Origin of the sequence: Emticicia sp. SJ17W-69 (assembly GCF_051209875.1) — a bacterium.
Taxonomy (GTDB): domain Bacteria; phylum Bacteroidota; class Bacteroidia; order Cytophagales; family Spirosomataceae; genus Emticicia.
Genome location: NZ_JBNTQY010000001.1, coordinates 1,730,143 through 2,652,888 on the forward strand (window position 1 = coordinate 1,730,143; position 922,746 = coordinate 2,652,888).

The 922,746-nt window shown below is 34.2% G+C and carries 749 protein-coding genes, 5 tRNA genes, 1 other RNA gene, 4 pseudogenes and 2 riboswitches (2 of these 761 cut by a window edge); of the genes and pseudogenes, 390 read left to right on the top strand and 369 right to left on the bottom strand.

Annotation, left to right across the window (positions count from 1 at the left end; translation table 11 throughout):
• The 3 genes from ACQUQZ_RS07050 to ACQUQZ_RS07060 form a co-directional block, all read left to right on the top strand.
• Positions 1 to 466: the 3' portion of a LytR/AlgR family response regulator transcription factor gene (locus ACQUQZ_RS07050; protein WP_435354153.1), read on the top strand. 251 nt of this gene lie to the left of the window's left edge; only the last 466 of its 717 coding nucleotides appear in the window; the start codon falls outside the window, past its left edge; its stop codon occupies positions 464 to 466.
• A 169-nt stretch (positions 467 to 635) separates the two neighbouring features.
• Entirely contained in the window at positions 636 to 3,374 is a 2,739-nt protein-coding gene (locus tag ACQUQZ_RS07055) for a TonB-dependent receptor (RefSeq protein ID WP_435354155.1), read from the top strand.
• 47 nt (positions 3,375 to 3,421) lie between these two features.
• Positions 3,422 to 4,282, top strand: coding sequence for a DUF4249 family protein (locus ACQUQZ_RS07060; protein ID WP_435354156.1), 861 nt, complete (start codon positions 3,422 to 3,424; stop codon positions 4,280 to 4,282).
• A gap of 76 nt (positions 4,283 to 4,358) precedes the next feature.
• Here the strand turns inward: ACQUQZ_RS07060 and ACQUQZ_RS07065 are convergent, their stop codons facing one another.
• Entirely contained in the window at positions 4,359 to 6,923 is a 2,565-nt protein-coding gene (locus ACQUQZ_RS07065) for a M14 family metallopeptidase (protein WP_435354158.1), read from the bottom strand.
• 187 nt (positions 6,924 to 7,110) lie between these two features.
• Here ACQUQZ_RS07065 and ACQUQZ_RS07070 point away from each other — a divergent pair, with 187 nt between their 5' ends.
• The 5 genes from ACQUQZ_RS07070 (at position 7,111) to ACQUQZ_RS07090 (ending at position 11,112) form a co-directional block, all read left to right on the top strand.
• Positions 7,111 to 7,824, top strand: a complete 714-nt coding sequence (locus ACQUQZ_RS07070) for a glycosyltransferase family 2 protein (protein WP_435354160.1) — start codon at positions 7,111 to 7,113, stop codon at positions 7,822 to 7,824.
• Positions 7,825 to 7,889: 65 nt separating this feature from the next.
• The gene (locus ACQUQZ_RS07075; RefSeq protein ID WP_435354162.1) at positions 7,890 to 8,255 is read left to right on the top strand and encodes a DUF2304 domain-containing protein; all 366 of its coding nucleotides are present in this window, start codon (positions 7,890 to 7,892) and stop codon (positions 8,253 to 8,255) included.
• A complete protein-coding gene (locus tag ACQUQZ_RS07080; RefSeq protein WP_435354164.1) occupies positions 8,242 to 8,631 on the top strand; it encodes a hypothetical protein in 390 nt (129 codons plus the stop codon). Before ACQUQZ_RS07075 ends, ACQUQZ_RS07080 begins: the two co-directional genes overlap by 14 nt.
• Positions 8,622 to 10,226 (top strand): GMC oxidoreductase, encoded by a 1,605-nt coding sequence (locus tag ACQUQZ_RS07085; RefSeq protein WP_435354166.1) that lies wholly within the window; start codon positions 8,622 to 8,624, stop codon positions 10,224 to 10,226. The genes ACQUQZ_RS07080 and ACQUQZ_RS07085 overlap by 10 nt, the downstream gene beginning before the upstream one ends.
• The gene (locus tag ACQUQZ_RS07090; RefSeq protein ID WP_435354167.1) at positions 10,219 to 11,112 is read left to right on the top strand and encodes an NAD-dependent epimerase/dehydratase family protein; all 894 of its coding nucleotides are present in this window, start codon (positions 10,219 to 10,221) and stop codon (positions 11,110 to 11,112) included. The genes ACQUQZ_RS07085 and ACQUQZ_RS07090 overlap by 8 nt, the downstream gene beginning before the upstream one ends.
• 16 nt (positions 11,113 to 11,128) lie before the next feature.
• Here ACQUQZ_RS07090 and ACQUQZ_RS07095 read toward each other — a convergent pair whose 3' ends face one another.
• Positions 11,129 to 12,853 (bottom strand): carbamoyltransferase family protein, encoded by a 1,725-nt coding sequence (locus tag ACQUQZ_RS07095; RefSeq protein WP_435354169.1) that lies wholly within the window; start codon positions 12,851 to 12,853, stop codon positions 11,129 to 11,131.
• A gap of 2 nt (positions 12,854 to 12,855) precedes the next feature.
• Positions 12,856 to 14,775, bottom strand: a complete 1,920-nt coding sequence (locus ACQUQZ_RS07100; RefSeq protein WP_435354171.1) for a tetratricopeptide repeat protein — start codon at positions 14,773 to 14,775, stop codon at positions 12,856 to 12,858.
• Positions 14,776 to 14,981: 206 nt separating this feature from the next.
• Between ACQUQZ_RS07100 and ACQUQZ_RS07105 the strand changes: the two genes are divergently transcribed.
• Both ACQUQZ_RS07105 and ACQUQZ_RS07110 read left to right on the top strand, forming a co-directional pair.
• Positions 14,982 to 16,262 (top strand): PQQ-dependent sugar dehydrogenase, encoded by a 1,281-nt coding sequence (locus ACQUQZ_RS07105; RefSeq protein ID WP_435354173.1) that lies wholly within the window; start codon positions 14,982 to 14,984, stop codon positions 16,260 to 16,262.
• A 65-nt stretch (positions 16,263 to 16,327) separates the two neighbouring features.
• Positions 16,328 to 16,714, top strand: coding sequence for a c-type cytochrome (locus tag ACQUQZ_RS07110; protein WP_435354174.1), 387 nt, complete (start codon positions 16,328 to 16,330; stop codon positions 16,712 to 16,714).
• A gap of 78 nt (positions 16,715 to 16,792) precedes the next feature.
• On the opposite strand, the gene ACQUQZ_RS07115 is transcribed toward ACQUQZ_RS07110, so the two are convergent.
• The 3 genes from ACQUQZ_RS07115 to hpt form a co-directional block, all read right to left on the bottom strand.
• A complete protein-coding gene (locus tag ACQUQZ_RS07115) occupies positions 16,793 to 18,100 on the bottom strand; it encodes a voltage-gated chloride channel family protein (RefSeq protein WP_435354176.1) in 1,308 nt (435 codons plus the stop codon).
• A 10-nt stretch (positions 18,101 to 18,110) separates the two neighbouring features.
• A complete protein-coding gene (locus tag ACQUQZ_RS07120) occupies positions 18,111 to 18,548 on the bottom strand; it encodes a GNAT family N-acetyltransferase (RefSeq protein WP_435354177.1) in 438 nt (145 codons plus the stop codon).
• A gap of 61 nt (positions 18,549 to 18,609) precedes the next feature.
• A complete protein-coding gene (gene hpt, locus ACQUQZ_RS07125) occupies positions 18,610 to 19,140 on the bottom strand; it encodes a hypoxanthine phosphoribosyltransferase (protein WP_435354179.1) in 531 nt (176 codons plus the stop codon).
• 126 nt (positions 19,141 to 19,266) lie between these two features.
• On the opposite strand from hpt, the gene ACQUQZ_RS07130 reads away from it, so the two are divergent.
• Together ACQUQZ_RS07130 and ACQUQZ_RS07135 are read left to right on the top strand one after the other, a co-directional pair.
• Positions 19,267 to 20,487, top strand: coding sequence for a tetratricopeptide repeat protein (locus ACQUQZ_RS07130; protein ID WP_435354181.1), 1,221 nt, complete (start codon positions 19,267 to 19,269; stop codon positions 20,485 to 20,487).
• Positions 20,488 to 20,545: 58 nt separating this feature from the next.
• The gene (locus ACQUQZ_RS07135; protein WP_435354182.1) at positions 20,546 to 22,927 is read left to right on the top strand and encodes a metallophosphoesterase; all 2,382 of its coding nucleotides are present in this window, start codon (positions 20,546 to 20,548) and stop codon (positions 22,925 to 22,927) included.
• A 72-nt stretch (positions 22,928 to 22,999) separates the two neighbouring features.
• Here ACQUQZ_RS07135 and ACQUQZ_RS07140 read toward each other — a convergent pair whose 3' ends face one another.
• Together ACQUQZ_RS07140 and ACQUQZ_RS07145 are read right to left on the bottom strand one after the other, a co-directional pair.
• Positions 23,000 to 23,470 carry an Lrp/AsnC family transcriptional regulator gene (locus tag ACQUQZ_RS07140; RefSeq protein ID WP_435354183.1) on the bottom strand — a complete coding sequence of 157 codons (471 nt, stop codon included), beginning with the start codon at positions 23,468 to 23,470 and terminating at the stop codon, positions 23,000 to 23,002.
• Positions 23,471 to 23,623: 153 nt separating this feature from the next.
• A complete protein-coding gene (locus tag ACQUQZ_RS07145) occupies positions 23,624 to 23,917 on the bottom strand; it encodes a TIGR03643 family protein (protein ID WP_435354184.1) in 294 nt (97 codons plus the stop codon).
• A gap of 131 nt (positions 23,918 to 24,048) precedes the next feature.
• Between ACQUQZ_RS07145 and ACQUQZ_RS07150 the strand changes: the two genes are divergently transcribed.
• A complete protein-coding gene (locus ACQUQZ_RS07150; RefSeq protein ID WP_435354185.1) occupies positions 24,049 to 24,186 on the top strand; it encodes a DUF2256 domain-containing protein in 138 nt (45 codons plus the stop codon).
• A gap of 3 nt (positions 24,187 to 24,189) precedes the next feature.
• Here the strand turns inward: ACQUQZ_RS07150 and ACQUQZ_RS07155 are convergent, their stop codons facing one another.
• From ACQUQZ_RS07155 to ACQUQZ_RS07180, 6 genes are all read right to left on the bottom strand, one after another.
• Positions 24,190 to 24,519 carry an MGMT family protein gene (locus ACQUQZ_RS07155; protein WP_435354186.1) on the bottom strand — a complete coding sequence of 110 codons (330 nt, stop codon included), beginning with the start codon at positions 24,517 to 24,519 and terminating at the stop codon, positions 24,190 to 24,192.
• 58 nt (positions 24,520 to 24,577) lie between these two features.
• Positions 24,578 to 25,138 (bottom strand): DUF3109 family protein, encoded by a 561-nt coding sequence (locus ACQUQZ_RS07160; RefSeq protein ID WP_435354187.1) that lies wholly within the window; start codon positions 25,136 to 25,138, stop codon positions 24,578 to 24,580.
• Between the two features lie 84 nt (positions 25,139 to 25,222).
• The gene (locus ACQUQZ_RS07165; RefSeq protein WP_435354188.1) at positions 25,223 to 27,199 is read right to left on the bottom strand and encodes a LysM peptidoglycan-binding domain-containing protein; all 1,977 of its coding nucleotides are present in this window, start codon (positions 27,197 to 27,199) and stop codon (positions 25,223 to 25,225) included.
• 105 nt (positions 27,200 to 27,304) lie between these two features.
• A complete protein-coding gene (locus ACQUQZ_RS07170) occupies positions 27,305 to 27,943 on the bottom strand; it encodes an O-methyltransferase (RefSeq protein ID WP_435354189.1) in 639 nt (212 codons plus the stop codon).
• 287 nt (positions 27,944 to 28,230) lie between these two features.
• Positions 28,231 to 29,313 (bottom strand): chorismate synthase, encoded by a 1,083-nt coding sequence (gene aroC / locus ACQUQZ_RS07175; RefSeq protein ID WP_435354190.1) that lies wholly within the window; start codon positions 29,311 to 29,313, stop codon positions 28,231 to 28,233.
• Between the two features lie 52 nt (positions 29,314 to 29,365).
• On the bottom strand, positions 29,366 to 30,763 hold the full coding sequence (locus tag ACQUQZ_RS07180; protein ID WP_435354191.1) for a BatD family protein: 1,398 nt from the start codon (positions 30,761 to 30,763) through the stop codon (positions 29,366 to 29,368).
• 34 nt (positions 30,764 to 30,797) lie between these two features.
• Here ACQUQZ_RS07180 and ACQUQZ_RS07185 point away from each other — a divergent pair, with 34 nt between their 5' ends.
• Positions 30,798 to 31,820 carry a WD40/YVTN/BNR-like repeat-containing protein gene (locus ACQUQZ_RS07185; RefSeq protein ID WP_435354192.1) on the top strand — a complete coding sequence of 341 codons (1,023 nt, stop codon included), beginning with the start codon at positions 30,798 to 30,800 and terminating at the stop codon, positions 31,818 to 31,820.
• 98 nt (positions 31,821 to 31,918) lie between these two features.
• On the opposite strand, the gene ACQUQZ_RS07190 is transcribed toward ACQUQZ_RS07185, so the two are convergent.
• Entirely contained in the window at positions 31,919 to 32,269 is a 351-nt protein-coding gene (locus ACQUQZ_RS07190) for a DUF6249 domain-containing protein (RefSeq protein ID WP_435354193.1), read from the bottom strand.
• A 238-nt stretch (positions 32,270 to 32,507) separates the two neighbouring features.
• Between ACQUQZ_RS07190 and ACQUQZ_RS07195 the strand changes: the two genes are divergently transcribed.
• The gene (locus tag ACQUQZ_RS07195) at positions 32,508 to 33,083 is read left to right on the top strand and encodes an RNA polymerase sigma factor (RefSeq protein WP_435354194.1); all 576 of its coding nucleotides are present in this window, start codon (positions 32,508 to 32,510) and stop codon (positions 33,081 to 33,083) included.
• Positions 33,084 to 33,096: 13 nt separating this feature from the next.
• Positions 33,097 to 33,600: a hypothetical protein gene (locus ACQUQZ_RS07200; RefSeq protein WP_435354195.1), complete on the top strand. Its 504-nt coding sequence runs from the start codon at positions 33,097 to 33,099 to the stop codon at positions 33,598 to 33,600.
• On the opposite strand, the gene ACQUQZ_RS07205 is transcribed toward ACQUQZ_RS07200, so the two are convergent.
• Positions 33,592 to 34,035, bottom strand: a complete 444-nt coding sequence (locus tag ACQUQZ_RS07205; RefSeq protein ID WP_435354196.1) for a GNAT family N-acetyltransferase — start codon at positions 34,033 to 34,035, stop codon at positions 33,592 to 33,594. The two genes, ACQUQZ_RS07200 and ACQUQZ_RS07205, sit on opposite strands and share 9 nt — an antisense overlap.
• A 90-nt stretch (positions 34,036 to 34,125) precedes the next feature.
• Between ACQUQZ_RS07205 and ACQUQZ_RS07210 the strand changes: the two genes are divergently transcribed.
• The 3 genes from ACQUQZ_RS07210 (at position 34,126) to ACQUQZ_RS07220 (ending at position 35,578) form a co-directional block, all read left to right on the top strand.
• Positions 34,126 to 34,272 carry a DUF5522 domain-containing protein gene (locus tag ACQUQZ_RS07210; RefSeq protein WP_435354197.1) on the top strand — a complete coding sequence of 49 codons (147 nt, stop codon included), beginning with the start codon at positions 34,126 to 34,128 and terminating at the stop codon, positions 34,270 to 34,272.
• Positions 34,273 to 34,358: 86 nt separating this feature from the next.
• The gene (rpmB, locus tag ACQUQZ_RS07215; RefSeq protein ID WP_435354198.1) at positions 34,359 to 34,598 is read left to right on the top strand and encodes a 50S ribosomal protein L28; all 240 of its coding nucleotides are present in this window, start codon (positions 34,359 to 34,361) and stop codon (positions 34,596 to 34,598) included.
• A 167-nt stretch (positions 34,599 to 34,765) separates the two neighbouring features.
• Complete coding sequence (locus ACQUQZ_RS07220) at positions 34,766 to 35,578, top strand: purine-nucleoside phosphorylase (RefSeq protein WP_435354199.1); 813 nt, start codon at positions 34,766 to 34,768, stop codon at positions 35,576 to 35,578.
• A gap of 49 nt (positions 35,579 to 35,627) precedes the next feature.
• On the opposite strand, the gene ACQUQZ_RS07225 is transcribed toward ACQUQZ_RS07220, so the two are convergent.
• The 4 genes from ACQUQZ_RS07225 to ACQUQZ_RS07240 form a co-directional block, all read right to left on the bottom strand.
• A complete protein-coding gene (locus tag ACQUQZ_RS07225) occupies positions 35,628 to 38,891 on the bottom strand; it encodes a TonB-dependent receptor domain-containing protein (RefSeq protein WP_435354200.1) in 3,264 nt (1,087 codons plus the stop codon).
• Between the two features lie 275 nt (positions 38,892 to 39,166).
• Positions 39,167 to 40,285, bottom strand: coding sequence for a FecR family protein (locus ACQUQZ_RS07230; protein WP_435354201.1), 1,119 nt, complete (start codon positions 40,283 to 40,285; stop codon positions 39,167 to 39,169).
• A 177-nt stretch (positions 40,286 to 40,462) separates the two neighbouring features.
• Positions 40,463 to 41,023, bottom strand: a complete 561-nt coding sequence (locus tag ACQUQZ_RS07235) for an RNA polymerase sigma factor (protein ID WP_435354202.1) — start codon at positions 41,021 to 41,023, stop codon at positions 40,463 to 40,465.
• 91 nt (positions 41,024 to 41,114) lie between these two features.
• Complete coding sequence (locus ACQUQZ_RS07240; protein WP_435354203.1) at positions 41,115 to 42,104, bottom strand: sugar phosphate isomerase/epimerase family protein; 990 nt, start codon at positions 42,102 to 42,104, stop codon at positions 41,115 to 41,117.
• A 224-nt stretch (positions 42,105 to 42,328) separates the two neighbouring features.
• On the opposite strand from ACQUQZ_RS07240, the gene ACQUQZ_RS07245 reads away from it, so the two are divergent.
• Positions 42,329 to 43,537 (top strand): class I SAM-dependent rRNA methyltransferase, encoded by a 1,209-nt coding sequence (locus ACQUQZ_RS07245; protein WP_435354204.1) that lies wholly within the window; start codon positions 42,329 to 42,331, stop codon positions 43,535 to 43,537.
• Between the two features lie 113 nt (positions 43,538 to 43,650).
• Here the strand turns inward: ACQUQZ_RS07245 and atpH are convergent, their stop codons facing one another.
• The 8 genes from atpH to ACQUQZ_RS07285 form a co-directional block, all read right to left on the bottom strand.
• The gene (gene atpH, locus ACQUQZ_RS07250) at positions 43,651 to 44,184 is read right to left on the bottom strand and encodes an ATP synthase F1 subunit delta (RefSeq protein WP_435354205.1); all 534 of its coding nucleotides are present in this window, start codon (positions 44,182 to 44,184) and stop codon (positions 43,651 to 43,653) included.
• A gap of 151 nt (positions 44,185 to 44,335) precedes the next feature.
• Positions 44,336 to 44,830 carry a F0F1 ATP synthase subunit B gene (locus tag ACQUQZ_RS07255; RefSeq protein ID WP_435354206.1) on the bottom strand — a complete coding sequence of 165 codons (495 nt, stop codon included), beginning with the start codon at positions 44,828 to 44,830 and terminating at the stop codon, positions 44,336 to 44,338.
• A gap of 241 nt (positions 44,831 to 45,071) precedes the next feature.
• Positions 45,072 to 45,341 (bottom strand): F0F1 ATP synthase subunit C, encoded by a 270-nt coding sequence (atpE, locus tag ACQUQZ_RS07260; RefSeq protein WP_238804874.1) that lies wholly within the window; start codon positions 45,339 to 45,341, stop codon positions 45,072 to 45,074.
• A 114-nt stretch (positions 45,342 to 45,455) separates the two neighbouring features.
• On the bottom strand, positions 45,456 to 46,517 hold the full coding sequence (atpB, locus tag ACQUQZ_RS07265) for a F0F1 ATP synthase subunit A (protein WP_435354207.1): 1,062 nt from the start codon (positions 46,515 to 46,517) through the stop codon (positions 45,456 to 45,458).
• A 417-nt stretch (positions 46,518 to 46,934) separates the two neighbouring features.
• The gene (locus ACQUQZ_RS07270; RefSeq protein ID WP_435354208.1) at positions 46,935 to 47,132 is read right to left on the bottom strand and encodes an AtpZ/AtpI family protein; all 198 of its coding nucleotides are present in this window, start codon (positions 47,130 to 47,132) and stop codon (positions 46,935 to 46,937) included.
• Between the two features lie 138 nt (positions 47,133 to 47,270).
• A complete protein-coding gene (locus ACQUQZ_RS07275) occupies positions 47,271 to 48,143 on the bottom strand; it encodes a glycosyltransferase family 2 protein (protein WP_435354209.1) in 873 nt (290 codons plus the stop codon).
• A gap of 89 nt (positions 48,144 to 48,232) precedes the next feature.
• Positions 48,233 to 49,363, bottom strand: a complete 1,131-nt coding sequence (locus ACQUQZ_RS07280) for a glycerate kinase (RefSeq protein ID WP_435354210.1) — start codon at positions 49,361 to 49,363, stop codon at positions 48,233 to 48,235.
• An 8-nt stretch (positions 49,364 to 49,371) separates the two neighbouring features.
• Positions 49,372 to 50,745: a methylmalonyl-CoA mutase subunit beta gene (locus ACQUQZ_RS07285; protein ID WP_435354211.1), complete on the bottom strand. Its 1,374-nt coding sequence runs from the start codon at positions 50,743 to 50,745 to the stop codon at positions 49,372 to 49,374.
• A 207-nt stretch (positions 50,746 to 50,952) separates the two neighbouring features.
• On the opposite strand from ACQUQZ_RS07285, the gene dnaA reads away from it, so the two are divergent.
• Genes dnaA through ACQUQZ_RS07300 form a run of 3 tightly spaced genes read left to right on the top strand, consistent with a single transcriptional unit; the run spans position 50,953 to position 53,681 of the window.
• Positions 50,953 to 52,410, top strand: a complete 1,458-nt coding sequence (dnaA, locus tag ACQUQZ_RS07290) for a chromosomal replication initiator protein DnaA (RefSeq protein ID WP_435354212.1) — start codon at positions 50,953 to 50,955, stop codon at positions 52,408 to 52,410.
• 27 nt (positions 52,411 to 52,437) lie between these two features.
• Entirely contained in the window at positions 52,438 to 53,325 is an 888-nt protein-coding gene (gene bla / locus ACQUQZ_RS07295) for a class A beta-lactamase, subclass A2 (RefSeq protein ID WP_435354213.1), read from the top strand.
• Between the two features lie 2 nt (positions 53,326 to 53,327).
• Positions 53,328 to 53,681 carry an MmcQ/YjbR family DNA-binding protein gene (locus ACQUQZ_RS07300; RefSeq protein WP_435354214.1) on the top strand — a complete coding sequence of 118 codons (354 nt, stop codon included), beginning with the start codon at positions 53,328 to 53,330 and terminating at the stop codon, positions 53,679 to 53,681.
• Positions 53,682 to 53,808: 127 nt separating this feature from the next.
• Here ACQUQZ_RS07300 and ACQUQZ_RS07305 read toward each other — a convergent pair whose 3' ends face one another.
• The 4 genes from ACQUQZ_RS07305 to ACQUQZ_RS07320 all read right to left on the bottom strand — a co-directional run bounded on the left by ACQUQZ_RS07305 (position 53,809) and on the right by ACQUQZ_RS07320 (position 58,247).
• Positions 53,809 to 55,368, bottom strand: coding sequence for an acyl-CoA carboxylase subunit beta (locus ACQUQZ_RS07305; RefSeq protein ID WP_435354215.1), 1,560 nt, complete (start codon positions 55,366 to 55,368; stop codon positions 53,809 to 53,811).
• A gap of 240 nt (positions 55,369 to 55,608) precedes the next feature.
• A complete protein-coding gene (locus ACQUQZ_RS07310; protein WP_435354216.1) occupies positions 55,609 to 56,349 on the bottom strand; it encodes a LytR/AlgR family response regulator transcription factor in 741 nt (246 codons plus the stop codon).
• Positions 56,350 to 56,397: 48 nt separating this feature from the next.
• Entirely contained in the window at positions 56,398 to 57,375 is a 978-nt protein-coding gene (locus ACQUQZ_RS07315; RefSeq protein ID WP_435354217.1) for a sensor histidine kinase, read from the bottom strand.
• A gap of 236 nt (positions 57,376 to 57,611) precedes the next feature.
• Entirely contained in the window at positions 57,612 to 58,247 is a 636-nt protein-coding gene (locus ACQUQZ_RS07320; RefSeq protein WP_435354218.1) for a histidine phosphatase family protein, read from the bottom strand.
• A gap of 166 nt (positions 58,248 to 58,413) precedes the next feature.
• Here ACQUQZ_RS07320 and ACQUQZ_RS07325 point away from each other — a divergent pair, with 166 nt between their 5' ends.
• The 3 genes from ACQUQZ_RS07325 to ACQUQZ_RS07335 all read left to right on the top strand — a co-directional run bounded on the left by ACQUQZ_RS07325 (position 58,414) and on the right by ACQUQZ_RS07335 (position 60,243).
• On the top strand, positions 58,414 to 58,836 hold the full coding sequence (locus ACQUQZ_RS07325; protein WP_435354219.1) for a hotdog fold thioesterase: 423 nt from the start codon (positions 58,414 to 58,416) through the stop codon (positions 58,834 to 58,836).
• A 169-nt stretch (positions 58,837 to 59,005) separates the two neighbouring features.
• Positions 59,006 to 59,866: a porin family protein gene (locus ACQUQZ_RS07330; RefSeq protein ID WP_435354220.1), complete on the top strand. Its 861-nt coding sequence runs from the start codon at positions 59,006 to 59,008 to the stop codon at positions 59,864 to 59,866.
• Positions 59,867 to 59,892: 26 nt separating this feature from the next.
• Positions 59,893 to 60,243, top strand: a complete 351-nt coding sequence (locus ACQUQZ_RS07335; protein ID WP_435354221.1) for a hypothetical protein — start codon at positions 59,893 to 59,895, stop codon at positions 60,241 to 60,243.
• Between the two features lie 120 nt (positions 60,244 to 60,363).
• On the opposite strand, the gene ftsH is transcribed toward ACQUQZ_RS07335, so the two are convergent.
• Together ftsH and rsfS are read right to left on the bottom strand one after the other, a co-directional pair.
• Positions 60,364 to 62,385 carry an ATP-dependent zinc metalloprotease FtsH gene (ftsH, locus tag ACQUQZ_RS07340; RefSeq protein WP_435354222.1) on the bottom strand — a complete coding sequence of 674 codons (2,022 nt, stop codon included), beginning with the start codon at positions 62,383 to 62,385 and terminating at the stop codon, positions 60,364 to 60,366.
• A gap of 94 nt (positions 62,386 to 62,479) precedes the next feature.
• Entirely contained in the window at positions 62,480 to 62,887 is a 408-nt protein-coding gene (rsfS, locus tag ACQUQZ_RS07345; RefSeq protein ID WP_435354223.1) for a ribosome silencing factor, read from the bottom strand.
• A gap of 128 nt (positions 62,888 to 63,015) precedes the next feature.
• On the opposite strand from rsfS, the gene ACQUQZ_RS07350 reads away from it, so the two are divergent.
• The gene (locus ACQUQZ_RS07350; protein WP_435354224.1) at positions 63,016 to 63,786 is read left to right on the top strand and encodes a biotin--[acetyl-CoA-carboxylase] ligase; all 771 of its coding nucleotides are present in this window, start codon (positions 63,016 to 63,018) and stop codon (positions 63,784 to 63,786) included.
• 4 nt (positions 63,787 to 63,790) lie between these two features.
• Here ACQUQZ_RS07350 and ACQUQZ_RS07355 read toward each other — a convergent pair whose 3' ends face one another.
• From ACQUQZ_RS07355 to ACQUQZ_RS07365, 3 genes are all read right to left on the bottom strand, one after another.
• Entirely contained in the window at positions 63,791 to 65,335 is a 1,545-nt protein-coding gene (locus ACQUQZ_RS07355; protein WP_435354225.1) for a tetratricopeptide repeat protein, read from the bottom strand.
• Positions 65,336 to 65,489: 154 nt separating this feature from the next.
• Positions 65,490 to 66,230 (bottom strand): zinc ribbon domain-containing protein, encoded by a 741-nt coding sequence (locus tag ACQUQZ_RS07360; protein WP_435354226.1) that lies wholly within the window; start codon positions 66,228 to 66,230, stop codon positions 65,490 to 65,492.
• A 41-nt stretch (positions 66,231 to 66,271) separates the two neighbouring features.
• Positions 66,272 to 67,369: a Nif3-like dinuclear metal center hexameric protein gene (locus tag ACQUQZ_RS07365; RefSeq protein ID WP_435354227.1), complete on the bottom strand. Its 1,098-nt coding sequence runs from the start codon at positions 67,367 to 67,369 to the stop codon at positions 66,272 to 66,274.
• Between the two features lie 181 nt (positions 67,370 to 67,550).
• Here ACQUQZ_RS07365 and ACQUQZ_RS07370 point away from each other — a divergent pair, with 181 nt between their 5' ends.
• Positions 67,551 to 68,444, top strand: coding sequence for a 3-keto-disaccharide hydrolase (locus ACQUQZ_RS07370; protein WP_435354228.1), 894 nt, complete (start codon positions 67,551 to 67,553; stop codon positions 68,442 to 68,444).
• 71 nt (positions 68,445 to 68,515) lie between these two features.
• On the opposite strand, the gene ACQUQZ_RS07375 is transcribed toward ACQUQZ_RS07370, so the two are convergent.
• Together ACQUQZ_RS07375 and ACQUQZ_RS07380 are read right to left on the bottom strand one after the other, a co-directional pair.
• Positions 68,516 to 69,817, bottom strand: a complete 1,302-nt coding sequence (locus ACQUQZ_RS07375; protein ID WP_435354229.1) for a M20/M25/M40 family metallo-hydrolase — start codon at positions 69,815 to 69,817, stop codon at positions 68,516 to 68,518.
• Between the two features lie 52 nt (positions 69,818 to 69,869).
• Positions 69,870 to 70,391, bottom strand: a complete 522-nt coding sequence (locus ACQUQZ_RS07380; RefSeq protein WP_435354230.1) for a DinB family protein — start codon at positions 70,389 to 70,391, stop codon at positions 69,870 to 69,872.
• Positions 70,392 to 70,491: 100 nt separating this feature from the next.
• On the opposite strand from ACQUQZ_RS07380, the gene ACQUQZ_RS07385 reads away from it, so the two are divergent.
• The 5 genes from ACQUQZ_RS07385 to ACQUQZ_RS07405 all read left to right on the top strand — a co-directional run bounded on the left by ACQUQZ_RS07385 (position 70,492) and on the right by ACQUQZ_RS07405 (position 75,781).
• Positions 70,492 to 70,565: transfer RNA gene (locus ACQUQZ_RS07385), tRNA-Asp, on the top strand.
• A 260-nt stretch (positions 70,566 to 70,825) separates the two neighbouring features.
• Complete coding sequence (locus ACQUQZ_RS07390) at positions 70,826 to 72,076, top strand: site-specific integrase (protein ID WP_435354231.1); 1,251 nt, start codon at positions 70,826 to 70,828, stop codon at positions 72,074 to 72,076.
• 263 nt (positions 72,077 to 72,339) lie between these two features.
• On the top strand, positions 72,340 to 73,149 hold the full coding sequence (locus ACQUQZ_RS07395) for an RteC domain-containing protein (protein WP_435354232.1): 810 nt from the start codon (positions 72,340 to 72,342) through the stop codon (positions 73,147 to 73,149).
• Between the two features lie 219 nt (positions 73,150 to 73,368).
• Positions 73,369 to 73,635: a helix-turn-helix domain-containing protein gene (locus ACQUQZ_RS07400; protein WP_435354233.1), complete on the top strand. Its 267-nt coding sequence runs from the start codon at positions 73,369 to 73,371 to the stop codon at positions 73,633 to 73,635.
• A gap of 133 nt (positions 73,636 to 73,768) precedes the next feature.
• On the top strand, positions 73,769 to 75,781 hold the full coding sequence (locus ACQUQZ_RS07405) for a toprim domain-containing protein (RefSeq protein WP_435354234.1): 2,013 nt from the start codon (positions 73,769 to 73,771) through the stop codon (positions 75,779 to 75,781).
• Positions 75,782 to 75,948: 167 nt separating this feature from the next.
• Here ACQUQZ_RS07405 and ACQUQZ_RS07410 read toward each other — a convergent pair whose 3' ends face one another.
• The 7 genes from ACQUQZ_RS07410 to ACQUQZ_RS07440 form a co-directional block, all read right to left on the bottom strand.
• Positions 75,949 to 77,220 (bottom strand): TolC family protein, encoded by a 1,272-nt coding sequence (locus ACQUQZ_RS07410; protein WP_435354235.1) that lies wholly within the window; start codon positions 77,218 to 77,220, stop codon positions 75,949 to 75,951.
• 91 nt (positions 77,221 to 77,311) lie between these two features.
• Entirely contained in the window at positions 77,312 to 78,754 is a 1,443-nt protein-coding gene (locus tag ACQUQZ_RS07415; protein WP_435354236.1) for an HlyD family secretion protein, read from the bottom strand.
• The gene (locus ACQUQZ_RS07420; RefSeq protein WP_435354237.1) at positions 78,754 to 80,943 is read right to left on the bottom strand and encodes a peptidase domain-containing ABC transporter; all 2,190 of its coding nucleotides are present in this window, start codon (positions 80,941 to 80,943) and stop codon (positions 78,754 to 78,756) included. Before ACQUQZ_RS07420 ends, ACQUQZ_RS07415 begins: the two co-directional genes overlap by 1 nt.
• A 311-nt stretch (positions 80,944 to 81,254) precedes the next feature.
• Complete coding sequence (locus tag ACQUQZ_RS07425) at positions 81,255 to 82,583, bottom strand: TlpA family protein disulfide reductase (protein ID WP_435354238.1); 1,329 nt, start codon at positions 82,581 to 82,583, stop codon at positions 81,255 to 81,257.
• 390 nt (positions 82,584 to 82,973) lie between these two features.
• Entirely contained in the window at positions 82,974 to 83,222 is a 249-nt protein-coding gene (locus ACQUQZ_RS07430) for a hypothetical protein (RefSeq protein WP_435354239.1), read from the bottom strand.
• A gap of 35 nt (positions 83,223 to 83,257) precedes the next feature.
• On the bottom strand, positions 83,258 to 83,503 hold the full coding sequence (locus ACQUQZ_RS07435) for a hypothetical protein (RefSeq protein WP_435354240.1): 246 nt from the start codon (positions 83,501 to 83,503) through the stop codon (positions 83,258 to 83,260).
• A gap of 27 nt (positions 83,504 to 83,530) precedes the next feature.
• Entirely contained in the window at positions 83,531 to 85,147 is a 1,617-nt protein-coding gene (locus ACQUQZ_RS07440; protein ID WP_435354241.1) for a vitamin K epoxide reductase family protein, read from the bottom strand.
• A 294-nt stretch (positions 85,148 to 85,441) separates the two neighbouring features.
• Here ACQUQZ_RS07440 and ACQUQZ_RS07445 point away from each other — a divergent pair, with 294 nt between their 5' ends.
• Positions 85,442 to 85,651 carry a helix-turn-helix domain-containing protein gene (locus ACQUQZ_RS07445; RefSeq protein ID WP_435354242.1) on the top strand — a complete coding sequence of 70 codons (210 nt, stop codon included), beginning with the start codon at positions 85,442 to 85,444 and terminating at the stop codon, positions 85,649 to 85,651.
• Positions 85,652 to 86,206: 555 nt separating this feature from the next.
• Here ACQUQZ_RS07445 and ACQUQZ_RS07450 read toward each other — a convergent pair.
• Complete coding sequence (locus ACQUQZ_RS07450; RefSeq protein ID WP_435354243.1) at positions 86,207 to 86,419, bottom strand: hypothetical protein; 213 nt, start codon at positions 86,417 to 86,419, stop codon at positions 86,207 to 86,209.
• Positions 86,420 to 86,772: 353 nt separating this feature from the next.
• Between ACQUQZ_RS07450 and ACQUQZ_RS07455 the strand changes: the two genes are divergently transcribed.
• Complete coding sequence (locus ACQUQZ_RS07455; RefSeq protein ID WP_435354244.1) at positions 86,773 to 90,558, top strand: YecA family protein; 3,786 nt, start codon at positions 86,773 to 86,775, stop codon at positions 90,556 to 90,558.
• A gap of 91 nt (positions 90,559 to 90,649) precedes the next feature.
• On the opposite strand, the gene ACQUQZ_RS07460 is transcribed toward ACQUQZ_RS07455, so the two are convergent.
• The 5 genes from ACQUQZ_RS07460 to ACQUQZ_RS07480 form a co-directional block, all read right to left on the bottom strand.
• Positions 90,650 to 91,558, bottom strand: a complete 909-nt coding sequence (locus ACQUQZ_RS07460; protein ID WP_435354245.1) for an exonuclease domain-containing protein — start codon at positions 91,556 to 91,558, stop codon at positions 90,650 to 90,652.
• Positions 91,559 to 91,899: 341 nt separating this feature from the next.
• Positions 91,900 to 94,023: a DEAD/DEAH box helicase gene (locus ACQUQZ_RS07465; RefSeq protein ID WP_435354246.1), complete on the bottom strand. Its 2,124-nt coding sequence runs from the start codon at positions 94,021 to 94,023 to the stop codon at positions 91,900 to 91,902.
• Positions 94,023 to 95,336, bottom strand: coding sequence for an ATP-binding protein (locus ACQUQZ_RS07470; protein WP_435354247.1), 1,314 nt, complete (start codon positions 95,334 to 95,336; stop codon positions 94,023 to 94,025). The genes ACQUQZ_RS07465 and ACQUQZ_RS07470 overlap by 1 nt, the downstream gene beginning before the upstream one ends.
• A complete protein-coding gene (locus tag ACQUQZ_RS07475; RefSeq protein WP_435354248.1) occupies positions 95,333 to 97,291 on the bottom strand; it encodes a tellurite resistance TerB C-terminal domain-containing protein in 1,959 nt (652 codons plus the stop codon). The genes ACQUQZ_RS07470 and ACQUQZ_RS07475 overlap by 4 nt, the downstream gene beginning before the upstream one ends.
• Positions 97,292 to 97,331: 40 nt before the next feature.
• The gene (locus tag ACQUQZ_RS07480; RefSeq protein ID WP_435354249.1) at positions 97,332 to 99,053 is read right to left on the bottom strand and encodes a tellurite resistance TerB C-terminal domain-containing protein; all 1,722 of its coding nucleotides are present in this window, start codon (positions 99,051 to 99,053) and stop codon (positions 97,332 to 97,334) included.
• Between the two features lie 502 nt (positions 99,054 to 99,555).
• Between ACQUQZ_RS07480 and ACQUQZ_RS07485 the strand changes: the two genes are divergently transcribed.
• From ACQUQZ_RS07485 to xseB, 3 genes are all read left to right on the top strand, one after another.
• Positions 99,556 to 99,699: a hypothetical protein gene (locus tag ACQUQZ_RS07485; protein ID WP_435354250.1), complete on the top strand. Its 144-nt coding sequence runs from the start codon at positions 99,556 to 99,558 to the stop codon at positions 99,697 to 99,699.
• 68 nt (positions 99,700 to 99,767) lie between these two features.
• Positions 99,768 to 101,252, top strand: a complete 1,485-nt coding sequence (gene xseA / locus ACQUQZ_RS07490) for an exodeoxyribonuclease VII large subunit (RefSeq protein ID WP_435354251.1) — start codon at positions 99,768 to 99,770, stop codon at positions 101,250 to 101,252.
• Complete coding sequence (xseB, locus tag ACQUQZ_RS07495) at positions 101,252 to 101,464, top strand: exodeoxyribonuclease VII small subunit (RefSeq protein ID WP_435354252.1); 213 nt, start codon at positions 101,252 to 101,254, stop codon at positions 101,462 to 101,464. Before xseA ends, xseB begins: the two co-directional genes overlap by 1 nt.
• A gap of 575 nt (positions 101,465 to 102,039) precedes the next feature.
• On the opposite strand, the gene ACQUQZ_RS07500 is transcribed toward xseB, so the two are convergent.
• Complete coding sequence (locus tag ACQUQZ_RS07500; protein ID WP_435354253.1) at positions 102,040 to 102,933, bottom strand: hypothetical protein; 894 nt, start codon at positions 102,931 to 102,933, stop codon at positions 102,040 to 102,042.
• Between the two features lie 12 nt (positions 102,934 to 102,945).
• Positions 102,946 to 106,350 carry a hypothetical protein gene (locus tag ACQUQZ_RS07505; RefSeq protein ID WP_435354254.1) on the bottom strand — a complete coding sequence of 1,135 codons (3,405 nt, stop codon included), beginning with the start codon at positions 106,348 to 106,350 and terminating at the stop codon, positions 102,946 to 102,948.
• Between the two features lie 1,115 nt (positions 106,351 to 107,465).
• Between ACQUQZ_RS07505 and ACQUQZ_RS07510 the strand changes: the two genes are divergently transcribed.
• The 13 genes from ACQUQZ_RS07510 to ACQUQZ_RS07570 all read left to right on the top strand — a co-directional run bounded on the left by ACQUQZ_RS07510 (position 107,466) and on the right by ACQUQZ_RS07570 (position 123,203).
• Positions 107,466 to 110,681 carry a hypothetical protein gene (locus tag ACQUQZ_RS07510; RefSeq protein WP_435354255.1) on the top strand — a complete coding sequence of 1,072 codons (3,216 nt, stop codon included), beginning with the start codon at positions 107,466 to 107,468 and terminating at the stop codon, positions 110,679 to 110,681.
• A 25-nt stretch (positions 110,682 to 110,706) separates the two neighbouring features.
• Positions 110,707 to 111,558 (top strand): hypothetical protein, encoded by an 852-nt coding sequence (locus ACQUQZ_RS07515; RefSeq protein ID WP_435354256.1) that lies wholly within the window; start codon positions 110,707 to 110,709, stop codon positions 111,556 to 111,558.
• Positions 111,559 to 112,224: 666 nt separating this feature from the next.
• On the top strand, positions 112,225 to 112,782 hold the full coding sequence (locus tag ACQUQZ_RS07520; protein ID WP_435354257.1) for an antirestriction protein ArdA: 558 nt from the start codon (positions 112,225 to 112,227) through the stop codon (positions 112,780 to 112,782).
• Positions 112,766 to 112,894 (top strand): hypothetical protein, encoded by a 129-nt coding sequence (locus tag ACQUQZ_RS07525; protein ID WP_435354258.1) that lies wholly within the window; start codon positions 112,766 to 112,768, stop codon positions 112,892 to 112,894. The genes ACQUQZ_RS07520 and ACQUQZ_RS07525 overlap by 17 nt, the downstream gene beginning before the upstream one ends.
• A gap of 856 nt (positions 112,895 to 113,750) precedes the next feature.
• A complete protein-coding gene (locus tag ACQUQZ_RS07530) occupies positions 113,751 to 113,954 on the top strand; it encodes a hypothetical protein (RefSeq protein ID WP_435354259.1) in 204 nt (67 codons plus the stop codon).
• Positions 113,955 to 114,069: 115 nt separating this feature from the next.
• Positions 114,070 to 114,282, top strand: coding sequence for a hypothetical protein (locus ACQUQZ_RS07535; RefSeq protein ID WP_435354260.1), 213 nt, complete (start codon positions 114,070 to 114,072; stop codon positions 114,280 to 114,282).
• A 508-nt stretch (positions 114,283 to 114,790) separates the two neighbouring features.
• Positions 114,791 to 116,044, top strand: a complete 1,254-nt coding sequence (locus ACQUQZ_RS07540) for a tyrosine-type recombinase/integrase (RefSeq protein ID WP_435357645.1) — start codon at positions 114,791 to 114,793, stop codon at positions 116,042 to 116,044.
• 155 nt (positions 116,045 to 116,199) lie between these two features.
• On the top strand, positions 116,200 to 118,302 hold the full coding sequence (locus ACQUQZ_RS07545; RefSeq protein ID WP_435354261.1) for a hypothetical protein: 2,103 nt from the start codon (positions 116,200 to 116,202) through the stop codon (positions 118,300 to 118,302).
• Entirely contained in the window at positions 118,289 to 119,746 is a 1,458-nt protein-coding gene (locus ACQUQZ_RS07550) for a hypothetical protein (protein WP_435354262.1), read from the top strand. Before ACQUQZ_RS07545 ends, ACQUQZ_RS07550 begins: the two co-directional genes overlap by 14 nt.
• Positions 119,743 to 120,189, top strand: a complete 447-nt coding sequence (locus ACQUQZ_RS07555; RefSeq protein WP_435354263.1) for a hypothetical protein — start codon at positions 119,743 to 119,745, stop codon at positions 120,187 to 120,189. The genes ACQUQZ_RS07550 and ACQUQZ_RS07555 overlap by 4 nt, the downstream gene beginning before the upstream one ends.
• Entirely contained in the window at positions 120,189 to 121,259 is a 1,071-nt protein-coding gene (locus tag ACQUQZ_RS07560; RefSeq protein WP_435354264.1) for a hypothetical protein, read from the top strand. The genes ACQUQZ_RS07555 and ACQUQZ_RS07560 overlap by 1 nt, the downstream gene beginning before the upstream one ends.
• 160 nt (positions 121,260 to 121,419) lie before the next feature.
• Positions 121,420 to 121,560, top strand: coding sequence for a DUF4113 domain-containing protein (locus ACQUQZ_RS07565; protein WP_435354265.1), 141 nt, complete (start codon positions 121,420 to 121,422; stop codon positions 121,558 to 121,560).
• 221 nt (positions 121,561 to 121,781) lie between these two features.
• Positions 121,782 to 123,203 carry a DNA recombination protein RmuC gene (locus tag ACQUQZ_RS07570; RefSeq protein ID WP_435354266.1) on the top strand — a complete coding sequence of 474 codons (1,422 nt, stop codon included), beginning with the start codon at positions 121,782 to 121,784 and terminating at the stop codon, positions 123,201 to 123,203.
• 511 nt (positions 123,204 to 123,714) lie between these two features.
• On the opposite strand, the gene ACQUQZ_RS07575 is transcribed toward ACQUQZ_RS07570, so the two are convergent.
• Positions 123,715 to 124,485 (bottom strand): hypothetical protein, encoded by a 771-nt coding sequence (locus ACQUQZ_RS07575; protein WP_435354267.1) that lies wholly within the window; start codon positions 124,483 to 124,485, stop codon positions 123,715 to 123,717.
• A 231-nt stretch (positions 124,486 to 124,716) separates the two neighbouring features.
• Here ACQUQZ_RS07575 and ACQUQZ_RS07580 point away from each other — a divergent pair, with 231 nt between their 5' ends.
• The 7 genes from ACQUQZ_RS07580 (at position 124,717) to ACQUQZ_RS07610 (ending at position 130,021) form a co-directional block, all read left to right on the top strand.
• Positions 124,717 to 125,037, top strand: a complete 321-nt coding sequence (locus tag ACQUQZ_RS07580) for a type II toxin-antitoxin system RelE/ParE family toxin (RefSeq protein ID WP_435354268.1) — start codon at positions 124,717 to 124,719, stop codon at positions 125,035 to 125,037.
• Between the two features lie 19 nt (positions 125,038 to 125,056).
• On the top strand, positions 125,057 to 126,166 hold the full coding sequence (locus ACQUQZ_RS07585; RefSeq protein ID WP_435354269.1) for a HigA family addiction module antitoxin: 1,110 nt from the start codon (positions 125,057 to 125,059) through the stop codon (positions 126,164 to 126,166).
• 418 nt (positions 126,167 to 126,584) lie between these two features.
• Positions 126,585 to 126,755: a hypothetical protein gene (locus tag ACQUQZ_RS07590; RefSeq protein WP_435354270.1), complete on the top strand. Its 171-nt coding sequence runs from the start codon at positions 126,585 to 126,587 to the stop codon at positions 126,753 to 126,755.
• A gap of 55 nt (positions 126,756 to 126,810) precedes the next feature.
• On the top strand, positions 126,811 to 127,419 hold the full coding sequence (locus ACQUQZ_RS07595) for a toll/interleukin-1 receptor domain-containing protein (protein WP_435354271.1): 609 nt from the start codon (positions 126,811 to 126,813) through the stop codon (positions 127,417 to 127,419).
• 2 nt (positions 127,420 to 127,421) lie between these two features.
• Positions 127,422 to 128,876: an SIR2 family protein gene (locus ACQUQZ_RS07600; RefSeq protein ID WP_435354272.1), complete on the top strand. Its 1,455-nt coding sequence runs from the start codon at positions 127,422 to 127,424 to the stop codon at positions 128,874 to 128,876.
• A 3-nt stretch (positions 128,877 to 128,879) separates the two neighbouring features.
• Entirely contained in the window at positions 128,880 to 129,371 is a 492-nt protein-coding gene (locus ACQUQZ_RS07605; protein WP_435354273.1) for a TIR domain-containing protein, read from the top strand.
• Positions 129,372 to 129,373: 2 nt separating this feature from the next.
• The gene (locus tag ACQUQZ_RS07610; RefSeq protein ID WP_435354274.1) at positions 129,374 to 130,021 is read left to right on the top strand and encodes a TIR domain-containing protein; all 648 of its coding nucleotides are present in this window, start codon (positions 129,374 to 129,376) and stop codon (positions 130,019 to 130,021) included.
• A gap of 60 nt (positions 130,022 to 130,081) precedes the next feature.
• On the opposite strand, the gene ACQUQZ_RS07615 is transcribed toward ACQUQZ_RS07610, so the two are convergent.
• Genes ACQUQZ_RS07615 through ACQUQZ_RS07630 form a run of 4 tightly spaced genes read right to left on the bottom strand, consistent with a single transcriptional unit; the run spans position 130,082 to position 131,498 of the window.
• Entirely contained in the window at positions 130,082 to 130,312 is a 231-nt protein-coding gene (locus ACQUQZ_RS07615) for a hypothetical protein (RefSeq protein ID WP_435354275.1), read from the bottom strand.
• Between the two features lie 31 nt (positions 130,313 to 130,343).
• The gene (locus ACQUQZ_RS07620) at positions 130,344 to 130,559 is read right to left on the bottom strand and encodes a hypothetical protein (RefSeq protein WP_435354276.1); all 216 of its coding nucleotides are present in this window, start codon (positions 130,557 to 130,559) and stop codon (positions 130,344 to 130,346) included.
• 24 nt (positions 130,560 to 130,583) lie between these two features.
• Complete coding sequence (locus ACQUQZ_RS07625; RefSeq protein ID WP_435354277.1) at positions 130,584 to 131,000, bottom strand: DUF5675 family protein; 417 nt, start codon at positions 130,998 to 131,000, stop codon at positions 130,584 to 130,586.
• Positions 131,001 to 131,003: 3 nt separating this feature from the next.
• Positions 131,004 to 131,498 (bottom strand): thermonuclease family protein, encoded by a 495-nt coding sequence (locus ACQUQZ_RS07630; protein ID WP_435354278.1) that lies wholly within the window; start codon positions 131,496 to 131,498, stop codon positions 131,004 to 131,006.
• Positions 131,499 to 131,668: 170 nt separating this feature from the next.
• Between ACQUQZ_RS07630 and ACQUQZ_RS07635 the strand changes: the two genes are divergently transcribed.
• Complete coding sequence (locus tag ACQUQZ_RS07635; protein ID WP_435354279.1) at positions 131,669 to 132,661, top strand: PDDEXK nuclease domain-containing protein; 993 nt, start codon at positions 131,669 to 131,671, stop codon at positions 132,659 to 132,661.
• Between the two features lie 133 nt (positions 132,662 to 132,794).
• On the top strand, positions 132,795 to 132,995 hold the full coding sequence (locus ACQUQZ_RS07640; protein ID WP_435354280.1) for a hypothetical protein: 201 nt from the start codon (positions 132,795 to 132,797) through the stop codon (positions 132,993 to 132,995).
• Between the two features lie 389 nt (positions 132,996 to 133,384).
• Here the strand turns inward: ACQUQZ_RS07640 and ACQUQZ_RS07645 are convergent, their stop codons facing one another.
• Positions 133,385 to 134,089 carry an alpha/beta hydrolase gene (locus tag ACQUQZ_RS07645; RefSeq protein WP_435354281.1) on the bottom strand — a complete coding sequence of 235 codons (705 nt, stop codon included), beginning with the start codon at positions 134,087 to 134,089 and terminating at the stop codon, positions 133,385 to 133,387.
• A gap of 406 nt (positions 134,090 to 134,495) precedes the next feature.
• Between ACQUQZ_RS07645 and ACQUQZ_RS07650 the strand changes: the two genes are divergently transcribed.
• From ACQUQZ_RS07650 to ACQUQZ_RS07690, 9 genes are all read left to right on the top strand, one after another.
• A complete protein-coding gene (locus ACQUQZ_RS07650; protein ID WP_435354282.1) occupies positions 134,496 to 135,848 on the top strand; it encodes a sigma-54-dependent transcriptional regulator in 1,353 nt (450 codons plus the stop codon).
• Between the two features lie 261 nt (positions 135,849 to 136,109).
• The gene (locus ACQUQZ_RS07655) at positions 136,110 to 136,187 is read left to right on the top strand and encodes a potassium-transporting ATPase subunit F (protein ID WP_188764762.1); all 78 of its coding nucleotides are present in this window, start codon (positions 136,110 to 136,112) and stop codon (positions 136,185 to 136,187) included.
• A 121-nt stretch (positions 136,188 to 136,308) separates the two neighbouring features.
• Positions 136,309 to 138,006: a potassium-transporting ATPase subunit KdpA gene (kdpA, locus tag ACQUQZ_RS07660; RefSeq protein ID WP_435354283.1), complete on the top strand. Its 1,698-nt coding sequence runs from the start codon at positions 136,309 to 136,311 to the stop codon at positions 138,004 to 138,006.
• Positions 138,007 to 138,017: 11 nt separating this feature from the next.
• Positions 138,018 to 140,027 carry a potassium-transporting ATPase subunit KdpB gene (gene kdpB, locus ACQUQZ_RS07665; protein WP_435354284.1) on the top strand — a complete coding sequence of 670 codons (2,010 nt, stop codon included), beginning with the start codon at positions 138,018 to 138,020 and terminating at the stop codon, positions 140,025 to 140,027.
• 20 nt (positions 140,028 to 140,047) lie between these two features.
• Positions 140,048 to 140,611, top strand: coding sequence for a K(+)-transporting ATPase subunit C (locus tag ACQUQZ_RS07670; RefSeq protein ID WP_435354285.1), 564 nt, complete (start codon positions 140,048 to 140,050; stop codon positions 140,609 to 140,611).
• Positions 140,612 to 140,909: 298 nt separating this feature from the next.
• A complete protein-coding gene (locus tag ACQUQZ_RS07675; protein WP_435354286.1) occupies positions 140,910 to 141,998 on the top strand; it encodes a porin in 1,089 nt (362 codons plus the stop codon).
• Between the two features lie 122 nt (positions 141,999 to 142,120).
• Entirely contained in the window at positions 142,121 to 143,245 is a 1,125-nt protein-coding gene (locus tag ACQUQZ_RS07680) for a sensor protein KdpD (RefSeq protein WP_435354287.1), read from the top strand.
• Positions 143,245 to 145,008, top strand: coding sequence for an ATP-binding protein (locus tag ACQUQZ_RS07685; protein ID WP_435354288.1), 1,764 nt, complete (start codon positions 143,245 to 143,247; stop codon positions 145,006 to 145,008). Before ACQUQZ_RS07680 ends, ACQUQZ_RS07685 begins: the two co-directional genes overlap by 1 nt.
• Before the next feature lie 187 nt (positions 145,009 to 145,195).
• Positions 145,196 to 147,529: a ChbG/HpnK family deacetylase gene (locus tag ACQUQZ_RS07690; RefSeq protein WP_435354289.1), complete on the top strand. Its 2,334-nt coding sequence runs from the start codon at positions 145,196 to 145,198 to the stop codon at positions 147,527 to 147,529.
• A 124-nt stretch (positions 147,530 to 147,653) separates the two neighbouring features.
• Here ACQUQZ_RS07690 and ACQUQZ_RS07695 read toward each other — a convergent pair whose 3' ends face one another.
• Both ACQUQZ_RS07695 and fucP read right to left on the bottom strand, forming a co-directional pair.
• Entirely contained in the window at positions 147,654 to 148,442 is a 789-nt protein-coding gene (locus ACQUQZ_RS07695) for an SDR family oxidoreductase (RefSeq protein WP_435354290.1), read from the bottom strand.
• Between the two features lie 16 nt (positions 148,443 to 148,458).
• Complete coding sequence (fucP, locus tag ACQUQZ_RS07700; protein ID WP_435354291.1) at positions 148,459 to 149,709, bottom strand: L-fucose:H+ symporter permease; 1,251 nt, start codon at positions 149,707 to 149,709, stop codon at positions 148,459 to 148,461.
• Between the two features lie 173 nt (positions 149,710 to 149,882).
• Between fucP and ACQUQZ_RS07705 the strand changes: the two genes are divergently transcribed.
• Both ACQUQZ_RS07705 and ACQUQZ_RS07710 read left to right on the top strand, forming a co-directional pair.
• Positions 149,883 to 152,909 (top strand): FAD-binding and (Fe-S)-binding domain-containing protein, encoded by a 3,027-nt coding sequence (locus ACQUQZ_RS07705; protein WP_435354292.1) that lies wholly within the window; start codon positions 149,883 to 149,885, stop codon positions 152,907 to 152,909.
• Positions 152,909 to 153,895 carry a glycosyltransferase gene (locus tag ACQUQZ_RS07710; protein WP_435354293.1) on the top strand — a complete coding sequence of 329 codons (987 nt, stop codon included), beginning with the start codon at positions 152,909 to 152,911 and terminating at the stop codon, positions 153,893 to 153,895. Before ACQUQZ_RS07705 ends, ACQUQZ_RS07710 begins: the two co-directional genes overlap by 1 nt.
• Positions 153,896 to 153,940: 45 nt before the next feature.
• On the opposite strand, the gene ACQUQZ_RS07715 is transcribed toward ACQUQZ_RS07710, so the two are convergent.
• From ACQUQZ_RS07715 to ACQUQZ_RS07725, 3 genes are all read right to left on the bottom strand, one after another.
• Positions 153,941 to 154,657: a thiopurine S-methyltransferase gene (locus ACQUQZ_RS07715; protein WP_435354294.1), complete on the bottom strand. Its 717-nt coding sequence runs from the start codon at positions 154,655 to 154,657 to the stop codon at positions 153,941 to 153,943.
• A gap of 145 nt (positions 154,658 to 154,802) precedes the next feature.
• A complete protein-coding gene (locus tag ACQUQZ_RS07720; protein ID WP_435354295.1) occupies positions 154,803 to 155,087 on the bottom strand; it encodes an osmoprotectant transporter permease in 285 nt (94 codons plus the stop codon).
• Between the two features lie 24 nt (positions 155,088 to 155,111).
• The gene (locus ACQUQZ_RS07725; protein WP_435354296.1) at positions 155,112 to 155,438 is read right to left on the bottom strand and encodes a LytTR family transcriptional regulator DNA-binding domain-containing protein; all 327 of its coding nucleotides are present in this window, start codon (positions 155,436 to 155,438) and stop codon (positions 155,112 to 155,114) included.
• A 512-nt stretch (positions 155,439 to 155,950) separates the two neighbouring features.
• Here ACQUQZ_RS07725 and ACQUQZ_RS07730 point away from each other — a divergent pair.
• From ACQUQZ_RS07730 to yiaA, 5 genes are read left to right on the top strand one after another with little or no spacing between them, the layout of a single operon-like run.
• Positions 155,951 to 157,036, top strand: coding sequence for a GRAS family protein (locus ACQUQZ_RS07730; protein WP_435354297.1), 1,086 nt, complete (start codon positions 155,951 to 155,953; stop codon positions 157,034 to 157,036).
• A 37-nt stretch (positions 157,037 to 157,073) separates the two neighbouring features.
• Complete coding sequence (locus ACQUQZ_RS07735) at positions 157,074 to 158,210, top strand: pyridoxal phosphate-dependent aminotransferase (RefSeq protein WP_435354298.1); 1,137 nt, start codon at positions 157,074 to 157,076, stop codon at positions 158,208 to 158,210.
• Between the two features lie 42 nt (positions 158,211 to 158,252).
• Positions 158,253 to 158,915 (top strand): CPBP family intramembrane glutamic endopeptidase, encoded by a 663-nt coding sequence (locus ACQUQZ_RS07740; RefSeq protein ID WP_435354299.1) that lies wholly within the window; start codon positions 158,253 to 158,255, stop codon positions 158,913 to 158,915.
• 23 nt (positions 158,916 to 158,938) lie between these two features.
• Positions 158,939 to 159,364: a globin domain-containing protein gene (locus tag ACQUQZ_RS07745; RefSeq protein ID WP_435354300.1), complete on the top strand. Its 426-nt coding sequence runs from the start codon at positions 158,939 to 158,941 to the stop codon at positions 159,362 to 159,364.
• A gap of 19 nt (positions 159,365 to 159,383) precedes the next feature.
• Positions 159,384 to 159,770, top strand: coding sequence for an inner membrane protein YiaA (gene yiaA, locus ACQUQZ_RS07750; RefSeq protein WP_435354301.1), 387 nt, complete (start codon positions 159,384 to 159,386; stop codon positions 159,768 to 159,770).
• A gap of 251 nt (positions 159,771 to 160,021) precedes the next feature.
• On the opposite strand, the gene ACQUQZ_RS07755 is transcribed toward yiaA, so the two are convergent.
• Entirely contained in the window at positions 160,022 to 163,156 is a 3,135-nt protein-coding gene (locus tag ACQUQZ_RS07755) for a two-component regulator propeller domain-containing protein (protein ID WP_435354302.1), read from the bottom strand.
• 41 nt (positions 163,157 to 163,197) lie between these two features.
• Positions 163,198 to 163,968 carry a LytR/AlgR family response regulator transcription factor gene (locus ACQUQZ_RS07760; RefSeq protein WP_435354303.1) on the bottom strand — a complete coding sequence of 257 codons (771 nt, stop codon included), beginning with the start codon at positions 163,966 to 163,968 and terminating at the stop codon, positions 163,198 to 163,200.
• A gap of 228 nt (positions 163,969 to 164,196) precedes the next feature.
• Here ACQUQZ_RS07760 and ACQUQZ_RS07765 point away from each other — a divergent pair, with 228 nt between their 5' ends.
• Complete coding sequence (locus tag ACQUQZ_RS07765) at positions 164,197 to 164,604, top strand: globin domain-containing protein (RefSeq protein ID WP_435354304.1); 408 nt, start codon at positions 164,197 to 164,199, stop codon at positions 164,602 to 164,604.
• On the opposite strand, the gene corA is transcribed toward ACQUQZ_RS07765, so the two are convergent.
• Together corA and ACQUQZ_RS07775 are read right to left on the bottom strand one after the other, a co-directional pair.
• Positions 164,601 to 165,683, bottom strand: coding sequence for a magnesium/cobalt transporter CorA (corA, locus tag ACQUQZ_RS07770; protein ID WP_435354305.1), 1,083 nt, complete (start codon positions 165,681 to 165,683; stop codon positions 164,601 to 164,603). The genes ACQUQZ_RS07765 and corA overlap by 4 nt on opposite strands.
• 3 nt (positions 165,684 to 165,686) lie before the next feature.
• Positions 165,687 to 167,117 carry an ATP-dependent DNA helicase gene (locus ACQUQZ_RS07775; protein ID WP_435354306.1) on the bottom strand — a complete coding sequence of 477 codons (1,431 nt, stop codon included), beginning with the start codon at positions 167,115 to 167,117 and terminating at the stop codon, positions 165,687 to 165,689.
• A gap of 268 nt (positions 167,118 to 167,385) precedes the next feature.
• Between ACQUQZ_RS07775 and ACQUQZ_RS07780 the strand changes: the two genes are divergently transcribed.
• The 7 genes from ACQUQZ_RS07780 to ACQUQZ_RS07810 all read left to right on the top strand — a co-directional run bounded on the left by ACQUQZ_RS07780 (position 167,386) and on the right by ACQUQZ_RS07810 (position 173,825).
• Positions 167,386 to 167,811: an NUDIX domain-containing protein gene (locus tag ACQUQZ_RS07780; protein ID WP_435354307.1), complete on the top strand. Its 426-nt coding sequence runs from the start codon at positions 167,386 to 167,388 to the stop codon at positions 167,809 to 167,811.
• Positions 167,812 to 167,989: 178 nt separating this feature from the next.
• Complete coding sequence (locus tag ACQUQZ_RS07785; RefSeq protein WP_435354308.1) at positions 167,990 to 168,868, top strand: DUF3822 family protein; 879 nt, start codon at positions 167,990 to 167,992, stop codon at positions 168,866 to 168,868.
• A gap of 150 nt (positions 168,869 to 169,018) precedes the next feature.
• Positions 169,019 to 169,480: a pantetheine-phosphate adenylyltransferase gene (gene coaD / locus ACQUQZ_RS07790; protein ID WP_435354309.1), complete on the top strand. Its 462-nt coding sequence runs from the start codon at positions 169,019 to 169,021 to the stop codon at positions 169,478 to 169,480.
• 29 nt (positions 169,481 to 169,509) lie between these two features.
• On the top strand, positions 169,510 to 169,938 hold the full coding sequence (locus tag ACQUQZ_RS07795) for a hypothetical protein (protein ID WP_435354310.1): 429 nt from the start codon (positions 169,510 to 169,512) through the stop codon (positions 169,936 to 169,938).
• Positions 169,939 to 170,015: 77 nt separating this feature from the next.
• On the top strand, positions 170,016 to 172,469 hold the full coding sequence (locus ACQUQZ_RS07800; protein WP_435354311.1) for a bifunctional UDP-N-acetylmuramoyl-tripeptide:D-alanyl-D-alanine ligase/alanine racemase: 2,454 nt from the start codon (positions 170,016 to 170,018) through the stop codon (positions 172,467 to 172,469).
• A 98-nt stretch (positions 172,470 to 172,567) separates the two neighbouring features.
• A complete protein-coding gene (locus tag ACQUQZ_RS07805) occupies positions 172,568 to 173,077 on the top strand; it encodes a hypothetical protein (RefSeq protein WP_435354312.1) in 510 nt (169 codons plus the stop codon).
• 148 nt (positions 173,078 to 173,225) lie between these two features.
• Positions 173,226 to 173,825: a DUF4136 domain-containing protein gene (locus ACQUQZ_RS07810; protein ID WP_435354313.1), complete on the top strand. Its 600-nt coding sequence runs from the start codon at positions 173,226 to 173,228 to the stop codon at positions 173,823 to 173,825.
• A 59-nt stretch (positions 173,826 to 173,884) separates the two neighbouring features.
• Here ACQUQZ_RS07810 and ACQUQZ_RS07815 read toward each other — a convergent pair whose 3' ends face one another.
• The 4 genes from ACQUQZ_RS07815 to ACQUQZ_RS07830 all read right to left on the bottom strand — a co-directional run bounded on the left by ACQUQZ_RS07815 (position 173,885) and on the right by ACQUQZ_RS07830 (position 176,216).
• On the bottom strand, positions 173,885 to 174,667 hold the full coding sequence (locus ACQUQZ_RS07815; protein ID WP_435354314.1) for a hypothetical protein: 783 nt from the start codon (positions 174,665 to 174,667) through the stop codon (positions 173,885 to 173,887).
• Entirely contained in the window at positions 174,651 to 175,085 is a 435-nt protein-coding gene (locus tag ACQUQZ_RS07820) for an ABA4-like family protein (RefSeq protein WP_435354315.1), read from the bottom strand. Before ACQUQZ_RS07820 ends, ACQUQZ_RS07815 begins: the two co-directional genes overlap by 17 nt.
• Before the next feature lies 1 nt (position 175,086).
• Positions 175,087 to 175,518: a DUF2141 domain-containing protein gene (locus ACQUQZ_RS07825; protein ID WP_435354316.1), complete on the bottom strand. Its 432-nt coding sequence runs from the start codon at positions 175,516 to 175,518 to the stop codon at positions 175,087 to 175,089.
• A gap of 107 nt (positions 175,519 to 175,625) precedes the next feature.
• Complete coding sequence (locus ACQUQZ_RS07830; RefSeq protein WP_435354317.1) at positions 175,626 to 176,216, bottom strand: Crp/Fnr family transcriptional regulator; 591 nt, start codon at positions 176,214 to 176,216, stop codon at positions 175,626 to 175,628.
• Between the two features lie 146 nt (positions 176,217 to 176,362).
• Here ACQUQZ_RS07830 and ACQUQZ_RS07835 point away from each other — a divergent pair, with 146 nt between their 5' ends.
• Positions 176,363 to 177,334, top strand: a complete 972-nt coding sequence (locus tag ACQUQZ_RS07835) for a formylglycine-generating enzyme family protein (RefSeq protein ID WP_435354318.1) — start codon at positions 176,363 to 176,365, stop codon at positions 177,332 to 177,334.
• Positions 177,335 to 177,465: 131 nt separating this feature from the next.
• Here the strand turns inward: ACQUQZ_RS07835 and ACQUQZ_RS07840 are convergent, their stop codons facing one another.
• The 7 genes from ACQUQZ_RS07840 to ACQUQZ_RS07870 form a co-directional block, all read right to left on the bottom strand.
• The gene (locus ACQUQZ_RS07840; protein ID WP_435354319.1) at positions 177,466 to 177,978 is read right to left on the bottom strand and encodes a DUF4199 domain-containing protein; all 513 of its coding nucleotides are present in this window, start codon (positions 177,976 to 177,978) and stop codon (positions 177,466 to 177,468) included.
• A gap of 114 nt (positions 177,979 to 178,092) precedes the next feature.
• Positions 178,093 to 178,551, bottom strand: a complete 459-nt coding sequence (locus ACQUQZ_RS07845) for a response regulator transcription factor (RefSeq protein ID WP_435354320.1) — start codon at positions 178,549 to 178,551, stop codon at positions 178,093 to 178,095.
• Positions 178,552 to 178,669: 118 nt separating this feature from the next.
• The gene (locus ACQUQZ_RS07850; RefSeq protein ID WP_435354321.1) at positions 178,670 to 180,043 is read right to left on the bottom strand and encodes a HupE/UreJ family protein; all 1,374 of its coding nucleotides are present in this window, start codon (positions 180,041 to 180,043) and stop codon (positions 178,670 to 178,672) included.
• A gap of 48 nt (positions 180,044 to 180,091) precedes the next feature.
• Positions 180,092 to 181,486: a DUF3500 domain-containing protein gene (locus ACQUQZ_RS07855; RefSeq protein WP_435354322.1), complete on the bottom strand. Its 1,395-nt coding sequence runs from the start codon at positions 181,484 to 181,486 to the stop codon at positions 180,092 to 180,094.
• A gap of 117 nt (positions 181,487 to 181,603) precedes the next feature.
• Entirely contained in the window at positions 181,604 to 182,359 is a 756-nt protein-coding gene (locus ACQUQZ_RS07860; protein WP_435354323.1) for a LytR/AlgR family response regulator transcription factor, read from the bottom strand.
• Positions 182,360 to 182,394: 35 nt separating this feature from the next.
• A complete protein-coding gene (locus ACQUQZ_RS07865; RefSeq protein WP_435354324.1) occupies positions 182,395 to 183,384 on the bottom strand; it encodes a sensor histidine kinase in 990 nt (329 codons plus the stop codon).
• Between the two features lie 146 nt (positions 183,385 to 183,530).
• Complete coding sequence (locus ACQUQZ_RS07870; RefSeq protein WP_435354325.1) at positions 183,531 to 186,149, bottom strand: carbohydrate-binding domain-containing protein; 2,619 nt, start codon at positions 186,147 to 186,149, stop codon at positions 183,531 to 183,533.
• 233 nt (positions 186,150 to 186,382) lie between these two features.
• On the opposite strand from ACQUQZ_RS07870, the gene ACQUQZ_RS07875 reads away from it, so the two are divergent.
• Positions 186,383 to 188,089: a hypothetical protein gene (locus tag ACQUQZ_RS07875; protein ID WP_435354326.1), complete on the top strand. Its 1,707-nt coding sequence runs from the start codon at positions 186,383 to 186,385 to the stop codon at positions 188,087 to 188,089.
• A gap of 134 nt (positions 188,090 to 188,223) precedes the next feature.
• Here the strand turns inward: ACQUQZ_RS07875 and ACQUQZ_RS07880 are convergent, their stop codons facing one another.
• Positions 188,224 to 189,525 carry an alpha/beta hydrolase family protein gene (locus tag ACQUQZ_RS07880; protein ID WP_435354327.1) on the bottom strand — a complete coding sequence of 434 codons (1,302 nt, stop codon included), beginning with the start codon at positions 189,523 to 189,525 and terminating at the stop codon, positions 188,224 to 188,226.
• 266 nt (positions 189,526 to 189,791) lie between these two features.
• Here ACQUQZ_RS07880 and ACQUQZ_RS07885 point away from each other — a divergent pair, with 266 nt between their 5' ends.
• The 4 genes from ACQUQZ_RS07885 to ACQUQZ_RS07900 all read left to right on the top strand — a co-directional run bounded on the left by ACQUQZ_RS07885 (position 189,792) and on the right by ACQUQZ_RS07900 (position 192,968).
• Complete coding sequence (locus ACQUQZ_RS07885) at positions 189,792 to 190,196, top strand: nuclear transport factor 2 family protein (RefSeq protein ID WP_435354328.1); 405 nt, start codon at positions 189,792 to 189,794, stop codon at positions 190,194 to 190,196.
• On the top strand, positions 190,197 to 190,790 hold the full coding sequence (locus tag ACQUQZ_RS07890) for a GNAT family N-acetyltransferase (protein ID WP_435354329.1): 594 nt from the start codon (positions 190,197 to 190,199) through the stop codon (positions 190,788 to 190,790).
• A gap of 3 nt (positions 190,791 to 190,793) precedes the next feature.
• A complete protein-coding gene (locus ACQUQZ_RS07895) occupies positions 190,794 to 191,693 on the top strand; it encodes a carbon-nitrogen hydrolase family protein (protein WP_435354330.1) in 900 nt (299 codons plus the stop codon).
• Between the two features lie 318 nt (positions 191,694 to 192,011).
• A complete protein-coding gene (locus ACQUQZ_RS07900; RefSeq protein ID WP_435354331.1) occupies positions 192,012 to 192,968 on the top strand; it encodes a c-type cytochrome in 957 nt (318 codons plus the stop codon).
• 201 nt (positions 192,969 to 193,169) lie between these two features.
• Here ACQUQZ_RS07900 and ACQUQZ_RS07905 read toward each other — a convergent pair whose 3' ends face one another.
• The gene (locus ACQUQZ_RS07905) at positions 193,170 to 194,321 is read right to left on the bottom strand and encodes a redoxin domain-containing protein (protein ID WP_435354332.1); all 1,152 of its coding nucleotides are present in this window, start codon (positions 194,319 to 194,321) and stop codon (positions 193,170 to 193,172) included.
• A 153-nt stretch (positions 194,322 to 194,474) separates the two neighbouring features.
• Here ACQUQZ_RS07905 and ACQUQZ_RS07910 point away from each other — a divergent pair, with 153 nt between their 5' ends.
• On the top strand, positions 194,475 to 195,776 hold the full coding sequence (locus tag ACQUQZ_RS07910; protein WP_435354333.1) for a Gfo/Idh/MocA family protein: 1,302 nt from the start codon (positions 194,475 to 194,477) through the stop codon (positions 195,774 to 195,776).
• An 85-nt stretch (positions 195,777 to 195,861) separates the two neighbouring features.
• Here the strand turns inward: ACQUQZ_RS07910 and ACQUQZ_RS07915 are convergent, their stop codons facing one another.
• The 3 genes from ACQUQZ_RS07915 to ACQUQZ_RS07925 form a co-directional block, all read right to left on the bottom strand.
• On the bottom strand, positions 195,862 to 197,154 hold the full coding sequence (locus tag ACQUQZ_RS07915) for a TolC family protein (protein WP_435354334.1): 1,293 nt from the start codon (positions 197,152 to 197,154) through the stop codon (positions 195,862 to 195,864).
• A 104-nt stretch (positions 197,155 to 197,258) separates the two neighbouring features.
• Positions 197,259 to 200,357, bottom strand: a complete 3,099-nt coding sequence (locus ACQUQZ_RS07920; protein WP_435354335.1) for an efflux RND transporter permease subunit — start codon at positions 200,355 to 200,357, stop codon at positions 197,259 to 197,261.
• 148 nt (positions 200,358 to 200,505) lie between these two features.
• Entirely contained in the window at positions 200,506 to 201,615 is a 1,110-nt protein-coding gene (locus ACQUQZ_RS07925; RefSeq protein WP_435354336.1) for an efflux RND transporter periplasmic adaptor subunit, read from the bottom strand.
• 656 nt (positions 201,616 to 202,271) lie between these two features.
• On the opposite strand from ACQUQZ_RS07925, the gene ACQUQZ_RS07930 reads away from it, so the two are divergent.
• Complete coding sequence (locus ACQUQZ_RS07930) at positions 202,272 to 202,940, top strand: lysoplasmalogenase family protein (protein ID WP_435354337.1); 669 nt, start codon at positions 202,272 to 202,274, stop codon at positions 202,938 to 202,940.
• A gap of 109 nt (positions 202,941 to 203,049) precedes the next feature.
• On the opposite strand, the gene aroQ is transcribed toward ACQUQZ_RS07930, so the two are convergent.
• Positions 203,050 to 203,478 (bottom strand): type II 3-dehydroquinate dehydratase, encoded by a 429-nt coding sequence (gene aroQ, locus ACQUQZ_RS07935; protein WP_435354338.1) that lies wholly within the window; start codon positions 203,476 to 203,478, stop codon positions 203,050 to 203,052.
• 190 nt (positions 203,479 to 203,668) lie between these two features.
• Between aroQ and xerD the strand changes: the two genes are divergently transcribed.
• The 5 genes from xerD to panC all read left to right on the top strand — a co-directional run bounded on the left by xerD (position 203,669) and on the right by panC (position 207,718).
• Entirely contained in the window at positions 203,669 to 204,589 is a 921-nt protein-coding gene (gene xerD / locus ACQUQZ_RS07940) for a site-specific tyrosine recombinase XerD (RefSeq protein WP_435354339.1), read from the top strand.
• On the top strand, positions 204,549 to 205,481 hold the full coding sequence (locus ACQUQZ_RS07945) for a 1-phosphofructokinase family hexose kinase (protein WP_435354340.1): 933 nt from the start codon (positions 204,549 to 204,551) through the stop codon (positions 205,479 to 205,481). Before xerD ends, ACQUQZ_RS07945 begins: the two co-directional genes overlap by 41 nt.
• Positions 205,482 to 205,499: 18 nt before the next feature.
• Complete coding sequence (locus ACQUQZ_RS07950; protein ID WP_435354341.1) at positions 205,500 to 206,000, top strand: hypothetical protein; 501 nt, start codon at positions 205,500 to 205,502, stop codon at positions 205,998 to 206,000.
• Between the two features lie 34 nt (positions 206,001 to 206,034).
• On the top strand, positions 206,035 to 206,772 hold the full coding sequence (locus ACQUQZ_RS07955; RefSeq protein WP_435354342.1) for a phosphatidylinositol-specific phospholipase C/glycerophosphodiester phosphodiesterase family protein: 738 nt from the start codon (positions 206,035 to 206,037) through the stop codon (positions 206,770 to 206,772).
• A 103-nt stretch (positions 206,773 to 206,875) separates the two neighbouring features.
• A complete protein-coding gene (gene panC / locus ACQUQZ_RS07960) occupies positions 206,876 to 207,718 on the top strand; it encodes a pantoate--beta-alanine ligase (protein ID WP_435354343.1) in 843 nt (280 codons plus the stop codon).
• 46 nt (positions 207,719 to 207,764) lie between these two features.
• Here panC and ACQUQZ_RS07965 read toward each other — a convergent pair whose 3' ends face one another.
• From ACQUQZ_RS07965 to parS, 8 genes are all read right to left on the bottom strand, one after another.
• A complete protein-coding gene (locus ACQUQZ_RS07965) occupies positions 207,765 to 208,511 on the bottom strand; it encodes an NIPSNAP family protein (protein WP_435354344.1) in 747 nt (248 codons plus the stop codon).
• Positions 208,512 to 208,762: 251 nt separating this feature from the next.
• The gene (locus tag ACQUQZ_RS07970) at positions 208,763 to 209,599 is read right to left on the bottom strand and encodes a VanZ family protein (RefSeq protein ID WP_435354345.1); all 837 of its coding nucleotides are present in this window, start codon (positions 209,597 to 209,599) and stop codon (positions 208,763 to 208,765) included.
• Between the two features lie 288 nt (positions 209,600 to 209,887).
• Positions 209,888 to 210,781, bottom strand: coding sequence for an NAD-dependent epimerase/dehydratase family protein (locus ACQUQZ_RS07975; protein WP_435354346.1), 894 nt, complete (start codon positions 210,779 to 210,781; stop codon positions 209,888 to 209,890).
• A 32-nt stretch (positions 210,782 to 210,813) separates the two neighbouring features.
• Positions 210,814 to 212,154, bottom strand: a complete 1,341-nt coding sequence (locus tag ACQUQZ_RS07980; protein WP_435354347.1) for a neutral/alkaline non-lysosomal ceramidase N-terminal domain-containing protein — start codon at positions 212,152 to 212,154, stop codon at positions 210,814 to 210,816.
• A 72-nt stretch (positions 212,155 to 212,226) separates the two neighbouring features.
• On the bottom strand, positions 212,227 to 212,919 hold the full coding sequence (locus tag ACQUQZ_RS07985; protein ID WP_435354348.1) for a hypothetical protein: 693 nt from the start codon (positions 212,917 to 212,919) through the stop codon (positions 212,227 to 212,229).
• Positions 212,920 to 212,941: 22 nt separating this feature from the next.
• Positions 212,942 to 213,073: a hypothetical protein gene (locus tag ACQUQZ_RS07990; protein WP_435354349.1), complete on the bottom strand. Its 132-nt coding sequence runs from the start codon at positions 213,071 to 213,073 to the stop codon at positions 212,942 to 212,944.
• Positions 213,074 to 213,075: 2 nt separating this feature from the next.
• A complete protein-coding gene (locus ACQUQZ_RS07995; protein ID WP_435354350.1) occupies positions 213,076 to 213,549 on the bottom strand; it encodes an RES family NAD+ phosphorylase in 474 nt (157 codons plus the stop codon).
• Positions 213,549 to 214,049 (bottom strand): type II RES/Xre toxin-antitoxin system antitoxin, encoded by a 501-nt coding sequence (parS, locus tag ACQUQZ_RS08000; RefSeq protein WP_435354351.1) that lies wholly within the window; start codon positions 214,047 to 214,049, stop codon positions 213,549 to 213,551. Before parS ends, ACQUQZ_RS07995 begins: the two co-directional genes overlap by 1 nt.
• A gap of 276 nt (positions 214,050 to 214,325) precedes the next feature.
• Here parS and ACQUQZ_RS08005 point away from each other — a divergent pair, with 276 nt between their 5' ends.
• Together ACQUQZ_RS08005 and ACQUQZ_RS08010 are read left to right on the top strand one after the other, a co-directional pair.
• Complete coding sequence (locus tag ACQUQZ_RS08005; protein ID WP_435354352.1) at positions 214,326 to 215,510, top strand: hypothetical protein; 1,185 nt, start codon at positions 214,326 to 214,328, stop codon at positions 215,508 to 215,510.
• Between the two features lie 101 nt (positions 215,511 to 215,611).
• Positions 215,612 to 216,526: a PfkB family carbohydrate kinase gene (locus ACQUQZ_RS08010; RefSeq protein WP_435354353.1), complete on the top strand. Its 915-nt coding sequence runs from the start codon at positions 215,612 to 215,614 to the stop codon at positions 216,524 to 216,526.
• Between the two features lie 84 nt (positions 216,527 to 216,610).
• Here ACQUQZ_RS08010 and ACQUQZ_RS08015 read toward each other — a convergent pair whose 3' ends face one another.
• Both ACQUQZ_RS08015 and ACQUQZ_RS08020 read right to left on the bottom strand, forming a co-directional pair.
• Positions 216,611 to 219,637: a putative LPS assembly protein LptD gene (locus ACQUQZ_RS08015; RefSeq protein WP_435354354.1), complete on the bottom strand. Its 3,027-nt coding sequence runs from the start codon at positions 219,635 to 219,637 to the stop codon at positions 216,611 to 216,613.
• Positions 219,612 to 219,737 (bottom strand): hypothetical protein, encoded by a 126-nt coding sequence (locus tag ACQUQZ_RS08020; RefSeq protein WP_435354355.1) that lies wholly within the window; start codon positions 219,735 to 219,737, stop codon positions 219,612 to 219,614. The genes ACQUQZ_RS08015 and ACQUQZ_RS08020 overlap by 26 nt, the downstream gene beginning before the upstream one ends.
• Before the next feature lie 278 nt (positions 219,738 to 220,015).
• On the opposite strand from ACQUQZ_RS08020, the gene ACQUQZ_RS08025 reads away from it, so the two are divergent.
• The 6 genes from ACQUQZ_RS08025 to ACQUQZ_RS08050 all read left to right on the top strand — a co-directional run bounded on the left by ACQUQZ_RS08025 (position 220,016) and on the right by ACQUQZ_RS08050 (position 231,912).
• Entirely contained in the window at positions 220,016 to 220,780 is a 765-nt protein-coding gene (locus tag ACQUQZ_RS08025) for an N-acetylmuramoyl-L-alanine amidase family protein (protein ID WP_435354356.1), read from the top strand.
• Positions 220,781 to 221,127: 347 nt separating this feature from the next.
• Positions 221,128 to 222,057 carry an MlaD family protein gene (locus ACQUQZ_RS08030; protein WP_435354357.1) on the top strand — a complete coding sequence of 310 codons (930 nt, stop codon included), beginning with the start codon at positions 221,128 to 221,130 and terminating at the stop codon, positions 222,055 to 222,057.
• A 241-nt stretch (positions 222,058 to 222,298) separates the two neighbouring features.
• Positions 222,299 to 224,020, top strand: a complete 1,722-nt coding sequence (gene recJ, locus ACQUQZ_RS08035; RefSeq protein ID WP_435354358.1) for a single-stranded-DNA-specific exonuclease RecJ — start codon at positions 222,299 to 222,301, stop codon at positions 224,018 to 224,020.
• Between the two features lie 201 nt (positions 224,021 to 224,221).
• Positions 224,222 to 225,334 (top strand): DUF2911 domain-containing protein, encoded by a 1,113-nt coding sequence (locus ACQUQZ_RS08040; RefSeq protein WP_435354359.1) that lies wholly within the window; start codon positions 224,222 to 224,224, stop codon positions 225,332 to 225,334.
• Between the two features lie 209 nt (positions 225,335 to 225,543).
• The gene (gene lptB, locus ACQUQZ_RS08045) at positions 225,544 to 226,281 is read left to right on the top strand and encodes an LPS export ABC transporter ATP-binding protein (protein ID WP_435354360.1); all 738 of its coding nucleotides are present in this window, start codon (positions 225,544 to 225,546) and stop codon (positions 226,279 to 226,281) included.
• Between the two features lie 180 nt (positions 226,282 to 226,461).
• Positions 226,462 to 231,912, top strand: coding sequence for an alpha-2-macroglobulin family protein (locus tag ACQUQZ_RS08050; protein ID WP_435354361.1), 5,451 nt, complete (start codon positions 226,462 to 226,464; stop codon positions 231,910 to 231,912).
• Between the two features lie 62 nt (positions 231,913 to 231,974).
• Here ACQUQZ_RS08050 and ACQUQZ_RS08055 read toward each other — a convergent pair whose 3' ends face one another.
• On the bottom strand, positions 231,975 to 232,343 hold the full coding sequence (locus ACQUQZ_RS08055; protein WP_435354362.1) for a DUF3471 domain-containing protein: 369 nt from the start codon (positions 232,341 to 232,343) through the stop codon (positions 231,975 to 231,977).
• Positions 232,344 to 232,722: 379 nt separating this feature from the next.
• Here ACQUQZ_RS08055 and metF point away from each other — a divergent pair, with 379 nt between their 5' ends.
• Positions 232,723 to 233,682: a methylenetetrahydrofolate reductase [NAD(P)H] gene (gene metF, locus ACQUQZ_RS08060; RefSeq protein ID WP_435354363.1), complete on the top strand. Its 960-nt coding sequence runs from the start codon at positions 232,723 to 232,725 to the stop codon at positions 233,680 to 233,682.
• A 98-nt stretch (positions 233,683 to 233,780) separates the two neighbouring features.
• On the opposite strand, the gene ACQUQZ_RS08065 is transcribed toward metF, so the two are convergent.
• Both ACQUQZ_RS08065 and gyrB read right to left on the bottom strand, forming a co-directional pair.
• The gene (locus ACQUQZ_RS08065) at positions 233,781 to 234,314 is read right to left on the bottom strand and encodes a DsrE family protein (protein WP_435354364.1); all 534 of its coding nucleotides are present in this window, start codon (positions 234,312 to 234,314) and stop codon (positions 233,781 to 233,783) included.
• A 103-nt stretch (positions 234,315 to 234,417) separates the two neighbouring features.
• Positions 234,418 to 236,391, bottom strand: coding sequence for a DNA topoisomerase (ATP-hydrolyzing) subunit B (gene gyrB / locus ACQUQZ_RS08070; RefSeq protein WP_435354365.1), 1,974 nt, complete (start codon positions 236,389 to 236,391; stop codon positions 234,418 to 234,420).
• Positions 236,392 to 236,601: 210 nt separating this feature from the next.
• Here gyrB and ACQUQZ_RS08075 point away from each other — a divergent pair, with 210 nt between their 5' ends.
• Positions 236,602 to 237,120: a SixA phosphatase family protein gene (locus tag ACQUQZ_RS08075; protein WP_435354366.1), complete on the top strand. Its 519-nt coding sequence runs from the start codon at positions 236,602 to 236,604 to the stop codon at positions 237,118 to 237,120.
• 193 nt (positions 237,121 to 237,313) lie between these two features.
• Entirely contained in the window at positions 237,314 to 238,966 is a 1,653-nt protein-coding gene (locus ACQUQZ_RS08080; protein ID WP_435354367.1) for a S41 family peptidase, read from the top strand.
• A 321-nt stretch (positions 238,967 to 239,287) separates the two neighbouring features.
• Here the strand turns inward: ACQUQZ_RS08080 and ACQUQZ_RS08085 are convergent, their stop codons facing one another.
• From ACQUQZ_RS08085 to ACQUQZ_RS08105, 5 genes are all read right to left on the bottom strand, one after another.
• Positions 239,288 to 239,572, bottom strand: coding sequence for a rhodanese-like domain-containing protein (locus tag ACQUQZ_RS08085; RefSeq protein ID WP_435354368.1), 285 nt, complete (start codon positions 239,570 to 239,572; stop codon positions 239,288 to 239,290).
• 92 nt (positions 239,573 to 239,664) lie between these two features.
• Complete coding sequence (locus tag ACQUQZ_RS08090; protein WP_435354369.1) at positions 239,665 to 241,284, bottom strand: ABC-F family ATP-binding cassette domain-containing protein; 1,620 nt, start codon at positions 241,282 to 241,284, stop codon at positions 239,665 to 239,667.
• Positions 241,285 to 241,498: 214 nt separating this feature from the next.
• A complete protein-coding gene (radC, locus tag ACQUQZ_RS08095) occupies positions 241,499 to 242,182 on the bottom strand; it encodes a RadC family protein (RefSeq protein WP_435354370.1) in 684 nt (227 codons plus the stop codon).
• Positions 242,183 to 242,349: 167 nt separating this feature from the next.
• Positions 242,350 to 242,604 carry a 30S ribosomal protein S20 gene (gene rpsT / locus ACQUQZ_RS08100; RefSeq protein ID WP_435354371.1) on the bottom strand — a complete coding sequence of 85 codons (255 nt, stop codon included), beginning with the start codon at positions 242,602 to 242,604 and terminating at the stop codon, positions 242,350 to 242,352.
• A 174-nt stretch (positions 242,605 to 242,778) separates the two neighbouring features.
• Positions 242,779 to 243,192 carry a Dabb family protein gene (locus tag ACQUQZ_RS08105; protein ID WP_435354372.1) on the bottom strand — a complete coding sequence of 138 codons (414 nt, stop codon included), beginning with the start codon at positions 243,190 to 243,192 and terminating at the stop codon, positions 242,779 to 242,781.
• 366 nt (positions 243,193 to 243,558) lie between these two features.
• Here ACQUQZ_RS08105 and ACQUQZ_RS08110 point away from each other — a divergent pair, with 366 nt between their 5' ends.
• Entirely contained in the window at positions 243,559 to 244,632 is a 1,074-nt protein-coding gene (locus tag ACQUQZ_RS08110; protein ID WP_435354373.1) for a zinc dependent phospholipase C family protein, read from the top strand.
• A 60-nt stretch (positions 244,633 to 244,692) separates the two neighbouring features.
• On the opposite strand, the gene ACQUQZ_RS08115 is transcribed toward ACQUQZ_RS08110, so the two are convergent.
• The 6 genes from ACQUQZ_RS08115 to ACQUQZ_RS08140 all read right to left on the bottom strand — a co-directional run bounded on the left by ACQUQZ_RS08115 (position 244,693) and on the right by ACQUQZ_RS08140 (position 249,337).
• The gene (locus ACQUQZ_RS08115; protein ID WP_435354374.1) at positions 244,693 to 245,076 is read right to left on the bottom strand and encodes a LytR/AlgR family response regulator transcription factor; all 384 of its coding nucleotides are present in this window, start codon (positions 245,074 to 245,076) and stop codon (positions 244,693 to 244,695) included.
• A gap of 83 nt (positions 245,077 to 245,159) precedes the next feature.
• Positions 245,160 to 245,828 (bottom strand): hypothetical protein, encoded by a 669-nt coding sequence (locus tag ACQUQZ_RS08120; protein WP_435354375.1) that lies wholly within the window; start codon positions 245,826 to 245,828, stop codon positions 245,160 to 245,162.
• Positions 245,829 to 246,300: 472 nt separating this feature from the next.
• Positions 246,301 to 247,479, bottom strand: coding sequence for an acyltransferase family protein (locus ACQUQZ_RS08125; RefSeq protein WP_435354376.1), 1,179 nt, complete (start codon positions 247,477 to 247,479; stop codon positions 246,301 to 246,303).
• A gap of 176 nt (positions 247,480 to 247,655) precedes the next feature.
• Complete coding sequence (locus ACQUQZ_RS08130; RefSeq protein WP_435354377.1) at positions 247,656 to 248,645, bottom strand: YhdH/YhfP family quinone oxidoreductase; 990 nt, start codon at positions 248,643 to 248,645, stop codon at positions 247,656 to 247,658.
• A gap of 96 nt (positions 248,646 to 248,741) precedes the next feature.
• The gene (locus tag ACQUQZ_RS08135; protein WP_435354378.1) at positions 248,742 to 249,149 is read right to left on the bottom strand and encodes a type II toxin-antitoxin system death-on-curing family toxin; all 408 of its coding nucleotides are present in this window, start codon (positions 249,147 to 249,149) and stop codon (positions 248,742 to 248,744) included.
• A complete protein-coding gene (locus tag ACQUQZ_RS08140) occupies positions 249,146 to 249,337 on the bottom strand; it encodes a hypothetical protein (protein ID WP_435354379.1) in 192 nt (63 codons plus the stop codon). Before ACQUQZ_RS08140 ends, ACQUQZ_RS08135 begins: the two co-directional genes overlap by 4 nt.
• A 94-nt stretch (positions 249,338 to 249,431) precedes the next feature.
• Between ACQUQZ_RS08140 and ACQUQZ_RS08145 the strand changes: the two genes are divergently transcribed.
• Positions 249,432 to 249,881: a hypothetical protein gene (locus ACQUQZ_RS08145; RefSeq protein ID WP_435354380.1), complete on the top strand. Its 450-nt coding sequence runs from the start codon at positions 249,432 to 249,434 to the stop codon at positions 249,879 to 249,881.
• A gap of 13 nt (positions 249,882 to 249,894) precedes the next feature.
• Here ACQUQZ_RS08145 and ACQUQZ_RS08150 read toward each other — a convergent pair whose 3' ends face one another.
• The 5 genes from ACQUQZ_RS08150 to ACQUQZ_RS08170 form a co-directional block, all read right to left on the bottom strand.
• A complete protein-coding gene (locus tag ACQUQZ_RS08150) occupies positions 249,895 to 250,479 on the bottom strand; it encodes a hypothetical protein (RefSeq protein ID WP_435354381.1) in 585 nt (194 codons plus the stop codon).
• Positions 250,480 to 250,585: 106 nt separating this feature from the next.
• A complete protein-coding gene (groL, locus tag ACQUQZ_RS08155; RefSeq protein ID WP_435354382.1) occupies positions 250,586 to 252,217 on the bottom strand; it encodes a chaperonin GroEL in 1,632 nt (543 codons plus the stop codon).
• A 107-nt stretch (positions 252,218 to 252,324) separates the two neighbouring features.
• Positions 252,325 to 252,600, bottom strand: coding sequence for a co-chaperone GroES (locus tag ACQUQZ_RS08160; protein WP_435354383.1), 276 nt, complete (start codon positions 252,598 to 252,600; stop codon positions 252,325 to 252,327).
• Between the two features lie 297 nt (positions 252,601 to 252,897).
• Positions 252,898 to 253,419 (bottom strand): hypothetical protein, encoded by a 522-nt coding sequence (locus tag ACQUQZ_RS08165; protein WP_435354384.1) that lies wholly within the window; start codon positions 253,417 to 253,419, stop codon positions 252,898 to 252,900.
• Positions 253,420 to 253,481: 62 nt separating this feature from the next.
• Positions 253,482 to 254,960, bottom strand: coding sequence for a DUF1501 domain-containing protein (locus tag ACQUQZ_RS08170; RefSeq protein WP_435354385.1), 1,479 nt, complete (start codon positions 254,958 to 254,960; stop codon positions 253,482 to 253,484).
• Positions 254,961 to 255,183: 223 nt separating this feature from the next.
• Between ACQUQZ_RS08170 and ACQUQZ_RS08175 the strand changes: the two genes are divergently transcribed.
• Positions 255,184 to 255,594, top strand: coding sequence for an OsmC family protein (locus ACQUQZ_RS08175; protein WP_435354386.1), 411 nt, complete (start codon positions 255,184 to 255,186; stop codon positions 255,592 to 255,594).
• Between the two features lie 68 nt (positions 255,595 to 255,662).
• Here ACQUQZ_RS08175 and ACQUQZ_RS08180 read toward each other — a convergent pair whose 3' ends face one another.
• The 8 genes from ACQUQZ_RS08180 to ACQUQZ_RS08215 form a co-directional block, all read right to left on the bottom strand.
• Positions 255,663 to 256,043: a DUF4260 domain-containing protein gene (locus ACQUQZ_RS08180; RefSeq protein WP_435354387.1), complete on the bottom strand. Its 381-nt coding sequence runs from the start codon at positions 256,041 to 256,043 to the stop codon at positions 255,663 to 255,665.
• A gap of 64 nt (positions 256,044 to 256,107) precedes the next feature.
• Complete coding sequence (locus tag ACQUQZ_RS08185; protein ID WP_435354388.1) at positions 256,108 to 257,364, bottom strand: glycosyltransferase family 4 protein; 1,257 nt, start codon at positions 257,362 to 257,364, stop codon at positions 256,108 to 256,110.
• A 46-nt stretch (positions 257,365 to 257,410) separates the two neighbouring features.
• Positions 257,411 to 258,595: a glycosyltransferase family 9 protein gene (locus ACQUQZ_RS08190; protein WP_435354389.1), complete on the bottom strand. Its 1,185-nt coding sequence runs from the start codon at positions 258,593 to 258,595 to the stop codon at positions 257,411 to 257,413.
• Entirely contained in the window at positions 258,585 to 259,754 is a 1,170-nt protein-coding gene (locus ACQUQZ_RS08195; protein WP_435354390.1) for a glycosyltransferase family 9 protein, read from the bottom strand. Before ACQUQZ_RS08195 ends, ACQUQZ_RS08190 begins: the two co-directional genes overlap by 11 nt.
• Positions 259,755 to 259,825: 71 nt before the next feature.
• Entirely contained in the window at positions 259,826 to 260,644 is an 819-nt protein-coding gene (locus ACQUQZ_RS08200; protein WP_435354391.1) for a DUF5672 family protein, read from the bottom strand.
• Positions 260,645 to 260,734: 90 nt separating this feature from the next.
• Entirely contained in the window at positions 260,735 to 261,496 is a 762-nt protein-coding gene (locus tag ACQUQZ_RS08205) for an SDR family NAD(P)-dependent oxidoreductase (RefSeq protein ID WP_435354392.1), read from the bottom strand.
• A 57-nt stretch (positions 261,497 to 261,553) separates the two neighbouring features.
• On the bottom strand, positions 261,554 to 262,306 hold the full coding sequence (locus ACQUQZ_RS08210) for an SDR family NAD(P)-dependent oxidoreductase (RefSeq protein WP_435354393.1): 753 nt from the start codon (positions 262,304 to 262,306) through the stop codon (positions 261,554 to 261,556).
• An 87-nt stretch (positions 262,307 to 262,393) separates the two neighbouring features.
• On the bottom strand, positions 262,394 to 263,164 hold the full coding sequence (locus ACQUQZ_RS08215) for a class I SAM-dependent methyltransferase (protein ID WP_435354394.1): 771 nt from the start codon (positions 263,162 to 263,164) through the stop codon (positions 262,394 to 262,396).
• 217 nt (positions 263,165 to 263,381) lie between these two features.
• Here ACQUQZ_RS08215 and ACQUQZ_RS08220 point away from each other — a divergent pair, with 217 nt between their 5' ends.
• Together ACQUQZ_RS08220 and ACQUQZ_RS08225 are read left to right on the top strand one after the other, a co-directional pair.
• A complete protein-coding gene (locus ACQUQZ_RS08220) occupies positions 263,382 to 263,735 on the top strand; it encodes a hypothetical protein (protein ID WP_435354395.1) in 354 nt (117 codons plus the stop codon).
• A gap of 180 nt (positions 263,736 to 263,915) precedes the next feature.
• Entirely contained in the window at positions 263,916 to 264,827 is a 912-nt protein-coding gene (locus tag ACQUQZ_RS08225) for a hypothetical protein (RefSeq protein ID WP_435354396.1), read from the top strand.
• A gap of 108 nt (positions 264,828 to 264,935) precedes the next feature.
• Here ACQUQZ_RS08225 and ACQUQZ_RS08230 read toward each other — a convergent pair whose 3' ends face one another.
• The gene (locus tag ACQUQZ_RS08230) at positions 264,936 to 265,079 is read right to left on the bottom strand and encodes a hypothetical protein (protein ID WP_435354397.1); all 144 of its coding nucleotides are present in this window, start codon (positions 265,077 to 265,079) and stop codon (positions 264,936 to 264,938) included.
• Positions 265,080 to 265,250: 171 nt separating this feature from the next.
• Between ACQUQZ_RS08230 and hisS the strand changes: the two genes are divergently transcribed.
• From hisS to gpmI, 8 genes are all read left to right on the top strand, one after another.
• The gene (gene hisS / locus ACQUQZ_RS08235; RefSeq protein ID WP_435354398.1) at positions 265,251 to 266,612 is read left to right on the top strand and encodes a histidine--tRNA ligase; all 1,362 of its coding nucleotides are present in this window, start codon (positions 265,251 to 265,253) and stop codon (positions 266,610 to 266,612) included.
• A gap of 6 nt (positions 266,613 to 266,618) precedes the next feature.
• A complete protein-coding gene (gene mltG, locus ACQUQZ_RS08240) occupies positions 266,619 to 267,656 on the top strand; it encodes an endolytic transglycosylase MltG (RefSeq protein WP_435354399.1) in 1,038 nt (345 codons plus the stop codon).
• A 101-nt stretch (positions 267,657 to 267,757) separates the two neighbouring features.
• Entirely contained in the window at positions 267,758 to 269,380 is a 1,623-nt protein-coding gene (locus ACQUQZ_RS08245) for an amidohydrolase (RefSeq protein ID WP_435354400.1), read from the top strand.
• 93 nt (positions 269,381 to 269,473) lie between these two features.
• Complete coding sequence (locus ACQUQZ_RS08250) at positions 269,474 to 269,971, top strand: low molecular weight protein-tyrosine-phosphatase (protein ID WP_435354401.1); 498 nt, start codon at positions 269,474 to 269,476, stop codon at positions 269,969 to 269,971.
• A gap of 38 nt (positions 269,972 to 270,009) precedes the next feature.
• On the top strand, positions 270,010 to 270,318 hold the full coding sequence (locus ACQUQZ_RS08255) for a DUF433 domain-containing protein (protein ID WP_435354402.1): 309 nt from the start codon (positions 270,010 to 270,012) through the stop codon (positions 270,316 to 270,318).
• 336 nt (positions 270,319 to 270,654) lie between these two features.
• Entirely contained in the window at positions 270,655 to 271,179 is a 525-nt protein-coding gene (locus ACQUQZ_RS08260; RefSeq protein ID WP_435354403.1) for a hypothetical protein, read from the top strand.
• 29 nt (positions 271,180 to 271,208) lie between these two features.
• Positions 271,209 to 271,439 (top strand): hypothetical protein, encoded by a 231-nt coding sequence (locus ACQUQZ_RS08265; RefSeq protein WP_435354404.1) that lies wholly within the window; start codon positions 271,209 to 271,211, stop codon positions 271,437 to 271,439.
• A 92-nt stretch (positions 271,440 to 271,531) separates the two neighbouring features.
• On the top strand, positions 271,532 to 273,094 hold the full coding sequence (gene gpmI / locus ACQUQZ_RS08270) for a 2,3-bisphosphoglycerate-independent phosphoglycerate mutase (protein WP_435354405.1): 1,563 nt from the start codon (positions 271,532 to 271,534) through the stop codon (positions 273,092 to 273,094).
• A 66-nt stretch (positions 273,095 to 273,160) separates the two neighbouring features.
• Here gpmI and ACQUQZ_RS08275 read toward each other — a convergent pair whose 3' ends face one another.
• The 6 genes from ACQUQZ_RS08275 to ACQUQZ_RS08300 all read right to left on the bottom strand — a co-directional run bounded on the left by ACQUQZ_RS08275 (position 273,161) and on the right by ACQUQZ_RS08300 (position 277,353).
• Positions 273,161 to 273,346, bottom strand: a complete 186-nt coding sequence (locus ACQUQZ_RS08275) for a hypothetical protein (protein WP_435354406.1) — start codon at positions 273,344 to 273,346, stop codon at positions 273,161 to 273,163.
• A 24-nt stretch (positions 273,347 to 273,370) separates the two neighbouring features.
• Positions 273,371 to 273,913, bottom strand: coding sequence for a pyridoxamine 5'-phosphate oxidase family protein (locus ACQUQZ_RS08280; protein WP_435354407.1), 543 nt, complete (start codon positions 273,911 to 273,913; stop codon positions 273,371 to 273,373).
• Between the two features lie 126 nt (positions 273,914 to 274,039).
• Positions 274,040 to 274,360 (bottom strand): PIN domain-containing protein, encoded by a 321-nt coding sequence (locus tag ACQUQZ_RS08285; RefSeq protein ID WP_435354408.1) that lies wholly within the window; start codon positions 274,358 to 274,360, stop codon positions 274,040 to 274,042.
• Positions 274,357 to 274,581, bottom strand: coding sequence for a hypothetical protein (locus tag ACQUQZ_RS08290; protein WP_435354409.1), 225 nt, complete (start codon positions 274,579 to 274,581; stop codon positions 274,357 to 274,359). Before ACQUQZ_RS08290 ends, ACQUQZ_RS08285 begins: the two co-directional genes overlap by 4 nt.
• A 78-nt stretch (positions 274,582 to 274,659) precedes the next feature.
• The gene (locus ACQUQZ_RS08295; RefSeq protein WP_435354410.1) at positions 274,660 to 276,837 is read right to left on the bottom strand and encodes a molybdopterin cofactor-binding domain-containing protein; all 2,178 of its coding nucleotides are present in this window, start codon (positions 276,835 to 276,837) and stop codon (positions 274,660 to 274,662) included.
• A 21-nt stretch (positions 276,838 to 276,858) separates the two neighbouring features.
• Positions 276,859 to 277,353 (bottom strand): (2Fe-2S)-binding protein, encoded by a 495-nt coding sequence (locus ACQUQZ_RS08300; RefSeq protein ID WP_435354411.1) that lies wholly within the window; start codon positions 277,351 to 277,353, stop codon positions 276,859 to 276,861.
• A 140-nt stretch (positions 277,354 to 277,493) separates the two neighbouring features.
• Between ACQUQZ_RS08300 and ACQUQZ_RS08305 the strand changes: the two genes are divergently transcribed.
• From ACQUQZ_RS08305 to ACQUQZ_RS08315, 3 genes are all read left to right on the top strand, one after another.
• Entirely contained in the window at positions 277,494 to 277,880 is a 387-nt protein-coding gene (locus ACQUQZ_RS08305) for a four helix bundle protein (protein ID WP_435354412.1), read from the top strand.
• Between the two features lie 236 nt (positions 277,881 to 278,116).
• Positions 278,117 to 279,139: a threonine aldolase family protein gene (locus ACQUQZ_RS08310; protein ID WP_435354413.1), complete on the top strand. Its 1,023-nt coding sequence runs from the start codon at positions 278,117 to 278,119 to the stop codon at positions 279,137 to 279,139.
• Positions 279,140 to 279,237: 98 nt separating this feature from the next.
• Positions 279,238 to 280,032 carry a DUF3575 domain-containing protein gene (locus ACQUQZ_RS08315; protein WP_435354414.1) on the top strand — a complete coding sequence of 265 codons (795 nt, stop codon included), beginning with the start codon at positions 279,238 to 279,240 and terminating at the stop codon, positions 280,030 to 280,032.
• Between the two features lie 49 nt (positions 280,033 to 280,081).
• Here ACQUQZ_RS08315 and ACQUQZ_RS08320 read toward each other — a convergent pair whose 3' ends face one another.
• From ACQUQZ_RS08320 to ACQUQZ_RS08335, 4 genes are all read right to left on the bottom strand, one after another.
• A complete protein-coding gene (locus ACQUQZ_RS08320; RefSeq protein WP_435354415.1) occupies positions 280,082 to 282,070 on the bottom strand; it encodes an STN domain-containing protein in 1,989 nt (662 codons plus the stop codon).
• A 108-nt stretch (positions 282,071 to 282,178) separates the two neighbouring features.
• Positions 282,179 to 283,180, bottom strand: a complete 1,002-nt coding sequence (locus ACQUQZ_RS08325) for a FecR family protein (protein WP_435354416.1) — start codon at positions 283,178 to 283,180, stop codon at positions 282,179 to 282,181.
• A complete protein-coding gene (locus ACQUQZ_RS08330; RefSeq protein ID WP_435354417.1) occupies positions 283,181 to 283,543 on the bottom strand; it encodes a nuclear transport factor 2 family protein in 363 nt (120 codons plus the stop codon).
• Entirely contained in the window at positions 283,544 to 284,110 is a 567-nt protein-coding gene (locus ACQUQZ_RS08335; protein ID WP_435354418.1) for an RNA polymerase sigma-70 factor, read from the bottom strand.
• A gap of 235 nt (positions 284,111 to 284,345) precedes the next feature.
• Here ACQUQZ_RS08335 and ACQUQZ_RS08340 point away from each other — a divergent pair, with 235 nt between their 5' ends.
• Positions 284,346 to 285,065, top strand: a complete 720-nt coding sequence (locus ACQUQZ_RS08340; protein ID WP_435354419.1) for a head GIN domain-containing protein — start codon at positions 284,346 to 284,348, stop codon at positions 285,063 to 285,065.
• A gap of 79 nt (positions 285,066 to 285,144) precedes the next feature.
• On the opposite strand, the gene ACQUQZ_RS08345 is transcribed toward ACQUQZ_RS08340, so the two are convergent.
• The gene (locus ACQUQZ_RS08345; RefSeq protein WP_435354420.1) at positions 285,145 to 285,783 is read right to left on the bottom strand and encodes a hypothetical protein; all 639 of its coding nucleotides are present in this window, start codon (positions 285,781 to 285,783) and stop codon (positions 285,145 to 285,147) included.
• Positions 285,784 to 285,890: 107 nt separating this feature from the next.
• On the opposite strand from ACQUQZ_RS08345, the gene ACQUQZ_RS08350 reads away from it, so the two are divergent.
• The 3 genes from ACQUQZ_RS08350 (at position 285,891) to ACQUQZ_RS08360 (ending at position 291,232) form a co-directional block, all read left to right on the top strand.
• The gene (locus ACQUQZ_RS08350) at positions 285,891 to 288,227 is read left to right on the top strand and encodes a TonB-dependent receptor (protein ID WP_435354421.1); all 2,337 of its coding nucleotides are present in this window, start codon (positions 285,891 to 285,893) and stop codon (positions 288,225 to 288,227) included.
• Positions 288,228 to 288,251: 24 nt separating this feature from the next.
• Complete coding sequence (locus ACQUQZ_RS08355; protein ID WP_435354422.1) at positions 288,252 to 290,225, top strand: M1 family aminopeptidase; 1,974 nt, start codon at positions 288,252 to 288,254, stop codon at positions 290,223 to 290,225.
• A gap of 161 nt (positions 290,226 to 290,386) precedes the next feature.
• Positions 290,387 to 291,232: a sugar phosphate nucleotidyltransferase gene (locus ACQUQZ_RS08360; RefSeq protein WP_435354423.1), complete on the top strand. Its 846-nt coding sequence runs from the start codon at positions 290,387 to 290,389 to the stop codon at positions 291,230 to 291,232.
• A gap of 142 nt (positions 291,233 to 291,374) precedes the next feature.
• On the opposite strand, the gene ACQUQZ_RS08365 is transcribed toward ACQUQZ_RS08360, so the two are convergent.
• From ACQUQZ_RS08365 to ACQUQZ_RS08385, 5 genes are all read right to left on the bottom strand, one after another.
• Positions 291,375 to 292,622 (bottom strand): MFS transporter, encoded by a 1,248-nt coding sequence (locus ACQUQZ_RS08365; protein ID WP_435354424.1) that lies wholly within the window; start codon positions 292,620 to 292,622, stop codon positions 291,375 to 291,377.
• Between the two features lie 318 nt (positions 292,623 to 292,940).
• Positions 292,941 to 293,678, bottom strand: coding sequence for a geranylgeranylglyceryl/heptaprenylglyceryl phosphate synthase (locus tag ACQUQZ_RS08370; protein ID WP_435354425.1), 738 nt, complete (start codon positions 293,676 to 293,678; stop codon positions 292,941 to 292,943).
• A gap of 156 nt (positions 293,679 to 293,834) precedes the next feature.
• Complete coding sequence (locus ACQUQZ_RS08375; protein WP_435354426.1) at positions 293,835 to 295,478, bottom strand: hypothetical protein; 1,644 nt, start codon at positions 295,476 to 295,478, stop codon at positions 293,835 to 293,837.
• 30 nt (positions 295,479 to 295,508) lie between these two features.
• Positions 295,509 to 296,201 (bottom strand): hypothetical protein, encoded by a 693-nt coding sequence (locus ACQUQZ_RS08380; RefSeq protein ID WP_435354427.1) that lies wholly within the window; start codon positions 296,199 to 296,201, stop codon positions 295,509 to 295,511.
• Positions 296,202 to 296,464: 263 nt separating this feature from the next.
• On the bottom strand, positions 296,465 to 297,166 hold the full coding sequence (locus ACQUQZ_RS08385) for an outer membrane beta-barrel protein (protein ID WP_435354428.1): 702 nt from the start codon (positions 297,164 to 297,166) through the stop codon (positions 296,465 to 296,467).
• 460 nt (positions 297,167 to 297,626) lie between these two features.
• On the opposite strand from ACQUQZ_RS08385, the gene ACQUQZ_RS08390 reads away from it, so the two are divergent.
• Together ACQUQZ_RS08390 and ACQUQZ_RS08395 are read left to right on the top strand one after the other, a co-directional pair.
• Positions 297,627 to 298,649, top strand: coding sequence for an SPASM domain-containing protein (locus tag ACQUQZ_RS08390; protein ID WP_435354429.1), 1,023 nt, complete (start codon positions 297,627 to 297,629; stop codon positions 298,647 to 298,649).
• A 185-nt stretch (positions 298,650 to 298,834) separates the two neighbouring features.
• On the top strand, positions 298,835 to 300,061 hold the full coding sequence (locus tag ACQUQZ_RS08395; RefSeq protein WP_435354430.1) for a nucleotide sugar dehydrogenase: 1,227 nt from the start codon (positions 298,835 to 298,837) through the stop codon (positions 300,059 to 300,061).
• Between the two features lie 106 nt (positions 300,062 to 300,167).
• Here the strand turns inward: ACQUQZ_RS08395 and ACQUQZ_RS08400 are convergent, their stop codons facing one another.
• Complete coding sequence (locus ACQUQZ_RS08400) at positions 300,168 to 301,076, bottom strand: DUF1207 domain-containing protein (protein ID WP_435354431.1); 909 nt, start codon at positions 301,074 to 301,076, stop codon at positions 300,168 to 300,170.
• A 144-nt stretch (positions 301,077 to 301,220) separates the two neighbouring features.
• Entirely contained in the window at positions 301,221 to 301,736 is a 516-nt protein-coding gene (locus tag ACQUQZ_RS08405) for a hypothetical protein (RefSeq protein ID WP_435354432.1), read from the bottom strand.
• 461 nt (positions 301,737 to 302,197) lie between these two features.
• On the opposite strand from ACQUQZ_RS08405, the gene ACQUQZ_RS08410 reads away from it, so the two are divergent.
• From ACQUQZ_RS08410 to gmd, 18 genes are all read left to right on the top strand, one after another.
• Entirely contained in the window at positions 302,198 to 303,820 is a 1,623-nt protein-coding gene (locus tag ACQUQZ_RS08410; protein WP_435354433.1) for a capsule assembly Wzi family protein, read from the top strand.
• A 182-nt stretch (positions 303,821 to 304,002) separates the two neighbouring features.
• Positions 304,003 to 304,812, top strand: coding sequence for a polysaccharide biosynthesis/export family protein (locus ACQUQZ_RS08415; protein WP_435354434.1), 810 nt, complete (start codon positions 304,003 to 304,005; stop codon positions 304,810 to 304,812).
• A 104-nt stretch (positions 304,813 to 304,916) separates the two neighbouring features.
• Positions 304,917 to 307,289 carry a GumC family protein gene (locus tag ACQUQZ_RS08420; RefSeq protein ID WP_435354435.1) on the top strand — a complete coding sequence of 791 codons (2,373 nt, stop codon included), beginning with the start codon at positions 304,917 to 304,919 and terminating at the stop codon, positions 307,287 to 307,289.
• Between the two features lie 406 nt (positions 307,290 to 307,695).
• A complete protein-coding gene (locus tag ACQUQZ_RS08425) occupies positions 307,696 to 308,691 on the top strand; it encodes a glycerophosphodiester phosphodiesterase family protein (RefSeq protein ID WP_435354436.1) in 996 nt (331 codons plus the stop codon).
• A 28-nt stretch (positions 308,692 to 308,719) separates the two neighbouring features.
• Entirely contained in the window at positions 308,720 to 309,541 is an 822-nt protein-coding gene (locus ACQUQZ_RS08430; protein WP_435354437.1) for a class II fructose-bisphosphate aldolase, read from the top strand.
• A gap of 3 nt (positions 309,542 to 309,544) precedes the next feature.
• Positions 309,545 to 311,056 (top strand): xylulokinase, encoded by a 1,512-nt coding sequence (locus ACQUQZ_RS08435; RefSeq protein ID WP_435354438.1) that lies wholly within the window; start codon positions 309,545 to 309,547, stop codon positions 311,054 to 311,056.
• Positions 311,053 to 312,138, top strand: coding sequence for an iron-containing alcohol dehydrogenase (locus ACQUQZ_RS08440; RefSeq protein ID WP_435354439.1), 1,086 nt, complete (start codon positions 311,053 to 311,055; stop codon positions 312,136 to 312,138). Before ACQUQZ_RS08435 ends, ACQUQZ_RS08440 begins: the two co-directional genes overlap by 4 nt.
• Positions 312,135 to 312,842 (top strand): NTP transferase domain-containing protein, encoded by a 708-nt coding sequence (locus ACQUQZ_RS08445; RefSeq protein ID WP_435354440.1) that lies wholly within the window; start codon positions 312,135 to 312,137, stop codon positions 312,840 to 312,842. Before ACQUQZ_RS08440 ends, ACQUQZ_RS08445 begins: the two co-directional genes overlap by 4 nt.
• A gap of 299 nt (positions 312,843 to 313,141) precedes the next feature.
• The gene (locus ACQUQZ_RS08450) at positions 313,142 to 314,314 is read left to right on the top strand and encodes a CDP-glycerol glycerophosphotransferase family protein (protein WP_435354441.1); all 1,173 of its coding nucleotides are present in this window, start codon (positions 313,142 to 313,144) and stop codon (positions 314,312 to 314,314) included.
• Positions 314,311 to 315,741, top strand: coding sequence for a lipopolysaccharide biosynthesis protein (locus ACQUQZ_RS08455; RefSeq protein ID WP_435354442.1), 1,431 nt, complete (start codon positions 314,311 to 314,313; stop codon positions 315,739 to 315,741). Before ACQUQZ_RS08450 ends, ACQUQZ_RS08455 begins: the two co-directional genes overlap by 4 nt.
• Positions 315,742 to 315,749: 8 nt before the next feature.
• Positions 315,750 to 317,087, top strand: coding sequence for an O-antigen ligase family protein (locus ACQUQZ_RS08460; RefSeq protein WP_435354443.1), 1,338 nt, complete (start codon positions 315,750 to 315,752; stop codon positions 317,085 to 317,087).
• Positions 317,056 to 317,835, top strand: coding sequence for a glycosyltransferase family 2 protein (locus tag ACQUQZ_RS08465; RefSeq protein ID WP_435354444.1), 780 nt, complete (start codon positions 317,056 to 317,058; stop codon positions 317,833 to 317,835). The genes ACQUQZ_RS08460 and ACQUQZ_RS08465 overlap by 32 nt, the downstream gene beginning before the upstream one ends.
• A 77-nt stretch (positions 317,836 to 317,912) precedes the next feature.
• Positions 317,913 to 319,001 carry a glycosyltransferase family 4 protein gene (locus ACQUQZ_RS08470; protein WP_435354445.1) on the top strand — a complete coding sequence of 363 codons (1,089 nt, stop codon included), beginning with the start codon at positions 317,913 to 317,915 and terminating at the stop codon, positions 318,999 to 319,001.
• The gene (locus ACQUQZ_RS08475) at positions 318,998 to 320,077 is read left to right on the top strand and encodes a glycoside hydrolase family 99-like domain-containing protein (RefSeq protein ID WP_435354446.1); all 1,080 of its coding nucleotides are present in this window, start codon (positions 318,998 to 319,000) and stop codon (positions 320,075 to 320,077) included. The genes ACQUQZ_RS08470 and ACQUQZ_RS08475 overlap by 4 nt, the downstream gene beginning before the upstream one ends.
• Positions 320,078 to 320,321: 244 nt before the next feature.
• On the top strand, positions 320,322 to 321,437 hold the full coding sequence (locus tag ACQUQZ_RS08480; RefSeq protein WP_435354447.1) for a DUF1972 domain-containing protein: 1,116 nt from the start codon (positions 320,322 to 320,324) through the stop codon (positions 321,435 to 321,437).
• A 10-nt stretch (positions 321,438 to 321,447) separates the two neighbouring features.
• A complete protein-coding gene (rfbC, locus tag ACQUQZ_RS08485) occupies positions 321,448 to 321,987 on the top strand; it encodes a dTDP-4-dehydrorhamnose 3,5-epimerase (protein WP_435354448.1) in 540 nt (179 codons plus the stop codon).
• A gap of 23 nt (positions 321,988 to 322,010) precedes the next feature.
• Positions 322,011 to 322,952 carry a GDP-L-fucose synthase gene (gene fcl / locus ACQUQZ_RS08490; RefSeq protein ID WP_435354449.1) on the top strand — a complete coding sequence of 314 codons (942 nt, stop codon included), beginning with the start codon at positions 322,011 to 322,013 and terminating at the stop codon, positions 322,950 to 322,952.
• A 154-nt stretch (positions 322,953 to 323,106) separates the two neighbouring features.
• Positions 323,107 to 324,171: a GDP-mannose 4,6-dehydratase gene (gmd, locus tag ACQUQZ_RS08495; protein WP_435354450.1), complete on the top strand. Its 1,065-nt coding sequence runs from the start codon at positions 323,107 to 323,109 to the stop codon at positions 324,169 to 324,171.
• Between the two features lie 130 nt (positions 324,172 to 324,301).
• Here the strand turns inward: gmd and ACQUQZ_RS08500 are convergent, their stop codons facing one another.
• A complete protein-coding gene (locus tag ACQUQZ_RS08500; protein ID WP_435354451.1) occupies positions 324,302 to 325,171 on the bottom strand; it encodes a DUF2279 domain-containing protein in 870 nt (289 codons plus the stop codon).
• Positions 325,172 to 325,546: 375 nt separating this feature from the next.
• On the opposite strand from ACQUQZ_RS08500, the gene ACQUQZ_RS08505 reads away from it, so the two are divergent.
• From ACQUQZ_RS08505 to ACQUQZ_RS08515, 3 genes are all read left to right on the top strand, one after another.
• Positions 325,547 to 326,293 (top strand): hypothetical protein, encoded by a 747-nt coding sequence (locus tag ACQUQZ_RS08505; RefSeq protein WP_435354452.1) that lies wholly within the window; start codon positions 325,547 to 325,549, stop codon positions 326,291 to 326,293.
• 213 nt (positions 326,294 to 326,506) lie between these two features.
• Positions 326,507 to 328,099 (top strand): hypothetical protein, encoded by a 1,593-nt coding sequence (locus tag ACQUQZ_RS08510; protein WP_435354453.1) that lies wholly within the window; start codon positions 326,507 to 326,509, stop codon positions 328,097 to 328,099.
• 199 nt (positions 328,100 to 328,298) lie between these two features.
• Positions 328,299 to 329,687 carry an undecaprenyl-phosphate glucose phosphotransferase gene (locus ACQUQZ_RS08515; protein ID WP_435354454.1) on the top strand — a complete coding sequence of 463 codons (1,389 nt, stop codon included), beginning with the start codon at positions 328,299 to 328,301 and terminating at the stop codon, positions 329,685 to 329,687.
• A gap of 178 nt (positions 329,688 to 329,865) precedes the next feature.
• On the opposite strand, the gene ACQUQZ_RS08520 is transcribed toward ACQUQZ_RS08515, so the two are convergent.
• The 5 genes from ACQUQZ_RS08520 to ACQUQZ_RS08540 form a co-directional block, all read right to left on the bottom strand.
• Positions 329,866 to 330,603, bottom strand: coding sequence for a tyrosine-protein phosphatase (locus tag ACQUQZ_RS08520; RefSeq protein WP_435354455.1), 738 nt, complete (start codon positions 330,601 to 330,603; stop codon positions 329,866 to 329,868).
• A 648-nt stretch (positions 330,604 to 331,251) separates the two neighbouring features.
• Positions 331,252 to 331,325 (bottom strand) — tRNA-Arg (locus tag ACQUQZ_RS08525).
• A gap of 82 nt (positions 331,326 to 331,407) precedes the next feature.
• Entirely contained in the window at positions 331,408 to 331,713 is a 306-nt protein-coding gene (gene nuoK, locus ACQUQZ_RS08530; RefSeq protein ID WP_435354456.1) for an NADH-quinone oxidoreductase subunit NuoK, read from the bottom strand.
• Positions 331,714 to 331,771: 58 nt separating this feature from the next.
• On the bottom strand, positions 331,772 to 332,323 hold the full coding sequence (locus tag ACQUQZ_RS08535) for an NADH-quinone oxidoreductase subunit J family protein (protein WP_435354457.1): 552 nt from the start codon (positions 332,321 to 332,323) through the stop codon (positions 331,772 to 331,774).
• Positions 332,324 to 332,391: 68 nt separating this feature from the next.
• Positions 332,392 to 333,603, bottom strand: a complete 1,212-nt coding sequence (locus ACQUQZ_RS08540; RefSeq protein WP_435354458.1) for a 4Fe-4S dicluster domain-containing protein — start codon at positions 333,601 to 333,603, stop codon at positions 332,392 to 332,394.
• A gap of 150 nt (positions 333,604 to 333,753) precedes the next feature.
• On the opposite strand from ACQUQZ_RS08540, the gene ACQUQZ_RS08545 reads away from it, so the two are divergent.
• The 3 genes from ACQUQZ_RS08545 to ACQUQZ_RS08555 all read left to right on the top strand — a co-directional run bounded on the left by ACQUQZ_RS08545 (position 333,754) and on the right by ACQUQZ_RS08555 (position 338,239).
• A complete protein-coding gene (locus ACQUQZ_RS08545) occupies positions 333,754 to 335,535 on the top strand; it encodes a M28 family peptidase (protein WP_435354459.1) in 1,782 nt (593 codons plus the stop codon).
• A gap of 233 nt (positions 335,536 to 335,768) precedes the next feature.
• Entirely contained in the window at positions 335,769 to 337,355 is a 1,587-nt protein-coding gene (locus tag ACQUQZ_RS08550) for an NAD(P)/FAD-dependent oxidoreductase (protein WP_435354460.1), read from the top strand.
• Between the two features lie 251 nt (positions 337,356 to 337,606).
• Positions 337,607 to 338,239 (top strand): NUDIX hydrolase, encoded by a 633-nt coding sequence (locus ACQUQZ_RS08555; protein WP_435354461.1) that lies wholly within the window; start codon positions 337,607 to 337,609, stop codon positions 338,237 to 338,239.
• A gap of 70 nt (positions 338,240 to 338,309) precedes the next feature.
• On the opposite strand, the gene ACQUQZ_RS08560 is transcribed toward ACQUQZ_RS08555, so the two are convergent.
• The gene (locus tag ACQUQZ_RS08560; protein ID WP_435354462.1) at positions 338,310 to 339,536 is read right to left on the bottom strand and encodes a BamA/TamA family outer membrane protein; all 1,227 of its coding nucleotides are present in this window, start codon (positions 339,534 to 339,536) and stop codon (positions 338,310 to 338,312) included.
• A 303-nt stretch (positions 339,537 to 339,839) separates the two neighbouring features.
• Between ACQUQZ_RS08560 and ACQUQZ_RS08565 the strand changes: the two genes are divergently transcribed.
• On the top strand, positions 339,840 to 343,181 hold the full coding sequence (locus ACQUQZ_RS08565; protein WP_435354463.1) for a ThuA domain-containing protein: 3,342 nt from the start codon (positions 339,840 to 339,842) through the stop codon (positions 343,179 to 343,181).
• A 79-nt stretch (positions 343,182 to 343,260) separates the two neighbouring features.
• Here ACQUQZ_RS08565 and ACQUQZ_RS08570 read toward each other — a convergent pair whose 3' ends face one another.
• The 3 genes from ACQUQZ_RS08570 to ACQUQZ_RS08580 form a co-directional block, all read right to left on the bottom strand.
• On the bottom strand, positions 343,261 to 343,764 hold the full coding sequence (locus tag ACQUQZ_RS08570; RefSeq protein WP_435354464.1) for a hypothetical protein: 504 nt from the start codon (positions 343,762 to 343,764) through the stop codon (positions 343,261 to 343,263).
• Positions 343,765 to 343,833: 69 nt separating this feature from the next.
• Positions 343,834 to 344,739, bottom strand: coding sequence for a DUF6454 family protein (locus tag ACQUQZ_RS08575; RefSeq protein WP_435354465.1), 906 nt, complete (start codon positions 344,737 to 344,739; stop codon positions 343,834 to 343,836).
• A gap of 108 nt (positions 344,740 to 344,847) precedes the next feature.
• On the bottom strand, positions 344,848 to 345,456 hold the full coding sequence (locus ACQUQZ_RS08580; RefSeq protein ID WP_435354466.1) for a porin family protein: 609 nt from the start codon (positions 345,454 to 345,456) through the stop codon (positions 344,848 to 344,850).
• 299 nt (positions 345,457 to 345,755) lie between these two features.
• On the opposite strand from ACQUQZ_RS08580, the gene radA reads away from it, so the two are divergent.
• Complete coding sequence (radA, locus tag ACQUQZ_RS08585) at positions 345,756 to 347,135, top strand: DNA repair protein RadA (RefSeq protein ID WP_435354467.1); 1,380 nt, start codon at positions 345,756 to 345,758, stop codon at positions 347,133 to 347,135.
• Positions 347,136 to 347,210: 75 nt separating this feature from the next.
• Here radA and ACQUQZ_RS08590 read toward each other — a convergent pair whose 3' ends face one another.
• Positions 347,211 to 348,473, bottom strand: a complete 1,263-nt coding sequence (locus ACQUQZ_RS08590) for a DUF937 domain-containing protein (protein ID WP_435354468.1) — start codon at positions 348,471 to 348,473, stop codon at positions 347,211 to 347,213.
• Between the two features lie 313 nt (positions 348,474 to 348,786).
• Between ACQUQZ_RS08590 and ACQUQZ_RS08595 the strand changes: the two genes are divergently transcribed.
• From ACQUQZ_RS08595 to ACQUQZ_RS08605, 3 genes are all read left to right on the top strand, one after another.
• Positions 348,787 to 350,514, top strand: a complete 1,728-nt coding sequence (locus ACQUQZ_RS08595; RefSeq protein ID WP_435354469.1) for an IlvD/Edd family dehydratase — start codon at positions 348,787 to 348,789, stop codon at positions 350,512 to 350,514.
• A gap of 22 nt (positions 350,515 to 350,536) precedes the next feature.
• Positions 350,537 to 351,250, top strand: coding sequence for a hypothetical protein (locus ACQUQZ_RS08600; RefSeq protein ID WP_435354470.1), 714 nt, complete (start codon positions 350,537 to 350,539; stop codon positions 351,248 to 351,250).
• Positions 351,251 to 352,110: 860 nt separating this feature from the next.
• Positions 352,111 to 355,401, top strand: coding sequence for a UvrD-helicase domain-containing protein (locus ACQUQZ_RS08605; RefSeq protein ID WP_435354471.1), 3,291 nt, complete (start codon positions 352,111 to 352,113; stop codon positions 355,399 to 355,401).
• A gap of 55 nt (positions 355,402 to 355,456) precedes the next feature.
• Here the strand turns inward: ACQUQZ_RS08605 and ACQUQZ_RS08610 are convergent, their stop codons facing one another.
• The 7 genes from ACQUQZ_RS08610 to ACQUQZ_RS08640 form a co-directional block, all read right to left on the bottom strand.
• Positions 355,457 to 355,963 carry an NADH-quinone oxidoreductase subunit B gene (locus ACQUQZ_RS08610; RefSeq protein WP_435354472.1) on the bottom strand — a complete coding sequence of 169 codons (507 nt, stop codon included), beginning with the start codon at positions 355,961 to 355,963 and terminating at the stop codon, positions 355,457 to 355,459.
• The gene (locus ACQUQZ_RS08615; protein ID WP_435354473.1) at positions 355,960 to 356,430 is read right to left on the bottom strand and encodes an NADH-quinone oxidoreductase subunit A; all 471 of its coding nucleotides are present in this window, start codon (positions 356,428 to 356,430) and stop codon (positions 355,960 to 355,962) included. The genes ACQUQZ_RS08610 and ACQUQZ_RS08615 overlap by 4 nt, the downstream gene beginning before the upstream one ends.
• 158 nt (positions 356,431 to 356,588) lie before the next feature.
• Positions 356,589 to 356,897, bottom strand: a complete 309-nt coding sequence (locus ACQUQZ_RS08620; protein ID WP_435354474.1) for a rhodanese-like domain-containing protein — start codon at positions 356,895 to 356,897, stop codon at positions 356,589 to 356,591.
• A gap of 82 nt (positions 356,898 to 356,979) precedes the next feature.
• On the bottom strand, positions 356,980 to 358,923 hold the full coding sequence (locus tag ACQUQZ_RS08625) for a T9SS type A sorting domain-containing protein (protein ID WP_435354475.1): 1,944 nt from the start codon (positions 358,921 to 358,923) through the stop codon (positions 356,980 to 356,982).
• A gap of 21 nt (positions 358,924 to 358,944) precedes the next feature.
• The gene (locus ACQUQZ_RS08630) at positions 358,945 to 359,730 is read right to left on the bottom strand and encodes a PASTA domain-containing protein (RefSeq protein WP_435354476.1); all 786 of its coding nucleotides are present in this window, start codon (positions 359,728 to 359,730) and stop codon (positions 358,945 to 358,947) included.
• A gap of 124 nt (positions 359,731 to 359,854) precedes the next feature.
• Positions 359,855 to 361,303 carry a peptide MFS transporter gene (locus ACQUQZ_RS08635; RefSeq protein WP_435354477.1) on the bottom strand — a complete coding sequence of 483 codons (1,449 nt, stop codon included), beginning with the start codon at positions 361,301 to 361,303 and terminating at the stop codon, positions 359,855 to 359,857.
• A 221-nt stretch (positions 361,304 to 361,524) separates the two neighbouring features.
• Complete coding sequence (locus tag ACQUQZ_RS08640; RefSeq protein ID WP_435354478.1) at positions 361,525 to 362,271, bottom strand: acyl-CoA desaturase; 747 nt, start codon at positions 362,269 to 362,271, stop codon at positions 361,525 to 361,527.
• Positions 362,272 to 362,660: 389 nt separating this feature from the next.
• On the opposite strand from ACQUQZ_RS08640, the gene fbp reads away from it, so the two are divergent.
• The 11 genes from fbp to ACQUQZ_RS08695 all read left to right on the top strand — a co-directional run bounded on the left by fbp (position 362,661) and on the right by ACQUQZ_RS08695 (position 372,652).
• Positions 362,661 to 363,653: a class 1 fructose-bisphosphatase gene (gene fbp / locus ACQUQZ_RS08645; RefSeq protein WP_435354479.1), complete on the top strand. Its 993-nt coding sequence runs from the start codon at positions 362,661 to 362,663 to the stop codon at positions 363,651 to 363,653.
• 126 nt (positions 363,654 to 363,779) lie between these two features.
• Positions 363,780 to 365,387 carry a phosphoenolpyruvate carboxykinase (ATP) gene (gene pckA / locus ACQUQZ_RS08650; RefSeq protein ID WP_435354480.1) on the top strand — a complete coding sequence of 536 codons (1,608 nt, stop codon included), beginning with the start codon at positions 363,780 to 363,782 and terminating at the stop codon, positions 365,385 to 365,387.
• Positions 365,388 to 365,722: 335 nt separating this feature from the next.
• Positions 365,723 to 366,256, top strand: coding sequence for a photosynthetic reaction center cytochrome c subunit family protein (locus tag ACQUQZ_RS08655; protein WP_435354481.1), 534 nt, complete (start codon positions 365,723 to 365,725; stop codon positions 366,254 to 366,256).
• Positions 366,257 to 366,396: 140 nt separating this feature from the next.
• Complete coding sequence (locus ACQUQZ_RS08660) at positions 366,397 to 366,771, top strand: BlaI/MecI/CopY family transcriptional regulator (RefSeq protein WP_435354482.1); 375 nt, start codon at positions 366,397 to 366,399, stop codon at positions 366,769 to 366,771.
• Positions 366,772 to 366,829: 58 nt separating this feature from the next.
• A complete protein-coding gene (locus ACQUQZ_RS08665; protein WP_435354483.1) occupies positions 366,830 to 367,753 on the top strand; it encodes a M56 family metallopeptidase in 924 nt (307 codons plus the stop codon).
• Positions 367,754 to 367,830: 77 nt separating this feature from the next.
• Positions 367,831 to 368,241: an energy transducer TonB gene (locus ACQUQZ_RS08670; protein WP_435354484.1), complete on the top strand. Its 411-nt coding sequence runs from the start codon at positions 367,831 to 367,833 to the stop codon at positions 368,239 to 368,241.
• A gap of 12 nt (positions 368,242 to 368,253) precedes the next feature.
• The gene (locus ACQUQZ_RS08675) at positions 368,254 to 369,147 is read left to right on the top strand and encodes an alpha/beta fold hydrolase (RefSeq protein WP_435354485.1); all 894 of its coding nucleotides are present in this window, start codon (positions 368,254 to 368,256) and stop codon (positions 369,145 to 369,147) included.
• Between the two features lie 87 nt (positions 369,148 to 369,234).
• On the top strand, positions 369,235 to 371,463 hold the full coding sequence (locus ACQUQZ_RS08680; protein ID WP_435354486.1) for a TonB family protein: 2,229 nt from the start codon (positions 369,235 to 369,237) through the stop codon (positions 371,461 to 371,463).
• Between the two features lie 71 nt (positions 371,464 to 371,534).
• A complete protein-coding gene (locus tag ACQUQZ_RS08685) occupies positions 371,535 to 371,714 on the top strand; it encodes a hypothetical protein (RefSeq protein ID WP_435354487.1) in 180 nt (59 codons plus the stop codon).
• Positions 371,702 to 371,992: a type II toxin-antitoxin system RelE/ParE family toxin gene (locus tag ACQUQZ_RS08690; protein WP_435354488.1), complete on the top strand. Its 291-nt coding sequence runs from the start codon at positions 371,702 to 371,704 to the stop codon at positions 371,990 to 371,992. Before ACQUQZ_RS08685 ends, ACQUQZ_RS08690 begins: the two co-directional genes overlap by 13 nt.
• Positions 371,993 to 372,010: 18 nt before the next feature.
• The gene (locus tag ACQUQZ_RS08695; RefSeq protein ID WP_435354489.1) at positions 372,011 to 372,652 is read left to right on the top strand and encodes a peptidoglycan DD-metalloendopeptidase family protein; all 642 of its coding nucleotides are present in this window, start codon (positions 372,011 to 372,013) and stop codon (positions 372,650 to 372,652) included.
• A 67-nt stretch (positions 372,653 to 372,719) separates the two neighbouring features.
• On the opposite strand, the gene ACQUQZ_RS08700 is transcribed toward ACQUQZ_RS08695, so the two are convergent.
• From ACQUQZ_RS08700 to ACQUQZ_RS08710, 3 genes are all read right to left on the bottom strand, one after another.
• On the bottom strand, positions 372,720 to 374,057 hold the full coding sequence (locus tag ACQUQZ_RS08700) for an ABC transporter permease (protein WP_435354490.1): 1,338 nt from the start codon (positions 374,055 to 374,057) through the stop codon (positions 372,720 to 372,722).
• An 88-nt stretch (positions 374,058 to 374,145) separates the two neighbouring features.
• Positions 374,146 to 375,060 carry an ABC transporter ATP-binding protein gene (locus ACQUQZ_RS08705; protein ID WP_435354491.1) on the bottom strand — a complete coding sequence of 305 codons (915 nt, stop codon included), beginning with the start codon at positions 375,058 to 375,060 and terminating at the stop codon, positions 374,146 to 374,148.
• Between the two features lie 268 nt (positions 375,061 to 375,328).
• Positions 375,329 to 375,760 (bottom strand): hypothetical protein, encoded by a 432-nt coding sequence (locus ACQUQZ_RS08710; RefSeq protein ID WP_435354492.1) that lies wholly within the window; start codon positions 375,758 to 375,760, stop codon positions 375,329 to 375,331.
• Positions 375,761 to 376,075: 315 nt separating this feature from the next.
• Between ACQUQZ_RS08710 and ACQUQZ_RS08715 the strand changes: the two genes are divergently transcribed.
• Both ACQUQZ_RS08715 and ACQUQZ_RS08720 read left to right on the top strand, forming a co-directional pair.
• Positions 376,076 to 378,652, top strand: a complete 2,577-nt coding sequence (locus ACQUQZ_RS08715) for a transglycosylase domain-containing protein (protein ID WP_435354493.1) — start codon at positions 376,076 to 376,078, stop codon at positions 378,650 to 378,652.
• Between the two features lie 203 nt (positions 378,653 to 378,855).
• Entirely contained in the window at positions 378,856 to 379,206 is a 351-nt protein-coding gene (locus tag ACQUQZ_RS08720) for a LytR/AlgR family response regulator transcription factor (protein ID WP_435354494.1), read from the top strand.
• A gap of 94 nt (positions 379,207 to 379,300) precedes the next feature.
• Here ACQUQZ_RS08720 and ACQUQZ_RS08725 read toward each other — a convergent pair whose 3' ends face one another.
• Positions 379,301 to 379,732, bottom strand: coding sequence for a YybH family protein (locus ACQUQZ_RS08725; protein ID WP_435354495.1), 432 nt, complete (start codon positions 379,730 to 379,732; stop codon positions 379,301 to 379,303).
• 100 nt (positions 379,733 to 379,832) lie between these two features.
• Here ACQUQZ_RS08725 and ACQUQZ_RS08730 point away from each other — a divergent pair, with 100 nt between their 5' ends.
• The 3 genes from ACQUQZ_RS08730 to ACQUQZ_RS08740 all read left to right on the top strand — a co-directional run bounded on the left by ACQUQZ_RS08730 (position 379,833) and on the right by ACQUQZ_RS08740 (position 381,814).
• Positions 379,833 to 380,702: a diacylglycerol/lipid kinase family protein gene (locus tag ACQUQZ_RS08730; protein WP_435354496.1), complete on the top strand. Its 870-nt coding sequence runs from the start codon at positions 379,833 to 379,835 to the stop codon at positions 380,700 to 380,702.
• Entirely contained in the window at positions 380,699 to 381,037 is a 339-nt protein-coding gene (locus tag ACQUQZ_RS08735) for a translation initiation factor (RefSeq protein WP_435354497.1), read from the top strand. Before ACQUQZ_RS08730 ends, ACQUQZ_RS08735 begins: the two co-directional genes overlap by 4 nt.
• A gap of 105 nt (positions 381,038 to 381,142) precedes the next feature.
• Positions 381,143 to 381,814: an alpha/beta hydrolase gene (locus ACQUQZ_RS08740; RefSeq protein ID WP_435354498.1), complete on the top strand. Its 672-nt coding sequence runs from the start codon at positions 381,143 to 381,145 to the stop codon at positions 381,812 to 381,814.
• Here the strand turns inward: ACQUQZ_RS08740 and ACQUQZ_RS08745 are convergent.
• The 8 genes from ACQUQZ_RS08745 to ACQUQZ_RS08780 form a co-directional block, all read right to left on the bottom strand.
• A complete protein-coding gene (locus ACQUQZ_RS08745; protein WP_435354499.1) occupies positions 381,811 to 382,290 on the bottom strand; it encodes an MOSC domain-containing protein in 480 nt (159 codons plus the stop codon). The genes ACQUQZ_RS08740 and ACQUQZ_RS08745 overlap by 4 nt on opposite strands.
• 37 nt (positions 382,291 to 382,327) lie before the next feature.
• On the bottom strand, positions 382,328 to 382,987 hold the full coding sequence (gene nth, locus ACQUQZ_RS08750; RefSeq protein ID WP_435354500.1) for an endonuclease III: 660 nt from the start codon (positions 382,985 to 382,987) through the stop codon (positions 382,328 to 382,330).
• Positions 382,988 to 383,076: 89 nt separating this feature from the next.
• Positions 383,077 to 384,177: a vWA domain-containing protein gene (locus tag ACQUQZ_RS08755; protein ID WP_435354501.1), complete on the bottom strand. Its 1,101-nt coding sequence runs from the start codon at positions 384,175 to 384,177 to the stop codon at positions 383,077 to 383,079.
• A gap of 30 nt (positions 384,178 to 384,207) precedes the next feature.
• A complete protein-coding gene (locus tag ACQUQZ_RS08760) occupies positions 384,208 to 387,066 on the bottom strand; it encodes a 3-coathanger stack domain-containing protein (RefSeq protein ID WP_435354502.1) in 2,859 nt (952 codons plus the stop codon).
• 206 nt (positions 387,067 to 387,272) lie between these two features.
• Complete coding sequence (gene nirD / locus ACQUQZ_RS08765; RefSeq protein ID WP_435354503.1) at positions 387,273 to 387,623, bottom strand: nitrite reductase small subunit NirD; 351 nt, start codon at positions 387,621 to 387,623, stop codon at positions 387,273 to 387,275.
• 93 nt (positions 387,624 to 387,716) lie between these two features.
• Positions 387,717 to 390,236: a nitrite reductase large subunit NirB gene (gene nirB / locus ACQUQZ_RS08770; protein WP_435354504.1), complete on the bottom strand. Its 2,520-nt coding sequence runs from the start codon at positions 390,234 to 390,236 to the stop codon at positions 387,717 to 387,719.
• 248 nt (positions 390,237 to 390,484) lie between these two features.
• Entirely contained in the window at positions 390,485 to 391,138 is a 654-nt protein-coding gene (locus ACQUQZ_RS08775) for a response regulator (protein WP_435354505.1), read from the bottom strand.
• A 23-nt stretch (positions 391,139 to 391,161) separates the two neighbouring features.
• Entirely contained in the window at positions 391,162 to 392,625 is a 1,464-nt protein-coding gene (locus tag ACQUQZ_RS08780; protein WP_435354506.1) for an ATP-binding protein, read from the bottom strand.
• A gap of 311 nt (positions 392,626 to 392,936) precedes the next feature.
• On the opposite strand from ACQUQZ_RS08780, the gene cobA reads away from it, so the two are divergent.
• The 13 genes from cobA (at position 392,937) to deoC (ending at position 409,927) form a co-directional block, all read left to right on the top strand.
• Entirely contained in the window at positions 392,937 to 393,689 is a 753-nt protein-coding gene (gene cobA / locus ACQUQZ_RS08785) for a uroporphyrinogen-III C-methyltransferase (RefSeq protein WP_435354507.1), read from the top strand.
• Between the two features lie 1,011 nt (positions 393,690 to 394,700).
• Positions 394,701 to 396,254, top strand: coding sequence for an alginate export family protein (locus ACQUQZ_RS08790; protein WP_435354508.1), 1,554 nt, complete (start codon positions 394,701 to 394,703; stop codon positions 396,252 to 396,254).
• 57 nt (positions 396,255 to 396,311) lie between these two features.
• On the top strand, positions 396,312 to 397,517 hold the full coding sequence (locus tag ACQUQZ_RS08795; protein WP_435354509.1) for a CmpA/NrtA family ABC transporter substrate-binding protein: 1,206 nt from the start codon (positions 396,312 to 396,314) through the stop codon (positions 397,515 to 397,517).
• Between the two features lie 86 nt (positions 397,518 to 397,603).
• Positions 397,604 to 398,392, top strand: coding sequence for a nitrate ABC transporter permease (gene ntrB, locus ACQUQZ_RS08800; protein ID WP_435354510.1), 789 nt, complete (start codon positions 397,604 to 397,606; stop codon positions 398,390 to 398,392).
• Positions 398,379 to 399,233: an ABC transporter ATP-binding protein gene (locus ACQUQZ_RS08805; RefSeq protein WP_435354511.1), complete on the top strand. Its 855-nt coding sequence runs from the start codon at positions 398,379 to 398,381 to the stop codon at positions 399,231 to 399,233. Before ntrB ends, ACQUQZ_RS08805 begins: the two co-directional genes overlap by 14 nt.
• Positions 399,234 to 399,430: 197 nt before the next feature.
• Positions 399,431 to 400,726 carry a NarK family nitrate/nitrite MFS transporter gene (locus tag ACQUQZ_RS08810; protein WP_435354512.1) on the top strand — a complete coding sequence of 432 codons (1,296 nt, stop codon included), beginning with the start codon at positions 399,431 to 399,433 and terminating at the stop codon, positions 400,724 to 400,726.
• Between the two features lie 84 nt (positions 400,727 to 400,810).
• On the top strand, positions 400,811 to 404,434 hold the full coding sequence (locus ACQUQZ_RS08815; protein WP_435354513.1) for a molybdopterin-dependent oxidoreductase: 3,624 nt from the start codon (positions 400,811 to 400,813) through the stop codon (positions 404,432 to 404,434).
• A gap of 63 nt (positions 404,435 to 404,497) precedes the next feature.
• On the top strand, positions 404,498 to 405,964 hold the full coding sequence (locus ACQUQZ_RS08820; protein WP_435354514.1) for a rubredoxin: 1,467 nt from the start codon (positions 404,498 to 404,500) through the stop codon (positions 405,962 to 405,964).
• A gap of 269 nt (positions 405,965 to 406,233) precedes the next feature.
• The gene (locus ACQUQZ_RS08825) at positions 406,234 to 407,511 is read left to right on the top strand and encodes a TlpA family protein disulfide reductase (protein WP_435354515.1); all 1,278 of its coding nucleotides are present in this window, start codon (positions 406,234 to 406,236) and stop codon (positions 407,509 to 407,511) included.
• A gap of 68 nt (positions 407,512 to 407,579) precedes the next feature.
• The gene (locus ACQUQZ_RS08830; protein ID WP_435354516.1) at positions 407,580 to 407,813 is read left to right on the top strand and encodes a DUF4834 domain-containing protein; all 234 of its coding nucleotides are present in this window, start codon (positions 407,580 to 407,582) and stop codon (positions 407,811 to 407,813) included.
• A 7-nt stretch (positions 407,814 to 407,820) separates the two neighbouring features.
• Positions 407,821 to 408,231 (top strand): DoxX family protein, encoded by a 411-nt coding sequence (locus ACQUQZ_RS08835; protein WP_435354517.1) that lies wholly within the window; start codon positions 407,821 to 407,823, stop codon positions 408,229 to 408,231.
• A gap of 9 nt (positions 408,232 to 408,240) precedes the next feature.
• A complete protein-coding gene (locus ACQUQZ_RS08840) occupies positions 408,241 to 409,143 on the top strand; it encodes a histone deacetylase family protein (RefSeq protein WP_435354518.1) in 903 nt (300 codons plus the stop codon).
• A gap of 115 nt (positions 409,144 to 409,258) precedes the next feature.
• Positions 409,259 to 409,927 carry a deoxyribose-phosphate aldolase gene (deoC, locus tag ACQUQZ_RS08845; RefSeq protein ID WP_435354519.1) on the top strand — a complete coding sequence of 223 codons (669 nt, stop codon included), beginning with the start codon at positions 409,259 to 409,261 and terminating at the stop codon, positions 409,925 to 409,927.
• A 2-nt stretch (positions 409,928 to 409,929) separates the two neighbouring features.
• On the opposite strand, the gene ACQUQZ_RS08850 is transcribed toward deoC, so the two are convergent.
• From ACQUQZ_RS08850 to ACQUQZ_RS08870, 5 genes are all read right to left on the bottom strand, one after another.
• Positions 409,930 to 411,465: a 4Fe-4S binding protein gene (locus ACQUQZ_RS08850; RefSeq protein ID WP_435354520.1), complete on the bottom strand. Its 1,536-nt coding sequence runs from the start codon at positions 411,463 to 411,465 to the stop codon at positions 409,930 to 409,932.
• 62 nt (positions 411,466 to 411,527) lie between these two features.
• Positions 411,528 to 412,925 (bottom strand): NAD(P)/FAD-dependent oxidoreductase, encoded by a 1,398-nt coding sequence (locus tag ACQUQZ_RS08855; protein WP_435354521.1) that lies wholly within the window; start codon positions 412,923 to 412,925, stop codon positions 411,528 to 411,530.
• A 76-nt stretch (positions 412,926 to 413,001) separates the two neighbouring features.
• Positions 413,002 to 413,667, bottom strand: a complete 666-nt coding sequence (locus ACQUQZ_RS08860; RefSeq protein ID WP_435354522.1) for a TMEM175 family protein — start codon at positions 413,665 to 413,667, stop codon at positions 413,002 to 413,004.
• A gap of 89 nt (positions 413,668 to 413,756) precedes the next feature.
• Positions 413,757 to 414,686 carry a citrulline utilization hydrolase CtlX gene (ctlX, locus tag ACQUQZ_RS08865; RefSeq protein ID WP_435354523.1) on the bottom strand — a complete coding sequence of 310 codons (930 nt, stop codon included), beginning with the start codon at positions 414,684 to 414,686 and terminating at the stop codon, positions 413,757 to 413,759.
• A gap of 137 nt (positions 414,687 to 414,823) precedes the next feature.
• Positions 414,824 to 416,260 carry an arginine deiminase family protein gene (locus ACQUQZ_RS08870; RefSeq protein WP_435354524.1) on the bottom strand — a complete coding sequence of 479 codons (1,437 nt, stop codon included), beginning with the start codon at positions 416,258 to 416,260 and terminating at the stop codon, positions 414,824 to 414,826.
• 391 nt (positions 416,261 to 416,651) lie between these two features.
• Here ACQUQZ_RS08870 and ACQUQZ_RS08875 point away from each other — a divergent pair, with 391 nt between their 5' ends.
• From ACQUQZ_RS08875 to sufD, 11 genes and pseudogenes are all read left to right on the top strand, one after another.
• Positions 416,652 to 419,801, top strand: coding sequence for a cyclic nucleotide-binding domain-containing protein (locus tag ACQUQZ_RS08875; RefSeq protein ID WP_435354525.1), 3,150 nt, complete (start codon positions 416,652 to 416,654; stop codon positions 419,799 to 419,801).
• Positions 419,802 to 419,861: 60 nt separating this feature from the next.
• Positions 419,862 to 420,110 (top strand): annotated as a pseudogene (locus tag ACQUQZ_RS08880) (sensor histidine kinase); the annotation flags it as partial.
• A 37-nt stretch (positions 420,111 to 420,147) separates the two neighbouring features.
• Positions 420,148 to 421,515 carry an ATP-binding protein gene (locus ACQUQZ_RS08885; protein ID WP_435354526.1) on the top strand — a complete coding sequence of 456 codons (1,368 nt, stop codon included), beginning with the start codon at positions 420,148 to 420,150 and terminating at the stop codon, positions 421,513 to 421,515.
• Between the two features lie 13 nt (positions 421,516 to 421,528).
• A complete protein-coding gene (locus tag ACQUQZ_RS08890) occupies positions 421,529 to 423,532 on the top strand; it encodes an ATP-binding protein (protein ID WP_435354527.1) in 2,004 nt (667 codons plus the stop codon).
• A 2-nt stretch (positions 423,533 to 423,534) separates the two neighbouring features.
• Positions 423,535 to 425,487, top strand: a complete 1,953-nt coding sequence (locus tag ACQUQZ_RS08895; RefSeq protein ID WP_435354528.1) for a tetratricopeptide repeat-containing sensor histidine kinase — start codon at positions 423,535 to 423,537, stop codon at positions 425,485 to 425,487.
• 12 nt (positions 425,488 to 425,499) lie between these two features.
• Positions 425,500 to 426,801, top strand: a complete 1,302-nt coding sequence (locus ACQUQZ_RS08900) for an ATP-binding protein (protein WP_435354529.1) — start codon at positions 425,500 to 425,502, stop codon at positions 426,799 to 426,801.
• A gap of 63 nt (positions 426,802 to 426,864) precedes the next feature.
• Positions 426,865 to 427,239 carry a response regulator gene (locus ACQUQZ_RS08905; protein WP_435354530.1) on the top strand — a complete coding sequence of 125 codons (375 nt, stop codon included), beginning with the start codon at positions 426,865 to 426,867 and terminating at the stop codon, positions 427,237 to 427,239.
• A complete protein-coding gene (locus ACQUQZ_RS08910; RefSeq protein ID WP_435354531.1) occupies positions 427,236 to 428,282 on the top strand; it encodes an adenylate/guanylate cyclase domain-containing protein in 1,047 nt (348 codons plus the stop codon). The genes ACQUQZ_RS08905 and ACQUQZ_RS08910 overlap by 4 nt, the downstream gene beginning before the upstream one ends.
• A 222-nt stretch (positions 428,283 to 428,504) precedes the next feature.
• Positions 428,505 to 429,269, top strand: coding sequence for a Fe-S cluster assembly ATPase SufC (gene sufC / locus ACQUQZ_RS08915; RefSeq protein ID WP_435354532.1), 765 nt, complete (start codon positions 428,505 to 428,507; stop codon positions 429,267 to 429,269).
• Between the two features lie 32 nt (positions 429,270 to 429,301).
• Positions 429,302 to 429,682: a RidA family protein gene (locus ACQUQZ_RS08920; RefSeq protein WP_435354533.1), complete on the top strand. Its 381-nt coding sequence runs from the start codon at positions 429,302 to 429,304 to the stop codon at positions 429,680 to 429,682.
• Between the two features lie 51 nt (positions 429,683 to 429,733).
• Positions 429,734 to 431,056, top strand: coding sequence for a Fe-S cluster assembly protein SufD (gene sufD / locus ACQUQZ_RS08925; RefSeq protein ID WP_435354534.1), 1,323 nt, complete (start codon positions 429,734 to 429,736; stop codon positions 431,054 to 431,056).
• A gap of 58 nt (positions 431,057 to 431,114) precedes the next feature.
• Here sufD and ACQUQZ_RS08930 read toward each other — a convergent pair whose 3' ends face one another.
• The 3 genes from ACQUQZ_RS08930 to ACQUQZ_RS08940 all read right to left on the bottom strand — a co-directional run bounded on the left by ACQUQZ_RS08930 (position 431,115) and on the right by ACQUQZ_RS08940 (position 434,886).
• Entirely contained in the window at positions 431,115 to 433,001 is a 1,887-nt protein-coding gene (locus ACQUQZ_RS08930) for a CocE/NonD family hydrolase (protein ID WP_435354535.1), read from the bottom strand.
• Positions 433,002 to 433,103: 102 nt separating this feature from the next.
• Positions 433,104 to 434,393 (bottom strand): dicarboxylate/amino acid:cation symporter, encoded by a 1,290-nt coding sequence (locus ACQUQZ_RS08935; RefSeq protein ID WP_435354536.1) that lies wholly within the window; start codon positions 434,391 to 434,393, stop codon positions 433,104 to 433,106.
• A 34-nt stretch (positions 434,394 to 434,427) separates the two neighbouring features.
• Positions 434,428 to 434,886: an SRPBCC family protein gene (locus tag ACQUQZ_RS08940; RefSeq protein ID WP_435354537.1), complete on the bottom strand. Its 459-nt coding sequence runs from the start codon at positions 434,884 to 434,886 to the stop codon at positions 434,428 to 434,430.
• Between the two features lie 176 nt (positions 434,887 to 435,062).
• Here ACQUQZ_RS08940 and ACQUQZ_RS08945 point away from each other — a divergent pair, with 176 nt between their 5' ends.
• The 3 genes from ACQUQZ_RS08945 to ACQUQZ_RS08955 all read left to right on the top strand — a co-directional run bounded on the left by ACQUQZ_RS08945 (position 435,063) and on the right by ACQUQZ_RS08955 (position 452,677).
• Positions 435,063 to 435,236 carry a hypothetical protein gene (locus ACQUQZ_RS08945; RefSeq protein ID WP_435354538.1) on the top strand — a complete coding sequence of 58 codons (174 nt, stop codon included), beginning with the start codon at positions 435,063 to 435,065 and terminating at the stop codon, positions 435,234 to 435,236.
• 316 nt (positions 435,237 to 435,552) lie between these two features.
• Positions 435,553 to 437,877 (top strand): 3-coathanger stack domain-containing protein, encoded by a 2,325-nt coding sequence (locus ACQUQZ_RS08950; protein ID WP_435354539.1) that lies wholly within the window; start codon positions 435,553 to 435,555, stop codon positions 437,875 to 437,877.
• A 67-nt stretch (positions 437,878 to 437,944) separates the two neighbouring features.
• Entirely contained in the window at positions 437,945 to 452,677 is a 14,733-nt protein-coding gene (locus ACQUQZ_RS08955; RefSeq protein WP_435354540.1) for a hypothetical protein, read from the top strand.
• A 103-nt stretch (positions 452,678 to 452,780) separates the two neighbouring features.
• On the opposite strand, the gene ACQUQZ_RS08960 is transcribed toward ACQUQZ_RS08955, so the two are convergent.
• Positions 452,781 to 452,942 carry a hypothetical protein gene (locus ACQUQZ_RS08960; RefSeq protein ID WP_435354541.1) on the bottom strand — a complete coding sequence of 54 codons (162 nt, stop codon included), beginning with the start codon at positions 452,940 to 452,942 and terminating at the stop codon, positions 452,781 to 452,783.
• A gap of 392 nt (positions 452,943 to 453,334) precedes the next feature.
• Between ACQUQZ_RS08960 and ACQUQZ_RS08965 the strand changes: the two genes are divergently transcribed.
• The 4 genes from ACQUQZ_RS08965 to ACQUQZ_RS08980 all read left to right on the top strand — a co-directional run bounded on the left by ACQUQZ_RS08965 (position 453,335) and on the right by ACQUQZ_RS08980 (position 456,549).
• Complete coding sequence (locus ACQUQZ_RS08965; protein ID WP_435354542.1) at positions 453,335 to 454,474, top strand: 5-(carboxyamino)imidazole ribonucleotide synthase; 1,140 nt, start codon at positions 453,335 to 453,337, stop codon at positions 454,472 to 454,474.
• A gap of 91 nt (positions 454,475 to 454,565) precedes the next feature.
• Positions 454,566 to 455,051, top strand: coding sequence for a 5-(carboxyamino)imidazole ribonucleotide mutase (purE, locus tag ACQUQZ_RS08970; protein WP_435354543.1), 486 nt, complete (start codon positions 454,566 to 454,568; stop codon positions 455,049 to 455,051).
• An 81-nt stretch (positions 455,052 to 455,132) separates the two neighbouring features.
• Entirely contained in the window at positions 455,133 to 455,642 is a 510-nt protein-coding gene (locus tag ACQUQZ_RS08975) for a GNAT family N-acetyltransferase (RefSeq protein WP_435354544.1), read from the top strand.
• A gap of 166 nt (positions 455,643 to 455,808) precedes the next feature.
• Positions 455,809 to 456,549 (top strand): LysM peptidoglycan-binding domain-containing protein, encoded by a 741-nt coding sequence (locus ACQUQZ_RS08980; protein WP_435354545.1) that lies wholly within the window; start codon positions 455,809 to 455,811, stop codon positions 456,547 to 456,549.
• A gap of 63 nt (positions 456,550 to 456,612) precedes the next feature.
• Here ACQUQZ_RS08980 and ACQUQZ_RS08985 read toward each other — a convergent pair whose 3' ends face one another.
• The 4 genes from ACQUQZ_RS08985 to ACQUQZ_RS09000 all read right to left on the bottom strand — a co-directional run bounded on the left by ACQUQZ_RS08985 (position 456,613) and on the right by ACQUQZ_RS09000 (position 459,867).
• A complete protein-coding gene (locus tag ACQUQZ_RS08985) occupies positions 456,613 to 457,377 on the bottom strand; it encodes a hypothetical protein (RefSeq protein WP_435354546.1) in 765 nt (254 codons plus the stop codon).
• Between the two features lie 129 nt (positions 457,378 to 457,506).
• Positions 457,507 to 457,692, bottom strand: a complete 186-nt coding sequence (locus ACQUQZ_RS08990) for a hypothetical protein (protein ID WP_435354547.1) — start codon at positions 457,690 to 457,692, stop codon at positions 457,507 to 457,509.
• 85 nt (positions 457,693 to 457,777) lie between these two features.
• Positions 457,778 to 458,536 carry a lipoprotein signal peptidase gene (locus ACQUQZ_RS08995; RefSeq protein ID WP_435354548.1) on the bottom strand — a complete coding sequence of 253 codons (759 nt, stop codon included), beginning with the start codon at positions 458,534 to 458,536 and terminating at the stop codon, positions 457,778 to 457,780.
• 119 nt (positions 458,537 to 458,655) lie between these two features.
• Positions 458,656 to 459,867 (bottom strand): proline dehydrogenase family protein, encoded by a 1,212-nt coding sequence (locus tag ACQUQZ_RS09000; protein ID WP_435354549.1) that lies wholly within the window; start codon positions 459,865 to 459,867, stop codon positions 458,656 to 458,658.
• Between the two features lie 181 nt (positions 459,868 to 460,048).
• Between ACQUQZ_RS09000 and ACQUQZ_RS09005 the strand changes: the two genes are divergently transcribed.
• Positions 460,049 to 461,143: a chorismate mutase gene (locus ACQUQZ_RS09005; protein WP_435354550.1), complete on the top strand. Its 1,095-nt coding sequence runs from the start codon at positions 460,049 to 460,051 to the stop codon at positions 461,141 to 461,143.
• Between the two features lie 169 nt (positions 461,144 to 461,312).
• On the opposite strand, the gene ACQUQZ_RS09010 is transcribed toward ACQUQZ_RS09005, so the two are convergent.
• Positions 461,313 to 461,630 (bottom strand): hypothetical protein, encoded by a 318-nt coding sequence (locus tag ACQUQZ_RS09010; RefSeq protein ID WP_435354551.1) that lies wholly within the window; start codon positions 461,628 to 461,630, stop codon positions 461,313 to 461,315.
• Between the two features lie 254 nt (positions 461,631 to 461,884).
• On the opposite strand from ACQUQZ_RS09010, the gene ACQUQZ_RS09015 reads away from it, so the two are divergent.
• Positions 461,885 to 462,661: a class I SAM-dependent methyltransferase gene (locus ACQUQZ_RS09015; RefSeq protein ID WP_435354552.1), complete on the top strand. Its 777-nt coding sequence runs from the start codon at positions 461,885 to 461,887 to the stop codon at positions 462,659 to 462,661.
• 42 nt (positions 462,662 to 462,703) lie between these two features.
• Positions 462,704 to 463,879: a radical SAM family heme chaperone HemW gene (hemW, locus tag ACQUQZ_RS09020; RefSeq protein WP_435354553.1), complete on the top strand. Its 1,176-nt coding sequence runs from the start codon at positions 462,704 to 462,706 to the stop codon at positions 463,877 to 463,879.
• Positions 463,880 to 463,881: 2 nt separating this feature from the next.
• On the opposite strand, the gene ACQUQZ_RS09025 is transcribed toward hemW, so the two are convergent.
• From ACQUQZ_RS09025 to ACQUQZ_RS09040, 4 genes are all read right to left on the bottom strand, one after another.
• Positions 463,882 to 464,655 (bottom strand): hypothetical protein, encoded by a 774-nt coding sequence (locus ACQUQZ_RS09025; protein WP_435354554.1) that lies wholly within the window; start codon positions 464,653 to 464,655, stop codon positions 463,882 to 463,884.
• 72 nt (positions 464,656 to 464,727) lie between these two features.
• On the bottom strand, positions 464,728 to 465,555 hold the full coding sequence (locus tag ACQUQZ_RS09030) for a hypothetical protein (protein WP_435354555.1): 828 nt from the start codon (positions 465,553 to 465,555) through the stop codon (positions 464,728 to 464,730).
• A 21-nt stretch (positions 465,556 to 465,576) separates the two neighbouring features.
• Positions 465,577 to 466,353: a hypothetical protein gene (locus ACQUQZ_RS09035; RefSeq protein ID WP_435354556.1), complete on the bottom strand. Its 777-nt coding sequence runs from the start codon at positions 466,351 to 466,353 to the stop codon at positions 465,577 to 465,579.
• Positions 466,354 to 466,577: 224 nt separating this feature from the next.
• Positions 466,578 to 467,930 (bottom strand): M24 family metallopeptidase, encoded by a 1,353-nt coding sequence (locus tag ACQUQZ_RS09040; protein WP_435354557.1) that lies wholly within the window; start codon positions 467,928 to 467,930, stop codon positions 466,578 to 466,580.
• Positions 467,931 to 468,097: 167 nt separating this feature from the next.
• Here ACQUQZ_RS09040 and ACQUQZ_RS09045 point away from each other — a divergent pair, with 167 nt between their 5' ends.
• From ACQUQZ_RS09045 to ACQUQZ_RS09065, 5 genes are all read left to right on the top strand, one after another.
• The gene (locus ACQUQZ_RS09045) at positions 468,098 to 470,497 is read left to right on the top strand and encodes a TonB-dependent receptor (protein ID WP_435354558.1); all 2,400 of its coding nucleotides are present in this window, start codon (positions 468,098 to 468,100) and stop codon (positions 470,495 to 470,497) included.
• A gap of 148 nt (positions 470,498 to 470,645) precedes the next feature.
• The gene (locus ACQUQZ_RS09050) at positions 470,646 to 471,785 is read left to right on the top strand and encodes a DUF4249 domain-containing protein (RefSeq protein ID WP_435354559.1); all 1,140 of its coding nucleotides are present in this window, start codon (positions 470,646 to 470,648) and stop codon (positions 471,783 to 471,785) included.
• A 134-nt stretch (positions 471,786 to 471,919) separates the two neighbouring features.
• Positions 471,920 to 473,053: a DUF4249 domain-containing protein gene (locus ACQUQZ_RS09055; RefSeq protein ID WP_435354560.1), complete on the top strand. Its 1,134-nt coding sequence runs from the start codon at positions 471,920 to 471,922 to the stop codon at positions 473,051 to 473,053.
• A gap of 215 nt (positions 473,054 to 473,268) precedes the next feature.
• Positions 473,269 to 474,375, top strand: a complete 1,107-nt coding sequence (locus tag ACQUQZ_RS09060) for a DUF4249 domain-containing protein (RefSeq protein ID WP_435354561.1) — start codon at positions 473,269 to 473,271, stop codon at positions 474,373 to 474,375.
• A gap of 54 nt (positions 474,376 to 474,429) precedes the next feature.
• Positions 474,430 to 476,811: a TonB-dependent receptor gene (locus tag ACQUQZ_RS09065; protein WP_435354562.1), complete on the top strand. Its 2,382-nt coding sequence runs from the start codon at positions 474,430 to 474,432 to the stop codon at positions 476,809 to 476,811.
• Positions 476,812 to 476,870: 59 nt separating this feature from the next.
• Here the strand turns inward: ACQUQZ_RS09065 and ACQUQZ_RS09070 are convergent, their stop codons facing one another.
• Positions 476,871 to 477,860: a helix-hairpin-helix domain-containing protein gene (locus tag ACQUQZ_RS09070; RefSeq protein ID WP_435354563.1), complete on the bottom strand. Its 990-nt coding sequence runs from the start codon at positions 477,858 to 477,860 to the stop codon at positions 476,871 to 476,873.
• Between the two features lie 126 nt (positions 477,861 to 477,986).
• On the opposite strand from ACQUQZ_RS09070, the gene ACQUQZ_RS09075 reads away from it, so the two are divergent.
• The gene (locus tag ACQUQZ_RS09075; protein WP_435354564.1) at positions 477,987 to 479,489 is read left to right on the top strand and encodes a glycine--tRNA ligase; all 1,503 of its coding nucleotides are present in this window, start codon (positions 477,987 to 477,989) and stop codon (positions 479,487 to 479,489) included.
• Positions 479,490 to 479,554: 65 nt separating this feature from the next.
• Here ACQUQZ_RS09075 and ACQUQZ_RS09080 read toward each other — a convergent pair whose 3' ends face one another.
• A complete protein-coding gene (locus ACQUQZ_RS09080; protein ID WP_435354565.1) occupies positions 479,555 to 479,773 on the bottom strand; it encodes a hypothetical protein in 219 nt (72 codons plus the stop codon).
• 81 nt (positions 479,774 to 479,854) lie between these two features.
• Positions 479,855 to 481,648, bottom strand: coding sequence for an SMP-30/gluconolactonase/LRE family protein (locus tag ACQUQZ_RS09085; protein WP_435354566.1), 1,794 nt, complete (start codon positions 481,646 to 481,648; stop codon positions 479,855 to 479,857).
• Positions 481,649 to 481,751: 103 nt separating this feature from the next.
• Between ACQUQZ_RS09085 and ACQUQZ_RS09090 the strand changes: the two genes are divergently transcribed.
• The 7 genes from ACQUQZ_RS09090 (at position 481,752) to ACQUQZ_RS09120 (ending at position 493,462) form a co-directional block, all read left to right on the top strand.
• Positions 481,752 to 482,480 carry a hypothetical protein gene (locus tag ACQUQZ_RS09090; protein WP_435354567.1) on the top strand — a complete coding sequence of 243 codons (729 nt, stop codon included), beginning with the start codon at positions 481,752 to 481,754 and terminating at the stop codon, positions 482,478 to 482,480.
• Positions 482,481 to 482,748: 268 nt separating this feature from the next.
• Complete coding sequence (locus ACQUQZ_RS09095) at positions 482,749 to 484,635, top strand: helix-turn-helix domain-containing protein (protein WP_435354568.1); 1,887 nt, start codon at positions 482,749 to 482,751, stop codon at positions 484,633 to 484,635.
• A gap of 437 nt (positions 484,636 to 485,072) precedes the next feature.
• On the top strand, positions 485,073 to 486,464 hold the full coding sequence (locus tag ACQUQZ_RS09100; protein WP_435354569.1) for a DUF418 domain-containing protein: 1,392 nt from the start codon (positions 485,073 to 485,075) through the stop codon (positions 486,462 to 486,464).
• A gap of 18 nt (positions 486,465 to 486,482) precedes the next feature.
• Positions 486,483 to 487,823: a DUF418 domain-containing protein gene (locus tag ACQUQZ_RS09105; protein ID WP_435354570.1), complete on the top strand. Its 1,341-nt coding sequence runs from the start codon at positions 486,483 to 486,485 to the stop codon at positions 487,821 to 487,823.
• Positions 487,824 to 487,951: 128 nt separating this feature from the next.
• Positions 487,952 to 489,826 carry a PQQ-binding-like beta-propeller repeat protein gene (locus ACQUQZ_RS09110; protein ID WP_435354571.1) on the top strand — a complete coding sequence of 625 codons (1,875 nt, stop codon included), beginning with the start codon at positions 487,952 to 487,954 and terminating at the stop codon, positions 489,824 to 489,826.
• 26 nt (positions 489,827 to 489,852) lie between these two features.
• Positions 489,853 to 491,958 carry a S9 family peptidase gene (locus ACQUQZ_RS09115; protein ID WP_435354572.1) on the top strand — a complete coding sequence of 702 codons (2,106 nt, stop codon included), beginning with the start codon at positions 489,853 to 489,855 and terminating at the stop codon, positions 491,956 to 491,958.
• Positions 491,959 to 492,100: 142 nt separating this feature from the next.
• On the top strand, positions 492,101 to 493,462 hold the full coding sequence (locus ACQUQZ_RS09120; RefSeq protein ID WP_435354573.1) for an FAD-binding protein: 1,362 nt from the start codon (positions 492,101 to 492,103) through the stop codon (positions 493,460 to 493,462).
• 103 nt (positions 493,463 to 493,565) lie between these two features.
• Here ACQUQZ_RS09120 and ACQUQZ_RS09125 read toward each other — a convergent pair whose 3' ends face one another.
• The 9 genes from ACQUQZ_RS09125 to miaB form a co-directional block, all read right to left on the bottom strand.
• Positions 493,566 to 493,916: a LytR/AlgR family response regulator transcription factor gene (locus ACQUQZ_RS09125; protein ID WP_435354574.1), complete on the bottom strand. Its 351-nt coding sequence runs from the start codon at positions 493,914 to 493,916 to the stop codon at positions 493,566 to 493,568.
• Between the two features lie 402 nt (positions 493,917 to 494,318).
• A complete protein-coding gene (locus ACQUQZ_RS09130; protein ID WP_435354575.1) occupies positions 494,319 to 495,272 on the bottom strand; it encodes an aldo/keto reductase in 954 nt (317 codons plus the stop codon).
• Between the two features lie 124 nt (positions 495,273 to 495,396).
• Entirely contained in the window at positions 495,397 to 495,723 is a 327-nt protein-coding gene (locus ACQUQZ_RS09135) for a LytTR family transcriptional regulator DNA-binding domain-containing protein (protein ID WP_435354576.1), read from the bottom strand.
• 275 nt (positions 495,724 to 495,998) lie between these two features.
• Entirely contained in the window at positions 495,999 to 496,532 is a 534-nt protein-coding gene (cysC, locus tag ACQUQZ_RS09140) for an adenylyl-sulfate kinase (protein WP_435354577.1), read from the bottom strand.
• A gap of 100 nt (positions 496,533 to 496,632) precedes the next feature.
• Positions 496,633 to 497,010, bottom strand: coding sequence for a preprotein translocase subunit SecG (gene secG, locus ACQUQZ_RS09145; protein WP_435354578.1), 378 nt, complete (start codon positions 497,008 to 497,010; stop codon positions 496,633 to 496,635).
• A 111-nt stretch (positions 497,011 to 497,121) separates the two neighbouring features.
• Positions 497,122 to 497,787: a tetratricopeptide repeat protein gene (locus ACQUQZ_RS09150; RefSeq protein WP_435354579.1), complete on the bottom strand. Its 666-nt coding sequence runs from the start codon at positions 497,785 to 497,787 to the stop codon at positions 497,122 to 497,124.
• A gap of 98 nt (positions 497,788 to 497,885) precedes the next feature.
• Positions 497,886 to 498,467, bottom strand: coding sequence for an LptE family protein (locus tag ACQUQZ_RS09155; RefSeq protein ID WP_435354580.1), 582 nt, complete (start codon positions 498,465 to 498,467; stop codon positions 497,886 to 497,888).
• Positions 498,448 to 499,764: a sigma 54-interacting transcriptional regulator gene (locus ACQUQZ_RS09160; RefSeq protein WP_435354581.1), complete on the bottom strand. Its 1,317-nt coding sequence runs from the start codon at positions 499,762 to 499,764 to the stop codon at positions 498,448 to 498,450. Before ACQUQZ_RS09160 ends, ACQUQZ_RS09155 begins: the two co-directional genes overlap by 20 nt.
• 99 nt (positions 499,765 to 499,863) lie before the next feature.
• The gene (miaB, locus tag ACQUQZ_RS09165) at positions 499,864 to 501,300 is read right to left on the bottom strand and encodes a tRNA (N6-isopentenyl adenosine(37)-C2)-methylthiotransferase MiaB (protein ID WP_435354582.1); all 1,437 of its coding nucleotides are present in this window, start codon (positions 501,298 to 501,300) and stop codon (positions 499,864 to 499,866) included.
• 475 nt (positions 501,301 to 501,775) lie between these two features.
• On the opposite strand from miaB, the gene ACQUQZ_RS09170 reads away from it, so the two are divergent.
• From ACQUQZ_RS09170 to ACQUQZ_RS09275, 22 genes are all read left to right on the top strand, one after another.
• Positions 501,776 to 502,672 (top strand): hypothetical protein, encoded by an 897-nt coding sequence (locus ACQUQZ_RS09170; RefSeq protein WP_435354583.1) that lies wholly within the window; start codon positions 501,776 to 501,778, stop codon positions 502,670 to 502,672.
• Complete coding sequence (locus tag ACQUQZ_RS09175) at positions 502,669 to 504,129, top strand: B12-binding domain-containing radical SAM protein (RefSeq protein WP_435354584.1); 1,461 nt, start codon at positions 502,669 to 502,671, stop codon at positions 504,127 to 504,129. Before ACQUQZ_RS09170 ends, ACQUQZ_RS09175 begins: the two co-directional genes overlap by 4 nt.
• A complete protein-coding gene (locus ACQUQZ_RS09180) occupies positions 504,093 to 504,911 on the top strand; it encodes a methyltransferase domain-containing protein (protein ID WP_435354585.1) in 819 nt (272 codons plus the stop codon). The genes ACQUQZ_RS09175 and ACQUQZ_RS09180 overlap by 37 nt, the downstream gene beginning before the upstream one ends.
• The gene (locus ACQUQZ_RS09185; RefSeq protein ID WP_435354586.1) at positions 504,908 to 506,281 is read left to right on the top strand and encodes a B12-binding domain-containing radical SAM protein; all 1,374 of its coding nucleotides are present in this window, start codon (positions 504,908 to 504,910) and stop codon (positions 506,279 to 506,281) included. Before ACQUQZ_RS09180 ends, ACQUQZ_RS09185 begins: the two co-directional genes overlap by 4 nt.
• Entirely contained in the window at positions 506,278 to 507,819 is a 1,542-nt protein-coding gene (locus ACQUQZ_RS09190) for a B12-binding domain-containing radical SAM protein (RefSeq protein WP_435354587.1), read from the top strand. The genes ACQUQZ_RS09185 and ACQUQZ_RS09190 overlap by 4 nt, the downstream gene beginning before the upstream one ends.
• 4 nt (positions 507,820 to 507,823) lie before the next feature.
• Entirely contained in the window at positions 507,824 to 508,540 is a 717-nt protein-coding gene (locus tag ACQUQZ_RS09195) for a class I SAM-dependent methyltransferase (protein WP_435354588.1), read from the top strand.
• Positions 508,537 to 509,613 carry an acyltransferase family protein gene (locus ACQUQZ_RS09200; protein ID WP_435354589.1) on the top strand — a complete coding sequence of 359 codons (1,077 nt, stop codon included), beginning with the start codon at positions 508,537 to 508,539 and terminating at the stop codon, positions 509,611 to 509,613. Before ACQUQZ_RS09195 ends, ACQUQZ_RS09200 begins: the two co-directional genes overlap by 4 nt.
• Before the next feature lie 29 nt (positions 509,614 to 509,642).
• Positions 509,643 to 510,281 (top strand): methyltransferase, encoded by a 639-nt coding sequence (locus tag ACQUQZ_RS09205; protein ID WP_435354590.1) that lies wholly within the window; start codon positions 509,643 to 509,645, stop codon positions 510,279 to 510,281.
• A gap of 74 nt (positions 510,282 to 510,355) precedes the next feature.
• Positions 510,356 to 511,252, top strand: coding sequence for an FkbM family methyltransferase (locus tag ACQUQZ_RS09210; RefSeq protein ID WP_435354591.1), 897 nt, complete (start codon positions 510,356 to 510,358; stop codon positions 511,250 to 511,252).
• A complete protein-coding gene (locus tag ACQUQZ_RS09215) occupies positions 511,245 to 512,876 on the top strand; it encodes a glycosyltransferase family 87 protein (RefSeq protein ID WP_435354592.1) in 1,632 nt (543 codons plus the stop codon). The genes ACQUQZ_RS09210 and ACQUQZ_RS09215 overlap by 8 nt, the downstream gene beginning before the upstream one ends.
• Entirely contained in the window at positions 512,869 to 513,693 is an 825-nt protein-coding gene (locus tag ACQUQZ_RS09220) for a putative capsular polysaccharide synthesis family protein (protein ID WP_435354593.1), read from the top strand. Before ACQUQZ_RS09215 ends, ACQUQZ_RS09220 begins: the two co-directional genes overlap by 8 nt.
• Positions 513,690 to 514,829: a hypothetical protein gene (locus ACQUQZ_RS09225; RefSeq protein WP_435354594.1), complete on the top strand. Its 1,140-nt coding sequence runs from the start codon at positions 513,690 to 513,692 to the stop codon at positions 514,827 to 514,829. Before ACQUQZ_RS09220 ends, ACQUQZ_RS09225 begins: the two co-directional genes overlap by 4 nt.
• Entirely contained in the window at positions 514,826 to 516,022 is a 1,197-nt protein-coding gene (locus ACQUQZ_RS09230; RefSeq protein ID WP_435354595.1) for a glycosyltransferase family 9 protein, read from the top strand. The genes ACQUQZ_RS09225 and ACQUQZ_RS09230 overlap by 4 nt, the downstream gene beginning before the upstream one ends.
• Before the next feature lie 254 nt (positions 516,023 to 516,276).
• A complete protein-coding gene (locus ACQUQZ_RS09235) occupies positions 516,277 to 517,593 on the top strand; it encodes a gluconate:H+ symporter (protein WP_435354596.1) in 1,317 nt (438 codons plus the stop codon).
• 129 nt (positions 517,594 to 517,722) lie between these two features.
• Positions 517,723 to 518,325, top strand: coding sequence for a TetR/AcrR family transcriptional regulator (locus ACQUQZ_RS09240; RefSeq protein ID WP_435354597.1), 603 nt, complete (start codon positions 517,723 to 517,725; stop codon positions 518,323 to 518,325).
• Positions 518,326 to 518,354: 29 nt separating this feature from the next.
• Entirely contained in the window at positions 518,355 to 519,620 is a 1,266-nt protein-coding gene (locus tag ACQUQZ_RS09245; RefSeq protein ID WP_435354598.1) for a TolC family protein, read from the top strand.
• A 48-nt stretch (positions 519,621 to 519,668) separates the two neighbouring features.
• On the top strand, positions 519,669 to 520,652 hold the full coding sequence (locus ACQUQZ_RS09250) for an HlyD family secretion protein (RefSeq protein ID WP_435354599.1): 984 nt from the start codon (positions 519,669 to 519,671) through the stop codon (positions 520,650 to 520,652).
• Positions 520,653 to 520,732: 80 nt separating this feature from the next.
• Positions 520,733 to 521,650 (top strand): ABC transporter ATP-binding protein, encoded by a 918-nt coding sequence (locus ACQUQZ_RS09255; protein WP_435354600.1) that lies wholly within the window; start codon positions 520,733 to 520,735, stop codon positions 521,648 to 521,650.
• Positions 521,643 to 522,389, top strand: coding sequence for an ABC transporter ATP-binding protein (locus ACQUQZ_RS09260; RefSeq protein WP_435354601.1), 747 nt, complete (start codon positions 521,643 to 521,645; stop codon positions 522,387 to 522,389). The genes ACQUQZ_RS09255 and ACQUQZ_RS09260 overlap by 8 nt, the downstream gene beginning before the upstream one ends.
• A 96-nt stretch (positions 522,390 to 522,485) precedes the next feature.
• Positions 522,486 to 523,592 carry an ABC transporter permease gene (locus ACQUQZ_RS09265; protein ID WP_435354602.1) on the top strand — a complete coding sequence of 369 codons (1,107 nt, stop codon included), beginning with the start codon at positions 522,486 to 522,488 and terminating at the stop codon, positions 523,590 to 523,592.
• Positions 523,593 to 523,631: 39 nt separating this feature from the next.
• Entirely contained in the window at positions 523,632 to 524,393 is a 762-nt protein-coding gene (locus ACQUQZ_RS09270; RefSeq protein WP_435354603.1) for a TIGR00730 family Rossman fold protein, read from the top strand.
• The gene (locus ACQUQZ_RS09275) at positions 524,390 to 525,511 is read left to right on the top strand and encodes an ABC transporter permease (protein WP_435354604.1); all 1,122 of its coding nucleotides are present in this window, start codon (positions 524,390 to 524,392) and stop codon (positions 525,509 to 525,511) included. The genes ACQUQZ_RS09270 and ACQUQZ_RS09275 overlap by 4 nt, the downstream gene beginning before the upstream one ends.
• 2 nt (positions 525,512 to 525,513) lie before the next feature.
• Here ACQUQZ_RS09275 and ACQUQZ_RS09280 read toward each other — a convergent pair whose 3' ends face one another.
• Complete coding sequence (locus ACQUQZ_RS09280; protein WP_435354605.1) at positions 525,514 to 526,029, bottom strand: hypothetical protein; 516 nt, start codon at positions 526,027 to 526,029, stop codon at positions 525,514 to 525,516.
• A 210-nt stretch (positions 526,030 to 526,239) separates the two neighbouring features.
• On the bottom strand, positions 526,240 to 528,651 hold the full coding sequence (locus ACQUQZ_RS09285) for a BamA/TamA family outer membrane protein (RefSeq protein ID WP_435354606.1): 2,412 nt from the start codon (positions 528,649 to 528,651) through the stop codon (positions 526,240 to 526,242).
• A gap of 137 nt (positions 528,652 to 528,788) precedes the next feature.
• Here ACQUQZ_RS09285 and ACQUQZ_RS09290 point away from each other — a divergent pair, with 137 nt between their 5' ends.
• Complete coding sequence (locus tag ACQUQZ_RS09290; RefSeq protein WP_435354607.1) at positions 528,789 to 529,538, top strand: TrmH family RNA methyltransferase; 750 nt, start codon at positions 528,789 to 528,791, stop codon at positions 529,536 to 529,538.
• Between the two features lie 60 nt (positions 529,539 to 529,598).
• Here ACQUQZ_RS09290 and ACQUQZ_RS09295 read toward each other — a convergent pair whose 3' ends face one another.
• The 4 genes from ACQUQZ_RS09295 to ACQUQZ_RS09310 all read right to left on the bottom strand — a co-directional run bounded on the left by ACQUQZ_RS09295 (position 529,599) and on the right by ACQUQZ_RS09310 (position 533,586).
• Positions 529,599 to 531,161 (bottom strand): LysM peptidoglycan-binding domain-containing protein, encoded by a 1,563-nt coding sequence (locus ACQUQZ_RS09295; RefSeq protein WP_435354608.1) that lies wholly within the window; start codon positions 531,159 to 531,161, stop codon positions 529,599 to 529,601.
• Between the two features lie 163 nt (positions 531,162 to 531,324).
• Positions 531,325 to 532,737 (bottom strand): Asp-tRNA(Asn)/Glu-tRNA(Gln) amidotransferase subunit GatA, encoded by a 1,413-nt coding sequence (gene gatA / locus ACQUQZ_RS09300; RefSeq protein WP_435354609.1) that lies wholly within the window; start codon positions 532,735 to 532,737, stop codon positions 531,325 to 531,327.
• A 127-nt stretch (positions 532,738 to 532,864) separates the two neighbouring features.
• Positions 532,865 to 533,041 carry a Sec-independent protein translocase subunit TatA/TatB gene (locus ACQUQZ_RS09305; RefSeq protein WP_435354610.1) on the bottom strand — a complete coding sequence of 59 codons (177 nt, stop codon included), beginning with the start codon at positions 533,039 to 533,041 and terminating at the stop codon, positions 532,865 to 532,867.
• Positions 533,042 to 533,145: 104 nt separating this feature from the next.
• Positions 533,146 to 533,586, bottom strand: coding sequence for a YkvA family protein (locus ACQUQZ_RS09310; protein WP_435354611.1), 441 nt, complete (start codon positions 533,584 to 533,586; stop codon positions 533,146 to 533,148).
• Positions 533,587 to 533,910: 324 nt separating this feature from the next.
• Between ACQUQZ_RS09310 and ACQUQZ_RS09315 the strand changes: the two genes are divergently transcribed.
• Together ACQUQZ_RS09315 and ACQUQZ_RS09320 are read left to right on the top strand one after the other, a co-directional pair.
• Positions 533,911 to 534,849, top strand: a complete 939-nt coding sequence (locus tag ACQUQZ_RS09315; RefSeq protein WP_435354612.1) for a malate dehydrogenase — start codon at positions 533,911 to 533,913, stop codon at positions 534,847 to 534,849.
• Between the two features lie 182 nt (positions 534,850 to 535,031).
• On the top strand, positions 535,032 to 536,741 hold the full coding sequence (locus tag ACQUQZ_RS09320) for a PHP domain-containing protein (RefSeq protein ID WP_435357646.1): 1,710 nt from the start codon (positions 535,032 to 535,034) through the stop codon (positions 536,739 to 536,741).
• Here ACQUQZ_RS09320 and ACQUQZ_RS09325 read toward each other — a convergent pair.
• The 4 genes from ACQUQZ_RS09325 to ACQUQZ_RS09340 form a co-directional block, all read right to left on the bottom strand.
• The gene (locus ACQUQZ_RS09325) at positions 536,736 to 537,269 is read right to left on the bottom strand and encodes a peroxiredoxin family protein (protein WP_435354613.1); all 534 of its coding nucleotides are present in this window, start codon (positions 537,267 to 537,269) and stop codon (positions 536,736 to 536,738) included. The two genes, ACQUQZ_RS09320 and ACQUQZ_RS09325, sit on opposite strands and share 6 nt — an antisense overlap.
• 79 nt (positions 537,270 to 537,348) lie before the next feature.
• Positions 537,349 to 538,743: a TlpA family protein disulfide reductase gene (locus ACQUQZ_RS09330; RefSeq protein WP_435354614.1), complete on the bottom strand. Its 1,395-nt coding sequence runs from the start codon at positions 538,741 to 538,743 to the stop codon at positions 537,349 to 537,351.
• A 13-nt stretch (positions 538,744 to 538,756) separates the two neighbouring features.
• The gene (locus ACQUQZ_RS09335; RefSeq protein WP_435354615.1) at positions 538,757 to 539,854 is read right to left on the bottom strand and encodes a hypothetical protein; all 1,098 of its coding nucleotides are present in this window, start codon (positions 539,852 to 539,854) and stop codon (positions 538,757 to 538,759) included.
• Positions 539,851 to 540,480 carry an ABC transporter ATP-binding protein gene (locus ACQUQZ_RS09340; protein WP_435354616.1) on the bottom strand — a complete coding sequence of 210 codons (630 nt, stop codon included), beginning with the start codon at positions 540,478 to 540,480 and terminating at the stop codon, positions 539,851 to 539,853. Before ACQUQZ_RS09340 ends, ACQUQZ_RS09335 begins: the two co-directional genes overlap by 4 nt.
• Positions 540,481 to 541,047: 567 nt before the next feature.
• Between ACQUQZ_RS09340 and ACQUQZ_RS09345 the strand changes: the two genes are divergently transcribed.
• The 3 genes from ACQUQZ_RS09345 to ACQUQZ_RS09355 all read left to right on the top strand — a co-directional run bounded on the left by ACQUQZ_RS09345 (position 541,048) and on the right by ACQUQZ_RS09355 (position 542,405).
• A complete protein-coding gene (locus ACQUQZ_RS09345) occupies positions 541,048 to 541,458 on the top strand; it encodes a hypothetical protein (RefSeq protein ID WP_435354617.1) in 411 nt (136 codons plus the stop codon).
• A gap of 70 nt (positions 541,459 to 541,528) precedes the next feature.
• Positions 541,529 to 541,936 (top strand): hypothetical protein, encoded by a 408-nt coding sequence (locus tag ACQUQZ_RS09350; RefSeq protein WP_435354618.1) that lies wholly within the window; start codon positions 541,529 to 541,531, stop codon positions 541,934 to 541,936.
• 61 nt (positions 541,937 to 541,997) lie between these two features.
• Positions 541,998 to 542,405 (top strand): hypothetical protein, encoded by a 408-nt coding sequence (locus ACQUQZ_RS09355; protein WP_435354619.1) that lies wholly within the window; start codon positions 541,998 to 542,000, stop codon positions 542,403 to 542,405.
• 125 nt (positions 542,406 to 542,530) lie between these two features.
• Here the strand turns inward: ACQUQZ_RS09355 and ACQUQZ_RS09360 are convergent, their stop codons facing one another.
• The 3 genes from ACQUQZ_RS09360 to ACQUQZ_RS09370 form a co-directional block, all read right to left on the bottom strand.
• Entirely contained in the window at positions 542,531 to 543,325 is a 795-nt protein-coding gene (locus ACQUQZ_RS09360; RefSeq protein WP_435354620.1) for a thymidylate synthase, read from the bottom strand.
• Positions 543,326 to 543,448: 123 nt separating this feature from the next.
• On the bottom strand, positions 543,449 to 543,637 hold the full coding sequence (locus tag ACQUQZ_RS09365) for a hypothetical protein (RefSeq protein WP_435354621.1): 189 nt from the start codon (positions 543,635 to 543,637) through the stop codon (positions 543,449 to 543,451).
• 126 nt (positions 543,638 to 543,763) lie between these two features.
• Positions 543,764 to 544,183, bottom strand: coding sequence for an OsmC family protein (locus ACQUQZ_RS09370; protein ID WP_435354622.1), 420 nt, complete (start codon positions 544,181 to 544,183; stop codon positions 543,764 to 543,766).
• 362 nt (positions 544,184 to 544,545) lie between these two features.
• On the opposite strand from ACQUQZ_RS09370, the gene ACQUQZ_RS09375 reads away from it, so the two are divergent.
• Complete coding sequence (locus tag ACQUQZ_RS09375) at positions 544,546 to 544,836, top strand: hypothetical protein (protein WP_435354623.1); 291 nt, start codon at positions 544,546 to 544,548, stop codon at positions 544,834 to 544,836.
• 269 nt (positions 544,837 to 545,105) lie between these two features.
• Entirely contained in the window at positions 545,106 to 547,733 is a 2,628-nt protein-coding gene (gene clpB / locus ACQUQZ_RS09380; protein ID WP_435354624.1) for an ATP-dependent chaperone ClpB, read from the top strand.
• 172 nt (positions 547,734 to 547,905) lie between these two features.
• Here clpB and ACQUQZ_RS09385 read toward each other — a convergent pair whose 3' ends face one another.
• Positions 547,906 to 548,613, bottom strand: coding sequence for a matrixin family metalloprotease (locus tag ACQUQZ_RS09385; protein ID WP_435354625.1), 708 nt, complete (start codon positions 548,611 to 548,613; stop codon positions 547,906 to 547,908).
• A 53-nt stretch (positions 548,614 to 548,666) separates the two neighbouring features.
• The gene (locus ACQUQZ_RS09390) at positions 548,667 to 549,227 is read right to left on the bottom strand and encodes a thioredoxin family protein (protein WP_435354626.1); all 561 of its coding nucleotides are present in this window, start codon (positions 549,225 to 549,227) and stop codon (positions 548,667 to 548,669) included.
• A gap of 155 nt (positions 549,228 to 549,382) precedes the next feature.
• On the opposite strand from ACQUQZ_RS09390, the gene ACQUQZ_RS09395 reads away from it, so the two are divergent.
• The gene (locus tag ACQUQZ_RS09395) at positions 549,383 to 549,655 is read left to right on the top strand and encodes a hypothetical protein (protein WP_435354627.1); all 273 of its coding nucleotides are present in this window, start codon (positions 549,383 to 549,385) and stop codon (positions 549,653 to 549,655) included.
• 51 nt (positions 549,656 to 549,706) lie between these two features.
• Here ACQUQZ_RS09395 and ACQUQZ_RS09400 read toward each other — a convergent pair whose 3' ends face one another.
• Positions 549,707 to 550,495, bottom strand: a complete 789-nt coding sequence (locus tag ACQUQZ_RS09400; RefSeq protein WP_435354628.1) for a DUF3108 domain-containing protein — start codon at positions 550,493 to 550,495, stop codon at positions 549,707 to 549,709.
• 30 nt (positions 550,496 to 550,525) lie between these two features.
• Entirely contained in the window at positions 550,526 to 551,602 is a 1,077-nt protein-coding gene (locus tag ACQUQZ_RS09405) for an aminopeptidase (protein WP_435354629.1), read from the bottom strand.
• Between the two features lie 180 nt (positions 551,603 to 551,782).
• Here ACQUQZ_RS09405 and ACQUQZ_RS09410 point away from each other — a divergent pair, with 180 nt between their 5' ends.
• Positions 551,783 to 552,325: a hypothetical protein gene (locus ACQUQZ_RS09410; protein WP_435354630.1), complete on the top strand. Its 543-nt coding sequence runs from the start codon at positions 551,783 to 551,785 to the stop codon at positions 552,323 to 552,325.
• Between the two features lie 144 nt (positions 552,326 to 552,469).
• Here the strand turns inward: ACQUQZ_RS09410 and carB are convergent, their stop codons facing one another.
• Positions 552,470 to 555,313 (bottom strand): carbamoyl-phosphate synthase large subunit, encoded by a 2,844-nt coding sequence (gene carB, locus ACQUQZ_RS09415; RefSeq protein ID WP_435354631.1) that lies wholly within the window; start codon positions 555,311 to 555,313, stop codon positions 552,470 to 552,472.
• 316 nt (positions 555,314 to 555,629) lie between these two features.
• Between carB and ACQUQZ_RS09420 the strand changes: the two genes are divergently transcribed.
• Positions 555,630 to 556,091 carry a hypothetical protein gene (locus ACQUQZ_RS09420; protein ID WP_435354632.1) on the top strand — a complete coding sequence of 154 codons (462 nt, stop codon included), beginning with the start codon at positions 555,630 to 555,632 and terminating at the stop codon, positions 556,089 to 556,091.
• Positions 556,092 to 556,294: 203 nt separating this feature from the next.
• Entirely contained in the window at positions 556,295 to 557,932 is a 1,638-nt protein-coding gene (locus ACQUQZ_RS09425) for a hypothetical protein (protein ID WP_435354633.1), read from the top strand.
• A 1-nt stretch (position 557,933) separates the two neighbouring features.
• Here ACQUQZ_RS09425 and ACQUQZ_RS09430 read toward each other — a convergent pair whose 3' ends face one another.
• The 4 genes from ACQUQZ_RS09430 to mutS form a co-directional block, all read right to left on the bottom strand.
• Positions 557,934 to 558,662 carry a DUF6503 family protein gene (locus tag ACQUQZ_RS09430; RefSeq protein ID WP_435354634.1) on the bottom strand — a complete coding sequence of 243 codons (729 nt, stop codon included), beginning with the start codon at positions 558,660 to 558,662 and terminating at the stop codon, positions 557,934 to 557,936.
• Positions 558,663 to 558,743: 81 nt separating this feature from the next.
• Positions 558,744 to 559,013, bottom strand: coding sequence for a hypothetical protein (locus tag ACQUQZ_RS09435; protein ID WP_435354635.1), 270 nt, complete (start codon positions 559,011 to 559,013; stop codon positions 558,744 to 558,746).
• Between the two features lie 66 nt (positions 559,014 to 559,079).
• Complete coding sequence (locus tag ACQUQZ_RS09440) at positions 559,080 to 561,389, bottom strand: fused MFS/spermidine synthase (protein ID WP_435354636.1); 2,310 nt, start codon at positions 561,387 to 561,389, stop codon at positions 559,080 to 559,082.
• Positions 561,390 to 561,443: 54 nt separating this feature from the next.
• On the bottom strand, positions 561,444 to 564,086 hold the full coding sequence (gene mutS / locus ACQUQZ_RS09445; RefSeq protein WP_435354637.1) for a DNA mismatch repair protein MutS: 2,643 nt from the start codon (positions 564,084 to 564,086) through the stop codon (positions 561,444 to 561,446).
• Between the two features lie 263 nt (positions 564,087 to 564,349).
• Between mutS and ACQUQZ_RS09450 the strand changes: the two genes are divergently transcribed.
• From ACQUQZ_RS09450 to mce, 3 genes are all read left to right on the top strand, one after another.
• Positions 564,350 to 565,918: a serine hydrolase gene (locus ACQUQZ_RS09450; protein ID WP_435354638.1), complete on the top strand. Its 1,569-nt coding sequence runs from the start codon at positions 564,350 to 564,352 to the stop codon at positions 565,916 to 565,918.
• Positions 565,919 to 565,934: 16 nt separating this feature from the next.
• A complete protein-coding gene (locus ACQUQZ_RS09455; RefSeq protein ID WP_435354639.1) occupies positions 565,935 to 567,650 on the top strand; it encodes a GMC oxidoreductase in 1,716 nt (571 codons plus the stop codon).
• 87 nt (positions 567,651 to 567,737) lie between these two features.
• Positions 567,738 to 568,139 (top strand): methylmalonyl-CoA epimerase, encoded by a 402-nt coding sequence (gene mce, locus ACQUQZ_RS09460; RefSeq protein ID WP_435354640.1) that lies wholly within the window; start codon positions 567,738 to 567,740, stop codon positions 568,137 to 568,139.
• A gap of 87 nt (positions 568,140 to 568,226) precedes the next feature.
• Here the strand turns inward: mce and ACQUQZ_RS09465 are convergent, their stop codons facing one another.
• Positions 568,227 to 568,844 (bottom strand): hypothetical protein, encoded by a 618-nt coding sequence (locus ACQUQZ_RS09465; protein WP_435354641.1) that lies wholly within the window; start codon positions 568,842 to 568,844, stop codon positions 568,227 to 568,229.
• Between the two features lie 103 nt (positions 568,845 to 568,947).
• Positions 568,948 to 571,365 carry a phenylalanine--tRNA ligase subunit beta gene (gene pheT / locus ACQUQZ_RS09470; RefSeq protein WP_435354642.1) on the bottom strand — a complete coding sequence of 806 codons (2,418 nt, stop codon included), beginning with the start codon at positions 571,363 to 571,365 and terminating at the stop codon, positions 568,948 to 568,950.
• Positions 571,366 to 571,702: 337 nt separating this feature from the next.
• Here pheT and ACQUQZ_RS09475 point away from each other — a divergent pair, with 337 nt between their 5' ends.
• The 3 genes and pseudogenes from ACQUQZ_RS09475 to ACQUQZ_RS09485 all read left to right on the top strand — a co-directional run bounded on the left by ACQUQZ_RS09475 (position 571,703) and on the right by ACQUQZ_RS09485 (position 575,337).
• On the top strand, positions 571,703 to 572,854 hold the full coding sequence (locus ACQUQZ_RS09475; protein WP_435354643.1) for a WG repeat-containing protein: 1,152 nt from the start codon (positions 571,703 to 571,705) through the stop codon (positions 572,852 to 572,854).
• A 518-nt stretch (positions 572,855 to 573,372) separates the two neighbouring features.
• Complete coding sequence (locus ACQUQZ_RS09480) at positions 573,373 to 573,531, top strand: hypothetical protein (RefSeq protein WP_435354644.1); 159 nt, start codon at positions 573,373 to 573,375, stop codon at positions 573,529 to 573,531.
• A gap of 278 nt (positions 573,532 to 573,809) precedes the next feature.
• Positions 573,810 to 575,337: pseudogene (locus ACQUQZ_RS09485) on the top strand (RtcB family protein).
• Between the two features lie 41 nt (positions 575,338 to 575,378).
• Here ACQUQZ_RS09485 and ACQUQZ_RS09490 read toward each other — a convergent pair.
• From ACQUQZ_RS09490 to pdxH, 3 genes are all read right to left on the bottom strand, one after another.
• Positions 575,379 to 576,818 (bottom strand): 3-coathanger stack domain-containing protein, encoded by a 1,440-nt coding sequence (locus ACQUQZ_RS09490; protein ID WP_435354645.1) that lies wholly within the window; start codon positions 576,816 to 576,818, stop codon positions 575,379 to 575,381.
• A gap of 87 nt (positions 576,819 to 576,905) precedes the next feature.
• Positions 576,906 to 578,528, bottom strand: coding sequence for a GMC family oxidoreductase (locus ACQUQZ_RS09495; protein ID WP_435354646.1), 1,623 nt, complete (start codon positions 578,526 to 578,528; stop codon positions 576,906 to 576,908).
• Positions 578,529 to 578,653: 125 nt separating this feature from the next.
• On the bottom strand, positions 578,654 to 579,301 hold the full coding sequence (gene pdxH / locus ACQUQZ_RS09500) for a pyridoxamine 5'-phosphate oxidase (protein ID WP_435354647.1): 648 nt from the start codon (positions 579,299 to 579,301) through the stop codon (positions 578,654 to 578,656).
• Between the two features lie 151 nt (positions 579,302 to 579,452).
• Here pdxH and ACQUQZ_RS09505 point away from each other — a divergent pair, with 151 nt between their 5' ends.
• From ACQUQZ_RS09505 to ACQUQZ_RS09515, 3 genes are all read left to right on the top strand, one after another.
• Positions 579,453 to 581,609, top strand: a complete 2,157-nt coding sequence (locus ACQUQZ_RS09505) for a DUF349 domain-containing protein (protein ID WP_435354648.1) — start codon at positions 579,453 to 579,455, stop codon at positions 581,607 to 581,609.
• 155 nt (positions 581,610 to 581,764) lie between these two features.
• Positions 581,765 to 581,837: transfer RNA gene (locus ACQUQZ_RS09510), tRNA-Thr, on the top strand.
• Positions 581,838 to 582,361: 524 nt separating this feature from the next.
• Entirely contained in the window at positions 582,362 to 584,017 is a 1,656-nt protein-coding gene (locus ACQUQZ_RS09515; RefSeq protein WP_435354649.1) for a sodium/sugar symporter, read from the top strand.
• Between the two features lie 51 nt (positions 584,018 to 584,068).
• Here the strand turns inward: ACQUQZ_RS09515 and ACQUQZ_RS09520 are convergent, their stop codons facing one another.
• The 4 genes from ACQUQZ_RS09520 to ACQUQZ_RS09535 form a co-directional block, all read right to left on the bottom strand.
• Positions 584,069 to 585,271 carry a multidrug effflux MFS transporter gene (locus tag ACQUQZ_RS09520; protein WP_435354650.1) on the bottom strand — a complete coding sequence of 401 codons (1,203 nt, stop codon included), beginning with the start codon at positions 585,269 to 585,271 and terminating at the stop codon, positions 584,069 to 584,071.
• A gap of 198 nt (positions 585,272 to 585,469) precedes the next feature.
• Entirely contained in the window at positions 585,470 to 586,468 is a 999-nt protein-coding gene (locus ACQUQZ_RS09525; RefSeq protein WP_435354651.1) for an aldo/keto reductase, read from the bottom strand.
• 89 nt (positions 586,469 to 586,557) lie between these two features.
• On the bottom strand, positions 586,558 to 587,457 hold the full coding sequence (locus ACQUQZ_RS09530; RefSeq protein ID WP_435354652.1) for a helix-turn-helix domain-containing protein: 900 nt from the start codon (positions 587,455 to 587,457) through the stop codon (positions 586,558 to 586,560).
• Between the two features lie 11 nt (positions 587,458 to 587,468).
• Positions 587,469 to 588,254 (bottom strand): hypothetical protein, encoded by a 786-nt coding sequence (locus ACQUQZ_RS09535; protein WP_435354653.1) that lies wholly within the window; start codon positions 588,252 to 588,254, stop codon positions 587,469 to 587,471.
• Positions 588,255 to 588,696: 442 nt separating this feature from the next.
• Here ACQUQZ_RS09535 and ACQUQZ_RS09540 point away from each other — a divergent pair, with 442 nt between their 5' ends.
• The 6 genes from ACQUQZ_RS09540 to ACQUQZ_RS09565 all read left to right on the top strand — a co-directional run bounded on the left by ACQUQZ_RS09540 (position 588,697) and on the right by ACQUQZ_RS09565 (position 598,893).
• Positions 588,697 to 590,163, top strand: coding sequence for a histidine kinase (locus ACQUQZ_RS09540; RefSeq protein WP_435354654.1), 1,467 nt, complete (start codon positions 588,697 to 588,699; stop codon positions 590,161 to 590,163).
• A gap of 343 nt (positions 590,164 to 590,506) precedes the next feature.
• The gene (locus ACQUQZ_RS09545) at positions 590,507 to 590,923 is read left to right on the top strand and encodes a response regulator (protein ID WP_435354655.1); all 417 of its coding nucleotides are present in this window, start codon (positions 590,507 to 590,509) and stop codon (positions 590,921 to 590,923) included.
• Positions 590,924 to 590,931: 8 nt separating this feature from the next.
• On the top strand, positions 590,932 to 596,175 hold the full coding sequence (locus ACQUQZ_RS09550; RefSeq protein WP_435354656.1) for a PAS domain S-box protein: 5,244 nt from the start codon (positions 590,932 to 590,934) through the stop codon (positions 596,173 to 596,175).
• A gap of 2 nt (positions 596,176 to 596,177) precedes the next feature.
• On the top strand, positions 596,178 to 596,609 hold the full coding sequence (locus ACQUQZ_RS09555; RefSeq protein WP_435354657.1) for a response regulator: 432 nt from the start codon (positions 596,178 to 596,180) through the stop codon (positions 596,607 to 596,609).
• Between the two features lie 14 nt (positions 596,610 to 596,623).
• Complete coding sequence (locus ACQUQZ_RS09560; protein ID WP_435354658.1) at positions 596,624 to 597,622, top strand: response regulator; 999 nt, start codon at positions 596,624 to 596,626, stop codon at positions 597,620 to 597,622.
• A 137-nt stretch (positions 597,623 to 597,759) separates the two neighbouring features.
• A complete protein-coding gene (locus ACQUQZ_RS09565; RefSeq protein WP_435354659.1) occupies positions 597,760 to 598,893 on the top strand; it encodes a cytochrome-c peroxidase in 1,134 nt (377 codons plus the stop codon).
• Positions 598,894 to 598,995: 102 nt separating this feature from the next.
• Here ACQUQZ_RS09565 and ACQUQZ_RS09570 read toward each other — a convergent pair whose 3' ends face one another.
• Positions 598,996 to 599,895, bottom strand: a complete 900-nt coding sequence (locus tag ACQUQZ_RS09570; protein ID WP_435354660.1) for a helix-turn-helix domain-containing protein — start codon at positions 599,893 to 599,895, stop codon at positions 598,996 to 598,998.
• A gap of 159 nt (positions 599,896 to 600,054) precedes the next feature.
• Here ACQUQZ_RS09570 and ACQUQZ_RS09575 point away from each other — a divergent pair, with 159 nt between their 5' ends.
• From ACQUQZ_RS09575 to ACQUQZ_RS09590, 4 genes are all read left to right on the top strand, one after another.
• Positions 600,055 to 600,816: a hypothetical protein gene (locus ACQUQZ_RS09575; protein ID WP_435354661.1), complete on the top strand. Its 762-nt coding sequence runs from the start codon at positions 600,055 to 600,057 to the stop codon at positions 600,814 to 600,816.
• Positions 600,817 to 601,002: 186 nt separating this feature from the next.
• Positions 601,003 to 601,545, top strand: a complete 543-nt coding sequence (locus tag ACQUQZ_RS09580) for a gluconate 2-dehydrogenase subunit 3 family protein (protein WP_435354662.1) — start codon at positions 601,003 to 601,005, stop codon at positions 601,543 to 601,545.
• A gap of 86 nt (positions 601,546 to 601,631) precedes the next feature.
• Entirely contained in the window at positions 601,632 to 603,347 is a 1,716-nt protein-coding gene (locus ACQUQZ_RS09585; protein ID WP_435354663.1) for a GMC oxidoreductase, read from the top strand.
• A 67-nt stretch (positions 603,348 to 603,414) separates the two neighbouring features.
• The gene (locus ACQUQZ_RS09590) at positions 603,415 to 604,611 is read left to right on the top strand and encodes an esterase (protein WP_435354664.1); all 1,197 of its coding nucleotides are present in this window, start codon (positions 603,415 to 603,417) and stop codon (positions 604,609 to 604,611) included.
• A gap of 52 nt (positions 604,612 to 604,663) precedes the next feature.
• Here the strand turns inward: ACQUQZ_RS09590 and ACQUQZ_RS09595 are convergent, their stop codons facing one another.
• Entirely contained in the window at positions 604,664 to 605,515 is an 852-nt protein-coding gene (locus tag ACQUQZ_RS09595; protein ID WP_435354665.1) for an aldo/keto reductase, read from the bottom strand.
• 2 nt (positions 605,516 to 605,517) lie between these two features.
• Positions 605,518 to 606,429 carry a helix-turn-helix domain-containing protein gene (locus tag ACQUQZ_RS09600; RefSeq protein ID WP_435354666.1) on the bottom strand — a complete coding sequence of 304 codons (912 nt, stop codon included), beginning with the start codon at positions 606,427 to 606,429 and terminating at the stop codon, positions 605,518 to 605,520.
• Positions 606,430 to 606,600: 171 nt separating this feature from the next.
• Here ACQUQZ_RS09600 and ACQUQZ_RS09605 point away from each other — a divergent pair, with 171 nt between their 5' ends.
• The 4 genes from ACQUQZ_RS09605 (at position 606,601) to ACQUQZ_RS09620 (ending at position 612,221) form a co-directional block, all read left to right on the top strand.
• Positions 606,601 to 607,053 carry a nuclear transport factor 2 family protein gene (locus ACQUQZ_RS09605; protein ID WP_435354667.1) on the top strand — a complete coding sequence of 151 codons (453 nt, stop codon included), beginning with the start codon at positions 606,601 to 606,603 and terminating at the stop codon, positions 607,051 to 607,053.
• 72 nt (positions 607,054 to 607,125) lie between these two features.
• Positions 607,126 to 609,393, top strand: coding sequence for a molybdopterin cofactor-binding domain-containing protein (locus ACQUQZ_RS09610; RefSeq protein ID WP_435354668.1), 2,268 nt, complete (start codon positions 607,126 to 607,128; stop codon positions 609,391 to 609,393).
• 104 nt (positions 609,394 to 609,497) lie between these two features.
• Positions 609,498 to 609,965 (top strand): (2Fe-2S)-binding protein, encoded by a 468-nt coding sequence (locus tag ACQUQZ_RS09615; protein ID WP_435354669.1) that lies wholly within the window; start codon positions 609,498 to 609,500, stop codon positions 609,963 to 609,965.
• 9 nt (positions 609,966 to 609,974) lie between these two features.
• Positions 609,975 to 612,221 (top strand): molybdopterin cofactor-binding domain-containing protein, encoded by a 2,247-nt coding sequence (locus ACQUQZ_RS09620; RefSeq protein WP_435354670.1) that lies wholly within the window; start codon positions 609,975 to 609,977, stop codon positions 612,219 to 612,221.
• Positions 612,222 to 612,354: 133 nt separating this feature from the next.
• Here ACQUQZ_RS09620 and ACQUQZ_RS09625 read toward each other — a convergent pair whose 3' ends face one another.
• The 7 genes from ACQUQZ_RS09625 to ACQUQZ_RS09655 all read right to left on the bottom strand — a co-directional run bounded on the left by ACQUQZ_RS09625 (position 612,355) and on the right by ACQUQZ_RS09655 (position 619,295).
• On the bottom strand, positions 612,355 to 613,185 hold the full coding sequence (locus ACQUQZ_RS09625; RefSeq protein WP_435354671.1) for a fumarylacetoacetate hydrolase family protein: 831 nt from the start codon (positions 613,183 to 613,185) through the stop codon (positions 612,355 to 612,357).
• 85 nt (positions 613,186 to 613,270) lie between these two features.
• Positions 613,271 to 614,500: a mandelate racemase/muconate lactonizing enzyme family protein gene (locus ACQUQZ_RS09630; protein WP_435357647.1), complete on the bottom strand. Its 1,230-nt coding sequence runs from the start codon at positions 614,498 to 614,500 to the stop codon at positions 613,271 to 613,273.
• A gap of 219 nt (positions 614,501 to 614,719) precedes the next feature.
• Positions 614,720 to 615,667: an RraA family protein gene (locus ACQUQZ_RS09635; RefSeq protein ID WP_435354672.1), complete on the bottom strand. Its 948-nt coding sequence runs from the start codon at positions 615,665 to 615,667 to the stop codon at positions 614,720 to 614,722.
• A 64-nt stretch (positions 615,668 to 615,731) separates the two neighbouring features.
• Positions 615,732 to 616,664: a bile acid:sodium symporter family protein gene (locus tag ACQUQZ_RS09640; protein WP_435354673.1), complete on the bottom strand. Its 933-nt coding sequence runs from the start codon at positions 616,662 to 616,664 to the stop codon at positions 615,732 to 615,734.
• A gap of 453 nt (positions 616,665 to 617,117) precedes the next feature.
• Entirely contained in the window at positions 617,118 to 617,585 is a 468-nt protein-coding gene (locus ACQUQZ_RS09645) for a cyclophilin-like fold protein (protein ID WP_435354674.1), read from the bottom strand.
• A gap of 15 nt (positions 617,586 to 617,600) precedes the next feature.
• The gene (locus ACQUQZ_RS09650) at positions 617,601 to 618,188 is read right to left on the bottom strand and encodes a sugar O-acetyltransferase (protein WP_435354675.1); all 588 of its coding nucleotides are present in this window, start codon (positions 618,186 to 618,188) and stop codon (positions 617,601 to 617,603) included.
• Between the two features lie 219 nt (positions 618,189 to 618,407).
• Positions 618,408 to 619,295 (bottom strand): helix-turn-helix domain-containing protein, encoded by an 888-nt coding sequence (locus ACQUQZ_RS09655; RefSeq protein WP_435354677.1) that lies wholly within the window; start codon positions 619,293 to 619,295, stop codon positions 618,408 to 618,410.
• A gap of 163 nt (positions 619,296 to 619,458) precedes the next feature.
• Here ACQUQZ_RS09655 and ACQUQZ_RS09660 point away from each other — a divergent pair, with 163 nt between their 5' ends.
• The 3 genes from ACQUQZ_RS09660 to ACQUQZ_RS09670 all read left to right on the top strand — a co-directional run bounded on the left by ACQUQZ_RS09660 (position 619,459) and on the right by ACQUQZ_RS09670 (position 624,429).
• A complete protein-coding gene (locus tag ACQUQZ_RS09660; protein WP_435354678.1) occupies positions 619,459 to 620,238 on the top strand; it encodes a hypothetical protein in 780 nt (259 codons plus the stop codon).
• A gap of 121 nt (positions 620,239 to 620,359) precedes the next feature.
• Positions 620,360 to 622,753 carry an alpha-L-rhamnosidase N-terminal domain-containing protein gene (locus ACQUQZ_RS09665; RefSeq protein ID WP_435354680.1) on the top strand — a complete coding sequence of 798 codons (2,394 nt, stop codon included), beginning with the start codon at positions 620,360 to 620,362 and terminating at the stop codon, positions 622,751 to 622,753.
• Between the two features lie 11 nt (positions 622,754 to 622,764).
• Complete coding sequence (locus tag ACQUQZ_RS09670; RefSeq protein WP_435354681.1) at positions 622,765 to 624,429, top strand: carboxylesterase/lipase family protein; 1,665 nt, start codon at positions 622,765 to 622,767, stop codon at positions 624,427 to 624,429.
• A 95-nt stretch (positions 624,430 to 624,524) separates the two neighbouring features.
• Here ACQUQZ_RS09670 and ACQUQZ_RS09675 read toward each other — a convergent pair whose 3' ends face one another.
• The 5 genes from ACQUQZ_RS09675 to ACQUQZ_RS09695 form a co-directional block, all read right to left on the bottom strand.
• On the bottom strand, positions 624,525 to 627,653 hold the full coding sequence (locus ACQUQZ_RS09675; protein ID WP_435354682.1) for an efflux RND transporter permease subunit: 3,129 nt from the start codon (positions 627,651 to 627,653) through the stop codon (positions 624,525 to 624,527).
• 100 nt (positions 627,654 to 627,753) lie between these two features.
• A complete protein-coding gene (locus ACQUQZ_RS09680) occupies positions 627,754 to 628,809 on the bottom strand; it encodes an efflux RND transporter periplasmic adaptor subunit (protein WP_435354683.1) in 1,056 nt (351 codons plus the stop codon).
• A 12-nt stretch (positions 628,810 to 628,821) separates the two neighbouring features.
• Positions 628,822 to 630,183 (bottom strand): TolC family protein, encoded by a 1,362-nt coding sequence (locus ACQUQZ_RS09685; RefSeq protein ID WP_435354684.1) that lies wholly within the window; start codon positions 630,181 to 630,183, stop codon positions 628,822 to 628,824.
• A 76-nt stretch (positions 630,184 to 630,259) separates the two neighbouring features.
• Positions 630,260 to 630,691 carry a MarR family winged helix-turn-helix transcriptional regulator gene (locus ACQUQZ_RS09690; protein WP_435354685.1) on the bottom strand — a complete coding sequence of 144 codons (432 nt, stop codon included), beginning with the start codon at positions 630,689 to 630,691 and terminating at the stop codon, positions 630,260 to 630,262.
• A 133-nt stretch (positions 630,692 to 630,824) separates the two neighbouring features.
• Positions 630,825 to 633,260, bottom strand: coding sequence for a TonB-dependent receptor domain-containing protein (locus tag ACQUQZ_RS09695; protein WP_435354687.1), 2,436 nt, complete (start codon positions 633,258 to 633,260; stop codon positions 630,825 to 630,827).
• A gap of 212 nt (positions 633,261 to 633,472) precedes the next feature.
• On the opposite strand from ACQUQZ_RS09695, the gene ACQUQZ_RS09700 reads away from it, so the two are divergent.
• Positions 633,473 to 635,884 carry a TonB-dependent receptor domain-containing protein gene (locus ACQUQZ_RS09700; RefSeq protein WP_435354688.1) on the top strand — a complete coding sequence of 804 codons (2,412 nt, stop codon included), beginning with the start codon at positions 633,473 to 633,475 and terminating at the stop codon, positions 635,882 to 635,884.
• Positions 635,885 to 636,040: 156 nt separating this feature from the next.
• Here ACQUQZ_RS09700 and ACQUQZ_RS09705 read toward each other — a convergent pair whose 3' ends face one another.
• From ACQUQZ_RS09705 to ACQUQZ_RS09715, 3 genes are read right to left on the bottom strand one after another with little or no spacing between them, the layout of a single operon-like run.
• A complete protein-coding gene (locus ACQUQZ_RS09705; protein ID WP_435354689.1) occupies positions 636,041 to 641,062 on the bottom strand; it encodes a glycosyl hydrolase family 18 protein in 5,022 nt (1,673 codons plus the stop codon).
• Positions 641,059 to 641,376, bottom strand: coding sequence for a LytTR family transcriptional regulator DNA-binding domain-containing protein (locus tag ACQUQZ_RS09710; protein WP_435354690.1), 318 nt, complete (start codon positions 641,374 to 641,376; stop codon positions 641,059 to 641,061). Before ACQUQZ_RS09710 ends, ACQUQZ_RS09705 begins: the two co-directional genes overlap by 4 nt.
• Before the next feature lie 7 nt (positions 641,377 to 641,383).
• Positions 641,384 to 642,172 carry a hypothetical protein gene (locus tag ACQUQZ_RS09715; protein ID WP_435354691.1) on the bottom strand — a complete coding sequence of 263 codons (789 nt, stop codon included), beginning with the start codon at positions 642,170 to 642,172 and terminating at the stop codon, positions 641,384 to 641,386.
• 115 nt (positions 642,173 to 642,287) lie between these two features.
• Between ACQUQZ_RS09715 and ACQUQZ_RS09720 the strand changes: the two genes are divergently transcribed.
• A complete protein-coding gene (locus ACQUQZ_RS09720; protein ID WP_435354692.1) occupies positions 642,288 to 643,670 on the top strand; it encodes a hypothetical protein in 1,383 nt (460 codons plus the stop codon).
• 248 nt (positions 643,671 to 643,918) lie between these two features.
• Here ACQUQZ_RS09720 and ACQUQZ_RS09725 read toward each other — a convergent pair.
• From ACQUQZ_RS09725 to ACQUQZ_RS09740, 4 genes are all read right to left on the bottom strand, one after another.
• Positions 643,919 to 643,992 (bottom strand) — tRNA-Asn (locus ACQUQZ_RS09725).
• Between the two features lie 124 nt (positions 643,993 to 644,116).
• Entirely contained in the window at positions 644,117 to 644,401 is a 285-nt protein-coding gene (locus tag ACQUQZ_RS09730; RefSeq protein ID WP_435354693.1) for a hypothetical protein, read from the bottom strand.
• 102 nt (positions 644,402 to 644,503) lie between these two features.
• Positions 644,504 to 645,136, bottom strand: a complete 633-nt coding sequence (gene rsmG / locus ACQUQZ_RS09735; protein ID WP_435354694.1) for a 16S rRNA (guanine(527)-N(7))-methyltransferase RsmG — start codon at positions 645,134 to 645,136, stop codon at positions 644,504 to 644,506.
• A 56-nt stretch (positions 645,137 to 645,192) separates the two neighbouring features.
• A complete protein-coding gene (locus tag ACQUQZ_RS09740) occupies positions 645,193 to 646,407 on the bottom strand; it encodes a glycosyltransferase (RefSeq protein WP_435354695.1) in 1,215 nt (404 codons plus the stop codon).
• A 127-nt stretch (positions 646,408 to 646,534) separates the two neighbouring features.
• Between ACQUQZ_RS09740 and tgt the strand changes: the two genes are divergently transcribed.
• Complete coding sequence (tgt, locus tag ACQUQZ_RS09745) at positions 646,535 to 647,665, top strand: tRNA guanosine(34) transglycosylase Tgt (protein WP_435354697.1); 1,131 nt, start codon at positions 646,535 to 646,537, stop codon at positions 647,663 to 647,665.
• 81 nt (positions 647,666 to 647,746) lie between these two features.
• Here tgt and ACQUQZ_RS09750 read toward each other — a convergent pair whose 3' ends face one another.
• Complete coding sequence (locus ACQUQZ_RS09750; RefSeq protein WP_435354698.1) at positions 647,747 to 648,325, bottom strand: DNA-3-methyladenine glycosylase; 579 nt, start codon at positions 648,323 to 648,325, stop codon at positions 647,747 to 647,749.
• A gap of 100 nt (positions 648,326 to 648,425) precedes the next feature.
• Here ACQUQZ_RS09750 and ACQUQZ_RS09755 point away from each other — a divergent pair, with 100 nt between their 5' ends.
• Positions 648,426 to 649,640, top strand: a complete 1,215-nt coding sequence (locus tag ACQUQZ_RS09755; protein ID WP_435354699.1) for an NADH-quinone oxidoreductase subunit D — start codon at positions 648,426 to 648,428, stop codon at positions 649,638 to 649,640.
• Between the two features lie 23 nt (positions 649,641 to 649,663).
• Here the strand turns inward: ACQUQZ_RS09755 and ACQUQZ_RS09760 are convergent, their stop codons facing one another.
• The 3 genes from ACQUQZ_RS09760 to ACQUQZ_RS09770 all read right to left on the bottom strand — a co-directional run bounded on the left by ACQUQZ_RS09760 (position 649,664) and on the right by ACQUQZ_RS09770 (position 652,632).
• Positions 649,664 to 650,857, bottom strand: a complete 1,194-nt coding sequence (locus ACQUQZ_RS09760) for a lycopene cyclase family protein (RefSeq protein WP_435354701.1) — start codon at positions 650,855 to 650,857, stop codon at positions 649,664 to 649,666.
• 47 nt (positions 650,858 to 650,904) lie between these two features.
• Positions 650,905 to 651,780: a lipoyl synthase gene (gene lipA / locus ACQUQZ_RS09765; RefSeq protein WP_435354702.1), complete on the bottom strand. Its 876-nt coding sequence runs from the start codon at positions 651,778 to 651,780 to the stop codon at positions 650,905 to 650,907.
• Positions 651,781 to 651,864: 84 nt separating this feature from the next.
• Positions 651,865 to 652,632, bottom strand: a complete 768-nt coding sequence (locus ACQUQZ_RS09770; protein WP_435354703.1) for a hypothetical protein — start codon at positions 652,630 to 652,632, stop codon at positions 651,865 to 651,867.
• A gap of 231 nt (positions 652,633 to 652,863) precedes the next feature.
• Between ACQUQZ_RS09770 and ACQUQZ_RS09775 the strand changes: the two genes are divergently transcribed.
• Positions 652,864 to 653,280, top strand: coding sequence for an OsmC family protein (locus ACQUQZ_RS09775; protein ID WP_435354704.1), 417 nt, complete (start codon positions 652,864 to 652,866; stop codon positions 653,278 to 653,280).
• A 63-nt stretch (positions 653,281 to 653,343) separates the two neighbouring features.
• On the opposite strand, the gene ytxJ is transcribed toward ACQUQZ_RS09775, so the two are convergent.
• Both ytxJ and ACQUQZ_RS09785 read right to left on the bottom strand, forming a co-directional pair.
• Positions 653,344 to 653,679 (bottom strand): bacillithiol system redox-active protein YtxJ, encoded by a 336-nt coding sequence (gene ytxJ, locus ACQUQZ_RS09780; RefSeq protein ID WP_435354705.1) that lies wholly within the window; start codon positions 653,677 to 653,679, stop codon positions 653,344 to 653,346.
• Between the two features lie 56 nt (positions 653,680 to 653,735).
• Positions 653,736 to 654,542: a hypothetical protein gene (locus tag ACQUQZ_RS09785; protein WP_435354706.1), complete on the bottom strand. Its 807-nt coding sequence runs from the start codon at positions 654,540 to 654,542 to the stop codon at positions 653,736 to 653,738.
• 151 nt (positions 654,543 to 654,693) lie between these two features.
• On the opposite strand from ACQUQZ_RS09785, the gene ACQUQZ_RS09790 reads away from it, so the two are divergent.
• The 4 genes from ACQUQZ_RS09790 to ACQUQZ_RS09805 all read left to right on the top strand — a co-directional run bounded on the left by ACQUQZ_RS09790 (position 654,694) and on the right by ACQUQZ_RS09805 (position 658,957).
• Entirely contained in the window at positions 654,694 to 655,971 is a 1,278-nt protein-coding gene (locus tag ACQUQZ_RS09790) for an aminotransferase class I/II-fold pyridoxal phosphate-dependent enzyme (protein WP_435354707.1), read from the top strand.
• 173 nt (positions 655,972 to 656,144) lie between these two features.
• A complete protein-coding gene (locus ACQUQZ_RS09795; protein ID WP_435354708.1) occupies positions 656,145 to 657,626 on the top strand; it encodes a helix-turn-helix domain-containing protein in 1,482 nt (493 codons plus the stop codon).
• A 150-nt stretch (positions 657,627 to 657,776) separates the two neighbouring features.
• On the top strand, positions 657,777 to 658,451 hold the full coding sequence (locus ACQUQZ_RS09800) for a MotA/TolQ/ExbB proton channel family protein (RefSeq protein ID WP_435354709.1): 675 nt from the start codon (positions 657,777 to 657,779) through the stop codon (positions 658,449 to 658,451).
• Positions 658,452 to 658,555: 104 nt separating this feature from the next.
• Positions 658,556 to 658,957, top strand: coding sequence for an ExbD/TolR family protein (locus ACQUQZ_RS09805; RefSeq protein ID WP_435354710.1), 402 nt, complete (start codon positions 658,556 to 658,558; stop codon positions 658,955 to 658,957).
• Between the two features lie 156 nt (positions 658,958 to 659,113).
• Here ACQUQZ_RS09805 and ACQUQZ_RS09810 read toward each other — a convergent pair whose 3' ends face one another.
• From ACQUQZ_RS09810 to ACQUQZ_RS09840, 7 genes are all read right to left on the bottom strand, one after another.
• On the bottom strand, positions 659,114 to 659,944 hold the full coding sequence (locus tag ACQUQZ_RS09810; RefSeq protein WP_435354711.1) for a CvfB family protein: 831 nt from the start codon (positions 659,942 to 659,944) through the stop codon (positions 659,114 to 659,116).
• A 115-nt stretch (positions 659,945 to 660,059) separates the two neighbouring features.
• A complete protein-coding gene (locus ACQUQZ_RS09815; protein WP_435354712.1) occupies positions 660,060 to 661,301 on the bottom strand; it encodes a pyridoxal phosphate-dependent aminotransferase in 1,242 nt (413 codons plus the stop codon).
• A gap of 146 nt (positions 661,302 to 661,447) precedes the next feature.
• Positions 661,448 to 661,891, bottom strand: coding sequence for a Spy/CpxP family protein refolding chaperone (locus ACQUQZ_RS09820; RefSeq protein ID WP_435354713.1), 444 nt, complete (start codon positions 661,889 to 661,891; stop codon positions 661,448 to 661,450).
• A gap of 30 nt (positions 661,892 to 661,921) precedes the next feature.
• The gene (locus ACQUQZ_RS09825) at positions 661,922 to 662,728 is read right to left on the bottom strand and encodes a hypothetical protein (protein ID WP_435354715.1); all 807 of its coding nucleotides are present in this window, start codon (positions 662,726 to 662,728) and stop codon (positions 661,922 to 661,924) included.
• Between the two features lie 70 nt (positions 662,729 to 662,798).
• Positions 662,799 to 663,365 carry an RNA polymerase sigma factor gene (locus ACQUQZ_RS09830; protein ID WP_435354717.1) on the bottom strand — a complete coding sequence of 189 codons (567 nt, stop codon included), beginning with the start codon at positions 663,363 to 663,365 and terminating at the stop codon, positions 662,799 to 662,801.
• A gap of 288 nt (positions 663,366 to 663,653) precedes the next feature.
• Entirely contained in the window at positions 663,654 to 664,673 is a 1,020-nt protein-coding gene (locus ACQUQZ_RS09835; RefSeq protein ID WP_435354718.1) for a glycoside hydrolase family 43 protein, read from the bottom strand.
• 42 nt (positions 664,674 to 664,715) lie between these two features.
• The gene (locus tag ACQUQZ_RS09840) at positions 664,716 to 666,185 is read right to left on the bottom strand and encodes an MFS transporter (protein WP_435354719.1); all 1,470 of its coding nucleotides are present in this window, start codon (positions 666,183 to 666,185) and stop codon (positions 664,716 to 664,718) included.
• A 427-nt stretch (positions 666,186 to 666,612) separates the two neighbouring features.
• Between ACQUQZ_RS09840 and ACQUQZ_RS09845 the strand changes: the two genes are divergently transcribed.
• From ACQUQZ_RS09845 to ACQUQZ_RS10075, 47 genes are all read left to right on the top strand, one after another.
• Positions 666,613 to 669,279: a sialate O-acetylesterase gene (locus ACQUQZ_RS09845; protein ID WP_435354720.1), complete on the top strand. Its 2,667-nt coding sequence runs from the start codon at positions 666,613 to 666,615 to the stop codon at positions 669,277 to 669,279.
• A gap of 245 nt (positions 669,280 to 669,524) precedes the next feature.
• Positions 669,525 to 670,691 carry an FG-GAP repeat domain-containing protein gene (locus ACQUQZ_RS09850; RefSeq protein WP_435354721.1) on the top strand — a complete coding sequence of 389 codons (1,167 nt, stop codon included), beginning with the start codon at positions 669,525 to 669,527 and terminating at the stop codon, positions 670,689 to 670,691.
• A 600-nt stretch (positions 670,692 to 671,291) separates the two neighbouring features.
• Positions 671,292 to 673,859, top strand: coding sequence for a TonB-dependent receptor (locus tag ACQUQZ_RS09855; protein ID WP_435354722.1), 2,568 nt, complete (start codon positions 671,292 to 671,294; stop codon positions 673,857 to 673,859).
• Positions 673,860 to 673,928: 69 nt separating this feature from the next.
• Positions 673,929 to 674,483 carry an RBBP9/YdeN family alpha/beta hydrolase gene (locus tag ACQUQZ_RS09860; protein WP_435354723.1) on the top strand — a complete coding sequence of 185 codons (555 nt, stop codon included), beginning with the start codon at positions 673,929 to 673,931 and terminating at the stop codon, positions 674,481 to 674,483.
• A 41-nt stretch (positions 674,484 to 674,524) separates the two neighbouring features.
• Positions 674,525 to 674,935: an RrF2 family transcriptional regulator gene (locus tag ACQUQZ_RS09865; protein WP_435354724.1), complete on the top strand. Its 411-nt coding sequence runs from the start codon at positions 674,525 to 674,527 to the stop codon at positions 674,933 to 674,935.
• A gap of 33 nt (positions 674,936 to 674,968) precedes the next feature.
• On the top strand, positions 674,969 to 676,201 hold the full coding sequence (locus ACQUQZ_RS09870) for a sterol desaturase family protein (protein ID WP_435354725.1): 1,233 nt from the start codon (positions 674,969 to 674,971) through the stop codon (positions 676,199 to 676,201).
• Between the two features lie 252 nt (positions 676,202 to 676,453).
• A riboswitch (SAM riboswitch) is annotated at positions 676,454 to 676,545 on the top strand.
• Between the two features lie 316 nt (positions 676,546 to 676,861).
• Complete coding sequence (locus ACQUQZ_RS09875) at positions 676,862 to 677,047, top strand: hypothetical protein (protein WP_435354727.1); 186 nt, start codon at positions 676,862 to 676,864, stop codon at positions 677,045 to 677,047.
• A gap of 196 nt (positions 677,048 to 677,243) precedes the next feature.
• Positions 677,244 to 678,425, top strand: a complete 1,182-nt coding sequence (locus tag ACQUQZ_RS09880) for a cysteine desulfurase family protein (RefSeq protein WP_435354728.1) — start codon at positions 677,244 to 677,246, stop codon at positions 678,423 to 678,425.
• Between the two features lie 469 nt (positions 678,426 to 678,894).
• Positions 678,895 to 680,184, top strand: a complete 1,290-nt coding sequence (locus ACQUQZ_RS09885; protein ID WP_435354729.1) for an O-acetylhomoserine aminocarboxypropyltransferase/cysteine synthase family protein — start codon at positions 678,895 to 678,897, stop codon at positions 680,182 to 680,184.
• Positions 680,185 to 680,337: 153 nt separating this feature from the next.
• On the top strand, positions 680,338 to 683,379 hold the full coding sequence (locus ACQUQZ_RS09890; protein WP_435354730.1) for a SusC/RagA family TonB-linked outer membrane protein: 3,042 nt from the start codon (positions 680,338 to 680,340) through the stop codon (positions 683,377 to 683,379).
• 41 nt (positions 683,380 to 683,420) lie between these two features.
• Positions 683,421 to 684,758: a RagB/SusD family nutrient uptake outer membrane protein gene (locus ACQUQZ_RS09895; RefSeq protein WP_435354731.1), complete on the top strand. Its 1,338-nt coding sequence runs from the start codon at positions 683,421 to 683,423 to the stop codon at positions 684,756 to 684,758.
• Positions 684,759 to 684,845: 87 nt separating this feature from the next.
• Positions 684,846 to 686,189, top strand: a complete 1,344-nt coding sequence (locus ACQUQZ_RS09900) for a DoxX family protein (protein WP_435354732.1) — start codon at positions 684,846 to 684,848, stop codon at positions 686,187 to 686,189.
• Positions 686,190 to 686,216: 27 nt separating this feature from the next.
• Positions 686,217 to 687,869 carry a hypothetical protein gene (locus tag ACQUQZ_RS09905; RefSeq protein WP_435354733.1) on the top strand — a complete coding sequence of 551 codons (1,653 nt, stop codon included), beginning with the start codon at positions 686,217 to 686,219 and terminating at the stop codon, positions 687,867 to 687,869.
• Between the two features lie 91 nt (positions 687,870 to 687,960).
• Positions 687,961 to 691,149, top strand: a complete 3,189-nt coding sequence (locus ACQUQZ_RS09910) for a SusC/RagA family TonB-linked outer membrane protein (RefSeq protein ID WP_435354734.1) — start codon at positions 687,961 to 687,963, stop codon at positions 691,147 to 691,149.
• Between the two features lie 28 nt (positions 691,150 to 691,177).
• Positions 691,178 to 692,629 carry a RagB/SusD family nutrient uptake outer membrane protein gene (locus tag ACQUQZ_RS09915; RefSeq protein ID WP_435354735.1) on the top strand — a complete coding sequence of 484 codons (1,452 nt, stop codon included), beginning with the start codon at positions 691,178 to 691,180 and terminating at the stop codon, positions 692,627 to 692,629.
• Positions 692,630 to 692,693: 64 nt separating this feature from the next.
• On the top strand, positions 692,694 to 694,439 hold the full coding sequence (locus ACQUQZ_RS09920) for a hypothetical protein (RefSeq protein WP_435354736.1): 1,746 nt from the start codon (positions 692,694 to 692,696) through the stop codon (positions 694,437 to 694,439).
• Positions 694,440 to 694,513: 74 nt separating this feature from the next.
• The gene (locus ACQUQZ_RS09925; protein WP_435354737.1) at positions 694,514 to 695,395 is read left to right on the top strand and encodes a DUF1684 domain-containing protein; all 882 of its coding nucleotides are present in this window, start codon (positions 694,514 to 694,516) and stop codon (positions 695,393 to 695,395) included.
• 31 nt (positions 695,396 to 695,426) lie between these two features.
• Positions 695,427 to 696,035, top strand: coding sequence for a hypothetical protein (locus ACQUQZ_RS09930; protein ID WP_435354738.1), 609 nt, complete (start codon positions 695,427 to 695,429; stop codon positions 696,033 to 696,035).
• Positions 696,036 to 696,221: 186 nt separating this feature from the next.
• Positions 696,222 to 696,767 carry a c-type cytochrome gene (locus ACQUQZ_RS09935; protein ID WP_435354739.1) on the top strand — a complete coding sequence of 182 codons (546 nt, stop codon included), beginning with the start codon at positions 696,222 to 696,224 and terminating at the stop codon, positions 696,765 to 696,767.
• 2 nt (positions 696,768 to 696,769) lie between these two features.
• The gene (soxC, locus tag ACQUQZ_RS09940) at positions 696,770 to 698,017 is read left to right on the top strand and encodes a sulfite dehydrogenase (protein WP_435354740.1); all 1,248 of its coding nucleotides are present in this window, start codon (positions 696,770 to 696,772) and stop codon (positions 698,015 to 698,017) included.
• Positions 698,014 to 699,453 (top strand): phytoene desaturase family protein, encoded by a 1,440-nt coding sequence (locus ACQUQZ_RS09945; protein ID WP_435354741.1) that lies wholly within the window; start codon positions 698,014 to 698,016, stop codon positions 699,451 to 699,453. Before soxC ends, ACQUQZ_RS09945 begins: the two co-directional genes overlap by 4 nt.
• Positions 699,454 to 699,739: 286 nt before the next feature.
• A complete protein-coding gene (locus tag ACQUQZ_RS09950; protein WP_435354742.1) occupies positions 699,740 to 701,002 on the top strand; it encodes a YeiH family protein in 1,263 nt (420 codons plus the stop codon).
• A 370-nt stretch (positions 701,003 to 701,372) separates the two neighbouring features.
• Positions 701,373 to 702,848, top strand: coding sequence for a tetratricopeptide repeat protein (locus ACQUQZ_RS09955; protein WP_435354743.1), 1,476 nt, complete (start codon positions 701,373 to 701,375; stop codon positions 702,846 to 702,848).
• The gene (locus tag ACQUQZ_RS09960; protein ID WP_435354744.1) at positions 702,848 to 703,618 is read left to right on the top strand and encodes a DUF2490 domain-containing protein; all 771 of its coding nucleotides are present in this window, start codon (positions 702,848 to 702,850) and stop codon (positions 703,616 to 703,618) included. Before ACQUQZ_RS09955 ends, ACQUQZ_RS09960 begins: the two co-directional genes overlap by 1 nt.
• A 2-nt stretch (positions 703,619 to 703,620) precedes the next feature.
• Complete coding sequence (locus tag ACQUQZ_RS09965) at positions 703,621 to 704,121, top strand: hypothetical protein (RefSeq protein ID WP_435354745.1); 501 nt, start codon at positions 703,621 to 703,623, stop codon at positions 704,119 to 704,121.
• 232 nt (positions 704,122 to 704,353) lie between these two features.
• Positions 704,354 to 705,577, top strand: a complete 1,224-nt coding sequence (locus ACQUQZ_RS09970) for a peroxiredoxin family protein (RefSeq protein WP_435354746.1) — start codon at positions 704,354 to 704,356, stop codon at positions 705,575 to 705,577.
• Positions 705,578 to 705,694: 117 nt separating this feature from the next.
• A complete protein-coding gene (locus tag ACQUQZ_RS09975; RefSeq protein WP_435354747.1) occupies positions 705,695 to 706,132 on the top strand; it encodes a DUF4395 domain-containing protein in 438 nt (145 codons plus the stop codon).
• 76 nt (positions 706,133 to 706,208) lie between these two features.
• Complete coding sequence (locus ACQUQZ_RS09980) at positions 706,209 to 707,039, top strand: sterol desaturase family protein (protein ID WP_435354749.1); 831 nt, start codon at positions 706,209 to 706,211, stop codon at positions 707,037 to 707,039.
• Positions 707,040 to 707,145: 106 nt separating this feature from the next.
• Complete coding sequence (locus tag ACQUQZ_RS09985; protein WP_435354750.1) at positions 707,146 to 708,039, top strand: sulfite exporter TauE/SafE family protein; 894 nt, start codon at positions 707,146 to 707,148, stop codon at positions 708,037 to 708,039.
• A 99-nt stretch (positions 708,040 to 708,138) separates the two neighbouring features.
• Positions 708,139 to 708,978 (top strand): chromate resistance protein ChrB domain-containing protein, encoded by an 840-nt coding sequence (locus ACQUQZ_RS09990; protein ID WP_435354751.1) that lies wholly within the window; start codon positions 708,139 to 708,141, stop codon positions 708,976 to 708,978.
• 90 nt (positions 708,979 to 709,068) lie between these two features.
• Positions 709,069 to 710,241, top strand: coding sequence for a chromate transporter (locus tag ACQUQZ_RS09995; protein WP_435354753.1), 1,173 nt, complete (start codon positions 709,069 to 709,071; stop codon positions 710,239 to 710,241).
• On the top strand, positions 710,238 to 710,963 hold the full coding sequence (locus ACQUQZ_RS10000; protein ID WP_435354754.1) for a superoxide dismutase: 726 nt from the start codon (positions 710,238 to 710,240) through the stop codon (positions 710,961 to 710,963). Before ACQUQZ_RS09995 ends, ACQUQZ_RS10000 begins: the two co-directional genes overlap by 4 nt.
• A gap of 445 nt (positions 710,964 to 711,408) precedes the next feature.
• Positions 711,409 to 714,501 carry a SusC/RagA family TonB-linked outer membrane protein gene (locus tag ACQUQZ_RS10005; RefSeq protein ID WP_435354756.1) on the top strand — a complete coding sequence of 1,031 codons (3,093 nt, stop codon included), beginning with the start codon at positions 711,409 to 711,411 and terminating at the stop codon, positions 714,499 to 714,501.
• Positions 714,502 to 714,523: 22 nt separating this feature from the next.
• Positions 714,524 to 716,032: a RagB/SusD family nutrient uptake outer membrane protein gene (locus tag ACQUQZ_RS10010; protein WP_435354757.1), complete on the top strand. Its 1,509-nt coding sequence runs from the start codon at positions 714,524 to 714,526 to the stop codon at positions 716,030 to 716,032.
• A 124-nt stretch (positions 716,033 to 716,156) separates the two neighbouring features.
• Complete coding sequence (locus ACQUQZ_RS10015; RefSeq protein ID WP_435354758.1) at positions 716,157 to 718,847, top strand: c-type cytochrome; 2,691 nt, start codon at positions 716,157 to 716,159, stop codon at positions 718,845 to 718,847.
• Positions 718,848 to 718,975: 128 nt separating this feature from the next.
• Positions 718,976 to 719,752, top strand: a complete 777-nt coding sequence (locus ACQUQZ_RS10020) for a 3-keto-disaccharide hydrolase (RefSeq protein ID WP_435354759.1) — start codon at positions 718,976 to 718,978, stop codon at positions 719,750 to 719,752.
• A 98-nt stretch (positions 719,753 to 719,850) separates the two neighbouring features.
• Positions 719,851 to 720,702: a sugar phosphate isomerase/epimerase family protein gene (locus ACQUQZ_RS10025; RefSeq protein WP_435354761.1), complete on the top strand. Its 852-nt coding sequence runs from the start codon at positions 719,851 to 719,853 to the stop codon at positions 720,700 to 720,702.
• A 164-nt stretch (positions 720,703 to 720,866) separates the two neighbouring features.
• On the top strand, positions 720,867 to 721,694 hold the full coding sequence (locus ACQUQZ_RS10030; RefSeq protein ID WP_435354763.1) for a sugar phosphate isomerase/epimerase family protein: 828 nt from the start codon (positions 720,867 to 720,869) through the stop codon (positions 721,692 to 721,694).
• Between the two features lie 9 nt (positions 721,695 to 721,703).
• Positions 721,704 to 722,513, top strand: coding sequence for an alpha/beta fold hydrolase (locus ACQUQZ_RS10035; RefSeq protein WP_435354765.1), 810 nt, complete (start codon positions 721,704 to 721,706; stop codon positions 722,511 to 722,513).
• Between the two features lie 35 nt (positions 722,514 to 722,548).
• Positions 722,549 to 723,580, top strand: a complete 1,032-nt coding sequence (locus ACQUQZ_RS10040; protein ID WP_435354766.1) for an aldose 1-epimerase family protein — start codon at positions 722,549 to 722,551, stop codon at positions 723,578 to 723,580.
• Between the two features lie 91 nt (positions 723,581 to 723,671).
• The gene (locus ACQUQZ_RS10045; RefSeq protein WP_435354768.1) at positions 723,672 to 724,874 is read left to right on the top strand and encodes a class I mannose-6-phosphate isomerase; all 1,203 of its coding nucleotides are present in this window, start codon (positions 723,672 to 723,674) and stop codon (positions 724,872 to 724,874) included.
• A 75-nt stretch (positions 724,875 to 724,949) separates the two neighbouring features.
• The gene (locus ACQUQZ_RS10050; RefSeq protein WP_435354770.1) at positions 724,950 to 725,981 is read left to right on the top strand and encodes a sugar phosphate isomerase/epimerase family protein; all 1,032 of its coding nucleotides are present in this window, start codon (positions 724,950 to 724,952) and stop codon (positions 725,979 to 725,981) included.
• Between the two features lie 98 nt (positions 725,982 to 726,079).
• Complete coding sequence (locus ACQUQZ_RS10055) at positions 726,080 to 727,243, top strand: Gfo/Idh/MocA family protein (protein WP_435354771.1); 1,164 nt, start codon at positions 726,080 to 726,082, stop codon at positions 727,241 to 727,243.
• A 106-nt stretch (positions 727,244 to 727,349) separates the two neighbouring features.
• Complete coding sequence (locus tag ACQUQZ_RS10060; protein WP_435354773.1) at positions 727,350 to 728,840, top strand: sugar ABC transporter ATP-binding protein; 1,491 nt, start codon at positions 727,350 to 727,352, stop codon at positions 728,838 to 728,840.
• Between the two features lie 108 nt (positions 728,841 to 728,948).
• Positions 728,949 to 729,887 carry an ABC transporter permease gene (locus ACQUQZ_RS10065; protein ID WP_435354775.1) on the top strand — a complete coding sequence of 313 codons (939 nt, stop codon included), beginning with the start codon at positions 728,949 to 728,951 and terminating at the stop codon, positions 729,885 to 729,887.
• A 110-nt stretch (positions 729,888 to 729,997) separates the two neighbouring features.
• Positions 729,998 to 730,930, top strand: a complete 933-nt coding sequence (locus ACQUQZ_RS10070) for a sugar ABC transporter substrate-binding protein (RefSeq protein ID WP_435354777.1) — start codon at positions 729,998 to 730,000, stop codon at positions 730,928 to 730,930.
• Between the two features lie 44 nt (positions 730,931 to 730,974).
• Entirely contained in the window at positions 730,975 to 733,095 is a 2,121-nt protein-coding gene (locus ACQUQZ_RS10075; protein ID WP_435354779.1) for a bifunctional aldolase/short-chain dehydrogenase, read from the top strand.
• 84 nt (positions 733,096 to 733,179) lie between these two features.
• On the opposite strand, the gene ACQUQZ_RS10080 is transcribed toward ACQUQZ_RS10075, so the two are convergent.
• The gene (locus ACQUQZ_RS10080) at positions 733,180 to 733,635 is read right to left on the bottom strand and encodes an Lrp/AsnC family transcriptional regulator (RefSeq protein WP_435354780.1); all 456 of its coding nucleotides are present in this window, start codon (positions 733,633 to 733,635) and stop codon (positions 733,180 to 733,182) included.
• Positions 733,636 to 733,785: 150 nt separating this feature from the next.
• Here ACQUQZ_RS10080 and ACQUQZ_RS10085 point away from each other — a divergent pair, with 150 nt between their 5' ends.
• The 4 genes from ACQUQZ_RS10085 to ACQUQZ_RS10100 all read left to right on the top strand — a co-directional run bounded on the left by ACQUQZ_RS10085 (position 733,786) and on the right by ACQUQZ_RS10100 (position 739,910).
• Positions 733,786 to 736,347 carry a serine hydrolase gene (locus tag ACQUQZ_RS10085; protein ID WP_435354782.1) on the top strand — a complete coding sequence of 854 codons (2,562 nt, stop codon included), beginning with the start codon at positions 733,786 to 733,788 and terminating at the stop codon, positions 736,345 to 736,347.
• Positions 736,340 to 737,383: a DUF1611 domain-containing protein gene (locus ACQUQZ_RS10090; protein WP_435354784.1), complete on the top strand. Its 1,044-nt coding sequence runs from the start codon at positions 736,340 to 736,342 to the stop codon at positions 737,381 to 737,383. Before ACQUQZ_RS10085 ends, ACQUQZ_RS10090 begins: the two co-directional genes overlap by 8 nt.
• Before the next feature lies 1 nt (position 737,384).
• Positions 737,385 to 738,458: a mandelate racemase/muconate lactonizing enzyme family protein gene (locus ACQUQZ_RS10095; protein WP_435354786.1), complete on the top strand. Its 1,074-nt coding sequence runs from the start codon at positions 737,385 to 737,387 to the stop codon at positions 738,456 to 738,458.
• 75 nt (positions 738,459 to 738,533) lie between these two features.
• The gene (locus ACQUQZ_RS10100) at positions 738,534 to 739,910 is read left to right on the top strand and encodes an APC family permease (RefSeq protein ID WP_435354788.1); all 1,377 of its coding nucleotides are present in this window, start codon (positions 738,534 to 738,536) and stop codon (positions 739,908 to 739,910) included.
• Between the two features lie 85 nt (positions 739,911 to 739,995).
• On the opposite strand, the gene ACQUQZ_RS10105 is transcribed toward ACQUQZ_RS10100, so the two are convergent.
• The 7 genes from ACQUQZ_RS10105 to ACQUQZ_RS10135 form a co-directional block, all read right to left on the bottom strand.
• The gene (locus ACQUQZ_RS10105) at positions 739,996 to 741,342 is read right to left on the bottom strand and encodes a 3-oxoacid CoA-transferase (protein WP_435354790.1); all 1,347 of its coding nucleotides are present in this window, start codon (positions 741,340 to 741,342) and stop codon (positions 739,996 to 739,998) included.
• A 131-nt stretch (positions 741,343 to 741,473) separates the two neighbouring features.
• Positions 741,474 to 742,691 carry a 3-oxoadipyl-CoA thiolase gene (gene pcaF / locus ACQUQZ_RS10110; RefSeq protein WP_435354791.1) on the bottom strand — a complete coding sequence of 406 codons (1,218 nt, stop codon included), beginning with the start codon at positions 742,689 to 742,691 and terminating at the stop codon, positions 741,474 to 741,476.
• 68 nt (positions 742,692 to 742,759) lie between these two features.
• On the bottom strand, positions 742,760 to 744,070 hold the full coding sequence (locus ACQUQZ_RS10115) for a class-II fumarase/aspartase family protein (protein ID WP_435354793.1): 1,311 nt from the start codon (positions 744,068 to 744,070) through the stop codon (positions 742,760 to 742,762).
• A gap of 84 nt (positions 744,071 to 744,154) precedes the next feature.
• Positions 744,155 to 744,703: a protocatechuate 3,4-dioxygenase subunit alpha gene (gene pcaG / locus ACQUQZ_RS10120; RefSeq protein WP_435354795.1), complete on the bottom strand. Its 549-nt coding sequence runs from the start codon at positions 744,701 to 744,703 to the stop codon at positions 744,155 to 744,157.
• Between the two features lie 103 nt (positions 744,704 to 744,806).
• Positions 744,807 to 745,484 carry a protocatechuate 3,4-dioxygenase subunit beta gene (gene pcaH / locus ACQUQZ_RS10125; protein ID WP_435354797.1) on the bottom strand — a complete coding sequence of 226 codons (678 nt, stop codon included), beginning with the start codon at positions 745,482 to 745,484 and terminating at the stop codon, positions 744,807 to 744,809.
• A gap of 85 nt (positions 745,485 to 745,569) precedes the next feature.
• Positions 745,570 to 746,733 (bottom strand): bifunctional 3-oxoadipate enol-lactonase/4-carboxymuconolactone decarboxylase PcaDC, encoded by a 1,164-nt coding sequence (gene pcaDC / locus ACQUQZ_RS10130; protein ID WP_435354798.1) that lies wholly within the window; start codon positions 746,731 to 746,733, stop codon positions 745,570 to 745,572.
• Between the two features lies 1 nt (position 746,734).
• Complete coding sequence (locus ACQUQZ_RS10135; RefSeq protein ID WP_435354799.1) at positions 746,735 to 747,916, bottom strand: 4-hydroxybenzoate 3-monooxygenase; 1,182 nt, start codon at positions 747,914 to 747,916, stop codon at positions 746,735 to 746,737.
• A gap of 220 nt (positions 747,917 to 748,136) precedes the next feature.
• Here ACQUQZ_RS10135 and ACQUQZ_RS10140 point away from each other — a divergent pair, with 220 nt between their 5' ends.
• Positions 748,137 to 749,027 carry a helix-turn-helix domain-containing protein gene (locus ACQUQZ_RS10140; RefSeq protein ID WP_435354800.1) on the top strand — a complete coding sequence of 297 codons (891 nt, stop codon included), beginning with the start codon at positions 748,137 to 748,139 and terminating at the stop codon, positions 749,025 to 749,027.
• Here the strand turns inward: ACQUQZ_RS10140 and ACQUQZ_RS10145 are convergent.
• From ACQUQZ_RS10145 to ACQUQZ_RS10205, 13 genes are all read right to left on the bottom strand, one after another.
• Positions 749,002 to 749,871 carry an amidohydrolase family protein gene (locus tag ACQUQZ_RS10145; RefSeq protein WP_435354802.1) on the bottom strand — a complete coding sequence of 290 codons (870 nt, stop codon included), beginning with the start codon at positions 749,869 to 749,871 and terminating at the stop codon, positions 749,002 to 749,004. The two genes, ACQUQZ_RS10140 and ACQUQZ_RS10145, sit on opposite strands and share 26 nt — an antisense overlap.
• Positions 749,872 to 749,878: 7 nt before the next feature.
• Positions 749,879 to 750,646, bottom strand: coding sequence for a 3-hydroxyacyl-CoA dehydrogenase (locus ACQUQZ_RS10150; RefSeq protein WP_435354804.1), 768 nt, complete (start codon positions 750,644 to 750,646; stop codon positions 749,879 to 749,881).
• Positions 750,647 to 750,688: 42 nt separating this feature from the next.
• Positions 750,689 to 752,524 carry a feruloyl-CoA synthase gene (locus ACQUQZ_RS10155; protein ID WP_435354805.1) on the bottom strand — a complete coding sequence of 612 codons (1,836 nt, stop codon included), beginning with the start codon at positions 752,522 to 752,524 and terminating at the stop codon, positions 750,689 to 750,691.
• A gap of 22 nt (positions 752,525 to 752,546) precedes the next feature.
• Entirely contained in the window at positions 752,547 to 753,305 is a 759-nt protein-coding gene (locus ACQUQZ_RS10160) for a crotonase/enoyl-CoA hydratase family protein (RefSeq protein ID WP_435354806.1), read from the bottom strand.
• Between the two features lie 139 nt (positions 753,306 to 753,444).
• Positions 753,445 to 754,554, bottom strand: coding sequence for a 5-methyltetrahydropteroyltriglutamate--homocysteine S-methyltransferase (locus ACQUQZ_RS10165; RefSeq protein WP_435354807.1), 1,110 nt, complete (start codon positions 754,552 to 754,554; stop codon positions 753,445 to 753,447).
• Between the two features lie 114 nt (positions 754,555 to 754,668).
• On the bottom strand, positions 754,669 to 755,982 hold the full coding sequence (locus ACQUQZ_RS10170; RefSeq protein WP_435354808.1) for a spinster family MFS transporter: 1,314 nt from the start codon (positions 755,980 to 755,982) through the stop codon (positions 754,669 to 754,671).
• 244 nt (positions 755,983 to 756,226) lie between these two features.
• Positions 756,227 to 756,604, bottom strand: a complete 378-nt coding sequence (locus ACQUQZ_RS10175) for a hypothetical protein (RefSeq protein ID WP_435354809.1) — start codon at positions 756,602 to 756,604, stop codon at positions 756,227 to 756,229.
• 66 nt (positions 756,605 to 756,670) lie between these two features.
• On the bottom strand, positions 756,671 to 758,764 hold the full coding sequence (locus ACQUQZ_RS10180; protein WP_435354810.1) for a beta-galactosidase: 2,094 nt from the start codon (positions 758,762 to 758,764) through the stop codon (positions 756,671 to 756,673).
• Between the two features lie 100 nt (positions 758,765 to 758,864).
• Positions 758,865 to 759,362 (bottom strand): nuclear transport factor 2 family protein, encoded by a 498-nt coding sequence (locus ACQUQZ_RS10185; protein ID WP_435354811.1) that lies wholly within the window; start codon positions 759,360 to 759,362, stop codon positions 758,865 to 758,867.
• A gap of 19 nt (positions 759,363 to 759,381) precedes the next feature.
• Complete coding sequence (locus tag ACQUQZ_RS10190) at positions 759,382 to 763,158, bottom strand: ThuA domain-containing protein (protein WP_435354812.1); 3,777 nt, start codon at positions 763,156 to 763,158, stop codon at positions 759,382 to 759,384.
• A gap of 33 nt (positions 763,159 to 763,191) precedes the next feature.
• Entirely contained in the window at positions 763,192 to 764,400 is a 1,209-nt protein-coding gene (locus ACQUQZ_RS10195) for an MFS transporter (RefSeq protein WP_435354813.1), read from the bottom strand.
• Positions 764,401 to 764,448: 48 nt separating this feature from the next.
• Positions 764,449 to 765,207: an SDR family NAD(P)-dependent oxidoreductase gene (locus ACQUQZ_RS10200; protein WP_435354815.1), complete on the bottom strand. Its 759-nt coding sequence runs from the start codon at positions 765,205 to 765,207 to the stop codon at positions 764,449 to 764,451.
• A 26-nt stretch (positions 765,208 to 765,233) separates the two neighbouring features.
• Positions 765,234 to 766,094 (bottom strand): ThuA domain-containing protein, encoded by an 861-nt coding sequence (locus tag ACQUQZ_RS10205; RefSeq protein ID WP_435354817.1) that lies wholly within the window; start codon positions 766,092 to 766,094, stop codon positions 765,234 to 765,236.
• A 181-nt stretch (positions 766,095 to 766,275) separates the two neighbouring features.
• Between ACQUQZ_RS10205 and ACQUQZ_RS10210 the strand changes: the two genes are divergently transcribed.
• Entirely contained in the window at positions 766,276 to 767,001 is a 726-nt protein-coding gene (locus ACQUQZ_RS10210; RefSeq protein WP_435354819.1) for an NUDIX hydrolase, read from the top strand.
• Positions 767,002 to 767,106: 105 nt separating this feature from the next.
• Here ACQUQZ_RS10210 and ACQUQZ_RS10215 read toward each other — a convergent pair whose 3' ends face one another.
• From ACQUQZ_RS10215 to ACQUQZ_RS10240, 6 genes are all read right to left on the bottom strand, one after another.
• The gene (locus ACQUQZ_RS10215; protein WP_435354821.1) at positions 767,107 to 768,177 is read right to left on the bottom strand and encodes a ligand-binding sensor domain-containing protein; all 1,071 of its coding nucleotides are present in this window, start codon (positions 768,175 to 768,177) and stop codon (positions 767,107 to 767,109) included.
• Positions 768,178 to 768,262: 85 nt separating this feature from the next.
• Positions 768,263 to 768,805: a hypothetical protein gene (locus ACQUQZ_RS10220; RefSeq protein ID WP_435354823.1), complete on the bottom strand. Its 543-nt coding sequence runs from the start codon at positions 768,803 to 768,805 to the stop codon at positions 768,263 to 768,265.
• A gap of 71 nt (positions 768,806 to 768,876) precedes the next feature.
• On the bottom strand, positions 768,877 to 769,986 hold the full coding sequence (locus ACQUQZ_RS10225; protein WP_435354824.1) for a ligand-binding sensor domain-containing protein: 1,110 nt from the start codon (positions 769,984 to 769,986) through the stop codon (positions 768,877 to 768,879).
• A gap of 39 nt (positions 769,987 to 770,025) precedes the next feature.
• The gene (locus ACQUQZ_RS10230) at positions 770,026 to 771,099 is read right to left on the bottom strand and encodes a ligand-binding sensor domain-containing protein (RefSeq protein ID WP_435354826.1); all 1,074 of its coding nucleotides are present in this window, start codon (positions 771,097 to 771,099) and stop codon (positions 770,026 to 770,028) included.
• A gap of 51 nt (positions 771,100 to 771,150) precedes the next feature.
• Positions 771,151 to 772,278 carry a ligand-binding sensor domain-containing protein gene (locus ACQUQZ_RS10235; RefSeq protein WP_435354828.1) on the bottom strand — a complete coding sequence of 376 codons (1,128 nt, stop codon included), beginning with the start codon at positions 772,276 to 772,278 and terminating at the stop codon, positions 771,151 to 771,153.
• Complete coding sequence (locus ACQUQZ_RS10240; protein WP_435354830.1) at positions 772,275 to 772,877, bottom strand: YceI family protein; 603 nt, start codon at positions 772,875 to 772,877, stop codon at positions 772,275 to 772,277. The genes ACQUQZ_RS10235 and ACQUQZ_RS10240 overlap by 4 nt, the downstream gene beginning before the upstream one ends.
• A gap of 132 nt (positions 772,878 to 773,009) precedes the next feature.
• Between ACQUQZ_RS10240 and ACQUQZ_RS10245 the strand changes: the two genes are divergently transcribed.
• On the top strand, positions 773,010 to 773,861 hold the full coding sequence (locus tag ACQUQZ_RS10245; RefSeq protein WP_435354832.1) for a winged helix-turn-helix domain-containing protein: 852 nt from the start codon (positions 773,010 to 773,012) through the stop codon (positions 773,859 to 773,861).
• A 7-nt stretch (positions 773,862 to 773,868) separates the two neighbouring features.
• On the opposite strand, the gene ACQUQZ_RS10250 is transcribed toward ACQUQZ_RS10245, so the two are convergent.
• Complete coding sequence (locus tag ACQUQZ_RS10250; RefSeq protein WP_435354834.1) at positions 773,869 to 774,177, bottom strand: helix-turn-helix domain-containing protein; 309 nt, start codon at positions 774,175 to 774,177, stop codon at positions 773,869 to 773,871.
• Positions 774,158 to 774,505: a type II toxin-antitoxin system RelE/ParE family toxin gene (locus ACQUQZ_RS10255; protein ID WP_435354835.1), complete on the bottom strand. Its 348-nt coding sequence runs from the start codon at positions 774,503 to 774,505 to the stop codon at positions 774,158 to 774,160. The genes ACQUQZ_RS10250 and ACQUQZ_RS10255 overlap by 20 nt, the downstream gene beginning before the upstream one ends.
• Positions 774,506 to 774,768: 263 nt before the next feature.
• Here ACQUQZ_RS10255 and ACQUQZ_RS10260 point away from each other — a divergent pair, with 263 nt between their 5' ends.
• A complete protein-coding gene (locus ACQUQZ_RS10260; protein ID WP_435354837.1) occupies positions 774,769 to 777,381 on the top strand; it encodes a TonB-dependent receptor domain-containing protein in 2,613 nt (870 codons plus the stop codon).
• A gap of 219 nt (positions 777,382 to 777,600) precedes the next feature.
• On the opposite strand, the gene ACQUQZ_RS10265 is transcribed toward ACQUQZ_RS10260, so the two are convergent.
• From ACQUQZ_RS10265 to ACQUQZ_RS10295, 7 genes are all read right to left on the bottom strand, one after another.
• Positions 777,601 to 778,485 (bottom strand): alpha/beta hydrolase, encoded by an 885-nt coding sequence (locus ACQUQZ_RS10265; RefSeq protein ID WP_435354840.1) that lies wholly within the window; start codon positions 778,483 to 778,485, stop codon positions 777,601 to 777,603.
• Between the two features lie 49 nt (positions 778,486 to 778,534).
• Positions 778,535 to 779,404 carry an alpha/beta hydrolase family esterase gene (locus tag ACQUQZ_RS10270; RefSeq protein WP_435354842.1) on the bottom strand — a complete coding sequence of 290 codons (870 nt, stop codon included), beginning with the start codon at positions 779,402 to 779,404 and terminating at the stop codon, positions 778,535 to 778,537.
• Positions 779,405 to 779,492: 88 nt separating this feature from the next.
• Positions 779,493 to 783,122 carry a family 78 glycoside hydrolase catalytic domain gene (locus ACQUQZ_RS10275; protein ID WP_435354844.1) on the bottom strand — a complete coding sequence of 1,210 codons (3,630 nt, stop codon included), beginning with the start codon at positions 783,120 to 783,122 and terminating at the stop codon, positions 779,493 to 779,495.
• Positions 783,123 to 783,325: 203 nt separating this feature from the next.
• Positions 783,326 to 786,133: a DUF7133 domain-containing protein gene (locus ACQUQZ_RS10280; RefSeq protein WP_435354846.1), complete on the bottom strand. Its 2,808-nt coding sequence runs from the start codon at positions 786,131 to 786,133 to the stop codon at positions 783,326 to 783,328.
• A 289-nt stretch (positions 786,134 to 786,422) separates the two neighbouring features.
• Positions 786,423 to 788,879, bottom strand: a complete 2,457-nt coding sequence (locus tag ACQUQZ_RS10285; RefSeq protein ID WP_435354848.1) for a glycoside hydrolase family 2 TIM barrel-domain containing protein — start codon at positions 788,877 to 788,879, stop codon at positions 786,423 to 786,425.
• A gap of 4 nt (positions 788,880 to 788,883) precedes the next feature.
• On the bottom strand, positions 788,884 to 791,766 hold the full coding sequence (locus ACQUQZ_RS10290) for a glycosyl hydrolase (protein WP_435354851.1): 2,883 nt from the start codon (positions 791,764 to 791,766) through the stop codon (positions 788,884 to 788,886).
• A 110-nt stretch (positions 791,767 to 791,876) separates the two neighbouring features.
• Positions 791,877 to 792,257: a hypothetical protein gene (locus ACQUQZ_RS10295; protein WP_435354853.1), complete on the bottom strand. Its 381-nt coding sequence runs from the start codon at positions 792,255 to 792,257 to the stop codon at positions 791,877 to 791,879.
• A gap of 210 nt (positions 792,258 to 792,467) precedes the next feature.
• Between ACQUQZ_RS10295 and ACQUQZ_RS10300 the strand changes: the two genes are divergently transcribed.
• On the top strand, positions 792,468 to 793,196 hold the full coding sequence (locus ACQUQZ_RS10300; RefSeq protein ID WP_435354854.1) for an NUDIX hydrolase: 729 nt from the start codon (positions 792,468 to 792,470) through the stop codon (positions 793,194 to 793,196).
• A 22-nt stretch (positions 793,197 to 793,218) separates the two neighbouring features.
• Here the strand turns inward: ACQUQZ_RS10300 and ACQUQZ_RS10305 are convergent, their stop codons facing one another.
• The 13 genes from ACQUQZ_RS10305 to ACQUQZ_RS10365 all read right to left on the bottom strand — a co-directional run bounded on the left by ACQUQZ_RS10305 (position 793,219) and on the right by ACQUQZ_RS10365 (position 813,309).
• The gene (locus ACQUQZ_RS10305; protein WP_435354856.1) at positions 793,219 to 794,211 is read right to left on the bottom strand and encodes an LLM class flavin-dependent oxidoreductase; all 993 of its coding nucleotides are present in this window, start codon (positions 794,209 to 794,211) and stop codon (positions 793,219 to 793,221) included.
• Between the two features lie 174 nt (positions 794,212 to 794,385).
• A complete protein-coding gene (locus ACQUQZ_RS10310) occupies positions 794,386 to 795,294 on the bottom strand; it encodes an NAD(P)-dependent oxidoreductase (RefSeq protein WP_435354857.1) in 909 nt (302 codons plus the stop codon).
• Between the two features lie 121 nt (positions 795,295 to 795,415).
• Complete coding sequence (locus tag ACQUQZ_RS10315; RefSeq protein WP_435354859.1) at positions 795,416 to 796,711, bottom strand: prolyl oligopeptidase family serine peptidase; 1,296 nt, start codon at positions 796,709 to 796,711, stop codon at positions 795,416 to 795,418.
• A gap of 262 nt (positions 796,712 to 796,973) precedes the next feature.
• Positions 796,974 to 800,252, bottom strand: coding sequence for a glycosyl hydrolase (locus ACQUQZ_RS10320; RefSeq protein WP_435354860.1), 3,279 nt, complete (start codon positions 800,250 to 800,252; stop codon positions 796,974 to 796,976).
• 257 nt (positions 800,253 to 800,509) lie between these two features.
• A complete protein-coding gene (locus tag ACQUQZ_RS10325) occupies positions 800,510 to 802,867 on the bottom strand; it encodes a PQQ-binding-like beta-propeller repeat protein (protein WP_435354861.1) in 2,358 nt (785 codons plus the stop codon).
• Between the two features lie 17 nt (positions 802,868 to 802,884).
• Positions 802,885 to 803,175: a Dabb family protein gene (locus ACQUQZ_RS10330; RefSeq protein WP_435354862.1), complete on the bottom strand. Its 291-nt coding sequence runs from the start codon at positions 803,173 to 803,175 to the stop codon at positions 802,885 to 802,887.
• A gap of 38 nt (positions 803,176 to 803,213) precedes the next feature.
• Positions 803,214 to 803,981 (bottom strand): SDR family NAD(P)-dependent oxidoreductase, encoded by a 768-nt coding sequence (locus tag ACQUQZ_RS10335; RefSeq protein ID WP_435354863.1) that lies wholly within the window; start codon positions 803,979 to 803,981, stop codon positions 803,214 to 803,216.
• Positions 803,982 to 804,161: 180 nt separating this feature from the next.
• Complete coding sequence (locus ACQUQZ_RS10340; protein WP_435354864.1) at positions 804,162 to 806,183, bottom strand: glycoside hydrolase family 3 N-terminal domain-containing protein; 2,022 nt, start codon at positions 806,181 to 806,183, stop codon at positions 804,162 to 804,164.
• Between the two features lie 178 nt (positions 806,184 to 806,361).
• A complete protein-coding gene (locus ACQUQZ_RS10345) occupies positions 806,362 to 807,477 on the bottom strand; it encodes an alpha/beta hydrolase (protein WP_435354865.1) in 1,116 nt (371 codons plus the stop codon).
• A gap of 41 nt (positions 807,478 to 807,518) precedes the next feature.
• Positions 807,519 to 808,055, bottom strand: coding sequence for a DUF3237 domain-containing protein (locus tag ACQUQZ_RS10350; RefSeq protein ID WP_435354866.1), 537 nt, complete (start codon positions 808,053 to 808,055; stop codon positions 807,519 to 807,521).
• On the bottom strand, positions 808,052 to 809,290 hold the full coding sequence (locus ACQUQZ_RS10355) for a flavin-dependent oxidoreductase (RefSeq protein ID WP_435354867.1): 1,239 nt from the start codon (positions 809,288 to 809,290) through the stop codon (positions 808,052 to 808,054). Before ACQUQZ_RS10355 ends, ACQUQZ_RS10350 begins: the two co-directional genes overlap by 4 nt.
• A 6-nt stretch (positions 809,291 to 809,296) precedes the next feature.
• Entirely contained in the window at positions 809,297 to 811,102 is a 1,806-nt protein-coding gene (locus tag ACQUQZ_RS10360) for an acyl-CoA dehydrogenase (protein WP_435354868.1), read from the bottom strand.
• 215 nt (positions 811,103 to 811,317) lie between these two features.
• A complete protein-coding gene (locus ACQUQZ_RS10365) occupies positions 811,318 to 813,309 on the bottom strand; it encodes a M1 family metallopeptidase (protein WP_435354869.1) in 1,992 nt (663 codons plus the stop codon).
• Between the two features lie 397 nt (positions 813,310 to 813,706).
• On the opposite strand from ACQUQZ_RS10365, the gene ACQUQZ_RS10370 reads away from it, so the two are divergent.
• On the top strand, positions 813,707 to 815,161 hold the full coding sequence (locus ACQUQZ_RS10370) for a hypothetical protein (RefSeq protein ID WP_435354870.1): 1,455 nt from the start codon (positions 813,707 to 813,709) through the stop codon (positions 815,159 to 815,161).
• A gap of 89 nt (positions 815,162 to 815,250) precedes the next feature.
• Here ACQUQZ_RS10370 and ACQUQZ_RS10375 read toward each other — a convergent pair whose 3' ends face one another.
• The 4 genes from ACQUQZ_RS10375 to ACQUQZ_RS10390 all read right to left on the bottom strand — a co-directional run bounded on the left by ACQUQZ_RS10375 (position 815,251) and on the right by ACQUQZ_RS10390 (position 820,104).
• Positions 815,251 to 816,462, bottom strand: a complete 1,212-nt coding sequence (locus tag ACQUQZ_RS10375) for a WG repeat-containing protein (protein ID WP_435354871.1) — start codon at positions 816,460 to 816,462, stop codon at positions 815,251 to 815,253.
• A 187-nt stretch (positions 816,463 to 816,649) separates the two neighbouring features.
• Positions 816,650 to 817,891 (bottom strand): ABC transporter permease, encoded by a 1,242-nt coding sequence (locus ACQUQZ_RS10380; RefSeq protein ID WP_435354872.1) that lies wholly within the window; start codon positions 817,889 to 817,891, stop codon positions 816,650 to 816,652.
• A 126-nt stretch (positions 817,892 to 818,017) separates the two neighbouring features.
• Entirely contained in the window at positions 818,018 to 819,130 is a 1,113-nt protein-coding gene (locus tag ACQUQZ_RS10385) for a Gfo/Idh/MocA family protein (protein WP_435354873.1), read from the bottom strand.
• A gap of 2 nt (positions 819,131 to 819,132) precedes the next feature.
• On the bottom strand, positions 819,133 to 820,104 hold the full coding sequence (locus ACQUQZ_RS10390; RefSeq protein ID WP_435354874.1) for an NAD(P)-dependent alcohol dehydrogenase: 972 nt from the start codon (positions 820,102 to 820,104) through the stop codon (positions 819,133 to 819,135).
• Positions 820,105 to 820,597: 493 nt separating this feature from the next.
• Here ACQUQZ_RS10390 and ACQUQZ_RS10395 point away from each other — a divergent pair, with 493 nt between their 5' ends.
• Positions 820,598 to 821,860 carry an asparagine synthetase B gene (locus ACQUQZ_RS10395; protein ID WP_435354875.1) on the top strand — a complete coding sequence of 421 codons (1,263 nt, stop codon included), beginning with the start codon at positions 820,598 to 820,600 and terminating at the stop codon, positions 821,858 to 821,860.
• A gap of 41 nt (positions 821,861 to 821,901) precedes the next feature.
• Here the strand turns inward: ACQUQZ_RS10395 and ACQUQZ_RS10400 are convergent, their stop codons facing one another.
• On the bottom strand, positions 821,902 to 822,237 hold the full coding sequence (locus ACQUQZ_RS10400) for a DUF6984 family protein (RefSeq protein ID WP_435354876.1): 336 nt from the start codon (positions 822,235 to 822,237) through the stop codon (positions 821,902 to 821,904).
• A 246-nt stretch (positions 822,238 to 822,483) separates the two neighbouring features.
• Here ACQUQZ_RS10400 and ACQUQZ_RS10405 point away from each other — a divergent pair, with 246 nt between their 5' ends.
• On the top strand, positions 822,484 to 822,780 hold the full coding sequence (locus tag ACQUQZ_RS10405; protein ID WP_435354877.1) for a GNAT family N-acetyltransferase: 297 nt from the start codon (positions 822,484 to 822,486) through the stop codon (positions 822,778 to 822,780).
• Between the two features lie 54 nt (positions 822,781 to 822,834).
• Here ACQUQZ_RS10405 and ACQUQZ_RS10410 read toward each other — a convergent pair whose 3' ends face one another.
• The 4 genes from ACQUQZ_RS10410 to ACQUQZ_RS10425 all read right to left on the bottom strand — a co-directional run bounded on the left by ACQUQZ_RS10410 (position 822,835) and on the right by ACQUQZ_RS10425 (position 825,993).
• Positions 822,835 to 823,230 (bottom strand): DUF1398 domain-containing protein, encoded by a 396-nt coding sequence (locus ACQUQZ_RS10410; protein ID WP_435354878.1) that lies wholly within the window; start codon positions 823,228 to 823,230, stop codon positions 822,835 to 822,837.
• A 71-nt stretch (positions 823,231 to 823,301) separates the two neighbouring features.
• Positions 823,302 to 824,066 (bottom strand): helix-turn-helix domain-containing protein, encoded by a 765-nt coding sequence (locus ACQUQZ_RS10415; protein WP_435354879.1) that lies wholly within the window; start codon positions 824,064 to 824,066, stop codon positions 823,302 to 823,304.
• A 15-nt stretch (positions 824,067 to 824,081) separates the two neighbouring features.
• Positions 824,082 to 825,053, bottom strand: coding sequence for a YitT family protein (locus tag ACQUQZ_RS10420; RefSeq protein ID WP_435354880.1), 972 nt, complete (start codon positions 825,051 to 825,053; stop codon positions 824,082 to 824,084).
• 145 nt (positions 825,054 to 825,198) lie between these two features.
• The gene (locus tag ACQUQZ_RS10425; protein ID WP_435354881.1) at positions 825,199 to 825,993 is read right to left on the bottom strand and encodes a hypothetical protein; all 795 of its coding nucleotides are present in this window, start codon (positions 825,991 to 825,993) and stop codon (positions 825,199 to 825,201) included.
• A 116-nt stretch (positions 825,994 to 826,109) separates the two neighbouring features.
• Here ACQUQZ_RS10425 and ACQUQZ_RS10430 point away from each other — a divergent pair, with 116 nt between their 5' ends.
• The 9 genes from ACQUQZ_RS10430 to ACQUQZ_RS10470 all read left to right on the top strand — a co-directional run bounded on the left by ACQUQZ_RS10430 (position 826,110) and on the right by ACQUQZ_RS10470 (position 836,768).
• Positions 826,110 to 827,429: a cryptochrome/photolyase family protein gene (locus ACQUQZ_RS10430; protein WP_435354882.1), complete on the top strand. Its 1,320-nt coding sequence runs from the start codon at positions 826,110 to 826,112 to the stop codon at positions 827,427 to 827,429.
• A gap of 159 nt (positions 827,430 to 827,588) precedes the next feature.
• Positions 827,589 to 830,522 carry a PD-(D/E)XK nuclease family protein gene (locus ACQUQZ_RS10435; protein ID WP_435354883.1) on the top strand — a complete coding sequence of 978 codons (2,934 nt, stop codon included), beginning with the start codon at positions 827,589 to 827,591 and terminating at the stop codon, positions 830,520 to 830,522.
• A gap of 93 nt (positions 830,523 to 830,615) precedes the next feature.
• On the top strand, positions 830,616 to 831,713 hold the full coding sequence (locus ACQUQZ_RS10440; RefSeq protein WP_435354884.1) for a DegT/DnrJ/EryC1/StrS family aminotransferase: 1,098 nt from the start codon (positions 830,616 to 830,618) through the stop codon (positions 831,711 to 831,713).
• 33 nt (positions 831,714 to 831,746) lie between these two features.
• On the top strand, positions 831,747 to 832,634 hold the full coding sequence (locus ACQUQZ_RS10445; RefSeq protein WP_435354885.1) for a glycosyltransferase family 2 protein: 888 nt from the start codon (positions 831,747 to 831,749) through the stop codon (positions 832,632 to 832,634).
• Positions 832,635 to 832,638: 4 nt separating this feature from the next.
• Entirely contained in the window at positions 832,639 to 833,403 is a 765-nt protein-coding gene (locus ACQUQZ_RS10450) for a class I SAM-dependent DNA methyltransferase (RefSeq protein WP_435354886.1), read from the top strand.
• 253 nt (positions 833,404 to 833,656) lie between these two features.
• Positions 833,657 to 833,741 (top strand) — tRNA-Ser (locus ACQUQZ_RS10455).
• Positions 833,742 to 833,799: 58 nt separating this feature from the next.
• Complete coding sequence (locus tag ACQUQZ_RS10460) at positions 833,800 to 834,033, top strand: 4a-hydroxytetrahydrobiopterin dehydratase (protein WP_435354887.1); 234 nt, start codon at positions 833,800 to 833,802, stop codon at positions 834,031 to 834,033.
• Between the two features lie 282 nt (positions 834,034 to 834,315).
• A complete protein-coding gene (locus ACQUQZ_RS10465) occupies positions 834,316 to 835,608 on the top strand; it encodes an APC family permease (RefSeq protein ID WP_435354888.1) in 1,293 nt (430 codons plus the stop codon).
• A gap of 14 nt (positions 835,609 to 835,622) precedes the next feature.
• A complete protein-coding gene (locus tag ACQUQZ_RS10470; protein WP_435354889.1) occupies positions 835,623 to 836,768 on the top strand; it encodes an aminotransferase class I/II-fold pyridoxal phosphate-dependent enzyme in 1,146 nt (381 codons plus the stop codon).
• A gap of 97 nt (positions 836,769 to 836,865) precedes the next feature.
• Here the strand turns inward: ACQUQZ_RS10470 and ACQUQZ_RS10475 are convergent, their stop codons facing one another.
• Both ACQUQZ_RS10475 and ACQUQZ_RS10480 read right to left on the bottom strand, forming a co-directional pair.
• Positions 836,866 to 837,006 (bottom strand): hypothetical protein, encoded by a 141-nt coding sequence (locus ACQUQZ_RS10475; RefSeq protein ID WP_350264331.1) that lies wholly within the window; start codon positions 837,004 to 837,006, stop codon positions 836,866 to 836,868.
• A 201-nt stretch (positions 837,007 to 837,207) separates the two neighbouring features.
• A complete protein-coding gene (locus ACQUQZ_RS10480; protein WP_435354890.1) occupies positions 837,208 to 837,342 on the bottom strand; it encodes a hypothetical protein in 135 nt (44 codons plus the stop codon).
• Positions 837,343 to 837,592: 250 nt separating this feature from the next.
• Between ACQUQZ_RS10480 and rsmI the strand changes: the two genes are divergently transcribed.
• The 10 genes from rsmI to trmD all read left to right on the top strand — a co-directional run bounded on the left by rsmI (position 837,593) and on the right by trmD (position 847,600).
• Positions 837,593 to 838,279: a 16S rRNA (cytidine(1402)-2'-O)-methyltransferase gene (rsmI, locus tag ACQUQZ_RS10485; RefSeq protein ID WP_435354891.1), complete on the top strand. Its 687-nt coding sequence runs from the start codon at positions 837,593 to 837,595 to the stop codon at positions 838,277 to 838,279.
• 9 nt (positions 838,280 to 838,288) lie between these two features.
• Entirely contained in the window at positions 838,289 to 839,203 is a 915-nt protein-coding gene (locus tag ACQUQZ_RS10490) for a sterol desaturase family protein (RefSeq protein WP_435354892.1), read from the top strand.
• 30 nt (positions 839,204 to 839,233) lie between these two features.
• Positions 839,234 to 839,980, top strand: a complete 747-nt coding sequence (gene fabG / locus ACQUQZ_RS10495) for a 3-oxoacyl-[acyl-carrier-protein] reductase (RefSeq protein WP_435354893.1) — start codon at positions 839,234 to 839,236, stop codon at positions 839,978 to 839,980.
• A gap of 206 nt (positions 839,981 to 840,186) precedes the next feature.
• Positions 840,187 to 842,274: a VWA domain-containing protein gene (locus ACQUQZ_RS10500; RefSeq protein ID WP_435354894.1), complete on the top strand. Its 2,088-nt coding sequence runs from the start codon at positions 840,187 to 840,189 to the stop codon at positions 842,272 to 842,274.
• 242 nt (positions 842,275 to 842,516) lie between these two features.
• Positions 842,517 to 843,494 (top strand): Smr/MutS family protein, encoded by a 978-nt coding sequence (locus tag ACQUQZ_RS10505; RefSeq protein WP_435354895.1) that lies wholly within the window; start codon positions 842,517 to 842,519, stop codon positions 843,492 to 843,494.
• A gap of 42 nt (positions 843,495 to 843,536) precedes the next feature.
• Positions 843,537 to 844,937 (top strand): DUF4403 family protein, encoded by a 1,401-nt coding sequence (locus tag ACQUQZ_RS10510; RefSeq protein WP_435354896.1) that lies wholly within the window; start codon positions 843,537 to 843,539, stop codon positions 844,935 to 844,937.
• A gap of 116 nt (positions 844,938 to 845,053) precedes the next feature.
• An RNA gene (gene rnpB, locus ACQUQZ_RS10515) (RNase P RNA component class A) lies at positions 845,054 to 845,466 on the top strand.
• A gap of 180 nt (positions 845,467 to 845,646) precedes the next feature.
• On the top strand, positions 845,647 to 846,180 hold the full coding sequence (locus ACQUQZ_RS10520; protein WP_435354897.1) for a 30S ribosomal protein S16: 534 nt from the start codon (positions 845,647 to 845,649) through the stop codon (positions 846,178 to 846,180).
• Positions 846,181 to 846,343: 163 nt separating this feature from the next.
• Positions 846,344 to 846,910: a ribosome maturation factor RimM gene (rimM, locus tag ACQUQZ_RS10525; protein WP_435354898.1), complete on the top strand. Its 567-nt coding sequence runs from the start codon at positions 846,344 to 846,346 to the stop codon at positions 846,908 to 846,910.
• A 12-nt stretch (positions 846,911 to 846,922) separates the two neighbouring features.
• Positions 846,923 to 847,600 (top strand): tRNA (guanosine(37)-N1)-methyltransferase TrmD, encoded by a 678-nt coding sequence (trmD, locus tag ACQUQZ_RS10530; protein WP_435354899.1) that lies wholly within the window; start codon positions 846,923 to 846,925, stop codon positions 847,598 to 847,600.
• 20 nt (positions 847,601 to 847,620) lie between these two features.
• Here trmD and ACQUQZ_RS10535 read toward each other — a convergent pair whose 3' ends face one another.
• The 6 genes from ACQUQZ_RS10535 to ACQUQZ_RS10560 all read right to left on the bottom strand — a co-directional run bounded on the left by ACQUQZ_RS10535 (position 847,621) and on the right by ACQUQZ_RS10560 (position 850,629).
• A complete protein-coding gene (locus ACQUQZ_RS10535; RefSeq protein ID WP_435354900.1) occupies positions 847,621 to 848,040 on the bottom strand; it encodes a hypothetical protein in 420 nt (139 codons plus the stop codon).
• A 131-nt stretch (positions 848,041 to 848,171) separates the two neighbouring features.
• Entirely contained in the window at positions 848,172 to 848,579 is a 408-nt protein-coding gene (locus tag ACQUQZ_RS10540) for a DUF1801 domain-containing protein (RefSeq protein ID WP_435354901.1), read from the bottom strand.
• Positions 848,580 to 848,668: 89 nt separating this feature from the next.
• Positions 848,669 to 849,220: a DNA-3-methyladenine glycosylase I gene (locus ACQUQZ_RS10545; protein WP_435354902.1), complete on the bottom strand. Its 552-nt coding sequence runs from the start codon at positions 849,218 to 849,220 to the stop codon at positions 848,669 to 848,671.
• A gap of 31 nt (positions 849,221 to 849,251) precedes the next feature.
• Entirely contained in the window at positions 849,252 to 849,857 is a 606-nt protein-coding gene (locus ACQUQZ_RS10550) for a hypothetical protein (RefSeq protein ID WP_435354903.1), read from the bottom strand.
• Positions 849,858 to 849,859: 2 nt separating this feature from the next.
• Entirely contained in the window at positions 849,860 to 850,141 is a 282-nt protein-coding gene (locus ACQUQZ_RS10555) for a DUF6958 family protein (protein ID WP_435354904.1), read from the bottom strand.
• 95 nt (positions 850,142 to 850,236) lie between these two features.
• Positions 850,237 to 850,629, bottom strand: coding sequence for a response regulator (locus ACQUQZ_RS10560; RefSeq protein ID WP_435354905.1), 393 nt, complete (start codon positions 850,627 to 850,629; stop codon positions 850,237 to 850,239).
• Between the two features lie 505 nt (positions 850,630 to 851,134).
• On the opposite strand from ACQUQZ_RS10560, the gene gyrA reads away from it, so the two are divergent.
• Positions 851,135 to 853,801 (top strand): DNA gyrase subunit A, encoded by a 2,667-nt coding sequence (gene gyrA / locus ACQUQZ_RS10565; RefSeq protein ID WP_435354906.1) that lies wholly within the window; start codon positions 851,135 to 851,137, stop codon positions 853,799 to 853,801.
• A gap of 237 nt (positions 853,802 to 854,038) precedes the next feature.
• Positions 854,039 to 855,487, top strand: coding sequence for a hypothetical protein (locus ACQUQZ_RS10570; RefSeq protein WP_435354907.1), 1,449 nt, complete (start codon positions 854,039 to 854,041; stop codon positions 855,485 to 855,487).
• A gap of 327 nt (positions 855,488 to 855,814) precedes the next feature.
• On the opposite strand, the gene ACQUQZ_RS10575 is transcribed toward ACQUQZ_RS10570, so the two are convergent.
• From ACQUQZ_RS10575 to ACQUQZ_RS10610, 8 genes are all read right to left on the bottom strand, one after another.
• Positions 855,815 to 856,210 carry an NUDIX hydrolase gene (locus ACQUQZ_RS10575; RefSeq protein WP_435354908.1) on the bottom strand — a complete coding sequence of 132 codons (396 nt, stop codon included), beginning with the start codon at positions 856,208 to 856,210 and terminating at the stop codon, positions 855,815 to 855,817.
• A 139-nt stretch (positions 856,211 to 856,349) separates the two neighbouring features.
• On the bottom strand, positions 856,350 to 856,862 hold the full coding sequence (locus ACQUQZ_RS10580) for a hypothetical protein (protein WP_435354909.1): 513 nt from the start codon (positions 856,860 to 856,862) through the stop codon (positions 856,350 to 856,352).
• A 99-nt stretch (positions 856,863 to 856,961) separates the two neighbouring features.
• Positions 856,962 to 857,294 (bottom strand): hypothetical protein, encoded by a 333-nt coding sequence (locus ACQUQZ_RS10585; protein ID WP_435354910.1) that lies wholly within the window; start codon positions 857,292 to 857,294, stop codon positions 856,962 to 856,964.
• 83 nt (positions 857,295 to 857,377) lie between these two features.
• Positions 857,378 to 858,142: a ParA family protein gene (locus ACQUQZ_RS10590; protein WP_435354911.1), complete on the bottom strand. Its 765-nt coding sequence runs from the start codon at positions 858,140 to 858,142 to the stop codon at positions 857,378 to 857,380.
• Between the two features lie 802 nt (positions 858,143 to 858,944).
• Positions 858,945 to 860,027 (bottom strand): YncE family protein, encoded by a 1,083-nt coding sequence (locus tag ACQUQZ_RS10595; protein ID WP_435354912.1) that lies wholly within the window; start codon positions 860,025 to 860,027, stop codon positions 858,945 to 858,947.
• Positions 860,028 to 860,040: 13 nt separating this feature from the next.
• Positions 860,041 to 862,140, bottom strand: a complete 2,100-nt coding sequence (locus ACQUQZ_RS10600; RefSeq protein WP_435354913.1) for a TonB-dependent receptor — start codon at positions 862,138 to 862,140, stop codon at positions 860,041 to 860,043.
• A gap of 40 nt (positions 862,141 to 862,180) precedes the next feature.
• Positions 862,181 to 862,436: riboswitch (cobalamin riboswitch) on the bottom strand.
• A gap of 85 nt (positions 862,437 to 862,521) precedes the next feature.
• Positions 862,522 to 862,947 carry a helix-turn-helix transcriptional regulator gene (locus ACQUQZ_RS10605; protein ID WP_435354914.1) on the bottom strand — a complete coding sequence of 142 codons (426 nt, stop codon included), beginning with the start codon at positions 862,945 to 862,947 and terminating at the stop codon, positions 862,522 to 862,524.
• Positions 862,948 to 863,829: 882 nt separating this feature from the next.
• Positions 863,830 to 864,636, bottom strand: coding sequence for a 2,3,4,5-tetrahydropyridine-2,6-dicarboxylate N-succinyltransferase (locus tag ACQUQZ_RS10610; protein ID WP_435354915.1), 807 nt, complete (start codon positions 864,634 to 864,636; stop codon positions 863,830 to 863,832).
• 505 nt (positions 864,637 to 865,141) lie between these two features.
• On the opposite strand from ACQUQZ_RS10610, the gene gap reads away from it, so the two are divergent.
• The gene (gene gap, locus ACQUQZ_RS10615) at positions 865,142 to 866,152 is read left to right on the top strand and encodes a type I glyceraldehyde-3-phosphate dehydrogenase (protein ID WP_435354916.1); all 1,011 of its coding nucleotides are present in this window, start codon (positions 865,142 to 865,144) and stop codon (positions 866,150 to 866,152) included.
• 39 nt (positions 866,153 to 866,191) lie between these two features.
• On the opposite strand, the gene trmB is transcribed toward gap, so the two are convergent.
• From trmB to ACQUQZ_RS10645, 6 genes are all read right to left on the bottom strand, one after another.
• Positions 866,192 to 866,854, bottom strand: a complete 663-nt coding sequence (gene trmB / locus ACQUQZ_RS10620) for a tRNA (guanosine(46)-N7)-methyltransferase TrmB (protein WP_435354917.1) — start codon at positions 866,852 to 866,854, stop codon at positions 866,192 to 866,194.
• Positions 866,855 to 866,987: 133 nt separating this feature from the next.
• The gene (locus ACQUQZ_RS10625; RefSeq protein ID WP_435354918.1) at positions 866,988 to 868,277 is read right to left on the bottom strand and encodes a bifunctional folylpolyglutamate synthase/dihydrofolate synthase; all 1,290 of its coding nucleotides are present in this window, start codon (positions 868,275 to 868,277) and stop codon (positions 866,988 to 866,990) included.
• Between the two features lie 123 nt (positions 868,278 to 868,400).
• Positions 868,401 to 869,408 carry a hypothetical protein gene (locus tag ACQUQZ_RS10630; protein ID WP_435354919.1) on the bottom strand — a complete coding sequence of 336 codons (1,008 nt, stop codon included), beginning with the start codon at positions 869,406 to 869,408 and terminating at the stop codon, positions 868,401 to 868,403.
• 145 nt (positions 869,409 to 869,553) lie between these two features.
• Positions 869,554 to 870,660, bottom strand: a complete 1,107-nt coding sequence (locus ACQUQZ_RS10635; RefSeq protein ID WP_435354920.1) for a hypothetical protein — start codon at positions 870,658 to 870,660, stop codon at positions 869,554 to 869,556.
• Between the two features lie 40 nt (positions 870,661 to 870,700).
• On the bottom strand, positions 870,701 to 872,365 hold the full coding sequence (locus ACQUQZ_RS10640) for a TonB-dependent receptor (protein WP_435354921.1): 1,665 nt from the start codon (positions 872,363 to 872,365) through the stop codon (positions 870,701 to 870,703).
• A gap of 50 nt (positions 872,366 to 872,415) precedes the next feature.
• The gene (locus ACQUQZ_RS10645; RefSeq protein ID WP_435354922.1) at positions 872,416 to 875,424 is read right to left on the bottom strand and encodes a tetratricopeptide repeat protein; all 3,009 of its coding nucleotides are present in this window, start codon (positions 875,422 to 875,424) and stop codon (positions 872,416 to 872,418) included.
• 181 nt (positions 875,425 to 875,605) lie between these two features.
• On the opposite strand from ACQUQZ_RS10645, the gene ACQUQZ_RS10650 reads away from it, so the two are divergent.
• Positions 875,606 to 877,432, top strand: a complete 1,827-nt coding sequence (locus tag ACQUQZ_RS10650; RefSeq protein WP_435354923.1) for a M61 family metallopeptidase — start codon at positions 875,606 to 875,608, stop codon at positions 877,430 to 877,432.
• 57 nt (positions 877,433 to 877,489) lie between these two features.
• Here ACQUQZ_RS10650 and ACQUQZ_RS10655 read toward each other — a convergent pair whose 3' ends face one another.
• Positions 877,490 to 877,732, bottom strand: coding sequence for a hypothetical protein (locus ACQUQZ_RS10655; protein ID WP_435354924.1), 243 nt, complete (start codon positions 877,730 to 877,732; stop codon positions 877,490 to 877,492).
• Positions 877,733 to 877,834: 102 nt separating this feature from the next.
• Between ACQUQZ_RS10655 and ACQUQZ_RS10660 the strand changes: the two genes are divergently transcribed.
• A complete protein-coding gene (locus tag ACQUQZ_RS10660) occupies positions 877,835 to 878,872 on the top strand; it encodes a tetratricopeptide repeat protein (RefSeq protein ID WP_435354925.1) in 1,038 nt (345 codons plus the stop codon).
• Here the strand turns inward: ACQUQZ_RS10660 and menD are convergent.
• The 4 genes from menD to rpsO all read right to left on the bottom strand — a co-directional run bounded on the left by menD (position 878,852) and on the right by rpsO (position 884,285).
• Entirely contained in the window at positions 878,852 to 880,582 is a 1,731-nt protein-coding gene (gene menD, locus ACQUQZ_RS10665) for a 2-succinyl-5-enolpyruvyl-6-hydroxy-3-cyclohexene-1-carboxylic-acid synthase (protein ID WP_435354926.1), read from the bottom strand. The two genes, ACQUQZ_RS10660 and menD, sit on opposite strands and share 21 nt — an antisense overlap.
• A 125-nt stretch (positions 880,583 to 880,707) precedes the next feature.
• Positions 880,708 to 881,571, bottom strand: a complete 864-nt coding sequence (locus ACQUQZ_RS10670) for a sigma-70 family RNA polymerase sigma factor (protein WP_435354927.1) — start codon at positions 881,569 to 881,571, stop codon at positions 880,708 to 880,710.
• Between the two features lie 147 nt (positions 881,572 to 881,718).
• Positions 881,719 to 883,848, bottom strand: coding sequence for a polyribonucleotide nucleotidyltransferase (pnp, locus tag ACQUQZ_RS10675; RefSeq protein WP_435354928.1), 2,130 nt, complete (start codon positions 883,846 to 883,848; stop codon positions 881,719 to 881,721).
• A 161-nt stretch (positions 883,849 to 884,009) separates the two neighbouring features.
• Complete coding sequence (gene rpsO, locus ACQUQZ_RS10680) at positions 884,010 to 884,285, bottom strand: 30S ribosomal protein S15 (protein WP_394992132.1); 276 nt, start codon at positions 884,283 to 884,285, stop codon at positions 884,010 to 884,012.
• Between the two features lie 406 nt (positions 884,286 to 884,691).
• Between rpsO and ACQUQZ_RS10685 the strand changes: the two genes are divergently transcribed.
• From ACQUQZ_RS10685 to ACQUQZ_RS10710, 6 genes are all read left to right on the top strand, one after another.
• Positions 884,692 to 885,177, top strand: coding sequence for a hypothetical protein (locus tag ACQUQZ_RS10685; RefSeq protein ID WP_435354929.1), 486 nt, complete (start codon positions 884,692 to 884,694; stop codon positions 885,175 to 885,177).
• 147 nt (positions 885,178 to 885,324) lie between these two features.
• Positions 885,325 to 886,002 (top strand): aquaporin Z, encoded by a 678-nt coding sequence (gene aqpZ, locus ACQUQZ_RS10690; RefSeq protein WP_435354930.1) that lies wholly within the window; start codon positions 885,325 to 885,327, stop codon positions 886,000 to 886,002.
• Between the two features lie 511 nt (positions 886,003 to 886,513).
• Entirely contained in the window at positions 886,514 to 887,533 is a 1,020-nt protein-coding gene (locus ACQUQZ_RS10695; RefSeq protein WP_435354931.1) for a serine hydrolase domain-containing protein, read from the top strand.
• 211 nt (positions 887,534 to 887,744) lie between these two features.
• Positions 887,745 to 888,476 carry a hypothetical protein gene (locus ACQUQZ_RS10700; protein WP_435354932.1) on the top strand — a complete coding sequence of 244 codons (732 nt, stop codon included), beginning with the start codon at positions 887,745 to 887,747 and terminating at the stop codon, positions 888,474 to 888,476.
• A 157-nt stretch (positions 888,477 to 888,633) separates the two neighbouring features.
• Entirely contained in the window at positions 888,634 to 889,011 is a 378-nt protein-coding gene (locus ACQUQZ_RS10705) for a VOC family protein (RefSeq protein ID WP_435354933.1), read from the top strand.
• Positions 889,012 to 889,714: 703 nt separating this feature from the next.
• Positions 889,715 to 890,911: a PAS domain-containing sensor histidine kinase gene (locus ACQUQZ_RS10710; protein ID WP_435354934.1), complete on the top strand. Its 1,197-nt coding sequence runs from the start codon at positions 889,715 to 889,717 to the stop codon at positions 890,909 to 890,911.
• A 528-nt stretch (positions 890,912 to 891,439) separates the two neighbouring features.
• On the opposite strand, the gene ACQUQZ_RS10715 is transcribed toward ACQUQZ_RS10710, so the two are convergent.
• The 7 genes from ACQUQZ_RS10715 to ACQUQZ_RS10745 all read right to left on the bottom strand — a co-directional run bounded on the left by ACQUQZ_RS10715 (position 891,440) and on the right by ACQUQZ_RS10745 (position 901,412).
• Entirely contained in the window at positions 891,440 to 894,376 is a 2,937-nt protein-coding gene (locus ACQUQZ_RS10715) for a 3-coathanger stack domain-containing protein (protein ID WP_435354935.1), read from the bottom strand.
• Positions 894,377 to 894,392: 16 nt separating this feature from the next.
• Positions 894,393 to 894,767, bottom strand: coding sequence for a LytTR family transcriptional regulator DNA-binding domain-containing protein (locus ACQUQZ_RS10720; RefSeq protein WP_435354936.1), 375 nt, complete (start codon positions 894,765 to 894,767; stop codon positions 894,393 to 894,395).
• A gap of 11 nt (positions 894,768 to 894,778) precedes the next feature.
• Positions 894,779 to 895,636 carry a hypothetical protein gene (locus ACQUQZ_RS10725; RefSeq protein ID WP_435354937.1) on the bottom strand — a complete coding sequence of 286 codons (858 nt, stop codon included), beginning with the start codon at positions 895,634 to 895,636 and terminating at the stop codon, positions 894,779 to 894,781.
• Between the two features lie 5 nt (positions 895,637 to 895,641).
• Positions 895,642 to 896,559 (bottom strand): alpha/beta fold hydrolase, encoded by a 918-nt coding sequence (locus tag ACQUQZ_RS10730; protein WP_435354938.1) that lies wholly within the window; start codon positions 896,557 to 896,559, stop codon positions 895,642 to 895,644.
• Positions 896,560 to 896,606: 47 nt separating this feature from the next.
• Entirely contained in the window at positions 896,607 to 897,647 is a 1,041-nt protein-coding gene (locus tag ACQUQZ_RS10735; protein WP_435354939.1) for a hypothetical protein, read from the bottom strand.
• Between the two features lie 136 nt (positions 897,648 to 897,783).
• On the bottom strand, positions 897,784 to 898,416 hold the full coding sequence (locus tag ACQUQZ_RS10740) for a response regulator transcription factor (RefSeq protein ID WP_435354940.1): 633 nt from the start codon (positions 898,414 to 898,416) through the stop codon (positions 897,784 to 897,786).
• Between the two features lie 89 nt (positions 898,417 to 898,505).
• A complete protein-coding gene (locus ACQUQZ_RS10745; protein WP_435354941.1) occupies positions 898,506 to 901,412 on the bottom strand; it encodes a two-component regulator propeller domain-containing protein in 2,907 nt (968 codons plus the stop codon).
• A 265-nt stretch (positions 901,413 to 901,677) separates the two neighbouring features.
• Here ACQUQZ_RS10745 and ACQUQZ_RS10750 point away from each other — a divergent pair, with 265 nt between their 5' ends.
• The 4 genes from ACQUQZ_RS10750 (at position 901,678) to purL (ending at position 907,372) form a co-directional block, all read left to right on the top strand.
• Positions 901,678 to 902,043 (top strand): DUF2200 domain-containing protein, encoded by a 366-nt coding sequence (locus ACQUQZ_RS10750; RefSeq protein ID WP_435354942.1) that lies wholly within the window; start codon positions 901,678 to 901,680, stop codon positions 902,041 to 902,043.
• Between the two features lie 141 nt (positions 902,044 to 902,184).
• Positions 902,185 to 902,649: a hypothetical protein gene (locus ACQUQZ_RS10755; RefSeq protein WP_435354943.1), complete on the top strand. Its 465-nt coding sequence runs from the start codon at positions 902,185 to 902,187 to the stop codon at positions 902,647 to 902,649.
• A 147-nt stretch (positions 902,650 to 902,796) separates the two neighbouring features.
• Positions 902,797 to 903,420 (top strand): DUF3267 domain-containing protein, encoded by a 624-nt coding sequence (locus tag ACQUQZ_RS10760; protein ID WP_435354944.1) that lies wholly within the window; start codon positions 902,797 to 902,799, stop codon positions 903,418 to 903,420.
• 265 nt (positions 903,421 to 903,685) lie between these two features.
• On the top strand, positions 903,686 to 907,372 hold the full coding sequence (purL, locus tag ACQUQZ_RS10765; RefSeq protein ID WP_435354945.1) for a phosphoribosylformylglycinamidine synthase: 3,687 nt from the start codon (positions 903,686 to 903,688) through the stop codon (positions 907,370 to 907,372).
• Between the two features lie 505 nt (positions 907,373 to 907,877).
• Here purL and ACQUQZ_RS10770 read toward each other — a convergent pair.
• Positions 907,878 to 908,885, bottom strand: a complete 1,008-nt coding sequence (locus tag ACQUQZ_RS10770; RefSeq protein ID WP_435354946.1) for a ligand-binding sensor domain-containing protein — start codon at positions 908,883 to 908,885, stop codon at positions 907,878 to 907,880.
• A 1,008-nt stretch (positions 908,886 to 909,893) separates the two neighbouring features.
• Between ACQUQZ_RS10770 and ACQUQZ_RS10775 the strand changes: the two genes are divergently transcribed.
• A complete protein-coding gene (locus tag ACQUQZ_RS10775) occupies positions 909,894 to 911,381 on the top strand; it encodes a hypothetical protein (RefSeq protein ID WP_435354947.1) in 1,488 nt (495 codons plus the stop codon).
• Positions 911,382 to 912,083: 702 nt separating this feature from the next.
• Here the strand turns inward: ACQUQZ_RS10775 and ACQUQZ_RS10780 are convergent.
• From ACQUQZ_RS10780 to ACQUQZ_RS10795, 4 genes are all read right to left on the bottom strand, one after another.
• Positions 912,084 to 913,619, bottom strand: coding sequence for an SBBP repeat-containing protein (locus ACQUQZ_RS10780; RefSeq protein ID WP_435354948.1), 1,536 nt, complete (start codon positions 913,617 to 913,619; stop codon positions 912,084 to 912,086).
• A gap of 368 nt (positions 913,620 to 913,987) precedes the next feature.
• On the bottom strand, positions 913,988 to 914,095 hold the full coding sequence (locus ACQUQZ_RS10785; RefSeq protein ID WP_435357648.1) for a 3-coathanger stack domain-containing protein: 108 nt from the start codon (positions 914,093 to 914,095) through the stop codon (positions 913,988 to 913,990).
• Positions 914,096 to 914,098: 3 nt separating this feature from the next.
• Positions 914,099 to 915,073 (bottom strand): hypothetical protein, encoded by a 975-nt coding sequence (locus tag ACQUQZ_RS10790; RefSeq protein WP_435354949.1) that lies wholly within the window; start codon positions 915,071 to 915,073, stop codon positions 914,099 to 914,101.
• Between the two features lie 96 nt (positions 915,074 to 915,169).
• Positions 915,170 to 915,580: a hypothetical protein gene (locus tag ACQUQZ_RS10795; RefSeq protein ID WP_435354950.1), complete on the bottom strand. Its 411-nt coding sequence runs from the start codon at positions 915,578 to 915,580 to the stop codon at positions 915,170 to 915,172.
• A gap of 213 nt (positions 915,581 to 915,793) precedes the next feature.
• Here ACQUQZ_RS10795 and ACQUQZ_RS10800 point away from each other — a divergent pair.
• The 4 genes and pseudogenes from ACQUQZ_RS10800 to ACQUQZ_RS10815 form a co-directional block, all read left to right on the top strand.
• Positions 915,794 to 915,973, top strand: a pseudogene (locus tag ACQUQZ_RS10800) (phage integrase N-terminal SAM-like domain-containing protein); the annotation flags it as partial.
• Between the two features lie 138 nt (positions 915,974 to 916,111).
• Positions 916,112 to 916,438: a tyrosine-type recombinase/integrase gene (locus ACQUQZ_RS10805; protein ID WP_435357649.1), complete on the top strand. Its 327-nt coding sequence runs from the start codon at positions 916,112 to 916,114 to the stop codon at positions 916,436 to 916,438.
• Between the two features lie 29 nt (positions 916,439 to 916,467).
• Entirely contained in the window at positions 916,468 to 916,629 is a 162-nt protein-coding gene (locus tag ACQUQZ_RS10810) for a tyrosine-type recombinase/integrase (protein WP_435354951.1), read from the top strand.
• Positions 916,629 to 917,792, top strand: a pseudogene (locus ACQUQZ_RS10815) (IS91 family transposase). The gene ACQUQZ_RS10810 and the pseudogene ACQUQZ_RS10815 overlap by 1 nt, the downstream one beginning before the upstream one ends.
• A 602-nt stretch (positions 917,793 to 918,394) precedes the next feature.
• Here the strand turns inward: ACQUQZ_RS10815 and ACQUQZ_RS10820 are convergent.
• Positions 918,395 to 919,063, bottom strand: a complete 669-nt coding sequence (locus ACQUQZ_RS10820; protein ID WP_435354952.1) for a hypothetical protein — start codon at positions 919,061 to 919,063, stop codon at positions 918,395 to 918,397.
• 361 nt (positions 919,064 to 919,424) lie between these two features.
• Positions 919,425 to 920,045, bottom strand: coding sequence for a hypothetical protein (locus ACQUQZ_RS10825; RefSeq protein ID WP_435354953.1), 621 nt, complete (start codon positions 920,043 to 920,045; stop codon positions 919,425 to 919,427).
• 70 nt (positions 920,046 to 920,115) lie between these two features.
• Here ACQUQZ_RS10825 and ACQUQZ_RS10830 point away from each other — a divergent pair, with 70 nt between their 5' ends.
• Positions 920,116 to 920,277, top strand: a complete 162-nt coding sequence (locus ACQUQZ_RS10830) for a hypothetical protein (RefSeq protein ID WP_435354954.1) — start codon at positions 920,116 to 920,118, stop codon at positions 920,275 to 920,277.
• Between the two features lie 669 nt (positions 920,278 to 920,946).
• Here ACQUQZ_RS10830 and ACQUQZ_RS10835 read toward each other — a convergent pair.
• Both ACQUQZ_RS10835 and ACQUQZ_RS10840 read right to left on the bottom strand, forming a co-directional pair.
• A complete protein-coding gene (locus ACQUQZ_RS10835) occupies positions 920,947 to 921,501 on the bottom strand; it encodes a hypothetical protein (RefSeq protein ID WP_435354955.1) in 555 nt (184 codons plus the stop codon).
• A gap of 555 nt (positions 921,502 to 922,056) precedes the next feature.
• Positions 922,057 to 922,746, bottom strand: partial view of a choice-of-anchor Q domain-containing protein gene (locus ACQUQZ_RS10840; protein WP_435354956.1) — the 3' end only. 2,484 nt of this gene lie beyond the right edge of the window; only the last 690 of its 3,174 coding nucleotides appear in the window; its start codon lies off the right edge, out of view — the gene reads right to left on this strand; it ends in the stop codon at positions 922,057 to 922,059.

Below are 922,746 nucleotides of genomic sequence, written 5' to 3' on the forward strand. Positions count from 1 at the left end.
GCAATATGCTCTCGAAGGATATGATTTGGATATCATTGATTATTTGCTGAAACCAATTCCATTTGAGCGTTTTTTGAAAGCTGTTAATAAAGCCTATGAACGTTTTCAAATGAAGCCAAAAGAAATGACAGAATCAATAGCTGAAGATGCTGCTTTTTTCTTTATTCATGTAGAATACAAGCAAATAAAGATCTATTTTGATGAGGTTTTGTATATCGAAGGTTTGAAAGATTATGTTAAAATTTTTATTAAAAACCAAAATAAACCGTTGTTGACCCGTTTGAATTTGAAATCCATTGAAGCTAAATTACCTGCTCAACAATTTTATCGGGTGCATAATTCTTATTTAGTGGCATTGAATAAAATAACCTCCTTTAAGAAAACTAAACTGTATATTGAAAAGCAAGAAATTCCTATAGGGAAGAAGTATGCTGAAAGTTTTGAGCAGAAATATCATCCAAAGTGATTTTTTACGAGGCTAAACATTGCATGACCTGTGGACTATCAACTCATTTATTTCTACGTTTTCTTCTCACAGATAGACACAACACATTAAAGTTTCTACACTTTCTTTAATGCAAGCATCTAATAAAAGTCGATGTTCGTCTTTCATTATGAACTTAAACCACTCATAAATGAAAAGATATTTTCTTTGCCTTTTATTGGCATTTGTATGGCTGCCTCACCAACTACTTGCCCAAACACCCAAAGTTGCGGAGGTAAATAATCAAATTATTAAAGATGAGTTTTACAATAATATCGCTTTATCTAACATCTTGGCAGATTTAGAAAAGAAACATGCGTTAAAACTACTTTACGACAAAAATGAACTCAAACAGTATAGCGTTACGTATTGGTTTGCTAATGAAACAGTACAAACAGGCTTAAAAGCTATTTTGAAGAAATTACCCTTGAAAACTTATGTTGATGAAAATGGCTTCATCAATATCGTTTCAAAAAGTGTGAAAGTTGAAACCGCCGTTGACCGACAATTTAAAGGAAATGCTGAAAAAACTAATTTTACACTAACAGGTCGAGTGGTTGATTATACCAATGGAGAAAATCTGCCTTTTGCTTCTGTATCGGTGAAAAGTACAAAAGTTGGCTCTCAAACAAATGTTGATGGTTATTTTACTTTATTAAAAGTTCCTTCTGACACGGTTACACTTGAAATTTCCTATGTAGGTTATCGTACCCGTAATTTCCACCTCAATCCTAAATTGAATGTAAATGACCTAAAAATAGAAATAGAACCAGCGATTGGTGTTTTGGAGGAAGTGACTGTGCAAGCTGAAAAAACAGAAGTTTTGAAAGCCAATGAAATAGTTGGAATGATAAAAATGACACCTCGCAACATTGCAAAACTACCAAATGTTGGAGAAAGAGACCCATTTCGTGCATTTCAATTAATGCCAGGAGTGAGTGCTTCCAATGAATCATCGTCGGGTTTGTATGTGCGTGGTGGTACACCTGACCAAACTTTGGTGCTTTACGATGGCTTTACGGTTTATCATGTTGACCACCTTTTTGGTTTTTTCTCGGCCTTTAATTATAATGCTATTAAAGATATTCAATTATATAAAGGAGGTTTTGATGCAAAATTTGGTGGACGAATTTCTGCAGTTGCCGAAATCACTGGAAAAGATGGTAATAAAAAAGAATTTAATGCTGGTGTGGATGTAAGCCTTTTGAGTGCCAATGCGTATATAGAAACACCACTTGGCTCGAAATTTACATTTTTGGCGGCTGCTCGTAGGTCATATAAAGGCCCGCTTTATAACAAATTATTCAAAAGATTCACAAGCACTAATCAGACACAAACCCAAACAACTCAGCAAGGTGGTTTTCCGCCGGGAGGTGGGCGATTTGGTAGCTTTTCGGCTACGCAAGTAGCCAGTTCATATTTTTATGATTTAAACTCAAAATTGACTTATACGCCCAACAAAAAAGATATTTTATCATTGAGTTTGTATAATGGGACTGATAATATGGATAATTCGGCAAGTTCTGATTTGGGTGGATTAGGTGGTTTTGGTGGACGAAATATTGGATTGAATACCTCCAATACCGATGTGTCAAATTGGGGTAATTTGGGCGGAAGTCTCAAATGGTCGAGAAGATGGAGCGATAACTTTTATAGTAATTCGTTGATTTGCTATTCAAATTATTATAGTACACGTGATAATAGTCGAAACATTACAACCACAAGAGATGGTGTCACACGTGACGTGAAAATTGGGCAATTAGAAGACAATAATTTGAATGATTTTACTGCAAAAATAGACTTCGAATGGAAAGCTTTTACCGCTAATCAATTTGACTTTGGCCTACAATATACCAAAAATATCATTAAATATACATATAGCCAGAATGATACCATCACCGTCTTAGATCGAAATGATCGAGGAAGTACATCAACATTTTATGTGCAAGACAATATCAAATTATTTAACGGAAAATTGCATTTAAAACCTGGTGTTCGATTAACATATTTTGATGTAACCAAGAAAAACTATGTAGAACCAAGAATCTCCGCAAACTTCAATGTAACCAAACAATTCAAGCTCAAAGGTGCAGCTGGGGTGTACTATCAGTTTGTAAAGCAAATCAATCGAGAAGATATTTCTAATGGGAATCGCAATTTTTGGGTGCTGTCAAATGCCGAATCTTTACCTGTTACTAAATCCAATCACTTGATTTTGGGAGGAAGTTATGAGATTAGCAATTATTTATTTGATGTAGAATTCTATCAAAAAAATAGTACAAATATTACCGAATACACGCTTCGATTTGTTCCAACCATTGGCCGTGGATTAAGTGCCAGTGAAACATTTTTTAATGGAACGGAAACCGTCAAAGGAGTGGACATTTTGGTACAAAGAAAATTTGGAGATTTTAATGGTTGGTTGGGCTATACTTTGGCCGAAGCCAAAAGAAATATTACTGCTTTTTCAGATAAAGCCTATTATTCCGACCAAGATGTGAGACATCAGTTCAAAGCAATTGGTTCGTATAAGTATAAAAAATGGGATTTTGCTGCTACTTGGATTTTCTCATCAGGAAGGCCTTATACGTCAATCTTAGGAGCGTATCAATTGACTTTATTAGATGGTACGGTTAAAAACTTTACCAATCCATCCGATAAAAATGCCAATCGTTTCTCTAATTATCATCGAATGGATGTATCGGCGACTTATAATTTGACTTCTAATTTCAATGTAGCATTTTCTATTTTTAACCTTTATAACCGTAGTAATAATTGGTATAAAAGATTCCAAGTAATTACAGAAGATGATCTTACTGCTTTACAAATAACAAACGTAAATTACTTGGGAATCACACCCAACATGACCATCAGTTGGAAGCTTAGATAATAATTGTAAAACAAGTTTCTGACTTGTTTCCATTTTAATAAAAAACAATGAAAAATTTATATAAAATCGCATTTTTAATGACTTTTCAGTGCATGCTTTGGAGTTGCACTAAAACTAATACGGTCATTAATCCAGGAGAAAAACCAATCATTGAAGCCTATCTCGCTCCTAATCATCCAGCAAGTATGAAGGTTTATACCGAAATTCCATATTCTGAAACATCAGAAGGAAAATCGGAAGTGATAGATGGATTAACTATTAAGCTTACAGGAAGCAATGGTAAAGTTTTTACCTTAAAATCAATTGGGAATGGGCAATATGAGTCGGCTAAAAATGAATTGATAGGAGCAGCTAAAACTATCTATACAATGGAATTTGATTACAAAGGCAGAAAAGTAAGTGCTTCTACTGAAATACCTTCAAAACCAGTCAATTTTACCATAGATAAAACTGAAATTTCACGTACGCAGATTGATTTATCGAGTGGAGTACCCAATTTTGGTGGTGGCGGAGGAGGTGGAGGTCCATTCGGTGGTGGAGAAAATACTTCAGTTACGCTGACATGGAGTAATCCTGAAAATATGTATCATTTTGTAGCTGTTGAAAACACAGAAGCGAGTCCAGTCCAGATTGTGATACCACCAACTGGAGCTACTTTTCCAAGTTTTAGGTTTTTCAATGAGCCACTGACTGGGACAAACAATATTTTACGTTCACAAAGTTTTCAGTATTTTGGCAAACATGATGTTATTCTTTATCGTGTAAATTCAGAATATGCTGCACTGTATCAATCAAGCGGAACAACTTCACAGAATCTTAGTACACCACCGACCAGCATCACTAACGGAATGGGAATTTTTACTGGCATAAACGCAGATACTTTAAAATTTACTGTAAAAAAGAATTAAGAGTGATTATCTATTTTTAAGGTTAGTAGCTTTTTAAAGGGTTGGCTTTTGCCAACCCATTTATTTTTTTGTGGTTTTATTCTTCCTCAGCTGCAAATTGTCCACCTAAACTAATATTGCTACCAAAGAAAAGAGCATTTAAGAAAAGTTTGTTTGTGCCGAACCATGTTCCTCTAAAATTGGGGTCATCAGAGAATAAAACTACTCGTCCACTGCCTTCATAAGCAATATTGATTGCAGCAGAATTAGCAATTCTTTTCAAAGATTCTTGATGAACGTAACCCGTAATTCTTGGATTTTGTGTATAAACCAAAACCGAGTTTGCTGCTCCTACGCTTCTCTCTAAAACTGTGTTATTATTGCGGTAAATAGCCATTTTTTTATTGGTATAACCAAAGCCAATTGGACTTGAAATATCAAGCTCAGCTTCAAAAATAGCTCCGCCCGTTTGTTTTGCACCTTCTGATGCTTGAATATCTTCGTATGTAATACGAACTTTATTTCTGCTGCTATCAGGTTTCGCTTCACGCAATTTTTCTTTTACTATATCTTGCTTGATTGCCCATTCAGTGCCAGTTTTTAGGGTGATCAATGTGCCACCATTAGCAACCCAAGCTTTGAGTTTTTGAGAGGAAGGTTTATCCAAAGCTGAATAATTCCCACCAACCAGTACAATGGTATTATAGCGATTGATATTTAGTCGAGCAAAATTGTAAATTTCTACTTTTGTAATTGGCATTCCAATTTTTGTATCCAATAAATGCCAAATTTCGCCAGCTTCCGAAGATGTTACGCCCCCACCCACGAGCATCATTGCTTGCGGTTTTCTAACAGTTTGGAAACTATTACTTCCCAAATCAATACCTGAGCTACTAAAGCCAGTTGAAATAGATTCGATAGTAACGCCTGTATTTTGTGAGATTTGCTTTAATTTTTGATATAATTCTTCAGAATTGAGTTTTTGTTTTTGCACCGAAATCAAAAGTGTTCCGTAGCCATAATCTTTTCCGCCAATACTAAATTTCTTGAAAGAGGTTTTTGTAAGTATTTGATTATCAAGTAATTGATTTAATGCTTTCGGGGCATAATAATCTGTCCACTCTATTAAATAGGCATATTCGCTTTTAGTAAGTGTTGTAGGATTTGCTTTCAAATCAGCCTTAGTAATACGTTCACCTTTCTGAAAAACACCTTTCATTTCTGCGTGAGGAAGCCCATACGCCAAAGCTAAATTCCATGCTGAAGCATCATAAAATAGGCTATCAGCAAAAGTAGTTGGACGGTCAAAAATAGAGCGAACCATCAAGTACTGTGCTTGTGCCGAAGGAATGACTACTGTTTTTCCTTTCTTAAAACTTTGTCCATTTTCGGTAATATCGGTTGAAAGATGATAGAATTCTATGTCATGTTGCAAAAGTAAATCCCAAAAAGCACGATTGCGACTTTGGTCGTTGGCATCACCAATTATATAAGCTTTTGTAGCAGATTTTTGCCCTTGCACAATTGATTCTGAAAAGAAATTTCTTTGATGTTTCAAAAGATTTTCTTTTTCAACCAACGAAGCACGAACCGTAGCTAAAGCATTGACCAATTGGTTTCTTATCGTAAAACCAAAAGCTAAATCGCCATTTTGGCTTTCTTGTAAATGCCCACGAGAACTTGCTTGTTCAAATAAAAGACCTAAACCACCTTCCATATCGGGGTAACTTGAACCATAGCCAGGGTACAAATTATCAAAAGACTCTTTGGTGTAGTACAACGAACCGATTTCGTTCATGGCTTGCTCAAAATACTTAGCAAAGCGGCTATTTAAGTCCTTATAAACATATTTGGGTATGAGAGGATTTTCAGCATTTTCTTTGGTTGGTTCAAAAAAATGAGAAGCATTTGTTCCCATTTCATGAAAGTCAGTCACTACATTTGGCAGCCATTGGTGATAAAAAGCCAAGCGATTTCTACTTTCAACATTGACAGCCAAATACCAATCACGGTTCAAATCAAACCAATAATGGTTGGTACGTCCACCTGGCCAAACTTCGTTGTGTTCACGGTCGTTGGCATCAGCCACCATTGGATCACCTTTGTGCATATTTGCCCAATGTGTATGACGGTCACGACCATCAGGATTGATCACTGGTTCCATCAATACCACTGCATCTTTTAGCCAATTGAGTGCCTCTGGGTCTTCGGTAGCGGTCAAGTAGTAGGCTGTTAGAATAGAAGCCTCACCACCTGAAGGCTCATTTCCATGAACATTATAGCCCAACCAAATAATAGCAGGAGCTTTTTTGGTATCTGGCATTGGTTTGGCAGGATCGGTGATTGTCAAATGTTCCTTTCGAATCTCTTCTATACGTTTTAAGTTTTCGGGGTTTGAAATCGTCACAATTATTTGCTCACGATGTTCATTAGTTTCGCCAATTTTCTGTACTGACACTCTATCAGAAACTCGGTCGAGTTCACGCATGTATTCTACTAATTTATCATGTCGAGTATGATGCGATCCTATGGCATATCCAAGAAATTGCTCAGGGGTAGGAATTGCAGAGTTGAGTTGTTTTTTAGGAAAAAAGTAGTCATTTTGGGCAAAAGAATTGCATAAAATGCCAAAAAAGCAAACAAACAATAAATGTTTCTTCATGGGTATAACAGGGTTTAGTTTGTGATGGATTAAAGATATGAAAAAAAAGATTTGGTAGCATCTTTATCTAAAATATTGTACTTCATTTTTTAGAAATTGGTAATAATATCGTTTTTATTTTTGTTGCAAAGAAAAAATAATTCTCTTTGTAACGAAATTTATACCGCCTCTCTTAGCCATTTGATTAATGACTACAAAAATCTTAATAGTGATACCATGTTTCAACGAAGAAAAAACGATTGCTACATTATTACGAGAGCTTTTGGTGGTTGATTTTTCGGAAAAATATAGTGTAAGTATTGTTGTCGTTAATGATGGTTCAATAGATAAAACAGCTATAATTGTGCGTCAATTTGATGTGATTTTGTTAAATTTACCTGTCAATTTGGGAATAGGAGGAGCGGTACAGACTGGTTTTAAGTATGCTTTTGAGAATGATTTTGATTTAGCAATTCAAGTGGATGGCGATGGTCAGCACCCACCAAGTCAGATTAAAAAACTACTTTTAGCTTTTGAGAAAAATAGAGCAAATGTGGTAATTGGTTCAAGATTTCTTGTTAAACAAGGTTTTCAATCTTCTGCTTTGAGAAGGGTAGGAATTTACTATCTGCATTGGTTCAATAAATTACTTACACAGAAAAATATCTATGATATTACTTCAGGCTTTAGATTATTTGATAAAAAAGTGATTGCTTTCATCGTTTGCTACTATCCAGACGAATATCCAGAACCTGAATCTTTGGTTATTTTTTCTAAAGCGGGGTTTTCTATTTCAGAAACAGCCGTTGAGATGAGACCCCGACAAGGAGGAAAATCTTCGATACAGCATTTTTCTCAGATTTATTATATTTTAAAAGTAAGCATTGCCATGTTTTTTTCATTCATAAGAAAAGTAAAATAATTGATTAATGTTTACTGATAAATATGTAAAACATTGATTATCAGTAGATTAAATTAGTGGTAGTTATGCAGAAAATTCAAATTATTGTCATTTTTATAAATAGTTTATTGCTTTTGTATATTGCAAGGCTCATTATTAAAGGAAAACTAAGAGAAGAATATGCCATTGCTTGGGTGGTTTGTACCATTGTTTTGATGTTCTTTTCATTTTGGAGAAATGGTTTGGAAGTTTTGGCAAAAGCTTTTGGCTTTTTTGAAGCTCCAAACTTAGTTTTTACCGCATTTATCTTTATCATTTTGATATATTTATTGCATTTGTCGGTTGTAAATACAAAACTTCAAAAAGATATTACAAAACTAGCTCAAGAGATTGCTTTGATGAAGCAAAAAGAGGAAAATGCTCAAAATAATGATTCGGATGAAACAACTTGAAGCGAGCTTATTTGCGAAATATCTTGGAGCAATTGTTGCTGATGAAAGATTACTGGAAAAATATATAGATGCTATCAAGAAACTAAGTATTATTCTTACTGAAGAAGAAGAAAAGATACTTATTAAATTAGTAAAAGAACCTTTTTTTTTACCATTTGTAGATGCTGGTTGGGCTTTGTTGAAACCCCAAAGTAATATCAGGAAAAGAATCTTAGTAATGAGTGCTTTGATTGAAACAGAACCTAACTATACAAATCTTTTCTTGGTTGAGAAAAATATTGCGTTTCCACGTATTCGCTTAATATTTAGAGGCATAGCTGCGTTATTGAAAGGAGTGTTAGGTACAGTTTTGATTGTTATTTTAGGATGGAGATAATTGATTATATCATTGTTGGTTCGGGTTGCACTGGAGCAATGGCTGCCGAAACACTTTCGCAGTCGGGTAAAAGAGTTTTGGTGATTGATGTAGGTTTGAAAAATGATAATCAAAACGAGTCAACCAATGATTTCATTTCAAAAAGGCTTAATGAAAATCAACAATCAGATTTTTTTTTAGGTGAAGAATTTGATGCTTTGAGTGAAATCACTCACCCAAATATTCCTCAACAAATGGCTCAAAGAAAATTTATGACTGAATTGACTGATAAATTCTTGTCGGTTGATTCGGCTAATTTTATTCCTGTTGAGTCTTTGGCTTTGGGTGGTTTGGGTAATGGTTGGGGACTCGGTAGTTGCGTTTTTTCTGCCAATGAACTCAGAAAGGTAGGACTTTCATCTTCAATGATGAATGAATCTTACAAAACTATTGCTCAAAGAATAGGTGTTTCAGGTGTTAAAAATGATGATGTAAGTACTTTTTGTCACCAAAATCAAATTGATTTACAGCCACCCATCCAACTCAATCCTTCGGCTGAAAGTTTATATAATAAATATCAAAGGCAACGTGCCTATTTTCACCAACAAAAACTCTTGATTGGTCAACCATCCATTGCCCTTTTGACCGAAAATAAAGATGAAAGACAGGCGTATGCCTATAAAGATTTAGATTTCTATATCAACGATGGCAATAGTGCCTATCGACCAGCTATCACGATTCAAGATTTACTTAAAAAAGGTAAAATCGAATACCAAAAATCATATTTAGCTCTGCGTTTTTGGGAGGAAAAAGACTACACAGTTTTGGAATGTTTACATATTGAAACCCATAAAAAAAAGCTTTTTTATACCACAAAATTAATTCTTTCAGCCAGCACGCTTAGTACTGCTCGAATAGTGATGAGGTCTTTTCAGCAACAAGAAAAACTGCCCATTTTGTGTAATGCTTATACCTATATGCCGATGGTTTATTTGCCTTTTATTGGGAAAAAAAACATTGATCAATGCAGTGGATTGGTGCAGTTAGCCATGTTTTATGATAGAAAAAGTGACCATTCAGATGTACCGATGGCTTCGATATATAATTATAGATCGATGCTTAATTTTAGAATTTTGAAACAAATGCCACTCAACTATGCCGATGGCATGAAGTTTTTGAAATTAATGATTCCTGCTTTATTTATTGCTGGCATTTTTCATCCTGCTAATTATCAAGCACAAAATTTCATTCAATTACAAAAATCAACTTCTCTTACAGGAGATACTTTATTGACTAATTATACTTTTGAAGGAAATGAAGCGAATGAAATTCTGGCAACTGAAAAGCTATTTGCTAAAGCCTTTTATAAACTCAATTGCTTGATTTTGAAGAAGATACGCACAAATACAGGGACAAGTATTCATTATGCTGGAACTTTGCCTTTCAGTGAAAACGAACAATTATATCATCTTTCTCCCGAAGGAAAATTATATGGTACCCAGCGAGTTTTTGTGGCTGATGGTTCTGGATTTAAGTTTTTATCAGGCAAAGGTTTGACTTTATCGCTCATGGCAAATGCTCAATTAGTTGCTCAAAATGTGATGAAAAATGTCTAAAACTATTGCCATAACAGGAGCGAATAGCTTTATTGGCAATGCTTTAGTGAGAGCTTTGCTCAAAAAAAACTATTTGATAAAAGCATTGGTTCGTCAAATTCCAACTGATAAGTTGGAAGGTGTGCTGTATCATTCATATCAGTTGGATGGAGATATAGATGAAGCATTTTTTTCTGATGTTGAGGTATGTATTCATTTGGCATTTCAATATAAAAAACAGGAAAATAATGGCGAAGATGTTAATATTCTGGCCATTAAAAACTTGAAGAAATTGCGATTGTCTCAATATATTTTTATTTCTAGCTTTGCTGCGGCCGAGCCTGTTACCGATTCTTATTATGGAAAATACAAGTTTGAAGCCGAATCATTTTTTAATGATGACTTAATTATTCGACCTGCTTTAGTTTTGGGTAATGGCGGTTTATTTGGAAGATTGCAAGCACAATTATCTAAAATTAGATTTGTACCATTGTTGAATGGTGGCAAACAAATCATTCAGACAATATTCATTGATGATTTAGTAAATGCTATTATTTTTTTGATGGAAAATGAAGCAAAGGGAATCTTCCATATTGCACATCCAACAAAAGTTTTTTATAAAGATTTCATGAATGATGTAGCAAAAAATACACAAAACAAGATTGTTTTTATCCATATTCCAGTTTGGTTCATGCAACTGCTCACAGCTATTCTTCAGCTCTTGCCTAATCCTCCAATCAAAAAAGACAATCTAACGGGTTTGCTTGCTTCCAAATATATTGATACGTCGCGGGAGCAAAGCATAATGCCTCAAAAATGGCTTTCAATAAGCGAAAGTCTTGTGGTGGTGGTTTCGGCTTCGCTCAACCACCGAAGCATTTCGAAGACCAAGGAACGAAAACTGTAGCTGAGCGAAGCCGAAGCTAGTTTTTCCAAACAATCATATCATTCATAATCAAATAATCTACATCGGCATTGGCGAATGAGCGGACAGCATCTTGTGGCGAGCAAACAATTGGCTCTCCTTTGATATTAAACGATGTATTAATCAAAACAGGATAACCGCTCAATTTCTCAAAAGTCTTTAGAAGTTTCGCCATTGGTGAATTTTCTTTTTCATTCACTGTTTGGATTCTGACAGTCCCATCCACATGCGTTAATGAAGGCAAAATGCTGCGGTATTTTTCTCTTACATGATACACCAAAAGCATATAAGGATTTGGGTAATCATGGTCGAAAAAAGTTCCACAATCTTTTTCAGTAACAATGGCTGCAAAAGGTCGGAAATCTTCTCTGAATTTGACTCTTTTATTCAAAATATCCTTCATGTCTTTGTTCATCGGATTTGCCAAAATACTACGATTGCCCAATGCTCGTGGCCCAAATTCCATTTTTCCTTGAAACCATGCTACAATTTTATTTTGTAATATTTTTTCTGCTGTAAAACTGTAAATTTCTTCTCTCGCAATTCTATAAGGAAGACCTGCTTCTTCAATAGCTTTGATACAAATTTCATTAGTGAATTCAGGCCCTAAAAATGCTGTCTCTTGAATTTTTCGAGGTCTGTTTAGTTTTTGATGATTAAGTAATAGAGCTGCACCGATGGCAGTGCCAGAATCTCCCGCTGCAGGTTGAATAAAAATATCTTTAAATAACCCCGATTTAGCAATAATACCGTTGGAAACACTGTTGAGAGCAACGCCTCCTGCCATGCACAAATGATTGCTTTTTGTTACCTTTTTGAGGTGTTTTGCCATGTGCATGACTACATCTTCCACAATATGTTGAGCTGCAGCTGCTACTTCCAATTCATGTTCTGTCCAGTCTTTTCCTTCTTTTTTTGAATGGCCAAATAATTGAGTGAATTTTTCACTCACGCCTGATTTTCGGGTATAATGGTAGGAGAAATAATCCATATCAAAATCAAATCCACCATCAGATTTTAGCCGAAAAAGCTTTTTCATTTGTTGATAAACTTTACCATTTGGATTGCCATAAGATGCCAAACCCATCATTTTTCCTGGCCCTTCGATGAGTTTAAAACCTAAATGAATTGACATGGCTTGATAAAAAGCCCCTAAAGAATAAGGCGTATTCACTGTTTGAATTTTACGAATATTATTCCCTTTGCCTTCTGCTAATAAAGTCGTCGCCCATTCGCCTGCACCATCAATTGTTAAAATAGATGATTCTTCAAAAGACGAAGGATAAAAAGCACTTGCGGCATGACAAAAATGATGTTCAAAAAAATGAAATTTAAATTTCGGATTTTGCGATTGAAATGTTTCCTTTAACTTTTTTGGAAGTTTGTACATATCAAACAAATAATTGACCATGCCCAAATTTTCTTCTACCTCAAAATGACGTTGTTCTCTTAGCAACGTTGGTACTTTGTTCCAAAATTTCAATAAATAAATAGGAATTTTAGACAATGAAATCGTAGGATTCCAAAAGAAGGCGATGTGGTCAAGGTCATCAATTGTGATATCTTCGTAAGCTAAACACGCATTAATTGCCATTTCAGGAAACCCACCTGCGTGTTTTTTGCGATTGAGTCTCTCTTCTTCGACCGCAAAAACTATCTCATCATCAACAATTAAAGCTGCTGCCGAATCATGTCCGAAGCTATTAAAGCCTAATATTTTCATATTTATTTGGTCTTTTTTTGGTAGGCTTCCGCAAGGTTTCCTTTCAATAATTGATTTTTTGGATTGATTTTCATGCCTTTTTCGCCAATAGTAATGGCTTTCTCATAAGCTCCAAGTTGATTGTAAGCAGCACAGATATTATTGTAGGCAAGGTCATAGTTAGGTTTAAGTTTCAAAGCCTCATAAGCAGCAGCAATACATTTTTGAAAATCCCCAGCATTATAATATTGAAGGCTTAAATCAATGTAGTATTCTGGAGTTAAATTACTCTTTGCAGACAAGTTATTTTGTTTACTATTTTTAAGAAATGAATGCTTCAATGATAAAAGCCTTTGGTGCTGAGGACTTAAACTAAGCCCTTTTTCAAGAAAAATATTTGCCTCTGTTATTCGTTTAGAAGCGATCAGAAACTCAGCATAAAATGCGTAAGCTTCTGGGATATTTGGATTTAGTGCAAAAGATTTTTTGAAATAAGCTTCCGCCATCGCTTTATCACCCATGATTCGTTTGGCTATTGCCATATTGATGTAGGCGTACGCATAACTGGGCCAAATTGTTATTGTTTTTTGATAACACATCATCGCATTTGCGTAATCTCCTTTTTTCATCAATGCAAGTCCGTAATTCATCCAACCACGACCATTTTTAGGTGATTTTATTGTGCATTCTTGCCAAAGTGTCTCTTCGGTAGCCCAAATCTTATTTCGTTGATGTGTTCCATAACCATGTAGTGATAAAAAAACGAAGGTTGAAGTAAGAATTACCCATTTTGAGGCGGCTTTCTCAAATAAATTGTGTTCTATGATGAAATTTCTTAAAAAAGTAGTGGCGGCTATAAATAAACCAATGTATGGGAAAAAGGTACGGTGATCATTCAGCACCTCGGCAAATGGGAAAATACTTGAAGTGGGAAAAAGAGCAATAAAAAACCATAAAATTCCGAAAGTGATGGGTCTATTTTTTCTATCAAACGAACATTGATAGGCAATCGCCAATAAGCTAATGATGAATAAAATTCCTGCTAAAATTCTATCATCTGTATAAGAATGGATGACAGACCAATCGGTATCTACGACTAAATTAAGTGGTAAAACAAAGTTATAGGCATAATGGAAAATAACAAAAGGTTGGGTGAAAAGGTATTTTAGCACACTGGCTCCGCCAGAATCCCAGTGAGCAGGAGTCATTTTTCTTGAAAAAATGAAGAGAGCAATGGCTAATAATAGCGGAAAAGCTACTTGTTTAATAATCGTATAATTTTTACTTAAAAACCATTGTCTGACCAAAAGTTGTTGTTCAAATAATAATTTATAAACAACTAAGAGTGGTATAAACATCATGGTTAATTCTTTTACAAAAAACCCCAAAAATGCAGGTATAAAATAAAGATAGATTTTTTGACTTTTAGGGAAATAAAAATACAATATAAATGATAAAATGATGGTAAGCGTTGAGAAAGAATCAGACCTCGCAATGATATAATTGATAGTTTCGGCATTGGCCGTATGTAATAAAAACCAAGCAGTAGCAAATAGAGCAAAGTAGTTATTAGACTGATAATCAAGGCTTTTTTGTAACAAATAAAGAAATGTAAAATAACAAAGAATACCTAAAAGCAGAAATCCAATAAAAATACTAACATGAAAGACGAAAGGCTCTGCTGAAGATTTTCCTGCTAAATAATAATCGATGGTATTCAGCGTTGTAAGCCCAGGTCTATAGGCTTGATTGGCAGGCAAAGTGCTGGTCGTTTCTGCATTTAAAAAAAAACTTGGGATGTTTTTTATATCTCTGATATACAAATTTTCGACAATTGTATGGAAATCATCAAAGTGAAATGCATTGTAAAAATGATTGCTGTAAACAAGAAAAGTGATAATAGAGACAAGAGAAAGTGCTATTGTATGAAAATATCTTTTCATGGTTGAATATCGAAATCAAAAAAACTTAATCAAATTATCTACAAATATATGTAAGCTATTTGATGCTCATCGAATAGTTAGGTGAATTTTTAGAGAAACGATTTTGCTTAATTTAAAAATTGAGAAAACAAATTTCAAACATCTTCCTCATAAAAGAGTTGTTTTATTTGTAATTTTGAACAGAATTTTATTAAAATCTAATGTCTATGAAAAAAATGAGTTTAGTTGTTGCTTTGGTTATTATCGCAGCAGCATTTACCACAAAACCAATTATCGACGAACCGATAAAAAAAGTATTAAAACCAGATGTTGATAACGGAGGAATCAAATTAGCAAAAGGCTTTGGGGCAGTTGTTGTTGCCGAAGAAACTGGTAAAGCTCGTCACATCGTTGTTTTGCCAAATGGGACGATTTATATTAAAAATAACTCAGCTAAAGATAATAAAGGTATCACTATTTTGAAAGATACTGATGGTGATGGCAAAGCTGACATCAAAGAATATTTTGGGAATTATGGTGGAACAGGCATCGAAGTCTATAATGGATACTTATATGCTTCATCAAATTCAGAGATTTTTCGTTATAAATTAGACGGAAAAGGCGATGTAATTGATAAAAATGCTCCTGAAACTGTTGTAAGTGGTTTGCCTGATTTTCGTCAGCATGAATCAAAACCAATGGCTTTTGACGAACAAGGACATTTATTTGTAACAATTGGAGCTCCATCAAATATTTGTCAAGAAAAAGACCGCCAAAAAGGTTCACCAGGTCAAATGCCTTGTCCATTATTAGAGAAAAATGCAGGAATTTGGCAATTTGATGCCAATAAACTCAATCAAAAGCAAGAAGATGGTATCCGTTTCGCCACAGGCATTCGCAATGCTGTGGCAATCAATTATGATTCATTTTCTAAGAATCTCTACGCTTTGCAACATGGACGTGATATGCTTTTTCAACATTATCCAGAAATGTACTCGGCCGAGCAAGGAGCAGAATTGCCTTCGGAGGAATTTTTATTAGTGAAAAAAGGCTCTGATTTTGGTTGGCCTTATAGCTATTTTGACAAAGATAAAGGAAAGAAAATGCTTTGCCCAGAATATGGTGGCGATGGCAAAAAGGAATATACCAAAGCTGATAAGCCAATCATGGCGTTCCCAGGGCATTGGGCTCCAAACGATGTGTTATTCTATCATGGCAATCAATTTGCGGCTAAATATAAAAACGGAGCATTTATTTGTTTTCATGGTTCGTGGAATCGAGCTCCAAAAATGCAAGCGGGCTACTTTGTAGCATTTGTACCTTTCAAAAATGGTTTGCCTTCGGGTCCTTATGAAGTTTTTGCAGAAGATTTTGCTGGTGGTCCAGAAATTAAAAGTCCAGGCGATGCCAAGGCTCGTCCGATGGGTTTAGCTGAAGGTGCTGATGGTTCTCTTTACATTACTGATTCAGTAAAAGGAAAAGTATGGAAAGTAATTGCCAATAAATAAAAGAAATCAATAACAAATCCTTGCAGGTCTTTGTCTGACCTGTAAGGATTTATTTTAGAGAAATAATGAAAAAAGTATTTGTATTAGCTTTATTATCAATTAGTTATATTTCATTCGGACAAAAGAAAAATGTTGATCCAGGCAAGGCTATTTATACGCAATATTGCTTGGCTTGCCATCAAGAAGACGGAAGTGGCGTACCAAATATGAACCCACCTCTCCGAAAATCTGATTGGGTACTTGGTGATAAAACACGCTTAATCAATGTAGTTTTAAAAGGTTTAGACGAAGAAATAGAAGTAAACGGTGAATCATACCGAGGAATCATGGCTTCACATAGCTTTCTAAGCGATAAGCAAATTGCCGATGTCTTAACATTCATCCGTTCAAATTTTGATAACAAAGCTGAAGCCATAAAACCTGAAGAAGTACAAGCTTTGCGTAAGAAATAATGTTCAAACTCATCTATTTTAGAAAATATATAGCTTAGAAGATTACCCAATCTTTCAATAGTCTCGAAAGTTTTGGTTTTAAAGCTCGTTTAGTCTTTTGCCTTGATGATTGGTAAATCTACTATGTTTAGGTTCGCCAATCATTTGTTTTTTATAAATACTATTGTGTCCTGATAATAGATAAGAAACCACACAAGCAATGGCAACATAAACACCACATTCGCTACCAAATAATTCCATCGCCATAATGCTACAAGCCAAAGGTGTGTTGGTTGCTCCTGCAAATACTGCTACAAAGCCCATTCCCGCCAAAAGCCCAGTGGGCAAAGGTATAATATAAGATAAAGCATTGCCCAAAGTAGCACCAATAAAAAATAACGGCGTTACTTCGCCACCTTTAAAACTTGCTGCTAATGTCAGAATAGTAAAAGCCATTTTCAAGGCAAAGTCATAAGCGGGGAGGTGTTGCTCAAATGAGGCAACGATTGTTGGAATTCCCAAACCAATGTATTTGGTTGTACCGATTGCCCAAATTGCCAAAGCTACAATGATACCACCAACCAATGGACGAAACGGTGGGTATTGGATTTTTGATTTGAAAATGGCACTCATAAAATGTATGACTTTGCTAAATGTTGCAGCACACAAACCAAATACAATGCCTGCCAAAATGGCATATATAATATTGATTTCTGAAATATCAGGAATTAGATGAATATGATAATGTGTATGTTGAGTATGCCAAAGCTTGGTTACTAAGTCGGCAATGATAGCAGCCATAAATGCAGGAAAAATAGCATCATATTTCAGTTTACCAATCAAAAATACCTCTAAACCAAAGATCGCACCAGCCAATGGTGTTCCAAAAACTGAACCAAAACCAGCAGCAATGGCCGCAATCATAAGAGTTTTTCGTTCATTTGGAGTCAATCGAAAAGGTTTACTAAGCTGGTCTGCTATTGCCCCAGCCATTTGTAATGCAGTGCCTTCACGCCCAGCCGAACCACCAAAAAGATGCGTGGCCATCGTGCCAATGTACACAAAAGGAGCCATGCGAAAAGATATGATTTGTTGTGGCTGATGGATCGTATCAATAAGCAAATTATTGCCTGCTTCAATGTCTTTTCCCCAATAATGATAAAGCAAGCCGATTGCTAAACCACTCAAAGGCAGTAGAGTAATTAACCATAAATGATTTTCACGATAATTGCCAACCCAATCTAATGAATGCAGAAAACCCGCCGAAGCCGAACCAATGCCAATACCGATAAGCGTAGTAAAAAACAGCCATTTTAAAATATAAGGAACAGCAGGATAATTCCTGAAAAATGCACGAAGTTGTAAACCGATTTTTTCTCCGAAAGATTTTTGTTTTTTTATTGACATATAAGCTCTTTTACAATCGCATTTTTAGAATCGGGTAGGGTTTTTCCGTACCATCCAGCGGTGTACGGTCATAGACTTTAAAACCAAATTTTTTATAAAAATCAAGAGCATTGGTATTGTCTTCGTTGACATCCACTTCTGTTATTTTCAATTCGTTTAATGCAAAATCCATCATAGTTTTACCGATGCCTTTGCCAATACACTCAGGCTTTAAGAAAAGCATTTCAAGTTTATTTTCAGCAATACCTAAAAAGCCAACAAGTTCTTTGTTTTCACTAAAACCACAAAACACATCAAAAGTATTGAAATCAATGGTTTGAACAATAGACTTATAAAAATCAATATCTTCTGATTGCAAAAAATGATGTGTAGCACGAACAGACTCCTCCCAAATCTCAATGATTTGATTGCGGAAATCATCATTATATTTTTCGATTTGGAGAGGCATTTTTCTGTTTTCAAAAAAGCTCAGTTATGCTTAGACAAAGTCAATATTATTAATTATTAAATCATTCCTTCAAAACATAAATCGCATCCAAATTTCGTCCAAAACCATCATAATCAAGGCCATAACCAACCACAAATTTATTTTCAATCTCAAAACCAACGTAATCCAGCTTCAAAGGCACTTTCAGAGCTTCGGGTTTGAAGAGCATGGTCATGATTTTTATTGAAGCAGGTTTATTGGCAGCTAATTGCCCTAAAATCTCTTGCATGGTCATTCCCGTATCTACAATATCTTCAACAATAATTATATCTCGATTTTGAATATCCTCTTTCAAACCCAAAATCTGCTTCACAGTGCCAGTAGAGGCCGTGCTTTGGTAAGATGATACTCTGATGAAGGTAATTTCACATGCAATGTCTATATATTTAAACAAATCGCCTACAAACATGAACGAACCATTCAAAACCCCAATCAATAATGGATTTTTTCCTGCATAATCTTTGTTTACTTCTTGGGCAAGTGCTTTGATGCGGTCTTGCAAGGGCTCTGCTTCAATAAAAGGGACAAAATGCTTGTCTTTGATTTGTTTCATTTCTTTGGCAAATTTATTCTTGATGCAATTTAAAGAATTAATTCAAAAAAAATAATTTTAAGAAAATTTTAAGTTTTTGTAATTTTGCAAAAATAGTTTCGTTAATGTATAAAAATTAAAGAATATATGAAGTTCAAAAATGCTTGGTTTTTATTGCTTTTATTGATAAGTTATGTGAGTCAAGCTCAGTTTTCGTGGTTTGGTGGCGATACCAAAAAGAAACACCATGAAGTATTGCTTGCAAACCGTGCGATTCAGATTGAGGCTACGCAGGCCATCAATAATATGTATAATTTTAATTATGATGCTGCCGAGCGAGATTTCAAATGGCTTACTGTAAAATATCCTGATCACCCGATTGGTTTTTTCCTTTTAGGACTCAACGAATGGTGGAAAATTGTGCCAGATACAAAAAATGAATCGCACGATGATGCTTGTTTAGACAACATGAATCGAGCCATTGATTTGGCAGATGATATGCTTGATGATGATGATACGGATAAAGAAGCGGCATTTTTTCAAGCAGCCGCTTATGCTTTTAAAGGGCGACTTTATTCTGAACGTGAAAATTGGATAAAAGCAGCTTGGGCAGGCAAACAAGCCATGAAATATTTAGAAAAATGTCGTGGTTTTGGAGATTTTAGCCCCGAATTGGCCATTGGTGATGGACTATACAATTATTATTCTAAATGGATTCCTGAAAACTATCCTTCGCTCAAACCAATGCTGGTTTTCTTTCATAAAGGCGTGAAAGCCGAAGGAATCAAGCAATTAGAATATGTTTCATCCAATGCTTTTTATACAAGAATGGAAGCAAAGTATTTTCTGATGCAAATTTATGCAATGGAAAATCAGCACCAAAAAGCTTATTATATGGCTGCTCAAATGCACGCGATGTATCCAAATAATGCTTTTTTTCACCGTTATGCCGCCAGAACAGCTTTCATGTTGAGTAAAGCTGATGAAGCAGAAACTTTAGCTCAAGAGTTATTAGCGAATGTTGAAATGGGTAAATATGGTTATGAAAGTACCTCAGGCCGTTATGCAGCTTATATTTTGGGCTACATTAATTTTAACTATAAGCATGACTTAACAAAAGCTAAAGAATATTACCAAAAAACAATAGACTTTGCTCTACAAAATGATTCTAAAGATTCGGGCTATTTTTTAGGTGCAAATTTAGCCTTAGGAAAAATCCATGCTTCTGAAAAAGATTACATGAAGGCTTTACAATATTATACCATTGTAACGGATAATGCCGAAAAAAAATCAGATTCTTACAAAGAAGCTAAGAAGCTAATTGAGGATATCAAAAAATGGCTAAAAAGTGAAAAGAAAAAGAAATAATTAAATCTTCTCAAATTAAGTGCTTTTTGACCTTATTTTTGAATAAATTTTCAGAAATATGTTCAGTCAAATTAATCGAATTAAAGTTAAATCATCTATTATAGTATATTTCATTTTTGTCCTTCCTTTTTGGGGAGGGCAAATGCTTTATGCCCAAAAACTTATTCGTGGTCCATATTTACAGCAATTGAGCCAAAATGATGTTATTATTCGTTGGCGTACCGATGTGCCAACCACAAGTTTAGTAAATTTTTGGAAGAGAACACCAAATCCAAATATGCCAATTGATGTGAAAATTGAGTTTGACAAAACACTTACACAAGAACACATTCTTAAATTAACAAATTTAGAAGTCAATACAAGGTATTTTTATGCTGTTGGGACAGATAAAATTATCTTGGCTACGGGCAAAGATTTTTATTTCACAACAGCCCCATCGCCAACAGACAAGCGACCTATAAATATTTGGGCTATGGGTGATTTTGGCGATAATTCTACTGAAGTTTATATCAAAAATCAGACTGCTGTAAGAGACCAATACCTGAAAAATAAGGCAAATTATACTGATTTATGGCTTTGGTTGGGTGATAATGCCTATTGTTGTGGAACCGATGTTGAATATCAGAAACAAATTTTTGATTTTTATGGAAGTAATATTTTAGGAAATACAGCAATTTTCCCTTCGCCTGGAAACCATGAATATTATGAAACAACAACTGGACAAGTAGATAGAAAGATCAATTATTTTGATATAATTTCTGTGCCTAATAAAGGAGAAATGGGTGGAGTTTCGTCCAATACAAAAGCCTATTATTCTTACAATTATGGCAATATACATTTCATTTCACTCGATTCTTATGGTTTAGATGAAGGGAAATACCGTTTTTATCAGCCTGCCAGTACACAATACCAATGGCTGATGAAAGATTTAGCCAGTAATACATCTCTATGGACAATTATTTTTTTTCATCATCCACCCTACACCAAACGTTCACATGATTCAAACGCCGAAGAAGAATTGCGTTTGACACGTGAAAATTTAGTGCCAATTTTTGATAAATATAAAGTTGATTTAGTGCTGAGTGGGCATAGTCATGTATATGAGCGTTCGTTTTTGATAAAAGGTCATACAGGGCATTCGATGACATTTGACCCCAGAATTCATGTAGTACAAAATGTGAATGGTAAATATGATAAAAACATAGGTTCTCGACCAATTATCAATAAAGATGAAGGTACAGTTTATTGTGTGGTCGGTTCTGCGGGCAGGCTTGATTGGAATGGCGATACTGAACCCCATCCAACATCTGTTTATTCAAATTATACCATTGGCGGTTCTTTGCTTCTTACCATTGATAACAATCGTTTAGATGCTCGGTGGGTTTGTGCTGATGGAGTAGTTAGAGATAATTTCTCTATTTTCAAAAATGTTAATAAAATTGAAAAAAAGACCATCGAATATGGTGAAAAAATACGTTTAAATGCTTCGTGGAATGGCACGCAAGAGTGGTCGAATGGTGCAAGAAACCAAGAATTTATTGAGATTTCTCCACGAAAAGATACCATCATTACTGTCATAGATTCATTGGGTTTTTTGAAAGATAATTTTCAAATTTTGGTATCTCCACAGCCAATTATTTCAACAGAATTGCGTGAAACTGGCACAATTTGTTTGAAAAAAGAACTAAAAGTATATTTTGATGTGAAGAACACATTACCTGAAAAATGGAATTATATACTTGAATTATCAGATATGAATGGCTCTTTTGCAAAGCCTTTGCAATTAGATAAATCTAATAAAAGCCCTTTTAGCATCATTCTGCCTGATACCTTGAAAGAAAGTAAAAATTATCGCTTTCGTGTAAGACCTAATGTTGACTTTTTTGATGAAAAACCAAGTAAAAACTTCAGCGTTTATCGACCTGTAACTGCAAGTTTTATAGGTGAAAAAGCAATTCCTTTTGATACAACTGTAACTTTAAAAATCCGCTTTGACGGTACACCACCTTTTTCCTATAAAATCAGTAAATTGCCAGAAAGTGTTTCTCAAAGTTTAGAAATTTCTCTAAAAGTTAAACAAACAGATGCTACCAGTTATGTACTTGAAAAAGTAAGTAATACTTGTGGAGAAGGCAAAGTGTTGGAGGATAATAAAGTGAGTATTCTTGCACCACTTGCTGTTGAAGATAACGAATCAAATACAATATTTAGAATATTCCCTAATCCAGCAGCAGAAGAGTTTACGATAGAAAATCAGACTGGTCAAGCAATAAAAACACAACTAATTCTAAGAGATTTGAATGGAAAAAAAGTATTTCATAAATCACTTTCAATTACTGAAAAAGAACAGATTTCTCTGCAAGAATTACCTTCAGGTACTTATTTTTTGACTTTAAAAACAACAACTTTTAGAGTAAGTAAAAAGATTGTAAAACTTTAAAAGCAAAAAAACGTGCCACATCTGATAGTAAATATCTAAGATGTGGCACGTTTGTCTTTTCAAAAACAACTATTAAGGTACGGGTAAAACCTGCGTATCTTTAAAAGTTGAAAGAATTACCATTGTTTGCGTATTGGCCACCTCTTCAATTTCATTGATAGTTTCCATGATGAGTTTTTGGTACGAATTGATGTCTTTGGCGATTACTTTTAACAAGAAATCACATGAACCAGTTACGTGATGGCACTCAATTATTTCTGGTACTTTTGTTATCTTTTCTACAAAAGCTTCTGTAACCGACTTACGATGCCCCGAAAGTGATACCTGAACAAATGTCATTACACCTAAGCCCACTTTTTCTCTATCTACTTGGGCATGGTAGCTTCTTATGATACCAGACTGTTCTAATTTTTTTACTCTTTCGAGTGTTGGTGCTGGTGATAATCCTATTTCTTTTGAAAGTTGGGCGTTGGTAATCTTACCATTACTTTGGAGAATTTCCAGAAGACTGTGGTCAATCTGGTCAAGTTTGTTAATACTCATGGGGAGTAATTGTTTTTGGAAGTGCAAAATATTATTTGGTGCAAAGTTACTGCTTTTCTCTATAAAACAATTATTAATTTTGAAATTTTAGCAAAAAAGAAAACTTTTTTTGGAAAAAAGCCAAAATACAAAACATTACCCATAAATTTTGAATTAACGTTTAGATACTTTATTATGTGAAATACTTCGCTGACGGCTACATTTATGTCTAAAGTCATCAATAGCTGATTTTGCCAAATGTTTCGTCATTCTGCCTTGCACCCGTTCTCGCCACATACGCCAAGAGGAAGGCTTCATCTCTCGCCTCATCAATTCAATCACTTCTTGTTCTTTTAATCCAAACTGAGCCTCAATTGCATCAAATGTCGTTCGATCTTCCCATGCCATTTCTACAATTCTGTCTTTGTCTTCGTCTGGTAATGCCTTATATTTTTCTTTAGAATTCATGAAATTTGCTTATAATTGATTCTTTATTTAACAAAATAGCTTACTTGAATGTTTTCTTTTAATGTGAATAATAAGATTCGAAATCATTGATTATTCACTCATTCTATCATTGAGATGTTGAATTATTAGTTATGAAAGGAGTAAAAAAAGGAAATTTACCAAGCAAAATTTGTAAAACCTGTGGCAGGCCTTTTACTTGGCGAAAAAAATGGGAGAAAGTTTGGGAGGAGGTAAAATATTGTGGTGATGCTTGTCGAAACAAAAAATAGTAGTCAAAGGAGTTCTTCAGATGGATTCCAATAATATTTCTTAAAATCCACCAATTGGTCTTTTTCGACTTTTAAACCTTCACTTTCGAGTAATTCTTGCATACGATTCCCTCCAAAATGATGTTTACCTGTCAATAAACCATTACGGTTAAGCACTCGGTGAGCAGGAACATCTGGCATACTATGGCAAGCATTCATTGCCCATCCAACCATTCTTGCACCACCAGTACCGAGATATTTGGCAATCGCTCCATAGCTCGTCACTCTGCCATAAGGAACAAGCTTTACGACCTCATAAATATCATCAAAACTATTTTCTTTAGATTTTTGCATCATTTAAAGATAGTCGAAGGGAGTGAGATTAAATAAATATATAATACCGATTTCAGTACTATTTTTTTATTTCTTTCTCTAACTCAGCGTACCATTGCTCTCCATAAGCTCGAATGAGTGGTTCTTTTAAAAATTGATAAACAGGTACGCCTAATTTCTCGCCTAAAGAACAAGCATCACTGCAAATCGACCAACGGTCGTAATTAATAGCGTGATAATTATCATATTTGGTAATTCTGATAGGGTAGAGGTGGCACGAAATTGGTTTTTTCCAAGTTATTTTACCATCAAGGTAAGCTTGTTCGATACCACATTTTAGAATCTTATTTTCATCATAAATTGCATAAGCACATTCACGGTCGCCGATGGTTGGCGTCGAATAATCTCCCTCCCAATCTTTGATATAAGTGCCTTGTTTTTCAATTGCTTTTATACCTTCTGCTGATAGATAAGGTTTTACATGTTCATAAATTTCTGCTAAAATAGGCAACTCAGCTTCTTCTAATGGAGCTCCTAAGTCACCTTCCACACAACATGCACCCTTACACTTATTAAGGTCACAAACAAACAGTTTGTCTGCAACATCATCACTAATACAGGTATTTTCTATTAAAATCATTCTATTAATCGTACGACGGGTTTCCTAACTCGCCCTTGTAATGAATATAAAAAGACGGGTTAGGAAACCCGTCATATTAAATAATTATTTTTTTATCACTAATTTCTGTCCAATCTTAACGTTTTGATCAGACATACCGTTCCAATCTTGGATTTGTTTCATCGACACACCATAGCGTTTTGAAATACTATAAAGTGTTTCTGTTTTTTGAACCACATGAAACGAAGAAGCACTTGGACTTAGCGTAGGTTTAGTGGCTTCTACTTTATTTGGTACGGCCGCTTTAGCAGTACTTTTTACTATCAAAACCTGACCAATTTTTACTTTTTCATCCGTTGGAATATTATTCCAAGCAGCCAAATCTTTCACCGAAACATTATATTGTCGAGCAATACTGTAAAGTGTTTGTCCTACATCTACTATGTGTTCATTTGCATTTGAAACAGGTGCTGGCTTAGTTGGTGTAGTTTTTACAATAACTGTTGGAGTATCAGGGTCTGAAACTTTTGCAGGTGTTTTTTTGACCTCTACAGGTTCGTCTGTAATAACAATGATGTCATCTTCATCACGGCGTGGTTTATCAGCTTTTTTATTGCTTTCCTCTGCCAAAACCGTCTCTGTAGGTTTATTTGTTTTAGAACTACTATTAGGAGTCTTGACTTTTTCTGCCTCTGTTTTTTTATTATCGTTTGCTAAAACCTTTTCTTCATTTCCATCATAGTTTTCTTTAATCGGCACTTTTTCGACTTCTTCATTGTCTTTGCCATTCAAAACTTCTATAGGTTGATTTTTGGGACTTTTTTTCTGTAAATAAACCAAACGACCTTTTTGAATTCGTTGAGAAGTCTTCATTCGGTTTAGTCGAAGCAAATTTTTCAAGCGAATACCATAGATTTGTGAGATTTCCCATATGGTTTGTCCTGTAAGTACCACATGCTGTGGTACAGCACCTTTACGTGATTTTTTTTGCAAATAATATACTTTTCCTTCTTCAACAAGGTCTTTTTCGTTCATGTCATTGTAACGGAGAAAATCAGGAATTTTCATTTTCCCGTTTCTCGCCAATGACGCTACATCATCTCCAGGCTTTGCTAAAATACCTTTTTTCCCATTTATTTCGTAGAAAATAGGCTCTTCTTCACTTGCAGCAACATTAGTAACACGCTTAAGTATTGGAAAACTCGCATTGTTTTTAGTGACTCGCAAATCATGATTAAGTTTCCCTTGAATATCTTCCAAATTTTCAGCAGGAACCAAAATAGCAACCGAGTAGTCTTTATCAGTAGGAATGACATCTGCTTGTAACCAAGAATTATATTTTCTCAATTCATTGACATCCATAGTGGTTGCAGAAGCTATTTCTTCGAGCGTTTTTCCTTTTGATTTTTTGTATTCAACAAATGAAAATGGCGACTCTTTGAGGCGATTGATACGGTATTCAAAAGCAACTCGATTGGCTAAGGCTTTGATTAAATAGCGATCTGTTTTTGCATCGAATGTAATTTCTGTGGCATTTGACCATTCTGCCGGCACAATTTTACTGACGCCAGTTGCTCCAAGTGAGTAAGAAAATAACGTTGAAACCCAGTTTTTATAAATCAAATTATTCCGTTTCAAATAAATTGCCGCCGCTCTGGTAGAAGCAAAAATATTTTTTCTTTCGTCAACATCTTTATCTACTCGTAAGCCAACTTCTTGGGCAGTTGTAGGCTTCATCTGCCAATATCCTACCGCATTAGATGAGGAAACTGCATCAGGCAGCAGCGAACTCTCTGATACAGCTACATATTTAAAATCTTCAGGTACTTGTTCTTCTTCTAAAATAGTTTCAATGATGGGAAAATACCATTGGATACGTTGTAACTTATCAAGAAGGTATTTGTTTTCGGGAGTGAGAAGCGTGTTAACTTCTTTTTGAACTAATTTCTGAGCATCAGCATCGAGTTTGATACTAATTCCAGCAAATTCTAATTTTTTAGATACTTCTGGAAGTAATGCTTTCTGAGCAAAAACCCCTTGAATACTCACAAGCAAAAGTAGAAAAATAATTTTCTGTTTCATTTTATTAGGAAATTGGGTTCGAATATATTTTTTAAGCACGAAAATTGATTGCAAATGCTAAATGATTAATAATCACAAATAGCTGACATTGACAACTGCTTACAGTTAAATTTTTCTCACCACCATTAAACCATCACGAATCGGAAGTAAGATATTCTCTACACGATTATCTTCATGTAATTTTTTGTTGAAAGCCCTTATTGTCACTGTATCTTTATCTTTTTTAGTAGCATCAGCTACTTTTCCACTCCACAAAACATTGTCAGAAATAATGTAGCCTCCTTTGCGAACTTTATCAAAGACTAAATCATAGTAATTGGCATAATTGAGCTTATCGGCATCAATAAAAACCAAGTCGAATGTTTCGGTTAAAGTAGGAATTATCTCGATGGCATTACCAATCCTAAAATCAATTTTTAATTTTAAGGAAGATTCATTAAAGAAACCACGAACAAAATCTTCTAATTCTTCATTCACATCAAGCGTGATGATTTTACCACCTTCTGTCAAACCTTCTGCTAAGCAAAGTGCAGAATAGCCTGTATAAGTACCAATTTCAAGAATATTTTTTGGTTGTATCATTTGCGATAGCATTGCCAAAAAGCGTCCTTGTAGATGCCCCGATAGCATACGAGCCTGCAAAACTTTTGCGTGTGTCTCACGGTTAAGCTTACCCAATAGTTCACTTTCAGGAGAGGTGTGTGTAATACAATAATCGTCAATTTCAGGGGCAATAAATTCCATGTATGAATGTTGAATATTTATATACGATGGATATTTGTGAAATATATTGATAATCAACTGATTAGATGTTTATTCCCAAATTTAGCACTTGACTATCGTCTATTGCCCATCGACTTTATTATACAAAATTATAACATTTTTTAAAAATCCTAACAAACTAAGTTATTTTTTTTGAAATAATCAAATTTATGATAAAGGTAATTATTTCAGAAATATTTGAAAATATGAAATAAAAAATAAATTCAAAATAAATAAAATATTTTATTTATTTTGAATTTATTGTAATGTCAAGAAATTTTATTAGATTTTACTCTTAAACTAAAATCAGCCAAGACCAATGCTGCCATCGCTTCAACAATGGGTACAGCACGAGGAAGTACGCACGGGTCATGACGGCCTTTGCCCGAAACGATTACTTTTTCACCCAAAGCATTGACACTTTCTTGGTCTTGCATAATGGTTGCTACTGGCTTAAAGGCCACTCTGAAATAAATATCTTCGCCATTAGAAATACCACCTTGGATTCCGCCTGAATGATTGGTTTTTGTATGTACCTTGCCATCATCGCCTACAAAAAACTCATCGTTATGTTCCGAGCCATAAAGTTCGATTCCTGCAAAACCACTACCGTATTCAAAACCTTTTACCGCATTGATACCTAACATCGCTTTGCCTAATTCAGCATGTAGCTTATCGAAAACGGGTTCACCCCAACCGACAGGCACACCTTTAATCACACACGTAATAACACCCCCGATTGAATCACCTTTTTTACGAATTTCGTCGATATAGTCAAACATTTTTTGTGCCATTGCTTCATCTGGGCAACGCACCGCATTGTTTTCTGTTTTCGACAAGTCTAATTCCCAATATTCTTTGTCTAATTTCAATTTTCCTACTTGCGAAACATAAGCTTGGATGCTAATAGCACGAGAATTAAGTAGTATTTTGGCCAACGCCCCAGCAGCAACACGAGCAGCCGTTTCACGAGCAGAACTACGTCCTCCACCTCGATAATCACGCACGCCGTATTTTTCGGTATAAGTATAATCGGCGTGTGAAGGGCGAAATTGATTAGCTATATGTCCATAGTCTTTAGAACGTTGGTCTTCATTTGGAATTACCATCGCAATGGGAGTACCTGTGGTTTTTCCTTCAAAAATACCTGAAAGAACTTGGAATTCATCTGCTTCTTTGCGTTGCGTAGTGATTCTTGATTGCCCTGGTTTGCGGCGGTCAAGTTCGTTTTGGATGAAAGTTTCATCGAAATCAAGTCCAGCAGGACATCCATCAACAACTACACCAATGGCTTTTCCATGTGATTCACCAAAGGTTGAAATCTTAAATATTTTTCCGTAAGTGCTACTCATCAATTATCAATTATCAATTATCAATTATCAATTATTTTCGGTTTGAGCTTTATTAAGATTCGCTCTTGTTTCTTTTTCCCCAATTAAATAAATATAAACCTCCCATTAGCATACAGATTATTATGAGATTTGAAATGTTTTTTATTACTTCTTGGTAATTTGTTTCTATGATTGAAGTATCTAATTTATCAATTCCAGCGAAAATATCTTCAGATGTATCAGCACTTTTATCAGCAATGGTTTTGCCTAAAACTTTGATAGATATGCCAGATTTTAAAGTATCATATTGCCCTTTTCTAGTATTAAAAAATACCCAATAAAAATATTTTTCCAATTGATATCGCCCTGAATCTTTAGGAATGATTCTATATCTAAACTCTTTTTCTTTACTGGGCTGACCATTGGAATGGTTGTCTCGAATATTTGGTGGATAAAAATCAAAAAAACTATCATCAGTTGGCGGTGCAATATTGATAGTTGAAAAATTGCCATCTCCCACTATTTTAAAAATATAATTGAAACTTTTGCCAGTATTGATTTTTCGAGTTTCGAGTTGCTCAACTAAACTAAAATTTCCTGCTGTTACTTTATCTTTTAATGGATGTTCGGGTAAATCTAAAACCTTTACAGTAAATGGTTTATCTGTAAAAATGACGGGTTCTTTTTGTGAAGTTTTTTTATTGACTTGCGTCATTTCAAAATTAACAGCTGGAATATTGATAGGTTTATTATTCAAAGGAAAATACAATGCTTCAAAAAACTTATAAACCAAGTATTTTTTTCCATTAATACTTGTTGAAACGCCATTGAGGTTGGTGATATTGACTCTTTCTTCTAGACAATCAGGTGATTTGATTTTCTTAGAAATCGCTTCAACTTGGGTATTTAAATTATCAGAAAAGGCTATTTCAGATGTACGATTTTCAGCCAAATATAAAGCCAAAAATACCCTGAATCCTTCACCCACATAAACCTGTCTTTTATCAACATTCATTGCCAAAAAAGCATCATTTTTAGCATTTTCAGGTGAAATAGTTTCAATGATTGAATTATCTTCTTCTTCTTTTGGAGCCGTTACTGTAATACTTGTCGCTTCAGATGAATATAATTTACCATTTACACTTAATTCAAAAGGTATGATTTTGAAGGCTCCTTCTTTTGTTGGTGTATATGTTTGAGAAATAATATGCGTCAAAACTTTCTGTCCACCCAATGTATTTTTGAGGTGGGCAATTTGCTTTGCTCCCTTCGTAAAACCCTGAATTGATGGAAATGGACTAACTACCCATTTATCACTATTTTTTATGCTAACACTAATCGTCAAGTTTTCTTCCAGTAAAATATTCTTTTTACTAAATTCAATTTTTACCTCTTCATCTTGCCCATAAGCAAAAATACTGACCAAAAAGGTCAAAAAAGTAAAGAAAATATGTAAATTCGCCCTGTTCATTCCACAAAATTAACCACTATTCTCTTTGATTACTATGATTGCTCAGATTTTTAAGAAAAAAGCTACTTTACTATTGATTTTTCTAAGTATAAATTTTGTTCAGGCCCAATGGACAAAGCAAAGTGCTGGAACAGATGCGTCCTTTCGTTCGATTCATGCTTTAAGCAAAAAAGTGGTTTGGGCAGGAGGAAGTAAAGGAACTGTTTTACGCACAATTAATGGAGGAGAAAAATGGCAGGTGATTCATGTAAAAGATGCTGAAGGCTTAGATTTTCGTGATATTTATGGTGTAAGCGATAAGATTGCATATGCAATGAGTGCTGGCGATGCCGATAAAGGAGCCGCAAAAATATTTAAAACAATTGATGGTGGCGAAACTTGGAAGATAGTTTTGCATTTAACAGAAAAGGGAATATTTTTCGATTCAATGGATTTTTGGAACGAAAAAGAAGGAATTTTGATTGGCGACCCAATTGATGATAAACCATTTATTCTCAGGACGTTAGATGGCGGACTTACATGGAATAGAATCGATAAAGCTAGGTTACCAGCAGTGTTGGTAGGTGAAGCATCTTTTGCCTCAAGTGGTACTTGTATTGCTACGAAGCCTAATGGCAAAGCTTGGCTAAATACGCAAAGTAGGGTTTTCTTTACACCTGATAAAGGAGAAACTTGGCAAGTGTATCAGACGCCTTTCAAACAAGGACAAACTTCTGGAATTTTCGGCTTACATTTTTGGAATGAAAAGCAAGGGATTGCAGTAGGGGGGGACTATAAAAACGATAAGGAGAAAGCTGATAATGTAGCTATTACTGAGGATGCAGGCAAAACTTGGAAGTTTTTAGCTGCCGCTCAACCTGATGGTTTGAAAGAATCAGGATGGATGCTTCCTAATAAAAATCTATTGGTGGTTGGAACTTCAGGAACAGGTGTGATGGATAAAAGTGGTGTATGGAAAGCCATTGATAATGAATCTTTCCATGCTATTTCATGCTTCAAAGATGCTTGTTGGGCAATTGGTGCTAAAGGGAATTTGGCAAAATGGCGAGAGTTCTGAATTCTGAGTTTAGAGTTCTGTGTGCAAAGTTTTTTTTACTGAGTAATAGTAACCGCACGGGCGGCCCCGTCAGAATTGAGAACTCTAAACTCAGCACTTTATTTATTTCTTTCGTCAATTTTTAATTGTATAAAATACGAAATTAATAGGCCTGCTCCGCCAAAAAACATAATTAAGGCTGGATAAAGGGCTTCGTGGTCTGATTTTACACTTGCAATCATATTTGCAACAAAAATGCCCAAACCTACACCTACAAACAAGCAACCCCAACGCAATGCCGAAGCTGGGTTAACTTTTGAACTTTGTTTTTGAGGTAATGCCAGACCTTTTTCAATCATTGCCATACGTTCGTCATTATCGAATTTTCTTAAAATAATCATTAAACTAACAAAGCCTAAAATAGCTGTAATTGGAATAGACATAGCTACGATTGCTGCACGAGGATCCATAATTTTGTTTTTTTTAAATGGTGAAATAATGTTTTGCCCATAGGATGCAAAATTATTTTTTGAGGTTACAGGTATAAATAATGATAAATGATGAATTATTGATTATAAATACTTAATTTGTTGATTATCAACTAATTATAAAAAAAATAAATATTCAATAATTTGATGCTAAAAGCTTTTTTTGAAAAAAGAATAATTTAAGTGTAACCTGTACAAACAAAAAGGCATCCAATCATTTGTGAATGATAATCAGAAAGATATAGCTTTGCTCAACCGTATGCGTTTAGGTGATAAATTGGCTTATAAAGAGTTAATTAATCGCCATAAGGACTATGCGTTTACCGTGGCCTATCGTATTCTGAATAGTAGAGAAGATGCCGAAGAAGTAGCTCAAGATGCTTTTATGCAAGTATTTGGTGCTTTGCATTCATTCAATGGAGAATCAAAATTTACCACTTGGTTTTATCGCATTGTATTTAATGCTGCCTTGATGCAAAAACGTAAAAATCGTATCTTTGCAGATGATATAGAAACCTCATCAGAGGCGATTTTAATAAGTAGTTCGAGTGATTCGGCTGAAGATTTAAGAAAAAATGAACGAACAAGAGCTATTCAACAAGCTTTGCAAAACCTTTCTGCTGATGATGTAATGATGATAACTTTATTTTATCTGAAAGAACAATCTCTTGAAGAAATTGCCGAAATCACACAAATAAGTGCCGAAACAGCCAAAGTAAAAATTCATAGAGCCAGAAAACGCTTGGCAGAAGAAATGAAAAGAACTTTAAAAGGAGAAGTTAGAAGTTTATTATAAATAAACTAAAAAGATGAAAATGCTCACAGACGACCAAATATTCGATATTTTAGATGGCATTGCTACTGAGGAAGTTCAGCAAGAGCATCGTCAACTATTGACTCATTCGCTTGATTATAAAAGGTATTTTCAAGAAATGGAAACTTTACATATTGATTTAGCGACTATGGCAATTGAACAGCCATCATTGCAATTTACTGAGAATGTTTTGGCAAATATTCACTTTGAAAGCCAATTAGTAAAGAAAAAATCATGGAGTAATCAACTAACTTTTATTTCGTTTGGAGTAATGGCGGTGATATTGCTTGGAGTATTTATTTTTGCATTTATTTATCTATCCAGCTCCAAAACGGTTATTGACGAACCAACAAGTCATTGGTTTGAAACAACAAATACTTTCTTGACTGATACTTTTGTAAAAATAGCAGTTTTGGCAAATTTGATTGTTTTATTAGTGATTTTTGATAGAAAAGTACTCAAACCATACTTTAATCATCGAAAAATGAGGTTAAGTTAATTCCATTAAGAAACTAAAACCATGTTTTTTAAAGCCCAAAGATTCATAAAATTGATGGGCTTGTTCCCGACGAAGGTTGCTCGAAAGACTCATTTTGTAGCAACCTTTTTCTTTTGCTTTGGCTAATGCAAATTCCATCATTATTTTTCCAATGCCTTTTCCTTGCAGTGTTGGCAATACACCTACATCTTCTACAACTGCTGAAGGTGTGCCGAGGTGAGCCATGTTTTCCATGATTAATAAGGCAAATGTACCTATGATTTTATTATCTAATTCAGCAACAAATACCTGATAATCAGGATATTGTTGTTGTTTTAGGAAAATTTCTTCGGCTTTTTCTACCGACAAAACTTTATCATTATCTAATGCTTTGGCATAGATATATAAAATTGCTGACACATCATCTATTTTTGCTGGTCGAATCTGAATATTCATTTTTTTTGAAACATTTTTTGAAACAGACTGTTAAGTACTTGAAAGTAAAAATACAGGAAAGTGAGTAGTAGAAAAAATAAAATTTATCGAATGCCTACAGAAAAAAGGGCAGATACAGAAGATTATTACTTTGAAAAAGGTTTTATGGTCTTTACGGCTGCTTATCATCTCAAAAGAGGCTATTGCTGTAAGAATATGTGCAGACATTGTCCTTATGGGATCAAAAAAACTGAGTGATACTTTTTTCTTTTCAAATAAATGTGTACTTTTGCACTCCATTTTAGGAATTAATCATTTTTTCATAGAAAATATTCAATAAGGCAATGGCAAAAGTTTGTCAAATCACTGGTAAAAAAACGCAAGTCGGTAATAATGTATCGCACGCTAATAATAAAACTAAGCGTAAGTTTTTTCCAAATCTCAAAACTAAACGCTTCTTTTTAGAATCAGAAGGCGTTTGGGTATCATTGAAAGTTTCAATGTCAGCTCTTCGTACAATCAACAAAAAAGGCTTAGAAAGCACTTTAGTTGATGCAGCTCGCAGAGGTACATTGTCGTTGTAAGACTTCAATAAATGGTGGAACGAAACGGTTCGCTACTGCGATGTTATTTCGTTCGTATAAAGATTTTTTAAGCATGGCTCTCAAGGTCATGCTTTTTTCATTTAAAACATATTCTTTTCAAAGAATATCTTATATATTTAAGGAAAAACAAAAACTATTAAACCGCTATGACGCTTATCAATGAAGCTACGGCTTATATTCAGTCCAAAATTGGAGATTTTAAACCTCAATTTGGTATTATTTTAGGTACAGGCTTAGGAAAATTAACTACCGAAATAGAGGTAGAATTTGTGTTAAACTATGAAGATATACCTAATTTCCCTATCGCAACAGTCGAATTTCATACTGGAAAATTACTTTTTGGGAAATTGAATGGAAAAAAAGTAGTTTGTATGCAAGGGCGTTTTCATTATTATGAAGGCTATACAATGAAACAAGTAACATTTCCAGTTAGGGTCATGAAAATGCTTGGAATTGAGCGATTATTTGTTTCAAATGCTTCGGGAGGAATGAATCCGACCTTTAAAGAAAGCGATTTGATGATTATTGAAGATCATATTTCATTATTTTTACCAGAAAATCCTTTGCTCGGCAAAAATATTATAGGCGATCGTTTTCCAGATATGAGCGAACCTTATGATTTGGGAATGATTGAAAAAGCGAAGTTAATTGCTACACAAAATGGCATTGAGGGCGTACATAGTGGTACGTATGTGAGTGTTACTGGCCCGAATTTAGAGACAAAAGCCGAATATAAATTATTGAGAATGTTGGGTGCTGATGCCGTAGGAATGAGTACAGTTCCAGAAGTAATTGTGGCACGTCAAATGGATTTACCTGTTTTTGGTATTTCTGTAATTACCGATATGTGTATTCCAGAAACATTGAAAAAAGCAAAAATTGAAAATATTTTAGAAGCAGCTTTCAAAGCTGAACCCAGTATGACCTTGATTATTAAGGAGTTGATTGGCAGTCTGTAAAAACAAAACCTGCAAGGTCTGAAAAGACCTTACAGGTTTTAATAGAGCCTTAAAAACTAAAATTCAAACGACCGAATACATAACGTCCATTATAACCACCTTGATTAGGCTGATATAATTGACGACCACGATTAGAATTATCACGTCCTGAACTATAATCAATTGAACCAATGGCATTACGAGGATCAATATTAATTTGTTGAGGATATACATCAAAAATATTATTGGCACCAACTGATACTGATAACATTTTATTGATTTGATAAGCTGCAACGATGTCTGTAATCCAAACGGGAGCAAATGTTTGGTCAATAATCGTATTATCTTGTTTGCCATCAGTTCCATGCCAGTAAACTGTATTCCAATAGGTACCATCTGCTTTTTTCGCATTTGGGTCAGTTGCATTTTTATAAGAAACTTCTCCAAAACGAACTGCTCTAACATTGATGTTAAATTTGCCAATGGCATAATTTGCACTCAGATTCCATTTGTCTTTTGGTAAGTAATTTTCTAACAAAGCCACTTGGTTTCTGTCAAATAATTGCGTGCGGAACCATGTACTTGGATTAGTTGCTGGGTCATTATTTGAAGCCAAATCAATCTTTTCTGTACCTTTAATCGCAGTAACTTTTGTTTCGTTGAAGTTTAAAGCAACTGATAACGTTAATTTCCCTTTTCCAACATCCAATTTTTCGCTTGCAACTACATCAATACCTCTGGTACGAGTATCGGCCGCATTGGCAAAGAATTTTACTGAACTGATTCCTGCATAAGCATTGTTATATTTGGCATCGTTTAAGCCTAATTGACCTGCACTAAAACCTCCAGAATAAACAATACGGTCTTTGATGGTAATTTGATAAGCATCAACTGTTAATGTCAATTGTTTCGCAATTCGAGTGGTTAAACCTAATGAAAGATTGACTGATTTTTCAGGTTTCAATGCTGCTACGCCAATAATGTCACGAGCAATCGGATTATCATTATTGACTGTCAATGTATTGGCAGGTAAACCGCTGATAAATTGTGTACTTGTACTATTGAAATAACGTTCTTGTAAAGTTGGAGCTCTAAAACCTGTACTTGCCGCACCACGTAAAGCCAAACCATCAATGATTTGTAAGCGGGAAGCAATTTTACCATTGACTGTTGAACCAAAATCAGAATAGTTTTCAAAACGACCTGCTACATCCATTAATAATTTCCCCATTTCTGTTTCAACATCAGCATATAAAGACTGACTATTACGAGATTTATTGATGGCGTTGCCTGGTTGATAGCCAGGAAATACTTGCGAACCCGGCAAAGCAGCAGTTGTTCCTTGAGCAGGGCCTCCTTCGGTCAAAGGTGCAGTTGGAACAATAACTGATGCACCACTGATTGGACTATAGGATGCCGTTTCTCCTGCAACAATTTGGAAATTATCTATACGAAACTCTCCACCAAAAGCTAAGTTTACGTAGTTAGACGAGCCTGCTTTGGGGTAGTTACGAGAAAAATCAATATTACTGGTATTTTGCATAAATTTCAACGTACCAGCATCAAATTCAGTTTGACCTGTTCTCAATGTTGCATTTCCTGAATTAAAAATCGTATAGGCAAAATTGTTTCCTCCAAAAGTATTACTCACATCAAAATTCCATTTATCATTAAGCTTTGTTTTGAATCCTGCTGATAATGAGTGATCATTGATATTTGATTCAATTCCTGGAAGAAAGCCATTTGGGTATAAGAGTGATGTACCATCAGCCAATAAAGGTTGTTGCGAACGAGAAACAGGAATACGAGCATTACCAAAAGATTTACCATTTTTGTAAGACAAGCCTCCAGTAAAATAAACTTCTGATTTCTTACCAACAGGGATGCTACCATTAGCAAAAACCGAAGCATTGACCGATGAAGAGTTCCCAATAATCATATTATGGCGATCGTAGCCATTTTTTGCAACAAGTGCAGCATCATTTTTTAACAAAGTATTACGAAAATCGGCCGTTACTTGTCCAGATGGGGTCGCTGGGAAACCACCTGATGTACCTAAATATTCTGTTGGCACATTGTCTTCTCCCGAACGGTTGGTGCGTCCACGAGTAGCATATTGCCCACTAAGTGTCAAATTTCCACCTTTTCCTAATCGAAGACTTTTTGATAAATCAAATTGGAAAAGTCCACCATCAGTAATTTTTTGCGTTTTATTATCAATACCACCATTGATATTTGGAGCATTATAATTCATGGTAGTCATATTAGTCCCACCTGTAATTGAAGCAGAAAGCCCTTCATAGTTTTTCTTCAAAACAACATTAATTACACCAGCAATGGCATCCGAACCATATTGTGCAGCAGCACCATCACGCAAAACTTCGATACGCTCAATGGCTGAAACTGGAATCGCACTTAAATCAGTTGGCACCGAACCACGACCAACCGAACCATTGATATTAACCAACGAAGACATGTGTCGTCGTTTACCATTTACCAAAACCAATACCTGAGTCAAACCACGCAAAGATGCTGGGTCGATATGGTCAGAACCATCAGAAATGGTTTGGCGATTTGAACTAAATGAAGGAGCAACATAATTCAAAATTTGTCCGATTTCCACTTGTGGAAATGATTTTAATTCTTTTGTGCTAATCACATCGACAGGGGCAGGTGTATTAATATTTGTACGTGCGGTTGTTGAACGAGAACCTACCACCGCAACTTCTGACAAAGCAGATGCCGATTCCTCAAGATTTACATTTAGATTATTATTGTCACCCACTCTAATTTCTGCAGTTTTAAAACCAATGAATGAGAACACCAAAATCTCACCTTTATCAGCATTGATTTTAAAATTACCCTCTGCATCACTTACGACTCCACGTTTTGTTCCTTTAATACTGACACTTGCCCCAGGAATTCCTTCACCGTTTTTACTTGTTACTTTTCCTGTAATTGGATTTTCTACTACGTTTGGGATGATGATTACTTCATTTAAAGTAGTAGGGGCAGACTGGCGATTCAAGATAATTTTATTTCCATTCACCTTAAAGCCAATATTTAATGGCTTTAGAAGCTCTTCAAGTACAGTCGATAATTTTTGTTGTTTTACATTCAACGAAACAAATCGGCTACTTTTGATAAGTTTTGAACTAAAAATAAATTTTACATTGGCTGATTCTTCGATTTTACTCAAAGCATCTTCAAGGTTCTGTTCTTTCAATTGAAGTGAAACCTCACGGTCTAATACCTCTTGGGCATTACTATCGTGTGCATAGCTGAGTCCAGTGAAAAGAAGAGCCAAACAAAACTGCAAGAGGCTCAATTTCATAATTTTTGTAATTAATGAATTGGATTTTGTAAAAAATGACATAATTTTAAGAGTTTTTGATGATTTTGTGATTAAATGAGACAAAAACATTCCCGATTCTCTTTAACAAGAGAAACTCGAATTTTGGCGAAGCATCGCACCGTCGAATTCAATTCGGGGAAATTACTTCGGTGATGTTGGTAGCGTCACCGATTTTTTATTTTAGGTTGAATCAGATGAATGATAAATTGATTTTTATAGGTTTGTATTTTTGTAATTTTATTTTTACGTTTTCCTTAATTTTTGCACCCTTTGCTATTGATAACAACTTGACCATCAATGAGTTGGTATTGAGCTTCGATGGCATTACAAACTAATTCTAACTTCCCATAAAGTGGCTCATCGGATAATGAAGCTGTTACAGGACACTCCTTTAAAATTTCTTCGTCATAAACAATCGAAATGCCATAGGCTTTTTGGATAGTTGCAAATACTTTTGCTGCTGAAACATCTTTAAATTCAAAATTATAAGAAGGCATCTCTGAAAGCATCTCAGGTTGCTCAACCAATGATTTTGAAAAATTACTTTTCTTTTTGTCAAAACTTATTTGTTGATTCGGTACAATTACAACACCTTCTACACTTTTAGACTGATTTCCATTCAGTTGGATACTATTTTTTATTTCATCTAATCTAAAAACAGATACTTTACCTGTACGAACCACTACCTCAATATCTTTCTGACCTTTGTATGATTTTATATTGAAACTTGTCCCTAAAACCTTAGTAACCAGCTCATTAGCAAATACAAAAAACGGTCTTTTGGGGTCTTTAGCGACTTCAAAAAAAGCCTCACCATCTAAATATACTTCCCTTTTTTCTTCAGTAAAATTTATTGGATAACTCAAACGACTGCCTTTTTGAAGCAAAATAGATGAGCCATCATTCAAAGTAACTAATAAAGGTTTATCTGCATTATTTTCTTTTTCAATAAGTGGCACAGAAACATTGGCTACCAATTCTTTATAGATATGCGATTTACCATCATCTTGATTAAAATACCACCAGCCAATACTTAATAACAAAATTACTGATGCCGCAGCCACCCATCGAATAGGGCGGCGATAACTTATTTGAAGAGATGGGTTTTCTTCTTCTAATAATAATTCTATTTTACCATTCAAAATATTAAATTTTGCTTCGATTTGCTCACGATTCCATTTTAAAGAAAGTTTATCTAATAGTAAGCATGCTTCCCGAACTAAATCTTGGCGTTCTGGCTGGAGTTCTGCCCAATCTTCCCATTCTAAAATATCTGCTTCGTCTTTTCTATAATAATAATTCAGAAAAGATTCATCTAATAAAAGGTCATCAACTGTTACTCGGACGGTGTACCGCACTGATTTACTTTTCATGGAATTTATAGGGTTGTACGTATAAAAGAATAATATTTTGCTATATAATTACAGAGAAAAGTTTTCATAAAATCTTCCTAATTTTTCTGAATTATTTTTAAAATAATCTGTAAAGTGCTGATAATAAAGTATATATGAATATTAAATATTCACCGAGTGTCGGTCGCTTGTGCAAAATTATGATAAAATTCCTTTTAGTTTTTTGATACCTTCATGTAGAACTTTGTAAACTGTATCGGTTTGAAGGCCTGTTTTTTCTGAAATTTCTTTAAAACTCATTTCTTCAAAGTATTTCAATACTATGATTTCTTTTTGACGGGGAGAAAGTTGGTCGAGGGCAGTTTGAAGTTGTATTTTGAGCTTTGAATCTGACTCTTGTTTAATCAGAATTTCTTCATAAGATTGCGTCGAAAGAATAAAGGTTTCGGCATCTTCCCAATTGATTTTTTCGATACTATTTACTTTTTGTAATTCTTTGAAAATTCTTTTTTTGAGTGAAGTTTTAAGGTATGCTTCAAATGATTGGATTTCAGATAATGACTGGCGATATTTCCATAAGTCGCTGAATATCAGTTGAATACATTCTTCCGTAAGGTGGCTGTCTAAGCACCATTTTAGTCCGCTTCGGTAGAGTTTATTATAAAAAGTGTTGAACAAATACCCCAATGCTTTTTCGTCATCTTTGCGAAGGGCTTCTAAAAGTAAGCCATCAAGGTATTGGTCGTTGTTTTGATTCATAGATTAAAATTAAAATCCCTATTAGAGTTTTCAATTTTTAAGTCCCTCTCCTGTGGGAGAGGGATTTAGGGTGAGGTTACACAGCGATATTTTATGCAAAAACCAATTTTTTCATGTAATCTGCATCAACTTTTACGGCTTGCAGCGGTGTTGTATTATCAAAACGCTCTTGTTCAACTATATAATATTGCATGCCATTGGCTTTGGCAGTGCTTAATAATTTAGGGAAATCAATGCGTCCTGTGCCAATGATTGTTGAACCTCCAATTGGCCAAAATGGATCAGTTTGTTTTTCTTTTAACTCGATTTCCTTCATTTTATCTTCTTTGTAATAATCTTTGATATGGCATAAACGGAAACGGTCTTTGTACTTTTTTAACCATTCATCAGGATTTTCGCCTGATTTCACAATCCAATAAAGATCCAATTCAAAATCTACCAATTTAGGGTCAGTACCATCCAAAAGAATTTGTAGAGGTGAGGTGCCATCAGCAAATTTTTTGAACTCAAAATGATGATTATGGTAGGCTGTGCGTAAACCTGCTTTTGAAGTTATTTCACCTTGGCGATTTAAGCCTTCAGCTGCTTTTTTCCACTCATCTGATGTTTTTAAGCTTCCTAAGAAAGGATTTATCAAATATTTCATGCCGATACTTGCGGCATCATCGACCAATTTTATGAATGCTTTTTCTGTCTCTTTCTTTACCGTGAAGTCTGGATTGCAATGGCTACTGATCAGGCTCATGCCAAGTTCATCCATGTAGCTTTTGAATTCTTTGGCAGTCATCCCCCAAAATACACCTTTCTCTCCTTCAAAACTTTCAATTTGTTTATAACCAAAATTTGCCAAAGACTTTAAAACTCCTTTTGGGTCTTTAAGCATATCTTCTTTGACAGTCCATAATTGTAAGCCAAAATCTTTTACTGAGGGTTCTGATATAATTGATGAAGTTGCGGTTGAGTCACTTGATTTTTCTTCGGTTTTTGAAGAAGGTGTACAAGACCATAGTTCGTTGGCTATCAAAGGAGTAGCGGCGATAAGCCCTGTTTGGCGTAGGAAGTTTCTACGATTTACTTTCATAGTGATTAGTATTAAAGGGTTATAAGTTTATATCTACTTTCAAATGTAAATAGTAAATATAAATATTAATTCATTATATCATTTTAATAAGGCTCTTTTTTTTCTTATTTTGTAAATATTTAGCAACAAGCAATATGCTTTAGGCTGTAAGCATTATGCTTTTTGGTGGAATACTTTTTGCCTTTTACCTAAAACTTATTGCATAAAGCCCAAAAATTTGAAATATGTACGCAAAAATTATTTTACAAGCAGGAAAAGAAATTGCAGTTAAACGTCTTCATCCTTGGATATTTTCGGGAGCAATTGCTCGCACAGAAGGTAATCCAACAGATGGAGATATTGTTGAGGTTTTTGATAAAAAAAACAACTATCTTGCCACAGGACATTTCTATAAAGGAAGTATAGCAGTCAAGATTTTTTCTTATGTCTCGACTGAAATCAACGAACAATTTTGGTTAGAAAAACTTGAAATCGCTTATAACCTTCGTCAAACAATTTCTTACCAAGGTGGAGTAGGAGTGGTCAATTGTTACCGCTTGATTCACGGTGAAGGAGATGGTTTTCCAGGTCTGATTCTTGATTTTTATAAAGGAGTGATTGTTTTTCAAGCACATACGATTGGCATGTGGCGAGAGAAAGAGAAAATTGTGGCTGGATTAAAGCAAATTTATGGAGAATCGCTTTTAGCAATTTATGATAAAAGTAGCGAAACATTACCTGCCGAATTTTCGAAAACCATAGAAAACTCTTATATATTCACTCATTCACCCACTCACTCATTCACTCATTCAATTCCGCACGAAGTTTTAGAAAATGGCAATAAATTTTTGATCGACTGGGAAACTGGTCAAAAAACAGGCTTTTTTCTTGACCAACGTGATAATCGAGCTTTATTGGGACAATATGCAAAGGGTAAAAAAGTTTTGAATTCATTTTGTTATTCAGGAGGTTTTTCGGTTTATGCTTTAAAGGCAGGAGCGGAGTTGGTTCATTCGGTTGATGTTTCTAAAAAAGCAATTGAGCTCGTTAATCAAAATGTAGCTTTGAATTTTGGTGAAACTGATAAACACGAAGCCTATGCCGAAGATGTAATGAATTATTTGAAGAGGAATGATCAGTATTATGATTTAATCATTCTTGACCCACCAGCTTATGCAAAAAATATTGCCAAACGCCACAATGCCGTACAAGGGTATAAAAGATTAAATGTTGAAGGAATCAAAAGATTAGCAAAAGGAGGAATATTATTTACTTTTTCTTGTTCACAAGTTGTCGACCGTGAACTATTTTATCATACAATCGTATCAGCAGCACTCGAAGTTGGCAGACAAGTTCGTGTCTTACATCAACTTACGCAAGGAGCAGATCATCCTGTGAGTTTATTTCATCCTGAAGGAAGTTATTTGAAGGGTTTGGTGCTTTATGTTGAATAAAACATCTTCACTATCCTAAAAGAAAAAACCCCACCTATTGGTGGGGGATTTCTCAACTTTATAGCCATGAAAACTAATACTTTTTGAGGCGAGGTTAATCGCTGGTGTCTATCTTATGATAAAGATAGCTTTAATTCATTTAATTTCTTTCTAACAGATGTGTCTATTTGTGTATCACCGATACTCAAAATATAACCACCTATTAAATTGGGGTTTACCTTCTCTTCTAATACAATCTGTTTTCCAGTTGCATCTCCAACAATCTTAGTAAACTCTAATTTTTGCTCCTTTGTAAGGGGCGTAACTGTTGTTATCGTTACTTTTTGAATACCTTTTTGCTGATTGTATAATTTATCGAACTCTTCAGCAATTGAATATATCAAATTTTCTCTGTTCTTTTTAGTTAAGACGTTGAAAATTGAAAAAGTCACAGGATGAACATTTTTTTCAAAAGTTTTTTTCAGAATTGCCAATTTTGTATGGTGACGGACGATAGGATTGCCCAAAACCACTAAAAATTGACGGTTTTCTTCACAAATTGTTTTGAAAGAAATCATGTCGTTATTTACTTCATTAACGACTTTTTTTTCGGTTGCCAAGTCAAATAATGACTTGGCATATCTATAAGCAACTATTGAATCTGCCATTTTATTTAGAGCGAATACCCGATTGCTGATAGTGTATTACACAAATTTACAACCGAGGGGTTCAATAAAACAAATTTTGTTTCACAAATTTTGCAAAATCTTGTACAAATATTGCAAAAATGAATGCTGAATATGAAAAGTGATGAAAGTATTAATTTAATTTCGCATCAGAAATCAAACTTGATACTAATTCTTCTTGTGATTTTTTGTCAGCTAATTCTCTACGAATAACTTTTTCTGCAATTTCAATCGAGAAACTTGCCATATCTTTCTTCATTTGAGCAACCATTGCAGTTTTTTCTTGTTGAATTGCCTCACGTGCATCAGCAATGATTCTATTCCCTTCTAATACTGCTTTGTCTTTTGCATCAGCTACCATTTTATCAGTGATATTTTTTGCATCACGAATCATTTTGTCACGTTCAGCACGAGCTTCTGCCAAAATTTTATCGTTATCAGATTTTAATTTTGCCATTTCGGCACGTGTTTCTTCTGCCAAACGAAGAGCTGATTCAATTGATTCCTCACGCTCCTTTAATGAAGAAAGGATAGGTTTCCAAGCAAATTTTTTCAGGAAGAAAACTAAAATTCCGAAAACTAATGCCATCCAAAATAACAGACCAATGGCTGGGGTTAGCAATTCCATATTAATATAAAATTATTGAATTAGTGAAAATTGATTTAATTTGGAAATTTAACGATTTAGAAATTTGAAAATATTTTCTTAACTACACTTAAGTATTATTTTAAAATTTTTGATGGTCAAATCTCAAATCTAGATTTTATTTTTTAGCAAAATTGTCAAGGGTAAAGTATGAAACCTGCACCGACACCTAATGTGAACGGAGCAGGTTATCACTCTTAAATAAGTCGTTTGCTATTGTTTCTTACGCTAATTTGAAAGAAATCAACAAACAAATAACGGCTGCAAATAACGCAACGGCTTCTACAAGGGCTGCGATAATGATCATCATTGTTTGGATTTTGTTAGCAGCTTCTGGTTGACGAGCAACGCCTTCCAATGCACTACCACCAATACGACCCAAACCAAGACCTGCACCAATTGCAGCAAGACCAGCACCAACTGCAGCACCCATTACTGCGAATCCACGTCCGCCATCAGTGGCAGCTTGTAAAAGAACTTGTAAAAAAGACATGATAAAAACAATTTATATAAGTGAAACAAAAATGCAAAATAGTCGATAAATAGTCAACGGTCGATAGTAAGTCTTAACTGTGGACTTGTGGTCTATCATCAGTGGACTAAAAAATCAATGTCCGTGGTCGGCCTCGTGGTGTTCTTCGATAGCACTTCCAATATACATTGAAGTAAGTAAAGTAAAGATAAAGGCTTGCAAGAAAGCAACCAAAAGCTCAATTGCATTCATAAACAATGTAAATAATGTAACCACCCCACCTACTGCAAAACTTTTGAAGATAAATATCAATCCAAGTAAGCTTAGGATAATGATGTGTCCCGCTGTAATATTAGCAAAAAGACGAATAGTTAATGACATTGGCTTCATAAATACACCCGCAATCTCAACAACCCACATCAAAGGTAACATCAATGTTGGCACACCTTCAGGTTTTACTAAGTGTAACCAATAATGTTTATTGGCATTGATATGTGTAATAATGAAAGTAATTACAGCTAAAAATAAAGTAATTGTGATATTTCCCGTTAAGTTAGCACCACCTGGAATTAATCCTAATAAGTTGTTGATTAGGATAAAGAAAAACAAAGTAAGCAAGTAAGGTAAATAGTTCTCATATTTTGCCCCGATGTTAGGTTTAACTACTTCGTCACGGATAAAGAAAATAATGGGCTCAATGAAAGATTGAATACCTTTTGGAGCTTTTCCACGATTTTTAGCAAAACTTTTAGCCACCGTTGACATCAATAATATCAAGATTATGGCACTTAATAACATTGAGGCAACATTTTTAGTAATGGATAAATCCCAAACATGCACTTCTTCATCCAATCCACCTTGTGGATTTAAACGATGAATATGTTCGTGGTTATTAATATAACCATTATAAACGCCATGCCCTTCAGTAAATCTTGCTGAAGAGAATATTTCAAGGCCATTTTCTTTGGTATAAAGAATTACAGGTAAAGGGAGGGTTAAGCCATGTGCAAATTCCCACTCGTGAGAGTCAGAAATGTGGTGCATAATCATTTGACCGATGTCAAATTTTTCTTCTTCATGAGTAGCCTCTTTGCTTTCGTGATGAGCTTCGTGTCCTTCTTGTGCGAAAGAAAAGTTTATCGAAAATACCGATAATGAAAGAACGAGTAGGAGTTTACTTGTAATCGTACGCAACATATTATTTTAATTATTCGGTCAATTAAATAAGTGAATTTGTCACTTTTCTGAATTATGCCGCAATTTACGACTTAAATTCCAAATCTCAAAAATTGTATAAAATAAATATAGTACAAAAAAGTTTAGAATGAATAATTCTTGGTTTGGAAGACCTAAGTAAAGCTCAATACCAATGAAGATAAGACTTAAAATTAGTCGTAAAACTACGGTTGAAAGGTAAAATGGTATGAAATTTTTCTGTTTTTCTCTTAAACCAAACTCTATGACTCGGTGAAATAGAAAAGAAAATGCAACAAAAAAGCCTAAAATCAACCATTTCTTTGGGTGTAATAAGTAGTCGATTCCAAAATATTTGGCTAAGAAAAATACAATTATTAGTATGACTGTTAGTATGACTGTTCTAATCATTTTTAATTTTTAATTTTTTGGAATTTGCCTGATTACATTGTACAGCGAAACCCCAATGGAAGTTAGCGATAAGATAAGTGTTGCGATTGGATTTTTATTGGCCATTTTTCCATCAATCCAATAACCTGCCCAAGTGCCTAAACCAATCGTAAGTGCCATTTGTAAGCCAATTTGTGTAAAAATTAGCCAATTTTGTTTGTCTTTCATAGGTTTTAGGTATTTGTAGTCAGGTATTGGGGTTTAGGTAATGCTATTGGAAAATCTCTGTGATTGATATGGCTTTATGGTAAATTCGTTAAAAATATTACAAGATCCTGTCTGTCTTGTAAATCTTTTAAAATCCTGTTAAATTTTAGTGTAATTTTTATATTCGCCAATTCGCCAACCTGTTAGTTTTTCCAATTGCATTAATATGAGGTTTTTTAATGAATATTTTTTCTGTTTAATATCAAAATCAAACGCCCAACTCATCTTTTCGATGCGTGGTTGAATGACAGTTGGGTGTGTGCCTTCAAAAAGACTTAGAGAATCTATTCCCGAATAGTCAAAAGCAAGATGGGCTGGTTGCTGCTTGTCGAGTTCTTGATCGGAATGCCAAAAATAAGATAATCCTCGAATTTTCTCAGTCATTTTATTCGGTGGTTTCACCCAACCATAGTGATAAATAAAGGCCTCGATTGCTCTTACTTTCAATTTGGCATTATCTTTTTTTCTAAAGCCTTGAGCATCTCGATACGATAAAACATTTTGTGTATGTCGAATAATCCTGATTTCATTACGGTACCATTTTCGAGAATCAGCTACATATTTATAGGAACCATAAAAATGGATGTATTTAAAAAGAAGCCCTTCTACCACAAGTTCATGCTCATATCTTTGCATGGCTTCTTTGATTGTTTGATGGTATTGCTCATGCACAATTTCATCACTTTGTATATAAAATGCCCAAGTAGTATCATTACTTACAGCCGCTAATGCTTTATCTGTTTCGATTGCCAACACTTTTCCATCTTTTCTCAGTGAATCGTCCCAAATGGTTTCGATGATACGGATTTTTTCTGACTTTATTGATTGGATTAATGCCAAAGTGTCATCTTCAGAGTTTCCAACTGCTACCACAAATTCATCACAAATGGGCAAGATGGAAGTAATTGCTTCAACAACTGGATAATCATATTTAATAGCATTTCGGACAATCGTAAAACCAGTAACTTTCATATTGAATTGAGTGAATGGGTGATTTGCGATTGAGCGATTTATGATTGAGGTTTGATTATTGCTAATGCCAAAATCACACATTCAAAAAATCACAAATCACTCATTGATTTATGCAGCAAATTTACCAAATAAAAAGTAGCATTTCGCACACCTTCATAACCATATTTTAGAGCTTCGTCTAAAAGCATGGGCCGATTAAGTATTGAAGTTGCATAATTAATACCCATTTCTTGTAATTCTAAAGGCGTAACATCCAATGTGCCACAGATGGCTGCTATAGGAATATTGGATTTCGTTGCTTGATCGGAAATCCCTTTAATGAGTTTTCCTTGCAATGTTTGTCCATCAATTTTGCCTTCTCCTGTAATAATTAATTGAACATCTTTGAGATGCTGATTGAAATTGCAAAAATCCATCAATAATTTTACACCTTCTTGCAGTTGTGCATCTAAAAAAAACATTGCTCCAAAACCTAATCCTCCTGCTGCACCTGTACCTGCTATTTGGGCAAAATCTTTTCCAAAATCTCTTTTAATAATGTTAGCGATATTTTCTAAGCCTTTATCTAATGTTTGTACGGCCTCCTTGTTGGCCCCTTTTTGTGGAGCATAAATATACGCTGCACCATTTTCACCAAACAAAGGATTGGTTACATCACAAGCAACAACTGGTTTAATATAAGTTCTTTTTGGCTCAATAATCTTTTCAATTTTAAGTAAATTTTCTCCAATTGGGACTAGTTCTTCGCCTCTATTATCTAAAAAACGCCAACCTAAAGCATGAGCCATGCCGATTCCTGCATCATTGGTGGCACTACCTCCAATACCTAAAATGATGTGTTCAACTCCAGCCTCAATAGCTGCATTGATAAATTCACCTGTTCCTAATGTGCTGGTTATTAATGGATTGCGTTCTTCTGTATTCAATAAACGTAAACCAGAGGCAGTTGCCATTTCAATAAAAGCAGTTTTACCGTCGGCAGAAATACCATATTCAGCTTCAATGATTCGACCGAGTGGGTCATGAACTTTTATTTGCTGCTTTTTGCCCTTAGAATACCACAACAACAAATCTAATGTACCTTCGCCGCCATCTGCCATTGGAAGGCTAACCACCTCAATTTCTGATGAAACCATCGCTATTCCCTCAGCCATAGCTTGGCAGACTTGTGGAGCTTCAAGCGAACCCCTAAATTTATCGGGAGCAAGTAATATTTTCATTATTTATATTATTCAAAAACTTCCGAAATCCTTCTATTTTGTAAGATACTTCTATTGAAAACGATTTCTTTGTGAGTTTTTTCAATGTTTTCTACTTTAAACTTATTTACCCCAACCATTATTTTGCCATTTTGAAGTGATTTTAACTTTGCTTGATAAGATTTCTCTATTTCTGTTTGGATGAAACCCTGTGCATAAGCCTCTATAATCCCTCCCATTGTTTCCACTTTTAAAAATAAATCCCAAGCAGAAGTAGCCAGTTGATAGGTGAGATTTTCAATATAGTATGAACCTGCTGCTGGGTCTTTGGTTTTGTCCAGATGAGCCTCTTCTTTCATTAAAATAGAGACATTTTTGGCAATTCTTTCTCCAAAATCTGACTTTTGACCTGTTTCTAAAACTGAGTCATAAGGTAGAGTCGTCAAAGAATCACAACCTCCCATTGTTGCTGACATAGCTTCGGTTGTAGCTCTCAACATATTCGTATAAGGACTAAGTGTTGAATCATAAAAACTGGAAGTTTGACAGTGAATCATACAATTTGAAGCAAAGAGAGCACTATTATATGATTCGCCAATTTTTGACCATAAATACCTTAACGCACGAAGTTTGGCTATTTCAACAAAGTAATTGGTGCCAATAGAAACAGAAAATTCAAGTTTTGAAATAATTTGATCAATGGATAAGCCCAAATTGGTAAGTTTATCTAAATAAGAAACTGCCGAAGCGAGCGTGAAAGCCAATTCTTGTACAGCATTTGCACCTGCGTTGTGAAAGCTATGAGAATCTATGGTAATGGTTCGGAATGCTGGATAATCATGGGTTTGATTGATAATATTTTTTGTACTTTCCCAAGTACTCTCTTCTATTAATTTTGATTCCGATGAAAAATATTCGGTCAATCTATCGGTAGTAAGGCCACCTTTGGGTTGATAATGAATGAATTTTTTAAGATTTGTTAATAAAGTCTCTTGGTAAGTCGTTTTAAAGTAGATAGGTGTTTCACTCAACTTAATGTTGTATAAAAGTTTCACTAAGTCTTGTTCTGAAATATCTGAAGTTCCGAAATCAATAATTATGGCATCTATTCCTTTTTTTAAATAGTTGATAATCAAAGAATTAGTTTCTTTTGGACTAGCGTATGTTATTAACAACCGATTCTGCCAGCTTGTTGAATTTTTGTTTTTCTGAGCTTCTTGAATCGCTTGTATAGGTATATTTTTTAAATCCTCCTCGGCATAGTAAGGAAAAATATCAAAACCTTCTAAAGATTGCCAAACGAGAGTTTCGTTGAAATTTTTTCCTTTCAAATCTTTCATTGCTTGGGCGAACCAAGCTTCTTTTGTGATTGTTGGAAATTCGAGGAATAAATTTTGATTCATATTATGAAATTGTATTTTTCAAAGATGATATTATTAATTAATCAGTAAATGTAAAATTAACATTTGTACTTTTATTAGACAAATTTAATTTGGAAAAATATTGTTTGAGAATTACTTTGAAAATCCATTAAAAATCTCAAAATTCACTTTACGGTTGGGTCAAAATTTTTGTTATCTTTGCAACCCTTTTGAATCTGACTATTATTAATGACTGTTTTAGAAACCCCCAAAACTCCAACTATAAACGTGCAACGTGAGGTAGATATCGTGTGGCAGAACTGCCTTAAAATGATTCGGGAGAGTATCTCTGAACAAAGTTATAAAACTTGGTTCGAGCCTATTGTGCCTGCTAAGTTGGAAGGAAAGAAACTGACTATCCAAGTACCAAGCCAATTCTTTTATGAATGGCTTGAAGAAAATTATGTGCATTTATTACGCAAATCCTTAGATTATGCCATTGGCAGAGATGGCATGTTAGAATATTCGATTGTCATTGATAGCGGAAATCGCCAAAGAAACGAACCACAGATTGCGGTCAATATGCCGCCAGTCAATAATCCGCAATATGCCAAACCTGATAATCCTAATGCTGATGTCGTAAAGAACCCTTTTCAAATGAAAGATTTGGATTCGTTGAGCCTTGATTCCTACCTCAACCCCAATTATACATTTGATAATTATATTGAAGGCGATTGTAATCGTTTGGCAAGAGCTGCTGGCTATGCGGTTGCCTCAAAACCTGGTGTTACTTCTTTCAATCCACTGATGATTTATGGAAGTGTTGGACTTGGAAAAACGCATTTAGTACAAGCTATTGGTAATTTTATGAAAAATAAAGCCAATGGAAAGTTTGTATTATATGTGTCTTCTGAAAAGTTTACAAGTCAATATATTAATGCCATTAGAAATAATAGTTTGCAAGATTTCATGAGTTTTTATATGCAAATTGATATTTTGATTATTGATGATGTACAGTTTTTGGCAGGAAAAGAGAAAACCCAAGAAACATTTTTTCATATTTTTAATCACTTGCATCAATCGGGCAAGCAGATTGTCATGACTTCCGACCGACCACCACGTGAGTTGGAAGGTGTAGAAGATCGTTTACTTTCACGTTTCAAATGGGGCTTGACGGCCGATTTACAAACCCCAGATTTTGAAACCCGTATTGCCATTATTCAGAAAAAAGTGCAAGCAGAAGGCATTTCGATTGATTATGAAGTAATTGAATATTTAGCACATAGTGTTGATACAAATGTGCGTGAGTTGGAAGGCGTAATGATTTCACTTTTAGCACAAGCTTCGCTCACTCGTCGTGAAATTGATTTGGATTTAGCCAAAATTACACTTCGTCATTTGGTCAAAGATTCTGAGCGAGAAGTAACTGTTGATACCATTATTGAGGCAATAACTGAACATTATAAGGTTAGAACGCCAGACTTGAAAGGGAAAAGCCGCTTACGTGAGATAGTATTGCCTCGTCAGGTAGCTATGTATTTAGCCAAAGAATTAACGAATCTTTCGTTAAAATCAATTGGTTATCATTTTGGTGGACGTGACCATAGTACAGTCATTCATGCTATTCAAACGGTCAATGATTTGATGGATACGGACAAAGAAATCAGTAGTGCAGTTACCAAACTTTTGAAAATGTTTAGAAAGTAATTTTAAATTTTGATATAGAAAATACCCATGAAACGTATTATATTTCTTTTGATTTTAACAATTCACTTGCAATCTTACGCTCAAATTGATCAATTAAAAACCCAAATCGAGCAAATTACGAGAGACAAAAAAGCCAAAGTTGGTGTGGCGATATTAGACTTTAATGGAAAAGATTCATTAACCATTCATGGAAATGGACATTTTCCAATGCAAAGTGTTTTTAAATACCATTTGGCATTGGCGGTTTTGAACCAAGTTGATAAAGGGAAGTTTTCTTTAAATCAGAAGATATTTGTGAAAAAATCTGAATTAAAACCTAATTGGTGGAGTCCGCTTCATGATAAATACCCCAACGGTGATGTCAATTTACCTTTGAGCGAATTGCTTAGTTTTACAGTTTCACAAAGTGATAATAATGGGTGTGATATTTTGTTTAAATTGGTGGGGGGGCCTAAAAAAGTAAATGACTATATTCATTCTTTGGGCATCAAAGATGTGGCGATTTTGACAAATGAAGAAACAATGCAAGCTGATTGGAATGTGCAATATACTAATTTTAGTACACCTTTAGCTGCGGCGAAATTGCTTGAAAAATTTCACAAAAACCATATTTTATCTAAAGCAAGTCAAGATTTTCTTTGGAAAACGATGGTAGAAACCACCACAGGCTCGACGAAAATAAAGGCTTTATTACCTAAAAATGCCATTCTTGCTCATAAAACTGGCTGGTCAGGTACAAACAAAGAAGGACTGACGGGAGCTACAAATGACATTGGTATTATAACTTTGCCTAATGGAAAACAATTTGCCATTGCAATTTTTGTTACAAATTCAATGGAAAAAGAGGCAACTAATGATCGTATGATTGCCGAAATTGGAAAAGTAACTTACGATTACTTCCTATTAAAGAAATAATCATGACATCTCAAAAAGTAAGAGAAATGGCTCTTTCGTTGGATGAAGTAGAGGAATTGCCACATTTTGAAAAAGCTTCTTTTCGTATCAATAACAAGATATTTGCTACACTTAACGAAAAATACAAACGTGCCACATTGAAATTGTCAGAAAATGACCAATACGTTTTTTCACTTTATGGTGATAAAACTATTGTATATCCCGTACCAAACAAATGGGGCAAACAAGGTTGGACAAACTTTAACTTGGAAAGTTTGGATGAAGAATTTCTCAGAGATGCTCTCATCGCTGCTTATTGTGAAGTAGCTCCTAAAAAACTTTCAGCCAAATATCTAAATGATGGATTCGAGATATGAGATACGAGATTCAAGATACGAGATATGAGATACGAGATATGAGATAGAATGATTCGGAATATAAGATTTAAGATTCGAGAAAAAACAATTTTCTCGAATCTCTTATCCAGTATCTCACTACTAATTTCTACAACGGAATATTCCCATGTTTTTTTCGAGGCAAAGTTGCCACTTTATTCTCAAGCATTTTAAAGGCTTTCAATAGTTTTTCACGCGTATCTTCTGGATTAATCACCTCGTCAATGTAGCCTCTATGAGCAGCTTTGTAAGGGTTAGCAAATTTCTCAGTGTATTCATCCACTTTATTTTGTAATTCGGCTTTTGGGTCTTCAGCTTCCATAATTTCTTTTCTAAAAATAATTTCTGCCGCTCCTGCTGCCCCCATTACTGCAATTTCGGCACTCGTCCACGCATAGTTCATATCAGCACCAATGTGCTTTGAATTCATCACACAATAGGCTCCACCATAAGCTTTGCGAGTTATAACCGTGATACGTGGCACAGTGGCTTCGCAGATAGCATACAATAGCTTTGCACCATGTGAGATGATGCCGTGCCATTCTTGGTCGGTGCCGGGCAAAAAACCTGGTACATCTTCTAAAACTAATAAAGGAATATTGAAACAATCACAAAAACGGACAAATCTTGCACCTTTCAAACTTGCATTGATGTCTAAGACACCTGCCAAAACCGCTGGTTGATTTCCCAAAATACCAATGCTTCGTCCACCGATGCGGGCAAAGCCTACCACGATATTTTCGGCAAAATATTTATGAACTTCAAAGAAACTATCCTCATCTACTAATTGCTCAATCACCTCTCGCATATCGTAAGGCTGATTGGGATTTTCAGGCATTATTTTAAGTAATTCAGGTCGTTTTTCATTGCCATTCGACTCATAATGAACAAAAGGAGCTTGTTCTTCGCAGTTTGATGGTATATAGCTGAATAGTTTTTTGATATCGTTAATACACTGTACTTCATTTGGTGACACAAATTGCGTGACGCCAGATTTGGTGGCATGGGTCATTGCTCCTCCTAATTCTTCGGAAGTCACATCTTCATGTGTAACGGTTTTAACAACATTGGGCCCTGTAACGAACATATAAGAAGTGTTTTCAACCATGAAAACATAATCGGTGAGGGCAGGGGAGTAAACAGCACCACCAGCACATGGTCCCATAATAGCTGAAAGTTGAGGAATTACACCTGAAGCTAAAGTATTTCTATAAAAAATATCGGCATAACCTGCCAATGAATTAACTCCTTCTTGAATTCTTGCCCCACCTGAATCATTTAATCCAATGACAGCTGCTCCGTTTTTCATAGCCATATCCATGATTTTGCAGATTTTTTCGGCATAAGTTTCAGACAAGGAACCACCAAAAACAGTGAAGTCTTGTGCAAAAACATAAACTAACCTTCCTGCTATTGTTCCATATCCTGTAACCACACCATCACCTAAGTAATATTCTTTATCAAGTCCAAAATCTTTGCTTCGGTGCATTACAAACTTACCAATTTCTTCAAAAGAGCCTTCATCGAGAAGCAATTCGATACGTTCACGGGCAGTAAGTTTGCCTTTTTTATGTTGAGCTTCAATACGTTTTTCACCACCGCCTTGCAAAGCTTCAGCATTTTTAAGATCAAGAATTTGTAGTTTGTCAGAAGTCGATTTTGATAGCATTTTATTATTATCCAGTTATTTGAACAAATCTAAGAAAAACTAAAACAAAATGACGAGTTGTGGCTCGTCATTTTGCTTTTTTCTTGCTAAAAAGAAATAGATTTCTGCAAATGTAGAATGCAGAATGAAGAATACAGAATATAAAATGCTGATTGTCAGTAAATTATATTTATTTTTCTTTTGAACGTAATGGCTGCTATTGGTACATTAAACATTAGTCATTTTGCATTATTCATTAAATTAAAGGCTCATCAAATCCTTGAATTTAATTGCTTGTCGGCGAGAGATTTCAATTTTTTCAATTGCCGAACTTCTTTCGGGCGTTTTTAGGGTTACCAAAAGTCCACCAGAAAACCAAGGTTCAATCTTATCAATCCAAGCTAAATTGATGATATGTTTACGATTCGCTCTAAAATATATTTTTGGATCGAGACGTTCTTCGAGGCTATTTAAGGATTTTAAAATCATTGGTTTTTGGTCATCAAAATGCAAACGCACATAATTTCCCATTGATTCAAATAAACGTACTTTTCCAAGTTTAACAAACCAGCATTTTTCGCCATCTTTCACAAAAACTTGGTCGGTCTCTCCCAATAGCTTGATTCCTTCTTTACGCTCGACCTCATGCAATTGTTCCTCTTCAACACGCTGAATGGCTTCGGCCAAGCGTTGCATATCAACAGGTTTCATCAAATAATCAAGAGCATTGAATTCAAAGGCCTTGAGTGCATATTCATCATAAGCTGTAGTGAAAATCACCTCTGGAACTTTTCCTTCGATGGCTTCAAGTAACTGAAAACCATTTTTTCCTGGCATTTGAATGTCTAAAAAAAGCAAATCAGGTGAAAGTTCATCAATCAAATTTAATGCTTCATCTGCGTTGGCGGCTTCGCCTATGACTTCAATTTTAGGGAAATTTTCTAATAAACGACGCAATTCATTACGTGCCAATCTTTCGTCATCAATGATTAATGCTTTCATTATTTTAATCAGTATATTGGTGAATTAATTAACCTTCAATTCAAAAAATTATACTTTCAACTCAGTGTTGGCAGTAATAATATTTTTGTAATCTGTATTTTTTTCTGGAATTGTAATTTCCGCACAAACAGTCAAATCATCTTCTTGATAAATCTTGAAACTTGCTTCATTACCAAATAAAATATCTAAGCGTTGTGTCGTATTTTTTAACCCAAAACCACCTGACTCAGAATCAGATTCGGTGCTATAAAGTTGCCCTGTATTACGGATTTTAATGTACAACTTATCATTCGCTAAACTTGTGTTGATTTCAATAAATCCCCAGCCAATGGCTTTTTGTACGCCATGTTTAATAGCATTTTCGACCAAAGTCTGTAACATCATTGGCGGCACTTGAATGCCCAATGTATTGGCATCAATGTCCCATTTTGTTTGAAGACGTTCTTCATAACGTACTTTTTCAAGGGCAAGATAATCTTCAATGGTTCGCAATTCTTCTTTCAAAGAAATGGTCGTTCGACGGTCGGCAATGAGTGAACTACGAAGAATATTGGATAATTGAGTAATCCCTTGTTGAGCTTTAGATGGGTCTTCAAGAACTAATGCCCTGATACTATTTAAGGCATTGAACATAAAGTGAGGATTCATTTGGGCCTTCAAAACTTTGGCTTCAGTTTCTTTTATGGAAGATTTTAGTTTTAACCCTTCTATCTCTTTTTGTCTTTTTTCTTCTGAATAATGATAAAAAAGATAAATAAGCACCCAAACCAATAATGGTTTTGCTAAATTAATGAAATATTCAGTAGCTAAAATGGGCTTCTCACTTAGCAGTTGCCCTGTATATTTTGCATCTAAAGGAAGATTAAGAGCAACCAAAAGATCGGTCATCACAAAAACACCAAGCAATACTCTAAGGGCGAGTTGATGAAGCGGAAGTACAATCCAATTATATTTTTTTACTATAAATCTGAAAGAATGAGTCAATAAAATTGCCAATAAGATATTTGCTAAGGCCTGGAGAATCATTTGGCTTTCATACCCAAATTGCAATGAGTAAGCAAATATCTCGTTGCAAAAGTATAATGTCCAGCCGACAACCTGAAAAATCCAATATAATTTATTCTTTTCCATCACTCTTCAAATTTCATACGTGCCATACGAAAGGTATTACGTTTTGTTGTAACATAAAAATATAAAAAACTTTCCCAGATAGGAGTCTTTTATACATCAATGGAAATATGATTCTATAAACGGAAGTATTCTTAGACTGAAAGTTGCAGCAAATGAGCAGTATCATTGGCTTTTTCAAGATGAAAAGTCTTTTCTTCGTAAGAGTATACAAGTTTATACAGGCAAAGATTGGTATGCTCAAAAGCATCCATTTCGGCTAATGGTCTATTCAGTAAATGTGTTAAAATGATTCTGATAGCACGCCCGTGCATGGCCACTAAAATCGTTTTTTCTTCGGGGCGTGATAAAATAATATCTACTACAGGTTTTTGACGAGCCACTACGTCATCTGGACTTTCACCCAAAGGAGCTGCTGGAATATCGGTTTTGCCTTTTCCCCAATTAGCTATTACTTCCAAATAGAACTCATCTTCGAGATAATTCGGAGCTTTTCCTTCTTTCTCACCCCAACTTATTTCATTCAAGCCTTCGTGTTGTTCGTATGGAATAGAAAGGTTGATAAAATCTTGAACTGATTGAACTGTACGACGGAGTTTTGAAGTATAAATCTTATCGAAAGGAATATGTTGGTAAGCCTCAAAAAAGGCACGAGCTTGCGAGATACCTGTCTCATTAAGGTCAGAATCAATACCACTGCCTTGAACGACACCCATGCGATTAAACTCCGTTTCACCGTGTCGGATTAAGTAAATTGTTTTGGTAAGCAAAATATCAGTATTTAAAATTGAAAGTCTCTAAAACAAACCTTAGTTTTAAGGTCTCAAACTCAATGAAGGTGCAAAATTACAAAAACTTCTGATTAAATCATTTAAGTGATTTTTCATAGAATTAATATTTTATCAATAATTCAAAAAAAAACTTAACACAAATAAAATGTTTAATAAAAATTTAAATTTTACGAATATAAGCTCAACTGGAAATAAAAATATGGTTGACCATTTAGGTATCGAGTTTTTAGAGATAGGCGAAGATTTTGTTACTGCTCGAATGCCAGTTGACCATCGTACTCACCAACCTTTCGGAATTTTACATGGTGGAGCATCTGTCGTTTTGGCTGAAAGTTTAGGAAGTGTTGCTTCTTTTCTAACATTAACCGACCCAACTACGCAAAGAGCTGTAGGACTTGAAATAAATGCTAACCATATTCGTGGGGTGAGTAGCGGTTGGGTTTATGCCAAAGCTACACCCCTGCATTTAGGTCGAACTACGCATGTATGGGATATAAAAATTACTTCAGAAGAAGGAAAGTTAGTTTGTGTAGTACGTTTTACTGTGGCTATCATTGCAGTAAAATAGTTATTGGTTGATTAGTTATTACTTTACTATTGCATTATCAGTTTTTCAATAATCAATACCTATTAAATGGCTTGATTTTTGTAAGTTATTTGAAGGTAGTTTTTGTAAAAGTGCCTAAAAATTATGAAAGAAAACGACATTTCTTTGATATTAAACATCAAATTTTAAGATGAAAAAAATACTATTATTGCTATTGAGCCTCATTTCTACTACACTTTTTGCACAAAAAAAGCAAAATAATGAAAAGACTAAAAATGATTCTATTCAAATCAAGCAAGACTCGGTAAAGCTCCAACAATTTGTTTTTGAAGATGAAAAAAGTGATAAAAATCGTAAAAAGAATAAGAAGGTAGTGACAAAAGATACTACATCAAGTTATGCTTCTGAATATAAAAGAGATGATATGAGATTTCAATCAGGTTTTCGTGGAGGGGTAAATTTTGGCAGTTTCAATTTAAAAGATGTCAATAATGTTGTCAGGGTAACATCATCTGGCCTGCCTCAAACACCATTTACGAAAGATAATTTTTTAAATAATACCCAAGTGGTACTTGGATACTTAGGTGGTGTATTTGTCCGCATCACTCGTGGGACATTTTATTTTCAGCCCGAAGCTATTTATACTCAGAAAGGAGGGAAATTTGATATTTTACAATCGGATGGGAAGTTATTTAAACGTGTAAATGCCTCTTATAATACGGTTGATGTTCCTATGCTTTTCGGAATTCGTTTTCGTCAAGGAAGGGTTTTTGCTGGACCTTTGATGAGTTTCCCTTTAAATTTCAATAAAGAATTGGAAGAAACTTTACAAATATATACCGCCAACGATTTCAAGAAGGATTTATTTACTAAACCTGCTTTTGGGATCAATGCTGGAATTGGCTTTGAATTTAATCATATTTTTATCGAAGGACGCTATGAAAGAGGACTTTCTAATACCGTTGATTATGAATTAGGCCCTTCAAGTAACCCTTCAAAATTTCAAATGTTACCGAGTTTGTTTCAAATTACTTTAGGTTTTATTCGTTAATTTATTTTTGAAGAAAATTACACATTATGCAATTTCTATCACTCGAACCTTTTGTTCCTTCAGGCAATAATTTTGAAAAATCTAAAGAACTTTTTCAAGAATTAGGCTTTATAATCAACTGGGATTCAGGTGATTATGTCGGGTTTGAAAAAGATGGATGTAAGTTTATTCTACAAAATTTTGATAATATTGAATTTGCACAAAATTTTATGCTAAGCGTAAAAATAAGTAATGCAGAAGAGTATTGGATGGATATAATAGAAAGAAAATTACCAGAGAAGTTTGGTATTCATATAAGTAAACCTACCCAGCAGCCTTATGGAAAAGAAGTAAATATCATTGATATAGCTGGCGTTTGTTGGCATTTTGTAGAATAGTTAAGTAAGAGTTATCCATTATTAAGATGCGATTCTCCAAAGTAATATCTCAAATTATACAAAAAAAACAAGGTCATCAATTGATAGATGACCTTGTTTTTTTGTATTTATTCTCAAAAATTATTGTTGAGCAGAATCTGAATTAACAATTGGTACATTTTCCTCAGTTGGAGTATCAATTTTATCCATAAACTCTTGATAATTTGTCAACTTCTCAAAAGGACGCTTACCAATTAATTCTACCAAATCAGATTGATAAAGAATTTCTTTTTTGAGTAATTCTTGAGCAATTTTCTCTAATTCCTCTCTTTTATTAATCAATAATTCTCTTGTACGAACATAGGCAGTGTCAATCAATTTTTTTACCTCTTCGTCAATGGTTTTTGCAGTATCTTCTGAATAAGGTTTCGTAAATGACATCTCTCCTTGACCTTTTGAGTCGTAGAATGAAACATTACCAATTTTATCATTCATACCGTAAATACTAATCATTCCATAGGCACTCTTAGTAATACGTTCTAAATCACTCAATGCACCCGTTGAAATTTTTCCAAAAACTACATCTTCAGCCGCACGTCCACCGAGCGTCATACACATTTCATCAAAAAGTTGCTCAGTACGATATAAATATTGTTCTTTTGGCAAGTATTGAGCATAACCCAAAGCAGCAATTCCACGAGGAACGATACTCACTTTTACCAAAGGATTGGCATGTTCTAAGAACCAACCAGCAACAGCATGACCTGCTTCGTGGTAAGCAACAATTTCTTTCTCTTCTGGTGAAATCAATTTGTTTTTCTTTTCTAATCCTCCAATTTCACGGTCAATTGCATCATGAAAATCTTTCATTTCGATTGATGGTTTGCCACGACGAGCAGCCAAAAGAGCAGCTTCATTACAAACATTGGCGATTTCAGCACCTGCAAAACCTGGCGTTTGAGCAGCCAATTTTTTCACATCAATGCTATCAGAAAGTTTCAAAGGCTTCATATGAACCTTGAAAATAGCTTCACGACCTACTAAATCAGGTGTATCAACGCTGATTTGGCGATCAAAACGACCTGGACGCATCAAAGCGGAGTCTAAAACGTCAGGACGGTTAGTTGCGGCTAAAATGATAATTCCAGCATCAGAACCAAAACCATCCATTTCAACCAAGAGAGAGTTAAGTGTATTTTCACGTTCATCATTCGCACCTGGCATTGAGCCACGCCCACGTGAACGACCAACAGCATCAATCTCATCAATAAATATGATACAAGGAGCTTTTTCTTTGGCTTGTTTGAATAAATCACGCACACGAGCAGCACCCACACCTACAAACATTTCTACGAAATCAGAACCTGAAAGTGAGAAAAACGGCACGCTTGCTTCACCCGCCACTGCTTTTGCCAATAATGTTTTACCAGTTCCTGGAGGGCCTACAAGCAAAGCCCCTTTGGGGATCTTACCACCTAATTCGGTGTATTTTTTTGGAGTTTTCAAGAAATCAACAATTTCTTGAAGTTCTTCTTTGGCTTCTTCCAAACCAGCAACGTCATTGAAAGTGATTTTAACCTTGCTATCGGCATCAAATAAGGCAGCTCTTGATTTACCAATATTGAAAATCTGACCTCCTGGGCCGCCACCGCCCGCCATACGACTCATTAAGAAGTACATTAAGCCAAGTACAACGATAAACGGTAGCAATTGCCAAACCATATTCATCATGTCTTGACGTTCGACGCTTTCTGGATAAAGTGTTTGGCGATAATTTTCTTCAATTTGTGGACTTTTCAAAAACTCACGATACTCGTTCATAAAAGATTCAACCGAAACCACATCAATTTTCAAGTGCGGACCACCAGCATTATAACGATTATTGCCCAATTCTGCTTTGTATTCAGGTTTCTGGAGGGCATCACGGGTAAGGGTAACCTCAACACTACGATTACCTTCAACTACTGCCACTTTCTCAACGTCTTTTTGCAAAATCATTTGTTCGAGTTGCTTGTACTTGATTGTTGCAAGTGTGGCTTGTCTCGAAAAAAGCAAAAATCCGATGATACCCATGATAATTGCCGCTACTATCCAACCCTGCAAACCACCACTACTGTTGGATGGTTTTCTTTTCGGAAACTCATTATTGTTGTTCTCAGACATTTTTTTAGTTTTTCAAAATTTAATGTAATTTTATTTGTATAAAATAACCTTTACAACGTTTTTAGTGAACCTTGTAAAGGTTTAGTTTAAAACATTAATTGAACATCATTTGTTTTTCAGGCTCTGGTTCCATGCTTTCTTCAATCTGAGTGAGTTCGGCGTCACCCCATAAAGATTCCAAATCGTAGAATTTTCGACGGTCTTTTCTGAACACATGCACTACAACATCAATGTAGTCTAACAAAATCCATTCTTTGTTTTGTTTACCCTCTTGGTGCCAAGGGTTCATTTTTGTGGCCTTGAATACTTCATCGTCCACAGAAGTAGCTATTGCATCAATTTGCGTATCGGTGTTTCCGGAGCAAATGACAAAAAAATCGGTTATGGAGTTTTTAACTTTTCTCAAATCCATTACTACAATATTTGCCGCTTTTTTTTCCAACATCCCGTGTACTACTAAGCGACATAACTCATCACCAGAAAGTTCTTTAATTTCTTTCATTCAATCTTATCTTCGGTTAATTTTGTGAGCGGTTCGCTTAAATTTTGAATCTATAAATAGATGTATATACGAACATCACTAAAAATATTTTTATAATACGTTTTATAAAACGCTAAATTACTATAAAGTTGCACAATTTTCAACCCAAAACCTTATTTCTCGGTAAAAAAACAATTTATCTGCCAAGTTGTCATTCAACTAACGATATTGCTGCTGAAATAATTCAAAATAAACAAGTTTTTGATGGCACTATTGTCATAACTTCCGATCAAACAGCTGGGCGTGGGCAACGTGGAAACTCTTGGGAAGCACTTCCTGGACAGAATATTACTTTTTCGCTTATCGTAAAACCTGATTTTTTGAATGCTAATGAACAATTCAAACTCAATATTGCTGTATCTCTCGGAATCTATTCTTTCCTCAATCAATATGTAGCAGACAAATTGACCGTAAAATGGCCAAACGATGTATATGTCAGTGACCGAAAAATGGGTGGTGTCTTAATCGAAAATACACTTTCAGGAAGTCGTATTGCATATTCGGTCATTGGCATTGGGTTGAATATTAATCAATTAAGTTTCTCAGAAACGAATACTCGTGCTGTTTCTCTTCGTTTGGCAACACAAAGTTTGGACGAGTTTGATATTGAAAAATTGATTGGTGAATTGTGTGAAAGCCTTGAAAAATATTATTTGCAGCTTAAAAATGGGCATTCATTAAGACAAAAAGAAGCTTATCTCGAAATTTTGTATCGTTACCAAGAATACCATTATTTTAGTAAAAATGACACAAGGTTTTTAGGTAAAATTATTGATATTGCACCGACGGGTCATTTAATGTTGGAAGTAAACGGCGAAGTGGAATATTTTGATTTTAAAGAGATTTCGTTTGAAATTTAAATTTTTAATACCCCATTTCCGTCAAAGCAGCACGTGCCTTATTATCTATGGAAGTTTTATATTCATGGCGTTTATATGAAATTGCTTTCTCAAAATATGTTCTGGCTTTATTTTTTTGACTTTTTGCTTGAAAAATATACCCTAATTGCAGAGAAGAACTTGCTCCAAAATGCCATTCTTGCCCATCCGACAGCTTGATAGATTGTTCAAAAAAGACGATAGCTTTATCAAATTGATTGAGTTTTTGATAAATACGCCCTGCCCGATAGGCAAATTCAGAATGGTCTTTTGTATTGCTAAAGTTTTTCTCCGAAAGGTTTTCTACTTCATCGGCTGCTTGTTCAAAATAACCACCATCAAACGCAAGACGGAGTTTCAAGAGTGTTTTATTGGGTAAAATACTAGTTTTTATGTAGTTTTCATAAAATTTTTGGGCAGCTTTGTCTGATTCGGCTATAGCGTTACCATTTGTTGGAATTTTAGTAAGGTAGAATCTCCCTTTTTTCTCATCTCCCGAAAGCCAGTAACAAACAAACAATTTATAATAGGTATCTTTTAAAAAGCCTTTGCCTTTAAAGTTTTTTAGATAAGCCATGTATGAATTAATAGCTTGCGAATAATGGCCTTTAAATAACAGCGTTTCGGCTTTATACAATTCAAAAATTGGAAAGTAAATGTAGGTTGGATCTGTTGGATGTTTTTTTAATAATTCAATCGCCTGTTCTGTATGGTTTTCTTTGAGAGCAACGGCTGTTGCAAGTAAAAAAAAGTTTAAGTTATCTGGTTGATTATCAATTAATTGTAATAAATCAGAGTTTTGTTTATCATCAAATTTTAGTACATAGGCTTGGATGAAAATCGTGCAAAGTTTTGATTCAAGTCCCCAAATTTTATCTTTTGAAGCGAGCCTTAATTCATTCATTCCTTGCTGAATATTGCCTCGAAGTCCTAAAAACTTGGTTATCCATTTTTGATTTTCAGGCACCGACCCAAACAATACATGCAAACAACCCAAAGATTTTTGGTTTGGCTCAAAATTTGGAAACATTCGCTGATTTTCTTCCAATAATCGATAGGCTTGAATGACATTCCAGCCAGCCTTTACTTCATGTCCAAATCTAATTTTTAATAAAGCCCAATGCAGTTTTATTTCTGCTCGTAAAAAGCGATTATATGGAGATTTTAGGTCCAAATTCTCAATCAATTCAAGCCGTTCATCTTCTTTGCGAAGTATTCTTTCATAAGCCTCTTCATTTTCGGCATTGATTAACTCTACTAAATCTACATAATTTTCTAAGTAGATTTTAAATGGATTCGTAGGATTTTCTTTCAAAAGCAAATCTTTACCAGACTGAATTTTTAATTTGAAAATCTCAGAATATGCTTTTTGAAGATTAGGTGTAAAATCAAAATCTTTTGCTACTGAATTTTGTGCTGTAAAAAATAAACAAAAAGTAACAAAGATTATTAAAGTTCTTTTTACAATTATAGAAGCATGGATGTTTTTAAACACTTTTTTCTCAATTTTTTGCTTTGTTGATTCAGCCATTGATAATTTAATTATTGTTTTACTTACGAAGACCGCTGAGAGAAAGATTGTGAGAAAACAAAAATAGCTAAATTTTCAAACAAATGCTGAAAATTTAGCTATTTTGATAGGAATATGACTGTGAACGATTGTCTAATGACTATCAGTCAAACAATTATTTTCTTGAAATTTCGATGGCATCTACATCAGCCAAGATACGTCCGCAGTGCTCGCAAACGATGATTTTTTTCTTGTCTTTAATGTCAGCTTGACGTTGTGGCGGAACGATATTGAAACAACCACCGCAAGCACCACGCTTGACCATAACGATTGCCAAACCATTTTCTGCATTATTACGAATACGGTTATAAGCATTTACCAAACGCTCTTCAACATTAGCAGCAGCTTTGTCACGTCCAACAGAAAGTTTCTTTTCGTCTTCTTGACTTTCAGCAACCAACACATCCAATTCTTTGCGTTTGGTTTCGAGGTCTTTCTTACGATTAGCCATCGCAGTTTCTACGTCCGAAATTTCTGTGTTTTTATTTTTTATTTTAAATTCAGTTTCTTTGATACGCTTGTCGGCCAACTGAATTTCAAGCTCTTGTAATTCTAATTCTTTAGAAATAGCATCATATTCACGGTTATTGCGAACATTCATCTGCTGATCTTTGTACTTCTGAATAAGCTTTTCGGCATCTTTTTTATTTGCTCGATAGGCATTCACCTCAGAATCTAAGGTATCAATTTCTTTTTTGAATTTACCAATACGAGTTTCAAAACCGATGACTTCATCTTCTAAATCACGAACTTCGTCAGGTAAATCACCACGTAGTTTTCTTAACTCGTCTAATTGAGAATCAATTGATTGAAGTTTAAGCAGTGTTTCTAATTTTTGTGCAACCGTTAATTCCATAATATCTAATATCGTCTTGATTTATTCTTAAAATCTCCGTTTTAATAATAATAATTTATTGGATTTGTGGGTGTTACCGACAAATGGACTGCAAAGTTAAGCATTTTTTTGCAAATATAATCTTTCAATAATTCTTTTGTGAATTGTTCTGATTCATAATGACCAATATCGGCAATAATAATGCGTTTATCGGCATCAAAAAACTCGTGATATTTATAATCGGAGGTAATAAAGATGTCGGCATTCTGTGCAAGTGCATCATTGAGCAGGAAACCCCCAGCTCCGCCACAAACGGCTATTTTTTTGATTGGTTTTCCCAATAAATTTGTATGACGAATAACTGAAACATTCATTTTTTGTTTCAAATATTGCAAAAACTCTTTTTCGTCCATCGCTTCTGCCAGTTCACCGATTGCTCCAGAGCCAACTTCTTGGTTTTGATTTTCTAATAAAACAATGTCATGTGCTACTTCTTCATAGATATGCGTACGATACATTGCCGCCAAAACTAAATTCTTGAGATAGGCAGGAAAAATCACTTCCACGCGATTTTCGTGTACTTCTTCTTGTACATTTGCTGTACCAATGGTTGGATTTGCAAGTTCATTTGGTCGAAAACTTCCAGTGCCTTCTCCACGAAAACTTACATGAGTGTAATTGCCAATCATTCCTGCACCAGCTTCATGAAGAGCATCTACGACCATTTGTGTATTATCAATAGGCACAAAAACTATCAATTTCATCAAGGTCTGACTTTTAGGAGAAAGGATCTTAACTTGCTGTAAATCAAGTAATTGTGCAATTTTAAAGTTTACGCCACCAATAACACTATCAAGATTGGTATGGGTGGCATAAATAGCAATATCATTTTTTATTGCTTTAATAATGGTTCGCTCCACATAGTTTTTGCCTGTCAATTTCTTCAAGCCTTTAAAAACAATGGGGTGATGAGCAACAACTAAATTGCAACCTTGGGCAATGGCTTCATCAATCACCTCTTCAGTAGAATCGAGGGTCACTAAAATACCTGTGATTTCGGTGCTTGCGTTGCCAACAATCAATCCTGCATTATCATAATTTTCTTGGTAAGCCAAAGGTGCGAATTCTTCGAGATAATTGCTAATTTCTTTTATTGTCATGGTATTTCCTTAGTGTATTTTCAAAACAGATTTTTTTCTTAGAAAAAATCTATCAAAATAACATTGTCTTGATAGATTTTTCATAAGTTTGATAGTCGTAAAATTACGGTAAATGTTTAGCTCTGCAATAATCATTCATTTATATTCAACCTTAAATTTTTATAAAATTATTTTTACAATCATGAAAAAACTTATTTATGCTTTACTTCTAATTGCTTGTTGTTCAAATATTTTTGCTCAAAAGAAAGCAGATAAAGAAGAGTGGCAATCGCTTTTCAACGGAAAAGATTTGACAGGCTGGGATTTGAAGATTTCAGGACATGAAATGAACGATAATTATAAGAATACTTTTTTAGTCGAAGATAACATGATGCGAGTGAATTATAAGGAATATCAAAATTTTGACGCAAAATATGGACATATTTATTATAAAACACCATTTTCGCATTATAGAGTACGTTTTGAATACCGTTTTCAAGGAAACCAAGTACCAGGTGGGGCAACTTGGAATGTACGTAATAGTGGAATCATGCTTCATTCGCAGTCGGCGGCGAGTAACGGAAAAGACCAAGACTTTCCAGTTTCGCTTGAAATGCAATTACTCGGGGGACTTGGAAATGGGCCACGTGCCACAGGAAATTTATGTACGCCAGGAACAATTGTGGATATGAATGGCACATTACAAACAGCTCATTGCATAGATTCTAAATCAAAAACTTATGATGGAGACCAATGGGTAAAAGCAGAAGCCATTGTTTTAGGGAGTAAAGTAGTTTATCATTTGATAGAAGGTGATACTGTTTTGACCTATCAGAATCCTAAAATTGGCGGAGGTTTCTTAGGAAAGCCTTATGACTTTGCTGCTGATAAAGTGAAAAATGGCGAAGAATGGGCAAAAAAAGATGGGACTTTACTTGGCGAAGGTTACATAGCATTACAAGCTGAAAGCCATGCCATTGATTTCAAAAATATCGAATTATTAAATTTGAAAGGATGTATGGATAAAAAGGCATTGAACTTTAAATCGTATTATTTAGAGCCTGATAATTCGCTATGTAAATACAACAAAAAATAGTCGATAGACAACAGTCCACGGTCGATAGTTTTATAAAAAACTTTCAACTGTGGACTGAAGACTGTTAGTCTTTACCTTGTCAATCGATAAATCAATAAGGCCGTTCTTTGAGTTAAAGCAGGATATTCTTTTAAATTGATGGTTTCACCTGGAGCATGAGCACCTCTTCCCGAAGCACCTAAGCCATCAAGACATGCTACGTATTGAGCAATATATGAAATATCGCCTGCTCCACGAGAACCTGGGTCGCCAGCTTTTACAGGCCCTAAACCCATATCTTGACTTGTTTTGTCGAGTATAGTTAAAAGATTATTATTTGCTTCGGTAGGTTCCATGGCAGGTATTCCGTCCGAAAATTTTATTTCAGCCGTTGTCGCATTGAGGTTTTTACTAACAATTTCACGCATTTTTGTTCTTGCTGCTTCTTTTTGAGCCTCACTAATAAATCGTAAGTCGCCAGTTACGACAACTTTTTGAGCTACAATATTTGTTTTTCCAACAGAAGTACCTTTCGCTTGAGCAGGGTCATAATTTACTTCAGTTCCTCCGACAATTACACCAGGGTTAAACGTTAAAAACTTTTCTTGGCTCAATGATTCACGAAATTCATCTAAGATTCGGGCTGCTTCATAGATGGCTCCATAACCCATATTTTTATTAAAAACGCCTGAGGAATGACCAGTTTTTCCATGGGTAATCAATTCCCAGCCACTTGCTCCACGACGAGCCGTAGCAGCAATATCAAAACTTACGGCAGTTTCATAAGCTAAAGCTATATCACATTGTTTGGCTCGTTCGATAAAATCTTTTCGACTAATACTCGTTGGTTTTCCTGCACTTTCTTCATCACCCGTAAAATATATGGTAATAGAAGTATCTTCAAGCAAACCTTGGGCATGAAGAGCTTTGAGAGCCGCAATGACCATGACATCTCCGCCTTTCATATCGTTTACACCTTGACCAGTTGCAGTTGAATCATTCAGACGTGTAAAAGGATTGGGCGTCATTGATTTCTCGAAAACTGTATCTAAATGACCAATCAGAAAAAGTTTTTTGCCTTTATTCCCTTTTCGATAGGCCACTAAATGCCCTGCACGATTGAGTGAATCTGGTAAGTTAACCCACTCTGTTGTAAAACCCATTACATCAAATTCTTTTCTAAAAAGTTGTCCAACTTGGCGAACACCTTCATGGTTGAGTGTCCCACTATTAATGTTGACCGCATCAATCAAAAGCTTTTCTGTTTGAGGCATATTGGTTTTTACATGTTCAATTATCTTTTTCTCAACAGTGCTTAGAGATTGAGCTTCTGAATGAATGAAGAATGAAGAATGTAGAATTAAGAATGAAATGAGGGTTAGTTTTATTTTCATCATATTCAGTTTGATTTGAGAAGTAAAGGGAGTTATCAAAAATTTATTAGTGTCAAAGATAGCGTTCTTTCAAGATATTTAAATGATGTATTTCATGCCCTGCGATGAGCCAAGCCAATGCTCGTGCCGAATAGTTAATATTATTTGCTTTGCCAATTCGTTTCCATTCTTTTGTAGAAAGGGTTTTAAAAAGTAAAAGATTGGCTTTTCTGACTGCTTTATAATGTAATAAAAGATTTCTGAGCGATTGTTTTTCAAAATTAGTTGCTTTCACATAGTCTTCTTCTTCAAATCCTGGCAAAGATTGTTTTTCGCCACGAGCGATGCACAGAGCACGATATGCCAAAATTCTTTCGGTATCAATGATGTGTCCGAGTACCTCAATTGGTGTCCATTTTCCTTCAGCATAGCGGAAATGCAGCTTTTCAATAGGTAAATTTTTGAAAAAGTTTTCCACAATTAAAAAATTTTCACGTAAAATTTTGAAGGCATCTTCACCCGTAACTGCCTGAATATAACGGTATTGAGGTGAATTTGTATTGTATTCGTTTTCGCTTGGTCGAGAAATTTTCATATTATTTTTGGTTTAGTACTTGACACACAAATATAATAGTTGTACCTTTGCACCACGTTAAACAAACAGAGAAATATTTTCAACGTTTCAAAACGATAATGGTTTGGTAGTTCAGCTGGTTAGAATACCTGCCTGTCACGCAGGGGGTCGCGGGTTCGAGTCCCGTCCAGACCGCAAGTAAAAGCAAAAACAACATCAAAAACGCTTAATCTACATGATTAAGCGTTTTTTTTATGTATTTTTAATCAATTCATATCAAACGCTTTCAGAAAAAAGGTATCCTATTCGGTATCCTTTTTCTATTTGTATTTTTGGAGACCGATTTACATATAACTAATTGATAATCAATTTGTTATATGTGATTTAAAACAAGGCAAAACTATTCAAATTCAACGAATTTAGATCCTTAACGGTCACTTTAAACTACATCAAATATGAAAGCAAGTCAAAACCTATGTATTTTGTTTTGGTTAAACACACCAAAAATCCACAATGGGAAAGCTCCCATCTATGTTCGCCTAACTATTGATGGTAGCCGAACTCAATTTTCTCTCGGCAAAAAAATAGAGCCTGAAAAGTGGATTTCCAAAGCCGGAATTGTCAAAGGCACTAATGAAGAAGCTCGAACACTCAACAATTATATCAACCTAGTCAAAGGTGAGCTTCAAAAGCACTACAATATATTAGTTACGCAACATCATAGAGTTTTGCCAGAAATGCTCCGTAATGCCTATATAGGCGTGAAAGAAGAGAAAAATACATTACTTCAAATTATTGATTTCCACAATCTAAAATTTAAAGAAAAAGCAGACATAGGTCAATTCTCCTTAAAAACTTTTGAAAAGTATTTGACTACTCGACTAAGAGTCTCGGAGTTTTTATCTTTTCAATACAAATTGTCAGATTTACCTTTGGCTGATTTAAAATACTCATTTATTACAAATTTTGAACATTTTCTTGTGGTTCATAAAAAGATGCAGAATAATTCTGCTATGAAGCATATTAAAAATATTAAAAAAATTTTGCGTTTAGCTGTTTCGATGGAATGGTTATCAACGAATCCTTTTGACAATTTTAAATGCTCCTACAAGCATCCAGATATACAAGTTTTATCGCAAGAGAACCTGCAAACACTTTATGAAAAACAAATTTTTATAAAACGTTTGGATGAAGTTCGAGATGTATTTTTATTTTGCTGCTATACTGGATTTGCATATAGTGATGTTGCAAGTTTTACAAACGATATTGTTCAAATTGGATTGGACGGAGAAAAGTGGTTATCAATCAATCGTCAGAAAACCAAGGTAATGGAAAGTGTTATGCTTTTACCAATACCATTAGAAATTATTGAAAAATATAAAGAGCACCCATACTGCAAAATACATAACAAATTATTACCCGTAAATAGTAATCAGAAATACAACGCTTACCTGAAAGAGCTAGCGGATATTTGTGGAATTAAAATGAATCTAACAACTCATATCGCAAGACACACATTTGCAACCACTGTAACATTGGCCAATGATGTCCCTATGGAAACTGTCAGTGCTTTACTCGGTCATAAAAGCCTCAAAACTACTCAAATCTATGCAAAAGTGGTGAAAAAGAAAGTTAGTAACGATATGAAAGCTTTACGTGAAAAGCTGAATAAATCTGAAGAATTGAAACTAATTAATGTTAGTTAATTTTATTCATATCAGTCAATTGTATTTTAACACTTAAAATCAATCTAACCCAAACACCACTAAATCATACAATAATAGAATAAACAGCCTATAAATTTCAGACAACTTTTTTTGCAATTATTGATCAATATTGTATTTTTATCTTCAATGAGCTTTTACTACTTGTTTTACTAGTAAATCCATATAAATACGAAGTTTTCACACATGAAACCAATTCTCGATAGAAGCTACCTATTGTAGAGGTTTATTAAAAATTTTACAGTATGAATAACCTTTATCTCTCGTTTGAAGAAAAATTAAATATTATTGACGAAAACAACCAAATTGATAAGGCTCTCAAAGCAATTAGTATTTGTGAAGAATATCTTTGTATATTAAAAAAGCATATCGAAGAAAACCCCTTCAAAACGAAAGAAGAAGAAATTTACTTCTTCAAATTTATCAAACCTAAATTCCTCGCTAAACTTATCTTTTATACAAAGTGGCATAATATTCAAATACGAAAAATTACTTTCAATAATAAAACATCCGTAAAATATTATGAAAAGGAATTTAAGAAGCTAAAACGTTTCTTAAAGGAGAACATAGAGTTTCAAACTTATCTTAATGCTAATCAAACCCATTTTGATGAACAATTCTTTATCCGAAATAACAATAATTTTATTTCTTATGTTGAACCCTTATATATAACATTGGATAAGTCATTCAATACTACTCACGATTATTTAACAGCTCAAATCTCGGCCTATGATATGCTTATGAAGAAACTACAAGAAGAAATCTGCAAGCTATCAAAGAAAATCAATAATCAGTCGATAAGTCAGTACAAATGGTCAGACAAAAAGGTAGATTTGGTTGAATTAATCTACGCTATTTATACTGCAAATAGTATCAATAGAGGGAAAATTGAAATATCAGAATTAGCAGAAATCTTCTCAGAAATGTTCAATGAAGACTTAGGAAATATCTATCGCATATACGCTGAAATTAAAAATCGTAAAAACCCTACCCGTTACATTGACCACCTCAAAGAAAAACTACTCGAAAAAATTGATGATGAGTTAGGAAACTAAATTTTCCTACATTACGTCTAAATACGGTGTTTTGTGTTAACCAATCGCTGTTTAAATTTAAAAAATTAAAATCTTAATGATTCACGAATAGTTTTGTGTAAAAAAAATGTTTTTTTGTGTATTGATAAATACTGAACTATTCTATTTTCTACTGCCGAATTTTGTTTAAGTATTAACAGCTTAAATTAAATATTTATTCACCCCAACAACAAATTAAATATGGCAGTAGAAATCCTGACGAAAGACGACCTCCAACAATTTAAAAGTGACTTATTTGCTGAACTAAAAAAGGCAATCAAAGAAAACCCAACAACAAACTCTACGTATCTTCAATCTTTTGAAGTACGCAAAATGCTCAACATATCTCCAGGTACGCTCCAACACCTAAGAGTTTCAGGGCAATTACCTTATACAAAACTCGGAGGAAAAATCTTTTACGATTCTGAAGATATCCGAAAAATGATTGAGAAAGGTAAGGTTAAATAAAACTAAATTTTTAAAAATTCATTACAAGTAACCCAACAAGTAATTCTCTATATAAAGATAATAGCCTCCTAAAAATTCCCCTATTTATAAATTTAGGTAGGGGATACCTCCTAGTTTTTTTTACAATATTTTTATGAATAAAGAAGAAATTTTGGGCATAACCCAAGGTGGATTTGCTGTGTTCAAGCATTTCCTACCGATTACATTCAAAGTAGGAAAAAACTTCCTAAACCCTTTTTATAATGATACCAAAGCATCCTGCAATATCTATTTCGATAAAAATGCTAAAATTTATAAAATTAAAGACTTTGGAGACAATCGCTTCAATGGAGATTGCTTCTCTTTTGTGGCAGCAATCAAAGACCTAAATACTACAAATAAAGAAGATTTTAGAGAGGTTCTAAAAATCATAGAACAAGAACTACAATTATCCGATTCACCGATGAAATTCAAACAATTGGCTAAAACCAACGAAATAATAGACACACCCTCAAATAGCATTGAAAACATTACTTTCAAAGAATTTTCAGAAACTGAATTAGTATTCTGGAAACAATTTGGTATCAAACGAATAACTTTAGAAGCATTCAAAGTCGTAAGTATTCAACACTTTCAAGCCAAAAATAAAAATGGCAATTACTACACCATTGAAAACCATGAAACAGAACCTGTTTTTGGCTACAAAAACAAACACTTTATAAAAGTATATCGTCCGAATTCTGAATTGCGTTTCCTCTTTCTCGGTGAAAAGTCGGATAACTACGTTTTCGGACTCGATCACCTGCCTCCACGTGGCGATGTCTTATTTATCACGGGTGGTGAAAAAGATGTACTGAGTTTATTTGCACATGGCTTTTTCTCCATTTGTTTCAACTCTGAAAACGCAGCAATTCCTCCAGACGTGATTCGTAAATTATCTTATCGCTTTCGACATATTGTCCTATTATATGATGTTGATAAGGCAGGCCTCAATGCGGTAACCCACCACCAACAAAAACTCAAAGATTTTGACATCAAGGTAATGCTCCTACCTCTTTCTGGTAAAAAAAACGAAAAAGACATATCCGACTTTTTCCGACTTGGCCATACCGCTGACGAATTGAAAATACAATTCAATCACCTACTTGAAAATCTTTATGCCCAGACTTTCGCAATGCTCAAGTCCTGTGAAATTGATTTCAAACGCCCACCAAAAATACCCAAACCCTTAGTAACCATCGCAGGTGTAACCATAGGGAGTCAAGGAAATCTATTAGGAATAACAGGCAGTGAAGGATCAGGAAAATCTAATTTTCTTGGAGGTATGATTGCGGGAGCTTTGGCCCAAACAGGCCAAAAAGTAGATAGCTTAGGAACGCAAGTCTTACCTAACCTATCGGGTAAAGCTTTGCTTTATTTCGATACCGAGCAATCAGAAGACCAGCTCTACCGCAACCTCAACTATATTTTGCAGCGTTGCGAATTAGATACTCCGCCAGAATGGTTCAAAGCCTACTGCCTCATAAACCTCAGTCGTCGAGAGCGAATGCATGTAATCATGCAATCTGTCGATAAATTCCACCATCAATTTAATGGTGTTCATGCAGTAGTCATAGACGGAATAGGGGATTTAATCAGTAGCCTAAATGACGAACGAGAAAGCGTAAATCTCATCGAAGAACTACACCGTATGGCAGGAATCTATCAAACTTGCATTGCTTGCGTATTGCACCTAGTACCAAGTGGAGTCAAATTGCGTGGACATCTGGGTTCAGAATTACAACGTAAGTCAGCAGGAATTCTCTGCATTGAAAAAGATGAAAATACTGATATAAGCTGCATTAAAGCTCTAAAAGTTCGCTCTGGAAGTCCACTTGATGTTCCACTCATTCAATTTGCTTGGGACAAAGAAAAAGGCTATCATGTTCACATAGGAGAAAAACCAAAAGAACACAAGCAACAAAGAAAAATTGATGATTTGACAAACGTTGCAACCGAACTCTTCAAAGACAAAGAAAAAATAACCTACTCCCAATTAATGAATTTCTTAGCAGAAATGATGGGAGTAACCGACCGAATGGCAAAAAACTACATCCGTTTTATGCAAGACCACAGCATCATCGAACACACTTCAATCGGCAAAGATTTTCAACTTTGTAAATCTTAATAATTCAATTCAAAAAGTAAATATAGTTGACGTGATTCCTGAACAATTAACAAGACATTTCATCCATACCATAATGCTGGCAAAGCAGTAGAAGCAAAGTGATTATAACCGGAACCATCTAAAGTCAGAAAAAACAAACTAGTTTAAGTCGACTTAAATCAACAATTTTACATATTTGAATAATAATCCAACATTATTTTTCTAAAATAAAATTCATATTTAGACTGAATTAGATTCGACTTTGACTTTTCGAGATTAATACGAAAAGTATTCAACTCAATGGCATGAAGTAAGCCTTCTAAATAACGATCTTTTGCAGAATCGTAGGCAATTTGTTGAGCATAAACCTGCCTTTGAGCAGCCTTTAGCTTTTCTTGGGCAATTTTGGCAGTTAGATACGCCTGCTCAATTTCTTGCTTTGTTTGAAGTTTTGTTTGTGAAAGCTGAGTCTCAATAATTTTTTGGTTGACTTGGGCATTACTGATCCGTCCTTTAACCTGCCCATTAGTATAAATTGGAAAATTGATACTTAAACGTGCGAATTGATTCAAATTAAAGCCTAATTGATGGAAATAATTATATTCTTTCGCTGCTGCACTCGAATACGCTGAGCCGAATCCTGTACCCAACGAAACAGTTGGGTATTTCCCTGCTTCGGCGAGTTTTATGCCTATGCTGGCACTTCGTACTCGAAATTCTGCACTTTTGATAATTGGTTGAAAGTAAAGCCCTGAAAGAATATTTTGCAAGTAATTATCATTTAAAAGAATAGTTTTTTCCTCTACCAAACTATTCTCAATATCAAAAGCCGTAAAATTAGGGAAAGCCATTAATTGTGTCAATGAGAGTTTTGAAACATCAATATTGTTTTTGGCATTCAAGGCATCAAATTCGGCGGTAGCAAGTTGTGCATCTAAATCAATCAAATTGGTTTTGGGCATATTTCCTTCACTAACCAATGCCTTCACTCTATCATATTGTACTTGGATATTTTGAATTTGTTCTTGAGAAATTTTTGATAATTCTTGATTCATCAACACCTGCATATAAGCAAGGGTAATTCGAGTTCGTAATTCATTTTTTGCTCCCTGAATTTCTAAATGGTCGGCTTCGGCATTGTATTGATTTTGAATAATTTGATTTTTGAGCGAAAAACCACTGAAAATCGTAAAATTAGCATTTGCACCAAACGAATTAGACGATATAGTTCGTTGTATAAAATCATTTGAAAATGGGTCAATGCTCCGACCAGAATTAATCCCCTGAGAAAAAGACCCTAAAAGATTAGGATAAATTGCTTTTTCTGACTGTTCTAAAGTATTTTCAGATTGCTTCAATCTCAACTCTTTCAATTTTACATCAAAATTATGCTTATAGGCGTATTCAATACATTGGTTGAGAGAAAAACGATGTTGTGCATCTCCTTCAAAGTAAAACAAGATTAGAATTAGTAGTAGAAAATATTTTAAAATACAGTTTTCCATATAAAACAAAACTCCATTTAGGGGTTGGGCGTCCGCAACAACTGGGTTATCTCTCAAAAACGCTCATAAATTCTTTTAAAAACCTTTCAATAAGTCTTTTATCTTCCGTTATTATTTCCCCAGTAGCAGTCATTCCATTGCGAAAAGGAATAGTTTTATTAGCTGATGTCGTTAATCCTTTTGGGAAACTTACTTTAACAAAATAAACCGAGTCTATCGGAATTTCGGAAATACTTTTAATCTGCCCACGTAGTGTACCATACTCTTCATAAGAGTAACTTTGAAGCTTGATGATAATTTCCTGCCCACGTTTTACTTTGCCAAAATTAAATTGACCGATATTCATTTCTCCATGAAACCCTTCTCCCTTTGGTAAAACATAAAGCAATTCTTGTCCTGTTTTTACTGATTGGTTTTCTTGTAGTGATGTCAAAAAAATCACCTTCCCTGCCGTTGGAGCAATAGCAATGTAGCGTTGTTTCCAGGATTCAATATCACTTTTTAAAGTGTGCATGGCTTGAATGAGGGCATTTTTCTGCTCAGTAATTGTCTTGTCTAATTCTAAAATCTCTTGTTGCTTTTGGTTTTGCGACATTATATTATTCTTCATCGAACTGAGCATTTGCTCATTGCTTTGCTGTTTGCTAAGCACTTTGCTCATGGCTTGCCGATAATCATTTTTTGATACGTAGCCTTTTTCTTGTAATCGCTTTTGGCTTTCGAGTTCGTCTTCGGCTAATGCCAAATCTTTTTGATTATTCTTTATTTGATTTTTCAGATTTATCTGTAAAGAATTTAGTTGAGTATAATCATTTTCAATCATTTTTCGTTTTTGCAAATAAGTACCAGTACCCACAAAAGACTTTACTCTGGTAAATATTTCTTGAAAAACCTGATATGATTTTTGTAATTCACCCAATTTAAAAAAAGATGGAATCTCGACAGTATAAACGGCTGAAAGGTTATCTTTTGTTGTCAGATTTACTAATGAATCAGTTAAGTCACTCAAAATCAAAACTTCCTTATGGTTGGCAGTGCTTTCAAAGAAGGCTATTTTTTGACCTTCTTGCACAGTTTGCCCATCATTTACTAAGAGTTTTACCAATTTTCCATCAGTTTTTGCAATGACTGATTTAGGTAGGTTTTGTGAAACAATTTTAAGATTTCCTCTCACTAAATCAGGATAACGCACAAACCATGTAACTGCTAACATTAATATTAAAACAAAGAAAAATATTGTGATACCCCAACGAATAAGCCAAGCGGGTGGTTTGCTCAAAATTTCGTTCACCTCGAAGCTCCGTAGTTCGGGTATTCTGTCGTTATTGCCATCATTCCAGCCATTTTTATTATTGTTTAATGGCGGTTCAGGAGGAATAATGGTTGCTTGCTTAAGCAACTCACTTGTACTTTCTATACCTTTTCCACCTAACAATTCCATTAGATTTGTTCGGAGCAGTTTTTCTGAAATATTTGATTTTTCTTCCATCAATTCCCCAATTCTAACTGATTTTTTACTAACTCAAAATATTTTCCGTGTCTTTGCGTAAGTTCGGCATGAGTTCCAACTTCTACAATTTCTCCTTTCTCCATAACTACAATTTGGTCGGCATTTTTTACTGTGCTTAGTCGGTGAGCTACTACAATTACCGTCCTGTTTTGAAAGAATTCTTCTAAATTTGCCATGATTATGCTTTCGTTATTGGCATCAAGTGCGTTGGTCGCTTCATCGAAAAATATAAAATCGGGGTTTTTATAAACGGCTCGGGCAATTAGCATTCTTTGCTTTTGACCTTGGGAAATACCATTTCCTTCCGCACCAATTTTGGTATTATAGCTCAACGGTAGTTCTTCAATAAACGATTGAATATTAGCTACTTTTACTGCATGAAGAAGCTTTTTTGTATCTGGAAATTCATCGCTGAAAGCAATATTCTCAGCAATAGTATCTGAGAAAATAACACCTTCTTGCATCACTGTTCCACATTTGCTACGCCAGAGTTTATGACTGATATTGTCGAACGAAACATTCCCTAATCGTATTTCTCCACTTTGAGGTTTATAAAATTTTAGTAATAATTTTAATAATGTGGTTTTTCCACTACCACTTGTACCTACAATTGCTGTTATTTTTCCTTGTGGAATTGTTAAATTAATATTTTTCAAAACAGGTTCATTACCTGCACCTGTATAAGTAAATGTGAGGTTTTTGAGTTGAATATCTTGATTAGCAGGCAAAATATGTAACAATGGTTTTTGTGTGGTTTCTTCATCATCAATTTCATGAATTTCATTCAATCTTTCGAGGCTGATTTGTGCATCTTGGTAATGTTGCATAAATTGTATCAATTGTTCCACTGGGCTATTGAGCTGCCCAATAATGTATTGTAGTGCCATCATCGCTCCCAGAGTCATTTGCCCATTAACAACCGCAGTTGCAGCCAAAAACGAAATTACTATGTTTTTGCCCTCATTGATAATCATTGCTCCAGTTTGCTGGTATTGTTGTAAAGCAAGCCCTTTAACGCTCAAATGAAAGTTTTTTACTTGTAAATTCTCCCACTCCCAACGTTTTTTTATTTCGGCGTTGTTGAGTTTTAATTCAGGAACAGACTGCACAAGCTGAATTAAAGAACTTTGATTTTGGCTTGCTAATGCAAAGCGTTTATTATCTAATTTTCGGCGATAACGTAGAAAAAACAATATCCAAATGCTATAGACTATGCTACTTAGCAAGACAACGCCAAAGATAGTAAGATTATAATAAGCTAAAACTACGCTAAAAATGATGAGATTGAACATTGAAAAAAGCACATTGAGCGATGTTCCCGTAAGGAACGATTCAATACGTTGGTGGTCGCCGATGCGTTGGAGAATATCACCTGTCTTCTTTGATTCAAAAAACGAAACAGGTAAACGCAAGAGTTTACCCAAAAAATCTGATAAAATACTCAGGTTAATGCGTGTACTGATATGGAGCAATATCCAGCTACGTATAAACTCTACCGACATTCTTCCTATAAAAAGCATTAATTGTGCCGCCAACACCAAATAAATAAAATGCAGATTTCGAGTTTGGATACCTGTATCTACTACTGATTGGGTAAGAAAGGGCAAAATAAGTTGCAAGATTGAACCAATAAAAAGTCCTAAGAAAAGTTGTAGGATAAGACGTTTATATTTGAAAACGTAGCCCGATAACATACTTAGGTTAATGCCCTTTGTTTGCTCATCAATTTCTTGATAAAATCTTTGAGTTGGCTCTAAAAGTAGTGCAATACCTGTTTTTTCGCCTTCAACTATAGTAGTTGCCCACTGGCTTTCAAATTCGCCATAAGAATATTTTACAAGACCCATGGCTGGGTCAGCAACAAAAACTTGGTTTTTTTTAATTTGATAAACTACAACAAAGTGATTCTGTTTCCAGTGTACGATGCATGGAAGTGGAGCATCCTTATCTAATTGTTTAAATGGCACCTTTACTGCCAAAGTTTTGAAACCAATGCTCTCAGCAGCTTCACTAATGCCTAATAGCGAAACCCCTTCCTTTCCAATTTGGGTTGCCTCACGTAGTTTTTGTATAGAAAACCCTCGCTCATAATGCTTTGCTACCATGCGTAGGCAGGTAGGACCGCAATCCATTGCATCATGTTGGCGATATAAGGAGAAGTTTGGCATATTGTTTATATTCTATCTTTTACCACAATACTTAGTCCGGTTAGGACTCATCAGTCAGGCGTACCTGTCCATGGTATCGTGTTGGCGTTTTATTGGTAAGTTGGACACATAAGATTTCTTTCTTTTGGCAAATTATATTGATTAGTGAAGTATTAAATGAGAACCGTAACATAAAATACCGTTTTATAAGTACGGCTTACACAAAGACTGATTTTAAAATCAGAATAATGGGTGTTATAAATCGCAACCGTTATATAAAATAATAAACTTAGAACGAGGAATTAATGATTTATGAGTACTAGCTTGTAGATTCAATTAAGTTTAAGAATTTCATTTCTCAACTCACTAATTGTATTACCACAATTTCTAAATAGGATTTTATTATTCTGATTAAGTATAATGTAAGTAGGGAAGCAATCTATAAGAAGAGTTTCAATTATATTTAAGTTATCTGGATTGGGATTGTTCTTACTTACAAAAAGATTCATCCACTCAAGATTTCTTTTAGATACAACTTTTTCGACACTTTTAAAGTCCGTATCATACGCTACGCTGATAAAATTTATTTTTTGTCCCAATTCTTGATATAATTTTTTTGTACTATCCATTTTTTCCATGCATGGTTTGCACCACGTTCCCCAAAAATAGATTAGTTTATTTCCTTTTATTTTATTAATCAAAACAGGGTTACCTCCTCTCAAATTAATAGCGTTTATGTTCCCAACAATTTCTCCTACTCGATAGTCGCTTACCTTTATTTTTTGTAAATCCACTTTTTGTAATTTCACAGTATCCCCAAATAATGAAACATATTTGATTTGGAAATAGTCATCCTCAAGTTTGAATGGTTCTGTTAATTTAAGCGTTGGCGTAAACTTAAAAAATTCTTTTTCCCCTATGAAAATTTTGGAATTGACTGTATATTTAGAAACAGGAAAAAAGGGATTCGTAATTGCTATTTTATAGTTTTTTTCATTTACGGTAAAAGTACCTAATTGGTGATGGTAGAGTAAAACAAATATATTTAAATCTCTTTTATCTAAATCTGAAAAATTATAACTTTCATCATCAAATGGTAATATTTTAAAAGTTACCGTATTCAAAATTTTTCGATTTTCATAAAAATATTCAAAATCAGAACTCATTGTTTGTAGAGAATCAAATTTGATTTTTTTTGAACGAGTATTTAGGTCATATTCAAATACTTCATCGTCAGTAAAATCTTTATTGTGATTTAAATCGCAAATAATTACTTTTTTATTGCCAATTATTCCTGAAAAAAAATCAATGGATTGGTTGATGGGTGTTTTTGAAAGTTTTGTAGAATCAAATTTGAAAAAATTATAACTTTGATAAAATTCATCGTAACTAATAGAATTCCTTTTGTAATCTTCAAATAATGATTGATCTGGTTGTAAATTAAAATGCTGTATTGCTATTTTTTTGTATATTTTTTTATTGTACTTGTAAAAAAGAGTATCACTTTTCGAAAGTCGAGGAACATATTCTGATATACCCAAATTACTAGCACCAGAAGTTCTTTGTAGCTTAATTATTATCGTTGAATCTGAAGAGTTTAATGCAAAGCAAATCGAAAGGGGAGATAATATTAAGATGAAAAATAGGATTTCTTTCTTCATAAAATTTTAGTTAAAAAAAATGAAAATCAAAAAATTAGTAATAAAAGTATACAGGTGAAATTTATATATTTAAAATATTAAATAATTGTCTGTTAAGTAATTGTACTAATTTGTAAATACACTAATAACTAATTGATTATCAATTCATTAGATAAATAAAAACCTAATCTAATTTTACATAATTATTAAGTATAAATTTGATAATTATTTTTGGTAAAATTGATGTTTTTTCAGTTTAAGTTATTTGATTTATCAAAATAATATAAAGCACATAACTATTAATAATTTATGTACTTTATATTATCTTATTGAATTGTTAAAATATTAGCTGTCAAATTATGTTTATATCAAATTTTAATTTTCTGAAAATATTAATTTTAAATTAGATAATTATGAAGGACAATTTTTTGTCGTGGCGGGGTCTGGACTTGGGGTTCCACACCAACATTTTCCAACTGAATTAGTTGAGGCATCTTCTGAACTACAATTACCTGAACATTCACAAGTAGGTGCTGTTTTACCAGGGGGACAAGTAGGCGAACAGGAAGCAAAGTCGTCACCAAGACCACCAGTTATTTGCTTCAATTGTTGTCTATTTAAAATTTCTACATTGCTTAAATTTAATATGTAATTTTTCATTTTGATAATTTATTTAATAATAATTTAAAATTTAATTATGCAAAAGAACAATTAACTTCTCTGGGGAAAGAATCTCCTGCATTTTCATAATATAAGCAAAATGCATCCTCCAATGTAACAGGATTAGGGTCAAATGCCGAACATTTTACTCCTGAACACTCTATTGTTTGACCATTTATACATGTTGCCTTACATGTTCCTGAATTATATTCCGATAATCCCCCGAATAAGTTTTTCATTTCCATTCGAGACAAAATTTTTCCATTTAATTGATGTTTCATAAAATTCAAATTTAAGAGTTAAATAATTTATTTATGATTTTCGAAAATCCTTTGTGAAAAATACTTCAAAACACCTTTCAAATCCTCTAATCGGTACAATTCAGGCATTTTAAATCCATCTAAATAAAGTGTTGGTGTGCCTACTATCTTTGCCATTTCACACCAAGTCATATGATATTCAATTATGTTTGAAGCCTTCTTGTCTTCTATAATCTCCAAAGCCTTTTGCCATTTTTCTATATTTCGTTCTTCATTTAAGTACCATTCATGCAGTGCATTGGCTTGTTGGTTTTTTGGTAGTGAGAGTATGCTACGAGCAACTATGCCTCGTTTATCATCGTCTTTGTTATTTGCTAAGAAAATTACCTGCACGTTAAGGTTTTCGGTAGTTTCTAATAGCCTTTCTATGGTTTTGTGCGTTTTGGCACATGGTTGACAAAATGGGTTTGTTACCATTGTAAGCGTATGCTCTGCATCTGGGTTGCCTACTAAAATTGTGCTCATATTTTTAGGCACAAACGGCATTTCATCTTGCTTGTGTAATAAACTCAAAAACAAATTGGGGTTGTTTTGAAAGCGTTTTAAGTCGTTTTTTAATGGTGCTACTTGTTGGCTTTTTTGTAAAAAAGGTTTTATGAAAACCCATACTAACACTACACCACTAAACCCTTGAAGGGAAGCTATAAAATCGCCGTATGTCAGCGAAACAAGTTGTATTCTTAATTCTGAAAGGTAATTTACATTGAGCAAAAACTCTACTACAAAGAGTAATTGAACTGTCAGGCATAGTGTACACCATTGTTTAGCTACAAATGCTTGATAATAGATAGACCAACAAGTGTAAAATAATGCAGTTGCACCCAACGCCCAAAGTAGAAACATTGAATATGGATTTATTAATAAAGCTATAAAACCACTCGTAAAGTAGAAAAAACCTACTTCTGACCAACTCAACCATGAAGTAACTTGGGCAGCATTTGAACTCAAAATGGCATTGCAATTAGCTTTACCCCCAGCTTGACAAAGATTTTTAATAAATGGATTATTTTTGTCAATGCTTTGCCAAAGTAACAAACCGCTAACGATGATTCCTGTAAATTTTGTAAGCAAAAGAGCGTTATAATGCCAATCAGCAGCAAAATTATGGTAAAATAAGCTGATGGTCAGAAGTGAAGCACCAATCAATAGCAAAGGAATACGTAAGTTATTGAGGATTTCTTTTTTACGATTTTCTATAAAGTTTTTTTCTCCTGATTCTGTATTTGTTTCTGCCATTAAAACTACACCATCCCATTTCTTTAAAAAATCGTTTGTTTTTTCTCTTTTAAAACCCTCCTTTGTATGAACCCATTCAATAGCATCATCCTTTACAGATTTTACCAACGCAAATATACCTTGATTGATATGGAGATATGTCAAAAATGGTACTGGTAGTTCGGCTAATTGTTCAGGCTTTACACGTATTGCTACATTTTCTATATGCCACTCGTCGAGTGCATCGCTTGCTGCCAATAGACTTGGGTAATCTGGGTGGTTTTTGAGGGTTTCTTCTACTGTTTCTTCCGTTACTTTTGCACCAATAGCTTTGAGATATTGGTAAGTAGCAGCAACAGCATTGTCTTTGGTTTGAGTAAATTTAAACATACAGCTAATCGAAATTTAAACATTAAAAATCGTAATAGTACATAAACTTTATAAAAATTTGCAGTCCAGACGTGTAATGGTTGTATGTGTAATGAAAGTTTACCTTTTGGAAGTGATACAAATATGGAGCAACAAATTGTACATTCCTATGCAAAAACGCATAATCGTTATGCAGTTTTGCATAATTATTAATGCGTAAAAATACGTATTATTAATAGGTGTTTTTACGCTAAAATATCTCAAAAAATTCCCTCTATTTTGCATTTTTTTAAATCCTCTAACTACAAATTTTACATGACCTACGGCACTAAACTCCGCAAAATAAGATTAGAAAAAGGTTTATCTCAAACTGCAGTTGCTAATAGCATTGGACTTGACCAAAGCACCTACTCTCGCATAGAAAGCGACCTAAGCGAACCAAAAGCAGGGGTTTTAATGAAAATAGCTAAGTTTTACGAGGTAGAAATTTCTTCACTTTATCCTTCAAAACAAAAACATACATAGGATCTATTTTTACTAAAAATTCTTAAATCAAAATAATAACTTCTATTACATCCAATGTTCCTTTTACAACTCGATGATATACTTTTTTCAGCAGACTATAAATAAAGTTCCTGATACATCAACGGTGACCTCATCATAGGTTGAACAATATGGCAAACTGACGGTGAAAAAACAATGTTGGAAAAGTAACCATGGCAGACCAAATTAGTTGAACGATGGTTGCTAAACGACGGTGGCTGAGCGAAGCAGAACTCAGCCGAAGCCTAAACCAGTTCCATGAATCACTAGAAAAGATAACAAAGTGTTCAAACATGAATAGGCCTGTTTGAAATTCAGGGAGCTAAATATCCAATTTTACGACAACTCTGAAAGAGTCGAACTTAAAATCACTTCAAAAGTTCAAAAAAAGAATGATAGTGAAAGTCTCATAGCAGCAGACCAACAGTAGGAAAGTGATGGTGACAAAGTGAAGTTAACTGAGCGAAGCCGAAGCCAACCGAAGCACTTGGGAAATCAGGGAAATTCCCCTATACGTGATTTCCCAAATTTCCCAAACTAATTTTGTTCAATTCCTCCCAAGAGATCATTTTTTAGACCAAGCGAATCGAAGTCAGTTTTAAAAATAATTTGATCTATTATTTTTTGGCCAATTGACATCAAATCTTCTTTAGAAGTATTTGAAAGTTGCTTTTTAATATTTTGTTTACCATTAACTCCATCTCTAATAAGCATACTTAATAACAAAGCATTTTCAGGAGTAATTTCCAACGAAATATTTATCTTTTGATTGACCATACCTTAGAAAAATTAAGCGTGAGTCATCACCTACACTTCGCATCTGAGGCTCTGGTAAGCCCGTACAACAAAGCAAAGTAACGCCCACGCATAGCATGGGCGTTTACACTTTACTTCCCGTTGTACAATAAAATTTACCAGATTTCAGATACAGGAACTTCAGCTAAACGCTAATCAATATGTTTTATTAAATTTTTTGTTGTATGGGAATATTTTCTGTAAATTTATAAACTACCATATTGAGAAACAAATTTTAATGCAATAGTATCTTTGATTGAGTATAATGTTCTAAATCTATTTTTTAACTTTACAAGTCATAAAAACAAATGTATATAGGTCGAAATGATGCTTGTTTCTGCGGAAGTGGTAAAAAATATAAAAAGTGTTGTATGGATAATTTAGAGTCGATTAATAGACATAAATTAACCAGTGAATTTGATAAGCCTACTTTACAAAAATCCAAACACAAACACATTGAGTATTTTAGTAATTTTAATAGTGCTGAATTATTAAAAATATTAGCATTTTTACAGTTATTTTCACTAAATCATGGAAAAAATATAAGAATTGATGATATTCAAAGACAAATCATACTTTCTGATAAAGGAAGTTTAGTCAAAGCCAGTTATAGTGAAATTGAAAAGTATATAGGTCAAAACTTTAGGTCTCACCATCTTGAAGACCCTCCAGAAAATTTGTTTACTGAAAATATCATGACCTCCCGAGGAAATTATACAATATTCCCCGGTCTATCGGAAGGACATCCATTCATCTTACAACAATTTCTAAAGATACTCTCAGAAAAAGATAGTATCAAAGACAATAACCTTAGAGTAAATACCCTTAATTCATGCCTTTTTCTGCTTAAACTATCAGATATAATCGCTACTAATTTTGGCTACACTCGTAACATAGGTGCAGACTTATCCGATGGTAATGCTATATATTTTCCTCCAGAAATGGATTTTTATAAGTATTCAACAGTTTTTGAATTTAGTAAAATTGAAATAGATGAATTATTGCTATCATTTAATTTGAGGCATGAACATATTGAAGATTATTTAATTCATTTAGAAAATATAGAATTACTTAATTCAGAACCTGACAAAAATCCAATTATTTATAAACCGCTAAGAAGGTTTAATGAAACCTATATTGTTCTATCGCCAACCAATCTTGTTTTTGCAGGGATTAATAACATTCTGAGACAATTTCAAAAAAAGAATATTCTTGATAATTTTTTAGAGATATTTGCTAAGCAGTGTTCTTCATACTCAAATTTCATTTTTAGTGAAATCGGATTTCGTCAGGTTCATTATCCTTTCTCACCAACACCCCTTCCTATTATTGAACATTTATTTTTATTTGACCAAAATAAAATTGCGTATGTGTGTATATTTTTTGATAATGGAGAAGGCTACAATGTTAATTCTCCACTATCAACTTTTTATGGTGATAAGAATAGCGACAAAGTATCTGAAAGACAGATGGCGATTTTTCTTGAACTTAAACAAGATAAACATTTTCAAGATTTTGAATTATTTTTCTTAAAAATAATCAACGGAATTGGACGAGCCGTTTCTTTCAGTACGGAGACTGTAAGCGAAGAAGTTGTTTATTTAGGTATTTCTATGCACGAACTTGACATTTTCTTTAAATCAAGGAAATGGCATGAACTCACTTTATTCAATTTTGCTAAAGCTTTACAATACTCGCAGAGTTTCTCAACATCATTTATAGATGCTATTTCATACTTTATTGAACATGATGAGAGTTTTTATACTAATGATGATAAACTTGATTTTTTGATAATAACACCAGGTTATGGACTATCTTATAAAAAAGACGCAGTTCAATATTTTGATGAGCATTTGGCTTTATTTAATGAAGGTCATTTAAGGCATCTATTACCCGTATCAAGAGAAAAACTTCCTGCAAAATTACCAATTTACTCAACAGGTGTTCTAAAAAAACAGTTATCCTATAAAATTTATACTGAATGTGTCGGTATTCCTATGTGGATTTTACCCAAAGAGAATATTTATAAAATTAAAAGTAATGAAGAGTCTTTTAGAATTCAAATATGTATTGCAATAGCATATTGGTTGAACGAATTTTCTCCAATATTAAAATTAGCCTTTGTAGAAAAGTCAAACAAATCCATAAATATATTTATTTCTTCCTCGCCATTAATAATTAATAATGTCCCTATTAGAAGTTCTGGTATTAAAATTAATATAGTTAAGGGCGATGTTTTTATTGATTTAGATGAAAATTTTAATCATTCATTATACAAACTTGACAATACTGGAGAAAGAGAGCTAATGAAGAAATTAATTTATAATTTACTTTCCACCTTCTCTGATTATGACGAAAATTCAATAAAACATACTATTAAATCTGTAACTGAAAAGTATATCCCGGTTGGTAAAAAGAAAAAATTAATAGTACAAATACCAGATAAAAATATAAGGATAGACGATAAAAATACTTATAAAGTACGAATGTTATCTTCGTTTGAGATAAATAAACAATTAGATAATCTTGGAATAATTTTGACGGACAAACCATATAAACCAAGGAAGATTACTGATGAGACTAAAAAAAATAGTTTAGTAAATAAAATAGTATCCTACTTTGATTCAAACCTGAGAAGCTTATTGGAAAAGTATGACTTTACACAATTATTAAAGATTCTATTATCATATTATGAATCAACTATTCAGAAACGTGAATTATCTAAATTAGATATTGTTGCTCAAATTGAATGCTTTAAACACCACTGTGACATTGAAAAATACATTTTTGATAAAAATAAAAAAAATATACAGACGATAATTAGTTTACGATGCCTAATTGAATACATAGTTGCTTACCCTCCTAAAGGTAAAAAACACTTTAATTTAGAGTGTTTTGATATTTCGATGGCATACATGAATAATATAATTAATTGGGGATTTGTCAGCGATGGATTAAATTTTAAAATTAATAATATAGAAATTGATTTACTCCCTTCGGGTAGAGTAGGAACAGATAAAATATTCGAAAAAAACATAATGAATACATATTATAATCAAAAGTTTAGTGAAGATATTTTTGATTACCAGAAGAACTTTGATAAAATGTTTGAAGTTTCGGAAAAAGGGAACTCAAATAACGAAGAAAATGCTGATGTATATACATTTAAAAAAGCGTTTTATTTTGAGTTTGAATTTCCTTTTGATGATTTTATTCAATTGATTGAATATTCAATTGATTTAGCGAGAGCTGATGATGAACCAGTGTATTATAGTTCAATTGAAGTATATAAAAAATCTCTTACTGACAAATTTAATTTTTCTCATGAAATTATTGAGAAATTTATTGACCAATTTTCCATATGTGAAAGGAAAGACTTGAATGGAAAAGAATACAAATCATATGATTTTTTCCCATGGCAATTTAATAGGAATTTTTCTATCTTAAAAAAGCCATTTATTTTAGTAAATAGTGAAGATAAAGTGTATATTCTTTATGGATTTAGAACCATACATGATTTTTATCTCAATTTAGGAAATAAAATTTTTAGAGGGAAATATCAAGCAAAAAGCCCTGAAATGAAATCATTTCTATCGTCTGTAAATGATAAAAATGGAAAAGATTTTAATGAAGAAGTGTATAAGTTATTAAAGAAGAAGTTTAGTAACTGTATTGTTATGAAAGAGATAGGAATAGGCCCAAAATCAAAATTATTTAACCCAATAAATATTGGAGATATAGATATTTTATTGATAAATCCTGATAAAAGAAAAATTTTAGCAGTTGAATGTAAATGTATATCTGCTTCTAAAACACCTTTCGAGATGAATAATGAATTTCTAAAATTTATAGGAGGAAATAAGCCTTGGATACCCAAAACAGATAAAAGGAAGGAATGGATGATGAAAAACTTAAATAGTCTTTCAAATCTTGATACGACCATTCCACATCTCAATGATTATGAGTTTGAATATATTTATATAACTAATGAAGCTATTCCTCTACCACTTATAAAAGCTCATTTGGTAGAGTATAGATTTATCTCGCTTTATGATATAGAAATTGATATTAATTCCGTATTTGGAGAATTATAATTAAAGATTCTTGGAGATAGCTAATTTAACGTATGACATTTTATACTGTAAATAGACTTGTGTCAGTATTCAAAGTAATCTGACACAGGTTTTACAAATTCCTCAAAAAATCATTCTCCGAGATAACCTCAATTGCAGCACCTTTCTCAATTAGCTTAATCGCCTTTTCTTGTTTACTACTCATGCCATCATCGCCCACAACTTTGTAGTCTTGCTGTCCAACCACCAAAAAATCAGTATCTTTTGTTATAGCATTGCCGAGTATTCCACCAATATCAGCAATCGCTTGTTGTGCTTTGCTCCGTACCATTGATGAAAGAGTACCCGTAAAAACAACCGTTTTACCATAAAAAATACTCTTAGTATTATGTTTACTTAGGTCTCCTACAATCTGTTCGGCCACATTCTTATAGACCCGCTTCGTCTCCGAAGGGCTATATCCCCCCTCAAATAACTTCCCAACTGATGTCCTGAGTTTTTCAGGAAAATCTTCTACTGAATACACCTCAGCTCTATCAAAAGCCTTTAATGCCAATTCAGCAGTAGCTCTGCTGTCAGCTCCAGCTCTGTGGTGCTTAAATACAATACCATTTGCATTGCAAAGGGTCTTTAAGTCGTAGGCAGGCAACCCCTGCCACACCTTTTTCGAGAAAATATAACTACAAGAATACTGCAACGTCGGAAAAGGTAATTGATAAGCCTCCAATGTCCTACGCAGCACACTCATATCAAATCCCGCATTATGAGCAATCAAAAACTGATTTTCAATCAGTGGTTTTATCTCATCCCAAAGCACATCAAATTCTGGTTTATCCGCCACATCTTCGGGTCTAATGCCATGAATCAGCACATTAAAGTAATCAAAGTCAGCATACATGGGCTTTATCAACCACGACTTTGTTTCTACTATCTGTCTATCCTTCACAAACGTCAACCCAAGTTCACAGGGGCTATCTCTTTGGGCGGTTGCCGTTTCAAAATCAATCGTAATAAAGTCCATAATCTTAAATCCAATGATTAGTTTTTCAAATACAACATTTCAGCCGACTTTATTTGCATTCGTTTACCCCATTATTCCACTACCCATATCGCCGCTAACCATCAAGCATAATTAGAATAAGACCTAAATCACAGAAGTAAAAAAGTGTACTTAAATATTAAAAATAAAATGTGGAACGAAGTTATACTTGGTTCATTAAGCAGAAATAAACAGCAAGTTTTAATATCATTTCAGACTGTAAGACTATCACAAAACTCCCTCAACTGCAAGCAATTACTAAGAAATTTATCTTTCGGTATTAATTATTCAAGCCACTCAATAAAATCGAGAATCAATCATTATTAATTTAAAATTAAATTGGTGTTCGTTAAATAGTTTCTTGTTCCTTCGATATCAAAAAACGTATTCTTAATAAGTTTCACCTGATAATCTTCTGGAAGATAAATACCCCATTTAGAAAAACTTAACAATGAAGGATTTTCTCTAAAATGGGTAGTAATATGCAAATCAATATTGTCTAATAGTGCAGCTAAAGCTTTCCATTGTTTAGTAAATAATTCCTTACTTTCCTCAAGTTCGAAAGTACTACTTTCTTCATCATACCTATGATTTATGCCTACAATTTTTAAAAGCAATCGAATGGTTCGATTGATACTTGTACCAGTAAACGAAAAAAAGGTTAGATACTTTTCTGAGACCAGTAAAGGCCTTTCAATAGTCAAGTCTTTGATATTAAAAATGCTAAAATCCTTACGTAAAACTAAAATTTCATCACAACTCGGTTGGTCAAGAAAATCATAGTCTATCCTATCATATAAAATCTCAAACATTTTTTCTCTTATTTTTTGGTGTATCAAAGCACCGCTACCCGAAAACAATGGCTTCTTACCATCTTTTGTTGGTATTACTTCAATTTTTTTTGACTGATGGTCAACAAATACTATTTTCCAAATTTTTGCGGAAAGTAAAATATTTTCATCTTCAATAATCTGTGGTGAAAATGGTATCTCTCCAATCTTCTGACCAGAATTCACAACTTTATAAGCCTCTTCTACCTTGAAGACACTGTAAAAGTCACGGCTATTGACTACCCTTTCTCCAGTTACCCCAATAATTACCTCATTTTGGAGTCTTTCAAATAAGTCAATTTCAATTAAATAGTTAAGTATTTCTTCTATTTCATTTAATTCAATATTACTAAATGAAGCATTCGTTTTAAGTTGATGAATCAATTCAGTTAATTTAATCCCTGAATGTCCTTTTGTGATTGATAATGCTTGATGCACTAAAATATCGTAGGGTTTTTCTTTCTTTTGTGGAGGCTCAATAAATCCCTCTTTATATAATAACCAGCACGCAATAGATTGTAGTAAACTCCACTTATTTGTCGCATACAAATATAAGTTACTTCGCTCGCCTTCTTTTCTACCACTTCTTCCCACGCGTTGTATAAGCGATGCAATACTATGCGTGGCATCAATTTGCACCACTTCATCTACAGACCCAATATCAATGCCTAACTCTAAGGTAGAAGTGCAAGCAATACAAAAATTTAGGCGGAAATTATTTTTCGCAAAATGTTCTACATATTCTCTGACTTCTCTGTCAACCGATGAATGATGGGAAAAATAATAAGGGTGTCCTTTAACTCTATCAGAAATCTTTTTCAGTTTAACGGCGACTTCTTCTGCCCGCCCACGGCTATTGGGAAAAATTAAAACCTTGTTATCTTTTGTTTCGATATATAAGTCTTTCAAAAGGTCTAATGGCAATTCGTCTCCTTCGCCTTTGAAATACCGAAACAGTACTTTAATCTCTTTAGCAGTTCTATCCAAAAGAACCTTCGTCTTTGAAGAATCACCAGTAAAACCTTTTGCTTCATCATAATCTCCAATAGTAGCCGAAAGTCCAATAACGCTAAATGAGTGATTATTGATTTTTTTAAGTCTTGCTATGATTGATTTGAGTTGAACCCCTCTGTCCGTACCAATAAACGAGTGTATTTCATCGATGACTACATATTTTAGGTTCGAAAAAAGTTGCTTTACAAAATAGGGTTTATTCACAAACATTGCTTCCAGCGATTCTGGCGTAATTAATACAACACCATTAGGTTGTTTAAACAGTTTGTCTTTCAATGTTTTATTCGCTTCTCCATGCCACTTGGTTACACTTATATCAAGATTTTGGCAAAGCTCTTCAATACGATAAAATTGGTCATTTATTAGAGCAATGAGAGGCGATACATAAAGTACTTGAACTCCTGATTCTTTGAAGTCAATTTTTGATAAAATCGGTAAAAAGGCTGCTTCAGTTTTACCCGAAGCAGTTCTGGATGCCAGAATATAGTTTTCATCCGATGCCAAAATTCTCGTAATTGCGGCAGTTTGTATAGGTCGCAATTGTTCCCAACCTTTGTCTCGTATATATTTCCGTATCGGTTCTGAAAGTAATTGAAAAGCCATTATAATTCCTCAATGTCGTCTAATGAAAATTCACTTGGTCTTTCATCAGAGATTTCAATATCTCCAAATAATCTACTTTTATCTACACCAGGATTTTGACGAATAATATTCAGTATATTTAAAAAATCCCTGATAACTTCTCTCGGAGTTAAAAATTCAGATGCTCCTGGTTTATTAAATAACTCCTCCATAAACTGATGAATCTCCTCATTACTGATGCTAATTTCAGTTTTATAATTAAAATCAAATATTGCTTTTAGTTTTTTAAGTAAAACAAATATTTCATTATGGTTGAGAGGTAGTAATCTAATTACGGGTTGGGCAAAATCCCTAATCTCTGCTGTTTCAAATTTATTGGTAATCAGCCTTGTTTTCAACGCACTATAGCTAAATAACCCTCTCCGTTCATTTTCCAGTACCTCTTTTGTTCCCGCAAAGTTGAAGAAAAGATTAGTCACTTTACCCTGAAAACAATCATTGTAGATAGTAAGAATTTTTTCATAATTCTTTTCTCTTACAACTGCGGTTGAAATTTTGTATAAGTTAATTGCTTCATCAAGGTTTACCATAAAGCCACTATAACCCATATTCACAAACAGCTTACAAAAATTCTTGAGCATATCATAATAGTTCAAATCATTAATGATTTCTCTAACTCCTAAATCTTGCCTTGCTTCAGTTTTCGTTCGGTATTCTCCTTTTAACCATTTTAAAGCATTACGGCGTAGATGTTCATCATCCTTGATATAACCTTCGTAGTATTTGAATACAACCATTCCAAAATCAAATCCACCAACATCTGTAAGTTCATTAATCGTTTTCATAATAGAATCACCAATCAATCTAAGATATTGCTCTTGTCTAATTTCAATCAATGACAAGCTATTTGCATCTGCTGTCTTGGAAATAACCTGTTCAATCCACTTTTCTAATAAGGTCGGTAATGCCCCTCCTTCGGGTTTAGTCTGAATCGCTACATTATCCATTATGGCAGAGTAAAGGGCTACTCCTTTACCATCATTAGAATATAGGCGATTATCAGGTGTAAAATCTGCATTGGCAACAACAAACTTCTGCTTTAATGCCACGGTATTCAGTAGATGAAGCATGAAAGATTTGCCCGAACCAAAATCTCCAATCCAAAATTTCACCATACTATGCCCGTTTTTTACATCCTCTAATGCCAAGATTACTGCATTTATTTCTTCTGTACGGCCAACAGTAATGTGTTGTACGCCCATTTTAGGTACTACTCCACCAATTAAGGAGTTGATAATGGAGGTGGCCTCTTTAGGTTTAACGTTGTCAATCATTGTGTCAAAATTCTTTGGTAATAAGTATTATTAATAGTATAGTCATCGTCATCTTCTTCAATCAACAAATCATCTAAATGCTCATAGCACGTATCATTAATGCTATCTATTAATTGATTTTTAAATACTCCGTTTGATTTAGCAAAAGCCTCTATATCACTCTGTGCAATAACAAGATTATTCTTAGCAAATAACTCCAATGTTTTTGTCTGGATAGGTTTGAGCGATAATTCCTCAAGAAAAATTGATTGACTAATCTCAGTTTTTTTCTGACTCACAATTAGCTCAATTTCAGTATCGTTTGATTCCTCAATTGGCGTATCAGCAGTATCTTCTGAATCATCCCGCAGATATTCATTCAATAATTCAACTGTACCCGAATGTTGCTGTTGTACTTGCTGTATGGTTTCTTCATCAAGTTTTATCTTTTTCCGTTTGACTGCATATACTTTTGAAATACTTGACAAGGCCTTGTTTAAGTCTTTATCATTTACAAATTCCTGTACAATTACTTCAAAATATTTTAATTGTTCTTCGGTTTTGAATAGATTTTTTTGAATCGTTTTAGTTAACTGCTTATTATCGAAGATTTCGGATTTTAAATCATAATAAAGATAATAGATGTAGAGATAAAGAGATTTTTCTTTATCATGCTTTGCCATAAACTTAGAAGCCTCAAAAAATATATTCTCTACTGAAGGGTTTCGGATATTTAAGTTACCAAGTGCAATAACAGATTCAGTAAACTTATTTGGATTGCCGTTATAATTGGTACTAAGTTCTTCAAATTTTATCCTCCATCGGTTAGTATTCTGTGCATAAAGTTCAATATCCGTAACTTCGTCTGGAAGAGGTATTTGTTTAATCAAATCGGGTAATAGCTCTTTTACTTTTGAAATTATTCTGGCATTCAGCTCAGTTTCAATTTCTTGAGTATAATTCGTTTCAACATTTATCTTTCTCTTATGACCATAATATTCTCGTATTGCGTTTTCACAGTACTTGAATATATACAAATGGAAGTCATTAGAAACATTTTCAATACAGTATTTGTAATTCTGACTACCTCTTCTGTAGTTATAATTTTTTTTAGCAATAATATCAGCAACAAATAAAAATTGGCTTTCGAGTGTAGTCCCTTCTTGTAGATATTGTTCATTTAAACCTGCAATTGTATGAATGAATAATTTCAATATTGAGCGGCAACAATAGTCTATGTTGAAAAAGTTATTGGACTGATACCATATTTTTTCTAAAAGTTTTTCTTCCTCAGAACTTAGTTTTAGTAAAGTTTTATATTTTTTTCTCCAATCATAAGTTTGATAGTCAATCGTATTTCCTTGAAAGAATGAAAAGTCTCTATTGTTCCTTTCAATTGTATATGAATCAATAGACCTGCCACTTGCTTCAAATTTCTTAGCCAAAAATAAGGCAGCATACGATTTAGTCTTAGGATAATTTATCCCCAAGTCCTTGAGTTGTTTCGTCAAGATAGTCAAATCCTTATGACTCTCATATTCATTCAATAAATCAAATAAAAGAATAAAGTAATAATTTGAATTACCTTCAACATCTAAATATTCACCAATTAAAAACTTTGTTTTAAAAATTTTATAAAAACTTTTCTGCTCATCGGTTGCTGTGTCTATTTCCTGATAGGAATAGACGTATTGATGTCGCCAATACGGAACCTCTTTATGATATTTTTTTGTGTTTTCAAAATGTGAAATAGTAGTACCATAATTGGTCACATCGATGATTGATGCATCTCTTTGTAGGTTTTTTGTAGATGATGTTTGTGTAGAAATCGTAAAAGGCTTTGGTTCTCTTCTTTTTTCGGAAGGATAAGTGACGTATGGATTAGAAGTCCCCGTTTTATGTCCTGATTTTGATGGTTTATTTATACTATAAATAATATAAATAATAATCCCTGTAATAAAAATTATGATCATCATGGTATAGTGTTTAGCTATTAAGAATGTATCTTACTAAAAATTAAGAAGCCGAAATTTTTTGAAAATTTTCAAGATAAATTACATAGTTTTCCTCATCTTCCTCAATCAATAAATCATCTAAGAATTCATAATAACTATCATTTATACTTTCAATTAAATGATTAACAAATACCCCATTCACATTCGCAAAGACTTTCATCTCATTTTTAGCCACAGTAAGATTATTTTTTACAAATAATTCTAATGTTACCACTTGTATACCTTGTAAAGGTGATGACTTTGAAACTACCGAATAATTATTAGTTTTATTTTCAGTATTTTTTTCGTCTACTTTTTCTGTTTCAGATAGAATAGTACTGTCATTATTTTCATCGTCTCTTAAGTATTCATTTAAAAGTTCTACCGTTCCTGTATAGCTCTCTTCAACTGCTCGAATACTTATCTTGTCAAGTAGAATTTTTTTTCTCTTAACTTCATAAATTTTAGTAATTTCGGATAAAGCTTTTGGTAAATCCTTTTCTAAGAGTAGCATTCTAACAATTTTCTCAAAATGTAACTCTTGATTTTTTTGTGGAAAGAGCTTGGCCTTAATATTTACAGGTATTAATTTGGTTGGGATATTAAAAGATAGTTGATGATATATATAATGCAAATATATCTTTAAGGCGATGATATTATTCCTATTTGCGATTTCTTTAAATATATCAAAAAAAATGTTAAAATAAAAGAAGTTATTCCTATTGAAGTAGGTTAACGCAACAACTTCAAATAAAAAGTCACCTTCAAGGGTAGTATATTTATCAACTAAATATTTTAGGTGGGATTTTCCCTTAGTCTTTGAAATCGTATAAATTGATTCTAAAGTTTTTTCATCTTCATTTGTTGGAACATAAAACACCATATATTCAGCAATAAGTTGCTTTGCAAGTTGAATAATTTCGTTCTCAAATTTCAGGATGGGACCTTGTCTATAGATGTATAAGGTATTCAAATGGATTTCTTTTTCAAAGCCATAAATTAAAGCTATCGTATTTTCACATTGAATTAAAATCCATTTATAAATCTCAGTTTTATCAACTTTAAATTCATTGGCAAAACGTTTAGAAATCTTGTCAAAGCTGTCGGAAAAATGCTTTTCTAATTGTCTTAGAAGGTGAATGAAAACTTTTACTATTTCTTCTCTATAAAAGTAGATATTGAAAAAAAGACTATTATTGTAATTCAACTCATTTAGTAAGGACGTTTCATTAGATGATAAATCAAATTTCTTTTTAAATTGATTCCCTAATTTTTCGGTTTCTGTTGAGTATAACCTATGAGTGTTGTCCTTTGGGCACTCTTTTAGGAAAATTGAAAGAGAAATACTATCTCTTTTGTAAAAAATAGCTTCTTTCAGACATAGTTGTGCTTGTGTTTTAATCTGAGGATAATAATGGATTAGATTGCCAATTCTTTCTTGAAATAGCGAAAAGTTATTATTACCCATAAAATCTTCATCAATATTATTAATCAGAAACAGGGCGTAATTCGTATACCCTCGTAAATCATAAAATTCGTTAGCATAAAAGCTATTCTTGAAATTTTCGAAGAATAAGGCTTGTTTAGAATTCTCAAAACGTATATTTCTACTTTTTCTATTAGGTTTCCAAAAAGGAATTTCTACACTAATATATAAATCATCGGTAGGGATATCTTCAGCATTATTGCTTGTAATATCAATAATTGAAGTATCAGCTGCGGAAAATGAGTTGAGGGAATTCATTTTTTCATTCTTTGTAATTTTATAAAGTCAAATATAAAATTAATAATATGATTTAAGTATATTTAAAAATAAGATTAGACTGTTTATTTATTTTTCGGTACATAATTTATAGAATAGTTTAAGATGATTTATACGGATTAACCTTTAAATTTATAATAACCTTTGAGTTATAAGAGGCATAGTTCTATAGATGCAATATTCTTTAAGCCATAAATGCATTTTTGCATTTTTCCACTAAATTCACTAAGCTTGTATTACCTATGTCCAAATACTTGTCAAACAATGGAGCAACCATTACCTAATACACCCTTTCCCGAGCAATCAAAAGAGAATATTAAAAAAATACTCTACTTGCTCCTCAATATCTCCTAATGCAAGTTTTGGGAAGCCTTATCCTTAGCGAAGCAAAAACAAACACCCTTCAAACAATTATATATCCATGAAAAAATATTACTACTTATTTGTTTACCTTTCCCAACGTTCGCTAAAACAATCTCAATCAATGATAGATACTCAATCAGGCGAGCCAGTTAATGGTACAGAGCTAAAAACCTACCATTTTGTTGAAACTGGTGTAACTCCACTCTTACCCGGTAGAACTGTAAAACTTAAATGTAATAGTAATCATTCATATATACCAGCTTAAGTTATTGTCTATGAACAAATCTGAAATACACTTAGATATCATTACACAATTAAAAATCAAATAATAACTTGACTGAGCTACCACACATAAAACTTTCAGATTTAACTCAACAAATCCAAGATGTAATCAAACAATCATTTGGAACAAAAACCCATTGGATAGTCGCCGAAATATCAAACCACAAATTCTATTCAAACCAAGACCGCCATTATTTTGAGTTCATTGAAAAAGAAGATCCATCCAAAGAGCCAATTGCCAAAGTAAAAGGAATTGCCTGGCGTTCTGGATCACAAAATATCGACCTATTCCAAAAAAATACGGGCCAGGCTTTCACCAACGGAATCCAAGTCCTTGTCAAAGTAAAAGTAGAGTTTACCTCAACTTATGGTTTCTCCTTAATTCTTGAAGACATCGACCACTCATTTACATTAGGCAATCTTGAAAAGCAAAGAAGAGAAACGCTACAAAAATTAGTTGCCGAAAATCCATCATTTATACAGTTAATAGGCGAACAATACCATACTAGAAACAAAAAAATACAACTAAACATAGTCATACAAAACATCGCCATCATTGGCTCACCTAATTCTGAAGGATACAATGACTTCTTACATACAATCCAACAAAATCAACATAAATACCGATTCTCCTTAGATACCTATCAGTCTTCCGTCCAAGGTATCGAAGCTGAAACCGAATTAATAAATAAGCTGATAGCCATCTATGAATCCAAAAAACAATATGATTGTGTAGTAATAGTGCGAGGAGGTGGTTCAAAATCAGATTTCTTAGTGTTCAATACCTATGCACTATCCAGAGCAGTTGCAAAATTTCCAATTCCCATCATCACAGGACTGGGCCATCAAAATGATATTTCAATCGTTGACCTGATGGCACATACAAGTACCAAAACACCAACCAAAACAGCTGAATTTATCATAGCTCACAATAAATCATTCGAAGATGCTTTAATACAATTACAAAGTGCAATATTGATTAATACGCAAAGAGCCTTGAGCATAAAAAATCAAAATATCAATCAACTACAAAACTCAATACTAAATAACACAAGAGCAGCTCTAAGCATAAAAACCCAAAATATTAATCAACTACAAAACTCAATACTAAATAATACAAGAGCAACTCTAAGTATAAAAACCCAAAATATTAATGCTATAAATTTAATTGTAGTAAATAAATCAAAAAGCATCATATATAACCAAACGGCCAATTTGTTAAACCTAATGAATAAAATCCTCTCAAAACCTAAAATCATAACCTCCAACCGCAACAATGATTTAGTCAATTTGATTGCTAATCTCAAATCATTTTCAAACAAATACTTAATCAATCAACGAGGCTATCTTGGACATTATCAGTCGATAATCCGACTAATGAGTCCAGATAACATACTAAAGAAAGGCTTTGCAATTATTAGAAAAGATAATAAAATTATAAAAAATGCCGAATCAATAAACTTTGGTTCAGAAATTAACATCGAAATGGAAGACTATAAAATTACAGCAAAAACAATCTCAAAAACAAAAAAATAATGGCTACCGAATTAACCTACGAAAAAGCATATATCGAATTAAAGCAAATAGCTCAAGAAATCGAAACAGAGTCCGTTTCAGTTGACGTTTTAGCTGAAAAAGTAAAAAGAGCCTCCGAGCTAATCAACTTTTGCCAAACCAAGCTCCGAAGTACAGAAGCCGAAGTAAACAAAATCATTCAGCAAATGGAATCTAAAAATATACCCAACTAATCAGATTTTCCAATGTGCTACAACGTCTCATACCTCGAAAAGAAAAAAGCCAAATTGGGTAAGCACAATAGTAGGTCAAAGAGTATCCATATACGGCTATCTAACAACCTTCAAATCTATACGCAACAAGAAAAACCAACCTATGGCCTTCTGATACTTCTTAGATTACATCGGCAATTTTTCGATACCACACATTTCTCCAACTCACTCCAAAAATACCCATTCCGAGGAAAAGGAATCTATTGTGTATTCGACAAAGTCGAAGAAGAATTCGGCTGCCCCTCCATTCAAGTATATACCATGCGAAAAGCCCTTATAAAATCCTACCCATGAAGCGTAGAAGTACAACTGAACGAAGATAAAATCGGTGTTTTGTATTAATATAAAACTTTGGCTTTAGAAGTTTAGTACCACTTATTAGTAATTGCCCTTATATGAAGATACACAATAGAGAAATGACAATAGAATAGTTTATTAGAGTTATTTAAGAAATGTAATTAATACATTTAGATTATTTTCAATACTCTGACCGTTTTTGTTTATTGAGAATCACTAAATAGTAATTTCAAAGTATTTTAAGTGGATTCCTTAATGATTAATAAAAGTTCTTGTTTATTACATGGATTATTATAGAAAATTTCCCTTGCTTTTAGGAGTAAATCTGTAATAACCTTCCCCTTTGGAAAACCGATTGAAATAAGGTCATGTCCGTCGATTGGAATTATTTCTTTTTTAATTATAAACCGCTCAAGGATTTTATAACCATAAATTTCAAAGTTAAAATCATCTGGTAATATATCTAACTCTTTTCGCCATGAATTTATATTTTTTTTAACTAATACATTCGTATCAAAATATCCTTCAAGCCCTAAATTGCTTAAAACTTTGATTAGTATTTTCTCGAAATCGTGAACTGTATAGTTCCGAAGTATAGTTTTTTCCCATTCATCAATTACTAAACTCAAATGTTCACTCTTTTTAATTTCTTTTAAACAAGTTAATACAGCATTCAACATTTCAATCGCTGAATCTAAAACTTTATTAATACATATATTCCAGTCTGTTTCATTTACAGGTTCTTGTTTAATTATTACTTCGTAATACCAGCTATGACAAAGATTTCTTTTTTCAATATCCGACCTTGAATTAATGAAGTCCATTTGATGTTGAAATATAGTTCTAAATGCATGTACAAGTTTCTTTAAATTAATACCATCATCTGTTAGAGAAATATTATAGGCTGTGATTTTTTTTCTTATAAAATCAATATTTTTAGAAGAATTTTCATGAAACAGTATGTAAAGCCAAGAAATAAGACTATTGAAACATAATTCTGAATTGGAAAATTTTACTATCACAGTTATTTCTTCAAAAAATTTTATCTCACCACTACTAATGTTTGCAGCACTATTGTTGATTTCGTTGCATATTTTCAATAGATAATTGTATTTTTTCAAGGCCTCATTCATAACGAAACACAATTAGAGTTTTGATGGAACTGCGATTGGACCACGAAAGTTGAAGCCGATATAAAAGTTATCAATGACATCCCCAGCCTGAAATTCACTTTGCTTAAATTCACTTAGTGTAAATGGAATATATTCTTTTAAATCAGATATGTAAATTTCTCCTGATTTATCATGCTTAATAAAAGAAACAGTTCTTTTTACTTCACCTCTGAATAATTTGGGTTTCCCTTCAGGTGTAGATGCCAAGTAACTTTTAATTACTCTTCTTCGTCCATAAGAAGAGAAATCAGATTCGATATCAAGAGTTTTAAATGTTTCTAAAGACAATCTGATATGATTTAAATGAAACTCTGCAAGAGCTTTGATGTAGAGAGTTGTGGCAGATTGATAAATTTCTCCTATAAACAATAGTTTTTCAACGAGTTTTAAGCAATATTCCCAATCATTTTTTGTAAATGGTAAAGTTTGCTTTTCATCTTGAAATAGTTTGCTTTTAGACTTCATTGTCCACCAGGTATTTAGTAACAAAAATAAACATTTGCCATCATCTTTAATTTTATCAAATATACTTTGAAGGTAGTTTACTGTATTAGTGCATCTTTTTAGCAATTCTTCCAAAGAAATTACTCCGTTTATTTCAGAATCACCCATTATTTCCTTCGCTTTGATAAAATACCCTGAAGTAAAACCATTGAGTACTAATTCCTCGAAAACTGCATCTGCTAATTGTTGCTTACCCATTAATTCATAAAGTTTTAACTTACGAATATGGAAACGTTCAAGATTTTGTTCACTTATTCCTTCAATTTCTGCCATTTCAAATAAGTGAATCATTTGAGTTTCTGCATCTATTTTTTCTATTTCATTAAAGGCATTTTCCTTAATTAGTTTTTCTGTAGTCCAAGCTAAAATATCAAGTGCATTATAATTCTCTGGATTAGATGCAAATGCGTGACTATTTAATCGTTTGACATACTCATAACAAGTTTTTGCTTCCTCAATATGCCGCTCACCATCTACAAATTCATAAGCTCTAGAGCCAATTATTGCGGCTAATTCAATTCTTAAATATGTAGTGATATTTCGCTCTCTAAAATTTTGCAATTTTTCTAATGCGTCTCTGACAATTATTTCCGCACGTTCCAGCAGTATTTGATTAGAGAATCCAAGTGATATATTTTTATCCGTAACTAACTCTCTTAAAAATGAAGCTTCCTTGAGTATTAGCCTTGGGTGATATGCTTGACCGCTTTCTCGAAGCTCTCTTAATACCTCGGTAATATCAAAAATACTATCCTTATAATTCACATTTACATTTGGGCTAATGTTGTTTAATAATTCAACACCGAATTGAACCTCCGTATTTGACTCAAAACCAAAAGTTGCAAAGTCATAAGATTTAATTTGCTTTAAAAGAAGTTTGATATATTCTATCTCAGCTTTTTTACCGCCAAGATATTGACATAAAATTTTTGCTTCAATAGCAGTCCTTGCTCCAAGTTGAATATTTCCTTGTGAATCTTCTGACCATATAATTAAATCTACCTCATTCAATGCTTTGAAAAGGTTACTTGAAAGAGTATTAAATCCTATTGTTCGAAGTAAAAGTTCATATGGAACATTTAGAGCAAACTGTCCAGGTATCATGATTGCAAAAATCAACAAATCAGACAAATTAATTTGTTCTCCATCGACTTCCGTTGTTGATTCTATGAAAGGGACATTATTTTTGTTTATTAGCCCAGCAAAAACTAATGCTTCAAACATACTACTTGATGAACCAACTTCCTTTGGTTCTGTTTCTCTTAATTTTTTTGAGAAAAACTCAAACTCTTCCTTTAAACCTTTTTTTATGGAATCTCTAGTAGCAGGTAAATATCTATAAAGCATGGCAAGCATGTTTCTATCGTCAACGCTTGAGAACAAGTTACTAAGTATTAAATCAATACTTTTTAAGTACTCAGTGAATCTTCTCTTTTCGTGTAATGAAAGAACTATAGGAGATTCAATGTAGATGTCATTTGATTTTGATTTGTTATTGTCGTAAGTACTTCCAACCAATATAACATTTCTACCTCGGGCATTTAGACGTTTCAATAAACTAAAATATAAATCAGAATCTACCATACCATCCCAAATAACAACTGTATTGCGGGCTAAATTGTCCTCCGCCCATTTACAAAAAGTATCAATGTCAAGCTCATCAATTTTTTGATATCTTTTTTCAATAAATAACACGGGAATTTTTGATTGTTGTGATAATTCAAATGCGAGTAATCCTAATATTGTGCTTTTTCCGCTGCTCGATTGTCCGTATAAAATTAGAGGAACTTCTTTTCCCTTATTAGATGAAGATTTCTCTAAAACTTTTGTTTTAAGAGATTCATAATAATCTCTTTTGAATGTGTATCCAAGTGGGTATCCTTTCCAATGATTTGAGGCAGTAGGAGATGTTAGAAAATTCTTAAAATCATAGTATTTTTCATCTGGGGTATTAAAAGGTATTGTGTAAAAGAGGCTCTCATCAATGATAGTTGCAGTTTTAGAAACTTTATTAATCAATTCTTGTGGAATTTTTACCTTTTGATGTCCAATATTGATATATTTACCATAATAATCATCTTTATCGGGAATTGCTAATTTTAACCTACCTGACCCTTCAAGGTCCGTCAAAAATTGTGCTAAGGATATATCGAATATGATTAGTTTTTGGGAATGAATTAAATCAATAATCAGTTCATTATTTGATAATTCATTAGTTGAACTAAAAATAAGTGCTTGCTCAACGTCTAAAAAAGAAATAATTCCATATAATTCTTCAATTGAAAGCCAATCATTTTGGCTAAATCCTTCAATAATCAATATTCCCTTATTAGTAATTATTTCAGGTAATCTTTGCAAGAGAATATTACTAATGAACTTCCTTCTTATTTTTTCAGCAAGAGTTAATGGTGGACGTTTATTGGTTTCTATTTGAGAAATACTACCAAATAAATGAGTCAGATGAAGTTTAAACTTATTTCGTGAATCAACTATTCTATATTTGTCCTCATTAATTGGTTGTACTTTCCTCCATTCATTTGTAAATGCTCTATCAATAATAGTATCAATTGAAGAGGTATAGACACTAGACCAAGAAACTCGTGCAATTCGTTCAAGCCAAACTGGTACAGAAATATTTTTACATAACTCTTCTATCCAAGTTGATGCTGCCTCATATCCATTGCTCAAGCCCAGTTTTAAAAAACTATCATAACCTATAATGGGTTCATTATCAGTATTGTTTTTTTGAAATTTGCTAATACATTTGTCAAGTAAAACGTCAGTACCAGATGATAGAGATAGATATCTTTGACCAAGTAGAAGTACTGCTGGGCCATTTTCAAGTTTTTTTATTATTTCTTCTCTTAACTTCATTTAATTTATTCTTTATCCAAAATCCGGTTTTTACAAAATGTACAATTGTATAATTTTTGTCAATACTTAGTATTTTGGTTTAAGCCAACTTTCAAATATACAAAAGTTTTATATTAGTCTATAAATTGTTTGACATAGTTCCTATATTGAGGAATAATTATACTATCATATTTGATATAAAATCGTAGCCTGTTTCAAGAACTCAAGCATCAATAATATTCAACTACAATCCTTTCAATCGCATGCTATCATTTTCAATCTAAACATTGGTTCTGATAGTAATTATATTTTCAATAACCCCATAAACATCTTCGAAGTAACATCCATGTACGTAGATTACATAAAAGTCAGAAAAGCAACTATAAATTAAATTCTATAATAAATTTCCCCCGTACACTCCTTTCAGCAACCTAATAAATCTTACTATTCCATAGAAAATATTCTACAAGTCCACTCTTACACGTATGACTTACTTATGTTTAAAATACTAAAAATATGATTTTATTACCCAGTCATCAAAAAATACTTAGTTAATTTGGTGAAGGTATAAAACTGTCAAAATTGAGGCGAAAGTTAAGTGCTGAATAAGTGTCAAAACATGCAGGAATTAGTGGCAACGATGATGTTTTAGGTAGAAATTGCAAGATGATGAGATTTTATAAAAAAAAACGTAATTCAAAAATGAAATGAGTGAAGATGGACAAGAACTTTTTGCTTTATTGAAGACCAATAAAGAAGAGAGAAATGTAAAATTGTCAGCAAAACATTATTATAGATACTTTTTGATACCTAAAACAAAATATTGACTCAATAATAGTATAAATAAAAAGCCAGTCAAGATAAAGTAAAACGAGAATTTAGTTGATTGTAGACAAATACTTACCAGTCTCACCTTACGGTAAACTGCTTTTTTCTGAAAGAGTAAATGTAACTTTTTAGCATTTCTACTAGATAATTCAGTATGGTTTAGAAATGGTTTCAGAATAAGTACCGAATAATAAAAATGGTTTGTGATACTTTTTTATTATTTGAATATTTGTATACTAAATATCAAAATTTATAGTGTATTAAGTTACGTTCAAACTCCTTTGATATCCATTTAGCTCCTAACATATATGAAAAAACTTCTTCTTCTTTTCTTAATTACTTCTAGTTTTTCAGCAAAATCACAAAATGCTTATTATGATGCTTTAATGCTGAATAGTAAGAAGGATTCGATCAAGATAGTTTATGATTCATTAAGTTCTCCTAAATATCAACATTTTTATGAATTGGACAAGATTATTCAATTTATAAAAGAAAAAAAAATTTATTCACAGGAAGAGTTTACAAAGATTTATAAATTTAGTAATAACGAAAATATATTTTTAAAAGACTTACCTCAGTTAAATAGGATAAAACTACAAAATCAATTCATAGCGTATAAAATATATGTAAAATTTAAAAACAAACAAGATTCTATTCTGAAAGTACAGGGATTTAATTTGAAATCTCACAAAGATAAAATAAATAATATCTGGAATAATACTCAATTTTCAATTGATTCATTGTTCAAAAATGACACAACTAATTGTTTTTATAAATTTAATTCATCAGTTATATCAGTTAAATCTGTAGTAAAAGCCCAAAATAACAATAAAAATGTCCTTTTCTTTTTTAATCCCAAAATAAGAATTCCAATACCTTCAATTTTGCCAATCTTTAATAATAATTTAGTTTTAAAAGATTCTATTTATTTTTATGTAGCTAATTCAGATCTTAGTACATGTGATAATGAAAATAGCAATAAACTATCTAATTTGTTGTTTAAAAAAAATGATATTATAAATAAAGTTAATATTGATTTTTTTGCTAAGTTGAAAAATCTCAAAATAAGCTATGATGAAACAAATGATGAGTTCAAAAAAAATGGAGTTTCTATTATTAAGGATATTGAAAGTCCAAATAAGGCATTAGAAGGTTCACGTACAATTACAACTTCTGGTGAATCAATTTCTGCTAATCAAAAAGCTAATAACCCAACAATCACAGGTACATCATTTGACCCAACTACTCGAATTATTGATGCAACATCTAAATGGCTTGTTAAGCGTACAAAAGAAGAACTGACGATGTCTTTTTATGATAAGTTTAGAGAAAAATTAGAATCCGAAGAAGATATTCGTCAGATGCTCCCTGCTACCTACATGATGCTTCGGAACCAAGAAAATATTTATCAGATGCCCAATCTTGGTAAAGTTTGGGCACGTGCCTTTGTATCGGACATAAAACAAATCCCATTTAATTTTGAAGCTTTAGTAAATCAAAAATACCAAGACATTGCCCATGAAAATGAATTTTTATTGTTTATGACAGCCGCACATTCATTTGATATGCTCGGTAAAGGTACACATCCTGCTGAGGTATTTGATTACCTTAATAATACTTATGGCGGTCTTAAAGATAATCAAGGAAGGTTTAAAACAGTTGGGGATACCATTGTGAAACAAACAATACGTTTGGTTGATTTACTCTCAAAGAATCTAAGAGATACTGCTTCGGCAACTGTTATAAACCCAACTATTAAAACAAAAAGAGATACCATTCCAAATGATAGAGCATGGATACTTGGCAAAGATTTGGCAAAGCTAAATGACCCAACGATTCGTAAGTTTTATTTGGGCTTGTTGTATCAGCAAGACCCGCAACTATTTGATGATATAAAAATTGAAAAATCAAAAGAAGTCATACTCTCGCTTAAAGATTATTTTACGTCAAATAATAATTTCCAATATGTTGATAAAACACTAAGTCAGGTACTACAATTTTTTAATAATATTGATGCACAGTTAAAAACGTTGAAAGATTCCAAACAAGAAAAACAAAATACAGTAAATTTTGTGCAATATGCTCAACTTGTTTTTGATGTGGTAGATATTGGGTTTCGTGTAAAATATTTAATATCAGAGCCTAATCCAGATAATTCATATTATACAAGTGAATATTTTAAAACTTGGCGACCAACAGGTGTAAATGCCATAGAAGGAATTAAAGCATTTTATAATAATAATTTAGGTGCTGGCTTTATGCACTCATTACTAGTGATTAAACCTATTTGGGATAAAATAGGCAAAACAAATGCTAATATTGAAAAAATTGCTGATGCGTTTGAAATAATTGGTGGTTTTGATAGAGCAATATTAGCCAATCAGGAAACAATTGCAAATACTAATATTAAACGACTAAATACAGACATTATCGCTATAAATAATAGGTCTTCTTTTGGTAAGGCTGAGATAAATCAATTAAAAACTAAGTATGATGACTTAAAAACTATCAATAAAGAATTGGCTGATATTAAGGATAAAATTGAAACTTATAAACAAAATTTAACCTATTTAGATAGCTATTTTTTACTTTCTAATGGTGGTGCTTTTAAAGATATTGAAGACAAAATTCAACAAAAGAATGCAGATAATATAAAATTAAAAAATGTCTCCGTGGCAGTAAATAATATATTCCTCTATGGATTACTCCAAAGTGTTCTTGCTATAAAAGTTGATGATTTGAAAAAGCTCAAGAAAAAACAAGAGAATCTCTGCAAGATATTTATTAATAAAAATAAAGATGCAACCGATGATTCTGAAAAGAAAAAAGTTGTGCTTGACCAATTTATTTTCTATGCCAATTTCATAACCGATATCATAACCGCCGATTCAACAGCAAATTTAGAAGATATTATTAACCGCTATGCTCAACCTGTTGGGTCATATAGCATTAAGAGAAAAAATCGCTGGTCAATTGATGTAAATGCGTACCCTGGTTTATATGCTGGAATTGAAAATCCGTTAGGTACATCACAATTAAGGCAAAATAATTTTATTAATGGAATTACAGCTCCTATAGGCATTTCTTTAAGTAAAGGAAAATTACAAAAAGGATATAAGGATAATGTGATAAAAGGGCATTCTTGGAGTTTATTTATTCCAGTTATAGATATTGGTGCTGCATTTAGTTATAGATGGACTAATACATCAGAAGATGGACAAGGATTACCAAAAATAAAATTATCTCAAATATTTTCACCAGGATTATACGTGGCATACGGTTTTAAAAACTTCCCTATTTCAATTATGGCTGGAGCCCAATATACTCCACAACTGAGAGAAATAATTAAAACCAGTAAGGATACCACAATTACGACCACAACTGAAAACGGTATAACGAAATCTGTGGAAACAATTTATAATCTTAGTACCAAGACAGAGGTAAATACATGGCGATACGGTGTTTCAGCAAATGTTGATATTTCTATATTTAATCTATTTCATCAGAGAAGAAAAAACAAATAAAATAAACACGATAAATACTATTCAGATGAAGAAAATAATTCTATTAATCTTGATATCAACCATAAATAATTTGGACTCTTTAGCACAATCCAAATTACTTCCTTTGTTTAACACTCAAACTCAATCCTTTGAAGGGACACCAATTGAGCAGGCAAAGTATTTATTAGCTCCTGTCAAAAAGTACGCTAAAATTGGAGAGAATTTAGCAGCCTTACCACCAGTTTTGGAACAATTATTATCAGAAAATTTGATAATTGATAAACAAAAACTAAAAACTTATCTTGCCAATAACCAAATCGCCGAGAATACCATTGGTGGCAACATTGACGAAACAGTATCAAAAACACAAAAAGGAAAATTAGCGAAATACTTTGTCATTCATGATACAAGTACACCAAATTACGGACAATTTGCCATTCCAAATAACATTGACTCTGCCAACTGGAAACCAACTCTTTTAAAAATTTACAAAAATGAGCCAAAAAAATCTGCTCATATTTTTATTGACCGCATGGGTAATTCAATAACTCAGAATAACCTTAAAACTCCTTGGAGAGCAACGAAACTGGAGTTAAAAGCTATTGGCGTTGCCTCAAGAGGATTATTTCTTCATGTTGAATTAATTCAACCACGCAAGGCAGACCCCAACAAAGTCAATGATGCAATAGCTCCAATGCCAGGCTTCTCTCAAGCCCAATTAAAGCGTTTGGCTCTACTTTATATTGTCGCAAGTGTACGTAAAGGACAATGGCTCATACCTACCTATCATGCAGTCTTAGATAATGGATTATCGGATGGACATGATGACCCTCAAAATTTTGATTTAAACGATTGGGGCAGTATTTTATCAACATTGATTCAAAACATAAATCAATAATTTAGTAGTACTTATCCCATAAATTTCCCAAGCAAACCTAACATAATGATTTAATTGAGAAAATATTTCCCAACAATTAGTTCAAAAATTAATTTTTTTAGGAGCTTCCCCTTCGGGTCGGGCTATCCACTACAAGGCAACCAAAAAAGGTTGCCTTTTCGTTTCTATCCCTAAGCCAAATAAGGTCTTATTTCTTTTTCCTAACATTACAGCAATAAAAACCACGCCGTCAATCGTTCGTTACTCACTCATTCCTTGCTTAGGTTTTATCGCTTCCATTGCACAGCAGCCCAATTTCTGCCTCTTCGCCGGTCCGACAGTTTCACGGCAGAAATTAAGCTGCTTTTTCCTTTGCTACATTTGATTATTAACAAGGTTCTATTTTAGTTTTTTGATTTTAGTTGGTCTGCACGCACAGTATTACTTACACGGTTCAATCGAAATCTACGAGTAAAAAAATGACGTTTTTAAGTCTTCACTATGTCATTTGGCTATTTAGCTACACACAAGGCAAACGCACCGTAAACCGCCAAATGGACTTGAAAATAAAGGGCAGTCCGCTGTTGCGGCTTTGCCCCGACATTTTTTTCTCGTGATGCAAAAGCGATTGCCCATGCAAGTGCTGGGTTTATAACCAAGCGGCATTCCGCTTAAATCTTTACGAAAATGAAAAAAAATCCTTCAATCTATGTTGGTACTTATTACAAGTATAATTGCGGTCCGTCGCACGGCGGTTCAATTGCTGGTGAATGGCTTGATTTAACAGATTATTCATCAAAAGAAGAGTTTTATGAGGCATGCAAAGAGCTTCATTCTGATGAAGAAGATGCAGAATTTATGTTTCAAGATTGGGAAAATATTCCAGATTTCTTGATTTCAGAATGTAGCTTAGATGATGATGCTTTTGAATATTTTGAAGCCATTGCTAATATGGATGATGATAAAATTGAAGCCTTGGAAATTTACCGAGATAATATTTTAGGTAAGCATTTCGAAATTTCAGTTTCAGATTTAATTGAGCATTTTGAAGAATCTTATCAAGGTTATTATGGTGGTAAAAGCGATACGGCAGAAGTTGAATATGCTTATGAGTATGTTGAGCAAGCTGGATTTCTAAATAATTGTCCTGATGAATTATCGAGATATTTTGATTACGAGGCTTATGCAAGAGATTTGTTTTCGAGTTCATTTGTCGAGCATGATGGTCATGTTTTCACTAACTAAACAGGGGAGGGGATTCGTTCCCCGATTTTATGCCACCCAAGCCACTCACCCCACGTTTGGGGCGGTGGCTCGTGTGGCGTATGGCGTTTTGGGACAACTCAAAGTTTGCTAAGTCCGAACGTCCTTTTGCCCCTCACGTTTTCGGGGCGTTTGCTATTCTTCGTAAAAAGCTCCAGCCGCACAACCAAAGCTATATTTACATAATGTGAAATTATAAAACCTGAAGGTCAAGGGGACAAGCCCTTTATAATTTTGACATTATGTAAAATAGCCACTCACGCTTCGGGCGGCGTTCCGCTTTACCCATCACTCCTGGACTCATAGTTCCCTGGACTGTTTTAAAAAGCTTTAGTCTTCAAAATCCATTACTTCCATCATTCCAGCAGTGCTGAAAAAGCACCGCTTCCATTGGCTCACAGGCACAGGACTTTTGGCTTTTCTTCGCTTTATTTCGTTGACAGAAATCAAGCATGGCAAAACGCAAGGCTCAGAGATTGCTTGACTTATGTACGAAACCAAAGCCCAACCGCACAGCCCTAAGCCTGCTCCCCAGCCGCACTTTCAAAGGTTTGATTGTTAGTATGTTGGTTCTCAAAGTTGGTTTTCCCTTCGCCTTCCCACCAAAAAAACTTGTCTGTGGGCAGGTCGCTTTGCTCCCACACCCACAGCCTTCGAACAGTTTTTGGTGGGGTTGATTGGAACTCAACGGCCTTTCTCCCCCCTGTCCCCCCACTGGGGGGTGGCTCGCACGGCTCGTCGGTCGGTGCTTTATTATTTTTTCCAAAGCTACGAAAGTCAAAATGACAGTAGCAAGTTCAAGCCCTCCGGGTTTTTGATAAATTTTTTCCGCCTACGTCAGGAAAATATTTATCAAAAAAACTTGCTACCATGCCCCACAACGGGGTGTCATTTTGATTTCGTTTCCCCGAAAGAAAAAATAATTAATCACCTTTTAAATTTTTATCAATATGAATGCTTTTGAAATGTACAAAACTGTCGAGAATGTAATCGAGGCAGAAATCAAAGAATTAAAGCGAAAACTCAAATCAAAACGTGTAGCAGACCAAGGCATGAAAGGCCAATGGGAAAAAGATTTGTTTGAAATAAGCCAATTACGAAAAGGCGTAGGCGAAAGTAAAGAAAAATTTCTTGATAGAGTTCTCCCCTACTAAAGGGGGGAGCTTCCCCCGTTTTTTTTATTTCTTACATTTAAAATCAAAATAATCATGAATAATATCATTTTAAATATCGAAGTTTTAGCTCTTTTTTTCTATAATTACTCACAAAATGACATTCAAGAACTCTGTCAAGAATTTGACAGCGACGGCTGACCGTTTCAAGCATTTTTGGGAATCTAAAAGGTTTTCATTTTCTGATAATACAAATATTCAAATGTGGATGGGTTTTGTTAATTATTTCAGTGATTCCACTAAAGTCAAAGTATATAAATTGGCAAGCAAAAGGTATAGAAAAGAAGCATTGCGAAGGAAAAATACATAAAAAAGGGGGGCTTCGCCCCCTTTTTTATATTCATTGCTTTTTTATAAGGAATGAATATATTTTGACGTTCGCTGTTACAATGGGTCGCTTGAAATGCTTCGCATTTCTACGGCTCCACGATTGTAACGGCCGCTCACTTAATTATATTTGTATTTAGGGTAAATGGTTTCGCTGTAACGAAATACATAATTATTAAATTTAATAATTATGTATTTATTAAAAAAGGTGTTTTATGGATGAAATTGATTTTTTGACATTGCCACAAATTCAGCAGCTTTTACAAGCTACTGAAAACCCACTCCACAGACTACAAATTCTTCTCCTGTCAGATAGCTGCATTACGAGTAACGGAAATGATAAGTTTGCAATGGTCTGACTTGGATTTTAGAAAGAAAACCATTGTCACTCAAACACTTAAGAAAAGAGATGAAACTGAAGACAAAAATGAGTGACAAATTCTTTGACAGCTCCCCATGTACCAAAGGCTTTATGATGTTTCGCAGAGTATATTGAGCAGCACGGTAAAGCAACAGGATTTATTTTTTCGGGTGACGGTGGTAAAAGCCCCATCACTCGGCAGGCAGTTAATAAGATGCTCAAGCAAATTGAGTTTGAAAACCCCGAACTCCCAGACCTTTATCCCCACAAATTACGTCACAGTTTTGCAACTCATTTACGTGCCAATGGTGCAGAGTTGGAAGATATTAGAGACGCTCTCGGACACCAAAAGCTTGAAACATCTTTGATTTACGCCCACAATGACCAAGACAAGTTACGAGCCATTATTGATGCTCAGACTAAGAAGAAAAAGCCGTTTTTGGTTCGACTGCGTGAAGCTCTATTTAAACCAAAATCTAAGCCTAAAATCAGTTTATTGGAGTTTGACCAAAACTTTACCATCGGCAGGGAGCAGGAAGTACGAGCCATCGAAGCAGCTCTGGCCAAGGAGATAAGTGTTGTGCTTGTTGGCCCTGTGGGCGTTGGTAAAACCCACATCTTGAATGCTGTCAAATTCAAAAAGCCGGTGCTGGAGCTCGACGACCTGAAAGACTATAAAAAGTCATTGATTTCTATTTTACTGTTTCTGTTCGGTGGGGACAAGGAGCAAGTCGCTGAAATGATTTTCACAAAGGCTGATCGAGATTCGATGCACAACAAAATGAGTAAAGAGAGTGTCCAGTCTTTGAGCGAGCTTTTATTGAGTGTTACTGGCGACCACGAGTATTATTTGCGTATCGGTGACATTGACGACATTACGCCCACCGTGAGCAAATCGCTTGAAATACTGAAGAAAAACTTTACGATTCTGACTACTTGCCGACAAATCAAAATGACAAGTTTATTCATTTGGGACTTTGAACGCATCGAGATAAAGCCACTGAGCCGAATTGAGAGCCTCCGACTTTTTCACCGTTTGACTGATAATCTTGATTTTGAAAGTGTAGAACATGCCAGGAATAAAGTGTATGATACCAGCGAAGGCAACCCAAAAATGATAGTAGAGTTGTGCCATCGCTTGAGCAAAGAAGATGTTTTAGTGCCTGAGACGGTTAATGAGATTTGTGATAATTATATTGGTCGGCAGATTAAAGAGATTGATATGAGTTTCATGCTGCTTTTCGTCATGGGTGGCGTGATGCTTATGCGTTATATCGGGCGTGAGAGCCATGACCCTGATTTGAGGATGATTGGGGGGCTGATGATGATTGTAATGTTATTTGCACGTAGTTTCTTTAGAATTAGTAAAAGGAAGGGGTTGTGAGTACCGTTTAATAAATAAAGTTATTATAAAATAATTAATTGTCTCTATTTCTTAAATTTGGAAATTGAACTCAGCATACTTGTTATGTTCAAGCGGAAAGCATAATCTACAATATTTTTATATACTAAAATAGTTCAGACAATTAAATTGACAATATGAATTTCTCTCAGTTTAAACAATCCTTTTTTCATAATCGAACTGATAAAAGAAGACTTGTAAATAATATTAAAACTTTTTGTGCAAACTATAAAGAATTATCCAAATTTGTTGAGAGGTACCAAAAAGACTTGAGGTCAGCAACCAGTCTTCTAAATAGTGCTATTTTAGGGAAGAATCACCTTCCGAAGGCTTATGAAGAATTAGGAGTATCTGATTCATATTACTTTACTGATTCATTGGAGAAAGAAATGAACTGGCAAGTTCTAGCTTTTATTGAAAGTTCTGCTATTATCAATAAATTCATTCAGTTAAAAAACAAATATGAACACAATTTATTATTAGGGAATTACGAGCACTCCAGATTATTGTTAGATGAAATCGAATCAGAAGTTTGTATTTCTTATTGGAGTATAGAAAATAGATTCATTATAGACGAATATCAATTTGGTTCTGAAAAGAATTGGGAAACAAGAAATAAAGTATTGGACGAAAAAAATGATGCTTTTGTACAAGTTTTTGGTAGCTTCACAAGTTTTAAAATCGAAAAAAATGTTTCTTTTTTTCAGTACAATGTAGAGTTTAATAGTTGGCAAGAACAAGAAGGATTGAATAGGAATAATGAATTTGCTGGAATAATTGAATATTTTCGATACAAAGGGAACTTTTACTCTTATTCAAAATATAAACATCTTTCAGAAATACTCTATAAAGAGAGCAATGCATCGATAATCGACAGATATATTTTATTTATCAGAATAGCCCAGCATTTTATTTCTGAACAACCTGAAGAAAATAGCTTTATTGTTGTTTTATTACAGGAACTTCACGAAAAAATAGATGATATTTCGCTAAAACAGATGCTTTTAGCATCAGATAATTCCTACATATTAAATAATGAGGATATAAATTTTGAAATTATTCATATTCTCGATGAATATACAAAAGGAAATTACAACAGTAGCAAAGATTTATCCAAGGCATATTTGTTAAACTATTCAAGTTTCTACTTGGAACTATTAGAGATTTATTCCAAGTCAATTGTAGAACTGAATCAGGATTACGAGCCAATTACTCAAAATGAAAGCTTTTTAAATCAAATTGCCTCGTACTATTTTAACATTTTAAGTAAGAATACAAATACGGATAATTCTCTAGTGGAATTAGTTAAGCTTTCTTATATTTTTAATAACTCGCATATTGGTCTTCATTTATACTCCTTCATTTCTGAACAGTTGGGGTGGGAATCTGCAATAAATTATGAATTTTTAGAGAATTTAAATTCAAGATTCATCAATCCTCAGTTAGTATTGAATCTCTATCAAAAGGAATTCCAAGCAAAAACATATATAAACAATTTGAAAAATACAATTAAAGATAGTATTACAGTAAATTTATATTCGCAGTTTTATTTGAATTTTATCTCAACCCAACTAAATGAGCATTTTGAAAATGTTGCGGACAACAAAAATTTTTTATATAAAATTCGTTCTTTAATGTTGAAAGGGCTTACTGATGAGTGTATAGAAATTTGCAAGAATTTACTTAAGAGTAAAAAACTATCAATTACAATTTATTATGAAATAGTTAGTTATTTGTTTTCATGTTATTTAAAGAAGGAAGATTATAGAAATGCAATTATTTTATTTGTGGAAACACATCTGAAGAATCAGCACTTAACAAAGAAAATGGCTGTTGACGAACTAAATAATATAATTATTAAATCAAAATTCAAAAATGTTGGCGACAAATCAACTTTAATTGAATTACCTATTTTATTGAAAATTAGCAATGTTGACAAAATAAAAGTTAAACAATCATATGAATTGTTTTTAAATGGTAATATAGTAAATAAACCCAGCGAACTGCTTGGTATTCCAAATCATTTTGATTTAGATAAACTATTTTTTTTCTTCAAATATGTATGTATCCCTGAAATTATGCAATTATCAAAGTTTTTTAATAGTTCATATGAGGTTAACGAAGAAAGAATTATTATAACTAAATATTTAGCAACTATTGATAATGATGATTCATATAAAAATGAAATTGCAGAACTGACTCAGAAGAACACAATTAGTAAGGTAATTGGTAATTGGTAGTATAGATGAACGCAAAATATTTGTTAATGAATATAAAATTCGTCAAACATTAAAAAAATCAGAAAAGCAAAGTGTATTGTCAACTGAGCAAGTCTCTCCTTTAACAAATGAATCTTTTGAACGCTATGTAAAATTATTAGCCTATGTAAAAAATAATAATGAATACAAAGATGTCAGTTCAATTATTCAATTTGGAGAAAATGGTGAGGTAACATTTGTTGAAGCTGAAAAGAACAAAACGTATAAAGAGCAAGATGTAGATGTTGTTTTGTATCTTCCAGCCTTTAGAATTTTTGTATCATATTTTTTATACATAAGAGATTTATTTATTTTCAGTAAGGAATATGGATTAGATGCCTATTTGAGTACACGAATTCGACATGGGACACTTCCGAACCATTTAAGAAGTGTCTTCGAAACCTATTTTCTTGTTACCGCTCAGACAGATAATGTTTATGCCATAAATCAATTTTGGAAAGACAAATTAAGTTTATCCGAAGAACATATGACAATATTGCAAGCGTCACTGGGTCAATTTTCGAAGGACGTTGATATATTCTCAAAAGACATTAAAGATAATTATATCCAATGCAAAAATGAGCAAAAGAACGAAAAATTTGATGCACTATTTGATTATTCTTATAACGAACATGATTTAATATTTCTTTTTGTAGAGGACTTTGATGAAACTTTAAATATTGATGTTTTTATTGATAAAGCATTAATGATATTATGGCAACAAACAGAAATCAATCTCGAAGTTGTTCGCAATAAATTTAATATTCAATTTAGAGACAGATATATAGAACTTATAGACAATCTCCATTTAGAACTTTTATCCATTCTTGATAAAAATTCTATATCTGAATTGTTAAATAATTTGATGACTTGTAGAACTGAAATTCAAACCAAATTAAGCAATATTTCAAAATGGTTTAGACGTTCTGAAAGCAGTATTGAGGGAGAATATGAAATTCAAACATTAGCAGAAACAAGTATTCAAATCACAAAAAATCTAAACCCCAATTTCAATTTTGAAATTGCAAAAGATATTTGTCCAAACTTTAATATTTCAGGAGAATATCACCAGCACATTATTGACCTAATGAACAATTGTTTGTTCAATATAGTGAAACACTGTCATTTACCATGTGAAGAGGTTAATGCAAATTTGATCATTTATGAAAAGGAGAATAACTTATTCTTAAATTTTGAAAATTGTCTTTCCGATGCATCTTTGCATATCGCAAAATTGAATGCAATAAAAGAAAACTGGGAGAGCTCAGATGCAAATATTAGTAGAGAAGGAGGAACTGGTTTTCCTAAAATCAAAAAAATCATAAATTCTGATTTAAATAGAAAATATAGTGATTTTGATTTTCATCTGGCCTCCAATAAATTAAATATCACTATTTCGTTTGAAACTAATGGATTAAAAGTATGAAAATTTTAATAATAGAAGATGATGAGTTAAAACATCAACATCTTGAAAAATTTGTAAGTAGTATAATTTCGAATTCAGCATTTACTTGGCGTAAGTCTTATCAATCTGGATTGAAAGAAATAATGACAAACATTTATGATCTGGTTTTACTTGACATGAGTATGCATATATATGAAAAAACAGCACAAGAATCTGGAGGAAGTTTCGAAACATATGCAGGTCGAATGATTTTAAATGAAATTGATATAAATGATATTGTTACACGAGTGATTGTTGTCACAGGTTATGATGTTTATAGTGATGGAAAAACGTTGGATACACTTAAACTTGAACTAAGAAATGAATTCGGAGATTTTTACATTGATACAGTTTATTTTATAGGCTCCCAAGATAAATGGAAAACAGAATTGACTAAACTATTAACTGAAAATTTTAAAATTTAATGAACTGTAACATAGTTTCTCCCCTAACAATATTGCTGGTTGATGATAGTGATTTTAAAATTGAAAAAGTTAAACTTTATTTTAGTGAAGTTACTCCCAATTCTAAAGTAGAAGTCGCAAGAGACCAGATTTCCGCCCAAAAGCAACTACTATCAGAAAAGTATGATTTACTCATTCTCGACATGCATATTCCTTTTAGGCATGGTGAAACCGAGCCTCAAGAAGACGGTGGAGTTCTTTTGCTAGAGGAATTAGAGATTGGAGAAGGATATATTCAGCCAAATAGAATTGTGGTTTTTACTCAATTTGAACAACTGCAAGAAAATATTCGAGAAAAATACCCTGAACTTGGTGCTATTTTCTATGACCTTACCTCTGATAGTTGGAAACATACTTTATTAAGAGCAATTGTTAGCCTTTCTAAATCAAAAAAAATTAGTAATAAGATTGTTTATTGTGAAGGGGATAATGTTACATACTATAATTCAATAGGAATAAAAGGGATTGAATTTTGGGCTTTGAAGGATTCTAGAGCAGTTTATTTTGCTGCTAAGAATGAAAAGGACAAATTTGCCTTACGTGACAGAGATTTTTTAACCTCAAATGAAATAAGTATTTTAACAAATTTGCCATATCATGAAAATTACTTTATTTTAGAGTATTACTGCTTTGAAAATTACCTATATCATCCAGATAACATTTCTGAAGTCATAATTGGGTTTAAAAAAGATGAATATATTGCTGAACTTATAAATCAAAAAAATAGTAAAATTGATTCAATTATTCAAGATTATAAATTAGCGAGATTAGGATATACCGACTTTACTGATAATGATAGAGCGACAATGGATAATAATCCTGAGGATGAAATAATTTTATCTTTAAAAAGCGACTCATTTGAAACTTTTTATAAATTTTTTGATATGGCAGGTAAAAAAGACAAAGGTTTTAAAAAGAGTTTTAATAGACACTACCTCGAAAAATTCAACCTTGATAAGGAATTATTAGCAAAGACAACCTGGTTTAATGAAAAGATAAGCACTTTGTTGAATAAAATTCTTATTGTCTGATAAATTTGGAATACTCGCCAGTAGATAACAATGCATACTAATAATAGCCGGTATTGCAGTAAAATTAAGAGCTGTAGCCTGCTTAGACTTTAGTTTAACTTGACAGATAAGTGCAACATAGTCGGATACTATTTTTACACTTGCCCGTTGAAATCATGCGATGGATAAATTAAACGCTCGATTTGGACGCGAAAAAGTTCGTATCGGAAAACAAGGCTTTGGCAGGAAGCGGCACTTGAAGCAAGAACGGATTTCTAAGTGTTATACTACGCAGTTGAGTGAGATTATTGAGATTATGTAAATATAGATTTCTGAATTGATAGGAATCTATATTTTATTTTGGTGATTTACATTTATTTTCTTTAGAATTAGTAAGAGGAAGGGGGTCGGTGTACCGTTTAATAAAAATATGTACTTTGGGATAGTTACTTGTGTCTATTTCGTAATTTTGATGGATACAGGATACTGATTCGTATAAATATCTACTCGTTTAATCGAGTCACCAAAACTTATATAGAACATATGACACTAACAGAAATATTATTGATAGTTGGACTTTTACTCTTGGTAATAAACATTTTAATTTCGTTACTAAAAAAAACATCTTTTAATTCTGGAGAGTTAAAAAATGAAATTTCTAGAATTGACCCATTAATTAGAACAGAATTTTCAAATAACAGAGAAGAAATACAGAAAACCTCAAAAGCCAATAGACAAGAATTGGGTGAAACCTTAAAATCCTTCACTGAATTGTTTTCTAGTAGTTCAAAAGATAATAGAAATGAACTCTCCACAAGTTTAAAATCATTCGAAGATAAATTCACAAATGGCATAAAAGATTTTAATGAGTTTCAAAGAACTAAATTCAATGACTTATTAATTAAGCAAGAACAATTAAAAACTGATACTGAAAATAAGCTTGATAAAATTAGAGAGACCGTAGAACAAAAGTTAAAAACACTACAAGAAGAGAACAGTAAGAAATTAGAGGAAATGCGAGTTACAGTTGATGAAAAATTACAATCGACTCTCGAAAAACGTTTCAACGATTCTTTTACTCTTATTAGTGAGCGATTGGAATTAGTTCACAAAGGCCTGGGTGAAATGCAAACACTAGCAATTAGTGTAGGAGATATTAAAAAGGTAATGACAAATGTAAAGTCAAGAGGTATAATGGGTGAATATCAATTAGCAAATATTCTTGAAGACTTATTAACCAATGAACAATATGAGAAAAATGTTAAAACTAAGGTTGACAGTGGCGAAGTTGTAGAATTTGCAATAAAGTTACCTAATAATAACAGTTTAGAAAAAACATTATGGCTTCCTATTGATTCAAAATTTCCCAAGGAAGATTATGAAGCACTAGTAGATGCTTATGATGATGGCGATCCAGTCAAATTGGAAAGTTTAAGAAAAGCTTTCAAAAATGCAATTGTGAAAAGTGCTAAAGACATTAGAACAAAGTATATCGACCCTCCGAATACAACTGACATTGGAATTATGTTTTTACCTTTTGAAAGTTTGTATGCAGAAGTATTGAGAACACCAGGTTTATTTGAATTGTTACAAAAGGATTATAGAATAACTATTACTGGCCCGACAACATTAAGTGCATTGTTAAATAGTTTGCAAATGGGCTTTAGGACATTAGAAATTCAGAAAAGAAGTTCTGAAGTTTGGGACATATTAAGTGTTGTAAAAAAAGAATTTGGTAAATTCGGTGATGTACTTGAAAAAACAAAAAGGCAATTAATGGCTGCAACAAAAACCATTGGCGATGCAGGTGTAAGAACAAGAGCAATTGAAAAACAATTAAAAAATGTTCAAGAAACCCCTTCTTTAGAAACTTCTAACAGAATTGAAAGTGAAATAAATTCAGAAAGTTTAGATCTTGAGAATAGTATAGAAAACATATTATTTACAATCGATGAAGACAAGTAAAGCATTTCTTTCAATATAGCTAATTTGTACTCAATCAGGGTCTCTACATGAGACCCTGATTTTTTTATTCAAAACAGTTCAAAAACCAATCATAAAGAAATATGTTTGTATAATATAAAGCCCTGCACCTAAATGATATTCCTACAAGATAGCTAAAAAATCAAATTCTACTTTGCCTATACAAGCATTTAGATTATTAAACATAGCATTAATGTTGGCTTTCCATGTTATGCAAATTATTATTTTGGAGGTTTTCGTCTTGGAAAAGTCTAACATAGCTTCAATGATCTGGAAGAAAATAGTAATGGAAGCTAGGACGAATTTTTAAGTGTTATTTAACACACTTGCTGAGATGTTTGAAATGTTATAAATATATGTTTCTAAATTTGTAATCTTGAAAAAAGCTGACATTCACTGTCAGCTTTTTTTAATTGAATCCCAACTAAATAAACTACTGAGATATAAATTGGTGAGATAAATTGTAACATTCAAATGATAAACCGTGAACTTATTACACCCCAGTATCAACTTTTACAATTTTAACAGCATTGAAAGCTCCATTTTTCAAAGGATACTTTTCTCCGTTCACATCCTGGAAAAAACTCACACCAACAACCACAAAAATCGGAGAAGTGAGTGCTTGGTTTTGAGCACCACCCAAATTCAAATCCAAAGTCGTTTCTGGTACTGCTGAATTGACAATAGAGATAAAATCACTTTCCCCGTCAACTGTTGCAAATTCGGAAGCTTCAAAATTAACGTTCGATGCACAACCCAAAAAGCGGTAGTGTGTGGCCCCACGAGGAGCTGCAATCACAATCTTAGCATTATGAGCAGGGACCTTTGCTGAAATATTGCCATCCTGTCTGCTGACGTTCACCTCTGGTTTAAGATAAACTACACTACCAAAAACAGCATTTCGATTAAAATCAAAACCCTCAAATAAGCTCGTTTCATCATCCAAAACTCCACGCTGCCCACGAGCATTAACACCATCTTTTTTGATTACCTCACTCATTTTCTGAGTAACACGAGCCGTCAAATACTTATCTGACCCCTGTGCAATTACAATTCGCAAGGCATCTCTCAACAATTTACCCGAGGTAGCAGCATTGCCAAACTCCGCAGCATTCTCACGAGTTCGTTCCATCGTAGGCGAATTATTAAACTGTTCTTTCGAGCCTCCACCAGCACGACGAATCAAGGTTTTACCACCTTGTGCATAACCTGAGAGTCCCCCCAAATTACCTTTGTACTTAATTAAACCAATCTGTTCTGCCATACTGCACAATACATTTTAAAGATTAGAAAAAATGAAAAACTATTTTTATAAAAAAGATTTCAATGACAAGAATAATTGATACAAACGTATTTTCTTAGTCAAGTATGTTGAAGTGGCATGTTTGTTCCGAAATAAGAGAGTATTTATAAATAAATAATTAAACTTGCTTTTAAATTAATTATTTTATTCACATATTTGTGAACTTATTGCTGTTTCTTAAATGTTTAATAAATGGAGATATTATTCCGAAACCAACTTTTAGTAGATTTATATGAAGGGAAAAAGGTTAATGATAACAGATTTAAATCTAACCCGACAATAATAAAACAGTATAGAAAAACTGTAGATAAACTACAAGCTATCTCTCGTATTGAAGATATGTATATCATACAAAGTCTAAAATATGAAAAATTAACTGGAGATAGAGGCGGACAAAGCTCTGTTAGAATAAATGACCAGTATCGCCTAATTTTTGAAGAGATAGTATCTGATAAAGAACCTTTCCAAGTCGTAATATTTGCTCTTGAAGAAATAAGTAATCATTACCATTAAACTTAACTATCATAACCTAATGAAACCAATAAACCTTTCCGAATTAACCCCATTTTCTGCCACTCATCCGGGGGAAATGTTGGCAGACGAACTGGAGGCAAGGGGTATTATTCAACAAGAGTTTGCCCAACAGATTGGTATGCAAAAATCACAATTAAACGAAATAATCAAAGGTAAACGCTCATTAAATGCTGAAACTGCAATCTTGCTCGAAGCGGCTCTTGGCATTTCTGTTGATTTTTGGATGAATGCACAGAATAACTATGACCTTGCTTTGGCTAAATTGCAAAGCAAGGTTCAAGAGCAAGCAACTGCTATAGCAGCCTGGAACATGATGAAAGTATATGTACCTATTCAGTATTTCAAGTCACAAAACTTATTAACAAATAACCCTATTGAAGACATTAATACTATAAATAAAATTTATAATGTTACTAATCTTAACTTATTAGCTGCTGCTGTTTCGACGCCTCAGTTTCACAGGTTCAGAAAGTCTGATAAACTTCAAGAAGATAAAATCAACTTAATTGGTTGGGTTAAATATTTAGAGTATCAGGCCAAAAGTGTTGAAGTGAATCAATTTAGACCAGAATTGAAGAGTGAGGTAATCCCTAAACTAAGAGACGCAATTCATACAAATAAAAACTTAAAAGAGCAGGTTAAACTAATTCTCAATAATGCTGGTATTAAAATTATCTACCAAGAAAAAGCGGATAAAGCAGCAATTGATGGTTATTCATTTTGGTCAGATGAAAATCCAGCAATTGGGATTACATTTCGCCATAAGCGGATTGATAATTTTGCATTTACCTTATTTCACGAATTAGGCCACATCTTTTTACATTTAGTCAATGATAGAAATGCAAGTTTTATTGATCTAGTTGCTGAGGAAAAAGAATATAAAAATAGTAAGGAAGAAAAAGAAGCAGATGAGTTTGCAAAAAATAACTTAATTCCTTTAAACGAATGGCTAATTTATAATGCAGAGGGTGATGTATTAAAGGATTACAGAATATTTCAGTTTTCTAAAAAAATAAATATACACCCTGCAATTATAAGGGGTAGGGTTTGCTTTGAAAGAAATTCATACAGATTACCAAAGTCATTAATTGACTATAGTATTAATTAAATCTGTCAATATGGCATAAATAGCTGACAAAATATTCTATGGCATTTTAATTGAAACTCAGAAGCGTTAAGGTTTTTTATGTCCAAAAACTAAAACATTATACTATTTGAAGAGAAAACTGACATTTTAACATATAAATTCAATAAGCTGAATAAAAAAGAAAATGCTCTCGCCGTCGCCAAACATAGAAGAGCATTTTCAAGAGTATTAAGCGGTTTTGTACTTGAAGCGGGTTTATTCACCCGTTCGTGAACGCTTTGTGTTGTAATAACGCTACAAAGTTAGAAATAGTTATAATCAATTCCAATAATTGTACTTTTCTAATTTATATTCGTTTTATTTTTCTTCACAAAAGCGTTCCAGTACCATAGGCTGCAATTAGTTTAATTTTTTAAAAAACTTAAAATTGTATTTTATTATGGCAACAAACGGAGCAAAAGGTGGCGGACGCCACGGAGCAGTTCGTGATCGCTCACAAACATTCAACCCCCAAACAGAGCAATTCGTAAAACGAGATACCAATACGGGCCGTTTCATGGATGTTAAGCAAGATGGTACGCCATTTAAAGGGGTGCGTAAAGAAAAATAATATTTTAGGGGTTGATAAAACCCCTAATTTCACTTTTAAATATCATTAAAAATATATGTTATTAACAGAAAAAGAAGTAAGAAATCGCTTAGCAAGAGAAAGTTTAAGAGGATTAAGCGGGATTATAACAGAGTCAAAAAAAGCATCTGAGATTTTAGAAAAGTCATTCAGAGACCAACAGTCCACTTTAAATAAGTCAAAAACTTATGACATATTTCTTTCTCACAGTACAAAAGATAAAGAGTTGGTTGCTGGTACAAAACTAATTTTGGAAGATTTAGGATATTCCGTTTATATTGATTGGATTGAAGACCCTCAAATGAATCGAAGTACTGTTTCTAAAGAAACTGCCGAACTTTTGCAAAAGCGAATGCAAAATTGTAAATGTCTTTTTTATGCTTTTTCTACAAATTCTGGTCAATCTAAATGGATGCCTTGGGAATGTGGATATTTTGATGGTATAAAAAATGGTAAGGTTGCAGTGTTGCCAATTTCAGTAAATAATGATAAATCATTTAAAGGTACTGAGTATCTTGGACTTTATTACTACTTAACAATTCAGAAAAGTCAAGCAGGTCCTGTCAGAATTTATATAAGAGAATCTGAGGAATCATATATTGTTTATGAGGATTGGATGAATGGTATTAAACCTTATAAGCGATAGTTATGAAAAAATTTGATACACAAATACAAACATTCATCAAAGATTTTTCAAATAATTTACAAGATGATAATGTTGCAATTTTTGCAGGAGCGGGTATGTCAAAAGCGTGTGGTTATGTGGATTGGAAGCAGCTTCTTAAAGATATCGCAGAAGAATTAGAACTTGAAATTGATAAAGAAAATGACTTGATATCATTGGCTCAATTTCATGTAAATCATAAAGGCAGTAAGCAAAAACTAAATGAGAAAATTTTGAATGAATTTTCAGAAGAAGCTGAGACAAGTGAAAATCACAGAATTTTAGCTCGGCTTCCAATTTCAACTTATTGGACAACAAATTATGATACATTAATTGAGAAGGCACTTAAAGAAGAAAGAAAAAAAGTCGCTGTAAAAAGGAGTGTGAGAGACCTCAATCAAAACGTCTATGGTAGTCATGCAACAGTTTTTAAGATGCACGGAGATACCCAAGATGCTGCTAATGCAATTCTTACAAAAGACCAATATGAAGTATATCATTTTACACACTTACCGTTTGTAACTGCCCTGAAAGGGAACTTAGTACAAAAGACCTTTCTCTTCATTGGGTTCAGTTTTGAAGACCCTAATCTTGACTATATTTTGAGTAGAGTACGTATTGAACAACAGGAAAATGGGAGAATTCATTATTGCACCATGAGACGAGTTAATCGTACGAATTTCGGTAATAAACCGGAAGATGAGGCTGAATATCAGTATAAAAAGCGTAAACAAGAATTGCAGATTCAAGAACTGAAGAGATACCATATAGAAGCATTGCTAATCGATGATTATGATGATATAACTGAAATTCTAAGACAAGTTGAGGCTTCGTTTAAAGCAAATACCATTTTTATTTCAGGAAGTGCCGAAGAATATGGATTGATGGATAAAGATACTGCACAGGGTTTTATTCATAAACTCAGTAAGCAAATCGTTGAAAATAAGTTTAGAATAGTTAATGGTTTTGGTTGGGGTGTTGGAAGTGCTGTTATAAATGGGGCATTAGAAGCAATTTATGACAAAAGTGATAAGTATAATGAAAGTCAATTAATTCTTCGTCCATTCCCACAATTCAAAACTGGTAATAAAGAACTACCTGAATTATGGCATGAGTATCGTGAAAAGATGATAGACCAGAGTGGCATTGCTATTTTTATTTTTGGTAATAAAAAAGATAAAAGTGGTAATATAATTATGGCTGACGGTGTTAGGAAGGAATTTGAAATTGCAAAAGAACAAGGATGCTATTTAATTCCTATTGGTATAACAGGATATATGGCATTAGAATTATTAAATGAATTAATAGTAGATTTTGACACATATTATCCAAATCATAAACACCTTAGAGATGAGTTTCAAAAATTAGGAGATACAAGCTTATCAGAAGAAGATATATTTAAGAATTTAAAGAAAATATTAAACAGTTTAAAAAAGTAAAATATGGCAAGACATGTATTTTTTAGCTTCCATTATGAAAATGATGTTTGGAGGGCAAATATTGTAAGAAACAGTTGGGTTACAAAGCCAAATTCTGAAAAGGCAGGATTTATTGATAAAGCCGAGTTTGAGGAAATAAAAAAGGGCGGAGAAATTGCTATTAAAAGATGGATAGATAATCAACTTTATGGAACAAGCGTAACAGTGGTGTTAATTGGTTCAGATACTAGTAATCGCCCTTATGTAAAATACGAATTGGAAAAAAGTTATTCAAGAGGCAATGGAATGTTAGGCATATTTATCAATAGGATAAAAGATAATTACGGAAATACTTCGTCAAAGGGGGATGAATATTTTGGTGAAATTGGAAAGGACAGTAGTGGTGGGGCCGTTTATTTTAGCACAAAATATAAAACCTACGATTGGATAGATGATGATGGATATAATAATTTAGGTAAATGGGTCGAAGAAGCAGCAAGAAACGCAGGTAAATAACTATGGATAATTTTAATGTTTTTTATTCATTTCATTATGAAGATGTTGGCAATTTTAAAGCCAATATCATTCGGAATAGCTCAAAACTTAAATGCTATAAAGGTTTATTAACAGACCAATCAATTTGGGAAGAGTTTAAAGCAAAAACTGATGCACAAATTAAAAAGAGAATTGATAACTCAAAACTGATAGATTCTGACGCTACCATTATTTTAATCGGGAAAAATACTCATTCTCGCAGATGGGTCAAATATGAAATCATCAAAAGCTTTGAAGCGGGAAATACTTTAGTGGGTATTCATATCAATCGAATAAAAGGTAAAGAAGGAACAATCTCTCGAAAAGGACTAAATCCATTTGATAGACTTGGCTTTAAGTATGATGAAGAAAATGAGATTTTATATTTTTATGAGCTTGTCGATGGAACTTGGCAACCTTTTGAAGATTTACCATCTATCAAAAATAAAAAAAGAAATACTGTTTTTGTGAAAAGTACTAATTTTTGGCAATGGTTAAGAGGTAATGAAAAAGATGGACGTTTTTATAGATTGTCTGAATTTTTTCGTGAATACTCATGGAAAACAGGAGAACATAATGCCGAAACATTGTTTCAATGGATTAAAGAAAGCCATGATTGGATAATAATATAAAAAAAGCGACCTCAAACGAAGTCGCTTTTCCTTCCTACATCAAACAATGGCAGCAATTCGCTACCAAAAATCTTTACTTTTTAACCAACGGATCACTTGTTTAAGTAAGAGAGAGGTTAAGAAACTTACTGCCGCACCCACCATCGAAAGTATAGCTGTCTTCAACAAATCTGCAGGATTGAGGCTGGCTATAAAGCTAACCAAAGTTCCACCAATCGTCCCTACCTTCGTTCCACTATCTATCGTATGATTTCCCATTTCTTCAATTCTTGTAAGTTCCTTATTATTCATCAATTCACTCATTCCATCATTAGCCCACTGACTATTCCCCTCCCTCAACTGTCATTTGGCTGATTGCCCCCATAACTCCACCAGTTACAGCGATATAGCCCGCTGCCGTTATTAAACCAACTGGCAAGGCAACAGGTGCAGCCAATATCACTCCGCTAATACTGGCTAAAGCCAATCCAATATTTCGCACAACTTTAAAAAACTTGGGTGTAGGTTTCTTCACCCGTTTTGCTATTTCCTGTATCATAATATTATAAAAATTTAATTTACATTACTGGTGGCTGAGCGGAGCCAAAGGCACAATTTTCAAAAATACCTCTTCGCCTTTTGCAAAAGCATCAAAAACAAGTTTCTTCAATCGCTCATTTGCAAATCGAGAATTGATACCTTTGCCTGCAGATGTATGTTGCAAAACTGGAGCAATACAGCCTTTTAGCTCCTTCAAGGCTTCATTGGCAGGATGAATTAAAATCAAATCCCTTTCAGTTACATCATTAAGTAAAATATGAAATTTCAGCTTTTGACTATACCGTTTTTTTAATTGGTATCTACCTTCAGGAATACACGAAATACGTTTTTCATTGTTTCTCCAAGGCAATTCGATGGTACAACAGATTTTTTCTTGATCAAGAAAAATCTCACCATTGGTTCCATCTTGAAAATACGTTCTTTTTAAAATCAATTCCATAACTCACAAACATTGACTGACAATACGTTTTTGCCTTCGACTGTAATTCCTCCAAATCCAAGGAGCAGTAGGGTTTTTACAAAACCAAAGCCCCAAACCTATTTGCTTTGCTTGCAGTTCTATCCAATCCAAATCCTCCTTAGTACAGAAATAAGGGTTTCTCCAAGCCAAACCTTTTGAAATCAGCAAACTATCCAACGGCTCACCATTCACAACGATTTCTACCACATGACGTTTATAGTAATCAGTAGCCACCAATCGCACCTCGCACATCTTTCCATACAAGATATTCTCAACATAGCTCTTTACATTCAGACCATAGAATTGGTCTTTTTCAGGAGCATCCACATTAATCAACCTACAACGAAGTTTAGTGCCTCTCACTTCCACATCATAAGTGTCGCCATCCAACACTCTCACAACAGTTCCCTCAAGCATTTGAGCGAAAGTCGAAAAGCTCACTAAGAGCCAAGCCAAAGAAAAAAATAGTCGTTTCATGGCTCGAATGTAGAGTAGTCTATTTTGAAAGTAAAATGAAGCGTGCTATCCGTTCCGATAAAGGCATTTTCTGATAATTTGAGTATTTTTGCTAACTCAAAAAATAAACTATAAATTTGGTGAATCATCAATTTACCAAATTCACTTTAAAAGTAAATTAGAAGTCTTAAATGTCAGATAATCAAAACAATACACAGTTCGATTATATTTTAGCTCTTATTCAAGAGGCTAAAAACAGAGTTTATCAAACAGCAAATCACACACAGATTTTGCTATATTGGCATATTGGCGAGTATGTACATCAACGCTTAGAAAAAGCTGAATGGGGAAATCAGACGGTAGAAAAACTGGCCGATTATATTCAACAAAAAGACCCATTATTGACTAATTTCACTAAAAGAGGCTTGTATAGAATGAGACAATTCTATGAAGCTTATCCCGATAATGAATTTGTGTCGACGCTATCGACACAAATTAGTTGGTCACATCATTTGGAGATTTTGAGTGCAACGAAAAGTCTTGAGGAGCGTGAATTTTATATCAGATTGGTATTGAAAGACAGGTTAAATATTAAAAATTTAAGAAGACAATTAAAAACCGCTCTCTTTGAACGAAGCATTATAGCAGATAAATTATTGCCAACGTCTTTACAAACTTATCCGAAAGATGTTACTGGTGTTTTTAAAGATTCTTATGTATTAGAATTTATGAAACTTCCAGAAAACCACTCAGAAAAAGACCTTCAAAAAGCTCTCATAAAAAACCTAAAAACCTTTATCATGGAGTTAGGAAGCGATTTTTCTTTTGTAGGAGAAGAGTTTAGATTGCAGATTGATATGGAAGATTTTTATATTGATCTTTTGTTTTATCACCGAGAATTATGCTGCTTGGTTGCTTTTGAGTTGAAAATTGAAAAGTTTTCTCCCTCACATCTTGGACAACTCAATTTCTACTTAGAAGCCCTTGACAAAGAAATCAAAAAGCCACATGAAAACCCAAGTATTGGAATCTTGCTATGTAAAACAAAAAGTAAAACTGTAGTAGAATATGCACTTAATCGCAATGTTTCACCAGCTTTGGTAATAGATTATTCAACAAAACTGATAGATAAGCAATTGTTACAAGCAAAAGTACAAGAGCTATTTGAGTTACAAAATCTATAAACAATCACTAAATGTAAATTTATTATATACCAACAAAAGGAAGTAACAATTTATGCGTTTAGAGAAAAGCTGAGGAATTTATTTGAATAATCCAAAACCAATAGAAAAAGCATAAATAAAGCATCAAAAATGTATGTTGAAGGTATCTCGAATGTGTGTATATCCAAAAGATGTGCAGCGTATTACAGGCAGAACAGAAAGGTATGGTAGGAAACTCTTGAAACGCATTAAGGAACATTTGAAAAAGGAATCTTATCAATTAGTTTCGATAGAGGAATTTTGTTACTTTACAGGTCTTAAATCTGAAGATGTCAAAACTTACCTAACCGACTAAAACACCAATTAAGATTATAGAAATCTTCTCAAAGCAATGTCTCCAATCCCCATAAAATTTGATTTATTTTGACGTATTTTAACTAATATTATTTGATTTTTATTACGGAGTTGCTATCTTTGAAACATGATTTGAAAGTCAAATTTAATCAAGTCAAGAAAAAGCGAGAGGTCGCTTTTTCGGTCTCCTTTGAAATTAAGCGTTAGTTAAGATATTGATTATAAGTGGTTTGTGAAATTCTTTCGAGTCCCGTCCAGACCGCAAAAAGCACTCAGAAATGAGTGCTTTTTTTGTTTTAATCGTAGAATTAAAAGGCTTCAGAAGTTAATCATTTATCCTTCACTCTCGTTTTTCAAGATTTTAAATTATAATAAATTGTAAAATAAATTTTATTTTAACCAGTTCAACAAATCATTTAGCATCTCATTATTAATGGAATGCCCCGCATTATACTGATTAAATATAGGTGTACAACCAACTGTTTGCAGAAAAGCGTTAGCACTTATTGCGTATTGAATAGGCAAAGTATTATCAGATGAACCATGCGAAATATAAATTTTCAAATGACTTAACTTTTCTTTAGGCACTATTTGAGGTTTTATTTCTTCCAATAATCGTCCACTCATGATGGCAATACCTTTTACTAAATCAGGTCTTGTAAGGGCAACACTATAACTCATTATTGCACCTTGACTGAACCCACATAAATAAATTTCATGGCTATCGACCCCATATTTTTCTTTTAATGCTTCAATGAAATCAATGATAATTTTTCTGCTTTTTTCTTCCTGTTCAAAGTTAAAAACAGGCTTTCCAGTCGAAAAATCGACTTGATACCAAGCGAAGCGATTTTCTCCTAATAGGATGGGTGCTTGTGCTGAAATGACTAAATATTTATCAGGTAATTGATTGGCAAATGAAAACAAATCTGCCTGATTTCCGCCTACACCATGCAGTAAAATAAGTAATGAAGGATGTGCTGATTTTACTTTGGGTTCTCTAATAAGGTATTTTAATAACATAGGTGAGGTGTTTTTCATTGTTGCCGAAATCAAAGTTGAAAATACTATGAATGTACACAAAAATACTTTCATGGGATGAATTATTTATATTTAATATTATCAACAAAGCATTGATATTTTTATTGCTGTTTGACATAAACATAAGTCGTAGTTTTCCATCTTTTAGTAAACGTACCTTGAAATATCTCAGAAACGGCGGTCAAATTTCTTAAACCAAATCAAGTTTAATATGAGTGGAACCATAAAGAAATATCATTTTCAGCTCTTCAATGTATTTTTCTTTACCAGTAATTATGTAATTATATTTGCATTAACTATACAAAATGAGATATAAACGAACCTTGATTTATTAAAAATGAAGATATTATATTTTCCCTGCTAAGACATACTTAGATTTATACCTCCTAAGAAATATTTTTTTTAATTTATTGTAAGATTGTTCGCTTAAAGAGAAACAATGTTTTTTCAGTAAAAAACGATGAATAATACCATTCTAATAATTGATGACGAAGAAAAATTAAGGAATCTGCTGGCCAAAATCCTGACAATGGAAGGCTTTGAGGTTTTTCAGGCTGGCGATTGTAAAAGTGGGCTAAAAATATTGGAACAGAATACCATTGATGTGGTTATTTGTGATGTAAAACTGCCCGATGGACGAGGTGTGGACTTGACCAAAACGATTAAAGGTCAATATCCAACCGTAGAGGTTATTCTATTAACTGCCTACGGAAATATCCCTGATGGTGTGCAGGCTATCAAAAATGGAGCATTCGATTATATCACGAAAGGTGATGATAATAATAAAATCATACCTTTGCTTTACAAGGCTATCGAAAAAGTGAGTTTATCAAAAAGAGTGCAGCAATTGGAAAAGCAATTGGGAGAAAAACACTCGTTTGATAAAATCATCGGTAAGTCAAAAATCATGCAGCAAACCATTGATTTAGCAAAAAAAGTAGCCGAAACCGACACAACTGTACTGCTCACAGGCGAAACTGGTACAGGAAAAGAAGTTTTTGCCCAAGCTATTCACCAAGCCAGTAGAAGAAATAATCAGAATTTTGTGGCTATCAACTGCTCGGCTTTTAGTAAAGATCTGCTCGAAAGCGAAATGTTCGGCCACAAAGCTGGGGCATTTACAGGAGCTATCAAAGACCAAAAAGGTTTGTTTGAAGAAGCCCACAACGGTACAATTTTTCTTGACGAAATCGGTGAAATGGCTTTAGATTTACAAGCTAAACTCCTCAGAATCATTGAGTCGGGCGAGTTATTGAAGGTCGGAGAAAGCAAACCAATCAAGGTAAACGTCAGAATCATTGCTGCCACTAATCGAGATTTATTGAAAGAAATTGAAGCGGGGCATTTCAGAGAAGATTTATATTACAGAATTTCCGTTTTTCAGATAAAACTTCCTGCCCTCCGAGAAAGAATTGTTGATATTGAGCTGCTTACCAATCATTTTGTTACGATTTTCTCGCATAAAATGAATAAAAAAGTACGAAAAATTGAAGAGCCTTTCATCGAAACGCTCAAACAACACAACTGGAACGGCAATATCAGAGAACTAAAAAATGTAATTGAACGCAGCATTATTTTGATGAATGATGATGAGTTAAGAACTGAAAACTTACCGCTGGAAATTCAGCATATTTCACAGTCTAACAATTTTGCTTCGGGCAAAACTTTGACAAATTTTGAACTGGCCAATGCAGAAAAAAGTCATATTCAGAAAGTACTCAACTATACAAATGGGAACAAAACCAAAACCGCCGAATTACTCAATATTGCTCTCACTACCCTATATCGCAAAATCGAAGAATATAAACTTTAGGTATATCACACTTTCAAAACGATAGTATCAACCCTTTCATTTTGAAAGGGTTTTTTATTTTACAAAATCTGTGAATTTTCATAAGTGTTTGATAGTGAGTGGATTATGAGGTGCTTTCTTCTGTTGGCACACCTCTTGAAACTATAGGTAGAAACAAATAATTAAAATCATGTTTCTAACAATCACACTTACAGTTTTAGGGCTATTGGGTTTCGCCCTTTTCTACAAATCCATTAAATTCTTCGAAAATATTTAAGCACCATGATAGCATTATTCATCGTCTCAATTGCCGTGTTTTTATACATGTGCTATGTATTACTAAAACCTGAAAAGTTCTAAACCGATGAAATGGCAAAAAATCAAGGCTGTATTAGTCATAATCATTATTTGGTTGATTGCTCTTTCAATGTTTTATGCGGTTTTTCTAAAAATTAAAATTTTATATAATTTCTAACACAAAATGAACTCAGAAATCCTCGGCTTAGTGCTAATGTTTGTGCTAACACTGGCCATCGCTTTACCTTTAGGAAGATATATCGGCAAGATTTTTAACTACGAAAAAACTTGGTTAGATAAAATCTTCAATCCGATTGATAAATTATTTTTCAAGTTAAGCGGCATCAACGAATCGCAAGAAATGAACTGGAAACAGCATTTAGTTGTCCTGTTGAGCATCAATGCTACATGGTTTTTATTATCAATGATAGTGCTGACCAATATGGCTTGGCTACCACTAAATCCAGACCGTAACCCTTCAATGAGTGGCGATTTGGCCTTTAATACCGCCATTAGTTTTATCTGTAATACCAATTTGCAACACTATTCGGGCGAAAGTGGAATGTCTTACTTTGGACAACTTATGCTGATGTTATGGCAGTTTTTGAGTGCTGGTACGGGCATTGCCATTGCGGCAGTATTATTCGTGGCAATGAAAGAACGTACAACTGATAAGTTGGGTAATTTCTACTCATATTTTGTGCGTAGTTGTACCCGTATTTTGTTTCCAATATCGGTTGTGGTTGCCATTATACTTGCTTCTAATGGTATGCCGATGACTTTTGAAGGAAAAGACACCATGACTACGCTACAAGGCGATACCGTACAGGTGAGCCGTGGACCAGTGGCGGCATTCACCGCCATCAAGCATTTGGGTACCAACGGCGGTGGTTTTTTTGGGGCAAACTCGGCACACCCATTCGAAAATCCTAATTATTTTACCAACATCGTCGAGATGGTTACACAAATGCTTATTCCATTTGCATTGATATTTGCTCTGGGATACATTCTCCGAAGAAAAAAACTGTCATGGGTAATTTTTGGCGTAATGACCATTGGATTTATGCTCTTAGTCGTGCCAACGATTATCTCTGAAATGAACGGAAACCCAGCCATTGCCCGAATGGGAATCAGCCAAAATCTCGGAAGTACAGAAGGCAAAGAAATTCGATTTGGTACACCTGCATCAGCCTATTGGAGCATCGCAACAACAGTCATTTCTACTGGTAGTGTCAATTCTATGCACGATAGTTTCACGCCTTTGAGTGGTATGAATCAAATGTTGGCCATGATGATAAATGCGTTTTATGGCGGTTGTGGTGTAGGAATGCTCAATTTTTATGTGTTTATCATATTGGCAGTGTTTATTAGTGGCTTAATGGTAGGTAGAACTCCCGAGTTTTTGGGTAAGAAAATTGAAGCAAAAGAAATGAAAATTGCAATGCTAATTGCTTTGCTTCATCCATTTCTAATTTTGGTTAGTACGGCCATCTCCAGTTATTTATACACCCATAATCCTGCTGAATATGCAGGGTGGTTGAGTAATCCAAACAATCACGGTTTCAGCCAAATGCTGTACGAATTTACTTCTTCGAGTGCCAATAACGGCAGTGGTTTTGAAGGTTTGGGCGATAATACACCTTTCTGGAATATCACTTGTGGGATTGTGATGCTTTTGGGGCGTTTCATACCAATTATTGGGCCAGTGGCCATTGCAGGTACTTTGGCCAATAAAAAATACACACCAGAAAGCAACGGTACACTCAAAACCGATACCATGACTTTTGGCTTGATGGTCTTTGCAGTCATTGCCATCGTGACGGCTTTATCGTTCTTTCCAGCTTTGGCGTTGGGGCCAATCGCTGAATATTTCCTACTCTAAATCAAATCAAAATGTCAGCTTATAATCAATCAATATTCCAAAAAGATTTGATGCAAGAGGCCATCAAACAGTCTTTTGTAAAACTAAATCCAAAAATAATGTTTCGTAATCCTGTGATGTTCACGGTCGAAATCGGAACGGTGGTCATGTTTTTTGTGTGTGCTTGGATTCTCGCAGGCGAGCAAGCACAAGGTAGTTTTGCTTATAATTTCACGGTGTTTATGGTTTTGTTTCTCACTTTACTATTCGCCAATTTTGCCGAAGCAATTGCCGAAGCAAGAGGGAAAGCCCAAGCCGATAGTCTAAGAAAAACAAGAGAAGAAACTCCTGCAAAGCTCGAAAATGGGCAAGTTATTTCGTCGGCAAAGTTAAAAAAAGGTGATGTTTTTGTCTGTGAAGCGGGCGAAATAATCGCTTCCGATGGTGAAATTATCGAAGGGCTTGCCACGATTGATGAAAGTGCCATTACGGGAGAGTCTGCTCCAGTAATCAGAGAAGCAGGTGGCGATAAAAGTTCAGTAACGGGTGGAACAAAGGTTTTATCGGATAAAATAAAAGTGCAGGTAACGACCGAGCAAGGCGAAAGTTTTCTTGATAAAATGATTGCCTTGGTCGAAGGGGCTTCTCGCCAGAAAACACCTAACGAAATCGCCTTAACCATTCTATTGGCAGGATTTACTCTCGTGTTCATCATCGTTACTGTCACACTTAAACCATTTGCTGATTTTGCTAAAACGCCCATCACGATTGCAGCTTTTATTTCATTATTTGTCTGCTTGATTCCAACCACGATTGGCGGTTTATTATCTGCCATCGGCATTGCTGGAATGGACAGAGCTTTAAGAGCAAACGTAATCACTAAAAGTGGTAAAGCCGTAGAAACAGCGGGTGATATTGATGTGCTTTTATTGGATAAAACAGGAACGATTACGATTGGAAATAGAAAAGCAACGAAGTTTTATCCATTTGATATTGATGAAAAAGAATTTATCAAAGTAGCAGTGTTAAGTTCAATGGCCGATGAAACCCCCGAAGGAAAATCTATTATCGAATTGGCGGGTGTGAATCCTGCGAGTTATCAAATACAAAATCCGAATTTTATCAAATTTACTGCCGAAACTCGATGTTCAGGCGTTGATTTTGATGGTATTCGCATCAGAAAAGGTGCTTCCGATGCTATTAAAGGCATTGCCGAAAATGCAGGAAATATTTATCCGAAAGGTGTGCAAGAATGTGTAAAAGTTATATCAAGTAATGGTGGAACTCCTTTGGTTGTTGCTAGAAATGAAAAAATTATTGGAGTTATTGAGTTACAAGACATCATTAAAACGGGTATCAGCGAACGTTTTGAACGCCTCCGTAAGATGGGAATCAAGACCGTAATGGTAACAGGCGATAATCCTCTCACCGCAAAATTTATTGCCGAAAAAGCAGGAGTTGATGATTATATTGCCGAAGCAAAGCCCGAAGATAAAATGAATTATATCAAAAAAGAGCAATCGGAAGGTAGATTGGTAGCCATGATGGGTGACGGCACAAACGATGCTCCAGCTTTGGCCCAAGCCGATGTGGGTGTGGCCATGAATAGCGGAACGCAAGCTGCCAAAGAAGCAGGAAATATGGTCGATTTAGATAATGATCCAACTAAATTAATTGAAATTGTAGAAATCGGGAAGCAACTATTAATGACTCGTGGAACGCTGACTACTTTTAGCATTGCCAACGATATTGCCAAGTATTTCGCTATTATTCCAGCCTTGTTTATTGTGGCTATTCCAGCTTTACAAGGTCTAAATATTATGCACTTACACAGTCCAGAAAGTGCCATTTTATCGGCAGTGATTTTCAATGCAATTATTATCCCGATGCTTATTCCTTTGGCTTTGAAAGGTGTTGAGTATAAGCCAATTGGAGCAAGTGCATTACTCCGCCGTAACCTCTTGATTTATGGTTTGGGTGGAATTATTATCCCATTTGTAGGTATCAAAATTATTGACCTTGTAGTAGCAATGTTTATTTAAAACCTTAATTTTCAGAAATCATGAACGCCTATATTTTTTCAGCTCTCCGATTGACACTCGTTAGTCTATTATTCTTCGTCGGAATCTATTCAGCCATTGTTTGGGGTATAGCCCAGTTTGCTCCCAATCACGGAAAAGGAGAAGTCATTTCTCAAAACAACAAAACATATTACGCCAATATTGGTCAATCTTTCACTTATGATAAGTATTTTAAATCACGTCCGTCGGCGGTTGCTTATAATGCCGCAGGAAGTGCAGGAAGCAATAAAGCTCCCTCAAATGCCGATTATTTGAAGGAAGTTCAAGCCCGAATTGATACTTTTTTGGTGCATAACCCTGGTATACAAATATCAGCAATTCCTTCTGATATTGTAACCGCAAGCGGAAGTGGTTTAGATCCTAACATTTCAGTACAAGCAGCAACAATTCAAATCAAACGAATAGCAAAAATCAGAGGAATTGCCGAGGCTAACCTCAAGCAATTGATTATTTCAAACACCGAACCGCCATTACTTGGATTCTTCGGCCCCGAAAAAATTAATGTTTTAAAGTTAAATTTGGCACTTGATGAGCTAAAGAATTAGAGTGATTTTGCTTGCAAAGTATTCATATATCATTTTCTCACTGAAAGTTTATGGGGTCTGAAATTTCCCCTCCTTAAAAAGGAGGGGTGTCCTGACGAAGTCGGACGGGGTGGTTCCTAGCCTATGGGTGCTTTGAAAAATGCTTAGTTGGAGCAAACCACCCCGTCAAAATTCGACTACGTCAGAATTTTGCCACCCCTCCTTAAAAAGGAGGAGAAACTAAGAATAGAAAAAGTTAACGAGATATCTCTTTATATAGAAGTCAAATATTTTTTTCATAAATCCAACTGTAAAATCAATGAATTATTCGAAAATTAAATTATTGGTGCTGTTTTGTCTGATTGCATTTAATAATTCCCTTTACGCACAAAAAGATAGTATAAAATCTAATTTGGTAATCAATGCTTACTTAGAAACCTACTATACTTTTGTGGGCAATAAGCCGACTCACACACGCCCGAATTTTATTTATTCACACAACCGCAGTAATGAAGTCAATATTAATATAGGTTTTATCAAAGCTACCTATCAAAGCGATGCTCTGAGGGCAAATTTGAGCATTGCTACGGGAACTTACATGAATTCCAATTATGCTGCTGAAGTGGGCGTTTTGAAGAACATTTATGAGGCAAATGTGGGAGTGAAGGTAGCAAAAAACAATAACTTATGGCTGGATATGGGTGTAATGCCCTCACACATAGGTTTTGAAAGTGCTATAAGTAAAGATTGTTGGAATCTTACCCGAAGTCTGATGGCCGATAATTCACCATATTTTGAAACTGGGGCGAAACTTTCCTACACTTCTCGAAATGAAAAATGGTTTCTCGCAGGTTTGGTACTAAATGGCTGGCAGCGAATACAGTTAGTTGATGGCAATAATCAACCTGCTTTTGGACATCAAATAACTTACAAACCCAATACAAAACTAACGCTCAATAGCAGCTCATATCTCGGAAGTGATAAGCCTGATAGCGTAAAACAAATGAGGTATTTTCATAATTTTTATGCAATCTATCAAGCTACTGATAAAATTGGATTTACAGTTGGATTTGACTACGGCATAGAACAAAAACAGAAAGGAAGTAGCCAATACAATTCTTGGTATAGTCCAATTTTGATTTGCCGAATAACTCCCGATTTAAAATCTGCTATCGCAGTAAGAATCGAACATTATAATGATAAAAATGGCGTAATTATAGCAACAAATACCCAAAATGGCTTCCAAACTTGGGGTTATTCGGTCAATTATGATTATAAAATACATAAAAACCTGTTGTGGCGAGTAGAAGCCCGAACTTTCAGAAGCAAAGACATGATTTTTATGAGTGACAATAGTCCGCAAAATTCCAATGTGTTTTTGACTACTTCTCTAGCTGTATCTCTATAAAATGTTTCTTTAGAAAAGAAAAATACTAATGGATTTCAAATGTGGTACACCAAGTGTGGGTCTCCTCTTTTGAGATTAAATAAAGGTGTGCCACATTTATTTTTAAGCAAAGAAAAATACCAATGGAAGAAACCAAAAAATCTGCCCAAGAATTTCTCAATTTAATCAAGAAATCGAAGCGAGGGAAGTTCAAAGTGTATATCGGAATGAGTGCGGGCGTAGGAAAAACTTACCGAATGCTACAAGAGTCGCATACACTTCTGAAGAATGGTATTGATGTAAAAATTGGTTTTATCGAAACACATAATCGCAAAGAAACACACGATTTACTGGCAGGTTTACCGCTTATTCCACGCAGAAAAATCTTTTATAAAGGCAAAGAACTGGAAGAAATGGATGTTTCGGCGGTAATCAATGCTCGCCCAGAAGTAGTAATTGTCGATGAATTGGCACATACAAATATCGAAGGCAGTAAAAACGAAAAACGTTGGCAAGATGTGATTGAAATTTTGGAAGCTGGCATCAGCGTTATTTCAGCTTTGAATATTCAGCATATCGAGAGCCTCAACGAAGAAGTGAAAACCATCACGGGCATAGAAGTTAAAGAGCGAGTGCCCGATAGTATCATTGCCCAAGCTGATGAAGTAGTGAATATCGACCTCACGGCCGACGAACTCATTACTCGCCTAAAAGAAGGGAAAATTTATCAGCCCGATAAAGTAGAAATGGCTCTGAAAAACTTCTTTAAAAGTGAGCATATTTTGCAACTTCGAGAGTTGGCTTTGAAAGAAGTTGCCTCACAGGTTGAGCGAAAAGTTGAGTCTGAAATCACGAAAGTCAATACCATTAAGCACGAACGATTTTTAGCTTGTATTAGCAGCAATGCCAATACTGCCAAAACTGTTATTCGCAAAACTGCCCGTCTGGCTAACTATTATAATAGCAAGTGGTTTGTGCTTTATGTGCAGACGCCTAAAGAGTCGGCCGATAAAATTCCATTGGATAAGCAGCGACATCTAATAAATCATTTTAAATTAGCCACCGAATTGGGAGCAGAAATTATAAAAGTAGAAAATTCCGAAATCGTAAAGGCAATCATGCAGCAAGCAGAAGAACGTAAAATTTCAACGATTTGCATTGGGAAGCCACATTTTAGCTTAATAAAAGTTATTTTAGCGACAAATATTTTCAACGAACTCCTCAAAAAACTTTCCAGTAGCGATATTGACCTTGTAATACTAAGCTAATGAAAATCAAATATAAACTCATTTCGGGCATTGGACTTTTGTTTTTAATGATAACCCTGCTTACGGTTATTGGGTCGGTGTTTATTCATAAATTATCGACCGAAACCAAGAATATTTTGGTGGCGAATTATAATACTATCGACTATTCCAGAAATATGCTTATCGCACTCAATGGAAATATTTTTTCTGAAAAAGAGCTGACATTTTTTGAAGAAAACCTCAGAAAACAGCAAAGCAATATCACCGAAGTAGGAGAGAAGGAACTCACCGACAAACTAATCAATGATTTTGAGAAAATTAAGCAAAAAACGCTCGATTCTACAATCATTCCTACTATCCGCACCGATATTTCGGACATTATGCTGCTGAATATGCAAGCTATTCAACGAAAGAGTAGTATTGCCGAAAAAACAGCCGATAGTGCAATTACTTGGATTGGTTTAATTGGTGCTTTTTGTTTTCTAATTGCTTTTACGCTTTTGGTCAATCTGCCTAATAATATTGCTAATCCAATCTCCGAGCTGACCAAAAGTATTAAGCAAATTGCTTCCGAAAATTATTCAGAACGAGTGCATTTTGAAGGGCATAACGAGTTTGGCGATTTGGCGAAATCGTTCAATACTATGGCTCAAAAATTGGAAGAATATAAGGCTGGGAATATCGAAAAATTATTGATGGAAAAGAAGCGTACCGAAACCCTCATCAATAATATGCGAGAGCCAGTAATTGGTTTAGACGAAGCCAATAAAGTGCTTTTTATGAATAATAATGCACTGAAAATCACTGGATTGAAGTCCGAAGAAGTGTTAAATAAGCCAGTTCAAGAAATTGCTGCCCATAATGATTTAGTTCGAACACTCACCAAAGATTTATTTATCAATGCAGATAATAGCATTATTCATAAAATTGAGCCAATAAAAATCTATGCCGATAATAAGGAAAGTTACTTTGAAAAAGAACTGATTCCGATAAAGATAATACCAACGGGCGAAGAGCATGAAAAAAACATTGGAAATGTGATTTTGTTGCAAAATATCACCGAATACAAAGAGTTAGATTTTGCCAAGACTAATTTTATTGCCACAGTTTCGCATGAATTCAAAACGCCAATTTCATCCATCAAAATGAGTGTGCAACTCTTAGAAAACAATCAAATTGGCTCCTTGAATACAGAGCAGAAGGACTTAATAGATAGCATAAAAGACGACACAAATCGCCTGCTTAGAATAACAAGCGAGTTGCTAAATGTGACGCAAGTAGAAAGTGGCAGTATTCAGTTGAATCTTTTGCCAACCAATTCACAGGATATTTTACACTACGCCATTAGTGCGAATAAAAATGCCGCCGAACAAAAACAAATAGAACTTCTCACAACTATGGAATCTCCCGTACCAGAAGTCTTTGTTGACAGTGAAAAAACTGCTTGGGTACTAACCAATCTGATTTCAAATGCCATTCGCTATTCTTACGAACATTCTACAATCCACATTCATATTGTTACCGATAAAAAGTTAGTCAAGTTTATAATCGTTGATTCTGGACAAGGTATTGCACCGCAATATCTATCAAAAATCTTTGACCGATATTTTAGAATTCCTGGTACTCAAAAAGAAGGTACAGGCTTGGGTTTGAGCATCAGTAAAGAATTTATCGAAGCACAAGGTGGCAGAATTGAAGTAGAAAGCGAATTTGGAAAAGGGAGTAAATTTTCAATAGTTTTACCAATTTATGAAGCCAATGATGATTTGGCATTGATAAACTAGCTATTTTATTCAAATTATAAGAAGCAAAAGTAGTAGTTTTTAAATGAAATAGTAATTGTAAATGATTTCTAAAGAGTTGATGTATAGTTTTTTAAGGCAAATTACAACAAAAAAACTATTCTACTAATTTGATTCCTCTAAATGCTTAACTTTGGCATATTATTTTACCCAAATTCAACCTTAATAAATGAAAAGAATACTCCTATTGCTCTTTTTGAGCTGCCAACTATTTGCTCAGAAAACTACCTCACTTCCTCGTAGTACACCCGAAGCTGAAGGTGTTTCTTCGGAAGGAATTATTGATTTTATTGATGCCGTTTCAAAAAGTAAGCACGAACTACATAGTTTTATGATTGTGCGACACGGTAAAGTTATAGCCGAAAGTTGGTGGAATCCTTATCGTGCAGACTTGAAACACACCTTGTATTCGACCAGTAAAAGTTTTACTGCAACTGCCATAGGCTTTGCCGTTTCTGAAAAAAAACTGACTGTTGATGATAAAGTGATTTCCTTTTTCCCGAATGACTTACCCGCTACCATAAGCCCATACTTGGCTGAACTACGCATCAAGGATTTATTGAGCATGAGCGTTGGACAAGAAAAAGAACCTTCGTTTGTGATGGGAACAAGTGATGATTGGGTCAAAGGTTTTTTGGCAACTCCTATCAAATTTCAACCAGGAACTAAGTTTTTGTATAATTCAGTGGCAACTTATATGCTTTCGGCTATTGTACAGAAAGTTACTGGCCAGAAAGTAATAGATTATCTCAAACCAAGACTTTTTGAACCTTTAGGTATTACCGGAATCGACTGGGAAGTTGACCCAAAAGGAATTAATACAGGTGGCTGGGGCTTACGTTTAAAGACCGAAGACATGGCAAAGTTTGGTCAATTATTTTTACAAAAAGGACTTTGGAAAGGTAAACAAATTTTACCTGCTTCATGGATTGAAGAGGCATCTACCATGAAAATCATGCAAAATCCCAATGCCACTCAAGCTGCCAAAGACTCAAGTGATTGGCTGCAAGGTTATTGTTACCAAATGTGGCGTTGTCGAAATAATGGCTATCGTGCCGATGGAGCTAATGGTCAATATATCATTGTTTTACCTGAAAAAGATGCAGTTATTGCTGTTACTGCCGAAGCACCCAATATGCAAGGAGAAATCAATTTGATTTGGAAGTATCTTTTGCCTGCTTTACGAGATAAAAAATTGCCCTCAAATCCAAAATTATTAGCAAGTCTAAAAGACAAACAAGCGTCGGTTGCCTTAGCAATTCCTGCCAAAAATGTTCTTTCAGTACAAGAATCTCAAATTTCTGGCAAAACTTATGGTATTTTGTCTAATAAAAATTTCGAAAATATTGCTTTTGATTTTAAGAATGGTGTTTGTAATTTATCCTTAAAAACAGATTCAGTGACCCATATTATTCCATTTGGTGCTGGAAAATGGGAAACGAGCGAAACAACAAAATTTGGCCCTTATTTGGTGGCAGGAGCAAGGGCGAATAGGGTAGGATTACCCCAATTTAAAGTTGCAGGAGCTTATACTTGGACAGACGAAAAAACATTAGAATTGACACTACGTTATATCGAAAGCCCTCATACCGAAATAATCGTATGTACTTTTGATGGTAATAAAGTCAGCGTTGATTTTCAAAATATATTCAATAAAAATGCTAAAAGAGCCGTTTCTACAGGTATTTTAAGTAAAAATACAGCAAATTCACCCAAATTAATTATCAGAGGTGATGATATGGGCTACTCACATTCTGGCAATGAAGCTTTGATAAAATGTTTTAAAGAAGGTATCGAGACATCTATTGAAATTATTGCTCCTTCTCCGTGGTTTCCCGAAGCTGTAAAATTATTGGCACAAAACCCAAAAGTTGATGTTGGGTTACATTTTGCCATCACGAGTGAGTGGGACAATGTGAAATGGAGGCCATTGACCGACGCCCTAAGTTTGAGAAATAAAGATGGTTATTTTTATCCAATGCTTTATCATAACAATAATTATCCAAATGAAGCAATCATGGATAATGCTTGGAAAATAGCTGATGTTGAGAAAGAACTAAAAGCCCAAATCGAAATGGCCTTGAAATATATTCCACGCCTAAGCCATATTTCGGGACACATGGGAAGTACAGGTTTCTCGCCAGAAATCAAAGAAATGTCTAAAAGAGTCGCTGCCAGCTACAATTTAAAAATGGTTGATGTAGAATCTCTCAAAGATAATAACATTGGCTACATAGGTTTTGATTTCAGAAATAAAACTACCGAAGAACGTATTCAAGGTTTTATCACGATGCTTGATAAATTGGAAGAAGGAAAAACCTACGTATTTGTTGAACATCCAGGTTTGGATAACGATGAGTTAAGAGCCATTTCGCATATTGGTTATGAAGATGTTGCACAAGGCAGACAAGATGTAACGACTATTTTTACCAGTGAAAAAGTAAAAGAAGCCATCATTCAAAGAGGGATAAAATTGGTGAGTTATAAAGATGTTTTGAAGTAATGCTAAATAATGAATTTTTAGCATTTTTTGAAAAGTATGATGTTTGAATGATAAAAAATAGGTGAGTTTTCATGAAAAACTCACCTATTTTTTTATGCTTAGAATAAATATATAAGAAAAAATTTTACATTTTTAAAATAGATCTATCTAAATGCACATAACCACCATCCACATGAATCAACTGTCCAGTCGTGTGGCTTGAGGCATCTGAAAGTAAAAATACAACCATATTGGCTATTTCTTCGGCAGTTGTCATACGATTTTCTAATGGAATGCGAGCATTGATTTCCTGCAATGTTTCAACTGGATTTGGCAAAGTTTTTATCCATTTATCGTAAAGTGGGGTATAACATTCTGCCACAATGAGAGCATTTACACGAATGCCATATTTTAATAACTCAACTGCCCATTCACGTGTAAGGGCATTTCTACCACCATTGGAAGCGGCATAAGCAGAAGTGTTACCTTGTCCAGTTTCAGCTACTTTTGAACTCACATTTACAATTGATCCTTTGCTAATTTTCAAGGCAGGCAGAGCATGATGAGCCATCAAGTAATAATGTATGAGATTGCTATGAAGCGAAGCCATAAAACGAGTATAATCTCCATTTTCGAGACCAACACCATCATTTACGCCAGCATTATTAACCAAACCATCAATACGGCCAAATTTTTCAAAAATAGTCTCTACTGCACTTTTACAAGCCTCTGGATTTGAAAGTTCGGCAACCACTTGAAATGCTTGTTTTCCTTCTTTGGCAAGTTCATCTATCAAAAGATTGTTGTCTTTTTCATTGCGGCCAACAATCGCAGGAATCGCCCCTTCATTTGCCAAAACCTTTACAATTCCTTCACCGATGCCTTTTGCACCGCCCGTTACGATTATTATTTTATCTTTAAGATTTAAGTTCATTAGCATATTCTAAATTTTAGTGTGAAGTGCCAAGTTTAACATGCTTTACTTTTGCATTTTTTAAAGCAAAATACAAAACAACAATAAAGCAAAGAGCAGGAACGATGTAAGAAGTTTGAATATTGCTCATATCAGATACACGACCCATGATCACTGGGAAAATAGCTCCACCCATAATTGCCATAATTACCAACGAAGAACCAATTTTTGTTTTTTCGCCTAAACCTCTGATACTTAATGCAAAAATGGTTGGGAACATGATAGACATGAAAAACTCAACTCCAATTAAAGCATATATCGAAACCATTCCAGTGGTCATAATTGCAATAATCAATAAGGCGAAATTAATCACACTATAAATCGCTAAAAGTCGAGAAGGAGCTACAAATCTCATGAGATAAGTGCCAACAAAACGGCCAATCATAAAACCTAACAATGCACCCGAAAGGAAAAATGCGGCACTTCTTTCTTCAATTCCAGCTACTTTATCTGAAAAACGAATAAAAAAACTACTGACACATACTTGAGCTCCAACGTAGAAAAACTGAGCGATCACACCTAAAATTAGGTTTTTTTCGCCCCAAATCGAACCACCAGAGCTTACATCTTCGTCGCTTTCTTCTTTGATTTCTGGTAATGCTGTTCGCCAAATCAAAATGGCAACAAAAAGCACAACTACACCAATAACTAAAAATGGCGTTTGTACTGATGACGCTTCATGGTTGAGGTATTCATTCAGTTGGTCGGCCGACATTGCTTGTTCTTCCTGAGGGGTAAGAGTTTTGCCCGATAAGATAAACAAACCACCAGCCAAAGGAGCTAAAAAAGCAGCTAAACCATTGAAAGATTGAGCAAAATTAAGTCGCTGTGTAGCCGAATCAGCATCGCCCAAGACTGTAATATATGGATTGGCAGCAGTTTCAAGAAAAGTAAGACCACTGGCAATGACAAATAAAGCTACCAAAAAGAAAGCATAATTGCGAAGCTCGGCCGCAGGATAAAATAAAAATGTACCGATTGCAAAAAGCAATAATCCAAATGTGATACCAAATTTATAACCATATTTTTTCATGAATAAACCGGCAGGCAAAGCCACCAAAAAATAGGCAATATAAGATGCTGAATCTATCAAAGCAGACTGAAGATCGGTTAATTGACAGGCTTTTTTGAGATGTGGAATTAATATTGGATTGAGATTAAGAGCAAATCCCCAAAGGAAAAAGAGACTGGTTAATAATATAAAAGGCAGTAAATATTTATTTTTCATAGATGGTTGAATAATGGTTTAATGATAGTTTGAGCATCAAAAAACAAAAATAGACTAAATACTTAAATATTTCATAAAACTACTCTGCTTCAAACATATTTTTTATCTGAGCATCTATTTAATGAAGACGAAAATGCCTTATTTTGTGTTGTAAAACTTTGCCAAAAACTCGTATGTTTAAAATCTCTGAAAACGCTACTCCAATAGATAATTTTGAAAAATTAACCCAAATTTTTGATGGGGAATTATTCTTCGATGAATCTTTTCGTCATGAGGCCTTACGCTTAGTCTATTCGACTGATGCTTCAGCCTATCAAGAAAAGCCTTTGGCAGTTGCTATTCCAAAGTCTATCGGAGATTTAAAACATTTAATTGCTTTTGCAAAAGAACAAAAAACGACTCTTATTCCTCGTGCGGCTGGTACTTCGCTGGCTGGACAAGTAGTTGGGAATGGCATTGTAGTCGATATTTCTAAAAATTTCAATAAAATTTTAGAAGTCAATCAAGCCGAAAAGTGGGTGAGAGTTCAGCCTGGAGTTATTCGAAATGATTTGAATGCTTATCTCCAACCTTACGGTTTGTTATTTGGGCCAGAAACATCAACCGCTAGTCGTGCCATGATTGGTGGAATGATTGGCAATAATTCAAGTGGACTTCATTCAATTGTTTGGGGCGATACACGTAATAATTTAGTTGAAATAACAGCTTTATTGTGCGATGGGAGCGAAGTAGTTTTCGGTGATTTAAGTCAAGAACAATTAAAAGAAAAATGTAAGGGTGAAACTTTAGAAGCAAAAATATATCAGGAAATTAAAACTTTGATAGAAAATCCTGAAAACCAAGAAGCCATTGAAAAAGGATTTCCTAAAAAAGAAATTACGAGAAGAAATACTGGTTATGCCTTAGATATGCTTTTGGAAAACTACCCCCTATCTGAGAATGATGTTGCGACTGACAATATTAAGGCATTCAACTTTTGTAAACTTATCGCTGGTTCAGAAGGTACCTTGTGTTTAGTCACAGAAGTAAAGTTAAAATTGATTGATTTGCCACCCAAGGAAGTGGCTTTAGTAAATGTGCATTGCAGCTCAATGCGAGAATCGCTTTTAGTAAATTTAATCGCTTTAAAGCATCAATGTTTTGCCTCTGAATTGATGGACGATTTGGTGCTGGAATTGACTAAAGGAAATGTTGAACAAAGCCGCAATCGCTCTTTTGTAGAAGGAAGGCCAGCCACTATTTTAATGGTCGAATTTTTTGCCGAAACATCAGAGGTATTAGAAAAAAAGACGACTCAATTTATAGAAGCATTGAAAAAAGAAAATCTTGGATTTGCTTACCCAATTTTGCGTAATGCTGATTGTACGAAGGCTTGGGATTTAAGAAAAGCAGCATTGGGCATACTTTCTAATCAAAAAGGCGATTTTCAACCAACCAATTTGATTGAAGATTGTGCGGTTTCGCCCGAAGATTTGCCTGATTATATTGATGACCTGGAAATATTATTAAAAAAACATCAGCTTCAGTATTCGATTACAGCTCATGCAGGAGCAGGCGAATTACATGTGGTTCCGATGATGAACTTACGTACAGGCGAAGGGAAGCAACTATTCAGACAAGTTTTGGCAGAAACAGCAGTTTTGGTAAAAAAATACAATGGTTCACTTTCAGGAGAACATGGTGATGGACGTTTACGTGGTGAGTTTTTGCCTTTTATGATGGGTGAAAAAAACTATGAATTATTTAAACAAGTTAAACATATTTTCGACCCAAATAATGTATTCAATCGTGGGAAAATAACAGATACCCCTCCGATGAATGAGTTTTTAAGGGTAAAACAAGACCAGACAAAGCATGAAGTTGTCACTATTTTTGATTTTTCTGAACAAGATGGCATTTTGCGTTTAGCCGAAAAATGTAGCGGTTCGGGCGATTGTAGAAAAACAGAAATTACTGGCGGAACGATGTGTCCGAGTTATATGGCAACTCGTCAAGAAAAAGATACAACGAGGGCGAGAGCGAATATGTTGAGGCATTATTACGAGGAGTTAGGAGGTAGGAGTAAGGAATTAGGTGTTGAAAAGCCATTACTAAATCCTAATACCTATCTCCTAAATCCTACGAAAGATGTGCTTGATCTGTGTCTTTCTTGTAAAGGTTGTAAATCTGAATGTCCATCAAGCGTAGATGTAGGAAAAATGAAAGCTGAATTTATGCAGCATTATTATGATGAGCATGGCGTTCCTTTGCGTTCAAAATTAGTTGGCAATTTTAGCAAATTAATGAAATTAGCCTCCTTTGCTCCGTGGAGCTATAATTTAATCTTTGACAATAAAGGCTTGCGTAAAATCGCTAATAAAATAGTAGGTTTTCACCCAGAGCGAACAATGCCGCATTTAAGTAAAATTTCTTTAAATAAGTGGTATAAACATTCATCCGTATCACTATTAAACATTCATCATCCATCATTAAAAAAAGTTTTTCTTTTCTGCGATGAATTTACAAATTATAATGATGTTGAAATTGGAAAAAAACTAATTTCTCTTTTGCAAAATCTTGGTTATCAAGTAATTATTCCAGAGCATATCGAATCAGGTCGTTCATATTTATCTAAAGGATTGGTGCGAGAAGCTCAGAAAATTGCGATCCAAAATGTCGAAAAACTCAAAGAATTAATCACTTCTGAGACGCCTTTGATTGGCATAGAGCCTTCTGCTATTCTAACTTTTAGAGATGAATATTTAGATTTAGTACCTGCCGAATTAAAAGAATCAGCTCAGAAAATCGCAAAAAATACATTTTTGTTTGAAGAATGGTTTGCCCAAGAAATTGATAAAGGGAATATCAAAAAAGAACAGTTTACTGAAGAAAAACGCTTGATAAAACTACATGGACATTGCCACCAAAAATCATTATCGAGCCTGACACCAAGCAAAAAAGCGATGTCTTTACCGAAAAACTATGAAGTTCATTTAATTCCATCAGGTTGCTGTGGCATGGCTGGTTCATTTGGATATGAAAAAGAACACTACGATGTTTCGATGCAAATTGGAGAGTTAGTTTTGTTTCCCACCGTTAGAAAGCAAGTAGAAGAAACAATTATTGCGGCAGCAGGTACGAGTTGTCGTCACCAAATAAAAGACGGTACTGGCAGAATCGCTCTCCATCCAATTGAAATTTTATTTGATGCTCTGAAATGATGATAAACGAAAGTTTTCCTAAGGTCTCTATTTTTATTGCAGTCCGCAATGAAGAAAATAATATTTTAGATTTATTAAAATCTTTAGATAAACTAACATACCCTAAAGAACAGCTCGAAATATTAATAGGAAATGATGGTTCGACAGACAAAACAGAAGAAATTATTAAAGATTTTCTTGCTAAAAATTCACAACCTTCTCATTATCAGTTAATTAATATAAAGAATCAAGTGGCAGGTTTGAAAGGGAAAGCTAATGTTTTGGCACAAATGGCTCATTTTGCTACGGGTGAATTTTTCTTTTTTACAGATGCAGACATTGAAGTTCCTGAAAAATGGATTGAAGAAATGTCAAAAATCAATGGTGTTGTTACGGGTATAACTTTGGTCAATAATACGAATTGGTTTGCAGCTTGTCAGGCAATCGAATGGCTTTTTGCTTTGTATTTGATGAAAAGAATGGCTGATTTTAAATTACCTTCGACTGGAATGGGTAATAATATGATGGTTTCGGCTGAGGCATATTGGGCGGTTGGAGGCTACGAAAAAATAGGCTTTTCGATTGTCGAAGATTATGCTCTTTACAAAGCAATCGTTGATAAAGGTTTTGAATTTCGACAAGAATTTAAACCGTCATTAATAACGGTTACAAAACCGCCACCCAATTATTTTGAACAAAGAAAACGTTGGGTAACAGGTGGTATTGCTTCAAAATCGGTCTTAATCATTCCTGCGTTCATTCAAGCACTTGCTTTGCCTATCTTATTGATTATCAGTTTATTAAATTGGAAGATTACTTTCCTTATTTTCTTATTTAATTTGATAATTAACTTTGTTTTTGGATTTAGCATTTTTAAGAAACTTAATCAATTGCGTTTATTGCCATATATTCCTATTTATACAATCTATATGTATGTATTCTGGTTTTTGCAGTTGACCGCTTATTTTTTACCAACTAAATTAGTTTGGAAGGGGAGGAGTTATTGATAAAAAAGCTCCACTTAATTAGTAGAGCTTTTTCCTTTAAAATACCTAAACCCATGATGAAAAAATTACAATAAAATTATTTTCTACTTTTAAGTCTTTCTGCAAAACAACCCCATTGGCATATTTGGTAAGCACAAAACCATGCTCATATAAAAAGTCTAAATTCCATTTACGAACCATCCCATGATTGGGTAAATTTGGGTTTTCAACATGTTTAATGATATGCCCGGCACCATAATAATCTTCTACCTCGCTAGGTTTGATACAAAACGGTGCAGAATTGATCAAAGGGAAATATTCTAAAGTAATAATCAATTGCTTTGTACCAATATCAGAAAGACGGTCGATGGCTTTGATATATTCAGTTCGCATATCATAAGGCAAAGCCACCAGCGAAGCTCTATCTAACACCCAATCAATTTGACCAATTTCTTGGTGAGTCAATGCCATGAAATCTTTGCGAAGTAGGGTGATATTGCCTGAAATATAAGTTTCTGCGTCAGGCATTTCATAACTAAGATTATTTTCTTGGAAAAACTGTAAAATGGCTTCTTCTACCAATTCCACGCCGATTACTTTGTTGGCATATTGAGCCAAATACATCATATCTACTGTTTTGCCACAAAGTGGAACGAGGATGTTTTTTCCTTCGATTTCAGTAGGATTCATGTATTCTAAAACATAAGGATGAATATCACGGCGATGAAAAGATGTGTAAAAACCGCCTAATTCCCAAGATTTAATCCAAAAAGATGCTTCCATGTCTGTTAATTGTTTAAATAGTTTTTATGGCTGAAATGATTGATTCAAAATTATGTAATTCTAAAAAGTTAATGGAGTTCAATTGAAATTTGGCTGCTTTACTAGCATAAATGGTTGATTTTATTTCATATTTGGCGAGACTATTTTATTGCCAATTGGGTTTGGATAAAATCATGAGTAAAAAAAACAGGAAAAAGAAAAAGGCTGGTATGGCTTCTATACCTAATAAAATCTTTGCGATAACAAATTTTTCTTTTGATTTTAGATACAAACTACCCATAAGTAAACTTATCGAAACAATAAGTAATAATAGCCATAAGCCAATATTGAATGAAGAAACAGAACCATCAGCTAAGCCAATGAAGAAAAAGTATAAGAGTATCAGACCAACGATGGCATCAATCCCCCAAAATATCCAAAATATTATCATTTGATTTTTCTTTAAGATTGTTTTTTAAGCTGCTACATATTGACTTACAAGATTCCACCTTCTTCTTGAAATCTGTATTTCAGTTCCATCTTTTAGCAGAACTTTTTTGTCGTCAGAGTTAAGGTTCTTGATGAAGTTTTTATTGATGATACATGATCTATTTACTCTGATAAATGATTGAGGTAAAATCATATCATACATTGCAAGCGTATATGACATGATTTTACGTTTGCCTGACTGCATAATAAAAGATGTGTAGTTGAGGTTGGCTTCCAATCGAATAATGTGCTCAGGAGCTGACTTCAAAAGGTTTTGATGGCCTACTCTGTGTTTTCTTTCTATAGTTTTCATGGTTGTTGCGTTACGTCGCCACGTGATTTGATGGTAAAAATGTGTAGTTGAATTATTTGTTTTGAAATGCAACTTTATTGTAAGTTTTGGTTGATTTCTGATGTAAAACTGTAGGAATTTGTCTGTTTATTAAAAAAATCATTATTCAATAGTCAAAATTTGTTATTGAATGGTACAAAATATATGTTAAAGTGTATTTGGAAAGTCATCATAATCCCTTATTACACTCACCCCTCCTTTCCCTCTCCGACTGGAGAGAGAGGAACACGATAACAAAAAATTGTACCAATTTAAATTACGATGTAATCCCGCTTTTTTTTTACCAATTGTATTAATCTTTAATTTTTGGCTAATTCATAGCTTTTTCCATTCGATTTTTTGCTTCTCTCCATTCATTTCTTTTTTCTCACCATTCATTTACAATTATCTGCTATTCACTTCAAAAAAATTTATTAGAATATTATCATCGTGTAGTTTTGAATCATCAACCAAAACAAATCAATATATCTTCTATGAAAACTATCAATATAAATTCTCAAATGATTCTCAATGATTTGGCAAGTAGAATGCCCAACGCATTGACAGAGGATGATAAAGCAATCTTAAATGATATTTATTATGAATCTTTAGAGGATTTGGATGATCCGGAAGCAATGTTTACTTATACACTTTCAAAAGCGATGAGAAAACATTTGATGGAAGGGCAATCTCAAGAACATATTTATCTACAAAGATTTGAGATTCCTCAGATTCGTTTGTTTGAATTATTGATTCAGCAATTTCCTTTGGCAAATCTTAGTCAACAGTGTACCAATACGCTATTAGTTGATGCCTTGGTAAATCATACAAATCCTGTGTTGATGGATATTGGTATTGGCACAGGTTTTCAAGTGAGCAATATCATTGATGCTCTTTCAAAAAAAGGAAATAACCAAATAAAATGCCTTCATATTGTTGGAATCGAGCCATTTGCCGATGCCCTTAAAATGACCGAGGAAAATATCAAGCGTGTAAGCAAAAACGCTCCTTTTGAAGTAAAATTAACTGTAAAAGAAGCATTTATTGAGCAAATGAGCCAAGAAGAATTACAAAAATTGTTACCAGCTCAATATGATGGATTGTATGTAAATGCTTCCTTTGCGTTACATCATATTCAGCAAATGTCTCAACGAAAAGCAGTTTTTGAAATATTGAAAAATCTTAAGGTAAATGCTTTTGTTTTGAGTGAACCAAACTCAAATCACTTTGAACCAACTTACCAAAAACGTTTTCAGAATTGTAAGAATCACTACGGCGTACTTTTCCAAATCATTGATACGCTATCAATCACAGCTACTGAAAAAGCAGCCTTGAAACTTTTCTTTAGTCGTGAAGTTGACGATGTTTTAGGAAATACTGAAGAGGTAAGGGTTGAAAAACACTTTGCAACCGAACAATGGGTTCAATTATTTGAAGAAACTGGATTTAGTTTGCAAAAACGTACGGCTTCATTTGAATATGAAGCTTTAAATGGGACAAATTTAAAAACTGATTTACCTAACAGATATGCCACAGAATTTAAAGGAGAAGAAATAACAAGCCTTTTTTGGGCAAATTAAAAAAGCATCTAATAAAACTCTAATAAATATTTATACCATGAACTCTCTAGAATTAACAATAGCCAACAGAAATCAAAAATTAAATTTAGCCAAAATCGAACAAATATTATGCTCAGAAGTAGAGGCAAATGAAGCGATAAGACTCCATTGCAACGAAACCCCATTTGATATTCCACAAAACTTAAAACAACAATTAGTTGATAAAATGAATGACTTGGCTTGGAATCGTTATCCTGAATTCCACCAAACAAAATTAAACGCATTGGTAGCCAAAGAAGCTGGCCTCTCGTCTGAAAATATCTTGCTTGGCAATGGTTCATCACAAATAATTCAACAGATTGTTAATTGCTGTTCAAAATTTCTTTCTGAGGCAATTATCGAAAATCCTACTTTTACTTTCTACCACCAAGTATGTCAAAACGAAAGGATGCCATACAAAGAGTGGAACATCAATGAAAATGATAGTTTCGACCTAAGTAATTTTCCACAGGTGAGCGAACCTTCTTTGATTATCCTCACATCACCTAATAATCCGACGGGAGCAATTTTAGCTCTTTCAACTTTAGAAACTTTATTGAATCAATATAATAATTGTGTTTTTGTGGTGGATGAGGCTTATGGCGAATTTGGTGGAGAATCTGCTCTTCCTTTGGTGAATGAATATCCTAATTTATTAGTACTCAAAACACTTTCAAAAGGCTATGGCTTACCAAGCGTTAGATTTGGCTACGCTGCTGGAAGTGCTTCCTTGATTCAGTTGCTAAAAAAATATGCTGCTCCATTCACTATCAATATTTTTACCGAACTTGTTGTAAGTGAATTTCTAACTAATCCGTTGTATATCAATGCTTTAAAAGCAAATCAAGCACGTGTCAAGAATCTAAGAGATTTTGTTTTTTATCTGCTCAATGAGATGTCGGGTGAGACAACATTCAAAGTTTTGCCTTCTGCTGCAAATTTTTTAATGCTCCGTTTTTTTGATGCTGAATTATTAGAGCAGGTCAAAAATGTTTTAAGTGCAAGAAATATCTTGGTTAGTTATCCGATAGCTCAGAGTCTTCGTCTAACAATTGGTAGCGAGGTAGAAATGAGTAAGGTTATAAGAATCATCAAGCAAGTTTTGAATCAATACAAAGCAGTTTCTAATCAATTAGAAGAAGTAATAATTTCGTAAATATTATATCTCATATATTAAATTTAATGCTAGTATAAGCAAATGAAAGCCTCAATTTCTAACATCAGTCATTACACTTGGATAGGTATAATTATTTCGATATTTTCTATTACAGCTATTAATTTATGCTATAAAATTCCATTTGGTGACCAACTCACCAACAGTATAATGGTGAGTCGAGAGTTGATTATTTTATCGGTAGTTGCTTTTTTGTGTTTTTATATCATTCCCAAAGAATCAAAAACTTTAGAATCAATCGGCTTGCACAATCATAACTGGAAACAAACCTTATGGTTGTCGTTACTTATTGCCTTTGTGTGTTTGTTAGGAATTTTGGTTTGTATTGAGTTATGTAAAGTATTGGGTTGGAAATTTGGTGAATCAAAATCCTTTGATAAACTTTCTTTACCTGTAATTTCGCTGATAACTATTAGAGCAGGCATTGCAGAAGAAATTTTTTGCAGAGGATTTTTATTGGAGAGATATTCGTCATTTTTCAATAATCGGTGGTTTGTTATACTTCTTTCATCAATTCCGTTTGGACTGTTTCACTATAATCAGGGCTATGCAGGTATTCTGATAGCTACAGTAGCAGGAATTATTTTAAGCCTTTGTTATTTCTGGAAAAAAGATTTAAAGGCAAATATCATCGGTCATTTTCTTGTTGATTTTATTCCAAATGTTATCTTTCCACTTTTGGCTTAATCATTTCTTTCAAGTATTTTCAAATGAAAACTAATCAAATATATCTCGTAAAAGACTCTTTTAGCTTGGTTTTGCAAATTCCTGCCGAAGTAATTGGAGAATTATTCTATAAGCGACTTTTTGAAATCGCTCCCGAAATTCGTCCAATATTTGACCATACAGCAATAAAAGAGCAGTATAATCAACTGTCTGCTATGTTGGCGTATATAGTGAAGCGTTTGCATATTCTTGAGACCATCAAAGACGAAATTGCCAAGTTGACATATCATCATTTAAAGTATGGAATAGTAGAATATCGACTTAACGAATCGGTAGGCGAAGCATTACTTTGGACAATCGAACAAGGACTTGGCTCTCACTGGAATAAAGAGGTAAAAACTGCTTGGGCAGTTTGCTACCTTATGTTCTCAAATGCCATGATTGAGGCTTGTGAAGCAATTGAAGTTTAAACATAAATAAAAAATAAATATGAATCAAAAACCATCAAGTGCCTTTATTGCAGCCTCTTGGGTAGCTATGGCATCGGGAATGTTGGGTTATATTATCGGACTTTGGCGTTCGCAAATGTTACTCAACGAAAAAGGATACTACTTTACAGTCTTAATTTTAGGACTTTTTGCTGTAATTTCGTTACAGAAAACCGTAAGAGATCGATTAGAAAATATCGCTGTTACTGATATTTATTATAGTATTTGTTGGGTTTGCACCATTCTTTCGATAGTGCTTTTGGCAGTCGGTTTATGGAATGCAACTTTGCTTTCAAGCGAAAAAGGCTTTTATTCTTTTGCTTTTTTATTATCACTTTTTGGTGCGATTGCGGTACAGAAAAACACAAGAGATAGTCAGATAAAATGAATATTCTAAAAATTATATTTCTTATAATTTTCGCTGGTACATTATTTCTTTTTATCTCTTATAGAGAAACCCAAAACAAATATAAAAGTATTCAAAAAGGCTTCGAAACCGATGGAATTGTAGTAGAAATCTATTATAAACAACGAAAATAAACACTATTCAACAACCTTTCTTACGCCTTGCCCTTATCAAATTGTTTTCCAGTTAATTTTAATTGCCAAATTCACAATACAAACTATTTTTCAATATTTTTAAAGCAAGGGTATTTTTACTATGAACTCCGTTTCGGTTTCAATCGTTTCTAAAGGATTTGAGGTAAGGTATTTATACAAACTTTTTAAGCTATCAAGCCCCTGTTTATTAGAGGTTTCTACGAATTTCTTTTTCTGCAAATTGTTTTTTACAATTAAGTATTCATCTTCAATAAATATATTGATAATCAATGGTTTATCCTCCTCAACGGTATTGTGTTTGATGGCATTTTCAAAAAGGTTTTGAAGTGTTACAGGCACAATTCCACTTGATAGATAATCTTCATCAATGTTAATATTTACTTGTAATCCGTCTTCAAAACGTGACTTTTGAAGGTCAATATAATTTTTCACAAAAGCCAATTCTTGTTCCAAACTTACCACTTCGTTTTCTTTATTTTGTAAAATATAGCGATAAATTTTCGAGAGTTTTTGTAGAAAATCAGAAGCAACATCAGGCTCTGATAAAATCAAACCATTGAGTGATGTTAGACTATTAAACAAGAAGTGAGGGTTAAGGTGATTAATCAAATTTTGATATTGAATTTCAGTTTTATCTTTTGCCAATCGAGTAGATTGAATCTGCAAATGGTGAATTTGTTTCCGCTGGTTGGTACGATAGCGAAAAAATGCAAAGACAATTCCTACAATTGCTAAAAAACATAATATTCTAAACCAAAGTGTATTATAAAAGATAGTTTCAATGTGAATGCTAAGTGTTTGTGTTGGCAAATAATTTTGATTAATATCCTTAGCCCTTACTTTAAAAATATAATCTCCTCCATCTAAATGCCCGTAAACAGCCACTTTCTTGTTCTCTTTATCAGCAATCCAATTCTTATCAAAACCTACCAACTGATATGAAATTTCATACATATCTGTATTTGGTGGAGCAAGAATACCAAAATAAATTGAAAAAGTATTTTGTTTTGAGTCAAAGTTTACTTGTGAATTATTTTCATTAATCAAAATGGCAGTATCGGCATTGGAGATACGATTAATATATAGTTGGTCTTGAAAAGACGGTATTTTTAAATTTTTAAATTCAATTAGTGCAAGGACTTGCTTACCGAGTGAAATAATTTTATTGTTTTTCAAATTGATTAGGCGATTGCCCCAATCAGAAAGAGGCTCGTTTGTTGGGAAAGTGAAAGAATATTTATCATTCTTTTTTTCATTAAAAAACATTACCTCATCTAAAGCAGAAATACAAATATTATCGTTTTCGTCAATTGACATAGAACCAATAAAGTCGGTATCCATAGCCGACTGAAAATCATTTGTTATTGGGTCAAATTTGATTAAGTCATAGCTTCCCAGCCAAAATTTGCCGTTCTTATCTTCAATAAAACCTGAGAAACCTATTTTTGAAAAATCAATATCTTGTTTTGTTTTTATACCAATAAATGCTTGTTTTTCTTTAGAGAACTTTGCCAATCCACCTGCCTGAATGTCAATCCAAAACTCACCCGAACGAGTGAATAATGATTCTGTTGGTGCAAAATGCCACCTTTGGGATGCTTTTTTCCTATTTTCAGCGTTTAAAATTAAAGGATATGTTTTCCATTGTTTTCTTTTGAAATGATAATTATACACCTCGTAGAGGTCTTTTCCAAAAATCCAGATAGAATCGCCTAAAAGTTTGGTATGTGTGATACTGCTGACATTCTCAACGCTTATTTTTTTTGGTATCTCTAATTCAGAAAACCTCTTTGTTGATTTATTAAAAGTAAAAATAGCATAGGGTTTTGTGATAATTATATTGTCTTGATAGCCATCAAGAAAAATAGCATAATTGAAGTCATGGGTACTTTTTTGGGAAAGTGGAATTTTGTATTCTACGTGCTGATTCGTTGATGGAAGGTATTTAATCAAACGATTTTCAAAGGTAAGCATCCACCAACTGCTATCTTTATTGTCTTCTTCTAAATCTAAGAAACCATCATTTGAATGATTTTTAAACATTTTTTTTGAAAAATCATAAATATCAAATAGTTTTTCATTGGGTGTGAGTGCTGCTAAACCATTGACTGTTGAAATACCATTGGGTGTTGCAAACCAAATCGTCCCATTCTTTTCTTGAAAAACATCTAAAAAATGATAGGCGGAAAACGAAATACTATTTCCTCTTTCATATTCAATCGGAATAATTTGTTTTTTCTGAAGGTCGATATATGCCATTTTCTTTTCAAATGTACTCACCCATATATGCTTGTTTGAATCGAAAAATAATTGATATACGCCTGAAAGTGATACATTTGGGTTAGTAGTCAAGCTAAACGTTTTGACCTTTTTTTGAAGCTTTGTGTCGTACCAAATAATTTCTTCCGTATTATTATCTACAAAAATTAATTTGTTTTCATTGGTTGTCAGAGCCGCAACTGTAGGTAAGTTGAGTATCTCTATTTTCTTTGGGTTAAATTCATGATTATAAATACTTTGTGTTGAAAAGTCAAAAAAGTTTAGAACTTCACTACAAGAAATCCAAATACCCGATTTGTGTGGGTCTTCGATTAATCCTTTTCTAAAAACTCGATTAGAGGTTAACCGTTTTGGCTTAGCAAAGTCATGAGAAAAATTATCTAATTGATTGGTTTTTGTATTAAATCTGTATAAACCTTTATCACGAATCGAAAACCAGATGTCTCCTCTCGAATCGCAAATGATATTGAGACAAGCATAATCAGGTTTATTGAGTTCTTTAAATGGAAAAAAGAGATTTTTCTTTTTATCAAAATAGCAAATACCTTCGGTTGTTCCAATCCAAATTCTTCCTTGTTTATCTTCACAAAGTGATTCAATAAAATTATGAATCAATGACTTATCGTCACCTTTTTTGTGTTTAAATGTTGTTGTAAATCCTGAATCATAGCGTTTTAATCCACTTGCTGTCCCAAGCCACAGGTATCCATTTTGGTCTTTGAGCATACAAGTAATGGTATTTGAAAGGCTACTATTACTCACTTTCATTTGATCGAAAGTATAAGGTAGGCGTGCTGATTGAGCAAAAATTTTAGGAGTGTAGAGTGAATAATGTAGAATGAAGAATGATAGAATGAATTTATAATTAATCGTAAATATTCTGGTGGAAAAGATTGGGCTTAAAACCTTTATGGTTTTATGAGTTTTTTTCATTAAAATATGTTCTATATTCTTCATTTTGCATTAAATAAAACTCATTTTTCCAACCATTTTTTAAAAACAGGTGCTTTTTGGCGACTGATATCTATTTCGACTGCTTGGTGTGGCTCTTTTAGTTTGACCATCAATTTCAGATTTTCAAGTCCCCAAACCCGTTGAATCATGTCTTTGTGAACAATATATTGGCGGTTGATTCTGTAAAAAACATCAGGGTCGAGCATGGCTTCAATTTCATCCATTGTATCGTCTAAACTAAACTTCTCGTTGTTTTTTGTTACAATATGGACTACTGACTCATAATAAAAATAAGCAATATCTTTTGTTTTGACTGGCACCCAAGCATTGCGATGATTACACAAGAAATGTTCTTTATAAACTGGTTTTGAGGAGCCACCCGTTTGCAACATTTCCATCAATTTATTCAAATCAACGGGTGATTTTATTTGCTTTTGGTTAATTCCTTTCGCTTTTTCAATGGCTTTTTGTAAATCAATTGGTTCAACAGGTTTCAACAAATAGTCAATTCCATTAACTTTAAAAGCTCTTATCGCAAATTCATTATAAGAAGTGATAAAAATGATCGGACAATTGAGCCTGAATTTTTCAAAAATCTCAAAACTTACACCATCAGCTAATTGAATATCGGCGAAAATTACATCGGGTTCGGCATTTTCTGCAAACCAATTAATGGCTGTTTTGACACTGGGCAATATTTCCAAAACTTTTAAGTCAGGGTCAATTTTTGCTATTTTAATACTTAATTCCCTTGCAACCAATTTTTCGTCTTCTATGATGATGGCGTTCATTTCAGTGAGCTATTTTTAAAGCAAATTATCAAAAAATATAAACGAATTACAAGAATTTGAAAATGAATAGTATAAATCTAAACATGAATGGTAGTAAACTAATACCTGAGTTGCTTTTCAATTCAACACCTATTCTATACCATTCATTTTGAAATACTGACTATTCAATGAATTTAATTGGGAAAATTAAACAAAAAGAATAAAATTTGGGCAAAATATAGAGGGGGTATGACAAAAGAAGAAATTAAAATTATAAAAAGTACATGGCGAAGTCTGCAAGGACTTGATGCAACACTTTTAGGCGATGTTTTTTATAGCCGATTGTTTTTAGACGAGCCTTCTCTAAAAAAAATGTTTAAAATCTCACAACAAGAACAAGCTAAAAAGTTGATTGATATGCTTGATTTGATTGTACAAAGATTGGACAGATTGGGCGAACTAAGCGATGAAATAAAAGCAATGGCAGAACGACATGTGGGATATGGGGCAAAACCAAAACACTACGACCAAGTAGGCAAGGCTTTATTATGGACACTGGAAAAGGGACTCGGAAAAGATTGGAAGCCTGAAGTGGCAGCCGCATGGACAAAATGCTATGGCATTTTGGCAGGTGCAATGTTGCAAACAACAGCTTAGACGTATTTTTTCCATTTAAAATAAATCCAAAATGCAATTCCGATGAGAACCATGCCTCCGAGGGTGTAGAAGTAACCATTTGGGTTGCGGAGTTCGGGCATATTCTCGAAATTCATACCATAAACACCCGCTATAAAGGTCAGAGGCATAAAAATCGCTGTAAAAACGGTAAGCGTTTTCATCACTGAATTCATCTTGTTGCTTAAACTTGTGAGATAAATATTTTGAATATTTTCAATCATTTCTCGGTAGTTCTCAATCGTTTCGAGGGTTTGTAAAACATGGTCATATACATCTCTCAAATAGATATTGGTATTTGCTTGAATTAAAGCTGACTCTTCACGTGCCAGCGAACCAAAAATATCACGTAAAGGCAAAATTGCTTTACGGATTTGCATCAAACTTCTTCGTAATTCATACAAAAGCTTTTGGTCATTTGGGTGTGGGTCTTCAATTATTTTTACCTCCAATTCCTCTAGTTTTTCACTAAATTTTTCAATAACCACATAATAATTATCTACTATCAAATCGCATAGTGAATAAAACAAATAGTCTGATTTACCTTTGCGTGTTTTACCAACAGAAGCCTTCAAACGTTCAAAAATTGCCCCAAAAACATCAGATTTATGTACTTCTTGAAATGAAATTACATAATTTTGGCCCAAAACTAAAGCCACATGCTCTGTCTCTATTTCGTTGTTTGCTTCATTATATTGTAGCATTTTCATCACTACAAAGATATTTTGCTCACCAAAATGCTCTAACTTGGGTTTTTGTTCAGTATTCAGCACATCTTCAAGCAAAAGAGGGTGTAAATAATAATGCTTTCCAATCGACGCTATCACCGACACCTCATGTACGCCATCAACATCAAGCCAGTTTATATGGTTTTCATGAGTGGCTGATTTACAGTCATTCATTACTTTTACTACCTTTTGTTGGTAAAACTCTTCGTTAAATTCAACCAATTTGATAACCGTGTCAACAGGTACTTCTTTCCCTACATACTCTAAGGTACCTGGCGAAGTGAATACTTTTTTCTTAATGTATTTTTCGGATTTTCTGTGATTTCTTGACATGAGTTATTCTTTGTTTTCCAAAAACTGCTTATTAAAATTGAGTAAAAAAACCTCTTTCACACCACGAGTGATGGCGGTATAAAGCCAACGAATAAAGTCGCTATCTACTTGATTATCAGGTAAATATCCTTGATCTACAAACACAGCGTCCCACTGCCCACCTTGTGATTTATGACAAGTGAGAGCATACGCAAATTTTACTTGAAGGGCATTTAGATAACTATCTTTACGAAGCAATTCTTGGCGTTCTTTTTTAGATTTTACCCAAAAATAATCTTTTAAAACATTTTCATAAAGCAACTTGTTTTCTTCTGCCGTAAGAGTTGGAGCATTTGAATAAAGTGTATTTAAAATAATTTTGCAATCAAATTCTTCTTCGTCTGGATAATCAATTAATTTGAGGGTTACATTGGCAAAACGAAGGCCGTGCATTTCTTCTTCTCTACGAATTTTTAGTACTTCAACAAAGTCTCCGTTGGCAATAAAACCAGCTTTTGATTCCTCTCCCAAAACAGTATAATTATTACGAACCACCATCAACATATCGCCCGATTCAAGCTCATTTTCTGAATAATTAATGGTGTTTCTGATATAACGATTATATTGTACGGCCGTTTTATTGGAGCGAGTGATAATGGTAGTGTTTTCACGACCATATTTATCATAAGCATATCTGATACCATCCTCCAAACGTTCGCTTGTCATCCGATAAATGTCTTTGTATTTACTCGTAACTAATTGAATATTAGGCGTTTCCGTTGTCAATTGCTTGCGTAAATCTGTCGCATTTGTTAAGATACCCGAACCTTCATCTTGTCGCATTACTTCTGTGAGGCAATGTTCGGTAAGCGTAGCATGATAGCGATTTCGAAGATGGTCAGCATCCAAAGCTGGACTAAAAGCAATACCAACGGGCGGTAGTTGGGCTTCATCGCCAATCAATAAAAGTTTGTTGGTATCTTGTTCAAATACAAAATCTAATAGGTCATGTAATAAACTATTGGTGCCAAATTCTCTCACATCCGAAATCATTGAAGCCTCGTCAACAATATAAACAGTACCTTCTTGATTATTCTTTTGTCGTTCAAAAACCAAGGCTCCAGTATAAGCATTTTCAACTTGGCGATAGATTTTTTTATGAATGGTCAACGCCATTCTTTTGGAATATCCCGACATTACTTTGGCCGCACGACCAGTGGGAGCGAGTAGTACTGTTTTGTAGCCAAACTCCTTTAAAACCTTTATTAAAGTGCCTACAAAGGTCGTTTTTCCTGTACCCGCATAGCCTTTGAGCATAAAAACATCACGAAATTTCTCTTCGTCAAGAATAAATTCATCCATCAACTCAAATAATTTTGCTTGTCCAGCAGTAGGAGTGAAGGGGAATTTTTTATGAAATCGTTCCGAAGGTTTTACGTTTTCGTCGAGAGCCATTTTTAATGGAAAATTGATAATGAAAAATTGATAATGTCATTGGTTTAAAACGAGATTTTTTCTCCAATCTCATATCCCCAATCTCCAATCTATCTGCAAAATAAACCTTTAAATTGTTTCGACCTACAAAAAACATTCAGTCATTCAGTAAATCACTCGTTTTTGATTCATTATCTTTGTAGCTCAATAGCTTTTAGCGGTTTGCTATTAGCTGAATTGGTTAGTTGTTTTGGCTAAAAGCTAAAAGCTAATCGCTAAAAGCCCAGAAATGTCCGGAACAAATTATCAAGCAATTGCCCAGCAACTTTACGGAAACCGTATTCGGGTACGAGTGTGCGGTGTCTGTGTAGAAAATGGACAAATTTTATTGGTTTGTCATCGGCCAATTTTAGGTGAAAAAGATTATTGGTGTCCACCAGGTGGAGGAGTTGATAGAGGAGAGACGGCTGAAGAAGCCCTTAAAAGGGAATTTTTGGAAGAAACAGGTTTTGAAGTAGAAGTAGGTAAATTACTCAAAACCAAAGAATTTATTCAACCACCTTTGCATGCTATCGAACTATATTTTTCAGTAAAAATTTTAAGGGGGAATTTAATAAAAGGACATGATCCAGAAATGAATCTCAACGAACAATTGATTAAAGATGTAAGTTGGCTACCTTTGCAAAATAATGTTTTTTCAATGAGTGCGTTTTAAAAAGTAATTAGAGATTATTAATTAGCTTTTTTACATTTTTAATATAAAGTTTTGTTAGAAACATTTTTGGGAGCTAAAAGCTAATTGCAAAAAAACTTAGAAGTTAGTTGAATTTTGCTTAAAATTGTCAAAGAAAAGACAGTTTTGCATTTGTGACAAATAAAATAATACCCATAATTTGGAGACTTTAGCTATAAATATTTCACCGAGTTTCGAAATTAAAGACGACCGATTCGATACCAATCAGATAGCTGAAAGCCATCTACTGATTGAAGTGAGTCGTGACCGTTTTCGTTTTGCCGTTCACCATTCCGAACATGATGTAATCATGTGGTTGGAAGATTATCATATTTTTTCGTTGCTGACTGAAAATCAATTGCTTAAATCATTAAAAACTATTTATCAGCAACACTTATTCTTGTCAGCTAATTATTGGAAAACCATTCGCTTGACTGTCAATACCAATAATTTCACCTTAATTCCTGATGAGTATTATGAAGCCAATGAAGCTGCCAAATACTTGAATTTTGCTGCTGGGAAAAACCTTTTAGAACGAGAGCAAATTTTTGATTTTAAGCACAGTCGATTTGGGGCGGTAAGTATTTTTGGTGTTGAAAAAGAGCTAATTGGTTGGTTTAGAGAAATGTACCCTGCTCGAAAGATAGCACCAGTACCAGTGATTGGCTCGCTTATCGAAGGTATTATTCAAGATAGAAATAATAATGGTCTGCATCTATATTTTGAGGATAATTATGTTTCGATTCTTTATTTTAAGGATGCCAAGTTGTATTTTTGTAACCGTTTCCATTTTCGTACTGCACAAGATATGGTTTACCACGTGCTTTTTGTGATGAATGAGTTGGACTTGCAAACTGATATGCCTGTTACATTTTATGGAGAAGTTACATCGTTTTCAGAAGGATATATACAATTAAGTGAGTCGCTTAAAAATATAAAATTTGCACTAAACCCTACAAAATTGCGTTTTAGTCAATATTTTGATGATTTACCCGAACATCGATATTATACCTTGTTTAGTTCATATCATTTGTATTAAGTTTAGTAGCTATTATCAGTTCGCTGCTTCGGTGACAGTCGGCCGCTACTGTCTGATTTTAACTATTTGTGGAAGTATAATTTATTTGAAAAAGAGTGGGAAGTCTTTTAGCTAATTGCTAAAAGCTAATTGCTAAAAGCTAAATAAAAGATGAAGAAAGTTGCCCTTTTTCCTGGTTCATTCGACCCTTTTACCAAAGGACACGCTGATATTGTGAAGCGAGGATTAAAACTTTTTGATGAAATAATTATCGGAATTGGCACAAATTCGGCTAAAAAACGATATTTTTCGTTAGAGATGATGACAGATAAAATCAGAGAAACTTTTAAAGATAATGAGCATATAAAAATTATCTCTTATGATGACCTCACAGCCAATGCTGCCCATCAACATGGAGCTAATTTTCTATTAAGGGGTCTGAGAAATACAACAGATTTTGAGTACGAAAATACGATTTCACAAGTAAATCGTCATTTAGTAGGAGAATTAGAGACGGTTTTTTTGATTACATCGCCAGAATTAGCACCAATAAGTTCAACAATTGTGAGAGAGTTACATAAATATGGAGCAAAAGTCGATGATTATTTGCCCTATGATTTAGAGGAAAATTAAAAGTATAAATTTGTATAAATTGAATAGTAATGAAAAATATCATATTCCTATTTTTAGCCTTATTCGTATTTGCTTGTAAAAAGCCTGAAACTGTAATAGAACCTACGAAGGTTATTTCAGCAAATTTTTGGAAACTTGACCGATTTGCGGATATTGATGGAAAAACTTTGAGTCAAAATCAACTCAATTCGCAAGCACAAGCACTTTTTGGCCTAGATTATGAATTTCGAGATGATAATGTGACACGTGCAAAAGACAGAGTGACCAAACAAATTTTAAATGCTGGAACTTGGTATTTGCTCGAAAACGACCAAGTCTTAGATATTGATATTTTGGGTTTCAAAGGGAAATTCAAAGTTATAGAAATATCAAAAGATAAGATGGTTTTACAAGCTGAAAATAATAAAATGATCAGTGCAGGACAATTTGTCAATATGGAATTCTTACCTGCTTTATAAAAATCTTTTAATCCCACCCGTTCCCTTTAGCTTCGCTCAGAGAATGGGTGAGGGCTTTCAAATTCTTCAATTTTCCAGTGAAATTTTCTTCTGAACCTATTATTACTGAGGCAAGTGTCTTATTGACCGATAGCCGATTTGTTTCACAACCTGAGCATAGTATTTTCTTTGCCATCAAAGGAGAACGCCATGACGGACATCAATTCATCGAAGAACTTTATCAGAAAGGTATTCGTGAGTTTGTTGTAGAGAAAAAAGCAATTTCTGACGATTTCAAAAATCGCTTAAAAAAACTATCTAATGTAAAAATATTTGTAGTCGAAAATAGTATTCGAGCTTTACAAAATTTGGTAGTAGAGCATCGTCAAAAATTTGATATTCCAGTGGTGGGTATTACGGGAAGTAATGGCAAAACCATTGTAAAAGAATGGTTGAGCATCCTATTTTCGAAAGACTATAATGTCGTAAAAAGTCCTGGAAGTTATAATTCTCAATTGGGAGTGCCGCTTTCGGTATGGGAAATAAATGAAAATCATACATTGGGGATTTTTGAGGCAGGTATTTCTAAATCTGGAGAGATGGAAAACCTTGAACCCATTATTCGTCCTTCGATAGGTATTTTCACTAACATTGGCTCGGCACATGACGCTGGCTTTAGAAGTAGAAAACAAAAAACTACTGAAAAACTTCGCCTTTTTCGCCGAAGTAAAACTTTGATTTATTGTAAAGATTACGAAGACATTGATGATGAAATTCGAATTTTATTAAAAGCAGTCAATCCCAAAATAGAGCTGATTGCTTGGTCGAGAAAAGCAGGGAGTAATATTTTTGTTAATGCAACAAAATCTGCCACCTATTGTACTTTACAGATTTTGTGGAATAGTAAAATTTATGATTTTAAGATTCCATTTGCCGATGACGCCTCTATCGAAAATGCTACTCATTGTATTTTTTTGATGCTTCATCAAGGAATCGAAATCAACGAAATTCAGGCACGTTTAGACCTGCTCAAACCCGTTGCCATGCGATTAGAGTTGAAGCAAGGCATCAATGATTGTTATTTAATTGATGATACTTATAACAATGACTATGCGGGGCTTTCGATGGCTCTTAATTTTATGAGTCAGCAGCATACTAAACGCCGTAAGGTGTTGATTATAAGTGATTTGCTACAATCAGGTTTGGAGGAATCAGAACTTTATGAAAGTATTGGAGATTTAGTAAAAGGCAAAGAAATCGACCAAGTGGTTGGTATTGGAGAAGTCATTTCTCGCAATCAAAAGTTTTTTGATAAAGCTGTTTTCTATGATTCTACTGATACTTTTCTTGAAAACCATCCAATTAATCAATTTCAAAGCTCGTTGATTTTAGTCAAAGGTGCAAGAAAATTTGAATTTGAAAAAATTGTAAATCGTCTGATTCAGAAAGTTCATGGAACCGTTTTTGAAGTGAATTTAGATGCCTTGACAAACAACTTAAATTTTTATAGAAATAAAATAGGTTCATCCACCAAAATAATGGTGATGGTAAAGGCTTATGCCTATGGAAGCGGCAGTGCCGAAGTGGCAAGTTTACTCGAATACCATCGAGTTGATTATTTAGGTGTAGCATATACAGATGAGGGCGTTGTTCTGAGGCAAAATGGCATAAAATTGCCAATCATGGTACTTAATCCCCAGCCTGAAACTTTTGCTAAGCTTATAGAATATAATTTAGAACCTGAAATTTATAGCTTTAAAATATTCAAACAATACCTTGATTTTGTTAGTCCATTTACGAATAAAACTTTGAAAATTCATCTAAAACTTGATACGGGAATGCACCGTTTAGGTTTTGAGGAACAAAACATTGAAGCTTTAATCGAATTATTAAAACAAAATCCTCAGATAAAAATAGCTTCGATTTTTAGTCATTTGGTAGGTGCAGATGAAAGTGAACACAATGGTTTTTCTAAAACTCAGATTGAGAAATTTGAGCAAATGTCGAATCAAATTGTTAATAGTCTTGGTGGAATTAAGCCACTCCGACATATCTGTAATTCGGCTGGCATAATTCGTTTTCCTGAAGCAAAATTCGATATGGTTCGTCTTGGAATCGGACTTTATGGTGTAGAAGTAACTGGCATAGAACAACATGAGTTACAAACAGTTGGCACTTTAAAAACAGTGATTTCACAAATAAAACACCTCAAAAAAGGTGAAACGATCGGTTATAGTAGAAAGGGCATTCTGGAAAAAGATTCAAAAATTGCAACCATTGCTATTGGTTATGCCGATGGCTTTGATAGAGGTTTTAGTAAGGGAGTAGGTAAGGTGTTAGTCAATGGCATTGCATGCCCAGTTGTAGGAAATGTATGTATGGATATGACCATGATTGATGTAACTGAGGCTATCTGCGAAGAAGGTGACGAAGTTATAATTTTTGGTAAAGATTTATCAATTAGAGATTTAGCCAAAACAATAGACACCATTCCTTACGAAATTCTTACAGGCGTGAGTGAGCGAGTGAAGCGGATTTTTTATAAAGAATAAGGTGTTTTTTTGAAAATATGATATTACTCATTTTGCAGAGTTAGGGAAATCAATAGATTTGATTAATCTATTCTTACCCAAACAAAAAACTTTACAAAATGACAAGTTTTAGAGTACGCCCTAAATTTAAAATAGTATCTGAAAAAAGAATTAATGAGATTGTTAAACTACTCACCAATAAACTTGGTGTAACTACCCAACCCGTAGAAGGTAAAGTGTTCAGTACGCATGGTTTATTGAGAATTAAACCTACCGAGCAGCACTATTGGTCGCCACAGTTGAGTATTTCTTTTGAAGAAACAGAAGGTTCTAAAACTATCATAAGAGGGATGTATGGCCCCCATCCAAGTGTTTGGGCTGTGTTTTTGATGGGTTATGTACTTTTTGGCTTAGGGATGTTTTTTATAACTATGGTAGGTTTGGTGAGATTAAGCCTAAAGTTAGATGCATCTATCTTGTGGATTGTTCCTTTTTTATTTGGTGGAATGGTTATTTTATGGCTCTTGGCACAAGCAGGCCAAAAAGTAGGAGTTGAGCAAACTTTTATTATTCATCATTTTTTTGAAGATGCTATTGAGGAACAAATTCATATCAGCAAAATCTTATAAGTGCGTGCTTTTCATTGAAAAAATTGATTAATATGTCAGTATTGAATTGTTAAAATTTTCACTACTGACATTTATCATGTATATACCTATCAGCAAACATAAATAGAGAATGGTTATGATGATATTTTTGTAGAAAATACAAAGAATCATGAAAAAACTTATTTTGTTATTCGTTTTTGCTCTATTGTCATTGAGTTGCACTCGAAATCTTAATATTGAACGAGAGCCAAATGTTGCAATTGAGCAATACCATACTTATGCTTGGAATAAACTTGAAGCAACTAAAGCCTCGCACCCTTTTTACAGTTCTGAAGAACTTAATCAATTAATTATTAGAGAGATTGATAAAAGTTTTTCTAAAAAAGGCTTTCAAAGAAATGCAATTAATCCTGATTTTTTAGTTGATTTTCATATTTATGTGGAAGAACAAAAATTTCAAAATTTGGTATGCGGAGCAGGATTTTACCGTGGAGAAAGATATTTGCCACAACTGAGCGAGAAAACCTATTGCGAAAGCCCTGCAATTGTCAATTATGATGATGGTACACTCATTATTGATGTAGTAGATGCACATACAAAACAATTGGTTTGGCGAGCTTCAATGAGCGATATTATTGACAATCCAAATTATTCGACTACGATTTTTACAAAGCAGGTTAAACGTATTTTGAATAAATTTCCAATTCAAAAGAAAAGAAGAAGTCAAGAATCAATCAATGATTTTGAAAAAACAATCTCTGTAAAGTAAGATTGATGGTTTCTAACGTTAAAGAATCAGCTTATACTGATTCTTTAACGTTTTCTTGTTTATCTCGCCATGAATGGTATTCCCATCATCGCTTGAACCATTGTAAAACACACATAAATCAAATAAATTATTGAGAATACCCAAATGGCTTTGGTTGCAGTTGAAGAATTATATTTACCTGAAACCCAATACCCAAAAAGTGGAATGATTTGCAAGGCATGGATACCAAAAAAATGAGCCACTCTTAGATCTCCAAATGTCGTACTCCAATTGATTAATGGCAAGCCTGCTCCACCATCTTTTGCTCCAACGGTATGTCCGTTTACGCCACTGATATAGCCTCCGAAAAAGCTAAATATGACAAAATAAATCAAACCAATTTGAATGCTCAATACCAAAGGAGAAGGAATTGAATAAGTTTTTTGACGAATAAATGTAATCGCAATTCTTAAAGTTTGAAAGGTTAAGACTACAATAAATATTCCCATCAAGGCATAAAGAATTCCGCCGTAAACACTTGAATTATTAAAGTGCGAAAGCTCGCCTCTGAAAGCCTGAGAAGTAATAGCAAATTGTTCATATACCATAGTTACAACTGCCAAAATCGAAAGGTTTTTTACTTTCTTTTTATCGTTTATGTAAAAAAGTAATAAGCCCATTGTCCAAGCATAAACCCAAATACTCAATGCAAATTTGATGGGTTTTATCATTGAATTGATGCCCATAATTAGTTCTTCATTGAAGATGGAGTAAATTCCGAGCAACAAAGCGAGAGCTAAATGTATCGTACCAACTTGAGCCAATAATTTATTTCTACGATATATTTCATTTATTAGAATCATTGTTTGTAGTAGTTTTAATGGTTTTGATGATAACAAAAATTAGGTAGCCCATCGGGCCAAACATAAATGTAAAAGGTAATGCAAGCGTAGCCCACCAACGAGAAATGGATAATTCCTTGGCTTTTCGGACGATGTATGCTCCCACAAATAAATCGAAAGCTAAGTAGTGAAACCAACCTGCGGCTACTGCATTGTCATTCTGAAAAAGTTGTTTCACATTTGCGAGTGTGCTGAAACTATCAGCTTTAAAATCTCCAATGTCTTTCAGAATCAGAAATGTATAAATGACAGAAAATAACAGAATAAAGCCATTGAGGATAATATTTTGGGTATGTTTCCAGTTTGGGGCAATGATTAATAATAGCCAGCCAAAAATGATAAAAGAATTACCAAATTGAAAAATAGAAGAAGCGTTCATGTCAGTCGATTAGTTTAATTGAAAATGTAGTATTATTGGCATTAAAAATGACTTTACATTCATCATAATTAGGTGCGGAAAATTTTGGTCTAATATTTTGAGAAAAACCAAATGGCTCTTTTGGAAATCCAACCAGATTAGTATCCAATTTCTTGTTTCCATTTGAATCTTGATAAATGGCTAGGGCATATTCGCCCGTAGGAATATCTGTCCACGAAAGGGTAATTTCGCCTGTTTTGTTGGGTTTGATTTCTTTGGCAAAAGCAAATTTCCCATCATCAGGAAATTTGTTTTCTTGCTTATAAAAAGCAATTCTAAGAAAAGCTGTGCTTTTTAGGTTTGGAATTTTTAAATTAAAAGTTGGATTTACTTGAGCATTGGTTTCATCAAAAGCAAATAGAAGCAATAATGTAAACAAAAGTGTTGATTTCATAATTTTGAATAAAAGCTAAATTGTTGCGATAATTGTAGTTGAACTTGGGTTTCTTTTGCAAAATTCCTCAATCAAAACAACATTTATGTGTCACATTTGTTACAAAATTATTTTGAGGTGATTTGTTTTCGTATTCGACTGAGAGATTGGCGTTCGATGCCGAGGTAAGAAGAAAGATAAGTAAGCGAAATTCGATTAAAAAGCTCTGGACTACGTTTGATAAAATTTAAGTAACGTTCTTCGGCTTTTTCAAACAAAAAACTTTCTAAACGAGTTTGTTGCATCACCAAAACCTCTTCTGTTACTAATCGTCCGTATCTTTCAATATTTTTGTATAAATCATAGCCTTCTTGCATCACAGCATAAGGTAAGTTTACAACAACACTTGGTTCGATACATTGCAAGTAATATTTGCTTGGTTTTTGCCTAACAAATGCCCCATAATCCGTCACATATTCGTTTTCTTTAAAAAATCCAATGGTTATTTCGTTGCCTTTGTCATCAATATAAAATGAACGTATTAGACCACTGATAATATAGCCAATGGAAAGTTGTATTTGCTCTGCTTTTAAATAATATTGTTTTGCCTTAAACTCCGAAATAGTTAAACCTTTACTTATATAAAGCAGCTCTTCATCGGTAATGTTATGGCAAATCTTCTTATAAGATTCAAGATATACTTTGATTGCTATTTCCAAGATTAATGCTATTTTTCAATAAAGATATAAATTTTCTTTTGTTTGTCGATTCATTATCGTTTTCATCTTTGTTCTGAAATTTCTTTTAAATCATTTTAATCTTAGCCTCTTCTTGGTTTATATTTGTAAAAAAACTCAACCTTACAGTGAAAAAAATAGCAATCGCTCTATTATTCTTAACTTTTGTTGCATTCCGCAACGATAATTTTAAGCCTTATACCGAACAAATCCCTGGATTGCAGCACGGTTTAGAAATGCAGCCAATTCCAGCAGGTGAATTTTTGATGGGGAGTCTAGAAACTGAAAAAGACCGTAAACCCGATGAAGGTCCTCAGCATAAAGTTAAAATTGATGCTTTTTGGATGGCCAAATACGAAATCACTTGGGAAATGTACGAAACCTATTTCAACAAGGAATTGGAAGTAAAAGATGAAAAAAATACGGCTGAAGTGGCTAATCGTGTAAGTGTAGTTGCTCGCCCGACCCAACCTTATGTAGAAATGTCTTTTGGTCAAGGAAAAGAAAGTGGTTTTCCTGTATGTAATGTAACACAGTTTGCTGCTCGTTCGTTTTGTAAATGGTTATATGCTAAAACGGGTAATTTTTACAGACTTCCAACCGAAGCCGAATGGGAATATGCCGCACGTGCTGGTTCAAAAACTACCTTTTATTTTGGAGATGATGCTTCAAAACTAAAAGAATATGCGTGGTATTTTGAAAATTCTGATGGTGCTTACAAAAAAGTTGGTCAGCTAAAACCAAATGCTTGGGGACTATATGATATGTATGGAAATGTGGCTGAATGGACTTCCGATTTGTATGTAGCAGATTTTTATGGCAAACCTGAAGCAAATAATAATCCTTATATCAAGCCATCAAACCATTATCCGCACGCCATTCGTGGAGGGCATTGGGACGATGATGCAGACAAATTACGCAGTGCTTCTCGCCGAACTTCTACACCAGAATTGAAACAACGTGACCCACAAATTCCGAAGTCAGATTGGTGGTTGACTGATGCTCCATTTTTAGGTTTTAGAGTGGTAAGGCCAGTAAAACAGCCTTCAAAAGAAGAGATAGAAGCATATTTTGCTCGTCCACCGAAAGATATTCCTTGATGTTTTTAGACATAGAGGTTCAAAGGCACAGGGTACAAAGTGGCAAAGGCATATAAGGAATTGATATTTATACTTTTGCCACTTTGAACCCAATCTCTGAACCTTTGTGCCTTTGTTACTTTGTGCCTTTTTTACTTTTTCTTCAAAATCAAAGCACTGATAAGGGAAACTACTAAACCAACAGGCAGAATTTCCATGTAAGTCAAAAGTATTACTCCCAATGGAGTTTTATACATTTCTTTGTAACTTTCTATTTCGGTACTGATTTTGCTTATTTCTGAGGCACTTGCTCCGCTTGACTTCGCACTTTCTACGGCTTGCCCTCCAAATTTTTCCATGAAATCTGGGATAAAAAAATAATAGTCAATAAGCCAAGTAATGACATAAAAAGACGAGGCAATGAGTGAAATATAAAGTCCAATCTGGAAGGCCTTTCCGAAAGATATAACTCCTTCATTCTGTTTATCTCGAAAGTTTTTAATTCCTACAAAAGTTAGTGAGAAAGCAAGAAGCATGGAGGCATACCCGACCCACATATTTCCTTGGAAATTGCTCGTAGCGTAGCAATATCCCACTGAAAAAACTAAAAATAGTGAAACAATTATTCCTGAAATTGCCCCATTGACAAGTACGATTTTTTTCATTGATTTTAAGATTTTGGTTATGCTACAAATCTGAATATTTAATCAATTTTGTTTCTCATACTTTTGAGTGATTTTTCTAAAAAGAGGTATTTTCATACGAAAGTATGAGTTTATTTATGCTATCAAACTCAATCTTTTGGCTTTTTCAATGGCCTGAGTGCGACGTTTGACGTTTAATTTTTCAAATACATTGGAAGTATGTGTTTTGACAGTATTGAGTGAAACATATAATTTTTCTGCAATTTCCTGGTTACTTAGTCCTTCTGCCATGAGTTGCAAAACATCTAATTCTCTTTTGCTCAAACCAAGTTTATTCAGTTCTTTTTCATTCAAAACAAAACTATCAGTAAAAATAGGCTTTTCTACAATTTGAGTTTCTATTTTGGGTTTAGTGAGTTTGAGTGCAAGCCAGATTCCAAGTGAAGTAAACAATAGAGCAATAATACCTGCATAAATCTCAAATGTATGATTGATAATAATGAAACGCAGCTCAAGCCATTTCAATAAAAATAGCAAAATAGCCAATGAAATGCCATAGAGAATGGTGTCTTTATTTTTTGTTAGGAAATTCAAAATAGTTAATGGCTTTATATAAAAAAAGAAGTAATTTCTCATTCAAAAATAAAAAAAAACTCCTAAAATGTCAGCATTAGGAGCCTTTTTAATTTGATAAAAATATTGATTTTATAATTTACATTTTTTGATTCTTAAGTTTTATTCCGTGATAGAAGTAGCTTAAAAGAGATATTAATATTAAAAATGCAAGTATAAATAAATGATATTTTGTGGCTTTTTCGACGAGTGAAGTTACTAAATTGGGTTTTTCGGCTAATCTTTCAATAATCCAACCTATAGAAGAAATTCCAGCCAAAATAGCTCCCAATACTCTGAAATTTGAGTAAAATGAGGTTCGACTTAGGATAATCAGCCACGGAATAACCGCAATAATTACAAAAATTTGCATCATTTCTATACCAATATTAAAACCAAAAATACTAAATATCATTTTTGCTGTATCAAGCTTTAGGTTTTCGAGTGTATTGGCAAAAGCAAGACCGTGAATTAGTCCAAAACCAAGTGCAATATAGGTCTCTTTGTTTGGAAAAATAGGTTTAATGGCATGAATGGCAGAAACCAAAATAGAAACACCAATCAAAACTTCAATCAATTTACTTGGTAAGAAAACCCAGCCCAAAGCACCAAATAGCAGTGTTATGGAATGCCCAATCGTAAATGCTGTTACTACTTTTAGAATATGAATCAGACTCTCATGAACTGAACTATGCGAAGCCCACTTTTTACTACTGACTAATAAAGGTATCGGTAATAAAAGCACCAAAATAAATAGTAAGTGGTCCGTTCCTTCCGCAATATGTTTTGTACCTAATAAAACCATGCTTTTGAAACCTTTCCAGATGCTTCCTTGCTGCAAACTCATCTGAAAAGGTTTAATTGTGCCAGTCGGAATATCTAATTCAATAATGCCAACTTCTTGAAAAGTACTATCTTCAGCAATGATACCTTGTTGCCAGTCTTGTTTGATAGAAATCAAGATTTTATGACTTGCTACTTGGTGCAAAATCACATCATAATCAAAATAGAAATTACGTAGGTCATAAGACTGTGGCGGGGTCATTGAAAACTTTACAATAAGCTCTTTATAGTCGCCTGATAATTTACTTTTTGTCTCGATAACGTTCATTTCACCCAACTCAACTTTCCATAATTTACCATCAAAAGTTCTTGGGCGAATATGATTGAGTAAGTAAATCCTCAACGAATCACCCAAACGCTCTACCAAGTGTGCCGAATGATCATTTACACCCATACCAATTGCCGATTGTAGCTCGTTGAGCGGTAACTGAATTTCGCCCGAGATATTTTTTTCGTGAATATTTAGAATCACCATTGAACTGGGCATTGGGTGAGCAAAAAGTCCACCTTGTCCCCAGAAAAATAGTAAAAATGTCAGAACACAGATGCTCCAGATTTTAACGACACAGGTTTTCAATGACTTGTACTTAAAATCTTTAGAAACCTGTATTTTTTTAATAATCTGTGTCATTTGTGTTCTGTTTTTATATGAATTATTAAAACTAAGTAATCTCATTGATTAATTTCCACCGTAATCATTTGTTCTATCTCTCCACACCGAATGAGGGTGATTGGCATTTCTCACAATGATACCGCCTTGCATCGAAAATTCAATCCAAACATTTGGCCCATCAATCAAAACAAAATCTCCTTTTGAGGTCAAATCTGTTGTACCAACATAAGAAATATAAGTATTATCAATATCGGCTTTATATTTGGCATAAACTGCTGCTGAAGCTTTGTCATCTAAATCATCGGTATATGTTTTAATGGCTGCTAATACCAAATCTTTTTTCGCTTGCGTCAAATCACCAACTTTAACGCCAGTTTTAGTAGTTGGGAATTTACTATCTTGACCTGGCCCTAGGATGAGGTCATTTTGAGCAGATGCACGTTTGGCAGATGTTAGTTCGGCTGAACTTAAACCTTTAAGCATGGCTGAAAGTGCATTTAATTCTTGTGCGATTGGTTGATAAGTAACATTTTTCCAAACATAACTTGGGAATGGTTCCGTCGAACGAAAAGAAGGTGTACCGCCTGTCATTTTTCCACTATTATATGTATAGATGATTGTACCGTGGTGACCACCAATTTGTAAACACCATAAGCCAGTTGTGCTTGGTGTACCAATAAACGCAACATAATAATTTCCTGAACCATAATCAGAACCCCCACCGATTGAGTTTAAATAATCATCAGCGGCCAAAATACCAATATATTCTTCATTGCCTTCATTGGCAGTTGTGCTTGTTGTGGCTTTCAACAAATTATAGAATGCAGTCCATTGTGCAGTAGAAAATGTACTTGATTGCAAGCCCACTCTTCCTCTGTATAAGCCTTCGGGTAAGTTCGACCATTTTTGAGCGTGGGCTTTGTTATAAGTATCTTGAAGCGTTGTAGCCTGAGTGCTTGAAAGCGAGGCTTTAAAAGCATTGGCCATAGCTACGATATTTGCAATATCCGTGTCAACAGACCATGCCGAACCGCTTGTTGTTGCTCCTCCAGATGTACCTGATGCCGAAACTGTCAATGAAAAGCTACACGATTGTCCACCTACTGTAACTGCAAACGTAGCAGTGCCAGCCGCCGACGGTGTACCAGCAATAGCAAATGTAACAGAGCCATCGCCAGATGCTAATGTACCAGCGGCCAAAGTGGCTGTCAAGCCTGTGACTCCAGTTGAAGCAACTGCCGAACCTGCCGAATATACTCCTCCATTTCCACCTGTATAAGGTACGGTGGCAGTTCCAGTAAAAGCAGTTCCTGCAGTTGGTGTAGCAGAAAAAGTAGTTGATGAACAGCTTAATGTAGTAAGGCTTGCAGTGGAAGTTGTGGCGACTTCAGTTTTCTCACAAGCAATAATCAATAATGCAATACTAATAGTAAAGCTTAATAATACGTTTTTGAATTTCATAAATTTTCTTATTTTACATTTGAAATTGCCTATATAGACGGCAGAACGTATGATTTGGTGGGGAAAGATGCTGACTTTAAAAGTGAAATGGAAAAAAAGTCAAGTGAATCGTCGAAATTAAGCTTTCTCAAACCAATTTTTAAATTGCGTAACTTTTTCTTTGCTAATCACCGCTTCATAAGGTGATGCTGGATTGGTCTTAACTAAGATTCGGCTATTGATATATGGTTCGATTTCTAGAATGCTTTCTCTCGAAAGAATGTATTGTCGATTGGCTCTTATGAAGTCGAGAGGATCAAGTTGGTTTTCGAGGTCTTCGAGTTTGAAATCAAGAATAAGTTTTCTTCCATCCCATAGCTGGCCAAAAACTAAACCATTTTCGATAAAAAAATAGGCAAACTCGCTGGTTTTGATGGGCAATAGTTTATCTCGGTAGCGTACTAAAAAGCTTTTTCGATAGCTTTTTTGAGAAAATGCTTGCTGCTTGAAAAGTTGGTTGAGAGTTTCTTGTTTGATGAGTTGTTGATTGTTAAACTTTTCTATCGCAAAACTTAATGAATCGGCATCGAGTGGTTTTAATATATAATCAACACTATTAAGTTTGAATGCTCGAATGGCATATTCATCAAAAGCTGTTGTAAATATGATTGGTACATTGATTGTTACTTGTTCGTATATTTCAAAAGAAATACCATCGGCTAATTGAATATCAGAAAAAATCAAATCAGGGCTTTCATTGCTTGTGAACCATTTGATTCCCTCTCTGACGCTTTCTATAATTGCCAAAACTTCGTAATTGATATTGAGTTGATTCAGCAAAAACTTCAATTGGCTTGCAGCTGCTGACTCGTCTTCTATGATAACTATTTTCATTTTAGAAGCCCCTAACCCTGATTGGGGAATTTTATTTAGTATGAAATTAACGGAAGAATGACAATAAATGCTTCGTTTTGCTCAATTTCTATTTCACGATTTGCTAAAATCTTGAATCTTTCATTGAGATTAACTAAGCCAATTCCTGTACCTCCCGAGTTTTGTTTGAGATTGATTGTGTTTCTAACAGTAATAGTTTTATCACTTTCATTCGACTCAATCCAAATATGAAGTGGCGATTCAGTAGAGATTATATTGTGTTTGATAGCATTTTCAATTAAGAGTTGCAGAGAAAGTGGCGGAATCTGCAATGGTATATTTTCAATATTTTTGACAACTTTTAAGTTTTCGCCAAACCTCATTTGTAACAAAAAAATATAGCTATCAATTAAAGTTAATTCTTCCTTCAAGGGTACTAAGGAATGCTCTTGCATACTAAGAGAGTATCTTAATACTTGCGATAGTTTTTGCAAATAACGCTGGCTTTTTCCTTTGTCTTCATTAATCAACCAACTAAGCGTATTTAATGAATTAAATAGAAAATGAGGGTTTAATTGATTTTTCAAAGAACTAAGTTGAACTAATAGATTTTCGCTTTTTAGGTGTTCATTTTCGAGTAAAATCTCGTTTTTACGCTCAGTTTCTATCAAAAATCTACAAAAAAAATAGGCGATTAATCCGATTAAAATTCCACGCATCAATACAGTAGGAAACATTTTCATTGATAAACCAATGATTAGAACATTGAGCGTTGTTAATACAAATACAAAGACGATAAAGATGATAAATATTTCAAAAAATATCTTTGTTTTGGAATGACTTGATTTTGAATGGTTATAAACAATTTGAATAAAAAATACTGAATAAAAAAAACAAACAAGAACTTGAATCAGTACATCCAACTGTGCAATGCCAGATTTTTCTAAACGAGGTAATTGAAGAAATATAATTGGAAGGTTGACAAATAATGCCAAGAAAAGCGATACTCCCCAAACAAACTGCGTAGTTGAAAACTTTTTATTCATCATGGTAAAAAATATCTCAAATGTATGAATTTAATGAGCTTTTTTGGAGAAATTTTAAATGAATAGGAAAAATTGGCACTTGAAAAGAAAAGCCTGCACGAGATTCATCATGCAGGCTTTGAAAAATGATAACTCCACCAAAGTATTTAGAATGAAATGGTATTAACAGTATTTGAACTTGAAGTAGTGGTAGTTGATTTCAATGTTGCTCCCGAATTTGAATAGGTGCCACCAGTGTACAATCCCCAACCTGATGAACCACCCACAAAACTTCCTCCTGAGTAAGTTCCACCAAAGTAAATCTTATATTGTGAATTTTTTGCCAAACTTGGGTTCGAGAAATGGAAATAGTAATTGGCATTTTTGGGTTTGAATGTTACTAAATCTTTTCCAGAGGCATCTTCAATATGTAATACAGAAGATGCTGCTACCTGAGCACTTGACGTAATGTACATGCTCACTTGTGTAGATGTTGCAGTCATTGCCTTGGTCATGCGAGCATTTGAACCACCTGCAATTAATATTCCCCCGTTTACAAGGAAATTACCATTAATATCAACACCTTCTTCTGGTTGGTTTGTAGGGCCACCAACAATAGCTGTTCCGCCTGTTATCGTAATATTTCCATTACTATCAATCGCATCACTTCCTGTAACAATTAATATACCACCTTTGATGTAAATATGACTGCCATCATTCGACTCAGTACCACCCGATACTGTTCCCATTGATGCGTTAATTCCATCATTTGAAGAGGTGACGTTTGTAAGTCCTCCACCAAAAGTAATAATTTTAGATTCTATACCTTCGGTAGATTTTGTGACATTAATAGTCCCATCATTTACCGTGACAGATGTTTCTGATTTAATCCCATCATCGGTTGCAGCAATATTTAGTTCACCATTATTCATGATAAAAACCCCATCACTTTTAAAACCTTTTGCTTCACTGGTGTTAGCACTATTGTAGGTATATTTCGCACCTGAAGCGGTGATATTAGTTGTACCACCATTAATAGTTGCGGTACCATCAACACTAATACCTTTTGCCCCCAAACCTGTGCTATTGATGGTCAAATTCCCACCATTGATGGATAGGTTTTTATCGCAATTAATGCCCGCAGGAGCAGCAATATCTGAATCAGCCGTATCATAATATGCTGCTCCCGAAGTGGTGATTTTTACTGTCCCAGCATTCAAGATAAAATCTCCCCCAGTTTTTAAACCTTTTGAACCTTTTCCTGAAACAGTTAATGTGACAGCTTCGGAAGTTCCTATTGTGGTATAACTTTCACTCTTTATCGCATTGCCTTTATCGCCAGTTGTTGTTACACTTATCTTACCCCCTTTTATCAATACATACGGTATGATGGTGGCATCTGTACTAGAATAGGGTGCTGCTATACCATCATCAACGCTATTTACATTGATTGTTCCACCGTTGATTACCACATAACCTTCTTCGGCCACAATACCATCGCCTGATGATGTAACTGTTATTGTACCATTATCAACTTGTAAATAATCATTGGCATGAATACCATCTTTTACTGCCGATTTGACAATGATATTCGCTTCGCTGATTGCAATATAGTCATCAGCTACAATAGCATGTTTGTTAAGTCCAGTAACATTTAATGTACCCGTTCCCATAAAACTCAATTGACCTTCGCTAAAGAATGTACCTTTTTGATCTTCTTTACTGGTGGTGTAGGTGGCTCCGTCTATCAAAGTATTGGTAGTTCCAGCTAATATATTAATTGTACCTTTTTTGCTAGATTGACTGTTGATTGCGGGCCCTACACTATTGGTAATACTCACACTTTTCATCGTGATATTGTATCTGTATTCACTATAAATTTTGAAACTACCTTTGGTAGCAGTACCCGATAGTAGATACACAATTTCTTTAGAAGTATTGGTCGAAGTAACAGTTACGTCAGCACCACTTACTGCTACAGCAACACCTGAACTTGAATATGGATTATTCACCGAAGCACTCGTACCAGAATAAGCAATCACCACTGTATCTTTGGCTGCTGTGGCAGTATTCGATGTGCCGGCAGCTATAGCAAGCGTAACTGTACATGTCTGTCCACCCAAACTTAAATTGAATGTTGCCGTACCAGATGATGTTGGCGAGCCTGAAATGGTATAAACCAAATTTCCTGCACCATTGGCCAATGTTCCAGCTGCTACAGTAGCTGTTAGTCCTGTGACACCCGTCGAAGATGCTGTCGAAATATCATAAGTTCCGCCATTTCCACCTGTATAAGCCATTGTTACGGTACCTGTATAAGCAGTTCCATTTGTTCCGATTGCAGGGGCGACCGTACAAACTAATGTAGAAATACTTGCTTTTGAAACTGCCACTGGCAATGATAATGTACAACTTTGTCCACCTAAAGCAATAGCGAAAGTAGCAGTTCCTGCTGAAGTGGGTGTACCTGTGATTACAAAACTGGCAGTTCCACTACCTGAAGCTAAAGTTCCTGCTGATAAAGTAGCTGTCAGACCTGTTATTCCCGTAGAAGCAATAGCTGTGCCTGCATCATAAGCAACTCCATTGCCACCTGTATAAGGTACACTTACTGTTCCTGTATAAGATGCCCCGCTGGTGGCGGTAGCTGAAAATGTTGTACTCGTACAAGTTAATGCGGTGATTGTTGCTGTTTTAGTGGTAGTTACTTCTTCGCTTTTACAAGCTTGGAAAAACGTAATAAATGTTAGCAATATGCCAATGACTAAAATACTCCTTTTTTTCATATTGATGTTTATTTGTTACAAAACTAAATACACAAGATTTTACTAATAACTGGATAGACGAGGATGCTACAAAAAAGGTGGTATGGATAATTGAAATTGAGGTAAAAATGCCAATTGTTACGGTAAAAATTATATTTTAAAAGTTTTATTGAATGTTTTGACAGAAAAACTAATTTGAAAAAGATGTTGACATTCAAAAAAAAATTATCTTTGATAAAAACAACTCATCAACTATGAAAAAAAAATACTTCATCTTTTTAATGTTGGTTGCTTATTCAGTAACTGCACAAGTCAATTTTACCGTAAAATTCCCGAATCAAGGCTTATTAGATGGCCGTTTGTTATTGATGTTATCAAAAAATGACAAATCCGAACCTCGATTTCAGATTCTTGATGGCCATGATACGCAAGTAGTTTTTGGTTTAGATTTAGACAATTGGGTTTCAACCAATCCTAAAATCATAAATTCAGGCAATACCTCAGGTTATCCGATTCAATCCTTGAAAGAGATTCCAGCGGGGGAGTATTATGTACAAGTTTTGTTACATAAATATGAAACTTTTAAGCGAAAAGATGGTAAAGTAGTGAAACTTCCAATGGATAGGGGTGAAGGGCAGCAATGGAATTTGGCACCAGGGAATATTTACTCAAAACCCATAAAAATTACTATCAATCCTAAAGTTACTCAAAATATTGAGCTAAAAATTGACCAAACCATTCCGCCAATAGAAGAACCAAAAGATACCAAGTATATCAAACACATTAAGATTCAGAGTAAATTATTAACAGAATTTTGGGGCAGACCAATGTATTTAGGAGCTCATATTTTGCTCCCCGAAGGGTTTGATGAACACAAAGATGTGAAGTATCCTTTAGCTATTTTTCATGGACATTTTCCAAGTGATTTTGATGGTTTTCGTACAACTCCACCCGATGCCAATATGCCTACTGATGATTATAGTTCAAGATTCAAAATCTATGGTTATAATAAAATAGTGCAGCAAGAAGCCTACGATTTCTATAAAATGTGGACTGGGCCGAATTTCCCAAGAGTGTTGGCAATCGAAATTCAACATGCTTGTCCTTACTACGATGATTCTTATGCAGTCAACTCCGAAAGCATTGGGCCGTATGGCGATGCAATTACTTATGAGTTGATTCCGTACATCGAAAAACAATTCAGAGGCATTGGCGAAGGTTGGGCAAGATTTACTTATGGTGGTTCAACAGGTGGCTGGGAGGCTTTGGCTGTGCAAGTAAAATATCCAAATGAATATGGTGGTTGCTATGCTGCTTGTCCAGATCCAATTGATTTTAGGGCTTTTACAACTGTTGATATTTATAAAGATAAAAATGCCTATTTTTACGAAAGTGAGTTTAAACAAACTCAACGACCTGGTTATCGAGACTATTTAGGTCAGCTAACCGCTACGCTCAAAGAGATGAATATGAGAGAACAAGCACTCGGCACAAAATCAAGAAGCGGGCAACAATGGGATATTTGGGAGGCTGTTTTCTCGCCAGTAGGAAAGGATGGTTATCCTCAACCAATTTGGGACAAAAAAACGGGTATAATTGACAAAAAAGTAGCTGAATATTGGCGAGAAAACTACGATTTGACTTATATTTTGAAACGTGATTGGCCAAAATATGGAGATAAATGGCGAGGAAAAATCAGAATTTATTGCGGAGATATGGATAATTTTTATCTAAATAATGCTGTGTATCTTGCCGAAGCTGAACTGAAAAACTTGAATAGTCCAGCTTATGAAGGCGAGGTAGATTATGGCGACCGTGCCGAACATTGCTGGAATGGTGACCATACCCAACCAAATTATATTAGTCGCTTACGTTATCATCGAATGTTTATTCCAAAATGGGTTGAAGATATGAAGAAAACCGCACCCAAAGGAGTAGATTTGACGAGTTGGAGGTATTAACACTCATTAAAATGGGGGTTTAAGAGAACAAAGGAAAACTAACCTTATTTCAGACTTCAAGTCCGAAATGAAAAGCAATCATTCCTTTGTTCCCTTAGTCAGCTAATTTATTGGCTGAAAAGCCTAATGTTTCTCTACTTCCCTGCCTCAGTATGAAGCATTTCTAAACCTACCGAAGCACGAGGTTTGAAGCCTGTCCATAGTTTATCATTGGAATTCTGATTGACATCTAAGTATTTTGCATAATCTTTTTTCTTGAGATGAATACCCAAGAAAGCGGTTACAAAATGTTGGTTGATGTTATTTATGCGACGTTCGTTCCATGCAGGCTCTGCGTAACGATAATATTCGTCAAAGTGCAAACCTGCCTTCAAAGATTCGGCTGGCGGAGGATTGGGTGCTACATTATGGCGAGCATTCATATATGTAAGCATATAACGATTAGCATTTACCGCTCCATTATAAATGGCTTTAATGCCTTTTTCATACCCCGAAATATCATCTTGACTTCCTGCCACAAAAAATGTTGGAATCTTTAAGCCTTTCAAAGTTTCTGCGTCCCAAGCACCACGTTCCATGCCCCACGGAGCAAATGCTACTACTGCTTTGATGCGGCTATCGACTGTTGCTCTATAATCTGGATGAGAACCTGTACGTACTTCGATGGCTTTACTACCACCACTCAATGCCCCAAAAGTTTTGATGATTTGGTCGCTATAGCCAGCACCTGCCACATTCAAAACCCCATAACCGCCCATCGAATAACCAATCAATGCTGTGTTTTGGTCATCTACTATTCCTGATAAAAAACTATTTTTTGTCTTTCCTAAATCAGCAACCTGATTGAGTATAAATAAAATATCTTTTGAACGATTGAGTAGGGTACTTGGAAAACCTCCAGCATCTCTAAAAGTCGATTCAGTATGGTCAATGGCTACTACAATATAGCCTTTTGAAGCCAAATTTTCTGTTAAATAAGTAAGCAATAGCCTTGAACCTAAATATCCATGCGAAACCACAATGAGCGGAAATGCTCCTTCAGTAGTTTTTGGAGCTGCATCACGCACGGCACGACCTAAAAAAGTAAACGGAATCAATGGGCGTTTTGGGTCATTTGATGAACCCATCACTTGGTCATAAGTCACCATTTCTTTTACATCAGCTGCTACGTTGGCGGGATACCAAACTTCCACTTTGAGTGGTCGGTCGTAAGTTGGGTCAACGCCACCTTTTGATTTTAGGACATCGACTTGGTTTTTATTAACAAAATCAAGTGTACGTACACCAATTTTATACTCGCCACGAGGAGCTAATTCGGGAGCATCAGGCAAAGCATCGCCATAAACGAAAGGCTCAGTGGTGTTTTGTGCAAATGAATAAGAGTAGCAAATGATACTGATGCCAAAGAACAGTAATTTGGAATAGATTAATTTCATTGTTAAGGTTGAATTTGCTGTGAAAATATTACTGCAAATTAGACAAGAAAAACAGAAGAATTGTTTTTTTAGAAACGCAATTTGATGTTTTTTTTAAATTTTTATTTTTTTTAGTCAAAACAGAAACTTTATTGAGCATATTCTTCTTTTTTTGTTTTCAAGCAACTTATTTATGAATAATCTTTACGGTAAAAAGATATACTTCTCTAATTTTGCGATAGAAAAATTTCATAGAAAACTTAATTTTTTAAACCAAAAAATATTAAATGACAGCATTAGATATAGTTAAGACATATTACGAGCGTTTTAATAGTAAAGATTGGGCTGGAATGCTTGCATTATTGCATCCAGAAGTAAGACACGAAGCAAATCAAGGAGATGTACGCATCGGAATTGAAAAATTCACTTCATTTCTGCAACACATGGACGATTGTTATGATGAAACTTTAACAGACATGGTATTTTTTACTGAACCAAATAATAAGCGTGTTGCTGTAGAATTTGTAGTAAACGGCATCTACAAAAAAACAGATGCTGAAGACCTGCCACCTGCCAAAAACCAAAAATATGTTTTACCTGCGGCTGCCTTTTTAGAGCTGAGTGATGGTAAAATTTCACGCGTGACTACTTATTATAATCTTCCACTTTGGATTGAATTAGTATCGAAATAAATGTCAGAACTAAGTTTTGTTTCCAAAAAAGGCACTCAGATTCAGTCACTTATCACTGATTTAGCTGCTTTGCGAATAGCAGTTTTTAGAGATTTTCCATATTTGTATGAAGGCACTTTTGAATATGAGCAAGAATACCTTCAAACATATATCCAAGCTCCCAATTCTTTGCTTTTTGCTGTATTTGATCAAGGAAAAATGATTGGTGCTACTACTTGCATTCCGCTCGTGCATGAAACACCAGAAGTGCAAGAACCATTTATTGAGGCAGGAATTGACTTAACTAAAATATTTTATTTTGGAGAAAGTATTTTGTTATCACAATATCGTGGATTAGGTCTTGGGCATCGTTTTTTTGATGAACGTGAAGCTCATGCAAGAAGCTTTGGCAAATATACAACTACCTGCTTTTGTGGAGTAGTCAGAGAAGAAAATCATCCAATGAAACCTGCTGATTATCAACCACTTGACAATTTTTGGATTAAGCGGGGTTACCAAAAACAAACAGAATTAAAAAGTAATTTTGAGTGGTTAGACATGGGAGAAAAGGCTGCAACATCGAAAACTATGATTTATTGGAGTAAAGAAATCTAACAAATGAACTTGAAAATCGCGTCAGCACAATACCCCATTCGGTTTCATAAAAGTTTCAGTAATTGGCAAAATCATACCCAGAAATGGGTTGAAAATGCTGTGAAACAAGATGCTCAGTTGTTGGTTTTTCCAGAATATGGTTCGATGGAATTAGTCAGTTTACTGAGCGATGAAATCAGGGCTGATATTCGTTGGCAAGTGCGAGTTTTAAATACATTTAAAGATGGTTTTTGTAGTGTTTATGCCGATTTAGCTAAAAAATATAATATCACAATCGTTGCCCCAAGTTTTCCAGTAATCGAAGGCAATTTTATATTTAATCGGGCTTTTGTATTTAGTAGCAAAGGCTTGGTTGGCTTTCAAGATAAGTTTTTTATGACTCGGTTTGAAAATGAGGTGTGGGGAATTCATTCAGCACCTAAAAAATTAACTTTATTTGAAGGTGCTTGGGGTAGCTTCGGTATCCAAATTTGCTACGATGTTGAGTTTGGTTTAGGTTCACAATTATTGTGTTCGGCTGGAGCTTCGCTTATTGTGTCTCCAAGTTGTACGGAAACTATTCGTGGGGCAACACGTGTACACGTAGGTGCAAGGGCAAGAGCTTTAGAAAATCAGTGTTATGTAGTTGTATCGCAAACAGTGGGCAATGCAGCGTGGTCGCCAGCGGTTGATATAAATTATGGTTTTGCAGCTGCTTATTGTACACCAGATAAAAATTTACCAGAGGAAGGAATCATTGCTTCAAATTCCCCTCAAAATGAAGAATGGTTGATGGTAGATTTAGATTTTGATAAAATCCGAAATGTAAGAGCTGATGGGCAAGTTTTAAACTTTAAAGACATACAAAATACGCATATCGGATTGATTAGTGAATCAGTTGAAATACAAAAAGTTAGTTTGTAAGATTTTACTTTTTCCTATAAAACATGTAAAAATGCTTATCCGTCTTTTTCTTATTTATAGTTTTTGCGATTGAGGCTTTCGTATAAAATAAAGTCTTTTTCCCGATTCAACTGTAGCACGTAAATTAGCACATGAATAATTTGAAATTTACTCAAATCATTATTTGCTGAATAAATTGTATAACTATTTTGAGCATGGATTTATTTATACATTTTGTGTTATTATTTTCTAAAACCACTCAATAAGAAAAAGCTTTTTTTATTGAGTTTTTGAGTGAATTTTTGAATCTTTGTTAAAACCTAAAAAAATACTCATTTTATGAAACGTTTTCTGCGTGTCGCACTTTTTACCATCATTGGAATTGTAGCAATCGTTGGTATCGCTTTATTATTTCTCAATTTCAAGGGAGTTCCTTCTTATGAAGTAAATATTCCTGACAACATTAAAAACCTTAAAGTTGAAGTTACTCCCGAACGAGTAGCTCGGGGCGAGAAAATTGCAATTGTTCTTTGTAATGGTTGTCACGCCAACAATAGCAATCGTTTGGTTGGCAAAGCAATACTTGATTTACCTCCTGCGTTTGGAAAAGCCTATTCGCTCAATATCACACAAGACAAAGAAGAAGGAATTGGTAAATGGACTGATGGGGAAATTATGTATTTTTTGAAAACAGGTATCAAAAATAATGGTCAATATTCGCCAATCATGCCAAAATTACCAAGAATGGCCGATGAAGATGTGAAATCAGTAATCGCCTATTTGCATTCTGATCGCTATCCTGTTCAAGCCACCAAAGGTAAACAACCTGAGCAAGAACCAAGTTTATTATTGAAAGTGCTTACTAATACCGTAATGAAACCCCTCGAACCTATCAAAGAGCCAATCAATGTACCTGACTCGACTGATATGATAGCTTTTGGAAAATATGTGGCAAATGATATGATTGCTTGTTATGCTTGTCACTCAAAAGATTTCTCAAAGCAAGACCCCCTTCACCCTGAAAATTCACTTGGTTTTTATGGTGGAGGCAATCCAATGCCGAATCTTGAAGGCCAAATCATCCCATCGTCAAATATCACGTTTGATGCTGAAACGGGTATTGGTAAAAATTATACAGAAGCACAGTTTGTAGATGCTGTTAAGCTCTGCAAAAAATCAGATGGCAGCACACTCCGGTACCCAATGCAACCACATGTTACGCTGACTGACTATGAAGTAAAGTCGATTTATGCTTATTTGAAAACAATTCCTAAGATTAAAAACCAAGTAAAATAAGTTTTTTATTGTAGGATATTACTAAAGAAATATGAGCAGTAATTAAGCAGAAATCATTAGACAAAATGTAAATCAACAAAGATATTGGTGATAATCCATGTCCGAGAAAGATGGACTGACGAATTGAGAGTAAAAAAAGCGAGGTAAAGGTTTATACTTTTACTTCGCTTTTTACTAAAGATTGAAATAATCCATTATTTTCTAAAAATATCGACCAATTTTTGGATGGTCAACAATCATTCTTTTTAGTTTTTGATTGTCAATGCTTCCTTGAACACCATAAACAACTTTCCCACCTGGTTCTACTAAAAGTGTGTAGGGCAATGCCCCATTCCATTTTGGGTCGATGGCTTCGATGAGTTTATAAATATCTTCATCTTTAAAAATATAATTCTTCACTCCTGAATGTTTTTCTTTAAGGAATTTTAGGGCTTTATCTTTCTTCTCTAATTTATCGGCAGAAACAGAAACAAACTCAAAATCTCTTGCACCATACATGCGATGAATATCTAAAAAATCAGGATATTCAATGACACATGGGCCACACCAAGTTGCCCAAACATTGATGAGGCGAAGTTTATCAGAATCATCATTTTTTACTAATTTTTTTATGCCTTCAGTGTCTAATTCTTCAAGAGTTACAGGACGAGATGTCCAATTTTTTTCATTTTTTTCGTTGTATTCAGTTTTCCAAGCCCATTTTACTGAGCAACCAAAGGTTTTTGTTGTGGGAGTTGTTACTTCTTTTCCTGCTAAAACTTCATCAAGAGCTTTTCTGAGGTCTTCGGCATTTGCCCCTTTGCTTGGTTTTTCGATGGCATCAAGTCGGCCATTATATCGTAAAATGCGTTGACTATCAAATACAAAAGCATGTGGAGTAGCCACTGGCCCATATTTTATAGAGGTTGCTTCAGTGTCGCCATCATATAAGTATGGAAAATTATATTGTTTTTCTTTGGCTCTTATTTTCATGTTCTCAAAATCATCATTGAGGTCAGAATAACCTAATTCTTCCAATAAAAGTCCATTGGGACTATTAGGTGAAATCGCCACAACCGCTACGCCTTTACTTTTATAATCAACCACAATTTTCTTGATTCTATCTTCATACGCTTGAGCCGTAGGGCAGTGGGTGCAAGTAAAAATAATGACTAAGACTTTTGCTGCAGCAAAATCTTTAAGTGAGTAAAATTTTCCGTCATAATTTGGCAATTTAAAGTCAATTGCCTTTGAACCGATAGCCATTGTAGGGGTTTCGTGATGCGGCACTGCTTGTGGATGAGCTACAAACTTATTTTGAGCATAAGTTAAAGAAGCAATAAATAGCAGCAACATTGAGAGTAAAACTTTCATAGTATCTTGGTTGAATTAGATGGAATATTTATTATCAAAATTAAACAAAAAAACACTAAAATAATGATACTTTTTTATTGAATTATAGCAATAAATTTTAGAATTATGATAAATTTGTTTTTTAAATCTTTCAACGCTATAATCTTTCAGATAATGAACTCAAATTTCTCTCGTCGTGATTTTGTGAAGGCTTCAGCGGCAGCAGTTGGGGGTATCTCAATTGCTACATTGCCTATCGAAACCTTTGCCAATTCTTCAGTAGATGATACCCTCAAAGTTGCTCTTATTGGCTGCGGCGGACGTGGTACGGGTGCTGCTTTGCAAGCACTCTCAGTCAAACAAAATGTAAAATTGGTCGCAATGGCTGATGCTTTTCGTGATAGAATAGACTCTTCTTACCAAAATTTAACTAAAGGGAAAGTCAAAGACCGTGTCGATGTACCAGAAGAACGCAAATTTGTGGGCTTTGATGGTTACAAACAAGCTATCGCATTGGCTGATGTTGTTATCTTAACAACCCCTCCAGGTTTCCGCCCAATTCATTTTGAAGAAGCCGTTCGTCAAGGCAAACACGTTTTTATGGAAAAGCCGGTAGCAACTGATGCACCAGGCATTCGTCGAGTATTGGCTGCTGCTGAGGAGTCGAAAAAGAAAAATTTGAAAGTGGTTGTCGGTTTACAACGTCATTATCAAAAATCATATCTTGAAACCTATAAAAAAGTAATTGACGAAGGTGTGATTGGCGATATTGTAGCAGCTCGTTGTTATTGGAATAATGATGGGGTTTGGGTAAATGAGCGTAAGCCTAATCAAACAGAAATGGAATATCAAATGCGAAATTGGTATTATTTTGTGTGGCTTTGTGGCGACCATATCAATGAGCAACATATTCATAATATTGACGTAATCAACTGGTTTAAAGGTGGTTATCCAACAGAAGCTATTGGAATGGGCGGGCGTCAGGTAAGAACTGATAAGAAATTTGGTGAAATTTTTGATCATCACTATGTAGAATTCAAATATGAAGATGGCATGATTTTATCAAGTTCTTGCCGTCATCAGCCGGGTACAGTTTCTGATGTTTCTGAGCATTTGATTGGAACAAAAGGAAAAGCAACCGAAGGTAAAATATTTGACCTAAAAGGAAATAATATTTGGCGACATAAAGGCGAAGGAGATGGTGATCCTTATCAAGTTGAGCATGATGTATTATTTGATTGCATTGTAAACAATAAGCCAATCAATGATGCTGAAAGAGGAGCAAAGAGTACAATGACAGCCATTATGGGACGTATGGCTACGTATTCAGGCAAGAAAATTAAGTGGGAAGAAGCATTAAATTCTGATCTTAATTTAATGCCAGATGCTTATACTTGGGATACTTTACCAAAAACTCTACCTGATAAAGATGGTTGGTACCAAATCCCAATGCCAGGTAAAACGAGAGCAGTATAGTTTTTAATGTAAAATGTATAATGAAAAATGGATAATGCGATTAGACTTTCATAGTCATTTTGCATTATCCATTTTTCATTACAGATTATTTTACGAGCTCTCCGCTTAAACGCATCAATTGTAATTCTGAAATTTTGATATTGTAGCGAGCATTTGTCAAACGATTCAAAGAAGTGTTTAAGCTTCGTTGAGCTTCATTTAATTCCAAAATTGTCGAACCTCCCAATTTGAATTTCTCTAAAGATATTTTCAAGTTTTCTTCTGCTACTTCGTTGTTTTCTACTTCCAACTTCAATAATTCTTTGTCGGTTTGGTATTGATTATAAGCTCTAACCAAGTCTGATTCGAGTTGTGTCCATAAATCTTCTTCTTGTTTACGCAAGATTTCAGTATTTATTTTTGAAACTTGAATTTGACGACGAGTGATTTCGCCATTAAAAATATTCCAAGTAGCAGCTAAACCAACGTTCAGACCAACATTTTGGTTATAAAGAAATAAACCTGCGTTTGTTTTACTCAATGAATAACCAAAAGAAGAGTTGAGGGTTACTCTTGGTAATTTTAATGCGGCGACTTCTTTTTGAGCAATCACGCTAATATCAGTATTTTTTCTTAAATATTGCAATGCTCTATTAGATGCTCTTGCTTGACCTTTTAGTGCTTCGGTATTAGGATCAAACATGATTCCAACGAGTTCTTGCACATCAAAGTCCAAATCTGGCTGCCTTACAAGTACATTATTGAGGCTTATTTTTGCATTTTTCAAAGCATTTTTTGCCTGAACCAATTGAGTAACTTGCGTATTCAATTCAGTTTTTGATTGTAAATAGTCAAGTTTAGATCCTTTTCCAAATTCCCAACGTTGTTCGGTGATTGTCAAACGCTCTTCATAATATTTAATGACGGTCTGCAAAAAAGCCACTGTTTGTTTTTGACGCATCACTTCATAATACGCTTGCATCACATTAATGATTGTATTTTCCATCATTTGTTGTGTTTGCAATTGGCTCAATTGACTTTGACTTTTCAAACGGTCGAGGGTAGCATACATTCTTTTGCCATCGTATAATGTCCAAGCCATTGCTACGTTGGTAGTAGGAGTATAACTTTTACCAAAACGATTGGTTTCAGTGCCATTTGATAATTTTTGATTCACCTCATTGAAAGCAGTTCCCATATTGGCATTTAAGTCAACTTTGGGCATCATGCCTGCATTTCCTTTAAAAACCTGAATATCGGATATTTCTTGCTGCATTTTTGCAACTTTAATATCATAGCTTTTTTCGAGAGCAATGCCTACGGCATTTTCTAAAGTTAGAATCTCTTGAGCGTTTGCAAAAACAGGAAATAGCAATAATAATAAACAATATTTTTTCATAAACAATTGATAATCAGTGGTTAGGGAGATGTCTAATATCCCCTTGCAGCAGACATAATTTATATTTTGTAATAGAGGGGATGAAATCCCCCCCTAAGTTTCATTTAAACTAATTCAGTCTCATTCGCAATTTCTTCTATTTGTTTCATACGCTCAAAATTCTTCTTGCGAGAAAGATAGGTATAAATAGCAGGAATCACATATAAAGTAAGTACCAATGAAAATAAAAGTCCACCCATAATCACAATACCCATTGCCATTCTACTTTTACCTGCTGAACCAAGAGCGAATGCAATTGGTGAAGCTCCTAAAACTGTAGCAAAGCTGGTCATCAAGATGGGACGGAAACGCATTGATGCTGCTTCAATGGCTGCTTCTTTGATTTCCATGCCTTTTTCACGCAATTGATTAGCAAATTCAACAATCAAAATCCCGTTTTTAGTTACCAAACCAATGAGCATAATCATACCAATTTGGCTAAAAATATTAAGCGTTTGATTGAAATACCACAATGAAAATACTGCACCAGCTACCGCCAATGGTACTGTAAGCATAATGATGAATGGGTCAACAAAACTTTCGAATTGTGCTGAAAGAATCAAATAGACTAATACTAATGCCAAAAGGAACATATAAAGTGTATTTGATGAACTTTCAGAGAAATCTCTTGAAGAACCTGACAAAGCTGTACGAATAACTTCATCGCCCAATCTATCTCTGATAGCATTCATTGCCTTGATTCCATCACCAATAGTTTTTCCTGGAGCTAGACCTGCCGAAACGGTTGCACTCATATAACGATTAAAGTGATAGAGTTGTGGCGGGCTACTTTCTTCATTAATCTTTACGATATTATCGAGCTGAATGATTTCTCCACGGTTATTTTTAACATAAGAATTTTTTAAATCTAAAGGCTCATCTCGATTAGCACGGTCAAATTGTCCGATGACTTGATATTGACGACCATTCATTGTGAAATAGCCAAATCTTTGTCCTGCAAAAGCTAATTGCATAGTTTGAGCAACATCCGTTACAGAAACACCCATACTTTTCGCTTTTTCACGGTCGATACTTACTTCAAGTTCAGGTTTATTAAACTTCAAATTCAAATCAGAAACCATGAAAGTAGGGTCTTTGGCCACTTCTTCCATGAATTTTGGCACATATTGACGAAGTTTTTCAAAATCAGGTGCTTGAATAACATACTGTACTGGCAAGCCTCCTCTTTTATCCAAAGAGATCGTTTCTTGTTGTAGTACAAATGCTCTGGCATCAGGCATTCTTTTGGTAATCTTTGTAACTTGATCGGCAATTTGTTGTTGTGTTCGCTTTCTGTCTTGTGGGTCGTTTAACACCAATCTTGTAAAACCTGTATTAGCAGCTCCCGAGCCTGAGAAGCCAGGGGCAGTCATGGTTACAATTACATTGGCTTCAGGCACTGAATCACGAATAGTTTTACCTAATTTTTGAATATAATTATCAGTAAACTCAAAAGATGAACCTTCAGGAGCGGTGATTTGCAGACGCATAGCACTGCGGTCATCAAGTGGAGCTAATTCTTGTTGAAGGTCTTTTCCAAAATACCATGTCATGGCAAATGTGAATAAAATCAATGGAATCGCTACCCAACGGATATTCATAAAACTTGTTAAACGAGTTTTATAACCATCAATCACTCTTACGAAGAAAGGCTCTGTCATTTCATAGAAGCGACTATGTTTTTGGTTTTTTCTAACCAAATAAGCATTCAACATTGGGGTTAAAGTCAATGAAACGAAAGCAGAAATTAATACGGCAGTGGCCAACACAATTCCAAACTCTCTAAAAAGTCGTCCGACGAAACCCTCCATAAAAATTACTGGCAAGAATACTGAAGCCAACGTGATTGATGTAGAAAGTACAGCAAACATAATTTCGTTTGAACCTTTAATAGCCGCTTCGATTGGCTTCATGCCTTCCTCGATTTTCTTGTAAATATTTTCCGTTACAACAATACCATCGTCCACCACAAGTCCAGTTGCCAAAACGATAGCGAGAAGTGTTAATACGTTTACAGAAAAACCAAACAGGTACATAAAGAAAAAAGTACCAACCAACGAAACTGGAATATCAATCAAAGGACGAACAGCGATAATCCAATCACGGAAGAATAAGAAAATGATGATAACCACCAAGCCAATGGCAATCAATAGGGTTTCACCAACTTCTTCAACCGAACGCTTAATAAAAATGGTATTATCCGACATCAATTCCATTCGGTAATCTTTTGGAAGTTCTTTTTTTATTTCTGCCAAACGGTTTTGAACCTGCTTTGAAATCTCTAAATAGTTGGCACCAGGTTGAGGAACAATTGCCAAACCAATGGATGGAACACCATTGATACGCATAACCGTTTCTTCATTTTCAGCACCTAATTCAGCACTTCCAATATCTTTAAAACGAATGATTTTTTCACCTACTGTCTTGACAATCAAGTTATTAAAATCTTCTTCACCTTTAAATCTTCCCACTGTTTTTACTGTCAATTCAGTATTATCACCTGCTAATTTTCCACTTGGCAATTCTACGTTTTCACGGTCGAGTGCTTGTTTTACGTCTTGTGTAGTTACACCTTGAGCTGCCAACTTAGAAGGGTCCATCCATAGTCTCATTGAAAACTTTTTCTGTCCCCAAATCATTACTTGGCTAATTCCTTGAATGGTTTGCAATCTTTGTGCGATTACGTTTTCGGCATAATCACTGATTTCCATGTGACTTCTGATGTCCGACTGTAACATCATACTCATAATCGGGTCAGAGTTTGCATCGGCTTTTGAAACTGTTGGCGGGCCATCAATATCTTGAGGTAACTGTCGAACAGCACTCGAAACCTTGTCACGAACATCATTTGCCGCCGTTTCCATGTCCACACCGATTTCAAATTCGATAGTGATTTGACTGGAACCATTATTGGACGATGAATTGATTGACTTAATACCCTCGATAGCATTCAAGGCTTTTTCGAGAGGTTCAGTAATTTGCGACTCAATAATATCGGAATTGGCACCAACATAATTGGTACGCACCGAAACCACAGGCGGGTCAATGGATGGATACTCACGTACACCCAAAAATGTATAGCCAATAGCACCAAACAAGATGATGAGTAGGTTCATCACGATGGCTAATACAGGACGTTTGATAGAAATGGTTGAGATTGACATAGTGCTTTGCACAATTATGACGGGGTCGCCCGTGCGATGATGAATATTAAATGATGAATGTTGGCAATGCCTCAATTCATTTAACGTCAATAACTTTTATATTTTCAATAAGTTATAAACCTGTGGCCTATAAGTTATTGACTGTGGACTATTTATTTGCTCCTTTTACTTTTACTGGTGAGTCTTTTTTCAAAGCCATGATGCCACTTACGATAAGTGAATCTCCTGCTGAAAGTCCACTTGTTACTTGTATTTTTTTGTCGGTACGTAAGCCTGTTTCCACCATTATTTCGTTAGCCTTTCCGTCACGTACTACATATACTTTTTTACCTTTCAAGATTGGTACAATCGCTTCTGTTGGAATCATTATTGCTTTAGCAATATCCAAATCAACGGTTACTCTTACAAACATACCAGGAACAAGCTTATCGGCTGGGTTTTTAGCCAATGCACGAAGTTTCAATGTACGTAGATTTGGGTCAATTTTTGGATCAATTGCCACTACATTTGCATAGTAAGCGTCTGGTTGACCTTCAACTTCAAACTTTACACCTCTACCCACTTTGATAAGTGTCGAATATTTTTCAGGTACAGTGAAATCAATCTTAACAGGGTTGGTCTGCACGAGTGTAGCCAAACTTGTAGTTGGTGTAACATAAGCACCTTCACTCACATTTTTTAAACCAATTTTGCCTGAAAATGGAGCTTTCAATACTGTTTTCTCAAGATTTGCTTCAATCAATTCTTTGTCGGCATTGAGGGTATTGATTTTATTGGCAGTAACCTCATATTCTTCTTTACTGATAGCGTTGATATCCAACAATTTCTTTTGTCTGGCTTCCGTTTGTTTGGCCAATTCGACATCAAAATTGAGTTTTTTAAGTTGAGCCTGTAAATCTGTGTCTTTGATTTTAGCAATCAATTGGCCAGCAGCTACTCGACTTCCTTCTTTTATATTCAGTGTAGTGATTCTACCCGATGCTTCAGCTCTTAACTCAATTTCTTCATTAGGAAAAATTGTGCCAGATGAAGTAACCACATTGTCAAGGCTTTCAAGCTTCACTACAAAAACATTAACACCAACAGGTGGAGAAGCGTTTTTCATGTCTTTTCCATCTTTTCCTTTTTCACCAGGTTTGCCTGCTGATGGACCAGCACTAGGGCCACCACCACCTTTTTCTTCAGGTTTTTTAAATAAAAATATTTTGCCAAGTACCAAGACCGCAACAACAGCAATAATAATTAGATATGTACGCATAGTAAGTATTTACGATTTATTTGATTTACGATTTACGATTTTGTTTTTAACCGAATGAATAAATCAAAAATTTAAGGGTTTCTTTTAAAATTATATGATAAGTGCAACAATTTAACACAAAAATATACTTAACTGTTACGAATGTAAAAGTAATTAAATATCTATTAAATAAATAAGCGACATACAAGCAATTTTTGCCGACTATTTAAGGAAATTTATGCTTTAAAAAAGTAGATATATTCAATTAATACCCCTAAATTGAGAAAGGTTTTTATGAAAACGAAATATTTTCTTTTAATTTTGTTATCAATTACAAAACAACTTTGCAAAATGAAAAAACTATCCATTTTACTTTTACTAATTTCCTCTCTTTCTAAGCTTTTTGCACAACAAACTTCTATGCCCTGCTCTATGAAGTTTGAAAGAAAACTATAAATGTTATATTGTATTCATCAGAGATGAAAATACACCCGAGCGAGGTCTCGTTCCATCAGTGTCTTTGTTTTTCACTAGATACAGATAGTAAGTGTGGTTCACCGCAGTAGTTCCACTAAAAATCAAAATTTAGTCTAACTAAGACCTCAACCCACAAAGACCTCTTTTCAATTTAGTAAAAAAATATATTTGTTTAAGAATCTCAAGTTAAATCTATTAAAATGCCACTTAGATTAGTATTGATATATGTACTCTGCTGCTTGATAGATGCAGTAGCCTTTACATTTCATAAAAAGTGGCTTTTTGTTTTTGGTGGTTTACCTGTGCTTTGTTTAATTTTATTCTATGTATTAAGACGCAAAGGAGAGTATAAATTCAAAGACTACGCCTATACTTTCGGGCTTGCAATAGCTGCCATAGCAGACTTCATATTTGAGTTCAGAAGCTTGACTGCCAAAGTAATTGCCATGGTTCTGTATGTTTTTAGTTTTTCATTTTATTTAGCTGTCGTTCGCAAAGAGGCAGTTTTTGTAGGCACTTTAAAAGAGCAATTGAAATTGGTACTAAATATAGTTCTCATTCTTTTTCCTTTTACCTTCGTTTTTTCAAAAATACCGCACGATTATTTCTTTTCTTCCATCATTTATATGGTATTTTTATCATTGTTATATATCAATGCTCTGATGCGTAAAACTAATAAAAGTAGCTATCAATGGTTTTTGGCTGGTGCTTTAGCTTTTGTTTTATTAACCGTGTTTGACATCTATTTTGCTTTCGTCATAAAAGTCCCACATGGTGATTTGATTAATAAAATAGTCTATCAATTTGCACAATTTGCTATTTTTATGGGTGTTATCAAAACTTATAAAAATTTTTATGTTTCATTCTGAAATAGATTACCTCAAGTAATACATACACTTTTATCTAAGCATACGACATGAATCAAATATTATTTACTTAAAATTCCCCCTATATTTATTCCCTCTGTGATTTTTAAAACTACAAAAAATACCTAATAGCCATTTCATAGCCTTTTAATCCAAGACCTGTAATCATGCCTTTGCAAACCCTTGTTAAGTAGGAGTGATGGCGGAATGTCTCACGGGTATGAATATTTGAAATATGTACTTCCACCGCAGGTGTTTTTACTGCCGAAAGTGCATCGGCAATGGCAACCGATGTATGCGTATATGCACCAGCATTAATCACGATACCTGCAAATTCAGTATAACCGTAGCCAATTTCATGAATTTTATCAATAATTGCTCCTTCATGGTTTGATTGAAAATAGTGCAGTGCTAATTCAGGAAAGAGTGTTTTTAGCTCTTCAAAATACTCCTCAAATGTCTGACTTCCATAAATATGTGGTTCACGTTTTCCCAAAAGATTGAGATTAGGGCCATTGATAATAATGATATTTTTTGACATAAGATGAAAGTATAGAGATAAAAGACTTATTTTGTCATAAAATTAGGACTTTCTTTTGTTTTAAGTAAAAATAAATAATAAAATCTAATCCTGTCCATCTCATAAATCTTTAAAATCCTGTTATTTTCGTTGCATGAATTGGCAAATCTACATTCAGCATTTTAAAAATTACCTAAAATTAGAGCGTTCAATGTCTGAAAACTCTATCGAAGCTTATGTACGAGATGTTGAAAAACTGAGTCAATTTGCTGATATTGCTGAGCATAAACCTGCACCCGAAACTATTTCTGAGAGAGATATTCTTGATTTTTTAGAATATATTGGCAATTTTGGTATTTCGGCTACTTCACAAGCTCGAATTTTATCAGGAATAAAATCGTTTTATAAATATTTAGCTCTTGAAAATCTTATACAGATTGATCCAACCAATTTGATAGAATCGCCAAAAATTGGCCGTAAATTACCTGATACTTTAACGTTTCCTGAGATTGAGCAAATGCTAGAAATCATTGATCACTCAACGCCCGAAGGTACACGCAATCGAGCAATTTTGGAGGTTTTGTATAGCTGTGGTTTGCGAGTTTCAGAGTTGATTGATTTAAAATTGACAAACTGTTATTTTGATATTGGCTTTGTGCGAGTGTTCGGAAAAGGTCGAAAAGTCAGGCTTGTACCCATTGGTCGAGATGCTATCAAATATACTAAAATTTACTTTGAAACAGTCAGAAATCACCAAGATATTCAACCAGAATCAGAAGATATTGTATTTTTGAATCGTCGTGGGAAACAACTTACCAGAGTTATGATTTTCTTGATTATCAAGGACTTAGCCGAGCGAACAGGTATTCACAAAAGTATTTCACCACATACTTTCCGACATTCATTTGCTACGCATTTGATAGAAGGTGGGGCTGATTTGCGAGCAGTACAAGAAATGCTCGGGCATGAATCAATCACAACGACCGAAATTTATACGCATTTGGACAGGGTATTTTTGCAAGAAACATTAAAAAGTTTTCATCCGAGAGAAAGCAAATCACTCAATACAACACATTCACCCAATAAAATATATGACAAAAATAATAACCCTCACAGTAAACCCAGCGATTGATAAAAGTACGAAATTTTCGGGCTTAGTAGCCGAACAAAAAATTCGTTGTGAAAGCCCTCATTTTGATGCGGGCGGTGGTGGAATCAATGTCTCGAAAGCCATTGCTCGTTTGGGAGGAAAATCCTTAGCGGTTTTTACAGCAGGAGGGCCTTCTGGTGAACTTTTGCAAGATTTATTGAAAAATGAATCAATTGATTATCAGGCTATTACAACTAAAAACTGGACAAGAGAAAATTTTATTGCAGTTGATGTTTTGACTAATGCTCAATATCGTTTTGGAATGCCAGGTGCAGAAATTTTGACTGAAGAAGCCAACGAAATTTTAAAACAAATTGAAGAACTGAAACCTGATCTTTTGGTTGCAAGTGGCAGTCTCTCGACTGGACTCGGTGATGGGTATTATGAAAAAGTAGCTGCTGTTTCAAGAAAAATTGGAGCAAAATTAATCATTGATACCTCAGGCGAGCCGCTAAAAATGGCGATTGATGAAGGCGTTTATTTATTGAAACCAAACGTTGGCGAATTAGCAAAATTAGTAGGGGTGGATGCCTTAGAAATCGACCAAGTTGACGATGCCGCTCATGAAATTATTGCTAAAGGTGGTTGCGAAATTGTGGTGGTTTCGCTTGGCCCACAAGGAGCAGTTTTGGTAACGAAAGATATTTGTGAACATATTCCAGCTCCTGCTGTCCAGAAAAAAAGCACCGTTGGGGCAGGTGATAGCATGGTTGGGGGCATGGTGTGGGCATTATCAACAGGAAAAACTTTACAAGAAATGCTTCGTTGGGGAGTAGCTTGTGGTTCGGCAGCAACGATGAACGAAGGAACACAGTTATTTAAAAAAGAAGATGCAGAAAGGCTTTTTGCTTGGCTCCAAAAATATGGAAAATAATATCCTTTTAATTAATCAATGAAGAAATTTAGCTTTATTTTATTATTAAATTTGGCATTTTATCAAACGATTTTGGCACAAAATGCTTTTGTTGATGCTTGTTTAGGTACTTGGAAAGGTACTATGTACATCTACAGTCGAGGAACACTTAGAGATAGTGTATCAGTGAGGTTAACAGTTGCAAAAACTGAAAAACCAAATGCGTGGACTTGGAAAACAACATATCTTTCACCCAAAATGCCAATGGTAAAAGATTATGTTTTGAGGCTTAAAGATGCTTCAAAAAATGTATATATCACTGATGAGGGTGATGGAATAGAACTGGTTGATTATTTGTTTAATAATAAACTGTATAGCGTTTTTGAAACGCATAATGTTTTACTTACATCAAGCTATGAATTACGTGGAAATGAACTCATTTTTGAGGTTACTTCTGGTAAAAAAGAAACCTTGACTAATCAAGAAGTAATCAATTATCCAGTTGATAATTTGCAGCGAGTTGTTTTTCGTAAAGAATAATATAATTCATTTATCATCAATAAATAAATTAAATATGCGATTGCTATTATTATCAATTTGGGTGCTTTTTAGCACAAATCTTTCGGCACAAATAATCATACATTCTCATAATGATTATGAGCAAAAACAACCATTTTTTGCTGCTTATAATTTAGGATTTGATTCAATAGAAGCGGATTTATACTTAAAAGATGGCGAACTCTATGTTGCCCACGATTGGAAAAATGTAACACCGGAACGTACACTCAAAAGTCTTTATATTGAACCACTTTTAGCAAAAATCAAAGAAAATAATGGTTTTCCGTACCCAAATAAAAAGCCTTTGCAACTCTTACTTGATTTGAAAAAAGATGGCAAAGAGATTTTAAAAGTGCTATATGCTCAACTGAAACCTCACGCAAAAGAACTTCGGCACGTCAGAATTGCCATTAGTGGTGATATGCCAGCACCTGATGAATTTCAAAATTTTGATAAAATGTTCTTTTTTGATGGTCGAAAAAACCTGATTTATTCTAAAGATGCCTATAAAAGAGTAGCTTTAGTAAGTGCAAGTTTTTTAGATTTTGGTAAATATTGGGCAGGAAAAGAGCCAATGCCCGAAGAAACATTTCAAAAAATTAGCACATTTGTAGAAGAAACGCATGCCAAAGGAAAAAAAGTTAGGATTTGGGGAACACCTAACACTACTCTGGGTTTTGAAACCTTACAAAAGCTAAAAATTGATATTATCGGCACGGATGATTTAGAACTTTTAGCAAAATTCAAACAGTAACGCAATCGCTTCGGCGACCCGATTTCCAAATTGCGTAAAACATACCAAATAAATTAGAAATCCGGTCGCCGAAGCGATGATTGTTTTATAAAAAGATAAATTTATGCTCATTTTCAATACAATTTCAGAAATACAAGAATACTTAAAAAGTCAACAAAAAACTGGCAAAACTATTGGTTTTGTACCAACAATGGGGGCTTTACATGCAGGCCATATTTCGCTGATAGAGCGTTCGAAAACTGAAAATGATCTCACCGTTTGTAGCATCTTTGTCAATCCAACACAATTCAATAATCCTGAAGATTTAAAGAAATATCCTCGCACACTCGACAATGATTCTGAATTATTGCAAGCTGCTGCTTGTGATGTAGTTTTTGCACCATCTGCTGAAGAAATGTACCCAAGTTTACCACAATTACGCATGGATTTTGGGACTTTAGAAACGGTTATGGAAGGTAAATTTCGCCCTGGACATTTCAATGGTGTAGGTATTGTGGTCAGTAAACTTTTCAATATTATAAAGTCAGATAAAGCTTACTTTGGCTTGAAAGATTTGCAGCAAGTGGCTGTTATTCGGCAAATGGTGAAAGATTTGAGTTTTGATTTGGAGATTATTCCTTGTCCTACTTTAAGAGAAATTGATGGCTTGGCCATGTCTTCTCGTAATACCCGCTTGTCGGTTGAAGCACGTGCTTTAGCTCCGCAAATATATAAAGTGCTTAATCTTGCCCAAGAAAAACTACAAGCTGGATTTTCTACAAAAGAAATACAAGAGGTTGTAAATCAATACTTTAGCCAATATCCTGAGTTTGAAGTAGAATATTTTGAAGTGGCAGATTTTGATACTTTAGAGCCCATTGAAGCAAAGAATGAAACAGGTAAAACAGCTCTTTGTATTGCGGCGTTTTTGGGTGGTGTAAGATTGATTGATAATATGGTGTTTTAGAAGAAAACAAGGACAACTTTCACTAAAAGTTGTCCTTGTCAATATTTTACTTAATCGTCGAAAAATCAGTCGGTTTCATGTAAATTGATTCAACTTTTGAGACAATTTTGCCATTTTTCTCTGACTCATCACGCACTTTTATCCATTTTTCATCTTTTCTAAAAGCATCAAATGAAGCCTTCCCTGCTTCTTCGCTTTTATGAGCCAAGATATAAACTAATTTTGATTGAGTCGTATCTTTTTCAATACTTTTCCAATAAGCAATATTTTCCATGCCGTGTTTCTTGAAAAGTTTTACCGTATGGTCACGGAATCTTGTCAAAACATTTTCAATATTATTTGGCGTAGCCGTATAAATTCTTAACTCAAACATTCGCTCTGGATTCTTTTGTTTTTCTTTAATTTTTGGTGAAAAATCAGTTGCATTCATAAAGATGGATTCAACTTTTGAAACAATTTTACCATCTTTTTCTGATTCTGTTCTCACTGATTTCCACTCTAGGTCTGCACCAAAATTTTTCCATGAGGTTTCACGGGCTTCTTTGCTTGGATAGGCCAAAACATAATAGAGAGCATTTTTATCGTTTTGAACAGGTACCCAATAGCCAATGTTTGTCATGCCGTGACGTTCAAAAATTTTGGTAGTATGTTCTCTAAAGCGAGTCAATAAATTGGGTAATCGACCTGGCTCGCAGTAATAAATTCGCATTTCGAAGTAGCGAGTATCTTGTTTTTGAGCAAAAACTAAATTGCTTAAAATCATTGAGGTAACAAATAGAAGTATTTTTTTCATTGTTTTTAATTAAGGATTGAATTTTAATAAGCAAAGGTATTTCATAGAACAATAGCTTGATGGATTTTGTTGAAATTTTTATTAACATCCAACTTTATACCTTTGATTTTGTTTATTAGAAGTTTAGCAAGGTGGTTTTGGTTTTACCACAATAATAATCAATTTCATTTTAATCATTACTAATCTTAAACTCTTCATCTCATCCCTCGCATCTATTTTGACAGGTTGTGTTACTTTGCTGAAGCTGAAAGTTATTGATTGCAGATTAAGACAAGTGAAGCGGTCTCGCTGTCATCAATAACCACCGTAACCCGATTTCCAATTTTCAAATCAGATTGAAATAGAGAACCTTTTGAATTGGTGATTTTTGTATTATTTGTAAGTTTAATGATTTTATTGATGCCGTTATGTCCTTTGATGGTAAATGTGTTATTTCCAATACTAACAATTTGACCTGTACCGCCCGTACCTTTGCAGGGGTCTTCGCCTTGAGGGTCGGTAGTTTCTAATTCTTTCACTTTACTATTATCAGACTTAATTTTCTCAGCATTTATTGGTCGTTTAGGATAAATAGTATATAAAGCCCCCCCCGCAACAACGATAATTGCAATTGCAGAAGTAATGATATTTTTATATTGTCCAGAATTTAACCATTTTGTAAGAATTGCAAATGCCCAATATCCCATGATTACGCCAAACGCATTCAGTATTACATCATCAATATCAAATATTCCTACACGTAAAACTACTTGCATTCCTTCAATGATTAAACCAGCCACAACTGCTATAAATATCGACGTTTTCCATGTTATGTGCTGAAAAACGAAAGGAATGAGAAATCCTATTGGCACCAATAAAATGATGTTTCCGACAAGGTTAATACCCCCAATTATCAATCCTTTCTCACCAAGAAGGTATGGGAAAATAGTTTTAAACGGAAATAAATTGGCCGAACCTTCGTGTGTTCCTCCAAAGTTAAGCATCAATTGACCAATCCTTATTACTGGCATATCCTTAAATACCATTATTTTGATAAGGATGATAATATAGGCGATTAGAAAAAATGCTGCTATTAAATGCTTTCTCATCGTTTTTTCATGAAAGGAGTTTAGGTGAAAATATATCTAAAGTTGAATAGAGAAGAAGTCTTGTTTAGGCAATTCTTCTATAGCTTTTTCATAATTTTTTACCAAAACTAAGTTTTGAAATTACATAAAATTTAAAAATGTTATAGAAGTACCAAAAAATGTGATGAAATAGTTAACAAAGCTTTTAGTAATTGTAATGAAAATTGATATAAAGACTTGAAAAGGATAAAAAAAGCCTCAAAGCTTCATTTCTAAAAAACTTTGAGGCTGCAAGCTTTAAATATTAATTCAATCTATTTTTACATATTTCCGCCAATGATGTTGCTCTTTAAATCCAAGTATTTCACGGATTTTACGATTTGAAAACAATGCCTCGTGTTCTTCTAATTTACGAGAAATTGGTACATTCGGGAAAAACCTTTCGGCCAATTCTTTACTCGGAATAATAGCACCGTTGTGGTCATTACCAGCATTGAAAACTTGATAGCCTAAGCCATCTTTTTTCAAGCATAAATCCACAATTTGCCCCAAATCACGGGCATCAATATAACAAAAAGCATTTCGACGACGGACTTCGGGATTTTTGAAATAATGGGGAAAAAGCTCTGCATATTCGTGTGGTTCAATCACATTTCCGATACGAAGGGCATAAATATCGTAGCCTGAGCGTAGTTGGAAACTCCGTGCCGTTTTTTCATTGACTACTTTTGATAAACCATAGCTATCCATTGGGTCAACATCATAATCTTCCTCTAATGGCAATACTTTTGGGTCGGTTATTCCATCAGCAAAACAAATACCATAGGTTGTTTCAGATGACGCAATGATGATTTTTTTGATGCCAAGTTTAACAGCTGCTTCAATGACATTATAAGTGCCAACGGTATTTACCCGAAAGGTTTCGTTATCGGGTTTGATTAAGATTCTGGGTACGGCCGCAAAATGTACGACCGCATCAAATTTTGGAACGCCATTGCCCGCTTCGAGTTCGTGTAAGCCTGTGTATGAACTCATGGCATTAAACATCTGCCCAGAATCGGTGATATCAGCTATCAAATTATCTACTCCTGGGTGCTTCAAAGGCGTGAGGTCAACGTTTAGCACTTGATGTCCTTGTTCGATTAAGTATGGAATCACATGTTTTCCTGCCTTGCCTGAGCCGCCTGTAAATAATATTCGCATTGTTTTTATTAGTATTTATGTGGTTGAATGATTTACTTTTGAAACTGTTTACTTTCATACATCATATCCAAAATACCATTCACTATGGCACTTTCGGCAAAGCCAGGTTTTAATCTTGACGATACCACTTCAAATGTATATGTTCCAAATGCTGCATCATGAGGGATATAACCAGATTTTGCATACCCATTTGTAAGCGTTAGCATCATTGTATGTGCAAATGGCGATTCTTTTTTCAAACGAGTCGAAATGGGGTTGAATACTTCGCCACCAACCGAAGAAAAGGCAATGTCATTGATACTAATCAGGCCAAGTTTGATGTCAATCGAGTCGGCATCTTCATAAGTTCCAGCATACCCAGCCCTGCCCTCATCTAAGCGTTTACGACCAGGACAATTGACAATTTTTTGATTAGCATATATTTTAACTTTGCTTTCTTTTCTTTCAATTCCTCGCATTACGTGCATCACTTCTTCCCCTAAAAACTGCCCCATAGAGACAATCATTTGTTTTTGTTGTTGCATCAATTTTGCTACTTGAGGGTCGTTTCTGTTCAAACCTTGCCCACCAGGAGGCATTTTATTGCTAATATCTATGCCTCTTGAAGCAAATTCTTTTATTCTTAATTCACGCAAATCATAAGTCTGTTGAAAGTAGATTGGGTTTTGGTCGCCACAAGCACCTGTTGACCAAACCGCCACGATTTCATTATCAAAAGTATCTTCTATGTACTTGGAAGTTGTGCCTGGGGCATCACCACTTACCATGTCCAACATGCCAACTGTAACGGCGTGCATGGCATAGTTATAATGCACGGCGATTGGTTTACCATCAAGGGTTTCAAACGTAACCACCGCAACGGTTTTATCAGACGGTCCATCATAATTTGGGCCTTCCCACCATCTTCTTGTCTTGGGGTCGATTATATTTCGATTCACGTTTATGTAAGAAACGCCTTCTCCGTAGCCAATTTTGGCAGGTTGTAGCTTATCTTTTGCCTGTTTTACAGAATTTACAACTTTAGCCTCAAAAGCCTCACCACCTATTCTGAAAGGCACACTGTGGGTATGTGTGGCAGTGAGCATGATATTTGTAGTCGGAATACCCGTTTGAGTTGCTATTTTTTCAAGTAAACTTTTGGCCATATCATTCGAAATTGCACCAACATCGAGGGTTACTAAGGCGACAGTTTTGTTTTCATCAGCAATTACGATTGCTCGTGAATGAATCCGATCATAAATACCAAGAAAGCCACTTGGCAATTCACTGAGTTCAGGTGTAATATCAACCTTTGCAGCACCAACTTTTAAATTATTTTGGGCAAAGCTTATATGTGAAAATACGAGGCATAGTAATAATAATTTCGTTTTCATATTGAGATATGTTTATTTTGGTTGAGTAAATGTTATGTTTTAATAACGACGCACATAGTCATTAGTTTATATTCAACAAATGAGTAACAGTCGCTCAGTTTTTTCCTTTGGAGCACGGTGAACACATGGCGGTATTTTACTTTCAGGATAACTGTTTGACAATCTCCAGATGTGTCCAAGACCTAAACTAATAGGGAGTGTATTAGGTTTGGCCTGATAGTGTAGGTCAAAGAAATTTTCAGTTAAAAAGGATTCAAACCCTTCATCTTCTCCATCATATAGTTTTTTGAGTTCACCACGTATTTCTGGAATCAATATTTTTTGTATAGCTTCCGAATTTGGCAATATATCACTCGGAACGCCGTAGTATGTACATAAAAAGGTATCGGTTGGCACAGGAGAACTATCTACATGAAAAGAGTAAACATCAGTTGGGAAAAATGGGTAGTCATCATCTCTGTCATAGTACTTGATGACATTTAGCACTGGAGCCGCACCATGTGCCGTCAATAACTGCATATCATTTAGTATAATTTCACGAGCAATATGCCCCTGCTCACTCAATTTAAGTTCACGAAGCTGCTTCTCATCTATTACCGTTATATTTTCGTTTAGTTCTATCTTACTAACAATCTCAGCGAAATCGCCTCTTAGATTACGTATCCAGCCAATCGCATTTGTTTCTCTACTAAATGGCGTAGAAACAAGGTCTTGGAAATTTGTGACACTTTGAATTTGTTGTTCAGCTTGAGAAAAATCTATCATATTGGCTAATGTATGAATAAAATCAATTAATAAAAATGTTAGGAATAGTCAGAGGTGTTAAGTCAATATTTAGCACTTGGTGACTTTGTTTGAGTAGGTACGAAATTACTTGTTTTATTGCTTTTAATGAGCCACCTGTAAATAATATTTGCATTTTTATTTATTTGTTTTGAATCTTGTATCAAATTCCATTGGGCTTTTACTGCTTACTTTGATTCTTGCAGCATCGACATGATTAGGATTTATCAAATAGTTGAATTCTTGGGGAACGATGCTACTCGGCACTTTCAAAATTGCTGCTTCATTCTGAAATACAAAATCATCTCCAATTATTTGCGTAGTTAGTGTGGGAGGTTTGGCATCCCAATCTTGTGGGAGGTCTTGGATGTTTACTTCTAAAATAATGATATCATTGGGAATTTCGATTTCGACATAATATCTGTCGGTAGGTAAATCTTCGCTTAAATCTAAATGAACCGAAACCTCAAGTGTAGCTAATGCTCGGCTTTCTGCCGTGTAAACAAGTTTAGTATTGAAGCTATTCCATCTATATCCTTTCGACATTGAAGCACCAATACCGCTCAATGTCGTTTCTAAGTATTTTTCTCTTTCAACTCTATATACTTTCATTAGGCAAAATTTCCGTATTCGATTCTATTCAAGCAGAATTGTACTTCATCAATTCCTGTAATTGTATCTAATAAACTTTCGGGCGTGTTTCCACCAAGTGATAAGTTCGGCTTTTTTAACCACCTTTGAAATTTCTCTTCTTCGTTGTTGAATACTTCTACACCATAATCGATTAGCTCTGTAATCAGCATAATCAATTCACTGTCTCTGCTATCGAGCAAAGAATGTTCGCTTTTTTTCTTGTTATAAGTAGTTTGGGGAAGCCCAACAATTGATAACACCGATTTAACAGGTCGATTGAGTCTTTTGCTAATGGTTTCAATAGAATTATATGGAATACCTTGTCTGATAATGCCAACTCGTTCTATTTTATTGGCCCAAACATACGTTTTTCCATCAGAAACTAAAGTCCATTTTTTTTCATTCTTTTTAACTTCAGAAGCCTTTGTTATACTTGCTTTGGTGTTAAATGGTGATGTTTTGATTGTTGTATCTGGCATAATGTAGCAATTTTGTTGTAAAGTACAAACAAATTTGCTGTATTTGCAAGTTTTTGATGGAAGTTTTTGCGGTTCTAAGAACGGCTACGACACCGACTGAATTTATATTTAGCCGAACTTGAGTTAATTTCTCATTTCAATTTCCCAATTCCCAAACCACAAACCAAAAAATCAAAACGATATTTATCTTTCGGTAATACATTACTGCTTCTTAGTGCCTTAGTGGTAAAAAAACACTCAAAAGACTTATCTTTGCTTCATAAATAGTAATTGAGTATGCAAATCATAGAAGTCGGAGAGAACCGAAAACTACAAAAAGAATTTTTAGAGTTTCCTTCACGTATTTATAAAGGTAACCAATATTGGATTCGCCCATTGGATGAAGATATTGAGAAGATTTTCGATCGCACCAAAAATCCACTTTTCAATGGTGGCGATTGTGTGCGTTGGCTCGCTCTTGATGATGCAGGAAAAACCATTGCTCGTGTTGCTGCATTTATCAATGCCAACACTGCTACACACGGGAATGACCAACCCACAGGTGGCATGGGCTTCTTTGAATGTGTTGATAATCAGGAAGTTGCGTTTGCGATGTTTGATAAATGTAAAGTTTGGTTACAAGAGCGAGGTATGGAGGCAATGGAAGGCCCAGTGAATTTTGGTGAGCGAGATAATTGGTGGGGGCTACTTGTTGACCCGTATGACGCAGAACCAACTTGGGGAATGTTTTATCACCAAGACTATTACCGAGCATTTTTTGAAAATTATGGTTTTAAAGATTATTTTCAACAATATACATTTCTCTTACCTATTCCTGAAGTAGAAGCACGTAAGGTTGTTCGACCAGCTTTGTTCGAAATTGCTAATCGCATTTATAATACACCTGGCTATGATTTTAGACATGTAAGTAAGAAAAAGCTACCCAAATTTGCCGAAGATTTTCGCATCATTTATAACAAAGCTTGGGCAAAAAATATGGCAACAGGCGAAATGACTCCTGAGCGTGCCGAGGCAATTATGCAAACCATGAAACCCATTTTAGAGGAAGAATTGATGTGGTTTGGCTACCACAATGACCAACCGATTGCTTTTTTTATCATGATTCCAGAATTGAATCAAATCATTAAACACATCAATGGAAAATTGAATTGGATTGGTAAAATCAAATGGATATATCACACTTTGATGAAAACCAATAAAAAAGCTCGTGGAGTGATTTTCGGAGTAATTCCAGAATATCAAGGTAGAGGAATTGAATCGGCCATTGCTTTGTCTTTTTCAAGAGCATGTTGGAAACCCAACTATCAATACGAAACCTTAGAACTCAACTGGATTGCAGACTTTAACCCAAAAATGTTAAAAGTCACTCAAATGTTAGGAGCAAAAAAATACAAAACTTACATTACTTACAGATATTTATTTGATAGAAATAAAGAATTTAAACGCTGCCCCGCTATTTAAAAAAACACTTGTTAGTGCTAAAAAAAGATAAAAAATTTGCTAACTTTGCAAAAAGGAGATATTTTTAACTAAAAAAGTCCTCTAATTGAGGTAAATTTTCTATGTCACTACTTACAGTCGGTTCAGTTGCCTTCGATAAATTGGAAACCCCTTTTGGCAAAACAGATAAAATTATAGGCGGAGCAGCCACCTTTATCACACTTACTGCTTCATATTTCATCAAGGAAAACAACCTTGTGGCTGTTGTTGGAGAAGATTTTCCTCAAGAAATGATTGATACATTGGTTAATCATGGTGTAAATGTAGATGGTTTAGAAATCAGAAAAGGGGAAAAAACTTTTTATTGGTTTGGTCGCTATCACAATGATATGAATAGTCGTGATACAGTTGAGGTACAGTTGAATGTAATGGAAAATTTTGACCCAAAAATTCCAGCATCTTACCAAAACTGTGATTTCTTGATGCTCGGAAATACTGCTCCAGCTATTCAACACCTTGTTTTGAAACGTTTGACAAACCGTCCTAAATTTGTATTGCTTGATACAATGAATCTTTGGATTGATATTGCTTTAGATGATTTGAAAGCACTCTTGAAAGATGTTGATTGTGTAACCATAAACGATGAGGAATCTCGAATGCTTTCGGGCGATTATTCATTGCGTCGTGCTGCCAAAACTATCATGGCAATGGGGCCTAAAACATTGATTATCAAAAAAGGTGAACACGGAGCTTTGTTATTTCAAGGTGACGATGTTTTCTTCTGTCCAGCTCTACCTTTGGAAGAAGTTTTTGACCCAACAGGTGCTGGAGATACATTTGCAGGTGGTTTTATCTCGCATTTGGCTAAAACCAATGATTTGAGCTTTGAAAATATGAAACGTGCGATTGTGTATGGTTCAGCAATGGCATCATTTTGTGTAGAAAAATTCGGAACAGAACGTATCCAAAATTTAACCCAAGCTGAAATAGCGGCAAGAGTGGAAGAATTTAGAAAATTGGCTACTTTTGAATTATAAAAAAGAATGATGTTCGATGTTAGAGGATAGATGTTTGGATATTTTTAATCCTCAAGCTATTTCCTAACATCGAACATCATCTCTTTAAAATCCTCCACTACCATAGTATTGTCTTCTTCTACTTACTTTCAATTCCTGCAATAAAGCACTGCGTACATTCAGCGTAAATGAATAACTACTATTGGCCGAATAACCCGAAATTGGCGTCCAGTTGAATGCCATATCCCAACAATGAAGCTCACGATGAAGTGTAATATTTGTTAATGTTGGAGCTTTCAATTGCAAATCATAACCCGTACTAAAACCTACTTTCCATTTAGGCGTAAGACTCAAATCGCCTTGAACAGTGATGGCTTGTGTAATTTGGGCTTTCGCCAAACCTTGCTTATTATAATTGAAGTTATAACCCAAACTTAAAGTCCAAGGAATCGTAAAATCAACATAAAGTTCAGGATTTGCCGCTACAAATTTTTTCATTGCCTCTAAAGTAGGATCGGCATTTGGATTACTTTTAGGCTTGGGCTTTTCTTTATTGAAAGTTGCTGGCGAAAGGCGAGTCGCAATGGCAATATTTGCTGAGCGAAGTGTTGCCAAACCAGAGAACCCTTTTACTTCTTGTATTTTATAAAAACGCCTAATACGACCAGCGGGATTTTGTAATCTTAGGGCTTCGGTGCTTTCTTCTTGATAAAAATAAGGGTCGAGTGTCGCACCAAAGTTAAGGTTGATTAGATTCTTGAAAAGATTGGTATTCGCTCCCAAATTAATATTCGACAAATTCATAGAATCACCCAATGCCAAAAGGTTATAACTTGTACCTAAGCTTAAATTATCAAGCAATGAAATTTTTTCAAAAGCCTTTGCAGCAGTATCTGATTTTGAACGAACTTTAGCTTCAAGTTGATTGGTTAAATTGAAACTAATATTGCCCGATGCTCCTGCTGATGCTCCTAATTTGGGGTATCTTGGCAACAGTTTCCTCAAAGTATCATAAGAAACTTTGCCATTGGCATCAGTACTTTTATCAACCCTGATAACACTATATTGAAAAAGATTTTTCGTAAAATCAGGAGCATAACTCAAGCTTAATGATGGTGCCATTGTATGTCTAATGGCTTGTAAACGACCTTTTCCTTTGAATTGATAAGTTCCATACACACGAGTATTCATACTTCCTGAAACAGAAGTTTGATAAGTAGGGAAGAAACCACTTACTGTATCAATTTTTACAGCATTTTCGCTTTCAATATACTCATAATTGAGTCTTTTTGTAGCAATATCTCCTCTTAATGAAATGCTTGGTGTAAAGTTAATATAACGAGCGATTTTGAAGTTAGGCAAAGAAATAGGTATCGAATAAGTTGTTTGAAATTGACCGTCTTTCAAAACATCATTTAAGGCTGTCAAACTATTTAGTTTTCTTACATTACTAAGTCTTTCTTGCAAGGCTTTTTGGGCAACTCTTTGCTCTACTGTTAATGTCAAAGGGTTTGCATCTCGCAATTTTATTTCTTCGTTGGTTAGTGGTTTTGCTTCGATGGATGAATACGAGCCGTCGTTGTTTTGACGAACAATTTTATATTCAGAATAATTCGTAATACTATTTACTTTGGTATTGGTTGCTTGATAACCTCCGCTCACGTTCAAACCAACCCTAAATGATTCGTACCAGCGACCAATTTGTTTTTTTTCAGGCACAAAAGGATTAAATTGATTTAAACCAATACTATAATTGAGTGAAGCATCTGTTTGCCCTGTTGTGAAGTTTTGTGAAACATTGACACCAGAGCTTGTTACCAATTTTTGTGCAAAAGTTCGACCAAATTGTACGGATGAATTGGAAGTACTACTCAAATAATTTTTTACGTCAACAGTGTTGACATTATTTTTGTTAAAACCATTGCTTCGTAAATTGACCGATGATGAAAAACTACGGTCGGGACGCTTATTGGCAGGTGAATGTGACCAACTCAAGCTAAAATCTTTCGTTACATAAGTATTTTTATCTTCGGGTGAAACAACTTCAGGTTTTAGTTTATTGTAATTAAACTGGAAATTGAGGTTTCCTGAATATTTATAACGTTTTGAATAATTTGATTGAAGCCCAACCCCCCAACTACCTTTTGAGTAGAGCTGTGTAGTAAGTTGAAGTCCGATTTTTTCGTTTATAGCAAAATAATAACCAAAATTTTGTAAGTAAAAACCTCTTTGATTGGCATCTTCTCCATAAGTTCCCATCAGAATTCCTGAAGTCCCTGCCTCTTTTTTCTTTGGAATTGGGAAAAAACCAAAAGGCAATCCAATGGGTAATGGAATATTATTCAAAACAAGATTAAAAGGCCCAGAAATAACTTGTTTTTTATTTACCAACTTGATTTTCTTGGCCGCAATATGAAAATGCGGTTCGGCTAAATTGCAAGTGGTATATTTTGCATCAACCAAATACAAATCATCATTAGCATCTTTTTTAACTTTTTGCCCTGTTACAAACCCTTCTCCTTGTTGTGTAACAATACCTTTAATGATTGCTTTTCTGGATTTAAAATTGTAGCGAATGGTGTCAGTATTATACTTTTCTCCACTTTGACTAAAAACAGGTTTTCCCTTTACTTTTGTGCCATTTTTGGTGCTATCGGGCGAACCATAAGCAAAAACCTCGCTTTTCCCCCAATCTAAACGAATGTAATCGGCTTCTAAAACAATATCAGCATAAGTAATTTTTGCTTTTCCATAAAGATTAACAATTTTACCAGTGACATCCATTACGGTTGAATCTTCGGCAATGTAATTAACAGTAGCCTCCAAACCACTATTCTTGCTTCGCAGTGAATCAGGAATAAGTACACGAGTAGTATCTTTTTTTTCTTCAAATAGCTTATTTCCAAATGGTCGGGTTGTTCGGCTATTATTCGTAGAAGTTGGTCTTTGTGTAGAAGAACCACTCCCAAAATTGGGTAGCCGCCCACCTGAAGGGAATTGAGCAAAAATATTAAGAGAAAAGAAAAGCATTGAAAATGCCAATAAAAATGCTCGAATGTGATTTTTTTTGAAAATTACGCCCAATTTTTGGTGCAATTTCAAAAAGCTAAAGGCTAAAAGCCAATTGCTCATTAGCTGATGTTTTGGGTGGTATTTTTTCAGTTGTTCCAAAAGCCGTATCTTTGTAAAGAAATTTATTTAATTTATATACTTCTGTAATGCAATTAGTCATTAGTTTTTAGCTTCGGTGTATCGATAAATAGCTTTTTTTTTAGTATGTATTCACTTAAAATAGCAAGTACATAATAAAATAACACTAATAGAGTTTAAAAGCTAAAATCTAACAACCAAATTGCCAATAGCTTTCTAAATGATTCACGAAAAAACTGATTTAAACGTCTCAATCAATCATTAAATCTGTAATCTTCGCAAAATCTATTGAACTAACGACAAGTAATGGCACAAAATTAGCTTATTATATGGTAGTGAAGAACGTTTGTCCAGAAAATCATGTTAAAAAATCTTAAAGTCCTATTATTTCTATTGATTACGCTTGATATTGCTCATGCTCAAAGTGGAAAAATCAGAACAATTGTAATAGATGCTGGGCATGGGGGCAAAGACCCAGGTACGCAACACAGCAAATTAAGAGAAAAAGATATAGCCTTGAGCGTTACTTTGAAATTGGGAAAAAAAATTGAAGAACATTTCCCCAATGTAAAAGTAATTTATACTCGTAAAACAGACGTTTTTATACCTTTACACGAAAGGGCGGCCATTGCCAATCGCAATAAAGCTGATTTGTTTATTTGTATTCATGTCAATGCAAATCCTTATTCTTCCAAATTAAGCGGCTCCGAAACTTATGTGATGGGTTTACATAAAACAGAAGAAAACCTTGAACTGGCCATGCGAGAGAATGAGGTTATTTTGATGGAAGATAATTATAAGAAAAATTATAAAGGCTATGACCTCAGTTCGCCGATGGCCAATATTATGCTTGCCAACTACCAAAATGCGTTTATGAAAGAAAGTTTGAAGTTAGCAAGTTTGGTAGAAAAACAATTTCCAAAGGTCGGACATAGAAGCAGAGGTGTCAAACAAGCAGGATTTCAGGTTTTATGGCAAACGGCCATGCCAGGTATTTATGTTGAGACTGGTTATTTAACAAATTCGGCTGATAAGAAAATTTTGGGGACCTCATCAGGGCAAGATAAGCTGGCAGATGCTATATTTAAAGCCGTAAAGGCTTATAAAGAAGATAAAGAGAAATAAATGTTGAATTAAGAATTAAGAATTATGAATTATGAATGTAAATTTGCAAATCATTTGTAGTTGTTTATAAATATTAAATTCTTATGTTTCTTTACTTTTTGTAAATAACTATTTTAATATAATTTGTAACCTACAAATATAGAACGCAGATTCTTATGATTTTTAAGATAAAAAATGTTTTTTTTGACACTTTTATCATAAAAACCATAATTATCATAAGAATCTACGCTCCATATTTATCTTCTAAATAAGTTACAACTTACATTGTTTTAATTAAAAACGGATTGAGTAAAATCATTCTTAATCGCACGGGCGACCCCGTCTTAATTGTGCTTTAGCACCTAAGTATGAAAAAAGAAGTAAAAGTTGGTTTATTAGGTATTATTGCTTTTGCAATTTTTTATCTTGGATTTAATTTCCTCAAAGGATTAGACGTTTTCCGCACAGAAAATGAATATTATACATTTTACCAAAATGCCGAAGGATTGCAACCGTCAAACCCTGTAATGTATAATGGTGTGACGATTGGAAGAGTGGTATTGGTAGAGCCTGAGCAAGACAAAAATCGTATCAGAGTAATGCTTGCGATTAAACGACAAATAAAAGTTAGTGACAAAACTATCGCTGTTTTGGCAGATAACGGACTTTTAGGTGGAAAAATGATAAAGCTTTTAATCAATGCTGGAAAAGATTTGCCAGATGAAGCCACTTTAGAAAGTACTGTTGAAAAAGGAATGCTTGGCTCTGTGACCGATAAACTTTCACCAACGTTAAAGAATGTTGATTCTTTGATGGTAACAACTACGGCCATTATCAAACAATTTGACCAAACAGCCGTTGCTCTCAAAGCATTGATGGCGAGTGCCACACAAACTACCGCAGGTGTCAATGGTATTGTAGCCGCAAACTCAAAAAACCTCGCAGCTATTACTGGAAACGCTGCTGTATTAACTGCAAATCTTAATACATTATCCAATAATTTGGATGCCCAACTCAAGCCAATCTTACAAAAAACAAGTACTTTCACCGACTCACTTAACGCCATGCGTTTAGGGCAAACGGTATCACAGTTAAATAGCTCAATTGCTGGTCTGCAAGGTGTTATTAAAGAAATCAATCAAGGTAAAGGAACACTTGGTAAATTGGCTAAAGATGATTCTCTCTATGTGAACTTAGATAGAACTGCAGCAAACATTGCTCTTTTGATGGCTGATATGAAAGCAAATCCTAAGCGATATGTGCATTTTTCTTTGTTTGGTAAGAAAGAGAAGAAATAGGGCTGAATCCTAAGTAGTTCGACTTAAACTATTTAATTTTCAAAGGTTGTTCACTCAGAATTATTACAATTTTCTGATTAATTCCATTTTTCTACTTATTTCCTTCTTCAATATCAGATTAATTGACATCTGACTTATGGAATTTTATGTGTATAATTACTGATATAAATTGACGAATACGTTATGTCGATTTCAACAAAATAAATCCTTAATTTCGCAACTCAATCTTACAAAAAGGAAAATGTCTGAAAAACGTTGGTCATATAAAACTACCCCAAACCCACAGATTGTCAACGATTTAGCAAATGCAATAAATATTGATAAAGCTTTGGCTTCGATGCTTGTTCAACGAAAAATCACGGATTTTGATGAAGCACGAGATTTTTTTCGACCTAAGCTTGAACATCTGCATGACCCATTTTTGATGGCAGACATGGAAAATGCCGTTAATCGCCTCATTGAAGCCATTGAAAATGGAGAAAAAATCATGGTCTATGGCGATTATGATGTTGATGGTACCACCGCTGTTGCCTTGGTATATGGCTTTCTATCAACGTTTTATGGTAATTTAGAATACTATAATCCTGACCGCTACGAAGAAGGATATGGAGTATCGGTACAAGGAATTGAATGGGCTGCTGAACAAGGGGTTTCTTTGGTGATTTGCCTAGACTGCGGCATCAAAGCTCAAGGAAAAGTGACATTGGCCAAGGAAAAATACAACATAGATTTTATTATATGCGACCATCACGAACCTGATGATGAATTACCGAATGCCATAGCTGTATTAGATCCAAAACGAAAAGATTGCCCTTATCCGTATAAAGAATTGACTGGCAATGGTGTCGGTTTTAAATTGCTTCAAGCCTATTGCTATCGTACTGAAATTCCGATTGATAATCTATATGATTTTCTTGATTTATGTGTGGTCAGCATTGCTTCTGATATTGTGCCTATCACTGGAGAAAATCGAGTTTTAGCATTTTATGGATTAAAAAAACTTAATGAAAATCCACGAATTGGACTAAAAGCATTGAAAGAAGTGGCAGGTTTTACGACCCTTATGACAATTGAAAACGTAGTTTTTGTACTAGGCCCAAGAATCAATGCTGCAGGACGAATAAAACACGCCAAAGCTGCCGTAAAGCTTTTATTATCAGGTGATTATAACGAAGCAATAGATTTTGCTCACGAAATACAAAAACATAATTTGGAACGCCGTGGGCATGATACTCGTATAACCGAAGAGGCCTTAGCGATGATTGAGGGGGATGAATGGTTGATAAATTCTGCTAAAAGTACAGTGCTTTATAAAGAAGATTGGCACAAAGGTGTGATAGGTATTGTGGCGAGTAGATGTATCGAAAAATATTATCGTCCAACTATAATTCTGACAAAATCTCATGAAAAAGCCGCAGGTTCAGCTCGCTCGGTCGAGGGTTTTAATCTCTATGGAGCAATCGAACAATGTGCCAATTTACTTGAGCAATTTGGTGGACACACCCATGCCGCTGGTATGACAATTCCGATTGAAAATATTGATGCGTTTCGTTTAGCATTTGATAAAATAGTTTCTGCTACCATTACCGAAGAGCAACTTACCCCAGTGGTGAAAATAGATTTGAAAATAAAATTGGGAGAGATTTCTTCTAAATTTTATCGAATTATGAATCAAATGGCTCCTTTCGGCCCAGAAAATATGCAACCTGTTTTTGCCACTGAAAACCTTACGCTCAAATATGCTCCAAGAGTCATGAAAGAAAAACACCTTCGACTCGAACTTTTTGAAGAAGAAACAGGTGCAATTTTAACAGCAGTAGGTTTTGGTATGGTGGAAGAACATCTCGAAAAACTGAACACTAATAAATATTTCAGTGTAGCCTATCAGATTGATGAAAATACATTTAATAACAAGACCACTTTACAATTAATGTTGAAAGATATTAAATACTCTGTAATTTAATAATTTGGAGATTTGAGGATTTGGAGATTTGACAATAAATTGATTATTACATGTTTTGGTCATTAATTGTCAAATTGTCAAATTGACCAATCTCCAAATTATTAATTACTCTCCGCTAAAAAATCACGCTAATTGTGGTATTTTTTCTTCATTATTTTATGTTAATTTTGAATTTTTCAAAATTTAATCATACACAAAATCATGACAAAAAAACTATTACTTACACTACTTATTGCCATTATTTATATCAATAGTGGCTTTGCACAAGCACTCCGAATACCGCAAAACAATAATTTTCCCTCTTCTGCTGGAAGAAAAATCGGCGTAACCGAAATTGAAGTAAAATGGAATGCCCCTGGAGTGAAAGGGCGAGAAGGCAAGATTTGGGGTACTGACGTTGCTTATTTTGGTACAACTGTTTTAGGATTTGGTTCAAATACCGAATCTCCATGGCGTGCAGGAGCGGATGAGTGTACTACTATTTCTTTCTCCACCGATGTTACTATCAATGGTAAGTCTTTGGCAGCAGGAAAATACGCCCTTTTTATGCAGCTTTCTCCAGACTCTACCATATTGATTTTCAATAAAAATAGCAGAGGGTGGGGAAGCTATTTCTATGATAAAAGTTTAGATGTTTTGAGAGTTCGTACGACTCAGAAAAAAAATCAAGCTTCATTACAAGAGCGTCTGGTGTATAATTTTAGTAATCAAACCGAAAATTCAGTAGAAATTAGTTTAGATTGGGAGCGTTGGAGCATTCCATTTAAAGTGGAAGTGGACGCAAAGAAAACAATTCTTGCTCATATTAAAAGAGAAATGAGTGGCGAATTAGGTTTCGACCCACCGAGTTTGGAATTTGCAGCCAATTGGTGTGCCGATAACGACCTAAATTTGGAAGAAGCCAATAATTGGATAACCTCGGCTACCTCTCCTAATCTTGGTGGAAGTTCAACATTCAGGGCTTTATCTACGAAGGCCAAAATTTTAGATAAATTAGGCAAAAAAGAGGAAGCTGCAACTACCATGCAAACTGCTATTGACAAAGGTTCGGCAATCGAATTGCACCAATATGGCAGACAATTGTTGGCACAAAAGAAAGTCAATGAAGCAATGAAGATTTTTGAATTGAATCATAAAAAAAATAATGGAGCTTGGCCTACCAATGGAGGTTTAATGAGAGGCTATTCGGCAAGTGGAAACTATAAAAAAGCCTTAGAATATGCAAAATTAGCCTTAGTTCAAGCCCCCGATGATGTAAATAAGAAGTTTTTGGAAAATGCCATTAAGACTTTAGAAGAAGGGAAAGCATTATAGATTTTAGTTGAGTGACGAATGTTGATTTGCGAATGACGAATTTATTATAAGTGAAAACTTTTGAAAACTATCACGCATTTTTGTGTGGTAGTTTTTTTATCAACTTACGCTCAATATAAGCGTAAGTTTAAAATTAAGAAAGATTAACAGGATATTTTAAGAAAAGGACTTAGTTTTGCAGAAAGAACCACTTAAAGTTCTAAAAAAGTATGATTCTAAGGACAGAAAATTTAATTAAAAAATACGGTCAGAGATTAGTTAATAATAATGTAAGCTACCAAGTAGGGCAGGGGGAAATTGTTGGACTTTTGGGCCCAAATGGTGCAGGTAAAACTACCTCTTTTTATATGGCTACGGGTTTGGTTAAACCCAATAGTGGAAAAGTGTGGCTTGATGATTTGGATATTACATCTTTGCCCATGTACAAGCGTGCAAAATTAGGCGTAGGATATTTGGCACAGGAACCGTCAATTTTTAGAGATTTGACGGTTGAAGAAAATATTTTAGGGATTTTAGAAATAGCAAAACCCCAACTTTCAAAAACAGAACGCAAAGAAAAAACAGAAGTTTTGTTGGAAGAATTCAGCTTGACTCACGTCCGTAAAAATAAAGGAATTGTTTGTTCGGGTGGAGAACGACGACGAACTGAAATTGCCCGTGCTTTGGCTGTTGACCCTAAATTTATTTTGTTAGATGAACCCTTTGCAGGAGTTGACCCGATTGCAGTAGAAGAGATTCAAGGAATCGTTGCTAAGTTAAAAGATAGAAATATCGGTATTCTTATTACTGACCACAACGTAAACGAAACGCTTTCCATCACCGATAGAGCATATTTGCTTTTTGAAGGAAAAATTCTTCGACAAGGTACGGCTGAAGAATTAGCGAGTGATGAATTGGTAAGGAAAGTATATTTAGGTCAACATTTTGAGCTGAAACGCAAAGTATAAAAACAAACAACACTGTTTTATAAAAGCCTGATAACTAATTATTTCAATGAGTTATCAGGCTTTGTTTTGTTAAAAAATTAGCTTAATTTATTTCTTAAAAAAAATTTTGATAATCCGCTACAATTTAACGAACTTCCCACGTTAATATCCCCGAAACCTATAATAAACTGCCTATATTTTATGAATGCATCTTTCACTCGTCTAAAAACCAATGGTTTTTTACGTTTTTTTGCCCTCTTATTATTTATTAGTTATTATTCATCACTATTTATTGGCTGTTCAAAACTCAACGAAGTGAGTATTTCTGCTCGAAATTTTGAAGATGAAATTCAAGCAGCTCAGAATTTAGTTTTTACATTCAACAAAGATTTGGTTACCGACAATGATTTAGAAAACTGGGAGGCAATCGAATATGTAAGAATTGAACCTAAAGTAGAAGGTGTATTCAAATGGTCAGCAAAGAATGAATTAGTTTTTTCACCCAGCAATGGCTTCAAAGCTGCCACAAATTACAAAGCAGTTGTTACCAAAGAAATTTTACGAAAATCAATCACCAAAAATTATAAATTAGGCGATGATTCTTTTGAATTTCATACGCCTTATCTCCAAGCACAAAAATTGGAAAGCTATTGGATGAAAGGAGCTGATGGCAAACCACTTGCTAAAGTGAAAGTTGACTTCAATTACCCTGTTCAAGAAACAGAAATTGCTAATTTAATGAAGGTTCAGATTGAAGAGGCGGATGCAAAATTTATTTTAAATAGTACTCCAAATGACCAAAAGGTAGTTTTAGCTTTAGATAATGCACCTTCATTGAAAGACGAAAGTTCACTCAAAACAACGATTGAAAAAGGTGTTAAAATTGTAGGAGGTAGTAGTTCTACTCAAAATAGCATTCAATTAGAAGGTGTTTTGCCTTCTCCTTATTCAGTCAAGATTATTGATATTGAAACTGGTTTTGAGAAAAATCAAGGCTTTGTAAAAGTAATTACAACACAGCAAATTGCGGGCGACAATCTAAAAGATGCTTTCAAAATAGAACCTGCCGTTGAAACACAAACTGAATTGACCGAAAATGGATTTATCATCAAAGGATTTTTTAGTGCTTCTGAAGCCTACACTTTGACAATAAAAGATAATCTCAGAGGAACACTCGGAGCAAAATTAGATGCTGAATTAACCAAAGATTTATTTTTTGGAGAAATGCCTGCCAGTATTGAATTTGTGAGTAAAAAAGGCCTGTATTTATCCTCTAAAGGTAGTAGAAATGTGGGAATTCGTATTACTAACATACCTAAAGTGCAATTAAAAGTTGTGAAAATTTACGAGAATAATTTACTCTCGTATGTAAGAAATAACCGCTACGAAAATTATGAATATGATGGTGAAGAAAGTGGCCCTAATGGATTTAATTACAGTACCGATGATCAAGGAATTTACAGTGATGTAATTATCAATCGAACCATCGAAACGGGTAATCTTTCAAAAGTGCATGGTGTTTCTGTACTGAATATGCCAATGCCTGAGCAAGATAAATTACGTGGTGTTTATTTGGTCAATCTCAACTCAAATGATGAATATTATCAGAATGCTACCAAACTTGTTTCGGTGTCTGATTTAGGTATTATTGCTAAAAAATCTGCTGATGGTGATGAACTGATGGTTTTTGTGAATTCTATCATTGATGCCGAGCCAATGGGCGATGTGGAAATTAAATTGATTTCGAGCAATAATCAAGTAATGGATTCACAAAAGACTGATAGTAAGGGTGTTATCATATTTGAAAAACTCAGCGAAAAAGCTCCGAATTTCAAATTAGCCATGATTACCGCTCGTACTGCTGATGATTTCAATTATATGCTGTTGGAAGATACACAAGTCGAAACTTCTCGTTTTGAGGTCGAAGGGAAGCGAGCCAATGCTACTGGTTTTGATGCTTTCGTGTATGGCGACCGTGATATTTACCGACCAGGAGAAACGATTCATTTTAATACTGTTTTGCGTGATGCTAAATGGGCTTCTGCCGAAGAAATTCCATTAAAAATCAGATTATTATTGCCCAATGGTCGTGAATTTAAATCTTTTTTGAAAAATACTAATGCACAAGGAGCGGTCGAAACGTCTATTCCACTCGATAGAGCTGCTGTTACAGGCACTTATACAATCGAAATTTTGAATGGAAATGATGTTTTACTCACGTCAAAACCTATCAGTATTGAAGAATTTATGCCTGATAGAATTAAAGTGGATGTCAGTGCAAAAGATATTTATCGTACGGGTGAAACAGTACAATTAGTAGCTACCGCAACCAATCTGTTTGGCCCACCTGCCTCCAATCGTAATTACGAAATGGACTTTAGTTTAAAACGTAAAAGTTTTTTTGCCAAAGGCTTTGAAGGTTATTCATTTGATATTCAGAATGATACCAAATTTAATAACGATTTGCGACAAGGTACAACCGATGAAGATGGATTGGCAAAGCAAGCATTTCAACTCCCTGCAACTTATCAAGATATGGGTGTTTTGGAAGGTAAAGTTTTTGTAACCGTTTTTGATGAAACTGGTCGTCCGCTCAATCGTGTTAAAAGTTTTGATGTTTTCACGCAAGATACATTTTATGGCATTGGTTTAGCTGATTATTATGTTGGTACACATGTGCCTATGAATATTCCTTTGGCTGCTGTTTCCAACGATGGAAAAGTAAAAAATGCCCGTGCTGAAGTTTCTGTTTATCGTATTGATTATCAGACAATTGTAGAGAAAATAGATGGTGTCATCAAATACAATTCTAAAAGACAAGATAAATTGGTTCAAACCAAAGAAGTGACTTTTGCAGCAGGTAAATCTGCTATCAAATTCATCCCACAAGTTTCTGGTGAATATGAAATTCGTATTGCACAAGCAGGTGCAAAAAGCTACGCTTCTCGACAATTTTATGCTTATGGCTACGGTAGCACTTCGAGTAGTTCATTTGAAGTGAGCAATGAAGGACAAGTTTTGATGGAATTTGACAAAGAAAAATATGAAGTTGGTGATAAAGCAAAAGTTTTAATGAAAACACCTTTTGTTGGAAAAATGCTTGTAACCGTAGAAAAAGGTAATGTTTTAGAACATTTTTATGTTGAAACCGATAAAAAATCAGCTGAAATAGACATCAGCGTAACGGAAGAAATGTTGCCGAATGTGTATGTCACGGCTACGCTCATTCGTCCAATGAAAGGCAACGATATGCCCTTGACGGTTGCTCATGGTTTTGCCCCAATGAAAGTAGAAAAATCAAGCAATCAATTGCCAATAGAGATTGTTGCTGTCAAAGAATCTCGGTCAAAACGCAAGCAAAAAGTAACAATCAAAACAAAGGCCAATACAGAACTCACGATTTCAGTAGTAGATGAAGGAATTTTGCAAATCAAGAACTTCAAAACACCTGATATTTATAATTATTTTTATCAAAAACAGGCCTTAGAAGTAAGTAGCCATGATTTGTATCAATTTTTATTTCCTGAATTATCATTGGCAAGTAGTAGTGTTGGGGGAGATGGATATAATTTAGAAAAAAGAGTTAATCCTTTGAGCAATGGACGAACAAAATTGGTAGCCGTTTGGAGTGGAATCTTGAAAACAGGCTCAGGCGGAGAAGCAGATTTTGAGTTTGAAATACCACAGTTTTCGGGTGATTTACGTATCATGGCAGTTGCATATAAAGATGAGGCCTTTGGCTCAGCAAATGCCAATATGAAAGTAAAAGACCCAATTGTTATTAGTACTGGAGCTCCAAGATTCTTGAGTCCAAACGATGAAGTGATGATTCCTGTAACCGTAACCAATACAACAAAAACAACTACAACAACAAATGTTTCAGTAAATCTAACAGGAGGATTGTCTTTACAAAGTGCTAATAATCAGTCGATTACAGTGCCTGCTGGTAAAGAAGTTCGCACAATGTTTAGTGTGAAAGCACCTTCAGTAATTGGCACAGGAAGTATTGCGGTTGTGGTCAATGGTTTCAAAGAAAAGTTTTCTGAAAAAATAGATTTGACTATTCGCCCAAGCACATCTTTACTTAAAACTTCACTATCGGGTGTAGTTTTAGCAGGAAAAACAGAGTCTATAAATCTTGGTAACGACTATATGGCTGGTACTGCACAGGCGAGTTTGTTGGTAAGTCGCTCTCCAATGGTGCAGTTTGCCAAGCAATTAGATTATTTGTTGGGCTATCCGCATGGTTGTATTGAACAGACAGTTTCAAAGGCTTTTCCGCAGTTATATTTTGCTGATTTTACCAAAACAATTGCTAAAAATTCTCGTTCATTAAAGGTTTCTGGTGAAAATGACTGGAATCCACAATTCAATGTACAAGCAGCCATTCGTAAAATAGAAAATATGCAATTAGCAAGCGGAGCAGTAAGTTATTGGCAAGGAGGTGATTATGAAAGTTGGTGGGGAACAGCCTTTGCCGCACATTTTATGTTAGAAGCAAAAAAAGCAGATTTTGAAGTAAATGAAGGTAATTTGAATCGAATGCTTGATTATTTGACAACTAAAACTTCGATGCAAGATTTGACAGAAATAGACTATATTTATAATGAAACAGGTACTTGGACAACCAGAACCATTGCTCGGCATGAAATGATTTATTCGCTTTATACGCTTGCAATGGCAGGAAAAGCCAATCAGCCAGTGATGAATTATTATAAGTCAAATGCTAATTTACTGACCACTGATGAGCGATATATGCTCGGAGCGAGTTTTGCACAAATTGGTGATGAAGGAAGTTTCAAACAATTATTGCCAAAAGATTATATCATCGAAAATACGCAAAAACAAACAGGAGGAAGTTTTGCTTCGCCTATCAGAAACTTAGCAATTTCATTGAATAGTTTGGTAGAATCTGATCCTGAAAATTTGCAAATACCTAAATTAGCAAGAGTGCTTTCTCAAGCCATCAAAGCTACTCCTTATCTCTCTACCCAAGAATCGGTATTTAGTTTCTTGGCTTTAGGAAAAATTGCCAAACGTACAGGTGAATCGAATGTAACTGCTTCATTATCAGTTGATAATAAAATTTTAGCAAGTTTCAATGGAACAGATTTAAATGTAGAAAAAGGAGTCGCAGGAAAATTGGTCAATATCTCGGCCAAAGGAAAAGGAAGCTTATATTACTTTACCCAACAAGAAGGATTAAGTGCCACAGGTAGCTATGTTGAAGAAGATAATTTCCTAAAAGTTCGCCGACAATTTTTGAGCCGAACTGGGCAACCAATTAGTGGAAGCCTTAAACAAAATCAATTGGTTGTGGTAAAAGTGAGTATCAGTAGTACGCTTGGCACGCCAGTGGAAAATGTGGTAGTGACAGATATGTTACCAGCTGCATTTGAAATTGAAAATCCAAGATTGAATGAAGACCGTAATATGACTTGGATAAAAAATGCTTCAACACCTCAGCATTTTGATATTCGAGATGATAGAATCAATTTCTATACTACAGCCGATGCTACCGAAAAGACATTTTACTATTTAGTTAGGGTCGTTTCAAAAGGGAAATTTATCCTCGGCCCAGTAGCTGCCGATGCCATGTACAATGGCGATTATCGAAGTTATAGTGGTGGTGGGAATGTAATAGTGGAGTAGATTTCAATCAAAAAGCCTCAAAATATATATTTTGAGGCTTTTTGATATTTTATTCTAATTGATTACTGCTGTTTTTCGCCTTCCATGCTATTGCCTTGAATACTCAATTTTATTTTTACAACAATTTTGCTTTCATTTCTGATAAATTCAACTTTACCATCATAGCCGACTACATCATAAATGTCAGTCTGTGTGGTAGGAGCAAGTTGAGCTGAACCTTGTCCAACAGCTTCACCCATCAATTTGCCATCTTGTAATGTAACTATCAAATCTTCAATAGGAGCGTCTTTCAATTTGTATTTGCCAACGTATTGCTTTAAAACCAAAGTATCAACTGGTGCTACTGTGGTCGTTGTCGATGTAGTTTGAGCTGCTACATCAAATGAGAAAGCAAATATGCCCAAAGCAATTAGGAGAACAATTTTTTTCATGTGTATTAAGTGGTTTTATTGAGAAAAAATATAACTTTAGTAACACAACGAAGATAATATAAAATAAGTTTTGCCTTTTTTGCATTTTATGAATTTTACACAAAGTTATTTTTAAATTATATCTCGCATCCTGATAGAGCTTTCTTTTTTAAATTTTGATACTGGGAACTACTGGTAAAAAAGAGAGAATTTTTTATAAAAAATTGAAAATTCAATGGTATTTTTTAATTATATCTAAAAAAGAATTTTCATGCACAGCTTAAAATAATATAACTACTTTTTAATGAAATAAAAGATAAAATAACTGTAATAGTTTGTTTTTATAAATAATATATCTATTTTTGCCGAAATAAAAAGATAATATCTCAATATTATAAAAATGGCAAAAGTAACAGAACATCTCAAAAATAATAACGGCAAACCTATTTTTTCAATAGAAATTATTCCGCCAACCAAAGGTTCAAATCTCAATGATTTATTGAATGCAATTGAACCAATGATGGAGTTGAAACCTCCTTTTATAGATGTTACTTTTCATCGAGAAGAATATTTTACAAAGCAATTACCCGATGGGACAAGCAAAGAAATCAGAACTCGTAAACGTCCTGGGACAGTTGGTATTTGTTCATCGATTATGCATAAATTCAAGATTGACCCAGTTCCACACGTGCTTTGTGGTGGCTTCACAAAGGATGATACCGAAGATCTATTGATTGACCTGAATTATTTAGGTATTGATAATGTGTTGGCTTTGCGAGGCGATTTTGCTAAACCTTACGATTCTTTCAAAGCCAAAAAAGATGGACATTTATATGCAAATGAGCTAGTTTCGCAAATAAAAGCCATGAATCAAGGTAAATATTTGCACGAGGATGCCGAATATCTCAATGCCAGTGATTTTTGTATTGGTGTTGCGGCTTATCCTGAAAAGCATTTTGAAGCCCAAAATTTAGAGCAAGATATGGAGAATTTGAAGCGAAAAGTTGAAGCTGGTGCTGATTATGTAGTAACGCAAATGTTTTTTGATAATCAAAAATATTTTGATTTTGTAAATAAATGCCGAGTAGAAGGCATTACGATTCCTATTATTCCAGGTTTGAAGGTTTTGGCAACAAAAAAACAATTAGATATTTTGCCAAGATTGTTTTATTTAGATATGCCAGAGGATTTTAGAAAAGGTGTTTTGGCATGTGAAAATGACAAGCAAGCCAAACAGTTAGGAATTGAATGGGCGATTCAACAATGTCGAGAATTAATTGATTTTGGCGTTCCTGCTTTACATTTTTATACAATGAGCAAGTCTGATACAACGATGGCTGTAGCGAGAGAGGTTTTTTGATTATAGAATAAAACTAAGTTTCATTTATTGATAATGCTCAAAATAAAAAGCGATTGATTTTCATTAAATCAATCGCTTTTTAATGTTTTATGAATTAATTATGGTAATATCAAAGCATAACCCATATTTTGGAAAGTGGTAAAAGTAATCAGTGCTGATTGTGCCACTTTGATGTTTTCATTGCGTGGTTCATCAACCATTTTTCTCGCACGGAGTGATTGTCCACAAACATAAAAACGCACGCCATTTTTAGCCAATTCATTGATTAATGGCGTATTAGGATTAGCTACACCAAACTTTTTCATATAAGCCGCATCCGTCATAATATTAGTAGTCCCTAAAAAGTGAAAGACTGCTACGATTGACAATTTTTCTCTTGGAATACCCGCATCCAAGTGTAAATTAACCAAACGAGCTAATTTATCTAGACTTGAATTGACCGAATCTGGTTTATCAGAAGCCTTCGACAAATCAACAATAATCTTGTAATCCATCTTTTTATCTGCCACAGGACTTGCCTCTGGTACATCATACATCCCACCGCCACTTTTAATGACAGGAAACTTTTTTTGTTGGGCGAAAGCAACACTTCCTAAAAGGAAAATGAGGCAAATAGTGAGTAGTTTTTTCATGATGATGAAGGGGGATATGAGTTTAGAGTGCTGAATTCTGAGTTTAACCAGCCACTCAGAACTCTAAACTCAGAATTCAGAACCGCTACGGCGGACCGTTCTTTTAAATATCTATTTTTGCATATTTGGCATTACGCTCAATAAAGTCACGGCGAGGACCAACTTCGTCGCCCATCAACATTGCAAATAAATGATCTGCTTCAGCAGCCGATTCAACAGTTACTTGTTTCAAAGTACGTTTGTCAGGTCGCATAGTAGTTTCCCAAAGTTGCTCAGGATTCATTTCTCCCAAACCTTTGTATCTCTGAATACCTACATTTTCTTCTTTTCCACCTGCCGCTAAGCGTTTTACTGCAATCTCACGTTGTTCTTCAGTCCAACAATATTCCTCTTCTTTCCCTTTTTTAACTAGATACAAAGGTGGTTGAGCAATATAAATGTATCCTTTATCAATCAATTCTTTCATATAACGGTAGAAGAACGTCAAAATCAAAGTTCTGATGTGACTACCATCAATATCGGCATCGGTCATAATAATGATTTTGTGGTAACGAAGCTTGTCAGTATTTAATGCACGTTCATCGCCTTCACGTCCGATTTGAACACCCAGAGCAGTAAACATGTTTTTGATTTCTTCGTTTTCGTAGATTTTGAATTCTTGTGCTTTTTCTACATTCAAAATCTTTCCACGTAAAGGCAAAATGGCTTGGAATGCACGATTTCTACCTTGTTTGGCCGAACCACCAGCTGAGTCTCCCTCAACTAAGTAAACCTCACAAATAGTTGGGTCAGATTCTGAGCAGTCAGCCAATTTTCCTGGCAAGCCACTACCAACCAAAACGTTTTTACGCTGTACCATTTCACGTGCCTTTTTAGCGGCAATACGTGCTTTAGCAGCTAAAATCACTTTATCGACAATGATTCTTGCTTCTCTTGGATGCTCTTCTAAGTAATTTTCAAGCATTTCAGCAACACATGAACTCACAGCCGAAGTAACTTCACTATTACCTAATTTAGTCTTTGTTTGTCCTTCAAATTGTGGTTCTTGTACTTTTACTGAAATCACGGCCGTTAATCCTTCTCGGAAGTCATCACCACTAATTTCAATTTTTTCTTTGGCTAAAATACCTGACTTCTCTGCATAACCTTTCAAGGTACGAGTTAGAGCCATACGGAAACCAGAAACGTGCGTACCACCTTCGTGTGTATTGATATTATTCACAAAAGACGAAACATTTTCGCTATAACCAGTATTATAAAGCATGGCTACATCAACTGGCACACCGTCTTTATTACCTTCCATAAACATTGGTTCAGGTATCAAACGCTCACGGCCAGCATCAATGTAGGATACGAATTCTGCCAAACCACCTTCTGATTTAAAAGTGTCTGTCAGAGCTTCTCCTTTTTCGTCAATTTCACGTAAATCTTTGAGAATAATGGTAATACCTTTATTTAGGAAAGACAATTCACGCAAACGATTGGCAACGGTTTCGTATTTATATTCTGTTACTGTAAAAATAGTATCATCAGGTTTGAATGTTACTGTTGTACCTGTATCACTTGCATCACCAATTTCACGAACTGGATAAAGTGGTTTTCCGATATTATATTCTTGTTCAAAAGCTTTTCCATCTCTGTGAACTTCCACTCTCAAGTGGGTAGAAAGTGCATTTACACAAGAAACCCCTACACCATGCAAACCACCCGAAACTTTGTAAGTGTCTTTGTCAAATTTACCACCAGCGTGAAGCACGGTCATTACAACCTCTAAAGCTGATTTTTTCTCTTTAGTGTGCATTCCAGTAGGAATCCCACGACCATTATCTTTTACTGTTACCGAATTATCTTCATTGATTGTTACATTAATTGTATCACAATGTCCAGCGAGAGCCTCATCAATTGAATTATCTACTACCTCCCAAATTAGGTGGTGAAGACCTTTTGCACTAATATCGCCAATATACATGGCGGGACGTTTTCTTACTGCTTCTAACCCTTCAAGTACCTGAATATTCTCGGCACCATAATCTGCTCTTGATTTTTGAGGCTCAACGCCCTCCTGATTTTCTGCCATAATTTATTTTTTATGAATGTTACCCAACAGATTTTATCTGCGTATTATTTACTAACTTTGTTACTCACAGTTTTTTGTATAATTTAGGTGTAAAGATACACATTTTTATCGGATTTTGAAAATATTTATTGAACATTGAGTACCTGAATTATCACTTATTCGACAAATATTTTATTCAAGAAATTTTATTAAAAACTTTATTTTTTATTTATGAAAAACAACCAAATGATGAGGCTATTAATTATTCTTGCAATGCTTGTAAGTTCCTGTAAATCAATATTTTATGTTGTAAGGCATGCTGAAAAAGTTGATAATTCAGCCAATCCTCCTTTGAGCGAATTGGGTCAAGCAAGAGCGAAAGATTTAAAAGAAGAATTATCAAATAAAGGAATATCAGGGATTTATTCAACCAACTATTTGCGTACCAAAAATACAGCTAAGCCATTGTCGGACGCAACAGGTATTTCAATAAGTATTTATGCTCCCAGCCCAGCCGATTCGATGCGAGTTTTTATTGAAAAATTGAAGCAAATCAAAGGCAAAAATGTATTAGTTGTAGGGCATAGCAATACAGTAAAATATGTGGTGAATGGACTTTATGAACGTGATACTCTGCGGTCAGATATTGCTGATAATGACTTTGATAACATATATATAGTAAAAAGACAATTTTTTCCAGTCAGAAAAATGCGTTTCTTTGCAAAAACTTATGGAAAAACTTCACCTTAGTATGTGTAAAAACCTGCAAGGTTTGCAAAACCTCACAGGTTTAGTGATTAGTATGAATAAAATCAGTTATATGAAACATCTTTTGGTCAAGTTTTTGCGTTAATTGTAGGGTAAGTTTCCAACTTGCTCATTAGTGTCAATCCACAATCTGGAAATCGGGTCGCCGAAACGATTGTATTACAAATTATTTATTATGAAAAACCTTCGCAGATTTACTTTAATTGTTTTAGCTATTGTTACAATTCCTTTTGTAGCTTTCAAATATGACGACCGCTATTTCGAAATTGCTAAAAACTTGGATATTTTCGCTACCATGTTTAAAGAATTAAACGCCTATTATGTAGATGAAATCAATCCAAATAAAGCTATGCGTTTGAGTATTGAATCAATGCTCAAGCAACTCGACCCCTATACTAATTTTTATCCAGAAGATGACATCGAAGATTATATGACCATGACAACTGGTAAATATAATGGTATTGGTGCAACAGTTTCTCATCGTGATAATAAGCACGTGGTAGTGATGATTTATGAAGGCTCACCCGCTGATAAAGCAGGAATGAAAATCGGTGATGAAATTGTAAAAGTAGATGGGGTTGATGTGGTTAGTAGAAAAGGTGTGGACATTGGCCGTTTGATGAAAGGTCAGACAGGAACAACGGTAAAAATGTCTGTCAAGCGTTTTGGACAAAATGCTCCACTTGATTTAGTAGTTGGTCGTGATATTGTAAAAACATTGAATGTGCCACATTCAGGAATGATAAATGACGAGGTTGGCTATATTCAGCTTAATGATTTTACGGCAACTGCTGCTAAAGAAGTAAAATCTGCATTTGTTGATTTGAAAGGACAAGGAATGAAGAAATTAATTCTTGATTTACGTGGCAATCCTGGTGGTTTACTCAATATGTCGGTTGAAATATGTAATGCGTTTTTGCCAAAAGACCAAATGATCGTAGAAACTCGTGGAAAAGTTGCCGAATGGAATCATAAATACATGGCTTTGGAAGCTCCACTTGACACCGAAATGCCTATTGTGACACTCATCAATAGTCAAAGTGCTTCGGCTTCCGAGATTGTAAGTGGCACGCTTCAAGATTATGACCGTGCAGTTTTGATTGGACAACGTTCGTTTGGTAAAGGTTTAGTCCAGACTACACGTGATTTGAGTTATAATACAAAAATGAAAATTACAACTGCTAAATATTATATTCCGAGTGGTCGTTGTATTCAAGCTTTAGATTATAGTCATCGTAATCCCGATGGAAGTGTCGGACGTGTGCCAGATTCTTTAAAAACAGCATTTAAAACCAAAAATGGACGTACTGTTTATGATGGAGGAGGAGTTGACCCTGATATTAAAACAGAAGTGCCAACAATGGCTGCTGTAACTGCCAATTTGATTCAGAAAAACGTAATATTTGATTATGCTACAAAATATTATTTTGAACACGCCAATCAAAAGCCAAAAGAGAAGTTTTCATTGTCAGAAGCTGAGTATCAGGATTTTATCACATGGCTGAAAGGGAAAGATTTTACTTATTCAACAGCAATGGAGCGTAATTTGGATAATTTAGAGGCTTCAGCAAAAAAAGAAAACTCTTTGGATTTGGTGCAAGAACAAGTAAAGTCTCTACGTGAAAAAATTAATCAAGGAAAGCAACAGGATTTAATCAAAAATAAAGAAGATATCAAAGAACAATTAGAAGCTGAAATTCTAAGTCGTTATTATTATCAAAAAGCGATGAAATTCGTTGCCTTTGAACGTGATAAAGAAGTACAAGAGGCTTTGAAGTTATTCAAGGATTTACCACGTTATCATGCGATTTTGAAAGGTGGGAAATGAGTTCTGAGTTCTGAGTTCTGAGTTCTGAATTCTTTTCTTCCACAGGATTATGATTTTTTTCAGAAAAAGCTTATAATCTTTTCGATTTTGTTGTATTTTTGCAAGGATAAAAATTTAAACTAAATACGATTATGTTCGGCTATCAATATCCTACTTGGTCTGCGATTCTTTTCTTTGTTGTTTTAATGGCTGTATCTTTTGCTGTTGGCAAATGGTTAGTAAAAAACGATAGAAATTATAAAGGATTCTAATAAAGTTCTGACTTCTGAATGCTGTGCTTTGTTGAATATTCATTATTCTAAACTCAGCATTCAGAACTCTTTAAAAAATCCCTTCTTCTAAGTGCAGAATAGTTTTTTCTGCTAATTTCTTTGCCAAAAGTCTGGCTACTATACTGCTTCGTGTGCCATTTGAACAAGCAACTACAATAGTTGAGTAATTTTGTAATTCTGATAATCTCTCCGTTATTTCATGCGGTGGAATATTGATTCCTCCAATATTAAAATCTGCAAATTCAGATACTTCTCTTACATCCAAAAGTATCGCATTGGTATCAGAAAGAATGGCTTCTAACTCGTTTTGGGCTATTTCTGTGAAATCTAGCATGTCTATATAATTATAAAACCTGCAAGGTCTGAAAAAGACCTTGCAGGTTTAGATTTATAGGTTTTGAATGTTTATTATGGAAAATTTGCTGATTACTTATAAAGAGCCTCACGTTGTGCTTTGATTTTTTCATCAGTCAAATACCCATCAAAGTCAATCAATTTATCTAAACAACCCTTAGGAGTAAGCTCAATGACACGAGTCGCCACAGTTTGTGTCAATTGGTGGTCATGACAAGTAAATAAAATATTGCTTGGGAAATCTTCCATTCCTTTGTTCAAGGCTTGAATAGATTCCAAATCTAAGTGGTTGGTTGGCTCGTCAAAAAGCAAAACGTTTGCTCCTGAAAGCATCATTCTCGAAAACATGCAACGTTGTTTTTCTCCTCCTGACAAAACTGTACATTTTTTCAAAGCTTCTTCGCCCGAAAACAACATTCTTCCTAAGAATCCACGTATGAAAGTTTCGTCTTTTTCTGTTGAGTATTGTCTCAACCAATCAACTAAATCAAGACTTCCATCAGAGAAATATTCTGTATTTTCGTTGGGCAAATAAGTATGAGTAATAGTTATTCCCCATTTGAAAGTACCACCTGATGCCTGTTTTTCGCCAGAAAGGATAGAGAACAGAGCTGAAACAGCCAAACCATCTTTACTCAAAAAAGCTATTTTTTCATTGCGAGAAACTTGAAAACTTAAATTCTTAAATAAATAAGTGCCATCATCTAATTTATAGCTCAGATTCTCAACTAATAAAATTTGGTCACCTACTTCACGTTCAGGTTTAAAGCCGATATATGGATATTTACGTGATGAAGGCTGAATTTGCTCAATATTCAATTTCTCAATCATTTTCTGACGAGCAGTTGCTTGCTTAGATTTTGCAACGTTGGCAGAAAAACGACGAATAAATTCTTCCAATTCTTTCTTTTTCTCTTCAGCTTTTTTGTTTTGATCAGATTTCTGACGAGCTGCTAATTGGCTTGATTCGTACCAGAAAGAGTAATTACCACCATAAAGAGAAATTTTCTTATAGTCAAGATCGGCAATATAGGTACAAACATTATCCAAGAAGTGACGGTCATGTGAAACAACGATTACGGTATTTTTGAAGTTCATTAAGAAACCTTCCAGCCAAAGAATCGAATCAATATCTAAGTTATTGGTAGGCTCATCGAGTAACAAAATATCAGGATTACCAAATAATGCTTGTGCCAACAAAACCTTCACTTTATCAGAAGGGTTCATGTCAGCCATGAGCGTATAATGCGTATCTTCTTTAATCCCTAAGCCTGAAAGTAAAGTTGCAGCATCAGATTCTGCGTCCCAGCCATTCATATCAGCAAATTCGGCTTCCAACTCAGCAGCACGATTGCCATCTTCTTCTGTAAAATCTTCTTTTGAATAAATGGCATCTTTTTCAGCAATGATTTGTGACAAACGTTCATTACCTCTAACAACAGTATTTAAAACTGTTTCATCATCAAAAGCATTTTGATTTTGCTTCAAAACCGACATTCTTTCACCTGGATCCATGCTCACGTTACCAGAAGTAGGTTCTATTTCACCCGAAAGAATCTTTACAAATGTTGATTTTCCAGCACCGTTTGCTCCAATCAAGCCATAGACGTTGCCCGGAGTAAATTTGAGATTAACCTCTTCAAAAAGAGTTCGTTTGCCAAAACTAAGCGAGATATTTGATACTGTAAGCATTTTAATTAATGTAGAATGTAAAATGAATAATGTAGAATGTACTGCTACTTTCAACTTAAATTCAAAACTCTATTTTTGATTTTTATGTATATATTCGTGAATGACAAGTTTTTTTTAAGATATTCTCACTTGCTAAGTTTGAGTTAGAGAATTAATGTCTTTTAATTGAATAAGTTTTATAATTATTCATTTTGCATTATTCATTCTACATTACTCAAAAGATCCCCTCATCTGCAAAGCTAAAATAGGCCTCATCGCCAAAAATAAGATGGTCAAGCACTGGAATATCAAGCACACGCCCAGCTTCTTTTACTTTTTTGGTTAAATCCTTGTCGGCCTGACTTGGTGTTAAATTACCTGATGGATGATTATGCACCAAAATAATGGATGAAGCCAAATGTTCAATAGCAGCTTTGAAAATCATTTTTGGGTCTGCTACCGTGCCTGCTACTCCTCCGATACTAATCTGTTGAGGTCTAATGATTTCATTGGCACGATTCAATAAGATTACCCAAAATTGTTCGTGCAATAAGTCCATTAAATAGGGTCGAACAGCTTTATAAGCATCGGCCGATGAGGCAACTTTTACCTTTTTTATTACTTCACTTTCCTTTCTTCTTCTTCCCAATTCCATTGCAGCTGCAATCGAAATTGCTTTTGCTTCGCCAATACCTTTAAATTTTATCAAATCATTGATACTCAATTTGGCAAGCTCATGGAGATTGTTATTGACGCTTTGCAAAATTAATTTTGATAAATCAACAGCCGACAGCTCTCTTGAGCCCGAGCCGATCAAAATTGCGATTAATTCTGCATCTGAAAGAGCTACTTTGCCCTTCATTATAAGTTTTTCACGTGGCCTATCTTCCTCTGCCCATGAAAGGATATTGTTTATCATTGTTGTGCTTTTGGTATGTAGCTTTAGAATAGAAATAATGATTTATTTTAAACATTCTTCATGGCTAATAGCTATTGGACAATGGCCAAAAGCTCAAAAAATTAAACAAAAAATGCTCACGGAGAACTTATTCCATGAGCAAAATATTGAATTTCTTTTGGGCGAAATTACGCTAAAGTAGCAATATGCTTTGCCAAACCTGATTTCAAGTTTGCTGCTTTGTTTTTGTGGATAACGTTCTTACGAGCTAATTTATCCAAAGCCGAAGCTGCACTTTTGAACAATTCAGTAGCGGCTAATTTATCGCTAAGACCACGTAATTTTCTAACCAAAGTACGTGTAGTTTTGTGTTGATAACGGTTTCTCAAACGTTTAGTTTCGTTTGCTCTGATACGCTTTAATGCTGACTTATGATTTGCCATTGTATTGTATAAAAATATTTGTCTATGCTAAAATTGGAGTGCAAAATTAAGAAATTAATATTAAATAAAAAACTAACTCGAAAAATATTTTAATAAAAACCTTATTGTTTTCTAAAAACAAGGAAGGCATCGTTTTGAGCGATGCCTTCCTTCAATTCAATCAACCATCAACTATTACTTAATCTCAGAGTTGATAACTAAGACTTTTTCCCAATTGGCTTCATTTGCTTTTTCAAATGATTGGTATTCAGCACTTTGGCGGAATTTTTCCACTTCAGCATCAGTTCTGAATGTTAAATAGTGCATTACATCATATTCTGCTTTTGAATTACTTTCACTGAAAGTTTCTCCTGCCGAATAGCTTGCGATTTCTGGCAACTCACGTTTCAAATCTTGAAAACCCGCCATGTGTCTTTTAATTGCTTCTGCTGAAGTTCCTTGTTTGAACTTAAAACAAACGATGCGTTGCTTTTGTGCTTTTGGAGGCGTATATGCCGAACCATAAGCAACCATTAAAAATGCAAACATTCCCAATGCCATAGCTGGCATTAAATATCTTAGTAACGATTTTTTTTGTGTCTGACTCATATTCTTATTTTTCCCGAATAATATTTTGTAACATGTTGCAAATATAACACCTTTTATTTGATTTTGTTGCATTATTTCAAGAAAATATTTTATTGTTTCTGTAAATAATGTGTATTGCCAAATAATATTTGGTTTTGAGTATTTTTAACAGAATGGTCAGTTTTACTTAATTTTTTTAATTAATAGAATTTAGGTGCTAATTTTTGGTACTTTTTCGAGAAAAATAAAAAATAGTAAAAAAGGTAGTTTAAAATTTATGACTTGTAATAATAAAAATGTGTTTTTTTAGAATTATGCGTGTAGCTTTTGAGTTTTTTAGAAATTATCAAAAAAAATATTTTATTTTGGGCAAAAAAAAGGTACAAAATGAAAAAAAAGACACTGAAATCCACACTTTTAAAAAAAACAATAAATTATAATAAAATAGCATTGCGTTTTTTTAGTATAATTTCACTTTTCATCTTGATTTCTTCATGGAAAAATGAGCATCAACTTCAAAATAGGCCATTACCATTGTGGCAATTGCCATTGTGGGGCTTTTTTGCTCATCAGCAAATCAATCGTTTGGCGGTTTTTACTTTACCACCAGAGATGTTTAAATTCTACAAAAAGAACATTGATTATATTTCTGAGAATGCCGTTAATCCTGATGAGCGTCGATACTCAGTGAAGGCTGAAGCCCCACGACATTTTATTGATTTAGATAATTATAGCGATTCTTTGCAGAAAGTCCTTCCAAATTTTTCTTGGAAAGACGTTACTGAAAGAATTGGTGAAGATACTCTTAACCGACATGGAATTGTACCGTGGCATATCAATTTAATGAAATACCAATTGACTGAAGCATTTCGAAATAAAAATGTACATAAAATTTTGATGTTATCAGCAGATATTGGACATTATATTGCAGATGCCAATGTTCCCTTGCATACAACTCGAAATTATAATGGCCAGTTTTCAAATCAAGTAGGTATTCATGGGTTTTGGGAAAGTCGTTTACCAGAAATGTTTGCTGAAAATTATGATTTTTTTATCGGACAAGCAGAATATGTAAAAACCCCTCAAAAACGTGCTTGGCAAGCAGTGATGAATGCACACGCAGCTTTAGATTCTGTTTTGATTTTTGAACGTGAATTGACAAATAAGGTTTCAGAAGATAAAAAATTTAGTTTTGATGAACGCAATGGGGTTACGATTCGTACCTATTCCAAAGAATTTTCGACTCGTTATCATACAATGCTCAAAAATCAAGTTGAGCGACAAATGAGAACTTCTATCAAAATGGTTGGTGATTTTTGGCTTACTTGTTGGATTGATGCTGGTCAACCTGATTTGTCGCAATTGATTGATTACAAATTGACTCAAGAAGAAAAAGAAGCAGAAGAAACAGAAAAAAAATCATGGCTTCAGCGTACTTTCGATGTACGAAAGGAAAACTAATGGATAATAATAGTGTTTGCTTGCTTATTGAAAAAACACATTAGATGATAGACGAAAAAGTTAGAAAGATTTGCAGCCAAACTTCCTTGCTTGAGCAATCGCCAGAGTGTTATTTATCTGTAATTTTTTTTGTTCAATATGTTTATTGACGATGATGGTTAATTGGTTTTTCTTTCGTCTCGACATATTGACTTTTAAATCATTTTGCAATAATAGTTCACCTAATAGGCAACTGTTTATAAATTCAAGATTGATTAGAAACGATTTGTTTGGGCGAATGAAACCGTTGCCTATTCGTTCTTGAATATGTCCAAGAGTAGTTGCAACTATTTTTCTTTTTCCTATGGTATAATGAATAATTGTGTAATTAATGTCGGCCTCGAAATAGGCAACATCCTTACTGAATAGTTTAATTCTACCCCCGACTTTTATTAAATCTTCCATTTTTTTTAGATTTTTTTAAGAGCATAATTGTAGATTCAAGAATGGGTTTGATAGATATCCATTCTTGAATCTTTAGAATATTTTTATTGCATTCGAGTGATAACGATATTGGCAGTAACAGCACGTGAACCACCAGCACTTGGATTGATTGTAAGAGCAACAGGGTTGCCGCTTGGATTGGCAACACTCAATATTGTATTGACGGATGTGGTGGTAATCATCGTATGACCAACGATTTGGCTTGTTCCAGTTGCACGTCCGACTACGCTGGTTGGAACGTCTGTACCATTAAGCTGTAAAATAAGTTGACCAGCCTCTGCAATACTCACTTGCCAATGTACCAAATAAATGCCAACAGCAGGTATATTAAACTGACTCGTATTTATACGAGTAATGATGCCATTTGTAGGGCCATTTTGAGGAAATTGAATAGTTGAACCTGCCGCTATTGTAGCAGTATTATCTCCTGGCATTAGAGCATAAAATTCTGCGAATGTTGTAATACTTCCTAAAAGATTCCATTTTGTACCAGTCCAATAATAGTATCCAGGCGAAACATTATTAGGAGGTATGCCAACAGTGGCAGTGTTATAGACAAGTAATGAAGTGGCTGGAGAGACAATCGTGGTTATGTCTGAAGTAGATGTGAGACTTACTCGGGGAATGAGAACCCCTTTGTTCTTTGATGCTACATCAAGCATGGCAGATGGATTATTTTGAGCAAATAATTCTCCACTAAATAAAATGCACATAAGACAAATGACGATACAAAAGAAAGACGAATTTCTTTTATGATGATTAATGGATGATTTGTTTTTTGATGAGATTAATTCGGATGTAAAAAATAATTTTTCCATTGTAGAGAATATTTTCATGTTTAAAAGAAAGATGTAAAAAATGAAAGTGTTGGATTTAAATGAGCTTTTTGAAAAATTACTTCCATCCTAAAAAATATCGATACTTGTTTAATCTATCAATAAAAAGCGAATAGTTTGTGTGTGAAGTAATTTATATAATGCAAAGGTGAAGTAATTAAATGGAGGAAGTCTTACATAATTGTTGTGAATTTTTGCAAAATTCACACATTTAATAGCAATAGAGGAAATTAAATGATTGAGTGGTAGCAGTAAAATAGAAGGGAAAAATATTTATCTACGAATGAGATATAGCAGCACTATCCAACTATCAAAAGATAGTGGTTGAGAAAGTAAAAAGGAGAAGTCTTTAAATTCTAATAAAAAGTTTTTTGTTGAACATCCAACGTAGTAGTAGCCAATAAATTAAAAGCATCAATCCTCCATGTACAAGTGATTGATAAGGGTCGCCAAAAATTGCCCCGTAATTTTCTCCTAAATGAATTTTGAGGGATTTTGAAATATAAGAACCCAAAGCATCAGCAATACAATAAGCAGCTATTGAATTCATACCAATAACCTTCAAGAAATAAAATTTATCTTCTTTTTGTTTAACATCGACTATCCAATAGAAAAATGCTATAAATAAAAAGCACCAACCCCCACTAAAAAGTACCCAAGTTGGAGTCCAAATTCGTTTGACATTTGGACAGATTCCCAACCAATTTAAAGCTAACCCAATAGCAAGACCAGAAATACCTAAAATGACAAAGGTTTTTATCTTTTTTGTTGGAATTGTAGTGGATTTTAAAATATTTCCAGCTAAAAGCCCTAAAATCATAGTACCAAGTGTAGGCATAAAACTTAAAGTAGCATAACCACCACCATTGAAAAGGAAAGGCTTTTCTCGTGGGAAAAGATTTAAGAACCAACGGTCAAATGCCCAAGCGAGGTTTGTATTTTTATTCCAATGTGCAGCAAAACCTGTTAGATTATGTTCCCAATCTTTTGTGACACCAGCGTTGACATAATCGAAATTGATGTCGGGCAATGGATAAAGTGCAAAAGCAAGCCAATAGCCAACTAAAATAATAATTAATGCTGAGATTTGAATTTTTTGTGAACGAAAACCCAGTAAAAATAAAATTGGATAACCTAAGCCAATTTGAGAAAGGGTATCTTCAAAAGTAAAATAAGTTTGAACTTTATTTTGAGAACGAAGAAATACGCCTAATAAAATCAATATCAACGAGCGTTTGAGTGCATGAATAAAAACTTTGCTGAAGCTACTTTCTTGAGTTAATCGGCTCGAAATCGAGTAGGGTAGAACCACGCCGACCAAAAATGAAAATGAAGGTTGAATTAAATCATGTAGCGAGCAGCCAATCCACTCTACATGGTCTTGATGGTGAGCTAAAAATGCCCAAAATGTACTATCAGGCAATGCTTCGGCAACTTTATGAAATCTCAGCACTTCGCCCATCATGAGCAGCATCACAAAACCACGATAAACGTCGGCCGAAGTAAGTCGATTGGGTAAGGCAGGCATAATATAGTATTAGGGTTTATGCCTTAAAGATAGTAATTTTTTATTATTTGAGAATAAAAATGAAAAAAATGAAGGTAGAGACGCATTGCCATGCGTCTCGTTATTGAGAAACGATAATAATGACAAATAATAAATGGAAATTTATCATACCCATGGAGATCCATTGCAATGCGTCTCTACAAACGGATGATTACACGGCCGATTTGTCCACCTTTCAATATTTTTTTGATTTCTTTTGGAAGACTTTTCAATGTAATCGTTTTTGTAATACTTTGTAAATCAGATGGTTTCCAATTTTTAGCGAGGTTTTTCCAAAGTTTTCTTCGCCATTCAATGTCACATTCTGAAGAATCAATGCCAACCATAGATACACCACGCAAAATAAATGGGAATACGCTCGTTGGTAATTCGGGTGAATTTACCAAACCACAAATGGCTAAAACACCATTGTATTGCATTGATTTCAAGATAGTTGCCAACATATTTCCTCCAACTGTATCGACACATCCTGCATAAATTCCTTTTAATAAGGGACGAGCAGATTTATCATCTACTTCTTCTCTCGCTATTACTTCTTTTGCTCCGATATTCAATAAAAATGCTTTTCCTTCGGGTTTACCAGTTACACCAACTACATGAAAGCCTAATTTTGCCAAAATCATCACGGCCATTGTTCCAACACCACCTGTTGCACCAGTGACAATGACTTTGCCCTTTTCGGGTGTAAGACCATTTTGTAAGAGTTTATCGATGCACAAAGCTGCCGTTAGACCAGCTGTACCAAAAATCATACTTTCTTTTGATTTGAGTCCACGAGGAAGCTTTACCACCCATTTGGCAGGCACTCGGATGTATTGCCCAAAACCGCCCGAAGTATTCATGCCGAGGTCGAAACCGGTGACCAAAACCTTATCACCTTTCTGAAAATCAAGAGAAATGCTTTCTTCAACTACGCCTGCCGCATCAATACCAGGGGTATGCGGATAATTGCGAGTAACGCCACGATTTCCAGTTGAAGAAAGAGCATCTTTGTAGTTGAGCGAAGAATATTGAACTTTGATTAACACTTCCCCCGCAGGCAAATCTTCGATTTTTCGCTCAACGATTGCTTGAGAGAATGTTTTATCTTCGTTTTCGCTTATTTGGAATGCTTGAAATACTGACATGAAAAGATGGTTTATATTTGTTGTACTCGTATCAAATTGGAATACATCAAAAATAGCTTTTTTGTTCAGAGGATTTACTTTTTTAGGAAATAAAACTTAGAGAATAATAGTATTTTCAGCAAACCACTTTTTACACTCTTCTAAATCCATTTGGCCAGAGGCGAGCTTGATGATGAAATCATATAATAGATTGTGAGATAATGTTTTATTAAGTCTCTTACCATTCAATTTTAGAAAAGCAAGAGATGCTTCTAAACCTGTTCGTTTATTTCCATCAGAAAAAATATGATTGCAAATGATATTGTAGCAATACACCGCCGCCTTATCTTCAATCGTTAGGTAGAGTGGTTCTCCAAACATTTCGGCTTGAACAGCTTCGAGTAAATAATCTAAATTTTCCTCATGCAGAAAATTAAATGGCGGCATGAAATTTCCACCGTGAGTAATAACGGTTTCTTTATTGATAAATACAATATCTTCCTTGTCTAAGTAGATAACTTTCATGCCAATGCCTTAAATACTTCATCATATTCTTTAAAATCTTCTTTTACTATTTCAACCAGACGCTGTTTTTTTGCAATTTTCAAATCAGCACTAACTTCCAATAGTAATTCACTTACAAAGTCGGGTTCAGTGTGAACTAAATCTTTGAGTGATTTTTTTATCATTTCTTTGTCTATAACTGCTGTCATAATTGTAATATTTTATACAAACTTAACGATTTTTCTGAAAAATATATTTTTTAGACGTAATGCTTTTTATAAAGACACAAAACGAGTTTTTTTGTTGGAAAAAGAATTATTTAAAGAGAAAATGAATATGATTAGTCGAAAACTTGCTATTGCATTATTACTTATTTGGTGGGGAGCATTTACTTTTTATGCAGGCATTGTTGTGTCAGTCGGAATGAAAGTTTTGGAAAGCCATACTGAAATGGGTTTTATCACGCAAGAAGTTACCAACTATCTCAATTATATTAGTTTACCTATTTTTCTTTTTATAAGTTATATTTTCAAAGCTGAAAAATGGCTATTTCGACTCGGGATTTTATTGATTATGCTGCAAATAATAATTTTCATCCTGCATGGCAAACTATTCAATCTGCTTGATTTCGAGTTGCTTACTGTGAAATCTAAAACAGCTTTTTATTCACTTCATCGAATTTATTTACTTGTTTCAACGCTTATTTGGCTGATTGTGAGTGGGATAATTGTTGTAGAAGTTCAAAAGAATTAAGAAAAATAGTAAGTTATTTCGCAATTTGCTGACTTGGTAGAGCAGTTTCAAAACCACTTTTAAAATCAGGTTTGGTATAGCGATTACTTTTACCAAAAACCTTGATTTCTGTCAAAAGTGTCATGTTATTAGTTTCGATAAAATTAGGCAAATTATTAGTTGGATAATGTACTTGTGGACTTTCACTAAAATTAGTAAAAACGAATGCAACGGGTAAGATATATGTTCCTTCATAACCCAAGCCCAATAATGGAAGTTTTTTTAGCCCTTTTTTGATATTTGCTCCAAATCCCACACTATTTTCAAATTTAGGTGTCATTTTAGGGTAAAAAACTTCAATATTTTCTATTTTTCCTTTTCCATTTACATTAAATTTTGCGTAAATTCTTCCATACAAACTAGACAAAATAGCAGTACGAGGATAATCAATGTTTTTCTTTGCCAACTCAAAGAAGACAAGATTTCTATCTAAATCTTTTTGTGCGAAGCAATTGGTGGAAAGGACAATTCCGATAATTAGGAAGAGAAATTTCTTTACAATTTTTTGTTTGATCAATTCCCAATTTTGTTCATATCCAAGTACTAATTTTAATTCCATTATTCTACGTTTTTATCAAACAAATATAGAAAAATAAGTAAGATTAAAATAAAAAAGGTCTCAAGATTTCTCCTAAGACCTTTTTTGAATATTGATTGGGCTGATATTACATCATGCCACCCATGCCGCCACCGTGTGAGTGACCCATGTCTGGAGCTTTTTCTTCAGGAATATCAGAAACAACAGCTTCTGTTGTTAATAATAAACCAGCGATTGATGCAGCGTTTTCAAGAGCCAAACGAGTTACTTTCGTAGGGTCAATGATACCAGCAGCCAACATATTTTCAAATTTATCTTCACGAGCGTTATAGCCGTAATCATCTTTTCCGTTTTTCACTTCTTGAACGATTACCGAACCTTCACCACCTGCGTTAGCAACAATTGTACGCAATGGAGATTCGATTGCCGAACGGATGATAGCGATACCAGTAGTTTCGTCGCTGTTCAAACCTTCAAGACCAGCCAAAGCAGCTTGAGCACGAATCAATGCAACACCACCACCTGCTACGATACCTTCTTCAACAGCCGCACGAGTTGCGTGTAAGGCATCATCAACACGGTCTTTTTTCTCTTTCATTTCAACTTCAGTTGCAGCACCGATGTAGATAATTGCTACACCACCTGACAATTTAGCCAAACGCTCTTGCAATTTCTCACGGTCATAATCAGAAGTTGTAGATTCGATTTGAGCTTTGATTTGGTTAACACGGCCTGCAATTTGCTCTTGGTCACCAGCACCATTAACGATAGTTGTATTGTCTTTATCAACAATCAATTTATCGCAATGTCCTAAATATGAAAGGTCAGCGTTTTCTAATTTGAAACCTCTTTCTTCAGCAATAACAGTACCACCAGTCAAGATAGCGATGTCTTCCAACATTGCTTTACGACGGTCACCGAAACCTGGAGCTTTTACAGCCGCAACTTTCAATGCACCACGGATTTTATTTACAACCAAAGTAGCTAAAGCTTCTCCATCAACATCTTCAGCGATGATTAACAATGGACGACCTGTTTGTGCTACACCTTCTAATACTGGTAAAAGCTCTTTCATTGAAGAAACTTTTTTCTCAGAAATCAAGATGAATGGTTTTTCCATTTCAACTTCCATTTTCTCAGCGTTAGTTACGAAGTATGGAGATAAATAACCTCTGTCAAACTGCATACCTTCTACCGTTTTAACTTCGGTTTCAGTTCCACGAGCTTCTTCAACAGTGATTACACCTTCTTTACCAACTTTTTCCATTGCATGAGCAATCATTTGACCGATTTCGTGGTCATTGTTTGCAGAAATTGTAGCTACTTGCTCAATTTCTTTGGAAGTTAAGATTGGCTTAGATTGAGCTTTCAACGAAGCAACAACAGCAGTTACAGCTTTCTCAATACCACGTTTCAAATCCATTGGATTTGCACCAGCCGCTACGTTTTTCGCACCGATAGTGTAGATAGATTGTGCTAAAACTGTAGCAGTAGTAGTACCATCACCTGCTTGGTCAGCAGTTTTTGAAGCTACTTCTTTCACGAGTTGAGCACCCATGTTTTCGATCGAATCTTTCAATTCAATTTCTTTAGCTACCGTTACACCATCTTTTGTGATAGCTGGAGAACCAAATTTTTTATCAATAATTACATTACGACCTTTAGGTCCTAAAGTTACTTTTACTGCATTTGCAAGAGTATCAACGCCACGTTTTAACTTCTCTCTTGCGTCTGTATCAAATATAATTTGCTTTGCCATTTTTCTAATTAAGAATTAAAAATTATGAATTAAGAATTTTTGTTAATTGGAGAAAGTAGCTTGTACAATGACATTCTTCATTCTACATTCTACATTCTTAATTGAAATTAAACGATTGCGTAGATGTCAGACTCACGCATGATAAGGTATTCTTTGCCGTCAACAGTGATTTCTGTGCCAGCATATTTACCATAAAGTACGCTATCACCTACTTTTACTAAAGTTGGCTCATCTTTTTTGCCTGGGCCAGCCGCCACTACAATACCTTTTTGTGGTTTTTCTTTTGCTGTGTCAGGTATAATAATACCGAATGCTGTTTTTTCTTCTGCCGGTGCAGCTTCAATTAATACTCTGTCTGCTAATGGCTTAATGTTTACTGACATTTTATTCTGAGTTTTTAAAGTTTAAAAATTTAGATTGAGATTATAGATATGAGATGCGAGATTTGGGATTTGAGAAAGCTAAGAATTAACAATAAAACCTAATAAATGCAATTTTCTCCTATCTCGAATCTCCTATCACGAATCTCAACGACGTGTTGACATTTCCACAAACTTTTTGCCAACGGACGGCAAAGGTACGCTTTTCTGCCATATTTTCAGTTTTGACTGCCAAAAATGTTTGAAAACCTGCCAAAAGAGATTTTATAAGACATGATATGTGTAAGAAAGTCAGAAAATTTAGAAATGATAGCGTAATGCCATACCTAATGAATTGTCATCTGTTTTGAGTTGTAAGTAACTTATGTTATTATTTCCAATGGCTTGGTTGTAGCGAATCGCTGCTTTTTTAATATGAGTTTTGCCAATCAAACTACAGCCTATCGAGCCTCCCAGTGAGGCAAAAAGAATTCCTAAATATGTTCCTGAATAATAACCACTTTGTCGATTTCGAGTATTGTTGAGATTTGCAAGAATGTAAATGGTAGGAAGAAAACTAATTGCTTGCCCAATACCTGTGAAAATTTTATAGTTTTTATAATGATGATTTACTTCTGGATCGTTTAATTCAAAAAAAGGAACTTCGAGTGCATTAACGCCACTCAATTTTCTATCACCATAGAAATAAACGCCACTTACTTTCTGTAAAGGTTTCAAATAATACAGCTTTCGAGTAATATTAGGATTATAATAGGACGAATCTTTTTGAGCAAAGCCGATAAAAGAAAGTCCAAAAAATAGGAGGGTGGTGAGTATTTTCATTTGATAGGATTTAATATGTAGCACAATGTTAATGCAACTCCGATTCTAAATTGTGCTAAAAATTATGCTAAAATCGGCTTAATAACTTTTCCAGCTACATCGGTCAATCTATAAGGACGACCTTGAAAAGCATAAGTTAGTTTTTCATGGTCAAAACCCATTAGATGCAGAATGGTGGCTTGTAGGTCGTGTACATGTGTACGGTCTTTTACACCATAGTAACCCAAATCATCAGTTTCGCCAAAACTCATGCCTTTTTTCAAGCCTCCACCTGCCATAAAGACAGTAAAAGCATCTAAATGATGGTCACGGCCTTTAAATGGCAGTGTTTGTCCATCACGGTTTTCTTGCATGGGTGTTCTACCAAATTCACCTCCCCAGACAACCAAAGTTTCGTCAAGTAAACCTCGCATTTTTAGGTCTTTTAATAAACCTGTCACAGCTTGGTCAGTTGATTTACATAAATCTTTAAAACCACCATCTAATGCTAATTCTTTATTAGTTCCATGTGCATCCCAACCCCAATGAAAAAGTTGTACAAATCGCACACCGTTTTCAACTAAACGCCTGGCTAATAAGCAGTTATTAGCGAAAGAACCTTCACCTGGTACTGCACCGTACATCTTTCGTACCCATTCGGGTTCTTTGCTTGTGTCCATTACTTCGGGTACTGAAACTTGCATACGAAATGCCATTTCATATTGCGAAATTCGAGTTAAAATTTCAGGGTCTTGTACAGCTTCGTACTGTTGTTTGTTTATTTCATTAATAGCTTCAATGGTTTGCTTTCTCACATCACGACTCATGCCATGAGGGTCTGAAACATACAGTACTGGGTCGCCGCCTGTACGGCATTGAACACCCTGATAAATAGAAGGCAAAAAACCATTTCCCCAAACGCTTTTTCCCGCATCGGGGTTTCGTCCACCCGAAGCCAAAACAATAAATCCAGGTAAATTTTGATTTTCTGAACCTAAACCATAAACTGACCATGCTCCCATACTGGGACGACCTAAACGTGGACTACCTGTGTGCATCAGCAATTGTGCAGGTGCGTGGTTGAACTGGTCGGTGTACATGGCTTTTAAGAAAGTCAGTTCATCTGCAACTTCAGGCAAATAAGGCATAAAGTCAGAAATCATTGCTCCCGAATTGCCATGTTGACTAAAATTAGCAATAGAACCAAGCATTTTTGGCACACCTCTGATAAACGCAAACTTTTTGCCTTCCAAAAATTCTTGTGGACAATCCTGTCCATCAAATTTTTGAAGTGCAGGTTTATAGTCAAATAATTCTAATTGCGATGGAGCTCCAGCCATGTGAATATATATCACCTGTTTTACTTTTGGAGTAAAATGTGGAGTTTTGGGAAACATTGGATCAGTAGCCATTGCTTGACTATCAGAGTTTTTTCCTAAACAACCTCCCAACATTGAGCCAAATGCCATTGCTCCCAAACCTGTGGTACAAGTTTGCAAAAAATGTCGCCGAGTTTGGTATTCGGCTTCTTTATGTAGAAATTCTTTGATTAACTTTTGCATGGGTTGAATTTTGACACTAAGTTACAAAAGATATTTGTATAGACAAGTGAAGAGATTGACGATTGAAGATTTTTGGATTGACGATTATTTAGTTTTAACTTTCAATCGTTTTCGCAATTAATAATAAACTATATTCCTATAAGAAATATTTATTTGCTGAACTCTATTTTTAGTCTAACTGTTTTTTTGGAAAACAATTATTTAACCAAACTTTATCTAAAAAATGAAAAGAAATGCAACAGCCGTATGGCAAGGAACAGGAAAGGAAGGTACAGGGCACTTGACTACTCAAAGTACCGTTTTAAACAAAACACAGTATTCTTTCAATAGCCGTTTTGCAGATGGTATTGGTACTAATCCTGAAGAATTAGTGGCTGCTGCTCATGCAGGCTGCTTCACAATGAAATTAAGTTTCAATCTTTCGGGAGCGGGTTTTATACCTGAAAACTTAGAAACAAAATGTGAAATAACGCTTGAAAATGGAGCAATCACAAATTCGCACTTGATTTTGAGTGCTTCTGTTCCAGGTATTTCTAAAGAAAAATTTGATGAACTTGTGGCTGATGCTGAGGCAAATTGCCCTATTTCAAAATTATATAATACTACTATTTCTGTTGATGCAACACTTCTTTAATTGATGTATTTTGCATTGCAATAAATGAACAAAAAAGAGCATTTCAATGCTCTTTTTTGTTTTTTATATTAGCCTTCCAACTGATTTTTATGTTTACTTTTGCCTATCCAACCCAAATGCGTGCGGTCAAAATCATCTAAATATTTTAGCCCGTATCCTGCAACTCTGTCAAATGAGCTATGAGCCATGAAAATTAAGCCAATTTCTGCCATTTTGTCATTTTTTAAGAGAAATCCTACTAAAATAACTATAGCCATTACTCCCTGGTGATGAAAAATATTATAGGCAATAGCTCCTAACTTTTTGGTAATTAGATACAAAATAAATGAAATATCTGGCACAAAAAATAAACCCAAATAAAAGCCCCAAGTGCCATGAAAATATTGAAAATAAACGACTGAAAATAAAAGAAACAATCCAAATGCTTCGAGTTTTAAGACGAGTTTCATGATGTTTATTTTTTATGAGTAATAAATTTTATATTTAATTCTGTAAGCAGCGTTTTAATGGCTTTTAAAAACCTATCTTCTGGTAGATTTTTATATGTTCATTTGTGAATTGTTTCCAAGAAAAATTTTGTGCTTGTATCAGAGCTTTTTTGCTTAATTCCGTTTGTAAATTTTCATCTTTATATAAAGTTAGCATGGCTTGTGAGATGGCATTTTCATCTGTTGGCTCAATTAAAATACCTGCCTTGCCAACTACTTCTGGAATTGAACTTTTTGAAGAAGAAATAACAGGTGTACCACATTGTAAAGCTTCTAAGGGTGGCAAACCGAAGCCTTCATAAAGTGAAGGATAAATAAATCCTGTAGCAGAAGAATACAAGGCAGATAAGTCTTCATCGGCCACAAAACCAGTTGTAATTATTCTTTTTTTAATGGTGTTTGACTCAATTTCTTCAAGAATTTTGTCAAATTTCCAGCCTTTTGTGCCAACTAATACCAAATCTAAATCATTGGCTTTTTCTTGTTGAATCATGTTGAGAAAAGCTCGAATTGTTCGTTCAATATTCTTGCGAGGCTCTAAAGTCGCAACAGAAAGAAAATATTTTCTATCAGCCGATATATTGTATTTTTTTAATATCGAACTGATTTTAGATTGGTCATATTCGGGATAAAATGTTGCTTTTGAAGCAGCCAAATGCACTACCGAAACCCTTTCAGGTGAGATACCTGTGATTTCGCACAAATCATTTTTAGTTGCTTCAGAAACACATATCGGGAAGGTGTTTTCATCAATAGAATTCAAAATTTTACCCATCACAATTTTATTTGACTCATTAAAATATTGGGGGAGTAGAATAGGAATTAAATCATGAATAGTAATGACTTTTTTGGGCTTTGATATACCTTGTAGCTCTGTTGGAATTGGTAAAAAAGGTGAATGATAAATGTTATAAGAACTTAATGATGAAGGATTTAGAGAAAAATGTGGTTTGATATACCCTCTGGTTCGTACAAAAAATTCACGAATGGTTTTTTGTGCCAAAGATTTGAAAGGAAAAATAGATAAGATGGTATTTTCAAATTTTGCCCCAATTTTATCTATATTATTATTGACTAAATCAAATTTTGACTGAGGAAAATAAGTTTTTAAATAACTCAGTATTTCGGGTAAATTTTCACTGTTTGCCAACGATAGTGCCACTTCTGAGCTTTCATTTAAACCTTTCAACAGTTCTTCAGCTACTCTGAAAATACCCGTGCGAGATTGTTCATGGAAATGACCCAAACCCAAAACTGACGTATCTAAAATTACTTTTTGCATCAAAAGAATCGTATAATTAAAAAAAAATGGTTCTTGTAATTGAAGATTAATTTGCTAAAAATTTCACCATCTCTGCTATTTTATTTTTATCATTCAAAATAAGGTCTAAATCTTCAATATAATGAGCAGAAAATCCTTTTCTATCTAAACTTAATTGAAGACTTGGCAAATGGTCGTGAAATAGGAGGGTTTCTTTATTATTTATCGGAAAAAACTCATATCCCATGGCCTTTTTTGAAAGAACAAGTGTTTTACAAAAAATGGAACACAGGTGAGCGGGAAAAGAGTCTAAAGTGACGGCTGCAATGCCCATTTGAGGTAAAATAGCCACTTCTAACAAGCTTATTTTTCCAGTAAAAAATATTCGATTTTTAAAATTTGGAAGTTTTTGTTGAAGCTTGCCAAATAGGGTTTCTGTGAATCCTTTTTCACCGCAAAGAAGCAAATCATAAGAAACTTTTTCTAAAATTTCTTGACAGAATTTTATCCAAAAATCATAATCAAACATTTTAATCTCATCCCCTGATTCTGGAAAAACCACCACTGAATTAGCTAAATTTACTACTTTTATCTCTGTTTTTTCAAGGTTTTTACTTTGAAAGGGTAAATATACCACAGCTTCCGATACATTGGTTTTGACATTTATTTCATTCAATAATGTGGCTGTCATGTTATACGAATGGAATAAATTGTCAGGCAAGAAAAACTCTTTTTCGAGCAGTCCACCATAGCCTCTTGTGCCAAAACCATAGCTTTTTTTTACTTTGATAAATGGCAAAATCCAATGAGAGACAGCTCCCGAATAGCGAACATCAATAGAAAAATCGTAGGTCTCTTTTTTTAGTTTTTTGGTAGCTAAACGTGCCGTTTTGAAATGATTGATTATTTTTTTTAATACACTAATATCCGACCGATTGGTCATATAATGATTTTGAATAATGACATTTCTGACATTTGGATTTTTTTCAAAAATAAATTTACACCACTCACCACAAACGACATCAATGACGCTATTTGGATATTTTTTCTTGATTTCAGGAAAACAATACGACATCATAAGTGCATCGCCTAAATGCCCAGAGTTAAAAAATAACAGATTTGTAGATGAGGTGGTTTGTAGCGTTTTTAATCTTGGTTTATAAATCAATTGTGCATAAATATCAACAAAAATATCTTTCAACCATAGGAAATACATTACTCGTCGCAAGGCACAATATTTTCTAAATTTCATCGTGAATTTTTTTAGTAATCAGCTTTCTAACTTCTTCTGTTTCAACATTTTCTTGGTACAAAATTGATACATTTGTTCGTTCAAAAGGCAATCCAATGCTTGACTTATGGTTGTGAATCAAATAAACTGGAAAATTGGCTAAAGGGAAAAATGGATAACCTGTTCCTTTAAAAATTGTGATTGTTTTGCAAAAAATGCAACACAAATGCTCAGGAAAAGAGTCAAGCGTCAGAGCAAAAGTAGCGTTTTTTGATAAAAGAGCAATCTCGTGGATATTTATTTTTGAAGAAGTATCAATGATGCTGTTTTTATAAATCTCTGGCACCAAATTTAAAATTTGATTAGATAGATTGGTTTGCCCACAAAGCAAAATTGAGACATTGTTTTCTACCAAAATGGTTTCAATCATTTTTGACCAAAATTCCACACCGACCTGTTTATGTTCTCCCCCTGATTCTGGAAAAAGCATTAAATAGGGTATTGTTGGCAAAAGTATTTTTTGCTGAATTTTTTCAAGTGTGCTTTCATTTGGAATCAAAAAGTAAGGTTCAATGTCAATTAATTTGCCTTGTACACCAATTTCACGCAACAACATGAAATACATATCAAAATGATGAAATTCATTTGTAGGAACATCAAATTCCTTATCTAAAAGTCCACCTAAGCCACGTCTCGCAAAACCATAGGCCTCTTTTACTTTTATGAAAGGCAACACAAAATGAGCAACTGCATCGCTGTAACGAATATCAATATAATAATCGTAAGTTTCTTCTTGCAAAACAGGCAAGGCTTGTCTAAAGGTTTGATAAAAATCTTTTATCTTTTCCCAACGAGAGATTTTTCTACGATTTGTTTGGAAATGATTGATATAAATAGTTTTCTCGAGATAAGGATTATGCAGATTGACAGGCTCGCACCATTGGGCTGTTAAAAGATAAATTTTAGCTTTAGGATAAGTTTTTTTGATGAGTGGAAAAATGTATGTTACTGTCAAAGCATCTCCTAAATGCCCTAAAGAAGCAATCAAAATTCGAGGAGAATCTGTGTTGATTGGCTTTTTCTCTCTTTTTTTATAAAATAAATTTGCATAAATATCCACAAAAAAATCCATGATTTTAAATGGAATGGTTTCTCGTGGGGTTCCGCAATATTTTCGCATAATGTGTTTATTATCAGTGTGTTATTTTGTGGTAAAATCTTTTCGAAGACTTTTTTTAAAAGTTTATTAAATCACTCAAATGTATAACCAAACTTTTCAATTTCTTTTTTCCAAAATTCAGTTTCATAAATATCCCAAGCATGACAACCGAAAGGAAGACCGCCATTGAGTTTGTAGGCTTTTTGAGGCATGTGTTCCACGCCAAATTTTAGGGCAGTTCTCCAATCAGGGATTTTGAGTTGAGGTACGTAGCGATTCAATTCGATGCCCCAAAACATATCTTCATTGTAGGCGGGATGCTCTTTTACTTTTTCTAAGTATTCCTCAATTTTTTGTTGATTTTTAGGAATGAGACTAAGTAATTTTTTTGTACGCCTTAATGAAAATCCACCATTACCAACAGAACGTTTCATGATGATTTCTTTTGGCCCATATTTGCCATAAAGTTCTTCTTTCAAATCAAACCAAATCGCTAATTTCTTTTTGATATTCCAGATAAACTCCTTGATTTTTGAGTCAAAATTTATTTCAATTCGCCAAGGAGCTCCAATATAATCATAACCTTTTGCACACCATTCTGCCAACTCATCTCGAAATACAAAAGCATCTAATTGATAAATGAGCATATACTCATGAGCAAGAAAACGGCTATAAAATTCTTGGGAAAGTAATAAACGATTATAAGTTAATGTGCTTTTAAAATAAGAATCATCAAAGTTTTCAAACTGGATTTTTGGATACTTTTCTTGCAAGCGATTGATATTCAAAGATTTAGGTTTTGCAATGATAATTGGGTAATGCCCCAACACACGCATTCCCTGCGAAAGAGAAATCTCTTCAGTTTTACTTAGCTTTTCTTGATAAATCGGAATTATTACGCAAACACTCATTTTAGGATTTAGGATTTAGGATTTAGGTGTTGGATTGTTATTTACAACTTATAAACGCTAAGTCCTAAATCCTAACACCTAATACCTTGCTTAAATGATCGTTCCACCATCAATCGAAAATAATCCGCCTGTAGTATAGCCTGATGCCGCCGAAGCTAAATACAGTGCCATTGGTGAAATTTCTTCGACTGTTCCCATGCGAGCAATCGGTAGGTTTTTGGTAAAATGAGCCAAAGTTTTATCATTATCCCACAAAGCTTGGCTAAATTTGGTTTTTATCAAACCTGGGCAAATGGCATTTACTCGGATACCATCCACGCCCCATTCTTTGGCTAAAACTTTGGTAAGCATATTCAAAGACGCCTTGCTAACACTATACATTCCCAAACCAGGGTCGGGTGTATGACCAGCAATACTACTGATATTTATCACACTTCCACCACCACGAGCTTTCATACTTGGGTGAACCATTTTTGCCAATTCAAAAGGTGCTTTCACATTGATTTGCATGATTTTATCGAATGCACTCTCTGAACATTCGAGCGAAGGGCCATAAACGGGATTGGTAGCAGCGTTATTAACCAAAATGTCAATGCCACCATAAACTTCGATGGTTTTTTCAACCAAGTTTTTGAGTTGTGCCATTTCTCCAGTGTGGGCCGCAATGCCAACGCACTCACCACCTTCGGCAGTTATTTCTTTAGCTAATTCATCCAAATCAGCTTGTTTTCTACTACTAATTACCACTTTTGCTCCATAAGCAGCCAATATTCTGGCAATCGCCTCACCAATTCCTTTACTTGCTCCCGTGATGACAGCTACTTTTCCTGTTAGGTCGAATATGTTTTTCATAAAGCCAAACTTCTAATAAAGTTAAAAATTATTTTTTTGTTCCCCTTTAGGGGTGATCTACTGCAAAATCAATCCACCATCTAAAATAACACTTTGACCAGTGATAAAAGAGGCTTCATCGGCGGCTAAATATAAAATGGCACTGGCAATTTCTTCGGGTTTACCAAAGCGTTTCATTGGTGTGGCATTTTGCAATGCTTCCATATAAGCATCATCAGTATCAGCTCCTTCGAGCATGGGTGTTTGTGTAAATCCTGGACAAACAGCATTGATTCTGATACCGTATTTAGCATATTCAATACCCGCTGTTTTAGTCATTCCGACTACGGCGTGTTTGCTTGCTGAATAGGCGATATGTCCAACCATACCCAAATGTCCAGCCACAGAAGCTATATTTACGATATTTCCACTGCGTTGAGTGATAAAATGCTGCAAAGCAATTTTCATACAGTTCCACAGTCCTTTTACATTAACATTAATTACTTTATCAAAATCTTCTTCGGGATATTTATCAGTACGGATGCGTGGGCCAAGAATACCTGCCGAATTAACCAAAATATCAAATCTGCCCAAACGTGTAATTGTTTGTTCAATCATTCGCTGTACATCATCAAGGTCGATTACATTGACTCTGATGAAAGAAGCTTCGCCACCCGCGTTTTCAATTTCTTCTACCAGATCGTCACCCATTTTTTCTGATAAATCGGCAATCATGACTTTTGCACCTTCTTTTGCAAATAAAATGGCGGCAGCTTTGCCGATGCCAGAGTTTCCCCCTGTAATAATTACTACTTTGTCTTTAAATCTCATAGGTTGAATAGTATTTGGTTTTGTAGAACAATTTTCTAAATTGTTCTTGATGATGAATAACAATTTGGAAAATTGTTTTACGAATGCTTATTTTTTCTCACAAAAATATACGATTTCTTCGCTTGGCAAAGAATAGCGTTTTACTAAATCCTTTGACATTTTCATCACAAAATCGTCTTCTGTAACTTTAAAGCCCGCTTTTGCTAATTCTTGTCCATAATCTCTGCCAAAAAGTCGCAAATGGTCATTTTGCCAAAAAATCCTTTCACGCTCACGTGGGTCGGTTATGCTTGGATCTTCAAAAGTATGAGCTTTTGTCCAATCTTGTGGCGATTGAATGATGGCCCAACCATTTGGTTTCAAAACTCTATAAAGTTCCGACATTGCTTGATGATAATCATCAACATGTTCCATCACGTGGTTGCAAATGGCAACATCAAATGTATTTGCTTCAAATGGAATCGAATGAATATCCATTTTAACTTTTGCCAAAGGTGATTCGATATCTGCGGTAATATAGTCCAAATTCTTCATTGCCTCGAAACGGTCAATAAAGCAATATTCAGGAGCAACATGAAGCACTTTTAAGTGGTTTTCTGTGAAAAAGTTTGTTCTTTCTTTCAAATATAGGGCCATCAAGCGATGACGCTCAAGAGCCAAACAGTTTGGACAAAGGGCATTTGGACGGGAAACTAAACGACCATAAGGCAAAAACTTAGTCAATTTTGCATCACAAACAGGGCATTCAACATTATTACCTTTCAAGAAAAAAGTATAGACTTTTAAGGGAATATGGCTAAATAATTGTAAATATTTTCGAGGAATAAATCGGAGTAAAAAACTGATAATTTTGCCCATTTTTTGTGAGTTATGAGTGATAATTGATGAATTATGCGTTGTTATTATGTAATAAAATTTCTTTTATTATTAGTCAATTTGTTGATTATCAGTGTATTATAATAAGTGTTAAGTGCATAATTAATAATTGATAATAGATAATTGTACTAATTTTGTTTCAAAATTAGTTATTTTTGTTCTTAGATTTAACACCAATAACAATAAAGATTCAAAGAAGATGGAAGTAAAAAAACAAAAACCACCTGGAAAAAAAATGTTGAAACGAATGAGCCTTTATACAAAATGGTTATTATCTGCTATCGGAGGGTTGGCTTTGATTGGTTTTGGATTAAGCGTTTTTAGCGAAGCAGCTAATCTTAAACATACCAATGCCCCTTTTCTTAGATGGTTCTTGCTTGGAAGCTATAGTTTAATAATGATCAATGGTGGACTATGTGTTTTTGGTCAAGCGATTATTTTTAAAATGAAAATGGAAAATAAAAAATTAATAAAAAAAGTATTGAAACAACGCTCTAAAAAAACAGCAAAAAAATTGACCATAACTAAGCTTGAAATGCCTAAAACAGAATAATATTTGGTTTTAGGTTGTATTTTACTTGCAAAATATAGTATTATTTTGCTAACTATTCATAAAATGTAAACAATTGATTATCAGAGGTTTGTAATAAATGAAATATATACGTAAATTTGTAAAAAAAACAAATCTTTTGCAGTAATATATTTTTTGCAATATATAGGAAAAATATAATAAATGACCTCTTTATCTCTTGAAGAATTAAGTTCTAAAGCAGTTCTTCAACCAAGAAAAATATTGATAGCCGTTGATTTAAAAGAAAATTCTGAAAAAATCATCGCTTATTCTTTGCTTATCACGCAGCGTATCTATTGTGATTACACTGTTTTGTACTGTCTGGATAATGACTTATCAGAAGAAATTGCACAGGAAAAAGTCCGACTTTTACTGGAAAAAATCAATGAAAAATACAGCAATTTTGCCAATAAGTATTTAAAAAGCATTATTCTTAATGAAAAACCAGTTACCGCTATCGAACAATTATATCAAGTTCATGATTATAATTGTATAATGATTGGGACAACCAATCATGAAAATGCTTGGGAACTTGGTACAACTTCAAAAGCGATTTTATTAGCTATTGCTACTTCCATTATTGTAATTCCCCCCAAAACCGAGCTTGTTTTTCCCAACAATATTAGTGTTTTGATAGAAAAAAAAGAGAAATCAAATTTTGAACGCCTTACAGCTTTCAACAGATTCGTTTCTTTTGATAACATATTTATTAACTTCGTTTTTTTTCCTAAAGACACAAAAATTATGGATGAAGAAAAGGCTTTGATAGAGCAATATCAGAGTTTTTTTGAATCAAATTTTTCTTTTGCTTTCATTGTTGAAGCAGCACCGACTTATATAAATTTCTTTGAATATATTGAAGAAACTTATTGTACTTCGGCCGTAATCACTTGGGATGAGAGTTCTGCTTTTTATGAGCCTATTAAAGAGAGTAATTTTTATAAATTTCCTTGTAGCCCTAAAGTGCCGGTTTTATATGCGAAGAAAAAAGAGCCTATTGAGAATGCGGAGAAGGAATTAACTCCATTTCTTGAGAATCTTTTCATTAATAGTGAAAAAAATACAACAAAATGATTATATAGTAGAAAGCGATAAAATAAAAAAAGAGATACTTGAGAGCATCTCTTTTTTATGAATTTTTCGCAAGTACGAAATATTATTTCAAAACATTCATCCTACTAATTACTTAGTGAATTCTGCTTTCAATTCTTCGATATCAACTCGTTTTACATCTAATTTTCTTGACAAACGTTTGATTGCTGCAATTCTATTTTTTGCAATCGCTTGATTTCTTCTTGCCTTACGCTTTAACTGTGTTACTGCCATTTTCGTATGTTTTTAATTATTCTTTCAAATTTCGGAGTGCAAAGCTACAAAAATCAATTAATATTTAATAATTAACAATAACTTTTTTCCACTAATTTTGTGGCAAGTTTAAATTTAATTTATAAAAATAGCTTTTTTTGCCTTTAATGTTCGGAAAAAGCTCCCAAAAATATGAGTAAACCCAGTTTAGCAAGAGGAACACGTGACTTTGGCCCTTCGGTGATGGTCAAACGAAATTATATTTTTAATACAATCAAACGTACTTTCGAGAAATTCGGCTTTCAACCTATCGAAACCCCAACCATTGAAAATCTCTCGGTTTTGATGGGAAAGTATGGAGATGAAGGAGACCAACTGTTATTTAAAATCTTGAATTCAGGCGATTTTTCTAAAGATTTGAGCCAAAAAGATTTGGATGAAGGTGCAAAAAAACTTACGCACAAAATCTCAGAAAAAGGATTACGATATGATTTAACTGTTCCGTTTGCTCGCTTTGTGGTGATGAATCGCAATGATTTGGTGATGCCATTTAAGCGTTATCAGATTCAACCTGTTTGGCGTGCCGACCGTCCGCAAAAAGGTCGTTATCGTGAATTTTACCAATGTGATGCTGATGTGGTAGGTACAGATTCTTTGATTTGTGAGGCAGAAATTGTATTGATGTTGCAAGAGATTTTGCAGAATTTAGGCATCAAAGATTTTACAATAAAAATCAATAACCGAAAGATTTTATCAGGTATTGCCGAAGTAATCGGTGTAAAAGGCAGTGAAATTCCATTGACAGTAGCCATTGATAAATTAGACAAAATCGGTAAAGATAAAGTTGAGGATGAATTGCGTGAGCGAGGTTTTTCGGAAGAATCTATTGAAAAATTACAACCTATTTTTGGAATACAAGGAGCTGATAGCCAGGTGTTTGATAAACTGAAAGTCTGGCTGAAAGATTCTGAAATTGGTCTTAAAGGAATCGAAGAATTGGAGAAGGTTTGGTCTTTGGTTGAATCATTCGGATTAGATAATTCTAAGACACAACTTGATATTACACTTGCTCGTGGATTGAGCTATTATACAGGAGCAATTTTTGAAGTGAAAGCTAATGGTGTTCAAATCGGGAGTATATCAGGTGGCGGAAGATATGACAACTTGACGGGTACTTTTGGAATGCCAGGATTGTCAGGTGTTGGTATTTCTTTAGGTGTTGACCGTATTTTTGATGTGATGGAAGAATTAGGTTTATTTGTTGATAATCAAGGTGTTACGACTAAAGTTCTGTTAACAAACTTTGATGCAGAAGCTGAAAAATACTCTTTGCCAATTCTCAAAAAATTCCGTGATGCAGGCATCAATGCTGAAATTTATCCTGAATCTGGAAAAGTAAAAAAACAATTTGATTATGCCAATCGCAAGAATATACCTTATGTACTCGTTGTTGGTTCGGATGAAATGCAAACAGGCGAATTGACGCTCAAAAACATGGCTTTTGGTGAGCAAGAAAAGTTAAAAATTGAACAAATTATTGAAAAGCTAAAATAAATATCTATGTTAAAAAATCGAAAATTTATTGCGTATGCACTCGTCATTACTACAACCGTAGTAGCAACCTTAACCTTCTATTTTTGGCAAGTTGCTAATAGTGATAATCTAAATGTTGAGGGTAAGAAAACCTTTGTTTTGTATATTCCAACGGGTGGAACCTACAAAAATGTCATAGATTCATTGCATAAATATAAAATGATAAATGATGAGATCTCATTCCAGTTTTTATCAAAATGGATGAATTATCCTGAAAAAGTAAAGGCTGGACGCTATGAGATTAAGCCTAATTCTGGTAATAAAGAGGTCATTTCAAGACTTCGCAGAGGAGAACAAGATGAAGTAAGATTAACTTTTAATAATGTTCGACTAAAATCAGATTTGATTAAAAAAATGGGAGGTAGGTTTGAATTTAAAACCGAAGAACTCATCGCTTTGCTTCGCAACCCTGAGGCTTGCCAAAAATATGGTTTTGATACAACTACTATCATGTGTATGTTTTTACCAAATACTTATTTTATTCGATGGACAACCACGCCAGAAAAATTTATGGCAAGAATGAACGACGAATATAAAAAGTATTGGACTGATGAACGCCTTCAACAAGCAAAATCCATCAACATGACGCCTATTCAAGTGGCAATTTTAGCTTCTATTGTACAGTCTGAAACCAATAAAACTGATGAGATGCCACGTGTAGCAGGTGCGTATATCAATCGAATGGCAGCAAATATGCCTTTACAAGCTGACCCAACAGTAAAATTTGCAGTGGGCGATTTCAGTCTACGTCGAATTTTGTATAAGCATTTATCTATCAACTCTCCCTATAATACTTACAAAAATACTGGCTTACCCCCTGGACCGATTGCATTACCAGAACCAAATGCTTTGAATGCTGTTTTGAATTATGAACGCCATAAGTACATTTATTTCTGTGCAAAAGAAGATTTTTCTGGCTATCATAATTTTGCTGAAACATTTCAAGAACATACCAATAACGCACGTATTTTCCAAGAGGCTTTGGATAAGGCCAATATAAAATAAAGTAAGACGGAGTTCCTACTCCGTCTTACAAAAAAGCGAAGTAAATGAAATTTTACTTCGCTTTTTTGTTAATTTGCCCCTACAAACTAAAACTTACCTTTATGAAAAAAATACTGTGGGTATTATTATTCCCCATTATCACTTACGCTCAAAAGCAAACGGCCGACTTAATTGTGTATAATGCTGTAGTCTATACTGTTGATAATCAGTTTGTTATGGCAGAAGCCTTTGCTGTAAAAGATGGAAAATTCTTAGCAAGAGGTTCCTCAAAGGATATTTTAGCAAAGTACAATGCCAAACAAAAGATTGATGCCAAAGGTAAACCTGTTTTTCCTGGATTTTATGATCCACATAGCCATTTCATGGGACTTGGGCAAATGTTGAGTCAGTGCGATTTGGTCGATACAAAATCGTATGAAGAAATTATAGAAAGACTAAAAAAGTTTGATTCCGAACATAAAGACGAGCAATGGATAATTGGCAGAGGCTGGGACCAAAATGATTGGGATATTAAGGTTTTTCCGACAAAAGATTTATTGGATAAAGCATTTCCAAACAAACCTGTGGTGCTTACTCGCATTGATGGTCATGCTACCATCATTAATTCAAAGGCCATCGAATTGGCAAAAATATCGCCTACAAGTAAGGTAAATGGGGGCGTAGTTGAGGTAATTGATGGACAATTGACAGGGATTTTGGTTGATAATGCCATGGGTTTGGTAAAGAGAGTAATTCCGCAAGCAACCGAAACCGATAAACGGAAAATGCTTTTGGCTGCTCAAAAAGAATGCTTGAAATTAGGTTTGACTACTGTTTCTGATGCAGGACTTAACCAAGACGATATTGATTTGATTGATAAAATGAACAAAGAGGGGTCGATGAAAATTCGAAACTATGTAATGGTTTCTTTGGGCATTAGAAATTTAGACTATTATATAAAAAAGGGTATTTATAAAACTGACCGTTTAAACGTTCGCTCGTTTAAATTATATGCCGATGGAGCTTTGGGCTCTCGTGGAGCTTGTTTATTGAAACCTTATAGCGACGAAACTTCAAAAACTGGCTTTTTGTTATTGAGTGCGGCTGAGTTGGAACGCAGTTTGACCCAAATTTATAATTCAGGCTTTCAAGCAAATACCCATTGCATCGGTGATTCTGCCAATCGTTTAATATTGAATTTATACGGCAAACTATTAAAGACAAAAAATGACCGCCGTTGGAGAATCGAACATGCACAAGTAGTTGATAATCAAGATGTTCCGAAGTTTGGGAAATACTCAATTATTCCTTCGATCCAAGCTACGCATGCCACATCGGATATGTATTGGGCAGATAAAAGGTTAGGTGATGTGCGAGTAAAAACGGCTTATGCGTTTCAAGATTTATTGAAACAAAATGGTGTAATTGCCAACGGAAGCGATTTTCCTGTCGAATTTGTAAATCCATTGTATGGTTTTCATTCGGCAGTGGCTCGACAAGATGCTAAAAATTTCCCAGAAGGTGGCTTTCAAATGGAAAATGCCTTGACTCGTGAGCAAGCTCTTCGTGCAATGACGATTTGGAGTGCGTATGCCAATTTTGAAGAAAAAGAGCGAGGCAGCATCGAAGCAGGAAAAATGGCTGATTTTGTTATTTTGGAAGAAGATTTGATGAAAATCCCGAAAGAAAAACTAAGAAATGTGAAGGTTTTGAATACTTTTGTTGGAGGAGAAAAGGTGTTTTAAGAGACATAGTAATACAATTCTCCGAATTGTTTCGTTTACTAAATACAATTCGGAGAATTGTGCTACTTTCAATATAAATAATTAATTAGTAATATGATAAACGTCCTTTTCGTATGTCTCGGCAATATTTGTCGTTCGCCTATTGCCGAAGGCACTTTTAGAGAATTAGTCAAAAAACGAGGCTTACAAGACAAAATTGCTTGCGATTCGGCAGGAACTGCGGGTTATCATATTGGTCAATTGCCCGACCAACGTACCATGAAAAATGCCGAGAAACATGGCATCAAACTTACACACCGAGGACGTAAACTTTCGGCAACAGATTTAGATAATTTCGACCATATTGTGGTAATGGACGAAGAAAATTTCAAAAATGTCAATGATTTTTACTATAAAACCAAACATAAAACACCTGCTGCTGATAAACTTTTCTTGCTCCGTGACCACGACCCCGAAACAAGAGGAATCAAAGAAGTGCCAGACCCTTATTATGAATCAGAGCCATTTTTTGAAGATGTTTTCCAAATTGTATGGCGTAGCAATGAAACGCTTTTAGATTATTTGATAGAAAAACATCATTTGGTAGAATAGGAGTGTTTTGTTAAATTTGAATCTAAAATCAATAAATAATGGTAAAAACACTTGATTCACATTTTGTAACAGATATAAATACCTGTGGAGGTCAACCAAGAATTGCGGGTAGACGCATTATGGTAGGTCATATTGCTGTGTGGCATGAGGAACAAGGAAAATCGGTTGCTCAAATAGCCAATGATTATGATTTGAGTTTCTCAGATATTTATGCTGCCTTAGCGTATTACTATGATAATAAAGAAGATATAGTGAAACTAATAAATCAAGAAGAAAATTATGCTGAGAAAATGAAGAATATGACAGTTTCCAAATTATCTAATAAATTGAATGGAAAGCAAAATTAAGTTTTATTCTGACGAGCAAATTGACCCATAAATAATCAAAGAATTACGCCGACTGGGAATTGAAGCATTGAGTTGTCAAGAAGCTAATAATTTGGGTAAAAGTGATATTGAACAACTAAATTTCGCCACTCAAAACAACTTCATACTATTTCTCAAGGTGCCGATTTTTTAGACTTGCATTATCAAGGCTTTAAGCATAAAGGTATTATTTATGCAACAAAAAGAAAACCTAATGGCTTGATAATAAAGAACATACAGCTACTTCATGAGTTAATGACCTCCGAAGAAATGATTAACTATCTTCATTTTGTTTCCGAAGTCTAATCATCAATTTCCATGAATCTCCAACAAGAAATCCTAAAAGAATATTCCAAAGCAAATGTCGATAGTATAGCCAATTATGTGGGTGGCGACGAGCAGCGTTTTGCTGAATTGATGCAGTTATTTCTCAATGGAGATTATATAACTACCCAACGTTCGTCTTGGATTTTGAGTGAATGTGCAGCAAATCAACCGTCATTAGTTTACCCTTTTTTTAAGGAATTTATTGAAAAACTTCACGCACCAAATGTTCATGATTCTGCCAGACGAAATATTATTAGAACTTGGCAATTTATCGAGATTCCAGAAGAATATATTGGTGAAGTTTATGATACATGTTTTCGCTTTCTTTCGAGTAATGAAGCCATTGCTGTAATCGTTTTTTCCATGACAGTTTGTCATAATATCACCAAAATAATTCCTGAGCTAAAGCAAGAGTTATTTTTTATGATAGAAAATGTAGTACAGAAACACCAATATGGTTCACCTGCGATTAAAAGCAGAGGCAATAAAATTTTAGCAGAATTGAAGAAAAAATGAGTAAATTTGTGAGCTAAACTTTCAAGAATATGAGATTAATTATTGAACAAATAAATGACCAACAAAAAAAAGCATTTATGGTTGTAGCAAAAGCCATGAATGTTAAAGTAAAAGTTGAGAAAGAAATTACTGAAAATTCTGTTGTTGTTGAAGGTTTTAAGAAAGCTCTCAAAACCATGAAAAAAGTAGAAGAAGGTAAAGCAAAATCTCGTCCTGTCGAAGATTTGTTAAATGAACTTGAATCAATTAGAAATAAATAACAACCAAAGAAGTTTTCATAATAATCATGTGTCTGAAAAGCCTCAAAGCATGAAATAATAAAACTCCCCTTTAGGGGCAAGGGGTAAAACTTATGAGCAAAAAAGTAATTTTAATTATCCTCGATGGATGGGGAATTCCTAAAAAAGGAGAAGAATGGCGTTCGGCAATAGAATCTGCTAATGTTCCATATTTTAGAAAATTGATGAGCGAATACCCCAATAGCACACTTGAGGCTTGCGGCCGTGCAGTAGGCTTGCCCAACGGACAGATGGGTAACTCCGAAGTAGGTCACATGAATTTGGGTGCTGGTCGAGTCGTTTATCAAGAATTAGAAAAGATAAATATTGCCGTTGAAGAAGGCTATTTAGCCAAAGAACCAGTATTGGTGGATGCTTTTCAATATGCAAAAGACCATAATAAAAAAGTGCATTTTATTGGCTTAGTATCTGATGGTGGTGTTCATTCACACATCGATCATGTTAAAGGCCTTTGTAAAGCTGCGGGCGATTTTGGACTAAAAGATGTTTTCGTTCATGCGTTTACCGATGGACGTGACTGTGATCCTAAAAGTGGTAAAGGTTTCTTAGAAGATTTGCAAAATACATTGGAGACAACAGGTGGTAAAATCGCCTCAGTAACTGGTCGTTACTATGCAATGGACAGAGATAAACGTTGGGAGCGAGTAAAAATGACTTATGATGCAATGGTTAAAGGCATTGCAGCAACCGATGAAAATGTAGAAGGTTTGGAAGTGAAAGTTCAAATTAATGAATTATCTGCCGTCATTCAAGATTTTTATGATGAAGGCATTACTGATGAATTTTTGCAACCAATTGTTATTGTTGAAGATGAAAAACCAGTAGCTGTAATCGAAGAAGGGGATGTGGTGATGTGTTTCAATTTCCGTACTGACCGTGGACGTGAAATTACAGAAGTGCTTACGCAGAAAGACTTCCCTGATTTCGGCATGAAAGCCTTGAATCTTTACTATGTAACCATGACAATGTATGATGAAACTTACAAAAATGTCAAAGTTATTTACGAAAAAGACAATTTGAATAATACTTTGGGTGAAGTTTTGGAAAGGGCTGGTAAGAAACAGATTCGCATTGCCGAAACTGAAAAATATCCACACGTAACATTCTTCTTTTCAGGCGGTCATGAACAACCATTTGAAGGAGAAAGTCGTCTAATGTGTCCTTCGCCAAAAGATGTTGCGACGTATGATTTAAAGCCTCAAATGGCTGCTTTTGATATTGATAATGCCATTATTCCAGAATTGAAAAAAGGTGAAGTTGACTTCGTCTGCTTAAACTTTGCCAATCCTGATATGGTGGGACATACAGGCGTTTTCTCAGCAGTTGTTTCGGCAGTGGAGGCGGTTGATAAATGCTTAGAACAAGTAGTAGAAACTGCTTTAGCCAATGGCTATACCTCAATCGTTATTGCCGACCACGGTAATGCTGATTATATGATTAATGACGATAAATCACCAAATACGCAACATTCATTGAATCTTGTGCCGTGTATTGTGGTTGATAAAACTGAGCGTTTTGAAGTAAAAAGTGGCAAATTAGGTGATATTGCCCCAACGATTCTAACATTGATGGGTGTAGAAATTCCTAAAGAAATGACTGGTGAAGTATTGATTTAATCGCTTGAAATAGAAAAAAGGTGGATAAAGCTTTATGCTCTATCCACCTTTTTGTGTTTATGGAACTTATTCGTTCTTACTTCTAAATCCTTCAGCAATGCTACGTATTAAAAGTGCTGTTAATGCACCAATGGCAAAAATGGATAAAAATTGAACAGTCCGAATATTGTCATTTTCTACGATCCGTGTGTAATTTCCAATAGAGATGATTAGCATAATTGCAATTGCAATTCTTCTTCTTTTTGCGTCCATAAGGCTTAGGGTTTTATATAAAAATTATTCAAAAATGCCTGTAGGGTGACCGTCAAAACTAATCGTATTTTTCTTTTCCCAATATTCTTTTATCCCTTCTTCACCTTGCTTTTTTGCCCAAGCTTTTAGTTCGTTTCTTTCTTCCTTAAAATCCATAAATGGTACAGCCATTCCGCAAGATGTTTGGACAATTTCTACATCAATATCAATAATTTGTCTTGCCCCTTCAAGTGTTGGAAATAAATTAATATATTCTGCCCATTCTTTATCTCTTTGATGATAGACCTTGCCTTTGCCATACAAACGTAAAATCAAGGGTTTGCCTTCAAATGCACAAAACATGATAGTAATTCTGTCATTTTCTTGCAAATGAGTAGCGGTTTCATTGCCACTTCCAGTGACATTTAACCACATCACACGATTGGAATTGATCACTCTAAAGCTATCCATCCCTTTAGGAGAAACATTCACAATTCCCGAACTCATGGCTGTTCCAACAAAAAATATCTTTTGTTTTTCTATAAATTCCATTATTTCAGGAAGAATTTGCTCTACTTTTTTACCCATTTTGTTTTAAGTGTCAGTTTTATCCTTAAATATTACGTAAAAAATCTTCAAAAAGCATTACTTTACGAAAACCTTGCTTTCTTAAACCAGTTGTGATAGGCTTATCTCTAGTTAGTAAAATTAAATCTACATTGCTAAAGCAACATAGCTTGTATCTTTAATGTCAATATTTTGGAGTAATTGATTTGCTTTTTCTAAAGATTCTTGACACAAAATATAATTTGGCAGAACTGTTATTTCAGAAAAAACAGAAATAGTCCATCTTTTAAGTTCATCCTCCTGCAATTTTGTTTTTTGTAGAATAACCCCTTTGTATTTTTCTATTTCGACTAATGCAAACTCAGGTAAAAAGAAATGATAGAAACTAATGATTGGTTTATAACTGGCATTACCGCTGATGAGCATACTCATTAGAATATTAGCATCTATTACATAATGAGTTGTCATGGAACGAGAAACTTATGTTTTTCTTGTTCCCAAGCCAAATTACGAGACAATAGCCATTTTTCATCATTTTTAAGGTCTATTTCTTCTAAATCTTCTAATAAATTCTTCGCAGATGTTTTCAATTGAAGTTTTACTAAATAGTCTTTTAGGTAACTTTCTATTTGATTGTAGCCAAGGGTTTTTACAAATGCTTCGTCTAACTGTAACTTAAACTCTACCATATCTTATCTGAGTTTTAGCGTAAATTTACAGATTTTTATTTGTGGCATAGCAAGACCATGCCACAAGTTTGTTTATTCTCAACCTAAATTACTAATATCAAAAGGTAATTTTCTCAAACGTTTACCAGTTGCTGCAAAAATCGCATTACCCAATGCAGGAGCAACTGGTGGTAAACCTGGCTCACCTACACCACCTGGGTTTTCGCCACTATCAATGATATGAATTTCCATTTTTGGAGCTTCATTGAGTCGCATGACGTTGTATTGATGGAAGTTACTTTGGTCACAAACACCATTGGTGAAGGTAATGCCACCTTTGATAGCTGCTGTAATTCCCATCACAATATTTCCTTCAGTTTGTGCTTTTACATGGTCAGGATTTACATAATAACCGCAATCCAGCACCGACACTACTTTATCTATTTTAATACCTGCTCCATCTTTAGAAACCGTCATGCAACAAGCAGAAATACTGCCAAATGAAGCAAAAACTGCCAAACCTTTGCCTTGTCCAGCACCTAATTTTTCATTCCAATTAGCTTTTTCAGCAATTGTTTCTAATACTTTTCTGTATCGAGCATCTTGTACCAAATCTAACCGTGCTTGAAGCGGGTCTTTTCCTGCTAATTGAGCCAATTCGTCAATAAAACATTCTTGTCCCCAGCCCATATTTGAAGCATAAACCGAACGCCACCAAACGATTGGAATGTCGGTTTTTACATTGGTCCAAGAAACTTTAGATACAGGAAATTCATATTTGCTATTTTCGGTACTGATTTCACCTGATAACCAAGGGTCAGATTCATCAGGAGCTAAACCATTAAATACTTGACCAACAATTGATTCGCCAATGGCATGGTGGTGAAAACCAGTGATTTTACCATTATCAACAAAGCCCTGCATGTGGCTCAACATTCCTGGGCGGTAAGGCCCTTGTGTAATATCATCTTCACGAGTCCACAGCATTTTGACAGGTTTTTTGAGTTCTTTTGCCAAGAAACAAGTCTCATTCAGATAATCGTGGTAAGCTTTTCTACCAAATGAACCTCCAAGTAAAGGAACATTGAACTTGATTTTATCTTTTTTAATGCCTAAAGCCCTTGCAACATCGCTCAAACCACCATCTGGACCTTGAACGTGAGCCCAAACTTCCGCTGTGCCATCATCTTTTAAATGTACTACTGCACATTCTGGTTCGATGGGAGCATGTGCCAAGAATGGTGTTTCGTAGCTTAATTCTAATTTTTGCTTAGCATTGGCAAATTTTGCATTGAAATCACCTTTTTCTTCATACCTGATGCCTTCTTTTTTTGCAGCTTCATAAGTTGCTGCAAAGTAGTTGTCAGTTGTCATACTTTTGGCTAAATCACCATTATCCCATGTCACTTTCAATGCTTTTCTACCTTTCAATGCTGCCCACCAGTTTGTGGCAATAATAGCAACTGCATCCGATTTACGGTGAGGCATTTGTCTTTCACATTTCATTACTTGCAAAACACCTTTTACTTTCAACGTTTCGCTATCATCAATCGAAACGATTTTTCCGTGAATGGCTGGTGAGTGCTGAATACAGGCATAAACCATATTTGGCACTTCAATGTCAATTCCATAAACGGCTTTTCCTGTTACTCGCTCTGGCACATCGAGGCGTTTGTTATATTTACCCAAAATCTTGAAATCTTTAGGGTCTTTCAATTTTGGATTTTTTGGAACAACTAATTTTGAAGCATCATCTACCAATTCACCGTAAGTGAATGATTTGTCTGAGTTTTTCAAATAAATTTTCCCATCATTGGCATAACAATCTGCTATTGAAACATTCCAACGTTTGGCGGCCGTTTCGATGAGCATTTCTTTAGCAGCGGCTCCTGCTTTTCGTAGAGAAGTCCACAAACCTCTTACAGTACTACTTCCACCTGATTGTTGGCTACCATATTTGGATTGCCCATCAGATTGAATCAATTTTACTTTATCCAAACTCACTTCCAATTCTTCAGCAATCAATGATGGAGCTGCTTGTGTAGAACCTTGTCCCATGTCAGGACGTGGATTGATTAAAGCAATGCTTCCATCGGTGCTGATGATAATAAACGGATTTATTTCAAGGTCTAAAACGCCTACTTTGCTTGGGTTTGTGTGAGAAATATTTTTAGGGTGTTTTTCTCGGGCAAAAGAATTAAGACCAATCATTAAACCTACTCCCGTGAACGAAGTAGTTTTGATAAATGAACGGCGTGATGTATTGATATTTTCCATAGTTTCGAATCAAATTTTAGATTATTTACCGTTTCCTACATTTGAGTTAGCACTTTTCAAACTATCTGCCGCACGATGAATTCCTTTGCGAATGCGGTCATAGGTACCACAACGGCAAAGATTGCCACTCATGGCAGCGTCAATATCAGCATCCGTTGGATTTGGGTTCGTTTTGAGTAAAGCAACAGCTGACATGATTTGTCCAGATTGACAGTAGCCACATTGAGGAACTTGCTCTTCAATCCAAGCTTGTTGAACAGCGTGCAATTGGGTTTCTCCAATGCCTTCGATGGTTGTAATCTTCGCATTTTTGGGAAGTGTTGAAACTTGAACTTGACATGAGCGAGTTGGTTCGCCATTGATATGGACGGTGCAAGCTCCGCACATCGCCATTCCACAGCCAAATTTTGTGCCTTTCAGACCTACAAAGTCCCGTACAACCCAAAGTAGGGGCATATCAGGCTCAACATCTACTTTTGTTTTCTTTCCGTTTACAGTAAGGTTGAATATTGCCATTTGTTTATTTGGTTATTTGTTACTGGTTACTTGTTATTGGGAAATTGGTTACTGGTTATTAGCGAGTATTTGTATATTTGTGAAATCATATAATATCCTGATTTTCCAGTAAAAGATTCCCCAATAACCAGTGACCAAATATGAATTATTTGAATTTTACTGATTTAGAAGTTTATAAAGAATCCCGTCAACTTAGAATAAATATTTCAAATTTAGTAAAAACAAATTTTCCAATTGAGGAGAAATATAAACTTTCTGACCAAATTCTTCGTAGCTCAAGAAGTGTAACAGCTTGTATTGCCGAAGGTTATGGACGATATTATTTTAAAGAAAATATTCAATTTTGCCGAATGTCAAGAGGTTCTTTAACTGAAACCTTAGAACATTTAATAACGGCTTTTGATGAAAAATATATAACTGAACAAGAATTGATAGATTTTAAAACTAAAATTGATTCTTGTGGGAAATTATTAAATGGTTATATCAATTATCTTAAAAAAGCTAAAAAGCCTAAAGATGAAGAATAATTATTGGAGAGGTGCGGAAACGCCAGTGCAGTTATTTGTTTTTAGTTACTGGTTTTTCAACAACCACATGGGCGGCTCTGTAGTTTCCCAATAACTAATTTCCTAATAACTAATTTCCCAATATACAATTCCCTAACAACCAGTTTCCAAGTAACCAATAACTAATTTCCATAATTATGACGTAAAATTTATGAAAAAGTTGGACTTTTGCAAAGAAATCTCCATTTATTCCCAATATGTTTATAGACCTTAGAAGTGATACAGTAACAAAGCCCAGCAAGGGTATGAAAGAAGCCATGTTTTTGGCGGAAGTGGGTGACGATGTTTTTGGCGATGACCCAACAGTGATTGCTCTTGAAACAAAAACTGCCGAGATGTTTGGCATGGAATCGGCTTTGTTTTGCCCCTCAGGAACAATGACCAATCAGTTGGCTATTCGTGTGCATACTTGGCCAGGAAGCGAAGTAGTTTGTGATAAATACTCACATATTTATTTGTACGAGGGTGGGGGAGTAGCACTAAATTCATTTTCATCATTAAAATTATTAGATGGGGATAAAGGTCGGTTGAATGCTCAACAAGTCCGTGATGCCATCAATAATCCTGATGATATTCATCAGCCAACGACAAGTTTGGTTTCCCTTGAAAATACAATGAATAAAGGAGGCGGTTGTTATTATCAATTGGCTGATATTCAGCAAATTAGAGCAGTTTGCGATGAAAAAAAGTTACCTTTACATCTCGATGGAGCAAGGTTATTCAATGCTTTGGTAGAAACCAACGAATCACCTTTGGTGCATGGACAATTGTTTGATTCAATTTCTATTTGTTTATCGAAAGGTTTGGGTTGCCCAGTAGGTTCTTTACTTTTGGGTAAAAAAGATTTCATTAAAAAAGCCCGTCGTTTCAGAAAAGTAATGGGTGGCGGATGGCGACAAGCAGGTTTTTTGGCTGCCGCAGGAATTTATGCTTTAGAGAATAATATCGAACGTTTGCGTGAAGACCACGCTCGTGCCAAGCAAATTGGCAAGATTTTAGAAGGTTTACCTTTTGTCGAAAATATCTATCCGATTGATACAAATATTGTTATTTTTCAATTACCAGAAACTATTTTAGCGAGTGATTTTGTGGTAAAAATGAAAGAACAAAATATTGGCTGTGTAGTATTTGGCAAACATTTGGTGAGATTTGTTACGCATCTTGATTTTACAGATGAACATTTAGAAGAATTTAGTAAAATTATCAGAAAAGTCAATTGAGTTCGTTTATTGTATGATAGGTTTTCAACCCATCGTTCGTGAATTTGAATTGTTTTAAAATAGATGATTAGCAAACAGTCATACAAAATACCCAATCTGTGAAGAAAAACTTAGGGCGATGTTTCGCCAAAATTCTATTTTTGATTATTATTTCAAATCATTCTTTTGCTCAAGAAGAAAATCAGGCTGTTGTTAAACTTAATCTTTCAGCTGCAGCTCTCGGAACGGCTACTTTTCAATATGAGAAAGTTTTGGGGAAACATCTCTCATTTGCTTTAGGAGCAGGTTTTCGACCTAAAAGGTTACTTCCTTATGCAAAAGATTTAGAAAAATACGTGGATTTTGCAGACAATCGGATTGATTATATCAGTTTTGCAAATGTAAGAAAAGCAGAATCACGTATCGGTATGATTCATGTTACACCTGAAATAAGGTTTTATTTTGGCAGAAAAGAAGCTCCAGTTGGGATGTATTTGGCTGCTTTTGGTAAATACAATAATTTTTATGGTGATGTTCCTGTGTTTATTGATATTGATTATAAAAACTTGCCCGTTCGCTTAGAATTACCAGTAGATACTAAATTACAGACTTACTCTGGTGGCCTAATGTTGGGACGACAATTCCGTTTGGGTAATCGTTTTACGTTAGATTGGTATATTTTGGGTGGGCATTATGGTAGGGTAAAAGTTCATGGACAATCGAATCAAAACCTTGAAGGATTTGATGATGATTTTCGCACACGTTTGAGAAATAAGATCCTTACTACATTCAAAATTAATGAAGAATATTTAGGTTTAGTAGTAAATACCCAAGGAGTCACTATTGACAACGTTCGTCAACTCAACTACATCAACTTACGAGGATTTGGCTTTAATTTAGGGTATCGGTTCTAAGATACAAAACCTGTAAGGTTTTTCAAACCTTGCAGGTTTTATCGTAGTTTTAAAATAGCCTAATTCCCCCTTGAATCCCAACCCAAGAAATCAAGCTGGCTCTTTCTCCAAAATAATAGCCTTGCTTTTCATAAAACTTCCAATTATTAACTTTTCCTAAATCAATGCTTGATTCACTACTTGCAAGAAAATTAAGCGTAGGAGCTACAAATAAAGCAAGATGACGAGTGGCATGAATTTCCAAACCCAAGCTTGCTTTACTGAGCTGATTGAGATTCCATTCAATATTATTTTGCTGAATATGTGAAGAAACCAAATCAAAATTGACCCAAAATGTTCGATTCAATTTCCACGCAGTTCCTAAACCATAGCCCAATGAAAAATTAGGTTTATCGGCAAAACCGAAATTATAGCCCCCTGTCAAAATATTATAGAATTGTTTTACACCAGTTTTGAAAGTTAAATTGAACCAATTTACCTCATCCGCACTCATTTCGAGTCGTTTATAGCCTCCTTTTCCTACAAAACTTAATAACCCAATCGGAATGCTATTTGTACTTTCACCAGCAAAATTAAATACCCCAATTTGATAACTATTTCTGATATTTTGTGCATAATTAAGCACTGAAACTTGTAGTCCATTCATTGTCCCACCAACAATGTTTAGTGTTCCTGCAACTTGGATACCTTTGAAATCTTTCCCAATTATATTTCCAAAACCAGCTACTTGCACACCCGTTCCATTGCCAATCAGTGTATTCCCGAAGCCCGCTACTTGGAGACTGTTTTTCATATCTTGGCCGATTAAATTTCCAAAACTTGCCGCTTGGATGCCACTGAAATTTCTAAGAACGGCATTTCCAAAACCTGCAGCTTGGACACCTCCAGAGCTACCAAAATTCAGGTTCCCAAAGCCAGCAGCCTGTATACCATGAACATTTCGACCAACCAAGTTACCAAAGCCAGCAACTTGGATACCCTTCACATCTTGCCCAACGACATTGGCAAAGCCCGAACCCTGTATGCCATTAACTTTTCCTCGAACAATATTTAAAAATCCTCCAACTTCCAAAGTTCTGACACCAAGCGAATAACCACCTAAAATATTGAATGAAAAATTATTAATTACATTACCACTTAGGTAGTGATTTGTACCTATAAATGGTAAAAACGAAATTTGTACGGGACGATAAATAGTATCTTGGATATTATCTAAATGGATATTTTGCTTGGTTGTAATGAGCCAATCTAAGAAACGATCTTGGGTAGATAATAATTTTTCTTTTGTAAGTTGCCATTGCTCACGATAGTCAAATTTTTGTGCTTCAATAATTACTGAATCTTTTGGCTCTATTCTTTCAATTTTAGCGGTTATAGGCTGAATAACAGGTAAACTATCTAGTTTTTTATTAGGTAATGAATCTATTTTAAATGAAATTAGTCTTATCTTAGAATCAATGCTTGGTATTGGCTTGATAGATAATAGCTTGATATTAAGTACTTTATCTTGTTTGTTGCCAAGTAAAATTCTTTCATCTCGATAACTTTGTTTCCTAACAAGAAGATTAATCTTATTTAAATCTTTGGGAAGTTTCAAGCGATAAAAACCATATTGATTTGAGACGGCAGAAGCAAGAGTGATGGGTTCATAAATACTTGCTTTTTCAATTTTTAAGCCCGTTTCCCCGTCTGAAACGTAGCCCATCACGAAAAAATCTTTTTGAGGTTCTTCACTTATTTTGTTGAGTATTACATAATTACCTCGATTTTTGAATGTAAGTGAATTTCCAAAAATATCAGATAATACTTCTCTAACTGATTGGTTTTGAGCATTAATCGACACTCTTTTTTCTATATTCACCGCATCTGGATTATACGAAAAACTAAAACCACCTGCATTTGAAATAATTTTGAGCGTATTGTCTAATCTTTCGTTTGAGATTTTTACGGAGATGATTCGTTCAAGAGGCGGATGACTTTGGGCAAAACAAAGGCTTATTGAAAAGAATAATAAAGTAAATGTTAATAGCTTTTTCATGATTTGAATGTAATGTATTTTTAAGCTATGACATTTCAGCTTTGTTTTTCCCCCATTTTTAGTTTACAATTTATAATCATGTAGCAAAATACATCAACTGGTAGCTATTTATTGGGAACACCCATTTCCATCAATGATATATTTTTCGCCTTGAGCCGTAATATTCAGATTGAGTGTTTCGGCAATTACATTGAGTGCATTAGGCAATGTCTCATTATCAAATTTGGTTGTTAATCGGCAAGTTTTAATACGGTCATTTTTCAGTAGAATTTTTGTGTGGTAACCCTCGCTCAACACTTTAATAATATGTTCTAAACTCGAATTTTCAAAAACAAAAATCTTCGTTTTATAAGCAAATACATTTTTGTCCATTGCCAAAGTTCTTCGGATAGTATCTTTATCAGCCACAAATTCAGCTTCTTCTCCTCGTACCAAAAGTGTTTGTTTGGCTTTATTTTTAAACTGAACTTTCCCAGTTTCGACACTCACTCTTACATTTTTGTCATAAGCACGAACATTGAATGAGGTTCCTAAAACTTTTACATCAGAGCCATTTGCATGAATAATAAAAGGCTTAGATTCATCTCTTTTTACTTTGAAGAATGCTTCGCCATTCAGACTTACTTCTCTTGTATCTTGCTGAAAATCAGTAGGATAGCTGAAAGTTGTATTGGTATTTAAAAAAACAATCGAACCATCAGGAAGTGTTTTTTCTAAAGTATGGTTAGTTGTTTTGAGGGAAATGATTTCAGTATTTCTTTGACTCAGCAAAATAGCTAATAAACCAGCAACTAATAGTAAGGTAATACTTGCTGCAATACGGAAAGGAGTAAAGAACACTTGTTTTCTTGGTACAAACTTCACATTCTTTGCTTCTTTGGGTAAATCCATTTTTGATTTTACCTTATTCCAAGCCATATCAACATTGACGTTTTTTTCTTCTTTTAGTGAAGCAACTTTTTGCCAAATATATTGATAATCATCCAGCTCTTTTTGATGCTCTTTGTCTTGATTCAACCAATTTTCAACCAACGCAGATTCTTGAGCATCAGTTTCCTGTGCTAAAAATTTACCCAGAAGGTCTTCGGTTATTGGTTGTTTTTCGCTCATTTATGCTGTATAATAAGCTGATGCTTTATTGACTTTTAGATTTTCATCAAAACTCATCACTTCTGCTGTTTTTTTGTTAGTAGCAGTATTGAGATAATAAATTGTGATTCCATCAATGCCAACTAAAAAATCAATTAGTTCAAATTTTAAATTTGGAATTCTTTCGAGTCCAATTGTCCAATATTTTCGGACATTTTCTTTACCGTCCACAACCCCATTGCTTTCTGGAAAAAGTTTGGCAGCCATAGGCGTTCTTATACAAAAATCATCTGTATAATGACTTAAAATAATATCAAGATTATGAGAGTTCCATGACTCAATCCACTCTTGGGTAAAATGTTCGGCAAATTCAAAGCTTATCATCTAATTCAAAAAAAATATTAGTAATGGCAAATATTCGGCTAATTCTACTCTTAAAATTTTCAGTGCTTTTCCAATTTGATTTTCAACGGTTTTAGGCGAAAGCTCCAATTGTTCAGCAATTTCATGGTATTTCAATTCTTCAAATCGACTCATTTTAAAAATCAAGCGACACTGCTCTGGGAGTTTTTTGATCGCTTGTTCAATTTTCTGTTCCAATTCATTTTTCATCACCGTTTGGCTTACTGATTCGTAAGAGGCATCATAAAAGTTTGTGGCATATTGTTGGTATTCTTCCCGAATCTTCAAATGTTTAATTCGATTCATGCAATGATTATGTACAGCCCGATAAAGATAAGATTTGAGTGAAATATTGATTTCTAAATTATCACGTTTTTCCCAAATGGTCAAAAAAAGCTGTTGTACAACTTCTTCGGCCTCATCTATCTCTTTCAAAATCGAATGGGCATATTTACATAGGCTTTGATAATATTTTCGAAAAATTTCTTCAAAAATACGCTCATTGCCTTGCCTGATTGCACCAACTATTTCTTGTTCAGATAATTGCACCGATTGAAAATATAATGTGCAAACTTATGATTTTATGCCCAAATTTCTATAACTATAATTGATAAAAGGTTGTATATGAATGTAAAAATTCGATACCTTTTGCTGTATGACAATCGATATTAAAGATTCCCCTATGGGGAAATGAAAAATGTTAAAATATTTTCAAACTTTGATAGGGGTAAATATTTACTGACCTGTCATAAGTACACAAACATATAAAAAAGCTACAAAAAAGATGAAAAAAAACAATTTAATCTCCGTTTTAATGATTTTAGTGATGATTTTTAGCATCACTTCTTGTGGAATTTTGCAGCAAGCAATCGAACCTGCGGATGAAAAACAAAAAACTTTTGATGTAAAAAACTTTGACCGTCTTGAAATGGGAAATTCATTTCACATCAACGTTGTGCAAGGAGCTACTTTTAAAATAAAAGCTTCGGGTGATAGTCGAGATATTGATGATCTATTGGTAGAGGAAAACAATGGTAAACTCGAAATTTCTTTTAGAAATAAATGGAGACTTCGCCGTTATCGAATGGATATTGATATTGAAATGCCAGCTTTGAAAGAAGTCGATTTCTCAGGAGCAAGTGTTTCAAATATCAGGGGGTTTGATAATCTATCCGATTTGAAAATTGATTTATCAGGTGCTTCCAAAAGTGTTTTTCAGACTAATGCGAAAACGTATGATATTGATTTGTCAGGTGCATCGACACTTGAACTGGAAGGTAAATCTCAAAAAATCTATGCTGAACTATCAGGAGCTTCCACTCTCAATGCTTTTAGTAATGATGCAGAAGAAGCATCATTAAATCTTTCAGGTGCAAGTAGCGGCCGTGTGAATGTGGCTCAACAACTCAAAGTAAGAGCCAGCGGTGCGAGTAAAGTGAGGTACAGAGGCAATGCCAAAGTAGATTCCGATCTTTCGGGAAGTAGTAAAGTCGAGAAAGAGTAAATTTTGTAGGGCGGATTTCCTAATCTGTCCTTTTTCTAGACAAAAACAGACGGATTAGGAAACCTGTCTTACGATTTGCTTAGTTGGCATTATAATGATGGAGAAAACTCACTAAACGTTCGTAATTGAGGAGGTCATCATCTGTGCCATTTTTGAGTAAAAAATGTCTATAAATATTAGAAATTGTCGCAAAATTGCTGTTGTCAGTTAGTTTTGCGGCAATTAATCCTTTAAAACATCTATGAACTTGATTATAGACAAATCTACAAGGCTTTGTTGGTGAGTCATTTAGAATATCATCAATTTTGAGTAAATTGTTGACATCATCTAAGAAGCCAAAGCCTATATCTTCAAAAAAACTTTTAACTTCTTCTAAAATTGTATTCAATTCTTCATCATCACTGACTTTAAAGCGGAAGTATTTTAAATCTTGGAATTTACCAATACTTATCACGAGTGTATTGGCCGATGGACGGTACCCACGAGCGTTATTCAAGAATTGTTGAGCTATTTGTTCGATGAATTCGTGCCTCACACCAAAATTTACCTCAATCCAAAACTCCTTTTGTGTTTCTGATACCGAAAAAATTATATTCTGAAAGCCGTTTTGTGTAGCTTTGCGGAATTGCTTTTGGTCCAACACCAAATCGAAGTTGTGCGGTTGGAAGAAACCTTCTAATCGCTGATAAAATTTTACTTCAAATTTGCTAAGTATCATGGTAGGATTCATTTCTAATTAAACTTTTGTTCAGGAGAAATGTTTTAAACAAAGGCAATATTTATAGAATCGCAATGGTTTATTTTTACTATTTTTCTTCAAAACTAATGTATAAAAGTTTTACTACAATTTTATTCCTGACATTTTTTTGTTTGGAAGTGTTTGCTCAGACCGCACAACAAACGACTGTGCAAACGATTCGAGGGCGAGTGATTGATGCGATAAGCGAAAGCCCATTGGCAGGTGTGGCTGTAACTTTGAAAAATACCAACCAAGGTGTTCAAACTGACAGTGATGGCTATTTTCGTCTTGAAAAAGTACCAGTCGGACGTTATCAGTTACAGATAAGTTCGATAGGTTATGAAAATCAAAATATTTCAGAATTATTGCTTGAATCGGGTAAAGAAATTGTTTTAGAAATTCATCTTAGACCGAGTACTAATCAGCTTGCCGAGGCAGTTGTAAAAGCACAATCTTCCAACCTTTCGGGAGCTGTAACAAGCATCCAAACGATTACAACCGAACAGATTTTTCGCTACCCGGGAACATATCTTGACCCTGCACGTTTGGCTACTGCTTACGCGGGTGTAGCTAATTCTAATGACCAAGCCAATGGTATGGTTATCAGAGGGAATTCTCCGAATGGTGTTCAGTGGCGTTTAGAAGGGGTAGAGGTTGTAAATCCAAATCATTTGAGCAATGCAGGTACTTTTAGCGACCGAATTACCCAAAATTCGGGTGGTGTAAATATCCTTTCTGCTCAATTATTGGGTAATATGAGTTTTTTGACGGGTGCGTTTCCTGCTGAATATGGCAATGCTCTTTCGGGCGTAATGGATATGAGATTACGAAAAGGCAATAACCAAAAACATGAGTTTACCGCCCAAGCAGGTCTCATAGGAATAGATGTGGCCGCAGAAGGCCCTGTTGGGAATAAAGGAGCAAGTTATTTGGTCAATTATCGCTATTCTTTTACGGGTTTATTAGGTTTAATGGGCGTAACATTTGGTGGAGAAAATATTACTTTTCAAGATCTATCGTTCAATGTGTCGTTGCCAACTAAAAAAGTAGGAGATTTTACATTTTTCGGAATGGGTGGTTTGAGTAGTAATACTTTTGAAGGCTTGAGAGATACCACTTTGTGGAAAGTGCAAAAAGATGGTTTTGACATTAATTATAAAAATAAAATGGGTGCGATAGGTGTTACCCACAATGTTCATTTTGGCGAAAAGGTACTTTGGCGTTCAGTTTTGGCAGCATCGGGTATGGAAAGCTCAAGAGATGCGTATGTTTTAAGTAAAAAAACGTTTCAACGTTACCTCACACAAATTGATACTGTATCAAAAAACAAAATATCCTTTACAAGTAGTTTGAGTTATAAAATTAATGTTAAAAACACCTTGAAAGTTGGTGTATTTGTTACGCATCAATACGATGAACTTTTCTCATTATCTACTGAAAAAAAATCCGATGGACATGCTGAGGGTTTGATTATACAACCTTATCTAAATTGGCAGTTTTCACCTGTGCCAAAGTTGACTACCAATATTGGCTTACATTACCTCAACTATACGTTTAATCGAACTAAATCATTTGAGCCACGCTTTTCAATTAATTATCAACTTACTAATAATCAGTCTATTAGTTTTGCTTATGGGCTTCATAGCCAACTGCAACCTCCACAATTGTATTTTGCTCAAGCAAATGTAAATAGTGGCAATTTCTTGCCGAATGCTTTGCTTCAATTCACAAAAGCACATCATTATGTATTGAGTTCACAGCGTTCGTTTAAAAAAGGTTCGTACTTAAAAGCTGAATTGTACTACCAGAAATTATTTAATATTCCTATTACAACCTTAAATCCAACTTTTTCAGCCATCAATTTAGTTGAAGATTTTACAAATGAACCTTTGCAAAATTTAGGAAAAGGCGAAAATTATGGTATTGAATTGAGTTATCAGCAATACCTCACAAATGGTTTTTATGCACTTACCAATGCAACGTTGTACAATGCAACTTATACAGGTTTAGATGGTGTAAAAAGAAATAGTAGATATAATGGTAAATATCTTTTTAACTTGACTGTGGGAAAAGAGTGGGAGAGAACCAAGAATCGTATGCTCGGTACAAGTCTTAGAATTGTTTGGTTAGGCGGATATTATGAACGTGCCATCAATGAACAGGCATCAATCGAAAATAAGCGTTTGATTTATAGTAGTTCTGAAGCATTTACTGTGAAACAACCCGATTATTTCAGGCCAGATTTCCGTATTTATTTAAAGAAATCGAAGCAAAAATATTCGAGAACACTTGCTTTAGATATTCAGAATGTTGCAGGCTATCAAAATACTTCGTATAGTTATTATGATATTTTACAACAAAAAATCGTTAGACAATATCAGCTTGGTTTAATTCCAATTTTGAGTTATCGTTGGGAATTTTAAAATTCCAATAAACCTAAATCTAACATGAAATATATAGTTAAATGCTTTATCGTCAGTCTGTTACCAATTTTTAGTTTTGCCCAAGAAGATGGAGCAATCATTTGTTCGCAATCAAAACAAGCTGCGTTTGGGCGAATGTATAAGTCAAGTAAAGCTCGTATTGCATACCCAGGTGATGATAAAATAGATATTACCTATTATAAGTTAAATTTGAACCTTTCGCATACACAGCAATATTTGAAGGGTGAAGCAACCGTTGCTTTAAAAGCAAAAGCAACGCTTTCTTCTTTCTTTTTAGATTTGAGAAATATTTTGAAAGTTGATTCAATCAAGTTGGGGGCTAAAAAACTTTCTTTTTTACAAGATGCCAGTAAGGTGACTATTACACTTGATAAACAATATACTGAAAATCAGGTGATTAGTGTACTTGTTTATTACCAAGGAAAGCCCGCCAGTTCTGGTTTCGGTAGTTTTTCATTTGCAACGCATGGCAATGCTCAGCAACCAGTTGTATGGAGCTTGAGTGAGCCTTATGGTGCTCCAGATTGGTTTCCGTGTAAAGATACGCCTTCTGACAAAGCAGATTCGTCGGATGTTTGGATAACAATGCCTGCTTCATTTGTATCAGTTTCAAATGGAATTCTTACTCAAATAGTTGATAATAAAGATAATACACGTACTTATCAATGGAAAAATCGTTATCCGATTGCTCATTATTTGATTTCTGTTGCTTGTTCAAATTATGTTGAATACAAAAATTATTTTAAGTATTCTAATACCGATTCGATGGTTGTTACGCACTATGTTTATCCAGAAACATTTACTTCTACTACTAAAACTCAGCTTGATCAAACACCATTTATGCTCAAACTTTTTTCGGAGAAATTTGGACTTTATCCATTTATAAAAGAAAAATATGGTCATGCTCAATGTGATTTTGGTGGTGGAATGGAACACCAAACATGTACTTCTATTAATAGTTATGGTGGAAGTTTAGTCGCACATGAATTGACTCATCAATGGTTTGGCGATAAAATCACCTGCAAAAATTGGGAAAATATTTGGCTCAATGAGGGCTTTGCTACTTATGGAGAGTCTATTTATGCCGAAGCTTTGAGCGGTAGAGCAGGATATTTGAATTCGATTAATAACAGGGCTGCAAGTGCCAAAAAGGCCGTTGGAAGTATTTATGTACAAAACATCAGCAGTGAAAACGAGATTTTTAGCAGTGTTCGTACATATTCTAAAGGAGCGATGGTGCTACACATGTTACGTGGAATAGTGGGAGATGAAAAGTTTTTTAAAATTTTGCAGAATTATCTTATTTCGAGCGTAGCTTATAATGCAGCAAGTACCGAAGATTTTCAAAAAGTTGCAGAAGAAACTACTGGATTGAAATTGGAGTATTTCTTTAAAGAATGGATTTATGGTGAAAACTACCCAAAATATACTTATTCTTGGAACATCAACGAAACATCCGAAAAACTCAAACTTTCTATTAGCCAAACACAAAATTCAACACCTGCTTTTTTTTCAATGCCCATTGATATAAACATTGTAATGACCGATGGGAAAGTAATTACTAATACAGTATTTATTGATAAAGCAAGTCAAGAAATTGAACTTACAAAGCCGATAGGAGCAATTTCGCAAGTTATTTTCGACCCAGAAAATAAAATATTAAAAGATGTATCAGAGAATAAAGTGCAATCTTCTATTACAGGAGTCGAACCATCAAGTAGTTTAGTAGAATGGACAATTTCTCCAAATCCTGCTGATAATCAAGTAATTATTGATTTTTCGTTGAAGCAAAATGCCAAAACCCAAATCACAGTATTTGATTTGATGGGTAGAAATATACATGAATTAGCAGAAGAAAAACTTACCATAGGGAAATACTCAAAAACGGTTTCTTTAAATAATTTACCTGCTGGGAAATATCTTGTACGTTTAGGCATAGAAAATATTTATTTTGGAAAAATTTTGGTGTTGAAATAATTTTACCGTGATGGTAGAGATGCAATGCATTGCGTCTCCACATTGCATTTTCATATTGCATTGCGTCTCTACTTGCATTGCGTTTCAAGGTGGCCTTGAGTATCCACGTTGCATTGCTTTTCAACATCGCATTTATAATGATAAATAACAATTTTAAAAATATGAAACTATTGATTTTAGCGGGGGGGATGTCGTCCCGAATGAAAAAAAACATTGAAGAAAATACAGACCTTGACCCAAAACTCATTGAACAAGCCAATACATTACCAAAGTCGATGATAGGTCTTGGTAAAGATGGGCGACCTTTTCTTGATTATGTATTATACAATGCTGCACAAGCTGGTGTTAAAGAAGTGATTTTGTTATTGAATCCGAAGGATACTGTTTCACAGCCTCATTACGAGAAACTGATGCAAGAAGGTAAAAGTTGGGGTTTGGAAATAAAGTTTGCACGTCAACATATTCCAGAAGGAAGAGTAAAACCGCTTGGCACAAGCGATGCCATAGAACAAGCTTTGAATCAGTTCCCTACTTGGAAAAATAGTCGTTTTATTGTCTGCAATGGGGATAATTTATACCCTGTTGAGGCATTTAAATTACTCTTAAATGAAGCTTATCCAAATGCTATGTTGGATTGGGACACTGAAGGGTATGCGGTAGAAAGAGTAAGGAATTGTGCGATTATTAAGAAAGATGAGGCAGGTTATTTAACTGATTTGCTCGAAAAACCGAACGATGAAGAGTGGGAAGAAATTTTAAAGACAATGCCTCGCATTGGAATTAGTTGGAATATTTTTGCATTCACGGCGGCGGATTTGTTGCCTTTTTTAGAAAAAACGCCTTTACACCCTATCAGAAATGAAAAAGAAATACCTGTAACGGTGAGACTTTGGGCTAATGAAGAACCACGAAGTATTCATACTATTCAGATTGCAGATGTGCTTCCTGATTTAACGAGCAAACATGATATTGCTGAAATCAAGGAAGTGTTGAATTATGATATTTAAAAAGTTCTGAATTTTGACGGGGCCGCTCGTGCGGCTTAAAGTTCTGAGTGGAAAAATTACACGATTCAATTTAGTAAGATAATAGAATCATTCCGCCCAAAAAGTCAGAATTAGTAATACTAAAACTGCACGGGCGGCCTCGTCAGAATTCAGAACTTTTTATCTCTTTCGTTGGATCAATAAAAAACCAAAGACCAGAAGCGACTATTAAACAGCCAGCAATCAAAAAAAGAGGATAGTTAAAATTACCTGTTTGGTGAACAATTGTACCAAAAATAATAGTGATAAAAAAACCGCCCATTTGTCCAGCAAAATTCATAGCACCCGTCACTGTTCCTGAATTTTGTTTGCCAATATCCACACATACAGCAAAAGCTACCGGTAAGGTAAGGTCTTTTAGTAGTACGCAAAGAGCTAATAAATAACCTGCCAATTCATTATCAGGTGTGAGTCCAGCAGCTAAAAAACAAATACTTGATGAGCCTAAACCAGCTACCCCTACGATGCGTCTGCCGAGTTTAAGACCAAGTTTCTTGGTTAAAAAATCGCTTGCAAAACCACCGACGATGCAGCCAATTGCTCCCAAAAAATAAGACAAGGAAACAAAGTTTTTGGCTTGCTCTTCACTCATGTGCCTACCTTCTTGAAAGTATGTTGAAGACCAATTTGTAAAGAAATAAGCAGCATAGAAGAATAAATGACACATCAACATCAGCAACCAAATATTGCGATTTTTTATGATAATTTTCCAGTCAATTTTATGATTTGCAGTCGTCTTTTTTCTTCCAGATTCAATTTCATCAAGTTCTTTTTGGGTAATACTTTTGTGTTCAGCAGGATTATCTTTAAACCAAAAATACCAAATCGTTGCCCAAATAGAACCCATGATGCCAAGCACAAAAAAGGCCATTCTCCAGCCGACAGCATGAACTAAGGGAATGACTATAAGTGGGGTTAATGCCCCGCCAATTCGACCCGCAGCCCATATTACTGATTGAGCTCTACCAACTTCAATCGTTGGAAACCAACGAGAAATCACAATGGCTGCATTGGGATATGCTCCTGCTTCGCCAATACCAAACAAAAAACGTACAATAAGTAAATAAACAAAACCAAAAGCTGTACCTGTTAGAGCCGTGAAACCTGACCACCAAACTACTACTCTTGTCAAAACTTTACGAGGTCCGATACGATCTCCCAAGATTCCAGTTGGCAATTCAAACAAAGCATAAGCTAATGAAAAAGCCCCCAAAATGTACCCAAATGATTGATTATCAAGACTTAAATCGGCTTTCACATATTTACTAACAACATTCATACACACTCGGTCAAGGAATGTGATAATGGAAAGTATGAAGAGAAAAATTAAGACTTTGTGGCGAATTTTCATAATATCTTAGGTTTGGTAGAATCTTCAGATTTTACACAATAATAGCATATTATCCTGAATTTTAATTTTGTTTTCTCAAAGTTATCAGGTTATCCTTTCAAAAATACCTAATTAAACGACAAAATGATGGAGAAGTTTGATGAGCGAGAGATATAATATTCATAAAAGTTTCAACCAATAGGAAAAAGGAATCACTCTTACTTGTTGAAATGATAAGTAAGCAAAATTAAGAATAAGATGAAGGGAAGTTTGATAACGAATAACTTTAAATACTTGATAAGCAAGAATTTATGCTATTTGTAAAGGAGTGCATTCAAGCTAAAAACTTTCTTTGATGGCTATAATTTCATTCAAAAGTTGAGTATTCTCTTCTATTAAATTTCCAATGACAATCATATCAGCACCAGCATTGAAGGCATCAGCTGCCTTTTGTACAGTATTAATACCGCCACCAATGATCAAAGGTACATTAATATTAGCTTTTACTGTTTTTATCATTTTTTGATTAACGGCTTGACTTGCCCCACTTCCAGCATCCATAAAGATTAATTGTAAACCTAACATTTCGCCTGCCATTGCTGTACAAGCCGCAATATCAGGTTTATTATTAGGTATAGGAGAAGTATGACTCATATAATTGGCAGTTGTTGGAGCACCACCATCAATTAGCATATAGCCAGTTGGGAGAACCTCGACGCCACTATTTTTGAGCATTGGAGCTGCGATGACTTGTTGACCAATTAAAAAATCAGGATTCCTGCCAGAAATTAAGCTCAAAAAAAGTACACCATCCAACCCTCCACAGATATGAATGGCATTGCCAGGAAACATAATGACGGGTATTTGAAATTTATCCTTGAGTTTTTTAACAATTTCTTCGATGTTTTTAGCAATAATCAAACTTCCACCTATAAATATAAAATCAATTTTTGTCAAAGCTGTGGATTCAATTTCGTCAAAATTAATTTTATCAAATTTATCAGGGTCAATCAAAATAGCTAATGATTTTTTCTTGCTTTTTGTATTCTCTTGGATTGTTGGTAGTATTTGTTTCATGGGCAATTATAGTAGTTTCTTTGGGATGATGAAGTAGTGATAGCTACTTTTTTGAACACAAAAATAACTAATTGATAGCTTTTTACCCCATCAATTAGTTATTTTTTACTTATGTTATATCAAGAATTTTAACTGTTTAAACTAAAACTATTCCCATCATTTACACAAAGGATGATCTTTAGTGAGTAGAATTGGAACTGTAAAACTCTCAGCTGTACCAGTATTTATTATTTTCGTATAATCAGGATAGGAAACTGATCTGAAGTTCATATCAACTCCATCGGGTAGCGATGTAATAAGTTTAATTTTATTATCACCACTATCATAACTTACATTGCCTAAGAAAGACCAGTTTACTGGTGAAAGTAAAGTACCTTCAATACCAACATTATATGGCTTTATTTCCAATGGTTTATCGTTTTCGCAAGAAACATTGATATAAATGGTTTTCTTTTTGTTAGTACTGGTTTTGAAAGTAAAATTAGTATTACTCAAAGACCCATTCGAGCGGGTTACTTCAAAAACTTGAGTACCCACACCAAAATTTACTTTTAAAACAAGTTTTGTTACATTTAAACCGATACCTTCAAGATCTAAAGAATAACTATTGCCATCTGCATTTCTCTTAACTTCGGTTGAAATATTTTGAATTGATGGTTCTCCGCCATCTTCAGAAGGTTGGTAAAACGCCTCTATACTACATGGGTATGATGCCGCACTTACACTTCCATCAGAATTAAATGTCACTTTTACATTGAAACTTGATGCACTATTTGAAATAATGAAGTCAGCCAATGCAAACCAAGAAAGATGGCTTGTCGGAAAGGTAACAAATAACTTATTGTCTTGGCTGATAACTATTCCTTCTTTTTCGTAAGTCCAAACACCCGTAGATTCGCTGTAGCTATAAATAGGAAATGTATCCCCAACTTTTACTTTTAGACTGGTTTTAGGATTAATTCTATTTGGGGAAATCTCAAAAGAGATATCAACAGGCTGAGAAAAAGTAGCAACCCTGCTGCCATTAGCTGATTTCATTTCAACTGCTGCAAAAACCGAAGGTACTAATGTACCCTTCACATTTGATTCACCATTAGGCCCTTTCGATAGCACGGTGGCATTTGATGCAGGAAAAGCTTTTGCTGATTCACTTGATTGGCCAGAAAATGTTGCAACAGTTGTTTGCAAAGCTCCTGAAAGGGCATTGCCAGTTCCATCTTTCATAACTGTGCCTTTGTCAACATCGACAATAGTTGCATTTTTGCCATTCACCACAACAATACTATTATCTTGATTCGAACCTGTGGTTGCAGAGTTTGTAATTGTTGTTTGTTGCACTGCCGAACCCGCTGGTGGTGTTGACGCTTTCACTAATAGAATTTCAACAGGAGGATTATTTACCCCCTTTAAAGAAACGTCTCGACTTGAAGTTAAGTAACCATCAACACTAATGATAATTTTAAAATCAATCGGTTGAGCTGCTGTTGGTGTTACATTTCTCAATCCTAAGTAGATAGAGGGCCCTTTTTTTGTATAGCTTGTTTTGGCTTCACCTTCAAAGTTTATCACATTTGCAACTTCTTTACCAATAATTTGGATATTGATTTTATCAGTAATTAAGTTCCCAGTTTTGGCATCTTTTACTTGAGCTTCTACAAACGAATCAGCAGGTTTGTAGTTCATAATCACTTTTAAATCTTTGCCAGGATCTAAATTTTTTAAATCTTTACAACTAAGTAAAAATATACTTATAAATAATAGGATCGAAAGGATACGAGGAAGAGCTATGAATTTTTTCATGGTTATGAGCATTTTAATTTTTTTTAAGTATTATTTGATAGCGTAAGAAAGACCAAACTTCATTACTGGATATAAATAAACGGGCTTGAGATTTGCCTCTAATTGTGGAGCTTGGGCAGCTGTTGGTTCAATTGAACCCGTGCCTTGCATTTCAATTTTAGGCGAACCAGAGTACAATACTCCTAAATCAAATAAAAACTTTACTTTTCCATTGTGAGGGTTGCCGAATGACAAGCCTAAATAGGGGGCTACTTTATTATATTTCATTTTCAGACCGAGAGTACCTGTTTCTTCAGGAGTAAAGATGCGGTCATTAAACTTAATATTACTTTTAGGTACTATACCTACATCAACTGCAGTCAAGTTATAAAATACACCAGCGTTTATAGCTAAAAACTTCTTAAATGGGTAGTAATCGACTAATGCACCTACATTACCAACTTTTAGTTTGGCATCGTATTGCACTTTTCCTTTCTCAACATCATCACCCTGGTCGAAGCTAACTATATCGTTTCGGTGATAACTGTAAAAGGAAACAACACCTCTAAAATTAATTTTTGGCTTAAAATGATAAGACACTTCTGGTGAGATTCCAGTAGTACCAATTTTTAGAATAATGGCAATTTTTTTTGGCGTAGGGCTTGGCTTACTTGGTTTGGTTTCTGCATCTTGTGCAAAAATAGATCCTGAACAAAGGAGGAATAATAGGATAGTTTTTTTCATAGCAGCACCTCATTTTTGGTTTAAAATAATCAGTTTATAAAAAATGTTTTACCCTGAATTGGGTCTTAATGAAGAAGATTATCTTATAAAGATAAGTTTTTTTTCAAACTTTTTTAGTGACTTTATGTAAAATTTTATTATTCGGCAATAATTTTGGTATATTTTTAATTTATAATTGTACTAATAAGCGAATTGCTATAAAATAAAATTAATGATTGGAAACTATAGTTGCTTGTTTTAGACAAAATGTATATTGGAAATTATTATAACTTATTTAGCTCAAAAATAAGCCCCACTCTTAAGCCAGCCCACATATCTAAAGCTGTTTTATAACTTGATATTTTTTTGTCCTTTATTTTGCCAAATTCCACTTTGTCTTCCCCAATGGTAGCATCAAAAATATCACTGTAAATTTTATTATGCCCAAAATCACAATTAAGACTTGTCGTGTTTGTTATTTTATACCTAAAACTTATACCATAACTTAAAGCCAGTTTTGTGCTTTGTGCGTGCCTTAATGATAGATTATTATCAATATCATTGGCATTACTTCTAAAACCATTGATGCCCAACCCTACATAAACCAAAGTATTTATCTTTTGGCGTGCAATAGGAATGTAGGGATGTGTCAAGTTAAAAATATCAGCCTCAATACGTTGTGTTATTTGGTAGAAAGAAGTGGTAGTGGATAGATTAAGGGCTGCTTTGCTCTCTTTAAATCCGCCTGCTTCAATCGTTAATTGCGTATCAAAATAGTTATTGAATTTCTTACCAACGCACATGCCAAAAAGAGGGTCTTTGGTTTGAAGAAAATTTCTAATGTCTATGTTACTTTTCAACTCATTCAAATCACCATAGTACTGAATAGAGCCGATATAAGACGAAACAAAATATTTATTTGTCGGATTTTGACAAAAAGTATTAAGACTTAAGAAAAAAGCGATGTTTAATAAAAATATTTTCACGATAGTTGAGATGGTTTGAATATACTTGTTTAAAATGAAAGCAAAAACTATACCGTTCAATTGATTTCTGTAAATAATAATACTCTTTAAGGGTATGTTTATATTTGTCTAAGGCCTTAAATTATTTCTTTCGACATTACTGGAACTAAACCTTTTTTAATTGACTTAGTAAATATATTTGTGCTTAACTCTTATGTAGAAGATATTCTTTTTAGCAATGATACAATTTTGTATCTTTGTTTTATTGAATGTGTTTTTTGCTATCACCATTAATACTTTTGCTTTTTTAGTGATTAAGCGATTTAATTGAATTTGACAGTTCAATTTGGGTAGCTAAAATGGAGGAAAACAATGCGAAAGCAAAGCTTTACTCTTAATGTCGGTCATCTATATTTTTAAGTAGAATCTTACTGTATCAATTCATCTAAATCCAAATCTCTAAATCCTAAAACCTAAAAAAATGAACAGAAACTTACAGGACGGCTTAAATTTTTTTTCTAAAGTTACACCCACTCGTGCATGGAATGCTTTGAAGAATGTTTCGAGCTACATTGAGTCAAAAATTACAGGTAATTCTGTTCATCGAGGTTTGCCCATTGCTATATCAATCGAGCCAACTACCTCTTGTAATTTACGTTGTCCAGAATGCCCCAGCGGTTTACGGAGCTTTACTCGCCCTACAGGGATGCTACAAGAAAATCTTTTTAAACAAACTATTGATGAACTAGCCGATACACTATTATACCTCATCTTTTACTTTCAAGGTGAACCCTATTTGCACCCCAAATTTCTTGACTTGGTTAAATATGCTTCTAAAAAAGGCATTTATACTGCTACTTCAACTAACGCTCATTATTTGAATAGTGAAAACGCTAAGAAAACCGTTGAATCTGGTTTAGATCGTATGATTATTTCGATTGATGGAACAACGCAGGAGGTATATGAGCAATATAGAGTTGGAGGAAACTTAGAAAAAGTAATCGAAGGAACAAAAAATATAATCCATTGGAAAAAAGAGTTGAAATCTAAAACCCCTCATGTCATTTTTCAGTTTTTGGTGGTCAAACCAAACGAGCATCAGCTGGAAGAAGTTAAACAGTTGGCAAAAGATTTAGGTGTTGATGAGGTAGGATTTAAAACAGCCCAAATTTATGATTATGAAGACGGCTCGACACTCATTCCAACGATTGATAAATATGCACGATACAAAAAAAATACTGATGGAACTTATCAAATAAAAAATAAATTACTCGACCATTGCTGGAAAATGTGGCATTCATGTGTCATTACTTGGGACGGTTTGGTAGTACCTTGCTGTTTTGATAAAGACGCAGAATATCGTTTAGGTGATTTAAAAAAGCAATCATTTAAAGAGCTTTGGCAAAGTGAACCATATAAAAACTTTAGAAAATCACTTACCAATGCTCGTGCAGAAATTGAAATGTGTAAAAACTGCACCGAAGGAACGAAGGTTTGGGGATGATTTAAAGCTATTAAAAATTAGGTTTTAGGAGTTAGGTTTGTATCTAAATAAATTTAATCTCTTGATAAATTTACATCTATAAAGAATAGAAGTATCATTGACTATGCTTTTAATAAAGCATTCAAATAAATATTTATTATTAAATCAAAAGCTAACAGCCAATTGCTACTAGCTTCATTGTTAACATGATAGAAAAAGAATTAGATAATAGTAAAATTGCTGTGATGGGGCTTGGGAATATCGGTTTACCTTTGGCCATTGAATTAGGAAAGAAATATACGACAGTTGGATTCGACTTAGAGTCTCAACGAATTTTGTCATTAAAACAGGGGATTGATAGCAGAAATGCTCATTCGCCTACTTTTACCATCTCTGAAAAATTAATTTTTTCAACAGAAATTTCTTCACTCCATGATTGCAATATCTATATCGTCGCTGTTCCAACAAGTACTTACAATGATGGAAAACCTAATTTACAGGCTTTATTAGCAGTGACTCAAACTATTTCATCTTTACTTAAAAAAAATGATTTAGTTATTTATGAATCTACTGTTTTTCCGGGATGTACAGAAAATATTTGTGTACCAATATTAGAATTGTACAGCGGATTAAAATTTAATAATGATTTTTTTGTAGGTTATTCACCTGAAAGAATCAACACAGCCGACTCATTACATACTCTTTCTAACACTATTAAAATCACAGCGGGTTCAACTCCTGTTACGGCTCAAAAGGTTGACCAACTATATAAATCTATCGTATTGGCAGGTACTTTTCCTGTAAAATCTATCAAAGTTGCTGAAGCAGCTAAACTTGTAGAAAATGCTCAGAGAGATATTAATATAGCTTTTATGAACGATGTAGCTAATATTTTATCAACGAATGAAGTGCCTTTTGATGAAGTGTGGGATGCCAGCAGTACAAAATGGAATTTTCTCAAATTTACACCAGGCCTTGTGGGTGGCGATTGTTTGCCACTTGCATCACAATATTTGGATTATCTTTCTGATGGTACAACAAACACCCTTAGCACAGCTCGTCATATCAATGAAAATGTTCCTTATGCTATTGCCAAATTAGTAGAAACAAAACTCAAACAAAATTTTGGTGAGTTGACTGATTTTAACGTACTTATTTTAGGAGTTGCATACAAACCTAATACTTCAAGTATCAAGGGTTCGCTTGTTCCTACTTTAATTGAAGCTTTACAAACAAGTCGGTTAAATACGGATGTTTATGACCCAGTTGCTGAACCCTCAGAGATATTGATGCTTTCAAAGATTAGCGACGAAAAGAAATATCATTTGATTATTAGAGCAACAAATCATCAAGTTTTCGAAGATTTAGATTATTCAAGCATCGGCCATGATAATTTTCTGAATTTTGATATTCATCAATTTCGCTTCAAATAACGTTTATTAAGATGTGAAATATAAATTTTCCTAAGTATGTTTCGCCCTATTTCTTATAAAAAGGGCGAAACATACAAAACCAACATCAATTGAATTGTTGGGAAAACTAAGGCTGAAAATTGAACCCTAAGCCAACCCATTTGCATTTTTGAGCTTCAAATTTTCCATAAGGTGTAGGTCCATTGTAAACTTCCAATAAAAGATAAAATGTTTTCTCGTAATTAGGCAAATGAAAGCCGATACCTGAACCAATTTTTGTGCCTGGGTAAAAACCAGTTTGCTCTAAAATTCGATTGTCAATGCCAAAAACAAAAGACTTATTCTTGTTTTTTAAGCTTTTTTCATACATCATCCCCAATTGAAATGCCAAGCGTTTTCGTTCATCACCAGGTCGAAACTTTGGTCTAACACCATAACCTACGCCACCATAAAATCGCCAATTATTTTTTGTATAGGCCGAAATCAAGTCTATTTGCTCATAATTGACAGGGTTATTTTTAAAGAAGTCTAAGCCATTGTGCAATAGATAATCATCACCCAAATGTGATGAAACATGAAAGCCTCGTACCCTAAACTGCCAATTAGATTTTTGCCAAACATAACTCAAGCTTATTTTATAATCGGCATTTCGATTATACCGATGAAACTTGCCATCTTGACCAAACATGTCAAATTGTGTAAAGACTGTGATGTCCATATTTAACTGCTTATTTTCATTCCATTGATAAATAGGCTTATTGAAGCCAACAGCAAATGGAGCATATAAACCGCTGTCACTGTGTCCTTCAGTCCTTTTACGAGTAAAATACCCATAAGATTGTGCCTCTAATGGGTCGAATAGAAGAGGTTTGAATAAGTGCTTTTTCGGAAAAAAACCAACAGTACGTTCTTCTTGGGCAAACGTACTAACAGGCATTAGAAAATTCGACAAAAAAACTAAAAAGCCAAAAACTCCATAAAGTAAGAAGTATTTGGCTCTTAAAGGCTGATTTTTAAACAATAAAAAGTGAATCAAAGCTTTTTTATATTTGGATTTTTAATTTTTTTTTAATTGAGAATGGAAGAGCATTAGCATCTTGTGATGACGCAAGTAAAAAATTTACAAATGACAAGTTTTTAAGAATGCCATATTTGCTAATTCCTAAGTTCTACCTCATAATTAAATAACTTTTGCCTTTGCTTTTGCATATACTTTTAATTTTAAAGTAAATTTCACAGGTGCTTGGTTAACGCTACCAGTATAATATACATTTACTTTATAAGGTGATGTTTTCATGAAACCTGCTAAGGCAATGATTGCAGCGGGTGAGGCTGTTATTTCGGTTTCCTTACCAACCAATGAAGAAAGGTTAACGTTGCTAAAACTTCCGATGTTAGTTTTATTATTGCCATTGCCGTCAGCTGCATCAAATGAAGCACTGGCTGTTTGTGAAGTAGTTCCTACAAAATCACTGATGGTATAAGTGACTTTAGTTACGGTTACATCTTTTAATTTATCTGAATTTTTTTTAAACGTTTCATTAGTTGTAGGGTCTAATAGCTTAGAACCATCATATTGTAAGCCAGGTTTATCAATGACAAACGTCATATCACTATTAAAATCAAAGGAAACGCCTGGGAAATTCTCACAGGAAGTCAATACGATAATTGACAAAATAAAAATGTATTTTTTCATGGGTTCTTTAATAGTTTATTTGGTGATTATATAATTTTAAGGTAAAATTATTATATTTTCTTTGATTTTTTTACCGAATAATAAATAATTTATCAAACGGTAATAATAAAGATATATATTTACACAATTAAAGTATTCAGTAGTGTAATGTAGTAAGCAACCATTTTGTTATTTTTCTCGTATGTAAAACATGATGATAGGATTATGTGATGCATTAATTTGCTATTCTGTGTTTTCAATAAATGATTATAGCAACTGAGAAATTAATTGTCAAATTATTAATTGTTTTATAGTCTTGCTGACTAAATGTCAATTACTGAAAACTAAATAATTGCTGTAAGTTTTTAACTGTAAATCGTCGCCTTTTTGCTGTGGGACATTGCCGATTGGTATTGATTATTAATGTGAAAAGCAAATCAGCTTTTATCAATTATAGACAGTTGACTATTAAATAACTATCCATGAAATTAAAAATTTTACTTTTTTTGCTATTCTGCTATTGTACAAGCACTGCTCAGGTTGTTTATGAGCCACTTTATCGAAGTGTATATGCTTATTTATCAAGAATTTCACAAAGAGGTATTATTAATCTTGACGATGTAGTCCAACCTATCGCTCGTAAGGATATTGCTCAACACCTGCATCAACTTCAGCAAAATGACGAACAATTGACTCCTTTGGAGAAAAAAGAATTGGTATTTTATCTCAAAGAATACACCCAAGATTTAACTTTACTTTACCGTGATTCTTCTCTCAAAGAAACTACTAAAGTAAAATTTCTAAAATATAGTAACAATGACCGCTTTCGGTTTTTGTCTTCTCAAGATAAATTATTCACTATCAACTTTCAACCGATTTTTGGTTATCAATTTGGTATTACCAATGGTAGTCATAGCCTTACTCATCGTTGGAGTGGTTTTTGGGCTTATGGTGCAATCGGAAAAAACTTTGGTTATAGTGTAGATTTTAGAGCTCATCAAGAAGATGGGACGGGGGTTGATTCAAGCAAATCTTTCACTCCAGAGACGGGGGTATTGGCAAGATATAGGGAAAATGGCTTAGAATATTCAGAAGTGAAGGCCACACTCTCCTATAACTGGAAATGGGGAAATATAACCGTTGGAAAAGATTACATGCCGATTGGGTATGGAACTAATGGGAAAATAATTATCTCCACCAAAGCACCTTCTTTTCCATTGATTAGATTAGATATTAAACCTGTGAAATGGTTCTCATTTAATTATGCTCATATTTGGCTTAATTCCAATGTAGTTGATTCTACTAACATACGAGCTTCGGGCATTCCAAAAGTCTATCAAATCAGTGATGTGCCAAAATACATGGCAACTCACTCTTTGATTTTTACACCATTCAAAGGGTTAAAGGTATTATTGGGTGAATCAATTATTTATAATAACCAAGTGCAATTGGCTTACATGACGCCTATCTTGTTTTTTAGAGCAGTGAGCCATTATCAAGGAGAGTTATCAAGATCTAACACAGTGAGTAACTCTCAGATATTTGCACAAGTAAGTTCTCGTAACCATATACCTCATACACATTTGTATGCATCTTTTTTTATTGATGAATTAAGTTTGAGAAATAAGAACCGTAACCAAACTGCCTATAATTTGGGCGTTTCTTTAACTGACTTTCCTATTAAAAACTTATTTATTAGTAGCGACTATACTCGTGTAAGACCTTATACATATATACATTTTATTCCTGCACAAACTTATCGAAATTCTAATTATAATATTGGTCATTGGATTGGTGATAACGCCGACCAATGGACTAATGAAATACAATATCGTATCAAGAGAGGCTTAGATATTAAAATGAATTATCGACTTATTAGGAAGGGAACTGTCGGAAATGGTATTGGACAACAAGATCTATCTTTAAAATCAGATTTCCTTTGGGGACAAAAGAAATATCTTCAAAGCATAGAGGTGTATTTGAATTATGAAATTATCCATGATTTATTTGTAAAAATGGGCTATCAAAATTTGAATTATGATGGAAGTTTTATACAAACTCCAACCAAAAATATTTTCTCATTGAGTACCAATTATGGGTTTTAATAATAAATACAATAGGTATTAATAGTATTTGTAAAAAAAAAAACTGGATAAAAGATAGAAAAAATGAACCGTTTAATAAAAAACATTGCATTTTTACAAGAATATATCTAATTTTGTTTTACAGACATTAAAGTTCGATTAAAAAAGTATTACCCCAATATATAACGAATCCTTAATTACACATGAAAGCAACAAAATTTATACTGTTCTGTTTTTTACCTTTGATGCTCCTACATCTTCAATCGTGTATTACAACACCGCCTATTGCTTATTTTCAATCAAGCGATTCTTTAAAATTTCAACAATTATTAAAAATTCAACCTAAAACATCTCGTATCCAGCGAAATGATATTTTGGCAATTACAGTTGGTTCTTTAAACAAAGAGTCTAATGAAATTATGAATTTTGCAAATATCAATCCTTTGACAACTACTGCATATCCAAACATTCAAACAGGCCAAAGAGGGCAGCCTTTGGGTTATTTGGTTGATTCAACTGGGCATGTAGAGGTACCATTTGTAGGAAGGATAAAATTATTGGATATGACACTTGAAGAGGCAGCCAATGTTGTGAGAACTGAAGTTTTAAAGTCATTGAAAGACCCAGCGATTAATGTCCGTTTTTTGAATCATAAGTTTTCTGTATTAGGTGAGGTGAACCGTCCAGCTACTTATAATTTATTAGATGATCGCACCACATTACCTGAAGCTTTGGCTATGGCGGGTGATTTGACAGTCTATGGAAATCGAACTAATGTAATGATTTTAAGAGAAAATAATGGAATCAGAGAAGTAGCCAAACTTAATTTATTGACCCAAGAAGTATTCAATTCACCCTACTATTATTTACAGAATGGTGATTTAATATATATTGAACCTGTGAAGGCTAAGGCTACTTATACAGAGCAAAAAGTACAGTTGGCTCCTATTTATACAAGTATTGCTACAACTGCTATTGTATTTGTCACTTTACTGGTTAATATTATTAAGTAACTCATGTTATAAATAATTGTAATTCATCGGCTTATTTATATTAAACACCAAATTGTATATACTTAATAAATGAGTCATTTTCTAAATAATAATAAAATATAAGAATGAATAATTTTGAAATTTTGCAAGAAAAGGAAGGTGAAATAGATTTAAAACTTTATTTTCTTAAATATCTACGCTATTGGTATTGGTTTGGATTGGCTCTTTTGCTGACACTTGGAGGTGCTTTTTTGTACTTACAATATGCAGTACCTATCTATAAAATTTCGGCAACATTATTAATTAAAGATGAGAAAAAAGGCTCAAGTGCTGGAAATGATATCTTGAAAGAGTTGGATATGTTTAGTGGAAGTAAGATTGTAGAAAATGAAATAGAGGTAATTAAATCAAAGGTTTTGGCCGAAAAAGTGATTGATGATTTAAACCTAACAGTTTCATATTATTCGGAAGGGTGGATACGAGATGTTGAATTGTTCAAAAAAAGCCCTGTCACATTGAACTATATAAGTTTAAAAGATATTGCATACAAAGACCCACTATATATACGATTAGTGGATTCGCAAAATTTTGAACTATTAGATGAAAATAAAAGTGTACTTGGAAAATATATCTATACTCAATCATTGAGTAATAGTTATGGACGTTTTAGGGTGTTTTTGAACAATCCAAAGGCAAAAAGCGGAGAAATCGTCAAAATTCGTTTTGCACGTAGAGAAGAAATGGTTCAAGCCTTTACCAAAGACATTCAAGTAGAGTTGATTAATCCTAAAAGTACAGTTCTTCAATTAGGACTTGAAGATGCCGTGCCTGAAAAAGGAAGAACTATTTTGACAAAATTAATAGATGTTTATACTTTCTCTTCTTTAGAAGATAAAAATAGTGAAGCAACAGCAACACTAAGGTTTATTGGTGAACGTTTGCAACTCATTACTGGTGAATTGAAAGATGTAGAGAAAGATGTAGAGGTATATAAAACTACACAAGGAATTACAGATTTGAGTGCTGAAGGTAACTTATTTTTAGAAAAAGTAAAAGATAATGATGCTAAGCTGAGTGAAGTTGATATACAATTGAAAGTATTGGATGGTGTAGAGCGATACTTAGCAAGTGGACAAAACAACGTAGCTCCTGCGACCTTGATGGTCAATGATCCAATTCTTACTTCATTTATTGAAAAGTTAGGGGAGCTAGAGTTGCAACGTGAGAGAACTTCTCGTACTGTACAAGCTGGTAATCCATTTTTGGAAACAATCAATACTCAAATTGCAAATACTAAACAGGCGATTCGTGAAAATGTATCTAACCAGAAAAAAGGATTAATAATTACTCGTAATGGCTTGCAAGGTAATAATAACCGATTTGAAAGTGCTATTCGTACGATCCCTCGTAAGGAACGTGAGTTTGTTAATATCCAAAGACAACAAAATATTAAAGAAAGTCTTTATCTCTTACTTTTACAAAAACGTGAGGAAACAGCCTTGTCTTATGCCTCTACAGTTACTGATAGTCGTGTGGTAGATACACCACATGCAACTTCTAAACCTATTAAACCAACACCGAGAATTATCTATTTGGTTGCCCTTTTACTTGGGGCTATCATTCCAGCGGCTGTAATCAATATCAGAGAATTGTTGAATGATAGGGTACAGTCAAGGAAAGATATTGAGAATGCTACTGGTATGACAATTTTTGGAGAAGTTGCCCAAAAGTCAAAAGATATTGAAGGGTCATTGATTGATGCAAAAAGTAGGAGTTTTCTATCTGAACAGTTTAGGACGCTTCGTACTAATCTGCAATATATCAATACCAATAGTAATGGAAAAGGAACAGTTTTGTTATTTACTTCATCAACCAGTGGAGAAGGTAAAAGTTTTGTAACCCTTAATTTAGCAGCTAGTTTGGCATCATTAGATAAGAAAGTGGCTGTTTTGGAATTAGATTTACGTAAACCTAAGCTTTCATCTTATTTGAATACAAACCGTGAATTTGGTATTTCAAATTATTTGGTTGGAGCTACTAATGAAACAGATATTATCAAACCTACTTCAGTAAATAATTTATTTTTGATATCAAGTGGACCGATACCCCCAAATCCTGCTGAATTATTATCAAATGGCAGAATTGAAACTTTGATTAATGTTTATCGTGAAACATTTGATTATGTATTGATTGATAGTCCACCTGTTGGTTTAGTAACTGATTCAATGCTTTTAAGCCCTTATGCAGATGCTTGTTTCTACTTAGTACGACATGAGGTTACTCCAAAACAAAACCTTAACATTTTGAATGATCTTAAGAAATTTGACAAAATGAAATCTTTAAATGTGATACTCAATGGTGTAAACTATAAAAATAGCCAAGAGTATCGCTATGGATATGGATATGGATATGGATATGGATATGGAAAAGGTTATTATATTGAAGATTTCAAAAAAAGTAGTTTCATCAAAAGAATGAGAAAGAAGTTTAAATTATAATTTTTCGGTTGGTTTTGTTGGAAACTATTAGCACAGATTTAAGTAAGTCTATGTTAGTATAGAATATTTTTGATACCTCAATTATTGATACTGCTACTATATGCTTGACTGAAAGTAGCAGTATCAATAAGAGTAAAATATTTATCATTAGAGCTATGAAATATCATCATCATTGATTTGGCTAACAATGTATTATGCTGGTAAATTGAATCCTAACACTTTTTATTATTTGAGTAGAATATGTTGTGTTAGTATTCAAGTACTTACTTCTCTTAACGATTATGAATGATAAAGTATTGGTCAAATAAAAGCCATGCTTTGTTTTACAATATTTTAACCTTAATTTCGAGAGATTTTTATAATACATTTGTTTAAAAGACCTATTATAGCATAAATGATTTCTGACATGAGAATTAGATATTTGCTTTTTATTATGACATTTTGTTTATATTCATGTAAAAAGACGACCAGTCCTGTTACAAATGTAGTACAAATTGCTCCTGATACAGTACATACTCTACCTGTTCAAAACCAATACAGAAAACCTACTATAGATCCAGGATTTTATCTTGTGGGACATAGGGGTTATTCCGCAGCTTATCCCGAAAATACGCTTGCATCGTTTATTGGTGCAATTGATATTGGTGTAGATGCAATTGAATTGGATGTTTGTATTTCTAAAGATAATAAAGTTGTTGTAACACATGATCCATATTTGAATTCCGAATTTACAAATAAGCCCGATGGCTCCCCTCTTCTCAAGAGTGAAGAAAGTAAATATGTAATATACCAAATGCTTTATGAAGATATAAAAAAATTTGATATTGGTTCACGAACTACAGCTTATAGGGCTACTCGAAAACTGTCACCACAATATATGCCTCTTTTGAGTGAAGTATTATCAGAATGTGAGAATTATATAAAAGCTAAAGGTAAACCTCCTATTAAATATATTATAGAGATTAAATCTTTTAGATCTATGGAGGGTAAGTGGCAACCAAGTGTTAATAAGTTTTGTACACTTGTAAATGAAGTTGTTAGAACTGTTAGCTCTGATAAAATTATGATCAATAGTTTTGATAATTTCATTCTTAAAGAGTGGAAAACTAATAGAGAAAAATCAATTTTTCAAAATGTGCCATTAGGTTATTATGTTAGTGATTCAACAAAAACTGCGGAATTGCATTTTAAAACATTAGGATTTACGCCAGAATTGTTTTGTCCTTGGTTTAATTATAGTTTTATTAATAAAGATGTTAAAAGCTGTCATGAATTGGATGTTAAAATAATGCCTTGGACTGTCAATCCTGTTTCTAAAATGAAGGAATTGAAAAGTTTGGGGGTTGATGGATTTTTAACTGATTTACCTAATGCTTATATGTTGTCGATTAAAAACAAATAAATAAAAGAGATTTTAAAAGATAATAAGGATGACTTTAAAAGAAAAATTTAATAAACAATTGTTGAATAAAGGGACTATTGTTGCTTTTAATATTCAAAATTTATATCAACTACAAAGTCTTTACAAAGTTGCAAATCAGAATCAAGTTCACGTTATAGCTCAATTTTCTGCCAAATTTATTAAATATTTCGATGATAATATAGGATTTGAGATGCTTGTGAAAAAGTATCAAAATGAGTTTTTAACTTTTCATTTAGATCATTGCTTAGATATATCGTTAATTAAATTTTGTATTGACAAAGGATTTGCATCTGTCATGTTTGATGGTTCTGCTTTACCATTACTTGAAAACATTAAATTATCAAACGAAATTTATGATTACGCTCATCAGAAAGGATGTCTTTTAGAGGTGGAATTGGGAAGCATTTCAGGCGTTGAAGATGGTTTTGGTGAGGAGCATGGTCTTTATTATGATATTGAAGAATTAAAAAAGTTTAATGAATCTACAAAGTATGATTTGCTGGCATTGGCAATTGGGAATGCTCATGGCATCTATCAATCACTTGATTCAATTAAGCTTGAATTGTTGGAGGATGCCAAAAGAATTGTGGGAGAGCAATTTTTTGTTTTACACGGTGGAACTGGAATGCCTGAGACAATGATAAGACAAGCAATTGATATCGGTGTAGTAAAAATGAATGTTTCAACAGCTTTAAAAGTAGAGACATTAAACATTATGAAGAACTACTCAAATATCAATACTTCTTATGATGAAATTAAATTTGGAGATTTCTTTTACAACAGTATTTCTCCATTCTACCTAAATTATATTGCTAATTATACAAAATAATATATGTATTTAATAATAAATCTTGGATTAAAATCAATTAGGGGTATTGTGTTTAATGAGATTGGAGAACAAATTTATTCTAAAGCTTACCCTGTACATACATCTTTATTTTTAGAACGTGTTGAACAAGATGCCAATGAATGGATGACTCTTCTATATCAAATATTAGATGATTTGAAGAACAATACCGATTTAAGCAAACAAATAAGCCATATTAGTGCTACTACAAGTTCTTCTTGTATTTTAGGAATTAACAGCCAATTAAAACCTGTAACCAAAGTTTTAATGGTTTCTGATAAACGAACAGTTGAGGAAGTCTCAATAATCAAAAGTAACCCTCTTTTTAAAAAAGAATATGTTTGCACAACATCAGCATTAATTCCTAAAGCTCTCTGGTTTAAGAATCATGAAAAATCGACCTTTGAAAATGTAAAATATTGGATGGGTGCTGGAGAACTTATTAATTTAATTTTCACAGGCGAAATTTTTACTGATCCATTAAATGCAAGTAAAGCGTTTTATCAAGAAGGAAAAGGGTATGATATTGCTGTGCTCAATGATTTAGGTATTAGCCCTGAATCATTGCCTCCTGTTAAACCAATTGGTTTTGAAGTACCGATTTCTAAAGAGCTAATTATAAACTATAATTTAAATACTGATTGTAAGTTTATTCTGACAACTTATGATGCGATATGTGCAGTAATTGGATCAAGTAATGGAGATAGTAATAATGCTTGCGATGTATCAGGGACTGTTACGTCAGTCAGAATGCTTCATGAGCAAGAGTTGAAAAGTAATAATACTATTTTATTGGTTCAACACATCGAATTCCTTAATAATTATTTGATAGGAGCTTCCAATAATTTAGGAGGTGGTATCATAGAATGGTTTAAGCAAGCTTTTTATAATTCTGAGAATGATAACGCTTATTTTCAGATGGATAATCAAGCTCAACAATCAACTATAGGTGCTGGTGGGGTTATTTTTCTTCCTTATTTATTAGGTGAAAGAGCTCCATTTACTTCTCCAAATGCATCAGGAAGTTTTTTCGGAATTAATAGAAGCACAACTCTAAAGGACTTTACTCGTGCTGTTTTTGAATCCGCTGCTTTTGTTACTCGTGATTTATTGGAGTTAATAGAAAACTCTGGCGTCACAGTTCAATCATTGACTGTTAGCGGTGGTCTTGCAAGATTTGATTTAATAAACCAGATAAAGGCCGATGTTTGTAATAAACCAGTATATGTGGTTGATAATTTTGAGAGTACATCAATTGGTGCATTTTTATTGATGGCATTGGCTCAAAAGAAATTTTTGACCTTAAAAGAGGGGTTAAAAAAAGTTGTTAAAGTAAGGAAAGTAATTTACCCTTCCGAGAAAAATAGGGTTTTATATGATAATTATTTTCATCTATATAAAAGCTTAAATGAGCGTTTAACACCACTATATGATACACATAAGTTCATAAAAGACCTTAAGATTATCCACGAAAATGAAATTGTCAGAAACTTATGATTAATAAGCATATAACAGGAAATATTACTATTGGTAGTTTATTGCATATAAACGAATCTGATTTATTTACTAATGTAAATAATATATTATTAGTCACAAGCCCAACAGTAAGTAAATACCTTAAAGTTGAAAAAACAAAAGAAATACTTGCTAAAAACTATAATTTAACTTTTTTCAATGAGATAAAGCCTAATGCCCCAATCATTGATTTAGACAACCTTGTAGCTAAAACACCAAAACCAGATCTTATCATTGGCATTGGTGGTGGGTCTGTTATCGATTCTTGTAAAGCATTGTCAGTAGCTTGGCAAGGTGCTACAATTATTGATTTATTTTATAAAAAAGAGAGCCTTAGTAATAAGAAAATAAAAACTATTGCAGTACCAACTACTGCTGGTACTGGTGCTGAACTGTCATTTGGTTCAATCCTTTACGATACCAAAGACCATATAAAGAGCGGTTTACGTGGTTCACAATTACAACCAAATCTGGCATTTATAGATATTGATTTATATATTGATGCACCCAATAAATTAATTGCTGAAGTTGGTTTTGATTGTTTAACACATGCAATTGAAACGTATGTGTCAACAGCATCAACACCAATGGTCAAGTATCAATCAGTCGCAGCAATTCAAGTAGTTTTTGGACAATTGCGAAGTGCTTTTTTGAAAGATAAAAATGCCTTAGAGAAAGTTGCCATTGCTGCGGCATTAATGGGTATCAACTTAGCTCAAAGTTCAACTTGCTTGCCTCACAGAATTCAGTATGCCTTAGGCCCTAAAACAAACACCTCGCACGCTCAAGGATTAATAATGTTGTATAAAGGGTGGCTAACTGAAATTAAAGATACGGAGGTTTTTAATGAATTAGCTCATGCCTTAGGACTGACAACTACGGACTTTGTAGAAAACATAATAAGGCTAAAACAAGACTTAAATATCGACTATTCACTTGCTGATTATGGAGTTAATTCATCAGATATTTTAGAAATAGCATCAAATGTAACGGGGAATATGGACAATGATCCATGTTATAAATCTAAAGAAACAATTATTTCAATTTTACAAAATTCACTATGATAGGTTTAATATTAGCTGCTGGAAAAGGGAGTAGATTAGGTTCTCAAACAGCAAATACACCAAAATCGTTATTATCACTTACAGAAAATAAAACATTACTTGATTATAATATTGATATATTAGAGAAATTAGGTATCACTGACATAAGGATTGTTACTGGATTTCAAGCTGATAAAATAGAAGATTATACAAAAAATAATGAGAAAATAAGCTACATATACAATCCATTTTGGGATAAATGTAATGTTTTAGGTTCATTATATATGGCTTTACCAAGTATAGATGATGATTTCTTCTTTTTACATGCTGATACTTTGGTTGATATTTCTGTGTGGGAAAAATTGAAAGATTTTCAGGGAGATATGGTATTGCCATACGTGAAAAAAAAGTGTGGAGAAGAAGAAATGAAAGTTAGATTGGATGTGAATGGGAATCTTCTTGAAATAACCAAAGAAATGGACGCATCAATTGCCGATGGTGAGTTTCTTGGAATAGCTAAATTCTTAAAAGGTGCCGTTCCTTACATGATTCATTCAGCACAGACCTTGTTCAAAACTGGCAACTTGAACTTTTATATGGAGGCGGTTGTGCAAAAAGCGATTGATGAATCGAAAGATGTAAAATCATTCGATATTGGAGATGCGAAATTTATTGAAGTTGATTTTGAGGAAGATTATCAAAATGCAAGAAGAATATTTGGCTAAAATATTATCTTATTCATGTTATAGATTTGAATAATAATAAAAGGGTTTTTAAAAATACTCAGAATCATAAATTTTAATATAAAAAAAACAAATACCAAACCCGAATATTATAGGAACATCTTTCAATTGATTATTTATAATTTTATCAATTGACTTTAGACTTAAACACTGCACTTGAGTATAAAAAAATAGTCTAAGTTGTTTTGTGATATACAAATGGAATAATATGTTTAATCTTATCAGTTTATTTCATAAGAATACTTATTTGTAATTAATACTTTACAATAAATAAATAATTTATGATAGAAATTATTAAAAAAACTGTTCAATTGATAGTAGGTTTTTTAGTCTATATATTAAATCCATTTTTCAGCGTAAGAAAGAATAGATGGGTATTAGGGGCATCAAAAGGTGAAAACTTCAATGAAGGTTCAAAATATATATTAGAGTATATTAATTCTTTCGACTCTGGAATAGATGCTGTTTGGATAACTCAGAATAAAGCTATAAAACGTCAAATTAGAGATAGAGGGCATAAATGCTATCTAAACACAGATCTAAAAGCATTGTCATACATTTTAACCAGTGAAGTTGTTATCACTTGTACTTCATTTGGAACTGATATTAATTACTGCTTTCCTAAAAAGAACAGAAAATATGTGTACTTAGCACATGGAATGCCTATTAAAAAAATTATTTATGATCAACCAGCTCGTCTAAATATACCAAAATCAAAATTAAGACATTTTTTTTATCATAAGTTTGTAGCAGCTTTTAAAATTTCTGATCTTAATTTAATCACCAGTACGTCTGATTATTATACACCTTTTTTACAAAGTGCATTCAAATCAAATGCAGTTGAAGCTATTGGTTTACCAAGAAATGATGCTCTTTTAAATCCAAAATATCTTGAAAAAGAGAAGTGGTTAACTGGAATTGAAGGTAAATTTGTAATTACATATATGCCAACTCATAGAGACTACGGTAATGGAAAAGTTAGTCCTTTTTTGTTTGAAGGTAATGAAAATGTGAATAAATTTTTTGAGGAGAATAATATTGTATTGTTAATTAAGAACCATCCTAATATGGTTAGTAAAATTATAGATGGTAAGAATACAAATAATATTTTAGAGATCTCTAAAATGGGGTTTGATGCTCAAAAAGTAATATTCCATACAGATTTATTGATTACAGATTTTTCAAGTGTTTGGATAGACTATCTACTCTTAAAACGGCCTGTTTTATTCTATTTATATGATAATTATGAGCAGGAAGATAATGATACATACTTTGATATTAGGAAAGCTAACATCGGTGAAATTTGTTTGACAGAAGAGGGACTTTACGAAATGATTTTTAAAATTTTTAAAAACTATGATAGTTATAGACCAACTCAAGAATTAATAAATATTCATCATAAATTTATTGATGATAAATCATGTGAAAGGTTGTATAAAATATTAATTGAATGAGTAATTTAAAGAAGAAAACAGTCGTAGGTATATTATGGGGTAGCTTGGAGCGTTTTTCTACACTTTTTATACAATTAGTTTGTACTCTAATTATTGCAAGATTTTTGTCACCAAGCGATTTTGGATTAGTTGGAATACTTACTGTATTCACTGCCCTTGGAACTGTTATAACGGATGCAGGTTTTAGTCAGGCATTGATCCGAAAACAAGATACCTCAGATTTGGATTATTCAAGTGTTTTTTACTTTAATGTTTTATTGAGTTTGTTATTATACTCAGTTCTTTTTTTAATTACACCAAAAATTGCATTATTTTATAATATTAAAGGATTAGAGAATGCAGCAAAGGTAATTTTTTTGATTCTACCAATAAATGCTTTTTCAATTATACAACAAACTATTTTACAAAAAACGATAGATTATAAGTCTTTATCTAAAATATCAATCATTTCTGCATTGGTATCTGGTGGGTTAGGAGTTTTTTTATCTTATATTTTGAAAGATGTTTGGGCACTGGTTTTTCAATTATTAATGTACAATGTTTTTAGAACTTCTTTATTCTGGATATTTGGCAAATGGAGACCTACTTTTAATTTTAGTATAAAACCTATTAAAAGTATGTCTTCATTTTCCTTGAATTTGCTTTTATCAGGAGCTATTGGGGTTATTTTTGATAATTTGTATTCGATTATGATTGGGAAGTATTATAAACCCGTAGATTTAGGGTTATATTCTCAGTCAAAAAAAATTTCTGATATTCCAACTATAACAATTGTTTCAGTCATTCAGCAAGTTACATTTGCTTCACTGTCAGTTTTGCAAAATGATAAACAAGAGTTAAAAAAGAAATACCTTCAAATTATAAGATTATCGGTTTTTATTGTGACTCCATTATTAAGTATGTTAATGATCACTGCCAATGATTTGTTTGAAATTATATTAGGAGAAAAATGGAAAGGGGCAGTAATATATTTTCAACTCTTATGTTTGATAGGTATGTTTTATCCGATTAGTTCTATTAATTTAAATATTTTAAAAATTGTTGGTAAGTCTAATGTGTTATTACGCTTAGAAATTGCTAAAAAAGTTCTATTAGTAATAATATTAATGTTCACAATTAAATTAAGTTTACTAATGGTTATTTATGGTAATTTTGTTTATGCAATTATTACGGTATTATTAAATATGTTTTTTTGTGGTAGAGAAATTAATTTAGGAGTTTTTAAACAAATAGCAGATATTTTTCCAATTTATCTCCTTTCATTGATAATATCTATAGTATTATTATATTTTTACAAGATATATTTGAATGATTACCTTCACCTTAAAATTATACTTTCAATGATTACATTTTCCACACTTTGGATTGTTACATCATATCTATTAAAATTTAAAGTATTTAAGGATTTAATAAACATAGTAAAATAACTTTTAGAATGTTAGAAATTGCTTTATTCTCAATAGTAGTTTTATCTGCGATTTTTATTAAAAAGGAATCGCTTATTTTGCTATTAATTTTTTTCCTCCCATTCCACTCTTTTATCAAAAGCTTTTTTCAGTATTTTTTTAATGGGGGAAACATTATTTCAGTTTGGAAGGAAGTGGTTATTCTCATTTTATTATTTAAAATAAATAAGAACCATTTATTTAAGTCAGAAAGATTAATAAAACAACTTATCTATTTGTTTTTTTCAATTGTTGTTCTCTATTTTATAACTACTGACAACCTAATTAATGCGATTCCTACATTAAGAGATCATTTATTTCCAATATTTCTCTTTATGTCATTATTATCAATGCAAATCTCTAAAGAATTTTTTACTAGAATTATTCTCTTTCTTGCAATAACTGCATTTATAAATGTTTTAATGGGATTTTTACAAAGTTTTATGTTCAATATTGAGATCTCCCAATTGATGGGATCAATAGATTTTATTGATGATAATGGTTATGTAAAATATAAAACGTCATCCGCAAGAATTTTAGGTATAGAACGAATGGCTGGAATTTTAGGTGGTCCAAATGTATTTGGTGTATATATGTCATTTATGATTGTAATTATCTCAGCATTATTATTAAACAAGGAGAAAGGCTTTCTTTCAAAAAGAATAATATTTTTGTTATTATTTCTTATGTCAATTTGTTTATTATTCTCGTTTTCAAGAGCAGGTTTTTTTATAGCAATCTCTGGTGTGATGCTCCTTTTATATTTTAATAAAACAAAGAATATTGGAAAAACAATTATTGGGCTTTCTTTTTTTTCAATAGTATTGTCATTTATTATTTTTACTTATTTTCCAGAAAAAGTTCAAATCTTGGAGTTATCACTTAGTAGTAAGGAAGCAAGTGCTGCTGACAGAGATGATAACTTTATGAAAGGCATAACCACCATAATAGAAGAACCATTTGGACATGGAGTTGGAACAACTGATAATAGGAATAAGGGATATAAAAATTTCTTCGAGTCTGCTATTCTTAACATCACTTTTGAAATAGGTTTTTTAGGTATTGCTATTTGGATTTGCTTACACCTTTTTATAGTATTTAAAATTTGGCAAAAATATAATAATAGAGCTAATATTATAGTGAAGATAGCATTAGCTATAAGTTTACCACTCATCGTAACATCTTTCTTTTCAATCAATACCTATGGTATGCCAATTATTTATTTTTGGTGGATATGTTTGGGGTTAGGGTTAAGTAGTATGAAAACAATGACAAATGTTTCTCAAATAAAACAAAATGCAACTCTCAATAATTACAGCAACATATAATGCGGAACTATATCTGCAGAGATTAATAGAAAGCCTTAAATATCAAAAGAACGGTATTATTGATTTTGAGTTTATTATTATAGATGGAGGTTCAAAAGATAATACCTGTGATATAATCAAGCAAAATGGTACAGTGGTATCTTATTGGTTAAGCGAGCCTGATAAAGGCATTTATGATGCTTGGAACAAAGGTATAAAGAAAGCTACTGGAGATTGGATTATGTTTTTGGGTGCTGATGACTTGTTAACGGAGGGGTCAATAGAGCACTATATGGAAACAATAAATAATACTTCCAATATCAACGAGTATGACCTTATTTCGTCCCGAGTAGAAATGTTTGATACTAACGGAAAAACGATAAGAATCAAAGGTTGGGCTTACGAATGGCCGAGATTTTTGAAAGAAATGACAATTGCTCATCCCGGAGCATTACATTCAAAAAGATTATTTGAAAAATATGGTTTATATGACACAAATTATAAAATTGTTGGAGATTATGAACTATTATTGAGGGGAGGTAAAAACCTTAAGACTCTCTTTGTTGATTACGTAACTGTTAAAATGAGTGAAGGTGGAGTGAGTGATTCAGTTAAAGCTGTTTGGGAACATTATAGAGCCGTAGTAAATACTGCAAAGGCTTCTCCAATGAAAGCAAGGATCAACGCTTACATTGTAATAGCTAAATTTAAAATTAAAAAAGAATTGCGTAAATTAGGATTAAACGTGTATTTAAAAAAGAGTAATTGAAACTTTTTCTTTAAAAATATAACTAACAATTTTTCAAAGTTTATTAAAAGTGGTTTAATGGTCAAATTAATTAGAAAATGAAAATATTTGTAGATGCACATAAATTTGATCATTCTTTTCAAGGGACTTCGACATATATTAAAGGATTATACAATGCTCTCGTCAAATATGATGATGTAGAAATAACTCTGTGTGCAAATGATATAGATAATTTGAAGGAGAATTTTAAAGATAAAAGGTTTAAATTCATAAAGTCTGAAGCAAAATCAAAAATCAAGAGATTAGGAATTGAATACCCTTTAATACTAAAAAGAGGGAAGTATGATTTTGCTCATTTTCAGTATATAGTTCCTCCTATTAAGTTTTGTAAATATATCAATACAATCCATGATTTATTGTTTTTGGAGTTTAAAGATTATTTTCCATGGCAATACAGATTGATAAATGGAACATTGTTTAGGATATCAGCCTTTATGTCAGAAATTGTTTTAACTGTTTCTGCTTATTCAAAAAAATCAGTAAATCAGATTTATAAAATACCATTAGAAAAAATATTTATTACAAATAATGCAGTACAGTCAATACCTTCAGAGAAGGTAGATATACAAAAAAAATATGGGTTAACAAATTATATATTATATGTAAGTAGGTTTGAACCAAGAAAAAACCATTTATTATTGTTGAAAGCATATTTAGAGAGTAATCTTTTTTCTAAAGGGTATGAATTGGTATTTATTGGAACGAAAAAAGAACCGATTGAAATTGATGCTTATAATAATTTGATAAAGAATATTCCATTAAATATTAAGGAAAAAGTTAAATTTTATGAATCCTTAAATGTAAATGAACTAAATAATTTTTACAACCAAGCATCTTGTTTTGTTTTTCCCTCAGTTGCTGAGGGTTTTGGAATTCCACCACTTGAAGCTGCAATTAATAATTGTAAGGTTCTATGTTCAAATGCGACTGCTATGGCTGATTTTGATTTCTTCAAATATCGTTTTAATCCTGATGATTTTGAAGATTTTAAGAATCAATTAAATCGCATTTTGGAAGATAAGGATTATCCGTATGATAACATCAGAAATAAAATACAATTAAAATATAATTGGGATAGAATTGCATTTGAATTTTATCAAGTTTTGAAGGAAAAATTATGTAAATGAAGAAAATTGAAGTTTTTATTTCACTTTTAGGGTTGTTTTTTTTAACTTTGACTGGTTCCCGAAATGTGTCTAAAATTGTTTTAGGGGCATATTATTTTGATGGATGGACTGGAACTTATCCTTATCATATTACCCAATCTTTGAAAGATTCTTTTAAAGTCCGTGAACCAAAATGGGGCTGGATTACAAGCAAACAAGAAATTGTTGACCAACAAGTAATTAGTGCATCAAAAATGGGTTTGTCTTTTTTTACGTTTTGTTGGTATTTTAATAATAAAAAACTTTGTGAAGATGAAACATTAAACCAAGCTTTAAATTTTTACAAGCGATCAATTAATAAAAATAAAATAAAGTATTGTTTGATGGTTGCAAATCATAAAGGTTTTGAAATTGGGCCCAATGATTGGGAAATTGTTTCAGATACTTGGATTAACAATTTTATTGATAAAAAGAGCTATCTTAATGCAGAGGGTAATCCATTACTAATTTTTTTTAGCTTTCAAACTTTGATTGAAAAGTTTGGTAGTGTGTCAGAAGTTAATCGTGCTTTCAATACCCTAAGAGAAAAAGCTGTTAAAAGAGGATTACACGGTGTAACAATTGCAGCCTGTTCTTACCCTAATGAGAAAGATATTCAATTAATTGAACAGTGTGGTTTTGATGTCATTACAGGATATAATTACCATAGTGCTGGTGTCAATTCATCAAATAGTGATAAAATAATTCAAATAGATAGCCTGACGAAATGGGAAAAGAAAATTTGGGATAAATTTAAATTTGTTTCTAAACTAAAATATATACCTGTTTCAACGTTAAATTGGGACCCTAGACCTTGGGCTAATGGCACTAATAGTTATTCAAAAGAAATTCGTTATACAGGTTTTTCTTCTGAATCTGTATATAATTCTTTAATTAGCTGTAAAAATTGGTTACAAAACAATAAAAACTTCACAGCTACTGAAAAGATAGCAATTTTGTATGCTTGGAATGAAAATGGTGAGGGGGCTTGGTTGACTCCGGGTAAAAATGGATTTAATCCTGGAAGTCGAATAAAAAAGGCATTAAAGCATAATTAATAAGTTTTTACATTAGTAATTTATTTAATAAGGCTAGTAAACAAATTGAATAAATTCAATATTTAAAAAACTGTAAGAAAATTTACAATTATAAGAATGTTTAAATTAATGGGTATAAGTTAAAAAAACACAAAATAATTGATATTTCTTTGATTTGAGTACTGATTTTACATTGTATTTTGAATATATATCTATATCTGTTGATAATATTAGTTTTCTTCAAATTTTAAAAGTTAATAAAATCTTGAAAATAGCAATTATAGGTACAAGGGGTATCCCAAACAATTATGGTGGCTTTGAGCAATTTGCTGAATATTTAGCGGAGGGATTAATAAAAAGAGGTATTAGTGTCTCAGTTTATAATAGTCATAATCACCCCTATCAGAAAAAAGATTGGAGAGGAGTTGAAATTATTCATTGTTATGATCCCGAAGATAAATATGGTACTGCTGGACAATTCATTTATGATTTGAATTGTATTTTAGATACTCGTAAAAAAGACTTTGATATTATTCTACAATTGGGCTATACAAGCAGTACAGTTTGGGGTTGGTTACTTCCCTCAAAGAGTATTATTACAACCAATATGGACGGTTTAGAATGGAGTAGAAGTAAATACTCTAAACCAGTTCAGAAGTTTTTACAATTTGCCGAATATTTGGGAACAAAATTTAGTAATTATTGGATTTCAGATTCTATTGGGATACAAGAGTATCTTGTCAAAAAATATCAATTGAATTCAACTTATATTCCTTATGGTTCTTTTGTTTTTGATGAACCTAATAGCAATATTCTATCAGATTATATGGTTTCTGAATATCAATATGATATGTTAATAGCACGTTTAGAACCAGAAAATAATATTGAAACGATTCTTGATGGAGTGGTTAAGTCAAACAGTAAAAGACCATTTTTAGTGGTAGGAAAGCATGAAACAAAATTCGGTGAATATTTAAAAAATAAATTTAAAGCAACTACTTCAATCGTTTTTGTAGGTGGCATATATGATATCAATAAATTAAATAATTTACGTTTCTTTTCTAATATTTATTTTCATGGCCATTCTGTCGGGGGGACTAATCCCTCTTTATTGGAAGCTATGGCTTCTCAAGCATTAATTTGTGCTAATCAGAATACATTCAATGCTGCTATTTTAGGAGATGACGCATATTATTTTACAAATTTAGATGATGTGGTAAAGGTGATGACTTCGGTCAATAAATTGGCAGAACAGAAAAAAATAGAGTCAAATATTGATAAGATTAGGGAACTATATTCTTGGGACATAATAATTGACCAATATTTAGAACATTTTCATGAAATAAGTAATATAAAGCAGGTGAATTATAGCGGAAACTAAACTAACGATTATGGAATTATTTCAAACAACATTAGAAGGTGTCTTGCTAATTGAGCCAGCTATCTTTAAAGATGAAAGAGGATACTTTTTTGAGTCTTTTAATGAAGTTGTATGGCAAAAACAAGGATTACCTCATTCATTTATACAAGATAATCAGTCTTTCTCAACTAAAGGAGTTTTGCGTGGTCTTCATTTTCAAAAAGGAATTCATGCTCAGGGTAAATTAGTTCGTGTTGTTTCTGGAAAGGTTTTAGACATTGCAGTTGATATTCGCCCCGAGTCACCTACTTTTGGTAAATATGAGTTTTTCGAGCTTGATGGTAAAACTAACCAAATGGTATATATACCCGTTGGTTTTGCACATGGTTTTTTAGCATTGGAAGATAGTATTTTTAGTTATAAATGTACTGCTGGTTATGATAAAGCATCTGAAGCAGGTATTATATGGAATGATCCTACACTACAAATTAAATGGCCAATTTCTGACCCAATTGTATCAGAAAAAGATTTGCTATTACCTACTTTTGAAGCATACTTTAAGTCTAATTAATTAACAGAAAGGAGAATTAAATAATGAATAAAAACGCTAAAATATACATAGCAGGACATCGGGGGATGGTCGGATCGGCTATTACTCGCCAATTGGAACAAGAAGGTTTTACAAATTTAATAGTAAGAACATCTAAAGAACTCGACCTAAGGAATCAACAGGCAGTTTTTTCTTTCTTTGAAACCGAAAAACCTGAATATGTGTTTCTGGCTGCTGCCAAAGTAGGGGGCATAGTAGCTAATAATACTTATCGGGCAGATTTTATTTATGAAAATTTAGCCATTCAAAACAATATCATTCATGCGGCTTATTTGCAAGAGGTTAAGAAATTGATGTTTTTGGGTTCTTCATGTATTTATCCCAAGATGGCCCCACAGCCACTTAAAGAAGATGCTTTATTAACTGGTTTGCTTGAACCAACTAATGAGCCTTATGCTATTGCCAAAATTGCTGGTATCAAAATGTGTGAAGCTTATCGGAGTCAATATAACTGTGACTTTGTTTCTGTTATGCCAACTAATTTATATGGCCCTAATGATAATTATGATTTGCAGAATTCTCATGTATTACCTGCGATGATACGTAAGTTTCATGAAGCGAAAGTAAAAAATGAGCCTGCAGTTTTTTTATGGGGAAGTGGTTCTCCTATGCGAGAATTTCTTTATGCTGATGATTTAGCCAATGCTTGCATTTTCTTAATGGAAAATTATAGTGATGCCGGTTTTATCAATATCGGTACTGGTGTAGATGTTACGATCAAAGAATTAGCTGAATTAGTAAGAGATACTGTAGGATTTGAAGGAGAATTGGTTTGGGATAGTACCAAACCTGATGGTACACCTCGTAAATTGATGGATGTATCAAAATTGCATGATTTAGGTTGGAAACATACAATCAATTTAGAACAAGGAATTACTTTAGCGTATCAAGACTTTTTGAAAAATCATGATGGATTAAGGTTGTAGTTAGGAATTAGGTGTTAGAATTTAGCTTTAATATGACTAAATATTACTAATATTTAGTCATTGACAATTTTTAAGAATTCATGATTCCTAACACCTAAATTCTAATACCCCACAAAAAAATACATACTATTAATATAAACAAAAACATTTACCAATGAAGAAAGCCCTTATAACAGGTATTACAGGACAAGATGGAGCCTACTTGGCAGAGTTTTTATTAAATAAAGGATATGAAGTCCACGGTATCAAACGCCGTAGCTCTTTGATAAATACACAAAGAATCGACCATTTGTATGAAGATTTACATGAAAAAGGTGTAAAATTTATCATGCACTATGGAGACCTGTCTGATTCAACCAATATTATTCGTATTGTGCAAGAAGTACAACCTGACGAAATATATAATTTAGGTGCAATGTCGCACGTAAAAGTGTCATTTGATGAACCAGAATATACAGCTCAAGTAGATGGTATAGGTACTTTGAGGATTTTGGAAGCAGTTAGACTTTTAGGTTTAATCGAAAAAACCAAAATTTATCAAGCTTCAACTTCTGAATTATATGGATTAGTTCAAGCTGTTCCTCAGTCAGAAACAACACCATTTTATCCTCGTTCTCCTTATGCTGTTGCTAAGTTGTATGGCTATTGGATTACAGTTAATTACCGAGAAGCTTACAATATGTTTGCAGTAAATGGAATTCTATTCAACCATGAATCTCCTTTGCGTGGCGAAACTTTTGTTACTCGTAAAATTACACGTGCAGCAGCCCAAATTGCCTTAGGCCAGCAAGAGAAGTTGTTTTTAGGTAATTTAGATGCTCAAAGAGACTGGGGGCACGCTAAAGATTATGTAGAGGCGATGTGGTTAATACTTCAACAAGAAGTACCAGAGGATTATGTAATCGCAACTGGTATAACTACACGTGTAAGAGAGTTTGTGAGAATGGCTTTTGCTGAAGTTGGTATTGAAGTTGCGTTTGAGGGAGAAGGAATTGATGAAAAAGGTAAAGTAGTGGCTTGTAATAATCCACTTTACCAAGTGCCTATAGGAAATATTGTAGTAGAAGTAGATGCAAGATATTTCCGTCCAACAGAAGTAGAATTATTGATAGGTGATCCAACCAAATCAAAGACTAAATTGGGCTGGGAGCCCAAGTATGATTTGCCAGCTTTAGTAAAAGATATGATGCAAGCTGATGTGGCATTGTTCTCAAAATAATAAATTGAGAATCAAAAGTTGATAATGTAATTGAAGATTAATAGAACGCTGATGGATTTGTGTTTTTATGATTAATTAAGATGGTATCAAAATTTATCATAAAGAATAATAATGATCAGCGTTCTATTTTTTAATAATAAAGCGGAAAAGCCTTGAATGGTACATTTCTACCAAACTGAATCCCAGGAGCAGGGATTTTGATATAAACCAGAGAGTTAACAACTGTTTTCCAGAATAACTTCTTTGGCTTAAATAGTCTTTTGGTGTCGATGTCGAGTGAAAGATACCATTCTCTGTTTCCTTTGCCATGTCCATCGGTTGTTTGGTCAAGACTTGCTCCAAGAGCCAAATTTAGCCAATCAGGAAATTTGGTTTCTTTTAGAAAAGGTACATTGTTTTTGATGTTCATTGAAAACCAATAGGTTTGGTTAATATAATCATCATGCCAAGCTGCACTATGTTTGCGATCAACAGGGTCAATCAATAAACCAAACTGACGCTTATAGTAAGAGAACTTGATTTCTGTATTAGCTAAAAATTTACTATGTGATTTAGACAAAGAATAAAGACTGCCTAGTGTTCCAAACGAAGCATCACGCCAACTAAAACCATAAGTTGGTGCATATCCATCTTTTAATTCTACTACCACTTGAGTGGCAGTACTCCATAATGCACCGTATAGGGCAGCCCTTTTTTTAGGAATACCACTCCATTCAAATAATGCACCCATTCTGTCAGATATAATTCCACCAACTAAAAAATGTCCCATTTTGTCATGACCTCTTGCATAAACTTTGTCACGCCCTTCGTCAAAATGAAAAGGTACTGGGGTATCTTTCCACCAAGCTTGTGTTTTCATATAATAATACACATAGCTATAAGAAAAGACAGTAATGCCACCTACAACGGCTAATCGCTTGGGATAAATTTTCGAGACCCGGTTTGAATCAATACTCGACAGGCTATCTTTTAAAGAAGTAGTTTGTCCTTTAACTTTCAACAAACTAATGATTAGAAATATGCACAATAGAGAGCATTTAAGGGAGAAATAAGACGATAGAACGAAAACGTTTTTAAGTGAGAAAGTACTTTTTTTTATCATCAGCATTTTTATTTGATTAAGAAAAGGCATGATGCAATCCTTTTCATGGCACAATTGAATGTGTGAATATATTGGATTAGTCGTGAACAACCAAATAATCTGAATTGAAATTAAGATTAAAATTTAATTAGATTAAAAAAAAGGACTTATTTGAGAAATATTATTTTAATACTAAGAAGAATTACCGAATAATAAAATTTTCATGGTATTTGTTTTTTTTTTTGTTAATTTTATATTAAGATTATGTTATGTTTATACCTTATTTTACTCATAATGAATTCAAATTGTTATTTTTTTACGAAAGTAAAAGTTTTTTATTTGATAATTTTAGTAAATTTTAAGGTATTCGCAGCGGTAAAACATGATACTACGTCTTATGTTAAAATACATAACATTGGACTTAATTTATCAAGTAGAGGTTTTGGAGCTGAATTAGGCTTGAAATTAAGAGAAAAAAACGAATACAGTTTGAGAGTAAATGTGGCTTATCTATCGTTTACTAAACCACAAAGTATTAAGATGGATAAGGGGAGTTCGTTAGATATTTTTCCCCAAGTATCATCTGTCGTGATTGGGAGTTTGATAGACTACCATCCATTTAAGAATAAAATATTTAGATTGACAGGAGGGTTTACATACGAAATTATACAACGTTATAATGTTTTGTTTAACTCATCTACAGGTTTGAATTTGGGAGGATTAGTTATAGCAAGTGATGATTTTGGAGAAATACAATTTGGAATAAAGTGGAATAGATTTCGTCCTTATTTGGGTGTTGGAGTTGGCAAATACAGTACAAAAAAAGCAATTAGTGTAGGTTTTGATGTTGGGGTCTCATATATGGGAAGGCCAAAACTTAATTTAGGGTATGAAGGATTTTTAGAAACAACAACGATTGATGAAGAGATAAAAAAAATAGAAAAAAATATGAGGGGATATAGTTTTTACCCCTATTTAGCTTTCCAATTACGATATAATATAAATCCAAAAGATAAAAAGAAGGAGAGGACTATTCATTGATAATAGATTCTCCTTTTTGTATTAAAAGGAGTTGATTCTTAGATAAGTGATATTTTCTGTTAGAAAATTTAAATATAAAAAGAGTACATTATCAATACAATTTTGATAAAGATATAGGTAGTAAGTTTGGAAATTATAAAGTTGAAGGGACAATAAAGAATGATATATTAAAGAAATTTCCAATTTTAATTATCCATTGTCAACTAATTTATCATGATTTTTAAAAAAGTAACATATTTAGCTTTTTTTCTTGAAGTGTTGCTGCTATTATCATGTAAAAATCCATTGGATGGTTTTGTTTTAGGATTCAAAGAACCGATAGATAAAGCAACAATAAAGATTCAGTTTTCATTACCAAATGAGGGGAAATTACCTCCAGATTTGAAATTTCAAGTTGTTGGAAAAGATGCAGATAAGATTGTTACTAATTTAAATACAAAAAATTATAAGATTAGTAAAGAAGGTGTTTTGATCTTGGCTGTTGCTCCCGAGTTTGTCCCAAGCAGTGCCAATCCAATCAAAGTGACCTTAGTAGCTGAATCGAAAGATTATACTAAAATTATCAAAAATGTTACATTTACCAATAATAGTAATTATAGCTACTATTTTGGATTTGTAAAAACGAACGCATCAGGTAATGCCAATGCAAATCAATTGGTGCTCGATCCACAACAATCGAAAAAATTAGAAGTTCAATCTTTCAGTAATACTGAAAAAGTAACGCTAACAGTACCTGAAAAAACAGTTTTCTTGGGAACAGATAATGAGGCTTTGAATGGGGTCATTGATGTTACCTTGATACATTACAATAGTAAGAATTCAAAATTGTATTTACCCGGTGGAGGTGTGGCTACCAATCCTTTAGATAAGAACAATAACCCACTCCCTGAACCATTTGATTTTTTGCAAACAGCAGCGGTGGTATCTATAGAGATGAGTACACAAAAGCAAGAAATTATTAAGAAGTTCAGTATTCCAGTTCGTATCAATATAGAAGTAAATAGTACAATTGTTAATCCAATCACTAATAAGAATATATTTGCTGGAGAAAAATTAGCACTTTTTAGCTATGATTCTGATTCAGGTGTATGGAAAGAAGAAGGGGATGTTGTACTTGTAAAGAATAGTCAATCAGGTAAATTAGAGATAGCTTTTGACATATCGCATCTCACCTATTGGATAATTGGTTGGAAAAGAAATATTTGTAGGATAGGACCATCTTATACAATTAAAAGTAATTTCAATGATTTAGATATTGTTTATTACGCTCAACTAGTTGATGCCAGTAATAACCAATTCATTAAAGATTACTTTATTTCGCTTAACAATGGTGCAGTTGCAGGAATGACTTTTGTGCCAAAGGTCGCAGCGAATGTTAAATTGAAGGTGTTTGATTATAATAATTACTATGGTGGAGATAATAAAACTCCTTTAGTGGAATCAAGTAGTCTGCCACTTTGTGGTTCAAATCAACTAACCTTAGATTTGACAAAGCTACCAGTTCCTAAATTTGTGGAATTAGATATAAAAGTTGTTTGTCCACAAGGAAAAGTTTTGGATGAAGCTGGATTACCTGCACAAATGAAAGTGCAATACAGTGAGCCAGACAAAAATGTTTGGCGAGACCTGGGAGTATTAACAAGGTATAATCGGAAAGTGAAAACTTATCGTATGCAATTAGGTAAAAAGTATGATATGAGAGGTAGTACTGATGGAGGTGTGACGTGGCCGTACGTACAAAAAAACTATTTAGTAAATAAACAGATTTGGAGTTTTGAATTACCTGGAAAAGAATATTGTAAGTAAAAAGTAATTGAAATTAGTCATATTGCAAACCCTTAAAACCACAACCTATATAAAGTATGAATAAAGTATCAACCAAGTAAAAATAAGTATAATCAACGCATGAAAATTAAATCGCTTACAGCTAATTACTGAAAGTAAACAAAAAAACATTACCCCAAAACTCGTTGCTCTTTTGCACAATATAAACTATATCTAAACCATGAAAGCCATCTTAAGTAAAAATAGGCATAAAAGACAATTTTTTGATATTGCCATATTAGGTATATCATTTTATTTTGCTATGATTATTAGTCAGAAAGAGATTACTAATCATCAGTTATTAATTCCAGTAGTATTGTCATTTATTTGGTATTTTACCAGTAAATACACTAACCTCTATGACGATTTTCGAACGACCTCATTTGTAAGTGAGATTCTGGTCTTAATGCCCAATATCTTGTTTCAACTTTTTGCGGTTGGGTTTATTTACTTTGCTATTAATGACCATGAAGCCGTTCGTACTTTAGCGATTGTTTACATTTGTATGCTGACGGTTTCGCTAATATTAAAAAAATATATCCTGAAACAATGGAAATTATATAATTGGATTTCAGGAAATGACCTCAAAAACTTATTGATTGTTGGTAGTGGCGAACAAGGAATGGCTTTTTATCAGACAGCCAAAAATAGCAAGCAATTTGGCTATAATCCTATTGGTTTTATTGAAGATTTTCAACCTGAAAAACTAAACGGAAAATTCAGAGGAAAAACAGAAGACATTGAGAATGTAATAATCAATTATAATGTTGACGAAATGATTATCAGTTTATCTCAATATGAACCTGAAAAAATTAAGAAATTATTGGCCATAGCTGATAAATATGCAGTACGAACAAAAATTATCCCTGAATACTTCCAGTTTTATTCGAGCAAATTCAAAATGGATATCTTTGGACACTTACCTATCATTACAGTTAGGGAAGAGCCTTTGGAGGAGTTTCATTTATATATGATTAAAAATATCTCTGATATTATATTTACATCAATACTCTTTGTTTTTGTCTTTAGTTGGTTATTCCCAATTATTGCCTTAGCAATTAAGCTTGATTCAAAAGGCCCAGTTTTTTATATTCAAGAACGTTGGGGTAAAAATGGAAAGGCATTCAAATGTATTAAGTTCCGCTCAATGGTGCATAATAGCTCTACTGTTAGAGAAAATGGTAAATTTAATCAAACTACCAAGAATGACTCCCGTGTAACACGAGTTGGTGCTTTTTTACGTAAATCAAACTTTGACGAATTACCACAATTTATTAATGTTTTATGGGGCAATATGTCGGTAATTGGGCCACGTCCACATGCTGTTCAACATAGTATTGAAAGTAGAGAACAAATTGAGAATTACTTGTTGAGACATTTGGTAAAGCCAGGTATCACAGGTTGGGCACAAGTAAATGGTTATAGAGGTGAAACAAGTGATATTTTCATGATGAAGAAGCGTGTAGAATTAGATATTTGGTACATCGAAAATTGGACACCTTGGTTAGACATAAAAGTTATAATCATGACTGTTTATAGCATGATAAAAGGTGATATGATGGCGTATTAATTTTTGTTAAATGAAAATTTTTATCTATCATATTGGCTTCAGTTTTATATAATACAATGAAATATTGTATGGGGGAAATGCAAAAAAGGTAGGAATAATCCTACCCTTTTTTTGTCTAATACTATAATAAATGACTCTTACTTTCAGACTTTTAATTAAAAATTACATTGAGATGGCACTATAAAAGCAAATGATTTTTAAAATCATACTTTTTAACTAATGCGTTGATTTCAGAATTATGTTTCCCTTCTATAAATAAATCTAAATGTCGAATATGATGAAGGTCAGTGCCAAGAAAATCAATATATCCTGATTTGATCATTTGAATTGCTAAGTTTTTGACGGGTTTTCCATAATACCCTAATAAAGAAGGGATATTTACCTGCATTAAACAACCCAAGTCTTGAATGTGACGGAAAACTCTACTATTTTCTTGCCAATAAGTATATCGTTCAGGATGAGCTAAAATGGGTGTGTAGCCCTTAGTTAATAAATTAAATATAATTTCCTCAAAATTGGGAGTTGACTGAATAAATGACATCTCAACTAAAACATATTTTTTTGCTCCAAAACTGAGAATGTCTCCTTCTGCTAAAAGTTTTTCAAACGTTGTATCTAAAAAATATTCTGCGGCAGCCTCAACTTCAATATTAATACCTTTTGCCTTTAATTCACTTTTTAAAGCCGTTAATCCACTGAGGATAGTTTTGCTATCATTTGGATGAAAATCCGTCATGATGTGAGGAGTAGTAATTACTTTTTTATATCCAAGCTCAGATAGTTTTCCTAAAAAATGGAGACTTGTTTCCATATCAGGGCTACCATCGTCAATTCCTGGAATAAGGTGCGAGTGGATATCTACCTTTAGTAAATCTGCGAAAGTTTCTTTAGGAGCTTTTTTTAAGAAGGATAACATTGAAATATTGGTTTTAAAACAAAGTGAATATAAGCAAATAATAGGAATGTTAGGCTTAACCAGTTACTAAATTTTAAGAAAAAACACTTGAAATAGTAATATAAAATAATGCATAAATAATATAAACTAAATCATTGATAATCAAACTATTAATAGGTGGTAATTATTCAAAACTTATTTTTCTATTCTCTAAAATGAATATACTTATTTTGAGTATGAAGATACTGAAAAATATTGTTTAATCAAAAGTAAAATCATTATTTTATGTAAAAAAAACTTAAGTTTCGTATATTGAATAACTTACTAAAATGGTGGCTTGTTTTATTAAGATAATCCCAATATTATATTTAATTTTTTTAATAATTTAAATACGATATGATTAGAAAGATGACAAAATTTAAAAAGCACAAAATTAGCTTTTGCGGACAAGTTAGCGAGCGATATGAAAGACTAAAATCTAATCAGTAACTAATTTTAAATTGCAGTATCTGTATGAATAAAAAGCAATGGTATATTGTTTTTGCTCAATGACTTATTGTATAGAGAGTCAAAGAGTTTTACTGACTGGTCCAGCTTTAGTATCAAATAGTGTACAAATAAAAACACCTTGATAATTTATAATTTATCAAGGTGTTTTGCTCAATCTTGTGACCGTGTAGGGATTCAAACCCCAAACCTTCTCATCCGTAGTGAGACGCTCTATTCAGTTGAGCTACACAGCCTTTTTGTTTTATTTCCCTTTATCAATTTCTTTATTTGGGACTGCAAAGGTAATGGTTTAAAATGTCTTTGTCAAATACTTTTTCAATTTTTTAATTGATTTATTTCATCTAAATCAATATTCTTGAAATAATCATATATTTTCATAATTATAGCTAATGTAATCGTCACTTCTGCTGCTGCAACAACCATTATGAACAATGCGAACATTTGTCCTTGTAGATGATTTGGGTCATATTGACTAAAAGCAACAAGATTGATATTTACTGCGTTAATCATCAATTCAATACCCATCAAAATTAAAATAGCATTGCGTTTGGTTACAGCAATGGCCAGACCTATTGAAAAAAGCAAGGCACTTATGATCAGATAATTTTGGAGATGTATCATTATTATAATAAAAAATACTTAAATAAATACCTAATGATTGATTAGCTAATTATACACATTAACTCTTTTCTTTTTTAGCAATAAATACCGCCCCAATAAGGGCTGCTAAAAGTAAGATTCCAACCACCTCAAAGGCAAAAACATAATCTGTCATTAGATTAATACCAATTTGATTGACAGAACTTCCTATGTGTGTTTGTTTATTGATAATATGAAAATTGGCTTCTAAAATTACTTTTAAGTAGCCTAAAAATAGCAAAACTGCTACAAGAACTGCCCAAAAAATATTATGATGACTTACCGAGATTTTATTTGGCTGATTTGTTTGGCGAGAATTACTTTTATTGTGTGTAAGCATAATTCCAAAAATCATGAGTACTAAAATGCCACCGACATAAATCATGATTTGGCTTACAGCTAAAAAATCTGCTCCCGCAAAAACATATATTCCTGAAACACCTAATAATGTTAGGAGTAAACTAAAAGCAGCATAAAGTACATTTTTTGTAATTAACAGAAAGATTGCTCCACCAACTGTAATAGCAGCAAAAACAAAGAAAATAATTTGTTTGACAAGCTGATAATCAATATTTTCTAAAAATTTTTCCAATCGTATTTTATTCTATAGGTGAAATTTTAAAAATGGTTTTATACTAAGCATTTGTTTATGATATAAACTTATATTGTATTTGTTTCGGAAGTGCCATTGTCAACACCAATTTCTTTGTTCGGTTGCGTCAACTTGGGTTTAAAACTTGGTTTAAAAACAGGTTTAGGCTTATCTACCGCAGGCGGTTGACTATCGGCTAAATTTTCTGACACATTTTCCTGAACATCAGTGTTTTCGGTCGTTTTTATGACGGGCTTGAAACTTGGTTTAAAAACAGGTTTAGGCTTATCTACCGCAGGCGGTTGACTATCGGCTAAATTTTTTGACGCATTTTCCTGAGTATCAGTGTTTTCGGCAGTTTTTATGACAGGCTTGAAGCTTGGTTTAAAAGCAGGCTTTGGTTTATCTACGGCAGGCGGTTGACTATCGGCTAAATTTTTTACCGCAAGTTCCTGAATATCAACATCCTCTGTTGTTTTTATAACAGGCTTAAAGCTTGGTTTAAAAGCAGGCTTTGGTTTATTGACTAATGTTTCAGTTGATTGAGTACCTTCAAGTGTGTTTACCGAAGGAGAAGACTTATCAGTAGACTCTTCTACTGATAGAGAGCTATCAACTGGCTTTATAGTCGGTTTGAAATTAGGTTTAAAAGCAGGTTTTGGTTTATTGACCGAATCTATTGCAGGCTGTGGATTTTGAACCGTTGATTGCTGACTTTTCTTCAGTTCTTCTTTTTCAGCAACGAACTGCTCGTATAGTTTACGTTTTTTATCTGCTTGTTCGGGTGAAAGATTTGAGAAACCAAAATTCATTTGTGTAATATCAACTACACTAAAATCGTATTCATTGGTCATGGTTAGACACTCTGTGGGGCAAACAGTAGTACAGAGACCACAGAAACAACATTTGGCCATGTCAATATCAAACTTGGCCGCATAAAGTCTCACAGGAGAGCCATCAGAAGTATAACTTATGATTTCTGCAGATTTGATTGGCTCAATATCAATACAATCAACAGGACAGATTTTTGCACATTTATCGCAAACAATACAATCATCTATCTCACAATCTAATTGATAACGACCATTATCAGGTACTGGGAGTGTTTGATGAGGATATTGCAACGTAACGATACCAGTCTTCAAATCAAAATAACTTGAATCTTGCATCGCCATAGGCATTCTACTACGTCTGGCATTCCAAAAATGCTTGAGTGTTAGGCTCATGCCTTTCACTGTAGTCTTTATTCCTCGACTAATATTATTAAAATAAGTGGACATCTGATACTTGGAAACTCATATTAATTGAATTTGCAAAGATAAACCCAAAATTATTATATAAATTAATTATTAACTGAAAAGGCATAATTTTTGATACCTTTTAATAAGATTTTTTTAATTAAATAGGCTAAAGCATCAATTTTAATCACTATGAATAAATATTTACTTGTAATGCTTGTGATAATAAGCAATAGGACATTTGGGCAAACGAATATGGTAGTTAAAAATCCTACAGCCGATGCAATTATGGCTGGCAATTATACCGTTGCTACGTATGCAAAGCTTACCTCAATAACTACGCCAAATGCAATTTCAACAGATATTTATCAATCTATTTCTGCTGACTCTGTAAAAGCTTACGTGCGAAAATTGGCTTCTTTTGGCACTCGAAATACTAATACACTTTTTTCTGCGTCAACTACAGTTGGACTTGCTGCGACCAATACATGGGTTGAAAATAAATTCAAAGAAATTAGTGCTCAAAACAATAATCGATTGGTGGTATCTCGTATGAATTTTAATGCTGCTATATGCTCATCTACTACAAAAACCTATAATGAAGTATTTGCGGTTTTGCCAGGAAGTGATTTAACAGATAAATCAATTATTTTGGTAGAAGGGCATATTGATAGTCGTTGTAATGATCAATGTAGTATTACTTGCAATGCTCCAGGCGTTTCAGATAATGCCACTGGTTCAGCCTTAGTAATTGAATTGGCAAGGGTTTTGACAAAATACAATCTCAAAGCTACCGTTGTTTTCTTATTAACGATTGGCGAAGAGCAAGGCTTGATAGGTAGTACAGCTTTTGCAAATTATCTCTCGAGTAAAGGTCGCTCAGTAAGAATGGTTTTAAATAATGATATTGCAGGAACTACGCTTTGTGGACCTTGTTCTTCTTCTCCTTCTTGTGTACCCAATAATATTGCCGATAGAAGTATGCGAATTTTTTCTTATGGTAGTGTTAACTCAATTCATAAACAATTGGCACGCTACATCAAGTTGGAATATAATGAACAGATTAAACCCATAGCTACTATTCCAATGACGCTCAATCTTATGAGTGCAGAAGACCGTACAGGCCGTTCAAGCGACCATGTTCCTTTTCGGAGTAAAGGTTATGCTTCGGTCAGAATAATGTCACAAAATGAAAATGGAGATGGTACAGGAAGTTGTGGTGTGGTACACTCTAGCAATGACAATGAGCAAATAGACACCAATAATGATGGGGTCTTAGATGATTTTAATGTTGATTTCAATTACTTAGCACGAAATACGATAGTTAATGCCAATGCCATAGCTATGGCTGCACAATCGGTGAAAGCACCCACAGCCTTTACAGCTAAATATGTAGCCACTGATAAAATATCATTGTCCATTACCGATGCAAGTAATGCTCCTAGTTATCGAATTGCTATACGTTCAACTTCCAATGATTGGGATTCTGTTTATACAGTTACGACCAAAACACCAACGATAGTATTTACAAGAAATATTAGTAGCACTCGTTATGTGAGTGTAGCAGCAGTTAATTCCGGAGGAGCAGAAAGTCTCTTTTCAAACGAAGTAACTATCACAGTACCTGTGAAAGCAAGAATGGCTCAACCCGAAACAATTAGTTTTTTAGATGAAAGTTTACAAGCTCCTACTTTAATTGAGAATGGTGTAGAAATATTGAAAAATTATCCAAATCCTTTTGATGAATCAACTTATTTGATTTTGAAAAATGATGCAAATAGACAATTTGAAGATGCTTATTTAAGCATCAAAAAAGGCGATGGTACATTGATTGAGAATCGAAAGATAGAAGTGAAAGAAGGCATCAATGAATATTTGTTCGATTATAAAAATGAAGGAAATATTGAGATTCTTTATTGTACTTTTATTGCCAATGGCAAAATAATAGCCACTCGCCGAATGGTCATGCAATGAGGAGATGATGGAATGAAGAATTACGAATTTGGAATTACAAATTTGGAATACCGAATTGCTTTATTCTAAAAAAGTTTCTCTTATGGTTTTTATGGGCTATTTGAGAAACTTTTTTGTATAAAATCATGCTATTTAAGGAAGTTTCTGCTTAATTATTCATTCACTTCGAATTCGCTCACTCATTATTTTTTCATACCTTTGCTAATATTTTAGAGGATAAAAACCTTTCAGCAATGCAACAAACATTAAATCTTACCTTAGAGCCAGAAGTTGCTCTTGATGATGCAATCCTGCGTCAATATATTCAAAAAGAATACCTACAAACATCTGATAATGAAGGTTTTAATATTAAAAAACTTCGCCAATCAATTGATGCCAGAAAAGGCCAAGTCAAGATAAATCTTGAAGTTGAAATTTATTCAGGAGAAGTTCCACCACCTGAAATGGTATTCCAAAAAGATTATCCAGATGTAAGTCGTAAGCCACATGCAATCATAGTAGGAGCAGGGCCAGCAGGAATGTTTGCAGCACTACGTTTAATTGAGTTGGGAATCAAGCCCATTTTGATTGAAAGAGGAAAGGATGTGCGAACAAGAAGACGAGATTTGGCCGCAATCAACAAAGATCATGTGGTGAATCCCGAGTCAAATTACTGTTTTGGAGAAGGTGGAGCAGGTACTTATTCTGATGGGAAACTCTATACTCGCTCAAAAAAACGGGGAGATGTAAGGCGTATTTTAGAAATTTTGGTAGCTCATGGTTCAACACCTGAAATTTTATATGATGCTCATCCACATATCGGAACAAATAAATTGCCAAGCGTTGTTGCTGACCTTCGAGAAAGTATTTTAAAAGCGGGTGGTGAAGTGCATTTTGATACAAAAGTTGTTGATTTTCAAGTAATTAATAATCAGATGAGAGGTGTTGTTACTGCTGATGGACATGAATTTATGGGCATTGGTGTAATTTTAGCAACAGGTCATTCTGCCCGAGATATTTTTGAATTACTTCACAAAAAAAACATTCATATCGAAGCAAAGCCGTATGCGATGGGCGTCAGAATTGAGCATCAACAAACACTTATTGATACACATCAATACCATAGAAAAGAGCGTGGTTTACTGCCAGCTGCTTCTTATAGTTTAGTAGCTCAAACTTACTACAAAAACATCCAACGGGGCGTTTTTAGCTTTTGTATGTGTCCAGGAGGCTTTATTGTTCCAGCTGCAACGGCTCAAGGAGAATTAGTTGTCAATGGTATGTCACCATCAAGAAGGGATTCTAAATTTGCTAATTCAGGAGTTGTGGTAGCAATTAATGAGGTAGATTGGCAAAAATATAAACATTTAGGACCATTAGCTGGTTTACAATTGCAAAAAGAAGTTGAGCAAAAAGCCTATCAATTATCTAGCAATTATCTCAAAAATGAGAATTGCCAAGCTGCACCTTCACAGCTTTTGAATGATTTTTTAAATGGAAAAATATCCAAAGAATTGTTGCCTACCTCTTATCAGCCTGGCTTAGTTTCAATGGATATGTCCGAGGTTTTGCCAGATATTATTGCTCGACCTTTACAAGAAGGATTGAAAGAATTTGGAAAAAAGATGAAAGGATATGTGACGAATGATGCCCAATTGATAGGTATTGAAAGCCGAACATCATCACCAGTACGTATCCCACGTGACAAAGAATCTTTGGAGCATTTACAAATTAAGGGCTTATTTCCTTGTGGAGAAGGAGCAGGTTTTGCAGGAGGTATTGTTTCAGCAGCAATGGATGGCGAAAGGTGTGCTGAACAACTAGTCAGGATATATAGTTAATTACGAATTTGGAATGATGAGTTACGAATTTGGAATTTGCGGTTGTGAATCACAAATACAATGTGTTTTGAAAAAATAGTTGAGCGAATTATTAATTTTTAATAATGATTGTTTTTAATATAAACAATTTATAGTCAGTTGTTTATAACCTAATTGCTGTCTATTCTTTATTCGTAAATCATAATTCTTAAATATTTTTGTATCTTGCCATAAATATTCTAAGCCCAAGCACCTGAAAAATAGTTACTAACGTGAATTTTGCTGAATTTACTAAGACCTTAAATAATCATCTTATTGAACATCCTTTACCTGGACACGAGGAAATTGTGTTGAAAATGTCTCCGAATCGTATGCGATTGAAGGCAGAACCCAACGAAAATACCCGTAGAAGTGCTGTTTTATTGATGTTTTACCCAAAAGGTGATGATGTTTTTTTACCATTGATTCTGCGTCCACAATATGATGGTGTCCATGGTGGGCAGATGGCATTTCCAGGTGGTAGAGCAGAGTTTAAGGACAAAGATATTCATGCGACAGCCCTTCGTGAAGCACAAGAAGAGATAGGTATTAAGGCTACAGACGTGAAAATAATAAGCAGCCTTACCGAATTATTTATTCCACCTTCAAACCTTTATTGCCAACCAGTTTTAGGGTGTTTGCCTTATCGCCCCGACTTTTATCCTGATGAACGTGAAGTGGCAGGTGTTTTTGAAGTAGGCATCTCCGAAATCCTTGATCCAAGTATTGTTCAAAAACGCACCGTGGAAGCAAGAGGTTATAAATTTGAAACACCTTGTTTTGTGATTCAAGATCAAATAGTTTGGGGAGCAACAGCTTTAATGATTGCTGAATTAGTAGAGATTTTGAAAAAAATGACAATTTAATTGTCTATTCAGCATCGGCAAGGTTTCAAACCCACAGTAGAACTGCTTGCCGATTTTATTGACGTTAATATCAAAAAACTTCATTTATATTAAAAACTACCCCCTTTGAGCCACCAATACCAATGCCATAATCTAAGGCAATAGTGGTATTAGTCAGCTTACTCCATTTTAGACGAATTCCGCCTCCAAAAGCAGGAATAATTTTGCTCATGCCATTATTTGGATAGTTTGCTACACTTTGTGCATTAGTAAATACAACACCACCCAAAAGGCCGTTTCGAGTAATACCAAAGCGGTATTCGCCCTCTAAATAAACTAAGTTTTTGCCTCTAAATCGTCCAATCGGATAACCTCTACCAGTGTTGTAATAGGTATCCCAGCCAATGCTTGGCAAATCGAAATAGGGAGCATTTCCCGCAAATGTAAACCAATTATAACTCCAAAAAGCTATGATGTTCTTGGAGTTACTGGGAAAATGGATGTATTTTCTTAAATCCATTACCAACGATTGCCAATTTTGATTACTGCCCAGTAGTTTTAAATTATAACGGTATTGGATATTTGCATAACTTCCACCTGTTGGATTGGAGCTATTAGTCCGACTATCGTGTTGAATATTAAATGAAAAGCCTGAAGAAATGCTGTTAGCGGTCAAACCATATTTTTGAAGATCAGTTACAAAAATATTATCTCCATTGGTTTCTCTGATTTTCCAATGATAATCCAAATGATACCCAATTCCTATGTCAATTCCATTTGAAATTTTTCGTAGAGCGACTTGATAGGCTCTAAAATGTAAATAGTCAACTAAATTAGCATTTTCAAAAGTAGTATTTCCTCCTAAACCATAGGTGGTTGAGGGGAATTTATAAAATCTATAATCACCCAAAACATTAAGTTTATTCTTTTTTGTCCAAATATTAGTATTGATGATAGTTGAAAACTGCTTAAATTGAGAATAAGTAGTAAAAGTTCGAATATTTGATTGTTTGGTTAATGAATCAGCACTTGTTTTGAATGTTTGTACAGTATTAACACCAAAAAGGAAACCTGTAACAATTGTATAATTAAACGCAGGTAAAACAGCAAAAGATTTGTCTTTATTAACTATTTTGAAATTAGCATTTTTTATAGTGGTATCTTTTGAAAATATGACTTTGATAATATCCTTTACATCAATTTGCTTTACTTGTTTTTGGTGTATGGTGCTATCTATTTCCAATGAATTTGATTCCCCTTTAGCAGTATGTAAAAGAAAAATATTGAGTATCAAAGTGTGAAAAAAGTATTTATTCATGATGCAATGTAGCTTTCAAATAATATAATCTGTCATTTAGGATAGATATATTTGGTTGCATTTCGTTTTCTTATAACTAAATAATAACGGTATTTTATTTAAAGTTAATGGCATAATTATTAAAATAGTTTAGTCTTTAAGCATATTTAGACAAAAGTTCATATTTTATCTACAAAAAATACTTTTTAGTGTCATTTCGACAATTATTCATTTGTTTTTTCTTTACATTTGTTAGTCAATTTAAAATATATCAAAAACTTCGGCAATAATTACTGAAAATTAACCCCAACCTACATTTTACAAATGAAAAAAGTTATTTTACTGTGTGCTCTACTCATCGGAGCAATCACTTCACAAGCACAGAAGCGAGTATTGGTTTTTTCGCTAACTCGTGGATTTCATCACAACTCAATTAAAGAAGGGAACCAATTTTTTCTTGATTTAGGAAAAAAAGAAGGCTTTGCAGTTGATACAACTACCAATGCTACTAAATTTAATGAAGAAAATCTTAAAAAGTACAATGCAGTTGTATGGTTAAGTACCACTGGAGATGTGCTAAATCCTGCTCAACAAGCTGACTTTGAACGTTACATTCAAGCAGGTGGAGGTTATGTAGGTATTCATGCGGCATCTGATACAGAATACAATTGGTCATGGTATAATGATTTGATGGGCGGATATTTTGCTAGCCATCCAGGTGGGAAAGTATCGAATGTACAAAAGGGTAAAATGATTACGCTCGACAAAACTTTCCCGGCTTCAGCTCATTTTCCAGAGACTTTTGAGAAAACGGATGAGTTTTATGATTTCAAATCTTTGAAAAAAGACATTTTGAAATTTATCGTTAGAGTTGATGAATCGAGTTATCAGATGGGTAAAATGGGTGATTTTCATCCAATGGCTTGGTACCATGAATTTGATGGTGGGAAGGCATTTTATTCAAATTATGGACATACACCTGAGACCTTCACAGAGCCATTAATTACAGAACATTTTTGGCAAGGCTTGAAATGGGCAATGGCAGAAAAATTAGATTATTCTAAAGCAAAATCTCAAAGAGCTCCAGAAGAAAATCGTTTTGAACGCACTATCTTGGTAAACAATCTTGATGAACCAACAGAATTGGCAACCATGCCCAATGGGAAAGTGATTTTTGTTGAACGTAAAGGTTTAATTAAAGTTTGGAATCCTACGACCAATAAAGTAAAAATAGTTGGTAAAATGCCTGTTTACACTAAATTTGAATATGGTTTGATGGGTGTTGGTGTTGACCCAAATTTTGCAGCAAATAATTGGGTGTATTTTTATTATTCACCAAATGAATCTCGTGAAGTAACAAAAGATAATTTCTTGTCAAGATTTGATTATGATAATCAAAAAGATACAATTGTTTTTGCTTCCGAAAAAGTTGTTTTACGTGTAGGTGTAAAGCGTGATGAGTGCTGTCATACAGGTGGTTCAATTGACTGGGACGGTAAAGGAAATCTTTTCCTCTCAACTGGGGATGATACCAATCCTTTTGCTTCAGATGGCTATGCTCCAATAGATTTCCAGCCAGGTCGTGCTGGTTGGGATGCCCTACGTTCTTCGGGTAATACCAATGATTTGCGTGGAAAAGTTATGAGAATAACACCACAACCAGATGGGACATATAAAATTCCCGAAGGAAATCTTTTTGCTGCTTCAGATAAAACTCGCCCTGAAATATATACAATGGGACATCGTAACCCATACAGAATCGCAGTTGATAAACGCAATGGATATTTATATTGGGGTGATGTAGGTCCAGATGCTGGAAAAGGAAATGACAAACGTGGCCCAGAAGGAATTGTTGAGTTTAATCAAGCTCGTAAACCAGGGTTCTTTGGATGGCCAATTTTCACAGGCCCTAACTTTGCTTATAACCATTATGATTTCGCTAAAAAAGAGTCGGGTGAAAAATATGATGCCTTGAAACCAATCAATGATTCTCCCAATAATACAGGTTTGACCGAACTACCACCTGCCCAAAAAGCTTGGATTTATTATGGTTATGGTGATTCTAAATTATATCCAGAATTTGGTAAAGGAGGTTGTAATCCGATGGCTGGGCCAGTGTATTATTCAGAAGATTACGATAAAAATCCTAAAAAATTACCAAGTTATTTTGACGGAAAATTCTTTGCTTATGAGTGGATGCGTGATTGGATTTACTTGGTTAGTATGGATAAAGAAGGTAATTATACGGGTATGGAGCGTTTTATGCCTAATACTAAATTCTATCATCCGATGGACATGGCTTTCTCGAAAGATGGTCGTTTGTTTGTTTTAGATTATGGAATGAATTGGTTTGCACAAAATGAAGAAGCAACTCTTTCTGTGATTGAATATAACGCTGGAAATCGTAAACCAGTTGTTTTTGCAAAAGCCGATAAAAAAGCAGGGGCTGCCCCATTGACTGTTGCTTTTTCTTCAGAAGGAACAATCGATTATGACAAAGATGTATTAAAATATGCTTGGAATTTTGGCAAAGGCATACCAGTTAGTACACAACCAAATCCAAAAATTACATTTACAAAAGCAGGTGAATATAATGTGGTTCTAACTGTAAGTGATGCCGCAGGAAATAAGTCAAATCAAAGCATGATAATCAAAGTTGGTAATGCTGAACCTAAAGTGAGTATTGCAGTAAAAAACAATAAATCTTTCTTCTTTGATGATGAGAAAATTGATTATGAAGTGAAAGTTAGCGATAAAGAAGATGGTACAATTGCAAAAGGTATTGATGCAGGAGATGTAGTTGTTAATATCAATTATTTGGAAGGGTATGATAAAACAATGATTGAGCAAGGGCATAAAGAAAATATGAATTTTGCAGCAGGAAAACGCTTAATTGATTTGAGCGACTGCAAGGCTTGCCATGCCATTGATAAAAAATCTATTGGGCCAGCTTATATTGATGTAGCAAAAAAATACCGCCGTGGCCAAACCGTTATCAATCAATTGGCCGAGAAAGTTATCAAAGGTGGTGGCGGAGTTTGGGGTGAGCAAGCAATGGCAGCACATCCACAAGTATCTCTTTCTGACGCACGTGACATGGTTGATTATATTTTATCTTTGAACGATACAAAAAAAGCATCACAACCAATCAAAGGGGTTTATGAAACGGTTGCTCACAAAGGCAAAAAAGCTGGAGCTTACATCATTCAAGCTACTTATACTGACAAAGGTGGAAAAGCTGTTGGGCCATTGACAAATACTGAGTCAGTAGCATTACGCAGTTCTAACCTAAAAGCAACAAGCTATGATGAAGGTAAAGGTGTAAGTAAATTCAATGTAGAGGCTTTAGGTGGTGAAGTTGTTTTGGCTAACGAAAATGAAGGATATATTGTATTCAAAAACATTGATATGACGGGAGTGAAAAATATAGTGGTCAATGCTTTTTCACAAAAAGGTCAATCTGTTGGCGGTGATATTTCTATCCATTCAGGTTCAGTTTCAGGCCCATTGTTAGGCTTTATGAAAGTGGGCGAGACCTTTATGGGAGCATTGAGAATCCAAACAAATGTGACAGGTCAGCAGGATATTTATTTAGTCTTCAAAAATCCAAAAGCTGAAGGAAAACCATTCTTTGGATTAAATACCATTGATTTCTTGAATAAATAATTCATAAGTAGATAGAGAAAACACAAAGGCCTTACTGAAAAATTTAGTAAGGCCTTTTTTTTGTAGGAACTCCGTCCTACTATTTTACGAATCTTCGCCAACCTAAATAAATCAAAACAAAAAGAATAGCAAAAACACCCAATAAATATTGAAAAGGTAGATACGAAAAAACGACAATATGAATTTTTTCCAATAACCACATTAAAAACATAGTGCTAAAAAGCATAAACCATAATCCTGATATTTTATCAAAACCTGGCACAAGAGCTAAATCTACGTTTTTACGAATCACAAAAATTGTTACAACCATTACTATTATCGGTAGTATTTGTAAATAAACATCCGTTTGCATCACATCACCTCTTTGAAACAAAAAGAAATAGGCATTGAGTGCCACTGCAAAGATCCCTGGCACACTTACCAAATAAATTAAGGTGGCATACAGATATTTCCACGGTGAAAGATGCCCTTCTCCTTTACCTAAAATGCCTGCAATCAAAGCCGCAAATGGGATGACTAAAAAGTAAAAAAGTAAAAAATTGGGGTTTTCGCCAATACGTTGAAAAAGTTGTTGTAATGTCATTTTTTTATAGTTTTTGCTTGTGATTTAGGCAAATGTAAAAGTTTTTTCAAAAATAAACCAAGATAAATATTACCGAAGATTAGTTTCATAAATAAAAAGTGTGGAGGCTTTGTCATCATCAGGAACAAAATAAGCTTTGATGCCTTGGGTAGTTGATTCAACCCAAAAAGGATTATTAGTCATGGCTAACCCACTTGGCGACCATAATTTTATCGGTATTTGATAGATAGGACGTTTATCCAATAGATTAATTAATTCAAATCCGCCTAAGCGAAAAACTGTACCATTTGTCGGAGTATATTTCTGAAAACCAGAACAAAGCATTTGATTCTGACCGACAAAATGACAATCTTGGTAATCAATGTAAAAGGAAGGATTTTTAATGCGTAATTTATTAGGCAAATCAGCTTTGTTCTTTACTTTTTCTTTAGAATTTAACCGCCACTCATAAAAATTTCTTGAACCCCAACTCATTCCTATCAAGGAATTAGCATTGGTATTATGTACAATTGCTCCAATATGTTCATCAAAACGCAAAACTTCTGTTGTCGTTAAGGATATTGGCTCAACTTTATAAATGATAGATTTACTATTAGGGCGATACTCTGCCACTGGAACCCAAATGTTTTTACCATCATAGTCAATTCCGCCAGGGTGATAAATATTTCCTTCGCCCAAAGTTATTTGTTCGAGCAATGTACCAGTAGAATCAAATTTAAACAAATGCCCAATCCCTTCACCAGCATCTCCATTTTTCGGAGATTTAATTACTTCAACAGAACTCATATAGAAGAAATTTTTAATTTTTACCATTCCTTGTGGATGATAGGTTGGAAATTGTAGTGGAATAGCTTTTTTCTGCTGCCACATGGTGTTGGGAGTTAGGCTTTGTATTTTTTCTGTCAAATGATTGAATTGAGCATTGATAGAAAAAGAGATTGTAAGAAAAAAAATGATACCTGAAATATTTTTCATTTGGAATGTTTTAGGCAAATATATTGATTTTTAAGGAATTTGCTAAAAACGAAAAATCTCCCCAATTGGAGAGATTTTTTATAGTAAACCAACAGATAGACTCATTCATTAGATTATCTTAAAACCGACAGTAAATTGCCAACCCGAATCTTTAAATTGATTACTACTCATATTTAGTGCTGAAATTTCAGATAAACTACCCACTTTTCTTAAATCAAGATTAATACCTAATAGCTTTACGCCAACGCCCAATTGGTAGCCAAAAGAAGCATTTTTGATAGCTTCATCATTTGTTGTAAGTCCTTTTAAAGCATCTTTTAATTTTTGGTCTTCCGAAAGCTTGAAAGTAGCAACAGGCCCTGCATTGACTCTAAATATTTTTAATACACGGAAACCCACTAAAACAGGCACATCAAGATTGCTATATGAGAACTTTACTTTTCCAACGTTTTGTATATCAATCGTCCCTCCTTTTTGAGCCAAAAGTAGTTCTGGCTGTAAGAAAACTTTGTCGCCAAAACGCCCCCAGACACCAACAACATAGCCAGTTTTTGTATCATAGCTTTGCGAAATATTTTTTCCAAGTGAGCCTGCATCAGTAGTGATTTGATTAAATGTAACCCCACCTTTGATTCCTAATTGGAAACCTTTTTGTGCATACGTACTGGAAACCACAAAGAGAAGAGCAAAAAGACTAAGAATCGTGATTTTTTTCATGTCAATTTTTGTTAAATGATTAGTAAACTTAAATAAATATAATTGTTTTGACATAGAAATTAATTTAAAATTTGAAAATAGGTGGCTGTTACAAATGAATAAGTTAGAGATTTTAAACTTGATTAACCTAATATACTTTTGATATTAGTAAATTTAATCTTTGATTGCTTTGTGGAATTAACGTAGATTATTAGCAAATTCGTATTTTATTAACAGAAGTTTAACAAAATTGTAGTACAAGTTTCAAACATGTGCATTTAGTGAGAACTTAGAAACTAAAAATAAATTTAAAAGTATAAATGGCAAAAATAAAAACGGCATATTTCTGCCAAAGTTGTGGTTTTAGCTCACCAAAATACCTCGGTAGGTGTACTTCTTGTGGCGAGTGGAACACAATGGTGGAAGAGGTACTGACTAAAGATGAACCTGAAAAAGGAAATTGGAAATTTACTTCTTCGAGTACACCAAAAGGTGCAAATAAACCAAAAACACTCACCGAAATCACAAGGCAAGAGCGTTATAGAATTATAACAGAAGATGACGAATTGAATCGAGTTTTGGGTGGAGGAATCGTACCTGGGTCATTGGTTTTGATAGGCGGAGAGCCAGGTATTGGTAAATCAACTTTGATGTTGCAGATTGCCTTGAGTCTGAAAGATTACACGATTTTATATGTTTCGGGTGAAGAAAGCGAACAACAGATTAAGATGCGTGCCGAGCGAATGAATTACGTCAATGACAGATGTTATATTTTGAATGAAACATCAACTGATAATGTTTTTAGGCAAATAGAACTTATCGAACCCGATATTGTAATTATTGATTCGATTCAAACTTTGGCTTCTCCTTTGATTGAATCGGGTGCAGGAAGTGTGTCGCAAGTGAAAGAATGTGCTGCTGAATTGATGAAGTTTTCTAAAGAATCTGATATTCCAGTTTTTATGATTGGGCATATAACCAAGGATGGTGGTTTGGCTGGTCCAAAAGTTTTGGAACACATGGTTGATACTGTCTTGCAATTTGAGGGTGACCGTCACATGACTTATAGAATCTTACGAACAACCAAAAATCGCTTTGGAAGCACTTCAGAATTAGGAATTTACGAAATGCAAAGCAGTGGACTTCGGCAAGTAAGCAATCCTTCTGAAATTTTAATTTCTCAGCGTGAAGAAGATTTAAGTGGTATCACCATTGCTGCCATGCTTGAAGGAAATAGACCTTTACTCATTGAAATTCAATCGCTAGTGAGTGTAGCTACCTATGGAACACCACAAAGAACAAGTAATGGCTTTGATAGCAGACGTATGCAAATGTTATTGGCAGTTTTAGAGAAACGAGGTGGGTTTCGACTCGGAACACAAGATGTTTTCTTGAATATAGCTGGAGGATTAAAAGTAGAAGACCCTGCTATTGATCTAGCAATTTGCGTGTCGATTGTATCATCTTATGAAGATATTAGTGTTCCTAGTTCATGTTGTTTTGCAGCTGAAGTTGGTTTAGGAGGTGAAGTGAGAGCTGTCAATCGTATTGATAATCGCATTTCAGAAGCAGAAAAATTAGGGTTTAAGAAAATTTTTATTTCAAAATATAACCTCAAAGGCTTAGATACTAAGCAATATAAAATCCAAATTTTTGCTGCTAGTAAGTTGGAAGAAATCTTTAGTGAGCTTTTTGGTTAATAAAGTTTGTGATTATACAACAAAAAAATGCAAGTCGGTAGGCTTGCATTTTTTTGTATCTCTTATTATCAAATCTTATTTTGTCACAATCTTAATATCAGCTCCGTTGCCACCACCTCCGGTACCAATGGCATCAATGCGTGTATCAACGATACCCTTTGCCATTAGTTTTTTCTTAATGCTAAAAGCTCTTTTAGTTGCCATACTTTTATTGTCAGTTCCTATGGCATTATCTGAGTGTCCTTGTACCTGAACTTGCATCTTTGGATATTTAGTCATTAAATCGGCTAATTCAACAATAATCAAATCAGACTCTGAATCTAATGCCTGCGAACCTCTTATAAAAGCAACATTAGTCATAGGAAACACCTGTCCATTAGGTTTAGATTTATCATTGAGGTAAGCATTGACCTGTTCACCGAAAGAGCTAAACTGTTCGTTTGAACTCAATGAAGGTTTAGTAGTTGTATCAACTTTTGCTTTTGTTGAATCAATAATTGAACTATCGGTTGTCATTGACGATGAATCAATTGCTGGCAAAATGGCTTCTTCAGCAGGTATTTCAGTCTTAGTAGGTTCATAATAATTTTTGTACCAATAACCGCCCCCAGCAACAATAATGGCAACAATAAGGAAAATAACAATCCATTTGATTGGAAGAGGAGATTTAGACGCTTCTTCTTCTTCTCTATTATCTACAATCGCTGGTTCTTCCTGAGGTGTTTTACCTTTAATAGAGACAGGTTTAGCAGAAACACTTTTTTTAGCGGAGGCAAATTTAGAAGATTGTAATTCTTGAAGTCCTAACTGAGGAATCATTTTCTCTAATAATTCTTCAGGAGCTTTTTTGAATAGTGGCTCATGATGTTCACTTAAAAAGTTGATTAAACCATCAACATCCAATTTATTCGTGTCAATTTCTTTGCTTACTGCATCAATCAAAATTGGGGCAGCTAAGCTTGAATACATCGTAGAAGAATTTTTTTTGATTCCAGCATAAGTACCAATCATACTTACCAATGGACTTTTATAGGCTGGGAAAATCTGGCTGACCAAACCATCACCAGTTTTTAATATCGTATCTAATTTATCTTTTTTATTCAAATAAGACATCACGTCTCCAATTAACTCTCCTCCTTGATTGCCTTTTTGTACTTGATTGTAGAGCATACTTACGCTCATCATGCTACCTGTTCGGCGAACTAAACCAGCAACTAATGTATAAAAAATACCATCTAACGCTTTTTTCGTTCTCTCTGGGTCTTCATCAGAAAGTTTGGCAATTTTTGATACAACTTCTTCATTCAGGGCCTCGTTCAACGTATCAAATAAGTTCATATTTTTATTTTTTTTTGATTATTCGTAATACTTTCCTACAAAATTTATAATATTGGTGCAAAACAACAAAAAAGTAAGGATTTTTGATAGAAATTTCTTCTTTTTTCTAAAACTCCTCCCAAAAAAGGTGCGTAGAAAAAAGGAAATTTATTACTTAAAAGGCGAAAAAACACAGTCTAAACGCTTGATAATCAATTGATAAACTCCTTACAAAAATAAGTTGTTTTTTGTATATTTATTTATTGCGTCTTTAATTAAAAAAATTCAACCTTTGTCTATAGGATATAGACTACCTAAAATTACAAAATATAATATGTCAAAGCAAGAAAACAAAGATTTACGTAGCCAAGATTGGTTTGGGAAGGAAGGAAAAGACGGTTTTATTTACCGCAGTTGGATAAAAAACCAAGGGTATCCTGCTCATCAGTTCAAAGGAAAACCAGTAATTGGTATTTGTAATACATGGTCAGAAGTCACACCTTGTAATGGTCATTTTAGAGAATTAGCTCAAGTTGTAAAAAATGGTGTTTATGAAGCAGGCGGCTTTCCTTTAGAATTTCCAGTCATGTCTTTAGGCGAAACAATCATTCGTCCAACTGCAATGCTTTATCGTAATTTAGCTTCAATGAGTGTTGAAGAAAGTATTCGAGGAAATCCTTTTGATGCCATCGTTTTATTGACAGGGTGCGACAAAACTACTCCATCGTTGGTTATGGGTGCTGCGAGTTGCGATTTGCCTACCATCGTTGTGCCTGGAGGACCCATGCTTAATGGGCGTTTTCAAGGAAAAGCGATTGGTTCGGGTACTGATGTTTGGCGTTTTGCTGATGATTTGAAAATGGGCCGAATGACTCCAGAAGAATTTGAAGAGGCAGAATCTTGCATGAGTCGAAGTGTTGGACATTGTTCTACAATGGGAACGGCTTCGACAATGGCTGTAATGGTTGAATCTTTGGGTCTAACGCTTCCAGGGGCTTCTGCAATTCCTGCGGCCGATTCTCGTAAAAAAGTGTTGGCTCACATGTCAGGAATGCGTGCTGTTGAAATGGTGAAAGAAAACCTCAGTTTATCAAAAGTACTGACCCGTGAAGCCTTTGAAAATGCCATTATGATGAATGCCGCTGTGGGTGGTTCTACCAATTTGGTTTTGCACCTATTGGCAATTGCAGGGCGGATTGGCGTTGATTTAACTCTCAAAGATTTTGATGATATTGGTAGTAAAATGCCATTCTTACTCAATTTGATGCCATCGGGCAAATATTTGATGGAAGATTTCTATTATGCTGGTGGCTTGCCTGCGGTTATCAAAGAAATGGCCAGTTTTTTACATAAAGAAGCGATAACTGTCAATGGAAAAAGTTTAGTTGATAATTCGAAAGGTGCTAAAATTTGGAATGAAGATGTAATCGCAACATCAGAAAATCCAATTCTACGTGAAGGAGGGATTGCCGTTGTAAAAGGGAATTTATGCGAAAATGGAGCTGTAATTAAACCTTCGGCTGCTTCACCTCATTTGATGCAACATAAAGGGAAAGCAGTGGTTTTTGAAACCATTGAAGATTATCACGCTCGAATCGATGACCCAAATCTGGAAATTGACGAAACTTCGGTGATGGTTTTGAAAAATGTTGGGCCAAAAGGCTACCCAGGAATGCCAGAAGTTGGAAATATGCAATTACCTAAAAAATTGCTTGAAAAAGGTATTACTGATATGGTACGTATTTCTGATGCTCGGATGAGTGGAACAGCTTATGGAACAGTATTTCTCCATGCTTCGCCAGAATCAGCAGTGGGGGGGAATCTTGGGTTAGTGCAAAATGGTGATGAAATTGAAGTCGATGTGCCAAATCGTACGATTCATTTACATGTTTCAGATGAAGAATTGGCCGAGCGACGTAAAAATTGGAAACCGATTGATTTGGGCTATGACCGAGGTTATACGCAACTCTATATTAATACTGTCATGCAAGCAGATAAAGGTGCAGATTTAGACTTTTTAGTTGGAAAATCAGGCCATGAAGTGAAGCGTGAATCGCATTAATGATTGTTTTTAATATTGCTTTATGAAGATTAATATTGGTTTTATTATTATAGTGTTTTTAGTGCTTATAGGTGAAATTGGTTTGCACGAACTCAACCATCAAGATTCACTATGGACAAATAATTGTAGAATTATATCATTAATTTTGATGGGTACTTGGTATTATATTAATCAAAAGGGAAATTTTAATCGTATTCAAAAAGCATTCTTGATTAGTATTTTGTTACCAATTATTGTTTCTCTTTCGTCTTATTTGATTCCAGAAAAAGAAGCAATTATTATTAATATTTTTATCAATATGGGTATATTGATGCTCTGGATTTATGCTTTCAAGCATTTAGGAGCATCAATAACCCTAAAGGATAATAATCAGACTTTACAAAAATTAATACCAGCTTTTTTTGTTTTGCCCCTTCTTTATTATTACTTTTCATTATATCAAGCACTACCTCGTATTTATGCCATTATTGTGCTTGTTTATATCTTGATTTTTTCATATACTGCAGTTTTATCCGCTTTTTTACCTCTTAAGGAAGACAAGAAGTTTTGGCTAATTTTTGGAGTCATATTATTAGTTATTGTGAATATTCTCAATGGTTTTCACACTTTCTTACAAAATCTTGTTTGGGCATATCCAGTAAGCAGAACTTTAACCGTGGCATCGAAGTGTATGATGATTTATGGTATGATTTGTTATGGTGAATCGAAACCTTTAAGTTCAGTCGGAAGTGATTGATTTTGATTTTTATACCTTTAAGGATAATAATGAAAAAAAACATTACCTACATTTCCATCATTTTTCTACTACTTCTATGTGAAAGTCTTGCTTTTATAGAAGAAAAACAGCTATTTGATGCCTTTTGGGTCAATTTTTTCAAAATTTTATCTGCTGTCCTATTTGTGATTTGGTATTATCAAGAAGAAAAAAAACAGTTTAACCTCATTCAAAAAATATTTCTAATTAGTAATTTATTCGCTATTATTATTACCCCTATCTATTACTTCTATACACTGAAGGAAGGCATGGATTTGATTTATTGCCTAAATATCTTGGTTTTTCTATTATGGATTTATGTTTTTAGATTGATGGGTGCAAAAATTTCGTATAAATTAAGTGATGATTTTTTTAAAAAATTAATCCCTCTCTTTTTTGTTTTTCCAATAGTCTATTACTTTTTGACTCTATACCCAGTTTTAACAACTTCTTTTGCCATATTAAAGTTGGTATTTACCTTGACAATTTCTTATGCTTGCTTATTATCTACTTTTTTGCCCATCAATTATGAAAAAAAACTTTGGATTACTTTAAGTCTGATATTGTTTATTTACATTAGTTTATTGTACAGTAATTATCTTTTTATAGAAAATAAATTTTGGAGTTATATTTTTAGCAGAATTATACTTGTAATTTCAAAATGTATGATGTTTTATGGAATGATAGATTATAATAGAAAGCGGAATAGAGATTTCAATGAAGATTAGATATACAGATAAGTTTTTTCAAACAATTAAAAGAAATAAAGGGTAACTTAATGACTCAATAATCAGTTATTCTCCAATTGCCACATTTTAAATATAGAGTTCTTCAACTTAATCATGTCAAAATTTAATATATATAGTTCTTCAGCGGGGTCGGGAAAAACGTTTACACTTACCAAAGAATACTTGAAATTGGCTCTTGGAAGTGATAAATCGTATTATTACAAGCGAATTTTGGCAATTACTTTTACCAATGATGCAGCAGCCGAAATGAAAGAGCGGATTCTGTCGGCACTCAAAGAAATATCAGATTTGACGAACTTTAATGAAAATTCAAAGTTTTGGGTCATGTTTCAGATGATTGTTGATGAACTGAAACTTCCAGAAGATATGATACAATTTCGTGCGGCTGAAGTATTTAATCATATTATTCAAGAATATTCTGACTTTGCGGTGAAAACCATTGATAGTTTTGTTAATCAATTGGTAAGTGCTTTTACAGAAGATTTAGGATTACCCTTCAACTATGAAATTGTACTTGACACCGACCGAGTGATGACCGAAGCCGTTGAGCGATTGATTGAAAAAGCAGGCGATGAAGAACACAGAGATATTACTCGAATTTTGGAAAATTTTATCGGTGAAAAAGTAAATGATGGACAAAGTTGGAATTTTGTGACTGATGAATTGGCAAAATTTGGGAATCACCTCATCAATGATCAATTTTATGCTTCACTTATAAAATTAGATAATCTCGAACCCAAAGACTTTTGGGCGATTTCTAATAATATCTACGCTTATCTCAAATGGTTTGAAAATGAAATACAAAATTTAGCCGAAAGAGGAATACAATATATTGAAAATCAAGGACTTAGCGTTGATGATTTTACTCAAAAAGCAAAAGGTATTGGCGGATATTTTTATAATATGAGAGAAGATTTTGAGGAAGAATATTATAAAAAAAGAGATAAATCGCCTAATTCTTATCACTGGGCAGCCATCAATGACGATAAATGGTATGCTGCCAAAACACCAATACCAATTCAAGCTGCTGTTGATTCAATCAAAGAAGATTTAAGGCAGATTTTTTATGAAATGCAGGAGTTTAAGGAGAAAAACCTTAAAAAATATACGCTACTCAATTTGCTGAAACCCAACCTTCGGAAATTATCTTTATTGAAGAAAATCAAAAAGGAGTTTGATGAAGTTTTGGACGAGAAAAACCAAGTTTTTATTGCAGAATTTAACAGAAAAATCTTACAAATTATTCTGTCTGAGCCTGTTCCTTTTATTTATGAGCGAATTGGTGAAAGATACAATCATTTATTGATTGATGAGTTTCAAGATACTTCAGATATGCAGTTTTATAATTTACTGCCATTGATCGAAAACTCGTTGGCAAATAATCATTTCAACCTCATTGTGGGTGATGCCAAACAAGCCATTTATCGCTGGCGTGGAGGTAAGATGGAACTCATCGTATATCTATTCAAAGGTGATGTTAAACCATTGATGAACAGTGTTTTAGTGCAAGATTTTCAGGTTGAACAGTTCATTTCAGTAGCTCAGTATATCAATTCTAAATCACTCACAACTAACTATCGAAGTGCCAAAGAAATTATTGATTTTAACAATAGATTTTTCGCTTCTATCCTTGAAAAATACACGCCGACTTATTCCTTCTTGCCAGATGTTTATTCAGATTATTTGCAAGAAATACCTCCCAAAGCACTGGTTGGTGGACAAATTCAAATCGAATTTTTGGAGTATGTAAAAGGAGAAGATTTGATGCTTTCACGCACGGTTGAATTGATTGAATTGGCTTTGCAAGAAGGGTATGCTCAGGGAGATATTGCCATTCTTTGTCGCAGAAATAAAGATTCTTCGGCAATGGCAAATTTTTTGACTGATGCCAATTATAATATCATTTCTCGTGATTCGCTTTTACTAAAAAACTCTGCCATTGTTCGTTTATTGGTGGCATTTATGCGGGTAGTTAATCAGCCTGATAATCGTTTGGCCAAATCTGAAGTTTCTTATTTATTTTACCAAACTATTTTAGGGCAAATACCTGATAATCAGGCAAATGATTTAATTGCCTTGGCCGTTGATGCTCCAAATATTTCGGAGTTTTACTTACTTTTTTCTAATCATGGTTTTGAACTCAATCCCATTACGTTAAATAAAGCTGGTATCTATGAATTGACCGAGAAAATCATTCATACGTTTGGACTTTTTGAGCGAACCGATCGAAAATCATATCTATTTAGATTTTTAGATGTGGTTTTAAATTATAGCTTAAAAGAAAGTAATCATTTACAAGACTTTTTGAAGTTTTGGGATGAAAAAAAAGATTCTTCAGCCCTTTCTGTGAAGTCGCCTTCTGAGCAGGATGCTGTTACCATTACTACTATACATCGCTCTAAAGGCTTAGAATACCCAGTTGTAATCATTCCTTATGCACAGTGGTCATTCAAACCAAATAATTATTCAGAAGTTTGGGGAGATTTAGAATTACTTGATTATCAAGAGTTTATACACGAAAAAGAAGAGGGTAATGTGAAGTTATTGGCATCGCCCATTAAACTCAATGATAAGTTGGGTATGACTGAGTTATCAGACCAATATGAGTCTGAAATGCAAGCAACTTTCCTCGAAAACCTCAATATGTTGTATGTGGCATTTACTCGTGCGGCAGATAAACTCTTTGTACTTTCGCAGAAAAATCATTACAATAAAGTACAAGGAGTAGGAGAATTAATGAAAGATTTCTTAGAGTCAGCAGGTAAATATGACCCAGAAGTTAATATTTATGAAATTAATCGAGGAAGTTTTATTAAGAAATTTACTCCAAAAATTGAAGTGAAAGAAGTCATACGTTTACATAAAATTATCAGTGAAGATAGAAGTGATAAACTACGTTTACGCCGAACATCTGATAAAATATTTGACCCTGAAACATTGGATAAAAGCAAAGATCGAGGAAATAAAGTACATGCCGCATTTGCTAAAATTAAAACAAAAAAAGATGTGACAAAAGCCATTCAAGCCTTAGAATTTGAAGGAATTATTAGTCAAAAAGAAGGGGAAGATATTCGAGATGCCATAGAAAAAGTAATTAATTTGCCCGAATTACAACCACTTTTTGAAGAAGGCCTACAAATAGAAAATGAAAGAGAGATTTTATTGCCTAATGGCGATATTCAAAGACCTGATAGGGTGGTAATAAAAGAGGGCATTGTACATATTATAGATTATAAAACAGGCAAAAGTAACGATCCAAAAATGCAACATAAATATGCCGAGCAAATTAAAAATTACGGTAAATTATACCAACAAATGGGCTTTGAAAAGGTAGAAATGCTATTGGTTTATTTGGAATCGAATGAAGTGGTTTCAGTAAGGTAAGTGTCACTTACAAAGAATTTCTATTATTTGGCATAAATTCAAAACATACATTACTCTAACTTATTTCTGAAAGTGTCTGAGTTTTGATTTTTTCCTGTAATTTCAAAATGCCTCCAATCAGAGCTTCTGGACGTGGAGGACAGCCAGGAACATAAACATCAACGGGAATAATTCTATCAACACCTTTTACAACATGGTAGCCGTGCTCCCAATAAGGGCCACCACAATTTGAACAACTTCCCATCGAAATAACATATTTTGGATCAGGCATTTGTTCATATAAACGACGAATACGATCAGCCATTTTGAAAGTAACAGTTCCAGAAATAATCATCAAATCTGCTTGACGAGGTGAGTTACGAGGAAAAACACCAAAACGCTCTAAATCGTAGTTGGAAGCATAAGTTGCCATCATTTCAATGGCACAACACGCCAAACCAAAACCTAATGGCCATAACGAATTGGCTCTTGCCCAGTTGGTCAGTTCGTCGAGTGAGGTTAAAATTACTTCACTTTCGCCTGTTTTTATATGTACTTCTTTTTCAAGTGTATCAAAATTCATTTGTCAGTATATTTTTTATTGACTTGCTCATACATTTCTATCGGAACTTTACTCTTGAATTTAGGTGTACGTAAATCTGGTTTTATCCAATCTAAATGTCCTTTCGCCCAAACATAAGCCAAGCCAAGTGCTAAAATTACAATAAATATAAACATTTCAACAAGTGTAAACCAACCCCAAAGGCCATTGGTTTGTTGAATATATTCCTTATTCCCAAAAACAGTTGCCCAAGGGAATAAAAATACCAATTCAACATCAAAAAGGATAAAAATTAAAGCAACAATATAGAATTTTATATTGAATTGCACATTGGCATTTCCAATTGGATCTTCTCCCGACTCATAAGTAGTCAGTTTTTCTTCATTTGGTTTTTTAGGTCGAAGCAGCCATGAAATACCAAAAATCAAGGTAATCATCATTGCTGCTAAAAGAATGGCCAAAAGTATAATTCCGAAGTCTGAGAGCATAGAAGAATTTGCAATTTTATGATTGTAATTTGCGAATGACAATTTATGAATGACGAATAAAGGATGACGAGTTACGAATTCAATAAAAGATGAATTCTGGAAAACTATTGGCAAATAGTATACCATTCGTAATTCTTAAATCGTCATTCGTAAATATTTTACTCCATATCACGATAAGCCATAATTCCGCCCAAAACATTGTGTACTTTTTCAAAACCTTGCGAAATAAGGAAGTTTTTTGCTCGTCCACTTCTTGCACCGCTTCGGCAATGGATATAAATTTCTTGCCCTTTCATGCCTTCCAATTCACCAAGACGGTCAGGAACTTCGCCTAATGGAATGAGAATTCCACCTAAATTATCATCCTCATATTCGTGTTCTTCACGTACATCTATTAAATTGATAGTTTCGTCTTTTTCGAGTAATTCTTTTAATTGCTCAACTGTGATGTCATAATTTTTGTCCATAATTATTTTGCTTTATGCTTTATTGAAGTAAAAATACACATTCTTTACCTATATCCTACATTTCTAAAATCTGAATCCTACTTTAATGCAGAACCACAATCTTACGAATAAAATTCTTTTTTCCATCTGAAAAGTTTATAAAATAAGTATTTGCTGGAAGATTTTCAATATTAAGCTCTTGACTATCAACTGTTTTTGAAAAAATCTCTCGTCCTGATATATCAAAAATACTCACAGTTTTGATTCCTGCTACATTCCATTTAATCAAACCTGAAGTAGGGTTGGGGGCAACAATAAATTTATCTTCCAGTGGTACTTCAGTGGCTGTCACTACATTGTTTTGTCCATTACTTGCTTTACGAAAACCCATTACAGGGCGTACCATCAAACTGCCTTTTAGAGATGTATTTTGTAACCAAATACTACCATTATTATAAAAAATCTTATCGGAAAATTGAGGCGTGTTTTTATCAATACCAATGGCTACCACATCTTCATTTACTTTGCTCCAAGCAACATAAAAAGTATCTTTTACAGCAATGTTTAAATCAAGTTGATATTCTGTAAAGCCATTGATTTCTGGCGAATATTTGATTTTAGCTGATTGCTGATGAAGGATTTTTCCTGGTTTTCCACCCGCACTCTCAAGTATTTGAATTTGAAAAAACTGACCCGAAATATCTTTAAAATAAGGACTAAAATTGAATCGTACAGCTCCAAGTGTATCGGGTTTACTTAATACAAACTGAACAGCAGCTTTGCCCAAACTTTGGTCATAATCAGCACCTGTTTCTGCTGTGCCATCATCATAAGCATAAAAATCATCTAAAATAGTATAAGTTGAGATTGAATCATTGGCAGTAAGGTATTTTTCGGGAATATTATTGGTTGAGTCGGGTAAATTAATAACATCCGATTTTTCATAAGTAATCGTTTGTTTGAATTTCAGTACCGCACTTTTTTGCTTGAAATTAGTAATTACATCAACTTTATTAGTTTTTGCTTTGGTTATGGGAGATGTGATTGTTTCATTTCCTCCAATATTATTGGCATAAACTGTTTTTGAAAGTGTATCCATGACCTGCCAAGTAAAATTGACAATACGAGCAGTTTTTTGAAGGTTACTAATTTCTACATTCATTGTTGGATTGACTTCTGCTGTTGGGTTGGCCAAATATTGTTTTAAAGGCATGGCAGAATATCTTTTTAGATAGGTATCATTGATAGCTCGACAAGCAACATCTTGGATATAAACATCTTTAAATCGGCGGTTTTTGTTCAAATATATAAAGTCAATATGCCAAGTATCGAAAGCACCAGATTGTCGGCCTTTAGCTTCAAACCTGAACTGAAAGTTTTTATGAAAGAAATCTAATGATTTTACAGGAATGATTTTTTGTTTAAAGACATTTTCTAATATACCCTGTTGTTTCCAAACGGGTATCCATTTATTGTTTTTATCCAAAAATGAAACCATGAGCGTGTCATCACTGTCAGGCAATTCTCCAAGTCCACGGGCTTCCCAGAAGAAACTTAAATAAACTGAATCAACTGGGAGTGAAGTTGATAAATCAATCGGCCGAGAAGTCAGTGAATCGGTTCTTCCATAAGCCAATTTATTGGTAAAATCATAAGGTAAACCTGCCGAATTTTTTCCATCAAAACTGGCAATATTCACTGAGGGTTGATTAATCGAAAATGTATTGTTGATAGTAACACCACCATTGATCCAGAGTTTGGGGTCAGGGTGAGAACCTTTTGTTTGTGAAAAATCATCAAAAAAAGGAAGTGTAATGCTTTGACTATAAGTAGTTTGTGTGAAGAATAAAAAAAGTATAAAATTGCGAATGAGGAGTGATGAGGTACGAATGACGAATGATTCGAGTGAGGAACCATCATTACCAATGTTTTTTTTAGAGAACAAAAATTCGTCATTCGTCATTCGTAATTCGTCAATATACCGAACAAGTAATAAAATAACAGACCTGCAAATATTTACAGGTCTGTTGGCTTTAAAAATATTCATATAAAATTAATCGTTTTCACATTATTGATTGGGTGGTGTTCCAGCGGGGTCATCTCCTGAAATCTCTACATCAATAACGTCACCAATGCGAATTTTATTTCCTTCAGAAGATGGTCTTTGTTTGATAATCACACCAGCTTCATAGCCTTCAACAATTCCTACGTAACGTTTGGTTAAACCTAAATTTTGACCAGAAGCCAGAATTTCTGCTTCATCAGCAGCCATTCCAACCAAATTTGGTACTTCAATCATTTGATCACCTAAGCCATCTCCTACCACAAATACTACCGTTGAACCTTTAGGAATCAGCATGCCAGGCTTAATTTCTTGCCCATTATATTTCATCCTTAAAACCGTATTTTCTTCCAAAGCAGCAATAATTTCAGATTGTCCAGCTACTAATTGAGCAGATAACAATTGATTTTTTGCACTTGACGTTGAGCGACCCAATACATCAGGAACTTTCACCATCGGAGCTTTTTCGGTGACAATAGTCAAATAAATCTTACGACCTTCTTTCACACTCGAACCTGCTTTAGGATATTGTGTCAAAATCGAAAGTGGTTTTGCTCCTGCCACAAATGTGCAGTCGCTTACTTCGTAGTCGAGGTCACGATCATCAAGAGCTTTTTCCATTTCTTCCATGGTCAAGCCTTTTAAATCTGGAACGGTGATTGACTGACCATGGTTAGTACTCCAAGGTAAATAAATAAAGAAAAATCCAAAGAATAATATCAAAAACAGGGCAATGATAATGCCAATGTGTACGAAAATATCTGTTTTTGAATTGGTGCTAAATTTTGCCATTTTTTATGGGTTTGAAAGCTATAAACCTTGCAGGATTTAAACGGTGCAACAAATCGAATCCTGTAAGATTTTAGAAAGAAATATTCAGCAAAAAAAAGGGTTTTTATCGAAAATAGCAAAGATTTTATTCGATGCCTCCCATCCATTTTTTTATTGGCTTGTATAAAACAATTAAAATCAAGCCTGATACCATTCCAATCAAAAATACCTGATGAAATAATTCTGGCATGGCAGCAACATTGCTTTCGTCGAAGTTTCCTGCAAACAACCCAGCAATTAAATTTCCCAACGCTGCCCCAACAAACCATAATCCCATTAATTGGCTATAATATTTTTTTGGAGCAAGTTTAGTATATGAGCTTAGGCCAACAGGACTAATACATAGCTCTCCAAGGGTATGAAACATATAAGTTAGTCCCAACCACCCAAGACCAGCCATTGAGCCATCTAATACTCTTTGTGCTGCCAAATACATAACAAAGAATCCTAAACCCATTTGTAAGAGTCCTAAGCCGAATTTGATTGGTACACTTGGGTTCAAGTTTTTGCGATTGAGATAAATCCATAAAGCCCCCATTGGAGCCGAGAATATCAAAATAAACATCGAATTGGCATTTTGAAGCCATGAAGCAGGTAGTTCCATGCCCAAGAAACTGCGGTCAGTATGGCGGTCGGCAAATATTGTTAGGGTAGTAGAGGCTTGTTCAAAACCCGACCAGAAAATTGAGATCCCAATAAATAAAATAAAAAGTACACCTACTCTTTTCTTTTCTACAACTGTAAGCGTAGAATCTATTAATCCAATATAAGCGAAGTATAAAATAGTGATTGCAACAATAATGTATTTCATATATTGAGCAAGCGAAACACTATCTAATACACCTGATACCAATAAAATTCCAACCAAAACAAGAGCTGCAATGACAACGTATAAATAGGTATAAGAAGATTTTTGTGTAGGAGCATTGCCCACACCTTGGAGATATTTACCATTAAATTTGAAATTGATTACCCCAAAAAGCATGGCAAATGCAGCCGCTCCAAAACCATAATGCCAACCAACTTTTTCACCCAGATAACCTACCACAAACATGCCAAGGAATGCACCAAGATTGATTCCTAAATAAAAAATAGAAAATGCTGCGTCACGTCTTGCTCCACCTTCTGGATATAATTCTCCAACAATTGAACTAATATTTGCCTTCAATAAGCCAGTTCCGATGGCTACAGTTGCCAATCCTAAGAAGAATATTTCGGGTGAACCTGGAATTGCCAATATTAAATGGCCGATCATAATCGAAATAGCTCCGTACCAGATTGCTTTTTTTTGCCCTAAAATATTGTCAGCAATCCATCCCCCAGGTAAAGTAAGCAAATAAACAGAAGCCATGTAAAGCCCCATGATTGCTCCGCCCGTTTTTTCGGAAAGCCCTAATGCCCCTTCATTTGCTCCTTTTGTTAAGTATAAAAATAAGATGGCTCGCATGCCGTAATAGCTGAATCGCTCCCACATTTCGGTTAGGAACAGCACCATAAGTCCCATGGGGTGTCCGAAGAATTTCTTTTCTTGCATTGAGTTTAGGTTTTGGTTGTAATGATGAATATTTTTCAAATGTAATGCCTATTTTGTTGAAAATCTAAAGCATCATGATTTCACTAACGGCAAAATGATAAAAATTGTGTTAGCAAACAAAAAAATAGTTAAAAAATGAACAAAAAAATGGTGATACACAAGATTGCGTACCACCACCGAATCATTTTATTGTTTTTGGAGTTTATCAAAGTTTTTTGAAATTACATATATTTCAAGTCGTTATTTAGCTTTAATTTAATGATTTTTAAAGAATTTAAGACCTTAATCAATGGATATGTCAAGTCTATTTCAAACCAACGAATGCCAAAATTAGCTCTACCTCCAAATTTATGGTGATTATTATGGTATGATTCGCCCATCATTAATAAATCAAGAGGCAAAAGATTTTTAGCGGTATCATCAACCTCAAAATTTACATAGCCATAACGGTGTGCATACCAATTGATAATTACGCCATGAATTGGCCCCATTAAGTAATGGATTGGTAAAAGTAAAAACATCCACCATGCTGTAGCAAATTTAATGTAGAATAATGTGTAAAATACACCCCAAGCCAATCTAACCAACCAACGGTCGCCAAACCATTCCATAAATTTCCAATTGGGAACTCCTTTCTTGAATTTCGCTTCAACTGAATCTTGGTTATGTAAAATTCTATTATAAATTATTCTGGTTTTCCACATCATATCCAAAATTCCTTTCGAATAGCTTGGTGAGTGTGGGTCTTCTTCTGTATCGGCATGTGCATGATGCAAGCGGTGCATAATACCATACGCTCTTGGACTAAGGAAAGATGAACCTTGTGCAATGAAGGTTAGTGTGTAAAAAACTTTCTCCCAAAATTTATTCATCGTAAACATCTGATGAGAAGCATAACGGTGTAAAAAAAAGGTTTGCATCAAGATTGAAAAGTACCAATGACACAAGAAAAAAACTAAAATAACCATTGTAAATATTTTATAGGTGATATGAAAGTACAAAAATAAGTGCTTGCCAATACTAAAATTATGACGAAAATCAGTTTTCTGTAAATTTAGCAAATTGAACTATTCAAATAATTTACTTATTGTTATTTTACTGTTTTTCCATATTTTATTATTACTTAGTAGTGTACAGGAGTGTTAAAACAATATTTTTTTATTATTTTACTTCTATTTAATTCATAAAATCAGATAAATATTGCGTTTATGGAATTCATGCTTTTTAGTAAATTTTATTAAAAATATTTGTATTAATCTAAGATTTTTAAAAATTAAGCGAAATTTCGCTAAAAATATTTGTTTCGCAATTTTTCACTTTATACTTTTGTGCTATGATTCGCTTAGAGACCAAAAACATGACCAAGCAAGAGACTCTTGCAATGCCCGTGGGCGTAACCCTTGACCGCTTCATCAAGCGTCAACAAAGTGCCATGCCTGCTGCATCAGGTGAACTTTCTCAGTTGTTAAGAGACATTGCTCTTGCAGGAAAAATCATTAATCGTGAAGTCAACCGGGCAGGATTAGTTGATATTACTGGGGCTTTTGGAAGCCAAAATGTACAAGGCGAAGACCAACAAAAATTAGATGTTGTTGCCGATATTCGGTTCTTAAGGGCTTTGAAAAATGGGGGGGAAGTTTGTGCAGTTATTACCGAAGAGGAAGATGAGATTACTTATACCGACAATGATAATGGCAAATATGTGGTTGCCATCGACCCACTCGATGGTTCATCAAATATTGATGTTAATGTGTCGATTGGAACAATTTTTTCAATTTATCGTAGAGTTACACCCATCGGTTCAAAGGCAACTTTGGAGGATTTTATGCAAGGAGGACGCAGCCAAGTGGCGGCAGGTTATATTCTCTATGGTTCTTCAACTATTTTGGTTTATACAACTGGGCATGGTGTAAATGTTTTTACGTATGAAAACTCATTAGGTGAATTTTTTCTATCGCATAACGAAATATGTAGCCCTGCTGATGGAAGTATTTATTCTGTAAATGAGGGAAATTATAATGATTTTGTAAGTGCGGCTCGTTCGTATATTGTCAATTGTCATTTGAAAGAATATGCAGGTCGCTATATTGGTTCGTTAGTAGCTGATTTTCACCGAAATCTTTTGAAGGGAGGTATATATCTCTATCCTGAATCAAAAAAATACCCTCAAGGTAAGTTACGCCTGCTTTATGAATGTTATCCATTGGCATTTATTGCACAACAAGCAGGAGCTGCCTCGACTGATGGTTACCAAGATGTTTTGGACATTGTGCCAAGAGAATTACATCAAAGAAGCCCTTTTTATGTTGGGTCAAAAAATATGGTTAATGATTTGTTATTACACTTTTAGAATAGACTAATTGCTTTATAATGAGATGATTATCTTTTTTAAATATGAGCAAAATCATTTCATAAAATTGCATTTATGCCTTACTTGTCGCAAGAATTATACATCATCAATAAACTAAATAATTCAATGGAAATTCTAACTGACATTACCCGGACAAAATTGTCTATCAAAGCCAAAGAAATTTTTCATAATCTTAGCCCAGCTGAGTTGATTGAGGCTGCTCTTCAAAATGGTGAAGGAGTATTGACCGACACAGGAGCTTTGATGTGTGATACTGGAAAATTTACTGGCCGTTCACCAAAAGACAAATTTTTGGTTTGTGACGATAAGACCGAGAATACAGTTTGGTGGGGAGATGTCAATTTTAAGTTTACATCAGAAAAATTTGATGCTTTGCTTGAAAAAATGCTTGTTTTTCTTGAAGATAAGACCGTATATATGCGTCAGGCCTTTGCTGGAGCTAATCCTGATTATCGCTTGAACCTTGAAATTATCAATACCAAAGCATGGCATAACTTATTTTGTAATAATATGTTCATTCGCCCAACCGAGAAAGAGTTGGAGAATTTTGAGCAGGATGGGCGGAATAATACTTTTACAATTATTTGTATTCCAGAATTTGAGGCAAATCCAGCGGTTGATGGTACTCGTCAAGCCAACTTTACTATTCTTGACATGACTCGCCGAATTTTATTGATTGGTGGAACAGGCTATGCTGGAGAAATGAAAAAAGGGATTTTTACTGTTCTTAACTATCTTTTACCACAAGAAAATGGCGTACTTTCGATGCACTGTTCGGCAAATATTGGAAAAGAAGGTGATACAGCCATTTTCTTTGGCTTGTCAGGTACTGGCAAAACCACGCTCTCGGCCGACCCCAATCGTGGACTGATTGGTGATGACGAACATGGTTGGTCTGAAACCAGTGTATTTAATTTTGAAGGTGGTTGCTACGCAAAAGTGATTGATTTGAGTAGAGAAAAAGAACCTGAAATTTTTGATGCTATTCGCTATGGAACGATTGTAGAAAACACTCGTTTTATTGCAGGGACACGTGAAGTGGACTATCATAATAATTCGGTCACTGAAAATACACGTACGGCTTATCCAATTCATTATATCCCAAATGCTGTTGAACCATCGGTAGGAGGGATGCCAAAAAATATTTTCTTTTTGACTTATGATGCGTTTGGTGTTTTACCTCCGATTTCAAAACTCTCAGTTGGGCAGGCGATGTATCACTTTATTTCGGGATATACCTCGAAAGTTGCAGGAACTGAAATGGGTGTAAAAGAGCCACAAGCTACTTTTTCAGCTTGTTTTGGGGCAGCATTTTTGCCTTTGCATCCAACAAAATATGCCAGTTTATTAGGTGAAAAAATCCATCATAATAAAGTAAATGTTTGGCTAATCAATACAGGACTGACAGGGGGAAGTTATGGTGTTGGCTCACGCATTAAACTCTCTAATACAAGAGCCATGATTACGGCAGCCTTGAATGGCGATTTGAATAAAGTATCTTTCACAAGGCACCCCATTTTTGGAATGATGATTCCTGAACATTGCCCTTATGTAGTTTCGGATATTTTAAATCCAAAAAATACTTGGGTCGATAAAGATTTATATAATGTTACGGCAAAAAAACTTGCGAATATGTTCCAAAATAATTTTGAGAAATATGCAGACTTTGCCGATGAAGAAATTTTAGCAGGTAGTCCTTTAATAAATGATTAATTGTTAATAAATGATTAATTGTTCATGGTAAATTATTTTTTATAAAAATAGTAAGCAGAATTTTATATTTCTGTGAACTAACCATTATCAAACATGGACTATTTTGTTGTAAGACTGTAAGTATTTAAGGTTGTATAGATTTTAATTTTGCTTAGAATCTAAGTTTAAAATGCCCTGCTAATAGCGGGGCTTTTTTTGTTAGAAAAGTACCACAAGTTTATTGCTTGTAGTTTTAAAATACAAATCTCAAATTTTAATCATCTCTCAAAAATCACTAAATCGTAAATATTTTTTATATTGCACCTTTCTTTTCTAATCTAAAACCCTCATAATCTATGAAATTTATTATCCCTGTATTATTCCTTTTTGTTGGCATTAGCTCATTTGTTACGATGAATAGTTCGCAAGAGCGAGACCTTGCTATAGTTAAAGATACACTTGCGGCCGATCGTGAGAAGTATATTCTTGCTTTCAAAGACTCATTGAAGGGCAAGGAGACTGTTCTTGCCGATTCGGTTTTTAAAAATATCAAATCACTCAAAGGAAAATCAACTGAACAATTATTAAGTATAATGAATAATTGGGGGCATGCTTTGGGCGTGACCTGTAAATTTTGTCATGATGTAAATAATTGGGCTTCTGAAAAAAGTCGTAATCATTTGCGTACTCGTGAAATGATAGTGATGAATGATAGATTGAACCGAGAATTATTATCACAAATGAAAGGCTTTCGTCAGCCAGTAACAATGGGATGTATTTCTTGCCATAATGAAATGAAAGAACCACCGCATGATGGTCTACGCCCACAAGGCCCACGTCCACGTCCTGAAGGAGGAGCAGCACCAAATTCAGGAGGAGCAAAAAACTAAAATCGAAAAATATTTTATTGAAAGTAGGGATTTAATGCAATGAATTCCTACTTTTTTTGTTTCAATGAAAAAAACTATATAAATAGTTTTGAAACTAAGTATTTAGTTATATATTTGTTAAGAAATTAAACACCACTAAAATGGAATTAAGAGATTTAACCCGTGCAGAAGAGGAAGTTATGCAAATCTTGTGGAACAAAGAGCCATCTTTTGTAAAAGATATTCTTGAGCAATTTCCCGAGCCTCGTCCTGCCTATAATACTGTTTCTACAATCATTCGTATCCTCGAACAAAAAGGCTTTGTTGGACACAAAGCCTACGGTAAAACCCACGAATATTTTTCACTCGTTAGCAAAGAACAATACAAATCATTTGCCACAGGCAAGCTCATGGAAGGTTATTTTGAGAATTCTGTGGAAGAAATGTTTTCGTTTTTTGTAAGAGAAAAGAAAATTGATGTGAAAGAAGCCGATGAAATTTTAAAGTTGATTGATAGCATGAAAAATGCTAAATGATTTGAGTCAAAGGTCTAATATTCAACCACTTAAATGACCCTTCAAAGGGTTTTTGAACATGGACATTCTAATCTACTTGATGAAAGTAAATCTGGGATTGATTGCTTTCTATGCTTTTTATTGGGTGTTTTTGCGTAAAAATACCTTCTTCACTGCCAATCGGATGTTTTTGATGTTATCAGTTGCTGTATCATTTTTACTGCCTTTTTTGAAGGTCAAGCACAATTATGACTTTTCAGAGCCGCTACCATTATCACTTAATGAATTGCCACTTGAAAGTATTAGACCGATTGTTTATCAAACTCAAATCCTTAATTTTAATTGGATCGATGTACTAACATTTATTTATCTGACAGGAGCAGTTTTACTCGCAACACGCTTTATTTATTCAATGTACAAAGTTTATGCTTTGCTGATTGATGGAGACCCGATTGGCGAAGAAGAAACCCGTAGTGGGCGAAACTACTGGCTATTACGTAGCAATGAGGCATTTTCTTCTTATTCTTTTTTCAATTTTCTGATTTTGAATCGAGAAGATGTACACTTCAATCGCAATATTATTACCGACCATGAAGAAGTACATATTGGTCAATGGCATAGTTTCGATGTGCTTTTGATAGAATTGGTTCAAGTATTTTGTTGGTTCAATCCTGTGGTGATTTTCTACAAAGAGTCGTTTCGAAAATTGCACGAATTCATCGCCGATGACATTGTGGATGTTTCAGAAAAAGCCGAATATGCTGAGTTTTTGTTTGCTTATAATTTCAGAACAAATGCCAGCAGTTTAGGAAATAATTTCTTCAAAGATTCACTACTCAAAGAACGTATCGTAATGATGATGAAAAAACGCAGTACGGTTTGGGCATCGCTTCGATATGTTTTGATTATACCGATGTTGCTCATACTTGGTTATTTTGTCGTGGCAAAAGATATACGAAGAGGAGATTTGGATGAAAATCAAATTGAGAAAAATCGTCAGTGAGGATACTGACGATGGGTTGAATCGAGAATTATTAATATAAAGTATTTATTATCAATCAATTAATTAAACAAACAATTATGAAAAAGCTATTCATTATTTTATCCTTAGCATTGTTCGCTGTAAATGTTTCAAATGCCCAAACTGCAAAAAATGCTGAAACCGTTTTTGATCAAGTCGATGTATTGCCAGAGTACCCAGGAGGCATAAAAGAAATGTACACTTATATTGGGAAAAATATAAAGTATCCTGAATCGGCAGTAAAAGCAAATATAACAGGTAAAGTTTTTGTAAAAATGATTATCGAAAAAGATGGTAGCATCAACACAACTTCTATCGAAAAAGGCATTGGGTTTGGCTGTGAAGAAGAAGTAACAAGAATCGTGAAAGCAATGCCAAAATGGTCGGCTGGAATAAAAGATGGCAAAGCGGTCAGAACGTCTTATGTATTACCTGTGATGTTTGCGATGGACAATAAAAAGTCTAAATAATGCTAAATGCTTATGAAAGAATTTTTCTCACTATTGTTTTTAGCACTTTCCTCCATTGCTTTTTCGCAAGAAAAGTTAGTAAAAGTGAATGGACATAGCTTTAATATTTATTTGAAAGGATTTGAGCAAAGAAAAGCTAATTCGCCAGTGATCATTTTTGAAAACGGAATGGGAATGGGTTTAGGCAATTGGGATTCTATTATTGACGAAATGGCAAAAATAACCCCTGTTTTCGCTTATGATAGGTCTGGTGTAGGAAAATCTGAAAAAGTATTTCAACTACCAACACCCAAATTAGTTTCAGAAAACTTAAAAGCCATTCTGACTACCTTAAATATTCAACCACCTTATGTCTTGGTGGGGCATTCGATGGGAGGGCTTTATAGTAGAGCATTTGCTGGTTTCTATCCAAATGATATTACAGGTTTAGTTTTTATTGACCCAGCAGATTTTACGGAATCAAAGCAAGAATGGAATTCGATATTTAGAACCATTGGCGTTCCTGAAAAGCGAATAGATGAGATGTTATATAATCGACTTTACAAAGTTTCGCCCATTGATTCGCTAAATTATGGTCCTTGGAGTGAAGCCCAAGTATTGGGTGCTTTGCGACGAACCGATTTTGCTGAAATCAGTAGTTTACCCGTACCAAATGTTCCGATTTACTTTTTTATTGGTGGTAAGTTTGAAGTCCCTTTAGAGCTAAGAAGCAAAGATTTTGACCAAGAAAAATTTTTTACTGTACGCACAAATATTAATATTGAAAGATGGAAAAAGTTTATTTATTCGTCAAATAAAGGTGGGTCGCTTATTTATCTTTCAAAAAGTGGACATTTTGTACATAGAGATGATGCCAAAGCAGTGATTGGCAACTTGAAAATTATGTTGGAAAGTTTGAATAATTAGACAAAATGCCGACCAACCACATTTTATTAAATTAATAAAAGAAATACTCATTTCAATCATTTAAATCGCCCTTTTGGGTTTTGAGATATGAATTTTTTACATTATCTCGTTCAAGTAAATTTGTACTTGGTGCTGTTTTATGGCTTTTATCGCCTGTTGCTTTTCGATGAAACTTTTTATGGGCTTAATCGAGCTTATTTGGTAGGCTCGGCAATTTTGAGTTTCGGTATTCCGTTTTGGTATTCCGACTATATTCAGTCGTTTTTCATTACACAACAGGTGAGCGAAGTCTTTTATACAGTGCTAAGTCCAGCCGTTTTTGAAGTGCGAGCAACTACCGAACACCCTTTTACTTGGTACGATTTATTGAAGATATTCTATATTTCTTGCACCATATTTTTAGCAATTAAGCTGATATTTAATCTTATACAGTTGAAAAAGTTGTTACAAAACTCCCCTGCTCATCTTGAGCAGGGCGTTAGTTTCTCGTTTTTTAATTTTGTTTTTGTAGATAAAGACTTACAAAAAAGAGAAGTTGTATTGGAACATGAATATGTACACATCAAACAATTACATTCGGCTGATGTCATGCTTTTTGAATTGATTGCGGTGCTTTGTTGGTTCAATCCCGTAGTTTATTTCTATAAAAAATCAATAAAAAATATCCATGAGTTTATTGCTGATGATATTGCGAGTCGTTTAGAGCCGACTAAGGCTGATTACGCAATGCTCCTTTTTTCACAACAATTTGGACTAAATCCACACCAACTTACCAATCCATTTTTCAAACATTCAACCCTCAAACGACGCATTGAAATGCTACAAAAACCACGCTCTCGCAAAATTGCCTTATTGAAATATGGCTTTACTGCTCCACTTTTTGCTTTAATGCTCGTGATAGCCTCAGCAAGTATTGCGAGACACCAAACAATAGAAAGAGTGGCTAATATTGTTGAAATTACTGCAAAAATGCCAATTTCAGAGTTGCCTGTTGCAGCGATTGATGATTTTTTGGAAGTAGTAGAAACACCAATCAAAGGAAGAGTAATAGCTGCTGAAGATGGAAAACCACTGGCGGGAGTAGCAATAACGATTAGAGGGAAAAACATAGGTACAACCACCGATGTGGATGGTAATTATCAGATAAATGCAAATCCAGTCGATGAGCTTATATTTACTTTCGTAGGTTTTGAAACATCAAGTGTACTTGTAAGTGATAAGAAAATTATTAATGTATCGCTTCGTACGGGGAGTCAGATAAGTATAGAAGGTAGAGGACAAGCACTCAGCGAAATTGTGGTTGCGGGACATAAGCTTACCAATACTGTTGAAAGTGAAGAAATTTTTACAACGGTAGAGGAGAATCCAACTTTCCCTGATGGAATAAAAAATATGTACCAATATATTGCAAGAAATCTTCGTTACCCCGAGTCTGCCCAAAAAGCAAATGTTCAAGGAAAAGTATTTGTAAAGTTTATTGTGAGAAAAGATGGGAGTGTCTCGGATTTACAAGTATTGAAAGGGATAGGTTTTGGCTGTGATGAAGAAACTGTCAGAGTGCTTGGCTCAATGCCTAAATGGAATCCTGGTAAGCAGAATGGTAAACCAGTGAATGTTTATTTTACTATGCCCGTAAATTTCATTTTGGAAGAAGTAAAGAGGAATACCGAGAAAGGAGATTTTCAGTGGGATAAATTAATCGTTATTGAAAATGGAAAAACAAAAACTTTTTCTGATAGAGAGGAGATTAGAAAGGAAAATGAAAGACTAAAAAAAACCATTGGAGACATAGATAAACATGAAATTTCGTTTAATACTATTGAAAAAAGTATGACTATTAGAGTTTTGGATAAGCCAAAGAGTTTAATCTTAAACCAACCTAATTTAAGTCTTATTGATGGTGACCCTTTATTTGTTATTGATGGAAAAGCTTCATATAAAGATGAAATGTCAAAACTGAATCCGAATGAAATAGCAACTGTAGATGTACTTAGAAATGCTTCTGCAACTGCTATTTATGGCGAAAAAGGTAAAAATGGTGTGGTAATTATTACAACTAAAACACACACACAAGTTAAAGAAGATCCTAACTTTACGATAAAGGGAAAACAACTTTATACATTAAAAGTTGGCAATAAACGTCAAATAATTGATGCAATAACTGCCAATGATTATCCAAGTGATCGCATTATGCAAGTAAATGTTATCAAACTCAACGATATAAAAGCCAGAAAAACGGCCTTAAACGAATACGAAGAAAAGGTTTTAAAAGAAGGCTATGATGGTTGGGTTGATATTTGGGTAAAGGAACAGTAAGCAAAATTTTCAGAAGATACTTTGATAATTCAAGGTTTTTAAATAAATTAGATTCATAATTTATAAAAGCAATGACAAAAATACTGGTAAATGAAGCCATTAAAGAAATGCCTAATGAGTTTTCTATTGATGATTTGATTGAAAAATTAATATTGGTACAAAGTTTTGAACAAGGAAGACAGCAGTATCAAGCAGGTAAAACTTTTACGCACCAAGAGGTTGGTCAAAAGTTAGAAAAATGGTTGAAGTAATTTGGACTCAAAATGCCACAAATGAAATTGTGAGCATTGCCGAATACCTTGCACAATATTCGGAGCATTATGCATCAATGGTTGTTAAGCGGTTGTATGAAAAAGTTGGTGTTTTAAGACAATTTCCAAAACTTGGAAGAGTAATTCCTGAAATGCAGGAAGATAAGTACCGTGAATTGATTGATGGAAATTACAGAGTAATGTACGAAATCTTGGATGAAGAAATAATTTTGATTCAAAGAGTAATGCATTCATCAAGATTTTTTGAAAAGTTATAGTGTTTACCTTTATTAATGATGCCTAAAGTAATTGACCTTAATTCATACACTTGGCTTGACTTCACAGCCAATAACAAAGAATTAGAAACCTTAGATTTAGAAAATACTGCTCAATTTTCGGAATATGTTTTCAATAAAATTGCAGATGCGGGTGCGAAAATGGGCGTTGGTGGCTACATGGAGCCTCGAGTGATTTATCGAAGAAGTGAGCATTTTTCATCGGAAACCGAAGCCCGATGTACTCATTTGGGTATTGATTTATGGGCAGAAGCAGAAACGCCAATTTATGCTCCGTTTGATGCGATTGTGCATAGCTTTCAAAACAATAATAATTTCGGAGATTATGGCCCAACAATCATTTTAGAACACTCGCAAAACTTTGATTTTACTTCACATAGAAAGCTTTATACTCTTTACGGACATTTAACTTTAGACTCTCTCGATGGCCTTTTTGAAGGAAAAATGATAAAAAAAGGCGAGAAATTAGCCAAAATTGGCAATTTTCCAATCAATGGTGATTGGCCGCCTCATCTTCATTTTCAAGTAATGACTGATATGATGGGCATGAAAGGCGATTTTCCAGGCGTTTGTGCTTTGTCTGAGAAAGAAAAATATCAGCAGGTTTGCCTTGACCCAAATTTGATTCTGGGTTTGGAATAAAAAAAGAGAACTGAAAATGTTTTATATTGACATTATCAATTCTCCATTTTCAATTATACATTATGTATTATCCTTTATAAAACAACCACTTTCCGATTTCTTTGAACGAAGGTTTTTTTCCATACATCAAAATACCTACACGATATATTTTTGCTGCCAACCAAACCATTCCAATGGTACTCACTACAAGTAATGACATTGATAAAATTAATTCCCAAGGCTCAACACCAAACGGTAGGCGTGACATCATGGTAATTGGTGAGGTAAATGGTATCATGGATGCCCAAAAAAGCAATTTATTATCAGCCTGCCCTGCTGTCATTAGGCCGATTAAATAGCCTGCCAACAGGGGAAGCATAATAGGGAACATGAATTGCTGGGTATCTGTCTCGTTGTCAACCGCTGAGCCAATTGCTCCATAAACAGAGGCATAAAACAAATAACCAAATAGGAAATAAAATAAGAAGCAACCAATAATCAATGGAATATTGAGGCTTTTGGCACTTTGTAAAAATTGCATGATTTTACCTGCATCCGAAGGTGTTTGGGCAACTTTCTTAGCAATTTTATCTTTATCCTTTTGTGGCATTTCAGACATTTGCTCTTGAGCGGCTTTGGCTATTTGTTGTGATGGTAGGAGTGAAGAACTCACCGTTGTTAGCACAAATGTAAGCGTTATCCAAAGTGTAAATTGTGTTAAACCAACCAGTCCAACGCCTAAAATTTTCCCCATCATTAGTTGAAATGGCTTAACAGAAGAAATGATAACTTCGATAATTCGATTGGTTTTTTCTTCAATAACTCCACGCATTACTTGCATTCCAAAGCCAATTACAGTTGAAAACATCAAAATAACAGTGATAAATCCTAAAATCGTTGAAGCAAGTGTATTTTGTTCTTTCTGCTCACCTTCTTTACTTACTACTACAACTTTTGACGAAACATCCACATCTGCATCATCCAAAACCTTTTGGTCGATGCCAGCTTTTGATAATTTTACATTGCGAATTTCATTTTGAATGATACGCTCAATTTTTCCTTGAATTTCAAATCCAACACCTTTGCCCGTGAAAATTTTTAGGCTTCCTGGGTCATCCATAATGTTTTTAGGAATCAAGGCTACAATGTCTGTTCGTTTTTGATTAAGACGATTAATGGCGGAATCAAGCGGTAGATTGAGGTATTCAAATTTTACTTTTTCTGAGTCTTTAAATTTTTGTGTAAAAGCCCCACTTTCATCAATGATTGATACTTTTTGTAGTTCACGGGAGTTGAAAACGCCCCAAAAAAGCAAAGCATAAAAGCCAGAAATAAGCAGAGGCATCAAGAGTGTCATTACCCAAAAGGATTTTTTCTTGATTCTGACCAAATATTCTCGGCGAAGGATAAGTAGTATATTTTTCATGTGTTAAGTTTTTTTAAGTACGACAGAGTTCCTACTCCGTCAAGTTTCTCATTTCTTTCTGACGGAGTAGGAACTCCGTCGTACTATATCAGTCAATAGTTTCGTTGACAACCATCTTGAAAATATCATTCATGGTTGGAATGTTTTCTCCAAATGAGCGAAGTTCAACTTTATCAATTAATTGTCTAACCAATTGATTGACAGGAACTTCTGGATTTAACTTAATGGTTGATGTGGCATAGTTATCTCCAATTGCATCAGTAGTTAAAATCTCAAAATCATTTCCAATATTATCTAAAACCCCGAAGTATTCAGCATGGTAGGTATGCGTTTTAAAACGCTCTTTGATTTCGTTTTTAGGGCCGTCCAATACCTTTTCTGATTTATTTATCAAGGCGATATGGTCGCATAGTTCTTCGACAGATTCCATTCGGTGGGTAGAAAAAATGATTGTTGAACCTTTTTCTTTAAGTTCAAGAATCTCATTTTTTATCAAATCGGCATTGATTGGGTCGAAACCTGAAAATGGCTCATCTAAAATAATCAATTGTGGTTCGTGAAGTACAGTTGCCACAAACTGAATTTTTTGTTGCATACCTTTTGATAGGTCTTCAACATTCTTTGTCCACCAAGTTTTAATATCAAACTTAATGAACCATGCTTTTAATTTTTCAAGGGCTTCTTTTTCTGAAAGCCCTTTGAGTTGAGCCAGATAAAGCAGTTGCTCGCCAACTTTCATTTTTTTGTAAAGTCCACGTTCTTCGGGTAAATACCCAATTTCTCTGATGTGACTTTGATTGAGCTTCTGACCATCAAATAAAACATATCCTTCGTCTGGACCTGTAATTTGATTGATGATACGAATAAGAGAGGTTTTACCTGCACCATTTGGCCCTAATAGACCAAAAATTACTCCTTTGGGAATGTTGATGCTGACATTGTTAAGGGCAGTATGTTGCGAATATCGCTTCACAACATTGTGAACTTCGAGAATATTACTCACTGTTAGTAGTTTTGGTTTAGTGACCCAAATATAGTCTCTCCGTCAGAATAAATAAAGAAATATATACAAATGGATTTTTTCTTGAATGAAAGGTTGTAAAGAGGAGTTAGGAAATTGGAATTATGAATTGGGAATTGGGAAAATGGAAGTTGCGAGTTAAATATAATGAGTAAAATCAGATACATGTTACGAAACTAAGTAAAATGTAGATTGTGTTTTCAATTCCCAATTCCCAATTCCCAATTCATAATTCCTAATTCGTAACTCGTCATTTTTTATAATATTCTCTAATTTGGAAAAGGAAAAAGCCACTGATCAAAAAGGTAATGATGGCATCTATAAAGTCAAAATGAAGCAAATCGCTTGCTAAAATTAATAAGTAAGCATAATATGACCAAACCCAACCTTCTCGCTTACGGTCAAAAAGGCCCTTGATTGAAAGTAAACTACAAACCAATGCAACCAGAACAATGAGGGTAGCCAAGCTCCATCTGAAATTGATGGTGAAGGTTGAGAAAATAGATGCTATCGCAGTTAAGCCGATGGCAAAAACAGTTAAAGGTACTAAAAGTAACATTACATAAGGACTTACCTTGACAATAAAATCCTTCCATTCGGTAGGCAATTGAAAAGGTGCTTTAATAGTGAAAAGTGGCAACAGCTCTTTTTCGAGTGGTTTATCTGGTGTAATTGATTCCATTGGAGTAATCAGGATGGGTTGAGAAATGAGGAGCAATATTATATGAATGTAAAGGTTTTTGAGGCTAAAATCAAGGGTTTAATAATAATAATTCCTAAAATTTTACTAAGCGGTTGATGTATCTCGAAAATTCTATCAAACTTTTTTTGATAATTTGTTTGATAATCATTTATTTGTCAAAGCATTTTTCAAAACTTTAATGTTTCTTTGTACTTCAATTGCTCGGAAAAAACGATAATAGAAATTTACAGTAAAATTTGATTTAAAATAAAATTGAAAGACAAACATTGATTGTCGGCTATTTATACTCAACCTATGATACAAAAAGTAAAAAATATCTTATTGGTTATCCAAAACTATTGGAATATTGGCACAACCAAAATACTTGAGGCTTGGTGGTGGTTTCTAGACTTAATTTATAAAGCACTTTGCAAAGTTTTTGGCGAAGAGAAAGTTACAAATACTTTTATTTTCTTCAACCAGAAATTGGATATTGTATTGAATTACCTAAAAGAAAAATTTGACACTGATGGAAAGTATTTTCGAGCAATTGCAAAAATTTACAAATTTTCAGGAAAAATAATCTTAGGAGGGTTGGTTTATTTATTCTGTATTGAAACTAATTTTCTTTGGCTTTGCGGTAAAATGCCAAGTATTGAGCAGCTAACAAACCCTAAAATTGCTCAGTCATCAGCAATTTATACTGCTGATGAAGTGGAAATTGGTAAATTTTTTACAGAAAATCGCCAAACTGTTGATAGTTCACAGATGTCGCCTTGGCTTTTTAAAGCATTGATTGCAACAGAAGATAAACGTTTTTACCAACATTCGGGTATTGATTTGCAATCAATGGCGGGTGTGGCAGTAGGTATTATTCGTGGTGGTGGTGAAAGAGGTGGGGGGAGTACTGTTTCACAACAATTAGCCAAGAATTTATATAATACCCGTAAAAGCGATATGAAAGGGCTTTTGTATTATATCCCCGTAGTAAAGACGATTATATATAAAACAAAAGAATGGCTCACGGCAATCAGGTTGGAGCGGAATTTTACCAAAGGTGAGATTCTGACAATGTACCTTAATACTGTTGATTATGGGAACAATGCTTACGGAATTCGAACCGCCTCACAAACATATTTCAATAAAGAACCTAAAAAACTAACAATTGAAGAAGCAGCAATTTTAGTAGGATTACAAAAAGGTACTACACTTTATAATCCTATCAGGAATTATAAAAATGCCTTGAAACGAAGAAATACAGTTTTGCAGCTAATGGCCAAAAATGGAGATTTAAAGCAGGAAGAGGCTGATAAGTTGTGCAAAACGGAAATCAAATTAGACGTAAATATTGAAGATGCTTATGAAGGACAAGGTAGCTATTTTAAAGTAGCATTGGCCAGATTCGTAGAAAATTGGGCAAAAAAGAATGAAATTGATATTGATTTATACCGTGATGGCTTAAAAATTTATACTACCATTGACTCAAGAATGCAAACGCATGCAGAAAATGCAGTTTCGAGTCACATGAAACGTTTACAAAAAGTTTTTGACCAAGAATGGAAAGGGAGAAATCCTTGGACTTATGAAAATGGACAAGAGATTCCAGGTTTTATTGATACTGTTGCTAAAAGAACGCCAATTTATAAGCGTTTAGCAAAAAAGTATAAAAACCAGCCGGATTCAGTACATTATTACATGTACGAAAAGAAAAAGAACATTAAAGTATTTACATGGGAAGGTGAAAAAGAGATGTTGTTGAGTCCTGTTGACTCGATTATTCATTATAAAAGATTCTTGCAGTCAGGAATGATGGCAATGGATCCTTTCAATGGTTTTATCAAAGCATGGGTTGGTGGGATTGATTATGATTATTTTAAATATGACCATGTCAAACAAGGTCGTCGTCAACCTGGTTCAACTTTCAAACCTGTGCTTTATACTGCTGCTATTGATGGTCCACTTAATCTTTCTCCTTGCGATCGTCGAACAGATGAGCCTTTCAAAAAAGAGTGGGTAGAAAATGGCGAGCCAAAAACTTGGGAGCCTAAAAATGCTGATGGGGTTTTTACTTACGCAAGTATGACATTGCGACGTGCGATTGCTCGCTCGGTCAACTCAGTAGCTGCACAACTTTCTGACGAAGTAAAACCTAACACAATTATTGATTATGCACGTAAATTAGGCATTACTGCACCACTTGAGTCAGTCTTGTCTTTAGGGATTGGTACTTCAGATGTATCATTATATGATATGGTAGGTGCCTATGGCGTTTTTGTGAATGGTGGAAATTATGTTGAGCCAATGCTGGTTTTCAAAATTGAAGATTCAAAAGGAAGAGTTTTATATGAATTTGAAACAAAAAAACGTGAAGCTATCAAACCCGAATCAGCCTTTTTGATGCAATATATGCTTCGTGGAGGAGTAGAAGAGCCAGGGGGAACATCAAGAGGGTTATTTGAATTTTGTAGTGCTTTATTTGGGAATGGTGGACAAGTGGCAGGAAAAACAGGCACAACATCTAATTATTCTGACTCTTGGTATATGGGCTTTACAAAGGACTTGGTTTGTGGTGTTTGGGTTGGGGGCGATGATAGGAGTATTCACTTCCGCTCCCGTATGGGCGAAGGTTCAAGGTCAGCATTGCCTATTTTTGGAAAATTTATGCAAAGTGTTTATACTGACTCAAAACTTGGCTATAGCCCAGGCCCTTTTCCAAAACCAAGCATAACGATCACAAAAGATTATCAGAATTGTGGAGGAGATATTGGGGGAATTATTGTTTCAGACTCGTCATCAAATAGTACTGATTCAAGTGGACGTCCTTTACCACTTGATGCACCCAAATCGCCAAATTCAGAACCAATTGAAAGAGATACAACTGATACTAAATGATTATCAAATATTTTTTTGTTAATTTTTTACATATTTTTAATTTACCAAATTGCTTATAGTCAGTGTTTTATGCTTTCTATATTTTGAATTTTTAAGTTGAATTACTTAAAAATTGCTTTTTATCATAATATCCTTACAACCTTTTTACAAACTTTGGAGTCTTAACCAATAAACAGGATAAGAAACTCTGAACGACTTTTACAATGAAATTAAATTTACCCATCCACACCTCGTCTATTCGTTTAGCTGGGAAGAAAAAAGTAAACCCAGCAGAGGTACTTTTTTTGAAAGCTGATATTAATTACACCGAAGTTTTTTTACAGGGAGGCGAAACACTTATTGTTTCAAAGACCTTGAAAGAACTTGAAAAACGTTTTGTGCCATTCAATTTTTTTAGAACACATAAATCATTCATGGTTAATCTAAACCATGTCATTGGATATCAGATTCATGAAGGATTATTGGTGAAATTGCAGGAACAATATAATGTGAATTTATCTCGTCGAAGAAAAGAAGATTTTCTTAAATCTTTTCACGATTTTCCGAAAAAGTAGTGTTTTTCACTGGTTTAATGGTGATTAATAACTTGAATAACTATTACTGGTTAATGAACTAATTTACAATAACCAGTAACTAATCACCAAAAAATCAACTTGTATGGTCTGAAACAATCAGCCATTTACCATTAATTTTCTTCAAAATTAAAGTAAAATAACCCCCAATATCGCCTTTCTCAGGGCGTGTAAGATGCCATTTGCCTAATACCCAACAAGTTGTTTTTGAGTGAAAATCAGTTTTTTGAATATCAAATTTTAGTGTACCCATTGTAGCACTGTCGGGATAGCTTTTATGGTATCTATCAAGTGTTGCTTTCCAACCATAAACTACACCTTTTGAGCCAATAAACATCAAAGAGTCCGATTTCCAATAATCTTCCATGAAGGCTTCTATATTGCCTTTATTCCAATGATCATTTTGACGAGCTAATACCTTCAAAACCGCTTGACGTTCGTTTGAAATTTGTGCAAAACTGACAAATGTAAGTATAATAAAGCAGATGAGTAGGAGTACTTTTTTCATTGGTTCTATTTTTTGATGGTGTGTTTTTTTCAGTTGACTATGGTCAATCAACCATTGAATTTTATATCTTTGCAAAGTAGCATAAAATTATTAAATTTTCGTGAATAAACAAGCAATTTGGTTTATCGTTAATCCAATTTCTGGAGGTAAAAAAAAACATCAAAAAATTATTCAACTAATTGATAGTCAATTAGATAAGCAGACGTATTCTCCCACAATCTACTATACCGAATATGCTGGACATGCTACACAAATTGCAGCGGAGGCCGTAAATAAGCAAATACCTTTTGTGGTGGCTATTGGCGGAGATGGGACTGTCAACGAAGTTGGAAAAGCATTGATCAATTCAAAAACGGCTTTAGGTATTATTCCGACTGGTTCGGGTAATGGTTTGGCACGTGAATTAGAAATTCCGATGAAGCCAGCTGAGGCAATAGAGTCTTTGAATACTCCAATCACCAAACAAATTGATGTTTGTTTTGTAAATGAAATCCCTTTTTTTTGTACTGCAGGTGTAGGTTTTGATGCTCATTGTTCAGAAATATTTTCAACAAAAAAAGGGAGAGGTTTATGGAATTATGTAAAAGTTGGCTTTACAGAATTTTGGAAATACAAACCCTTGAAATGTATTTTTGCTGGCAATGATTATGAAGTTTTCAGTATCACATTTGGTAATGCTTCTCAATTTGGTAATGATGCCTATATTACACCAACTGCCGTTTTGGATGACGGCTTTATAGATTGTACAATCATCAGCCCACCTTCAATATTACAGGCATTAAGAATGATTACTCAATTATTTAGTGGAAATATTCATTCATCAGAACTTTCTGAAAACTATCGTGGAACAAAGTTTAAATTAGAAAGTGAACAAGATTTTTTAATACATTTTGATGGTGAACCTTTGAAAATGAAAAATAAAAAGCTTACTATCAGTATATTAGAGAAAGGTTTAAGAGTTATGATATGAAAAATAAGAAACAAAGAGAGGGAGTTGTGTATTCGACTAATCCTGATTTTGAATTTAATTTTGGCGAAGATCAAGAGCCAGAGACACTTCCTGCTCAACAACAAAATTTTAAGATTTGGTTGGATAGAAAAGGCGGGAATAAAGTGGTGAGTAGGGTAGATGGCTTTATTGGAAAAGATGAAGATTTACAAAATCTAAGGAAAAAACTCCAAAATTTGTGTGGTAGTGGTGGAACAGCCAAAGATGGTGAAATTCTATTGCAAGGCGACCATCGGGACAAAATTTTAACATTCTTGTTGAAAGAAGGGTACAAAGCTAAGAAGGCTGGAGGATGATTTTAGTTCTGAATTTAGAGTTCTGAATTCTGAGTTATTGTATTTTTTTTTATTTAATTTTCATAAATCTTTTCAATTTACCTAAAAATATTTAACTCAGAACTTATGACTCAGAATTCAGAACTCTTGGAGCATCAAATAAAAGTAGAGCGTACCGCACGATTTTATACATTAGGCGAATTGAACGAAGCGACCAAAACAATTTGGTTTGTGGTTCATGGATATGGACAATTATCGCAGTATTTCATTAAAAAATTCAACCAAGTAGTTGATAATCAGACTTTTATTGTTGCTCCTGAAGCACCAGCAAGGTTTTATTTAGATGCCAATTATAGTAGAGTTGGGTCATCTTGGACAACCCGTGAATTGCGTGATTTTGACAAAAAAGATAACAATGATTTTCTAAATCAAGTGTATGATAACTTGTTGAAAGATAGAGATTTATCGACTATTGAAGTCAATATTTTAGGCTTTTCGCAAGGTTGTGCTACCGTTTGTCGATGGGTAGGAGATGGGCATATTAAATGCAATCGACTTTTGCTTTGGGCTGGGTTTTTCAGTAATGGGATTCGAGAGGTTATTGAGCCGAAACAATTGAAAAATATAGAAACTTACTATATTTATGGCGATAAAGATGAATATTTGATCGCTTATCCCGAAATTTCAGAGAAATTTAGAGCTGGAATGATTGAAGATATTAACCCCAAAATTGTGTGTTTTGAAGGTAAGCATACCGTTGATGAAACAACATTAAAGGCAATTATTGCTGGATTTTAAACCAATTTTACTTCGTCTCCGATTTTAATTTTACCACCTTTTATAACCATACAAGTAATACCCCCGTGTCCACGCATGGCGTTGTAGCCACCTGTTCCAAGATTTTGTTCCATTCGACTGCATGGATGGCAATAGCCTGTCATTTTCAAAGTCACTTCTCCAATTGAAAACGCTAAATCATTGAAAGCCAACAAATTGATGCCAGAAATGACAATGTTTCTTCGTAAAAGAGCAGGATCAATACTATCTTTATGTAAGATTTTGCTCACTGCTTCTATGTGTTCGGCTTGAATAAGTGTCACTTGTCTTTTACGATTTGTACCTTTATAGCGGTCACCTTCAATGCCTTTTTTCTCAGAAACTACTATTTCTTCCACCACTTTTATCTCTCCACGCGAAGTAGGCCCTGGACGGTAACTCATCCATTCAACTTTGCCAGTATGAGCAAAAGTTTGCATTAATTCTTTTATTTCCATGATTCTTTAGACAAGTTGGAAACTTGTTTTACGAAGTTTACAAATGTGGTGTATCGAATTTTTGTTTTTCAAAAGCCAAACAGAAAGGTTTTAAATTGCATTCGCTACATTTGGGTGTACGAGCTACACAAATATACCTTCCATGAAGAATGAGCCAATGATGAGCAACGGCGATTTTATCCTTTGGAATAAATTTAATTAATTGTTTCTCAACCAAAAGAGGTGTTTTGGCTGTTTTAGGTACTAAACCTAACCTATGAGAAACGCGAAAAACGTGCGTATCAACAGCCATGGCAGGTTGATTGAAAATAACCGAAACTATAACATTTGCTGTTTTTCGACCAACACCGGGCATTTTTTGCAGGTCTTCAATCGTATTGGGTACTTCTGAATTAAAATCATTGACCAGAATACGAGCCATGCCTATCAAATGTTTGGCTTTGTTATTTGGGTAACTAACGCTTCTAATGTATTCAAAAACTTCATCGGCTGTTGAGGCTGCCAAACTTTCAGGTGTCGGAAAACGAGGAAAAAGCTTTTGTGTAACAATATTTACTCGCTTATCTGTGCATTGAGCTGAAAGAATTACGGCAACCAATAATTCATAAGGATTTGAATAAACAAGCTCAGTTTCTGCTTGTGGATAATTTTCACTAAAATAAGCTACTAAGGCAGTATATCTTTCTTTTTTTTGCATTCTTCAAAGTACGACGGATTTCCTGATCCGTCCAAATATTATTATCTATTCATCAATCAAGGCAGCGGATTAGGAAATCCGTCGTACTTTTATTTTACATTTTTCCTGCGATTTCGTTGAAAATCTTCCAAAACAAATCCACCTAAACCATTCAAACCACTATAATAAGCTCTGCCATTATTTACTTGCGTGAATTGTTGCACAAATTGCTTGAGATATGGGTCGGTAGCAATCATAAAGGTTGTAATCGGAATTTCCAATCGGCGTGCTTGTGCGGCAATTGTGAGTGTTTTATTGACAATCTTTCGGTCGAGACCAAAACTATTTTTATAATAATTAATACCTTCTTTCAAGCAAGTCGGTTTACCATCAGTAATCATAAAAACTTGCTTGTTTTTGGTTTTTCTACGACGCAATAAATCCATCGCCAATTCTAAACCAGCCACAGTATTGGTGTGATAAGGCCCAACCTCTAAATAAGGAATATCTTTTAATTGAATTTGCCAAGCATCATTACCAAAAACCAATATATCAAGCGTATCTTTTGGATATTTGGTGCGAATCAATTCTGCTAAAGCCAATGCAACTTTTTTGGCAGGGGTGATTCTATCTTCTCCATACAAAATCATTGAGTGTGATACATCAATCATCAAAACTGTTGAGGTTTGTATTTTTGACTCTCGGTCAACCACTTCCAAATCGCTCTCTAAAAGCATAAAATCATCAATTCCTCCATTAATTTGGGCATTTTTTAATGATTCTGTCATCGAAATTTGGTCGAGTGTATCTCCAAATTGAAAAGCTCGAATATCGCTACTGAGTTCATCGCCCGTGCCTGTATAAGGTGTATGATGGCTACCACTTGATTTTGTTCGCTTCAATTTACCGAAAATTTCATCAAGCGATTGTTTCCTGATGCTTTGCTCACTTTTGGGTGTCATTCGAAGTTCACCTTCCTGATTTTCTTCAGTAATATAGCCCTTTTTCTTTAAATCATCAATGAAATTTGCCATTCCATACTCATCATTTGTGAGTTGGTATTGGCGATCTAGGTCACTCATGTAAGCAAGTGCCTGACTCACATCACCTGCCGTGATGAGTAGCAATTGCTGAAAAATATTGAGCAATTGCTCAAATTTGTTTTCACCCTTCATTTCGGGCTTGAACTCTGAAAATCTGAAACCTTTCATTTTGAATTTTGTTATAGAAACAAGTAAGAGTTAATTATTGTCTGTTGCACAACCATTGATATATGCTTTATAAACACCTCCATTGATTACTTTAAATCCTGGATTTAATATTATATATTTACCAGCATCATGTTTTATATTTGCTCCATTTTCAATTAAATTAGTTGTTGTGATAGAATTTGCTGCTTCTAATTTTTTAGTAACACCTGTGAGATATGTTTCTGATAGAGTTCTTTCATTTGGGCAATTTGTATAATACCATAATTCCTCACCATTAATTCCGTCGTTTGCTGAAAAGTATAATTTATCATTAATAAAACTTAGATTATTTGGATTTGAACTACCGCTCCCAACATTAATATCTTTTAACATTTGGGTTTGAACATTATCACTTGACCACAATTCACAACCATTAGTATCACACCCTTTGAAAAAAAGATTATCGGTTGTACTAAGTAACCCTGAACAAGAAATGGACGAAAAAACGTTTGTTCCAATATTTGTTCCATCTGTTTTCCAAAGCGTATTGTTTGCAATAAAAAAGATAAAATCCTTAAAAACTACAATTTCAAAACTATTTTGAGAACTTAAATTAAGAGCTAAAGGCTTAATAAATTCGATATTATTTCCATCCGTTCTATATAAACCTTCACCTATTATAGGGTCATTTGCTACAAAATACGTAAAGCCGTGATAATTTACGAAATTATTATAAATTATGCCACTTCCAAAGTTTTTTAAAATTACAGTACCAGCATCAGTGCCATTGCTTTTCCATAGTTTTTTTCCATTGTCAGTAATAAATAGAAGAGTACCATTGGCATTAAATAAATAATTGAATATTGTACTGGCAGACCCAGAGGTAATTTCTTTTACTTTTACAGTGCCACTACTTTCCCCATTACTTTTCCAAAGTTCATCTCCACTATATTCACTCTTAGCAGAAAAGAATAATGTACCATTGACATCTGTTAAAAATTTAGGGCTTGAACCTGTATAAATATAAATGGTTTTAACTTTATAGGCATAAGTTCCAATCAATGACCAAAGTTCTACTCCAAAAATATCTTTGAATGTAAAAAAGAGTCGGTTGTTGGAAATTGTAAAATTGGCAGGATAGGTACTTTCTCGGCTTTCTGATTGAATTTTATAGACACCTGTATTCCTAATTTCCCACAATTCAGTACCATTTGTCATTACATATCCTTTTCCATTAAAGCTTGCTAAACCGTTAAAGTTTTGTGTTGTATCTGTAGTAAATTCATAATGTATTGAAGTGTTTAAAGTATAAGCGTCGGTTTCCCATAATTCAGTACCCGTTTTTTCGTTTCGTGCTGTATAGAAAATTTTATTACCCACACTAATTATTTTTTTTGGAGAAGAAGATGCTTTTTCTGTGTTTATATCTTTTAAAAGAAAAGTACCAAACTGTGTTCCATCAGTTCGCCAAATTTCATATCCATGAATATCATCATAAGCTAAAAAGAAAATGATATTTGATGTTTGCCCAAGTATTTTTTGAAAAACAAACGAAGATTGAGATTGGTAAATTGACAAATCAACAGCAATAGTACCGTCACAAACAAAAAGTTTTTCTTGATTTAAACTATTTTTACCAGTAAAGAATAGCTTGTTGTTCGCTGTATGATACTTATAAACGCTATAATTAGAATTGTGTGCATAAAATAAGGAGGAGTTTACGCCATCAGTTTGCCAAATATTATCTCCTATGGTAAAGTATAATTGATTGTTTAATTTGGCAAAGTAGCTTGCCGTACTATAGTATAAGTTATTTGGAATAATGATTTTTTCTGCATAATTAGATGCTCCAACTCTAAAAAGCCGACTTTGGTATTCGATATTGCCCAAAGCAATGAGTTGATTGTTTATATTATTGAATCCTCTGGGGTCAGTATTATCACCATTTGCAGCAAAATTTGAAATAGCATAAGTTCCATATTGCGTTCCGTCTGTACGCCAAAGTTCACCTTTATTTGTGTCAGAGCCGTTGAAGTATAGAACGCCATTTATCTCTAAATATTCTCTAAAATTGCTTGTTGAACGATAACCAGCATCATATTCTGTATATTTTACTGTTCCTGCAATTGTTCCATTACTTTTCCAAAGTTCAATAATATTAGTATAGCCCGATGAAGTAACCTTGAAGTGTTCAACTATTAATTGACTGCCTAATTTTATAAACCTTTGCGAAGCATAATATCTTGGTTCTGAGGTTAAATTTGCTAAATAAGTAAAAGTATTCCCATCTGTACTCCATAATTGCTCTGTACGATTAGAGGAATTATCGGTAAAACTTATGAAGTAGAAAATTCCTTCAATATCTAAAAATGTAGGCTCAACTTCGCTTGAAGTATATAGACTTTTTAGGTATAGTGTGCCTGCTGTTGTTCCATCAGTTCGCCATAAGTCTATACCATTTGTATCATAATCATCTTTTTGAGATATAAAGAAAAGATAGTTTTGACCTTTATAGAATTTGCCAAAATCTCCTTGTGCAAATGTTCCAATATCGCTTTTAAATTTTATTGTGCCATTTATTGTGCCGTCACTTACCCACAAATCTCTATGATATTGATTTCCAGAAGCAAAAAAAAGTTTTCCATTCCATTCTGTCATACGTTCAAAACTTGTTGGGGCATTAGGTTGCCCTGTATTGATAAGTTCTATTGTTCCTGAGGTTTGCCCATCTGTAAACCATAATGATTTAATACCTGTTTCAAGGTTTTTAGCTGAAATATAAAATGAATTGCCAACAGTGCAAGTACTTTCAATAACTATACTTTTGTTTGATTGTGCAATATCTTTTATTATTTCTTGTGCAGATAAATTGTATGAAATTAATATAAAAAACAGGCAAAAATGCTTCATTGTTTTATTTTGTTGTGAAAAGTATTTTTAATCGTTGAGGAAATTGTTAAATGAAATTTTAGAAAAATATGCTTAAATGTATTAACACTTTTTTCTAATTTAAAGTTTTGCATAATAAGTTCTAAAAAAAAGACCCTTTGAGATTCAAAGAGCCTTTCTGAATACTTAAACCTATGATGAATCATAAATGCTTTTTAAACATTTACTTACATTGATACATCAACAAATACCATTCCATCTTCAATTTTCACTGGATACGTCTTGATTTCATACTCATCCCCACTTAAACAAGCACCTGTTTGTAGTGAGAAAGTTTTTTTATGAAATGGACAAGCCACCTTAGGTTCATCATTTGTCGAACCTATCATACCTCTTGAAAGTACCATTTGCTGCTTATGCGGACAGAGGTTTTGTGTAGCAAACCATTCGCCACGACGAGTAAAATTGAAAATGGCAATTTGTTCACCATTGACCAAAGTACAAGCTCCGCCATTTTCAGGTATTTGAGTTGATGAGCAAGCCAATACCCATGTTTCTGTTATTGTTTCAGTTGTCATAATGCCTCTTCCCCCAAAGAGAATCTTGAATATTTTATTTAAAATTTTTGTATTTTATAGTAAGTAAACTGTTGATATATAACTGTTGACTGATTATTTACTCCACTCCAAAGCTCTTTTTTGATCTCTTAAAGGTGTGAAAACTACGCTTGGGTCTTTCAATTCTGGAGCATTCACAAAATGTGTAAATCTTTGACGAATCTTATCGTTTTCTATGGCTTCTTTCCACTCGCATTTGTAGTTATTGATTAAGCCTGCCATTTCAGTTTCTAATTCTTGGCAAATGCCTAAACTATCATTGACGATTACATCTTTTAGATAAGCAATACCACCTTCCATTTTATTGAGCCATGTGGCTGTTCTTGTCAAAGGTTCGGCAGTTTTGATATAAAACATCAAAAATCTATCAAGATATTTGACACAATCTTCTTTTGAAATATCGCCTGCAATCAATTGGGCGTGCTGTGGTTTTGCTCCACCATTGCCACAAACATAAAGATTCCAACCTTTTTCTGTAGCGATAATTCCAAAATCTTTTGCTTGTGCTTCGGCACATTCACGTACGCAACCCGAAACGCCACCTTTGAATTTATGCGGAGCTCTGATACCTTTATAACGGTTTTCTACTTCAACGGCAAATGTTACCGAATCATGCAAGCCAAAGCGACACCAAGTTGAACCAACGCAAGATTTGACGGTACGAAGGGCTTTTCCATAGGCGTGTCCTGACTCAAAACCTGCTTCGATTAATTCCTCCCAAATGGCTGGCAAATCATTAAGGTGAGCTCCAAACATATCAATACGTTGTCCGCCTGTGATTTTGGTATAAAGACCATATTTTTGTGCAACAGTGCCTATTACAATTAATTTTTCAGGGGTAATTTCGCCACCTGCAATGCGTGGAACGACTGAATAAGTACCACCTTTTTGGATATTTGCTAAAAATCTATCGTTGGAATCTTGTGCGATGTCGTTTCCTTTCACAAGAATCATTTCATTCCATAAACTCGCTAAGATTGAAGCTACGGCAGGTTTACAAACTTCGCAACCGTCACCATGTCCAAATTTATCTAAAACGCCTTCATAAGACTTAATTTCGTTGATTTTTACTAAATCAAAGAGTTCTTGGCGTGTATAATCAAAGTGTTCACAAACAATATTTCTGACATAAATTCCTTGCTCTTTCATTGTTCCGAGCATTAAATCTTTTACCATCGGCACACAACCTCCACAACCTGTTCCTGCTTTGGTACATTTTTTTAAACCATCTACGGTATGTACTTTATTTTCAGCAACTTCGTGGCAAATTTGCCCTTTTGTCACGGCTTCGCATGAACAAATTAAAGCATCATCAGGTAAACTCATAATTCCCGCACCACTATCTTCTGCTCCACCTCTTGCTCCTAAAATTAAATTTTCAGGGTCTTTCGGAAGCACCAATTTGTTATTAACAGTTTGCAACAACATATTGTACTGTTCGGCATCACCAACCAAAATTCCGCCTAAAAGTAATTGTCCGTCGTTGGAAATATTGATGCGTTTATAAATCGCTTTCGATTTGTTTTCATACACAATTGTTTGACAGTCAGGCTCAGCAATGAAGGCGTTTCCAAAACTTGCGACATCAACACCAATCAATTTTAGCTTGGTTGACATATCGAAGGCTTTGAATTCTTTTGCTCCGTTACATAAATTTGTAGCAACAATATCAGCCATTTCGTAGCCAGGAGCAACCAAACCATAAATCATGTGGTCATGCAAAGCACATTCACCAATGGCAAAAATATTGGGGTCAGAAGTCTGAAGTTTATCATTGACAACAATCCCGCCACGAGAACCAACTTCTAGACCTGAAAGTCTGGCAACTTCATCACGAGGCTTGATTCCTGCTGAAATAACAAGCATATCAACATCTAATCTCGAACCATCCACGAAGTTCATACCATTGATTATGCCATCGCCAGCAATTTCTTGCGTGTTTTTATTCAAATGTATTTTTAAACCCAAAGTTTCGAGTTTTGCTTTCAAAATATCGGAGCCAGCTTGGTCGATTTGGCGTGGCATCAGACGAGGAGCAAATTCGATGACATGGGTTTCTTCTAAGCCTAAATCTAATAATGCTTTTGCTGCTTCTAAACCCAATAAACCTCCGCCAATGACAGCACCTTTGCGTGCTTTCTTGGCGTGTTCTTGCATCATGTCAAGGTCTTCGATGGTACGATAAACAAAAACGCCATCTTTTTCGACACCAGGAATAGGTGGCACAAATGCCGCCGAACCTGTGGCTAAAACCAAATAATCGTAAGGAATGCAAAGACCATGATGTGATGAAACTGTTTTGACTTCACGGTCGATGTTGGTAACTGGGTCTGAGAGATGAATTTTGATGCCGTTGTCGAAATACCAATCCAATGAAGCCATTGTGAGGTCTTCGGCTGTTTTACCCGCGAAGTATTCGCTTAGGTGAACTCGGTCATAAGCAGGGCGTGGTTCTTCGCCAAAGACGGTTATTTCAAATAGGTCTTTCGCTTTAGCTATGAGTTTTTCGCAAAACTTATAGCCCACCATGCCGTTGCCCACCACAACGACACGGGTTTTAGTTCCGTTTGTCATTTTGAATTATGTTTTCCTACGTTTGCGGCATCAATTTGTTCAGTACGTTTCCCCCATTCTGAACACAATCATGCTTGAATTTCTTTTTGTGAAATAAGTATAAATACTCATTTTTAATCAAATGTATATTACGGATTTTAAAAATGCAAGTTTTTATTTGGTAAAATTTACTATTTGTAGTTTATTTTTTGGTAAATTGTATTTATCGCAGAATTAATATAATAGATTGAACTTATTCGATTTTAAACTTACTCCATTGCCAACCTCACCAACTCGGCAGTATTCTTAACATCGGTTTTTCGTAAGATATTTGCTCGATGATTGGAAACCGTTCTGACACTTAATGAAAGTTTTTCTGCAATTTCTTGACTACTCAAACCTTCAGTAATATATTTTAATATTTCACGCTCTTTTTTTGAGATTTTGGTGAATAAATTAGTGTTTTTAAGTTTTGGTGTAACTTTTTGTTTACGTTGAGACAGTAAACCATCTATAATCATTGCCGAAACTGTAGGAGGAAAGTACTTTTCACCTTCTGAAACACTTGTTAATGCTTTTAAAATTTCTTCTTTACTCGTATCTTTTAGTAAATAACCCATCGCACCATTTTCGACTGACGTAACCATATATTCGGGGTTATTATGCATCGAGAAAATGACAGACTTTATCGTTGGAAACTTGTCTGAAATTGCTTTTGCAACTTCAAAACCTGACATTTTGGGCATGGTGAGATCAAGTAAAACGATGGTAGGTTTTAGCGTTTTTACTTTTTCTAAAGCTTCCATTCCGTCAGAGGCTTCGCCTACGATTTCGATGTTTTCTTCATCTTCCAAAAGGTTTTGGATGCCCTTTCGCACTACGGCGTGGTCATCAACTATCAAAAGTTTTATCTTAGTTGCCATGTTGAATATAAGTTTTGAGTCGATTAGCTTGCAGTATTTAAAGGAATTTTAACAAATATACTTGTTCCTTTATTGATTTCCGATTCTATTTTGAAAGTACCATTGAGTAATCGTACACGTGTTTGCATATTGCCAAGTCCGTTGCCCGTTATTTTGGCTTTCTTCGTTTTTTTTGAGTCAAATCCTTTACCATCATCGGTGATGGAAAGAATGATATTTTTGTTTTTTTCATTAGACAGATTTAGTACAATTTTTTTAGCCTTTGCATGTTTAACGATATTGTTGAGCGATTCTTGGGCAATTCTATATAAATTATTTTCGATATTATTTGGTAAAACTACATTTTCCGTCATATCATTAAATGTTGCTTTAATGCCAGCTGCATTTGCCGTACGTTCAGCTAATAATCTCATCGCACTCGATAGTCCAAAATCTGACAGTACCGAGGGCATCAAATTGAAAGATACATTACGAGTAGCTTCAATTGTTTCATCAATTAATTTTTGATGTTCTATGAATGAGTTTTTTTGTTTTTCATTAATAAAAGGTAAACTTTTGAGTTTTTCACTATCTAATTTTAAGCCTGTGAGCATCTGCCCAATTCCATCGTGCAATTCACGAGCGAGTCGCTTGCGTTCTTCTTCCTGCCCTTCCATTAAAGCCGCCGACCGAATATTATCTTCTTTACGTAATAATTCATATTTCTCTTCGGTAGCTTTGAGTAAATCTTTTTGAATATTGATGAGTTTTTCGTTGGTTTCGTTGAGTTGTTGGTTTTTAAATTGTAGTTCGGATTCAGATTCTGTAATGCGTAAAATGACTTCTTTCACATACCTCACCAAAGGAGTGAAAATTAAAAAACCTTCAATAATTAATATGCAAATTGTGATACAAAACAAAATCAATTCAATGCGTTTTACACGACTTACTCTTGCTTGAGCCTCGGTGTCATATTGAGAAACAATTTTATCCATTAATTTCAAAAACTGTCTTTCATTGGTGAGCATATTTTTTAAAATCTCACGCCCGTTCTCTTCTTGCTTATTTTGGCTAATGATACTGGCATTTGAATAAATAACTTTGAAAATTGGCTCAATCTCAGCAAATATTGATTGAATCTCTTGACTATTCTTTACCAAATATGTTTTGTCTAATACCAAGTTGCTGTTTTTTAGTCCGTAATGACATTTGGCCCATAATTTAAGGACATCGGCAAAGTCTTTATTATAGATGGCTGCTTCTTCTGGAAATTGATTGCTGTTTGTTATTAAAATTGCCATTTTGCATAGTCTTTGACTAAGCATTCTTTGCCTTCCTGCTAAATTTACCACATGTGCATCATCTGTTGATTCATTGAGTGATTGTTGAATCAAAACTTGCCCAAACAAAGACAGCATGGCAACGACAGTCAAAGCTACCAAATAAAGGCGTGTTAATCGTTGTGAAACTTGTTTGTCGAGGTCTTGCATAAAGAAAGTAAAATTCATACTTCTGAAAAATTAGGGCATATTTTTGGAACTTACAAGCTGCCATTTAAAGTTCTTTATATTATGAAAGTTTTTATTTATTTTGTACTATTATGATTATGAGTAATTTTACTCATTTTGTGTTTTATTGATAATTGTTTGTCTAAATCGAATTATTTTAAAATATTCTTTGGGAAATATATAGTTTTAACAAATAATTGTTTTATTTTTATATCCATAATATTTGTTTTATAAAAGTGTAGATAATATGATAGGTTTAGATTACTGCTAAATCTACAAATTTTTAAATTGAATAAAAATACTTAATAATTATGACACCAAAGCTTACACTCGTGGGGGCGGGTCCAGGCGACAACGAACTCATTACATTAAAAGGTATAAAAGCATTACAAAATGCTGACGTGGTTTTGTATGATGCTTTAGCTAATGATTCATTGTTGGCGTATGCACCCATACAAGCTATTAAAATGAATGTGGGTAAGCGAAAGGGGCAACATTCCTATTTGCAAGATGAAATTAATCGCTTAATTGTTTCATTTGCATTAGAGCATGGTCATGTTGTTAGATTGAAAGGTGGGGATCCTTTTGTTTTTGGTCGTGGCTATGAAGAGTTGGAGTATGCAAAAGCTTTTGGTATCTCAACTGAAGTTATTCCAGGTGTTTCAAGTTCAATTGGCGTAGCCGCAGCGATTCAAATACCTATTACTCATCGTGACATTGCTCGTAGTTTTTGGGTAGTAACTGGCCATACAAGTGATGGAAGCTTACCAAAAGATTTAAGTTTAGCTGCTCAATCATCGGCAACAGTGGTAATATTAATGGGCATGAGTAAATTAGCAGAAATTGCTGCTATTTTTGGACATCATGGAAAATCAGAAATGCCCATTGCAATCATTCAAAATGGTACTACAGGTAAACAAAAATCTGTCTTCGGACAAATCAGAGATATTCTTGAAAAAGTAAGTGAATCAAAAATCACAAATCCAGCCGTTATTATTATAGGTGAAGTGGTAAGTCTTCATCCTGAGTATGTACTGGATTATGTTGAAGAAATGAAGTTATAAGGAAGCTCTATATAAATTGGAAAGTTTAAGGTGCCATGCCCAAAAGGTGTGGCACTTTTGGTTGCTACACTGAGCTAGCCTTTTAGATAGCCAGGCTTGCTATCTAGAAAAGTGAAACGTGCCACACCTCAAAGGTGTGGCACGTTTAATTGATACATTGAGCTACCAAGGTAGATAGGTGTAACATTTGTATTTTACTAATCATCATCCTTAGCAGCAATGAAGTTTTAAGTAAACTTTGTATATTAGAAAAGTGAAACGTGCCACACCTCGAAGGTGTGGCACGTTTGGTTGTTACACTGAGTTGTAATTAAGATAGTCAGATATAGTTTTTTTATTTTAGAAATAATTAAAAAAAATAAAGCAATTGCCTCAATTGCTTGTAAACAGGATAGAAAGTCTATTGTATATGTTTATTGTCATGGAAGTCAATTTTTTGTAGAACTGATAAGCATTAGCGACAAAATATTATTTGCAAAAGTGTATTTTTAGATTGATTATTTTTGAGTGTTTATAATTATCTTTTTCAAAGATGAAATTTGAGAAATAAAATATTAAAAAATTACAAAATCTCAAAAATAGGTTTCAAAAAATGATTTTTTGAGAAAATAAAATTGTATTTTTCCTAAAACAAGTTTCAAAATTAGAAGAACTTTGTATAAAAATAGTAAAAATGCCTAAAATATGTTAAAAAGTGTTTTGAGTATAAAATATTATTTTTTACATTTGAATAAGCAAAGAGAATTACATAATAATAAGTATAAATAACCAAAGAAAATTTCGATAGTGGGGGCTATCGAAAAATAAAATTAAAAACTAACCTTTTATTTTTAACATTTAAAACAAGATGCAAACGTAGGCAAACTGACAACAAAAGCACAAAGAAATCGGGGATAGTCGAAGTGGGGGCTTCGTCTTGAACCAAACAAAAACCGACCTGACATGGGGGTGTCAAAGTCGGCTAACGAATCGCAGAACGTAGGTATTTATTCACAATTCAATTCAAAACAAATGAAAAAAAATCTAATTCGCAAGTTTGGTCTTGCAATTTTCTTCACAGTCGCTTTTTTCAAAGCATCATTTTCGCAATTTTCATTACTAGGACAAGTCAGAACTCGCACAGAAGTACGTGATGGTTTGGGTAATCTCGCACCGTATGGTACAAAATACTCAGCCTTTACTTCGCAACGTACACGTCTAACATTTGGCTACAAATGGGACAGAGTAACTTTCGGAATGGCAGTACAAGATGTAAGAGTTTGGGGACAAGATGCTTCCTCAATTTCAAATGCTGATGGTGGCAAATTTGGAGTTCATGAAGCATGGGCAGAAATTGTTTTAGCAAACTCTGCTGATACGACGGTAAAGTTTAAACCGATTCAAAACCTTTCATTAAAAATCGGTCGCCAAGAACTTGTTTATGATGATGTTCGCTTACTGGGAAACCTTGATTGGCTACAACAAGGTCGCCGGTTTGACGCAGCTATCTTCAAAGCACAACACTTAGGTTGGGCATTAGATTTTGGTGGTGGATTCAATCAAAACGGAGATGCCTTTGGTACAAATGGCACTTATTATGTAGCAGGAAATGCTCCTGCTACCGCTCTTTCAAGCAAAAATGTAACTTTGGCTATTCCAACAGGTTTTTTGCCAACAAGTGGCAAAGGTGGAGCTCCAGTAGTAGCAAACAATGTGAGTACCAACGGACAAAACCAAATGTTTAAATCTTTCCAAATGGCGTATTTGAGCCATAAATTTAAGCAAACAAAATTAGCGGTTTTGTTCTTCAAAGATGATTTTTCAAAATATCGTATTGATAGTATAGGTAGTGCTACAGCAGGTTACGTATATGGAAGACGTTATGATCAAACAGGGGTTAATTCTCGCCTTACTTATGGTGCGATGCTCACTGGTCAAGTAGGTAATGCTTCTTCAAAATTTGGTAAAGTTCAATGGCAAGCATTTGCTTATTTACAATCAGGCAAAGACCGTGATGGTTTGAGTATCAGTAAAGCTTACCACTATGGAGCCAACTTTATGATTCAAAAAGGCTTGATTAGCTTCGGGCCAGGGTATGAAGTATTGTCAGGAAATGATGGATTTACTTTAAAAACTGGTGAAACACATCGTTTTGACCCACTTTATGGCACACCGCACAAGCATTGGGGCTATATGGACTACTTTTATGTAGGAACTGGTTCGCCAGCAGGTGGTTTGCAAGATGCGTTTTTCAAAGTAAAACATGCTGCAAGTCGTTTGACAACTACTTTTGACATACATTATTTTGCATTGGCGGCTTCAACGCCAAATAAAATGACCGACGCTGTGGCTGGGTCTAAAATCTCTCCAATGTTGGGCATGGAATATGACTTAGTATTAAATTATACACTCAATAAATTTACTTCTGTTGAGTTAGGATACTCAATTATGAAAGCAAACAATAGCCTCGAATATGTGAAACAAAGCACAATGAACAAAACTCGTAAAACGGGTCAATGGGCTTATTTAATGTTGAATATTCGTCCTGACTTTTTCTACGCAAAACCAGTGGCTATTAAGCAGTAATTGTAGCACATGTTTCTAACATGTTCAGGAAATTATCAAAAATAAAATCAAATCTCGATGAAAAATATAAGAAAAAATATACTTTTAGTAACAGCATTTGTCATTACTACCACTATTTCAGCTTTCAAAACTACTACATCGGCTGAAGTGATAAAATTAGGATTTATTCCATTGACCGATTGTGCTCCATTAGTGGCAGCAAAAGAGTTGGGTTTATTTGCCAAATATGGTGTGAACGTAGAGTTGAGCAAAGAGGCTTCATGGGCAAATATCCGTGATAAAGTTTTGAATGGCGAATTAGATGGGGCTCATTGTTTATTTTCTATGCCGATGTCAGTTTATACAGGAATTGGCGGAAAAGCAGGTTCAGAAATGAAAATTGCGATGACTTTAAATAATAATGGACAAGCCATTACACTATCAAAAGATTTCTGTGGATTGGTTGGTTTCAAAGATTTGAAGAAAGTTAACACTGCCATTGCTGAAATAAAAAAACGCAAAGAAGTAACATTTGCCATGACTTTCCCAGGAGGAACGCATGATATTTGGCTAAGAAATTGGATGGCTGCGGCAGGTGTTAATCAAAAATCAGTAGGAATTATCACGATTCCACCGCCACAAATGGTTGCCAATATGAAAGTCGATAACATGGAAGGTTTTTGTGTAGGTGAACCTTGGAATGGTGTAGCAGTTGCTCAAAACGTAGGTTTTACGCACATCGCCAGTCAAGATATTTGGAAAAATCATCCTGAGAAAGCATTGGTTGTAAACAAAGATTTTGCAGCAAATCAAAAGGAAGATTTGAAGAAAGTAATGAAAGCCATCATCGAAGCTCAAAGATGGTTGGATAATATGGGAAATCGCAAAAAAGCTGCGGCTTGGTTGTCAAAACCTTATTATGTCAATGCTCCAGTGGCGGTTTTAGAGGCTCGTTTGTTAGGTTCAAATGATTTAGGCTGTGATTTGGGTGTGCAAAAATACAAAGATGATTACATGACATTTTATAACAATGGACTTGTAGCAACACCTAAAAAATCTTATGCCATGTGGTTTTTAGCACAATATGTTCGTTTTGGAATGTTAAAATCTGCTCCTGATTATAAAGGAATTTCCGAAAAATTGATTTTGGATGATTTGTTTGCCGAAGTAGCCAAAGAAATGAGCGTACCAGTTCAACCTGATATGCAAGCATTCAAAACAAATCTTGATGTAAACTTTGACCCAAATAATATTGCTGGGTATTTATCAACAACGAAGAAATAAGCAATCAGTTATCGGCAGTCGGCAATCAAACAGTATTATTTAAAATCCGATAGCTGATTGCCGATAGCAAAAATAATTATTCAAACATGAAAAACATTCTTTCAAAATATTCGCCAGCAGGGACGCTCTACTTCATCGGAAGTATGTTCATCCTCTTAGCTATTTGGCAATTGGTTACATTCATAACTAAAGCCGAAATTCCAGGGCCAGTGGCAACATGGACAGTTTTTTCAGAAATGCTTGCTGACCCTTTTTATGATTATGGCCCCAACGACAAAGGCATCGGAATTCAACTTTGGAGTTCATTGAAGCGAGTTTTTATGGGTTTTGCCTTAGGAAGTATAGTTGCTATTCCATTAGGATTGATCATGGGTTCTTCAAAAATCGGCATGAAATTATTAAATCCAATTGTTCAGATTCTCCGCCCAGTTTCGCCTTTGGCTTGGTTTCCATTAGGTTTATTGGCTTTCAAAGCTTCTGACCAAGCAACGATTTTCATTATTATGATTACCTCACTTTGGCCGACTTTAATCAATACTGCTTTTGGTGTTTCGACCATTCCTACCGACCATAAAAATGTAGGAAAAGCATTTGGTTTTTCTCGTTGGAAATACATCACTAAAATCTTGATTCCTTTTGCTTTGCCGCACATAATTACTGGACTTCGCTTGTCGATAGGTATTGCTTGGGTGGTGATTGTTGCAGGAGAAATGCTTTCAGGCGGTGTTGGAATTGGCTTTTTTGTGTGGGATTCTTGGAATGGGTTGAGTCTTGAAAAAATCCTTTCAGCAATCTTGATTATCGGAATTGTGGGGTTATTGTTTGATAAAGTTTTTAATGTACTTCAAAAAGCATTTAGTTATGAAAGCAAATAATGAACTATTAATAGATGATTCGTCATCGTTTCATAAAATTATTACTGAAACAAGCATCGAAATCAAAGATGTAACTGTTTCATTCAAATCGAAAGGAAAAGGTACTTTCACGGCAGTAAAAGATATTAGTCTTGAAATTGGCAAAGGCGAAATTGTAAGCATCATTGGTCACTCAGGTTGTGGAAAATCAACTTTGATGAATACAATTTCGGGAATGGTTTCTCCCTCATCAGGCGAAGTAATTGCTAATAACAAAGTAGTAAATGGGCCAGGCCCTGACCGTGGCATTGTTTTTCAAAACTATTCATTGTTGCCTTGGCTAACGGTTTATAAAAATGTTTTTGAAGCAGTTGATTCTGTTTTACCACATTTAACCAAAGCCGAAAAAATTGAATTAGTTGAGAAAAACCTCAATATGGTGAATTTGTGGGAACACAAAGACAAACTTCCAAGCCAATTATCTGGTGGAATGAAGCAACGAGTAGCTATTGCTCGTGCATTTTCAATCAATCCAAGTATTTTATTATTGGATGAGCCTTTCGGAGCTTTAGATGCTTTGACTAAAGGTTCGATGCACATCGAGCTGCTCAAACTTTGGAATTTGGATAATAGAAATAAAACCATCGTGATGGTTACGCACGACATTGAAGAAGCGATTTTCTTGTCGGATAGAGTAGTGGTAATGAATAATGGCCCAGCGGCAACCATCAAAGAAATCGTTGATATTCCTTTGGCTCGCCCAAGAAACAAGAAAGATATTATTCACTTACCTGAATACATTGAAGTACACGATAAATTATTGAATTTATTATTTGATAAATTCTCAATTGAAGATTTGTAGTAAAACAAGTTTCCAACTTGTTTCTTTTACACAAGTTGGAAACTTGTTTTACTATTTGGTTGACAGCCAAAATATACATAATCCCTATTGGTATTACCGATTGGGATTTTTCCATAAAGCTGTCAATTTTTGAGTATTTATACTCATTAAAATAAGTAAAAATAACTAATATTTTTAAACTGTCAATCAAAGAAAAAATGAAAAATAATCAACCACTTTCGTCTCTAAACGTACTGAATTTTTCAGGCGTACAAATGCGTACATTTCACATTACGTGGTTTACATTCTTTATGTGCTTTTTTGGCTGGTTTGGACTTGCTCCACTCATGCCAACGATTCGTGAAGATTTAGGCTTAACCAAAGGTCAAGTCGGAAATATCATCATTGCATCGGTTTCTGCAACTATTATTGCTCGTTTGCTCATTGGTCGCCTTTGCGATACTTGGGGCCCTCGTAAAACCTATACCTCATTGCTTGTACTTTGTTCAATTCCTGTATTTTTGGTAGGTTTATCTCATTCTTACGAAACATTTTTGCTTTTTCGTTTGGCAATTGGTGTTATTGGAGCATCTTTCGTAATTACGCAATACCACACTTCGGTGATGTTTGCTCCAAATATCAAAGGTACAGCCAATGCAGTCGCTGGCGGTTGGGGAAATTTGGGAGGAGGAATAACAAACATGGTTATGCCTTTGATTTTTGCAGGAATCGTCGGTTTGGGTTATACCAAAGGTGAAGCATGGCGTTTGGCTATGATTGTTCCAGGAACTTTATTGTTGATTTGTGCAGTGCTTTATTTTAAATTTACAAAAGATTCTCCTGAAGGAAACTACGAAGATATTAATCGTACCATTGTTAAAAAAGAGAAACCAAATATCATGGAAGTGATAACTGATTGGAGAGTTTGGGCTTTGTCGATATGTTATGCCATGAGTTTCGGAATGGAAATTACTTTTGATAATGTAGCTGCACTTCACTTTGTCGATAACTTTGGTGTAGACCAAAAGATGGCTGGTTTATTGGCAGGCTTATTTGGGTTTATGAATATTTTTGCTCGTGCATTAGGCGGAATTTGGGCCGATAAAATTGGTAAAACAAAAGGCCTATCAGGAAAAGGGAAGTTATTAGCACTTTTGATTGCCTTAGAAGGGCTTGGTTTAATATTCTTTGCTTCATCAAACACATTACCAATGGCTATTGGTTCGATGATTCTTTTTGCATTATTCTTGAAAATGGCAAACGGAGCAAATTATGCTCTTACACCTTTCATTAACTCAAAAAATGTAGGTTTAGTAGCAGGAATCGTTGGTGCAGGTGGAAATATCGGCGGAATGATGATGGGATTTTTGTTTAAATCAGATAAATTAACTTATGCAGAGGCTTTTCAATATGTAGGAATGGCTGCCATCGTTGCCGCTTTATTGATTCTTGTAACGAAGTTTAATAAAACAGCAAAAGTGGAGAAAAGCGAGTTGGTTGAGAATTTGGCTTAACTCCATAATTATATCCCCCGCCCCGTCCTGATAAAGTTAGCGGGGGATGTAAACACACTTAGAAATACAATTAAATGATTGACAATGAATAGTCAAAAAACATATAAAACCACTTGTTGCTATTGTGGCGTGGGATGCGGAATTGTGGCAACAGATTTAGGCAATGGCAAAATCTCGATTGAGGGTGACAAAGACCACCCTGTCAATAAAGGTATGCTTTGCTCGAAAGGTATGAATTTGCATTATACTGTGAATGATAAATCTGACCGTTTGCTTTATCCGCAGATGCGAATGAACCGAAGTATGCCCATGCAACGCAGCACTTGGGACGAGACTTTGGAGCGTACTGCCGCTATTTTCAAGACTTTTATCAAGAAATATGGCCCTGATTCTGTTGGTTTTTATGTTTCTGGGCAATGTCTTACTGAAGAATATTATTTGTGGAATAAGCTAATGAAAGGCTTTATTGGCTCCAATAATATTGATACCAATTCTCGCCTTTGTATGTCGTCGGCGGTGGTTGGTTATAAATTGTCTTTGGGTGAAGATTCTGTACCTGTTTGTTATGATGATATTGAGCAATCAGACTGTATTTTGGTTGAAGGTGCAAATCCTGCTTGGTGTCACCCAATTATTTGGCGAAGAGTAGAAGCCCACAAAGCAGCCAACCCAAATGTGAAAATCATTACTGTTGACCCACGTCGTACGCAAACTGCAACTTCATCAGATATTCATTTACAAATAAATCCCGGCACCGATATTACCTTAAATCATGCTATTGGGCGAATTTTGATTGAAAATAATTGGATTGATAATGATTTTGTACAAAATCATACCGATGGTTTTGAAGAATATAAAACAAAAGTTTTTGAAAGAACACTTACCGAATCGGCCGAAATATGTGGAGTTGATGAAAAATTGATTACAAAAACGGCCACTTTGATAGCAAAAGCCAAAGGTTTCCTTTCGATGTGGACAATGGGTTTGAATCAATCAGTGATTGGCGTAAACAAAAATCTTTCGCTCATCAATTTGAGTCTGATTACAGGAAAAATTGGGAAAGTAGGCAATGGCCCATTTTCACTGACTGGTCAACCCAATGCAATGGGTGGACGAGAAGTTGGTGGTTTAGCAAATATGCTTGCTTCGCACCGAGAAATTACCAATCCAATTCATCGCCTTGAAATGGAAGAATTTTGGGGAGGAACAACCATTTCAGACAAAATTGGTTTGACGGCCACAGAAATGTTTAAAAGTTTGGAAGAAGGAAAACTCAAAGCGATATGGATTATTTGTACAAATCCAATGGTAAGTATTCCTGATTCTCGTATGGCTGAATTGGCTTTGAAAAATGCCAAATTTGTTGTCGTACAAGATGTTTCTAACCGTGCCGAAACGATCAATTTTGCCGATGTGGTGCTTCCTGCTGCTGCTTGGGCAGAAAAAGAAGGTACAATGACCAATGCCGAAAGACGAATTACTTATTTAAATAAGGTAATTGATGCTCCTGGAGAAGCACTTCCCGATGCTGAAATTATTTGCCGTTTTGCAAAAAAAATGGGTTGGGGTGATAAATTTAACTACAATAATTTCGGCGAAATCTATAGAGAGTTTACCGAAACTACCAAAGGAACAAATATTGATATTACAGGGGTAAGCTATGAGTTGTTGAAGGAAACGACAGTACAGTGGCCTTATAAGAATGATGAGTTAAAAGTGATGAGTGATGAGTTGGAAGAAGTTAATTCCAAACAAAATTTTACGGAAAGTCCAAATAAAAATTCATCACTCATCACTCATCACACATCATTAAACCTCGGTACTTCAAGACTTTTTGAACGTGGAGAATTTTACACTCCCAACAAGCGAGCAAAAATTCATGCTGTTCCTGATGAAAATCTTTCAGAAAAACTCACCAAAGATTTTCCTTTGATTTTGCTTACGGGTCGCATTCGTGACCAGTGGCATACAATGACAAAGACGGCAAGAGTCAATAAATTGAATCAACATTTGCCCATTCCATATTTAGAAATTCATCCAAAAGATGCTAAGAAACGCAATATTTCAAACGATGAAATTGTAGTTATTCAAGGAAAAAGAGGCGATGTAAGAGTAAAAGCCAAAATTACAGATGAAGTAAAACAAGGAAATGTTTTCCTCCCCATGCACTGGGGTAGGGTTTTAGGCAATGATTTTGGGAGAGCTAATAATTTGACCAGTAATTTGGTTGATGCTCGTTCAAAAGAACCAGATTTTAAGTTTTCCGTAGTCGAAGTGACAAAATACGTAAAACCGAAAGAGAAAATAATCATTATCGGGGCAGGTTCTGCGGGTTTGGGCTTTATTTCAGCTTACCGAAAACTCAATCAAACTGATGATATTGAAGTATTTTCAAAGGAAATTTATCCTTTTTATAACCGTGTAATGTTACCAGATTATATCAGTGGTACGCAATCTTGGGAGCAATTGGTCAAATTGCGAGAGGACCAATTTACCGAAAATAATATCAAGGTTCATAAAGCAATCGGTATCAATCATATCGACCGAAAAAACAAAGTTGTAGTCGATGATTTGGGAAATGAGCATAGTTATGATAAGCTATTTTTGGGCATGGGAAGTCAAGCATTTATGCCAAAAAATTTCCCAAGAATGGCAGGTATATTCAACATGCGTAGCAGATTGGATGCAGATACATTACAACCGTTTTTGAGAAAAAATGGACATGTTGTTATCGTCGGTGGTGGGCTTTTAGGACTTGAAATGGCCGCTTCTTTGCGAGAAATGAATCGGGCGGCGGACCGCATAAATGTTACAGTTGTTCAACGTATTGGACGATTTATGGATAGACAACTCGACCCATTGGGTAGTGATATTCTGCACGAAGAGATCGTAGCTCGTGGCATAGAAGTATATTATAATGATGAGGTTGAACAGTTTTACGGAACTGAAAAAATAGAAGGAATTCGACTAAAATCTGGTCAAAAATTGGATTGTGATGCCATTATTGTGGCGGCTGGAACTGTTCCAACCATTCAATTGGCACGTGAAGCAGGTTTACAATGCAATAGGGGAGTTGAAGTAAATGATTATTTGCAAACTTCTGACCCCGATATTTTTGCTTGTGGCGAAATTGCCGAATGGAAAAAACAAATGTGGGGAATTACCGCCGCCGCTGAGCAACAAGCTGAAATCGTAGCAAAATTCTTGGCTGGAGATTTGTCAAGTGCCTACAAAGGAAGTCTTTCAATGAACCTTTTGAAAATGCACGGACTCAATCTTTGTTCGCTTGGGGTGATTGAAATTCCTTCGGGAAGTGCTGATTATGAGGAAGTTACATTTATTGATAAAGCCAAACATTATTATAAAAAATGTATCATTTATAATGACCGCTTGGTTGGTGCAATTTTGATTGGCGATAAATCAGAGTTTTTAGAATTTAGAGATTTGATTGCTAATGGCATCGAATTGTCAGAAAAACGCTTGGCTTTATTACGTTCGGGTAAACAATCTGAGCCAGTTTTGGGTAAATTGGTTTGTTCGTGCAATAGTGTTGGGCAAGGAAATCTTGAAAATGCTATCAAAGGTGGATGCAGGGATTTAGCTCAACTTTGTCAAAATACAGGAGCAGGAACAGGCTGCGGAAGTTGCCGACCAGAAGTGAGAATGATTTTGGAAAATGTAGGGAAAGAGGAGTTGGTGGTGGCATAAATTGTAATTAAACTTTAAACAAAACTCCCCTTTAGGGGACGGGCCGACGAATCGGTGGGGGTCATGAAAGATTTTTATACCATACGAATAAACTTCAAAGGTGGCATTGCTTCACCTGGAGAATTGAAATTTATTTTGCAGGCGGCTCAAGAATCGCAGGTTGATGAGGTGCGTTTTGGGCTTCGTCAGCAACTGATTTTACATTTGCCACATCCTTTTGCCCGAACTTTTGAGCAGAAAATGATTACGCAAAGCATTGATTTTCAATCAGATACAAACGAATATCCTAACATTATTAGTTCTTATGTAGCTGAAGAAGTTTTCCAAAAAGGGAACTGGCTTACCGAGGGAATTTATAAAGATATTCTTGATTTATTCGACTATAAATCGAAACTCAAAATCAATCTTTCGGACAATCAGCAGAGTTTTACACCTTATTTTTCGGGACATCTTAATTTTATTGCCTCCACAAATCCCAATTTTTGGTATTTGTATATCAGATTACCTAAGACCAATAAAGTTTTTAGTTTCGATAAACTCATTTTTTCAAATGAAATTCCGAAGCTTTGTAAACTGTTGGAAGGGCAGATTTTAGAAGAAGAAAATTCGTATGCTGAAAATATCGAAACCTTATTTTCAAGCATTCCTTCTTTGATTTCGCTTCCCAAAGAAACGGAACTTGAACCTGCCAAATTCACTTTGCCTTATTACGAAGGTTTCAATCGTTATGGTAAAAAAACTTGGCTTGGAATCTATCGTCGAAACGAATATTTTAACGTGAAATTCCTGATAAAACTTTGTGAATTATGTCAAGAAACTAAAATTGGTGAGATTTGTTTAACTCCTTTTAAGTCATTGATTATCAAAGGGATAGATGAAAAAAATAGAGGAAAGTGGAGTAATATTTTATCAGAATTCAATATCAATGTTCGACATGCAGCTAATGAACTCAACTGGCAAGTCGAAGATGATTCGGACGACGCTTTGCGACTAAAACTGAGCTTGGTAGAAACTTTTGATAAGATAGATTTGCGAACTTTTGGCTTATGTTTTGGTATAAAAACTCGTCCAAGAACAGAAGTTTATGCTTCCATAATGGTACAACGTCGCCGTTTCAAATTATTTAATTTTATACCTTTGCACTTTGTTTATGATATTTCATACACCGAAGATTTTAACCCAAATGGTCGTACAAAAAAGTATTTTGAAACGAGTATTTTGAGAATAAATTTAGATGAACAATTACGTCGAAGTGTGTTGAAGTACAACAAAATGACCGCTGAAAATGCCATCAAAGCGGCGGGCTTACGTGATGACCATAAAGAGAATGAAGTGGTTCGTCCGAGTACTAAGAAAGTGCATCAGTGCAAACATTGTTTTACGATTTATGATGCTGATTTTGGCGATTTACTCAATAATATTCCTGCTGGAGTACCTTTTTCAAAACTCCCAGCAAGTTATGTTTGTCCAACTTGTGAGGCCGAGAAAAAAGATTTTAAAGTCATTGAGGTAGAAAATGTAAGTATATAATCTTTAGTTTTATTATATCAAATCCCGTTAGGGATTTAATATTGGTAGTAGAAAAAGTGAGCGAGAAATTTCATGCCGTAGGAATGATACATTCGTGTAATTGTTTCATACCTACGGCATGAAAAACTAATTATATATATTGTTTTCTACCGATGTTGAATCCCTGACGGGATTTTTGACTAAGCTATTTTTGTATTTTCTTCCAAACAAAAGAATTCTTTGGCATCAATTTTCGTTAGTTTTGTAGATAAAAACAAACTGACAAAACTATGTTGAAGAATTTTATTTTTTTACTGCTATTTCCAGTCATTTCTTTTTCCCAAGCGGAACGCCGCCCGATTATTGGCTTCTCAAAACCTGATAGTGTTGATATATTTGTTCAATATGGCAATGCTGAAATTGTCAAAAAAGCTGCTGATTTAATACAAGCTCCTGAAAGTCAAGCCTTTTTGACTGAATTTAATAAAAAATTTCCTGATACATTCGAAAAAGAAATTCGCTACAAACAATTATTGACCGCCAATGTAGATGACTGGGAAATGAGACTCTATGATGAGAGAAAAAGCCAATTAGCTTTCTTAAAAAACTATCCAAATTTTGATAAACTTTCGCCTGAATTTCAAAAATTAGTTGAAAGTAATATCCGATGGAATTATTGGCATTTATTGCTTTCCTATTCAATCATTCGTAGTAATCTTGATACCAAACTAACAAGAGTCGTTTCGCTTCCTACTGTAATGACAGAGGCTCTTGATCCTCAAAAAATAAATGATGAAAGTGCTTTATTATCAGAGAGTTATCGAGATTTTCTGCCGTTTTTTATCACTTATTTCAACTCACAAGAACAGAAATTTGTCAAGTATGCCGACCAAGTAAAAGCCATTACCGATAAAGGAAATGTCGCTCAAAAATATCTTAAAGGGCAAGTGTTAGACTATACTTTAACCAAATTAATCTATGATAATTGTGGAAGAATTACTGCTTCGTCGGCTAAGTTTTGGATTAGCCAATTAGAAGCGAATAATTACAGAAACTTACTTTTTGAGCATTGCAAAGAAACCCTCAATAAAAAAGAAGAAGTAGCTAAAAAGAAAGACGATAGTAAAGATAAATTACCACTCGGTGGCGATTATCCAGTTTTGACAGGGCTTGATGGCAAACAATTTAATTTTGCAAAATATAAGGGCAAGGTAGTTTATGTCGATTTTTGGGCAAGCTGGTGTGGTCCTTGTCGTGGAGAATTCCCTTATTCGAAGAAAATGCACGAAGGTTTTACTGAAAAACAAAAGAAAAACATTGTTTTCTTGTATATTTCGATAGACGAAGACCCAACTAACTGGAAAAATGCAGTCGACAATCTAAAACTTGACAACGGCGACCACGGCATTTCAAATGGTGGTTTTGGTTCAAGTGTTAGTCAAAAATACCAAATCAATAGTATTCCTCGTTATATGATTATTGATAAAAATGGTACAATCGTGCGTCCAGATGCTCCACGTCCGAGTAATCCTGAAACATTAGAGTTATTGTTAAAACTTAGTGAGTAGTAAAGTTTTTATTTTTTTGTGAAGCAATATTTTATTTAACTTTGCTTGTTCTTTTAAATTCTAATTCAATGAAATACATCATATTAATTCTTTTAGCAATAGCCTTTGTTCCTGCTATTCGCTCTTTCTTATTTAATCTTTTGGTAGGAAATCAGATTGCCAAACAACAAAAACGTTACAACGATTTTATGGAAAAAGAACGTGGTAAAGAAGGAGAAATAAAAGTAAAAACCCCAAATTCCAATTCAAAAAACAAAGGTTCTGACGGAGGTCAATACGTTGATTATGAGGAAGTTAAATAGAAAAAAAATGACGTTTGGTAAATATTTGTCGCCAAGCGTTTTATCTAATCAAGCGAGTTTAGCCATATTAATTTTACGAGTTGGTCTTGCTCTCTTATTGATTCCACATGGCTATGATAAATTACAGGAATTTTTGGCAGGCCACCATGATTTCCCTGACCCATTGCATGTAACTCCCATGGTTTCACATGGACTTACTGTTTTTGCGGAATTCTTTTGCTCAATCTTACTCCTTTTAGGGCTTTTTACTCGTCCTGCATTGCTTGTTCTGATTGTTTGTATGGCAATTATTGCCTTTGTGATTCACGGAAATGACCCACTTGGAGATAAAGAACATGCTTTGTTATACTTATTGGCCTACATTTCCATCTTTCTAACTGGTGCTGGAAAATATTCATTAGATGCTCGTATATTTTGATTAAGATTCATGCTTAAAATAGCTTTTAATCCAATTTATAAGCATCCTCTTCCCGAAGGACATCGTTTCCCAATGATGAAATATGAGTTGATCCCCGAACAACTTATTTATGAAGGAACTTGTACTGAAGAAAACTTTTTTTCTCCAACCGAAGTTGATAAACATTGGGTTTTAGGCGTGCATCAAGAAAAATATTTCTATGATTTAATTAACCTTAGCGTCGACCCGAAAATGGAGCGTCGAATCGGTTTTCCTGTTTCTGAAATGTTGGTTAAGCGAGAACTGATTATCACACAAGGAACAATTGATTGTTGTCATTTTGCCTTAGAATTTGGCATTTCAATGAACATTGCTGGAGGAACTCACCACGCTTATGCCGATAAAGGTGAAGGTTTTTGTTTATTGAACGATGTAGCTGTGGCTTCGCACTATTTGCTTGAAAATCAGATAGTTAATAAGATTTTAATTGTTGATTTAGATGTGCATCAAGGCAATGGAACGGCGGTCATTTTTCAACATGAGCCACGAGTTTTTACTTTTTCGATGCACGGAAAAGAAAATTATCCATTGAAAAAAGAAATCTCAGATTTGGATATTGAACTGCCAACTTATTGCGAAGATGAACAATATTTAAGCCTTCTGTATGACACTTTGCCACGCTTAATAGAACAAGAGAAACCTCAATTCGTTTTCTATATTTCTGGTGTTGATATTTTAGCTTCGGATAAATTAGGAAAGCTAAAAGTTTCGATGGAAGCTTGCCGTCGGCGAGATGAATTTGTTTTTGAACAAGCAATTAAAAATAAAATCCCAATAGTTGTTACTATGGGTGGAGGTTATTCTCCACGTATTGCTGAAATCGTAGAAGCTCATTGTAATACTTTTCGTTTAGCAGAAAAAATGTACTTTTGAAAATTGAGTGAATGAGTGATTTGTGATTGAGTGGATAGGTAATTTTATCACTTATTAGTAAATTAATAGCTCAAAAATCACTCATTCACTCAATCACAAATCACTAAATCATAAAATGAATTTATCCAAATACATCGACCATACGCTCTTAAAACCCACTGCTACCGAAATGGATTTTCGGAAATTATGTGAGGAAATTTATCAAAACAGTTTTTATTCAGCCTGTGTGCCGCCTTATTATGTAGCATTTGTAAAAGAACTGTTGGAATACAGCGATGCCAAAGTTTGTACTGTGATTGGATTTCCTTTGGGGTATCAAACAACCAAAGTGAAAATTGAAGAAGCACAAAAAGCCTTGCAAGATGGTGCGGATGAATTAGATATGGTAATGAATATAAGTGCCTTTAAATCAATGGCTTATAAGACTGTGAAGCAAGAAATAAAGTTACTAACTGATTTAACACATAGTCAAAATGCTCTTTTAAAAGTGATCATCGAAACCGCTTATTTAGATAATTTTGACATCAGGATTGCTTGCGAAATATGTGAAGAAGCCGGAGCCGATTTTGTAAAAACTTCAACTGGTTTTGCCAATAAAGGAGCTGATTTAGAGCAAGTGAAGCTCATGCGAGAAGTATTACCAAATAATATTCAAATCAAAGCATCAGGTGGAATTCAGACTTATGAACAAGCAACAGCTTTCATCGAAGCAGGTGCCACTCGATTGGGTACTTCATCAGGTGTTGCTATTGTGAGTGGAGGAGTTGGGTATAGTGGGTATTGATTTTACTTTTCCATCAAATTCCCCAACAAAACATCAGGAGCAATCATTACTCTTGTACCTGTTTCGGCATTTTCGAGATTCAAAACTCCACGTGGACAAACGGCTGAACAAACACCACAACCTACACAAGACGAACGAACAATATCTTGTCCTTTTTGAGCATAAGCTCGCACATCAATGCCCATTTCGCAATGTGTTGAACAATTTCCGCAAGAAATACATTGCCCACCATTGGTCGTAATTCTAAACTTTGATTTGAACCTTTGTATTATTCCAAGATAAGCGGCTAATGGGCAACCAAATCGACACCAAACCCTATTCCCCATTAATGGATAAAATCCAGTACCTACAACCCCAGAAAAAATTGAGCCAATTAGAAAGCCATAGCTTGATTTTAGCCATTCAGTTGGTATAAAACCGAGTAAATTGTAACTACCAGTAAAGTAAGTATAAAGCACGCCAATGGTCATAATAATTGCGAAGACTAATACGCCATGAATGAGGTAACGTTCAACCTTCCAAGCTTTCAATGATTTATCAGAAAGTTGTCTGAATGGGTCGCCTAACGTCTCTGCCAAGCCTCCACAACCGCAAACCCACGAACAGTACCAACGTTTCCCAAAAAAGTAAACCATTACAGGTACGCCAACTACAAAAAGTACAACTCCCCAAACCAACAAAAAGATACCAAATGTGCCGCCAGCAATGAGTTTATCAAGTCGATAATTGAAGAAAAATGAGTAGTCGAGCGGCCACATATTTTTTAAATCTGCCGAAGGAAGATTCAAATTTGACATGATTTCTGGTAAAATGAAAGCAATGCAAGTTTGAAAAAACATGATAGATAAAGTTCTGATTATCTGATATTTAGAATGACGGTATTTAATAATATAGCGAATTCCCATCACCAAAACAGAAATCGTATAAAGAAAGCCGTACATAAACCAGCGACTTGCTTCTCCTCCATTAATGAGTTTACTCACTGGGTCAACCAGCATTGTCCAATTGGCAATGTATTGAGGTTTAAAATAAAGAACGATGTAGAATAATATCAAAAAAGTGCCAATTATAATACCGAGCCATTTGCGATTCATCGCAGGGTTAGAGTAGATACCATTATTTTTAATCCCTGCTGGTTTTTGACTTTCGGGAAGAATAAAAAGTAAAGCACCTAAAATTGCCATACCGAAAGTTAATAAAAACATAATGCCTTTGTTATCAGCTAAATAGCCACTTGCTGATGCTTTTACGATTGATAAGATTGTATCTTCATAAATCTTTTTATCCCATGCTTGTTGAGCATTATAGACCTTATTGAGTTGATTTATACCTTCGGATAATTCTGCTGTAAAAGTATAAGCGTTTGAGTAGCTTTGGTCAATCATTGATGCCAATTCTATTTTTACATCAACTAAAGCATCGTCTTTGAAATTTTTCTCTAAAACTTCAAATGTTAGCACATAATTATTCATGCCCAAAGTGCCGATAAACAGTCCGAATGCGGCAACGAAAATAAAGAGTCCGAGTTTTTGTAGCATGGGTATAAGATTTACGATTTACGAATGACGATTTACGACGGGGTCGCCCGAGAGATGGTAATTTAGAAAATTCCTTTTTTTGACTTTAATTTTAGATTATTTCCAGTTTCTGCATTGTATTTTTCCAATATTTCTGATTCATATTGTTTGAAAAATTCAGGGTCAAAATTGGCTTTTGGAAGGTTTTCTAAAACATACTGAATGTTTTTACCTGACGAAATCCATTCGTCCCAAACTTCGTGTCGCATTCTAATTCCGAAAGTATTTATGCCCGTAACTGACTGATTATCAATGCTATAGTTTATTCTTACACATAATCTTCCAGAAGCGTGTTCCCAATAAAATGTTTTTGAATCGTCGGGAAGTATGGCAGGCACTTGTCCATACGTTTGATATTCGATGTCGAAGAATTTGGCAGAATTAAAAAATATTCCTGGTTGATATTTAGTCCGTTTTCCACAAATTGTACGTGCTACAGTTTCACCCATGATGCGACCTGTGTACCAAATTTGCTCTAAATTTTTACGGTCTTTTGGCGGATTTTCATGCTCTACACAATCACCAATGGCATAAACATCTGCAATATTTGTTTCTAAATATTCATTCACTAAAATTCCACGATTGAGTTTTATTCCACCAACACCTAAAACAAATGCAGGTTTTTCTCGACCAATCATATTGCCTTGTGGTAGCTTCAATAAACCAATATTTGGACTTACACCAACTGTTAAACCTACAAATTGGCATTCGATTTCCTCTCCTAATTTTGTTTTAATGGCTTTTACTTGACCGTTTTCATCGCCAATTATTTCATCTAATTCACTCGAAAATTGCAGATTTATATGGTTTTCTGCAATATGTCTTGAAATTAATGCAGATTCTTCGGGAGGCATTACGGCATTCCAAAAACTACTTTCTCGCACCAAAAATGTCACCTCGATTCCTCTCGAATGAAGCATTTCTGCCAATTCTACGCCAATCAAACCACCGCCAACAATGACTGCTTTTTTGATGCTGGGAGTTAAGGTTTCTAAACTTTCTAAATCTTGATAGCTATAAAGTCCTTGTACACCTTTTAGATTTTGTCCTTTCCAACCAAATTTGTTGGATGTCGAACCCAATGCAAATATGAGTTTGTCGTAACTTATCGAACCACCTATTTTTGCATCTTTATCCTCATCAATTGGCACGCTGAAATAGAGTTTTTTTTCATCAAAATCAATCGTTTTTACCCACGCACGCTTCAATTCTATACGATTTTTCTCCCAAAACCAATCTTCATAAGGTTTGGTATGTTCAAATTTCATGTGTCCCATATAGACATACATGAGAGCCGTACGTGAGAAAAAATGTTCAGTTTCGCCTGAAATGACAGTGATTTTGCAATCAGATTGTTTTCTGATATGACGGGCGGCTGTGATACCACTGATGCCATTTCCGATAATGACGACGTGCTGCATAAGGCTAATTTTTGAATGATGTTGTAAAATTAGAGAACTTCTACAAGTGAAATTGTCAGCCAACTGACCAAATGAATTACTCTGAGTTGATTTTTTTGTTGATGATACTCTTTTTAAGTTTAATTTGTTGGATACTTTTAGGTAAATAATACAACCTTGCTAATATTATTAGAGGGAGTTTGGTGAAAAGTAAAATAAATGCTGTAACTGGGCTAAAAAATGAAAGCCCAATGGCGATTAGACAGTTTATCATGTCTAAATTACAATAAAGCCTTATCGGAATATGTGAAATAGTCATATTATCTTTAGTGTTTTGGCTTATAAAGCCAGCAAAAGAGGCAGTATCCCAGATATTATTTTGAAAAATAGAGACAAATAATAAATTAAGGCTATAAATGAAAATTGCAGGCGTATCAAAAAAATAACCACTCACTAAAGATGTGGAAAAAGGAATTAAAACAATAAAAAACAACCAAGAAATATTGAGCCAAAGGAGTTTCTCGTCAATTTTCTTTATGTGAACAAAAAAAGTATGATGTGTTTTCCAATAATTGGCAATATTAATAAATGACAGAAAAAATGCTGCAAAAGTTTGCCATTTGTCTCCAATATCAGCAAAACTCAGATGCCCACTAATCGGGCGTTCGATTCTAATATCTAAAGCCAACAGTGTAATGGCAATTGCCACAATTGCATCACTAAAAAATACAAGTCGCTCAAGTTGTAGATTTTTTTCTTCCATTTTTTGTCAGACAATTTTATAAGTAAATAAATGTAGCACAATTCTCTGAATTGTCTCCTTTGCACAATTCGGAGAATTGTGTTACGATATTATTTCTCAGGCAAATGCACTTCTGCCATCATACAACGAGCCGAGCCACCTCCACAAGTTTCAATCATAGTAAGGTCGAAATGCTGTAAGGCAGCATACTCTTCTAATTCAATTTTCTGTGAGTGAGTGAGTGATTCAAAAGCTGAGGTGGACATTACCAATATATGATATCCTTTTTTATTTCTAACCAAGAGCATATTTCCTGCAAAATTATTCATTTGCTCTAAACTTATCTCGATTACTTGCTTCCCTGTACTTTCCAAAGCTTCTTTTACCATCAGTCGTTCATCTAAATCAGGAATTGAATGAAGGCATACCACTGCAAATGTATCACCAATACACATCACCACATTGGTATGATAAACTTCCTTTCCATGTGTGTCAACGGAAGTAAATTTAACTAATTGATACCTCATTTGTTTTGCCCAAGCATCAAGAACATCAGGATTGGTTCTTGGCGAAATACACGCATATGCAACTCGGTGCATACGATCAAGTACCATACTACCAGTACCTTCGAGAAATTTACCTTCTTTTTCGAAATGTGTAAAATCCAAGACAACTTCTACATGAAAACTTTTGCGTAAATCATCAATGATGTCGTTTCTACGTTCCAAACGACGGTTTTCGGCTTGCATTGGGTACAAACAAATCTTACCGCTATGATGAAATGAAATCCAGTTATTTGGGAAAATGCTGTCAGGCGTGTGAGGCTCAGGCGTATCGTCATAAACGATGACGTTTACGCCAGTAGAACGCAATTGGTTCACCATTGCATCGAATTCTTGAAGAGCGTCTTGTTGTGTAACACTATGTGTCCAAGACTTTGATTTGATGTCTTGAAAAGCATTACTTTCGGCAGTTTGCTCATTAAAAGCAAAATTTACAGGCCGAATCATCAGTATATTGGAAGTGGTTTGTGCTTGCATAGTTTTTCGAATGAGTGATTTAGTGAATAATAATTTGGTGAATGAGTGATTTGTGAATGAGTGATTTTATACTTCACAATTATTTCGCTTGAGTTTAGTATTAAATCACTCATTCACTAAACCACACAATCACTCATTTAAAATAGCTCTCTAAATATCGGCATACTCATACAGTGCGAGCCACCTCTTGCTCTTGAAAGCTCGGCTGATGGTAGCATGATGATAGTATCGGTTAAAGTTTCCGGTGAAAGCTCATTTCTTTCAAACTTTTCAAGCAATTCGGCTGCTTTTATGGTTTGAAAACCTGCATTTCTAAAGGCTTCTGCGGTTTTATCATTTCGGTCATAACCGATAGCAATACCTTCTTTTACTACCAATAAATTACACGAATCTGTCCATTGCTCTCTTGCTCCGTAAGGGAACTGATTATTGCCCGAATATACAAACTTTATATCATCATAACAATTCAAGTCATCTTTTGTAATAGATGAAAGCAAATCTTCTAAATTAGCAAAATCTTTTACTTTGACACCTTCTTCTTTGTTGATAAATTGCTTGATAGTCAAGGCTTCATAGCTTGGTTGTTGTCCTAATTCTTCCCAAATAGATTGTTTTTCTGCTTCTTCTTGAATTCTGCCAAGTGAGCCAAGTAGTACCCAAACATTGCGTTTGATTTGCGTAAACACAGTATCTATGTGCATATAGTCACGTTTTTGTGGAATTTTTACAATCGTAACTTTCTGTACAACATTTTTTGCAAAAAGTAAATCAATAGCTTGGCGAGCTGCTTCAACAGACGTACGTTCGCTGACACCAATCAACAAATGATTAGGTGCAACCATCATAACATCACCACCTTCGAGGGTATTTAGTCGGCCTTCTTGTTCTTCTTCGGGAAGCAAAAAATGATTTTCATCCTCAGTAATCTCAATGATTTTTCCTTGTAAATCCTTAAACATTTGGTGATTAAAGAAGATATATTTAGCCAAAAGAGATTCTCTTGTGCGAGCATATTTGGCAGGCTTATTGAGTAATAGATGCTCATTTACCACAATACCAATATCACGGGTGAAAATCAAGTTTGGAATCGGTGGAAAAAGCATTTTGTTATTAGGTAATATGCCTGTTATCAATACTTTAGCTAAATCAACGATTGCCATTTTAGACATGTCGCTTTGGTATTGAAACGAACATTCTTCGACTGCACAAACTGCTGCAATAAGTTGTGTACGAACAGAGCCAATCCTAAGAATATCAGAAAGTAATTTTTCAAACTCAACAACTTTATCAGAGTTGAAGTATTTTTTGTTGCCAGGCTTATAAAAATCCCTTGTTTTATCGGCATCAATACGTTTGAGTTTTCCCTTAACTTTCTCACTATCAAGGAAGTATAATAGGATTTTTACGTAATAGTCATACTCATCTCGTCGCATAGTTTCGAGATGAACGATGTCTTCAAAAAGCCAATCTTGGGCTTTTGATGGTACAACTTTGCCCAAACCACTGTCGGGGCTATGAATGATGAGGCGACGCAAAGTGCCTACTTCAGAAGATACAAATATATTATTGCTCATGATATTTTTGCGGTTAGCCATTAGCATTTAGCTATTAGCTTTGATGATTTATAACTGAAAGTTTTAAAATTCCTTGAAATAAAAAGGGAATAGTTCCGAAAGCGAAAAGCTAACGGCTAATGGCTAAAAGCTTCAAAAATTAGTAAAACCCAAAATTTGCCATAAAGGCAAGCAATTGAAAGAAAGAAATCGTGATTCGATGAGGCTTACAGAAATGGCGATAGAGGTTTGTAGGATTTTCACTACAAATTTTAATTAGCTGATAGCTATTTTTTGCACTATGTTTTTGAGAGATTGCCATTTTTGTTTGCAATATTACAAATCATTAAGCTATTTCAAAAGTTTTTCAAGCAAAATTCCTAAATTGCAGTGTTCACATTTCAAACCTACAATGGCTAAATTTTTTACTCGAAATAAAGAGCAATCGCAATTAATTTTATTCTTTTTTCATAATTTCTTTATCAGCATCGGAACAGTCTTGGTTTACGTTTCGGCCAATATCATTCTGCTCGAAAATCACCCTGAATTTTCGTTACCTATCGCCTATATATTTTCTACAATTGCTATGATGGGTGTTGGTAAAATCTACGAATATTATGAACATCATTTTCTGCTTCAAAAATTAAGTAGTCGTGTACTTTTAGCTGTTTTGGTTTTATCATTGATAATGGTGGCGATTTTATACTTGAGTCATAATATAGTTACGGCTATTGGGATCATGGTAGGTTTTAGGGTTATTTATTTGTTAGTCAATCTTGAATTTTGGGGTGTTTCGGCAGTTGTTTTTGATGTCCGTCAGAGTAAAAAAATATTTAGTGTCATTGGTTCGGGCGATGTACCAGCTAAGGCAATTGGAGCAATTCTAACGGTTCTGATTCATTCAACCTCGGTGCTTGCGATTTTGGTTTCTGTAGCTTTTGTGACATTTTTGATGGCTTTTTATACCCAAAAACTAACTTTTCAATTTACCGAAATACCATTGATTCACGGGCAAAAGGTTCGTAAAAATGTACAATCAAAATATATACAGCAACTTTTTGGCGGAAGTCGTTTGGTTTTTGAAATGTGTATAGGCTTGGTAGCAGTAGCGGCCTCAGCCACTTGGATTGAGTATAATTTCTTTGTGAATGTGAAGTACAAATTTCACAGCCAACATGATATTATTGCATTTGTTGGTTATTTGTTGGCCATTACCTATACGATTTCAACACTCATCAAATTGATTCTATCAAGTAAAGCAATTGATAGATTTGGCCTTAAAAATGCTTTGCTTTTTTTGCCCATAGGAACTGTTATAATCTCATCCATTTTAGTGATATTATCTTCTTTTAGGAACGATGAAGCCTCACTTTTGATGGATTTTAGTGCAGCCTATTTACTTTTTGAAGTGATGCGACGCACACTTTTCGACCCAGTATTTTTGGTGATGTTTCAACCACTTTCTACCCATCAACGTCTTAAGGGACATACACTTGCCAAAGGTTTTTATGAGCCATTAGGCATGGGTGTTGCTGGTATTTTGCTTTTGGCTGAATATTATTTTGATTTTTCATTTACTTGGATTGAGTTTGGTTTTACGGTTATTTCTGCATTTGTAGCATTTTATTTTCTCGGAAGAGCTTTTGAACATTATATTATTGAATTAAAAACAGCTTTAAGTAAACGCTTTTTACGAAGTGATGAGCTGGTAATGCAAGGAGATGCCTTGAATGTTGTTTTGAGAAATATAGAAAGTGAACGCCCCGAAGAAGTAATCAGTGCAATAGATTGGATTTTGAAATACCAAACTCACAAATTGGAAAAATATGTGCCAAAATTACTGCAAAACCCTTCAGATAAAGTAAGACTACGCATACTAGAAGTAATCAATCAAACAAAAATTGATTTTGATTTTTCGGTTTTACAAAAAGATGATTTAGTAAAAGAACAAAATACCGAATGCCGAACTTTGCTTGCTCAAATCTTGTGTTCGTCGTCAAATGATGCTCAGCTAAATCTACTTAATTCAGATGATATTTTCATATTAGAAGGTGCAATTATTGGTAGTTTTCAAAACAAAAATGCAGTTGATATTGCTCACAAACGTTTAGATGAACTTTGCACATCAAATATAAAACAAGAAAGAGGAGCAGCTTTAGATGTAATAAAAGCTTTAAAATTGATCAATTATGGAAGTTTTGTAAAATCATGTTTTCAACAAAAAACAAATAGAGAAAAAGCTACTGACACAGCGGGTGTTTTAGGCACTCCAGACTTGATAAAAGAATTGATATATTTATTACCTGACAGAGTTTTTGGAAAGAAAGCCCTACATTCTTTGATTAATTTGAAAGAAGATGCTTTTGTTGAAATAAAAAAAATGAAGTCATCAAAAGATGAATATTTAATAAGAAAAATAATTGTTTTTTGTGAAAAATATAAAAGCGATGGCACTGAAAAATTACTCATAGATTTTGTAAAAACACAAGCACTTGACGTTCGACTGTTGGCACTTAAAGCACTTACACAATATGTGAAAGAGCAACCAGAAAATGCTTTTTTTGAAGATATTTTACAGAAAGAATTAAAGTATGTTTATCAATTATTGAATGGCTTTGATGTGCTTCCTGATGAAGTAATTCAATATGATTTGGGACAGGCTTCGAGTAGAATTTTTTACTTATTGATGCTTTTGTATGACAAAGAAGCAGTACAAGATGCCATGCTAGGAGTGGAGCATTCATCTCGTGAAAAAAGAGCCAATGCCCTCGAAATTTTGGATAATATCATCCCTCGTAATGTTTATAAATGTCTTCATGCACTTTTAGATGATACGAGTATTGATAAAAAAATCGAAGTTTTTGATATATATTTTGACAAAAAAGCAAAGAAAATACCTATCATTCCACATGTTTTGGAAAAAGGAGAAAAAAACTTTGGTGATTGGACAATCACACAAGCAATGCTAAAGTGGCAAGCCAATAAAGATCAAGTAAAGCTTTTTGAACCTTATTTGAATCATTCAAAAAGACTTTTTAGAGAAGTTGCCACTGAAGTGATGCTGAAAAATAAAACATTATTTGAAAAGACTATAATCCTTGAAGAAATGAGCCATACACACGAAACATCGGCTATCTCAGAACTTGAACGAGTCATTGTTCTGAAAAATACCCAACTTTTTGCCCAAACGCCCGAAAATGTACTGACTTCTATCGTGCCCATCATGCGAGAAATTACTTTTGAAGAAGGGCAAACAATTTTCAAAAAGGGTGAAATAGGTCATTGTATGTATGTGATTTATGCAGGTGAAGTAAGTATCTATGACCATGAAACGCTTTTGGCTACTTTCACCAAAGGAGATGTTTTTGGTGAATTGGCTTTACTTGATTCCGAACCTCGCTCTGCTTCAGCTATTGCCGAAAACGATGTTTTGCTTTTCAGAATTGACCAAGAAGATTTCTATGATTTGATGGAAGAACGTAATGAACTTCTAAGAAGTGTCTTGAGAATTCTCTGCCAACGCATTCGGAATCAGAATGATAAGATTAGGAGTTTGGCTTAGAGTCAAGCTTTGTTGAATAAAGATGTGCCACACCTTGAAGGTGTGGTACATCTGGGCAAGGTAATGGTTTCTACCCAACAAATTGAAAATCAAGTGATTATTAAAGGAAGCGACAATGGCATAGGGATGTCGGAAGCCATCAAAGCAAAAATATTTCAACCTTTTTTCACCACAAAACCCACAGGTCAAGGTACAGGCTTAGGGCTGAGTTTGGCTTATGATATCATTACGAAAGGGCATGGTGGAACTTTAGAAGTAGAAACAAAAGCAGGGGAAGGAACAACTTTTATCATAAATTTACCAACTTAATAAATTTTAAAGAATTTATATTAATCAGATTACAATTATGGATGATTTAGATTTTAGCGAAGTAGTACCCAATATCGCAATTACATTTGTAGTTATGAGGTTTTTAATGACTTATTTAGAAACCGAGAAACGTCTTCCACACTTACACAAGATCTTGAATTTTGCTTGGCTTTGGGCATTGATTTTATTAGCCATGAGTAGTGTATTGGGTCTAAAATTTATTAATGAAAACTATATATTGCTACTCAGTTTGGTAATATTATATATTCTTGATAAATCAAGAGAAATGCCTATTACTCGAATGCTGGCGATTGCTATTATTCCTTATACTGTTGTCTCGTTAATTAACGCCATTTTTGAATTACTAACGCCAAAATTCCACGAGTCAAATATAAGTATTTTCGCTTCTTTCAAAGGTTTTGCCATTACTTGGCTCATTGGTTTTAGCATTTATTCACAAAGACAGGGGAAACGAGAACGGCAACAAAGATTAAAAGACGAAGAAGAGAAAAAAAAGTTGGAAGCCAAAAAGCAAGAACTCGAATACCAAGTTGCTGAGAGAACAGCAGAATTGACACGCCAAAAGGAAGAATTAGAACAAACTGTAATTGAACTCAAAACGACTCAAAATCAATTAGTTCATGCCGAAAAAATGGCCTCATTAGGAGAACTTACCGCAGGAATTGCTCATGAGATTCAAAATCCTCTAAATTTTGTCAATAACTTCTCTGAAGTTTCAGTGGAACTTTGCCAAGAAATTACAGAAGAACTTGAGAAAGAAAATTTTGACAAAACATATATCATTGAAATATTGAGTGATTTAAGTCAAAATCAAGAAAAAATCACGCATCATGGTCAGCGTGCAGCGAGTATTGTCAAAGGAATGTTGCAACATTCCCGCACCAGTACAGGTCAAAAAGAATTGACTGATATTAACGTACTTGCGGATGAATACATCAGACTTTCATATCATGGTTTAAGGGCCAAGGACAAAAGTTTTATGGCAGATTTTAAGACAAATTTAGATCCCAATCTTCCTAAAATCAAGATAATTCCACAAGATTTTGGGAGAGTTTTATTAAATGTGATAAATAATGCCTTTTATGCAGTTCAACAAAAAGCGAAGCTAAAATTAGATGGGTATAAGCCATTGGTAAGTATCGACACCTATTTAGAAGATGGTGAAGTCGTTGTAAAAATTAAAGACAATGGCACAGGAATGCCTGAAAGCGTAAAGTCCAAAATATTTCAACCATTTTTTACTACCAAACCAACAGGGCAAGGTACAGGATTAGGCCTTTCATTGGCCTATGATATTATAACTAAAGGCCATGGTGGAACAATGGAAGTAGATAGTGTAGAAGGTGAATGGACAGTGTTTATTATAAAATTACCTATTGATTAATCAAAATTTTGATATGAAAAATCTCTTGTTATTGATACTGCTCTTTTTTCAAATAAACCTTATTTTTGGACAAACCAAAAGTAAGGTTTTTGAGTTGGATAGTCTAAAACAAGAGTTTACGAAAGTAAAAAATGATACAGATCGAGTACTACTGTACGAAAAAATGATAAGGGTCGCTCCGAATAGCCAAGCAGGTATTGAGTATGGCTTCAATGGATTTAACTTGGCAAAACGTATTCGCTATGATAAGGGTGTAATACTTTGTGGTAATAGCGTTGGTTTTAAATTAGTTGAGTCTGATTACTATAAAGCTGTTCAAATTCTTACTGAAGTCAAACAAACATGTGAAAGGCAAAACAATCAATATGAATTAGCCAGAACGCTGGGTTTTCTTGGTTATGCCTACAATAAATTTGATTTTGAAAAAGCAATGAGCTATTTCAAAGCGTGTAAAAAAATGATGGAGAAAGTAAAGATGTCAGAAGACATTATTCCAATTAATTCTGCCATCGGAAACTGCTACAAAGATTTCGGTAAGTTAGATTCAGCTTTGGTATATATTCAAAAAGGTTATGAACATTCTTTGAAATCAGATAAGTTGCTCCCTCCCTATAGTTTTTATGTGCATTTTGGAGAGGTTTATTTAAAAAAAGGACAATTCAAACTTGCAATGGATTATTTCAGACGGTCGATTGCCGCAAAACCAAATAACCCTGACGGACAAGCTTATCAAGGAATTGCAATGATTTATCGAGCTAAAAATCAACTCGATTCTGCAAAGTTTTATGCCAAAGAATCACTTAGCATTCAACAAAAAAAGAATAAACCCATTTATATTATTCAATCGGCAAACTTACTTTTTGAATTATATAAAAATTCAAACCCTGCTGAAGCTCTAAAATATATTCTCATTTCATCGGCGACCAAAGATAGTTTGTTCAATCAAGAAAAAGTAAAACAAGTAGAAAAATTGGCGTATGAAGAAAGAGAAAGTGAGGCACGTCTTCAAAGAAGGCTTGAAGCACATGAAGCTGATTTGCAAAGTAAAATTAGAATTTATGCCTTGTCAGGTATTTTGCTTGCACTTGTTGTACTTAGTCTAATACTTTACAGAAACAATAAAAGCAAACAAAAAGCAAATCATTTGCTACACAAACAGAAAGAAGAAATTGATTTACAGCGAGAAAAAGCCGAAAATGCACTCGTTGAACTCAAATCTACACAAAATCAACTGATTCAAGCTGAAAAAATGGCTTCCTTAGGCGAACTCACAGCGGGCATCGCTCATGAAATACAAAATCCATTGAATTTTGTCAATAACTTTTCAGAAATGAGCGTAGAACTCGCACATGAACTGAATGAGGAAATTGACAAAGACACAATGGACAAAAATTTGGTAAAAGAAATATTATCAGATTTAACTCAAAATCAACAAAAAATCAATCATCATGGCAAGCGAGCAAGCAGTATTGTGAAGGGAATGCTCGAACATTCACGCACTAGCACAGGTGTAAAAGAATTGACCGATATAAATGCTTTAGCAGATGAATATTTAAGACTTGCCTATCATGGTCTTCGTGCAAAAGACAATAGTTTTAACTGCGATTTTAAGACAGAATTTGATGAAAGCTTACCAAAAATTGAGGTAATTCCGCAAGATTTTGGTCGTGTATTGTTGAATTTGATTAATAATGCATTTTATGCAGTTTCGCAGCGAAAAAACCTGCAAGGTCTGGCAGACCTGACAGGTTTAGGTACGGTGATTGTTTCTACAAAAAAGTTAGATAATTTTATAGAAATCCGAGTAACTGACAACGGCATAGGTATGTCAGAAGCGACAAGAGCAAAAATATTCCAACCTTTTTTTACCACAAAACCAACTGGACAAGGTACAGGATTAGGGTTAAGTTTGGCTTATGATATTATTACCAAAGGGCATGAGGGAACGATTGAAGTTGAAAGTAAAGAAGGTGAAGGAAGTGAGTTTATTATTACATTACCTATGAAACCCAATTGAACATGAAGACTATACTAATTACTTTTTTCCTCGTTTGCAGCGGTTTGACTTGTTTTAGTCAAAATAGACAAGACCAGATAGACAGGTTAAAACATCAATTGGCTATTTCCAAGTCAGATACAAATCAAGTAAAAATTTTGGTTCAATTATTTCTTGCTTATCGACAAGTAAAACCAGATTCTTCATTGTTTTTTACTGCAAAATCTTTGGATTTGTCAAGAAAACTCAATTTTCCTAACGGTGAAGTAGAGGCTTTATTAAATCTTTCAGCGTTATCAAGGATACAAGGCGATGTTGCAAAATCTTTGAAGTATTTATTAATGGCATTGGGAGTTATAGAGCAAAAAGCCCCTCTAATGGATAAAAGTCACATTTGGAACGGAATTGGTCTGATTTATCTTGAAATAGAAGACCATCCCAAAGCATTAGAGTATTTTCGTAAGGCATTATCAAGTACAGAAAGCGGAATATATGGAATGATTTTGATGAATATGGAAAGAACATTTATTAATACCAACCAATTAGATTCGGCTTTGAATTATTCTCAAAAAGCATACAATTGGGGTAAAATAAAATATCCCAAGCTTATTTATTATCCATTTTATATGTACATGGGAATCATACAATTTCGATTGGGTAACCGAAGTCTTGGATTTGAAAATCTACATAAAAGTATTTCTGGTGAGTTGAAAAATAATGACCACCGTAGGTTAGCTGATTGCTATTCAGCTATTTCAGAGTTTTTTAAAGAAACCAAACAGCTTGACTCATGTATATTTTATGCAAAAAAAGGACTTATTGAAGGACAAACTATTGGTTATCAAAAAAGCATACTAATTAATGCCAATTTATTGGCAGAACAGTATGAAAAAAAAGATATAAGACAATCATTGTATTACTATAAAATTGCAAAGGCAGCTAATGAAGAATTGTATGGTGCAAAAAGAATCCAAGCTTTGCAAAAAAGTATGGCTGATGAACAAGAGCGACAACGCAACATCGAAATTGAGCAGGTTGCCTATCAAAACCGATTGAGACAATTTATTTTGTTGGTTGGCTTAGGTGTATTTTTATTGATTACGTTTCTTCTTTATCGCAATAATCAAAAAGAGAAAAAAGCTAAAAACCTTCTTGAAGAGAAAAATAACGAAATTCAATCAACATTATTTACTCTCAAATCAACTCAAAATCAATTAATTCAAAAAGAAAAATTAGCTTCATTAGGCGAACTCACCGCAGGCATAGCCCATGAAATACAAAATCCACTAAATTTTGTGAATAATTTTTCAGAACTGAGCGGAGAATTAATTGATGAAATGAATGAAGAAATTGACAATGGAAATTTGGAGGAAGTAAAAGCAATTTCGGGAGATTTGAAGCAAAATTTAGAGAAAATCAATCATCATGGAAAGCGAGCAAGCAGCATCGTAAAAGGAATGCTCGAACATTCACGAACAAGTACTGGAATCAAAGAATTGACGGATATTAATGCTTTAGCCGATGAGTATTTGAGACTAAGCTACCATGGACTTCGTGCAAAAGACAAAAATTTTAATAGTGATTTCAAAACAGATTTTGATGAAAACTTGCCTAAAATTGAAGTAATTCCGCAAGATTTTGGTCGGGTTTTGTTGAATTTGATAAATAATGCTTTTTATGCAATCAAAGATGTCCCACACCTTCAAGGTGTGGGACATCTGGGAAAAGTAACAGTTTCTACCCAAAAAATTGATAATCAAGTCATTATAAAAGTTAAAGACAACGGCACAGGCATGTCAGAATCCACAAAAACTAAAATCTTCCAACCATTTTTCACAACTAAACCAACAGGGCAAGGCACAGGATTAGGACTAAGTTTGGCTTATGATATTATTACCAAAGGGCATGGAGGAACGATTGAATGTGAAAGTGTAGAGGGAGAAGGATCAACTTTTATTGTTAAATTACCCTTATAAATATTTATTTGAATGGAAGTTTTAAAAGAAAATTTGCTTAATGAAACATATTTGAAGTTTATTGAAATAGGACTCAGTAGTCCTGAGTCATTAAATGCCTTGGATGAGATAGTATCTCCTGATTTGATGGGATTTGGAACAACTGAGGATGAAAGAATTTATTCAATTTCTGATTTAAAAGAGCTTTTGGTAAGACAAAGGGAACAAAGTCAGGGTATGAAAATGGAATGGAACATAATCCCAACATTTCGTAAAATAATGAAAGATGAAAATTCTGCTGTCTTTGTTAATGAGATTCACTTATCAATCATTATGAATGCCGAGACTGTAAAATTGTTATTGCGGTTTTCTGTTGTTTTAGAATACCAAAATGATAAATGGATAGTAATACATTTTCATGGTTCTAAACCTGAGAATGTTCCAACAGAAGAAGATACTTATGGAATTGAAGAATGGAGAAAAAGGAATCTTGAACTTGAAGCACTGGTTAAAGAAAGGACTGCAGAATTAGAGAAGTCTTTAGAGAATCTCAAAGCCACCCAAAAACAACTTATACAATCTGAAAAACTCGCCAGTTTAGGAGAACTTACCGCAGGCATTGCCCATGAAATTCAAAATCCTTTGAACTTCGTCAATAATTTTTCAGAACTGAGCGGAGAATTAATTGATGAAATGAATGAAGAAATTGACAATGGAGATTTTGAGGAAGTAAAAGCAATCTCAGGTGATTTGAAGCAAAATCTCGAAAAAATAAATCATCATGGCAAGCGTGCAAGTATCATTGTGAAGGGAATGCTGGAACATTCACGTAGCAGTACTGGTGTAAAAGAACTAACAGATATAAATGAATTAGCAGATGAATATTTGAGACTTGCCTACCACGGACTTCGTGCAAAAGACAATAGTTTTAATTGTGATTTTAAAACAGATTTTGATGAAAACTTACCAAAAATCGAAGTCATTCCACAAGACTTTGGTCGAGTTTTATTAAATTTGATAAATAATGCTTTTTATGCAGTCCAAGATGTCCCACACCTTCAAGGTGTGGGACATCTTGGAAAAGTAACAGTTTCTACTCAAAAAATTGATAATCAAGTCATTATAAAAGTTAAAGACAATGGTATAGGAATGTCAGAAACCACCAAAGCTAAGATCTTTCAGCCATTTTTCACTACAAAACCAACTGGTGAAGGAACAGGTTTAGGACTTAGTTTGGCTTATGATATAATTACAAAAGGGCATGGGGGAACGATTGAAGTTGAAACAAAAGAAGGTGTATCTACCACTTTTATTATAAAAATACCCTATATTTGACTCATAATTTTGGTAGCTGTTGTGGTTAAACTCTAACCTTTAAAACTTTTAAAGTCATAACCCATGAGAATTTTAGTAGTAGATGACGAAGAGGATGTTAAAACGCTTTTTTTACAACGCTTCCGAAAGGAAATAAGAGAAGGAGAATTCTTATTTTCGTTCCAACATTCGGGTGAAGATGCTTTGTCATTTCTTCATGAACATGAATCCGAGGCAATTCTAATTCTTTCAGATATTAATATGCCAGGGATGAGTGGCTTAGAACTACTAAGAAGAATTAGATCAGAAAAACCTGTCCCACCGCCAACAGTAATGATGATTACTGCTTATGGTGATGACGAAAATCATAACCAAGCGATGGCTTTGGGAGCAAATGATTTCCTGACCAAACCATTAGATTTTGTTGACCTCAAACAAAAACTTAAAAGCTCTTTATGAACGCCAAAATAATGGTTGTTGATGATGAAGCCGACTTAGAAACGCTCATCAAACAAAAGTTTCGCCGACAAATCAGAGAAAAAACTTACGAATTTAGCTTTGCCAATAATGGTGCAGAGGCTTTACGGCTGTTGCAACAATTTCCAGATATTGACATGGTTTTGAGTGACATCAACATGCCAGAAATGGATGGATTGACATTACTTTCTAAACTTGCTGAACAAAATCCTCTACTTAAATCAGTTATTGTTTCTGCCTATGGAGACATGGATAATATTCGAACTGCCATGAATCGTGGGGCATTTGATTTTTTATGTAAACCAATCAATTTTGAAGATTTAGAATTGACTGTTGAAAAAACACTCAAGCATGTATTACAGTTGCGTGAAACCCTGAAGGCTATCAAAGAAAATAATATTTTGAAAATGTATGTCGATGAGGCAGTTTTGAATTTTATGAGCCATCAAGAGTTTGAATCATCTCTTACTGCCAACGAAACCATCATTGCAACTGTAGTTTTTATAGATATTTGCGGTTTTACCGCCATTTCTGAGAAAGAATCCCCTGATACGGTAGTTAATTTGATTAATAAATACTTTGATATTATGGTCAAAGAAATCATCGAGCAGGGGGGATACATTGATAAATTTATGGGAGATGCCGTAATGGCTGTTTTTAAAGGAGATTATCACCTTGATAGAGCAATTGAAGCGGCTCTTTCAGTGCGTTCAAAAATTGATAATATTCAAGAAAATCTACCCAATTTTGAATTGTATTTACCTCAAGTTTCAATTGGAGTCAATACTGGCGAAGTGATTTCTGGTAATATTGGCTCTGCTTCGCTCCGTCGCTTAGATTATACCTTAATTGGTGATGTGGTGAATACTGCACAACGTCTTCAATCAGCTGCAAAGCCAAGTCAAATTGTAGTAAATGAAGTCACTTATCAACAAATCAAAGAGTCATTTACTTGCAATGAAGTAGGTGAGGTAAGCCTCAAAAATAAAGCTTTTCCAGTGAAAATATATGAAGTTGTATCTTGAAATGTGGTCTATTTTAGGAGTTACACGACATATTTTTTATAATGTATGTCGATTAAACGTACTGAATTTCTTCTGAATTTTTAAACAAAAAAGGAACAACAAGTCATTATTTAGAGTTATTATAGATAAGAATAGCATTTTGGCTATTTTGATTGTATCTTTGTGCATTATTTATGACACAAAATTGTATTTAACTAAGTTTATAACAAGCAAAAGAATAAAATGCTCACTATCAGTAATTTACACGCCAGAATAGAGGAAAAAGAAATATTACGTGGTATTAATTTAGAAATCAAACCAGGTGAAGTTCATGCGATCATGGGGCCAAATGGTTCAGGTAAAAGTACATTGGCTTCGGTTTTGGCAGGTCGTGAAGACTACGAAGTAACCGATGGCTCAGTTACATTCAATGGTAAAGATTTACTTGATTTAGCTCCTGAAAAACGTGCGGCTGAAGGTATATTTTTGGCATTTCAATACCCAGTTGAAATCCCAGGTGTGACTACAATTAACTTTTTGAAAACAGCTCTGAATGAAATCAGAAAATATAATGGACAAGAGCCATTGGACGCAGCTCAGTTTTTGAAACGTATGAGAGAAAAAGCAAAATTAGTGAAAATTGATGATGCTCTTTTGAAACGTTCACTCAATGAAGGCTTTTCTGGTGGAGAGAAAAAGCGGAATGAAATTTTCCAAATGGCAATGCTTGAGCCATCTCTTGGTATTTTGGACGAAACCGATTCAGGTCTTGATATTGATGCCTTACGCATTGTTGCCGAAGGTGTCAACCAGTTACGTAATGAAAATCGTTCTTTTGTTGTGGTGACACATTACCAACGTTTACTTGATTATATCGTGCCAGATTTCGTTCATGTACTTTATAAAGGTCGCATCGTAAAATCAGGTACAAAAGAACTGGCTCTTGAATTAGAAGAAAAAGGCTATGATTGGATTAAAAATGAAGTAGATGCTTTGGAGACAGTGTAAAATCAACGAACCACAGTCTATAGACTAAAGATATGCAAAAAATCCAAGTCAATGATAGTCCGAAGCCAGTTGGGCATTATTCACAAGCAATTGTGAGTAATGGATTGTTATTTACTTCTGGAATTTTACCAATAAAAATAAAAACTGCTGAAAAATTGCCCATCGAATCAAGTATTGAAGAGCAGATTGAGGTAGTTTTTGAAAATTTAAAGCAGATTTTAAATGAAGTAAGTCTAACTCCAAGCCAAGTAGTTAAAACTACAATTTATATTACTGATGGTGAGGCGTGGAGCATAGTTAATCAGGCATTTGCTGATTTTTTTGGAGAACATCGTCCTGCACGTTCAATCATTCCAGTATCAGCTTTGCATTTTGGTTATAAAATAGAATTAGAAGCAATAGCGGAAATGTAGTACGATATTCCAAAATTGTTAGGAAACAGAGATTATAGAAAAATTAGAGTAATGAATTCTATCGAAAATAAAGATTTAAAGGCTCAATTAATAGCTGATTTTCAGTTATCGCAAGCAACATTGAATGGTAAAGGCAAAATGCCTATTTATCAGTTGCGTGACGAGGCGATGAAAAATTTTGATAAATTGGGCTTTCCAACCATTCGTCACGAAGAATGGAAATATTCGAATGTGAGTAATTTAGTCAAACAAACATTCGACTTTCATACAAAGACTGATTTCAAGAAAGCTGATTTGAAAAAAATTGCAATGCCGCACTTGAAAGGTAATGTATTGTATTTTATCAATGGTGTGTATAATGCTGATTTGTCAGAAATTGCTACACCTGAAGACAAATTGAAAGTAATTCCTTTTTCAGAGGTTTTGTCAAAACAACCAGAGCTAATTGAAGCCTATTTTGGTAAATACGCCAATTACCAAACTGATGCTTTTACTGCCCTCAATACCGCACTTTCGAGTGATGGAGTAGTTGTGCAAGTTGCTGATAATAAGATAGTTGAAGAGCCAATTATCATCCGTTATATTTCTGATGTAAGATTAGCAAATGTAGGTTCTCAACCTCGAAATTTGATAATTGTAGGTAAAAATGCCCAAGTGAAAATTGCTGAAGCTTATCGTACAGTGGGCGATAATGCTGCTTTTGTAAATACCGTTTCTGAAATTGTAGTTGGTGAATCTGCGATTGTTGACTATTACAAAGTACAAAACGAAAGTGATAAGTCATATCATATTGGTACTACGCAAGTTTATCAAAAAGGCCGTAGTTATTTTTATGCAGCTACTGCTACACTGAATGGTGGATTTGTTAGAAATAACTTGAATGTTGTTTTGGATGGGGAACATATTGAAAGTCATTTGTATGGCCTGTATGTACCTAATGGTAAACAACATATTGATAACCATACATTAGTTGATCACCAAAAACCAAATTGCGAAAGTAATGAGCTATATAAAGGTATTTTGATGGATAAATCAACGGGTGTATTCAATGGAAAAATCTTTGTCCGTGAAGATGCTCAAAAAACAAATGCTTATCAAAATTGTAGAAATGTGGTTACTTCTGACGAAGCTACTATGAATACAAAACCACAATTAGAGATTTGGGCAGATGATGTCAAATGTTCGCATGGAACTACTACTGGACAACTCAACGACGAAGCAATATTCTATATGCAATCTCGTGGTATTCCTAAAAAAGAAGCGATTCGTTTGCAATTATTAGCCTTTGCTCAAGATGTGGTCTCTCAAATCAAGATTGATTCTATCAGAGAATATATTGAGCAATTAATTTTAGAAAAATTGGAAGGAGCGTGATAGATAGAAAATATATTGAAACGCCTCATAATCTACTGATTATGAGGCGTTTCTGTTTTTATTTCAATACCTCAACCGAAATTTTACTATCGGCATAGATTCGATGTGTCGCTTTTATAAAATCACTTTCTTCAGCTTTATAGATGTTTGGAACATATTTTTGAGGATTAATATCAAATAAAGGAAAGGCAGTTGATTGCACTTGAATCATGATTTTATGACCTTTTTTAAATGTATGTAAAACATCTTGAAGGCGGAAATTAATATCGGTCTTTTTATTGGCTACTAAAGGCTCAGGTTTTGAAAAAGAATTTCTAAAACGAGAACGCATAATTTCACTACGAACCATTTGTTGATAGCCACCCAAAGTAATATGCTTAGGTGTATAAGGGCTATTTTTTTCATCACCAGGATAAACATCAATTAATTTTACAAAGAAATCTGCGTCAGTTCCTGTGGTTGATATTTTGAGATTGGCCATAATTTCACCACCAAGTGTGATATCTTCTGTCAATACTGGTGTTTCATAAGTCAAAACATCTGTTCTGCGGCCAGCAAAACGCTGGTCTTCACTCATATAGTTTCGTGGACTAAAACCTGTTATTTGTTTAGGGTCTTCGGTATATGGTACAGGTTTTGAAGGGTCAGAAATATATTCACCAAAACCTTTAGCAGTCATTTCAGTTGATAATTTCCCATTTGGACTCAAGTAAAAATTAACTTTTTGAGCAGTTTTTACAGGAAACTCAGCAAATTCTCGCCATTCTTTTTTGCCTGTATCAAATAAATAGGCTTCTGGTAAACCTGTTTTTCCATCTCCAGTTCCTTTTAAAAAATGTTTAAAGAATTTCAATTCCATGTTTTTCTGAAAATAGGTAGAAACACTATCGCCAAAATAAACATTAGAATGAAAATGATGACCTTGTTCACGAGCCCAATCTCCATGACCAAATGGCCCCATTACAAGTGTATTGTAGGCATTTGTATTGTATTTTTCTAAGTTTTTATAAATATTCAATGGGCCTGGCAAGTCTTCGGCATCAAACCAACCACCAACTACCATCATAGCAGGTAGATTTTTTACATTTTTTAGATAAGGAAGAATGTTTCTTTTTTGCCAAAAATCATCATAATTAGGATGTTCGATGAGTTCTTTCCAAAAGAAATTATCATTATAAACTTTCGTAAAATGCTTGAGGGGAGTCATGGATTTATACCAATCAAAACCATCAACAGTATTGAGTTTTGGAAATTTATCATCGTACCATGAATCAGGAGTAGGCTGGGGATGTTGAACACCAAAAACTGGGAAAGTCATGCCATAACCAATTGTAAAAGCTCCATTATGATGAAAATCATCAAAGAAAAAGTCTGAAATTGGGGCTTGTGGTGAAGATGCTTTTAAAGCTGGATGACCACATAACGCCCCCGCAATCGTATAAAAACCAGGGTAAGAAATACCATACTGACCAACTTTTCCATTATTATTTGGAATATTTTTTACCAACCAATCAATGGTATCATAAGTATCAGAAGCTTCATCAATGTCAGTTGGTTTGGTCTTATTGGCAATTTGGGGTGTCATATTTGTCCAAATACCTTCTGACATCCAGCGTCCTCGCACATCTTGGTCAACAAAAATGAATTTTTCTCGCATCATATAGCGAGAATAATACAACATTTTTGGATACACGTCTTTTTCATAAGGAGCAACATCATAACATGTACGCTGCATCACAATTGGATATGTATTGGTAGGAGAAGCATCTTTAGGAGTATAGATATTTGTGAAAAGTTTCACCCCATCACGCATACTGATTTGCACTTGAGTTTTTATATAATTTTCGCGAACAAATGCAGAGTCTTGCTGTGCAATTGATAATTTTTGTGCTTTTGTAGCTATTGATAATAAGCTAATTATCAACAAAATAAATATTTTTTTCATTAGTTTAGGGGAGAGTTAATGTCTATTGTTAGCTTGTTAAATAAGAATATAAAGCCGCTACTTTATAAAAATAACGGCTTATGATATTTTTTTTAGAATCTTTTAGGACGTTGCTTCGTCCAATTCTCCTTCCCATTTTGCAACAACGGCGGTTGCAACGGCATTTCCAGCCACTGAAGTGGCCGAGCGACCCATATCCAAAAGCCAGTCAACTGCTAAAACTAAACTGATACCTTCTTGAGGTAAACCAAACATGGTAAGTGTTCCTGCAATCACTACTAAAGAGGCACGAGGCACACCAGCAATGCCTTTACTGGTCAGTAGTAATGTAAGCAACATAGTCACTTGTTGACCGAGTGTAAGTTCGATGCCATAGATTTGAGCGATAAACCCTGTCGCAAAAGTCATATACATCATTGAGCCATCAAGATTGAAAGAATACCCTAAAGGCAAGACAAAAGAGATGATACGCTCAGAAATACCAAATTTCTTGAGTTGCTCGATTTGTAAGGGCATTGAAGCTTCCGAACTTGCAGTACTGAAAGATAAGAAAAGTGCATTTTTGACAAACTTTAATAATTTCCAGTAGTCAATTTTCATTACGAGACATATCACCCATAACACCACAATGATGAAAAATGCAAGTGTAGCAAAGAAACAAATGATTAAATATAAATATCCTCCCAAAACACCAAGACCTTTTGATGAAATAACAGCCGCTACCGAACCAAAAACAGCATAGGGTGCAAAAGTCATGACGTAACCCACAATCTTAAACATTACTTCTGAAATGGCATCAAGAGCTTTGGTCACGCTTTTTCCTTTTTCGCCAATTGCCGCTAATGCAATACCAAAAAACAAAGAAAATACTACGATTTGTAGTACTTCATTAGTAGAAAGAGCTTCAAATATGCTTTTTGGGAAAACGTGAGTTATGAAATTTTCTAAAGTCATTTTTTTTGCTTCAATGCCAGTATCAGTCCCCGAATTTGGTAAATCCAGCGTCATTACTTTACCAGGCTTCATTACATTCACGGCAATTAATCCAGTGATTAATGAGAGAATTGTAGCAAAATAAAAATAACCTAATGTTTTAAGTCCAATTCGACCAACAACCTTAAAATCTCCAAGTTTTGCGATACCGACAGTCAGAATAGAAAACACCAGTGGACCTAAAATCATCTGAATTAGGCGTAAGAAAATTTTTGAAAGCAATTGTAAATAAGAACTCCAATCCTTAACGCCTTCGTTGGCTGCTACTTGCTCAGGACTGAGTGATGCGGCATCTTTGATTGAAAACTGTCCTAAGTCAAAATGATTGTGAATAAAATAACCGACAATGATGCCGAGCGTCATGCCGATGAAGATTTTCCAAGTAATGTTTAGTTTCATACGAAGTGTTTTTAGGATGATGAAATTCGTCCCATTAAGATTTGGGAGGGATTAGGTTTTTAAAAAATTTCTTATAAATCGGCTTGCGATATAAGAATTGAAGATACAAGATAGGATAAAAAATGTAATCTGTCAAAATTGTTGGTGTACGAAATTCAATTTCATCAATTATTTCACTTCCTTGACCATTTTTAATAATTCTATGTTTATGTTTCCAGTAGCTTAAAAAGAAAGGAAGTTGTTCACCTTCATCAATGAAATAAATTTCATCTACCGTTAAATAAAAATCAGTGATTTTACTGACCCAAATCTGCCGTTTAATAAAAAAGTCTAACTCTAATGTTACTTTTTCACCTAAATTTCGTCCAAAAGAAATAATTTTAACAGGAGGAAATGGAAATGGAGGAGATAGTTGCGTGAGTAATTGGGAATCAAATTGTTCCCATACACGTGTAATCGGTTGTTCGACGGTTGTTTTGAAAATGATTTTCATTTTGGATAAGATATTTGGGGAATGAGATTGTGTGAATGCTGTTTTTTTCAAAAAAGCCACATTATTAACTAAAAAATACCGTAAAACACGGACAAAAAATAGGGGTTTTTACGCTAAAATAAATAAAAAAATTGTATGACCTTTGTCATATCCTAATAACCCAAAAATTAAAACTTATGTTTACGTTTTTAGAATTCAATAATAGTTTTAGCAATATAGTAATGATTTATCCTTTGCAATTTTTGTTAGTGGGTTTCTTACTATCATTAGGTTTATATGAATTATTTCATACTCTTGGTATTGGTAGAAATTTTAATCGTGGCGGTGAACCGTCAAAGAAAATATTTTAAGTAGATTATGTTTCATCATAGTGGTTAGGGTTGTTCGCAAAGAGCCGTCTCATATTGAGGTGGCTTTTTTGTTGTCTAATATCGTACAAAAATCGACTGAACTTTTACAACATGAATATTTTTTAAAAAGTAAAATAAATAATTAAGTGGTACTGGTTAACAGTATAGAAATATTTTACTAAAAAAAATATCTTCGTTTTAGATTAAAAATATAGATATAATTACACATATTATAAAAAAAGTACATTATTTATTTGATTTTCTCTTTTTTTAAATAGTATTTTTGGAAAACGAAGCTACTTTAACTACATAAAAAATGAGAAAAATAACTTTCCTCTTCTGGATATTTTCAGGAGTGACACAACTTGCCTACGCACAGCAAATTCTTCTACAAGGATTCTATTGGGACTATCCTAAAACAGGTCAAGGTTATAATTGGTCTGATACCCTGAAAAATAAAGCATCAGAATTATCAGCAGCAGGTTTTACACATATTTGGTTTCCTCCATTTGCAGGTAACGGGAATAAGTCAGGAGGATATGACCCCAAAGATTTATTTATTGGACAAAACAATACTCAAACTTCACTTGGTACTAAACAAGAAATCAAAGATATGATTTCAGTTTTTGGTCAGAACAATCTAAAAGCCGTAGGTGATATGGTCTATAACCATCGGGATGGTGGTAAGCCTGAAGCGAATAATGCAGTGAAAGAGTATATGCTTTTTTATGCAGGAAACAATACAGGAAGTTGTCCTGGAACCTCCTATAAATCTCCTTTTCCCTCAGACCGAGTTCGAATGATTATTCCAATTGGTGGAACAACTGGCTTAGGTGATGGAACTTATTATATCAGTATTGGCTCTCGATCGGGTGCTTATGTGGGCAAAAAAATGATGTTTTATGCTACTACTACTAAAGCTGGCGTGGGGCAAGCATGGGATTTTGTGACTGGCTGTAACCCCAAAAATACAGCTATTACTGTGGCATCGGATATTCCTGCTTCAGGTGCTGAATACGTAACTAACTTGAATCAAGGCTATTGGAACACCATAGATTTTGCCAATGATGTTGATGAATTTAAAATAACACTCAATGCTGATAATTATAATAGTGCGGGAGACACATTGATAATTCAAGCGATTAATCTATGTGGAGATTATACTGATCATCGGATTTCGAAAATCTGGTACACAGGAAATAACTCAGATATAGCTAACACCATTAGCTGGAATTCAGCAACTTATAAATTACAATTTCAAACATTTACTGATTTCTCAGGCTTGCCAAGTGGTAGGGGAGGAAATAATTGGAAGTCTTTTCGCCCAAACTGGAATGACTTTGGAGTGAGTACTGCTGGTGGAGCAACAACTACTTGTCTCGGACCGTCATGGAGCATGCAAAGTATGGATTATTTTTATGATTATGATCATAATCAATCAGTGGCCCGTGATACACTCATTGCATGGACAAAATGGGCGTATGATGATTTGAATATAAGAGGACTGCGTATGGATGCCATCAAGCATTTTGAGGCGAATTTTGTGGGAAAAATGCTCACTGAAATGTATAATGCTAATAAAATTCCTGATTTTGTAGTAGGAGAATGGTATGGACAAGAAAACCCAGCTATACAAAATTGGGTATCGGATGTAAATAATTCGATGAGCGTAGCAGCACGTGCAGCCATCAAGCCAAAAGTATTTGATTTTGCTTTGAGAGATGCTCTCAAACAAGCTTGTGATAATGGAGGCGATGCAAGAAATGCTTTTTATAATAGTTTTCGTGATGCTCGTGGTATGAGTGGTTATAATTTAGTGACTTTTGTTAATAATCACGATATGCGTAGTTCAAATCCAAGCTACGGAGATGCTTTGGTTTGGCAAGACCCGATTTTAGCTTATGCGTATATATTAACTAATAATCAATTAGGAGTTCCAACGATTTTTTATCCAGATTATTATGGATATCCAGCTCACAATACAACTTATGGAACTGATACATATAGTTTCGACTACCATCCAACAAGTTTACAACCTCTAAAAAAAGAAATCGATCAACTGATTGAGGTTCAAAAGCGATTTATTAATGGTTCACAAAATGTATATTATTTGAACCATTATGGCGGAGCTTTCAATGCAGTGCCTTCACCTAATTATTACTCAAAAGGTAAGCATTGGCGAAGTCTTATCTATCAACTTGATTCTACGGGTAGTGTAGGAAAAAAAGAGGTTATTGTTGCGATTAATTTTGATACTGATAGTTTGAAAGTCAATCATGTGATTGCAAATACTAATCGTTATCCAGCTGGAACAAAATTTGTTGATATTTTACAAAAATCATCTACAAAAGTTACAACTATTGATGCACAAAACCGAATTTTCGTTTCCTTACCTCCTCGAAGTTTTACCATTTTTGTACAGGGCGAATCTCTATGTTTTGATTATGAATTAAGTAATAAAATTGTAAGTGGCAGTATTCTACAATACGAATCTCCCAATTCCATAATAGCATCAAATGTCATAGAAAATGCCTCACAAGTGAAATACGATGCAGGTAAAAGAATCTTACTGAAACCTGGTTTTAAAGTAGAACAAGGGAGTGTTTTCGAGGCATACATTGATGGCTGTGGAAATAAATAATTAGCAGTCATTTATTGGTATTTGATATCCATCAAAAGATATAATTCACACTTAAAAAACATATACCGTGAGGAAAATATTGCTACTATTCCTTTTTAAACTTTCTTTATTAGGCGTTTTTGCTCAAGCCAACAATAATGGGTTTTACGAAACATATATAATTATCAATAATACCTATTATGATTTAGGGGCGAATACAGGAAATCCTAACTTACAAGGTAACAATTTAGGAACATTTTCTTGTACAAATTCTTTAATATTGAATGGCTTTCAGACGAAAATCTTTAAGTGCAATGCTTGTAATGTGACAAATGTTAAGCTCAATTATAGAGTTTTTAAGAACGGTAGTACCCCAGGAAGTTTTTCAGCAATTAATTTTTCATCTGTAAATAATATTTCTGGGGCTGGTTCTGGTTGCCAAAATCAACAATGGGAAAATACAGGTGGAGGAACTAATCTGATTTCTGGCTTGGCCGACGGTACTTATACAGTAGAGGTTTACACGGATGGTCAGGGTACAAATTGTAATTACAATAATTTTTTTGATACAAATTTGAATGGAGGAAGCAATTATTCAGCAACATTTACTATTAGCAATCCAATTACAGTTGCATCTCAACCAACTACCCCAACGGTTTGCTTTGGGGGCAATACAACATTGAATGCTGCTGCAACTGGAGTGGATGCTTTTATTTGGCAAAAACAAAGTGGAGCAGCATGGGTAAATATCAGTAATGGTAGTGTAGCTAGCGGGGCAACAACTTCATTAAACTTGACTAATATCACAACAACTGAAGTATATCGCTGTTTATTTACCAATTGTGGTGGAATGAATACATTAGCATCAAATGCAATCACTGTCACACCTCAGCGACCAACGATTACAGTTCAACCACGCCCTCAGACTGATTGTAAAGACAATGATGTTACTTTTGATATAACAGCAATGGGAGCAGCAACTATGAGCTACCACTGGGAAAAAAAGTTGGTAGGGGGTAGTTTTGTGAGTGTTGTGGGAGATGCTAATATTACTAATCCGACCGTCAATTCGATAAAAATAAGTAATATCGGTAATACCTCTAATCCAAACTTAACTGAATATAGATGTATTATCACCGATGGAAATACATGTTCAGTAACTTCTGACCCTGCTGTGATGACGGTTAATTCAATTCAAGGTACATTGTCTAGTCAAACAATTTGTGAAGGTAGCAATGCAAGTTATACTATCAATATTATTGGAAGTGTGCTTGGATATCAATGGCAAAAGAGAATTGGAACAGGGGGAGCTTGGGGCGATATTTTAACAAGTGATGGGGGTAAATATTCAGGATATAATAGCAATACTTTAATAATTACCGGAGCTACCAATACTGCGGACAATGATAACTATTATCATTGCATTGTAACATTTGCGGCTTCATCAAGCACAGGGACTACAAATTGCCCTCGAACCTCTGATAATGGGAGATTAGTTGTTGTTGCTTACCCTACAATACCAACACATATCAACACAACTGAAAAGGGGTGTGTAGGCATTACTAATTCTTTAAATTCGACTGGTTGTTCGCCTAATGTTACAACTTGGTATGATTCAGGAAATAATGTTGTTGGTACTGGTGCAAATTTGACAGTTACAAAAAATACTCCAGGTTCTTATGTATATTATGCTACTTGCACGCAAACTTCAAGTGGATGTGTGAGTCTCAAATCATCGGGAGTGACCTTTATTGTAAATGATTTGCCGAGTGTTTCATTAGGTATAGTGCCAGATATATGCAATAATGTAACTACTTTTAGCTTACCTTATACTGCAACAGGCTCACCTAATCGGTATAGTATTTCGGCAGGAACACCCGCGATGAGTGGTTTTGCTTCATTACCCAATACAACAAGCCTTGGTTCTTCTCCCATTAGCGTTACAATCCCTGCCAATGTAACGCCAAATACCTACCAGTTTATTGTTACTGTGAGAAGTACAACGACTACATGTATTTCAAATCCACAAAGTTTTACAGTTAAAATAAATGATACACCAGCTGCTCCACCCGCTACTGCTTCAATCAATTATTGTCAAAATGTTGAAACTTTAGCCTTGTCTGCCACTGCCACAAACTCAAATGTTTTAGTGTGGTATGGAACAAGTGCAAATGGTGGAACTTCAAGCATATCACCATCTACTCCAAGTTCTGCTTTGGTAGGCACTACCAATTACTATGTGAGCCAAAAAAATACAGATAATTGCGAGAGTTCGAGAACAGCAATTAATGTAATTGTTAATGAAAATCCAGCAGCACCAATTTCACCAGTTTCTGTCAAATATTGTAAAAATGCAACGGCAACTGCACTTTTAGCGACAGCATTAGGGTCAAATACTTTAGTATGGTATGATGCCAATGACAATGTTTTGCCTTCTGCTCCAACTCCGAATACAAGTAATGTTGGAACACAAACCTTTAAGGTGAGCCAAAAAAGCCCGACACCAGCTAATTGTGAAGGTCCAAAAACCACCATTACAATTACAATTTTTGATAACCCTGTTGCACCGACAATAACAACACCTGTGGGTTATTGCCAAAATACAACCGCAACTTCCCTTTCAGCAATTGCCACAGGAAGTAATGTATTATTGTGGTATGGTACCAATGTGACTGGTGGGAGTACAAGCGGTATTGCACCAATACCTACAACAGCTTTTGGAGGTACAACAAGCTATTATGTGAGTCAAAAAGACGTTAATAATTGCGAAAGTCAACGAGCTAAAATTGATGTAGAAATTACACCATCACTTTCAGCGACTATTACAGGAGTAAATGGTATTTGTTTAACAGGGGCTTTGAATAATTCTACAATTTTAACTTTAAACCCAACAGGGGGGAATAGCGTTTTTACCTATCAATGGCAAAATATAGCTGGGAATATAGCTTCTGCAACAAGTCAAATGTATAAAGTAACTAATGCTTTTCAAACTGGAAATTCGGATACTTATAAGGCAATCATTACTTCAGGTTATTGTACAACATCTACTTCTTTAACAGTTACAAAGCAAGGTTGGAATGATATTCCTAACGTAACAGGCAATATACCTGAGATTTGTGAAAGTGGCTCAAAAACATTAAGTATTATTAATCCAAATGCTTTTGGTACCTATAAATGGTTTACTGATTCTACCACTTTGTCGCAAATTTCATCGGGGACAAGCTATATAACACCAAGTTTATCTGCGGCTATGACTTATTATGTTGCTCGTGAACAAGCAATTACAGCTAACCTTACTTGCCAAACTGAGCGAAGTTCTGTAACAATAAATGTAGTTTCAACTCCACCAACGCCAACAATAATTAATTCAGCAAATAAAACAACCTTTTGTAATAATGAATCAAGTTTCACTTTGTCAACATCATGTAGTGCTGGTAGTGGGCAGTATCGTTTAAATGGTGGGGGGTGGATAAATGGAAATTCTGTAATAATTAACCCAGCTAGTTACCCATCATCAGTAACATTTACTTATGATTTTAAATGTGTTTTGAGTGCAACTTGTGAAAGTTTGACAACATCAACGACTATTATGGTTAGTCCAGCTCCAATTGCACCCAATATTTCAGGAAATACTTTTATCTGTACAGGAGATTCAACTACATTAACAGCGAGCAATTGTTCAGGCACATTAATTTGGTCAAATGGAGCCACAATCAATAGCATAAATGTTTCATCATCAGGAACATATTCAGCAATTTGTACAGTTAATGGATGTTTAAGTTCAGCTTCATCAATACAAACAGTAGTAGTGAATGCAATACCGAATGCTCCAATAATTAGTTCAGATGATGCAGATAATATCGTTTGTGAAGGGACCAATGTATTATTAACTGCGAGCAATTGTTCAGGTACATTAATTTGGTCAAATGGAGCCACAGCCAATAGCATAAATGTTTCATCATCAGGAACATATTCAGCAATTTGTACAGTCAATGGATGTTTAAGTTCAGCTTCATCAATACAAACAGTAGTAGTGAATGCAATACCGAATGCTCCAATAATTAGTTCAGATGATGCAGATAACATCGTTTGTGAAGGGACCAATGTATTATTAACAGCGAGTAATTGTTCAGGCACATTAATTTGGTCAAATGGAGCCACAACCAATAGCATAAATGTTTCATCATCAGGAACATATTCAGCAATTTGTACAGTTAATGGATGTTTAAGTTCAGCTTCATCAATACAAACAGTAGTAGTGAATGCAATACCGAATGCTCCAATAATTAGTTCAGATGATGCAGATAATATCGTTTGTGAAGGGACCAATGTATTATTAACAGCGAGTAATTGTTCAGGTACATTAATTTGGTCAAATGGAGCCACAACCAATAGCATAAATGTTTCATCATCAGGAACATATTCAGCAATTTGTACAGTTAATGGATGTTTAAGTTCAGCTTCATCAATACAAACAGTAGTAGTGAATGCAATACCGAATGCTCCAATAATTAGTTCAGATGATGCAGATAATATCGTTTGTGAAGGGACCAATGTATTATTAACAGCGAGTAATTGTTCAGGTACATTAATTTGGTCAAATGGAGCCACAACCAATAGCATAAATGTTTCATCATCAGGAACATATTCAGCAATTTGTACAGTTAATGGATGTGTAAGTTCAGCTTCATCAATACAAACAGTAGTAGTGAATGCAATACCGAATGCTCCAATAATTAGTTCAGATGATGCAGATAATATCGTTTGTGAAGGGACCAATGTATTATTAACTGCGAGTAATTGTTCAGGCACATTAATTTGGTCAAATGGAGCCACAGCCAATAGCATAAATGTTTCATCATCAGGAACATATTCAGCAATTTGTACAGTCAATGGATGTTTAAGTTCAGCTTCATCAATACAAACAGTAGTAGTGAATGCAATACCGAATGCTCCAATAATTAGTTCAGAGGATGCAGATAACATCGTTTGTGAAGGGACCAATGTATTATTAACAGCGAGTAATTGTTCAGGCACATTAATTTGGTCAAATGGAGCCACAGCCAATAGCATAAATGTTTCATCATCAGGAACATATTCAGCAATTTGTACAGTTAATGGATGTTTAAGTTCAGCTTCATCAATACAAACGGTGGTAGTGAATGCAATACCGAATGCTCCAATAATTTCAGGTAATCCAAGTTTTTGCTCAGGAAATTCGACTCAACTTACCGCTAATGGATGTGCTGGAATAATTACATGGAATACAGGTGCTACTGGTAGTACACTTAATGTCTCAAACTCAGGCTCTTTTAGTGCTACTTGTACCGAGAATATGTGTATTAGTGCAGGTTCATCGCCTTTTAACGTGTCCGAAAAATTCTTGCCTACTATTACACTCGGCACAATTAATAATATTTGTAATACCGCAGACACTTTCAATTTAGCATATATTGCAAACTCGAATAACCCAGATAAATATAGCTTGACTTCCACAATGCCTGACTTTATAAATGTAAATGAAAAGAATTTGTTAACTTCACCACTCACAGTTACAATACCTACTGGTAAGACCGGTACATTTCGTTTTACTTTAAATTTAAAGAATAACTCTACTGGCTGTGTAAATAGTCAAACTTTCAACGCCACGATTCTACCAGTTTTAGTTGGTGGAAGTATTGAAATTTCACCCAATGCAATCTATTGTGCAGGCTACAATCCAGGCACTATTTCAAGTGTATCTTTGGCAAGTGGTGGTAAAAATCCATATACATATCAATGGCAAAAGTCAACTGATAATGTAAATTTTAGTGATATTCTAGGTGCAAATTTGGCAACTTATGACCCATCAGGGTTAAATCAAACGACATATTATAGAAGAAAAGTAAGTGATGCTTGTGGAGCAGAAGCATTTTCATCGAATACACATAAAATTTCGATTGTTCCAGATCCAGTTGTGAGTATTTCGTCTGATAAGATAAATGTGTGTACAGGCGAACAAGTTAATTTTAATTTGAATGTCACTGAATCAGGCACAGGAACCTGCACAACCACATGGAAATCTAGTAATTCATTTTCTATGACTTTGCCAACGACTGAAGGGACAGGAAGTGCATTATTACTTACTTTAACAAATAGTGGAACAACGATTATCAAGAAGTATTTTCAAGCGACTTATAATTGTTCGGTGAGTTCTTGTAATAATGCCAATTCCAATGTTTTAGAAATTACGATAAATCCTTCCCCAAGTGTTTTAAGTGTTAGTGGTGGAGGGACAATCTGTTCTGGAGAAAGTACAACTTTAACGGCGAGTGCTTGTAATGGGAGTTTCCTATGGTCGAATGGTGCAACAACAAGCTTAATCCTTGTTTCTACAGCAGGTTCTTACAGTGCCAACTGTATCAATTCCTGTGGAACAAGTATTACAAGCAATGTTGTAGTTGTTAATGTGACTACGATAGATCCCCCCATTTTATCAGGAGGGGCGACGATTTGTGGAGGACAAACCACTATTTTAACTGCGAGTAACTGTACAGGAACAGTAGTTTGGAGCAATAGCTCAAGTGGCACGAGTATTTCAGTGAGTCCGAGTACAACTACTTCATATACAGCTGTATGTGTAGAAAATGGATGTACGAGTGAACCGAGTTCAGAAGTAATGGTTGTAGTAGGTCCGAGCATAGATTTCAATGTTGATGCCATATCAGATTTATGCAATTCAGCAACGTCATTTATTTTACCTTACACTTTAAGTTTGGGTAATGCAGATAAATACAGCCTGACTTCAACGATGGGGGGCTTTGTTTCAATAAATGATAATAAATTATTAGGTTCTTCAATTTTGGTTACTATTCCAGCAGGTCAAACAGGAACATTTATTTTTACCCTAACATTGAAAATTAGTGCTACTGGATGTATAAAAAGTCAAAACTTTAGTATAACTGTATTGCCAATTTTGAATGGAGGAAGTATTGAGTTGTCTCCCAACAGCACGAATTGTGCAGGCTATAATCCAGGTACTATTTCAAGTGTATCTTTGGGAAGCGGTGGTAAAAATCCATATACATATCAATGGCGAAGTTCGACAGATGGGAATAGTTTTAACGATATTCTAGGTGCAAATTTGGCAACTTATGATCCATCAGGGTTAAATCAAACGACATATTATAGAAGAAAAGTAAGTGATGCTTGTGGAGCAGAAGCATTTTCATCGAATACACATAAAATTTCGATTGTTCCAGATCCAGTTGTGAGTATTTCGTCTGATAAGATAAATGTGTGTACAGGCGAACAAGTTAATTTTAATTTGAATGTCACTGAATCAGGCACAGGAACCTGCACAACCACATGGAAATCTAGTAATTCATTTTCTATGACTTCGCCAACGACTGAAGGGACAGGAAGTGCATTATTACTTACTTTAACAAATAGTGGAACAACGATTATCAAGAAGTATTTTCAAGCGACTTATAATTGTTCGGTGAGTTCTTGTAATAATGCCAATTCCAATGTTTTAGAAATTACGATAAATCCTTCCCCAAGTGTTTTAAGTGTTAGTGGTGGAGGGACAATCTGTTCTGGAGAAAGTACAACTTTAACGGCGAGTGCTTGTAATGGGAGTTTCCTATGGTCGAATGGTGCAACAACAAGCTTAATCCTTGTTTCTACAGCAGGTTCTTACAGTGCCAACTGTATCAATTCCTGTGGAACAAGTATTACAAGCAATGTTGTAGTTGTTAATGTGACTACGATAGATCCCCCCATTTTATCAGGAGGGGCGACGATTTGTGGAGGACAAACCACTATTTTAACTGCGAGTAACTGTACAGGAACAGTAGTTTGGAGCAATAGCTCAAGTGGCACGAGTATTTCAGTGAGTCCGAGTACAACTACTTCATATACAGCTGTATGTGTAGAAAATGGATGTACGAGTGAACCGAGTTCAGAAGTAATAGTTGTAGTAGGTCCGAGTATAGATTTCAATGTTGATGCCATATCAGATTTATGCAATTCAGCAACGTCATTTATTTTACCTTACACTTTAAGTTTGGGTAATGCAGATAAATACAGCCTGACTTCAACGATGGGGGGCTTTGTTTCAATAAATGATAATAAATTATTAGGTTCTTCAATTTTGGTTACTATTCCAGCAGGTCAAACAGGAACATTTATTTTTACCCTAACATTGAAAATTAGTGCTACTGGATGTATAAAAAGTCAAAACTTTAGTATAACTGTATTGCCAATTTTGAATGGAGGAAGTATTGAGTTGTCTCCCAACAGCACGAATTGTGCAGGCTATAATCCAGGTACTATTTCAAGTGTATCTTTGGGAAGCGGTGGTAAAAATCCATATACATATCAATGGCAAAGTTCGACAGATGGGAATAGTTTTAACGATATTCTAGGTGCAAATTTGGCAACTTATGATCCATCAGGGTTAAATCAAACGACATATTATAGAAGAAAAGTAAGTGATGCTTGTGGAGCAGAAGCATTTTCATCGAATACACATAAAATTTCGATTGTTCCAGATCCAGTTGTGAGTATTTCGTCTGATAAGATAAATGTGTGTACAGGCGAACAAGTTAATTTTAATTTGAATGTCACTGAATCAGGCACAGGAACCTGCACAACCACATGGAAATCTAGTAATTCATTTTCTATGACTTCGCCAACGACTGAAGGGACAGGAAGTGCATTATTACTTACTTTAACAAATAGTGGAACAACGATTATCAAGAAGTATTTTCAAGCGACTTATAATTGTTCGGTGAGTTCTTGTAATAATGCCAATTCCAATGTTTTAGAAATTACGATAAATCCTTCCCCAAGTGTTTTAAGTGTTAGTGGTGGAGGGACAATCTGTTCTGGAGAAAGTACAACTTTAACGGCGAGTGCTTGTAATGGGAGTTTCCTATGGTCGAATGGTGCAACAACAAGCTTAATCCTTGTTTCTACAGCAGGTTCTTACAGTGCCAACTGTATCAATTCCTGTGGAACAAGTATTACAAGCAATGTTGTAGTTGTTAATGTGACTACGATAGATCCCCCCATTTTATCAGGAGGGGCGACGATTTGTGGAGGACAAACCACTATTTTAACTGCGAGTAACTGTACAGGAACAGTAGTTTGGAGCAATAGCTCAAGTGGCACGAGTATTTCAGTGAGTCCGAGTACAACTACTTCATATACAGCTGTATGTGTAGAAAATGGATGTACGAGTGAACCGAGTTCAGAAGTAATAGTTGTAGTAGGTCCGAGTATAGATTTCAATGTTGATGCCATATCAGATTTATGTAATTCAGCAACGTCATTTATTTTACCTTACACTTTAAGTTTGGGTAATGCAGATAAATACAGCCTGACTTCAACGATGGGGGGCTTTGTTTCAATAAATGATAATAAATTATTAGGTTCTTCAATTTTGGTTACTATTCCAGCAGGTCAAACAGGAACATTTATTTTTACCCTAACATTGAAAATTAGTGCTACTGGATGTATAAAAAGTCAAAACTTTAGTATAACTGTATTGCCAATTTTGAATGGAGGAAGTATTGAGTTGTCTCCCAACAGCACGAATTGTGCAGGCTATAATCCAGGTACTATTTCAAGTGTATCTTTGGGAAGCGGTGGTAAAAATCCATATACATATCAATGGCAAAGTTCGACAGATGGGAATAGTTTTAACGATATTCTAGGTGCAAATTTGGCAACTTATGACCCATCAGGGTTAAATCAAACGACATATTATAGAAGAAAAGTAAGTGATGCTTGTGGAGCAGAAGCATTTTCATCGAATACACATAAAATTTCGATTGTTCCAGATCCAGCAATAACAATTAGCGATACAAATGATAAAACAATTTGTTCAGGAAGTAGTATTGGGTTAGATGCTACTTTTTCAGGAGGATTTGGTAGTTGTACACCAATTTGGCAATCATCAGATTCACCTTCGAGTGGATTTGTAACTGTGCAGAGTGATGGAGAATCTTTTACTAAAATTTTAACAAATGCTACTTTAAGCCCAATAATTAAATATTTCAGAGTTATTTATGCTTGTTCAGGTACAGGTTCAGGTTCTTGTAACCAAGCTACTTCGACAGTTGTGAAAGTTACAATTAGTAACATTCCAAATGTCCCAATTATTACTCCTGCATCGGTAGTTATTTGCTCAAGCCAATCAACAACACTTACAGCGAGTGGATGCAGTGGATTGGTGACTTGGACAGGTGGGCAAACAGGAAATACCCTTTCAGTTGATGTTTCTGGCAGTTATACGGCTACTTGTTCGATAAATAATTGTACAAGTATAGAAAGTTTGCCAGCTATAGTTTTGGTTGCATCGGATGGTTTAGCAGTTACACCACCAGTGATTGAAGGCACTACAACTATTTGTACTGGACAATCAACAAATTTGACAGCAAAAGGATGTACAGGATTGGTTTTGTGGAGTGATGGAAAAGCGGGTGCAAATATTAGTGTAAATCCTTCAATATCAACCAATTATACTGCTACTTGTAATGATGGTACTTGTACAAGTAATGCAAGTAATCAAGTAGTTGTAACTGTCAATAATTACCCAGTGATTTCTTCGCAACCGAAAAACGATGCTGATTGTTCGGGCAATTCAGTTTCATTTTCAGTGACTGCAAGCCCTGTTACAAACTATCAATGGCAAAGGAAAACCCCTAATGGAAGTTTTATAGATATTCCAGATGCGATACGTAATTCATTGACTATTAGCGATGTTGGAAGTGCAACAGACCCTAATCTTACACAATATCAAGTAACGGTCTCAAATGCTACTTGTTCTGTTACATCAACTGTAGCTATTTTGACGGTCAATGCTATAACTGGAAACATTGCTGATCAAACTATTTGTGAAGGATCAAATATTAGTTTAGATTTAACAAATATCAACACAACAGGCACTATTCAAAGTTATCAATGGCAAAAAAGGGTTGGTTCTTCAGGAGCTTGGAATGATATTATAGGAGCAAATGCGAGCGTTTTAACTCTTAATAATGTAACAAATGCGGATGAACAATATTATCGTTGTAAAATTAATTTTACCGTTGGAAACTCAACTTGTTCAAGATATACGACCGAAGAAGACACTAATGGAGCAAAACTAATAGTTTTAGCTGCTACAACGCCAAATATTTCTGGGAATAATACAATTTGTTCGGGGAAATCAACAACGCTTACTGCCAATAATTGTGATGGTTCAATCATTTGGTCGAGTGGTCAAAGTACGTCAATTATCAAAGTTTCACCAACCACCACCACTTCATATTCAGTAACATGTACTTCTTCACAATGTAGTTTTAACGCTACTTCTGCTACTTTTTTAGTTGAAGTAAATGAAACACCTCCACCTACAAATATTACTCAAGATGTGACTACCCCAGCGGCATTGGTGTTTTCGGCAAGTACAAATATTCAAAATGGAAGGCTACTATGGTATGATAAAGCTACAGGAGGTACAGGAGCAACAACGGCTCCAGTATTTACGACCATAGGTAAATATTCATATTGGGTTACTCAAACTAATTCTTTGACAGGTTGTGAAAGTATGAGATTACCTGTTATTGCTAAAGTTTTGGATTATTTTCATCTCATTGCACAACCTTCTACACAAGCCGATTGTAAAGGTAATTCGGTTTATATGGATGTATCAGCCGTATCACCCAATAATTCTTTTACTTATCAATGGCAAAGAAAACGACCAACTGAAGCTGATTTTTCAAACCTAATATCAGATGGGAATGGGATTAAAGGATGGTATGCTAAAACAATGGTTGTTTCAAATGTTGGGAATGGGGATAATCCTAATCAGACCCAATATCGTTGTATTGTGAGTAATGGAACGGAATCTTTGACTTCCGATATTGCAATATTATCAGTCAATTCAGTTATTGGAGCATTGCCAAATATTGGAACATGTGTAGGTTCGGATATCAATATTAATTTACCAAGCTATTTTACAATTACAGGTAATGTAAAGAGTTACCAATGGCAAACTCGTGCAGCAACAAGTGGTTCATGGACAGATATGTCAGATGGGAATGGTGTTAGTGGAAGTACAACTGATAATTTGAAATTTAAAAATATTAATGATAACCAAGGTGTTTATTATCGTTGCTTAGTAAAATTTGATACACAAGGATTTGAATGTATTGAGGCAACTGATCCTGGTAAATTGATTGTCAGTGGTTATCCACCAGCTCCATCTGTTGACAATCATTTTTATTGTCAATTCTCAAATGCAAGTAAATTAAAAGTCAACAGCCCAATACAAAACCTTATATGGTACACGCAGGCTATCGGTGGAGTTGGCAGTTCGATAAGTCCAATACCAAATACAAATACTTCAGGTGTATTCTCTTATTTTGTAGCAGATAGAACTGACCAAGGTTGTGAAGGTCCAAGGACAGAAATAAAAGTAGAGATTGGTGAAGCTCCCCAAGCTCCAATTAATACTACACCAAGTTCAATTAATGAAGGAACAATACTAACTTTTTCTGCTGATGGTTCACCAAAAGAAGGTCAGATTTTGCGGTGGTATAACTCGCCAACTGGAACATTGTTTACCACAACAGCTCCGTCATTTACGGCTGTGGGTACTTATAAGAAGTATGTTGCACAACTATCAGCCTTTGGATGTATAGGGCCACGTACCCTTATAATAGCGAATATTATTCCGAATTTAAAATTTATTAAACAACCAATTTCCCAAGCTGATTGTGATGGAAATTCAGTAACTTTTAGTGTTAGTGCTACAGCATCGGGTACTTTTACATATCAATGGCAAAAGAAAAAACCGAATGATACAACATTTACAAATATTTTGAATGAAATATCTAATTCCTTGAAAATCAGTGTAATAGGTGATTCAAATAATCCAAATTTAACAAAATACCGTTGTGTAATTAAAGACGAAAAAGGTGTTTTAATTTCAGAAGAAGTAGTTCTAACTGTGAATGAAATTAAGGGTAATTTAGCAAATATGGCTCTATGTGATGGTAAAACTACTAAGCTATCATTTAATAAACTTGAAATAACTGGCAAAGTGGTCGCCTACCAGTGGCAAAAGAAAGAAGGAAATACTTATGTAAATCTTCAAACAGGTCCAAATGGCATTGCTAATGTAAGTGAAGTTGGAACATATAGAGGTAAGATAACTTTTTTTGTCGATAATAAAACAAGTTGTTCTCGAAATACTGATGATTTGAAATTAGAAATCAAACCTTTACCACCTGCACCACAAGTAAGTAATCAGACTATTTGTCAAGATATAGCATTCAATTTAGAAAAGTCGGTGAAAGCAAGCAACCCTTTAATTTGGTATGATAATATAACTGATACAACAGGTGAGGCAGCTACCCCAAAAATTGATTTGAGTAAAATAGGGAAAACTACTTTTTATGTGAGTCAATTAACGCAGTTTGGTTGCGAAAGTGAGCGTAAATCCTTTGATATCACAATTGCCTCTATTCCACCAAAACCAATATTAGATGATGCTTCTTTTTGTAGGAATATGCCTAATGTTACCTTGCCAATATTATCAGATCAAGAAAATCAATTGGTTTGGTATGCCTCAGCTACAACAAAAGATTCTTTTGCTGCACCTCCAATTATTAACACAAAAAACGACGGTGTCAAGACCTATTTTGTTTGTTCAAAAAACTTGGCAGGTTGTGAGAGTGAAAAAATGCCATTGAAAATAACCATTGCTCCATGTATTGCAACCTTTGAGGATAATTACAATAATTGTTTGCAAGTTTCAGCTGATAGTGTAGTAGGAGACAAGTGGTATGATTTATACGATAATCGAGGGAGTTTATATGCTTCTGTCAATCCCAATGGATTGAATTTAGGAAAAGTTACACTTTCAATTCGGCACTATGGTAGAGGAAGTAACGCTATTCCAACTACAAAAAATGAAACAAGGCTTATGGCTCGTTATGTTGACTTCCAAAGCTCCCTACTGGAAAAATTTGAAAAACCAGTTTCACTCAGAGTTTATTATTCGAATGACGAATTATCAGAATATAAAGTAGCAACTAAACTACCAAATCTTACAATTAATGACTTTAATATTGTGCATTATGATGGAATAAGAGAGGATTGTGGTTTTGAAAATAATGATAATTATGTAGAAGGCAATAGTGTTGTGATTTATAAAAATGTATTGAGTAACCAAATCACTAATGATTTCTTTTACTTACAGTTCAATGTCAATGAATTTTCAGAAAATGGAGCCACGGCAAACGATTTTACTGATTTAACAATTTCAGCCAAAGAAACGAATGATGAAACAATTAAGCTAAATTGGCAAACTAATTTTGAAGTTAAAGAAGATAAATTTATTTTAGAACGCAGTGCTGATTGCTTAAACTGGGCTTCATTAGGTCTAATAAAAGCCAATGGTTCAAATAGTAGCTACGAAAAGATTGATAATCAGCCACTTGGAGGCAAAAATTGCTATCGCTTGGTTTATATTGATAAAGACGGAACGAAAAAATATCTTGACCCAGTTGAAGTAGCGTTACTCGATCAAACACCAGTTTGCTCGGTTTTTCCAAATCCTTGGACTATTGGTGATGAAGTAAACCTTTATTTAAGAAATATCAATGCCAAAGAAATCAAGTTATTTGATTTAATAGGACAGCAGTATTCTTTCAATTGGGAAAAAGACAAACTTGGTATCATTCATATTCGCCCATATACTTATCTTAACAAAGGCCTACATTTGGTCTTAGTTATTGATGAAAATGGAAAGCAATGTTTACAAAAAATTGTAATCAATCCTTAGATCAAAGAAACTTAAAACCCTTTTTACAATTCCTAATCACACAAAAAATGCAAAAAGTAGAGATTTTATCTCTACTTTTTTGTTAAATGGTTGTAAACTATATTTAATATTTTGTTGAATACAAGTTTAATGTTTTAGGCTTTTGATAACCCAATTGTGCAATCACTTTTCTTATTTTTTCGGTCGCTTGTTTTTTATTTTCGGCAGCCATAAAATCATGAATTTTGAAATCTTTTGCCTCGGCTGTGTATTCGTAAATTTTCATTCGCTTAGAGTGATAGTGTTAGATTGTTATTTGACAACCTACATTTCAACAATTAAGCCAAAGTTTATTTTCAGTATTAAAAAAAGTTTAGCCAATAAATGCTAAAATTAATCAGGTTGAATATGGTAAAATGTATATTTAGAGCATTGCTTTTGTTGCAAGAAGGTTTATTATAAATTTATAAGTAAAAGGAGATATACAGATCATATTGTAAGTTGCTGATAGTCAGCTTATGTGGTGATATATGTTATATGCTAAATTATTTTTAATAGTATAAATATTACCAAGTTGTGTGCATTTTGTGGTCTATTAAACTTCAAATTCTATTTTAAAATACCATTCAGATTGCATTTGCATCTCCTCATGCTTATCTTTGCATAAAAAACTATTGCGTGCAATTCGATAATACAAAAAAATTGGGTATTCTCGGTGGCGGCCAACTCGGCCGAATGCTCATTCAAGCTGCCATTGACTTCGACGTTACAATCAAAACGCTCGACCCTGATGCTGATGCTCCTTGTAAATATATTTCTCACGAATTTACAAATGGTTCTCTCAATGATTTTGAAACTGTCATGTCATTCGGAAAAGACTGTGATGTAATTACTATAGAGATAGAAAATGTTAATATTGAGGCACTCGAAGCTTTTGAAAAGCAAGGAAAAGCTGTTTTTCCTCAGCCGTCAATCCTTCGCTTGATTCAAGATAAAAGGGTTCAAAAACAATTTTATAAAGATAATAACCTGCCAACATCTGATTTTATTTTAACCGAAAATCAAGCGGATGTAGCCAAATACGAAGAATTTCTGCCAGCCGTTCATAAACTTGGTAAAGGTGGATATGATGGCAAAGGTGTGCAAATGCTGCGTACAAAAGCTGATTTGTCAAAAGCATTTGACCAACCAAGTGTATTGGAAAAAATGATTGATTTTGAGAAAGAATTGGCAGTTATTGTAGCAAGAAATGTCAGTGGAGAGATAAAGACTTTCCCTGTTGTAGAAATGGTTTTTCATCCAGAAGCCAATTTGGTTGAATACCTTTTCGCACCTGCGGAAATTTCAAAGGAAATTGAAAAAAAAGCTGAACAAATTGCAAAAAAAACTTCAGAAGCTTTCGGAATTGTTGGACTTTTAGCAGTAGAAATGTTTTTGACTAAAGACGGAGAAATTTTAATCAATGAAGTTGCTCCTCGTCCACATAATAGTGGGCATCAGACTATTAGAGCAAATGATGTTTCGCAATATGAACAACATATTCGAGCTATTTTCAATCTACCATTAGGTAGTACTGAAGCTCATTCAAAAGCTGCTATGGTCAATTTATTAGGGGAAGATGGTTATTCTGGGATTGCTGTTTATGAAGGAATGGATGAGGTACTGGCGGTTGAAGGAGTGCATCCTTTTCTTTATGGGAAAAAAATAACAAAACCTTTTCGAAAAATGGGACATGTAACGATTATCGACCAAAATTTTGAAAAATTAAAAGAAAAAGTCATTTTTGTAAAAGAAAAACTAAAAGTGAAAACAAAATAAATTACGAATTACGAATTACGAATTACGATTTGAACACAATTGTTCATTTCTATCATTCTTAATTCTACATTCTTAATTCATAATTAAGAAGATGGTCGGAATCATAATGGGTAGCCTTTCAGATTGGAAAATCATGGCTGGGGCAGTTGAAATATTAGAATTATTGGAGATACCGTATGAAAAAGAGGTGGTATCGGCTCATCGTACTCCACAAAAAATGCTTGAATATGCCCTGACCGCTCGCCGTAGAGGGCTAAAAGTAATTATTGCTGGAGCAGGGGGAGCTGCTCACTTGCCAGGGATGGTGTCATCAAGTACAACTTTGCCAGTAATTGGTGTTCCTATAAAATCAAGCAACTCGATTGATGGTTGGGACTCAATATTGTCAATCTTGCAAATGCCTGCTGGTGTACCTGTCGCAACTGTTTCATTGAATGGGGCAAAAAATGCAGGAATTTTAGCAGCTCAAATTTTAGGGGTGGTTGATGAAGAAATTGCTAAAAGACTACGAGCTTATCGTGAAGGACTAAAAGATTTAGTGGATGAAATGAATGAAGAATTACAGAAAGGGCTTTAAAATGATTGAAGAATTATAGATAATTATTTTTTGAAAACCCTTTATCAAAATTGTGACTTGCTGACAATTGACCATAAAAAAATGCAAATTTTAAATAGTTCATTTGAAGACATTGATGCCATTTTTGGATTATATGATGATGCCATCAGTTTTCAAAAGACAAAATTTAATAAACATTGGCAAGGTTTTGAAAGGTCACTTATTGAAACTGAAATATCAGAAAATAGACAATGGAAGATTGTTATAGATGATAAGATTGCCTGTATTTTTGCTGTCACTTTCGAAGATGAGTTAATTTGGGGAGAAAAAAGCAATGAACCCGCTATTTATATTCATAGAATTGTAACAAATCCTTCTTTTCGGGGGAATAATTTTGTTGTTCATATCATCAATTGGGCTAAAGTGTTTTGTAAAAAAAATGGGAAACAATTTGTAAGAATGGATACTTGGGGTGATAATGAAGCTTTAATTCAACATTATGTTCGATGTGGATTCCATTTTTTAGGCTTAACCACACTTCAGAGATCAGAAGGCTTGCCCAAACATTATGAGGGAGCATGTTTAAGTTTGTTTGAAATTAAAATTGACTAATTTTATCATAATTAATAAAGTAATTTAAACATAAGTATCAATTTAACAATATCTTGATAATGTAATTCCTGTTTCAAACTGTTAATAGTCAATGATTTAAAAGCTTTTATATTATCAATTACCCAAAGAACTTGTTTTCCTATTCATAACTAAAATTTTCCATATCATGCAGTTCGAAGACCGAGATGACCGTGAACTACGTAATGAGCGTCCTAAAGAAGCTTCACGAAATTTACCAATGGCTGTGCTTTTGGTGCTTGTAGGTATTATCTGTGCATTGCTTTATATTGGCTGGAAGTACATGTCTGATGATACTTCTGCTTCAGAAAACTTTGTTTCCGCACCTGCTGATTCAGTTGCAAATGCAATTAAAAACCAGTCATCAGAAGAACCGACAACAGAATCAACGGAAGCAACAGAAACAAAATCGAACGCTGATTTGCCACCAATTGACATCCCGAAAGTTGGAGATAAAAAGGATGAAATAGCTTCGACAGACAAATTAGCTACTGAGACAAAAAATACTGAAAAAATCAAAGAAGAAAAAAACAAAGAGGAAAAGCCTAAAGAAGTTACAAAAGTCGCTATTCCAACGGGAGGTGAGATTTATACACATATTGTAGGAGAAGGAGAAACTTTTTTTGGTATTGCCAATCGCTATAATATAAAGAAAGAAACATTAAAAGCGATGAATCCTGGAGTTGATGAAAGTGGCATAAAAGTGGGAGTTACTAAATTGAAAATACGTATCAAAGCGATTCATACTGTAGGTCCAGGAGATATTATTCGTGTAGTAAGCAAAAAATATGATGTTTCGCAAGCATTAATCATGCAAGCAAATAAGAAAACAAAAAATGTTGCACAGCGAGGAGAAAAACTTATAATTCCTTTTGCAGAAAAGCAATAATTGGAGTTTACAAAAAGGGGCAAGTTTAATTAAAACTTGCCCCTTTTTTGTTTTTTGAACCAATTATATTAAACATAGACTATTATAATAAGTAAATATTTTAAGTAAATCTGCTCTATCTTTTAAAGATAGATTATTATCTTTTATATATTTTTCAATTTCAGGCTTCTTATCGGCCATTAGGTCAAACAAATCTTTTTTGTTTGTATTAAACCGAACAACTTCTTTGCCTTTATTAACAAATAATTGCTTTTCTTTAATAATTTTAAGGTCTTTGCTCCCTACATTAAAAGCTTCAACATAATCTGGCTTTTGGGTACTTATCTTCAAATATTCTAATAATTTAGTTTTCCCATCAACCAATACCTCAAAGAAACTTGGTTTAACTTTATCAAAATTATCAATAAATTCTAAAGTACTGATATAATTTACTGGAGTTAATTGATTTCTTTTCTGTAAAGAAAAGCTTTTTACTAAAGTACCAGAAATAACTTTTATACCTTCGGGCGTATTAAATTCAATATCATTGCCTTGTAGAATTACCCTAATTTGGACATCGGTTAAACTATCTAATTTTACCGTTCCTTTTGGTGTAGAAATTGTTTTAGGATAAAATTTGACAGTAGCAACACTCCAGTCGGTATCTAAATAATAACTTCCAACAACCTCTGTTGTTCGGGTATCAAAGCCATAAAGCATCGTAGATGTATGCTGACCTACCTTAATCCCACCTTGGTTGAGAGCGTCTTTAGTGTTCTGCATCATGGTATTTTGTGCAGAGATATTAATTGATACCAATCCTAAAATAAGACAAACAAGCTTTTTCATAAGTAATAATTTAGGGTTTTAGTAATAAAGGCATTTATTCACTAAATATTAGAAAATATATTCCTTTTAGGTAAACTTATAACTCAGCTAATAACCTATTATTCAACGAAAAATTACCTTGTAAATTATTTAAACAAGGAAATTAACAACGATAAGAATGACAGTAAGTCCGATTAATATCCATGTTTGTCGAGCTTCGGATTTAAAACTTTCAGCCTTTGAGTCAAGGTTTTTGAGGTTAAGAAACTCAAAAAGTAAGCATATTACTCCCAAGCTAATAGCACTTACTGTTTTAAACATAGGTGATGGTATCATGCTAGGAACGAGTATGATACCAATGAATGATATGATGATAAACCACTTGTGGCTTTGTTTTTTTGATAATACTCCCATTGTGTTATTAATTTTTATTTGGATACTCTAAATCATTATCAGAAATGTCTTTCGTTGGTTCTTCTGTAAGTCTGTATTGATTATCTTCATGTTCGATTTCTTCAGTAATTTTATCTGTTTCATTCTCTACTGATGCACTTTCTTCTACTAATTCAGTTTCAATCCTATCTGCAACATTCATTTCCATAGAATGATTATTTCTTTTTTCAACTTCAAACTCAAAAAAACTTCGCTGGAAAATCAAAATACTTACTACTCCACAAAAAATACAAGCATCGGCAAAGTTAAATATAGGCATTGTGTTATATTCTCCACCTAAAAATGGTATCCAATCGGGGTATTGGCCATCCAATCCGTAGGCATAAAACATATCAATTACTTGCCCATGAAACCAAGGAGTTGAAACACCCAAGGGAGCATTTTTCAAGAAAACACCATAAAATGTACTATCAATTACATTTCCTATTGCACCTCCAAGAACGGCTGCGATTGACCAAAGTAAACCTGAATGAGCATTTTTTTGAGCTAAATGAACTAAATACCAACAAATGCCAACCATTGCACCCAAACGGAAGGTTGTCAGAATGAGTTTGCCATAATCTCCGCCAAGTTCCATTCCAAAGGCCATTCCTTTGTTTTCAACATAATGCAGTTTAAAAAAATCAGGAATCAAATCGATTTCTCCGTAGTGATTGGGTACAACATCATAAAACATCCAAAGTTTAATAGCTTGGTCAATTAGTATCAGTAGTAGAGATAAAAACAAAAATTTATACGGCGATTTACCCATTTTGAAATTACTATTTATGATTATATTATATGGAAATATTATTAAATTTTGTCTAATTTAGAATGTTATATGCTATTATATTTTGCTTATAATTATTATTTTTTTACTGGTAATTGGTTTCGTCTTTCTCTTTCTTTTTTTACCAATAAATACTCTCTGCTACTCTGTCCAGCGATGGAAGAATTTTCTTCTGCTCTTCTAAAAAGATAAGGCATTACTGCTTCAACAGGCCCGTAAGGTACATATTTAGCTACATTATACCCTTCATTTGCCAAATTATAGGAAATATTATCGCTCATACCCAAAAGTTGTGCAAACCAAATACGACTATCATTATGAGCTATACCTTTTTCTTGCATCAATTTAATACAAAGTAAACAACTTTCTTCATTATGTGTGCCCAAACATATTGAAAGGATATCTAAATGTTCGATTGCATAAAGGATAGCTTTATCAAAATCGGCATCAGTTTCCTCTTTTGTGATATGAATCGGGCTTTTATATTCCAACTCAGCTGCTCGGCGACGTTCTTTTTCGATGTATGCACCCCTTACTAATTTTGCACCAACTTTATAATTTTCATTACGGGCATTGTCACAGGCTTTGATTAAGTTTTCAAGGCTTTCCCAACGATACAATTGATAGGTATTATAAACAATTGTTTTACCCCCTACATTGTATTTTTTCATCATTTCATAACACATTTCATCAATTACATCTTGAATCCAAGTTTCTTCTGCATCTAAGAAAATTCTAACATTTAATTCAGATGCTCGCTGACATAAAGTATCTACTCTTGAGCGTATTCGCTCGAATGCAGCTTTGTCTTCATCAGTTAAACTCTCTTTAAATTCTTGTACTTTTTCAAGAATCTCTACCGAGCCAACCCCAGAAACTTTAAAAACAGAAAATGGAATAGCTGTGGCCTGTTGAGCGGCTTTTTCAATGGTTCTGCTGACCTCTTGGGTGGTTTTATCAAAGTCTTTTTCGTTATCTTCACCCTCTACCGAATAGTCAAGAATGGTACCTATTTTTGCCTTCGCCAAATTTTCTATGGCTGTCTGACAGGTCTCAATGCTTTCTCCACCACAAAACTGTGCAAACAAAGTGTTTTTTATAAGAAATTTTACAGGTAAACCTAACTTCAATATCAATTTAATAAAAAAAGTTCCTATCTTTACGAGCCAATTTTGATTCATCATGGCAAAAATCAAATAGGTTTTGTAAAGTTTCTTATTTGATTGATGTGCGAAAGCCACTGAAGTGTCGTTGAAACTTAACAAGTGATGCTGCGAAGCAGTTTCCATTTTTTAAAAAATTAAGTTTTTTTAAGTATTTAGTTTTGATGAATGTTTGTACTTTTTCAAGAGCATAATTGATGTAAGTTGACATCTACTCCGAAATATGGTGCAAATATATCATATTTATAGGGATATTTTTTTTGATTTTTTTTATATTAAGCGAAACGCTTCGCTCTTTAATTAACTAATGAAAGCAAATTTAGACGTACTTCCTCTTAGCAGTTGGATTGATACCGCTGGGAAGCCATTGATTATCGCTGGGCCATGTAGTGCCGAGACCGAAGAACAAGTGACGGAAACCGTAACTCGCATCGCCAAAGAAGGTTATGCTCACGTAATACGTGCTGGAGTATGGAAACCTCGTACTCGTCCAGGTAGTTTTGAAGGCATGGGAGAAGCAGCTTTACCTTGGTTGGCGGCAGTGAAAAAAGAAACTGGTTTACCAATTGCGGTTGAAGTAGCTACACCTCAACACGTTGAATTGGCATTGAAATATGGCATTGATATCCTTTGGATTGGTGCAAGAACAACTGTTAATCCATTTAACGTACAAGATTTAGCTGATTCGTTGAAAGGTGTTGATGTACCTGTTTTGATAAAAAACCCTGTAAATCCAGATTTGGCTCTGTGGGTGGGTGCATTTGAGCGTATTGCTGGTGCTGGTATCAAGAAAATGGCGGCAATTCACCGTGGTTTCTCAAATGCTCAAGAAACTAAATACCGTAATTCTCCAATGTGGCAAATGGCGGTTGAATTGAAAACTCTTTTTCCTCAACTTCCAATGATTGGTGACCCAAGTCACATGGCAGGAAAACGTGCTTATTTGTATGAATTAGCTCAACGTGCTTTAGATTTGAACTACGATGGTTTGATCATCGAATCACATCGTAACCCTGACGAAGCTTGGTCTGATGCCTCTCAACAATTAACTCCTGAAGCTTTGGGTGAAATGTTACGTTCATTAGAAATTCGTAAACCTTCTTATGGCGACGATTTCCAAAGTGAATTAGAGCAATTACGTCAAAAAATTGATAATATCGACCGTGAATTGCTTGAAGTTTTGGCAGCTCGTATGGCTGTTGTAGAAAAATTAGGCGAATATAAGCGTGAAAATAATGTGGCTGTTTTGCAACTTGACCGTTGGAAACAATTGCATAACAACCGTGCTGATTTAGGAAAAAGATTAAATCTTTACCCTGAATTAGTTGAAGAAATGTTCAAATTGATTCACATGGAGTCGATTCGTAAACAAACTGAAGTGATGAATAATCAACCAGCTTGATTTATCGCTTTTTAAGACTAAATGTGGCATACTTTCTTTCAAAGTATGCCACATTTTTTTTTGCGATTTTACAAATTATATTGACTCTCTTTTATACTAAATGTGGCACACTTTTAAAGTGTGCCACATTTTTTTAAAGTTTTACTCACCTTTAGGGTTGGGGAGAGTCTCATCTAAAATACTGCCACATTTTCATTTTAAAAAAAAGAAGTTTTGTTTTTCTACTCATGCCATCCATATTTATTTCTCGATTAAAACAATAGGAGGTATGTGCAAAATCAAGAAAAAAGCATTCTTGGTTTTTGGGTATGTATTGCAAAAATAAAGGCTTATTTTGTGTAAGAAGTGCTTCAACTTTAAGTTTTTGTGATGTTTTTTTATGGTTAATAGCAGGAATAAAAGAAGTATGATAACGGTAAATATCCATTTGAGCATGAGCAAAAGTTGAACATAATAATATTCCGATAATAAAAGTAGCTCTTTTCATTGCTGAGAGAATAGTTGGTTTTGTATATAATAACGTTGAACTTTATACAAAATTTTAAAATTATTTGCAAAGCACTTTTCTTTTATTAAGTAATTGATGATCAATACTTTATGTGTTTTTTGTATTTGGTAAATTCTGCTTTTTTTGACTTGAATTTTAAAATCTAAAATTACATAATTACATAATTAAACTACTTCATATTTCTATATTCTCAATTCTTAACTAACTTTGTAAAAAAACTAATATTCTGAAAAGTGAGCAAATACGCAACAACCGAAATCACCAGTGCCGAAATTCCATCGGATAATCCTGTGCATCAGCGACTATATTTTCCTTATGTCGAAGCGGCAAAAATCATTTATGGGAATGTCTTAGAATTAGGCTGTGGTTGGGGACGTGGTGTAGAAACCCTTATCGAAAAATGTGAGCATTATACTGGTCTTGATAAAAATCAACCTTTGATTGACCAGCTTCAAGCAGCTTATCCAAAGCATACTTTTCGTACAGCAGATTTACCTCATCTGTCTGATTATCAAGACAATAGCTTTGATTTTGTTGTTACATTTCAAGTAATCGAACATATTCAAGATGATCATAAATTCTTGTCTGAAATTGCAAGAGTTCTAAAACCTAATGGTCGTGTATTGCTGACCACAGTTAATCGCCCTTATTCACTTAGCCGCAATCCTTGGCATATTCGTGAATACGATACGCATGAATTAAGAACTTTGATGCAAAAGTATTTCTCAAATGTAGATACAATGGGCGTTGGAGGTAATAAAAAAGTATGGGATTATTATGAAGAAAATAAACAATCGGTCAATAAAATCATGCGTTTTGATATTTTTGATTTACAACACCGTTTACCAGCTTGGATGCTTCGAATTCCTTATGAAATCTTGAATCGTTTTAATAGAAATAAATTAATGGCAGAAACGGGTACGCTGGCAGCAGAAATTGATTGGACAGATTTCCACATATCAAACGAACCAGCTAAATGTATTGATTTCTTTTTTGTAGGAACAAAATAACTTATTTGTACAACAATTTTCCAAATTGTTTGTAAGCCAAACTTGCATTTATACCTTCATATTCCTTTTTGCCGTCGGGCTTGTCATTACTGTGATTTTCATTTCAGTACAAATCTATCATTGAAAACTACGGTCGTTGAATCAATTTGCAGAGAAATAGATTTGCAAGCTAATTACTTGAAAAATAGGAAATTAGAGACGATTTACTTTGGTGGCGGCACTCCATCGTTGCTTAATATGAATGAATTGTATGATATTTTTGAGACTATCAAGAAGCATTATACATTTGCCGACGACATCGAAATTACGATGGAGGCTAACCCAGATGACATTACTCGTGACCGCCTGGCGATTCTACAAAGATTTGGTTTTAATCGTTTGAGTATTGGTATTCAGTCATTTGATGATAATCATTTAAAATACCTCAATCGCATTCATAATGCCCAAAATGCCGAAGATTGTGTGCGTTTAGCCCAAGAAATGGGTTTTGAAAATATTACCATTGATTTGATTTATGGCATTCATCCTTTGTTGACCTTGCCCAAAAAAGAGAAAAAAACGCAATCGGAATTCACTAAGGGAGTTCATCAAATTTGGCAAAGGGATTTAGAAAAAGCTATTTCATTGAATGTGCCACATATTTCTTCCTATTGCCTTACCATCGAACCTAAAACTGTTTTTGGGAAATGGCTACAAATCAATAAGATACCACCAATTGATGAAGAGTTTGCTTCTCAACAGTTTGATATTTTAGTCAGTACTTTGGCAGAAGCAGGCTATGAGCAGTATGAAATTTCTAATTTTTGTCGTGATAACCGCTATTCTCGACATAATACTTCTTATTGGAAACGCCATGAGTATTTAGGTGTAGGGCCTTCGGCACATTCTTTCAATGGCGAATCTCGGCAATTCAATGTGTCGAATAATCCTGAATATATCAAAGCTCTCACACTTGGGCAAGTGCCTGCTGACTACGAATTTTTGACTCCAGAAGAAAAAGTAAATGATTATATTATGACAGGTTTACGAACCAAATGGGGTTGTGATTTGAATGAAATCGAAAAAATGGTTGGTACAAAATGGCTAAAATCTAACGAAGAAATTCTACGTCAAAACCTTTCTAATAAGTTCTTGAACCTTGATAATCAATTACTTACACTTACACAAAAAGGAAAACTATTTGCGGATAAAATTGCGAGTGATTTGTTTTTGGTGTGAAATTATATGTCAAATCTTTTCACCAAATACCTCATTAACAAATTCAATAGTATATTGACAAAGAAGCCAATAGCAAAAGAAACTGCAATAGAATAATGCGGCAAAAGGATTGCTTGTAAATATAAAAATGAAGCAAAACCAACATAACCGACCAACATTCCACGCAAAATTACCGAAGTTCCATAAGCACCTTGTGTATAATGTGTAAATGCAGCTAAAATTGCTGTAATGATTGGAAAAGGAGTCAGGATACCACTCCAAGTTGGGCCGAGGATTTTAGCGAGATATGTAATCAAAGCTACAAAAATGGTGATAATAATCATTCTAAGATAAATATCATATTTCAAAGATTGATTGAGGCTTCCTTGCTTTTTTAACTTTGGGAAAATTTTAACTCCTATTAAACTTAATACTATTGATATTATGAACCAAACATTTAAATTCATGTATGATTCTACAGTATTTAGGAGTAAAGTAGTCACTAAAAAGGTTAGATAGGAGAAAAATAAGCTCGTGTACCACTTAAATTGAATGGCAGCATATATATAAGCAAAACTGAATGCCAATACACCAATGATGCCAATCATTACACCTTTGATACTACTAACAGTAAAATCTACTCCTTGTTCAAGGGTAAAGAATAGCATAATTGGCCCAGCAATCCACGGAAGACTGGCGATCATTCCACCAACTAAATTTCCCCATTTTTTACTTGCCAATGTTACACCACCAATAACAATCGGCATCATTATTAATTTAATCAAAAGTGTATTCATGTTGCAATAAAGCAAAAAAACTTGTTACGACAAATAATAACGTAACAAGTTTTTTTACTTTTCAAAGTATATTTATTGCTTCGCAATAACCTGCATGGGGCTATCTGCAGCATTCCCAGCTAAATTATTATTGCCAAAGGAAATTACTTTACCTGTACCATTGCCGATGCCGAAGGTAGTATTACTAAAAATATTTGTATTTGAAAGTCTAATAATGGCGGTGGCATCACTTGCCAAAACACCTACACTATTATTTGAAATAATTGCGTTTTCGATGTTTACTACACTATTATTAGCTGCTTCAATAGCAGTGCCGATGCCATTGATACTAACATTTTTCAAAGTTGCCTGAATAGCTCCTGTTGTTGTTGTCAGATAAATGCCTGTTGCAGTTGTAGCTGGGCCATTAAAGGCTGTATTCTCAACGGTCAAAATACCAGCCGTGGTTTTGTTTACATCAATTCCTTTTCCACTAAAGCCACTCATCGTACAATTTAAAACATGTAGCTGCCCCCCTCCGATAAACCTAATTGCATTTGTGCCAATTGTTGTCCCTGCTCCGTTTAATGAAATATTACGAATAACTACAATATCATTTACGCCAGCATTAATTATAATACCATTTACACCAGAATGCAAGATACTGGCTAAAGTTCCATCACCATTGATTGTTATGGACTTCGTAATAGTGATTGACCCATAACCACCCGGGTCTAGTACCGAAATTTCACCACCTGCGGCAGTTTTTGAAATGGCACCTGCAAAAGTCTTACATGGAGCGGTTCGACTACATGGATTGACATCGTCACCTACACCAGAGACCCATGTGCGGGTTGCTTGTGCAAAAACAATGTTTTGACATAAAAGGCTAACTACCAGTAATATATATCTTTTTTTCATGATGTGTTTGTTTAGAATAATTTAAAATCTACGAATAGCACGTACTCTTGCCGATGTGCTTTTGCTTGAGAGAGAACTTGCACCAGTACTGAGAATAACCTGATAGGCATTTAGAGATGTTGCTCCAGCAGCAGCGGTTTCTTCTGTAGAACCCCAATAAGCGGATCCTGCTGAAATAGCAGGAATCACAGCTATTTGTTGAAACATTTTCATTAGCTCATCTTTAGATGGCAAATACCAATCGCCAAAGCCCCCATTCGTAGTTTGAGCAGCAATACTTGCAGCATAAGTTCCAACATTCTGATTGGAATTGATACGCTCAGTATTATAAAAACCTGAATAAATACCACTTCTGATAGCAAGTGTATTTGTAAAATTTCCATTAAACCATTTCGTACTTGTACTTTGGTCTGCTAAACTTGCCACTAATCCATGCTGCCCTGAATCATCAACATAGAATATTACTCCACCAAATTTGCTTTGTCCGACAGTAAAAGATGGTCCGACAAGAGTAGATGCTGGTACAAACATAGGTACCCATGAAGTTCCGTTGAAACTATATGCTCCAGCACCTACCGTACAGTCAGTACAATAAACAATTACGCCTGCTACGAGTCCTGTCATATTATTGCGTTGGGTTTCATTTAATTGTGGAGGCAGAAAACCCTTAGTGGTACTTTGGACATTTAGAATGGCTGTATTATTGGTTGGACTAATTGTTACGCTTTGTGCATAATTTTGTCTACAAATTCCGCAAATGAGAGGAATTAGAAAGTATATAATTCGTTTTCTTTTCATTTTTTAAGGCTTTTTTTAAGGTTGATCATTATATTAATTTTCAAGCTGCTATTGGAAAGAAATCAAATGTATCAAAATAACCTGAAGGTAAACATATATAACATATTTTTAGTAAAAAGGTAACGTAGCTAATTTGAGCTTTCGCTTGACAAGCCATTAGTCTTTAAAAGTAGCAATATACCCATAACTAATTATATTATAATTAGTTATGGGTATATTATTTATTACTTTACACCTTTCAGAACCCTCGGGATTGGAATAATTTCAGTTTGGCGGCCATCAATATAACGGAATCCTTTTTCATCAAAGAATCCATCTTCTTCGAGCATGATCCTGATTGTTTTTTTCCATTCAGCTAATTCAACCGAAGCGTTAAGTTCAATAGAGTAAGCAGTATTCAAATTTAAAGGATAATCGCCATTTCCAATGGTTTTACCTTGATTGTCCCACATACCAATAGTCGGGCCAGCAGCGTGTCCATGATTACCAATGGGGTGGGTATAAATTGTTCCTTTTAAACCTTCTTTTTTTGATTGTTCAAGAGCTTTTGCCAAAATATCGTTGCCCGACATACCTGCTTTAAAATTATCTGTCAAACAATTCTGTACTTGATTTCCTTGTTTGAAAGCATTTTTCAAGAAATCTGGCACATCACTCTCACCAGCACGAAGAATATAAGCGTGTTGTTGCTGGTCAGTGTTAAGTCTGAGGTAAGTAATACCAAAATCGCAATGCAATAAATCGCCTTGCATAATCACCTGCTTTTGTGGACGCTTAGAAAAAGTGCGTAAATGGTCGAAGTTTTCGGGGTCGTAGCGTTGAATATCAACCGTTGGATGAAACCAAGTTTCCAAGCCTAAATCAGTTACTCGCTGACGCATCCACCATACCACATCATCAGTTGTTGTAATGCCTGGCTGAATCACTTTATCAGAAAATGCTTCTTGAATAATTTCATGTGATATGCGACAAATTTGTTGATAAATGGCCACCTCACGCTCTGTGCGAGTTTCGAGCCAATTTACCGCTAAATTTGAAGCGGATACTACTTTACTTTGAAATTCAGCAGGCAATTTTTCCATGAATTCCTTATGTTCGGTATAAGTCAATCCATCGGCGTGAGCATAATATTTTGAGAAGTTTAAACCAATTTTCTTAGGATTCTTGTCTTTAATGGTTTTCATCAAAGCATCCCACTGGTCGGGATTTGTGTTTAAATCCCATTCACCTTTTAATAAATTGCCAACATCATATCGTGCAATAGCATAACGTTCGACACCTTCTTTTTCACCTTTATCAAAGAAAACCATAATTGTTCTGCGTCGAGCTGAAAGCCAGACTGCTGGCAGCATGGTTTTCATTACTGGGTCTTCGTTGTATTCTCTCGAAATCAAAATCCACATATCAATGCCTTCTTTTCGCATTAATTTGGGTAAAAGATTGGTCATTCTATCTTCTAAAATCTCATCAACGACCGTAGCACGCTCTCGTTCTGACAAAATTTTGGGGATATTATTCTGAGCAAAGCCAGTAAAAAATGTAACACAAAAGGTGAGAAGGAGTAATTTTTTTTTCATGATGAAGGGTAATTAATGAAAAATGCTAAATTGATAATTGACAATGATTTATTGACCAAAGATAAACCCCACAATTCAAAAAATGCTTGTTTTAAAAAAAATATTCCAAGATTTTTATATATTTGAAAGTATTCAATACAAATACCCGTTCAACTCATTAACATTCTATGAAATATTTTTATTATTCCTTCTTTTTTGTACTTATTTCCTTTCATTCCTCAATACTTTTTGCCCAAAACAAGACCCAAACAGTGAGAGGAACTGTCATTGACCGAGTGACTCGCCAGCCAGTTATTGGAGCATCAATATCAGTCGTTGGCACTACGCAAGGTGCAATTACAGATGTTTTAGGAACTTTTTCAATAGCAAATGTGGCAATTGGAAGGCGTTCGGTGAAATGTACATCGGTAGGCTATGAGGTGTTTTCGAGTGAAGAATTTATCTTGAATTCGGCCAAAGAAGTAGTTTTAACAATAGATTTGAAAGAAAGTACGGGAGAATTACAGGAAGTGAAAATTACCGCCTCACAAAATACGAGTCGCCCTGTTAATGATTTAGCTTACGTGAGTGCAAGGTCATTTACAGTTGAAGAAACCGAACGTATTCCTGCTTCTGTCAATGATCCAGGGCGTATGGCTTTGTCTTATCCTGGAGTGAAAGCGGGACGTGATGAGACAGAAAACAGAATTATTGTACGTGGTAATTCTCCATTCGGAATTTTATGGCGTTTGGATGGAATTGATGTACCTAACCCTAATCATTTTGCACTTCCAGGTTCGAGTGGTGGGGGAATTACGGTTTTTTCAGCTCAATTAATGAGTCGTTCTGACTTTTTTACGGGTGGAATGCCAGCCGAATATGGGAATGCCCTTTCGGGTGCGTTTGATATTCGTTTTCGTGAAGGAAACCAACAAAAGCGAGAATACCGTGCAAAAATTGGCCTTTTAGGCTTAGATTTTTCTACCGAAGGGCCAATTCAGAAAGGCCGCTCATCATACTTGGTTAATTATCGTTATTCAACTTTGGGTTTACTAAGTCAGATGGGATTTTATTTGGTAGGGGAGCGTGTTAGCAATTTATTTCAAGATTTGTCTTTCAATTTGGCCTTTCATAGTAAAGACGGGAAAAAAACAACTACCATTTTTGGTTTAGGTGGTCTAAGTGAAGAACATTATATGCCTGTGGATGCTCCAGAAAAACGAGTGTTAGGAAAAGCCGATAATTGGGAAGAAAAAGTTAAACCATCAAATATGGGAGCTATTGGCGTTACTCATACAGTAAATATCAATGAAAAATCGTCATTGAAGTATGTTGTAGCGGCCATTGGGAGTTATCAAAATAGAAAATATGATACTTTAAACCTTCAAAATGTACGTTTTCGTTACGAAACTCAAAAATATCAAGATGCTCGATTGGCTGCTTCTGTGGCCTATAATTATAGATTTAATGCCAAAACTCGACTAAAAACAGGAGCAATTCTGAATTTTATCACCTTTGATTTTTTCAAAGAAACAGCTCCCCGAACTTCTGTTACTGATATAAACCAATTCAATGCAGGACGTCAAACTTCGGTCAATGGAAGTGGAAGTACCCAGACGAGTCAGGCGTATGCTCAAATTGTGCAGAATCTAGGTAAAGGATTAACAATGAATACTGGATTACATTTAATGTATTTATTTTTGAACAATACCTCTTCTTTAGAACCACGTTTTTCGATTCAATATCGTTCGCCAAATGCCCATAGTTTGAGTTTTGCTTATGGTTTACATAGCCAGATGTTGCCTATGAGTGCCTATTTTTACCAAAGAAAAGATACATTGGATGGTAAAATTGTAACAACAAAAGCTAATCAAAATTTGCTTTTTCCTCGTTCCAATCACTTTATTTTAAGTTACAATTATATTACACCTAAATTATGGAAGTTTTCGGCAGAAATTTATTATCAAATGCTGAATCGGGTGCCTGTCGAACCCAAAGCTGGTTCGAGCTATTGGATGTTGAATTATGGTGAAAGTTTTCCCGAAACACCCACCGTCAGTAAGGGAAAAGGTAAAAACAAGGGAATTGACTTATCAGTGGAAAGATTTTTCTCGAAAAAATATTATGTACTCATCACAGGCTCAATTTTCGACTCAAAATACCAAACCTTCGATGGGAAAATCTATAATTCGGCCTATAATGACCGATTTAGTACTGCTTTGACTTTTGGACGAGAGTTCTTATTCAAAAATGGTTCTGTTTTCCAGCTTGGTGGGCGTTCTATTTTTAATGGGGGTTATCGTTATACACCACTTGATGTTGCCGAATCGGCTAAACAAAAGCGTTATGTACCCTTGAAAGGAGCTGATTATGCAGCACAAGCACCAAATTATTTTCGCATTGATGGCAGAATATCTTACCGAACCAATCGTCGAAAATCCGCATCAGTTGTGTCTTTAGATGTACAAAATGCCATCAATCACATCAATGTTACGAGTGTTCAATACAATAACGTGACTAATCAACTGGAACCTCGCAAAACTGGAAATGGTTTTGTACCAATCCTGAGTTATCAATTAGATTTTTAATGTTTTTATACGAAAAATACCTTTAAAGTTTGATGTTTAGCCTTCAAACTTTCCCTTTTCATCTCATAAGAAAACAGTCACCATACAAATCTTCATTAGAATACTTATATTTGTTATTCAAAACACATTTATGAAAAGCTTAACTATAATGAAGAACAAAAGAATTATACTTTCGATAATCGCTTTAGGTGCTTGGATATGTTCTTGCGTTGAACCATTTGATTTAAATGTCAATAGCCAATTAAGACTTTTAACGGTAGATGCTACTTTGTCCGACATTGCCAATGAACAAAGCATAACTATTACTGAATCAGCCAATATTGAAGAACTTGTGTATACAATTCCTGTACTAAATGCAAAAGTTGAGCTTTTGGTCAATGGAACTGAAAAGATTTCATTTATAGAAAAAGGAGCAGGAGTTTATAATTTGCCATTAGACTTTAAATTAAAAGCAGGAAGTATATATAAACTAATTTTCTCGAAGGCTGATGGTACAAAATATGAATCTGGCGAAGAAAAATTAGTGGTTGTTCCCGAAATCATCAAAGTTCATGATGAATTTAAGCTTGATGGTGTAGCTAAAGGGAATAGTTTTGATCCAGCTAATTATGTTTATCTTGATATAAAAGACCCAGCAAATGATCAAAACAATTATTATTGGACATGGCAGTTATGGGAGAAACAAGATGTTTGTATCAGTTGCGAAGGAGGGAGGTATTTTGAGTTGCCACCACCTGGCCAATGTAAAGTTGAACCACAGCATAGTGGTTCAGTATTTGATTATTATTGCAAAGGAGATTGTTGGGAGATATTCTATAACGAAGATTTAAATGTGTTCAATGATATTTACTCGAACGGAACAACTGTAAATAATAAATTGATTGCCAAAATACCGTATTATTCACCTAATGGCTCCTTGATAGAAATAAAACAACAATCTATCTCACTCGCTGCTTATCGGTATTTAAAACTTATTGCCGATCAAGTACAAAATACCGGAAGTTTGGTTGATACACCGCCCGCTGCAATTGTTGGTAACGTAAAAAATATTGCTAACCCTAAAGAAGCGGTGGTTGGTTTCTTTATGGTAACAAGCATTCGGAGTGTTCGCTATTGGATTGATAGAAAAGAGCCTATCGAAAAGAAAATATTACCTGTTGGACTACGTAATCATCCAAACAGACAAGAACCACCAACTGGGGCATTAGAAACAGGTCGTCCTCCTCTTGTGCCTTGCATTGCCAGTGCAAAACGAACGCCGATTAAACCTAATGGTTGGGTCAATTAGGGAAACTCAAGCGAGATACTATTGCTCATACTTTTTTGATTTTGTTTTTATTTTGAACGAATGAGACATTTGTTCAACCTTTCATTAAAACCTTACGTATAGTTAGAAGACTTCATTACTCCACTCTTACGATAGTGATAAATAATAAAAAATGGCTATTCGTTATAGCAATAGCTTTATGGATTTGTTCTTGTGTTGAACCTTTCAATCTAAATGTGAAAAGTGATTTACGGCTTTTAACCATTGATGCAACATTGACTGATACTGAGGAAGAACAAACGATTACAATTACTGAATCGGTCAATTCTTCGGGTAGAGTAGTTGCTTTTCCTGTGTTACAAGTGAAAGCAGAGCTTTTGGTGAATGGCAATCAGAAAATTGCATTTGTAGAAAAAGGAGCAGGGAAATACGCTTTACCAAAGACTTTTCAAGCAAAAGCAGGCAATTCTTACCAATTATTTTTTACAAAATCCGATGGGAGTAAATTTGAGTCAGGAGTTGATATAATGTTTACTACTCCTGAAATAATAAGGGTTCATGATGAGTTTGTATTTGATGGTATTGAAAAGAGTTATGGGTATGATCATGCAAACTATGTATATCTTGATACAAAAGACCCTGCTAATGAACAAAATAGCTATGTGTGGTCATGGCAATTATGGGAACGACAAGATGTTTGCTTTACTTGTGAAAGTGGAAGATATTTTGAAACGCCAAGACCAGGAGGTTGCAGAAGAGAGGCAAGTTATGAGGGAATTACCTACGATTATTATTGTGATGGCGATTGTTGGGAGATATTCTATAGTACAGAATTGAATGTTTTTAGTGATATTTATACAAACGGAAATCTTATCAGTAATAGATTAATCGCAAAAATCCCTTTTTATAACTCTGCTGGAGCATTATTAGAAATCAAACAGCAATCGGTTTCGCCCAATGCTTACCGTTATTTAAAATTATTGGCTGAACAAATACAAAATAATGGAAGTTTGGTCGATACGCCACCCGCTGCTCTAATAGGAAATATCAAAAATATCAATAAACCAGAAGAGGTTGTTGCAGGATTTTTTATGGTAACAAGTGTTAGATATGAAAAATACTGGATTGACCGAAAAGAACCTATTGCCAGAAAATTGACACCTACAGGACTCAGAGAACACTCAATAAGGGAAGAGCCTTTTAGCAATATTCCAGGCCGTCCACCTCTTGCACCTTGTATTTTGAGTCAAACACGAACACCCATCAAACCTAAAGGTTGGATTAAATAGTCACATCGTTTTGTATCATTTTTACGTCTTTTAAATATAAGTCAATTCAAAGCAAGTAAATTTAGAGTTTTAGCTCAAAAAACTGCCTATTCATCTCATATATTGCTGTATAGGTTATTTTAATTTCAATCTTTCCTTAGAATCCTTATATTTGTCAAAAATACATTTATTCAATTCTTACGACAGTGATATATAAAAAAATTACGCTATTTACCATGGCAATAGGGCTGTGGGTATGTTCGTGTGTGGAACCTTTCGATTTAAATCTAAAAAGTAATTTAAAAATTCTAACTGTTGATGCCACACTAACTGATACTTCTGACGAGCAAGTAATAACTCTTACCGAAACTGTCAATTCTAATGGTTCAGCGTATTCTCTTCCTTTATTAAAAGCCACTGCTGAAATTTTAATTAATGGTACTGAAAGAGTTTCATTTATTGAAAAAGGCTTAGGGGTTTATGCTTTACCAGCTACTTTTAAATTAAAAGCTGGTACTACCTATAAATTATTTTTCTCGAAAGCTGATGGTACAAAATATGAGTCAGGTGAAGATAAAGTAACCACAGTTCCTGAAATAATTAAAGTACATGATGAATTTATTGTAAATGGCATAGAAAAGGGTACCAATGTTTATGACCCTGCTAATTACGTGTATCTTGACACGCAAGACCCTGCCAATGATAAAAACAATTATTTGTGGTCTTGGAGACTTTGGGAACGACAGTCAGTTTGTGCAACTTGTTATAATGGCAGATATTTTCTTTCCCCACTTCCTGCTCGTTGTAGAGAAGAACGAGCTTTTGCAGGCCAATCATTTGATTATTTCTGTCCAGGTGACTGTTGGGAAATTCTTTATAACAAAGATCTCAATGTTTTCAGTGATATTTATTCAAATGGCAATCCGATAACCAATCGACTAATTGCTAAAATTCCATATTATAATATCAAAGGTGCTTTAATTGAAATCAAACAACAATCTATTTCACCAGATGCGTATCGCTATTTTAAATTACTTGCTGACCAAGTACAAAACAATGGAAGTTTGGTTGATACCCCTCCAGCCGCCATTATCGGTAATATAAAGAATGTCAATAATCCTGATGAAGCAATCGCTGGTTTTTTTATGGTTACGAGTGTAAGAAATATAAGATATTGGATTGATAGAAAATCGGCTGAAGGTAAAAATATCAACCCATTAGGTTTGCTCGACCACCCACTTACCCCTGAGCCTCAAGGAAATGATACAACTCGACCTCCGTTTGCCCAGTGTATTATAGGCCTTAATCGTACTCCCGTCAGACCAAATGGATGGGTCAATTAATTTGGATTTTTTGTAATGAATGCCATAATTTAATTCTTTTGAAAATCTCATAAAATGAAAAAAATATACCTGCTATTACTATTTTTTGTAAACTTAACAACGTATGCCCAAGTAAATTACCGTTTTAGCGGTTATATAAGAGATACTGTTGATGGAAAACCTTTGGTTAAAGCTTCTATCAATATTGATTTTGGGAAATTTGGTGGCGTTACTGACGACAAAGGCTTTTTTGATTTATTATTGCCTTCTGGTGAGCACGCCGTCTCAATAAAATACGTTGGTTATCGTCCCGTAAGAGAAACAATTTATTTGAGACGAAATATTGAAAGAAATTACTCTGTCAATCAGGTTGAAAATGAATTGGAAGAGGTAATTGTATCAAGTAAAGGGGCAGAATCGAATATCCAACGTCCACTTATGGGGGTTAATCAGTTGAGTATTAAGACTTTACGCAAACTGCCTGCTGCAATTGGAGAAGTTGACATTCTTCGTGGACTACAAATGCTTCCAGGTGTAACAAGTGTTGGAGAAGCGTCTAACGGTGTTAATATTCGTGGAGGTACAACCGACCAAAATCTTTTATTGCTTGACGATATTCCGATTTTTAACCCAACACACATGTTTGGTTTGTTTACGGCTTTTCCTTCAGAAGCTGCATCAAGTGTAGAAGTTTATAAAGGTAATACTCCTGCTCGTTTTGGTGGAAGAGCTGCATCAGTGATGGATGTTTCGCTACAGCAACCATCTCTTGATAAATTCAAAATGAGTGGAGGCATTAGTTTTGTATCAAATCGTCTAACTGTTGATGCTCCAATTATTAAAGATAAATTAGGAATAATGGTTTCAGGTAGAGCTTCGTACAATGATTTTTTATTGCCGATAGTATCTCCAAAATTGAATGATATTAAAGCCAATTTTGCTGATTTAGTTACAAAAATATTTTGGAGAGCCAATTCCAAAAATACAGTAACGGCTTCAGGATATTACAGTAAAGATTTTTTTCAGACAAAACTATTGGGAGCAATTGGAGCCATCAACGCCACTTCCACGCAGTATGATTATCGTAGCAAAAGTTTTTCTGCAAGATGGTTTTATGCCATCAGCAATCGTTTGAATCTACAAACTACTGTAGTTTCGGCCGATTATGTACCAAAAACTTTACTGCCCGAACTCAATTCTGATAATAAAGTTGTTTTACTCTCAGGCATTCAATATAAACAATTAAAAAGTAACCTCAATTATTCAACCGATAAGCATCGTATTGAAATAGGTGTCAGCGGTACACGTTATGATATTGACCCAGGACAGTTACTTCCCGGTACAAGTGTGAGTGTTTTATCAATAAAAACACCAAAAGAACACGCACTTGAAACGGCCATCCATGCTGAAGACGAAATTTCTCTTTCATCTAAAGCAACAATTTCGGTAGGGGCAAGGTACTCACAGTTTTTTAATCTCGGCCCAGGAACTGTGCAGACTTATGCTGCTGGTGAGCCAAGAGACGCATTTTCGGCAAGAGATACTATCGTCTATGGTAAAGGTCAGATAATGAAATCTTATGGTGGTGTAGAACCAAGAATCGGTTTGAAATATTCATTAAGTGAAAAAACCTCTATAAAATTAGGTTATAACTTGATGCGTCAATATATGCAAGTAGTTACCAACACTACAACACCACTACCAACTTCTCGTTGGAAATCTTCGGACGAGCATATCAAACCACAAGTAAGTACATTATTATCAGGAGGGCTTTTTCATAATCTCCCAGGTAATATTTATGAATTTTCATTGGAAGCCTATTATCGAATTACCAATAATATCATTGATTATAAACCAGGTGCTGATTTTTTATTGAGTGGAAATCCCGAAACCCAGCTTTTGCAAGGGAAAAATCGTTCTTATGGTTTAGAAGTAATGTTTTCTAAGAAAAAAGGAGAAGCAACAGGTTGGATAAATTATACCTATTCACGTTCACAAAATCAGGTTTCAGAAGGCACGGGCTTTGGTGAACAAATCAATTTTGGGAAATGGTATTCGGCCAATTATGACCGACCTCACTCTTTCAATGCGTCGATAATTATCAATCAAGGTTCGCACCATGATTTTTCATTCAACTTCTCGTATAGTACAGGCCGCCCATATACTTTACCCGAAGGTTTTATCATTTATCAAGGGCGTAGCTACCCGTATTATGGTGTGAGAAACAATGCTCGTTTACCCGACTATCACCGCCTCGATTTTGCCTGGAATATTTATCAACCTGGTATGAAAGATAAGCGTTTCAAAAGCCACTTTACTTTTACTGTATTTAATCTTTATGGTAAGAAAAATGCTTATTCGGTTTTTGTTCGTAGCACAGGAACAGCCGTTTCTTCATATAAGTTAGTTGTTTTTGGAGCTCCAATAGCCTCATTATCTTATAACTTTAAGTTTTAAATAGTATTTCGATAAATATCAACAGTCTCTTTTCATAAAAAGGAGACTGTTTTTTTTATCTAAAACTCCAAATAAGGTGCAATTTTAGCAATAGTAGCCTCGTCTAAAACTTTGATTTGTTTTAAATCTTCAATTGATTTAAAAGCTCCATGCTGATCTCGGTAAGCAATAATAGCTTTTGCTTGAAAGTATTTTAAATATGGGTGTTTCAATTCTGATAAATTATTAATATTTAGCTTTTTAACACCATTTTTCACAAAACCATATTTCAATAATTCTTCAACAGTTTCAGGTGGAAGTCCGTAAGTTTCTTTCACTTGTTCGGCACTAACAAAACCTCCAAGCATATCTCTAAACTTGATAATTCGTTTGGCATAACCTGAGCCTATTCCTGGAATATTTTTCAAAACCGTGGTATCGCAATTATTAAAATCAAATTTTACAGGTTGTTTGCCAGTAGGTTTTGTAGGTGAAATTTTACTTTCTTCTAAATTTTTCTCTGTCGGCGAATCAGAGTTTCGCCCCACAATTTCTGCTTGTGGTGTATGAGTTGATTCATTTTCGGCAGAAGGTAAAGTAATAAATGGCTCTAAACGCTCATAAGTTTCAGGCAGCACACCATAAATTTTTGCCAAATCTTCTTTTTTTCGAAACTTTCCACCTTTACTGCGGTATTTTTCGATTCTTTCAGCAATAAATTTGGGCAATCCTAATTCTTCAAATTGTGCAATAGAAGCGGTATTAGGGTCGAAATTAAAATTTTTATAGGATTTTGTTTTATAAGTATTTTGATTGCTATTATCATATTTTTCATGATAATTTGATTGATTGGCATAATACGGCTTTTGTTTATCAAGCGAAACTGTCAAACTATCCAACATTTTTGGAGAGGAAATGACTAAATTTTGTTGTTTTTGGCTAAAAAACATATCTGCCCCAAACATGAGCAAAATAATGAGTAGAATCATACCAAAAATAGTGACAACACCTTTTGCCTCAGACAGAGACATGCTGAGAAGATTTCGAAAGAAATTGGTAAGTTTTTTCATTGTGTGGTAGTAAAAACTGAATTATTGGCAAAATTTAAGATATAGGCAAAGTATTTGCAAGGTTTTCGCTAATTTTGTGAAAAAATTTTCGCATCTCGTATAAAATATATTATATAGTAAGTAATAATGAGTCAACCAACAGCAGCTCCTGCCACAAGTCTCCAAGACATTATTAGCCATGCAAAAGAATATGGCTTTGTATTTCCTTCGTCCGAAATTTATGATGGACTTCAAGCCGTTTATGATTATGGTCAAAATGGTGTGGAATTAAAAAACAATCTAAAACAGGCATGGTGGAAGGCCATGACACAACTCCATGACAATATTGTGGGTATTGATGCCGCAATTTTTATGCACCCACTCACATGGAAAGCATCGGGCCACGTGGACGGTTTCAATGACCCAATGATTGATAACAAAGACAGCAAAAAACGCTACCGTGCCGACCAATTGTTGGAAGGGAAAGCCGAACAATATGCTGCCGAAGGTCAAGAAGAAAAAGCCGCTGCATTGCTTGCTGAAATGGGCAGATTGCTAAGTGCCGAAGACTTGGAAGGCGTAAGAAATTTGATTATTGCTGAAAATATTGTTTGCCCAATCTCAAAAACTTTGAATTGGACAGAAGTTCGCCAGTTCAACTTGATGTTTTCTACACAAGTTGGTTCGGTTGCAGAAGATTCGAGCTTGATTTATTTACGCCCTGAAACAGCACAAGGTATTTTTGTAAACTTCTTGAATGTGCAAAAAAGTGGTCGAATGAAAGTTCCTTTTGGAATTGCCCAAATTGGGAAAGCATTCAGAAATGAGATTGTAGCTCGTCAGTTTATCTTCCGTATGCGTGAGTTTGAACAAATGGAAATGCAGTTTTTCATTCGTCCTGATACTTCCACGACTTGGTATAATTCATGGAAAGAAACTCGTTTGAAATTTCATAAAGCGATTGGTTTACCAGCCGAAAAACTCAAATTCCATGACCATGATAAATTGGCTCACTATGCCAGTGCAGCCGTTGATATTGAGTTTGAATTCCCTTTTGGATTTAGAGAAATTGAAGGAATTCATGCCAGAGGAGATTTTGATTTGAAAAATCACCAAGAACTTTCAAAGAAAAAACAACAATACTTTGACTCAGACCTTAATGAAGAAGGAAAACCTTATGGAAATTATATTCCTTATGTGGTTGAAACTTCGGTAGGTGCTGATCGCCTTTTCTTGGCAACATTCTGCAATGCTTTCACAAAAGAAACGATTCCGAGCAATGAAGAAGGAAAAGAAGATAAAGAGAGAGTTTATTTAAAACTTCACCCAGCTTTAGCCCCAATCAAGGCTGCGGTATTGCCATTGGTGAAAAGAGATGGGTTAGCTGAAAAAGGTGAAGCAATTGCTCAAATGCTGAAATCTTCATTTCGTACCGTTTATGATGATGGTGGAGCAATTGGCAAGCGTTATACTCGCCAAGATTTAATCGGAACACCCTATTGTATTGCAGTTGATTACCAAACAATGGAAGATGATACAGTAACAATTCGCCACCGTGATACGATGGTGCAAGAACGTGTGAAAATCAGTGAATTGAAAGAGAAAATTGGTTATCAAGTATCCATGGAGAGAATTTTAGAAGCGATTTAAGTGCTATAAGCAAAGTAAAAAACAAAACCCATTTCAATATTGAAATGGGTTTTGTTTTTTGCGTTTCAATTCAAATCATCACTTTTTGTAGCATCATAAACTGACTTGATTGCGGCCATTTCTTTTACTAAAAAAGTTTGTAACTGTTCATTAAAATCTTTTTTATCTTCTTCTGAAAGACTATTGTATAAATCTTTCAACTCTTGATTAATCGCTAATTTTTCTGCTTCAGTTTCAGCATTCATACCTCTTACATGGTATGATTTTAAATTAAAATTCTTCATAAACTCAGTCTCAAATATCTTTTTTCTTCGGCAAAATTAATAATTGACTGTTCATTTACCTTTAAAAAAAGAAATTACTTTTTATAATTTCGGTGCAGCGGGTTTAAAAGGTGCTTCAAAAGTATTGGCTCCTTTAACTTTTACTTTTCGGCGATATACTTTATCATTGGATGAAGCATATAAAATGTCAAAATTTTCTCCTCCAAAGCATAAATTAGAGACTTGTCCATTTCCAGTTGTTGGGACTGGGATAATGGCATTTACTCGGCCAGTCTGGTCTAAAACTTGAATTCCTGAGCGTGAAGTTACATAAATTCGACCTTCACGGTCGCATTTGATACCATCCGACCACGCATTTTCGGCCGTATCAAGCACATGTAACCAACCAAATCTTTGTTTATTGGCGAGTGTTCCATCTGGTTTTATTTGATAAATCCAAACCCAATGTGAAGCAGATTCGGTAACATATAGTTGCGTTTGGTCGGGCGAAAAGGCAAGACCATTGGCGAATTTTATACCTGAATCTACTACTAATCTTTCACCATTTGGGCGAACTAAAAACAACTTACTTGGTTTTTCACTGCCATCGGGTTGTGTAAGATAAATATTTCCATTATAAGCCACCACAATATCATTGCCACCCAAACTATCAGCCACAACTTTTGCTTTTAGTGCTCCATCATACGAGATAATTTGTTTCACAGGATAACCACCCCACGAACTTGTAATCGTTACCATTGTTCCATCTTTGGCAAACGCAGTACCACTCGCTCTTTTAGTATCTATTGGCAACAATGTTACTTTGCCATCAAGTCCAACTTTATAAGCTTTTGCATTAGGAATATCTTGATAAAATACTTCACCTTTGGCATTAGCTGCCGTTCCTTCGGTGAAACTATAACCTTCCCCAACCAATTCCCAACCTTCATTTGGAAGTAGTATATCGCTCAAAAATTGGTTTTTACTTTCACCCTGCATTACTGGTTTGGGATAATCTTTCCACAGCCAACGCATTGCTTCTGGAAAAATGGATGTCCCATGTTTTCCGTTATGACCACCTTCGCCCCAAACGTGTTTTACCTCGTAGCCTGAAAACACCAAAGATCTTTCCATACTCTCATTGGCTTTCCACCAATCACCAGCATAAATATTAAGGTCATTTGTACCGTCCTGCAAGAAAATTTTGATGGGTTTTGGTTCATATTTACGAACGAGTGTGGAATAACGGTCGGCACCACGCAAACCTACATACGTACCAATTGCACTAAACACACGAGAAAACTCTTTTGGCCGCTCCCAAGCAGCAGTAAAGGCACAAACCGCACCACTACTTGAGCCACCTATCGCACGATCATTTCCATTTTTTGAAAGTTTGATTGCACGACCATCAGTTGTTTTTTGTTTTTCTACTTCAGGAAGTAATTCTTCCAAAAGAAAACGAGCATAATTATCACCAAGTCCATCGTATTCAAAACTTCTATTAAATCGGTCGAGTGTAGAATCTCCATTTTCTGCTCTGACTTTTCCGTGCATCACAAAAACACCAATAGTAATAGGCATTTCTTTTTGATGAATCAGGTTATCAAAAACAATTGGAGCTTTCCACTGAATACCATCTTGATTGATATAAACACAAGCAGGTTTATCAGGGCTATACTGAGCAGGCACATAAACCCAATATTCTCGCCAAGTTCCAGGGAAAATTTTTGAATGCTCAAATGTAAACTTCAAAACTTCGCCTTTGGGCACACCAACGTGCTCAACTGATGCTGCATCTTCTGGATAAGTTTCAGTTGGCGATTGTCCATAAGCACTATTCAAAATGATTAGAAAAAGGAGAAAAGAATAAATTTTGGAAGAAAGTTTTTTTTTCATAAGTATGACGCTGATTTAAATTCGAAGATACATTAAAAAAATATTATTTTTTATTTTTTTATTCATATTTAATGATTAAGATTGTATACTATAATCATTAGCCATGATGACAAAAGAAGATAAGAGATACTATTATCTATTTCTTAGTATTTGTTTAATCGCATCTTTTTTACAAAATAAGACTTTGTGGATGCTAATCAATCCTTTATTCTCGTTAGTAAGCATTTATTATTACTGTAAAATACGAAAAAAAATTTTGACAGCTAAAGATAGCTTTTTTATTGCAAGTCTTTGTTCGGCTGCCATTCAAGAGATTTTTTTAGCTCAAAGATATGATAAAAGCAGCTTATTGTTTGGGGTATTTTTTCTATTTTTAATGTTTTTCTTTTTTATTCTTTCTATTCAGCAAGAAAGAGAATACCTACTAATTGGAAGAAAAAATATGTTTACAAAGTCTATTCTAATTATTGTTTCAGCTATCATTTGTTATATCTGTTTTTTTCTGCCTGTTATTCCCGACTACTTAGTTTTCCCTGTATTTATTCATGTTTTTTGTTTGTTTTTTTCGATTCTTATTGCAGTAAACCGCTCTGCTAATGCAGAAAGCTATTATTATGTTGTTGGTGGAATGATAATGTTTGTATTTACATCCCTCATAGCAGGAGTTTCGTTGTTTATTACATCGTTTCCTTTATGTTACTTTCTTGAACGGCTTAGTTTTATGCTAGGGATTTGTTTTTTGACTCAAGGTCTATTAAAAAGTTATTCTGTAAGGAGAACTAAAAAAGTACAAAGTTTAACAAATATTTCTGCTCAAATTGATGTTTTTTAAATTCACAAACTGATTAAAGAATTAAATTGAGAATACAATTCTAATATTTTACTAAGAAAATTAATTCTTACTTTCCAATAAAATAACAACTTACGGGTGTTCTCATTAATGAGAGATTAAAACTTGGAATAAGCTTATCTTGTTTCTGTTATTTAGAAGAAATTTCATTTTAGATTAAAGAAATTTAGGTACTTTGCAAAGTAAAACTAATTAACTGAAAAATAATACTTTGACTAATCGACTTAAAATAACAAATTCGAAAAAAGTATTGATAGTAAAGCTAAATCAACTCATAGAAGATAATTTCGATAATCCAAATTTCTCTTCTGATCTCATTTATCAAGAATTGGGCATGAGTAGATCCCAATTGTACAGACTTATCAAGGATGAATACCAACTTTCTACTTCATTATACATTCGCAAAATAAAAATTGCCAAAGCAAAAGAATTACTTGAAAATAGCAATTTAAAAATTTCAGAGATTTCTTACAAAATTGGCATAGATAGTCCACAAAATTTTACTAAATATTTTACACAAGAATTTGGCATTAATCCAACTGAATTCAGAAAGAATTTACCTATTAAAAATAAAAGTTTTGTTGAGCAAAGTGTTGATAATGAAATTGTTATAAAGAAAAAATATGCCCTAGAAAAACAAAGGATGCTAATATATTTGGGAATTATAATTCTGACAATTTTACTTACAAGTATAGGTATTTATTATTGGCAAAACGATCGAACATCATCAATTAATAAAGCAACTTCAACTGAGTTTTCGGAGCATTCAATTGCCATTTTGCCTTTCAAAAATTTAGGTGATTCATTAAAATCATATTTTAGTGAAGGAGTAATGGAGCAAATTCACAGCTCACTTGCTTCTTTGAATGACCTAAAAGTTATTTCTACAACTTCATCAAACAAATACCTAAATACCCCAAAATCAATTCCTCAGATTGCCCAAGAATTACGTGTCAATTATCTTTTAGCTGGTTCAGTGTTGCAAGTTGGACGAAATGTTCGCATTAAAGTTGATCTTATTAGTGCAAAAGACCAAAGAGTTATTTGGACAAAAAGCTTTGAGGGAGAAACAAAAAATATATTTACCTACATGAATATTGTTTCTAAAGAAGTTGCTATTGAATTAGACCAGAAATTGAATAGAAAGGTAACAGATAAATTTGATAAGAAACCGACTATAAGTTTGGCTGCATACAATGATTTTTTACAAGGGCAGCAACTTTTACAGAGCCGAATCCGAGAAAAAATAAAGGCCAGTCTCATAAAATTTGAAAATGCCATTAAATTTGATCCAACTTTTGCTGATGCTTTTACCAACATAGCTGTTGCTTATTTTTTAATGGGAGAAGACCAATATATGGATGTTGAAAGTGCATATAAAATGGCGGAGAAAAATGCCCTTAAAGCCATAAATCTTGATGCCGAAAATGGTAGAGCTTATGCTGTTTTAGGTAATCTTTATAAAGTACAAAATAAATGGGAACAGGCGATAACTACTTTTCAAATTGCTCTAAAATTTAGCCCAAACGATGCACAAATAAACTATTGGTATAGTCTAACTGTTCGTTCAATTGGGCAAATGGACGAAGCTATTAAGTACAGTACAAAGGCAGTGTCTTTAGATCCATTGGCGAGTAATATTTATGGTGGACACATCATTGGATGTGCTTATGCTGGTCGCTTTGACCTTGCAGAAAATGCCATCAAAGACGGTGAACTGATTTTTAATGATGCCATGTTATTTCATAATGCAAAGGCCTTTTATTATATCACACGTCATAATTATCTTGCAGCTTTAAAAGAATTCAACATTTGTGAAAAGTTAAATGGTAAAACACCTTTCAATGATTCCATGATAGCGTTTTCGGAAGGTAAATTAGGTCAAACTGCACCTGTGAATATATATCTTAAAAACTTCAGTCAAAAGCCTGAAAACTATAAATATATAGCCATTATTTATGCAGGTTTGGGCAATAAAAAACTTTGTTTGAAATACCTTGAATTGGCTTCGGAAAATAATGATTCACCCAATTATTTAAAAACTTCTCCTTTATTTGTTTTTCTTCATCATGAACCACGATTTAAAGCGATTCTACAAAAATTAGGATTATTAAATTCTTTATTTTCTACACATTAAATTTGAATAACCACCATTTTAATCACTTAAAATTTCTTTGAAAAATACTTGTACAAAATATAGTATAGCCTTTTCAAAGACAAATATTCCCTCCTGCAACAATACACTAAGTTATGAATAAATACACTAAGTTTTTGGTCAAATAAACCAATAATTCATTGTTTCAATTAGTTATTTTTGAAAATCTTACTTGTATGCAAATATTAGCTAAAATTGAATTTATTACATTTAACTTTTTTGCCATTACTTGATTTGTAATACAAATAACCATCAGTACAAGTTTCGCTTCAATATTTTAACTTTGACCCTGTTGAATGGGTTTGGAGGAGTCTAACTTATGGAAAATCGCAGCCATTGAAAAGATAATCACTCTTGCCTGTTTATGGTTTTTGTATGGTACTTATTTACTTTTCACTGTTAAATATAAATAATTTTCTATGAATCCTTTAACTACTCCTAAACCTAAGCAAATCTCCATTTTTAATATGCTTTTGGGATTTGCAATACTTGGTATTTTACTATTAAACATTCAGGTTTTTGGTACTACTCAAACCAATCTTAATCAGTTAATTGTCAACCCACATGGGGGGAATTATTGGTTAATGACCATCATTAATACCTTTTTTGGTAACAAAATGGTGGCTTTACTCACGCTGCTTTTTGGAGCGAGTATAGCTTTGTTTTTTAAAAGCAGCAAAGGTATTAATGACATATCAGTGCCTGATTTATATATTAGAAGGCAATTATGGCTTATGTTTTTTGGGCTTATCAATGCTGTTATTTTACTTTGGCAAAATGATCTTTTGTTTCCATATAGTGTTGTAGGAATTTTGTTATTTCCATTGTATCGCTTGTCGGCTCGTGCTTTGTTGATTGGAGCGGTAATAATGGCACTTATTTTAATTGGAAAAGGTTTTTGGGATTTCTCCGAAACAAAGGAAAAATATGAGAAATACAAAAATGTTTTAGCATATGAAAAAAAGTATAAAATAGTAAAACCAACAGACAAACAATTGGCAGATACACTTGCCATGAAAAAAATAGCCAAACTTAGTGATGAACAAAAAGAAGACACAACGGCTTGGAAAGGATTGGCGAAAATGTATAAATTCGATAAAAAAGCCAACGATGCTGAAATAAAATCTATTCGTTCTGATTATGCTGAGGTTTGGAACTATATTCTTCCCAAAACACAATTTCGTGAAGCAGCTTGGCTTTATCGTTATGGTTTATGGGATATTGGTTCGTTGATGCTTTTAGGGATGGCTTTATTTAAAATGGATTTCTTTTCAAATACATTTTCTACTCAAAAATATGCAATTTGGGCAATCGTCGGACTTGGTTTAGGGAAAATTTTAGCTTGGTTTTCTTTGGGTGCTTATGAACTACAAGTTCTTGATTTTACCAAATATGTCAGTGAAAGTATCGTGCCACTTCAAGAAGTGCTAAAACCTTTTGAACGAGCATTTGCTGCTGTTGGCTGGGCATCATTGATCATACTTTTCTATCGCTTGGGTATCATGTCTTGGTTGTGGCGAGCATTGGCAGCAGTTGGACAAATGGCACTGAGTAATTATGTGATTCAAACCATCTTATGTACCATGTTTTTCTTTGGTTATGGCATGGGTTATTTTGGCTTGCTCAAATTTTATCAACTCTATTTTTTGGTGGCTGAAATTTGGCTATTACAGTTGGTGTTTAGTGTGGTTTGGTTACGTTTTTATCAATATGGTCCTTTTGAATGGCTTTGGCATTCGCTGATTCGTTGGCAAAAACAACCCATGCAAATAAAAGAAGACATCGAAACATCAACATCATTAATTTCATAACGAAAAACCAAATCTATCATGGAAAATAATTTATCAATCAACCTTCCAACTGATATGATGTTGGAAAGTCCACGTCCAGTTGCTAAAGTCGAACGCATACAGACTATTGATATGGTGAGAGGATTTGCTCTCTTGGGTATCTTAATGATGAATATTCCAGGTTTTGGAATATTGGATTCAACTTATATTGCTATACCAAAAAATACAGATACACCTGATTATTATACTTTTGCTTTCATCGGTGTCGCCTTTGAAGGTACAATGCGAGGACTATTTTCGATGCTTTTTGGTGCAGGAATGGTTTTATTTATGAGTAATAAAAAAGAAAATCAAATAGGAGTGACCGTAGCCGAGTATTATTACCGACGCTTACTTTGGTTGGTGCTTTTTGGTTGTTTTAATGCTTATATTTTATTATGGCGTGGAGATATTTTATTTTTCTATGGCTTGGCTGGAATGTTGTTGTTCCCCTTTCGAAAATTCAAACCTTCATGGTTAATTGTTCTGGCTATTGTTTGTATGATGATCAATATTTTAAGAAATGATGTTTGGTACGACGAATTACGTGGCAATAGGACGGGTTATCTTGAAGCAGTGAAACTCGAAAAAGTACATAAAAAACCAAGTTCTAAACAATTGGAAGCGAAAAGTGCATGGGAAGGTTTTGAGAAAAGACTTAAACCAGATAAGAAAAAAGATGATAAAACTATTAAAGAAAGACGTGGCAACTACGCCTCAGTATTTAAAAACTTACTGCCTGAAAATAGTGGTGGAGAAACCTGGGGAACTTACTTTGGTACTTGGGATTGGCTTTCCTTGATGTTTGTCGGCATGGCATTGCTAAGTTGGGGTTTCTTTTCCAATAAATTACCCACTTCTACCTATATTGTTACACTTTTGATGGGTTACGGTTTGGGCATACCCATTAGTTGGCTTTTCTTTCATACACAAGCTGATTGGTTTGTAAATCCAGGTAAAGTAGTTGATTTTTATAGAGTTATTCCATTTGATTTATATGACATAAGAAGGGCATTATTAGCAATAGGACATGCCAGTTTATTAATTTTGATTTATAGGTTAGGAATTGTGCCTTGGTTAATGCGAGCCTTGACTGCTGTTGGGCAAATGGCTTTTACAAACTACCTGATGCAATCCATTATTTGTTCACTTATTTTTCACGGATTTGGGTTTGGGTATTTTGGTAAATTATCCTATTATCAATTGTATTATATCGTTGCAGGTGTATGGGTATTTCAGTTGATTATATCTCCGATTTGGCTCAACTATTTCCGTTTTGGACCATTTGAATGGGTTTGGAGAAGCCTAACCTATTGGATGAGACAGCCGATGTTGAGATAAATTTGAATGATTTTGAGATAAAAATAAGATATACATTACAATGTTAAGTAAGTTGTTTTATCGATTCGCCGAAGCGATTTCATTTGGATGAAAGTACAATATTTTTGAACCTTATAACCTATTTCAACATGAAAACCTATTTATTGTTAATCTGCTTGTTTTCTAATGTTTTTTTTAATAATCTACAAGCACAAGAAAGGTCAAAAGAACTTTTATCTCCTATGGAATCATCAAAATTAGAACTTTCTGATGCCATTAAAGAAGAGGGAAAAAAAGTTTATATTTCTACTTGTGCTGCTTGTCATAATCAAAATTCAACGGTAAAAAATGCAGGACCAACAAAGGCTTTATTAGGCGGAATGACTACAAAAGCCATTTATACTGCTTTAAGTTCAGGCAAAATGAAAATGCAAGGCAGTACAATAAGTGACGAACAACGTAAAGCTGTAGCACAATTTTTAACCAATCGTCCAATGGTCGAAATTGTTCTTCCCAAAGAAGCATTTACTGTTTTTTCCATTCCCAAAGGCGTCTCTTATAAATCTGGATGGGGAGGTAATTTAGAAGGCACAAGTTTTGAGAAACAAAGCCAAATAAATGCACAAAATGTCGGTTCTTTGAAAGTTAAATGGACTTTTGCTTTTCCTGATGGTACACAAGTAAGGAGTAAACCTGCTGTGGTTGGAGATTGGCTTATTATTGGTTCTCAATTTGGAGATGTTTATGCTTTGAATAAAAAAACAGGCAAAATTGGTTGGCATTATCAAGGTAGTACCGCTATTCGTGGAGCAATTGCCATTGCTAAAAATTCTAATGGTGAACTCTTAGCCTATTTTGCAGACTATGCTACCAATGTTTATGCTTTATCTTTGGCAAGTGGTAAATTAATTTGGAAAAATAGATCAGGCGTTCACCCTCAGTCGTCCAATACAGGATCGGTGGCGGTTTTCCAAAATACAGTTTTTGTTCCTTTAACCTCCTCTGAAGTAAGTTCTTCAAAAGACCCAAATTTTGAGTGTTGCACCTCGTCAGGCGAATTAGTTGCTATGAATGCCACTACTGGAGAAATAAAATGGCGACATCGAGTAATTACAGAAGAAGCAAAAGAAAGTGGTAAAAAGAAAGATGGAAAATCATTTTTTGGGCCTTCTGGGGCAATCGTTTGGTGCAGTCCAACTATCGATACTCAAAGAGGATTGGTTTACATTGGCACAGGCGAAAACTATACCGACCCAGCTACTAATACCAGCGATGCGATACAAGCTATTGATATAAAAACTGGCAAATTAGTATGGAATTTTCAAGCAACTACGCATGATACATGGAATTTAGCTTGTCCAGGCGAACCAAACTGCCCTGATAAAGCAGGCCCAGACTTAGATTTTGGTTCAGCACCACTTTTAGTAAAAGCAGGTTATAATGGAAAAGATATTATTGTAGCGGGGCAAAAATCTGGTGTGGTTCATGCCCTTGACCCTTCTACTGGAAAGGTTATTTGGCAAACTAGAATTGGCAAAGGCGGGGCTTTAGGTGGAATCCACTGGGGTATGGCAACCGATGGAAAAAATGTATATGCTGCCAATGCCGATAATATTTATGCCATCGATGCACAAGATGAAAATCGTAAACCTTCTCCAGGTTTGTATGCGATTAATATCGGCAATGGAGAAGTAATTTGGCAATCGCCAACACCAACATGTCCACAAGGGAAAAACTGTATTCAAGCAAATTCGGCCGCACCTTTAGCTTTACCTGATTTGGTTTTTGCAGGAACGCTCGAAGGACATATTCGTGCTTATGATAATAAGACAGGAAAAATTTTATGGGAATTTGACACAGTGAAAGAATATGAAGCTATCAATGGAATTAAAGGTAAAGGTGGTTCGATTGATGGGCCTTCGCCTGTTGTTTCTGAAAATATGCTTTATGTAAATTCAGGCTATGGAATGTTTGGAGAAGTTGCTGGTAATGTGTTGATTGCATTTGAATTAGAGAAGAAATAAATTCAAAACTAAAATTCAACATTTTTATGAATAAAATCCTAATACTGTTTCTATTACCTTTCCAAATCGTAGCACAAAGCACTTCGTTGGAAGCATTTAAAAAATACCCCTTTCCGACAGAATTAGTTAGTTGTGCAAGCGGCTCTAAAATTGCTTGGGCATTCGACGAACAAGGAAAACGAAATGTTTACGTTGCTGAGGGAAGCGATTTTAAAGCAAGAAAGTTGACTCATTTTCCAAAAGATGACGGACAAGAAATTACAAATATTTCTATTTCTGATGATGGGAATTGGGTTGTTTTTGTAAGAGGTGGTGATCACGGAAGCAACTGGGATGAAAATTTACCAGTAAACCCTGCTGCTGAACCAATGCCTTCTGATGTAAAAATTATCAGTTTTCCATTCAAAGGTGGAGAAATAAAATCATCAATCGAAGGAGATTATCCTGTGATTTCACCCGATAGTAAAAAAATTGCCTTTATAAAAAATGGACAAGTATGGACAGCACCAATTGATAGTTTGAATGCAGCTAAAAGCTTATTTAAAACAAGAGGTACAGTTAGCTCATTAGAGTGGAATCCCGACGGAAATTCTTTACTTTTTGTAACTGACAGAGGTGACCATTCAATCATTGGAGTTTATTCCAATTCTTCAACTCCAATCAAATGGATTGCACCTGCCTTTAATATTGATTTTTCTCCCAGATGGTCGCCAGATGGAAGCAAGATTGTTTTTGCAAGAAGACCTGGCACAGGAGGTTCACCAGCCCCATTATTAACCAAAAGACATGACCCTTGGAGTATTTATACAGCCGATGTTGCGAGCAACAAAGCAACACTGCTATGGAAAGCTCCAACAACATTACGTGGTTCTGTGCCAACTACGCATGGTTCTGTAAATTTACACTGGGCAGCAGGTGATAGAATTGTTTTTTTATCGTATCAAGATGGATGGCCCCATTTATATTCAATTGCTGCATCGGGCGGAAAAGAACTTTTGCTTACATCGGGCAATTTTATGTGTGAACATATCCAATTGAGTGCAGATAAAAAACAATTAACTTTTAGTGCCAATACAGGCAATGATAAACTTGATATAGAAAGAAGACATGCTGCCATTGTAAGTGTTGATAAAGCTGATATGCAGATACTAACTCAAGGTACGGGTTTAGAATGGACGCCTGTATTGACTGATAATGGTCATACAGCGGCATTTATAAGTGCCACAGCCCAACAGTCACCTTTACCTGCTACAATGCAATTGGATGGCATTAATAAAGGGAAAATCAAATTGATAGGAACAGATTTAGTACCTGCCGATTTTCCAAAAGAAAAATTAGTAATTCCTAAACAAGTGATTTTTACAGCTGCTGACGGTGTTATTGTTCATGCTGATTTGTTTGAACCACAAGGTGGAGCCGCTAAAAAACCAGCGATAGTATATATACATGGTGGGCCTCCCAGGCAAATGTTATTAGGATGGAATTATTCTGATTATTATTCAAATGCTTATGCCTCAAATCAATATTTAGCAAGTTTAGGTTTTGTGGTTTTATCGGTTAATTATCGCTTGGGTATTGGCTATGGCTATGATTTCCATCAAGCCCCCAATTGTGGCGTAAAAGGAGCTTCTGAATATTTAGATATTAAAGCGGCGGGACAATGGTTACAAAAACAAAGTTATGTAGATGCTTCGAAAATTGGTGTTTATGGTGGTTCGTATGGTGGCTACCTTACTGCAATGGCTTTGGCAAAAGATTCAAAAATCTTTGCTGCTGGTGTGGACATTCATGGCGTACATGATTGGGTTGTTAACTCATCAATTTTGACACGTTATACCAATAAAACAGAAAAACCTTTAGATTATGAAAAGGCAATTCAAGTGGCTTGGCTTTCTTCGCCAGTTTCAGCAATGAATACTTGGAAATCACCAGTTTTTATCATTCATGCCGATGATGATAGAAATGTACGCTTTAATCAAAGCACCGACTTGGTTAATCGTTTAGAAGAAAAAGGTATTTCTTACGAAACTTTAATGGTGGTTGATGATACCCATCATTGGATGAAATGGAGTAATGCTATCTTAGTTTATAATGCTGTAGCTGAGTATTTCGTTAAGAAATTAAAAAAATAGTTGAATTATTTCAATGAAAAAGTCTGAATGAGAATTGATTTCATTCAGACTTTTTTATGTCATTTTTAGGAACTACGACAAAATCTTGGTAATTATGTGTTCTATTCAAACCTAAAATATAAAACCTATTAAACTACCTAAAATGAAAAGAAAAACATTTATTAAACTATCTTCTACGCTATTGGCAACTCCATTTATTGCATCATTGGGCGGGTGTTCTGCTGAAGAAAAAAAAGAGAAGTTGAAAAATTGGGCTGGGAATTTAGAATATAGCACCGATAGTATTTTTTATCCTAAATCGCTTGAAGAAGTGCAAGAATTAGTAAAAAAACTGGCTCAATCGAAAGCTCTCGGAACAAAGCATTGCTTTAATACTATCGCTGATAGCAAATATAATCTCATTTCTACCAAAGAAATGAACAAGGTAATTTCCTTAGATACGGCTACTAAAACTGTCACAGTTGAAGCGGGGATCAAATATGGAGAGCTTGCTCCTTATCTGCATGAGAAGGGTTTTGCATTGCATAATTTAGCCTCTTTGCCACATATTTCAGTTGGAGGGTCAATCACAACCGCTACACATGGTTCAGGAGTTGGAAATGGAAATCTTGCGTCGGCAGTTTCTGCTTTAGAAATTGTCATTGCTGATGGAAGTGTCATTCAACTCTCACGAGCAAAAGATGGTGAGAAATTTCTTGGAGCAGTGGTAGGTCTTGGAGCGTTGGGAGTGATAACGAAAGTTACACTTGACATTCAGCCAACTTTCAATGTTCAGCAAGATGTGTATGAACACCTACCAATGTCGCAATTAAAAGACAACTTCGAGAAAATAGTTTCAGCTGGATATAGCGTAAGTTTATTTACTGACTGGCAAAGCGATAGCATCAATGAAGTTTGGATAAAAAGTAGAATTGAAAAAGATGCTGAAAGTCTAAGTATGCCTGATGAATTTTATGGTGCAAAAGCAGCAACAAAAAACTTACATCCTATTGCTGAACTTTCTGCCGAAAACTGTACCGAACAAATGGGAGTCGTTGGCCCTTGGCATGAGCGATTGCCTCATTTTAAAATGGGTTTTACACCGAGTAGTGGCAAAGAATTGCAGTCCGAATTTTTTATTCCAATGAGTAATGCCGTGGAAGCGATTTTTGCAGTGGCACAATTAGGAAAACAGATAAGCCCACATTTGATGATTACCGAAATACGAACTATTGCTGCCGATAATTTTTGGTTGAGTCCTTGTCGTGGGCAAGCATCCGTTGCCATTCATTTTACATGGAAACAAGAATGGGATGCCGTAACAAAACTATTGCCGAGCATCGAACAAGCTTTAGCACCATTTAATGCAAAACCACATTGGGGGAAAATATTCACAATTCCAGCCGCAACTTTGGCTGCTCGCTATGAAAAAATGAATGATTTCAAAGCATTAGCTAATTCACTTGATCCTTCAGCTAAGTTTAGAAATGATTTTTTAAATACAAACATTTTCCCAAATACGTAAGGTGTTTTTCTAAATTTGCTCAATAGCATAGAAAAATTTAGAAAAAAGTGTTTTATGTTATTATTCAGCGTTAATTTTCTCTTACCTAATTCCTTTAAAAGTATTAGGTAAGAGAAATGAAGTATTTAATAGTTTTCAAAAAAACAGCAATTTTTCTCCTTGAAAGTGGAATTTTAGTTCCATTAATTAGATTTATGGTTGAAGAACTCCCAATCTTGAATTTATAGTCAAAATCTGATAGATACTGTAAGTTAATAATTGTTGAACGATGTGTTCTGAAAAAATTAAACCCACTCAAGCGTTTTTCTAAAACCCCAATAGCGGTAGAGGTTAACATATAACTACCATCGACAAAATGGATATATGTATAATTAATATCGGCTTTGAGCATCAAAATTTTAGTTGTTAAAATTTTTTGATGTCCACCAATGCTTATATAGGTATTGTTATTCATATTTTTAGTAGAAGTGTAATTTGTTTTAATGATTTGGTAAATCTTTATTGTAATTATCTTATAATCTACTGCTCTGTAGAGTTATAATGACCCTTTCTTATTTTCACCTGAATTACTATCAAATTACTGTTTTCTTCATTGGCTCAGATTGATAAGGTAAAATTATAGATATGTATTTTTTTTATGTTTGTATATTTGACCAAAAATTTTGTTTATTTGCTCAAAACTTAGTCTATTGTTGCAAATACTTTTTTTGACTAAAAAATTGTATTAAATGAACTGAGATTAATTTTATTAAAAAAAGAATAAAATTTTAATATTTTGTTTTAAAAGCAAAAACCCTTCAGATCTTGTTGAAATGAAGGGTTTTTGTCTTTTTCAATTAAATGCTTATCAAATATATTATTCATCCCAAAGCTTTGCTAAAGTATAATCACTTCCTTCTAAACACCAAAAATCTCCTTTGATATATCTGTAATGTAGGTCTAAAGCATTGATTCGAGCCATTTCATTACCTGAAAGTTCAATCTCAGCGGCTTCAAGGTTTTCTTTTAAACGCTGAGGATTTACAGATTTTGGAATGACCGAAGTCCCTCGATTGACAGCCCACGCAAGCATGATTTGTGCTGGCGAAAAACCTTTATCTTTTGCAATATCAATAATTGTTTGATTGTCAAATAACTTTGGCTCACCTGCTGAAATTCGATTGGCAGGCCTATCTGCCGAGCCAAGTGGACAAAAGCCTGTTAGAAAAAAGCCCTTTTCAGTAGCAAAATCTAAGAGCGGTTTTTGTTGAAGAAAAGGGTGAGCTTCTAATTGCAATACTTCTGGTAGAACACCAGTATCAGTAGTGATTTGATTGATTTTTTTGATACTAAAATTTGATACACCAATATGTTTTGATAAACCTAAATTCTTTAGTGAAATCATCCCCGACCATGTTTCAGTAAGTGAAACTTCATCTAAACTAAGTAGTTCATTTCCATTTTGCGGGTAACTCACATCATACTTATGAGCAACAGGCCAATGAATCAGATATAAATCTAAGTATTCAAGTTTTAAATCGGTAAGTGTATTTTCAACAGCAGTTTGAATGTATTCTTTTTTATGTCTATTATTCCAAAGTTTTGATGTAATCCAAAGTTCTTTTCTTTTGATTTCACCGTTCTGGATTGCATCACTAATTGCTTGCCCAATTTCATGTTCGTTGCCATAAATAAAAGCACAATCGAAATGTCGATAACCAATTTCAATCGCTTTTCTGACTACCTGATAGACTTCACCTTTAGCTGATTTCCAAGTACCTAAGCCTAAGGCTGGCATCTGGTCGTTATTACTGAACTTTAGATATTTCATGTCGATTTTTTTTATTTTTTCTCGACAAAAATAGTGATTATTAATGAATATTTGTCCTTAGTTTAGTCTCTGGCTTTATTGTTTTTATATGAAATATGTCGAACAATCAAATTGAATATTTTTCTTATATTTTTTTTCTTGAAAGTTTATCAATACAGTTTTTGACTCTTCTGCGAGAAGCAACAAATTTTTGTCCATTTGATAATTTGAATATAAGTTTGTTGTCCTCGATAGTATAAGTTGTTAAATATTCCATATTTAGGATAAAACTTCGATTGATTCTAACAAATGATTCGTAATTAATTGAAGCATGAACCAAATGCAAGGTTTGTGCTGCAATTGTTTGTTGCTTATCTCTGGTATGAATAATGGTATAATTGCTTATACCTTGAAGATATAATATTTCATTGATTCCAATCTGTTGATTTCGGGTAAGATAGAGAGTTTCCATATTCATAGCTTGAAAATTAATGCCGAAGCAATTACTATTCATCAAAAAACTTATACAATGAATAGTATTCTAACTTCTGAGGTATAATTTTACTACAAATGTAACGGATGAATGGGAGAGAAGAATAGGTAAAAATACCTGTTTTAACTATGAATCATAATTAGTTTGAAAAAACTCACTTATAAATTAATGATTCGGTCATTATTAATATTAGTAGAATTTAAGCTTGAAAACTTTTGTGATTTCCAAAATCTTTTATGGATAATCAAAAAAAATCAGTGTAAATCTTGTAAGTTTTCTACAACAAAATTTATGACTTTTTGGGCTGATTGTGCTATGCTTTCGGTAGTAGTTTCAATTACCAAATCGGCATTGAGTGGAATTTCATAAATATCATTCACACCAGTTAGATTATATATTTTTTCAGGGTGATTTTCAGGCAAAAAAGCTCTTTTATACAGGCCTTTTGTATCACGTTGTTTTAAAGTTTCTAAATTGCATTTTATCCATACGGTTTTTGCTCCATAGTTTTGCCGCAACTCTTGACGAATATCTTCATAAGGATTAATTGCTGCAATAAGTACGATGATATTATTTCTTGTTAGTATATCAGCAATAAAGCCCATTCGACGTATATTTTCACAACGATCATTTTTTGAAAACCCTAAATCTTTAGATAAGTTTTTTCTAATAATATCGCCATCCAATAACTCAATTTTATGACCTAAGTGCTGTAAATGTTCTTTCACATAATTGGCAATGGTTGTTTTGCCAGCTCCCGAAAGCCCAGTCAATTGTAAAAGTATCATTTGATATAGAAATACTAATTTAATTTGGAAAACCGTAAAACAAAAAGGTGAGAACGTCTCTAACATTCTCACCTTTAATTATTTACTATCTAACAAAAAATTATTTTGTTGGAGCTGGAACAGGTGTTGTTGCTGGAGCAGGTGTTCCTGTAGCTGGTGTTGTGGTCGGTGCAGCAGTTGGAGCTGCTTTTGGAGCTACATTTTGCGATTTTTCAACATTCAAACCGTTGTCTTCAACAGCCGCACTTCCTGATTTATCAAGAAAAATTCCAGCTGTTAATGAACCTACAATAATGAAAGCAAAAAATCCCCAAGTAAGTTGTTCGAGTAAATCTCCTGTACGTTGTACACCAAACATTTGCGAACCAGCACCACTGAATTCACTTGAAATACCGCCGCCTTTAGGGTTTTGAATCAAAATTATTAATACCAACAAGATGGCAACTATTACCATTAAAACTAAAATTGTAGTGTACATTTTTTCAATGAATTGATTAAAATAAATAATATCTTTAAATTTTTGCCTTTAAATTGCCTTTTTTTAATTATGGTCAAAATTTTTGATTTTTGACTATCAACTGAGGGCTATTTAAAGCATCTTTCGTTGTAATTCTGCTATTTTTTCCGCAAAGTAAGTGATTTTTTCGGGATTTTTTGCAATAAGTTTTTGATAAACTTCTATTGCTTGGTCAAATCTACCTTGTCTTGCTAATATTTTGCCATAACTTTCAGTAAAAAGTGGGCCATTGAGCGTTGTACTTCGCTCACTTAAATCTTCAAATTCTTCACTACCATCATTTTTTCTAATGGGTTGAATACGTGGTTCTTTCTTGATAAATTGCTCAATTATTGCCAATTGTTCATCTTGAATATTTCTTAAAGCAGGTTTTGCAATGGACTCTATCAGTTCTTCTTCCAATTTCTCACGGTTTAGTTCATCTTCAATTGTAATTTCTGAAAACTTATTTTCAACAGGCATTGAATCAATAAATCTTGTAGAAGTTGTTAAATTCCAGTCCATGTCGTTTTCAATAACTTTTCTCAAAGCATTCCTACTTAGTGCATAAATAGCTGCTTTTCGAACGGCGTCTTGTGCAATTTCAGGAGCTTTGGAATAAATCCCTTTGGCGATGAGTGTATAACTCAACTGAAAATAAGGGTACTTTTTTGTCGCATTTTCCATGAGCATGATGTCATTGAGCGACAATGCTTGTGGGTTATTAAGAAAGTCAATAAAATTATTTTTATTAAGCATAGTTTTAATTTAATGGATACAGGGTCGCCCGTGCGATGCAAAATTAATAATGAATAATTTCATTTTTCATTCTACATTTTTTATTTTACATTAAAAACTTACCATTGTGCTGCAGTATCATTAAAAATATTCAACACAATTTGATCAAGGATTTTTGGGACTAATGTGCCTTCTACTTGAGAAAGATTTTGTTCCTGTGGAAAATCTTGATAAAATGAAAACTCTTTTTCAAAATTTTGTTCCTCATCTTTACTATTTGTAAATCGTACTTCTACTCTGATAGTCAGACGATTAAGTGCTGCTTTATCACTTGATGTTGCTGATACAGGCGTCAATTCATAACCAATAATCGAACCTTCCAAGAGTAGGTCTGCTTCATTTGGCTTTAATTTGAGACTTGTATTTCTCTGATAATATTCTTTCAATTTCTCAGTGATACTCAAAGTCAAGTTTGCAGGCCCACCTGCCGTATTCATTACAAAATTTTGTATTGTAATCGTCTTCAATTCACTCGAAAGCGTAGTGCCAGTGAATGAATAAATCTTGCAAGAAACAAGAAAAAGGCAAATGACGAATGACAAATGACGAATGACAAATGAGCGATTAAAAAAGCTTTTGTAATTATTCGTTATTCGTAACTCACCATTCTTCATTCCTAAATTATTCGTCTTCAATATCATATTGTTTAATTTTTCGATAAAGTGTGCGTTCAGAAATTCCTAAATCTAATGCTGCGTATTTACGTTTGAAATTATTCTTTTTCAACGCTCTGGTGATCATTTCTTTTTCTTGTTTTTCCAACGAATATGAATTGTCTTCGGTTTCGTGTGATATGTCTTCAATATTCAGTCGATCATCTTGTAAACTATCAATCTTTATAACTCCTTGGTTATCAGATGGTTGATGATAGTTTTGGTATGAATTTGGCTGAGGAGGTGTATAAACAGTTGGCGGTATCAATGCTACACTTTCTTCTTGGTGAATACCATTGAACAAATCTTGGTGCTGCTGCATCACATCGGCATTGATTTGTCCACCTTGTAAAAGCGATAAAACCAATTTTTTCAAATCAGTCATATCTTTTCGCATATCAAATAATACTTTGTACAATAAATCACGTTCTGAGAAATTACTGTCATTACCACCATTGAGTCCTTTTAACAAAGCTGGCAAGCCGCTTGACTGGTCACGAGGGAGGTATTTAGCCAAAATCTCAGCAGAAACCAAGCGTTCAACTTCTAAAATGGTGATTTGTTCGGCAATATTTTTGAGTTGACGAATGTTCCCAGGAAATCGAAAGTTCATCAATAATTGTGCTGCACTATCTGTCAACTCTACTGGTCGAATTCGATTTTTTTCGGCAAAATCAGTTGAAAACTTTCTAAAAAGTAGCTCAATATCATAGCCACGTTCTCGTAAAGCAGGTACATAAAGCGGCACCGTATTTAAACGATAGTACAAATCTTCACGGAAACGTCCCCGTTCTACTGCATCTAATAAATTTACATTGGTTGCCGCTACAACTCTCACATCAGTTTTCTTTACTTTCGATGAACCCACAGGAATAAATTCGCCATTTTCAAGAACCCGAAGTAATCGAGCTTGTGTACCGATAGGTAATTCAGCAATTTCATCTAGGAAAATTGTACCACTGTTGGTTGTTTCAAAATAGCCTTTTCGGTCTTCAATTGCACCAGTAAATGACCCTTTTACGTGTCCAAAAAGCTCAGAATCTATTGTGCCTTCAGGAATCGCCCCGCAGTTGATAGCGATAAAAGGGCCATGTTTGCGAGAGCTAAGTGCATGAATTATCTTAGAAAATGACTCTTTTCCACTACCGCTTTCTCCATTTATCAAGACCGTCAAATCAGTAGGAGCAACCTGAATCGCCACGCTGAGTGCATGATTCAGCGTAGGAGCATTACCTATAATGCCAAAGCGATTTTTGACGGATTGTATTTCTGTATTATTGGTCATATTTTTTAGCTCTTAGCTATTGGCTTCGGGTGGCGTTCCGCTTAGCTTTTTGCATAGAAAAAACTTTAATCTATGCTTTCATAACTCAGTATTATTAATTTATTCCACTGCTTTCCCAATCAAAGTAGCTGACGAACATTCAGTCACTAAAACATTGACATAATCACCTAATTTAAAATTTTCTTTAGGGAAAATAATCATTTTATTTTGGTCGCTTCTGCCTGAAAGATGCTCTTTTGAACGTTTTGAAAAACCTTCTACCAAAACTTTATAAACTTTTCCAACCGACATCTGATTTCTTTCAAACGAATGCTCCCGTTGACGAGCAATGATTTCAGCCAAACGACGACTTTTCACATCTTCAGGCACATCATCTTTCAGTTTTTTAGCTGCGGGTGTATTAGGTCTTTCCGAATATGCAAACATATAACCATAATCGTATTTCACATAGTCGAGTAGCGAGAGGGTTTCTTGGTGGTCTTCTTCGGTTTCGGTACAAAAACCTGCAATCATATCTTGAGAAATGCCACATTCATCACCTAAAATCTCACGAATCCTATCAATTTTACTAATATACCAATTACGGTCATAAGTACGATTCATCAATTCCAAAATTCTGCTACTACCACTTTGTGCAGGAAGATGGATGTATTTACAAACGTTGTCATACTTTTTAATCGTATAAAGTACTTCATCAGTAATATCCTTTGGGTGAGAAGTTGAAAAACGAACCCTCAAATCGGGGTTAATTTGAGCAACCATTTCAAGCAAATTGGCGAAAGTAACAACTGTTGACTGTTGACCGTCAATCGAGGATTGCCATTTATAACTATCAACATTTTGCCCTAAAAGTGTCACTTCTTTATAGCCTTGATTAAATAAATCAGTAGCTTCTTTGACAATCGAATGTGGGTCACGGCTACGTTCACGTCCTCGGGTATAAGGCACCACGCAAAAACTACACATATTATCACAGCCACGCATGATGCTAATCAATGCCGTTACACCATTGGAATCAAGACGAATAGGGGTAATATCTGCATAAGTTTCTTCTCTTGATAAAAAAACATTGACCGCTTTATGACCTTCTTCAACTTCATTGATGAGGTTTGGCAAATCACGGTAGGAATCAGGGCCAACTACCATATCAACAATTCTTTCTTCTTCCAATAATTTTGTTTTCAAACGCTCGGCCATACAACCCAAAATACCAATTTTGACATTTTTACGCTTGTTTTTCATTGGTACCAGATGTTGCAAACGATGCCTGATTTTTTGTTCGGCATTATCTCTAATCGCACAAGTATTAAGTAAAATTAATTCGGCTTCTTCGATTTTTGATGTGGTAGCGAAATCATTTTCTCGCAAAATAGAAGCCACAATCTCACTATCAGCAAAGTTCATCTGACAACCATAACTTTCTATATACAGCTTACGAGAAGCCGTACTTTTTTCGTCTTCGCTTATGCGAGCCACATCCAAATCCTTTTTGTCTTCTTCGTTGAGAATTTTTAATGAGTTTGTAACTAATGCCATTTTCTTCTTGAAATCTATTAATGAATCTACAATTCTGAGAATTGAATTACAAAATTACAACAATACTGACAGAATGTCATACCAAAACTCTTAATATTACTTAATTATCTTTAATCAATTCGTAATTATCAAAGCTTTTTGTTTTTTAAGGCTGTTTTGCTTAACCCTTTTGAATGTAGTGTAATATATTCTTATTTGTGTATTGCAAATTGTATTGCAGCCGAAATTCGGAATAGAGCCTTTAAGTATTCTTTAACTAAAAGATTATGTTGAGTTAAGTGGTGCTAATAATGGATTTATAAATAATTTACTCAATAATTAATTTGTCTTTATTTTTCTATTAAATTATGATATTTAACCTCTCAGTATCCATGTCTTCAATCCAATCAATTAAATAATACAACATTATTCTATTAAAATTGTGTTTAAATTCTTAAAATATTTAAATTGCAAAACAAGTACAAAGCCAGAAACTATGAAATCAATTTATAATGAAATTTTGCAAGCGATTATTTATTCAAATATTTTTCAATACCCGCTTACTAAAGAAGAAATCTTTCATAGGACATCTTTATCTGTCGTTGAAGTAGAGAAAGGATTAGAAGACCTAAAAGCAAATGGGCAAATTTTTTTAATTGAAAACTATTATTGCCTTCAAAATCAAGCTCAGTTAGTTGAAAACCGTATTAAACGAAATAAATTAGCTGAAAAACGCTTACCAACTGCACGTTTTATCACAAGAATAATTGCACTTTTCCCTTTCATTCGGGGTGTTTTTTTATCAGGGTCAATTTCAAAAAATTGTATGTATCCAGATAGTGACATCGATTTTTTCATCATAACTGCCCCTAATCGCCTTTGGATTACTCGTACATTTTGTGTTTTTTTTAAAAAAATATTCCTCTTTAACTCAGAAAATTACTTTTGTTTTAATTATCTGATAGATTTGAATCACTTGAAAATCAATGGTTCAAATAAGTTTTTAGCTTACGAAATCGTAACATTAATTCCTGTCTATGGAGAAGATATTTGTAAAGATTTTTTTATTAAAAACAATTGGATTAAAGATTATTATCCCAATTTCCCACTTGGAAAAATGCCAATGAAAATTGTTTCAAAAGCTAAGTTTCAATATTTTTTTGAAGTGATTCTTTCTAATAAATTAGGTAACTTTCTTGATAATTGGTTATTTGAAAAAGCACTGGCCATTAACAAAAAAAGGCACCCTGAAACTTTCTTTCAAAATCCTGAAGTTTTCATCAATTTTCAACGACATATTGCCAAAGCACATACTTCAAACGGACACCAGAAAATCCTTGAAACATACAAAGAAACAATCAAATCTTATACAGAAACTAATTTTGCAGCATGAAAATACCTACGAAAATTCTTTTTTCTCATGCTTATTTTTATCAGCTTGACCCAAAACAATGGGAAGCTCAAGAACCTTATCCGCCCTATAATACAATTTTAGCTGCGGCAATCATGCAAGAAAAAGGATTTGAAGTAGATTTATTCGATTCAAATTTAAAAAAATCTGCATCTGAAATCGAACAAAAGATTATTGATTTTCAACCACAATACTTGGTTTTGTATGATGATTCATTTAATTACCTTTCAAAAATGTGCTTAACCAATATGCGAGAAGCGTGTTTAGAGATGATTCGTTTGGCAAAAAAACATGACTGCTTGGTTTTAATAAATAGCTCAGATGCGACTGATAATTATGAAAAATATTTAGATGCTGGTGCAGATTTTGTAATGCTCGGTGAAGCAGAAATTACACTGACAGAATTGATTGAAAAATTAGAACAAAAAAAGTTAGGGCAGGATATTGTTTTGGATCAAGTAGAAGGAATTGTTCTTAAAAAAGAAAATAAGTTACAAAAAACAAAAAAAAGGAATTCCTTAACTGATTTAGAACACTTACCTCAGCCTTTATGGAATTTAGTGAAAATAGCTGATTATCAGCAAATTTGGCAGCAAAAACATGGTTTTTTTTCACTGAATATTGCCACTACACGTGGCTGTCCATTTAAATGTAATTGGTGTGCAAAGCCAATATATGGAAATCGTTATAACAGTCGTTCACCACAAAAAGTAGCCAATGAAATTGCTTTTTTAATGCAAAATTTCAATGCCACTCATTTTTGGATTTGTGATGATATATTTGGCTTAAAACCTAATTGGGTAAAAGAATTTAAAGATTTTTTGGCAGAAAAAAATGTAAAACCAAAACTTAAAATACAATCAAGGGCGGATTTATTGTTAAAAGATGATACAATTGATGACTTAGTAGCCTGTGGCTTAGATGAAGTTTGGATTGGAGCAGAAAGTGGCTCACAGAAAATTTTGGATGCGATGGACAAGGGAATTACTGTGCAAGAAATTGAAAGATCAAGTCAATTGTTGAAGAGAAAGGGGGTAAAAGTAGCATTTTTTCTACAATATGGCTATCTTGACGAAACCAAAGAAGATATAAATCTTACATTAAAAATGCTTGAAAAACTTAGACCCTATACCATAGGTATTTCAGTTTCGTATCCACTACCAGGTACTATTTTTCATGAAAAAGTAAAGAATCAGTTAAAAAACAAGAAAAACTGGAAAGATTCTGATGATTTAGATACCATGTATCAAGCTTCTTTTTCATCTGATTTTTACAAGCAATTACAGAGATTTACTCATGCAAAATTTAGGAAAAATAGAGTTTTAGATGATTTATTTAACCAGAAAAAACAGCTTATTTCATTGCTAAAGTTTCCCATTTTTTGGATAAATGAAAAGCTATCATGGACGAAACTGAAATGGATAGAAATGAAATCATGAAACAACCTTTCGACCAAATTGCTAATGATTATGACCAGAGTTTTACTTATTCGACAATCGGTAAAGTACAGCGAAGTTTGGTCTGGAACTATCTTGAAAAAGTTCAACTTGGAAACGAGATAAAGAGTGTGTTGGAGATTAATTGCGGTACGGGTGAAGATGCACTTTGGTTGGCTAAAAAAGGTATTAATGTTCTTGCAACCGATATTTCTGAAAAAATGATTAAAATTGCCAACAAAAAAGGCAGAGAACATACAAATGTTTCTTATCAAGTAACTGATTTTCAGAAAATTAATAATAGAAAATTTGATTTGATATTTTCAAATTTTGGTGGACTAAATTGTATTTCTCCATCAGCTTTTTCAGTTTGGTTAAACGAAAAAATGCCAAGTTTATTGAAGGAAAATGGAAGAGTTATTTTGGTAATTATGCCTAAGTTTTGTTTGTCTGAAAGTTTATTTTTTCTTGTAAAATTACAATTGAAAAAAGTTTTTAGAAGGCTATCAAAACAACCGTTGGAAGCAAAATTGGACGCTGAAACAACGATAAAAACTTGGTATCATTCAGCCAAATTTATAAGAAAAAATATACCAAATAATTGTAAGATAAACGATATTCGGCCGATTGGTTTTTTTATTCCACCATCATATTTGAATAGCTTTGTGGAGAAAAGACCTAATTTCTTTAGAATATTATTAAAACTTGAAAATAGAATCAATCAATTTAGCTTTTTTGCTAATTTTTCTGACCATTATTTGATAGAAATCCAAATGATAAAATGATTTTACTAACGCATGCTTATTTTCTGAACGATGATGCCAAAGAGCAACGGATCATGAAGCCTTACCCACCGTTGGGTTTACTTTATGTTTCGGCATATTTGGAAGAAAAAAGTATTGAGCATGAGGTATTTGATACAACTTTTTCAACTAAAACAGTTTTTTTTGAATTCCTGAAAGTAAATAACCCTTCGATTTTGGCTATATATATCAATTTGATGACAAAACTGAATGTTCTTGAAATCATTGAATTTGTAAGAAATAATGAAGGGTTAAACCAAACAAAAATCATTTTGGGCGGCCCCGATGTAAGATATAATGCAGAAAATTTATTGAATCATGGTGCAGATTTTTTAGTCATTGGAGAGGGAGAAGAAACAACTTATGAACTCATTCATTCAAATTTGAAAGCAGACAAACTACCTGGAATCGCTTTTAAAAATGAAGATGGTGAAATCATTATTAATGAAGAAAGGTCATTAAAAAAAAATTTAGATGATTTACCAATACCCAACCGAAAGAAAATTGACTTAAATCAATATCTAAGTTCTTGGAAAAAATATCACGGTGAAAATTCCTTGACGCTCAGCACAATGCGTGGCTGCCCATATACTTGCCAGTGGTGTAGTCGTGGCGTTTATGGACTTAGTTATCGCCGACGCTCGCCTGAAAAAGTGGTTGAAGAAATACAAACACTTCAAAAAGAATATAATTTCGACCATATTTGGTTTGTTGATGATGTGTTTACAATTTCACACAAATGGCTTGAGGAGTTTTGTAAAGTGCTTGATAGTAAGCAAGTTAAGATTGCGTATGAGTGTATTTCAAGAGCAGACAGATTGAATGAGAACGTCATAAAAATGCTAAAAATGTCAGGCTGTTTTAGGATTTGGATTGGTGCAGAAAGTGGATCTCAAAAAATAATTGATTTGATGGATAGGAGAGTGAAGGTAGAACAAGTACAAGACATGATTCAACTTTCTCAAAAATACGGAATCGAAGCGGGTACATTTATCATGTTGGGGTACCCCCAAGAAACAGAAATAGATATTAAAAATACACTAAATCATCTTAAAAAAGCCAACCCTAAGCATTTTACCATAACGATAACCTATCCAATCAAAGGTACTGAATTGTACGAAGAAGTTGAAGCTATTAGTACAGCAAGCACTTTGAATTGGAGTAAAACTACCGACCGTGACATTGACTTTAAACGTCCTTTTTCACATAAATATTATCAATACGCTATGCAATGGATTGTACATGAAATGGCTTATTTCCAACGTAGTGACAAAAAAAACAATGCTTTTGAAAACTCAAAAGTAAAACTTAGGGCATTGAAAGCAAGGCTCGGAATGATACTCAACAAATGACAAAAACCAAAAATAAAGTATTACTCTTCAATCCTCGAAGTGCCAATGCCAAATACCGAATTCCGAATTCAGTATTGCAAATTGGGGCTTCGATTCATGGACTATTTGAGTATGTTTTCGTTGATGGGAATTTGGAGCTTGATGCGTGGGAAACAATTGAAAAATATTTAAAAACAGATAATTTTAAATATTTTGGTTGTACGGTTATGCCAGGCCCACAGCTTCGCCAAGCGATTCCTTTTACTAAAAAAATCAAAGAAAATTACCCCGAAGTTATAATAATTTGGGGAGGATATTTTGCCTCAAATCAGTATAAGGTTTCAATAGAATCAGGTTTTGTAGATTATATCATCAACGGCCCTGGTGATAAAGCGTTTCCTAATTTATTAAATGCCTTGGAGGAAATCAAATTTTCCTTAACAGCAGAATGGGAGTTTAAAATTAAGTCAATCAAGAACTTGATTTATAAGGATTTAAATGATAAAATCATCAAAACTCCAAAAGAAGATTTATTAGAACAAGATATTTTGCCCGCTTTGCCATACCAACATTTGGCTAACTTTTATCCACTCGAAAAATATTTAGGTAAAACATATCTTGGCAATAAGACTTTTTCATACCACTCAAGTTTTGGTTGTCCATTTACTTGTTCATTTTGTGCAGTAGTACCGATTTACGAAGCTCGTTGGAAAGGTAAATCAGCCAAAAGGATATTTGATGATATACTATTTTTCAAAGAAAAATATGCAATTGATGCCATAGAATTTCATGATAACAATTTTTTTACTTCCAGAAAAAGAGTAGTTGAGTTTTCGAGATTAATGCTCAATCAAAACATTATTTGGTGGGGAGAAGGAAGAATAGACACGATTGATAAATATTCGGATGAAGAACTCCTGCTCATGAGAAAAGCAGGCTGCAAAATGATTTTTCTGGGTGCTGAATCAGGAAATGATGAATTACTGAAGCAAATGGACAAGGGAGGCACGCAAACAGCGGAACAAATGAAGGCTTTTGTTGCCCGAATGAAAACCGTTGATATTATTCCCGAATTGTCGTTTGTTTTGGGTTTTCCAGCCAAAAATGAAGAGACTGTTTGGAAGCAAATCAAGCAAGACATTGAATTTATAAAGGAAATTAAAACAATCAATTCTGATGCAGAAATTATTATTTATATCTATAGTCCTGTACCTACTGAAGGCTCCGAAATGTATGAATTAATTAAGAAATCGGGTTTCCATTTTCCTGAAGAATTAGAAGATTGGTTAAGTCCAGCGTGGGAAAAGTTTGATTTACGGAAAAACCCACTTACGCCTTGGTTGAAGCCATATATGATTGATGAAATTCGTGATTTTGAAACAGTTTTGAATGGCTTTTATCCAACAGTTTCTGATGTAAGATTAAACACGTGGCAAAGAGTATTTATAAAAAAACTCTCCCTTTTTAGATATAAGATGGGTTTTTATTGGAAACCAAAAGAAATTAGGCTTTTTCAACATATTTGGAAATATCGACAACCAGAAATAGAAGGATTTTAAAAGAATGTTCAATATTTTAAAAAAGAAATACACAACTATTCCCAAAGATGATTTCATCAAAAGGCTTCCGAGTAGCTTAATTGGTGAAGGTATGCTGCATGAAGGCAATATTTTTTTGTTTGATTTGGCTTTGCGTAACATGCCATCTGAAGGTGCTGTAATCGAAATAGGTTGTTATGGTGGATTATCAACGAATCTAATTTGTTATTTTTTGAGAAAATATAGCCTACAAAATCCATTTTTTGGGACAGATTTATGGATTTATGAAGGTTATCACGATGAGATTGGATTAGAAACTGATTGGATGGATGGAAGAAATGACATTTTGCGAACAGATTTTATGCGTCATATCAAAAATAGTTTTATCAATTCTACTTTGTTATTGAGCAAAGATAATCTGCCAAATACTTGCCATTTAAGCTCTTTTGATTTTTTTGAAAAGTGGTTAAATAACGAGACAATTGAAGATGTTTTTGGTAGAGATGCAGCCTTAGGCGGAAGTATTTCGTTTGCTTACGTTGATGGAAATCATGCATTCGAATTTGTAAAAAAGGAATTTGAATACATTGATCAATTTCTGATACCTAAAGGATTTATTTTATTCGATGACTCAAGAGTAGATAGTAAATTTGGAAGTGCAAAATTTATGAAAGAAATGTTGCAAAATGTTGATTATAAATTAGTTATGAAAAATCCTAACTTTCTATTTCAAAAAAAATGATTAAAAAAAGACACTTTGGACTTGATTTATTTAGGGCTATCGCTTTTTTTTTAGTGCTGATAACACATTCATTGTTTATTGTAGAAAAGTTTAACCCAAAGTTTAGAAATTTTGCTTTTATAGGCAATCTTGCACTTGAAATGTTTTACGCTTTGAGTGGTTATTTGATTGGAAATATTTTTTTTAAAAATTTCATTGAAAGTGACTTTTCGTATAAAAAAGTCATCGAATTTCTTAAAAATCGTTGGTTTAAAACCCTTCCAACTTATTATTTGATTGTCTGTATTAGCTTGATAGTGAGTTATTTGCAGTATGGTAATTTTCAAGATTTTAGTATTAAGTTTTTGTTTTTTACACAGAATTTACATGAAGCCAATTTCTTCTTCTTCCCAACTTCATACACCTTAGCAATTGAAGAATGGTTTTACCTTTCATTCCCATTGTTGTTTTGGCTTTTTGTAACGATTTTCAAATGGGATAAACTAAACACTTTTATCTTTCTAAGTGTTTTTTTTATTCTTTTTTCAACCATTTTTCGCTTTTATAAATATTATTCATTCCCGAATTTACACTGGGACACGGGTTTCAGAAAATCAATTTTAACCAGAATTGATGCTACCGCTTATGGATTACTTTTATCTTATTTTCATAAATTTAAGCGTGATTTTATTATTAAAAACACCAAAAAACTCTTTTTAATAGGTGTTTTCGGTATAATTTGTTGTATTTTGATTAAAATGAAAGTGCATAGTTTTATTTTATATACACTGTATTTTAATCTTATGCACATCTCAATCACAATGATTTTACCAACTTTTTTTTACTTAGATGTGCATCAATTGAGATTTAAAAATATCATTCACCAAATTAGCTTGATAAGTTATTGTATTTATTTGGTTCATCTGCAATTGGTTTATATTCCAATGGGAAATTTATGGCAGGCCAAAACGCTTTTAGAAGCAATTTTTCAATGTTTTTGTATGTATTTTTTGGCTTTTATGTTGGGTTATTTATTATATATATTAGTTGAAAAACCTATGATGAAATGGCGTGATAAAATCAAATTTGTATGAAAAAATACCTCCGAATAATTTATACTTTATTGGTAAAAAAATATGTGAAAAGGCAAATATCTAAGGATAATTGGATTGAATTTCGTGGATTAAGTATGCTAATTAAAAAAGGTGTTTTTCATCCATTATTTTTTTTTAGTACCAAGTTCTTGATTGAATTTTTAGAAAAAGAAAGCATTGAGGAAAAGAGAATTTTAGAACTTGGGGCTGGAAGTGGATTAATTAGCTTTTATTGTGAATCAAAAAAAAAGGCAATTGTTACAGCTTCTGATATTAGCCCAATTGCAATTGATGGACTTAAATTTAATAGAAATAGATTAAGAGCAAAACTTCAAATTATTCATTCCGACTTATTTAAAAATATTCCAAAGCAAGTATTCGATTATATCATAATAAATCCACCATATTACCCCAAAAAAGCAGTATCTGAAGAAGATTTTGCTTGGTATTGTGGAGAGAATTTTGAATATTTTTCAAGTTTATTTGTTCAAATAGAGGGGTATTTTAATGAAAACTCAAAAATATTAATGGTTTTATCTGATGATTGTAAAATTGAACGAATAGCCGAAATTTCCAAGCCGTTTGGTTTTACAATGATTCTTCTACAATCTAAAAAGTTTTATTTTGAGAAGAATTTCATCTTTAGGATTGTTAAAATTGACAATTAATTATGAGAGTGTAAAGGATAAGCGTTAATCAATCATTTTAGGCCTTGATATAGATTCAACTCATAACAATTTTTATGAAAAATGAATTAAAAAAAATAACCGAAAATCAATTTTTCAATGTCATTGATGTTGGTGCAAGAGGTGGTTTCAAAGATTTAGAACAAATCAATTCATTTGTAAAAATGTATGGTTTTGAGCCTGAAAAAGAGAGTTATCAAGCTCTTTTACAACAATACAATCAATTCGCAGAATCACACTTTTATCAGTTGGCTTTATCAGATTCAGAAACAGAGCAAAATTTTTACATTACGAAACATAAAGATATGTCTTCTTTTTTGGAGTCAGATTTTGCCAATTTTGATGCGAATTTTCGTGAAATTCCTGATAGTAGCCGCTGGAAAGAAAGTATGGAGCAATCGCATTTGCAAAAGGCGAGAATGACAACTTTGGATTCATTTTGTGAGGGGAAAAGTATTGATTTTGTTGATTTTCTAAAAATTGATGTGCAAGGTTTTGAGTTGAAAGTATTGAAAGGAGCAAAAAGACTCATGTCAGAAAATAAAATTGGTATAATTAAATCTGAAGTTTCTTTCATACCAATTTATAAAAAACAACCATTTTTTGCTGATATAGACCTGTTTTTAAGAGATAATGACTATATTTTGATTGATTTATTATTTTACCCAGAAGCCATAAATCGAATGACTAAAGCAAAAAAGTCTATCAGAAGACAAGAAAAACCAAAGTATTGCATTTCAGGTGATGCGATATATTTGCCTACTAATTTGAAAAGTCATACCATCGAACAAAAGATTAGAATGGCAACAATTCTGAGTTGTAAGGGCTATTTTAGCAATGTTTTTTCGATGCTCGAAAATGACTTTTCAAATACAGAAATTGAAAAATTTATAGATATTTTCAATAAAAAAGAGCCATTTTTTAAAAGGATTTGGAGAAAAATCAATGCCTAAAATTCAAGATATAATATTGAAATACAAACTTTATTTATTGCCAATACTGACATTATGCCTTTATTGTCTTAATAAATCATTTGTATTTAATTTACATGATTTTGGCAATTCCTATTTTCCAGCTCTCATGCTTTATGACGGGCAAAGCCCTGAAAAAATTGTCTTTGATATTTATGATTTTAATCTATTTGCTTGGCAGAAAGGATACAATGAAGCTTTGCTTGACTATTATCTCAATTCCCCATTTTCTGCTACTTTTTTATATCCCTTTGTATATTTTAAAAATGCCTATTCTGCTAAGTTATTTTTCAATATCATAAGTATTATTTTATTCATTTTGTCGATCGAAATTCTTTCAAAATATATCGAAAAAAAGAATAGATTATTGATAGGGCTTCTGCCAATTTTATTTTTTATTCCGATTCAAAATAATATACTTTTTGGTCAATTTTATTTGATAATTTTTGCATTTACAATTTTTGCCTTTCATTTTTATTTTAAAAAAAACTCCTTATTTTCTGCAATTTTCCTCAGTTTTGCAATACTTACAAAGGTTTTTCCTATTTTTTATGGTTTTTCTTTATTGATAAATTCGAAGAGAAGAGATTTTCTTTATTTCTTTTTATCTTGCTTGCTATTATTCTTGATTTCGATTTTTATCAGTGGGTTTTCATTTTGGAATATCTATCTTTTTGATCAATTGCCAACTGCCTTTTTGAATGAATCGACGATTGGTTTTCAGTTTAATGTGCAGTCATTTGATGTATTTTTTAAGTATCTTTTTTTCAAAGATAGTTTTTATAATCCCAACCCAATTTTAGACAATATTTTTCTATTTTATCTTTCTATCTTTTTAGTCAAATCTTTGATTTTAGGTGTTACAATTTCCTTCGTAAACAGCCATAAAACAGAAGTTTGGAAAAGTCTCAGTTGTATCATTATTGCTTTGTTTCTCTTGCAAAGTCGTACAGCAAGTTATTCAACAGTGCTTTGGATTATTCCAATGTTTGTTTTTATAAGTCACTCAAATTCAGTTGTTTATAAAATTATTTTTTGTATTTTATTATTTTTTGCCTTTAATTTTTCTTACGTTCGTTTACCTTTTTTCTTTCAATTTTCTCGTTTGTGGTTAAGTCTTTTTTTGTTTGTTTTTCTATTTGAAAAGTCATTTTTTTTGCCCCAAAATAATATAATCAATACTCAGTTTTTTGTGAAATTTATAAGGTTGAATGTTCAATTTTTTATATTAGCTTTCATGATCTTTTTGCCTATACTTTTGAAAGGACTTTTTGCTGATTTTTCAGATAATTCAAAGTATGTTTTGCCAAACAAAGGTCAATTTATTACATACGATTTTAAGGTTGAAAATGGCAAATTAGTGGTTTTTGATTTATCAAAAAATGGGAAAGAAAAATTAATAACTAATATTGCCGTTTCTTCTTTCGATACCCTAAGTTGCAAAATAAAAAACAATCAAATTTATCTAAATCAGCAATTAATAGCCTTGCCAAATTCTTTGAAAAAAAAGGCAGTTTTGGTGAATCAAAGTGAGATATATTTTCTTACAGACCACCATTCGAGATTTGGGTGGTTTACCTTAAAAAAAATAAAAATTAATGATTAAAAAATATTTCAAATATTATTTTTTAGACGCAATTACCTTGATCTTCAAGGAATTACAATTGACTTTTTCTTCTGAAAAACCAATTTTAGTTTTTTCGATGGGAAAAGTTGGCTCCTTAAGTGTCTATTTTGCTCTAAAAAAATATTGGCAATACCCTGTTTTTCATATCCATTCTTTGGATGAAGACGAACAAAAAATGTACGATAGGCAATGCTTTGAAAAAGGAATTTTGCCTGGAAGTAGAAGTGCGATTCCTATGATTAATCGAAGGATATTGAAAAAAAAACGACCATTTAAAATTATTACTTTAGTTAGAAATCCTGTTGAAAGAAACATTTCTGCTTTTTTCGAAGCTTTTGAATATTATGTAGGTATTCCAGCCGAAAAATATAAAGGAACAATGCATGATTTAGAAATCATTTATCACCAAAAAATGGCTCATCAATACCCAAATAATTGGTTTACAAGTCATTTTTATAAACAAACGGGTATTAATATCTATGATTTCGCATTTTCAAAAGTAGAAAAATACCAAGTATTCAAGCATACAAATATTGAAGTTTTGGTATTAGATGTTGCTTTAGCTGATGCTGAAAAAGAAAAACAAATTGAGTTTTTCTGTGGCAAAAAAAATATTAGAATTGAAAGGAAAAATGTTAGAGAAACAACTTCTTCGGCTGAGTTATATAAGAAATTTAAAGAAACTATTATCTTTGAAAAATCATATTTAGATATGTTACTTGAGACACCCTATTTTAATCACTTTTTCGATAGCAATGAGAAGGTAAAAACAGAAAGGAGGTGGTTGAAAAAATGAAAAAAAACTTTATTATAATCGCTGTTTTTGTTCTTTTTTCATGCGTGAATACAATAAAGCCAACAGATGATTATCGAATAAACTTGCGATGGATAAAAAGTAGTGCTGGAGAAGATGGAGAAAAGGCTACCAAAGGAATACTTTGGGCTTTAGCTTATGTTGGAGCAGAATTGCCGAAAGAAAGCATTAAAAAAGGTATATTTCTAAACGAAAACCAAATTTTTCAGCTTGATTTTTCAGCTCTTGGTTTTGATGAAAATGCATTGAAAGCATGGTCTAAACTTATCACTTTCTCAAAAAAAACAGAAGAGTATAAAAAATATGGTTCCATTGATTTAAGTCGCTTTTTAGTTTTTACAGTTTATAGTCCCTGGCACTACTATCAGATTACTGGTGTCTCCACTTCGCTTGATAGTTTTTTTGATAATTCTTTGAATAGTGCAAAATTTGATTTTTTTCCAGTTACACATTCAAGCGTTACAGATGGACATCGTTTATTAAAATATCGAATCGAAAGTAATGTTGAAAAATCAAAATTTTTAGCAATTGAAGGAGATGGAAAGCTAACAGATTCGACTTTTAGAGAAGCTGAGTATGAAGCCATTGATTTAATGAAAAATGGTCAACTCCGATATGCAATTTATAATTTGAATGGAAAATTGTCAGATTTTGCACAAAAAAAATATAGTTCAGCTGGTAATCCAGCCAAGTGTATGTGGTGTCATGAAGGAGTTCTTGCTCCACTATTTACAGAAAATCAAGCGGTAAGAGGTTATAAGCTACCACAAGATTTCAATTCAGAAATGCTTCAAACGCAACTCATCATTAATATTTATCGTAATAGTAGAAATTCAACCATTGATTTTAACATCCATAAAGATCATGAATTAAGTGAAATTCTGTACACGAGTTTTATGGAACCTTCGGCAGAAAGGCTTGCCCAAGAATGGAAAATTTCAGTTGAAGAAGTTAAAGCAAAATTGGAAACCTTGAAAACTCACCGAAATCATGAATTTGTTTTTCTCGGTGAATTATTCGATAGAAATGAGGTTGAAAAATACGCTCCATTTCAGTCGATTCCATTTCCGAGTTCTATTAGAGAGCAAAACAATAACGAACTAAATATTTTTAAATGATAGCCAAGTATTCAACCAAGATTAAGTTTTTTTATTCTATTGCTGAAATAGTTTTTTGGTTGATTATTAAGATAATACACTGTTTTTCGATACGTAGAAAAGAAAATAATAGCCGCTTTAAAATTTTACTCCTTGAACCCTACCAAATGGGTGATGTGATTTCTCTCTCTCTTTTACTTGACCCACTTGAAGAAAAATTCCCTGACTCAGACATTTATATTTTATGTAAAACAGCTAATTTTTTTGAAAATGATAAGAGAGTAAAAGGAGTTTTTCAGACCGACTTTGGTTGGACAACTCAAAATGAAAATCGTTGGAAAAGTATCAAGAAATGGTTTTCTATGCTAAATAATTTAAAAAAAATCAGGGAATTTAATTTTGATATTGGCATCGAAACTCGTGGGGACATTCGCTCACAATTTATTTTGAACTTTATTTGTGCAAAACAAATCATCGGCTATAATCAAGCTATCACAACCGACTTGAAAAATTTTGGTTTCTTAGTGAATAAAAAAGTTTTCCCAAACCCAAAATATAAACATCGTTTTGAGTGGAATTTATATTTATTGACTTCATTAGGTATTGAAGAAAATAAACTTTTTCCAGTAATGCTACCGAGTTTTCGAGTAGGGGATGTTATTTTGAATAAAAATAACGATGAAAAATATATACTTATTCACATCGGTGCAGGATGGAAATATAAATTGTGGAAAAATGAAAATTGGATACTTTTGATCCAAAAATTACTTCAAGAGTATGCATTGCAAATAAAAATTATTGGTGGTGAGAAGGAGAAAAAAGATTTAGAATTTATTGCAGAAAAGTTTCAATACTCTTCAAGATTCATTTCACAAGTCACTGATTTTCAGCAACTTACATTCGATATATTACACTCCGAAATATTTATTTGCTTAGATTCAGGCCCACAAAATTTAGCTTCTTGTTTGAACACAAAAGTTGTGGTGTTATTTGGTCCTGGCCATTCGGAGGCCTTTAGACCGTACAATTCTGCAAGTCGTTTTATTCACAAGATTGAAACATTTAATTGTCATCCTTGTTTTCAGCAAAATTGTCAATTTTCTACTGTTTCTTGTATGACAAAGATTACTGTTGAAGATGTTCTCTATACTATTTCAACGCTTGATGGTATTTATACTTACAAAATATCACCAACCATTTTCACATACATCTAATTTCTTATGATTGGCTCGCCAGTCGTTCAAAATGATTGTTTATATAAAGTCTGATAACCTCATAGGGGATAGTCAGGCTTTTTTTATGTATAAAAATTAAATATTTTTTAATTTTTATATGTTTATTATTGGCATATTTTGCAATTTGAGTACTTTTTACAATCACAAACCTATTCTAATGCAGATTAAATTTGTGAGATAGTTTTGTGTTATGAAAAGTGATAAATTGATTCAACCTTATAAATAATGATTGTATGCCACTATTAATTACAGTTATTGGCCTTATTGTGCTTATTATTTTAATTTCTTACTTTAAGATACATACTTTTTTAGCATTTTTAATAGTTTCTATGGGCGTTGGTATTTCTTTAAATATGAAGCCAACAGTCATCCTTAATGCCATTCAGCAAGGAGCCGGTAGTACACTCGGCTCTTTGGTTGCCATTATTGCTTTGGGAGCAATGCTTGGCAAATTGGTTGCTCAAAGTGGTGCTGCACAACGCATTTCAACCAAAATGATTGAACTTGTGGGTAAAAAGAATGTTAGATGGGCTTTTCTGATTACAGGTTTTATTGTTGGTTTGCCTTTGTTCTTTTCTGTTGGTTTTTTGTTAATTACCCCTTTGGTAATTACAGTTGCTTATCGTTATAAAATTCCTGCGGTTTACATTGGAATTCCGATGATTGCTTCTCTTTCTGTTACACAAGGATATTTACCACCACACCCTGCACCTCTGGCTATTTGTAAGCAATTTAATGTTGATATAGGTTTGACACTTTTTTATGGAATTTTGATTGCGATTCCTGCAACATTGATTTCTGGAGCACTGTTTGGTTCAACTTTAAAAAAATACACCATGTTACCTAATAAGGCTTTTATTGCTGAAGAGCTTACAGATGAGCAAATGCCTTCAACATTTAATAGCCTTTTAAGTATATTATTACCAATCATTTTGATAAGTTTTTGTACCATCACACTCTCCTTTTTACCTCAAAATGCTTATTTCCGACAAACACTTGTATTTATTGGTGACCCTGTTGTAAGTATGTTGATTTCGGTTTTAGTGGCAATGTATTTATTAGGAATCAAACAAAACAAAAAATTGAATGAAATTGCCACGCAATTAGGTGATTCGGTGAAAGATGTGACCATGATTCTTTTAGTTTTTGCAGGAGCTGGAGCTTTAAAACAAGTCTTAACCGAGGGCGGTGTAAGCCAATCTATCGCAGATTTGATGCAAAATTCTTCCATGCATCCTTTGGTTTTGGCATGGGGAATGGCTGCTATTATTAGAATTGCTGTTGGTTCTTCTACCGTTTCTGGCATCACGACAGCAGGATTTATGGCTCCTTTGCTCATTTCATCACATACCGAGCCTCATTTGATGGTTTTGAGTATAGGTGCAGGAAGCATGACTTGTTCGCATGTCAATGATTCAGGGTTTTGGCTTTACAAAGAATATTTTCAACTCACGATGATGGAAACACTCAAAACTTGGACGGTCATGGAAACACTTGTATCAATTACAGGACTGTTAGGTGTTTTGGCTCTGAATTGGGTGATTGGTTAAAATCTTCTTCTTTTTCTCAATTATTAAAAAAAAACTCTTAAAAAATTTGAAAAAAATAAATAAGCTATTAAGTTTGCATCAAATTTAACCAATTGGTTAAATTAAATAGTTAAATTATTTGGTTAATTTATGAAAGAGTTAGAAATTAGCACCGAAGAAAAGATTTTAGAGGCGGCTGAAAAGATTTTTTTGCAGGATGGTTACAGTGGCTCTCGGATGCAAGACATTGCAGATTTAGCTGGAATCAATAAAGCTTTATTGCATTACTATTTTCGTTCAAAAGATAAGTTATTTGAATATATTTTTGATAAAAAAGCATCTATAATGTTTCCTTCAATGGAAGAATTATTTGACAAAAACATGGATTTTATAGAAATATTAGACCTTTTTATTGAAAAATATATTGATTTATTAATTAAAAATCCATTTTTACCCTTGTTTGTTATCACCACTGTTAATAAACCTAATAGCCAAGATTTTATTAAAAAACTACCTATCGGACTTCAAAAGAAACTGGTGGAGGCTTTTATGAAAGATGTTTCGGAAGGGAAAATTAAGCCTTTAAATCCATTACATTTTATTATTTCAGTTATAAGCATGTGTGCGTTTCCATTCATGGCAAAGCCAGTAATCATGCAGATTGCTAATGCGAGTGAAGAAGATTTTAAGACTATTATGCAAAGCCGAGTTACCGAAATTCAAGGATATGTACAAGTTTTATTGAAACCTTGAAATATGTTCTATTTTCAATATTTTTCAAAATGAATAAATATAAATTAATTTTTACCCTTTGTTTGCTTTGCCGAACCTTGTGGTTGTCGGCTCAAACAACTTTGCAATCTTGCATTGATTTAGCCGAAAAAAATAGCCCACAAGCTCAATTATTGCCTTTGGTGAAAGAAGCCGAAGCTGTACAAATTGGTGTATTGAATAAAAATCTCTTACCACAAGCGTCGTTGGGCGGACAAGCGACTTGGCAATCAGCCGTGACGAGTTTGCCAATTTCATTACCAAATATCAGTGTTCCAACGATTTCAAAAGACCAATACAAAGCCACTTTAGACGTAACACAAAGTCTTTGGGACGGTGGAGCAACGAAAAGTCAAAAACAATTGGCTATTGCTTCGGCCAATGCCGATACTCGTAGCATCGAAAATAGCCTTTATCAAACTCGTGAGCAGATTTCAAATTTGTATTTTGGTGCATTATTGGCAGAAAAACAACTGAAAAATAGTGAAACTACAAAAAATGACCTCGAAAACCAGCTTAAAAAGCAAAGTGCCAATGTAGATAATGGAACGGCAATCAAGAGCAATGTGATGATGCTTGAAGCTCGATTGATTGAACTGAAACAACAACAAAGAGAAATCAGAAGTCGAAAATTAGCAGCATTAAAAGGACTTTCAATTTTGACTGGAAAGGATTTTACTGAAAATGTTATCTTGGAAGAACCACATTTAGCTTTGATTGAAACTGCTACAATTGACCGCCCCGAACTCAAGTTTTATGATGCCCAAAAAGATTTGGCAGAAGCAAATAAATTAGCCATCAAATCTAAATATTCGCCTAAAATTAATCTTTTTGCAACAGGAGGCTATGGTCGCCCAGGCTTGAATATGCTTTCACCTGATTTTTCGACTTATTTTATTGGTGGAATTTCGCTGAGAGTTCCTTTGTCGAATTTTTATTTAAAGACAAAAGATTCTGATTTACGCCAAATTGATATAAATAAAGAGAAAATTGAGCGTCAGAAAGAAGTTTTCTTGCAACAAACACAATTAAAATTAGCCTCTCAAAATGAAGATTTTGCAAAATTGCAAGACCAAATAAAAGAAGACCAACGCCTCATTGAAATACGAACTTATATGAAACAAACTGCTGAAAATCGCTTAGAAAATGGCGTGATTACAGTAAGTGATTTTATATCGGAAGTAGATAATGAGGTCATTGCTAAACAAAATTTGAGCCTGCATCAAATTCAACTCATGCAAATCATTAATAATATCAAAATTACAAAAGGGAACTAACAACGTTGGAAAGTTTTAAATTCTGATGTTGTTTAAAATTAAGAAAATATGAAAACAAATTACAAAACATATTTAATAACTGCTTTGGTACTGGGGATTTCGGCTTGTAAATCTTCAAAAGATGATTTTGATGCGACAGGCGTTTTTGAAGCTGAAGAAGTGATTGTTTCGGCCGAATCTAATGGAAAATTACTCAGTTTTAATGTTTCCGAAGGAGATAATTTAAAGATTGGACAAGAAATAGGTCAAATTGATTGCCAAAATATCAATTTACAAAAAGCCCAAACGCAAGCAAGTATTGCTGCTTTGAAAATGAAACAAAATGAGGCATCGCCACAAATTCAGATTTTAGGGAAACAAATTGAAAGTCAAAAGGCAGTTTTGGCCACTCAGAAAGAACAGATCAATATTTTGCAAAAAGAGCAAAAACGTCTACAAAATTTAGTAAAAGCTGAAGCCGTTCCTACCAAACAATTGGACGATGTGGAAGGTCAAATCGAGGTTTTAAAGAAACAAATGGAAAGTACTCAAAGTCAGATTGCTGTAATTAACCAACAAATGGCTTCTCAAAAAGAGCAAGTTGCCATTCAAAATCGTGGAATTTTGAGCGAATCACAGCCCTTGCAAGTGCGAGTTTCGCAAATTGAAGAACAACTGGGGCATTGCAAAATCACTAACCCGATTGAAGGAACCGTTTTGGTGAAATATGCTGAAGCTCAAGAAGTTACGGGAATGGGAAAACCATTATACAAAATTGCCAACCTCAGCACAATGACTTTGCGAGCATACATTGCAGGCACACAATTAGGACAAGTAAAAGTGAATCAGCCAGTGAAAATTTTTATTGATAACGGCAAGGATTCTTATAAAGAAATGCAAGGTACCATTTCATGGATTTCGAGTAAATCGGAATTTACACCTAAGACCATTCAAACTAAAGACGAAAGAGCCAATTTGGTCTATGCTGCTAAAATTAAGGTCAAAAATGATGGTTTTATTAAGATTGGCATGTATGGAGAGGTAAAGTTTTGATTTTTTAAAACCACTAAGAAACTAAGGTTAACTTAGAAATCTTCGTGTACCTTAGTTTCTTAGTGGTAAATAACAAACAAATGGCATCAGTAACAATTGAAAATATCACCAAAACTTACGAGAAAGGAACGGTAAAAGCACTTGATCAAGTGAGTTTTACCGTTAAATCAGGCGAACTCTTTGGGCTTATTGGGGCTGATGGAGCTGGCAAAACTACGCTTTTCCGTATCCTTACTACTTTGCTGATTCCTGACAGTGGAAAAGCAACGGTGGCGGGCTTTGATGTGGTGAAAGATTTTAAAGAAATACGAAAAATTGTAGGATATATGCCGGGCAAATTTTCACTGTATCAAGACCTCAGTATTGAAGAAAATCTTAATTTTTTTGCAACCGTTTTTGGTACAACCGTCGAAGAAAATTTTGATTTAATTCGTGAAATTTATGTGCAGATTGAGCCTTTCAAGAAACGTTTAGCAGGAAAACTGTCGGGTGGAATGAAACAAAAATTGGCACTGTGCTGTGCCTTGATTCATGAACCAAAAGTGTTGTTTTTGGATGAACCCACAACAGGTGTTGACCCAGTTTCGAGAAAAGAATTTTGGGAGATGTTAGGCAGATTGAAAGACAGAGGTATTACAATCATCGTTTCTACGCCTTACATGGATGAAGCAAAATTATGTGACCGAATCGCTCTCATTCAAAATTCTCAAATTTTAGATGTTGATACACTCGAAGGTATTTTAGCTAAAAATAAACAAAACCTTTTTGCTATAAAAAGTGATAAAATGTATCAATTATTAAAAGATTTAAGGACTTTTCCTGATACGATTTCATGTTTTGCATTTGGGCAAAAACACCACGCTCAATTGAAATCAGGTGATGAGGTTGTAAAAAAACTATTACAATATTTAGAAAAAAGAGGGCATAATGCCATAGAAATTAACCAAATAATGCCCGATATTGAAGATACTTTTATAAAATTAATGCAAGATGCTTAGTCAAGAAATCGTCATAAAAACACATAATCTTACCAAAACTTTTGGTGATTTTACTGCTGTCAATGCCATCACTTTTGAAGTAAAAGCAGGCGAAATCTTTGGTTTTTTGGGAGCAAATGGAGCTGGAAAAACAACTGCGATGCGTATTTTATGCGGCTTGCTTTCACCAACTTCAGGACAGGCAACGGTGGCAGGTTTTGATGTTTATAAAGAAAATGAGTCTATAAAAAAACATATTGGCTATATGAGTCAGAAGTTTTCTTTGTACGAAAACCTAACTGTTAGAGAAAATATTGAGTTTTTTGGTGGTATTTATGGGCTTTCTCGCAAAGAATTGAAAGAAAAAGGCAATGATTTGATTCAGCGTTTGGGCATGGAAAAAGAAGCTGAAAAATTAGTTGGTTCTTTACCATTGGGTTGGAAACAAAAAATTTCATTTTCAACGGCTATTTTGTATCAACCTAAAATAGTATTCTTAGATGAACCAACAGGTGGCGTTGACCCAATTACAAGAAGGCAATTTTGGGACATGATTTATGAAGCGACTGATGCAGGTATCACAGTTTTTGTAACGACACACTATATGGACGAAGCTGAATATTGCGACCGAGTTTCGATTATGGTTGATGGAAGCATTTCGGCTTTGGATACACCCAATAATCTTAAAATTGAATTTGATACTGATTCAATGGAAGGTGTTTTCTTAAAATTAGCAAGACAAGCGAAGAGGGGAGAATGAATTTGGCAATTAGCTATGAGCGTTTAGCTGTTAGCGTTTTTGTTTTTTATTAAATGTTGCTAAAAGCTAATGGCTAATAGCTAAACGCAAAGAATCATGAAACTATTTTTCTCATTTATACGCAAAGAGTTTTGGCATGTATTACGTGATACCCGCAGCTTGATCATTCTGCTGGGAATGCCCGTAATGATGATGCTTTTGTTTGGTTTTGCCTTATCAAATGAGGTAAAAAACTCAAATATTGGTGTTTTAGACCAATCTCACGATGAAAGTACGCATTTTCTAACTGACCGTTTTGAACAAAGTAGGTATTTTTCTGTCATAAAAAAACTCCAAAAGGAAAGCGAGATTTCAGAAGCATTTAGAAAAAATGAACTTCGTATGGTAGTGATTTTTCCACCTAATTTTAGAGAAAATTTATTGCATACCAACCAAGTTCAAATTCGCTTGATTGGTGATGCGACCGACCCCAACACTTCAAATATCATGATAAATTATGCTTCGGCAATTATCAGAGATTATCAGAATGAAGTGTTGGGTGAAAAAAAACTGCCTTATCGAATCGAGGTAGAGAGTAGCATGATTTATAATCCAAAATTGAGTAGCAGTTTCAATTTTGTGCCGGGTGTAATGACCTTGATTTTGATGCTTTTAGGTGCGATGATGACCTCGGTTTCGATTGTAAAAGAGAAAGAAAGAGGAACAATGGAGATTTTATTGGTGTCGCCAATGCGACCCTTGATGGTGGTGCTAACCAAAGCAATTCCTTATTTATTACTTTGTTTTATTGATGTTTTATTGATTTTAGGTTTGGCCTATACTGTACTTGATATGCCGCTTCGAGGCAATATTTTTCTACTTTTGGGCGAAAGTATCCTTTTTATATTTACTACACTATCATTAGGTTTATTGATTTCAAATGTGGTTGACAAGCAGCAAACCGCCATGTTTATATCATTAGTGGGTTTGATGATGCCCGCTTTGATTTTTAGCGGATTTATGTTCCCTTTAGAAAATATGCCTTTACCAATGCAGGTTATTAGCAATATTGTACCTACCAAATGGTATTACAGCATTGTGAGTAGCATTATGGTGAAAGGTTTGGGTATAAAATTTATTTGGAAGCAAACGCTTATTTTGGTGGCAATGACTATATTTTTTCTTGTTGTAGCCTTGAAGAAATTTAAAATTAGATTGGAGTAGTTGCACAAGGGACGCATCTTTTATTTTTAGTCTAAATGAATGAATAAAATGTATAATGAAGAGCAAAAGTTTTTGAGAGGTCCAAGAGGAAGATTTCAAGAATTAAGGTATGTATTTGGTGCTGTACTACAATTTATCAAGGGCTTTAGAACAATGCACTTTATAGGGCCTTGTATTACGGTTTTTGGCTCGGCAAGATTTAAAGAAGATCACCCTTTTTATAAATTGGCAAGAGAGGTTTCTGCCGAAATTGCTAAACTTGGATTTACAATTATGACAGGCGGTGGTCCAGGAATCATGGAAGCTGCCAACCGAGGTGCACGAGATGTAGGGGGGATTTCGATTGGATGTAATATTGTTTTACCAAAAGAACAAACTCCTAACCCTTATTTGGATAAATATGTCAATATCAAATACTTTTTTGTACGCAAAGAATTGCTAAGAAAATACTCTTATGCCTTTGTTGTTTTACCAGGTGGTTTTGGGACTTTAGATGAATTATTTGAGACAATAACCCTCATTCAAACAACAAAAATGGAGCATTTCCCTGTCGTGATTATGGGATTAGATTATCACAAAGATTTAATCAAGCATATCAAAAACATGGCGACTGCAAAAACGATAAGTGAAGAAGATTTGAATTTGATTTTATTTACAGATAGTGTTGAAGAAGCTATCAAACATATAAAAGATTATGTTGTCAACAACCTCAACTTGAATTTAAACCAAAAAACTAATCCAATTTGGATGCTTGGAGAGAAGAAAGTAAAAGCAATTACAAGTCAAAATGTAGCATCATGAGAAATCTATCATTTATATTACAAAAAGAATTTAGGCAGATATTTCGAGATAAAACGATTCTACGCATGATGTTTATTATGCCTATTATTCAACTAATTATCATTCCATTGGCTGCCGATTATGAGATTAAGCACCTTTCTATTAGTGTGGTAGATCAAGACCATTCAAGCTATTCGAGAAGATTGATTGAGAAGCTTACTGCTTCCGATTACTTTCGTTTGGTACAATATAACAATGCCTATGCCAATGCAATGGAAAATGTAGGTAATGGAAAAACAGATATTGTTTTAACCATTCCTGCACATTTTGAGCGTGATTTAATCAAAGAAAATAAAGCAAAATTAGCCTTAGCTGCCGATGCTGTAAGTAATACAAAAGCTGGTTTAGGGTCATCTTATGCCACCCAAATTATTGGTGATTTCAATAACGAAATTCGAGAAGAATGGATACAAATGCCAAAATTTAGTGAAATGCCACAAATTACAGTTACGGCGGCCAATTGGTACAATCCACACATTGATTACCACTTATTTATGGCCCCTGGGATTTTGGCTATTTTGGTTACGATGGTAGGTAGTTTTTTAGCAAGTTTGAATATAGTTTCAGAAAAAGAAATAGGCACAATTGAGCAAATAAATGTTACACCTATTAAAAAACATGAGTTTATTTTAGGGAAACTGATACCGTTTTGGGTACTCGGTATGGTAACAATGACCATTGGAATGATTATCGCTTTTGTTGTTTTTCAAATCATTCCACAAGGTTCTTATCTAACTATTTATGCTTTTTCGGCGGTTTATTTATTGAGTGTCTTGGGTATAGGCTTGTTATTAAGCACGTTCTCCGATTCGCAACAACAAGCAACTTTATTTGCTTTTTTCTTTATGATGATTTTTGTATTGATGAGTGGACTTTATACACCAATTGAAAGCATGCCCAATTGGGCAAAGGCTATTGCTTATTGTAATCCACCGATGTATTTTGTAAGGGTGATACGAGCAATATTCATCAAAGGAAGCACTTTTACTGACCTTTTGCCTGATTTCTTTACAATTATTGGATTTGCGATTTTCTTCAATGCTTTAGCAATATTCAATTATCGTAAACGAAGTGCGTAGTCCTATTTTAGTGTAAAACTATTCAAAAAAGATTCAATAAAATGTTGGTAATAATCATACTTCTGCGTTTCTGCTGAGAAGGTAACAATATAAACTTTGCTTGCTTTTACATAATAATATTGTCGCCAAGTTTGTTTAAAAGTGTCTTTCTCACCAGAATATGTCAATCTGATTACATTTGATTTAAGTTTTTTCTTCTCTACAACTTTAAAGTTTTTGACAACTTTAGGTAAATAATCAATCGAAAACAGAGCATATTTATCGACAGTATAACTTGCTGATGGTAATGAATTGAAGGTAAGATTGATACTTTCAAAATAGGTGTCAGGTAATGTAAGCGTATCTCTTGGGGCGAGAATCGTACACTCATTAGCAGCACAACCAGCCTTTAAACTCCAAGTGCTTGGGTAGTCGATTTTATAAGGTTTAAAATCTAAGACTTTTATGCTATCAGTCAAGGAAGAAGCATTTGCAGAAAATACACAAAGTGTTAAAAATGAAAAAAAAAGGTTTTTCATGCTCTAATATTAATTGTATAATTATTTTATGTTAAGAAATTTTACTCTTTCTTCTTTGGTCCATTGAGTTTATAAACCAAATAGCCAAAACCAATTAAAAAATGCAGGATAATCACAATCCCGACTATATAAAATGTTGTCATTTTTGAGAATATTTTTTGAAAGGTATGAAAATGACAACTAATGAAATATGACTTCTCTCAACCTCTTTTAAAACGGATACCCAATGGCAAAATGAAAAACAGGATAATAGTCATTACTACGACCTAATTTTAAATTATCCAGTACAAATCGCTCACCTGTTGGACGAGCAGGATCAAAAACTTTTACACCCCAGTCGAAGCGAGCGACAAAATAATCCAAGTCAAGACGAATACCAGCTCCCGTGCCTACGGCAATTTCTTTGTAAAATCTTGTCCAATCAAAATTTGCTTGATCATATTTGGTGCTAATCTGATACCATTTCCAAACATTACCCGCATCAACAAAAAAGCCAGCATTCCAATTCCCAATAAATCTAAACATATATTTTCGGTATTCCAGACTACCTTCCAATAAAATATCGCCAGGTTGCTGTGCAAAGTTTCTACCAATGGTTGAGCCTTGTGCCGAACCAGGCCCTATCGAGCGAGGCCTCCATGCTCGAATACTATTAGGCCCCCCAATAAAAAAGTTTTTCTCAAATGGCATCGCTTTATTGTTTCCATAAGGATGAGCCACCCCAACATTTAGTCGATAAGCTATCGCATCTCTTTTATTGAGAGGAAAGTATTTTCTGAAATCGACATTTATTTTGATGAAACGAAAATAAGCACGCTTGTTGGTATCTAAAGGAAAAACCTTGTCAATAAAATTGATTCTATTTTTATCAGGAAGAAAATTGAGCGTCGTGCCACCTGATTCTAAGAAAAGACGTAGATACCTCGCTCTGATATTTTTACCTTGTATCTGATTATTAAAAATATAAGTTGAATTGATACTCGATACAAATTGTGGGTCGAACAAGACTCTCAGATTTTGATTAAGATTCAAAACTGCATTAAAACTCGAATCTTTATAAGGTGTATTAATCAAATTAATATCAAATGGTGAAATCAGAATCGTTTCATATTTAGACCTTTGCCAAGAATAGTTCCCAGTCAAACGAAAAACCTGTCTTTCAAATAGCCTTTGTTTGGAGTTATTAAAACTGATGGCTAATTGTGTACGCGGATTTTTTAGACTTAATAAATTTGCAAATCGGCTAATGAAAATTATTTTTGGAAAGTTGATTGCCAAATTTGCTCCTAATTCCCTGCTTCGTTGTACGGTAGAATCCAAACCTGGTTGTCCTTCTAAATTTGCACGAAGCCCCAACTCCGTAGTTTCTAAAACACTTAAAAGGTTTCTTGCTCTTAATGAAACACTTGCTCCACCACCCAAAATATTATTAATATTGTTGACATCAAAATTGTAAGCAGCCGTATATTTCGGATTTGTCGGAGCAATAATATCTGCTCGTAATTTATTGTTTGGTAATTGAGTAAAACGAACATTCGCAAAAGCAAACTGGTCAAGTCCATATAATTGCCGATTAGTTTCATTAACCAAAGAGGCCTTGAAAAGTTGATTAGGGCGAATCAAAATCTTTTTATCTAAGAGTTTAACAGGAAATCTTTTACCTATAAAAGTATATTTGATACCATTTAAACTACTTTCTGTAGTATCAATCGTTGCTTCGGTTGAAGCATCAGCCGAAACAAAATGCACAGATTCTAAAAAAAACTGTTCATGTTGTTCCTTTTGAGGGGGATTAGCTACTTTTATTTTTACATCTACAAGGTATTTTCTTTTAACATTGATTGTATCAATTTCAGCTAAAATATAGTTTTTTGCAATAAAATTATAATAACCATTATCTTTTAATAGGATTTCAATTCTGCTCTTTTCCAGCTCAATTTTATTAAAATCAACATTTTCATTTACCTTAATAAAACTTTCTGTAAGAGACTTTCGAGTCAAAGTATCAACTTTTAAATCTTCAATTTCATAATTAATATGATCAATTTTATAAGCATTTTGTTCGTTGACTAAATAGCTGACTTTTATTCTACGATTAGCATTTTTTGTGCTATAATTAGTCGTTGCCGAATCAATCTGATAGTTAACTTTATTATCAAAATACCCCTTTCGGAATAAATATTTATTGATTTTTTCGGTTGTTCCTTTAATGGCACTTTCAGTGATTTTAGCTGGAGGTTCACCTACATTTTTCATCCACCAGTTTTCACGAGTGTCAAGTCTGTCTTGAAAACTTTGAGCTTTTGATTGGTATTTCTTGCGTTTTTTCTCAACTCTTAAATCAAAATTGGCAGTTGTTGGTGTAGCCTGTAATCGTGCATTCCATTTTTTGAAACGCTCTAATATTTTATCTTCATTATAAAAACTTTTTCCAAGATTATAAAACCAAACGTATGGTGTGAAGTACAGAATCCTTCGATTAGGTTTTTGAGTAGGGGGAATTAATAATTCAAGTTCTTCAGTTGAAATTTGTTTATTACCTTTGAATTCAAAACTATTCAAACGATATTCGTCCCGCTCTAATTGTACCTGACGAGTACAAGATGAAAGGAATAGTATCAAGCAGAAAGAAAATATAATTTTATTATCAAAATTTTGCTTCAAAAATAGGTAAGTTGCCCAATTTTTAAGAGGTTTTTTTTTATAATTAAGTTGAATAATCTTATAAATCATATAATCTTTGTCAAAAATCGAATACTATGTTTTCAAAACAACAGCAAAAATACGTTCAATCTTTGCAAATTAAAAAATATCGGCAAGAACACCAACGTTTTTTGGTAGAGGGGGCAAAAAGTGTAGTTGAATTATTAGCTGCTGACTTCGAAATAGAGTTATTATTATGTACTGAAAAGTTCTTTATTGAAAACGAAAAAAAACTCAAAAAAATATCTGTAGAACAAATATCTCAGTCAGAACTTGAAAAATTAGGCACTTTACAGAGTAATGATGCGGCATTGGCTGTGGTTAAAATGCGTGAAAATGGTTTTTTGATGGCAGATGAAAAAGAATTTGTATTGATTTTAGATGATATTCGTGATCCTGGTAATTTAGGAACTATTTTACGCATTGCTGATTGGTATGGTATCAAAAAAGTCGTTTGTTCATTAAATACGGTTGATTTTTATAATCCTAAAGTCATTTCAGCTTCGATGGGTTCGTTTACAAGAATAAAAGCTTATTATTCTGAAATTTCAAAATATATTGAAAATATTGATAAAATAAAAAATATTGAAATTATTGGAACATTTTTAAGTAGTGAAAATGTGCATCATTTTGATTTTCCACCGAGTGGCTATATTGTTTTGGGTAATGAGTCAAATGGAATTAGCGATGAGGTTGAAAAATTTATTACAAAGAAAATAACAATTCCACGTTTTGGACAAGCTGAATCATTGAATGTAGGGATTGCTACTGCTGTTGTTTTGGATAATTTGAAGAGAAGAGAATAAAAACAAAAAAACATCGTTTGCTGAAAACGATGTTTTTTTTTAAAATGAATAGGAAAGGAACTATGATACAATTTTTAATTTTTGACCTTTTTTAACAGAGTTTGATCTCAATCCATTCATTTTTTTGATTTTTTCAACAGAAATACCACCATAGCGTTGAGAAATACTCCAAAGTGTATCACCTCTTTGTACTACATGATATTTAGGCTTACGTTTTTCGATTTCATATTTTGACTTTCTTTCTGCTTTAATTGTTCGCTCAACTTCCACAACCTCTTCATCATCATCCAAAATAACTAATTTTTGACCAACCATAATTTTTGATGACTTGAGTTTGTTCCACGTTTTCAAATCATACATATCTACATCAAACTTATCAGCGATTTTATTTAGAACATCGCCTCTTCTTACAGTATAAGTTTTTTTCTTTACTTTATGAATCTTCTTAATATCGTCTTCAACTTTGGCTGGTTTGTCCAAATCTTCTACGATTGTTTCTTCGTTATTTTTTTCGCTGGCTGATGATGAATAATTAGCGTTTCCTCCAATGATTACGACACCAGACTCCGTATTATTTGATGCCAAGATTATGCGTTCTGTTCCCTGTCTTTGTGCTGAATCTAAAATCATTTGACGATTAGCATCGAAGTAAGCAAAACTTTCAGCTGGTATTTTTAGCTCAAAACCTCTTGAATGATTAGGTAAAGTTCCTTTCAATATTTGAGGATTAAGTTTTTGAATATCATCAATACTAATACCGCTTACATTCGAGAAAGTTTCAATATCCAAAAATCCGTCAATCATAACAGTTTCTGTTGGAACTGGCTCCATAATTTCTTCTGGAAAAATTCCATACTCATCAGCATGATTCATCATGTACATAATGGCCGTAAATTGTGGCACATACGCACGTGTATCTTTGTGCAAATAAGGGTGTAATTGCCAATAATCTTTGACATTTCCTGCTCTACGAATGGCACGACGAAGGTTGCCTGGACCAGTATTATATGAAGCTAAAACTAATTCCCAATCTCCAAAAATATTATAAAGTTGTCTAAAATATTTACAAGCAGCTTCTGTTGACTTTTCAATATCCATACGTTCATCAACAAACTCATTTACACGTAGGCCAAAATCTCCGCCAGTAGGTTTCATAAATTGCCAAAGACCTACAGCTTTAGCATGAGAGATGGCTTTTGGATTCAGACCTGATTCAAGCATTGATAGGTATTTCAATTCATCAGGCATATTATATTTTGCTAAATATTTCTCAAAAATAGGAAAATAAAAATTCTTCCTTTCAAGCATTTTCTTTGTAAAACTTGGCTTTTTGAAGATAAAATAATCTACAAAACTATGTACGGTAGCATTATATTGTAAAGGAATAGAGCGTTGCATTTTTTGAAAACCTTCACGTACTTTATTCACATCAGCAGTAGGAATAAAAGCCTCTACGGTCGGTAAATCTTCAACTAATGAATCTTCGGGAGAGACAGTAATAGCTTCTTGTGGAATAACTGACTGTGCTTGAGTGATGAAACTTGAGCAGTTGAGTAAACCAGTCAGAATGAATAGCGAAATGCTGCCCAGCGAAGTGTCGCTCAATTTCTTGAATTTTTTCATTTTGGTACTTTTTGCGAATTATAATTCACAGAATTATGAGTTATAGGAAAGTTAATCTCTCCCAAAAATAATTTATTCTTATTTTTTTGTCAAGTATTTCTTGATTTTTATTTTATATTTTCAATTAATTCTGAAAATATTGTTTTTTCAGAATTATCTAATATTAAAGCAATTTAGCAAAAGCGAGCATTTCTACCTCATCAAAATTCTTGCCAAGAATCTGTAATCCTATGGGTAAACCTTCCGAATTTACTCCATTTGGAATTGAAATACAAGGATTTCCAATCACATTGGCTTGTACTGTAAATATGTCCATCAAAAACATTTTAAGTTGATCATCTGATTTTTCACCAATCTTTACAGCCGGGGTAGGGGTGGTTGGTGAAATCAGAAAATCATATTTGGACAAAATTTCATCAGTTGATTCTTTTATTAAACGTCGAACCTGCTGTGCTTTCGTATAATAAGCATCATAATAATCTGCACTCAATACGAATGTACCTAAAATAATCCTTCTTCTGACCTCTGCCCCAAAGCCTTCAGAACGAGATTTTTTGTAGAGTTGCTCTAAATTTTTCACACCAGAAGCACGATGCCCGAAGCGTACACCATCGAATCTTGAAAGATTTGAACTTGCTTCGGCAGTTGTCAAGATATAATAGGTGGGAAGTAAATATTTCATTAAAGGATAATCTACAGCCTCAACAATATGACCTTGGTCTTTTAACCATGCGATTTTTTCAAAAGTTTTAGCCCTCACATCTTCGTCTAAACCTTCACTTTCAAGTGCTTCACGCATGTAGGCAAGACGGTATTGTTTTTTGGGAGTAAGATTGGTAGAATATTCGGGTACTGGTAAATGCGAAACAGTACTATCATGATCGTCAGCCCCTGCAATAATTTCAAGTAAAAGTGCGGCATCTTCGATATTATTGGTGATTGGCCCAATGCAATCAAATGAAGAAGCATAAGCAATCAATCCCCAACGTGAAACCCGTGAATAAGTTGGTTTGAGGCCAACTACGCCACAAAACGCAGCTGGTTGTCGAACAGATCCACCAGTATCCGAACCTAGCGATGCTAAACACATATCAGCTTGTACAGCCACTGCCGAGGCTCCCGATGAACCACCTGGGACACGAGTTGGGTCAGCAAAATTACGAGTTGGACCAAAAGCAGAGTTTTCGTTTGATGAACCCATCGCAAATTCGTCACAGTTTTGACGACCAATAATGATCGCATCTTCAGCAATGATTCGCTCGACTGCTGTAGCTGTAAATTGTGACTGAAAGCCATTTAAAATCTTACTAGATGCTTGTAAACCATGATTTTCATAAGCCAAAACATCTTTCAAGCCAATCACCATGCCTGCCAAGCGTTTAGCGGTGCCATTTTTTATTTTTTCATCAATTTCTGCAGCTTTTTGAAGAGCCTCTTCTCCATAAACATCAAGAAAAACATTGAGGTTTTTATTGGCTTCAATTCGTTCTAAATAGTATTTTACTAAGGCTACACAATTAGTCTCATTGTTTGCTATGGCTTGCTTTATTTCTTTAAAAGAATTGTATTTGGTCATTTTTAAATCGTATTATGTAAAAACAAAAAACAACAGCCACTCAGTTTTAGACTGAGTGCTGTTGTTAAGACTGTTGCCTAAGCTATGTCGGCTACTGCCTGAGCAGAGTCGAAGGCAACACAAAAACTTACTTATCTTCTGAAGTTGCTTTTTCGATGTTTTCTTTAACTTCTTTTGTTGCATCCTTAAACTCACGAATCCCTTTGCCTAATCCACGAGCCAATTCAGGGAGTTTTTTTGCACCAAAAAAGAAAAGAACAACAACCAAAATCAAAATCATTTCTGTACTTCCAAGACCGAACATAATATTATTTATTTAAAGTGTTTTTTGACTATTAGTTATCTGTAAACAAAACTTTTCTACTACAAATGTAAAAGTAAATTAGTAATTAAAAAATTAATTTCTTCTTAAACTTTAATAGGCTGGGCTTTTTTCCATTGCTCAAACTTGTTCAGCTCGCCATCAATACTATTGATAATAAACATCAATAAAGCCACGTCGTCAGTGAGTCCGATATATGGCAAAAAATCTGGTATTATATCAATTGGAGAAATAAAATAAATGAATCCCGCAATGATTTTTAATAAGTTAGGTAACTCAATTTGCCGGTATTCTCCTGTGGCATAGGCTTTGATGAGATTTCCGAGTAAAGTAACTTTTTCTCGAATAACATCAAATACTCCTCCAACACCCATTTTTTGGGTTTTTTGTAGGGCATTACGTAAAAGTTTTAGTAATCCATTGGCATTTTTTGCAATTCGAGGAGCTTTCCTCAAAGCAATTTTATAAAATGTGGATTCTAAAATTTTAGTTAATAGATCTTTTGTGTTGGAACTAATGGTACTCATTTTTGCAAGCTATTTTATTATTATCGTTTGAGTTATAATCTACAAACGTAAAAAACCATAAAAATTATCCATAAATTACAAAAATTAGAAAAAAAACATTCAAATACATTGTTTTGTATTAGTTTTGCCCAATAAATTTGGCTTTGATTGAGAAGGTAGGCTGATTTAGCAATATTTTGTATAAAGCAGCATATCAGAAAGGTTAAATTTAATTTAAAATATTTCTAAAGCTTCATGTTCAAACTAATCCCAGAACATGAATTAATTTCTAAAAATTCTCCTATCGAGCTTGGGGTAGCAAACGAATAGGGGCTATAAAATTATATGAAAGTAACAGTAGTAGGTGCAGGTGCAGTTGGTGCAACCACCGCCGATAACATTGCTCGTAAACAGATAGTTGACGAAGTAGTATTGCTCGACATCAAAGCTGGTGTAGCTGAAGGAAAAGCAATGGATTTGATGCAAACAGCATCATTGGAAGGCTTCGATACAAAAATTATTGGTTCAACTAATGACTATGCAAAAACTGCTAAGTCGGATGTAGTTGTAATCACTTCAGGGCTACCTCGTAAACCTGGTATGACTCGTGAAGAATTAATAGGAATTAATGCTGGTATTGTAAGAGGAGTTGTTACTCAAATCTTAGAGCATTCTCCAAAAGCTATTTTATTGATAGTATCAAATCCAATGGATACGATGACTTATTTGGCTTTGCAAGTTGCTCAGTCGATGGGTGTAAACAAAAAGCGTGTGATTGGTATGGGCGGAGCTTTAGATTCTTCTCGTTTCCGTTATTATTTATCACAAGCAACTGGTTTTGCTCAAAATGATATTCATGGACAAGTAATCGGTGGACATGGTGACACCACAATGATTCCATTGACTCGTTTAGCTACCGTAAATAGTATTCCTGTAAGCCGATTCCTTGATAAGGAAGTACTTGCTAAAGTTGCTGCTGATACAATGGTTGGTGGTGCTACGCTTACTGGTTTGTTAGGAACTTCAGCATGGTATGCTCCAGGTATTGCAGCATGTTCGATCGTTGAAGCAATCATTCGTGACGAAAAACGTATTATTCCTTCGAGTGTTTATTTGAATGGAGAATATGGTCAAAAAGATATTTGTATGGGTGTACCAGTGGTAATTGGTAGAAACGGTTGGGAAAAAATTATCAATTTACGCCTTAGCCAAGAAGAACAAGCAGCGTTTGCAAAATCGGCTGATGCAGTTAGAAATATGAACTCGGTATTGAGTACATTATAATTAGATTTTACTTTTAAAAAGACTCATAGAAACTAAATGGTTTTTATGAGTCTTTTTTATATTTAATTTTTATAAAAAGCAATCGGTGAGGTTAAAACAAGTTAGCATATTTTTCATCAAGTTCGATTTTTTTTGACCTGAATTTCCTGTAATTTGCACAAAATTTATCGAATAAAATTATGATTTCTAACGCAGACATTGTTGAAACAATTGAACTTACAGCAAAATTACTCGAATTACATAACGAGGATGAGTTTAGAATAAAAACCTTTACCAATGCTGCTTATAATCTTGATAAATATATCGGAGAATTGGCTCAATTGGATTTCCCACAACTCACTCAAATTCAAGGAGTTGGGAAAATGATGGCGGGCAAAATCTTAGAAATTGTTAGTTCTGGTACCTTGAGAGAAATGCAAGATTTGCTTGCAAAAACGCCCGAAGGTGTGTTAGAAATGTTTAAAATTAAAGGCTTGGGTGCAAAGAAAATCAAGGTTTTATGGAATGAATTAGGGTTAGATAACCTCAATGATTTGCAGATTGCTTGTGAAAATGGTAGCCTTGCTAAAGTAAAAGGTTTTGGTGAAAAAACGAAGGATTCAATTTTAGAATCATTACTTTTTATTCAAAGCCAAGCTGGAAAATTACGAATGAATAAGGCTGCTGCTTTGGCCGAAGTGATTGCTGAGGAGTTGGGAAAGTATTTTGAAAATGTAGCGATTTCTGGACAAATAAGAAGACAAAGTGAAACCGTTGATAGACTGGTATTTTTAGTAAGTTATAAAAATACTCTTCCAGATTTTGAAGCAGAAGGATTTATAAAAGAAGAAAAAAATGCTTCGCCATTTGTGTGGCGAGGGAAATATTTAGAAAATAAAATTGATGTTGAAATTCGTTATGTAATTGATAATCAATTGCTTACTAAGCAATTTCTTTATACCGCAGACGAAAATCATTTGAAGTATAGAAATGAAAAAGGGGTTTCTTTATTAAGTACTGCTTTAGCGACAAGTTTGCCAGAAAATCCAAGCCAAGTGACGGTGGAGGAAGGAATTTATGAAAAATTCGGTATTCCTTACATCGTTCCAGAAATGAGAGAAGGTGGTTTTGAGTTTGACTGGATTCAGAAAAATAAGAATGAAGATTTAGTAACTTGGGAGAGTTTGAAAGGAATCTTACATAATCATTCGACTTATTCTGATGGACAGCATTCACTTGAACAAATGGCAACTTATTGTAAAGAATTAGGTTTTGAGTATCTCGGAATTGCCGACCACTCGCAATCTGCCACTTATGCAAGTGGACTTTTGATAACTAAAGTTCAACAGCAACATGCGGAAATAGAGCAGCTTAATAAAAAATTATCAATTGATAGGCCATTCAAGATTTTGAAAGGAATAGAGTCTGATATTTTGGGCGATGGTTCATTAGATTATCCTGACGAGGTTTTGGCAAGTTTTGATTATATTGTAGCTTCTGTGCATTCAAATTTAACCATGAATCAAGTCCGTGCGACTGAGCGTTTGGTACGTGCGATCGAAAACCCATACACAACAATTTTAGGGCATCCAACAGGCCGTTTGTTGCTTTCAAGAAAAGGCTATCCAATTGATTATAAAGAAGTAATCGATTGTTGTGCGGCTAATAATGTAGTAATTGAAATCAATGCAAGTCCTTATCGTTTAGACCTTGATTGGCGTTGGATTCAATATGCAATTGAGCGAAATGTAATGCTAAGTATTAATCCAGATGCACATGAAATGCAAGGCTACCATGATATGCATTATGGCGTAGCGGTTGCCAGAAAAGGTGGTTTAACAAAAAATATGACTTTTAATGCTTTGAGTTTGATAGAAATGCAGGCATATTTGAATAAGAAGAAAGGTTTATAAGCCTTTCTTCAATAATTGTAGCATTTCGTATTCAATGTCATCCGCAGATTCAGGAGAACCGCCTATTTTTATATGACTAATGATTCCTTTTTGGTCAATAATAAAATTGGTTGGAAAACCTAAAGATCCATACAAGCCTTGTGAGATTTCAGCGGCATTAGCCATGTGGTAAAAATCTAAAGGCATTTTCTTTAAAAATGTTTGTAATTCGGCTTTACTATCAAGTGCAAGTGAAAGAAGAACAATTTTATCAGCTTTGCCTTGTTTTTGAAGCCTATTTTTAAGATTTTGGAGTCCAGGATATTCAACCCTACAACCCGAACAATTAATAAACCAACAATTAATCAAAACAACTTTTCCTTTCAATTCAGAAAGCATGAATGCTTGCCCATTAATGTCTTGATACTTAAAATCAGGAGCAGGTTTTCCAATCCATTTAACCTTAAAGGCTTCATACGGATTTTCTTCTTGGGCATAAATCGTGAAAGATAAAAGACTAATAATGAGTATAGTAAATGCCTTTTTCATGTTTAAAAATGATTTTTTGAGTTAAATTGGTGCATAGAAAAATGTTTTTTTATAAAAACTTTATTCACACTTTTCACGGTCACTCCTTCCTACTCAAAACCTCCTCAATCTGTCTTATTAATTCCTGTCCTTCATCGTTGCTTGGGTCGCTTACTTGCGAAACTGCAAAATTCCCTTTTTTGTCAATAAGATAATACGCAGGAATGCCCGATACACCGTAGTTTTTAGTAATAGTATTATTGTCATCAATTCTTAAATTTATCCCTTTCACCTCGTACATTTTTACCGCTTCTCTCCATTCTGCCTCATTATCTAATGAAATCTGAATAAAAACAACATCATTTGGAAACTTTGCTTTCACCGTTTCCATAAACTTCATGTCATAAATACAAGGACCACACCAACTTGCCCAAAAATCTAAATAGACTGTTTTTCCAAGAAAATCTTTGAGTGAAACTTCTTTTCCATCAATATCTTTTAATTTGAAAGGCTTTGCAGGTGAGCCACGTGAAAGCGTTTTTGAAAAATTTACTTTTGTAGTAAGATAATTTTTGTAATCTCGATTGGAAGAAGTTTCTAAGAAATTATCTACCAAAGCTTGAATTTTTGGGGTGATATTTTCTGCTTCAATCATGTTTTTGAGCTTAAAAGCTGTTATTCGTTCAATCAATTGAAATGAAAACAAAGCTCGATTATATGAGGATCTGATGAGGTTTAATTCTTCTGTTTCGGTCAAATTCTTTCGTTTTCTTACGGCTGATTTAGCTACAAATAAATCCATTAAATTAAGATACATATTGCCATATTCAAGCGAATTAGCTTGAACCGAGTCGGGAAGTTCTTCTATTTTTAAGGTATTTTTGACTTTTTCTTCCGTCCAATTAGCATATTTTTCTCCTGATAAAAAGTTTACTTTATAATTTTGAAGCGAGCCTATGATATCAGCTTTGCGAGATTGTTTAAATATTTCTGACAAATTAGGAGTTTTTTCTAAAAAATCTAACTGTATAGCTTGATCATTGTCCAAAAAATCAAAATATTTTTCTTGGGTGGTTTTGCTTAATAAATCAGCTTCTTTTTCAAAATCTCTTTTAACTTCAAATTTTTCTTGGTGTTGGGTGTAATATTGCCACTTTTCTGAACCTTTTCCAGTAAAAATCAAAGATTCCCAAAAGTTTTTAGGAGTAAATTTTATTGAAATTTCATCATTTGGTTCAATAATCCAATAATGAAAACCTTGATCAGTATAATAGAAGTCGATATAAGCGATGTGATTGAGATTGGTACTAAAACTAAATTGATTTTTATCATTTAGTTTGATTTCATATTCTTCTTCTTCGCCTACCCAATCTCGGTAAAGTGTGATAAGAACTTTCCTTTCGGTTGCTTGCTGGATTTCTCCAGTAAGTTTGAACAAACCTTGAGCAAAGGTGGTACTTGAAAACAACAAGAATAGCAGTAGGATACGAACCATAAATTTTATCTTTTTATGAAGGCTGACTTTCGTAATAATGTTTCTTAAAAACGAAAATAGCGACTGAAAAATTGACCAGTGTCATCAAAATTACTGGAATTTTGAACATTATCAATAACAAAAACAGGATTCCTGCAAAAAATAGGCGTTGCATAAAAGTATCATGCGAAATTCCATTGATATACTGAACATGATGATTCAGAAATATCATTGATAAAATCAATAAGATTAATTGTAATGCAAAAATGTAACTGACCCCATCAGGTAAATTTCTTGCCAAAATAATGATTTCAGGTAAGAGGAGTATTAAATAGCTTAATGCGTAATTAAAAAGCCTTTTTGGGGAAGTAATGGGTAGATTTCGTGTAAATAATAAATACTGGTTTTCAAAATTAAAAAATTGTTGGCAAAAAACTGTATGACCCGCCGACGCAAATAATCCTCCAAGTGATAATAATCGTTCATCATAAGCATCGGTTGGATATAGGTTGCAGATTCCAACTAAAACAAAACAACTAAAGAGCTTTGTTAATAAAAGTAATACTGGTTGTTTGGCAAACAAAAAGCGAATAAAGAAAAGATAGTTTGGTGTTTGGAATTTCGCCAGAAAATGTTGGATAGGTTTAGCAGTTACACTTGCTGAGTTGGGTCTTTGAATACGGTATTCGTAAACGAAGATACCTAACAAAATTAAGAGTAAATTACATACAATGATTGCTAAAATAGCCACAAACTGCTTTTCCTCAATGCCAATTTTTAGCATCCAAAGCGAATAAAGAAAGGTAAGTTGGATGAGTGAAAACTGCATCATTCCAAAAGCTAAAATACGCTTTAATGGTGAGAACAATCTTATGTGATATAAAAACTCATTAGTCTTAGATTCAAGCATACGTTGGGTAAAAAGAATTACTTTGAGCGTATGTAACAACCAAGCCAAGAATGTCAAAGCCAATAGTGATGGAAGTTTCAATGCCATTTTAATGATAGTGATATGTTCAATTGCTCTTAAAAATCCAAACGAAAAGAGCATGATTGCAAAAATAAAGACAGCATTTTGGCGATAATACTCTTTGACAATCGTGAGATTCAAAATTCGGAAAATACTTTTCATAGTTGTGTAATAGTCTTATTTTGAACCAAATACATATTTTTAATAGCGAGTTTTTCAAACCTAAAATCTTGGTGCGATGATAATAAGAAGCTAACACCATGTTTTTCAGCATATTCTTTCACCAATTCATAAACAATCTGTACCGAGCGGTCATCAATGGTAATAAGTGGCTCGTCAAGCATAATAAGTTTGGGATTTCCAAGAAAAGCTGTGAGAATCGAAACTTTCTTTAGCATTCCACTCGAATAAGTACCAATGGGTGTTTTCCAATAAATATTTACTCCTAATATTTCTGCCAAATGATTTAGCTGTTCGTTCTTTGCTTTTTTTGCTTCCGCAATAAAGCTAAGTAAATCGAAGCCTGTTAGATAATCGGGATAAAGCGGTTCGGCTTCACTCATATTGATATTCATTCGATATTCGATTGCATTTTTACGAATATCAAGGTCATTCCATGAAATTTCTCCTTTGAAAGGGAGGATTCCTGCTACTGCACGAAAAAAAGTTGATTTTCCTGAACCATTAATGCCCTTAAACCAATGAATTCCTTCAGGAATTTCTAAGTCATTGACTTCAATGATGGTGTGATTATTATAACTTTTTGAGAAATTTTGAATTTTTAACATCTTGTTGAATGACGACTGTTGATTTACGAATAACGAATTTTTTCTTCAATAGCTGAGGCTAATCTTTAATATCTGAGCTTATGTACAGGTAGCTGAGCGTAGCCGAAGCTACGCAAAGAAGCAAATTTTTAGAAATTTTATCAATATATTTTTATAAACGGTAGTAGGACAATTTTCCCAATTGTTCGAACCCAAACACAATTTGGAAAATTGTTCTACTAATTCTATGAAAAATATTATTTATTAATTGGTCACAAAAATGCCCTAAAAATGCTTTTTTGTACTATTAGAAGGAAGTGTGTAAAGGTGTATCGGAATAGTGAAATTTCGTCTTCCATTTAGTCTATTTATTTAATAGGATTATTTAAATTTTCTCTTGAAGTATTCCGAAAAACGTTGTAATATTCCGTGATAAAGCTATAATTTTAAAACAACTTTATGAAATTAACAATTTCTTAATTGACTTGTATTCAATTACTTACATACATTTGCATCACAAAGGTTTTCGACGGAGATAGAAAATGGATATAACTTTTTTTAGTTTTAACTTTTTAAATTACTCCTCCAATGGAAACAAACAAAAAGAAAATTATGAAGAAATTAGCATTAGTATTAGCACTCGCTGCGGCGACAGCAACAGAAGGAATGGCACAGACGAAAGCTGCTTCAGGCAAAGTAAGCTCTTCGGACAAGGTAAGCAATTTGAATGTTCAAGACTTGGGAAGTCTTCGCTTCAAATTAGCTTTTGAAAACCCTTTGCGACAAAAGACTCAGATATATTTACTCGATAAAAACAAAGATATATTTTTCAACGAATATGCGACTGGCACTGCTCAATATGTTAGAGCTTTTGACCTTTCTAATTTAGCTGATGGTGAATATACTTTTGTTGTTGAATCAGGTAAAGATAGATTGACAAAAGATTTTGTAATCAAAACAAACACATTTCGTGGAGTTTCTTTAGCGAGCAATCGTTAATATTTCAGAAAAATCAAACAAACTAAAAACAATATAAATATTAATCACACATTTTAAACTTTCACTTCAAATGAAAAAGAACACAATGAATATCGTAAAAGCATTAGCTGTTGTATTTACATTAGCTACTGCTACAACAGAAGGAATGGCACAAACAAAAGCTACTTCTGGAAAAATCTCTTCTTCGGCGAAAGTAAGTAACTTGAGCGTAGAAAACTTGGGTAGCCTTCGTTTCAAATTAGCTTTTGAAAATCCTTTGAAACAAAAAGCAAAAATCTCTTTAGTAGATAAAGAAAACAATGTATTCTATAATGATTATTCAGTGGGAGATGCACAATATGTAAAAGCATTTGATTTGACCAATTTGGCTGATGGCGAATATTCTTTTGTAATTGAATCTGGTAAAGATAAATTGACAAAAGATTTTGTAATCAAAACACAAACATTTCGTGGAATCTCTTTGGCAAGCAACCGATAATCAATTTCAGAAATAGTCAAAAAAATAAATTTTTAACTTCAGATTTAAAATATTCAAGATAATGAAAACGAATTCAAAAAATATCATCAAAGCGTTAGCCATCGTCATGACTTTAGCGATTGCAACTACAGAAGGAATGGCTCAAAAAGTAGTTTCAGGAAAAACATCATCAACTGAAAAAGTTACTAATTTGAGTGTACAAGACTTAGGAAGTCTTCGTTTCAAATTAGCTTTTGAAAATCCTTTGAAACAAAAAACAAAAATATCGTTACTTGATAAGAACAATGACGTGTTTTTCAATGATTATGCAACAGGCGATGCTCAATATGTGAAAGCTTTCGACCTTTCTAATTTAGCAGATGGTGAATACACTTTTGTTGTTGAGTCAGGTAATGATAAATTAACAAAAGAATTTGTCATCAAAACACAAACATTCCGTGGAATCGCTTTGGCAGGTGACCGTAAATAATGATGGAGAATAGCCAACACCACCACTCACTTCGTTAGAATTAAAACCTTTGTAAGTACATCAGCATCGCATCGAAAGAGGCGATGCTGATTTTTTTATGACGGATTTGCTAATCCGTCATGCGGTTAAACAGCTACAGGAGCTTTTATTCCTGGATAAGGATCATATTCTTGAAGTTTGAAATCTTCAAATTTGAAGTCAAAAATGCTTTTTACTTCTGGATTTATCAACATTTTGGGTAATTTTCGAGGCTCACGAGAGAGTTGTAGTTCGACTTGTTCCAAATGGTTTGAATAAATATGGGTATCACCGCCAGTCCAAATAAACTCATGAGCTTCTAAGCCACATTCTTGAGCTACCATCATCGTAAATAAGGCATAAGAAGCAATATTGAACGGAACTCCTAAAAATACATCGGCACTGCGTTGATAAAGTTGACAAGAAAGCTTATTATCAGCAACATAAAACTGAAAAAAAGCATGGCAAGGCATCAATGCCATTTGTGATAATTCGCCTACATTCCAAGCAGAAACAATGATTCTACGAGAATCAGGTGATTTTTTGAGTTGGTTCAATACTTCTTTCAATTGATCAATCACTTGCCCATTTGGTCCTTCCCAGCTTCGCCATTGCTTGCCATAAACGGGTCCTAAATCTCCATTTTCATCTGCCCATTCGTCCCAAATAGAAACACCATGTTCTTTTAAATAAGCTGTATTGGTTTCACCTTTGATAAACCACAAAAGTTCATGAATAATAGATTTTGTATGTACTTTTTTTGTTGTTACTAAAGGAAAACCTTCTTGTAAATTGAACCGCATTTGATAGCCAAAAACGCTGATTGTACCTGTACCAGTGCGGTCAGTTTTTTTGGTGCCATTTTTGAGAATATGATTCAGAAGGTCGTGGTATTGCTTCATTTGAAGATTTTTTAAGTATTTATTGGAGTTTGTTACAAAGATAGGTAGAAAACAAAAAAGGTCAATGATTCCTCAAAGACCTTTTTTGAAATAATATTTTTTGATTGGCTGATAAATGAAAGACTATTCAGCTTTTTTCTCGCAACAAGATTTTCCTTCTTTTTTGCATTCCTTTGCCATTTCCTTATCGCAGCATTTCATTTCCTTTTTTTCGGCTTCTTTTCTTGCTTTTCTACCTTTTGCTTTATCAAAAGCATAAACACTTGCACCAGCGGTAACAACTAAAGCTAAAATTAATACGACCTTTTTCATATCTGTTATGTTAATTTTGAATTAATAAATATACAAAACCTATAAACAAATACTATACCAAGAAGATTGACGATGTTTAATTTTCGAAAACTGCTACTTTCTTGCTTTTAGCTTTTATAAAAGCATTCAATTGATTGACAATGAATGAGTTATCTCGGCAGTTGGAGATAATTGAGCTGTTGCAGAACAGTATTTTTCCATCGAAAGTTTGATCGCTCGTTCAACTTTAACAATATCTAAATCGCCCTTAAAAGCAAAATGTACGTTAATTTTTCGGAAAGGACTCATTTCTGTACCTTCAATTTTTTCACGGTCGCCATCGACAGTAATTTTCAGGTCTTCAATGACTTGACGTTGTTTTTTTAGAATCAAAATCACGTCAATGGCTGTGCAACCGCCCAAGCCCATCAATAATAATTCCATGGGCCTTGCACCCAAATTATGGCCACCTATGTCAACATTCGCATCAATGTGATTTTTAACACCCGAAGCTCCTGACGCCTCAAAATGGAAGGCATCATCTACTCTTATCAATTCAACTTTCATTGTTTCTTTTTTTTACAAAAATAATAATAATCTAACATTAACCTCACTTAGCAAAGTTTCATTTAAAGACGTTAGTTTGTTGAATATTAGAAAAGTTATATTTTTATTTAAAATTACACAATATTAGTTTTAACGTATTTTCATGAATTTAGATAAAATATTTTAAAAATATCCTAAATTGTAAACCTATAAATTCGTTTTTAATACAATTTTTATTGTACTATTCTAATATTTAAAGATACATAAAAAAGAATATTGACAAAATATTATTTGGTATAATATCTATTTTGCAAAATAAGTTAAAAAATACTTGACATATATTTATTAATTGTATTATGTTTGTAGCATAAACAGCAAAACAAATGAAAAATCAAATAGACGAAGAAACGTACATCTGGTCATTTAAAGTATTTGGACTTCTTGGAATCCTACTTTTATTAGTAAACATTTTTTTGTATTTCTCACCAGATCCGATGCACGTAATGGTGTTTAAGTTTTCAAGCTCTACATTTTGTATTTTATTTGCGGTAGGTATTTGGATGCGTTTAGAGTACTTGAAATCGTTTAAAGTTTCTACCTACAAAACACTTCGTGTACCAATGTGGGCTTCAATTTTGGTTTTTGCTTTGACTGCCTTTTCAAGATTTTTATAAGATTTTTTTTCAGAAAATAATATTTGGAAGAGCAAAACCGAAGTTTTGCTCTTTTTTTGTGACTCAGTTACCCATTTTGACGCAATTAACCAATGTTATTGTCATTAAATTCTGCCTTTTTGTCCATCTTTTTCTTATTCAATTCACACTTTTCTGTCATTTTTTCCGAAAATATAGATTCCGCACACTTTTTGATGAATGTTCAATGTATCTGTAATTATCAGATTGAAATCTTTACAACTATAAAAAATTAAAGCTGAAGAGGAACAATGAACTTCAATCAATATACCATTAAAGCCCAAGAAGTGATTCAAAAGGCTTCCGAAATTGCCCTTTCCAACGGGCAACAAGCGATCGAAACGGGGCATATTCTAAAAGCAATTTTAGAAGAAGATGCCAATACTGCTACTTTTTTATTGAACAAAGCAGGTGCAAAACAAGAATCTATACAAACAAAACTTGACAGTATTATTGGTGCTTATCCTAAAGTTTCGGGAGGTACCGCTCAAGTTTATTTGAGCAATGATACCAATCAAGCCCTGACCAAAGCCACCAGTCTGATAAAAGACTTTGGTGATGAGTTTGTAAGTGTGGAAATATTACTTTTGAGTTTAGCTGTAGGCAAAGATGCTATAGCTAACTTATTGAAAGACAACAACTTAACTGAAAAAAAACTAAAAGAATCCATCAAAGAATTGAGAGGAAATAGCACAGTGAAAGATCAAAATGCCGAAAATACTTACCAAGCCCTTTCTCGTTATAGTAAAAATCTGAATGATTTAGCTCGAAAAGGCAAAATAGACCCTGTTATTGGACGTGATGAAGAAATTCGTAGAGTTTTACAAATTTTATCTCGCCGTACCAAAAATAATCCGATTCTTTTAGGTGAGCCTGGGGTTGGTAAAACAGCCATCGTAGAAGGTTTGGCTCAGAGAATTGTATCGGGTGATGTTCCTGAAAACCTAAAATCAAAAACAATAGTATCGCTTGATATGGGATTGTTGATTGCAGGTGCAAAATATAAAGGTGAATTTGAAGAACGTTTAAAAGCTGTTATCAAGGAAGTAACCGACTCGAATGGTGAAATGATTTTATTTATTGATGAAATTCATACGCTTGTGGGTGCAGGTGCAGGCGGAGAAGGAGCAATGGATGCAGCAAACCTATTGAAACCAGCTCTTTCTCGTGGAGAATTGCACACCATTGGAGCAACAACACTCAACGAATATCAAAAATATATTGAAAAAGATAAAGCTTTAGAGCGTCGTTTCCAAACGGTGGTGGTTGATGAGCCAAATGTAACTGATGCCATTTCTATTTTACGTGGTATCAAAGATAAATACGAGTTGCACCATGGCGTACGAATTCAGGATGATGCCGTAATTGCTGCGGTTGAGTTATCAAATAGATATATCTCTGATAGATTTTTGCCTGATAAAGCCATTGACTTGATGGACGAAGCAGCTTCAAAATTGCGTTTAGAAATGGACTCAATGCCTGAAGAATTGGATGAATTGAATCGTAAAATCATGCAATTAGAAATTGAGCGTGAAGCCATACGTCGTGAAAATAACCGTGAAAAAGAAGCAACTTTAAACAAAGATATTGCTGATTTAAGTGAAAAACGCAATGAATTGAAGGCAAAATGGGAAAATGAAAAAGGCTCACTCAATGAAATTCGTAACTTGAAAGAGCAAATTGATCAACTCAAAATTGAAGCCGAACAAGCCGAACGTGCTGGAGATTATGGGAAAGTTGCAGAGATTCGTTATGGTAAATTGATAGAAACCAATAATAGATTAAACGAAATTCAAACAAGCAATAATCAACAACCTGCCACATTATTAAATGAAGAAGTGACACCAGAAAATATTGCCGAGATTGTGGCAAGATGGACGGGTGTTCCTGTGGTGAAAATGTTGCAAAGTGAGCGAGAAAAATTGCTTCATCTCGAAGACGAACTTCGAAAGCGAGTAGCAGGGCAGGAGGAAGCCATTGAATTGGTAGCTGATGCAGTGCGTCGTTCACGTGCAGGAATGCAAGACCCTAAAAAACCAATTGGTAGTTTCTTATTCTTGGGAAGTACTGGCGTAGGAAAGACAGAATTAGCGAAAGCTTTGGCCGAGTATTTGTTCAATGATGACACTGCCATGATAAGGATTGATATGAGCGAATACCAAGAACGCCATGCGGTAAGCCGTTTGGTGGGAGCTCCTCCAGGATACGTTGGATATGATGAAGGCGGACAATTGACAGAAGCAGTCAGAAGAAAGCCTTATAGTGTAATTCTGTTAGATGAAATTGAAAAAGCTCACCCTGATGTGTGGAATACGCTATTACAAGTCTTAGATGAAGGTCGTTTGACTGATAACAAAGGTCGCACGGCTAACTTTAAAAACTCGATTATCATTATGACATCAAACATTGGTAGTCATATTATCCAAGATAAGTATTTGCAAGCCAAAGGCGATGAAAAGGGTTGGTCTCTTTTCTATAAAGAAGAGGCTAAAAATGAAGTGATGGACTTATTGAAAGCTTCGGTTAGACCTGAGTTTTTGAATAGAATTGATGAAATCGTACTTTTTGACCCATTGACTAAGGTAAATATTCGCAGAATTGTTCAGATTCAATTTAAACAAATTCAAGCGAGATTAGCCGAGCAAGGTATAACTCTTGAAAGCTCAAATGAGGTGTTAGATAAATTAGGAGAAGAAGGTTATGACATCACCTTTGGAGCAAGGCCACTCAAAAGAGTGTTGCAACGTAGAGTTTTGAACGAACTTTCAAAAGAGATTTTGTCAGGAAAAGTGCAAAAAGATTCGGTAGTAATGATGGAATTGGGCAGCGATGGCGAAATCGTTTTTGAGAATATTGAGGCTGCTGAGGTTGTGGATTGAGGGTGATTGAGAGGTTTATCCTGCAAGGTTTTATTTTAAACCTTGCAGGATTTTTTTGTTTTAGGAAATGGAGAATTTATGACAAATCGTTACAAGAATAGAATATCAGCATGGCAAAATTCTGTCACAAGCAGCAATTAAAAGTTTTATGTATTAAAAATAGTTATCTCCTCTACTTCAAAACATCCTTATAAACAGGAAATAACTCTTCGTGCGTCATGCCAGCTTTGGTGCGGTTATCGTAGAGAATTTTTATATAGGCTTTATCAACGTCGGTGTAATCGGTTGGATTATACTCCAAATCAATCGTATCCCACATAATTGAACGTTTGGTAGGGACATGAGAAAAACCAATGGCATGACCAATTTCATGACGAGAAATCAAGCGACGATCAAGAGTTGGGAATACACTCGTTACCCAAATAACTACTTTTTCTAACTCATTTTTTGAACTTGAAATTGACATAAAAGCAGTCCCACCCACTTGTAATTCCCCTTGTAAGCTCAGTTTATATTTAGCTTCAAACTCGGTGTCACGACCTGAAAATAATTTGATATTAGCTTTAGATTCGTCAGATGTTTTAATAAATTTTGTGGATTGACTCAGTTGATTGATTTGAGTAAAGACACTATCTGTAATAGTAATCAAATCGTTTGTGTGGCTGCCGTCAGCGTCAAACCAATAAAATACTTCACTTTTTGCCCATTTTTGTATTTTACCTCGGCTTCCACCTAAACCTGCACTTTTGAATGTATTGAATACAAACTGACCATCAATGGTCGTTGGCTCCCAATTTGTGTCGATTGGAGTAGGCGTTTCTGTTTTATTACAGGCCAAGACAACAATCAATATTAATGCAATAAAAAGTCTGGAAAACATAGTGTAATCTTTTTCTATATACTAACGTAGAAATACTGTTTTTCAATAAACAATTATTTCCATTTAATGTTACAACCCATACTTGGATATTGAATTTCAGAAATCATTTGATTCGATAAAAGGGCATTCAGAGCTCCACGTAAATCACTACCAGTAACTGGTTTTGGGTTTTCGACTCGTGGTCGAGAATCATCTAAACGTCCACGGTATTTGAGTTGTTTTTTTCCATCAAAGATATAAAAATCAGGGGTACAAGCTGCGTCATAAGCACGAGCTACAACTTGTGTTTCATCATATAAATAAGGAAATGTAAAACCTGATTCTTGGGCAAAAACTTTCATGGGTTCAGGGCCATCTTGAGGATACTTTTCAACATCATTCGAGCTGATGGCGATGAAAGAAACACCTTTGGGCTGATAATCTTGTGCCAATTTGACAATCTCATTTTTTACATGAATTACATAAGGACAATGATTACAGATAAACATGATGACAGTAGCTTTGTCAGAACATAAATCGTTGATGGATAGTAGTTTATCACTAATAGTGTCTAATAAAATGAATTCAGGAGCAAGCGTCCCAATAGGTAACATATTTGATTCAGTAAGAGCCATAATGATCAAAACCAAGAATGATGAGCAAGCGAAACGCAAATTAATTAAAATTTAATTCAAAAAGTGAGGGATAACAAAATTAAAATTGTCTAATGAATATACGGTGTGCAACCTTTTTCCGTTTTTAATCATCTATTACAAAAATGCTCATTATTATGAAAAATCAATCAAGGTTTCGTTTATTGACTTTAGTAGGAGTTTTTGCTCTTTTATCTATTAGTTTATCAAGCTGTTTTTATGGTGGCTATGGTTACAATAGTCGCTATTATGGTCGTCCTTATGGTTATGCTTATCGCCCACCAGTAAGAGTTTATCCAGCTCCTCGATATCATGATAATTACCGTAGAAGTTATGGTTATAATAATCATAATTATCGTGGTGGAGATAGAAGTTATCGTGGTGGAAGTAGTCGAAATGGTCGCAGATAAATATAAAAATGCCTCTCAAAATTAGTGGGAGGCATTTTTTATTAGAAAGACTTATTTCCAATCAAATTCATATCTTGTATTTCGGTATTCCTTTAATTCCATTGAGGCACTTCCAACAGAAAAATCTATTTCAATTCTGATTGGTACTCTATTTTTGTCGTCTGAAACCCATATTCTGATTGCATCTTCTCCCTCAAACATTGCGTTTGGTGGTAATATAGGATTCAATTTGATAACATTTATTTTGCCAAATCTAGTCCTCACAACACCTCTTCCATTAAATTTTACCTTCATATTATAGATTTCGTCATCAAAAAACATATTTGATGAAACTGACTCTCCAGCTTTTACCTTAGAAAAATCGACTGTTCTCAAAAAGTAATAGCCAGAAACTACATCATGCACATTATCGGGTAATTTAAAATTTTTCTTTTCTTTGTCTTGTTCTCGAATAGCAGAATTGGCTATGTGATCAAAAATAATGGTTTGGTCTTTTTTATAGTTATTTTCATGCAAACTCATCAAAAACTTTTGTGGCAAAATGGCAGCCGTGTCTAAGTACGAACGATAAGTATTGCGAATACGAAAAAGGTCAGTCAAACCTGTAGTTTTACCAAAAATGTTGACTCTATAACAAGGACGATTATTAACCGAATAGATTTGTGGACTTACATCCACTGTCGCTTCACCGATAGGTAAAAATCCGAATTTTACTTTATATTCAAAATATTCACCTGCTTGAAAGCTTGAATTCGGTAAATAACGATATGAATCACTTATCACGAATGATGACAAAGCAAAAACAAAACAAATAAATAGTATTTTTTTTAGAATTTTCATTTTAATAAATAACCTGACTTGACGTATAGTTTAGAAAACAATACTTGTTGGATATTGTTCCTTTAAATACTTTAAATATTTGTTAAAATCTTTGTTAAATTGAATGCTAAATTCATCTTTAAACTGATTTTGCTTACTTTGGTAGGTCAGATAACCAATAAAATAGGCATTATTTGGCAAATTTCCGTCATTCAATGACCATTTTTTTCGGTTTATTAATTTAGACTGAAAACTATTAGAAAGTAATGTGTCAGTTGAATTGATGATGTTCAATATCAACTTATTTTTTTCTTGTTTTTTTAATTTTAAGGTTAAATTTTTATCGAAATGATTATATAAACTATCTAATTTCTTAGCCCCTCTAATCAAATGTTGGCTATAAGTATCGTTGTATTTTTTTGAGAATTGATAGCGTTCTAATTCTTTGGAGTTTTTTCCGAATTTTGATTCTAAAAAACGAATGGCTCCATAATCACCAACAAAATCTGCGAGATTTTCGTTGAATTCTATGTTGTTTTTTACAAAAAGTGTACCATGAGTAAGTTCATGAATAATAAGAGATGCTAATCTTCCTTCTGATTTTTCTAACATCGAACTTAAAATTGGATCTTTTAAATAGCCTAAAGTACTCCATGCCGAAACTTCATTGAGCTGTGTGTCATAACCATTATTTTTTAACTCTGCTATTTCTTCTTTAGCAATATTTTCTTCAAAATGACCTTTATAACTAAACGTACCTATAATTGGAAAATGCCATTTTTTTGCTTTTAATTTAAAAGGCTCACAAGCTGTAATTACCCAAAGAATGGGTTTTTGGTGTTGGTCATAAAAAGTTGTATAGTTTTTAGAGGGATTGAGACCTAAAGAATCAACAGCAAATTTTTTAATTTCTTGAATCAATCTAATTCTATTTTTTAAGGAATCGGGATAAGCTTTATCTACTAAAACTTCTGAAACTGGGCGAGTATTAAAAATAATTGTTAGTTGCCCTTTAGCTTGACGATAAGCATAGATTGTTGAGTCGTAATGATAGATAAGGAAAATAGCTAATAGCATTAATGCTCCAAGAAGTGAATATTTGAATATTTTAAAAACTTTTTGCCTCATACTTAAATTATAGGTTAGCTTCTTGATTAAACGTAAAAATGTCTTTTTATATTCATGAAAATTAAAAAAATTATATATAACAATAAAATAATACAATAAATATTTGCAAATATCCTCCAAATTTATTTATTTTTGAATTGAATATTTCAAAACCTAATCCTTTTCTAACCTTAAAAATTTATGACTAAAGCTATTATTGCGTCCGTCGTAGGAGGTATCATCCTCTTTATGTGGCAGTTTCTCTCTTGGACTGTCCTTGATTTGCATCGTCCGATGCAAATGTACACACCAAAGCAAGAAGAAATATTAAAATTTCTCGGAGAAAATCTTGATGAAGGAAATTACTTTTTGCCAACAGTTCCTGAAGGAACATCATCAGAAGAAACCGAAAAAGCTATGAATGCTTCTGCTGGAAAACCTTGGGCAGATATTCGTTTCCATAAAGCGATGGGTATGCAAGCCAATATGACTATGAATATGGTCAGAGGTCTTTTAGTTGACATTATTGCCGTGTTTTTGCTTAGCTGGTTCTTATTAAAGAAAGGATCTGATTTTAAAAATACGCTAAGTGCCTGTGTTGTTTTTGGGCTAATTGCTTATCTAACAACTGATTATACATTTCAGATTTGGTATGAAACAAATAGTATTCCTAATTTAATAGATGCCATTGCCAGTTGGGGTTTATGTGGTGTATGGCTTGGTTGGTGGAATGGGCGGAAATAGTCTTAACACAATTTTCTAAATTGTAATGTTTAAAGTATAAACTATAAAAAAGCCGTCATAATTTGTATATGACGGCTTTTTTATAGTATTTATAGAAACAATTTATTCAAAAAACGACCAAAATTCTTTATTCGTCATTATGATTTATCTACTCAAATATAGATTTCTTTCAGAATAAATATTCAAGAAGAAATCATCGGTTAAATCATCAATAAAATATATTCCTTCACCCGTTGATTTCATTTCTGGGCCAAGTTCCTTGTTTACATTCGGGAATTTGTTGAATGAAAATACAGGAATCTTAATTGCATAACCTTTCTTCACTGGTTTGAAATCAAAATCTGTTACTTTTTTCTCACCTAACATTACCTTAGTTGCGTAGTTTACATAAGGTTCTTGGTAGGCTTTACAAATGAAAGGTACAGTTCTTGATGCACGAGGATTGGCTTCTATGACATAAACCTTTTCATTTTTTATGGCAAACTGAATATTGATTAAGCCAACAGTATTTAAACCAACGGCGATTTTTCGTGTATATTCTTCGATTTGAGCAATTACATGGTCACTTAAATCAAAAGTTGGAAGTAAGGCATACGAATCTCCCGAATGAATACCCGCAGGTTCAATATGCTCCATGATTCCGATGATATATACATTTTCTCCATCACAAATAGCATCGGCTTCTGCCTCAATTGCGTTTTCTAAGAAATGGTCAATCAAAATATTGTTATCAGGAATATCACCTAAAATCTTTACAACATGTTGTTCTAACTCTTGTTCGTTGATGACAATTTTCATGCTTTGTCCACCCAAAACATAACTTGGACGTACCAGCAATGGAAATCCTAGAGTACGAGAAACCTCAACAGCACGGTCTGCAGTACGGACAGTATCAAACAAAGGATAAGGAATCTCCATTTCCTTCAATCTTTCAGAGAATCTACCTCTATCTTCCGCTAAATCAAGAGCGTCATACGATGTTCCAATGATTTTTATGCCATATTTAGTTAGTTTTTCTGCCATTTTCAAAGCAGTTTGACCACCTAATTGCACTATTACACCAACTGGATTTTCGTGTTTGATGATGTCATAAACGTGTTCCCAGAAAACTGGTTCAAAATATAATTTATCAGCAATATCAGGGTCAGTTGAAACAGTTTCAGGGTTACAGTTGACCATGATTGCTTCATAACCACATTCTTTTGCTGCCAAGATTCCATGAACACAAGAATAATCAAATTCGATTCCTTGTCCAATACGGTTTGGCCCTGAACCTAAAACAACGACCTTTTTCTTATTGGAAGGAATAGATTCGTTATCAAGATTATCGAGTGATGTACTGAATGTTGAGTAATAATAAGGCGTTTTTGCTTCAAATTCAGCAGCACAAGTATCAACACATTTATAGATGCGATGGATTTCCATCTCAATACGTTTGTTGAAAACTTGACTTTCTTTGCAATTCAAGACATGTGCGATTTGACGGTCGGCATAACCTTTTTGCTTGGCAATAAGCAATAATTCTTTTGAAATATCATCAATCGTATATTGCTCCATTTCTTTTTCAAGTGAAATAAGCTCTTCGATTTGATGTAAGAACCATTTATCAATTTTTGTTAGATTTTGAATGGTTTTGAATGAAAGTCCCGCCTTGAACGCATCATATACGTGGAATAGTCGATTCCACGATGGATTTGCCAATGATTTTTTAAGTGCTTCTTGGTCTTTCAATTCTTTACCATCGGCACCCAAACCATTTCTTTTGATTTCGAGCGATTGACAAGCTTTTTGTAAAGCTTCTTGGAAATTACGGCCAATGCCCATCGTTTCACCTACCGACTTCATCTGTAAACCTAATGAGCGATCACAACCAGGGAATTTATCGAAGTTCCAACGTGGCACTTTCACAATCACATAGTCAATTGCAGGTTCAAAAAATGCAGAAGTACTTCCTGTGATCGGATTTATCAACTCATCAAGGTTGTAACCAATTGCCATTTTAGCTGCAATTTTGGCGATTGGATAACCAGTTGCTTTAGAAGCCAATGCCGACGAACGAGAAACACGAGGATTGATTTCGATAGCGATAATCTCATCTGTATCAGGATGTAAAGAGAACTGAACATTACAACCACCTGCAAATTGACCGATAGCATTCATCATTTTGATGGCCATGTCACGCATTCTTTGATAAACTGTATCAGGTAATGTCATGGCAGGAGCAACTGTAATTGAGTCGCCTGTATGAACACCCATCGGGTCGAAATTTTCGATGGTACAGATAATTACTATATTGCCTAGGTTATCTCGTAATAACTCTAATTCAAACTCTTTCCAACCTAATATTGACTGTTCAACCAACACTTCATGCACTGGAGAAGCATGTAATCCATGATTAAGAGCTTTGTCGAATTCATCTGCATTGTGTACGAAACCACCGCCTGTTCCACCTAAAGTATAAGAAGGACGAATGACGAGTGGAAATCCAATTTCTTGGGCAATTTCTTTACCTTCCAAAAATGAACGAGCAGTACGTCCTTTACAAACACCTACACCGATTTCGAGCATTTTAAGTCTAAACTTCTCACGGTCTTCGGTTGTTTCGATAGCTTTTATGTCAACACCGATAATTTCGACATTGTATTTTTTCCAAACACCTGCTTTATCGCAATCAATCGCTAAATTTAGAGCAGTTTGACCACCCATCGTTGGTAAAACTGCATCAATAGGGCGACCCATTGCTTGGTGTTTTTCCAAAATTTCAACAATAGATTTTTTTTCAAGGGGCTTTAAGTAAACAAAATCAGCATTAAGCGGATCTGTCATAATTGTGGCTGGGTTGGAGTTGATTAGACTCACCTCTATGCCTTCTTCTCTGAGCGACCTTGCGGCTTGTGAACCAGAATAATCAAATTCGCAGGCTTGACCAATGACAATAGGGCCAGAGCCTATAATAAGAATTGACTTGAGATTGGGATTTTTTGGCATTTTTTCTTTGAAGGGGTTTCGATTCTTACACGTTATCCGTTATGACGGTTTGTTGTGACATCGAAGGACAAAGTTAGCATAGAAATTTCATTTTTCCATTTTTAGATTATCAACATCTTAAAAAAGTATTACAAAATAGTGATAATGTATAATTTTATAAAAAAAAACCTCATTTTTAATGACAAATCGTTGTTTTATTTGATTTAAAAACACTCAAAAAAAAAATGTTAGTTGCTATGATTATGGCTAAAATTTGTTAATTTTGAACAACCTAATAGGTTATCTGAGATTGTGTGAACCCTAAAAAACTACTATGATGTTTAGAAAAAGTACTTTGTTTGGCTTTATTAGTTTGTATTTGTTAGTATTAACCCTACAAGCACAAGTTGGTCCAGAAAAGAAAAAAATAAAAGTACAAATGTTTGTCAATGGAAAACTACATCCCATCAATCAGACTTTCACAAAAGCAGATAAAGATATTCAATTGAGAGCATACGATGCTCAGACTAATAAAGAATTAGCAATTACCATAATAGATGCTTCATTGATTAGAAATGGGCAGAAAATTGTAAGTGTTTCTCTTCCAGGTAGTGGCTCTATTGAAAAACTAATAGTAAAAGCACATAATAATGACAATTATATATTTGAGATAAAGCAGTTGTTAGAAATGGCAGATGATTTATCTTTGAAACCATTCTCTGATAGAACATTCAAAGTCTCATACGCTTTTTTTGATGCCGATTTGGATGCAGGTAAAATTACTGTTGGAGCCAATTAGGTAAAAAAAAGAAATGAGACAAAATTATGTACCAGAAATTGTTGATTTTTTAGCCTAGAAATGACATTAATGATAATTTAAATTTTAATTATTTAGAAATTTTATATAAAATCAGTAGTTAAGCTATAAGATTTACTTAGACAAGATGAAATAAATTTATTCATCATTCATCAAACAATAACTAAGACATAAATTACTATTAAATGTTTAGATTCGACGATTCGCCAATGCTTTATTTAGTCATTGGCAATCTACTTTTGCTTTTAACCGGGGTAGCATCTTTCTACCCATTTTTGAATTTTAAAGGATTTCAAAATAAAAATTTTATTATTGTTGTCGTAGGTTTATATCTTTCAACCTTAATTATATTAAGACTGCCAGTAGTTGTTTTTAATCAAGTTCTTAATCCTGATGAGAATTTATTTATCGTAGGGGCAATGACACTCGCACAAGATCCTATTTATTGGGAGTCTGTCGATGGTTGTACAAGTGGGCCATTTAATTTTTATATCATTACTTTTTTTTGCCAAGTCTTTAATCAACCCTACGATTATATTTCAGCTCGAATGATTGGAATTTTGCTTATGGCAGGTAGTATTCTATTCAGTTTTGCCGCTTTAAAAAAGTTATTTTCTACAGACATCGCATTTTCGAGTATTTTTCCTGCGGTCGCATTTTTGAGTACTACACGCTACTTTGACTTTGTACATTTTAGCAGTGAACATCTGCCTATTTTTCTACTAAGCATCATTGCCTATCTTTATGCAACGATTTTCAAACAAGTTTACCCTAAATCTTCTACAGCATTTATTTTTGGCTTGGTGGCTGGTAGTATAATCTTTACAAAATTACAAGCAATCCCGATTGCCTTGTTTTTGACTGTGACTGCTTACTGGCTGATTTATGACAAATCAAAAAAGTTTTTTACAGTACAAACGTTAATGCTTACAATTGGAGGTATTTTAGTGCCATTATGTTTGCTTTTGATGGCTTTTTGGTATGATTTTGCAGATAAAATCTGGATTTATTATCTTAAAAATAATTTGAGTTACGGGAATAATACTAATATATTCAATACCATTTATGAATCATTATTTGATGAAACAAATATATTTATCCGCCTAATTGTAGTCTTATCAACTATCTTATTAATAGTAAATTTGTTGATAAAAAAACAAATTAAACCTACCCCTCAAAGTGCCTTTCTTATCACTTTTTTATTGAGTACAGTGCTGGCTGTTTATAAGACAGGTTTTGTTTTTCATCATTATTTACTTTTTTTAATCTTTCCAACAGTTTTTCTATACGCCTTTTTCCTGCAGGATTTAATACATTTTTCGAAAAAGTATTTCTCAATGGGTTTTTTATCAGTTGTGTCAATTATAACTTTATCTAATAGCTTCATTTATCCATTAAAAAATCATTTTGTTACTAATCATCAACAACGCCAATTACCCATTTCACTTACTGGAAAGGAAATTATTAAGTATTCCAAACCTAACGAGCCATTAGTTGTGTGGGGCGATGCAGGTATTTTATATTTAGAAACTAAAAGAAGACAAGGCATTCGATGGAGTAATTCACATTGGGGAATGTACAGTGATTCGCTTCAAAAGCTATTTCAAGAAGAATTTATTAAAGAGTTTAAACTTGAACCATTTCCAGTTTTTATAGATGCTCATCCTACAAAGGGTACATTTATGACCCGAGATAAATTAGGCTATGAAACAGTTGCTCCACTCAAAGAAATAATTGATAAAAATTATCAATTCATTGGTGAATTTGATGAACAAAGGGTATTTGTTCGAAATGAACGTTTGGAAGAAATAAACAAAAAATAACTTATTTCACAACGATGTTCTTTTGCTCGATAATTGAAAGTAATGAGTCTTTTCCTGCTTTGAAAGCTACGTCATATTCAGAGGTTTGTAATGTTGTATCTGTAATAACGAAGTTTTCGTAATCTTGAAATGTAATTCCACCAATAATTTGACGATTTTTTGCTCGTCTAAATCTTGGCCCACCATTGGCGTAGGCAATAAAGTCTAAAGTATGACTTTCTTGATTGAACCAATAACAATAAATGTCTTTAAAGTCATTGCCACCACCGTCTTTATTAAACCAGACTTTGATTTTATCGTATTTTTTGTTGTCTAAAGTAGTTTCACCCAAATACTCCAAATTAACTGCTTTATCATTTAATTTATAGGGCAAGAGTACAAAATAAGCGACCGAATTGACTGCGTTGGTGTATTTGGTTATATCTTTTTTTGACAATTGGACTTGGTTTCCATTGATAAATCTGAAAAAACCTTCATTATTGATGACATCCCAAATATCATTTCTGGCACTATCTTTAGAAATTCGTTCATATTGGAAGCGTAAAGAGCCGTCTGTGCTACTTTTGTGCATCAATTTTATATGAAACTTACGAAAATCAAATTCAGTGGTGAAATTATCAAACTTTTTGCCACCATATAGTTCAATACTTTTTTTGACAACGCTTCGTGCTTTATCCTGACAAGAAGTAAGACTGAAAATTAGGATAAAAAAAAGAACAAGGTTTTTCATAATAAGTTTTTTTGGGAATAAAATTCTCCGAGTTGTGGTTTTTTACTCTACAATTCGGAGAATTGTACTACCAAAGTGTAATCAAAAATACGCTGAAATAACTTCTTTAATTTTACTAATTGGAACAATCAATGGTTTTCGGGTGATAGTTATTGCCACTTTGGTTTGTGGACTATCTTGTTCGGAAACGACTTGATAAGTTCCTTTTACTGGGCCTATCAATGTTTGGATACTAAATGAACCAGCATTGGCATTGCCATCAAATACTCCCCCTTTGTTTTTAATTGCTGAATTTGCACTGACTACAAATTGATTTGATGTGCCAGGAAAATCAATGTTAAATGATGCCATGATACAATGGTTAATTTTTTATATTTTTCTTTTTGGGACATTGCTTGAATAAAGTTACGCAAATAGTTATAAATATGATTCATTTTCTCCTAAAATTTTTGCCCATACTCTTCCAAAGTCAAATTCATCTTTCGGCCACATATCAGAATTGAACCTTTTGGTAATCATCAACTTGCCATTTTGGATATTTTTTTTTGTTTTGAGTGATTTTAACATCACCTCCCTTATATTGATATTGGCTTGTAAATAATAGTTTTTGGTAAATGAATTTTCAACTCTTTTTAAAATTTCAGTCTCACTGAAATCAATTTCTTGATCACTGCCAATGATCATAAAACTATCCATTTCATAAACATAAGGAAATACTTTCGCAAAACCGTCACGAACCCTGCCTGTTGCTCCCCATGTTATTGCGATTCCCCCCTTTTTTAAACGTTTTTTTAGTAATTGAAAATATTCAACTGAGTATAAATTTCCTGCATAAGATGATTTTGGTCTTAAAGCATCGGCTTCAATAATATCATATAATTTAGGATTTCGGTGTAAAAAATACCGCCCATCCTGTAAGATGAGGTTGACACGTTTATCATTCATAATACGTAGAGCAGCACTGTCATTTGTACGTTTAATATATTCATATACAGCTGCAGGTTGATTGACAATGACCTCAAAACAATCAAGGTTTTTGGTTTCTGTACGTCCTCCAGCATTGAAAAGCGTACAAGCTGAACCTAAACCAATGATACCAATATCTTGTGGGTTTGGGTGTAATAAAGCTGGAATAGCACCCAAAGTAATATGATTTTTGTCTCGATTAAAAGGAAACATACTTTGACCTAAACCATTGGTATATACGTAAGATTCGTCACCTAAAATCTTAATAAATGAAAGAGCCGTTTCGTCTTCTTCGATGATAAATTTTTGTTTGTTGGTCATCCCGCTGAGTTTCATCCAAAAATTTTCATTAGAAGGAATCAAGAAAATGGTAATAATAAGAGCAAAAGCCATTAAAACTCTTGAAAAAAGACTATTAAAACCTTGCCGATGAATAGCTAATATGTAAATCAGACCTATCAAACCAATGATTTTGATGGTTAAAGCTGTACCGAGGTAGTTGAAGCCAATTAATGTTACAAACCATGCCCCAATGGTTGAGCCAACGATATTCATAAATTGTAACCAACCAACTTTTCGACCTACTTCCTCAAATTTGTCTTGAATGATGAGTTGAGAAATAGTAAAGCTAAAACCCATAATGAAGGTTGGAACAGCCATTAAAAACAAAGGAATGAGTAACATTGTAGAAATCACAATAGTTGGTGTAAATAGAGCCTCATAACTTTTAAAATATTCAAATAAAAATGCCAAAGCTGAAATATCTGAAACAGCCCATTGAAGAATCAATATTGAGCCAATTGTATAAATATATAGCGTATATTGTGCATTTAAGAAGAGTTTTAGTCGATTTCCTGTGAATTTTTTGGCAAATCGAACGCCTGAATAAGTACCGATTGCCATCATTGCCAAATAAATTGTTAGAATAATTGAAAAAGTAAGAGCCAATGATTTCATCATGGTTTCTATCATTCTAAACCATAATATTTCAAAGCAAATAGCCATAAAACCAGAAATTGTATATTGAACAATCCAGTAAATAAAGTTCCGATTCCAAGAAAATGTTGCTTTGTTTTCTGGCTCAAAATGCCTGAGATTATCAGATTCCGCAATGAATAATGCACTGTTTTTGGTTTCGAAATAATAAATTAATGCAGCGGTGGCTGCACATATAAAATTGAAAGTTGCCCCCAATCTAACTGCATTTTCAAAACCAATTGCCCGAATCAAAACAAATGATGTTATCAAAGTTCCTGCTGCTGCTCCGAGGGTATTAGTAAAGTATAATAAACTGATATAATTTGCTTGATTTTCAGACTTTTTTTCTTCAAAAGCCTTTGATAATAGTGGGAGAGATAAACCCATCAAAAATGTAGGAAAAAGCAAAACTAAAAAAAGAATCAAATAAATTTGAAAGTTTGAACCACCTTCTAAAGCATTTGATTGGTAAAGCCAATCGTAAATGATGGCTTTACTGAAAAGAGCAAAAGTACCAATGCCCAATTCGGCCAAAACAAACAATAGTATTGGGCGATTTTTGCCAACTCTGTCTGCCAATTGCCCTCCAGCCAAATAACCAAGTCCAAGCCCTGCCATGAATGCAGAAACGATTAAACTAATACTAACCGAACTTATACCTGTATAAAATACCAGCCAGCGTTGCCAAATCACTTGATAAATTAAGGCAGCAAAGCCAGAAAAGAAAAAAATAAATAAAAGTAAAAAGGAACGATATTTTTTAGAAGTAGGGTTTATCGACATACGGCTTGAGTTATAGGTTAGGCTTAGAATGTTTTATTTAAATAAGTTTTAGCATCAAACTAATTTTACTAATTCATTGAGCTTCAACAAGGCTTCAATTGGCGATAGCGTATTGACATCAATTCCTTTTAATTTATTCTTTAATTCTTCAATTTTTGGGTCTTGTGGTTCGAAGAAACTTAATTGAAAATTGTTCTTGGGAATATCCATTCGGGGAGCTTCTTTGATTTTCTCTTTGTTATTTTCTTTGATATGGTCTTTTTCAAGATGATGCAAAATTTCATTGGCACGAAGTACGACAGATTGTGGCATACCTGCGATTTGTGCTACGTGAATTCCGAAGCTATGCTCGCTGCCACCTTCTTTAAGTTTACGCAAAAACACCACTTTATTGTCTAATTCTTTGACGGCAACATTGAAATTCTTGATACGACTAAAATCTTCTGTTAATTGATTTAATTCGTGGTAATGGGTTGCAAAAAGTGTCCAAGGCTTGCATTTTTGATGATTATGTAAATATTCTGCGATACTCCATGCGATGCTTACGCCATCATAAGTGCTTGTTCCTCGCCCAATTTCGTCCATGATTATCAGACTTCTATCGCTCAAATTATTCAAAATACTGGCAGTTTCAGTCATTTCTACCATGAAAGTTGACTCACCACGTGAAAGGTTATCACTTGCACCTACACGGGTAAAAATTTTATCGACAATGCCCAATTCGGCACTTTCAGCAGGGACAAAACTTCCTACTTGTGCCATCAAAACTATGAGGGCTGTTTGGCGTAATAAAGCAGACTTTCCAGCCATATTAGGCCCCGTAATAATAATAATTTGTTGTGTTTGGTCATCCAAATATAAATCATTTGGCACATATGCTTCCCCTAAGGGGAGTTGTTGCTCAATCACAGGATGTCGCCCTTCTTTGATGTTAAGTGTTTTATTATCAGTGATTTGTGGTTTGCAATAATTGTTTTTTCGAGCTGTTTTTGCAAAAGAAGAAAGAGCATCTAAAATCGAAATGACTCTTGCATTTTGCTGAATTTGAGCCACAAATTCACAAGCAGTTAATACCAATTCATTGTAAATTCGATACTCAATTTCAAAGATTTTTGACTCGGCTGTCAATATTTTTTCTTCATAAATTTTTAATTCTTCGGTAATGTATCGCTCGGCATTTACAAGCGTTTGCTTGCGAATCCATTCTGGTGGGACTTTGTTTTTATGAGCATTTGAAACTTCAAGATAATAACCAAAAACTTTATTGTAGGAGATTTTCAATGAAGGAATACCTGTGCGTTGAGCCTCACGATTTTGTATTTCTATCAAAAAATCTTTCCCTGAAAATGCTATTTTGTGTAATTCATCTAACTCCGCATCAACACCCGATTTTATCATATTACCTTGATTGCTTAGAACTGGAGCTTCATCTCTTAATTCTTTTTCAATTTTATCAATAAGATATTGACAGTCAGTAAGTTGTGTGATGTATTTCTGCAAAACAGCAAATTGCTGGCTTCCCAAAGTTAATTGTTTTTTAATTGGCTCAATTTGTAATAAAGCCCTTTTGAGCTGCACTAATTCTCGTGGATTGATGCGACGAACTGCTACTTTTGAAATCAAACGCTCTAAATCTCCGATAGGTTTTAGTAGGCTTGTGAGATGCTCTAAAATTTCATCATTTTTTACAAAAAACTCAACAGTATCCAATCTTTCTTGAATCAATGAACGTTCTTTTAGTGGCAAAACCAACCATTTTCTCAAAAGCCTTGCACCCATTGGTGTAATGGTTTGGTCAAGCACTTGAATCAAAGGAACGCCGCCGTCGTGCTGTGCAAAAACCAATTCGAGGTTACGAATCGTAAATTTATCTAACCAAACATATTTATCTTCATCAAGGCGAGTGAGGCGAGAAATATGCCCCATTTCTTTATGCTCTGTATCAGATAAATACCTCAAAATCACACCAGCAGCAATAATACCATCAGGCATATTTTCTACGCCAAAACCCTTTAAAGTAGCAACTTTGAAGTGATTTAAGAGCAATTGATAGCCAAAATCGAATTTATAAGCCCAATCTTCAAAAGTAAATTCGTTGAATTTATCGCCAAAAAGTGTTTGAAATTCTCCTCGGTATTTTTTGCAATAAAGCACTTCTGAAGGAGCAAAACTTTGTAATAATTTATCAATATAAGCCGTATTTCCTTCAGTTGTTAGAAACTCACCAGTAGAAACGTCTAAAAATGAAACCCCAAAATAATCAGGTTTTGAAAAGTGAATCGAAGCTAAATAATTGTTTTGTTTGTGGTTTAAAACATTGTCATTGAAAGAAACACCTGGCGTAACCAATTCGGTAACACCACGGCGTACAATCCCTTTGGCAGTTGAAGGGTCTTCGAGCTGGTCGCAGATGGCTACACGTTCGCCCGCACGAACTAATTTAGGCAAGTATGTATCCAATGAATGATGTGGAAAACCTGCTAATTCTTCTTGAGCTCCACCATTATTGCGGCGAGTAAGGACAATTCCGAGGATTTTTGAGGCACGAATGGCATCTTCACCAAAAGTTTCGTAAAAATCACCCACCCGAAACAACAACATCGCCCCAGGATATTTTGACTTGATTTGGTTATATTGACGGTTTAAAGGAGTTTCCTTGATTTGCTTTACTAATTCTTCTTTCGACGGTCTTGCCACTTTCTTTGATTGCTAAAATGAGATTAAACTTTACCCAAAATTAGAAGAAAATATTCATTATTGCTTGAATTATTGCGTGAAAAATAGAATTTTGTTTCAAAATAAAACACAAATAGAAATGTTTATTCATAGATTTTACGATTCTAAAACACCAAAGTATAAATTAAAAAGTGCCTTCAATAAATATTGGGTAATGAGCGATGTTGCATTTTCGTAATTTCACTATATTTGTTTTCTTCATCAATTTTTAAAGGTAATTACACATGAAAAAGTATTTTCAATACAATCTTCTTTTCCTTTTAGTTTGTTGTTTTAGCCAAATTCAGGCACAGGTAATTACTTCTCAACAAGTTGATGAATTGGTAGAACGAACACTTACTACTTTTGATGTACCGGGCATTGCTGTGGCAATTGTGAAAGATGGAAAAGTCATTCATTCAAAAGGATATGGGGTACGTTCGCTTGCTACCAAACAAAAAGTTGATGAAAATACCTTGTTTGGCATCGCTTCCAACAGCAAAGCTTTCACAACAGCAGCTCTCGGTATTTTGATTGATGATGGAAAGTTGAAATGGGATGATAAAGTTATTGATATTATTCCTGAGTTCAGAATGTATAATGCTTATGTAACCGAAGAGTTTACAGTCAGAGATTTATTGACACATCGTAGTGGCTTGGGTTTAGGAGCTGGTGACCTTATGTTTTTCCCTGATTCAACTGATTTTACTATTAACGACATCATTCATGGCTTACGATATCTGAAACCTGTTTCTGGATTTCGTACAAAATATGATTATGACAACCTGCTTTATATGGTTGCTGGCGAAGTTGTAACAAGAATCAGTGGCAAAAGTTGGGCAGTATTTGTCGAAGAACGTATCATGCAACCATTACAAATGACCAAAAGTGCAGGCTCTTGGTTTCGCTTAAAAGACTCATCAAATATTATTGACGGTCATGCTCCGATTGATGGAAAAGTGCAGGTAATTAACCGTCATAAAGAAACTTTTGGTAGTTCGGCAGGAGGAATTTACTCTAATATCAGCGATATGTGCAAGTGGATAATTATGCAGATGCACGATGGCAAATATGGGGATAATTTGAGCAAGCAATTATTTAGTACAAAAGTGCATAATGATATGTGGACACCACAAACCATAATTCCAGTAAGTACTACGCCACCTTATAATACGCATTTTAGTGCGTATGGTTTGGGCTGGGGTTTGAGTGATGTGAAAGGCTACAAGCAAGTAACACACACAGGGGGACTGGAAGGGATGGTCACACAAGTTACTTTATTGCCCGAACTTCAATTAGGTATCATTGTTTTTACAAATCAACAATCGGGTGCGGCATTTTCGGCAATTACCAATACTATAAAAGATAGTTACTTAGGTATTCCTGCAACAGACATAGTAAAGTTATATAAGGAAAGAGAAAAAGCAGGTATTGAAGAAGCCGAAAAAACTACGAAAGCTATTTGGTCAGCAATTGCGGAGCAACAAAAAAACAATACAACAAAAGTTGATTTGAATGCTTATACTGGGACTTATAAAGACAATTGGTTTGGTGAGGTATTCATTACTATAAAATCTGGAAAGTTATGGTTTGATGCCAAGCATTCACCCAAATTGACTGGAGAAATGCTGTTTTATAAAGGAAATACTTTTATTGTAAAGTGGACAAATCGTAGTTTTGATGCCGATGCGTATATGATGTTTCAGATGGATGATGCAGGAAAACCAGTGTCTATCAAGATGAAAGCTATTTCGCCACTAACCGATTTTAGTTACGATTTCCATGATTTAGATTTGCAAAGAGTTGAGAAGTAATCGAAAAAAGAATTTTATGAACTTTAATATTGATGCTGACAAGCATATAACCTACGATGCTATCGTCATCGGTTCGGGAATCAGTGGTGGCTGGGCGGCCAAAGAATTATGCGAGAAAGGACTAAAAACATTAGTCTTGGAGCGTGGAAAAATGGTTGAACATTTAAAAGATTATCCAACAGCTACCAAAGCAGTTTGGGAGTTTGACCATCGATTAAAAGACATTCCCTCTGAAGTCGAAAAAAATCCAATCGTCAATCGTTGTTATGCTTATTCGGATGCGACCAAACATTTTTTTGTCAAAGACGAACAGCACCCATACATTCAAGAAAAACCTTTTGACTGGATTCGTGGCTACCAAGTAGGAGGGAAGTCTTTGCTTTGGGCAAGACAAACCCAACGTTGGAGCGAATATGAATTTGAAGCTCCTGCCCGTGATGGTTTTGCGGTCGATTGGCCGATTCGCTACAAAGATTTAGCTCCGTGGTATGCACATGTAGAACGTTTTGCAGGAATTTCAGGCAATAAAGATGGCATCAAAAACCTACCAGATGGAGAATTTTTACCTGCTTGGGAATTGAATTGTGTCGAAAAACATATCCAAGCAAGTGTCAAGAAAAACTACAAAGACCGCCAAGTGATTATTGGACGATGTGCCCATCTTACCAAACCTAATGACATTCATATCCAACAAGGACGTGGGCAATGTCAAGCTCGTAGTTTGTGTGAAAGAGGCTGTCCGTTTGGGGGATATTTTAGTTCAAATTCTTCCACTTTACCTTGGGCAGCAAAAACTGGAAACCTGACAATTCGCCCAAATTCAGTTGTTCATTCGATTATTTTTGATGAAAAGACTCAAAAAGCTTCGGGCGTAAGAGTCATTGATACTGATACAAAAGAAGTCATTGAATACAAAGCAAAAATCATCTTTGTCAATGCTGCTGCCCTTAATACCAATCTTATTCTTTTAAATTCTATCTCTAATCGTTTTCCTAATGGCATTGGGAATGACAATGGTTTAATGGGTCATTATTTGGCTTTTCACCTCTACCGTGGACAAGGCGGGGCAACTTTTGAAGGCTATGCCGACCAATATTATTATGGTCGTCGACCAACTTCGGCATTTATGGCATCGTTTCGCAATGTTTATAAACAAGAAACTGATTTTCAACGAGGATATATGCTTGCTTTTTCTGCAGGAAGAGGTTCTTGGCAAGAAGGGTATGGCAAAGAAGGTTTTGGTTCAGATTGGAAAGAAAGTCTGACAAATCCGAGCGATCATTGGGGCGTTTATATTCAGATGCAAGGAGAGACGATTCCGAAAAAAGAAAATCATGTGCGACTAAGCAAAGATAAAGTCGATGCTTGGGGAGTTCCGCAACTCATCACTTCGGTTGATTATGACGAAAATGATATGAAAATGATGAAAGATTTTCATGTCCAAGCAGCCGAAATGTTAGAAAAAGCGGGTTGTAAAAATATCAATATGTTCGATAGTCACCAAGCACCAGGTTTAGATATTCATGAAATGGGGGGTGTAAGAATGGGCAAAGACCCTAAAACTTCGCTGCTCAATGAATGGAATCAGTTGCATTTATGTAAAAATGTTTTCGTTACCGACGGTGCTTGTATGACTTCGGTAGGCAATCAAAATCCATCATTGACCTTTATGGCTTTGACTGCCCGAGCAGCTAATTATGCTGTGGAAGAATTGAAGAAAAAGAATTTATAATTGAATGCTATATCAATTAAGCATGAAACTGTACTTTCTTTTTTGTGAAAGAAATACAATGTGCTACTTTAGTAAAAAAACACAAACATGCTTACAAACGTCGAACATATTGGTATTGCAGTCAAAGATATTGCTGCCTCAAATGACCTATTCACGAAACTTTTCAATATAGCACCTTATAAATCAGAAAGTGTTGAAAGTGAAGGAGTTACGACATCTTTTTTCAAGATAAATCAGACTAAAATAGAACTTTTAGAAGCCACAAATCCTGAAAGTGCTATTGCAAAATTCATTGAGAAGAAAGGAGAAGGAATACATCATATTGCCTTTGAAGTGGAGGATATCTTAGTAGAAATGAAACGCCTTGAAGAAGAAGGTTTTGTGCTACTTAATAAAGAACCAAAACAAGGTGCTGATAATAAATTAGTATGTTTCTTACACCCAAAAGGCACCAATGGGGTATTGATAGAATTATGCCAGTCAATATAAAATAGTTCTGAGTGTTGAATTCTGAGTGCTGAGTTATTGGTTGTTTGTTGCAACTTAGAACTCAAGACTCAGAATTCAGAACTGTTTTTAAATTGCTCCTTTAACAAAATTAAGTAAGCCTCCGAGTTGTTTTTTTACTGCTGGTTCGGCGGCTTTGGCTGCCATTCCACCTTTACTAAGGCTATTTACACCACTCATGGCAGAACTAAGTAGCCCACTCAATTGATTTTGTGATTCCCCACCTAAAGCAGACATTCCCATTTTCATTAAGCCTAAGTTTTTGGTCAAATTGCTTACATTGCTTAATAAACTTGAGCCGCCTATCAAACTTTCAACACGTTTGGCTGCCAATAACATTTTCACTGTATTGACTACTTTTTTAAATACGTCACCTTTCAAAAGTCCACTCTTTACCAAAGGAGCTAATTTTTGTAATACACCTACTTGACTCAAAAGTTTGTCTTTAAAGCTACCTTTGTCTGCTTTTGCCTCTTTTTCGAGTGCGGTTGTGCCAGCATTTAATGACTGCAAAAGTGCATCACTATTTCCTGCTATTTGAGCATCTACTGCTTTGTCCAAAAGTACTTCTGCTTCTTGCGTTTCATCTTGAACAATAACGAAGCTAGGTGAATGTGCAAAACTCATATTTGTTGCACACACATTGAAAAATGCCACTGTAATAGCTAATACAAAATATCTTTTCATTTCTTAAGCGGTACGTCGCCACGTTTGTTTGTTTCTTTTAAGACGTATATTTCGTAAAATGATTACATTTTTAAGTGAAATTTAATCTTACAAACGTGGTCGATTACTTTCTAATCACGGCTCCTAAGTCTTTTTCATAAGCAGCAATCAGGCGTTGCATTGATTTGTCAATCACTTCATCAGTCAATGTTTTTTCTTTGTCTAAAAGCGTGAAACTTACCGAATATGATTTTTTATTTTCGCCCAATTTTTCGCCAGCATAGACATCAAATAAATTGATATTTTGCAATAAATTACGCTCAGTTTTTAAAGCAATTGCTGAAATTTGCTCGAAATTTATGTTAGAATCAATCACTAATGACAAGTCACGACGAACCTCTGGGAATTTTGGAATTCCTACAAAAGCTATTTTTTCGGAATATTGTTTCAATAAATATTCCCAATCAAAATCTGCATAGAAAACAGCTTGTTTAACGTCAGCTAATTTTGCTAATGAAGATTTTACCAGACCTAAGCTCACGATAGGTTTTTTATTAACAATATAAGTTAAACCATATTGAAAAATACTTGCATCAGCTTCTTGTGTTTCAAAATTATTCACACGCATGGCTTTCAAAACTTTTTGAACCGCCAAAGCCAAATCATGGAAAGCCACAGGTGTACTCGGACTTGCCCAAGATTCTGATTGACGATTACCTGTGAGCCAAAGTCCTAAATGTTTGTTTTCCTTATATTTATCTTCTTTTTTGTAATAGCTACGCCCAAATTCGAATAATTTTAAATCTTTTTGACGGCGATTGATATTATAAGCTACTGATTCCATTCCTGTCAGCAATAAACTCTGACGCATCACCGAAAGTTCTTCACTCAATGGATTAAGGAGTACAACTTCTTCACCTTTTGCCGTTGCCGCAAGTGCTTGATTATAAGCAGGTTTCGTAATCGAAAGTGTTTGAATTTCATTGAAACCATTGCCAGCCAACAACTCAATAATTTTGAATTGTAATTTATCTACATCTTTTTCTGGAAAACTCGACAAATAATCAGTTTGTAGATTTTCAGAAAGCTCGATGCTGCCAAAACCATAAATTCTTAAAATTTCTTCTACTATATCGGCTTCTCTTGTCACATCAACTCTGTAAGGTGGAACACTTACTTCCATTGTTGCTCCATCATCGCTGAGTACTTGAATATCAAGATTTTGTAAGATTTTATGAATCAAACGGTCATCAAGATTTTTACCAAGTAAACGATTGATATTCTTATGTTTAACAGAAAATTTGAAGTTTTCGATAGGATTTGGATAAACATCAATCAATCCATCCTGAATTTCACCACCAGCCAATTCTTGAATCAACACTGCTGCTAAACGAATCGCAAAAGGAGGCATATTTGGATCAGTACCACGTTCATATCGGAACGAAGCATCGGTTTTTAAACCATGAAAAGTTGCAGTACGTCGCACCCAAACTGGACTAAAATAAGCTACTTCTAAGAAAAGATTTTGTGTGGTAGTTTTAATTCCTGATTTTAGTCCGCCAAAAACACCCGCAATTGCCATTGGTTCTTCAGCATTACAAACCATCAAATCATTGCCCGAAAGTGTACGTTCAGTTCCATCAAGCGTAGTAAATTTTGTTCCTTTTTCAGGAACTCGAACCACAATTTTATGCCCTTTTACTTCATCGGCATCAAAAGCGTGCATAGGTTGCCCCAAAGTATGACATATATAATTGGTAATATCAACCACATTATTGATTGGATTTAAACCAATTGATTGCAATGCATTTTTCAACCAAGATGGTGATTCTTGGACTGTTATTCCACGAATCTCTAAACCGCAAAAGCGAGGACAAGCTTCTTGGTTTTCGATAACTACTTGAAAATCAGTTGCTTGTGAACTTGGTTTGAAGTTTTCAATAGAGGGCATTTTTATTTCTCTCTCCAAAACTGCACGTAAATCACGAGCTACGCCCAAGTGGGAAGCAGCATCAGCACGGTTAGGAGTCAAACCAATTTCAATTTGAAAATCTGGTTCGAGGCTGAAATATTTTGCGGCTGGTGTACCATTTTTTAAAATAGTATCTAAAACCAAGATTCCATCATGAGAAGTACCCACTCCAATTTCGTCTTCGGCACAAATCATCCCTTCTGATGGGTGTCCATAAACTTTACGTTTTTCTATGACGAAAGATTTACCGTCGGCAAAATAAATAGTTGTGCCGAGTGTGGCTACGATTACTTTTTGTCCAGCACGTACATTTCCAGCTCCACAAACGATACTTGAAGGAGTATCGGTACCTATATCTACCGTCGTGAGACTTAATTGCTTTTCTTTGACCATAAAAGTTTCACAAGTAAGCACTTCGCCTACCACAAAACCTTTCAAGCCTCCCTTAACAGACTCAATTTCCTCGATTCCTTCGACCTCCAAACCAGTGGCGGTCAATAATTTACCAATTTCTTCGGCCGATTCTTGAATGTCAACCAAGCCTTTTAACCAATTGTACGAAATTTTCATTGACGATGCTGTGAAATTATATAATACTCCCTCTTAACGATATGATTGCACAAAGGTAATGTTTTTTACCTATTTCTCCATATTTCTGAAATGTATCCGTTGGATAAGTTTATTATAAAAATAAAGATTTTGGCATCGAGTTTGACATATTAAAATTTTGAAAGACAGCTTGATTTAAAATAGTAGTCAGCCTGTTTTTTGAAATGAAATGGATAGTGGATATTTAAAATGTATCCGTTTGGTAAGATTATGTTTGAATAGGACTGATTGGCATAGATTTAGTAAAACCATAGTTAAATCAGGTGTGGAGGTTCCCCTATAAACAATATTGAAACCCATGAAAAAATATATTCATAATCAATTTTCTAAGAGCCTAATTTTAGGTTTTGTTTTCCTTTCTTCACAGACTTTCGGACAGGTTATTAAAACAAATAGTGACTTTCAATCGGGCATTTTTGTTGTTGAGAAAGATAAAAAATTTAGTTTTGTTAATCGAAAAGGAGTTGAAATTTCTCCTAATACCTACGAAAATGCCTATAATATTAGTGAAGGGCTTGCCGCTGTTCAGAAGAATGGCAAATGGGGATTTATTGATAAAAATGGTAATGAAGTTATAGACTTTAAATTTGATGATGTCCAAAATTTCTCACAATCGTTGGCTGCTGTAAAAATAGCGGATAAGTGGGGTTTTATTGACAAGAAAGGAAAAGAAAAAATAACTTTACAATATGAAAATGTATTGAGTTTTAGCGAAGGCTTGAGCTTTGTAAAGCAAAACGGTAAATGGGGTGTAATTGATAATCAAAATAATTTTATAGCCAACCCACAATACCAAAAAGCTGAAAGTTTTTCTGAAGGTTTGGCTTGCGTTGCCATTGAAGGTAAATATGGATTTATCAATAAAAAAGGTGTACAAGTTATTCCAATGCACTATAAAGCTGCCAGAAGTTTTTCAGAGGGAAGAGCGGCAATAAAGACTGATAATAAAAAATGGGGTTTTATTGACAAAGATGATAATATATTGGTAAAGGATATGTTTGATGAAGTGGATAATTTTTCGGAAGGAGTATCTGCTGTTAGAAGTCAACGTAAATGGGGTGTGATTGATTTAGCAGGGAATATGGTTATTGAACCAACCAAATATGATTTTATTGAAGCATCTTCTGAAGGAATGATGGTTGTATGTATCAAAGACAAGTTTGGTGTTGTTGATAAGTTTGGAAATGAAATGGTTGCAGTAAAATATGATAATATTTGGGGATTTTCCGAAGGGGTTGCAAGGGTTGGTTTGAATAATAAATATGGATTTGTTGATAAATCTGGTTTAGAAATTATTCCTTTAATATATGATGATGCCTATAGTTTTTCGGATGGAATGGCTCGTGTAAATATTTTTGGAAAGAATGGATTTATCAATAAAAAAGGAAAGGAATTCTTCCAAGAAAAACCTGAATTTACTAAAGGTACTTTAACGAAAGTTGGTCAATAGATTACCCGCTTATTAGCCTTGTATTTGATTGAAAATTGAGAAAAAAAGACAAAGCGAAGTGCTGAAAAGTGCTTCGCTTTGTCTTTTTTTGCAATTGAATTTTGCTAATTAATTGATAGAAAAATAAACATTTATTGATGAAAGAAAAGTGCTTATTATAAAAAAAAATTTGATTCAATTATTTTTACTAAATATAAATTGCTGATAATCAGTATTTTGTAAATTGTTTTAAAAATAATGATAAAATTATTTGGAAAGTATGAAATCTTTTATTGTACCTTTGTGACACAAAAACAAACAGAACAAGAAATGCAAAATTATCTAAAAAATACATCTTTCAGTTGCGGAATGATACATCCGTTTGAAGGAATTTTGCATAGACGGCACAGGTATAATTTGTAGGTTAAAACTACTCCAAAATTTATCTGAGCCTGACCCAAAAAGTCGGGCTTTTTTATTGCTAAAAACTCAAAATAATTTTTAATTTTTAAAACGAAAAACAAGATAAAAAAATGCTAATGCTCAAAAACATACACCCAAAACCCATAGGCTTACAAAGTCTGATTGCCTTTGCGTGGGGAGCGGTATGTTCGATTAGCAGTTATCGCCCTAAAGCCAATGCACAAGAAGATTTTGAAAAGTTTATACGATTGAGGTACGAGTGTTTATGCTCATAGGTAAGTTCTGACAAAGAACACCAGCATTAAGCCCGACCTCACCACCATAGAGGTCGGGCTTTTTTTACTCAAAAATGGTAAATTGCTTTAAAGACTAAATCAATACAATTGGAAGCATTGTTCCGCAGATGACTACACAGGAGTATTTTGTCGCTGTTTCGACAATGGAGGCTGACCGTTCCAGCTTACTCGAATGAATTGACAGTTTTTATAAACCTTAGACCAAACCTGCAAGTATAAAAAAATCCTTACAGGTTTAATAAAAAAAACAAAAAATAATGAACATAACAATAGAACTAATAAAATCCCTTGCACCAATTCCAGAAGAAATGTATGATGCTTTTCTCAGAGTTGCCAAAGGACTTACCGAGCGAGCTGAATATCCTATCGAAAAAATCATGGGACTTTTTGCTCAAATGCTCGAAAATCCAAAGAAATATGCTTATTCAAAGAATAAAGTAACCAATTTGGCTCAAAAAATCTATGAATTGCAAAAACAAGGAATCGAAATAAAAATTTCAGACGAAGGTCGTACATGGCTTCCAGTCGAAGAAATGATGAAATTGGACGAAAAACCTAAAGCTAAATCAACTGAATTTGATTTGCGAGAAGAGAATATTGCTTATCAAATTTATGGACAAACATTCATTGAACAAGGAGCTTTAAATCAAATGAATACTGCAGTAAGTTTGCCGATTTCTGTGGCTGGTGCTTTGATGCCTGATGCTCACCAAGGTTATGGTTTGCCGATTGGTGGCGTACTGGCTACTGAAGCAGATAAGGTTATTCCCTATGCAGTTGGTGTCGATATTGCATGTCGTATGTGTTTGTCAGTATTCGATTTACCTGCTGATATTTTCAAGCGTGAGCCTCATTTATTGAAGCGTAGTTTGCTTGAAAATACCAAATTTGGTATTGGCGGAGAAGTTCGAGAAAAAATGGATGAATCGGTAATGGATAAAATCGAATGGACAGCTACGAAAGTTATCCGTGATTTGAAAGACAAAGCCTTTCGTCAATTGGGAACTTCTGGAACGGGTAATCATTTTGTTGAATGGGGTTTGTTGGAAGTCAGCGAAATAGATGAGTTATTGAATTTACCAGTAGGTACTTATTTGGCTTTACTTTCTCATTCTGGCTCACGTGGTTTTGGCGGAACTGTGGCAGGGCATTATTCAAAAATTGCCATGCAAAAAACTAAATTGCCCAAACAAGCGGCACATTTGGCATGGCTTGACTTGAATACTGAAGAAGGGCAGGAATATTGGATTGCCATGAATCTTGCAGGTGATTATGCTTCTGCCAATCACCATGAAATTCATGCAAAAATTGCCAAAGCTATCAGCGAAAAGCCCTTGGTGATGGTTGAAAATCACCATAACTTCGCTTGGAAAGAGCAATATAAAAGAGCAATATAATGGAAAAGAAGTCTTAGTTCATAGAAAAGGTGCCACGCCTGCGGGTGTGAATGATTTAGGCATTATTCCTGGTTCGATGACTGCCCCAGGTTTTGTTGTTCGAGGTTTAGGAAATGAGGCTGCTATCAATTCTGCATCGCATGGAGCAGGGCGTTTGATGAGTCGAACGGCTGCATTTAACACTATTACTAAAAATGCAATGAATAAGATTTTGGGCGAACATGGAATTGAGTTAATTGGTGGTGATTTAGATGAAGCACCAATGGTTTACAAAGACATTCATGAAGTAATTACTGCTCAGAAAGATTTAGTAAAAGTTTTGGCAAAATTTACTCCAAAAATTGTCAGAATGGCCGATGCAAATAGAAAGGAGGGAAGAGAAGATTGAAAAAAGCCCTTTCAAAGTTGAAGACTGCGAAAGGACTTTTTTTATTGGCATTCTTGAATATCGGCTTTGAAAACTGCTCCTTGCTTAATGACAACACCTGGATTGATGAAAATTGATTTCCCTGCACTAAATGAAACATTTATATCCGAGTCGAAAGTATTGGATAGTTTGATGGTATTTTTAGACTTCAAAACAGGGTTAATGTTTTGTGTTAGATTTTCAGAAGTTGTTAAAAGTGCAATTTGATTTGGACAATTCTTGAATGAAAATGAAACAACAGATGTACCACTATTTTTTCTAATACCGTCTTCATCAACAAAAGAATCATATAAATAAAAGACAAATTCTTGACTATTTGTAAAAATTGCTTTACCAATTTGGTTATAATTATTATTTGAACCAAAAGGCTTTTGCCAAGTAATATCCCCATTCTCAGCCATTTTTATTAGCCAAGCACCTGAATTTCGCATGATACCAACTTCACGGAACCCACCTACAACATCGCCATCGGTTGAATTGCTTGTAGCCATCAAGAGTAATTCTCCATCAGGGCAAAGAGATATTTTGAAACCTTCCTCATGCCATGTACCACCTAACAATTTTGTCCATAGGACATTGCCATTGTTTTTATCTAATTTTGAAATAAAACAATCACCATAACCATAGCCATGATTTTCAACTGAAAAAACGCTGGGAGAAAAGGTGTAACCCGTCACAACAACATCACCCGAAGCCGATTCTGCAATACCTTGTGGAATATCGTCACTCCAACCGCCAATTTGCTTTTGCCATAAAATATTACCGTTTTCATTTAATTTTACAACCCAAGCATCATTTGAACCATAAGTCCAATTCAAATCACCATCATATGAATCTGAATGTCCTGTAACATAAAGATTGCCACTACTGGAAGCATGAATGGCGGCTCCACGCTCATATTCTGTTCCACCTAAGCAAGTTTGCCATATAATATTACCATTTGTATCAATTTTTATTACCCAAATATCAGTACCTATGATTCTGCCATAAAATTTATGAAGATTACTACCTAATAGATCTCCATTGTCAGAATTTGTTTCACCAACAATTACAAAATTACCATCGGATGTTTTGTCAATACCTTTTGAAATTTCCCAATTATCGCCACCAAATGTTTTTTGCCAAATAATATCTCCAGAGCCATTAATCTTAAACACCCAAATATCATAATATCCTTCATTTCCTGTTACATCACCATCATTTGAATCTGATTGCCCTGTAATCACATATTCATCACCCATCCCTTTGACAATATCAAACCCATTGTCAGTATCAGAGCCTCCATAATATTTTTTCCAAACTACATTGCCGAAGCTATCAATCCTGATTGCATAAATATCTGCTAAACCATGATGTCCAGTATTGTTTTCATAATAACCTGTACCAACTAAAATAACATCACCGTTATCTGTTTTTGTCAAAGAGTATCCATGATCGTTCATTAATCCATAGCTTTTTTTGGTCATTATATGCTGTCCACATACATGGATGGTCAAAAAAAACAATAAGAATGTTATAACTTTGTGCATTTATAATTGATTCATCATATATTGGTTTAAAATCATTTCTGCCCCTTTTTCAGCTATCATATATACAGGTGCATTGGTATTACCCGAAACAATTGTTGGCATAATAGAAGCATCAATCACTCGTAAACCTTCAATGCCTTTTACACGTAACTGTTCATCAACAACTGCCATTTCATCATTACCCATCTTACAAGTACCAACTGGGTGATACACTGTTTCAAGTTGTTTTTTCAAATGAAGCATAATCGCATCATCAGAACTGGTATCTGGTGGTGTCATCATGGTTTTTCTATATTGGTCAAATGCTGGTGCTTGTATCACCTCTATTGCTTTTTTTGCAGCTTTAAGGAATGTGATTTGGTCTTGTTCGGCTTCTAAAAAATTAGGCTGAATAATTGGAGCATCATGAGCATTTTTACTTCTCAAAGTCACGTAGCCTCTGCTTTCTGGTCGTAAAAGTGTTGGTAATATAGAGAACCCATCTTCATGAGGAAAAGTCTTCATGTCGTAAAAATCATAATTATAATCGTTTCCTACTTGTAATGATGCGAAATGAAATTGATAATTTACACGGTCGGGGCTATCATCAGTCATCCAGAATGCAGTTGATTCGAGTGGGCTGATCGTAAATATACCTTTTTTGGTAAAAACATATTTCAATAAACCTTTCAATTGATTGAATGGTTTAAGGTGATGATTTTGCCCAAATTCTTGATTAGACAAGGCACTTACACCTGAAAAAAGATGGTCTTGTAGATTTTTCCCAACACCCAACAAATCTTTCTTACAGGTAATGGTGTGTTTTTTTAACTCTTCGGCATCACCTATGCCCGAAAGCATCAAAAGTTGTGGTGAAGCAAATGCTCCTGCCGATAAAATAACTTCCTTCTTAGCAAAAGCTTTTTCGGTTGTTGTTTTTCCAGTAAAATACTCTACGCCAACAGCTCTATCATTTTCAATCAAAATTTGCTTGGCAGGAGCGTTGGTTAATACTGTCAAATTTTTACGGTGCATGATAGGCTTCAAGAAAGCGGCGGCGGCACTCAAACGCTTGGCGTCTTTGATGGTAAATTGAAGTCTGCTTGCACCTTCTTGTTTTTCACCATTATAATCTTTATTTTTATTGATTCCACATTGATCACAAGCATCAACAAAAGCATCAGAAAATGGCGTATCAAACCTTGTGGCAAAGGTTACATTGAGTAATCCATTTTTATTATGAAAACTATTAGAAATTTGCTCATTAGCTTCAGACTTTTTGAAATAGGGTAAAATATCATCATACCCCCAACCTTTATTTCCTAATCTTGCCCAATCATTATAATCTTCCTTATTGCCACGAACATAAGCCATGGCATTAGTCGAGCTACTGCCACCTAATGTCTTTCCACGTGGCAAATAAATTTTTCTATTTAAAACATGTTTTTGTGGTTCGGTAAAAAAGCCCCAATCCACTTCTGATTTAAAAAGTTTGGCATAACCCGCAGGAATATGAATTTCCATTTTTTTATCGGGGCCACCAGCTTCGAGTAGCAAAACTTTATTATTTGGATTTTCAGATAAACGATTGGCTAAAACACAACCAGCCGAACCTGCACCAATAATGATGAAGTCATAATTCATAGCTTATAAAGTTTATAGAGTTGAATATTAAAAATATTGATTGATTGAGTGAATGTGTTATTGAGTGATTTTGGTAATTATTTTTTATTCACTCATTCACTAAATCATTCATTCACTCATTAAGTCTAAGGCGAAAGTCGCTCTATTTTCCAATCATTAACATTTTTAGTATATAAGATTCTATCATGCAAACGATTGGGACGGCCTTGCCAAAATTCGATTTTATCAGGAATTACTCGGTATCCCCCCCAATGGGCTGGTCGTGGAATAACTTCGGTTTGTTCAAACTCTTTTTCTAAGTTTAAAAGCCTTTCCTCCAATACTTGGCGATTTTCAATTACTTTACTTTGGTTGGATACCCAAGCCCCAATTTGACTTCCGCGAGGGCGGGAATGAAAATATTCATCGGATTCTTGCACACTTACTTTATCAATTTTGCCTTCAATCCTGACTTGCCTTTCCAAATCTCCCCAAAAGAAAGTAAGTGAGGCAAAAATATTTTTTTCTATTTCTTTACCTTTATTACTTTCATAATTAGTAAAAAAAACAAATCCATTTTCATCAAATCCTTTCAATAAAACAATTCTTCCATGAGGTTTACCATCTGAAATTGTTGATACGTGCATGGCGTTAGGCTCTAAAACTTGGGCATCCAAAGCTTCTTCAAACCACAGGGCAAATTGTTTAAATGGATTACTTAAAACATTTTTCTCTAACAATTCGTTTTGAGAATATGACAATCTTAATGATGCTAAATCAGTCTTTTTATTCATTTTATTGCAACGTTTTCGTATTTTTTTACGTATATAAGATTGATGATAGTAGAAGTTTCAAAAAACCTAAAAGAATTAAACTGTAAATGTATTACATTTGCAAATCTAATGAGAACATTTCAAAACATTCAAATAAATAACAATTAAAGAATTGGATTTGATAGACAACGCCACCGATGCTACTGAAGTAGAAGCCTTACCTTCAGAAACAGTAGAAGTTTCTGCTGAAAAAATTGAGGAAACAACCAAAGAAAATATGAATGAGCTAAAAGACACGATCGACACATCGACCGAAAGTACGGTTGATACAGTTTCAACAACTGTAGAGATAGAAACCATCGAAGAACCAACTTTAATAGATTCGATTGAGGAGACTACTGCTGAAGTAGCAATAGATAATAAAATAGATGATACCACACTTGCTACGCCTTTGGAAGTAGCTCACAGTGAAGATATTATAGCAATCACTGACACGTCTTCGGAGGAAGAAATTCCGCATTTGGCCATTGAGCCGATAGAGGATGTACCTTCTCAGGAAGAAATAGATTATAGTAGTTTCTCGAAAAAAGATTTTGTTGATTTAGGTGAGAAGCTTTTAGCATCAATCAAAGCTGAGGGAGTGAGTGCTTCGGATGTGAAAAATGCGGATGTAGTAATGAGAGAAATCAAACCTATTTTTGATGACTTGAAAGCCCGTGAAAAAGCTGAGGCATTAAAGAAATATATTGCTGATAATGGTAGTAATGAAGGGTTTGAATATAAAAATGATAATTTTATCATTCGTTTTGAATCTTTAAATGCTCAAATTAGAGATACAAAGAATGCTTTCTTCCAAAAAATGGAGCGTTTGAAAGAGGATTATTTTGAAAGAAAAACACAATTGTTGCAACGTCTTCGTGAAACGGTTGAAGCCGAAGAAAAAGGTGGAACGAAGAGCAATTGGCAAGAATTCAAGAAGATTCAAGATGATTGGAAATCGGCTGGAAATGTAAATTCACCTCATAATACAACCTTGTGGTCGGCATATAATGCTTTGGTTGATAGATATTTTAGCATTCGTCATATTCAAAACGAATTGAAAGACCTCGACCGTAAGAAAAATCTTACTGCTAAAACTGACGTTGTAACGAAAATCGAAGCTATTGCGAATAGTATTGGAGATGGTGGTTTAAGTAACGTCACTCTTCGTCAGGCTAATGATTTGTTAGAAGAATATAAGCACATTGGTCCTGCTGCTCGTGAGGCACAAGAGGAGCTTTGGAAACGTTTGAAGGCAGCTTTTGATGTAATTCATAACAAACGTCGTGAACAATCTTCGCAAGCCAATCAATTACAAGAAGAGATTTACGGTGCAAAAATGCGTTTAGTTGAAAATCTAAAACCATATTTAGATTTTAATACTGATAGCATCAATGAATGGAATGCCAAAACTAAAGAAGTAATGGCCATTCAAGACCAATGGAATGCTATCAAAGGAGCAATGCCTAAAGAAAAAGGGAAAGATATTAGCCGTGATTTTTGGGCAATGTTAAAAACATTTTTCCGCAATAAAGGTGATTTCTTTGCAAAATTAGAAGCTGCTCGTGAAGAAAATCTCAAAGCAAAAATCTCTTTATGTGAACAAGTAGAAACTTTATTGGCGTCAGATGATTTTTCAGCATCATATACCGATAAAGTTGTTGAATTACAAAAAACTTGGAAAACTATTGGTCATGTTCCTGAGAAAATGAAAGATAAAATCTACGAGCGTTTCAAAAAGGCTTGTGACGCATTTTTCAATGGAAAAAGAGCAAAAGGTAATGCAGTTGAGCAAGAGTATGAAGAGAATTTGAAACAAAAAATAGCAGTTTGTGAAGAAATTGAAGCAGCTGCCAAATCTGGGGAGGCTCAGCTTAGCAAATTGGCTGCTTTTAAAGCTCAATATAATGCAATCGGTTTTGTACCTCGCAAAGATATGCAGCAGATTCAACGTCGTTTTGTTGATGCTATCAATGCTTTTGTGAAAAGCAGTACGAGTATAAGTGGAGCTGAGAAGGAGAAAATGGTACTTCAAAATGAGGTTGAAGCTGTTTCTAAAGGAAGCGAAAAAGGCAATTCAAGAGAGTTAGATAAAAAGGAAAATGATATCCGTCGTAAGATGAAAGCAATTGAAGACGACATTCATTTGTGGGAAAATAATATTGAGTTCTTTGCTCGTTCGAAGAATGCTGCTTCGGTTCGTGCAGAATATGAAGGTAAAATAAAAGGTGCAGAAAAAGAATTAGTTGAGCTGAAGCAAAGATTGAAAATTATCATTGCAGCTAACTAAAAAAACTTGTTTCTTAACTCGTTGGTTTTCAGCGAGTTAAGAAAAAGTTTAAAAATTCTTCAAAAAAAATTTGCAAACAATATCTTTTGGGCGTAATTTTGCATCACAATAACGAAGAGAGGTACACAATACTAACAAAGTTATTTAATATAATTGCCTCCATAGCTCAGCTGATAGAGCAACTGACTTGTAATCAGTAGGTCGCTGGTTTGATCCCGGCTGGGGGCTCAAGTATAATAGAATTTATCAATTCCTTTTAAGCTGTAAGATTCATCTTACAGCTTTTTTGTTTTTTATTCCTTTTAAAACAAAAAAATGGGTCAAGCGATAAAGTGCATCAATCGTTAAAGTTGGGGGATTAGACATAAATTTTTGATAGTCTAAACAAGAAAAAGTTTACATGGGGCAATCGTTAAAGTTGGGGATTGCATAAACTTTTGATAAAGTAAAATCAAAGGAGTTTATACTCCATAAATCTCTAAACTAATTGATTTTGGTAAAAAAGGTATTTCCAAAATCAGATTTGTCAATTTCTTCTAAGGTTCATACTCAACAAATAAAGGTGAAAAAGATTGATATTAAAGAGGGGGCATTGTGATAACCATTCAAAGTTTATAATCATGATTGATTATAATTTAAAGTCATTCTAATATTTTTATAAGGAATAGGAAATTCATGTTTTTGTAAAATAGTTTGCTTGTTCGCTAAAAGCTCACTATTTTTCAAAATTATTCACCCCTAAAAATTTAAAAATGATACTTGGACTCGAAACCCTCGATTACGCTATTTTTTTGATTTATTTTGTCATCGTTTCCTCATACGGCTACTGGATCTACAAACATAAAGGAAAACAGTCGGCTGATAGTAAGGACTTTTTTTTAGCTGAAGGCTCATTGACTTGGTGGGCGATTGGTGCTTCAATTATAGCCTCAAATATTTCTGCAGAACAATTTATTGGTATGAGTGGCCAAGCTTTTCAATTAGGAATCGCTATTTCTGTCTATGAGCTTTTGGGAGGCGTATCTTTGATAATTGTGGCGGTTTATTTTTTGCCAATGTATCTCAAAAATAAGATTTACACCATGCCACAATTTCTTGCCAAACGCTATGATGCACGATTGGCAACGATTATGGCTGTTTTTTGGCTTTTCCTCTATATTTTCGTCAACCTTACCTCTATTATTTATCTTGGCGGACTAAGTTTAGAGAAAATGACTGGGTTTAGTTTTATGTCATGTACAATTTTCTTGACCGTTTTTGCTGTAATCATTACACTTGGGGGCATGAAAGTAATTGGTTATACTGATGTGATTCAAGTAGTTTGTTTGATTTTTGGTGGATTAGCAACTACTTATTTAGCTCTTGATTTACTTTCAACAAAGGTAGGCACAGGCTCAGGTGTTTTTGAAGGGATTAATCTCATTGCTCAAAAAGCAGATAGTCATTTACACATGATTTTTAAGCCTAATCAATATCAAGTACACGATGGTCGTGGCGGCTTTATTGATGCCTATAATCAATTACCAGGAATAATGATGTTTATCATTGGCGGGCAATGGGTAAATAATCTAAATTATTTTGGTTGTAATCAATACATGACTCAACGAGCTTTGGGTGCCGACATTAAAACCGCACGTAATGGTGTACTTTTTGCCGCATTTTTGAAAATGTTAATGCCTTTTATTGTGGTTTTACCTGGTTTGGCTGCCTATGTTTTGTTTCAAGAAAATGCTGACCAAAATATAGTGAATGGTATTACTCAAAATGGCATTGTGAAACCAGATAATGCTTATCCTGTTTTGCTTAATCTGCTTCCAGTTGGATTAAAAGGTTTGGCATTTGCTGCTTTGACCGCAGCCATTGTAGCTTCTTTGGCTGGTAAAGCTAATAGCATCTCAACGATTTATATGCTGGATATTCATGCTAAGTTTTTCAATAAAAATATGACTGAAAAACAAACAGTTTGGACAGGTCGATTGGTGATTGTGATTGCCTTTATTATTGCTCTAATCGTTAGCCCACTTTTAGCTAATTTTGGACAAGCATTTGAGTACATTCAAGTTTATACAGGGTATATTTCTCCTGGTATTTTGAGTATTTTCTTGTTAGGTTTTTTCTGGAAAAAAGCAACGGCCAATGGTGCTTTAACTGCCGCAGTCTTGAGTATTGTTCTTTCAGCAATTATCGCTAATCTATACCCTGATTTTCCTTTTTTAAATCGTATGGGTGTTGTTTTCTGGATTTGTTCGTTGGTACACATTTGTATTAGCTTGATTCAGTCGAAAGGAAAAGACCAAGAAAATGCGTTTGAAGTGAAAAAAGAATGGTTTAAAGTAGATACTAACTTTGCCATAGGTGCATTGGCAATTATTGCTATTTTTACACTTATCTACTCGATTTTTTGGTAAGAAAGCTTATGGGTTTACGGACGATAAAGTTTCCGTAAACCCATGATTTTTTTAAATAAAAATTATACTTTTTCTTTTCAAAACCAATCTCCCTACTCTAAAAATAGTTAATCCTACTAAAGCACAACCGGCCATCACACCAGTCATAGGTAAGCTTGTGCCATTGCTTAACGCACCTACTAAAGCCGCTGAAAGTGATCCAATTCCCATTTGTATTGCTCCCAAAAGTGCAGAAGCACTTCCAGCTTCTTTTGAAAAAGGAACTAATGAAAGGGCTGAAGAATTAGGAAAACTAAAACCTTGACAGCATAAAAATAAAAAAATGAGTAGAATTGTACTGTATAAATTGAGCCAATCAAATATACTTGCTATAAACAATGTAATCCCAATGATGGTTTGTATGGTTAAAACTACACTAACGATTTGTTCTGATCGGAATGTTCTGAGAGCTAAATTATTAAGTTGACTACTCAAAATAAGTCCCCCAGCTAAAAAACCGAATATCCAACCATATTGTTGCTCGCTGACATGATACATTTTCATAAATACAAAAGGCGAACCAGATAAATAAGCATAAACTCCACCCGAAACCATCGAACCAGCAAAAGCATAAGTAAAAAATTGTGGATTACGGAAAATATTATAAAAACTTGGTATAATATGTTGAGGTTTTAACGATATACTCGGGTCTGGTTTTTTACTTTCAGCTAATTGAAAAATAACAGCCAAAAATAAGAGCAAGCCCATTGCTCCTTGTAACCAAAAAACGGAATGCCAACCCAAAGCTGTAATCATATAACTACCAACTGTAGGTGCAATAATGGGCGATACCCCCAAGATTAGAATAAGTGTAGAAAAAATCTTGGCACTTTCTTGTAAAGGAAAACTGTCTCTTACGATGGCTCTTGGAGCAACCATTCCCACGCAACCGCCCAATGCTTGTAAAAATCGCAAAGCAATAAGCGTTTCTATGGAGTTGGCTAATGCACAGCCAATTGATGCAAGAAAATAAATAACTAAGCCAATTATTAGTGGTGTTTTTCTACCAAAACGGTCAAGTAAAGGGCCATAGATTAATTGACCTACTGAAATACCAATAAAAAAACTTGATAGAGAGTAAGAAACAATATCTACGCTAACTCCTAAATCGCTTGCAATACTTGGAAATCCAGATAAATACGTGTCAATTGAAAATGGGCCTATGGCTGAAAGTAAGCCAAGAATAAGAATTAAAATAAATCTGTTATTGTTCATGTATGATTAAGAATTGGGGTTATTGATGCCCAAGTTTTGACGTATATATACATCAGTAGTCAATAATTAGTTCTTATAAAAAGATAGTTATCTTGATTTTTTACTTTAAAATAAGCTTCAATAGCATTCGATAAGTATTTTTCTGTCAAAAAAAATACTTATCGAACTAATGTTTAAATAATTTTTTAAAAGGATAAATTATAAGCCCGTCGAACGTTCCATTGCTTCGGTATATCTGCTACCTATAATTTTCACTTGTGCAGAAGCGGCTTCAATCTCTTTTAATTCATCCACCGTTAAATTGATACCTACTGCTCCATTATTTTCTGTCAAACGATGGATTTTAGTAGTTCCTGGAATAGGTACAATCCAAGGTTTTTGTGCCAAAACCCATGCTAAAGCTATTTGGGCATTAGTAGCGTTTTTCTCTTGAGCAAAACGCTCAATAACTTGTAAAAGTTCTTTATTCGCTTCTCTTGCCTCTTCGGTATATCTTGGTAAAATATTACGAATGTCACCTTCAGCAAATTTAGTCGTTGCATCTATTTTTCCAGCCAAAAATCCTTTGCCAAGTGGGCTAAATGGGACAAAACCAATGCCCAATTCTTCGATAGTAGGGATAATTTCAATTTCGTGTTGGCGAGTCCAAAGTGAATATTCACTCTGAAGAGCTGTTACAGGCTGAATAGCATGAGCTTTACGAATGGTGTTTGCACCAGCCTCAGAAAGTCCAAAATGTTTTACTTTTCCTTCTTGAATTAAATCTTTTACTGTTCCAGCTACATCTTCAATAGGAACATTTGGGTCAACACGATGTTGATAAAACAAATCAATAACGTCAATATTTAATCTTTTCATGGACTCTTCTGCCACTTTTCTGATATTCTCAGGACGAGAGTTTACACCTGACATTTTTCCATCTACTATATTAAACCCAAATTTTGTAGCGATTACAAGTGGAATACCACCTTTCCCATTTTTGAAAGGTTCAAGAGCTTCTCCTACTAATAATTCATTAGTATATGGACCATACACTTCGGCAGTATCAAAGAAAGTGACTCCTTGCTCAACAGCAGCACGAATCACTTTTATCATCTCTGTTTTTTCGCCCGCTGGGCCATACCCAAAACTCATACCCATACAACCCAAGCCTATGGCTGACACTTCCAGATCTTTTCCTAATTTACGTTTTTCCATTTTTTTATGATTATTTTTAAATTATTTAACTGTTTTTTTAAATGCCCCATCACTGATGTTTTTAATCTCAAACCCAAGTAATTGCAAACTCAACCATTTCTAAATTTTGAAGGACTCAAGGCTGTATGTTTCTTAAAAAAATTATTAAAATGTGTTACTTCGGTAAAGCCTAAGGCGTAAGCAATTTCTGCTACATTCCAGTTACTATGTTTGAGCATAATTTTTGCTTCTTGGAGTAAACGTTCGGCAATGATTTGAGTAGTAGTTTTCTTAGTAATTTCTTTGACAGCTCTATTCAGATGATTGACATGGACATTTAGCTGATTAGCAAAGTCGGATGCTGAACGCAAACTAATACTTGGGTGGTTTTCATCAATGGGAAACTGACGTTCTACCAACTCCAAAAACATCGTCGAAATTCGCTGAGAAGCATTTATCTGCTGTTTTTCAAAAGAAGCCGCAGGCTGCATTTTAATAGCAAAATGTATCAGTTCAAATACCAGATTACGCAAAACGTCGTATTTATGTACATAATCTGAATTTATTTCATCAAACATTTTTTTGTAAATGGGCTTTATTTGTTCCACTTGCTCGTCTGATAACTCAAATACATGATTGCCCGTCGGTTGAAAAACGGAATATTGGTTCAAATCTCCGAATCTATGAAAAAAGTGCTGATTGAAAATACAAAAGAAGCCTTCTTCGATTCTTTCTAAGTTTTCACACTTATAGGGAATTTGAGGATTTGAGAAAAATATTGCCTGCTTTTTGACAGCAACTACTCTGTCGGCATAACTCATATCAATATTTCCAACCACCAGCATTATCTTGAAGAAATCTCGTCTTTTGTAGGGAAGCGGCTTTGTTTTACCAACTTCAATAGGCTCATGCTCAAATACATTGAAATGTCCAATTTCATTCTTGATATTATCAGGAATCCAATCAAATTTTCGTTTATAAAATTCTTCTAAAGATTCAATCTTTTCCATATAATTGACATTTATTGCTTTTTAAATTTACCACCAAACACATAATTCAAACCAATGTTCCAATTAAAATCTTTAGCTATAATATTGCCGCTAATTTTTTTATTCATTATCGCCCCGATTGATACAGGCCAATTTTTTTTGAAAATACCAAATGAAGAGGCTATAAAAAAGCCCTCTTTCTCATCTGTTTTCAAATAAAAAACTTGTGGATTAATTCTAAAACTGATGCTTTCTGATATTTTTAAATTTGTTAAAGCCATTCGCAAAGATAGATAATGCGTGTTTTTGGTAGTTCCTATGTCAATTCCACGCCCATACATATAGTAAAGGCTTGTGCTAATATATTTGTTAATCACAAAGTTTTGATTCAATTCCTCAGTTAGATAACGTCTGGTTATAATATGGCTACTTTCTACCCCTTTTATAGTGGCAAGTTCATCTTTAAAATTAAATCCTGGATGTATGCCTACACTCATTTGGTATTTTGATTTGAGAATTAATTTATGTCTCAGCCAAAACAAAAAAGACCAAGGTTTACCTTCTAAAGAAAACCGAAGTTCTGGCTCAAAAGTAGTTCTCTTGCCGCCCATAATCAAATTAATGATGGTAGCTGGTTTACCTAACGAAAATGAAGGAATATTTGAAAAGCCATTATTGGTTAGATTGATAGCACCCGAAAAAGTTCTTTCAACCTTCGTGTTATCGAGTTTTTGTGAAAAACAAGTTTGAACAATCACAATAAACAATAGTAAGAACACGACCTTTGTAAAAAGGTTTTTAGTAAAATTAAAAATCATCTGTTTATTTTTAAAGTATTTGACATTACAAAATTATGAGCTTTTTGCAGTGATTTTTAACTAAATTCAAAGTGAAACTTACGAAAATCAAACAATGAGTTTTAAAGAAGTATTATTATAAGATAAAGATATGTAGGAATGGTAAAATAAACTTGACCAAAATAAAAGTTTGACATTTGTGTTTTACACCAAAATACAGATTCAACTATGGGAACACCAAAATAATATGGAGTAAACTATTAAAAATTAAGTATTTATTACTAATAATTTTTAAGTAATAAGTACTAATATTTCATTTTTTTTATTATATGTAATTTCTACACAAATTGTTATAAACTTTAATTTTTTCTGTATATTTGTAGAGTGTGGTATTTCACTCATATCACCTCTGTTGATTATACACTAAATCAGGTTTTTCCACCTACGAATGCAAGAGAATTGAGTGATTAAGGATAAAAAAACATATCATTTACTAATTATTGAAGACAATATAGGAGATTTTACATTAATAGCTGATTACTTAGCCGAATTAATGGAAAATGTCAACATTGTGCATGCTCCAAATTTCAAAGAATCAAAAAAAATACTCCAGCAATCCGCTAATTATTTTCATGTTATTTTATTAGACCTTTCATTACCCGATAAAGGAGGTGAAAAATTAATCACCGAAATTATTGAATTAGCTTTTGAATCTCCAGTCATTGTACTTACAGGTAATCACGACATTGATTTTAGTATTAAATCATTGTCTTTGGGTGTATCGGATTATTTGCTGAAAGAGGATATTAATACTTCACTATTATATAAAAGTATTTTATATGCCATCGAGCGTAAAAAGGCAGTATTAGAATTGGAGGCCTCAGAAAAGAAATATAGCGATCTTTTTCACCTCAGCCCACAACCAATGTGGGTTTATAGTCAAGGTACGAGTAGATTTGTTCAGGTCAATCAAGCTGCTATCAAAAAATATGGTTATTCTAAAGAAGAGCTACTTCAGATGAGTTTTGTAGAATTGGGGGAGGAGTCTGAAGGGAAAAGGCTGATGGAGCTATTGAATAAGAACGAAAGTAGCCAAGAAAATGTGTTTATAGGTAGATTTAAGCATTTCAAGAAGTCAGAGGAAGCCATTGAGGTTGAAATCTATTGCAATCAGATTATCATGGATCAAACCATTTGTAAATCTATCATTGCATTTGATATTACTGATAAAATACATGTCATTAACTCACTTCAATTAGAAAAACAACAAAGTGCTCGTTTTCAGTCTCAATTACTTAGTTCGCAACTGACACCTCATTTTATATTTAATACTTTAAATTCATTTCAATACTATATCCTCAAAGGCGATATAAAAGATTCGGTACAAAATATTGCTGAGTTTTCGCAACTGATGCGACAAGTACTTGAAAACTCAGATTCTCCTTATATTTCTTTTCATGATGAGATAGCCTTTATAAATAACTATATCAAAATTTCAAAAAAAAGAATCAATCGGTCATGTGATTTTTCAATACAAACTTCCGAAAACTTTAAAAGGAGAAGTCAGTTTATTCCGCCAATGTTGCTCCAACCCTATATTGAAAATGCCATTATTCATGGTTTTGCTAATACAAACCAACATTGTCAACTTTTAATTGATATAAGTTTAAACAATGGCCATATTACCTGTAAAATTAAAGATAATGGTATAGGTAGAAGAGCATCACAAGCAGAAAAATTGAAGCTTGCTGAATCAAATAAGACATCCATGGCAATGAGTATCAATAATAAAAGAATCGATTTATTAAATGAGTATTCAGATAGAAACTTCAAAGTTGAAATTATTGATTGCTATGATGAAAATCAGCTTTCGACTGGCACAGAAGTTGTGATAAGTTTTGAGCAAATAACAGATGAAGTGGCAGAATGAAGATGGCAAATCTATTTTTGCATCTTTAATCTTTTTAAGTAAATTTGTTGTTATTACTTCCCAAAAAGAAAAAGTACATTTTAGTACTTATTTATAAAAATCTCTCCCAGACCAAAAGGTCTTGCATTTAAGTTGAGAGGAACAGCTATTGCTATTTAAACCTCCATGAAATTTTAAACTGATAATCTGACATTATCACTGCTTTTTTGTTCTGAAACGGTGCTTTTTCTGACCCTTATGTATTTAGAGGTTATTAGTGAAATGTTTTGTTCTATGTAGAAAATAATATTCACTGTCTTTTATGTGGTATTATTTAAAAGTATTAATGATAAATAGAAAGCGTATGGGACATATATTACTGATGGTTGATGATGATGTAATGATTCAGAAACTACATTCCATGATGGTGAAAAGAAATGAATTTGTTGATGATTCTTTTAAATTTGAAAATGGGCAATTAGCCTTAGATTTTTTAAGGCAATATGATGAAAATCAGTGTTTTATTGTATTTTTAGATATAAATATGCCAATTATGAATGGTTGGGAGTTTATGGATGCCATTAATAAAGAATTACTTGGAAGACCTATTTTTGTTGCAATTGTAAGTTCATCAGTTGATTCGTCTGACGTTGTGAAGGCAAATACCTATCCTCAAGTGTTGGCGTATATTGATAAACCACTCAACAATAATGCTCTTCAGTTACTAAAAAAACACCCAAAAATTGCACATTTATTTCAAGAAAGTCAGGTCAATAATTGAAAGAAGCTATGTCAGATCTACTTGCCACCAATATTTTTAATGCTTTCCCGTTGCCAAGTTTATTAGTTTCGGCTGATGTTCCATTTACAATTCAAAGTGTAAATAAAGCCTATTTACAAGAAACTAATAAGTCATCAGAAGAACTGCTTGGAAAAAGTATAGTTGACTATTTTGCAGAAAACAGAATGGATTTTGGAGCACTTGAACAATCATTGCTTCAAGTAATCAACACAAAACAAACTCAAAAATTGTTTGTGCCAATCAACAATGAACAAAAAAATGAATTTGAAAACATACCAGTTTTTGATGAAAATCAAGAAATAACCTGTATTATTCATTCGCTAAGGAGAGTATCTCTACTCAAACCAAAGACTGATGAAAAAGAATTAGCCCTCTTGAAAAATAATATACATGAACCTTATGTGATTATTGATACCAATCTCCAAGTTACTTCATTTAATCAACAATTTGTTCAACAAACAAAAGAGTACTTTGGATATGATGTGAGATCTGGCGTGTCAATTTTAGATTTGGCTCAACCTGAAAGGAGGGAAATAACGGCTGAAAAATACAGATTTGTTTTACAAGGTCATAAAATTCAAAATAAAGTTGAGTTTAAAACCAAAGAAGGTAACATAATCAAGCTATATGTGAGTGATAATCCAATTTTTAACGAATTGGCTGAAGTAATTGGCGTATTTGTTTCTATTCTTGATATTACCGATTTTGCTGAATTAGATAAAAAACAAAAAGAGCAAGAAGCAGATTTTAGAGCATTAATAGAAAATACACCAGATCTTATTTATTCGGTTGATTTAGATTTTAACCTGATTACTTTTAATTCGTCGTTTACCAACGCAATGTTGTTATTTGCCGCCATAAAAGTTGAGCGTGGAATGAATATTTTTGATTTGTTTGGAGAGAACAAAAGAAAAAAATATGAAAATGTATTAGAAATTGTAAAGAAAGAGGGAAGATATGTGTTTGAAGACAATTTTATTTTTAATAATGAAATTGTTATTTTTGAAGTAGCTGTTAACCCCATTTTTAGTGAGAATAAGAGTTTGTTAGGAGTGACTGTTTTTTCAAAAAATATAACTGAACAAAAAAAACTAAAGAAGCAAGAAGAAGAACAAAGGACGGAATTCAAAGCTTTGGTTGATAATATGACCGATATTGTATATTCATTGGATATGGATTACAATTTTATCACTTTCAATAAGGCTATGGTTGATGCCTCCATATTTTTGATTGGTCAACCCCCTCGAAAGGGAATGAATTTGATTGAAAATTTTGCTTTTGGAAAAGACAAATACTTACGACAAAACCTTGGTAAAGCCGCACAAGGTAAAAGTACATCATTTTTGTACGAAGAAGATATAAACAACGAACTGCAAATTTTTGAGGTATATGTAAACCCAATCTTTAATGATGATGCTATACAAACAGGTTTTTCGGTGCTTTCCAAAGTTGTTACTGAAAAAATAAAAGCAGAAAGAGCCAAAGAAAAAACGCTTCATACACTCAATAATATTATGTCTTTATCCTTAGATGTCATTTGTACGATTGACAATCAGGGTAAATTTACCAATATCAATGCAGCAATTTATAAATTATTAGGTTATCGGCCAGAGGAAGTTATTGGAAAACTTTGTTTTGATTTTATTTATCCAGAAGATATTCCAAAGTCAAGAGAAATTGGAAAAAAAATAATTGAAGGTAAAGGAATTGAAAATTTCGAAAACCGGTATGTGCATAAAAATGGGAGAATTGTTGATGTTTTATGGTCGGTAAGAAGAGAAATTGAAGAAGAAGTTTTATACTGTACGGCCAAAGATATTACTGAAAAAAAGGCCATTGAAAAGGTTTTGTTCGATTCTTTCAATCGTTATAAATATCTGTTCGAGAATAATCCAGCTCCTATGTTTATTTTTGATTTTAAAACATTACAAATTATTGATTGTAATGAAGAAACATTGATAAAATATGGCTATACAAAGGAAGAATTTTTACGCTTAACGATAAAAGATATTCGTCCCGAAGAAGATATACCTTTTATACTCGATTTGACTCGAAGTGAAGAATCTTTTGGAGGGGTACATCGTGGAGTTTTTAGGCACTTAAAGAAAGATGGAGAAATTATTTTAGTCGAAGTTGTTGGGCATTTAATTGAATTATCTGGGAGAAAAGTAGGCTTAGTTCAAATAAAAGATGTAACAGAACAAGAGCGAGCTTTGAGAATACTCAAAGATAACGAAGCCAAATTGAGAACAGCTACAATTACTGCAAAATTAGCTTATTGGCAATTAGATAAGAATAGACAATTTTCTGCTTCTGACGAAATATTTAATGTTTTAGGGATTCAGGAAACATGTAGCATTGACTACGATTCATGGCTTAATATTATTCATATTGATGATAAACAACTCTATATCGAAGCCGAAAATGCTGCTTTTGATGCAGGCAATGAAATAGATATTGAGATTAGAATTATATTTAAAAGTGAATTATATAAATGGGTACACATTAGAGGCAAGGCTGTAAAAGATGGCAATGAAAATGTCATTTTTCTTGAGGGAACACTCCAAGATATTACTGAACAGAAAAAAGCACAAATTGCTTTGCAAGAACGCAATTTTTTCATTGAAACTGCCTTAGAAAATTTACCTATAGGAATATCTGTCAATAGAATAGATGATGGAGTCTGTACCTTGATGAATAAAAAATTTGAAGAAATTTACGGTTGGTCGAAAAAAACTCTGAAAGATATTTCAACATTTTTTGAATCTGTTTACCCAGATGAGACTTACAGAAAAGAAGTTTTTGAGCGTGTAATGGATGATATAAATAGTGGAGAATTAAATCGTATGAGTTGGGAAGGTGTTGATATTATCACACAATCAGGAGAAAAACGTATAATAAATGCTAAGAATATACCCATTTATGCTCAAAATTTAATGATTTCAACAGTAATTGATGATACAGAAAGGATAAAAACTCAAAAAAAACTAATTCAAAGCAACGAACGTTATAATCTAGTCACCCAAGCTACCTCTGATGCTATTTGGGACTGGGATTTAGTCAATAATTCAGTATTTAGAGGAGGAGGATTTAATAATATATTTGGTCATGAAGAAAGTGGGCTATCATCAACGATTGAGTCTTGGAAAGCATATTTACATCCTGATGATGTAGATAGAATTATTGGAAGTATTCAAGTAGCAATCGAAAGTGAAGCCACAAATTGGAAAGATGAATACCGATATCTGAAAGCAGATGGAAAATATGCTTATGTAATTGATAAAGGCTTTATTTTGAGAGATAAGCACGGAAAAGCCATTAGAATGGTAGGTGCAATGCAAGACATTACTGAGCGGAATGAAAGAGAACAACAATTAAAACTTTTTGAATCAGTTATTATCAATACCAATGACGCTGTTTTAATTACTGAAGCAGAGCCATTTGACGAGCCTGGCCCTAAAATATTGTATGTTAACAAGGCTTTTACAAAAATGACTGGTTATACGGCCGAAGATGTCATCGGGAAAACACCACGAATCTTGCAAGGACCTAAATCAGACTTTCAAGAATTAGAAAGATTAAGCAAAGCATTACGCAATTGGGAATCTTGCGAAATCACTACCATTAATTACAAAAAGAATGGAGAAGAGTTTTGGATTAACTTTTCAGTAACACCCGTAGCTGATGAAAAGGGTTGGTTTACGCATTGGATAGCGATTGAACGTGACATCACCGAAAAAGTAAACTATGAAAGAGAACTAATTGAAGCAAATCGCAAAGTTATCTCTACACTTGAAAGTATTCAAGATGGATTCTATTCATTGGATCAAAATTGGATAATCACTTATTGGAATAAGGAAATGGAAAACATTTCTAGGGTAAAAAGAGATGAAATAATTGGGAAAAATTATTGGGATACTTTTACAAACAAGATTAGACTAAAATTTTATGATGAATTCCATCGAGCAGTTGCCGAAAATGTGCCAGTTAGATTTGAAGAATACATTAACCGAACTGGCTTATGGCTTGAGGTGAGTGCATTCCCTTCGGAACATGGAGTAACTGTTTTTACAAAAGATATTACTGAAAGAATACTAATTGAGGAAAAAATAAGGTCTGAACGAAAATTATTACGAACTTTAATAGATAATTTGCCAGATACCATTTATTTCAAAGATACAGAAGCAAGAAAATTGATCAGTAATAGAGTAGATCTACTATTGCAGGGTGTGTCTAACGAGGAAGATGTTTTGGGTAAAACGGATGCAGAATTATATGCTGATAAGGGATCATGCACTGGTTATCAACAAGATTTGGAGATTTTAAGGACAGGCAAAGCGATTATTAACTATGAAGAATCGTTTACAACCAACGATGGACACTTATTATGGCTACTAACTTCCAAAATGCCTATTTATGACGATAATAAAAAAATAATAGGACTATTGGGAATTGGAAGAGATATTACTGAGCGTAAATTAGCCGAACAAAAATTAGAATCTGTTAATAAAGAACTGCAAAAAAATGTACAACAACTGCTCATTTCAAATGCAGAGCTCGAACAATTTGCTTATGTCGCTTCGCATGATTTGCAAGAACCTTTGCGAATGATTACCAGCTTTTTGTCACAAATTGAGAGAAAATACAAAGATGTAATTGATGAAAAAGGTAAACAATATATCTTCTATGCTGTGGATGGTGCGAAACGAATGCGGCAAATCATTTTAGACCTGCTTGAATTTTCAAGAGTGGGAAGAGCAGAAGATAAAATGGAGGTAGTTGACTTAAATGATTTAGTGAATGAGATTCTAGTACTCTATAGAAAACAAATTAAAGAGAAAAAGGCAGTTATGCAAATTGATACACTTCCAACAGTGAGGGCTTCAAAAAGTTCGATGCGACAAGTGTTTCAAAATCTAATTTCAAATTGTTTAAAGTATGTAAGTGCTGAAGAAGGTTTTGTACCTCATGTTGATATTACTGTAAAGTCTGAGGCTAATATGTGGGTTTTTGCAATAAAAGACAATGGAATAGGTATTGACTCGCAGTATTTTGAGAAGATTTTTATTATTTTCCAACGATTACATAACAAAGATGAATATTCTGGTACAGGTATCGGTTTAGCTATTACCAAAAAAATAATTGAAAATTTAGGCGGAAGCATTTGGGTTGAATCTGAGCCTCATAATGGAAGTACATTTTATTTTACAATCCCTAAAAAGGAAATTTAATCATGAAACCAATACACATACTTTTAGTTGAAGACAACGAAGGTGATATTATGCTTACTGTTGATGCTTTTGAAGAAGGCAAAATTAGTAATAATATTAGTGTCGTTCGAGATGGGAATGAAGCAATTGATTTTCTGACACAAACTGGAAAATATGCTTCAAGAGAGCGACCTGATTTGATTTTGTTAGATGTTAATTTACCCAAAAAAAATGGGCATGAGGTATTACACCTGATTAAAACTAATGATGGACTCAAACATATTCCTGTCATCATGCTAACTACATCGTCTTCAGAAAATGATATTGAAAAAGCCTATAAAAACTTTGCCAATTGCTATATTACAAAGCCAATTGACGTCAATGATTTTATGGTTGCCATTTCTAAAATTGAAGATTTTTGGTTTAGTATTGTTTCTTTACCTAATAATTCTTAAATAGTTTCTTGACAATGGAGGACCTGAAAATCCATACAGTACTGGTTATTGAAGATAACATTGGTGACTTTATATTGATAAACGATTATCTGGAAGAACAGATTGTTGATCTTAATGTTATTCATGCGAAGAGTTTTTTGGAGGCAAAAATAGTTTTTGACAATAAATCAAATAGTTTTGATATAATTCTTTTGGATTTGTCATTGCCAGATAAAAATGGAGAAGAGTTGATTTTAGAAATTATTTCAATGTCTGAAGGAATACCTGTAATTGTATTGACTGGATATTCAGATATAGAATTTGGTATCAAATCTATGTCTTTAGGTGTAGCTGATTATTTATTGAAAGATGATATTACAGCTTCATCTCTCTACAAAAATATTCTTTATACGATTGAAAGAAAAAGAAAAGAGTTAGAACTGGAAGAATCAGAGAAAAGATACAGCGATTTGTTTCACTTGAGCCCACAACCGATGTGGGTTTATGATGCTGAATCTTTACAATTTCAAGATGTCAATGCAGCAGCAATCGAACACTATGGCTACAGCAGAAATGAGTTCTTAACAATGAAGATGACAGACATTTTGCCAAAAGTAATCAGCATGAATAGTCTTAATTTAAATCAAGAATTAGCTGAAATAAGTGAAAATAGTCAACATCAAAAGAAAGATGGCGAGATTATACAAGTAGAATTAAAACGAAATAATATTATTTTTAAGGGAAAGAAATCTGAAATCGTTGTAGTGAATGATGTTACTAAAATACGTGAATACATTATTGCCATAGAGAAACAAAACACAAAACTCCAAGAAATCGCTTGGATGCAATCCCATATTGTACGAGCTCCATTAGCAAGAATGATGGGGGTAATTGATTTGATGACTGATGATTCTTTGACAGAGCAAGAAAAGCAGGAATTTATGACTAACCTACTTAGCTCAGCAAACGAGTTAGATAAAATCATCAGAGATATTTCTAATAAAACCCACGAAGCCAAAGTTACCTATCAATAATTGGAATGTAGTATTTCGTACGATTTTTTTTGAACCCTTATTAATATTCTTCATTTAGTGTAAATTTAATAAATTTGCATGCTTTATCACAGACGAAAAAACAAAAGAATTAAATTGCTGATTATTTTAATAGTTTTATGAAAAAAATACTTTTAGTATTTGTTTTAGTTTGTTTTTCGCTATCAGTTTTTTTTGCTTGTAAAAAAGAGAAAGAAGTAATTATTCAACCGACTGTTATAGATAATTCTGATAATAATTCATCAGTGACGATTCAGTATTTAGGGAAATTACTTTTTTATGACCCAATATTATCAGGCAAAAAAGATGTTGCTTGTGCCACTTGTCATCATCCTGATTTTGCTTATGCTGACGGACGTGATTTATCGATCGGTGTAGATGGAATTGGTTTAGGTCCTAATAGACATTTTCTCATATCGACATTCACTAAAAGGAAATCTCAGACCATACTCAATACTGCTTTCAATGGTATGGATGAAAATGGCAAGTATGATTCTACCAATGCCCCGATGTTTTGGGACTCAAGAGCGAAAAGTTTGGAAGAACAAGCCTTGATACCTATTAAATCAAGCGTAGAAATGCGTGCTGATACTTATCCAGAAGACTTGGCTATTGATAGTGTTCTGGCTCGAATTAAGAATATCAAGGAATATCGCACTTTATTTGCAACCATTTTTAGTGGGCAGCAACAATCTATCACATCTTCAAATCTTGCTAAGGCTATTGCGGCTTTTGAACGATCATTGACAGCGATGAATGCTCCATACGACCGCTATATGCGTGGCGAAATAGCTGCTATGACAGATTTACAGATTCAAGGTATGAGTTTTTTTCAGATAAATGGTTGTGGAAGATGCCATACTGGAAATATGTTTTCTGATTATAAATTACATGTCCTTTCCGTACCTGATAATCCCAAGGCAATTGAGTCTGATAATGGTAGCAATGGTACTTATGCGTTTCGTACCATGAGCTTACGAAATGTAAAATTGACAGCACCTTACATGCACAGTGGGGTATTTAAAACATTGGACGAAGTATTTGATTTTTACAATTTAATTTTAAACTCAAAATCAAGAAATCCTAATGTCCCAAATACGAAAATTGACCCACTTGCCACTATTTTAAGACCAAATAACACTTCAAGAACAGCAATTAAGGCTTTTATTGAAGCTCTAACAGATGAAAAATTTGATAGGTCAATGCCAAAAACAGTACCGAGTGGTTTGAATGTAGGAGGAAATATCAAATAAAGTTCTTCTGAAAAGTAATCAAATAACCAATTTCTGTGCTACTAAACGCCTGATAATCTCAGGATTTTTGGTTGTCAAAAAACGGATTGATAAAGAAACATTTTAGTTCAAGTTCTTGTACTCATTTGGTGAAACACCTACTCGTTGTTTAAAGAGTCTTGTAAAATGCTGCGGATATTTATAACCCATTTCGTAAGCGATTTCGCTGATAGTCTTGTTGGGGTCGAAAAACTTTTCTTTGGCAATCTCAATTATTTTGGTTTGGATATATTCTAAGGCCGATTTACCAGTTTCTTTCTTTACCAAATCTCCAAAATAATTGGCCGAAAGGTTCATTTTTTCGGCACAATACGCAACAGTAGGCAAACCTACAATTTGTGGCAGATTCGATTCAAAATAGTCATTGAGTAATTGCTCAAATCGCACTAAAATATCCTTGTTGATATTTTCACGAGTAATAAACTGTCGGTCGAAGAAACGTACACAATAGTTTAGGAATAACTCTAAATTGCTGATTATTAGTGTTTTGCTATGTTTATCTATTCCTCGCTCAATTTCTTCTTTTATTTTTTTGAAACAGTCTAATACAATTTGTCTTTCACGCTCAGAAACATGCAAAGCTTCATTGACATCATAAGAAAAGAAACCATATTCTTTGATCGTTCGCCCTAAGGATGTACCACGAATAAAATCGGGATGAAATGCCAATGCCCAACCGCTGGGTTGTACCCAAATTTCATCAGGTAAATTAAACCCAAAAACCTGTTCGGGTGCAATAAAAATGAGTGTTTCTTCTTGATAATCGTACTGATTACGACCATAAGATAATTCTTCACATTTGACATCTTTCAAAAAAATAATATAAAGCTCTGAAAGATATTTATTGGCTTTAATTTTAGTTGATTGTGACTGGTCAAGCACACTTACCAAAGGATGCAAGGTTTCTTGCCCTCTACGAGAATTAAACTGTGTAACACTGCTTAGTTTTTCGATTTTTTCCATCATTTCTAAATGCTATTCATCCAAAAATAAGATAAATCTATGAGTCATTTTTATATCTGTTTGATTTTCGGTAAAAATGGTAAATAATGCTGTAAAATAGGTAAGTAGAAACATGAAAAAAGTAGAGAATTTTGCAGCTAACAAAAAAGTTTCTTTTCAATGAAAAAATTAACCCTTCTTATTTGTATATTATTTTCTTTTAATAATGCTTTCTCACAAACTACTGATAGTACTCAAACACAAAGTTTTTTGAGGGGGCAAATTACAGCTACTAATAATGGCGTTTCACTAATACCCTCATTTTCATTGGGAAAACCTGCGGTTTTGTTCGATTTAAATATCGGAAAAGGTCGATTGAGTTTTGACCCTATGATTAGGTTTGGTATGAATGGGAAACCTTGGACTTTTGTTTTTTGGTGGAGATACAAACTTATTCAGCAAAAGAAATTTACGCTTAGCTTGGGGGCTCATCCTTCGGTAGTTTTCAGAGATATTTCGGTTGTTGAAAATGGTATTCAGAGAAATTTCTTAGCCGCTCAACGATATTTTGCATGGGAGGTATCACCTACTTACTTGATCAACAAAAACACAAGTTTGAGTTTATATTATTTAGGTTCTAAAGGACTTACAAAAGATATTGTACAAAACACTACATTTCTGGCTGCCAGAGCTGCCATCAATAATATAAAAATCACTAAAGTGCTTTCTTTTAGTGCTATTCCCCAAGTATATTACCTGAAAATGGACAATAAAGATGGCATTTATGCAAACATGACACTCAACTTATATAAAAAGAATTTTCCAGTTTCTCTTAATGCAATTGCAAGTAAAGCAATCAAAACGGAGATTGTTGGTAAAGATTTTTTGTGGAGCATTGGCTTGGTATATAATATCAATAATAAGTATAAGAAGCTGAGATAGAAACTTTATTTTTTTAAGATTAATCGCCTTTGATTCTCCTTTCATCTAAAAATTTGACCCTTGAAAAATACAAAACCCTCTACTACTTTTTAAGTGTTTGTTTTACACGAATAAATTTTGGTCACATGAGTGAAATATAAGATTGAATAAATATATTTGTTTCCATAAATTATTCAATCCTAAAAAATGAACAGAAGAGAGGTCATAAAAAATGTAGCCTTGATGTTTGGTGGTGCGTTCTCTGCACCCACACTCATGGCAATGGATCATTGGGAAAATGCTACAAAACCCAATTCCAACTTAGCGGCTTTCAACTTAACCGAAACTCAACAAAAGATTGTCGCTGAAATTGCCGAATTAATCATTCCCAAAACCAATACGGTTGGAGCAAAAGATGTAGGTGTGCCTGCGTTCATCGAAATGATGCTGAGAGATTGTTATAAAGCACCCGAACATCAAAGTTTCACAGATGGCTTGGCTTCTATGGAGCAGGTGCTTTTTTTGGAATTAAATAACGATGAAAGAAGAGGAGTACTGAAATTGTTAGAACAAGAAACCAAAAAGAATACAGGAAAAACAACACCATTTTGGCGATTAATAAAAGAACTTACTTTACTTGGTTATTTTACTTCGGAAGCTGGTATAAAAGCTTCGTTTGAATATGTTCAAGTTCCTGGAAAACTCGAACTAATCAAGTTAAAACCTAACCAAAAATCGTACGCATATTAAATATTTATCAAAAGTCCATTTTTTAATAGATGAGTGGATAATTAAGTTTAATGTGTGAAAATCAACCTATAAATAATCGAAAAAACATGAATCTGAATATAAAAGCAAGTAAAAATAACACTTTTGATGCAATAGTGGTAGGTTCGGGTATGTCTGGTGGTTTTGCGGCAAAAGAACTTACAGAAAGAGGCCTAAAAGTGTTGATGATTGAACGTGGTCATGAAATAAAACACGTTCAAGATTATGATACTGCAATGAAAGAACCTTGGGATATTGCACACCGAGGAAGAACAACACACGTTTCTGCCGAAGAAAGATGGGCAAATAGCCGTTTTTGGGGATTGGGCAGCGAAGAGGTAGTCAATCATCTGACAAACGATAAAGAAAATCCTTACATTGAAAAACGACCTTTTGATTGGATCCGTGCCTATCACACAGGTGGGAAATCAATGCACTGGGGACGTCAATCGTATCGCTGGAATAAACAGGATTTTGAAGCTAACGCTAAAGAAGGAATAGGTATTGATTGGCCAATCAGATATGAAGATTTAGAATCTTGGTACACCCATGTTGAGAAGTTTGTTGGAGTAAGCGGACAAAAAGAAGGTTGGGATGTATTGCCTGATGGGCATTTTTTACCAGCAATGCCGCTATTTGCTCCCGAAGCCCATTTCAAAAATAAAATGTTTGAAAAATTTAACCGCCCTGTGACGGTCGGTCGAGTAGCAAATCTTACGCAACCCCAAGATATTCATACTTCTTTAGGTCGGGCATCGTGTCAATATCGTAATAAATGTCAAAGAGGGTGTCCTTATGGCGGTTATTATAGTTCATTATCGGGGTCAATTCCTGCGGCAATGCGAACCAACCGTTTGAGTATTTTGCATGATTCGATAGTGGCCGAAATCATTTACGATGAGAAGAAAAAAAGAGCTTCAGGTGTTCGTATTATTAATCAGAATACAATGCAGACTGAGGATTATTTTGCTAAAATTATCTTTTTAAATGCAGGGTCTATCAATACTGCGGCATTAATGCTTAATTCAAAATCGAATCGTTTTCAGAATGGATTTGGCAACGATAGCGACCAAGTGGGTAGAAATTTAATGGATCACCAATTAGGTTCTGGGGCAACGGCGATGGTAGAAGGTTTTGAAGATGATTATGTTTACGGACAACGCCCTAATGCCATGTATATTCCACGTTTCCGGAATTGGGGTAACGATAGGCAACAAGCCTATCTTAGAGGTTTTGGTTATCAAGGAGGTGCCAGCCGAGAAAGTTGGAATAGGGGAGTAAGTGCCGATGGTTTTGGTGCTGATTTCAAGCAAGGCTTAACAAAACCTGGCCCATGGACTATCAGTATTGGAGGTTTTGGTGAAATTTTGCCTAATTCTAACAATAGAATTTATCTTGATTCAGAGAAGAAAGATAAATGGGGGATTCCGATGATAGTTACTGATGCTGCATTTGTTGAAAACGATTGGGCAATGCGTAAAGATATTATTACATCAGCAGTTGAGATGCTCGAAACAGCAGGTTTTAAAAATGTGGTGCCTTATGACCGACCAACCCACATGGGTTTAGGAATCCATGATATGGGAACTGCTCGCATGGGACGTGACCCTAAAACGTCGGTTTTAAATGCTTTCAACCAAGTACATGATTGCAAAAATGTATTTGTTACTGATGGAGCTGCAATGGCATCTTCTTCGTGTGTAAATCCATCAATTACTTACATGGCACTTACTGCCCGAGCGGCAGATTTTGCAGTGAAGGCTTTGAAGAAGAAAGAGCTATAATTTTACATTTGCCACGAATATATGCTACTTCGGCATATCTATTCGTGGCAACCATTCGAATATAAACATGAAAAGAAAGCAGACTTACCTATTATTTATACTTTTTATTGGTTTAAAAACTGTATTTGCACAGGAAATTCCGAAAGAATTAGAAAATGTCATTTCTCCGCAAGTAAATGCTGATGGCACAGTGACGTTCCGTTTTTTAGCTCCCAAAGCTGATAGTGTGCAAATTACTTCAGATTTTCTGCCACCAGTAAAAGTAAAAACACGTTTTGGCTTACAAGATGGACCAGGTGCAACTAATTTGATCAAAGGTAATAATGGACTTTGGACATACACTTCAAAACCACTTGAATCAGAATTGTACAGCTATTCGTTTATTGTTGATGGAATTAGAACAAATGACCCTAATAACCCCTATGCCCTTCGTAATTCAGCATCTTTGACGAATATTTTTATTGTTGGAAATGGACGTGCCGATTTATATAGAACAAATGAAACACCTCATGGTTCGGTGACACATTGTTGGTATCCGTCTTCTGGGTTGAAAATGAATAGAAGGCTAACAGTCTATACACCAGCGGGTTATGAGCAATCGACTGAAAAACTCCCTGTGTTGTATTTATTGCATGGAGCAGGTGGAGATGAGGATTCGTGGTCGGCACATGGCCGTGTTATTCAGATTATGGATAATTTGATTGCACAAGGAAAAGCGAAACCAATGATTGTAGTAATGCCCAACGGAAATGTGGTTCAAGATGGTGGCTACGGGCAAGGAAAAGATGGTTTTTACAAGCCTGAGTTCTTATTACCCCGTTCAATGAACGGCGAATATGAAGCCAATTTTTTGGACATCGTAAACTATATCGAGAAGACTTTCCGAGTGAAAGCTGATAAACAGAATCGTGCCATTGCAGGGCTTTCGATGGGTGGTTTTCATAGCATGCACATAAGCAGATATTTTCCAAATACTTTTGATTATGTTGGACTTTTTTCGGCTGCTTTGATGCCTCGTGAAGATGCGACTGGAAAGGTTTATAGCAATATTGATGCTACGTTAAAAATACAAAAAGAAAACAGGCTGAAATTGTATTATATCGCCATCGGAAAAGATGATTTTCTGTACCAAAATAATGTTGATTTTAGGAAAAAATTAGATGATTTGGGCATGAAATATGAATATTTAGAAACAGACGAAGGACATATTTGGAAGCTCTGGCGAATTTATTTAGCCGATTTTGCCCCTAAGTTGTTTAGATAACCTATATACGGATGCACTAATTCTAAAATTAGTACATTCGTAAAGTAAACATTTAAATGTCTAATTTTCTTGTTGCCATCCACTTAATAATTTCAGGATTGCGATGGTCAAAGAAAAGACTGGTTTTGGTATCAAGTGTTTTGATGATTGCCATATCTTTGGCTTCGATTTCAAAGTCAAAAATGTTAAAGTTTTCTGCCATTCTTTCTTTACGGACTGATTTTGGAATCACAACTACAACACGTTGGGTAAGCCATCTCAAGATAATTTGAGAGACACTTTTATCGTATTTTGTGGCCAACGAAACCAATAATTCATTCTTAAAAATATCGTTTTTACCTTCAGCAAATGGTCCCCAAGATTCAATTTGAACATTGTTTTCTTGTAGAAAAACTTGATTATCAATCTGTTGGTTAAAAGGGTGCGTTTCTACTTGATTGACGACTGGAGGTATTTTATTGAACATCATCAAATCCATTACACGGTCTGCTTGAAAGTTTGAAACGCCAATCGCTCGTACTTTTCCTGCTTCATATAATTCTTCCATTGCACGCCACGAACCGAAAACATCGCCATAGGGCTGATGAATGAGATATAAATCCAAATAGTCGAGTTGCAAGCGGTCGAGTGATTTTTGAAACGCTTTTTTTGTATTGTCATAACCATTATCTTGCACCCAAAGCTTGGTTGTAATAAATAATTCTTTCCGCTCAATTCCACTATTTTTGATAGCATTGCCTACGGCTTGTTCATTCATATAGGATGCCGCTGTATCTATCAAACGATACCCCACTTCGATGGCATCAATCACAACTTTTTCGCATTCATTGGCATCAGGAATTTGGAATACTCCAAAGCCCAAAATTGGCATTTCGATGCCATTATTTAATTTAACTGTCTGCATATTTAGTTCAAGTTTTTGTATTCATTTGGCGAAACACCTACACGCTGTTTAAATAATCTCGTAAAATGTTGAGGATATTTAAAACCCAATTCGTACGCTATTTCATTAACCGTTTTATCATTCTCAAATACCTTATTTTTCGCTACTTCAATAGTTTTATTTTGAATATAATCTTTGGCCGATTGTCCTGTCTCTTTTTTTATCAAGTCACCAAAGTAATTAGCCGATAAATGGAGTTCATCAGCAAAATAAGCCACCGAAGGCAAACCAATGATATGGGGTTTATCTGATGAAAAATAGGTGTTCAATAAATCTTCAAATTTTTCTAAAATGCCTTTGTGAGCCACCTCTCTTGTAATAAACTGGCGGTCATAAAATCGCTCACAATAATTTAGAAATAGTTCTATATTTGAGGCAATAAGCTTCTTACTATGCTTATCAATGGGCTGTTTTAGTTCAAATTCAATTTTGGCAAAGCAATCCATAACCATTTGCCTTTCATCGTCAGATAAATGAAGGGCTTCGTGGGTTTGGTAATTAAAAAACTTGTAATCCTGTATATTCTTTCCAAGCGTTGTACCTCTTAGAAAGTCGGCATGAAAAACCAATCCATAACCCATCGGTTGATATGTAACTCTTGGATTTTCCATTTCAGCGACTTGCCCAGGAGCAAAAAACACCAACGTACCAGCCTGATAATCATAGTAATGACGGCCGTATTTCAAATCGCCACATTTGACATCTTTCAGAAAAATGCTATACAATCCATATTGAAATTTAATTGTATCTACATCACCCCAATCTCTCAGACTTGCCTTTGAGTAGTCAATCACACTGACCAAAGGATGTAGCGTTTTGTTGTTGTTGGCAGTATTATATTCATTGACACTATCTAAGTTTACAATTTTTTCCATATCAGTTTTTGTTGAAAATCCCTGTTTGTAGTAGAATCCTAAAACAAATTTAATGGTTCTTTCATATGCCTTTATTCATATCAGTAAAAATGGTAGAAAAAGCAGTAATTTTTATACTAACAAAGCAAGAAAGTTGACAGAAATTTGTGCTTCAAAAAAACAAAACCATTAATGAAAACAAACATCAAATTTTTAGTCTTAATACTTTTTTGTTCTATTTCAGCTTTCGCTCAATCATCAAAAGACGAACAGACTGTTTTGCAAATATCAAAACACAAATGGCAATGGATGGCCGATAAAAACGTAGATAAACTCAAAGACTTATTTGATGCCAAAGCTAAGTTTGTTCACATGAGCGGCACTTGGAAAACGGACGAAGAACTCGAAATTATCAAAACAGGTAGCATTTGGTATAAAGAGGCCCAAGTGCATGATACTGCCATCGAACTTTCTGGCGAAACAGCCATCGTTTGGAATAGAATTACGCTCATCGCCATGTTAAGAGGTACAGAAGCCAAAACCGAATTCACAGTAACGGAAGTTTATCAAAAACAAAAGAAAGATTGGAAAATGCTGGCCTTGACATTCAGTAGTGTGAGAGATACGCATCAGATAAAGAAATAACAATTTTATATCGGAAAGTTCCTATTAATTTTAGGTGAATTTTTCTATATTTACTTAAAAAATTAATAAAATATGGAGAGTCAAAGCCGTCGTTCATTTCTTAAAGCATCCGCCCTTTCTGGAGGTGGTTTTATGCTTGGCATTAGTTTCTTATCAAGCTTTAAAACGTTTGGAAAGACAATTGAAAATATTGATGAAATTGATGCCGTTGTTCGTGCCCTCACGAACGACTCTTCGGGCTTCAACGAATTAAACGGCTTCGTCAAAATTACTGCCGATAATATCATCAAAATTATGTCACCCAATCCAGAGGGTGGACAAGGTGTAAAAACCGCTATGCCGATGATTGTAGCAGAAGAATTGGACGTTGATTTTTCTAAAATCGTCATTGAACAAGCAGATTTAGACACCAAACATTTTACCCGACAATTTATTGGTGGTAGTCAGGCTATTCATCAAGGTTGGCAAATCCTTCGCACGGCGGGTGCTACTGCTCGCCAAATGTTATGTGAAGCCGCTGCCAAAACATGGAATGTCCCCGTAGAAGAAATAAGTACCGAATTGGGAATTTTGTATCATAAAAAGTCTGGAAAAACAGCCAAATATGGCGATATGGCTACTGCTGCGGCACAAATTCCTGTTCCGAAAGATGTGAAATTGAAAAACGTCAAGGATTTCAAAATAGTAGGAAAAAGCAAACGAAATATTGATTTAGAAAAAATAGTAACTGGCAAACCATTATTTGGTATTGATACTAAAAAAGAAGGAATGCTCATTGCTATGATAGTGCATCCACCTGCTTTTGGTCTGAAATTCAAATCAGTTGTCAATGACGCAACGGTAAAGAAGATGAAAGGCGTAAAAGATATTTTTCCAATCAAAATTTTCAATGATGGCTATGAAAAAACGTTTTTTGATACCACAACTTTTAATGAAGTAGTGGCATTAGTAGGTAACAGCACGTGGGAAGTAATGCAAGCAAAAAAAGCTTTACAAATTTCTTGGCAACCTATCGAAAGCTATACCCAAAATCGTAATATGTTAGGTCGAAAAATGGTAGAGAAAATCCCTGCTGGTTTAGAAGACTCGATCGAACATAAAGCAAAGCTGGCTGAAAGAATGGCACAACCTGCTACGGTTCGTCGGAAAGATGGAGATATAGAAGCTGCTTTCAAAAATGCAGCAAAAACCATCGAACGTACCTACAATGCACCATTTTTGGTTCATAATTGTATGGAACCCATGAACTTCTTTGCTCATGTAACCGATGAAAAAGCTGAGCTTTCGGGACCATTGCAGAAACCCGAATTTACCGAACAAGCCCTTTCTGCTCGTCTGGGAATGCCTTTGGAAAAAATTGATATTAAAATGACTCGCTTGGGTGGCGGTTTTGGTCGTCGTTCTTACGCACATTGGTTGATTGAAGCCGCATTGATTTCGCAAAAAGTGAAAGCACCAGTAAAGCTCATTTATACCCGTGAAGATGATATGACCTCGGGTATTTATCGCTCTACCTATTCCGCTCATTATCGAGCGGCTCTTGATGCTAATAATAATTTGATTGGTTTTCATGTAAAAGCAGGTGGTACGCCCGAATCACCTCTATATCCCAATCGTTTTCCTGCAGGAGCAGTTGATAATTATTTGGCTGAAGATTTTACGATTGATTCAAATATCACGGTTGGTTCATATAGAGCTCCACGCTCTAATTTTATGGCAGCGGCCGAACAATCGTTTTTGGATGAAGTTGCTGAAGCAGCAGGCAAAGACCCAATCGCTTTTCGTTTGGAATTATTAAAACGTGCCAACGAAAAACCAGTAGGCAAAAATAATGAATATGAACCCGAACGTTTTGCAAAAGTCTTGGAGTTAGTTAAGGAAAAATCAAATTGGGAAACCATAAAAACCACCAAAAAATTAGGATTTTCTGCCTATTTCTGTCATGATTCTTATGCTGCCCACGTACTTGATTTAGAAATAAAAGAAGGCTCGCCAATTATCAACAAAGTTTGGTGTGCCATTGATTGTGGCATTGTTATTAATCCAGGGGCGGCCAAAAACATGGCAGAAGGGGGCATCGTTGATGCTGTTGGAGCATCTATGTACGGAAAAATGGCTTTTACGAAAGGCGTGCCTGATGCGAGTAATTTTCATAATTATCGCATGATTCGCCACAATGAAGCACCTAAACAAATTGAAATACACTTTGTAGAAAACACCATTGATCCTTCGGGTATGGGCGAGCCAGCATATCCACCTGTATATGCTGCTTTAGCAAATGCCTTATACAAAGCTACTGGCAAGCGGTTTTACAATCAGCCTTTTGGCGAAAGTTTGTAGTTTACAAATTATTAAATGTTTGAAATTCGTAAGTTTTCATTTGAAAAACATTATTTATCACTGGTTTATTCATATATTTTTGTTAAATCTTAAAATACAACATTATGGCAAAATATTCTTTAAAAATAAACGGAAAAACTCAACAAGTAGATGTTGACCCATCAACTCCGATTCTTTGGGTTTTACGTGACCACCTTAATATGCCAGGCACTAAGTTTGGCTGTGGTATGGCTCAATGTGGTGCTTGCACAATTCATTTAGATGGAAATGCCACACGATCATGTGTGTTGCCTGTTTCAGCTATTGGAAAATCCTCCATTACTACTATCGAAGGGCTTTCTGAAAATGGTACACATCCAGTTCAAAAAGCATGGTTAGAACATGATGTTGCTCAATGTGGTTATTGTCAAGGTGGACAAATCATGTCGGCAACGGCTTTACTCAAAAGTAATCCAAAACCAACAGATGAGGATATTGACAACGCCATGAGTGGGAATATCTGTCGTTGTGGAACATATTTGAGAATTAAAGAAGCAATCAAAACAGCTGCCAAAACATCAAACGCTAAATAAGAAAAGACTATGGAAAATATAAAATCACAAAGTAGAAGAGATTTTTTAAGGTCTTCTGCATTGGCAGGAGGCGGACTGATGCTTAGTTTTAGTTGGTTTTCGGAAGCAAAAGCTACCGAGAAAGTCGCCCAATTGAACCTTCCCGAACAATGGTCCGAATTAGCAGCATACATCAAAATTACTCCTGATAATGTTATTAAAATTCTTTGTCCAAACCCAGAATTTGGACAAAATGTAATGACATCACTACCAATGATGGTGGCAGAAGAATTAGATTGTGATTGGAAAAATGTAGTAGTTGAAATGGGTACACACGACAACGTGAAATACGGCCCACAATTCACAGGTGGAAGTAATTCAATAAGAATGTACTGGAAACCTTTAAGAAATGCAGGAGCAGCGGCTCGAAAAATGCTTATCGAGGCAGCAGCTCAAACTTGGGGTGTTCCTGCAAACGAAATCATTACTAAAACAGGTGTTTTATCGCATTCAAGTGGTAAATCGGCAAAATATGGCGAAATGTCTGCCAAAGCAGCTACCATTGCTGTTCCGAAAGATGTGAAGTTGAAAGCTCCTAAAGATTTTTCGATTGTAAGAAATTCAAAGAAAAATTCAGAAGGATTGAAAGTTGTTACTGGCAAGCCCCTTTTTGGAATGGATTACCGAGTAGATGGCATGTTGATTGCCATGATTCAACATCCACCTGCATTTGGTATGAAGTTAAAATCTTTTGATGCCACCGACGCTAAAAAAATGCCTGGTATCAAAGATGTTTTTAGTTTTAAATTATATGATGATGGTTTTGAGCAAGGGGGCTTTGATACTCGTTCGTTCAATGAATTGTTAGTGGTTGTTGGAAATTCAACTTGGGAAGTAATGAATGCTCGCAAGAAACTCATTGTAAATTGGGAACCAACTGGTGATATAAAAGATACCATGAGCGGGAGAGGCGGAAAGCGAGAAGTTACCGTGCCAGGTAGATTAGAAACGACAAGTGCTCAATTTGAAATGATGGCTGAATACGCTAAAAAGCCAGCTCAGCAGTTAAGAAAAGACGGCGACCCAGAAGCTGCATTCAAAAATGCCGCTCAGATTATAGAACGTACTTATAATGCTCCATTTTTGGCACATAATACAATGGAGCCAATGAACTTCTTTGCCCATGTGCAAGATGATAAAGCTTTGGTGGCTGGACCATTACAAGCACCTGGTTGGATGGAGCCTACCCTTGTCAAACTCCTAAACTTACCTGCTGATAAAATTGAAATTCAGATGACAAGAATGGGTGGTGGTTTTGGTCGTAGAGCTTACGGTTGGTATGTGTATGAAGCTGCTCGTATCTCACAAAAACTGAAAGCTCCAGTAAAGTTGATATACACCCGTGAAGACGATATGACCTACGGAATTTACCGTCCGATGTACACTGCAACCTATCGTGCAGCACTCGATGCCAATAAAAATCTGATTGGTTTTCATGTAAAAGGTGGTGGTATTCCTGAAAACCCTGTTCATGCCAATCGTTTCCCAGCAGGGGCAGTTGAGAATTATTTAGCAGAAGGTTGGGAGATACCTTCTAATATCACCATCGGTGCATTTAGAGCTCCACGTTCAAACTTTAATGCCGCCGCTGAACAATCGTTTTTGGATGAAGTGGCCGAAGCAATGGGAAAAGACCCAATCGCTTTCCGCCTTGATTTATTGAAAAAAGCCAAAGAAAATCCAATAGGTAAGAATAATGATTATGATGCCAGTAGATATATAGGTGTGTTAGAATTGTTAAAAGAAAAATCAGGTTGGGGCAAACCCGAAAATGCTGGCAAAAAACGAGGTGTAGCCGCTTATTTCTGTCATGCTTCTTATGCTGGTCATGTGGTTGATATGGTGATGAGAGATGGACAACCTTATGTTGAACAAGTAACGAGTGCTGTTGATTGTGGTGTGGTTGTAAACCCAGATGCTGCCCGAAATATGGTGCAAGGTGCAGTAGTTGATGGTATTGGCCAATCATTTTATGGGGCTTTGACGCACAAAGATGGTGCTGCCGAGCAGAATAACTTCCATAATTATCGTATGATTCGCCATAATGAAGCTCCTAAGAAGATTGATATTCATTTTGTAGAAAATGACATTGATCCAACAGGACTTGGAGAGCCACCATTCCCACCAGTGTTCGGGGCTGTTGCCAATGCTTTGTTTAAAACTACTGGAAAACGTTATTATAATCAGCCATTTTTATCTGATATAATAAAATCATAACAATTGTATGATTTGGCTAAACAGTAAGTTTGGATGACTTCATTTTGATTACAATAGAAAATTAGGTTGGTTAATTAACTTTTGAACTTTCAAGTTTTTTCAAAAGTTATTTGACCAACCTAATCTGTATTTATTATTCCACAGTATTGCTAAGTGTTCCAATACTTTCAATTGTTATATGAACAGTGTCGTTTTTGATTAATGAAAAGCTATCAGGTGGCACAATTCCAGTTCCAGTCATCAAGAAACAACCAAATTTAAAAGTACAATCAAAGGTTAGATATTTTACTAATTCTGGCAATTCTCTTTTCATTTGTGTCAGCCGAGTTGATTGCGAAAAAATAGTTTCACCAGCTCGTTCTATTTTGAGTAAAATTTCAGTTTCTTTTGAAATAGGTTCTTTCAGGATAAGTATTCCTGGTCCAATAGCGGCACTTTTATCGTACGACTTTGCCTGTGGTAAATAAAGAGGATTTTCTCCTTCAATATCACGTGAGCTAACATCGTTTCCTACTGTATAACCTGCAATTTCACCTGATGAATTTACAAAAAGCGTCAATTCTGGTTCTGGAACATTCCATTTAGAGTCTCTTCTAATTTTTATATTTTCATTATGACCTACGGTTCTGGCTGCGGTAGCTTTAAAAAATATTTCAGGCCTTTCGGCCGAGTAAACTCTGTCGTAAAAATCGCCACCACCTGCATCTTTTGATTCTTCCATTCTGGCAGTTTTACTTCTCAAATAGGTGACTCCCGAAGCCCAAATTTCTTGGGAAACGATAGGAGGGAGGAGGCAGGTTTCTAAATCAAAGTTTTCGATTGGCTTTGTTTCTGTGACATATTTTTCAAGAAAATCATAAAGATTAGGTTGATTTACTAAAGTGTCAAAGTTGTAATTTTTAACAGAAAAAAAATTGCCATTGTTTTCAATACAAGGGCCAAGTGAAGTATTATAAATTTTCATTGATAAGTTAAAAAAATTAAGAAATCGCATAAAAAAGACAAAAAAGTTGGGCAATTTGTATAGCTTTTTTGAAAATGAAATTGTATTATTCAAAAAATGGTACACCTGGAGTTGCATACTTCTTCATACCTTCCTCGTTGATTTCAACACCAATTCCAGGTACATCTCTTACTTTGATGAAACCATTTTTTTCAACCATATCGCCTTGAAACGTTACGATTTCTTTAAACATTGGGTCTTTATGGAAGTAAATTTGCCATTCCATAATCATAAAGTTAGGGACAGAAGCACATACATGGGCACAGGCCATTGCCCCAAGATAAGAGGCAACCATGTGTGGAGCAAAAGGTACATAATAAAGGTTTGCCAGATTAGCAATTCGCTGACCTTCGCCCAAGCCTCCGCATTTTTGTAAGTCAGGCATGATAATATCAACTGCCCCACTTTCGAGCAGAGGCCTGAACCCGTAAGCTAAATAATGGTTTTCTCCTGCACAAATAGGTGTTGAGGTAGAAGCAGTAATTTTTTTGTAAGCATCAGTATTTTCTGCAGGAATCGGTTCTTCCAACCACATTAAATTGAGTGGTTCTAATATTTTAGCAGCTTTTTCACCAGTTACCGCATCGTAGCGACCGTGCATATCAGCACAAATATCAATGTTTGGCCCTACCTCTTTTCTTGCAGCAGCCATTTGATCATACATCCGTTGTATTTCGGCTGGGCTGGCAGTCCAATTAAAACGGTCATATTTGTTTGGGTCATTGGCTTGGTCTAAATCAAATTTCACTGCTGAAAAACCCATATCAACGGCTTCTCGGGCAGCTTTGGCAAAATCTTCTGGTTTTGGCAATTGATTCTGATAAAGAGCTGTATCCATGTAAACTCTTATCGTATCACGAAATTTGCCACCTAAAAGTTGATAGACAGGTACACCTAATGCTTTTCCTGCCACATCCCAAAGAGCAGTTTCAATGGCTGTAAGCACAGAAACAAACATACCCGACTGTGCTCCTTCAAAGAAGCCCGATTTTCTAATTGACTCAAATAGACGGTTGACATTTAGCGGATTTTGTCCTTTGATTCTGTTTCCTAAATTTTTAACAAGATGGTATGTTCCCGGGGTAGCATCAACACCTTCTCCATGTCCAACTATATCTTGATTTGTATAGATTTTTACAAATAGACTATGTCCACCACGAATATATCCTGCCTTAATATCGGTGATTTTTAAGTTTGAAGGTGCAGAGCTTTTAGGAGCTTTGAAAATGGCGTTTTCATATTCGCTACCAAAACTTGCGAATGGACTGGCAGCCATCGCAGAGCCAATCGCTGCTTTTTGGAAAAAATTTCTTCTGTTCACTTGTATTAGCTGATTATGAGGATAACCTCGATTGATTGAATAAATATTGTTTGAAATCCTAAAATGACGAGTAAATCGAATTCTAATATAGAATTAAAATAAACTAAAAATTTGTAATTAATTGATAATCAGTATTTTAAAGTTCGATATCTTCAACCTAAATCGTCATACTACTTACCATGTTCTTTCCTTCAAAATTTCTTGAATTTGTTCGGGAGCAACTGGTAATTCATTGATATGGTCTTTGAGCCATTGAGAAAAGTCTTTTTCAATATCTGCCGACCAACGAGTATCAATTTGACCTGTGGTATATTTGCCCTCTTTGAGACGTTGATGACTGAATTGATCTCTCAAACGAACCACTTCTGAAGATTTTACCACTTCTTCTGCCAAATGAGGTGGGATGAAAATAACTCCACCTTCACGACCAAGTACTACATCTCCAGGCATACATATGGCATTACCGATTTTGGTTGGTTGATTGATTCCAACCAAAGTAGTGTTTAATCCACCAGGTTGATTAGGCGAGTTTAAATGATGGCTCGGGTGATAGCTTCTAAAAAATGAAGTAAAACCTCCAATCTCGCGTAATCCACTTAAATCTCGAATCGCTCCTTCATAAACGATACCGTTGCCTGTACGGTTAAAAATGGCATTGCCAAGATTATCGCCAATCGTTGGCCCATCTTCGTAAGCATTAAATTGGTCAACTACGTACACATCTCTTTTTACAAGCGTTTCAATCACCCAAGTATTTTGAGCTTTCAGACGACCATCTTGTTTTGTCCCTTTATCATCAATTGCAGTTTGAATGTCGGGTCTGCCTGGCATAAAAATGGCGGTTACGGCTCGTCCTACCATCACACTATCGGGGTTGATAGTTTGCCAGTTTCCTTCGTATTGATGGCGATAGTTTTTATTTCGCAAAACTGCCCAAGCTTCTTCGTGCGTAACTTTTTTCATGCGATTCAGAATGGCATCAGGAACTTTTGGTCGGCCATCAGCAAATCGTTCCCCTTTCCACTCACGAGTGAGATGCAGTAAATATTCTTTTGAAATTTGTTGAGCATACAAGCTGGAACCGAATAAAATGAGTGTTGTTACAAGTAAGAATTTCTTCATTGAATTATAGTTTAGTTAGCTAAGAAAGGATTTATGAATAGTTTTTATGTTTGTACTTAAATTATTATTCTTGAATATTTTGCTTTTTACTCCAATAATTGGCTAATAATGAGCCTGTTACGTTCATTGTTGGGCCAAAAATTGCTGATGCCAATCCTACAGTTGCAATTTTCCCCATCTCATTGGCTAATGCTGAAGCCAAACCTGCATTTTGCATACCAACTTCTAATGCAACTGCTCTTGCATCAGCTTCATTAAGTTTTAAAAGTTTTGCCGAAAAGTACCCTAAAAAATAACCAAACACATTATGTACAATTACCACAATGATTAAAATTATACCCACAGATTTGAGCGAAGCTGCACCACTGGCTGTTACAACTAAAATGATATAGGCAATCCCTAACATCGAAAAGACAGGCAAAAAAGTAATGATTTTCTTTATAAATGCAGGGAAAATCTTATTAACCGCCAAACCTATCACAATCGGAATAATGACCAACTGTGCCATATCCCATAACATTTTCCAGAAATCTACTTCAATCAAGCTTCCTCCTAATACTTTCATCAGAAAAGGAGTAAGTACTGGAGCAAGCAACGTGGCCATTGTAGTGATAGTGATAGAAAGTGCCACATTTGCTTTCGCCATCAATGCCATGACATTTGAAGCCAAACCACTTGGACTACAACCAATTAAGATGATACCGGCAGCAATTTCAGCTGGAAAGTAGAATATTCGTGAGAGAAAAAAGCCTAAAAGTGGCATAATTGTAAACTGGCAAACGAGTCCAATAATTACTTTTCGTGGTGATTTGAATATTTCAACAAAATCATTGAATGTCATTGTTGCTCCCATTCCTAGCATGATTACCTGCAAAAATGGTTTAATAAATGTATTAAGTTTAATACCTGCGATACTATTGAATGTATCAGGGAAATTATACCCAATAATTACAAGGAGAATGATGCTTATGGTGTACCAGTAGTCTTTTATTTTCATATTTATGTTGAGTTAGGTATATTTCTGATGGGGATTTAGAAATATTGGGTAGGTTTAAAATAAATACATCCAGAATTAGAGTAACCAATTCTCGAATGTTGAATGTATATAATATTAATCTCGGCGAAGGTACAGTTAGTCTATTTGCAAAACTTCCAAATTTGAACAGTGTGAATTTTTGTAATTATTTTCATAAATAATTGAATTATTTCTACTTGAATTTGAGAGGAAAATTTTATAGAAATGCCATAGTTTTAGCCATAGAAATGGCTATTGTATTAAAACAATTTCCATTGTTTTTAGTAGATTAAAGAAATGTTACGATTATTTAAGGGCGATTATTTATGGGGAGGAAAAACGTGGTGGAGTCTTTACTTCTTAGAAAGACTCCGATAGAAATTGACTTATATCTTTATTTTTAATTCTTTTTGGAAATAGTCCTTTTACGAACTTTTATTTGTCTATCGATTCAAATGAAATTGTAACATTTCCTGTTCCGAGTGCAGATGCAAGCCCAGTGGCATCATCTATTTTGCCGATTTTCGTATAACTATAGGAAGTGGAAAAGCTTTTATAAAAAAGAACCAGTGTATTTGAACCATACAACATGAGGTCACCAGATTGAATACTTGCAGGAACAGAGGCGTTGGTTAAAAGGCTTTTTGGTAGTTGTGCATACTTTTCATTGGCATTAAGTTCATTCATTTTAAGTGTCAAAGGTAAAAGTTTAGTGAACTCAAATGTGGTTGAGTTATTTGATAGCGTGGCTTTGAAAGATTTTTCGCCAATTTTGATGTTTATATTTGTTATCATATTTCTTTCGATTTTAATATCATCTAAATTAGCATTATTCTTTCCACAAAATGCCAAACAAAGTATTATTGCAAATACAATTGGAAGAGATATAAATGTTTGTTTCATATTTGTAACATTTAATTAATTAACTTCATCCATTAAACCTGATAGATTCTTAATAATTTTGGCAGGAATACCAGCAACAACTGTATTGTCTGGCACATCTTTGGTTACTACCGAACCTGCTGCTACCACTGAGTTTTCTCCGATCGTTACTCCTGGTAAAATTGTTGCACTGGCTCCAATCCAAGCATTTCGTTTGATAAGTATTGGTTTTAATAATAGTGCTTTACGCTCTGAAGGTGCGGTAGGATGACTTTCTGTAATAAGACTCACTTTAGGTGCAATCATTACATCATCTTCAATGGTAATACTACCTAAATCAAGAAATGTACAATCGTGATTGATGAATATATTTTTTCCAAACTTAATATATCGACCAAAATTTGTATGAAAAGGAGTAAAAACAGTAGTAGTTTTATCTATTTCTGCTCCAATTATTTTACTTAACAGTTCTCTGATTTTTTCATCTTCTGTGGCATTATTTAATTCAACAACAAACTTTTTAGTCAATGAAACCGCTTCCATAATTTTTGAATACTCTGGGTCATCAAAGGAAATGATTTCACCAATTTGCATTCTTTCGAAAATATCTTTTTTTGTGGCCATTTTTTTTATTAAAGAGAATATTAAATTTCTAAATCAAAAGGCATTTTCCGATTACTTTTGTCCATTACCGCAAAAAAATGAATTTGCAAATGGTGCCTAAAAAATACCAAAACACGCCATTATCGGCTTTGCGTCAACTGGAAAGGTTTTCAAAATAATATTAAAATGTATGTTTTCATTATTGATCTAAATTATCTTGTAATAATGTTGTTAACCTTTTCAATTTAAATTTCTATATTCATGAGGTGTCATTCCAAATTTTTGCTTGAAATAGCGTGTAAAATGCTGTGGATATTTAAAACCAAGTTCACATGCAATTTCACTAATTGACCTATCTTTCTCAAATAACCTTTCTTTAATCAGGTCTAAATGTTTTAGTTGGATGTACTCTAAAGCTGTTTTTCCAGTTTCTTTTTTTACTAAATCCCCAAAATAATTGTGAGATAGACTGAGTTCATCTGCAAAGTACGCAACCGATGGTATGCCAATTTTTTGAAGTTTTTCGCTTGAGAGATAATTGATGAGCATTTCATTAAATTGCTCAATGATTGAATGCCCTACATTTTCTCTGGTGATGAATTGACGGTCATAAAATCGTTGAAAGTATTTTAATAATAATTCAAGATTAGCGACTATAATTTTTTTGCTATGCTTATCAATATTTTGTTTGATTTCAGCCTCAATATTAGAAAAACATATATTAACAGTTTCTCGTTCTTTTTCTGAAAGATGCAACGCTTCGTTTGATTTATAGCTAAAAAAAGAGTAATCGTTCATTTGTTTGGCTAATGAAGTGCCTTTTAAAATGTCACGATGAAAGATTAACGCCATGCCATAAGGCTGATGTAATTCACCTTCTGGTTCATTCGTAACGATTTGTTCGGGAGCAAAAAAAACAACCGTACCCTCATCATAATCATAATATTTTAATCCATATCTCAAATCTCCACACTTGCTATCTTTTATGATGATAGCATAAAAATTTAGCAAAAACTTACTTCTCCTAATCAAATTCGACTTGTTCAAATCTACTATACTTATCAGCGGATGTAAGGTTGGATTATTGAACGTTTCGTTATACTTTCTAATGGTATCGTAGGAAATCATTGACATAGAATTTTTATTAGAACCAAACAAACTTATATATTAAACCATTGTCTTGATTTAAGAACTGTGAAATTGGTAATAAATTCAGTGAAATTGATAAAATATCACTTTTTAAACTGCAGTAACTTTGTAAAAAAAACATTTTAAATACAATTAATAGCTAATGATTAGATTTTCGACTCTTAAAATTACATGTTTACTTATTTTTTCAACGCTTGTTAGTTTAGCACAAACACAAGACAGTACAAATACCCAAGCTGCGACTACCTTTTCGGGTTCAGTAGGATTGACTAATAATGGTTTTTCAATCATTCCTACTTTTTCATTAAATAACCCTGCTGTCATTATGAATTTTTCTTGGAGAAAAAAGCGGTTAAGCTTTGACCCAGATATTAGACTTGTACCAGATGCAAGTAAAGGTGGTTTATTATTTTGGTTGAGGTATAGGATTATCGAAAAACAAAAATTTAGTTTAAGACTCGGTACTCATCCTGCATTTACACTGATACATCGCAATGTTACTGAAAATGGTAAGACAACTGAAATTACCGAAATGCTAAGATTTCTTGCCTTTGAAATAGTACCAAATTATCAGATTACCCCAAATTGGGGAATTGGTGCAACTTATTTACAAGGTAATGGCCTCCAAAATCATGGACCACAATTGACACGAGTTTTGTTTCTAAATACCAATATTGCAAACATAAAACTGAGTGAAAATTTCAGGTTTCAACTAATTCCGTCGGTATTTTTCCTATATACAGATGGTTATAGAGGTAACTATTTTTCTGCGACGGGAATCCTTTCTAATAAAAAGTGGCCTTTTGCTTTACAATCCACCATAAATCAAACTTTTAAATCGGATGTGCCTAATAATCAGAATTTTATGTGGAATGTAATGGTGAGTTACAACTTTAGTAAGAAGATAATGCGTATAAAATAATTAAAATTTGTGACATTTGGCAGAAGAGTACAGTAAGGTTTTTAATGATATATTGCATTATTTTGATATTAAATATTGTTATATGTGTTTATTAATACTCAAAAAATTCAACCTTAATAAAATGAAAAAAAAGTATTTGTTTAGCTTACTTATTGTTCTGCTGACTTCTATTCTTGTAAAGGCTCAGTTTGGTCCTCCAACTGGCGAACCAGATGTAATTAACAAAAGATGGCACGCCTATTGGATAACTGTACCAAGTGCCACAAATGATGGATATGGTGTTTATTTATTTAGAAAAACTGTTGAAATAGCTACTAAGCCTACCAAATTTATAATTCATGTTTCGGCCGATAATAGGTATAAACTTTTTATCAACGAGAAATTTGTTTCATTAGGGCCGGCAAGAGGTGATTTGAATCACTGGAATTACGAAACGGTTGATATTGCTCCTTATCTAAAAACTGGTAAAAATACCGTTGCTGCCCAAGTATGGAACGAAGGCGAATTTAAACCTGAAGCTCAAATTACTTACCGAACAGGTTTCATTTTACAAGGAGCAACTTCGGCTGAGTCGGCCATAAATACCAATAACTCTTGGCTTTGCGAAAAAGATAATAGCTATGCTCCGATAAGATTTAATGTAAGAGCTTATTATGTTGCTGGTGCGGGTGAAGTACGGAACTTCAGTAATCAAATTAAGAATTGGCAAAGCGAATCATTTGATGATAGTAGTTGGCAAAAAGCAAAACTGATTGGCTCAGGTGTTCCTAAAAATATTTTGGGAGCATTTGGAACGATGAGCGGTTGGATGCTCGTGCCATCAATTATTCCTCCAATGGAAATGAAAGACGAACGCCTCAATAAAGTGGTCGTTTCTGATGGAGCGATAACAATACCAGCTGGCTTTCCATCTGAAAGGAAGGAAATTACGATTCCCGCAAATACTGCTGCTAAGATTATTATAGATCAAAATTATTTGACAAATGCTTACCCAAATGCAGTTTTTAGTGGAGGTAAAAATGCTTCAATTAGTATAAAATATGCTGAGACAATGTTTAATAAATATCCAGCAAAGGGTAATCGTAATGACACCCAAAATAAGGACTTTTTAGGGCGAACGGATAGTCTTATTTCTGATGGAAGTAAACTTCAAAAATTCACAACACTTACCTATAGAACTTATCGTTACATTCAATTAATCGTTACTACGAAAGATGAACCTCTGATTTTGAATGATATTTTTGGGACATTTACAGGCTATCCATTCGAATTGAAAGCAAATACTACCAGTAAAGACCAAGAAATTAGTAATATTTTGACCATCGGCTGGCGTACAGCTCGCTTGTGTGCGACTGAAACCTATATGGATTGTCCTTATTACGAACAATTGCAGTATATCGGGGATGGTCGAATACAGGCTTTGGTATCGCTTTTTAATAGCGGGGATGACCGATTAGTGAAAAATGCCCTCAACCTTATGGATTTTTCACGTCAGCCCGAAGGCGTGACACTCAGCCGCCATCCTTCTTATACTCCACAATTCATCCCTACTTTTTCTTTATGGTATATAGGTATGTTGCATGATTATAGTCGCTATGGTAGTGATATTGATTTTGTGAAATCAAAAATTGGAGGAACTCGCCAAATTTTAGATTATTTCAAGACCTATCAACAAGCAGATGGCTCTTTAAAAAATGTACCACAATGGATGTTTACTGATTGGGTTGATAATTCAAAAGAATGGAGGTCGGGCATTGGGCCAATGAGTGAAAATGGCACATCAGCAGTACTTGATTTTCAATTGCTATGGGCGTATCAAGTGGCGACTGATTTAGAGTTGAAATTAGGAAATATTGCCTTTGCCACACAGTATCAGAAAGCTATCGAACAACTCAAAAAAACGATTCGAACTAAATATTACGATGCTTCTAAAAAGTTATTTGCCGACCGTGAAGAAAAAGATACTTTTTCTCAACATACTAATTCATTGGCCATTCTAACAGGTATTACATCGCCTTTAGAAACAAAAGAAATTGCTCAACAACTCATCAATAATAAAGATTTAGCTTCGGCTTCAATTTATTTTAAATACTATTTACACCAAGCTTTAATCAAAGCAGGTTTCGGAAATGATTATTTGAAATGGTTAGATAAATGGCGTGAAAATATTAATATGGGACTAACTACTTGGGCAGAAACGTCTGATGTAGATAAAACTCGCTCCGATTGTCATGCTTGGGGTTCGAGCCCAAATATTGAATTTTACCGTACAATATTAGGAATTGACAGCGATGGACTTGGTTTTTCAAAAGTAAAAATTACACCACATCTTGGGCAAATGACTGATATTGGTGGTAGTATTCCACACCCAAAAGGAAATATTTCTACTAACTATAAATTAGAAAACGGGAAATGGAAAATTCAGATTGAATTACCTAAAACTATTACAGGTAATCTTGTTTGGAATGGAAAAACAGTAGCTCTCAAAGAAGGTATCAATCAATTAAACCTCTAACCATCAAAGTAATGGCATCAATCATCAATAGAAGACAAGCATTATCTCAACTATCATTAACATTAGTTGGTGCTGCTTTTTCAACAAATGTATTTTCATCACAAAAAATATTTGGAGCTTCGTCTATCATCGAGGAATTTGTAAATGCTGAAACCAATTTTGGCAAAATAAAAGGATATCGAGAAAATGGAGTAAATATTTTTAAAGGAATTCCTTATGCGGGCAAAACATCAGAAGATAGACGTTTCCGCCGTCCTGCCCCGCTTGAACCTTGGACGGGAGTGAAAGAAACCCTAACTCTTGGAGCTCCAGCCATACAAAATCCAAGAAGAAATGAGCCTGCTCCTTCGGAAGATTGCCTTTTCTTAAATGTTTGGACACCAGCCAACGACCATAAGAAACGTCCAGTTATGTTTTATAATCATGGCGGTGGTTTTGTGATTGGCTCGGGTGGTTCAGGTGGACAAGACGGGGCAAATCTTGCTCGACATTTTGATGTGGTTGTCGTAGAAACCAATCATCGTTTGGGCTTATTAGGCTTTTTGTATTTAGATGAATTAGGAGGAGCTGATTACGCTGGTTCGGGTAATAACGGAATGTTGGATATTGTAGAAGGCCTAAAATGGGTGAACCAGAATATTGCCAATTTTGGCGGAGATCCAAATAATGTTATGATTTGGGGAGAATCGGGTGGTGGAGCAAAAACATCTTGTTTGTATGCAATGCCGTCGGCAGCACCTTATTTCAATAAGGCTTCGATTGAAAGTGGCCCAGGTGTGCGAATGACTCCAAAAGAAGTAGCAGCAGAAACTACATTGATGCTTTTAAAAGAGCTAAATATCGACCCTAAAGATTGGAAAAAGATTTTGGATGTGCCAGCCAGCAAATTATTAGAAATGCAAGGAAAACTTCCTTTTGTACCACCATTTGTTGAGAAAAATAAAAATCAAGGATTTATGAGAAGAAACTACGGCGGCTTTGGCCCTGTGGTTGATGGAAAAGCCTTGCCTAATAATCCATTTGACCCAACTGCTCCTGTGATTTCTAAGAATAAACCACTTTTAGTGGGTTGGAATGAAGATGAATGGGCATTTTTTGCTTGGGAAAGAAAGGAAACGGAATTTGCTACGTACGATTTTGAGGCCTTACACAAAAAATTTGAACCAACGTATGGTACAAATACGCAAAAAATAATTGACACTTACCGAAAAGCAAGGCCAAGTGCTTCAGCAGCAGATATTTACATTGCTATTTCATCAATTACGATGATGGGTTTAGGGTCGGTTGAAATTGCTGAGAAAAAAGTTAAACAAGGCGGGGCAAATGTTTATCTGTATAATTTTGGGTATAAATCTGAAGTGAAAATTCCAAATACAGATTATCCGATGGGGACTCCTCACGCAATGGATATTAGTTTTAAATTCTTCAATGAATCTGCTGATAAACCAAGTTTCTTTGGTGGAAACAAGCCAGAGAGAGTTACGGCCTCGCATAATTTCGCCGAATTATGGACCAACTTTGCAAAAACAGGTAAACCTTTTGCTAAAGATGCTCCAGAATGGAAACCTTATAACCTGAAAGATAGACCTACCATGCGTATTGATACCAAATTGGAGGTATTAAATGATAGATTTAAAGATGAATTGAAAGTTTGGCGTGAATTGGATAAACTGTAAAGAAAAAGGCTAATAATTTATAGAAAAGATTGTAGTATTTATCAACAAAACACAGAAGCCATGAATTTGGCTTCTGTGTTTTGTTAATATGTGATTTATTCATGCACCAATGCTGCCACTTTTTTAGCATTTCTTTTACTTGTAAGTCCTAAGATTCTATTTTTTAAGGACTCAATTATCATGTACATAGAAGGTACTAAAAATAAAGTAAGTAGTAGAGAGCTGCTCAAACCACCAATGATTACCCAAGCCATCCCATTTTTTACTTCAGCTCCTGAGCCTGATGCCAAAGCGATGGGTAGCATACCTGTAATCATCGCAATAGTTGTCATTAAAATTGGACGTAAACGTTCCTTTCCTGCTTCAATTAATGCTTCCCTCACCGAAAGACCTTCTGCTTTTAGATGATTTGTAAAGTCAACGATTAGAATCCCATTTTTTGCTACCAAACCCAAAAGCATAATCAGACCAACAATGGCAAAAATAGTCAATGATTCCATTGAAAGTGCTAAGGCTAATAATGCTCCAATTAATGCGACTGGAATAGAGAATAGTACTACAAATGGATAAACAACGCTTTCATAAAGTGCAACCATAATCAAGTACACCAACAAAATACCTAAGCCCATTGCTAAACCCAAGCTACCAAAAGCATCTTTTTGGCGTTGTGCTTCTCCTTGATATTCAATGATAACACCTTCTGGAATTTTTAATTTAGCAATTTGTTTTTGAATATCCGCTACAATCGTTCCAGTAGGACGACCAACTGCCGAAGCTGTTACTTTAATTGAATTCATTCGGTCGGAGCGTTCTAAAATAGCCTGACCTACCACTTCCGTCACATCAGCTACTTCATTGAGTTTGATGATCGCTCCTTTGCTATTTCTGAGAGTCAATTCTCGAATATTTTCGATAGAACGCTTTTCTGATTTTTCTAATGAAATATTGATGGGATATTCTTCACCCGATTGTTTAAATTTAGATTGGTCATTTCCTCTAAATGCTAATTGAATCGCTCCCCCAACTTCAGGAATACTAAGCCCAGCTTGTGAAATTTTATCACGATTTAATTGAATTGAAATTTCAGTCTTTGGACTTTTAGTACTAAATTCAACATAATCTGTTCCAGGCGTTTTTCTAACAATATCTTTCACACTTTGAGCAACTTCCTTAATTTTCTGCATATCAACACCTTTGATAGCAACTTGAATGGGAGCTTCACTGCCGCCAGTAATACTCACAGGTCTTAACACTATTTTTACACCAGGAATTTTTGTGATTTCATCTCTTATCATATTACCAAAAGCGTCAGTTGACATTTTACGCTTTTGCTTATCCACAAGCGTAACTGAAATTTCAGAAATATTTGAATTAGAATTTCCTGAACCCATTGCACCTGTTTGTGTACCGATATTAGCAAAAACTTTTTCAACTTCTGGTTTTTGAAGCAATAATTCTTCCACTTGCTTGGTTATCATATTGGTTTGTGATAGTGGTGTTTGTGAAGACATTTCAAGTTGAATGGCAAATTCACCACGATCTCCAGAACCAGCAAAAGCTGTACCGATAAACCCAGTTCCCAACAAAGCAATTGAGCCACAAAACATCACGAAGATGACAATTAGCACCCAACGCTTATGATTGAGCGACCAAGCTAACATTTTTCCGTAATCGGCTTGTAAACTATCGAGGAATTTCTCAAAACCAAGATTGATTCTGCCCCAAAGACTTGATTTACTCAAAATTTCGATTTTTCCCCATCTTGAAGCCAATAATGGTGTAAGTGTGAATGATACTAATAAACTCATTAATGTAGAGAAAACAACCACTAAAGAAAATTCTCTTAGAATGTTACCAATCAAACCACCACTCATTGATAAAGGTAAGAAAACCACAACATCCACCAGTGTAATAGCCAAAGCCGTAAAACCAATTTCTTTTCTTCCTTCCAATGCTGCATCAATCTTGTTTTTCCCCATTTCGAGGTGGCGATAAATATTTTCCAAAACTACGATACTATCATCAACCAAAATACCAACCACCAATGAAAGTCCCATAAGAGTCATTAGATTGAGTGAAAAACCAAAGACATACATCAGGATAAATGTGGGTATCATGGCCGAAGGAATAGCTACCAATACAAACATAGAACTACGGAAACTATGTAAGAAAAACAGCATTACACCTGCCACAATGATAATTGCTAAAAATAAATCATGTACAACCGCATCGGCCGATGCAAGTGTATAGACTGATTGATCGGCAGCAATATCATAAGTGAATTTCTTTGAAGCATATTCTTGCTCAATCTTTTTGAGAGATTCTTTCACTGCTTTACTCACATTTACTGCGTTAGCATCTGCTTGCTTGACAATTTCAATACCTATTCCAGCTTTACCATTATTTCTATTGAGTGTTTTGGTCTCGGTTTGCCCGTCTGTAATCATTGCAAGGTCTTTGAGTAAAACTCTACTACCATCGGCATTCTGACGAATAATAAGATTTCGTAATTCATCAATTTTTACAAGATTAGCATCCAATCTAATCGAAATTCTATTATTATTGCTTAAAACACTACCTGCTGGGAAGGAGCTATTGCTATTAGCAATCATTTGGTTTACTTGTGCCGACGAAATATTATAGGCTTGTAGCTTAGTATTATCAAGATTTACTTGAATTTCACGCTCATTGCCACCAATTAGTCGAACTGTACCTACTCCTGCAACGTTTGATAAAACAGGCTTAATTTTTTGGTCAATTAAATCATATAATTCAGGTTCTGACATATTGGCTGAGGCACTAATTCTTAATACTGGAATTTCATCAGTATTAAAACGATTGACTACAGGGTCATTGGCATCTACTGGCAAAGTCGATTTAATTTGGTTGATTTTTCGTTCAGCATCTCTTTGTGCATCAAGTGTATTGATACCTGATTTGAGTTGTACTGTAACAATTGATAAGCCTTCTGACGAACTCGAAGAAATTTTATCTATCCCTTCGATGGCAGAAACTGCCTCTTCGATGGGCTTTGTTACAACGTTCTGAATTTCATCAGAAGATGCTCCACGATAAACGGTCTGAACCATGATGACGTTGGCTTCAAATTTTGGCAATAAATTATAATTTAATTGCTTATAGCTGATAAAGCCAAACAGAATCAAAGTCACAAAAAAGACCGTAATCAACAAAGGACGTTTGATTGATATTTCTGTTATTGACATTTTCTTATTTGTTAAAATTGTGAACTGGTTACTTGTTATAGGCCAATTGTTCCTAATGAAGTAAATCTTTAATAACTAATAACCATTAACTAATAACCAATTATTTATCATTAGTTTTGATAATACTACTTCCGTCGGTCAAGTTGATTTGTCCGCTTGTTACTACCTCTTCGCCCGCTTCTAAACCAGCCACCACTTCAATGTTTTCGCCGATTTCACGACCAAGTGTAATTTTCTTTACGGAAGCTACATTGTTTTTTACAACATATACATAAGGATTTTTAACACCTTCTACTAAAGCTAATTTTGGTATTTGTAAAACCTTTGCTTTTCCACCCAAATCAAAGCCAACCATTACATAAGTGCCTGCTCTCAGTGCATTTGTATTCAATTGTAATTCAACTCTGTAATTATGATTTTCATCTCCTTTAGGAGAAATAAATTTAATATTTCCTGCAAAAGATTTATTAGGAAAAACATCTGAGGTGATACTTGCATTTTGTCCTAAACGTAATTGGTAAACATCTTTTTCATTCACAAAAACGACTGCTTTTAAATGAATATCATCAACAACCGTTGCAATCACCGAACCAGGACTGACAAATTCACCAGCCATCAATTTACGTGAAGTAACAATACCGCTGATTGGCGAAATAATATTGCCATCGCTTATTTGTTGTTTTACTTGTTCGATTTGCAAGCGTGTATTTTCGATATCATATTTGCTATTAATTACGCTTAATTCTGTACCTGCATTTCCTTTGAATAAGTCTTCATTACGTGCTAAATCTTTTTCTAATTTACTAAGTGTCAATTCATTAGATTTTAGATTGATCAGTTTTAGTTTTGATTCTAAACTCCCGATAACTTGCCCTTTTGCTACTCTCGTGCCTATTTCTATTGATAATTTTTCTATTTTTCCTTGAATTCCAGCGGCAATAGTAGCTTCGCTGTTAAGTTCTAAATTGGCAGGTAATACAACTTTACCATCGTATTCTTTGTAGTCGACCAAACTTGTGGAAACGGCTACGGCTAATTTTGTACGGTCAACAACTACTTTATTGGCTTCTATTTTTTTCTTATTTTTAGCAAGCGTGTAAGTAATGACGCCTATTACTGCTATTAAAGATATGGTGAGAATGAGCGACTTTTTCATTGATCTGTTTGATTAAAATTGATTAATATAATTTTTTAAGTTTCCTTTCGATTTTTCGTATTCAAGTCTTGTACTCAAGAAATTGATGAGTGAATTCATATAATTACTTTGAGCTTCTTTGTATGTATAATCAGCGTTCAATACATCTGATAGCATCGAAACCCCTTTTTGATATTCTAAACTACTACTTTCAAAAACTTCTTTAGCAAAATCAAGGTTTTCCTTATTAATTTTCAAATCTGATTGAGCCTTTTGAATCAGTGTGGCTGAGTTTTCAAAAGCCAATTGCATATTATCTGTGCTAATTTTCAAACTTGTTTTGGCATTCAATAAGCTTATTTCACTTTGTTTCAATTGACTATTTTTGCGATAACCACTGAAAATCGGTACATTTACTTTGAACCCAATTGATGAGAAATCAATCCAATTGGAGAGTGATTTGCCAAAATCATTGCCAAAACTCATGACACCATATCTACCATACATCGAAACAGCTGGCAAAAAAGCGGCTTGTTTTCTTTTCACATCAAGTTCTTGCAGAAGAATATTATTACTTTGAATCTTGTAGTCTAAAATATCCTTTACATCCAAAGCATTGTCTCTTTCGATTTGTGTCAGCGTTTCATAATTGATACTATCCAAAATACTTATGTATTCGTTTAATGACATGCCCATGACATTTTTCAAACGATTCAATGCCACACCTTTGTTGGCTTGAATGATTGATTTTTGTGATAAGATATTATTGAGGGTAGATTTTGTACGGTCGAAATCAGTCTTTTTGATGACGCCTTTTTCTAAACGTAGTTTTAAAATATCTAATAATTCTCTGTATTTTTTTTCGTTTTCAAGCGTGATTTTTTCTTGCTCCAAATAAACCAGCACTTGAAAATACGCATTTGCAGTATTATAGATAAGATTATCTTGGGTTTGTTCTTTTTTCAAAATTGCCAATTGGGTATTAGGCTCAGCTGCTTTCAGTCCAAGTAGCATTGATTTGTCAAAAATCACTTGGTCAAGTTGAGCCGTGGCATTGGTATTGTATTGATTACCAAACTGAATTCTTATTTCATTTGGACTAAAAGCTCCCGCAGGAATGACTGAAACCTGACGTTTCAAGTTGTCATCAAAGGTAATATTTGTACTTACTTGCGGTAAATATCCTGATAAAGCTTCTTTTGCTTTTTCATTTGCGGCCAAAATCTCATTGTTGGCGATGGCATTATTTAAGTGATTTTTTAAGGCAAAATCAATACAACTTTTAAGTGAAAGTGGTGTTCCCCCCAGTTGATTACTGGTATTCTGTTTTTGGCTAAAAGCAGTGATGGTGCCTATTTGCCAAACCATATAAATTAAAAAACTTAATTTTTTCATGTGTTTGATTAATTGAATTTTTCTAAGAATAAGTTGATTTTAATATAGTTGATTTGTCAACTATTTAAACAAAAATTTATGCTTCTGCGTTTTGTTTCAACTTTGATAAAACTTGTTTGAAAATTAATATTTCAGCATCCGAAATGTTCCACATAATAATTTCACCAAGACTCGTTATGACCGCTTTACATTTTTCCAATTCTGCTTCGCCTGCCTCGGTTAAGATAATATATTTTTTTCGACGGTCATTGGCATCATTTAAACGCTGTACCATTCCTTTTGCTTCCATTTGGTCAATATGACGCATAATTCCTGACTTATCTAACTGTAATACTTCAGCTAATTCAGATTGAATGGAATCTTCTTTCGACGAAATAATTTTAAGTAAATGAAATTGTTCTGGCGAAATAGACATGCCGTGTTTCTCAAACTCGGCTGCTGATAGTTTGTGTAATGCCCTAATCGTGCTGGCAAAAATGAATTGAAGTGAATCTTTATCTAATTCCATAAACTGTTGATAGTGATATAGTTGATAAGTCAACGATATAAAATTAGATAAAGTTTCATTCGGTGCAAAGTTTTTTTTAGTTTTTTATAACTTTTGACTGAATTTGAATTGTTTTAGTCAAAAAACTTGTATTTTAATTGCTAAAATCAACTTCTGGGCGAGTAGAATTTGAGTTTTTCTTTTTCACATTCGTCGTACTCTTGCGGTTGAGAGGGAGTTGAAGGGTTAATTTATAAAAACGGACTTCACGACGATTCATAGATTCTTGATATGCAGTAGCTTGGTCATAAATCGAAATTTGCCTTCTTGAATTAAAAATGTCATTAACAGTAAAAGCTATGCTACCTTTATTATTCCAAAATGTTTTACGAATAGCAAAATCAGCCGCACGAATGGGTTTGCGATAACCTTGTAAACTTGGCGATTTAGCATCATAATTTCCACTTAATTGTGCTGAGAGATTTCCTTTAAATTTATAAGTCAAGTTTAGTTTTGAGCGGGCAGTCCAAAGACTTTTTGAATAAGTATCAGTTTGAAGTGTAAAATTGAAAACATTCAAACTGGCCAAAACAGAAAGGTTTTTGACCGCATAAAATGTTATGGTATTCTCAAAACCACCTTGAATATCTACTTTTACATTGGTAAAAGTTGTTACCAAAATGGAAGGGTCGGTAGTTGATGGTTGCACAAAAGGCTTAATGGTATTATCTTCATAAATATAATAAGCGGACGATAACCAATTTGTTTTACCAAAAGATTTGTTGTAGTTGAGTTCGGCAGTATTGACAAACTCAGGTTGTAAAGCAGGATTACCAATGGTAATATTTTGTTTGTCGCTTGACTGAATTCCAATGAAAATTTGTCTCCAGCCAGGGCGACCGATTTTTCTGCTCAAATTAAGTCCGATTTCAGATTCTTCTCCTAATTTTTTGCTAATAGCAAATGATGGAAAGAATGCTTTTATCCAATTTTTTCCAGTGGTAGAAGGATAATAATAGCCAAAAGTTGTAGCTGGCTCAAATCTTGAAACGCCTTGTAAACTTGACTGTTCAATTCGCAAACCTGCCTGTAAACTGATATTGTGTTTTAATCGAGTAGTATAAAGTGCATAAAGTGCGTTGACTGTTTCAGTAATTCTGGCATTTTGCGAATAATCAGCAAGTAATTTGTAACTATTAGTAGCTTCTTGAAATTGATTAAAAAAATACTGTTGATCTCTAATATAAGTCAAACTTCGTAGCCCCAGCTCCCATTTGGTTGAATCATTGATAGGATGTGAGTAATCTAATTGAGCGACTAATTGGTTGCCAATGGTGTTGCCTGCAATCTTATCTTTTTCAGGTGAACCCACTTGGTTTGTACCATCAATATTAAGCGATGTTGTCAACCAATCGGCAGCGTTTGAAACATTATTATGATTATATCCAGAAGTAAAGCTAAGTGTTCTTCCTTTTTGTGGGAAATTGTGTTTCCAATCGAGTTCTAAACCTTTATTATTGAATGTATTATTTGGAGTTGTTCTACGTTCGCCATAAGTAGTTCGGATATGATTCGCATCAAAATTATCATAAGATTGGTTGGTTAGGCTATTAAACTTACCTAATACATAGATTCCAGCAATCGAAATCGTATTATTTTTATTGATATTATAGTCAGCAGCAATTCGGCTATTCTGAAAAACATTATTGAGTTTAATATTTGTATTTTGATTAAAATAGCTCGAAACTACACCATTATTTGAAAAATTGGTGCGATAAGCATAGTTGTCTAGCAAATTTTGAGTGGCATTAGCATTATAAAGTACAGAAAGATTCCATTTGCTTCGATTCATTTCGGCGTTCAACATACCATCAAAACGCCCAGCATTACCTATTCCAACACTGGCAGTTCCATTATACCCTGCTGCTCTATTTTTCTTCAATACCAAGTTTACTATGCCACCAGTAGCTGCGGCTTCGTATTTGGCAGAAGGATTAGAAATTACTTCTACTGATTCTATTTGATTAGCAGGGATTTGTGCCAAACTTAGTTGCGTAGGTTTGCCATTGATATAAATCGTTGCTGAAGAATTTCTCAAAATAGCACTGCCGTCGGCATCAATAGATAGAGAAGGAATATTACGAAGTAAATTTTCGGCAGTACCACCAATACTGGTGATACCATCAGATACATTAAATACCCTTTTATCCAAATTGAGTGTAGCAGTATTTTTTTGAGCTTTTACGCTTACTTCTTTTAATATAGAAGTTTCAGCTTGTAAAGAGATAATACCTAAATTATTGTCTTCGGGAATACGTATTGTCTTTACAACCTTCAGATAACCAACAAAAGAAATACTTAATTTTGCTTTACCAACGGCTAAATTTTGAATCAAAAATTCGCCTTTTTCATTTGTACTACTACCTATTTTCAAAGAATCTGTTCCAATTCTTGCTTGCGATACTAAAATTGAAGCAAAAGGCAGGGCTTCTTTGGTGGTGGCATCAATTAATTTCCCATTAATGCTATTTTGTGCAATTAACTCTAAGCTATAAAGTGATAAGGTAAGCACAATCAGTAAAATTCTCATATTTCTTTGGTATGTTTTTTACAAGTATAACCCTAAAAGGAAATAAATGTTCCTTTTCATTGTTAAGAATCGACAACCACAAACATTTATTCGACAGAATGGTGAAGAAATATTTTAATGTATCAAATATATGGAATTACTTAACTTTGTATTAAGCAGTGGAACACAAAGCTATTTTAATTTAAAAAGTAGGATAAAATTGAAAACAACTCATGAATCAACCAAAGATATTTACTTTAATAATTTTGCAACTATTTATTTTTTCATTCTCAATAGCACAAACTGCGGTTACTATTTCTGGAAATATCAAAGATAAAAATTCCAAAGCAATTTTGCCTTTTGTCAATGTGATTTTGAAAACAGAGAAAGATAGTACTTTTGTAAGTGGAACTGTGACTAATGAAGAAGGGCGTTTCGCTTTGACTAATATTAAGACAGGTAATTACTTCTTAGAAATTTCATATATTGGCTATTCTACTAAAAAGCAAGCTGTTTTTGTTGGGAAACTAACTGAATTTTTAGATTTGAATACCATCGAATTGGAAGCTAAAGCAACTTCTTTAGATGAGGTAGTTGTAACTGCCAAAACCAATGAAATAAGCGAACAAATGGATAAGAAAACTTTCGCATTGAAAGATAATATTAGTCAAAGCGGTGGCTCTATTTTACAGGCATTACAAAATCTACCAAGCATAACTGTTCAAGATGGGAAAGTACAATTACGTGGGAATGATAAAATAATTATATTGATTGATGGTAAACAAACAGCTCTGACTGGTTTTGGTAGTCAAAGTGGATTGGATAATATTCCTGCATCAGCAATTGAAAAAGTTGAAATTATCAATAATCCATCTGCGAAGTATGATGCAAATGGTAATGCAGGCATTATCAATATTATTTACAAAAAGAATAATAAAGAAGGATTTAACGGTAAAGTGGGCTTTACAACTGGTTTAGGTTCGCTTTGGGTACGTAGAGAAAATTTGCCAAGTATCAGACCTCAATACACATTTACGCCCAAGATAAATCCGAGTATATCACTCAATTACAAAAAAAACAAAGCCAATGTTTTTTTTCAAGGTGATTATTTATACACCGAAACACAGAATAAAAATGAGTTTGTTTATAGAACTTACGACAATGGCGATATTGTCAATCAACAATTAAAGCGTAATAGAAATACGCACTTTACTACCTTAAAATCAGGCATTGATTATACATTTAATGACCAAAATTTATTGACAGTTTCGGCACTTTTTGGCAGCGAAAAAATTATTGATCGTGGCGATGAGCCTTTTTTTAATGCAGATTTAACGGAAAGAAAACGCCTTTGGCAGTTTTTGGAAGATGAATTGAAAACTACCATCATGGCAACTGCCAATTATCAGCATAAATTCAAAGAAGCAGGGCATTTACTTAATATTGGTTTTAATTATACATTTCATAGAGAAGATGAGAAGTATTTTTATGATAATTATTTGCCAACTTCAAAAGGAACTGACGCTTTTAAATTACTTTCAGATGAACAAGTGTATGATTTTAATGTGGATTATATCAAACCACTAAAATATGGTAGAATTGAAACAGGTATTAAACTTCGTGATAGAGGTATTCCGACCAATATGCACTTTATTCCAGGGGCAAATTCTGTTTTGGATGTGAATGCAGGTGGTTGGGCGACTTATAAAGAGTTAATTCCTGCAGTTTATAGCAATTATATTTTTGAGAACAAAAAATGGGAAGCCGAATTAGGCTTGAGGCTTGAATATGTTAGGATCCAGTATGACGTAAATCCAAACCATGTAGTTTATAAAAGCGATGGTTATCATTATACACAGCCATTTCCCAATTTGCGTTTAGCCTATAAAATTAATGACAATAATAAACTTTCAGTTTTCTATAATCGTCGTGTTGATAGACCTAATGAAGTGGATATTCGTATTTTTCCAAAATATGATGATGCTGAAATTATTAAAGTTGGAAATCCTGCTTTGCGGCCACAATTCACCAATTCAATCGAATTGGGTTTTAAAACCAACTGGGAAAATGGTAGCTTATACAATGCCCTTTATCATAGATTTGCAGATGGCACCATTACAAGAATTTCAAGCATAGTTCCTGGTAGTAACTTAATTTATGCGATTTTCCAAAACGCAAGTAAAAGTTATAATACTGGTTTAGAGATGGTTTTGAGTCAGACTGTTTCAAAAAAATATTCGTTCAACATCAACTTTAATGCTTATAAAAATCAAATAGATGCTTTTACGGTTGAAAATAAATATCCTGTTAAAAATATATTTTCGGCGGCTAAACAAGAAATCATTTCAGGAAATATAAAGTTTAACAATACTGTTCATTTTGCAAAGAATATTGACGCTCAGTTGACAGCTATTTATTTAGCTCCAGATATTATTCCACAAGGTAAAATAAAATCACGTTTTTCATTAGACCTTGGACTAAAAAAAGCGATTCAAAATAAAAGAGGAGAGTTGTTTCTCAACGCAAGTGATTTGTTGAATACCATGATTATTAAAAGAGAAATCATAGGTCAAGGTTTTAAATATACCAGTAATGACTACTATGAGACACAGGTAGTTAGAATAGGTTATAATTATAAGCTTTAAATTTTTACAAGGCTAATATGTAATGAGTTGGATTTAAAGATAGGGGAGAGAAGATGAGTAAAATACAACTTACAAAGATAAAAGATCCAAATTAGTTTTCTTACTTCTTCACTCGAAGAAGTAAGAAAACTAAAATTGATGCTGAAAAATCAATTTTTAATTACAGCCTTTTGTCTGAGCTTCAAAATTTACGCCTTTAGCTGCATAAAATCCTGGTAAAAGCAAAATACTGTTGCCTGCATTATAAATAGTACCTGTATTTATGCTTGCCTTACTTGAAATAGTTTGACCAATTTTATATATTCCTGTTGCAAAATAGCCAACTCCCAATACTAACGAAGAAGGGCATGAAAGCGTGGTAAAGTATATGCTTGGTGTAAATGCTGAAAGTATTCCATCAATACATACTGTTTGTATTTGTGCTTCGTAATTTGTGCCTGGCAATAAATTAGTAAGCCAAGTTTGCGAGGTAGTTAAGTTGTTAGCAGTTCCCCAAATTGATGAACCTATAACCCTAAACTTTAAATTTACATTTGAAGGCGTACTATTCCATTGAATATTTGCAGTGGTTTCAGTTAGGTTTGTCCCAGATGGAGTTATGATTGAAGCCGACCTGCAATAAGTTGCCGAAAACGTAGAAGTAGAGTAGTTGCTACTATTGGTTGGACTGCAGACTGTTTTTACTTGCCATTCATAAGTTTGTCCATTATTAAGGCCACTTAAAGTCGTCACTACAATACCATCTTGGGTGCAAGAAATCAAAGCTGTTTCAGTCCAATTGATTGTACCACTTACACGATAACGAACAACATAGTTATTCCCTGCTATACCTTTCCAATAAGGTTGAAACGAAGTAGGAAAGGTATTTTGCCATTGCATATCCGTTGGAATTGGGCAAGAAGTTGCGTTTACTGTAACAGTTCCACTGCCTCTTGATGCACTAACACAAGTATCAATCGTACAATCAGCATAATAAATAGTTGTACTATTTAATGATGGAGTTATAAAACTGCTGCCATTGCCTAAACTTGAACTTCCTGTTGGAACATTATACCAATTTATTGTTCCCAAACAGCCTGTTGCAGCAAGTGTAGCAGTCTGGCCGTTATTAATTGTGGTAGAGGTTATGCTCGGAATTGGTGGTAAAGTTTTTTCTGTGATTAATAAACTTTTAATAGAAGTGCAAGTATTTGCATCAGTTACTAAGCATAAATATGCCCCAACTCCAATTGTTACATTTTGTGTTGTTTGATTATTCGACCAATTGAATGTATATGGTGCTAAACCGCCCGTTGGATTGGCTGTTAAAATGGAAGTTGCTCCTTGACATACTTCAGTATTTCCACTTATAGATAAATCAATCGGAGAGGATGAACTTGGAATATAGATTGTTTCCATTTGAGAACAGCCAGTATTGGTTTGTGTTACAATCACTGAATATGAGCCACTTTTTTTTGCACTTATGGAGGCATTGGTACTTTGGTCACTCCATAAAAAACTATATAAACCACTTGGTGATATGCTTACAGAAGCAGAACCATCTGATTTTGAGCAAGTAGCTTGTGTATAACTTGAAATTATTGTAAAATTAACACTACTAATTGATACAATACCTGTAATCGTATTTCCACTATTATCAGTAATAAAATAGGTATAATCACCAGCATTGATATTTGTTAATGTTGTCCCTGTACCGACCGTTAGGCTCGCTTTTTTCCATGTACACAAATATCCACCTGTTCCGCCAGAAATATTTAAAGATACTGAACCATTGGTAGCACTTGCACAACTTGGCTTGATGATTGATTCACTAACTTGAATACTTGGAACAGTCGTACACTTTATAATATTAAAATAATCACTTAAATCTAATCCCCAGGTAGCACCGTCAATATCTTCAACCTTAAATTTAAGCTGTGTAGTTGAAATATTGGGCACTTGCCAAGCATAACTATGGCTTGTATAAGCATTTCCACCAGTTGTACTACTTATCAAAATCCATGTATTTCCTCCATCTATTGAGTAATAAAGCCTATAACCATTAGAATCGGTATCCCCTTGTTGCCAAGTAATATTTATGGTTTGTCCGCATGTTAAAACTTCTTGAATATTTGGATATGTAATGTTAACAGTATTATTTAATGGATCTTTTACTGTAAAAAAGCCATCGCTGATAATCCAAGGTAAATTTGTATCATAACAATCATATCTTATTCTCATTTTGCCAAATCGTGTGTATTGCCCCATTGAATTGAAGCTGTCTTCTCCATCATTAGCAACACAATTACTACCACTTCCTCCCCCACAAATATTATTTGGAGGACTATAAAAATAGGGTAGCCAATTTAACCCACCGTCTAAAGAATATTCGATTGCAGCATCTGAGTAAGGGTTGAGTGCATTTGAAGTCCATTGAATGGTGTTATTGGGGCTATAACATAAATCAAAAGATTTTCTATCGAATTGAGTTAGCCAATTTATTATAGGAATATTTGTAGCTTTTATTGCGATATAATATGGTGAAGACGCACAACTTCCTTCAAATGTTATTTTTGCTTGTGCCGAATAATTGGCATTGATGGAAGCATTGATCATAACTTCCAAAGTAATACTTTCATTTGGATTTAAACTATAATAGTATTCTGTTAAGTAACCTACATTTGGCACCCAAATACCAAAATAATTGCCATGTTGCCCTTCAAACTTTACCCAACCCTGCGTATATTGATTGGTTGGGTTATTGATGGTGAAGTATTGCTGTCCGTACGAGCCAGAACCAATGAAACCAAAATCAATGGATGATTTATTGATGGTAGCACAAGAGTTGCCATTACCTCCGCCGATACTGTTTTCAGTAGGACATTCTATTTTTAAATTATATTCGCCACTTACACCATTTTCACCATCTACCACAAAATAATAAGTTTGACCAGCCGTTATATCAAAACTTCCTCTAATATCTACGCCACCACCAGCATAAGCGAGTGTATGTTGCATATCGCCACATGATGATAATACATATAAATCTAAATTTCCAGTGGCTATTTCGTTAAAAACAAAATTTAAAATACCTGACGAACAAGCAGTAAACGTATGAACCTTTTCTGGTCCATCTTTATTAATTGGAAAATACTCACCATTTGCTCCATAATGACTGACTTTGTTTACAGCACCTGCTGTAGTACCATGATGAGTGATGCCACAACTTAACACAACCGCTTCTGAGCAATCTAATTTTTCATTGATTTGTATAGGTGGAGCTGTCGTTTGAGCTGTCATGTTGACACCATAGTTGCACCCATAGTTAGTTGCATTATGATTAATATAAATTGGCACCGAAACCGAGCCATAAGCACTAGGGGTATAGCGTATATAGAAATCTTGGAATTCGCCTGGTTGGAGATAAAATGAGTTGGTAAGATTTTGTATTTCAAATGCTGGATGATTTGGAGCAATTTTCAAACTACCTTGCAGTATTCCTGTAGAAGGATTACTAATTCTTAAATACTCATCTCCAAACGAACCTAAAGAAATTTCATTAAAATCCATTTCATTGGGTCGGCTAATTGTCATTTGAACACCTTGAGTCGTATTGCAGTTGGAAGCACTTTCACCACCAGTAATTTCACTTACAACTTCATAAGTATCAGAATCAATTAATAATCCATTTGCATATACTCTTAATTCATAGAACCCCGCTGGGTCTGTAATTGGAGATGTTCCCCTATCTAAATATTCAATAGCATTTGGTGGTAGAGTAACGGTTTTGGTAGAAATTAAACTAACTTCCAAACCAGTTTTTAAATTTTTCCAACCTAAAGATAGCGTACCATTGAATGTTTGAGTCGCATTGTTTTCAATTTCTACAAAAAAAGAGTTTATTGCCGTATTTAATATATTTAATCTTGCATTTGATGTAGAATTATTACTAACTAAAACTCTTGGTGAAATATTAGGTTTGGACTTCAATGGCTTGATGACAGTAAATAAACCGTCTTTTATGGTTTTTAATAATGAATATTTAGAATCTGCTTCATCATTCCCGATTGCCCATATAAATACTCCAATGCACTTATCTTTTTGTCCAGGTTCTTGTAGCCATTTGACTTTAGTGGCGATAGTATTTTTACCATTATAATATGGGTGACTTACGTCCGTTTTTCCACAAATTTTTAAATCATGGTCATCCCATTCACTAATTTCTTTAAGGTTAGCTATGGTCCCATTTTGCGAAGTACAAAGAATATCTTTATAAGCAATTTCATTACCATCACCTATATATTTACCATAAAATGGTAACCCCATTACTATATTTTTATTTCCTTTGGTTTTTCCAAAGTCATCTTTAAATTCCCAATATGGAGCATGATTCGGAGATTTATTAGTGGTTGGGTAATCATAAGACATTATATTAATACTATTGTAAGAGTAATAAGTCAATGCCTTTGAGTAATTTTTCCACATATTTTTCATCTCAGCAGTCAATGATAATTCAAAAGGTACTTTTTTTGAAGCGATTCTTAGTAAATTTTCAGTAGCTATTGCTGTACTGAGTAATTTTACAAATTCGGAATAATTTTTATCCATAACGGCACGATATTCCAAATCAATGTCTATTCCTATAACACCGTAACTTTCATAATTTTTCAAAAAACTCAATAACCCGTACACTAACTTTGTTCTCTTTGTAGAAGTACTCATTAGTGTCTGATAAGCGTTATAAAAACAACCGATTTGTTCATCTTGAGTTTTACCACTACCTGCACCTCCAATAGAAATATAATATTTCTTATTTAAGAATTTCTTATTCAAATTAATAAGCATTGTTTTAACTTCTGAATCAGTTTTTGCTGGAACAGGATGTATTTTGCCTTTTTCATCCTTATATTCTGTAATTTCTCTAAATTCCCATTTATAATTGCCTGCTGCATCTAATGCACTGGTTGCAGTTCCATTATCATTTAATTGTGGATTGGCAAAAGCTAAATTGATTTGAGTATAATTACTAAAATAGGAAGAATTATATTTAGCTGCATCTGAATTACTGGGGTCAGATATCCACCACTGATAATTTGGTAAATACCCAATTACCTTAAACTGTCCCCATCCATGAATAGAAATAAGACAAAAAAAGTGTAAAGAGAATATCGTTTTTGGAGAAAATAGAATATTTTTCATAAGTCATATAGATTAGATGTTATTTGATTTTTCAAAGTAGTGCGTAATGCTTTCAACCTTCTTCTTGAAATTGAAAACACCATATCATTATTCATATAAACTTTGGATTCATCTACTAGGAAGCTTTTAACAAAACTAATATTTATCAAAAACCCTTTGTTTATACACAAAAATTGCCCTGTAACCAATAAATCTTGCTCAACTTTTTTGAGTGTTTTGCTTATCGTATGTTTTTTGCCATCGGCACAGCACAAATCAGTGTAATTGATTTGTGCTTGTGCAAACATGATGGTATTGACGGCTAAGTTTTTCATACTTATCTTAATTAAAAACGCCAATTGGTTGCATAAAAAAGCCACCATCGGTAGCAGAAACATTCATGCTATCTAAGAATGTGGTATAATTGACAGTCTTTTTATTCTTCCCCGAAGATTCAGATTCTAATGGATCTATATAGGTAGCAGTACCAGTGCCATCTTTTCCTAAATTTAATCCAACCAATACAACGGCATGTCCAACTCCAACAAGGTCGTATTTTTTGGTAGTTGCATTGTATTTTTTATTAATTGAAATAATACTTGGGTCGGCTGTTCCATTAATTCTGACGGCAATAATGATTGGTTTGTCGAGGGTTAAATACTTTTTAATCGCATTTTTAGCATCTGATCTAATTGTATAGGCATCTTGCTCCCAAGTACGATGTTTATTGCCCAAATCATTTTTCGCTTGACGTCCTGGCTTAGTCCAGTCTGTACCAGTTTTGCAAGTTGTTCCCATTGAAACAGCCAAATCCCAGTAGGTAGTAGCATCCACTGCCCATTTCTTTTCATAAATCCTTCTTGCGATTAAATATGCAGTTGGCAAGCAGCCCCAAGCTTTTATACAAGCAGCTTTAGAGTCTTTACTCATATTTGTAGGAATATCACTTTCTCGCCAATGTTTATAATTGGTTAAAGTAATCGTTTTAGCAAAAGATTCGTCAGTAGCAAGACGAAACTGCCCTGAAGTTTGGGTACTCACCGATTTGTGACTTTCTGGCAATTGAACGTCATACTTACAGCCACTAAGAAATATCCAGCAGGCCAAATAGATTTTTGAAAATGTTTTCATAATTGTGAAGTTTTAGATTTGAAAATTGTGCAAATATTAGTTTTGATTGATTTTTGGAATGTAGAAATATTTGGGAATTACATGAGATTTTGAACAAATTGATATATTTACTGGTATGCAAGCGATTAATAAAGAACAAATTTTATTGATTTTAAAAAAAGCATGGGAGTTGACATCAACGAAACCTTTGTTGGAAAAGGATATCGAAAAATTTACTAAAACTGACTGGGAATTTACTGCTTTAGAAATCGAAGAATTACTAAAAGTATATGGATTAAAAATTACAGGAGAATCGATAGTTGGCTTACTCGAAAAGAATATTAGCAATCGAAATACAGCAATATACGTACTTGCGATTTTTATTTTGAAGAAAGAAGACGATTTGTCTTCATTAGAGTTAATAAAATTAGACAATTTTAAAATTGCAAAACATTATTTTTTGAATAAACTATTATTGAAACTGAATGCTAATACAAATATTCAGATCCAGTCAGATAGCTTAAATTTTGTTGAAAATGACTCAAACAATGATGTAAATCGAAAAAGGAATTACGAAGTAATTTTTAAGTATATTTTATCGTTTATCTTAATTTTTATTCTTATTATTTTGATGATACCTAAAAATGTATCACTCAAAAATGATAATATTAAATTATCGTTTACTTTTCCAAAAGGTAAAGCGATACCAACCACCGTTTTATTTAAGTATGATATTTCTTCATATTCTTATGATAGTGCCTATTTTGATTATGGTGATAGAAAAAAAGTCAAGCTTTTGACAAATAAGGGTGTATTTAAGCATACATATACAGCACCACGAGAACTTACACCCATTTTATATGTTGATACTCTCAAAAAAGTATTTCCAATGATTATTCCTTCAGATGGTTGGTTTGCGATTGCCGGAAGCGGGAATAAACTACACTATTATAAAAAAAATGAGGAGAATATAAATGGAGTTTTACATTTATCGCCAAATAAAGTACCTTCTAATGTTTTGGATGCTGAAGGACATTATCTTACAGCATTTATAAATATTTCAGATTTTGATTTTGATTGTGATCATTTAGAATTTGAAACGATGGTAAAAAATCCAATCGAAGAAGGGGGGATTCGTTGCTTTGATGTTGGGATTGATTTAGTGGGTGTTTATAATGGAAAAAAAGGAGTAATATCATTCAATATTTTAGAACCTACTTGTACAGAATATTCTCGTATTAAAATTGGGGATACTGAAATCGGTTACAATAGTCCAATCACTAATCCAAAGCCTCCATTGAAAGGCTTTGACACTTCAAAATGGATAAAAATAAAGTTTACAACTAAAAATAAGGTGTTAAATATTTATGCCAACGGTGAATTGTTATACACATTGCCATACACTGGAAATGTGGGTAAATTGAAATTTATCCAAATTGCGTTTTTAGGATCAGGGTCTGTTGATTGGATTCAAATTAAAAATACAGATGGTAAAAATCTTTTAAAAAGTGATTTTTAAAGATTTTTGGACAAATACTTATCTGTATATTTCTATCTATATATTTGTACTATCTTTAGGGTTATATTTGTATTTATCGTTGAAAGTCTAATTTTATTCATTGATCATTGAAATGATCTCCTTGAAATTCTTTGTTTTTATGTTCAATTTCTTCTAAATTATTTATCTCCAAATTTGGGATAGTAGATAAACTAATAAATCCAATAAAAAAGCCTTATAATCGTCTGATTATAAGGCTTTTAACTCTGCTCCCGAAGCTGGGCTCGAACCAGCGACCCTCTGATTAACAGTCAGATGCTCTAACCGACTGAGCTATTCGGGAATTTGTTTTTCGGTTATAATTTCGTTGTTTCGAAATCATAATGCAAAGGTACGCTTTTTACTTTTTGTTGTCAATAAAAAAATAAACTTTTTTTTAATTTATTTTTTTGAGTTGATAAACGCCCTTAGTGTGTTGCTCGTTCTAAGATTAACTCTTTGATTTTTCTTGCATCAGATTTTACAAAGTTTTCAATAATAATCTCATGTTCTCTTGCACGTGCTTTGATACGAATGGTGGAGAAAAAGATCCCCGAGTCGATCTCAACACCTGCAATATCATTGTAAAAAACAAAGTTTTCGTTACTACTAAATACTTTACGTTCTTTAAAAGTAACACCTTTCTCACCGAAAATTACTTCGTCTGGCATCAAAGGGTTTTTGATGGTACTTGCTGAAAATCTTTCGTTCATAATTTTATTAATTTGATAATTTTGAGATTTACAATTTGAAGATAATGATATTCTGATAAATGAAAACGTTTTTTTGAATTTTCAAATTTTCTAATCTTCAAATTAAAATGGTACATAAACTACTTTTTTTGTCTCAAAGAATTCTTCTTCAAAATACTCAGAGAGGTTATAAAGGCTATATTTGCCACCAAATTCTTGTAATTCTTCCTCTAAATCGCCCCCTTTTAAGTATAAAATGCCATTTTTTAAATCATTGAAATGATTGTTCGTCACTTTATCTTTCACCCAACCATAAAATGGTTTAAGTCTTGTAACTGCTCGGCTTATGACAAAATCATAATCATTTGCTACGTTTTCAGCACGTTCATGTTGTGCTGTCAAATTCTTCAAACCAATGGACTGTGCAACTTCTGTAACAACCTTTATTTTTTTGCCAATAGAATCTACTAAATGAAAATGACATTCTGGAAATAAAATTGCCAATGGAATGCCAGGAAAACCTCCGCCTGTGCCAACATCTAATATTTCGGTTCCAGCTTTAAAAGACATCACTTTAGCAATTCCCAAAGAATGTAAAACGTGTTTTTCGTACAGATTTTCAATATCTTGACGAGAAACCACGTTGATTTGAGCATTCCAAAAAGTATATAATTCTTGCAACTGCCCGAACTGCTTCAACTGTTTTTCTGACAGCTTGGGAAAGTATTTTATAATTATGTTAATATCTGACTGCATAGATATAAAAATGTTTGCGTGATCTATTGATCGTCGTTTGAATACTATCGACTATTTCAACGCCATTTAATTTTCTTTGGATTTGAAAAAATAGTGATAAGCCCAAAAATTAAATAATAACCAGCATAAAGCAAATCATAATAAGGTATTTTCCATGAACTAACGGTATTATTGAGTTTTTTATTTGACTTTGCCAATACAATCCAACGAATAAATAACCATAAAAAGAAAACGAAAGTTATTAAACGCATCCAATCATTATACAAATAAAAATCTTGCAGGTTATTATCATCTAATAAATAAGTTGGAATTCTTGACCACTCAGGAGCTTCAAACCAATCAGGTTGAATGAAAAATACGGGTAAAAACCAAAACCAACAAATTAAATGAGTTGCTGCCAATAGCCCCAAGGAGATTTTATCACGTAACTTATAGCGTTTTCCTACTGATAAATGTCTGCGTTTTTGTGTAATCCATTCTTTCCATGTTTTCTTTGGTACTGACATAACATGTGCTGCTGAGTCAATACAAATAGCGACATTTTCTTTATTTGAGGCTTCATTGATAAATAAATCATCATCACCCCCTAAAAGCCCATGATGACTTGCAAAACCATTGGTTACCCAAAATAATTCTCGGCGATACATCAAGTTTCTGCCAATTCCCATGTATGGCATTTTGGCCAAAGTAAACGAAAAATACTGAATGGCTGTTTGAAATGTTTCGTAACGAATCAAAGAATTGAGTCGAGAATCTTCATATTCATAAGGAGAAAAGCCTAACACAACATCTTTTCCTTGTGTCATTTGAGCCACCATTGTATCAATCCAATGGGTACTTGTCGGGCGGCAATCAGCATCAGTCAAAAGGATGATTTCTTTTGAGGCTTTCTTAATTCCCATTGTTACAGCATATTTTTTTGCTGTAAAATGAGAAGGTAAGCTCTCAATCCTAACAAAGCTCACTTTTTTATATCCACCTTCATTAAACAATAGATAATCGTAAGAGCCATCATGCGAACGGTCATCGGCAACAATAATTTCAAAATTTGGATATTCTTGGGCTTCTAAAAGTGGTAATAACTCTTTCAAATTTTCCAATTCGTTCCAAGCAGCGACAACAATCGAAACACCAGGTTTTTTCACTTGCTCGGAATCTCGCTCAAAGTCAAAATGAGAGAGAAGGCGAGTGAAAATCCCCAAGATAAAAGCCAATTGAATGATGACAGCAGCAAAAAAAATAAACGGTAGTAAATAGTGCCAAAACACCATTGTATATGCGGTTTAGGTGAAATATTTTGCAAATATACAAAGCTTCAACGAAAGGAATAGAAAAGTTGATTTAAAAATCAATGAATAAATACTTGTATTAGCCAAAATGAAGGTTGAAATTTGCTCCATGAAATATGAATTGCAAAAAACTGACACCCAATCGAAGGCTCGTGCGGGTAAAATAACGACTGACCATGGCGAAATCCAAACGCCAATTTTTATGCCTGTTGGTACTGCTGCTACCGTAAAGGCTGTTCATCAACGTGAATTGGTGAATGATATAAAAGCTCAGATTATTTTGGGAAATACTTACCATTTATATCTCCGTCCAGGACTTGATATTTTGGAACGTGCGGGCGGACTACATAAATTTAATGGTTGGTCAGGTCCAATTTTGACCGATTCGGGAGGTTATCAGGTTTTTTCTTTGAAAGATATTCGTAAGATTTCAGAGGAAGGCGTGAAATTTCAGTCGCATATTGACGGTTCGAGACATTTATTTACACCTGAAAGTGTCATGGATATCCAACGAGTGATTGGTGCGGATATTATTATGGCTTTTGATGAATGTGCTCCGTACCCCTGCGATTATGAATATGCCAGAAAATCAATGGAAATGACACACCGTTGGCTCACACGTTGTATCAATCGCTTTGATAGCACTGAAGGGAAATATGGCTATTCACAAGCACTTTTTCCGATTGTGCAGGGAAGTACCTATAAAGATTTACGTATAAAATCTGCTGAATTGGTTGCCGAACAAAACCGAGAAGGAAATGCGATTGGTGGCTTGGCGGTAGGTGAACCCGCCGAAAAAATGTATGAAACCATTGACTATGTCAATGATATTCTACCAAAAGACAAGCCTCGTTATTTGATGGGAGTCGGAACTCCTGAAAATATTTTGGAAGGGATTGCACTCGGAATTGATATGTTCGACTGCGTCATGCCAACTCGTAACGCACGGAATGGGATGTTATTTACTACACAAGGCATTATTAATATCAGAAATGAAAAATGGAAAGATGATTTTTCTCCTATTGATGAAATGCTTGGTGGTTATGTGAGTACTTTTTATTCAAGGGCATATCTTCGCCATTTGGTAAAATGCGATGAGATTTTAGCAGCACAAATAGCTTCTGTTCACAACCTGACTTTTTATTTATGGCTTGTTGGACAAGCACGTGAGCATATTTTAGCAGGTGATTTCTCGACTTGGAAAAATTCAATGGTAAAACAGACAATGCAGCGGTTGTGAGGTGAGGTCTGAATAAAAAGGTTTTTAATTGAAAAATTTGCAATTGGAGTTTTAAAAATATAGATGTTCGGTCGTAAATAGCTACTTCCGACTAACAAACCTATTCCCCTCAATATAAAACCGATAAGGTAAATCGACTCCTTGTGTAATGCCAATGCGTGTAGTTGTAATGACTTGATAGTCAGTGTTTTGTGGTTTGAGACAATAAAGTTTATCAGAATTTAATGATAAGAAATTAAAGTGAGGAGTAATTCCCATTGCTTGTACTAATTTGGCTGGGCCGCTACATAAATTTCTTAAATCTTTGGTTTTACGGCGTTCTTGCATCAGTTCAATGCCTTCAGTTGGTTCTAAAGCACGAATTAGCACTGCTTCGCCAATGCCCTCTGCTCCGCTAACAATATTAAAACAATGATGTAGCCCATAAATGAGATAAACATAACTCACACCAGCACCTTCAAACATGGGGGCATTTCTTGCAGATTTTTTTCGGTAAGCATGGCAAGCGGGGTCACTTTTTAGATAGGCTTCAGTTTCAACTATGATGCCAGAAGTCTGTCCTTCTATGCCATTATGAACGAGTGTGCAACCCAGCAATTGCTTCGCAAGGGTGAGTGTATCATGTTTTTCGTAAAATTCTTTGTGAAGAACGTTTTGCATCTGTACTTTTGGTAAACATTTTGTTACGAAGATATAAAAACTCTTTTTTAATGTATGACAATTTTCTAAATTGTCGATTAGCTAAACTCAATCACAAAATTTGCAACACGTACAATATAAATATCGTCCGGAAAATCTGACTATTTCAGAGCCAAATAAATATAAACCCGAAGATTTATATTCGGAAGAAATGGTATTGAATCTTGGCCCACAACATCCATCTACTCATGGAGTTTTACGCTTAGAGGTAGTGACTGATGGAGAAATTGTAGTAGATGTGGTTTCTCATTTAGGCTATCTTCACCGTTGTTTCGAGAAACACGCACAAAGTTTGCCTTTCAACCAAAGTATTCCTTATGTGGATAGACTGGATTATGTAGCAGCCATGAATTCAGAGTTGGCGTATGTGATGGGTATCGAAAAAATGCTCGGAATTGATAAAGATTTACCCAAAAGAGTAGAATATATCAGAGTTTTGGTAGCTGAGTTGAACCGTTTGGCGTCACATTTTATTGCAATTGGCACTTATGCACTTGATATTGGTGCAGCAACGCCTTTCTTATGGATTTTCCGTGATCGTGAGCATATCATGCGAATGCTGGAATGGCTTTGTGGAGCAAGAATGTTATACAATTATATTTGGGTAGGTGGCCTTTTCTATGACCTTCCAGTTGGTTTTGAAGAGCGTTGTACTGAATTTGTTGAGTATTTAAAGCCCAAATTAATCGAATTACAACAATTAGTGATTGAAAATCATATTTTCATCAATCGAACTGCCAATGTAGGTGTTTTACCATTGGCAATGGCTGTAAATTATGGTTGCACAGGCCCAGTTTTGAGAGGTTCTGGCCTTAAATGGGATTTAAGAAAAGTAGATGCTTATTCGGTTTATTCAGAAATAGACTTTGATATTCCTGTGGGTAGGGGTGAGGTTGGACAAGTGGGTGATTGTTGGGATAGAAATAATGTGCGTGTGCAGGAATGTTGGCAATCGCTCCGAATCATTGAGCAAGCTTTAGAAAAACTCACTAAAGAACACAAACGCACCACAGATTTTGACCCACAAGCACTTGTTCCGAAGAAAATTCGCCCTCCAAAAATGGACTTTTATGCTCGTGCAGAAAACCCAAAAGGTGAATTAGGCTTCTTTTTTCGCACAGATGGCCGCTCAGATGTGCCTGTCAGAGTAAAAGCAAGAGCTTGTTCTTTTAATAATTTGTCAGTATTACCCGAACTGTCAAGAGGAGGGATGATTGCCGATTTGGTTGCAGTGATTGGCTCTTTAGATGTTGTAATGGGTGAGGTTGATAGATGATTTATGTAAAATGACTTTATTTATCAGTGTAGCATTTTGCGTTTTATGACATCAAAAACTGCTGCAATAAATTTAGGTTTTTCGGTTGAATACATAATTTTTATTTCCTCCCAAAAATTAGTTTCACCATCCAAAAATTTAAAAATCTGCGAAGGTGAATTTCGTTCATAAAGCCTTGCAAAAACATCGGCGGCTGGAATTCGTTTCTTCTCCAAAACATTTAAAAGTACACTTGAATAAAATAAAAACCGCTTCTTAAACCATGTATCTTTGATCAATGGAGAGCCAGTTTTTTCTAAACTTTCAACAATGCGTTTTAAGCGTTTTTGTGTATTCTGAAAAGTATAACCAGTTGCAGGATTGGTATAGCCTCCAGCAGTTCCAATTCTGATTACATGCTTACTTGGGAACTCATTAGTAGCTTCATCACTCATCGGAATGATGCCAAATTCTTCTTCAAGTATTTGATAATTTTCTAATTGAAGTTTTTCAGAGATATATTTTTTTAATTCAATATCGTATTCTTTTTTCTCTAAAAGTCTTTCAGTAAAGAGGGTATATTCAATAATAGTAGTATATTCATCAAACGGAAGTACATACATGAAACGGCATTCATTGTGTTGTTCGATGCCAAAATTCATCATGTCGGGTAAATCAGGATTAAAGGTTGGTTTGTCAGTTTGAATGACATATCCTTTAAAATGTTGGAGTAAATTATGATTATTTTTATTAGTAAGTTTTAACTTGTACGTACTATCAAAAACATAATTTGATTGAAATCTTGCTCCATTTTGGGTAATTACAGTAGCAAAATTACTATCTTCATTGATGCTATTAACTGAATCCTTTACCCATTGAATATTGCCCAATTTATTTAATTCACCAATAACAAAATTATAGAAGTCAATACCTCGTAGGAGCTTGTATTGGTAGTTACCAATATCTAAAACTTGTGTATTTCCAGCAGCATCCCCAAAACGCACAGAAGACCATTTTTTGAATAAAATATTTTCAAAAGTATTTATATGACTTTCCCAAAAAGCCCAAGTTCGGTCATTTTTGTCTTTTTCCTGTGGTTCAATTATTAAGATAGATTGATGAGCTAAAGTGCTGGTTTTTAAGTAATAAGCCAAAGAAAGTCCAGCCATCCCACCGCCACAAATGATATAGTCGTAACTACCCTCAACTACTAAAGAAGAGTTATTTTGTTGCGTCATAAAAATAGAAGGATGCTTTTTTTGTTTCCCAATCGAGGTCTGGTATGCTACACATGTACATGTCTTTCAGCATGATAGCTTGATCTTACCAATGGACCTGATTCAACATATTTCAGACCACGTCGCAAGCCTTCTTCACGATACATGGCAAATGTATCAGGATGAATAAACTCAATTACTTCATGGTGCATTTTGGTTGGCTGTAAATATTGTCCAAGAGTTAGAATATCTAAGCCGTTTTCTGCTAAATCATCCATCGCTTTGAAAACTTCGTCTTGTGTTTCCCCTAATCCAAGCATAATCCCCGATTTTGAACGCTTTCCAAATTCTTTAGTACGGCGAATTTGCTCTAAACTACGACTATATTTTGCTTGAGGACGAACGGTTCGGTAGAGTCTTTCAACAGTTTCCATGTTATGCGAAACCACTTCTTGTCCAGCTGAAATCATTCGATAAAGTGCTTCCCAATTACTTTTTGTATCAGGAATAAGCGTTTCAATAGTAGTTTTTGGTGAAACTTCTTTCACTGCTTTCACCGTTTCATACCAAATTTCTGCACCTTTATCTTTCAATTCATCACGATTGACAGAGGTAAGAACTGCGTGTTTCACTTGCATTAATAAAATTGCTTCGGCAACACGGCGAGGTTCGTCAGTATCGTATTCATTTGGACGACCAGTAGCCACTGCACAAAAAGTACAACTACGGGTACATACATTACCCAAAATCATAAATGTTGCTGTCCCTTCTCCCCAACATTCTCCCATATTTGGGCAATTACCCGATTGACAAATCGTATGGAGTTTATATTCATCAACTAAGCCACGTACTTTCTTGAAGTTTTCGCCAATGGGAAGTTTAACTCTCAACCAATCGGGGCGACGAGTGCGTTGTTCGGTACTTACAACGGGTAATTCTATCATTTTTTAACCTTGATTATTCAGATTTTGTAGATTTATCTGATTGATTTTTAATATGCAACTGAATGCTTTTGTTGAAGAACAATTCTATTTTGTTTTTTGTTTTCTATTGCCAAAATAAATTGTCAGATAGCCAGATGTATAAAATTTAGCATTGGTTGTTAACTGATTAGACATAATTTCAGGTGTTTTATTAAAAACTTCAGAAGTTATTCCAATTTCAAAACCTGTCAAACTATTGCCAAAAGTATTCATATCAATATTGGCAGCAAGCTTTACATGAAGACCAGGATTAATGGTCATTCCTTTGAAAAATTCTTGCCAAATGCCTGCTGAACCTTGTATTTTATTAATTTCTTTATGAATATTTGGATCGTATTGTACAACCTCAATCGCTCCTCGACCATTTTTGTCATATTTGATATAATAGGGTTTTTGTAAACCAATCGAAGGCCCTGCTGCTGCAATCACACTTAAACCGATGCCATCCTCACCATGTTTTTTAAAAAAGACCAATTCTCTGCCATATTCAGGTCGTAGCGAAAAAAAGTAATTTCTTTTGCCGAAAATATAACGATTAGCGATGCTTGTTGGCTCAGATTTTTCTTTTGGATGTTTAATATTGATTGCCTCTAAAGCAATATAACGGTGCATTGGACTCCCTTTAAATGTGCCTACGGCTTGTGAATGTCTGATGACAAATCCACCTAATAGACCTGAATTCGTATTGGTCGTAACTCCATAAGCAAACATTTTGTAGTCTTCACTTGTTTTTTTTGGCGAAGATGCTTTGCGTTGTGCATAACTATTTGCAACAACAAGTAATAAAAATATGCTAAGTAGCTTAATTTTCACCGCTCGATAATTTAGAATGACTTGTAAATATATAAAGATAAACGTATTTTTTTTATAATCTGTCATTAAAATTAACAAATTTATTGTTCAAATGTTTGAAGTTTTGGAAAAAGACCTTTTTTGAACTCAATTTGAAACAATTTTAAGTAGTATTATTAATTGGCAATTTGTTTATTTTAACTTATTTTTGAAAAATGAATTTATTGTGTAATCGAAAATTAATTGTAAAAAATGCCAACTTCTAAAATAGTTTATTTGGGTGATTTACGTACTCAGGCCACACACCTCGCTTCGTCAGAGGCAATAATTACCGATGCTCCTGTCGATAATAATGGAAAAGGAGAGGCTTTTTCACCAACTGATTTAGCTGCAACTTCTTTGGGAAGCTGTGCTATGACAATCATGGGGATTGTGGCTCGTCGTGATGAAATAGATTTTACGGGTTCAGAAATTGAAATTACCAAAATTATGTCTTCCGAGCCACCAAGAAAAATCGCTCGCATTGAAGTTAATTTTAAAATGAAAACTCCAGTTGAGCTTTCTGAAGAAGTAAAAGCCAAATACATAAGAACGGCTCATACTTGTCCAGTTGCATTAAGTTTACACCCTGAAATTGAACAAGTTTTTACTTTTGAATGGATCGTTTAGATAAGAAATATGAGATTCGAGGTTTTTTATCAAAAGAATTTCTCGAATCTCATATCCAGAATCTTACATATTGCTAATTATTTCATCAAATCTAATATCAAAGTGAGAAGCATCGTAAATTGATTTTCCCTCTTTAATAATAAGAACTTGTGGAGATTCATGTTCAACATCAAAAGTTTGAGCTATTTTATTTGAAATAGGTCGATATTTCAATAAATCCAAATAATAAGGTTGAAGATTTCCAGCTTCGTTATCTTTCCAAGCTCTTTCTAATCGAGCTAATGCAGTGGCACTAATTGAGCAAGTTGTGCTATGTTTCAAAATCATAACTGGTTGGTTATGAGATATTTGCCTAATTTCTTCTAATTGAGTTTCTTCTGTGATTTTATGCCAATTCATACAAAAATATGCTATGTTTCAATAATGAAACGCATTTTAAAGCTGAAAAGTTTCGACTAACCAATTTGGGAGTTGGCTAAATTTTTAGGTAATGGAAGAATACTTTTACGGATGAGTGTACGGCGGAAGTGAGTAAAGTTTTTGAAATGAAACAATAATTTGAAACAGTTTTTTATATATATCCAAATTGATAATTTTGATATCGCCTTCCTATTATTTTGGTTGATTGCTACGCCCACAGCAATCATATAATAAGCTAAAATGTTTGCAGGATACTGAATGGCGTAAAGATATATTTTAGTATTATTATAAATAAAGAAATGAAAACTATAAATAGCATCTTTAAAAAGAACCATTATTACCCCAAAAATCACCCATAAATAGCTTTTACCCGTTGCAATTCTAAAAAAACCGTGCGAAACTAAAAGTACTTCTAAAAGAGCATACATTATAGAAACCAGATAAATAGAATCAGGAACTGAAGGCATTAAGACATAGCCAAAGAAAAAAAAGATGAATAAGAAAGGAATTGCTATTTTAGGAAGATCCTGCATTTTATCAGAATAAATTCGAGTTCCTTCTTTGCGGAAAACGATGATTATCAAAAGATGCATCATTGAAGCAATTGATATTGAAAGGAATTCTCCAGTTCGTCCCCAATCAATTAAAATCACTGAATCAGCAAATGAACCTAATGCAAAGGCCAAGTACATGGTTTTATCAATACTTTTCCACGACCAGTTTCTTTTTATAGCATACCAAAGACCCACTGAAGGCAACAATAAAATATGACCAATTGATATTAATAACTGATAATCATGGAGGATGCCATAAGTGGTCAAGCCCATGAGTGCAAATATCATTATTGTTATTAATTTCAAAAAATTCATTTAATGCTTTAATTCAGCTTAAAATTAGATAGAAAATTTATATATGCAAATATTATTTTGTAGTGATTGCAGTTTGGCATTATTTTTTCCATAAATAAGGTATATAAAAACCAAATTTTAAATTATGGAACACCTTTCACGAGAATTGCAATATGTGAGCGATTTGTTTGGCGAAGCTAAAAATAGGGGATTAATGTTTTTAGAGTCTCAAAAAGATGAAGGCTCCAACAACATTATTCATTACAAAGGCAAAAGATTAACTAATTTTATTACCAATAGCTATTTAGCATTAGAGAACGACCCAAGGGTAAAAAAAGCAGCGATCGAAGGAATCGAAAAATACGGCGTTTTTTCATCTGTTTCTCGCACTTACCTTTCATTTGATCATTATCTTGAATTAGAAGCTAAACTTGAAAAGATTTATGGATTGCCAACTTTTCTTGTAAATAATGTTTCATTAGGACATTTTGCTTATTTACCTTTAATTATTGGTCCTAATGATGCAATTATTACTGACCAATTTGTTCATAAAAGCGTAAACATTGCTGTTCAATATCTCAAAGGTGGTGGTATTTATTCTGAAGTGTTAAGGCATAATCAGATGGGAGATCTTGAAAAGAGAATTAAAATATTAAGTGAATCTTACAGTAAGGTTTGGTATTTGACTGATGGGGTTTTTTCGATGCAAGGTGATGTAGCTCCTTTTGCTGATCTTGAAGTATTGCTCAATGCTTATGATAAATTTCATTTATATATTGATGATGCTCACGGAATGAGCTGGATTGGAGAGAATGGTAAGGGTTATTGTTTCCATAAATTGCCTCGACATGAAAAAATGTACGTAATTAGTTCCTTGAATAAAGGTTTTGGGGCTACAAATGCTGCCATGGTATTTCCCAATCAGAAAGCAAAGGATTTAGTACATAAATTGGGTTTGCCAGTGATCTTTTCATCTCCAACAATGCACGCAGGCATTACTGCTGCTTCGGCATTGGCTGATATTCATTTATCGGAAGAAATTTATGAGCGACAAGCCATGCTCAACGAAAGAATAAAATTCTTTAAACAGCAAGTACGTGAACTTGAAATACCTCTTATTAGTCCAAATTCGCATACACCTATTGGGTTTATCGTACTTGGTAGTGTAGAAGCTATGGCACAGTTTGGCGAAAAAATGCAAGATAGAGGTTTTATCATGAGTATTGCTTCATTTCCAAGTGTACCATTAAAACATTCTGGTTTTCGTGTATCAATTTCATTGCATCAATCAATGAAAGATATTGAAAATCTACTCAATAATACAGTTGAATCAATTGCTGAATTGGAGAAAAGTGGTGTTTTTAATAGAGAAATAGTGTTTAGAAATCTCAAACAGACAGAGCGAAAAAGAGAGCTAATTTGAAAATTTTAATATTTATTTTAGAAAGCGTTTGTTAATTAACAAACGCTTTTTTTGTGTTTTTTCAAGAAACATGCTTGAAATTTGCACAATTTTGTTACCTTTATTCTTAATTACTATAAATTTGCTATTCACACACCTTTCCTATAAGAACCAAAGAAACCCTATAATAATCAATGAGCCTCAATACTGACAACATTCGCCTTGTATTTGGACTAAAACTTAAACAACTTCGTCTCGATAAAGCCATGTCACTGACCGAACTTGCTCAAAAATCTGGGCTTTCGATGTCATACATCAATGAAATTGAAAAAGGTAAAAAGTATCCAAAATCTGATAAAATAGTAGCCTTAGCTGAGGCAATGGGTGTAGATTATGATACATTAGTTTCACTTAAACTTAATAAAAAGTTAGAACCTATTTCCGAACTTCTTCATTCCAATTTTTTAACCGAATTACCTTTTGAAATTTTTGGTATTTCTCCTGCCGACTTACTTGAATTACTTTCTGATGCACCTACCAAATTGAGTGCTTTCATCAGTACTATTATTGAAATCGGGAGGAGTTATAATATGTCGGTTGAACAGTTTTATTTTGCTGTTTTGCGTTCATATCAAGAAATGCACGATAACTATTTCCCTGAAATCGAAGAAGAGGTTGATAAATTTTTAAGCGAAAATAATATTCCCCCAGATCAACAGATTGATGAATATTATCTCTCAAATTTATTGACGGATAAGTATGGCTTTACAATAAAATATTTTGATGAAGAAGATTATCCTGATATAGTAAATATTCGTTCGGTTTTTTTACCAAAAACAAATACATTACTCATCAATAAACGTATTACTTCTGACCAAAGAGCCTTTACTCTCGGTCGAGAGTTGGGTTTTTTATTTATGAAAGTGAAAGACAGACCTTACACCTCTTCATGGGTAGAAGTAAAATCTTTTGATCAAGTTTTAAATAATTTTAATGCTTCATATTTTGCAGGAGCAATTTTAATTAGAAAAGAAAAGTTGATTGAAAAGTTAGAAAAAATGTTCAATCAAGAGACTTGGAATGATAAAACCTTGATTGACTTGGCTGACTATTTTCAAGCAACGCCCGAAACGCTCTATCATCGCATAAGCAATGTTTTACCAAAATATTTTGGAATTGACGGTATATTTTTCCTTCGTTTTGAATCTCCATCAGGGCAAAAAGAATATCATTTGACCAAAGAAATGCACTTGTCAAAAAAACATAATCCGCATGAAACACAAAAAGAACATTATTGTCGCCGATGGATTTCACTGAATATTTTGGATGATCTTTCTAATTTACAACAAAATGGGAAATACAAAGAACCTTTAGTTGGCGTACAAATATCGAATTACGTAGATGCTGATCAATATTTTGTGATGTCAATGGCAAGACCTTTGAATATCATTTCGCATCTGAATATTAGTGTAACGATGGGCTTTGAACTGAATGATAATTTAAGAAATAAGTTTAAGTTTTTGGCTGACCCGAAAATTCAAGTAAGGGAGGTAAATCAAACTTGCGAGCGTTGTCGTTTATTTGATTGTAAAGAAAGAGTTGCTGCTCCTGTGATCTTACAAAAGAAACGTCAAATGGAAAATATGAAAATTGCTCTTAAATCAATGGGTGCTTAAATAGTTCTGAGTCGCTAGTTGTGGTACTAAGTTCTAACCCATATTTCAAAACTCAGAAGTATTAACATTTATAAAGAAAAAAATATAGATTTGCATACTAAATTTAAGTATTTTAAAGTTTAATAACGGAAACCTACATTCTCAACCTTTATGCTACAAACGATTTTGCTCCAAGTTGACTCGACGGCCACTGCCGCCAATGCACAATCAATCAATTATTTAACTTTACTCTTGAAAGGAGGGGTTGTTATCTACCCAATTTTATTTTTGCTTTTCATGGCATTGTTTTTTATTATCGAACGCTATCTTTTTATCAAAGCAGCATCGAATATTGACTTTGGATTTTTGAGATCGTTGAAAGATAATATTTTACGAGGAGATTTACGCACCGCAGCAACACTATGCAAAAGTACCAATCTGCCAATTGCCAGAATATTGGAAAAAGGAATTACCCGCATTGGTCGCCCAGTGAAAGATATTGAGAGTGCGATGGAGATTCAATCGAATCTTGAGGTGTCAAAAATGGAAAAAAATATGGGATATTTGGGCTTAATTGCCGGAATTGCCCCAATTTTAGGCTTTATCGGTACGATTTTAGGTATTATTAGAATTTTTTATGACATCGGTACAACTGGAAACTTTACAATCGAAATTATTGCTAATGGTCTTTATGAAAAAATGATTTCGTCATGTTCTGGACTTGTTGTTGGCTTGGTTGGCTATATTGGCTATCATGGAATCAATATGATGATAGATAAATTCGGGATTCATTTGCAAGCAACAGTAATGGATTTTCTTGATACATTGAATGAACCAGTGAGATAAAATAATTAATAGGCCTCAGGCGTTAGGCTTTTTTTAATTTAATCAAAAAAACTTTTTTTGCATATAGCTTACAGCCTAAAGTATAGAGCTAAACGTTTTTTCCAATGAAACTCAAAAGACAAAGAAGATTTGAAGCTGAAGTATCAACATCATCATTGAACGATATTATGTTCTTTTTGCTGTTATTTTTCTTGATTATTTCAACATTGGGTAATCCAAATGTGATTAAATTATTGCTACCAAAATCTTCAAAATCAACCCATGATGTGAGCAAACAACCTGTTTCACTGACTATTACAAAAGATAAAGTTTATTATATTAATAGTACACCAGTACCATTTCCGCAATTAGAGGAAAGGTTGATGACTGCTGTGCAAGGAATGGAAGAGCCAACGGTAGTGCTACGTGCTGAAAGTTCATTGACTGTTCAAGATTTAGTCGATGCGATGTCACTGGGTGCTAAACTGAAGATTAGAATGGTTTTGGCAACGGAATTGAATAAATAGGAAGAAGATTCGAGATTTTAGATGCGGAAAATGAGATATTAGATTCAAGAGGAAAAACAAAAAAGCTCAAATAATTGATTATCAATTGTTTGAGCTTTTTTATTAGTGTTTGTTCTCATATCCCATATCTCATATCCCGCATCTAGCATCTAAAATCTACACTAAGTAAATGCCATCATCTTCAAGTCTAATGATTCTTTGTCGGTATAATGCTCCAATAGCTTTTTTGAAGGTTTTTTTACTCATTTCCAATTGATACATGACATAATTGGCATCACTTTTATCGGTAATATCCAAAAAACCATTATTAGCTTTGAGTTTTTCTAAGATACGTTCTGCATTTGGTTCTACATTTTCATACCCTTGTTTTTGCAGACTTACATCAATACGTTTATCTTCTCTGATATTTTTGATATATCCTTTGGTTTGAGTACCTATTTTTATTCGCTGAAAAATTTGATTCTCATAAATGAGGCCTTTGTATTTACCGTTAATAATAACATTCATACCCATATCAGTCTCTTCAAAAACCAATAAATCAACTTCTTGTCCAATGGCTAAATCAATGTTTTCTTTTTCAAAATACCGATTTATTTTGCAAGATGCCACCAAACGGTCTGTTTCTTCATCTAAATACAAATAGACAACATACCATTTACCTTCTTCCATTTTTTTGTTTTGCTCTCTAAATGGCACAAACAAATCTTTTTCTAAACCCCAATCCAAGAAAGCACCTATACCAGTAACAGCTCTTACTTGTAAACAAGCAAATTCATTTAATTGTATTTTAGGTTCGAGTGTGGTAGCAATGATTCTATCTTCTGAATCTTTATAGATAAAAACCTCAATGTCATCTCCTACGATTGCATCTTCGGGAACATATTTTTTAGGCAAAAGCACATCATTTCCCTCTTCGTCGCCTAAAAACATGCCAACGGTTGTACCTCTAAGGATGCGTAAAGTATTTTTTATTCCAAGATGAAGCATAGAGTTCAATTAAGAATGTAGAATTAAGAATGTAGAATTAAGAATGCTTGAACTATTATTATGAAATTTTAGAAGAACAAAATTCCTAATTCTACATTCTTAATTCATAATTGTTTTATGCCATTTCCATTTCGTCAATTCTTATCCGAGTATGGTCTAAGAAATGACGAATTCTACCAGTAGCCGTTTCTAACTCTTCGGTTGATGCTAAGAAAACAATTCGGAAATGATCAGGTTTGATATAGTTAAAACCAGTACCTGAAACAACCAAAACTTTTTGTTCACAAAGCAAATCATAGGTAAATTGTTCGTCATCTCTGAACGAGAATTTTCTTAAATCTATTTTTGGGAAAAGATATAATGCACCTTTGGGTTTGACACAAGTGATACCAGGAATATCTGTCATTTTGTAATGTACCAAATCACGCTGTTTACACAAACGCCCTGAAGGAGCAACCAAATCATTGATACTCTGATACCCACCTAATGCTGTTTGAATTGCATATTGTGCGGGAACATTGGCACATAAGCGTAAACTTGCCAAAAGTGTAAAACCTTCAACAAATGATTTGGCTCGGTGTGTTGCTCCACTCAAAATTACCCAACCACCACGAAAACCTGTCGCACGATAATTTTTTGATAATCCTCCGTAGGTCATCACAAAAACATCGTCACTCAATGATGCCATCGGAATATGTTTAGCCCCATCAAAAAGAATTTTATCATAAATTTCGTCAGCAAACACGATTAGATTATGTTCGGCAGCGATTTTCATAATTCCTTCTAAAACATCTTTTTCATAGACAGCTCCAGTAGGATTATTTGGATTGATAATAACAATTCCCTTCGTTTTTCTTGTGATTTTTCTACGAATATCGTCCAAATCTGGATTCCAGTCAGATTCTTCATCACAAATATAGTGTACTGGTTTTCCTCCTGAAAGTGCCACAGAAGTGGTCCATAATGGATAATCTGGTGAAGGAATTAAGATTTCATCGTTATCATTGAGTAGTGCTTGCATAGTCATAACGATGAGTTCGCTCACACCATTACCAATAAATATATCATCAATCGTAACTCCATGAATACCAATTTGCTGCGTATAGTGCATGATAGCCTTGCGGGCGGCAAAAATACCCAAATGATGCACATAACCTTGTGCATTGCGGATATTCATAATCATATCATGGACAATTTCATCAGGAACATCAAAACCAAACGGTGCTGGATTACCGATGTTGAGATTGATGATTTTTTGCCCAATAGCTTCCAGTTGTTGAGCTTTTTCAAAAACTGGTCCACGAATAGCATAACTCAAATTATTGAGACGATTGCTTTTATTGATTGGATTTTGCATCTTCAAATGAAATAATTTCTGCACAAAATTAGTCAAAATTCATGCTTAATTTTTTATTTATCAATAAAAAAGGTCAAACTCCGAAGAATTTGACCTTTTTATTGCCTAATGACACTGAATAAAGCCTAAATTTATTTTAATACATTTCAATTTTCCTCTTTTTCATTCAATTTTTCTAATAAAATCTTATTGAAATGTGCTTCTGTCCGTTTAAGTTCGGAATATTGACGAGGTGTAATTGTTTTTAAGATTTTAGACATGTATTCTTCTTCTAAGTCAAGTTCTTTTCGACGAAGTGCAACAACTTGCTTTTGGGCAGAAGTAATTTTTTCATCAGTAGCAGCTAATGAAGTACCCTCTTCCATTGTTCGACGGATTGCTTTTTTTAAGTCAATTTTTTTTCCATCATATTCATTATAAACTGCCCAAAATTGGGGAGCTTGTTCTGGCGTAAGATTCAAGCGTTCAGTAATCAACCCTATTTTAGCTGATTGAATTTTCTGAAAACGTTGTCCACTGCCACCACCTTGTCGCACTTGTGCCATTGATAAAATGGGCATAAGCAAAGCTATAAAAATTATTTTTTTCATTTTCTTTGGCGTTTATATTTTATGTGTGTTTTAAATTTCTTCTTCTAAATCTTGGGTTTCTAAATGCTCTAAAATTTCTTGTTTATTTATTTTTAGACCCTCTAATACTTTAGAATCAACGGTTTTACTTGTATTTTTTGCATTTTCAACCACAGATTCATATTCTAAATAACTTAAATCTTGGGTTTCTAAATAATTTTTGATATCGTCATTACTTACTTTTTCTAATGCTAATGTTGTTTTATCTTTAGTGAATTGTGGTACAGCAAACCAAAGCCCAACCATCAATATAATACTTGCGGCAGCCGACCACTTGACTCGACTAGAAAGCCAATTTACATGAATAACACGGCCTTTTTTCTCAGTATCAATTTTGGATAAAATATTTTCTGATAATGTCTCAAAATAATGCGGAGGAACATTAAAAACATTTTCTTTATTAAATCGTTCAATACCTAAATTTGCCTCAAGGTTTTGAAAATAATTATTTGGAACTTTAAATTCTATCTGTTTGTCAAGACTTTCTATCAAAACATTTGCATAGATTCTTTCGTCTAAATTTTCAAAATAGCCATTGGGAGTTTTAAAAATATTAACTCTTTTTAATTGCTCTAAATCAAAGTTTTTTTGTTCAATTTGCTCAATTCTACTGAAAATTTTTGAAGAAAGTTCGTCGAAATAACCATTTGGAGTTGAAAAATTGTTTGTTTTTTCTAAATTAAAACTTAATTCTTCCTGCGTTTCTACTCGTTGTTGGATAGTCAAAGTAAGGTTTTCAAAGTAATTGGAAGGAACTTTGAAAATATTATTTTTGACTATTTTATCTAAAGAAATCATTTTTGAAATTTTCTAAAATTTGAGAGAACGATGATTTGACAAAGATATTTTAAGAAGGTTTAAATTTTTGTTAAAAACTTATCTCTTGACTATTGAGTGATTCTTCTATTTTCTTGACGGCTAAATGATAAGATGCTTTCAAGGCACCCACTGAAGTGCCAGTAATTTCAGCAATTTCATCATATTTCAAGTCATCATAATATCTCATGTTAAATACTAAGCGTTGTTTATCAGGTAGTTGTAAAAGTGCTTTTTGGAGTTTTATCTGAATTTCATCGCCCGAAATATAATCTTGACTTATCGAACTTTCAAGGGTATTCAATAGGTCGAGGCTATCATCATTATCAAGCGGAACATGGTTTTGGCGGCGTTTTTTTTGTAAAAAGTTTAAACTTTCATTGGTAGCAATACGATAAATCCAAGTATAAAGTTGTGAATCGGATCTGAAGTTTTGTAAACCCTGCCAAACTTTTATGAAAGTTTCCTGCACAACATCGTCAGCATCATCATGGTCAATGACCATTTTACGAATGTGCCAATAGATTTTCTGCTGATATTTTTTTAGCAGTTGACTAAAAGCATCGTGTCGCTTTAGTTCATCTTGGAATTGTAATAGCAGTTCCGAATCTGATAACATCTTGTTGTATTTTCTGTTTGGATTTGACTTAGAAAGAGCAAATGAGCTTAGCTACCAAGCAATATTTCATAATAAAAGATTAAAATTACTTGTTTTTATATGAATTGTAAGCATAATCTGCTATCATTTTTTGTTGGCATACAAAATGCTGGTATTATAAGAAAACAAAAAGAATGAAAATGTGTTCGAAGGAGAACTGTTTTAGTAGCTATTAGTCAACTAAATATGCTATGCACAAATGAAGAAAGCCTGTGTGCATAGCATAATAAGGAAGATTAAATAAAATTATTAATTTAAATAAGGGTCGATGGTTCGTATTGTGCCATCTGAATGATAGGTCAACTCCGTAACTTTTATACTTCTAAGATGTGTAACTCCCTCAGAAAGGCTCGAATCATGGTAAAAAAGATAAGTTTTGCCCTCAAATTCGCAAATAGAATGGTGGGTCGTCCATCCAACAACAGGGTTTAATATTCTTCCTTGATAAATAAATGGCCCATAAGGATTATCACCTATGGCATAGCATATAAAATGTGTATCACCAGTAGAGTATGAGAAATAATATTTACCATTATAGCGGTGCATCCAAGAAGCTTCAAAAAAACGTCTGTCATTATCGCCTGCCAAAAGAGGTTTGCCATTTTTGTCCAAAATCAATAATTGCTTCGGCGTTTCGGCAAATTGCTTCATGTCATCAGTGAGTTTCGCTACAATCGGACAAAGTGCTTCCTCTTCTGCACTTGGCTCTTCATTGTCTAAATTGTATTGATTGTTGCGATATTTTTGCAATTGTCCTCCCCAAATTCCACCAAAATACATATAAAAACTGCCATCATTATCTTCAAAAACTGCAGGGTCGATGCTATAACTACCTTCAATTGGTAAAGGTTCTGCTAAAAATGGCCCAGTAGGTGAGTCAGAAATAGCTACGCCAATTTGGAATATTCCATCAGCTTTTTTTGCAGGAAAATAAAGATAATATTTTCCATCTTTACAAGCTGCGTCGGGAGCCCACATTTGACGTGCTGCCCAAGGTACATCATTTACATGTAGAGCTACACCATTATCAATTGCCTCATCATCTAACGAATCCATCGAAATTACTCGATAATCTTCCATCGCAAAATGACTCCCTAAATCATCAAAAGGTATTCCAGCTTCAATGTCGTGGGATGGATAAATATAAATTTTACCGTCAAATACATGTGCAGAAGGGTCTGCTGTAAAAATATGTTTGACGAGTGGTTTTGAAATAGATTTATTGTTTAAATCCTTGAAATCAATGTGTTCAATACTTTCCTCTGGCATTTTTTTTATTATTAATTTATTCAAATAAATATTTTTTGTTGGCTATTTATTTCTTTTTTCTTTCAATTCTGCCTCCAATTTAACTTCCATTTTTTTATTAATCTCATAACCAAATAATAGCAATGCACCAATCAGAAATACGAGACCTGGATAGATACTGACAGACATTTTTATGCCTGATACTGTACTTTCTGTTTGTTCAACTTTTTCGGCAACGTAGCCATAAGTAGAAAGTAGAGCTGCACCGACTGCTCCACCGACACTCAACCCAATTTTTAAACCAAAAATCATTGCCGAAAAAATCATAGCAGTAGCTCTACGATTATTTTGTAATTCACTGTAATCAGCTACATCTGCAATCATTGCCCATAAAAGAGGAATTGTAACACCATAAGTAAAGCCATGCAAAATTTGCGTGATGAAAACGATACCTATGGCTTCTCTTGAATAAAAATTAAACATAATGAGACATAATGCGGAAAGGCTAAGGAAAATTCCGAAGATATTTCTTTTTCCAAATTTATCGGCCAATGGTTTGGAAAACATAATGCCAATGATCATAAAAATAATACCACCAGCATTGAATAAACTATTAGCTGAGGTAGGAGCATCTTCAGGCCATTCAAACTTACCGAGACCTAAACCTGTGATTGCTTGATTTAAACCTCCAATAAAACTATTGAAACCAATTTCTTCTAAAAAAGCCGCTTGTGAAGCAGGATTTAGGTAATATTTAAAATAATAAATATACATTCCTCCTTTTAAAGCTAAAGTAATAAATACCAAAATGGTAACTAATAACATAATTATCCAAGGTCTGTTTTTAGATAAATCTGTAAGATCTTGTCTAATAGTACTTTTTTCAGTAGTTGATGCTGGCTGAATTCTTTCTTTAGTTGTTAAAAATGTAATGAAAAAGCAAATAACTCCCACAATTGCAAAAAATAGGATAACTTTTTCAAAGCCAGCCGCTTTATCACCATGTCCAAGTGAAAGAGCTAATGGTAGAAGCAAAGATTGAATGATGAATTGAGCCACCATTACGGCTACAAAACGATAGGACGAAAGACTGTTTCGCTCTTTCATATCGCCTGTTATCACACCACTTAAAGCCGAATATGGTAAATTGTTTGCCGAATAAATGATTACTAAAAGAAAATAGGTAATTGAGGCATAAATTATTTTACCAGTTTCTCCAAAATCTGGGGTTGTGAAAGCAAGCAGTGAAATCACACCAAAAGGAATTGAGGTCCATAATACCCAAGGACGAAACTTCCCCCACCGAGTGTTAGTTCGGTCAGCAATAATTCCCATTAAAATATTAAAAAATGCACCAAAAAAACCACCAATAAAGATCACAACACTGGCAGTTCCTGCTGGGATTTTGTAAATATCTGTATAAAAATAAGCTAAAAAAGTCATTAAGGTTTGAAAAATCAAATTTGCAGCTAAATCTCCCAAACTATAACCTACTTTTTCGAGAATACTAAGTTTATGGGTTTCTTGTTTCATAATGATTGAGGGTCGAAATTTATATGTTTAAAAATAGTTATATCATAATGTTCTAATCTGAGTTTTTCTCTCAAAATATATCGATTAGATTTCTATCCAAGCCAGATCATTTTTGAGATATTTGTAACTTTAAATTGTCTTATGGTAGATTTTACCACAAGAATAGAAGAGTTTTTTGACTAAATCAAATTAATTATTAAAAATATTTGAATATTACAAAATTAGTTGCTTAATTTTTGCTTTTAATTCTGAAATAAGATTTAGAAAGTAGTTTTTTGTGGAAAATAAAAACAGATTTTTAGCTACTAAAAAGGCCATTTTTGCTAATTAGGCCAATCGAAAATTGACACTCAAAGTAAAAGCAGAGGACTTAGTAAAAAAAAATAAAGTATATGTGCTTTTTATCGTTTTAAACAATCAAGAAATAATGAAGTTTTTAAAAATTGTATTTTTTACATGCTGCTTAGTGAGCGTGTTTGCTGTTAATGCACAAATTAGATTACCTAAACTAATTTCGGATAACATGGTTTTGCAACGAGACCAGCCCATTAAAATTTGGGGTTGGGCTACGCCAAAAGAAAAAATCACTTTACTTTTCGATAAAAAAACATTTAAAACGTCAGCAAATGATGCTGGAAAATGGGAATTGATTCTTCCAGCTCAACCAGCAGGAACTGACATTACGATGGTTTTGAAAGGTAACAACGAAATTACGCTTAAAAATATCGCTTTTGGTGATGTATGGCTTTGTAGTGGTCAAAGCAATATGGTTACGCCTATGGAAAGGGTAAAAGAAAAGTATCCAGAAGATATTACAAATGCTAATTATCCAAACATCAGAAACTTTTTTGTACAAACGTTAACCAATCTTAACGCTCCAAAAAATGATTTCCCTCAAGGGGAATGGAAGGTGGCAAACCCTAAAGATATACTTACTTTCGGTGCGACCTCATACTTTTTTGCAAGAGAAATTTACGAAAAATATAATGTTCCAATTGGAATTATTAATAGTTCTGTTGGAGGAACTCCCATTGAGGCATGGATTAGTGAAGGTGGCTATAAAAACTTCGCTGATATTCAGAAAACCATTGTTCGAAACAAAGATACCAGTTACGTAAATTCATTCAATCGCCGCTCTTCATTGATTAACAGAACACCGATGCAAGTAAAAGATTTAGGCACGATTGAGCATTGGGAAAGCCCTGACTATCAACCAAAAGGTTGGAGAAATATGAATATTCCAGGTTATTGGGAAGACCAAGGAATCAAAGATCTGAACGGAGTAGTTTGGTTTAGAAGAACTTTTGAAGTCCCAAAAAGTTGGCTTGGAAAACCAATAAAATTATTCATGGGGCGAATCATTGATGCAGACGAAATGTATGTCAATGGTAAAAAGATTGGTAATATCACTTATCAATACCCTCCTCGCCGCTACGAAATTCCTGCTGATTTGTTAAAAGAAGGTAAAAATACTTTTGTTATAAGGGTAACGAATACTTCTGGAAAAGGTGGTTTTGTACCTGACAAACCTTATTACATGACTGCCAACGGCGAAGAAATTGACCTTAAAGGTACATGGCAATATAAAGTTGGAGAAGTTTATCAACCTTTTAATTTTACAGGTAGCCAAAGTTTAGTTCAACAAAATCAACCAACAGCTTTATTCAATGCCATGATAGCTCCTGTTTTGCCAATGAAAATAAAGGGATTTATTTGGTATCAGGGAGAAAGTAATACTGGAAGTCCAGAAAAATATGATGATTTTATCATTGCTTTAATCAATGATTGGCGGAAACTATGGAATGATAATAATTTGCCTTTTTTTGTGGTACAATTGCCTAATTTTCAAGAAGTAAACTATACCACCACCGAAAGTAATATTGCAAGATTACGAGAAGCCCAAAATAAAGCCCTTAGCTTGCCAAATACTGCGGTGGCTGTTACAATAGATTTGGGCGAATGGAACGATATTCACCCACTCAACAAAAAAGATATTGGCAAACGACTTGCTTTGGCAGCTCGAAATTTAGCCTATAACGAAAAAAATGTAGTTTATTCTGGGCCAATATTAACAAATCAACAAATCGAGAATGATAAAATTATACTCACTTTCGATCAAGTGGCAAACGGCATTACTTCAAAAGATAACGAAGAATTACGTTGGTTTTCGATAGCAGATTATGATAAGAAATTCGTTTGGGCAAAAACACTAATAGTTGGAAAAAATAAAATTGAACTTTGGAATGAATTAGTGAAAACACCAAAATATGTCCGATATGCTTGGCAAGATAATCCAGAAAGTGTTAATTTCTATAATTCGGCTGATTTGCCCGCTTCTCCTTTCAGAACTGATGCTGAAAGCTTGGATGAAAGTAAGCCTTGGAAAGGCAAAAAATGTTCGGTAGTCTTAACCTATGACGATGCCCTCAATGTTCATCTTGATAATGTTATTCCGGCATTAGACTCTTTGAGTTTAAAAGGTACTTTTTACTTGACAGCCTCATCAGATGCTGGGATAAGGAGAGTGAATGATTGGAGAAAAGCCGCCGCAAATGGACATGAACTGGGCAATCATACACTTTATCATCCATGTGATGCCTCTGAACAAGGAATGAGTTGGGTAAGACCAGAATATGATTTGAGTAAATATAGTTTGAGAAGGATCCAAGATGAAATCAAAATGTGCAATGCTTATCTGAAATCAATTGATGGGAAAGACAAAAGAACATTTGCTTTTACCTGCGGACATAAAAAAGTAGTTGAAGGTGAGTTTATACAAACACTTACTAATGAATTTGTTGCGGCTCGGGCGGTAAGAAGTCAAATGCACAATTTGCAAGAACAAAATCTCATGGATATTGATTGTTACAGCATGGAAGGTACTTCAGGCGAGAAAATGATTGAATTAGTGAAACAAGCTCAGAATTCGGGTAAATTATTGGTTTTTCTATTTCATGGTGTAGGAGGTGAGCATGGTTTAAATGTATCAAAAGAAGCACATAGTCAGCTACTACATTATTTGAAAGAAAACGAAAAAGAAATTTATATTGATACTATGCTCAATGTAGCTGAGCATATAAAGGCATTAAAATAGAGTTATTTGATAAGATTCAAAATTTTAGATTTACAGCACAGTACAGGATAGTTGAATTGTACAATATTGTTTGATTTGTATAATACCAAGTTTTTTTGTTTATATATTTATAAAATGTTATGTTTATACAAGATAGCTTAGTAGAAAATATGAGTAAAATTTTAAATAATGTGTTTTAAAATGTTGATTATCAATATTTTAGTTGTTTTATTTCAATGTATTTACATTTATCTGTATCAAAAAACATGAAAAATAGACTTGTCAAAATTTTTGCCTCAATTCGCTCAAAAGGACTATTTTATCTCTTATTTCCTTTGATAATTTTATGTATTCAAAGTTCAAAACCAACATTGATAAAATTTAGTAGGTATTTTGTAGCAGCAGAAAGTTATGAGTCGGTGGGTGTGGCAGATATAAATAATGATGGCAAACTTGATTTGATTTCTGGTGATTTTTGGTACGAAAATAATGGTACAAGGAAAAATAATTTTCGTGACCGACACCTAATTGATAATCAAAAAAGACAAGGCGAATATTATGATGACTTTGCTTCGATTTGTATGGATGTTAATGCAGATGGAAACGTGGATTATATCACAGGAGGCTGGTTTGACCAAACGCTACGCTGGCTCGAAAACCCTGGCAAATCAAAAGAACAACGTTGGAAAATACATGAAATCGCTAAAGTTGGTAATATAGAATGTATCAGAGCATGGGATATTGATGGTGATGGAAAAGTAGAGATTGTACCCAATAATCCAAAATTACCATTGAAATATTTCAAGGTAGAGAATGGAAATTTTAATCAAATTAATATCGCTGATAATCAAGGGCATGGGTTGGGTTTTGGCGACATTGACGGAGATGGGAAAGGTGATTTGATTTTGAGTGATGGATGGGTGAAAAATAATGGAAATGAAAAATGGGAGTTGAAACCTGAGTTTTCATTAGGAACTGCCAGTGTTCCGATTTTAGTAGTTGATGTCAATGCGGATGGGAAAAATGACCTGATTGTTGGTCAAGGTCATACTTATGGTTTACATTGGTACGAGCAGGTGCTAACTGGCACAACTCGGACATGGAAAAAACATTTGATTGATGAAACTGCCTCTCAATACCATACTATGGAGTGGGCTGATTTAGACAATGATGGAAAACCTGAGTTAATTACTGGTAAACGCTTCAGAGCTCATAATGGAAAAGATCCAGGTGAAAATGATGAGGTAGGATTGTATTATTTTAAATGGAATGGTACAGCATTTATCAAAAATAAAATTGCTTATGGCCCTGCTGGTGAAGGAAAAGGGACAGGAATTTATTTTGCAGTGGCTGATTTGGTTGGCTCTGGAAAAAAAGACCTTATTGTTGCTGGAAAAGATGGATTAGTAATTTTCTTTAACGAAGGATATTGACTTTTTAAAAGGTGGGAGAGAAGGGGAACGAATTAACTCATTTTCAATCAAAAAAGTGATTAATCTTTCTGATTTACACTCCCATTTTTTTATATGTTAGATTATTCCTATTTCTAATAAAAACCGTAATTACCCAAGATAGTTTGAATAGGACTTCATAAGATTGTCAATTTATTAATCTTCTCAGTTTTTGCAATTCACTCAATTTGCTTGATTTCCAACATTACATTTCTTTATTTAAGTATATATTCTCAAATTTTCCTTTACAAATATTTCAAATAAAACGATTCTTCTTGTTTTAATCCCTTTTTTTTAAGTAAAAATATAATATATTAAAGAATGTTTATAAAGAATGAAAGAATTTTGCAAAATATAATTCTATTAATTTGATAGAGTATATAGATTATATATTTTTGTGCCATTAATAAATAAAAACCCAAAATGGTGAACATAAAAATACCCTGTTGGATCTAAAATAAAAAACCAGTCTGGCGGCCACCAAACTGGTAAAGTTTAATCAAAAACAATATCAAGCAAAATGACTCTGACAAGTAATGACCTGTTCAGATTTATTATTTAAAATTAAACGATTACAAACTAATGAAAAAAATTTTAAAAACAACATTTTTAGTAGCGGTAATTTTCTTGCCTCTATTTTTATCAGCACAAGATAAACCCATAATCAACGCAACTGTGTCGGGTACTGTGATAGATGCAATAACCAATGAGAAATTAATTGGTGCTACTGTATCCATTAAGGGTACCACCAATGGAGCAGCAACCGATGCAAATGGCGAATTTGCCCTAATTACAGGTCAAAAACTTCCTTTTACTGTTATCGTTTCATTTGTTGGATATGTAAAAAGAGAAATAGTCATAAGCGAGAGCAAAGTTGAAATTAAACTCGACCAAGATGTTAATCAATTGGCTGATGTAGTGGTTTCTTCTCGTCGTCGTCAAGAAGCTGTGCAAGACATTCCAATTCCAATTTCGGTAATTCGTGGGGCAACTGCCGAAGATGCAGGGGCATTTAATGTTAACCGTTTGAAAGAACTTGTTCCAACCGTTCAATTATATGCTTCAAATGCACGAAATACTACTTTAAATATTCGTGGTTTAGGTTCAACATTTGGTTTAACCAACGATGGTATCGACCCAGGTGTTGGTTTTTATGTAGATGGTGTTTATTATGCTCGTCCAGCAGCAACTGCTTTAGACTTCGTTGATATTGACCGTGTTGAAGTGCTACGTGGCCCACAGGGTACATTATTTGGTAAAAACACAACTGCTGGAGCTTTCAATATTACTACTCGTGAAGCAAGTTTCACTCCAACTGCCAGTTTTGAGCTTAGCTATGGTAATTATGGTTATATTCAAGCAAAAGGTTCACTTTCTGGAGCTTTGAGTAAAAAATTGGCTGCAAGAATTTCATTCTCTGGTACTCAAAGAGATGGTTTGCTCTATAATGTAAAAACACAACAACACATGAATGATATTAATAACCTTGGCTTTAGAGGTCAGTTATTATATACACCTACAGATAAAATTAAAATTACATTTATTGCTGATGTAACAGACCAAAAACCAAATGGTTATGGCTGGCCTGTTGCAGGAGTAGTTACTACCAAACGTGCAGCTTATCGCCAATTCAATGCTATTATTAAAGATTTAAATTATACACTTCCTTACAGCAGCCCATTTGAGAGAATTGTTGACTTAGATACGCCTTCAAAAGCAGATAATCAATTAGGAGGGGCTTCTGTAAATGCTGATATTAAAATTGGTAATGGTACTTTAACTTCTACTTCGGCATGGCGTTATTGGAGATGGACTCCTTTGAATGACCGTGATTATACAGGCTTACCAATATTCACTATTTCATCAGGTAATTCAAAACACGAACAGTGGTCTCAAGAAGTGAGATATTCTGGGAAAATTTCTTCAAAAGTAAGTGGTGTGGTTGGTTTGTTTGGTTTGTGGCAAGATTTGAATTCAGATCCAGTTCAAACAGAAGAAGCAGGTTCGGCTCAATGGCGTTTTGCTCAAAGCTCAACGAGTGCATTATGGAAAACTCCAGGATTGTTTGATAACTTTGGTATTCGTACTACTAACCGTATCCAAAGTACAAGTTTAGCGGCTTTCAGTCAAGTTGATTGGGCGATTACTGAAAAATTGCACGTTTTACCAGGTATCAGATATAACTATGACAAGAAAACAGCTAATTATAAAAGAGAAACTTACGGTGGTTTACAAACAACAGATGCTGCTTTAATCGCATTGAAAAATGCAGTTTATACCAATCAAGCCTTTAACACCGAAGCAACCAATGGTAATCTTTCAGGACAATTGACTTTACAGTATAAAGCAAATAAGAATATTAATGCTTATGCAACTTATGCTTCGAGTTACAAACCAGTGGGTATCAATATCGGAGGTTTACCAACTGCCAATGGACAAGTCTTGATTGACCTTGCAAAAGTAAAACCTGAATTTGTAAAACATATTGAAGTAGGTGTAAAAACAAAACCTTCAGCTAACTCTATTTTGAATGTAGTTTTCTTCGATGATGAAATCAAAGATTATCAAACACAAGTACAAACACCTGAACCTGGTGTAAATAGAGGTTATTTAGCTAATGCCGAGAAAGTTCGTGTAAGAGGTGTTGAATTAGATGGAAACATCAGAATAAACAATCACTTTACATTCAATGGAGCAGTAGCTTATACAGATGGGAAATATGTTTCATTCATCAATGCCCCAGTGCCGTTAGAAGAAGTGGGTGGAACACAAGCTTTTAAAGATGTATCAGGTGGACGTTTACCAGGTATTTCTAAATGGTCTGGATCATTTGGGGTGGAAGCTTCAACTAAAGGAAGCCTATTGGGACTGAAAGGTAATTATTTCGCTGGTTTAGATGTTTATTTCCGTTCTGAGTTCTCATCAAGTCCATCACCTTCTCAATTCTTGAATATTGATGGCTACTCATTATTAAATGGAAGAGTTGGTTTCAGAGCATCAAATGGTATTTCGCTTTTAGTTTGGGGTAGAAATTTGGCCAACAAAGATTATTTTGAACAATTATTGGCCGCTCCTGGTAGTGCGGGTCAATATGCAGGTATCTTAGGCGATCCACGTACTTATGGTACTACTTTGAGATATACATTTTGATAGAAGTAAATGAATTAATATTAGGTTGCAGAAATGCTCTGCAACCTAAATTCTTAAACTTTTGCGTTCATGTTAGATACTCAAATAAAATTTATCAATGTACCAGGATTATTTAATTCTGATGATTGGCATTGGCAAACATTGTGGGAAGAACAAAAACCAACAAGTTTTGTAAGAGTTAAACAAGAAGATTGGGAAAATCCGGAAAGAGAAAAGTGGGTAAATGAATTAAAGCAAACCATTGATTCAATCAAAGACCCGATTGTATTAATAGCACATAGTTTAGGTTGTCTAACTGTTGCTCATTATGCCCAAAAATTTCCTAATGAGTCAAAAATTCTCGGAGCATTGCTGGTTGCTCCACCTGATGTGGAGGTTTTGACAGACAATAAAATTACTTCATTTTCGCCACTTCCTAAAACAAAGTTATCCTTCAAAAGCCTAGTAGTGGGAAGTACAAACGACCATTATTGCCCAATTGAAAAAGCTGAAAAAATGGCAGACTATTGGGGAAGTAAATTTATAAATATAGGCAAAAAAGGCCATATTAATAGTGATTCGGACGTCGGAGCATGGACACAAGGAAAAGGTCTATTAAGAAACTTGATTTTTAGCAAAGATTAATTGGCTAAAATAGCGTATTACACTTCAAAAAACTAAGAGGAATGATTACCAAGAAAGCAAAATATGCCTTAAAAGCACTCAGTGTTTTGGCAAAAAACTATGCAACTAAATCCTCAATTACACTAAGTGAAATTGCTGCCGAAGATAATTTGCCTAAAAAGTTTTTAGAAACAATTATGCACGATTTACGTCGAGCAGGTATTTTGAGCAGCACGCAAGGAAAAAACGGCGGGTATTTTCTAAATTCTCCACCAGATCAAATAGTTATAGCCAAACTGATAAGATTAATAGATGGTCCCATTGCACCAACATTGTGTGTTTCATTACATTTTTATGGAAAATGCGATGATTGTGAGAGTGAAGAAGCGTGCAAAATTAGGCCCTTAATGATGAAAGTACGAGATGCCAATTTAAGTGTTTATGAAAACATGACATTGGCTGATATTCTATAGTATAGTTATTTTCTAACTCAAATCTTCAAGGTTATGAAACTCAATATTATGGCTTTCGCTGTTCCTTTTTTCTTTTTCTTTATTGCTTTAGAATATTATATTTCCAAGAAAAAAGGTAAAAGTTTATACAGTTTCAGTACAACGATTGCAAACCTGAATGTAGGGATTGCTGAGCGTTTGATCGATATGTTTACGGCAGGAGGATTTTACTTCTTTTATGTTTATCTACACGACCATTTTGCTATTTTTGACATAAAACCTTCCATTTTATTATGGATTGCCTTACTGTTGACAACAGATTTAATTTGGTATTGGTATCATCGTTTTGGGCATGAAATTAATCTATTTTGGGGTTTCCATGTGGTACATCATTCGAGTGAAGAGTTTAATTATTCCGCTGCCGCACGTATTACCATTTTTCAGGCGGTTGTCCGAACACTTTTTTGGTCAATTTTACCAATCATTGGTTTTCCTCCGCACATGATTAGTGTTTTATTGATTGTTCATGGGATTTATCCATTTTTCACCCATACTCAGCTTGTAGGTAAATTGGGCATTCTTGAATACATCATCATTACGCCCTCCCACCACCGAGTGCATCATGCCAGTAATGAAATTTATTTAGACAAAAATTATGGTGATATGTTTATCATTTGGGATAAACTTTTTGGTACTTATGCTGAAGAAACTGAACCCGCTGTTTTTGGCTTGACCAAGCAACTCGAAAGTAAAAGTTTCCTTTGGCAACATTTTCATTTTTTGGTTGAAATTGCCTACTCGGTATCAAAAACTAAAGGATTTTGGAATAAAGTAAAAGTAATCTTCGGTTCGCCAAGTAATTTCGACCCTAATGCACGTGCCGTAGTGGAAAGTAAACTTTTGTCTAAACATAAGGTCAAGGTTCAGTCGAATAAGTTTAAAAAATATGTTTTAGTTCAGATGGTTTTTATGCTTGTGACGCTGTTTACCTTTTTGCTTTTTGAACATTATATCAATAATTTTTTCCAGACGATTATTACATTACTTATCATTAGTACGCTCATTAATTGTGGAGCGATCTTGGAACAACGTAGATGGGTATTTTATATCGAATTTGTAAGAATTGTTATCATTTCTTTCCCGTTTATTATCTACTTCCCGCAACCAACCATTATGATTTTATCATTGATTGCATTGATAATTTTAGCAATAGATTATGACATTATTAGCATTGCTAAAAGAACTTATCTGCAATTCATTTACGGAAAAAGAAATTCAATCATATAGAATAGACATTACGTGTTTACGTGATTTTGTTGAACTAATCATTCTGGGTAGATTTGTCATTAATTTACCCAGATTTACTTCAATAAAATTCGTCAATCATTCAAATATATCATTGGCTCTTTGTTCGAAATTTATCAAACCCTTCTCACAACTTAAAAAGTTAACATTTAAAATTTCTAAAAAAAAACAAAAAAAGCTTTGTTCGTAAATTAATATAAAGTAACTTTGTCTATCGAATAAGTAGAGTAATAAGATTTATTAAGAAGAAGAAAGAGATTAGGCTCAATGAACTTCTGGCAACCTGCTAACCACCAGTAAGGTGCCAATTCCTAAACAGATAAGTCAATAATAATTAAACTAAAACATGAAAAATTTCAGCTTCAATAGCCAGACAATGGTGGTATTGTCATACCCTTCTTTTGTTAATGGCACTTTTGCCAATCATCATTTTTGCTCCAACAATAATATGATTCGTTATTGCTGTTGTTGAGTTTACAATCACGATAAATTTATTTAATCTCATTTATAGACAAGCATTTAGTGCTTCATAAACTGCGAACAAGCATTGTTTATGAATGAAACTTGCCTATGATCTATACTTAAAAGGCTATTTTCAGCACAAAATATTATTCACAATTATTATTTAAACTAAAGAAGATCATGAAAAAAGTAGCACATTTCGCATTATTCAGCGTATGGTTTGTTTCGTCATTTGCGATAGGATACGATGACAAAAAAGGTAACAAAACGCTTAAAGTAGATGCTAAAAATTCTAAATTGGTTTGGAAAGGCAAGAAGTTTACTGGTGAATATTGGGGCAATATTGCAATTGTAAATGCATTATAATAAAGATAGTATCAGTAAAGTAACACTTCGTATTTTGTTTTTTATGAGTTAAAGGTTGAATAGTATTAGGTAAGATTGAGCAAAATTGTTTTTTTGACTCAATCTTATCATAATCTTAAGCAATAAGAAGTTTTATTCAAAAATCAGGACATAATTACACTTCATCAATTAACTAAAAGCTTTTTCAAATAATACCATGAATATTTATTTAGATAATGCTGCCACCACGGCAATAGACTCGGAAGTTTTGAACGCTATGATGCCATATCTCTACAGATATTATGGTAATCCATCATCTAATCATAGTTTAGGACGTAAAGTTCATGAAGCCATTGAAACTTCAAGAAAAACCATTGCAGATATTTTAAATGTATTTCCTGAAGAAATATTTTTTACTTCAGGGGCTACCGAAGCCAATAATTGGGCTATTACGAGTTCATTAGATGCTTATAGAATAAAGCATATAATAACGAGTCCGATTGAGCATAAGTCTATTTTAGAAACTTATACCGAGCATTTTTATAAGAATAAAATCAAGCTAAGTTTCGTTAATCTTGATAAAAAAGGAAATGTAAACCTTGGTCATTTAACAAAACTGCTTTCCGAAAATCCACGCTCTTTGGTTAGTTTAATGCACGTCAATAATGAAATAGGAAACATTACCAATTTAGAAGAAGTGAGCGAAATTGCTAAGACATATCGAGCAGTTGTGCATTCGGACACTGTACAAAGCCTTGGGAAAATCCAACTTAATTTAGGTACAAATGGCGTTGATTTTGCGGTTGGTTCGGCACATAAAATTCATGGGCCAAAGGGCATTGGATTTTTATTTGCTCGTAAGCGAACAACTTTGAATACATTATTACACGGAGGAGGACAAGAACGTGGCTATCGTGGTGGTACCGAAAATGTAGCAAGTATTGTTGGTTTTGCCAAAGCTTTGGAAATTGCAGATCAAAACATTGAAAAAAATAAAAAACATCTTGCATTTTTGAAGGAACGTCTGATTGGTAGTCTATTAAAACTTGGATTAGATGATTTTGAATTTAATGGAGAAAGTGATTCATTAACCAATAGTTTACCCAATATTCTGAATGCTCGTTTTCCATCTTTGCCCGATAATAAGTTATTACTCAATATTTTAGATGAGCAAGGTATTCAGGTTTCGAGTGGAAGTGCTTGCTTAAATTTATCAAAAGGCGGATCGCATGTCATTAGTTCTTTATACCCAAAATCGGATGGAGAGAATGTGCGATTTTCTTTTTCAAAATATAATTCATTATTTGAAATTGATACCACAGCTCGTGCGATAGCTCGTGCATTCAGGTCAGAAAAACGAAAAATTGTAGTGAATGAATTGTCTTATGTGCATGCTTGAGAAGTGTTTATATTGATATTTATAAAAGTTTATTATGACTGCCAAAAGAACAATAAATTCTTACAAAGTGGGTAAAAGGCCTGATGCTTTTTAGGCCTTTTTATTACATCAAAAAAAATAAAGTCTTGATTATCAATTAATTATATTATTTTTGTTTTTAATATATTTTATAAATAATTGTACTATATTAATAATATTTAAATAATTTTTTCTTTTTTTAGGAATATGAAATTTAAATAATTTACTTTGTCTATGGATTATATAGATTATAATATTGTTAAAATTATATTATTCAAAACAGTTATTCATCTAACCGAATAAGTAGCATAAATACCAGATATGACGGTTTCCATCGAGTGCTTGAATATTCGGTGGTTGTTTATTTAATGCTTCTTTGGAACTGTCTATCGGTATTAATTCACAAGCATTTTCAACCTTATTAATATCATATAAATAAACAAAAAACAAAATGAGATTCGAAACACTTCAATTGCACGCTGGACAGACGGCCGATCCAACCACTAATTCAAGAGCAGTGCCGATTTACCAAACTACTTCTTATGTTTTCAATAATGCTGAGCATGGTGCAAACCTTTTTGCATTGAAGGAATTTGGGAATATTTATACTCGCATCATGAACCCAACGAGTGATGTTTTTGAGAAACGTATTGCGGCTCTCGAAGGTGGAGTAGCTGCTTTGGCGGTTGGTTCAGGACATGCAGCACAGTTTATTGCTATTAATAATATTACGACGGTTGGTGATAACTTTGTTACGACGCCTTATTTGTATGGAGGTTCGTATAACCAATTCAAAAATTCATTTAAAAATATTGGAGTAGAAGCTCGTTTTTCTATAGATGATAAAGTAGAAAATTTTGAAAGACTGATTGATGAAAAAACTAAATTCATCTATTTGGAATCAATCGGAAATCCAGGTTTTGCAGTGCCTGATTTCGAAGCATTTGCCAAATTAGCAGAAAAATATGATTTACCCATTATTGTTGATAATACTTTTGGGGCGGCAGGAGCAATCGTAAAACCAATTGAACATGGAGCTCATATTGTGGTAGAATCAGCTACTAAATGGATTGGCGGACATGGCACAACAATCGGAGGCGTAATAGTGGATTCAGGAACATTCAATTGGGGAAATGGAAAATACCCTCAGTTTACATCTCCTTCACCAAGTTATCATGGTTTGGTATTAAATGATGTTTTTGGCATCGGAGGACCGTTTGGAAATATCCAATTTATTATTCGGGCAAGAGTAGAAGGCTTGCGAGATTGGGGTCCAGCACAAAGCCCATTCAATTCGTTTTTATTATTGCAAGGACTTGAAACACTTTCTTTGAGAATCGAAAGAACCAATGAAAATGCACTGAGTTTGGCAAAATGGTTGCAAAATCATCCACAGGTGAAAAGTGTTAACTATTTAGGCTTAGAAAGTAGCCCGCATCATCATTTGGCTACGAAATACTTTGAAAGAGGTTATGGTGGTGTATTATCTTTTGAACTAAAAGGCGACAAACAAAGAGCTGAGAAATTTGTTAATAGCTTGCAGCTAATCAGCCATTTAGCTAATGTAGGAGATTCAAAAACTTTGATTATTCATCCTGCTTCAACAACCCATTCTCAGCTTTCAGAAACAGAACAGAAATCTGCAGGGGTAGAACCAACAGCATTGAGAATTTCATTAGGAATTGAACACATTGAGGATATTAAAGCAGATATCGAACAGGCATTTGCAACACTTGATTAAAGCACACAAATAGTAAATATATAAAGCCAAAAATTGCCACTCTTGCTGGAACAAGAGTGGCTGGTCAAAAAAAGGCTCATTGCGGAATGATTCAGGAGATTGCTTAGCAATCGTCCCAGTACCTTATTTTTTAATTTAACCATTGCAAAGTAAATGAAAAAAAGATTACTTGTACAGTTTTTGTTGGCTATTTTATTAATTCCGAATGGAATGATGGCCCAGAGTTCAGATGCTACGATCAACTCCACGCTTTCGGGGAGGGTTTTAGATGAAAAAACCAATGAGCCACTCATTGGAGCTTCGATTCAAATCAAAGGGACTACTCATGGTGTTATTTCAGACGCTGATGGTAAATTTTACTTCAAAACTGGACAAAAATTACCCTACACACTCATCGTCAATTATATTGGCTATGAAGTAAAAGAAGTTTTAGCAACTACCAGTTCGATTGTGGTTTCATTACAATCAAATGCAAAACAATTAGGAGAAATTGTGGTCGTAGGCTACGGTACGCAAGAACGTAAAAATCTAATAGGCTCGATTACAAAGGTCAACCCATTAGAAGTAAGTTCCATTCCAGTCGGTAGTATTGATGCTCAATTACAAGGAAAAGTTTCAGGTGTTCAGATTTCTTCACCTACAGGTGTTCCTGGTGAAAGTGTTAATGTAAGAGTACGTGGAGCCACTTCAATCAATGCTGATAATGATCCTCTTTATGTAGTCGATGGCGTATTTATCAATAGTAATAGTTTACAAACGATTGGTACAGGTGGTAAAGCCACATCACCTATTGCTGACCTTAACCCAACAGATATTCAAAGTATTGAGGTATTGAAAGATGCAGAGGCTACAGCATTGTATGGTTCAAGAGGTGCAAATGGCGTAATTTTAATTACTACCAAAAGAGGAAATTTTGAACAAGCTCCAAAAGTAAACTTCAATGTAAGTTATGGTCAAGCGAAAGCAATCAAGCTTTGGGAATTGACTACTGGCCATGAACATGCTCAACTCGTCAACGAATGGTGGATCAACACAGGAAAGGATACGCCATCTCTTAACAGAACTTTCGCTAATCGCCCATTCAGACCTGTATCGGAAGGCGGACGAGGTTTGCCTGAAGAACAAAAAACTTATGACCGCTTGAGCGAGGCATTCCGTACTGCAGCACTTCAAAGTTATGATATTTCATTGGTTGGTGGAACAAAAACAACCAAGTATTATATAGGTGGAGGTTTCAACTCACAAGAAGCAATTTTGAAACCTATTACGTTTGATAGAGCAAGTTTTAAAGTCAATCTTGACCAAAAAATCAATGATAGAGTACAAATTGGTGTAAGCAACTCATTTAGTAGAACGTATCGAAATCAGGCTCGTGCTGGTGATGGTCCGCAAGGCGGACTTTTGCAAGCAGCTTTGCACACACCGACTTATCTTTCACCTACCGAAAATGGTGTTTTGGTGGGTCGTGCTGGATTTGATAACCTTACTTTATTACTTGATAATTATGATGTAAATTCTACGAGTTTACGTTATATAGGTAATTTATATGCCGAAGCAGAGTTATTACCAAACTTAAAGTTACGCTCAAGCTGGGGTGCTGATTATAATAACTATAATGAATCAGAGTATTGGAATACATTCTTACTCTTAGGAGCTCAAGGCGGACTTGCCACATCTTCAATTAGCCAATTTACTTCATTGCTTAATGAACAAACCCTTTCGTATCGTCAAAAATTTGGGAATAAACATTCGTTTGGTGTAGTGGTAGGAAATACACTTCAAAGTGATGTTTTGACCAGAACTTATGCCGAAGGACGTGGTTTTGCCAATAATTCATTCAAAATTATATCATCGGCAGCTACTACAACCAGTACACAAAGTTGGAGTAAAAGCAATTTGGCCTCTTTCTTTGCTAAAGCTGATTATGGATTTGATGGTAAATATCTATTTAATTTCAGTGTAAGAGCTGATGGATCGTCAAGATTTGGAACTGACCGAAAATGGGGATATTTCCCAGCGGTGGGTGCAGCTTGGAGAATCAAGCAAGAAACCTTCTTGAAAGATGTAACATTCTTGAATGATTTGAAATTACGTACAAGTTATGGTATTGTTGGAAATCAAAATGGTATCGGAAACTTCGCTGCCCAAGGTCTTTGGACTGGCGGAGCTCCTTATCAAGGAAGTCCAGGTATTGCTCCTCAACAATTGGCAAATCCAGATTTGAAATGGGAGCGTACCAATCAATTTAATATTGGTTTAGATGCATCTTTGTTTAATAGTAGAGTTTCATTCGAGATTAACTATTATACAAAATATACACGTGATGGTTTGTTGCAATTGGCTCTACCAAGCACTACGGGATTTGCTAATTATTGGAGTAATGCTGCCGAAATCAGCAATAAAGGTTTTGAGTTGAATATTAATACTGTTAACTACCAAAGAGCTGGTTTAAAATGGACAACAAGCTTTAACATTGCTCAAAACATCAATAAAATTGAAAAACTTGAAAATCCGCTTCGTTATGGTAGCCGTGATTTAATTCTTCAGCAACAAGGTACGCCTTTATATTCGTTTTGGGTCTATAAACAACTTTCAGTCAATCCAGAAACAGGAAATGTGGTTTATGAAGATGTGAATAAAGATGGACAAATTACAGTTGCTGACCGACAAATTGTAGGTAGTATTTGGCCCAAATTCTTTGGTGGATTGACAAATAATGTGAACTATAAAGGGTTTGAACTTTCAGCATTTTTTGCTTTCCAATATGGTAATAAAGTTTATAATCATAATAAATTCTTTGGTGAAGGCGGAGGGGCAAGAGATGCCGCACGTGTAATATTAGCAAGCAATAATGTAAGATGGCAAAAGCCAGGAGACATTACTGATGTACCAAGACCTGATGGTGTAAATGTAAATAACTACCGTGATGGCGGTAGCCGTTGGTTGGAAGATGGCTCGTTCTTACGCCTTCGTAGTTTAAATTTAGCTTATAATTTCCCTAAGTCAATCGCCAATAAATTAAAAGCCGATGCTTTGAAAGTATATGTAAATGGTACTAACCTATTTTTATTGACTAAATATACAGGACTTGACCCTGAATCAAGTGCAAGTAGCGATCAAAATGCCCAAGGTATTGACTTAGGAACACCTCCACAACCACGTAGTTTTCAAGCAGGTTTAAGTTTGACATTCTAATTTAAGGTCAATTTTTTGAAACAAATTAAATTAATAGAATAATGAGAGCATTAAAATATATATTATCTATAGGATTACTTACATCAAGTGTTTCTTGTAATAAATTTTTAGATGTAAAGCCTTTAGAATCAATTTCTGATACACAAACAATTTTTGATAAAAGCTCAGCCGAAACTGCCCTCAGAGGAGTGTATTCCGCATTGAGTAATGGTAGTTATTACGGAACGACCTTTCAATCAATTGGTTATTTGACTGGAGATAATATTCAATGGACAGGTTCACAATCACAAGTACAAGAATTTATCAACAAAAAAGTAAATGCTGATAATTCTACAATTGGAGGTGCTTGGACAGCCATTTATCGCACAATTAATCGAGCCAATAATGTCATAGCAAAAGTTCCAACTGTAACTGACCCGCTTTTGACCGATGCCTTAAAAAATCAATATGTTGGCGAAGCATATTTCATTAGAGCTTTGGCATATTTTGATTTAGCTCGTACTTGGGGCGGTGTGCCTTTGATTACAAAACCAACGGCAAATCCAACTGAAAACAGTGGAATAAGTAGAAGTTCACAAGCGGAGACTTACACTTTGGTTTTGAAAGACCTTGAAACTGCCGAACCATTGCTTCCTGCAACAACTGACCGATACCGTGCAACTCGCAAAACGGTTTGGGCTTTAAGAGCTCGTTTACATTTATATCTAAAAGAATGGGCAAAAGCTGAAGAATATGCTTCAAAATTAATCTCAGACACCAATTATAAGCTTTTAAAACCTTATAATTCCTTTTTTGCCAATGATGCCAGAGGTACGCAAGAATCAGTTTTTGAGATTTTTTATAGTTCGAACGAAACAAATACACATCGTGGTCAATGGCAACCACAAACCAATGGCGGTACTCGTCAATGGGCTCCAAATGATGCAATCGTTGCTCTTTTGAATGACCCCAAAATTGGCGGAGGACGTAGTACGCTCGTTGCAAAAGACAATCAGAACCGTTGGTATGGGAATTTATATTACCGCACCCCAGCAACTGACCCAACTTATGTTTTCCGTATAGCTGAAATCTACTTGATTCGTGCAGAGGCACGTGCCAATCTTGATAAAATTTCAGATGGTCTTGCCGATTTGAATGCCGTCCGTGATCGTGCGGGAATTGCAGCAGCAAATGCAACAGCTAAAGACGAACTTTTATTGGCTGTCGAAAATGAAAGACGAGTAGAGTTTGCTTTAGAACCTCACCGTTGGTTTGATGTGGTTCGTACTGGACGAGCTGCACAAGTTTTCAATGTAACCGATGCTAATCGTCTTTTATTGCCTATTCCTGTAACTGAATTGCTGATTGACAAGGCTTTGGTGCAGAATCCTGGCTATTAAGAAAATAAATATTAGCCTTATGAAGCGTTTCTTCATAGGGCTGATTAAAAATTAGGTTTTACAAACACTTACCTAAATACAATCACTATGTCTAAAATTCTTGAACTCAACTCGCAAAATGAATGGAGTAATACAGAAAAAACTATTTTTAAGTTTTTTGGAATTTACTTCTTTTTACAGGTGCTACCTTTAGATCTAAGGTTCTTTAAACACCTGTTTTCAACCAATTGGTTTCAAATTCAATACCGAGATATTTTTTATTTAGCACGATATTCTCCAACATTTACTGGAGATGATAGCTTTTTTAATTGGCTGATTATCATATTATTAGCAGCCATCGGTACATTTCTTTGGGATAAAACTTACACCAAAAAAATCAACTACGACAAACTTTATTATTGGTTGAGAGTTTTAGTTCGGTATCGTTTAGCCATTGGCGTGATTGCCTATGGTTTCTTAAAATACTTCCCGATTCAAGCACCATTTCCATCTATTAGTAATCTAAATACCAATTATGGTGACTTTACAGCATGGAAATTATTTTCACTCGGTTTAGGTGTTGTGCCAAATTATCAATCATTTTTAGGTTTGGTTGAAATTGTGGCTGGTTTACTTTTATTAAACCGTAAAACTACCACCATTTCTACCTTAATTATTTTACCATTTGCTGGTAATGTCGCAATCTCAAATATAGCTTACGAAGGGGGCGAATACGTTTACGCATTTTATCTTGTTGCTCTTGCTCTCTATCTCTTTGCTTTTGATGCCATCCGTTTATTTAATTTACTTTCTCTTGAAAGACCAACTGTTCCTAACCGCTTTCAACCAGATTTTGATGGTAAATGGAAGCAATACAGACTTGTTTTAAAAACTGTATTTATATTATTTTTTGTGGTTTTGTATGGGTCAAAAACTTATGCAGGATACAAACATCATGGATACCATTTTCCTAAAGAAAAAGGTATTGAAAATACAAGTGGATTGTATAATGTAAGTGAGTTTAGATGGAATAATCAAACGCTTCCTTATTCAAAAACCGACTCAATTCGGTGGCAAAATGTGGTTTTTGAAAAATGGAATACATTGAGTATCAAGTTAAATAAGCCAGTAATTATCGAACATTTAAAAAGCGAAGAGATATATCAGGCAGATTCAAATCGCATTTATGAATTTGCGGGCTCACAAGGACGCCATTATTATGGCTATGATTTTGATTCAACGGAATCAATACTTTTACTCAAAAATCGCAATAAAAATCATGTTTCTGATCAATTTAAACTTTCGTTTAAACGCCTAAATGATTCGACGATCGTATTGTCAGGTTTGAGTGCTGGTAAAGATTCCATCTATGCTGTATTGAATAAAATCAACAAAAAATATTTGACCATTGAAGCGAAAAAATCAGGTCGAAGAAATGCTTTGAAATTATAATTCTTACCAATTCAAAAATCTAAAATTATGTCTGATTTACATTTAAATATAGTTCGTGAAGATTTGGGTAAAGAATTACCTGAAAATAATTCTCATTCCAAAAATTCTGGCGAAGCCAAATCCTGGAAAGAATGGCAGAAAATAGCTTTTCGCATTGCATTTGTATTCTTTATTGCCATGACTTTGCCCAATAATCTGGATTGGTATAAAGATATTTTTACCTTCGATTGGCTGCATTTACACTACCGTGATGTCTATGATATTGCTCGTTTTGGTTCAGGACTAAACTTTTTTGGAAATAAAATTTTCGGTTCTACACTTCAAGGTTATGCGGTTTGGGTAATCACTTTGATTTTTGCTGTTGTTATTGGACTTATCTGGACAGCGATTGCCAAATTCAGAAAAAAAGAACGTAGCGAATATAACTTATTATATTATTGGCTAAATGTGGTTGTTCGCTACCGTGCAGGTATCGGAATCATCGGTTTTGGTTTTACAAAATTGACACCAACGCAATTACCTTATCCATCGTGGGGGGTCTTAAATACCGATTTTGGTGATTTGACTTTGCAAAAAATCTACTGGTTATCAATCGGTATTGTGCCATGGTACGAGGTTTTTACAGGTATTGTTGAAGTAGCTGCGGGAGCTTTGTTGTTTTTCAGAGCAACAACATTCTGGGGGGCAGTTTTGCTTTTCGGTGCATTAGCTGATATTGTATATGTAAACTTTGCTTACGATGGAGGTGTACATGTATATAGCTCATATTTTGTATTGTTTTCAGCCTTTTTATTGGTGGGCTATATTCCGAGAATTTACAATTTATTGATTCTTGAAAAATACACTGTGCCTTTTGTTTTTTACCCAACCTTCACCAAAGCATGGGAAAGAATTACTCGCATCACACTCAAAACTGCTACAATTATCTTGTTTTTGCCAGTATTTACTTATTTGGCAATCGTAAATTTCTTGTACGATCCATATAAGCAACCTGCTATAAAAGGTATCAAAGTATTACGTGGAAATTATCATGTAACAGAATTTAAACTTAATAATCAAGTGATTCCATATTCTCCATTGGACACCACGAGATGGCAACAAGCTACTTTTGAAAAATGGACAACTTTGACTTTTAAAACCAATAAACCAGTCGAGCTTGACTTATCGAATGGCGGAGGGGCTCCCATGAGAGACATCAATCGAACTTTTGAGTTGACTGGTGTAGCAGGTGGCCAACGAGTATTTTATTACGAGGCTGATACGGTACATAATGTATTGTATTTACAAGATAAAAACCGTGGGAATCGCCAAGAAGGCCGAGAATTCCAAGGAAATAGAGCAGACTTTGGTGGAGATAATAGCACCAATGCCAAGAAAAAAGGTGAAAAATCAAAAATAGATAATTGGATTCCAAAAGAAGCCTTGGCAATTATTGGCCCTGAAGACCCAAAAATTGACCCAATTGCTCGTTCAGCTCGCCGAACAAAAGGTATTGAGGCAGAAAATCGTCCAACAAAACGCAATCGAATGATTTTGAAATACACTGTTTTGAATGGGGGAGAAAGAGTAATACTATCAGGTATCAACGAAAAGAAAGATTCAATCCATGTTGTTCTTGACCGATATAATAAAAAATATGCCCTAACGAGAAGCACTCTCGAAGCAGGTAAATATGAGTAAAAATTTTGCCGTTTGTCGTATTATCATGTTGCTGTAACGTTACTATTTCCACCAATTTTTTAATAATTTTTAATAATCAAACCAAAGATTTATGAAAGTCAACAATCTACAAAGACTAATTTTAGTTTTTTTTCTGACAGGATTTAGCAGTTTTTTGTACGCCCAAACAAGGGTAATTTCGGGAAATATTAAAGACAAAGATTCTGGCGAAACCTTGCCAGGTGTTTCAGTTCTAGTAAAAGGAACTACCAATGGTGTAGTTTCAGATTTATCAGGTAATTTTAAAATTTCTGCACCCGATGAGTCAGTGCTTGTTTTTTCATATATAGGATATTCAGTTATTGAAAAAAAATTAAGCAATCAATCTATTTATTCTATAGAATTAGTGTCAGAAAGTAGATTGCTAAGTGAAGTAAGAGTTGTTGGTTATGGCACACAAACCAAAGCTGAATTTACAGGTTCGGCAGTGAGAGTAGGTGGAGATATTATTAAAGAACAACCAGTCCAAAGTTTCGACCAAGCTTTGTCTGGACGAGCTGCTGGAGTTAGCATTGCTCAACCCAATGGCGTATTAAACAACCCTCCAGTGATTCGTATTCGTGGTGTAAATTCCATTTCACTAAGTTCGTATCCACTCGTAGTTGTTGATGGTATTCCAATCAATACAGGTAATATTTCAACCAGTACCGCTGTACCCAATAACCCTTTGGGTGATATTAACCCTGCCGATATTGAATCAATTGATGTGTTGAAAGATGCCGCATCCACAGCTATTTATGGCTCAAGAGCAGCGGGCGGTGTTTTATTGGTTACTACTAAACGTGGAAAAACGGGTAAGCCAAAAATTACTTATGAAACCTATGCTGGTGTTTCAAATATCACACGCTTACCTGAATTACTTAATGCCGAACAATTTATTGCCATTAAAAATGAAGCTGTTTTGAATGCAAAAATCTTAGGAGGAAATGCCAATAATGATAAAGTTGCTTCGGCGATTTTTTTTCCAAATTATGATGCGAATAATAATCCAGTAGATACTCGTTGGTATGATTATATTTATCAACAAGGTGTTTCACAAAATCATAATTTAAGTATTTCGGGTGGAACAGCTTCGACAAACTATTATTTTTCAGCCAATTATACAAAGCAGACTGGCTTTTTGGTTGGCAATGAATTTAAAAGAAAATCGGTTCGCTTCAATATTGACCAAGAATTGACTTCATGGCTGAAGTTTAAAGGTGGAGTATCTTATAATACAAGTAATAATGAATCTCCTTATGCGGGTTCGTTGCCAAACTCAAACTTTTTCTTAGTAGGTGTGGCACGTTTGGCAATTTCCCTGCCTCCAAATGTTACAGCTTTCAATCCTGATGGCTCATATAATGTAAATCCTGCAAGTCCGAATACGATTGGTGTTGGAAATAATCAATTTGTAAGTAACTGGGGTAATCCTGTGGCATTATTGCGAGAAAACAGATATACATCAGACAATGATAGAATCATCGGAAACTTTTCATTGGTTGCTGAATTGCTAAAAAATCTAAATTTTACCACAACTTATTCAGTCGATAGATTAAAAACTGATAATGTGAGTTTTGATAGTGCGATTCAAGGAAATGGCTTTTCGAGCAGAGGTAATGCAACCAATACTTCAGGTTTAAGAGATAATTGGAACTGGACAAATACATTAGCCTATAACAGAGTATTGGGCAAAAATCATTCTGTGGCGGCTTTAATTGGTTATGATTTTCAAAAATTTTATACAAATTCTTGGGGTGCTTCACGTACACAAACTTCAGACCCATTCTTTGCCAATTATCAAGGAAACTGGGGAGCAATTTCTGCTGCCAACAATGATATTGCTGAAAGAGCATTTTTGTCTTCATTTGCTCGTTTGAACTATGATTTTGGCAAAAAATACTTCTTAACAATCAATTTAAGACGTGATGGGAACTCGGCTTTAGGGTCAGGCAAAAAGTTTGGTAATTTCGGCGGAATTTCAGGAGGATGGCAGCTTTCTGATGAAAATTTCTATAAATCTTCTTCGCTTGCAAGAATCATTAACAACGTAAAACTCCGTGCAAGTTGGGGTAGAGTTGGCAATGGGAATTTGAGTAATGAATATAGTTCATTGGAGCTTTACAGTGGTTCATTATATGGGAATGCCTCAACTTGGGCAATCTCACAAGCTGGAAATCCAAATTTAGGTTGGGAAACCAGCAAGCAAACCAATATTGGTGCGGAATTAGGGTTCTTAAATGACCGAATTCAATTAGAAGCTACTTATTTTAATAATGATGTAGATGGTTTGATTCTATCGGCTCCACAAGCAGTTTCAAAAGGTATTCCAGGAAATGCTATTCTTGGAAACGTAGGTTCGATGTATAATCGTGGTATTGAATTAGGTCTTAATGCAACAATCATTCGCAAAGGCGATTTCTCATGGTCAACTTCTTTGAATTTTACCAAAATAGCCAATAAAGTAACGGCATTGGCAGATGGAAATACTGATATTGTTGGTACAACACACGTTTCTTATGAAACAACCAATATTACTCGTGTGGGTTATTCGGTTGGTAGTTTGTATGGAGCTAAAACGGACGGGGTAAATCCTGCTAATGGTCAAAGAATTTTCATCAATGCTAAAGGAGAAAAAGTGCAATTTAGTCAAGTTGTAGCTCCAGGTCAAAGCCAATGGACTTATCTTGATGGAACAAAGGCTCCAGCTATTACAGGAGCAGATTATTACTTAATAGGTAATGCTTTACCAACTTTTTATGGTGGTTTTGCCAATAATTTCAAATACAAAAATTTCGATTTAAGTTTCAATATTTCTTATGCTGGTGGCAACTATATTCAAAATGGGACAAGAGCTACATTACTTGACCAAAGAGCTTATAATAACTCTACTGAAATCTTGAAACGTTGGCAAAAACCAGGAGACATCACCGATATTCCAAGATTGGTTTATAACGACCAAACTTCAAGTGGTTCGTCATTTCCAGTATCAACTAATGCCGAAAAAGCAGATTTTATTCGCCTTCAAAATGCTTCAATTGGTTATCGTTTACCAACTACTTTACTTGGTAAAGTCACCAAATCAGGTATTAATTCGGTTCGTATTTATGCTCAAGGCTCAAATCTATTCTTGCTTACTAAATATACTGGAACAGACCCAGAATCTTCAGTGAATGGAAATTCAAATACAACACCAGGCGTAGAGAAAAACTCGGTTGGACAAGCCAAAACATTTACTATAGGACTAAACCTCAGTTTCTAAATTTAAAAACTTTTTTTATTAAGCATTTATGAAAAATACATATAAATCAAAAAAAATAATCGCTTTAGCAATTGCAGGGTTATTATTCACAGCATCGAGTTGTGACCAAGAAAAAACATTGAATCCTGCACCTATAACTGCTATCAGTGGTGTAAATGCTTTTGACACGCCAGCACGTATTTTAGGTCTGGTCAATGGAATCTATAAAGCAGTTAAATCAAGTAATTTTTACGGTGGGAATTATTATATTTATCAAGAAGCAAGAGGTGAAGAGTTTATCAATCGCACGAGTAATACATTTACAGCTTTTGAGGCTTGGAATCAAACCTTGAATTCGGGTTCAAATTTCGTTGCGGGTTTTTGGGAAGCTGGTTATCGAACGATTAATAATGCCAATATTTTAATTAAAGGATTAAACGAAAATCCAAAAATTGTTGGTGAAACTTTGAACAAGCAATACATAGCTGAAGCCAAATTTTTAAGAGCATTAAGTTATTATGCCTTAGTTACATTTTATGCTCGTCCGTACAATGAAAACAAAGGAACTTCGCCAGGTCTGCCATTACGTTTACAAGCTGAAGTTGACAATGCCAATAATGACCTAAAACGCAGCTCAGTAGCCGAAGTTTATGCTCAAATCATCAAAGATTTGAATGAAGCCGAAGCCGACCTACCACTCAGTTATTCTTCGGCTTTACTAAATACCACCCGTGCTCATCGCAATACAGCCATTGCATTGAAAACTCGTGTTTATTTGAATAGTGGTAATTATGAAAAAGTAATCGAGGAAGCAAAGAAAATTGTTTCAACCGCTGCACCTTTTGCTGCAACTACGGGGGTCAATCATAAATTGCAAAATATCATTGAGATTTTTACGACCAATTACACAAGTACTGAATCTATATTATCAGTTCCTCAAACTGACTTGGATAATGTTACTGGACAACCTTCTTTTCCTTATGTTTTTAACGCAAATTCAGAATATAACTTAAATCCGACTGGAATTTGGGGAGATACTGAATGGAAATCTACTGATTTGAGAAGAACTTTTGCACGTACAGCCTCGGGTGTGCAATTCATTACAAAATACAATAAACCATCTCCATTCTTAGATTACTTACCAATTATTCGTTACTCTGAAGTTTTATTAAATTATGCAGAAGCAGCCGCTCGTACCAATGATTTAACCAAATCGGTCGAATTATTAAAGGCTGTTCGTAATCGTTCAGATGTAAACTATGTATTTCCAGTTGCAGCTACATCATCACAAACATCTTTGGTTAATACAATTTTGAATGAACGAAGAATTGAATTGATAGGCGAAGGTTTTAGGTCGAATGATTTAGTGAGAAATTTATTGCCGTTTCCTGCTAAAGCAAGTAGTACATTGACAGCTCCCGAAGTAAAACCATCACAAGATAATTATGTTTTGCCCTTGCCAAACATTGAAATAGTTACGAATAAACTACTCCTAAAATAAACCCTAAACAAAACTGAATAGCGGCACTTGTTGTCGCTATTCTATCAAATTTTATTGCTAATCAATGAAAATCCATTTTCTCATATTCTTTTTGTTAACTTTTGAGGTTTTTGCTCAACGAACTCGTCAGCAAGAGACGCAACATCAGCATGATAATTCAGCAAGCCAAGAAGCTCATGACGGAGGAGTTAGTCATGAAAACCATAATCATTTAGAACATATTTTGGATTATCGGAAAGAAACAGCTTATGTTCCTAATTTGCCGCCACCTATCATTTTTACTGGAATCGGTGAAGTAGATTTTAAGATAACAACCAAGTCACCTAAAACACAGCAATTCTTTAATCAAGGAATCGCCTTACTTCACTGTTTTTGGGATTTTGAGGCTTATCGAGCTTTCAAAGAAGCGATAAAAAATGATTCAACCGCCATTATGCCTTATTATGGACTTTATAGTGCGATTGGGGCCATTGAAGGGGATGAATTTAAAAACGATCAAAAGTTGGCAGTTGCCAAACTTAAACAATTAAAAGAGAAGGCAACAGAACGAGAAAAATTATATGCCGATGCTATTCTTGTGAGAGATAATAACGAATCAGGCGGAAAGGCTGCTTATCAAGGTAAGTTAGAGTTGATAATTCATAAATATCCTGAAGACCTTGATGCAAAACTATTTTTAGCACTAAGCAAAATGGGAGGCTATGATTCCAAAATGAATCCTCGTGAAGGACAAATTTATTCAGAATATATATTAAAAGATATTCTTCGGACACACCCAGAAAATGCAGCGGCACATCATTATTGGATTCATTTGAAAGAAAATTGTTGCCCAGAAGAAGCAATTAAAAGTTCTGAAATTTTAGCGAAACTTTCGCCAAACTCTGGTCACATGGTACACATGCCAGGTCATGTGTATTATAAATTGGGAGATTATGAAAAAGCACATGAAGCTTTTGTAGCAGCAGTAAAAGTTGATTCGGCCTATATGAAACAACAAAAAATGCCTGAAGTGGATACATGGAATTATATCCATAATATCAATTATTTACTTTCAAATTGTGCCGAAAATGGTCACTATCAAACGGCACTTTATTATGCTGAAAAACTACAAAAAATGCCCGCAACTAAGGAACGAAAAAGAAAATATGAAGGACGTTTCTTTTATCAAGGTGTCATTGCTCCTGCAAAAATGGAACTTTGTTTTGGATTTTATAAGAAAGCCTCTGAAAAACTTTCTGCTATTCAAATCGACAAAGATAGTTTGTTTACAAACAAAGCAATTGCCTATAAAGATGCTCTAAATTTCTTCGCATTAGGAATGGATGCAATTCAAAATGGTAAAATAGAAGAAGCCAAAAAATACTCGGATGCTCTCGATGCCTTACTTTGGAGAAACAGTAATCAACTTACTGCAAAAGATATTATTGCAGCCAAACGACTTAGTGATTTGAATGTAGCTTCTTTAGAATTGCAAGGTGTTATTCAGAGTGCTGAAAATAATTATGAAGAAGCCATTAAAATTCTTGAAAAAGCCCAACAAAAAGAAGAAGATTTAGGCTATAGCGAACCTCCAACTTATGCTCGACCAGTTTTGATAAGTTTGGCAGAAGCACATCTAAAAGCAGATAAATTCGAAAATGCGATTAAGTCGTATAATGAATTATTGATAAAGCACCCAAATTCTGCCAATGGGTATTGGGGACTTTATAAAGTTTATAAAGCAAAAGGTGATGTGCATCATTCGGATGAATTTGCTGAAAAATTAAGTGAGGTAATAAAAAATGGTGAAAAGGGGTTATTTCCGCTATAAATAGTATTACTTTAGTAAAAAATAGTTAATATATAGATTAAGAGTGTTAATAATATTTAAAACAAAATAATATCATGACAAAGTACATTAAATCTCTCGGTACATTGGTTTTATCGGTGCTGTTATTTTCATTTATCGATGACAGCCCTTATGAAACAACCATCAAAAGTTGGCATCAAAAAAGAATTGAAGGCTTGAAAGCAGAAGAAGGTTGGTTGAATTTAGCTGGCTTATTTTGGCTTGAAGAAGGCGAAAATACCATTGGTGGTGATAAAAGTAATTCTATCAAATTCCCTGCTGACCATGCTGATGCTTTCTTAGGCAAAATCATTCTTAAAAATGGTAAAGTGTCTTATGAATCGGCTTCAAATGCAGTAGTAAACTTAGGCACTGAACCTGCCAAAAACGTAGATTTATTTCCATATAGTGGTAAACCAACGGTTCTAAGTCATAAAACCCTTCGTTGGTTTATCATTCAAAGAGGTGATAAATATGCAATCAGATTACGTGACCTTGAAGGCGAATACATAAAAAACTTCAAAGGCATCGAAACTTTTCCTATCAATCAAGAATGGAAAGTAAAAGCTAAATTTATTCCAACCGAAGGAAAAAAACTTAAAATTACTGATATTACAGGTCGCACTTACGAGCAAGATTCACCTGGGAAATTGGTTTTCACAGTTGATGGTAAAGAATACAGTTTAGAAGCCACTGGCACAAAAGAACATTTACATTTTGTGTATGGCGACGCTACCAACAAGCACGAAACTTATGGAGCAGGTAGATTCTTAGATGCAGAAGCCCCAGATGCCAATGGTGATATTTATATTGATTTCAATAAATCGTATAATCCACCTTGTGCATTTACACCTTATGCGACTTGCCCTTTACCGACAAAAGAAAACATCTTAACAGTAGCGATCAAAGCAGGTGAAAAATATCATGGAAGCCACTAAGTTTTAGAGAACAAATCAACAAAATAATTGTATGAAACATGTTATTCTTGCAATACTCCTACTCAAAAGTACGGTATTTTGCTCTGCTCAGTCATTTAGTTTTTTAGAAGATTTACAAAATGGTAGGCTAGAATTTGTCAATCGAGAATATGATGAGGCCAGCCCAAAAAGAATTAAAATTACTGAAAAAAAGGGAGATGGTTTGTTATGGATAACAAGTTATAATTTTATTGAAGGCAACATTGATTTTGATGCAAAAGGACTGGATTTATCTACTGAGAAATACATTGGGCTTGCATTTTATGGGCAGAACGATACTGCTTTTCAAGCCCTTTGTATTTCTCCTTATGCTCTATTGAATGAAGATTATTCCCTTCGTAAGAATGCCATAAAGTACTATGCCTCGCCGATTCCCAAAGAATTAAATTCAGCTTGTGATGAAAACGCTAAACTGAGTTTAAATCGATGGATTCATATCAGATTACAAATAAAAAATAAAAATGTGGAGGTCTATGTCGATAATAATCCTTCACCAGCATTTTCATCACAATTGATTGATGGAAAAGTAGGAGGGAAGTTTGGTGTTTTTCTGAGTGATGGTGCGGGCGGAGAGTTTGGCAATATAAAGATTACGCCCTAAAATTTCTGCTTTAAATTGATAAAATTGTATATTGAAGCAGCTGTAAGTGTAGATAAAGTAAACTTTTTTAACTTAAATTGGATAATGATTTTGCCTAAAAACATCAGTAATATTAACCTCAAAAAAAACAAGATTATTTTAGTAATCGTTATAATAGTATTGTTAGGACAAAGCTATTTTCAGTCTATGAGTAAAGATAAAATTACTGATAATCTGCTATCTAATGAAAAGCAATCAACCTTTTTTACTGACACTATTCCAAGTTCATTCGGTTTTGGTAGAAAAGCCACCCAAGCAGAAATTGATAAATTAGATATTGATGTGCGGCCTGATGGAAAGGGTTTGCCTAAGGGCGAAGGCATTGCTGCAAAAGGAAGAATCATTTTTGATGCAAAATGTGTAGCTTGTCATGGAGTTGGTGGGATCGGCGGGCCAAACGGCTCTTTAGTCACCAATAAAAATCCAACAGACAAACGTCGGGAAAAGACAATTGGCAATTATTGGCCTTACGCTACTACGGTTTTTGACTATATTCGTAGAGCAATGCCATTCAACGAACCAGGCTCTTTAAGCAATGAAGAGGTATATCACTTGACCGCATATTTATTAAATGCCAATGGAATTACTGATGAAAAAGCAATAATAAATGCCCAAACATTACCCAAAGTAGAAATGCCAGCCAAAAACTTGTTTGTACCAGATGACCGTAAAGGAGGTGCTGAAATCAGATGAAAATGGATAAAATCATAGAAATTACTCAAAGTTTTCCAAAGAAATTATCTCGTAGAAAACTGCTTGGTGGTGCAGCAACTGCGGCTGTAGCGATTGTACAAACTGCCAAAGGTCAAACCATACAAAAAGCGGTTTCTGAAAATGTCATTTTCGAAGACCCAACCAAAAAATTTGGCGTACCTGCGGGCGAAATCGGCACTCGTTCGCCATTTGTAAAATCGGTTAAAAAGGCATCGGACATTTCTTCAAGGTCACCTTTACAAGATTTTTACGGAGTTATTACCCCTTCGGACCTTCATTTTGAGCGGCATCACGCAGGTGTACCTGCCATAGATCCCAATGAACACGAGTTATTGATTCATGGTTTGGTCGAAAAACCTTTGGTTTTTACCATAAATGATTTAAAACGGTTTCCATCGATTTCGAGAATTGCATTTTTGGAATGTTCGGGAAATTTTAGGGGTGGAAAAGAAAACCTTACTCCACAAGAAATTTGTGGTTTGACGAGCCAAAGTGAATGGACAGGTGTAAAACTTTCAACACTTTTCAGAGAAGTAGGTGTAAAACCTAATGCCACTTGGTTTTTGGCAGAAGGTGGAGACGCAGCTGTAATGACTCGCAGTATTCCAGTAAAAAAAGGTTGGGAAGATTCAATCATCGCCTATGCTCAAAATGGAGAGCCACTTCGACCAGAGCAAGGTTTTCCTCTAAGATTATTTAACCCAGGTTGGGAAGGAAATACCAGTGTAAAATGGCTTCGCAGACTTGAACTTTCTGATGCTCCATATTATACTCGTGAAGAAACTTCAAAATATACCGAACCTATCAAAGACGGAAAATATCGTATCTTTAGCTTCGAAATGGATGCCCGTTCAATTATCACGTTTCCTTCATATCCACAACAAATTGAAAAAGGTTGGATAGAAATTCGAGGTTTGGCGTGGTCGGGTCGTGGAAAAGTAGTGAAAGTAGAAATAAGCACTGATGCAGGTAAAAACTGGCAAATTGCCCAAATTAATGACCCAATTCTCGACAAAGCTCATGTACAGTTCCGTCATTTATGGCAATGGAGAGGAGAAGAAACCGAAATATTAAGTCGAGTAACCGATGAAACTGGCTACACACAGCCAACCCTCAAACAACTGTTTGATGCCCGAGGAAATGATGGAGGTTATCACATGAATCCAATTACGGCTTGGCAAATCAAAAAAGATGGTAAAGTGTTGTTCAAACCCGAAACCTTTAGATGACAGACACAAAAAAAACAGATTTTGATGCAATTGTGGTTGGCTCTGGCCCGAATGGTTTAGCTGCTGCCATTACGCTACAACAAAAAGGCCTTTCTGTACTAATCATTGAGGCAAAATTTACTATTGGTGGAGGTTTGCGTACAGCAGAACTGACTTTGCCAGGTTTCAAACATGATATTTGTTCGGCCATTCATCCTTTGGCTCATGCTTCACCTTTTTTCAAAACTTTACCTTTGCATGATTTTGGTTTAGAATTTATTCAACCCAAAATAGCTGCCGCCCACCCATTAGATGATGGAACAGCAGCGATTTTGACCAATTCTTTACAAGAAACAGCCGAAAGTTTGGGAATAGATCAAGAAAATTATTTAAGCCTTATCAAACCTATTTCCAAGCAATGGGATGTATTGCTTCCTGAATTATTAGCTCCACTACATTTTCCAAAAGACCCAATTGGATTTGCCCAATTTGGACTAAATGCTTTTCAACCTGCTACTTGGATTGCTAAAAAGTTTAAAACCAAAGCAGCAAAAGCACTTTGGGCGGGTATGACCGCTCATTCAATTCAGCCTTTGAGTAACCTGACAACTTCAGCTATTGGTTTGGTTCTTACAACTGCTGCTCATCAATCAGGTTGGCCAATTCCCAAAAGAGGCTCGCAATCATTAGCAGATGCTTTAGCTACTTATTTTGTTTCGATTGGAGGAAAAATAGAAACTAATTTTTGTGTAAAATCTTTAGAACAACTTCCCTCTTCAAAAGCTATTTTATTTGATATAACACCACGTCAATTACTACAAATCGCTGGACATCGTTTTTCAAATATATACAAATGGCAGCTTGAAAGGTATCGTTATGGAATGGGAGTTTTCAAAGTAGATTGGGCTTTAGATGGGGTCGTTCCATTCATTTCTGAAAAAGCTCGTGAAGCTGGTACTTTGCATTTGGGTAATACTTTTGAGGAAATTGCTACGGCAGAGTTAGAAACATCAAAAGGGAATCACCCTGAAAAACCATTTGTTTTATTAGCTCAGCAAAGTGTTTTTGATAAAACTCGTTCGCCTGAAGGAAAACATTCAGTTTGGGGATATTGTCATGTACCAAATGGCTCAAAAAAAGACATGACTGAAACCATCGAAAAACAAGTAGAACGCTTCGCCCCAGGCTTTCGAGAAAGAATTTTAGCAAGACACACATTCAATACTGATCAATTAGAAGAATACAATCCAAATTATATTGGTGGTGATATTAATGGAGGTATCATTGATTTAAGTCAATTATTTACTCGTCCTGCTTTGCGTTATTCACCTTACCGCACTTCTGAAAAAGGTTTGTATATTTGTTCGTCCTCTACTCCTCCTGGTGGTGGGGTACATGGTATGTGCGGCTACCATGCTGCTCAACGAGTTTTAAAAGATATTTTTTTTAAGTTATAAAGCAGAATCCGCAATTACCCAAGAGAAAAACCAACACTTTTTGTTGCGAAATTGACAATTTAATTGAATCGAAATAATAAAAAAAGCACCCTAATTCATTTGAAATTGATGTGTGGTATAGAAGAATAATTTTCACGTAAATGGCAATTCTGTGATTGCCATTTATGATGCAATCAATCTCTTGTTTTAAGTATATTTTAGATAAATGAATTTAGTCTATATATTATATAGACTAAAAAAGTATTATATTTGTAAATTACTTTATATTAAATAAGCCTTAACCCCTATGTCTAATCAAAAAACTTCATTTACCTTAACCGAAGACTGGACTGTTGTTGTCTATGGTTTTCTCATTATTGCACTTACTTTAGTAGGATTAAAAATCCCGAACCCAGCATTCGGTTGGAAAGACACATCTGAATTGTTTGAGAAAGTGCTAACTATCAGCAACTTAACAAATGTCGTCTTTGTTTTCTTGATTGTTTATGCCATTGCAATTTTAGCAACACTTACTCTTGGTAAAAATGTAAGTGCTACTGTCAAAGGTTTTCCAATCGTCTTTGTTTTAACTTTTTTGGCTTTAATTCTTGCAGGAAACGCCTTTTTGAAAAACTGGAACCTTGAAGCAGTTATTTTTAGTTTATCTATCGGTTTGATAATTAGTAATTTTTTTTCTGTCCCTATATGGCTCAAAGAATCACTTTCAACCGAATTGTTTGTAAAAATTGGTTTGGTACTTTTAGGAACAAGCGTAATTTTTGGAGATATTTTAAAAGCAGGTTCTTTAGGACTTATCCAAGCATTATTAGTGGTAATTTCGGTTTGGTATTTTGCTTTTTGGGTTTCAAAAAAGCTTGGGATTGATGAAGAATTGGCCATCATTATTTCGAGTGCCGTTTCTATCTGTGGTGTTTCGGCTGCTATTGCAACAGCTGGTGCTATCAAAGGAGATTCAAAAAAATTGTCGTATGTTATCTCAATCGTGTTGATTACGGCCATTCCAATGATTATATTTATGCCATTCATTGCCAAAGCACTTGGCTTATCTGAAGCAGTTACAGGTGCGTGGCTTGGTGGTACAATTGACACAACAGGTGCTGTAATTGCTTCAGGAACTTTGGTGGGAGAAGAAGCTCTAAAAATCAGTACCATTGTCAAATTTTCTCAAAATGTTTTGTTGGGATTAGCGGCCTTTGCTATTTCTATCTATTGGACGTACACCAATAACCAATCAGAAACTGCGAAAGAATCTAAACCAACAATTGGTGTGATTTGGGAGCGTTTTCCAAAATTTGTGATAGGCTTTATTGCTGCATCTTTGTTTTTCTCTTTTGTTGTACCTGCCGAAACCATTGATAGTGTAAAAGGAGGACTTAAATCATTGCAAGGGCTTTGGTTTGCATTGGCTTTTACAAGTATTGGCCTTGAAACCAAATTCTCTGATTTGTTTAATAATGAAGGCAAAAAACCACTTTATGCGTTTCTTATTGCTCAGCTCTTCAATATTATTATTACTTTAGTAATCGCATATTTCTTGTTCGGAAAGTAATTTTTTACATAATTATAAATAGTTGATAGTCAGTGTTATAGCTAATTATCAACTATTTTTATTAAAAATATATCTATATAGTCTATAATATTTATAGGATAATGTTTTTTTTCAATTAATTTTGCAGAAAAATATGGGGGTATTTTTTGAAATCATATTTGATTTTTTTGAAATTAATTTAAAGAAAAAGCTAACAATTTTTATTGACTTTTGTAAAAGTTCGATTATTTAAAAATTAGAGAATGTCTTCTTTAATTTGATTAATTTGGCGTTCTGATACAGTAGTTTATTTATAAATATCCGATAAAGCTCTATTGATTACAGGCTCATCATTTGTGATTGATACTGGGCTTCTAACTTGATTATTTTTATGAAAGTTCAATTAAAAATTGCCTTTTTTTCTATTCTTTTTCCTTTTGTTGTTTTGGCGAATGATTTTGAATTTACGCCGAATTTGCAAAAAGCATACAGTGAAGTATTTAGATTAGAAATCAATGCTTGTAAAGCCACTTTAGCCAAAGAAAAAAAAGACAACCCATTTAGGGTTTATATTGAAGATTACATTGAATTTGCTGAAATTTTCAATTCAGATGATGAAGCTTATTTTAGAAGAATTGTGGATAATGAAGACAAAAGGCTTGAATTGATTGAAGATTTAGATGAAAATTCTCCATATAATCGTTTTTTGAGAGCAGAGATCAAATTACACTGGGCATTATTGAAAATTCGTTTCGGACATGAAGTAAAAGCTGCTTATAATGTTGTTCAAGCTGCTAAGCTTTTGGAAGAAAATCAAAAATTATTTCCCAATTTTTTGCCAAATAATAAGCCATTGGGGGCATTACATATTATCATTGGCTCAGTACCTGACAATTTTCGCTGGGTATTAAAAATCTTAGGTCTCAAAGGAAATATCAATGAAGGAATCGCAGAATTAGAGAAAGCTACCAAAGATAAAATTTGGGGACCTGAAGCCATTTATTCTTCACTCTATATTCAGTCTTTTGTCTTGAAATTTGATGACAAGGCCAATGCGATTTTGCTGAAATTTGTGGAAAACCAAGCTGATAATCTGAATGCTTATTTTATTGGCGTTGCCATTTCACTAAGGTCGAATCGAGCTGAACAAGCCAGTAAAATACTAAAAAAATACCCCACTTCGCCCGAATATCTCTATTGTCCCATTATCGAGATTTATCGTGGAGATATTGCTTTGATGAAAGGGCAATATCAACAAGCAAGTATTGGCTATTTAAATTATATTAAGAATTTTAAAGGTAAAACGTTCTTAAAAGATGCTTATTTAAGGCTATTTTTTAGTAATTATTTAGCTGGTAATGATAAACAAGCCATTGCGTATTTAAACAAAATTGGTGTAGTCGGTAATGCTATTTCAGAAACTGATAAATCGGCTGAAAAATATTATGAAACCTATGCCAAAACACATATTTTACCCAATAAAGGGTTATTACAGGCTCGTTTAGCTTTGGATGGGGGATATAATTCACAAGCACTTGAGGCAATTGAAAAAATTGATTTGAAACAACTCAATCAAAAAGAACAAGCGGAATATTACTTTTTGGGAGGTAAAGTTTTGCATAGAACAGGACAACCAGACAAAGCTATTAGCTTTTATGAAAAATCAATTGTTCTGACAGATAAACAAAACTGGCATTTTGGAGCGAGTTCTGCCTTGCAAATTGGTTATATTTTTCAAGATAAAGGTCAAAAACAACAAGCAAAAAAGTATTTTGAAAAAGCTATTTCCTACAAAAATCACGAGTTTAAAAATACAATTGATAGTAAAGCAAGAGCAGCCATTACTGAAATGGGGTTTTATTTATAATGAAAAGATATTTTATAATAATTCTTATAATACTTAGCTTTTTTGATTTAAAAGCACAAAAAAATTATCACCATAATATTGTTTGGGGAAGGTTAGTATTGACCGATACTTTGAATAAAAATTTGAGGTGGGAGCTGTACCTTCAACACAGAAGACAAAATACTAACCAAACTGATTTTGATGTGCTTGCTGCCAGCCAGTTTACAAGCTATTGGGCTTGGCTACATTATACCATTTCACCCAGAACAAAAATTTCATTTTCGCCAATAGGCTATTTCAAAAGTTGGGTTTTGATTACTCAGCCCACAGATATTGAAAAACCAGGAATTAGAGAGTGGAGGGTTTCTGCAAGAATTGATAATGAATCTAAAGGAAAATATTTTAATTTAATCAATCGCTATGGTTTGGAGTATCGTAATCGAGATTTATTAAACAACAATGTTTTTCAACCAAATTGGCGTGTTCGATATATGGTGAGACTCGAAAAGCCATTAAAAATTAGAGGATTAAAAAGCCCACTGACAGCTGTTTTGAATGATGAGATTTTTATCCAATTTGGGAAAGCTGTGAGAGGAAATCCTAATATTTTTGACCAAAATCGTATTTATGCAGGTTTTAATTATCCATTTACTAAAAATATCAAGGGTAGCTTAGGTTATGTTTGGGGTATTCAAGCCCGTAATTCTGGTAAAGAAATAGATTATTATAATTTCTTATGGGGCGTACTTACTTTCGATAATTTATTTAGTCAGTTCACCAAAAAACGTTAATCATGAAAAAAACAATTACCTTATTTTTTGTCTTCATTACTTCACTTTCTTATGCCCAAACCCCACAAAATGGCTATCCTAAAATAGCGGGCTATATGGGTATTCTGCATCCACTTGTCACTTTTACAAGTACCGAAACCACAACTAATTTTTCGTCAAGTTACACAATTGGTTTTCCTACTGGAATAAACATTTTGAAGAGTGATAAAATAGGTTTTAGTTTTGAGTTTGTGCCAATTATTCGTTCTGAAAATGGTGTAAGCAAAGTCAACAATTTCTTATTTCATCCAGGAGTAATGTTTCGCTACCCACATGGTCTGACACTCGTAACACGGGCTGCATTCGAGACGGGTGGACGTTATGGTTTTACTCCAGTTTTGAATAAAGTAGTGAAGAAAAATAAAAACAGTAATTATTTTGTTGCCGTGCCTTTGCCTGTTCGTTTCGGAAATGATAAACCAGCTTCATTTACAATAGGATTTCAATTTGGTGTTGGATTTTAAATTATTGAATATTCCTTTTTTTATAGCTAAAGTTAATCTTGTAACTAAGTAGTTTCGCATATTGATTTTATAAAAACTTGATAACCAGTGTTTTAGTGTGTCGGTAGTTGTAGGGTTTTGATAGAGATGGAGAATGTAGCTTATTTTAGATTTCAAAATTATTTTTATAAATCTATTAAATATATAGACTATATAGTTATATTTGTATCTCAATAAACTAAAATATGAATTTATGAAAAAAATCATCTTTTCACTGGCATATCTTGTAGTGTGTTTAGCTGTAAATGCACAAACTAAGCCGCAAGTAGGAGTTTGGCGTGGTACGTTTGCTGTTTCGGGAGGAAACGAAGCTCCATTTAATTTTGAGATTACTAATAAAGATGTTTACCTATTGAATGCAGATGAGCGTTTTGAGCTGAAAAATTATAGCATTAGAAAAGATTCAATTTTTATCCCTGTTGATATTTTTGATGCTGTTTTGGCCGCAAAAATTGAAAACAGTGGTAGTTTGAATGGTAAATTTATCAAATTAAACACCTCTACGCCTGACGCAGGAATTCCATTCAAAGCAGAAGTTGGCAAAGAATATCGTTTCTTTGAAAAGCCACAAGAGGCCAAAGTAAGCTTACAAGGAAATTGGGACTTCTTGATTGGCACTTCAGGTAATAAAACCGTTGGTGTTTTTAAGCAGACAGGTAGCAAACTTACAGGAACAATTTTAAGTACAACTGGCGACTATCGCTATTTTGAAGGATCGGTAAAAGGAAATGAATTTTTCTTATCGGCTTTTAGTGGCTCAAATCCATCATTAATTAAAGGTACGGTTAATGGGGATGATTTGACTGCCGAATTTATTAGTTTTAGAGGAAGTCAGCCAATTAAAGGTACTCGCAACGAAAAAGCTGCATTACCCGACGCTTATACACTGACTACTTTCAAAGAAGGTGCTGATTTTAACTTTACATTTCCTGATGCTTTTACAGGAAAACCAGTTTCTTTGAAAGATTCAAAGTATAAAGGAAAAGCGGTAATTGTAACAATTTTGGGAAGTTGGTGTCCAAACTGTATTGATGAAGCATTGTTTCTTTCTCCGTGGTTCAAAGCCAATAAAAGTCGAGGCGTAGAAATCATTGGCTTAGCTTTTGAGCGAAAAAATGACCCTGTATTTGCAAAAACAAGACTCGAATCATTGAAAAAGCGTTTTGATATTCAATACGACATATTATTTGCTGGTTTAGCAGATAAGAAATTTGCATCTGCTGCATTACCTGCATTGAGTGAAGTCTTGTCTTTTCCTACAACAATTTATATTGATAAATCAGGAAAAGTCCGAAAAATACATACAGGATATACAGGCCCAGCAACTGGTAAATATTACGAAGAATTTGTGAAAGAATTCAACGAAGATGTCAATAACCTTCTTAAAACACCTGGTGATAAATCAGCTAAATTGTAAGCGATTATGAGCATAAATAAATTATAGGAAGGTACTTTTTTAAAACTACCTTCTTATCTTTCTATTACTTTTTTTGAATAAATACTATATATAATATATAGATTAAATAGTTTTATTATGAGCTTTGAAATTGAATGTCCCGTTGATTTTAAGAAAGTCAATGAAAATAAGGTCAGACTGACGGCATTTTGGGTTTTGTTAGTAGGCATTTTAATCTTCCTGACAAATTCTTGGATTGTTAGTGGATTTTTGTTGGTAGATTTTGCACTTCGTGCCTTTGATTTCGGAAAATTCAGTTTTCTCAACTGGTTGAGTGATATAGCAATTATATCATTCAATTTTTCAACAAAATTGATTGATCAAGCTCCAAAGATTTTTGCTGTCAAAATTGGACTGGGCTTTACTGTTTCTATTTTAGCAACGATACTTGCAGATAATTTTACTCTTGCTTCTTACATCACTGCGGTACTCATTTTTTTTGCCTTTCTCGAATCTGTTTTAGGCATTTGTGCTGGCTGTTATGTTTATACTTTTTACAAAAGAATATTTAAATAAAACACTTATTATAAGTTACTTAACTTTCAGAAAAGGTTTTCACAATTTTGATTATTAATTAAAAATTTATAGTATCATGAAATTTACAGACAGCTTAATTTATTACGAGATATTAGTTCTCTTGATTGTTTTTAGTATCGTTGAATTTATTACAGGTGTATTTAAAAGTACTAAATGGACAAAAAATGAATGGCATATCACAGTAGCGGGTTTGCTCTTGTCAAGTGTGATCACTCGCCCAGTTAGTTTTATCTTTTCAACTTATGTGCTTCAGTTTTTTTTCTTAAAATATGCTAATTATTTTGCAAGTACGCCTTTCTGGATTGGTTTAATTGTGGTCACTTTACTCGAAGATTTTACACAATATTGGTGGCATAGAGCCGCTCATACCTACGAATGGTTATGGAAAGGGCATCGAGTGCATCATTCAGCTCCCGAAATGAGTGTGTTTCTATCAGGCAGAAACTCATGGGTTTATTTGTTGATATTTCCTTCAAGAATCGTTTCTGCTACTTTGATATTCTTAGGTTTTGGACAGGCTTTTTTGCTTGGTTATTTCCTCAAAATTTTGATTGGCATTGCAGCTCATTCTCCTTTTGCTTGGGACAAGCCATTATATAAAATCAAATGGTTGCATCCAATTATGTGGGTTATTGAAAGGGTAATTTCGACCCCAGCTACGCATCATGCCCACCATGCAGCCCATGATAAAGATGGAATAGGAGTTATTAATGGCAACTATGGAAATATGTTTTTTATTTGGGATGTACTTTTTGGAACAGCTCATATCACACGACAATTTCCTGAAGAATATGGCTTAGAAGATTATTACGAGGAGCCATGGTATGTGCAGTTGGGTTATCCAATTTTTAAATCAAAAGACCAAAGAAGTGAAATGTCGAGATAATTATGATTTTTTTTAACAAAATAAATCTACTAAAATTATAGACTTTATAGGTTTTTGTTATACCTTTGCAAATCAATAATTTTAAAGACATTCTTAGCATTTAATAATGGAAGCCAAAAGTATTTCTATAAAACCACAATCACCAAAAATACTTTGGTATGCAATACCTGTATTATTGTTGATTTTGACAGCAATTTACTTAATCCTCAATAGCAAAACAGCATTTTCGCTTGATTCTGCATTGGCGGCGGTAAACAATGACTTTTTCTTTTATACATTAGTTGGTTTGGCTGCTCAGTTAGTTGATGGGACATTGGGGATGGCTTATGGAATTACTTCAACTTCGTCTTTATTAGCTTTAGGTGTTCCTCCAGCGGTGAGTAGTGCAAGTGTACACGTAGCTGAAATGTTTACGACTGGAGCGTCGGCTATTTCACATTACCGTTTTGGGAATATCAATAAAAAGTTATTGAAAAGTTTGGTAATTCCTGGAGTTTTAGGTGCAGTTGCAGGGGCTTACTTATTATCCGATTTCATCAATGGAGATTTCATCAAACCTTATATTTCTGGGTATATGATAATCTTGGGGATTGTGATTATTCGTAAAGCTTTACAAAAAAACATTGTAAAGAAAAAAACAAAAAACATCAATATTTTGGCTGCTTTTGGTGGTTTTATTGACTCGATTGGTGGAGGAGGCTGGGGGCCAGTTGTTACTTCAACACTTTTAGGCCAAGGGCGTGACCCACGTTATACGATTGGCTCGGTCAATGCTTCGGAATTTGCCGTTTCTTTTGCCAGTGGAATTACATTCATAATCTTTCAAGGCATTAGCAACTGGCAAGTGGTGGCTGGCTTAATCATCGGTGGTGTGATAGCTTCTCCATTTGGAGCATTTTTAGTAAACAAAGTCAGACGTCGCCCACTCATGATTTTAGTAGGTGTTGTGGTAATTTTGTTGAGCCTTCGAACCATTTTAAAAGGTTTTCATCTGATATAATTCTTGTAACCCAATAGTAATATCTTAAAAAGTAGCTTGAATAAACATTTTATTCGAGCTACTTTTTTATTTAGTTTTGTTTGAATAAAATATAGAAAAATGAAGTGGATAACTCGAGAAAGACCCAAAATAGATAGAATTGCTTGTCCTTGGTTGATTAAGAAATTTATCGATCATACAGCGGAATTTATTTATGTGCCTTTTGATGAAGTTATTGAAAAAGCGATGGAACTAGATGCGATTCCATTCGATATTCCAAAGGTGGAATTGACACATTTTGAAGGAGAATGTACTTTTGATTGTATAATAAAAAAATATCAATTAAATGACCCAGCTCTTGAGATTATGGCAAAAATTGTTCGTGGGGCAGATACTGACCAGCATGACCTTGCTCCAGAAGCAGCAGGTTTATGGGCAATTTCGGCTGGACTATCACATAATATTTTAGATGATTATGAATTACTTGACAAAGGGATGCTCATTTATGAGGCTCTTTATAGTTGGGCAAAAAACTTGCAATATCAAAAACATCTACAAAGTCCTTTTGAACATTTATTAATAGAAGTTTTTCAAAAAGTTTTGAAGCCAAATGTTAATAAAAAGACACCTGAATGGGTTTCTGATTTAAAAGAAATCATACAAGACCAAATTGATACCAATCTTACATTGAATCTTACTGAAATTTCTAATGAACTGAATGTCAATCCTTCATATTTATCAAGAGAGTTTTCAAAATATTTTGAAGATTTATCATTTGGAGAATACATCCGCAAGCTTCGAGTCGAAAAGGCAATTCAATTACTACATCAATCAAACTATTCTCTTACGGAGATTGCCTTTTTAACAGGTTTTTCGGACCAAAGCCATTTCACAAGAATATTCAAAAAACATACTGGAAAAAGTCCATCGGAATTTAAGAAAACTATTCCTAAAAAGTAAAATTTATTCTAAACAGTCAAATACATTCTATTTTCTAAGCGTAAGCAGTTATAATTTTGTTTTTATTTAAAAACAAAAAACTTTGATTAAATGAATCAACCATTATACAGTTTGTGGCAGTTGACACTTTATTTTTTAAAACTTGGTACGATTGGCTTTGGAGGCCCAGTTGCATTGGTAAGTTATATGCACCGAGATTTGGTTGAAAATCGGCAATGGATTTCGGAAGAGGAATACAAAGAGGGATTAGCATTGGCACAGTTGGCTCCAGGCCCATTAGCCGCACAATTATCCATTTATTTGGGCTATGTACATTATGGCTTAATTGGAGCCACACTCATAGGATTTGCTTTTGTGATACCTTCTTTTATTATGGTTGTCTTGCTTGGAATGGCATATAAACTTTATGGTGGCTTACCTTGGATGCAGGCTATATTTTACGGTATTAGTGCCTCTGTTATTGGAATAATTGCTGTTAGTTCTTATAAATTAACGATTAAATCAATTAGTAAATTTGAGCTTGAGGCCATTAAAAAGCATTGGATGCTTTGGATATTTTTTATTGTAATGGCCATATTTACTGCCATTACTCAACGAGAAGAAATTATATTATTTATCATACTTGGATTTGCCTATATGACAGTGAAAGCTCCGCCAAAATGGTTAAAGAGTCAAAAGGTTACTTCCTTATTATTGATTTCAAATATTGGTTTTTGGGAGTTTGAATGGAGTAAATTGAGTGAAATAGCTTGGTTTTTTACAAAAGCAGGAGCATTTGTTTTTGGCAGTGGTTTGGCAATTGTGCCATTTTTACACGCAGGAGTGGTGCAAGAATATGGATGGCTAACTGAAAATCAGTTTGTTGATGCAGTAGCAGTAGCCATGATTACGCCAGGCCCTGTTGTAATTACTGTGGCTTTTATTGGATATTTGGTTGCAGGATTTTGGGGGGCAGTTGTTGCGGCAATAGCAACATTCTTGCCTTGTTATCTATTTACAGTAATACCTGCTCCGTATTTCAAGAAAATATCAAAAAATGTAAGTATAAAAGCATTTGTTGAAGGTATCACGGCGGCCGTGGTTGGGGCATTAGTTGGTGCTGTGATTGTTATTGCAACAAGAAGTATTGTTGATATTCCAACATTATTAATTGCTATTACAACAGGTTTATCGTTAATTTATATAAAAAAATTGCAAGAGCCACAATTAATTGTGATGGCTGGCATTTTAGGAATCATTCTTAAAAACTATTTATTATCATGACAAGAAACCAATTTCTCTGCAGTACAGCCATTCTTACAGGAGCAAGTCTTTTAAAAGGAAACGATGTTTTTAGTGCAACGCTTGACGAAGGCGGTTTAGATATTTTGACAGATGAATCAGGCAAGTTTGTTTTGGGGGCTTTACCATATTCTGATACTTATTTGGAACCTTTTATGCCTGCTGATGTCCTAAAATTACATTATACAGCTCATCATGGAGGAGCAGTTAATACTGCGAATAAAGCAACTGATTTATTGAAAAAAGCTTTAGAATCTGGCAATTTTGAAGGAGTAGATTATTGGACAAAAAAATTATCGCTTCATCTTTCGAGTCATGTATTGCATACAATTTTTTGGACAAGTATAACCAAAAAAAAAACTGAGCCAAAAGGAGAGTTGTTGAAAAGAATAGAAAAGGATTTTGGTTCATTTGATAAAATGAAAGTACAATTGGCTCATCATTCCAAAAATGTTGATGGTAATGGATGGGGGCTTTTGGGTTATCATCCTCAGAGTAATCGTTTGATGATATTAGAGGTTGAAAATCATGAAAAATTAACAGTTTGGGGAATTGTCCCATTATTGGTTGTTGATGTTTGGGAACATGCTTATTATTTAAAATATAAAAATAAGCGAGCAGATTTTGTCGATGAACTCTTCAATTATATGAATTGGGATAATGCTGCTCAACGCCTTGAAATAGCTTTGAAAATTTCAAAATAGCACTTATAATTTCTTTTTTAATCTATCATAACTCATGCTACAAATCCAATGTTATTTGTGGCATGAGTTTTTTATATGTATATACTTCAATTTTTACAATCTTTTTTGCTTCTGTAACTTGAAATATTTCAGATAAGATTCTTCTTCCTAAGACGACCTCACTTTCGTTTATTCAAGAATTTATAAAAAAATATTTTTTTATAAAAAAATTTAAAAAGGTAAGATGGTCTTGTTTTTGTTAAAAAAATACAGTTTTTGTTAAAAAATTGCAGTTTTCCTATAAAAAAATAGACTATATCGTTTATTAAAGTATTTTAAAATAGCTGTACAGCACAGTACAGTACAGGATAGTTTCATATTTATAATAATTAATATTTGTATAATATCAAGGAATAATATCCTTATACCTATATCTTTCAATTTTCAACCTAAAACATTTATTCAAATGAGACAAAGATTTACTTTGTACAGAACTAAGCTTAGGGCAAGTATTTGCTTGTTATCATTGGCATTATTCTGTACTTCATTTGCATTTGCCCAACAAGTCAAGGGCAAAGTGACAGGCCAAAATGGCGATGCTTTAATAGGAGTGAGTGTTTCAATCAAAGGAACAAATCGAGGAACCCAAACCGATGTAGAAGGTACTTACAAATTAGATGCTCCAAACAACGCAGTATTAGTTTTTAGTTTTGTTGGTTATGCAGTCAATGAAGTAGTATTCACAGGACAAAAAGAAATTAATGTATCCTTAACTCTTGACGAAAAGCTACTCAGTGAGATTGTGGTAGTGGGCTATGGTAGTCAATTGAAAAAGAACGTTACTGGTGCCGTTCAGACGATTGGCTCAAAAGAAATCAAAGACATTCCAGTATCTCAAATTGGTCAAAAACTACAAGGCCAATTAGCTGGGGTTCAGATCAACCAGACAACTGGTAAACCTGGGCAAGGGATGAATATCAGAATTCGTGGCCAATTATCAGTTTCGGCTGGTAGTGATCCACTTTATGTAATTGATGGCTTTCCTATTACCGGAAGTATTGGAGCAATGAATCCAGATGAAATTGAAGATATTTCAATTTTGAAAGATGCAGCTTCAACTTCACTTTATGGTTCAAGAGCAGCCAATGGTGTGGTTTTGATTACAACAAAAAAAGGTAAAACTGGTACAAATATTAGTTTTAACACTTTTGTAGGTATTCAAGAAGTGCCAAAAAGAGGGCTAGTGAAAATGCTGACAGCAGAAGAATTTGCACAGTTTAAAAAAGAATATTATGAAGATGCAGGCCAACCAGTGCCAGCCGAATTTCAAAATCCTTCGCAATATGCAGGCAAAAACAATGATTGGTATGGTGCTTTATTAAGAAAAGCTCCTATGCAAAGTTATAACCTTACGCTCACTTCAAACAAAGAGAAATCAAGAACATCATTTGTTGGAGGGGTATTTAATCAACAAGGGGTTGTAATTAATAATGAATATAAAAGATATTCAATGCGTATGAATTCAGAATATGATATTTCTGATAAAGTGAAAGTAGGTTTTAATATTGCTCCACAATATGTGTTTGACAACACTCCAAGAACAGATGGTGATAGAGGAACAGGTATTTTATTTAATGCCTTACATACTTGGCCAGTAATGCCTATTTATGAAGCAGATGGTAAGACTTTGACATTGTTTAATAGATTCCCAGCAAGCACAGGTAATATTTTTGCTTATCCTAACTGGGTTAGAGCTGCCAATGAATTGGTTAATGAAACAACAACGCTTAACTTGATTTCAAATGCGTATATTCAATATCAACCAATCAAAGGTTTGACATTGAAATCTACATTTAATGTTGAGATGTTCCGTTCGAAGTTTTTCTTCTTTAACCCTTCAACAGCAACAAGTGCAATCAACGTGGCGATTCCAACAACAGCAGTTTCAATTCGTCAGAATTTTGAAAACTTAACTTGGTTGAACGAAAACTTGGCTACTTATGCAAAAAGTTTTAAAGACCATAATTTTGAAATTTTAGGTGGACTTACCCAACAAAGATTCCGTCAAGAATCTACTCGTATTCAAGCTGATACGTATGCTGATGACCGCCTCCCAACGGTTCAAGGAGCAATTAACGTCAATCGTGGTGGTACTTCAACAGGTGTTCAAGAGTGGGCATTGACCTCATTACTTTCGAGATTGACTTATAATTATAGAGGTAAATACTTATTTACTGCTTCAGTTCGTCGTGATGGTTCATCTCGTTTTGGAGCGAATAATCGTTGGGGTACATTTCCTTCGGTATCAGCAGGTTGGGTTATTTCAGATGAGAATTTCTTAAAATCAATACCAAAAATATCATTTGCAAAATTAAGAACAAGTTATGGTATTGTTGGAAATAATAATATTGGTAATTATACTCCTTATGCCTTAGTTAATAATACAGTTAATGCTGTTTTTGGTAATACTGTTGCTCCAGGGGCAGTTGTGACAACATTGGCAAATAGCAATTTAGGTTGGGAAACAACTAAGCAATTTGATCTTGGCTTAGACTTGGGATTATTCAATGATCGAATCACATTTGTGTATGACTATTATAACAAACGTACTACAAACCTTCTTTATAGTGTACAAATTGCACAAGAAGCTGGCTTTAGCAATTTTAATGATAACATTGGTGAAATTAAGTTTTGGGGACATGAGTTTTCATTGAATACTAAAAATACTACAGGAAAATTGAAATGGAGTACAAATGCAAACATTTCATTTAATCGCAATAAAGTAATTGCTTTAGCTGATGGTATCGACCGTGTTTATGGAACATTCCATATTACAAAAGTAGGTTATCCTTTCGGACAATTCTATGGTCATATTGCTCAAGGTGTGTATAAAAATGCGGAAGATCTTAAAAACTCTCCTCAAGTACCTGGTCGTTCAGTAGTTGGAAGCATCAAATTAACTGACCAGAATGGTGATGGTATCATTACTAATGGTGGTGATTTTGATGATAGAGTTATCATGGGTAATCCATTCCCTAAATTTACTTACGGTATTACTAACAACTTTACTTACGGTAATTTTGATGCTAGCATCGTAGGCTCTGGCTCACAAGGAAATCAGTTATTGGTTCGTCATATCTACAGTACAGCCAATCTTGATGGTGTGTTTAATATGGTTGAAGGCGTTAAATATCGCTTCCGTTCGGTTGATAATCCTGGTAAAGGAATGTATGGTACAACAGTTGGTGGTGGTAACGTAACAGGTATTGAGCGTGACTGGATGAATAGTCGTTTTATTGCTGATGCTTCGTTCTTTACAATCAAAAACGTAACAGTAGGTTATACAATACCAAAGAAAAATAAGATATTTAAGTCAGCACGTATTTACACTTCTGTTCAACAGTTGTATGTATTTACAAAATATTGGGGTGGACCAAATCCTGAAACTTCAGCTCAAGGAGATGGTAATGGCGATGGTGGAAACTTGAGTCCAGGTGTGGATTTATCTAATTATCCAGTTCCACGTACTTACACCCTTGGTATCAATTTGAATTTCTAATAAACTTAAATGACTTAACATAATGAAAAAGATAACCTTCACAGCACTTTTTGTGTTTTTTGGTCTGATAAGTTGCAATAAAGACTTTTTGACCGTAGTTCCAGAAACAAACCTTAGTACAGCAATATTTTTTAGTAAAGAAGCCGATTTTCAGCAAGCAGTTAATGCAGCTTATGTCCCATTACGTAATATTGTTAATGACCGTGCATGGCTTTTAGGAGAAATGCACTCGGATAATGCGTATTATTATAGAAATATTCTATTTGGTGCAACCGAACAGCAAGAAGACATCGCCGACTTTGCAGTGCCTACTGCCAATGGTGTTACTTCAAATACTCACGTTTTGAATCAATATCGTCTTGATTATCAAATCATTGCTCGTGCCAATCAAATTTTATCTTCAATTGATGCAGTTGAATTTGCTGCGGCATCAAAGAATAACATAAAAGGTCAAGCACAGTTTTTAAGAGCTTATGCTTACTTTGAATTGGTACGTTATTTCGGAAAAGTACCTTTACATCTAACGCCTGTTACGAACCGTCAAGAGGCAGCTTTACCTTTAGGTTCAATAGAGGAGATTTATGCACAAATCATTAAAGATGCAACTGCTGCAAGTACTTCTTTATTACCAAAGCCAACACAAGAAGCGGGTAGAGCTACTTCTGGTACAGCAAAAATGCTTTTGGCAAATGTATATATGGTACAGAAAAAATGGGCTGAAGCTGAAAAATTATTGAAAGAAATCGTATCAAGCAATGAATACAAATTGATGCCTGATTTCAATGATGCTTTTTCAACAAATACTGGAAACAAAAATAATGCAGAATCAATTTTTGAAGTTCAGTTTCAAGAAGGAGCATCAGGCTATAATGGAGCGATCATTTATAATTATTTACCTCGCCCAATGAGTCCTGATGAATTAAAGCCTATCACAGGAACATCAAATCCTCAACCGTTGACTGGAGAAGGCAATGGTGCACCAACACCAGACTTGATCAATTCATTCGAAACAGGCGATAAAAGAAAGGATGGCACAATAGGCTATGTTACTATTAGTGGAAGTTTGAGAGCAAATAAAAATTTTCCATACAATAAGAAGTTCGCTAAAACGCATTCTCTTCATGGAAATACAGGAAATAATTTCCCGATTTATCGCTATGCAGAAACATTGCTATTTTTAGCAGAAGCACTCACAGAGCAAGGTAAAATGGGAGAGGCTTTGCCATTCCTTAACCAAGTACGTTCACGTGCTGGTTTGCCAGCAGCTACCGCAACGGCTCAAGCTGAATTAAGAAATCAGATTTATCAAGACCGTAGAAGTGAATTAGCGTTTGAAAACAAACGTTGGTTTGATTTGGTACGCACAGGAACAGCTATAGAAGTGATCACTGCTTATGGCAATAGAATTAAAGCTAATCCTGTAGCTTATTATTATCCTGAAGGTGCTGTAGCTCGTAGTAATGCCTTCTCTAATATTAGTTTATTATATGGGCTTCCTGCTGATGAAGCAGCTTTGAGCCCTTATTTTTAATTTTTTTTAAAAATACTTTTTTTCTCTGTACATTGTGGGTGAATTTCGACTCACAATGTACAAAGGAAAAAAGAGGAGAAATTACACTATTCGACAATAAATAATATTTAACCCTTACTTTATCATGTTTTCTAAACAAAACTCCATTAAGCTGGGGATTGGACTGGCAGCTCTTGTGACAGCCGCTTCATTTACCCTACTAAAACAACCCGATTTCTCCTCGGCGACTACAGGCGACCCCAAATTAGATAAACTAAAATATCCAGCAGGATTTAAAGCTGAACATCTTTTTAGTCCCTCAGAAAACAAACAAGGTTCTTGGGTATCGATGACATTCGATGACAAAGGCCGAATCATTTGTTCTGACCAATATGGAAAACTTTACCGCTTGAAAACTCCCGCAGTAGATGCTAAAATCTCAACTTCAGATGTGGAAAAGCTGCAAGTTGGACCTGCTACCGACACAATGGGTATGGGTTATGCACATGGGCTACTTTATGCCTTCAATAGTCTATACGTAATGATAAATAATGGTAAAAATAACAAGATTTTTACTAAAAAAAGTGGTTTGTATCGCCTTCAAGATACTAATAATGATGACCAATTTGACAAAGTTACCTTACTAAAGGAACTAGTAGGAGAGGGAGAACATGGTCCTCATAGTATAGTACTTTCTCCAGATAAAAAATCTCTGTTTGTTATAGCAGGAAACCATACAGATGTTCCTCCAATGGATGCGTATAAATTGCCTTCGAATTGGAAAGAAGACCAAATGTTTCCATTGATAAAAGACCCTCGTGGACATGCAAACGACCGTTATGCACCAGGTGGTTGGATAGCAAATCTTGACCCAGAAGGAAAAAAATGGGAATTGGTAAGTGCAGGTTATAGAAATGCCTTTGATATGGCTTTTAACGAAAATGGTGATTTATTTGTATATGATGCTGATATGGAATGGGATTTTGGATTACCTTGGTATCGCCCAACTCGTATTTGCCATGCAACAAGTGCGTCTGAATTTGGTTGGAGAACAGGGAATAGCAAATGGTCTCCTACCTTCCCTGATAACCTTCCGCCTGTTATAAATATTGGTCAAGGTTCACCAACCAACTTATTGCATTTGAAAGATGCTAAATTCCCTACAAAATACAAAAGTACACTTTTAGCTTTTGATTGGACATTTGGTGTAATTCATGCCATTCATTTGAAACCTTCTGGTTCAACTTACTCAGGTGAGAGAGAAGAGTTTTTATCAGGAATTCCTTTACCATTGACTGATGGAGCAATTGGCCCTGATGGTGCTTTATATTTCCTCACTGGTGGTCGTCGTTTAGATTCTGATTTATATCGTGTTTCTTATGTTGGTAATGAAAGTACAGCTCCAATAGCAGCTGCACCGATTAATTCAGCTAATGCACTTCGTAGAAGTTTGGAGAAATTCCATACTGGTGGTCCAAATCCTGCCGCAGTAGCTACGGCATGGCCTCAGCTTAAAAGCCCAGATAGATTTATTCGCTATGCAGCTCGTTTGGCGTTGGAGCATCAACCAGTTGCTCAATGGCAAGATTTAGCTTTAAAAGAAAAAGACCCAATTGCATTAACGCAATCGTTGATTTCTTTGATTCGAATGGGTGATGGTTCAAAGAAAAACGAAATTGTCAATGCACTTTTAAGTGTAAATTTCAAAGCATTACAACAATCACAACAATTAGATTTATTGAGAGCATTGGAATTGGCATTCCTTCGCATGGGACAGCCAGATGCAACGCTTAAACCTAAAGTAATAGCTTATCTAAACCCTCTTTATCCTGCTAATACGGCTCACTTAAATCGTTCTCTAAGTAAGTTATTGATTTATTTAGATGCTCCAGAAGCAGTGGCAAAAACGATGGCTTTGATGGATATTAAAACCGAGCCAGGAAGTGATGCACTAAATGTTGAAACTGCAACAGCTTCGAGTGATTTGATTTTGAGAAATCCTCAGTACGGAAAAGATATTGCTGCAATGTTGGCAAATATTCCACCTGCTCAACATACTTATTATGCTGTAATGCTAAGTTTAGCTAAAGAAGGTTGGACACCAGAATTGCAAGAAAAATATTTCAAATGGTATTATACTGCTTTTGGTTATAAAGGCGGAAATAGCTATATCGGATTCTTAGATAGATCATTGAAATTAGCATTAAAAAATGTTCCAGATAGCAAAAGAGCCTATTTTGAAAAACTGGCAGGTACTGAAAGACTTAGTAAAAATGGTAATGATTTTATCTCTGCTTCAGCACCAAAAGGCCCTGGTAGAAATTGGAGAATGGAAAATGCCCTTCCGATTATTGAAAAAGGATTAGTTGACAGAGATTTTGAAAATGGTAAAGCCATGTTTGCAGCAACTACCTGTAAAATGTGCCATGCTCTTAGAGGCGAAGGTGGTGCAATTGGACCTGATTTAAGTCAATTATATACTCGTTTTTCTTCAAAAGACATGCTGGAATCGATCATAATGCCAGATAAGACAGTTTCTGATCAGTATGCTGCTACATATTACAGCTTAAGAAATGGTAGTTCGATTGTAGGACGTTTAATCAATGAAGATAAAACAGCTTATTATATTTCTCAAAACCCTTATGCTCCAAACGAGCTTGAAAAAGTCTTGAAAAAGAATGTAATTTCTTCAAAACCATCTTCGGCATCAATTATGTTTGGTGGCTTGATTAATAGTTTGAACGAAGATGAATTAAAGGATTTGATGGCATATTTAATGGCAGGTGGAAATGAAAACAATGCCATGTTTAAACCAAAAGCAGAAGTTAAAAAGTAGATTAATAGATTAGGTTAAGTTTTAATATGCTTGTTTAAAGGAGTAACAACGAATTTGGGCAGGCATATTTTAAAATTAAGTTTAAGTGTTTAGAATCGAAAACAAATACTCTTTTTAATCATACATCAATGACAACAAAATTTAATATAAAATATTGGAATATTGCATTCCTAATTACTATCTTGGCGGTTGGTTGCAAAGTTTCAAAATCAGATCAAAGCGACAAGGGATTCAAGTCAATTTTTGATGGAAAAACCTTAAATGGTTGGGAAGGCGATACTAAATACTGGCGTGTTGAAAATGGTAATTTAGTTGGTGAAATTACTCCAGAAACCTTGCTCAAAACCAATTCATTCCTTACATGGAAAGGTGGAGAACCTGCAGATTTTGAGCTAAAAGGTGAATTTAATATTACTGAAAAAGGTAATTCTGGTATTAATTACCGAAGTATAATGTTCACCGAAGTACCTTATGCCATGAAAGGCTACCAAGCCGATATCGATGGGGCAGTGCGATATACTGGACAAAATTATGAAGAAAGAGGGCGAACCACCTTAGCATATCGTGGACAAATTACGAGTATAAATGCTCAAGCAAGCTCCATGACTGCCGAAGAAGTTCGTAAGAAAGTACAAAGAAATGCTTGGTCTGATTTAAAAGTTGAGGGTTCTTTGGGGCATACAGATTCGCTGAAAACAAAAATTAAAAGTCAAGATTGGAATACATTTCATATCGTTGCGAAAGGAAATCGTTTACAGCACTACATTAATGATATTTTGATGAGTGATGTTACCGATAATGATGCGGTAAATGGAAAATCAAAAGGCCTGATTGGAGTGCAAGTTCACGTTGGTCCTCCAATGAAAGTGCAGTATAGGAATTTAAGAATTAAGGAATTGAAATAAGACAAGAGATATTAGACAAGGGACAAAAGATTTTCTATTAGCATTTTTATATAATTACCTTTTCTCTTATCTTTTGTTTATAATCTCGTATCTAAAATATGAATAAAATAGGATTCAATGTTTTGGCGTGGTCGGCCAATGTTTCAGAGGAATTATTTCCAATTATTGAGAGATTAAAAACCATAGGTTATGATGGAGTTGAGTATTTTGTTGGAGCAACCGACGAAAATGCTTATAAAATAGTTGGTAAACACTCCAAAGATATTGGATTAGAAGTTACGACTGTTACAGTAGTTAGTCCAGATGCTAATCCTATTAACGAGTCGGCAAGTATTAGAGCTAAGGGTTTAGAACAAATCAAATGGGCCATTGATCGTTCTTATGATTTGGGTTCAACTGTGCTTTGTGGCCCTTTTCATTCTGCTCACGCACATTTTACGGCACATCCAGCTTTAGAAGAAGAGTATAAAAGAGCCGCTGAAATTCTGTATCAAGCTGGCGAGCATGCCAAACAAGCCAATATTATTTTAGCACCTGAAGCTCTCAATCGCTTTGAATGCTATTTGTGCAATACAATGGAACAATTGTCCAAATTAATCAAGATGGTTGATCATCCAAATGTACGAGCCATGTTTGATACGCATCATGCCAATATTGAAGAAAAAAAATATGCTACCGCAATCAATACCATTGCTCCTTATTTGAGCCATGTGCATATCAGTGAAAACGACCGAGGTACACCAGGTGATGGTCATGTACCATTTGATGCAGCTTTTGCGGCATTGGCCGAGGTAAAATATGGCGGTTGGCTAACGATTGAAGCTTTTTCAAGAAATGACCCTGATTTTGCCAATGCCATTAATGTTTGGCGTGAATACAATGATCCTTGGCATATTGCAGAAAATGGTTTGAAATTCATCAAAGAAATGTGCTTAAAGCATCAACTTTAGCATATTTAGAAATTGGTTAATGGTTATCAATAACTGGTTGTTCAGGTTTCTTTAAATCCTTGTTTATCAGTAAATTAAATACCAAAAAACGTTGTATTCAACATTATTTTCCAATAACCATCTATCAGTAACTAATAACAAATAACTAATATCAAAGTACAAAAATGAAAGATAAATTGCCATTTCGATTCGGTTCAGAGGTTTATACATGGTTTATGAGTGGTAATGGACAAACGCACCAAGGGCGATTAGGTCACATGATAGAAGTAATCTCTAAAGCAGGTTTTACTGGAATTCAACCTATTTTTACTTGGATGGGAGATTTAGTAGATTCCGACCTTTTGGAAGCAAAATTAAAAGAACAAGGAATAGCATTGGCAGCTGTTGCCTTAGCTTTGGAATGGAATGGCTCTGAAGAATCTGAAAATGAAAGGACTATTGCTGATAATGCCATTGCTTTGTTACAACGTTTTCCTGGGGCAATGTTAAATACCGTTCAAATTCCAACGGGTCGCCATGATTTGGAAAATCGTCAACGTAGTTTGGTAAATATTGTCAATACCGTTTCAAAAAGAGCTGCTGACAAAGGTGTTCCTTGTAGTTTTCACCCAAATTCACCGCATAGTTCAATCATCAGAACAGAATCAGATTATCGAATTGTTTTAGAATCTTTAGATCGTTCGGTCACTGGATGGACACCAGATGTAGGTCATATCATTAACGGTGGAATGGATCCTCTTGAAAAAATGAAGGAATATGCTTCACTAATCAATCATGTTCATTACAAAGATTGGAATGGCGAACCTGAATTTACTTTAATGGGTAAAGGGAAAGTAGATTTACTATCTATTACTCAGTGGCTAAAAGATATAAATTATGGTGGTTGGATTATTTGTGAAGATGAAGGCGAAGAGGCTTTAGAAGATCCCGACTTTGTAACACTTCATGATGGCAATTGGATATTAAACGATTTGATTCCTAACCTAAAATAGGTCAATTATATGCCATTTGTACAAACAAACGGAATTAAATTTTATTACGAAGAGCGTGGTTTATCTTCAGCTACTCCTCTTTTAATGATCATGGGGATTACCGCCGCTGGTGCAGTTTGGGAACCTCATACTTCCTACTTTGAGAAATATTTTAGATGTATCATTGGCGATAACCGTGGAGTTGGTTTGACTGATAAACCCGATGGTGAGTATTCAACAGCTATGATGGCAGATGACTATGCAGGTTTGCTTGATGAACTTCAAATTGAAAATGCTTATGTGATTGGTTGTTCAATGGGAAGTACTATCGCTCAACAATTAGCAATTAGGCACCCAAATAAAGTAAAATCTTTGGTTTTGATGTGTCCTTGGGCTCGTTGTGACAATGCAGCAAAAGGCATTTTTCAACATATAGTCAATTGCAAAGCAAAATTTAACCCCGAAGAATTTAGTCTTTATATTCAATTATTAATATTTTCTAAAGCTTCTTGGGATGATGCAAAAGTAGTGGCTGAATTGGAAGAAGGACGCAAAAATGCTCATTTAGAGCCTAATCCACAACCACTTCATGGATTAAAAGGTCAAGCATCGGCGTGTATTAATCATTCAGTGCTTGAGGAGTTAAATTCAGTTTTGCAACCAACTTTTGTAATTGGGGGGAAAGAGGATATTTTCACACCTGTGTGGATGGCTAATGAAATTACGGCAACGATGCCAAATGCAGAACTTTTCCTTTATGAAAAAGCAGGACATGCCTTTCATTTTGAAAATGTTGAAGATTTTAACACTCGGGTTACAGCTTGGTTTTTGAGTCATTAAAAAGTTTTAAATTAAATTTGTTACTAAATTTTTCGATGGACGGAGTTCAAAATTATAAAGACAAAATCTCAAACCCTGCACAGCTTGGTGGTATCGAAACTTCCATTTTGGATAATGGTTTGGGTCGTGGTAATCGAATTGCTTGGATAAATACTGGAACGGGTTTACGTTATAAAGTGGTGATTGATAGAGGAATGGACATTGCCGACGCTTTCTATAATCAACATAGTTTGGCATGGTTAAGTCATGGTGGATTTACTGCTCCACAACCAAATGCTGATAGAGGAATTGATTGGTTAAAAACTTTTGGAGGTGGGCTTTTAACAACCTGCGGACTTTCACACGTAGGAGGCCCAGAAAAAGATGAATTTGGCGAAAGAGGCATTCATGGAAATATATCTAATCTTGCTGCCGAAATAGTTTCTATTATTCAACCCGACCCAGTTGCTGGCAAATTGGAAATGAGTATTACAGGAATTATCAAAGAAACGAAGGTTTTTGGCCCAAGCTTAGAACTCAGAAGAACTATCTCAGGAAAACTCGGAGAATCAACAATAAAAATTCATGATGAAGTGATTAATCGAGGAAATACGCCTACGCCTTTGATGGTATTATATCATTTCAATTTTGGCTACCCTTTGATTGATGAAGGTACTGATATTCTTTGGAATGGAACTTGGAAAGCCCGTTTTGGTGAAGAAAATGCCAAGATTTTCAAAGAAGGTAATGATTTCAAAAAATGCCCAGCACCGATTGATGATCATTTAGGGACTGGTGAAGAAGTAGTTTTCATTGACCCAAATGCAGATGATGCAGGAGTATGTATTGCTGGACTTCAGAATTCAAAAATCGGTTTAAAAGTAGAAATTCAATTTAAAAAACAACAATTACCGCATTTGATAAACTGGCAGCATTGGGGCAAAGGTGAGTATGTGACGGGTATTGAGCCTGCAACAAATCCACCGATTGGACAAGCACAAGCAAGAGCCAACAACGAACTCATTTTTCTAAATTCTTATGAAACAAAAAGTTTTGATTTAATTGTAAATGTAGTCGAGCAAAAATGAATCAAATAGATGTATAAATTATACAATAGAACAAAACAAGAATCCATTTAAACTATATCAATATTCTATTCAACCCTTCAAAATTTATATTATGTCAAATTTAAGTATAGCACAAAAAGCTTTAGAACAAGGAAAAGGAATTTTACGTTTAGCACCGACTTGGGTTCCTCGTTCATTTTGTGTGCCAGGCAGAAGAATTAAACTTCATCCCGACGATTATTATGTACTCGGTGGTGTTCGTGGAGGAATTGATGAGCGTTGGCTTTCTTCAACAACTCCTGCTAAAAACGGCCCATTGACAGGCGAAAACGAAGGTTTAAGTTTCATTATCGTTGATGATGAAAAAGTCCTTTTAAAAGATGCTATTGAAGAGCTTGGGGCAGAAATCATTGGCGATCGTCTTTGGAATGAATACAAAAGCTGGCCAATGTATTCTAAGTTTTTTGATAATATGGGCCCTTTGCCTCATCATATTCATCATAATGACGAGCATGCAGCCAAAATAGGTCAACTTGGAAAACCTGAAGCTTATTATTTCCCACCGCAATTAAATAATCATGGTGGAGATTTTCCTTATACATTTTTTGGTATCGCCCCTGGTACAACCAAAGAACAAATCAAAGAATGTTTGATGAATTTCACCAAAGGTGATAATAAAATCACGATGTTTTCTCAAGCATTTCCATTAATACCTGGTACAGGTTGGGATGTTCCCCCAGGAATGCTTCACGCTCCAGGAAGTATGTGTACTTATGAGCCACAAAAAGCATCTGATGTATTTGCAATGTACCAATCCTTGGTAAATGAAGCCATCATCCCTGAAGAATTATTGTGGAATGGTACGCCTCCAGACCAAATTGGTAATTATGACCAACTAATGGAAGTGATAGATTGGGAGCTAAATACTAATCCAAATCTTTTGGAAACTCGTTTTATGGCTCCAAAGCCAGTAAAACCAGTAGCAGAAATGGAAGCAGAAGGCTATATCGAAACTTGGGTTTGTTACCGTTCTGAAGCATTTTCTGCCAAAGAATTAACAATTTTACCAGGAAAAACGGTGACGATCAAAGACAGTGCCGCTTATGGTATCATCATGATGCAAGGGCATGGCAAAATGGGTGTTTGGAATATAGAAACACCAGCTTTGATTCGTTATGGACAATTGACAAATGATGAGTTTTTTATTACTGAAAAAGCAGCCGTTGAAGGCGTAACAATCACCAATTACTCAGCAAATGACCCGATTGTAATGCTTAAACATTTTGGTCCAAATAACCCTGATTTAGTTTTATAATCAATCATCTAAACCTCATAGGTTTACAAAACCTATGAGGTTTTAAAAAGAACAACCTAAAAATCTATTAAATATATGGAAAATAATTATCCTAAACTCCACAATGCCACATGGCCGGGTATTGTAGGAAAAGGACCAGATTCAGAACCGCCTATCTCATTAGATACCATGCTTGAAATGACCGCCGCTGCTGAAGTGGATGGAGTGAAATTCGATGGTGTTGATTTAGGTTTATTCGACCCACATTATGATTTGGATACTTCTGATGATGCGATCAAAAGACTGGCTGATAAAGTCTCAAAGCATGGCTTAGAAATCGGTAGTTTAGTTGCTCCTATTTGGGGAGGTCCAGCAATGGGAACAAAAGAAGAACGAGCTAATTTTGTAGAAATGGTTCGTAAATCATGCCATATTGGTCAAAAATTGCGTGAAATGGGCATTCGCCCGAACGGAATCGTTAGGATTGATTCCGCAAGTACACCTCATGCTTGGGCGGCTGACCCAATTGGTAATACAAAATTGATTGCCCAAACATTTAGAGAAGCTTGTGATGTTGCGGCCGATTATGGTGAAAGATTAGCTGCTGAAGGCGAAATTTGCTGGGGTGGCATGCACTCATGGAAAGCTATGATTGATACCTTAGAAGCAGTTGACAGACCAAACATTGGTTTTCAAGCAGATATGTCTCATACCACCTTGTATTTATTAGGTTACAATGCTCCAGAAGCTCGAATTTTACCTGATGATTTCCAATGGGGTGATAGAGAAACATTTCTTGCAGGACTAAAAAAACTTACTGATGCTCTTCGTCCTTGGACCATTGATTTCCATGTTGCTCAAAATGATGGAACTGTTCACGGAACGGGTTCACACGACAAAACTGGCCGTCATTGTCAAGCAACTGACCCTAATGGTAAACTCGATATTGCTCATGATGCAGGTCTTTGGCTTCGTAATGGTTCAGGTGAACTAACAAAAGCTTTCAAGCATATTTGCTGGGATGGCTGCATGTTTGCCAATGATGTAATGACTCAACCAAAAACTTGGAATGACATTTTGGCCGCCATGATAAAAGTGAGAAAGCAACATGGTTGGTATGAAGCATAAAATTGTAGCGATTTACGACTTTGGATTTACGATTTGAAATATCAAATCAAAAATTTATTCGTAAATAGTCATTCGTTCAATCGTAAATTAATTAAAATATGTCAACGAAGAAACCTCTTAGAATAGGATTAATAGGAACGGGTTTTATGGGACGAACTCATTCCAATGGATATAATCGTGTACCAAATTTTTTTCCTGAATTAGAATATACGCCAGTTTTAAAGGCTGTTTGTTCAAGAAATGCTGAAAAAGTACAAGCATTTGCAGACCAATGGGGTTATGAGTCAATCGAAACAGATTGGAAAGCTCTCATTGCTCGTGATGATATTGATGCAGTAGATATCTGTACGCCTAATGATTCTCACGCTGAAATTTCAATAGCCGCTGCAAAAGCAGGGAAAATGGTGCTTTGTGAAAAGCCACTTTCAAGAAATTTAGAAGAAGGACAAGCAATGGTTGATGCCATCGAAGCTGCAGGAGTACCGAGTACCGTTTGGTACAACTACCGCCGATTACCAGCCGTAACTTTAGCCAAACAAATTGTTGATTCGGGAAAATTAGGTAAAATCTATCATTATCGAGCTAATTTCTTACAAGATTGGACTATTAGTGCTGATCTTCCACAAGGTGGAGCTGGGCTTTGGAGAATGGATTCTGAAGCTGCTGGTTCTGGTGTGACTGGCGATCTTTTGGCTCATTGCATTGATACTGCCATGTGGCTCAATGGAGCAATTAAAGATGTTTCGGCTGTTACAGAAACATTCGTGAAAGAACGTATGCACCAACTCACGGGTAAAGTTCAACCTGTTGGTATTGATGATGCTTGTATTTTTCATTGTCATTTTGCTAATGGTTCATTAGGCCTTTTTGAATCAACTCGTTATGCTCGTGGGCATAAAGCACTTTACACCTTTGAAATCAATGGAGCTGATGCTTCGATTCGTTGGGATTTGCACGATTTGAATCGCCTTGAATATTTTGACCATCGTGATGAGTCAATCGTTCGTGGATGGCGTTCAATTATTGTAACTGATGGTGACCAACCATATATGGATAAATGGTGGGTAGGTGGTTTAGGCATTGGCTATGAACATAGCTTCATTCATCAAGTAGCAGATTTCTTGAAAAGTTTGGAAACAGGCGAAAGCTGCTCACCGACTTTCAAAGAAGCTTTACAAACACAAAAAGTGTGTGAAGCAGTTATCGCATCTGCCAATTCAAAAAGTTGGAAAGATACCGATGTTGATGGTGATTTTGTATAAAATATAAATTTAATTATTTCGCTACTTTCGATTATTGTAGAGACGAGTTATATCTTGTCTCTACAATGCGAAAATATCCCCAATTATTATCTGTTTTTGTAAAAAAATGCCTTCAAACCCTCAAAATATCCTACAAGTTCACAATCTCACAAAATCTTTTTTGGGAGTAAAAGCTTTGGATAATATTCAGTTTGAGCTTCAAAAAGGCGAAGTTCATGCCTTAATGGGTGAAAATGGAGCTGGGAAGTCAACATTTATGAAGATATTGATGGGTTTACTCACACCTGATTCTGGCGAAATTGTTTTTGAAGGAGAAGCATTAAAAAATTTTGATGTTCATGAAATTTTGAAAAAAGGCATTTCGATGATTCATCAAGAAATTTTAGTCGTTCCTGAATTAACCGTTGCACAAAATATCTTTTTAGGTCGTGAAACTAACTTTCGGAATTGGTTGAATGACAAAGCGATTAACCAAAAAGCACAAGAATTGCTCAAATTAATCGGTATAAATATCAATGTTCAAACAAAAATAAAAAATCTGAGTATTGCTGAAATGCAAATGGTGGAAATTGCGAAAGCCATTTCAAACAATGCAAAAGTGATTATCATGGACGAACCCACGTCGGCTCTTTCAGACAAGGAAGTTTCCACACTTTTTAAAATTATCAATGACTTAAAAGCAAAAGGTGTTTCAATTATTTACATTTCCCATAAGATGGATGAAATTTATGAGATAACTGACAGAATAACTATTTTGCGAGATGGTCAATATATTACAACAAAACCCACAAAAGAAATAGACAAAAATGCCTTAATTGCTCTGATGGTAGGTAGAGAAATTGAAAATATTTTTACTGAAAAGAATGCAACGATTGGTGAAACTGTGTTGACAATCAAAAATTTTAATAAAAAAGGCAAGTTTAAAGACATTAATTTTGAAGTTCATGCAGGTGAAGTACTTGGAATTGCAGGTTTGATGGGAGCAGGACGAACGGAAATAGCAAGAGCAATTTTTGGATTAGATAAATATGATAGTGGTGAAATAATTTTGAATGGCAAGAAAATCAAGATAAACTCACCTAAAAATGCTATCAAAAATGGCATAGGATATGTAAGCGAAGACAGAAAAGCATTAGGGTTTATTCCTGCTTTATCTGTAAAAGAAAATATAAGCTTATCAAGTTTGTTTAATCTTTCTAAAGCTTGGTTTGTTAGTTCATCAAATGAAACAGAAGCTTCATCTCGATTAGCAAAAGACTTGAAAATAAAAGCCACAAGCATCAATCAAAAAGTAATGAATTTGAGTGGTGGAAATCAACAAAAAGTGGTGCTTGCTAAAGTTTTATTGACTTCACCAAGCATCATTATTTTGGATGAACCCACACGTGGTATTGATATTGGAGCTAAGTTTGAAATTTACAAGTTAATTAACCAATTGACAGACAAAGGATTAGCAGTAATTATGATTTCATCTGAATTGCCCGAAATTTTAGGCATGAGCGATAAAATTTTAGTGCTTTCAAAGGGAAAACAAACTGCCTTACTATCAAAGAATGATGCAACACAAGAAAAAATTATGCAATATGCAGTGGAGTGATTGACGAATTTTTGAATGACGAGTGAAGAATTTTAAATTAAAATAGCCATTTTAAAATTCGTAAATCATCATTCATAAATCCTCATTCATAAATCGTAATTCGAAAATATGCAGTACATTAATCGCCTAAGACAATACGGAATTTTTGTGGTATTTGTGATCATTTGCCTCATTCTTTCTTTCATTTCACCACAATTTTTAACGGTTTCAAATTGGACAATTATCATTACTCAAGTATCAATTAATGCCCTATTAGCTTTTGGGGTTACCTTTGTAATAATTACTGGAGGAATCGACCTTTCTTTAGGTTCTATGGTGGCAGTGACGGGTGTAACGGCTGCAATGCTTGCACATCCTGATTCATTTCCTTTGATTTTACCAGTATTTGTGGGCTTGTTTGTTGGACTTTTGATGGGAATTTTCAATGGTTTTATTATTACAAAAAGCAAAATTGCCCCATTTATCGTTACACTTGGAACGATGACAATAGGGAGAGGTTTGGCACTGATTTTAAGCAAAGGCCGTCCAGTATCAAATCTTTCGGATTCGTTTAATTTCATCGGAGGAGGTAATATTTTCGGTATTCCATTTCCAATAATTGTGTTGATTTTGGTCTTTGTTATTTGTACAGTCATTCTTAAAAAAACGATATTAGGCAGATATATTTATGCTGTTGGAGGAAATGAGCAAGCAGCAAGAGCGTCTGGAATTAACGTGAATCAAGTAAAAATGGCAGTCTATTCCATCGCTGGATTATTAGCAGGTTTAGCTGGAATTGTATTAACCTCAAGAATTACAACTGGACAGCCAAATGCTGGTGCTGGTTTTGAATTAGATGCCATTGCGGCGGCTGTTATAGGTGGCACCAGTACATCGGGAGGAACAGGAACAATGACTGGGACTTTGATTGGCGTATTGTTGATAGGTGTTATTAATAATGGTTTAGATTTGCTCAATGTAACATCTTATTATCAGCAAGTTGTGATGGGGGTTATTATTATTGGAGCCGTAGTTTTAGACAGTTGGAATCAGAAAAATAATGCTTAGGCTTCGACTTTGCTCAGGTATCTATTTTTATATAAGGATAAATTAAACATAAATAAGCTTGAGGTCTCACGGTGTCTGAGCGTAGCCGAAGACACAAATTAACTCAAAAAATGAAACAGATATACTCAATATTAATTCTTTCAGCTCTCATATTCACAAGCTGTAATCAATCAAAAAGTAACGAAAAAAGTGAAGAAAAAAAGATAAAAGTTGGTGTAACAATGCTCAGTATGCAAAATGAGTTTATTGTGAATATCAGTGATGAGATGAACAAAAAAGCAGAAGAGCTGGGAGTAGAATTAATAACTGTTGATGCTGAACATTCACCATTGAAGCAAATCGAACAGGTGGAGAGTTTTATCGCACAAAAAGTGGATGTCATTATTATGAATCCCTGTGAGGTTGAAGCAAGTTCTCCGGCAGTAACCAAAGCTTTAGCTGCTAAAATACCAATAATTAATGTAAACTCTGCTACAAGCACACAACCAACGGCTTTTGTTGGCTCAAATGATGTAGAATCTGGAAGAATAGCGATGAAATTTATTGCCGATAAATTGGGAGGTAAAGGAAATGTCGTGATGATTCATGGTTTTATGGGTCAAGCAGCACAAATTCAACGAGAACAAGGAGCAAAAGAAATTTTAAAAGAGTACCCAAATCTTAAATTAATAGCTCATCAAACTGCAGAATGGGATAGAGCCAAAGGGATGGATTTGATGCAGAATTGGATTCAATCGTATGGTACTAAAATCAATGCCGTTTTTGCACAAAATGATGAAATGGGACTCGGAGCATTGAAAGCATTACAAGATGCAGGAATGAAAGACAAAGTCATTATCGTAAGTATTGATGCCATAGCAGATGCGTTACAAGCGGTCAAAAAAGGAAGTTTAGATGCAACAGTTTTTCAAAATGCAAAACAACAAGGAGCAGGAGCAATTGAAACTGCTGTGAAAATTGCAAAAGGTCAAGCCTACGAAAAAGAATTAATGATACCTTTTCAACTGGTTACTAAAGAAAATATTACCACTTTTTTAAAGTAGATTTTTAATAGAAAAAGAGATTTTAAGCTATAAAAGACAAAGAAATGAAAAATACGAAGACTTTCAACCATGTTAGCTACTTATGGGATGATGCAAAAGCCGCTGAATTAGCGAACGACGAAGTAGCCTTATTTATATACCGTTCAAATATACTCGGTGCTGATTTAAGATTGACTAACTATGGAGGTGGAAATACTTCTGTAAAGGTTACAGCTAAAGACCCACTCACAGGAAAAGATACTGATGTCATGTGGATTAAGGGTTCTGGTGGTGACATTGGTACTTTGACAAAATCTGGTTGTGCGGCACTTTATATGGAAAGGCTTTTGAATTTAGAGAATGTTTATCGTGGTATTGAATTTGAAGATGAAATGGTTGAGCTTTTTAATCATTGTATTTTTGATTTAGCATCTAAAGCCCCTTCTATTGATACTCCTTTACATGGTTTTTTGCCGTTCAAACACATAGATCATCTACACCCCGATGCCGCCATTGCCATCGCAGCCGCCAAAGATGGTGCAAAAATTACAGAAGAATTATTTAATGGAGAAATTGGTTGGGTGGGCTGGCAACGCCCAGGCTTTGATTTGGGTTTGCAGTTACGATCTTGTTTGGAAGAAGCTGCTTCTCGTGGTATCAAATTAAGAGGAATTATGCTCGGTTCACACGGACTTTTTACATGGGGAGATACAGCTTATGAAAGCTATATCAATACACTCGAAATCATCGAAAAATGTGCAGAATATTTAGAAAGTAATTATAAAAATGTTTTTGGTGGACAAAAAATTGAGAGTTTACCAACAGATGCTCGACATCTACAAGCAGCAAAGATTGCTCCTATTTTGAGAGGATTCTGCTCTTCGGAGCGTAAAATGATTGGGCATTTCACTGATGATGCACGTGTGTTAGAATTTATTAATTCTAATGATTTAGCTAAACTTGCACCACTTGGTACTTCTTGCCCTGACCATTTTTTACGAACAAAAATATCTCCATTGGTCTTAGAATTAGCTCCAGATGAAGATTTAGCAGATGTTTCTGCAATAAAATCTAAACTTGCTCCAGCTTTTGAAGCTTATCGTGCGATGTACACCGAGTATTATAATACTTGTAAACATCCTAATTCACCAGCCATGCGTGACCCAAATCCTGTGGTGATTTTATATCCTGGCGTTGGAATGTTTACTTTCTCGAAAGATAAAACAACGGCTCGTTTGGCTTCAGAATACTATATCAATGCAGTCAATGTAATGAAAGGAGCGGAGGCAGTTTCTGAATATACTTCACTCCCACGACAAGAGGCTTTTGATATTGAATACTGGTTATTAGAGGAAGCAAAATTACAAAGAATGCCAAAACCTAAGGCACTTTCTGGTAGAATTGCATTAATTACTGGTTCGGCTGGTGGAATTGGTAAAGCAATTGCCAAGAAATTTGCGGAAGAAGGTGCATGTATAATCATCAATGATATTAATGAAGAACGTTTAGATACTGCAAAGACTGAATTTGTTAAGACATTTGGAAGAGATGCTGTTTCAGCTACTTTATTGAATGTGACTGATGCTTCAAGCACAGAAAAAGCTCTTGATGCAGCTTGTTTAGCTTTTGGAGGTGTTGATATTGTGGTGAATAATGCAGGAATTAGCATCTCAAAATCAATTGCCGAACATAGTTTAGAAGAGTGGGATAGATTATATGATATCCTAGTGAAAGGACAATTTATTGTATCAAAAGCAGGCATTGAAGTAATGAGAAAACAAGGCTTTGGTGGTGATATTGTCAATATTGTCTCTAAAAATGCGGTAGTTGCAGGCCCAAATAACTCTGGTTATGGCTCAGCAAAAGCTGCTCAGGCACATTTGACACGTCTGATGGCCGCCGAAGTAGGAGGAGACAAAATTCGTGTGAATACTGTCAATCCTGATGCTGTTATTTCAGATTCTAATATTTGGGCTGGAGGCTGGGCTGAAGGCCGAGCCAAAGCTTATGGAATCACCGTAGAAGAATTACCTGCTTATTATGCAAAAAGAACGCTTCTCAATGAAATCATTCTACCAATTGATATTGCCAACGCTTGCTTTGCCTTAGTTGGTGGACTTTTGAGTAAGTCAACAGGAAATGCTATCAATGTTGATGGTGGTGTTGCGATGGGTTTCTATAGATAGTATAGAAAAAAGTCTTTTTAAGAGGGCGTCATCACTCAGTTATGTGATGATGCCTTTTTTGTTAAAAATTTACCTAACTAATTCTTAATCAACATTAATTACAGTTGAATATTTTACGTCATGTAAAACCACCGAACTGCTATGAACTTTGACTATTTGGATTTCAGCGAGTTGCTTCAAGAATCCATCATATTCTTTGATATCCTTTACAAATACTTTTAATTGGTAATCGACCAATCCTGCTAAATGATAACATTCCATTACTTGGGGCATTGATTGAACAATTTTTTCAAATGAATCAATATTTTCTTTGGTATAAATTGGCATGGAAACATTACAAAATACTACTTGCCCTTTCTCGACTTTTTCAGCATTCAATAAGGCTACATATCCTTCAATGATTCCATCTTTTTCTAATCTTTTGATACGCTCAAAAATTGGAGAAGTAGTCAGATTTAATGCTTCTGCCAATTCTTTAATAGTCAATTTTGCATTTTGTTGCAAAAGCTTCAGGATTTTCTTGTCAATATAGTCCAGCATATTTTGCTTATTTCTTAAAATTTCAATTACTTAAAAAGAATATTATGCTTAAAATTAATGTATTAAATTAAATTTATTTGAAAAATTTTCATTTTAAAAGAACAAAATATAGATTTAATGAAATTTTCAAGCATTATAAAGTAGTCTTATATGCAAAATTTTTTTTTCAGAAGCTTGTTGATGCTATTTGTAGGGAGCTTATTTTTTAATGCAAATGCTCAACCTTCCAACAAACAAATATCAACTTTAGACTCGGCTTTGGTGAAATTACATGAAAGAGCAATGTTTAATGGTGTTGTCTTGATTGCTCAAAATGGTAAACCCCTCTACAAAAAAGCTTTAGGGATTGCAAATCTTCAATCACAAGAAAATCTTACGGATAATGCTACTTTCAATTTAGCATCCATCTCAAAGCAATTTGTAGCGATGATGACCATGATTTTGAAAGAACAAGGAAAATTAAAGTTTGATGATAAAGTTGATAAGTTTCTACCTAATTTTCCTTATAAAAAAATTACCATTCGACATCTACTTACGCATACTTCAGGTTTACCAGAATACTTTGATTTAGCAACACGATATACCAACACTTTAGATACCCTCAGCAATGAAAAAATGTTACAATTATTTGTCGATTTGAAACCTGAACTCAATTTTGAGTCGGGAGATGAATGGGAATATTGTAATACAGGTTATGTTTTATTGGTATCTATCATAGAAAAAGCTTCTGGTATGAAAATAGAAGATTTTTTCAAAAAGCACATTACCCAACCACTTCAATTAACAAACACCTATGTTTATTATTTAAACATGAAAAGCCCGTTGAGCCTAACAGCTCAGCGGGTTTATGGTTTTGAACGAAAGAATGGTAAAAATTACCTAAATGATTTAATGCGTTTTGATGGAGTGGTAGGAGATGGCAATATTTATTCATCAGCCGAAGATTTATTGAAGTGGGAACAATCGCTTTATACTACAAAACTTGTGAGTAATGCTACCATGAAAGAAGCGTTTTCTCCTATAAAATTAAATGATGGGAGTTTTTATAATTATGGATTTGGGTGGGAAATTAGCGAAGATGAAAAGATTTTGAGCCATACTGGTAGTTGGGTAGGTTTTCTGAATAGTATCGAACGAAATATTGATAAAAAAACAACAGTTATTATACTCACCAATTCAACTGATGATAGTGCTATTGAAGTTGTTGAAGCTATTTTAACCAACAAAAAGCCTCAAATCGCAACTACACAGCTGATCAAAAACATTAAGCTCATTGATGGTGCAGGTACGCCTTTACGCCGTGAAGATGTACGCTTGAAAGATGACAAAATTTGGGAAATTGGCAATTTAGAGGCTTTTGCAAACGAAGAGCTTACTGACGGACAAGGGCTTGTGTTATCTCCAGGCTTTATTGATTCGCATAGTCACCATTTTGGGGGATTATCAAAAGTTCCTGAGGCTATACCTGCTGTTAGTCAAGGTATTACTACGATAGTTATTGGTCAAGACGGAGGAAGTTATCCGATGGATACTTTGCAAAATTTCTTCAAAAAACACCCAGTTTCTATAAATATTGCCTCATATACGGGTCATTCTACTTTAAGAAGTGAAGTAATGGGAGCAAAAAGTTTGTATCGAACGGCCAAGCCAAATGAAGTGGAGAAAATGAAAATATTACTCAAAAATGAGTTAGAAAAAGGTTCGTTGGGTTTGGCAACTGGTTTAGAATATGAATCAGCTTTTTTTTCAAATCGAGATGAAGTCCTACAATTAGCCGATATTGTGGCTGAAAATGGCGGACGCTACATGAGTCATATTAGAAGTGAGGATATTAATTTGGATGATGCCATTGATGAAATTATTGAAATTGGACGTAATACTAAAATTCCTGTTCAGATTTCACACATCAAAATTGCAAAAAAAGACCAGTGGGGTAAATCGCCCCAATTATTGGCAAAATTGCAAAAAGCAAGAGCTGAAGGTATCAATATTACTGCTGATTGCTATCCTTATGATTTTTGGAATTCTACCTTGAGAGTTTTATTCCCAAACAGAGATTATACCAATGCTACAAGTGCCGAGTTTGCCGTTAATCAATTATTTGACCCTGAGAAATCAGTATTAGTAAGATTTGCTCCAAATAAAGCGTATGTAGGTAAAACCATTTCAGAAATTGCTAAAGAAAGAAATGAAAAACCTTCGCAAACTTTGATGAATTTAATCGCAATTGCTGCTGCATTTGAAGAAAAAAATCCAGATTTTAATGAAGGAATTGAAGCAATCATGGGAAAATCAATGGATGAAACTGATGTTGCTAATTTTTTGGTTTGGCCACATACCAATATTTGTTCTGATGGTTCATCGAGTGGGCATCCTCGTGGTCATGGAACATTTACAAAAATTTTAGGCAGATATGTGCGAGAACAAAAATTGATGCCTTTAGAAACAGCCATTTATAAAATGACTGGGCTTTCGGCAGAAAATTTAGGAATCAGAGATCGAGGCGTAATTGCCAATGGAAATTATGCAGATTTAGTGCTTTTTAATCCAGATACAGTCATTGATAACGCCAATATTCAAAATGGGAAAGCACTTTCAACTGGTATTGAAAAAGTTTGGGTTAATGGTGTATTAGTTTTTCAGTCACAAAAACCAACTGGGAAACATTCGGGTGTATTAATAAAAAAAACAACAGAAGATTTAGATGAATAGAGCAGTAATCTTAACGAATGGCTTACTTCAAAAAAGTGATGCAAAAACCGCTCATGGACTTATTAGAGGCACAGAAAGATATCGGATTATTGGCGTTGTTGACTCCGAAATGACGGCAGGAAAAGACGCTGGTGAAATTTTGGATGGCAAAAATAGAAATATTCCCGTTTTTGCCTCTTTAGAAATGGCTAAAAAGGAATTAATTAATATTGATTTTCTGATTATCGGAATTGCTACCATTGGAGGAGTTTTGCCACCAGAAATGTTGGAAATCGTTAAAGAAGCTATCAAAAAAGGTATTTCAATTGTGAATGGTTTGCATGAATACCTTGCTGAAAACCCTGAAATTATGGCATTGGCGAATGAAAATAATGTAACATTGACCGATATTCGTAAGCCTAAAACAAGAAAAGATTTACATTTTTGGACAGGAGAAATATATGAAGTTAGAGCTAAAACGATTGCAGTAATTGGGATGGATTGTGCAATGGGTAAACGTACCACTGCTCGCATGATTAGACAAGCTTGCCAAGCAAATGGCTTGAATGCTCAGATGGTTTTTACTGGTCAAACAGGTTGGTTACAAGGTGGAAAATATGGGTTTATATTTGATTCAACGCTGAATGATTTTGTTTCGGGAGAATTAGAAAATGCCATTGTCAAATGTTGGAAAGAGACAAATGCTGATATTATTTTACTCGAAGGACAATCATCTTTACGAAATCCAAGTGGACCTTGTGGCTTGGAATTATTAATTTCGGGCAATGCAAAATATGTTGTTTTACTTCATGCACCCAAAAGAAAATATTTTGACGATGACCCGCATTGGGGCGAAATTCCCAGTGTAGAATCAGAGATTGAAATTATTGAAAAATTAGGCTCAAAAGTAATTGCGGTTGCTTTAAACACAGAGAAATGTAGCAATCAAGAGGCTTATGATTATCAAAATTACTACGAAAATTTATTAAAAATTCCAATATTACTGCCAATCCAAGAAGGGGTAGAAAATTTGATTCCAACACTTAAAGCCTTATAGTATGAAAATCAAAGCAATTCGCCCCTACATAAAAAATTTGGCTTTGACCAAACCATATACGATAGCTTATAATACTTTTAACGATGTTAGTTTAATTTTTTTAGAAATAGAATTAGAGAATGGCATCATTGGTATAGGTTCGGCAAGTCCTGCGGAAGAGGTAATCGGCGAAAATTCTCAGCAAACTTTAGCTAATTTACAAACTGAATTTGTTCAGAACTTAGTTGGACGAGATATTCGTCATTTTCAGCAAATTATTTTTGAAACGCATCAACAATTTCCCAATTTAGCTGGAACACAAGCAGCGATTGATTTGGCTTTACATGATGCTTTTGGAAAATATTTAGAAATACCAATTGTCTCATTTTATGGGCAAAAAGTTAAATATTTACCTACATCCATCACGATTGGTATCAAGAATGTATCAGAAACGCTCGAAGAAGCAGAAGGTTATTTCAAACTTGGCTTTAAAGTGTTAAAAGTAAAAACTGGAATAAATGTTGATGAAGATATTGAGCGAGTTATTCGCCTGAATGAAAAATATAAAAATAATCTAAAAATTAGGGTTGATGCCAATCAAGGGTATGATCTATCAGATTTAGAAGAATTTCTTGTAAAAACTAATGAAATTGGCATTGAACTAATCGAACAACCATTAAAAGTTGGAAAAGAAACAGAATTATTGCAACTTAATGTTCAAAACCGAAAGATTTTGGCGGGCGACGAATCTTTGAAAAATGCAAAAGCTGCTTTGGCTTTTAGCTCCGAACCACAGCCTTTCGGTATTTTCAATATTAAACTGATGAAATGTGGTGGTATAATTGGGGCTTTAGAAATTGCAACGATCGCACAAAATGCCAATATTGAATTATTTTGGGGGTGTAATGATGAAAGTATAGCAAGCATTACCGCTGCTTTACATGTCGCGTATGCTTGCAAAAATACTCGTTATATCGACCTTGATGGTAGTTTTGATTTAGCCGAAGATTTGGTAAGTGGCGGATTTTCATTAGAGGAAGGTTATTTGAAAATTAATGATAAAGCAGGTTTTGGTTACAAGAAAATTACTTTGTAACACAATTCTCCAAATTTTGATTTAATCAAGCACACAAGTTGGAAACTTGTGCTACAATCACTAAATAAAGAATCAATGTCAAAACTAACTCCCAAAATTGGACTTCGAGCGGCTACTATTTTGGTGGTTAGTGTGATTATTGGTTCTGGTGTTTTCAAGAAAATTGCCCCGATGTCGGCCGAATTAGGTTCTCCACTTTTGGTGATCTTGTGTTGGATTTTGGCAGGTTTCATAAGTTTGGCAGGGGCATTATCAACGGCTGAAATGGCAAGTATGTTTCCAGATTCGGGTGGAGAATATGCTTATTTTCAAAAAATTTATGGTCGATTTTTTGCCTTTTTGTACGGATGGGGAAATTTTACTGCGATAAAAACTGCATCAATTGCAGCATTGGCCTACATTTTTGCTCAATCTTTTAATAGTTTGATTCCACTTCCCGAAATAAATATTAATTGTACTTTTTTGGGAATACACATTTTTGATAATTTTTCAATCAAATTATTGGCATCTTGTTTGGTAATTGTGCTTAGCCTACTCAATTTTAGAGGAATCACTGCAGCTGAAAGTTTGAGCAAGGTGCTTACTTATGTAATTTTTGCAGCTGTAGTTTTATTTGCCATTTTTGGATTAAGTTCAGTGCAAGGTAGCTTTGAAAATTTAACCCAAAAAAGTTTACTTTTTGACGAAACAAAGCTACAAGGGAGGGGGATAGTGAAAGCAATGATGATAGCCAGTTTAGGTGCATTTTGGGGCTATGAAGGATGGAATCATATTGGTTATATTGGTGAAGAAGTTAAAAAACCACAAAAAAACTTGCCCTTAGCTTTGGGCATTGGCACTTGTATCGTGATTTTTATATATGTCTTATTAAACATCATATACGTTTATATTCTGCCCATTGATTTTTTTATTCAACTCAACCAAGCACCTAATAAAATTGCAGCAGTTGAGGTAGCTAATAAGATTTTGGGCAGTTGGGGAATGCTTTTTGTTGCTTGTTTGATACTTATTACAACGATAAATGCTACTAATAGTACGATTATGATGTCGGCAAGGATTTTCTATGCGATGGCAAGAGATGGATTATTCTTCAAAAAAGCGGCATCTATTCACCCAATTTATAAAACACCCGATGTCGCTATCTTTATACAAGCTATTTGGTCAATCCTTTTAATTTGGTCAGGAAGTTTCGATCAACTGACAGATATGTTAGTATTTGCTTCTTTTATTTATTACGGAAGCACTGCACTCGGAGTGATTATTTTACGTGTAAAAAGCCCCGAAATAGAGCGAAAATATAAAGTTATTGGATATCCTTTTGTTCCAATATTTTTTGTACTCTTTTGTGTTTTACTACTTTTTATTACGATTTTCAATCAACCTTATGAAGCAATGGTTGGTTTAGGTTTAATCGCCACAGGAATTCCATTCTATTGGTTTTGGAAAAAATAGGAGAGAAGCAGAAGCAAATATGGCACATCTAACAGATATTTTGGTTATTTTTTAGACTATCAGAAGTACCACATTTATTAACATATTAATTCAACTTTTCAATAAAATGAGCAGAAGTTTTGGCTCTTACTTCTTCTATACTTGCATTTGGCATCAACTCGATCAATGTCAATTTTCCTTCTGGATAGGCAAAAACTGCCAAATCTGTGATAATTAAACTTACAACACCACCGGCAGTAAGAGGTAAAACACAATTCGTGACAATTTTCGGCGAACCATCTGGATTAGTATGGGTCATTGTAATAATGAGCCTTTTTGCTCCTTTGGCTAAATCCATTGCTCCACCAACCCCTAAAAGAGGCTTATTTGGAACAGCCCAATTTGCTAAATTAGCTGCTTCATCCACCTCTAATCCGCCCATAATGGCCACATCAATATGACCACCTCGAATCATGGCAAAAGAATCGGCACTATCAAAATAACTGCTTCCTTTCAGAGCAGTAACTGGAATTTTACCAGCATTTACTGGATAATCCATTGCACCACCCCCATCTGTTGGAACTGGGCCTACTCCTAACATCCCATTTTCGGTATGTAAAATGATACCATGTTCATCTGTAATCAAGTCAGCAACTAGAGTAGGAATGCCTATACCAAGATTGACTACATCACCTTTTTTCAATTCGGCTAAGGCACGCTTAGCCATATTCATTCGACTTTCATCAACTTTTTTTGATGACGAAACCGAGGCAGAAGTTCCTAAATCTTCGAGTGTTAATTTGGCTTCAACTAAATAATCAACATAACAACCTTGCGTGTGAACATTTTCAGGTAAAATTTCGCCCACTTCTACAATTTCTTCAACTTCCGCAATAACCAAATCTGCAGCAGTTGCCATGCCCTTATTAAAGTTGTTTTCGGTCATACGGTATTGTAGATTTCCCGCCGTATCAGCTCGCCATGCTCGAATAAAAGCCACATCTCCTCGAATACCTTTGATGAAGACTTGTTCAACTCCATCAATTATTTTTGTTTCTCTATCTTTTGCAATCAACGTACCTGCTGAAGTTGGCGTGTAAAATCCACCGATACCTGCTCCACCTGCTCGAATTGCCTCCGCAAGTGTACCTTGTGGCAAAAGTTCATAATCGACCAAACCTGCTTGAACAGCTTTAACTGCATTGATATTGGAAGTAAAAAAGGAGCCAATAATTTTTTTTAATTGACCATTCGCCAATAAGCGATCACCACCAAGTCCAGGTTCTCCAGTATTATTGCCAATAAAAATAAGATTTTTTGTGTCTGTTTTAGCCAATGCGTGCATGAGATGCACGGGGTTTCCTGTCATACCAAAGCCACCTTGGAGCAGTTTATCGCCACTTTTTACCATTGCTGCTGCCTCTTCTACTGTTATTTGTGGTACTTTTTTCATTTTAATAAAAATTCTGCTTAGTTTTAGCCAATAAATAATAATGAAATTGCCCTTTATTAAAGGCTGTAAAAAACTTTAATAAAAATATTGTAACTTACTTATAATAAGGCATTTATAGGTTATTATACACATTAAACTTTCTCCAAAATTACCGCATATCCCATCCCCACACCTATACACATGGTAGCCAAAGCATAGCGTTTTTTCTGTTGCGAAATGTCGTACCGTTGCAATTCTAATGCTGCCGAATACACAATTCTCGCACCAGACATTCCTAATGGATGGCCCAAAGCAATAGCACCACCATTTGGATTAATTCTTGGGTCGTTATCGGCCAGGCCTAAGGCACGTGTACAAGCCAAACTCTGAGCGGCAAACGCCTCATTGAGTTCAATAATGTCAATGTCATCCATTGTCAAACCAGCTTTTTGTAGAGCTTTTTGAGTAGCAGGAACTGGCCCAATTCCCATGATACGGGGCTCTACACCTGCCACTGCTGATGCCACGATTCGAGCTAATGGTTGGAGATTATATTTATTTACACCTTCATCAGAGGCTACCAATACGGCAGCCGAACCATCGTTTAACCCAGAAGCATTACCAGCCGTAACAGTTCCATTTTCCTTTTTAAAAGCTGCTCTAAGTTTTGCTAAGCCTTCCAAAGTGCTTGAAGGTTTCACAAATTCGTCTTTATCAAAAATCAAGGCATCACCCTTCTTCTGTGGAATACTGATTGGCGTAATTTCTTCGCCTAATCGCCCTGAAGTTTGAGCAAGTGAGGCTTTTTGTTGTGACCAAAGTGCAAATTTATCTTGGTCTTCACGACTGATATTGTACATTTCTGCTAAATTTTCTGCCGTTACACCCATCGCATCTACCCCGTAAAGTGCTTTTAATTGTGGATTGATAAATCTCCAACCAAAGCTACTATCGTGCATTTCAACATCATTTCCGAAAGGTTTGGATGATTTTGACATTACCCAAGGGCCACGTGTCATGTTTTCAACACCACCTGCAATGAATAAATGCCCATCGCCCGATTGAATAGCACGGTGTGCATGGACTACGGCCGACATACCCGAAGAACATAAACGATTGACAGTTTCGCCTGGCACTGTAAATGGTAAACCAGCTAACAGTAACGACATTCTGGCTACATTGCGATTGTCTTCACCAGCTTGATTGGCACAACCGAAAATCACTTCATCGTAGGCATCTAATGGAATATTTTGATTTCTTTCAACTAAAGCTTTTATTACTAAAGCTCCTAAATCATCTGTACGAATGGTGGAAAGCGAGCCTCCAAAATTTCCAATAGGAGTGCGGATACCGTCTATAATAAATGACATTTTTTGATTGATTTTTTTAATTTTATTGTCATTGGTATCTTCGACTTCGCTCAGACACCAACGCATACTTATTTCAAATGTTTGATTTGTGCAACAACTTTGTTCATAATCTCTCTTGAAACACCTAAATGATTGTCAATATTTAATGCTAAATGCCAATCAATTTTCAAATCGTAAGTTAGGTTTAATAATACTTCTTCTAAACTTTTACCCTCTGAAACAACATCTTGACATGCTTTTTCTACAATAATTTTTGCTTCATTTCTTGGTAAATATTGGGCTAAAATAAAACTTGCAGCTTCAGAAAATACCAGACCATTGAGCAAATCAATGTTTTTTTGCATGGCATTAGGGTTTGCTTTCAAATTTTTACTGATTGTCAAGGCATGATTTAAAGCAGTTCCTGTATTGAGTATCATTTTTGGAAGATTTTCCCATTCTAATAACCAAGCAGTACCATCTCTCTCATTTCCGTGAATCATACTTTGAAGCTGAATTGAAGCCAGATTAGCATTTTTCTTGGCCAAAACAAGCAAAGTTTCACTCAAAATTGGATTATTTTTATGTGGCATCGTGCTTGATTTTCCTCCACCATCTGCATTTTCAATTACCTCATTGATTTCAGTTTGCGACATCAGTAAAATATCTTGCCCCATTTTCCCAAGAGATTCACTTAACAAAGCCAACCAATTGGTAAATTCTGCAAAATTATCCCTTTGATTATGCCATGGTAGAGCGAAATTTAAGGCCAGCTGTTTAGCTAAAGCTTCTGATATAATTAATCCTTGGTCTCCTAGAGCTGAAAGATTGCCTGCAGCACCACCTAATTGTGCAACTAATAGACGAGGTTTTAATTGAGCCAATCGCTCTAAATGTCTAATTAACGGACTTGCCCAATTGGCAATTTTTTGTCCAAATAAAATCGGCACCGCCTGTTGTGTTCTGGTTCGTCCAATTGTTGGTAAATTGCCTTGATTATCAATTAATACCGCTAAGTTTTGTAATAATTCAAGTATCTTTTTTTCAAGAATGGGAATAACTTCCTTGATGATTAATACTTGTGCAGTATCCATAACATCTTGCGAGGTAGCCCCCCAATGAAGATAATCTTTGGCAGCATCAGACAATGCTTTTTTTGCAAGATTAATCAATGTAATAGTTGGAATTCCATTTTGTAAAGTGCCTTCAGCTAAGGATTCTGGTAAAATTTGAAGTGTTTTAAGCTTTTCTTCAATATTTTGGGCTGCTTCTTTTGGTATAATTCCTAATATTGCCTGCACTTGTGCCAAAGCGATTTCAAAATCCAACATTTTCCTAATGAAATGTTCATCTGAACAAATCATGCCTAAACTTGGGTCATTGAGGTATTTTGAAAACATCTTTTTTAATTTATGGTATTAGAAGAGGTGGCTCTTATATATGTTGAATTTATAAATAACTTTTCAGCAATTCTTAGCATTTATTTATAAGTCAAAAAACACAGTTTCCCCTTCACCTTGCATTGTGATATTAAACTCATAAAAGACTTGCCCGTTGACTATCTTTTTATAGGCTATCAATGTATTTCGTCTTTCTTCAGGAATAGCATTCAATAAACTATCTTGTTGATTTGCTTCGGTTTCATCAGAGAAATAAAGACGTGTATAAAGATGTCTTAACGAACCTCTCATAAATAAGATAACATTGATATTTGGAGCTTGTCCGTCAATTGCTTGTGGCTTGACTGTTGTAAATGTAAAACTAATATCAGATGATGTGCCAGTTCCTAATCTACCGAAACCTTGTTTGTTGTTTAATCTTAACAAGTCTTCTTGGTAAAGTTCAATCATTGCATCTGGAATGGCAAGACCATTGCCATCAAAAATTTTACCGTTAATATAAATTCGTTCACCCTCGGTCTCTGGTTTTATCAATAAATCATCAAGAATACTACTAAAATCATAGCCGTATTGACGAGCTGTAAGCCCATAAGCGAAAAAAGGACCGACTGTTTGGGATGGAGTTTGCAACATAAAGGTTATAAATTTACGATTTTTTTAGAATAAATTTTACATATTATTTCGAGTAAAAACTTACTTATGAGTAAATTTTACTTTTTTTTTAATACATAAAATTTCAATTTTCAAATATTGTTCTTAGCTTACCATTCAAAACAATATTAAATTCATAAGCTAATGCAAATTCAGGATCAGTATAATCCATGCTAAATTTCGCAATCATCAAATGTTGAGCGTGTTTGGGAACAGAATTGAAAATAGGGTCAAATTCGAAGAGTGGGTCGCCTGGAAAATACATTTGCGTTACTAATCGATGCTCAAATTGATGACCAATTACTGAGAAATGGATGTGATTTGGACGCCAAGCATTATGATGATTTCCCCAAGGATAAGCACCAGGTTTGATTGTATAAAATGAATAATTTCCAGCACTATCAGTTAACATTCTACCTGCTCCTAAAAAATTAGGATCAAGCGGTGCATCATGAATTTCTGCTTTATGTATATACCTTCCTGCCGAATTTGCCTGCCAAATTTCTACTAAAACATGAGGGAGTGGTCTCTCATTTTCGTCCATTACTTTTCCAAAAACTTTGATTCTCTCACCAATAGGTTCTCCATTGACACGAGCATTTTTTGTCAAATCATTATCAAATTTCCCAATAGCCGATTCACCATAAGCTGGCAAACGCAAATCTTTTAAATTTTCGGCTACAATAATTAATGGTTTTGTTGGACTTCTAAAAATCGTTGATTTATAGGGGGCATACAAATGCGGGGGTTGGTTGCTTTCCATTTTGATTTACGATTAATAATTTACGATTTTTACTAAGTTATTTGTTTTCAAAAGAGGTTATTATTGGGGCAAGAACTACTTATTTCTAAATGTCAAATCCTAAATCGTTATAAGTTTTCTTAGCAATTTTCATAGCACCATTGGTTCTTGGGACTCCAGCATAAACACCTGTGTGCATCAAAACTTCTCTGACATCTTCCTGAGAAGCTCCTGTATTTTGTGTTGCTCGGATGTGCATCGCAAGTTCTTCTTCCAAACCTAAGGCAGTCAAAATCGCAATTGTAATCATCGACCTCTCTCTTTTTGATAGATGAGGCCTTGACCAAATTGCTCCCCAAGCACTATTAGTAATGTATTCTTGAAAGTCTTTATCGAAAGTAGTTTTATTAGCCTCAGCTTTGTCAACATGGGTATTTCCCAATACAGAACGGCGAGTTTTCATGCCTTTTTCGTAAAGACTAAGCGAATCGTCCGTTACAAAGTCTAAAATTAATTGAGAAACAATCTCAGGTTTTTCAACACAAGGAATATGCCCCACGCCTTCAATCAATACATATTTCGCATTCGGGATTTGGTCTGCCATTGCTTTTACTTGGGCTGGGGGAGTAGAGCCATCCACTGTTCCTGCCAAACAAAGCGTTGGAATGTCAATTGCTGCAATTTCGTTGGTTAAGTCATTGATCTTCAATGCTTCACAGGCCTGAACATATCCCACTGGATTTGAATTAGCAAGCATTGCTTTATAACCTGATAATTCATTCGCATGATTTTGATGAAAATTTTCTGAAAACCATACTTTCATCACTGTGTCAGCAATAGCAGCAATTCCCTTATTTTGTACAATATTAATTCTGGTGTTCCAGCTTTCTTCACTTCCGACCTTTGGGGCAGTATTGCTCAAAACAAGCTTTTCAATACGATTTGGGAATTTTAAAGCCATTTTTTGACCAATAATTCCACCAATGGATAAGCCAATAAAAATACATTTATCAATTTCTAAAGCATCTAATAATGCAATAACATCATCGACGTAATCATTGATAGTTAAAGGGTTTTGAGTAGTTTCGGATAATCCATGACCACATTTATCGAAACATACAATTGAACCATATTTACTTAAATTTTCGACAACACCATCCCAAATTCTAAAATCTGTTCCAAGTGAGTTGACAAAAACAAAAGTTTGAGCAGCACTACTTTTGAGGTATTTGTAGTGAATATTGTGTCCGTTTATGTTGATAAATTTCATTTTATATTTCTTTTAAGCCTACATAATTTTCGGCAATGGTTGTTTTATATGCTTCCGAAATGCCAATATAATCAAATTTTGCTTTTTGTAATTGGTATTCAAATGAGCCATGTTCACTTTGTTTATGGAAAAGTGTGGTCATGAAATTTGAAAAATCTTGGGCTCTCCAAATACGTCTCAAGCAATCTTGAGAATAACTTTCCAGTAAATGTTCTTGGCCATTTGTATAAAATTCTTTGAAAGCTGCTGCCATGAATCGAATATCTGCCACTGCTAAATTCAAACCTTTTCCCCCAGTTGGTGGAACAATGTGGGCAGCATCACCAGCTAAAAATAAGCGACCATGTTGCATATTATCAATCATAAAACTCCGCATTGGAGTAATACTTTTTTCAAAAATTTCTCCACGATTGACTTTAAAATCACTGCCATTACTCAATCTAATTTCGAGTTCATCCCAGATTTGTTCATCTGTCCAATTTTCGATTTTATCATCATTTGGCACTTGAATATATAATCTACTTACAGTTTCTGAGCGAAGGCTACTCAAAGCAAAACCTCTTTGATGATAAGAATAAATTAGTTCGTCAGAAGATGGAGCAGCATGGGCTAAAATCCCTAACCAACTAAAAGGATATTCAATATGAAATTCATTGTATGAGTCTTTAGGTAAAGTTTGACGACTAATACCATGATAACCGTCACAACCTGCTACAAAATCACATAATATATTATGTTTTTCTCCATTTTGCTCAAAATGTATTTCTGGAGAATTACCTTCGATACCTTCAATTGATTTGGCTGAGGCTTCAAAAAAAAATTCGCCTCCTTGTGCCAATCGAGCTTCGATGAGGTCTTTTACAACTTCTTGCTGCCCATAAATTGTAATACATCTTCCCCCAGTTAATTCTTTGAAAGGTACACGATGACGCACACCATCGAAATTAAGATATACGCCATGATGTTCGGCTCCTTCACATTCCATACGCTCACCCACACCCATATCTTTGAATAAATCTACGGTATTTTGTTCCAATAATCCTGCACGAACTCTTGCTTCTACATACGCACGACTACGGTTTTCGATGATGATTGATTCAATACCAAATTTCGCCAATAACAGAGAGAGTGTGAGTCCTGCTGGCCCAGCACCAATGATTCCGACTTGTGTTTTAAGTTGCATTCGTTTTTATTTTGATTATAAATTTTATGCAAAATTGATATTTTATTTGTTGAAATATCTTAAACAAAAACAACAATTTATTAAACAAATCAAACATTAATGAAGTGATAATATAAATGAGATTATTATATTTGCTTCATTTAAAGTAATTTATTTAATAAATTTTACTTAATTTAAAGTGAAATTTATTAAAGAGTTAAATATTTAATAATTATTAAATATGAACAAAAAAAACATTAATTATGCTTTATACGGAGAAGAAGACAAAGCCATTCTTCCGAATTTTGTTCATTGTGAACTACTTGAAACCAGAAGTAAAATTCATGAATGGGAAATAAAACCTCATTTTCATACCCAGCTTTGTCAAATTTTTGTCATTGAGTCAGGTGCTGGCGAACTTAAAACCGAAACAACTAATATAAAATTACCAGTTCCTTGTGTGCTATTGATACCCGAAAATACCTTGCATGGCTTTAATTATAGTTCAGATTCGGTTGGGTGGGTAATTACTTTGTCTGTATCATTTATTGAAAATTTGTTTAAAGATTCAAATGTTGTTTTATCTTCATTTCATAAAATGCAAATTATTGATGCCACCCAAGAAAAAACAAAGTTTGATACCATCAATGATTTGGTTTATAAAGTAAATAAAGAACTTTATGAAGAATTACCAGAAAGAGCTTTAGCTTTACATGCGTATTTACAGCTTTTGTTTGTTCAAATTTTTCGATTTTCTAATATTAAAGATTCTGCTTTAAAAGAAAACAATCGAAATTTGCTTCATTTTCGAGATTTTCAACGACTGGTAAGAAAATCACTTCTATCAAAAAAAACGATTAATGAATATGCACACGAATTGGCCATTACACCTGTTCACTTAAATCGAATTTGTCAAACTTTGGTAGGAAAAACCTCATCACAGGTACTTCAAGACCACCTCATAAAAGAAGCTGAAAGCTATTTACATTATACTTCTTACTCGATTTCAGAAATTGCATATTTGCTACAATTTGAATATCCCTGTTATTTTACTCGATTATTTAAGAAAAAAGTGGGTATTTCACCTAAAGAGTTTAGAGAGAAAGTTAAGGCCTCAAACCCAGCATTTTAATGGCATTTTCTTTTAAAATCAATGGTTTTACTTCATCTTTAAATCCAGCTTCCTCAAAATCTTTCATCCAACGCTCAGGTGTAATGAGAGGGAAATCAGTTCCAAACAATACCCTGTTTTTCAACATAGTGTTGGCATATTGTACCAATTGTTTCGGAAAATACTTGGGCGACCAACCACTCAAATCAATATAAACATTTGGCTTGTGCATGGCCACCGATAGAGCTTCATCTTGCCAAGGCCATGAAGGATGTGCAATAATTATCGGACAATCTGGAAAATCAATCGCGACATCATCGAGGTGCATAGGGTTTGAATATTCTAAACGTAAACCACCACCACCACGAACACCCGAACCAAAACCAGAATGCCCTGAGTGAAAAAGCATTGGTAATTTGTATTCGGCAATGACTTCGTATAAATGATAGGCCATTTTATCCTGTGGGTAAAATCCTTGTACAGTAGGATGAAATTTAAAGCCTTTTACGCCATAATTTTCTATCAAATCTCTGGCTTCTCTTGCTCCCATGCGACCTTTGTGTGGGTCAATGCTGGCAAAAGCAATCATGACATCATCATTTTTTAATGCTGCTTCGGCCACTTCTATATTTGGAATTCTCTTTTTACCAACTTCATGCTCAGAATCTACCGTAAACATCACAAATGCTAAGTTACTTTCTCGGTAAAAATCAGCTGTTTCTTGAATTGTTGGACGCTTATCAGACTTGAAATATTTAGCAAAAGCTACATCAAATTCTGAACGATAATCATCGTGAGGTTGACAACATGATACTTCAGCATGCGTATGAACATCGATTGCGGTAATTTTTTCTATATTAATCATTGTCCTTTTATTTAGCTGCCATGCGAATAGCTCCATCTAAACGAATCACTTCACCATTTAGCATTTGATTTTTTATAATATGTTCTGCCAAAGCAGCATACTCTGATGGTTGGCCTAAACGAGCAGGAAAAGGTACTTGTTGACCTAAAGAAATACGTGCTTCCTCAGGTAAACCTGCCAAAAGTGGGGTTTCAAAAAGTCCTGGTGCGATGGTCATGACACGAATACCAAGACGAGAAAATTCACGTGCAATGGGCAATGTCATGGCAACAATTCCACCTTTTGAGGCTGAATAGGCTGCTTGACCAATTTGACCATCAAATGCTGCAACAGATGCTGTATTGATGATTACACCTCTCTCTCCACTTTCACCAACTTCATTGTTTTGAATGACAGCCGCAACCAAGCGAATAACATTGAAAGTGCCAATGAGATTGATAGAAATTGTTTTTGTAAAAGAAGCCAATGAATGAGGGCCATTTTTACCAACAACTCTTTCAGCAGGGCCAATGCCCGCACAATTGATTGCTCCATTTAAGCCACCAAACGTTTGTAGAGCAATAGAAATAGCATTTTGTACACTTTCTTCATTACTCACATCAGTTTGAACAAACTTTGCATTTTTTCCTAAAGTTGTTTCAGCGTGTTCTCCTGTTACTGAATTAATATCAGCCAATAAGACATTTCCGCCATTTTCAACAATGTTTTTTGCAGTGGCAAACCCTAAGCCAGAAGCTCCGCCTGTGATTAGGAAAGTTTTATCTTTGATCTGCATAATTTTAATATTTTTATATTGAAATCTTCTTTATTTGTAAATTTAAGCAATGCAAATTATATCATTTCCTACATTGGCATATAATTTTTCAACCAAATCAGTTCTATATTTCAATATCGCTCTTTGATTCAGCGAACCCTTGTCAGTAATTTCACCTAAATCAATCGAAGGAGCATCAATGGCAATGATTGCTCTCTCAATTCTTGTCGCACTTCCTGTGGCAGTTTTAGCGAAATTATTTAATTGATTGAAAAGATATTCTCTGACTTTCGCATGTAAAAAGGCCTCTTGATTGGATATATTTGCAGCTAAATTTGCTAATTTTCTGCAAGCATCAGCATTCAAAAATAAGATAGTTGTAATAAAATCTCTATCAAGGCCAACAATGACTGCATCCTGTACGATGGGTGCAGTTGCTGAAACTAACTTGGCTTTTAAAACACCTACATTTACCCAAGTTCCAGTTGAAAGTTTAAAATCTTCGGCAATTCTTCCATCAAAAATTAAGCCCTTGTCTGGAAAATTTTCGTCAACAAATTTGACAGCATCACCTGTTTTATAGAAGCCTTCTTCATCAAATGCGTTTTCAGTGGCTGTTGGTTGTCGCCAATAGCCAGGTGTAACATTTGGCCCTTGATATAGAGCTTCCAGTTTATCTCCGTCAGGACGTAATTTTACAGTCAACCCAGCCACAGGTACACCCAATAAACCTGAGAAACTACCACCCCAATTGGCAAACATGGCCGATGGACCAGATTCAGTACAACCCAAACCTGTAATAATTGGTATCTTTTTCCCAATGGTTTCTTGAGCCAATTCTTCCAATTTATTCCATACAGGTTGGGCCAAAGAGGCACCAGCATAAAAAATAATATTAAGTTTACTAAAAAACTTTATACGCAATTCTGGCTCTTTCTCAAGATAAGGAATCAGTTCTTCAAAACCTTTGGGAACATTGAAGTAGGCAGTAGGGGAGATTTCTCTTAGGTTTTGAACGGTCGTTTCGATTCCTTTTGGAGTTGGTTTTCCATCATCTATATAAAGAGTTCCGTTGTTATATAAAGTTAAACCAAAGTTATGATTGCCTCCAAAAGTATGATTCCAAGGTAGCCAGTCAATAAAAACAGGAGGTTCATCTTCCATGAAGGGAAAAACCTGAGTGATTTGTTGCAGGTTTGCACAAATCATTTTGTGTGTATTGATTACTCCTTTAGGTAAACCAGTTGAGCCAGATGTAAATAGGATTTTTGCAACTGTATCAGGGCTGATTTTTTCGTGTGCATCTTCAACATCATAACTTAATTTGGTACTTTTAATATTTTTAAAAAGTATTGTTTGTATGTTTTCTAATGGTAATTCAGATACTATCAAAGTTGCATCTGAAAAGAGTTCTGCCGTTAATTGTAATGCCCCTGCATAGGCTTTGCCATTTTGAGCAAATACTAATTTGGGTGTCATCATTGTTAATGTATGACGTAATTTTCCAAAATCATTCGAAACTAAAGAGTAGGCAGGAGCAATTGCTGAAAAAGGGACACCAACATGCAATGCTGCTAAAGCTAAAAGAGCATGTTCAAGGCTATTTTCAGACAAAATCATTATGGGACGTTCGACAGAAACTCCGCAATCCAACAAAAATTGCCCAATATTTTTGACATATTTTAATGTTTGAGAATAGCTTAAATGATCCCAAAGTCCATCTTGTTTTCGTTTGGCAATGAATGTTTTGTCAGGTGTTTTTTCTGCCCAAAAAACCAATTTTTCTGTTAATTTTTCAGGAAATTTACCCAGTTCTTGTTTTGATTTAAACAAAATTGTGCCGTCTACAAATGAATGCTTTTGCGTAGCTGTTGGGCCGAATTTAACTTGTTTGAACATTTTTTGTTTCACTTTTGAAGTTCTATTCACCAACTTTTTTTGCTTTTCCTTCTAAAAATAGCTTCAATCTTTCTTTCGCTTCGGGGGTATTTTGTGCAATGGCAGCCGTTAATGATTCCATCAACATACCGTGGTCTTGATTTGCCTCCGAAATACGTGGCAAGATGTGCATCAAAGCATAATTGGTCATCCCAGTATTCGAGGCTACTTTTTGGGCTAATTCGATGCTTTTATCTAAACCTTCGCCTTCGCCAACTACATATTGAGAAAGTCCAATCATCATTCCTTCCTCGGCTTTATATACTCTTCCAGTGAGCATCATATCAGTTATTCGAGCCATACCAATGAGTTTCGATACTCTTACAGAAGCTCCTCCACCAACGAATATGCCTCTCTGCCCCTCAGGAAGAGCATAAAAAGTAGATTCTTCTGCTACCCTTATATGGCAAGCACTGGCCAATTCAAGTCCGCCACCAACAGTGGCTCCATGTAATAGAGCAATGACAGGCACACTACCGAATTGAATTTTATCTAATACTCGGTGCCACATTCTTGAATGATGAACACCTTCGATTGCATCTCGTTCGGTGAGTTCTGATAAATCAAGGCCAGCACTAAAATGCTTGCCTTCGCCATAAATTATAGCACAACCGATTCCTTTTGGAATGTTTGAAAATACATTTTCAATACTTAGAATTGTTGCATCATTCAAAGCATTCCTTTTTTCTGGACGATTCAACTTTACTAAAAGTATATTATCTCTTATTTCTGTTTGTAGCATTTTTATTTTAGCAATTAGTGTTTAGCTGTTAGCCATTAGCTTTTTTGTCAAATCTATTACTTTTATTTTTCTGGAAATAATTAAGGTTTTAACAAGTTTTTTTTGCTAAAAGCTAATTGCTAACAGCTAAAAGCAAAAATTATTTCCAGACCTCATTTGCAACATTTACGACCAATTCCAATTTTCTCCATTGGTCATCATGAGTTAGATTATTGCCATGAGAAGTACTCGAAAAACCACATTGAGGGCTCAAACACATATTGTCTAAAGGCATATATTTGGCTGCTTCATTGATACGAGTAGTCAATTCATTTGCCGTTTCTAAAGTTGCTACTTTTGACGAAACTATACCCAAAACAACAACTTTATTGTTAGGAACGAAACGAAGTGGGGCAAAATCTCCAGAACGCTCATCATCATATTCTAAGAAATAGGCATCTACATTTAGATCATTGAAAAGTACTTCGGCAACTGGCTCATAACCACCTTCGGCAAACCAAGTACTTCTATAATTTCCACGGCATAGATGAATGCCAATGGTTAAGTCATCAGGACGACCATCAATGACAGAATTGATCAATGCGGCATAAGTTCTTGGCAATTCATTGGGGTCTTCGCCTCTTTCTTGAGCAGCTTCACGCATTTTTGGGTCACATAAATATGCTAAATTCGTATCATCTAATTGAATATAACGACAACCATTCTGATATAAATGGTCTAACTCAATGCGATAAGCTTGGGATAAATCGTGAAAAAACTCATCCATATCAGGATAAGCTGAAATATCAATTGACTTGCGTCCACCACGGAAATGTGCCATTGTTGGCGAAGGAATCGACACTTTTGGTGTTTGGGTTGTAACTGATTTTAAATAGTTAAAATCAGCCACTTGAATATCTTTTCCGTGAGCGATTTTGCCTGTAACACTCAATTTTGGTGGAGTAAAACCATCTTCTGCAACTTTAGCATTAGGATTTGAAGCAATGCCACCTGTCACACTGATGCCATCTAATTGCTTTAAAAAATCTAAGTGGAAATAATCTCTACGAAATTCACCATCTGTGATTGATTGCATACCGATAGACTCCACTTTTTTAACAGTTTCGGCAATCGCTTTATCTTCGGCTGCACGGAGTTCTTCGGCAGAAATTTGCCCCAGTTTCCAACTGTTGCGAAGTGTTAATAATTCGGCTGGACGTAAGAGACTGCCTACATGGTCGGCACGGAAAGGAGGATTGATTTTTTTCATTTGATTTGGCTGCTTTAGTCTAATTTTTTTGAAAATATTTTCGTAATTATAAAAATAAAACCTATTTAACTTTTTAAACTAGTAAATGCTTGATTATAAGTGTTTTATATTGTTTTATGCTTCTTCACCGATTGCTTTTTGATAAGGTTTTAGACCATACCAAAATAGTGAAGTTGTAGCTACTCCACCAATGAGTATGAGTAAAACCAATGAGTTTTTGATGGCTTTTTCGTCTTGAAAAATATAGTCAGTAAATAAGGCAACTACCGTTGGTCCTAAGCCCAAACCTATCATATTTAGGATAAATAGAAATATTGCTGATGCCAAAGATCTCACTTGATTGGGCATAATTGCTTGAACGGCCGCACCCGCCGAACCGATATTGGCAGCTATGAAAAAACCTGGAAATGCTAAAGAAATAAGGAGTAAATAAGGATTTGTGATGAGCGGGATTAGAGATGAAGCTAAAATACAAATTCCACCAATAACACTTACCCTCAAACGACCGTCGCTGACACCATTTTTTACTAATTTATCAGCATACCAGCCACCCCATAAAACACCTAATACTGAACTAATCACTATGACCGAACCATATAATAGACCAGCTTCTTGTGGTTTCCACTCAAAAGTTCGAGCTATCATTGTTGGAACCCATGCGTTTAGTCCATAATTAACAAAGGCAAAAAAGGCAGTTCCAAAACTGATACTTAAAAAAGCCGCCTTATTCTTGAAAATAATAACCAAAGACTCATTTAGGCTTAGCTTTGTGGAATTATCAGATTTTATCAAAAGTCCTTTTCGAGTTGGTTCTTTTACAGTAAGTAGTAGGAGTGCGATAACAAAGCCAGGTAAACCAATGTAAATAAAGAGCATTTGCCAAGGGAAAATATCACCAAAAATGGGAAGATGTACCATTCCTGATTGTGGAAGATTTGCCACTAAACCTGCTCCGATTAGCAAAGCTATTCCCGAACCTAAGAAAATACCCAATGAAAAAACACTCATCGCAATTCCCAATTTGCTTTTTGGAAAATAATCGGCAATCATAGAATAGGCTGAAGGCGATAATGTTGCTTCGCCTACACCCACACCAATTCTTGCAAGAAAAAACTGAGAGTAATTTCGTATGCCCGCACATAATGCAGTCATAAAACTCCAAATAATAACACCGCCCATGATGATATTTCTACGACTGTAGCGGTCTGCCATTCGGCCGATAAACATGCCAAAAATCGTATAGAATATTCCAAAACTTAGCCCCATCAATAAGCTAATTTTGGTATCTGATAAATGAAAGTCTCTTTTAATAGGTTGTACTAAAAGTGCTAAAATTTGTCTGTCGAGGAAAGATGATATATTGGCAAGTGTCAATAAAAATACCACATACCAAGCATAACTCAGTTTAGTTTCAGAGGTGTTTGTCATTTTTGTTAGTCAAGGTTGAATTTATTTATCAGGATTCCTGATAAATATTTAACAAACATAAAAACTATTGACAATAAAAGCAAATGTTTTCTTGGATTTGTACAAAAACATAAAGTGGTAAAATTCAATTTATAGATTCTAATCTTTGTAAAAGTTTGGAAGAAGAAATTTTATTAGAGATTTTTAGATATTAGACAAAAAAAGAGCGACTAATTAGCCGCTCTTTCATAAAACTTTAAATTTTTCACTTATCTTTGATTCTTTTGGCCGTTGCATCAAACATATTCATCAATGAACCTTTCAGATTGTCGGCATCAACTTTCTTTAATTCAACAGAAAGATCATAACCTTGAGTTGAAAAGAATAATGTTAATTTTTCCGCTTCTTCTTCAACATTAGTAATTTCAATGGCATCAGAGCCATCAGCAGGCTTTAATTTGCCAGTCAACTTACCATCTTTACGCAACAATTCAGTTGTCATTTTGGCATCTCCATTTGGAGTTCCGATAAATGCCACTTCCCATTTTCCCGCAAAGAAATCTGAAGGCTTATCGGTTTGCGAAAAGCCCTTTACAGCTATTCCGAAAAATAATACAATAAGAATAATGCTCGCTTTTTTCATTGTTTTTGATTGTTTAATTTAAAATAATAGTAAGTTGTTTAACTCTTTTTTATTGTTTTTTTAAGATTATTTTTCTTCAATAATTTTTACTCCCCATGCTTCGATTTCAACAGAACTATTGGCTGAAATTGCTTGACTACTCAACAATTCACTCCCAGCTTTATAATTGTATTGAATCGTTTTTGGACTATCAGAATAATTGAAAAAATAGTGTAAGATTTTACCTTGATTATTGATGCCTGATTTTGTAATTAATGGGAATGATAGTTCTTGTGCTTTTCCCCACAAGTTCGATTTAACAAGAGCCTGTTTTAAAATTTGCTCTGTTAAAACCGGTGTTGTCATAAAACCAATGTAGGTTGCCAAACCATTTCCAAATTTGTTTTGAGTTACAGCTGCATATTTACCCCATTGAGGGTGATCATAATAAGCTAAAACTTCAGCGGTGGTAGGTGTAATTAATTCCATCCACGTGTGAATTTTATTATTAGCAACGCCAACTTTATAAGGGTCATTTTTTAGGCTCACTCCATTGGGGAAAGTGAATTGGCTGTATGAAATACCACAGGCTTCATTGATTAAGCCAGGTTGAATTGTCGTTCTAACTTTTACATTTTCATCTGAAAAACCACTTTTGAAAGTGTAAACGACGTGTCCACCATCTTTAACGAATTGGTTTAATTTATTCATCAAAGCATCAGATGCAGCGTAAAGTGCTGGTACAACAATCATTTTATATTTCCCAAATTCATTTTCTCCAAAACTAAAATTGGTACTTGGGTCAATCATATCAACACCCACATTCATTTTGTACAAAGCATCATAAATTGGTCGTAAAATGTCATTGTATTTTTCTCTTGCACCCCAACCAAAACTAAAAGCATTGAATGCTGATTGTGCTTCATTGCTAAATAAGAGAGCTACTTCGTTGTTTTTCTTCAAACCAATTAGTTTATCATTCAAACGATTGAAATCTTTGCCTATCGTTTGAGCTTCTAAATAGGTTGGATTTGGTTCAAAATCGTGACTAAGGAGGCCTTTCCAATAGGTTTCTGCAGAATTGTGAATAGAGTGCCAATGCCAGTAGCCAATCATTGATGCTCCCGAAGCTAAATGACTAAATGCTTGTAAACGTAATTGATTAGGAAAAGGTGTCCATTGCGGGAATCCTTGAGCTTCGGTTTCAATCAAAAAGTAGTTTTTTCCATTTTTCATTGAGCGAGCAATGTCTCCTCCCAATGAGATTTCAATACCTGTTAAATTTTCCTGAGTAGGATGATAAATATCAATGCCTGCTACATCCAATGGCTTTGCAGCGGCAAAATGATCAACATCCGTTTGAATTCCGTAAGAAAAACCTCGCCAATCTAAGTCAAAATTTTGAGTTACAAATTGTGTAGGTTTGGCATATTCCTTAACGATTTTTGTTTGCCAAGCTAAATAATCAGTTACTAAACCTCTTTGAAATTTCTCAAATTCAGCCTTTAAACTTGCATTAATTGTTCCATTGACTGACGGGAAATCTGCCCAATTATTAATGCGATTACTCCAATAATCTAAACCAAATGCTTTATTGATATTATCTAAAGTCTTATATTTTGTTTTCATATATTGTACAAAAGCTTTTTGTACATTTTCACCCGATGTTTGATAAGACTTGGTTTCATTATCAACTTGATAACCGATAATGGCAGGATGGTTTTTGACATGCTCCATGATTTTACGAATGACACGCTCGGCATGAAATCGGAAGTTAACATTCGTAATATCCATGTTTTGGCGAGCCCCATATTGTCGTTGGCCTTGTGGAGTTGTAACTAAAATCGCAGGGTATTTTTTTACCAACCAAGTTGGAACTGCGTAGGTGGGTGTACCAATGATTACTTTAATGCCAGCTTTGTGCATGGCATCTAGCCCCCTGTCAATGTGATGAAAATCAAAAACATTATCTTGAGGCTCAACTGTACTCCAGGTAGATTCTGCAATTCTAACGAAATTTATTCCTGACTCTTTCATCATAGCCACGTCTTTTTCAAGCCGTTCATAAGGCATATATTCATCATAATAAGCTACTCCAAAAAGAAGTTTTTCTTGCTTATATTGAGCAAAAAGTGAGGATTTTAATGCAAGAATTAAAACTATTGAAGTAATCAGTCTCATCTCAAATTTTTATTAATTTTTTAATCATTTTGAATAGCAATAAAGTTTCAATATTGAAACTTTATTGCTATTTATTTAATCATTCCGAAAATGAACTTTATCAATTCATTTTCATTTTTTCAGCACTATCCCAGTGTTCTGCAATTTTCCCATTTTCGATTCTAAACATATCAAACCAAGTGGTTGTGTACGTTTTAGTAGCATCATTGGGGTCTTTTAATTCTCTTACAAAACTTAGAACTACAAGGTCGCCCTCGGCAACAATCGAGACTAATTGTCCTTTGATTGAATCGGCGATTGCAACTGGCTTGGTGAATTTTGAAAAGAATTCTACCACTGCTTTTCTTCCAGTAGCTGCATTTGGGTTATGTTGCATATAACTTTCTGCAAAATACTTTTCTGCTACCTCCATGTGGCCTGCTTCTAAAAATTCTCGCCACATATCATAAACAAGCTTTTTGTTTTGAGCCAATTTTTTGTCATTACTTTTCAAAAGTTGAGCTTGAGATGCAAGAGGCTTTACAGGAAGTTGACCAAATGCGTTGCTCATAGAAAAATAGCACATACTTAAAATAAGACCTACAATTATTGATTTCATAGTTTATTTTTTTAAGAAATTACTTAACTCTACTACCTTTTACATCAAACATTCCCATTAATCTGCCTTTGAAATTATCGGCATCTTCTTTGGCTAATTCCATATTTATACTCATACCATTGGCCGAAAAGAAAACTTTGATTTTATTAGCATCAATCTCCTCGATTTTGTCTAAATCTTGGCTTCCACCCATTTTCTCCGAAACCATTTTGCCTGTTAGTTTGCCTCCTATGCGTTCAATAATAAAATCAATTGCTACATCTCCACCTGGAGTTCCAATCATTTTAGCATTCCATTTTCCTGCGAAGAAGTCACCTGTAGCATCTGCTTTTGGTTCAGCAATGACAGTACCCTCATTCACAAGTTTAAATTCAAGTCCCATCACAACCATCAGTGAGCCTTCTGCTTTTGTGTTGACAAAAACTGCATAAACATCTTGCAATTTATCAGTCGCTACTCCAGTTAGATTGATTGGCACACTGACCATTTTAGGATTAAAGTCCATTTTGTCAGATGCTTCTAAGAATTGAGATTCGCCTAATAATTGACCTTTTGGACTACCTAAGTGTAATTCAATTTTTCCACCTACGGCATTCAGTTGCGGTTTTGGAGCGGTTGCCATCACAATCAATTCTTTTAGTCCTGACAAATCAATTTGTTTCATTGCCATAAAAGAACCCGATTTTGCAGGAATAGCTAAATTTCTACCGCTGAAAGCCATTTTGTTAATGTCAACGTATTCATCAAATCCATGTGGGTCAATTTTCGAGTTTCTCAATACGAAACTCTGCTCTGATTTTAAAGAAGGTAAGCCATTTGCACCCTGATCTTCATAAGCTGCACGCACAATATATACGCCTTTTCCTTTATCTGCTGAAGGAATTTTAGCGGTAAACATACCTTTTGTTGGTAAACCTTTTTCTTTTGGTTTTTCGTTGGCAATATTCAAAATGTATTTTACCATTTCAGAAGCATCAGCTGTAGAAAGTTGTGGGTGACCCGCCATCGCTGTTTCTCCCCAAACGCCACTTCCACCAGCAATGATTTTCTTTGTAAGGTTTTCTAAAGCTTTGCTATCGCCTTTATATTTATTAGAAACATCACGATAAGCTGGCCCGATAGATTTCTTTTCTTTGCTATGACAAGCCATACAGTCACTACCCTCAATGAGTTTTTTGCCAGTAGCATAAGCAGCACTTGCATCTGCCGAACGGTGTCCCATCGCAATCATATTTTTATCGAAACCTTCAGCTAAATAATCAATATTTACAGCTACATTTTCAGCAGTAATGCCTTTGTCAAGTTCTCCATCCTCCTTATCTTTTACTTTGATTTCGTAAGGGAAAGATTTATTAGCAACGTAGAAAGTTTTATTACTCGTTGGCATTTCCAAACTCAGCATTGGAGGCTCATTACCCGCTGTAACTTCCATTGATTGTGTATTGATGCCACCTTTCCCATCATTTACAGTAAGTGTAACTTTGTAAGTTCCTATTTTACTAAGCGTCAAATTCGCATCTGGCGTAGCAATTACTTTATTGAAACCTTCTTTTGAAGTAATTTTCCAAGTATAAGTTAATAAATCACCATCTGCATCATTTGTTCCTTTTGATGTTAATTTCAAGTTGAAAGGCACTGAGCCACCCATTTGGTTAGCTGCCATCATCAGTTGTGGTTTACGATTGCCACCATTGTATTCAATACGAATCAAACGTGCATCGTCGTTGGCTGTGAACCAACCACTACCATATTCAAGCATATATAAATCACCATTGTCTGCAAATTCCATATCCATTGGATTGCTGAATTTGTAGCTTGGCATAAAACGCTCCATCGAAACATAGTTGCCTTCTTTATCCATTGTTACGGCCATTATCCAACCACGCATCCATTCGTATTCTAAGAATTTTCCATTATAATATTTTGGGAAGGCTCTCGTAGCAGTTTTAAAGTCTTCTGAATAGAAAACTGGCCCTGCCATTGCATTTCTACCACCGCTTCCAACTAAAGGAAACTCTTTCGATTCACCATAAGGATACCATACAAAAGCTTTTTGAGCAGGTGGTAATACTTTCAAACCAGTATTATTTGGCGAAGTATTGGTTGGGGCATTTACATCCCATAATTCTAAAGATTTATTATTAACAAAATCAAATTTATGATAAGCTTTATTATCTCCTACAAAATGTGGCCAACCGAAATTGCCAGCTTTGCGAGCTTGTCCAACTTCATCATGTCCAGCTGGGCCACGAGTTGAGTCTGGCTTTGAAGCATCAGGTCCAACTTCTCCCCAATAAACATAACCAGTTTTTTTATCAACTGAAATACGGAATGGATTACGGTGTCCCATTGTATAAATTTCAGGACGAGTACCTGCCATACCTTTTGGAAAAAGGTTTCCTTCAGGAATGGTATAGCTACCATCAGCTTGAGGCTTGATTCTGATGATTTTTCCACGTAAATCATTGGTATTTGCAGAAGATTTTTGAGCATCCCATGATTCACGACCTGGACGTTCATCACTTGGACTATAGCCATTTGAACCATGAGGATTGGTATTATCACCTGTTGATAAATACAAATTTCCTGTTTTATCCCACGCAATTGAGCCACCTGTATGACAACATTCTTCACGTTGTGTTGCTACTCTTAGCATTTCTTTTTCAGATTCTAAAAGTATTTCATCGCCTTTCATAGTGAATCTTGAAAGTTGATTGTAAGAACCTTTAGTAGAAGAATAATATAAGTAAATCCACTGATTTTGTGCAAAATTAGGGTCTTTGTTCAAGCCCAATAGCCCATCTTCGGCTACTGATTCTTTGCCTTCTTTGTTAACATATTTCAAACTTACAGGAAGTTTGGCAATTGTTTTAAGGGTCTTTGTTTTTACATTATACAATCTAATATCACCTTTACGTTGGATGAAAAGCACACGGTCTTTGTCTAAAAGTGAAAGTTCCATTGGTTCATCCAATTTCTCTTCCAAAACTACTTTCGTAAAACGATTTTCTTCTGGTTTTGATTTTGAGAAATCCAGTGGTTTTGGAGCATCGCCTCCTGCAGTATATTTGATACCTGCATAAAGATGATTTAAGAAAAGTGGTTCAACAAAAGTTTCATCAGTATGGCCCATTGCTGTGTAGAACGAACGCCCACCTTCAAACTCTTGAAACCAACTAATTGGGTGGTTATCGCCATTGTGCCCTCCGATATAGCTTTTTTCATCAATTTTCAATACTACGTTGATTTTTGAAGAAATGTCTTTAAAGCTATAATATTCATCTGTGCGTTCAAAAGAATCTGGCATTCCTACAGTGAACTCATTTTTTTGTGTCACAAAAAAACGTCCTTTTTGTACATTACTTGGTGTACTTGGGTGGTCAAGAAACCAAGCTCCAGCCAGTTTATTGTACCAAGGCCATTCATATTCAGTATCAGTTGCTGCATGGATTCCAACATAACCGCCACCCGCTTGAATATATCGCTCAAATGAAGTTTGCTGTTCATTGTTCAAAATATCGCCAGTAGTATTCAAAAAGATAACAGTGTTATATTTTTTTAAATTTAACTCAGTAAACTGACTTGCATCTTCTGTAAAACTTACACCAAAACCTTTGTCTTTTGACATTTTGCTAAGTGCAGTTTTTCCCGCTTCGATAGACTGGTGTCTAAATGCTGCTGTTTTGCTGAAGACCAATACATTAATTTTAGTCTGAGCAAACAATGAATTGACAAATAATAGCATAAATGCAATCTTAGATAGCATTTTTATGCTTATTGTACGCTTTTGTTTCATGAAATTGAATTTATAATAAACGTTAATTAAATTTTATTCTTCCGTATAATTCAAATCTTTATGGAAAGTCTCTTCAAGATTACTTAGACCCCAATAGGCAAGTATAATTGCCACTACACCTACTACCATTGCCGAATAAACAGTACCGATATATGGATTAAGAAAGCCAAATAACAAGGTTTGTGGAATTACGGTAGCTCTGAGAATATTCAATGAGGAGGTAGTTACTGTTGCTCTTATGTTTGTACCATACTGTTCGGCTGCAAGAGTCAATAAAACGATTGAATAGCCTACACAAAAGCCAAGAAATAGTAAAAGTCCGTAATAAAGTGTAAGTGATTGATTTCCAATAGCAAAGAATACAATTGCTCCAAGTGCATAAAGCGATAAATACAATCGAATGGCTTTTTTACGACTTTGTAGATATTGGCTGACAAAACCACCTGTCAAATCACCAAAAGTGAGACCGATAAAATAATAAGTAAAAACAGCCGAAACAGATGGTAGTGGATTCATGCCCCATGCCTTAGCAATTTCGGGAGTGAAAGTCATCACGACGCCATTGACGTACCAAACAGGAAAACCTAATACGCAAATACTGATATACTTAATGATGTAAGCTTTATTTTTGAATAACAACCTCAAATTGCCTTTATTCGTAGTTTTTTCTTTCATCTGATTGAAAAGACCCGATTCAAGTACACCTAATCTTAAAATCAATAATGCAAAACCTAAACCTCCACCTAATTGATAGGTAAATTGCCAAGAATATTTTCCTCCAATATACGCTCCAACAATAGCTCCAAGCATACCACTTCCACCGATAATCGCAGGGCCAATACCTCGGTATTTTTGTGGCATTTGCTCTGTTACGAGCGTAATTGCAGCACCTAATTCTCCAGCCAAACCAACTCCTGCCAAGAATCTTAACAATAAATAGATTTCAAAATTTGGAGCATAAGCATTTGCAAATGTTGCTGAAGAGTAAAGAATAATTGATCCAAAAAGTACCGATAATCTTCCAAGTTTATCACCAATAATTCCCCAAATAAATCCACCAATCAACATTCCAACCATTTGGACATTAATCAAAGAAACACCTTTTGAGAGTAATTCGGCTTCTGGAACCCCCAATTCTAAAAGGCTTTTTGAGCGTACGATACTCAAAATGATAATATCATATAAATCAACAAAAAAGCCTAAAGCGGAGGCAATTATGGCAAGCCAAATATGTTTTTTCATTTGGAATTTGGGAATTGGGATTTCGGAATTATTTTAATTACATATCAATTAGTTTCTTAAACTCGGTAAACCCACTCCAGCGGCATCAAAACCTCCATCAGCTGCAATAATTTGTCCGTTGATATAACTTGCCTGAGGGCTACATAAGAAATATACCATATTAGCTATTTCTTCGGTAGTACCGTAGCGAGCCAACGGAATAGCATCAGCATAAGAGGTACGTATATCGGCACTATGTACCAACTTTGCCATTTCGGTTTCTACGGGTCCTGGAGCAACTGCATTGGCACGTACACCTTTATTGCCATATTCCACCGCTTGCTGCTTGGTAAGGTGCATAATTGCAGCTTTGCTTGTGCCATAAGCAATTCGTAAAGTGCTTGCTCGAACGCCAGAAATACTGGCAATGTTTACGATGCTACCTTGTCCAGCAACCAAAGCTGGTAAACACGCTTGGCTACAAAGAAATGTGCCATTCAAATTGCTTCCCATCACAGCACTCCAATCTTCAAATGTCACTTCTTCGGCTGGTTTGAAAATAGCTATTCCTGCGTTATTTACGAGTGCATGAATGGCAGGGAATTGTGTTGTAATTTTATCAAAAGTGCTTTTAACTTGCTTTGGATTGGACACATCACAAAGGAAATACGCATATCTTTTCGCACCTTTCAATTGATTTTTGCATTGTTGTAGTGTTTCTTTATCTCTATCAATAATGACGACTTGATATTTTTCAGCGTGAAAACGTTTGGCAATTTCAAAACCTATTCCTCGTGCTGCACCCGTAATTATGGCTACTTTATTCATTTTTTTTATTTTCAGAAAATGCGTTTTTATTTATTATTTGTCCATTTAATGGCATTTTCAATGAGTTTTAAGAAGTTTTGGTCTTTCCAAACTGTTTCGTCGTGTCCCATTGAGGTATAAAAAGTTTTACCTTTGCCAATTTTTTTATTCCAAGCCACTGGGTGGTCTTTTCCCATACCAAAGTTTTTATTACTTGCCAAAAACGGTACATCACCATTCGGGATGATACTTTCACCATTGATCGTATATAGAATATTGAAGTCTTTTTTGCGAGGGTTTTCAAAAAACACATACCATTCGTCAGTATGATTCCACGGCTGAGAAATTTGTGCTGTGATTGTGCTATCGGCTTTTGGGTCTAATAAAACATCAGCTTTTTGGAATTGAGGTTTGATAGGATGATGTGAGAACTCAGCTCCAAGCAAATTCTTGACATACCAATCCCAATGATGTGAATTATCACCTGCTCCATGAATACCTATCAAACTACCACCATTTTCTACATATTGTTCTAAAGCTTTTTGTTGTTCATCATTCAAGACTCTGCCAGTCGAATTATTGAAAATTACGGTACTAAATTTTGCTAATTGTTCAGTGTTAAATACACCCCCTTCTTCAGTTTCGTATAGAAACCAATTGTTTTTCTTGGCTAAATCAGCAATGATTGGTTTTGAAGCTTCAATTGAGCCACTGTGTCTAAAACCAGTTGCTTTTGAAAACAATAAAATTGCAGGTTGGTTGGCAGGAAAATTAATTTTTGGAGCATTGGTTTCATACGAAACAGGGAAACCATTCTTTACTTTGTAAATAAAACCTGCTATTAAAACACCTAATAAAATCACAATAGTCAATACTGACCAAAGAATAATTTTGATGATTTTTTTCATTTTTAAGATAGTGATTGGTAGGAAGAAACGAATTTTTGAAACAAAAGTAAAAATAATTTAATTTATTGTCTAATTTTTAGACAATAAATTTTAATTTTATTTTATATTTGAATAATTATATTTTATGAACGGCATTTATGCAGGATTAGCCGTAACTTTGTAATTTAATAAACTCATCAACATGAAATTATTTGACGGAGAGAAATACATACATCAGCTTTCGATAGACTGTGTAATTTTTGGTTATAAAGAAAAAGAATTAAAAGTATTAATTCCGAAAATAAGGATGTCAAAAGATTTGTGGGCATTACCTGGTGGTTTTATTAGGCAAAATGAAAGTATTGATGAAGCTGCTCAGAGGATTTTACAAGAAAGAACAAATTTGAAAAATATCTATTTGGAACAATTTAGGGTTTTTGGACAGACTGAACGAACTAATAAAGAGGTTTTTGAAGAATTCAACTCGCTAAAAGAGGCATTGATCGAACAACATCCATTTACAGAAACAGACATTGATTGGCTTACCCAGAGATTTATCTCGATAGGATATTATGCCTTGGTTGATATTAATAAGGTTAATCCTAAAAAGGGAGATTTTGATGAATCAATCAGTTGGTATAATATAAAGGATTTGCCGCAAATGATTATGGATCATAATAATATGGTAATTTATGCATTAGAAACGCTACGTCAAAACATAGACCATAAACTCATAGGCTTCAATTTGCTACCTGAAACTTTTACTATGAAAGAAGTACAAGAACTTTATGAGGCAGTTTATGATAAACCGTTTGCCAGAAATAACTTTCAGAAGAAAATCTTAGATTTGGATGTTTTAGAACGACTCGAAAAGAAATTTACTGGTGCAGCAAATAAGGCACCGTATTTATATAGGTTTAAAAAGTAATAAAGAAATTTGACTTAATAGCTGTTGCTTTTATTAAGTTGTGTGGATTAATTAAATGTAGTTCGCTATTACATTACTAAATAATAGAAATTATTAATTACACTATCACCATGGGCCATTTTTCTTAACCTGATAAAATCTAATGCCGTTGAACCGATAAAGACCTTGCCCAGCACCCCACCACATATTTCCAGATTTATCTTGAAACATACTTTGTACACAACAATTCAATCCATCGACAGGTGTAAATACAGTAAACGCTTTTGGATTTGGTAGGGGAATGGACGGGTCAAATCTTGTAGTACTGCCTCGTGCTGTAATCCAAATAATTCCCGAATCTTCAATGATTATTCCCCAAAATTCGGTGCCGCCTAAGCCATCTTTGGAGGTATATTGTGTAAAAGTTTTACCGTCATATTTACAAATACCATTTTTCATTGTAAACCACATATTGCCAGCTTTATCTTGAGCTAAACCACCCGCGTAGTTTTCGCCTAAATTTTCTGTTTCATTGAAATTGACAAGGCTTTTTTCTCCTTCTGCAAGATTATAACGAAAGACACCTCTATCTGACGAAGCAAACCAAATGTTTCCATTTCTGTCTTCCATAATGCCCGCAATGTTTATCGTACCTAATTCTTTAAATAATGAAAGACTCTTTCTGCCCTCATTATCTGCCACAGGGTCATAGCGGTAAACTCCTCCGTGCGTACCCACCCAAATATTACCTGATTTATCAACAAGAATGCCTTTGCGAGTGATATCTACATGGTTTAGACCATCTTTTTGATTATAATTTTTGAAGGTTTTTCCATCATATTTATAAATGCCTTGATCAGTTCCAAACCACATATTCCCATTTTTATCCTCGTTGATAGCATAGACAGTTTGATTATAAAAGCCATCGGGGTTGGAATAATAAGTTAGGTTCGTTACATTGTACTTTACTACACCATCGCCTATTGTGCCAAACCATAAATTATCTTTAGAATCCTGAAAAATATTTCGGATATATTGACTAACTAAGGTAGTGTCAAAATCAGGAGCTAAAGCTGCTGGCTTAAAGCTTCTGATTACTTTCGGAATTGGTTTCGAGGCATTTGATTTGATTTGTCCATTGCAGGAAGTACAAAAAATAACCACCAAGAGCAACATATAAACCTGTATGTATTTCATCATTTTTATTTTAAAAATTTATTACTGATCCTATTTACTTTTAAAGTTCCTTCTGATCAAAAAGTATATTTGTGAATTTATTTCATTAGCAACCACCTTTGCGAGGTGCTCGTTTATAAATCATTTTACTATCTCGTTCTACATAGTCTCCCGATACTATTGGATAGGTGTATTTGGGTGCGTAAGATACACCACGACTTCTAATAACTATTTTGTCGTTGACTTTCAGGTTATGCAATTGCTGAAATTCATTTTCGTTTTCCAGCCCAAAACTAAGAATATAATCGTCATCATTCATTCTGACCATCACTCCGAAACCTAATCTTGAGCCTTCAGGAAGTGAAAGAGAGGTTACAACAGCCTCCATATTGGTAGAATCTCTAATGGACTTACTTATTTTAGCAGCACCAGCAAGCACTTTTTTACCCGCAGGAGATGCTTCCCATTGTTTGAACATCATACCATCAAGAGTAGCTTCCCATTGTTTCCTTCCTGCTTTCATTTCAGCAGCAGAGAGCGGCTTTGCGATTGGCTTTTTAGGAGTTTCATTTTTAATTTCACGATTTGCAAATACCAGTCCGCCTACCACAACTAGCGGTAAAATCAGCGTATAAATGACTTTTTTCATGTTTTTTGTATGTTTAAATTAATAATCTTGAAATATGCTTTTCATAATTTTGTGTTTTTTCTTCGTGTACCCTATTCCGAAAAATTGGTAAAAGATTTTTCGTCATATTTGTACAAACCCATGCCTATGCTGCTAAACCAAATATTACCTGATTTATCTTCTAAAATAGGAAACATATTACTGGTAGGAAGACCATCTTTTTCGGTAAGGATTTTGTGCTTTGTACCATCGTAAAAACCCAGCCCATTATTTTCATCGAACCAAATATTGCCTGATTTATCTTTTAAAATATTACCTTGATAACCTTGTTTTCTCATAAAAACATTTTTTGAGAAGGCTTTTCCACCGACTTTGAGCAAGGCCGAAGGCTCGTAGCGACACACACCGTTGAAGGAAGATGCAAACAAAAGATTGCCTGATCTATCTTCTATTATTTTATTGACTCGTCTAATATCGTTGTAAGGAATAATATTAGTCAAGGTTTTTCCATCGTAACGAGAAATGCCTTCGTTCATGCAAGCACCAAACCAAATTTTGCCTGATTTATCTTCTAAGATTGAAAATATGGCTTTTAGTTTCAATGTGTCTTTGTTGATAATATTACTATCATCTAAAAAACGAGTAAAATATATACTGCCCCCTCCGAGCATAGTCGAAGGGTTGTAACAATACACTCCTTCATCAGTTCCAAGCCAAATTGTGCCTTTTTTATCTTGCATCATACTCCACACGCCATTCAGAAGTGATGAATTATTACCTCTGTTGACGATAATTGGTATTTGAGTAAATGCTTTTCCACCTGCACTGGGCGGTGTCGTAGGGACATAACGATTGAGCCCAGTTTTTGTACCGACCCAAATGTTACCAGTTTTGTCTTCTAAAATCGAATATACAATGTTATTATCCAGTCCATCTTTTGTTGTAAAATGAGTGAAAGTTTTTCCATCGTAGCGATAAACACCCTCACCATTGCTACCAAACCAAATATTGCCTGCTTTATCTTGCATGCCCGTGCCAATGGCAGCATCTTTATAGATGCCTTGAGGTTTTATGATTTTGGCTGATTTAATAGCATTTGTTACTACTTGATTATCGGTTTTGTTTTGTCCATCGCAGGACATTACACCTATGATTAATAATAGGAATAAGTAGATTTGAGATTGTAAGTAATGCTTTTTCATTTATTTTGTGTATTTTATGTTGTTTTTTGACTTAATTTTTTATTTTTCTACAAACATTGTAAAGGTCTTTCCATTGAATTGGCAAATACCATCACTATCTGTTCCAAACCATAGTTCACCATTTTTGTCTTTATAAATAGTATTGATGGCATTACTCGTTAATCCGTCTTTTATGGAATAATTTGTTAAGTTTTTTCCGTCGTATTTCCAAACACCAGCGTCCACTGTTCCTATCCAAAGGTTTCCATTATTATCTTCGTTTATTGCATAAATACGAGCCAAAGTGCCAGAAACTGATTTTCCAGAAATCCTAAATTCTTTATTGCTCAATCCTTTTTCTTCTGTAAAATTGATGAGTGATTTTCCATCATAGCGAAACAAGCCAGCACCATTATTTCCGAACCAAATATTACCTTTACTGTCTTCAAATAAACCAAGTACCGCTGGGCCACTCAAACCTTTTTCAGTAAACCAAGTAAAGGTTTTGCCATCGTAGCGACATACGCCTTGTGCTTGTGTGCCAAACCAAATATTTCCTTTTTTGTCTTTTAAAATACTATAAACTGCATAACGACTGAGATTATAAGGTGAACTTTGTGAATTTTTAGAATTATTTAATGGTAAATAAATAAGCGATTTACCATTATAACGATAAACTCCACTGCCTGCATAAAACCATAAGTCGTTCGGCTCAATTCTCCATTCGTTATCAGGATAGGTGCTTAATTGCAAATTTTCTTTATTTGTCAATGTTGTGAAAGATTTTCCATCGAAGCGACTGACACTAAAAAGACCAGTTCCGAACCAAATATTACCGAATTTATCTTCTTGAATGCTTTGTACTTGATTATTTGATAGACCGTCTTTCTCAGTAAACTGAATCAAAGTTTTTCCACCTGCTTTGAGCGATGCCGAAGGATCATAACGATATACCCCAACGCCATTTGTACCAAACCAATAGTTGCCTTTTTTGTCTTGGAAAATACTGCGTATGTTTTTATCAATTTTGGATATTGTTTGCCCATTGAAAATACTAATATTGTAATCTGATTTGTTTTGTCCGTGGCAGTAAATACAAAAAATGAACTGAACGATAAAAATTACTTTTTTCATGCTTATCTCTTAAAGATTAATTTGTGTGTTTGTTCGTTTTAGATTTGTATTTTACATGTCCAAAAAACTGGTAAAGGTCTTTCCATTGAATTTGAATATACCTTCCCCATCTGTTCCAAACCATAGTTCTCCCTTGCGATCTTTATAAATAGTCATAATTGAGTTGCTCGGAATGCCATCTTTAGTTGTATAATTTGTTACTTTTTCCCCGTCATATCGCCAAACTCCTGCACTAAATGTTGCCATCCATAATTCACCATTATTATCTTCTGTCATTGATGATGAACTCACCGCCACATTTTCTTTTTGGCCTTTCATATTACCAATTCCTTTTTCCTTTCTATAGTCAATCAGATTTTTTCCATCGTAACGAAAAATGCCTACTCTACTATTTCCGAACCAAAAAATGCCATTTTTATCTTCATAAATTGAGCGAACAGGCCCACCTCCAGCATCTAAATCATTCTCATGATCACCCAAGTTTTTTTCGTTAATCCAAGTAAAAGACTTTCCATCATAATGGCATACACCCAAACTTTGAGTGCCGAACCAAGGAGTTCCTTTGCTATCTTTAAAAATCGCATAAACTTGATAAACACTATTACTGTGGCTGGGAGGATATTTTGCCTCAAGAATATCACCAGCTTTGGTTTTTGGAAACTCCAAAAAATGCAATGTTTTACCATCGTATCGATAAACTCCCAAACCAGCTTGAAACCATAAATCATCAGGTTCAGATTTCCAATTATTCTTTGCATCAATAAAGTTTTCAATTTGAAAATTTTCTTTTTTACTTGGCGTAGTAAAAGTTTGTCCATCAAAGCGGCTTACTCCTCCGCCAGTATTAAACCAGATATTGCCTGCTTTATCTTCTTGAATTGTGCGAACTTGATTATCAGCTAATCCATCTTTATCAGTAAATTGGATCAAGTTTTTTCCATCAAACCGATAAACGCCTTGTCCGCTACTTCCAAACCAATAATTACCTTTTTTATCTTGAAAAATACTCCATATTCGCTTCCCAATTTCTGTTACGGTGTCGCCCTTTGCTATATTTTTATCAATAAAAGCGTTGGTTGAAATTTGTGATGTGTTTTGTCCATTGCAGGAAATGAAAAGCACACAAATCCCAAAAACTGAAATCTTTAACTTTTGTAAGAATGTTATGGCATTTTTCATGGTTGTTTTTCAAAAATTAAATCAAGCGTTAGCTTAATTTCGTTGGCAATGGCAGCTTCTTTGGCAAAACCAAATAAACTTGGTGAATCATACGTAATTCCCCATAACTGTCGGTTTATAAAAAAAATTGCCTTTACTTTTATGTTATTTCCTTCAAAAATAATCTCTGCTGGAAACTGTATTTTGTTGGCAATTCCTTTTATCATCAATGTGCCATTTACCATATATTGATTTGGCTGAACAATACTTGCTTTTGCTTGCTCTATTGTAAAGTACGCCTTTGGGAACTTACTGACCGAAAAGAAATCATTTGACTTCAAGTGTTCATCCAAACCGTTATCTTTGTCCTTATCTTTTGCCTTTTCATCAATACTTTTGATGGTATTCATGTCTATTTCAAAATTTCCTTTCATTATCTGGTTTGTAGCTGACACCAAAATTAAACCCGAACTTACTTTCACGAATCCATCATGTCCATTACCGCCAAGCGAAGAATTTCCTAACCACTTTAACTGATTTTTGGTTGTTGAAATAGAATATTTTGTTTGAGAAAAAACAGTTAACGAACTGAACAAAAATAGAATTACGTATCTTTTCATTTAATTATTTGGTTTTGATGCTACAAACCTATTCAAATAAGAATACTTAAAAGTAAATCAAATGTAAAATAATGTAAATCGTTTGTGAAACGTTATAATCATTTAGTTTTTTGAGGTAAATTGCACCTGAAAATGGAAAAGAAACAATACATATTATTAACCTTAGTTACCGTTTTGTGCGGATTTTCGGCATGGACTTTTTCTGGAAAGAATGACAACTTTTCAGAAAAACATACTGAAATAATTCTGCGAGACATTGGGCATCAGCTACTTTTGCATGCCCATGATTCAACATCAAGGGTTTTGCCTGTGAAAAAGACGGGAGAAAACAGTTATGAGATTTCTTTTCAAAGTTCATTTACCTTCGTGACAGACTCAATGGTGGCTATCATTGATAAGCATTTGAAAAAAAATAATTTTCAAAAAGACTACATGGTCAATGTTTTAAATTGCCAGTCGAGAACGGTTATATTTGGTTATGAGATAAGTACAAAAACAAACAGTGTGCAACCATGTTTGGGCAGAACGCAAGAAAAAGCTTGTTACATTATTCAAATAGATTTTTTAGGTGCTCATGAAAGTAACTATTTTTGGTTTTTGACTTTCCCTTTATTTTTGTTTATATTTTATTTTATCAGAAATAATTCTACAAAAAAAACGATTTTGGATAGTCCGCCAGAGCAAGATGCTATTCAATTGGGAAAATTTACTTTTCTACCAACAAAGAGTCAGCTAAAAATTAAAAGCGAACAAATTGAGCTTTCAAAACATGAAAACAAATTACTGTTTTTGCTGAATGAACAACGCAATCAAGTAGTTGAACGAGAACATTTAATACAAGAAATTTGGGAAAAAGATGGTGTAATTGTCACCAGTAGAAGTTTGGATGTACTTGTTTCTAAGTTACGCAAAAAATTAAGTGAAGATACAACTATTCAAATAATGAATAGTCATAGTAAAGGGTATAAGTTGGTGTGTGAATGAAATAATATCATAACTTTATTGATAGATTTAAGTGTCCACCAAGCCCAATCTCAACAATTTTTCTAAGTGTTGAAATTCTTATGTCTTTAATGTTGTTCTCTACTCTTGAAATATAACCTTTGTTTGTACCACATTTTTCAGCAAGTTCTTCTTGAGTCATTCCTTTATTCAAGCGAGCTTGTTGTAGTAAAACTCCTAATTTAAACTCTTCATAGCCTTCATCAAAAGCATTACGCTTTTCTTCGCCTTTTTTGCCGTATTGTTCGTCAATGAACTGGTCAAGAGATTTAAGGTCTTTATTGTTTGTAGTTTTCATATTCTTCTTTTATTGTGAGTGCCTTTTCAATTTCTTTCCTTGGTGTTTTCTGTGTTTTTTTCTGAAATCCATTCGCCAATACAACAAGTTTCCCCTCGTCAAAAAAACAGAATATTCGAAAAATATCGTTGCCAGTTTGAACTCTTATTTCATATAATCCGTCAGTTCCTTCTATATGTTTGAGGTAATCAGCCGGAACTTGTTGCAAAGTTTCTATAACTTTAAAAGTCCACAAAATTTTATCTTTTACCTTTTGTTTCTGTTTATTAAAAAAGTCGGTAAAATAGTCTTTGTATAAGTGGATATTTCTAAATTTGATTTCTTCCATACTCCACAAAGTTATTAATTGTTGTCCAATAATACAACTTTTGTTGAAATTTAGTATATAAATAAGAGCATAGACATGAAATTAACTATATCACTAACCTTTATTTTATTTATTCTACGGCATTTTGATTATTCCCGATCACAGTCTTTTTGCCACCCACCCAAATTTTTCACCCATTTATCATAAATCACATTCTTGGAATAATTATAATTACGAATATTGTCTAAGAAAAAGACAATATTAATTTTTTAATTCCAACAATGATGAAAAAGTTTCTCCTTTTAATACTTCTTATCGCTTGTTCGTTTAGCTCTTTTAGCCAAATGCCAGGTATGAGTGCCCAACAAGCCAATATCGGACATGTGTATGGCAAAATAGTTGATAGTCTTGGCAAGCCTTTAGAATTTATATCGGTAGTTTTATTGACCAATAAACCCGACCCTGCAACTAAACAAAACAAAGAGGTTTTGTTTAAAGGTGTAGTTACGAAAGCCAATGGCGAATTTAGTTTTGAAGAACTACCAATTTTTGGTAAACACAAACTCAAAATTTCTGCTATTGGGTATAAAACCATCGAAATGCCTGTGGCTTTTCAATTGATGATGAATGGTAAGCCAAATCCAAAGGCTGAAAGTGCCCCGGCCGAGCAAATGAAAATGCTTAAAAATCTATTAGGCGGTGTTGATAAAGACTTGGGAAATATCAAGTTTCACGAAGATACGCAAATTTTGCAAGGGGTGACTGTTACAGCTACAAAGGCTCTTTTTGAATCAGATATTGATAAAAAAGTTTTCAATGTCGAGAAAAACATCGTAACAGCAGGTGGAACGGCAGTTGATATTATGAAGAATGTGCCTTCGGTACAGGTGGATATTGATGGAAATGTAAAACTTCGCAATGCTTCCCCACAAATATTTATTGATGGTCGTCCAACAACGCTTTCTCTCGACCAAATCCCTGCTGATGCCATCGAAAAAGTGGAGGTAATTACCAATCCTTCGGCAAAATATGATGCTTCGGGTGGAAATGCGGGTATTTTGAACTTAGTTTTGAAGAAAAATAAAAAAACGGGTTATAATGGTATGGTAAACGCTGGTGCTGATAGATTGGGTGGTGGCAATGTGATGGCAAATTTTAACGTACGTCAAAATAAAATTAACCTTTCGGCAATGGCGATGACCAACCAAATGAGAAGTCAGACAATAGGGGAGAGCAACCGTTTCAGCGATGTCGATGGCATTAAATCTACAATTGGACAAGATGTGGCAAGTAAAATGAAAGGCGGATTTTTGTTTACGAGATTAGGCTTAGATTATTTTATAACAAATCGTACTACACTTTCAGCAGCGGGAATTATTGGACAAGGGAAATTCAAACCAAGTGAAAATATTGATATCAATACTTTCAGAAATGGAATCAAGACTTATAGTAACCGTATTTCAAACAGTGATCGAGATTTCAGAATGAGAGGGATGCAATTAGGTTTGAAGCATAATTTTACAAAATCAGGTGAAGAATTGACCGCCGATTTGAATTACTTTGGTGGTAAAAATGATGGTTCGGGCTTATTCACTACTAATTATTATGGTGATGCAAACAAAATTTATGGTTCACAAATTCAGAAAAACTTATCGAATGGCAAAAATGATTTCTTAACAATTCAGACCGATTATGTAAGACCGTTTGGTAATAAAGGTTCACTCGAAATTGGTGCGAGAGTTCAAATCAATAATCTTAGAAATATTAACGAAAACTCAATCAAGGCCTTAGGGGCAACAGATTTCAAAACAATTAGCTCGGCAACGACTAATTATCAATCAAGAAATGATGTATATGCTGCCTACGTTTCTGTGGCGGGAGCTTATAAAAAAGTGTTTTCATACAAGGTTGGTTTGCGAGCTGAAAGTTCAAAATATGATGGTAAATTATTGAATACGAATGAGGATTTTAATAATAAATTCCCTATTAGCCTTTTTCCTTCAATATTTTTAAGCAAAGATTTGCCAAAAAATCAACAAGTACAAATGAGTTTGACTCGCAGAATCAACCGTCCAAATTTCTTCCAATTGATTCCATTTGTTGATTATACTGATAGTTTGAATATCACCAAAGGAAATGCAAATTTAGTTCCTGAGTTTACTTATTCATCAGAGATTTCTTATACCAAATCTAAAGGTGTAAATACTTTTATAGGTTCGGCCTATTATAAATACACAGATAATTTGATAACAAGATTTTTAGGTCAGGAAACCAATCAAATCAGTGGTAAAACCGATTTGATAAACACTTTTATCAATGCCAATTCAAGCAATAATTATGGATTTGAATTAACGGGAATTACAAAACCCAAAAAATGGTGGGATTTGACAGCCAATGTGAATTTTTATAATTCAAGAATCAATGTTTCCAATCTTGAAATTGCCTCGACACCCGCACTTTGGAGTATGTTTGGTAAGTTGAATAACAATTTTAAATTGCCAAAGAAATTTACGATTCAACTTTCAGCTGATTATCAAAGCAAAACCAACTTGCCAATCAATACAGGTGGACAAAGTTTTGGCCCGCCGAGTCAAGTACAAAGTGCTTCACAAGGATACATCAAGCCTTTTTATAGCGTAGATATTGCAGTGAAAAAGACATTCTTGAAAGATGCCGCTTCATTGACATTGAGTGTAAATGATATTTTTAGAAGCCGTTATTCAGTACAATATTCTGAAGGAGTTGGATTTACGCAATCTTATTCGAGATTGACAAATCCCCAAATGGTTCGTTTGAATTTCTCTTACCGTTTTGGTAAAATGGATATGTCATTATTCAAACGTCAAAACATGAAAAGCCAACAAGAGGGTATGCAGAATGGCATGCAAATGCAGTAATATTTTTAAGCAAACTTACTATACAATTTGTGTAGTAAGTTTGCTTAATTTTGTTTTTATCTAAATAATAAAGGAGCGATATAAGCTAAATTTTTTCGCCACAATAAAAATGTATGCCCTCCTTCGATTTCTACGTAATTGTATTTGATGCCATTTTTATCAAACATTTACATCATTGCTTTATTATTTTTATAGGCCAAAGGGTAACCTTTTTCAATCCTAATGCACATTCAAATAACCTTGCTGTTTCATCCAATCACCAAAACGCTCAATCCAAGTATCGGTAGGAATATTTTGTTTTCGCATGCCAAAACCGTGTCCACCTTTCAAATAAGCGTGTAACTCAACTGATTTTTTTGCTGCCAACCAGTCGGTATAAATCTGAACACTGTGCGGAGCAAAGCCCAAGTTGTCATCAGTAGCAACCACAACAAAGGCAGGTGGAGCATCTTTAGGGACAGTTTTATTATCTAAGGCTCCCAAATAAGCATAAATAGGTGCAACGAAATCAGGTCTGTTTTCAGGTGTATAATTGTAAGTTACACCCATTGTGACAGTTCCTCCTGCCGAAAAGCCCATTAATCCAATTTGATTGGTCAAAATATTGTACTCTTTTGCATGAGTACGGACATATTCAATCGCTTTTTTACCATCAGCAATGGCCAAAGGGACAATCGGAGCATTTTCGGCATCCAATTTTTTGAAATCGCCCATTTTTCCAATTAATTCTTTTACAGGGTCTTCAGTTTCGCTTTTTACAACTCGATATTTTAAAACAAAAGCCGCTACACCTTTGGCATTGAGCCATTTGGCAACGTCAATACCTTCACTATCAATCGAAAGGGTATGAAAAGCACCACCTGGAGCAATAACTATGGCTGTACCAGTTGCTAATTCTGGCTTCGGTAAATAAACGGTGAGGGTTGGTTCAGAAACATTGTATATGACTTTGGTATTGAACATATTTTTACTACTCTCTTTCTCTGACCATGTCCAGTTTTCTGAGCCAGGAGCTTTGCCTTCGTAGAGGCGTATGACTTGTTGAGCATTGGAAATCATGCAAATTCCCAAAACTAAGATTGACAAAAGGGTTGTTTTTTTCATAGGTTTGAATAGTAATAGGTTATTTTTAGATGGAATTAATGAGATTGGTTCATTTACCCATTTGTCTTTTAAAAAAAGCCCAAGATTCAAGATAGACATTGATGTCATTGGGATAATCGTGTTTGCCACCGATTACTTTTAAAAGCGTCACTTCTGGTTTTCTTTTCTTTTTGAAGGTATAGCGTTCAATTGTTTTTCCATCAGCAGGGTCATTGTCGGGAAGCAATTCTTTTTTCGGTTCTCCATTGTAGCCTGCTAAAGAAGACCAATATTGAAAAGTACGAGCCGTAGAGCGGACATATCCTAAGTTGATATTATTGCTCAATTTTACTTCTCCACCTTCATAAGGATTGGTCATATCTGCCGTGCCGTTGATAATCATTACTGGTAAAGCCATTCGTTTTTCAGCACAATCAATGTTATTTGTATCGGGTAAATTGGCAATGATGGCAGTAATTGCTTTGAATTTTTCAGGCATGGTAAGAGCCAATTTATAAGCCATGTGTCCACCACCAGAAGTGCCAATCGCAAAAACTTGTTTTTCATTGATTTGAAAATTCTTTTTGAAATAATCAAGCATTCCACCGAAAAAAGCATTTTCATTGATATTTTCTAAGTTTGCTGCTGAATTAGCCGTTTTTCGACATTCGTTCCAAAACTTTTTATAACCGTCAGGATAAACCAATAAGATGTTTTCGGACGGAGCTAAATCTTCTAATTTTTTAGCCCCACCTCTAATTTGTAAACCATTTCCACCAGAACCGTGTAAGACAAAAATGAGTATTGGATTTTCTTTGACTGGTCTGATAAAATGGAATGTGCGATAGTGGCCTTCAATTAAAAGAGAATCATTGACAATTTGACTTTGAGCAGAAAAAACTAACAAAAAAGAGAAACAAAAGTAAATGTATTTAAGCATGATAGAGGAGGGTTAGATAAAAAATAATGAGGTGAAAATAAACAATAAATTGCATTTTCACCTCACAATTTAAAATACTTTTGGGGACTTAATTCATTATTTCAAATGAATACGTTCCTGAAACTAAAGTCATTTTTACTTGTCCATTTTCAAGGGTTAAGTTGCTAATTCCGTTACCTTGTGTAAGCACTTTGCCGCTTTCTTTTACTTGATTGATTGCTTTGGCTGGCAAATAGAGTATTGCATTGCTATTAGGCGGAATCGTTGTTTTATAAACCAATTTATTCCCTTCATAACTCCAAGCACTACTAATTTTCCCATAAACCGAGTCATAATAACCTTTGGCCCAAGTCATTGCTTTAGTGGGGTCAGGAGTTGGTTTTAGGATAATTTGCTTGAAAGCAGCCTTTTCAGGACTTCTTTGAATACCTAATGAATAATTATACATCCACGCCGATACCGCTCCAAATGAATAGTGATTGAATGAATTCATTGAATTATTTCCACCAAAACCATTTTCAACTGTATAAGAATTAAGTCGTTCCCAGATAGAAGTTGCTCCATTCACTACCGAATATAACCACGAAGGATAGGTTTTTTGTTGAAGTAATTGATAGGCCTCTGCATGATTTCCATTTTCAGAAAGGGCTTCAGAAATAGATGCTGTACCAATAAATCCTGTCATCAATGAATACGCAGGGCGTTCCACACCTTCGTCATCTTTGTTTTTTCTTTGAATGGCTTCATTCAAATATTTTATGGCAAAAGGTTTGTTCTCTTCATTAAATAGACCCAAATCTAAAGGAATGGCATAGGATGCTTGCGTATCAATCAATTGTCCTTTGTCCGATTTATCTTCCACGTTTCTGGCACTTGGAGGCCCCATTCTTGCAGTTTTTACACCAGATTTGATAGTTTTATGAGTAGTTTTATCAACATAAACTTCATTAAAAGTCTTCTTAATTTCCTCATAGCGATTTTTAAAAGCAATTGCATCAGCTGTTTTATTCAAAACGGTTGCAACTTTATTCATGATTTCTAAATCATAAGCAAAATAGGTCATCCAAAATAAAGTATTGTCATTTTTATTACCTTCTGGACTTAACCAATCGCCCAACGGTCCTTCGTTCAAAATGCCAGTTGTTTTATCAACTTTGGTTTCCAAGAATGCCATGTAACGCTTCATCGCATCGTAGTGTTCTTTCAATAATTGTACATCTCCATATTGTTGGTAGCTTTCCCAAGCAACAGTCAAACCTGCACTTCCCCAAAGTGTACCACCAAAACCACCACCCATCGGTGCAACATCAGTAAATCTGCCGCTTTCGGCTTGTACATCACGCATTGCTAAAAGATGTCTTCTTAAAAACAAATTAGCATCGGTCAAATACGTAGCACTTTTTGAGAAAACGGAAATATCACCACTCCAACCCATGCGTTCGTTACGAGCAGGAGTATCGGTTGGAATGGAAAGGAAATTACTGCGTAATGACCAAGTAATGTTTTTCCAAAGTTTATTGACTAAGTCATTTGAAGTTTCATAATTAGATGATAATGCTAAAACTGAACTGATAACTAATCCTTTGACATCTGTTATCGGAATGGCTTGGTCGATTCCAGTGATTTCAAGATAGCGATAACCATGAAATGTAAATCTTGGTTGAATAGTTTCATCGCCACCTTTCAAAATATACATATCTTGGGTGAGTGCCGCTCTGATATTTTCCATCATTACCATACCCACATTCTCAGCATATTCCTTTAGGTTTGGATATTTTACTTCAGCATATCGCATGGTTATTACCTGACCTTTTTTACCATTTTTTATCAAAATTTGTGGTACACCAACCATATTTTGAGCCATGTCATAGACAAACACTTTTGGTCGGACTTCCTCCACTTTTTGAGCAATCATCGTTTTTACAATAGTGGCATTATTGCCCATTTGTCCAACGATTTTAAAGTCTTTGTATTCAAAAGTTGATTTTTGCCCACGACCGTCAGTGAAAGTTCCTTGATAAGCAGTACCATCTAAAGGTACTTCAACTGCCGATTTCCAAGCACTTTCATTATAAGTAGGTAATGTCCAATCTTTTATTAAAGCTTCTTTGTTGGCATCATAGACTTCTCCTTGAAAATAACTACCGTAGCGAATTGGACCATCATTAAAAAATTTCCAATCTTTTGGATTTGAGGTAATTATTTGCTCCGAATCATCAGCGTATGTAATTACTAATTTGCTCAAAAGAGATTGTCTATCACCAAAATAATTCCAACTTTCACCACTGAAAGTGATGTTTCCACTCCACCAACCTTCACTCAACCACGCTCCGATGGCATTTTTCTCACCTTGTTTCAGTGCTTCTTTTACATCGTATGTTTGGTACATCAAGTTTTTATTGTACTGAGTCAAACCTGGATTAAAGTAATCATTGCTTACACGTTTGCCATTCAAATACATTTCGTAAATACCTCTCGCAGTTACATACAAACGAGCTGATTTGATTGCTTTTGCTTGTGTCGAAAATGTACTGCGAAGCATCGGAGCAGCATTTTTACTTGGATTGGCAAGAATCAAAGCACCACCATTTATCTTATAATTATTGCCTTCGATTTTAACAGCGTTATTTTTGAAAATACCATCGTAGTTTGCAGAAAGTTTTTCTGTAAATAAGGTATTTGATGGAAAACGATAGTTTTTAATTTCTAAGTCAGAAAAATAAGCCATTTGATTTTCGTTTGTTTGAAAACCAATATCTGCCAACATCGGGAAACTGATAAAGTTATTACCACTTCCCACAGGATTTAGATTAAAACCACGAGCCGCAAATGGTGAAGTATTTCCTTCAACTTTTTCTTTTAGCTTGTTTTCTGCTTTATTTCCATCAATAAATATTTCGAATAAACCAAAATTACATTCTACAAAAACTTTGTGTTTTTCATACTTATTTGCTTGATGAATAAGTGATTTCGGAATTTCAAGGCTTTTGATTGGAGTTTCTTTTGAGTCATTTTTGGTATAACCTACCCTATAAATGTTCAATTTGGCTAATCCATCTGTTGCATCTGAAACGTTTGAAATATCTAACTCAAAAGAAATATAACTTTGATTAGGCGTATTTTCCATTGCCATCAAGTTCAAATCTTTGTCCATCAAACGAGCATCATTTCCTCCGAAGAGAAAGGCAGCTTTGGTCGAATTAGAAGCTTTATCGAGCTGAATAGCGTATTGAAATTTATAAACCGACAAATAATGAGAATAAAGTACCAAATCTTCATCACCACCGCCAATCCAGTTGGCCCCTGACCATGCCGAAATATCAGGATTCATTAGACCCGTTTCAAACCACGAGCTATTGGTCGTAATTTTATTGGTATTGTCCCAAACGCTTACTTTCCAAGTATATCGAGTGGTAGCTTTTAGCGGACTTCCAGCATACTCAATACCTTGAGAAACATCAGAATTTACCTTTTTTGTATCCCAAACGATTTGATTTTTTGAATCTGTAACTGTAATTTGATAAGCCGTTTGAAAATAACCTCTTTTGGCATCCATAGCTTTCATTTGCCAAGAAAAATGAGGATTTGAAATGTCAATTCCGAGTGGTTTTTCTTGAGAATCTACTTTTAAATTGTCAATAGAAACATTAGCAAATACATTTCCTACAATAGAAAGAATGAGCAAAAATGTAAGCCAATTTGCTTTTGGTTTAAGCATTGTATTTAAAATTTATAGGTTAATAAAAAATAGGTGGCAATATACCATCTGATTATTTTTTAGCTATTATGTACTGTCCTGTATATAAATACAAACTTTTTGAAAGTTGAAACCTTAACAGAGTTTTTCTAAAAAGTCGGTATTTGATTATGAATTTGGCAGGCCATTCGTGAATCGACATTCGATTAATTCATAAATCCTTCCTATTGTTGTCCAAATATCTTCACTTGACGCATTGTCCAAGGAATTTCTTCGGTTTCTTTATCTAATCCTTCATCTAATTTTATCCTTAAAAACTTAACTTTAGACGTACTCAAAAGCACTGTATTATCACCCTCATTACCTGTTATTTGTTTGGCATTTTCTTCCCAACTATTTCCATCAACGGAAGTTTCGATACTATATTTTCGAGGAAAAGTTTGAATAGCTTGTGGAGGAGTAGGAGGGGTATTAGGTTTTGGTGGTGTAAATCTTCTTATCGGAGCTGCATTAAACTGGAGTTCAGAAAGATTGACGCTTTTAGGGAATTCTATCTGATACCACATACCTTTTTCTTGTTTTTTTCCTGTTGACCAACCTTCATAAGTAAAGGCACTTTGCGGTGCAACATTACCACCAATACGAGTAGAGGAAGTATGACTTGCTGTTATTTTCAAACCATCAGCTACTTGAAATTCTTTAGGCGTTGATTTGATGAGCTTGTCATATTGAAATATACCTGCTTGTTTGTTCGTGCTTGCACGAATTTTGGCAACTTGTTTTGGCGTAACCAAAGAAGCATCGTTTGATAAACCATTGCGGATGTACGAAATTACATCAGAAACCCAAACATCATCATGGTCTTTCATGCTTGCCATCATGCCGCCAGCATACGTTTTACCTTCAATCGCTCCTTCCATTCCATGCAGAACTACTTTGATTGCATAATCAGGATGTGCTTGTACTCGTTGTGAGCCAGCCAATGCAGGTGCTATTAATTTCCCATTTCCTGCAGGTGTTCCCATGCCATTGTTTCCGTGGCATTGCGAGCATAATTCATTATAAATAACGGCTCCTCGATCAACTATTTCTTTTTGTTCTTTGCTTAGTTCTGCACCGCCAAAAGGTCCCATATTTCTTGGTTTTGGTGGTGTAATGATTTGTTCTCCAACCAATTTTACACCTGCCGCTTTATTATTTGCCATTGCTGTTTTTACGCCATTTTCTAAATCAGGAATTTTCAACACTTTGGCAGTCAACATGGTTTGGATAACTACATCGGTATTTGGGTCGCTCATGGCAGTTTTGTAGTCGGCTTCCAACTCTTTTACACCTGCTTTGTATAGAGTTTCGCTGGCACGCAATGCCTGAATACGAATCCGTGGATTTGTATCTTTCAATAATTTTTGGAGTACATCAATTTTTAAAGCATTCAACCCTTCCAATGTCCATATTGCATGAATTCTTGCCAAAACATTTTTATTATTAAGTGCCATTGATTTTAAAGCAGGAACTACTGAAAGGTCTTTTTTCAAGACAATTAATTGTTGAGCAGCATCTCTTCTCCAGCCATTTGGATGTTCCAAATGCTTCACCAAAGTAGCAGAAGTTTCATTAAGCATTTTTGGCTGATTTTTATCTCTTTCTTTTCCATCATAAGTAATTCGCCAAATTCTGCCCAATCCAACTACTTTATCTAATTGATATTGTTCAATTTTTGTCCGTAAATAAGTGCCTTTTTGTGTCCATTGTCCTTCTTGAATAATGCCATGATACATATCTGTAATGTATAAAGTACCATCTGGGGCTGTGGTCATATCGACTGGTCGGAAAAGGGGATCGGTTGAGCGTAGAAATTCTGATTTCTGGTCTTGATAAACATTATGAAGTGTTGTAAGCCCTTCATTCACAACAGGATTGATTTGTCTTACAATTCGAGCAACAGGTTCGCCATAAAAATATTGACCTTTGATATTTTCAGGCAATCTATCACCTCGATAAACATCATTTCCTGCCGAACCTGTAACATGGTTTAATGAACCATCAGGTTGTCTGATTTCGTCCATTCCTCCTTGCATATCAGCAATTTTGACAGCAGCACCCCAAGGAACATCAAAGCCTTTAGCAAATTCATTGGGTACTTCAAAATTGCCATAGTGAATTGGGAATTGAAAATAAGAAGGCAGTCCACTGGCACCACCTTGAAACCAAAGTTTGCCATCATCATCGTGTGTAACTCCCCATTGAGCTCTATTAAAACCTGTTTTTTCACGAATTACACCATTGGGGGTTTCTCTTACACGAAAAGCATTCACTGTGCTATAAAGCCAATTGTCCATACCATAATACATGAATGCTTGTTGATGCTCAACATTGCCCGAACGGCCATATTTTGTAGTAAAAAGCTCTTTTTTGTCGGCTTTTCCGTCGCCATTTGTATCTGTGTATTTATACACATTATCGGCATCCGACTCCATTGTTAAAATACAGTCTTTGCCATAAGGCAATACAAAACGTGGAAAAATCAACTTATCAACGAAGGTTGTGCCTGTTTCATAAACACCATCGTTGTTTTTATCTTCCCAGCGAGAAATTCGGCTGGTAGGTTCTAACTCATCTTTCGAGTCGGCATTTAGCATGTAGGAGCGAAGTTCCAATACATACATTCTCCCATTGCCATCAAAAGCTATCGCTCCTGGTTGTTGAATGGCAGGTTCTGTTAAAACTGGCTCGATGTGGTATCCTTGCGGTAAAAGAAACAATTTTCTTTCGTCTTCTACACTAAGGGGTTTTAAAGGTTGTTTTGGCTCTAAATCAATTCCTTTCCAATTCTCGTCATTAGGGTCAACACCATCAGGGATTTTGAGTTTTGGAAGGCTATCTATTTGAAAACCAACCTGTTGTGGGATTGGATTTGTCAATTTTTTAGGCTTTGAAATGATAAATGAACTCAATGCAAAAACAAAAAAAGTGATTACTAAAGCACTCTTTGTTGAAACACCAGTTCGAGGATTCTGAGTAAATTTCTTCATAATGTAAGAGAGGTTGAATAAAAGTAAATATAATAAAATAATATATTTTTTTATTAGAATTATTACATAAATTAAAGTTTTAATTTTGGAATTTGACAGATAAATAGATAAGTGGGCTTTACTACTCGACAACTCGGCGAATACGACGTATAATCTTGATTGAGATAAAATCAATGAAAAAAGCAGTTATCGTTTTTATAAAAACAATAACTGCTTTGATAAGAGGGCTAATTGCTGAAACTATGAATAAAAGAGTCTAAACAGACTTATAAGACTATCGCTATCCTTTCTATTTGGCATTTATTGTTAATATACCTGCTTTTAAACCTTCGGCTTCTGCTTTAAGTGTAATCTTTCCTGCTTTTTGTGTAGGACGAATGATCACTAATCCTTTTCCTTGAAAAACTTTTTTTTCTGGTTTTTGGAAACTCGACATATCTCTTGGATTGCCATTTCCCAGTCCTGCAATATTACCATTTCCAGAAAGGTGGTATTTCAATAATAAGTCATCAATATTTGGTACAACATTTCCTGCTTCATCTATAATTTCAACAGCTATATAAGCAAGGTCATTTTTGTTGGCATTGATGGTTTGTCTGTCAGCTTTTAATCGAATGGCTTTTGGTTTTCCTGTGGTGCTGAGGGTTTGAGATGCAATTTCTTTATCGCCATCATAACAATGAGCTACCAATTTTCCTGCGGTATAAGGTACATTAAACTTAGCAACGATTGAGCCTTTTTCAAGGGGTTGCTCTGCTATAATTTCCCCATTTAACTCCAATTTTACGCTTTGACTTCTCGTAAAAACTCTCACCTGCACAGTATCTTTTTCGTGTCCTGGCCAAGTCCAGCTTTTTAGCTCATCAGGGAAGTCATAAAATCCAGTCAGCTCTTTCTTGCCTGCTGGTATCGGACGATGAACCATCATTTCTAATGGACTTCTTCGCCAAACTACATCCAAATAATACGAAGCTGCCTTTTTATTACCAATTAAATCTAACTCACCTGTATAGGCATTAAAAATCGGCCATTCAGGTGCCATAAATGTTTCTTGAAATCCACCATTTTTATCGCTTTTATTCTTTAATCTTGCTAAACCAAGCCCAGCTTCTCCCAAATAATCAATGGCTGACCAACTAAACATACCAATTACGTAAGGATTTTTCTCTACATAATTCCAGTTTTCGAGTGCTTTTGGCGGAAAATATTCTGTGGCAACCATGATTCTTTCTGGGAATTTTTTATGGTCGCCTTCGTAATATTGCGTAGCGTAATTATAACCGCCTATGTCTAAACTGGCAAAAGCGGGGTCAGTAACATCCCATTTTTTTCTGGCAATTAATGGAAGGTGAAATGGAATGGCATTTGAAACGGGTCTTGAACTGTCCAAATTACGAACAAAATCTGCTAATTGTCTGGAAGTTTTATGCCCTGTGCTATCAATTATTTCGGGAATTTCGTTTCCGATACTCCACATAATTACCGATGGGTGATTAAAATCTTTTTCAATGATAGAAGTCAAATCTTTTTGCCACCAGTCTTTGAAATAAGTAGCATAATCGTCGGGCGTTTTATGGGTGTTCCACATATCAAAAGCCTCGTCCATAACCAACATACCGAGACGGTCGCAAGCATCTAAAAGTTCAGCAGAAAATGGATTATGTGCAAATCTGACTGCATTATAGCCATTCTTTTTAAGTATTTCTATCTTTTTTTCTTCAGCACGGTCAATTGCAGCAGCTCCTAAAGGGCCATTGTCATGATGAATACAGCCACCTTTGAGTTTGATGTTTTTTCCATTCAAAATAAAACCTATTTTAGCATCAAAATGAATACTTCGTACACCAAAATTTTGCGTATTTTCATCAATAATTTTTCCGTTTTGATTCAAAATTAATTTGGCTTTATACAAATAGGGGCTTTCAATATTCCAAAGTTTTGGGTTTTTGAAATTGATCATTTGCTCGACTTTATCTTTACCAGAAACATCCACAGTATTTGAGTTAATCAATTTATTATCAGCAGAATAAATTTCAGTTATTAGCGAAAGATTGGCAATACTATTTTCAATTTTAGTAGTAAAATGAATATCAGCAGTTTGCTCAGAGACATTTTTAGAAACTATTTGAACGCCCCAATTGGCAATATGATTGGGATTGATAACATTCAACCAAACATGGCGATAAATGCCCGAACCCGAATACCAACGAGAATTGTACCCTTCATTTTTCACCTCAACTGCTACTACATTTGGCACACCTGCTGAGTTTAAATGTTCTGTCAAATCATGCGTAAAGGCCGTATAACCATAGGGATGATTGCCTAAATGATGCCCGTTTATCCAAACATCAGCATTCATATAAACGCCGTCAAATTGAATAAAAACTTTTTTGCCCGACGTGCTTTTATCCATCGTAAACGTTTTACGATACCATGCAGTGCCTCCTACGGTAAATGCAGTGGCGTTTTTTCCTGCATTATTTTTGTAGAAAGGTCCAATTATGCTATCGTTGGGCGTATCTGTCAAATCTTCGATACTCCAATCATGTGGGACATCTAATTTTCTCCAATCAGAATCATTGAAATTAGTAGCTTTTGCGTCTATTCCTTTGCCTTTTTTGAATTTCCAATCGGAGTCAAACAAAATTTGTCTGCCTATTTTTATGATGTTTTGAGCAAAACTTATTTGAGAAAAGTTCAACATAAAAAAGACTATTGGTAAACTGATTTTAGCTCTATTTTTCATCTGATTATTTTTTAACTTCCAAAATATTAACTGGGCCAACTAATCCATTTGACGTGAATTGTCCTTCTGATTTTTTGAACTGTCTATAATGCTTATTTCCTGAGATAGCTTGTCCAATAAAATTATTCAATTGTGTTGGCAGCACTTTGATTTCAATTTCGTTTTGTCCTTTTTGCAAGAACTCACTCAGTTCTAAAATATAAGGAGCATTAATTCTCTTTCCTGCGAATTTTCCATTAATAAATACTTCTGCCGTATGATAAACTTTGCCTAAATCCAGTAAGTAATGTGTTTTTGAATCAATGTTTTTCAATTCAAAAGAACTGCTGTACGTTGCTTCACTTCCAACATATTTGAAAGAATCATTTGTTTTCCAATCGAATAAGTTACTATTCGTAAGTTTTAGGGTATCTGCAAGAATTGTCCAATTATCAATACTTAACAGCTTTTTAGCATTTGTTGGATTTAAAATTGGTGTTTTGGTTGAGGTATTTACAACATTATTTTTTGTTGAAGCATATAATATTATGCTACTATAAGGCGGTATTTGATAAGCAATTTTAGAAGAATTTGCATTATTAATAACCGAACCATCTTCTGCATTGAACCAATAACTTGAGGCATATTTTTTATCCAATAAAAGAGAAATGGTTTGCCATTGATTACTTTTATTCCAAATAAATTGAATGCGACTGCCATCAGATAATTCTCTTTGAATTTGGCGAGTGAATGCTGGTGAATCAGCTTCGACTCTGCTCAGCCTCCCTGCAAACTTTACTGTTTGTTTCAAAGAAGAAATCCAAGTGTTAAACTGCTCTTTATCAGTTATTTGTAAAGCACTTTTTTGTTGTATGACTACTTTCAATAGATTTTCAACTTTTTTATCATTTTCTTCCCAATTTAAAAATGAAGGTTGTTTATGGGGCAAAATTCCAGAATTCAAGAATTTCATGCCTTTTGATGCTAAAAGATTGATTTGTTGAGCAGTTTTTAATGAAATAGTTGAGTTGTCAGATAAAATCAAAGCTTGATAAAAATTTCCTCTGATATTGATTTGTTTGTCTTGTGTTAATGTGGCTTCTTGGATTGAAAGGTCATTGACCCATTCCCAAGTGATGCCTTTGGCTTCCAATTGATTAATTAATTTCCAAGTTTTTTCTGCCCATTCACTCTTCTCATTATGGTGTTCTTTTGGTTTAGGTAATGCTGGTTCAATGCCAACTATTTCGCCCATTGTCATTATTTCTTCCGGATTTTCAGGCATATCTTCTACCTTCATATAAGGGAAATAAATCAACACATCGGTTTTGGGTTTTCCCGAGCGTAAGGCATATTGTGTACGCTGAATGTATTGATTAACGTCTTTTTGGTGTTTCCAAAAAATATCTTGTTCACCAAAATGTGAGGCAAAATTAACCACTGGTAATGCGGCACTTGAAAAAGGATACCAGCCTTCTTTGGCAAAATCTTTTGGAAAATAATTGTAAGGAATACCGTGATAAATGATTTGATTGGCTCCTGCCGCAAACAGTTTGTCAACAGCTAATCGTGTTTTTTGAGGAGTCGTCATATATGCCCGATTAACAAATACTACTGATTCTGATGAGATAATGGGCCGATTATACAAATGAGCTCCCGAAGAAATTATTTTCATGTTTGCTTCTGATGCCAACATACTTTCCATTTCGGGAATGGAGGCTTGTCCAGCAATTGCCATCATGTCCATAGATAAGCCATACGCTTGTGTGCGATGCAACAAACCTTGTTTTTCCATGAAATTTCGACTTGTTTTAAGGAAGTTTTCTCCTAAAAGCTCACTCAAAGTAAGGTCATAATCAAAACGTAATCTTGTATCAATCTCAGGGCTGAAAGAAAAATCTTTGGGAGCATGTGGATTCATAAACTCAACAATATTGTATCCCCGCTGCATATTGGCTGCTAAATAGGGGGTAGGGTCATATCCTCGGTGATTTTTGAACCAAGTTATAAAATCAGCCGAATAATGTCTGTCAGCTTTAAACTCATAGCTATCATTAAAAATAGCACGCATTGGATTTCCGAAATAAGGTTTCAAGCCTGTTCTTTTGCCAAATAAGTGATTATACAATTTCAAAACTTTTGTAGAATCAAAATTGTCAACTACGTAGCCTTGTGAAGGTTCGGATGCCATAGGTCTTTCGCCACTTGGAAGGCAGTAATAAGCAATAATTTTCCAATTGCCTTCAGGTAAAATACATTTTAGAGAATCACCAATAACTTTATCGGAAAGAATAAAACTTGAATTGATGTCTAATGGAGTAGTTCTTAACTTGGCATTTTCTCCCTCTCCTACAATTTTGGAAGCGACAATTGCCTGTAAAATAGAACTGCCAGCTTTAGCAATTACTTTAGGTAAAATAATGCTTATTTTTTTTCCACCTTCAACAGTTACAGCTTCAAATTTGAGGTTACGAAACCCATCATTTGCTTCTAAAATCGAACTTCCTGCTGGCCAACCACTTCCATTAGTCATGTCAACTATGAGACCTCTTTTGCGAGCTTCTTCCATTACGGTTTTTACGTTTTCGTAATATTGAGGCGAATCCCAACTCATTATTTTCGGCCGATTTTCGTCATTTATCGGGATACCTAAATAGAGCGTTTGAATTTCAACTCCTGCAAAATCATTGTCGGCAAAAACATTTATTTCTCTTTGCAATTCCGCTTTGTTAACATCATTTCCAGGCCACCACCAACGAGCCATTGGCCCAAAACTTTGAGAAGGATTTTTGAATTTTGTAGCATCAAAATCATACTGCGAAAACCATTTCGGAGATTGTCCATTGGAGGGTATGGAAGTGAATGATAATAATAGGATACCTAAAATAGAGAAGATGTATTTTGACATAATATTATTTTATTAAACAATTTACGAAGCTGTATACTGTCAATTCTTGTAAAAAAAGTAAAAAGGTGGTCTTTCAAATACCACCTTTAGCGTTTCAAAGTGAATGGTAATTACTTAACTCTTTTCGCCGTCACGTCAAACATATCCATCAGCTTTCCTTTCAAATTATCACTATCTACTTTTTCAAAAGGAATAGATAAATCATATCCTTGTGTACTGAAAAAAATAGTCATTTTACCATCCGCTTCTTCCACACTTGTCAAAGGATTTGCAGGAGTTGTAGGCTCGGCTGGGTTTGTCATTTCCCCAACTAACTTGCCATCTTTTCGGGTAATAGTAGTTATCATTTTTGAATCACCATTAGGTGTGCCAAGAATAGTAACTTCCCATTTGCCTACATAATAATCTACTGGTGCAGTAGCTGTTTGAGAAAAACCATTAAGAGCGATTCCGAAGAATAATGCGATAAAGAAAATACTTGCTTTTTTCATTGTTTTGGTTGCGTTACGTCGCCACGATTTTGAAGAACTATTGAAAGACATTTATTTATTTCAATACAAAGATAAATGTAATTTTTCTATTGTCTAAAAAAATAGACAATAATGTTTAAAAATATTTTCCAATGAATATTTATACATTATGAATGGTTTTATTTATATGTGAGGCTTACCTTTGCAAGACCATAAACAAACTGTAAACAGATGCTTTTATTCGATTACAAATCATATATTCCTCACCTTGCAATTGATTGCGTGATTTTTGGTTATAAAGAAAGAGAGCTTAAAGTGCTGATTTCAAAGTTGTATTTTAATGGGGATATTTATTCGCTTCCAAGTGGTTTTATTTATAAGCAAGAAGGTATTGATGAAGCTGCACACCGTATTCTAAAAGAACGTACTGGAATTTCTAATATTTTTTTGCAGCATTATAAAAACTTTGGTGAGGCCGAAAGAACTAATAAAGTAGTTCTTCAAAGTATTATAAATCAAAACAAGGAATATTTTGAAAGTGAAGTAAACTTATCTAATGAAGAATTTGAATGGCTTACAAGCAGATTTATTTCATTGGGCTATTATGCCTTGGTGGATATGAATAAAGTTATTCCAACAAAAACAGAGTTAGACGAGTCGATGGAATGGTATAATATCCATGAGATACCAAACATGATGATGGATCACAAAGAAATGATTGAAAAAGCTCTTGAGTCTTTGAGATTAAACCTTGATACCAACATTATTGTACTTAATCTTCTTCCTGAAACTTTCACAATGAAGGAAGTACAGGATCTCTATGAAACTATTTTTGAAAAAGAGTACGCTCGAAATAATTTCCAAAAGAAAATATTGGAATTAAATGTTTTAGAACGCTTAGAAAAGAAATTTACTGGAGCATCTAATAAAGCTCCATATTTGTATCGATTCAGAAAATAATCATGCTAATGCAATTTTGCATTTAATCAACAAGAAGGGCATCTCTTAGAATTGTGAAAGATTTCAGTTTGGCATTTAAATCAAAAATATGCGAAGCTACCATCAATTCATCTATACCTGTTTCATCAATAAATGCGGAAAGATTTGTTTGGATTGTTTCTTTGCTTCCGTAAAATGTACAGGCAAGCATATTATTGACAGCACTTCTAACTTCTGGGATTTGATAACTTTCAGGAAATGTGCCTGATGGACTGAGTGGCTTACGATTATTGGTAAGAATACCCACAAACAGACGTACTAAACTACTTAATAAAACATTCGCTTCTTCATCTGTGTCGGCTGAGAGCACATTGACACAAGCCATCACATAAGGCTGAGCTAAAACAGCCGATGGTTTGAAATTATTTCGATAAATTTTGATGGCATTTCGAAATTGAGCAGGAGCAAAATGTGAAGCAAAAGCATAAGGAAGTCCCATTTCTGCTGCCAAATAGGCACTGTCAGTACTCGAACCTAATATCCAAAGCGGAATGTGCAAACCTTCACCAGGGAATGCTCTTACTTTGGCAGTTTGATTTTTAGAACTAAAATATCTTTGTAATTGTCGGACATCCATAGGAAAATCTTGGGCAGTTTCCTGATTTCTTCTTAATGCCATTGATGTGAGTTGGTCAGAGCCAGGAGCTCGACCTAATCCTAAATCTATTCTTTCAGGATATATGGTTTCTAAAGTACCAAATTGTTCGGCAATTACTAAAGGACTATGATTAGGCAACATTATTCCACCAGAGCCTACACGAATACTATTGGTTTTTCCAGCTACGTGTCCAATTAAAACTGAAGTGGCTGAACTGGCTATGTATTCCATATTATGGTGTTCGGCCATCCAAATACGTTTATAACCTAAGGATTCAGTATGTTTGGCAATTTCAACTGTATTGGCAATTGCTGTGCTGTGATTTCCACCTTCAACAACCGTTGCTAATTCCAACACAGATATGGGTATTTTTGTCATTTTATTCTATTACTTTCTTTAATAACCTAAAGTTTATTTAGAAAGTTTCTATTTAATGGAATTCATTTAAAGAAAAAAACAAAAACTTCTCTCTAATTTTTTAATTAAAGTTTTTAATTTTTTGTAAAAAATATTCAAGAATTAACTCTATGTAAATATTTGATAATCAATAAGTTATATATTTGAATTGCTAATGAATGTTGTAAGATTTTGTATAACTTTATCAGAAAGTCGTTCAAAAGCTGCATCCGTCATCCCTGAAGTTTTAGGCGAATAAATGATATTAGGATACTTTTCAAGCTGATTTAAACCAAAAGCTCCATCGTGGTCAAAAATTGCATAATTTCCTTCTTTTTTTACCCAATCATACATTGAATCTTCATCAAATGTTACACCGACCGATGTATTAATGAAAACAGCATTTGGTTTTATCAAAGCAAATTCGTCCTTACTTAAAAGTTTGGTTTTTCGAGGTAAATGTGTACTTATGACATCACTTTTACTTAAAAGTTCGCTTAAATTGACATATTTTAGATTAGCAGTTTCTGCGTCTCTTTTGCGGGTACGACTAAAATATAGCACATTCATTCCAAATGCTATAGCGACTTTGGCAACCATTTGTCCAACTGTACCGAAGCCAATAATTCCTAAAGTTTTGCCTTTTAGTTCAGTTTGTATAGATTTCCATTGATGTTTTCTTAATCCTTTTGCCAAAGAAATTAATTCTGCAAAAATGAACTCAACAACGCCTTCATCTCCGTAGTCTTTTACACCTTTTACTACTATTTTTCTTTCTTCCGCAGCATCAATATTGACATTAGCCGAGGTTTTATCAATCAAACTGCAACACATACCAATATATTTTAGAGCATTGGCATTTTCAATAATTTCTTTATCAATAGTAGTTTTCCAACTTACTAAAAGACAATCTGCATCACCAATTCTATTGATTATTTCATCTTTATTGGTTGGGTAATCATTAAATATTTTAACTTCTTGCTCTGAATATTGGGAGAGCTTTTCTAAAGCAGGTGCAGTCAGTCGGGTATTATCAACACAAACAATTTGACGAAATTTAGCCATCGTTAGTAAATATTAATTTGATAAAGTATAATTCATTTAAAGATAGAACAAACAAAAAGAGTGACCAAAAGCCACCCTTTATATTTAATTTCTTGCGAATGATATTGTATGTGTAAATAAATTACTTTTTCTTTTGTGCTGCCATCCATTCCATGATGGTCACTGGATGACCATTTAATAAGACTGGTGTACCATCAAAATCGAGTTTTGCAGCATTTACATGAGAATATATCCAAGACCAGTGACCTGTATAGTAATAATTTTTACCACCAAAAAAGCCAGAAAGATCAATTACATGGTCATAATATGAAAAGTGTAGATTCTTAGCTCCAGCAGCTTTCAAACGTTGATAAACAGGCACAACAGTATTTTCTGGAACAGTAGTACCATCATCTTTTGAATGTACAAACCAAATTGGCACATTTTTGATACTATTTATTTGTTGATCAGTTATATATTGCGACTGATAAGCCAAGGCACTGATATAGCCTGCTGCAAAATAATTCGGTTCATTTAGTATGAGCTTTAATGCCATATAACCACCATTAGAGCAGCCTCCAACATAAATTCGTTTAGTGTCAATATCAGGGTGTGACTTTACAAAATCCTTGATAAGTGCCATCAGCCCTTTGTTATAGACATCATCTTCTTTTCCGTGAGTAGTTACACCGTCTTTGTTGTGCATCCAAGCACCAGGGCATTGGGGTGAAAGAACATAAGCACCTCCAAAATAATTTTGAATATCATCAGACGCATAATTAGCTGCTTTGTTTCCGAGAAGAGGAATAGTTGGATCAGTACCGCCTTCACCACCGCCATGAAGCCAGATAATTAGTGGAGATTTGGCCGCTTTATTTTTTGGACTGAAAGCCGCATAAGACATGGTTTTTCCTGCTTCATAAGGATATTTTCCTGAAAGATCAAAGTCGTCAATTAAAGGGATGATTCTGTTTTTTTCTTTGTTCCAAACCTTGCTGGTTTTATTATCAGTGATGTTGACTTGGTATTTTACCCAACTATTTCCACGGCATTTGCCAGAAGTAGCATATTGAAAAGGGGAACCTAAAGGTAAATTTGGAGCAACTGATAATACCAATGTGATAAAACTGCCTTCTTTTACTCGATTACCTTTTTCATCAGAAATGTAAGCAAATACTACGTTTCTGATTCCTTTTGTCAGAGCGGCAGGGATTTCTACGCAATCTGAACTTCTTTCAACTGTAACAGAGTAGTCTTTAAAATCAACGACTTTTGTAGGAGCGTCCAAAGATAAAATAACTTTACTCACAGCTGGCCCCCAGTCATAGCCCTCCACCACAAGTGTATAGTCATTAGATGCCTGAACTGTATGAAAATAGGATAGGAATGTGCTGATTAGGTATAAGACTAAGGCTTTTTTAGAGATAAATGTTTTCATATGAATGATAGGTTTATAGAGAACTTTTTTACAAATATATACTTATTAGAATAGAATTTTGTATGTATAGTAGGCATAAAACTCTATCAGTAAAAAAGATAGACAAGTACTGAAATTAAGTAGATGAATAAGATTAATATTTTTATAGAAATATTCTTTTGTCAAGAATTAAAATTTAATCTAAAAAAGCTCTACTGTAATAAAATAAAAAATCAAGGGCGATAGTATCACCCTTGATTATAAGTATTACTTAATCAATTACTTACTTTATTACAAAAATCCTTACATCACCCATCAAACCAGAAGGTAAAAGTGGTGAATTTGCTCTATAAAATGGCATGGTTGTGAATGTTGTCTTTACTTTTACATCAGGTTGAGCATCACCAATAAGTCTGTTAGCCCAAAGATTGGTTATTTTTACTTGGATAGTATTTTCACCTGATTTGATCGCATCTGTAATGTCTAATTTAAAAGGCTTTTTCCAAGCAATACCTGCATTTTTCCCATTGATAATTACTTCAGCAATATTTTTAACATCGCCTAAATCAAGTACATAATTGCCAGCGATAGGAGTACTTATGTTGAAAGTATTTTCATAAGTTGCTGTTCCTGAAAAGTACTTAATATCTGAATCAGCATTTTCAGCCCAAGAACTTAATTTATCAAAAGTTACAGATTTATCTTTGAAACTTACTTTCCAAGGGCTTGAAATTTGGGTTAATGCTGTTTCAGTTTTTGATGGTTTTGTATAAGCAAGATTGCCTGTGGCACCTTTACTCAAAACGATGAAATACGCTTCCCACGATTCAAATTTTAGTGGAACGATTGTTCTACCATTTTTTATTTGGTAAGAAACTTTTTCTGTTTTTCCTGTTTGAGCATTCCATAGCTCAGGTACTTTTCCATTTACTCTGAAACTTACTTCAGCATCGGTTGAGTTATCACTTCTATTATCTAACCAATAAATATCTTGGTCGGCTGTTTGGCGGTGGCGATATAAAATTTTATTTTTTGCATTTGAGATAATAACATCAGGCTGAATATTTATTTTATCAAATGAGGTTATGTTCGATTTCTTCCAAATCTCGTCAGCAATCTTCTGAAATTCAGCATCATTATCTGCTAAACTCGGCGATTTTTCAGGTTTATTCCCTATCACTTTTATGCCCGCATCAACCAATGCTTTGATTTTTTTCAAAACGGGTAATGTCATAAATTTTGCACTCTCATCGAGTATCAAAACTTTGTATGTATTACCACTTTGAGCAATTAATTGACCATTTTTTGCTTGAATTGCATTGATTAATGCCGAAGAGTTTACGAAGTCAAATTCAAATCCTGCAGGAATTGTTGGTAGCTTTTCACGAGTAACCCAAGTAATATTGGTGTTTTCTCCGTAATAATACAAAACATCGGCTACATTTCTACCTTGTTGTAGCATGTAGGAGCTTCTTCCTAAATATTCCATCCAAGCTTTACCACCATTTTCTGCCCAAGTTTCTTGACGAGTAAAATATTGTCCAAATGGCCCGAGTGAAAAGCCAGGTTTTTTATCATCAAGTGGCTGATGTACTGATGTATGAATCACAAAGCGATTTAGGCCAGAAGCAAACTCTAAATCAGCAGTACGTTTGAGACGTTCAGGATTTTCTTGGAAAGGTTTTCCGACCGAAGTCATCGACTCGGCAGCTACAATAGGTTTGCCGTAAATGTTTGCAACCGAAGCAGATTCTCTAATATCTCCTTCGCTACGTACCTCTTCATCAGCACCTCCTACCAAACTTCCAGGAGTCCACATCGCCGACATTGGAATTTCAGCATTACGTTTGACGTCCATTCCATCGGCCAAATATATGCGACCATTTTCATGCGATTCGGTATATCGTTTCATTCCTCTTTTGTGTAATTCTTCTCCAATCACATCATAGTGATTTTCAGCAATTAGTTCGCCAATGGTTTTTCTGAAGTCCCACAAGAATTTTTCGCTTTCTTCCATATTTTTTACAACTCTGCCCGTTAAAACTGGCAGCCAAGGCATGATATTATACCCACGTCTTTTCTGGAAATCTTCAGGAAATGTCTTTGTCCAAGTCATGTGCCCTGCCTCATAGCTATCTAAAACCATGTATTGCAAACCTTTTGCACCCATCAAACCACCCGTAGCATCTTTGTACATATCTAAATAGGTATTGATGTATTTTCTAACAGCTTCTTTATCAAGCTTATCTACTTCTAAACCAGTGGCTTCGGGCGATGCTGGGTGATTTTGGCGACCTGTGAGTGAATAACCAAAACGCATAACAGACCAATTTCCTTCAGGAACTGCCCAATTCAACGTGCCGTCAGCACTCATTTTTGAGGTTAAGTCAATTATATCATTCGGGGAAATTGCATCGGCATTTTGAGCTAAAAAAGTTTTTGTGTCTTCTGTCCAAGGCGAGAATCCCGCTTTATCTTCCAAGCGGTCGATGCGGTCTGTAGTATAAAGTACAAATTCAGCTACATTCACACCATCAGGCTTTGGCGTGCCACCACCACCTCCTCCTAACATTCCTCCAAAAGGACTTTGTGCAGGTGGAAGTGTTTTAATCGCCATTCTCCAATATTTGGCGGTTGTTGGTGCAAATGAAACTGTATTTTGAGGTACAGTACTACCAGAAATCGTAACCACATCTTTAAAATTTACACCATCATCACTTACTTTGAGGGTACGGTTTTCAGGCCCACCACGAAACTCTTCTAATGCTGTATGAATTGCTCCAACAATGGCAAGTGCTTTGAATGTTTGTGGAGATTCAAATTCATATTGGATCCACATATCCTGCCCAACTTCTAAAGGAGGAATCGTTACCGACTTTTCTAAATCATTGTCAGTAAGGTCTTTAAGTGTAAACGAGCCTCCACTCGAACTTACTTTTGGATTCAAAGATTGTAAGGTTTTTTCGTTTTTTGGTAAACGATAAGCTATCACAACTGCGTCTTGGTAGAAATTTGGTTGTTGTCCAACAAAACCGCCAGTCAAGCCCCCAGCACCTAATTTTGCATTTTGAAATTTTCCTAAATTATCGGCTGGTCGAGCTAATTTTCCAGAAAATGCTTTTCCGCCTTCAATATTGGTTTCGGTCCAAACATATTTTTTCATCGCATCTTTTGGCTCAACCCATGGGCCACCCGTCACACTCCAACCTGGAGATCCAGCAATGGCCATTTCTAGGCCTTTTTTATCTGCAGTTTCAGTAGCAAACTTGAAGGTATCTTTCCATTCGGGTGTCATAAAAACAATTTTCTTGGGAACTACCACAGGTGTAAATAAGGCTGCATCGAAGTTCTGAAAGCCGCCAATTCCTACACGGCTCATCCATTCAAGGTCTTTTTGGATGCCATCTTTGCTGATATTTCCATTCATCCAATGCCACCAAACTCTTGGTTTTGCGGCATTAGGTGGGTTTTGAAAATTTTGTTGTAGAGTGGTCTGTGAATAACTACTTTGAATGGCCAAAACGGCAAAAAAAACAAAGGATATTCTTGTACATTTTTTCATAGTTTAAAGAAATAAAAAGTGAATATTCAAAGATAAAATAGGATTGAATATGGATTGTCATGTACTGTGCTGACTTTTCTGAAAAAAATAAAATATTTTAAAAAAATAAATAGTACAATCCGCTGAGAATAAAAAAACGGACACAAATAATATAGATATTATTATTGATATAGACTTTTCAGGTCATCCCTTCAAATCAATATTTTTAAAATATTTATATTATTTGTGTCCGTTTTTCTATGACACGAGCCTTTATTTTAAAGAGATAAAGCTACTAATTCACCTGGGTGGCCAATTGCTCCAACTGCTACTACAATATATTGTTTTCCATTAATAGAATAAGTCATTGGCAATCCACATTGATTGGCGGGTAATTCTATTTCTGAAATGATTTCTCCGGTTGCTTTATCGTAGGCTCTGAACTTATTGCCTCCACCGCCGTCTGAACCATACAGACCTGCACCTTCTCCTGCAAATAAAAGTGTTTTTGTTACCAACATACCAACTCTATCGGGTAATCCAGTGCGAGGAATATCAATTCCTTTTAATGCAGGAATATCTTTAACCCAGCTTGGAGTATCTGCATTAGGTATCATCCATTGATGATTTCCAGTATTAAGGTCAATTGCTGTGATTCTTCCATAAGGAGGTTTTACCAATGGCAAGCCATAAGGGCCAATTCTTGAACTACCCATGTAAGCTACATAATCCATATCTGATAAATTAGGAGCAGATTCTAAACTCATAGGCCGTAGTACCGTACTTGATGATACATATAGCATACCTTTCAATGGGTCAAAAACACCACCTTGCCAATTGGCCCCACCTACCGCATCAGGAAGCATTAATGTTCCAAGACTTTTAGGTGCTTGATAAAGGCTAATAGGCGTAAATAGTGGGCCTTTTTTAAATTGACTGGCAATTTTCAAGGCTTCTTTTTTGATTTCTGGCGTAAAATCTACTAAAATATCATCCGAATAGCCTTGTCTATCATAAGCGGCTGGTTTTGTTGGAAATGGTTGAGTAGGAGAAGTCCATTCTCCTTTTACATCACTTTGTGGAACTGCTCTTTCTTCTATTGGCCAAACGGGCTTTCCTGTGACTCGATCAAAAACAAAAGCAAAGGCTTGTTTGGTAAGTTGAACTACTGCTTTGATTGGCTTTCCTTCAACATTAATATCAGCCAAAATTGGCGGAGCTGGTAAATCATAGTCCCAAATATCATGGTGAATTAACTGATAATGCCAAACTTTTTTGCCAGTTTTCGCATCTAAACAAACCAAACTTTGAGAAAATAAATTATTGCCAGGTCGATGTCCTCCATAAAAATCTCCAGTTGCAGCTTCTAAAGGAAGATAAACGTAGCCTAATTCAGGGTCGGCTGTGAGTGGAGCCCATGCTCCAGCATTGCCAGTATATTTCCAACTTTCTTTTTCCCAAGTTTCATTGCCTTCTTCGCCTTGTTGCGGAACAGTGTGAAAAATCCATAATTGTTTCCCTGTCTTCACATCATACCCCATTATATCTCCTCGAACTTGGTTTTTAGACACAGGAGCTAATCCTACTGGAAAACTGGCTCCCATGATTATTACATCATTCACAATAATAGGAGGGGATGTCGAACCAATCGTTGAAGTGAGCGGATCTGCGTAAGCACCCAAGCCTTTTTTCAAATCTACAATTCCACCTTCGCCGAAGTCAGGAATTAAATGGCCAGTTTGTGCATCCAAAGCAATTAATTGAAAACTTGGTGTAATATAAACTACACGGTCTTTTCCTTTATCAGGTGAAGTCCAATAGGCAACTCCTCTACCAGAATTTTGTCGAGGCACATAAGTTTTTCTTTCTTTTTCATCAAACCTAAAAGTCCATAATGTTTCACCGTTTTCAGCATCAATTGCTGCTACACTTCTGCTCAAACCTGCTGTAGTGTATAATACACCATTTACCATCAACGGCGTAACTTTAAAATAAAACTCAGGACTCGACCCAAAATTATCAGTTTTCCAACGCCATGCAATTTTTAAATTTGGAGCATTCTCCTTATTAATTTGGTCTAAAGGAGAATAATTGGTACTCGCAAAGTCGCCTCGATGCTGACGCCATTCACCTTCAATTGTTTTTGTTTTTTGGTTATTAGGATTTGGGGTAAATCTCATACTAACCCTTGAAGGCGGAGGAGAATCAATGAAAATATTTTGCAAACTCTTTTTATTTGAGACCAAATCTATCTCACCAGAAGGGTATCCATTGGCATTAAGTATAAAAGCTATAATTGCAGTATATGAAGCATCATCCAAAGAATGTGGATTGGTCTTTGGCATCGTTTTTTTTGTCAATTCAAACAAATCATTTAAAGGCTTTTCTTTCCATTTTGCTAAAAAACGTTCGCCAATTAGTGCATTGCCTCCCTCAGAACCTCTCAAATCTCTGCCATGACATGCAATACAATTATTGTTATAAAGAACTGATCCATTTTCAGCTTGTTTTTTTGAAAAAACACCAGCAGTTGTCAATGTTTTTTCAACATAATTCGTATTTTGAACAGGCTTTAAACATGAAAAAAGTACTAAATTACATGCAGAAAATAAGAGGAATTGTTTTAGAGGTTTCATATAAGTTTATTTTTTTATTAGATCAGAATATAATCAATCTCTAAAAAATCTTCAACTGATTTTATCCAAAAATTTTGAATAAATGCCTGATGTTCAGCATGATTTGAGTAAAAATCGTATTGCTCTTGGTTATCAAATTCCATCGAAATACCATATTCAAATTTGTTTTTAGTACTAATTTGTTTCAAAACCTCGAATTTTTGAACATTTGGTATGACTGCAAGTTTGTCAACTGCATCAAAAAAAGCTTGTTTTTCTTCTAAACCTAAATCGGATTTAAGTTTTAAAATTACAGAATGTCGTATCATAGTTTTATTAAATTATTTTTTAGAAACCCAAAATAAATCTAATAAGGCGAAACACCAACAGAAACCCAACCACCATCAATCACAAGATTTTGCCCCATGATTTGTCGTGATAATGGAGAAACTAAAAATAAAGCTGCATTCGCTATATCTTCCACAGTCGCTGGTCTGCCTGAAGGGGTAATTCTTGACCAAGTTTTGATATATTCTTCATCTTCCAAAGTTCGTTCTGTTAGGGTTGCTCCAGGAACAATGGTATTGATATTGATTTGATGAGGTGCTAAATCAACAATAAGATTTTTTGATAGCTGGTCAATAGCCGCTTTGGTCATGCCATAAGCTGCTAAATTGAGGTGTGCAGCATGAGCAGTAACAGAAGAAGTTAATAAAACACTTCCACCATGTCCTTGCAAGACCATTTGTTTGGTAGCAACTTGTGTCAAGAAAAATGTCCCAAATAGATTAACTTGTAGTAGTTTTAACATGGAATCTGGCTGGTATTCCCAAAAATTACCAAAAGTTGTAATTCCTGCATTAGCAATAAGAATATCTAATTTTCCAAAGTTTTCAACTGCAAACTTCACGATACCTTCAATGGTTTTTATCTCTGAAATATCGCCACCATAAGCTTTGCAAATTCCACCTTTTTCAGTTATTTTTTGACTGGCTATTATTGCCAAATCAGAATTAATATCATTCAAAATTACTTTTGCTCCTTGATCAGCTAATTGGCGAGCTACTTCAAATCCAATCCCTACACCCGCTCCTGTAACGATAGCAACTTGATTATTAAAAAGTTTATTTTGCATGATAAAACTAAGCACAAAATATGGTTGATTGATAAAGTTTTACTTTTGCCAAAATTAAACAAAATATCGTTAAGTAAATTGACGAATTTTTATTGATGAATTGATGAGCTGAAAATACTTGTTTTCAATCAATTACAATAAAAAAGACTATTCTTTCTACTTAACGATACTTTAATAAGCTTATTTATAACCAATTCCTGATCCAAACATAAATAGTCCATAACCTTTTGGCTCCATAAAACCAGGTACATCTGATTTGTTTTCTAAAACTGCTTTGTCAGAAATGGGTGTTGTAAATGGCATCCTTCCTGTAGGGTTATAAACCCCTGTAACAATATCGAGTAAAGCATCTTGTGTAGTACCAAATGTAGCTAATACAGTTTTCAAATTACTATTATCAATTTCGCTAATCACCCACGGATTAGTATAATTGATAGCAACAATGCTTGGTTTATCTTTGGTAAGTTCATTGACATGAGCAACATCAATTTTATTTTTTGACAAACTCAACTCAATTGGCTTGCCCTGCGAACTAAACAAGCTTCCGCCCGAAGGAATCAACCATAATAAAACAACATCGGCTTCATCTTTTGTATTTACAAATTCAAGATTGCTGTTTTCTACTTTAGGCTTGTTTACAGTAATGGCATTTTTATTTCTACCATTATCATAATAGGTTTCAAAATAAACTTTAGTTTTTTTCTTGATTGGCAATAGTTGAGCATCATTTCGTAGTAAAACAATAGATTTTCTTAGAGCTAAATCTGCTTTTTTCTGGAACTCTTGACTTCCGACAATTTTTACTGCTTTTTCTACATCTACATAAGGGTTTTCAAACAGGCCTAATTCAAATTTTTCTTTCAATAGTCTTGCAATAGATTCATTGATTCGGCTTTCTGTGACCAGTCCTTTTTTTACAGTTTCTAATAATAAGGCTGGATCTGCACCACCTGAAAAAATATCGACACCTGCTTGAATGGCTTTCTGATAACGTTCTAAAATTGATAGATTTTCAACACCCCAAGGCATCATATCAATTGGCCCAGTATCTGAATTAATAATACCTTTGAAACCAAGTTTCTTTCTTAGTATGTCTTGAATAACCGCTTTGTTATAAGAGAAACCAACATTCTCAAATTCTTTTCCTTTTGGAGCAGAATAATAAGGCATGATAGAAGAAGTTCCTGCATCAATCGCCGCTTTGAAAGGTTTTACATGGTAATCAAACATACCGCCAGGGTAATGAGCAAATTTTCCCCAATCAAAATGTGAATCTTGTCCATCTTCCTGCGGGCCACCGCCTGGGAAATGTTTGGTTGTTAGTGCTACTGAGTTTTTTCCTAATTTTGTTCCTTGAAAACCTAAAACTATTTCACGAATCATACTTGAAGTCAAGTTGGCATCTTCACCAAATGTACCTTCGATTCGTTGCCAACGAGGCTCAGTAGCCAAATCGGCCATGTACATATACCCCTTTCTTAAACCAACTGACGTCCACTCTTTGGCTGCTATTTCGGCAAATTCACGGGTTAGTTTTGGGTCTCTCATGGCAGCAAGTCCTAATTCACCTGGCCATTTTGAGAAAACAGTTGTTCCAACACTTAAACCAATCGAGGCGTCAAGTGTAACGTGATTACGTGGGTTTGAGGCAACAATTGAAGGAATACCCAAACGTGAACTTTCAGATAAGGCTTGCAGATTGTTTGACCATTCTGCCATCGTCTTGGCACTGGTGTTGGCACGTAAAATAAAATGGCGGAGGTGGAAATTCAATACGCCTTTGGTCGTTCCTGCCGCCGACATCATCGGATTGGGCAGAGGTTTACGTGTAAACATATTGTTGGGCTGCAACAAATCTTCTTCATTGAAGCCGCTTGTAATTTCGGTTTTAGGAGCATTGGCTTGGAATGAGTTATCACCAGCCAATCGGGTCGTACTAATAATCATAAATCCAATTTTCTCCTCAAGAGTCATCTGAGAAATCAAATCTTTGATACGTACATCATAAGGTAAACGCCAATCTTCGTATTTATCCAGTTTTTTGTTTTTATTGAGGTCTTTGAATTGTAGATTTTTGATTTGCAAGATTTCTACACTTCTTTTCCCCAAAACAGGTTGGACACTTTGCTGACCAAATGCACTCGTGATTCCTATTGAAAGGATAAAAAGGCAATAAAATTTTATATGCTTAGAAAACTTCATTTGATAAATAAGTTAAGGTTATAGATTGAATTTTGAATATTACTTTTTCGAAAATTTGAATTGTTGTTAATCAAATAATTTATTGTACAAATTTGAGAAGAAAATTGCAACTTTTTTAATCAATTTTTGATTAAAAATATTCAAATTCAATCCAATTTTTATCTTAGCTCATTTATTTTTAATCAATAAAGCCAGCATTATTCTTTACGCCTGTTTTTACCCACGTTCTTAGTTCATCAAAAGCTTTACCTGTTTGTTGTGCAGTAAAATTACAATGCCCTTGTCCGTTGGTATATTTAACTGTAAAATATTGGTCTTTGCCTTTTTGGTGAACCATATTTTCAAAATTTACTACGCCGTACGTTGGAGGAATGAGTTGGTCATAAATGGTATGCAAGAAAACCACAGGTTTATTAATTTCGCCAGTGCGATCATACTTTTTGAAAATTACATCAGGATTTACGGTTGCTTTGAGTCTTTCAGCTTTTTGATTTACTTCTAAATCATTTGGAAAACCACTATACAAAGTGTTTGTATTATCAAATGGATTTCCGCCTGCTTTTTGAGCAATGTCTCTCAAAACATTTTCGTTGAAAAATAATGAAAAAGGTAAATCATCTACTTTTAAATCGAAACGTTTGGCAAATGCTACAGCTAATGCCGAGTCTTTCTTAAAAATGGCTTGCTTTATTTCTTTTGCTTTGGCAAGCATATTTCTTGAATTTTGAGCTTGATATGGCTTAGATAAATCAAAAATATCACTTAAAGAAGTAACAACTCCAGGGAACAAACCATTAAAAGTCGCATAAATATCAAACTCTTTTCTGCATTGTAAATATGGACGACTCGAAAGCGGACACATAGGTAATGCACCGTTGTAATTTGCTCCAAAATTTTCAATAGTTGCTACCGAAACACCTCCACCCATTGAGTGTCCAACCATAAAAGTTGAGTCAGGTTTGTTATATTTTTTTACGAAATATTGCCTTAATGCTTCTGTGTCGTCAACTCCTTGTGGTAAAGCAAAGCCTTGATAAGCATAATCAGAAGCAGCAACGGCGAAGCCTCTTTCTAAAAAAGGTGACATTCTTTTAAGCCATTCAGGATTTTGACTTTGTAGTGGTTTTGCTCCCATAAACTCATAACCGTGTGCATACATCACTAATTTTCCTTTCCAGTTTTCAGGAAAAAGAATACGATATTTTGCCCCATTGATTGTTCCTGAGTCTATTTTTGCTATTTTTTGTGCAAAAACGACGTTGGTTAATAACAAGAGAATGATAATTTTTTTCATAGTAATAGAGTTTGAATATTTTAAGTGAAAAAGGCAAGATTTTACAAAACTTTCCAAACTTGAATCGTTACGTTATCTGGGTTTCTAATACCTTTACATATAAAAATAGCATTATTCAACCACTCATATTTGCCCGCAGGAGCTTCAAATTTTGGCACAGCTCTGAAATAATAATCGTTTGGACTGACCTGCTCACCTCTGCCAATCTTAGCAGCGATTTCTGGTGAAGCTACTCTCAACCCCAGATTTTTGATGTATATATAAGTTCCATCATCAGTTTTGATGGTATAATGTGCTTCCAACTCGGCCACACCATCTTTTCTGACAATTTGCCAATCAGCCCCTCCATTAACAATGTCACCTTTCATTTTTGGACCTTCAAAAGTTCCACCAACAATAGGAATGACACGGCGAACACCATGAGCTGTTTCTCCAACCACCATTGGAGAAGAAACTAATACTTTTAATTCACACACAAATTCTAATTGAGGGCTTTCCATATTTTTATTGGTATTTTGTGCTTGAATTTTACTTGAAAAAAATAATACAAAAATGGCGAGGGTTAAGGTTGTTTTCATAGTTTTTGATTAAGACTTTGGACATCAAAGCCAGCGATTTGTTTATAATGATTCATTACTGTTTCTAATTCATCATGTGGGATTTCATTTGTAGAAAAACCAGTTGGAAAACGTTCTTCCATCATATCCATGATTTGGTCAGGGCCTTTTGCTCTATTTTGCATGACCACTTTGGCTGCGGCTGGTACTCTTTCCGCATCATATTTTTGTAGAGCAGTCAATACATCGGTTTCTTTGATAAGCATTTCTGTCAGACAATCGGCATCTAAAATTGCCTGTGAAGCACCATTTGAACCAATCGGGTACATTGGATGAGCAGCATCTCCTAAAAGTGTAACTCTTCCAAATGTCCATCTATCAAGCGGGTTGCGGTCAGACATAGGAAACTCATAAACCGCAGGAGCTTCACTAATCATTTTAGGTACATCAAGCCAATCAAAATTCCAAGTTTTATAAATTTCAACTAAACGAGCTTTATCAGCTTGGCGATTCCAGTCTCTAACTGTTATTTTTTCAGAATCAGGTTCTTTTAAATTAGCCACCCAATTGATGAGTTGATTTCCATTTTCATCTAAGCGAGGGTCGATAGGGTAGGCGACCATTTTTTGTTTCAGACTTCCAATCATTACCATTGAGCTTCCAGACAAGAAAGGCTTCATCCAAGTTGTTCCACGATACAATACATTACCAGAATAACAAGGACCACCTTCTTGAGGATAAAGTTGTTTTCTTACAACTGAGTTAATGCCATCAGCTCCAATCAAAATATCTCCTTTTTCTTGGAGAATCACTTCACCATTTTCACGGTTGATAAATGTTGCTACTACTTCGTTGCCATTATCTTGAAATTCTTGTAAATGATGGTTTGTCAAAACATTTTCTGTCCCGATGACTTGTTGTACTTCCTCAAATAATAACATTTGGAGATTTCCACGATGAATAGAAAACTGTGGCCATTTATAACCTGCAAAGCGTCCACGTGGCTCTTCCCAAAACTTTTGTCCGAAGCGATTGAAATACAGTAAATCTTGTGTTTCGACAGCAGTTTGGGCAATTTTTTCTTGTAAACCAAGGTTTGTTAGTACTCTTACACAGTGTGGCAAAGTATTAATACCAACCCCCAAAGGCTTAATTTCTTTTACAGACTCAAAAACTTTTACTTCAAAACCAGCTTTTTTTAAACACAAAGCCGTGCAAAGTCCACCAATACCTCCACCAATAATTATTACTTTCATCTTATTTTAAATCAAAGGTTCGAATGTTTCTTTATTAACTGTTAAAACAGATTCATTGATTAAACAACTACTTAAATAAGCACACTTTGAAAACTCATATTTATAGTAAAATTTCATAGTATGAACTTTTGCTTCATAAAATACTTTATCATCGTCAATGAAGTTTAAGTTTAAAATGGCTCTTTGTGCAACACTCGCCATCCTAAGCCATTGCCAAGCAATATTCAAAATTCCAAAATATTCCATGTAAAGTGTGGCATCTGCCAAAAACACTTCTGAATCACCCTTTGAAGCGATATTTAATAAATGTTTGGTGATTTTTTCAAAACGCTGAAGTTCGTTCAAAAGCAAAGTTGCTGACGGGAGTAACTCTTCAAACGCAGAAGAGTCTTCAATTGCTTGCATGACAGTTTCTTTCCAAAAAAGCAAAGCAACACCATTGTTTCGAGTAATTTGCCTACCTAAAAGTGCTTGCGATTGAATGCCTGTTGTTCCTTCATAAATACTCATAATTCGTACATCACGAGCCATTTGTTCTAAAACAAAATCTTCGGTATAGCCGTAGCCTCCTAAAACTTGCAGTCCTTGATTAACGGAAAAATTACCCATTTCAGCTCCATAAGTTTTTGCAACTGGCGTGAGTAGTTCGAGCAAGGAATCATATTTTTGTTTTTCTTCAGGTGTTTCTGCAACTTTGAGTAAGTCGAGGAATTGATAGCATTGCAAAAGAAAAGAAAGTGTACCTTCAACAATAGATTTTTGAGTCAAAAGCATTCGTCGAACATCGGGATGATGAATAATAGCTGTTGGCTCATTGAGATTATTTTTTTGGTTCAGCCTTCTGCCCTGTAAACGCTCATTGGCATATTTTAATGAAGCATAATAGGCAGCCGAAGCAATCTGAATTCCACCCAAACCTACACCCAATCTTGCACCGTTCATCATTTGGAACATTTGTGGAAGTCCATTGTTTGCCTCACCCAACAAATATCCAATACAATGATCATTATCACCAAAGCCCAAGTGCATGGCTGGAGTCGCTTTTTGACCCATTTTATGGTAAATTCCCATAGAAGTTACATCATTTGAAGCGTTTTCTTCATTGATTTTATTCTTAGGTACAATAAATAACGAAATTCCTTTGGTACCTTTGGGCGAACCTTCGATACGAGCTAAAAGTAAATGAATGATATTGTGGGTAATGTCATGGTCACCAGCCGAAATGAAAACTTTTTGACCTTTTATTTTATAAGTACCATCGGGCTGTGGATAGGCAATTGTTGCAATATCAGAGAGCGAACTCCCTGCTTGTGGCTCGGTGAGGCACATTGTTCCTCCCCATTTTCCTGCTAATAAATTTGGAATAAAGAGCTTTTTCTGCTCTTCAGTACCATATTTTACAATTAAATTCACACATCCACCAATCAAATCAGTGAACATGACGAAACTATTATGAGCAGAACCCGTGATAAAATCTATGCCTGCAAAAATAGTTTTAGGGAGTTGTTGCCCTTCATATTCGAAGGGAAAAGGAGCTGCTAAAAGTCCAGAATCAGCAAATGCTCTAAAGAATTGATGCACACCGTCGTGTACTTTTACTTTACCATTAAGCAACTCAGGTTGGTTTCGGTCTGAATCGACATAAGCTGGTTGCATGATTTTTTCTGCAATATCGGTTGCACTGTTGAGTGCCATACAAAAAGTTTCACTGTCGTGGGCATTGAAATATTCATGCTTAGTTAGAGATATTACATCTAAAACCTCAAAAAGTGTGAAATCCAAATTACGACGAGAAAAACTTCGATTTTGCATAGTTTTGTTGAGAAAATAAAATATCAGGTATCCTTATAAAACAAACAAAAGTAAGAACACTGATTAGAAATTGCAAATTGTTTAGCGTTTTTGTACAAATTTTTCTTGTAAAATAAATAAAAGTTAGCTGTCGAAATACCTATTTTAGAGCGTGGAAAAAAGAAAAAGGTTGCCAGATTCAATCTGGCAACCTTTTTCAATGAAAACCAACTACTTTAATTTGCTTGAGGGGCAGCAAATCTGGAAGGTTTCCATACATTATTTTTAGTATTGGTATCAGGTAATTTATTATCAGGATCTATGACAATTGACTCAAGAGCAGAGGTAGAATTATATCTAAAACTCCAGGTGCTACCACGTTGCCAAATCTCATAAGGTAGTTGGACACGTTTACTTGTGCCATTTACTTCTTTTATCTCAAGCGTAACAGGCATCGGCATTTTTTCTAAATTTTCTATGGTGATGACCGAGCCTTTGGCGGCATCTTGCTGCACATAGGTTACATCTTTTACGCCTTGATCAATTTTCCAATCGTTTAAGTACCATCCTTTCCAGTACCATCCTAAATCTTCACCAGCAGCATCTTCCATTGTTCTGAAAAAGTCAAGAGGAGTAGGATGCTTAAATGCCCAACGATTAACATATTCTTTGAAAGCATAGTCAAAGCGTTTTTCACCTAAGATTAATTCTCGCAACATTGTTAGACCATAACCAGGTTTCATATAAGCAGCAATCGCAAGGTTATTATTTTGAATTACATCTGGAATATTTGCAATTGGATCACGATCATAATAATACGGAGTCATTTGACGTACACTTTCGGGGGTATAATATTCTCCATCATTAAAGTTTTTAGTAGAAAGCGTATTGATAAAAGTATTGAAACCTTCATCCATCCAAGCATATTTACGTTCATTACTTCCAACAATCATTGGAAACCAATTATGCCCAAATTCATGGTCAGTTACACCCCATAGGCTTTCTGTTTTATCTTGATAGCTACAAAAAACTATACCAGGATATTCCATTCCAGCCACATTGCCTGCGATATTACTTGCTGAAGGATACGAATATTCATAAATATATTTTGAATAAAATTCTATACAGCCTTTCACATATTCAGTTGATCGTCCCCAACTATCATTTGTTGCACTTTCAGCTGGATAAAATGACTGAGCCAATGAAGTTTTGCCGCTTGGTAAATTAATTTTACAAGCATCCCAAACAAATGCTTTTGAAGCCGCCCATGCTACATCTCTTGCTTGTTTACAACGGAATTTCCAAGTAAGTATACCGTCAGTGCGTGGGCGAGATTTTGGTTCATTTACTTCATCTTTCCCTCTTATGATTACGGTTTTATCACTATTTTTTGCTTCATTCAATCGCTTGATTTGTTCAGCTGTTAAAACTTCATTGGCATTGATTAATTCACCCGAACCAGCCACAATATGAGTAGAAGGTACAGTAATATTATATTCAAAATCACCATATTCTAAGTAGAACTCACCTGCACCTAAATACGGAAGTGTATTCCAACCTTCAATATCATCATAGACTGACATACGAGGATACCATTGAGCAATTTCATAGATGATTCCGTCTTGTGTTTCTTGTTTTCCCATTCGGTCGGAGCCATAACGTGGAATTTTGAATGAATAGCTGATTTTAATTTTTACTTCCTCACCAGAATTCATAGGCTCTGATAAGCGAATTTGCATCCGAGTATCGTCAGTTAGGTGCTCTGCATAAACGGAGCGTGTACTTGTTTTTTTGCCAATAGTTGTAGTTTTATCGACACTTACAAACTGTACATTATAACCACCATCAAAGCCAGTATTTCCAAATCTTCCACCTGCAATCGGAGTGGTTTTACCACCTCTTGAATGGTCATTGAATTGATTTTGGTCTAATTGTAACCACAAAAAAGGAAGTTTATCAGGACTATTATTTTTATAACTAATTTCTACGTCGCCGCTAAGTGTATTTGCATTTTCGTCGAGTTTAATATTAATTTTATAATTGGCTCGGTTTTGCCAATAAGACGGGCCTGGAGCTCCACTTCCACTGCGATAGGCAGTGCCAGGCATAAAGTTAAATAAAGGATTGAACGCATCACGATTATCGTATTTTGATACGCTTGGTGTTTGAGCCTGACTATGCTGACAAATGATTAATGCACAGATTATCAGTATTTTATGGATTTTCATAAATTATCAATGAAGTTGATGACGAATATTTAAAAGAATTTGATTATATTTAAGTAAATTTATAGATTGCCCTATTGAAACGCCAAAGTAATGCTTTTCTTTTATAAATATAGAAGTTTATTTTATAAAAGTTGTAGATTTTTGGTTTAAGTGGTCAATCAAAAAGAGAAAGAAAATGTGTCTTTTTATCATATTTTTCGTCTGATAAAAAGTGCCAAAATAGGTCCACTTCTCACTTTTTAAAATGGGCAAACAATATTTTTATGAGAATTTAGCTTGTCAAAAGCTATTTTTTTTCTAAATTGGCAGAAAATTTTATCAATTACTATTTCTGTAACTTTATTTCTGAACCTGATTGGAGTATTATTTCAAGCAGAAATTCTTAACAATTAACAAAATGAAATCTAAACTAATTTCCGTGCTTACTTTGGCAATTTTACTACCTATCTTAGGAATTGCCCAGCAACGAGACTCCCCATGTAACTTATTACCCTACGCAATTTTTAAAGGAGACCCACATACAACTCCAGTAGTGTTGAAAAGACTTGGTACGAGTCCTCAATTTGGTGAAATACCTAAACATACTGGGGTATCAGCTTACAATCATTTAAAAGAGGTTTATCAAAAAAATAAAAAAGGGAGCAGAAAAGAAATTGATGATTTATTGAAAGCATTGGGTTATACAGGTTTTAATGACCCTGCATTTAGTAGTAAAAGCCTTATACCTGAAACATTACCAACAGGTACCATTGGTTGGATGGGTGCTTATGGTCATAAATATGCTTGGTCAAGATTAGGAAATGATTTTCCTACCTTTAAAATATTTGCTAAAGGTGGAGATTGTTTTCTTTATATTATGAAAAAATGTGGTAATGCTTTTTATTTACCTAAATACATTGATGCACCGATAAATACTTATGTTCCTCCAACCACTATTTGTAAAACACAAACAGTTAATATTTCTGGAAGTGGACAAGTACAAAGTGGTGATGTGATCAATACAAGTAAAGTGATGGAGATTGTGGCTGTTAATACATCTTCAAAAGGTAGTAAAGGACTTTTACTTGGCTCTTATCCTGTTTCTGTTCGTTCTACTTATGATTTTAGTGTTAAAGGCGAAGCTCAATACACTAAATCTTTAGAAGTTTGTGTAGATGCAAACACTACACCTGCACCGCTCAATTTAGTATTGCCAATGAATTTGAATTATACCATTACTAAAAATGAAGTAAAAGTGGGTGATGGTGATAAATTGTATTTGAATGTGGATGATGATCAATTCAAAGCATTAAGCAAAGCATACAAGACAGTAAGTGTAACTACTACCGCTTCCCCAAATTTGGAGGTTGCAACTAAAAAGGTGATTGCAAGTACTGCAACTGAAACTACTTCAACTCCGTTTGGTTCGGGAGATTCAAAATGTGCTGACCAAAAAATTAACTTTTTGGGTAAAACACAGATTCAAGATGGTAGTGTAAAAAGTGCTACTAATGATGTAACAATCATTGGAGTTTATAAGAAAACTGGTCAATTAGCAAAAGGAGAAACACCTGAAAAATACCTTTGCTTAGGTAGCTTCCAAGTTCCAGTAAAATCAGCTTATGAATTTACTACTTCTGGTGGAAGCGATGTTTCTAAATTATTTAGCGTTTGTACAAAAGATGGTGTTGCTTTAGCCGACCAAAATATTAATATTCCTGTTAAAATGACATATAATTTCACTAAACAAGATGTAATACTTGGTGATTATAACAAAATGTATGTGACATTAACAGAAAGTCAATATAAATCTTTGAGCAAATCTTACAACCGTTGTTGCACAAAAGGTGGTGAAGGAAAAGCTTGTAAATAATTTTAGTAAAGGTTAAAAAAATAGCCACTTCAAAAATTGAAGTGGCTATTTTTTTAACTTTACTTAATGTGTTGAATTATTGCTTAAAACTATTTTGCTGTAAGAGTACCAGCATTACTTATGATGTATTCGTTGCTATTAATTAAAAGAACAACTCTTGCAGGGGTAAAGGACTCGTCAAGTGTAACGATTATTTTTTCTTTTCCTTCGATATAACCACGTTTTTTGTCAATTTTTGCTAAAATAATATTGCTTTCATCTTCATGATTGGGTGAGTAAGGAGAAGTATAGACGATGTTTCCTTGAAGATCAATATAATGAAATTTTCCATTGAGTGTAACAGATGCCATCCCTTGTTCAAATACACTTGCTTTATCAAATGTCGGTGAAATGAATTCTTCACCTTTACTATTAACAAAACCATATTTATTATGAATTTTAAAAACCGCGATACCATCTTCAAAATCGCTCAGTAAATCATAACGTGGAGGGATAATTTCTAATCCTTTATTATTAATCAACCCAAATTTTCCAGATTGCATCATGACAGCCACACCATCTTTGAAATTTCGGACATTTTGATAAGTTGGTTTGATTACAAATTTACCTTTTTTGTTGATAATACCTGATACATTATTGATTCTAACCGAAGCTAATCCTTCATGAAAAGAACTTGCTAATTCAAATTTTGGGGAAATAATCTCTTTGCCTTTTGTATTGATATATCCAAATTTACCATCACGCATAAATAAGGCATAACCTTCTGAGAAAGGCAGAGAAAATTCATATTGATAATCAATAACCAATTTACCCGAAACATTGACATAACCATTCAATCCATCGTGTCCAACTAAACCCAGCCCATTGCTAAAACCCATGGCAAAATCATGGCGTGGTTGAATAATTATCTTTCCTTCTCTGTCGATAAACCCAAATTTCCCTTGATAGCTGATTAATGCGTATCCATCATAAAAGGGTTCACAACTGTCAAAAATGAGTGGTGTAAGTAAACTACCATCTTTCCGAATAAATGTATATTTATCATTATCTCGAACAATTGCCAAGCCATCTTGGAAATTTGTTACCATATCATATTTACAAGGAATTTGCAAATACCCTTGACGGTCAATGAATCCATATTCACCACCAATATTTACTTTTGCCATTCCATCCCAGAAAAAAAGTCCAATGCTTTCTCTTTGGTTGGCGATTGGTTCTTCTAATATTTCTTGGGAATGTATTTTTGTAGTTAAAAATATATTAAAACTACTTATCAAAAGGATTAATGTTTTTGTTTTCATTACAAAATAATTGGAATATTCAAATGAAGGTCTCCAAACATTATGCCAAATGTATCCGTTTAATAGTAAAGAGAATGAATGAGGAAATTAACGAACAATAAAATTTATGATTTAGGTATTTTATTTGGAAAATAAAAAAAGCCCTTTCAATTGAAATTGAAAGGGCTTTTTGTTGAATTATTAATGTTTATTCATAACGGAGAGACTCTATTGGATCAAGTTTTGATGCTTTGTAAGCTGGATAAAAACCAGAAAGGATACCCACAAAGACGCAAACAACAATACCCATAAACATCCAAGCCCAAGGAACAATGAAGCTACTTTTATCGCTTATCAGTTTGGCAATTACATTTCCAACGCCAATTCCCAAGATTATACCTGCGATTCCACCTAAAATACAAATGACAATTGCTTCCATTAAAAATTGTAAACGAATCTTAAATGGTGTTGCACCAATCGCTTTTCTAATACCAATTTCTCTTGTGCGTTCGGTAACAGATACCATCATGATATTCATTAAAGCAATAGCCGCACCCAATAATGTAATTATTCCAATTCCAAATCCACCAACTCTCAGATAACCTGTTACTTCTTCGAAATTCTTGGCAAGAGCGTCTGAACGTTCAATTTCAAATGATTTAGCTTGTCCGATAGGGTCTTTTCGTACTCTTCGCATAACAGCTTCTGCTTCACCAATGATATAATCCATGTCAGAAACATTAGGAACAGAAGTAGTAATATCAAAAGTCAATTTACGATTTCCAGCAATTTGCCGCCCTGTTTCGAGAGGGATGAGGGCCACCCGATCATCTCCGCCACCTGTGATACTCCCTTTTTTCTCTAAAACGCCAATGACTTTGAATCTAATTCCAAGTATTGTGATTTCTTTATCAACTGGGTTTTCTTTAGGAAATAATGTGGTGGCTAACTCATTGGCCAAAATCACGACATTATTAGTGAAATTAATATCCTTTTCAGTAATATCACGACCTGAAATTAATTTATAGCCTTTTATATTAATATAATCTTCATCAATTCCTCGTACAAGTGTATTGGGATTAGTTTTAAAAGATTTATACTTTAATTGAGCAATTCCAGAAACACTTGTATAAATACTAATGGTTGCAGGCGTTTTGCCTTGAAAAAGTTCTTTATATAATTTTGCTTCTCGATACTCTATTGGTGGATAATCTTTATCATTGATACCACCACTACGACGACGAAACATTCTCGGCCCTTTGATGTCGAATGAATTTGCTCCAAGTCCAGCAAAACTATTGTCAACTGAGCTTTGCATCCCATCAATGGCTGTCAAAATTCCAACCAATGACGTAATACCGATGGCAATAATCAATGCAGTTAGCACTGTTCGGAGCATATTGCCTTTGATGGAGCGTAGCCCCTCGCTAATGTTTTCTTTGAAATTCATGTTAGTCCATAGTCCATAGACGATAGTCTATAGACCTATTGTTATATTAATTTGTGTAATTATTATTCATTTATCGAATTCAAAAATAAAAGGAAGACAGTCGTTTATGGGCTATCGTTTATTTTTCTAAACTATTGAAACTTTTTTTCCAGTAATGGCTGCTTTATATATTGCTTCTAACACCTTCATATCCTTTTTCCCTTCTTCACCAGTGATATGACTTGGGAGTGGTTTATTTTCTAAAATCAATTTTCCAATTTCGTCACATTGCGTAGCTTGTTGATTGATATCTGGAAAATTTAATTCACCTTTACTGGTTCTTCCTCGAAATGGTCCATAACTGACCGCTGGACTTAATTCAAAAAAACCTTCGTCGGCTGTAGCGTAAAATCGATCAATGCCACCATTGTATGCACTTGTGGAAGTACAAACAGCTCCACTTGGGAAAACCAGTTGCCAAGTAATTGTTTCTTCCACCTCGGTAAATAGACTTTTATTAGTGAGTGGAGCGAATTGAGCTGTCACAGAAATGGGTTCTTCACCCAATACATATCGACTTGCCTGTACACAATATATTCCTAGATTCATCAAAGAACCACCACCTGATAACGCCTTAACATAATGCCAATCTTTTGGGTTTTCAGCTCCTAATTTATAGCCCAATGAAACTTCAATTAATCGCACTTGACCGAAAACTTTTTCTTGTCCAAGTCGTTTAAGTTCGATGTGATAAGGCTCAAAATGCAAACGATAACCCATTGCTAACTGAACACCTGCTTTTTTGCAAGCATCAATCATTTCTTGACAGTCGGCTGCTGTCACTGCCATTGGTTTTTCAACGATGACATGCTTTTTTGCTTTCGCAGCTCGAATCACATACGCTTTATGCAAGGCATTAGGTAAAACTACATATACTAAATCAATATCTGTATTATTGACAATTTCATCAAAATTTTGATAGTTATATATATTCTTTTCTGGAATATTATATTGTTTTTTCCATTTTTCAGCTTTAGCAGGCGTGCCAGTGATGATCCCGGCGAGCTTACAATATTTTGATTCTTGTAAACCTTCAGCTAAATAACCAGCATATCGACCCAAACCACAAAGGGCAATATTAAGTTTTTTTCCTTCATAAACTTTATTATCGGTCATTGAAGGAAGTGTGACAGCAAGTGCCGAAGCTCCAACACTTACACCAACTTTTTCTAAAAATGTTCTTCGTGATAAGTTTTTCATAATTAAGACTGATGCACTAAATTGATTACGACATTACCTGTTTTTTGACCTGTTTCTACATATTTTGTAGCTTCTACAATTTCATCTAACTGATAAACTTTATCAATCACTGCTCTGAAATGACCTTGTTCAACCAATTCTTTAAAAAATACTACAATTTCCTTTGTATCTTTTGGTATAGGAAACGTTACTCTTTTTCTACCAATGATGGGAGTTACTAATGCTAAAAAAATATTCTGTGATAAATAACCTAATTCGGTAGAAAAGTATGTCCCTTTTGGTTTTAAAAATTTTTTGCATTTAAAGAAAGAACTTTTACCAACCGCATCAAACACAAAATCATATTGTTCATTTCTTTGGGTAAAATCTTCTTTTGTATAATCAATTACAACATCTGCCCCTAATGATTTTATTAATTCCATATTCTTGGTATTACAAACTGCTGTAATTTCTGCACCAAAATATTTGGCAAGTTGTACAGCCGCCGAACCAATTGCACCTGTAGCACCATTGATAAGGATTCTATCACCTTTTTTTAAATTTACTTTTCTAAAATTTGTCAGTGCATACCAAGCTCCTTCACAAATTGGAGCTGCTTCTTGATAAGATACATTGCTCGGTTTAATAGCAATCGACTTATTTTCTTCGATACAAACATATTCAGCATGAGTGCCAAAATGAAAAGTACTTAGACCGAAAACTTGGTCACCAATCTTAAAGTTTGTTACTTTACTGCCAATGGCTTCAATTTCACCAGCGAGTTCAGTACCTAATATTGTTTTGCGTGGTTTGAATAATCCACTGATTAATCTGACGATGAGATATTCGGGTTTCCTAAATCCGCAATCTGTACGATTGACAGTTGTGGCATAAATCTTTATTAGTACTTCATTATCTTTAGGTATTGGCTTTTCAACCTCCTTAATTTGAAGTACTTCTGGAGGTCCATAAATTGTATTGACACTTGCCTTCATTTAATTTTTTGCCTCTGATAATTATTGAAAGTGGCTAATTTTAAGCTCTATTTTTAATTATACAAAATTGAGTAAGAGTTTTGACAAGCACAAACATCTGAAATCATTGAATCGCCGTTTATCATTATTTTTAGCAATGTGGTGTTGTTTAGCAACAAATATAGTTTCTTAAGAATAAAAATTGTGATTGTGAAGCCAGATTTAATCTATCGAGCAGGCTTTATTAACAAATAATGTATAACAAGAAACTTGAATCTTTTAAGTATCATTTTACTCTTTACCAGTACAAATAGAGTTATAAATAGTTATTTACACGATAATAAAAAATAATAACAATTTAAATCACTTTGTATTTTGATTGATAAATGAATATGTTTTCTCCAGATTTTACAAATCTTGTTGGATTAAAATTGAAAAATCATCCAATAAGCATTGAAAAAAAACGTTGATTGGTATAATCATTGTAGTATTTTTGTGAAATAATATTTCTGATATGAAAAAGACTGTCCTTCTAATACTTTTATCTCTATCGCTAACTTCGAATTTATTCGCAAATCGAATATTGATTCCAATGGATGAATCTCAGCGAAATCATTTGAAAGCGTATGGAATAGCCTTTTGGTTATTGAAAACGCATGGGATGGAAGTAGAATGGCTATTGAATTATAGAGGTGGTAGTTTTTTATTTGAAGCTTCTCAAACTTTCGTTAATGAATGTGTCATTCGAGGAGTAAGCTATGAAATGATTTCAGAGGCTGAGTCTCAGTCTATATTAAATCAAATTGCTTCACCAGATGCCAATATGGATGCTGTGAAGCTCAATAAAGCTCCAAAAATTGCAGTTTACTCCCCAAAAACAACGCAACCCTGGGACGATGCAGTGACACTTGTATTAACTTATGCCGAGATACCTTACGATAAAATATTTGATGAAGAAGTTTTAGATGGCAAATTGCCTGAATATGATTGGTTACATCTGCATCACGAAGATTTCACTGGCCAGTTTGGGAAATTCCTACGTATGCGTGGACAAGCTTGGTACCAAGAGCAAAAGAATGAAGCAGAAACAATTGCTAAAAAATATAATTTTACCAAAATTCCAGAGTTAAAAATGGCGGTTACTCGCAAAATTCGTGACTTTGTTTTTGGTGGAGGTTATATGTTTGCCATGTGTAATGCAACTGATACTTTTGATATTGCTTTAGCTGCTGATGGGGTAGATATTGTGGAAACACCTTATGATGGAGATGGGGCTGACCCTAATGCTGAAAAAAAATTGAAGTATGAAAATTGTTTTGCTTTCAAAGACTTTAAATTGGTGACTAATCCTTACGAAATGGAATTTTCGAGTATTGATAATCAACAAGAGGAGAGAGGGGTAACAGAAAATAATGACTATTTTTCATTATTCCAGTTTTCTGCAAAATGGGATCCTATTCCGACAATGCTGACTCAAAATCATGCAAATCTTATCAAAGGTTTTATGGGGCAAACAACAGCTTTTAAAAAACCTTATATAAAACCTGATGTTATTACAATGGCTGAGAATCGTTCATTGAGTGAGGCTCGCTACATACATGGCACAATGGGAAAAGGTTTTTGGACTTTTTATGGTGGTCATGACCCTGAAGATTATCAACATTATGTTGGTGAAGAACCAACCGATTTGAACCTTCATCCCAATTCGGCTGGTTACCGTTTGATTCTAAATAATATTTTATTCCCTGCTGCAAAAAAGAAAAAACTCAAAACTTAGTAGTAAAAAAAGTTTATAAGTATTTGATTATCAGGGTTTTGCTATTTATTAAAAGTTAAATTTTCTGGTTTTGGGTAGATAATTAATTTAGAGAAATCAACCTTCCAAAAATCTAAATCTAATAGCTGATTGTTGGCATCTTTGGTCAGCGTTATGACAACTTCTTTGCCATCAACGTCAACATAATTGGCTTGAATCAGATCACCATCATAAGGTGAAATTTCTGGATTTCCCATTCCAATGCTTCCCATCACACCACCTTCATATTCTTCAACATCTTCATTGATAGGGTAATCTTGTGTATTTAAGTTAAGTTTTTCCAACAAAAACTCAATCAATTTTTTTTCATTTTCTCGTATTTTTCTTCTTTCGAGCATAGTGTCAGATATATTTTTTTAGAATAATTTTTACCAATATTTCTGCTGAAATTTACATAAATGGTCGTTTTTTAAAGCTTTAATTTCAATCCACATTGATTTTTAAAACCCAAATTTATTGCAATTGAGTACTCTAAATGTGACTTAATTTCAAATAATTGTGCAACCAAGATAAATAAAATCCTACTATTTTTCCAAATTATTTCTTATTTTTATCATAAATTCACCTTATAAAAATATAAATTTATGGAAAATGCTATTGAAATTATTCAAAATCATGAAAAAAAGCGTTTTGAAATTCACGTTGAAGGAAAGATCGCCTTTCAGGAATACATTCAAACGGAAAAAGATTTTATTATTACACATACAGAAGTTCCTCAATCGCTTGAAGGTAGAGGTTTGGGTAGTTTGTTAGCCAAAAACGCTTTGGAATATACAGAAAAAGCTGGCTTGAAAATGATGCCATTATGTCCATTTATGGCGACTTATATTGCCAAGCACCGTGAATATGAGCATTTACTTACACCAGGTTTTAATGTATAAACTGCAAGAAAATTGAAAATTTGGTGCTTCTTCAACAAAGCACCAAATCCTTTTTTATTTTATAGTTGGAATTTCTTCTATTAACATTTTATTTTCTTGTTTGTCGTAATAGGTACAAGTCATTTCAATCATATCAACTGTCCATTTTTCGACGCCAGTTTCCGCTGAATGTTGGCAAAAAGTCATATAATCAGTTTGCCCTGCTTGGTGAATTTTTAAAAAATATTGAAATTTTAGTTTATTACTTTCTTCCGCAATAACCAAAGTTGAATATTTTGGTTCTGATTGAATATTGAAATTATCGTTTCCAAAGTAATGACTATGACCATCACTCACATAAAGATGATATCTCACTAATCCTAATTCGATTAGATTTTGTACATATTGTGGAAAATCGGCTCCACTTTTCACATTTGAGTGAATTTCTTTAATTTGATTGAGAGTAAACATATTCCTATTTGATTTAATTTTATGCAAATTTGGAATATTTTTTATATCAAAAATTGTAAAAAATCGTTTATTTACAATTTGCTTTTCATGAACTTTTCGGGAGTCTCACCAGTAAAATGCCTGAAATCTTTGATAAAATGTGCTTGGTCGAAATAGTCATTTTCAAAGCTGATCGTCAATGAGTTACCCTTTTGTAATGAATGGAGAATGTTGTTAAATCGAACAATGGAAGCAAACCTTTTTGGCGATGTACCGATGATTTTTCTAAATCTTTTTTCAAATGGGCTTTGGCTAATAGCAAGAGATGATGCCAGTTGTTTTATTTTAACTTTTCCTTGTGATGTTGTTATTTGATAGACAGCTTCAATAATCAGTTTATCTTCTTTTTTATCTATCAGTAAACTTATCAATAGATTTTCTACAATATTAATTCTCTCTTCGTCGGTGTTGGCTTCTGATAAACAATTTTCAATTGTTTGGATTGTTGATTGTTTAATGAAATTATCAAGTGATAGGCTTTCATTGAAAAGTTCATTGATTGGCGTTTTGAAAAAAAATGAAGCACCTATTTCATTAAAGAATACGAGAATTGACCCAATATTTTTTTCGTTTTTAAAAATTCTAAACCCGTCCTGTATTCCTGTAATGCCTGAGGTTGCCAATGGACTTTCTTTTTGATTTTCTATAAAAGCTAATTTTCCTCTATATTGAAAACCTATGACAAGTCCTGTCGATGGAAAAACTTTATAGTTTGTTCCCTCATCAACCTCTGATATTATCAAATATTTGATGTACGGTTTAAGTCTGTCTGTTGGAAGTTTTTTAATAAATTTCATCACCAACAATGCAATTTAATGTAAAGGTCTTTTTTTAATCATGCCACCTTTTGTATCTTTCACACTATTCATCACTACAAAAGCCTCAGGCTCAATTTTTTCAATTTCGGTATTAAGTTTATTGAGTTCAAGACGAGTGATGACAGTATAAATAATATCAGTTGCTTTGCTTTCTCCATTTTTTCCGTAGCCACGCTTGCCACTATAAACAGTTACTCCTCGTCCCAATTTATTAATAATCATTTTTCGAATATCATCATTGTGTACGGCAACAATCGTGACACCAATATATTCTTCAATACCTTCAATAATAAAATCAAGTGTTTTTGAAGCAGATAAATAAGTTATCATCGAATAAAGTGCAATTTCGATGGATAAGAAATAGGCCGCTGTTAGGAAAATAATGACATTGATTAAGGTGATGATGTCACCAAGTGTTGTTCCAAATTTTCGACTCAAAAAAATGGCCAATACTTCTGTTCCATCAATTACAGCTCCACCTCGCACAGAAAGCCCAATTCCCGCTCCCAGAAAAAAACCTCCAAAAATAGCAACTAATAAATTATCCTGAGTAACATCAGGAAAAGGAACGGTAGCCACACATAAGGCAAGGCCAGAAATGGATAATGCTGTTTTGAACGCAAATTGTTTCCCAAGAATTTTATATCCAAGAAATATAAAAGGGATATTGATGCCTATGAGCAGCATATACAATGGAATATCAGTTAATGCTGAAATCAACAAAGAAATACCTGTTGCACCACCATCAATAAAATGGTTGGAAAGTAAAAATCCTTTGAAACCAAAAGAAGCTGAGAAAATACCTATTGTGATAAGAATAAAATCCTTGATATTTCGCTTGAGCGAAATAATAAATTCACGGTAAGCTTTTGCTCGTTGATAATCAGAATAACGATTTTTTTCAGCAGAATTCTTTTTTCTACGAGAAGTGAGTTTGATAATTATTTGTTTCCAGATTGGTCTCATAATATTGTCTTAGTTTGCGGATGATTACGAAGATAAATATTTTTAAGTGCATTTCCAAATCAAGAAAACAAAAAAGCGGACTCGAAATTTACTTCGCTGTCCGCTTTAATACCTATATCCGCTTGATTATGAATAGGTTAGGTTGTTATTCTTTAATTACAAATTCTGAATCTTTTAAACCCTTATTCATTTTTACAGATTGTACTTCCGATACAATTTCACCCATTTGACCAGCACTTCTTTTTGTTTGAGAAGGGATCAAAACGTCCATTCCTTTGAATTTTTTATAATTTAGGTACTGAACTGAATTTTCAAACTTTCCTCTTGGGGTTTCATTTACAGAATATGTTTTTACTTTCAATCCAGTTTCTACATCAAAGTAATCATTCCACTTTCTACCTTCAGCAGTTGATAGCTCTAATTTATACGCATCTTTTTCTCCAACTTTTTCTTTGCCAATGACAGTACGAGTAATTCCCATTTTGTCATAAAGTAACTCTGGAAAAGGGTTGGCTCTCATGGCTGCCATCTGAGCTTCTTTCCCTTCTTGAGGAGGACGAGTACCTCCAGCAGCACCGCCAGTAGCTGGTGTTCCAGTTGCTCCTCCACGATTTCCGCCGCCTCCACCAAAACCGCCACCGCCACCAAAGCCAGTGCTTTTTATTTTAGTACCATCATAAATTGTTCCCATCACTTCATTGCCATTCATATATACTGACATCGAATAACGGTCAGGAAATTTGAATTTTACCTCAGTTTCTGAAGTTCCACGTTGTGTTTCGCTGGTACTATTGATTGTTAAATCTTGAATTTTTGCAATGGCATCTTTGCCACCAATGGCTGTAATATACTTTTCAATGACAGCATCAGCAGTAGGTGTGTCTTGGGCAAAGGTACTGAGTGTAAAAAGTGAAAATGCTGTAACTAATATTTTTTTCATTGTTTTGATAGTTTATTTTGTAAGTTTGAGTTTTAGACAAACAATTAACCCAAATGTAAAGTTTTTATTTCAATGTGTATATAAAAAATTTGTGGAAGTAGATAAATGAATGATAAATGAAGACAAAAACAAGAATCTCTATTTTTTGGTATCGCCGAGATTTACGATTAGATGATAATGCAGGTTTATATCATGCTCTAAAAAGCACTTATCCTGTACTTCCAATTTTTATTTTTGACCAAAATATTTTAGAAAAACTCAATGATAAGAAAGACCGTAGGGTAGCATTTATTCATCAGGCCTTAGTCGAAATACAAGAAAAATTAGCTGTATTAGGTTCAACAGTTATTGTTAAATACGGAAAACCTGCTACTATTTGGCAAGAAATACTTCAGGAATATGATGTTGCCGAAGTTTATACCAATCATGATTATGAAAAATATGCAATTGAGCGGGATCGAGAAATTGGTACTTTGCTCAATGCGAAAGGTATTGCTTTTTATACATTTAAAGACCAAACGATTTTTGAGAAAAATGAAGTGTTGAGTGGAGCTGGTACACCTTATACAGTATTTACACCTTATAGCCGTAAGTGGAAAGAAACGCTTAATGACTTTTATTTAAAGTCTTATCCCAATGAATTATATAACCATAATTTTTTTCAACATGCTATAATCGAAATGCCAACCTTAAAAGAGATTGGATTTGAATCAATAATAGGAGAGGTGTTTCCTAAAAAAGATATAAGAGAAGAGTTAATAAGAAAATATGATGAATTACGAGATATTCCATCAATCTTAGGTACAAGCCACTTGAGTGTACATTTACGTTTTGGAACAGTGAGTATCAGAAAATTAGTTCAAAAAGCAATAAGATTGAATGAAAAATGGTTGAATGAACTCATTTGGAGAGATTTTTATATGAATATTTTATATCATTTTCCACATATTAGTGAAGGTAAATCATTTAGAAAAGAATATGATAATATCATTTGGCGGAACAATGATTTGGAGTTTCAAAAATGGTGTGAAGGTAAAACGGGTTATCCAATCGTAGATGCGGGAATGCGTGAACTCAATAAAACAGGCTTTATGCACAATCGAGTGAGAATGATTACGGCAAGTTTTTTAATAAAACATTTACTCATTGATTGGCGTTGGGGTGAAGCTTATTTTGCACAAAAATTATTAGACTTTGATTTTTCAGCTAACAATGGCGGTTGGCAATGGGCATCGAGTAGTGGATGTGATGCAGCACCTTACTTCAGAATTTTTAATCCAACTTCCCAAACTCAAAAATTTGATCCCGAACTAAAATATATCAAAAAGTGGATTCCTGAATTAAATAGTTTTGATTACCCTAAACCGATTGTTGAGCATTCTTTCGCTCGTGAAAGAGTGTTGAAAGTTTATAAGGAAGCATTGGAAAGGAAATGATTTTTGTTTTTTCCTAAATATCGTCTTTTCAAAAGAATAACAAGGAGAATTTCTGGCAAAGACATTCTTTACACGAAATTCTCCTTGTTAGTTCAAATGATACTATGTATTTTTGGTTGTCAGTTTTTACAACTGATATTTTAAAACAGTTCCCCAAAAATGTCCTTCCTCAACCAATCGGCTCGCTATATTTTTGATAAACATCAACTCTCACAGCTCAAAAATGTTTGTGTAGTTTTACCGAGTCGTCGGGCAGTTTTTTATTTCAAGCAAGAGTTGGCACAACTTTCTGCTATTCCATTTATTGCTCCAGAAGTGTTGGCCATTGATGACTTTGTGATGAGGATGTCAGGAGTTAATCAGATTGATGCGGTCAGCTTATTATTTGAATTATATGAAATTTTCAAAAAGTATGACCCAGAAGTAAAATTTGATAGATTCATTTCTTGGGCTCCTACCTTGTTACGAGACTTTGATACGATTGATCAATATTTAGTTGAAAACCCAAAATCACTTTTCGAGTATATGAGCGAAGCAAAAGCTTTGGCTCGATGGAACTTAGAACTACTTGGAACAGGGAAACCTGAACTTGAAAAAACACAATCAACAGATAAGTACTTTAAGCTATTTGAAAACATTTATTATGTTTACAATGATTTGCATACAAGCTTGAAAGAGAAGGGATTATCTTATCGTGGAATGGCTTATAGACACTTAGCCGAAAGTATAAAATCATTGTTGATTGATTCCGATATAAATACTGTAATCTTTGAAAAGTTCTATTTTATCGGATTCAATGCTTTAAGTGAATCAGAAGAAAAAATTATTGAAACACTCGTAAAAACAAATCGGGCAGAAACACTTTGGGATGCAGATTCTTATTTTATGAGTGATAAATTTAATCATAAAGCAGGAACATTATTAAGACAATATAAAAATAGTGGGAGGTTTGGAAAGTGGAATTGGCTAAGTAATGATTTGTTGACTGGCGAAAAAAATATTCAAATTATTGGAGTAGAAAATGCGTCACTTCAAGCCAAGGTGGCTGGTCATATTTATGCTGAAGCGATTGTTACTAATCCCAATGTTTCTACAGCAATTGTACTTTGTGATGAAAATTTGTTACAGCCTGTTATGTATTCACTTGATGAACAACTGACAGATTTTAATATCACGATGGGGTTGTCACTTAGGGGTTCAATGCTTTTTACTCTGATTGACGCCATTTTTGAATTACAACAAAATATTGCAGAATTTAAAACTAAAGATGGTGGCAAATTCAAAATGCCCAAATTTAGCCACCGCCATATATTTAAAGTTTTGAATCATCCTTTTATTAGGAGGTACGAACAACTTAAATATGTCGGTACGGATGATGATAAAAATACCAAAACTGTTTTTAGAAAAACACTCCAAGAGATATTAAGTAAAAATGCTGTTTATCTTAGTCAAGATGAAATGCTATTGCTGGGTGAAAATGAGCCAATTTTTAAAATTCTATTTTCAAGGTGGGGAGATAACTCCGAAAAGGCACTTCAAGCATTTTATGATTTGATCGATGAATTACGTACAATATATCGAGAATCAAGTGATGCTATTGAAACGGAATACTTATATTTATTTTTAACGATTTTACATCGTCTTGAAAAAATCCTATTACAAAACAAAGAATTAAACCTTAAAAGTTTTAAGCATTTCTTGTATGAGTTAATAAAACAGGAGAAAATTCCATTTAGTGGAGAACCTATTTCAAAGTTGCAAATCATGGGAATGCTTGAAACTCGATGCTTAGATTTTGATCGTGTAATTTTACTTTCTGTAAATGAAGGGATTCTTCCATCGGGGAAACACGTCAATTCATTAATTCCATTTGATGCTTGTATTGAATATCAACTACCCGTTCATTCCGACCAAGATGCCGTGATGTCATATCACTTTTTTCGATTATTACAAAGAGCCAAAGAAATTGATATTTTATATGTCATTCCTAATGGCGAAGGCGTTGGTGGAGGAGGAACTGAAAAAAGCCGATTTATTTTACAGATTGAAAATGAATTAGTAAAGGAAAATAATCTATTGAAAATCACATATCCGAAAATTGAATTCTCAAATAATGTTGATAATGAAGTAGTTAACAAAATTGAAATTCATAAAACTAAGGAAATTTTAAATAATATAAGTAAGCTTATTTCTGATAAAGGTATTTACCCAACTTCATTGAGTACTTATCTCAGATGTTCGCTGCAATTCTATTTTGATAAAATTGCTGGTATTTCAAAACGGGAAGAGGTTGATGAAAATTTTGGAGCAGATATTTTTGGTACATGGATTCATAACACACTTGAAAAAATTGACAAAGATTTTGGCCCTAAGATTACGAGTGAAAATATCGAAACTATCATCTCTCAAATTGAAAATCGATTGGATGAAGCCTACCAAGAGAAGTTTGGAGGATATGTTGTTGAGTCAGGAATGAACTATTTACTCAAGCAAGTGGCCGAGCAATTGTTAAAGGATTTTTTCAAAGCACAAAATGAAACCCAAAAATTTCCAATGGAAGTTTTGGAAGTAGAAAAGCAAATCGTCGTTAACTTTGAAAAGTCAATTCTTGGAAAAGTACAAAGAATTAAAATTGCGGGAAGGATTGATAGAATTGAACGTGAAGATAGAATATTGAAAGTTATTGATTATAAAACGGGGAAAGTAACACTCAAAGACCTTCAAAAACCTAAAGATGAAGCCTTAGAAGAAGCATTGATAGACCCCGATAAAGAAAAATTGCGACAACTTTGGCTTTATCAGTATTTGATGTTGAAGAGTATGTATGAGTCCAAAGGACTATATTTAGGCGGTGAAAGATTAGAAAATTATGAAGTGAAGGCAAAAATTTATTCATTTCGTAACTTAAAGGAAAATTTAGAAGTAAATTTAAGTTTTGAAAATGATCCGACTGTTTTTGGATTTATAGAAAAATCAGAAGATATTTTGACAGAAATAGTGACTGAAATGCTTAATCCTGAAATTGGTTTTTTACAAACAGATGATCTACAAACTTGTGAAAGGTGTGATTTTCGTGGAATTTGTGGGAAATAGAATAGTAAGTCCATATCTATTTTTTAGATAACTAAATTGAGGTCTGACCTAAGATTACCTTACCAAAAGATTTGAACCTTTATCATTATTACTTTGAAAGAATTTAATATACCGTTTCTCGATCTAAAATTAATAAATCAACCTTACGAGAATGAAATAAATGATGCTTTTAAAAAAAGAGTTGCTTCGGGCTGGTTTATATTAGGTGAAGAAGTTCAAAAGTTTGAAAATGCTTTTGCAGATTATTGCGGCACTAAATATTGTATTGGTGTTGCTAACGGACTTGATGCTCTCATTCTTTTATTAAAGGCATCAAATTTTCCGAAAGGTGCTGAAATTATTGTTCCATCAAATACTTATATCGCCAGTATTTTGGCAATTTCACTTGCAGGTTTTAAGCCAGTTTTAGTTGAGCCTGATTTGGCTACGTACTTGATTGATCCCCAAAAAATTGAAGAAAAAATTACAAAAAAGACAAAGGCTATTTTAGTCGTTCATCTTTATGGGAAATGTTGTGAAATGTTAGAGATTGTGAAAGTTGCACAAAATTATAGTTTAAAAATTTTTGAAGATGCAGCCCAATCTCATGGAGCATACTATGGTAGCAAAAAAGCTGGTAATCTTTCCGACGCTGCTGGCTTTAGTTTTTATCCAACAAAAAACCTTGGAGCGATGGGAGATGCCGGAGCTATTACGACTAATGATGATTTATTAGCAAAAAAAATTATTTCACTTAGGAATTATGGTTCAGGGAAAAAATATGTTTTTGAGTATCAAGGGATGAATAGCAGATTGGATGAAATACAAGCAGCGATTCTCAATATCAAATTACCTCAGTTAAATTTAGAAAATGAGTTTCGCCAAAAGATTGCAAATAGATATTTATCCGAAATAAAAAATCAGAAATTAGTATTACCTTCTTCAGAAACACAAAATAAAGATGCTTGGCATTTGTTTGTTGTTAGGGTAGCGGAGAGAGAAAATTTTAGAAATTATTTGATTGAACATGGAATAGGAACGGATGTACATTATCCAATACCTCCGCATAAACAATTAGCCTATCGTTTTTGGAATAAACTGTCTTACCCAATTTCTGAAAAAATCCATAAGGAGGTTATAAGCTTACCATTAAATATTGCTCTTACTGAAAACCAAGTGAGTTATATAATTGAAAAAATAAATCAATATTAGCCAAAGATTCTTTACGGCTATCATTCTAAATATATGAAAACGAAGGAATTATCAGTTGTGATACCTGTCTATAAAGGAGCCAAAACTATTTCAAAACTTGTTGAGAGTTTGCATGAAGAATTGCATACTTATGTTTTTGAAATAATCTTAGTTAATGATGGAAGTCCTGATAATTCTGAAAAGGTTTGTACTGAATTAACGGCAATTTATCCGAATATAAATTTTATATCTTTAAGAAAAAACTTTGGTGAATTTAATGCTGTGATGTGTGGCTTGAATCATGTTACAGCTGAATATGCTGTAATCATTGATGATGATTTTCAAAATCCACCTTCTGAGATTTTGAAATTATTAAACAAGGCAAAGTCAGCTAATTTAGATGTCGTTTACAGTTACTACCTCGAAAAAAAACATCATTTTTTTAGAAATCTCGGAAGCTGGTTAGTTAATCGTATGACCACCAAACTTTTGAGTAAACCTGCTGATTTGTATTTGTCGAGTTTTAAATTAATCAAAAAAGAAGTTATAGAAGAAGTCATTAAATATAAAGGACCATATCCGTATATTGATGCTTTGATATTTCGTGTCACTAATAATATTGGTAAAATTGAAGTTCAACACAGTGAACGTTTGGAAGGTGAATCAAGCTATACCATAAAGAAGTTAGTAACATTATTTATGACGATCCTTTTTGACTATTCACTTTACCCTGTCAGAATTATTTTGTCATTTGGACTAGTATTGATCTTGTTATCAATAATTTTAATAATATTATATATTTTTAAAATAATCCCAGATTGGGGTCTATCAATGTTTGTGTTTTTTGGTGGTGTTCAATTGACATCACTTGGTATTATAGGTGAATATGTTTCAAAATCTTTTCTTTCTCAAAGTGGAACGCCCCAATATGTAAAGAAGTAAATTTATGCTAATCAACTACAATGAATATAAAGCCATGTATGATGCCGAGGAAAAGCTTTGGTGGTATAGGGTTTTACACGAAAAAGTCTTAGGAGAAATAAAGAAAAAATTTAAAGATAATAGACAAATAAAAATCTTGGATGCAGGGTGTGGAACTGGTGGCTTGATGAGTTTTTTAATCAAAAATGGATATCAAGATATTCAAGGTTTTGATTTTTCTGCCGATGCTGTAAGTTTCTGTTTAGAGCGTAATTTAAATGTTCAAAGAATTGACATTACAAATTTTGAAGAAATATTTGTTGATAAAACCTTTGATGTCATTATAAATAATGATGTTGTTTATCAATTTGAAAACCAGATTATAAAAAAGATATTTACAACTTTTCAGAATAAGTTAAAATATGAAGGAATCTTGATTAGCAACAATAATGCTTTTCAAATATTTTATGGTACACATGATATTGCCGTGGGAGGAAAACAACGTTTCACCTTGTCAAAATTTAAAATCATTTTGGACAATATCCCATTAAAAATTGTTCATCATACCTATTGGAGTTTAATACTTTCTCCACTTATTTTAGCTGTTCGTTTGATTCAACAGTTGCAGCTAAAATTAAATTTGATTGATTTAAAAAACATAAAATCTGATGTAAATGTACCTACAGATTTTGTTAATAATATGTTCTATCAAATTGTCAAGTTAGAAGAAAAGTTGATAAAAAGAGGCTTTTTTGGAAGCTCTCTTTTCATGGTTCTTAAACGTAACTAATTTGAAATAACTATGGATAACACGGCCTAACTTGTTTTGTTTAATGAATAAAAGATAAACTTTGGTTTTTAGATTAATAGATTGAATTGAATATATTTTTAAATTTATTCAGTTTTAGAATACAAATTCTAATTGTTTGATTACCAAGTAGTTATATTTTTTTTGAAAAATATTTAAAAAAAATATAAAAGAGTAGTTGACAAAAAAGAAAGAAAGCCTTATCTTTGTATCCTCAATCAGGGAATGATCACACAGAGAGATGGCAGAGTGGTCGATTGCGGCGGTCTTGAAAACCGTTGACTGTCAAAGGTCCGGGGGTTCGAATCCCTCTCTCTCTGCTCAAAAGCCGAATCGTAAGATTCGGCTTTTTGTTTTTATTTAAAACTAAAAAAAAGTATGTGGAAAGAAGAAAATAATAAACTTGTCAGAACTTTTAAGTTCAAAGATTTTTCTGAGGCATTTGCTTTTATGACTCGTGTGGCATTACTAGCTGAACAACATTCACATCATCCCAATTGGTCGAATGTCTGGAATACTGTAAATATTGAGCTGACAACTCATGATGCTGGAAATAAAATTACCGAAAAAGATAGAAAATTAGCTAAAGCAATTGATATTTTATTTGATTGAATATCATAAAATAATATTCTCCACCTGTGTTTATAACTTGTTGATTATCAGTTAGTTATAATTGTTGGGTTAATTTTATAGGCATTTAATAACCCAATTTTCAGATTTTTTAATACGAAAAGCCTTATAAAAGCTATTTATTATACGTCTTATTCGGCCTGAGAATTGAATATTTTTCTCTTATTCGATACTTTGTGCGAATCATTCAATTCTCAGGTCAAATAAAATGCGTATAATTGTATAAAAAAATCTGAAAACTTGGAGTTTAAGTAGATATGTTTTATGAATAAGCAACTAAAAAAACAAATTAGCCTTTATAGTTTAACTATGATTGCTATTGGATCAAGTATTGGCTCAGGCATTTTTCGTACTCCATCTGAAATTGCAGCTTATCTTCCAAGTGAGGGTTTAATGCTGTCTGTTTGGATCATTGGGGGATTTATTGCTATTTGCGGAGCATTAACATTTGCTAAAATTTCAGCAATATTTCCTCATGCAGGCGGTTTTTATGTTTTTTTAAAAGAAGGTTTCGGCAGATTGCCTGCTTTTCTCTATGGTTGGTCTATGCTTGTAGTCATTAATACAGGCTCTTTAGCGGCTTTGAGTTTAGTTTTTACTTCTTACTTAAGCTCATTTGTTCCATTAACTGAAAATATGCAATTGATAGTTGCAATAATTGCAATTACCTTGCTTACAATCATGAATGTTTTAGGGGTTAAATTAGGAAGTGTATTTGCCAGTATTTTTACTTCTGCAAAACTTACAGGTATTTTAATAATCGTAATCATTGGAATATTATTTGGCATAAATCAAAATGCTGATTTTTTTAACACGGATTTCTCAGAAAATCAGAATTATTTATCATTAATTCCTGCTTTTGGGCTTGCGTTAATTGGAGTTTCTTTCTCTTATGGTGGTTATCAACACGCAACTTTTATTGCTGCCGAAGTAAAAAATGCAGATAAAATTGTCCCAAAAGCGATGATTTTAGGTATATTGATTGTCTGTTTAGCTTATTTGACAATTAACATTGCCTATTTAAAATTAATACCCATTGGGACAATAGCAGTTTCAGTCAGTGTAGCATCTGAAGCAGTAAGTACAGTGTGGAATTTAGGAGGTAAATTTATCTCATTTCTAATAATTTTATCAGTTTTAGGTACAATAGGTATTTATATTCTCACAGCTCCAAGAATATATTTTGCTATGGCTGATGATAAAATTTTTTTTAAAAAATTTGCCGAAATTCATCCAATCTATAAAACTCCATTTTGGGCAATAATTTTCCAATCTATTTGGACAATTATTTTACTCGTCTTTTGGAAAACCTTTTCAAATTTAATTACTTATGTGGTTTTTGTGGATACAATATTCTTTTTTTTAACAGCAGCTACATATTTCTTCCTAATTAAACAAAAAACGCTATTTGGAATTATTGGAACGATTATTTTTATGGCAATGTCGGCTTTTATTGTCATAAATACCCTTATTGAAAAACCTCAACAAGCTATAGCTGGCATTATTTTCTTAGGAATCGGTAGTATTCTCTACTTTTTATTCAAAAATAAACAATAATTTTTCATTTAAAGATGAATCAATCTTATATCATCAATCAACTTGCAGAAGAGCGTGAGAAATATTTTCATGCAGTTGCACCTCCAATTATACAAACAAGTAATTTTGCCTATCCAACTGTCGATGAATTCATGTTTGCAATTCAAAATGAGAAAGATGAGCATATATACACCAGAGGAAATAACCCAACCGTTGATATGTTGTGCCAGAAAATGGCAGCATTGGAAGGTGCAGAAGATTGTTTGATGGTTGGAAGTGGAGCAGCAGCCATCACAAATGCTGTTATGTCACAAGTAAATGCAGGTGATCATATTATTTGTGTACAAAATCCATATAGTTGGGCAAATCATTTAATGACAAAAATTCTACCTCGATTTGATGTTCATACAACTTTTATAGATGGGACAAAAATCGAAAATTTTCAACAAGCCTATACCTCAAAAACTAAACTTATATACCTTGAATCTCCAGTTTCGTGGACATTTGAATTACAAAACTTAGCCGAAATAGCTGAATTTTCCAAAAAAAGAGGAATTACCACAGTAATTGATAATAGTTATTGTACAGCTTTATGTCAAAAACCCATTGATTTCGGGATAGATATTGTTATCTATTCAGCTACAAAATATTATAATGGACATAGCGATGTTGTGGCAGGAGCAATTTGTAGTTCAAAAGAAATAATCACACAAATTTTTCATAATGAATACATGACTTTTGGAAATATTTTGGCTCCGCAAAATGCTTGGTTGATGCTTAGAAGTCTTCGTACCTTGCCAATTAGATTGAAACAATCCTCAGAAAGTACGATAGAAATTATGAAATATCTATATAAATCTCCTAAAATTGAGAAAATATGGTATCCATTTCATGAAAATAACCCACAATTAGACTTAGCTCATCAACAAATGAAAATGCCGATGGGTATGTTTACTGTAGCACTGAAGAATAGAAATATGTCAGCAATTAAGAAATTTTGTAAATCTTTACAAAATTTTCTAATTGCAGTATCTTGGGGAGGACATGAATCCTTAATAATGCCAAAATGTGCATTTGTTCAAGAAAATGACCCACAAGTAAATATGATCCGATTTTATATCGGACTAGAGGAGACAAGCTACATTTTAGAGGATTTAGACCGAAATTTATCAATTTTGTAAGAGCTTTTTACAGAATTTTAAACAAAATATCGGGTAAAACCATCTACAAACACATTTAAAAAATGTGCAGCGTATCATTCCTGCTCGAAAGCATAGATTAATACCAAGAATAAACATTACGAGGACGAGATTGTAAATTCACCAAGTAACCTTTTGGTGCATACAATTCTTTTTCTTCGTTCATGCGAGTCATTAAAAGACCGCCGATAGCAAGTGAGGCAATAGTGAGTAATAACATAGTTTAAGACATGTTTTATGCTGTAATATTGGTGAATTACTTAAAAAAAAACAATGTCAAAAAAAATATTAGATAAATAATCAGATTTTTTTATCCATAAATCTGACACAATCTCACTCATGAAGTCAAAAAAAATACATTAATCGTTCACAAAACTGCTTGAAAGCTGATGTTTTTTGTGAAATTATTGTGATTTTTCTGTTAATAGTAATAAACATTACGTGGGCGAGACCGTAGGCTTATCATATAGCCTTTTGGTGCATACATTTCTTCGGTTTCACGGACTTTGGTCATCATGATTCCGCCAATTGCGAGAGCTAAAGCTGCTAATAACATGGCTGTAATTCGTTTATATTAGGAAATAAGATTTTACTTGATCAAAAGTATAAATTAATTTTTTATTTGTCAAGTATTTTCAGAAAATTTTGAAAATTAAAAGTACATTCAATAAATAATATTATTTAAAGGTATAATCTAAATAAAAATATACAAATTAGCTATTCTAATTGTGAAGTGTTTTACCATATTTTTTTTGTATATCTGAATTATTAAGGTGAAATGTTGTACTTTTGTCGAAAAAACTACTGTGAAACTCGTACTTGTTCCTACGCCAATTGGTAATTTAGAAGATATTACATTACGTGCGATTAATGTGTTAAAAGAGGCTGATTTAATATTGGCCGAGGACACACGTAATACAGGATTTCTCTTGAAACATCTAAATATTTCAAAATCACTTCAAAGTCATCATGCTTTTAATGAACATCATACCGTCGGAAAAGTAATTGAGCGAATAAAAAAAGGAGAAAAAGTAGCTTTAGTTTCAGATGCTGGGACTCCTGCTATATCTGACCCAGGTTTTTTGTTGGTAAGAGAATGTTTAAGGAGTGGGGTAGAAGTAGAGTGTCTTCCAGGGGCAACGGCTTTTGTGCCCGCCTTGGTAAATTCAGGACTACCATGTGATAGATTCACATTTGAAGGCTTTTTACCTGTAAAAAAAGGCCGTCAAACGAGACTAAAGGCCTTATTAGAAGAAGAAAGAACAATGATTTTCTATGAATCACCCTTTAGATTGGTAAAAACACTGGAACAATTTGCTGAATATTTTGGAGCAGAAAGACAAGCGTGTGTTTCACGAGAATTAACAAAAATTTATGAAGAAAATGTTAGAGGAACATTGTCAGAAATTATTGCTAATTTTGCAAAACGTACCGTAAAAGGGGAAATTGTGATTGTACTAAGTGGAAAAATAACCAAAACAATAAAAGATTAGACAAATTTCATGTTTGAATCGCTTAAGAATTATACAGTTGAACAACTGATTATTATTGCAACAACACCACTTTATACGATTCTTATCGTGGGTGAAATTTTACTCAGTAACTTCCAACATCGGGGTTATTACACCCTGAAAGATACAATTACAAACCTTTATTTAATGCTTCTCAATGGTGGACTTGATTTGTTGTCAAGAGGGCTTACATGGGGTATTCTAGCTTGGTTTTTTCAATTCCATTTTTTTGAAATAAAAAATCCAATATTATATTGGGGTTTATTGTTTATTGCCGAAGACTTTGTTTATTATTTGCTTCATGTGGTTGACCATTATACTCGTTTTTTTTGGGCCGCACATGTAACACATCATTCTTCTGAGCAGTTTAACCTGACTGTTGGGTTTCGTTCCTCTGTTTTTCAACCATTGTATCGTTTTATCTATTTTATCCCACTTTCATTGATAGGCTTTAAAGCTGTTGATATGGCAGTTATGTATTCGATTACACAGATTTATGGTATATTAGTTCATACGAGTTATATCCCGAAACTGCGTAAAATGCCTTTTAAATTAATAGAATATGTAATAGTAACGCCTTCGCAACATCGTGTACACCATGCCTCAAATATTCAATATCTTGATAAGAACATGGGAATGTGCCTTTCTATTTGGGATAGAATTTTTGGTACTTTCCAAGAAGAAATTGATGATTTACCTATCAAATATGGCTTAACACATCCATTGGAGAATAGAAATGCAGCTAATATCGTTTTCCATGAATGGATTGCTTTGTTTAAAGATATTGCTAAATCAAATGGCGTTTTAACAAAATTCAAGCATCTTTTTATGCCTCCAGGATGGTCACCTGATGGAAGTACTAAAACAAGTAAACAATTAAGAGAAGAATTATCTAAAAATAATTAAGTTATTATAAAAGAATATAATTAAATTTTCATGAAATTACTCGAAAACAAAATAGCCTTAGTCACAGGAGCATCACGTGGTATTGGACGTGAAATTGCTAAGAAATTTGCCGAACAAGGTGCAAATGTTGCATTTACCTATTTATCAAGTATAGAAAAGGGGCAAGCTCTTGAAGAGGAGTTGGCTGCGTATGGCATTAAAGCCAAAGGTTATCGCTCTGATGCCTCAGATTACGCTTCTGCTGAACAGTTAGTTGTTGATGTGATAGCTGACTTCGGAACACTTGATATTCTCGTCAATAACGCTGGTATCACGCGTGATACGCTCTTAATGAGAATGTCTGAAGAGCAGTGGGATGAAATAATGAGAGTAAATTTGAAATCAGTTTTCAATCTTACAAAGGCAGCAACTAAACCAATGATGCGTGCAAAAAATGGTTCAATTATCAACATGACTTCGGTTGTAGGGCTGATGGGTAATGCTGGTCAATCTAATTATTCAGCATCTAAAGCAGGGATTATTGGTTTTACTAAATCCATTGCTAAGGAATTAGGTTCAAGAAATATACGTTCAAATGCCATTGCACCAGGTTTTATTGAAACTGAAATGACTGGGGAATTGAATGAAAAAGCATTAGAGGATTGGTTGAAGAATATCCCTCTCAAACGTGCAGGTCAAGGAGAAGATGTTGCCAATGCTTGTGTGTTTTTAGGTTCAGATATGTCTAAATACATCACTGGTCAAGTTTTACAAGTGGATGGTGGAATGTTAATGTAAATAAAAATAGATTCTTTCGGATCGCCAAAATGTAATTCTTTCATTTTGGCGATTTTTTTTTTGTATCTTGGCAGAATATTTGAGCAGCTAAACTTGTTATAATTTAGTGTATTCTGCACAATTGACACTGATATTTATATTACTATATAAATTATCAAAAAAGCAAAGTTTTCTATTGAAATTGACCATTGTCTATTGACTTTATAATGAAATCAGAACTAATTTTTCAATCTTCACCTTGGTTTATTGCACTGTGTTTACTGGCAGGAGGAATTTACGCCATTGTACTTTACCAAAATAAAAAATCATTCACACTACTTCAAAATAGAATTCTGGCTCTTGTACGAGGGATTTTAGTGAGTTTATTAGCTTTTTTGCTTATTAATCCACTCTTACGTAACAATAAGACTTCGATTGAGAAACCAACAGTAGTTTTAGCAGTAGATAATTCTACCTCGATGGCTCAAAGCGGGCAGTCAAAACTTGATGCACTCAAACAAAATCTTCTAAAACTTAAAGAATCGATTGAAAGCAAAGGAGTCAGCGTTGAAATTCAAAATCTATCGGGGAGTGATGAAAATCAGGATATTAATCTCCTTAAGTTTAATGAGAAAAAAACTGATTTGTCAGAAATGTTGGCAAATATCAAGAGTAGTTATGAAGGAAGAAATTTGACTGATGTGATTTTAGTTTCAGACGGCATTGCTAATGAAGGTATTTCACCTACTTATGGAAAATATAACTTCAATATTCACACGATCGGTTTAGGAGATACTACTAAAAAGAAAGATGTAAAACTAAATGCTATTTATGCCAACCGCATCGCATATTTGAGTAATAAATTCCCCGTTCAAGTAGAAGTTTCAAGTTTCGGTTTCCAAGGAAAAACTTCAACAGTTTTATTAATACAGGCAGGTAAGATACTTGATAAACAAATAGTTAGCTTTGATAAATCAGATGACTTGAAACAAGTAACTTTTTATACTACTGCTGAGCAAAAAGGTATGCAGCGATATACCATTCAGGTTGTACCATTGGGGGGTGAGTACTCAATAAAAAATAATTCGAGAGATGTTTATATTGATATTGTTGATGGAAAGGAAAAAGTTCTTTTGGTCGCTCTTACGCCGCATCCAGATATAAAAGCATTAAAGAATATTATTGAGAAAAATGAATTATATGAATTGACAGTAAAAATAATTCAAAGTGATAATATAAGTGAAATTGGCTCACAACCTTATGATGTTTTGATTTTACATCAATTACCAGATATCTATGGTGCAGGAAATGGCGTTCTAAGCAGACTTTTAGCACAAGGTAAGCCAACTTTATTTGTTTTAGGGAATCAGTCAAATATGGCAAGTTTTAACGGCATGCAACAAGCACTTTCTGTTGCAGCTCAGAGTAGTAAAGCTGATAAAGTAACAGCGAAATTTAATAGTAATTTCAATTTGTTTAATCTTGATGGTGATAAACTTAGCCTTCTTGAACGACTTCCACCTGTTTTGTCTCCTTTTGGTGAATATAAACCAGTTACTGGGAGTGAAATTATTTTGTATCAGCGAGTGGGTTCATTAGTGACGCCAAAACCATTATTAATTGCTAATACCACTACTACACGTAAATCAGCCGTTTTTGCTGGCGAAGGGCTTTGGCAATGGCGTTTAGAAGAGTATGCTCTCACAGATAAACAAGAGATAGTGGATGAAATCATTATGAAAACCTTGCAATTGATTTCTGTCAAAGATGATAAACGAAAATTAAGGGTTTATCCAATTGCTCCTGAGTTCTCAGTTGATGAAAAGATTATTTTTGAAAATGAAGCTTACAATGATATTTACGAACGTATTTTTAATCAAGAAATCAAACTTGATATAACTGACGAAAAAGGGAAAGCTCGTAACTATAATTATTCAATCACCAAAGATAATAGTAGATTTGAAATTACAGGTTTGACCGAAGGCGTCTATCGTTACAAAGCTACTACTCAAGTATTGGGTAAAAGCGAAACGGTCGATGGCCAATTTATTGTTAAAAATACGGATTTAGAAAATCTAAATTCTACTGCCGATTTTAATATGCTCCGTACATTGGCTTCTCAAAATAATGGTCAATTTTTTGTAGCCAATCAGTTAGAAAAATTAAAGGACTTTTTGACTTCCAATAAAGCTCCAGATAAAGTTTCAAGTATTGAAGAAATGAATGAATTTATCAACTTGAAATGGGTCTTCTTTTTACTTTTAACATTAGCAACCATTGAATGGAGCGTCCGTAAATACTTAGGATCTTATTAAGTGATAGATTTTATTCAAGAAGCTTTTGCTTGATAATGTTTTTTTACTTTAGTATTCGTAATATAATTTGTATAGAATTGTATTACGAATACTTTATGCCATTTATAACAAATCTTTCATTCGCATCTTATTTTCTGTAATTTTGTGTTTTATTTAATTTTGCAAATGGAAGTTTGAAAATACTTTCGTTTTTTTTATATTAATTATGTTAAATTTTACATCCTGTAAATGGATTTGTGGCTATGAATATTGGAGATAAAGTAAGGCTAATACACTCAAAAGAAGAAGGCATAATCACCAAATTTTTGAAGAATGATGTGATTGAAGTTGAGATCGAAGCGGGGTTTAAATTACCTGTTTTAAAACGTGAGTTGGCTGTTGTTTCAAAGTCAGAAGAAAAAGCATTTAAACCTGTTAATTCGTCTGTACAAGAGCCAACTATTGAGAAACGTAAAAGTGATGTAAAAGCAGATAAGGGTATATTTTTAGCGTTTTTACCAACAAATGAAAAGAATGTTTCTTTACACATTATCAATAATACCGATTGGGATTTGCCATTTTCGCTCACCACAGGAGCAGACAAAACTCATCGAGGAATTATAGGTGGGTTTCTTAAAGCAAGGAGTATGCAATCATCAGCTACGGACTTGGCATTAAAAGACTTTGATGAATGGGGAAGTTTCACTTTTCAAGCTTTCTATCATACTTTAGGCTTTTTTAATGAACGCCCAACATTTGTAAAAAGATTGAGATTGCGAGCAAATACCTTCTTTAATCAGAAAAAAATGGCTCCTTTACTTCAAAAAGAAGCTTATTTGTTTCAATTAGATGCTGAAGAAGTTTCGGGAGATATTTCGCTTATTCTTAATGTTGAAGAATTAAAAGCGAAAATGACTGAAAAAAAAATAGGAGAAAATTCTCCCAAAATTTTCAACAAACCTGAATCAACTGTTGATTTACACATCGAAGAACTGACACAAAATAGCTTGACGATGAGTAATGCCCAAATGCTCGACCTTCAATTACGCACATTTGAAAATAAATTTGAAAGTGCAATTGCCAGTGGAATGGACGAAATTATCTTTATTCATGGCGTTGGCAATGGGGTATTAAGGCAGGAGATTCAAAGAAAATTAGCAGGACACAAAAACGTAGCTTGGTTTCAAGATGCTCAGAAAGAAAAATTTGGGTATGGAGCAACGAGAATAAAAATAAAATAATTTTTTGTTATCATAATCGTTAAAATTACTACCATAAGAAGAATGAAAAGTGAATTTATTGCTGTTTTATTAATAGTATTTAATTGTTTCTCTTTTAATACTCAAGCACAAAAAGCAAACCCAGAAGCACCAGTAGAAAAATATTTACAAGATACAGTTCTCGTGCAGAAAATTCCCTCAAATATTAGTATTCCCTTTGATATTTCGATGACTGACATCGAAAAACAAATCAATTCGACTGTAACTGGACTCATATACGAAGACAATAGTTATACAGATGATAATAATGATAATTTCAAATGTAAGGTTTGGAAAAAGTCTAATATTGTGATTACCGCAGCAACAAATGATGTATTTGATTTTACTGTGCCTATTAAGGTTTGGGCTGAAAAAGGTATTGGTGCTTTTGGAATTATGAAGTTTATTCCACTGGAATTTGAAATGAATTTGAAGTTTTCAACCAAATTTACGATAAAACCTGATTGGTCTGTGCAAACTTTTACCACGCCAAATGGGTATGAATGGATTACAAAACCTAAACTAAATGTAGGTTTTGATGTGCCTCTTGACTTTATCGTTGGAAAAATAATTGATAATAATCACTCAAAGTTTGCTAAATCCTTAGATGATGCGGTAGCAAAAAATATGTCTATCAAGCCTTATGTAATACAAGCATGGAATGCAGCTTTGCAACCTTATTTAGTTTCTGAAGAGTTTCATACATGGGTAAAAATAACACCTTTGGAAATTTCGATGATTCCATTGAGTACTTCTGGACGTAATATTAAATCAATTTTGGGTATAAAAGCATATACAGAGACCTTAACCGGTGAAAGACCATTTTCACCATTTGTGGTGAGTACCGTGCCAAATCTTAAGATAGTAACAGGTATTCCAAACGATTTTCAGGTAGGTTTGATGAGTGATGTACTATTTTCTGAAGCTGCTGCCGTAGCAAAGAGTAAATTTCTTGGACAAAAATATGAATTTCATGAAGGAAAATATAAAATAGAGATTACGGATTTGGATGTTTTCGGAAGCAATGAATATTTAGTTATCAAAGCAGATATCGTTGGTAGCCTAAAAGGAACAATTTATATTAAAGGTATTCCAGTTTACGATCCTGTCAAAAAAATGGTTGTGTTAAGTAATTCTCAATTTGATATAAAAACCAAAAATATATTAGCAAAAGCAGCAGCATGGCTATTGGAAGGCAAATTGGAAAAAATGATTCAAGATGAATATGGTTTACCAGTAGATGAATTAATCACTTATGCCAAACAAAATGTTGAATCAGCCATGAATACTGAATACCGTAAAGGTGTTAAATTAAGTGGCAAGATTGATAGTATTGTTCCTGACAAGGTGTATTTGACGCCTACAAGTATTATTGCAGTAGTTTTAGCAAAAGGAAAAGTTGAATTAAAAGTTGATGGACTTTAGAAATGTTCTGTGCTTGATAATCAATAATTTTTCTTAAAAAGTAAAACTTATATTGTCGAAAGCTGATTGCCGATTACAAATAGCTAAAAAATTCGTTGTACCTTTACAGCGAAAAAGAAATAGGCTATCTTATCGCGATTCTATTTTAATAGAGTTGAGGAAAGTCCGAACAACATAGAGCATCATGCTACCTAACGGGTAGGAAGTAATTGGGTGACTGATTATTTACAGCCAGTGCAACAGAAAATAAACTACCGTTCAATACGGAAAAGGTGAAAAGGTAGGGTAAGAGCCTACCGCTCGTTTGGTGACAAACGAGGCACGGTAAACCTCATGAGTTGAAAGACCAAATAAACCGACGTACCAGTGACCAGTTCACTGCGTAGGATTGCTCGTCTGAGTCGGAGGGTAGGTTGATAGAGGCAAGTAGTGATACTTGTTCGAGATAAATGATAAGAACGTATTCAGTTGTCAGCTATATCTGAAAATTGAGCCCGTACAGAATTCGGCTTATAGGCTTATTTCTTTTTTACAATTTCTTTTCCGGTTTTGACTGGAAATAGGTCATAGTTCACCAATAACTGCTACTTAACTTTACCATTCGATAAAATTTCTTGTAAATCTTTGATTTTCAAAGCAATAATGCTACCTTTGCAGTCCAAAAGATAAAAAGGGGACGAGTTCCCCACCTTTAAATCAAAAAATAACAATGGCAGTTAAAATCAGATTAGCAAGAAGAGGACGCAAGCAAGCTCCAGTTTATGACATCGTTGTAGCTGATGCTCGCTCACCACGTGATGGTAAGTTCATCGAAAAATTGGGTCAATACAATCCCCAATCAACCCCAGCAACTATTTCTTTAAAAGACGATAGAGCAGTGTATTGGTTAATGGTAGGTGCAGAACCAACCGACACTACACGTAAAATATTATCTGTAAGGGGTGTAATGTTGAAAAAACATTTACAAGTAGGTGTTGAGAAAGGTGCGATTACGCAAGAAGTAGCAGATGCTCGTTTTGCAACTTGGGCAAGCGAAAAAGAAGCAAGCCGCAATATCAAAATCGCAAAATTAGCGGAAGGTAAAGATGCTACTAAAAAAGCAGCATTTGATGCAGAAAAGAAAAAACGTGCTGATATGGAAGCCGCTCAACAAAAATTAGCAGCTGCTGAGGCAGAAGCTGAAGTTGTAGCTGAAGAAGCATCAGAAGTAGTAGCTGAAGAAGCTCCTGAAGCAGAAGCATAATTCTGAAAAGTATTAATTGATATAAAAATCCTCGCCCCAAAGCGGGGATTTTTTTTACATAGAGCATAAATATTTTAATAACAGGATGATTGTATAAAGGTGGTTTTTCTTAATTCATCACTTATTCAATATCCATAGTAGCACTCATTCACTCAAAATTAAGATGACAAAAGACGATTGTTATTTACTTGGAAAATTAACCAAAACTCACGGACTAAAAGGAGAGTTGGCTATTTGGTTGGACGTTGATTACCCAGAAGAATATGAAGAATTAGATTCGGTCTTGCTGGAAATTAAAGGAGAGTTGATTCCATATTTTGTTGAAGAAATACAAATTCGACCTAATAAGTCAATTATTAAGTTTGAAGATATTGATACAATTGAGGATGCTCAAAAGATTGTCAATTGCGACATATATTTACCAAATGATAATCTTCCTGAGTTAGATGATGACCAATTCTATTACCACGAAATCATTGACTTTGATGTGATTGATGAGCAAAAAGGCAAATTAGGGAAAGTTACAGCAGTTTATACTTCAGAAGCTCAGGATTTGATAGCAATGGCTTATGAAAATTCAGAAATATTGATTCCTGTAAGTGATGAAATTGTAAAGTCCGTTGATCGAGAAAAGAAAGAACTTTATACAAATCTGCCAGAAGGTTTATTAGAAGTTTATCTAAATCCTGATTCTGATGAGGAAAAAGATATGGATGAATCTGCAATTTAATACATAGAAATCATGCTTCATATTGATATAATTTCATGTGTCCCTCGTTTATTAGATGGCTTTTTTGATCACTCTATCTTAAAGCGTGCAAAGGAAGCTGGCCATGCAGAAGTGGTTGTTCATGACCTGAGAGACTACTCCGAACACAAACAAAAACAAATTGATGATTATGCTTTTGGAGGTGGAGCAGGAATGGTACTTGGAATAGAAACAATTGCTCGTTGTATTCGCAATTTGCAAAGTATTAGAACTTATGACGAAGTTATTTATATGACTCCTGATGGTGAACGCTTCCAACAACAAATGGCAAATCGGCTTTCAATGAGTCAAAACTTGCTTATTTTATGCGGACATTATAAAGGTATAGATGAACGAGTAAGAGAACATTTTATTACTAAAGAAATTTCAATTGGAGATTATGTTTTGTCAGGAGGGGAGCTTCCAGCAGCAGTTGTCAGTGATGCTCTGATAAGATTGATTCCAGGGGTTCTAAATGATGAAACTTCCGCATTGACAGATTCTTTCCAAGACAACCTTTTAGCTCCACCAGTTTATACTCGACCTGCAGATTTTGAAGGTTGGAAAGTGCCTGAAATTTTACTTTCAGGGCATGAAAGGAAAATCAGTGATTGGCGTTTGGAGCAGTCAATCAAACGTACACAAGAACGCCGACCAGATTTATTGAAATAAAAGTATTTAAATGGAGCTATTTATTCTTTATAGATAGCTCTATTATCTTTTTTCAAAAGCCATTTATTATTTTCTTGGATCATACTGTAGCCACTACCTGAAAAAACCTGTTCAGTATTTTTATCCAATAAAATACTACTTGTCTCTCCAACAATAAATAGTTCAACCTTTGTTTTATCATCGTTAATGATAGCGGTAGTAATGGAGGTATAAGGTTCTTTATTATCAATTGGACTTAGTTGAACACCCACTTCCCAAAGTCTTATACATGTGTTTTTTATCACTGACCAAGTATAGCCAGCACTTGCTTTGCATCCATGTGCGTCAGCATCATTACCTACCATAACAGCTGTATTATTGTCCATTGTCTTTCGAGCGGTGTTTTTATTTGTGCAACTAATTGATAAGATAATAATACTTATGATAAGGTGATGTTTCATGCAATGAGATATTAATAGTGGTTACTTTAACATTATACGTCAAAAAGTGATTTTAAAATAATTTATTAACGTCCTTTTTGTTATCGGAAAAGTGAAAGTAACAAAAAAAGTACTCTACTATCTGTATAAAATTATTTTTTTTTATTCTCAAATGAATTTTTAATCATTTGAGTTAAGACATTCTTATCAATATCATTGAGCCTGCTGATATAAATGCAGCCTTTGCCAATTTTATGCTTTCCTAATTTAGAAAGTAATGTATCCCTTTCAAAAAAACTTGAACCAAGATATAATGTGATTGCATTTGCTCTTGATGCAAATCCAATCAATGGGGCATCACCTTCGTGTCCGCTCTCATATTTGTAATGATAGCTTCCAAATCCAACAATGCTTGTACCCCACATTTTTGCTTCAAGACCAGTTTGTTGATTCATTATTTCAATTATTTCAGCACAATCATTACGCCTTTTCTCATCGTTTATAGCGGCTAAATATTCAGACACACTATTTTGTGTTTCGGTAGTTTTATTTTTTGCCATGATTAGAATATAAATAGGTTTTAATTTCGCAAAAACTTCTTTATTTATTTAAATAATGAAGTTTTTGCTTGTGCTTTATTATCAAAATACTACTTTGGATTCGCCCACATAGGATTTGAATTTAATACTTCCACATAAATATGACAGTCATTTGTATGAGCTCCTGGTAGGTAACCAATGCTCATTAAAAATTCATTGACAATTTCTCCTCCGGTAAATTTAAAAGTTTTCTTAAAAATTTTTACCCATTCTTCTTTTGATTTTGGATGATGGTGGGTCAACCAATTTTCAAAAGAACCATATTCTTTTTGAAGCTTGATAATAGTTTTGGCATTTTCAATGGCCGCATTCACTTTTAAACGATTTCTGATAATACCACTGTCTTCTAAAAGCCTAGCGATGTCAGATTCGGTATAGGACGCAACTTTTTCAATATTGAAATTATGGTATGCTTTTCTAAAAGTAACTTCTTTTTTTAATATTGTTTCCCAACTCAAACCTGCTTGATTAATTTCAAGAATAAGCCGACAAAACAATTCATTGTCATCGTTGATTGGAAAACCATACAATTTATCGTGATAGGCCTTGTGTAAGGCTTTTCTATCATCTGACATATATTCAATAGCTCGACAGTAAGACATAAAAATGAAATTTGAAAACAAATTTGAATACCTACTTTAATTCAAAATCTTCTTTTTTAGTAAAATATTCCAAACTTAAAATTAATAATATTATGCTCAAAAATGTAATTTTTTGCATAATTGGCAATGAGGTATATTCCCCAGAACCATAAATGTATAAAGTATAATAAAATATAAGAAGACAAATTACGCAGAAGAATTTTAGTAATTGCAGTTTTGATTTTAAAATAAATACAGTTATATAAAAAAGACTTATCAGAAACAATGTACTAGATATTGTTACCATTATATCATGCAAGGGAGTCACAATCAGAAAACTAAATATCATGCCTCCAACACCTAAATATTTAATCGTCTGGGCCGCATGATTTACAGGTATTTTCTTTGAAAATCGAATAAAAAATTGCGAAAAACTTAAAGAAAGAAAAATCATACCTGCATCAGCCCAAATTTTGGATGGATTGTCTGAACCATTAATAGCTTTTTCAGCGAATAAATTGCTTATAAAGTTTTTTGACCACACAAAGCCAATAGAACTTTTGTCAAAGATTGAGCCACCAGGATAAAGCATGGTTGCAATAAGAAGAAGAGAAACAGCCATGCTGATACCTATAAGTATTGAATGTTTTTTCAGCATTTTCAGTGACTTAGTTTATACCGTTCAGGTTTACTTTTGGTTCGTTCGATTATATTTCTTGCTTGTAAGTCAAGTTTTACTGTTTCGCCGTACCACTGAACACCGCCCTCAAAATTGTCTTTTACTCTTGAAAATAACATTTCCATTAGTTCGGTATGGGTTAGTTCATACTCGCATAAAATATTAATTAGATGTTCCTTTATAAATGTATATTTAGCCAATGAGATTTTTTTATTGGTCTTACCTACTTGTGGATGCAGGGTTTGAATTTGTTCTTCTTTCATTTTTTGTTAACTTCTATTACAAAAGCGATATGATGGGTTTTATACTTTATTGACATTTAACAATTCATCTTATAAAATTTCACATAAATCATTTGCTAAACTTTTAAAGATTGGATAAATTCTGTTGTTAAAGGCTTTTCGATATAGCCAACGATATTTGGATTTTCTTTTGCTTTATTAATATCAGCAAGGTTTATACTTGACGAAAGAATATAAATAATTAAATTTTCTTTAATAACTGCATCAGCCTTTTCTATTTGCACCATAAAATCCCATCCTGACATTTTGGGCATATTTATATCAAGGAAAAGTATTGTTTTTTTTGCGTTCATATTACCATAAAAAGACAGAATATATTCAAGTCCCTTTAGTGGCAAAGTAAAAGCTATAATTTCAGCATCAGGGAATTCTGAACTGATGATAAATTCATTTAACATATTATTGATACTATCATAATCAACTAAAATAAATTTATTTATCGTGCTCATAGCTAAAAATTACTTAAATTATGAATAATGTTCAAATTCAATTTTAAATTCTGTTCCTTTATTGACCTCAATCCTAATAGAAATTTTACCAGTCAATAATTCAACTTGTGTTTTAACCATTTAAAACTAATCGTTTTAAAAAAAACAAGTAGCAAGTCTGTTTAGTAGTTTGACCATCTTCCTACAAATTTATATAACCCTTCCAAATAATTCAACAAATATCCTTCTTTATTATAGATGCTCAAAATTGATTAATATTTATAGTAAATATGAATAATATAATAAGTATAAAAAATAATATAATTATATATTAAATATAAGTAATATAAAATTAATAATAAATTAAAAGTATTATTTAAAATGAATAAATTTCAGCTTAAACTGTGCAATTTCCTTGCAAAATCAACTAAAATTCATTAAATTTGTATATTAATTTTAATAAAAAGTACAACGAAATCTTTAAAAAGTAATATAATATCTTCATTTTAAGTAAAAATAAAGGCTAATGGCTGAGGACACAGAAAATCTAATCCCCGAATCCAACACAGGTACAGTTATCCCAATCAACATCGAAGACGAAATGCGTGGTGCTTACATTGATTATTCAATGTCGGTGATTATCTCACGTGCCTTGCCCGATGTTCGTGATGGACTAAAACCCGTACACCGAAGAGTACTATATGGTATGGCAGAACTCGGTGTTTATCACAATCGTTCATATAAAAAATCAGCTCGTATAGTAGGAGAGGTGTTGGGTAAATTTCACCCACATGGTGATTCTTCCGTTTATGGTACAATGGTGCGTATGGCACAACCGTGGTCGCTGCGTTATATGCTTGTTGATGGTCAAGGAAACTTTGGCTCAATTGACGGCGATTCTCCAGCAGCCATGCGTTATACTGAAGCTCGTCTGAAGCGTATTGCAGAAGAATTATTGGCCGATATAAATAAGGAGACCGTTGATTTTCAACCAAACTTTGATGACTCTCTCGAAGAACCATCAGTTTTGCCGGGGAAAATACCAAACCTTTTACTAAATGGCTCTTCAGGTATTGCTGTAGGTATGGCTACTAATATGGCTCCGCATAACCTCTCAGAGGTCGTTGATGGCATCACGGCATATATCGACAATAACGATATTACAGTTGAGGAGTTAATGGTTCATATCAAAGCTCCTGATTTTCCAACAGGTGCAACAATCTATGGATATAGCGGTGTGAAATCAGCATTTGAAACAGGAAGAGGGAGAATTGTACTAAGGGCCGTTGCTAATTTTGAAGTTTCTAAAACTGGAAAAGATCAAATTGTAGTAACGGAAATCCCGTACATGGTCAATAAAGCGGCCATGATTGAAAAAACTGCCGGTTTGATTAATGAAAAGAAAATCGAAGGTATTTCTGATATGCGTGATGAGTCTGACCGTGATGGTATGCGTATTGTCTATGACCTTCGTAAAGATGCAGTTCCAAATGTGGTTTTAAATAACCTTTATAAATATACAGAGCTTCAATCTTCATTTAGTATTAATAATGTTGCTCTTTCAAAAGGTCGCCCTGTCACAGTTAATCTCAAAGACATGATTCACTATTATGTGGATCATCGCATGGAGATTATTACACGCCGTACACAATATGATTTACGTGAAGCTCAAAAAAGAGCCCATATATTGGTTGGTTTGTTGATAGCTTTGGATTATCTCGATGCAGTGATAGCATTGATTCGTAAATCACGTGATGCTGATGAAGCAAAAGCGGGATTAATGGCAGGCGATTTCATGACAGCAAAGGAGAAAGAAGAATTCTTAATTACCGGTCTTCAACGCCTTCAAATCATTGATACCTATGATAATGATGCTGCAGGTGGTGTTATCTTAAGTGAAATTCAAGCAAAAGCTATCCTTGATATGCGTTTGCAACGTTTGACAGGATTGGAGCGTGATAAAATCATTGGTGAATATAATGACATTAAAACGTTAATTGATGATCTAAGATCAATTTTAGCATCAGAAGAAAGAAAACGTACGATCATCAAAGATGAATTAGCCGAGTTAAAAGCTCGTTATGGTGATGCTCGTCGTTCTAAAATTGAGATGGCAGCTGGTGAATTCAGTATCGAAGATATGATTCCTGATGATGAAATGTTAGTAACAATTTCGCATGAAGGTTATATCAAACGTACGCCGCTACAAGAATATAGAACACAAGGTAGAGGAGGCACTGGCTCAAGAGGAGTGAAAACAAAAGATGAGGATTATACCGAACATCTTTTTGCAGCTACCAATCACAATTATTTATTGTTCTTTACCCGAAAAGGTCGATTATTCTGGATGCGTGTATTTGAAGTGCCAGAAGGTGCTAAAACATCAAAAGGAAGAGCAATTCAAAATTTGATTAATATCGAGGCTGATGATAAAATTCAAGCAGTTCTAAATGTAAAAACTTTAAGTGACGAAGATTACATCAATAATAATTATATTGTGATGTGTACCGAAGACGGAACAGTGAAAAAGACTCTTTTAGAGGCTTATTCTCGTCCACGTCAAGGAGGTATTATTGCAATTAATATTGCAGAAGGAGATAATTTATTAGATGTAGCACTTACCAATGGCGATAATAATATTGTTATTGCTGCTAAAAATGGTAAAGTTGTTCGTTTTCACGAATCAGGTACACGCCCAATGGGTCGTACAGCGACTGGTGTACGTGGAATCAATCTCGAAGAGGGTGATCGTGCTATCGGTATGGTCTGTGTTTCGAGAGCAGATACGCAATTACTTGTGGTTTCAGATAAAGGGTATGGCAAGCGTTCGGATGTAGAGGATTATAGAGTAACTTCTCGAGGAGCAAAGGGTGTTAAAACATTAAATATTACTGAAAAAACTGGCTCTTTGGTGGCAATTAAAGAAGTAACAGATGATGACGATTTGATGATTATCACTAAAAAAGGTGTAGCTATCCGTATCAAAGTGGCTGATTTGCGTGTAATGGGCCGTAATACTCAAGGCGTAAAACTTATTCGTATGAGTGACACGGATGATATAGCATCAGTAACCAGAATCATTCGTGAAGAAGAAGAAGAAGTTGAAACAATTCCAGTTGTAGATGGCTCAATTTCAGGAGATGCTACAATTGAAACACCTGCCAATGATGAAGAATCAAACAATGAAGCTTGAATAGAGTAGGAGTGAAGCATATTACTATTTTCTTTAAATAAAATACTGATATTTAGTTCTTTATATAAAGAAAGTAGTAAATGTACAAGTCGAAAAATTCATTTAAAATCAACTGTTTTTGTTAATACTTTGTTAATTGTTATAAAATTCCTATTTTTCGACTAAATAAATTGTCAAAACAGTATTCTGTTAAACCCTAAATTAAATCATAGTAAATCACTAAAACCGAAAATCATAATGAAGAAAATCATTTTAGCGTCTGTAATGACAGTCTTTACAACAGGCGTTTTTGCCCAAAATGCAGCCCTCGATTCACAATTAAAGGATGCACAGTGCAAAACAGCCGCTGACGAAATAACTAAGGCCGAGAAAGCAACATTGGATGCTAAGAAGTCATTAAAATCTGCTACTTGGGTAAAATTAGCAGATGCTCAATTAGAAATGGCAAATAATTGCGGAAAAGATTCATTGGCTTCACAAAAAGCATATAATACTTACAAAAAAGCCTTAGAAGTAGAAGCAGGAGGGAAGGGCACAAAAGATATTGAAGCAGCACTGACAGGCACAAAATTGTATACAGGATTGATGCAACAAGGAGCAGGTTTCTATAACTTGAAAAACTACAAGAGTGCTTTATCATTGTTTAAATTGGCAACTGTAGTAAATGCTAAAGATACAACAGCTTCTTTATATGCTGGAATCGTAGCTCAACAAGCACAAGAATTTGGCGATGCTAAAACCTATTTTAGTAAGTTTATCGAGCAAGGAGGAAAAGATGTTGCAGTTTTCTACGGATTATCTGAATTGTATAAAAATGACAAAGAAACTGCAAAAGCTGTTGAAATCCTTAAAAAAGGTATTCAAGTAAATCCTTCAGACAAAGATTTGCAAAGCTCATTAATCAATGCTTATCTAAGTGGTGGAATGATGGCTGAGGCGATTGATAATATGAAGCAATTGATTGCTGCAACGCCAAATACGCCTGCAAATGCCAAAAATTTAGCTGAAAATATCAAAAATTTAGGTACTTTGTATGAAAATGAAGCTGAAGAATATGCTAAAAAGGCCCGCCCGATTGAAAGTGAAATAGGTAATATTGCTAAAGAAAAGTTAGAAGTAGAGAAAGACCTTAGTGCTGCAGAGCAAAGAAAAGCCGCTCAAGAGGAGGAGTTGAAGCGTTTGACAGATAAACTTAAAAAAGATCCTAAAACTGCAGCTGCAACTAAAGCTAATATCGCATCTGTCAATCAAATGATTGCATCAGCTACTACTGAAGTAGATGTTCTCAAGAAAAAAATCGAAAAATTGACTGCTGCATCTCAAAGTAGTGCTGCAAAAGATGCTGAATTGAAGACTCTTAAAGCAAAAGAATCCGAGTTGAAAGAATTAGCGGCAAACAACTATAAAAAAGCATTAGAAATTGATGGAAATAATTATGATGCAAACTACAATTTAGCTGTATTTTATTTCAATCAAGCGGTTGTTGTGAAGAGTGGAGTTGATAAGATGGATATGAAAACGTATAACGAAAAAGGTAAAGCCATTGAAGAGCAAGTTTGTGGGACATTTAATCAATCAAAAGTATATTTTGATAAATGTAAATCACTCAAACCAGACGATCAAGATTTAGTTGGTAATATGGAAAGCCTTAAAGGTGTACTTGAACAATGTGCAAAACGCAAATAAGCTATTAATTAGTAAGAAAAATAATAAAAAAAGACTTCTGAAAATATTTCAGAAGTCTTTTTTTATGGATAAAAGTTTTGGTGTATAGGGGCTTGTAAAATATCTATTTAACATAATGTAAATTATATAACATATATTTATAATACTTAATATAATAAATGAAGAGAAATAAATCTTATCAACATACTTCTTTCATTTCCTTACACTCTACTACCCTTACTCTTTAATAATTCAAGTGTTTCGTTGCTGCTGAGAATTGAATGGAATTTTTTATTTGATACTTGGTACGGAATATCAAATTCTCGCTGGCTTAAATAAATGGGCTATTTATAGCGTTTTATTAGATCTTAGCCAATTGAAAATGATTTTATCTACCGTAGATGATTTTTCTTTATCATCATAACGCAACCACGCAATTTCTTCAATTTCAGATGATGCTTCTAATTTACCAAAATATTTTCCACTATAACAAGTCATTCTGACAATTGTATCTAATGGATGACCATCAGCTTGAGCTTCAAATGTTCCAATATATTCTAAAGTATTTACTTGTAATTCAACAGTCAATTCTTCTTTTATTTCTCTAATCAAAGCTTCTACATCGGTTTCACCGAATTCTCTTTTGCCACCAGGGAAATAAAAAATATTTTTTCCCTTACTTCGAGTACTTAAAATGGATTTGTTTTGAATCTCTAACCAGGCTATTTTATCAATAATGGGCATTTGTTGAATTAAATTTGTTGATAAATTAATAATACTGTTGATTCTTTAGTTTTACGGTATAAAAATCCACAATACAGAAAAAATCCACGTGGAACACTTGTGGATAATACGTGGAACGACTGTGAATATTGTTAGCTTTCTAGGGAATAGAGTCCCCTACCGCATAATTACTATATAGATCCTTGCAAAAAACATTATAATAATATCCATCTGATTTTACAATGATTTTATCTTTCTTTATATATTCATCAAACCCTTTAGAAACAACTATTTTTGAGCCTCTAACATCATTTAAAAATACAATTGAGTCATAATAGTTAAAATATATAGGCTTTTTTGTGATTTTTTGTTGTATTATGACTTTTTTTATGGATTTGATGGTGTTAGGATTGACGTTTGTTTTCGTTAAAATCGTATTCAATGTATTATTCACAACATAGATATAATATATAAGCCCAATAAAAATAGCTACGAATAGAATAAATAAACCTCGAAGTGTATATTTCTCTTTTGATGTAGTGTTTTTTTTTGAAGTATGAGGATCCATGAACAAACGCCTATCAATTTTTTTGCTATTTGATAGGTGTTCGCTAGCTTGACTTACTTGTTTGGGAAGCTCTAATTTTTGAAACTTAAACTTATGATTTTCCAAAAAAAATATAGTTGTGTATAAAAAAACGAAATACTACTCTTTTAGAATGAATACAAAAATAGTATAGACATAATTAAAAGGCAAATAATAACTATCAAATCAATTCATAAATGCCTTTAATGCTTTAGGTTTTCTACCTACTTTTTTACGCATTTTTACTTTTTCAGGTCTTTCTCTAATTTTCTTGTCTTCAAAGAAAACACCCAGAGCTTCGATAATTATATCTTTTTGAGACATTCCTTCCCAATAGCCGTAATCTTTCATTTGCTCAACTAACTCATTTGGACAATCAAATGTGACCTTGGTTGAAGGTCCACTTTCTTGCATGGCAGCAATCATTGCATTTTGCTGCGATGTTCCTGTGCTTACCGTTTCTGAAGATTTATTAGTAGGTACTAAACTTTCAAATGTGAAATTTTTATTTTTTGCCATTTTATTAAATGATAAATTTTGAATATCAAATGATACATATCATCCGAAATCAATGGTTGAAATGAGTTAAATTGGAAAATTGACTATTGGTTAATACTTTTAAGGATCTCTTTAGTCAAATTATAATAATCCATTGCTCCGTTGCTATCAGGAGCGTAATTGAAAATATCTTTGCCGTTGGCTTGTGCCTCAGATATTGCGATGTTATCTCTGATACTTGTTTCAAAAAATTTGTCCCCCAATTGTTGTTTGGTCGCTTCAACCAAATCATTACTAAGTTTTTTATTAATTTTAGGATTGTATCTGGTTGCAAATACGCCACCTAATTGTGTTTGCGGACTAATTTGTTGCAATTCAGCGGAGTAAATTAAAAAATTACGCAAACCTTCATAACTAAGAAACTCAGCCTGTAAAGGAACCAAGTACATATCACATGCAATCAAAGCAATGCGTGTCATACCTGAAAGTGTAGGTGGACAATCAATCATTATAAAGTCATAATTTTTTTTGACCTTATCTAATAATAATTTAAGATTAAATGGAAATACTGGAGAAGCTTTTATTGAATCTTCTTTGGAATTCAACTCAGCGGAACTCGGTAATAAATCACCAATCTCAGATTGAATGACGATGGTATCAAATGACAATTCGCCAGTTAAATAATTTCCCACATGGTTTCTTCCAACTTGTACTTCCTGTACACCGAAGCATCGGGTTAAACTTGCTTGCCCATCGAGATCAATAAATAAAACTCTGGCATCAGCAAATTTTTTAAAGGCAGCACCAAGATTTTGAGTAGATGTGGTTTTGCCTACTCCCCCTTTGTTGTTTACTACGCTAATTATCATTTTGTCTATGTAAATAATATTTATGTGCAATATAGAGTAAATTATATATATGGGCAATACTAATTTAATGATTTTTATCCACAGTACTTTCTTTTTAATACATATAAATAGTTTTATAAAAACAATATTATTGTATAATTTATATTTTTAATCATAATTGAAAATATTTTAATTATGATTATTATTATTTTAATTATATAGTATTAATAAAAATATAATATTAAAACTATACAATAATTTATATATTTAATAAACTTTATATTAATATATAATAAAATAATTTATATTAAATTATTAATAAGTATTTTAATATAAATATTAATAAATTAATCAATATTTATATTAATTTATAAAAAGTATTGTATGTATAAATTATTAAATAATTATAAATAGTATAAATATTTTAGTATGATAAATAAAATAAAAATATATATTATGTATGAATAGTATTTATTTAATATAAAAGTATGTTGAATATTTAGCTCTGAAGAAATTTGTTTTGTTTGATTTAAGAGGGTTTTAGTATGCGAAACATTCAAATACCTTGCTTGTAATGGATGGTGGTCTTAAATCAATTGTTTGGTGGCTTAATTGGAGTTGTGTTGGTTGAATATTATTGCGGAATTTGAATATTTTAGAAAAATGTGTTGATATTAAAAATTGGGATTTGAAATATATGTAAATCAGACTATATTTCTTTGAATAATGTTGTAATAATATTTTGATTGAAAAAAGAAAAACGGAGAAATAGATGTTTCTCCGTTTTGAAATATTTGAATAAAAATCCTTAAAAAGAAAAATTTTACTTGAACAAAAAACCGATTGGTCCTATCTCAGTTTTTATTGAATCAATCAATGCACCACTTGCTTGATAACGGAAAATATATCCAGCCTGTTTGTAAGATGGAATTAATGTTGTATAAATTTGATTGCTCTCATTATCAAATCCAACGCTTTCAAAAGTTCGATTGATGAAAACTTTACTTGTTCCATCAGCAATATTTAATGAATTGATTTCACCTTTCAGCTTATAACCATCTGCTGTGTCATAAAAATTGTTTGTATAAAAAAGTGTTTTATAGTCTTTACTGATGCTCAAACTGCTCGGAGTTTTTTTATCATTCGTACCTCCTTTTAGTTTTGTTTCAATATTTTTTGTGATTGGATTGAATAAAACAATTTCTTTACCTGCCGTCATCCAGATTTTATTCGATCCATCCAAAACAAAATTACTCGGATTCGCACCTACTTCAATCGTTGCAGTTACTTCGTCTTTTTGGGTGTCAATAACTTTTATAGTTTTTTGTCCTCCCACATTTCCAACGTAAGCATTTGTACCGATAACAATAATCGACGAAGCTCCTTTGTCCACAGGAATTTTTTTTGTGATTTTATTCGCTGTCAAATCGAGTACAGCTATAAAACCAGTTTTGTAAGAATAGTCGGGATTGAAAGTATCCCAACAAGTAATATATACTTTGTTACTACCAGCTTTGACTGCTTTTTGTGGATTGTCAATTTCACCTTTAATACTTGCAATACTTTTAAAATTATGGGCATCAACAATTTCAACAGCATCTTTTCCGTCAGTCGAATTATCAACCAATATAATTCCCTTTTCATCTACTTCAGCATAGTCAGTTAATCCGCCTGCAAATGAACGATTATTCTCTTTCAAGAAAATATCAAACGAAGCTGTTTTACTATCTCTTTGGATGAGAGAAAGAGAACCATTGTTGTCGAAAAAATTTCCACTGTTAATAACGATTACACCATCATCGTAAGGTTGTGCTGGATTGGTTTCATTTTTGTCGCAAGAACTAAGTGCGAATACAGCATAAGCAATAGCTGTACTGTTGCGTAATTTACTTGTAGCTTTGAACATTTTTTTTAGTTTATTATTTATTAAAATTGAAAATTAATGCAAGTTGAAAAGTTCTACCAGGCATGGCATTTTTCTTAATATTGGGATAGACTGTATTTGTTAAATTATTGGCTTGTAAAACCAAGTTTATCTCCTGTTGAAAAACCTTTGTCTTGTAGTTAAAGGTTGTGTTAAAAATGAAGTATGACGGAAAAGGCTGACCAGAGTGATCGAAAGTAATGTATCGTTCAGAATTGAATATACCCTGTAAACCTAAATTCCATTGTTTATGGCCATAATACGCATTTCCTGAAACAGCATGGCGAGGTACATATATCAACTGTTTGCCAATAATATCAATAGCATAGCTATCGTAAACTTTTTGTTGGGAAGCATTGGTAAGAGCGTAAGATAAAATGATACCAGCTGTCTTTTGTAATTCAAAATTATTGAATTTAATGGATGAGGTAATTTCAAGCCCTTTGCTTAAAACTTCTTGTAAATTTTCTACACGGTAATTTCGGTCTGGATTCCAGTATGTCCAGTCTTTGATCAAATTATGAAAAGCACTAATACCTATTGAACTTTTATAGAAAGATCCATAAAGCTGTTTCCATTCGACGCCAATTTCCTTATTTAATCCTTGCTCAGGCTTAATGTCAATGTTTCCTAATACTTTCCAATATCTTTCATTCAAAGTAGGTAAACGATAGCTTTTAGCTATACTCCCAGTTAGTAAGATTTGTGTATTTTGTTTCGTAATAAGTTTAAAATCTAATCCTAAAGATGGGGTAAATGGGGCTTTATATCTTGAAGATAAAGCTTGTCGGAGGTTTATTGAGGAATTTATTTTTGATGAAAAATTATATCTAATAAGAGCATACAAATCACCTCTATTTTCATGGATAAGATTGCTTCCATATCCATCGACTTTAGTTGCATAATGAACAAATTCGCTACCAATGCGTATTGAAGATTGTTTTAAAATTTGTAGTTTAGTTTTATCCCATATAAAGTCATGTTCACCTCTGAGGATAAATCTATCAGTTTTTGATTTACTTGGGTCTAAAAATTCACCCTTTCCATAATCTAAAATATCTCTTATAAAACCAGCTTTTAATGAAGTATTTTGGATTTGAAAACCAGTTAAAAAACGATAAGCTTGTGTCTGAGTAATTTCACGAAAATCAATGATTTGAGGTTGAATTGTAAGCGTATTTGAACTAAGCCATAGATTAATATAAAAAAGATTTTCAATGTGGTTTTTAGATTTAAAATAAAGGTCTTGTACCAAGCCTTTTTGATTTGTTTCTGAAGGCTCAATTGGGTATTCATGTCCCTTTTTGTCGGTTCGAGAAGTGTGTAAACCTTCAAATTTATTATTAAAAATACCACCATAGAACAAGGTTTTAGTTCCAAAAATTAAGTGTTTATAAATCTTCATCGAACGAATTCCTGCATTCGCATTATAGCCGAAGTTTCCAAAAGGTACACCACCTATTTGCCCCCCCAATACAGTATTAAAACTTTCTTTGGTTAAGTTAGGCGATGAACTTAATAAGATACTACCACCTACAGCATCACTTCCTATGCAACTGGCAGCCGAACCATATTGTATAGACATTTTATCAAATCCAAGCAGAGGGATAGTAGAAAAATCGCTTTGACCAAGTGTTGGAGAATTGATATTTAAGCCATTCCAAAGTATGGCAGTATGGTTAGCTGAAGTGCCACGAAATGAAATACTGGTAGCTTGGCCAGCTCCATAAGATTTGAATGCAATTGGAGTTTGAAACTGTAAAAAGTCACCTAAATTTTGATATTGAAAGCGAGTTAAATTGATAGAATCAACTTTCTGAACCTTGAGTCCAGACATAAATCTTTCGGGTGAAAACCCAAAAACTTGAACCTCATTAAGACTTTTACAATCTTTGCAATCACTCATTTTGTCCTGAGAAATGGCATACAATGGTATTGCAAAACATAAATAAGTTAATGCCAGTTTAGTACGTAATTTTAAACGTACTGGCTTAATTCTGCGAATATTTCTAATTGGTTGCATAAAAGCATACAGACCTCTTTCCTGAAAAGAAAAAGCTCCAACAAAATGGGAAAATATGAGTGATATACTCACTTGAAAACATTTGTAATGCTGTCTTTCCTTCCGAAAACAACAAAACATACAAATAACGGCAGGTCTCCTGACTTACCTCACTGATTGCTACACCTTCCCGTTCAAATCTGAACAGTGGTTAAGACAAGTATTTGCCAAGACAGGGCAATCAGTTTATAGAATTTAATCTATTGAGGCTTACAGTTGCGGGGACAGTTCTCGATTGGGGCTAAATGTTTGCCTGACGAGATTCCCTATTAAGCTAAGAGTATTGATTGAAGCTCAATACCAATAGCACCGTAATCTTGTTACAAAGATAAAGGAATTAAATTTAATTTAACAACTAACAAGACAAAAAGCTAAAAACACTGAGAATTTAGCCTTTTGTCTTTCGGTAAAAATTTAATTCATTTTGAATTCCTGAATTGTGCCATCATTGAACACTACCATAATGCGAGCAATGCTTCCATGACTGAAATTAGTCAAAATGTTTGGATTAAGATTTTGCTGTGTAGTATTCAGTTCGGGAGATTTTCTTTCATTCGATTCTCGTGGAGAATATTCTGGGCGTTTGGTAGTCGTAACTGTCTGATTATTAGACGGTTGTGATATAGTTTTTGTGTTAATATCATCATCTTCCAAAAACCAATTGAACCCTAATTCAGGGTATCTACGATACATTTTCTGCACAATTTCGAGACTTGGCTTGTTTCGGTCTGATAAAATGTGAGAAATACTCGGACGAGGCACACCAATTTCATCTGCGAATTTGGTTGAGGTCAAATCCTTATCAATAATGAAGCGTTTGATTTTTTCGTTGAGGTTCATGTGATTACAAAATTAAATTACAATTGTTAAGTAAGCAAAGCTTATATAAATGTAAATATTAACAAATATAAACACTGCTGTTGCACTATGTAAACATCTACGTTACAAATATAAATCGTTTAACAATGCAAACCAAATACTTTTGTAAATAATTTTTAACATTTTTAAATAGCGAGTAAATTCTGCCTGTTTACGAATGGCAATAGCCTGATTATCAATGATTTACGAAATGTTTGATAGTTTTAAGATCTTTAAGAAGTTCTATTGTAATTGTATTGATTTTGGATATTGTTTACAAACAGAAGGTTGGAATTATAAATGATTTGATTGTGATGAGGCGAGAAGTGTTGTTTACAATTATAAAAAAATAATTTACAAAATATTTTGATATTAAATAGTTTGTGTTTAATATTGTATCACAAAACGCAAGCGACTTACATGCTTTTCCTATAATAATATTAAGTTTATTTTAAGTTCAGGTTTATTTTTGGAGGTTTTAATACCAACAATAGGATTCAATCATCATAAACTCTGCTCTTTCTGAGGGCGGAGTTTTTTGCTTTGTGCTAAAATGATCTTTTAATTTTAATTCATTTACTAATTTTGTAAATTTTTCTTAATGAAATCATGCAGACACATTAATGTTAATGTAGTTATTTTGAAATCGGAATATCAATTTTATTGAGTCTTCAAATAAACAATTGGTATGAAAAAGTAATTATTTCTAATTGCAATTTATTTTTTTCACCGCCTATTTTCATGAATAAATGGTGAAAAAATATTTTTAAAAGACAATGATGAGGGTTTAAATCAGGAGAAAAATATCTAAAAAAGGCTCTTCAAAATTAATTGAAGAGCCTAGAAAAATTAAAGTAGAATAATTTAAACCGAAACGTTGTTTTCTCTTAGAGCTTCGTTTAATGATGTTTTTAAATCAGTACTTGCTTTTCTTTGACCAATAATCAAAGCACAAGGAACGCCAAATTCGCCTGCAGGATATTTTTTAGGCAACATTCCAGGTATAACAACTGAGTTTTCAGGAACAAATCCAATATATTCTGCACCTGATGTTACATCAATGATTTTTGAACTCCCTGTGATAGTTACTCCAGCACCTAAAACAGCTCTTTTTCCCACTCTTGCACCCTCAACAACGATACAACGTGAGCCGATGAATGCTCCATCTTCAATTATTACAGGAGAAGCCTGTGGTGGCTCTAATACGCCTCCTATACCAACACCGCCACTGAGATGCACATCTTTTCCTATTTGAGCACAACTACCCACTGTAGCCCATGTATCAATCATTGTTCCACTATCAACAAAGGCTCCAATATTAACATACGAAGGCATCATAATTACTCCTTTTGCTAAGAATGCACCGTATCGTGCGACTGCAGGTGGTACAACTCGGACGCCCAATTTGTCATAGCCAGATTTTAATTTCATTTTATCATGGTATTCAAAAATACCCACTTCTTGAATTTGCATCTGCTGCATTGGGAAATAAAGGATAATGGCTTTTTTTATCCAATCATTGGTAATCCAAGTATCGCCAGAAGGTTCAGCCACTCGAAGTTCTCCTTTATCAACCAATTCGACAATTTTTCTTATTGTTTCCTGGGTGCTTTCTTCTTTTAATAGTTCACGATTTTCCCACGCTTGTTCAATAACTTCTTTTTGATTCATTATAAAAATAGTATTAAGTAATTGTTTAATAAAAATAATATAAAACGTTGATATTCAATAAGTTATATATAAATTTTAAGTTTATTTTAAGAATTAATATATGGCTTGAAATGAGCCCAAATATTATTTTACCCCTTTAAAGGAAGTATCTCCTACTCAAAGTTAATAATATGATACTACTTTACCAAGTAATAATAGTAGTAATTAATACTAAGTCGTTACATAAGCTTAGAATCACAATCGATAAAACTAGACAAATAAAACGCTAAATCAATAGCAATACTAACTAAATATTTTAGTATATATAACTAAAATGCTAAATTTGATTAGCTAGAATTACTAATAATATTAGTTTTAATACTTATTGATTTAGTATTTTATTTCAATAACCTAATCTAAATCTGTATTTATAGTTTTTTTCTGATTAGATTTCATTAAATTTTATAATTAAACATAATATTGTTAACTTGCACGAGTATTACTTAAACCAAAATTTTTTATCGAAATGGCAAAAGTTAAAGTCGCTATTAATGGATTTGGACGAATTGGAAAATTAGCATATCGTCAGATTTATAACATGGAAGGAATTGACGTTGTAGCAATCAACGACTTGACAAGTCCTTCAACACTTGCTCACCTTTTAAAATATGATTCAGCACAAGGCAGATTTGACCAAAATGTAACTTCAACAGACAATAGTATTATTGTTAATGGTGATGAAATCAGAATATATGCTCATAAAAACCCAGCAGATATTCCTTGGGCAGATCATGATGTTGATGTAGTATTAGAATGTACTGGTTTTTTCACTGATAAAGATAAAGCTGCAGCTCACTTGTCGGCTGGTGCAAAACGAGTTATTATCTCAGCTCCTGCAACTGGTGATTTGAAAACTATTGTTTTTAATGTTAATCATAATATTCTTGACGGTAGCGAAACAATCATTAGTTGTGCAAGTTGTACTACTAACTGCTTAGCTCCAATGGCTAAAGCTTTGAATGATAACTTCAAAATTTTGGTTGGAAGTATGACAACTGTTCATGCTTACACAAACGATCAAAATACATTGGATGCTCCTCATGCAAAAGGTGATTTACGTAGAGCAAGAGCTGCCGCTGCCAACATTATTCCAAATAGTACAGGTGCAGCGAAAGCAATCGGCTTAGTTTTACCTGAATTAAAGGGCTTATTAGATGGTGGTGCTCAACGTGTACCAACAATTACAGGTAGTTTGACAGAATTAACATGTGTGTTAGAGAAAAAAGTAACTGCACAGGAAGTTAATGATGCCATGAAAGCTGCAAGTACTGAAAGTTTTGGATACAATGTTGATGAAATCGTAAGTAGTGATATTATAGGTACTACATTTGGAAGTATTTTTGATGCCACTCAAACTAAAGTTGTTACTGTAGGTGATTCACAATTGGTAAAAACAGTAAGTTGGTATGATAACGAAATGAGCTATGTAAGTCAATTAGTACGTACAGTGAAATATTTCGCAACTTTGATTAAATAATATTCTAAAGGAAGGCTCTATAGAGCCTTCCTTTAATTTTTAACCTTTTTTAAGAGATTTTGCAGCTAAATAATTGATTTTATAGCCTTTTGAGACAAAAAGTTTCTCATAATGAGTTTCAATCCCAAAATGTTCATTTATTAACTCTGAATTATATAGGTCAGTTGTCTGCCTTAAAATTTCAAATTCTTTTGGTATTGTTATTAATGAATATTCAAACAACGGAAAATTATCAGTTTTAAAGAAAAATAATCCATCTATTTTTAAAATTTTATTAAATAAATTTAGATATTTAGGATTAGTCAATCTTTTCCTCTCTTCTTTATCTCGTGGTTGTGGATCTGGATGAATTAACCAAATTTCATCAACTTCATTCTCTTCAAAAAATTCTTCTAAAAAAACCATCGGTGTCCTCAAAAAAGCAACATTTTTTAATAATAAATCATTTGCTCTTTTACTTCCTCTGGCAATTCTATCACCTTTAATGTCAATTCCAATAAAGTTTTTATTAGGATAAACTTGGGCTAAACCCACTGTATATTCACCTTTTCCACAAGCTAATTCTAAAACAATTGGGTTACCATTTTTAAAATACTTTTCACGCCATTTGCCTTTTATGGTCGTGTATAATTCTTTCCCACGTTCAATCACGTTTTCAGATTGGGAATTGTACTCAAATCGAGGTAATTTTCTTCTTGCCACTCTCCTACTCTATTTTATAAGTTATTGATAATCAATTATTTACAACAAAAAAAACAATACTTTTTAATAGTATAGATTGTATAATATATACTATTAAACAATTACATTTAATATAAAAAACAAATACTATACTTTATAATTTATTCAATCCTGCAACAACAAATGTACTACCGCCAATATAGATTAAATCATCTTTTGACGCCAATTTGTTCACTTTTTTGAGTGCATCATTCACGTTGAGAATTGAATATCCCGATATATTATTCAATTGAGCTATCTCTATCAAATTCTCAGTGGACATAGAACGTGGAGTATCAGCCTCACAAAAGACGTATTCAGCATCTTTTGGAAATAATTTCAAGATTTCTTCAACATTTTTGTCTTTAACAAATCCCAAAATAAAATATTTTCTTTTAACTTCAAGCCTACTAATTTGTTTCAAAACAATTGACAATCCATGTTCATTATGAGCAGTGTCACAAATCGTAAGTGGTTGTTGACTAAGAATCTGCCAACGTCCTTTTAACCCAGTCAATGTTACAACTTCTGAAATACCTTTATGAATGGCATAATCAGAAATATCATAATTTAAGGTTTTCAATATTTCAACTGCTTGAAGTACACCAGCAAGGTTTTTCAATTGATATTTGCCAATCAATTGCGATTCAAAAATTTTTCTATCAGAATTATTATTTATTGCTTCAACTATTAACTTCAAATTATTTTCTCCTTTCTCACTGATTTGAAAATTATCCTCAGCAAAAAAAATAGGTGATTTACATTCTTTAGCTTTGTCTTTAAAGACAGTATCTGTTTCAATATGTCTTTCAGAAACAACTACTGGTACATTTGGCTTTATTATTCCAGCTTTTTCAAAAGCAATTTTTGATAAGGTATCACCTAAAATATCAGTGTGATCAAATCCAATATTTGTAATTACAGACAGTTCTGGAGTAATAACATTGGTTGAATCTAATCTACCACCAAGACCAACTTCAATAACGGCAATATCAACACCTTGTTTAGCAAAATAATCGAAAGCAATAGCAACACTTAATTCAAAAAAAGAAGGTTTTAATTCTTCAATAATTGATTTATGCTTCTTAACAAATGCAATTATATTCGCTTTTTGAATAGATTTACCATTTATTCTGAATCTTTCTGTATAATCTTTTAAATGCGGGGAAGTATAAAGCCCAGTTTTATAACCAGCACTTTGCAAAATTGCTGCTATATAATGAGATGTACTTCCTTTACCATTAGTACCCGCAATATGAATACTTTTAAATTTATTTTGTGGGTTTCCAAGATATTCGCATAATTTTATGGTGTTAGATAAATCAGCTTTAAAGGCTTTTGCACCAATCCGATGAAATACAGGAAGTAATGAATAAAGATATTCTATCGTTTGTTTGTAAGTCATAAAATGGTTTTAGAAAACACAAGTCAAAAATATCTACAAAGCTAACTACAACACTGCAATTCTGAAAATCATTAGGCATAAAAAAAGGACAATTTTTAAATTGCCCTCTTAAATTTCTTTATTTCAATTTCCAGATTGAATATTAATTGTTATAGTTCCAGTTGCTCTTGGAGGTGGTGTGCCTTCTGGTGATAAAACTGAACTTAATTTTTGTTGTATATAATTCTTATAAAAATTTTGAACTGTGGCACTAACTGTTGATTCAATTACACTTATACCAACAACATCGCCAGAATCATCAACGGTTACTTTAAAAACTATTTTTCCAGTTTCTGATGAACCATCATTTGGTAATGAGAGCTTTCTTTTATTCCATCCACTTAGTCCGCCAATTGAAGCTCCTGAACCACCACCTTTACCAGGTTTACCCATCATACTCTTCCCATCTAAAGTGCCTCTTGGATCGCCTTTGTCACCAACCTCACCTTTTTTGCCATCACCATTATTATTACCACCAATTCCGTCTTTTGTTCCGATTGTACCATTTGAGTTTGAATTAGATTTACTTCCGCTTCCAGAACCAGTGCCTCCTTTTTTCATTATTGAACCTTCTTCAACTGAGCGTTTGGGTGGTTCGGGTGTAGGAGGAGCTGGCTTTGCTGTTTCAGTTTTTGGTTTAGTTTCTACAGGAGTATTTTTTACTACAGGCTTTGTTTCAACTTTTTTTACAGGCTTAGTGTTTTCTTTCTCCTCAACTGGACTATCGTCTTTGGAAGTAATGATAGGTTTTGACGGAGTCTCTTTTACTTTAACCTTTTCAGTTTTTTCAACTGGTGGAGGTATTACCACAGGTTTAGTTTTGATAGGCTTGGCCTCTTCTTCTTTTTTTTCAGAAGGTTTTACATCATAATTATTGGGTGAAACATTGGCTTTATTTGTTGTTTGAATATCTCCTGAACCTACTAAATCAACTCCATAGTTGAGCTCAACACCTTCTGCTTCTTCGGGCGGTGAATAGATTAGTTTTAAAAAGAAAAGAATTCCAAGAAAAATAGCATATATGAAAACTGTCAATATAAATGCAGTTGTTTGGTTTTTCTTGTTATCTTGTTCGAGCGAAGCTGATTGCATATTTATTTTAATTAATATTTAAAAAAATCAATTTAAAGACTCAATTATTGCCATTTCCTATTTTTTCAAAGTTATTGCATTTTCACAAAAAAACCTGCAAGACTACTTACAGGTTTTAATTTTTATAGCGATAGCTAAAAGCTATTTAATTTGCTTTGATAATTGCAGCTTTTTCACCGATAAGCAATTTATGCTTTTCAGATAAAACTTCAGCTTCTTGATATGAATTCGCCTCACCAGCTACAACTTTCATCAAATCACCTACTTTTATTATTCTTGGTGAAAATCCATTCTTTTGAAGCATTAATTGCAATTTTTCAACATTCTGCACGCTTTTAAAAACACCTGAAACAATCAAATAACGCTTACCACTTGTATTTATTGTTGTATTAGGCTTTTCAACAACAGTATTTGTTTCTTTACTATCAACTTTTATCGTCTCAATTTTGGATGCTTCAACTTTAGTAATTTCAGTATTTTGCTTAAGCGGTTCTGCTGGTTTGTCAAAATTTGGTTTAATGATTTCAGTTTCTGAAATTGGTAAAACTTCAGTCTTCAACTCACTAGGCTTAGTTACTTTTGCAACTTCTTCTTTTTTGGGTATGTAATCTAAAGGATTAAAACTCGCTTTTGCAGGGCTATTAATACTTTTAGGACTTGAAAACAAAACAATAAATAAACCTGAAGAAAGTAATAAAATTGGTAATGAGTACAAAGCATAAGTCCATCCAGAAGACTTAGAGCGTTTATGCGTAGATGAATATGAACCATGATGAATCAATAATTCATCGTCATCATTTTCAAATGTCTGACTATAAACATACTTTTCTTTTGTAACTTGGCGTGGAAATAAACTATCAAACCCAAAACTTTCACTAAAGAAATTATTTCGACGATCTGGGTCAAAAACTAAATTATTTTCTTCATTTAATGAAAAATTTCCAATTTTATCAAAGCTAAATGATTTTTCTGTAGCCAATGATTCTTTAATATCAGTTACAAAAACTTGAATTTTACGTTTTGCTTCATCAATTGTTACACTTTCACGTCGTGATATATGGGTTGCTAATAGGCCATCATCTTGCTTCAAGATTTCATTAAAGGCAACTCTTTTTTGCGGAGGCATCAAAGATCCGCTGATTTCATTGAAACTTGAAGGTAAATAATTAGCAATAAATGCCCCAAAATTAGGAATAGTTACATAATCGTGTTCAAACAATAATGTGCGTATATGATCAGCAATTGGTCTCATAAGAGATGTTTAGGTTTTGGAGTCAATTCGTAATGCTAATTTAAAAGGAATAATTGACACCTACAAGAAAATTCAAACCTTGTTGTTGATAATAGAGATAACGCTCGTATTTTTTCCCTAAAAGATTATTCAGTTTTACAAAAGCAGTAAATTGTTTGCCAAACAAATAGTCAAATTCAGTATTTAAATCAAAAATTGCTTTGTTAGTGACCAGTGTTTGAGTTGTTGGATTTTTTGCATAAGTTTTACCGTAATAGTAAAAATCTACGTTGGCTACCAATTTTTCAGAAACAATTAAAGTATTTCCCCATTTGATTGAAACAAGTGGGCGATGAAATGGTTTTTCATATGCACGTCTTTGATAATGATTAAAATCTGTACGTAAATATGTTCTCCACATTTCTACTGGCTGATAATTTAACTGGGCTGTCACATTGACATATTGTGTGCGTAAACTATCATACAATATTGTAAACTTTGAAGTATCAGCCAATGATTCATTTTTCTTCGGTGAATAATTATTAAAATAAAATAAATTTTTATAGTAGCCCATTGAACCTTTGAAATTGAAACTAAATCCTGAGCCAATATCACCCTTTCCACCTACATAAAATTCTCTAACTTTTTCAGTATTTAACAACTTTGCTTGTGCTTTCAAGTAAGGATTTTCTGCAAGATAACTACCTAAAGTGTTTCTCACAATATCTCCATCCATTCCAGCAAATACATAAATGAGACTTGGGAATTTATAAGTCAATTCTACTGTTGGATAACCTTTTGTGCGATTAATATTTTTAATTGCATCAAATTCATTCACAGCTTTATAACCGATACTTCCTCCAAAACGATTAAGATTAACTTTAAATGATGGCTCCACTCTAAACAAATTTCTTTTATCTACTTCACCATCACTTCTTTGAGCCATATTTGCATCAGCATCAACTAAAGCAATAAATTTTTCTTCAATTATAGGGAAATAAGCATTGAACACCGTAGTCCAATCAGTTTCTTGTGCTAAATAATTATCTTTTAGAGATTTTAAACTTGTTTTTAGCGAATAGTCAACTCTTGGATTTGGAGCAATATTTTCAAAACCAACATTAAATTGTACAGTATTTAAAACTTGTTTTATTTCATTTCTGTCGAACTCAACTCTTGGCCTTTTATAACCATAAAAATAATATTGATCTCTATTGTATGATAATCCTCCACTTATTTGAAACTTTTCTGCTAAATACTTTCCATTTAATTCAGCCTTATCGTACATATTTGCTGAATTTTTATCATCAACAGGCCCTCGATTGGTGGAATTATGCGAGGCATGAATTCCCAATACCATTTTGTTTTCTTGGAGTGTATTAATGTATGCCTCTCCATAAAGACGTCCAAAATTACCCGCACCAAGACTGACATAGTTATTGTATTTCTCTGCTTCTTCTTTCTTTTTACCACCATCTGGCGAAACTACATTAGGATTAAACTTTACTTCTTCAATCCCAGTTGGTTTTCTATCAAAGAAAGCATATTTCATTTGTTTATCTTCTGGATTACCCTTGACAGGTGGAATCTTTTCAAAAACTCGATTGGCTGGAGGTAATTCAACTTTCCTATCTTTCGTAATGACAATATCATCATCTAATTGAGCAAAAGAAGGAATTGCAGCCAAAATACCCAAAATTGGTAGTATGCTTTTAAAATATTTCATATTTTTTTTATTATTATTCATTATTCGTCAATCTTCATTCTCTATTCACCTCAGTCTTTATTTTCAATTTCTTTTAATTTTTTCTTAGCTGAATCAACAGTTTCTGGTGTATCAGAGTTTTCTATGACTGATTTCAAGGTCGCTTTAGCCATAAAATAATCACCTAAAGCAATATAATCATCTGAAATTAACAGAAAACTCTTTTCATACCAAAATACAAATTCCGAAAACTCTTGAGCTAATTCTTGCAAAGTTTTAATAGACTCTTTGTATTTCTTCGCTTTATATTGCATATCACCAATGAAATACTTTGCTTCTGCTCCGTTATTATCTTTAGCCATTGCAATGGTTTTTTTAAACTCTTCCTCTGCTTTTGTAAAATCATTTTTTTGCATATAAGATTTCCCAAGATATAACTGTGCCTTATTCGAAGCACCCATGACAATATTTCCTCCATTATTAATGATTTCACGAGCAAAATAAATGGTTGAATCTTGGTTACCAACAGTATAATATGATTCGAGTAAACCTTGCCATGCTGTGACTATATCACGTTTATTCTGTGATGAAACAATTACAGTACGGTAATTAGTAATCGCATTTTTGAAACTTTTATTACTGACTTCAATCGCAGCCGCTCTTAATGCGGATTTTGTAACAAAAGTTGTACGATTATCGGCAATCACTTGATTATAGAATTTTAAAGCATTCGGTTTATCATTAGAAATATAATAAGAATCTCCTAAGTAGTACCTGGCTTCAAAGACATTGCTACTATTTGGATAATTTTTAATATATTTTTGCAACGCCAAAATTGCTTTGTCATATTTTTCATTCAAATATAAATTCTTAGCTGTTTCATATTCAAGGTTTTCAACAGAACCATTTTCTGGATTATTTTTCTTATATTCTTCCACTATTAAAGAAAATTCCTCTGGACGACCCACTGTATTTAGGTTTTCTTGTAAACCTAAAAGTGCATTATCAGCGGCTTCTGATTTCCCATAACGTTGGATAATAACTTTATAGTCGATAATTGCAGCTTCATAATTTTTCAAATTTCCATAAGCTAATGCTCTTTTCGATAACGCTTGTGGAATCAAGCCACTTTTTGGTCGTTCACGAACCATTTTACTCAAAATAGTAACTGCATTTTGATAATTTCCTTTATCTAACTCTAATGACCCACTTTGATAAAGTGCATCATCTGCTAAACGTGAATTAGGAAATTGTGTTGATAATTTATCAAAAATTTGCTGTGCTTCTTGGTTTTTACCAAGAAAAGTAAGTGTCAAACCTTTTTGATACATCGCATAATCTTTTTCTGAGCGATTATCTTTTATTGCTTGATCATAATAATTAATGGCCTCAGTATAATTTTTTGAAGCTAAATAGCAATCTCCAATTCTTACAAGAGCGTCCTCATAATTTTGTCTATTTGCCTCCTCTTTTTTACCTTTCAAAAATTCTTTAAAATAATTACTCGCTTGCTTATAATCTTTATTATTATAGTTCAAATATGCCAAGCCATAACGGCTTTTTTGTTTCAACGTTTCATTCCCTACATTCAAAACATCTTTATATAAAGCCTCAGCCTCAGGTAATTTGGCAGCATAAGCAGCTTCGGCTTTCCAGAAAAGCGAATTTTGTTTTAATTCATTATCATTTGGTTGTGAAAGGGATTTGTCAAAATACTGGATTGCTCTTGAATATCGTTCAGCATTAAAATCCAAAACTCCTTGGTTGTAACAAAGTCGTTGATAGGCTGTATTGATCTTAGTAGTACGTTTTTTTAAATTTTCTATATAAGCTATTGCTTGTGCGTAGTTATTAGAGTCAAACAATACTTCACTCAAAATTTCGTTAGCATCATCTTCATATTTACCATTAGGATAAGTCTTTAAATACTCCTGCAATTCGTTTATTCCTTGTTGATTATTCCCTAAATCAATGGCAACTTTAGCATAATTATATTGAGCTTCTTCTTTAATAACTTTATCAAAATTTGAAGACTTTGCTCTTTCAAAAGCGGCAAAAGCGGCATTAATATCATTGGCTTTTAATGAAGAAATCCCTAAATAATAAGCTGATTGTTGTCCAAGTTCAGTGTTTAATGCAGCCAATTTTTTAAAGTTTTCAACTGCTTTTTCAAAATTATTAGTTTTATATAAACTATAAGCGTGCCTAAATGTAACTTGGTTAGAAACCGAACCTCGTCTAAAATTTCTGAATTTATCATAATACTTTGCTGCTTTTACAAAATCGTCTTTAAAATAACAAACCTCAGCCGTCACCAAACAAATATCATCAATCTTTTTCCCATTAGGTTTATCGATTATTGGCTCTGTATATGCTAATAATTCGTCATTTTTTTTCTGAACATACAAAATATTTGCAATCCAATTAGGAATTTCAATACGATATGGGTTTACATTTTCAACTTTCTTGAAATCTGCCAAAGCCGCATCATAGTTTTCCTTTTTATAATTAATCACGCCTGAATAATAAGCAGCTGGCTGAGAATAATCAGAAGCAATACTTTTCACTTCCGAAAATAAGGGCAAAGCTTTTTGATAATCATTCGTCTGATAATAAGAAATAGCTAATTTATATTTCAACTCAAGTGTTTGAAGACTATTACTTGCCTCGTTAGTTGCCTTCTCTAAATAGGAAATTGCTCGATTGTAATCGCCTTGTTCATAGAAATACTTACCTAAATCAACATAAATCACCTTAGCTTTTGGATGACTCGAATGATTAACTGCAAATCTTTCAATTTCAATATCAGCATCGAGGGCTTTAGAATATAATCCAGCCAACGCAGCATAATACTCTGCATTGGTTAAATTAAATTCATTCTCTTTAAGATTTTTTCCTGTTAATGAGATATAATGTTTAAACTCTTCCCGTGAGGCAGCATATACTTTCTTTTGAAAAAGTTCGATTCCTTTGTGGTAATGAGATTCGGGGTCAGTATATGCAATTGTGTTTTGTGAAAATGTCGGTACTGATATATACGTAAAAGTACCTACAAGCATCGAAGCTATGATTTTTTTCATGGAATTAAGGTCAGTGAAACAATTAACCAATTTAGGTAAAAAGTTTAAATCAAACAGAGTGCCAATTATTATTTGGAGGAAAAAATGACGTAACTTATGATACGCCAACGTGCAAAAAACGTTATTTTTACTAAAAAATTGTCTTTCTTTCATCTCAAACAAATAAAACTTAATTTTTTAAATGAAAAATTTAATTTTACTCATTTTCCTTCTTGGTTTTAGTGTCAAACTCACCAAAGCCAAATCATTCATTGATGATAATCCTTTTCCTAAAACCAATATTTCTTATGGTTTATCAATGACTGAACCTTGGACTCATTATTTTGAAGTTTCAATGACTTTGGAAAATATTGATAAAATTTCAGAATTGAAAAATGCTGATTACGTAGATTTTAAAATGCCGGTTTGGACTCCAGGTTCATACCTTATTAGAGAGTATGCAAAAAATGTTGAAGGATTTACAGTTTCAGATGGTACTCAAGCTTTAAAGTTTGATAAACTCAACAAAAATACATGGCGAATCCAACGTGGAAAAAGTAATCGAATAGTTATCAATTATAAAGTCTATTCATTTGAATTAAGTGTTAGAACTAGTTTTCTTGATGATATTCATGGTTATGTTAATGGTGCAAGTATGTTTTTGTATGTCCCACAACTCAAAATGGCACCAGCTACTTTAAGTATTAATCCTTATAAAGGTTGGACAACTATTTCTACTGGGCTAAAAAGTATTCCTGATAAAAACTTTACTTATTTTTCACCAAACTTTGACATATTAGTCGATAGTCCAATTGAAATTGGGACGCATAGGGTATTGACTTTTAAAGCTTCTGGTATTCCTCATTCTTTGGCAATTTTCAGTTATGCTCCTTTGCAGTATGATGAGAAAAAAGTTTTAGACGCTTTTAAAAAAGTTACTGAGGCAGCAGCAACAGTAATTGGTGAAAATCCATGTGAAAATTATACATTTATCAATCATCAGATACTAAACCCAAGTGGCGGGCTTGAGCATTTGAACTCAACTACTTGCCAGAACTTTCCAAACGCATTTGTCAATGACAATGCAATAAAAAATTCGATGGGACTTTTTTCACATGAATATTTTCATCTTTGGAATGTGAAAAGGATTCGTCCAATAGCTCTCGGACCATTTGATTATGATAATGAAAACTATTCACACAGTTTATGGGTTTCTGAAGGAATTACTAGTTTCTATCAATGGAATATTCTTTTGCGTGCTGAAATTTTAACACCCGATGAATACCTCTTAAAAGTAGTTGCTCCAATTGGTAATATCGAAAATCAGATTGGTCAGAAAGTTCAAGCGGTTGCAGAAGCCAGTTGGGATGCTTGGATTAAGCAATATCGTCCAAATGAAAATTCACGGAATAGTACAATTTCTTATTATGAAAAAGGTGCGGTCATCGGTAGTTTGCTAAACCTATATATTTTGGGTGAAACGAAAGGAAAAAAGAGTCTCGATGATGTTTTTCGTTTGTTATACAATGAATATTATAAAAAACAAAACAGAGGTTTTAAAGACGAAGAATTTCAAAAGGCTTGTGAAGAAGTTGCAGGTATCAGTATGGAAAGTTTCTTTCAAAAATATATTTGGAACACTGACGCAATTGATTACGATGCTTACTTCAAATATGTTGGATTGAAATTAATCAAAGATTTTGACAATAAAACCCCATTTTTAGGTGCAACTATTACAAATGGTAAAATATCTTATATTCAAAGTGGAACAGCAGCTTATAACGGCGGATTGAATGTAAATGATGAAATTTTAGAAATTGATGAGATGAAAGTTGAAAATCCAATGTTGGCTATTTTGGACAAAAAAGTTGGAGATGTAATCAAGGTTAAAGTTAAAAGGCAAGGGCAAGAATTTAATTACAATATAACTTTAAGCCCTAATCCTTCGGCAAAGTTTAAACTTGAAAAAGTACAAAATTTTACGTCTGAGCAAGAGTTACTTTATAAGAAATGGTTGTTTATAAAATAACTTAGCAACACAATTCTCCGAATTGTGATTTTAAAATTCGGAGAATTGTGTTACTGACTAATCAATAGAATCCAAAATCATTTCAAAATCTTCGGCCATTTCTTTGAAACGATTGACTACTTTTTCCATGAAAGTGTCGCCTATCATTTCTTCGATTTCGTCCTCTCCCGCAACATCATATTCATTTACTTTATAAGTTTGTTCATACATTCCAGCCTCAAATTTTATGATAAACTTATTGTTCCAAGCATAAAGAGAGGCTTTGCAAAAATCATTGGGTATTTCTTTAATAAATTTCATTTTTCGAATATTTTGTTCTGAATAATATCACAATTTTACATAAGATTTCTTTACGGAAAAAATAAAAACAACAAATAATTAATTAAAAATAATTCTATTAATATGTTACATAATATCAATACTTTTAAAAAGTATATTTCTTTCATTATTTTTTCTACTTTTATTTTCGCATGTGAAAGAGCAAAAAAAGATAGTGAACTTTTCTTTATTCAAGGGAATGTTGCTTATAAAAAAGGGAATTATGAAGAGGCAATCAAATTCTATACAGAAGCTATCGAAAAAACTCCCGAATTTGCAGATGCCTACAATAATCGTGGTACTGTAAAAATGGCATCTAATAAATTAGAGGAAGCAATTGCGGATTTTGAAAAAGCACTTTCTCTTGACAATGAGTTTATCTTGGCTAAATACAATTTAGGTGAAGCCTATTCTAACACCAATGAATTGGATAAATCACTTGAATTATTAAAGCAAATTGAAACAAAATATAAAGATTCTTCTTTCTACTTTGTAACGTTAAGTAATGTATTGATCAAAAAAAACAATTACGCTGATGCGAACAGTCAACTTCTGAATGCAATTAGGCTTGATAAAAAAAATGATAAAGCTTGGACAAATCTTGGTTTTATACAATATTCAGAAAAAAAATATAAAGAAGCAAAGGCAAGTTTTGAAAGAGCTATTAATCTGAACCCCAATCAAGATTTGGCTTATAACAATTTAAGTTTAGTGTATGCCAATGAAAACAATTTCACCAAAGCAATTGAATTGAGTAATAAAGCTATCAACATAAATAAGTCTAATCTTTACATAAATAATAAAGGGTATTTTTTATTAAATATTGGTCAATTAGAAGAAGGTAAAAAATTAGTTGATGAAGCAATTGAAGCCGACCCAAATAATGCTTGGGCATTTAGAAACTTAGGTGTTTATTATTTGTTAAACAAAAACTTTATGAAGGCAATAGAAAATTTTGTAAAATCAGATAAGCTGGATCCATCTGTTGAATTATTAAATTACTATATGGGTCTTACACAACAAAGCCTCAACAATAAAGTCAAGGCTTGTGAGTACTGGTCAATTGGTAAAAAACTGAATGAACAAAAATCAATCGAGTCATTAACAAAATTCTGCCATTAATCTTTTGTATTTAGCAAAAACGATTGGATTCAAACTCCCATCTAATTCTATTTCCATCAGTTTAGATTGAGAACTTTTGCTAAAAAAATCAATAAGTGTTTCGTTCAATTCGTTTTCATTTAAAATTTTTGAATATACTAAACCCGATTCTGTTGCTGTTTGATAAGCTGAAAATGTTTGTTTTGTAACAAAATAATCAGCAGCTTCAGGCTGGCGATTTGGCCCATCAATGATGTTAAAAATGTTTCCACCGTGGTTATTTAAAACGATAACTCGCAGATTATCAGGCAGATACGTATTCCAAAAGGCATTTCTGTCATAGAAAAATGACATATCTCCTATCAAGCAAGTAACCATTTTATCGGTTTTTAATGCACTTCCAACGGCAGAACTAAGAGAACCATCTATGCCACTTGTGCCTCTATTTGCAAAAATTTCTATGTTTTTTGCCATTTTCAAGCCTATGAGATTTGCATATCGCACGGGCATACTGTTAGCTACATGGAATATCGAATTCTCAGGCAGTTTGTCCAACACATTTCTAATGGCTTTAAACTCTGAAAATTCAATATTATTCAGAAATTGGTTTAATTGCAGTTTGGCTTTAGAGTCTGACTGTTTCCATTTTTGAAAATAGGTTTCGTCCTCTTCTTCATCACCTTCTTTGAATTTCAGAAAGTCTAAATCTTCAAAAAGTTGATTAAAGAAATATTCGGGCGAAACTTCAATTTTATGCGTAAGAGTTTGAAATGGATCTATCAACTCACCATTTTCTTGTATATGAAAATGATAGCGAGGTTTATTATTACGAATAAATAATTTTAAATTTTTAGAAATAATTGATTTACCACAGGTAATAAGTAAATCGGGTTTCAAAGAATTTAGAAATTCAGTATTCTTTGAAGATAAAAACACATCCGCATTGATAGCAGTATTTACATTTGAAATAATATCTCCAACTACTGGTACAGCAAACTCTTCTGAAATTTTATTAAGTGTCTCATTAAGCTCAGAGCTTTGTCTATGCCCAACAATAATTAATTTCCTTTCAGTTGATTGCCAAATTTCTTGAAACTGTTGCCAAAACTCTTTTGTTAGTTTTTTCTCAGTTCTTACATTTTCAATAAGTCTAATATTTTTATTAAATGTTATCTCCTCATTATCAGTTGGATAAAATGGTTCACGAATTGGAACATTGATATGAACAGGCCCTTTTGGAGATGTTTGTGTTAGATTAATCGCTTCATTGAGAATTCGTTCAATTTGCCAAACCGAATCGTTGTTTGAATAATCAGCGGGGAGTTCGAAGCTCTTTTTTACATGTTTACCAAAAATATCTTTTTGATAAATCGTTTGTCCATCATATTGATGAATCCATTCAGGTGGACGATCAGCTGTAAGTACCAGCAATGGAATTTCCTGAAAAAAAGCTTCCGCAACAGAAGGAGCGAAATTATAAGCAGCCGTTCCTGATGTACAAACAAGAGCAACTGTTTTTTCAGTCACTTGTGCCATACCCATTCCAATAAATCCTGCTGAGCGTTCATCACTAATGCTATAAGTCTGGATTTCTGGATGGCGAACCATCGCAATTGTCAAAGCTGCACTGCGGGATCCTGGACACAAAATAGCATTTTGCACATCTTTCCTCGCACAAATTTCAGCAATATTATGAATTGGCGAAAGTTTGTTGTTTTTTAAACTATCCATTACAAAGTATCATTTGGAATATTTTTAACAAAAAAAGGTACGTAAAACGCACCTTTTTTTATATTATTTAAGATTTGATAGCTGCGAAACAACCATTCGCTCATTCTATCAATCATTCATTATTTTTAACCTAAGTATGCTTTCAAAGCTTTACTTCTTGAAGTTTGGCGTAAACGACGAATCGCTTTTTCTTTAATTTGACGAACACGCTCACGAGTCAAATTAAATTTTTCACCAATTTCTTCAAGTGTCATTGCTTGCTCACCATTCAAACCGAAGTAGTACGTAATTACTTCTGCCTCACGTTGAGTCAAAGTTGACAAAGCTCTCATTACTTCTCTACGAAGTGAATCATCAATCAAACCTTGATCAGGTTTAATTTCACTGTCATTTTCCAACACATCCAATAAACTATTTTCTTCTCCTTGTACAAAAGGAGCATCAACAGAAACATGGCGGCCAGAAATTTTCAATGTATCAATAACCTCTGCTGCTGTAATTTCTAAAACTTCAGCCAACTCTTCTGGTGATGGTTCACGTTCAAATTTTTGTTCGAGGTCAGAGAATGTTTTCGAGATTTTATTCAATGAACCTACACGATTCAATGGCAATCTTACAATACGAGATTGCTCAGCCAAAGCTTGCAAAATTGATTGACGAATCCACCATACTGCATAAGAAATAAATTTAAAACCACGTGTTTCATCAAATCTTTGAGCAGCTTTAATCAAGCCAAGATTTCCTTCATTAATCAAATCACCCAAAGACAAACCTTGGTTTTGGTATTGTTTTGCAACGGATACCACGAAACGTAAGTTCGCTTTTGTCAAACGTTCCAATGAAAGTTGATCTCCATCACGAATCTTCTGGGCAAGAATTACTTCCTCATCTGGAGTTAGCAAATCTACTTTCCCAATTTCTTGAAGATACTTATCGAGAGATTGGCTTTCTCTATTGGTTATTTGCTTACTAATTTTTAGCTGACGCATATTTTCTTTTTAAGCGGGACAACAGCCCGACAGATTTTCTTAGATAACGAAAAAAACTTAAATACCTTAACTAAATCAACAATTAATATTTGTTAAATGTTCATTTAGTTGTTAACGCTCATTTAAACTGAGCGTTTCATTAAAATATTATTGTCTTTCAGGTCTTGGTAAAAGTGCCTTTCTCGACAAACGGAATTTACCTGTTTTTGGATCAACCTCAAGTAATTTCACTTGTAGCTCTTCTCCAATTTCAAGAACACCATCCATACTTGGAAGTCTTTCCCACGAAATTTCTGAAATATGTAGTAAACCTTCTTTACCAGGCATAAATTCAACAAAAGCACCAAATGGTTGAATTGATTTTACTTTAGCATCATAAACCTCACCAACTTCTGGTGTTGCAACGATTCCGTAAACTCTTTTCTTTGCTTTGTCCATACTCTCGCCATTGGCTGAGAAGATTGAAACATAACCTTTACCCTCTTTTTCTTCAATGGTGATTGTTGCACCTGACTCACGTTGAATCTCTTGAACGATTTTTCCACCAGGCCCGATTACTGCTCCAATAAATTCTTTATCAATAACAATCGTAAATGCACGTGGCGTATGAGGTTTCAAATCTGGACGAGCTGCCGGAATTGCTTCCTTCATTTTACCCAAGATGTGAATTCTGCCTTGCTTTGCTTGCAACAATGCTTGTTCTAATACTTCAAACGACAAACCACCAATTTTAATATCCATTTGGCAAGCCGTAATTCCATCTTCAGTTCCTGTTACTTTAAAGTCCATGTCACCCAAATGGTCTTCATCGCCCAAAATATCAGATAAAACAGCCCATTTACCAGTTTCAGGATTTGTAATTAAACCCATAGCAATTCCAGAAATTGGAGCTTTGATTGGCACACCTGCATCCATTAATGCCAAACATCCTGCACAAACTGTTGCCATTGAAGACGAACCATTCGATTCAAGAATATCAGAAACGACACGAATAGTATAAGGATTATCAATATCAGCAGGAAGAATTTTCTTTAATGAGCGTTGAGCTAAATTTCCGTGACCAATTTCACGGCGACCAGCACCACGATTAGGTTTAATTTCTCCCGTTGAAAAACCTGGAAAATTATAGTGTAAATAGAATTTGCTATAACCCGAAACCATCACTTGGTCAACAATCATCTCGTCCAATTTTGTACCTAATGTTGCTGTTGTCAATGATTGGGTTTCTCCACGAGTAAACAAAGCTGCACCGTGTGCCGATGGCAAGAAATCAACTTCACAAACAATTGGACGAATCTCATCTAATTTACGACCATCCAAACGTTTACGCTCATCTAATACCATGTTTCGAGAAGCATAATATTGAATATCACCAAAATATGTTTTTGCAAAACCTTTTTTTGCTGCCAACTCCTCTTCAGATAAAGTAGCAAGAAAATCTTTTAGTATTGCTCCAAATTTTTCTTTTCTAACCTCTTTTTGATTATTGCCTTCTAAACAAACCGCATAAACTTTATCATAAAGTTCAGTGTTCATTCTTTCTCTCAACTCCTCATCATGCACTTCATGGTTATAAACACGTTTAGTCGTTTTACCAACCAATTCACCAAATTCTTTCTGAGCATTTACTTGAACGATGATCGCTTCATGAGCAATTCTGATTGCTTCAATCATTTCATCTTCTGTACATTGGTCAGCCTCACCTTCTACCATGATGATATTTTCCAATGTTCCTGCAACGATTAAATCAATTGTTGCTTTTTTGATTTCAGTTGTAGTTGGGTTAACTACATATTTTCCATCTATTTTTGCAACTCTAACTTCCGAAATCGGTCCATTGAAAGGAATATCGGAAGCAGCCAAAGCGGCTGAAGCAGCCAAAGCAGCCAAAGCATCTGGTTGTACTTCTGAGTCAGCCGAAATCAAATAAACCATTACTTGTACATCAGCATGATAATCTTCTGGGAAGATTGGACGCAAAGCACGGTCAATAAGACGACTAATTAAGATTTCATTGTCCGATAAACGACCTTCACGGCGTTGAAAACTTCCTGGAATTTTACCTGCAGCACCAAATTTTTCTTGGTAATCGACAGATAAAGGCAAAAAATCGGTACCTTCTTTGTGTTCTTGGGCAGCTACAACAGTTGCTAATAACATGGCGTTACCGCTTCTTACAACTACCGAACCATCTGCTTGTCTTGCTAATTTTCCTGTTTCGAGGGTAATCACTTTGCCATCGGGCATTTCGATGGTCTTGGAGTGAATGTTAAACATTTTTTAGTTTAAGATTAAACCACGTTTCCGCTTTCGACGTGGCAATATGTTATCCGTAATTCCGCGGGGATAAAATTTATATGACTTTGTAGTGTTTTGCCAAAAGAAAATCAGGGAATTCTGTCGAAAATTTCCGAAAGAAAACCCTGATTTTATTAATATTACTTACGAATTCCTAATTCAGCAATGATAGCTCTGTAACGAGAAATGTCATTCTTGTACAAATAATCAAGCAATCTACGACGCTTACCAACCAATTTCAACAAACCTGCTCTAGTAGAGTAATCATGTTTGTGAGATTTTAAATGCTCAGTAAGGTGAATGATACGAAATGTAAATAATGCAATCTGAGATTCGGCAGAGCCAGTATCAGTTGCTTTTTTTTGGAAACCTTTGCCAGCAAAGATTTCTTCTTTCTTCTCCGTAGTTAAATACATTTGATGTTAACTTAGATTTTTTTAAATAAATATGAAAAACAAACGCAAAGATAAGTTTTTATTTTCAATAATTAATGAAAATTAAGAAAATAATATATTCTAAAGGAAATATAAATAGGAATACATTTGGACTTTTTGGTGAGAATAAATACTTTTATAGATATAATAATTTGCTTAAAATAAATATTGAATGATATAAATAATGCAATAATAAATCAAAATAATAGCAAACAATACAAAAAGTACGTCTAAACTTTCATATATATTTATGAGTAGTGGAAATTCAGCGTTACCATTGAAATTAAGTAGATAAACCTTACTTTTTATAAAAATTTTCATGACATTTTTTACAAGGGGAAGCCGAAAACCGCATATTGAAAGAGTAGGCAAATTCAATTTTAAAAAGATGAGAAAAACAATTTTTATTTTCACAGCACTATTATTGCTCAATTTTAACTCAGTTTTTGCACGTATTGTTGTATGCTTGAATTTCGGCAATGGTCAGTGGCATTGTAATGTTTTAGAAGGAGATTGTTCCATGGCAGGTGGAGAAGGCCTTTCTGATTTCGGTGGTTATTCAAATGGAAGATTTTGTAAACAACTTATGATTTTGCCAAAAAGACCTCCCATTATACGAATTGATAGGAACGGGCGTGCATTTCTTGATAATAATGGGCAAATCACACAAATCGCTTCGGATAAGATTAAGCGTTTTTTTGAAAATTCTAATAAAATAACAAAAACAGATATGACCACATTTCTAAAAAATGATGATGGCATTGTTTCTCAAAAAAGATTAGAAACCATTGCTAAAGAATTAAATGCAAAAATTGAAAAGTCCAACAAATCCATTTCAGCTAACTACTGTCCTGCCTGTGAAGAAAAAAAATAACTGTTTTGCTCCTAAATAAAATATGTAAACAGATAACATAGAAGTTCAAGAGAAAATAAAAACTAAAGTGGAGACCAGATACCACTTAAATAAACGGGGCGAAACCGAAAAGCCAAACGAGTAGGAAATAATTTAAATAAATAGAAAATGAAAAAGAATTTATCTGAATTTTTAGGAACTTTTTGGTTGGTATTAGGCGGATGTGGAAGTGCAGTGCTTGCTGCTGGCTTTCCAGAAGTAGGTATCGGACTTGTAGGAGTATCGTTAGCTTTTGGACTCACTGTCCTTACTATCGCATATTCAATGGGACACATTTCAGGAGCACATTTAAATCCTGCAGTAACAATTGGTTTATGGATGGGTGGAAGAATTAGTGTCAAAGAAGTTTTACCCTATATAGTGTCTCAAGTTTTGGGTGGGATTGCAGCAGCAGGAGTACTCTATATTATTGTTACTGGTAATGGGAGTGAGATTGGCTCTTTTGCAGCAAATGGATATGGCTCACATTCTCCAGGTGGATATAGTATGACATCTGCAATTGTGACAGAATTAGTCATGACCTTTATGTTTTTATTGATTATTTTGGGAGCAACAGATGAAAAAGCACCAAAGGGTTTCGCAGGTATAGCTATTGGGCTTGCTTTAACTCTTATACATTTAATTAGCATACCTGTAACTAATACCTCTGTTAACCCTGCAAGAAGTATTAGCCAAGCATTATTCGTTGGAGACTGGGCTATTTCTCAATTGTGGTTGTTTATTGTAGTTCCAATCATTGGTGCAGCTTTGGCAGGAATCGTTTATAAATTTATGAAGTCAGAATAAAAACCAGTCACCAACAGTAGGTTTGGCATTATTGGGGCTTGATAAATATTTCCTTGACATTTTTATTGTGCTTCAGTTCGGACTCGATGTTATGATGCTCCCTCAGAGTCTCCCTTATCGGTTACTCTGAGGTTTTGTTCTATATTTTGGTTTGAATCTTATAAATTTTTATAATATTTTTTGTGTAAACATGTTTAATGAATAATAGTACATCAACAAACATTTGTAATAGCAGACGAGTTCTCAATCTCACTTCGTCATAGAATTATTATTCGTTTTGTGCAAGTTCGGCTGTTCGTTATACAGATCGTAATTATCAAACCTTCACAAAATTTTGAAAATTGTCTAACTTTAGAAAGCCTAAGCATATCATAACAAAAGCAACATTAAACTTCAAAATATGACTACTCGGATTTCTTTAATATTAATCTACATATGTATTTTTAGTACCATCTCTTGTAATAAAGACATAGATACAAGTGTAAACTCAAAGGAGGAATTTGAGCTAAAAATGAAATCCGAATTTTCAAAACAGGGTCTAACTTCAATTTCATACTGTATAGTAAAAAATGACAAGCTTTTATACAGTAATGCTTTAGGATATGCAAACCAAAGTAATAACACCTTAGCAACAGACGCTACAAGATATTTGATTGCATCAGTTTCAAAAACAATAACTGCCGTAGCTATAATGAGATTGGTTGAACAAAATTTGATTTCATTAGATGATGATATCAATCAGTTTCTACCTTATTCTGTTCGCAATCCAAATTTTCAAAATGATAAAATAACTTATAGAATGCTATTAAGCCACACGTCCAGTATTATTGATGATTTTCAAGAAAACTTCGAGTTGGACTGTTATGGCAAAGACTGTAGCATGACTTTAGAACAATATTTCAACAATGTGTTTTTACCTAAGGGTCAATTTTATTCGTCAACTAATTTTTCAAAGTATAAGCCAAGCACAAACGAAGATTATAGTAATTTAGGTTCAGCACTACTTGGTTATTTAGTAGAAAGAATTACTCATACATCTTTTGACGAATACTGTAAAACCAATATTTTTAATCCACTAAATATGACAAAAACAGAATGGAGATTAGCAAATACACCCATTGCCGAATTAGCTATTCCATATTCAAAAGACATTCCAAATCAAAATAATCCACATTATACATTTCCCGATTATCCAAACGGAGGACTTCGTACTACTGTGCTGGATTTATCAATTTTTTTAAGAATGATAATTTTGAATGGCACATTTAATGGCACTCAAATATTGTCACAATCAAGTATGAAGACTATGAAAACGCTACAATTTGGAAGTGTTGATCAATGTTTATCATTCTATTTTGAAACAATAGGTAGCAAAAGACTTTTAGGACATAGCGGTGGCGAAAAGGGTGTAACAGCAGAAATGTATTATGATACTGGTACAAATATTGGAATAATTATTTTCAGTAATGAAGAAGATGCACCATTGGATAACATAATATCAATAATGTTTAACTATGCCGAGAAGCTTTAATAAATTTGTGTAATACTATAAAATAATACATACGGTCTATATTTTGAGTTGAAACTCGAAGTTTATATTTATCAATACATAAACCCTTATTGGCAACCTATTCTGCATAAATAATTGTCAAACGTAGGATGAAAGCATTTCTAATTTGCCTTGAAATAAGTTTACACAAAAATTTGAAATTTAATTATTAATTTTATTAAGTCGATAAAATATGAGTAAATATTCAAGCCTTCATAAATGGATGATTTTTCCTATGATTATCATGCAACTTGGAATTTTCGGAGATTATTGGGGCGATTTTTCTGAGAATGCTTGGTCTGTACATATACATTATTGGACTGGAACTGCATGGTATATTTATTTAATTATTCAACCATACTTTGCTACACATAAACAGATGTCGAAGCATCGAACTAACGGAATCATCGGCATGTTCATAGCTGGAGGCGTATGTTTAACTGCATTAAGTATGATGCATAGAGATATTGTAACAACACAAAATTCATTAGCGGCTCCAAAGCAGTTTGGTCCATTTGAACCTTGGTTCTTTTTTGGCTTTGCAGCTGTAGAAATAGTAATGATGATAGCCTTTGGATATGCGATTATAAAAAGTATTATTTATAGAAAAGACGTAGAAGATCATGCTTGGTGGTTAATATCAACTGTTTTTTTGATTATGATGCCAGCACTTGCCCGTGGAATTCAAAATGTGTACATAGGAATACATGTAAAAGAGTTTCCTAACATAAATATCATTACTCCAATTTATTATACTCAAATATTTATTATTGGAATGCTATTATTTGGTGCATGGAAATACGGTAAAGTCAAACATCCAGCAACTTATCTTGCCATTTTTGTTAATGTATTTATATTATTTATCGAACCCATTGGCAGATCTGAACATGTTCAACTTTTATTAAAAACCTTCATCAAAGGATAGCTTTTTAAATAAATTCTCGCTTATTTTAGCTATTAATTTTAATCAAAATAATCGCAAGAAACAAATCAAATTATCAGCCAAAATTGATAATAAAGATAAAAGTTTTAAAACTAATATTTTAAACTTAACTGATCTCAAAAAAATTAGCAATACAAAAATGAAAAAAGTAACTGGAATTGGTGGCATTTTCTTTAAATGCAAAGACCCCAATAAAATGAATGAATGGTATAAAACGCATTTAGGGCTTGAAACAAACCAATATGGAGCAAACTTTGAGTGGCGAGAGGCAGAAGACCCATCAAAACAAGGCTCTACTCAATGGAGTCCGTTTGCTGAAACTACGAACTACTTTGAACCATCCTCAAAAGACTTTATGATAAACTATAGAGTTGACAATTTGGAAGCTCTTGTAGAACAACTTAAAAGTGGAGGCGTAACAATTTTAGACAAAATTGAAACTTTTGATTATGGAAAGTTTGTACACATTATTGACCTAGAAGGCAACAAGATTGAACTTTGGGAGCCAATTGATTGAAGAAAACATTTAAGGAACGATTCTTTCGATACAGGCATATAGAACTACAAAATCTCCTAAAAAAGCTCAAAATTAATAGCAATTGAGCATTCCAAAGCAATGGCTTTGACTGATAAAATTACATAAACAAATTTCGACTGATTTTTTGGTGGCTCAATAATAACCCAATTGGACAGCACCAACTAGAAATGACACATGGGTTTAGTACAGATATAGAGTGCATACAAGTGACCGATCAAGGCAATATTTAATAATATGGATTAGTTGGATCTGTAATATTTCAGCTTTATAATAAAGTCGTTATTTTTAAGAAATAATTTTACATCTTCAAAAAAAGCCATACACCGGAAAGAATCTAATGAATGGCTTTTTAGCTCTGTTTAGTAATCATTAGCATTTCACTTCTTTCATTTACCAATAAAGTCTATTTTTAAATACATTTCTATCAAATATTAAAAAAAAAACAAAAGTTATAAGCATAAATAAGTTCAAAAAACTTAGGTTATATCAGTTTGAAGTTAAGAACCAAAAAAAAATTCGTATCTTTGATGATTGTACATTAAAATAAAATTGTTCAGATTCAAGAATTGTTTGTTCATTCCTGCCTAATGTACAGCGTACAACACTCCTAAAAACACATCTGCCAAATAGATACTGTCAATTTATCATCTTTAAAATTCAGCAAAATATTAAAAAATACCCAATGACAAACAAACAAGAGAGTTCTAAAATTCTTAAAAATAAGTATGTACCTACTGCCGAATTTTATAGTCAAATAATTGACAGTTTACAAGATTATTCAATCTTTACAATAGATAATGAATTTGTTATTAATAGTTGGAGTTCTGGCTCAACAAAAATATTTGGCTATGAAACTGAAGAAGTGATTGGAGAACAATTTGACTTAATATTTACAGAAGATGATTTAAAAAATGGTATTCCTAAAAAAGAAATTGAAACAGCTTTAAAAGAAGGAAGAGCTACGGATAATAGATGGCACATTGCAAAAGACAAAAGTTTGTTTTATGCTTATGGATTAGTATTTCCTCTCATTGGATTAAATGGGGAGATGTTGGGATATGTTAAAATATTGCGAGATTTAACTGAAAGGAAAAAGTCAGAAGATGCTATAAAAAAATATATGAAAGAACTGGAGGAACTTAACGCTCACAAAGAAGGAGTTCTTGCAATATTATCTCATGATTTAAGAAGTCCTTTATCTTCAATTATAGGATCAACAAAATATCTGAAAACAAATTTTCAAAAAATGAAATCAGAGAATGTTCAGGAAATGCTCAATTTAATATATAAATCTTCAGTGGATGAATTAGAAATGTTAGATTATTTAGTCGAATGGGCAAGAATAAAATATGCTTCGGATGTATTTTCTCCACAAAAAATAAATTTAACGCAATATATTGATAAAGTTTTTGATACTTTGAGCGAATCTGCGTCCATAAATGCAATTAATCTGCATCATGAAATTGAAGAAAATATATCCGTATTTGCAGATGGGAAAATGTTAATTTCAATCATTCACAATATTGTGTCAAATGCAATTAAACATATAGTAAAAGGAGGTAAAGTAACAATTTCATCAAAAAGTATGAATGACAAAATTATTGTACAGATTAAAGACAATGGTATTGGCATGTCAAATGATATTATCGAAAAACTATTTACCCCACAGATGAAAACTCTTTCTGAAACAAGGAAAAAGAATAAAGGAGCAGGTATTGGATTATTACTGGTTAAGGGATTTTTAGAGAAAAATGGTGGTGAAATATGGGTGGAAAGTATTGAAGGTGAAGGTTCATCTTTTTATTTTACTTTACCAATAGAAAAACCATACTACAAGATAGGAAGCTCAGACGAAATTATGTTTGATGAAAGTGCTTAAATGAAGTTTTAATTGTATTTTATGGAATCCATTTTTAAACATTCAGACCTTAAATTACAAAAAACTTTAAGACCAAAAATTTAACATAAACACCTTATTATAAATCTTTTATAGATTGTAAAATCAAAAAAAACATTATTTTGACTACATTCAATCATTCAAATAGCATGTTAGTTTTATACATCTTTCTCATATTTGTACTAATCATCGCTACTGGGTATTATGTTTATAGAAGTGCTGACTTCAGAAAGTTTTTAACTGGAGCATTTTTTGTAAGCGGTGGGATTCAGATTTACCTTGCTTTTGTCAAAGTTTCTATCCCAGTTTTAGGAACCGACATTGTTCAAAATTCAGATGTAGGTTACACAAGAGGCCTGATACACCTGATTCTTTGTTCAATATGTTTCTATTTTGGCTTCATAAAGAAATCCAAAATAGAATAGATTAGTTTCTAAATTTTCCATAAAATGTAACTCCTATGGAAAACTTAGAAATCTTATTTTAAAACATTTTTCATTAGTTTTTTTACTAAAAACCATTACTCTTCACAGCTATATTTTTAATACCATAAGTTGCATTATTGACCACATCTTGTCCAAAAGTAGTTAAATTTATAAATTTACCATCAGTAGTCATATTGCGAGATGAACACGAGTCATTAAACCACTCCCAAGATAACCATCCAATTTCCTTTGTTTTAAGTAGTGGTAAGAGATTTTTATAATTAAAGCCCGATGGTGCGGTGTGTTCTACGGCTGTACCATCAATGCCATAGTAGCATTCTGAATACCCGACGGTTACGGGATCATAACTATCAGCACCCACTTGCTTATTGGCAATTTCACCAAAAATAATAGGGAAATTATTATTGACTGCGGTTGTTATTTCATTGGTTTGGTCACTTTCTGCCCAGTAGGCATGAACACTAAAAATAATATTATGATCAGGGTCATGAGTAATCAGTTCACTGGCTGCTTGGTTGACAAGTGCTAAACTTTGACCACAAAGTGGAGCATCAATCATGATTGGAACATGTAAGCCCGCATTCCGTAGGCTTGTAATGGCAGTTTTATATTGGTTTCTCCAGTTAGTAAAAGCTGCCACATCGGTCTGATTATTCGGATTATAGCCATATCCAAAACCCAACTCATTGACTAAATTGATTATTAAGTATTTTTTATGTTTGTTGAACATCGCAACTCTGTTTGGATTTGTCCACCATGACATATAGCCATTTACAGCATTTAATTTGTTAGGGTCATTCGGACAACCATTGAAGCCATCCCAAATATTTACAAGTGGAATAATTTTCTTGCGTGCAAAACGTGTGATGATTGAGTCTAAATCAACATCAGTATGAGAAGTATTAGCAACAGCATTCTGAAACCAAACAATACGAGCCATGTTTGCTCCAATTTTATCTACTTCATTGATAAACTCATTTGTGCCAGAAAATTGCCAATAATCCGTTGGATAATTTAAGCCAACTGGAATTACTTTTTGGCGATTAGTGTCATACAAATGTCTGCCTTCAATATACATAGTTTGAGCCTGATTTGCTTGCGGACAGTTTTCGATTTTAGCTGAGAAAACAGCACCTCTATCTGCTTTAAACCCTACAGTTAGTAGGATATTTTTTTCGGCAGTATAAATAACACTTGTACCAACATTACTAATGAGGTTGGATGCAGCTATTCCTTTTGCCTTAAAAGTTCTACTACCATTGCTGATGTTTGCAGAAGTTGGGTCATCTTGTGGAAGTGTGAGCAACTCAGGACAATTAGAAGGTGCAGGGTTTATTGTAATACTTTTATAACAAAAAGCTGGCAAAGTTGGATAAAAACCAATGGCTTCATTGCAGGCGAATGTAATTGTTTCGCCTGTATTGCTTGGATTATTAGGAGTATAGGTAATTGGAATTGTGATATTTGTTTGATTGAGTACGAGATTGGTTGTAAGGCTTCCCGAAAACTCACTTGATATGATGTTGATGGTAGCTGTGCCAGCTTTAGACACGGAAATTGGAATAGTGATATTTCGTGTTGCTGCGACACCTTGCGTAAAAGTGCCACTAAGTAAACTATTTTCACAATCTCCAAAAGTAAAAAATCCATCATATACAGGCACAGTGAGCGAGCATGTACCTGCCCCTAAACTTGGTGAACTTAAAGTTATGGTTCGGATACCAGCTACCCCCTGTCCATTATAATCTACATTCAAAAACATGTTTTGTACACCTGCGTTGGCAAAATTTTGCGTAGCTGTTCCTGAGAAGTTAGTTCCACTGGCATTTATTGTAACGTTTCCTGGAGTGGTAATGTCAAGAGTAACTCTTATACTCACACTTGTCTGGTTTCCCAATCTTACGATTGTTCCACCAAAATTCGGATAGGCACATTGAGTAATTGCAAATGCAGGAAAAATAGACGACGATACCTCAGCACATTGCCCATTCCCTGGATAAGTTGCCAAAATTCCAATATCGGTAAAAGAACCATTACTTGGGTCAAATTTCCAAACTTTGTTATTTCCTTGGTCATTGGCATAAATAAAATTACCAATACGTGCCAAACCACCGAATTTTGCACTGGTTTTTGTATAAATTGTTGCGTTTTGATTTGTAATAGCAATTTGACTTCCCCCAGCAACCTGATTGATTAAAGCACTTTTAAGCTTAACTAACGAACCGCCACTTGCATCGAGTGTTGGTGAATAACTATCATTATTATTGGAGTACCAAAGGTTTCCGTTTGCATCTAAAACGATACCTTCTGGTAGTGAAAAAAGTTTGGAAGATTGGTTATCAGAATTAAGAAAAGCATCAGTACAGGCAACAGAGTTAACAGCAGTAGAACATAAAAATTGTGTTGGGGATGCCAATGTATTATCAGTAGCCCATTTTAAAATTCTATTATCTGATAGGTCAGTAACAAAAACATCACCTTCGGTATTTCGAGTAATTCCTCCAATTCCTGAATAGAATTGATTATTTTTAAGGGCTGGCGTATTCTGAAAAATACCTCCACCGCTATAATTTCCTGTACCATCTCGCGGTATTTTAATTACTCTACGTTTAGACTCGCCAAAACCACACGCCACATATAATGTTCCATTAGCTTGATTAACTACGATTTCAGTCGTTACTCGACCAGTTGTTACTTTGGTAACTGAGGTATAAGTTAATGTTCGTCCAGAGATCAAAACACCTTTGTAATGCAAAAAGCCATCGGCCGTAGGTTCATCATAACCCACAAACATTTCGTTGTTGTAAAATGCAACACAGTTTGGTTTATAACTAACATTACTTGGACCAACAACGCTGAAAGTAGTCATTAAAGTTGCAGGATTTGCAGCCAAATCATAAACTTTGATTTGTGATGCCGAATAATATGGCACCGCCATTTTCTGTCCAAAGCAGCAATTTAGAATGAAGTAATTTATTGATATAAAAAATATTTTTTTCATACTTGAAAGATGAGATTTAAAGCTGATTTATAAACAATTCTGTAATTTTTTGACTTTTTCTACGGGAAATATTGATACTCAAACCATTGGTAAGTTGTAGCTCTTTGGTTGGATTTTCAATTGAAAAGTTCGATAAATAGTCAATATTTACAACTTGCCTTCGGTTGGGTCTAATAAAAGAAAGTGTATCTTTCAGCATGAATTCGAACAATGAAAGATTGCGAGAAGAAATCAGTATCTTTCCTGAACTCAAATGAATATGAGTATAATTAATATCACTTTCGAGTAGTACGACCTCAGAAGTTTTGATATAAATTTGCTTCCCTTTATGCCTAATCCTTATAAAGCCTTTGGCAATATATGGTCGTTGTATTTCTAAGAAATTATCCATTTTTTTTGTTTTTATTGGCCTGCAATTGCTATCCATGATACTTGTAAATTTTGCCCCCAACCCGTATTGGCATCACGACGTTTGACCCAAACAGTAAATCCAGATGCAGTTTTGTTCCGCACTTGCATTTGAAAGAAATCATCGTCATTGGTGAGTGAGTTTTGCGTAAGTGTAACTGTATAATTGGCATTAGGCATAGGATTCTGAAAAGTAATCGGCTGTGAATAGCTATTATTTGTACTACTGCCGATCGCTAAAATGCCAAATCGTATATCTTTGATAAGAACGCCACTTTCATTTACTTTCAAACCAAGAGGTAAAATAATACCGTCATTTTGACCACTTACAATCATAGCATTCACACCATAATAATTCACGAACAATAATCTTTCAGAATCATTGTAAATAGCCCATTTAAAAAAGTTATTATTATACAACCTTACTCCTGAATAGCCATTTCCATCGGCCTGTAAATCTAAAAAAGATGAATTACGTGAACCGTCAGCAGCACTTATTTTTACACCTGCTCCACCTGGATGAACCACATGAAGTTTTGTATCTGGCGATTGAGTTCCAATACCAATATTACCAATATTAGTGCTATACTGATCTGAACCATAAGTTTGCCATGCCCCGCCAGAACCTCCATTATTCATAGTTTGCCAGATAGCACCGTCCCAATATTTGATTAAATTTAATTCTTTGTCGAATACCATCATACCTTTAGTTTGACCATAAATTGCACCGATTTGGGCGGTTGTAAGCTGAGGAAACATAATTCCTTGCGGAGTCATAGTATTGCTTTGGGCATAAGTATTGCCTCCCCACACTACAATGAGTATGAGATAAGTAAGAATGCTATTTTTCATGATTTTTATTTTTTAGTTTTCAACCAATCAGATATTGATTTATAAAATGCTTCAGATTGTTCAATCCAAATGAAATGTCCAGCATTTTTGATGACAGAAAGTTTTGAGTTTTTGATTCCTTTATGTATCCGAGCTGCGTGTGAAACTCGATCGCAAATAAAATCATCATCACCAACAACTATAAGCGTAGGAACTGTAATTTTTGGTAGTAAATCAAGCATACGTTCTGAGCCTAAGCCACCCTTTGAGGTCATTTCCCAAGCTTTTTGGCTTAGTTGTACATTTTCTACAGCAAAGAATTTAGAAAGATTAATTTGGTCATGAAAATAAAAAGGCATAATGTTGGGCATTTCTTCACTCAGTGTGCGTTTAGTAGTATCAGTTCCTAATAAAATTGCCGAGCCAATTTTATAATATGGTTCATTTTTACGTTTTTCTATTGCTTTCACAAACTCAGATTGTGCAAGCTTATCCAGTCCTGCGAAAGCTGCAATGGCAATTATACCGTTTAAATTTTTATTGTATTTTATACCATAATTTAAAACTTGCCAACCACCCATCGAATGTCCCATAACCCAAATTTTATCTTGTTTAAGGTGTTGACGTAGTTTTTCAATATCTTCCACAAAATCTGCAGTTTGATAATCTTCAGGTTTTTCAGAAGCCTCTGATTTTCCAGATGCACGAGTATCAAGCCAAACTACCGTAAAATATTTTTCAAGTTCAGGCATTGAATTTTTATAGGCATCAAGATTGGGTCCCCAACCTGGTGTTGGAAATATACAAACTGGGCCTTTGCCACTGATTTCATAATGAAGTTTTAAACCATTGATTGTGGCATAATGCTCTCCTTTAGCTATCGGAGATTGAGCAAAAGTCAAGCTACCTACAAGCATTAAAATTAAAATTTGATATATTTTCATGAGTTTATGATAAATGAAAAAGTAATATATTTTTTTAATTATTCTATTCAATTGAGAGGTTGGTATTGATATAAAATTCGTGGATTTTGTCCCCAAGCATTATCATCAATGCGACAAACCCTCATAACTGCACCTATTTGGAAACCTGTTAATGGATCAGTCAAATATTTACGAAGTGAAACAGCGAAACAATCTGGAAAATCAGTGGATGGTTCATTTGCAACAATGCAAGAAATGTTTGAAAATGGCTCTCCAAAATTTAAATTAACATCCTTACATTTAGTATTACTTGTTCCAATCGAAATGTTTCCAGATTTGAATGGTTTAATGTCAAGTCCACCAACTTGTAAAGCAGATCCGCTTATATTATTACCATAAATATTATTGAATGAAGCATTGCCTTCTTGGTCAATACGAACAAGTTCCTGAATACCCATAAAAACAGTTCTAAAATTCAAATCAGCTTTTTCTGTCTGACTTTGACATACAATATTTGTTGAACCATACTTATAAATGTTTTCACAAGAAATAGCAGCTTGAAACTGTGGTGAACTATTTTTTAATTGTATGGCATATTGTTTACCAGCTTGAAGTCTGAGCGGAAATGGAGAAAGACTAAAACGTACATAATCTTTAGGTGGACAAGGCCTATTTGGACGGCAGTTGAGTCCAACATTCAGTAAGCTTTCATCGCTGGTGGCGATAATTGTATTATTTGCCAAATCAATAATTTCTAAAATACAATTTGTAATTACCCTTGTACCTAAATTCGGATTTTGATCAATTCCATCAATGTCCACATAAACTATCAAACCATCAACAGTTGGAGTGTATGTTTGTACAATACTTGAATTGGTTGTGGTTGAATAGTTTGTAGAATTGACGATCGTTTCAAAGAATTGAGTTCCTCCAACATCTTCTTTCAAGATTGAAATACCTGAATTTTTAAGCTGTAAAAAATTATTACTGTGATTGAAGTACAGCGATTCTTTTTCGTAAACATTAACAGCTCCACTCGGATTAATGAGTAATTGAGAAAATACTCGAAAACTAATTAAAATAAATAAGGCAACGATTATATATTTCATGAGGCATTTTTTTGTACAAAATTGCTCACAATAGGAATTATCATCAATGCCATGATTGGGGGAAATGCAATGGGTTTCAGACCGTTTACTCAATAATTCATAATGTCAATAACCCTTTTGGGTCATTCGAATCATTTTAAGAATGGATGATTCCGCTGCGAATAGCTTTGGCAACTGCTTCTGGTCCACATTGCACGTGAAGTTTCTGATACGTATTCTTAATGTGGCGTCTGACCGTTTCGACCGAAATGTTCAATTCTATCGAAATCATGCGGTAAGAAAAACCTTTAGCAAGGTAAGTAAGCACCTCAATTTCTCGGTCAGTGAGGTTAAAATCGTCAGTAACTATCTGTTTGCGAAAGGATTGTAACACTTTGTTGGCAATAAAGGGCGACATTGGAGCTCCGCCCTCATTTACTTCCTTAATAGCCTGTATAAGACGAGTTGAAGAATCTTTTTTAAGAATATAGCCATCGGCACCTTTGCTGAGGCATTCAAACAAATGCTCATTTCCATCAAAAACTGTGTGCATAATAATTTTGATTAGTGGAAAATGACTCTTGATTTCAACCACGCCTTCAATACCATTACGTTGGGGCATATCAATATCCATTACAATTACATCTGGTCGTTCAATCAACGTATTTTGGAGTGCATTCATACAATTTTCATGACAAGCCATCAGTTCAAAACCTTCGGTGCTTTCAATCATCAATGACAAAAGTTGGCTCAAACGTATATTATCTTCGTAGATGGATATCTTTATCATGACTTTTTTTGATACAAATTTCGGAAATTCTTGGTTGACAAGAAATAACCCATTTAGGGAAAGTTTGTGGAACAATTTTCATTTACATATCAACGAAGTGGAATTTTCAACTCATATCGAGTACCATTACCTGTTTCACTTTTGATTTCGCAAGTTCCTTTTAGTTCTTGTACACGAGTTTTAACATTTTTCACCCCATTCCGATTAGATGGCAAATTAATATCAAATCCCCTACCATTATCAGAAAAAAGAATTTCTAATTGATTAGCTTTTAAGCGACATCTTAAAGCTATTATCGTACATTGACTATGTTTTAAAGCGTTGTTTATCAATTCTTTACATATTAAATAAACATTTCTTTTTTTCTCCATAGACATACTTTTATTATCTAAATTATGGGCTTCATATTCATATTGAATTCCCTTTGCTTCGATAAGTTCAGCAGCTTCAGAGTTGATACGAGTAAACAAACTTTCGAGGTTATCAAACTGCGGATTTATATTCCAAATAATATAGTCAATGGCAGTTCCAGCTTGTTTTGCTTCTTCGCTAATCATTTCAGCATAAGTAAAACTTGGATGATTTTCTCCAAGTTTTTGTATGACCAAACCACCTAAAATGCCAATACTGCTCAAAGAAGTGCCAATTTCATCATGTAAATCAGATGATATTCGGTTTCTTATAGCTTGTATTTTTTTAAACTCATTGAGTCGATACCAATAAATGCCATTAACTAAGCCTATCAAAATTAATCCAAGTAAGATTTTAAACCATAGTGTTTCATACCAAGCTGGCAAAATTTCAAATTTTATTTTTAATGTATTTGTATTCCAACTACTGGCAATTTCGGCATATTGAACTTCCAATTCGTATTCTCCTTGTTTCAAATTTGAAAAGGTAATGGTTGGATTTACGCCATTTTCAATCCATTTTTCGTTCATCGCTGTAAGTCGATAACGAAATTTATTTTGGGCTTGATTCTCGAAATTAAGTGGGCTAAAAGCAAAACTTAGGTTATTCTGCTGACGAGAAAAAACGAGAGTTTTTGATAAATCAACCTGATATTGCGTGCCTAAAATATTCACTCTACTAAGTTGCAATTGATTGCTTATGTTCTTTATACCAACATTTTCCAAATTCAAGATTGAAAAACCCCTCTTATGTCCAAGGAAAAGTTCATTTTTTGTCATCAAAAAGCCATTCCGAATATCATTATTTAAAAGTCCATCAAACTGTGTAAATCGGTTGATTTGCTTATCTTTTGATATACAAATTAAACCTTCAGCAGTACCAATCCATGTATTTCCGTTTTGATCCTCTGCTATTGCAAAGCACTGACCATCAGCAAATATTGGCTTCAATTCCTCTGCATGAACTTCATCTACAATAATACCTTTCGCATTCAATCGATTAAAACCACCATAGCCTGAAAACAACAAATCGCCCTTTGGTGTGGACGAAACATCAAGGTAATAATCAGTTACGAATCGCTTATGGTCATTAATAGAACTTAATTCTTGAAACTCGTTGGTTTTCAAATCAAAACAAGCTATGCCAAAACCACTCGGAATCCAACCTGCCAGCCACATTTTTTTATCCGACGTAAATTGTAGTTTCAAGAATAGGTTTTCCTTAAAAAAAATTGGGTTAGGATTTTTTTTCCAAGGTTTAATGAATTCTTTTTTGTTAAAATCAAAGACAATGATTGGTTGATTAGGAGCTAAAATCCAAAGTCGATTTTGGTCGTCGAGTTCAATATCATTCACTCCGTGTGAAAGAAGTTTCTCAATGATTCCGCCTTGTTTTTTTACAATCAGACTTTTATTACTTCCGATATAAATATTATTTTTAACGACTTTTATGGTACTGATTTCTGTTGAAGGTAACTGCGTAATTTTCGTAAATTTATTGCTTGTTTTATTCCATCGAAGTACATCGCCCGAACTCATTCCAAGTAAAAAATTTTGTTCATCCTCTACTTCAAAACAACGAACGGAAGCAGGATAACTCAGAATGTTTTTAGGAATCAAAACTTGCCTAATGAGTTGATTGATAGCTTCTTTCTTCATTAAACCTTCATTTGTTCCAAGCCAAAGTTCGGTCTTTTGTTTGTCGATAAAAAATGTATTTAAGGTAATATCTTCCTCAATATTTTCTATCTTTTCAAAGTTTTTTTTGTAAATATCAAAAAGAAAAAGAGTATTGTGAGAAATACACATAAGATATTGCTTATTCAAAAATTGAATTTGCTCAACTGACTCATTCATGCTGTATTTCTTTAATAGAGTCTTGCTTCTTGGGTTGAAATTTAATAATTCTCCATGCTGATTCCCCAACCAAAGTGTTTGAGTATTTGTATCAAATGTCAACGATAATAAGTTTTTTTCTGCCAAATATGTTATCCATTTTTTTCTATTTTTATCAAATCTTGCCAAACCAAGCGGACTCACCGACCAGAGGTTGTTTTCGGAATCTTCTACAAATTTTGCCAGATTTGGGTTTTGTTGATTCTCATTCAGGACTTTGTAATATGTAAGGTGTTTGTTTTGGGGGTCATAAGATTTTATATGATGAAAATCTGTTGACCAAACAACACCTTGTCTATCAACAAAAACACCATTGTAATGATCGTTGTCTGGAATATTATCGCTTAAAATATTAGAGATTTTTAGTGTCAAAATCATTGATTTAGTATTTAATGAAAAAAGGCCCTTTTCATTACTAAACCATAATATACCATCTTTTGAAATTGCCAATCCATTTGGGCTGGATATTGCTCCAAAAGTTTGAAATTGATAACCATCATATCGTGAAACCCCTAAGTTGGTAGCCAGCCATAAAAAACCTTGTGTGTCTTTTGTAATTCCTAAAACATTATTTGAAGAAAGCCCATTTTTGGTTGTAATTTTATTAAAAGTCAGGTTTTGTGCTTGAATTTTGTTGGAAAAAAGTAATATCAATAAAAAAAAGATGGACTTAATACAGATTTGGGTCATAACTTTTATTCAGATTAATCAATCGTTGGCGTCCGAAATATACAATAAATAGGTTAATAAATACTAACTCAACTTTAAGTTAGAAACTTATGTTTACTTTTTTTAATAACCAATAAATTTACTCAATATCTTAGGAATAATTAATGACACTTATACATACTATTTTTAGTAAAAATCAATGTAAAATATTATTTTTGTAGGATACAAAAGATGTTTTATTTGAGCTCTGTGGGCTTTAAAATTATTGACAAGTAAAAATAAGATTATGAAAAATACAGCTCAGCATGATGAACGTATGGCAAAAATGACTTTTGCGACTGTCTATCCTCTTTATGTTGCAAAAATTGAAAAAAAAGATAGAACCAAAGAAGAATTACATCAAGTGATTGAGTGGCTAACTGGCTATGACTTAAACAAACTACAAAAACTCATTGAAGAGAAAGCATCTTTTGAAAAATTCTTTCAAAATGCCTCATTAAATCCTCATGCACACCTTATTACTGGTTTAATTTGTGGTTATCGCATAGAAGAAATTGAAAATAATCTAACAAAACAAGTAAGATATTTGGACAAATTAGTCGATGAATTGGCTAAAGGACGAAAAATGGAGAAGATTTTGCGAGTTGCTTAATGAATTTTAGTGCAAAGTAATTTAAGTACTGAACTACCAACAACTAAATTATTGAATATCAATCATTTACACATTTTCATCTTTTACAAAACTTGCTTCAATTGTTTAGATTCAAATACACTATTTTTCAGTCAATTCCCAATGGGTATTCAAGCATCAGCCAAAATAAATATCAATAGAGATATTAAAACCGTCTTTGATTTTATTTCAAATCTTGAAAATGACAAATTATGGAGGAAGGAGATAAATAGCACTTCAATGTCAAGTAAACCTCAAATCAATGTAATTGCCACCGAAGATTCATTTTTATCTAAACGTGTACCTAATCAAATTTTACATTTAAAATGTATTGATTTTCTTACTGAAAAACAGGTTATTTATCAAACTTTAGAAAACTCTCCGTTCTTTTTGAAAAGTACTAGACAAGTCGAATTTATTTCACCCATGCAAACAAATGTGAATTATAGTATAGAATTTGACAAAAGTATAGTCAAACATGGTATTGGTTTTACTTTGCCAACATTTATCATCAATTGGGTCACAAAAACCGACATGAAAAAGTATCTTGTCAAATTAAAATCAGTTATAGAAGAAACACAAGCTTAAATATTAGTCTTATTAAACACTTTCTCTATATTATCAAATTGTAAAAATTGACAAAAAAAATAACAATTTGATACATAACAGGTTTTTATTCAAAAATAGAACAATTATAGTTACTTATTCTGTCTTTGAAAAAAACCAATCTGAAAAATGAAAATCAAACCTGAAGAGTTAGAAGATAATGGATATATATTGCTTGACAGTTTAGGACACCAAGAATTAGTTCCTTTTATACAAACATATATTAAGAAATCTACAAAATACTCAATTACCTACTATCTATGCAACTTCTTCGTTTTCATTTTAGCTGGATATGCTTTCATGGAAGGTTTTGACAAACCTTCCTATAATATTGAAAATAGATTAACACATTTTTGTTATGGATTGGGAATTGCCTTTGTATTATTGCCAATTCACGAATATATTCATGTATTAGCTTACAAATCACAGGGAGCCACCAATACTTCTTACAGTGCTAATATAAAAAAATTCTACTTTATGGCTCTTGCTGACAAATTTGTTGCCAATAAGAAAGAGTTTGAAATTATTGCTCTTTCGCCTTTTGTCATAATTACATCCATTTTAAGTATTTTATTATGCCTTGTAAATGCAACTTGGACTTTGACAATCATTGGTATATTATTAGCACATACGTCGATGTGTTCTGGTGATTTTGGCTTATTAAGTTTTTTTGAATTTTATAAAAATAAAGAACCAGTAACTTATGATGACGTCGAAAATGGCATTTCGTATTTTTATCAAAAAGTCGAATAAAAAAATCTTTCAAGCATTTTTTACTCTTCAATAATACGATAGAATTTATTATTTTAAAAATTCAATGACTTCATAAATTCAAATCAATAAGCATCAACACTTTATTTATAAAATAATTCTAAGCAATTATATAACAATTTTTATAAGTTAAAAAATTTAGAAAAACCATATTTAAAACTATTTGCATTCGGTTTATTATTTCTCGCTTTGTTCGTTTAATTAAATTAATTTTGCGTTTTCAAACCATATCGAAATAACAACGCAAATGATTCATTTCTTCGGAAGCCCGTCCAACACTGTTTTTGCAGTTCAAACGCAAGAAATTCTTTCAAATGAAGACATCAAAAAATTGCATTGGCTCTTCAATAGCCAAAGTGATTATAAATACACAATCACCAATTCAAGTGAGGCATCGTTAGATGCCTATTTTGTTGGTCCTCGTGCAGCAATGATAACGCCTTGGAGTACCAATGCTGTTGAAATTACACAAAATATGGGCATTTCTGGTATTGTAAGAATTGAAGAATTCAAAGAAACGGCTGCCGATTTTAATGACTTCGACCCGATGCTTTCGCAGAAATATACGCAACTCAATCAGTCAATTTATTCAATCAATATCAAACCTGAACCAATTTTAGAAATTGAAGATATCGATGCTTATAATAAAAATGAAGGTCTCTCATTAAGCATTGAAGAGGTTGAATATTTGAATAATCTTTCACTAAAATTAGGAAGAAAACTAACTGATTCAGAAGTATTTGGTTTCTCTCAGGTAAATTCAGAACACTGTCGTCACAAAATTTTCAATGGAACTTTTGTTATTGATGGAGTAGCAAAAGAAACATCTCTTTTTAAATTAATCAAAAAAACATCGGAACTAAATCCTAACGATATTGTATCGGCTTATAAGGATAATGTTGCATTTATCAAAGGGCCAAAAGTAACTCAATTCGCTCCTTTGAGTGCAGATAAACCAGATTTTTATTCTGAAAAAGAATTCGATTCTGTTATTTCGATAAAGGCAGAAACTCATAATTTCCCAACAACAGTAGAGCCTTTTAATGGTGCTGCCACAGGTTCGGGTGGAGAAATTCGTGATAGATTGGCTGGCGGACAAGGTTCATTACCTTTAGCAGGCACAGCAGTTTACATGACCTCCTATTCACGTTTAGAAGAGAGCAGACCTTGGGAAAAAGGTATGAATGAAAGAACATGGTTGTATCAAACACCAATGGATATTCTAATCAAAGCTTCCAATGGAGCTTCTGATTTTGGAAATAAATTCGGTCAGCCTCTCATCACAGGTTCGGTACTAACTTTTGAACATGAAGAGGATGCCCGAAAATTAGGTTTTGATAAGGTAATCATGATGGCAGGCGGAGTTGGTTACGGTAAAGAAAGTCAGGCAAAAAAACACAAACCAACTGAAGGTGATAAAGTCGTCATTTTAGGAGGTGAAAACTATCGAATTGGAATGGGTGGTGCAGCAGTTTCATCAGCTGACACTGGAGCATTTGGCTCAGGAATTGAATTAAATGCAATTCAACGCTCTAATCCTGAAATGCAAAAACGTGCTGCTAATGCCATTCGTGGCTTGGTTGAAAGTGACCATAATCCAATTGTTTCCATTCATGATCACGGTGCTGGCGGTCACCTCAACTGTCTTTCTGAATTAGTTGAAGAAACAGGCGGACTAATCAATTTAGATAAATTGCCTATTGGCGATCCAACACTTTCAGCCAAAGAAATTATTGGAAATGAGTCACAAGAGCGAATGGGTTTGGTAATTGGTGAGAATGACTTAGGAACACTTCAACGCATAGCAGACCGTGAACGTTCGCCCATGTACACGGTGGGTGAAGTAACCAACAATCATCGCTTTACTTTTGAATCAAAATCGACTGGAGCAAAACCAATGGATTTTGCTATTGATGACATGTTTGGTAGTTCGCCAAAAATGATAATGGATGATAAAACTATAAAGCGAAATTATAGTGACTTAAACTATTCAAGTGAAAATATTCCAACCTATCTCAATCAAGTACTCCAATTGGAAGCAGTAGCCTGTAAAGATTGGCTTACCAATAAAGTTGATCGCTGCGTTGGGGGACGAGTAGCCAAACAACAATGTGTAGGCCCATTACAGCTTCCATTGAATAATGTAGGCGTAATGGCATTAGATTTTAAAGGAAAGGAAGGTATAGCAACAACCATCGGTCATTCTCCAGTTTCAGCTTTAATTGACCCAGTAGCAGCCTCAAGAACAGCTATTGGTGAATCATTGTCAAACATCGTATTTGCTCCTTTAAAAGAGGGTTTAAAATCTGTGTCACTTTCTGCCAACTGGATGTGGGCTTGTAATAATGCAGGAGAAGATGCACGATTATATGAAGCAGTAAAAGGGTGTTCAGACTTTGCAATTGAATTAGGAATCAATATTCCGACAGGAAAAGATTCACTATCAATGAAACAAAAGTATCCAAATACCGAAGTAATAGCACCTGGTACTGTTATCATTTCTGCAGGGGGAAATTGTTCGGATATTACGAAAGTGGTTGAACCAGTTTTGAAAAAAAACAGAGGTAATATCTATTATTTAAATCTTTCACAAGATTCGTTCAAATTAGGCGGCAGTTCTTTTGCTCAGATTTTAAATAAAGTGGGAAAAGAAGTTCCAACCATTACTGACGCTGCTTATTTCAAAAAGGCATTTAATGTGCTTCAAGACCTTATTAAAGTTAACAAAATCGTAGCAGGACATGATATTGGAAGTGGAGGCTTAGTCACAACTCTCTTAGAAATGTGCTTTGCGGATGTAAATTTAGGAGCAAGTTATGATTTAAGTTCTTTAGGTGAAATTGACAGTGTAAAAATATTATTCAACGAAAACATTGGTATCATATTCCAAGCAGATGAAAGTATTGAAGTTACTTTTGCACAAAACAATATTGAAATATTTAATATTGGACAAGTAGTTGAAGGAAATTTAGTGAGTATCAAAAACAACGAAGATAACTTTATCTTCAATGTTTCAGAATTAAGAGATACTTGGTACAAAACATCCTATTTATTAGATTCAAAACAATCTAAAAATGGAGTTTCATTAGAACGCTACAAAAACTATAAAAACCAACCATTAAAATATATTTTCCCAAATCATTTTGATGGAAAAAAACCAATGGTTGATACAACTAAGCCAAGACCTAAAGCAGCTATTATCCGTGAAAAGGGAAGTAATTCCGAACGTGAAATGGCAAATGCAATGTATTTGGCAGGTTTTGATGTAAAAGACGTACACATGACAGATTTAATTTCTGGACGTGAAACTTTGGAAGATATTCAATTTATTGGTGCAGTGGGAGGTTTTTCCAATTCAGATGTTTTAGGTTCAGCGAAAGGTTGGGCTGGGGCATTTTTATACAATGAAAAAGCCAATACAGCTTTGAAAAACTTCTTCAAAAGAGAAGACACTCTTTCAGTCGGAATCTGTAACGGTTGCCAGTTATTAATGGAATTGGAATTGATTAATCCTGAACATGAGGTTCATGGAAAACTTCACCATAATATTTCTCACAAGCACGAAAGTATTTTTACCTCGGTAAAAGTTCAAAAAAACAACTCTGTCATGCTTTCAACACTGGAAGGTGCTACATTAGGGGTTTGGGTTTCACATGGCGAAGGAAAGTTTACTTTACCGTATTCAGAGGAACAATACAATATCGTTGCAAAGTATGGTTATGAAGGCTACCCTGCCAATCCAAATGGTTCTGATTACAATACTGCCATGATGTGTGATAAAACAGGAAGACATTTAGTAATGATGCCACATATCGAACGGTCAACGTTCCCTTGGAACTGGGCAAATTATCCTGATAGAGAACAAAAAGACGAAGTATCACCATGGATTGAAGCATTTGTAAATGCTCGTAAATGGGTTGAAACAATTAAATAAACATAAAAATTCAAATAAATTTTCTTCAAAACACAAAAGTCTTTCTTATTTGAGAAAGACTTTTGTGTTTTGAAATTGTTGTGACGAAGAAGAAATTCATTTCTTTTTATTTGTAACTATTTAATTATCAATATTTTAACTCATTTTGCCTTTTGTAGCAATCATTTTTTTATAGTAGCAATTAGTTTTTGTAGCAAAACCTCGAATTCAGTTGAAATAAATCCGAAGTATTGAAATAAAATTCTATATAATTTAAAAAAATTACCAATTAGTACTTTTTTATACATCAAAAAGATAAATGTACTTATCTAAAAAAAAAAGTAATAATTTTTTTGATAAATAATTTAAGTAGTTAATAATTAAAAATGAATAATAGAAAGCTTCAAAATTAGCTGGATTTTAGCGTAACGATGATTCTAATAATGCCGTAAGAGTATCTGTTACTAAGTTAGGACTTTGGTCAAGTGTTGAAACCTTGTAATATCAGATGATGGATATGCTTTTTCTATTGTGTAGTAAATTCAGTAAATGTTGTTCCATCATAGCGATATAGCCCAAATTCTTTTGTTCCAACCCAAATATTTCCAATATTATCTTCTATAATAGTCCAAACTTGATTGTTTCTCATACCTGTCGATGCAATTGGTGTAAAATTATTTCCATCATATACTGTTATACCTTTTAAGCCACCTCCGCTTGTGCCAGCCTTGCCTAAACTACCAAACCATATTTTGCCGTTTTTTGCTTCATATAAAGAACTTGCCATATTATCAGAAACGCCATCTTTTTCTAAAAAGCTTTCGAGTGTCTTTCCATTGTAACGGCAAATGCCATTGAGTCTTGTGGCCATCCAAATATTACCTATCGTATCTTCTATTAACTGCAATGTATGAATAGCAGAGCTATTCTTACCAACTACCACAAATGATTTTCCATCATAATAGTTTAAACCATTTGTAGATGAACTAAACCAAATATTGCCTTTTTTGTCTTCCACAATTGCCGATACAAAACCTTGATGTTGGTAGTTTATTGAGCTCATATTGTTTACCTCTTTCCATTTGCTATCGGCATATTTAAAATTGGTTAATTGATGTCCATCATATTTCCACAAACCTTCACTTTCTGTTCCAAACCAAATGTTACCATTTTTGTCTCCAATAACACAAAATACTTGTATCTTTTTTGCTGGTAAATTGTTAGTGATAATATTAGATTTTGGACTTTCGAAGTTGTGAATTACTAAACGCTCGAAATTATTTCCGTCACTATAACATAGTCCATCGTTGGTAGCAACCCAAATACTGCCTTTTATGTCTTGGGCAATACTGACAACAAAATTGCTTGAAAGCCCTTCTTTTTCTGAATAGTGGGTAAATAGTTTTCCGTCATACTTATATACGCCAGCACCAGTTGTACCAAACCAAAGATTGCCATCTTTATCTTTCATTGAACACCGAAACATTGTTTGTGAACTAATTCCATCTGGTAAACTGATTTTCGTTTCTATCATAGGATTGTCAGTAATATCCTTTGAATTTCTTGTTTTAGTTTGTCCGTTGCAAGAGGTCAAAGTTATAAACAAGCTGAAAAATAAAACGGTGTTTATTGTGGAGATTATATTGTTAATTCGTCTCATTTAAGTTTCAATATTAGTAGGCTTACATCAGTATATCAGATAACTTTCAATTATGCGAAAGTTTTGTTGTATTTTTTGTATTGTTGAACAAAACGTTCCAACGACTATCATTGTTATTGTTTTGGATTGGTTTTAGAGTTAATTTGTTAATTACCAAGCCTTTAGATAATGCTTCACGTTGGAGCAAAAAAACTTTGCACATCAACACCTTCTGAATGTCACCCGACAAAAGTGCTGACAAAAACCTAATAAAGCAACGAATTGACGAGAAGTTTTTGTAAAAAAGGCATATAAAACTCCACGCTGATTAAATGCCGACCGAGTCTAAAAAGCTTTACAGTTTGAATAGAAAATCTGATGGAATTAACGGTTGAAATCTTCGCTTTTGTCCAGTAGACCGAGCCTTTGAGATAAAAACTGTAAAACTATTCCAGCAGTATACGAGAATTAAAAATTCAACGGAGCCTTTATCTAAATCTGATTTGAAGATAGGAAATAGTGTAACATTAGTGATTGATGAGACCGAAACTGCCTCACTTATTTTAGTCTGTAACTAAAGATAGCTTCGTTGCTGTAATTTTGAACATAGATTGAAATCGCACAAGCTTTTCGTTTTCTCCCGAACGCTTTTTTTTATAACTTCAAGAGATGTTATAAAACCTCTTTGAAGAAATATTTTTCGTCTTTTCTGATACTCTTGTAACAACAGCCGATAACTCGACTAAATTAGGATTTATCCAAATCGTTAAAGTTTAGGCGAAAATATGACGAAAATTTTCATGTCTTTACCGCTCAGTTAATTTTATTAATTTTTATTTGTAATCTTGCTAATAATACAGAAATTTAAATATTGATTGTTTCATTATAATAATTAAAAAAACCATGAAAAAAATAGTTTTATTTCTCGTATTGTTAGGTTATTCTAATATTACATTTGCTCAGGTAGCAGCTACAATTATTGATTCAAAAAGTGTCAGTGTGCCTCGCTACACGAACTTAGCTGACATAAATGCCAAAATAACAACTCCAGTACAAGGTATGTTGGTTTACAATAATGAAACCCAAACATTATGGTATCGGAATGCTACTTCATGGATTGATTTATTTACTTCTGGTCCATGGTCAGTTAATGGTAATGATGTTTATAAAACTGGAGGGAGGGTAGGTGTTGGTACTTCATCACCAGCTGCTCCATTAGATGTAAGCACTACGTCAAATTATGTGGCTCAATTCAATGGAACTGCTCCGATGTATATGTCAATTTTTGAAGGTGGTGTGTACCGAGGTTATTGGGGTTCTTATTCAGGGAATAGCGAAGATGTTGATTTTGGTACTGGTGCAGGAAATACTACGGGTAAATTGCACTTAGGTATTCAGGCAAATCCTCGATTAACTATTGGATCAGATGGAAATGTAGGAATTGGAACAACTTCACCAAACCACAAATTACACGTAAATGGTGGTGACATTTTTGTAAATTCCAGTTCTGGTTTAATAAGATTTGGTTACCCAGGTGCTAACGAATGGCAAATGGCTACTACTGGTGCTGGAGCAGATTTGAGATGGTATACTACCACTAATGGAGGAACAAATATTACGCCAAGACATTATTTTAGCCAAAACGGTAATGTAGGTATAGGTGGTTTTTCGGGGCCAGGAGTACCCATTTCACGATTAGATATTATTGGAAGTGGTACTACTTCTAGTAGTAATACCATGACAATAAGGAACTCATTAGGTGATACCTTAATGAGGGTGAGAGATGACGGTAGGGTCGGTATTGGATATAATGGGTCAACCTATGGAAGAGTGCTGAATATAGGCGGTACTGGTATCAACTTTTATACTGCTAATGAAAAAGCCTTTGGTGGAGCTGTTTACCCTACTGATACCTCATTGGTGCTGTGGTCTAACTCAAATTTCAATAATTATTTAGTATTACAACCTAGTTGGGGTAATACAGGAATTGGGACATATAGGCCAAAAGCAAAGTTACATATCAATGGGAATATGTTAATCGGAAGTAATAGTTCAAGACCCGCCGCAGGCTTTGCTTTGAGTGTTGTGGGCAAAATCATTTCAACAGATGTAGTCACAACTTTAGCCGCAGGCTCATGGCCTGATTATGTTTTTGGTGAAAATTATAAACTCAAACCATTAGTTGAATTGGAACAGTCTATCTTGAAAGAGAGGCATTTACCTAATATTCCTCCAGCTTCTGAAATTGAAAAGAATGGAATACCATTAGGCGAAATGAGCAAAAATCTTATTGAAAAGGTGGAAGAATTGACTTTATATATAATAGAATTAAATAAAGAAAACAAGAAACTTTTAGATAGAATTGAGAAGTTAGAAAAATCGAAAAATTGATTTTATGTCGTGTATTTCTAATAGATTTACCTCCTTTTTTCTTTTCGTTCACTCATATTTGCATACGTACCTTCGGTGGAATCGTTTAGATTCTCACTATAGAAAAAAACTAAGAATGATTGATTAAAAGGAGTAATTAGGATAAATTTACGACTGTAGATTTCCTAAGTTGGAAAGTAGATGAAACCTATTTGAGACTTAAGAATAGAATTCATCTTCAGATTAAGTCATCTACTTTCCTTACTCAAATCTTAAGCTATTTAGCTACTGTAGAAGCAGTTTCATGCTGCCAATCTAATAAAGGTTTTTGCTGATTTGAGGTTACTTAGGCATTTGCTTTGTCCAACGACCAGCATTGTGATGGTATTAGAGTAATTTTAGAGTTAATTAATTAAATATCAAGCTTTACACAATGCTTTCGAGTTGGAGTTTCGAGCCTTTGAACTCTCTTCTTTCCAAGTGTCACCCGAAAAGTAAGCGGCTCAAATATATAAAAAACGTAGTATAAACCGCGAAGTTTTCGAGAAAAAAACTGTAAATTATTTTTCTAATTACGTGTCGCAGGTAACTGTGCAAGCAGTAGCCCCAAAAGCGTAGAAGTTATCAAGAGTAAACACTTTGAACTTTTATGATGCCTTGTCGCACAAGCCTATGAGTTTGACAAAAGCTGTCAAATTATTTCATCGCATACGATTTAAAGACTTAAAAAACCTTAATAACAAAGCAATCTAAATTACTTGAGAAAGGAATAAATCGAGTGCCAAACAAATTCATATCATTTGAAAATTCTCCAATTATATAAGTTGTTCCATCCTCTTTTGTTGCTATATCGTTTGGTATTTCTAAACCGATACCTCCTCCGCACTGCAATAAAATAGGATTGCTACTTGAATTCAATTTTAATATAAATATATCGGTAGCACCATGTGAACTGAAAACCTTATTTCCTAATTGTATACTGCCACTATAAAAACCTGTAATAAATATGTTACCATAATTATCTTTAGACATCCTTTTCGGTGAAGCACCTGTACTATTTCCGAAAGGGATTACTGATTGAAGAACTCCATTTGGATTATATTTTGCAATAAAAAGAACAGAACTCCCCGAAGCATTTATCGTAATACCATCAAATGTAACCAATCCCCCAAAGTCACCAGTAGTTAAAACATTACCATTACTATCTAAAATCAATTCTTGACCTGAAGCAAAAGCACCGCTTCCACCTCCCTTTTTTGCCCATATTAAGCTCCCATTTGGATTGCCTTTGGCAACGTAATAGTAATCATTATTATTTGTATTTGATAATGTAATTGAACCCTGTGTTGCACTCCCTGAAAAAGTTCCCGTAACATATATATTGCCAAAAGAGTCTGCAACTATGGACTTACAATAATCGGAAGATGGGCCACCAAATCTATTTGCCCATAACACTGAACCACCCAAATCGAGTTTAAAATATAATGCATCAGAGTTCCCTAAAGATGTGATTGAAGGTACAGAATTAAAATTCACAGTACCGTTAAAAAAACCTGCAACGTAAGTATTCCCATTTCCGTCGTTTGATATAGAAGTTGAACGGTCATTCATTTGACCTCCAATACTCTGCACCCAGTTAAAAGTACCATTACTAAGTATTTGAGTGACAAAAATATCGGAATTACCGTTTGAGTTAACGTTAGTTGAACCTATTGTTGTATTTCCAAAATAATATCCAGTAATTGTTAGTACCCCAGAATCTTCAACTACAAAATCTGAAGCATAATCTTCATCATTTCCACCTCCCTTGACAGCCCACATTAAATTCCCAACATTATTAAACTTAGCAATGAAAATATCGGTAAAACCTGAAGATGATAAAGTATTACCACCTATATCTATGTTTTGTGAAAAAGTGCCAAGAATGTACAAATTACCATATTTGTCGAATTTAATACTATTTCCAGAATCTTGTCCAACACCACCTACCTGCAGAGAAAAGTTTGTTTCGTTGGTTGAAACCCATCTGTTTCCATTATAAAAGCGAAGACTATTTAAATCAAGGTCATAAACAAGAGTACCTGTTTTAGGATTTGTAATGGCTTGAATTTGAGTTTGTGTAAGTTTTGGTAATTCCAGACCTCCATTTAGAGTTGTATTGGTAACAATATTTGAATTTGTATCTCCAGGAGAAATTAAAGTAAATTGAGCATGGGATTTTATGTAAAAAAATAATAATATTGTTAGGATTCGTTTCATAAAAAAAATATTTTTCCAACACTCGCAAGCAAGATGATTTTGGAGCGAATGCGGAGTTAATTAGTTGATTATCAAGTTTTTACTTGCTTGCTTTCGTTGGAGTTTCTGAACTTGGCACACCCCGCATTCAGAGTATCCCCAACCAAATATGCGACCCAAATATATACAAAACATAGTACAAACCGCAAAGTTTTTGAGAAAAAAGCCTTTGAATTATTGTTCTAATATTACGTCGTAAGAACTAAACAAGTAATATACAAAACAAGGTTTTTTATAACAAACAATTGAATACTTCGCTAATAAATCGTCGAAAATACTTGTGGGTTTAATAAAATTGCTAACGTTCAATTTATTAATCTTAAAATTGTCTATTTGGAACCACATTCATTAATAATTTTAGCTGTAAAAACCGCACCATTTTCAACTGTGAAACCTTGATTTATATTAATTGCATTACTACCTGTAAATTTTACAATGGACTAAGAATTTAGTATTGAAGTAGTATTAATATAGTTTGCTTGGTCTATATCTAAGTTTGAGTAAATATTAGAATTTATATTCTTTTGATAAGTACAGTTTGGAACTCTTATATTTAATAACCAACCATTTGTTATGCCAAAATAATCTGAACTTCCATTTGTAGAAGCAATATTTAGTATATTAGTTTTCTCATTGAAAATGACATCTCCAACTCTATTTGCAGATACTCCACCGTAATATCTTTCTTCAAAACCTAAATTTTCTGAGCCATTTTGTCCAATTACATATTGCCAAATTATCTCTTTAGTTGAAGAATCAATTTCAAACAGCCAAATATCGCTTGATGTATCCCAGTAAGTCCTTTTAAACAATAAGTCTTTATCAAAAGAAGTTGTTGCACCACAGATTAAAATATTTCCATTAGTTTTTTTGAAAATTCTTGAAGGAATATCAGTTTGTGAGCCACCATAACATTTGCTCCAAATTATAGAACCAATTTTGCTAACACGACATAACCATATATCGTGATAAAGTGCTGAATTATTATCAAGATTACCGTTCACATCAATGTCTTGTGAAGTTGTACCAGATAGAAAAACATAACTGGAATCTGCAAGCTGGACAATATCATAGGCATTGTCCTCTAATGTTCCACCATAGCAATTTTTCCATTCTAAATCCCCTAAACTGTCTAATTTATACAGCATAATGTCATTGCCACTAACACCTTTGAAATTTGTGCAAAAGCCATTTACATGTTCTGAAGGATTCACAGAATAAAAACTATGATAGTCTACACCAACACCCATAAAACCACCATCAAAAGTTTTTATTAATTTATTTAAAGCCTTATTTCCTCCCCCATATTTTTCCCAAATAGTATTGCCTTGTAAATCTAATTTTAAAACTCCAAAGTTTCCATTATTCCTATTAAAAAAGCCTGAAATTATTATAGTATTATCAGATAAGGACATAATACTGTTGATGCATGAAGGTCTATTATTGAAAACTGGTAAATTTTGGTCATAAAACTTTCGAGTCCATAATACTATACCGTTTTTTGAAATTCTTTATAAATTTGAGAGATAAGAATGACTTGTATATGCTACGATTGTACTACTATCTGGAAGATATTTTATAGCGGTAACATCATCATAAAATACTGTGCCAAGGCACGCACTCCAAATTACATTATGATTACTATCATACTTGTATACAAAAACATCACTATTGGTTTGATTTAAATTTGTTATACAGTTTGGATATAAATTATTGTTAGCATCCCCAGTAGCAATTCCAACTATGACTCCTCCATTTTCTGTTGTATCAATTGAGGATGAATAACTTATATAGTTAGTGGTTTTCTGATGTATGATTTGTTGTGCATTGATAGTTAAATGTAAAAAGGAAAGAATGATAAAACGAAACTTCATATAATTTTTGATGATTTTTGTATTTATTGACATTCCAACGACCAGCATTATGATGGTTTTTGGAGTGATTTTAGAATTAATTTGTTAATTATCAAGCCTTTACATAATGCTTCGTGTTGAACCAACAACTACGTTGAAGGGTTTTGTAAAAATAGTAAAAAAAGGATTACTTTAGCAACTCACTTTAAACAATATTTGGGATGTTAACAAAAAAACAGTTTTTATGTCACCGTAAAGCTGAGTGCTGAGTCGGAGAAACTTTTGCGGGAATTAGAAAATTACCTCAGAGCTAAACGCTATTCACCTCGAACCGTCACCAATTACAGCTATGAGATTCGGTATTTGCTGAGTCATTATTCCGACCGCTCGGCCTATAGTCTGATTCAGACCGACATCATCAATTACCTGACTTACATCCAAGAGCATTTCAATGCTTCGTGGGGCAAATGTCATACCGCCGCCCAGGCAATGAGCTGCTTCTTTCAACACATTCTGCAACTACCGGCCATCCGAGCTCGCTCGTTTTATCCCCTCAAACGACAAGTGTACCCCAATATTCTCAGTCAACAAGAGGTGGGAATGGTCTTAAATTGTTGTGAAAATCTGCAACACAAGGCCATTGTATCAGTTTTTTATGGAACGGGCGTTCGCCTGAGTGAATTACAACACCTTAAGTTGAGCGACCTTGATAGACCCAATTTACGGCTTAGAGTAGCCCATGGCAAAGGTAATAAAGAACGCTACACCTTACTTTCAGAGAAGTTATTGAGTTTATTAGAAGAATACTGGCGAGCGTATCGCCCCAAAGTTTACCTTTTTGAGGGGAGACTGTTAGGCAAGCCCATGAAGGCTCGTACGATTCAGTTTCATGTAGAGCCAGTGCCATTGGCCGTGCGGGCTTGTTGAGCCCCGAGCGTCGATTGTCTTGCCATACTTTGCGTCATAGTTTTGCCACCCATCTGCTGGATGCCGGCACCGACGTCCATACCATTCAGCAGTTATTGGGTCATTCTCACATCACTACGACCATGGTGTATTTACACCTGCAAGAGAGCAAACGTCGCTGTATAATCAATCCTATAGATAGTTTCCTCTGATGAGTAAGCAGCAAAGTTTACAAGGGATTTTTAGCAAAGCACAAAACTTAGGGTTTAATCCTTACTCCAAGAGCGTTTTTGGTCAACTCAGCACTTGTCGTACCCTTGCCAATGGTTATCATCTGAGTCAATGCAGCGATTGTGGGCATCAGCAGATGCAGTTTCATGGCTGTGGCAATCGGCATTGTCTGTTTTGTGGCCACTTCGGTCGCGAGTAGTGGATCAGCCAACGTCAGCAAGAGTTACTGCCAACGACTTACTATCATGTGGTCTTTACGCTACCTCATGAACTGAATGGTTTGGTGATGGGTAATCGTTCTTTACTGTATAATTTGTTACTGGAGGCTTCTTCTCAGACACTCTTACAATTTGGCAAAGACCCCAAATATTTGGGAGCTGAAATCGGTATAACATCAGTAATGCATACCTGGGGCCAGAATTTGTCCTTTCATCCGCATGTTCATTGCATTGTCAGTGGAGGAGGTTTCGATGGCAATCAATGGCAAAATAGTAAGCGAGTCAACGGGAAGTTTCTGTTTCCAGTGGGAGCTTTGAAGATAGTCTTCAAAGCCATTTTGATGAAAGGTTTGCGGAAACTACGGTCAAAACTCCGACTCAATAACCTTGATTTCGAGGACTTATTGCGTCAAATTGGTCGAAAAGCGTGGAATGTGTATGCCAAACGCCCCTTCGGCGGAGCCATGGGAGTGTTAGAATACTTGGGTAGATACACCCACCGAATCGCCATCAGTAGTAGTCGCATCACAGAGGTAGGGCAATCAACGCTCAGTTTTAACTACAAAGACTACGCCGATGGCAGTAAAGTCAAGCAAATGACGCTGAGTCACGAAGAATTCCTACGTCGATTTGACCAACATATCCTTCCGAAGTATTTTGTTAAGATCCGTCACTATGGTTACTTAAGAAATCGAGGCAAGCAAGAACGGATCAAACTGATACTTTCGAACATGCAATTATCGGAGCGGAAGCCAATTCCCAAGCTAACCGTAGGGCAGTTTATGGTGGAAAAATATGGAACAGACATCGGTCGGTGTCCATGTTGTGGTGAAGGCAGAATGGTATCAATCGCAGTGATTTATAGTCTCCGTTGCGAGCCCATAGTAGCAACATCGGAAGTAAGAAACAAGGCTTCACCAGTATAAAGATTGATTGAAAAGATACGATATCAATCAAACGACATTCGGCAAAATTTAATCCCAACGTTTGGGTAAGGGTATTTTTTGCTTAATAGAAGCTAAAGGCCAAAGAAAGCCATGTTTTGAGCCAAAAATTGTTTGAAAGGGAGTATAAACGCATCTACTTTTTACCCTAATAAATTTCTTGGTACTCCCAGTTGTCGGCCAATGCAAGATAGACAAAAGCCCGATATACCTTAGAGTATATCGGGCTTTCTTGTGAGGGATTTCGTCTATCTTTCAGATTGTTGGAGACAAAGGACTTTGAATACCAACGCCTTCAAAATGTCGCCCAACAAGTGAAAGTGCTAAGGACTAAAAAGCGTAGAAACTGTTCTGCCTAAATGTCGCTGACCAAATCTGCAAACTAAGTTCTGAAAAAAGAATTTGAAAAGCAAAAGAATTTATTTATCGGAACAAAGTTGAGCTAATAACACGCATTTGAAATGTCGGACGTGCCTATGAGCTTGACATTTTGCTGAGAATTTGCAATTTAAAACTTCGCTATTGTTCTGTTGCAATTGTCTAAAAAACTGTCAAACTATTTCAGCAGCATAAGGAATTGATTTTTAGTAATATTCAATAACTTTTAACTCATTTATTACTACAATTGAATCACTAAAGCGTTCATTGTACATAGAATGGTAGTCAACTTTTATTTTCGTTTTGATAAATGGCATTGCCAACTTATTTATATAATTAGCCATACTTATACTATCAGATGTAATTTGCAAAATAATTACTTCTTCATTGGCTGAAATAGCAGAGTTGGGTTCAAAAGAAAAATAAGTAATATTATTATACTGCATACTATGAGGAATGTTCAATTTTGCAAAAATTTCAGTCCAAAAATTTGCTTGCATTTTACTCGTCGTATAAACTTGACCATCAGAAAAAATAAAACTCATATCATCAATGATTGCAGGCCCTATTCCTTTATTCTTGACTTTTACTAAGAAATTACTTTTGTTTTTGCCGTGGGCATCTAAGAAACTAAATTGTACTTTTGGCTTTACACTTAATTCATTGTGTACTCTAATTTTGTAAAATTGGTAAACTGTTAAGAATAAGGTACATAAAGAAACAAAGATAGCAGTTAATGGTATTGCATTTTTTTTTGATAAAATTCTATCTTTCTTAGAGACTTCGATGGATTGAACTCTAATTGTTTCATCTTCTATTGAAATATCACTTTCTGATAAAGTCGTTTTCTTAACTGACTTTTTACTTTTTTTCATTTTCAATACTTAACATTAAGTTTATTATGTTATAGTTGTTTTTTACTTCCAACGACCAGCATTGTGATGGTTTTGGAGTGGCTTTAGAGTTAATTTAATAAATAACAGACTTTTACATAATGCTTCGTGTTGGAGACAAAGGACTTTGAACACCAACGCTTTCAAAATGTCGCCCAACAAATGAAAGTGCTAAGATATGAAAAACGTAGAATAATCAGAGAGGTTTTTGCGAAAAAAAAACTATGCAAATCGCTCTAATCTCACGTCGCCGAAAATGATAAGTGCAGAAGCCCCAAAAACGTAGAAGCTATCGAGAGTAAACACTTTGCAAACCCGCTCATTAAGTGTCGAAAATGCCTATTTAAATGACAAAGAATTGTTGAATAATATGTAACCAAGTTGGTTTTGGATTTGTAATATAAACGTCATTATAAAGTTCTGGGTATCTTTTTTGAGAAATGCAACACGCATTATCTTCCAATGACTTGTCCAGAAAATTACTCCAATTTAATTTGTCGAAATAACTTTCTAAAATTTTACAAATACCAAAATCTTCTTCTGAAACTTCATATAAATTACCATCTTTTGTGCCAGCAACCTTAATTTTGATAAAACTTTCATAGACCCAAATAAAGGTATTACATCCAAAGATATTTTTATGTCCAGGTTGTTCAAGGTCAGGAAATTCCTTAATCTCACTTTTGAATTTTGTAAACTCTGTTCCTGTATAGGAATGCCCTATTATTGCTCTTGGAAAGTCTGGTGGAATGATATTTAATGAGAATCCAATTTGTTCAATTTTATTTATTAAATCTTCTCTATCAGTAAAACTAAACGCCACCTGAAATTCGTCACCATCATTAGCATGACCACCCCAAGCACGTTTAAAGTGAAAATATTTAAGTTGTTTTATCCATAATTTGACTGTTTGTTTTGAGTGTTGTTGAAACAAATAACTTTCAGATAACTTATCAATTTTCATTATTATGAATTTGAAACTTTCCAACGACTCGCAAGCAAGATGATTTTTGAGCGAATGCTGAGTTAATTAATTGATTATCAAACTTTTACTTGCTTGCCCGAGTTGGACTTTAGAAACTTTGCGTACCAACGCCTTCGTAATGTCGCCCGACAAAAGTGCGAACAAAAGACTAAAAAAGCAAAGAATTGGCGTAGAAGTTTTTGCGAAGAAATGCTGTGAAAACCAACGCTGATTAATTGTCGCCCGAGCCTAAAAAGCTAAACAATTTGCGAAGAAAATTTGGTAGAATTAACATTTAAAAATTTCGCTGATTTCATGTCGCACAAGCCTAAAAACTGAAAAAAGCCGAGAGTAAAATTGAGAAAAGTGGAGAAAAAATTGAGAATTTACCAAGAAAAATTGCGAGAAAAACAAAGAATAATCTGAGACGAGCCACAATGGAATTGAAGAAACTGCGAAAAAAAAACGTAAAATCTTAACGAATTAGAGTTGTCGCAAGTGCCTAAAAAGATTTGAAAGAAAGATTAGCGTGAACTTCGTTCCAACGCTCCGAAAGGAGAAGTTGGGTGATTATTTTGAATTAAGAAATTGATTTATAGATATTTACTTCTTTCGTCACGTTGGACTCACTAATATTAAAAGCTTCGCTGATTTGGTGTCGCCCAACAAATGAAAGTGCTAAGATATTAAAAACATAGTATAATCAGACAGGTTTTTGCGAAAAAAAACTATGCAAATCGCTCTAATCTCATGTCGCCGAAAACGATAAGTGCAGTAGACCCAAAAACGTAGAAGCTATTGAAAGTAAACACTTTGCAAACCGCTCTAATCTCACGTCGGCAGTAACTATGAGCTTGATAAAAGCTGTCAAGCTATTTCAGTTGTATAGGGACAAAGTATTTTAATATTCATTGTCAAAAATTAATTCTTCGTAGTATTTAGATTCAAGTTCAATTAGCCTTTCTTTTTTTAAAGGAATATGGGGAAAATCAATTTTACTTCTTAAATTTTTTATAAACTTTTTTTCTTCCTCATTTAATTCTTCATTTGTATCTGCATAATATTGAATTGTCCCTTCATAATCATAGCATATTTGTTCTAATGAAAACCAGCCTTTGTAAAATCCTATTGATAAAAATTCGTTTAAGTTTTCAGCTAAAATTATATTACAATCTTTTGATGAATTTCTGTAATTCATTGGTACTGTCATAATAATCGGTTGGATACTATCTGAAATTTCAAAAATACTGTAATGAACTCCATCCCCTCCTGTTGTTGCAAACACAATTGTATTTTTTGGTGTTAAATCGTATCTAAATGTTTCATCATCATTAGGAATTATGCCAGCATAGTCAAAAGACAAGTAATGTTTGGATTGTTCTTTTTTTAAATCATCAGCTGATTCTTCAATTACTTTTCTGAATATTTCCAAATTGATTGTTTTTTTGATATTCATTTTTATTTTGAACTGCTTAAATTTTTTCCAACGCTCCGAAAGGAGAAGTTGGGAGATTATTTTGATTTAAATGATTGTTTTTAATACATTTACTTCTTTCGTTTCGTTGGACTCACCAATTTTGAAAGCTTCGCTAATTTAATGTCGCCCAACAATTGAAAATGCTAAGATATAAAAAACGTAGTATAATCAGAGAGGTTTTTGCGAAAAAAAACTATGCAAAACGCTCTAATCGGACGTCGCCGAAAACGATGAGTGCAGGAGCACCAAAAATGTAGAAGCTATCGAGAGTAAACACTTTGAACTCTTCTGATGCCCTGTCGCCCAAGCTTATGAAATTGACAAAAGTTGTCAAACTATTTCAGTTGCATATGTACTTCTGACAGTCATGTAATTGCTTCTGACACTCGTGTAAGTTTGGCTAAATGTTCTATATTTGGTCATTGTATCTCAGAGTGCAAGTAATAAAAATATATTCCCCAATGCCATTGTAACAACGACTGACACAAGGACTGATTTTAAAATTAGCTCAATATTGGCTATTATCACCTTTTATTAGTTACAGCCACCAATAATAGCCTCAAACTTCTTTCCAAAACTGGTCATAAAACCAGGTTTCAATTCGATTGCCAAAGCAGACTTAAGTATTAAACTTTGTGAAGGCTGACCAATATTGATACTAATCTGGTTAGGGTTGTAAATGATATTTCCAACTAACTGAAGTGGGTTATTAATTAATTGTGGATGTGTATAAAACAAAGATTCGTAAGCTCCAATATCAGTTTGAATATCAAACCTCCTATTATTTCCCAAAATATCAGAAAGAACTAAAGGGGAGTTAATCCCTGCATTTATGGCTTTAGAACATTGTGTTATATTTAGACCGTCATCATTTGTAAAAAACTTCCCATCAACTCCTTTGGGTAAACTTTGGTTTAAAAATAAAGGATTATGACTGAAGTTGTTAGACTGAGAAGGTAATATACCATTCTGAAATATTGAATTTGAAAAAGCAATATTTCCACCATCAAGGAAATATCCCCCTTCATTCCCAGAATTTCCATAAAATATTGAATTTCTTACCTCACCTTGTGCATTCCAAAAATAAACGCCATCTCCACTATAGCCTTGTAAATTGCTATTATTTACAATATTAGTATTGTAAATTTTAAGTTCAGGTATATTTTTAAACATCATGCCACCACCATATTTTGAATAGGAGCCATATACTACCGTATTTATAAC

Coding starts and splice junctions, on each gene's coding strand:
- ACQUQZ_RS07055 (WP_435354155.1), top strand. CDS start 636: ATGAAAAGATATTTTCTTTGCCTTTTATTGGCATTTGTATGGCTGCCT.
- ACQUQZ_RS07060 (WP_435354156.1), top strand. CDS start 3,422: ATGAAAAATTTATATAAAATCGCATTTTTAATGACTTTTCAGTGCATG.
- ACQUQZ_RS07065 (WP_435354158.1), bottom strand. CDS start 6,923: ATGAAGAAACATTTATTGTTTGTTTGCTTTTTTGGCATTTTATGCAAT.
- ACQUQZ_RS07070 (WP_435354160.1), top strand. CDS start 7,111: ATGACTACAAAAATCTTAATAGTGATACCATGTTTCAACGAAGAAAAA.
- ACQUQZ_RS07075 (WP_435354162.1), top strand. CDS start 7,890: ATGCAGAAAATTCAAATTATTGTCATTTTTATAAATAGTTTATTGCTT.
- ACQUQZ_RS07080 (WP_435354164.1), top strand. CDS start 8,242: ATGAAACAACTTGAAGCGAGCTTATTTGCGAAATATCTTGGAGCAATT.
- ACQUQZ_RS07085 (WP_435354166.1), top strand. CDS start 8,622: ATGGAGATAATTGATTATATCATTGTTGGTTCGGGTTGCACTGGAGCA.
- ACQUQZ_RS07090 (WP_435354167.1), top strand. CDS start 10,219: ATGTCTAAAACTATTGCCATAACAGGAGCGAATAGCTTTATTGGCAAT.
- ACQUQZ_RS07095 (WP_435354169.1), bottom strand. CDS start 12,853: ATGAAAATATTAGGCTTTAATAGCTTCGGACATGATTCGGCAGCAGCT.
- ACQUQZ_RS07100 (WP_435354171.1), bottom strand. CDS start 14,775: ATGAAAAGATATTTTCATACAATAGCACTTTCTCTTGTCTCTATTATC.
- ACQUQZ_RS07105 (WP_435354173.1), top strand. CDS start 14,982: ATGAAAAAAATGAGTTTAGTTGTTGCTTTGGTTATTATCGCAGCAGCA.
- ACQUQZ_RS07110 (WP_435354174.1), top strand. CDS start 16,328: ATGAAAAAAGTATTTGTATTAGCTTTATTATCAATTAGTTATATTTCA.
- ACQUQZ_RS07115 (WP_435354176.1), bottom strand. CDS start 18,100: ATGTCAATAAAAAAACAAAAATCTTTCGGAGAAAAAATCGGTTTACAA.
- ACQUQZ_RS07120 (WP_435354177.1), bottom strand. CDS start 18,548: ATGCCTCTCCAAATCGAAAAATATAATGATGATTTCCGCAATCAAATC.
- hpt (WP_435354179.1), bottom strand. CDS start 19,140: ATGAAACAAATCAAAGACAAGCATTTTGTCCCTTTTATTGAAGCAGAG.
- ACQUQZ_RS07130 (WP_435354181.1), top strand. CDS start 19,267: ATGAAGTTCAAAAATGCTTGGTTTTTATTGCTTTTATTGATAAGTTAT.
- ACQUQZ_RS07135 (WP_435354182.1), top strand. CDS start 20,546: ATGTTCAGTCAAATTAATCGAATTAAAGTTAAATCATCTATTATAGTA.
- ACQUQZ_RS07140 (WP_435354183.1), bottom strand. CDS start 23,470: ATGAGTATTAACAAACTTGACCAGATTGACCACAGTCTTCTGGAAATT.
- ACQUQZ_RS07145 (WP_435354184.1), bottom strand. CDS start 23,917: ATGAATTCTAAAGAAAAATATAAGGCATTACCAGACGAAGACAAAGAC.
- ACQUQZ_RS07150 (WP_435354185.1), top strand. CDS start 24,049: ATGAAAGGAGTAAAAAAAGGAAATTTACCAAGCAAAATTTGTAAAACC.
- ACQUQZ_RS07155 (WP_435354186.1), bottom strand. CDS start 24,519: ATGCAAAAATCTAAAGAAAATAGTTTTGATGATATTTATGAGGTCGTA.
- ACQUQZ_RS07160 (WP_435354187.1), bottom strand. CDS start 25,138: ATGATTTTAATAGAAAATACCTGTATTAGTGATGATGTTGCAGACAAA.
- ACQUQZ_RS07165 (WP_435354188.1), bottom strand. CDS start 27,199: ATGAAACAGAAAATTATTTTTCTACTTTTGCTTGTGAGTATTCAAGGG.
- ACQUQZ_RS07170 (WP_435354189.1), bottom strand. CDS start 27,943: ATGGAATTTATTGCCCCTGAAATTGACGATTATTGTATTACACACACC.
- aroC (WP_435354190.1), bottom strand. CDS start 29,313: ATGAGTAGCACTTACGGAAAAATATTTAAGATTTCAACCTTTGGTGAA.
- ACQUQZ_RS07180 (WP_435354191.1), bottom strand. CDS start 30,763: ATGAACAGGGCGAATTTACATATTTTCTTTACTTTTTTGACCTTTTTG.
- ACQUQZ_RS07185 (WP_435354192.1), top strand. CDS start 30,798: ATGATTGCTCAGATTTTTAAGAAAAAAGCTACTTTACTATTGATTTTT.
- ACQUQZ_RS07190 (WP_435354193.1), bottom strand. CDS start 32,269: ATGGATCCTCGTGCAGCAATCGTAGCTATGTCTATTCCAATTACAGCT.
- ACQUQZ_RS07200 (WP_435354195.1), top strand. CDS start 33,097: ATGAAAATGCTCACAGACGACCAAATATTCGATATTTTAGATGGCATT.
- ACQUQZ_RS07205 (WP_435354196.1), bottom strand. CDS start 34,035: ATGAATATTCAGATTCGACCAGCAAAAATAGATGATGTGTCAGCAATT.
- ACQUQZ_RS07210 (WP_435354197.1), top strand. CDS start 34,126: ATGCCTACAGAAAAAAGGGCAGATACAGAAGATTATTACTTTGAAAAA.
- rpmB (WP_435354198.1), top strand. CDS start 34,359: ATGGCAAAAGTTTGTCAAATCACTGGTAAAAAAACGCAAGTCGGTAAT.
- ACQUQZ_RS07220 (WP_435354199.1), top strand. CDS start 34,766: ATGACGCTTATCAATGAAGCTACGGCTTATATTCAGTCCAAAATTGGA.
- ACQUQZ_RS07225 (WP_435354200.1), bottom strand. CDS start 38,891: ATGAAATTGAGCCTCTTGCAGTTTTGTTTGGCTCTTCTTTTCACTGGA.
- ACQUQZ_RS07230 (WP_435354201.1), bottom strand. CDS start 40,285: ATGAAAAGTAAATCAGTGCGGTACACCGTCCGAGTAACAGTTGATGAC.
- ACQUQZ_RS07235 (WP_435354202.1), bottom strand. CDS start 41,023: ATGAATCAAAACAACGACCAATACCTTGATGGCTTACTTTTAGAAGCC.
- ACQUQZ_RS07240 (WP_435354203.1), bottom strand. CDS start 42,104: ATGAAAGTAAATCGTAGAAACTTCCTACGCCAAACAGGGCTTATCGCC.
- ACQUQZ_RS07245 (WP_435354204.1), top strand. CDS start 42,329: ATGTACGCAAAAATTATTTTACAAGCAGGAAAAGAAATTGCAGTTAAA.
- atpH (WP_435354205.1), bottom strand. CDS start 44,184: ATGGCAGATTCAATAGTTGCTTATAGATATGCCAAGTCATTATTTGAC.
- ACQUQZ_RS07255 (WP_435354206.1), bottom strand. CDS start 44,830: ATGGAATTGCTAACCCCAGCCATTGGTCTGTTATTTTGGATGGCATTA.
- atpE (WP_238804874.1), bottom strand. CDS start 45,341: ATGTCTTTTTTACAAGTTCTTTTACAAGCTGCCACTGATGGCGGACGT.
- atpB (WP_435354207.1), bottom strand. CDS start 46,517: ATGTTGCGTACGATTACAAGTAAACTCCTACTCGTTCTTTCATTATCG.
- ACQUQZ_RS07270 (WP_435354208.1), bottom strand. CDS start 47,132: ATGAAAGACAAACAAAATTGGCTAATTTTTACACAAATTGGCTTACAA.
- ACQUQZ_RS07275 (WP_435354209.1), bottom strand. CDS start 48,143: ATGAAAGTTACTGGTTTTACGATTGTCCGAAATGCTATTAAATATGAT.
- ACQUQZ_RS07280 (WP_435354210.1), bottom strand. CDS start 49,363: ATGAAAATATTACTTGCTCCCGATAAATTTAGGGGTTCGCTTGAAGCT.
- ACQUQZ_RS07285 (WP_435354211.1), bottom strand. CDS start 50,745: ATGAATCAAAATTTATTCCTCGAATTTCCAACAATCACAAAAGAAGCT.
- dnaA (WP_435354212.1), top strand. CDS start 50,953: ATGACTGTTTTAGAAACCCCCAAAACTCCAACTATAAACGTGCAACGT.
- bla (WP_435354213.1), top strand. CDS start 52,438: ATGAAACGTATTATATTTCTTTTGATTTTAACAATTCACTTGCAATCT.
- ACQUQZ_RS07300 (WP_435354214.1), top strand. CDS start 53,328: ATGACATCTCAAAAAGTAAGAGAAATGGCTCTTTCGTTGGATGAAGTA.
- ACQUQZ_RS07305 (WP_435354215.1), bottom strand. CDS start 55,368: ATGCTATCAAAATCGACTTCTGACAAACTACAAATTCTTGATCTTAAA.
- ACQUQZ_RS07310 (WP_435354216.1), bottom strand. CDS start 56,349: ATGAAAGCATTAATCATTGATGACGAAAGATTGGCACGTAATGAATTG.
- ACQUQZ_RS07315 (WP_435354217.1), bottom strand. CDS start 57,375: ATGATTCTCCAGGCCTTAGCAAATATCTTATTGGCAATTTTATTGACT.
- ACQUQZ_RS07325 (WP_435354219.1), top strand. CDS start 58,414: ATGTTTAATAAAAATTTAAATTTTACGAATATAAGCTCAACTGGAAAT.
- ACQUQZ_RS07330 (WP_435354220.1), top strand. CDS start 59,006: ATGAAAAAAATACTATTATTGCTATTGAGCCTCATTTCTACTACACTT.
- ACQUQZ_RS07335 (WP_435354221.1), top strand. CDS start 59,893: ATGCAATTTCTATCACTCGAACCTTTTGTTCCTTCAGGCAATAATTTT.
- ftsH (WP_435354222.1), bottom strand. CDS start 62,385: ATGTCTGAGAACAACAATAATGAGTTTCCGAAAAGAAAACCATCCAAC.
- rsfS (WP_435354223.1), bottom strand. CDS start 62,887: ATGAAAGAAATTAAAGAACTTTCTGGTGATGAGTTATGTCGCTTAGTA.
- ACQUQZ_RS07355 (WP_435354225.1), bottom strand. CDS start 65,335: ATGGCTGAATCAACAAAGCAAAAAATTGAGAAAAAAGTGTTTAAAAAC.
- ACQUQZ_RS07360 (WP_435354226.1), bottom strand. CDS start 66,230: ATGGAATTAACGGTTGCACAAAAATTAGAAACACTGCTTAAACTTCAA.
- ACQUQZ_RS07365 (WP_435354227.1), bottom strand. CDS start 67,369: ATGACAATAAAAGAAATTAGCAATTATCTCGAAGAATTCGCACCTTTG.
- ACQUQZ_RS07370 (WP_435354228.1), top strand. CDS start 67,551: ATGAAAAAACTTATTTATGCTTTACTTCTAATTGCTTGTTGTTCAAAT.
- ACQUQZ_RS07375 (WP_435354229.1), bottom strand. CDS start 69,817: ATGAAAATAAAACTAACCCTCATTTCATTCTTAATTCTACATTCTTCA.
- ACQUQZ_RS07380 (WP_435354230.1), bottom strand. CDS start 70,391: ATGAAAATTTCTCGACCAAGCGAAAACGAATACAATACAAATTCACCT.
- ACQUQZ_RS07390 (WP_435354231.1), top strand. CDS start 70,826: ATGAAAGCAAGTCAAAACCTATGTATTTTGTTTTGGTTAAACACACCA.
- ACQUQZ_RS07395 (WP_435354232.1), top strand. CDS start 72,340: ATGAATAACCTTTATCTCTCGTTTGAAGAAAAATTAAATATTATTGAC.
- ACQUQZ_RS07400 (WP_435354233.1), top strand. CDS start 73,369: ATGGCAGTAGAAATCCTGACGAAAGACGACCTCCAACAATTTAAAAGT.
- ACQUQZ_RS07405 (WP_435354234.1), top strand. CDS start 73,769: ATGAATAAAGAAGAAATTTTGGGCATAACCCAAGGTGGATTTGCTGTG.
- ACQUQZ_RS07415 (WP_435354236.1), bottom strand. CDS start 78,754: ATGGAAGAAAAATCAAATATTTCAGAAAAACTGCTCCGAACAAATCTA.
- ACQUQZ_RS07420 (WP_435354237.1), bottom strand. CDS start 80,943: ATGCCAAACTTCTCCTTATATCGCCAACATGATGCAATGGATTGCGGT.
- ACQUQZ_RS07425 (WP_435354238.1), bottom strand. CDS start 82,583: ATGAAGAAAGAAATCCTATTTTTCATCTTAATATTATCTCCCCTTTCG.
- ACQUQZ_RS07430 (WP_435354239.1), bottom strand. CDS start 83,222: ATGAAAAATTACATATTAAATTTAAGCAATGTAGAAATTTTAAATAGA.
- ACQUQZ_RS07435 (WP_435354240.1), bottom strand. CDS start 83,503: ATGAAACATCAATTAAATGGAAAAATTTTGTCTCGAATGGAAATGAAA.
- ACQUQZ_RS07440 (WP_435354241.1), bottom strand. CDS start 85,147: ATGTTTAAATTTACTCAAACCAAAGACAATGCTGTTGCTGCTACTTAC.
- ACQUQZ_RS07445 (WP_435354242.1), top strand. CDS start 85,442: ATGACCTACGGCACTAAACTCCGCAAAATAAGATTAGAAAAAGGTTTA.
- ACQUQZ_RS07455 (WP_435354244.1), top strand. CDS start 86,773: ATGTATATAGGTCGAAATGATGCTTGTTTCTGCGGAAGTGGTAAAAAA.
- ACQUQZ_RS07460 (WP_435354245.1), bottom strand. CDS start 91,558: ATGGACTTTATTACGATTGATTTTGAAACGGCAACCGCCCAAAGAGAT.
- ACQUQZ_RS07465 (WP_435354246.1), bottom strand. CDS start 94,023: ATGGCTTTTCAATTACTTTCAGAACCGATACGGAAATATATACGAGAC.
- ACQUQZ_RS07470 (WP_435354247.1), bottom strand. CDS start 95,336: ATGATTGACAACGTTAAACCTAAAGAGGCCACCTCCATTATCAACTCC.
- ACQUQZ_RS07475 (WP_435354248.1), bottom strand. CDS start 97,291: ATGATGATCATAATTTTTATTACAGGGATTATTATTTATATTATTTAT.
- ACQUQZ_RS07480 (WP_435354249.1), bottom strand. CDS start 99,053: ATGAATTCCCTCAACTCATTTTCCGCAGCTGATACTTCAATTATTGAT.
- ACQUQZ_RS07485 (WP_435354250.1), top strand. CDS start 99,556: ATGATAGATACTCAATCAGGCGAGCCAGTTAATGGTACAGAGCTAAAA.
- xseB (WP_435354252.1), top strand. CDS start 101,252: ATGGCTACCGAATTAACCTACGAAAAAGCATATATCGAATTAAAGCAA.
- ACQUQZ_RS07500 (WP_435354253.1), bottom strand. CDS start 102,933: ATGAATGAGGCCTTGAAAAAATACAATTATCTATTGAAAATATGCAAC.
- ACQUQZ_RS07505 (WP_435354254.1), bottom strand. CDS start 106,350: ATGAAGTTAAGAGAAGAAATAATAAAAAAACTTGAAAATGGCCCAGCA.
- ACQUQZ_RS07510 (WP_435354255.1), top strand. CDS start 107,466: ATGAAAAAACTTCTTCTTCTTTTCTTAATTACTTCTAGTTTTTCAGCA.
- ACQUQZ_RS07515 (WP_435354256.1), top strand. CDS start 110,707: ATGAAGAAAATAATTCTATTAATCTTGATATCAACCATAAATAATTTG.
- ACQUQZ_RS07520 (WP_435354257.1), top strand. CDS start 112,225: ATGAAAAAAAATCCTTCAATCTATGTTGGTACTTATTACAAGTATAAT.
- ACQUQZ_RS07525 (WP_435354258.1), top strand. CDS start 112,766: ATGTTTTCACTAACTAAACAGGGGAGGGGATTCGTTCCCCGATTTTAT.
- ACQUQZ_RS07530 (WP_435354259.1), top strand. CDS start 113,751: ATGAATGCTTTTGAAATGTACAAAACTGTCGAGAATGTAATCGAGGCA.
- ACQUQZ_RS07535 (WP_435354260.1), top strand. CDS start 114,070: ATGACATTCAAGAACTCTGTCAAGAATTTGACAGCGACGGCTGACCGT.
- ACQUQZ_RS07545 (WP_435354261.1), top strand. CDS start 116,200: ATGAATTTCTCTCAGTTTAAACAATCCTTTTTTCATAATCGAACTGAT.
- ACQUQZ_RS07555 (WP_435354263.1), top strand. CDS start 119,743: ATGAAAATTTTAATAATAGAAGATGATGAGTTAAAACATCAACATCTT.
- ACQUQZ_RS07560 (WP_435354264.1), top strand. CDS start 120,189: ATGAACTGTAACATAGTTTCTCCCCTAACAATATTGCTGGTTGATGAT.
- ACQUQZ_RS07565 (WP_435354265.1), top strand. CDS start 121,420: ATGGATAAATTAAACGCTCGATTTGGACGCGAAAAAGTTCGTATCGGA.
- ACQUQZ_RS07570 (WP_435354266.1), top strand. CDS start 121,782: ATGACACTAACAGAAATATTATTGATAGTTGGACTTTTACTCTTGGTA.
- ACQUQZ_RS07575 (WP_435354267.1), bottom strand. CDS start 124,485: ATGGCAGAACAGATTGGTTTAATTAAGTACAAAGGTAATTTGGGGGGA.
- ACQUQZ_RS07580 (WP_435354268.1), top strand. CDS start 124,717: ATGGAGATATTATTCCGAAACCAACTTTTAGTAGATTTATATGAAGGG.
- ACQUQZ_RS07585 (WP_435354269.1), top strand. CDS start 125,057: ATGAAACCAATAAACCTTTCCGAATTAACCCCATTTTCTGCCACTCAT.
- ACQUQZ_RS07590 (WP_435354270.1), top strand. CDS start 126,585: ATGGCAACAAACGGAGCAAAAGGTGGCGGACGCCACGGAGCAGTTCGT.
- ACQUQZ_RS07595 (WP_435354271.1), top strand. CDS start 126,811: ATGTTATTAACAGAAAAAGAAGTAAGAAATCGCTTAGCAAGAGAAAGT.
- ACQUQZ_RS07600 (WP_435354272.1), top strand. CDS start 127,422: ATGAAAAAATTTGATACACAAATACAAACATTCATCAAAGATTTTTCA.
- ACQUQZ_RS07605 (WP_435354273.1), top strand. CDS start 128,880: ATGGCAAGACATGTATTTTTTAGCTTCCATTATGAAAATGATGTTTGG.
- ACQUQZ_RS07610 (WP_435354274.1), top strand. CDS start 129,374: ATGGATAATTTTAATGTTTTTTATTCATTTCATTATGAAGATGTTGGC.
- ACQUQZ_RS07615 (WP_435354275.1), bottom strand. CDS start 130,312: ATGAATAATAAGGAACTTACAAGAATTGAAGAAATGGGAAATCATACG.
- ACQUQZ_RS07620 (WP_435354276.1), bottom strand. CDS start 130,559: ATGATACAGGAAATAGCAAAACGGGTGAAGAAACCTACACCCAAGTTT.
- ACQUQZ_RS07625 (WP_435354277.1), bottom strand. CDS start 131,000: ATGGAATTGATTTTAAAAAGAACGTATTTTCAAGATGGAACCAATGGT.
- ACQUQZ_RS07630 (WP_435354278.1), bottom strand. CDS start 131,498: ATGAAACGACTATTTTTTTCTTTGGCTTGGCTCTTAGTGAGCTTTTCG.
- ACQUQZ_RS07635 (WP_435354279.1), top strand. CDS start 131,669: ATGTCAGATAATCAAAACAATACACAGTTCGATTATATTTTAGCTCTT.
- ACQUQZ_RS07640 (WP_435354280.1), top strand. CDS start 132,795: ATGTTGAAGGTATCTCGAATGTGTGTATATCCAAAAGATGTGCAGCGT.
- ACQUQZ_RS07645 (WP_435354281.1), bottom strand. CDS start 134,089: ATGAAAGTATTTTTGTGTACATTCATAGTATTTTCAACTTTGATTTCG.
- ACQUQZ_RS07650 (WP_435354282.1), top strand. CDS start 134,496: ATGAATAATACCATTCTAATAATTGATGACGAAGAAAAATTAAGGAAT.
- ACQUQZ_RS07655 (WP_188764762.1), top strand. CDS start 136,110: ATGATAGCATTATTCATCGTCTCAATTGCCGTGTTTTTATACATGTGC.
- kdpA (WP_435354283.1), top strand. CDS start 136,309: ATGAACTCAGAAATCCTCGGCTTAGTGCTAATGTTTGTGCTAACACTG.
- kdpB (WP_435354284.1), top strand. CDS start 138,018: ATGTCAGCTTATAATCAATCAATATTCCAAAAAGATTTGATGCAAGAG.
- ACQUQZ_RS07670 (WP_435354285.1), top strand. CDS start 140,048: ATGAACGCCTATATTTTTTCAGCTCTCCGATTGACACTCGTTAGTCTA.
- ACQUQZ_RS07675 (WP_435354286.1), top strand. CDS start 140,910: ATGAATTATTCGAAAATTAAATTATTGGTGCTGTTTTGTCTGATTGCA.
- ACQUQZ_RS07680 (WP_435354287.1), top strand. CDS start 142,121: ATGGAAGAAACCAAAAAATCTGCCCAAGAATTTCTCAATTTAATCAAG.
- ACQUQZ_RS07685 (WP_435354288.1), top strand. CDS start 143,245: ATGAAAATCAAATATAAACTCATTTCGGGCATTGGACTTTTGTTTTTA.
- ACQUQZ_RS07690 (WP_435354289.1), top strand. CDS start 145,196: ATGAAAAGAATACTCCTATTGCTCTTTTTGAGCTGCCAACTATTTGCT.
- ACQUQZ_RS07695 (WP_435354290.1), bottom strand. CDS start 148,442: ATGAACTTAAATCTTAAAGATAAAATAATAATCGTAACGGGCGGTGCA.
- fucP (WP_435354291.1), bottom strand. CDS start 149,709: ATGAAAAATAAATATTTACTGCCTTTTATATTATTAACCAGTCTCTTT.
- ACQUQZ_RS07705 (WP_435354292.1), top strand. CDS start 149,883: ATGTTTAAAATCTCTGAAAACGCTACTCCAATAGATAATTTTGAAAAA.
- ACQUQZ_RS07710 (WP_435354293.1), top strand. CDS start 152,909: ATGATAAACGAAAGTTTTCCTAAGGTCTCTATTTTTATTGCAGTCCGC.
- ACQUQZ_RS07715 (WP_435354294.1), bottom strand. CDS start 154,657: ATGGAAGCATCTTTTTGGATTAAATCTTGGGAATTAGGCGGTTTTTAC.
- ACQUQZ_RS07720 (WP_435354295.1), bottom strand. CDS start 155,087: ATGATAATATTTTGGATATTTTGGGGGATTGATGCCATCGTTGGTCTG.
- ACQUQZ_RS07725 (WP_435354296.1), bottom strand. CDS start 155,438: ATGAAAACTATAGAAAGAAAACACAGAGTAGGCCATCAAAACCTTTTG.
- ACQUQZ_RS07730 (WP_435354297.1), top strand. CDS start 155,951: ATGAAAACTATCAATATAAATTCTCAAATGATTCTCAATGATTTGGCA.
- ACQUQZ_RS07735 (WP_435354298.1), top strand. CDS start 157,074: ATGAACTCTCTAGAATTAACAATAGCCAACAGAAATCAAAAATTAAAT.
- ACQUQZ_RS07740 (WP_435354299.1), top strand. CDS start 158,253: ATGAAAGCCTCAATTTCTAACATCAGTCATTACACTTGGATAGGTATA.
- ACQUQZ_RS07745 (WP_435354300.1), top strand. CDS start 158,939: ATGAAAACTAATCAAATATATCTCGTAAAAGACTCTTTTAGCTTGGTT.
- yiaA (WP_435354301.1), top strand. CDS start 159,384: ATGAATCAAAAACCATCAAGTGCCTTTATTGCAGCCTCTTGGGTAGCT.
- ACQUQZ_RS07755 (WP_435354302.1), bottom strand. CDS start 163,156: ATGAAAAAAACTCATAAAACCATAAAGGTTTTAAGCCCAATCTTTTCC.
- ACQUQZ_RS07760 (WP_435354303.1), bottom strand. CDS start 163,968: ATGAACGCCATCATCATAGAAGACGAAAAATTGGTTGCAAGGGAATTA.
- ACQUQZ_RS07765 (WP_435354304.1), top strand. CDS start 164,197: ATGACAAAAGAAGAAATTAAAATTATAAAAAGTACATGGCGAAGTCTG.
- corA (WP_435354305.1), bottom strand. CDS start 165,683: ATGTCAAGAAATCACAGAAAATCCGAAAAATACATTAAGAAAAAAGTA.
- ACQUQZ_RS07775 (WP_435354306.1), bottom strand. CDS start 167,117: ATGGCTCTCGACGAAAACGTAAAACCTTCGGAACGATTTCATAAAAAA.
- ACQUQZ_RS07780 (WP_435354307.1), top strand. CDS start 167,386: ATGTCCGGAACAAATTATCAAGCAATTGCCCAGCAACTTTACGGAAAC.
- coaD (WP_435354309.1), top strand. CDS start 169,019: ATGAAGAAAGTTGCCCTTTTTCCTGGTTCATTCGACCCTTTTACCAAA.
- ACQUQZ_RS07795 (WP_435354310.1), top strand. CDS start 169,510: ATGAAAAATATCATATTCCTATTTTTAGCCTTATTCGTATTTGCTTGT.
- ACQUQZ_RS07805 (WP_435354312.1), top strand. CDS start 172,568: ATGACAAGTTTTAGAGTACGCCCTAAATTTAAAATAGTATCTGAAAAA.
- ACQUQZ_RS07810 (WP_435354313.1), top strand. CDS start 173,226: ATGAAAAAACTTATTTTGTTATTCGTTTTTGCTCTATTGTCATTGAGT.
- ACQUQZ_RS07815 (WP_435354314.1), bottom strand. CDS start 174,667: ATGATTCTAATAAATGAAATATATCGTAGAAATAAATTATTGGCTCAA.
- ACQUQZ_RS07820 (WP_435354315.1), bottom strand. CDS start 175,085: ATGAACGCTTCTTCTATTTTTCAATTTGGTAATTCTTTTATCATTTTT.
- ACQUQZ_RS07825 (WP_435354316.1), bottom strand. CDS start 175,518: ATGAAATCAACACTTTTGTTTACATTATTGCTTCTATTTGCTTTTGAT.
- ACQUQZ_RS07840 (WP_435354319.1), bottom strand. CDS start 177,978: ATGAAAAAAATCGTACTTGTCAATGGGGCAATTTCAGGAATAATTGTT.
- ACQUQZ_RS07850 (WP_435354321.1), bottom strand. CDS start 180,043: ATGACACAGATTATTAAAAAAATACAGGTTTCTAAAGATTTTAAGTAC.
- ACQUQZ_RS07855 (WP_435354322.1), bottom strand. CDS start 181,486: ATGAAATTCAAAAACGTATTATTAAGCTTTACTATTAGTATTGCATTA.
- ACQUQZ_RS07860 (WP_435354323.1), bottom strand. CDS start 182,359: ATGAAAATAGTTATCATAGAAGACGAGTCAGCAGCTGCAAGCCAATTG.
- ACQUQZ_RS07865 (WP_435354324.1), bottom strand. CDS start 183,384: ATGAATAAAAAGTTTTCAACTACGCAGTTTGTTTGGGGAGTATCGCTT.
- ACQUQZ_RS07870 (WP_435354325.1), bottom strand. CDS start 186,149: ATGAAAAAAAGGAGTATTTTAGTCATTGGCATATTGCTAACATTTATT.
- ACQUQZ_RS07875 (WP_435354326.1), top strand. CDS start 186,383: ATGAAAAAAAAATACTTCATCTTTTTAATGTTGGTTGCTTATTCAGTA.
- ACQUQZ_RS07880 (WP_435354327.1), bottom strand. CDS start 189,525: ATGAAATTAATCTATTCCAAATTACTGTTCTTTGGCATCAGTATCATT.
- ACQUQZ_RS07885 (WP_435354328.1), top strand. CDS start 189,792: ATGACAGCATTAGATATAGTTAAGACATATTACGAGCGTTTTAATAGT.
- ACQUQZ_RS07890 (WP_435354329.1), top strand. CDS start 190,197: ATGTCAGAACTAAGTTTTGTTTCCAAAAAAGGCACTCAGATTCAGTCA.
- ACQUQZ_RS07895 (WP_435354330.1), top strand. CDS start 190,794: ATGAACTTGAAAATCGCGTCAGCACAATACCCCATTCGGTTTCATAAA.
- ACQUQZ_RS07900 (WP_435354331.1), top strand. CDS start 192,012: ATGAAACGTTTTCTGCGTGTCGCACTTTTTACCATCATTGGAATTGTA.
- ACQUQZ_RS07905 (WP_435354332.1), bottom strand. CDS start 194,321: ATGAAAGTTTTACTCTCAATGTTGCTGCTATTTATTGCTTCTTTAACT.
- ACQUQZ_RS07910 (WP_435354333.1), top strand. CDS start 194,475: ATGAACTCAAATTTCTCTCGTCGTGATTTTGTGAAGGCTTCAGCGGCA.
- ACQUQZ_RS07915 (WP_435354334.1), bottom strand. CDS start 197,154: ATGAAAAAATATTGTTTATTATTATTGCTATTTCCTGTTTTTGCAAAC.
- ACQUQZ_RS07920 (WP_435354335.1), bottom strand. CDS start 200,357: ATGTCAATCTCAACCATTTCTATCAAACGTCCTGTATTAGCCATCGTG.
- ACQUQZ_RS07925 (WP_435354336.1), bottom strand. CDS start 201,615: ATGCGTACATATCTAATTATTATTGCTGTTGTTGCGGTCTTGGTACTT.
- ACQUQZ_RS07930 (WP_435354337.1), top strand. CDS start 202,272: ATGCCACTTAGATTAGTATTGATATATGTACTCTGCTGCTTGATAGAT.
- aroQ (WP_435354338.1), bottom strand. CDS start 203,478: ATGTCAAAAAATATCATTATTATCAATGGCCCTAATCTCAATCTTTTG.
- xerD (WP_435354339.1), top strand. CDS start 203,669: ATGTCTGAAAACTCTATCGAAGCTTATGTACGAGATGTTGAAAAACTG.
- ACQUQZ_RS07945 (WP_435354340.1), top strand. CDS start 204,549: ATGACAAAAATAATAACCCTCACAGTAAACCCAGCGATTGATAAAAGT.
- ACQUQZ_RS07950 (WP_435354341.1), top strand. CDS start 205,500: ATGAAGAAATTTAGCTTTATTTTATTATTAAATTTGGCATTTTATCAA.
- ACQUQZ_RS07955 (WP_435354342.1), top strand. CDS start 206,035: ATGCGATTGCTATTATTATCAATTTGGGTGCTTTTTAGCACAAATCTT.
- panC (WP_435354343.1), top strand. CDS start 206,876: ATGCTCATTTTCAATACAATTTCAGAAATACAAGAATACTTAAAAAGT.
- ACQUQZ_RS07965 (WP_435354344.1), bottom strand. CDS start 208,511: ATGAAAAAAATACTTCTATTTGTTACCTCAATGATTTTAAGCAATTTA.
- ACQUQZ_RS07970 (WP_435354345.1), bottom strand. CDS start 209,599: ATGAGAAAGCATTTAATAGCAGCATTTTTTCTAATCGCCTATATTATC.
- ACQUQZ_RS07975 (WP_435354346.1), bottom strand. CDS start 210,781: ATGCGAATATTATTTACAGGCGGCTCAGGCAAGGCAGGAAAACATGTG.
- ACQUQZ_RS07980 (WP_435354347.1), bottom strand. CDS start 212,154: ATGAAAACGAAATTATTATTACTATGCCTCGTATTTTCACATATAAGC.
- ACQUQZ_RS07985 (WP_435354348.1), bottom strand. CDS start 212,919: ATGATAGATTTTTCTCAAGCTGAACAACAAATTCAAAGTGTCACAAAT.
- ACQUQZ_RS07990 (WP_435354349.1), bottom strand. CDS start 213,073: ATGCAAATATTATTTACAGGTGGCTCATTAAAAGCAATAAAACAAGTA.
- ACQUQZ_RS07995 (WP_435354350.1), bottom strand. CDS start 213,549: ATGAAAGTATATAGAGTTGAAAGAGAAAAATACTTAGAAACGACATTG.
- parS (WP_435354351.1), bottom strand. CDS start 214,049: ATGCCAGATACAACAATCAAAACATCACCATTTAACACCAAAGCAAGT.
- ACQUQZ_RS08005 (WP_435354352.1), top strand. CDS start 214,326: ATGCAAATCATAGAAGTCGGAGAGAACCGAAAACTACAAAAAGAATTT.
- ACQUQZ_RS08010 (WP_435354353.1), top strand. CDS start 215,612: ATGTCACTACTTACAGTCGGTTCAGTTGCCTTCGATAAATTGGAAACC.
- ACQUQZ_RS08015 (WP_435354354.1), bottom strand. CDS start 219,637: ATGAGCAATTGGCTTTTAGCCTTTAGCTTTTTGAAATTGCACCAAAAA.
- ACQUQZ_RS08020 (WP_435354355.1), bottom strand. CDS start 219,737: ATGACTAATTGCATTACAGAAGTATATAAATTAAATAAATTTCTTTAC.
- ACQUQZ_RS08025 (WP_435354356.1), top strand. CDS start 220,016: ATGTTAAAAAATCTTAAAGTCCTATTATTTCTATTGATTACGCTTGAT.
- ACQUQZ_RS08030 (WP_435354357.1), top strand. CDS start 221,128: ATGAAAAAAGAAGTAAAAGTTGGTTTATTAGGTATTATTGCTTTTGCA.
- recJ (WP_435354358.1), top strand. CDS start 222,299: ATGTCTGAAAAACGTTGGTCATATAAAACTACCCCAAACCCACAGATT.
- ACQUQZ_RS08040 (WP_435354359.1), top strand. CDS start 224,222: ATGACAAAAAAACTATTACTTACACTACTTATTGCCATTATTTATATC.
- lptB (WP_435354360.1), top strand. CDS start 225,544: ATGATTCTAAGGACAGAAAATTTAATTAAAAAATACGGTCAGAGATTA.
- ACQUQZ_RS08050 (WP_435354361.1), top strand. CDS start 226,462: ATGAATGCATCTTTCACTCGTCTAAAAACCAATGGTTTTTTACGTTTT.
- ACQUQZ_RS08055 (WP_435354362.1), bottom strand. CDS start 232,343: ATGAAAAAAATTGTTCTCCTAATTGCTTTGGGCATATTTGCTTTCTCA.
- metF (WP_435354363.1), top strand. CDS start 232,723: ATGGCAAAAGTAACAGAACATCTCAAAAATAATAACGGCAAACCTATT.
- ACQUQZ_RS08065 (WP_435354364.1), bottom strand. CDS start 234,314: ATGAAAAAACTACTCACTATTTGCCTCATTTTCCTTTTAGGAAGTGTT.
- gyrB (WP_435354365.1), bottom strand. CDS start 236,391: ATGGCAGAAAATCAGGAGGGCGTTGAGCCTCAAAAATCAAGAGCAGAT.
- ACQUQZ_RS08075 (WP_435354366.1), top strand. CDS start 236,602: ATGAAAAACAACCAAATGATGAGGCTATTAATTATTCTTGCAATGCTT.
- ACQUQZ_RS08080 (WP_435354367.1), top strand. CDS start 237,314: ATGAAAAACCTTCGCAGATTTACTTTAATTGTTTTAGCTATTGTTACA.
- ACQUQZ_RS08085 (WP_435354368.1), bottom strand. CDS start 239,572: ATGCTAGATTTCACAGAAATAGCCCAAAACGAGTTAGAAGCCATTCTT.
- ACQUQZ_RS08090 (WP_435354369.1), bottom strand. CDS start 241,284: ATGCTTACAGTATCAAATATCTCGCTTAGTTTTGGCAAACGAACTCTT.
- radC (WP_435354370.1), bottom strand. CDS start 242,182: ATGATAAACAATATCCTTTCATGGGCAGAGGAAGATAGGCCACGTGAA.
- rpsT (WP_435354371.1), bottom strand. CDS start 242,604: ATGGCAAATCATAAGTCAGCATTAAAGCGTATCAGAGCAAACGAAACT.
- ACQUQZ_RS08105 (WP_435354372.1), bottom strand. CDS start 243,192: ATGAGTCAGACACAAAAAAAATCGTTACTAAGATATTTAATGCCAGCT.
- ACQUQZ_RS08110 (WP_435354373.1), top strand. CDS start 243,559: ATGAAAAAAAAGACACTGAAATCCACACTTTTAAAAAAAACAATAAAT.
- ACQUQZ_RS08115 (WP_435354374.1), bottom strand. CDS start 245,076: ATGGAAGATTTAATAAAAGTCGGGGGTAGAATTAAACTATTCAGTAAG.
- ACQUQZ_RS08120 (WP_435354375.1), bottom strand. CDS start 245,828: ATGTGCATTTTATTTAGTGGAGAATTATTTGCTCAAAATAATCCATCT.
- ACQUQZ_RS08125 (WP_435354376.1), bottom strand. CDS start 247,479: ATGCCTGCCTTACCCAATCGACTTACTTCGGCCGACGTTTATCGTGGT.
- ACQUQZ_RS08130 (WP_435354377.1), bottom strand. CDS start 248,645: ATGTCAGTATTTCAAGCATTCCAAATAAGCGAAAACGAAGATAAAACA.
- ACQUQZ_RS08135 (WP_435354378.1), bottom strand. CDS start 249,149: ATGAAAGTTATCTACTTAGACAAGGAAGATATTGTATTTATCAATAAA.
- ACQUQZ_RS08140 (WP_435354379.1), bottom strand. CDS start 249,337: ATGACAGCAGTTATAGACAAAGAAATGATAAAAAAATCACTCAAAGAT.
- ACQUQZ_RS08150 (WP_435354381.1), bottom strand. CDS start 250,479: ATGGAATTAAAATTAGTACTTGGATATGAACAAAATTGGGAATTGATC.
- groL (WP_435354382.1), bottom strand. CDS start 252,217: ATGGCAAAGCAAATTATATTTGATACAGACGCAAGAGAGAAGTTAAAA.
- ACQUQZ_RS08160 (WP_435354383.1), bottom strand. CDS start 252,600: ATGTCAGTAAACATTAAGCCATTAGCAGACAGAGTATTAATTGAAGCT.
- ACQUQZ_RS08165 (WP_435354384.1), bottom strand. CDS start 253,419: ATGAAAATACTCACCACCCTCCTATTTTTTGGACTTTCTTTTATCGGC.
- ACQUQZ_RS08170 (WP_435354385.1), bottom strand. CDS start 254,960: ATGCAAAAGTTAATCAAAGAATTTCTACATAAAGAAGCCGAATACCAA.
- ACQUQZ_RS08175 (WP_435354386.1), top strand. CDS start 255,184: ATGAAAAGAAATGCAACAGCCGTATGGCAAGGAACAGGAAAGGAAGGT.
- ACQUQZ_RS08180 (WP_435354387.1), bottom strand. CDS start 256,043: ATGAAACTCGTCTTAAAACTCGAAGCATTTGGATTGTTTCTTTTATTT.
- ACQUQZ_RS08185 (WP_435354388.1), bottom strand. CDS start 257,364: ATGCAAAAAGTAATTTTAGATACGTCAGTTTTGGGTTTGGGTCATTTC.
- ACQUQZ_RS08190 (WP_435354389.1), bottom strand. CDS start 258,595: ATGAAATTTAGAAAATATTGTGCCTTGCGACGAGTAATGTATTTCCTA.
- ACQUQZ_RS08195 (WP_435354390.1), bottom strand. CDS start 259,754: ATGCGAAAATATTGCGGAACCCCACGAGAAACCATTCCATTTAAAATC.
- ACQUQZ_RS08200 (WP_435354391.1), bottom strand. CDS start 260,644: ATGAGTGTTTGCGTAATAATTCCGATTTATCAAGAAAAGCTAAGTAAA.
- ACQUQZ_RS08205 (WP_435354392.1), bottom strand. CDS start 261,496: ATGAAAAACATATTCGACCTAACAGGAAAAGTAGCTGTCATCACGGGA.
- ACQUQZ_RS08210 (WP_435354393.1), bottom strand. CDS start 262,306: ATGAGATTTAAAGACAAAGTAGTAATTATTACAGGGGGAAACTCTGGC.
- ACQUQZ_RS08215 (WP_435354394.1), bottom strand. CDS start 263,164: ATGGGCAAAATTATCAGTTTTTTACTCCGATTTATTCCTCGAAAATAT.
- ACQUQZ_RS08220 (WP_435354395.1), top strand. CDS start 263,382: ATGGAAGTAAAAAAACAAAAACCACCTGGAAAAAAAATGTTGAAACGA.
- ACQUQZ_RS08225 (WP_435354396.1), top strand. CDS start 263,916: ATGACCTCTTTATCTCTTGAAGAATTAAGTTCTAAAGCAGTTCTTCAA.
- ACQUQZ_RS08230 (WP_435354397.1), bottom strand. CDS start 265,079: ATGGCAGTAACACAGTTAAAGCGTAAGGCAAGAAGAAATCAAGCGATT.
- hisS (WP_435354398.1), top strand. CDS start 265,251: ATGAGTAAACCCAGTTTAGCAAGAGGAACACGTGACTTTGGCCCTTCG.
- mltG (WP_435354399.1), top strand. CDS start 266,619: ATGTTAAAAAATCGAAAATTTATTGCGTATGCACTCGTCATTACTACA.
- ACQUQZ_RS08245 (WP_435354400.1), top strand. CDS start 267,758: ATGAAAAAAATACTGTGGGTATTATTATTCCCCATTATCACTTACGCT.
- ACQUQZ_RS08250 (WP_435354401.1), top strand. CDS start 269,474: ATGATAAACGTCCTTTTCGTATGTCTCGGCAATATTTGTCGTTCGCCT.
- ACQUQZ_RS08255 (WP_435354402.1), top strand. CDS start 270,010: ATGGTAAAAACACTTGATTCACATTTTGTAACAGATATAAATACCTGT.
- ACQUQZ_RS08260 (WP_435354403.1), top strand. CDS start 270,655: ATGAATCTCCAACAAGAAATCCTAAAAGAATATTCCAAAGCAAATGTC.
- ACQUQZ_RS08265 (WP_435354404.1), top strand. CDS start 271,209: ATGAGATTAATTATTGAACAAATAAATGACCAACAAAAAAAAGCATTT.
- gpmI (WP_435354405.1), top strand. CDS start 271,532: ATGAGCAAAAAAGTAATTTTAATTATCCTCGATGGATGGGGAATTCCT.
- ACQUQZ_RS08275 (WP_435354406.1), bottom strand. CDS start 273,346: ATGGACGCAAAAAGAAGAAGAATTGCAATTGCAATTATGCTAATCATC.
- ACQUQZ_RS08280 (WP_435354407.1), bottom strand. CDS start 273,913: ATGGGTAAAAAAGTAGAGCAAATTCTTCCTGAAATAATGGAATTTATA.
- ACQUQZ_RS08285 (WP_435354408.1), bottom strand. CDS start 274,360: ATGACAACTCATTATGTAATAGATGCTAATATTCTAATGAGTATGCTC.
- ACQUQZ_RS08290 (WP_435354409.1), bottom strand. CDS start 274,581: ATGGTAGAGTTTAAGTTACAGTTAGACGAAGCATTTGTAAAAACCCTT.
- ACQUQZ_RS08295 (WP_435354410.1), bottom strand. CDS start 276,837: ATGGAAAATATCAATACATCACGCCGTTCATTTATCAAAACTACTTCG.
- ACQUQZ_RS08300 (WP_435354411.1), bottom strand. CDS start 277,353: ATGGCAATATTCAACCTTACTGTAAACGGAAAGAAAACAAAAGTAGAT.
- ACQUQZ_RS08305 (WP_435354412.1), top strand. CDS start 277,494: ATGAATTATTTGAATTTTACTGATTTAGAAGTTTATAAAGAATCCCGT.
- ACQUQZ_RS08310 (WP_435354413.1), top strand. CDS start 278,117: ATGTTTATAGACCTTAGAAGTGATACAGTAACAAAGCCCAGCAAGGGT.
- ACQUQZ_RS08320 (WP_435354415.1), bottom strand. CDS start 282,070: ATGAAAAAGCTATTAACATTTACTTTATTATTCTTTTCAATAAGCCTT.
- ACQUQZ_RS08325 (WP_435354416.1), bottom strand. CDS start 283,180: ATGAGCGAAAAACAACCAATAACCGAAGACCTTCTGGGTAAATTTTTA.
- ACQUQZ_RS08330 (WP_435354417.1), bottom strand. CDS start 283,543: ATGATAAGCTTTGAATTTGCCGAACATTTTACCCAAGAGTGGATTGAG.
- ACQUQZ_RS08340 (WP_435354419.1), top strand. CDS start 284,346: ATGAAAAAAAACAATTTAATCTCCGTTTTAATGATTTTAGTGATGATT.
- ACQUQZ_RS08345 (WP_435354420.1), bottom strand. CDS start 285,783: ATGATACTTAGCAAATTTGAAGTAAAATTTTATCAGCGATTAGAAGGT.
- ACQUQZ_RS08350 (WP_435354421.1), top strand. CDS start 285,891: ATGTATAAAAGTTTTACTACAATTTTATTCCTGACATTTTTTTGTTTG.
- ACQUQZ_RS08355 (WP_435354422.1), top strand. CDS start 288,252: ATGAAATATATAGTTAAATGCTTTATCGTCAGTCTGTTACCAATTTTT.
- ACQUQZ_RS08360 (WP_435354423.1), top strand. CDS start 290,387: ATGAAACTATTGATTTTAGCGGGGGGGATGTCGTCCCGAATGAAAAAA.
- ACQUQZ_RS08365 (WP_435354424.1), bottom strand. CDS start 292,622: ATGAAAATTCGCCACAAAGTCTTAATTTTTCTCTTCATACTTTCCATT.
- ACQUQZ_RS08370 (WP_435354425.1), bottom strand. CDS start 293,678: ATGAAACAAATACTACCAACAATCCAAGAGAATACAAAAAGCAAGAAA.
- ACQUQZ_RS08375 (WP_435354426.1), bottom strand. CDS start 295,478: ATGAAAAAATTCATAGCTCTTCCTCGTATCCTTTCGATCCTATTATTT.
- ACQUQZ_RS08380 (WP_435354427.1), bottom strand. CDS start 296,201: ATGAAAAAAACTATCCTATTATTCCTCCTTTGTTCAGGATCTATTTTT.
- ACQUQZ_RS08390 (WP_435354429.1), top strand. CDS start 297,627: ATGAACAGAAACTTACAGGACGGCTTAAATTTTTTTTCTAAAGTTACA.
- ACQUQZ_RS08395 (WP_435354430.1), top strand. CDS start 298,835: ATGATAGAAAAAGAATTAGATAATAGTAAAATTGCTGTGATGGGGCTT.
- ACQUQZ_RS08405 (WP_435354432.1), bottom strand. CDS start 301,736: ATGAAAAAATACATTTTTATTTTGTCAATTATCGTATTGACTTCCTGT.
- ACQUQZ_RS08410 (WP_435354433.1), top strand. CDS start 302,198: ATGAAATTAAAAATTTTACTTTTTTTGCTATTCTGCTATTGTACAAGC.
- ACQUQZ_RS08415 (WP_435354434.1), top strand. CDS start 304,003: ATGAAAGCAACAAAATTTATACTGTTCTGTTTTTTACCTTTGATGCTC.
- ACQUQZ_RS08420 (WP_435354435.1), top strand. CDS start 304,917: ATGAATAATTTTGAAATTTTGCAAGAAAAGGAAGGTGAAATAGATTTA.
- ACQUQZ_RS08425 (WP_435354436.1), top strand. CDS start 307,696: ATGAGAATTAGATATTTGCTTTTTATTATGACATTTTGTTTATATTCA.
- ACQUQZ_RS08430 (WP_435354437.1), top strand. CDS start 308,720: ATGACTTTAAAAGAAAAATTTAATAAACAATTGTTGAATAAAGGGACT.
- ACQUQZ_RS08435 (WP_435354438.1), top strand. CDS start 309,545: ATGTATTTAATAATAAATCTTGGATTAAAATCAATTAGGGGTATTGTG.
- ACQUQZ_RS08440 (WP_435354439.1), top strand. CDS start 311,053: ATGATTAATAAGCATATAACAGGAAATATTACTATTGGTAGTTTATTG.
- ACQUQZ_RS08445 (WP_435354440.1), top strand. CDS start 312,135: ATGATAGGTTTAATATTAGCTGCTGGAAAAGGGAGTAGATTAGGTTCT.
- ACQUQZ_RS08450 (WP_435354441.1), top strand. CDS start 313,142: ATGATAGAAATTATTAAAAAAACTGTTCAATTGATAGTAGGTTTTTTA.
- ACQUQZ_RS08455 (WP_435354442.1), top strand. CDS start 314,311: ATGAGTAATTTAAAGAAGAAAACAGTCGTAGGTATATTATGGGGTAGC.
- ACQUQZ_RS08460 (WP_435354443.1), top strand. CDS start 315,750: ATGTTAGAAATTGCTTTATTCTCAATAGTAGTTTTATCTGCGATTTTT.
- ACQUQZ_RS08465 (WP_435354444.1), top strand. CDS start 317,056: ATGCAACTCTCAATAATTACAGCAACATATAATGCGGAACTATATCTG.
- ACQUQZ_RS08470 (WP_435354445.1), top strand. CDS start 317,913: ATGAAAATATTTGTAGATGCACATAAATTTGATCATTCTTTTCAAGGG.
- ACQUQZ_RS08475 (WP_435354446.1), top strand. CDS start 318,998: ATGAAGAAAATTGAAGTTTTTATTTCACTTTTAGGGTTGTTTTTTTTA.
- rfbC (WP_435354448.1), top strand. CDS start 321,448: ATGGAATTATTTCAAACAACATTAGAAGGTGTCTTGCTAATTGAGCCA.
- fcl (WP_435354449.1), top strand. CDS start 322,011: ATGAATAAAAACGCTAAAATATACATAGCAGGACATCGGGGGATGGTC.
- gmd (WP_435354450.1), top strand. CDS start 323,107: ATGAAGAAAGCCCTTATAACAGGTATTACAGGACAAGATGGAGCCTAC.
- ACQUQZ_RS08505 (WP_435354452.1), top strand. CDS start 325,547: ATGAATTCAAATTGTTATTTTTTTACGAAAGTAAAAGTTTTTTATTTG.
- ACQUQZ_RS08510 (WP_435354453.1), top strand. CDS start 326,507: ATGATTTTTAAAAAAGTAACATATTTAGCTTTTTTTCTTGAAGTGTTG.
- ACQUQZ_RS08515 (WP_435354454.1), top strand. CDS start 328,299: ATGAAAGCCATCTTAAGTAAAAATAGGCATAAAAGACAATTTTTTGAT.
- ACQUQZ_RS08520 (WP_435354455.1), bottom strand. CDS start 330,603: ATGTTATCCTTCTTAAAAAAAGCTCCTAAAGAAACTTTCGCAGATTTA.
- nuoK (WP_435354456.1), bottom strand. CDS start 331,713: ATGATACATCTCCAAAATTATCTGATCATAAGTGCCTTGCTTTTTTCA.
- ACQUQZ_RS08540 (WP_435354458.1), bottom strand. CDS start 333,603: ATGTCCACTTATTTTAATAATATTAGTCGAGGAATAAAGACTACAGTG.
- ACQUQZ_RS08545 (WP_435354459.1), top strand. CDS start 333,754: ATGAATAAATATTTACTTGTAATGCTTGTGATAATAAGCAATAGGACA.
- ACQUQZ_RS08550 (WP_435354460.1), top strand. CDS start 335,769: ATGCAACAAACATTAAATCTTACCTTAGAGCCAGAAGTTGCTCTTGAT.
- ACQUQZ_RS08560 (WP_435354462.1), bottom strand. CDS start 339,536: ATGAATAAATACTTTTTTCACACTTTGATACTCAATATTTTTCTTTTA.
- ACQUQZ_RS08565 (WP_435354463.1), top strand. CDS start 339,840: ATGAAAAAAGTTATTTTACTGTGTGCTCTACTCATCGGAGCAATCACT.
- ACQUQZ_RS08570 (WP_435354464.1), bottom strand. CDS start 343,764: ATGACATTACAACAACTTTTTCAACGTATTGGCGAAAACCCCAATTTT.
- ACQUQZ_RS08575 (WP_435354465.1), bottom strand. CDS start 344,739: ATGAAAAATATTTCAGGTATCATTTTTTTTCTTACAATCTCTTTTTCT.
- ACQUQZ_RS08580 (WP_435354466.1), bottom strand. CDS start 345,456: ATGAAAAAAATCACGATTCTTAGTCTTTTTGCTCTTCTCTTTGTGGTT.
- radA (WP_435354467.1), top strand. CDS start 345,756: ATGGCAAAAATAAAAACGGCATATTTCTGCCAAAGTTGTGGTTTTAGC.
- ACQUQZ_RS08590 (WP_435354468.1), bottom strand. CDS start 348,473: ATGAACTTATTTGATACGTTGAACGAGGCCCTGAATGAAGAAGTTGTA.
- ACQUQZ_RS08595 (WP_435354469.1), top strand. CDS start 348,787: ATGTCAAAGCAAGAAAACAAAGATTTACGTAGCCAAGATTGGTTTGGG.
- ACQUQZ_RS08600 (WP_435354470.1), top strand. CDS start 350,537: ATGAAGATTAATATTGGTTTTATTATTATAGTGTTTTTAGTGCTTATA.
- ACQUQZ_RS08605 (WP_435354471.1), top strand. CDS start 352,111: ATGTCAAAATTTAATATATATAGTTCTTCAGCGGGGTCGGGAAAAACG.
- ACQUQZ_RS08610 (WP_435354472.1), bottom strand. CDS start 355,963: ATGAATTTTGATACACTTGAAAAAGAAGTACATATAAAAACAGGCGAA.
- ACQUQZ_RS08615 (WP_435354473.1), bottom strand. CDS start 356,430: ATGCTCTCAGACTTCGGAATTATACTTTTGGCCATTCTTTTAGCAGCA.
- ACQUQZ_RS08620 (WP_435354474.1), bottom strand. CDS start 356,897: ATGGACAAAAATTATGACATCACAGTTGAGCAATTAAAAGAATTACTC.
- ACQUQZ_RS08625 (WP_435354475.1), bottom strand. CDS start 358,923: ATGAATATTTTTAAAGCCAACAGACCTGTAAATATTTGCAGGTCTGTT.
- ACQUQZ_RS08630 (WP_435354476.1), bottom strand. CDS start 359,730: ATGGCAAAATTTAGCACCAATTCAAAAACAGATATTTTCGTACACATT.
- ACQUQZ_RS08635 (WP_435354477.1), bottom strand. CDS start 361,303: ATGCAAGAAAAGAAATTCTTCGGACACCCCATGGGACTTATGGTGCTG.
- ACQUQZ_RS08640 (WP_435354478.1), bottom strand. CDS start 362,271: ATGGTTATTTTAGTTTTTTTCTTGTGTCATTGGTACTTTTCAATCTTG.
- fbp (WP_435354479.1), top strand. CDS start 362,661: ATGACCAAGCAAGAGACTCTTGCAATGCCCGTGGGCGTAACCCTTGAC.
- pckA (WP_435354480.1), top strand. CDS start 363,780: ATGGAAATTCTAACTGACATTACCCGGACAAAATTGTCTATCAAAGCC.
- ACQUQZ_RS08655 (WP_435354481.1), top strand. CDS start 365,723: ATGAAATTTATTATCCCTGTATTATTCCTTTTTGTTGGCATTAGCTCA.
- ACQUQZ_RS08660 (WP_435354482.1), top strand. CDS start 366,397: ATGGAATTAAGAGATTTAACCCGTGCAGAAGAGGAAGTTATGCAAATC.
- ACQUQZ_RS08665 (WP_435354483.1), top strand. CDS start 366,830: ATGGACATTCTAATCTACTTGATGAAAGTAAATCTGGGATTGATTGCT.
- ACQUQZ_RS08670 (WP_435354484.1), top strand. CDS start 367,831: ATGAAAAAGCTATTCATTATTTTATCCTTAGCATTGTTCGCTGTAAAT.
- ACQUQZ_RS08675 (WP_435354485.1), top strand. CDS start 368,254: ATGAAAGAATTTTTCTCACTATTGTTTTTAGCACTTTCCTCCATTGCT.
- ACQUQZ_RS08680 (WP_435354486.1), top strand. CDS start 369,235: ATGAATTTTTTACATTATCTCGTTCAAGTAAATTTGTACTTGGTGCTG.
- ACQUQZ_RS08685 (WP_435354487.1), top strand. CDS start 371,535: ATGACAAAAATACTGGTAAATGAAGCCATTAAAGAAATGCCTAATGAG.
- ACQUQZ_RS08690 (WP_435354488.1), top strand. CDS start 371,702: ATGGTTGAAGTAATTTGGACTCAAAATGCCACAAATGAAATTGTGAGC.
- ACQUQZ_RS08695 (WP_435354489.1), top strand. CDS start 372,011: ATGCCTAAAGTAATTGACCTTAATTCATACACTTGGCTTGACTTCACA.
- ACQUQZ_RS08700 (WP_435354490.1), bottom strand. CDS start 374,057: ATGAAAAATATACTACTTATCCTTCGCCGAGAATATTTGGTCAGAATC.
- ACQUQZ_RS08710 (WP_435354492.1), bottom strand. CDS start 375,760: ATGGAATCAATTACACCAGATAAACCACTCGAAAAAGAGCTGTTGCCA.
- ACQUQZ_RS08715 (WP_435354493.1), top strand. CDS start 376,076: ATGATACAAAAAGTAAAAAATATCTTATTGGTTATCCAAAACTATTGG.
- ACQUQZ_RS08720 (WP_435354494.1), top strand. CDS start 378,856: ATGAAATTAAATTTACCCATCCACACCTCGTCTATTCGTTTAGCTGGG.
- ACQUQZ_RS08725 (WP_435354495.1), bottom strand. CDS start 379,732: ATGAAAAAAGTACTCCTACTCATCTGCTTTATTATACTTACATTTGTC.
- ACQUQZ_RS08735 (WP_435354497.1), top strand. CDS start 380,699: ATGAAAAATAAGAAACAAAGAGAGGGAGTTGTGTATTCGACTAATCCT.
- ACQUQZ_RS08740 (WP_435354498.1), top strand. CDS start 381,143: ATGACTCAGAATTCAGAACTCTTGGAGCATCAAATAAAAGTAGAGCGT.
- ACQUQZ_RS08745 (WP_435354499.1), bottom strand. CDS start 382,290: ATGGAAATAAAAGAATTAATGCAAACTTTTGCTCATACTGGCAAAGTT.
- nth (WP_435354500.1), bottom strand. CDS start 382,987: ATGCAAAAAAAAGAAAGATATACTGCCTTAGTAGCTTATTTTAGTGAA.
- ACQUQZ_RS08755 (WP_435354501.1), bottom strand. CDS start 384,177: ATGAAAGGTTTCAGATTTTCAGAGTTCAAGCCCGAAATGAAGGGTGAA.
- ACQUQZ_RS08760 (WP_435354502.1), bottom strand. CDS start 387,066: ATGAAGCATTTTTGCCTGTTTTTTATATTAATTTCATACAATTTATCT.
- nirD (WP_435354503.1), bottom strand. CDS start 387,623: ATGACAACTGAAACAATAACAGAAACATGGGTATTGGCTTGCTCATCA.
- nirB (WP_435354504.1), bottom strand. CDS start 390,236: ATGACAAACGGAACTAAAACCCGTGTCGTTGTGGTGGGCAACGGCATG.
- ACQUQZ_RS08775 (WP_435354505.1), bottom strand. CDS start 391,138: ATGGCAACTAAGATAAAACTTTTGATAGTTGATGACCACGCCGTAGTG.
- ACQUQZ_RS08780 (WP_435354506.1), bottom strand. CDS start 392,625: ATGAATTTTACTTTCTTTATGCAAGACCTCGACAAACAAGTTTCACAA.
- cobA (WP_435354507.1), top strand. CDS start 392,937: ATGACACCAAAGCTTACACTCGTGGGGGCGGGTCCAGGCGACAACGAA.
- ACQUQZ_RS08790 (WP_435354508.1), top strand. CDS start 394,701: ATGAAAAAAAATCTAATTCGCAAGTTTGGTCTTGCAATTTTCTTCACA.
- ACQUQZ_RS08795 (WP_435354509.1), top strand. CDS start 396,312: ATGAAAAATATAAGAAAAAATATACTTTTAGTAACAGCATTTGTCATT.
- ntrB (WP_435354510.1), top strand. CDS start 397,604: ATGAAAAACATTCTTTCAAAATATTCGCCAGCAGGGACGCTCTACTTC.
- ACQUQZ_RS08805 (WP_435354511.1), top strand. CDS start 398,379: ATGAAAGCAAATAATGAACTATTAATAGATGATTCGTCATCGTTTCAT.
- ACQUQZ_RS08810 (WP_435354512.1), top strand. CDS start 399,431: ATGAAAAATAATCAACCACTTTCGTCTCTAAACGTACTGAATTTTTCA.
- ACQUQZ_RS08815 (WP_435354513.1), top strand. CDS start 400,811: ATGAATAGTCAAAAAACATATAAAACCACTTGTTGCTATTGTGGCGTG.
- ACQUQZ_RS08820 (WP_435354514.1), top strand. CDS start 404,498: ATGAAAGATTTTTATACCATACGAATAAACTTCAAAGGTGGCATTGCT.
- ACQUQZ_RS08825 (WP_435354515.1), top strand. CDS start 406,234: ATGTTGAAGAATTTTATTTTTTTACTGCTATTTCCAGTCATTTCTTTT.
- ACQUQZ_RS08830 (WP_435354516.1), top strand. CDS start 407,580: ATGAAATACATCATATTAATTCTTTTAGCAATAGCCTTTGTTCCTGCT.
- ACQUQZ_RS08835 (WP_435354517.1), top strand. CDS start 407,821: ATGACGTTTGGTAAATATTTGTCGCCAAGCGTTTTATCTAATCAAGCG.
- ACQUQZ_RS08840 (WP_435354518.1), top strand. CDS start 408,241: ATGCTTAAAATAGCTTTTAATCCAATTTATAAGCATCCTCTTCCCGAA.
- deoC (WP_435354519.1), top strand. CDS start 409,259: ATGAATTTATCCAAATACATCGACCATACGCTCTTAAAACCCACTGCT.
- ACQUQZ_RS08850 (WP_435354520.1), bottom strand. CDS start 411,465: ATGCTACAAAAACTCGGACTCTTTATTTTCGTTGCCGCATTCGGACTG.
- ACQUQZ_RS08855 (WP_435354521.1), bottom strand. CDS start 412,925: ATGCAGCACGTCGTCATTATCGGAAATGGCATCAGTGGTATCACAGCC.
- ACQUQZ_RS08860 (WP_435354522.1), bottom strand. CDS start 413,667: ATGGAAGAAAAAAATCTACAACTTGAGCGACTTGTATTTTTTAGTGAT.
- ctlX (WP_435354523.1), bottom strand. CDS start 414,686: ATGCAAGCACAAACCACTTCCAATATACTGATGATTCGGCCTGTAAAT.
- ACQUQZ_RS08870 (WP_435354524.1), bottom strand. CDS start 416,260: ATGAGCAATAATATATTTGTATCTTCTGAAGTAGGCACTTTGCGTCGC.
- ACQUQZ_RS08875 (WP_435354525.1), top strand. CDS start 416,652: ATGGCTAAATTTTTTACTCGAAATAAAGAGCAATCGCAATTAATTTTA.
- ACQUQZ_RS08885 (WP_435354526.1), top strand. CDS start 420,148: ATGGATGATTTAGATTTTAGCGAAGTAGTACCCAATATCGCAATTACA.
- ACQUQZ_RS08890 (WP_435354527.1), top strand. CDS start 421,529: ATGAAAAATCTCTTGTTATTGATACTGCTCTTTTTTCAAATAAACCTT.
- ACQUQZ_RS08895 (WP_435354528.1), top strand. CDS start 423,535: ATGAAGACTATACTAATTACTTTTTTCCTCGTTTGCAGCGGTTTGACT.
- ACQUQZ_RS08900 (WP_435354529.1), top strand. CDS start 425,500: ATGGAAGTTTTAAAAGAAAATTTGCTTAATGAAACATATTTGAAGTTT.
- ACQUQZ_RS08905 (WP_435354530.1), top strand. CDS start 426,865: ATGAGAATTTTAGTAGTAGATGACGAAGAGGATGTTAAAACGCTTTTT.
- ACQUQZ_RS08910 (WP_435354531.1), top strand. CDS start 427,236: ATGAACGCCAAAATAATGGTTGTTGATGATGAAGCCGACTTAGAAACG.
- sufC (WP_435354532.1), top strand. CDS start 428,505: ATGCTCACTATCAGTAATTTACACGCCAGAATAGAGGAAAAAGAAATA.
- ACQUQZ_RS08920 (WP_435354533.1), top strand. CDS start 429,302: ATGCAAAAAATCCAAGTCAATGATAGTCCGAAGCCAGTTGGGCATTAT.
- sufD (WP_435354534.1), top strand. CDS start 429,734: ATGAATTCTATCGAAAATAAAGATTTAAAGGCTCAATTAATAGCTGAT.
- ACQUQZ_RS08930 (WP_435354535.1), bottom strand. CDS start 433,001: ATGAAAAAAATATTTATTTTGTTGATAATTAGCTTATTATCAATAGCT.
- ACQUQZ_RS08935 (WP_435354536.1), bottom strand. CDS start 434,393: ATGAAACTAAACATTACTTGGAAAATCTTCATCGGCATGACGCTCGGC.
- ACQUQZ_RS08940 (WP_435354537.1), bottom strand. CDS start 434,886: ATGAAAATCATTTTCAAAACAACCGTCGAACAACCGATTACACGTGTA.
- ACQUQZ_RS08945 (WP_435354538.1), top strand. CDS start 435,063: ATGTTTACGTTTTTAGAATTCAATAATAGTTTTAGCAATATAGTAATG.
- ACQUQZ_RS08950 (WP_435354539.1), top strand. CDS start 435,553: ATGAGAAAAATAACTTTCCTCTTCTGGATATTTTCAGGAGTGACACAA.
- ACQUQZ_RS08960 (WP_435354541.1), bottom strand. CDS start 452,942: ATGAAAATTTACGAATACACAGCCGAGGCAAAAGATTTCAAAATTCAT.
- purE (WP_435354543.1), top strand. CDS start 454,566: ATGGTCGGAATCATAATGGGTAGCCTTTCAGATTGGAAAATCATGGCT.
- ACQUQZ_RS08975 (WP_435354544.1), top strand. CDS start 455,133: ATGCAAATTTTAAATAGTTCATTTGAAGACATTGATGCCATTTTTGGA.
- ACQUQZ_RS08980 (WP_435354545.1), top strand. CDS start 455,809: ATGCAGTTCGAAGACCGAGATGACCGTGAACTACGTAATGAGCGTCCT.
- ACQUQZ_RS08985 (WP_435354546.1), bottom strand. CDS start 457,377: ATGAAAAAGCTTGTTTGTCTTATTTTAGGATTGGTATCAATTAATATC.
- ACQUQZ_RS08990 (WP_435354547.1), bottom strand. CDS start 457,692: ATGATACCATCACCTATGTTTAAAACAGTAAGTGCTATTAGCTTGGGA.
- ACQUQZ_RS09000 (WP_435354549.1), bottom strand. CDS start 459,867: ATGGAAACTGCTTCGCAGCATCACTTGTTAAGTTTCAACGACACTTCA.
- ACQUQZ_RS09005 (WP_435354550.1), top strand. CDS start 460,049: ATGAAAGCAAATTTAGACGTACTTCCTCTTAGCAGTTGGATTGATACC.
- ACQUQZ_RS09010 (WP_435354551.1), bottom strand. CDS start 461,630: ATGAAAAGAGCTACTTTTATTATCGGAATATTATTATGTTCAACTTTT.
- ACQUQZ_RS09025 (WP_435354554.1), bottom strand. CDS start 464,655: ATGAATACACTTTTGATTAAATTAATAATGATGCCGATTGTTATTGGT.
- ACQUQZ_RS09030 (WP_435354555.1), bottom strand. CDS start 465,555: ATGAAAAAAAGATATATATTACTGGTAGTTAGCCTTTTATGTCAAAAC.
- ACQUQZ_RS09035 (WP_435354556.1), bottom strand. CDS start 466,353: ATGAAAAGAAAACGAATTATATACTTTCTAATTCCTCTCATTTGCGGA.
- ACQUQZ_RS09040 (WP_435354557.1), bottom strand. CDS start 467,930: ATGAAAAAAAAATTACTCCTTCTCACCTTTTGTGTTACATTTTTTACT.
- ACQUQZ_RS09045 (WP_435354558.1), top strand. CDS start 468,098: ATGAAATATTTTTATTATTCCTTCTTTTTTGTACTTATTTCCTTTCAT.
- ACQUQZ_RS09050 (WP_435354559.1), top strand. CDS start 470,646: ATGAAGAACAAAAGAATTATACTTTCGATAATCGCTTTAGGTGCTTGG.
- ACQUQZ_RS09060 (WP_435354561.1), top strand. CDS start 473,269: ATGGCAATAGGGCTGTGGGTATGTTCGTGTGTGGAACCTTTCGATTTA.
- ACQUQZ_RS09065 (WP_435354562.1), top strand. CDS start 474,430: ATGAAAAAAATATACCTGCTATTACTATTTTTTGTAAACTTAACAACG.
- ACQUQZ_RS09070 (WP_435354563.1), bottom strand. CDS start 477,860: ATGAAAAAACTTACCAATTTCTTTCGAAATCTTCTCAGCATGTCTCTG.
- ACQUQZ_RS09075 (WP_435354564.1), top strand. CDS start 477,987: ATGAGTCAACCAACAGCAGCTCCTGCCACAAGTCTCCAAGACATTATT.
- ACQUQZ_RS09080 (WP_435354565.1), bottom strand. CDS start 479,773: ATGAAGAATTTTAATTTAAAATCATACCATGTAAGAGGTATGAATGCT.
- ACQUQZ_RS09085 (WP_435354566.1), bottom strand. CDS start 481,648: ATGAAAAAAAAACTTTCTTCCAAAATTTATTCTTTTCTCCTTTTTCTA.
- ACQUQZ_RS09090 (WP_435354567.1), top strand. CDS start 481,752: ATGATGACAAAAGAAGATAAGAGATACTATTATCTATTTCTTAGTATT.
- ACQUQZ_RS09100 (WP_435354569.1), top strand. CDS start 485,073: ATGAATCCTTTAACTACTCCTAAACCTAAGCAAATCTCCATTTTTAAT.
- ACQUQZ_RS09105 (WP_435354570.1), top strand. CDS start 486,483: ATGGAAAATAATTTATCAATCAACCTTCCAACTGATATGATGTTGGAA.
- ACQUQZ_RS09110 (WP_435354571.1), top strand. CDS start 487,952: ATGAAAACCTATTTATTGTTAATCTGCTTGTTTTCTAATGTTTTTTTT.
- ACQUQZ_RS09115 (WP_435354572.1), top strand. CDS start 489,853: ATGAATAAAATCCTAATACTGTTTCTATTACCTTTCCAAATCGTAGCA.
- ACQUQZ_RS09120 (WP_435354573.1), top strand. CDS start 492,101: ATGAAAAGAAAAACATTTATTAAACTATCTTCTACGCTATTGGCAACT.
- ACQUQZ_RS09125 (WP_435354574.1), bottom strand. CDS start 493,916: ATGAATAACAATACCTATATAAGCATTGGTGGACATCAAAAAATTTTA.
- ACQUQZ_RS09130 (WP_435354575.1), bottom strand. CDS start 495,272: ATGAAATATCTAAAGTTCAGTAATAACGACCAGATGCCAGCCTTAGGC.
- ACQUQZ_RS09135 (WP_435354576.1), bottom strand. CDS start 495,723: ATGGAAACTCTCTATCTTACCCGAAATCAACAGATTGGAATCAATGAA.
- cysC (WP_435354577.1), bottom strand. CDS start 496,532: ATGATACTTTTACAATTGACTGGGCTTTCGGGAGCTGGCAAAACAACC.
- secG (WP_435354578.1), bottom strand. CDS start 497,010: ATGTACACTACAATTTTAGTTTTAATGGTAATAGTTGCCATCTTGTTG.
- ACQUQZ_RS09150 (WP_435354579.1), bottom strand. CDS start 497,787: ATGCTTAATAAAAATAATTTTATTGACTTTCTTAATAACCCACAAGCA.
- ACQUQZ_RS09155 (WP_435354580.1), bottom strand. CDS start 498,467: ATGATATTGAAGACGAATAATTTAGGAATGAAGAATGGTGAGTTACGA.
- ACQUQZ_RS09160 (WP_435354581.1), bottom strand. CDS start 499,764: ATGACCAATAATACAGAAATACAATCCGTCAAAAATCGCTTTGGCATT.
- miaB (WP_435354582.1), bottom strand. CDS start 501,300: ATGGCATTAGTTACAAACTCATTAAAAATTCTCAACGAAGAAGACAAA.
- ACQUQZ_RS09170 (WP_435354583.1), top strand. CDS start 501,776: ATGAAATCAATTTATAATGAAATTTTGCAAGCGATTATTTATTCAAAT.
- ACQUQZ_RS09175 (WP_435354584.1), top strand. CDS start 502,669: ATGAAAATACCTACGAAAATTCTTTTTTCTCATGCTTATTTTTATCAG.
- ACQUQZ_RS09180 (WP_435354585.1), top strand. CDS start 504,093: ATGGACGAAACTGAAATGGATAGAAATGAAATCATGAAACAACCTTTC.
- ACQUQZ_RS09185 (WP_435354586.1), top strand. CDS start 504,908: ATGATTTTACTAACGCATGCTTATTTTCTGAACGATGATGCCAAAGAG.
- ACQUQZ_RS09190 (WP_435354587.1), top strand. CDS start 506,278: ATGACAAAAACCAAAAATAAAGTATTACTCTTCAATCCTCGAAGTGCC.
- ACQUQZ_RS09195 (WP_435354588.1), top strand. CDS start 507,824: ATGTTCAATATTTTAAAAAAGAAATACACAACTATTCCCAAAGATGAT.
- ACQUQZ_RS09200 (WP_435354589.1), top strand. CDS start 508,537: ATGATTAAAAAAAGACACTTTGGACTTGATTTATTTAGGGCTATCGCT.
- ACQUQZ_RS09210 (WP_435354591.1), top strand. CDS start 510,356: ATGAAAAATGAATTAAAAAAAATAACCGAAAATCAATTTTTCAATGTC.
- ACQUQZ_RS09215 (WP_435354592.1), top strand. CDS start 511,245: ATGCCTAAAATTCAAGATATAATATTGAAATACAAACTTTATTTATTG.
- ACQUQZ_RS09220 (WP_435354593.1), top strand. CDS start 512,869: ATGATTAAAAAATATTTCAAATATTATTTTTTAGACGCAATTACCTTG.
- ACQUQZ_RS09225 (WP_435354594.1), top strand. CDS start 513,690: ATGAAAAAAAACTTTATTATAATCGCTGTTTTTGTTCTTTTTTCATGC.
- ACQUQZ_RS09230 (WP_435354595.1), top strand. CDS start 514,826: ATGATAGCCAAGTATTCAACCAAGATTAAGTTTTTTTATTCTATTGCT.
- ACQUQZ_RS09235 (WP_435354596.1), top strand. CDS start 516,277: ATGCCACTATTAATTACAGTTATTGGCCTTATTGTGCTTATTATTTTA.
- ACQUQZ_RS09240 (WP_435354597.1), top strand. CDS start 517,723: ATGAAAGAGTTAGAAATTAGCACCGAAGAAAAGATTTTAGAGGCGGCT.
- ACQUQZ_RS09245 (WP_435354598.1), top strand. CDS start 518,355: ATGAATAAATATAAATTAATTTTTACCCTTTGTTTGCTTTGCCGAACC.
- ACQUQZ_RS09250 (WP_435354599.1), top strand. CDS start 519,669: ATGAAAACAAATTACAAAACATATTTAATAACTGCTTTGGTACTGGGG.
- ACQUQZ_RS09255 (WP_435354600.1), top strand. CDS start 520,733: ATGGCATCAGTAACAATTGAAAATATCACCAAAACTTACGAGAAAGGA.
- ACQUQZ_RS09260 (WP_435354601.1), top strand. CDS start 521,643: ATGCTTAGTCAAGAAATCGTCATAAAAACACATAATCTTACCAAAACT.
- ACQUQZ_RS09265 (WP_435354602.1), top strand. CDS start 522,486: ATGAAACTATTTTTCTCATTTATACGCAAAGAGTTTTGGCATGTATTA.
- ACQUQZ_RS09270 (WP_435354603.1), top strand. CDS start 523,632: ATGAATAAAATGTATAATGAAGAGCAAAAGTTTTTGAGAGGTCCAAGA.
- ACQUQZ_RS09275 (WP_435354604.1), top strand. CDS start 524,390: ATGAGAAATCTATCATTTATATTACAAAAAGAATTTAGGCAGATATTT.
- ACQUQZ_RS09280 (WP_435354605.1), bottom strand. CDS start 526,029: ATGAAAAACCTTTTTTTTTCATTTTTAACACTTTGTGTATTTTCTGCA.
- ACQUQZ_RS09290 (WP_435354607.1), top strand. CDS start 528,789: ATGTTTTCAAAACAACAGCAAAAATACGTTCAATCTTTGCAAATTAAA.
- ACQUQZ_RS09295 (WP_435354608.1), bottom strand. CDS start 531,161: ATGAAAAAATTCAAGAAATTGAGCGACACTTCGCTGGGCAGCATTTCG.
- gatA (WP_435354609.1), bottom strand. CDS start 532,737: ATGACCAAATACAATTCTTTTAAAGAAATAAAGCAAGCCATAGCAAAC.
- ACQUQZ_RS09305 (WP_435354610.1), bottom strand. CDS start 533,041: ATGTTCGGTCTTGGAAGTACAGAAATGATTTTGATTTTGGTTGTTGTT.
- ACQUQZ_RS09310 (WP_435354611.1), bottom strand. CDS start 533,586: ATGAGTACCATTAGTTCCAACACAAAAGATCTATTAACTAAAATTTTA.
- ACQUQZ_RS09315 (WP_435354612.1), top strand. CDS start 533,911: ATGAAAGTAACAGTAGTAGGTGCAGGTGCAGTTGGTGCAACCACCGCC.
- ACQUQZ_RS09325 (WP_435354613.1), bottom strand. CDS start 537,269: ATGAAAAAGGCATTTACTATACTCATTATTAGTCTTTTATCTTTCACG.
- ACQUQZ_RS09330 (WP_435354614.1), bottom strand. CDS start 538,743: ATGGTTCGTATCCTACTGCTATTCTTGTTGTTTTCAAGTACCACCTTT.
- ACQUQZ_RS09335 (WP_435354615.1), bottom strand. CDS start 539,854: ATGAAAAGTATTTTCCGAATTTTGAATCTCACGATTGTCAAAGAGTAT.
- ACQUQZ_RS09340 (WP_435354616.1), bottom strand. CDS start 540,480: ATGTTAAAAATTCAAAATTTCTCAAAAAGTTATAATAATCACACCATC.
- ACQUQZ_RS09345 (WP_435354617.1), top strand. CDS start 541,048: ATGGAAACAAACAAAAAGAAAATTATGAAGAAATTAGCATTAGTATTA.
- ACQUQZ_RS09350 (WP_435354618.1), top strand. CDS start 541,529: ATGAAAAAGAACACAATGAATATCGTAAAAGCATTAGCTGTTGTATTT.
- ACQUQZ_RS09355 (WP_435354619.1), top strand. CDS start 541,998: ATGAAAACGAATTCAAAAAATATCATCAAAGCGTTAGCCATCGTCATG.
- ACQUQZ_RS09360 (WP_435354620.1), bottom strand. CDS start 543,325: ATGAAGCAATACCACGACCTTCTGAATCATATTCTCAAAAATGGCACC.
- ACQUQZ_RS09365 (WP_435354621.1), bottom strand. CDS start 543,637: ATGAAAAAGGTCGTATTAATTTTAGCTTTAGTTGTTACCGCTGGTGCA.
- ACQUQZ_RS09370 (WP_435354622.1), bottom strand. CDS start 544,183: ATGAAAGTTGAATTGATAAGAGTAGATGATGCCTTCCATTTTGAGGCG.
- ACQUQZ_RS09375 (WP_435354623.1), top strand. CDS start 544,546: ATGAAAAATCAAATAGACGAAGAAACGTACATCTGGTCATTTAAAGTA.
- clpB (WP_435354624.1), top strand. CDS start 545,106: ATGAACTTCAATCAATATACCATTAAAGCCCAAGAAGTGATTCAAAAG.
- ACQUQZ_RS09385 (WP_435354625.1), bottom strand. CDS start 548,613: ATGTTTTCCAGACTTTTTATTGCATTAATATTGATTGTTGTCTTGGCC.
- ACQUQZ_RS09390 (WP_435354626.1), bottom strand. CDS start 549,227: ATGGCTCTTACTGAATCAAATATGTTACCTATTGGGACGCTTGCTCCT.
- ACQUQZ_RS09395 (WP_435354627.1), top strand. CDS start 549,383: ATGAAAAATCAATCAAGGTTTCGTTTATTGACTTTAGTAGGAGTTTTT.
- ACQUQZ_RS09400 (WP_435354628.1), bottom strand. CDS start 550,495: ATGAAAATTCTAAAAAAAATACTATTTATTTGTTTTGTTTTTGCTTTG.
- ACQUQZ_RS09405 (WP_435354629.1), bottom strand. CDS start 551,602: ATGAGGCAAAAAGTTTTTAAAATATTCAAATATTCACTTCTTGGAGCA.
- ACQUQZ_RS09410 (WP_435354630.1), top strand. CDS start 551,783: ATGACTAAAGCTATTATTGCGTCCGTCGTAGGAGGTATCATCCTCTTT.
- carB (WP_435354631.1), bottom strand. CDS start 555,313: ATGCCAAAAAATCCCAATCTCAAGTCAATTCTTATTATAGGCTCTGGC.
- ACQUQZ_RS09420 (WP_435354632.1), top strand. CDS start 555,630: ATGTTTAGAAAAAGTACTTTGTTTGGCTTTATTAGTTTGTATTTGTTA.
- ACQUQZ_RS09425 (WP_435354633.1), top strand. CDS start 556,295: ATGTTTAGATTCGACGATTCGCCAATGCTTTATTTAGTCATTGGCAAT.
- ACQUQZ_RS09430 (WP_435354634.1), bottom strand. CDS start 558,662: ATGAAAAACCTTGTTCTTTTTTTTATCCTAATTTTCAGTCTTACTTCT.
- ACQUQZ_RS09435 (WP_435354635.1), bottom strand. CDS start 559,013: ATGGCATCATTTAACATTGATTTTCCTGGCACATCAAATCAATTTGTA.
- ACQUQZ_RS09440 (WP_435354636.1), bottom strand. CDS start 561,389: ATGTCGATAAACCCTACTTCTAAAAAATATCGTTCCTTTTTACTTTTA.
- ACQUQZ_RS09450 (WP_435354638.1), top strand. CDS start 564,350: ATGAAAAAGTATTTTCAATACAATCTTCTTTTCCTTTTAGTTTGTTGT.
- ACQUQZ_RS09455 (WP_435354639.1), top strand. CDS start 565,935: ATGAACTTTAATATTGATGCTGACAAGCATATAACCTACGATGCTATC.
- mce (WP_435354640.1), top strand. CDS start 567,738: ATGCTTACAAACGTCGAACATATTGGTATTGCAGTCAAAGATATTGCT.
- ACQUQZ_RS09465 (WP_435354641.1), bottom strand. CDS start 568,844: ATGAAAAGATATTTTGTATTAGCTATTACAGTGGCATTTTTCAATGTG.
- pheT (WP_435354642.1), bottom strand. CDS start 571,365: ATGAAAATTTCGTACAATTGGTTAAAAGGCTTGGTTGACATTCAAGAA.
- ACQUQZ_RS09475 (WP_435354643.1), top strand. CDS start 571,703: ATGAAAAAATATATTCATAATCAATTTTCTAAGAGCCTAATTTTAGGT.
- ACQUQZ_RS09480 (WP_435354644.1), top strand. CDS start 573,373: ATGCTCAAAAACATACACCCAAAACCCATAGGCTTACAAAGTCTGATT.
- ACQUQZ_RS09490 (WP_435354645.1), bottom strand. CDS start 576,818: ATGAACGATCATGGATACTCTTTGACAAAAACAGATAACGGTGATGTT.
- ACQUQZ_RS09495 (WP_435354646.1), bottom strand. CDS start 578,528: ATGAATTATGACTTCATCATTATTGGTGCAGGTTCGGCTGGTTGTGTT.
- pdxH (WP_435354647.1), bottom strand. CDS start 579,301: ATGAATAAAAAGACTGATTTAGCATCATTAAGATTGTCATATTCTCAA.
- ACQUQZ_RS09515 (WP_435354649.1), top strand. CDS start 582,362: ATGATACTTGGACTCGAAACCCTCGATTACGCTATTTTTTTGATTTAT.
- ACQUQZ_RS09520 (WP_435354650.1), bottom strand. CDS start 585,271: ATGAACAATAACAGATTTATTTTAATTCTTATTCTTGGCTTACTTTCA.
- ACQUQZ_RS09525 (WP_435354651.1), bottom strand. CDS start 586,468: ATGGAAAAACGTAAATTAGGAAAAGATCTGGAAGTGTCAGCCATAGGC.
- ACQUQZ_RS09530 (WP_435354652.1), bottom strand. CDS start 587,457: ATGGAAAAGATTGAATCTTTAGAAGAATTTTATAAACGAAAATTTGAT.
- ACQUQZ_RS09535 (WP_435354653.1), bottom strand. CDS start 588,254: ATGATTTTTAATTTTACTAAAAACCTTTTTACAAAGGTCGTGTTCTTA.
- ACQUQZ_RS09545 (WP_435354655.1), top strand. CDS start 590,507: ATGGGACATATATTACTGATGGTTGATGATGATGTAATGATTCAGAAA.
- ACQUQZ_RS09550 (WP_435354656.1), top strand. CDS start 590,932: ATGTCAGATCTACTTGCCACCAATATTTTTAATGCTTTCCCGTTGCCA.
- ACQUQZ_RS09555 (WP_435354657.1), top strand. CDS start 596,178: ATGAAACCAATACACATACTTTTAGTTGAAGACAACGAAGGTGATATT.
- ACQUQZ_RS09560 (WP_435354658.1), top strand. CDS start 596,624: ATGGAGGACCTGAAAATCCATACAGTACTGGTTATTGAAGATAACATT.
- ACQUQZ_RS09565 (WP_435354659.1), top strand. CDS start 597,760: ATGAAAAAAATACTTTTAGTATTTGTTTTAGTTTGTTTTTCGCTATCA.
- ACQUQZ_RS09570 (WP_435354660.1), bottom strand. CDS start 599,895: ATGGAAAAAATCGAAAAACTAAGCAGTGTTACACAGTTTAATTCTCGT.
- ACQUQZ_RS09575 (WP_435354661.1), top strand. CDS start 600,055: ATGAAAAAATTAACCCTTCTTATTTGTATATTATTTTCTTTTAATAAT.
- ACQUQZ_RS09580 (WP_435354662.1), top strand. CDS start 601,003: ATGAACAGAAGAGAGGTCATAAAAAATGTAGCCTTGATGTTTGGTGGT.
- ACQUQZ_RS09585 (WP_435354663.1), top strand. CDS start 601,632: ATGAATCTGAATATAAAAGCAAGTAAAAATAACACTTTTGATGCAATA.
- ACQUQZ_RS09590 (WP_435354664.1), top strand. CDS start 603,415: ATGAAAAGAAAGCAGACTTACCTATTATTTATACTTTTTATTGGTTTA.
- ACQUQZ_RS09595 (WP_435354665.1), bottom strand. CDS start 605,515: ATGCAGACAGTTAAATTAAATAATGGCATCGAAATGCCAATTTTGGGC.
- ACQUQZ_RS09600 (WP_435354666.1), bottom strand. CDS start 606,429: ATGGAAAAAATTGTAAACTTAGATAGTGTCAATGAATATAATACTGCC.
- ACQUQZ_RS09605 (WP_435354667.1), top strand. CDS start 606,601: ATGAAAACAAACATCAAATTTTTAGTCTTAATACTTTTTTGTTCTATT.
- ACQUQZ_RS09610 (WP_435354668.1), top strand. CDS start 607,126: ATGGAGAGTCAAAGCCGTCGTTCATTTCTTAAAGCATCCGCCCTTTCT.
- ACQUQZ_RS09615 (WP_435354669.1), top strand. CDS start 609,498: ATGGCAAAATATTCTTTAAAAATAAACGGAAAAACTCAACAAGTAGAT.
- ACQUQZ_RS09620 (WP_435354670.1), top strand. CDS start 609,975: ATGGAAAATATAAAATCACAAAGTAGAAGAGATTTTTTAAGGTCTTCT.
- ACQUQZ_RS09625 (WP_435354671.1), bottom strand. CDS start 613,185: ATGAAAATTTATAATACTTCACTTGGCCCTTGTATTGAAAACAATGGC.
- ACQUQZ_RS09630 (WP_435357647.1), bottom strand. CDS start 614,500: ATGGCTGCCAGTCCATTCGCAAGTTTTGGTAGCGAATATGAAAACGCC.
- ACQUQZ_RS09635 (WP_435354672.1), bottom strand. CDS start 615,667: ATGAAGAAATTCTTACTTGTAACAACACTCATTTTATTCGGTTCCAGC.
- ACQUQZ_RS09640 (WP_435354673.1), bottom strand. CDS start 616,664: ATGAAAATAAAAGACTACTGGTACACCATAAGCATCATTCTCCTTGTA.
- ACQUQZ_RS09645 (WP_435354674.1), bottom strand. CDS start 617,585: ATGAAACAAACATTTATATCTCTTCCAATTGTATTTGCAATAATACTT.
- ACQUQZ_RS09650 (WP_435354675.1), bottom strand. CDS start 618,188: ATGGCCACAAAAAAAGATATTTTCGAAAGAATGCAAATTGGTGAAATC.
- ACQUQZ_RS09655 (WP_435354677.1), bottom strand. CDS start 619,295: ATGATTTCCTACGATACCATTAGAAAGTATAACGAAACGTTCAATAAT.
- ACQUQZ_RS09660 (WP_435354678.1), top strand. CDS start 619,459: ATGATTAGATTTTCGACTCTTAAAATTACATGTTTACTTATTTTTTCA.
- ACQUQZ_RS09665 (WP_435354680.1), top strand. CDS start 620,360: ATGAAAAAAAAGTATTTGTTTAGCTTACTTATTGTTCTGCTGACTTCT.
- ACQUQZ_RS09670 (WP_435354681.1), top strand. CDS start 622,765: ATGGCATCAATCATCAATAGAAGACAAGCATTATCTCAACTATCATTA.
- ACQUQZ_RS09675 (WP_435354682.1), bottom strand. CDS start 627,653: ATGTCAATAACAGAAATATCAATCAAACGTCCTTTGTTGATTACGGTC.
- ACQUQZ_RS09680 (WP_435354683.1), bottom strand. CDS start 628,809: ATGAAAAAGTCGCTCATTCTCACCATATCTTTAATAGCAGTAATAGGC.
- ACQUQZ_RS09685 (WP_435354684.1), bottom strand. CDS start 630,183: ATGAAAAAATTAAGTTTTTTAATTTATATGGTTTGGCAAATAGGCACC.
- ACQUQZ_RS09690 (WP_435354685.1), bottom strand. CDS start 630,691: ATGGAATTAGATAAAGATTCACTTCAATTCATTTTTGCCAGCACGATT.
- ACQUQZ_RS09695 (WP_435354687.1), bottom strand. CDS start 633,260: ATGAGAATTTTACTGATTGTGCTTACCTTATCACTTTATAGCTTAGAG.
- ACQUQZ_RS09700 (WP_435354688.1), top strand. CDS start 633,473: ATGAATCAACCAAAGATATTTACTTTAATAATTTTGCAACTATTTATT.
- ACQUQZ_RS09705 (WP_435354689.1), bottom strand. CDS start 641,062: ATGAAAAATATTCTATTTTCTCCAAAAACGATATTCTCTTTACACTTT.
- ACQUQZ_RS09710 (WP_435354690.1), bottom strand. CDS start 641,376: ATGAAAAACTTAGCCGTCAATACCATCATGTTTGCACAAGCACAAATC.
- ACQUQZ_RS09715 (WP_435354691.1), bottom strand. CDS start 642,172: ATGAAAACATTTTCAAAAATCTATTTGGCCTGCTGGATATTTCTTAGT.
- ACQUQZ_RS09720 (WP_435354692.1), top strand. CDS start 642,288: ATGCAAGCGATTAATAAAGAACAAATTTTATTGATTTTAAAAAAAGCA.
- ACQUQZ_RS09730 (WP_435354693.1), bottom strand. CDS start 644,401: ATGAACGAAAGATTTTCAGCAAGTACCATCAAAAACCCTTTGATGCCA.
- rsmG (WP_435354694.1), bottom strand. CDS start 645,136: ATGCAGTCAGATATTAACATAATTATAAAATACTTTCCCAAGCTGTCA.
- ACQUQZ_RS09740 (WP_435354695.1), bottom strand. CDS start 646,407: ATGGTGTTTTGGCACTATTTACTACCGTTTATTTTTTTTGCTGCTGTC.
- tgt (WP_435354697.1), top strand. CDS start 646,535: ATGAAATATGAATTGCAAAAAACTGACACCCAATCGAAGGCTCGTGCG.
- ACQUQZ_RS09750 (WP_435354698.1), bottom strand. CDS start 648,325: ATGCAAAACGTTCTTCACAAAGAATTTTACGAAAAACATGATACACTC.
- ACQUQZ_RS09760 (WP_435354701.1), bottom strand. CDS start 650,857: ATGACGCAACAAAATAACTCTTCTTTAGTAGTTGAGGGTAGTTACGAC.
- lipA (WP_435354702.1), bottom strand. CDS start 651,780: ATGATAGAATTACCCGTTGTAAGTACCGAACAACGCACTCGTCGCCCC.
- ACQUQZ_RS09775 (WP_435354704.1), top strand. CDS start 652,864: ATGCCAACTTCTAAAATAGTTTATTTGGGTGATTTACGTACTCAGGCC.
- ytxJ (WP_435354705.1), bottom strand. CDS start 653,679: ATGAATTGGCATAAAATCACAGAAGAAACTCAATTAGAAGAAATTAGG.
- ACQUQZ_RS09785 (WP_435354706.1), bottom strand. CDS start 654,542: ATGATATTTGCACTCATGGGCTTGACCACTTATGGCATCCTCCATGAT.
- ACQUQZ_RS09790 (WP_435354707.1), top strand. CDS start 654,694: ATGGAACACCTTTCACGAGAATTGCAATATGTGAGCGATTTGTTTGGC.
- ACQUQZ_RS09795 (WP_435354708.1), top strand. CDS start 656,145: ATGAGCCTCAATACTGACAACATTCGCCTTGTATTTGGACTAAAACTT.
- ACQUQZ_RS09800 (WP_435354709.1), top strand. CDS start 657,777: ATGCTACAAACGATTTTGCTCCAAGTTGACTCGACGGCCACTGCCGCC.
- ACQUQZ_RS09805 (WP_435354710.1), top strand. CDS start 658,556: ATGAAACTCAAAAGACAAAGAAGATTTGAAGCTGAAGTATCAACATCA.
- ACQUQZ_RS09810 (WP_435354711.1), bottom strand. CDS start 659,944: ATGCTTCATCTTGGAATAAAAAATACTTTACGCATCCTTAGAGGTACA.
- ACQUQZ_RS09815 (WP_435354712.1), bottom strand. CDS start 661,301: ATGCAAAATCCAATCAATAAAAGCAATCGTCTCAATAATTTGAGTTAT.
- ACQUQZ_RS09820 (WP_435354713.1), bottom strand. CDS start 661,891: ATGAAAAAAATAATTTTTATAGCTTTGCTTATGCCCATTTTATCAATG.
- ACQUQZ_RS09825 (WP_435354715.1), bottom strand. CDS start 662,728: ATGATTTCTTTAGATAAAATAGTCAAAAATAATATTTTCAAAGTTCCT.
- ACQUQZ_RS09830 (WP_435354717.1), bottom strand. CDS start 663,365: ATGTTATCAGATTCGGAACTGCTATTACAATTCCAAGATGAACTAAAG.
- ACQUQZ_RS09835 (WP_435354718.1), bottom strand. CDS start 664,673: ATGCCAGAGGAAAGTATTGAACACATTGATTTCAAGGATTTAAACAAT.
- ACQUQZ_RS09840 (WP_435354719.1), bottom strand. CDS start 666,185: ATGAAACAAGAAACCCATAAACTTAGTATTCTCGAAAAAGTAGGTTAT.
- ACQUQZ_RS09845 (WP_435354720.1), top strand. CDS start 666,613: ATGAAGTTTTTAAAAATTGTATTTTTTACATGCTGCTTAGTGAGCGTG.
- ACQUQZ_RS09850 (WP_435354721.1), top strand. CDS start 669,525: ATGAAAAATAGACTTGTCAAAATTTTTGCCTCAATTCGCTCAAAAGGA.
- ACQUQZ_RS09855 (WP_435354722.1), top strand. CDS start 671,292: ATGAAAAAAATTTTAAAAACAACATTTTTAGTAGCGGTAATTTTCTTG.
- ACQUQZ_RS09860 (WP_435354723.1), top strand. CDS start 673,929: ATGTTAGATACTCAAATAAAATTTATCAATGTACCAGGATTATTTAAT.
- ACQUQZ_RS09865 (WP_435354724.1), top strand. CDS start 674,525: ATGATTACCAAGAAAGCAAAATATGCCTTAAAAGCACTCAGTGTTTTG.
- ACQUQZ_RS09870 (WP_435354725.1), top strand. CDS start 674,969: ATGAAACTCAATATTATGGCTTTCGCTGTTCCTTTTTTCTTTTTCTTT.
- ACQUQZ_RS09875 (WP_435354727.1), top strand. CDS start 676,862: ATGAAAAAAGTAGCACATTTCGCATTATTCAGCGTATGGTTTGTTTCG.
- ACQUQZ_RS09880 (WP_435354728.1), top strand. CDS start 677,244: ATGAATATTTATTTAGATAATGCTGCCACCACGGCAATAGACTCGGAA.
- ACQUQZ_RS09885 (WP_435354729.1), top strand. CDS start 678,895: ATGAGATTCGAAACACTTCAATTGCACGCTGGACAGACGGCCGATCCA.
- ACQUQZ_RS09890 (WP_435354730.1), top strand. CDS start 680,338: ATGAAAAAAAGATTACTTGTACAGTTTTTGTTGGCTATTTTATTAATT.
- ACQUQZ_RS09895 (WP_435354731.1), top strand. CDS start 683,421: ATGAGAGCATTAAAATATATATTATCTATAGGATTACTTACATCAAGT.
- ACQUQZ_RS09900 (WP_435354732.1), top strand. CDS start 684,846: ATGTCTAAAATTCTTGAACTCAACTCGCAAAATGAATGGAGTAATACA.
- ACQUQZ_RS09905 (WP_435354733.1), top strand. CDS start 686,217: ATGTCTGATTTACATTTAAATATAGTTCGTGAAGATTTGGGTAAAGAA.
- ACQUQZ_RS09910 (WP_435354734.1), top strand. CDS start 687,961: ATGAAAGTCAACAATCTACAAAGACTAATTTTAGTTTTTTTTCTGACA.
- ACQUQZ_RS09915 (WP_435354735.1), top strand. CDS start 691,178: ATGAAAAATACATATAAATCAAAAAAAATAATCGCTTTAGCAATTGCA.
- ACQUQZ_RS09920 (WP_435354736.1), top strand. CDS start 692,694: ATGAAAATCCATTTTCTCATATTCTTTTTGTTAACTTTTGAGGTTTTT.
- ACQUQZ_RS09925 (WP_435354737.1), top strand. CDS start 694,514: ATGACAAAGTACATTAAATCTCTCGGTACATTGGTTTTATCGGTGCTG.
- ACQUQZ_RS09930 (WP_435354738.1), top strand. CDS start 695,427: ATGAAACATGTTATTCTTGCAATACTCCTACTCAAAAGTACGGTATTT.
- ACQUQZ_RS09935 (WP_435354739.1), top strand. CDS start 696,222: ATGAGTAAAGATAAAATTACTGATAATCTGCTATCTAATGAAAAGCAA.
- soxC (WP_435354740.1), top strand. CDS start 696,770: ATGGATAAAATCATAGAAATTACTCAAAGTTTTCCAAAGAAATTATCT.
- ACQUQZ_RS09945 (WP_435354741.1), top strand. CDS start 698,014: ATGACAGACACAAAAAAAACAGATTTTGATGCAATTGTGGTTGGCTCT.
- ACQUQZ_RS09950 (WP_435354742.1), top strand. CDS start 699,740: ATGTCTAATCAAAAAACTTCATTTACCTTAACCGAAGACTGGACTGTT.
- ACQUQZ_RS09955 (WP_435354743.1), top strand. CDS start 701,373: ATGAAAGTTCAATTAAAAATTGCCTTTTTTTCTATTCTTTTTCCTTTT.
- ACQUQZ_RS09960 (WP_435354744.1), top strand. CDS start 702,848: ATGAAAAGATATTTTATAATAATTCTTATAATACTTAGCTTTTTTGAT.
- ACQUQZ_RS09965 (WP_435354745.1), top strand. CDS start 703,621: ATGAAAAAAACAATTACCTTATTTTTTGTCTTCATTACTTCACTTTCT.
- ACQUQZ_RS09970 (WP_435354746.1), top strand. CDS start 704,354: ATGAAAAAAATCATCTTTTCACTGGCATATCTTGTAGTGTGTTTAGCT.
- ACQUQZ_RS09975 (WP_435354747.1), top strand. CDS start 705,695: ATGAGCTTTGAAATTGAATGTCCCGTTGATTTTAAGAAAGTCAATGAA.
- ACQUQZ_RS09980 (WP_435354749.1), top strand. CDS start 706,209: ATGAAATTTACAGACAGCTTAATTTATTACGAGATATTAGTTCTCTTG.
- ACQUQZ_RS09985 (WP_435354750.1), top strand. CDS start 707,146: ATGGAAGCCAAAAGTATTTCTATAAAACCACAATCACCAAAAATACTT.
- ACQUQZ_RS09990 (WP_435354751.1), top strand. CDS start 708,139: ATGAAGTGGATAACTCGAGAAAGACCCAAAATAGATAGAATTGCTTGT.
- ACQUQZ_RS09995 (WP_435354753.1), top strand. CDS start 709,069: ATGAATCAACCATTATACAGTTTGTGGCAGTTGACACTTTATTTTTTA.
- ACQUQZ_RS10000 (WP_435354754.1), top strand. CDS start 710,238: ATGACAAGAAACCAATTTCTCTGCAGTACAGCCATTCTTACAGGAGCA.
- ACQUQZ_RS10005 (WP_435354756.1), top strand. CDS start 711,409: ATGAGACAAAGATTTACTTTGTACAGAACTAAGCTTAGGGCAAGTATT.
- ACQUQZ_RS10010 (WP_435354757.1), top strand. CDS start 714,524: ATGAAAAAGATAACCTTCACAGCACTTTTTGTGTTTTTTGGTCTGATA.
- ACQUQZ_RS10015 (WP_435354758.1), top strand. CDS start 716,157: ATGTTTTCTAAACAAAACTCCATTAAGCTGGGGATTGGACTGGCAGCT.
- ACQUQZ_RS10020 (WP_435354759.1), top strand. CDS start 718,976: ATGACAACAAAATTTAATATAAAATATTGGAATATTGCATTCCTAATT.
- ACQUQZ_RS10025 (WP_435354761.1), top strand. CDS start 719,851: ATGAATAAAATAGGATTCAATGTTTTGGCGTGGTCGGCCAATGTTTCA.
- ACQUQZ_RS10030 (WP_435354763.1), top strand. CDS start 720,867: ATGAAAGATAAATTGCCATTTCGATTCGGTTCAGAGGTTTATACATGG.
- ACQUQZ_RS10035 (WP_435354765.1), top strand. CDS start 721,704: ATGCCATTTGTACAAACAAACGGAATTAAATTTTATTACGAAGAGCGT.
- ACQUQZ_RS10040 (WP_435354766.1), top strand. CDS start 722,549: ATGGACGGAGTTCAAAATTATAAAGACAAAATCTCAAACCCTGCACAG.
- ACQUQZ_RS10045 (WP_435354768.1), top strand. CDS start 723,672: ATGTCAAATTTAAGTATAGCACAAAAAGCTTTAGAACAAGGAAAAGGA.
- ACQUQZ_RS10050 (WP_435354770.1), top strand. CDS start 724,950: ATGGAAAATAATTATCCTAAACTCCACAATGCCACATGGCCGGGTATT.
- ACQUQZ_RS10055 (WP_435354771.1), top strand. CDS start 726,080: ATGTCAACGAAGAAACCTCTTAGAATAGGATTAATAGGAACGGGTTTT.
- ACQUQZ_RS10060 (WP_435354773.1), top strand. CDS start 727,350: ATGCCTTCAAACCCTCAAAATATCCTACAAGTTCACAATCTCACAAAA.
- ACQUQZ_RS10065 (WP_435354775.1), top strand. CDS start 728,949: ATGCAGTACATTAATCGCCTAAGACAATACGGAATTTTTGTGGTATTT.
- ACQUQZ_RS10070 (WP_435354777.1), top strand. CDS start 729,998: ATGAAACAGATATACTCAATATTAATTCTTTCAGCTCTCATATTCACA.
- ACQUQZ_RS10075 (WP_435354779.1), top strand. CDS start 730,975: ATGAAAAATACGAAGACTTTCAACCATGTTAGCTACTTATGGGATGAT.
- ACQUQZ_RS10080 (WP_435354780.1), bottom strand. CDS start 733,635: ATGCTGGACTATATTGACAAGAAAATCCTGAAGCTTTTGCAACAAAAT.
- ACQUQZ_RS10085 (WP_435354782.1), top strand. CDS start 733,786: ATGCAAAATTTTTTTTTCAGAAGCTTGTTGATGCTATTTGTAGGGAGC.
- ACQUQZ_RS10090 (WP_435354784.1), top strand. CDS start 736,340: ATGAATAGAGCAGTAATCTTAACGAATGGCTTACTTCAAAAAAGTGAT.
- ACQUQZ_RS10095 (WP_435354786.1), top strand. CDS start 737,385: ATGAAAATCAAAGCAATTCGCCCCTACATAAAAAATTTGGCTTTGACC.
- ACQUQZ_RS10100 (WP_435354788.1), top strand. CDS start 738,534: ATGTCAAAACTAACTCCCAAAATTGGACTTCGAGCGGCTACTATTTTG.
- ACQUQZ_RS10105 (WP_435354790.1), bottom strand. CDS start 741,342: ATGAAAAAAGTACCACAAATAACAGTAGAAGAGGCAGCAGCAATGGTA.
- pcaF (WP_435354791.1), bottom strand. CDS start 742,691: ATGTCATTTATTATAGACGGTATCCGCACTCCTATTGGAAATTTTGGA.
- ACQUQZ_RS10115 (WP_435354793.1), bottom strand. CDS start 744,070: ATGTTTTCAAAATACCTCAATGACCCAAGTTTAGGCATGATTTGTTCA.
- pcaG (WP_435354795.1), bottom strand. CDS start 744,703: ATGTTGCAAACTCCATCCCAAACAGTCGGTCCTTTTTTCGCTTATGGG.
- pcaH (WP_435354797.1), bottom strand. CDS start 745,484: ATGGAAAGCAACCAACCCCCGCATTTGTATGCCCCCTATAAATCAACG.
- pcaDC (WP_435354798.1), bottom strand. CDS start 746,733: ATGAAATTTATCAACATAAACGGACACAATATTCACTACAAATACCTC.
- ACQUQZ_RS10135 (WP_435354799.1), bottom strand. CDS start 747,916: ATGCAACTTAAAACACAAGTCGGAATCATTGGTGCTGGGCCAGCAGGA.
- ACQUQZ_RS10140 (WP_435354800.1), top strand. CDS start 748,137: ATGAACAAAAAAAACATTAATTATGCTTTATACGGAGAAGAAGACAAA.
- ACQUQZ_RS10145 (WP_435354802.1), bottom strand. CDS start 749,871: ATGATTAATATAGAAAAAATTACCGCAATCGATGTTCATACGCATGCT.
- ACQUQZ_RS10150 (WP_435354804.1), bottom strand. CDS start 750,646: ATGCAGATCAAAGATAAAACTTTCCTAATCACAGGCGGAGCTTCTGGC.
- ACQUQZ_RS10155 (WP_435354805.1), bottom strand. CDS start 752,524: ATGTTCAAACAAGTTAAATTCGGCCCAACAGCTACGCAAAAGCATTCA.
- ACQUQZ_RS10160 (WP_435354806.1), bottom strand. CDS start 753,305: ATGCTACAAACAGAAATAAGAGATAATATACTTTTAGTAAAGTTGAAT.
- ACQUQZ_RS10165 (WP_435354807.1), bottom strand. CDS start 754,554: ATGAAAAAAATCAATCCTCCTTTCCGTGCCGACCATGTAGGCAGTCTC.
- ACQUQZ_RS10170 (WP_435354808.1), bottom strand. CDS start 755,982: ATGACAAACACCTCTGAAACTAAACTGAGTTATGCTTGGTATGTGGTA.
- ACQUQZ_RS10175 (WP_435354809.1), bottom strand. CDS start 756,604: ATGAAAAAAGCGAGCATTATTCTTATTGTATTATTTTTCGGAATAGCT.
- ACQUQZ_RS10180 (WP_435354810.1), bottom strand. CDS start 758,764: ATGAGACTGATTACTTCAATAGTTTTAATTCTTGCATTAAAATCCTCA.
- ACQUQZ_RS10185 (WP_435354811.1), bottom strand. CDS start 759,362: ATGAAATCAATAATTGTAGGTCTTATTTTAAGTATGTGCTATTTTTCT.
- ACQUQZ_RS10190 (WP_435354812.1), bottom strand. CDS start 763,158: ATGAAACAAAAGCGTACAATAAGCATAAAAATGCTATCTAAGATTGCA.
- ACQUQZ_RS10195 (WP_435354813.1), bottom strand. CDS start 764,400: ATGAAAAAACATATTTGGCTTGCCATAATTGCCTCCGCTTTAGGCTTT.
- ACQUQZ_RS10200 (WP_435354815.1), bottom strand. CDS start 765,207: ATGAATAAAGTAGCCATAATTACGGGTGCAGCACGAGGAATAGGTTTT.
- ACQUQZ_RS10205 (WP_435354817.1), bottom strand. CDS start 766,094: ATGAAAAAAATCATCAAAATTATTCTTTGGTCAGTATTGACTATTGTG.
- ACQUQZ_RS10210 (WP_435354819.1), top strand. CDS start 766,276: ATGAAATTATTTGACGGAGAGAAATACATACATCAGCTTTCGATAGAC.
- ACQUQZ_RS10215 (WP_435354821.1), bottom strand. CDS start 768,177: ATGAAATACATACAGGTTTATATGTTGCTCTTGGTGGTTATTTTTTGT.
- ACQUQZ_RS10220 (WP_435354823.1), bottom strand. CDS start 768,805: ATGAAAAAAGTCATTTATACGCTGATTTTACCGCTAGTTGTGGTAGGC.
- ACQUQZ_RS10225 (WP_435354824.1), bottom strand. CDS start 769,986: ATGAAAAAGCATTACTTACAATCTCAAATCTACTTATTCCTATTATTA.
- ACQUQZ_RS10230 (WP_435354826.1), bottom strand. CDS start 771,099: ATGAAAAAAGTAATTTTTATCGTTCAGTTCATTTTTTGTATTTACTGC.
- ACQUQZ_RS10235 (WP_435354828.1), bottom strand. CDS start 772,278: ATGAAAAATGCCATAACATTCTTACAAAAGTTAAAGATTTCAGTTTTT.
- ACQUQZ_RS10240 (WP_435354830.1), bottom strand. CDS start 772,877: ATGAAAAGATACGTAATTCTATTTTTGTTCAGTTCGTTAACTGTTTTT.
- ACQUQZ_RS10245 (WP_435354832.1), top strand. CDS start 773,010: ATGGAAAAGAAACAATACATATTATTAACCTTAGTTACCGTTTTGTGC.
- ACQUQZ_RS10250 (WP_435354834.1), bottom strand. CDS start 774,177: ATGAAAACTACAAACAATAAAGACCTTAAATCTCTTGACCAGTTCATT.
- ACQUQZ_RS10255 (WP_435354835.1), bottom strand. CDS start 774,505: ATGGAAGAAATCAAATTTAGAAATATCCACTTATACAAAGACTATTTT.
- ACQUQZ_RS10260 (WP_435354837.1), top strand. CDS start 774,769: ATGAAAAAGTTTCTCCTTTTAATACTTCTTATCGCTTGTTCGTTTAGC.
- ACQUQZ_RS10265 (WP_435354840.1), bottom strand. CDS start 778,485: ATGAAAAAAACAACCCTTTTGTCAATCTTAGTTTTGGGAATTTGCATG.
- ACQUQZ_RS10270 (WP_435354842.1), bottom strand. CDS start 779,404: ATGCTTAAATACATTTACTTTTGTTTCTCTTTTTTGTTAGTTTTTTCT.
- ACQUQZ_RS10275 (WP_435354844.1), bottom strand. CDS start 783,122: ATGCTTAAACCAAAAGCAAATTGGCTTACATTTTTGCTCATTCTTTCT.
- ACQUQZ_RS10280 (WP_435354846.1), bottom strand. CDS start 786,133: ATGAAGAAATTTACTCAGAATCCTCGAACTGGTGTTTCAACAAAGAGT.
- ACQUQZ_RS10285 (WP_435354848.1), bottom strand. CDS start 788,879: ATGAAAAATAGAGCTAAAATCAGTTTACCAATAGTCTTTTTTATGTTG.
- ACQUQZ_RS10290 (WP_435354851.1), bottom strand. CDS start 791,766: ATGTCAAAATACATCTTCTCTATTTTAGGTATCCTATTATTATCATTC.
- ACQUQZ_RS10295 (WP_435354853.1), bottom strand. CDS start 792,257: ATGAAAAAAGCAAGTATTTTCTTTATCGCATTATTCTTCGGAATCGCT.
- ACQUQZ_RS10300 (WP_435354854.1), top strand. CDS start 792,468: ATGCTTTTATTCGATTACAAATCATATATTCCTCACCTTGCAATTGAT.
- ACQUQZ_RS10305 (WP_435354856.1), bottom strand. CDS start 794,211: ATGACAAAAATACCCATATCTGTGTTGGAATTAGCAACGGTTGTTGAA.
- ACQUQZ_RS10310 (WP_435354857.1), bottom strand. CDS start 795,294: ATGGCTAAATTTCGTCAAATTGTTTGTGTTGATAATACCCGACTGACT.
- ACQUQZ_RS10315 (WP_435354859.1), bottom strand. CDS start 796,711: ATGAAAACATTTATCTCTAAAAAAGCCTTAGTCTTATACCTAATCAGC.
- ACQUQZ_RS10320 (WP_435354860.1), bottom strand. CDS start 800,252: ATGAAAAAATGTACAAGAATATCCTTTGTTTTTTTTGCCGTTTTGGCC.
- ACQUQZ_RS10325 (WP_435354861.1), bottom strand. CDS start 802,867: ATGAAACCTCTAAAACAATTCCTCTTATTTTCTGCATGTAATTTAGTA.
- ACQUQZ_RS10330 (WP_435354862.1), bottom strand. CDS start 803,175: ATGATACGACATTCTGTAATTTTAAAACTTAAATCCGATTTAGGTTTA.
- ACQUQZ_RS10335 (WP_435354863.1), bottom strand. CDS start 803,981: ATGCAAAATAAACTTTTTAATAATCAAGTTGCTATCGTTACAGGAGCG.
- ACQUQZ_RS10340 (WP_435354864.1), bottom strand. CDS start 806,183: ATGAAGTTTTCTAAGCATATAAAATTTTATTGCCTTTTTATCCTTTCA.
- ACQUQZ_RS10345 (WP_435354865.1), bottom strand. CDS start 807,477: ATGAAAAAAATTATCATTCTCTTGTTATTAACCAACGTCGTTTTTGCA.
- ACQUQZ_RS10350 (WP_435354866.1), bottom strand. CDS start 808,055: ATGAAAACAACCTTAACCCTCGCCATTTTTGTATTATTTTTTTCAAGT.
- ACQUQZ_RS10355 (WP_435354867.1), bottom strand. CDS start 809,290: ATGAAAGTAATAATTATTGGTGGAGGTATTGGTGGACTTTGCACGGCT.
- ACQUQZ_RS10360 (WP_435354868.1), bottom strand. CDS start 811,102: ATGCAAAATCGAAGTTTTTCTCGTCGTAATTTGGATTTCACACTTTTT.
- ACQUQZ_RS10365 (WP_435354869.1), bottom strand. CDS start 813,309: ATGAAAATCCATAAAATACTGATAATCTGTGCATTAATCATTTGTCAG.
- ACQUQZ_RS10370 (WP_435354870.1), top strand. CDS start 813,707: ATGAAATCTAAACTAATTTCCGTGCTTACTTTGGCAATTTTACTACCT.
- ACQUQZ_RS10375 (WP_435354871.1), bottom strand. CDS start 816,462: ATGAAAACAAAAACATTAATCCTTTTGATAAGTAGTTTTAATATATTT.
- ACQUQZ_RS10380 (WP_435354872.1), bottom strand. CDS start 817,891: ATGAATTTCAAAGAAAACATTAGCGAGGGGCTACGCTCCATCAAAGGC.
- ACQUQZ_RS10385 (WP_435354873.1), bottom strand. CDS start 819,130: ATGAAAAACTTATCACGAAGAACATTTTTAGAAAAAGTTGGTGTAAGT.
- ACQUQZ_RS10390 (WP_435354874.1), bottom strand. CDS start 820,104: ATGAAGGCAAGTGTCAATACAATTTATGGACCTCCAGAAGTACTTCAA.
- ACQUQZ_RS10395 (WP_435354875.1), top strand. CDS start 820,598: ATGAAAAAGACTGTCCTTCTAATACTTTTATCTCTATCGCTAACTTCG.
- ACQUQZ_RS10400 (WP_435354876.1), bottom strand. CDS start 822,237: ATGCTCGAAAGAAGAAAAATACGAGAAAATGAAAAAAAATTGATTGAG.
- ACQUQZ_RS10405 (WP_435354877.1), top strand. CDS start 822,484: ATGGAAAATGCTATTGAAATTATTCAAAATCATGAAAAAAAGCGTTTT.
- ACQUQZ_RS10410 (WP_435354878.1), bottom strand. CDS start 823,230: ATGTTTACTCTCAATCAAATTAAAGAAATTCACTCAAATGTGAAAAGT.
- ACQUQZ_RS10415 (WP_435354879.1), bottom strand. CDS start 824,066: ATGAAATTTATTAAAAAACTTCCAACAGACAGACTTAAACCGTACATC.
- ACQUQZ_RS10420 (WP_435354880.1), bottom strand. CDS start 825,053: ATGAGACCAATCTGGAAACAAATAATTATCAAACTCACTTCTCGTAGA.
- ACQUQZ_RS10425 (WP_435354881.1), bottom strand. CDS start 825,993: ATGAAAAAAATATTAGTTACAGCATTTTCACTTTTTACACTCAGTACC.
- ACQUQZ_RS10430 (WP_435354882.1), top strand. CDS start 826,110: ATGAAGACAAAAACAAGAATCTCTATTTTTTGGTATCGCCGAGATTTA.
- ACQUQZ_RS10435 (WP_435354883.1), top strand. CDS start 827,589: ATGTCCTTCCTCAACCAATCGGCTCGCTATATTTTTGATAAACATCAA.
- ACQUQZ_RS10445 (WP_435354885.1), top strand. CDS start 831,747: ATGAAAACGAAGGAATTATCAGTTGTGATACCTGTCTATAAAGGAGCC.
- ACQUQZ_RS10450 (WP_435354886.1), top strand. CDS start 832,639: ATGCTAATCAACTACAATGAATATAAAGCCATGTATGATGCCGAGGAA.
- ACQUQZ_RS10460 (WP_435354887.1), top strand. CDS start 833,800: ATGTGGAAAGAAGAAAATAATAAACTTGTCAGAACTTTTAAGTTCAAA.
- ACQUQZ_RS10465 (WP_435354888.1), top strand. CDS start 834,316: ATGAATAAGCAACTAAAAAAACAAATTAGCCTTTATAGTTTAACTATG.
- ACQUQZ_RS10470 (WP_435354889.1), top strand. CDS start 835,623: ATGAATCAATCTTATATCATCAATCAACTTGCAGAAGAGCGTGAGAAA.
- ACQUQZ_RS10475 (WP_350264331.1), bottom strand. CDS start 837,006: ATGTTATTACTCACTATTGCCTCACTTGCTATCGGCGGTCTTTTAATG.
- ACQUQZ_RS10480 (WP_435354890.1), bottom strand. CDS start 837,342: ATGTTATTAGCAGCTTTAGCTCTCGCAATTGGCGGAATCATGATGACC.
- ACQUQZ_RS10490 (WP_435354892.1), top strand. CDS start 838,289: ATGTTTGAATCGCTTAAGAATTATACAGTTGAACAACTGATTATTATT.
- fabG (WP_435354893.1), top strand. CDS start 839,234: ATGAAATTACTCGAAAACAAAATAGCCTTAGTCACAGGAGCATCACGT.
- ACQUQZ_RS10500 (WP_435354894.1), top strand. CDS start 840,187: ATGAAATCAGAACTAATTTTTCAATCTTCACCTTGGTTTATTGCACTG.
- ACQUQZ_RS10505 (WP_435354895.1), top strand. CDS start 842,517: ATGAATATTGGAGATAAAGTAAGGCTAATACACTCAAAAGAAGAAGGC.
- ACQUQZ_RS10510 (WP_435354896.1), top strand. CDS start 843,537: ATGAAAAGTGAATTTATTGCTGTTTTATTAATAGTATTTAATTGTTTC.
- ACQUQZ_RS10520 (WP_435354897.1), top strand. CDS start 845,647: ATGGCAGTTAAAATCAGATTAGCAAGAAGAGGACGCAAGCAAGCTCCA.
- rimM (WP_435354898.1), top strand. CDS start 846,344: ATGACAAAAGACGATTGTTATTTACTTGGAAAATTAACCAAAACTCAC.
- trmD (WP_435354899.1), top strand. CDS start 846,923: ATGCTTCATATTGATATAATTTCATGTGTCCCTCGTTTATTAGATGGC.
- ACQUQZ_RS10535 (WP_435354900.1), bottom strand. CDS start 848,040: ATGAAACATCACCTTATCATAAGTATTATTATCTTATCAATTAGTTGC.
- ACQUQZ_RS10540 (WP_435354901.1), bottom strand. CDS start 848,579: ATGGCAAAAAATAAAACTACCGAAACACAAAATAGTGTGTCTGAATAT.
- ACQUQZ_RS10545 (WP_435354902.1), bottom strand. CDS start 849,220: ATGTCTTACTGTCGAGCTATTGAATATATGTCAGATGATAGAAAAGCC.
- ACQUQZ_RS10550 (WP_435354903.1), bottom strand. CDS start 849,857: ATGCTGAAAAAACATTCAATACTTATAGGTATCAGCATGGCTGTTTCT.
- ACQUQZ_RS10555 (WP_435354904.1), bottom strand. CDS start 850,141: ATGAAAGAAGAACAAATTCAAACCCTGCATCCACAAGTAGGTAAGACC.
- ACQUQZ_RS10560 (WP_435354905.1), bottom strand. CDS start 850,629: ATGAGCACGATAAATAAATTTATTTTAGTTGATTATGATAGTATCAAT.
- gyrA (WP_435354906.1), top strand. CDS start 851,135: ATGGCTGAGGACACAGAAAATCTAATCCCCGAATCCAACACAGGTACA.
- ACQUQZ_RS10570 (WP_435354907.1), top strand. CDS start 854,039: ATGAAGAAAATCATTTTAGCGTCTGTAATGACAGTCTTTACAACAGGC.
- ACQUQZ_RS10575 (WP_435354908.1), bottom strand. CDS start 856,210: ATGCCCATTATTGATAAAATAGCCTGGTTAGAGATTCAAAACAAATCC.
- ACQUQZ_RS10585 (WP_435354910.1), bottom strand. CDS start 857,294: ATGGCAAAAAATAAAAATTTCACATTTGAAAGTTTAGTACCTACTAAT.
- ACQUQZ_RS10590 (WP_435354911.1), bottom strand. CDS start 858,142: ATGATAATTAGCGTAGTAAACAACAAAGGGGGAGTAGGCAAAACCACA.
- ACQUQZ_RS10595 (WP_435354912.1), bottom strand. CDS start 860,027: ATGTTCAAAGCTACAAGTAAATTACGCAACAGTACAGCTATTGCTTAT.
- ACQUQZ_RS10605 (WP_435354914.1), bottom strand. CDS start 862,947: ATGAACCTCAACGAAAAAATCAAACGCTTCATTATTGATAAGGATTTG.
- ACQUQZ_RS10610 (WP_435354915.1), bottom strand. CDS start 864,636: ATGAATCAAAAAGAAGTTATTGAACAAGCGTGGGAAAATCGTGAACTA.
- gap (WP_435354916.1), top strand. CDS start 865,142: ATGGCAAAAGTTAAAGTCGCTATTAATGGATTTGGACGAATTGGAAAA.
- ACQUQZ_RS10625 (WP_435354918.1), bottom strand. CDS start 868,277: ATGACTTACAAACAAACGATAGAATATCTTTATTCATTACTTCCTGTA.
- ACQUQZ_RS10630 (WP_435354919.1), bottom strand. CDS start 869,408: ATGCAATCAGCTTCGCTCGAACAAGATAACAAGAAAAACCAAACAACT.
- ACQUQZ_RS10635 (WP_435354920.1), bottom strand. CDS start 870,660: ATGAGACCAATTGCTGATCATATACGCACATTATTGTTTGAACACGAT.
- ACQUQZ_RS10640 (WP_435354921.1), bottom strand. CDS start 872,365: ATGAAATATTTTAAAAGCATACTACCAATTTTGGGTATTTTGGCTGCA.
- ACQUQZ_RS10645 (WP_435354922.1), bottom strand. CDS start 875,424: ATGAAAAAAATCATAGCTTCGATGCTTGTAGGTACTTTTACGTATATA.
- ACQUQZ_RS10650 (WP_435354923.1), top strand. CDS start 875,606: ATGAAAAATTTAATTTTACTCATTTTCCTTCTTGGTTTTAGTGTCAAA.
- ACQUQZ_RS10655 (WP_435354924.1), bottom strand. CDS start 877,732: ATGAAATTTATTAAAGAAATACCCAATGATTTTTGCAAAGCCTCTCTT.
- ACQUQZ_RS10660 (WP_435354925.1), top strand. CDS start 877,835: ATGTTACATAATATCAATACTTTTAAAAAGTATATTTCTTTCATTATT.
- menD (WP_435354926.1), bottom strand. CDS start 880,582: ATGGATAGTTTAAAAAACAACAAACTTTCGCCAATTCATAATATTGCT.
- ACQUQZ_RS10670 (WP_435354927.1), bottom strand. CDS start 881,571: ATGCGTCAGCTAAAAATTAGTAAGCAAATAACCAATAGAGAAAGCCAA.
- pnp (WP_435354928.1), bottom strand. CDS start 883,848: ATGTTTAACATTCACTCCAAGACCATCGAAATGCCCGATGGCAAAGTG.
- rpsO (WP_394992132.1), bottom strand. CDS start 884,285: ATGTATTTAACTACGGAGAAGAAAGAAGAAATCTTTGCTGGCAAAGGT.
- ACQUQZ_RS10685 (WP_435354929.1), top strand. CDS start 884,692: ATGAGAAAAACAATTTTTATTTTCACAGCACTATTATTGCTCAATTTT.
- aqpZ (WP_435354930.1), top strand. CDS start 885,325: ATGAAAAAGAATTTATCTGAATTTTTAGGAACTTTTTGGTTGGTATTA.
- ACQUQZ_RS10695 (WP_435354931.1), top strand. CDS start 886,514: ATGAAATCCGAATTTTCAAAACAGGGTCTAACTTCAATTTCATACTGT.
- ACQUQZ_RS10700 (WP_435354932.1), top strand. CDS start 887,745: ATGAGTAAATATTCAAGCCTTCATAAATGGATGATTTTTCCTATGATT.
- ACQUQZ_RS10705 (WP_435354933.1), top strand. CDS start 888,634: ATGAAAAAAGTAACTGGAATTGGTGGCATTTTCTTTAAATGCAAAGAC.
- ACQUQZ_RS10710 (WP_435354934.1), top strand. CDS start 889,715: ATGACAAACAAACAAGAGAGTTCTAAAATTCTTAAAAATAAGTATGTA.
- ACQUQZ_RS10715 (WP_435354935.1), bottom strand. CDS start 894,376: ATGAAAAAAATATTTTTTATATCAATAAATTACTTCATTCTAAATTGC.
- ACQUQZ_RS10720 (WP_435354936.1), bottom strand. CDS start 894,767: ATGGATAATTTCTTAGAAATACAACGACCATATATTGCCAAAGGCTTT.
- ACQUQZ_RS10725 (WP_435354937.1), bottom strand. CDS start 895,636: ATGAAAAATAGCATTCTTACTTATCTCATACTCATTGTAGTGTGGGGA.
- ACQUQZ_RS10730 (WP_435354938.1), bottom strand. CDS start 896,559: ATGAAAATATATCAAATTTTAATTTTAATGCTTGTAGGTAGCTTGACT.
- ACQUQZ_RS10735 (WP_435354939.1), bottom strand. CDS start 897,647: ATGAAATATATAATCGTTGCCTTATTTATTTTAATTAGTTTTCGAGTA.
- ACQUQZ_RS10740 (WP_435354940.1), bottom strand. CDS start 898,416: ATGATAAAGATATCCATCTACGAAGATAATATACGTTTGAGCCAACTT.
- ACQUQZ_RS10745 (WP_435354941.1), bottom strand. CDS start 901,412: ATGACCCAAATCTGTATTAAGTCCATCTTTTTTTTATTGATATTACTT.
- ACQUQZ_RS10750 (WP_435354942.1), top strand. CDS start 901,678: ATGAAAAATACAGCTCAGCATGATGAACGTATGGCAAAAATGACTTTT.
- ACQUQZ_RS10755 (WP_435354943.1), top strand. CDS start 902,185: ATGGGTATTCAAGCATCAGCCAAAATAAATATCAATAGAGATATTAAA.
- ACQUQZ_RS10760 (WP_435354944.1), top strand. CDS start 902,797: ATGAAAATCAAACCTGAAGAGTTAGAAGATAATGGATATATATTGCTT.
- purL (WP_435354945.1), top strand. CDS start 903,686: ATGATTCATTTCTTCGGAAGCCCGTCCAACACTGTTTTTGCAGTTCAA.
- ACQUQZ_RS10770 (WP_435354946.1), bottom strand. CDS start 908,885: ATGATAGAAACGAAAATCAGTTTACCAGATGGAATTAGTTCACAAACA.
- ACQUQZ_RS10775 (WP_435354947.1), top strand. CDS start 909,894: ATGAAAAAAATAGTTTTATTTCTCGTATTGTTAGGTTATTCTAATATT.
- ACQUQZ_RS10780 (WP_435354948.1), bottom strand. CDS start 913,619: ATGAAACGAATCCTAACAATATTATTATTTTTTTACATAAAATCCCAT.
- ACQUQZ_RS10790 (WP_435354949.1), bottom strand. CDS start 915,073: ATGTCCTTATCTGATAATACTATAATAATTTCAGGCTTTTTTAATAGG.
- ACQUQZ_RS10795 (WP_435354950.1), bottom strand. CDS start 915,580: ATGCTGGTCGTTGGAATGTCAATAAATACAAAAATCATCAAAAATTAT.
- ACQUQZ_RS10805 (WP_435357649.1), top strand. CDS start 916,112: ATGGTCTTAAATTGTTGTGAAAATCTGCAACACAAGGCCATTGTATCA.
- ACQUQZ_RS10820 (WP_435354952.1), bottom strand. CDS start 919,063: ATGAAAAAAAGTAAAAAGTCAGTTAAGAAAACGACTTTATCAGAAAGT.
- ACQUQZ_RS10825 (WP_435354953.1), bottom strand. CDS start 920,045: ATGAAAATTGATAAGTTATCTGAAAGTTATTTGTTTCAACAACACTCA.
- ACQUQZ_RS10835 (WP_435354955.1), bottom strand. CDS start 921,501: ATGAATATCAAAAAAACAATCAATTTGGAAATATTCAGAAAAGTAATT.